At 71.5% G+C, this 913,991-nt stretch carries 857 protein-coding genes, 12 tRNA genes, 27 pseudogenes and 3 riboswitches (2 of these 899 cut by a window edge); of the genes and pseudogenes, 369 read left to right on the forward strand and 527 right to left on the reverse strand.

The window, feature by feature from the left end; translation table 11 throughout:
- On the forward strand, window positions 1-116 hold the 3' portion of the coding sequence (locus QTQ03_RS30670; RefSeq protein WP_502889856.1) for a hypothetical protein. The gene continues 91 nt to the left of window position 1, outside the view; only the last 116 of its 207 coding nucleotides appear in the window; its start codon lies off the left edge, out of view; the stop codon is at window positions 114-116.
- 152 nt (window positions 117-268) lie between these two features.
- On the opposite strand, the gene QTQ03_RS12385 is transcribed toward QTQ03_RS30670, so the two are convergent.
- The 6 genes from QTQ03_RS12385 to QTQ03_RS12410 all read right to left on the reverse strand — a co-directional run bounded on the left by QTQ03_RS12385 (window position 269) and on the right by QTQ03_RS12410 (window position 5,702).
- Window positions 269-1,066, reverse strand: coding sequence for a carbon-nitrogen hydrolase family protein (locus QTQ03_RS12385; RefSeq protein ID WP_289278141.1), 798 nt, complete (start codon window positions 1,064-1,066; stop codon window positions 269-271).
- Window positions 1,067-1,150: 84 nt separating this feature from the next.
- Entirely contained in the window at window positions 1,151-2,440 is a 1,290-nt protein-coding gene (gene clpX / locus QTQ03_RS12390; protein WP_289278142.1) for an ATP-dependent Clp protease ATP-binding subunit ClpX, read from the reverse strand.
- Between the two features lie 207 nt (window positions 2,441-2,647).
- Window positions 2,648-3,310, reverse strand: coding sequence for an ATP-dependent Clp protease proteolytic subunit (locus QTQ03_RS12395; protein ID WP_088992362.1), 663 nt, complete (start codon window positions 3,308-3,310; stop codon window positions 2,648-2,650).
- Window positions 3,311-3,324: 14 nt separating this feature from the next.
- Window positions 3,325-3,966, reverse strand: coding sequence for an ATP-dependent Clp protease proteolytic subunit (locus tag QTQ03_RS12400; protein ID WP_289278143.1), 642 nt, complete (start codon window positions 3,964-3,966; stop codon window positions 3,325-3,327).
- A gap of 171 nt (window positions 3,967-4,137) precedes the next feature.
- Complete coding sequence (gene tig, locus QTQ03_RS12405; RefSeq protein WP_289278144.1) at window positions 4,138-5,484, reverse strand: trigger factor; 1,347 nt, start codon at window positions 5,482-5,484, stop codon at window positions 4,138-4,140.
- A 144-nt stretch (window positions 5,485-5,628) separates the two neighbouring features.
- Window positions 5,629-5,702 (reverse strand) — tRNA-Pro (locus tag QTQ03_RS12410).
- A 334-nt stretch (window positions 5,703-6,036) separates the two neighbouring features.
- Between QTQ03_RS12410 and QTQ03_RS12415 the strand changes: the two genes are divergently transcribed.
- Window positions 6,037-6,110, forward strand: a tRNA-Gly gene (locus tag QTQ03_RS12415).
- Window positions 6,111-6,202: 92 nt separating this feature from the next.
- On the opposite strand, the gene QTQ03_RS12420 is transcribed toward QTQ03_RS12415, so the two are convergent.
- Complete coding sequence (locus QTQ03_RS12420; RefSeq protein WP_289278145.1) at window positions 6,203-7,192, reverse strand: tyrosine-type recombinase/integrase; 990 nt, start codon at window positions 7,190-7,192, stop codon at window positions 6,203-6,205.
- Window positions 7,193-7,226: 34 nt separating this feature from the next.
- Between QTQ03_RS12420 and QTQ03_RS12425 the strand changes: the two genes are divergently transcribed.
- Both QTQ03_RS12425 and QTQ03_RS12430 read left to right on the forward strand, forming a co-directional pair.
- Window positions 7,227-7,547: a transposase gene (locus QTQ03_RS12425; RefSeq protein WP_502889683.1), complete on the forward strand. Its 321-nt coding sequence runs from the start codon at window positions 7,227-7,229 to the stop codon at window positions 7,545-7,547.
- Complete coding sequence (locus QTQ03_RS12430) at window positions 7,544-8,440, forward strand: IS3 family transposase (RefSeq protein ID WP_169600148.1); 897 nt, start codon at window positions 7,544-7,546, stop codon at window positions 8,438-8,440. Before QTQ03_RS12425 ends, QTQ03_RS12430 begins: the two co-directional genes overlap by 4 nt.
- A 23-nt stretch (window positions 8,441-8,463) precedes the next feature.
- Here the strand turns inward: QTQ03_RS12430 and QTQ03_RS30675 are convergent, their stop codons facing one another.
- Complete coding sequence (locus tag QTQ03_RS30675) at window positions 8,464-8,631, reverse strand: hypothetical protein (protein ID WP_502889751.1); 168 nt, start codon at window positions 8,629-8,631, stop codon at window positions 8,464-8,466.
- A gap of 67 nt (window positions 8,632-8,698) precedes the next feature.
- Between QTQ03_RS30675 and QTQ03_RS12435 the strand changes: the two genes are divergently transcribed.
- Window positions 8,699-10,116 (forward strand): IS3 family transposase gene (locus QTQ03_RS12435; RefSeq protein ID WP_502889673.1). Its coding sequence is split into 2 segments (ribosomal slippage): window positions 8,699-9,029 and window positions 9,029-10,116, totalling 1,419 coding nucleotides; the frame shifts between segments, so codons are not numbered across the junction.
- A gap of 74 nt (window positions 10,117-10,190) precedes the next feature.
- Here QTQ03_RS12435 and QTQ03_RS12440 read toward each other — a convergent pair.
- From QTQ03_RS12440 to QTQ03_RS12475, 8 genes are all read right to left on the reverse strand, one after another.
- Window positions 10,191-10,409, reverse strand: coding sequence for a helix-turn-helix domain-containing protein (locus QTQ03_RS12440; RefSeq protein WP_289278146.1), 219 nt, complete (start codon window positions 10,407-10,409; stop codon window positions 10,191-10,193).
- Between the two features lie 2 nt (window positions 10,410-10,411).
- Complete coding sequence (locus QTQ03_RS12445; RefSeq protein ID WP_289278147.1) at window positions 10,412-12,133, reverse strand: replication initiator; 1,722 nt, start codon at window positions 12,131-12,133, stop codon at window positions 10,412-10,414.
- On the reverse strand, window positions 12,130-12,312 hold the full coding sequence (locus QTQ03_RS12450; protein WP_289278148.1) for a hypothetical protein: 183 nt from the start codon (window positions 12,310-12,312) through the stop codon (window positions 12,130-12,132). The genes QTQ03_RS12445 and QTQ03_RS12450 overlap by 4 nt, the downstream gene beginning before the upstream one ends.
- Window positions 12,309-12,962 carry a GGDEF domain-containing protein gene (locus QTQ03_RS12455; RefSeq protein WP_289278149.1) on the reverse strand — a complete coding sequence of 218 codons (654 nt, stop codon included), beginning with the start codon at window positions 12,960-12,962 and terminating at the stop codon, window positions 12,309-12,311. The genes QTQ03_RS12450 and QTQ03_RS12455 overlap by 4 nt, the downstream gene beginning before the upstream one ends.
- Entirely contained in the window at window positions 12,959-13,585 is a 627-nt protein-coding gene (locus tag QTQ03_RS12460; RefSeq protein WP_289278150.1) for a DUF2637 domain-containing protein, read from the reverse strand. Before QTQ03_RS12460 ends, QTQ03_RS12455 begins: the two co-directional genes overlap by 4 nt.
- Complete coding sequence (locus tag QTQ03_RS12465) at window positions 13,582-15,012, reverse strand: FtsK/SpoIIIE domain-containing protein (RefSeq protein WP_289278151.1); 1,431 nt, start codon at window positions 15,010-15,012, stop codon at window positions 13,582-13,584. Before QTQ03_RS12465 ends, QTQ03_RS12460 begins: the two co-directional genes overlap by 4 nt.
- Before the next feature lie 3 nt (window positions 15,013-15,015).
- A complete protein-coding gene (locus QTQ03_RS12470) occupies window positions 15,016-15,480 on the reverse strand; it encodes a hypothetical protein (protein ID WP_289278152.1) in 465 nt (154 codons plus the stop codon).
- 88 nt (window positions 15,481-15,568) lie between these two features.
- A complete protein-coding gene (locus QTQ03_RS12475; RefSeq protein ID WP_289278153.1) occupies window positions 15,569-15,991 on the reverse strand; it encodes a hypothetical protein in 423 nt (140 codons plus the stop codon).
- Between the two features lie 163 nt (window positions 15,992-16,154).
- Here QTQ03_RS12475 and QTQ03_RS12480 point away from each other — a divergent pair, with 163 nt between their 5' ends.
- Window positions 16,155-16,757 carry a helix-turn-helix transcriptional regulator gene (locus tag QTQ03_RS12480; RefSeq protein WP_289278154.1) on the forward strand — a complete coding sequence of 201 codons (603 nt, stop codon included), beginning with the start codon at window positions 16,155-16,157 and terminating at the stop codon, window positions 16,755-16,757.
- Window positions 16,754-17,128, forward strand: a complete 375-nt coding sequence (cutA, locus tag QTQ03_RS12485) for a divalent-cation tolerance protein CutA (protein WP_289278155.1) — start codon at window positions 16,754-16,756, stop codon at window positions 17,126-17,128. Before QTQ03_RS12480 ends, cutA (QTQ03_RS12485) begins: the two co-directional genes overlap by 4 nt.
- A 603-nt stretch (window positions 17,129-17,731) precedes the next feature.
- Here the strand turns inward: cutA (QTQ03_RS12485) and QTQ03_RS12490 are convergent.
- From QTQ03_RS12490 to QTQ03_RS12565, 16 genes and pseudogenes are all read right to left on the reverse strand, one after another.
- Window positions 17,732-18,877, reverse strand: coding sequence for a tyrosine-type recombinase/integrase (locus QTQ03_RS12490; protein WP_289278156.1), 1,146 nt, complete (start codon window positions 18,875-18,877; stop codon window positions 17,732-17,734).
- Window positions 18,870-19,079, reverse strand: coding sequence for a helix-turn-helix domain-containing protein (locus QTQ03_RS12495; RefSeq protein ID WP_289278157.1), 210 nt, complete (start codon window positions 19,077-19,079; stop codon window positions 18,870-18,872). Before QTQ03_RS12495 ends, QTQ03_RS12490 begins: the two co-directional genes overlap by 8 nt.
- 45 nt (window positions 19,080-19,124) lie before the next feature.
- Window positions 19,125-20,911: pseudogene (locus QTQ03_RS12500) on the reverse strand (replication initiator).
- Window positions 20,911-21,210: a hypothetical protein gene (locus QTQ03_RS12505; protein WP_289278158.1), complete on the reverse strand. Its 300-nt coding sequence runs from the start codon at window positions 21,208-21,210 to the stop codon at window positions 20,911-20,913. Before QTQ03_RS12505 ends, QTQ03_RS12500 begins: the two are co-directional and overlap by 1 nt.
- On the reverse strand, window positions 21,207-21,968 hold the full coding sequence (locus QTQ03_RS12510; RefSeq protein ID WP_289278159.1) for a hypothetical protein: 762 nt from the start codon (window positions 21,966-21,968) through the stop codon (window positions 21,207-21,209). The genes QTQ03_RS12505 and QTQ03_RS12510 overlap by 4 nt, the downstream gene beginning before the upstream one ends.
- The gene (locus tag QTQ03_RS12515) at window positions 21,955-22,251 is read right to left on the reverse strand and encodes a hypothetical protein (RefSeq protein WP_289278160.1); all 297 of its coding nucleotides are present in this window, start codon (window positions 22,249-22,251) and stop codon (window positions 21,955-21,957) included. The genes QTQ03_RS12510 and QTQ03_RS12515 overlap by 14 nt, the downstream gene beginning before the upstream one ends.
- Entirely contained in the window at window positions 22,248-22,457 is a 210-nt protein-coding gene (locus QTQ03_RS12520; protein ID WP_289278161.1) for a hypothetical protein, read from the reverse strand. Before QTQ03_RS12520 ends, QTQ03_RS12515 begins: the two co-directional genes overlap by 4 nt.
- Entirely contained in the window at window positions 22,454-22,831 is a 378-nt protein-coding gene (locus tag QTQ03_RS12525; RefSeq protein WP_289278162.1) for an RRQRL motif-containing zinc-binding protein, read from the reverse strand. The genes QTQ03_RS12520 and QTQ03_RS12525 overlap by 4 nt, the downstream gene beginning before the upstream one ends.
- Window positions 22,828-23,130, reverse strand: coding sequence for a hypothetical protein (locus QTQ03_RS12530; RefSeq protein ID WP_289278163.1), 303 nt, complete (start codon window positions 23,128-23,130; stop codon window positions 22,828-22,830). The genes QTQ03_RS12525 and QTQ03_RS12530 overlap by 4 nt, the downstream gene beginning before the upstream one ends.
- Window positions 23,127-23,564 carry a DUF6197 family protein gene (locus QTQ03_RS12535; protein WP_289278164.1) on the reverse strand — a complete coding sequence of 146 codons (438 nt, stop codon included), beginning with the start codon at window positions 23,562-23,564 and terminating at the stop codon, window positions 23,127-23,129. The genes QTQ03_RS12530 and QTQ03_RS12535 overlap by 4 nt, the downstream gene beginning before the upstream one ends.
- An 86-nt stretch (window positions 23,565-23,650) precedes the next feature.
- The gene (locus QTQ03_RS12540) at window positions 23,651-23,860 is read right to left on the reverse strand and encodes a hypothetical protein (RefSeq protein ID WP_289278165.1); all 210 of its coding nucleotides are present in this window, start codon (window positions 23,858-23,860) and stop codon (window positions 23,651-23,653) included.
- Entirely contained in the window at window positions 23,857-24,720 is an 864-nt protein-coding gene (locus QTQ03_RS12545; protein WP_289278166.1) for an FtsK/SpoIIIE domain-containing protein, read from the reverse strand. The genes QTQ03_RS12540 and QTQ03_RS12545 overlap by 4 nt, the downstream gene beginning before the upstream one ends.
- Window positions 24,721-24,784: 64 nt before the next feature.
- The gene (locus QTQ03_RS12550; protein WP_289278167.1) at window positions 24,785-24,973 is read right to left on the reverse strand and encodes a hypothetical protein; all 189 of its coding nucleotides are present in this window, start codon (window positions 24,971-24,973) and stop codon (window positions 24,785-24,787) included.
- A gap of 15 nt (window positions 24,974-24,988) precedes the next feature.
- Window positions 24,989-25,927 carry a hypothetical protein gene (locus tag QTQ03_RS12555; protein WP_289278168.1) on the reverse strand — a complete coding sequence of 313 codons (939 nt, stop codon included), beginning with the start codon at window positions 25,925-25,927 and terminating at the stop codon, window positions 24,989-24,991.
- Window positions 25,928-26,022: 95 nt separating this feature from the next.
- Window positions 26,023-26,238: a hypothetical protein gene (locus QTQ03_RS12560; protein WP_289278169.1), complete on the reverse strand. Its 216-nt coding sequence runs from the start codon at window positions 26,236-26,238 to the stop codon at window positions 26,023-26,025.
- 233 nt (window positions 26,239-26,471) lie between these two features.
- Window positions 26,472-26,789 (reverse strand): hypothetical protein, encoded by a 318-nt coding sequence (locus tag QTQ03_RS12565; RefSeq protein ID WP_289278170.1) that lies wholly within the window; start codon window positions 26,787-26,789, stop codon window positions 26,472-26,474.
- A gap of 135 nt (window positions 26,790-26,924) precedes the next feature.
- On the opposite strand from QTQ03_RS12565, the gene QTQ03_RS12570 reads away from it, so the two are divergent.
- The 3 genes from QTQ03_RS12570 (at window position 26,925) to QTQ03_RS12580 (ending at window position 29,724) form a co-directional block, all read left to right on the forward strand.
- The gene (locus QTQ03_RS12570) at window positions 26,925-28,148 is read left to right on the forward strand and encodes a helix-turn-helix domain-containing protein (RefSeq protein ID WP_289278171.1); all 1,224 of its coding nucleotides are present in this window, start codon (window positions 26,925-26,927) and stop codon (window positions 28,146-28,148) included.
- Window positions 28,149-28,167: 19 nt separating this feature from the next.
- Window positions 28,168-28,650 (forward strand): NUDIX domain-containing protein, encoded by a 483-nt coding sequence (locus QTQ03_RS12575; RefSeq protein ID WP_289278172.1) that lies wholly within the window; start codon window positions 28,168-28,170, stop codon window positions 28,648-28,650.
- 813 nt (window positions 28,651-29,463) lie between these two features.
- On the forward strand, window positions 29,464-29,724 hold the full coding sequence (locus tag QTQ03_RS12580; protein ID WP_289278173.1) for a hypothetical protein: 261 nt from the start codon (window positions 29,464-29,466) through the stop codon (window positions 29,722-29,724).
- Window positions 29,725-29,898: 174 nt separating this feature from the next.
- Here QTQ03_RS12580 and QTQ03_RS12585 read toward each other — a convergent pair whose 3' ends face one another.
- Together QTQ03_RS12585 and QTQ03_RS12590 are read right to left on the reverse strand one after the other, a co-directional pair.
- Complete coding sequence (locus QTQ03_RS12585) at window positions 29,899-30,285, reverse strand: hypothetical protein (RefSeq protein ID WP_289278174.1); 387 nt, start codon at window positions 30,283-30,285, stop codon at window positions 29,899-29,901.
- Window positions 30,282-30,458: a hypothetical protein gene (locus tag QTQ03_RS12590; RefSeq protein ID WP_289278175.1), complete on the reverse strand. Its 177-nt coding sequence runs from the start codon at window positions 30,456-30,458 to the stop codon at window positions 30,282-30,284. Before QTQ03_RS12590 ends, QTQ03_RS12585 begins: the two co-directional genes overlap by 4 nt.
- Before the next feature lie 421 nt (window positions 30,459-30,879).
- Between QTQ03_RS12590 and QTQ03_RS12595 the strand changes: the two are divergent.
- Window positions 30,880-31,165: pseudogene (locus QTQ03_RS12595) on the forward strand (hypothetical protein); the annotation flags it as partial.
- A 195-nt stretch (window positions 31,166-31,360) separates the two neighbouring features.
- On the opposite strand, the gene QTQ03_RS12600 reads toward QTQ03_RS12595, so the two are convergent.
- A complete protein-coding gene (locus QTQ03_RS12600; protein ID WP_289278177.1) occupies window positions 31,361-32,425 on the reverse strand; it encodes an alpha/beta hydrolase family protein in 1,065 nt (354 codons plus the stop codon).
- A gap of 168 nt (window positions 32,426-32,593) precedes the next feature.
- Between QTQ03_RS12600 and QTQ03_RS12605 the strand changes: the two genes are divergently transcribed.
- Both QTQ03_RS12605 and QTQ03_RS12610 read left to right on the forward strand, forming a co-directional pair.
- The gene (locus QTQ03_RS12605) at window positions 32,594-33,148 is read left to right on the forward strand and encodes a GNAT family N-acetyltransferase (RefSeq protein WP_289278178.1); all 555 of its coding nucleotides are present in this window, start codon (window positions 32,594-32,596) and stop codon (window positions 33,146-33,148) included.
- On the forward strand, window positions 33,145-34,077 hold the full coding sequence (locus QTQ03_RS12610; protein WP_289278179.1) for a PaaX family transcriptional regulator C-terminal domain-containing protein: 933 nt from the start codon (window positions 33,145-33,147) through the stop codon (window positions 34,075-34,077). Before QTQ03_RS12605 ends, QTQ03_RS12610 begins: the two co-directional genes overlap by 4 nt.
- Here QTQ03_RS12610 and QTQ03_RS12615 read toward each other — a convergent pair.
- Together QTQ03_RS12615 and QTQ03_RS12620 are read right to left on the reverse strand one after the other, a co-directional pair.
- Window positions 33,999-34,715, reverse strand: a complete 717-nt coding sequence (locus tag QTQ03_RS12615) for a molybdopterin-dependent oxidoreductase (RefSeq protein ID WP_289278180.1) — start codon at window positions 34,713-34,715, stop codon at window positions 33,999-34,001. The two genes, QTQ03_RS12610 and QTQ03_RS12615, sit on opposite strands and share 79 nt — an antisense overlap.
- A 475-nt stretch (window positions 34,716-35,190) precedes the next feature.
- The gene (locus tag QTQ03_RS12620) at window positions 35,191-35,730 is read right to left on the reverse strand and encodes a hypothetical protein (protein WP_289278181.1); all 540 of its coding nucleotides are present in this window, start codon (window positions 35,728-35,730) and stop codon (window positions 35,191-35,193) included.
- Window positions 35,731-35,838: 108 nt separating this feature from the next.
- Here QTQ03_RS12620 and QTQ03_RS12625 point away from each other — a divergent pair, with 108 nt between their 5' ends.
- Both QTQ03_RS12625 and QTQ03_RS12630 read left to right on the forward strand, forming a co-directional pair.
- Window positions 35,839-37,071, forward strand: coding sequence for a GNAT family N-acetyltransferase (locus tag QTQ03_RS12625; protein WP_289278182.1), 1,233 nt, complete (start codon window positions 35,839-35,841; stop codon window positions 37,069-37,071).
- A 26-nt stretch (window positions 37,072-37,097) separates the two neighbouring features.
- Complete coding sequence (locus QTQ03_RS12630) at window positions 37,098-37,409, forward strand: hypothetical protein (protein WP_289278183.1); 312 nt, start codon at window positions 37,098-37,100, stop codon at window positions 37,407-37,409.
- 151 nt (window positions 37,410-37,560) lie between these two features.
- Here the strand turns inward: QTQ03_RS12630 and QTQ03_RS12635 are convergent, their stop codons facing one another.
- Together QTQ03_RS12635 and QTQ03_RS12640 are read right to left on the reverse strand one after the other, a co-directional pair.
- Entirely contained in the window at window positions 37,561-38,028 is a 468-nt protein-coding gene (locus QTQ03_RS12635) for a ribose-5-phosphate isomerase (RefSeq protein WP_289278184.1), read from the reverse strand.
- 71 nt (window positions 38,029-38,099) lie between these two features.
- A complete protein-coding gene (locus QTQ03_RS12640) occupies window positions 38,100-39,299 on the reverse strand; it encodes a DUF1015 family protein (RefSeq protein ID WP_289278185.1) in 1,200 nt (399 codons plus the stop codon).
- 355 nt (window positions 39,300-39,654) lie between these two features.
- Here QTQ03_RS12640 and QTQ03_RS12645 point away from each other — a divergent pair.
- Together QTQ03_RS12645 and katG are read left to right on the forward strand one after the other, a co-directional pair.
- Window positions 39,655-40,287, forward strand: a pseudogene (locus QTQ03_RS12645) (MIP/aquaporin family protein); the annotation flags it as partial.
- Between the two features lie 171 nt (window positions 40,288-40,458).
- Complete coding sequence (gene katG / locus QTQ03_RS12650) at window positions 40,459-42,687, forward strand: catalase/peroxidase HPI (protein ID WP_502889857.1); 2,229 nt, start codon at window positions 40,459-40,461, stop codon at window positions 42,685-42,687.
- A 41-nt stretch (window positions 42,688-42,728) separates the two neighbouring features.
- Here katG and QTQ03_RS12655 read toward each other — a convergent pair whose 3' ends face one another.
- Complete coding sequence (locus QTQ03_RS12655; RefSeq protein WP_289278186.1) at window positions 42,729-43,034, reverse strand: hypothetical protein; 306 nt, start codon at window positions 43,032-43,034, stop codon at window positions 42,729-42,731.
- Between the two features lie 196 nt (window positions 43,035-43,230).
- A complete protein-coding gene (locus tag QTQ03_RS12660) occupies window positions 43,231-43,854 on the reverse strand; it encodes a mycothiol-dependent nitroreductase Rv2466c family protein (protein ID WP_289278187.1) in 624 nt (207 codons plus the stop codon).
- 215 nt (window positions 43,855-44,069) lie between these two features.
- Here QTQ03_RS12660 and pepN point away from each other — a divergent pair, with 215 nt between their 5' ends.
- Window positions 44,070-46,616: an aminopeptidase N gene (gene pepN, locus QTQ03_RS12665; protein WP_289280797.1), complete on the forward strand. Its 2,547-nt coding sequence runs from the start codon at window positions 44,070-44,072 to the stop codon at window positions 46,614-46,616.
- A 112-nt stretch (window positions 46,617-46,728) separates the two neighbouring features.
- Here the strand turns inward: pepN and QTQ03_RS12670 are convergent, their stop codons facing one another.
- The 14 genes from QTQ03_RS12670 to QTQ03_RS12735 form a co-directional block, all read right to left on the reverse strand.
- Window positions 46,729-47,142, reverse strand: a complete 414-nt coding sequence (locus tag QTQ03_RS12670; RefSeq protein WP_289278188.1) for a DUF5130 family protein — start codon at window positions 47,140-47,142, stop codon at window positions 46,729-46,731.
- Window positions 47,129-47,437 carry an aa3-type cytochrome oxidase subunit CtaJ gene (ctaJ, locus tag QTQ03_RS12675; protein WP_502889753.1) on the reverse strand — a complete coding sequence of 103 codons (309 nt, stop codon included), beginning with the start codon at window positions 47,435-47,437 and terminating at the stop codon, window positions 47,129-47,131. Before ctaJ ends, QTQ03_RS12670 begins: the two co-directional genes overlap by 14 nt.
- Window positions 47,438-47,484: 47 nt before the next feature.
- Window positions 47,485-48,951, reverse strand: a complete 1,467-nt coding sequence (locus QTQ03_RS12680; RefSeq protein ID WP_289278189.1) for an amidase — start codon at window positions 48,949-48,951, stop codon at window positions 47,485-47,487.
- A gap of 173 nt (window positions 48,952-49,124) precedes the next feature.
- Window positions 49,125-50,126, reverse strand: coding sequence for an amidohydrolase family protein (locus QTQ03_RS12685; protein ID WP_289278190.1), 1,002 nt, complete (start codon window positions 50,124-50,126; stop codon window positions 49,125-49,127).
- Window positions 50,126-50,650: a 3-hydroxyanthranilate 3,4-dioxygenase gene (locus QTQ03_RS12690; RefSeq protein ID WP_289278191.1), complete on the reverse strand. Its 525-nt coding sequence runs from the start codon at window positions 50,648-50,650 to the stop codon at window positions 50,126-50,128. The genes QTQ03_RS12685 and QTQ03_RS12690 overlap by 1 nt, the downstream gene beginning before the upstream one ends.
- Window positions 50,647-51,078: a RidA family protein gene (locus QTQ03_RS12695; RefSeq protein WP_289278192.1), complete on the reverse strand. Its 432-nt coding sequence runs from the start codon at window positions 51,076-51,078 to the stop codon at window positions 50,647-50,649. The genes QTQ03_RS12690 and QTQ03_RS12695 overlap by 4 nt, the downstream gene beginning before the upstream one ends.
- A gap of 53 nt (window positions 51,079-51,131) precedes the next feature.
- Window positions 51,132-51,905, reverse strand: a complete 774-nt coding sequence (locus QTQ03_RS12700; RefSeq protein WP_289278193.1) for a 2-keto-4-pentenoate hydratase — start codon at window positions 51,903-51,905, stop codon at window positions 51,132-51,134.
- Entirely contained in the window at window positions 51,902-52,963 is a 1,062-nt protein-coding gene (gene dmpG / locus QTQ03_RS12705) for a 4-hydroxy-2-oxovalerate aldolase (RefSeq protein ID WP_289278194.1), read from the reverse strand. Before dmpG ends, QTQ03_RS12700 begins: the two co-directional genes overlap by 4 nt.
- A 55-nt stretch (window positions 52,964-53,018) precedes the next feature.
- Window positions 53,019-53,948, reverse strand: coding sequence for an acetaldehyde dehydrogenase (acetylating) (locus QTQ03_RS12710; RefSeq protein ID WP_289278195.1), 930 nt, complete (start codon window positions 53,946-53,948; stop codon window positions 53,019-53,021).
- Window positions 53,949-54,113: 165 nt separating this feature from the next.
- Window positions 54,114-54,911 carry a 2-keto-4-pentenoate hydratase gene (locus QTQ03_RS12715; RefSeq protein WP_289278196.1) on the reverse strand — a complete coding sequence of 266 codons (798 nt, stop codon included), beginning with the start codon at window positions 54,909-54,911 and terminating at the stop codon, window positions 54,114-54,116.
- A gap of 76 nt (window positions 54,912-54,987) precedes the next feature.
- Window positions 54,988-56,469, reverse strand: coding sequence for a 2-hydroxymuconic semialdehyde dehydrogenase (locus tag QTQ03_RS12720; RefSeq protein WP_289280799.1), 1,482 nt, complete (start codon window positions 56,467-56,469; stop codon window positions 54,988-54,990).
- A gap of 20 nt (window positions 56,470-56,489) precedes the next feature.
- Window positions 56,490-57,827: an FAD-dependent oxidoreductase gene (locus QTQ03_RS12725; protein WP_289278197.1), complete on the reverse strand. Its 1,338-nt coding sequence runs from the start codon at window positions 57,825-57,827 to the stop codon at window positions 56,490-56,492.
- Window positions 57,824-59,098: a kynureninase gene (kynU, locus tag QTQ03_RS12730; RefSeq protein ID WP_289278198.1), complete on the reverse strand. Its 1,275-nt coding sequence runs from the start codon at window positions 59,096-59,098 to the stop codon at window positions 57,824-57,826. The genes QTQ03_RS12725 and kynU overlap by 4 nt, the downstream gene beginning before the upstream one ends.
- A gap of 21 nt (window positions 59,099-59,119) precedes the next feature.
- The gene (locus QTQ03_RS12735; protein ID WP_289278199.1) at window positions 59,120-60,019 is read right to left on the reverse strand and encodes a tryptophan 2,3-dioxygenase; all 900 of its coding nucleotides are present in this window, start codon (window positions 60,017-60,019) and stop codon (window positions 59,120-59,122) included.
- A gap of 173 nt (window positions 60,020-60,192) precedes the next feature.
- Between QTQ03_RS12735 and QTQ03_RS12740 the strand changes: the two genes are divergently transcribed.
- The 3 genes from QTQ03_RS12740 (at window position 60,193) to QTQ03_RS12750 (ending at window position 62,267) form a co-directional block, all read left to right on the forward strand.
- Window positions 60,193-60,645 carry an Lrp/AsnC family transcriptional regulator gene (locus tag QTQ03_RS12740; RefSeq protein WP_289278200.1) on the forward strand — a complete coding sequence of 151 codons (453 nt, stop codon included), beginning with the start codon at window positions 60,193-60,195 and terminating at the stop codon, window positions 60,643-60,645.
- Window positions 60,646-60,877: 232 nt separating this feature from the next.
- Window positions 60,878-61,408, forward strand: coding sequence for a hypothetical protein (locus tag QTQ03_RS12745; RefSeq protein ID WP_289278201.1), 531 nt, complete (start codon window positions 60,878-60,880; stop codon window positions 61,406-61,408).
- A 16-nt stretch (window positions 61,409-61,424) separates the two neighbouring features.
- Window positions 61,425-62,267 (forward strand): class F sortase, encoded by an 843-nt coding sequence (locus QTQ03_RS12750; protein ID WP_289278202.1) that lies wholly within the window; start codon window positions 61,425-61,427, stop codon window positions 62,265-62,267.
- Between the two features lie 50 nt (window positions 62,268-62,317).
- On the opposite strand, the gene QTQ03_RS12755 is transcribed toward QTQ03_RS12750, so the two are convergent.
- Complete coding sequence (locus QTQ03_RS12755) at window positions 62,318-62,851, reverse strand: HNH endonuclease (RefSeq protein WP_289278203.1); 534 nt, start codon at window positions 62,849-62,851, stop codon at window positions 62,318-62,320.
- A 793-nt stretch (window positions 62,852-63,644) separates the two neighbouring features.
- On the opposite strand from QTQ03_RS12755, the gene QTQ03_RS12760 reads away from it, so the two are divergent.
- From QTQ03_RS12760 to QTQ03_RS12770, 3 genes are all read left to right on the forward strand, one after another.
- Entirely contained in the window at window positions 63,645-64,694 is a 1,050-nt protein-coding gene (locus QTQ03_RS12760) for a mechanosensitive ion channel family protein (protein ID WP_289278204.1), read from the forward strand.
- Window positions 64,695-64,914: 220 nt separating this feature from the next.
- Window positions 64,915-66,213, forward strand: coding sequence for an MFS transporter (locus tag QTQ03_RS12765; protein WP_502889858.1), 1,299 nt, complete (start codon window positions 64,915-64,917; stop codon window positions 66,211-66,213).
- A gap of 82 nt (window positions 66,214-66,295) precedes the next feature.
- A complete protein-coding gene (locus QTQ03_RS12770; protein ID WP_289278205.1) occupies window positions 66,296-66,724 on the forward strand; it encodes a globin in 429 nt (142 codons plus the stop codon).
- Between the two features lie 18 nt (window positions 66,725-66,742).
- Here the strand turns inward: QTQ03_RS12770 and QTQ03_RS12775 are convergent, their stop codons facing one another.
- The 4 genes from QTQ03_RS12775 to ettA all read right to left on the reverse strand — a co-directional run bounded on the left by QTQ03_RS12775 (window position 66,743) and on the right by ettA (window position 70,298).
- Window positions 66,743-67,330: a type III secretion system chaperone family protein gene (locus tag QTQ03_RS12775; RefSeq protein ID WP_289278206.1), complete on the reverse strand. Its 588-nt coding sequence runs from the start codon at window positions 67,328-67,330 to the stop codon at window positions 66,743-66,745.
- A gap of 131 nt (window positions 67,331-67,461) precedes the next feature.
- Window positions 67,462-68,166 carry a DUF8185 domain-containing protein gene (locus QTQ03_RS12780; protein ID WP_289278207.1) on the reverse strand — a complete coding sequence of 235 codons (705 nt, stop codon included), beginning with the start codon at window positions 68,164-68,166 and terminating at the stop codon, window positions 67,462-67,464.
- On the reverse strand, window positions 68,163-68,609 hold the full coding sequence (locus tag QTQ03_RS12785) for an acyl-CoA thioesterase (RefSeq protein ID WP_289278208.1): 447 nt from the start codon (window positions 68,607-68,609) through the stop codon (window positions 68,163-68,165). Before QTQ03_RS12785 ends, QTQ03_RS12780 begins: the two co-directional genes overlap by 4 nt.
- Before the next feature lie 12 nt (window positions 68,610-68,621).
- Entirely contained in the window at window positions 68,622-70,298 is a 1,677-nt protein-coding gene (gene ettA / locus QTQ03_RS12790) for an energy-dependent translational throttle protein EttA (RefSeq protein ID WP_289278209.1), read from the reverse strand.
- A 304-nt stretch (window positions 70,299-70,602) separates the two neighbouring features.
- Between ettA and QTQ03_RS12795 the strand changes: the two genes are divergently transcribed.
- Together QTQ03_RS12795 and otsB are read left to right on the forward strand one after the other, a co-directional pair.
- Window positions 70,603-72,003, forward strand: a complete 1,401-nt coding sequence (locus QTQ03_RS12795) for an alpha,alpha-trehalose-phosphate synthase (UDP-forming) (RefSeq protein WP_289278210.1) — start codon at window positions 70,603-70,605, stop codon at window positions 72,001-72,003.
- Window positions 72,000-74,600: a trehalose-phosphatase gene (gene otsB / locus QTQ03_RS12800; RefSeq protein ID WP_289278211.1), complete on the forward strand. Its 2,601-nt coding sequence runs from the start codon at window positions 72,000-72,002 to the stop codon at window positions 74,598-74,600. The genes QTQ03_RS12795 and otsB overlap by 4 nt, the downstream gene beginning before the upstream one ends.
- 98 nt (window positions 74,601-74,698) lie before the next feature.
- Here the strand turns inward: otsB and cobA are convergent, their stop codons facing one another.
- From cobA to cobC, 3 genes are read right to left on the reverse strand one after another with little or no spacing between them, the layout of a single operon-like run.
- On the reverse strand, window positions 74,699-75,946 hold the full coding sequence (gene cobA, locus QTQ03_RS12805; RefSeq protein ID WP_289278212.1) for a uroporphyrinogen-III C-methyltransferase: 1,248 nt from the start codon (window positions 75,944-75,946) through the stop codon (window positions 74,699-74,701).
- Window positions 75,943-77,010, reverse strand: coding sequence for a nicotinate-nucleotide--dimethylbenzimidazole phosphoribosyltransferase (cobT, locus tag QTQ03_RS12810; RefSeq protein ID WP_289280800.1), 1,068 nt, complete (start codon window positions 77,008-77,010; stop codon window positions 75,943-75,945). The genes cobA and cobT overlap by 4 nt, the downstream gene beginning before the upstream one ends.
- Window positions 77,010-78,161 carry an Rv2231c family histidinol phosphate aminotransferase CobC gene (cobC, locus tag QTQ03_RS12815; protein ID WP_289278213.1) on the reverse strand — a complete coding sequence of 384 codons (1,152 nt, stop codon included), beginning with the start codon at window positions 78,159-78,161 and terminating at the stop codon, window positions 77,010-77,012. Before cobC ends, cobT begins: the two co-directional genes overlap by 1 nt.
- A gap of 122 nt (window positions 78,162-78,283) precedes the next feature.
- Here cobC and QTQ03_RS12820 point away from each other — a divergent pair, with 122 nt between their 5' ends.
- Complete coding sequence (locus tag QTQ03_RS12820) at window positions 78,284-80,416, forward strand: transglycosylase domain-containing protein (RefSeq protein ID WP_289278214.1); 2,133 nt, start codon at window positions 78,284-78,286, stop codon at window positions 80,414-80,416.
- Between the two features lie 18 nt (window positions 80,417-80,434).
- Here the strand turns inward: QTQ03_RS12820 and QTQ03_RS12825 are convergent, their stop codons facing one another.
- Entirely contained in the window at window positions 80,435-81,844 is a 1,410-nt protein-coding gene (locus QTQ03_RS12825) for a cobyrinic acid a,c-diamide synthase CobB (RefSeq protein ID WP_289278215.1), read from the reverse strand.
- 159 nt (window positions 81,845-82,003) lie between these two features.
- On the opposite strand from QTQ03_RS12825, the gene QTQ03_RS12830 reads away from it, so the two are divergent.
- On the forward strand, window positions 82,004-82,822 hold the full coding sequence (locus QTQ03_RS12830) for an SURF1 family cytochrome oxidase biogenesis protein (protein WP_289278216.1): 819 nt from the start codon (window positions 82,004-82,006) through the stop codon (window positions 82,820-82,822).
- A gap of 7 nt (window positions 82,823-82,829) precedes the next feature.
- Here QTQ03_RS12830 and QTQ03_RS12835 read toward each other — a convergent pair whose 3' ends face one another.
- The 4 genes and pseudogenes from QTQ03_RS12835 to QTQ03_RS12850 form a co-directional block, all read right to left on the reverse strand.
- Window positions 82,830-84,422 carry an ATP-dependent DNA ligase gene (locus QTQ03_RS12835; protein WP_289278217.1) on the reverse strand — a complete coding sequence of 531 codons (1,593 nt, stop codon included), beginning with the start codon at window positions 84,420-84,422 and terminating at the stop codon, window positions 82,830-82,832.
- Between the two features lie 137 nt (window positions 84,423-84,559).
- Window positions 84,560-84,766 carry a hypothetical protein gene (locus QTQ03_RS12840; protein WP_289278218.1) on the reverse strand — a complete coding sequence of 69 codons (207 nt, stop codon included), beginning with the start codon at window positions 84,764-84,766 and terminating at the stop codon, window positions 84,560-84,562.
- 173 nt (window positions 84,767-84,939) lie between these two features.
- Window positions 84,940-86,292 (reverse strand): dipeptidase, encoded by a 1,353-nt coding sequence (locus QTQ03_RS12845; RefSeq protein WP_289280801.1) that lies wholly within the window; start codon window positions 86,290-86,292, stop codon window positions 84,940-84,942.
- A pseudogene (locus QTQ03_RS12850) lies at window positions 86,285-87,059 on the reverse strand (uridine kinase family protein); the annotation flags it as partial. The gene QTQ03_RS12845 and the pseudogene QTQ03_RS12850, both read right to left, overlap by 8 nt.
- A gap of 24 nt (window positions 87,060-87,083) precedes the next feature.
- Between QTQ03_RS12850 and QTQ03_RS12855 the strand changes: the two are divergent.
- Window positions 87,084-87,485, forward strand: a complete 402-nt coding sequence (locus QTQ03_RS12855; protein ID WP_289280802.1) for a rhodanese-like domain-containing protein — start codon at window positions 87,084-87,086, stop codon at window positions 87,483-87,485.
- A gap of 60 nt (window positions 87,486-87,545) precedes the next feature.
- Here QTQ03_RS12855 and QTQ03_RS12860 read toward each other — a convergent pair whose 3' ends face one another.
- The 3 genes from QTQ03_RS12860 to QTQ03_RS12870 all read right to left on the reverse strand — a co-directional run bounded on the left by QTQ03_RS12860 (window position 87,546) and on the right by QTQ03_RS12870 (window position 91,469).
- Window positions 87,546-89,171 (reverse strand): cobyric acid synthase, encoded by a 1,626-nt coding sequence (locus tag QTQ03_RS12860; RefSeq protein WP_289278220.1) that lies wholly within the window; start codon window positions 89,169-89,171, stop codon window positions 87,546-87,548.
- On the reverse strand, window positions 89,168-90,214 hold the full coding sequence (locus QTQ03_RS12865; protein WP_289278221.1) for a cobalamin biosynthesis protein: 1,047 nt from the start codon (window positions 90,212-90,214) through the stop codon (window positions 89,168-89,170). The genes QTQ03_RS12860 and QTQ03_RS12865 overlap by 4 nt, the downstream gene beginning before the upstream one ends.
- Window positions 90,215-90,635: 421 nt before the next feature.
- On the reverse strand, window positions 90,636-91,469 hold the full coding sequence (locus QTQ03_RS12870; protein ID WP_289278222.1) for a single-stranded DNA-binding protein: 834 nt from the start codon (window positions 91,467-91,469) through the stop codon (window positions 90,636-90,638).
- A gap of 309 nt (window positions 91,470-91,778) precedes the next feature.
- Between QTQ03_RS12870 and QTQ03_RS12875 the strand changes: the two genes are divergently transcribed.
- The 5 genes and pseudogenes from QTQ03_RS12875 to QTQ03_RS12895 all read left to right on the forward strand — a co-directional run.
- Window positions 91,779-92,192 carry an HPF/RaiA family ribosome-associated protein gene (locus QTQ03_RS12875; RefSeq protein ID WP_289278223.1) on the forward strand — a complete coding sequence of 138 codons (414 nt, stop codon included), beginning with the start codon at window positions 91,779-91,781 and terminating at the stop codon, window positions 92,190-92,192.
- 77 nt (window positions 92,193-92,269) lie between these two features.
- The gene (locus tag QTQ03_RS12880) at window positions 92,270-93,310 is read left to right on the forward strand and encodes an alpha/beta hydrolase (RefSeq protein WP_289278224.1); all 1,041 of its coding nucleotides are present in this window, start codon (window positions 92,270-92,272) and stop codon (window positions 93,308-93,310) included.
- Between the two features lie 282 nt (window positions 93,311-93,592).
- A tRNA-Arg gene (locus QTQ03_RS12885) sits at window positions 93,593-93,665 on the forward strand.
- A 35-nt stretch (window positions 93,666-93,700) separates the two neighbouring features.
- Entirely contained in the window at window positions 93,701-93,967 is a 267-nt protein-coding gene (locus QTQ03_RS12890; RefSeq protein ID WP_289278225.1) for a hypothetical protein, read from the forward strand.
- Between the two features lie 324 nt (window positions 93,968-94,291).
- Window positions 94,292-94,800 (forward strand): annotated as a pseudogene (locus QTQ03_RS12895) (Mur ligase family protein); the annotation flags it as partial.
- Window positions 94,801-94,842: 42 nt separating this feature from the next.
- Here QTQ03_RS12895 and QTQ03_RS12900 read toward each other — a convergent pair.
- The 3 genes from QTQ03_RS12900 to QTQ03_RS12910 form a co-directional block, all read right to left on the reverse strand.
- Window positions 94,843-95,739, reverse strand: a complete 897-nt coding sequence (locus tag QTQ03_RS12900; protein WP_169600148.1) for an IS3 family transposase — start codon at window positions 95,737-95,739, stop codon at window positions 94,843-94,845.
- Window positions 95,736-96,056, reverse strand: coding sequence for a transposase (locus tag QTQ03_RS12905; RefSeq protein ID WP_502889683.1), 321 nt, complete (start codon window positions 96,054-96,056; stop codon window positions 95,736-95,738). Before QTQ03_RS12905 ends, QTQ03_RS12900 begins: the two co-directional genes overlap by 4 nt.
- A gap of 327 nt (window positions 96,057-96,383) precedes the next feature.
- Entirely contained in the window at window positions 96,384-96,509 is a 126-nt protein-coding gene (locus QTQ03_RS12910) for a hypothetical protein (RefSeq protein ID WP_289278226.1), read from the reverse strand.
- Between the two features lie 302 nt (window positions 96,510-96,811).
- On the opposite strand from QTQ03_RS12910, the gene QTQ03_RS12915 reads away from it, so the two are divergent.
- Together QTQ03_RS12915 and QTQ03_RS12920 are read left to right on the forward strand one after the other, a co-directional pair.
- Entirely contained in the window at window positions 96,812-97,132 is a 321-nt protein-coding gene (locus tag QTQ03_RS12915; RefSeq protein ID WP_502889683.1) for a transposase, read from the forward strand.
- Window positions 97,129-98,025, forward strand: coding sequence for an IS3 family transposase (locus QTQ03_RS12920; RefSeq protein WP_169600148.1), 897 nt, complete (start codon window positions 97,129-97,131; stop codon window positions 98,023-98,025). Before QTQ03_RS12915 ends, QTQ03_RS12920 begins: the two co-directional genes overlap by 4 nt.
- Before the next feature lie 7 nt (window positions 98,026-98,032).
- Here the strand turns inward: QTQ03_RS12920 and QTQ03_RS12925 are convergent, their stop codons facing one another.
- On the reverse strand, window positions 98,033-98,230 hold the full coding sequence (locus QTQ03_RS12925; protein ID WP_289278227.1) for a hypothetical protein: 198 nt from the start codon (window positions 98,228-98,230) through the stop codon (window positions 98,033-98,035).
- 105 nt (window positions 98,231-98,335) lie between these two features.
- A complete protein-coding gene (locus QTQ03_RS12930) occupies window positions 98,336-98,473 on the reverse strand; it encodes a hypothetical protein (protein ID WP_289278228.1) in 138 nt (45 codons plus the stop codon).
- A gap of 207 nt (window positions 98,474-98,680) precedes the next feature.
- Here QTQ03_RS12930 and QTQ03_RS12935 point away from each other — a divergent pair, with 207 nt between their 5' ends.
- The 5 genes from QTQ03_RS12935 (at window position 98,681) to QTQ03_RS12955 (ending at window position 103,073) form a co-directional block, all read left to right on the forward strand.
- A complete protein-coding gene (locus tag QTQ03_RS12935) occupies window positions 98,681-99,070 on the forward strand; it encodes a VOC family protein (protein ID WP_289278229.1) in 390 nt (129 codons plus the stop codon).
- 119 nt (window positions 99,071-99,189) lie between these two features.
- Entirely contained in the window at window positions 99,190-100,395 is a 1,206-nt protein-coding gene (locus tag QTQ03_RS12940) for a sensor histidine kinase (RefSeq protein ID WP_289278230.1), read from the forward strand.
- Window positions 100,385-101,575 carry a hypothetical protein gene (locus tag QTQ03_RS12945; protein ID WP_289278231.1) on the forward strand — a complete coding sequence of 397 codons (1,191 nt, stop codon included), beginning with the start codon at window positions 100,385-100,387 and terminating at the stop codon, window positions 101,573-101,575. The genes QTQ03_RS12940 and QTQ03_RS12945 overlap by 11 nt, the downstream gene beginning before the upstream one ends.
- Window positions 101,548-102,261, forward strand: coding sequence for a response regulator transcription factor (locus tag QTQ03_RS12950; protein WP_289278232.1), 714 nt, complete (start codon window positions 101,548-101,550; stop codon window positions 102,259-102,261). The genes QTQ03_RS12945 and QTQ03_RS12950 overlap by 28 nt, the downstream gene beginning before the upstream one ends.
- 95 nt (window positions 102,262-102,356) lie before the next feature.
- Window positions 102,357-103,073: a hypothetical protein gene (locus tag QTQ03_RS12955; protein ID WP_289278233.1), complete on the forward strand. Its 717-nt coding sequence runs from the start codon at window positions 102,357-102,359 to the stop codon at window positions 103,071-103,073.
- Here the strand turns inward: QTQ03_RS12955 and QTQ03_RS12960 are convergent.
- The 12 genes from QTQ03_RS12960 to QTQ03_RS13015 form a co-directional block, all read right to left on the reverse strand.
- A complete protein-coding gene (locus QTQ03_RS12960) occupies window positions 102,955-103,935 on the reverse strand; it encodes a GlxA family transcriptional regulator (RefSeq protein ID WP_289278234.1) in 981 nt (326 codons plus the stop codon). The genes QTQ03_RS12955 and QTQ03_RS12960 overlap by 119 nt on opposite strands.
- Window positions 103,936-103,939: 4 nt before the next feature.
- Window positions 103,940-104,650, reverse strand: coding sequence for an isochorismatase family protein (locus QTQ03_RS12965; RefSeq protein WP_289278235.1), 711 nt, complete (start codon window positions 104,648-104,650; stop codon window positions 103,940-103,942).
- 244 nt (window positions 104,651-104,894) lie between these two features.
- Window positions 104,895-105,623, reverse strand: coding sequence for a lysophospholipid acyltransferase family protein (locus QTQ03_RS12970; protein WP_289278236.1), 729 nt, complete (start codon window positions 105,621-105,623; stop codon window positions 104,895-104,897).
- Between the two features lie 127 nt (window positions 105,624-105,750).
- Entirely contained in the window at window positions 105,751-107,799 is a 2,049-nt protein-coding gene (locus QTQ03_RS12975; protein ID WP_289278237.1) for an amylo-alpha-1,6-glucosidase, read from the reverse strand.
- Window positions 107,799-108,170, reverse strand: coding sequence for an SCP2 sterol-binding domain-containing protein (locus tag QTQ03_RS12980; protein WP_289278238.1), 372 nt, complete (start codon window positions 108,168-108,170; stop codon window positions 107,799-107,801). Before QTQ03_RS12980 ends, QTQ03_RS12975 begins: the two co-directional genes overlap by 1 nt.
- Before the next feature lie 295 nt (window positions 108,171-108,465).
- Window positions 108,466-108,882, reverse strand: coding sequence for a CBS domain-containing protein (locus tag QTQ03_RS12985; protein WP_289278239.1), 417 nt, complete (start codon window positions 108,880-108,882; stop codon window positions 108,466-108,468).
- 183 nt (window positions 108,883-109,065) lie between these two features.
- Window positions 109,066-109,506, reverse strand: coding sequence for a PPOX class F420-dependent oxidoreductase (locus tag QTQ03_RS12990; RefSeq protein ID WP_289278240.1), 441 nt, complete (start codon window positions 109,504-109,506; stop codon window positions 109,066-109,068).
- Window positions 109,507-109,744: 238 nt separating this feature from the next.
- Window positions 109,745-110,770 (reverse strand): aspartate-semialdehyde dehydrogenase, encoded by a 1,026-nt coding sequence (locus QTQ03_RS12995; RefSeq protein ID WP_289278241.1) that lies wholly within the window; start codon window positions 110,768-110,770, stop codon window positions 109,745-109,747.
- 297 nt (window positions 110,771-111,067) lie between these two features.
- Entirely contained in the window at window positions 111,068-112,414 is a 1,347-nt protein-coding gene (locus QTQ03_RS13000; protein ID WP_289278242.1) for a M16 family metallopeptidase, read from the reverse strand.
- Entirely contained in the window at window positions 112,411-113,703 is a 1,293-nt protein-coding gene (locus QTQ03_RS13005) for a M16 family metallopeptidase (RefSeq protein ID WP_289278243.1), read from the reverse strand. The genes QTQ03_RS13000 and QTQ03_RS13005 overlap by 4 nt, the downstream gene beginning before the upstream one ends.
- A 129-nt stretch (window positions 113,704-113,832) precedes the next feature.
- Complete coding sequence (locus tag QTQ03_RS13010) at window positions 113,833-114,048, reverse strand: hypothetical protein (RefSeq protein ID WP_289278244.1); 216 nt, start codon at window positions 114,046-114,048, stop codon at window positions 113,833-113,835.
- A 108-nt stretch (window positions 114,049-114,156) separates the two neighbouring features.
- On the reverse strand, window positions 114,157-115,311 hold the full coding sequence (locus QTQ03_RS13015) for an alkaline phosphatase PhoX (RefSeq protein ID WP_289278245.1): 1,155 nt from the start codon (window positions 115,309-115,311) through the stop codon (window positions 114,157-114,159).
- Window positions 115,312-115,626: 315 nt separating this feature from the next.
- On the opposite strand from QTQ03_RS13015, the gene QTQ03_RS13020 reads away from it, so the two are divergent.
- The 3 genes from QTQ03_RS13020 (at window position 115,627) to QTQ03_RS13030 (ending at window position 117,336) form a co-directional block, all read left to right on the forward strand.
- Entirely contained in the window at window positions 115,627-116,709 is a 1,083-nt protein-coding gene (locus QTQ03_RS13020) for a 3-deoxy-7-phosphoheptulonate synthase (RefSeq protein ID WP_289278246.1), read from the forward strand.
- 115 nt (window positions 116,710-116,824) lie between these two features.
- Window positions 116,825-117,061, forward strand: coding sequence for a hypothetical protein (locus QTQ03_RS13025; RefSeq protein ID WP_289278247.1), 237 nt, complete (start codon window positions 116,825-116,827; stop codon window positions 117,059-117,061).
- A 68-nt stretch (window positions 117,062-117,129) separates the two neighbouring features.
- Window positions 117,130-117,336 carry a hypothetical protein gene (locus QTQ03_RS13030; RefSeq protein ID WP_289278248.1) on the forward strand — a complete coding sequence of 69 codons (207 nt, stop codon included), beginning with the start codon at window positions 117,130-117,132 and terminating at the stop codon, window positions 117,334-117,336.
- A 150-nt stretch (window positions 117,337-117,486) separates the two neighbouring features.
- Here QTQ03_RS13030 and QTQ03_RS13035 read toward each other — a convergent pair whose 3' ends face one another.
- The 3 genes from QTQ03_RS13035 to QTQ03_RS13045 all read right to left on the reverse strand — a co-directional run bounded on the left by QTQ03_RS13035 (window position 117,487) and on the right by QTQ03_RS13045 (window position 118,726).
- Window positions 117,487-118,017, reverse strand: coding sequence for a DUF1360 domain-containing protein (locus tag QTQ03_RS13035; RefSeq protein ID WP_289278249.1), 531 nt, complete (start codon window positions 118,015-118,017; stop codon window positions 117,487-117,489).
- 68 nt (window positions 118,018-118,085) lie between these two features.
- The gene (locus QTQ03_RS13040) at window positions 118,086-118,403 is read right to left on the reverse strand and encodes a hypothetical protein (protein ID WP_289278250.1); all 318 of its coding nucleotides are present in this window, start codon (window positions 118,401-118,403) and stop codon (window positions 118,086-118,088) included.
- The gene (locus QTQ03_RS13045; protein WP_289278251.1) at window positions 118,403-118,726 is read right to left on the reverse strand and encodes a DUF6158 family protein; all 324 of its coding nucleotides are present in this window, start codon (window positions 118,724-118,726) and stop codon (window positions 118,403-118,405) included. Before QTQ03_RS13045 ends, QTQ03_RS13040 begins: the two co-directional genes overlap by 1 nt.
- 120 nt (window positions 118,727-118,846) lie before the next feature.
- Here QTQ03_RS13045 and QTQ03_RS13050 point away from each other — a divergent pair, with 120 nt between their 5' ends.
- Window positions 118,847-119,278, forward strand: a complete 432-nt coding sequence (locus QTQ03_RS13050) for a hypothetical protein (RefSeq protein WP_289278252.1) — start codon at window positions 118,847-118,849, stop codon at window positions 119,276-119,278.
- Between the two features lie 25 nt (window positions 119,279-119,303).
- On the forward strand, window positions 119,304-119,642 hold the full coding sequence (locus QTQ03_RS13055; RefSeq protein ID WP_289278253.1) for a DUF3817 domain-containing protein: 339 nt from the start codon (window positions 119,304-119,306) through the stop codon (window positions 119,640-119,642).
- Window positions 119,643-119,646: 4 nt separating this feature from the next.
- On the opposite strand, the gene QTQ03_RS13060 is transcribed toward QTQ03_RS13055, so the two are convergent.
- Window positions 119,647-120,171, reverse strand: a complete 525-nt coding sequence (locus tag QTQ03_RS13060; protein WP_289278254.1) for a DUF6232 family protein — start codon at window positions 120,169-120,171, stop codon at window positions 119,647-119,649.
- Window positions 120,172-120,646: 475 nt separating this feature from the next.
- On the opposite strand from QTQ03_RS13060, the gene QTQ03_RS13065 reads away from it, so the two are divergent.
- Complete coding sequence (locus QTQ03_RS13065) at window positions 120,647-121,618, forward strand: C40 family peptidase (RefSeq protein WP_289278255.1); 972 nt, start codon at window positions 120,647-120,649, stop codon at window positions 121,616-121,618.
- Between the two features lie 68 nt (window positions 121,619-121,686).
- Here the strand turns inward: QTQ03_RS13065 and QTQ03_RS13070 are convergent, their stop codons facing one another.
- Both QTQ03_RS13070 and QTQ03_RS13075 read right to left on the reverse strand, forming a co-directional pair.
- On the reverse strand, window positions 121,687-122,676 hold the full coding sequence (locus QTQ03_RS13070) for a sigma-70 family RNA polymerase sigma factor (protein WP_289278256.1): 990 nt from the start codon (window positions 122,674-122,676) through the stop codon (window positions 121,687-121,689).
- A gap of 838 nt (window positions 122,677-123,514) precedes the next feature.
- The gene (locus QTQ03_RS13075) at window positions 123,515-124,429 is read right to left on the reverse strand and encodes a MurR/RpiR family transcriptional regulator (protein WP_289278257.1); all 915 of its coding nucleotides are present in this window, start codon (window positions 124,427-124,429) and stop codon (window positions 123,515-123,517) included.
- A 313-nt stretch (window positions 124,430-124,742) separates the two neighbouring features.
- Here QTQ03_RS13075 and QTQ03_RS13080 point away from each other — a divergent pair, with 313 nt between their 5' ends.
- The gene (locus tag QTQ03_RS13080; protein ID WP_289278258.1) at window positions 124,743-126,092 is read left to right on the forward strand and encodes an N-acetylmuramoyl-L-alanine amidase; all 1,350 of its coding nucleotides are present in this window, start codon (window positions 124,743-124,745) and stop codon (window positions 126,090-126,092) included.
- A 269-nt stretch (window positions 126,093-126,361) separates the two neighbouring features.
- Window positions 126,362-127,054 (forward strand): SDR family NAD(P)-dependent oxidoreductase, encoded by a 693-nt coding sequence (locus QTQ03_RS13085; RefSeq protein WP_289278259.1) that lies wholly within the window; start codon window positions 126,362-126,364, stop codon window positions 127,052-127,054.
- A 21-nt stretch (window positions 127,055-127,075) separates the two neighbouring features.
- Here QTQ03_RS13085 and QTQ03_RS13090 read toward each other — a convergent pair whose 3' ends face one another.
- Window positions 127,076-127,834, reverse strand: coding sequence for a dTMP kinase (locus QTQ03_RS13090; RefSeq protein ID WP_289278260.1), 759 nt, complete (start codon window positions 127,832-127,834; stop codon window positions 127,076-127,078).
- Between the two features lie 155 nt (window positions 127,835-127,989).
- On the opposite strand from QTQ03_RS13090, the gene QTQ03_RS13095 reads away from it, so the two are divergent.
- From QTQ03_RS13095 to QTQ03_RS13135, 9 genes are all read left to right on the forward strand, one after another.
- Window positions 127,990-128,574 (forward strand): nucleotidyltransferase family protein, encoded by a 585-nt coding sequence (locus QTQ03_RS13095; protein ID WP_289280803.1) that lies wholly within the window; start codon window positions 127,990-127,992, stop codon window positions 128,572-128,574.
- Window positions 128,571-128,846: a hypothetical protein gene (locus QTQ03_RS13100; RefSeq protein ID WP_289278261.1), complete on the forward strand. Its 276-nt coding sequence runs from the start codon at window positions 128,571-128,573 to the stop codon at window positions 128,844-128,846. The genes QTQ03_RS13095 and QTQ03_RS13100 overlap by 4 nt, the downstream gene beginning before the upstream one ends.
- A 10-nt stretch (window positions 128,847-128,856) precedes the next feature.
- Window positions 128,857-129,630, forward strand: coding sequence for a metallophosphoesterase family protein (locus QTQ03_RS13105; protein WP_289278262.1), 774 nt, complete (start codon window positions 128,857-128,859; stop codon window positions 129,628-129,630).
- Window positions 129,621-129,764, forward strand: coding sequence for a GPGG-motif small membrane protein (locus tag QTQ03_RS13110; protein ID WP_289278263.1), 144 nt, complete (start codon window positions 129,621-129,623; stop codon window positions 129,762-129,764). Before QTQ03_RS13105 ends, QTQ03_RS13110 begins: the two co-directional genes overlap by 10 nt.
- A gap of 185 nt (window positions 129,765-129,949) precedes the next feature.
- A complete protein-coding gene (locus QTQ03_RS13115; RefSeq protein WP_289278264.1) occupies window positions 129,950-130,444 on the forward strand; it encodes a TspO/MBR family protein in 495 nt (164 codons plus the stop codon).
- Window positions 130,445-130,709: 265 nt separating this feature from the next.
- The gene (locus tag QTQ03_RS13120; RefSeq protein ID WP_289278265.1) at window positions 130,710-132,053 is read left to right on the forward strand and encodes an ABC transporter substrate-binding protein; all 1,344 of its coding nucleotides are present in this window, start codon (window positions 130,710-130,712) and stop codon (window positions 132,051-132,053) included.
- 75 nt (window positions 132,054-132,128) lie between these two features.
- Entirely contained in the window at window positions 132,129-133,181 is a 1,053-nt protein-coding gene (locus QTQ03_RS13125) for a carbohydrate ABC transporter permease (protein WP_289278266.1), read from the forward strand.
- A gap of 3 nt (window positions 133,182-133,184) precedes the next feature.
- Window positions 133,185-134,147, forward strand: coding sequence for a carbohydrate ABC transporter permease (locus QTQ03_RS13130; RefSeq protein ID WP_289278267.1), 963 nt, complete (start codon window positions 133,185-133,187; stop codon window positions 134,145-134,147).
- Window positions 134,148-134,295: 148 nt separating this feature from the next.
- Window positions 134,296-135,969 carry a glycoside hydrolase family 13 protein gene (locus QTQ03_RS13135; protein WP_289280804.1) on the forward strand — a complete coding sequence of 558 codons (1,674 nt, stop codon included), beginning with the start codon at window positions 134,296-134,298 and terminating at the stop codon, window positions 135,967-135,969.
- Window positions 135,970-136,041: 72 nt separating this feature from the next.
- On the opposite strand, the gene QTQ03_RS13140 is transcribed toward QTQ03_RS13135, so the two are convergent.
- The 8 genes from QTQ03_RS13140 to QTQ03_RS13175 form a co-directional block, all read right to left on the reverse strand.
- Window positions 136,042-137,466 (reverse strand): MFS transporter, encoded by a 1,425-nt coding sequence (locus QTQ03_RS13140; RefSeq protein ID WP_289278268.1) that lies wholly within the window; start codon window positions 137,464-137,466, stop codon window positions 136,042-136,044.
- A gap of 193 nt (window positions 137,467-137,659) precedes the next feature.
- The gene (locus tag QTQ03_RS13145) at window positions 137,660-139,144 is read right to left on the reverse strand and encodes a sugar transferase (protein WP_502889755.1); all 1,485 of its coding nucleotides are present in this window, start codon (window positions 139,142-139,144) and stop codon (window positions 137,660-137,662) included.
- 208 nt (window positions 139,145-139,352) lie between these two features.
- A complete protein-coding gene (locus QTQ03_RS13150) occupies window positions 139,353-141,110 on the reverse strand; it encodes a substrate-binding and VWA domain-containing protein (protein ID WP_289278269.1) in 1,758 nt (585 codons plus the stop codon).
- 134 nt (window positions 141,111-141,244) lie between these two features.
- Window positions 141,245-142,282: a lactonase family protein gene (locus QTQ03_RS13155; protein ID WP_289278270.1), complete on the reverse strand. Its 1,038-nt coding sequence runs from the start codon at window positions 142,280-142,282 to the stop codon at window positions 141,245-141,247.
- Between the two features lie 182 nt (window positions 142,283-142,464).
- Window positions 142,465-143,067, reverse strand: coding sequence for a GTP-binding protein (locus QTQ03_RS13160; protein ID WP_289278271.1), 603 nt, complete (start codon window positions 143,065-143,067; stop codon window positions 142,465-142,467).
- Entirely contained in the window at window positions 143,048-143,434 is a 387-nt protein-coding gene (locus QTQ03_RS13165; protein WP_289278272.1) for a DUF742 domain-containing protein, read from the reverse strand. Before QTQ03_RS13165 ends, QTQ03_RS13160 begins: the two co-directional genes overlap by 20 nt.
- Window positions 143,424-143,846 (reverse strand): roadblock/LC7 domain-containing protein, encoded by a 423-nt coding sequence (locus tag QTQ03_RS13170; protein ID WP_502889756.1) that lies wholly within the window; start codon window positions 143,844-143,846, stop codon window positions 143,424-143,426. The genes QTQ03_RS13165 and QTQ03_RS13170 overlap by 11 nt, the downstream gene beginning before the upstream one ends.
- Window positions 143,846-146,557: a sensor histidine kinase gene (locus QTQ03_RS13175; protein ID WP_289278274.1), complete on the reverse strand. Its 2,712-nt coding sequence runs from the start codon at window positions 146,555-146,557 to the stop codon at window positions 143,846-143,848. The genes QTQ03_RS13170 and QTQ03_RS13175 overlap by 1 nt, the downstream gene beginning before the upstream one ends.
- Window positions 146,558-147,032: 475 nt before the next feature.
- Between QTQ03_RS13175 and QTQ03_RS13180 the strand changes: the two genes are divergently transcribed.
- The 4 genes from QTQ03_RS13180 (at window position 147,033) to QTQ03_RS13195 (ending at window position 150,754) form a co-directional block, all read left to right on the forward strand.
- A complete protein-coding gene (locus QTQ03_RS13180; protein WP_289278275.1) occupies window positions 147,033-147,773 on the forward strand; it encodes a hypothetical protein in 741 nt (246 codons plus the stop codon).
- Window positions 147,774-147,883: 110 nt separating this feature from the next.
- Window positions 147,884-148,258, forward strand: a complete 375-nt coding sequence (locus tag QTQ03_RS13185) for a hypothetical protein (RefSeq protein WP_289278276.1) — start codon at window positions 147,884-147,886, stop codon at window positions 148,256-148,258.
- A 563-nt stretch (window positions 148,259-148,821) separates the two neighbouring features.
- A complete protein-coding gene (locus QTQ03_RS13190) occupies window positions 148,822-150,048 on the forward strand; it encodes a hypothetical protein (protein WP_289278277.1) in 1,227 nt (408 codons plus the stop codon).
- A gap of 1 nt (window position 150,049) precedes the next feature.
- Window positions 150,050-150,754: a class F sortase gene (locus QTQ03_RS13195; RefSeq protein ID WP_289278278.1), complete on the forward strand. Its 705-nt coding sequence runs from the start codon at window positions 150,050-150,052 to the stop codon at window positions 150,752-150,754.
- Window positions 150,755-150,823: 69 nt separating this feature from the next.
- Here the strand turns inward: QTQ03_RS13195 and QTQ03_RS13200 are convergent, their stop codons facing one another.
- A complete protein-coding gene (locus QTQ03_RS13200; protein WP_289278279.1) occupies window positions 150,824-155,878 on the reverse strand; it encodes an NAD-glutamate dehydrogenase in 5,055 nt (1,684 codons plus the stop codon).
- Window positions 155,879-156,198: 320 nt separating this feature from the next.
- On the opposite strand from QTQ03_RS13200, the gene QTQ03_RS13205 reads away from it, so the two are divergent.
- The gene (locus tag QTQ03_RS13205) at window positions 156,199-158,154 is read left to right on the forward strand and encodes a penicillin-binding transpeptidase domain-containing protein (RefSeq protein ID WP_289278280.1); all 1,956 of its coding nucleotides are present in this window, start codon (window positions 156,199-156,201) and stop codon (window positions 158,152-158,154) included.
- A gap of 74 nt (window positions 158,155-158,228) precedes the next feature.
- Here QTQ03_RS13205 and QTQ03_RS13210 read toward each other — a convergent pair whose 3' ends face one another.
- The 5 genes from QTQ03_RS13210 to QTQ03_RS13230 form a co-directional block, all read right to left on the reverse strand.
- Window positions 158,229-159,449, reverse strand: coding sequence for an arginase family protein (locus QTQ03_RS13210; RefSeq protein WP_289280806.1), 1,221 nt, complete (start codon window positions 159,447-159,449; stop codon window positions 158,229-158,231).
- Window positions 159,450-159,516: 67 nt separating this feature from the next.
- On the reverse strand, window positions 159,517-160,431 hold the full coding sequence (locus QTQ03_RS13215) for a tetratricopeptide repeat protein (protein ID WP_289278281.1): 915 nt from the start codon (window positions 160,429-160,431) through the stop codon (window positions 159,517-159,519).
- A 227-nt stretch (window positions 160,432-160,658) separates the two neighbouring features.
- Window positions 160,659-162,347 carry a coenzyme B12-dependent isobutyryl-CoA mutase large subunit gene (icmA, locus tag QTQ03_RS13220; protein WP_289278282.1) on the reverse strand — a complete coding sequence of 563 codons (1,689 nt, stop codon included), beginning with the start codon at window positions 162,345-162,347 and terminating at the stop codon, window positions 160,659-160,661.
- Window positions 162,348-162,449: 102 nt separating this feature from the next.
- A complete protein-coding gene (gene meaB / locus QTQ03_RS13225; RefSeq protein ID WP_289278283.1) occupies window positions 162,450-163,451 on the reverse strand; it encodes a methylmalonyl Co-A mutase-associated GTPase MeaB in 1,002 nt (333 codons plus the stop codon).
- A gap of 19 nt (window positions 163,452-163,470) precedes the next feature.
- Window positions 163,471-164,670, reverse strand: a complete 1,200-nt coding sequence (locus tag QTQ03_RS13230) for an acetyl-CoA C-acetyltransferase (protein ID WP_289278284.1) — start codon at window positions 164,668-164,670, stop codon at window positions 163,471-163,473.
- Window positions 164,671-164,731: 61 nt separating this feature from the next.
- Here QTQ03_RS13230 and mce point away from each other — a divergent pair, with 61 nt between their 5' ends.
- The 5 genes and pseudogenes from mce to QTQ03_RS13255 all read left to right on the forward strand — a co-directional run bounded on the left by mce (window position 164,732) and on the right by QTQ03_RS13255 (window position 172,499).
- A complete protein-coding gene (gene mce, locus QTQ03_RS13235) occupies window positions 164,732-165,205 on the forward strand; it encodes a methylmalonyl-CoA epimerase (protein WP_289278285.1) in 474 nt (157 codons plus the stop codon).
- 301 nt (window positions 165,206-165,506) lie between these two features.
- Window positions 165,507-166,861: pseudogene (gene ccrA / locus QTQ03_RS13240) on the forward strand (crotonyl-CoA carboxylase/reductase).
- A 285-nt stretch (window positions 166,862-167,146) separates the two neighbouring features.
- Window positions 167,147-168,403, forward strand: a complete 1,257-nt coding sequence (locus tag QTQ03_RS13245) for a DivIVA domain-containing protein (protein ID WP_289278286.1) — start codon at window positions 167,147-167,149, stop codon at window positions 168,401-168,403.
- Between the two features lie 162 nt (window positions 168,404-168,565).
- Entirely contained in the window at window positions 168,566-171,097 is a 2,532-nt protein-coding gene (locus tag QTQ03_RS13250; RefSeq protein WP_289278287.1) for a hypothetical protein, read from the forward strand.
- A 157-nt stretch (window positions 171,098-171,254) separates the two neighbouring features.
- Window positions 171,255-172,499 (forward strand): AI-2E family transporter, encoded by a 1,245-nt coding sequence (locus QTQ03_RS13255; RefSeq protein WP_289278288.1) that lies wholly within the window; start codon window positions 171,255-171,257, stop codon window positions 172,497-172,499.
- A gap of 75 nt (window positions 172,500-172,574) precedes the next feature.
- Here QTQ03_RS13255 and QTQ03_RS13260 read toward each other — a convergent pair whose 3' ends face one another.
- Entirely contained in the window at window positions 172,575-172,913 is a 339-nt protein-coding gene (locus QTQ03_RS13260) for a hypothetical protein (protein WP_289278289.1), read from the reverse strand.
- Window positions 172,913-173,128, reverse strand: a complete 216-nt coding sequence (locus tag QTQ03_RS13265; RefSeq protein ID WP_289278290.1) for a hypothetical protein — start codon at window positions 173,126-173,128, stop codon at window positions 172,913-172,915. The genes QTQ03_RS13260 and QTQ03_RS13265 overlap by 1 nt, the downstream gene beginning before the upstream one ends.
- A gap of 190 nt (window positions 173,129-173,318) precedes the next feature.
- Here QTQ03_RS13265 and QTQ03_RS13270 point away from each other — a divergent pair, with 190 nt between their 5' ends.
- Window positions 173,319-174,116 carry a helix-turn-helix domain-containing protein gene (locus QTQ03_RS13270; protein ID WP_289278291.1) on the forward strand — a complete coding sequence of 266 codons (798 nt, stop codon included), beginning with the start codon at window positions 173,319-173,321 and terminating at the stop codon, window positions 174,114-174,116.
- Window positions 174,103-174,291, forward strand: coding sequence for a DUF397 domain-containing protein (locus QTQ03_RS13275; protein WP_289278292.1), 189 nt, complete (start codon window positions 174,103-174,105; stop codon window positions 174,289-174,291). The genes QTQ03_RS13270 and QTQ03_RS13275 overlap by 14 nt, the downstream gene beginning before the upstream one ends.
- Window positions 174,292-174,389: 98 nt before the next feature.
- Here QTQ03_RS13275 and QTQ03_RS13280 read toward each other — a convergent pair whose 3' ends face one another.
- From QTQ03_RS13280 to QTQ03_RS13295, 4 genes are all read right to left on the reverse strand, one after another.
- Complete coding sequence (locus QTQ03_RS13280; protein WP_289278293.1) at window positions 174,390-175,214, reverse strand: alpha/beta hydrolase; 825 nt, start codon at window positions 175,212-175,214, stop codon at window positions 174,390-174,392.
- An 80-nt stretch (window positions 175,215-175,294) separates the two neighbouring features.
- Window positions 175,295-175,621: an Rv1322 family protein gene (locus tag QTQ03_RS13285; protein WP_289278294.1), complete on the reverse strand. Its 327-nt coding sequence runs from the start codon at window positions 175,619-175,621 to the stop codon at window positions 175,295-175,297.
- Window positions 175,622-175,706: 85 nt separating this feature from the next.
- Window positions 175,707-177,542, reverse strand: coding sequence for a 3-hydroxyacyl-CoA dehydrogenase family protein (locus QTQ03_RS13290; RefSeq protein WP_289278295.1), 1,836 nt, complete (start codon window positions 177,540-177,542; stop codon window positions 175,707-175,709).
- A 232-nt stretch (window positions 177,543-177,774) separates the two neighbouring features.
- On the reverse strand, window positions 177,775-178,296 hold the full coding sequence (locus QTQ03_RS13295; RefSeq protein WP_289278296.1) for an FHA domain-containing protein: 522 nt from the start codon (window positions 178,294-178,296) through the stop codon (window positions 177,775-177,777).
- 300 nt (window positions 178,297-178,596) lie between these two features.
- Here QTQ03_RS13295 and QTQ03_RS13300 point away from each other — a divergent pair, with 300 nt between their 5' ends.
- Window positions 178,597-180,093 carry an aldehyde dehydrogenase family protein gene (locus QTQ03_RS13300; protein ID WP_289278297.1) on the forward strand — a complete coding sequence of 499 codons (1,497 nt, stop codon included), beginning with the start codon at window positions 178,597-178,599 and terminating at the stop codon, window positions 180,091-180,093.
- A 16-nt stretch (window positions 180,094-180,109) separates the two neighbouring features.
- Here QTQ03_RS13300 and nucS read toward each other — a convergent pair whose 3' ends face one another.
- A complete protein-coding gene (gene nucS, locus QTQ03_RS13305; RefSeq protein WP_289278298.1) occupies window positions 180,110-180,769 on the reverse strand; it encodes an endonuclease NucS in 660 nt (219 codons plus the stop codon).
- 71 nt (window positions 180,770-180,840) lie between these two features.
- Here nucS and QTQ03_RS13310 point away from each other — a divergent pair, with 71 nt between their 5' ends.
- Window positions 180,841-181,458, forward strand: coding sequence for a DUF4126 domain-containing protein (locus QTQ03_RS13310; RefSeq protein ID WP_289278299.1), 618 nt, complete (start codon window positions 180,841-180,843; stop codon window positions 181,456-181,458).
- Between the two features lie 91 nt (window positions 181,459-181,549).
- Here the strand turns inward: QTQ03_RS13310 and QTQ03_RS13315 are convergent, their stop codons facing one another.
- Entirely contained in the window at window positions 181,550-182,167 is a 618-nt protein-coding gene (locus QTQ03_RS13315; RefSeq protein ID WP_289278300.1) for a hypothetical protein, read from the reverse strand.
- Between the two features lie 532 nt (window positions 182,168-182,699).
- Between QTQ03_RS13315 and QTQ03_RS13320 the strand changes: the two genes are divergently transcribed.
- Window positions 182,700-183,650, forward strand: coding sequence for a polysaccharide deacetylase family protein (locus QTQ03_RS13320; protein WP_289278301.1), 951 nt, complete (start codon window positions 182,700-182,702; stop codon window positions 183,648-183,650).
- 116 nt (window positions 183,651-183,766) lie between these two features.
- Window positions 183,767-184,066 (forward strand): DUF1540 domain-containing protein, encoded by a 300-nt coding sequence (locus QTQ03_RS13325; RefSeq protein ID WP_289278302.1) that lies wholly within the window; start codon window positions 183,767-183,769, stop codon window positions 184,064-184,066.
- 82 nt (window positions 184,067-184,148) lie between these two features.
- Here QTQ03_RS13325 and QTQ03_RS13330 read toward each other — a convergent pair whose 3' ends face one another.
- The gene (locus QTQ03_RS13330) at window positions 184,149-186,155 is read right to left on the reverse strand and encodes an ethylmalonyl-CoA mutase (protein WP_289278303.1); all 2,007 of its coding nucleotides are present in this window, start codon (window positions 186,153-186,155) and stop codon (window positions 184,149-184,151) included.
- Window positions 186,156-186,308: 153 nt separating this feature from the next.
- On the opposite strand from QTQ03_RS13330, the gene QTQ03_RS13335 reads away from it, so the two are divergent.
- Both QTQ03_RS13335 and QTQ03_RS13340 read left to right on the forward strand, forming a co-directional pair.
- Window positions 186,309-187,154, forward strand: coding sequence for an ABC transporter ATP-binding protein (locus QTQ03_RS13335; protein WP_289278304.1), 846 nt, complete (start codon window positions 186,309-186,311; stop codon window positions 187,152-187,154).
- Window positions 187,154-187,999, forward strand: a complete 846-nt coding sequence (locus tag QTQ03_RS13340; protein WP_289278305.1) for an ABC transporter permease — start codon at window positions 187,154-187,156, stop codon at window positions 187,997-187,999. The genes QTQ03_RS13335 and QTQ03_RS13340 overlap by 1 nt, the downstream gene beginning before the upstream one ends.
- 97 nt (window positions 188,000-188,096) lie before the next feature.
- On the opposite strand, the gene QTQ03_RS13345 is transcribed toward QTQ03_RS13340, so the two are convergent.
- Window positions 188,097-188,945 carry a 3-hydroxyacyl-CoA dehydrogenase family protein gene (locus QTQ03_RS13345; RefSeq protein WP_289278306.1) on the reverse strand — a complete coding sequence of 283 codons (849 nt, stop codon included), beginning with the start codon at window positions 188,943-188,945 and terminating at the stop codon, window positions 188,097-188,099.
- 187 nt (window positions 188,946-189,132) lie between these two features.
- Window positions 189,133-190,560 (reverse strand): UDP-N-acetylglucosamine 1-carboxyvinyltransferase, encoded by a 1,428-nt coding sequence (murA, locus tag QTQ03_RS13350; protein ID WP_289278307.1) that lies wholly within the window; start codon window positions 190,558-190,560, stop codon window positions 189,133-189,135.
- Here murA and QTQ03_RS13355 point away from each other — a divergent pair.
- A complete protein-coding gene (locus QTQ03_RS13355) occupies window positions 190,559-191,131 on the forward strand; it encodes a cob(I)yrinic acid a,c-diamide adenosyltransferase (RefSeq protein WP_289278308.1) in 573 nt (190 codons plus the stop codon). The two genes, murA and QTQ03_RS13355, sit on opposite strands and share 2 nt — an antisense overlap.
- A gap of 132 nt (window positions 191,132-191,263) precedes the next feature.
- Here QTQ03_RS13355 and QTQ03_RS13360 read toward each other — a convergent pair whose 3' ends face one another.
- From QTQ03_RS13360 to prmC, 17 genes are all read right to left on the reverse strand, one after another.
- Window positions 191,264-191,719 (reverse strand): DUF2550 domain-containing protein, encoded by a 456-nt coding sequence (locus QTQ03_RS13360; protein ID WP_289278309.1) that lies wholly within the window; start codon window positions 191,717-191,719, stop codon window positions 191,264-191,266.
- A gap of 13 nt (window positions 191,720-191,732) precedes the next feature.
- Entirely contained in the window at window positions 191,733-192,017 is a 285-nt protein-coding gene (locus QTQ03_RS13365; RefSeq protein ID WP_289278310.1) for a F0F1 ATP synthase subunit epsilon, read from the reverse strand.
- A gap of 83 nt (window positions 192,018-192,100) precedes the next feature.
- Complete coding sequence (locus tag QTQ03_RS13370; protein WP_289280807.1) at window positions 192,101-193,216, reverse strand: LCP family protein; 1,116 nt, start codon at window positions 193,214-193,216, stop codon at window positions 192,101-192,103.
- A 276-nt stretch (window positions 193,217-193,492) separates the two neighbouring features.
- Window positions 193,493-194,950 carry a F0F1 ATP synthase subunit beta gene (gene atpD, locus QTQ03_RS13375; RefSeq protein WP_289278311.1) on the reverse strand — a complete coding sequence of 486 codons (1,458 nt, stop codon included), beginning with the start codon at window positions 194,948-194,950 and terminating at the stop codon, window positions 193,493-193,495.
- On the reverse strand, window positions 194,950-195,879 hold the full coding sequence (locus tag QTQ03_RS13380; RefSeq protein ID WP_289278312.1) for a F0F1 ATP synthase subunit gamma: 930 nt from the start codon (window positions 195,877-195,879) through the stop codon (window positions 194,950-194,952). Before QTQ03_RS13380 ends, atpD begins: the two co-directional genes overlap by 1 nt.
- A gap of 3 nt (window positions 195,880-195,882) precedes the next feature.
- A complete protein-coding gene (gene atpA / locus QTQ03_RS13385) occupies window positions 195,883-197,535 on the reverse strand; it encodes a F0F1 ATP synthase subunit alpha (RefSeq protein WP_289278313.1) in 1,653 nt (550 codons plus the stop codon).
- Between the two features lie 84 nt (window positions 197,536-197,619).
- Window positions 197,620-198,441, reverse strand: a complete 822-nt coding sequence (locus QTQ03_RS13390; protein WP_289278314.1) for a F0F1 ATP synthase subunit delta — start codon at window positions 198,439-198,441, stop codon at window positions 197,620-197,622.
- Window positions 198,441-198,968 carry a F0F1 ATP synthase subunit B gene (locus tag QTQ03_RS13395; protein WP_289278315.1) on the reverse strand — a complete coding sequence of 176 codons (528 nt, stop codon included), beginning with the start codon at window positions 198,966-198,968 and terminating at the stop codon, window positions 198,441-198,443. The genes QTQ03_RS13390 and QTQ03_RS13395 overlap by 1 nt, the downstream gene beginning before the upstream one ends.
- 31 nt (window positions 198,969-198,999) lie before the next feature.
- Window positions 199,000-199,224, reverse strand: coding sequence for an ATP synthase F0 subunit C (gene atpE / locus QTQ03_RS13400; protein WP_289278316.1), 225 nt, complete (start codon window positions 199,222-199,224; stop codon window positions 199,000-199,002).
- 95 nt (window positions 199,225-199,319) lie between these two features.
- Window positions 199,320-200,141 (reverse strand): F0F1 ATP synthase subunit A, encoded by an 822-nt coding sequence (atpB, locus tag QTQ03_RS13405; protein WP_289278317.1) that lies wholly within the window; start codon window positions 200,139-200,141, stop codon window positions 199,320-199,322.
- Window positions 200,142-200,363: an MATE family efflux transporter gene (locus tag QTQ03_RS13410; protein ID WP_018222848.1), complete on the reverse strand. Its 222-nt coding sequence runs from the start codon at window positions 200,361-200,363 to the stop codon at window positions 200,142-200,144.
- Between the two features lie 194 nt (window positions 200,364-200,557).
- Entirely contained in the window at window positions 200,558-200,992 is a 435-nt protein-coding gene (locus QTQ03_RS13415) for a Cg1360 family ATP-synthase-associated protein (protein ID WP_289278318.1), read from the reverse strand.
- Window positions 200,989-201,306 (reverse strand): hypothetical protein, encoded by a 318-nt coding sequence (locus QTQ03_RS13420; protein WP_289278319.1) that lies wholly within the window; start codon window positions 201,304-201,306, stop codon window positions 200,989-200,991. The genes QTQ03_RS13415 and QTQ03_RS13420 overlap by 4 nt, the downstream gene beginning before the upstream one ends.
- 20 nt (window positions 201,307-201,326) lie before the next feature.
- On the reverse strand, window positions 201,327-203,438 hold the full coding sequence (locus tag QTQ03_RS13425) for a transglycosylase domain-containing protein (protein WP_289278320.1): 2,112 nt from the start codon (window positions 203,436-203,438) through the stop codon (window positions 201,327-201,329).
- 92 nt (window positions 203,439-203,530) lie between these two features.
- Window positions 203,531-204,142 (reverse strand): arsenate reductase/protein-tyrosine-phosphatase family protein, encoded by a 612-nt coding sequence (locus QTQ03_RS13430; protein WP_289278321.1) that lies wholly within the window; start codon window positions 204,140-204,142, stop codon window positions 203,531-203,533.
- Complete coding sequence (locus QTQ03_RS13435) at window positions 204,143-204,787, reverse strand: L-threonylcarbamoyladenylate synthase (protein WP_502889859.1); 645 nt, start codon at window positions 204,785-204,787, stop codon at window positions 204,143-204,145.
- Window positions 204,787-205,734, reverse strand: a complete 948-nt coding sequence (prmC, locus tag QTQ03_RS13440) for a peptide chain release factor N(5)-glutamine methyltransferase (RefSeq protein WP_289278323.1) — start codon at window positions 205,732-205,734, stop codon at window positions 204,787-204,789. Before prmC ends, QTQ03_RS13435 begins: the two co-directional genes overlap by 1 nt.
- Before the next feature lie 83 nt (window positions 205,735-205,817).
- On the opposite strand from prmC, the gene QTQ03_RS13445 reads away from it, so the two are divergent.
- A complete protein-coding gene (locus tag QTQ03_RS13445; RefSeq protein ID WP_289278324.1) occupies window positions 205,818-207,368 on the forward strand; it encodes a GGDEF domain-containing protein in 1,551 nt (516 codons plus the stop codon).
- Between the two features lie 92 nt (window positions 207,369-207,460).
- Here the strand turns inward: QTQ03_RS13445 and prfA are convergent, their stop codons facing one another.
- The 10 genes from prfA to argS form a co-directional block, all read right to left on the reverse strand.
- Window positions 207,461-208,549: a peptide chain release factor 1 gene (gene prfA / locus QTQ03_RS13450; RefSeq protein ID WP_289278325.1), complete on the reverse strand. Its 1,089-nt coding sequence runs from the start codon at window positions 208,547-208,549 to the stop codon at window positions 207,461-207,463.
- Between the two features lie 117 nt (window positions 208,550-208,666).
- On the reverse strand, window positions 208,667-208,891 hold the full coding sequence (gene rpmE, locus QTQ03_RS13455; RefSeq protein WP_109900196.1) for a 50S ribosomal protein L31: 225 nt from the start codon (window positions 208,889-208,891) through the stop codon (window positions 208,667-208,669).
- Between the two features lie 469 nt (window positions 208,892-209,360).
- Window positions 209,361-211,499 (reverse strand): transcription termination factor Rho, encoded by a 2,139-nt coding sequence (gene rho / locus QTQ03_RS13460; RefSeq protein ID WP_289278326.1) that lies wholly within the window; start codon window positions 211,497-211,499, stop codon window positions 209,361-209,363.
- Between the two features lie 292 nt (window positions 211,500-211,791).
- Window positions 211,792-212,736 carry a homoserine kinase gene (gene thrB, locus QTQ03_RS13465; RefSeq protein ID WP_289278327.1) on the reverse strand — a complete coding sequence of 315 codons (945 nt, stop codon included), beginning with the start codon at window positions 212,734-212,736 and terminating at the stop codon, window positions 211,792-211,794.
- Between the two features lie 102 nt (window positions 212,737-212,838).
- The gene (locus QTQ03_RS13470) at window positions 212,839-214,083 is read right to left on the reverse strand and encodes an MFS transporter (RefSeq protein ID WP_289278328.1); all 1,245 of its coding nucleotides are present in this window, start codon (window positions 214,081-214,083) and stop codon (window positions 212,839-212,841) included.
- 242 nt (window positions 214,084-214,325) lie between these two features.
- Entirely contained in the window at window positions 214,326-217,592 is a 3,267-nt protein-coding gene (locus tag QTQ03_RS13475; RefSeq protein WP_289278329.1) for an efflux RND transporter permease subunit, read from the reverse strand.
- Between the two features lie 196 nt (window positions 217,593-217,788).
- Window positions 217,789-218,838: a threonine synthase gene (thrC, locus tag QTQ03_RS13480; protein ID WP_289280808.1), complete on the reverse strand. Its 1,050-nt coding sequence runs from the start codon at window positions 218,836-218,838 to the stop codon at window positions 217,789-217,791.
- Window positions 218,839-218,953: 115 nt separating this feature from the next.
- On the reverse strand, window positions 218,954-220,267 hold the full coding sequence (locus QTQ03_RS13485; protein WP_289280809.1) for a homoserine dehydrogenase: 1,314 nt from the start codon (window positions 220,265-220,267) through the stop codon (window positions 218,954-218,956).
- Window positions 220,268-220,275: 8 nt separating this feature from the next.
- Window positions 220,276-221,661, reverse strand: coding sequence for a diaminopimelate decarboxylase (gene lysA, locus QTQ03_RS13490; RefSeq protein WP_289278330.1), 1,386 nt, complete (start codon window positions 221,659-221,661; stop codon window positions 220,276-220,278).
- Window positions 221,662-221,666: 5 nt separating this feature from the next.
- Complete coding sequence (gene argS / locus QTQ03_RS13495; protein ID WP_289278331.1) at window positions 221,667-223,334, reverse strand: arginine--tRNA ligase; 1,668 nt, start codon at window positions 223,332-223,334, stop codon at window positions 221,667-221,669.
- 99 nt (window positions 223,335-223,433) lie between these two features.
- Here argS and QTQ03_RS13500 point away from each other — a divergent pair, with 99 nt between their 5' ends.
- The 4 genes from QTQ03_RS13500 to QTQ03_RS13515 all read left to right on the forward strand — a co-directional run bounded on the left by QTQ03_RS13500 (window position 223,434) and on the right by QTQ03_RS13515 (window position 226,099).
- A complete protein-coding gene (locus QTQ03_RS13500; RefSeq protein WP_289278332.1) occupies window positions 223,434-224,234 on the forward strand; it encodes a thioredoxin-like domain-containing protein in 801 nt (266 codons plus the stop codon).
- 9 nt (window positions 224,235-224,243) lie between these two features.
- A complete protein-coding gene (locus tag QTQ03_RS13505; protein ID WP_289278333.1) occupies window positions 224,244-224,900 on the forward strand; it encodes a DUF305 domain-containing protein in 657 nt (218 codons plus the stop codon).
- A gap of 250 nt (window positions 224,901-225,150) precedes the next feature.
- Window positions 225,151-225,843 (forward strand): winged helix-turn-helix domain-containing protein, encoded by a 693-nt coding sequence (locus QTQ03_RS13510; protein ID WP_289280810.1) that lies wholly within the window; start codon window positions 225,151-225,153, stop codon window positions 225,841-225,843.
- Window positions 225,844-226,024: 181 nt separating this feature from the next.
- A tRNA-Arg gene (locus QTQ03_RS13515) sits at window positions 226,025-226,099 on the forward strand.
- A 290-nt stretch (window positions 226,100-226,389) separates the two neighbouring features.
- Here QTQ03_RS13515 and QTQ03_RS13520 read toward each other — a convergent pair.
- Window positions 226,390-227,937 (reverse strand): MFS transporter, encoded by a 1,548-nt coding sequence (locus QTQ03_RS13520; RefSeq protein ID WP_289278334.1) that lies wholly within the window; start codon window positions 227,935-227,937, stop codon window positions 226,390-226,392.
- 407 nt (window positions 227,938-228,344) lie between these two features.
- On the opposite strand from QTQ03_RS13520, the gene QTQ03_RS13525 reads away from it, so the two are divergent.
- Genes QTQ03_RS13525 through QTQ03_RS13535 form a run of 3 tightly spaced genes read left to right on the forward strand, consistent with a single transcriptional unit; the run spans window position 228,345 to window position 231,618 of the window.
- Window positions 228,345-228,764, forward strand: a complete 420-nt coding sequence (locus QTQ03_RS13525; RefSeq protein WP_289280811.1) for a winged helix-turn-helix transcriptional regulator — start codon at window positions 228,345-228,347, stop codon at window positions 228,762-228,764.
- Between the two features lie 59 nt (window positions 228,765-228,823).
- Window positions 228,824-229,372: a TetR/AcrR family transcriptional regulator gene (locus tag QTQ03_RS13530; RefSeq protein ID WP_289278335.1), complete on the forward strand. Its 549-nt coding sequence runs from the start codon at window positions 228,824-228,826 to the stop codon at window positions 229,370-229,372.
- A gap of 32 nt (window positions 229,373-229,404) precedes the next feature.
- A complete protein-coding gene (locus tag QTQ03_RS13535) occupies window positions 229,405-231,618 on the forward strand; it encodes an MMPL family transporter (RefSeq protein WP_289278336.1) in 2,214 nt (737 codons plus the stop codon).
- Window positions 231,619-231,676: 58 nt separating this feature from the next.
- Here the strand turns inward: QTQ03_RS13535 and QTQ03_RS13540 are convergent.
- A pseudogene (locus QTQ03_RS13540) lies at window positions 231,677-232,932 on the reverse strand (erythromycin esterase family protein).
- Between the two features lie 69 nt (window positions 232,933-233,001).
- Between QTQ03_RS13540 and QTQ03_RS13545 the strand changes: the two are divergent.
- The gene (locus QTQ03_RS13545) at window positions 233,002-233,193 is read left to right on the forward strand and encodes a DUF2795 domain-containing protein (RefSeq protein WP_289280812.1); all 192 of its coding nucleotides are present in this window, start codon (window positions 233,002-233,004) and stop codon (window positions 233,191-233,193) included.
- Window positions 233,194-233,227: 34 nt separating this feature from the next.
- On the opposite strand, the gene QTQ03_RS13550 is transcribed toward QTQ03_RS13545, so the two are convergent.
- Entirely contained in the window at window positions 233,228-234,133 is a 906-nt protein-coding gene (locus QTQ03_RS13550; protein WP_289280813.1) for a Gfo/Idh/MocA family protein, read from the reverse strand.
- Window positions 234,134-234,282: 149 nt separating this feature from the next.
- On the opposite strand from QTQ03_RS13550, the gene QTQ03_RS13555 reads away from it, so the two are divergent.
- Both QTQ03_RS13555 and QTQ03_RS13560 read left to right on the forward strand, forming a co-directional pair.
- Entirely contained in the window at window positions 234,283-234,678 is a 396-nt protein-coding gene (locus QTQ03_RS13555; RefSeq protein WP_289278337.1) for a hypothetical protein, read from the forward strand.
- Window positions 234,671-235,090, forward strand: a complete 420-nt coding sequence (locus tag QTQ03_RS13560) for a hypothetical protein (RefSeq protein ID WP_289278338.1) — start codon at window positions 234,671-234,673, stop codon at window positions 235,088-235,090. The genes QTQ03_RS13555 and QTQ03_RS13560 overlap by 8 nt, the downstream gene beginning before the upstream one ends.
- A gap of 62 nt (window positions 235,091-235,152) precedes the next feature.
- On the opposite strand, the gene fabG is transcribed toward QTQ03_RS13560, so the two are convergent.
- The 3 genes from fabG to QTQ03_RS13575 form a co-directional block, all read right to left on the reverse strand.
- A complete protein-coding gene (fabG, locus tag QTQ03_RS13565) occupies window positions 235,153-235,911 on the reverse strand; it encodes a 3-oxoacyl-ACP reductase FabG (RefSeq protein ID WP_289278339.1) in 759 nt (252 codons plus the stop codon).
- Window positions 235,912-236,089: 178 nt separating this feature from the next.
- Window positions 236,090-237,460, reverse strand: a complete 1,371-nt coding sequence (locus tag QTQ03_RS13570) for a chitinase (protein WP_289278340.1) — start codon at window positions 237,458-237,460, stop codon at window positions 236,090-236,092.
- 197 nt (window positions 237,461-237,657) lie between these two features.
- Window positions 237,658-239,082, reverse strand: coding sequence for a carbohydrate-binding protein (locus QTQ03_RS13575; protein ID WP_289278341.1), 1,425 nt, complete (start codon window positions 239,080-239,082; stop codon window positions 237,658-237,660).
- A gap of 160 nt (window positions 239,083-239,242) precedes the next feature.
- Between QTQ03_RS13575 and QTQ03_RS13580 the strand changes: the two genes are divergently transcribed.
- The gene (locus QTQ03_RS13580; protein WP_289280814.1) at window positions 239,243-240,622 is read left to right on the forward strand and encodes an FAD-dependent oxidoreductase; all 1,380 of its coding nucleotides are present in this window, start codon (window positions 239,243-239,245) and stop codon (window positions 240,620-240,622) included.
- Between the two features lie 39 nt (window positions 240,623-240,661).
- Here the strand turns inward: QTQ03_RS13580 and QTQ03_RS13585 are convergent, their stop codons facing one another.
- Entirely contained in the window at window positions 240,662-241,480 is an 819-nt protein-coding gene (locus tag QTQ03_RS13585) for an Fpg/Nei family DNA glycosylase (RefSeq protein ID WP_289278342.1), read from the reverse strand.
- Between the two features lie 592 nt (window positions 241,481-242,072).
- Here QTQ03_RS13585 and ddaH point away from each other — a divergent pair.
- Window positions 242,073-242,888, forward strand: a complete 816-nt coding sequence (ddaH, locus tag QTQ03_RS13590; protein WP_289280815.1) for a dimethylargininase — start codon at window positions 242,073-242,075, stop codon at window positions 242,886-242,888.
- Window positions 242,885-244,099 carry an ornithine--oxo-acid transaminase gene (rocD, locus tag QTQ03_RS13595; protein ID WP_289278343.1) on the forward strand — a complete coding sequence of 405 codons (1,215 nt, stop codon included), beginning with the start codon at window positions 242,885-242,887 and terminating at the stop codon, window positions 244,097-244,099. Before ddaH ends, rocD begins: the two co-directional genes overlap by 4 nt.
- A 59-nt stretch (window positions 244,100-244,158) precedes the next feature.
- Here rocD and QTQ03_RS13600 read toward each other — a convergent pair whose 3' ends face one another.
- The 14 genes from QTQ03_RS13600 to QTQ03_RS13665 form a co-directional block, all read right to left on the reverse strand.
- On the reverse strand, window positions 244,159-245,310 hold the full coding sequence (locus QTQ03_RS13600) for an FHA domain-containing protein (RefSeq protein WP_289278344.1): 1,152 nt from the start codon (window positions 245,308-245,310) through the stop codon (window positions 244,159-244,161).
- Window positions 245,307-245,600 (reverse strand): 4a-hydroxytetrahydrobiopterin dehydratase, encoded by a 294-nt coding sequence (locus QTQ03_RS13605; RefSeq protein WP_289278345.1) that lies wholly within the window; start codon window positions 245,598-245,600, stop codon window positions 245,307-245,309. Before QTQ03_RS13605 ends, QTQ03_RS13600 begins: the two co-directional genes overlap by 4 nt.
- A 92-nt stretch (window positions 245,601-245,692) precedes the next feature.
- Window positions 245,693-246,745 (reverse strand): fatty acid desaturase family protein, encoded by a 1,053-nt coding sequence (locus QTQ03_RS13610; RefSeq protein ID WP_289278346.1) that lies wholly within the window; start codon window positions 246,743-246,745, stop codon window positions 245,693-245,695.
- Window positions 246,746-246,880: 135 nt separating this feature from the next.
- Window positions 246,881-250,345 carry an SCO7613 C-terminal domain-containing membrane protein gene (locus tag QTQ03_RS13615; RefSeq protein ID WP_289278347.1) on the reverse strand — a complete coding sequence of 1,155 codons (3,465 nt, stop codon included), beginning with the start codon at window positions 250,343-250,345 and terminating at the stop codon, window positions 246,881-246,883.
- A gap of 149 nt (window positions 250,346-250,494) precedes the next feature.
- Window positions 250,495-250,815 carry a divalent-cation tolerance protein CutA gene (cutA, locus tag QTQ03_RS13620; protein ID WP_289278348.1) on the reverse strand — a complete coding sequence of 107 codons (321 nt, stop codon included), beginning with the start codon at window positions 250,813-250,815 and terminating at the stop codon, window positions 250,495-250,497.
- Window positions 250,816-250,824: 9 nt separating this feature from the next.
- Complete coding sequence (locus QTQ03_RS13625) at window positions 250,825-251,841, reverse strand: 1-acyl-sn-glycerol-3-phosphate acyltransferase (RefSeq protein WP_289278349.1); 1,017 nt, start codon at window positions 251,839-251,841, stop codon at window positions 250,825-250,827.
- On the reverse strand, window positions 251,841-252,671 hold the full coding sequence (locus QTQ03_RS13630; RefSeq protein WP_289278350.1) for a patatin-like phospholipase family protein: 831 nt from the start codon (window positions 252,669-252,671) through the stop codon (window positions 251,841-251,843). The genes QTQ03_RS13625 and QTQ03_RS13630 overlap by 1 nt, the downstream gene beginning before the upstream one ends.
- A 90-nt stretch (window positions 252,672-252,761) precedes the next feature.
- Window positions 252,762-253,910, reverse strand: a complete 1,149-nt coding sequence (locus QTQ03_RS13635) for a glycosyltransferase family 4 protein (RefSeq protein WP_502889757.1) — start codon at window positions 253,908-253,910, stop codon at window positions 252,762-252,764.
- Between the two features lie 105 nt (window positions 253,911-254,015).
- On the reverse strand, window positions 254,016-254,681 hold the full coding sequence (locus QTQ03_RS13640; RefSeq protein ID WP_289278351.1) for a BON domain-containing protein: 666 nt from the start codon (window positions 254,679-254,681) through the stop codon (window positions 254,016-254,018).
- Window positions 254,682-254,809: 128 nt separating this feature from the next.
- A complete protein-coding gene (locus tag QTQ03_RS13645) occupies window positions 254,810-256,381 on the reverse strand; it encodes a S1C family serine protease (protein WP_289278352.1) in 1,572 nt (523 codons plus the stop codon).
- A 62-nt stretch (window positions 256,382-256,443) separates the two neighbouring features.
- A complete protein-coding gene (locus tag QTQ03_RS13650) occupies window positions 256,444-258,012 on the reverse strand; it encodes a sensor histidine kinase (RefSeq protein ID WP_289278353.1) in 1,569 nt (522 codons plus the stop codon).
- Entirely contained in the window at window positions 258,009-258,710 is a 702-nt protein-coding gene (locus tag QTQ03_RS13655) for a response regulator transcription factor (protein ID WP_289278354.1), read from the reverse strand. Before QTQ03_RS13655 ends, QTQ03_RS13650 begins: the two co-directional genes overlap by 4 nt.
- Window positions 258,711-258,773: 63 nt before the next feature.
- A complete protein-coding gene (locus tag QTQ03_RS13660) occupies window positions 258,774-259,682 on the reverse strand; it encodes a lysophospholipid acyltransferase family protein (RefSeq protein WP_289278355.1) in 909 nt (302 codons plus the stop codon).
- A complete protein-coding gene (locus QTQ03_RS13665; protein WP_289278356.1) occupies window positions 259,679-260,455 on the reverse strand; it encodes a GNAT family N-acetyltransferase in 777 nt (258 codons plus the stop codon). Before QTQ03_RS13665 ends, QTQ03_RS13660 begins: the two co-directional genes overlap by 4 nt.
- 329 nt (window positions 260,456-260,784) lie before the next feature.
- Here QTQ03_RS13665 and QTQ03_RS13670 point away from each other — a divergent pair, with 329 nt between their 5' ends.
- The 7 genes from QTQ03_RS13670 to QTQ03_RS13700 all read left to right on the forward strand — a co-directional run bounded on the left by QTQ03_RS13670 (window position 260,785) and on the right by QTQ03_RS13700 (window position 271,023).
- Window positions 260,785-261,504, forward strand: coding sequence for a hypothetical protein (locus QTQ03_RS13670; RefSeq protein WP_289278357.1), 720 nt, complete (start codon window positions 260,785-260,787; stop codon window positions 261,502-261,504).
- Between the two features lie 156 nt (window positions 261,505-261,660).
- The gene (locus QTQ03_RS13675; protein ID WP_289278358.1) at window positions 261,661-262,593 is read left to right on the forward strand and encodes an ABC transporter ATP-binding protein; all 933 of its coding nucleotides are present in this window, start codon (window positions 261,661-261,663) and stop codon (window positions 262,591-262,593) included.
- Window positions 262,590-263,411 (forward strand): DUF2705 family protein, encoded by an 822-nt coding sequence (locus tag QTQ03_RS13680; RefSeq protein ID WP_289278359.1) that lies wholly within the window; start codon window positions 262,590-262,592, stop codon window positions 263,409-263,411. The genes QTQ03_RS13675 and QTQ03_RS13680 overlap by 4 nt, the downstream gene beginning before the upstream one ends.
- 267 nt (window positions 263,412-263,678) lie before the next feature.
- Entirely contained in the window at window positions 263,679-267,446 is a 3,768-nt protein-coding gene (locus QTQ03_RS13685) for a multifunctional oxoglutarate decarboxylase/oxoglutarate dehydrogenase thiamine pyrophosphate-binding subunit/dihydrolipoyllysine-residue succinyltransferase subunit (RefSeq protein WP_289278360.1), read from the forward strand.
- A 69-nt stretch (window positions 267,447-267,515) separates the two neighbouring features.
- A complete protein-coding gene (locus QTQ03_RS13690) occupies window positions 267,516-267,695 on the forward strand; it encodes a DUF6104 family protein (RefSeq protein WP_289278361.1) in 180 nt (59 codons plus the stop codon).
- Window positions 267,696-267,758: 63 nt separating this feature from the next.
- On the forward strand, window positions 267,759-269,831 hold the full coding sequence (gene pta / locus QTQ03_RS13695; RefSeq protein WP_289278362.1) for a phosphate acetyltransferase: 2,073 nt from the start codon (window positions 267,759-267,761) through the stop codon (window positions 269,829-269,831).
- A 76-nt stretch (window positions 269,832-269,907) separates the two neighbouring features.
- Window positions 269,908-271,023 carry an acetate kinase gene (locus QTQ03_RS13700; protein ID WP_289278363.1) on the forward strand — a complete coding sequence of 372 codons (1,116 nt, stop codon included), beginning with the start codon at window positions 269,908-269,910 and terminating at the stop codon, window positions 271,021-271,023.
- A gap of 12 nt (window positions 271,024-271,035) precedes the next feature.
- On the opposite strand, the gene QTQ03_RS13705 is transcribed toward QTQ03_RS13700, so the two are convergent.
- Complete coding sequence (locus QTQ03_RS13705; protein ID WP_289278364.1) at window positions 271,036-271,206, reverse strand: hypothetical protein; 171 nt, start codon at window positions 271,204-271,206, stop codon at window positions 271,036-271,038.
- 190 nt (window positions 271,207-271,396) lie between these two features.
- Here QTQ03_RS13705 and QTQ03_RS13710 point away from each other — a divergent pair, with 190 nt between their 5' ends.
- A complete protein-coding gene (locus tag QTQ03_RS13710; RefSeq protein WP_289278365.1) occupies window positions 271,397-272,377 on the forward strand; it encodes an alpha/beta hydrolase family protein in 981 nt (326 codons plus the stop codon).
- A 239-nt stretch (window positions 272,378-272,616) separates the two neighbouring features.
- Here QTQ03_RS13710 and QTQ03_RS13715 read toward each other — a convergent pair whose 3' ends face one another.
- The 4 genes from QTQ03_RS13715 to QTQ03_RS13730 form a co-directional block, all read right to left on the reverse strand.
- Window positions 272,617-273,759 carry an IS701 family transposase gene (locus tag QTQ03_RS13715; protein ID WP_289279559.1) on the reverse strand — a complete coding sequence of 381 codons (1,143 nt, stop codon included), beginning with the start codon at window positions 273,757-273,759 and terminating at the stop codon, window positions 272,617-272,619.
- Window positions 273,760-273,825: 66 nt separating this feature from the next.
- On the reverse strand, window positions 273,826-274,788 hold the full coding sequence (locus QTQ03_RS13720) for a zinc-binding dehydrogenase (protein ID WP_289278366.1): 963 nt from the start codon (window positions 274,786-274,788) through the stop codon (window positions 273,826-273,828).
- A 70-nt stretch (window positions 274,789-274,858) separates the two neighbouring features.
- On the reverse strand, window positions 274,859-276,034 hold the full coding sequence (locus tag QTQ03_RS13725) for an NAD(P)-dependent malic enzyme (RefSeq protein ID WP_289278367.1): 1,176 nt from the start codon (window positions 276,032-276,034) through the stop codon (window positions 274,859-274,861).
- Window positions 276,035-276,176: 142 nt separating this feature from the next.
- Window positions 276,177-276,527 (reverse strand): S24 family peptidase, encoded by a 351-nt coding sequence (locus QTQ03_RS13730; protein WP_289278368.1) that lies wholly within the window; start codon window positions 276,525-276,527, stop codon window positions 276,177-276,179.
- A 79-nt stretch (window positions 276,528-276,606) separates the two neighbouring features.
- Here QTQ03_RS13730 and sodN point away from each other — a divergent pair, with 79 nt between their 5' ends.
- Together sodN and QTQ03_RS13740 are read left to right on the forward strand one after the other, a co-directional pair.
- On the forward strand, window positions 276,607-277,011 hold the full coding sequence (gene sodN / locus QTQ03_RS13735) for a superoxide dismutase, Ni (RefSeq protein ID WP_289278369.1): 405 nt from the start codon (window positions 276,607-276,609) through the stop codon (window positions 277,009-277,011).
- Window positions 277,012-277,202: 191 nt separating this feature from the next.
- The gene (locus QTQ03_RS13740) at window positions 277,203-277,613 is read left to right on the forward strand and encodes an ATP-binding protein (protein WP_289278370.1); all 411 of its coding nucleotides are present in this window, start codon (window positions 277,203-277,205) and stop codon (window positions 277,611-277,613) included.
- Between the two features lie 17 nt (window positions 277,614-277,630).
- On the opposite strand, the pseudogene QTQ03_RS13745 reads toward QTQ03_RS13740, so the two are convergent.
- Window positions 277,631-278,019: pseudogene (locus tag QTQ03_RS13745) on the reverse strand (hypothetical protein).
- Between the two features lie 43 nt (window positions 278,020-278,062).
- On the opposite strand from QTQ03_RS13745, the gene QTQ03_RS13750 reads away from it, so the two are divergent.
- A complete protein-coding gene (locus tag QTQ03_RS13750) occupies window positions 278,063-279,013 on the forward strand; it encodes a diacylglycerol/lipid kinase family protein (protein WP_289278371.1) in 951 nt (316 codons plus the stop codon).
- A gap of 446 nt (window positions 279,014-279,459) precedes the next feature.
- A complete protein-coding gene (locus tag QTQ03_RS13755; protein ID WP_289278372.1) occupies window positions 279,460-279,717 on the forward strand; it encodes a WhiB family transcriptional regulator in 258 nt (85 codons plus the stop codon).
- 112 nt (window positions 279,718-279,829) lie between these two features.
- Here the strand turns inward: QTQ03_RS13755 and QTQ03_RS13760 are convergent, their stop codons facing one another.
- From QTQ03_RS13760 to QTQ03_RS13780, 5 genes are all read right to left on the reverse strand, one after another.
- Window positions 279,830-280,627, reverse strand: coding sequence for a sirohydrochlorin chelatase (locus QTQ03_RS13760; RefSeq protein ID WP_289278373.1), 798 nt, complete (start codon window positions 280,625-280,627; stop codon window positions 279,830-279,832).
- Window positions 280,609-281,397 (reverse strand): phosphoadenylyl-sulfate reductase, encoded by a 789-nt coding sequence (locus QTQ03_RS13765; RefSeq protein WP_502889860.1) that lies wholly within the window; start codon window positions 281,395-281,397, stop codon window positions 280,609-280,611. The genes QTQ03_RS13760 and QTQ03_RS13765 overlap by 19 nt, the downstream gene beginning before the upstream one ends.
- 26 nt (window positions 281,398-281,423) lie before the next feature.
- Window positions 281,424-281,582: a hypothetical protein gene (locus QTQ03_RS13770; RefSeq protein ID WP_289278374.1), complete on the reverse strand. Its 159-nt coding sequence runs from the start codon at window positions 281,580-281,582 to the stop codon at window positions 281,424-281,426.
- Window positions 281,579-283,291 carry a nitrite/sulfite reductase gene (locus QTQ03_RS13775; RefSeq protein ID WP_289278375.1) on the reverse strand — a complete coding sequence of 571 codons (1,713 nt, stop codon included), beginning with the start codon at window positions 283,289-283,291 and terminating at the stop codon, window positions 281,579-281,581. The genes QTQ03_RS13770 and QTQ03_RS13775 overlap by 4 nt, the downstream gene beginning before the upstream one ends.
- 130 nt (window positions 283,292-283,421) lie before the next feature.
- Window positions 283,422-283,565: a hypothetical protein gene (locus QTQ03_RS13780; protein WP_289278376.1), complete on the reverse strand. Its 144-nt coding sequence runs from the start codon at window positions 283,563-283,565 to the stop codon at window positions 283,422-283,424.
- 114 nt (window positions 283,566-283,679) lie between these two features.
- Between QTQ03_RS13780 and QTQ03_RS13785 the strand changes: the two genes are divergently transcribed.
- The gene (locus QTQ03_RS13785) at window positions 283,680-285,203 is read left to right on the forward strand and encodes a glycosyltransferase family 39 protein (protein WP_289280818.1); all 1,524 of its coding nucleotides are present in this window, start codon (window positions 283,680-283,682) and stop codon (window positions 285,201-285,203) included.
- Window positions 285,204-285,207: 4 nt separating this feature from the next.
- Here the strand turns inward: QTQ03_RS13785 and QTQ03_RS13790 are convergent, their stop codons facing one another.
- The 4 genes from QTQ03_RS13790 to QTQ03_RS13805 form a co-directional block, all read right to left on the reverse strand.
- Window positions 285,208-286,521 (reverse strand): glycosyltransferase family protein, encoded by a 1,314-nt coding sequence (locus tag QTQ03_RS13790; RefSeq protein WP_289278377.1) that lies wholly within the window; start codon window positions 286,519-286,521, stop codon window positions 285,208-285,210.
- Window positions 286,518-286,967 carry a glycosyl hydrolase gene (locus QTQ03_RS13795; RefSeq protein WP_289280819.1) on the reverse strand — a complete coding sequence of 150 codons (450 nt, stop codon included), beginning with the start codon at window positions 286,965-286,967 and terminating at the stop codon, window positions 286,518-286,520. The genes QTQ03_RS13790 and QTQ03_RS13795 overlap by 4 nt, the downstream gene beginning before the upstream one ends.
- Window positions 286,968-287,150: 183 nt before the next feature.
- On the reverse strand, window positions 287,151-288,728 hold the full coding sequence (locus tag QTQ03_RS13800) for a PAS domain-containing sensor histidine kinase (RefSeq protein ID WP_289278378.1): 1,578 nt from the start codon (window positions 288,726-288,728) through the stop codon (window positions 287,151-287,153).
- A 25-nt stretch (window positions 288,729-288,753) separates the two neighbouring features.
- On the reverse strand, window positions 288,754-289,785 hold the full coding sequence (locus QTQ03_RS13805) for an SIS domain-containing protein (RefSeq protein ID WP_289280820.1): 1,032 nt from the start codon (window positions 289,783-289,785) through the stop codon (window positions 288,754-288,756).
- 189 nt (window positions 289,786-289,974) lie between these two features.
- On the opposite strand from QTQ03_RS13805, the gene QTQ03_RS13810 reads away from it, so the two are divergent.
- A complete protein-coding gene (locus tag QTQ03_RS13810; protein WP_289278379.1) occupies window positions 289,975-291,798 on the forward strand; it encodes a tetratricopeptide repeat protein in 1,824 nt (607 codons plus the stop codon).
- Between the two features lie 64 nt (window positions 291,799-291,862).
- On the opposite strand, the gene QTQ03_RS13815 is transcribed toward QTQ03_RS13810, so the two are convergent.
- Window positions 291,863-293,443: an MDR family MFS transporter gene (locus QTQ03_RS13815; RefSeq protein ID WP_289278380.1), complete on the reverse strand. Its 1,581-nt coding sequence runs from the start codon at window positions 293,441-293,443 to the stop codon at window positions 291,863-291,865.
- Window positions 293,444-293,546: 103 nt separating this feature from the next.
- Between QTQ03_RS13815 and QTQ03_RS13820 the strand changes: the two genes are divergently transcribed.
- On the forward strand, window positions 293,547-294,137 hold the full coding sequence (locus QTQ03_RS13820; protein ID WP_289278381.1) for a TetR/AcrR family transcriptional regulator: 591 nt from the start codon (window positions 293,547-293,549) through the stop codon (window positions 294,135-294,137).
- Window positions 294,138-294,340: 203 nt separating this feature from the next.
- Here the strand turns inward: QTQ03_RS13820 and QTQ03_RS13825 are convergent, their stop codons facing one another.
- A complete protein-coding gene (locus QTQ03_RS13825; protein WP_289278382.1) occupies window positions 294,341-294,844 on the reverse strand; it encodes a GNAT family N-acetyltransferase in 504 nt (167 codons plus the stop codon).
- Window positions 294,841-295,056 (reverse strand): biotin/lipoyl-binding carrier protein, encoded by a 216-nt coding sequence (locus QTQ03_RS13830; protein ID WP_013735733.1) that lies wholly within the window; start codon window positions 295,054-295,056, stop codon window positions 294,841-294,843. The genes QTQ03_RS13825 and QTQ03_RS13830 overlap by 4 nt, the downstream gene beginning before the upstream one ends.
- 277 nt (window positions 295,057-295,333) lie before the next feature.
- Between QTQ03_RS13830 and QTQ03_RS30680 the strand changes: the two genes are divergently transcribed.
- Window positions 295,334-295,408, forward strand: a complete 75-nt coding sequence (locus QTQ03_RS30680) for a 50S ribosomal protein bL37 (protein ID WP_370461611.1) — start codon at window positions 295,334-295,336, stop codon at window positions 295,406-295,408.
- Window positions 295,409-295,501: 93 nt separating this feature from the next.
- Here the strand turns inward: QTQ03_RS30680 and rsrA are convergent, their stop codons facing one another.
- The 5 genes from rsrA to QTQ03_RS13855 form a co-directional block, all read right to left on the reverse strand.
- Window positions 295,502-295,789, reverse strand: a complete 288-nt coding sequence (gene rsrA / locus QTQ03_RS13835; protein ID WP_289278383.1) for a mycothiol system anti-sigma-R factor — start codon at window positions 295,787-295,789, stop codon at window positions 295,502-295,504.
- A 1-nt stretch (window position 295,790) separates the two neighbouring features.
- Window positions 295,791-296,600, reverse strand: a complete 810-nt coding sequence (locus tag QTQ03_RS13840) for a sigma-70 family RNA polymerase sigma factor (protein WP_289278384.1) — start codon at window positions 296,598-296,600, stop codon at window positions 295,791-295,793.
- 341 nt (window positions 296,601-296,941) lie between these two features.
- Window positions 296,942-297,556, reverse strand: coding sequence for an alpha/beta hydrolase family protein (locus QTQ03_RS13845; RefSeq protein WP_289278385.1), 615 nt, complete (start codon window positions 297,554-297,556; stop codon window positions 296,942-296,944).
- 304 nt (window positions 297,557-297,860) lie between these two features.
- Complete coding sequence (locus tag QTQ03_RS13850) at window positions 297,861-298,256, reverse strand: WhiB family transcriptional regulator (protein ID WP_289278386.1); 396 nt, start codon at window positions 298,254-298,256, stop codon at window positions 297,861-297,863.
- Between the two features lie 223 nt (window positions 298,257-298,479).
- On the reverse strand, window positions 298,480-299,193 hold the full coding sequence (locus tag QTQ03_RS13855) for an SOS response-associated peptidase (protein WP_289278387.1): 714 nt from the start codon (window positions 299,191-299,193) through the stop codon (window positions 298,480-298,482).
- Window positions 299,194-299,296: 103 nt separating this feature from the next.
- On the opposite strand from QTQ03_RS13855, the gene aroA reads away from it, so the two are divergent.
- The 4 genes and pseudogenes from aroA (at window position 299,297) to QTQ03_RS13875 (ending at window position 303,539) form a co-directional block, all read left to right on the forward strand.
- Entirely contained in the window at window positions 299,297-300,598 is a 1,302-nt protein-coding gene (gene aroA, locus QTQ03_RS13860; protein WP_289278388.1) for a 3-phosphoshikimate 1-carboxyvinyltransferase, read from the forward strand.
- Between the two features lie 96 nt (window positions 300,599-300,694).
- Entirely contained in the window at window positions 300,695-301,723 is a 1,029-nt protein-coding gene (gene rsgA / locus QTQ03_RS13865) for a ribosome small subunit-dependent GTPase A (protein WP_289278389.1), read from the forward strand.
- Window positions 301,724-301,748: 25 nt separating this feature from the next.
- Window positions 301,749-302,567, forward strand: coding sequence for a histidinol-phosphatase (hisN, locus tag QTQ03_RS13870; RefSeq protein ID WP_289278390.1), 819 nt, complete (start codon window positions 301,749-301,751; stop codon window positions 302,565-302,567).
- 59 nt (window positions 302,568-302,626) lie between these two features.
- Window positions 302,627-303,539 (forward strand): annotated as a pseudogene (locus tag QTQ03_RS13875) (hypothetical protein).
- Here the strand turns inward: QTQ03_RS13875 and QTQ03_RS13880 are convergent.
- Window positions 303,494-304,696 carry a glycosyltransferase gene (locus QTQ03_RS13880; protein WP_289278391.1) on the reverse strand — a complete coding sequence of 401 codons (1,203 nt, stop codon included), beginning with the start codon at window positions 304,694-304,696 and terminating at the stop codon, window positions 303,494-303,496. The pseudogene QTQ03_RS13875 and the gene QTQ03_RS13880 overlap by 46 nt on opposite strands.
- Window positions 304,697-304,881: 185 nt before the next feature.
- Between QTQ03_RS13880 and QTQ03_RS13885 the strand changes: the two genes are divergently transcribed.
- Together QTQ03_RS13885 and QTQ03_RS13890 are read left to right on the forward strand one after the other, a co-directional pair.
- Window positions 304,882-305,880, forward strand: coding sequence for an SDR family oxidoreductase (locus QTQ03_RS13885; RefSeq protein ID WP_289278392.1), 999 nt, complete (start codon window positions 304,882-304,884; stop codon window positions 305,878-305,880).
- Window positions 305,881-306,072: 192 nt separating this feature from the next.
- A complete protein-coding gene (locus QTQ03_RS13890) occupies window positions 306,073-306,645 on the forward strand; it encodes a DUF5709 domain-containing protein (protein WP_289278393.1) in 573 nt (190 codons plus the stop codon).
- 138 nt (window positions 306,646-306,783) lie between these two features.
- Here the strand turns inward: QTQ03_RS13890 and QTQ03_RS13895 are convergent, their stop codons facing one another.
- On the reverse strand, window positions 306,784-307,425 hold the full coding sequence (locus QTQ03_RS13895; protein ID WP_289280822.1) for a response regulator: 642 nt from the start codon (window positions 307,423-307,425) through the stop codon (window positions 306,784-306,786).
- The gene (macS, locus tag QTQ03_RS13900; RefSeq protein ID WP_289278394.1) at window positions 307,425-308,564 is read right to left on the reverse strand and encodes a MacS family sensor histidine kinase; all 1,140 of its coding nucleotides are present in this window, start codon (window positions 308,562-308,564) and stop codon (window positions 307,425-307,427) included. The genes QTQ03_RS13895 and macS overlap by 1 nt, the downstream gene beginning before the upstream one ends.
- 82 nt (window positions 308,565-308,646) lie before the next feature.
- On the opposite strand from macS, the gene QTQ03_RS13905 reads away from it, so the two are divergent.
- Window positions 308,647-309,057, forward strand: a complete 411-nt coding sequence (locus QTQ03_RS13905; protein ID WP_289280823.1) for an ATP-binding protein — start codon at window positions 308,647-308,649, stop codon at window positions 309,055-309,057.
- Window positions 309,058-309,223: 166 nt separating this feature from the next.
- Here QTQ03_RS13905 and QTQ03_RS13910 read toward each other — a convergent pair whose 3' ends face one another.
- From QTQ03_RS13910 to QTQ03_RS13950, 9 genes are all read right to left on the reverse strand, one after another.
- Entirely contained in the window at window positions 309,224-310,162 is a 939-nt protein-coding gene (locus tag QTQ03_RS13910; protein WP_289278395.1) for a ribose-phosphate diphosphokinase, read from the reverse strand.
- A 245-nt stretch (window positions 310,163-310,407) separates the two neighbouring features.
- Window positions 310,408-311,241 carry a phosphoribosylaminoimidazolesuccinocarboxamide synthase gene (locus tag QTQ03_RS13915; RefSeq protein ID WP_289278396.1) on the reverse strand — a complete coding sequence of 278 codons (834 nt, stop codon included), beginning with the start codon at window positions 311,239-311,241 and terminating at the stop codon, window positions 310,408-310,410.
- A 223-nt stretch (window positions 311,242-311,464) separates the two neighbouring features.
- Window positions 311,465-311,713 (reverse strand): hypothetical protein, encoded by a 249-nt coding sequence (locus QTQ03_RS13920; RefSeq protein WP_289278397.1) that lies wholly within the window; start codon window positions 311,711-311,713, stop codon window positions 311,465-311,467.
- A 225-nt stretch (window positions 311,714-311,938) separates the two neighbouring features.
- A tRNA-Met gene (locus QTQ03_RS13925) sits at window positions 311,939-312,012 on the reverse strand.
- Between the two features lie 269 nt (window positions 312,013-312,281).
- A tRNA-Met gene (locus tag QTQ03_RS13930) sits at window positions 312,282-312,355 on the reverse strand.
- Between the two features lie 124 nt (window positions 312,356-312,479).
- A complete protein-coding gene (locus QTQ03_RS13935; RefSeq protein ID WP_289278398.1) occupies window positions 312,480-313,364 on the reverse strand; it encodes a hypothetical protein in 885 nt (294 codons plus the stop codon).
- Window positions 313,354-313,863, reverse strand: a complete 510-nt coding sequence (locus QTQ03_RS13940; RefSeq protein ID WP_289278399.1) for a SigE family RNA polymerase sigma factor — start codon at window positions 313,861-313,863, stop codon at window positions 313,354-313,356. The genes QTQ03_RS13935 and QTQ03_RS13940 overlap by 11 nt, the downstream gene beginning before the upstream one ends.
- A 148-nt stretch (window positions 313,864-314,011) precedes the next feature.
- A complete protein-coding gene (locus tag QTQ03_RS13945) occupies window positions 314,012-316,999 on the reverse strand; it encodes a UPF0182 family membrane protein (protein WP_289280824.1) in 2,988 nt (995 codons plus the stop codon).
- A gap of 179 nt (window positions 317,000-317,178) precedes the next feature.
- Window positions 317,179-318,192, reverse strand: coding sequence for a YlbL family protein (locus QTQ03_RS13950; protein ID WP_289278400.1), 1,014 nt, complete (start codon window positions 318,190-318,192; stop codon window positions 317,179-317,181).
- A gap of 182 nt (window positions 318,193-318,374) precedes the next feature.
- Between QTQ03_RS13950 and QTQ03_RS13955 the strand changes: the two genes are divergently transcribed.
- On the forward strand, window positions 318,375-319,601 hold the full coding sequence (locus QTQ03_RS13955; protein ID WP_289280825.1) for a zinc-dependent metalloprotease: 1,227 nt from the start codon (window positions 318,375-318,377) through the stop codon (window positions 319,599-319,601).
- Window positions 319,602-319,812: 211 nt separating this feature from the next.
- Here the strand turns inward: QTQ03_RS13955 and QTQ03_RS13960 are convergent, their stop codons facing one another.
- A complete protein-coding gene (locus QTQ03_RS13960; RefSeq protein WP_289278401.1) occupies window positions 319,813-320,439 on the reverse strand; it encodes a hypothetical protein in 627 nt (208 codons plus the stop codon).
- Between the two features lie 168 nt (window positions 320,440-320,607).
- Window positions 320,608-321,126 (reverse strand): M48 metallopeptidase family protein, encoded by a 519-nt coding sequence (locus QTQ03_RS13965; protein ID WP_289278402.1) that lies wholly within the window; start codon window positions 321,124-321,126, stop codon window positions 320,608-320,610.
- A 505-nt stretch (window positions 321,127-321,631) separates the two neighbouring features.
- On the opposite strand from QTQ03_RS13965, the gene QTQ03_RS13970 reads away from it, so the two are divergent.
- The 3 genes from QTQ03_RS13970 to QTQ03_RS13980 all read left to right on the forward strand — a co-directional run bounded on the left by QTQ03_RS13970 (window position 321,632) and on the right by QTQ03_RS13980 (window position 324,490).
- Complete coding sequence (locus tag QTQ03_RS13970) at window positions 321,632-321,799, forward strand: DUF5679 domain-containing protein (protein WP_007464795.1); 168 nt, start codon at window positions 321,632-321,634, stop codon at window positions 321,797-321,799.
- A gap of 191 nt (window positions 321,800-321,990) precedes the next feature.
- A complete protein-coding gene (locus QTQ03_RS13975; protein WP_289278403.1) occupies window positions 321,991-323,133 on the forward strand; it encodes a hypothetical protein in 1,143 nt (380 codons plus the stop codon).
- 10 nt (window positions 323,134-323,143) lie between these two features.
- Complete coding sequence (locus QTQ03_RS13980) at window positions 323,144-324,490, forward strand: ABC1 kinase family protein (protein ID WP_289278404.1); 1,347 nt, start codon at window positions 323,144-323,146, stop codon at window positions 324,488-324,490.
- Window positions 324,491-324,587: 97 nt separating this feature from the next.
- On the opposite strand, the gene QTQ03_RS13985 is transcribed toward QTQ03_RS13980, so the two are convergent.
- The 4 genes from QTQ03_RS13985 to QTQ03_RS14000 form a co-directional block, all read right to left on the reverse strand.
- The gene (locus tag QTQ03_RS13985; protein WP_289278405.1) at window positions 324,588-324,764 is read right to left on the reverse strand and encodes a hypothetical protein; all 177 of its coding nucleotides are present in this window, start codon (window positions 324,762-324,764) and stop codon (window positions 324,588-324,590) included.
- A 62-nt stretch (window positions 324,765-324,826) separates the two neighbouring features.
- Window positions 324,827-325,189 carry a WhiB family transcriptional regulator gene (locus QTQ03_RS13990; RefSeq protein ID WP_289278406.1) on the reverse strand — a complete coding sequence of 121 codons (363 nt, stop codon included), beginning with the start codon at window positions 325,187-325,189 and terminating at the stop codon, window positions 324,827-324,829.
- 130 nt (window positions 325,190-325,319) lie between these two features.
- Window positions 325,320-325,568, reverse strand: coding sequence for a hypothetical protein (locus tag QTQ03_RS13995; RefSeq protein WP_289278407.1), 249 nt, complete (start codon window positions 325,566-325,568; stop codon window positions 325,320-325,322).
- A 121-nt stretch (window positions 325,569-325,689) separates the two neighbouring features.
- The gene (locus tag QTQ03_RS14000; RefSeq protein WP_289278408.1) at window positions 325,690-327,900 is read right to left on the reverse strand and encodes an ATP-dependent DNA helicase UvrD2; all 2,211 of its coding nucleotides are present in this window, start codon (window positions 327,898-327,900) and stop codon (window positions 325,690-325,692) included.
- Between the two features lie 135 nt (window positions 327,901-328,035).
- Between QTQ03_RS14000 and QTQ03_RS14005 the strand changes: the two genes are divergently transcribed.
- On the forward strand, window positions 328,036-328,278 hold the full coding sequence (locus QTQ03_RS14005) for a mycoredoxin (protein ID WP_289278409.1): 243 nt from the start codon (window positions 328,036-328,038) through the stop codon (window positions 328,276-328,278).
- 75 nt (window positions 328,279-328,353) lie between these two features.
- Here the strand turns inward: QTQ03_RS14005 and QTQ03_RS14010 are convergent, their stop codons facing one another.
- Window positions 328,354-329,622 (reverse strand): MFS transporter, encoded by a 1,269-nt coding sequence (locus QTQ03_RS14010; protein WP_289278410.1) that lies wholly within the window; start codon window positions 329,620-329,622, stop codon window positions 328,354-328,356.
- Window positions 329,623-329,784: 162 nt separating this feature from the next.
- Here QTQ03_RS14010 and QTQ03_RS14015 point away from each other — a divergent pair, with 162 nt between their 5' ends.
- From QTQ03_RS14015 to QTQ03_RS14025, 3 genes are all read left to right on the forward strand, one after another.
- Window positions 329,785-330,765, forward strand: coding sequence for a helix-turn-helix domain-containing protein (locus QTQ03_RS14015; protein WP_289278411.1), 981 nt, complete (start codon window positions 329,785-329,787; stop codon window positions 330,763-330,765).
- Between the two features lie 117 nt (window positions 330,766-330,882).
- On the forward strand, window positions 330,883-331,119 hold the full coding sequence (locus QTQ03_RS14020) for a DUF397 domain-containing protein (protein ID WP_289278412.1): 237 nt from the start codon (window positions 330,883-330,885) through the stop codon (window positions 331,117-331,119).
- Between the two features lie 203 nt (window positions 331,120-331,322).
- A complete protein-coding gene (locus QTQ03_RS14025) occupies window positions 331,323-331,598 on the forward strand; it encodes a hypothetical protein (RefSeq protein ID WP_289280826.1) in 276 nt (91 codons plus the stop codon).
- Window positions 331,599-331,857: 259 nt separating this feature from the next.
- Here QTQ03_RS14025 and nudC read toward each other — a convergent pair whose 3' ends face one another.
- From nudC to QTQ03_RS14075, 10 genes are all read right to left on the reverse strand, one after another.
- The gene (gene nudC / locus QTQ03_RS14030; protein ID WP_289278413.1) at window positions 331,858-332,799 is read right to left on the reverse strand and encodes an NAD(+) diphosphatase; all 942 of its coding nucleotides are present in this window, start codon (window positions 332,797-332,799) and stop codon (window positions 331,858-331,860) included.
- Window positions 332,796-334,142 (reverse strand): M16 family metallopeptidase, encoded by a 1,347-nt coding sequence (locus tag QTQ03_RS14035; RefSeq protein WP_502889861.1) that lies wholly within the window; start codon window positions 334,140-334,142, stop codon window positions 332,796-332,798. Before QTQ03_RS14035 ends, nudC begins: the two co-directional genes overlap by 4 nt.
- A 126-nt stretch (window positions 334,143-334,268) precedes the next feature.
- Window positions 334,269-335,579 carry a M16 family metallopeptidase gene (locus tag QTQ03_RS14040; RefSeq protein ID WP_289278414.1) on the reverse strand — a complete coding sequence of 437 codons (1,311 nt, stop codon included), beginning with the start codon at window positions 335,577-335,579 and terminating at the stop codon, window positions 334,269-334,271.
- Window positions 335,580-335,673: 94 nt separating this feature from the next.
- Window positions 335,674-335,862, reverse strand: a complete 189-nt coding sequence (locus QTQ03_RS14045; RefSeq protein ID WP_289278415.1) for a hypothetical protein — start codon at window positions 335,860-335,862, stop codon at window positions 335,674-335,676.
- Window positions 335,863-336,057: 195 nt separating this feature from the next.
- Window positions 336,058-337,389, reverse strand: a complete 1,332-nt coding sequence (locus tag QTQ03_RS14050; RefSeq protein ID WP_289278416.1) for a DEAD/DEAH box helicase — start codon at window positions 337,387-337,389, stop codon at window positions 336,058-336,060.
- Between the two features lie 213 nt (window positions 337,390-337,602).
- Entirely contained in the window at window positions 337,603-337,806 is a 204-nt protein-coding gene (locus tag QTQ03_RS14055; protein WP_289278417.1) for a cold-shock protein, read from the reverse strand.
- A gap of 201 nt (window positions 337,807-338,007) precedes the next feature.
- Window positions 338,008-341,490 carry an ATP-dependent helicase gene (locus QTQ03_RS14060; protein WP_289278418.1) on the reverse strand — a complete coding sequence of 1,161 codons (3,483 nt, stop codon included), beginning with the start codon at window positions 341,488-341,490 and terminating at the stop codon, window positions 338,008-338,010.
- Window positions 341,491-341,528: 38 nt separating this feature from the next.
- Window positions 341,529-344,906 (reverse strand): ATP-dependent helicase, encoded by a 3,378-nt coding sequence (locus tag QTQ03_RS14065; protein ID WP_289278419.1) that lies wholly within the window; start codon window positions 344,904-344,906, stop codon window positions 341,529-341,531.
- A gap of 153 nt (window positions 344,907-345,059) precedes the next feature.
- On the reverse strand, window positions 345,060-345,605 hold the full coding sequence (locus QTQ03_RS14070) for an LOG family protein (protein ID WP_289278420.1): 546 nt from the start codon (window positions 345,603-345,605) through the stop codon (window positions 345,060-345,062).
- A 2-nt stretch (window positions 345,606-345,607) separates the two neighbouring features.
- On the reverse strand, window positions 345,608-346,459 hold the full coding sequence (locus QTQ03_RS14075) for an LOG family protein (RefSeq protein WP_289278421.1): 852 nt from the start codon (window positions 346,457-346,459) through the stop codon (window positions 345,608-345,610).
- 155 nt (window positions 346,460-346,614) lie between these two features.
- Between QTQ03_RS14075 and QTQ03_RS14080 the strand changes: the two genes are divergently transcribed.
- The gene (locus QTQ03_RS14080; protein WP_289278422.1) at window positions 346,615-346,782 is read left to right on the forward strand and encodes a hypothetical protein; all 168 of its coding nucleotides are present in this window, start codon (window positions 346,615-346,617) and stop codon (window positions 346,780-346,782) included.
- Window positions 346,783-346,859: 77 nt separating this feature from the next.
- On the opposite strand, the gene dapE is transcribed toward QTQ03_RS14080, so the two are convergent.
- Window positions 346,860-347,933 (reverse strand): succinyl-diaminopimelate desuccinylase, encoded by a 1,074-nt coding sequence (gene dapE, locus QTQ03_RS14085; protein ID WP_289278423.1) that lies wholly within the window; start codon window positions 347,931-347,933, stop codon window positions 346,860-346,862.
- A 190-nt stretch (window positions 347,934-348,123) separates the two neighbouring features.
- On the opposite strand from dapE, the gene dapD reads away from it, so the two are divergent.
- The 3 genes from dapD (at window position 348,124) to QTQ03_RS14105 (ending at window position 353,896) form a co-directional block, all read left to right on the forward strand.
- Entirely contained in the window at window positions 348,124-349,083 is a 960-nt protein-coding gene (gene dapD, locus QTQ03_RS14090) for a 2,3,4,5-tetrahydropyridine-2,6-dicarboxylate N-succinyltransferase (protein ID WP_289278424.1), read from the forward strand.
- Between the two features lie 219 nt (window positions 349,084-349,302).
- Window positions 349,303-351,942 carry a hypothetical protein gene (locus QTQ03_RS14095; RefSeq protein WP_289278425.1) on the forward strand — a complete coding sequence of 880 codons (2,640 nt, stop codon included), beginning with the start codon at window positions 349,303-349,305 and terminating at the stop codon, window positions 351,940-351,942.
- Window positions 351,943-352,480: 538 nt separating this feature from the next.
- Entirely contained in the window at window positions 352,481-353,896 is a 1,416-nt protein-coding gene (locus QTQ03_RS14105) for an MFS transporter (protein WP_289278426.1), read from the forward strand.
- Between the two features lie 33 nt (window positions 353,897-353,929).
- On the opposite strand, the gene QTQ03_RS14110 is transcribed toward QTQ03_RS14105, so the two are convergent.
- The 3 genes from QTQ03_RS14110 to fdxA form a co-directional block, all read right to left on the reverse strand.
- Window positions 353,930-354,955 carry a prephenate dehydrogenase gene (locus QTQ03_RS14110; RefSeq protein WP_289278427.1) on the reverse strand — a complete coding sequence of 342 codons (1,026 nt, stop codon included), beginning with the start codon at window positions 354,953-354,955 and terminating at the stop codon, window positions 353,930-353,932.
- Window positions 354,956-355,275: 320 nt separating this feature from the next.
- Complete coding sequence (dapC, locus tag QTQ03_RS14115; RefSeq protein ID WP_289280828.1) at window positions 355,276-356,382, reverse strand: succinyldiaminopimelate transaminase; 1,107 nt, start codon at window positions 356,380-356,382, stop codon at window positions 355,276-355,278.
- On the reverse strand, window positions 356,379-356,705 hold the full coding sequence (gene fdxA / locus QTQ03_RS14120) for a ferredoxin (RefSeq protein WP_088992046.1): 327 nt from the start codon (window positions 356,703-356,705) through the stop codon (window positions 356,379-356,381). The genes dapC and fdxA overlap by 4 nt, the downstream gene beginning before the upstream one ends.
- A gap of 79 nt (window positions 356,706-356,784) precedes the next feature.
- On the opposite strand from fdxA, the gene QTQ03_RS14125 reads away from it, so the two are divergent.
- Window positions 356,785-357,831, forward strand: coding sequence for a GNAT family N-acetyltransferase (locus QTQ03_RS14125; RefSeq protein ID WP_289278428.1), 1,047 nt, complete (start codon window positions 356,785-356,787; stop codon window positions 357,829-357,831).
- 282 nt (window positions 357,832-358,113) lie between these two features.
- Entirely contained in the window at window positions 358,114-359,319 is a 1,206-nt protein-coding gene (locus QTQ03_RS14130; RefSeq protein WP_289277638.1) for an IS110 family RNA-guided transposase, read from the forward strand.
- A gap of 135 nt (window positions 359,320-359,454) precedes the next feature.
- Here the strand turns inward: QTQ03_RS14130 and QTQ03_RS14135 are convergent, their stop codons facing one another.
- The 3 genes from QTQ03_RS14135 to mshB all read right to left on the reverse strand — a co-directional run bounded on the left by QTQ03_RS14135 (window position 359,455) and on the right by mshB (window position 361,386).
- On the reverse strand, window positions 359,455-359,922 hold the full coding sequence (locus QTQ03_RS14135) for a hypothetical protein (protein WP_289278429.1): 468 nt from the start codon (window positions 359,920-359,922) through the stop codon (window positions 359,455-359,457).
- An 82-nt stretch (window positions 359,923-360,004) separates the two neighbouring features.
- Window positions 360,005-360,463 (reverse strand): hypothetical protein, encoded by a 459-nt coding sequence (locus QTQ03_RS14140; protein ID WP_289278430.1) that lies wholly within the window; start codon window positions 360,461-360,463, stop codon window positions 360,005-360,007.
- Window positions 360,460-361,386 carry an N-acetyl-1-D-myo-inositol-2-amino-2-deoxy-alpha-D-glucopyranoside deacetylase gene (gene mshB / locus QTQ03_RS14145; protein ID WP_289278431.1) on the reverse strand — a complete coding sequence of 309 codons (927 nt, stop codon included), beginning with the start codon at window positions 361,384-361,386 and terminating at the stop codon, window positions 360,460-360,462. The genes QTQ03_RS14140 and mshB overlap by 4 nt, the downstream gene beginning before the upstream one ends.
- A gap of 86 nt (window positions 361,387-361,472) precedes the next feature.
- Between mshB and QTQ03_RS14150 the strand changes: the two genes are divergently transcribed.
- The 4 genes from QTQ03_RS14150 (at window position 361,473) to QTQ03_RS14165 (ending at window position 367,903) form a co-directional block, all read left to right on the forward strand.
- The gene (locus tag QTQ03_RS14150) at window positions 361,473-363,614 is read left to right on the forward strand and encodes a S9 family peptidase (RefSeq protein ID WP_289278432.1); all 2,142 of its coding nucleotides are present in this window, start codon (window positions 361,473-361,475) and stop codon (window positions 363,612-363,614) included.
- 443 nt (window positions 363,615-364,057) lie between these two features.
- A complete protein-coding gene (gene sdhC, locus QTQ03_RS14155) occupies window positions 364,058-364,864 on the forward strand; it encodes a succinate dehydrogenase subunit SdhC (RefSeq protein WP_289278433.1) in 807 nt (268 codons plus the stop codon).
- Between the two features lie 12 nt (window positions 364,865-364,876).
- Window positions 364,877-366,790, forward strand: coding sequence for a fumarate reductase/succinate dehydrogenase flavoprotein subunit (locus QTQ03_RS14160; protein WP_289278434.1), 1,914 nt, complete (start codon window positions 364,877-364,879; stop codon window positions 366,788-366,790).
- A 3-nt stretch (window positions 366,791-366,793) separates the two neighbouring features.
- Window positions 366,794-367,903, forward strand: coding sequence for a succinate dehydrogenase/fumarate reductase iron-sulfur subunit (locus QTQ03_RS14165; protein WP_289278435.1), 1,110 nt, complete (start codon window positions 366,794-366,796; stop codon window positions 367,901-367,903).
- Window positions 367,904-367,982: 79 nt separating this feature from the next.
- Here the strand turns inward: QTQ03_RS14165 and QTQ03_RS14170 are convergent, their stop codons facing one another.
- Window positions 367,983-368,423: a (deoxy)nucleoside triphosphate pyrophosphohydrolase gene (locus QTQ03_RS14170; RefSeq protein WP_289278436.1), complete on the reverse strand. Its 441-nt coding sequence runs from the start codon at window positions 368,421-368,423 to the stop codon at window positions 367,983-367,985.
- 176 nt (window positions 368,424-368,599) lie between these two features.
- On the opposite strand from QTQ03_RS14170, the gene QTQ03_RS14175 reads away from it, so the two are divergent.
- From QTQ03_RS14175 to QTQ03_RS14185, 3 genes are all read left to right on the forward strand, one after another.
- Window positions 368,600-368,911: a 4a-hydroxytetrahydrobiopterin dehydratase gene (locus QTQ03_RS14175; RefSeq protein ID WP_289278437.1), complete on the forward strand. Its 312-nt coding sequence runs from the start codon at window positions 368,600-368,602 to the stop codon at window positions 368,909-368,911.
- Between the two features lie 259 nt (window positions 368,912-369,170).
- Entirely contained in the window at window positions 369,171-369,533 is a 363-nt protein-coding gene (locus tag QTQ03_RS14180) for a PH domain-containing protein (RefSeq protein ID WP_289278438.1), read from the forward strand.
- Between the two features lie 450 nt (window positions 369,534-369,983).
- A complete protein-coding gene (locus QTQ03_RS14185; protein WP_502889862.1) occupies window positions 369,984-371,312 on the forward strand; it encodes an MFS transporter in 1,329 nt (442 codons plus the stop codon).
- Between the two features lie 96 nt (window positions 371,313-371,408).
- On the opposite strand, the gene QTQ03_RS14190 is transcribed toward QTQ03_RS14185, so the two are convergent.
- Window positions 371,409-372,104: a response regulator transcription factor gene (locus QTQ03_RS14190; protein ID WP_502889863.1), complete on the reverse strand. Its 696-nt coding sequence runs from the start codon at window positions 372,102-372,104 to the stop codon at window positions 371,409-371,411.
- Window positions 372,092-373,246 (reverse strand): sensor histidine kinase, encoded by a 1,155-nt coding sequence (locus QTQ03_RS14195; RefSeq protein ID WP_289278441.1) that lies wholly within the window; start codon window positions 373,244-373,246, stop codon window positions 372,092-372,094. Before QTQ03_RS14195 ends, QTQ03_RS14190 begins: the two co-directional genes overlap by 13 nt.
- Window positions 373,247-373,424: 178 nt before the next feature.
- On the opposite strand from QTQ03_RS14195, the gene QTQ03_RS14200 reads away from it, so the two are divergent.
- Window positions 373,425-374,171 carry a DUF4386 domain-containing protein gene (locus tag QTQ03_RS14200; RefSeq protein ID WP_289278442.1) on the forward strand — a complete coding sequence of 249 codons (747 nt, stop codon included), beginning with the start codon at window positions 373,425-373,427 and terminating at the stop codon, window positions 374,169-374,171.
- Window positions 374,172-374,273: 102 nt separating this feature from the next.
- Here QTQ03_RS14200 and ychF read toward each other — a convergent pair whose 3' ends face one another.
- From ychF to QTQ03_RS14215, 3 genes are all read right to left on the reverse strand, one after another.
- Window positions 374,274-375,359 carry a redox-regulated ATPase YchF gene (gene ychF / locus QTQ03_RS14205; protein WP_289278443.1) on the reverse strand — a complete coding sequence of 362 codons (1,086 nt, stop codon included), beginning with the start codon at window positions 375,357-375,359 and terminating at the stop codon, window positions 374,274-374,276.
- Window positions 375,360-375,491: 132 nt separating this feature from the next.
- Complete coding sequence (locus tag QTQ03_RS14210; protein WP_289278444.1) at window positions 375,492-376,256, reverse strand: Type 1 glutamine amidotransferase-like domain-containing protein; 765 nt, start codon at window positions 376,254-376,256, stop codon at window positions 375,492-375,494.
- 45 nt (window positions 376,257-376,301) lie between these two features.
- On the reverse strand, window positions 376,302-376,805 hold the full coding sequence (locus QTQ03_RS14215) for a MarR family winged helix-turn-helix transcriptional regulator (RefSeq protein WP_289278445.1): 504 nt from the start codon (window positions 376,803-376,805) through the stop codon (window positions 376,302-376,304).
- 96 nt (window positions 376,806-376,901) lie between these two features.
- Between QTQ03_RS14215 and QTQ03_RS14220 the strand changes: the two are divergent.
- Window positions 376,902-377,669 (forward strand): annotated as a pseudogene (locus QTQ03_RS14220) (EamA family transporter); the annotation flags it as partial.
- Between the two features lie 107 nt (window positions 377,670-377,776).
- Here QTQ03_RS14220 and QTQ03_RS14225 read toward each other — a convergent pair.
- Window positions 377,777-378,259, reverse strand: coding sequence for a hypothetical protein (locus QTQ03_RS14225; RefSeq protein WP_289278446.1), 483 nt, complete (start codon window positions 378,257-378,259; stop codon window positions 377,777-377,779).
- Window positions 378,260-378,414: 155 nt separating this feature from the next.
- On the opposite strand from QTQ03_RS14225, the gene QTQ03_RS14230 reads away from it, so the two are divergent.
- The 5 genes from QTQ03_RS14230 to valS all read left to right on the forward strand — a co-directional run bounded on the left by QTQ03_RS14230 (window position 378,415) and on the right by valS (window position 386,919).
- Entirely contained in the window at window positions 378,415-379,944 is a 1,530-nt protein-coding gene (locus QTQ03_RS14230; protein ID WP_289278447.1) for a DNA-3-methyladenine glycosylase 2 family protein, read from the forward strand.
- Window positions 379,941-380,453, forward strand: a complete 513-nt coding sequence (locus tag QTQ03_RS14235) for a methylated-DNA--[protein]-cysteine S-methyltransferase (RefSeq protein ID WP_289278448.1) — start codon at window positions 379,941-379,943, stop codon at window positions 380,451-380,453. Before QTQ03_RS14230 ends, QTQ03_RS14235 begins: the two co-directional genes overlap by 4 nt.
- Window positions 380,454-380,490: 37 nt before the next feature.
- Window positions 380,491-382,332: an ABC transporter ATP-binding protein gene (locus QTQ03_RS14240; protein WP_289278449.1), complete on the forward strand. Its 1,842-nt coding sequence runs from the start codon at window positions 380,491-380,493 to the stop codon at window positions 382,330-382,332.
- A 38-nt stretch (window positions 382,333-382,370) separates the two neighbouring features.
- Entirely contained in the window at window positions 382,371-384,230 is a 1,860-nt protein-coding gene (locus QTQ03_RS14245; RefSeq protein ID WP_289280829.1) for an ABC transporter ATP-binding protein, read from the forward strand.
- A gap of 73 nt (window positions 384,231-384,303) precedes the next feature.
- Entirely contained in the window at window positions 384,304-386,919 is a 2,616-nt protein-coding gene (valS, locus tag QTQ03_RS14250) for a valine--tRNA ligase (protein ID WP_289278450.1), read from the forward strand.
- 192 nt (window positions 386,920-387,111) lie between these two features.
- On the opposite strand, the gene QTQ03_RS14255 is transcribed toward valS, so the two are convergent.
- The 4 genes from QTQ03_RS14255 to QTQ03_RS14270 are packed head-to-tail and all read right to left on the reverse strand — an operon-like array spanning window position 387,112 to window position 390,560.
- On the reverse strand, window positions 387,112-387,822 hold the full coding sequence (locus tag QTQ03_RS14255; RefSeq protein ID WP_289278451.1) for an ABC transporter permease subunit: 711 nt from the start codon (window positions 387,820-387,822) through the stop codon (window positions 387,112-387,114).
- Window positions 387,822-388,778, reverse strand: a complete 957-nt coding sequence (locus QTQ03_RS14260; protein WP_289278452.1) for an ABC transporter ATP-binding protein — start codon at window positions 388,776-388,778, stop codon at window positions 387,822-387,824. Before QTQ03_RS14260 ends, QTQ03_RS14255 begins: the two co-directional genes overlap by 1 nt.
- On the reverse strand, window positions 388,775-389,653 hold the full coding sequence (locus tag QTQ03_RS14265; RefSeq protein WP_289278453.1) for an ABC transporter permease: 879 nt from the start codon (window positions 389,651-389,653) through the stop codon (window positions 388,775-388,777). The genes QTQ03_RS14260 and QTQ03_RS14265 overlap by 4 nt, the downstream gene beginning before the upstream one ends.
- Window positions 389,646-390,560, reverse strand: coding sequence for an ABC transporter ATP-binding protein (locus QTQ03_RS14270; RefSeq protein WP_289278454.1), 915 nt, complete (start codon window positions 390,558-390,560; stop codon window positions 389,646-389,648). Before QTQ03_RS14270 ends, QTQ03_RS14265 begins: the two co-directional genes overlap by 8 nt.
- 125 nt (window positions 390,561-390,685) lie before the next feature.
- On the opposite strand from QTQ03_RS14270, the gene QTQ03_RS14275 reads away from it, so the two are divergent.
- From QTQ03_RS14275 to galT, 4 genes are all read left to right on the forward strand, one after another.
- Window positions 390,686-391,222 (forward strand): DM13 domain-containing protein, encoded by a 537-nt coding sequence (locus QTQ03_RS14275; protein WP_289278455.1) that lies wholly within the window; start codon window positions 390,686-390,688, stop codon window positions 391,220-391,222.
- A 139-nt stretch (window positions 391,223-391,361) separates the two neighbouring features.
- Entirely contained in the window at window positions 391,362-392,891 is a 1,530-nt protein-coding gene (cysC, locus tag QTQ03_RS14280; RefSeq protein WP_289278456.1) for an adenylyl-sulfate kinase, read from the forward strand.
- Window positions 392,892-393,003: 112 nt separating this feature from the next.
- Window positions 393,004-393,816 (forward strand): DeoR/GlpR family DNA-binding transcription regulator, encoded by an 813-nt coding sequence (locus QTQ03_RS14285; protein WP_289278457.1) that lies wholly within the window; start codon window positions 393,004-393,006, stop codon window positions 393,814-393,816.
- The gene (galT, locus tag QTQ03_RS14290) at window positions 393,813-394,889 is read left to right on the forward strand and encodes a galactose-1-phosphate uridylyltransferase (protein WP_289278458.1); all 1,077 of its coding nucleotides are present in this window, start codon (window positions 393,813-393,815) and stop codon (window positions 394,887-394,889) included. The genes QTQ03_RS14285 and galT overlap by 4 nt, the downstream gene beginning before the upstream one ends.
- 284 nt (window positions 394,890-395,173) lie before the next feature.
- On the opposite strand, the gene QTQ03_RS14295 is transcribed toward galT, so the two are convergent.
- The 3 genes from QTQ03_RS14295 to QTQ03_RS14305 all read right to left on the reverse strand — a co-directional run bounded on the left by QTQ03_RS14295 (window position 395,174) and on the right by QTQ03_RS14305 (window position 398,571).
- Entirely contained in the window at window positions 395,174-396,391 is a 1,218-nt protein-coding gene (locus QTQ03_RS14295; RefSeq protein ID WP_289278459.1) for an NADP-dependent isocitrate dehydrogenase, read from the reverse strand.
- A gap of 262 nt (window positions 396,392-396,653) precedes the next feature.
- Window positions 396,654-397,604: a malate dehydrogenase gene (locus tag QTQ03_RS14300; protein ID WP_289278460.1), complete on the reverse strand. Its 951-nt coding sequence runs from the start codon at window positions 397,602-397,604 to the stop codon at window positions 396,654-396,656.
- 106 nt (window positions 397,605-397,710) lie between these two features.
- Entirely contained in the window at window positions 397,711-398,571 is an 861-nt protein-coding gene (locus tag QTQ03_RS14305; protein ID WP_289278461.1) for a bifunctional methylenetetrahydrofolate dehydrogenase/methenyltetrahydrofolate cyclohydrolase, read from the reverse strand.
- A 450-nt stretch (window positions 398,572-399,021) separates the two neighbouring features.
- On the opposite strand from QTQ03_RS14305, the gene QTQ03_RS14310 reads away from it, so the two are divergent.
- From QTQ03_RS14310 to QTQ03_RS14330, 5 genes are all read left to right on the forward strand, one after another.
- A complete protein-coding gene (locus QTQ03_RS14310; protein ID WP_289278462.1) occupies window positions 399,022-400,626 on the forward strand; it encodes a peptide ABC transporter substrate-binding protein in 1,605 nt (534 codons plus the stop codon).
- Window positions 400,627-400,713: 87 nt separating this feature from the next.
- On the forward strand, window positions 400,714-401,652 hold the full coding sequence (locus QTQ03_RS14315; protein WP_289278463.1) for an ABC transporter permease: 939 nt from the start codon (window positions 400,714-400,716) through the stop codon (window positions 401,650-401,652).
- The gene (locus QTQ03_RS14320; protein ID WP_289278464.1) at window positions 401,645-402,613 is read left to right on the forward strand and encodes an ABC transporter permease; all 969 of its coding nucleotides are present in this window, start codon (window positions 401,645-401,647) and stop codon (window positions 402,611-402,613) included. The genes QTQ03_RS14315 and QTQ03_RS14320 overlap by 8 nt, the downstream gene beginning before the upstream one ends.
- 7 nt (window positions 402,614-402,620) lie before the next feature.
- Window positions 402,621-403,658, forward strand: coding sequence for an ABC transporter ATP-binding protein (locus tag QTQ03_RS14325; RefSeq protein WP_289278465.1), 1,038 nt, complete (start codon window positions 402,621-402,623; stop codon window positions 403,656-403,658).
- A complete protein-coding gene (locus QTQ03_RS14330) occupies window positions 403,642-404,664 on the forward strand; it encodes an ABC transporter ATP-binding protein (protein ID WP_289278466.1) in 1,023 nt (340 codons plus the stop codon). Before QTQ03_RS14325 ends, QTQ03_RS14330 begins: the two co-directional genes overlap by 17 nt.
- A gap of 63 nt (window positions 404,665-404,727) precedes the next feature.
- On the opposite strand, the gene purH is transcribed toward QTQ03_RS14330, so the two are convergent.
- Window positions 404,728-406,299 carry a bifunctional phosphoribosylaminoimidazolecarboxamide formyltransferase/IMP cyclohydrolase gene (gene purH / locus QTQ03_RS14335; protein WP_289280830.1) on the reverse strand — a complete coding sequence of 524 codons (1,572 nt, stop codon included), beginning with the start codon at window positions 406,297-406,299 and terminating at the stop codon, window positions 404,728-404,730.
- Window positions 406,300-406,917 (reverse strand): annotated as a pseudogene (purN, locus tag QTQ03_RS14340) (phosphoribosylglycinamide formyltransferase); the annotation flags it as partial.
- Between the two features lie 173 nt (window positions 406,918-407,090).
- Between purN and QTQ03_RS14345 the strand changes: the two are divergent.
- A complete protein-coding gene (locus tag QTQ03_RS14345; RefSeq protein ID WP_289278467.1) occupies window positions 407,091-407,384 on the forward strand; it encodes a CD225/dispanin family protein in 294 nt (97 codons plus the stop codon).
- A 332-nt stretch (window positions 407,385-407,716) separates the two neighbouring features.
- Here the strand turns inward: QTQ03_RS14345 and QTQ03_RS14350 are convergent, their stop codons facing one another.
- Window positions 407,717-408,991, reverse strand: a complete 1,275-nt coding sequence (locus QTQ03_RS14350; protein ID WP_289278468.1) for a cell division protein PerM — start codon at window positions 408,989-408,991, stop codon at window positions 407,717-407,719.
- Window positions 408,992-409,217: 226 nt separating this feature from the next.
- On the opposite strand from QTQ03_RS14350, the gene QTQ03_RS14355 reads away from it, so the two are divergent.
- Window positions 409,218-409,478: a hypothetical protein gene (locus tag QTQ03_RS14355; RefSeq protein ID WP_289278469.1), complete on the forward strand. Its 261-nt coding sequence runs from the start codon at window positions 409,218-409,220 to the stop codon at window positions 409,476-409,478.
- Window positions 409,479-409,536: 58 nt separating this feature from the next.
- On the opposite strand, the gene sucD is transcribed toward QTQ03_RS14355, so the two are convergent.
- From sucD to icmB, 3 genes are all read right to left on the reverse strand, one after another.
- On the reverse strand, window positions 409,537-410,424 hold the full coding sequence (gene sucD, locus QTQ03_RS14360) for a succinate--CoA ligase subunit alpha (protein ID WP_289278470.1): 888 nt from the start codon (window positions 410,422-410,424) through the stop codon (window positions 409,537-409,539).
- A gap of 2 nt (window positions 410,425-410,426) precedes the next feature.
- Complete coding sequence (gene sucC, locus QTQ03_RS14365; protein ID WP_289278471.1) at window positions 410,427-411,605, reverse strand: ADP-forming succinate--CoA ligase subunit beta; 1,179 nt, start codon at window positions 411,603-411,605, stop codon at window positions 410,427-410,429.
- A gap of 433 nt (window positions 411,606-412,038) precedes the next feature.
- Entirely contained in the window at window positions 412,039-412,443 is a 405-nt protein-coding gene (gene icmB, locus QTQ03_RS14370) for a coenzyme B12-dependent isobutyryl CoA mutase small subunit (RefSeq protein ID WP_289278472.1), read from the reverse strand.
- 440 nt (window positions 412,444-412,883) lie between these two features.
- On the opposite strand from icmB, the gene QTQ03_RS14375 reads away from it, so the two are divergent.
- Together QTQ03_RS14375 and QTQ03_RS14380 are read left to right on the forward strand one after the other, a co-directional pair.
- Window positions 412,884-413,594 carry a M23 family metallopeptidase gene (locus QTQ03_RS14375; protein WP_289278473.1) on the forward strand — a complete coding sequence of 237 codons (711 nt, stop codon included), beginning with the start codon at window positions 412,884-412,886 and terminating at the stop codon, window positions 413,592-413,594.
- 273 nt (window positions 413,595-413,867) lie between these two features.
- The gene (locus QTQ03_RS14380) at window positions 413,868-414,653 is read left to right on the forward strand and encodes a M23 family metallopeptidase (protein ID WP_289278474.1); all 786 of its coding nucleotides are present in this window, start codon (window positions 413,868-413,870) and stop codon (window positions 414,651-414,653) included.
- A 111-nt stretch (window positions 414,654-414,764) separates the two neighbouring features.
- Here QTQ03_RS14380 and pcrA read toward each other — a convergent pair whose 3' ends face one another.
- Window positions 414,765-417,170, reverse strand: coding sequence for a DNA helicase PcrA (pcrA, locus tag QTQ03_RS14385; RefSeq protein WP_289278475.1), 2,406 nt, complete (start codon window positions 417,168-417,170; stop codon window positions 414,765-414,767).
- Window positions 417,171-417,534: 364 nt separating this feature from the next.
- Between pcrA and QTQ03_RS14390 the strand changes: the two genes are divergently transcribed.
- The gene (locus QTQ03_RS14390) at window positions 417,535-417,867 is read left to right on the forward strand and encodes a chorismate mutase (protein ID WP_289278476.1); all 333 of its coding nucleotides are present in this window, start codon (window positions 417,535-417,537) and stop codon (window positions 417,865-417,867) included.
- A gap of 126 nt (window positions 417,868-417,993) precedes the next feature.
- Here QTQ03_RS14390 and QTQ03_RS14395 read toward each other — a convergent pair whose 3' ends face one another.
- The 5 genes from QTQ03_RS14395 to QTQ03_RS14415 all read right to left on the reverse strand — a co-directional run bounded on the left by QTQ03_RS14395 (window position 417,994) and on the right by QTQ03_RS14415 (window position 423,802).
- Window positions 417,994-419,004 (reverse strand): ABC transporter ATP-binding protein, encoded by a 1,011-nt coding sequence (locus QTQ03_RS14395; protein ID WP_289278477.1) that lies wholly within the window; start codon window positions 419,002-419,004, stop codon window positions 417,994-417,996.
- A complete protein-coding gene (locus QTQ03_RS14400) occupies window positions 418,997-420,034 on the reverse strand; it encodes an ABC transporter ATP-binding protein (protein ID WP_289278478.1) in 1,038 nt (345 codons plus the stop codon). The genes QTQ03_RS14395 and QTQ03_RS14400 overlap by 8 nt, the downstream gene beginning before the upstream one ends.
- Window positions 420,035-420,039: 5 nt before the next feature.
- A complete protein-coding gene (locus tag QTQ03_RS14405) occupies window positions 420,040-420,981 on the reverse strand; it encodes an ABC transporter permease (RefSeq protein WP_289278479.1) in 942 nt (313 codons plus the stop codon).
- Between the two features lie 75 nt (window positions 420,982-421,056).
- Entirely contained in the window at window positions 421,057-422,067 is a 1,011-nt protein-coding gene (locus QTQ03_RS14410) for an ABC transporter permease (protein WP_289278480.1), read from the reverse strand.
- Between the two features lie 100 nt (window positions 422,068-422,167).
- The gene (locus tag QTQ03_RS14415; protein ID WP_289278481.1) at window positions 422,168-423,802 is read right to left on the reverse strand and encodes a peptide ABC transporter substrate-binding protein; all 1,635 of its coding nucleotides are present in this window, start codon (window positions 423,800-423,802) and stop codon (window positions 422,168-422,170) included.
- 223 nt (window positions 423,803-424,025) lie between these two features.
- Here QTQ03_RS14415 and QTQ03_RS14420 point away from each other — a divergent pair, with 223 nt between their 5' ends.
- Window positions 424,026-424,760, forward strand: coding sequence for a PIG-L deacetylase family protein (locus QTQ03_RS14420; RefSeq protein ID WP_289278482.1), 735 nt, complete (start codon window positions 424,026-424,028; stop codon window positions 424,758-424,760).
- A 25-nt stretch (window positions 424,761-424,785) separates the two neighbouring features.
- On the opposite strand, the gene QTQ03_RS14425 is transcribed toward QTQ03_RS14420, so the two are convergent.
- Together QTQ03_RS14425 and QTQ03_RS14430 are read right to left on the reverse strand one after the other, a co-directional pair.
- The gene (locus QTQ03_RS14425; protein WP_289278483.1) at window positions 424,786-425,472 is read right to left on the reverse strand and encodes a response regulator; all 687 of its coding nucleotides are present in this window, start codon (window positions 425,470-425,472) and stop codon (window positions 424,786-424,788) included.
- Window positions 425,472-426,737 carry an ATP-binding protein gene (locus tag QTQ03_RS14430; protein ID WP_289278484.1) on the reverse strand — a complete coding sequence of 422 codons (1,266 nt, stop codon included), beginning with the start codon at window positions 426,735-426,737 and terminating at the stop codon, window positions 425,472-425,474. Before QTQ03_RS14430 ends, QTQ03_RS14425 begins: the two co-directional genes overlap by 1 nt.
- A gap of 170 nt (window positions 426,738-426,907) precedes the next feature.
- Between QTQ03_RS14430 and QTQ03_RS14435 the strand changes: the two genes are divergently transcribed.
- From QTQ03_RS14435 to QTQ03_RS14445, 3 genes and pseudogenes are all read left to right on the forward strand, one after another.
- Window positions 426,908-428,485: a PspC domain-containing protein gene (locus tag QTQ03_RS14435; protein WP_289278485.1), complete on the forward strand. Its 1,578-nt coding sequence runs from the start codon at window positions 426,908-426,910 to the stop codon at window positions 428,483-428,485.
- Window positions 428,482-428,700: pseudogene (locus QTQ03_RS14440) on the forward strand (hypothetical protein); the annotation flags it as partial. The gene QTQ03_RS14435 and the pseudogene QTQ03_RS14440, both read left to right, overlap by 4 nt.
- A gap of 435 nt (window positions 428,701-429,135) precedes the next feature.
- The gene (locus QTQ03_RS14445; protein ID WP_289278486.1) at window positions 429,136-430,389 is read left to right on the forward strand and encodes a phosphatidylserine decarboxylase; all 1,254 of its coding nucleotides are present in this window, start codon (window positions 429,136-429,138) and stop codon (window positions 430,387-430,389) included.
- A 63-nt stretch (window positions 430,390-430,452) separates the two neighbouring features.
- Here the strand turns inward: QTQ03_RS14445 and QTQ03_RS14450 are convergent, their stop codons facing one another.
- The 3 genes from QTQ03_RS14450 to QTQ03_RS14460 all read right to left on the reverse strand — a co-directional run bounded on the left by QTQ03_RS14450 (window position 430,453) and on the right by QTQ03_RS14460 (window position 433,774).
- Entirely contained in the window at window positions 430,453-431,352 is a 900-nt protein-coding gene (locus QTQ03_RS14450; RefSeq protein WP_289280831.1) for a CDP-alcohol phosphatidyltransferase family protein, read from the reverse strand.
- 460 nt (window positions 431,353-431,812) lie between these two features.
- Window positions 431,813-432,721, reverse strand: a complete 909-nt coding sequence (locus QTQ03_RS14455) for an NUDIX domain-containing protein (protein WP_289278487.1) — start codon at window positions 432,719-432,721, stop codon at window positions 431,813-431,815.
- Between the two features lie 105 nt (window positions 432,722-432,826).
- Window positions 432,827-433,774, reverse strand: coding sequence for an NUDIX hydrolase (locus tag QTQ03_RS14460; RefSeq protein WP_289278488.1), 948 nt, complete (start codon window positions 433,772-433,774; stop codon window positions 432,827-432,829).
- A 145-nt stretch (window positions 433,775-433,919) separates the two neighbouring features.
- On the opposite strand from QTQ03_RS14460, the gene QTQ03_RS14465 reads away from it, so the two are divergent.
- A complete protein-coding gene (locus tag QTQ03_RS14465) occupies window positions 433,920-434,327 on the forward strand; it encodes a PspC domain-containing protein (RefSeq protein ID WP_289278489.1) in 408 nt (135 codons plus the stop codon).
- Window positions 434,328-434,334: 7 nt separating this feature from the next.
- On the opposite strand, the gene guaA is transcribed toward QTQ03_RS14465, so the two are convergent.
- The 6 genes from guaA to guaB form a co-directional block, all read right to left on the reverse strand.
- On the reverse strand, window positions 434,335-435,888 hold the full coding sequence (gene guaA, locus QTQ03_RS14470; RefSeq protein ID WP_289278490.1) for a glutamine-hydrolyzing GMP synthase: 1,554 nt from the start codon (window positions 435,886-435,888) through the stop codon (window positions 434,335-434,337).
- A 113-nt stretch (window positions 435,889-436,001) separates the two neighbouring features.
- Window positions 436,002-437,696, reverse strand: a complete 1,695-nt coding sequence (locus tag QTQ03_RS14475; RefSeq protein ID WP_289278491.1) for a GMC family oxidoreductase — start codon at window positions 437,694-437,696, stop codon at window positions 436,002-436,004.
- 154 nt (window positions 437,697-437,850) lie between these two features.
- Complete coding sequence (locus QTQ03_RS14480; RefSeq protein ID WP_289278492.1) at window positions 437,851-439,311, reverse strand: M1 family metallopeptidase; 1,461 nt, start codon at window positions 439,309-439,311, stop codon at window positions 437,851-437,853.
- 104 nt (window positions 439,312-439,415) lie between these two features.
- Complete coding sequence (locus tag QTQ03_RS14485) at window positions 439,416-440,837, reverse strand: M1 family metallopeptidase (protein ID WP_289278493.1); 1,422 nt, start codon at window positions 440,835-440,837, stop codon at window positions 439,416-439,418.
- Window positions 440,838-440,887: 50 nt separating this feature from the next.
- Entirely contained in the window at window positions 440,888-442,006 is a 1,119-nt protein-coding gene (locus tag QTQ03_RS14490) for a GuaB3 family IMP dehydrogenase-related protein (RefSeq protein WP_289278494.1), read from the reverse strand.
- Window positions 442,007-442,042: 36 nt separating this feature from the next.
- Complete coding sequence (gene guaB / locus QTQ03_RS14495; RefSeq protein WP_289278495.1) at window positions 442,043-443,605, reverse strand: IMP dehydrogenase; 1,563 nt, start codon at window positions 443,603-443,605, stop codon at window positions 442,043-442,045.
- Window positions 443,606-443,790: 185 nt separating this feature from the next.
- Here guaB and QTQ03_RS14500 point away from each other — a divergent pair, with 185 nt between their 5' ends.
- Window positions 443,791-444,198, forward strand: coding sequence for a DUF5319 domain-containing protein (locus QTQ03_RS14500; RefSeq protein WP_289278496.1), 408 nt, complete (start codon window positions 443,791-443,793; stop codon window positions 444,196-444,198).
- A 101-nt stretch (window positions 444,199-444,299) separates the two neighbouring features.
- Here the strand turns inward: QTQ03_RS14500 and QTQ03_RS14505 are convergent, their stop codons facing one another.
- Entirely contained in the window at window positions 444,300-445,127 is an 828-nt protein-coding gene (locus tag QTQ03_RS14505) for a helix-turn-helix transcriptional regulator (protein ID WP_289278497.1), read from the reverse strand.
- Between the two features lie 238 nt (window positions 445,128-445,365).
- On the opposite strand from QTQ03_RS14505, the gene QTQ03_RS14510 reads away from it, so the two are divergent.
- On the forward strand, window positions 445,366-445,749 hold the full coding sequence (locus QTQ03_RS14510) for a WhiB family transcriptional regulator (protein ID WP_289278498.1): 384 nt from the start codon (window positions 445,366-445,368) through the stop codon (window positions 445,747-445,749).
- A 112-nt stretch (window positions 445,750-445,861) separates the two neighbouring features.
- Here the strand turns inward: QTQ03_RS14510 and QTQ03_RS14515 are convergent, their stop codons facing one another.
- The 3 genes from QTQ03_RS14515 to groES form a co-directional block, all read right to left on the reverse strand.
- Window positions 445,862-447,556 (reverse strand): molybdopterin-dependent oxidoreductase, encoded by a 1,695-nt coding sequence (locus QTQ03_RS14515; RefSeq protein ID WP_289278499.1) that lies wholly within the window; start codon window positions 447,554-447,556, stop codon window positions 445,862-445,864.
- A 129-nt stretch (window positions 447,557-447,685) separates the two neighbouring features.
- The gene (groL, locus tag QTQ03_RS14520; RefSeq protein ID WP_289278500.1) at window positions 447,686-449,329 is read right to left on the reverse strand and encodes a chaperonin GroEL; all 1,644 of its coding nucleotides are present in this window, start codon (window positions 449,327-449,329) and stop codon (window positions 447,686-447,688) included.
- Between the two features lie 70 nt (window positions 449,330-449,399).
- Window positions 449,400-449,708, reverse strand: a complete 309-nt coding sequence (gene groES, locus QTQ03_RS14525; RefSeq protein WP_502889759.1) for a co-chaperone GroES — start codon at window positions 449,706-449,708, stop codon at window positions 449,400-449,402.
- Between the two features lie 279 nt (window positions 449,709-449,987).
- Here groES and QTQ03_RS14530 point away from each other — a divergent pair, with 279 nt between their 5' ends.
- The 10 genes from QTQ03_RS14530 (at window position 449,988) to QTQ03_RS14575 (ending at window position 460,167) form a co-directional block, all read left to right on the forward strand.
- Window positions 449,988-450,275, forward strand: a complete 288-nt coding sequence (locus QTQ03_RS14530; protein ID WP_289278501.1) for a helix-turn-helix domain-containing protein — start codon at window positions 449,988-449,990, stop codon at window positions 450,273-450,275.
- 107 nt (window positions 450,276-450,382) lie between these two features.
- Entirely contained in the window at window positions 450,383-450,925 is a 543-nt protein-coding gene (locus QTQ03_RS14535; RefSeq protein WP_289278502.1) for a hypothetical protein, read from the forward strand.
- A 187-nt stretch (window positions 450,926-451,112) separates the two neighbouring features.
- Entirely contained in the window at window positions 451,113-452,375 is a 1,263-nt protein-coding gene (locus QTQ03_RS14540; RefSeq protein ID WP_289278503.1) for a THUMP-like domain-containing protein, read from the forward strand.
- A gap of 5 nt (window positions 452,376-452,380) precedes the next feature.
- Window positions 452,381-452,893: a Cys-tRNA(Pro) deacylase gene (ybaK, locus tag QTQ03_RS14545; protein ID WP_289278504.1), complete on the forward strand. Its 513-nt coding sequence runs from the start codon at window positions 452,381-452,383 to the stop codon at window positions 452,891-452,893.
- A 246-nt stretch (window positions 452,894-453,139) separates the two neighbouring features.
- The gene (locus tag QTQ03_RS14550; RefSeq protein WP_289278505.1) at window positions 453,140-454,234 is read left to right on the forward strand and encodes a sugar ABC transporter substrate-binding protein; all 1,095 of its coding nucleotides are present in this window, start codon (window positions 453,140-453,142) and stop codon (window positions 454,232-454,234) included.
- A gap of 107 nt (window positions 454,235-454,341) precedes the next feature.
- Window positions 454,342-455,151, forward strand: a complete 810-nt coding sequence (locus QTQ03_RS14555) for an ATP-binding cassette domain-containing protein (protein WP_289278506.1) — start codon at window positions 454,342-454,344, stop codon at window positions 455,149-455,151.
- Window positions 455,148-456,407, forward strand: a complete 1,260-nt coding sequence (locus QTQ03_RS14560; RefSeq protein WP_289278507.1) for a sugar ABC transporter permease — start codon at window positions 455,148-455,150, stop codon at window positions 456,405-456,407. Before QTQ03_RS14555 ends, QTQ03_RS14560 begins: the two co-directional genes overlap by 4 nt.
- Window positions 456,408-456,437: 30 nt before the next feature.
- Window positions 456,438-457,619: an ROK family protein gene (locus QTQ03_RS14565; RefSeq protein ID WP_289278508.1), complete on the forward strand. Its 1,182-nt coding sequence runs from the start codon at window positions 456,438-456,440 to the stop codon at window positions 457,617-457,619.
- A 117-nt stretch (window positions 457,620-457,736) separates the two neighbouring features.
- Complete coding sequence (locus QTQ03_RS14570) at window positions 457,737-458,471, forward strand: DUF4142 domain-containing protein (protein WP_289278509.1); 735 nt, start codon at window positions 457,737-457,739, stop codon at window positions 458,469-458,471.
- 16 nt (window positions 458,472-458,487) lie between these two features.
- A complete protein-coding gene (locus QTQ03_RS14575) occupies window positions 458,488-460,167 on the forward strand; it encodes a copper resistance CopC/CopD family protein (protein ID WP_289278510.1) in 1,680 nt (559 codons plus the stop codon).
- Between the two features lie 52 nt (window positions 460,168-460,219).
- On the opposite strand, the gene QTQ03_RS14580 is transcribed toward QTQ03_RS14575, so the two are convergent.
- The 4 genes from QTQ03_RS14580 to tsaB form a co-directional block, all read right to left on the reverse strand.
- The gene (locus tag QTQ03_RS14580) at window positions 460,220-460,474 is read right to left on the reverse strand and encodes a hypothetical protein (RefSeq protein ID WP_289280832.1); all 255 of its coding nucleotides are present in this window, start codon (window positions 460,472-460,474) and stop codon (window positions 460,220-460,222) included.
- Between the two features lie 14 nt (window positions 460,475-460,488).
- Window positions 460,489-461,535: a tRNA (adenosine(37)-N6)-threonylcarbamoyltransferase complex transferase subunit TsaD gene (gene tsaD / locus QTQ03_RS14585; protein ID WP_289278511.1), complete on the reverse strand. Its 1,047-nt coding sequence runs from the start codon at window positions 461,533-461,535 to the stop codon at window positions 460,489-460,491.
- Window positions 461,528-461,992: a ribosomal protein S18-alanine N-acetyltransferase gene (rimI, locus tag QTQ03_RS14590; RefSeq protein WP_289278512.1), complete on the reverse strand. Its 465-nt coding sequence runs from the start codon at window positions 461,990-461,992 to the stop codon at window positions 461,528-461,530. The genes tsaD and rimI overlap by 8 nt, the downstream gene beginning before the upstream one ends.
- A 173-nt stretch (window positions 461,993-462,165) precedes the next feature.
- Window positions 462,166-462,843 carry a tRNA (adenosine(37)-N6)-threonylcarbamoyltransferase complex dimerization subunit type 1 TsaB gene (gene tsaB / locus QTQ03_RS14595; RefSeq protein ID WP_289278513.1) on the reverse strand — a complete coding sequence of 226 codons (678 nt, stop codon included), beginning with the start codon at window positions 462,841-462,843 and terminating at the stop codon, window positions 462,166-462,168.
- A gap of 257 nt (window positions 462,844-463,100) precedes the next feature.
- Here tsaB and QTQ03_RS14600 point away from each other — a divergent pair, with 257 nt between their 5' ends.
- The gene (locus QTQ03_RS14600) at window positions 463,101-463,817 is read left to right on the forward strand and encodes a helix-turn-helix domain-containing protein (RefSeq protein WP_289278514.1); all 717 of its coding nucleotides are present in this window, start codon (window positions 463,101-463,103) and stop codon (window positions 463,815-463,817) included.
- 68 nt (window positions 463,818-463,885) lie between these two features.
- Here the strand turns inward: QTQ03_RS14600 and ung are convergent, their stop codons facing one another.
- From ung to QTQ03_RS14630, 6 genes are all read right to left on the reverse strand, one after another.
- Window positions 463,886-464,587 carry a uracil-DNA glycosylase gene (gene ung, locus QTQ03_RS14605; protein ID WP_289278515.1) on the reverse strand — a complete coding sequence of 234 codons (702 nt, stop codon included), beginning with the start codon at window positions 464,585-464,587 and terminating at the stop codon, window positions 463,886-463,888.
- A 77-nt stretch (window positions 464,588-464,664) separates the two neighbouring features.
- Entirely contained in the window at window positions 464,665-465,147 is a 483-nt protein-coding gene (gene tsaE / locus QTQ03_RS14610) for a tRNA (adenosine(37)-N6)-threonylcarbamoyltransferase complex ATPase subunit type 1 TsaE (RefSeq protein ID WP_289278516.1), read from the reverse strand.
- Window positions 465,144-466,238 (reverse strand): alpha/beta fold hydrolase, encoded by a 1,095-nt coding sequence (locus tag QTQ03_RS14615; protein ID WP_289278517.1) that lies wholly within the window; start codon window positions 466,236-466,238, stop codon window positions 465,144-465,146. Before QTQ03_RS14615 ends, tsaE begins: the two co-directional genes overlap by 4 nt.
- Window positions 466,235-467,353: an alanine racemase gene (gene alr, locus QTQ03_RS14620; RefSeq protein ID WP_289278518.1), complete on the reverse strand. Its 1,119-nt coding sequence runs from the start codon at window positions 467,351-467,353 to the stop codon at window positions 466,235-466,237. The genes QTQ03_RS14615 and alr overlap by 4 nt, the downstream gene beginning before the upstream one ends.
- Before the next feature lie 21 nt (window positions 467,354-467,374).
- Window positions 467,375-468,886, reverse strand: a complete 1,512-nt coding sequence (locus QTQ03_RS14625; protein ID WP_289278519.1) for an NAD(P)H-hydrate dehydratase — start codon at window positions 468,884-468,886, stop codon at window positions 467,375-467,377.
- Window positions 468,887-468,937: 51 nt separating this feature from the next.
- On the reverse strand, window positions 468,938-469,306 hold the full coding sequence (locus tag QTQ03_RS14630; RefSeq protein WP_289278520.1) for a holo-ACP synthase: 369 nt from the start codon (window positions 469,304-469,306) through the stop codon (window positions 468,938-468,940).
- A 167-nt stretch (window positions 469,307-469,473) separates the two neighbouring features.
- Here QTQ03_RS14630 and QTQ03_RS14635 point away from each other — a divergent pair, with 167 nt between their 5' ends.
- Both QTQ03_RS14635 and QTQ03_RS14640 read left to right on the forward strand, forming a co-directional pair.
- On the forward strand, window positions 469,474-469,770 hold the full coding sequence (locus QTQ03_RS14635) for a hypothetical protein (RefSeq protein WP_289278521.1): 297 nt from the start codon (window positions 469,474-469,476) through the stop codon (window positions 469,768-469,770).
- A gap of 218 nt (window positions 469,771-469,988) precedes the next feature.
- Window positions 469,989-471,500, forward strand: coding sequence for an alpha/beta hydrolase (locus tag QTQ03_RS14640; RefSeq protein ID WP_289278522.1), 1,512 nt, complete (start codon window positions 469,989-469,991; stop codon window positions 471,498-471,500).
- Between the two features lie 197 nt (window positions 471,501-471,697).
- Here the strand turns inward: QTQ03_RS14640 and glmS are convergent, their stop codons facing one another.
- Window positions 471,698-473,611 (reverse strand): glutamine--fructose-6-phosphate transaminase (isomerizing), encoded by a 1,914-nt coding sequence (gene glmS / locus QTQ03_RS14645; RefSeq protein WP_289278523.1) that lies wholly within the window; start codon window positions 473,609-473,611, stop codon window positions 471,698-471,700.
- A 162-nt stretch (window positions 473,612-473,773) separates the two neighbouring features.
- Here glmS and QTQ03_RS14650 point away from each other — a divergent pair, with 162 nt between their 5' ends.
- Complete coding sequence (locus QTQ03_RS14650) at window positions 473,774-474,967, forward strand: pyridoxal phosphate-dependent aminotransferase (RefSeq protein WP_289278524.1); 1,194 nt, start codon at window positions 473,774-473,776, stop codon at window positions 474,965-474,967.
- A gap of 141 nt (window positions 474,968-475,108) precedes the next feature.
- Here the strand turns inward: QTQ03_RS14650 and glmM are convergent, their stop codons facing one another.
- The 6 genes and pseudogenes from glmM to QTQ03_RS14680 form a co-directional block, all read right to left on the reverse strand.
- The gene (gene glmM, locus QTQ03_RS14655) at window positions 475,109-476,464 is read right to left on the reverse strand and encodes a phosphoglucosamine mutase (RefSeq protein WP_289278525.1); all 1,356 of its coding nucleotides are present in this window, start codon (window positions 476,462-476,464) and stop codon (window positions 475,109-475,111) included.
- Between the two features lie 157 nt (window positions 476,465-476,621).
- Window positions 476,622-477,086, reverse strand: coding sequence for a 30S ribosomal protein S9 (gene rpsI / locus QTQ03_RS14660; protein WP_289278526.1), 465 nt, complete (start codon window positions 477,084-477,086; stop codon window positions 476,622-476,624).
- A gap of 20 nt (window positions 477,087-477,106) precedes the next feature.
- On the reverse strand, window positions 477,107-477,550 hold the full coding sequence (rplM, locus tag QTQ03_RS14665) for a 50S ribosomal protein L13 (protein ID WP_091102704.1): 444 nt from the start codon (window positions 477,548-477,550) through the stop codon (window positions 477,107-477,109).
- Window positions 477,551-477,758: 208 nt separating this feature from the next.
- Window positions 477,759-479,129 carry a NarK family nitrate/nitrite MFS transporter gene (locus QTQ03_RS14670; RefSeq protein ID WP_289278527.1) on the reverse strand — a complete coding sequence of 457 codons (1,371 nt, stop codon included), beginning with the start codon at window positions 479,127-479,129 and terminating at the stop codon, window positions 477,759-477,761.
- 218 nt (window positions 479,130-479,347) lie between these two features.
- A complete protein-coding gene (locus QTQ03_RS14675; protein WP_289280833.1) occupies window positions 479,348-479,617 on the reverse strand; it encodes a hypothetical protein in 270 nt (89 codons plus the stop codon).
- Window positions 479,594-479,710, reverse strand: a pseudogene (locus QTQ03_RS14680) (DUF6364 family protein); the annotation flags it as partial. The pseudogene QTQ03_RS14680 and the gene QTQ03_RS14675, both read right to left, overlap by 24 nt.
- A gap of 291 nt (window positions 479,711-480,001) precedes the next feature.
- Here QTQ03_RS14680 and QTQ03_RS14685 point away from each other — a divergent pair.
- The 5 genes from QTQ03_RS14685 to QTQ03_RS14705 all read left to right on the forward strand — a co-directional run bounded on the left by QTQ03_RS14685 (window position 480,002) and on the right by QTQ03_RS14705 (window position 487,851).
- Complete coding sequence (locus QTQ03_RS14685; protein ID WP_289278528.1) at window positions 480,002-482,170, forward strand: molybdopterin oxidoreductase family protein; 2,169 nt, start codon at window positions 480,002-480,004, stop codon at window positions 482,168-482,170.
- The gene (locus tag QTQ03_RS14690; protein WP_289278529.1) at window positions 482,167-483,606 is read left to right on the forward strand and encodes an FAD-dependent oxidoreductase; all 1,440 of its coding nucleotides are present in this window, start codon (window positions 482,167-482,169) and stop codon (window positions 483,604-483,606) included. The genes QTQ03_RS14685 and QTQ03_RS14690 overlap by 4 nt, the downstream gene beginning before the upstream one ends.
- A 175-nt stretch (window positions 483,607-483,781) precedes the next feature.
- Window positions 483,782-486,295 (forward strand): nitrite reductase large subunit NirB, encoded by a 2,514-nt coding sequence (gene nirB / locus QTQ03_RS14695; protein WP_289278530.1) that lies wholly within the window; start codon window positions 483,782-483,784, stop codon window positions 486,293-486,295.
- Window positions 486,292-486,627 carry a nitrite reductase small subunit NirD gene (gene nirD, locus QTQ03_RS14700; RefSeq protein WP_289278531.1) on the forward strand — a complete coding sequence of 112 codons (336 nt, stop codon included), beginning with the start codon at window positions 486,292-486,294 and terminating at the stop codon, window positions 486,625-486,627. Before nirB ends, nirD begins: the two co-directional genes overlap by 4 nt.
- A gap of 135 nt (window positions 486,628-486,762) precedes the next feature.
- The gene (locus tag QTQ03_RS14705; protein ID WP_289278532.1) at window positions 486,763-487,851 is read left to right on the forward strand and encodes a uroporphyrinogen-III synthase; all 1,089 of its coding nucleotides are present in this window, start codon (window positions 486,763-486,765) and stop codon (window positions 487,849-487,851) included.
- A gap of 85 nt (window positions 487,852-487,936) precedes the next feature.
- Here the strand turns inward: QTQ03_RS14705 and QTQ03_RS14710 are convergent, their stop codons facing one another.
- The 4 genes from QTQ03_RS14710 to QTQ03_RS14725 all read right to left on the reverse strand — a co-directional run bounded on the left by QTQ03_RS14710 (window position 487,937) and on the right by QTQ03_RS14725 (window position 492,482).
- The gene (locus QTQ03_RS14710; protein WP_289278533.1) at window positions 487,937-488,560 is read right to left on the reverse strand and encodes a GTP-binding protein; all 624 of its coding nucleotides are present in this window, start codon (window positions 488,558-488,560) and stop codon (window positions 487,937-487,939) included.
- Window positions 488,541-488,906, reverse strand: a complete 366-nt coding sequence (locus QTQ03_RS14715) for a DUF742 domain-containing protein (RefSeq protein WP_289278534.1) — start codon at window positions 488,904-488,906, stop codon at window positions 488,541-488,543. The genes QTQ03_RS14710 and QTQ03_RS14715 overlap by 20 nt, the downstream gene beginning before the upstream one ends.
- An 88-nt stretch (window positions 488,907-488,994) precedes the next feature.
- Entirely contained in the window at window positions 488,995-489,402 is a 408-nt protein-coding gene (locus QTQ03_RS14720; protein ID WP_289278535.1) for a roadblock/LC7 domain-containing protein, read from the reverse strand.
- Window positions 489,399-492,482: a sensor histidine kinase gene (locus tag QTQ03_RS14725; protein ID WP_289278536.1), complete on the reverse strand. Its 3,084-nt coding sequence runs from the start codon at window positions 492,480-492,482 to the stop codon at window positions 489,399-489,401. Before QTQ03_RS14725 ends, QTQ03_RS14720 begins: the two co-directional genes overlap by 4 nt.
- A gap of 443 nt (window positions 492,483-492,925) precedes the next feature.
- Here QTQ03_RS14725 and QTQ03_RS14730 point away from each other — a divergent pair, with 443 nt between their 5' ends.
- On the forward strand, window positions 492,926-494,107 hold the full coding sequence (locus tag QTQ03_RS14730) for an ABC transporter substrate-binding protein (protein ID WP_289278537.1): 1,182 nt from the start codon (window positions 492,926-492,928) through the stop codon (window positions 494,105-494,107).
- On the opposite strand, the gene QTQ03_RS14735 is transcribed toward QTQ03_RS14730, so the two are convergent.
- The 3 genes from QTQ03_RS14735 to QTQ03_RS14745 all read right to left on the reverse strand — a co-directional run bounded on the left by QTQ03_RS14735 (window position 494,104) and on the right by QTQ03_RS14745 (window position 496,301).
- Entirely contained in the window at window positions 494,104-494,259 is a 156-nt protein-coding gene (locus QTQ03_RS14735) for a hypothetical protein (RefSeq protein WP_289278538.1), read from the reverse strand. The two genes, QTQ03_RS14730 and QTQ03_RS14735, sit on opposite strands and share 4 nt — an antisense overlap.
- A 72-nt stretch (window positions 494,260-494,331) precedes the next feature.
- Window positions 494,332-495,180 carry an ABC transporter permease gene (locus tag QTQ03_RS14740; protein WP_289278539.1) on the reverse strand — a complete coding sequence of 283 codons (849 nt, stop codon included), beginning with the start codon at window positions 495,178-495,180 and terminating at the stop codon, window positions 494,332-494,334.
- A gap of 89 nt (window positions 495,181-495,269) precedes the next feature.
- The gene (locus QTQ03_RS14745) at window positions 495,270-496,301 is read right to left on the reverse strand and encodes an ABC transporter substrate-binding protein (RefSeq protein ID WP_289278540.1); all 1,032 of its coding nucleotides are present in this window, start codon (window positions 496,299-496,301) and stop codon (window positions 495,270-495,272) included.
- Window positions 496,302-496,569: 268 nt separating this feature from the next.
- Between QTQ03_RS14745 and QTQ03_RS14750 the strand changes: the two genes are divergently transcribed.
- The 4 genes from QTQ03_RS14750 (at window position 496,570) to QTQ03_RS14765 (ending at window position 501,208) form a co-directional block, all read left to right on the forward strand.
- Window positions 496,570-497,355 (forward strand): ABC transporter ATP-binding protein, encoded by a 786-nt coding sequence (locus QTQ03_RS14750; RefSeq protein ID WP_289278541.1) that lies wholly within the window; start codon window positions 496,570-496,572, stop codon window positions 497,353-497,355.
- 2 nt (window positions 497,356-497,357) lie between these two features.
- Window positions 497,358-498,308: an LLM class F420-dependent oxidoreductase gene (locus QTQ03_RS14755; protein ID WP_289278542.1), complete on the forward strand. Its 951-nt coding sequence runs from the start codon at window positions 497,358-497,360 to the stop codon at window positions 498,306-498,308.
- A complete protein-coding gene (locus tag QTQ03_RS14760) occupies window positions 498,305-498,607 on the forward strand; it encodes a cupin domain-containing protein (RefSeq protein ID WP_289278543.1) in 303 nt (100 codons plus the stop codon). Before QTQ03_RS14755 ends, QTQ03_RS14760 begins: the two co-directional genes overlap by 4 nt.
- Window positions 498,608-498,703: 96 nt before the next feature.
- Window positions 498,704-501,208 (forward strand): hypothetical protein, encoded by a 2,505-nt coding sequence (locus QTQ03_RS14765; protein WP_289278544.1) that lies wholly within the window; start codon window positions 498,704-498,706, stop codon window positions 501,206-501,208.
- A 139-nt stretch (window positions 501,209-501,347) separates the two neighbouring features.
- Here QTQ03_RS14765 and thiC read toward each other — a convergent pair whose 3' ends face one another.
- From thiC to QTQ03_RS14815, 10 genes are all read right to left on the reverse strand, one after another.
- Complete coding sequence (gene thiC, locus QTQ03_RS14770) at window positions 501,348-502,940, reverse strand: phosphomethylpyrimidine synthase ThiC (RefSeq protein WP_289278545.1); 1,593 nt, start codon at window positions 502,938-502,940, stop codon at window positions 501,348-501,350.
- Between the two features lie 18 nt (window positions 502,941-502,958).
- On the reverse strand, window positions 502,959-503,747 hold the full coding sequence (gene thiD / locus QTQ03_RS14775) for a bifunctional hydroxymethylpyrimidine kinase/phosphomethylpyrimidine kinase (RefSeq protein WP_289278546.1): 789 nt from the start codon (window positions 503,745-503,747) through the stop codon (window positions 502,959-502,961).
- Complete coding sequence (locus QTQ03_RS14780) at window positions 503,744-504,475, reverse strand: thiamine phosphate synthase (protein WP_502889864.1); 732 nt, start codon at window positions 504,473-504,475, stop codon at window positions 503,744-503,746. Before QTQ03_RS14780 ends, thiD begins: the two co-directional genes overlap by 4 nt.
- A gap of 35 nt (window positions 504,476-504,510) precedes the next feature.
- Window positions 504,511-505,290: a thiazole synthase gene (locus tag QTQ03_RS14785; RefSeq protein WP_289278548.1), complete on the reverse strand. Its 780-nt coding sequence runs from the start codon at window positions 505,288-505,290 to the stop codon at window positions 504,511-504,513.
- Window positions 505,287-505,487 (reverse strand): sulfur carrier protein ThiS, encoded by a 201-nt coding sequence (gene thiS / locus QTQ03_RS14790; RefSeq protein WP_289278549.1) that lies wholly within the window; start codon window positions 505,485-505,487, stop codon window positions 505,287-505,289. The genes QTQ03_RS14785 and thiS overlap by 4 nt, the downstream gene beginning before the upstream one ends.
- Window positions 505,478-506,650 carry a glycine oxidase ThiO gene (gene thiO, locus QTQ03_RS14795; protein WP_289280834.1) on the reverse strand — a complete coding sequence of 391 codons (1,173 nt, stop codon included), beginning with the start codon at window positions 506,648-506,650 and terminating at the stop codon, window positions 505,478-505,480. The genes thiS and thiO overlap by 10 nt, the downstream gene beginning before the upstream one ends.
- Complete coding sequence (gene thiE / locus QTQ03_RS14800) at window positions 506,647-507,273, reverse strand: thiamine phosphate synthase (protein ID WP_289278550.1); 627 nt, start codon at window positions 507,271-507,273, stop codon at window positions 506,647-506,649. Before thiE ends, thiO begins: the two co-directional genes overlap by 4 nt.
- Window positions 507,268-507,377: riboswitch (TPP riboswitch) on the reverse strand. Its footprint overlaps the gene before it by 6 nt.
- A 129-nt stretch (window positions 507,378-507,506) precedes the next feature.
- Window positions 507,507-508,475 (reverse strand): aldo/keto reductase, encoded by a 969-nt coding sequence (locus QTQ03_RS14805; protein ID WP_289278551.1) that lies wholly within the window; start codon window positions 508,473-508,475, stop codon window positions 507,507-507,509.
- Between the two features lie 99 nt (window positions 508,476-508,574).
- Window positions 508,575-510,254 carry an ABC-F family ATP-binding cassette domain-containing protein gene (locus QTQ03_RS14810; RefSeq protein ID WP_289278552.1) on the reverse strand — a complete coding sequence of 560 codons (1,680 nt, stop codon included), beginning with the start codon at window positions 510,252-510,254 and terminating at the stop codon, window positions 508,575-508,577.
- Between the two features lie 39 nt (window positions 510,255-510,293).
- Window positions 510,294-510,899, reverse strand: coding sequence for a class I SAM-dependent methyltransferase (locus QTQ03_RS14815; protein WP_289278553.1), 606 nt, complete (start codon window positions 510,897-510,899; stop codon window positions 510,294-510,296).
- A 415-nt stretch (window positions 510,900-511,314) separates the two neighbouring features.
- Between QTQ03_RS14815 and QTQ03_RS14820 the strand changes: the two genes are divergently transcribed.
- Window positions 511,315-512,049: a hypothetical protein gene (locus QTQ03_RS14820; RefSeq protein ID WP_289278554.1), complete on the forward strand. Its 735-nt coding sequence runs from the start codon at window positions 511,315-511,317 to the stop codon at window positions 512,047-512,049.
- Between the two features lie 157 nt (window positions 512,050-512,206).
- Here QTQ03_RS14820 and truA read toward each other — a convergent pair whose 3' ends face one another.
- The 56 genes from truA to QTQ03_RS15100 form a co-directional block, all read right to left on the reverse strand.
- Window positions 512,207-513,037, reverse strand: a complete 831-nt coding sequence (gene truA, locus QTQ03_RS14825; protein ID WP_289278555.1) for a tRNA pseudouridine(38-40) synthase TruA — start codon at window positions 513,035-513,037, stop codon at window positions 512,207-512,209.
- A gap of 68 nt (window positions 513,038-513,105) precedes the next feature.
- A complete protein-coding gene (gene rplQ, locus QTQ03_RS14830) occupies window positions 513,106-513,666 on the reverse strand; it encodes a 50S ribosomal protein L17 (RefSeq protein WP_289278556.1) in 561 nt (186 codons plus the stop codon).
- A gap of 32 nt (window positions 513,667-513,698) precedes the next feature.
- Window positions 513,699-514,721 (reverse strand): DNA-directed RNA polymerase subunit alpha, encoded by a 1,023-nt coding sequence (locus QTQ03_RS14835; protein WP_289278557.1) that lies wholly within the window; start codon window positions 514,719-514,721, stop codon window positions 513,699-513,701.
- A 93-nt stretch (window positions 514,722-514,814) separates the two neighbouring features.
- Window positions 514,815-515,441 carry a 30S ribosomal protein S4 gene (gene rpsD, locus QTQ03_RS14840; protein ID WP_289278558.1) on the reverse strand — a complete coding sequence of 209 codons (627 nt, stop codon included), beginning with the start codon at window positions 515,439-515,441 and terminating at the stop codon, window positions 514,815-514,817.
- Between the two features lie 14 nt (window positions 515,442-515,455).
- Complete coding sequence (rpsK, locus tag QTQ03_RS14845) at window positions 515,456-515,863, reverse strand: 30S ribosomal protein S11 (protein WP_007073011.1); 408 nt, start codon at window positions 515,861-515,863, stop codon at window positions 515,456-515,458.
- Between the two features lie 18 nt (window positions 515,864-515,881).
- A complete protein-coding gene (rpsM, locus tag QTQ03_RS14850) occupies window positions 515,882-516,262 on the reverse strand; it encodes a 30S ribosomal protein S13 (protein ID WP_289278559.1) in 381 nt (126 codons plus the stop codon).
- Between the two features lie 267 nt (window positions 516,263-516,529).
- Window positions 516,530-516,643, reverse strand: a complete 114-nt coding sequence (gene rpmJ, locus QTQ03_RS14855) for a 50S ribosomal protein L36 (protein WP_012184307.1) — start codon at window positions 516,641-516,643, stop codon at window positions 516,530-516,532.
- A gap of 92 nt (window positions 516,644-516,735) precedes the next feature.
- Window positions 516,736-516,957 carry a translation initiation factor IF-1 gene (gene infA, locus QTQ03_RS14860; RefSeq protein WP_007073013.1) on the reverse strand — a complete coding sequence of 74 codons (222 nt, stop codon included), beginning with the start codon at window positions 516,955-516,957 and terminating at the stop codon, window positions 516,736-516,738.
- Window positions 516,958-517,295: 338 nt separating this feature from the next.
- Complete coding sequence (locus QTQ03_RS14865; protein WP_289278560.1) at window positions 517,296-517,877, reverse strand: DUF1707 SHOCT-like domain-containing protein; 582 nt, start codon at window positions 517,875-517,877, stop codon at window positions 517,296-517,298.
- Between the two features lie 176 nt (window positions 517,878-518,053).
- The gene (map, locus tag QTQ03_RS14870) at window positions 518,054-518,899 is read right to left on the reverse strand and encodes a type I methionyl aminopeptidase (RefSeq protein WP_289278561.1); all 846 of its coding nucleotides are present in this window, start codon (window positions 518,897-518,899) and stop codon (window positions 518,054-518,056) included.
- Between the two features lie 81 nt (window positions 518,900-518,980).
- Window positions 518,981-519,634, reverse strand: coding sequence for an adenylate kinase (locus QTQ03_RS14875; protein ID WP_289278562.1), 654 nt, complete (start codon window positions 519,632-519,634; stop codon window positions 518,981-518,983).
- Entirely contained in the window at window positions 519,635-520,963 is a 1,329-nt protein-coding gene (secY, locus tag QTQ03_RS14880; RefSeq protein WP_289278563.1) for a preprotein translocase subunit SecY, read from the reverse strand.
- Window positions 520,964-521,196: 233 nt separating this feature from the next.
- A complete protein-coding gene (gene rplO / locus QTQ03_RS14885) occupies window positions 521,197-521,640 on the reverse strand; it encodes a 50S ribosomal protein L15 (RefSeq protein WP_289278564.1) in 444 nt (147 codons plus the stop codon).
- On the reverse strand, window positions 521,640-521,822 hold the full coding sequence (gene rpmD, locus QTQ03_RS14890; RefSeq protein ID WP_012184313.1) for a 50S ribosomal protein L30: 183 nt from the start codon (window positions 521,820-521,822) through the stop codon (window positions 521,640-521,642). Before rpmD ends, rplO begins: the two co-directional genes overlap by 1 nt.
- Window positions 521,822-522,436: a 30S ribosomal protein S5 gene (gene rpsE, locus QTQ03_RS14895; RefSeq protein ID WP_289278565.1), complete on the reverse strand. Its 615-nt coding sequence runs from the start codon at window positions 522,434-522,436 to the stop codon at window positions 521,822-521,824. The genes rpmD and rpsE overlap by 1 nt, the downstream gene beginning before the upstream one ends.
- Before the next feature lie 34 nt (window positions 522,437-522,470).
- Window positions 522,471-522,860 carry a 50S ribosomal protein L18 gene (rplR, locus tag QTQ03_RS14900; protein WP_289278566.1) on the reverse strand — a complete coding sequence of 130 codons (390 nt, stop codon included), beginning with the start codon at window positions 522,858-522,860 and terminating at the stop codon, window positions 522,471-522,473.
- Window positions 522,861-522,927: 67 nt separating this feature from the next.
- Window positions 522,928-523,470 (reverse strand): 50S ribosomal protein L6, encoded by a 543-nt coding sequence (gene rplF / locus QTQ03_RS14905; RefSeq protein ID WP_289278567.1) that lies wholly within the window; start codon window positions 523,468-523,470, stop codon window positions 522,928-522,930.
- A gap of 16 nt (window positions 523,471-523,486) precedes the next feature.
- On the reverse strand, window positions 523,487-523,894 hold the full coding sequence (gene rpsH / locus QTQ03_RS14910; protein WP_289278568.1) for a 30S ribosomal protein S8: 408 nt from the start codon (window positions 523,892-523,894) through the stop codon (window positions 523,487-523,489).
- A 93-nt stretch (window positions 523,895-523,987) separates the two neighbouring features.
- On the reverse strand, window positions 523,988-524,173 hold the full coding sequence (locus QTQ03_RS14915) for a type Z 30S ribosomal protein S14 (RefSeq protein WP_007465272.1): 186 nt from the start codon (window positions 524,171-524,173) through the stop codon (window positions 523,988-523,990).
- Between the two features lies 1 nt (window position 524,174).
- Window positions 524,175-524,744: a 50S ribosomal protein L5 gene (rplE, locus tag QTQ03_RS14920; protein ID WP_353890592.1), complete on the reverse strand. Its 570-nt coding sequence runs from the start codon at window positions 524,742-524,744 to the stop codon at window positions 524,175-524,177.
- Window positions 524,744-525,058, reverse strand: a complete 315-nt coding sequence (gene rplX / locus QTQ03_RS14925; RefSeq protein WP_289278569.1) for a 50S ribosomal protein L24 — start codon at window positions 525,056-525,058, stop codon at window positions 524,744-524,746. The genes rplE and rplX overlap by 1 nt, the downstream gene beginning before the upstream one ends.
- Window positions 525,059-525,140: 82 nt before the next feature.
- On the reverse strand, window positions 525,141-525,509 hold the full coding sequence (gene rplN, locus QTQ03_RS14930) for a 50S ribosomal protein L14 (RefSeq protein ID WP_007073026.1): 369 nt from the start codon (window positions 525,507-525,509) through the stop codon (window positions 525,141-525,143).
- Window positions 525,510-525,606: 97 nt separating this feature from the next.
- Complete coding sequence (gene rpsQ / locus QTQ03_RS14935) at window positions 525,607-525,885, reverse strand: 30S ribosomal protein S17 (RefSeq protein WP_289278570.1); 279 nt, start codon at window positions 525,883-525,885, stop codon at window positions 525,607-525,609.
- A 31-nt stretch (window positions 525,886-525,916) separates the two neighbouring features.
- Window positions 525,917-526,150: a 50S ribosomal protein L29 gene (gene rpmC / locus QTQ03_RS14940; protein WP_289278571.1), complete on the reverse strand. Its 234-nt coding sequence runs from the start codon at window positions 526,148-526,150 to the stop codon at window positions 525,917-525,919.
- Entirely contained in the window at window positions 526,150-526,575 is a 426-nt protein-coding gene (gene rplP, locus QTQ03_RS14945; protein ID WP_007465292.1) for a 50S ribosomal protein L16, read from the reverse strand. Before rplP ends, rpmC begins: the two co-directional genes overlap by 1 nt.
- A 3-nt stretch (window positions 526,576-526,578) precedes the next feature.
- Entirely contained in the window at window positions 526,579-527,433 is an 855-nt protein-coding gene (gene rpsC, locus QTQ03_RS14950) for a 30S ribosomal protein S3 (protein WP_289278572.1), read from the reverse strand.
- Complete coding sequence (rplV, locus tag QTQ03_RS14955) at window positions 527,433-527,891, reverse strand: 50S ribosomal protein L22 (protein ID WP_289278573.1); 459 nt, start codon at window positions 527,889-527,891, stop codon at window positions 527,433-527,435. The genes rpsC and rplV overlap by 1 nt, the downstream gene beginning before the upstream one ends.
- Before the next feature lie 40 nt (window positions 527,892-527,931).
- On the reverse strand, window positions 527,932-528,213 hold the full coding sequence (rpsS, locus tag QTQ03_RS14960; RefSeq protein WP_289278574.1) for a 30S ribosomal protein S19: 282 nt from the start codon (window positions 528,211-528,213) through the stop codon (window positions 527,932-527,934).
- A gap of 12 nt (window positions 528,214-528,225) precedes the next feature.
- Entirely contained in the window at window positions 528,226-529,065 is an 840-nt protein-coding gene (gene rplB / locus QTQ03_RS14965) for a 50S ribosomal protein L2 (RefSeq protein ID WP_289278575.1), read from the reverse strand.
- Window positions 529,066-529,077: 12 nt separating this feature from the next.
- Window positions 529,078-529,380 carry a 50S ribosomal protein L23 gene (gene rplW, locus QTQ03_RS14970; protein ID WP_289278576.1) on the reverse strand — a complete coding sequence of 101 codons (303 nt, stop codon included), beginning with the start codon at window positions 529,378-529,380 and terminating at the stop codon, window positions 529,078-529,080.
- Window positions 529,377-530,045, reverse strand: a complete 669-nt coding sequence (gene rplD, locus QTQ03_RS14975; protein ID WP_289278577.1) for a 50S ribosomal protein L4 — start codon at window positions 530,043-530,045, stop codon at window positions 529,377-529,379. Before rplD ends, rplW begins: the two co-directional genes overlap by 4 nt.
- Window positions 530,042-530,701 carry a 50S ribosomal protein L3 gene (gene rplC, locus QTQ03_RS14980; RefSeq protein ID WP_289278578.1) on the reverse strand — a complete coding sequence of 220 codons (660 nt, stop codon included), beginning with the start codon at window positions 530,699-530,701 and terminating at the stop codon, window positions 530,042-530,044. Before rplC ends, rplD begins: the two co-directional genes overlap by 4 nt.
- An 11-nt stretch (window positions 530,702-530,712) precedes the next feature.
- Window positions 530,713-531,021: a 30S ribosomal protein S10 gene (gene rpsJ, locus QTQ03_RS14985; RefSeq protein ID WP_007073037.1), complete on the reverse strand. Its 309-nt coding sequence runs from the start codon at window positions 531,019-531,021 to the stop codon at window positions 530,713-530,715.
- Between the two features lie 353 nt (window positions 531,022-531,374).
- Window positions 531,375-532,568, reverse strand: coding sequence for an elongation factor Tu (tuf, locus tag QTQ03_RS14990; RefSeq protein WP_289278579.1), 1,194 nt, complete (start codon window positions 532,566-532,568; stop codon window positions 531,375-531,377).
- Between the two features lie 222 nt (window positions 532,569-532,790).
- Window positions 532,791-534,887, reverse strand: coding sequence for an elongation factor G (gene fusA / locus QTQ03_RS14995; protein ID WP_289278580.1), 2,097 nt, complete (start codon window positions 534,885-534,887; stop codon window positions 532,791-532,793).
- Between the two features lie 74 nt (window positions 534,888-534,961).
- Window positions 534,962-535,432 (reverse strand): 30S ribosomal protein S7, encoded by a 471-nt coding sequence (rpsG, locus tag QTQ03_RS15000; RefSeq protein ID WP_091650217.1) that lies wholly within the window; start codon window positions 535,430-535,432, stop codon window positions 534,962-534,964.
- 1 nt (window position 535,433) lies between these two features.
- Complete coding sequence (gene rpsL, locus QTQ03_RS15005; RefSeq protein ID WP_007465318.1) at window positions 535,434-535,808, reverse strand: 30S ribosomal protein S12; 375 nt, start codon at window positions 535,806-535,808, stop codon at window positions 535,434-535,436.
- A 498-nt stretch (window positions 535,809-536,306) separates the two neighbouring features.
- On the reverse strand, window positions 536,307-536,678 hold the full coding sequence (locus tag QTQ03_RS15010; protein WP_289280836.1) for a hypothetical protein: 372 nt from the start codon (window positions 536,676-536,678) through the stop codon (window positions 536,307-536,309).
- A gap of 545 nt (window positions 536,679-537,223) precedes the next feature.
- The gene (locus tag QTQ03_RS15015; protein WP_289278581.1) at window positions 537,224-537,598 is read right to left on the reverse strand and encodes a hypothetical protein; all 375 of its coding nucleotides are present in this window, start codon (window positions 537,596-537,598) and stop codon (window positions 537,224-537,226) included.
- Between the two features lie 35 nt (window positions 537,599-537,633).
- Complete coding sequence (locus QTQ03_RS15020) at window positions 537,634-537,981, reverse strand: VOC family protein (RefSeq protein WP_289278582.1); 348 nt, start codon at window positions 537,979-537,981, stop codon at window positions 537,634-537,636.
- A gap of 104 nt (window positions 537,982-538,085) precedes the next feature.
- Window positions 538,086-542,000, reverse strand: a complete 3,915-nt coding sequence (locus QTQ03_RS15025) for a DNA-directed RNA polymerase subunit beta' (RefSeq protein ID WP_289278583.1) — start codon at window positions 541,998-542,000, stop codon at window positions 538,086-538,088.
- A gap of 80 nt (window positions 542,001-542,080) precedes the next feature.
- Complete coding sequence (gene rpoB / locus QTQ03_RS15030) at window positions 542,081-545,512, reverse strand: DNA-directed RNA polymerase subunit beta (protein WP_289278584.1); 3,432 nt, start codon at window positions 545,510-545,512, stop codon at window positions 542,081-542,083.
- A 572-nt stretch (window positions 545,513-546,084) separates the two neighbouring features.
- Window positions 546,085-546,474 (reverse strand): 50S ribosomal protein L7/L12, encoded by a 390-nt coding sequence (rplL, locus tag QTQ03_RS15035; RefSeq protein ID WP_289278585.1) that lies wholly within the window; start codon window positions 546,472-546,474, stop codon window positions 546,085-546,087.
- Between the two features lie 54 nt (window positions 546,475-546,528).
- Window positions 546,529-547,074: a 50S ribosomal protein L10 gene (gene rplJ, locus QTQ03_RS15040; RefSeq protein WP_289278586.1), complete on the reverse strand. Its 546-nt coding sequence runs from the start codon at window positions 547,072-547,074 to the stop codon at window positions 546,529-546,531.
- 447 nt (window positions 547,075-547,521) lie between these two features.
- Window positions 547,522-548,238 carry a 50S ribosomal protein L1 gene (rplA, locus tag QTQ03_RS15045; protein WP_289278587.1) on the reverse strand — a complete coding sequence of 239 codons (717 nt, stop codon included), beginning with the start codon at window positions 548,236-548,238 and terminating at the stop codon, window positions 547,522-547,524.
- 82 nt (window positions 548,239-548,320) lie between these two features.
- Entirely contained in the window at window positions 548,321-548,752 is a 432-nt protein-coding gene (rplK, locus tag QTQ03_RS15050) for a 50S ribosomal protein L11 (protein WP_091335673.1), read from the reverse strand.
- Window positions 548,753-548,949: 197 nt separating this feature from the next.
- On the reverse strand, window positions 548,950-549,672 hold the full coding sequence (nusG, locus tag QTQ03_RS15055) for a transcription termination/antitermination protein NusG (protein ID WP_289278588.1): 723 nt from the start codon (window positions 549,670-549,672) through the stop codon (window positions 548,950-548,952).
- Between the two features lie 38 nt (window positions 549,673-549,710).
- Entirely contained in the window at window positions 549,711-550,100 is a 390-nt protein-coding gene (gene secE / locus QTQ03_RS15060; RefSeq protein ID WP_289278589.1) for a preprotein translocase subunit SecE, read from the reverse strand.
- A 212-nt stretch (window positions 550,101-550,312) separates the two neighbouring features.
- A tRNA-Trp gene (locus tag QTQ03_RS15065) sits at window positions 550,313-550,385 on the reverse strand.
- A 129-nt stretch (window positions 550,386-550,514) separates the two neighbouring features.
- Window positions 550,515-550,907, reverse strand: a complete 393-nt coding sequence (locus QTQ03_RS15070) for a MaoC family dehydratase (RefSeq protein ID WP_289278590.1) — start codon at window positions 550,905-550,907, stop codon at window positions 550,515-550,517.
- Window positions 550,907-551,353 (reverse strand): MaoC family dehydratase N-terminal domain-containing protein, encoded by a 447-nt coding sequence (locus tag QTQ03_RS15075; protein WP_289278591.1) that lies wholly within the window; start codon window positions 551,351-551,353, stop codon window positions 550,907-550,909. Before QTQ03_RS15075 ends, QTQ03_RS15070 begins: the two co-directional genes overlap by 1 nt.
- A 124-nt stretch (window positions 551,354-551,477) precedes the next feature.
- On the reverse strand, window positions 551,478-551,645 hold the full coding sequence (rpmG, locus tag QTQ03_RS15080; protein ID WP_007073056.1) for a 50S ribosomal protein L33: 168 nt from the start codon (window positions 551,643-551,645) through the stop codon (window positions 551,478-551,480).
- A gap of 133 nt (window positions 551,646-551,778) precedes the next feature.
- A tRNA-Met gene (locus QTQ03_RS15085) sits at window positions 551,779-551,851 on the reverse strand.
- A gap of 25 nt (window positions 551,852-551,876) precedes the next feature.
- A tRNA-Thr gene (locus QTQ03_RS15090) sits at window positions 551,877-551,949 on the reverse strand.
- Window positions 551,950-552,041: 92 nt separating this feature from the next.
- Complete coding sequence (locus QTQ03_RS15095; RefSeq protein ID WP_502889760.1) at window positions 552,042-554,609, reverse strand: putative bifunctional diguanylate cyclase/phosphodiesterase; 2,568 nt, start codon at window positions 554,607-554,609, stop codon at window positions 552,042-552,044.
- Between the two features lie 27 nt (window positions 554,610-554,636).
- Entirely contained in the window at window positions 554,637-554,786 is a 150-nt protein-coding gene (locus tag QTQ03_RS15100) for a hypothetical protein (protein ID WP_289278592.1), read from the reverse strand.
- A 479-nt stretch (window positions 554,787-555,265) separates the two neighbouring features.
- Here QTQ03_RS15100 and QTQ03_RS15105 point away from each other — a divergent pair, with 479 nt between their 5' ends.
- Window positions 555,266-555,703 (forward strand): hypothetical protein, encoded by a 438-nt coding sequence (locus tag QTQ03_RS15105; protein WP_289278593.1) that lies wholly within the window; start codon window positions 555,266-555,268, stop codon window positions 555,701-555,703.
- 854 nt (window positions 555,704-556,557) lie between these two features.
- Window positions 556,558-560,367, forward strand: a complete 3,810-nt coding sequence (locus QTQ03_RS15110; RefSeq protein ID WP_289278594.1) for a carbohydrate binding domain-containing protein — start codon at window positions 556,558-556,560, stop codon at window positions 560,365-560,367.
- Window positions 560,368-560,647: 280 nt separating this feature from the next.
- Here QTQ03_RS15110 and QTQ03_RS15115 read toward each other — a convergent pair whose 3' ends face one another.
- Entirely contained in the window at window positions 560,648-561,964 is a 1,317-nt protein-coding gene (locus QTQ03_RS15115) for a CLIPPER-2 domain-containing protein (protein WP_289278595.1), read from the reverse strand.
- Between the two features lie 254 nt (window positions 561,965-562,218).
- On the opposite strand from QTQ03_RS15115, the pseudogene QTQ03_RS15120 reads away from it, so the two are divergent.
- Window positions 562,219-562,501, forward strand: a pseudogene (locus QTQ03_RS15120) (RRQRL motif-containing zinc-binding protein); the annotation flags it as partial.
- A gap of 610 nt (window positions 562,502-563,111) precedes the next feature.
- Here QTQ03_RS15120 and QTQ03_RS15130 read toward each other — a convergent pair.
- Together QTQ03_RS15130 and QTQ03_RS15135 are read right to left on the reverse strand one after the other, a co-directional pair.
- A complete protein-coding gene (locus tag QTQ03_RS15130) occupies window positions 563,112-564,164 on the reverse strand; it encodes a DNA polymerase III subunit beta family protein (RefSeq protein WP_289278597.1) in 1,053 nt (350 codons plus the stop codon).
- Window positions 564,165-564,449: 285 nt separating this feature from the next.
- Window positions 564,450-564,854: a hypothetical protein gene (locus QTQ03_RS15135; protein WP_289278598.1), complete on the reverse strand. Its 405-nt coding sequence runs from the start codon at window positions 564,852-564,854 to the stop codon at window positions 564,450-564,452.
- Between the two features lie 118 nt (window positions 564,855-564,972).
- Here QTQ03_RS15135 and QTQ03_RS15140 point away from each other — a divergent pair, with 118 nt between their 5' ends.
- Complete coding sequence (locus tag QTQ03_RS15140; RefSeq protein ID WP_289278599.1) at window positions 564,973-565,164, forward strand: hypothetical protein; 192 nt, start codon at window positions 564,973-564,975, stop codon at window positions 565,162-565,164.
- Window positions 565,165-565,506: 342 nt separating this feature from the next.
- On the opposite strand, the gene QTQ03_RS15145 is transcribed toward QTQ03_RS15140, so the two are convergent.
- Together QTQ03_RS15145 and QTQ03_RS15150 are read right to left on the reverse strand one after the other, a co-directional pair.
- The gene (locus tag QTQ03_RS15145) at window positions 565,507-566,202 is read right to left on the reverse strand and encodes an HAD family hydrolase (RefSeq protein WP_289278600.1); all 696 of its coding nucleotides are present in this window, start codon (window positions 566,200-566,202) and stop codon (window positions 565,507-565,509) included.
- On the reverse strand, window positions 566,199-567,065 hold the full coding sequence (locus tag QTQ03_RS15150; RefSeq protein ID WP_289278601.1) for a GntR family transcriptional regulator: 867 nt from the start codon (window positions 567,063-567,065) through the stop codon (window positions 566,199-566,201). The genes QTQ03_RS15145 and QTQ03_RS15150 overlap by 4 nt, the downstream gene beginning before the upstream one ends.
- 411 nt (window positions 567,066-567,476) lie before the next feature.
- Between QTQ03_RS15150 and QTQ03_RS15155 the strand changes: the two genes are divergently transcribed.
- From QTQ03_RS15155 to QTQ03_RS15225, 15 genes are all read left to right on the forward strand, one after another.
- Window positions 567,477-567,725 carry a DUF6284 family protein gene (locus tag QTQ03_RS15155; RefSeq protein WP_289278602.1) on the forward strand — a complete coding sequence of 83 codons (249 nt, stop codon included), beginning with the start codon at window positions 567,477-567,479 and terminating at the stop codon, window positions 567,723-567,725.
- Window positions 567,725-568,099, forward strand: coding sequence for an RRQRL motif-containing zinc-binding protein (locus tag QTQ03_RS15160; protein ID WP_289278603.1), 375 nt, complete (start codon window positions 567,725-567,727; stop codon window positions 568,097-568,099). The genes QTQ03_RS15155 and QTQ03_RS15160 overlap by 1 nt, the downstream gene beginning before the upstream one ends.
- Window positions 568,096-568,299 carry a hypothetical protein gene (locus QTQ03_RS15165; protein ID WP_289278604.1) on the forward strand — a complete coding sequence of 68 codons (204 nt, stop codon included), beginning with the start codon at window positions 568,096-568,098 and terminating at the stop codon, window positions 568,297-568,299. The genes QTQ03_RS15160 and QTQ03_RS15165 overlap by 4 nt, the downstream gene beginning before the upstream one ends.
- The gene (locus tag QTQ03_RS15170) at window positions 568,296-568,964 is read left to right on the forward strand and encodes an NUDIX domain-containing protein (protein ID WP_289278605.1); all 669 of its coding nucleotides are present in this window, start codon (window positions 568,296-568,298) and stop codon (window positions 568,962-568,964) included. The genes QTQ03_RS15165 and QTQ03_RS15170 overlap by 4 nt, the downstream gene beginning before the upstream one ends.
- 16 nt (window positions 568,965-568,980) lie before the next feature.
- Window positions 568,981-569,787, forward strand: coding sequence for a DUF2637 domain-containing protein (locus tag QTQ03_RS15175; RefSeq protein WP_289278606.1), 807 nt, complete (start codon window positions 568,981-568,983; stop codon window positions 569,785-569,787).
- A gap of 3 nt (window positions 569,788-569,790) precedes the next feature.
- Window positions 569,791-569,946 (forward strand): hypothetical protein, encoded by a 156-nt coding sequence (locus QTQ03_RS15180; RefSeq protein WP_289278607.1) that lies wholly within the window; start codon window positions 569,791-569,793, stop codon window positions 569,944-569,946.
- Complete coding sequence (locus tag QTQ03_RS15185) at window positions 569,946-570,140, forward strand: hypothetical protein (protein ID WP_289278608.1); 195 nt, start codon at window positions 569,946-569,948, stop codon at window positions 570,138-570,140. The genes QTQ03_RS15180 and QTQ03_RS15185 overlap by 1 nt, the downstream gene beginning before the upstream one ends.
- A 95-nt stretch (window positions 570,141-570,235) precedes the next feature.
- Window positions 570,236-570,376, forward strand: a complete 141-nt coding sequence (locus tag QTQ03_RS15190) for a hypothetical protein (RefSeq protein ID WP_289278609.1) — start codon at window positions 570,236-570,238, stop codon at window positions 570,374-570,376.
- Complete coding sequence (locus QTQ03_RS15195) at window positions 570,373-570,561, forward strand: hypothetical protein (protein ID WP_289278610.1); 189 nt, start codon at window positions 570,373-570,375, stop codon at window positions 570,559-570,561. The genes QTQ03_RS15190 and QTQ03_RS15195 overlap by 4 nt, the downstream gene beginning before the upstream one ends.
- 104 nt (window positions 570,562-570,665) lie before the next feature.
- On the forward strand, window positions 570,666-570,884 hold the full coding sequence (locus tag QTQ03_RS15200) for a hypothetical protein (protein ID WP_289278611.1): 219 nt from the start codon (window positions 570,666-570,668) through the stop codon (window positions 570,882-570,884).
- Window positions 570,885-570,990: 106 nt separating this feature from the next.
- Window positions 570,991-573,258, forward strand: a complete 2,268-nt coding sequence (locus QTQ03_RS15205) for a P-loop NTPase family protein (protein ID WP_289278612.1) — start codon at window positions 570,991-570,993, stop codon at window positions 573,256-573,258.
- Between the two features lie 642 nt (window positions 573,259-573,900).
- On the forward strand, window positions 573,901-574,203 hold the full coding sequence (locus QTQ03_RS15210; RefSeq protein WP_289280838.1) for a hypothetical protein: 303 nt from the start codon (window positions 573,901-573,903) through the stop codon (window positions 574,201-574,203).
- A complete protein-coding gene (locus QTQ03_RS15215) occupies window positions 574,200-574,463 on the forward strand; it encodes a hypothetical protein (RefSeq protein ID WP_289278613.1) in 264 nt (87 codons plus the stop codon). Before QTQ03_RS15210 ends, QTQ03_RS15215 begins: the two co-directional genes overlap by 4 nt.
- 97 nt (window positions 574,464-574,560) lie before the next feature.
- Entirely contained in the window at window positions 574,561-574,827 is a 267-nt protein-coding gene (locus QTQ03_RS15220) for a hypothetical protein (RefSeq protein WP_289278614.1), read from the forward strand.
- Window positions 574,828-574,842: 15 nt separating this feature from the next.
- A complete protein-coding gene (locus tag QTQ03_RS15225) occupies window positions 574,843-575,736 on the forward strand; it encodes a bifunctional DNA primase/polymerase (RefSeq protein WP_502889761.1) in 894 nt (297 codons plus the stop codon).
- An 8-nt stretch (window positions 575,737-575,744) separates the two neighbouring features.
- Here the strand turns inward: QTQ03_RS15225 and QTQ03_RS15230 are convergent, their stop codons facing one another.
- Window positions 575,745-576,890, reverse strand: a complete 1,146-nt coding sequence (locus QTQ03_RS15230; protein WP_289278615.1) for an MrcB family domain-containing protein — start codon at window positions 576,888-576,890, stop codon at window positions 575,745-575,747.
- A gap of 149 nt (window positions 576,891-577,039) precedes the next feature.
- On the opposite strand from QTQ03_RS15230, the gene QTQ03_RS15235 reads away from it, so the two are divergent.
- From QTQ03_RS15235 to QTQ03_RS15260, 6 genes and pseudogenes are all read left to right on the forward strand, one after another.
- Window positions 577,040-577,423 carry a DNA cytosine methyltransferase gene (locus QTQ03_RS15235; RefSeq protein ID WP_289280839.1) on the forward strand — a complete coding sequence of 128 codons (384 nt, stop codon included), beginning with the start codon at window positions 577,040-577,042 and terminating at the stop codon, window positions 577,421-577,423.
- Complete coding sequence (locus QTQ03_RS15240) at window positions 577,404-577,736, forward strand: DNA cytosine methyltransferase (protein WP_289280840.1); 333 nt, start codon at window positions 577,404-577,406, stop codon at window positions 577,734-577,736. Before QTQ03_RS15235 ends, QTQ03_RS15240 begins: the two co-directional genes overlap by 20 nt.
- 4 nt (window positions 577,737-577,740) lie before the next feature.
- Window positions 577,741-579,336 carry a YfjI family protein gene (locus QTQ03_RS15245; RefSeq protein WP_289278616.1) on the forward strand — a complete coding sequence of 532 codons (1,596 nt, stop codon included), beginning with the start codon at window positions 577,741-577,743 and terminating at the stop codon, window positions 579,334-579,336.
- Between the two features lie 327 nt (window positions 579,337-579,663).
- Window positions 579,664-579,861, forward strand: coding sequence for a hypothetical protein (locus tag QTQ03_RS15250; RefSeq protein ID WP_289281034.1), 198 nt, complete (start codon window positions 579,664-579,666; stop codon window positions 579,859-579,861).
- Complete coding sequence (locus QTQ03_RS15255; RefSeq protein ID WP_289278617.1) at window positions 579,858-580,058, forward strand: helix-turn-helix transcriptional regulator; 201 nt, start codon at window positions 579,858-579,860, stop codon at window positions 580,056-580,058. Before QTQ03_RS15250 ends, QTQ03_RS15255 begins: the two co-directional genes overlap by 4 nt.
- Window positions 580,055-581,499 (forward strand): annotated as a pseudogene (locus QTQ03_RS15260) (tyrosine-type recombinase/integrase). The gene QTQ03_RS15255 and the pseudogene QTQ03_RS15260 overlap by 4 nt, the downstream one beginning before the upstream one ends.
- 63 nt (window positions 581,500-581,562) lie before the next feature.
- On the opposite strand, the gene QTQ03_RS15265 reads toward QTQ03_RS15260, so the two are convergent.
- Window positions 581,563-581,646: transfer RNA gene (locus QTQ03_RS15265), tRNA-Tyr, on the reverse strand.
- A gap of 149 nt (window positions 581,647-581,795) precedes the next feature.
- Here QTQ03_RS15265 and QTQ03_RS15270 point away from each other — a divergent pair.
- Both QTQ03_RS15270 and QTQ03_RS15275 read left to right on the forward strand, forming a co-directional pair.
- Window positions 581,796-582,290, forward strand: a complete 495-nt coding sequence (locus tag QTQ03_RS15270; RefSeq protein WP_289278619.1) for a YajQ family cyclic di-GMP-binding protein — start codon at window positions 581,796-581,798, stop codon at window positions 582,288-582,290.
- 385 nt (window positions 582,291-582,675) lie between these two features.
- Window positions 582,676-583,410, forward strand: coding sequence for a YoaK family protein (locus QTQ03_RS15275; protein ID WP_289280841.1), 735 nt, complete (start codon window positions 582,676-582,678; stop codon window positions 583,408-583,410).
- Window positions 583,411-583,708: 298 nt separating this feature from the next.
- On the opposite strand, the gene htpX is transcribed toward QTQ03_RS15275, so the two are convergent.
- From htpX to QTQ03_RS15315, 8 genes are all read right to left on the reverse strand, one after another.
- On the reverse strand, window positions 583,709-584,581 hold the full coding sequence (gene htpX / locus QTQ03_RS15280) for a zinc metalloprotease HtpX (RefSeq protein WP_289278620.1): 873 nt from the start codon (window positions 584,579-584,581) through the stop codon (window positions 583,709-583,711).
- Between the two features lie 122 nt (window positions 584,582-584,703).
- Complete coding sequence (locus QTQ03_RS15285; protein ID WP_289278621.1) at window positions 584,704-586,206, reverse strand: NADH-quinone oxidoreductase subunit N; 1,503 nt, start codon at window positions 586,204-586,206, stop codon at window positions 584,704-584,706.
- Window positions 586,207-586,237: 31 nt separating this feature from the next.
- Complete coding sequence (locus tag QTQ03_RS15290; protein ID WP_289278622.1) at window positions 586,238-587,746, reverse strand: complex I subunit 4 family protein; 1,509 nt, start codon at window positions 587,744-587,746, stop codon at window positions 586,238-586,240.
- Window positions 587,747-587,801: 55 nt separating this feature from the next.
- Window positions 587,802-589,751 (reverse strand): NADH-quinone oxidoreductase subunit 5 family protein, encoded by a 1,950-nt coding sequence (locus QTQ03_RS15295; protein WP_289278623.1) that lies wholly within the window; start codon window positions 589,749-589,751, stop codon window positions 587,802-587,804.
- Entirely contained in the window at window positions 589,748-590,146 is a 399-nt protein-coding gene (nuoK, locus tag QTQ03_RS15300) for an NADH-quinone oxidoreductase subunit NuoK (RefSeq protein ID WP_289278624.1), read from the reverse strand. Before nuoK ends, QTQ03_RS15295 begins: the two co-directional genes overlap by 4 nt.
- Complete coding sequence (locus QTQ03_RS15305; protein ID WP_289278625.1) at window positions 590,143-590,700, reverse strand: NADH-quinone oxidoreductase subunit J family protein; 558 nt, start codon at window positions 590,698-590,700, stop codon at window positions 590,143-590,145. Before QTQ03_RS15305 ends, nuoK begins: the two co-directional genes overlap by 4 nt.
- Complete coding sequence (locus QTQ03_RS15310; RefSeq protein WP_289280842.1) at window positions 590,697-591,344, reverse strand: NuoI/complex I 23 kDa subunit family protein; 648 nt, start codon at window positions 591,342-591,344, stop codon at window positions 590,697-590,699. The genes QTQ03_RS15305 and QTQ03_RS15310 overlap by 4 nt, the downstream gene beginning before the upstream one ends.
- 81 nt (window positions 591,345-591,425) lie before the next feature.
- A complete protein-coding gene (locus QTQ03_RS15315; RefSeq protein ID WP_289278626.1) occupies window positions 591,426-591,872 on the reverse strand; it encodes an ester cyclase in 447 nt (148 codons plus the stop codon).
- A gap of 127 nt (window positions 591,873-591,999) precedes the next feature.
- Between QTQ03_RS15315 and QTQ03_RS15320 the strand changes: the two genes are divergently transcribed.
- Complete coding sequence (locus QTQ03_RS15320; RefSeq protein WP_289278627.1) at window positions 592,000-593,061, forward strand: glutathione S-transferase family protein; 1,062 nt, start codon at window positions 592,000-592,002, stop codon at window positions 593,059-593,061.
- A 97-nt stretch (window positions 593,062-593,158) separates the two neighbouring features.
- On the opposite strand, the gene QTQ03_RS15325 is transcribed toward QTQ03_RS15320, so the two are convergent.
- Window positions 593,159-594,121, reverse strand: coding sequence for a complex I subunit 1/NuoH family protein (locus tag QTQ03_RS15325; protein WP_289278628.1), 963 nt, complete (start codon window positions 594,119-594,121; stop codon window positions 593,159-593,161).
- Between the two features lie 311 nt (window positions 594,122-594,432).
- A pseudogene (locus tag QTQ03_RS15330) lies at window positions 594,433-595,029 on the reverse strand (NADH-quinone oxidoreductase subunit C); the annotation flags it as partial.
- Between the two features lie 103 nt (window positions 595,030-595,132).
- On the opposite strand from QTQ03_RS15330, the gene QTQ03_RS15335 reads away from it, so the two are divergent.
- On the forward strand, window positions 595,133-596,179 hold the full coding sequence (locus QTQ03_RS15335; protein WP_289278629.1) for a glucose 1-dehydrogenase: 1,047 nt from the start codon (window positions 595,133-595,135) through the stop codon (window positions 596,177-596,179).
- Between the two features lie 75 nt (window positions 596,180-596,254).
- On the opposite strand, the gene QTQ03_RS15340 is transcribed toward QTQ03_RS15335, so the two are convergent.
- The 5 genes from QTQ03_RS15340 to QTQ03_RS15360 all read right to left on the reverse strand — a co-directional run bounded on the left by QTQ03_RS15340 (window position 596,255) and on the right by QTQ03_RS15360 (window position 601,658).
- Complete coding sequence (locus QTQ03_RS15340) at window positions 596,255-597,562, reverse strand: DUF2252 domain-containing protein (protein ID WP_289278630.1); 1,308 nt, start codon at window positions 597,560-597,562, stop codon at window positions 596,255-596,257.
- Window positions 597,563-597,604: 42 nt separating this feature from the next.
- Entirely contained in the window at window positions 597,605-598,186 is a 582-nt protein-coding gene (locus QTQ03_RS15345) for an NADH-quinone oxidoreductase subunit B (protein WP_289278631.1), read from the reverse strand.
- A 123-nt stretch (window positions 598,187-598,309) separates the two neighbouring features.
- Entirely contained in the window at window positions 598,310-599,767 is a 1,458-nt protein-coding gene (locus QTQ03_RS15350) for a pyridoxal phosphate-dependent decarboxylase family protein (RefSeq protein WP_289278632.1), read from the reverse strand.
- A gap of 26 nt (window positions 599,768-599,793) precedes the next feature.
- Window positions 599,794-601,311 (reverse strand): MFS transporter, encoded by a 1,518-nt coding sequence (locus QTQ03_RS15355; RefSeq protein ID WP_289278633.1) that lies wholly within the window; start codon window positions 601,309-601,311, stop codon window positions 599,794-599,796.
- Window positions 601,312-601,343: 32 nt separating this feature from the next.
- Window positions 601,344-601,658: an MGMT family protein gene (locus tag QTQ03_RS15360; protein WP_289278634.1), complete on the reverse strand. Its 315-nt coding sequence runs from the start codon at window positions 601,656-601,658 to the stop codon at window positions 601,344-601,346.
- Window positions 601,659-601,671: 13 nt separating this feature from the next.
- On the opposite strand from QTQ03_RS15360, the gene proB reads away from it, so the two are divergent.
- Together proB and QTQ03_RS15370 are read left to right on the forward strand one after the other, a co-directional pair.
- Complete coding sequence (gene proB / locus QTQ03_RS15365; RefSeq protein WP_289278635.1) at window positions 601,672-602,829, forward strand: glutamate 5-kinase; 1,158 nt, start codon at window positions 601,672-601,674, stop codon at window positions 602,827-602,829.
- A gap of 64 nt (window positions 602,830-602,893) precedes the next feature.
- On the forward strand, window positions 602,894-604,135 hold the full coding sequence (locus tag QTQ03_RS15370) for a glutamate-5-semialdehyde dehydrogenase (RefSeq protein ID WP_289278636.1): 1,242 nt from the start codon (window positions 602,894-602,896) through the stop codon (window positions 604,133-604,135).
- 61 nt (window positions 604,136-604,196) lie between these two features.
- Here the strand turns inward: QTQ03_RS15370 and QTQ03_RS15375 are convergent, their stop codons facing one another.
- The 5 genes from QTQ03_RS15375 to QTQ03_RS15395 all read right to left on the reverse strand — a co-directional run bounded on the left by QTQ03_RS15375 (window position 604,197) and on the right by QTQ03_RS15395 (window position 610,611).
- Window positions 604,197-605,084, reverse strand: a complete 888-nt coding sequence (locus QTQ03_RS15375) for a prenyltransferase/squalene oxidase repeat-containing protein (RefSeq protein WP_289278637.1) — start codon at window positions 605,082-605,084, stop codon at window positions 604,197-604,199.
- A gap of 77 nt (window positions 605,085-605,161) precedes the next feature.
- On the reverse strand, window positions 605,162-606,382 hold the full coding sequence (gene moeZ / locus QTQ03_RS15380; protein ID WP_289278638.1) for an adenylyltransferase/sulfurtransferase MoeZ: 1,221 nt from the start codon (window positions 606,380-606,382) through the stop codon (window positions 605,162-605,164).
- A gap of 129 nt (window positions 606,383-606,511) precedes the next feature.
- Window positions 606,512-607,306: a DUF3152 domain-containing protein gene (locus QTQ03_RS15385; protein WP_289278639.1), complete on the reverse strand. Its 795-nt coding sequence runs from the start codon at window positions 607,304-607,306 to the stop codon at window positions 606,512-606,514.
- A 323-nt stretch (window positions 607,307-607,629) separates the two neighbouring features.
- On the reverse strand, window positions 607,630-608,604 hold the full coding sequence (locus tag QTQ03_RS15390) for an alpha/beta fold hydrolase (protein WP_289278640.1): 975 nt from the start codon (window positions 608,602-608,604) through the stop codon (window positions 607,630-607,632).
- An 84-nt stretch (window positions 608,605-608,688) separates the two neighbouring features.
- Complete coding sequence (locus QTQ03_RS15395) at window positions 608,689-610,611, reverse strand: hypothetical protein (RefSeq protein ID WP_502889865.1); 1,923 nt, start codon at window positions 610,609-610,611, stop codon at window positions 608,689-608,691.
- 1,045 nt (window positions 610,612-611,656) lie between these two features.
- On the opposite strand from QTQ03_RS15395, the gene QTQ03_RS15400 reads away from it, so the two are divergent.
- Both QTQ03_RS15400 and QTQ03_RS15405 read left to right on the forward strand, forming a co-directional pair.
- Complete coding sequence (locus QTQ03_RS15400) at window positions 611,657-612,295, forward strand: TetR/AcrR family transcriptional regulator (RefSeq protein WP_289278641.1); 639 nt, start codon at window positions 611,657-611,659, stop codon at window positions 612,293-612,295.
- Window positions 612,296-612,359: 64 nt separating this feature from the next.
- Window positions 612,360-612,587 carry a DUF3107 domain-containing protein gene (locus tag QTQ03_RS15405; protein WP_289278642.1) on the forward strand — a complete coding sequence of 76 codons (228 nt, stop codon included), beginning with the start codon at window positions 612,360-612,362 and terminating at the stop codon, window positions 612,585-612,587.
- 106 nt (window positions 612,588-612,693) lie between these two features.
- Here QTQ03_RS15405 and QTQ03_RS15410 read toward each other — a convergent pair whose 3' ends face one another.
- Window positions 612,694-613,371 (reverse strand): ferritin-like fold-containing protein, encoded by a 678-nt coding sequence (locus tag QTQ03_RS15410; RefSeq protein ID WP_289278643.1) that lies wholly within the window; start codon window positions 613,369-613,371, stop codon window positions 612,694-612,696.
- Between the two features lie 399 nt (window positions 613,372-613,770).
- Here QTQ03_RS15410 and QTQ03_RS15415 point away from each other — a divergent pair, with 399 nt between their 5' ends.
- Together QTQ03_RS15415 and QTQ03_RS15420 are read left to right on the forward strand one after the other, a co-directional pair.
- Entirely contained in the window at window positions 613,771-615,411 is a 1,641-nt protein-coding gene (locus QTQ03_RS15415) for a DEAD/DEAH box helicase (RefSeq protein ID WP_289278644.1), read from the forward strand.
- Between the two features lie 140 nt (window positions 615,412-615,551).
- A complete protein-coding gene (locus QTQ03_RS15420) occupies window positions 615,552-616,736 on the forward strand; it encodes a class I SAM-dependent methyltransferase (protein ID WP_289278645.1) in 1,185 nt (394 codons plus the stop codon).
- 7 nt (window positions 616,737-616,743) lie between these two features.
- Here QTQ03_RS15420 and QTQ03_RS15425 read toward each other — a convergent pair whose 3' ends face one another.
- Window positions 616,744-617,124, reverse strand: a complete 381-nt coding sequence (locus QTQ03_RS15425) for a hypothetical protein (protein WP_289278646.1) — start codon at window positions 617,122-617,124, stop codon at window positions 616,744-616,746.
- A 235-nt stretch (window positions 617,125-617,359) separates the two neighbouring features.
- On the opposite strand from QTQ03_RS15425, the gene QTQ03_RS15430 reads away from it, so the two are divergent.
- Window positions 617,360-617,776 (forward strand): helix-turn-helix domain-containing protein, encoded by a 417-nt coding sequence (locus tag QTQ03_RS15430; protein ID WP_289278647.1) that lies wholly within the window; start codon window positions 617,360-617,362, stop codon window positions 617,774-617,776.
- A 32-nt stretch (window positions 617,777-617,808) separates the two neighbouring features.
- Here QTQ03_RS15430 and QTQ03_RS15435 read toward each other — a convergent pair whose 3' ends face one another.
- Window positions 617,809-618,750 (reverse strand): DUF8832 domain-containing protein, encoded by a 942-nt coding sequence (locus tag QTQ03_RS15435; protein WP_289278648.1) that lies wholly within the window; start codon window positions 618,748-618,750, stop codon window positions 617,809-617,811.
- 120 nt (window positions 618,751-618,870) lie between these two features.
- On the reverse strand, window positions 618,871-620,982 hold the full coding sequence (locus tag QTQ03_RS15440; protein WP_289278649.1) for a DEAD/DEAH box helicase: 2,112 nt from the start codon (window positions 620,980-620,982) through the stop codon (window positions 618,871-618,873).
- A gap of 119 nt (window positions 620,983-621,101) precedes the next feature.
- Here QTQ03_RS15440 and QTQ03_RS15445 point away from each other — a divergent pair, with 119 nt between their 5' ends.
- Entirely contained in the window at window positions 621,102-621,902 is an 801-nt protein-coding gene (locus QTQ03_RS15445) for a hypothetical protein (protein ID WP_289278650.1), read from the forward strand.
- Between the two features lie 12 nt (window positions 621,903-621,914).
- Here the strand turns inward: QTQ03_RS15445 and QTQ03_RS15450 are convergent, their stop codons facing one another.
- The 3 genes from QTQ03_RS15450 to QTQ03_RS15460 form a co-directional block, all read right to left on the reverse strand.
- Entirely contained in the window at window positions 621,915-622,661 is a 747-nt protein-coding gene (locus tag QTQ03_RS15450; protein WP_289278651.1) for an SDR family NAD(P)-dependent oxidoreductase, read from the reverse strand.
- A 113-nt stretch (window positions 622,662-622,774) separates the two neighbouring features.
- Complete coding sequence (locus QTQ03_RS15455; protein WP_289278652.1) at window positions 622,775-623,026, reverse strand: hypothetical protein; 252 nt, start codon at window positions 623,024-623,026, stop codon at window positions 622,775-622,777.
- Window positions 623,023-623,325: a DivIVA domain-containing protein gene (locus tag QTQ03_RS15460; protein WP_289278653.1), complete on the reverse strand. Its 303-nt coding sequence runs from the start codon at window positions 623,323-623,325 to the stop codon at window positions 623,023-623,025. Before QTQ03_RS15460 ends, QTQ03_RS15455 begins: the two co-directional genes overlap by 4 nt.
- A gap of 272 nt (window positions 623,326-623,597) precedes the next feature.
- Between QTQ03_RS15460 and QTQ03_RS15465 the strand changes: the two genes are divergently transcribed.
- A complete protein-coding gene (locus tag QTQ03_RS15465) occupies window positions 623,598-623,864 on the forward strand; it encodes a GntR family transcriptional regulator (protein ID WP_289278654.1) in 267 nt (88 codons plus the stop codon).
- A 231-nt stretch (window positions 623,865-624,095) separates the two neighbouring features.
- Here QTQ03_RS15465 and QTQ03_RS15470 read toward each other — a convergent pair whose 3' ends face one another.
- Complete coding sequence (locus tag QTQ03_RS15470) at window positions 624,096-624,680, reverse strand: hypothetical protein (protein WP_289278655.1); 585 nt, start codon at window positions 624,678-624,680, stop codon at window positions 624,096-624,098.
- A gap of 877 nt (window positions 624,681-625,557) precedes the next feature.
- On the reverse strand, window positions 625,558-625,692 hold the full coding sequence (locus QTQ03_RS15475; RefSeq protein ID WP_289278656.1) for a hypothetical protein: 135 nt from the start codon (window positions 625,690-625,692) through the stop codon (window positions 625,558-625,560).
- Between QTQ03_RS15475 and QTQ03_RS15480 the strand changes: the two genes are divergently transcribed.
- Complete coding sequence (locus QTQ03_RS15480; RefSeq protein ID WP_289278657.1) at window positions 625,691-625,957, forward strand: hypothetical protein; 267 nt, start codon at window positions 625,691-625,693, stop codon at window positions 625,955-625,957. The two genes, QTQ03_RS15475 and QTQ03_RS15480, sit on opposite strands and share 2 nt — an antisense overlap.
- 625 nt (window positions 625,958-626,582) lie before the next feature.
- Here QTQ03_RS15480 and QTQ03_RS15485 read toward each other — a convergent pair.
- From QTQ03_RS15485 to QTQ03_RS15495, 3 genes and pseudogenes are all read right to left on the reverse strand, one after another.
- A complete protein-coding gene (locus QTQ03_RS15485) occupies window positions 626,583-627,566 on the reverse strand; it encodes a DUF817 domain-containing protein (RefSeq protein WP_353890593.1) in 984 nt (327 codons plus the stop codon).
- Window positions 627,567-627,704: 138 nt separating this feature from the next.
- Window positions 627,705-629,405: a glycosyl hydrolase family 18 protein gene (locus tag QTQ03_RS15490; RefSeq protein WP_289278658.1), complete on the reverse strand. Its 1,701-nt coding sequence runs from the start codon at window positions 629,403-629,405 to the stop codon at window positions 627,705-627,707.
- Window positions 629,406-630,195: 790 nt separating this feature from the next.
- Window positions 630,196-630,531: pseudogene (locus tag QTQ03_RS15495) on the reverse strand (MerR family transcriptional regulator); the annotation flags it as partial.
- Between the two features lie 280 nt (window positions 630,532-630,811).
- On the opposite strand from QTQ03_RS15495, the pseudogene QTQ03_RS15500 reads away from it, so the two are divergent.
- Window positions 630,812-630,949, forward strand: a pseudogene (locus tag QTQ03_RS15500) (alpha/beta fold hydrolase); the annotation flags it as partial.
- A gap of 208 nt (window positions 630,950-631,157) precedes the next feature.
- Here QTQ03_RS15500 and QTQ03_RS15505 read toward each other — a convergent pair.
- On the reverse strand, window positions 631,158-632,285 hold the full coding sequence (locus tag QTQ03_RS15505) for a glycerophosphodiester phosphodiesterase (RefSeq protein WP_289280844.1): 1,128 nt from the start codon (window positions 632,283-632,285) through the stop codon (window positions 631,158-631,160).
- Window positions 632,286-632,427: 142 nt separating this feature from the next.
- On the opposite strand from QTQ03_RS15505, the gene QTQ03_RS15510 reads away from it, so the two are divergent.
- Together QTQ03_RS15510 and QTQ03_RS15515 are read left to right on the forward strand one after the other, a co-directional pair.
- Window positions 632,428-633,762 carry a TrkH family potassium uptake protein gene (locus QTQ03_RS15510; RefSeq protein ID WP_289278659.1) on the forward strand — a complete coding sequence of 445 codons (1,335 nt, stop codon included), beginning with the start codon at window positions 632,428-632,430 and terminating at the stop codon, window positions 633,760-633,762.
- Between the two features lie 25 nt (window positions 633,763-633,787).
- A complete protein-coding gene (locus QTQ03_RS15515) occupies window positions 633,788-634,420 on the forward strand; it encodes a potassium channel family protein (protein WP_289280845.1) in 633 nt (210 codons plus the stop codon).
- Window positions 634,421-634,550: 130 nt separating this feature from the next.
- Here QTQ03_RS15515 and QTQ03_RS15520 read toward each other — a convergent pair whose 3' ends face one another.
- The 6 genes from QTQ03_RS15520 to QTQ03_RS15545 all read right to left on the reverse strand — a co-directional run bounded on the left by QTQ03_RS15520 (window position 634,551) and on the right by QTQ03_RS15545 (window position 641,536).
- Window positions 634,551-636,104, reverse strand: coding sequence for a fused MFS/spermidine synthase (locus tag QTQ03_RS15520; RefSeq protein WP_289278660.1), 1,554 nt, complete (start codon window positions 636,102-636,104; stop codon window positions 634,551-634,553).
- Between the two features lie 36 nt (window positions 636,105-636,140).
- The gene (locus QTQ03_RS15525) at window positions 636,141-637,148 is read right to left on the reverse strand and encodes a coiled-coil domain-containing protein (protein ID WP_289278661.1); all 1,008 of its coding nucleotides are present in this window, start codon (window positions 637,146-637,148) and stop codon (window positions 636,141-636,143) included.
- Between the two features lie 180 nt (window positions 637,149-637,328).
- Window positions 637,329-638,141, reverse strand: coding sequence for an inositol monophosphatase family protein (locus tag QTQ03_RS15530; protein WP_289278662.1), 813 nt, complete (start codon window positions 638,139-638,141; stop codon window positions 637,329-637,331).
- Window positions 638,134-638,586 (reverse strand): response regulator, encoded by a 453-nt coding sequence (locus tag QTQ03_RS15535; RefSeq protein WP_289278663.1) that lies wholly within the window; start codon window positions 638,584-638,586, stop codon window positions 638,134-638,136. Before QTQ03_RS15535 ends, QTQ03_RS15530 begins: the two co-directional genes overlap by 8 nt.
- Window positions 638,583-640,286, reverse strand: coding sequence for a sensor histidine kinase (locus tag QTQ03_RS15540; RefSeq protein WP_289278664.1), 1,704 nt, complete (start codon window positions 640,284-640,286; stop codon window positions 638,583-638,585). The genes QTQ03_RS15535 and QTQ03_RS15540 overlap by 4 nt, the downstream gene beginning before the upstream one ends.
- The gene (locus tag QTQ03_RS15545) at window positions 640,286-641,536 is read right to left on the reverse strand and encodes a PP2C family protein-serine/threonine phosphatase (protein WP_502889866.1); all 1,251 of its coding nucleotides are present in this window, start codon (window positions 641,534-641,536) and stop codon (window positions 640,286-640,288) included. The genes QTQ03_RS15540 and QTQ03_RS15545 overlap by 1 nt, the downstream gene beginning before the upstream one ends.
- Window positions 641,537-641,782: 246 nt before the next feature.
- On the opposite strand from QTQ03_RS15545, the gene QTQ03_RS15550 reads away from it, so the two are divergent.
- Window positions 641,783-644,206 carry a M28 family peptidase gene (locus QTQ03_RS15550; RefSeq protein ID WP_289278665.1) on the forward strand — a complete coding sequence of 808 codons (2,424 nt, stop codon included), beginning with the start codon at window positions 641,783-641,785 and terminating at the stop codon, window positions 644,204-644,206.
- Window positions 644,207-644,306: 100 nt separating this feature from the next.
- On the opposite strand, the gene QTQ03_RS15555 is transcribed toward QTQ03_RS15550, so the two are convergent.
- The 4 genes from QTQ03_RS15555 to QTQ03_RS15570 form a co-directional block, all read right to left on the reverse strand.
- The gene (locus QTQ03_RS15555; protein WP_289278666.1) at window positions 644,307-644,561 is read right to left on the reverse strand and encodes a Smr/MutS family protein; all 255 of its coding nucleotides are present in this window, start codon (window positions 644,559-644,561) and stop codon (window positions 644,307-644,309) included.
- Between the two features lie 240 nt (window positions 644,562-644,801).
- Complete coding sequence (locus QTQ03_RS15560) at window positions 644,802-645,944, reverse strand: IS701 family transposase (protein ID WP_289279559.1); 1,143 nt, start codon at window positions 645,942-645,944, stop codon at window positions 644,802-644,804.
- A 265-nt stretch (window positions 645,945-646,209) separates the two neighbouring features.
- Window positions 646,210-646,572 (reverse strand): tetratricopeptide repeat protein, encoded by a 363-nt coding sequence (locus QTQ03_RS15565; protein ID WP_289278667.1) that lies wholly within the window; start codon window positions 646,570-646,572, stop codon window positions 646,210-646,212.
- An 89-nt stretch (window positions 646,573-646,661) separates the two neighbouring features.
- Window positions 646,662-647,423 carry an ROK family protein gene (locus QTQ03_RS15570; RefSeq protein ID WP_289278668.1) on the reverse strand — a complete coding sequence of 254 codons (762 nt, stop codon included), beginning with the start codon at window positions 647,421-647,423 and terminating at the stop codon, window positions 646,662-646,664.
- A gap of 186 nt (window positions 647,424-647,609) precedes the next feature.
- On the opposite strand from QTQ03_RS15570, the gene QTQ03_RS15575 reads away from it, so the two are divergent.
- Together QTQ03_RS15575 and QTQ03_RS15580 are read left to right on the forward strand one after the other, a co-directional pair.
- On the forward strand, window positions 647,610-649,247 hold the full coding sequence (locus QTQ03_RS15575) for an ABC-F family ATP-binding cassette domain-containing protein (RefSeq protein WP_289278669.1): 1,638 nt from the start codon (window positions 647,610-647,612) through the stop codon (window positions 649,245-649,247).
- 74 nt (window positions 649,248-649,321) lie between these two features.
- Window positions 649,322-650,047 (forward strand): methyltransferase domain-containing protein, encoded by a 726-nt coding sequence (locus tag QTQ03_RS15580; RefSeq protein WP_289278670.1) that lies wholly within the window; start codon window positions 649,322-649,324, stop codon window positions 650,045-650,047.
- Between the two features lie 170 nt (window positions 650,048-650,217).
- Here QTQ03_RS15580 and QTQ03_RS15585 read toward each other — a convergent pair whose 3' ends face one another.
- Both QTQ03_RS15585 and QTQ03_RS15590 read right to left on the reverse strand, forming a co-directional pair.
- Window positions 650,218-653,046, reverse strand: a complete 2,829-nt coding sequence (locus QTQ03_RS15585; RefSeq protein WP_289278671.1) for an ATP-binding protein — start codon at window positions 653,044-653,046, stop codon at window positions 650,218-650,220.
- Window positions 653,047-653,200: 154 nt separating this feature from the next.
- Window positions 653,201-653,410, reverse strand: a complete 210-nt coding sequence (locus tag QTQ03_RS15590; protein ID WP_289278672.1) for an FmdB family zinc ribbon protein — start codon at window positions 653,408-653,410, stop codon at window positions 653,201-653,203.
- Window positions 653,411-653,466: 56 nt separating this feature from the next.
- On the opposite strand from QTQ03_RS15590, the gene QTQ03_RS15595 reads away from it, so the two are divergent.
- The 3 genes from QTQ03_RS15595 (at window position 653,467) to QTQ03_RS15605 (ending at window position 659,194) form a co-directional block, all read left to right on the forward strand.
- On the forward strand, window positions 653,467-654,729 hold the full coding sequence (locus QTQ03_RS15595; RefSeq protein WP_289278673.1) for a lytic murein transglycosylase: 1,263 nt from the start codon (window positions 653,467-653,469) through the stop codon (window positions 654,727-654,729).
- 72 nt (window positions 654,730-654,801) lie between these two features.
- Window positions 654,802-655,818 (forward strand): GNAT family N-acetyltransferase, encoded by a 1,017-nt coding sequence (locus QTQ03_RS15600; protein WP_289280847.1) that lies wholly within the window; start codon window positions 654,802-654,804, stop codon window positions 655,816-655,818.
- 94 nt (window positions 655,819-655,912) lie between these two features.
- Window positions 655,913-659,194 (forward strand): lamin tail domain-containing protein, encoded by a 3,282-nt coding sequence (locus tag QTQ03_RS15605; protein WP_289278674.1) that lies wholly within the window; start codon window positions 655,913-655,915, stop codon window positions 659,192-659,194.
- 177 nt (window positions 659,195-659,371) lie between these two features.
- Here the strand turns inward: QTQ03_RS15605 and hemB are convergent, their stop codons facing one another.
- The 6 genes and pseudogenes from hemB to QTQ03_RS15630 all read right to left on the reverse strand — a co-directional run bounded on the left by hemB (window position 659,372) and on the right by QTQ03_RS15630 (window position 665,044).
- The gene (gene hemB / locus QTQ03_RS15610) at window positions 659,372-660,355 is read right to left on the reverse strand and encodes a porphobilinogen synthase (protein ID WP_289278675.1); all 984 of its coding nucleotides are present in this window, start codon (window positions 660,353-660,355) and stop codon (window positions 659,372-659,374) included.
- A 13-nt stretch (window positions 660,356-660,368) separates the two neighbouring features.
- The gene (locus tag QTQ03_RS15615; protein WP_353890633.1) at window positions 660,369-661,400 is read right to left on the reverse strand and encodes a uroporphyrinogen-III synthase; all 1,032 of its coding nucleotides are present in this window, start codon (window positions 661,398-661,400) and stop codon (window positions 660,369-660,371) included.
- A pseudogene (locus QTQ03_RS30335) lies at window positions 661,383-661,948 on the reverse strand (SAM-dependent methyltransferase); the annotation flags it as partial. The pseudogene QTQ03_RS30335 and the gene QTQ03_RS15615, both read right to left, overlap by 18 nt.
- Window positions 661,945-662,913 carry a hydroxymethylbilane synthase gene (hemC, locus tag QTQ03_RS15620; protein WP_289278676.1) on the reverse strand — a complete coding sequence of 323 codons (969 nt, stop codon included), beginning with the start codon at window positions 662,911-662,913 and terminating at the stop codon, window positions 661,945-661,947. The gene hemC and the pseudogene QTQ03_RS30335, both read right to left, overlap by 4 nt.
- Entirely contained in the window at window positions 662,910-664,280 is a 1,371-nt protein-coding gene (locus QTQ03_RS15625; RefSeq protein ID WP_289278677.1) for a glutamyl-tRNA reductase, read from the reverse strand. The genes hemC and QTQ03_RS15625 overlap by 4 nt, the downstream gene beginning before the upstream one ends.
- A complete protein-coding gene (locus tag QTQ03_RS15630) occupies window positions 664,277-665,044 on the reverse strand; it encodes a redox-sensing transcriptional repressor Rex (RefSeq protein WP_289278678.1) in 768 nt (255 codons plus the stop codon). Before QTQ03_RS15630 ends, QTQ03_RS15625 begins: the two co-directional genes overlap by 4 nt.
- A 365-nt stretch (window positions 665,045-665,409) precedes the next feature.
- Here QTQ03_RS15630 and QTQ03_RS15635 point away from each other — a divergent pair, with 365 nt between their 5' ends.
- Entirely contained in the window at window positions 665,410-666,714 is a 1,305-nt protein-coding gene (locus QTQ03_RS15635; protein WP_289278679.1) for a sensor histidine kinase, read from the forward strand.
- Between the two features lie 139 nt (window positions 666,715-666,853).
- Window positions 666,854-667,495 (forward strand): response regulator, encoded by a 642-nt coding sequence (locus QTQ03_RS15640; protein ID WP_289280848.1) that lies wholly within the window; start codon window positions 666,854-666,856, stop codon window positions 667,493-667,495.
- Window positions 667,496-667,569: 74 nt separating this feature from the next.
- On the opposite strand, the gene QTQ03_RS15645 is transcribed toward QTQ03_RS15640, so the two are convergent.
- The 4 genes and pseudogenes from QTQ03_RS15645 to QTQ03_RS30345 form a co-directional block, all read right to left on the reverse strand.
- Entirely contained in the window at window positions 667,570-668,232 is a 663-nt protein-coding gene (locus QTQ03_RS15645) for an HAD family hydrolase (RefSeq protein WP_289278680.1), read from the reverse strand.
- A 23-nt stretch (window positions 668,233-668,255) separates the two neighbouring features.
- Window positions 668,256-668,507 (reverse strand): glutaredoxin family protein, encoded by a 252-nt coding sequence (locus QTQ03_RS15650; protein ID WP_289278681.1) that lies wholly within the window; start codon window positions 668,505-668,507, stop codon window positions 668,256-668,258.
- Window positions 668,500-669,042 carry an AMP-binding enzyme gene (locus QTQ03_RS30340; RefSeq protein ID WP_353890634.1) on the reverse strand — a complete coding sequence of 181 codons (543 nt, stop codon included), beginning with the start codon at window positions 669,040-669,042 and terminating at the stop codon, window positions 668,500-668,502. The genes QTQ03_RS15650 and QTQ03_RS30340 overlap by 8 nt, the downstream gene beginning before the upstream one ends.
- A pseudogene (locus QTQ03_RS30345) lies at window positions 669,040-670,163 on the reverse strand (AMP-binding protein); the annotation flags it as partial. The gene QTQ03_RS30340 and the pseudogene QTQ03_RS30345, both read right to left, overlap by 3 nt.
- Before the next feature lie 616 nt (window positions 670,164-670,779).
- On the opposite strand from QTQ03_RS30345, the gene QTQ03_RS15665 reads away from it, so the two are divergent.
- The 3 genes from QTQ03_RS15665 (at window position 670,780) to QTQ03_RS15675 (ending at window position 673,864) form a co-directional block, all read left to right on the forward strand.
- Entirely contained in the window at window positions 670,780-671,733 is a 954-nt protein-coding gene (locus QTQ03_RS15665; protein ID WP_289278684.1) for an ECF subfamily RNA polymerase sigma factor, BldN family, read from the forward strand.
- 276 nt (window positions 671,734-672,009) lie between these two features.
- Complete coding sequence (locus QTQ03_RS15670; RefSeq protein WP_289278685.1) at window positions 672,010-672,891, forward strand: DUF5667 domain-containing protein; 882 nt, start codon at window positions 672,010-672,012, stop codon at window positions 672,889-672,891.
- A 103-nt stretch (window positions 672,892-672,994) separates the two neighbouring features.
- Window positions 672,995-673,864: an HAD family hydrolase gene (locus tag QTQ03_RS15675; RefSeq protein ID WP_289278686.1), complete on the forward strand. Its 870-nt coding sequence runs from the start codon at window positions 672,995-672,997 to the stop codon at window positions 673,862-673,864.
- A 3-nt stretch (window positions 673,865-673,867) separates the two neighbouring features.
- Here QTQ03_RS15675 and QTQ03_RS15680 read toward each other — a convergent pair whose 3' ends face one another.
- From QTQ03_RS15680 to QTQ03_RS15720, 9 genes are all read right to left on the reverse strand, one after another.
- Complete coding sequence (locus QTQ03_RS15680; RefSeq protein WP_289278687.1) at window positions 673,868-675,127, reverse strand: MFS transporter; 1,260 nt, start codon at window positions 675,125-675,127, stop codon at window positions 673,868-673,870.
- Between the two features lie 95 nt (window positions 675,128-675,222).
- Complete coding sequence (locus QTQ03_RS15685) at window positions 675,223-676,080, reverse strand: lysophospholipid acyltransferase family protein (RefSeq protein ID WP_289280849.1); 858 nt, start codon at window positions 676,078-676,080, stop codon at window positions 675,223-675,225.
- 308 nt (window positions 676,081-676,388) lie between these two features.
- The gene (locus QTQ03_RS15690; protein WP_289278688.1) at window positions 676,389-677,471 is read right to left on the reverse strand and encodes an NAD-dependent epimerase/dehydratase family protein; all 1,083 of its coding nucleotides are present in this window, start codon (window positions 677,469-677,471) and stop codon (window positions 676,389-676,391) included.
- Window positions 677,472-677,591: 120 nt separating this feature from the next.
- The gene (locus QTQ03_RS30685) at window positions 677,592-677,804 is read right to left on the reverse strand and encodes a 30S ribosomal protein bS22 (protein WP_502889762.1); all 213 of its coding nucleotides are present in this window, start codon (window positions 677,802-677,804) and stop codon (window positions 677,592-677,594) included.
- 102 nt (window positions 677,805-677,906) lie between these two features.
- Entirely contained in the window at window positions 677,907-678,116 is a 210-nt protein-coding gene (locus QTQ03_RS15700) for a helix-turn-helix domain-containing protein (protein WP_007465625.1), read from the reverse strand.
- Window positions 678,117-678,314: 198 nt separating this feature from the next.
- Window positions 678,315-679,499 carry an ABC transporter permease gene (locus QTQ03_RS15705; protein ID WP_289278689.1) on the reverse strand — a complete coding sequence of 395 codons (1,185 nt, stop codon included), beginning with the start codon at window positions 679,497-679,499 and terminating at the stop codon, window positions 678,315-678,317.
- Entirely contained in the window at window positions 679,496-680,398 is a 903-nt protein-coding gene (locus tag QTQ03_RS15710; RefSeq protein WP_289278690.1) for an ABC transporter ATP-binding protein, read from the reverse strand. The genes QTQ03_RS15705 and QTQ03_RS15710 overlap by 4 nt, the downstream gene beginning before the upstream one ends.
- Window positions 680,395-681,792: an efflux RND transporter periplasmic adaptor subunit gene (locus tag QTQ03_RS15715; RefSeq protein ID WP_289278691.1), complete on the reverse strand. Its 1,398-nt coding sequence runs from the start codon at window positions 681,790-681,792 to the stop codon at window positions 680,395-680,397. Before QTQ03_RS15715 ends, QTQ03_RS15710 begins: the two co-directional genes overlap by 4 nt.
- A gap of 169 nt (window positions 681,793-681,961) precedes the next feature.
- Window positions 681,962-682,882: a proline dehydrogenase family protein gene (locus tag QTQ03_RS15720; protein ID WP_289278692.1), complete on the reverse strand. Its 921-nt coding sequence runs from the start codon at window positions 682,880-682,882 to the stop codon at window positions 681,962-681,964.
- A gap of 247 nt (window positions 682,883-683,129) precedes the next feature.
- Between QTQ03_RS15720 and QTQ03_RS15725 the strand changes: the two genes are divergently transcribed.
- Complete coding sequence (locus tag QTQ03_RS15725) at window positions 683,130-683,717, forward strand: CGNR zinc finger domain-containing protein (RefSeq protein WP_289278693.1); 588 nt, start codon at window positions 683,130-683,132, stop codon at window positions 683,715-683,717.
- Between the two features lie 40 nt (window positions 683,718-683,757).
- On the opposite strand, the gene QTQ03_RS15730 is transcribed toward QTQ03_RS15725, so the two are convergent.
- Window positions 683,758-684,564, reverse strand: a complete 807-nt coding sequence (locus QTQ03_RS15730) for a sugar phosphate isomerase/epimerase family protein (RefSeq protein WP_289278694.1) — start codon at window positions 684,562-684,564, stop codon at window positions 683,758-683,760.
- A gap of 76 nt (window positions 684,565-684,640) precedes the next feature.
- On the reverse strand, window positions 684,641-685,585 hold the full coding sequence (locus QTQ03_RS15735; RefSeq protein WP_289278695.1) for a Ppx/GppA phosphatase family protein: 945 nt from the start codon (window positions 685,583-685,585) through the stop codon (window positions 684,641-684,643).
- 74 nt (window positions 685,586-685,659) lie between these two features.
- On the opposite strand from QTQ03_RS15735, the gene QTQ03_RS15740 reads away from it, so the two are divergent.
- A complete protein-coding gene (locus QTQ03_RS15740; protein ID WP_289278696.1) occupies window positions 685,660-686,469 on the forward strand; it encodes a DUF3109 family protein in 810 nt (269 codons plus the stop codon).
- A 213-nt stretch (window positions 686,470-686,682) separates the two neighbouring features.
- Here the strand turns inward: QTQ03_RS15740 and QTQ03_RS15745 are convergent, their stop codons facing one another.
- A complete protein-coding gene (locus QTQ03_RS15745; RefSeq protein WP_289278697.1) occupies window positions 686,683-687,366 on the reverse strand; it encodes a response regulator in 684 nt (227 codons plus the stop codon).
- Between the two features lie 22 nt (window positions 687,367-687,388).
- Window positions 687,389-688,678: a sensor histidine kinase gene (locus QTQ03_RS15750; protein WP_289278698.1), complete on the reverse strand. Its 1,290-nt coding sequence runs from the start codon at window positions 688,676-688,678 to the stop codon at window positions 687,389-687,391.
- Window positions 688,679-688,877: 199 nt separating this feature from the next.
- On the opposite strand from QTQ03_RS15750, the gene phoU reads away from it, so the two are divergent.
- Window positions 688,878-689,534 (forward strand): phosphate signaling complex protein PhoU, encoded by a 657-nt coding sequence (gene phoU, locus QTQ03_RS15755; RefSeq protein WP_289280850.1) that lies wholly within the window; start codon window positions 688,878-688,880, stop codon window positions 689,532-689,534.
- 52 nt (window positions 689,535-689,586) lie between these two features.
- Here the strand turns inward: phoU and QTQ03_RS15760 are convergent, their stop codons facing one another.
- The gene (locus QTQ03_RS15760; protein ID WP_289278699.1) at window positions 689,587-690,354 is read right to left on the reverse strand and encodes a phosphoglyceromutase; all 768 of its coding nucleotides are present in this window, start codon (window positions 690,352-690,354) and stop codon (window positions 689,587-689,589) included.
- 159 nt (window positions 690,355-690,513) lie between these two features.
- Between QTQ03_RS15760 and QTQ03_RS15765 the strand changes: the two genes are divergently transcribed.
- Entirely contained in the window at window positions 690,514-691,866 is a 1,353-nt protein-coding gene (locus tag QTQ03_RS15765; protein ID WP_289280851.1) for an MDR family MFS transporter, read from the forward strand.
- Between the two features lie 439 nt (window positions 691,867-692,305).
- Here the strand turns inward: QTQ03_RS15765 and QTQ03_RS15770 are convergent, their stop codons facing one another.
- From QTQ03_RS15770 to mshA, 3 genes and pseudogenes are all read right to left on the reverse strand, one after another.
- Window positions 692,306-693,244: a hypothetical protein gene (locus QTQ03_RS15770; RefSeq protein ID WP_289278700.1), complete on the reverse strand. Its 939-nt coding sequence runs from the start codon at window positions 693,242-693,244 to the stop codon at window positions 692,306-692,308.
- 79 nt (window positions 693,245-693,323) lie between these two features.
- Window positions 693,324-693,878: a type III secretion system chaperone family protein gene (locus tag QTQ03_RS15775; RefSeq protein ID WP_289278701.1), complete on the reverse strand. Its 555-nt coding sequence runs from the start codon at window positions 693,876-693,878 to the stop codon at window positions 693,324-693,326.
- Window positions 693,879-694,010: 132 nt separating this feature from the next.
- Window positions 694,011-695,353, reverse strand: a pseudogene (gene mshA / locus QTQ03_RS15780) (D-inositol-3-phosphate glycosyltransferase).
- 170 nt (window positions 695,354-695,523) lie between these two features.
- Between mshA and QTQ03_RS15790 the strand changes: the two are divergent.
- Window positions 695,524-696,288 carry an SDR family NAD(P)-dependent oxidoreductase gene (locus tag QTQ03_RS15790; RefSeq protein WP_289278702.1) on the forward strand — a complete coding sequence of 255 codons (765 nt, stop codon included), beginning with the start codon at window positions 695,524-695,526 and terminating at the stop codon, window positions 696,286-696,288.
- A 13-nt stretch (window positions 696,289-696,301) separates the two neighbouring features.
- Window positions 696,302-697,096 carry a class I SAM-dependent methyltransferase gene (locus tag QTQ03_RS15795; protein WP_289278703.1) on the forward strand — a complete coding sequence of 265 codons (795 nt, stop codon included), beginning with the start codon at window positions 696,302-696,304 and terminating at the stop codon, window positions 697,094-697,096.
- Between the two features lie 99 nt (window positions 697,097-697,195).
- Here the strand turns inward: QTQ03_RS15795 and QTQ03_RS15800 are convergent, their stop codons facing one another.
- On the reverse strand, window positions 697,196-698,281 hold the full coding sequence (locus QTQ03_RS15800) for a UDP-N-acetylmuramate dehydrogenase (RefSeq protein WP_289278704.1): 1,086 nt from the start codon (window positions 698,279-698,281) through the stop codon (window positions 697,196-697,198).
- 66 nt (window positions 698,282-698,347) lie between these two features.
- Between QTQ03_RS15800 and QTQ03_RS15805 the strand changes: the two genes are divergently transcribed.
- The 9 genes from QTQ03_RS15805 (at window position 698,348) to QTQ03_RS15845 (ending at window position 706,613) form a co-directional block, all read left to right on the forward strand.
- Entirely contained in the window at window positions 698,348-699,109 is a 762-nt protein-coding gene (locus tag QTQ03_RS15805) for a maleylpyruvate isomerase N-terminal domain-containing protein (RefSeq protein WP_289278705.1), read from the forward strand.
- A gap of 225 nt (window positions 699,110-699,334) precedes the next feature.
- Entirely contained in the window at window positions 699,335-700,642 is a 1,308-nt protein-coding gene (locus QTQ03_RS15810; protein ID WP_289278706.1) for an ABC transporter substrate-binding protein, read from the forward strand.
- A 79-nt stretch (window positions 700,643-700,721) separates the two neighbouring features.
- Window positions 700,722-701,705 (forward strand): carbohydrate ABC transporter permease, encoded by a 984-nt coding sequence (locus QTQ03_RS15815; protein WP_289278707.1) that lies wholly within the window; start codon window positions 700,722-700,724, stop codon window positions 701,703-701,705.
- A complete protein-coding gene (locus tag QTQ03_RS15820; protein WP_289278708.1) occupies window positions 701,702-702,535 on the forward strand; it encodes a carbohydrate ABC transporter permease in 834 nt (277 codons plus the stop codon). The genes QTQ03_RS15815 and QTQ03_RS15820 overlap by 4 nt, the downstream gene beginning before the upstream one ends.
- A gap of 59 nt (window positions 702,536-702,594) precedes the next feature.
- Window positions 702,595-703,968, forward strand: a complete 1,374-nt coding sequence (locus tag QTQ03_RS15825) for a GH1 family beta-glucosidase (RefSeq protein WP_289278709.1) — start codon at window positions 702,595-702,597, stop codon at window positions 703,966-703,968.
- A 17-nt stretch (window positions 703,969-703,985) separates the two neighbouring features.
- Complete coding sequence (locus tag QTQ03_RS15830) at window positions 703,986-704,993, forward strand: LacI family DNA-binding transcriptional regulator (protein ID WP_289278710.1); 1,008 nt, start codon at window positions 703,986-703,988, stop codon at window positions 704,991-704,993.
- Window positions 704,994-705,042: 49 nt separating this feature from the next.
- Entirely contained in the window at window positions 705,043-705,438 is a 396-nt protein-coding gene (locus QTQ03_RS15835; protein ID WP_289278711.1) for a RidA family protein, read from the forward strand.
- Window positions 705,439-705,442: 4 nt separating this feature from the next.
- Window positions 705,443-706,336, forward strand: coding sequence for a GNAT family N-acetyltransferase (locus QTQ03_RS15840; RefSeq protein WP_289278712.1), 894 nt, complete (start codon window positions 705,443-705,445; stop codon window positions 706,334-706,336).
- A 91-nt stretch (window positions 706,337-706,427) separates the two neighbouring features.
- Window positions 706,428-706,613, forward strand: coding sequence for a hypothetical protein (locus QTQ03_RS15845; protein ID WP_289278713.1), 186 nt, complete (start codon window positions 706,428-706,430; stop codon window positions 706,611-706,613).
- 33 nt (window positions 706,614-706,646) lie between these two features.
- On the opposite strand, the gene QTQ03_RS15850 is transcribed toward QTQ03_RS15845, so the two are convergent.
- The 11 genes from QTQ03_RS15850 to QTQ03_RS15900 form a co-directional block, all read right to left on the reverse strand.
- Window positions 706,647-707,162, reverse strand: coding sequence for an O-acetyl-ADP-ribose deacetylase (locus tag QTQ03_RS15850; RefSeq protein WP_289278714.1), 516 nt, complete (start codon window positions 707,160-707,162; stop codon window positions 706,647-706,649).
- Window positions 707,163-707,164: 2 nt separating this feature from the next.
- A complete protein-coding gene (locus tag QTQ03_RS15855) occupies window positions 707,165-707,959 on the reverse strand; it encodes an EI24 domain-containing protein (protein ID WP_289278715.1) in 795 nt (264 codons plus the stop codon).
- A 67-nt stretch (window positions 707,960-708,026) separates the two neighbouring features.
- Window positions 708,027-708,944 (reverse strand): SDR family oxidoreductase, encoded by a 918-nt coding sequence (locus QTQ03_RS15860; RefSeq protein WP_289278716.1) that lies wholly within the window; start codon window positions 708,942-708,944, stop codon window positions 708,027-708,029.
- A gap of 121 nt (window positions 708,945-709,065) precedes the next feature.
- Complete coding sequence (locus tag QTQ03_RS15865) at window positions 709,066-709,953, reverse strand: alpha/beta fold hydrolase (protein ID WP_289278717.1); 888 nt, start codon at window positions 709,951-709,953, stop codon at window positions 709,066-709,068.
- Window positions 709,950-710,264: a DUF2516 family protein gene (locus QTQ03_RS15870; RefSeq protein ID WP_289278718.1), complete on the reverse strand. Its 315-nt coding sequence runs from the start codon at window positions 710,262-710,264 to the stop codon at window positions 709,950-709,952. The genes QTQ03_RS15865 and QTQ03_RS15870 overlap by 4 nt, the downstream gene beginning before the upstream one ends.
- 70 nt (window positions 710,265-710,334) lie before the next feature.
- Window positions 710,335-711,120, reverse strand: coding sequence for a hypothetical protein (locus QTQ03_RS15875; RefSeq protein WP_289278719.1), 786 nt, complete (start codon window positions 711,118-711,120; stop codon window positions 710,335-710,337).
- Entirely contained in the window at window positions 711,117-711,719 is a 603-nt protein-coding gene (locus QTQ03_RS15880; RefSeq protein ID WP_289278720.1) for a helix-turn-helix domain-containing protein, read from the reverse strand. The genes QTQ03_RS15875 and QTQ03_RS15880 overlap by 4 nt, the downstream gene beginning before the upstream one ends.
- A 198-nt stretch (window positions 711,720-711,917) precedes the next feature.
- Window positions 711,918-712,877 (reverse strand): asparaginase, encoded by a 960-nt coding sequence (locus tag QTQ03_RS15885; protein WP_289278721.1) that lies wholly within the window; start codon window positions 712,875-712,877, stop codon window positions 711,918-711,920.
- A 93-nt stretch (window positions 712,878-712,970) separates the two neighbouring features.
- Entirely contained in the window at window positions 712,971-713,813 is an 843-nt protein-coding gene (locus QTQ03_RS15890; RefSeq protein WP_289278722.1) for a beta-keto acid cleavage family enzyme, read from the reverse strand.
- 111 nt (window positions 713,814-713,924) lie between these two features.
- A complete protein-coding gene (gene ygfZ, locus QTQ03_RS15895; RefSeq protein WP_289278723.1) occupies window positions 713,925-715,034 on the reverse strand; it encodes a CAF17-like 4Fe-4S cluster assembly/insertion protein YgfZ in 1,110 nt (369 codons plus the stop codon).
- Window positions 715,031-715,459 carry a Fur family transcriptional regulator gene (locus QTQ03_RS15900; protein WP_289278724.1) on the reverse strand — a complete coding sequence of 143 codons (429 nt, stop codon included), beginning with the start codon at window positions 715,457-715,459 and terminating at the stop codon, window positions 715,031-715,033. Before QTQ03_RS15900 ends, ygfZ begins: the two co-directional genes overlap by 4 nt.
- 131 nt (window positions 715,460-715,590) lie before the next feature.
- On the opposite strand from QTQ03_RS15900, the gene QTQ03_RS15905 reads away from it, so the two are divergent.
- Entirely contained in the window at window positions 715,591-716,445 is an 855-nt protein-coding gene (locus QTQ03_RS15905; protein WP_289278725.1) for an aminotransferase class IV, read from the forward strand.
- Between the two features lie 24 nt (window positions 716,446-716,469).
- Here the strand turns inward: QTQ03_RS15905 and QTQ03_RS15910 are convergent, their stop codons facing one another.
- Entirely contained in the window at window positions 716,470-717,063 is a 594-nt protein-coding gene (locus QTQ03_RS15910; protein ID WP_289278726.1) for a heme-binding beta-barrel domain-containing protein, read from the reverse strand.
- 207 nt (window positions 717,064-717,270) lie between these two features.
- On the reverse strand, window positions 717,271-717,375 hold the full coding sequence (mtfM, locus tag QTQ03_RS15915; RefSeq protein WP_289278727.1) for a small membrane protein MtfM: 105 nt from the start codon (window positions 717,373-717,375) through the stop codon (window positions 717,271-717,273).
- Window positions 717,376-717,399: 24 nt separating this feature from the next.
- Between mtfM and QTQ03_RS15920 the strand changes: the two genes are divergently transcribed.
- The gene (locus tag QTQ03_RS15920; RefSeq protein ID WP_289278728.1) at window positions 717,400-717,762 is read left to right on the forward strand and encodes a DsrE family protein; all 363 of its coding nucleotides are present in this window, start codon (window positions 717,400-717,402) and stop codon (window positions 717,760-717,762) included.
- Window positions 717,763-717,892: 130 nt separating this feature from the next.
- Here QTQ03_RS15920 and QTQ03_RS15925 read toward each other — a convergent pair whose 3' ends face one another.
- Complete coding sequence (locus QTQ03_RS15925; RefSeq protein ID WP_289278729.1) at window positions 717,893-718,531, reverse strand: hypothetical protein; 639 nt, start codon at window positions 718,529-718,531, stop codon at window positions 717,893-717,895.
- Window positions 718,532-718,870: 339 nt separating this feature from the next.
- Here QTQ03_RS15925 and QTQ03_RS15930 point away from each other — a divergent pair, with 339 nt between their 5' ends.
- Together QTQ03_RS15930 and QTQ03_RS15935 are read left to right on the forward strand one after the other, a co-directional pair.
- The gene (locus tag QTQ03_RS15930) at window positions 718,871-719,251 is read left to right on the forward strand and encodes an SCP2 sterol-binding domain-containing protein (RefSeq protein WP_289278730.1); all 381 of its coding nucleotides are present in this window, start codon (window positions 718,871-718,873) and stop codon (window positions 719,249-719,251) included.
- Complete coding sequence (locus QTQ03_RS15935; RefSeq protein ID WP_289278731.1) at window positions 719,248-721,302, forward strand: amylo-alpha-1,6-glucosidase; 2,055 nt, start codon at window positions 719,248-719,250, stop codon at window positions 721,300-721,302. The genes QTQ03_RS15930 and QTQ03_RS15935 overlap by 4 nt, the downstream gene beginning before the upstream one ends.
- Window positions 721,303-721,421: 119 nt before the next feature.
- Here QTQ03_RS15935 and QTQ03_RS15940 read toward each other — a convergent pair whose 3' ends face one another.
- Both QTQ03_RS15940 and QTQ03_RS15945 read right to left on the reverse strand, forming a co-directional pair.
- Window positions 721,422-722,267: a hypothetical protein gene (locus QTQ03_RS15940; RefSeq protein ID WP_289278732.1), complete on the reverse strand. Its 846-nt coding sequence runs from the start codon at window positions 722,265-722,267 to the stop codon at window positions 721,422-721,424.
- A gap of 95 nt (window positions 722,268-722,362) precedes the next feature.
- Window positions 722,363-722,905: a winged helix-turn-helix domain-containing protein gene (locus tag QTQ03_RS15945; RefSeq protein WP_502889867.1), complete on the reverse strand. Its 543-nt coding sequence runs from the start codon at window positions 722,903-722,905 to the stop codon at window positions 722,363-722,365.
- A gap of 253 nt (window positions 722,906-723,158) precedes the next feature.
- Between QTQ03_RS15945 and QTQ03_RS15950 the strand changes: the two genes are divergently transcribed.
- Complete coding sequence (locus QTQ03_RS15950) at window positions 723,159-727,520, forward strand: S8 family serine peptidase (protein WP_289278734.1); 4,362 nt, start codon at window positions 723,159-723,161, stop codon at window positions 727,518-727,520.
- A gap of 196 nt (window positions 727,521-727,716) precedes the next feature.
- Here QTQ03_RS15950 and QTQ03_RS15955 read toward each other — a convergent pair whose 3' ends face one another.
- Entirely contained in the window at window positions 727,717-728,592 is an 876-nt protein-coding gene (locus QTQ03_RS15955; RefSeq protein WP_289278735.1) for an NAD(P)H-binding protein, read from the reverse strand.
- A gap of 570 nt (window positions 728,593-729,162) precedes the next feature.
- Here QTQ03_RS15955 and QTQ03_RS15960 point away from each other — a divergent pair.
- From QTQ03_RS15960 to QTQ03_RS15975, 4 genes and pseudogenes are all read left to right on the forward strand, one after another.
- On the forward strand, window positions 729,163-730,368 hold the full coding sequence (locus tag QTQ03_RS15960) for a cytochrome P450 (protein WP_289278736.1): 1,206 nt from the start codon (window positions 729,163-729,165) through the stop codon (window positions 730,366-730,368).
- 26 nt (window positions 730,369-730,394) lie between these two features.
- Window positions 730,395-731,618, forward strand: coding sequence for an IS3 family transposase (locus tag QTQ03_RS15965; protein WP_289278737.1), 1,224 nt, complete (start codon window positions 730,395-730,397; stop codon window positions 731,616-731,618).
- Window positions 731,619-731,659: 41 nt separating this feature from the next.
- A pseudogene (locus tag QTQ03_RS15970) lies at window positions 731,660-732,466 on the forward strand (IS1634 family transposase); the annotation flags it as partial.
- Window positions 732,467-732,547: 81 nt separating this feature from the next.
- Window positions 732,548-732,730, forward strand: coding sequence for a hypothetical protein (locus tag QTQ03_RS15975; protein WP_289278739.1), 183 nt, complete (start codon window positions 732,548-732,550; stop codon window positions 732,728-732,730).
- Window positions 732,731-732,996: 266 nt separating this feature from the next.
- Here QTQ03_RS15975 and ltrA (QTQ03_RS15980) read toward each other — a convergent pair whose 3' ends face one another.
- From ltrA (QTQ03_RS15980) to QTQ03_RS16000, 4 genes and pseudogenes are all read right to left on the reverse strand, one after another.
- Window positions 732,997-734,343, reverse strand: a complete 1,347-nt coding sequence (gene ltrA, locus QTQ03_RS15980; RefSeq protein ID WP_289278740.1) for a group II intron reverse transcriptase/maturase — start codon at window positions 734,341-734,343, stop codon at window positions 732,997-732,999.
- Between the two features lie 712 nt (window positions 734,344-735,055).
- Window positions 735,056-735,454, reverse strand: coding sequence for a hypothetical protein (locus tag QTQ03_RS15985; RefSeq protein WP_289278741.1), 399 nt, complete (start codon window positions 735,452-735,454; stop codon window positions 735,056-735,058).
- Window positions 735,455-736,036: 582 nt separating this feature from the next.
- Window positions 736,037-736,510, reverse strand: coding sequence for an NUDIX domain-containing protein (locus QTQ03_RS15990; RefSeq protein ID WP_289278742.1), 474 nt, complete (start codon window positions 736,508-736,510; stop codon window positions 736,037-736,039).
- Window positions 736,507-737,228, reverse strand: a pseudogene (locus QTQ03_RS16000) (XRE family transcriptional regulator). Before QTQ03_RS16000 ends, QTQ03_RS15990 begins: the two are co-directional and overlap by 4 nt.
- Before the next feature lie 271 nt (window positions 737,229-737,499).
- Here QTQ03_RS16000 and QTQ03_RS16005 point away from each other — a divergent pair.
- Window positions 737,500-737,748: a flavin reductase gene (locus QTQ03_RS16005; RefSeq protein ID WP_289280853.1), complete on the forward strand. Its 249-nt coding sequence runs from the start codon at window positions 737,500-737,502 to the stop codon at window positions 737,746-737,748.
- Window positions 737,749-737,801: 53 nt separating this feature from the next.
- Here QTQ03_RS16005 and QTQ03_RS16010 read toward each other — a convergent pair whose 3' ends face one another.
- From QTQ03_RS16010 to QTQ03_RS16035, 6 genes are all read right to left on the reverse strand, one after another.
- Entirely contained in the window at window positions 737,802-739,085 is a 1,284-nt protein-coding gene (locus QTQ03_RS16010; RefSeq protein ID WP_289278745.1) for a tyrosine-type recombinase/integrase, read from the reverse strand.
- Window positions 739,075-739,266: a helix-turn-helix domain-containing protein gene (locus tag QTQ03_RS16015; protein ID WP_289278746.1), complete on the reverse strand. Its 192-nt coding sequence runs from the start codon at window positions 739,264-739,266 to the stop codon at window positions 739,075-739,077. Before QTQ03_RS16015 ends, QTQ03_RS16010 begins: the two co-directional genes overlap by 11 nt.
- A complete protein-coding gene (locus QTQ03_RS16020; protein WP_289280854.1) occupies window positions 739,263-740,612 on the reverse strand; it encodes a replication initiator in 1,350 nt (449 codons plus the stop codon). Before QTQ03_RS16020 ends, QTQ03_RS16015 begins: the two co-directional genes overlap by 4 nt.
- Window positions 740,613-740,712: 100 nt before the next feature.
- A complete protein-coding gene (locus QTQ03_RS16025) occupies window positions 740,713-741,825 on the reverse strand; it encodes an FtsK/SpoIIIE domain-containing protein (RefSeq protein WP_289278747.1) in 1,113 nt (370 codons plus the stop codon).
- On the reverse strand, window positions 741,822-742,079 hold the full coding sequence (locus tag QTQ03_RS16030; protein ID WP_289278748.1) for a hypothetical protein: 258 nt from the start codon (window positions 742,077-742,079) through the stop codon (window positions 741,822-741,824). The genes QTQ03_RS16025 and QTQ03_RS16030 overlap by 4 nt, the downstream gene beginning before the upstream one ends.
- Window positions 742,076-742,399 (reverse strand): hypothetical protein, encoded by a 324-nt coding sequence (locus QTQ03_RS16035; protein ID WP_289278749.1) that lies wholly within the window; start codon window positions 742,397-742,399, stop codon window positions 742,076-742,078. Before QTQ03_RS16035 ends, QTQ03_RS16030 begins: the two co-directional genes overlap by 4 nt.
- A 156-nt stretch (window positions 742,400-742,555) precedes the next feature.
- Between QTQ03_RS16035 and QTQ03_RS16040 the strand changes: the two genes are divergently transcribed.
- Entirely contained in the window at window positions 742,556-743,119 is a 564-nt protein-coding gene (locus tag QTQ03_RS16040; RefSeq protein WP_289278750.1) for a GntR family transcriptional regulator, read from the forward strand.
- A 289-nt stretch (window positions 743,120-743,408) separates the two neighbouring features.
- On the opposite strand, the gene ltrA (QTQ03_RS16045) is transcribed toward QTQ03_RS16040, so the two are convergent.
- The 6 genes from ltrA (QTQ03_RS16045) to QTQ03_RS16065 form a co-directional block, all read right to left on the reverse strand.
- Window positions 743,409-744,755 (reverse strand): group II intron reverse transcriptase/maturase, encoded by a 1,347-nt coding sequence (ltrA, locus tag QTQ03_RS16045; RefSeq protein ID WP_289278740.1) that lies wholly within the window; start codon window positions 744,753-744,755, stop codon window positions 743,409-743,411.
- Between the two features lie 705 nt (window positions 744,756-745,460).
- On the reverse strand, window positions 745,461-745,637 hold the full coding sequence (locus QTQ03_RS30690) for an immunity protein TriTu family protein (RefSeq protein ID WP_502889764.1): 177 nt from the start codon (window positions 745,635-745,637) through the stop codon (window positions 745,461-745,463).
- Between the two features lie 114 nt (window positions 745,638-745,751).
- Window positions 745,752-746,150, reverse strand: a complete 399-nt coding sequence (locus tag QTQ03_RS16050) for a hypothetical protein (RefSeq protein WP_289278751.1) — start codon at window positions 746,148-746,150, stop codon at window positions 745,752-745,754.
- Window positions 746,147-752,419: an RHS repeat-associated core domain-containing protein gene (locus QTQ03_RS16055; protein WP_289280855.1), complete on the reverse strand. Its 6,273-nt coding sequence runs from the start codon at window positions 752,417-752,419 to the stop codon at window positions 746,147-746,149. The genes QTQ03_RS16050 and QTQ03_RS16055 overlap by 4 nt, the downstream gene beginning before the upstream one ends.
- 257 nt (window positions 752,420-752,676) lie before the next feature.
- Window positions 752,677-755,526 (reverse strand): LamG domain-containing protein, encoded by a 2,850-nt coding sequence (locus QTQ03_RS16060; RefSeq protein ID WP_502889868.1) that lies wholly within the window; start codon window positions 755,524-755,526, stop codon window positions 752,677-752,679.
- Between the two features lie 419 nt (window positions 755,527-755,945).
- On the reverse strand, window positions 755,946-756,185 hold the full coding sequence (locus QTQ03_RS16065; RefSeq protein ID WP_289280857.1) for a winged helix-turn-helix domain-containing protein: 240 nt from the start codon (window positions 756,183-756,185) through the stop codon (window positions 755,946-755,948).
- A 200-nt stretch (window positions 756,186-756,385) separates the two neighbouring features.
- Between QTQ03_RS16065 and QTQ03_RS16070 the strand changes: the two genes are divergently transcribed.
- The gene (locus tag QTQ03_RS16070; protein ID WP_289278752.1) at window positions 756,386-756,790 is read left to right on the forward strand and encodes a DivIVA domain-containing protein; all 405 of its coding nucleotides are present in this window, start codon (window positions 756,386-756,388) and stop codon (window positions 756,788-756,790) included.
- The gene (locus QTQ03_RS16075) at window positions 756,787-757,068 is read left to right on the forward strand and encodes a hypothetical protein (RefSeq protein WP_289278753.1); all 282 of its coding nucleotides are present in this window, start codon (window positions 756,787-756,789) and stop codon (window positions 757,066-757,068) included. The genes QTQ03_RS16070 and QTQ03_RS16075 overlap by 4 nt, the downstream gene beginning before the upstream one ends.
- A 103-nt stretch (window positions 757,069-757,171) precedes the next feature.
- Here the strand turns inward: QTQ03_RS16075 and QTQ03_RS16080 are convergent, their stop codons facing one another.
- The 5 genes from QTQ03_RS16080 to QTQ03_RS16095 all read right to left on the reverse strand — a co-directional run bounded on the left by QTQ03_RS16080 (window position 757,172) and on the right by QTQ03_RS16095 (window position 760,520).
- Window positions 757,172-757,504 (reverse strand): DUF1416 domain-containing protein, encoded by a 333-nt coding sequence (locus QTQ03_RS16080; RefSeq protein ID WP_289278754.1) that lies wholly within the window; start codon window positions 757,502-757,504, stop codon window positions 757,172-757,174.
- Window position 757,505: 1 nt separating this feature from the next.
- Complete coding sequence (locus QTQ03_RS16085) at window positions 757,506-758,354, reverse strand: sulfurtransferase (RefSeq protein ID WP_289278755.1); 849 nt, start codon at window positions 758,352-758,354, stop codon at window positions 757,506-757,508.
- 201 nt (window positions 758,355-758,555) lie between these two features.
- Window positions 758,556-758,633, reverse strand: a complete 78-nt coding sequence (locus tag QTQ03_RS30350; RefSeq protein ID WP_331716730.1) for an Ms5788A family Cys-rich leader peptide — start codon at window positions 758,631-758,633, stop codon at window positions 758,556-758,558.
- 95 nt (window positions 758,634-758,728) lie between these two features.
- A complete protein-coding gene (locus QTQ03_RS16090; RefSeq protein ID WP_289278756.1) occupies window positions 758,729-759,514 on the reverse strand; it encodes an LmeA family phospholipid-binding protein in 786 nt (261 codons plus the stop codon).
- 73 nt (window positions 759,515-759,587) lie between these two features.
- Window positions 759,588-760,520, reverse strand: coding sequence for a hypothetical protein (locus QTQ03_RS16095; RefSeq protein ID WP_289278757.1), 933 nt, complete (start codon window positions 760,518-760,520; stop codon window positions 759,588-759,590).
- A gap of 269 nt (window positions 760,521-760,789) precedes the next feature.
- Here QTQ03_RS16095 and QTQ03_RS16100 point away from each other — a divergent pair, with 269 nt between their 5' ends.
- From QTQ03_RS16100 to pstB, 8 genes are all read left to right on the forward strand, one after another.
- Window positions 760,790-761,509: a winged helix-turn-helix transcriptional regulator gene (locus QTQ03_RS16100; RefSeq protein ID WP_289278758.1), complete on the forward strand. Its 720-nt coding sequence runs from the start codon at window positions 760,790-760,792 to the stop codon at window positions 761,507-761,509.
- Between the two features lie 135 nt (window positions 761,510-761,644).
- Window positions 761,645-762,511: a polysaccharide deacetylase family protein gene (locus tag QTQ03_RS16105; protein WP_289278759.1), complete on the forward strand. Its 867-nt coding sequence runs from the start codon at window positions 761,645-761,647 to the stop codon at window positions 762,509-762,511.
- 128 nt (window positions 762,512-762,639) lie between these two features.
- On the forward strand, window positions 762,640-763,566 hold the full coding sequence (mshD, locus tag QTQ03_RS16110) for a mycothiol synthase (RefSeq protein WP_289278760.1): 927 nt from the start codon (window positions 762,640-762,642) through the stop codon (window positions 763,564-763,566).
- A 3-nt stretch (window positions 763,567-763,569) separates the two neighbouring features.
- Window positions 763,570-764,682, forward strand: coding sequence for a phosphate ABC transporter substrate-binding protein PstS (pstS, locus tag QTQ03_RS16115; RefSeq protein WP_289278761.1), 1,113 nt, complete (start codon window positions 763,570-763,572; stop codon window positions 764,680-764,682).
- A 404-nt stretch (window positions 764,683-765,086) separates the two neighbouring features.
- Window positions 765,087-766,190, forward strand: coding sequence for a phosphate ABC transporter substrate-binding protein PstS (gene pstS / locus QTQ03_RS16120; RefSeq protein WP_289278762.1), 1,104 nt, complete (start codon window positions 765,087-765,089; stop codon window positions 766,188-766,190).
- A gap of 50 nt (window positions 766,191-766,240) precedes the next feature.
- Window positions 766,241-767,326: a phosphate ABC transporter permease subunit PstC gene (pstC, locus tag QTQ03_RS16125; RefSeq protein ID WP_289278763.1), complete on the forward strand. Its 1,086-nt coding sequence runs from the start codon at window positions 766,241-766,243 to the stop codon at window positions 767,324-767,326.
- Window positions 767,323-768,414, forward strand: a complete 1,092-nt coding sequence (gene pstA, locus QTQ03_RS16130) for a phosphate ABC transporter permease PstA (RefSeq protein WP_289278764.1) — start codon at window positions 767,323-767,325, stop codon at window positions 768,412-768,414. Before pstC ends, pstA begins: the two co-directional genes overlap by 4 nt.
- A gap of 17 nt (window positions 768,415-768,431) precedes the next feature.
- Entirely contained in the window at window positions 768,432-769,208 is a 777-nt protein-coding gene (pstB, locus tag QTQ03_RS16135; RefSeq protein WP_289278765.1) for a phosphate ABC transporter ATP-binding protein PstB, read from the forward strand.
- Window positions 769,209-769,310: 102 nt separating this feature from the next.
- Here pstB and QTQ03_RS16140 read toward each other — a convergent pair whose 3' ends face one another.
- Window positions 769,311-770,156 (reverse strand): NUDIX hydrolase, encoded by an 846-nt coding sequence (locus tag QTQ03_RS16140; RefSeq protein ID WP_289278766.1) that lies wholly within the window; start codon window positions 770,154-770,156, stop codon window positions 769,311-769,313.
- Window positions 770,157-770,244: 88 nt separating this feature from the next.
- Between QTQ03_RS16140 and QTQ03_RS16145 the strand changes: the two genes are divergently transcribed.
- Window positions 770,245-771,213 carry a Gfo/Idh/MocA family protein gene (locus tag QTQ03_RS16145; protein ID WP_289278767.1) on the forward strand — a complete coding sequence of 323 codons (969 nt, stop codon included), beginning with the start codon at window positions 770,245-770,247 and terminating at the stop codon, window positions 771,211-771,213.
- Between the two features lie 78 nt (window positions 771,214-771,291).
- Here the strand turns inward: QTQ03_RS16145 and QTQ03_RS16150 are convergent, their stop codons facing one another.
- The 4 genes from QTQ03_RS16150 to QTQ03_RS16165 form a co-directional block, all read right to left on the reverse strand.
- Window positions 771,292-772,296 carry an inorganic phosphate transporter gene (locus QTQ03_RS16150; RefSeq protein WP_289278768.1) on the reverse strand — a complete coding sequence of 335 codons (1,005 nt, stop codon included), beginning with the start codon at window positions 772,294-772,296 and terminating at the stop codon, window positions 771,292-771,294.
- Between the two features lie 3 nt (window positions 772,297-772,299).
- Window positions 772,300-772,926 carry a DUF47 domain-containing protein gene (locus tag QTQ03_RS16155; protein ID WP_289278769.1) on the reverse strand — a complete coding sequence of 209 codons (627 nt, stop codon included), beginning with the start codon at window positions 772,924-772,926 and terminating at the stop codon, window positions 772,300-772,302.
- Between the two features lie 130 nt (window positions 772,927-773,056).
- Window positions 773,057-774,046 (reverse strand): PPK2 family polyphosphate kinase, encoded by a 990-nt coding sequence (locus QTQ03_RS16160; protein ID WP_289278770.1) that lies wholly within the window; start codon window positions 774,044-774,046, stop codon window positions 773,057-773,059.
- A 224-nt stretch (window positions 774,047-774,270) separates the two neighbouring features.
- Complete coding sequence (locus QTQ03_RS16165) at window positions 774,271-774,777, reverse strand: DUF402 domain-containing protein (RefSeq protein WP_289278771.1); 507 nt, start codon at window positions 774,775-774,777, stop codon at window positions 774,271-774,273.
- Window positions 774,778-774,911: 134 nt separating this feature from the next.
- On the opposite strand from QTQ03_RS16165, the gene QTQ03_RS16170 reads away from it, so the two are divergent.
- Window positions 774,912-777,023, forward strand: a complete 2,112-nt coding sequence (locus QTQ03_RS16170) for an ATP-dependent DNA helicase (protein ID WP_289278772.1) — start codon at window positions 774,912-774,914, stop codon at window positions 777,021-777,023.
- Window positions 777,024-777,237: 214 nt separating this feature from the next.
- Here QTQ03_RS16170 and QTQ03_RS16175 read toward each other — a convergent pair whose 3' ends face one another.
- On the reverse strand, window positions 777,238-778,599 hold the full coding sequence (locus tag QTQ03_RS16175) for an AI-2E family transporter (protein ID WP_289280858.1): 1,362 nt from the start codon (window positions 778,597-778,599) through the stop codon (window positions 777,238-777,240).
- Window positions 778,600-778,740: 141 nt separating this feature from the next.
- Between QTQ03_RS16175 and QTQ03_RS16180 the strand changes: the two genes are divergently transcribed.
- Together QTQ03_RS16180 and QTQ03_RS16185 are read left to right on the forward strand one after the other, a co-directional pair.
- A complete protein-coding gene (locus QTQ03_RS16180) occupies window positions 778,741-779,079 on the forward strand; it encodes a GroES family chaperonin (protein WP_289278773.1) in 339 nt (112 codons plus the stop codon).
- Window positions 779,080-779,216: 137 nt separating this feature from the next.
- Window positions 779,217-779,384: a hypothetical protein gene (locus tag QTQ03_RS16185; RefSeq protein ID WP_289278774.1), complete on the forward strand. Its 168-nt coding sequence runs from the start codon at window positions 779,217-779,219 to the stop codon at window positions 779,382-779,384.
- A gap of 49 nt (window positions 779,385-779,433) precedes the next feature.
- Here the strand turns inward: QTQ03_RS16185 and QTQ03_RS16190 are convergent, their stop codons facing one another.
- On the reverse strand, window positions 779,434-780,924 hold the full coding sequence (locus tag QTQ03_RS16190; RefSeq protein WP_289278775.1) for a PrsW family intramembrane metalloprotease: 1,491 nt from the start codon (window positions 780,922-780,924) through the stop codon (window positions 779,434-779,436).
- A gap of 66 nt (window positions 780,925-780,990) precedes the next feature.
- A riboswitch (SAM riboswitch) is annotated at window positions 780,991-781,112 on the forward strand.
- 44 nt (window positions 781,113-781,156) lie between these two features.
- On the opposite strand from QTQ03_RS16190, the gene QTQ03_RS16195 reads away from it, so the two are divergent.
- Window positions 781,157-782,422 (forward strand): aminotransferase class V-fold PLP-dependent enzyme, encoded by a 1,266-nt coding sequence (locus QTQ03_RS16195; RefSeq protein ID WP_289278776.1) that lies wholly within the window; start codon window positions 781,157-781,159, stop codon window positions 782,420-782,422.
- Between the two features lie 102 nt (window positions 782,423-782,524).
- On the opposite strand, the gene QTQ03_RS16200 is transcribed toward QTQ03_RS16195, so the two are convergent.
- Window positions 782,525-783,670 (reverse strand): FUSC family protein, encoded by a 1,146-nt coding sequence (locus tag QTQ03_RS16200; protein WP_289280859.1) that lies wholly within the window; start codon window positions 783,668-783,670, stop codon window positions 782,525-782,527.
- Between the two features lie 181 nt (window positions 783,671-783,851).
- Here QTQ03_RS16200 and QTQ03_RS16205 point away from each other — a divergent pair, with 181 nt between their 5' ends.
- Window positions 783,852-785,246 carry an FAD-binding oxidoreductase gene (locus QTQ03_RS16205; protein WP_289278777.1) on the forward strand — a complete coding sequence of 465 codons (1,395 nt, stop codon included), beginning with the start codon at window positions 783,852-783,854 and terminating at the stop codon, window positions 785,244-785,246.
- Between the two features lie 38 nt (window positions 785,247-785,284).
- On the opposite strand, the gene QTQ03_RS16210 is transcribed toward QTQ03_RS16205, so the two are convergent.
- Complete coding sequence (locus QTQ03_RS16210) at window positions 785,285-787,099, reverse strand: glycerol-3-phosphate dehydrogenase/oxidase (RefSeq protein WP_289280860.1); 1,815 nt, start codon at window positions 787,097-787,099, stop codon at window positions 785,285-785,287.
- Window positions 787,100-787,546: 447 nt separating this feature from the next.
- On the opposite strand from QTQ03_RS16210, the gene QTQ03_RS16215 reads away from it, so the two are divergent.
- From QTQ03_RS16215 to QTQ03_RS16235, 5 genes are all read left to right on the forward strand, one after another.
- Window positions 787,547-790,006, forward strand: a complete 2,460-nt coding sequence (locus QTQ03_RS16215) for a S8 family serine peptidase (RefSeq protein ID WP_502889869.1) — start codon at window positions 787,547-787,549, stop codon at window positions 790,004-790,006.
- A 96-nt stretch (window positions 790,007-790,102) separates the two neighbouring features.
- Entirely contained in the window at window positions 790,103-790,423 is a 321-nt protein-coding gene (locus QTQ03_RS16220) for a transposase (protein ID WP_502889683.1), read from the forward strand.
- Window positions 790,420-791,316 carry an IS3 family transposase gene (locus QTQ03_RS16225; RefSeq protein WP_169600148.1) on the forward strand — a complete coding sequence of 299 codons (897 nt, stop codon included), beginning with the start codon at window positions 790,420-790,422 and terminating at the stop codon, window positions 791,314-791,316. The genes QTQ03_RS16220 and QTQ03_RS16225 overlap by 4 nt, the downstream gene beginning before the upstream one ends.
- 118 nt (window positions 791,317-791,434) lie before the next feature.
- Window positions 791,435-792,364, forward strand: coding sequence for a GNAT family N-acetyltransferase (locus QTQ03_RS16230; protein WP_289280861.1), 930 nt, complete (start codon window positions 791,435-791,437; stop codon window positions 792,362-792,364).
- Window positions 792,365-792,449: 85 nt separating this feature from the next.
- On the forward strand, window positions 792,450-792,653 hold the full coding sequence (locus tag QTQ03_RS16235; protein ID WP_289278778.1) for a hypothetical protein: 204 nt from the start codon (window positions 792,450-792,452) through the stop codon (window positions 792,651-792,653).
- Between the two features lie 135 nt (window positions 792,654-792,788).
- On the opposite strand, the gene groL (QTQ03_RS16240) is transcribed toward QTQ03_RS16235, so the two are convergent.
- The 3 genes from groL (QTQ03_RS16240) to QTQ03_RS16250 form a co-directional block, all read right to left on the reverse strand.
- The gene (groL, locus tag QTQ03_RS16240; RefSeq protein WP_289278779.1) at window positions 792,789-794,411 is read right to left on the reverse strand and encodes a chaperonin GroEL; all 1,623 of its coding nucleotides are present in this window, start codon (window positions 794,409-794,411) and stop codon (window positions 792,789-792,791) included.
- Window positions 794,412-794,685: 274 nt separating this feature from the next.
- Complete coding sequence (locus QTQ03_RS16245; RefSeq protein ID WP_289278780.1) at window positions 794,686-795,540, reverse strand: hypothetical protein; 855 nt, start codon at window positions 795,538-795,540, stop codon at window positions 794,686-794,688.
- A 359-nt stretch (window positions 795,541-795,899) separates the two neighbouring features.
- Complete coding sequence (locus QTQ03_RS16250; RefSeq protein WP_013288855.1) at window positions 795,900-796,103, reverse strand: cold-shock protein; 204 nt, start codon at window positions 796,101-796,103, stop codon at window positions 795,900-795,902.
- Between the two features lie 210 nt (window positions 796,104-796,313).
- Between QTQ03_RS16250 and QTQ03_RS16255 the strand changes: the two genes are divergently transcribed.
- Window positions 796,314-796,859: a GNAT family N-acetyltransferase gene (locus QTQ03_RS16255; RefSeq protein WP_289278781.1), complete on the forward strand. Its 546-nt coding sequence runs from the start codon at window positions 796,314-796,316 to the stop codon at window positions 796,857-796,859.
- Window positions 796,860-796,868: 9 nt separating this feature from the next.
- Here the strand turns inward: QTQ03_RS16255 and paaN are convergent, their stop codons facing one another.
- From paaN to thrC (QTQ03_RS16270), 3 genes are all read right to left on the reverse strand, one after another.
- A complete protein-coding gene (gene paaN, locus QTQ03_RS16260) occupies window positions 796,869-798,542 on the reverse strand; it encodes a phenylacetic acid degradation protein PaaN (protein ID WP_289278782.1) in 1,674 nt (557 codons plus the stop codon).
- A 52-nt stretch (window positions 798,543-798,594) separates the two neighbouring features.
- Window positions 798,595-799,611 carry a GNAT family N-acetyltransferase gene (locus QTQ03_RS16265; protein WP_289278783.1) on the reverse strand — a complete coding sequence of 339 codons (1,017 nt, stop codon included), beginning with the start codon at window positions 799,609-799,611 and terminating at the stop codon, window positions 798,595-798,597.
- A 257-nt stretch (window positions 799,612-799,868) separates the two neighbouring features.
- The gene (gene thrC, locus QTQ03_RS16270) at window positions 799,869-801,155 is read right to left on the reverse strand and encodes a threonine synthase (RefSeq protein WP_289278784.1); all 1,287 of its coding nucleotides are present in this window, start codon (window positions 801,153-801,155) and stop codon (window positions 799,869-799,871) included.
- 10 nt (window positions 801,156-801,165) lie between these two features.
- A riboswitch (SAM riboswitch) is annotated at window positions 801,166-801,302 on the reverse strand.
- Window positions 801,303-802,712: 1,410 nt separating this feature from the next.
- Between thrC (QTQ03_RS16270) and QTQ03_RS16275 the strand changes: the two genes are divergently transcribed.
- The gene (locus QTQ03_RS16275) at window positions 802,713-803,393 is read left to right on the forward strand and encodes a DUF4232 domain-containing protein (RefSeq protein ID WP_289278785.1); all 681 of its coding nucleotides are present in this window, start codon (window positions 802,713-802,715) and stop codon (window positions 803,391-803,393) included.
- Here the strand turns inward: QTQ03_RS16275 and QTQ03_RS16280 are convergent.
- Both QTQ03_RS16280 and QTQ03_RS16285 read right to left on the reverse strand, forming a co-directional pair.
- Window positions 803,388-804,317, reverse strand: coding sequence for an ABC transporter permease (locus QTQ03_RS16280; protein ID WP_289278786.1), 930 nt, complete (start codon window positions 804,315-804,317; stop codon window positions 803,388-803,390). The genes QTQ03_RS16275 and QTQ03_RS16280 overlap by 6 nt on opposite strands.
- Window positions 804,317-807,178: an alpha/beta fold hydrolase gene (locus QTQ03_RS16285; RefSeq protein WP_289278787.1), complete on the reverse strand. Its 2,862-nt coding sequence runs from the start codon at window positions 807,176-807,178 to the stop codon at window positions 804,317-804,319. The genes QTQ03_RS16280 and QTQ03_RS16285 overlap by 1 nt, the downstream gene beginning before the upstream one ends.
- 413 nt (window positions 807,179-807,591) lie before the next feature.
- Here QTQ03_RS16285 and QTQ03_RS16290 point away from each other — a divergent pair, with 413 nt between their 5' ends.
- The 8 genes and pseudogenes from QTQ03_RS16290 to QTQ03_RS16320 form a co-directional block, all read left to right on the forward strand.
- Window positions 807,592-808,749, forward strand: a complete 1,158-nt coding sequence (locus tag QTQ03_RS16290; protein ID WP_289278788.1) for a hypothetical protein — start codon at window positions 807,592-807,594, stop codon at window positions 808,747-808,749.
- A gap of 16 nt (window positions 808,750-808,765) precedes the next feature.
- Window positions 808,766-811,570, forward strand: a complete 2,805-nt coding sequence (locus tag QTQ03_RS16295; RefSeq protein WP_289278789.1) for a sensor histidine kinase — start codon at window positions 808,766-808,768, stop codon at window positions 811,568-811,570.
- Window positions 811,567-812,043, forward strand: a complete 477-nt coding sequence (locus tag QTQ03_RS16300; protein WP_289278790.1) for a roadblock/LC7 domain-containing protein — start codon at window positions 811,567-811,569, stop codon at window positions 812,041-812,043. Before QTQ03_RS16295 ends, QTQ03_RS16300 begins: the two co-directional genes overlap by 4 nt.
- Window positions 812,040-812,510: a DUF742 domain-containing protein gene (locus QTQ03_RS16305; RefSeq protein WP_289278791.1), complete on the forward strand. Its 471-nt coding sequence runs from the start codon at window positions 812,040-812,042 to the stop codon at window positions 812,508-812,510. Before QTQ03_RS16300 ends, QTQ03_RS16305 begins: the two co-directional genes overlap by 4 nt.
- The gene (locus QTQ03_RS16310; RefSeq protein WP_289278792.1) at window positions 812,488-813,234 is read left to right on the forward strand and encodes a GTP-binding protein; all 747 of its coding nucleotides are present in this window, start codon (window positions 812,488-812,490) and stop codon (window positions 813,232-813,234) included. The genes QTQ03_RS16305 and QTQ03_RS16310 overlap by 23 nt, the downstream gene beginning before the upstream one ends.
- Window positions 813,235-813,276: 42 nt before the next feature.
- Window positions 813,277-813,720, forward strand: coding sequence for a hypothetical protein (locus QTQ03_RS16315; protein ID WP_289278793.1), 444 nt, complete (start codon window positions 813,277-813,279; stop codon window positions 813,718-813,720).
- 52 nt (window positions 813,721-813,772) lie between these two features.
- A pseudogene (locus QTQ03_RS30695) lies at window positions 813,773-814,399 on the forward strand (AAA family ATPase); the annotation flags it as partial.
- Window positions 814,400-814,552: 153 nt separating this feature from the next.
- Window positions 814,553-816,157 (forward strand): annotated as a pseudogene (locus QTQ03_RS16320) (AAA family ATPase); the annotation flags it as partial.
- A gap of 40 nt (window positions 816,158-816,197) precedes the next feature.
- On the opposite strand, the gene QTQ03_RS16325 reads toward QTQ03_RS16320, so the two are convergent.
- A complete protein-coding gene (locus QTQ03_RS16325; protein ID WP_289278795.1) occupies window positions 816,198-816,707 on the reverse strand; it encodes a GNAT family N-acetyltransferase in 510 nt (169 codons plus the stop codon).
- Window positions 816,708-816,811: 104 nt separating this feature from the next.
- Window positions 816,812-817,747, reverse strand: a complete 936-nt coding sequence (locus QTQ03_RS16330) for a hypothetical protein (protein WP_289280862.1) — start codon at window positions 817,745-817,747, stop codon at window positions 816,812-816,814.
- A 449-nt stretch (window positions 817,748-818,196) separates the two neighbouring features.
- Here QTQ03_RS16330 and QTQ03_RS16335 point away from each other — a divergent pair, with 449 nt between their 5' ends.
- Window positions 818,197-818,412 (forward strand): hypothetical protein, encoded by a 216-nt coding sequence (locus tag QTQ03_RS16335; RefSeq protein WP_289278796.1) that lies wholly within the window; start codon window positions 818,197-818,199, stop codon window positions 818,410-818,412.
- Between the two features lie 46 nt (window positions 818,413-818,458).
- Here QTQ03_RS16335 and QTQ03_RS16340 read toward each other — a convergent pair whose 3' ends face one another.
- Window positions 818,459-818,860 (reverse strand): DUF3263 domain-containing protein, encoded by a 402-nt coding sequence (locus QTQ03_RS16340; protein ID WP_289278797.1) that lies wholly within the window; start codon window positions 818,858-818,860, stop codon window positions 818,459-818,461.
- Between the two features lie 183 nt (window positions 818,861-819,043).
- Complete coding sequence (locus QTQ03_RS16345; RefSeq protein ID WP_289278798.1) at window positions 819,044-819,829, reverse strand: DeoR/GlpR family DNA-binding transcription regulator; 786 nt, start codon at window positions 819,827-819,829, stop codon at window positions 819,044-819,046.
- Between the two features lie 191 nt (window positions 819,830-820,020).
- Here QTQ03_RS16345 and QTQ03_RS16350 point away from each other — a divergent pair, with 191 nt between their 5' ends.
- From QTQ03_RS16350 to nagA, 3 genes are read left to right on the forward strand one after another with little or no spacing between them, the layout of a single operon-like run.
- On the forward strand, window positions 820,021-820,950 hold the full coding sequence (locus QTQ03_RS16350; protein ID WP_289278799.1) for an SIS domain-containing protein: 930 nt from the start codon (window positions 820,021-820,023) through the stop codon (window positions 820,948-820,950).
- Window positions 820,947-822,023 carry an ROK family protein gene (locus QTQ03_RS16355; protein ID WP_289278800.1) on the forward strand — a complete coding sequence of 359 codons (1,077 nt, stop codon included), beginning with the start codon at window positions 820,947-820,949 and terminating at the stop codon, window positions 822,021-822,023. Before QTQ03_RS16350 ends, QTQ03_RS16355 begins: the two co-directional genes overlap by 4 nt.
- On the forward strand, window positions 822,020-823,129 hold the full coding sequence (nagA, locus tag QTQ03_RS16360; RefSeq protein ID WP_289278801.1) for an N-acetylglucosamine-6-phosphate deacetylase: 1,110 nt from the start codon (window positions 822,020-822,022) through the stop codon (window positions 823,127-823,129). The genes QTQ03_RS16355 and nagA overlap by 4 nt, the downstream gene beginning before the upstream one ends.
- 526 nt (window positions 823,130-823,655) lie before the next feature.
- Here the strand turns inward: nagA and QTQ03_RS16365 are convergent.
- Complete coding sequence (locus QTQ03_RS16365; protein WP_289278802.1) at window positions 823,656-824,867, reverse strand: DUF4032 domain-containing protein; 1,212 nt, start codon at window positions 824,865-824,867, stop codon at window positions 823,656-823,658.
- Between the two features lie 110 nt (window positions 824,868-824,977).
- Between QTQ03_RS16365 and QTQ03_RS16370 the strand changes: the two genes are divergently transcribed.
- On the forward strand, window positions 824,978-825,745 hold the full coding sequence (locus tag QTQ03_RS16370) for a phosphatase PAP2 family protein (RefSeq protein ID WP_289278803.1): 768 nt from the start codon (window positions 824,978-824,980) through the stop codon (window positions 825,743-825,745).
- 11 nt (window positions 825,746-825,756) lie between these two features.
- On the forward strand, window positions 825,757-826,989 hold the full coding sequence (locus tag QTQ03_RS16375; RefSeq protein ID WP_289278804.1) for an APC family permease: 1,233 nt from the start codon (window positions 825,757-825,759) through the stop codon (window positions 826,987-826,989).
- 62 nt (window positions 826,990-827,051) lie between these two features.
- Here the strand turns inward: QTQ03_RS16375 and QTQ03_RS16380 are convergent, their stop codons facing one another.
- The 10 genes and pseudogenes from QTQ03_RS16380 to QTQ03_RS16420 all read right to left on the reverse strand — a co-directional run bounded on the left by QTQ03_RS16380 (window position 827,052) and on the right by QTQ03_RS16420 (window position 840,543).
- Window positions 827,052-827,528 carry a hypothetical protein gene (locus QTQ03_RS16380; RefSeq protein WP_289280863.1) on the reverse strand — a complete coding sequence of 159 codons (477 nt, stop codon included), beginning with the start codon at window positions 827,526-827,528 and terminating at the stop codon, window positions 827,052-827,054.
- A 28-nt stretch (window positions 827,529-827,556) separates the two neighbouring features.
- On the reverse strand, window positions 827,557-828,165 hold the full coding sequence (locus QTQ03_RS30355; RefSeq protein WP_353890595.1) for a DUF6346 domain-containing protein: 609 nt from the start codon (window positions 828,163-828,165) through the stop codon (window positions 827,557-827,559).
- 710 nt (window positions 828,166-828,875) lie between these two features.
- On the reverse strand, window positions 828,876-830,081 hold the full coding sequence (locus tag QTQ03_RS16385) for an IS256 family transposase (protein ID WP_289280776.1): 1,206 nt from the start codon (window positions 830,079-830,081) through the stop codon (window positions 828,876-828,878).
- 152 nt (window positions 830,082-830,233) lie between these two features.
- Window positions 830,234-831,769 (reverse strand): ISL3 family transposase, encoded by a 1,536-nt coding sequence (locus tag QTQ03_RS16390; protein ID WP_502889670.1) that lies wholly within the window; start codon window positions 831,767-831,769, stop codon window positions 830,234-830,236.
- Between the two features lie 55 nt (window positions 831,770-831,824).
- A complete protein-coding gene (locus tag QTQ03_RS16395; RefSeq protein WP_289278805.1) occupies window positions 831,825-832,148 on the reverse strand; it encodes a hypothetical protein in 324 nt (107 codons plus the stop codon).
- Between the two features lie 126 nt (window positions 832,149-832,274).
- Entirely contained in the window at window positions 832,275-833,366 is a 1,092-nt protein-coding gene (locus tag QTQ03_RS16400; RefSeq protein ID WP_289278806.1) for an IS630 family transposase, read from the reverse strand.
- A gap of 389 nt (window positions 833,367-833,755) precedes the next feature.
- Window positions 833,756-834,619, reverse strand: a pseudogene (locus tag QTQ03_RS16405) (LamG domain-containing protein); the annotation flags it as partial.
- A 9-nt stretch (window positions 834,620-834,628) separates the two neighbouring features.
- A complete protein-coding gene (locus QTQ03_RS16410; RefSeq protein ID WP_289277203.1) occupies window positions 834,629-835,411 on the reverse strand; it encodes a transposase family protein in 783 nt (260 codons plus the stop codon).
- 165 nt (window positions 835,412-835,576) lie between these two features.
- Window positions 835,577-838,384: pseudogene (locus QTQ03_RS16415) on the reverse strand (LamG domain-containing protein); the annotation flags it as partial.
- Between the two features lie 362 nt (window positions 838,385-838,746).
- A complete protein-coding gene (locus tag QTQ03_RS16420) occupies window positions 838,747-840,543 on the reverse strand; it encodes a potassium channel family protein (protein WP_289278807.1) in 1,797 nt (598 codons plus the stop codon).
- Window positions 840,544-840,620: 77 nt separating this feature from the next.
- Between QTQ03_RS16420 and QTQ03_RS16425 the strand changes: the two genes are divergently transcribed.
- The 3 genes from QTQ03_RS16425 (at window position 840,621) to QTQ03_RS16435 (ending at window position 843,455) form a co-directional block, all read left to right on the forward strand.
- On the forward strand, window positions 840,621-841,103 hold the full coding sequence (locus QTQ03_RS16425; protein WP_289278808.1) for an MSMEG_6728 family protein: 483 nt from the start codon (window positions 840,621-840,623) through the stop codon (window positions 841,101-841,103).
- 20 nt (window positions 841,104-841,123) lie between these two features.
- Entirely contained in the window at window positions 841,124-842,650 is a 1,527-nt protein-coding gene (locus tag QTQ03_RS16430; protein WP_289278809.1) for an FAD-dependent oxidoreductase, read from the forward strand.
- Between the two features lie 361 nt (window positions 842,651-843,011).
- A complete protein-coding gene (locus QTQ03_RS16435; RefSeq protein WP_289278810.1) occupies window positions 843,012-843,455 on the forward strand; it encodes an HNH endonuclease in 444 nt (147 codons plus the stop codon).
- Between the two features lie 173 nt (window positions 843,456-843,628).
- On the opposite strand, the gene QTQ03_RS16440 is transcribed toward QTQ03_RS16435, so the two are convergent.
- Window positions 843,629-844,399, reverse strand: coding sequence for an enoyl-CoA hydratase/isomerase family protein (locus tag QTQ03_RS16440; protein WP_289278811.1), 771 nt, complete (start codon window positions 844,397-844,399; stop codon window positions 843,629-843,631).
- Between the two features lie 204 nt (window positions 844,400-844,603).
- On the opposite strand from QTQ03_RS16440, the gene QTQ03_RS16445 reads away from it, so the two are divergent.
- The 8 genes from QTQ03_RS16445 to QTQ03_RS16480 all read left to right on the forward strand — a co-directional run bounded on the left by QTQ03_RS16445 (window position 844,604) and on the right by QTQ03_RS16480 (window position 864,303).
- Window positions 844,604-846,217, forward strand: a complete 1,614-nt coding sequence (locus QTQ03_RS16445) for a succinic semialdehyde dehydrogenase (RefSeq protein ID WP_289278812.1) — start codon at window positions 844,604-844,606, stop codon at window positions 846,215-846,217.
- Window positions 846,214-846,882, forward strand: a complete 669-nt coding sequence (locus tag QTQ03_RS16450; protein WP_289278813.1) for a TetR/AcrR family transcriptional regulator — start codon at window positions 846,214-846,216, stop codon at window positions 846,880-846,882. Before QTQ03_RS16445 ends, QTQ03_RS16450 begins: the two co-directional genes overlap by 4 nt.
- Window positions 846,883-847,491: 609 nt before the next feature.
- On the forward strand, window positions 847,492-849,282 hold the full coding sequence (locus QTQ03_RS16455) for a hypothetical protein (RefSeq protein ID WP_289278814.1): 1,791 nt from the start codon (window positions 847,492-847,494) through the stop codon (window positions 849,280-849,282).
- Between the two features lie 849 nt (window positions 849,283-850,131).
- On the forward strand, window positions 850,132-857,190 hold the full coding sequence (locus QTQ03_RS16460) for a type I polyketide synthase (RefSeq protein ID WP_289278815.1): 7,059 nt from the start codon (window positions 850,132-850,134) through the stop codon (window positions 857,188-857,190).
- 5 nt (window positions 857,191-857,195) lie between these two features.
- Window positions 857,196-861,848 (forward strand): type I polyketide synthase, encoded by a 4,653-nt coding sequence (locus QTQ03_RS16465; protein ID WP_289278816.1) that lies wholly within the window; start codon window positions 857,196-857,198, stop codon window positions 861,846-861,848.
- Between the two features lie 54 nt (window positions 861,849-861,902).
- Window positions 861,903-862,247 (forward strand): acyl carrier protein, encoded by a 345-nt coding sequence (locus QTQ03_RS16470; RefSeq protein WP_289278817.1) that lies wholly within the window; start codon window positions 861,903-861,905, stop codon window positions 862,245-862,247.
- Between the two features lie 3 nt (window positions 862,248-862,250).
- A complete protein-coding gene (locus tag QTQ03_RS16475) occupies window positions 862,251-863,366 on the forward strand; it encodes an alpha/beta fold hydrolase (RefSeq protein WP_289278818.1) in 1,116 nt (371 codons plus the stop codon).
- Window positions 863,347-864,303 (forward strand): sulfotransferase family protein, encoded by a 957-nt coding sequence (locus QTQ03_RS16480; RefSeq protein ID WP_289278819.1) that lies wholly within the window; start codon window positions 863,347-863,349, stop codon window positions 864,301-864,303. The genes QTQ03_RS16475 and QTQ03_RS16480 overlap by 20 nt, the downstream gene beginning before the upstream one ends.
- Before the next feature lie 307 nt (window positions 864,304-864,610).
- Here the strand turns inward: QTQ03_RS16480 and QTQ03_RS16485 are convergent.
- Window positions 864,611-864,699, reverse strand: a tRNA-Ser gene (locus QTQ03_RS16485).
- Window positions 864,700-864,747: 48 nt separating this feature from the next.
- Window positions 864,748-865,161, reverse strand: coding sequence for a helix-turn-helix domain-containing protein (locus tag QTQ03_RS16490; protein ID WP_289278820.1), 414 nt, complete (start codon window positions 865,159-865,161; stop codon window positions 864,748-864,750).
- A 209-nt stretch (window positions 865,162-865,370) separates the two neighbouring features.
- Between QTQ03_RS16490 and QTQ03_RS16495 the strand changes: the two genes are divergently transcribed.
- From QTQ03_RS16495 to QTQ03_RS16620, 26 genes are all read left to right on the forward strand, one after another.
- A complete protein-coding gene (locus tag QTQ03_RS16495) occupies window positions 865,371-865,622 on the forward strand; it encodes a hypothetical protein (RefSeq protein ID WP_289278821.1) in 252 nt (83 codons plus the stop codon).
- Window positions 865,619-865,873 (forward strand): hypothetical protein, encoded by a 255-nt coding sequence (locus QTQ03_RS16500; protein ID WP_289278822.1) that lies wholly within the window; start codon window positions 865,619-865,621, stop codon window positions 865,871-865,873. Before QTQ03_RS16495 ends, QTQ03_RS16500 begins: the two co-directional genes overlap by 4 nt.
- Entirely contained in the window at window positions 865,870-866,667 is a 798-nt protein-coding gene (locus QTQ03_RS16505; RefSeq protein ID WP_289278823.1) for a phage antirepressor KilAC domain-containing protein, read from the forward strand. The genes QTQ03_RS16500 and QTQ03_RS16505 overlap by 4 nt, the downstream gene beginning before the upstream one ends.
- Before the next feature lie 72 nt (window positions 866,668-866,739).
- Complete coding sequence (locus QTQ03_RS16510; RefSeq protein WP_289278824.1) at window positions 866,740-867,228, forward strand: hypothetical protein; 489 nt, start codon at window positions 866,740-866,742, stop codon at window positions 867,226-867,228.
- A 98-nt stretch (window positions 867,229-867,326) separates the two neighbouring features.
- Window positions 867,327-867,875: a hypothetical protein gene (locus tag QTQ03_RS16515; protein ID WP_289278825.1), complete on the forward strand. Its 549-nt coding sequence runs from the start codon at window positions 867,327-867,329 to the stop codon at window positions 867,873-867,875.
- Entirely contained in the window at window positions 867,872-868,057 is a 186-nt protein-coding gene (locus QTQ03_RS16520; protein ID WP_289278826.1) for a hypothetical protein, read from the forward strand. The genes QTQ03_RS16515 and QTQ03_RS16520 overlap by 4 nt, the downstream gene beginning before the upstream one ends.
- Window positions 868,054-868,302, forward strand: a complete 249-nt coding sequence (locus tag QTQ03_RS16525; RefSeq protein WP_289278827.1) for a hypothetical protein — start codon at window positions 868,054-868,056, stop codon at window positions 868,300-868,302. Before QTQ03_RS16520 ends, QTQ03_RS16525 begins: the two co-directional genes overlap by 4 nt.
- Complete coding sequence (locus tag QTQ03_RS16530) at window positions 868,299-868,508, forward strand: hypothetical protein (protein WP_289278828.1); 210 nt, start codon at window positions 868,299-868,301, stop codon at window positions 868,506-868,508. Before QTQ03_RS16525 ends, QTQ03_RS16530 begins: the two co-directional genes overlap by 4 nt.
- Complete coding sequence (locus QTQ03_RS16535) at window positions 868,508-868,741, forward strand: hypothetical protein (protein ID WP_289278829.1); 234 nt, start codon at window positions 868,508-868,510, stop codon at window positions 868,739-868,741. The genes QTQ03_RS16530 and QTQ03_RS16535 overlap by 1 nt, the downstream gene beginning before the upstream one ends.
- Complete coding sequence (locus QTQ03_RS16540) at window positions 868,738-868,974, forward strand: hypothetical protein (protein ID WP_289278830.1); 237 nt, start codon at window positions 868,738-868,740, stop codon at window positions 868,972-868,974. Before QTQ03_RS16535 ends, QTQ03_RS16540 begins: the two co-directional genes overlap by 4 nt.
- The gene (locus tag QTQ03_RS16545) at window positions 868,971-869,792 is read left to right on the forward strand and encodes a hypothetical protein (RefSeq protein WP_289278831.1); all 822 of its coding nucleotides are present in this window, start codon (window positions 868,971-868,973) and stop codon (window positions 869,790-869,792) included. Before QTQ03_RS16540 ends, QTQ03_RS16545 begins: the two co-directional genes overlap by 4 nt.
- Window positions 869,789-870,130: a hypothetical protein gene (locus tag QTQ03_RS16550; protein ID WP_289278832.1), complete on the forward strand. Its 342-nt coding sequence runs from the start codon at window positions 869,789-869,791 to the stop codon at window positions 870,128-870,130. Before QTQ03_RS16545 ends, QTQ03_RS16550 begins: the two co-directional genes overlap by 4 nt.
- A complete protein-coding gene (locus QTQ03_RS16555; RefSeq protein ID WP_289278833.1) occupies window positions 870,127-870,294 on the forward strand; it encodes a hypothetical protein in 168 nt (55 codons plus the stop codon). Before QTQ03_RS16550 ends, QTQ03_RS16555 begins: the two co-directional genes overlap by 4 nt.
- Complete coding sequence (locus tag QTQ03_RS16560) at window positions 870,291-870,572, forward strand: WhiB family transcriptional regulator (RefSeq protein ID WP_289278834.1); 282 nt, start codon at window positions 870,291-870,293, stop codon at window positions 870,570-870,572. Before QTQ03_RS16555 ends, QTQ03_RS16560 begins: the two co-directional genes overlap by 4 nt.
- 199 nt (window positions 870,573-870,771) lie before the next feature.
- Entirely contained in the window at window positions 870,772-871,602 is an 831-nt protein-coding gene (locus QTQ03_RS16565) for a PD-(D/E)XK nuclease-like domain-containing protein (protein ID WP_289278835.1), read from the forward strand.
- Between the two features lie 10 nt (window positions 871,603-871,612).
- Complete coding sequence (locus tag QTQ03_RS16570) at window positions 871,613-871,849, forward strand: hypothetical protein (protein ID WP_289278836.1); 237 nt, start codon at window positions 871,613-871,615, stop codon at window positions 871,847-871,849.
- Between the two features lie 7 nt (window positions 871,850-871,856).
- Entirely contained in the window at window positions 871,857-872,708 is an 852-nt protein-coding gene (locus QTQ03_RS16575) for a hypothetical protein (RefSeq protein WP_289278837.1), read from the forward strand.
- A gap of 3 nt (window positions 872,709-872,711) precedes the next feature.
- Window positions 872,712-873,515 (forward strand): hypothetical protein, encoded by an 804-nt coding sequence (locus tag QTQ03_RS16580; protein ID WP_289278838.1) that lies wholly within the window; start codon window positions 872,712-872,714, stop codon window positions 873,513-873,515.
- An 86-nt stretch (window positions 873,516-873,601) separates the two neighbouring features.
- The gene (locus tag QTQ03_RS16585; protein ID WP_289278839.1) at window positions 873,602-873,955 is read left to right on the forward strand and encodes a hypothetical protein; all 354 of its coding nucleotides are present in this window, start codon (window positions 873,602-873,604) and stop codon (window positions 873,953-873,955) included.
- Window positions 873,952-875,250, forward strand: a complete 1,299-nt coding sequence (locus QTQ03_RS16590) for an AAA family ATPase (RefSeq protein WP_289278840.1) — start codon at window positions 873,952-873,954, stop codon at window positions 875,248-875,250. Before QTQ03_RS16585 ends, QTQ03_RS16590 begins: the two co-directional genes overlap by 4 nt.
- Entirely contained in the window at window positions 875,234-875,614 is a 381-nt protein-coding gene (locus tag QTQ03_RS16595; protein ID WP_289278841.1) for a hypothetical protein, read from the forward strand. The genes QTQ03_RS16590 and QTQ03_RS16595 overlap by 17 nt, the downstream gene beginning before the upstream one ends.
- Window positions 875,611-876,144, forward strand: a complete 534-nt coding sequence (locus QTQ03_RS16600) for a RusA family crossover junction endodeoxyribonuclease (RefSeq protein WP_289278842.1) — start codon at window positions 875,611-875,613, stop codon at window positions 876,142-876,144. Before QTQ03_RS16595 ends, QTQ03_RS16600 begins: the two co-directional genes overlap by 4 nt.
- A gap of 12 nt (window positions 876,145-876,156) precedes the next feature.
- Window positions 876,157-876,858 carry a hypothetical protein gene (locus tag QTQ03_RS16605; protein WP_289278843.1) on the forward strand — a complete coding sequence of 234 codons (702 nt, stop codon included), beginning with the start codon at window positions 876,157-876,159 and terminating at the stop codon, window positions 876,856-876,858.
- 210 nt (window positions 876,859-877,068) lie between these two features.
- Window positions 877,069-877,386, forward strand: a complete 318-nt coding sequence (locus tag QTQ03_RS16610; RefSeq protein WP_289278844.1) for a hypothetical protein — start codon at window positions 877,069-877,071, stop codon at window positions 877,384-877,386.
- Window positions 877,387-877,397: 11 nt separating this feature from the next.
- Window positions 877,398-878,033, forward strand: coding sequence for a hypothetical protein (locus QTQ03_RS16615; protein ID WP_289278845.1), 636 nt, complete (start codon window positions 877,398-877,400; stop codon window positions 878,031-878,033).
- A gap of 156 nt (window positions 878,034-878,189) precedes the next feature.
- A complete protein-coding gene (locus tag QTQ03_RS16620; protein WP_289278846.1) occupies window positions 878,190-878,513 on the forward strand; it encodes a hypothetical protein in 324 nt (107 codons plus the stop codon).
- Window positions 878,514-878,658: 145 nt separating this feature from the next.
- Here QTQ03_RS16620 and QTQ03_RS16625 read toward each other — a convergent pair whose 3' ends face one another.
- The gene (locus QTQ03_RS16625; protein WP_289278847.1) at window positions 878,659-879,075 is read right to left on the reverse strand and encodes a hypothetical protein; all 417 of its coding nucleotides are present in this window, start codon (window positions 879,073-879,075) and stop codon (window positions 878,659-878,661) included.
- Between the two features lie 45 nt (window positions 879,076-879,120).
- On the opposite strand from QTQ03_RS16625, the gene QTQ03_RS16630 reads away from it, so the two are divergent.
- Window positions 879,121-879,414: an HNH endonuclease gene (locus QTQ03_RS16630; protein WP_289278848.1), complete on the forward strand. Its 294-nt coding sequence runs from the start codon at window positions 879,121-879,123 to the stop codon at window positions 879,412-879,414.
- Between the two features lie 119 nt (window positions 879,415-879,533).
- Here QTQ03_RS16630 and QTQ03_RS16635 read toward each other — a convergent pair whose 3' ends face one another.
- Together QTQ03_RS16635 and QTQ03_RS16640 are read right to left on the reverse strand one after the other, a co-directional pair.
- A complete protein-coding gene (locus QTQ03_RS16635) occupies window positions 879,534-880,967 on the reverse strand; it encodes a terminase large subunit domain-containing protein (protein WP_289278849.1) in 1,434 nt (477 codons plus the stop codon).
- Window positions 880,951-881,289: a terminase small subunit gene (locus tag QTQ03_RS16640; RefSeq protein ID WP_289278850.1), complete on the reverse strand. Its 339-nt coding sequence runs from the start codon at window positions 881,287-881,289 to the stop codon at window positions 880,951-880,953. Before QTQ03_RS16640 ends, QTQ03_RS16635 begins: the two co-directional genes overlap by 17 nt.
- Window positions 881,290-881,380: 91 nt before the next feature.
- On the opposite strand from QTQ03_RS16640, the gene QTQ03_RS16645 reads away from it, so the two are divergent.
- The 19 genes from QTQ03_RS16645 (at window position 881,381) to QTQ03_RS16735 (ending at window position 895,999) form a co-directional block, all read left to right on the forward strand.
- On the forward strand, window positions 881,381-882,523 hold the full coding sequence (locus QTQ03_RS16645) for a phage portal protein (protein ID WP_289278851.1): 1,143 nt from the start codon (window positions 881,381-881,383) through the stop codon (window positions 882,521-882,523).
- Window positions 882,489-883,214, forward strand: a complete 726-nt coding sequence (locus QTQ03_RS16650) for a head maturation protease, ClpP-related (RefSeq protein ID WP_289278852.1) — start codon at window positions 882,489-882,491, stop codon at window positions 883,212-883,214. The genes QTQ03_RS16645 and QTQ03_RS16650 overlap by 35 nt, the downstream gene beginning before the upstream one ends.
- A 1-nt stretch (window position 883,215) precedes the next feature.
- Window positions 883,216-884,433, forward strand: a complete 1,218-nt coding sequence (locus tag QTQ03_RS16655) for a phage major capsid protein (RefSeq protein WP_289278853.1) — start codon at window positions 883,216-883,218, stop codon at window positions 884,431-884,433.
- Window positions 884,433-884,741, forward strand: a complete 309-nt coding sequence (locus tag QTQ03_RS16660; RefSeq protein WP_289278854.1) for a hypothetical protein — start codon at window positions 884,433-884,435, stop codon at window positions 884,739-884,741. The genes QTQ03_RS16655 and QTQ03_RS16660 overlap by 1 nt, the downstream gene beginning before the upstream one ends.
- A gap of 12 nt (window positions 884,742-884,753) precedes the next feature.
- On the forward strand, window positions 884,754-885,194 hold the full coding sequence (locus tag QTQ03_RS16665; RefSeq protein WP_289278855.1) for a hypothetical protein: 441 nt from the start codon (window positions 884,754-884,756) through the stop codon (window positions 885,192-885,194).
- Between the two features lie 29 nt (window positions 885,195-885,223).
- Window positions 885,224-885,826, forward strand: coding sequence for a head-tail connector protein (locus tag QTQ03_RS16670; protein WP_289278856.1), 603 nt, complete (start codon window positions 885,224-885,226; stop codon window positions 885,824-885,826).
- Between the two features lie 13 nt (window positions 885,827-885,839).
- Window positions 885,840-886,259 carry a hypothetical protein gene (locus QTQ03_RS16675; protein WP_289278857.1) on the forward strand — a complete coding sequence of 140 codons (420 nt, stop codon included), beginning with the start codon at window positions 885,840-885,842 and terminating at the stop codon, window positions 886,257-886,259.
- Entirely contained in the window at window positions 886,260-886,763 is a 504-nt protein-coding gene (locus QTQ03_RS16680) for a hypothetical protein (RefSeq protein WP_289278858.1), read from the forward strand. It abuts the gene before it with no gap.
- 12 nt (window positions 886,764-886,775) lie between these two features.
- Window positions 886,776-887,174: a hypothetical protein gene (locus QTQ03_RS16685; protein ID WP_289278859.1), complete on the forward strand. Its 399-nt coding sequence runs from the start codon at window positions 886,776-886,778 to the stop codon at window positions 887,172-887,174.
- 8 nt (window positions 887,175-887,182) lie between these two features.
- The gene (locus QTQ03_RS16690; protein ID WP_289278860.1) at window positions 887,183-887,494 is read left to right on the forward strand and encodes a hypothetical protein; all 312 of its coding nucleotides are present in this window, start codon (window positions 887,183-887,185) and stop codon (window positions 887,492-887,494) included.
- Between the two features lie 180 nt (window positions 887,495-887,674).
- A complete protein-coding gene (locus QTQ03_RS16695) occupies window positions 887,675-887,980 on the forward strand; it encodes an HK97 gp10 family phage protein (protein WP_289278861.1) in 306 nt (101 codons plus the stop codon).
- A gap of 32 nt (window positions 887,981-888,012) precedes the next feature.
- On the forward strand, window positions 888,013-889,155 hold the full coding sequence (locus tag QTQ03_RS16700; protein WP_289279559.1) for an IS701 family transposase: 1,143 nt from the start codon (window positions 888,013-888,015) through the stop codon (window positions 889,153-889,155).
- A 182-nt stretch (window positions 889,156-889,337) separates the two neighbouring features.
- A complete protein-coding gene (locus QTQ03_RS16705; protein ID WP_289278862.1) occupies window positions 889,338-889,469 on the forward strand; it encodes a hypothetical protein in 132 nt (43 codons plus the stop codon).
- Between the two features lie 104 nt (window positions 889,470-889,573).
- Window positions 889,574-890,773 (forward strand): phage tail tape measure protein, encoded by a 1,200-nt coding sequence (locus QTQ03_RS16710; RefSeq protein WP_289278863.1) that lies wholly within the window; start codon window positions 889,574-889,576, stop codon window positions 890,771-890,773.
- Window positions 890,774-890,790: 17 nt separating this feature from the next.
- Window positions 890,791-893,547, forward strand: coding sequence for a hypothetical protein (locus QTQ03_RS16715; RefSeq protein ID WP_289278864.1), 2,757 nt, complete (start codon window positions 890,791-890,793; stop codon window positions 893,545-893,547).
- Between the two features lie 10 nt (window positions 893,548-893,557).
- Window positions 893,558-894,022, forward strand: a complete 465-nt coding sequence (locus QTQ03_RS16720) for a hypothetical protein (protein ID WP_289278865.1) — start codon at window positions 893,558-893,560, stop codon at window positions 894,020-894,022.
- Window positions 894,019-894,861, forward strand: a complete 843-nt coding sequence (locus tag QTQ03_RS16725) for a hypothetical protein (protein WP_289278866.1) — start codon at window positions 894,019-894,021, stop codon at window positions 894,859-894,861. The genes QTQ03_RS16720 and QTQ03_RS16725 overlap by 4 nt, the downstream gene beginning before the upstream one ends.
- Window positions 894,862-894,871: 10 nt before the next feature.
- Window positions 894,872-895,171: a hypothetical protein gene (locus tag QTQ03_RS16730; protein WP_289280864.1), complete on the forward strand. Its 300-nt coding sequence runs from the start codon at window positions 894,872-894,874 to the stop codon at window positions 895,169-895,171.
- A gap of 15 nt (window positions 895,172-895,186) precedes the next feature.
- Entirely contained in the window at window positions 895,187-895,999 is an 813-nt protein-coding gene (locus QTQ03_RS16735; RefSeq protein ID WP_289278867.1) for a hypothetical protein, read from the forward strand.
- Between the two features lie 33 nt (window positions 896,000-896,032).
- Here the strand turns inward: QTQ03_RS16735 and QTQ03_RS16740 are convergent, their stop codons facing one another.
- Window positions 896,033-896,929, reverse strand: a complete 897-nt coding sequence (locus QTQ03_RS16740; protein WP_169600148.1) for an IS3 family transposase — start codon at window positions 896,927-896,929, stop codon at window positions 896,033-896,035.
- The gene (locus QTQ03_RS16745; RefSeq protein ID WP_502889683.1) at window positions 896,926-897,246 is read right to left on the reverse strand and encodes a transposase; all 321 of its coding nucleotides are present in this window, start codon (window positions 897,244-897,246) and stop codon (window positions 896,926-896,928) included. Before QTQ03_RS16745 ends, QTQ03_RS16740 begins: the two co-directional genes overlap by 4 nt.
- A 34-nt stretch (window positions 897,247-897,280) precedes the next feature.
- Here QTQ03_RS16745 and QTQ03_RS16750 point away from each other — a divergent pair, with 34 nt between their 5' ends.
- From QTQ03_RS16750 to QTQ03_RS16760, 3 genes are all read left to right on the forward strand, one after another.
- Window positions 897,281-897,562, forward strand: coding sequence for a hypothetical protein (locus QTQ03_RS16750; RefSeq protein ID WP_289278868.1), 282 nt, complete (start codon window positions 897,281-897,283; stop codon window positions 897,560-897,562).
- A 385-nt stretch (window positions 897,563-897,947) separates the two neighbouring features.
- Complete coding sequence (locus QTQ03_RS16755; RefSeq protein ID WP_289280660.1) at window positions 897,948-899,381, forward strand: ISKra4 family transposase; 1,434 nt, start codon at window positions 897,948-897,950, stop codon at window positions 899,379-899,381.
- On the forward strand, window positions 899,365-899,649 hold the full coding sequence (locus QTQ03_RS16760) for a hypothetical protein (RefSeq protein WP_289278869.1): 285 nt from the start codon (window positions 899,365-899,367) through the stop codon (window positions 899,647-899,649). Before QTQ03_RS16755 ends, QTQ03_RS16760 begins: the two co-directional genes overlap by 17 nt.
- A gap of 155 nt (window positions 899,650-899,804) precedes the next feature.
- Here QTQ03_RS16760 and QTQ03_RS16765 read toward each other — a convergent pair whose 3' ends face one another.
- The 7 genes from QTQ03_RS16765 to QTQ03_RS16795 all read right to left on the reverse strand — a co-directional run bounded on the left by QTQ03_RS16765 (window position 899,805) and on the right by QTQ03_RS16795 (window position 905,660).
- The gene (locus QTQ03_RS16765; protein ID WP_289278870.1) at window positions 899,805-901,709 is read right to left on the reverse strand and encodes a hypothetical protein; all 1,905 of its coding nucleotides are present in this window, start codon (window positions 901,707-901,709) and stop codon (window positions 899,805-899,807) included.
- Window positions 901,710-901,793: 84 nt separating this feature from the next.
- The gene (locus QTQ03_RS16770; protein ID WP_289278871.1) at window positions 901,794-902,624 is read right to left on the reverse strand and encodes a hypothetical protein; all 831 of its coding nucleotides are present in this window, start codon (window positions 902,622-902,624) and stop codon (window positions 901,794-901,796) included.
- A 115-nt stretch (window positions 902,625-902,739) separates the two neighbouring features.
- Window positions 902,740-903,201, reverse strand: a complete 462-nt coding sequence (locus QTQ03_RS16775) for a hypothetical protein (RefSeq protein ID WP_289278872.1) — start codon at window positions 903,199-903,201, stop codon at window positions 902,740-902,742.
- Window positions 903,202-903,211: 10 nt separating this feature from the next.
- Window positions 903,212-903,583 carry a hypothetical protein gene (locus QTQ03_RS16780; RefSeq protein ID WP_289278873.1) on the reverse strand — a complete coding sequence of 124 codons (372 nt, stop codon included), beginning with the start codon at window positions 903,581-903,583 and terminating at the stop codon, window positions 903,212-903,214.
- A gap of 107 nt (window positions 903,584-903,690) precedes the next feature.
- Window positions 903,691-903,822, reverse strand: a complete 132-nt coding sequence (locus QTQ03_RS16785; protein ID WP_289278874.1) for a hypothetical protein — start codon at window positions 903,820-903,822, stop codon at window positions 903,691-903,693.
- Window positions 903,823-903,973: 151 nt separating this feature from the next.
- Window positions 903,974-905,296, reverse strand: a complete 1,323-nt coding sequence (locus QTQ03_RS16790; protein WP_289278875.1) for a hypothetical protein — start codon at window positions 905,294-905,296, stop codon at window positions 903,974-903,976.
- A gap of 4 nt (window positions 905,297-905,300) precedes the next feature.
- Window positions 905,301-905,660 (reverse strand): DUF6907 domain-containing protein, encoded by a 360-nt coding sequence (locus QTQ03_RS16795; RefSeq protein WP_289278876.1) that lies wholly within the window; start codon window positions 905,658-905,660, stop codon window positions 905,301-905,303.
- A gap of 234 nt (window positions 905,661-905,894) precedes the next feature.
- Here QTQ03_RS16795 and QTQ03_RS16800 point away from each other — a divergent pair, with 234 nt between their 5' ends.
- From QTQ03_RS16800 to QTQ03_RS16810, 3 genes are all read left to right on the forward strand, one after another.
- Window positions 905,895-906,425: a UTRA domain-containing protein gene (locus QTQ03_RS16800; RefSeq protein WP_289278877.1), complete on the forward strand. Its 531-nt coding sequence runs from the start codon at window positions 905,895-905,897 to the stop codon at window positions 906,423-906,425.
- Between the two features lie 2 nt (window positions 906,426-906,427).
- Complete coding sequence (locus QTQ03_RS16805; protein ID WP_289278878.1) at window positions 906,428-907,183, forward strand: GntR family transcriptional regulator; 756 nt, start codon at window positions 906,428-906,430, stop codon at window positions 907,181-907,183.
- Window positions 907,184-907,621: 438 nt separating this feature from the next.
- Window positions 907,622-907,948, forward strand: a complete 327-nt coding sequence (locus QTQ03_RS16810; RefSeq protein WP_289278879.1) for a hypothetical protein — start codon at window positions 907,622-907,624, stop codon at window positions 907,946-907,948.
- Window positions 907,949-907,953: 5 nt separating this feature from the next.
- On the opposite strand, the gene QTQ03_RS16815 is transcribed toward QTQ03_RS16810, so the two are convergent.
- Both QTQ03_RS16815 and QTQ03_RS16820 read right to left on the reverse strand, forming a co-directional pair.
- Window positions 907,954-908,886: a tyrosine-type recombinase/integrase gene (locus tag QTQ03_RS16815; RefSeq protein WP_289278880.1), complete on the reverse strand. Its 933-nt coding sequence runs from the start codon at window positions 908,884-908,886 to the stop codon at window positions 907,954-907,956.
- Window positions 908,887-909,025: 139 nt separating this feature from the next.
- Window positions 909,026-909,102, reverse strand: a tRNA-Thr gene (locus tag QTQ03_RS16820).
- Between the two features lie 310 nt (window positions 909,103-909,412).
- Here QTQ03_RS16820 and QTQ03_RS16825 point away from each other — a divergent pair.
- Window positions 909,413-910,504 (forward strand): ABC transporter ATP-binding protein, encoded by a 1,092-nt coding sequence (locus tag QTQ03_RS16825; RefSeq protein WP_289278881.1) that lies wholly within the window; start codon window positions 909,413-909,415, stop codon window positions 910,502-910,504.
- Window positions 910,505-910,584: 80 nt separating this feature from the next.
- Here the strand turns inward: QTQ03_RS16825 and rlmB are convergent, their stop codons facing one another.
- A complete protein-coding gene (rlmB, locus tag QTQ03_RS16830) occupies window positions 910,585-911,703 on the reverse strand; it encodes a 23S rRNA (guanosine(2251)-2'-O)-methyltransferase RlmB (protein ID WP_289278882.1) in 1,119 nt (372 codons plus the stop codon).
- Window positions 911,703-913,118, reverse strand: coding sequence for a cysteine--tRNA ligase (gene cysS, locus QTQ03_RS16835; RefSeq protein ID WP_289278883.1), 1,416 nt, complete (start codon window positions 913,116-913,118; stop codon window positions 911,703-911,705). The genes rlmB and cysS overlap by 1 nt, the downstream gene beginning before the upstream one ends.
- Window positions 913,119-913,508: 390 nt before the next feature.
- Between cysS and QTQ03_RS16840 the strand changes: the two genes are divergently transcribed.
- Window positions 913,509-913,991 carry the 5' portion of an IclR family transcriptional regulator gene (locus QTQ03_RS16840; protein WP_502889870.1) on the forward strand. It continues 114 nt past the right edge of the window, so 483 of the gene's 597 nt are visible here — the first part of the coding sequence; the start codon lies at window positions 913,509-913,511; its stop codon lies beyond the right edge, outside the window.

Here is a 913,991-nt window from a genome sequence, read left to right on the forward strand (position 1 = left end):
TGATGTCCGTCGGTCAACTGGCCCGACGCGGCCCGTCCCGCATGACCACGGCCCTCCTCGTCACGGCGGTCGCCATAGCCGGGCTCGCGACGATAGGCGTGCTACTTCAGGGTTAACCACCGACCCACCGACCCACCGACCCACCGCCCGGCGGCGTCATAGCCGGAACGGCGCACCGGACCCAGTCGGCCGAGCCGCCATGGAGCAGGACCTCCCGCCGACGTACGACGCAACACACGCCCCCAGGTGTCCGATGCGTCCCCGGCCGCTAGAGACGGCGGTTGGCAAGGCTCGGCAACTCGCTACGGACCGTGTGCAGGCGCTTCAGGTCGAGATCCGCGAATGCGACGCTCGCGCCGTCGGGCGCCTGGGTCAGGACGAGGCCCCACGGGTCAACCACCATGCTGCGCCCGAAACACGTCCGGCCAGGCTCATGGTCTCCGGTCTGACCGGCCGCCGCCACGAAGCACTGGTTCTCGATGGCCCGCGCGCGCAGCAGCACCTCCCAGTGGTCCCGTCCGGTGTGCAGCATGAAGGCCGCTGGCACGACGAGCAGCTGGGCGCCGCCCTCGGTGGCCAGCTTCCGGTACAGCTCCGGAAAGCGCAGGTCGTAGCAGATCGACAGGCCGACCCGCAGGCCCTCCACGTCAACCACCACCGGCTGCGCACCGGGCGCGACCGTGGCCGACTCGAGGTACGACACCCGTCCGGGGATCTCCACGTCGTACAAATGGATCTTGCGATAGGTGGCGGCCAGCGTGCCGGACCGGTCGAATACCAACGACGTGTTGTACGTGCGTACCGGGTCCGGACCGCGCTCGTGAACCGAGCCGGCGATGACCCACATACCGAGGCGTCGTGCGACAGCGGCGAAAAACTCTCCCACCTCACCGTCGACCGGCTCTGGATCGGGAGAGTTCGCGACGGGCCCGAGGTAGTCCACGTACTCCGGAAGGAGCGCGAGGTCGGCGCCACCGGCGGCGGCGCGCTCCAGCAGCGACTCCGCAATTGTGAGGTTTTCCTTGCGGTCGTGCCGGGAGTTGAGCTGGCAGACAGCGATGCGCATGGCATCAGCGTACGGATCGGGCCGTGCTGGCGACAGGACCTGAGGCCCGGGATGGGTGGTATCGAACCTCGGTCGCGGAACCGCTCAGGCAGACTTCTCCTCGCGCTCCCTGCGGGCTCGCCGCCCGGTGAACTCCCGCGGGACGATCGTCGGGTTGACGTTCTCCAGGACGACCTCACGGGTGATCAGGACGCGGGCGGCATCCGGGTTACTGGGCACCTCGTACATCACGGAGAGTAGAACCTCTTCCATGATCGCTCGAAGACCGCGGGCACCGGTGCCGCGGAGCATCGCCTGATCCGCGATTGCTTCCAGAGCCGACTGCTCGAACTCCAGCTCGACGCCGTCCAGCTCGAACAGGCGCTGATACTGCCGGACGAGGGCGTTCCGCGGCTCGGTGAGGATCCGGACCAGCGCGGTGCGATCCAGACTACGCACGTTGGTGATCACCGGGAGCCGGCCGATGAACTCGGGGATCAGGCCGAACTTCAGCATATCCTCCGGCATCACCTGGCTGAAGATGTCATCCGTGGACCGCTCCGAGACTGACCGGAGCCGGGCCCCAAAGCCGGTGCCGCCGTGGCCGGTGCGCGCCTCGATGATCTGGTCGAGGCCGGCGAAGGCTCCGCCGCAGATGAACAACACGTTGGTGGTGTCGATCTGGATGAACTCCTGATGCGGGTGCTTACGGCCGCCCTGCGGCGGCACGTTCGCGACCGTGCCCTCCAGCATCTTGAGCAAGGCCTGCTGCACGCCCTCGCCAGACACGTCGCGCGTTATCGACGGATTCTCCGACTTCCGCGCAATCTTGTCGACCTCGTCGATGTAGATGATGCCGGTCTCGGCACGTTTGATGTCGTAGTCGGCGGCCTGGATCAGCTTGAGGAGGATGTTCTCCACGTCCTCGCCGACGTAGCCAGCCTCGGTGAGGGCGGTGGCGTCCGCGATGGCGAACGGGACGTTCAGCATCCGCGCCAGGGTCTGCGCGAGGTGGGTCTTGCCGCACCCGGTCGGGCCGAGGAGCAGGATGTTCGACTTGGCCAGCTCGACGCTGTCACTACCAGGGGCACCGGCCGCCTCGGCCTGGATCCGCTTGTAGTGGTTGTAGACCGCGACGGCGAGCGCCTTCTTGGCCTGGTCCTGACCGACGACGTAGTTGTCGAGGAACTGGCAGATCTCCATCGGCTTGGGAAGCTCTTCCCACTTCACCTCACCGGACTCGGCCAACTCCTCCTCGATGATCTCGTTGCAGAGATCGATGCACTCGTCGCAGATATAGACCCCGGGACCCGCGATGAGCTTCTTGACCTGCTTCTGCGATTTGCCGCAGAAGGAGCACTTCAGTAGGTCGCCGCCGTCACCGATCCGTGCCACCTACATTCTCCCTGCACTCATCGGCCGGTCAACCGGCCACGACCTGCGGACGCCGCGCGCCGCCCGTCTCTGCTACCCCGCCGGTCGGACCAGCGAAGCGGTACAGACCCGACGTTACCCGCTGGCGCGGTTTTCTCCGACCCCCAAAACGGGTGTGTCAGAGGTCGGCCGGGAGCGGATTCCCGACCGACCTCCAACCCGTACCGCTCAGCTGGCGGCGTTGGCGGCCAGCAGACCCTTCTTACGGCTGGTGAGGATCGTGTCCACCAGCCCGTACTCCCTGGACTCCTCGGCCGTCATGATCTTATCCCGATCGATGTCCTTGCGAACCTTCTCGATCGGCTGGTTGCAGTGCCGGGACAGCATCTCCTCCAGCTGCGTCCGCATCCGCAGAATCTCCCGGGCCTGGATCTCGATGTCCGAGCCCTGCCCGTAGCCGCCCTCGGTGGCCGGCTGGTGGATGATGATCCGGGAGTTCGGCAACGCCATCCGCTTACCCGGAGTGCCGGCGGACAGCAGCACCGCCGCGGCGCTGGCCGCCTGACCCAAACAGACCGTCTGTATGTCCGGCCGGACATACTGCATCGTGTCGTAGATCGCCGTCATGGCCGTGAACGAGCCACCGGGCGAGTTGATGTACATGATGATGTCGCGGTCCGGGTCGGTGCCCTCAAGCGTCAACAGCTGGGCCATCACGTCGTTGGCCGACGCGTCGTCGACCTGGACCCCGAGAAAGATAATCCGATCCTCGAAGAGTTTGTTGTACGGGTTGGACTCCTTGACCCCGTACGACGTGCGCTCGACGAACGACGGTAGGACGTAGCGGTTGTGCACGGCCGCGAACTGGGGCGGCAGGCTCAGGTCGGTCATCGTCAGCTCCTCGCTCAGCTCAGGGTCCCGGCGCCTTCCGGAACCTGGGCGGCTCCGGTGATCACCTTGTCGATGAAGCCGTAGTCCATGGCCTCCTGGGCGGTGAACCAGCGGTCACGGTCCGAATCCGCCTCGATCTGCGCCTGGCCCTGGCCGGTGTGGAAGGCGACCCGCTCCTGGAACATCCGCTTCGTGTAGAGCATCTGCTCCGCCTGGATGGCGATGTCGGAGGCGGTGCCGCCCATGCCGCCCGACGGCTGGTGCATCATGATCCGGGCGTGGGGCAGGGCGTACCGCTTACCCTTGGTGCCCGCGCAGAGCAGCAGCTGGCCCATGGAGGCCGCCATGCCCATCGCCACGGTCGACACGTCATTGTCGATGAACTGCATCGTGTCGTAGATCGCCATGCCCGAGTAGACCGAGCCGCCCGGCGAGTTGATCCAGAGGTTGATGTCGCGGTCCGGGTCCTCCGCGGCGAGCAGCAGCAGCTGCGCGCAGATGCGGTTGGCGACCTGGTCGGTCACCTCGCTGCCCAGGAAGATGATCCGCTCCTTGAGCAACCGGTTGTAGACCGAGTCGTCGAGGTTGCCAATGTTGTCGCCACCTCGGGCGTCAATCGCCCGGAGCGGCGTCGCTGGGATGTGCATGTCGGTCATGGCAGCCCTTCGCTCTCCGTACCGTCCTACCCGACACTAACCGCTCACCCGGTCCGCAGCGTCCCGGTCGGGGCGCTGTTCGCTCTCAGCGCAGCCCCCTCGGGCGTACCCCGGAACGGGTTTCGGCCGCCGCCCAACCACGTCGGGGGACGGCGGCCGCTGCCCAGGCGATCAGTGCTCGTGGTCGTGCTCCGCCTCGTTCTCGGCGCGCAGGGCCTCGAGGGTCACCTCGTTGCCGGCGGTGTCCCTGATCACGATCCGCTCCATGATCGAGGCCAGTGCCTTGCCACGTCGGACGTCACCGTAGACAGCGCCGGCCGCGCCGGAGCGGACAAGCTGGTCGTAGTACTGCTGCGGGGCCATCCCGGCCCGCTGCGCCCGGTGCACGATCTCGTGCCCGAACTCGTCGTCGGAGACCTGGGTGTCCTCGGCGTCGGCAATCGTGTCCAGCATGAGCTGAATCTTGACGCCCTGAGTGGCCGCCTCGGTCAGCTCGGTGTCGATCTGCTCCTCGGTCTTCTCCTCAGCCGCGAGGTACTCCTCCAGCGAGGCACCGATGCGCTCGAGCTGGTCGACCATCGCCGCCCGGCGGCTCTCGACCTCCTCGCGAACGACACCCTCCGGCGCCGGCACGTCGGCAGCCTCGACGAGCTGCTCCAGCGCCTTGTCCCGGGCGGCGTAGATCTGCTCCACGCGCTTGCCCCGGGTCACCCGCTCGCGGAGGTCGTCGCGCAGTTCCTGGATGGTGTCGAACTCGCTTGCCAGCTGGGCGAACTCGTCGTTCAGCTCGGGGAGCTCCTTCTCCTTGACCGTGCGGACGGTCACCGACACCTCGGCCTCCCGGCCGGCGTAGTCACCGCCGACCAGCTCGGTGGTGAAGGTCGCACTCTCGCCGGCGGCGACGCCGACGAGGGCCTCATCCAGCCCCGGCAGGAGCTGCTTGCTGCCGACCTCGTGCGAGATGTTGCTCGCCGAGCCGCCGGGCACCTCCTCGCCGTCGACGGTCGCGTTCAGATCGATCTGCACGTAGTCGCCCTCGGCGGCGGCCCGCTCGACGGTCTTGAGGGTGGCGAACCGCTCGCGGAGGCTCTGCACCTGATTGTCGACCTCGCTGCCGTCGATCTGCAGCTCGTCGACGGTCACCTCGATGGTGGCCGGGTCGGGCAGGGTGATCTCCGGACGGACGTCCACCTCGGCGGTGAAGTTCAGCGCGTCACCGTCGGCGAACTCGGTGATCTCGACCTCCGGACGGCCCAGCGTCTTCAGGTCGTGCTCGCGGACCGCGGCGAGGATGTTCTGCGGGATGGCCTCCTGGACCGCCTCGTTGAGGACGGTGCCCCGGCCGACCCGCTGGTCGATCACCACGGCGGGGACCTTTCCCCGGCGGAAGCCGGGAACCTGGACCTGCTGGCCGATCTCCCGGTACGCCTTCTTGAGGCTCGGCTCGAGCTCGACGAACGGCACCTCGATGGCGAGCCGCACGCGCGTCGGGCTCAGAGTCTCGACGGTGCTCTTCACAGGCGTACTCCTTGACGGATCTCAGTTGGTCTGGGCGCTCTACAGCCCATCGAGTGTAGGCGAGCCGGCACAGCCGACCGCCACCGCCCGGGTGGCCGCGCGGGAAACCGGCGACACCCGGGGCGGCCCGGCCGCGGACGACAGTCGGGGTGGCGGGATTTGAACCCACGGCCCCTCGCTCCCAAAGCGAGTGCGCTACCAAGCTGCGCCACACCCCGTGGCGGGAAACAGTCTATGCGGTCGACGCTCGCCGGGCGCCCCCCGGGGCGGGTACACGCCCTCTCGGGGACGACGAGAGAGGTCCGGCGGCCACAGATCCATGAGAAGGTGAGCCACCTTCAACCCGGATCGAAGGTGGCGGCGACCCGACGATCCGTGACAGCAACGGGCACACGGGATGGTTGAAGAAGTTCAGCGTGACCGCCGCCGGCCAGGCCAGCCGTTTGGACGGCGCGCGGATCGTGGGCGGCGGGCGACACGCCGGGCGTGGCTGCGCGGACCGCGAACCGATTGGGTACGCTGTCGGCGCGTCCCCACGACCCGGGGATGCGCGCGGGCGTAGCTCAATGGCAGAGCTTCAGTCTTCCAAACTGACGGTGCGGGTTCGATTCCCGTCGCCCGCTCCACAGACCGCCGGCCCAGGTCAGAGGCTGCATCCCCCGATCCTGGGCCGATCGGCCAATTCCCCGCTTCGATCTTGCGGGCCATCCGTGGGCCATTAGCGGCTTTGGCCGCCCTTTCGCCGGGCCTGCTTGGCGATCCGCCGGTCCATGGCCGAGGCGATTTCTCGATCACGCTCGTTGGTGGCGTGCTGGTAGATCAATGCGGCTCGCATACTCGCGTGGCCCATCCGGTGCATCAGTTCCCGCGTGCTCGCCCCAGAGGCTGCGGCAAGGGTGTTGCCGGTGTGCCGCAGGTCGTGGAAGTGAAAGCCCGCCAGCCCAAGCGCCGCGACCGTCCGCGTCCACTTGACCGCCCGCCCGAAGTTGCCGGACCGCAGCAGAGCGCCCTTGTCCCCGGTGAAGACCAGGGCGTCAGCATCGGCGGCGGTGAACTCGTCCAGATGCGCCCGCAGGGCCTCCACGGCGGCGGCAGGCAGGGCGACGACGCGGACCCCGGCGGCCGACTTGGGCGGCCCGAACTCCAGGTGACTCCGTAGCGCGGCGAGCTTGCGGGCGACGCGGACCGTGCCGGCGTCGAGGTCGAGATCCCGGCGACGAAGCGCGACCAACTCGCCCCACCGCAGGCCAGAGAGCGCCGCGACCAAGACGAGCGCCGAATACCGAGCGGGCACGGCGTTGGCTAGGGCGTAGACCTGGGCGATGGTGGCCGTGGGCCGCTCCGGGGTGTGGTACTGGTCGTAGCCCTTGATCCGACACGGGTTCTGCCGAATAATCTCGTCCTCACGTACCGCCGTGTTCAGGACGGCCCGCAGCAGCGCGTACGCCTTGACCGCCTGGGGCTCAGGAACGCCCGCATCCAGGAGCTTCTTTCGCCAAGCCCGGACGGTCGCCGGCCTGATCCCGCCCAGCATCAGGTGCCCGAGGTACGGAGCGACCTGCCGCGCGAACAGGAACTCATAGCCCTGTCGCGTCCTCGGAGCGAGCTTGCGCTCAGCGATCCACCGTTGCCCGTACTCCAAGAGTTCAATCTCGCCAGCTTCCGGCGCGACCCACTCCCCCTGGGCCTGACCCGGTTTGACGGACATCCCAGCTCAGAGGGGCTGTGTGCTCCTCGGGAGGATGTTCATCATGGAAGGCATGGGCAAGAAACCACGCCGGCCGCGCAGAGCGTTCACGCCGGAGTTCAAGGCGGAGATCGTCGAGGTGTGCCGGCGGGGTGACCGATCGGTGGCGCAGGTCGTGAGGGACTTCGACCTGACCGAGACCGCGGTCCGTGAGTGGGTCAGGCAGGCCGACATCGACGCCGGCACCCGCAGCGACGGGTTGACCAGCGACGAGCGCGACGAGCTGGCGCGGCTGCGGCGGGAGAACCGCCGGCTCCGCGAGGACGTCGACATCCTGAAACGGGCCACGGCTTTCTTCGTGAGGGAGACCCGGTGAACGTGTACCCGTTCATCGAGGCGGAGAAGGCGCGGCCCGACGGGAACGTGAAGCGTTCCTGTGAGCTGCTGGAGGTCTCCCGGTCCGCCTACTACCAGCACCGTGCCGGGCCGTCGCGGCGGGAACGCGACGACGCAGACCTCGCCGCCCGCATCGCGCAGATCCACGCCGACTCGGCCGGCACCTACGGCGCACCCCGGGTCCGCGCCGAACTCGCCGCCCAGGGGCGGCGGCACTCCGGCAAGCGGGTCGCCCGGCTGATGCGGGGCGCCGGGTTGTGCGGCCGCACGCCGAAGCGGTGGCGCACCACGACCGTGCCCGACCCGGGGGCGGCGTTGTCGGCGGACCTGATCCGCCGGGACTTCGACGTCGCCGCCGGCCGGGTCGACACCCGCTGGTGCGGCGACATCACCTACATCCACACGTGGGAGGGCTGGCTGTACCTCGCCACCGTCATCGACATCGCCTCACGCCGGGTTGTGGGCTGGGCGACCGCCGACCACCTACGGACCGATCTGCCCGCTCAGGCGTTGTCCAACGCGATCGCCGTCCGACGCCCGACCGGGCCGGTGATCTTCCACAGCGACCGGGGTTGCCAGTACACGAGTGCGCAGTACGCCCGGCTGGCCGACCGCAACGGGGTGCGGTTGTCGGTTGGTGGGCGGGGTCAGTGCTGGGACAACGCCGTCGCGGAGTCGTTCTTCGCCACGATCAAGACCGAACTGCTCGACCGGAGGGCGTGGCCGACCCGGGCCGCCGCCCGTGCGGCGATCTTCGAGTGGATCGAGGGGTGGTACAACACCCGCCGCCGCCATTCCACCCTGGACTACATGAGCCCGGCCGAGTATGAGGCGACGGCCTATTCCCGCAGGCCAACGAGCAAGGTAGCGTGAGATCAACTTACCGACCCTGTCCGTCAAACCGGGTCAACCCCACCCCGGATGATCTCCGACTCAACCAGGGTCAACCACTTCTCCGCCTGCTTCTCAGTGGCGAAGGTGCGCGGAGCCGTCCGGGTCAATCCGTCCGGGCCAACGTAGCGAGCCTGCCAACGACCAGACGAACGCTGGCCCCTCTGTGTCATCCTTGGGGAAGGCAGGTTGACCTGCTGAAACTCTGACCCGTGAGGGCGTGCAAGGAGATCCACCCCCGTGACATCGCATCACCCGGTGCCCGACCCCGAGGTACCAGCAAAGCCCCGAACAAGGACATACACCGCCGCGTACAAGGCGCGGATCCTGGCCGAGTACGAGACCCTCGATAAGGCCGGCAAGGGCGCCCTGCTTCGTCGGGAAGGCCTGTACACGTCGCTGCTCGCGGCGTGGAAGCATCAGCGTGACGCCGGCGCCCGCGAGGCCCTGGCCAAGCCGGCCGGGCGGCCGAAGACCGATCCGGCGGTGCTGGAGGCAGCCCGGTTGCGGGCAGACAACGAGCGGCTGCGCGCCGAGTTGGACAAGGCCCGCAAGGTGATCGAGGTGCAGGGAAAACTCTCCGCGCTGTTGGGGCAACTCGCGACCGACAGCCAGCACAGCGGGAGCGAGCCGACACCATGATCGACGCTGCGATCACCGAACTGACGCCGCTGATCGGCATCCGGACGGCGTGCCGAGCCACCGGCCGGCCGCAGGCCAACCATTACCGCCGGCACCGCCAGACGCCTGCGCCACCGCGGCCGGGGCGTGAACCCAGGCCGCAGCCACGTGCCCTGAGCGCAGCCGAGCGTGACAGCGTCCGGGCGTTGCTCAACAGCCCGGACTTCGCCGACATGGCCCCCGCGGCCGTCTACCACACCCTCCTCGACGAGGGCGTGTACGTGGCGTCGGTGTCGAGCATGTACCGGATCCTGCGTGCCCACGGCGAAGTCAGGGAGCGCCGCCGTCACGCGGTGCACCCGCCGAAGGTCAAGCCCGAACTGATCGCCGACGCCCCCAATCGCGTGTGGTCGTGGGACATCACCAAGCTGCGCGGCCCGGCCAAGCGGGACTTCTACCACCTCTACAGCGTGATCGACATCTACAGCCGTTACACCGTCGCGTGGCTGCTCGCCGAGCGCGAGGACGCCGCCCTGGCCGAACGGCTGCTGTCCGACGCGATCACCAAGCAGGGCGTCGCGCGTGAGCAGTTGACCATCCACGCCGACCGCGGCACCTCAATGGCGTCCAAGACGGTCGCGCAGATGATGGCCGACCTCGGCGTGACCAAGTCCCACTCCCGGCCCAGGTGCAGCAACGACAACCCGTTCTCCGAGGCCCAGTTCAAGACCCTGAAGTACCGGCCCGACTTCCCCGACCGCTTCGGCAGCGTCCAGGACGCCCGAGCTCACTGCCGCGCCTTCTTCACCTGGTACAACACCATCCACCGGCACTCCGGCATCGGCTGGCACACCCCACACGACGTCCACCACGGCCACGCCCGGCAGGTCCGCGATGTCCGCGCCGACGTCCTGACCGCCGCCTACACCCGCAACCCCGAACGATTCGTCCGCGGCATCCCGCAACCACCCGCCCTGCCCACCACCGCGTGGATCAACAAGCCCGAGGACACCACGACTCAGTCAACGAACCCCTGAACCGACCGCCCCAAAAAGGTTGACACCTTCCGGGCGGGCGTTGCCGAAACGTCGACGATTACCCCGTGTCGGCATCAGGCCACCTCCGCGAGCTGCCGCCGCAACTGCGCCCGGCTCATCGGAACAACCCTGTTGGCCTCGATGTAGGCGGCCACAGCGGCAGGCTCGAACCGGACGAGGCGGCCGACCTTGACGTACGCGATGCGGCGCTCTGCCACCAGCCGGCGAACGAAGCGAGGTGTCGCGCGGAGGCGAGCGGCCACCTCGCCGGCAGTCAGCAGGTTATCGGCCACGGTCACGGCTCCTCTCGATTCATCGGGGTCAGGCCAGTTGCCGGAACGTCGGGCGGGTCGGCGGCCCGTCTCGCGGCATCGAGCTGGACGCGCCATTGGATGCGTTCGGAGATGGCGCGGAGGACTCGGTGGGCGAGGGGTGGCACGTCCGGATCCGTGGGCCGGGCGAGTTCCCAGGCGTGCCGGGCGGTGTCGGTGCCGGCGGGGGCGGTGGCGTGGTCGGTGGTGACGCCGAGGAGGGCTTTGACCCATTCGCGGCGGTCGGCGCGGTGGTCGGTGAGGGTTTTGCCGGACCATTGGCGGGAGATGAGGACGCGTCGGCCGCCGATGCCGAGGGTGTCGCGTTTGTGGACTTTGTTCTTGCAGTTGCCGGGCCGCAGCCCTTGGCGGGGCTTCTTGGGTTGGATGCCGTGGAGCAGCCAGTTGGCGCACCGCTCCGAACACGGCGTGTGCCGCAGTTCTTGCCAGAGCCGTTCCAGGTGTGCCCGCTGTCGGCCGGTGGTGACCTGGTGGCAGTCGGCGGCCTGCTTGGTCAGGTACTTGGTGATGTAGCCGACGCACCGGTCCGCGTCCTTGGTGCCGGCGAGCACACCCTTGGCGTCGACCTGGCTGCCGAAACGGACGACGTGCACGGGTTGGGCGTCGGGGTCGGCGTCGAGCAGGTTCAGGGCGTCATCCCACGTCGGCAGGAGCTGCCCGGTGTCGGGGTCGGTGTAGCCGCCGGCGTCCGGGTTCCATTGCGGCGCTCTCCCGGGTTCGTAGACCAGCTTGTCCACTGGGGGCCACCAGACTTGGTGGTAGGTGGCGGCGGCGACCTGCCGGACGAGGGTGCGGGGGATGGTGCCTCGAATGGCGAAGTGTGCGTGAGGGGCCAGCCGGCGCTGCGGTTCGACGGCCCCGGCGTATTGGACGTTCCAGCCAACCGCCCGGCGCAGGTTCTGCCAGAACCGGTCGAGGAGGCGGGGGAAGTGCACGGCGTCCCAGGCGGCGCGCCGGTAGTCGTAGGTGTCGGGGTCGACGGGGGTGCCGTCGGAGTTGACGCGGCCGTAGGTGTCGAGGGTGAGGGTGAGGAACATCGACGGCCGGAACACCGTCCCGGCCCGGCCCTCGAAGGTCCGCCCGATGGTCCGGTTCTCCACCGGGAGGCGGGGCAGGTCCGGGGCGTCCTGCCGCCGTTTGGTGGAGCGGACCCGCCGCTTGCCGTCGCCGTCGTCGGAGTGGTCGCTGCCGTGCGCTGGGGCGGGTCGGCCCCGCATGCCCTCGGTGGTGATCTCGGCTTCCAGCTCTGCGATGGCGTCGTCGAGGTCCGTGACCTGATCCCACTGGGAGGTGCGGGCGGCTTCGTCGCGGGCGAACTCCAGGTGAGCGCGGGCGACGATCAGGCCGCGTTGAGCTTCGGTGGCTGGCAACGGGCCGGGGTCGGGTTCGTCGTCGCGGTGCCAGCCTTCGCGGATCTGCTGCTGCCGCAGCTTCCGTGCCCGGGTGGCGCAGGCCGGGCACTTCGCCTCCTGCGTCGCCCCGCACGGCATGTCGATGACCTCGGTGTGGCCGGAGTCGAGGTCGGTGCGGCGCAGGCTCACGGGGCGGGTGCAGACGCCGTAGTCGGCGGCCAGATCTTTGACGACGTCGACGGATCGGGGCATGAGCATGCGGGCGGCCCGGGAACCCGGCCGAGGGGTGATGTCCTCGGCCGGGGCGGGGATGGGCAGGGTGGGGGCGGTCATCGTGCACCGGCCTCGGTTTCGGCGGTGGTGACCTCCGCGTCGATGTAGAGGCGGAGGCGGGTGTCGCGGCGGTTGAGGTACGGGCCGTCCACGCCGGTGACGCGGACGAGTCGGGAGAAGCGCAGGGCGGTGAGGGCGGCGGCGCATTCGGCGTCGGTGCCCATGAGGCGGATCTTCACGGGGTCGCCTCCATGGGCCGGGTGGTCATGTTGCGGGTCCGCAGGATCGGTCGGGGGTCGACAGCCGGGGCGGTGTGGTCATCGCGTAGCGGGTCGAACGCGACCACGCCGGCCCGGGTGGTCTTGGCCCGGTACATCGCGGCGTCGGCGTCAGCGAGGGCGGCGGCGAGCCCGGCCGGGCTGGCGGGGGCGAGGCCGATGCTGGCGGTCACCGACACCGCGACCCCGGAGGGCAGCAGGATCGGGGCGGCGATCGCATGGGCGAGCCGGCGGGAAGCCGCGGCCGGGTCCGTGTCGAGCAGGAGAGCGGCGAACTCGTCCCCGCCGAGGCGGGCGGCCACACCATGGATCCGGCGCAGACGCTCCGCAACGGCGGTGAGGACCAGGTCCCCGGCGGCGTGGCCGTGGGTGTCGTTGACCGGCTTGAAGCCGTCCAGATCGACCACCAGAACCCACGGCCGCAGCGACGCGAGCTGTTCCCACGCCTGGGTGAGTCCGGCGCGGTTGGCCAGGCCGGTCAGCGGATCGCGCAGCGTGGAGCGGTGCAGCGCGGCCAGCTGGTAGCGGACGGCGTGGAGCCGGTACTGGTCCCAGCAGAACAGGGCGAGGCCGGCGACCAGGAACAGGCCGGACAGCAGGTGGTCGGTCATCGGGTCACCTCCCGAGTCAGCGGGGTGCCGTTACGGCGAGCGAAGGCATCCGCCGGCACCGGAGTGGCCGGGACCGGAGTGGCCGGAACCGCCGAGGTGGGCTCGACCGGGATCGGGGCGACCGGGATCGGGTCAGCCGGAACGGTGACGGCCGGTTCGGTGCTGGCCGGGGTCAGCTCGGCGGGCGGGACCGGGGCAGGAGCCGGCGCGGGTGCGGTCGGGGCGGACGCGGTGGTGAGGACGAGTTTGGACAGGCCCATGAAGGCCAGCGCGGGGACGGCGGACAGGAGCCAGCCGGACAGGCCGGGTTTGGCGACGGCGAGTTGCGCCGCCAGGGAGAGGGCGACGGACGCGACGAGGAGGAACATCGGGTAGCCGATCGGCCCGCCCGCGCGGCGTCGGCGGCGGATGGTGAGCAGGGCGGCGACGGGGACCAGTTCGGAGATGACGGCGTTCGCCCAGCCGAACCACGCCCCGGTCCCCTGCGGGGAGTTGTCGAGGGTCCAGTCCTTGACGTGGGTGAACGACGCGGCCCCGGCGAACCCGGCCACGGTCAGCAGGATGAGGACCAGGACCAGGCCCTCGACCTGTTCCGCGCGGCTGTGAGTGGGGTGGGGTTTCATGCGGCACCGCCGGAGATCTCGCCGTCGATGACGCGTAGCCGGCCGTAGGTGTGGGCCATGTCGCGGATCTCGTCATCGGTTAGGTAGGAGAACCGGACCCGCATCGGAGTCGGGTCCCCGTCGATGACCACGAAGCCGACACCGGGCAGGGACTGCGGGATGCGGTCGCACAACGCGCCCCGATCGCGCATGCCCTCCCCGAGCACGAGGTCCACCTGGGCGGCTTCCGCGAGGCGGAGGCCGATGCGGGTGGGGAACAGGTCCCGGAACGGCAGTACCTCCTTGCGGGGGTCCTGGATCGCGGCCACCACGTGCACGCCGACCGCGCGGCCCTGGCTGAGCAGGATCGAGAGGGCGGCTTTGATTCGGTCTTTGAGCTGCCGGTCGGTCAGGTACGCGGTCAGGTTCGCCAGCTCGTCAATGACGACGACGATCAGCGGCTCGTCCGGGGTCGGCGTGTGCTGGCGGGTCCGGCCGTACAGCTTCCCGGCCCGGTCCTTGGCGACGGTGGCGGCTTCCTCGATCAGCTCCGCCATGGCCGTGTAGTCCTTGCGGGCGAACCGGGCGAACATCGGCGCGCCCATCCCCAACTCCATGCCGCCTTTGGGGTCGAGGCCCCACAGTTGGACGAGGCCGGAGGTGACGCCGGCGGCGAGGGAGCGGACCACGGACCAGATCACCGAGCCCTTCCCCGCACCCGTGGCGCCCACGACGAGGACCTGGGTGCCGAAAAGGCGCAGGTCGTATCCGTCGCCGTCCTCCCGCCGGCCCACCGGTAGGGCGGTGAACTCGGGCACGGCCGGCACCGGCAGCGGGCGCAGCGTCTTGGCGAGGGGGTCACCCCGGAACAGGTGCAGCAGCACCACATCCGGCCGAGCCCCGGGGGTGGCCTTGACCTGCCGGACACCGAACGTGTGCGCCAGGCGTTCCGCGACGCGGGCGAAGTCGTCGGGGATCTGCCCGGTGACCATCCGCACCGTCACCACGTCCACCCCGGAGGCGCAGCCGACCCGGCGCAGGACCGGCAGGACCGTGTGGGCGTCGAACGAGACGGCCAGCTTCGCGGTGACCATCGCGGCGTGCCAGTTCCGCCGGTAGCACCACCTGCGGAACCGGGCCAGAACCGGGTACCCGGCGAAGCGCAGGAACGACGGTCGATGCCCGAACCACCAGCCGGCGGAGACGACGGCGACCAAGCCGACGACGCCGACCGGACCGGCCCAGCCGAACCGGAGGTAGAGCCAGCCGAAGAACACTGCCGGAACGGTGACGAACCAGAAGCGCACAAGGACCACGGCCAGGCGACCGAACGCCTTCACGGTCCACCAGGACAGGGCCAGCCACATCGGGATACGCACGAACGGCGTGCGCACGTTGATCGGAGCGCCCTCGATCCGGTCGCCCCGGATCACGTTGACCAGCGGCATCGGTCAGCCCTCCCCGACCGTCGCGGCGGTGGTGAACAGGGAGCCTTGGCCCGGCGTACCGGGACGACGACGGATCACCCGACGACGCGCCGGCATCCGGGGCGGGACGAGGGCGGCCAGGTCGACCGGGCCGGTCTGCGGAGCCGGGACGTGGCGGGTCATGGTCGGCAGCCACCGGCCCCGACCCAGCACCGCCCGCAGGTCGACCCGGTCCGAGACGTGCGGGGCGATCAGGTCCGGGTCCAGGCGCCGCAGCTTCACCACCGTCCTGGCGAGGGCAGCGGCAGCGGCGGAGATCTCCACCAGAGCGGCGACGCGGACGGCGTCGGACGGGACGGTGGTGTAGACCTCGCGGGCGGCCCGGATACCGGGACCAGCGAGGCGCATCACGGTACGGCGGTGAGTCTTGCGGTTCGGGGCGGGGCGCGGGTTCCCGGCGATGCGGGCAGCGTCAGCTAGCGTGGGCACAGCCCAACTCCTTCCAAGAGGTAGCGGGTGAGGCGCGGGGCGGGATTCGACTTGGCGGAAGAGGCCCGCCCCGCGCGTCGAGTTCTGGTCAGGCCGCCTGCTTCACGGCGGCGGGTTCGGTCATGGCACCGGCGCGGATCGACCACGCCTGACGCGCCCGGCACTTCCCCGAGCCCTTGCACCGCTGCGAGTCCACGTACGGGGTAAGCGTCACGTCGGAGAACATCACCGCCGGCGGATAGCCCGGGATCTTCGACGCCGGCGGCACCGGCTGCACCGGAGCGGCGATCTTCACCTTCACCTCCTTCGACCCGCCGAACTTCCCCGCCTCCGGGTCCAAGTCCAAGACCTTCACCACCCACAGCCGCTCGCCCGTGTCCTTGTCACGCGCCTGGTCATCACCCTGACCGCGCTTGTCGAAATCCGTCACCGGCTCCACCCCCAGACACAGCGCACCCTGCGGGAACACGTAGTCGAACGGAACCGGAACCTTGATCGAGTTCGGGACCATGCCCTCTGCCTCCTAGGCTGCGACGTATCAGTCCGCTTGGGACTAACTCTGCCTCTATGGTGTGCCTTAGAGGTCCTACTGTCAAGGACTAATCAGTCCGCAGGAGGACGGGAGGGTCCCGTTGGCAGGGACCAAGACGTCCCGCAAGATGGAAGGTGTGGAAATGTCCGAGGTACTGCGACGCCGCCGCACTGAGCTCGGCATGTCGCAAGCTGACCTAGCGGCGGCAGCCGGGGTCGACAGGCGGCAGATTCGCCGCTACGAAGCGGGCGAGCAGCAGCCCGTCCTCTCGGTGGCCGTCGCCATCGCAAACGCGCTCGATCTCGCCGTCGGCGAGTTGGCCGGCATCCCGAGCCACAAGGTGAACCTGTCCGGTGAGTGGTGGGCGTCCTGGCAGACGTCCAAGGACGGCGAGGAAGTCATCACCCTGCAACAGGTCCGCTTCCGGCAGCAGGGAGACCTGATCAACGTAGAGACGGCCACCCGAGGCATCGCCGTAGAAGATGGCGGCTACCACTGGCGAGGCGAGCTGCGGCTCTGGGACAACGAGATCCTGATGGGTTGGTACGCCGCAGACGATGGCTCGGTCCGCTCGAAGGGAACGATGTACTTCGTCCTGCACCCCCACGGCCAACACATGGCAGGCCGTTGGGTCGGAGTCAGCTATGACGGCAAGATCGTCACCGGCTGGGGTGCGATGGCGCGCGGCGAGCAAGAGGCAACAGACGTGATTGCCGAACTCAAGCAGCAGGAGGCCCAGCGATGACAACCGACATCTGCGAAGTCGTCATCACCGCGCCCGACGCTGACTGGCTTGCCAACTTCACCCACCGCCTGGTCGACGACCGGATTGCCGCCTGCGGCCACAACATCGCCGCCATCCGGTCCATCTACCGCTGGAAGGGCAACACCTACGACGAGGGAGAAGCCCGCGTCGCCCTACACACCCGCGTGGCTCTCGTGCCGACGATCGTGGAACGCGCGGACCAGGAACACCCGTACGAGGTGCCCTGCGTCATCGCCACGCCAGTCATCGCCGGCAACCCGGCATACCTGCAATGGGTCCTAGACGAGACCGACGAGCCAGCCCAGCCCCCAGCCGGCACGTCCGCCGACACTGCCGAATTGACCTCTTAAGAATCAAGGCGGCCCGCAAGCGGGCCGCGCCGGCCCGGCCCCGGCCTGCTGGCGACCTCCGGCCGGCATCGGCCGGGCCGGCCGGCCACGCTGGCGGACTGCAAGAGCTGTTTGCCCTCCGGGCGGGGGATCTTCGACAGAGATGGGGGGAAGCCCGTCCGAACGGTGCGGTAGTCGGTGGTTGCGCGGGTCGCCATCTCCACCACGAGTCCCAGGCAGAGCCGAGCAGACCAGGGGCCAGGGCGCCAAGGTCGTTCGTCCGGTAGGGCGCTCCACCTTGTCACCCTGGCCCCTGGCCCGCTCCACGATGTGTGGGACTCACGGCGGAGATGGCTCTGAGGCCCGCCGTGTGGCAGCAGGAGCGAGGGTTGCTCATGGTGAGACGGAACCGAACCGGGCCATCCACGGGCCAGAAGCCGATACCGCCAGCGGTCATCATTGGGCACGAGCGGGCAGCGCGACACCGCGACCGGCCAGGCGTTCCGGGCGATCAGGACAGCCGGGAACGATCTTCCAAACTGACGGTGCGGGTTCGATTCCCGTCGCCCGCTCCCGATGGTGGCCCAGGTCAGACGCCATTTCCGACCTGGGCCGCATCTGCGACTATCGCTTGCCCTTTCGGGCGTGCCCGCTCTGTGCCCGATCGCGTTCCTTGGCGATCCCGGCGCTGAGCGCTCCGGCGATGGACTTGTCGCGCTCGGCTGTCGCGTGCTGGTAGATCATCGCGGCGCGGGTCGATCCATGTCCCATACGCGCCATCAGGTCCGCCAGGCTGGCACCGGTCCCGGCGGCGAGGGTGTTCCCGGTGTGTCGCAGGTCGTGGAAGTGGAAGCCGGGCAGGCCGGCGGCGGTGACCGAGGCGGACCAGCCGGCCGCCTTCTGGAAGTTGGAGCGACGCAGGGCAGCGCCCTTCGCGCCGGTGAAGACCAGGGCGTCAGAGTCGTCGGCGACGAAGTCGCGCAGGTGACGCCGGAGATCCGGACGGATAGCCGCCGGGATGGTGACGGAGCGACGGCCGGCAGCCGATTTGGGCGGGCCGAAGATCATGCGTCCGTCAGACATCTCGACCAGGGTCGCGCGGACCGTGACGGTCGTGCAGCGCGGGTCGAGGTCACTGCGGCGCAGCGCCGCGAGTTCGCCGTAGCGGAGGCTCGTGAAGGCAGCCAGCAGCACCAGGGCACGGAAGCGTGCGGGTACTCGGCCGGCGATGTCGAGGACCTGGGCGATGGTCGCCACAGGCCGCTCGGGGGTGTGGTGCTCTCCCGCTCCCTTGATCCGGCAGGGGTTGCGGCGGATAAGTTCGTCGTCGACGGCGGTGACCAGCACCGCGTGTAGGAGCCGGTACGCCTTGGCGGTCATGGTGGCAGTGGCACCGGCCGCGACGAGTTCGGCGTACCAGGCCCGGACACGGCCGGGCGTGAGATCACTGAGCAGGACAGCGCTCAGAGTGGGCTCGATGTACTTGCGGTACAGCCACCGATAGAGCGCGACCGTCCGGGGCCGCAGGTTCGGCCGATGGTTGATCCATGTGGTCGCGTACTCCCCCAGCGCGATCCGTCCCCGGTTCGGATCCTGCCAGGTGCCCTTGATGATCTCGGCTTCAACGGCAGCAAGCCACCGTTCCGCCTCGGTCTTTCGGGCAAAGGTATGCGGTGCCGGTCGGTCGACGCCGTCCGGGCCGAGGTAGCGGGCTTGGAAGCGGCCCGAGGGCAGCTTTCGGACGCGACCGAAGCGGCGCTTGTCAGCCATAGACGTGTTCTCCCTCCCGGTAGCGCAGGGCAGGCCGGATAGCGTCCCTCCGGCCTTGGCGGATGTAGTCGGCGATGTCGTCGGGGTGGAACCGGACGTACTTGCCGACCTTGTAGAAGCGGATGCGTCGCTCGGACACCAGGCGGCGCACGAAGCGCACTTTGGTGCCGAGACGTTGCGCGGCCTGCTCGACGGTGAGCATGTCGACGTCACGAGGTTCGTTCAGAACCGTCTCCTTTCTGATTGGTTAGGCGGCGGCCGGTGCAGTGCCGGCCGGGGTGGTGGCGAGTTCGTGGGCGAGTTCTTCGCGGCCGGCGGCGTGTCGCTCGCGGGCGAGGGCGGCGGCGGTGTTGGCGAGCAGTGCGTCTCCGGTGGTGTGCCAGCCGACGCCGGCGAAGGTGAGGGTGCCGACGATGAGCGTGGTGGTGTCGTCGTCGGGCGGGTCGGCGGGTGGTCCGCCGGGGGCCGGGTGGTCGTGGTCCTGGTGCTCGTGCCGCCGGAACGCGATGCGAGTGTCACGCAGGAGTTGGAAGGTCACGGAGTAGCGGCGGGCTTTCGTAAGAAAGTGGCCGCCGTAGCCGAGCATGTGCGCCCATCGGCGGAGCCGTGCGTACGGGTTGGCGTTGGCTGGTTTCGCCGGTTCGGTGTCAAGGGCGGCTTGACGGTGGGCGACGCAGGTGGGGCAGGCGGGGTAGCGGGTGTGGGTGCCGCAGTCGGGGCACTGCCAGCGGTCGACGAAACCGGGCCGGGGTCGGGGGTCGCGGGGCCGCTGGGAGAGGGGGATCGGGGTTCCGGTGGGTCGGCCGATGCGCCAGCAGGCGTCGATGAGGCGGGCGGTGTGGTCGCCGTCGGGGTCGGCGTAGTCGCCGATCGAATCGGCGGTGAGGCGGGTGGAGGTGTGCCCGGTGGCCTCGGTGCTTTTGGTGGCGTACTTGGCAAGGTAGCCCGCGACGAGGCTGTCCGTGACCTCACTCGTCCCGTCGGTGGCGATCGGTTCCAGGTCGATCTGCTCGCCCCAGGCGATCGGCCACCCGTCGGGCCGGTCCGGGTGCTGCGGGGTCTGGAACGCGATCTGCTCGGCGGCGTGGCGCAGCGCGTTGGCGAGGTCGTCGACGGTGAACGCGGCTGGAGGCGGGATGATGGCGTCGGGGTCCTGGCCGTCGACGCCGTCGAGGCGGGCGATGGCGTGGAAGTGGACCGCTCCCCGCGCTTGCAGCTCGGCGACCTTCCCGGGCGAGAGTCGGACGGGTGGCACCTTCCGTGTCTTGCCGGAGGTGGTGACGACCTCGATGCGGGGGATGCCGCGGCGGCGGGCGAGCTTGGCCAGCCAGCGTTCTGCGGCTTGTTTGGTGCGGTGCCACAGTTCGCCGGAGAAGATGTTCCAGACGGCTTGGTGGTCGTGGTCGTAGCAGTCCAGGCACAACGGCTGCCCGAGTACTGCGTCGCCGGCTTCGTGCCGGGCCCAGCACACGGCGGGGCGGCCGTGGGCGCAGAGTCCGACGTTGCGGCGGGCGTGGCAGGGTTCGGCGCGGCAGTCGCAGCGCTTGCGGTTGGCGCAGGTGTGCCGCTTGACGACCCGGGCGTGGACGGTCCCGAACGAGGGTGCGGTGAAGGTGGCGAACACCGCCGGGTGCTGCGCCACGGTGTCGGGGATGCCTTTGCCGCCGATGAGGCCGGCGCGTAGGAGTTGGAACGCGTCGCGTTGGTAGGTCTGGGCGCAGGCCGGGCAGACGGTGGCGCGGCGGTTGCCGCAGGCGGTGTAGATCGCGGCGTCGGGCATCCCGTCGGTGTGCCGGACGTCCAGGACCCGGCCGGTGGCCTGCTCGATGGTGTAGATGCTGCCGGCGAGGCGGATGGGGCGGGTGCAGCCGGCGGCGGCGCGGACGTGTTCGATCCACCCGAAGTAGTCGGGTTGCTGGGCGCGTTGGAAGGCGGAGCCGGCGGCGGTGTAGCCGTAGATGGTGGCGGTGGTGTCGGCGTTCGAGCCCACCCCCGGGCCGAAGCGCGGGGGGTGAGGTCCAGCGTCGACGCCATTAGGCGGCGTCCGTGTGGGGACGGGTGTGGTCGGGGCCGTGGTGGCCCATGAAGACCTCGGTGATGCGTCGGGTGGTGACGATGAGCCGGCAGGCGCCGCACTGGCGGTTGGCCGGTTCGTGTCGGTGGCACGCGATGGTGGTGGTCACCTGGCCGCAGTGGATGGTGACCGGGGTGCGGCAGGGTCCGCCGGGGGTGACGTCGATGATGGTGCGTCGGGTGTCGTAGGGATGCGGCTCGTCCGGCCAGGCCGGGCAGGTGTGCGTGAAGTGCTGGATGTCGACGACGTGGATGGTCATCGGGCACCACCGGCGACGGGGGTGCCGTTCACGGCGGTCGGGGTGTGGCCGTTGATGGTGTGTAGGAGTTCCCGGGCGGTGGTCGGGGTGACGGTGAGCAGGGCGGCGAGTTCGTCGGCGGTGATGGGCCGGCCGTGGGTCTGCTCGTGCTGGCGGGTGGCGAAGCGGGCGGTCGGGACCAGGTGCGCGGGGACCTCCGGCCGGGCGGCCGGGATCGGGGTGAGCGCGGGTGCGGCGATGACTGCCGGCGCGGGAGCCGGCGGGGTGTCGACCACCGGTGTGGTCGCCGGGGTGTCGGTGGGTTCGTTGGCCTGGGTGGTGTCCTCGGTGTCGCTGGTATCGGTGTCGGTCTTGACGGGGGCGAGGACGAGTTTGACCAGAGCCATGAAGGCCAGGGCCGGGACGGCGGACAGGAGCCAGCCGGACGGGCCGACCTTGCCGACGGCGACGCCGAGTTGCGCGGCGAGGGAGAAGCCGGCGAAGGCGATCAGCAGGACCACCGGGTAGCCGATCGAACTGCCGTGGCGCTTGCGGCGTCGGATGACGAGCAGGCAGGCGACGGGGACGAGTTCGGAGATGACGGCGTTGGCCCACCCGAACCAGTCGCTGGTTCCGTCTGGGCTGTTGGCCATGGTCCAGTCGTGAACGTGGGTGAAGGAGGCAGCCCCGGCAGCGAGGCCGACGAAGATGACGATGAGGACCAGGAAGCCACCTTCCAGGCGGGCGGGCCACGGAGTGGGTTCGTTAGTGGTGAGCATGGGGGAGCACCTCCGGAGCCGGGATGGTGTCGAGGGGGATGAGGTCGACGACGCCCGCGCAGCCGGCGCACATGATGGCGGCGAGTCCTTGGGTGGCGAGTTGCTGCCGGAAGCAGGGCAGGCACGCGAAGTCGGCCGGGAACAGCCCGTCGCCTTCGCAGAGCAGGCACCGGCCGAGGCATACCGGGCAGGGGGTGTAGACGGGGCCGAGGATGTTGTGGATGCCGGCAGGGGTGTTGCCCTCGATGCACCACAGGCACGGGTCGGTGAGGTGCAAGCTCATCGGGCACCTCGCGTGTGTAGGTACTCGCTTGCGGCGCCGTCGGTGTAGTTGATGTCGGTACGGCATCGGTCGGTGTCGAGGCGTCCGGTGTGGAGGTCACGACGGCCGTCGGTGTAGGCCTTCACGGCGGCTGATTCGCAGAGTGCCCATACGAGGGCGAACACCGTGATGACGGCGATGGGGCACAGGATCAGGAGAAGGTTCATCGGGTGCCTCCGTGGCAGTCGAGACATTCGCCGTGGCGGCGGGGGATGTAGTAGGGCCGTTCGACGCCGCAGACGCGGCAGGTGCGGCGGGCGCGTAGGGCTTTGCCGATGGCTTCCCGTTGGGCGGGGGTGGCGGTGCGCTTCGGTTGCGCGAGGTCGAGGCGGTAGAGGTAGGCGACTCGCTTGCCACGCCACCAGAGGATCTGCGCGACCGGGTCATGTCCGCCTGGTCGGAGGCCGGCGGCGCGCAACTGGCGACGGGTGGCCAGGCCCGTGGGGGCCATGAAGTAGGGGTAGGTGGGGAACCCGTGGCGGATGCCGAGCGGGTCGTAGAACCGGACGCGTAGGCCGATGTGCTCGGCGAAGTCGGTCACGGCTTCTCACCGCCCCACCGCTGTTGCGCGGCTTGGCGGGTGATGCCGAGCCGCTGGCCGATTTCGGCCCAGGAGTAGCCGAACCGGCGTAGGCCGATGACGGCGTCGCCGATGGCCTCGTCGATGACAGCGGAGAGGGCGACGAGGTCGCGGAGGGCTTCGACGTCGCCGGTGGCGACGCGGCGGCCGTGGGCGCGGATGATGCGGCGGGCGAACGCGGCGAATTCGTCGTTCTCGACGACGTCCCGACGCCGGCTCTGCCGGGGGATCTGTGTCAAGGTGTGCTTGACGGTGTTCATCGGTTCTCGCCTCCCGTGGTGTGGAGGCGGTCCCACTCGTGGGCAGCCGCCTGAAGGGCGGTGATGACCTGCTCGGTGGTACGGGTCGGGTCGTCGTTCCACGAGTAGGGGGAGGTGTGCTCGTCGATGACGGAGCCGTCGTCATCGACGAGGAACATGGGGTGGGAGGCGTCGAGGTAGTCGACGAACGCGGCGAGGGCGGCGAGGTAGTCGGCGAGGGCGTCGGGGTCGAGTTGGGTGAAGTGCTCGACGCGGTGACCGGCGCTGGCGATGCCGATGGCCCCGGCGGCGCAGGCCGGCGGAGTCGGGGTGTCGGTGGTGGCGTAGTAGCGGCCCTGGGTCCAGCCGTGCCGGAGCAGGTAGAGGGCAGCCATCCGCAGCAGGTCAGCAGGAGTGACCTGGACTCCGGTGGGTGGGTGTTGGGTAGCCTTCATGGCAGCCACGTCCTTTCGGGGCTGTTGGTGGATGGTCGGCGGAACCGGTCTGCTTTCCAGGGCGATGAGCCGGTTCCGTCGGCCGATTACGAAGAGCGCAGCCGCAGGTAGCGGCGGTGTCGGGTGTCGTCACCGCCCATCAGGTGTGGGGCGGAGACGAAGACGAGTCGACCGGTGGCGCTGGCGGCGTGGATCATCGCGGCGATGTCCTCAGGACGGCCGACGATCCACAGTTCGGTGTACTGGGCAGCGCGCTGGTTGTTCGCGCGGACTCGGGCGCGTTCGCGGGTGGTCATGCCGCCAACCCCAGGTCCAGGGCAGCGCCGGCCAGGGTGGTGGTGGTGTGGCGGGTCCAGGCGGCGTAGTCGGCAATGTTGTAGATGTCGGTGTCGGTGAGGTAAGCGGCTTTGATGCGGCGAGGTGTGCCGCCCTCGGCCAGGAGGTAGGCCGCGCCTTGGTTGGTGGGGGCGATGTCGGAGGCGGTGTAGCCCTGCTCCGCCCAGCCCTGACCGAGAATGATGTTCGAGCTGTTCAGCGAGGTGCAGCGGAACGCGGCGCGGTAGCCGAACAGGTCCCGCAGGCTGGCGGGGATGATGTCCCACGAGGGGCGTTGAGTGGCGGCGACGACGGGCATGCCGCAGGCCCGGCCAAGCGACACGAGGCCGCGTAGGAGGGTGGAGAACTCTTTCTGCTGGGCTTCGGTGCCCAGGACGGTGGAGTACATGGCGAGTTCGTCGATGACGGTGAGGATCACCGACATGCCGTCACCAGGGCCAAGCTTGCGGCGACGGTTCGCCAGCAGCCAGGTGTAGCGGTTGGTGGCCACGGTCAGCAGGCGACGTAACACCGAGATGCCGTGGTCGATGTCGGGGCCGATGAACGCGTCGGCCAGGTCACGCCAGGGGCCGAGTTCGACGAGTTTGGCGTCGAACAGCACGAGGCGGGTGTTGTCGCACAGGACGCCGTGGCCGCAGATGTTGTTGACCAGGCCGGACTTCCCGCCGCCCGGTTCACCGGCGGCGAGGAGGTTGTGGTAGACGACGTCGAGGTAGACGGGCTGGCCGAACTCGTCGATCCCGATGAACACCGGGTCGAACATCGACAGGCCAGCACCCACCGGCACCGCACCAGCGGTCGTGGGAATCGTGGTGGTCATGAGATGCGCTCCTTAAGGTGGGCGCGGAACCCAACGGGTGAGGACTCCGCGCCCGTCGCAGTGGTCAGTCAGAAGAGGTGCAGGTGTGCTCGCGCTGCGAGCCGTGGCAGCCGCAGACGAGGTAGCCGCCCACATCGAGCAGGGGAAGCTCGGGGCCGATGTCACAGCGGCCGTTGACGAGGCCGGACGAGTTGTGCTCGCGCACGTCCACGCCGCACTCACGCGGGCAGGACATGTAGTCGGATCGGTTCATCACCGGGTGCTCCCGTCAGATCCAGTCGGAGGTGTCGTCGTCCGGCGCGGACGACCCGGAGGCCGCGGGCTTGCCGCCGTTGGCGGTCGTGGCCGGCGGCTTCTTGCCGGCGGGCTTCCCCTGGGAGGGAAGGGTGACCGTCGGGGCGTCGACATCCGGCAGGTCCAGGGCGGTGGGCACCGACATGGGTGATGCCGACACGGGGGCGGTCGGGTCGATCACGTCGACCAGCGGGGAACCCACACGGGCGGTCAGCACCTCACGGCGCTTGATGTCGAACCGCAGGTAGGCGGCGTTGCGCTCCGACGCGCGTTCGATGAGCACGGTGGAGGCGTGACACGTCACGGCGATCTTGTCGAGGCGACCTTCCAGGTCCTTGGCCGACAAACCCGGACGCAGGTACACCCACACCCGTTCACCGACCGGGGTGGGACGTGCCCACAGGATCAGTGGGAGGCTGCCGGAGGAGTTGGCGATGATGAACTGCGCGAAACACACGCGCAGCCGATGCCGCACCACGAGGCACCAGGCCCAGGCAATGACCTGGCGGCGTACCGCCGGGATGGCGGCGGGAACACCGACGACGAGGGCGACCACGAGCAGGGTCACCACCATCGGGGTGTGGTTGGCCAGCTGCACCCAACAGGTGAGTAGCAGCACCGCGAGAGCGGTTTCGAGGCTCCACCACCACAACAGCCGGATCACCGGCCACACCCGAACCAGCAGCCAGACCAGAGCACCGGTCGGAACGCCGATCAGGGCACCGACGAGCAGAGCCACGATCGGATGCCAGTACGAAGCGGTCACGACAGCGGCCAGAACACCGACGACGACCGCCGTGAGAATGAACGCCAGCCGTGCGCGGCGGGCGGAGGAACGGTGAACCCTGGCCTCGATGACCGTCACCGTTCCGGTGCTTCTGCCGCCGAAGCGGCGGGGGCTAGACTTGGACATGACACGTCCCTCCCAAGGGGGGTGGATGGGTTGCAGGGCGTGGGGTCGGCAGGTGTAGGAGCCAGTACCGACCCCACGCTTTTCGTGCAGGTTGATCAGCGACGGTTGCTGTTGTTGCGAGCCTTCGGCTCGCTGTAGAGGGAGAACGCCAGCACGGTGGGCTTGGCGTAGCCCTTACGGGCGAGATCCTCACGGATCAGTGCGATCTCGGAAGCGCCTTCGATGCGCTTGGTGATAGTGAAGTCGATGGCAGCGATGCCCATCCCCTGCGGGGATTGGAAGCTGAACGACACGTAGTAACGGAACGACATGTGTTCCTCCTGTGAACAGCGGCCAACGGCCGCGCAGATGGGGAAGAACCGGCAACGAGGCCGGCAGGCAGGGAGCCAGTACCGGCCCCGCGCCATGAGAGGTGGCAACCCCGATGGGTTGCCGGGCCGGGAACGTAGGAGCCAGAAACACTCCCGGACCGCAGGGTGATCAGATCAGCGAACCGTCAGTCGCTGAAGACACCAGGAGCACACACAGCACGCCGTGCGAAGGACTACTTGGCCGCAGAACCGTTCTTCGGCTTCAGAGACACCGCCCGGAACGCGACGCCGTTACGCCCGTTGGTCGCCCACGGAATAGCCTCCAACTGCTCGACCGCCAGGAAGTCCCCCACCTTCACACTCGGCTTCTCACCCGCCGTCGTGATGGTGATGACCTCCCCACCGTTCTCGTCAAGCACGAAGACCTGGGTAGACCACATGAGCCGGCCCGTGTTCTTCTCGGACTTCTGATTGCCGTTCTGATCGTTCTTCGGCTCCGGGTCCCTCGACACCGTCACCTGCTTGCTCGTGGTGTCCACGTACAGCTTCACAACAAACCTCCTGTGTCTGAGCGCGTCCCCAGTGGACGACTGCTCGGTGCTGAACCCAAGGTACGGCCAGGTTGCGGGTCGAACCCGGAATACTTTTCCGGGGTTCAGAGGCCCTCGACATGAGACACTGGACCCATGCGAGGCATTGGTCAGGATCTAACGGTCGGGGAGCGGATCGCGTGGTACCGCCGCCGTCGGGGCATGTCGCAAGAAGTCCTGGCGGGCATCGTCGGCCGTACGGTCGACTGGCTGAGCAAGGTCGAGAACAACCGAATTGACCTCGATCGGCTGTCCGTTATCCGCTCGGTAGCTGGTGCGTTGGACGTCAGCATCGGTGATCTCGTTGGTGAGCCCACTCTTCTCGACTGGACCGCCGACAGCGGCACGAAGACGGTCCCCGCCCTGCGAGAAGCCTTGCTCAACTACCGGCAGCTCTCACCATTCATTCCGGGGCCGGTCGCAGAGCCACCTGAAGTAGCCCAACTACGCAGCGAAGTCACTAACGTATGGGATGCGTACCAAGCCTCTCGGTACGGATACGTCGTTGCGCGATTGCCGCAGGCACTCGCCGCCGGGCAGGCTGCGACCCAAACTCATCAGGGTGAAGACCAGGAGCAGTCGTTTGCGCTGCTGGCGCTCACCTACCAGGCCGCCGCCGTCCTGCTTACGAAGCTCGGGGAGGCGGACCTTGCATGGATTGCCGCCGAAAGAGGCTTCACAGCGGCCCAACGATGCGGCGATGCCGTTGTGATTGGCTCGCTCTTCCGCTCAGTCGCTCACACCCTGCTCTCGACAGGCCGATACCGCGAAGCGAAGCAGCTCACCACCGACGCGGCGGCATACATGCAGCCGGGCTTGGCCGAGGCGACCCCCGAGTACCTGTCTGTCTATGGCACCTTGTTCCTGGCTGGCTCCGTGGCCGCAGCACGAGATGAAGATCGGGCCTCCGTCCGATCGTTTCTCAACGAGGCGGACCAAGCCGCGCGGCGGCTTGGTCACGACGCTAACCACCTTTGGACGGCATTCGGGCCGACCAACGTGGCCATCCACCGTGTGACGACGGCGATGGACCTGGATGACGTACAGGTTGCGATCGACCTCGGTCCCCGCATCGACACGACCGGCCTTCCTGTCGAGCGGCAGGCACGCCACGCACTCGAAACAGCGCGAGCGCTCAGCGCGTGGAACAGAACCGATGAGGCCATGGCGGTGGTGCTCGCCGCTGAACAGAAGGCGCCCGAGCAGATTCGTCACCACGCGATCAGCAGGCAACTCGTCCAAAACTGGATGCGCCGCGGTCGAAGCCGGCCCAGCTACCAACTTGCCGGCCTGGCGCAGCGCGTGCACGTCACGGCCTAGAACCGTAGAGTCCGAGGATGTGACCAGCCAAGCCAGCAACGCGCGTCCGCAAGCTACTCCCAAGGTGGCGGCGGGCGCGCTGTTCGTTGATGAGCAAGAGCGGATGATGCTCGTCCGGCCGACCTACAAGTCACACTGGGACATCCCGGGCGGCTACGTCGAGGAGGGCGAGAGCCCGCTGTCGGCCTGCGGCAGAGAGATTTACGAGGAGCTGGGCCTGCGAGTCGCGATCGGCGCTCTCTTGACGGTCGACTGGGCTCCGAGGCCAGACGAGGGCGACAAGATGCTATTCGTCTTCGACGGCGGCACGCTCACGGATGACCAACTCGCCGCCGTCGCCTTCCGGGATGGCGAGATCGCAGAGTGGTCGTTCGTGGAAGACCACCAGCTTGACGACCTGACCATCCCCAGACTCGCTCGACGGCTACGAGCAAGCATGCAGGCCCGGAAGCAGGCCCGTACCGCCTACCTCGAAGAGGGTGTCTTGCCCGTCACCGACTGAGAGGCCCTCAGTCGTCGCCTGTCAGCCGCGACGTAGCCCATCGAACGCACGTTCGATCCAGCCGGCTGCCGGCGAAGCGGTTCAGAGTTTCTGTACGTCTTCAAGGCGGCCCGCAACGGGCCGCACGCGCCGCCGCCTAGGCGCGCGCCGGCCGCGCCGCTTGGTCGCTCTGCGGCCGTCACGCCAACGCCCGGCGGCTGGCGCGGAGAGCGGTAAGCCCGGGGCCGCCGCAGACGGTGGGGGGCCGAGGGTGGTTGGTGTTCGTGGCCGGCAGCCGGCCGGGCCGCGCCCCGAGCGGCGCGGCGCAGCGAAGGGCACGCCGGGTCCGCGCGGCGGGTCGCGGCGGCGAGCTGGTCGCGGTTACCGCGCCTCCGGCGGGGGCGCAACGACTCCGGGATGGCCGGGGGTCCGTCGGCGGGTCGCGGTCCGTGGGTGGTTGCGCAGGGCCATCCCGCCAGCCACCGACCCGGGCGAGCCGAGCAGACCACCGCCCGGCCCGCCAGCGTCCGTACGTGCGTCAAGGTCCGCTTGACGTGGCGGACCGGGCGGCGGCCCGCTCCCCGGAGGGCGGGTCGGCGGCAGACGGGATGGCAAACACCGCGTGGCTCGTGGGCGTGCCCGATGCGTGCCCGAAGACCGGGTCTACAGGGGTCAACACCACCGAGAGCAGCGCCGCAAGATTGACGCTCTGTAGTTGGTATCTCGCGTGGGATTGGTCGTTTGTCGACCGACAGTGACGATCAACCCGATTCCCAAGCTGACCGTCCCCACCAAGGGGAGCGGGTACCGGCCCACGCCACTACGGTCTATGGCATGGAGGCGGACACCACAGGCGCAGCCTGGCGGGCTCGCATACGAGGGTCCGGCTCGGTCGAGCGCGACCGTGAAGCGCTCGCGCGACTGGTTGACGAGGACCAGGACCCGGCCGAGGTCTACTACTACGAGGCGGTCAGCGATCCAGACGTGCGGGCGATGAATCGGGCGCAGCGTTCCTACGCCGGCCAGTACGAGCGCCGACTTCGGCGGCTCGCCTACCGACGTAGGCACTCAGTAGGCCCGAAGCTGGGTGACTAACCGAGTGACGACCGGCAAGCACACCGCCGGACAACTATGGACGCCAGCGGACCACTTCCGCAGCTCATCGCCCATGCTGGCGCTGGTTCAGCCAATCCGGAAGTTCCTTCGGGACGAAAAGGTCAACTTGCCGCCGACGAAGGTCAACCAGGGGGTGTGCGGACAGCCGCTCGGTCAGATCGGGATGATCGGACCGCCACCAGCAAGGCCTGCGTAGAGGCCCGGCTGAGCCGTGAGCACGTCGCAGCCTAGATCTATGGCAATGAGCACGGCACTCGCGGCGTCGAGCCGGCCCACGGTGTCGCACGTGACCGCCAACGGCCGCCAATCCTCAGGATCGGGAGAGAGGATCAACGCAGCCGGGCGGTTGACCAGTAGATCTAGGCGGTCGCTGCCAGCAGATACGCGATACGCCTCAGCGAGGCACAGCACCGGCAGTCCGATCTGAGCGCCTTCCTCGTCGGCAACCTCAGCAATCACCTCGCCAACGTCGATGCTGCCCCTCGTGAACGCGACGATGGCGGAGGCGTCCAGGACGATGCGAACAGGTGAGCGGGTCACGCGGCGCGGGCGGGAAGGCCGAGCTGCTTGCGCACCTGCGCGTCCAGTTCCGGCGTCCACCGCTCTCGGGCAGCCTTAAGCTTGGCGCGAGCGCGGGCCTTGCCTTCCTCGGTGACAGTAATGCCGGCGGCGGCGAGCGTGGCCGCAGTGTCGGCGCTGGTCGACTGCTCCATAGCCCGAGGATACGCCGTCGACGCGCTTGCGGGACATCTCAACCTCGCTCCCACCACGTGCCCGATCCGTGCCCGATGCAGCGGTCAATACCGGTAAGCACCTCCAGCCACCAAAGCTGGAAGACCACCGAGCGTGACTGCCATGCTGGCCTGCCAACCGCAGGTGCCTACAGTCCGTAAAGATCAAGGCACCTTCCAAACTGACGGTGCGGGTTCGATTCCCGTCGCCCGCTCCCGATGGTGGCCCAGGTCAGAAGCACGCCCCGACCTTGGCCGCATTCATTCCTATCGCTTGTTCCTGGCCCCACGGACGGACCTCGAAGCGAACCTTGCGAATCAGCGGCCGAGTTGGCACAAGGCCAGTCTGCCGCGGGCCACGGTACGGCCGTACAGTCCGCATCCAGTCCGGCCAGATGGTGAGCTGTTCGTGCCAGCCGGCCTGGTCGGCGAGGTAGCCACGACGACCGACGCCTTCCCCGAAGTTGCTGATCGCGTTCGCCGTCGCCGCAGTGCTGGCCACGATCTACGTTGCCGTTCTGGCAGTAGCAACCGACGTACCGATTGTCGGCACGATGTTGGCGTGCCTGGGCGGCGCGGTCGCTGTGTTCGCCCCTACCGCGGTCTACGTCAGCGTCGCCCACGGCGCGTGGAGAACCAGTTCGATCTGGCATCGTTTCCAAGCGCAGGCATCCGCGGTCCGCATCTAGTCCGCAAGAGGCGCCCGCGTCGAGGAAGCCGGGGACCAACGGCCGCGCCGTCACCCCCTGTCTGTCAACCTCGCCGGTCACCGCGGTGGGGTGCCGGCCGCTCGGTAGTGGTCGAAAGTCAGACGGCGGAGTGGGGTTGCCCCGGTGACGAGGAAGTCGCCTCGCCGCTCGATGCGCCACGGCGGGTGCGCTTGCTCACTGGCGCCGCGACGCGGTGGTGTGGTGCTGGAGGTATTGACGTTGGTCGGTGAGGTATCCGTCGGCGAACAGGGTCCGCGGAGCGACGAGGGCGGTCAGGGTGGCCCGTAGGGCGGAGCGGGCTATGCGGTGCCGGACCATTCGGTGGTCGGCGTCGGGAAAGTGTTTGACGTGCAGGGTCGCGGCCGGCAGCAACTGCCGGTAGACGGTTTCGGTTTCGGTGACGTCGACGTGGTTGTCGTGGCCGGCGAGCAGCAGCAGGACCGGTGTCCCGCGCATGGCTCGCAGGTCGTCGGTGGCGTCTGCGGTGTGGTTGCGGGTGATGAAGGTCCACCGGTCGGCGGTCATGGTGTCGTCGGGATGGTCGATGGTGGTCCGGTACTCCTCGACGGTGGCACCGCGGCGCAGCAGGGTGAGGGTCCGTTCCCGGCGGCGCAACGCCCGGTCGACCTCGGCCGCGGCGGCGCCCTCGGCCCGGAGTTGGGCGAGTAGGTGGTAGCGCCCCTGTCGGAGCCAGTTGATCGCCGGAGAGACGGCGATGACGAATTGGAGGTCGGGAGTCTCGGCGGCGACCCGTGGCAGCACCCATCCGGCCTGACTGGCGCCCCACAGCCCGATCCGGTGCCGGTCGATGGACGGGTGCTGGCGCCCCCAGGCCAGCGCGGCGGCGACCTCCTGAGCCCGGTCGGCCATGGTCTGGTCCAGCCAGTTGCCCGCTGATCCGGCGACGCCTGGCTTGTTCCAGGACAGCGACGCGTAGCCGGCGTGGGCGAAGGACTCCCACAGGGGGCGGTAGAACGTGTCCGCGGTCGCGTCGACCGGCCCGTCGCCGTGAACGAACACGACAAGTCCGAAGGGGCCGTCGCCGGTTGATGGCGTGGCGAGCACGCCGTCCAGGCTGAGACCGTCGTGCTGGATCTCGACGCGTTGTTCGCGGATGTCGTAGCGGTGCGCGAGCACGACGACACCGCCCAGCAAGACCAGTGCGAGCAGCGCGGGCGTCAGAACCCAGAGCAGCCGGCGGCGGCGTTGCCGCCGTGGCGTGATGGCCGGCGTTTCCACCGCGAACCTCAATCTCTCGGCTACAGTACGATCGTTCCAAGTGCGAACGTACAACATGGGTGCGATACGCACGTACACCAGGTGGAGAAGTGTGTGAACGCGACGGATGAGCGAACCGGTGGCGGACCGGATATTCGCAGAGGCGTGCCGGCTGGGGCGGAGGCGCGGGTGGCGCAGCTGTACTGGGAGGCGTTCGGCCGCAAGCTGGGACCGGCGCTGGGCCCGCCCGAACGGGGGCGGGACTTCCTCGCCGCGCACCTGCACCGCGACCGCGCCGTGGTGGCGCTCGACGCCGGTCGGGTGGTCGGAGTCGCCGGATACCACCTGGCCGGGCGCGCCTTGACCGCCGGCGATGCCAGCGATGTGCTCACCGCCTACGGCATACTGCGGGGCCTGCCCCGGTTGGTCCTGCTCGCCCTGCTCGACCGCCGGCCCGCCGACGGTCAACTGCTGATGGACGGCATCGCCGTCGACCCCGACTGGCGCGGACGGGGCCTTGGCAGTCGCCTCCTGCACGAGGTGGCCGCCGTAGCGGTAGCCCACAGCTGTCGGGAGGTCCGGCTCGACGTCGTTGACACCAACCCCGGCGCCCGTCGGCTCTACGAGCGGCACGGCTTCGTGCCGGTCCGCACCGCCGGCACGCCGTACCTGCGGCAGCTGATGGGCTTCGGCGCGGTCGTCACCATGCATCGCAGCGTGGCCGTGCCCACGCAGCCGCGGTGACCCGGCCAGGGCGGCCTTGGGCCGAGGCGTCGCACGTCAGCACCCGTTTGCTGGTGCACGCCATGGTCCGCGAGGACGCGACGGTCGACACCGGCGACCTGTACGCCGTAGCCAACTGCCTGGGTATGACCGACCAGCAGGTGCGGTTGTGCATCAAGCGGCTCGTCGCCGAGGGGCGCTTCACCCACCAGGGCCGGGGACGCAAGGCGCTGCTGTGGGCCACCCCTGAGGCGATCGATGACGCCGCGCGCGACCTTGGATACGTCTGGTACGCCTACGAACAGGACCAGGGACGCGCACCGTGGGACGGGCGCTGGCAGCTGATCGCGTTCGCCGTTCCCGAAGCAGCCCGGGACGCCCGGGACGCGCTGCGTGAGGAGATCGTCCGGCTGGGCGGCGCCGCCGTCCAGAACGGACTGTACGTCGCCGCCAACCCGATCGCGGCCCCGGTCGAGCAGCAGGCCCGACGCCTCGGCGTTCTTGCCTGCGTCACGTTCCTCACAAGCACCGACCTGAGCGTAGGAGGCCGAGCGGAACCCGCGGACCTCGCCGCCGCACTCTGGCCGGTGCCGCAGATCGCCGCCCGCTACACCCGGCTCGCCGACCTCGCTGAGCGCCACCTGATCCGGCTCGACCAGAACGGTCGCCTCGACGCCACCGACCGCGCCGCGATGGCGATCCAACTGGCGGCCGCCTTCACCGACGCCATGGACCCAGACCCCCTGCTCCCACCCGAGCTACTTCCCCGGCCGTGGGATGGCGCCCGCGCCCGTGCCCTGTTCGCCCGCTGCTGGATCCGGCTGCAAGACGCGGGCCAGGACGGAACGCCGCCACCTCGACTGTTCCGCCGCTACTCCGAGATCCTGCGCGAATCGGCCACCTCATCCGCTCCGCCGGCAAGACCGCCCGCCCCGTCCGAGCCTCGGTAGGGACGCCGCGACGCGGGCAACACCCGCCGCCACACCCAGCGCCACACCGGCCCTGGAAGGACGCGGCTGCGCTCCTCCCGGTCCACCCGCCCGCGCGGGTGCTCCCTCCAGCCCGCCGACCCTTCGGCGTACCGGACGTGGAACTCCACGACCGCAAGGTGTTTCACGCTCTTGTACCCGTACTGACCGGGTGCCACCACCCGCACCGGCGCGCCGTGATCCCCGGTCAGCGCCCGCCCGTCGAGTCGATCGGCCAGCAGCACATCCTCGGCGCGGGCATCCTCGACGGCCAGGCAAGCCTGAAAGCCGTCCAACCCCGTCAACAGAAGCCAATCGGCCTGCGGACTCGCCCCACAAGCGGCCTGCAGGCGGTCAAGGACCAGCGAGAAGGGCACCCCCTCCCAGCACAGGCCGACCGCGCTCCACGTCGTCACACAATGCAGGTCAGCCCGACGAAGCGTACGCGGCAGACCCGTCGTCAACTCGGCCAACGCGACCTGCCGGGGCTGTGCCACTTCCCCGGTGACCATCAGCACCGGCTCGCGCGGCGCCACCACCCGCCGACGCGCGAACGCCGGCAACCCGAAACGCTCCAGGGCGGCCGGCCGCTGACCAGGAGCTGCCGCATCGTCGGTCATCCAGAGAATCTATCGGTCGGTCGAGCCGCCGGAACGCGCCGGGCCGGTCATGGCGGCGTACGTCAAAGGGACTCCTCGGGGCACGGCGTTCCGTCCTACGGCGGTCCATTCTGGTGAGCCCGATCAACGCTGACTCAAGCCGCACCGGACGCCCGTCGGCGCCGAGGGCGCTGGAAACAGCGACGGCACCAGCTGGTCCATGAAGTCCGGTACCGCCATGCCAACCGGCGCCGCGCCCACCACCGGCCGAAGTGGGCAGTTGTCGACCCGCCCCGTCGGACGGGGATGACCCGCGCCCGGTCAGGTACCTACCCGATGACAAGGTGGGGGCCGACGGGTCGCTACAGCCACGCCTGGGCGGACGGGTGGATCACCGGCCGCCCGACGTTCAGGGAGTGTTGCGGACGTTCCCGCCGGCGGCGCCGGAGACGTCCCGGGAGTGGGTTTCCGAGGGCCGGCCGGCCTGCGGGGACACCTAGTTGAAGACCCAGTTCCAGACCGAGACGACCCACTCCGTCTGCTGGAGCCACGCGACCCCGAGGCCGGCCAGGAAGACCGCCGTCACCAGGTGCGCACCGCGCGCGCTGCGCCGCACCCGGCCCAAGCGCTGCTCCAGCACCACCCGGCCGACGAGCCGGGCGAGGGCGAAGAGTCCCGCCGCGACGAGCAGGCTCAGTACGAAGATCACCAGTGGCGCGGCGAGATGACCACCACCGGAGATCGCCCAGATCCCCCAGCAGATGAACGCGAAGAGTGCGCCGGCTGCGCTCCACTCCCCGCCGCGACGCAGCTGGGCGACATGCCAGCTCATCGGACGGCGTGGCGTCATCTCGCCGGGCCAGCTCGCTCCGATCGGCTCCTCGAGCGTCGGAAACGGCTCGGTACGCGGCATTCCGGGCCGTCCGACCGAGGCCACCCCGCGCCGGTAGGCGTCTCGCTGCTGCGGCACACCGGCCCCCGGCTGCGGCGACACCTCGACGGTCCGCTCCGCCCACGGTTGCGTCTGGTCGGCCATATCGTCCCTCCCCTGGACCCGACGGGCCCAGCCGGCCCCGTCTGACTATCGAGGGTATCCAGCGCGCAAATCGGTCGCCCGGAGCACACCGTTCGGTTAGACAGAGCCATGACACATCCCCCACTGCACTTCACCGCCGCTCGCGTCGAGGACTTCGACGAGCTGGGCGTGCTGCTCAGCGGGCTCTTCCACGACGGCTTCGACGCCGACTCGTGGGCGGTCGAGAAGAATCTCCTGGAACCGGAGCGCACCCTGCTCGTCCGGGCCGGCACCGAGCTCGTAGCGAGCGCCACCGCGTACACGCGCGAGCTGACCGTGCCGGGTGCCCGCCTGCCCGCCGCGCACGTCAGCATGGTGGGGGTCGCGCCGACCCACCGCCGTCGGGGGCTGCTCACCGACATGATGCGACGGCAGCTGCGCGAGGTGCGCGACGCCGGCCGGGAGCCGGTCGCGGTGCTCTGGGCCAGCGAGGCGCGGATCTATCCGCGCTTCGGCTACGGCATGGCAGCCCAGCGGCTCTTCGCCGAGAGCGAGACCACCGAGCTACGCCTGCCGCCCCCGACGCCCGCCGAGGGCCGGCTCCGCCTGGCCCGCCCGGCCGACTGCCGCACCGAGCTGGCCCAGGTGTACGAAGGGGTGCGGCAGGACCGGCCTGGCTGGTCCAGCCGGAGCGAGGTGTGGTGGGGGTACGTTTTGGCCGACCCACCCGCGCAGCGCGGCGGCGCCACCGAGCGCCGGGTGGTCCTGCACGAAGGACCCGACGGGGTGGACGGGTACGCGCTCTTCCGGACCAGGAGCGACTGGGACGCCGCCGGTCCGAAGGCGGTAACCACCGTCGACGAGGTGGTGACCGACAACCCGGCCGCCTACCTCGCGATGTGGCGGATGCTACTTTCCCTCGATCTGACCCGGCGGCTCACGTTCCGGACGGCGGCGCCGGACGAGCCGCTGCTGCTGCTGGTCAACGAACCGCGCCGGCTCGGCGCGAGGCTGGTCGACGGGCTCTGGCTGCGGGTGGTCGACCTGCCCGCCGCGCTCGCGGCCCGACGGTACGCGACCCCGCTCGACGTGGTGCTGGAGGTCACTGACGACCTGTTGCCGGAGAACACCGGCCGGTGGCGCCTCACCGGCGGCCCCGACGGGGCCACGTGCGTCCCCAGCGACGAACCGGCCGGGCTTGGCTGCGACGTCCGCTGCCTCGGGGAACTCTACCTGGGTGGGGTCACGGTGGGTGCGCTCGCCGCGGCGGGTAGGGTCCGCGAGCTGCGGCCCGGCGTGCTGGCGAGCACCGGGCCAGCCTTCGGCTGGCACCGTGCCCCCACCGGCATGGAGGTGTTCTGAGGCGTGGCGAGCGGTATGGTCGGCTGATGGGCGAGGCGGAACGACGGCGACGCCGGTACCGGCACCACACCGACGGTGCCGCCGATGGGCCGGGCGCGACGACGGCCGGGGCGCACGACGGCGACGGCCCGCCGCGCAGTCGCCGGGGCGGCCCGGAGGAGGGTGAACGCGGCCTACGGGGGCTGGTCGGCTCGGGCTCCTCGCAGGTGAGCGTGACCGCTGCGATGCGTGCGCGGGACGCGGCCCGCCCGACGGAGCAGGACCTGGCGGAGGCGGAGAGCCAGGTGGTGCTGGTCCGCCGCAACTGGACCCCACGCGAGGACCTCCCCCACCGCTAGCGTGACGCCCAGGACCGTTGCCGGCGTCGCGGCGGGCGTTCCGGTCAGCGCACCGGCTCTTCCACCAGTCATGGCGGTTGTGGTGCCCCGCCTGGCAGGTCCGGTTCACCCCGCCGGGCGGGGCACCACAACCGCAGGACCATCCCGCGTGTCAGGCCAGGGGCGGAAGGATGCGGGTCTTCTCGTAGTCCGCGATCTGGTTGATCCGGCGGGTGTGGCGGTCGTTGTCGCTGAACGGCGTCGACAGGAACGCCTCAACGATCGCGGTGGCATCGTCCAGCGTGTGCTGCCGGGCACCGACCGCGACCACGTTGGCGTCGTTGTGTTGGCGGGCGAGCTGGGCGGTGTCGATGTTCCAGGCCAGCGCCGCCCGTACCCCGGCGATCTTGTTGGCGGCGATCTGCTCGCCGTTGCCGGAACCGCCGATGACGACGCCGAGACTGCCCGCGTCGGCCACCACCCGGTCACCCGCGCGGAGGCAGAACGCGGGATAGTCGTCGTCCGGGTCGTAGGCGTGCGGGCCGACGTCGACCACGTCGTACCCCTGCTTGGCCAGGTGGTTGGCCAGGTGCGCCTTCAGCTCGAAGCCGGCGTGGTCGGATCCCAGGTAGACACGCATACCGCGCAGTCTGACAGGCCCGCCTCCGTGCCGGCGCGCGGGCGGCGGCACGGAGGCGGATTCGTCACAGCTCAGTGCTCCAACTCGGCGACGACCAGACCGGCACGCGCCTTCGGGGTGAACCAGGTGCTCTTGCGCGGCATCTTCTCCCGGGCGAGGTTCACCGCGACGAAGTCGTCGACGGTCACCGGGGCGATGAGGATCGCCAGCTCGGCACGGCCGGCGTCGACCTCGCCGGTCAACCAGCTCGCCGGGTAGTCCCCGCCGACGTAGGTGATCCGCTTGTCGCCCGGGTCCAGCCCCAGCGCATCCCGCAGCACCAGCCGCTCGACCAGGGCGTGGTCGAGGTTGTCCAAACGGTCGGTGCCGACGTGCGGCAGGCGAACGGCGTACCCCTGGGCGGGAAGCTTGACGTGGACGGCGCCGCCGGCCGCCGGGACCTCGACCGGGCCATCGATCGGCGCCACCTCCGCTCCGGCGGCACGCAGCCGGTCGAGCAGCTCGTCCGGGCTGGTGGTGAGTTCGCTGACCAGCCTGTTGTACGGCTGGATGGCCACCGACGCGGGGGTGGTGACCACGGCCAGGAAACGCGGCAGCCCGCCGGTCTGGGCGGCGAGGCTGCGGTGGTTGCCGTCGGCGACGACGAGTTCGCCACCGCCGGCCAGGGCGGTCAGCTCGTCCTGCCGCGGGCCGGGGCCGACCAGCCAGACGGCGTGGGTCCGGCCGGTCTGGTCGATGTCGGTCGCGGCGGGTGCCCCGGCCGAGTCGGTGGCTGCCGCGAGCGCGGCGTGCAGCTCATCGCCCCGCCCGGTCTGCAGCAGCAGCACGGGCGAGAGCAGGTGGCCCAGTGCGTCGGCCAGGGCCACCCGCTCGCGCACCTTGGCGATGAACACGTCCTCGTTGCGGATGACCAGCCCCGGCTCGTCGGCGCTCGTCGAGATCTGGTCGGTGTCGACCATGACGAAGAGCCCGTACCCGGTCTCTTCGCCCGGCGCGCTGATCCGGTAAAGGATCACCACCTGCTCGGCCGGGGTGTAGCTGCCGTCCTCCTTGGCCTCGGCGAGCCGGGCCACCGCGTCGGGCAGCGCGTCGGGGAACGACTTCCCCAGGCTCTCGGGGGCCCGGTGCGGCATCTCGATGCCGAGGGCACTGTGCGGGTTCGCTTCGACGATCGCGGTGATCTCCGCGTCGTCGGCGAACTCGTCGTAGTTCTGCGCGCCGGTGCCGCCGGTGGTGATCCAGGCCCGGGCGATCGGATGGACGACCGTCATGTGGCAGACGCTACCGGTGTCGGTCGCCGCCGGGTGAGCGACCCACTCCCCGCCCACCAGGTGAAGGACATTCGGGAAGCGGGCCGTCGAAGCGCCGCCTTGTTGAGGTGGTGGGACCAGGCGGTCGCCGCCCTGGCCCGCCCAAAAGGTGAACAAGGGCGACGAGCCTGGCGACCGAAGGGCGCTGGGCGACGTGCGGCCGCGGCGTCGCGGGTGGCGGCGTCGATGGGACGGCTCCGGCACCCACATGATGAACAAATCGTCCGTCATGGATTCGTAAGATCTGAATGCTTAGATTTGACCTACCGTTACCCATGAACCCCAGCCACGGGCCCTTGCCGACAGAGGAGGCAGGATGCGTAGATACGTCGCAGAGTTTATCGGCACGTTCTTTCTCGTGCTCACCATCGGCATAACCGTGAGCACCATGAATGCGTTGGCGCCATTGGCCATCGGCGGGATCCTCATGGTCATGATCTACGCCGGCGGCCACGTATCCGGTGCGCACTTCAATCCCGCCGTGACCCTGGCAGCGCTGATCCGCGGCCGGATCGATAGGACCACGGCAGCCGGGTACGTGGTCGTTCACATCATCGGCGGGCTGCTGGCCGCCGTGACCACCCGCCTGATCCTCACCGCGCCGAAGCCTGCAGCCCTGTCGTTCTCGGGCCGAGAGATCGGCACAGCATTCGCGGTCGAGGCGCTCTTCACCTTCGCGCTGGCGTACGTGGTGCTCAACGTTACCACCAGCCGGAGCCACCCCGACAACTCTTTCTATGGCCTGGCCATTGGGGGAACCGTCATGGTGGGCGCGTTCACGGTGGGTGGGATCTCCGGTGGAGCGTTCAACCCGGCGGTCGCCGTCGGTGCGGCGGCCATGGGCCTGTTCTCGTGGTCGGCCATCTGGGTTCACCTGACCGCCGAGATAATCGGCGGAACGCTGGCGGCGATTGTCTTTCTATCGCTCAACAGGGACGACCGTGCCCCGGTCGAGCCGCCCCGGGACCTGGTTTCCGACTCCGTGCCGCGGCGCGCCGACTCCGCGACCACGGTCGCGCCGTCATAACCACCCGACGCCGACCGTCTGCTGGTCTCGCCCTCGTTGTTCCCTGCTGTTGTTGCTTCCTGACCCCCATTGGCCTGCCGTAGCACCGAAAGGATTCCCGTGGCTGAGAACCATGATGGCGTTGTTCATGATGTGGAGGCGGGTAGTGAGGCTCGCTGTCCGGTTGGTGGGCGTGCTCCGCATCCGACTGAGGGTGGGGGGAGTCGGGGGTGGTGGCCGAGTCGGTTGAATTTGAAGGTTTTGGCTAAGAATCCGGTGGTGGCTGATCCGTTCGGTGGGGAGTTCGACTACCGTGAGGCGTTCCGGGCGCTTGATCTGGCGGTTGTCAAGCGGGATATCGCGGAGGTCCTGACGACGTCGCAGGATTGGTGGCCGGCGGATTTCGGTCATTATGGTCCGTTGGTTGTTCGGATGGCGTGGCACAGTGCGGGTACGTACCGGATCAGTGACGGTCGTGGTGGTGCGGGTGCCGGGCAGCAGCGGTTCGCTCCGCTCAACAGTTGGCCGGACAACGCGAACCTGGACAAGGCGCGTCGGCTGTTGTGGCCGGTGAAGAAGAAGTACGGCCGGAGCCTGTCGTGGGCTGATCTGATGATCCTTGCCGGGAACGTCGCTCTGGAGTCGATGGGTTTTGCGACGTTCGGGTTCGCTGGTGGTCGGGAGGATGTGTGGGAGCCCGACGAGGATGTGTACTGGGGTCCTGAGTCCACCTGGCTCGGTGACGAGCGTTACACCGGTGACCGGGAGTTGGAGGATCCACTCGCGGCGGTGCAGATGGGTTTGATCTACGTGAACCCGGAGGGCCCGAACGGTAGTCCGGACCCGGTGGCGGCGGCTCGGGACATCCGGGAGACGTTCCGCCGGATGGCGATGAACGACGAGGAGACCGTCGCGTTGATCGCTGGTGGTCACACGTTCGGTAAGACCCACGGCGCGGGTCCGGCCGAGCACGTGGGTCCCGAGCCGGAGGCCGCTTCCATGCAGGAGCAGGGCCTGGGCTGGAAGAGTGGTTTCGGTACCGGTAAGGGACCGGACACGATCACCAGTGGTCTGGAGGTCACCTGGACCACGACGCCGACCCGGTGGAGCAACAGCTTCTTCGAGATCCTGTTCGGCTACGAGTGGGAGCTGACGCAGAGCCCGGCCGGCGCGCACCAGTGGGTCGCCAAGGATGCCGAGGAGATCATCCCGGACGCGTTCGACGCGGCGAAGCGGCGTAAACCCACGATGCTGACCACGGACCTCGCGCTGCGGGTGGACCCGGTCTACGAGCGGATCTCCCGGCGGTTCCTGACGAACCCGGACGAGTTCGCCGACGCGTTCGCCCGGGCGTGGTTCAAACTGACCCACCGCGACATGGGCCCGGTCACCCGTTACCTCGGCCCGGAGGTCCCGACCGAGACACTGCTGTGGCAGGACCCGGTCCCGCCGGTGACCCACGACCTCGTCAACGCCGAGGACGTCGCCGCCCTGCGTGACCGGATCCTCGCCTCGGGACTGTCGGTGGCCCAACTGGTCTCCACCGCGTGGGCGTCGGCGTCGTCGTTCCGCGGCAGCGACAAACGCGGCGGCGCGAACGGGGCCCGCATCCGCCTGGCGCCGCAGCGCGGCTGGGAGGTCAACAGCCCCGACGAACTCGCCACGGTGCTGCACACCCTGGAAAAGATCCAGGAAGAGTTCAACACCGCCCAGACCAGCGGGAAACAGGTCTCACTCGCCGACCTGATCGTGCTCGCCGGCGGCGTGGGCGTCGAACAGGCCGCCCGGAACGCCGGCTACGCCGTCGAGGTTCCCTTCACCCCGGGACGCACCGACGCCTCGCAGGAACACACCGACGTGGAGTCCTTCGCCGCGCTCGAGCCCACCGCGGACGGCTTCCGTAACTACCTCGGCAAAGACCACCGCCTACCAGCCGAGTTCCTCCTCGTCGACCGGGCGAACCTGCTGACCCTCAGCGCACCCGAGACGACCGTCCTCGTCGGTGGCCTACGCGTGCTCGGCGCGAACCACCGACAGTCACCACTGGGCGTGTTCACCACGAAACCCGGCACCCTCACCAACGACTTCTTCGCGAACCTGCTCGACCTTGACACCACCTGGACACCAACCACCCAGGACCCGAACACCTACCACGGCCACGACACCACCACCGGTAAGATCAAATGGACCGGCAGCCGCGTCGACCTCGTCTTCGGCGCGAACTCCGAACTCCGCGCGCTCGCCGAGGTCTACGCAAGCGACGACGCCCAAGAGAAATTCGTCCACGACTTCATCACCGCATGGGTCAAAGTCATGAACCTCGACCGATACGACCTCACCTAACCAACCCCCGATGTTGACACCGCCCGTGCAGGACCACGGGGTCAACGCTCGCGGTCAAGGGCACGGCGGTGCCGCCCCGCCGATGTGGCGACGGTGGCGGGCCGGCGGGGTACCACGGCGAAGCCAGGTCGGACGGGCCCCTTGACGTCCGGTGGGGTCAGCCTCGACGCGGCCGGTACCCGGGCCACACCGACCACGATGGGTGGGGCGAGCAGGTCCACCATGTAGGTGGGGAGATCGGGGCGGAGCGCCGACCACCGAGAGTCGTCGACCGACCAGTACCCGGTGGTGTCCTCGGCCCCCTCACTGGTCAGTGCATCGTCACCGGGCACACGGTGCTTGGCCATGAGGAATGCCTCCACAAGCTGCGGGGGGCGGCCCCTGCGGGGTCGATGCGGCGGACATGGAGGCCAACGAATCCGCCCCGAGCCCGGTGACGGGCGGACGCGACGGATGCCGCGGGTCAAGCAGGGCCCCTTGTACGACGCTTCGGATCTCTTGGGATCCGGCGAGCCGCGTCGACAAGGGGCCCTACCACGCACCTCAGTCGAAAATGGGGTCGAGCTCGCGGGAACGCTTCAGCTCGTAGAAGCCGGGAATGCCAGCGACCAGCAGGATGCCGTCCCAGAGCCGGCCCGCGGCCTCGCCCCTGGGGGCCGGGGTGACGACCGGGCCGAAGAACGCCATCGGGGAGCCGTCCGGGCCCGGGGCGTGGATGACCGGGGTACCGACGTCGGTGCCGACCGGCCGCATCCCGGACTCGTGGCTGGCACGCAGCGCCTCGTCGTAGCCGGTGCTGTCGGCGGCGCCGGCCAGTTCCGGGTCCAGGCCGGCGTCGGTCAGCGCGGCAACGAACAGTTCCCTCGACCGCTTTTCCTGCCCGAGGTGGATGCGGGTGCCGAGCGCGGTGTAGAGGTTACGCAGCACGTCGGTGCCGTAGCGCTGCTCGGCGGCGATACAGACCCGCACCGGACCCCAGCCGGTCCGCATCAGCTCCTGGTAGTCCTCGGGCAGGTCCCGGCCCTCGTTGAGCACCGACAGGCTCATCACGTGGAAGCGGATATCCACTTCCCGGACCTGCTCGACCTCCAGCAGCCAACGGGACGTGATCCACGCCCATGGGCAGATCGGGTCGAACCACATGTCGACGGTGACACGCTCGCTCACGGTGAGGTCCCTTCACGACGGGGACGCGTTCTCGGCGTCTGCACCGATCTTCACCCCGCAGTCGGGCGGCCGACACCGGAATGAGAGCGTGACCTCGCCCACCGTTGCGCCCGGCCGCATGCAAGACTCGATCCGCGCGCCGTCATGAGCGGTCGTCGGTCGACGCTGCGGTCGGCGTACGACGAGACCAGAGATGGAGACGAACAGTGCCGGGAGTGCGCAACCTGACGCAGGTGGAGGCCACCGAGCGTGGCCGCCTGCTCGACGTGGCCGGATACGACATCAGGCTGGACCTGTCGAGCGCCGTACGGGCCGAGGGTCGCACCTTCCGGTCGACCACGGAGATTCGGTTCCGGTGCAGCGAGCCGGGGGCCAGCACGTTCATCGAGGTGGCGGCCGACTCGGTCCGGTCCGCGACGCTCAACGGCAGGCCGCTTGACCTGGCCGGCTGGTCGGCGGAGAAGGGGCTGACCCTGCCCGGGCTGGCCGCGGAGAACACGCTCGTGGTCGACGCGGACTTCGCGTACTCGACCAGCGGGCAGGGGCTGCACCGCACGGTGGACCCGGTCGACGGCGAGACCTACCTGTACAGCCAGTTCGAGACGGCGGACGCCCAACGCGTGTTCGCCGCCTTCGACCAGCCCGACCTGAAGAGCGTCTACACCTGGCACGCCACCGTGCCGGCGCACTGGACGGTCGTCTCCACCATGCCGGCCGAGCGTGCGGAGCCTGCGGGCGACGGCCTGAAGACGGTCCGCTTCGTCACCTCGCCCCGGATGAGCACCTACATCACCGCGCTGTGCGCCGGGCCGTACCACGAGGTGCGCGACAGCCACGACGGCGTCGACCTCGGCGTGTTCTGCCGGGCGTCGATGGCGCCGTACCTCGACTCCGACGACCTGTTCCTGATCACCAAGCAGGGTTTCGACTTCTTCCACACCCAGTTCGGGGTGCGCTACCCGCTGCCGAAGTACGACCAGCTCTGGGTGCCTGACTTCAACGCCGGCGCGATGGAGAACTTCGGCTGTGTCACACACGCCGAGTCGCACTACATCTTCCGCTCACAGGTCACCGACTACGAGTACGAGCAGCGCGCCAACACGATCCTGCACGAGCTGGCGCACATGTGGTTCGGCGACCTGGTCACCATGCGCTGGTGGAACGACCTGTGGCTGAACGAGTCGTTCGCCGAGTGGGCCAGTCACTGGTGCAACACCAACGCCACCCGCTTCGCCGAGGCGTGGACCACCTTCCTGTCCATCCGAAAAAACTGGGGCTACCGGCAGGACCAGCTCTCTTCCACCCACCCGGTCTACACCGAGATGCCGGACCTGGAGGCGGTCGAGGTCAACTTCGACGGCATCACCTACGCCAAGGGCGCGAGCGTGGTCAAGCAGCTCGTCGCGTACGTGGGTGAGAAGCCGTTCCTGGCCGGTCTGCGGTCGTACTTCGACAAGCACGCCTGGGGCAACGCCACCTTCGACGACCTGCTGTCGGAGCTGGAGGCGGCCTCCGGGCGGGAACTGCGCAAGTTCGCCGCGCAGTGGCTGGAGACAGCGCAGGTCAACACGCTGCGCCCGGAGGTGACGGTCGGCGCCGACGGCAGCTACGAGCGGGTCGTGGTCCGCCAGGAGGCGCCGGTCGGCTACCCGACGCTGCGCACCCACCGGATCGGCGTGGGCCTGTACGACCTCACCGACGGTCGTCTGGTCCGACGCGAACGCGTCGAGGTGGACGTCGCCGGCGAGGCGACCGAGCTCACCCAGCTGGTCGGGGCCCGCGCCGCGGACGTGCTGCTGCTCAACGACGACGACCTCACATACGCGAAGCTGCGGCTGGACGAGCGTTCGATGGCGACCGTGGTACAGCACATCGCCGGGTTCGAGTCGTCGCTCGCCCGCGCGCTCTGCTGGACCGCGGCGTGGGACATGATCCGCGACGCCGAGCTGGCGGCCCGTGACTATCTGGCGCTGGTCCTCGCCGGCCTGCCCGCCGAGACGGACATCAACCTGGTCACCGCCACCCTGCGGCAGGCCACCTCCGCGCTCACCTTCTACGCCGACCCGGCGTGGGCGCCGAGCGGCTGGGCCGACCTGGCCCGGACCGCGAGGACCGCCCTCGCCGCCGCCGAGCCGGGCAGCGGCTTCCAGCTCGCCTGGGCCCGCGCGTACGCCTCCGCCGCCCGCTCATCGGAGGACCTGGCGACACTGCGGGGCTGGCTGAACGGCGGTGCCGTCCCGGCCGGCCTGACCGTCGACACCGAGCTGCGTTGGACGGTACTCGACGCGCTGGTGGCCAACGGCGCGGCCGGCCCCGCCGACGTGGAGGCAGAGCTGGCGGCGGACCGCACGGCCAGCGGTGAACGGGAGGCCGCGTACGCCCACGCGCTCGTGCCGACGCCGGAGAACAAGGCCGCGGTCTGGGCTCAGCTGACCGGCCCGGACCCGCTGCCGAACTGGCGGAACCGGGCACTGCTCATGGGCTTCGCCCACCCGACGCAGGTCGAGCTGGTCCGGCCCTACCGGGACCGGTTCTTCGCCACCGTGGCGCAGGTCTGGGCCAGCCGGGACAGCGAGCCGGCGCAGGAGTTCGCGCAGCTGGGCTACCCGGCGTACCTGGTCGAGGACGACACCGTGGCGGCGACCGACGCGTGGCTGGCCGGCGAGGGCCACCCCGCGCCGCTGCGGCGGCTGGTCACCGAGGGCCGCGACGGCGTGGTCCGGGCCCTCCGGGCCCGCGCCAAGGACACGCGGAGCGCATGAGCGGGAGCACGGGCGGCACCTCCGACCGGCCCCGCTGACAGCGGCGGCACCACGCCCGGCCCGCGTTGAAGCGCGGGCCGGGCGTGGTGGGCCGGGGCGTACGGGCGGTCGCTCAGCCCTTGCCGGCGTGGCTGGCGAGCTGGTCGAGGCCGGTGATGATGCCGCCGGTCAGGTCACCGCCGCCGAAGGCGGCGACCATGGAGAGCGCGGCGAGTTTCGTGTACGTGTCGGGGATGCGCTTGCGGGCGTACCTGCCGGTGACTATCTCCAGCTGCCGCTGGTTCGGCGAGATCGCGATCAGCACGGACCGGTCGGGCTCGGCGAGCTGGCGGTGCAGCCGCTCGGCATGCTCCCGGATCGGCTCGTCGAGACCACCGACGAAGACCGAGAAGATCAGCCCGGTGCCCAGGTCGGCCAGGCGCAACGCCTCGTCGACGCGCAGCAGCTGGCGGGTCGAGAACGGCCCGTCCAGCACGTCGGGCGGACTCCCCGTCCCGGACTGGGGCTGCATCTCACCAACGGTCACTTGCGCCTCCGGTTCCACCGACCGGCGCCTCGATGCCGGCCTGCTCCTGCTTGCCGCTGGTCAGCGCGGGTGCCTGCGCCCCGGCGGTCAACGCGGTGCCGGCCGAGTCGGCCAGCTCCTCCGGACTGCTCAGGAACCAGACCGGAGTGAAGTCGTAGGGCCGGCCCGGCCGGTAGCGCTTACCACCACCACCGCCGCCACGGCTGCCGACATACGCCACACCGGCGATCACCAGCACCGCGGCCGCCGGGATGCCGACGAAGACCAGCAACGTCTCGGTTACAGACAATCCCAACGCCCCCAGGCGAAAGAGAGACCAGGAATTCCGGGTCGGGTGGACGATCAAGCAGACGATTCCCCGACTCCGCTTGTGGTATTCACGTTAGCGGAGCCGACCGCCCGCCAGATTGCGGGGTGGCGATCCCATCCGCCACTGCAGCGCTCGAGTTGCGCAGCCGTGGCGATCAACCTCGCGTCATCGCCGTACCGGCCGCTGAGCAGCACCCCGACCGGCAGCCCCTCGGCGGTCACCCCGACCGGCAGCGACACCGACGGATCGCCCGTGACGTTGAAGATGGCGCAGTACGGCGAGAACCGCCGTTGCCGGTCGAAGTCCTCCGCCGGGTCGCGCCCCTGGGTGAACCACCCGACCGGTGCCTGCGGCGCCGCGAGCGTGGGGCAGAGCAGCAGGTCGCAGCCGGCGGTGCGGCGAATGCCGAGGCGCACCTGCGCCTGGAGTTCGCCGAGCGTGGCGGTGAGGGTGGCGGCGGAGACGGCCGCGCCGCGCTCCCGCAGCAGCCGGGTCAGCGGCAACAGCCGTCCCTCCCGTTCCGGCGGGACCGGGACGAGTGCCAGCACGTACCAGATGATCTCGAACAGCGGCCACGCCGCCGGCGTGAGCGGCGACGACACCTCGACCACCTCGTGCCCGACGGCGGTGAGCAGCGCGGCGGCGCGGTCCACGGCGGCCACGCAGTCAGGGTGCACCGGCTCGTCGGCGAGCATCGGGGCGGTGAAGCGCCCGATCCGCAGCCGCCCCGGCTCGGCGGCCCGCGCGGCGGCCAGCCATCCACCGGCGGGCGGAAGCGGCGCCAGGTACGGCTCCCCCGGGACCGGCTGGGACAGCACGTCGAGCAGCGCCGCGACATCGGCGACGGTACGGCCGATCGGGCCGTTGCTCGGCAGGCCGTACGCCCCGAACCCGACCGGCCCACCGGAGACCAGCCCCCGGCTGGGCTTGTACCCGACCAGTCCACACATCGCCGCCGGGATGCGCAGCGACCCGCCGCCGTCGGAGCCCTGGGCGATCGGCACGAGCCCGGCCGCCACCGCGGCCGCCGCCCCACCGCTGGAGCCGCCGGCCGTGCACGTGAGATCCCACGGGTTGCGGGCCGGCGGCGCGACAAGGCCTTCCGAGTAGAGCGAACAGCCCAGCTCGGAGGTGCTGCTCTTGCCGAGGCTGACCAGGCCGGCACCCCGCATGAACCGGACCACGTCCGCGTCGAGCGGGGGAACGAAGTCGACGAAGGCGGCCGAGCCGAAGGTGGTGCGCACGCCCGCGGTGAGCGTCAGATCCTTGATCGCGGTCGGCACCCCGTGCAGCGCTCCACGTGCCCCGACGGGCACGGCGTCCGCCGCGTCGGCGGCGGTCAGCGCCGCCTCCGGGGTGACCGTGACGAACGCGCCGACGGTGGCGCCGAGCGCGGCCACCCGGGTGAGCTGGTGCTCGACCAACTGACGGCTGGTCAGCTCGCCGCGCGCGATCGCCGCGGCCTGCTCCAGTGCGGTGAGGTCGTGCGGCTCGGCCATGCCCTCATCCTGCCCGGCAGCGCACCTGAACGCACTCGTCACGCGCCGGCGCAGCGCGCCGACCGGCGCCGGGCGACTGGTCGCGGCCCGGCCCCTGACCCCGCGGCCGGGGTTGCCACCGGCGGCCGGACAGGTGCCGGCGGCACGGGCGCGGCAGCGTCGGCCGGGCGACCTCAGCCGTACAGGAAACGCAGGGCGTTGCGGGAGAGCAGCCGGTCGCGCTGGTCGGCGGTGAGGAAGTCGGACCGGTGCACCACCGCGCCGACCGGCCGTTCCCCCAGCGGGTACGGGTAGTCGCTGCCCACCAGCACCCGGTCGACCCCCATCGTGTCGACGAGCAGGCGCAGCGCGGCCGGCTCGAACACCACCGAGTCGACGTGGAACCGGTCGACGTACGAGCTGGGCGGGGCGGCCGAGGCGCCGCGGACCAGGTCACCACGCCGGTGCCAGGCGTTGTCCGCGCGGCCGAGCCAGAACGGAAAGCTGCCGCCGCCGTGCGCGAAACAGATCCGCAGCGTCTCCGGCACCCGGTCGAAGACCCCGCCGAGGATCATCGCCAGCATCGAGAGGTGGGTTTCGGCGGGCATCCCGGTGAGCCAGCGGGCCATCCACCGGTCCAGCCGGGGCCCGCCGGACATGTCCCACGGGTGGACGAGGACCGGCGCGCCCACCTCGGCGCAGTGGGTGAGGAACTCGACGGTCCCCCCGTCGTCGAGGTCACGGTCGCCGACGTGGTTCCCGATCTCCACGCCGACGTGCCCGGCCGCGAGGCAGCGGTCCAGCTCGACGCAGGCGGCCTCCGGATCCTGCAACGGCACCTGGCAGAACGGCACCAGTCGGTCGCCGCCACCGGCGGTGACCTCCAGCGTCAGGTCGTTGAAGATTCGGGCCACCTTGACCGCCTGGTCGGCGGGCCGGTCGTAGCAGAAGAAGACCGGCGTCGGCGAGACCACCTGCAGGTCGACGCCGTCGGCGGCCATGTCGGCGAGCCGGGTGTCCGCGTCCCAGCACTCCGCGCCGACCGGCCGGAACTCCGTCTCGCCGACCATGATCATGGCCGCGTGTTCGGAGTCGACCCGCAGCCAGGGCCAACCGGACCCCCCGCACGCCGCACCGAGGTCCGGCCAGCCCCTCGGTACGACGTGCGTGTGCACGTCCACGATCCGAGCGCGCATCAGCCCTTGCCCGGGTGCAGCGCACCGCAGTTGTCACAGGTACGCGCCTTCTCGTCGGCGTAGAACGCCGAGAAGACCGGGGGCAGGTCGGCGGCGATGTCACGGACCTGGAGCTCCACCTCGTGCACCTTGTGGTTGCACCTGGGGCAGTACCACTGGAACTTCTCCAGCGTGCCCTCCTCGCGGACCCGCTCGACGACCATCCCGATCGAGCCGGCCTCGGGCCGCTGGGGTGAATGCGGGGTGTTGCGCGGCAACATCCACATCTGGCCCTCGCGGATGTGCACCGTCCGCGGCCCCTCCGGGAGCATCAGGTCGACATGCATGTTGCCCTTGACCTGGTAGAAGAATTCCTCGTACGGGTCGACGTGGAAATCGGTGCGCTGGTTCGGGCCGCCCACCACCATGACGATGAAGTCATCGCTGCCGGGCAGCATCTCCTTGTTGCCCACCGGCGGCTTCAGCAGGTGCTGGTGCTCCGCGATCCACCCGGGGAAGCTGAACGGCTCGACGATCTCACTCACGACTGGCCTCCTTGACGGAGCAGGGCGACGGCTTGCATCTCGATCAGCAGGTGCGGGTGCGGCAGCTGGTGGACGGCCACCGTGGTCCTGGTCGGTCCGGTCGCGTCGAAGAACTCGGCCCACACCTCGTTGTAGCCACCGAAGTCGTTCATGTTGACCAGGTACGACGTCACCTGGACCAGGTCGACGAGGTCCGCACCGACCGACCGCAGCAGGTCGCGGACGTTCTCGATGACCGCCCGCGTCTGCGCCCGGATGTCCAGGTTGGTCGTCCCGAACCCGTCCACCTCGACCCCGGCGAACGTGTTGTCCGGCCGGCGGGCGGACGTACCGGAGACGAAGACGAACCCGCCGGCGACCTTGACGTGCGGGAACGCCCCACGCGGCACCGCCTTGCCGGCCACCACCCGCGCCTCACCCCCACTCACGACAGGTCACCTCCCGACACCGCGGCGGGCCGGCCAACGCCCCGTCCCGGCGCTCACGACGACGCTCGCAGCGACGCCGTGCCGAGCTTCTCCACGACGGCCCGGACGTACGCACCCGGACGCAGCGGCACGGCGGCCGTGGCCGCACCGGCCAGGAAGACCCAGCCCTCGCGGAGTCGAACCCCGTGCCGGCCGGCGAGCCGGATGCCCTCGTCCAACGCCCGGCGCGGATCGCCGAGGACCGCCGCGGTCGAGCCGACCTGGGCGACCCGGCCATCGATCTCCAGCAGCACACCGAGGTTGTCCAGGCCCTCCGGGACCGGGCACCAGGGCCCGACCACGAACGCGCCGGCGGAGGTGTTGTCGGCGATGACATCGGGCAGGGAGAAGGTGAAGTTGGCGTACCGGGAGTCGATCAGCTCGATCGCGGGGGCGACCGCGCGGACCGCGTCGGTGAAGTCGGCGACCGGCTCACCGGGCTCGGGGAGCCGATCCAGCAGGAAGGCCACCTCCGGCTCGACCCGGGGGTGGATGAAGTCGTCGACGGCAACGGTGCCGCCGTCGGGGACCCGCATCACGTCGGTGAGCCGGCCCCAGATCACCTCGTCCACGCCGACCTGCGCCATCTTCGCCTTGCTGGTCAACCCCAGCTTGAGGCCCACCAGCCGCTCACCGCGGTCGAGCCGGCGCTCCAGCAGCGCGGTCTGCACCGCGTACGCGGCGTCCACGTCCAGGCCCGTCTCGGCGGCCAGTTGCGGGATCGCGGTGCCGGTGTCGGCCGCCGCGCCCAGCTTCCCGGCGATCCCGGCGATGTCCGGACCGATCATTGACCCTCCTCCCGGTGGCCGGTCAGGTCCAGCGCCACATCGACGATCATGTCTTCCTGGCCGCCGACCATCCGGCGCCGGCCCAGCTCGACGAGGATCGAACGGACGTCCACGCCGTACTTCTGCGACGCCCGCTCGGCGTGCCGCAGGAAGCTGGAGTAGACGCCGGCGTACCCCAGGGAGAGCGTCTCCCGGTCGACCCGCACCGGACGGTCCTGCACCGGACGGACCAGCTCCTCGGCGGCGTCCATCAGTGCGAACACGTCGCAGTCGTGCTTCCAGCCGTGCAGCTCGGCGACCGCGACGAACACCTCCAACGGCGCGTTGCCGGCCCCGGCCCCCATGCCGGCGAGCGAGGCGTCCACCCGGACGGTCCGGCCGGACGGGGAGCCGGGCGGCCCGGCCCCGCGGATCCGCCCATGCTCGACGGCGACCACGCTGTTCGCCACCCCGAGGGAGAGGTTGTGGTGGGCGTGGATGCCGATCTGCGTCTCCGGTTCGAGGACCTGCCGGTACGCGTCGATCCGGTTGGCCACGTCGGACATCAGCAGCCGGCCGCCGGAATCGGTGACGTAGACGCAGTGCGCCCCGTACGACTCCATCAGCCTGGCCTGTGCGGCCAGCCCGGCCGGGTCGTTCATGTGGGACATCATGAGAAAACCGGAGACGTCCATCCCGTTCTCCCGCGCCCAGGAGATGTGCTGGGCCGAGATGTCCGCCTCGGTGCAGTGGGTGGCGATCCGGACGCTGGTCACCCCGAGTGCCTTCGCCGCCTTCAGGTCGGCGATGGTGCCGATGCCGGGCACCAGCAGGGTGGTCAGCTTCGCGGTGGTCAACACCGCGGCGGCCGCCGCGATCCAGTCGGCGTCGCTGGCCGCGCCGTGGCCGTAGTTGACGCTGGCCCCGGCGAGCCCGTCGCCGTGCGCCACCTCGATCGCGGCCACCCCGGCGGCGTCCAGCGCGGCGGCGATCGTCCGCACCTGGTCGACGGTGTACCGGTGCGCGATGGCGTGCATGCCGTCCCGCAACGTCACGTCCTGGATGTACAGGTCGGTCATCCGGCCCTCCTGTTGTCCGCGGCCGCGGGACCCCGCCTCGCCGCGCTTCGCACCCTCACGTGGGCACCCCATTCGCAAGGGCGACCAGCCGCTCCGCGGTGCGCAGCGCGGCCGAGGTCATGATGTCCAGGTTCCCGGCGTACGCCGGCAGGTAGTGCCCGGCGCCGGAAACCTCCAGGAAGACCGAGACCTGCAACCCGGTGAGGTGCCGGCCGAGCGACGGCAGGTACGTGTCGATCTCGTCGAACTGCACGTCCTGCTTGAGCTGATAGCCGGGGACGTACTGCTGGACCGCCGCCACCATGTCGGCCACGGAGGCGCCGATCGCGGCCCGGTCGGCGTCGGCGTCCGGGCACAGGCAGTAGACCGTGTCCCGCATGAGCAGCGGCGGGTCGGCCGGGTTGAGCACGATGATCGCCTTGCCGCGCTCGGCGCCACCGACCACCTCGATGGCGCGCGCGGTGGTCTCGGTGAACTCGTCGATGTTGGCCCGGGTGCCCGGCCCGGCCGACTTCGACGCGATCGACGCGACGATCTCCCCGTACACGACCGGAGTCACCCGGCCGACCGCGGCGACGATCGGCACGGTCGCCTGCCCACCGCACGTGACCATGTTGACGTTGGTCTCGCTCAAGTGCTCGTCGAGGTTGACCGGCGGCACCACGTACGGGCCGACGGCCGCCGGCGTCAGGTCCACCACGGTCCGGCCGTGCGCGCGCAGTACAGCGTCGTTGTGCCGGTGCGCGCCGGCTGAGGTGGCGTCGAAGACCAGCTCGACGTCGGCGAACTCGGGCATGGCCACGAGGCCGTCCACCCCCTCGGCGGTGGTGGCGACGCCGAGTCGGCGGGCGCGGGCCAGCCCGTCGGAGTCGGGGTCGATGCCGGCCATCGCGACCATCCGCAGCGACTCCGACAGCCGCAGCACCTTGATCATCAGATCGGTCCCGATGTTGCCGGAGCCGAGCACCGCCACACCGACGCTCACGGGTGGGTCCTCTTGGTTCGCGACTGCGGGGCTCGCAAGCTCACTCCTCACGCTCACCGTGCCTGCCCTCCGTTCGCGACTGCGGGGCTCGCAAGCTCACTCCTCACGCTCACCGTGCCTGCCCTCCGTTCGCGACTGCGGGGCTCGCAAGCTCACTCCTCACGCTCACTGGTCACCGTCCTTGGCGAAGCGCGTCCGTACCGAACCGAGGCCGGAGATCCGCGCCTCGTACGCCGCCCCCGGGCTCACCGGCACCATCGGGCCGAGCGCGCCGGAGAGCACCACATCGCCGGCGCGTAACGGGTCGCCGGACCGGGCCAGTGTCTGCGCCAGCCAGGCCAGCGCGTGCAGCGGGTTGCCGAGGCAGGCCGCCCCGGCGCCGACCGACACCGGCTCGCCGGCGTGTTCGAGGACCATTCCGCACAACCGCAGGTCCACATCGGCCAGCCGGCGCGGCGCGGTGCCCAGCACGAACAACCCACTGGAGGCGTTGTCCGCGACCGTGTCCACGATGGAAATGTCCCAGCCGGCGACCCGGGAGTCGACGATCTCGATCGCGGGCAGCAGGTGATCCACCGACCGGGTCAGGTCGGCGGTGGTGACCCGCTCGTCGGCCAGATCCGCGCCGAGCACGAACGCGATCTCGGCCTCCACCCGGGGCTGGAGCAGCCGACCGAGGAGCACCTCGACGCCGTCCGGTACCGCCATCTCCTCGGTCAACACACCGAAGTCGGGCTGGTAGACGCCGAGGCTCTCCTGAACTGCCCGGGAGGTCAGCCCGATCTTCGCGCCGACCCGCCGGTGCCCGCGCCGCTGCCACTCCCGTACCTGCATCTGCTGCACCAGGTACGCGGAGGTGATGTCACCCTCCGGGAGCAGCCGGCCGCGCAGCGGTGGGCAGGGCTTGCCGGTCTCCCGGGCCTCGGTCAGTTCCCGGGCCGCGGCGGCGTGGTCGACACTCATGTGGGCTCCTCACTGCGCTCGGACCCGCCACGCGGCTTCCGGCGGGTCGCGCTGATGATTCGCTTGCCGCGCTCACTCATGAGAGGTCCACGCAGACGTTGGTGAGTTCGGAGTAGAAGGTGAGCGAGTGCACCCCACCCTCGCGGCCGATGCCGGAGGCCTTCACCCCGCCGAACGGGGTACGCAGGTCGCGTAGGAACCAGGTGTTGACCCAGACGACGCCGGCGTCCAGCCGGGCGCCCGCCCGGTGCGCCCGGCCCACGTCCCGGGTCCAAACCGCCGCCGCCAGGCCGTACTCGGTGCCGTTGGCCAGCGCGTACGCCTCGTCCTCGTCGTCGAACGGCGCGACGTGCACGACCGGACCGAAGATCTCCTCGGTGTTGGTCCGGGCGTCCGGGCCGAGCCCGGTGAGCACGGTCGGCTGCACGTAGGCTCCGCCGTCGCGGGCGTCGCCGAAGCGCGGCGTGCCGCCCCCGGCCAGCACCTCGGCGCCCTCGGCGCGGGCCAGCCCGTAGTGGCCGAGCACCTTCTCTCGGTGGGTGTGCGAGATCAGCGGCATGTTCACTGTGGCCTCGTCGGCCGGCCACCCGTACGGCAGCTCGACCGCCCGCTTCGCCAACCGCGCGGTGAACTCCTCGAATACCGGGCGCTGCACGTAGATGCGCTCGGTGCAGAGGCAGACCTGACCGCCGTTGGTGAAACTGGACCGAACCGAGCCGGCGACCGCCGCGTCCAGGTCGGCGTCGGCGAAGACCAGCCCGGCGTTCTTGCCACCCAGCTCGAAGCTGACCGCCTTCACCCCGTCGGCGGCGGCCCGCATGATGGCGCCGCCGGTGGCCGACTCCCCGGTGAAGGTGATCGCGTCGACGCCCGCGTGGCAGGTGAGGAACTCCCCCGCGGAGCCGGGCCCGAAGCCGTGCACCACGTTGAAAACGCCCGGCGGTACGCCGGCCGCGGCCATCACCTCGGCGAGCAACGTCGCCGAGGCGGGCGTCTCCTCGCTGGGCTTGACCACGACCGCGTTGCCGCAGGCCAGCGCCGGGGCGACCTTCCAGGTGAGCAGCAGCAACGGTAGGTTCCACGGCACGATCACCGCGACCACGCCGACCGGCTTGCGGACCGCGTAGTTCAGCGCCTGGCCGCCGGTTGGGGTGACCGTGGTGAACGACTCGGTCGGCGTGGTGGCGACGATCTCGGCGAACGCACGGAAGTTGGCCGCGCCGCGCGGGATGTCCAGCGTCCGGGCCTGCGATATGGCCTTGCCGGTGTCGGCAACCTCGGCGGTGACCAGGTCGTCGAAGCGACGCTCCAGCTCGTCGGCGACCCGGCGCAACACCTCGGCCCGCTCCCGCTCGCCCATCCGGCCCCACGGGCCGCGCAGCGCCGCCCGGGCGGCGGCCACCGCATCATCCACGGTGGACTGCGTTGCCTCGACCACCTCGAAGACCGGCTCGCCGGTCACCGGGCTCCGCTTCGCGAACCGACGGCCGGCGTCGACGAACTCACCGGCGACGAAGTTGCGCAGCAGACCCGGCCCGGCCGGCGCGTTGCCCGCCATGAGCCGCGGATCCCAGCCGGTCATCGGCGCCTCCCTCGGCGGAGCACGGACCCGACTGCCCCGGCCAGCAGCAGCGCCGCACCGGCGGTGGCGGCGCCGAGCACCTGGTGTTGCCGGCGGACCCGGCGGCGCACCTGCGCGTACGGGGTGGTCGAGAAGGACACCAGCTCGTACCGGGAAACGTACCTGCCGGGCAGCGCCCGTTCCAGGGTGTGTTCCACCCGGCGGCCGAGCTTGAACAGCGGCGAGGAGACCTTGTCGCGCATCTCCACGAAGTTGGCCAGGGCCATTCGGGCGATCGCCTCGGCGTTGTCCTGCCGGCGCCGCTGGAACAGCGGCAGCGCGCCGGACCAGTCGTCGGCGCACTCGTCGAGGCAGCGGTCCAGCTCCACCACGTCCTCGAACGCGCAGTTCGCACCCTGGCCGTAGAACGGCACGATGGCGTGCGCCGCGTCGCCGAGCAGACCCACCCGGCCGTTGACCTGCCACGGGTCGCACCGCACCGTGCCGAGCACGCCGACCGGGTTGTGCTGGTAGTCGTCGACCAGATTCGGCGCCAGCGGCAGCACGTCCGGGTAGTGCTCGGCGAAGTGCCGCTCGACAGCGGCCGGGCTGCCCAGTGAGGCGAAACTCGCGGTGCCGTGGGTGGGCCAGAAGAGGGTGCAGGTGAAGGAGCGGTCCGGGTTGGGCAACGCGATCATCATCGAGGTGCCGCGCGGCCAGATGTGCAACGCCGCCGGATCGAGCGCGAAGTCCCCGCCCAGCGGCGGGATGGTCAGCTCCTTGTAGCCGTAGTCGAGGAAGTCCACGCTCTCGGTGAGCAGCCCGTGCCCGAGGAGTTGGCCGCGTACGGCGGACCCGGCGCCGTCGGTACCCAGGACGACCGGCGCGGCGGCGGCGACCTTGCCCCGCGGGGTCTCGAAGGTCATCTCGCCGCTGGCCGGGTCGAGGTCGACCAGCCGGTGGTCGAACATGATCCGCACGCCGGGCAGCGTGGTGGCGGCGTCCAGCAGGGCGTTGTTCAACGCGCCCCGACTGATCGAGTTGATCGCCCGGTCACCGGTAGCGCTGTACGACTGGAACTGCGGCTCCCCCGCAACCGGGTGGATCATCCGGCCACGCATCGGCAGCGCATCGACCATCACCTCGGTGTCCAGCCCGATCCGGCGCAGCGCGTCCAAGCCGCGCTCGGAGAGCGCCAGGTTGATCGAACGGCCCCGCTCGACCTGCCCGGACCGGGGATCGGGCCGGCGCTCGTAGAGCGCGACCCGGTACCCCCGCCGGGCCAGGTAGCAGGCGAGCAGGCAGCCGGCGAGCCCGGCGCCGACGACGGCGATCTCGTCGCGTGCACGACTCACGCGGACACCTCCACCGTCGCGGCCAGCGCGTCGGCCACCCGCCAGCAGTCGTGGTACGTGCAGTAGAGCGGCACCGGAGCGAACCGGACGATGTCCGGCTCCCGGGCGTCGGCGATCACCCCGTGCTCGTACCGCAGACGCTTGGCCAGCCCGGCGGCGCTGCCGGCGCCGATCCGCACCGAGAGCTGGGCGCCGCGTCGGGCCGGGTCGCGCGGGGTGACGACGGTCAGTGGGCGGGCGGCGCTCACCTCGTCGAGCAGTTTCTCCAGGTAGCCGGTGAGCCGGACACTGCGCCCCCGCAGCGCCGGCATGCCGACCGCGTCGAACAGCTCCAGCGAGGTGCGCACCGGCCCCATGGCGAAGATCGGCGGGTTGGAGACCTGCCAGGCCTCCGCCGTCGCCGGCGGCCGGGAGACCGGCGTCATCTCGAATCGCGTCGCCGCCTCGGTGCTCCACCAGCCCTCGAAGCGGGGCAGGGCCGGATCGCCGAGGTGGCGCTCGTGCACGAAGACGCCGGACAGGGCTCCCGGCCCGGAGTTCAGATACTTGTACGAGCACCAGGCCGCGAAGTCGACGTCCCAGTCGTGGAGCGCGAGCGGCACGTTGCCGGCGGCATGCGCCAGATCCCACCCGACCACGGCGCCGGCGGCCCGGCCGGCCGCCGTGATCGCCGGGATGTCCATCAACTCGCCGGTCAGGTAGTTGACGCCGCCGAGCAGCACCAGCGCGACGGTCTCGCCCTCGGCGGCGAGCAGGTCGAGGACGTCGGTGGTACGCAGGACGTCCTCACCGGGGCGCGGCCTCAGCCGCACCACCGTCGTGTCGGGATCGAGGCCGTGGAAGCGGGCCTGGCTGCGGACGGCGTAGCTGTCCGACGGGAATGCCGCGTCCTCGATGAGGATGCGGGTACGGGCACCGGCCGGTCGGTAGAAACTGACCATCAGCAGGTGCAGGTTGACGGTGAGCGAGTTCATCACCACGACCTCTGCCGGCCGGGCGCCGACCAGCCGCGCGGCGGGCGCCGTCAACAGCTCGTGGTACGGCAGCCACGGCCGCTCGGCCTCCAGATGCCCCTCCACCCCGAGGCGTCGCCACGCGTCGAGGTCGGCGAAGAGTTCGTCCCGGGTGGCGCGAGGTTGCAGGCCGAGTGAGTTGCCGGCCAGATAGGCGGCCTCCGGGTAACGACCACCGTCGGCCGGCGGGAGGTGGAACAGGTGTCGGTGCCCGGGTTCGTCGGCGTCGCGGCGGCGGGCCTCGTCTTCGTTGTTCATCACGGGGTTTTCGTCCTCCCGTCACATCGCCGTCCGGGCAGACCACAGCTCCGGGAAGACCACCCGAGCCATGCTGCGCTGCAGCCACGCCAGTCCGGCGGAACCACCGCTGCCGACCTTGGCACCCATTGTCCGCTGGACCGCCTTGAGGTGGTGGTGCCGCCAGTCGCCGAACTGCTCGGCCACCTCGGTCAGCGCCTCGCCGAGCAGGCGCAGGTGGTTCTCCGGGGCGGCGTCGGCGTAGACGCACACCCACGCGGCCTCCACCGCCGGGTGCGGCTCGTGCTCCGCCACGACATCGCGCTCGAGCAGGTCGGCGGGAAGGTCGTGGCCGTGCCGGGCGAGCAGGGCGACCACGTCGTCCCAGACGCTCGGGGCGGCCAGGGTGGCACGCAGGTCCGCGTACACCTCGGTCTGCCGGTGGAACGGCCGCAGTAGCGTCTCGTCCCGGAGCCCGAGCAGGAACTCCAGCTGGCGGTACATCGCAGACTGGAAACCGGAGCCCTCGCCGAGCAGGTTACGGAACCGGTTGAAGTCGGCCGGCGTCATCCAGCGCAGCCCCTTCCAGGCCGCGTTCAGGCCCTCCAGGTGCAGGGCGGCGCGGCGTAGCGGGGCCAGCGCGTCCCAGACCCGGTCGGCGCGCAGCAGGCGCTGGGTCTCGCGCAGCTCGTGGCAGGTCAACCCGAAGTACAGCTCCATGATCTGGCTGACCACCAGGAAGGACATCTCACCCGGGTCGTCGCTGAGCGGCGCCTGCAACCGGTGCAGAGTGCTGGCCTGCACGTACGAGTCGTACGGGACCCGACCGGCGAACTCCAGGGTCGGTTCGCCGCCGTTACGGGCGGCACGGGCGACCCGCTGTCGCGGGGTGACCGGCCGTACCGCCGCCCGGGTGGCCGCCCGCAGGTCCGTCCGTTCCACCGATCCACTCCCTCCACCTCGCGCCGACTGACCGGCGGCGCTGCCGGGGTGAACGACATGATCCCCCGGCGGGATCCCCGAATGGAATGCCGGATCAACGGCTCTGTTCCGCTATCACCTGTTGATCGCAAGGCGATAGCGCAAATCAGCGTGGAGAGCGTAAGGTCACCGGCGTGGACGAGATGGACTGGGCTCTGCTGCGGGAGTTGCAGGCTGACGCTCGGCTGTCGTACAGCGAACTGTCCCGGCGGGTGCACCTGTCCCCGCCGGCCGTCGCCGACCGCGTACGGCGGCTGGAGGAGTCGGGCGTCATCACCGGGTACCACGCGCACGTCGACCTGGGCCGGGCCGGGCGGAGCGTGGTCGCGTTGATCCGGATGTCCTGCTACGGGTCCCGATGCATTCTGCATGACCCGGAGGTGGCTGACTGGCCGGAGATCCTGGAGATCCACCGGATCACCGGGGACGCGTGCAGCGTGCTGAGGGTCGCGGTCGGGTCGATCGGCGACTTCGAGGCGGTCATCGACCGGCTCGCCCCGTACGGCCAGCCGTCCAGCACGATGGTCCTCTCCACCCCGCTCGACTGGCATCCGGTCACCCCGCTGCCCCCGTCCACGCACGGGTGATCCGGCAACCGCCGCCGACACCTGCCGACACGAAACAGGACGTCCGGGTCGACCGCCCCGGGGTGGTCCGCCGCGGGCGGGATCGACCGGTCCGTTTCCGTCCGCATCGACGCGTGAGTCGGTCGCGCCGGGGCGTGTGCGGTGGCCCCGCGAGGGAAAGCACGACCCGTCGACAGCAGGACACGACCCGTCGACCCAGCAGGACCGGTGCCCGGTGCCGGGAGGGAGGAACATGCGGGGTCTACGACCAGCCGGCGGCGTCGAGCGCGCCCCATCGAGATTCGTCCGCCTACTCGGGGCGTTCGCCCTGATTGCCGTGTTCGTCTTGCTCGGTGCCGCGCCCGCGCGGGCCGGCGAGAACACGTTCGTCGAGGTGACCCCGAACCCGGCGCAGGCGGGCACCCGGGTCAGCATCCGGGCCGGCTGCGACAACGCCAACAACCGTCAGGCCACCGCACATTCGGACGCGTTCGGGCGGGTGGTCCTGCGGCCGGACAACGGCTTCCTGAGCGGCCAGGTCACCATCCCGGGCAGCAAGAATCCCGGGGACTACGCGGTGGACCTGCGCTGCGACAACGGGAAGACCGCCACCACCACGCTAACCGTGCTGAACATGCAGCAGCCCACGAAGGGCCCGGCGACCGGGGGCGGTGGCACCGCCAGCGGGGCCGGCTCCGTGCTGCTGATCGGGGGCGTCGCCGCGGTGGCGCTCGCCGTCGCGTTCGGGTTCTTCGGCAACCGCCGCTCCGGGGCCGGAGCCTGACCTCGGCGTATCCGCCATGACCAAAGCGCACAGGCACAGCCGATCGGGACCGGGGCGGGCGGCCACCCGGTGGGCGGTACGGTCCTCCGCCCGGCTGGCCCGTGCGACCGCCCGGCGGCTGCGGCGGGTCGCCGGGCAGACCGTCGCCGCCAGCCTCGCCACCACCGATCCGACGGACGGGCCGCTGCCCGCGCGCCCCCCGCGCCGGCGGTGGACGGCCACCGGCCGGCGGCCGGCACCGTCCCGGAATCCGGGGGTCCCGGTCCTGGTGATCGGGACGCTGATGGTGCTCATCATCGCCATGCTGGCGGTGGAGCGGGTGACCGGGACGAGTGTTCTGCCGGACCGGTTCACCGCCGGGCTGCGGCCACCACCGAAGGAGTTCCCGGTGCTGCCGGCGAGCCGGCCGGTTGCCATCCAGATCGACACCATCGACGTGGCTGCACCGGTGCACACCGTGGGACTCGCGTCCGACGGCACGATCGCGGCCCCGGACGCCGCCCGCGCCGAGGAGGCCGGCTGGTACGACCAGGGTCCGACCCCCGGGCAGTACGGTCCCGCCGTCATCGTCGGCCACGTCGACACCAGCACCGGGCCGGCCATCTTCCACGGGCTGCGCAGCCTCCGGGCCGGCGACCGGGTCGAGGTGGCCCGTTCCGACGGCACGGTGGCCGTCTTCGAGGTCAACTCGGTGGAACGGTTCGACAAGCAGCGGTTCCCGGCCGACCAGGTCTTCGGTGACTTCAGCCGCCCCAACCTGCGGCTGGTCACCTGCGGAGGCCGCTGGGTCGGTGGCGAGACCGGTTACGCCGACAACGTGGTGGTGTTCGCGTCCCTGGTGCGGGCGCACGGCGGGTGAGCGAGTTGCGATCCGCGGGCACGGCCTCGCGGCCGACCTTCTGGGTTGTCTCAGGCGGCCTCGGGCTCGCGGAGGTCGAGCCAGTCGGCCCACCGGGGGTCGGGTGCGCGGTGGCCGAGCACGCGCCACGCGGTGCCCCGCGGGGCGGTCGGTATGGCGTGCAGCCGCCAGCCCAGCTCGGCCGGGGTCTTGTCGCCTTTGGTGTGGTTGCACCGGGCGCACGCCGCCACGACGTTCTCCCAGGCGTGCCGGCCGCCTCGACTGCGGGGGAACACGTGGTCGATGGTCTCGGCCGGGCCCCGGCAGTAAGCGCACCGCCAGCCGTCCCGCGCGAAGATCGCCCGCCGGGAGAGGCCGACGTGAGTACGAAACGGCACACGGACGAAGCGGGTGAGCCGGACAACCGACGGCACCGGCAACGAGTCGCGCGCGCTGTGCAGGATCCCGTCGCCGTCGGCGACGCAGATCGCCTTGGCGGAGAGCACAAGGATGGCGGCACGACGGACGGATACGACACACAGTGGCTCGTACGTGGCGTTGAGGACAAGCGCGCCAGAGCCCACCGTGGGTCGTATGTCAGGCATCGCGCTCACCCTCCCGGTTCAGCGGCCCTACTCGCCACCGCCGGCCGGAAACGGGCGCAGCTCGGCACCCCGGCCGACGTCGGCCCGGATAACCGACGTCCGTGCGCCAATCGTCCCTGATAAGACCCCGGATTGCACGTACTAATCCCTCTCGTGCTACCGGGATCGCCGGCATTCGGGCAGATCAGCGCTGCGGCGTGGGCCGCCTCTCGCATCACCTGACACCGGTTGACGGCACGTGTCGTCTTCGGTTCGGGCCGGATCCGCGCCCGATGATCACGCACCACACCGCCCGCGTCCGGGGTAACCCGACCGTCGAGGCCGTCGACACCACCGTCCGCGTCCACGACCGCGACCAACTCCTCGCCGAGGTGCCCCGCACCACCGTCAGACCATCGCCCGGTTCGAGTCCCGCAGCCCGAGTCACCGGGACAACCCGTGCGACCACCACCGCGATGACGGCCAGGTGGACGGCTTCAGGGCGAAGACACCTCCTCGACGATGCTCGTGTCGCAGCTGCGAGATCATCAGCATGTGCGATGGCGCGGTCAACGACCAGGATGCCGCTCCACTCCTCATTGCGCTTCCGGATACGCGGGCCGGATCGTGAGTCGGCGCACCTGTTGAACGAATCCGGCGTCCCTGCCGAAGCCATCCGCGTCCCTGCCGAAGCTATCCGCGTCCCTGCCGCCGGTGGCTCGGTTCAACCTCCGTTGCTGCCGCCACGGCCGGGACGCGCACGCATCGGAGAGTCGGCGGCGCGGCATCGACCAGCGTGCGGTACGAAGACACCGTGAACGCTGTCAGCCTGACGTCACTCCTCCTGCCCGCCGCCGAGCCGGATCCAGGCCCGTCGGCGAACTGCCTCGACGATCCGTTCTGCGAGACCGTGTACGAGCTGACCCGCTCGGCGTGGTTCGCGGAGGGGAGCTACTGGATCCTGCTCAAGCCCCTGCGGATCGCCCTGATCGTGTTGCTGGCCGTGCTGGCGCGGTGGCTGGTGCACCGGACGATCAGGCGGCTGGTCCGGACGACCACCGACGCCGGCGTTCCCACCATGCTGCGGCCACTGCGCGAGCGGATCCCCACCGCGGCCGCCCAGCCGGGTGAGTTCGTGCCGGAGCGGCGGCGGCAACGGGCCGAGGCGATCGGGTCGGTGCTCCGCAGCCTCAGCACCGCGTTCATCTTCGGTATCGCGCTGCTGATGGTGCTCAAGGAGTTCAGCTTCGACCTGGCTCCGCTGCTCGCCAGCGCCGGCATCGTGGGCGTGGCGCTCGGCTTCGGCGCGCAGAGCCTGGTAAAGGATTTGATCACCGGCATGTTCATGCTGGTCGAAGACCAGTACGGCGTCGGTGACAACGTCGACCTTGGTGAGGCGACCGGCGTGGTCGAGTCGGTCGGGTTGCGGGTGACGACGGTCCGCGATCTACGGGGGGTGCTCTGGTACATCCGCAACGGCGAGATCATCCGGGTCGGCAACAAGAGTCAGGGCTGGGCGCTGGTGGTGGTCGACCTGCCGATCGGCTTCGCCAGCACCGAGGAGGCGATGGCCGTGCTGCGGACCGCGGCCGCCTCGCTCGCGCTCGACCCGGAGCTGACGAAGGAAATCGTCGAGGCGCCCCGGGTGCTCGGCGTCGAGCAGATCACCGTCGAGGGCGCGGTGGTCCGGACCGTGGTCAAGACGACCTCGGACGCGCAGTGGTCGATCGCCCGGGAGCTACGCCGCCGGCTGGCCGAGGCGCTGGAGAACTCGGGGATCACCGCCCAGATCGTCGCCGCCCGCTTCCACCCGGTCCTGGCACACCGGGCTTCTGGTGAGACCGAGGTCGGTGGCACCACCTGACGGAACGGCGGGGGTTCCGGCCGACCAACCCCTCGGGTATCGTCCGTTCGTTCAGTCGGCGATGCGACCGTCAACCCGTTCGCCCTAGCTAGTTGTCGGACGATCGGGCAGAATCCGGAGCACGCGCTCCCGCCGGAGCGTGACCACGTCCCCGCTGATCGGTAGGTCTGACGACGGTTCCCAGGGCCCGACCACCACGAGTGGCCAGTTCGGCGGAACGATGGAGGCGACGGTGCCCGACGAGCAACCTTCTCCGGAAGGGCCGGCCAGTTTCCAGGAGGTGTTCGCCCAGCGCGAGTACCGGGCCGTCTTCACGGCGAGCACGCTGGCCTGGATCGGCGACTACGTCGCGAAGGCCGCGGTCACCCTGCTGATCTACCGGGAGACCGAGTCGGTGGCGCTCTCCGCCGCCGCGTTCGCCGTCAGTTACCTGCCCTGGCTCGTCGGCGGCCCGCTGCTCGCCACGCTCGCCGAGCGGCATCCATACCGCCGGGTGATGGTGGCCTGCGACCTGGTCCGGATGACGCTGATGCTGGTCATCGCCATTCCCGACCTGGCGAGCCCGGCGATCCTGGTCCTGCTCTTCCTCGCCACCCTCGCCAATCCACCGAGCCAGGCCGCACGGTCGGCACTCATGCCGCTGATTCTCACCGGTGACCGCCTCGTGGTCGGGCTGTCGATCAACGCCAGTGTCGGTCAGGCCGCGCAGGTCGTCGGCTACGTGGCGGGTACGGCGATCGCCGTCGTCAACCCCGCCGCCGCCCTGCTGGTGAACGCCGCGACGTTCGCCGCCTCCGCGACACTGGTGCGCCTCGGCGTGGCCGACCGCCCGCCGGCGATGCGCGCCGAGCACCGCAGTCATCTGTTGCGGGAGACCGGCGAGGGCTTCCGCACCGTCTTCGGCAGCCCGATGCTGCGCGCCATCGCGATCCTGGTGTTCAGCGCGATGCTGTTCTCCATCGTCCCGGAGGGTCTCGCCGCGGCCTGGGCCGCCGAGCACGCCGGCGACATGGACGCCGGCAGCGCCCAGGCGGCCATCATGGCCGCCAGCCCTGTCGGGTTCATCCTCGGTGGCCTGATCATCGGTCGAACGGTAGCCCCGACTCGACGGCTTGCCCTGATGCGGCCGCTGGCCGTGCTCGCCCCGCTGGTGCTGGTGCCCTCGCTGCTCAATCCGCCACCGCTGGTGGTGGCGGCGCTCGCCGCGGCGTGCGGGTTCGCCGTCGCCGGCCTGCTGCCCGTGGCGAACGGTCTGTTCGTCCGGAACCTACCCGACGGCTTCCGGGCCCGCGCGTTCGGCGTGATGGCGACCGGCATGCAGGTGATCCAGGGACTCGCCGTGCTCGTAACCGGGCTGCTGGCCGACCGGTTCTCGATCCCCCTGGTGGTGGGCGTCTGGAGCGCGGCAGGGGTGGTGCTGATGACGGTCACCGCTCTGCGCTGGCCACGGGAGTCGCCGGCCCCCACGACCGCACCGGAGCCGGCGGACCCCGGACGGCGCCGGCACGCGGTCACCTAGTCCGGGGCGGGTCGAAATCTGGTGATCCGGCCCACAGCGGTCGGCGCCGGACCGGCTGCGGGGCACCTGGCAGGATGGAACGGTGAATCCCGCAGGTGAGTCAGGCCGTCCCGGCGAGTCGATCAGCTTCTTCGAGGCGGTCGGCGGGGAGCCGACGTTCCGCAGGCTGGTGGACGAGTTCTACGCGGGCGTGGCGACCGACCCGCTGCTGCGCCCGATGTACCCGGAGGAGGACCTGGGGCCGGCGGCGGACCGGCTGACCCTCTTCCTGATGCAGTACTGGGGTGGCCCGAACACGTACTCCGCGCAGCGGGGCCATCCCCGCCTACGGATGCGGCACGCACCGTTTCGGATCGGTGCCGACGAGCGGGACGCATGGCTGCGACACATGCGGCACGCCGTGGACCGACTGGACCTGCCGCCTGGCCTGGCCACCGCGCTCTGGGACTACCTGGAACGGGCCGCCCTGTTCATGGTGAACACGATGGAGGACCCGGCACCGCCGGCGTGACCCGAGCCGCGTCGGCGGTCAGAGCAGGGCGCCTTCGTCGTGCAGCCAGTCGACGAAGCTGGTGGCCACCGCGGCCCCGCAGTCGATCATCTCGACCAGGAGCGCGTCGTGCGCCCCGGCGCCGAACGGCACCTGTAGCTCCGCGTAGATCGGGAGCTGGCCACGCTCCGTCGGGTCGCCGATGTACGCCTTGCAGAACCGGCGGGTGTGGTTCCACTCGTTGACGACGCGATACGCCCGGTCCTCCCAGTCCGGCGGGACGGTCGCGTGCGGACGTGCCCGCATCACCAGGATCTCGTCCTCCGGGCCCTCGAGCGTCACCAGGACGGCGTGCCGCTCCCACATAGCCAGCAGGTTCCCGTCGCCGTCGGCCAGATAGCGCACATCGAGCAGGTCGAGCGCGTCGCAGACCCGGCCCAGCGTGACCGGCTCGACGGTGGCCGGCATGTCCACGACGGGGGGACGATCGGAACCCGGGCAGTCCTCGCCCGGCTGACGGGGGGTCGGCAGTCCGACCCGGACGGTGCCCTCCACTGTGATCCCGCTACGACTGTCCGGCTCACCGCCGCCGTTGGCGGGACCGGGGCGCCATGACCACCACGGCATCGCTCGCGCACCTCACTCCCCAGCGGATCCAGCCGCATACGGTGTGTTGGATCCGAGGATGGACGGTACCCGGACAGCCGGGCGGAAGCATCCCCCCAACGGCAGCCCCAGTCCAGAAGAACGATCGGACATCATCCGATCGGGTGACTAGTCATGCCTCGGACGACAAGATCTGTTGCCGTCTGCAACCAGGTGGCTCCGTACGGACCCACCAAGCCGACCCAGCGGCCGACGGCGCGCACCTGTACCCCGCTCGGCGCCTCCCCCGCGCCCAGGAAGCCCATCCGTACCAGCCCCTGCACCAACCGCTGGGAGACCTCGACCGGCTCGCCGGGCGGATCGTCCGGGGTGACAACCACTGGAACGTGGTCGAGCAGGGCGTCACGCAGCGCCCGTTCGCCGACCGGCCGTCCCGCCACCCCGCGCGTCGAGGCGTCCCGCAGGGCCACAGCGGCGGCCTCGGCGACCCGGCGCACCTCGGCGGCCGGCAGCGTCTCCACCCGGCGGCTGGCCGCCGGCGGCAGCGGCCAGCGCCACTGGGCGTCGCGCCGGGCGGGCAGCGCGCGCCCATCGGTCGTCAGCTCCGCCAACAGCTCGCCGGCCGCCACGGTGACGTCACCCGGGTCGGCTCCGGCCACCGTACGCACCACCAGCGCCCCCCACGGCAGGCGCGCCCAGAGAGCGGTACGGCCCGGCACGCCGGCCGGCCGGAGCCGAACCAGCGCCGCCCGGTCCAGCCGGACCAGTCTGGCCAGGAAGGCGCCTGCGTCAGCGACACCGGCCAGCCCGTGGCCGGGCCCTGCGGCGGCCCGGCCGGCGACGGGCGAACCGGTCACACCGAACCGCCCGGCGGCGCGTAGGTGCGGAGAAACGTGTGCTCCTCCGGGGACAGCCGCCGGGGCAGTTGCCGGTTCAGGTCGAACGGCACCAACACCGAACGGGCCTGGCTCACCAGCCGGTCGCCGTCGTACATCTCGTAGGCGATGGTGAAGGACGCGGCCCGGATCTCCGCCACCCACATCTCGATCCGTACCGTCGGGGCCGCCTCGGCGGTGGCCCGGCCGAGCGCGTAGTCGACCGGCCGCAGGTAGTCGATCTCATGCCGGCGGATTACCACGCCGTCGGCGAACGAGCCCACCCCCCACGCCCGGCCGCCGGCGAACATCAACGCCACCCGCGCCTCCTCATACAGCGTGAGGAAACGCGAGTTGTTGACGTGACCGTACGCGTCCAGGTCGGACCAGCGCAGGGTGCAGTGGTAGACGAACCGGTCAGCCACGGCCCCGGCCCGTCAGTCGCGGGTCAGCTTGCGGTAGGTCACCCGGTGCGGCCGGGCTGCCTCCGCGCCGAGCCGGTCGACCTTGTTCTTCTCGTACGCCTCGAAGTTCCCCTCGAACCAGAACCACTTCGCCGGGTTCTGGTCGTCGCCCTCCCAGGCCAGGATGTGCGTGGCGACCCGGTCGAGGAACATCCGGTCGTGCGAGATGACCACGGCACAGCCGGGAAACTCCAACAGCGCGTTCTCCAGGCTGGAGAGGGTCTCCACGTCCAGGTCGTTGGTCGGTTCGTCGAGCAGGATCACGTTGCCGCCGATCTTGAGCGTCAACGCGAGGTTGAGCCGGTTACGCTCGCCGCCGGAGAGAACCTTGGTCGGCTTCTGCTGATCCGGCCCCTTGAAGCCGAACGCGGCGATGTACGCCCGCGACGGCATCTCGACCTTGCCCACCATGAGGTGGTCCAGCCCGTCGGAGACGACCTCCCAGACAGTCTTGTCGCTGGCCAGGCCCGCACGGGTCTGGTCGACGTAGGACAGCGAGACGGTCTCACCGACCTTGACCGCGCCGGTGGTCGGCTCCTCCAGCCCGACGATGGTCTTGAACAGGGTGGTCTTACCGACGCCGTTGGGGCCGATCACGCCGACGATGCCGTTACGCGGCAGCGAGAAGCTCAGCTCGTCGATCAGCACCCGGGCACCGAACGCCTTGGTGAGGTTCTGCACCTCGATGACGGTGCTGCCCAGGCGCGGGCCCGGCGGGATCTGGATCTCCTCGAAGTCCAGCTTCCGGGTCTTCTCCGCCTCGGCGGCCATCTCGTCGTACCGGTCGAGCCGGGCCTTGGACTTGGTCTGGCGGGCCTTGGCGTTGGAGCGGACCCAGTCCAGCTCCTCGGCGAGCCGCTTCTTCATCTTGGCGTCACGGCGCCCCTCGACGGAGAGCCGGGCGGCCTTCTTCTCCAGGTACGTGGAGTAGTTGCCCTCGTAACCGATGGCCCGACCGCGGTCCAGCTCCAGGATCCAGCCGGCCACATTGTCGAGGAAGTACCGGTCGTGGGTGATCGCCAGGACGGTGCCGGCGTACTTGGCCAGGTGCTGCTCCAGCCACTGCACGCTCTCCGCGTCCAGGTGGTTGGTGGGCTCGTCGAGCAGCAGCAGATCGGGCGCCTCCAGCAACAACTTGCACAGCGCCACCCGGCGGCGCTCACCGCCGGACAGCTTGGTGACGTCGACGTCGGGCGACGGGCAGCGCAGCGCGTCCATGGCCAGCTCGAGCTTGGAGTCGATGTCCCACGCGTCGGCGTTGTCCAGCTCCTCCTGGAGCCGGCCCATCTCCTCCATCAACTCGTCGGAGTAGTCCGTCGCCATCTGCTCGGCGATCTTGTTGAACCGCTCCAGCTTCGCCTTGGTCTCGGCGACCGCCTCCTCGATGTTGCCGAGGACGGTCTTGGCGTCGTTGAGCGGCGGCTCCTGGGCCAGCATGCCGACGGTGTAACCGGGCATCAGCCGAGCCTCGCCGTTGCTCGGCTGGTCCCAGCCCGCCATGATCTTGAGTAGGCTGGACTTACCGGCCCCGTTCGGGCCGACCACACCGATCTTGGCGCCCGGCAGGAAGTTCAGGGTCACGTTGTCGAGCACGACCTTGTCGCCGTGCGCCTTGCGCGCCTTGTCCAGGACGTAGATGAACTGGGCCACGGTGCGGGCTACCTCCGTCGGTTGCGGTCGCGAGCTGGTGGCGTGGGCGCAGGCCACAACTGTCGCCCGCCGCCGGCCGGGCACCGGCCGCACGCACGCCGCCGTCAATCCTGACAGGTACGCCACGCTTCGCCCACATCGCCCCGCCCCGGCGGGTAACCACCGCCCCACTGTTGACAAGATCACGACTGCGGTTCGGCGAGCACGAGACGGGTAGGGAACTCCGGCACGGGGTACAAGACGCCGCAGCTACGCTCAGTACGCTCATCGCGGTTGACCCGTCAGCACCCGGAGGTGGCCGAACGTGACCGTCCGTAGCTCCTTTGTCGTAGTGGCCAACCGACTGCCCGTCGACGAGGTGAGCACACCCGAGGGACGCCAGTGGCGACGCAGCCCGGGCGGGCTGGTCACCGCGCTGCATCCCGTCCTCGCCGAACATCAGGGCACCTGGGTGGGCTGGGCCGGCGGCACCGGCGCCGCTCCCGAGCCGTTCGACCTGGAGGGCATCCGGCTGCACCCGGTGCCGCTGAGCGCGGCGGAGCTGGAACGCTACTACGAGGGGCAGTCGAACGCGACGATCTGGCCGCTCTACCACGATGCGGTCGAGACGCCGGCCTACAAGCGCCGGTGGCGCGAGGTGTACCGCCTGGTCAACGCCCGGTTCGCGGAGGCCGCGGCGGACGTCGCGGCGGAGGGCGCGACCGTCTGGGTTCAGGACTACCAGCTCCAACTGGTCCCGGCGATGCTCCGCGAACTGCGACCCGACCTGCGTATCGGCTTCTTTCTGCACATCCCGTTCCCGCCGATCGAGCTGTTCATGCAGATGCCGTTCCGCACCGAGGTGCTGCGCGGGCTGCTCGGCGCGGATCTGGTGGGCTTCCAGCAGCGGCTGGCGGCGCAGAACTTCGTCCGGCTGGCCCGGCACCTGCTCGGGCTCCGGTACGAGGGGCAGATGATCCAGGTCGACGGCCGCCAGGTGAAGGCGGGCGCCTTTCCCATCTCGATCGACACGAAGGAGATGGAACGGCTCGCCGCCGACCCGGCGATTCAGGCGCGGGCGAAGGAGATCCGCGCGGAGCTGGGGAACCCGAAGACGATCATCCTGGGCGTGGACCGACTCGACTACACCAAGGGCATCGAGTTGCGACTCAAGGCGTTCCGCGAGCTACTGGCTGACGGAAAGCTGACAGTACCGGACGCGGTTATGGTGCAGGTGGCGACGCCGAGCCGCGAGCGCGTGGAGCACTACCAGGCACTTCGCGTCAAGGTCGAGCGCGAGGTTGGTCGGATTAATGGCGAATTTGGCAGGGTCGGCGTCCCGGCGGTGCATTATCTGCATCAGTCGTACAGTCGCACTGAGCTGGCCGCGATGTACGCCGCCGCCGACGTGATGATGGTGACCCCGCTGCGAGACGGAATGAATCTGGTGGCCAAGGAGTACGTCGCATCGCGTGCCGACCAGGGCGGCGCGCTCGTGCTCAGTGAGTTCGCCGGCGCCGCCACCGAGCTGCGCCAGGCGTTCCTGTGCAACCCGCACGACCCGGACGCGGTCAAGGATGCCCTGCTGCGGGCCGTGCACGTGGAGAAGCCGGAGGCCCGTCGACGCATGCGGACAATGCAACGCCATCTGCGCGCCCACGACGTGGGGCAGTGGGCGAAGTCGTTCCTCACCGAGCTCGGCGTGCCCGATGCGGACGCCTCGTGAACGCCACCCCCCAGAGCACCCCGACCGGCGCCGGCACGGACCGGGAGCTGCACACCGCGATCGGCCGGATCGCCCGCGTCCCGCAGCTCCTCATCGCCTGTGACTACGACGGCACGCTCGCACCGATCGTGGCGGACCCGAGCAGGGCCGTGCCGTTGCCGGAATCGGTGGCCGCGGTGCGCGCGCTCGCCTCGCTGCCGCAGACCACCGTGGCGGTGGTCTCCGGCCGGGCGCTACGCGACCTGGCCGCGTTGTCCCGGCTGCCGAGCGAGGTCCACCTGGTCGGCAGCCACGGCTCCGAGTTCGACATCGGTTTCGTCGAGCGGCTCTCCCCCGAACTGATCGCCGTCCGCACCCGGCTGCGCGACGCGCTGCGCGAAGTCGCCGCCGCGCACCCGGGCATCCGACTGGAACGCAAACCGGCCAGCGTTGCCGTGCACACCCGCGGCGTCGACCCGCCGGTCGCCGCCGCCGCCATCGAGGCGGTCCGCAGCGGCCCCGCGACCTGGGACGGCGTCACCGTCACCCAGGGCAAGGAGGTCATCGAGCTGTCGGTGGTGGCCACCCACAAGGGAACCGCCGTCGATCAGTTGCGGACCCAGCTCTCCGCCAGCGCGGTGTTGTTCATCGGTGACGACATCACCGACGAGAACGCTTTCGGTAACCTGCACGGACCGGACGTCGGCATCAAGATCGGGCCGGGCGAGACGAGGGCGCAGTACCGGGTGGCCGAGCCGATCGAGGCGGCCCGGGCCCTCGGGCTGCTGCTGGAGACCCGGCGGCACTGGCTGTTCGGGGAGCGGGCGGTGCCCATCGAGCGGCACTCGATGCTGGCCAACGGGCGTACCGTCGCCCTACTCACCCCCGAAGCCAAGATCACCTGGCTCTGTAACCCCAAACCCGACTCCGCCGCGATCTTCGCTGACCTGGTCGGCGGCAGTCCTGCCGGATACTTCAGCGTCGCGCCGGAGCGCGGCGGCATCCCGCTCGGGCAGCGGTACCGCTCGGGCACCATGACCGTCGAGACCCGCTGGTCCGGCCTGACCGTCACCGACTGGCTCGACTTCCCGACCACCGAGACCACACCGGACGGCCCGGCGATCGTCAGCGCCGACTCGACCCTGATCCGGGTCCTCAGCGGCAGCGGCCGCGCCCGCCTGGAGTTCGCCCCGCGGCCCGAGTTCGGCCAGGTCGCCGTCCAGCTGCAACCGCTCGACGACGGCCTGCTGGTGCTCGGCTCCAACGAACCGGTCGCGCTCTACTCCCCCGGGGTCGAGTGGCAGGTCACCGGTGACAGCGTGTACGAGACGGCCAAGGCCGTCGTCGACCTGTCCGCCGTCGGCGGACAGGTCGTGCTGGAGATGCGGTTCGGCACGCACAGCCTCGAGCACCACCGGCTGGCGATCAACGACCGGCAGGCCGCGGCGGAGCAGCCGTGGAAGGACTGGGTGGCCTCGCTGCGGTTGCCGAACACCGCCCGGGACCTGGTCGCCCGCAGCGCGCTCACGCTGCGCGCGCTCTGCCACGAGCCGAGCGGCTCGATCCTGGCCGCCGCGACCACCTCGCTGCCGGAGGAGCTGGGCGGCGTCCGGAACTGGGACTACCGCTACTGCTGGCTGCGGGACGCCGCGATGACCGCCCGCGCCCTGGTCGACCTCGGCTCGACCGCGGAGGCCGAGGCCCTGCTACGGTGGATCGACGGCGTCGTGGAACGCACCGGCGGACACCCGGAACGGCTGCACCCGCTCTACACCGTCGACGGCTACGAGTTGGGCGCCGAGGCCGTCATCGACACCCTGCCCGGGTACGCCGGCTCGCGGCCGGTCCGGGTCGGCAACCTCGCCAACCACCAACTCCAGCTGGACGTGTTCGGCCCGATCGCCGACCTGATCGCGGCCGTGGCGGATGCGCGCGGCTCGGTCCGCGAGGACGAGTGGCGGGTCCTGGAGAACATGGTCGAGGCGGTCCGCCGTCGCTGGCACGAGCCGGACCACGGCATCTGGGAGGCCCGTCTCCCGCCCCGGCACCACATCTTCTCCAAGGTCATGTGCTGGATGACGGTCGACCGGGCGCTGCACGTGGTGCGCCGGCACGGCGGCGAGGACCGGCCGGAGTGGGTGGAGCTGCGGGACCGGATCGGTGCCAACGTGCTGGAGTTCGGCTGGCACGAGCACGCGGAGGCGTACAGCGTCGCGTACGGGCACGAGGACAGCGACGCGTCCTCCCTCTGGATCGGCCTCTCCGGCCTGCTCCCCGGCGACGACCCGCGCTTCCTGTCAACCGTGCTCAAGATCGAGGCCGACCTCCGCAGCGGCCCGGTCGTCTACCGCTACCACTGGGACGACGGCCTGCCGGGGCGCGAGGGCGGCTTCCACATCTGCACCGCGTGGCTGGTCGAGGCGTACCTGCGTACCGGCCGCCGCACCGATGCGGAAGAGCTGTTCGTCCAGATGACCGACACCGCCGGACCGACCGGGCTGCTGCCCGAGCAGTACGACCCGCTGGCCGAACGCGGGCTGGGTAACCACCCGCAGGCCTACAGCCATCTCGGCGTGATCCGCTGCGCGCTGCTGCTGGACAACATGCTCAAGCAGTGACCGACCAGCATCGACGGCGGCCGGACCCGGTTCCGGCCGCCACCGCGGATCCGGCCGAACGAGAGGATCAGGGTCGGCGCCCGGCGGGCAGAACCCGCTCACCCGTCCGGCGTGAGGGCCGACACCACGTCGCCGATGACGACGATCGCCGGGGGGCGTAGACCGGTTGCGGCCACGTCGTGCGCCACCTCGCCCAGCGTCGAGCGCAGGGCCCGCTGGGCGCCGGTCGTGCCCTCCTGCACCACCACGGCCGGGGTCGCCGCCGGCCGGCCGTGCGCGACCAGGGTGGCGGCGATCGCGGGTAGGTTTTTCAGCCCCATCAGGATCACCAGGGTGCCGCGCAACCCCGCCAGGTGCTCCCAGCGCACCAGCGAGTCGGGCGAGTCGGGCGCGACATGCCCGGACACCACGGTGAATTCGTGCGCCACCGCCCGGTGGGTCACCGGAACACCGGCCGCCGCCGGCACGGCGATCGCGCTCGTCACCCCGGGGACCACCGTGACCGGTACGCACGCCTCGGCGCAGGCCAGCAACTCCTCGCCGCCACGGCCGAAGACGTACGGGTCGCCGCCCTTCAGCCGGACGACGACCTTCCCGGCCAGCGCCCGGTCGACCAGGATGCGGTTGATCTCCTCCTGTGCCCGGGACGGGCCGTAGGGAATCTTGGAGGCGTCGACCAGTTCGACGTCCGGACGCAGTTCGTCCAGGAGCAGCCCGGGCACGAGCCGGTCGGCGACCACCACGTCCGCCTCGGTGAGCAGTCGCCACCCCTTCACGGTGATCAGCTCCGGGTCGCCCGGCCCAGCCCCGACGAGCGCCACGCGTCCGGCCCCAGGGGCGACAGCAGCGGCCCCCTCGTCGACCGTGGTCGTCCGGGTGGGGCTCGGCCGGGCGCCCAGGAGTTCACGGATGGCGTCGCGGACGGTCATCGCGCGGTGCGGGTCGCCGCCGCCGAGGACGGCCACCGTCACCGGGCCGCTCCGGGTGACCGCCGGCGTCCAGGCCGTCGCGGCCGCCCGGTCATCGGCCCGGACGCAGAAGACCCGCCGCTCGGCGGCGGCCGCGCTGACCGACGCGGCGGCCACCGGGTCATCGACCGCCACCTGGACCAGCCACGCGCCGTCGAGATCGTCCGCGGCGAACCGGCGCCGGGCCCAGTGCAGCCGGCCGGCGTCGACGTGGGACCGCAGCGCCGGGGTCAACTCCGGTGCGACCAGGAAGACGTCCGCGCCCGCGTCGAGCAGCGCCGGCACCCGGCGGGTCGCGACCGCTCCCCCGCCCACCACGACAACGCGTCGGCCGGCGAGGCGCAGACCGAGCGGGTACGGGCTGGTCCGCTCGGTCACTTCTCGGCCACTCCCGCCGAGTCGAAGGTGGCCACCTCGTGCAACACCCGTACCGCACCGGTGACCACCGGCAACGCCAGCAGCGCCCCGGTGCCCTCGCCGAGGCGCAACCCGAGGTCGATCAGCGGGGTCAGCCCGAGGTGGCGCAGTGCCACCGTGGCGCCCGGTTCCGCCGAACGGTGCCCGGCGACCATGGCGCCGGTGGCGTGCGGTGCGAAGGCCGCGGCGGCCAGGGCGGCGGAGACCGCGATCACGCCGTCCAGCAGCACCGGGACGCGCCGCGCCGCGGCGCCCAGGATCAGCCCGGCCAGGGCCGCGTGCTCCAGACCTCCGACGGCGGCCAGTACGCCCAGCGGATCGGCCGGGTCGGGGCCGTGCCGGCGCAGCGCGGTCGCGACCATCTCGATCTTGTGCCGGTAGGTGGGGTCGTCGACCCCGGTGCCCCGGCCGGTCGCCTCGGTGGCGTCCACTCCCACGAAGGCCGCGATCAGGGCAGCGGCCGGTGTGGTGTTGCCGATGCCCATGTCCCCGGTGAGCAGGATGGCGGCCCCGGCGTCGACCAGTTCCCCGGCGACCCGGATCCCGGTCTCGACCGCGGCCCGGGTCTCGTCCCGGGTCAGCGCGGCGCCGAGCGTCATGTCCCGGGTGCCGCGTCGTACGTTCGCCTCGACCAGTCGCGGCGCCGGTCCGGTGCCCGCACCGGCCACCGGCGCCGTGGCGACCCCGACGTCCACCACGGTGACCGAGGCGCCGGCCTGCCGGGCGAACGCGTTGACCACCGCCCCGCCGGCCAGGAAGTTGCCGATCATCTGGGCGGTGACCTCCTGCGGCCATGGAGTCACGCCCTGGGCGTGCACGCCGTGGTCACCGGCGAAGATGGCCACGGCGGCCGGTTCGGGCAGCGGCGGCGGGCAGGTCCCGGCCAGACCGGCGAGGCGTACGGAGAGCTCCTCCAGGGCACCGAGCGAGCCGGCGGGCTTGGTGAGCCGGGCCTGCCGGTCCCGGGCGTCGGCCATCGCCCGCTCGTCGAGCCGTCCGATCGCCGCGATCGTCGTGTCCAGCATCATGCCTCCAGGATCTCCGCAAGTACCTCGGTGAAAGCGTCGGTGGTCGCCGGGTCGCGGACGGCGACCCGTAGCCAGTCCGGGCCGAGCCCGGGAAACGTGTCGCCGCGGCGTACCGCCCAGCCGCGCTCGCGCAGTGTGGCTCGCACGGCGGCGGCGCCGGGCAGGTGAAGCAGCACGAAGGCGCTGGCTGGCCGGCCGGCGACGCGTACCCCCGGCAGCGCCGTCAGGCGTGCGACCAGGTGGTCGCGGTCGGCGGCGAGGCGCGCGGCGATCTCGCGCTCAGCCTCGATCGCCTCGGGCGCGGCGCAGGCCGCGGCGGCGGCCAGCGCCGGGCTCGAGACCGCCCACAGCGGCTGCACGGCGGCGAGCCGGTCCAGCAGGGCGGCCTCGCCGAGCAGGTAGCCGACCCGCAGCCCGGCCAGCCCCCAGGTCTTGGTGAGGCTCCGGACGACCAGCAAACCCGGCAGGTCGCGTCGGCCGGCGAACGATTCCGGCTCGCCGGGCGCCCCCGGCGCGGTGGTGGTGTCGGCGAACGCCTCGTCGATGACGAGAACCCGCCCCGGCCGAGCCAGCGTGGCCAGGTCGACGGCGGGGTGCAGCACCGAGGTCGGGTTGGTCGGGTTGCCGACCATGACCAGGTCGGCGTCCGCGGGGATCCGGCCGGGGTCGAGCCGGAACCCCGCGCCTGGGTCGAGCAGCACATGCTCGACCTGGTGCCCCGCCGCCCGCAGGGCGACCTCCGGCTCGGTGAACTGGGGATGCACGACCACCGGGCGGCGGGCCCCGCGCAGCGCCTGCGCGATCAGCACGAAGCCCTCGGCGGCGCCGGAGGTCAGCAGCACCTCGGCCGGGGGGCGCCCGTGCCGGGCGGCGACGGCGGCCCGCGCCGGCCTCGGGTCCGGGTACGCGGCCAGGTCGTCGAGCGCCGCGGTGATCGGGGCCGCCAGCCAGTCGGGCATCGGGGCTCGGCGCACGTTGACGGCGAGGTCGACCAGGCCCGGGGTGGCCTCGGCGTCGCCGTGGTGCCGGAGGTCGGGCTCGGCAGTGGCGTGCCCGCCGGTGGCGGGGGCGCGACCGGGCGGGCCGGCGGGGGCACCGGGTCGGGTGCGGATCGCGCCGGGGCATGCCTCGATCGGCTGAGCACACATGAGCGCGATCCTGCCGGGAAGGAGGCGTGCGGGACAGCGAAACACGGCGTGGGCCACATCACGAGCCATCGCGTTTATGAATATTTCTCGGATATTAACGGGAATTATCATAACTTGATGAGGTGAGCAACCGACCCCTTGCCGCCGCTGCTCGTCTCGTCCCTCTCCTCCGTGCCGGACTGATCGCCGGCATCGTGGTCGCCGCCGTGGCCTATCCCGTCGCCGCCGCCACCGGCATCGGCGCCAAGGTCACCGCGCACGCGCTGGAGCACAAGACGAAGATCCTCACCACCGCTCTGCCCGCCGAGACGTCGTACTTGTACGCACCGGACGGAAAGACCGTGCTGACGATGTTCTACGAGGAGTACCGGCAGTACACGAAGCTCGCCGACATGTCACCGAACATCCAGCAGGCGATCGTGGCAGCCGAGGACGCCCGCTTCTGGCAGCACCACGGGGTCGACCCCAAGGGCGTCGCCCGCGCCTTCGTGGCCAACGCCCGGTCCAGCGGCGTCTCCCAAGGCGCGTCGACGCTGACCATGCAGTACGTCCGGATGGCCCTGCGGGACAGCGCGACGACACCGAAGGAGGTGCAGGAGGCGACCCAGCAGACCAGCCTCCGCAAGATCCGGGAGATGCGGATGGCCCTGGACCTCGAGGAGGAGCTGAGCAAGGAGCAGATCCTGGAGCGCTACCTCAACTCCGCGTACTTCGGACACCGCGCCTACGGCATCTACGCCGCCAGCGAGATCTTCTTCTCCAAGACCCCGAAGGACCTCACACCGGTCGAGGCCGCCACGCTCGCCGGGCTGGTGAAGTCACCGTCGCAGTACGACCCGGCCAGCTCCGACCAGCAGGACGCCACCGCGCGCCGCAACTACGTGCTGGACCGGATGACCCAGCTCGGCTACCTCTCGGCGGACGCCGCCACCGCCGCCAGGTCCGAGCCGATCCGCCTGCGGCTGAGCTACCCGTCCAACGACTGCGCCTCGGTGCCGGAGAAGTGGAACAGCTGGGGCTTCGCCTGCGACTACCTGAAGAACTGGTGGAGCGCCCAGCCCGCCTTCGGCAGCAACCGGCTGGAGCGGATGGACAAATTACGCCGGGGCGGATACCGGATCGTGCTCAGCCTCGACCCGAAGATCCAGGACGCGGCCGAGAAGAACGTCGGCGCCAAGGCGAACACCGGCAGCCCGTTCGCCAACGGCATCGTGGTCACGGAGCCCGGCACCGGGCGGGTCAAGGCCATGGCGGTGAACCGGACGTACTCGCTGAACGTGGACGACAACCCGCTCAGCTCCAACCCGGAGGCGGGGCCGAAGGTCAAGGCCAACTACCCGAACACGGTGGCACCCCTGCTCGGCGGCGGCGACCTGCCGGGCTACCAGGCCGGGTCGACGTTCAAGATGTTCCCGCTGCTCGCCGCACTCGACGCCGGAATGCCCCTCAACACCACCTTCAACGCGCCACACCGGTACCGGTCGGAGGTCTACAACGGCTGGGCGCCGTCGAACGCCAGCGGTGCGATGTCCGGCACCCAGACGATGTGGTCCGGCTTCGGCAAGTCGGTGAACACGTACTTCGTCTGGCTGGAGGAGCAGGTCGGGGCGGACAAGGCGGTGCGCCTGGCCGAGCAGCTGGGCCTGCGCTGGCGGACCGACGTGGACCGGGAACACGCGGCCCCGGCGAAGGCGAAGACGTGGGGCGCGTTCACCCTGGGCGTCTCCGACGCCACCCCACTGGAGATGGCCAACGCGTACGGCGCCGTGGCGGCGGAGGGCCGGTACTGCGAGGCGATCCCGGTGCAGGGCATCTACAACCGGGACGGCACCCCGGCGATGTACCGGACCACCGCCGGGATCGAACGGGAGATCGCCAAACCGCGTTGCCGCCAGGTGGTCAGCGCCGACGCCGCCCGGGCGGCCACCGACGCCGCCCGGTGCCCCACCGGCGACACCCCGGCGAAAGGCAGCTGTGGGGGCTGGTCGACGGCGGACAGCGTCCGGGGCACGGTCGGCCGCCCCGTCGCCGGCAAGACCGGTACCACGGACAGCACCCGATCGGCCTGGTTCGTCGCATTCACCCCGGAGTTGGCGGCGGCCAGCTTCATCTCGGACCCGGACAACCCGTTCAACGCGGTCGGTGACGGCCAGTCCCAGATCCCGATCCAGGCGGTCGGGAACACCCTGAAGGAAGCCCTCAAGGGCAAGCCCAACCGCGATTTCACCCCACCGTCGGACGCGATCGTCGGCTGACCCACCTCCTCCCGCCGATCACGCGGGAACCCCACCGGCCCGGGCATCCGCCGGCGCCACCCGCACGGCCGCCGCGACCAGCCGGGAGGCCAGCCCCGGGTACCCGGCCCAGTGCAGCGTGAGCTGCGAGGCGTGCACCCCTCGCCAGACGAAACCCTCGGGCGCACCGCCCGCCCAACTCCACGCCGGCCGCTGCCCAGCCCGGGGCGTGAGCACCGCCCGGTGCTCCTTGTGCCCGGTCACCGTCGCGCCGGTCGCCGCGACGACACTGTCGGCGCCGGCGGTCGCGGTGCGGTACCCCACCACCAGGCCGTCCCGTCCCCGGCCGACCGCGTCCAGCACCCCGCACATCGGCATGCCGTCCAACTCCCGGGCCAGCCACAGCAGGCCGGCGCCCTCGGCGACGACCGGACGGTCGGTGCGGGCCAGCTCGGCCACGGCGATGCAGAGTCGACGGTTGGCCGACAGCCGCTCGGCGTACGACTCGGGCAGGCCACCCCCGATGACCAGTGCCCGGGTGCCGACCGGCAACGTCTCGTCGTGCAGCGGATCCACCGTCACCACCTCGGCACCGGCCGCCCGCAACAGCTCCGCCGTCTCGGGGTGGCTGTAGCTGGCGCCGGCACCACCGGCGACCACGATCAGCGGTCGCTCGCCGGGCGACGGGGACGGCGGCTCCGGGACGGCCGCCGGCTCGGTCTCCGGCGACCAGGGTGGCGCCGTCAACGGCGGGGCGGAGCGGGCGAGCGCCAGCAGCCGGTCCAGGTCGACGGTCGCGGCCACCGCCTCACCGAGCCGACGAACCGCCCGGTCGGCCTCGGCGGAGGCGGTGACCACCGGCACCGTCCCGTACCGCCGGGCCGGCAGGATCGGCGGCAGGTCCTGCCGCCGCAACGCGCCGTAGACCGGTACGCCGACGTCGTCCAACGCGTCGCGCAGCAGCTCCTCGTGCCGCTCGGAGCCGACCCGGTTGAGGATCACGCCAGCCAGCCAGAGCTGCTCGTCGTACGCCCGGAAACCGTGCACCAGGGCAGCCACCGACTGCCCCATCGCGGCCACGTCGACCACCAGCACGACCGGGCTGCGCAGCGCGGTGGCGACCGCCGCGGTCGACTCGCTCTCCGGCCGGCCGGTCAGCGAGTCGTACAGCCCCATGCTGCCCTGGACCACGGCGAGCCCAGCGCCGGCGGCCCCGTGGGCGAACAGCGGGGCGATCCGGTCCGCGCCGACCAGCCGCGGGTCCAGCGTGCGCCCTGGCCGCCCGGCGGCGAGCCCGAGGTACGCGCTGTCGACCCGATCCGGCCCGACCTTGAAGCCGGCGACCGGCAGATCCCGGTCGGCGAGCGCGGCGAGCACCCCGATCGCCAGCAGGTTCGTCCCATGCCCGGAAGACGGCGCGCTGAGCACCAGACGCGGCAGGACGGTCATCATCGGCTCCCTCGCGGGCGGCGGGTACGCGGGGTGGACCGACGGCGCGGTCCTGCGTGACGATAGCGGACCGGGCCGGCCGGGGAACGGCACCGGACCCGCCGGCCGCGCCGAGCCGGGGTCGCCCGGACCGGCGGCCCGGGTCATCCGGGTAACCTCGTGGTCGTGTACCGGTTCCTCCTGACGCCGCGCTGGCTGGGCGCGCTCGCGCTGACCCTGGTCGTGGCTGCGGCGATGGTGCTGCTGGGCAACTGGCAGCTGGACCGGTACCACGACCGCACGGAGATCAACGAACGCATCGACGCCGGCCTGCGGATGACGCCGGTGCCGCTGCGCGACGCGGTGGCGGCCCCAGCCGGGGGCGCGGGCCGCGTGGGGCCACCGCCCGCCGACGAGGAGACCTGGACAAAGGTCACCGTGACCGGCCGGTACGACCAGTCGAACGTGGTCCTGGTCCGGGGCCGCTCGGTGGACCGGACGGTCGGCTTCGAGATACTGACCCCGCTGGTCCTCACCGACGGCACGGCCGTACTGGTCGACCGGGGCTGGATCCCGCCGGCCCCCGGCGGTGACGCGACCGCCCAACCGGTCGTGCCCCCGGCACCCGCCGGTGAGGTGACCGTGACGGGCCGGGTCCGCACCGGCGAGGGAGGCTCGGTTCCGGTCAACCGGCGCCACGGCAAGCTGGAGACCCGCCGGATCGACCTGCCGCGGCTGGCCCGCGAGCTGCCCTATCCGGTGCACGGCGGGTACGTGCTGCTCGACGAGCAGACGCCGGCGGCCGACCCGGCCTTCACCGCGATCCCGGTCGGGTACACCAACAACTGGCAGAGCTTCGGATACGTCGTCCAGTGGTGGATCTTCGCGGGGATGACCCTGTTCGGCTACGGCTTCTTCGCCCGCCGGGAGGCCCGCCGGCGGGTTGGCGGGTTGGCCGAGCGCCCCACCGACCGCGCGGCCGAGAGCGCTCCGGCCTGACCCGCCCTCAGCCGGCGACGTGGCCGGCGTGGATCGCCCGGACGGCGTCGATCGTGTCCGCGTCGGCCGCCGTCTTGTCGTCCCGGTACCGCAAGACCCGGGCGAAGCGCAGCGCCATCCCACCCGGGTAGCGGGAGCTGGCTTGCACGCCGTCGAAGGCGACCTCGACCACCTGCTCGGGACGGACCCGCACCACCCAGTCACCCTTCTCCACGGCCAGGCCGAGGAAACGTTCCGTCTGCCAGCGCAGCAGCTCGTCGGTGAGCCCCTTGAACGTCTTACCGAGCATGACGAACTCCTCGGTGCGCGGGTCGCGCGCGCCCAGGTGCAGGTTCGACAGCCAGCCCTGCCGCCGGCCGCTGCCCCACTCGACCGCGAGCACCACCAGGTCCAGGGTGTGCCGTGGCTTGACCTTGACCCAGGCGGCGCCTCGACGACCGGCGTCGTACGGCGCGTCGGGGTCCTTCACCACGACACCCTCCTGCCCGGCGTCGAGCGCGGCGGCGAACGCCGCACCCGCCTGCTCCGGGCCGTCGACCTCCAGCCGACCGACCAGCAACTGCTGGTCGACCGCGGCGGCCAGCGCGGACCACCGCTCCCGGCCCGGGCGGTCGATCAGATCCGCACCGTCGAGGTGCAGCAGGTCGAAGAAGTACGGCGTGAGCACCGCCTCGCCGGTCGTCTCGGCGGCGGCGCGCACGGCCGGGGCGACCGGTGCGCCCCCGGTGGTGCTGGGTGTGGTGCGGCGGGCCGCGCGGCTTGAGGTCTGCTGGAACGGCAGCGGACGGCCGGTGGCGTCCAGGCCGATGGCCTCGCCGTCGAGCACCAGCTCGCGAGCGGGCAACGCGCGCACCGCGGCCACCACCTCCGGCACCCGGGCGGTGATGTCGTCGAGGCTGCGGGTGAAGACGGCGATGTCCTGCCCCGACCGGTGCACCTGGACACGGATACCGTCGAGCTTGACGTCGACCACCGCCGGCACGCCGGTGGCGGTGAGCGCCTCGTCGACCGACGACGCGCTCTGTGCCAGCATCGGCGCCAACGGACGCCCGACCCGCAGGCCGAACGCGGCCAGCGCCGTCGCTCCGCCGTCGAGCGCGGCCACCGCGACCACGCGCAGATCGCCGGCGAGCAGCAGCGCCCGGCGGACCGTCGGGCCTGGCACCTCCGCCGCCCGGGCCACCGCGTCGGCGAGCAGACCCGCCTGGGCGCCCTGGCGCAGCTCTCCGCCGAACAACGCGGTCAACAGGCGCTGCTCCTCGGTCGTGGCCGAGCCGTAGAGCGTGTGCAACAGTGCTCGGCGGCGCGCCTGGGCGCCCACTCCACGCACCGAGGAAATGCCGTCGACTGCCGCGTCCACCGCGGCCACCGTCAACGTCGGTGTCGCCGCCGGCGGCGGCAGGTCACGCAGACTTGCCCAGCCGACACCGGTCTGCCGCTGCCGCAGCTCACCGGCGAGATAGCCGGCACCGGCCGCCACCTCGTCCGGGTGCAGACGCCGCAGCGCGTCGGCGAGCAGCTCCACCTTGGCCCGCCGGCTGCTGACCGCGGCGACGGCCGCGGAGGTGGCTGCCAGGTCCAGGAACCGCACGGACTCCATCCTGCCAGCCGCCCCCGACGCCACCCGGCAAAACCGTGCCCGGGCTGGTCGGGCCCGCTCCGGGCCGCCGGACGCGAGGGCGCGACGGGCGGGCCGCCCCAGGGCCGGCGGGTGTCCGGCGCCGCGCGCCGCGCCGGTCAGGCCGAGACGGGCTCCTCGATGCGCAGGCCGCGGGCGCGCACCTCGTCGGCGACCCGGGACAGCACCGAGTCGAGCGCGACCAGAGCGGCGGAGAGCTCGCCGAGCTGCTCCCTGAGCGTGTCCTCGGGCCACGCGGAGACGTCGACGTCCCCCAGCGCGCTGACGGCGGCTTCCAGGCGGGTCATCACCTCGTTCGTACTCATGTACGAAAGGCTATAACAGCCCCGCGCCCGACACACCGCAAACTCCCAGATGAACCGGGAAGTTACGGTTCCGACACCAAGCCGGACGCCGCGTCGCCGGGCCGACCGGGAGGCCAGCACGTCCCCTCGTCCGGGACCGGACAACGGCGAGACCGACCGAGGCACACCACCGCCTAGCCCAACCCGCGCCCCGTCCGGGCCACGTTGCGCAGCAGCAGCGCCTCGGCGAGGCACACCCGCGCGAACTCGCCGAGGTGCAGGCTCTCGTTCGGGCCGTGCGCCCGGGCGTGCGGATCCTCCACACCGGTCACCAAGATCGCGGCCTGCGGGAACATCTCCTGAAAGGTGGCGATGAACGGAATGGATCCGCCGATGCCGATGTCCACCGGGTCGGTGCCGTCCCACGCGGTACGGAACGCGGAGCGGGCCGCGTCGAACATCGGTCCGGTCGCGTCGATCACGCACGGTTCACCGTCGTGCTCGAAGGTCAGCGTCACCCCGGCGCCCCACGGGGCGTGCTTCTCCAGATGGGTGCGCAGCGCCACGTACGCCCGCTTGGCGTCGTCGCCCGGCGCGAGCCGCACGCTCAGTTTGGCCTTCGCAGTCGGGACCAGAGCGTTCGGTGCCTCGCCGGTGGCCGGCGCGTCAACGCCGAGCACCGACAGGGCGGGCTTGGTCCACAGTCGGTCGGTGATCCGGCCGGTGCCGATGAACTGCACGCTCTCGGCCAGACCCGCCTCGGCGCGGAACCGATCCTCCGGGTAGTCCACGGTGGCGCCCTCCCGGCCCACCAACCCGTCGACGGTCACGTTCCCGGCGTCGTCGTGCAGCGTGGCGAGCAGCCGGACCAAAGCGGTGAGCGCGTCCGGCACCGCGCCGCCGAACATGCCGCTGTGCACGGCGTGGTCGAGCGTACGGACCTCGACGAAGCAGTTCACGATGCCGCGCAGCGACGTGGTCAGCGCCGGTACGCCGATGTCCCAGTTGCCGGAGTCGGCGATCACGATGACGTCCGAGGCGATCTCGTCCCGATGCGCCGCCAGCAACGCCTCCAGGGAGTCGGACCCGTACTCCTCCTCGCCCTCGACGAACAGCACGACACCGACCGGCAGCGCGTCGCCGAACGCGCGCAGCGCCGCCACGTGCGCCATGATGCCGGCCTTGTCGTCGGCGGCGCCGCGCCCGTAGAGGCGGCCGTCCCGCTCCACCGGCTCGAACGGGTCCGACTCCCACAGCGACAGATCACCGACCGGCTGCACGTCGTGGTGGGCGTAGAGCAGCACCGTCGGTGCGCCGGGCGGAGCGGCCTTCGTCCCGATCACCGCCGGCTGGCCGCCGGAACGCACCAGCTTCACATCGAGGCCGCAGCCGCGCAGCAGTTCGGCGACCGCCTCAGCGGAGCGCTCCACGTGCGAGTGGTCGAAGCCCTCGAACGCGACGCCCGGGATACGGACGAGGCGTTCCAGGTCGGCGCGGACACCGGGCAGTTCCCGCTCGACGGCGGCCCGCAGGTCGGACTCGGACATGATCGTTGTGGTCATGCCCGGCATCGTATTCCCGCGTTGCCGACCGGCGACCGGCGCAGGTAGTAGCGGGACCGGTCGTGGGGCAGCCCAGGCGCCCCGTCGACCACCAGGTCCGCCCGCGTCTGTGTGCCGTCGGCGGCGAAGTGGGCCCGCTCGCCAGCGTGCCAGCGGCGCAGGTCGGGGAGGATCCCCGGACCGTCCCGGGCGACCGCCCGGGTGAGCCGAAGGTGCGGCGGGGCGGTGACGAACGCGGCGAGGCTGAGGTCGGGGGCGGCGGCGGCACGGGCCACGCTGACCCCCTCCACCAGGAGGACCGGCGCCACCGGCACCGGGACCGGACGGGACAGGAACGCGCGTCGCACCCAGCTGTACCGTCGGTACTCCCCCGCCCGCCCCTCCCGCAACGGCGCCAGCACACACTCCTCCAGCCGCGGCCAGAACGTGAACTGGTCGTCCCAGCCGTCGAGCAGATCGTCGGTGTGCACCACCGGTGGCCGGGAGCCACCCGGCAGCGCGGCGAGGGCGTCCGCGAGGCACGCCGCGAACCAGCTCTTACCCGCGCCGCTGGGCCCGTCGACGGCCACCAGCCGGGTCCACCCCAACCGCGCGGGGGCCGCCCACACCTGGCGCGCCAGCTGGGCGTACGCCTCCATCACCGCCACCACCACGCGCCGACCGTAGCGGTCGGCGCCGGCGCGTCGCCCGTTCGGGCGGTCATGGCGGGCAGCCGCACTGTTCGGCCGGCACGGCGCCGGGCCGGGCGGCATGATCGGCTCGTGTCCCACAGCGTGATGAGTCCGGGCGTCGACGCCCTGCTGGAACAGGCCCGCGCCGGAGTGCGCCGGCTGAACCCACACCAGGCCGTCGAGGCGGTCCGGGCCGGGGCGCTGCTGATCGACACACGCACCGACGTGCAACGCCGGGAGCAGGGGGACCTGCCGGGCGCGATCGTGATCGACCGCACCGTCCTGGAGTGGCGACTCGACCCGGCGAGCGCCTGGCGGATCGCCGAGGCCACCGGGTACGACCTGGAGGTCGTGGTGATGTGCCGGCAGGGCTACAGCTCCAGCCTGGCGGTGGCCAGCCTGCGCGCGCTCGGCCTGCACCGGGCCACCGACGTCATCGGTGGGGTGGACGGATGGCGGGAGGCGGGGCTACCGATGTCCGACCGCCCCGCCGACGTCCGCTCCTGACCGTCGCTCACCAACGCCGACATCCTCCTCCCACCCGCCGCGGGGTCGGGGACAGGAACCTCACCGCGCCGCCGGCACGGCCGGATCACCCTGGCCGGGCGCCCCCGCTGCCGCGGGAACGGGATCGAGCACCGCCTCCGACGGCCAGCCGGTGGGCGCGCCGGGCGGGAGGAACGGGAGGTCGGCCGGCGGGCCGCACTCGACCAGGCGCCACAGGGCGTCGGTGTCCAGGTGCTCCTCGACCAGGTCGCCCAGCAGGTCCAGCGAACGTTCCCGGGCGGCGGCGAACGAGGTGTCCGGGGCGACCCGGAAGCCGTCGCGTCCGGCCTGCCGGGCCGCCTCGGTCAGGAACCGGCGCCGGAAGTCGTCGGACTCGAAGGCACCGTGCCAGTGCGTCCCGTACACCGCACCGGCCACCGCGCCCTCCCCGACGCCGTCCGCGTACGCCAGCAGCGGAGCGAGGCCGGAGTCGGCGAACGAGACGTGCCCGTGGTGGATCTCGTAGCCGTGGACCGGGACGTCCCCCCACGCCGTTCCGGCCACCTGCCGGACGGTCTTGCGCGGGTCGAAGGTGACCTCGATCGGCAGCAGGCCGAGGCCGGGTACGCTGCCCCGCCGACTCTCCACCGCGTCGTTGATCGTCCGCGCCAGCATCTGAAACCCGCCGCAGACGCCGAGTAGCGGCCTACCGGCGGCAGCGTGGGTCAGCACAGCGTCGGCGAGCCCGGTCTCCCGCAGCCAGGCGAGATCCGCCACGGTCGACTTCGAGCCGGGCAGGACGACCAGGTCGGCCGCGGCCAGCTCAGCCGGTTCCACGGTCAGCCGGACCCGCACGCCCGGCTCGGTCGCGAGCGCCTCGACGTCGGTGGCGTTGCTGATCCGGGGCAACCGGACCACCGCGACGTCCAGCCACTGGGTGCCGCGCGGAGCGGCCGGGCGGCCCAGCACCCGCCCATACGCGAGTGAGTCCTCCGCGTCCAGCCAGAGGTCGAGTGACCAGGGCAGCACCCCGTAGGTGGGCCGCCCGGTGACCTGGCGCAGCATGTCCAGACCGGGCCGGAGCAGGCCGCGGTCACCCCGGAACTTGTTGATGACGAAGCCGGCGACCAAAGCCTGGTCAGCCGGTTCCAGCAGGGCGACCGTGCCGAACATCGAGGCGAACACCCCACCCCGGTCGATGTCGCCGACAACGACCGTGGGCAGGTTGGCGTGCCGGGCCAGCCCCATGTTGACGTAGTCGCCAGCCCGCAGGTTGATCTCCGCGGGGCTGCCCGCGCCCTCGCAGACCACCACGTCGTAAGCCGCCCGCAGCTCGGCTAGCGCCGTGTACGCGGTCTCGGCGAGCCGGGGCCGCAGCTGCCGGAAGGAGCCTGCGGTGATGGTGTCGACCGCCTCCCCGAGCAGCACCACCTGGCTTGCCAGGTCACTGCCCGGCTTGAGCAGCACGGGATTGAACCGCAGGTCCGGCGCGAGCCCGCAGGCCGCCGCCTGCATCGCCTGCGCCCGCCCGATCTCCCCACCCCGCCCGTCCGCGCCGACCACAACGGCCGAGTTGTTGGACATGTTCTGCGCCTTGAACGGCGCCACCCGCACGCCCCGCCGGTGCAGCCAGCGGCAGATGCCGGCGGTGACGACACTCTTGCCGGCGTCGGAGGTGGTGCCGGCCACCAGCAGCCCGCCGCTCACCGCCCACTCCCCCCGCCGGTCGCGCGGACGGCGGCAGGCCGCCGCCGACTCCGGACGCCGAGCCCCGCCGTGATCCGGCGGACGGCGGCACCGACCAGGCGGCCGACCGTCAGCGGGTAGGCCGCCGCGACCCCGAGCGCGGCGAGCCCGACGGCACCGGAGACCCGGGCCGCCCGGGGAAGGTGCCGGGCATCCGGACGCGGCCCGTCCCCGAGGAAGGGGCGCACCTCGGAGCGGCCGAAGTAGACGTTGTGCCCCCCGAGGCGGACACCCAGTGTCCCGGCCATGGCTGCCTCGCACTGCCCGGCGTTGGGACTGGGATGGTCGTTTCGGTCACGGTGCCAGATCCGCCAGGCCCGCTCCGGGTCGCCGTGCACGACGGGTGCGACGGCGACCGTCAGCAGCCCGGTCAACCGGGATGGTACGAGGTTGAGCAGGTCGTCGAGGCGGGCGGCGGGTGTGCCGAACCGGGCGTACCGGGGCGCGCGGTGGCCGACCATGGCGTCGAGGGTGTTCGTCGCGCGGTACCCGAGCAGACCGGGCAGCCCGGCGACCGCACCCCAGAGCAGCGGGGCGACGACCGCGTCAGAGGTGTTCTCGGCAACCGACTCGACGGTGGCGCGGGCCAGTTCGGGTTCGTCCAGCGCTGACGGGTCCCGCCCGCAGAGGTGACCGAGGCGCTGCCGGGCCGCCGGCAGGTCACCGCGGCGCAGCGCCCGGCCCATCACCGCGGACTCCTGCCGGAGCGTACGCCCGCCCAGCACCGTCCACGTGCCGGCGGCCACCAGGACGGCTCGGGTCCATGGCCGTCCCCGGGTGGCGACCGTGGCCGCCGCACCCAGCAGCACCGGCGCGCCCACCGCCACCGCCGTGTAGGCCGCACCGGCGGCCCGGTCGGGCCGGTACATCCGCCGCTCCAGGGCACCGGCCGCGCGTCCGAACCCGGCCACCGGGTGCCACCGGCGCGGGTCGCCCACCAGCGCGTCCAGCGCGTATCCCGCGACGAGACCCGCCGCCGTCGCCACCGCCGTCGCCTGCCGCACCGGCATCACCTCCGGCGCGCCAGCCTAACCGAGCCCCACCCCCTCACCTCCCGCCCGCCGCCCACTCCGAACGCCCCGGCACCGCCGACCACTGTCCCTCCTGGCACACGCCGACCGCTGCCCGTCTTGCCTTGCGAGGATGAGATATGGATCGCCGACCCGGCACGCCGCTACGGCGGCCAACGCACCGTATCCGATCTTGGTGGTGAACACGCCCGTCCTGGTGGTGACCACACCCCGGCGGCCGACGCGTGGGGTGACGGCGCCACACCACCACCCCACCCCCGTCGCACCACCGCCGGGCCCCTCCACCGCCTGGCCACGCCGACCAGCCCCGGACCGGGCCCGCCGAGACCGGTGTCGGGGCCCAGCCGGAGCCGGGCCCGCCCGGAGCAAGGACCTGATCAGACCGGCGTCGGCATCAGACCGGCGTGGGCACCCTGCGGCGGGTCTGCCGGCCCCGTCCGCCGCGTCTCGGCCCGGCCTCAGCTTCCCCGACCGGCTCCGGATCGCCGATCTGCTCCAGATCGTGGGCCCGCTCCGGATCACCGACCTGGTCGGTCTGCCCGCCCGGTTCCGCGTCCGAGGCCGCGCTCGACGGCGGTTCGTCGTCGCGACCGGGTCCATCGATCGGGCCGAGACCGTCGGCCTCCGGGTCGATGTCACCGTCCCCGGGCGCAGGGTGGCGCAGCGGACCACTCAGCGGTCCCGCCGAGTCGCCGGTCACCGCACCCGCTCCGATCCGCGCGAACCCGGGCAGCTCGAAGTCCTCGTCGAGCGGTCGGTCGTCTGGCGGCGCCGGGGCAGCGACGGTCGGCACCTGCTCGGTCGGTTCGTCATGCACCCGCTGCCCCGCCTCGACGCCCCCCACGGCGCCGGTCGCGGTCGTCGGGCGGTTGCGTAGGAACCGACCCCGCCCCCGGGACAGGTCATGCCCGACCGCGACCGCCTCCAACTCGTAGAGGGTGCGATGGTTGCCGGCGTCGTCGGTCCAGTCACGGGTGTAGAGTCGCCCGCACACGATCACCGGGTCGCCGACCATCACCGAGGCGGACACGCCCTCGGCGAGCTTGCGCCAACAGTTCACCCGGAGCCGCAGGCTGTTGCCGTCGACCCAACGGCCGCTGTCGCGATCCAGCCGACGGGCGGTCGAGGCGACCTTGAAGTTGGCCACCAGGGTCTGGCTCTGGGTGGTGCGCCGCCATTCGGGCCTGGTGAGCACGTTGCCCACGATCGTCACGTAGGTGTCGAACATCGTCCCTCCAAGGGATCGGGCTTGCCTTCCGCGAGTCGACTCGGCACCGAGCCTGTCCCGCCGGGACCGCCTGCCGCGACCCCGCGCGCCGCCCTGTGGACGGCGATGCGCCCGGTGGACAACAACCTGATCAAGGTCCCGGTGTGCTAGGACGTCCGACCCTGGAATGAGGCCGCAGGTCAGCGGCAACATCGAACACGTTCCGGACCGGAAGCCGTTGGGTATGGCTTTGACCAACGGCAGAGCAACCCGAACGAAAGGCTGAGCGATCATGACGACGACCACCACCGGCATCGGGCAGGTGCGGCGATGAGCGCCGTGACCAACCCGGCCACCGTCGCCGAGTGCCTACGCGTCGGGGCGGGCTTCTCGCAGGGCGACCGGGCCTGGATCGCCGAACAGTTCGCCACGCTCGATGCCCGGCTGGCCGGTTTCCACGCCGACGCCACCGAATTGGAGGTGTCGGTGAAGGACCGCGCCGCCAAGGGCCAGAAGGTGACCCTGGAATGCTGGGTCGCCGGGCGGCAGAAGATCGTCACCACCTCCGCCGAGGAGGACCTGCACGCCGCGCTCAACGACGTCCGGGACGACCTGCGGCGCCGCCTGAACGACGCGAAGACCCGGCAGGAACCCCGGCACAACAAGCACCTGCGCGACACCGGGTCGCAGCAGGAGGGCCAGCAGGTCGCGGGGGACGACACCGCCGGCACCGAGACGATCTGAACGCTCGGCCCTCCTCCGGCCGCCCCGGGACGGAGGAGGGCTACCGCCGGGTAGCTTACGGGCGTACCGTCGCTGTCGTGGAACCAGACGTGCTGGGGCCGCCCTACGAGCGGCAGACGATCGACCTGGGCACCGACGACGAGGGCCCGGTGGTGGCGACCCTGGTCCGTCGCCGCGCCGACCGGCCCACCGGCCGTGCCGTGCTCTACGTGCACGGCTACGTCGACTACTTCTTCCAGACTCACCTGGCCGACTTCTTCGCCAACCGGGGCTGGGACTTCTACGCGCTGGACCTACGCAAATACGGGCGCAGCCTGCTGCCGCACCAGACCCCGAACTTCTGCCTCGACCTCGCCGAGTACTTCCCGGAGCTGGACGCCGCCGCAAAGATCATCCGTGCTGACGACGGACACGACATCGTGCTCGGCATGGGCCACTCCACCGGCGGCCTGATCATCTCGCTCTGGGCACACGCCCGGCGCAACGCCGGCCTCGTCGACGGGCTCTTTCTCAACAGCCCCTTCTTCGACCTCAATCTCCCCTGGGTGCTGCGGCGACCCGGCGCGGCGGCCATCGCGCGCCTGGCCCACAGCGCGCCCAAGCGCGTCGTCCGCCCCGGCCTCGGCACGGTGTACGGCGAGAGCATCCACGCCGACCACCGCGGGGAGTGGAGCTACGACCTGGCCTGGAAGCCACTCGCCGGATTCCCGGTGCGGGCCGGGTGGCTGGCCGCCATCCGCCGCGGCCAGCAGCAGCTACGCGGCGGGCTGGACATCCCGGTGCCGGTTCTGGTCGCCGCCTCGACGCGCAGCTTCAGGGGGCTGAGGTGGCGGGACGCGGCCTCACTCGCCGACGCCGTGCTGGACGTGGAGCACATCGTCCGCTGGGCGCCCCGGCTGGGGCGGCACGTCACCCTGGCCCGCTTCGACAACGGGCTGCACGACCTGACCCTCTCCGGCCTGACCGTCCGCGATCAGGTCTTCGCCGAGGTGGGGCGGTGGACCGACGCGTTCCTCGGCGCCGGCCCGACGATCGTCGACGACGCGCCCACGGCTCCGGAAGCACGGGTCCCGGCCCTCCGTCCACCCACCGAGGCCGAGACCGCCGCGCAGGGGTGACCCCTCGACGACGGTGCCGTCGCGGCGCGGACAGTCCACGTCGCCCGCGGGTCGGCGGCGGCCGGCCGGCGCCGAACAGCCGGCGAGACGCCGACCCGCCGCCCAAATGCGGTCGGAGGCCGCCACCGGGCACCCATCCCACTCGCCGGGGAGCACCCACCCCAAACCGGGTGGCGTGCGACAGCTACCCGTGGCAGGACTGCACCGTCGACGAAGCCGGCACCCGATCCTCCGCCGACCGGGGGCCCGGCGGTACCCTTCTCCCGCGACGATTGACCGCACGCGCCCGTAGCTCAGCGGATAGAGCAGGGGACTTCTAATCCCAAGGCCGCAGGTTCGAATCCTGCCGGGCGCGCTCTCACGCAGCAGGCTTGACCTGCTGTTTGCTGATTGCAACGCTCCGCCGCCGGAGCAGCCAGCGGGCGCATCGACACCACCAACGCCGAACTCGTCCGTCGCACCTACATCCGCCGGGAACGACTCAAGGACGTCGCCGCCGACCTCGGCCTGTGCGAACCGCGCCACGGGCGGCCGCACGACTACACCGACGCCGCCGGCTCCGCACTCTTGTCCCCGCCCCACCCGTGCCGGGACCCTTCCTCCACCACCCGCGCCACTGACCCGCGCACCAGGTCCCGTCCCTGCGCCGTCTCCTGAATCCAGAATCAAGCAGTGATCCGCCAGCCCGTCCACGCACACCAGGATCGGCCGCACCACCGGAGACACCCGGAACACCAACGACCACGCCGGCCCATGTACCCGCAGCACAACACCACCGCGACCCGACCCGACCCGACCCGCACATGGTCCGGCGGCGGACAGGCGAAATGCGGTACGTCAATTTAGCGCCAGTAGCGCTAGCGACAGTTGGCCTCGTACCAGTTGGGCTGTTGCCAGCAGCTACCAACGGACAGACACCCACGATCCGGCTACGGCCCTCGCTCCGCTCACCGCGCACGGTAGGTTCATCACGTGCTTCCGATGACCCTGCAAGAGATCACGACCGTCGTCGGCGGAACCGTCCACGACGCTACGCAGGGCGTCACCGTGACCGCACCAGTCGTAGCCGGTGCGTCGAGGCCGGCGGGATGTACGTGGCGCTGCCCGGTGAGCGCGTCGATGGGCACGACTACGCCGCCGAGGCGATCGAGGCCGGGGCGGCGGCGGTGCTGGCCTCGCGGCCGGTTGGCGTGCCGGCGGTGGTCGTCGAGGACGTACCCACCGCCTACGGCCGCCTTGCCCGCGCAGTGGTGGACCGGCTGCCGCAGACCACCGTGATCGGGGTGACCGGCTCGGTGGGCAAGACGTCGACCAAGGACGTCCTTGCCCAGGTGCTGCCGACGTGGGGTGCCACGGTGGCCAACCGGGCGTCGAACAACAACGAGCTTGGGTTGCCGTACACGGTCACCCGCGCCACCGCCAACACCCGCTATCTGGTGTTGGAGATGGGCGCACGTGGCATCGGGCACGTGGCCTACCTGACCCGCATCTGGGGTTGACCCGGTTTGACGGACAGGGTCGGTAAGTTGATCTCACGCTACCTTGCTCGTTGGCCTGCGGGAATAGGCCGTCGCCTCATACTCGGCCGGGCTCATGTAGTCCAGGGTGGAATGGCGGCGGCGGGTGTTGTACCACCCCTCGATCCACTCGAAGATCGCCGCACGGGCGGCGGCCCGGGTCGGCCACGCCCTCCGGTCGAGCAGTTCGGTCTTGATCGTGGCGAAGAACGACTCCGCGACGGCGTTGTCCCAGCACTGACCCCGCCCACCAACCGACAACCGCACCCCGTTGCGGTCGGCCAGCCGGGCGTACTGCGCACTCGTGTACTGGCAACCCCGGTCGCTGTGGAAGATCACCGGCCCGGTCGGGCGTCGGACGGCGATCGCGTTGGACAACGCCTGAGCGGGCAGATCGGTCCGTAGGTGGTCGGCGGTCGCCCAGCCCACAACCCGGCGTGAGGCGATGTCGATGACGGTGGCGAGGTACAGCCAGCCCTCCCACGTGTGGATGTAGGTGATGTCGCCGCACCAGCGGGTGTCGACCCGGCCGGCGGCGACGTCGAAGTCCCGGCGGATCAGGTCCGCCGACAACGCCGCCCCCGGGTCGGGCACGGTCGTGGTGCGCCACCGCTTCGGCGTGCGGCCGCACAACCCGGCGCCCCGCATCAGCCGGGCGACCCGCTTGCCGGAGTGCCGCCGCCCCTGGGCGGCGAGTTCGGCGCGGACCCGGGGTGCGCCGTAGGTGCCGGCCGAGTCGGCGTGGATCTGCGCGATGCGGGCGGCGAGGTCTGCGTCGTCGCGTTCCCGCCGCGACGGCCCGGCACGGTGCTGGTAGTAGGCGGACCGGGAGACCTCCAGCAGCTCACAGGAACGCTTCACGTTCCCGTCGGGCCGCGCCTTCTCCGCCTCGATGAACGGGTACACGTTCACCGGGTCTCCCTCACGAAGAAAGCCGTGGCCCGTTTCAGGATGTCGACGTCCTCGCGGAGCCGGCGGTTCTCCCGCCGCAGCCGCGCCAGCTCGTCGCGCTCGTCGCTGGTCAACCCGTCGCTGCGGGTGCCGGCGTCGATGTCGGCCTGCCTGACCCACTCACGGACCGCGGTCTCGGTCAGGTCGAAGTCCCTCACGACCTGCGCCACCGATCGGTCACCCCGCCGGCACACCTCGACGATCTCCGCCTTGAACTCCGGCGTGAACGCTCTGCGCGGCCGGCGTGGTTTCTTGCCCATGCCTTCCATGATGAACATCCTCCCGAGGAGCACACAGCCCCTCTGAGCTGGGATGTCCGTCAAACCGGGTCAGGCCCAGATCGATCCCCTTGCCGTCCACGGCATCCGCGACGGGGGAATCTTCCCGCAAAACAGGGCCGCCATCGGTAGCGGCCATCAGCTTTGCGACAGCCTCGTCGTCAGTAGCGCGGAAGTAGTCGTACAGAACACCCACAGAAGCCTCCCGATCCGCCGCCATGCAGCTACGTGGCGGGCGACCGAGAGAACCTACAACCCGGCTGCCAGGGGAGCGGATCTCCGCGGAGGGCCGGGTTTCGGGGCAGGGCTCCGCGGTCTTCGAAGTCGTCAGTCGAGTGGACGGGCTGAGGTCTCCGACAGCCACGCCGAGATGTGCTCGGCGAGCTGCCGTGCGCCCGCGTCGCGGTTCCACGGTGACTGGCTCGGCAGGCCGCCCTCCGCAGCGGCGCCCACCGCACCATCGGCTTTGTGCGGCGCAGAGCTGAGCGCGGCCGAGGTGCACCGGGCAGTCTCGTTCGCGGCACAACCAGACGCCGGCGGCCTCCTCATCGGCTCGCCGGCATCGGCTCATCGGACACGATGAGGTACCCGAGAACGATCAAGAACGTGAGGCCAACCGCAACGAAGCCCACGCCAATCACCCGTCCCAGCAGACCAAAACGCGCCGCACGCTTGTCGTACTGGGCATCCGGTAGTGGGCCTGACCCGGTTTGACGGACATCCCAGCTCAGAGGGGCTGTGTGCTCCTCGGGAGGATGTTCATCATGGAAGGCATGGGCAAGAAACCACGCCGGCCGCGCAGAGCGTTCACGCCGGAGTTCAAGGCGGAGATCGTCGAGGTGTGCCGGCGGGGTGACCGATCGGTGGCGCAGGTCGTGAGGGACTTCGACCTGACCGAGACCGCGGTCCGTGAGTGGGTCAGGCAGGCCGACATCGACGCCGGCACCCGCAGCGACGGGTTGACCAGCGACGAGCGCGACGAGCTGGCGCGGCTGCGGCGGGAGAACCGCCGGCTCCGCGAGGACGTCGACATCCTGAAACGGGCCACGGCTTTCTTCGTGAGGGAGACCCGGTGAACGTGTACCCGTTCATCGAGGCGGAGAAGGCGCGGCCCGACGGGAACGTGAAGCGTTCCTGTGAGCTGCTGGAGGTCTCCCGGTCCGCCTACTACCAGCACCGTGCCGGGCCGTCGCGGCGGGAACGCGACGACGCAGACCTCGCCGCCCGCATCGCGCAGATCCACGCCGACTCGGCCGGCACCTACGGCGCACCCCGGGTCCGCGCCGAACTCGCCGCCCAGGGGCGGCGGCACTCCGGCAAGCGGGTCGCCCGGCTGATGCGGGGCGCCGGGTTGTGCGGCCGCACGCCGAAGCGGTGGCGCACCACGACCGTGCCCGACCCGGGGGCGGCGTTGTCGGCGGACCTGATCCGCCGGGACTTCGACGTCGCCGCCGGCCGGGTCGACACCCGCTGGTGCGGCGACATCACCTACATCCACACGTGGGAGGGCTGGCTGTACCTCGCCACCGTCATCGACATCGCCTCACGCCGGGTTGTGGGCTGGGCGACCGCCGACCACCTACGGACCGATCTGCCCGCTCAGGCGTTGTCCAACGCGATCGCCGTCCGACGCCCGACCGGGCCGGTGATCTTCCACAGCGACCGGGGTTGCCAGTACACGAGTGCGCAGTACGCCCGGCTGGCCGACCGCAACGGGGTGCGGTTGTCGGTTGGTGGGCGGGGTCAGTGCTGGGACAACGCCGTCGCGGAGTCGTTCTTCGCCACGATCAAGACCGAACTGCTCGACCGGAGGGCGTGGCCGACCCGGGCCGCCGCCCGTGCGGCGATCTTCGAGTGGATCGAGGGGTGGTACAACACCCGCCGCCGCCATTCCACCCTGGACTACATGAGCCCGGCCGAGTATGAGGCGACGGCCTATTCCCGCAGGCCAACGAGCAAGGTAGCGTGAGATCAACTTACCGACCCTGTCCGTCAAACCGGGTCAACCCCAGTAGCCAGCGCCACGGCGGAACGCGCCGTAGCACGCTCGCGCTGGCCATCGACCGCCGTACGTGCCACTCCGTCACACCGCGAAAATTGGTGGTCAGGGCGACACCCACGAGGCCCATGGTCAGGCTCATCAGGCCAGCGGCCGTGTAACGCCATGTCTCCATCTGACCTCCCCGGCGCGGCCACCGGATCTCATGTGGTCCGCTTCACCCGCGGCGTCGGCGGGCCGAGCGACCGCGCCGACGCCGCTTCCCGGCAACCGGATCATGTCAGGATCCGCAGCCGAACTCGACGTCCGCCGTCGTCACCGTGCCGGCCGCACGACCCGGAGCCGTTTGGTACGTCCAGTACAGGTTGGTGTGGGCGATGACCTGCGCCGGCGGTGGAGCACCCTCCAGAGTGGTCACTGTCTCTCTCCCCCGGATTGCTCTCTCCCCGGATTATTCTCCCCGGATCGGCTTCGTGTGCCACGGACGCTAGACCCACCCGCCGACAGAAGTCGGCACGGCCAGGCTGTGCGGCGCTGATGGGACGCGACCCGGCGGTGCTCGGTGCGGGCTCACACCCGTTGACGGCGGCCCGGCTCGCACCTGGGCAGGCGGCATGATGGCCGGATGGCACATCTGGGACTGATCGCGCTGATGGTGCGCGAGTACGACGACGCAATCACCTTCTACACGGAGCGGCTCGGCTTCGAGTTGGTCGAGGACACGCCCCGCCCGGACGGCTCGCGTTGGGTGGTGGTCCGGCCGCGGGGCGCGCGGGAGACGGCGCTGCTACTCGCCCGCGCGTCGACCGCGGAGCAACTGGCGCGGGTCGGGGACCAGACCGGTGGGCGTGTGGGGCTGTTCCTGCACACCGAGGACTTCGCCGCCGACCGTGCCCGGATGAGTGCGGCCGGGGTGCGGTTCCGGGAGGAGCCGCGGCACGAGCCCTACGGGTCGGTCGCCGTCTTCGAGGACCTGTACGGCAACCGGTGGGACCTGATCCAGCCGCGCGGCTGACGGATCGGCAACACGGCGTGCACCCAGGGTGATCGCGACGCCTTCCACGTGTTATTCTTCGGCGTCGATTTCTGCCGTGCGGGCCCGGATCGGGTCGTTTCGGAAGGACGCCTCCCCCGATGCCGGCCGTACCCGCCCCAACCGCGCCCCTCACCACGACCGAACCACTCACCACGACCGAACCACCCGGCATGCTGGGCACGCCGGGTGGTGGCGCCCTGGCCCTCATCTTCACCACCACCCCGGCATTACTCCGGCTCACCTACGGGGTGGTGGGCGCGGTGGTGGCGGTGTCGGTCCGGACACCACCGGTGGCGCCCGCGGTGCTGCTGCCCGCCGTCGCGGTACTGACGGCGTGGGCGATCTGGTACGCCTGGTACGCCCTGCGGAAGGGCGTCAGCGGTGCGCTCGTGGCAGGCGACGTTGCGCTGACCGTGGCGGCCTGCCTGGCGATCCCGGTGCTGGTCGCGCCGGAGGTGCTGCCGGGCGAGGTGAGCTGGACCGCCGTGCTGGCCAGCACCACGGTGATCAACGCGCAGGTCACCGCGCCGGCCCGCTGGTCGATTCCGGCCGGCATGCTGGTCGCCGCCGCCTACGCGACCGGCGCGCACACCGCCGGCAACGCGCGGGAGGCGGCGGCGCACGCCGCGACACTGCTTGTGCAGACCGGCTGTGCGGCGGTGTTGGCGGCGGTGATGCGTCGCCGGCTGTCGCGCGCCGACCGGGACTTCGCCGACCATCAACGACTCGCCGCAGAGAACCTGGTCGCACGCACCACCCGGGAGGCCGAGCGGCAGCAGAACCGGGACCTGCACGACACCGTCCTGGCGACGCTCACGATGGTCGGTCTGGGCGCCGGGACGGGTTCCGCGCTGCGCGAACGGTGTGCCGCCGACCTGCGTACCCTCTCCGCGCTGGCGGACGCGCGGTCGGCGCCGGACGGCCCGGTCGCGCTGGAGGCCCGGCTGCGGGCGGTGCTCGCGCGGCTGCCGGAGCTGGCCGTCACCACGGAACTCGCGCCGTGCTCGGTGCCGGCGCCGGTGGCCGAGGCGATGGCGGAGAGCGCCCATGCGGCGCTGTCCAACGTGGCTCGCCACGCCGCCGGCGCGGCTGCCACGCTGCGCCTGGCACCGACCGCCGGCACCATCGTGATCGAACTGGTCGACGACGGTCCCGGCTTCGACCCGGCCGCCGTCCCGGCACACCGGCACGGGCTGCGCGAGTCGGTGCGGGGCCGAATGGCGAGTGTGGGCGGACGGGTGGAGGTCCGTTCCCGTCCCGGTGCCGGCACCCGCATCCGGTTGGAGTGGTCGGATGTCCACTGACCTCGCCCCGCTCCGGACGACGCCGGTGGCACCGCACACCGCGGCGACGGGCCCGCCCGGTGCGGACTACGCGGCGGCCGTGGCGCGTGCGTCGGACCAGGGTGCTCGGATCGTGGCGGTGGTCATCGCGCTGGCCTGGCACACCACGATCGGGCTGCCAGCGGTGGAGGCCGTCGGCGGCGAACTCGCCGAGCCAACGGTGGTCCTCGGCGCCTGGCTGCTCGTGGCGGTGACCGGTGTGGTGGCCGGCGTGCGGCTGCTGCGTGGCGCGCCACTGCCCGCCTGGTGGCTGGCCGGGTCGCTGCTGGCGGTCGACGCGGTGGTGTTCGCCGCGGTCCGGGCAGAGCACCTGTTCACCAACGCCAACTGGGTGTGGGGCACGCTCGGCTGGTTCTTCGTCCTGGCGCTGTGGGGCCGACGGCTGGCCGGGCTGCTGGCCGTGCTCTGCGCGCACGCGGTGATCGCACTTGTGGCTCTGTTCACGCACGGCTTGACCGCCCCCGCCGATCTCGCCCGCTACGCCATGTACGTCTACGGCGTCTCCTCGCTGCCGGTGGCGGTCTTCGCCGGCAGCACGGCCATCGCCGCGTTGGCCCGGCAGCGGGCGGCGACCGCCGCCGCCACGTACGCGTCGGTGGCCGAGCGAAGGGCGGCCGAGTGGGCCCGGCGGGAGCGACGGAAGCGGCTGGCTCTCGCCGGCGCCACCGCCGGGGAGGTCCTCGCGGAGCTGGCCGACGGCCGGGCCGACCCGGCGGACCCGGACGTGCAGCGGAGGTGCGTCCTGGCGGCAGCGCGGCTGCGACGGCTCATCGCCGAGTCCGACGACGTGCCCGACCCGCTGTTGCACGAGCTGCGAGCCTCGGCCGACCTGGCCGAGCGGAACGGCCTACCGATCGACCTGGTGACCATCGGCGCGCCACCGCCGCTGCCGGTGGAGACCCGCCGACAGCTGGCCGACCCGCTGACCGCGACCCTGACCGGGGCCCGGGACTGGGCGAGGTTGACCGTGGTGGCCGAGCCGGACGAGGTGGTGGTCAGCCTGGTCACGCCGGACCGCGGGGACACCGGTCCGCCGGAACCGGCCGGCGGACCGAGGCTGGGCGAGGACAACGGTCGGGTGGAGTACCTCGACGAACGGGACGGGGAGATCAGATGGACGCAGACCCGGTGGCGGCGGTGAACCCGCAGCGGCCGGTCGGGGTGGCCATCGTCGACGACCACCCGGTGGTCATCGACGGGGTACGGGCCTGGCTCGCCACCGAGCCGCGGTTGGCGGTGGTCGCCACCGGGGACGACCCGGACGAGGTGCTACGCAAGGCGCCGCACGCCGACGTCGTCCTGCTGGACCTGCGGCTGCACGGCCGGATGGCGCTGGACAGGCTCGTCGGTTTGGGCGCGACGGGCCGGCGGGTGGTGGTCTACTCCGAGCACACCGACCCGGCGACGATGCTCGCCGCGCTCGACGCCGGGGCGGCGGCGTTCCTCGCCAAGCACGAGGGCCGAGAGCACTGTGTGGCGACCGTGCTGGCCGCCGCGAGTGACCGGCCGTACGTGCCACCGGCGTTGGCCGGGGCGATGCTCGGCGATCCCCGGCCGGACCGGCCGGCGCTGTCCGACAAGGAGCGGGAGGCGCTGCTGCTGTGGTTCCAGTCGATGTCGAAGGCGTCGGTGGCCCGGCGGATGCGGATCAGCGAACACACGGTCAAGCAGTACGTCGACCGGGCGCGGATCAAGTACACCCGGGCGGGGCGGCCGGCCGCCACGAAGGCGGCCCTGCTCGCCCGCGCGATTGAGGACGGCCTCGTCCGGCCAGAGGAGATCGGCACCTACCGGTCGGAGGCGTCGTCCAACCGGCCGACCCCCTAACGGGTGTCATGACAGCGACGGTGGAGATCGGCGAAGCTAGCAGACCCAGGGGTGGTCCGGCAGCCCCACCGCTGTCCGCACGGGAGTTCGTGACGATGCACGATAACGCGTCCCCCTTCTTCATCGCCCCACACCGTTTCGACGCGGCGGACGACTCCGGTCCCGTGCTGGACCGGCGGCACGAGCTGGTGACCGAGCCGGGCGAGCGGGTGCTCGGGCGACACCGGTTGCACGCGGCGGGCTTCCTGCTTGGCCCGACCGAGGCGTGGCAGCGTTGGACTCTGCCGGGGACGGTCGCGGTGACCGTCACCGACCGGCGGCTCGCGTACGTCGGCACCGGTCCGCAGCTCTCGGTCGTGGGCGCGGGTACGCCACGGCATCGGCGCGGCGTCCGGCCGCCGAATCTGGTCAGCGGCCAGATCCGCTGGCAGTGGCCGTCCCGGCTGGAGGTCCTGCTGCCCTTCTCCGGCCGGCCGGGGCAGGTGCTGGTCGTCTGCGACGCACTGCGCACGATCCACCAGCCGGCACTCGCCCTCGTGAATCTCGACGGGGTGATCGACCTGGCCCGGCAGATCCGCCGGGCGGTCGCCTCGTTCCGGCTGTGCCGCCCCGAGCTGGTGGACCTGTCCCCGCCGGAACGGGACGTACTGGCGGCACGCGCCGGCGCCGGCCCGCTCGCCGCCGAGCGACGGATCACCCTACCCGGGTCGCTGCCGGTGGAGTTCCGCTCCCGGGAGGACTACTACCAGCCGGACCGGTCCGACCGGACGTCGCCCGGGACCGCAGCCGACGCAGCATCCGGGCGTCGGTGAACCCGACGGCGCGGGCGGCCGACTCGACGGTCGTCCCGTGCCCGATCAGGTGCTCGGCGCGCTCCACCCGCAGGAGCTGTTGGTAGCCGAGCGGGGTCAATCCGGTGGTCCGGCGGAACAGCCGGGTCAGGGTCCGCTCGCTCACTCCCACCTCAGCGGCGAGGTCGGCCAGCGGCAATGGCCGGTCGTACCGGGTGTCGATCAGGTCCTGCACCCGGTGCACCGCGTCACAGAGGTGCGACCGGTGCCGCATCATCGCGCTGGCCTGCTGCTCGTGGCCATTACGCCGGGCGTACACGACCAGGGCGCGGGCGATCTGGGCGGCGGTGGCAGGCCCGTGTCGGGTGGCCGTCAGGTGCAGCGCCACGTCGATGCCACTGGCGATGCCGGCCGAGGTGATCACCCGGTCGTCAACGACGTACAACACGTCGCGGATCACCCGCGCCGCCGGGTGCCGGCGGGCCAGGTCTTCCTGCACCGCGTGGTGGGTGGTGCAGCGCCGGCCGTCGAGCAGCCCGGCACGGCCGAGGGCGTACGCCCCGGCGCACACGCTGGCCACTGTTCCGCCGGCCGCGTGATGGTCGGCCAGGCGGCGCAGGTCGTCGGGGCCGACCGGCCCCGCGGGGCCGTGCGCGCGGGACCGCCATCCGGGTACGACCACCAGATCGTCGCTGGTCAGCTCGGGCCACTCGCGCCCGGCCACCAGCGGGACACCCTGCGCGGTCGGCACCACCTCGCGGTCGGCGACGTAGTGCAGGTGGTAGTCGTACCCGAGATCGGCGGCGGTGGAGAAGACCTGGGCCGGCCCGGCGAGGTCCAGCAGATGCAGCTGCGGGACGAGCAGGAAGACGACCCTGGCCACGGCGTCAGCTTCGCACACCCGCCGGGGCGGGTCGCGCGCCGGCCGGGTCGGTCCCGTCCAGCGCGCCGCCGGCCCGCACCGAAACGGTGCCGGTGCCTGATTCCGGGGTGTCACCCGCCTGCGCCGGGGCGGTGCCGGTGACCTCGGCGACGGTGCGGACGGTGGCGAAGCGGCCGGCGAGCGCGTACTCCGTGCGGGCGGTCATCTCGCTGGCCGACAGGGTCCGTGAGTCGGCGAGGATCTCCGCGGGTGTGGCGGTCGCCGGCAGGTCCCGGTGCGGGGTCGGGAAGGTGACCGTCGCGTCGGTCACGAAGGTCATCTCGTACCCCAGGTCGCAGCCGACCCGAGTGGTGGTCTCCACGCACTGCTCGGTGCGGATCCCACAGACCACGATCTCGCGGATGCCGGCCCGGGTCAGCAACTGCTGAAGGTTGGTGGTGGTGAAGGCGTTGTGGGAGGTCTTGACCAGCGTCGGCTCGCCGGGGTCGGGGGCGAGGCCGCCGACCAGTCGCACGTGACCGCTGGCCGGGTCGAAGACGCCGCCGCTGCCGGGCTCGGCGTGCAGGACCCAGACCACCAGGTCGCCGCGCTGCCGGGCCGCGGTGACCAGCCGGTCGACCTGGCCGACGATGTCCGGCTGCGAGGCGTACGCCCAGAGGGGGTGCTGCCGGAAGGACTCTTGGACGTCGATGACAACGAGTGCGGTTTTGCTCATGACCGAATCCTGACGACCCGGGCGCCACCCCACGAGGCACCATCCCGCCCCGCTGCGGAACGATCCGGCCACCGCCCGCCCTCACCTCCGCGATCTTGCGTTTCTGGCCGGTATCGGCCGTCGACGCGCGGCCGTGCCGCGGGTGCCGGGCGGAAGCCGCACGGTCACGGGGTGTGTGGGGTTGGTAACCCGGCGGCCTGCGGCAGTGACCCGAAAGAGGGGTAGGCCCGAGGCGGCTGGCGGATCAGGCGCGGTCCAGGGCGGCGGCTTCGGTGGGGGTGGGGGCGGTGCCGCCGAGGTGGGCGGGAAGCCACCAGGCGTCGTCCGGTCCGGCGGGGCGCTCCGGGTACTCGCGCTGGGCCCGCTCGACCAGTGCGTTCAGCCGGACTCTCAGGTCGGCGGCCATCGCGTTGGCGTCCGGGTAGGCGGCCGGGTCCATCGGTTCGCCCACCAGGATGGTGATCGGCGTGTGCCGCCGGGTCAGCGTGCGGGGGCGGCCCTTGGTCCACAGCCGCTGGGTGCCCCAGACGGCCACCGGCAGCACCGGCACACCGGCGGCGCAGGCCATCCGGGTCGCTCCGCTCTTGAACTCCTTGATGGTGAACGACCGGCTGATGGTGGCCTCCGGGAACACCCCGACCACCTCGCCGCGTTTCAGGGCACGCACCGCCGCCGCGTACGAACCGGCGCCGGCGCGCCGGTCCACCGGGATGTGCCGCATCCCGCGCATCAGCGGTCCGGAGATCTTGTGCGTGAAGACCGACTTCTTCGCCATGAACCGGACGAGGCGCTTCGACCCGCGCGCGCCCAGCCCACAGAAGATGAAGTCCAGGTAACTGACGTGGTTGCTGGCCAGCACGGCCCCGCCGGTACGCGGAACGTGGTGGGCACCCTCGATAGTGATCTTCAAGTCGAGGACCCGGAACATCGTCCTCGCGGCGGCGATCACGGGTGGATACACGAGTTCCGGCATCCGGCAACTTTAGCCTGGGCAAGCTACGCGGCCGTAGGGGCGGAGGCCCCTGGTGCCCGGGGCAAGGAAGGGCCCTGGTCCGACCCCGGCGTTGACCAGGGCGCCTTCCCTGCGCCCCGTCGGCGAGCTAGTGCAGGTCGAGCCGGCCGCGGGCGAACGCGTCCACCCGGCCCCACCGGCCGGGGATGTCCAGCACCTCGATCCGGCCCATCCCGACCGGCAGTCGCGGCTCGACGGCCAGGTGCCCCTCGTGCGGTTCCAGGCCGAGCATCGTCCGCAGGAGCAGCAACGGCGCACCGGTGGACCAGGCCTGCGGGGAGCATGCCGTCGGGTACTCGACCGGGAACTTCGTCAACTCCCGCGGGTAGCCGCCGAATGCCTCCGGGAGGCGGCCGTCGAAGTACCGGGCCGCGTCGAGGATGCCGTTGGCGATGGTCGCCGCCTCTTCGGCGAAGCCGTACCTGCGCAGACCCCAGGCGACGAAGGAGTTGTCGAACGGCCAGATCGTGCCGTTGTGGTAGCCGATCGGGTTGTAGCGAACCTCGCCCTCGGCCAGTGTCCGGACGCCCCACCCGGAGAAGAGCCGTGGCCCGACCAGGTGCCGGGCGATCTTCTCGGCGCGATCGTCGTCGACGATGCCGCTCCACAGCAGGTGCCCGACGTTGGAGCTGAGCACGTCGCACTGCCGGCCGTCCGGGTCCAGGGCGAGGGCGTAGTATTCGCCGTCCGCCACCCACCAGTCACGGTTGAACCGCTCCTTCAGCGCGGCCGCCTCCCGCTCCAGTTGCTCGGCGAACGCCGGGTCACCCCAGAACCGGCGCGCCAGTCGGGCGGCGCGGACCTTCGCGTCGTACGCGTACCCCTGGACCTCGCAGGTCGCGCGCGGGAACGGGGGCAACGTGCCGTCGCGGTACGAAATGGAATCCCAGGAGTCCTTCCAGCACTGATTCTCCAGACCCGTGTCTGTATTGCGGCGTTCATACCAGATATAGCCGTTGCCGGCCAGGTCGGCGTAGTTGTCGATCCACGACAGCGCAGCCCGGCACTCCGACTCCAGTTCCTTGACCAGCCCGGCGTCGCCGCTCCACCGCTCGTACTCGTCAAGCAGCACGATGAACAACGGGGTCGAGTCGACGGCACCGTAGTAGGGCGAGTGCGGCTGCTCCTCGAAGGCGGCGGTCTCGCCGTACCGCATCTCGTGCAGGATCCGGCCCGGATCCTCGTCGCGGAAGTCGTCGAACCGGGTGCCCTGGAGGGCGGCGAGGATACGCAGCGTCGTCTTCGACATATCCGGCGCGAACGGCAGCACCTGGAGGCAGGTCAGGATGCTGTCCCGGCCGAACATCGTCATGAACCACGGCAGCCCGGCCGCGGGCAGCGCGGCGCCACCCAGGGAGAGCGGCGAGAAGCGTAGCGCCGCCAGGTCGACCAGACACCGGCCGTACGTCGCGGCCAGATCCTCGTGTTCACTGTTCAGCGTGGGCGCGTCGGCGATCCACTTCTCCAGGTCGTGCTGGAGGGCAAGCCGTTCGGTGCCGTGCGCGCGCAACCCCAGCCGCAGATCCCGACCACCCGGCCCGAGCGCGTGCGTCTCCACCTCGATCTGGGTCTCCCACTGTTCGTTGGGCTCCAGGTGGATGGTGTGCGCGAAGCCGCCCTTGTCGTACCGGACCGGCACCGACGAGGAGATGACGGTCTCCCGCCGGAAGTTGCCGCGCCGGTAGCCCAGCCGCAGCCGGTCCGGCTCGACCTCGCTGTAGAGCTCACCCTTCTTGTTGAGGATCTCGTCCTTGACCTGGAACAGATCGGCGAAGTCGGACGCCGCGTCCATGCGGATCTCCAGGTCGACCGGCTTCTCGTCGTGGTTGAGAATGGTCAGGGTCTCCCGGAAACTACCCCCCACCGCCCGTTCCCGGATGATCGACAGCTTGGCGTCGACGTAGTGCGTCGCCACACCCGGGACGAGGAAGAAGCGCGCCTCGTAGTACTGGAGGTCGTCGTACGACAGCGGGTTGAGCCGTTCGCCGTTGACGGTCAGCACCCAGGTCGACAGGAACCGGGTGTCGAGGGAGAAGAGGCCGGTCGGCTCGGTCGGCGTCGCCTCGATGTCCCCGGTGTCCTCGGAGACCACGAAGGTGTTGCCGTCGAGGATCCGGATCGTGTTGCTCTTCGACATCAGCGCACCTCCGGCTGGAATACCCGGCGCGGACCACGGGAGTTGGGGTCACCGGGGAAAAGCCGCTCGACCTGGACGATCAGCCGCGGGTCACCGGCGACGGTCATGTCCCCGCGCAGGATGGCCGCGATCCCGTGTTCCCGGCCGGCGGCGAGGTCCTCGAAGAGCGTCGGACTGGTCCCAACCACCGTGTCCGCGTCCAGGTCCTCCTGGGTCACCCGGAGTCGCCCCCGGTCGATTCTGAGCATCCAGTGGCGTGTCTGCGCGCCCTCGTGCAGGTCGAAACGCAGCGTCCCGGAGGTCTTCGCCAGCAGAGGCTCGTGCCCTCGCCGGTCGAGGTCCTCGAAGAACCGCATGGTCGCGTCCGCCATCGGGTCCACTCCTCCCGTCGTTCCGGTCCACCCCCGACCGGCGCCGGGTTCCGCCCGGTCGGTGATTCGATCCGAGCACGGGTCCCCGTCCCCGACGCGGTCAACCTCGCCCGGATCGGGTGACCCGGCCGGCAGGTGTCGGGTCCGGGCGGTCACCCGCACAGCCGGCGTCCGCGCTCCTCCGGCTGGATGCGGGTCGCCACCGAGGTACGTGGCGCGGCCGGCCCGGCTCCGCGCCGGATACGGCGGACGCCGGCCCCCGCGTCTCCGGGAGCCGGCGTGTGCGCGGCGGACATCAGTTGTTCGGGTCGTCGGCGCTGATGTCGGCCAGCACGGACTGCGGTTCGCGCTCGACCGCCAGGTCACCCATTGACACCAAACCCACCAGCCGTCCGTCGTCGACCACGGGCAGCCGGCGTACGGCGTAGGTGCGCATCAGGTCGGCCGCGGCCACCGCGTCGTCGTACTGGCTCACGGTGATCACATCCCTGGTGGTGACCTGGTTCAACCGGGTCGCGGCGGGGTCCATGTTCTCCGCCACCGCCCGCACCGTGATGTCGCGGTCCGTCACGATACCGACCACATCGTCACCATCGGTTACGACCACATCGCCGATGGCGCTGTCCCGCATTTCCTGGGCCGCCGCGACGAGTGTGTCGTTGCTGTCCATGGTGACCAACCGGGTCGTCATGAACTCTCCGACCGTTGTCATGGTGCTCCTCCCTCGGTGTCGGCACCACGGTCTACCCGCCCCGCCACGGCAGGTAACACGGGCCCGGAGCACGCCCGCGGCACCGGGCCGGACCGGAACGCGGACCCGCGGCGGGAGCCACGCCGAAAGGCAGCCGGCCGGCGGCGGGAGCCACCCGTCGTCGGACGAGGCCGGCCGGGCCGCTCAGCCCCGCGGAGGTACGCCGTACACCCGCTCAACATGCAGACGGAGCACCAGCCGGCGATCCGCGACCATGGCACGCCGGAAGTCGTCCCAGTCGGGGTGTTCGCCCTGCACCGCGCGGTAGAGCAGGATCAACTCCTCGACCGTCTGGACGTCCGGGCGCTCGGCCACCGGGGTCAGCTCAGCCCGCCCCTCCGCCACCGCGTATGCCCAACCGTCCGCGCTGCTGACGTGGAAGCTGGCGCGGGCATCCCGACGCAGGTTGGTGGTCTTGGCCCGGCCGTCGGTGATCGACATGCGGATCACCCGGGCATCGCGGTCGAACGCGTACATCACGGTGGACAGTTGCGGTCGACCGTCCCGCTTGATCGTCGCCAGCACGCCGAGCCGGCCGCCGGCGATGAGTTCGGTCAGGTTCTCGGGGATCTGGTCGTCGGCCACACGGTCCTCCGTCGTTCGTCGGATCGGGACTCCATCTCACCCCGCCGCCGACGATCGCGCCAGGTGGGACGGCGAGCCGCGAGCACAGAAGTGGCCCGACGCCCGATGTACCGGGCGGCCGGCGGAGCCGAACCCCGATGCCCGTGTCGCGTGCTGGCCGATGCGGTGAAGACGCATCCGACAGCGCCGGAACCCGGCGCCGGTGCTACCGGGTCGATCGGTGCCGACCGGAGCGGGCTCAGCGGCGTTCGGCGGCGACCAACTCGGCGAGCTGCACCGCGTTGAGCGCGGCGCCCTTGCGCAGGTTGTCGTTCGCGCAGAAGACGGCGAGGCCGTGCTCGACGGTTTCGTCGGCCCGGATCCGCCCCACGTAGGTCGGGTCCTGGCCGGCCGCCTGCAGCGGCGTGGGGACGTCGGAGAGCGCGACGCCGGGCGCGCCGGCCAGCAGTTCCCGGGCACGCTGCGGGGTGAGCGGCCGGGCGAACCGGGCATTGATCTGGAGTGAGTGGCCGGTGAAGACGGGCACCCGGACGCAGGTACCGGAGACCTTCAGCCCGGGGATGTCGAGGATCTTGCGGCTCTCGTTACGCAGCTTCTGCTCCTCGTCGGTCTCCTCGGAGCCGTCGTCGACGATCGACCCGGCGAGCGGGAGCACGTTGAACGCGATCGGCCGGGCGAACGAGCGGGGCGCCGGGAACTCCACGGTGGCGCCGTCGTAGGCGAGGCCGGCGGCGTGCTCGGCGACCTTACGGACCTGCTCGTCCAGCTCGGCGACGCCGGACAGGCCAGCGCCGGAGACGGCCTGGTATGTCGACACGACAAGGCCGGTCAGCTCCGCCTCGGCGTGCAGCGGGCGCAGCACCGGCATGGCGGCCATCGTGGTGCAGTTCGGGTTGGCGATGACGCCCTTGGGCCGGTTCGCCAGGGCGTGCGGGTTGACCTCCGCGACGACCAGCGGCACGTCCGGATCCATCCGGAAGGCCGAGGAGTTGTCGATGACGACCGCGCCGGCCGCGGCGATCCGGGGCGCCAGTTCCTTCGCGGTGCCCTTGCCGGCAGAAAGGAGAACGATGTCCAGCCCGGAGTAGTCGGCCGTGGCCGCGTCCTCCACGGTCACCTCGCCGTCCCGCCAGGGCAGGGTGCGCCCCGCCGACCGCGCCGAGGCGAGCAGGCGGACCTGCTCCGCCGGGAACCTCCGTTCCGCCAGCACCTGCCGCATCACGCCACCGACCTGACCGGTGGCCCCCACAATGCCGATCCTCATGCCCGCGAGGCTACCCAGCCGGGCGACTCGACCGGGAATGCTTCCCACGCGCCGGGCCAATGCCACGGTGTCCGTGCGGCACCGGTCGCCGTCCCGGGGCGCCGGCGACGCCCGCGACGACACCGCCGCCCCGGCCACACCCGTCCCACCGCACGGGAGTGGCCGGGCTTCCGCGGCAAGAGTGACCTCCGGGCACGGAGTGAGCACTCGCGCCGGGCAAGCGCGGGATGCCGCCCGCGCCGGCGCCCGCCGGGCAGCCACCCGGATCTTGGGCCAGGCCCGGAGCGGATCGGGCGGTCAGGGGGTCGATGTGACGATCTCGGCCAGGTCGGTGACGGTGAGCTCGTCGCGGATCAGGGCGGCGTCGCCCTCGATCACCAGGGTCAGGGACTCCGGGTGGAGGTGGGTGGCGGCGGCGGCCGAGACCTGGTCGACGTCCGCGGCGAGCAACGCCTCGCGCAGCCGGGCGTGGTAGTCGTCGGGCAGCTCGTGGACGACCAGGGTGGCCAGCGCCGCGGCGATCGCCCGTGGGGTCTGCAACTCGACCGAGAGCTGACCGGCCCGCCAGGACCGCGCGACCGCCAACTCCTCCTCGGTGACCCCGGCCTGCTGGGTACGGGTGATCTCGCCGACCGCCTCCACCAGGGCCGGCGCGGTCACCGCCGTCTGCACGTTGGAGCTGACCGCGAACCGCCCGAACCGGCGGGACGCGGCGAAGTCGGCCCGAATACCGTAGGTGTAGCCGTGCACCTCGCGGATCAGATGGTTGAGCCGGGAGGTAAAGGCGCCACCGAGTACGGTGCCGGCGAGCGTCATCGGCACGTGGTCGGGGTGGGCGCGGTGCGGCGACGGATGTCCGAGCCGCAGCGTCGACTGCACCGAACCCGGCCGGTCGACCAGGATGATCCGGCGGCCGTCGCGCGGCGGCACCGCGATCGGGCCGCCCCGGTCCGGCGGGCCGCCACCCGTGCCGGCGAAGGCGGCCGCCCCGAGCCGGTCCAGGTCGAGACGGTCCAGATCGCCGGCGACCACCAGGGTGCCCGGCCGGATGAACCACTCCGAGTGGAAGACCCGGACGTCCTCGACGTCCAACGCGGCCACCGAGTCCGGGTCGCCGTACAGCGGGCGACCCCAACGGTTCTCCACGCCGAACAGGTCGGCGCGCAGCGCCGCCTCCGCCCGCGGCCCCGGGCTCGCCCAGTCCATCCGCAGGGCCGTCGCCTCGTCGTCGCGGACCCGCCGGACGTCGTCCGGGTCCAGGCGCGGGGTCCGCACCGCCTCGGCGAGCAGCTCCACCGCGGCGGGTAGCCGGTCCACCGGGACCTGCACGCTCACCTGGAACGCGTCCCAGTCCAACCCGATCACCAGCTCGGTGCCGAGCGCCTCGATGGCCAGGGCGTACGCCGTGGCGTCGCGTTGGGCCGTCCCCTCCTCCAGGGCCTTGGCCAGCACCGCGCCGAGCCCCTCCTTGCCGCCCGGTTCACGCCCGGCGCCCGCGTCGAGCAGCAGCAGCGCGACGGCGAGGGTCTGCCCCGGCAGGTGCGCGGCGACCACCTGCCCACCCGCCACGCCACGCCGGATGACCTGGGGGAACCGGTAGGGGCGGGCGGCTCCCGGGCCGGGACGGGTGGTGGTCGGCGTCATGAGGTCTCCTCGGGCAGGTAGGTCAGGGTCACCCGGTCCGCGTCGGCGAGCACGTCGGCGGCCACGTCGGCGATCTGCTCGGCCGTAACGGCCAGCCAGGCGGGCAGCCTCTCGGCAGCCCTCGCCGGGTCGCCGAACTGGGTGGCGTACCGCCCGAGCAGGTCCGCCCGCCCATCCACAGTGGACATCTGTCGCCACCACGCGGTGCTCAGCAGGGCCTTCGCGCGGTCCAGCTCGGCGGCGGTGACCGGCACGGTGGCCAGCTCGTCGACCACCTCGGCCAGCCCGGCGGCCAGCTGCTCGCCGGTCACACCGGGCCGGGCGGTGGCCGTGGCGATCAAGGGCGCCGGGGCGTGCGCGAGGTCCACCCCGTACGCCCCGACCAGGTCCGGCTGGGCGAGCCGCTCGCCGTCGGCGAGCCGCTGGTAGAGGCGACTGCCCCGGCCGCTGCCGAGGACGGTGGCGAGCACGGTCACCACGTCGTACCCGGGGCCGCCGAAGGGGTGGGTACGGTGTGCGATGTACACCCGGGGCGCCGGGACCTCGGTGACGACCCGCTCCGCCACCGCCGAGCCGGTTGCCGGGACGTGCCGGCCATCCGGCGCGGCCGGGATCTCGGGCCGGGACGGGATCGCGCCAAAGTACTTGTCGGCGAGGGCGAACACCTCGGCGGCGGTGGCGTCACCGACCACGGTGAGCACCGCGTTGTTCGGGGCGTAGTAGGTCGTGTGGAAGGCCTGGAAGGTGGCGAGGTCGGCCGCGTTCAGGTCGGCCATCGAGCCGATCGTCGCGTGGTGGTACGGGTGGCCGGGCGGGTACAGCAACGGCAGCAGCCGCAGCCACGCGTCACCGTACGGGACGTTCTCGTAGCGCTGCCGCCGCTCGTTCTTCACCACGTCCCGCTGGTTGTCCAGGGTCTCCTCGGTGAGCGCCGGGACGAGGCCACCCATCCGGTCCGCCTCCAGCCAGAGCGCCAGTTCCAGGTGCTCGGCGGGAACGGTCTCGAAGTAGTTCGTACGGTCCGGGTTGGTGGTGGCGTTGAGTGACCCGCCGCAACCCTGCACCAGCTTCATGTGCTCGGTCTTGGCCACGTTGACCGAACCCTCGAACATCAGGTGTTCGAAGAGGTGGGCGAAGCCGGTCTGCCCCGCCGGCTCGTGGCGGGAGCCGACGTCGTACCAGAGGTTCACGGCCACGGCCGGGGCGGTGCGATCCTCGCTCACCACCACGCGGAGGCCGTTGTCCAGTCGGGTCGTCTCGATGGGCCAGGGATAACCGCTGTCGGGCATGGCACGACGCTATCCGATCGCACGGGCGGAAGGTGCCGTGCGGGCCGCCGTGGCTGGCGGGGTCACGCGGCGCGCTTCGCCGGCGCGATGGTCGGTGCCGGTCGCGGGCGTCGGGGCGCACCGAACGGCTCAGTCCTGGGGCTCGGCGGGGGTGACGGTCTGGTCCGACGTGCGGCGCTCCAGGGCGGTGTCGGGTGCGCCGTCCCGGCTCTCCTCGCGGGTGTCCGACTCGGCGAGGATGGCCTCGGCCTGCGCCTCCGGATCCGCGCTGCCGACGGCCACCTCCTCCGGCAGCAGACGCGCGCGGGACTCGAGCCGCTCCTGGTCGCTTCGCTCTGCGCTCACGCCGGCTGCATACCCCGCCCCTGCCGTCGCACGCGGGTCCGGAAGGGACCCTCTCAGCGGGCTGTCCGCGTTGACGCCTCCGCGTGGTCGAGGGTCCCTTCCCACCGCTCAGGAGCGGAACGGTCCGCGCACCTCGTACGTGATGCCGCCGGAGGACGAGCCCGAGGTGCCCCGCTGCGACGAGAAGTAGAACCGGGTGCCGTCGGGCGAGAACGCCGGACCGCAGATCTCCGACGACGACTGACCGGTGATTCGCAGGAACGGAGCGACCACCTCGTCCGGCGTGATGATGTTGATCTCCATGTTGCCGCCGTCCTCGGCCACGAACAGATCACCGGAGCCGGCACCGGTGATGTTGTCGACCCCGGTCAGCGGGGCGCTCCCGGAGACCAGCGAGTCGTCGTACGCCAGGTCGATGCGCTGGTCGACCGCGTCGTACGCCCACACCCGGTTGTCACCCTTGGTGGTGAACCAGCAGGTCCCGTCGGCGTACCAGCAGCCCTCACCGCCGTTGAACTTCTTCGCCCCGGAGACCTGGTAGCGGGTGTACCTCGGCGATCCGTCCGGGTCCGGCACCCGGGCCCAGGTCACCGGGCCGCTGGTCGCGCTGCCGGCGACCAGCACCTCCAGCGTGCCGGAGGAGAGGTCGCCCCAGGTGGTCGGGCGGAACCGGTAGAAGCGACCGCTGCTCTCGTCCTCGGTCATGTAGATCACCTGGCGATCCGGGTCGCACGCGGCGGCCTCGTGCTTGAACCGCCCCAGCGCGGCCCGCCGCACCGCGGCCGTGCCGCCCTGCGGGTACGTCTCGTAGACGTACCCGCGGCTGACCTCCTCGCAGGAGAGCCAGGTCCCCCACGGCGTCGCACCGCCCGCGCAGTTCTTTCGGGTGTTCGACAGGATCCGGTACGCCGAGGCGATGCTGCCATCGGCGTTGAACCGCAGCGCCGACGCACCGCCACCGGGATTGATCTCGGAGTTCGAGACGTAGATCCAGCCGGCACCGGCGGCGAAGCAGGCCCCGCCGTCGGGCGCGTAGTGCCAGGTGTAGGACGTGCCGGCGACGGTCTGCCGAGACCGGGCGACGATCCGGCTGGTGAAGCCGGCGGGTAGCTGGATGCCCTGGGCGTCGGCCGGCTGGAGCGGTCCGTACGGGCTGGTGCCGGGTTGGGCCGGCGCCGCGGTCGCGGCGCCGACCCAGAGGCTGCCGGAGAAGGCAGCGGCGCCGCCGACGACGCTGGCGCGCAGGAGAGTACGACGATCCATCGGGGGAACCTCCGGGGGGCACGACGAGTGGTGAGGCCGAAACTACCGTCCGTTTCATCGATGCAGGTGAACGTGCGGCGAGGCTTTCCGGACGACGGGGTGAGCCGCCGCCGTCGGATCGGGTACGCTAGTCGGCGTGACGCGCTCGTATCGATGGTTTAGGCAGCCGGCTCGACCAGCCGGTGACCTCATCGTGAGCTGACGTCACCGCATCGAGCCGGCCGGGCAGGAGCTTCCGTTCCTGCCCTTTTGCGTACGAGCAGCCGGCTCGTCCCGGGCGCCGGCCCCGGGCACGGTCGGCGGAAGGATGCCACCGTGACGACCCCGGAGACGGACCGGGTCAGCGATCAGCGGATCGACCGCGTTGTACCGCTGACCACCCCGGCGCTGCTGCACCACGAACTGCCCCTGGACGACGAACTCTCCTCGGCCGTGCTCACCGGCCGGCGCGCGGTCGGGCGGGTGCTCGACCGCACCGACGACCGCCTGCTGGTCGTGGTCGGCCCGTGCTCGGTGCACGACCCGGCCGCCGCTCTCGACTACGCCCACCGGCTTCGCGAGGTCGCCGATCGGCTCGCCGACGACCTGCTCGTCGTGATGCGCGTCTACTTCGAGAAGCCACGCTCGACGGTGGGCTGGAAGGGGCTTATCAACGACCCCGGGCTGGACGGCTCCGGCGACGTGAACACCGGCCTGCGCAAAGCCCGTAGGCTGCTGCTCGACGTGCTGCGGCTGGGACTCCCGGTGGGCTGCGAGTTCCTGGACCCGATCTCCCCGCAGTACATCGCGGACACGGTGGCGTGGGGCGCGATCGGCGCCCGCACGGTGGAGAGCCAGGTGCACCGGCAGCTCGCCTCCGGCCTGTCCATGCCGATCGGCATGAAGAACCGCCCCGACGGCAGCGTCTCGACGGCGGTGGACGCCATCCGCGCGGCCGGCGTGCCGCATGTCTTCCCCGGCATCGACGTCTCCGGCACCCCGGCGATCATGCACACTCGGGGCAACGCGGACGGCCACCTGGTGTTGCGCGGCGGCGGCGGCCGGCCGAACTACGACGCGGAGTCGGTGGCGGGAGCTCTGGAGCTGCTGCGAGCGGCCGGCCTGCCCGAGCGGCTGGTCATCGATGCCAGCCACGCCAACAGCGGCAAGGACCACCGCAACCAGCCGCTGGTGGCCGCCGACGTGGCCGCCCAGCTTGTGGCCGGGCAGCGGGGCATCGTCGGGGTGATGCTGGAGAGCTTCCTCCTGCCGGGCCGGCAGGACCTGGACCCGACCCGCGAGCTCACCTACGGCCAGTCGATCACCGACGCCTGCATCGGCTGGGACCTGACCGACCAGGTCCTGACCGACCTGGCCGCGGCCGTCCGCACCCGCCGCCCCACCCCCGCCCTGCCCTGACTCCTCGACCCTCGGCCGGTTGGTCGGGAGGTTCCCGTGCCGGGCACGGGAACCTCCCGACCAACGAGGTCGGCCGGGTGCGTTTGGCGGGGCGGCGGTCGGGTAGGCGACGGACGTGACCGACAACCCACCCGTGACCGAGGCGCCCGGGACCGAGTCGTCCCTCCGGCGCCTCGACGACCTGCTCGAGGACCTCTACCGCGGCCAGGAACGGATCAGTCAGAGCGACATCTATCGCCGGGCCGTCGCCGCGGAGATGCCGGCGGAGCTGCTCACCCGGATCGCCGCGCTGCCCGAGGGCGAGTACTCCGTCGACGAGGCGGCCGACGTGCTCGGCGGTTCGCTCACCTGACGTCGCGGGCCGCTTTCGCCCGACCGATCGCACCGGACCCCCACACGCTCGGCGCGAAGGAGAGCGACATGCCCCAGCACGAGAAGCAGCCCGGGGAACACCACGAAAAGCTCGCGGCGCTCGGCCAGCCGCCGGGCGACCGGGACACGCTGCCGGAACCGGACTTCGCCAACGAGCACGACCGCACGGCCGTCGACCGGGACGTCATCACCGGCGAGGACGTGGACGTGCGGGAGACGGAGGCTCCACGCGGCTGGTCCGGCGAGGAGAGCTGACCGGCGTGCGGACGGGTCGGCGCCCGGCCCCGTCCGCACGCCGGGGGTCTGGTTCGCCCACGAGCCGGGGATCGTTCGAGCTGGGGACCGCATCGTTCGAGCTGGGGATCCTGGCGGGGGACGCTACCGGCGGCCGGGCCCGGCCACGGCTCAGTGCTCGCCACCGCCCTCGGCGACACGCTGCGCCACCGCGTACGCCATCTGGAGGAAGTCCGACGCCGTCACGGCGGTGAGCGCGGTGGCGACGAGGCGGGTCAGCCGTGGCACCAGCACCAGCCCGCCGGTGAGCCCGGTGGCCACCCAGACGGCCAGGCAGAACGGGCAGCTCACCAGTTCCCCGATCGCGTGCCGGGTGGAACTGCCCGAGTCGCGGACCGCCTCCATCACCTCGCCGCTGCCGATCGGCTGTGTGTACCGGGTGAACGGCGCCCGCAGCGGACTCGTCACGGCGTCCTTGGCGAGCAACCGGCTGAGCTTGTGCGTGGCGACGCAGAGCAGCATCACGTCGGCGAGGGCCGGCCGCCGCGGCACCGGCCGGCCGGTGACCTTCACCAACGCGGCGAGACTCGCGGTCACACCGGCGTACGTGCCCATGGCCACGAGGTAGCCGCCGAGCGGTCGGTATTCATGCGGCGCGTACGAACGGCGCAGACGCGCCACCTTCTCCTTCAGGTGGGTCACCCGGTCTCCCTCTTCCTGTTTCTCCCGGTGCCGGCCAGCCGACACGGCCAGCCACACCCCTGCGCGGCTCACCCGGCCTGGAGGTTGTCGGCCACCTCGCGGGCGAGGCTGTCCAGGGCGGTGTCGACAAGGTGATCGGCGCCGCCGCCGGTCAGGTCGAGCCGGATTCGGGCGCCGCCGGCGTCAGCCGGGTCAACCCGCAGCTCAGCAGCCCACTCCCCGGCGGCCCGCCAGCGAGCGGCCAGTTCCTCGGCGCTGACGTGCTCCGCCGGCGCACCGTCGACGCGCAACGGCTCCGGCAGCCACGCCGACGCCCGGTTCGGGTCGGTGGCCGTGTTGAAAACCACCTCCGGCGGCGCCGACACCCCCCGCTCGGCGGAGGCCATCACGAGCCCCGCAGCCGGCTCGGGTCGACCTCACGGCCGGGGTGTCGGGCCAGGTACTCCGTCTCCAGATCGGCCGTCCGGCGCAGGTGGTTGGCGAGCGCCGAGTCGGTGGCGTGCCGCAGGGTGTCCAACCGGGTGCGGTGCAGGCTGTGCATCTCGCGGATCAGGTCCTCGTCACCGAGCTCGGCGGGGTCGATGCCGAGCAGCTCGCCGTCGGTGTCCGCGTCGCCGGAAGCCATGTCGTGCAGGTGGTCTCCGTCCCACTCCGGCATTCGCTGCTCCGGGCTCGGGAACTCGTCCCGCCGTACGGATCCGGTCATCATCGCCCCCCTGGTCTGTTCTGGGCCGGCGTCTGGACGGATGCCCACACGGGGTCTCGGCAAACCCTCCCGCGACTACGACACCGCGTCGGAGACCGCCGTTGTCCCGGTACCCTCGACGTCATGAAGCGGCTCTGGACCCCGGCGTGGATCGTGCGCCACGTGGCCATGGTCGCGCTCGTCGCGGCCTTCCTCGGGCTGGGCTGGTGGCAGCTGAGCCGCGCCGCCGGCGGGAACGCGATCAGCTGGGGCTACGCGGTGGAGTGGCCGGTCTTCGCCGGCTTCGTGGTCTTCCTGTGGTGGCGGGAGGTCCGACACGCGCTGCGCGGTGCCGCCGGGGAGCCCGACGGCCCAACGGCCACCGCCGCCGACCCGCGGTTGGCCGAGGAGTCGCCGGTCGCCGCTGGCCGTCCGGTGCTACGCCGGCCCGTCCGGGTCGCCCGCCCGGCGGCTCCGGCGCCCGACGGCGAGGACGCGGACCTCGCCGCCTACAACCGTTACCTACGGTGGCTGAACGACAATCCGGGCGCCCGGCCCGGCGACTACCCCGGCTGAGGCCGGGTCGAAAGGACGGACGACGGTGGGCGCAGCCCTGACCCGGTACCGCGTGATCGCCTGGATCGTCGGCGTGGCGCTGATCCTGCTCGTGGTGATCGGCATGCCGCTGAAGTACGGCTTCGACAACCCGGTGCTGGTGGAGACGGTGGGTCAGGCCCACGGCTTCCTCTACATGGTCTACCTGGTGGCCACCTTCGATCTGGCCCGCCGCGCGGGCTGGCCGTTGAAGCGGATGGTCCTGGTGATGCTGGCCGGCACCGTGCCGTTCGTTTCGTTCTTCGCCGAGCGGCGGGTGAGCGGCTGGGTGACCGCGTGGCCCGGGGTGGCCCCGAAGCCGGTCGCCGACGCCCCCAGCCGCTGACCGTTCAGCGCCCCGGCCGCCAGGGGGCGGCCGGGGCGAGCGGATCCTCCCAGCCGCCGTGCCGGCGCATCTCCAGCGCCCGACGCAGGGCGCGGGTGACCTGACCGAACTGCCGTTCGTCGTCGCTGGCGAAGAGCAACTCGTCGGTGCCCCGGAGCCGGCCCCACAGCTCGTACGCGGGGGGCCGCCACCGGTCGCCGGCGACGGCCAGCAACACCGGCAGCAGGAACACCGCCCCGATCGTCAGGTAGGCCCCGGCGGTGAGCCGGTGCAGCCCGCCGGTGAAGCCCAGCAGCAGCCCGACGCCGCTGATCATTCCCCCGGTGACCAGGACGGCCCGGACGGCGACTCGGTCGTGGGGGCCACGGGTGGTGTGCAGGTGGGTGAGTTCGGCCACGGGCCAGCTGCTGTGGCCGATGGTGAGACGGTCGACGGTGACGACGATCCCGGGCCGGGCGTAGAGCAACGTGGTGTGCGACCCGGCGCCGTGCGGTGACGACGTCGGCGGTGTGGTGGGGTGCGGATCCACGGCGGACCTCCCGCGGCTCGGCGCCGGGTCGGCTGACGCCCGCCGCGGGCGGTATTGCCTGTCGGCGGGACTCCGGCTCCGCGCCTATTGTGTGACCCGCCCGCCAGCGGCCAGGCGGGTTCGCGGGGGTCGGCCGGGGCGGTCCGACGACGCTGCCGCCGGATAGACACCGCCAAGTCCGGCTTATCCGGGCATCGCGCGCCAGCCGCCGGCGACATCCGCCCAGAACGACGAACTTTGCATATCCGGCCAAGCAGGCAGGTTGTGCTCACGGGTCACCACTGACCGTCAGGACACTCACGTTCACATGCTGCTGCCCAACAACAATCGCCCCTACTTCCACTGCGGGCCACTCCCGCCCCGGGTTAGGTTGTCCCTGCCAGCCCGTCGACCGCCGCCCATCCGGACGGCGCGGGCCCGGTGCCGCCGGAGCCTCAGCGCACCCGGCGGCCGGTGGGAGAGGAGCCGATCGCTCTTGTCGTCCATCCGGAACACGCTGCGCGCCCTCGCGGTCGCGGCGGTGTCGGCCGCACTGGTCGCACCGGCCGTGCCCGCCCGGGCCGAACCATCCCCCGCCGAATTGACCCGGCGGATCGAGCGGGCCTCCGCGGAGCTGGAACGCGTCGTGGAGGCGCACAACGCGCTCGCCGAGCAGATCAAGACGAACAAGGCGACCGTGGCCCGATTACAGGCCCGGATCGGGCCGCTGGAACAGCAGGCGGAGCGAAGCCGGGCCGAGGTGAACGAAATCGCCGTGACCGCGTACAAGACCGGTGACGTCGGCACCGCCGCCGCGCTGCTGCGGCCGGGCGACGCCACCTCGCGGCTGGACCGGCTCGCCACGGTCGACCAACTGGCCCGCGATCGACAGCAACGGATCGCCGCGTTCACCGACGACCAGCGTCGCCTGAACACTGAGAAGACCCAGCTGAACGGCACGCTGAAACGGCAGGCCGCCCAGGCCCGGGAACTGGCCAACGCCCGCCAGCGGATCGAGCGTGACCTGGCCTCGCTGTACGAGCTGCGCCGGCAGGCGTACGGGCGGGCCACCGAACGCCCGGCGGCCCGCCCGGACAGCGCCCGGCAGGCGCCAGCGTTGTCGGGATCGGCCGGGGTGGCGGTCCGCTACGCGTACGGCGCCCTGGGCAAGCCCTATCGGTGGGGCGCGGACGGTCCCGGCGGTTACGACTGTTCCGGATTGACGTCGGCGGCCTGGCGTGCGGCCGGCAAGTCGCTACCGCACAACACCCGGATGCAGTGGGGTGCGGTGGCGCACATCGGCCGCGGTGAGCTGCGTCCGGGCGATCTCGTCTTCTACCGCGGACTGGGACATGTCGCCCTGTACGTCGGAGGAGGGAAGATCATCGACGCGCCCAGCGCCGGCCGGAACGTACTCAAGCGGGACATGACCATCATGCCGATCGCCGGCTACGGCCGGGTCCGTTGACCCGTCCCGGTACGACGAACGGCCGGCGCCCCTGTCGGACGCCGGCCGTTCCTCGCATTCCTACCAGCTCACGCCGCCTGGAGCCCCTCCGCCCGGGCCAGCTCGCGCAGTCGGCCGAGCGCCTGGATCTCGAGCTGACGGATCCGCTCCCGGGAGAGCGAGAACCGCGAGGCGACCTCGGTGAGCGAGTGCTCCCGGCCGTCCTCGAGGCCGTACCGCGCCCGCATGATGCCAGCCGACCGGTCGTCCAGGTGGTTGAGCAGGCCCTCGATGCGCTGCCGCTCCAGACCGGTGAGGACGATCTCCTCCGGCGACGGCGCGTCACTGTCGGCCACCAGGTCGCCGAGGTTCGTGTCGCCGTCGTCGCCGACCGGCGTGTCCAGGGAAACGGTGTCCTGCGACCAGCGGACCAGCTCGTTCACCCGCTCGACGGTGACGCCGAGGGCCACCGCGATCTGCTCCGGCTCCGGGTCGCTGCCCAGCTCACGGGTGAGCTGGCGGGCGACGTTACGCATCCGGTTGACGTCCTCCACCAGGTGGACGGGCAGCCGTACGGTGCGCTCCTGTTGGGCGATCGCTCGGCTGATGGCCTGGCGGATCCACCAGGTCGCGTAGGTGGAGAACTTGAAGCCCCGCTCGTAGTCGAACTTCTCGACCGCGCGCACCAAGCCGGTGTTGCCCTCCTGAATCAGGTCCAGCATGGGCATCCCGGACCGGACGTACCGCCGGGCGATCGACACCACCAGTCGCAGGTTGGCCCGGATGAACAGGTCCTTGGCCCGCTCGCCCTCGGCGACCACTCGCTCGAGCTCCGCCCGCTCGACGCCGGCCGGAACGCGGTCCTCGTCGAGCAGGTGCTCGGCGTAGAGGCCAGCCTCGATAGCCTTGGAGAGGTTCACCTCGGTGGCGGCGTCCAGCAACGGCGTCCGGGAGATCTCGTGAAGGTAGACGCCAACCAGATCGCGCTCCTCAGCGACCTCGTCGGTCCGCATGCCGATGTTCTTGTCCACGTTGCCCACGGTCCCCTCGCTCGCGCCGGTTGCCCGGTTCCTTGCCATCCCCACGTCCGTCAGCTCCCTCCCCGAGACTTCCGTTGTGCCCGTCGGTGCTGACACCTACACAACAGATGAGACGCGTCGGGGATTCCATGTCGTGAGTCGAAAGTGTCACGAATGCCTGATAATCAGCTGAGAACACGGTCCATGTTTGCTGTCAGCACCCGCCTGGTGGATACCGTGTACGGGCTGGTGGATCGCCATTTCGCCGCGACACGTGATCCATGGCAGCACTGCCTGGGCCAGAGGCGCAGCGACCCGGGTCACCACCGCGCTGCGATCCTGGTCACTGCCTGATACGCACCGGTGGACCGGTCGGTTCATCCACGCCCGTGGTAATACCCCACGCCCCGGTGAACAATCCGGAGGGCAGTGCTGTGCCCCACCCCGCGCGGGCGGGCCGGACCGGGCGGCGAGCAACGCGAGCGCACCGCGGACGCACTCCTCGGAGCGGCGACGACGGCCTGGTGGCGCCGGCACCCGACGCGATCGAAGCCAGTGTCCACCCCGATGAACACATCGACCGACCAGAGGCACCGACCGTCGGATTCGTGCAGAACAGGACCGTGAGGCGCTTTTCGGCCGCGACGGGGCGAGTACCCCAGGACGTACGGGGCACCCGCTCGCGTCGAATCCGACCACGACGTCACCGAACGCAATCCGGGCCTCGGCCGCGCCGCCGGGTCGTCGTCCTCGGCGTTCGGGACGGCATGCCACACCCGCGTCCTGGACCACCCGCCAGGTGGACGCAGGACCAGTGCCGGGGGCCCGCCGCTCGGTGGGTGCGCCGACGCGGGTCGCCGGTGGTGGCCCTAAGACCGCTCGTCCCGCTCCACCACGGTCATGCCCGCCACCGCGAGGAGCCGCCCCGGTGCGCCTGGGCCGCCTCGGCGGTCGCCTCCAGCGCCGTGCGGGCCCGGGCACGGTTGCGCGCGGCCACCCCGACGAAGAGGCAGTCGACGACGGTAAGTTGCGCGAGCCGACTGGCCATCGCGCCGGAACGGTACGTGGTTTCCCGGGCTGCGGTGGTGAGCACGAAGTCAGCGACCTCGGTGATCGGCGAGCGGGGGAAGTTGGTCAGGGCGACCGTGGCCGCGCCCCGAACCCGAGCCTGCTCCAGCACCTCGATCACGTCGGAGGTGGCGCCCGTGTGCGAGATACCGACGGCGATGTCGCCGCGCCCGAGCAGCGCAGCCGAGGTGAGGGCGGTGTGCGGGTCCGGGAAGTAGTAGGCGATCCGGCCGATGCGGTGCAGCTTCTGCTGGAAGTCGGAGGCGACGAAGCCGCTGGCTCCGGTGCCGTAGACGTCGATCCGGCCGGCGGCCGTGATCGCGTCGACGACCCGCTCGCAGACCATGGGGTCGAGCTGCTGCGCCGTCTCCTCGACGGCACGCGCGTCGTTGAAGGCGATGGTGGCGATGATCTGCGCGAGGTCCGCGTCGGGCGGGATGTCGCCGCCGACGACACGGGCGTCCGGCGGCTCGACCCGGCGGGCGGCCTCGGCCGCGAGCCGGATTCGCAGTTGGGGATAGCCGTCCAGACCGACGGAGCGGCAGAACCGGATGACGGTCGCCTCCGAGGTCTCGGCGGCGGTGGCGAGGTCGGTGATCGTTCGGCGCGCCGCGTCGGCCGGGTCCGACACCACCAGCCGGGCGACCCGCTGCTCGGCGGGGGACAGCGACGGCAGGAGCCCACTGATGTGGACGATCAGCCCACCAGGCTCGTGACTTGCAGAACCCTTCGGGCTTTTCGCCACAGGCGGAACTTACTTTCAGGAGGCCTGGGCGTCAACCGTCCCGACCGGAGTGGGAGCCCGGCCGGGTCCGGGCTCGCCGACACCGGGCGACCGTCGCCCACACCCGGGACCGCCCGCACGACCGAACCGGGGCCCGCCCGGGGCGCCACCCAGACCAACGGAGGGTCGCCCGGTTCACGGGATCCAGATTCAGCCACGTCCATGCGTCGGGGCGCGCCACGCCAGGCGGCAGGGCGGATGTCAGTTCATCCGATCGGGTGCGCATTGCCGCATGTCGTCATGGCGTCACACGAACCACTCATACGATCTTTTCATGAAGATGCTTCGCAAAGCTGTCAAGCACACGCTCGTCTCGTCTGTTCTCGTGGCGACGGTCTCCGTGACGGGCATACCTGCCCACGCGAATGCGGATCCTTCTCCGCCGACCGACAAATCGTCTGGTGTCCCTGAATGCCCGCCGACACTCGAATGCGACTTCATTCCGGCCGCGTACGCCAAGACCGGTCCGGGGCCCATGGATTACGGCAACTACGACCTGGGTAACCGTCCACGCAATTTGAAGATCAAATACATTGTTTTCGACGACATGTACGGATCGTACGCCGAATCTATTAGAAGGTTCAGGGACCCCACGATCGAGGTGAGCAGCCACTACATGGTTCGGGCCAGCGACGGGCACGTCACGCAAATGGTCCGGACCAAGGATGTCGCCTGGGAAGTCGGCAACTGGTACACGAACATGCACGCGATCAGCATCCAGAACGAGGGCAGCGCCACCGAAGGCGGGTTCACCGAAGCCCAGTACCGCACCTCCGCCGCCCTTGTCCGCTACCTGGCACACAGGTTCGATATCCCGCTCGACCGCGAGCACATCATCGGCCACGACGGCGTACCACCCCCGATCCCGGAGGACACCGCCGGCATGCAGATCGGGCCGGGACCGTACTGGAACTGGGAACGCCTCTTCAGGTTGCTGCGCGCCCCGATCGTGTCCTCACCCCGACGCGACGGCGGGCTCGTCACCATCAACCCCAGGTTCGCCACGAACAGGCCAGTCCTCACCGACTGCTCCAGCGGCACCTGCGTCAAGCTGCCGCGCCAGGGAGCCAACTTCGTCTACCTGCACACCGCGCCTTCCAGCACCGCGCCACTGCTGTCCGACCCCGCCCTACACCCGCACGGATCCCCCGGCACGACAGAGGTCAGCGACTGGGGAGACAAAGCCGTGACCGGACAACAGTTCGCCGTCCACAAACGCGTCGGCGACTGGATCGGAATCTGGTATGCCGGCCAAGTCGGCTGGTTCCGCGACCCGGAACGCAAACCGACCGCCGTCGCCACCTGCGGACTCGTCGTCTCGCCACGCGAAGGCCAGAACAGCATCCCCGTCTACGGCAGGCCGTTCCCCGAGAAAGCCGCCTACCGAGACACCGGCGTATACCCCCAGCCACTCGTTCCCCTGCAATACCTCATCACCGCGGGACAGCGCTACGCGATGGACCCCACCCGCGTACCCACCGACTACTACGCCACGGCATTCGGCAGCACCGGCACCGTCGTCACGGGACGCATCCGCTACCACCAGATCTGGTTCAACCACCGCCAGGCTTTCGTCCGCGCCACGGACGTCACCATCACCGACACCTGCCGACGAGACGCATGACAGATCACCCGAAATGAAGGGATCGCCGGGGAAGGAACACCCTTCCCCGGCGATCCCTTCACCGTGTCGCGACCGAGTGCGCCACCGGCCCAGGTACGACCACCTCCACCACGAGGCCGACCCGGGGCTGTCCGACCGGCCGGTCGTCCTCGCCCGGCAGCCGGCAATCCCCACCGACGCGTAGCCACGGAGGCCGGACGGGCGCCGATCCGACGCCCACGGCCGGCCCGGGCCGCCGGAGCCCGGGGCACGGCGCTAGCGTGTGCCCCATGGCGGATCGAAGTGTGTTGGTCACCGGAGGAACGGGCGCACTCGGCGAGGCGGTTACCGCCGCCTTCGTCGCGGCGGGGTGGCGGGTGGTCGTACCGTCCCGGGAGCGCCAGCCCGGGGCGACGTCTCCCGCCGACGACGTCGTCCGACTGACAGCGGACCTGGCCGACCCGGCGGAGACGCGGCACGCGGTCGAGGCCGCGGCCGGCGACGCGGGTGCGCCGCTGCGGGCGGTGGTCAACCTCGTCGGCGGATTCGCCGCCGGCGGCCGGGTGCACGAGACCCCGGTGGCGGAGCTGGAGCGCATGCTCACGCTCAACCTCCGGCCGACCTGGCTGGTCACCGGGACCGCCCTGCCGCACCTGGTGGCTGCCGGCGGCGGCGCGGTGGTCTGCGTCTCGTCCCGGGCGGCGGTCGCCCCGTTCGCCGGCGCGGCGGCCTACGCCACCGCGAAGGCGGCGGTACTCGCCTTCGCCAACGCGGTCGCGCTGGAGTACCGAATGGACGGGGTACGGTGCAACACCGTCCTACCGAGTGTCATCGACACACCGGCCAACCGAGGCGGCCAGCCCGACGCGGATCACTCCCGCTGGGTTGCCCCGGCCGAGATCGCCCCGGTCGTCCGGTTCCTCGCCTCCCCGGAATCCGCACCCACCAGCGGCGCCAGCATTCCGGTGTACGGACGCGCCTGAGCCGCCGGCCACAACGCCGCCTCAGGTTCGCACCGGCACCCGCTCGCCGTCCGCCGTCCGCGCCGCCGCCGGCGCGGAGGGCGGGACCCGGTGGGCCGGAAGCGGCGCGGACGGCGGGACCGGGTGGACCGACGGCGGCCGGTCGGTGGCCGCCAGCCAGCCGTCGAGGTGCGCCCGGATCTGCCGGCTCAGCTCCTCGGCCGGTCGGCCAGCGTCCACCACGACGAACGTGTGGCACTCCGGCAGCGTCCGGTACGCGTGGTCGGCCGCGGTCAGATACCGCATGCTCTCGTGGTCGGTGCCGCGCCGCTCGATCCGCCGGTACGCCTCGGCCGGATTCACGGCCAGCAGGAACGTCACCTGCGGCCGGGGGAACGGCCGGTAGCCGAGGCGGGCCAGCCACTCCCAGCGCCGCCCGCCGTGCGCCCGGATACTCGCGTACTGGCAGGCGGAGTAGCGGTCCATCACCGCGACCCGGCCGGTGAGCAGGCTGCTGGCCAGGGCGGCGGCGATGGCCAGCCAACGCAGCACCGACTCCGCGATCAGCAAACCGGACCGCCCGAGGAGGCGCTGGGCGTCCGAGCGGCCCAGCCGCTGGGCCACCCGTCCCAGGAAACGGCGACCGCCGGCGTTGCGGTGGTAGGTGGCGGGACAGCCCGCCGCGGTCAACGCGTCGGCGAGCCGGTGGGCCTGCGTCGTCTTACCCGAGCCGTCGATGCCGATCAGGGCGACGGTACGCAGGCGGGCCCGGCCGCGCCGTGCCTCCTTCGATCTAGCCACCCTGCCCAGGATATCTGACGCGCGCTCACCGCGTGAGAACTATGTCCGCTTTGGTGATGATTGGCGGTTACCCGCGCGCCTGCCAGGTGTGGCCGGCCGCGCTGCCGGGTACGCGACTCCGACGCTTCCCCCTGACACCACGACGGGAGATCCAGATGGCCGAGCGCGGGGACCGGACCCTGGTGCACACCTTGAAGAAGGTCGCCGCCGTGCTCAAGCAGGAAGAGATCCCCTTCGCGCTCGTCGGCAGCTTCGCGGTGTACGCCCACGGCGGCCACTCCAGCGAGCACGACGTCGACTTCCTCATCCGCGAGGTCGACGTCGACCGCGCCCTGGCGGCACTGGTGACGGCCGGGTTCACCGCCGAGCGCCCGCCGGAGGACTGGCTGGTCAAGGTCTTCGACGACGACCGGATGGTGGACCTGATCCACCGCCCCATCGAGACCCCGGTCACCGACGAGACGTTCGTCGACACGGTGGTACGCCCGGTCGACGCGATCCACATGCCGGTGCTCTCGGCGACCCAGTTGATGGTGCACAGGCTGCTCAGCTTCTCCCAACACTACTGCGACTTCGCCCGGGGCCTGCCGTTGGCCCGCTCCTTGCGGGAGCAGATCGACTGGGAACGGGTACGCAAGGAGACGCAGCACTCGCCGTACGCGAAGGCGTTCCTGGTGCTGCTGGACCGGCTGGACGTGGTGCCGTACTCCGGCACCCCCGAGGAGGAGGGGACAGGGTGACCGAGCATCACGACGACGTCGCGGGACGACCCGACGGCTACCTGGAGGCTGCGGTCCACCGACTGCTGGCCGAACATCCCGACGTGGCCGAGCAGGGCATCACCGCGGTCCGCCGGAAAGATGGCCTCGTGCTGCACGGCGAGGTGGCGAGCCCACACCGGCGGGAGGAGATCCTGCGCCGGGTGACCGAGCTCTTCCCGGACGTGCCGATCACCAGCGACATCGCGGTGGTCCGCGCGCAGGCGCCCGCGCAGATCGAGCAGCTGCCCTGAGGGAGGCACGATGATCCGGATCGCCGCGGTGGGCGACGTGCATCTGGACGAGGACGTGGTCGGCCACTTCCGGCCGGCCCTGGAGGAGCTGCCTGACTGCGCCGACGTGCTGCTACTCGCGGGTGATCTGACCCGGCACGGCAGTGCGGCCGAGGCGCGCTGCGTGGCCCGGGAGTTCGGCGGCCTGGGCGTGCCGGTGATCACCGTGCTCGGCAACCACGAGTACCAGTGCGACCAGGTGCCGCAGGTGGTGCGGGCGCTGGAGGACGCCGGGATCACCGTGCTGGAGGGCACCAGCGTGGTGTTGGAGTGTGCGGGCGGCCGGCTCGGCGTCGCCGGGGTGAAGGGGTTCGGCGGCGGGTTCGCCGGTCGCTGCGCCAGTGACTTCGGCGAGCCGGAGATGAAGGCGCTCGTCCGGACCACCACGGAGAGCGCGGACGCGCTCGGCGCCGCGCTGCGTTCTCTCGACTGCGACCTACTGGTCGCGCTCACCCACTACTCGCCGGTGCCGGATACGCTGGCCGGCGAGCCGCTGGAGATCTACCCGTTCCTCGGCTGCTACCAGCTGGGCCTGGCGATCGACTCGGCGCCGACCGCCCTGGCTCTGCACGGGCACGCCCACCACGGAGCCGAGCGGGGGACCACACCCGGTGGGGTCCGCGTACGCAACGTGGCGCACCCGGTGATCAAGCAGGCGTACAGCGTCTTCCACCTGGGCGATCACCTTGACCAGGGTGAGGTTTCCCGGATCGACGCCAAGGGTACTGGGCCACCATGGAGCTGATTCTCTGGATCCTCGCGGTCATCTTGGTGGTCGCCGGCATTCTCGCGCTGTTCCGGCGGCAGATTCTCTGGGGCATCGTCCTCATCGTCGTCGGCCTGCTGGTCGGCCCCGGCGGTGTCCGCATCGTGAGCTGACCTGACGGCTCGACGCCGCGTCACGCGCGAGCCGAGACCACCACCCGAGGGACCCCGGGTCGTCGCCACCGAAGCTCCGTCGTCTCCCGACCGGAGCCGACCGGGGGCGACGACCCCGGTGCCGAGCCCCGTCCGAGGTCGTCGACGTCCGGGGCGGTTCCACCCAGCGAGGAGATGTCTCGACCATGGAGACTTCGCGGCGCGTCCGGCGGGCCGGCGGCACGCGACAGTGGTGGGCACTGCTCGGCTTCGGTGCGGCCGTCTTCGTCGCCGCTGCGATCGGCGCGCTGGGCGTCCGCGGCACCGCCGCCGAGTACGCCAGCCTCACCCAGCCTTCCTGGGCACCGCCGCCGGAGCTGTTCGGGCCGGTCTGGACGATGCTCTACACCATGATCGCGGTGGCCGGCTGGCTGGTGTGGCGCCGCACCGGCTTCGGGCCGGCCGTCTGGGCCTGGTCCGCACAACTCGGGCTCAACGCGATCTGGACTCCCCTGTTCTTCGGCGCCGGACGGTACGGTCTGGCGTTCGCCGAGATCCTGCTCCTGTGGCTGGCGATCGGCGTGGCGGTCGTCAGTTGCTGGCTGATCTCCCGGGCCGCCGCGGCGCTGCTGCTCCCCTACTGGGCCTGGGTCACCTTCGCCGCCGCGCTCAACTACTCGATCTGGCGGCTGAACAGCTGACCCCCGAGGGGGACTGAACGCAACCGGTGCCGAGAAGCCTCGGTGGACATCGCGCCGGCAGATGGGCGCTGCCAGGCCGAGGAAATCCCCAACGGACCCGGCCCGACCAGGCCGTCCAGGGACGACCATGTGTCCAGATCGTTACTCGGTCGTGTCCCTTCCAGGGTGGACCACCTCACATGCAAGCGCTTACATGTGGGCACGCCCATCGGACCGGCGCCCGGCCCGTCGTCCTAACCGCGCGCCGGCAAGGAAGGAGGACGGCATGGCGGTCATTGCCAGACCACGCCAGGCCCTCGCGATCGCCGGCGTGCTCGGACTGGCGCTCAGCGCCACCGCCTGCGGTACCGGCGACGACGACGGCAGCAAAGCCGATTCCGCGGAGTGCGCGGCGTACGAGTATTACCAGGGCCACGATGGCGGGGAGGTCTCCATCTACGCGTCCATCCGGGACGCGGAGGCCGACCTGCTCGAGCAGTCCTGGGAGCAGTTCGCCGAGTGCACCGGCATCGAGGTCGACTACGAGGGCAGCGGCGAGTTCGAGGCGCAGTTGCAGGTCCGGGTCGACGGCGGCAATGCGCCCGACATCGCCTTCATCCCCCAACCGGGCCTGCTGGCCCGCTTCGCCGAAGCCGGCAAGCTCAAACCGGCGTCGGCCGAGACCAAGGCCATGGCGGAGGACAACTATTCGGCCGACTGGCTGAAATACAGCACCGTCGGCGGACAGTTCTACGGAGCCCCACTGGGCTCGAACGTCAAGTCGTTCGTCTGGTACTCGCCGAAGATGTTCCAGGAAAAGGGCTGGACCGTACCCACCACGTGGGACGACCTGATGAAGCTCAGCGACACGATCGCGGCCAGCGGCATGAAGCCGTGGTGCGCCGGCATCGAGTCCGGCGATGCCACCGGATGGCCCGCCACAGACTGGATCGAGGACGTCATGCTGCGCACGCAGACGCCCGAGGTCTACGACCAGTGGACGGCACACGACATCCCGTTCAACGACCCGCGCGTGGTCGAAGCGGTCGACCGCGCCGGCACCATCCTGCGCAACGAGAAGTACGTCAACGGCGGTTACGGCGGCGTGAAGAGCATCGCCACCACCTCGTTCCAGGAGGGAGGCCTGCCGATCGTCCAGGGTACGTGCGCCCTGCACCGGCAGGCGTCGTTCTACGCCAACCAGTGGCCCGAGGGCACCCGGGTGGCCGAGGACGGTGACGTCTTCGCGTTCTACTTCCCGGCCATCGACCCGACCAAGGGCAAGCCGGTGCTGGGCGGCGGCGAGTTCGTCGCCGCCTTCGCCGACCGCCCGGAAGTCCAGGCGGTGCAGACGTACCTCGCTTCCGGCGAGTACGCCGACGGCCGGGCCAAACTGGGCAACTGGGTGTCGGCGAACAAGAAGCTCGACCTGGCCAACGTCGCCAACCCGATCGACAAGCTGTCGGTCGAGATCCTCCAGGACGACAGCACCGTCTTCCGTTTCGACGGCTCCGACCTGATGCCCGCCGCCGTCGGCGCCGGGACCTTCTGGAAGGAGATGGTGTCCTGGACCAACGGCAAGGACACCAAGGCAGCGCTGGACGCCATCGAAAGTTCCTGGCCCAACTGATCCGACTGCCCCGGTGGCCCGGCCCGTCCGGGCCGGGCCACCGCTGCCCAGCCCGCACGCTCACCGGAGGGGCGGATGAACGTCGACTTCGCCGACGAGGCGCCGAAACTCGCCATGCTGCTGTACGGGGTGGTCGCCTTCGCGGCGGTGGTGGGCGGCCTCCTGCTGCTGCTCGACGTGGTACCCACGCGGCTCGCCCGCCGCCGGGAGGCCCGGCTCGCCGCGGCCGTCGCCGCCGGGACGGCGACCGAAACCGGCCGCCGCCGTCCCCGCGAGGGCCTGTTCGCCCTCTTCTTCCTGCTGCCCGCGCTGCTGATGCTCGGCATCGGGCTGGTCGTCCCGGCAATCCGCACCCTCGTGCTGTCGTTCAAGGACGGCGACAGCACGAACTGGGTCGGCCTGCGCAACTACGGCTGGATGCTCGACCGGCCGGAGATCATCGACATTCTGGTGAACACCGCCATCTGGGTGCTCCTGGTGCCGCTGCTGGCCACCTCCGTCGGCCTGGTCTACGCGGTGCTCGTCGACCGCGCGCGGCTGGAGGCCCTGGCGAAGTCGCTGATCTTCCTGCCGATGGCGATCTCGTTCGTCGGCGCCGGCATCATCTGGAAGTTCGTCTACGCGTTCCGCCCCGAGGGGGCCGAGCAGATCGGCCTGCTCAACCAGATCTGGGTGTGGTTCGGTGGCGAGCCGCGGCAGTGGCTGCTGAACGCGCCGCTGAACACCCTGCTGTTGATCGTGGTGATGATCTGGATCCAGGCGGGCTTCGCGATGGTGGTGCTCTCCGCGGCGATCAAGGCTGTCCCCGCCGACATCATCGAGGCGGCCCGCATCGACGGCGTCAACGCCTGGCAGCTGTTCTGGCGGGTAACCCTGCCGAGCATCCGGCCCGCGCTGATCGTGGTGGTGGTGACCATCTCGATCGCCACGTTGAAGCTTTTCGACATCGTTCGCACGATGACCAACGGCAACTTCAACACCAACGTGATCGCCACCGAGATGTACAACCAGGCGTTCCGGTTCGGGCAGACCGGGCAGGGCTCGGCCCTCGCCGTGGTGCTGTTCGTCCTGGTCATCCCGATCGTCATCTATCAGGTGCGCAACCTGCGCCGCCAGCGGGAGGTATGACCCGTGACCACGACGACTCCCCCGCGCCCCGGAACGGCCGCCGATCCGCGGCCAACGACCTCCGCCGGCCGGGTCCGCGGGCGGCTCAACACCCGCTGGGCCACGGTCGCCTCGATCGTGATCGCGATCGTGTGGACCATCCCGACGTTCGGGCTGTTCGTCTCGTCGTTCCGGCCCGAGGACCAGATCAAGACGACCGGCTGGTGGACGTTCTTCTCGGACCCCCAGCTGACGCTGGAGAACTACGAGCAGGTGCTGTTCGGCCGCTCCTCGTCGGCCGGCCAGTTGGCGAGCTACTTCGTCAACTCGATCGTCATCACGTTACCGTCGGTACTGTTTCCGCTGGCCTTCGCGGCGCTGGCGGCGTACGCGCTGGCGTGGATCAACTTCCGCGGTCGGGACTGGATCTACATCGGCGTCTTCGCGTTGCAGATCGTGCCGTTGCAGATGGCGCTGGTCCCGCTGCTCAGCTTCTTCTCCGAGGGCGTCAGCGTCGGCGGCGTCAACCTGCTGCCCGCCTGGAACCTCGACGACGAACAGCGGTTCATCCAGGTCTGGTTCGCCCACACCTGTTTCGCGCTGCCACTGGGTGTCTTCCTGCTACACAACTTCGTGTCGCAGTTGCCGAGGGACCTGATGGAGGCGGCCCGGGTCGACGGAGCCACCCACCCGAAGATATTCCGCACCATCGTGCTTCCGCTGATCACCCCGGCGCTGGCCGCGTACGGCATCTTCCAGTTCCTCTGGGTCTGGAACGACTTGCTGGTCGCTCTGATCTTCGCGGGCGGCGGCGACGAGACGGCACCGCTCACCGTCCGACTGGCGGAGCTGGCCGGCACCCGGGGCAACGAGTGGCAACGCCTCACCTCCGGCGCGTTCGTCGCGATCGTCGTACCGCTGATCGTCTTCCTGTCGTTGCAGCGCTACTTCGTACGCGGGCTACTCGCCGGCAGCGTCAAGGGCTGATCCGCGCTCCCGCACCGGTCGGACCGGCGGCGGGGCGGAAAGCGCGTGAGTCGACCGCACCGCCCCGGGCACACTGAACGGCAGCCCAGCACCGCCGCCCGACAGACCGCAGACCGCCGCCCGTGCGGCTCGACCATGGGAGAAGGCCCTGAACGGCAACCCGACGCACCAGGAGCAGTCAGCCGGCCCGGTCACCCGCTGGTGGACCGAGGCCGTCATCTACCAGATCTACCCGCGCTCCTTCGCCGACTCGAACGGCGACGGGATCGGCGACCTGCCCGGCATCACCGCCCGTCTCGACCATCTGGTGGAGCTGGGCGTGGACGCCGTCTGGCTCTCGCCGTTCTACCCGTCGCCGCAGGCCGACGCCGGATACGACGTGGCCGACTACCGGGACGTGGACCCGCTGTTCGGCACGCTCGCGGACGCGGACAAGCTGATCGCCGAGGCCCGCGCGCGCGGTCTGCGCGTCATCGTCGACCTCGTGCCCAACCACACGTCCTCCGCGCACCGGTGGTTCACGGCCGCGCTGGCCGCCGCCCCGGGTAGCCCCGAGCGCGCCCGGTACGTCTTCCGCGACGGCACCGGTCCGGGCGGCGATCGGCCGCCCAACGACTGGCAGAGCGTCTTCGGCGGGCCGGCCTGGACCCGGGTCACCGAGGCCGACGGGCGGCCCGGTCAGTGGTACCTGCACCTGTTCGACCCCGCCCAGCCCGACCTCAACTGGGACAGCCCGCAGGTTCGGGCAGAGTTCGTCGACGTGCTGCGGTTCTGGCTGGACCGGGGTGTGGACGGCTTCCGGGTGGACGTGGCGCACGGCCTGATCAAACAGGCCGACCTGGCCGACTGGCAGGAACCGCAGGAGATCCTCTCCGGCCAGCAGGTCGACAGGCCGCACCCGCCGATGTGGGACCAGGACGGCGTCCACGAGATCTACCGCGACTGGCGCGCCCTGCTGGACGGCTACCCCGGCGAGCGGATCCTGGTCGCGGAGGCGTGGGTCGAGCCGGCCGAGCGGCTGGCCCGGTACGTCCGCCCGGACGAGATGCACCAGGCGTTCAACTTCGAGTACCTGCTTGCCTCGTGGACGGCGCCCGCCCAGTACGCGGTGATCACCCGTTCGCTGGAAGCCACCGACACGGTGAGCGCGCCGACCACCTGGGTGCTTTCCAACCACGACGTGGTGCGGCACGCCTCCCGGCTCGGCCTGCCGGCCGGCGCCCCCCGCCCGCACGGCATCGGCATCGGCGACGAGCAGCCGGACGCCGCGCTCGGACTGCGCCGGGCACGGGCGGCAACCCTGCTGATGCTTGCCCTGCCCGGCTCCGCCTACCTGTACCAGGGCGAAGAGCTGGGGCTTCCAGAGCACACCACGATGCCGGACGAGGCCCGGCAGGACCCGACCTGGGAACGCAGCGGCCACACCCACCGCGGCCGGGACGGCTGCCGGGTACCGATCCCGTGGGAGGCCGACGCCCCGTCGTACGGGTTCGGGCCGACCGACGCGAGTTGGCTGCCGCAGCCGACGAGCTGGGCGGAGTACGCGCTGGACCGACAGCGTGGGGTGCCCGGCTCGACGTACGAGCTGTACCGTGCCGCGTTGCGCCTGCGCCACGAGCACGGGTTGGGCCGGGGCCCACTGGCGTGGCTCGCCACCGGTGACGAGGTGCTCGGCTTCCGCACCGGCGGGCTGACTGTGCTGACCAACTTCGGCACCGCCGCCGCGCCGGTGCCGGCAGGCGAGGTGGTCGCCGCCAGCGCCCCGCTCACCGACGATGGCCGGGTGCCCACCGACGTGACGGTGTGGGTGCGGTCGTCGTGAGGTGGTAGCACGTGAGGTGTCCGGAAGGGCCCGGTTACCGCCCCGCGCGAGGCGTCTTTCCGGGGCCCTTCCTCACATCCGCTCCGCGCGGGCGTGCAGGAGGTCGCGCACGTCGGCGATGTCGCGCGGCGAGGTGCGCGCCGCCAGCCAGTACATGATCCCGGTGGGCACGAAGAACAGCTGGAAGGCCGCGAGCCCGACGGCGTAGTTCAGCGGCGGTGGGAAGGCTGCCCGCAGCCCGTGGAACGCCACCCCGACCAGGCCGTTGCCGGCGGCCCGGCCGACCCCGTTGACCAGGTTGCCGAGGCTGTACACGGTGCCCCTGTGCTCCGGCGGATTGACGTCGGCGATCAGCGCGAACCAGTTCGGCGAGTTGGCAGAGGTGAGCGCCAGCGCCAGCAACGCGGTGAGCAGGCTGAGCCCGACTGTCGGTTCGGTCAGGACGCTGGCCAGCACCGCCCGGGCCACGGCGCCGGAGTCGGCGCCGTCAGGCACGTCGATGCGGATCGGCACGAAGAAGAGCACCAGGTAGAACGGGAGCGCCGCGAGGATGCCGACCGCCGCGACCAGTGCCCGGCCGGAGGGCGTACGCCGCTGCAGCGCGTCCCCGACCAGGCCGCCGAGGATGGAGAAGACGCCGCCGAGCTGGAACAGGGTGGCGAAGACGCTGCCCACCACGACCGCCGTGGCGGCCGAGTAGCCCTGGGCGACGGCCCGCTCGGTGAACAGCACGGGCAGCCACACGAGCGACCCGAACGCGGCCTGCGCGGTCAGGCCCTGAAGGATCAGCCACCGGTTGGTCCGCCGGCCGAGAATATGCGCCAGGTCGGCTCGGCTGATCCGGTAGTCGTACTCGGCTCCACCGGCCAGCACCTCGGCAAGCTCCGGTTCGCTCTGCCCACGCCGGATGTCGTAGGTGAACAGGTACGCCGCGGTGGCGGCAAGACCGACGACGGTCAGCACCAGGAAGGGCCGCCGCCAGTCGGCCGCGCCGAGCAGCCCGCCGACCAGCGTGCCGGCCAGCGTGCCGACGCCCTGGGACAGCCCCCAGAAGCTCATCACCAGCCCGCGCCGGCGGGGCGAGATGAGGTCGGTGACCACCGAGAACCCGACCGAACCGACCGCGCCGAGCCCGACCGCACCGACCAACTGCGCGGCCAGGAACGCGGGGTAGCTCCCGGCGACCGCGCTGCCACCGGTGCCGACCGCCCAGATCAGGGTGCCGACCATGAGCAGCGGCTTGCGGTTGGTGCGGTCGCCGACGTAGGCCCAGCCGACCGCCGCCACCGCGCTGATCAGGAATGTGCTGGCGGTGACCAGGCCGAGCAGGCGCTGCGGCACCTCGAACACGTCGGCGATCGAGCCGTACAGCGGGGGGACCAGGCCGATCGCCACGTTGTCCAGGGACGCGAGCAGCACGAACACGATCACGCTGTAGAGCCGGTGTGCGGCGCCGCCGCCCCACGTTCGCGCCGCGCCGTCTCCGACCACCGTCATGTTCCGCAGCCAACCAGGATGGGAACGGGGCCCGGTCACCGGGGTCGGTGGCGGGCGGCGCTGCCGGCCGCGTGCCCCGGCGACGGGTGCTGTACCGGTCGCCTCAGCGCGCACCGGGCAGGTGCTCGACGGCGAGTTGGTTGAGCCGTTGCCCGGACCGGAGCGGGCTCGACCAGCCCGGCATCCGGCCGGTTCAGTACGCGCCGCGGCTGTTGATCACCGCGCCGAACGTCTTCCACAGAATCGTCAGGTCAGCCGCCAGCGACCAGTTCTCCACGTAGTAGAGGTCGAGCCGGATCCCATCCTCCCAGCTCAGGTCCGACCGGCCGCTGACCTGCCAGAGGCCGGTCATGCCGGGTTTGACCAACAGCCGCCGGGCCACGTCGCCGTCGTACCGGGCGACCTCCGACGGCAGTGGGGGGCGGGGCCCGACCAGGCTCATCTGCCCGAGCAGGACGTTGACGAGTTGGGGCAGCTCGTCCAGCGACCACTTGCGCAGCAACCGACCGATCCGGGTCACCCGCGGGTCGTCGCGCATCTTGAACATCAGCCCGTCGGTCTCGTTGCGGGTCGACAGCTGGGCCAGCAGGGCGTCCGCGTTCACGACCATCGTGCGGAACTTCCAGACGCCGAACTCCCGACCGCCCTGTCCCACCCGGGTCTGCCGGAACAGCACCGGCCCGCGGCTGTCCACCTTGATGGCCAGCGAGATGACGGCCAGCAGGGGCAGCAGCAGCGCCAGCGCGAGCAGCGCGGCGGACCGGTCGACGAGACCCTTGACCAGCTTGCGGGCTCCCCGGAACTCGGGCGCCTCGACGTGGATCAGGGGCAGGCCCGCCACCGGCCGGGTGTGGATCCGGGGGCCCGCCACGTCGGTCAGTGCCGGAGCCACCACCAGGTCGACCCCGGTGCCCTCCAGCTGCCAGCCGAGCCGGCGCAGCCGGGTGGCCGTCAGTTCCCCGGAGGCGGTGACGGCGACCGTGTCCGCGCCGATGGCGGTGGCGGCCTCTGGGATGCCCCGGAACGAACCGACCACCGGGACGTCATCCAGCCGCTGCGGGACCGGGGCGAGCAGCGCGTCCGGGATGCACGCCCCGACCACCTGGTAGCCCGCGTACGGCTCGCGGCGCAGCGTGTGCACCAACTCCAGCACGTGCGCGGTGTCGCCCACCACGAGTACCTTGCGGGACCAGCCGCTGCCCCGCGACCGGGCCCGGTGCAGACTCTTGCGGGCAGCGAACCGGGCCACCTCGAGCCCGACCGTGCCGACCGCGACGGAGATGCCGAGGTAGCCCCGGGAGACGCCGACGTCGAAGATGTAGCCGGCTATCGCGATGGTCCCGGCGAGCCGCAGGCTGGCCGAACTCACCCGGCGGTACTCGTCGGCGCCGTACCCGAGAACCCGGTCGTCGTAGCACCGCAGTGCCTTCAGTGCGGCCAGCCAGGCCAGCACCAGGGCGGGTGCCAGCACGACGTACGGGACCTCGGCGGTGCTCGGCTCCTCGTCGCCGAAGCGGGCGACGTACCCGATGAGAACGGCGACGATCAGCACCGCGGTGTCGAGCACCACCAGTGCCCGGATGTAGGACCGCTCGGCGGTGCGCGCCGCCGAGCGGGACGGGGGGTCGCCTGCAGCCGACGTCTCCCGGGCGGGGGTCAACAGCGTCGCCGACGTCACCGATCCTCCCCACTCACCGTCACCGACCCGACCGGCCGGATCCGGGCCGACCCAGTCGCCGCCCGGAGCACGACGACATCCTGCCCGAGAATCATGGCGGCCGACTGCTTCGGACGTATTGCCGTCACATTGAGCCGCCTGTCAGGAACCGGGAGGGCGCGTCGTACGGAAGCCAGCGGCACGACAGGCCCCGCCGCTGAGTGGCCGGTCAGGTCCCGGCCTTCCGTAGCGCGATGGCCTTCAGGAAGATCGAGCCGATGTTGGTCGGATCCTCGGTGACGAACGAACCACCACCGGTGACCTTCGCGATCGACTCCAGCTCCGCCTTGCTGACGTCCTGGCCGATACCGATCAGGACGACCTGCACCGGGCGCTCCGGGTCCTTGATCCGCTCCAGCTCCTTCAGCAGGACCTGCTGACTGATGCCGTTGTCGTCGTCGTTCACGCCGTCGGTGAACAACACGACCGAGTTGACCTGGCCAGGGTCCCATTCCTCCTGGACCGCCTTGTACGCGGCGAGCACCGTGTCGAACAGGCCGGTGTCGCCGTTCGTCGGCTGGATCGGGCTCAGCGCCTGCTCGAGCTTGCTGCGTTGGGTGCTCAGCGGACCGATCTCCACCAGCCGCCGGTAGTCCCGCCCGCCATCGAGGTTCGTGGAGAACTCCCACAGGCCGATCTGCCAGCTGTCGTCGAAGAGGTTGAGGCCGCGTCGGGCGGCGTCCACCGTGACCTGCAGGCGGCTCGCGCCGTTGGCTGTCGCCACCCGCGCCCTCATCGAGCCGGAGACGTCGATGACGCAGAGCATCCGGCCGGACTGCGTGGCTACCGACCAGCTGGTCACCGCCTGGTCCACCGCCTGCGGGTCCAGGTCACCGGCGGTGTTGCCGCCACCGGCCTGCTGAGCCGACACCCCGCCCGCCTCCGGGCTCGGCGCGCCCGGCGGGGCGCTGAACCCGGCACCCCAGTTGCCGTCCGGCGCCCGCAGTGACAACGGGGCAAGCCGATCGCGGAAGTCGGTGGTGGTGAGCGCCTCGAAGAGCACCTGGGCCGCCGATGCCTTGGCCGGTTCGATCCCGGGCAGCACCGCATACGGATAGTCGAGCGGCGTCGCCGCCGGCTGCAGGTACAGCGCGGCCAGCGGGACCGCCGGTTTCCTGGCGTTGTACGAGATCACGTCCTCCTCGGAGATCGCCGCCGCGCCGAGGCTGCGGGCCACCGTGGTGGGATCGGAGGAGGTCGGGAACTTGGCCAGAAGGTCCTGCCGCAGGTTGGAGGCGCTGGTCGACAGCGCGCGCAGCGCACCAACGGTGTCCTTCTGGGCGTCCTTGCCGGCCGCCGCGGCGGCCGTGGTCAGCGAGAGCAGACCGGAGAGACCAGCCGCGTCCCGGGTCGGATCGACGATGCCGGCCTTCAGCGGCTTCGAGCTGTTGACCTGCCCGACGAGCTGGGCCCAGGTGAGTTCCTTCTTTGGCCAGCCGAGACGGGACGCGATCGGCTCCGGCATCGCCACGACCACCGGGCTGCGGGCGATCGAGGCCCCGTTACCCGGGTCGAACGCGGTCGCGCCACCGCTCTTCAGCCGCAGCAGCCAGGTGGACGAGTCGGGCACCCAGACGTCCGGGCTGACCGCCGTGCCAGGAGCCTGTCCCACCCCGGCCAGGATCGCACCGTGTTTGGCGGCGACCGTGGCGGCCACGTCGACCGGGTCGGCGGCCGAGACCTGCACCTCGATGCAGGTGCCCCCGATCGCCGCTCCGTCCCGTTCCCATTCGGTGGCGGTCGCGTCAACCGCCGGGGCGAGTTCGGCTGCGACCGCGACGGACAGCTCGATCTTCCCGGAGCAGCTCGGTGTGGCGAGCTGTCGGTAGCCGAAGTAGCCACCGGCAGTGACGACGAGTACGGCGACTGCGGCGGCAGCCCCGGCGGCATGGATGCTCGTGCGAATACGATGGCGGCCTGCTGACACGCAGACCATACTGCGGATCAGGTTCGACGACTGCCACGTCCGTTCGGACGAAAGTTACGCAGGAGAAACAGTTGATCTACATTTGATATACGCTGGGTAGTTACTCAGCCTCATGCTGTTGCCCGGACAGTGAATCAGGGTAGGACGCACGTGGGGCTCGGCACCGGCACGGGCTCCCCCACGGGAACGGGGACACCGGTGGCCGGATCCACCCGGAACACTCGAATCATGTCCGCCCGTTGGTCCGCGACGTAGAGGTGGTGCCCGGTGAGGGCGAAGTGCCGCGGCCACTCCCCGCCCGTGTCGACCTCGGTGACCAGCTCCGGCACCTCGCCGTCGAGGGTGAAGACCGCGATGGTGCCGACGCCACGGTTCGCGACGTAGAGGAACCTGCCATCGGGACCGACGGCGACCTCGGAGGGCTGCACGTGACCCGGCCGTTCGCTCGCCTCCACCCGGCTCCGCTGGCGCAGCGCGCCGTCGGCGGTCAGCGCGTACCCGGTGACCGTACCGTCCAGCTCTCCCACCAGCCAGCAGCGTCGCCCGTCCGGATGGCGGGCCAGGTGCCGGGGACCAGTTCCGGGCGCCGTGCGCACCCGTGGCGCACGGGGCACCAGCCGCCCGGTCGCGGCGTCGAGGTCGTACCGGTAGACCGAGTCGGTGCCGAGGTCGACGGCGTACAGCGGGCCGCCGTCCGGGGACGGATCGACCATGTGCGCGTGCGCGTGCGCCTGCCGCCTCGGGTCCGGGCCGTGACCCTCGTGCCGGACCAGGTCGCTGCGCTCACCGGGCGCCCCGCCCTCGTCGAGCGGGAACACCGCCACGCTCCCGCTGCCGTAGTTGGCCACGAACAGGTGCCTGCCGTCGGGCGCGACCGCCAGGTGGCACGGGTTGGCACCGCCGGCGGGTCGGGTGCCGAGCGGGCTCAGGTCACCGCCCCGCGCGACCCGGAACGCGCTGATCTCGCCGGTGGTCAACTCGTTGACCGCGTACAGCACCGGCAGCCGCGGGTGCCGGGCCAGGAAAGACGGTGAGGGTGTGACTGCGACTGTGCCCAACGGGGTGAGCGCGCCGGACTCGGTGTCTCGCCGCGCCGCGACGATGCCGGTGCCACGGCCACCGGCGGCCGTGGTGTAACCACCAATGTAGACGATCACATCCTGATCTGCCACTAAATCCGCCCTTTGCCCGATATTTTCCCAATCAAACCAGAGGCCACCCGGTCCGCCGCGCCCGCACGCCCGAATCCACCACGAATGAGCGCATCGGGGTCGTCGGACGTCGAAAGCGCCTGGCCGGCGACGTCGACCCCCGGCTCGGGCCGCGGGCCCGGCAGGCGCCCGGATGCCCGGGCTCAGGCCGCCGGCACCGGCTCCCCGCGTTGGCGCGCCACGTGTTCGACGAGCGCGATCAGCACCTGCTTGCCCGACTGCCGGTCCCGCGCGTCGAAGAGCAGCAGCGGCACGCCGGGGTCCAGGTCCAACGCCTGCCGCACGCTGTCCAGGCCGAACCGGCGCGCCCCGTCGAAGCAGTTCACCCCCACCACGAACGGGATGCCGCGCTGCTCGAAATAGTCGATCGACGGAAAGCAGTCCGCCAGCCGCCGGGTGTCGGCGAGCACCACCGCGCCGAGCGCCCCGAACGCCAACTCGTCCCAGAGAAACCAGAATCGGTCCTGCCCCGGCGTACCGAACAGGTAGACCTGCAGGTCCTCGTTGATGGTGATCCGACCGAAGTCCATCGCCACCGTGGTGGTGGACTTCGTCTCCACGCCGGAGAGGTCGTCGGTGCCGATGCCGGCCCCGGTCAGCACCTCCTCGGTCTGGAGCGGCCGAACCTCGCTCAGCGCACTCACCAGCGTCGTCTTACCCGCACCAAAGCCCCCGGCGATGAGGATCTTCAGCGCGAGTGGGATACGACCGCCGATGCCCGCCGGGTCAAAGCGAACGGAGTCCACTGACCACCGCCTTGAGAATGTCGTTGTCGGGCAGGTAGGGGGTGGCCGGAGGCTGGTGCACCGTCACCAGTCCCCGGTCCACGAGATCACCGAGCAGCACGCGGACCACACCGACCGCGAGGTCGAGGGCGGCCGCCAGCTCTGCCACCGGCACCGGCCGGCCGGCGAGCGCCACCAGTCGCCGATGCTCGGGCTGCAGCTCCGGGTACGCGACCGGGTCGGCGTCCCGCTCGGCCAGCACGTACGCGACCAGGTCGAAGCCGTCGACGGCGGACCGGACCCGCCCGCCGGTCAGGGCATAGGGGCGCACCACCGGACCGGCGTCGGCGTCCAGCCACTCGTGCGGCGCGCCCGCCTCAGCCCGCATCGTCGGCGCCCGACGCAGACCGAGCCGGGGCGCTCATGTTCCCGCCGACCCGGGTGACCAGCATCGCCATCTCGTAGGCCACCAGCCCGATGTCGGCGTCGGCGTCGCTGACCACCGCGAGGCAGGCACCCTGCCCGGCGGCGGTCACGAAGAGGTACGCCGACTCCATCTCGACGACCGTCTGCCGGACCGGACCACCCGCGACGTGCCGGCTCGCGCCCCGGGCCAGGCTGGAGAAGCCCGAGGCCAGCGCGCAGAGGTGCTCCGCGTCGGCCCGCTGCTGGCCGGCGGACGCGCCGAGCAACAGCCCGTCCGCGGAGAGGACCACCGCCTGCCGCGCGGACGTTACCCGCTCCACCAACTCGTCGAGCAACCAGTCGAGATCGGCACTCTGCCTCGTCGGATGCAGCATCACGCGTCCCTCTCAGTCGGGGCCAAGCGGTCGCGGTCCACCGTCGGGTCGCCCGCCCCGGCAGGCGAATCCAGTATGGCAAGCGAATCCGGCATGGCAGGTGAATCCGGCATAGCCGGCAAATCCGGCGCGGCGGGCGCCGTCCCGTCGCCGTCCCGGGGCAGGGCGCCGCCGGCGGCGTGGCGACCGCGGGTGGTGCCGGCCTGCAACGCCGCCAGGACACGGCGGGCCTCCTCGGGGGTCCGTGGGCTCGGGTCGGCCATCGGCGGCCACCAGGTCTCGCCCCCGACGGCGGACCGGCGAAGCGTCGGATGATCCACGACCGACGGGTCGGGTCTCCGGGCCTCAGCCGCCGTCTCGTCCGGATCCGGCACACCCCCGGCGGCGGTCCGCTCCGTTTCGCCTCGCGCGACACCGCCGGCCGGCGTGCCCGCCCGCTCGCTCCGCTCGGGCCCCGGTCGCGCGCCGGGTCCGTCCGCACCCGCGATGGCCCGTTGCGGCGGCCGCGCCGCCGCCGCGTCGACCGACGACGGCTGGCCAACCGACCGGCCCCGGACAACGGGACCGGGTCGGGCGGTCGAGCCGCGGCGGCGGATCCGGCGGGGCAGCCCGTCGATCTCGCCGGCCGCCTCCGCCGGGGCGGGGCCACCGGACGGGGTCGCGTCCGCGGCGGTGCAAGCCAGGTCGACCGCGCCCGGTGCCGGCGCACCCGGCGCAGGCCCCTCGGCCAGCCGCGGGTGGCGGGTCCGGGGCAGCGCCTCCCGACGACCCGCGCGTGCGATCAGCCGCCCGTCCAGGCCAGGGTCGGCGGAGGCGCCCACCGGCGGCACCGTCGGCTCCGCGGTGACCAGGTCGGTCGGGATGAGGCCCACGGCGGTCAGCCCACCACCGTCCGACGGGCAGAGCCGGACCCGCACCCGCTGCCGGGCGGCCAACCGGGCCACCACGAACAGGCCGAGCCGGGCCGTCCGGGTCGGGTCGAACTCGGGCGAGGACGCCAGCCGCCGGTTTGCGTCCTCCAGCGCCTCGGGCGACATGCCGAGCCCATGATCGATGATTTCCAGGGCGTACCCGTTGGCCACCAGCTGACCGGAGACCCGGACCCGGGTGTGCGGCGGGGAGAAGGCGGTAGCGTTCTCGATCAACTCGGCGAGCAGGTGGATCAGGTCGCCGACGGCACGGCCAGCGACCCCGGCGGGCTGGACGGCGCCGATGTCCACCCGGTCGTACGCCTCGACCTCGGAGCTCGCGCCCCGGATCAGGTCGACCATCGCGACCGGGTTGCGCCAGCCGCGGCCCGGCGCAGCACCGGCCAGGATCACCAGGTCCTCCGCGTGCCGCCGCAGCCGGGTCGCCAGGTGATCGACCCGGAACAGCTCGGCCAGTTCGTCCGGGTCCTCGGCACGCCGCTCCATTCGGTCGAGCAGGGCGAGCTGGCGGTGCACGAGCCCCTGGCTACGCCGGGCGATGTTGAGGAACACCTCGTTGATGGCCCGTCGGAGGTTGACCTCGCCCTCCGCGGCCCGGATAGCGGTCCGCTGCACCGAGGTGAACGCCCGCCCCACCTGGCCGATCTCGTCCGCGCCGTGCTCCAGCGACGGCGCCTCCCGGGCGACGTCGACCTCCTCGCCGCGGCGCATCCGCGCGACCACCTCGGGCAGCTGGCGCTCCGCCTGCTCCAGCGCGGTGCGTACCCGGGTCAGCCGGTACGCGAGGGACCGACCGACCCGCAGCGCCACGACGAGCGAGACCACCACGGCGACCAGGCCGAGCAGCCCGGCGGCCGCGAGCCGCACCAGGATCCAGACAGCCGTGGGGATGGACCGGTCGGCCAGCTCGTCGGCCTGGTTCAACTCGTACTCGCGCAGCGCCTGCTGGACGGCGTCGTAGTCGGCCACCCACTCCTGCGCGGTGACCGGAAGCCGAGTCGCCCCGGCGGTGACCAGCGCGTCCTGCGTCTTCCACAGCCGGCCGAACTCCTCCCGCTCGGTCAGCCGCTGGTACGCCGCGCGAGCCGCCGCGGGCAGGTCGGCCACCGCGGTCTCGACCAGGAACCGCTGGTTGGCGAACAGCTGCACGAGCTGGGTGTGCTCGCCCGCGGCGAACCGGCCGGTGGCGAACACCCCGGACAACAACGCGTCGGCCTGTCCGAGGAGCTCGCGGGAGCGGCCGAGCGCGGTGATCGCCAGCGCCTCTCGGTTGAGTTCCGGGTCGGGTAGCGCCGCCATCGCCTCGTAGGCATGGAACGCCGACGAGATCATGCCGCCGTAGAGGCCGACCGTGCCGGCCCGGTCCACCGCTCGGCGGTCGACAAAGTCACGGCCGGCCGGCAGCGCCTCCAGCGCGACGACGAGACTGTCCAGCCGGACGTTCAGCAGGTCGCTGGCAGCGTCCCGGAGGTCTGCCCCGTTGATCCGGCTGAGCAGCTCGGCGACGGCGCCGTCCGTCCGCTGCCGCTGTTCGGCGAGTCCGGGGGTGGGGCTGTCGGTCGACAGGTGGACAACCGACAGCCGGCGCTCGCGTTGCAGCTCGACAACGACCGCGTCACCGGGCCGACCGAGGTCGGACAGGAGCGTACGAGCGGAGAGCAAATCCAGCGCGGGCCCAAAGGCGAGCGTGGTGGCGAACAGCCAGAACGCGAGCATCGCGGTCACCGGTACCACGACCAATGCGGTCAGCTTGGAGCGGATCGGCCAGTCGCGGGTGTTCACTCAAGACCTCGCCCGGAAGGTGTGGCTGCGGGTGCCGGCGCCTGCCGGGCAGCGCCCGGCAGAGCGCGCCCGGTTGCGGCGCCGGGACGTCATCGACGGACGCCTTGGGCAGGATACGAAATCCACGCCGGTTGCACTACCGTCCGTCGCGTCGTCCACAACCGACAAACGCCCAGCCGGGGCTCCCCCGGGCGGCACCTCGGGCGCCAATCTGGAATCAGGCGTTGACCGGGGCTGCCGAGTCCCGCGGCGACGCCAGAATTCTGGAATGAGTCGGGTTTCGCCGCCGGTCGCCCGGAGTCCGCACCATCACCTGGCATGAACCTGCCCACCCGCTACGCAGGCCTGGTGGCCACGGGCCGGAGCGAGAGGTTCAGCCGTCAGCGAGGAAAGTACCCCGGATCGGGATTCGCGATCAGCAGAGTGAGGAATACGGGGGCGACCCGAGCGTCCACGAGCCGCTGAGGAGACCATCATGCGCCAGGACGAACAGCAGTCGACCGACCACCCGGAGACCGTACGTTCCGCACCCGTGCTGGTGCCGCCCTCCGGTGACCGCACCGACCCGTCGGACCGGGGCGACGCGCCCGAATACGCCCTCGATGACCGGGACACCGGCCCCAACCGGGAAGGCAGCGATCGCGGGAGGCAGACCGCGGACCGGCCGGAGTTCCACGATCCCGCTCCGGTGCCGACCGCCTTCGGCGCCACCACGGTGGGCGGGGCGGTCGCCGCCGCCGCGTTGGCCAGCGGCCGGGCGGAGGACGAGCCGGATCCGCGTACCGAGGCGACCGCCCGGCCCGGCGACGGCGTCGAGGGCGGCGAACGGGAGGGCTGGCGCGCGGACCCGGCCGCCGAGTTCCGGGGCGGGCCGGGCTGGGAGGAGCGCCGGCAGCGGCGGGCGGCGGCCGGTGACGAGACCGTGGGCACCGTGCTGCCCCCGGACGCCGCGGAGGGCGCCCCGGAGCGACGCGCCGACCTGATCCCCGCCGGGGGCGACCCGGACGCCGTCGCGGCGGGGGCTGCCGGCTACGGCAGCGCGACGCCGAACATGGTCGATCCGGACGCCGTATCGCCCGACACGGACCCGGTACTGGCCGGCGCGGCAGCCGACGCGGACGGCACCGGTACCGACGCCGGCGCGACCGGTTCCGCGCAGGAGGGGGCGGGGCGGGAGGAACGCCCGGACGTTCCCGGCCGGACCGACGGACGCTGACTCCGCAGCCACAACCGGCGTGTGGGTGCCGGCCGAACCGGCGCATGGCGCCGGCCGCACGGGGTACGCGAGGAGGCAGCGGACGCGCGTGCGGACAGGAGGGCGACACCATGACCGATCGTGACCGGAACCGACCGTTGGAGGAGAGCCCCGAGGTGGCCGCGGCGGTCGAGGACGACACCGCCGTCCCCCAGCTGATGACCGGCGGCGGCGCCGATTGGGACACGCCGTCATTCGCCACGGCGGACGAGCGGGGCGCCGCGACCGACGACATCATCGGTGACCCGTACGCCGCCGGGACCGGCGCCACCGGCACCGGCACGGGTGCCGGCGGGGACAGCATCCGCACTGGAGCCGAGCAGCCGTGGGAGCCCGAGGACCTGGTGGCCGCCCGAGGCCAGGACCTGACGCCGGAAAACGTCGAGAAGGCTCGCCGGGACCTCGCCGAGCTTGGCCGGGCCGCGATCGAGCGCACGGTTCCCTGATGTGACGAGGAGAGGCCCCTGGCCCCGACCGGATGGGGTTGGACCAGGGGTCCGAACCTTCCGCCGGAGAGCGCCTCACCTACGTGCAGCGGTGCGCGGGGTCAGGACCGCGGCGGCAACGACGCACCTGTGGCCGTTCACTCGAGAGCGTCCCTGCGCAGTTCGTCCGCGGCCCATCGACGGGCACCGGCGGGTCCGGGCCCGCTCACCATTGGAGGCCAGCACGGCACAGTTCCGCCCGGCCGGGCGGAACTCCCGCCGATCGGCGGATGGCTTCCACGCGCAGATCACGGGAGCGCTTCTATAGCCGCATACCGATACGCCATCCGAGCATCCCGTCCCGGCGAACCTGCCCCCACGTCGGTCCCCCGCGGGCAGAAACACCTCCAGACCGACCGAGCGACACCGGAGCCGGCGAAAGACCCTTGCCGGTTCTATGCCCTATCCCCCTCTGAAAAGCGGTAAACACGAATCTTTCCCTCTATAGGTCATGAACGGGTCTAACGTCGGTCGTAGCTCGGCTGTCGCCGAGCTGAGGACACAGGGATGGAGTGACGCAGGTCATGGCAAAAAAGATATTGGGGAAGGTCGTTACGGGTGCGGCCCTTGGTGGCGCTTCCCTGCTCGTGTTCACGCCGGGCATCGCGTTCGCAGACGGCGACCACCACCACAACGACAAGGGCAAGGTCATCGCCAAGCCACACGTCGTCAAGCCGGGCGCCGAGGTCAAGCTGCTGCAGATCTGCGAGAAGCCGCAGGAGCACGCGTTCGTCTGGTCGAAGGTGACAGGCAAGGTCAAACTCAAGCCGGCCGACGACGGCAAGGACGACAAGGGCCACGGCTGGAAGGGCGACCACGACTACAAGGACGACAAGAGCCACGACTACAAGGACGACCACGACTACAAGGACGACAAGAGCCACGACTACAAGGACGACAACGGCTGGAAGGACGACCACGGCCGCGACCACAAGGACGACTACGGCTGGAAGGACGACCACGGCCACGACTACGAGGACGACTACGGCCACGGCTGGAAGGGCGACCACGACTACCAGGGCGGCAAGGGCCGCGACCACAAGGACGACTACGGCTGGAAGGACGACTACGGCCACGACTACGGCCACGGCTGGAAGGACGACTACGGCTGGAAGGACAACTACGGCCACGACTACGAGGACGACTACGGCCACGGCTGGAAGGACGACCACGACTACCAGGACGGCAAGGGCCGCGACCACAAGGAGGGCCACGACTACAAGGACGACAAGGGCGGCAAGGGCGACTACGACCACAAGGACGACAAGGACCGCGACCACAAGGAGGGCCACGACTACAAGGGCCACGACTACAAGGACGACAAGGGCGGCAAGGGCGACTACGACCACAAGGACGACAAGGACCGCGACCACAAGGACGACTACGGCAGCCAGGGCGGCTGGGGCGGCGGCACTGCCGACGCTGTTGACGACAAGGGCGACCACGACTACAAGGACGGCAAGGGCCACGACTACAAGGACGGCAAGGGCCGCGACCACAAGCGGGAGTTCGTCTACCACGGCAAGGCCGAGGTCGACCGACACGCCAAGCCGGGCGAGTACGAACTGGAGGGTTCCTGCGGCAAGGGCAAGCTGGTCGTGATGCCGAGAGGCGGGGTTGACGGTGGTGACGGTGGCATGAGCACCGGCGCCGACCTGCGTTTGGCCGCTGGGGGGGCCGGCCTGCTCGGCGCAGCCGCCCTGGGTGGCCTGGTGCTGCTACGTCGTCGGGCCGATGGTTCCCTCATCTGACGTGACGACGACTGGAGCCGGCGGCCGTCACGGAAAACCGTGGCGCGCCGCCGGCGCCGCCGGCGTCGTTATGCTCGCCATGGCCGGCTCCTGCCTCGTCGGAGCCTCGCTGAAAACCGTGCCCGCTGTTCAGCCTCCGCAACCGCTCGCCCAGGCCGCGCCCGACGTCACCACCGGTCCCGCCGAGGCCGACCTGCCGGCCGCCGAGAGCGATCGGGACATGACTGATCGGCCGACCCCTGCCGGCCTGTCCCGGTCCGCTCCCACCCGGATCGTCATCCCTCGGATCGACGTCGACGCGTCGATCATGGAGCTCGGAACCAACCCAGACGGAACAGTGGAGGTGCCTCCGCTCGACGAGGCCCAGCTGGCCGGCTGGTACGAGCCGGGGGCGAGCCCCGGGGAGGTCGGCAACTCGGTCGTCATCGGCCACGTCGACTCGGCCGCGATAGGCCCGGCGGTCTTCTTCTCGCTCGGCGCGTTACAGCCCGGCGACACGGTCAGCGTCACGCGTGCGGACGGCCTGCAGGTCGACTTCACCGTCGAGACGGTGAAGTCGTATCCCAAGACCGCGTTCCCCACCGAGCTGGTCTACGGACCCACCGACCGGGTCGGGCTGCGGGTGGTGACCTGCGGCGGCATCTTCGACAGGGTCACCGGCGACTACCCGGACAACATCATCGTCTTCGCCACCCGGGCGCGGTGACGGGCGACGCGGCCCGGTGGTCGGACCACTCCCGCCCCCGGACCGCGTGCGATGTCCGCGCGTGCGACGTCAGGAGGCCGCGGAGGTCCGCACGAGGGTGCGGATCTGACGCAGCAGCACCGACAGGGCCGCCAGATCGGCCCGGGACTCGTCGAACTCCCCCATCGCCCGCCGTGCGCGGTGGATCGAGGTGGCGTTCGACTGCTCCCACTGGCACACCCGCTCGTGCGGCGGCAGAGTGTCCGGGGTGGAATCCAGCACCTCGACGGTGAGCGCGGCCAGCGCGGCGTACAGGTCGTAGCGCAGCGCCATTCGGGCCAGCGTCTGCCAGCGGTCCTCCCGCGGCAGCAGGGAGATCTTCGACAGCAGCGAGTCCACCCGGAACCGGTCGGAGAGGACGAAATAGACCGACGCGACCTCGGCCACGTCCCGCCCGCTACTCGCGGCTGTCTCGACGACGTCGAGCAGGCCGAAGCTGTACATCAGCCGGACCGTCTGCTGGGCCAGGTCCCGCGGCAGGCCCTTGGCGACCATCGACTCGATGTGCGCCGCGATGGCTTCCCGCTCGCTGCCGTAGAAGAGGGTCTCCATCTCCGGCAGGAGGCGGGCCACTCCGTCGCGCAGGCGGGCGATCTCGGCCGGCACGTCGATCGGCGAACGGCGGTTGGTCACCAGCCACCGCACCGCCCGGTCGAGCAGCCTCCGGGTGTCCAGGTAGACGCCCGTCTGCAGCTCGGGGGCGACCCTGTTGTCCAGCGCCTCCACCGCGTCCCACAGTTCACGCAGCCCGAACACCTCGCGGACCACGACGTACGCCCGGATCACGTCGGCGGCGCTGGCCGCGGTCTCCTCGACCACCCGGAAGACGAACGAGATGCCGCCCCGGTTGATCGCCTCGTTCACCAGCACGGTCGTCACGATGTCCCGGCGCAGCCGGTGCCGGGACATCCGGTCGGCGAACCGCTCCCGCATCGGCGTCGGGAAGTAGTTGACCAGGACGTCCGTCGTCCACTCCTCGTCGGCCAGCCCCTCGGCGAGGATCTCCTTCTCCAAGACGATCTTTACGTACGCGAGCAGCACCGCGAACTCCGGCGCGGTCAGGCCCGACTCGATACGAACCGCCAGCTCCTCGTCCGGGGGTAGCGCCTCCAACGCCCGGTCCAGCGCGCCGGACCGCTCCAGCTCGTTGACCATCCGCCGGTGCACCGGGAGCAACGACGTCGACTGGGCCTGGGCGTTGTTGATCGCCCGTGCCTGGTCGTAGTTGTCCCGCAGCACCAGGTCGGCGACCTCGTCGGTCATCTCAGCCAGCAACTCGTCGCGCTCGGCGACGGTCAACTCCTCGTCGGCGACCGCCGTGTTCAGCAGGATCTTGATGTTCACCTCGTGGTCGGAGCAGTCCACGCCCGCCGCGTTGTCGATGAAGTCGGTGTAGATCCGACCGCCCGTCAGGGCGTACTCGATCCGGCCGAACTGGGTGAAGCCCAGGTTGCCTCCCTCGCCGACCACCCGGCAGCGCAGGTCCTTGCCGCTGACCCGGATCCCGTCGTTGGATTTGTCGCCCACCTCGGCGTTGGTCTGGCTGGACGCCTTCACGTAGGTGCCGATTCCGCCGTTCCAGAACAGGTCGACCGGCGCGGTGAGGATCGCCTTCATCAGCTCCTGCGGCGATATCTGGGTGGCCTCGTCGTCGAGGCCGAGCACCGCACGGACCTGCGGCGTGATCGGCACCGACTTGGCGGTACGCGGGTACACGCCGCCGCCTTCCGAGATCAGCTCCCGGTCGTAGTCCTCCCACGACGACCGGGACAGGTCGAACAGCCGCTTCCGCTCCTGATAGGAGGTGGCGGCGTCCGGGTCCGGGTCGAGGAAGATGTGCCGGTGGTCGAACGCGGCCAGCAGACGGATGTGCTTCGACAGCAGCATCCCGTTACCGAACACGTCGCCGGACATGTCGCCGACGCCGGCCACGGTGAAGTCCTGCGTCTGGGTGTCGTGCCCGAGCTCGCGGAAGTGTCGCTTCACCGACTCCCACGCACCGCGGGCGGTGATGCCCATCTTCTTGTGGTCGTAGCCGGCGGAACCACCGGAGGCGAACGCGTCCCCCAGCCAGAAGTTGTGCGCCGTGGAAATCTCGTTGGCGATGTCGGAGAAGGTCGCGGTGCCCTTGTCCGCCGCCACCACCATGTACGGGTCGTCCCCGTCATGGCGGACCACGTCCTCCGGCGCCACGATCTCGCCGCTGACGATGTTGTCGGTGACGTCCAGCAGGGCGGAGATGAACTCCTTGTAGCAGACCACCGCCTCGTCCCGGTCGCCCGGCTTCTGCTTGAGCACGAAGCCACCCTTGGCGCCCACCGGCACGATCACCGCGTTCTTCACCATCTGCGCCTTGACCAAGCCAAGCACCTCGGTGCGGAAGTCCTCCCGCCGGTCGGACCAGCGCAGGCCGCCGCGGGCGACCGGCCCGAAGCGCAGATGCACGCCCTCGAACCGGGGCGAGTACACGAAGATCTCGAACTTCGGCCGGGGCGCCGGCAGGTCTGGGATCGCCTGTGGGTCGAGCTTGAAGGCCACGTACGACTTCGGTCGTCCGTCGGCCCGCTTCTGATAGAAGCTGGTCCGCAGGGTGGCCTGGATCACCGTCAGGTAAGACCGTAGGATCCGGTCCTGGTCGAGGCTGGCCACCCCGTCCAGCGCGGCGCGGATCTCGCTCACCAGCTCCTTGCTCTGCTGCTGCCGCTGGCCGGCGCTGGCCGCCCCCGGCGCGAACCGGGCCTCGAAGAGCCGCACCAGCAGGGCCGCGATCTGCGGGTAGGCGATGAACGTGGACTCCATGTACTCCTGCGAGAAGACCGTGCCGGCCTGCCGCAGATACTTCGCGTACGCCCGCAGTACGACCACCTGCCGCCAGGTGAGGCCGCCGCGCAGGACCAGCTCGTTGAACCCGTCCACTTCGGCCTCGGCACGCCACGCCGCCGCGAAGGCGTTCTCCACGTGCGGGCGTACCTCGGCCAGATCCCGGTGCCTCTCCGGCAGTCGCAGGCCGAAGTCGTACAACCAGATCCGGCCGTCGACGCGCTCCACCTCGTACGGGTGCTCGTCGACCACCTTCACGCCGAGCGAGTGCAACACCGGCAACACCGCCGAGAGCATCATCGGCTCGCCGTACCGGTAGATCTTGAACCGGACGTCCATCGACTCGTCGTCGGCGTCCTCCTCGCGAACGCCGACGCGCGGCGCCACCTGCTTGCGGAACAGGTGCATCTCCAGCTGGCCGGACTCCTCCAGCAGCTCCAGCTTCGCCAGGTCCTTCATCGCCTCGTACGGCGTGTGCCCGTCCTTGTAGCCTTCCGGGAAGGCATCGGCGTACCGGACGAACAGATGCTTGGCCTGCTCGTCGCCGAGCTTGCGCTCCAGCACCAACCGGTAGTCGTCGTCCCAGAGGCGGGTGGCGTCGGCCAGCTCCTCGGCGAGCAGGTCGGCGTCGATGTCGTCGGGTGGCTTGGTCGGGTCGGTCCGGACAATGAAGTGCACCCGGGCAAGCATCGACTCGGTGACCCGGGTCGTGTAGTCCACCCCGACGCCGTTCAGCTCCCGCAGCAGGATGTCCTGCATGCGCAGCCGGTTCTGGGTGGTGAACCGGTCCCGTGGCAGGTAGATCAGGCAGGAGATGAACCGTCCGTACGCGTCTCGCCGCAGGAACACCCGCAGTTGGCGGCGGCCGGCCATGCGCAGCACACCGATCACCGCGTGGTGCAGGTCGTCGGTCTTGATCTGGAACAGCTCGTCGCGCGGGTAGGTCTCCAGGATCTGCAGCAGGTCCTTACCGGAGTGGCTGCGCTGGCTCAGGCCCGACCGGTCGAGGACCTCCGCCACCTTGCGCCGGACCACCGGCAGCTCGCGCACGCTGGTGCGGTACGCGGCGGTGGAGAACAGGCCCAGGAAACGCCGTTCCCCGACCACCTCGCCGGCGGCGTCGAACACCTTGAACCCGATGTAGTCCAGGTACGCCGACCGGTGCACGGTGGCCCGAGAGTTCGCCTTCGTAATGACCAGCAGGCGCTTCTCGGTGACCTTCTCGTGCGCCTCCGGCGTCATCGACGACAACGCCCGGGCCTCCACGGAGTCCGAGCGTAGGACGCCGAGGCCGGTGCCGAGCACGGCCTGCAAGCCCTTGCCACCCTCGGGCGTGTCGACCAGCCGGTACTCCCGGTAGCCGAGGAATGTGAAGTGGTCGTGGGCGAGCCAGCGCAGCAGCTCGACCGAGTCGGTGATGTCCTTCTCCGGCACCGGGGGCCGGTTGTCGCTGGTCCGGGCGGCGGCCAGCTCGTCGGCGAGCGTCAGGGCACGCTGGCGCATCTTCGGCCAGTCCTCGACGGCCTCCCGGACGTCGGTGAGCACCCGCTGGAGTTCGCGGCGCAGCGTGTTCCGTTCACCGGCGTCCCGAACCGGATCGATTTCGATCCGCATCCAGCTCTCGACCAGGTCACCGGCGATCGCGTCGTCGGGCTCGACGTCGGCGGCCACCTCGACCAGCCGGCCCAGCGGCTCGCGCCGCACCACCAGCAGCGGATGCACCAGCAGGTGCACGTCCAGGTGGTGCGAGTTGAGCAGGGCGGTCATCGAGTCCACCAGGAACGGCATGTCGTCGGTGACGATCTCGACGACCGTGTGGTGCTGGTCGGCGTCCGGGGAGTGGATCCGCAGCTTCAACTCGCCCGGGACCCGCTGCTCCGCCAACTCCCGGTGGGCACGCGCCGCGTCGAGCATCTCCTCGGCCGTGAAACCGATCAGCTCCTCGTCCGGCGCGTACCGCCAGAAGCGGCTGACCAGGGTCGCCACGTCGTGGTCGTCGCCGGCCAGCGCTACGGCCTGGGCGACCAGGCGCTCGGCGTTGGGTACCGGTTCGTCGAGTTCGGTGTCCTCCGCGTCGCCGGCGAGCCCGTGGGATGGCGCACCCGGTTCGTAGATGGTGTCGACACTCGAACCGGTCAGGCCGGTCGTCCCGGTGTCGAGCTGGCCGAAGCCGTCGGAATCGGTTGCCGAATCGAGATTGTCGTCCTGGCCGGCATCAACCTGCCGGAGGTCGGGTCCCGGTTTAGTAGCCGGACGCCGGTCCATCGGTGCCACTCCCCTCGACCCACCGCGTTGTGGGTCACTCTGCCGCCCAGCCTAGGCCCTACCGTTGAGTGCCTTGGTCGGCGGACCACAGTGCGGACGTCCGGATCGGGGCTTCGTCCTTTCACCTGTCGCGGGTACGCGGATGGCCGACCCAGGAATACCCCGCCTCCGGTTGTTCATCACCCCATCACGGGTTCGTCTTTCCGCCCAGCCACCCCGCGCGGGGACGATGCGGACGGTGCGGACGTACTACGGTGCAGGCAGTCCAGATTTCGTTGCCGCCTCACGCAGAGCGGCTCGCGGTTCGGGGGTCCCGCTTCATGCACCTGTCGCACCGGCACCGGCACCGTCCGTCCCGATCGCTCCTCGCACTGTTCACCGCCGCCGCACTCGCCGCCGGCGGGCTGACCGCCTGCTCGGCCGAGGACGGCCCGGCACGCACCGTCGACGCCTTCCTGGAGGGCTGGCGTTCGGGGGACCTCCAGGCGGTCGGCTTCGTCGACGCGACCGGCACCCGGGTGCCCGCCGCCGACGTCGCGCGGGAGCTCAAGGAGCTCTCCGGCGAGCTGGCGGCCACCCCGCCCGCGCTGCACCGCGCCGGCGACCCGGCGGTCACCGCCGGCGTCGCGACGGCTGTGGTCCGCGTCGAGTGGACGCTGCCCGGCGACACCCGGTGGACGTACGACCGTCCGGTGCGGCTCAGCCAAAGCGACGACGAGTGGCAGGTGATCTGGGAACCGCAGGTCGTGCACGAGCAGCTCACCAGGGGTGACCGGCTGGGACTGCGCCGGGAGGCGGGCCCACGGGCCGCGGTGCTGGACGGCTCCGGGCAGCCGCTGGTGGCCCCCCGGCCGGTGGTCCAGGTCCAGCTCGCGCCGCGGGAGGTGACCGATGCCCAGGCGGTCACCCGGCAGTTGGACGCCGCGTTCCGGGCGATTCGCCCGGCCCTCGTCCCGCCGATCGACCTCTCCGACCTGCCCAAGCGGCTCGCCGAAGCCGACCCTGACGCGCTGGTCGACGTCGTGACCCTGCGGGACGAGGCGTACCGGCAGATCAAACCGCGCATCTACGACCTGCCGGGCACCAGGTTCCCGACCGGCAAGCTCGATCTGGCGCCCACCCGGGAATTCGCCCGGGCCGTGCTCGGCACAGTCGACCCGGCGCAGGCCGACGACCTAGCCGAGCACCCCGACCGGTACGCGCGCGGCGACCTGGTCGGCCACGGCGGCCTGCAGGGTCGGTACGACGAGCGGTTGCGCGGCGTCCCCGGGCTCACCGTCGTCATCAGCCGGGCCGGCCCGGACGGGACGCTGGTGCCCACCGACACCGAGTTGTTCCGCCGCGAGTTCCGGCCCGGCAAGCCGCTGCGGACCACGATCGAGGTGGCGACCCAGAACGCCGCCGACAACGCGCTGCGCGCCGAGAAGCGACGCGCGTCCGTGGTGGCCGTCCGGGTGAGCGACGGTGCCGTACTCGCCGCGGCCAACGGGCCCGGTCCGGCCGGGGCGAACCTGGCCTTCACCGCACAGGTTCCGCCCGGTTCCACCTTCAAGATGGTCAGCGCGCTGGCCCTGCTCGACCGAGGTGCGGTCACCGCGGACCAGCCGGTCGACTGCCGGAAGACGGCCGAGGTGGACGGCCGGTCCTTCAAGAACTCCGACGACTTCGTGCTCGGGTCGGTCCCGTTCCGCACCGACTTCGCGAAGTCCTGCAACACGGCGTTCGTGGCGCTGGCGCCACAGCTCGGCGCCGACGGGCTCGCGGTGGCCGGCCGGTCGCTGGGGCTGGGGGCGGCATGGGACGTCGGCTTGGACGCGTTCAGCGGCACGGTCTCGACGAACGGTGGGCCGACCGAGCAGGCCGCCGCGGCGATCGGGCAGGGCACCACAGTGGTCAGTCCACTGGCGATGGCCGCGGCCACGGCGGCGGTCGTCCGCGGCCGGTTCGCCCAGCCGAAGCTGGTACTCGACCCGGCCCCGGCGAAGCCCGCCGCCGACGGGCCCGAGCTGAAGGCGGAGTCGCTCGACGCCCTACGGGCGATGATGCGCGAGGTGGTCACCGCCGGCACGGCCAGCGCCTTGGCCGACGTGCCCGGCGGACCGGTCCACGGCAAGACCGGTACCGCCGAGTACGACGACAACCCGGCGCACACGCACGCCTGGTTCGTGGGCTGGCAGGGCGACATCGCGTTCGCGGTCTTCGTCGAGCAGGGGGGCTCCGGCAGTGCCACGGCCGTCCCGGTTGCCGAGCGCTTCTTGCGGGCGCTGGCCCGCTGACGGCCAGCCACCGGTCGCCCGTCACCAGCCGCCGGTGGATCACGGATACCCCTGATGCGACCGCGGGATCCGCGTCAGGCGGTGCCGGCCGCCGCTGGCGGCGATTCGCCCGGCCGGACGGCGCCGTCGGCCCCGCGGCTCGTCGGCACCCGATGTGCGGATTCTCCGGCGGGCGCCACGGCCCGGCGCGGCAGCCCGGGCCCGGGCGCGGCGGGCGGTCCGGCCGGTTCCCGCCGGTCGTCGAGACGCGGCACGTCCGGGTTGGCGTCTCCGCCCAGCGCCGCCGGGCCCGGCGGCGCGGCGGTCAGAGGACGGGCCGTGCTCCGCCGCGGGGCGGGGGCAGTGGGCGACTCGGGAACCAGTCGGGGCGGAACCGAGCCCGGTGCGGAGACCGGACGCAGCCCGGCCACCAGAGTGTTCACGATCTCGGCGGCGTACGACCCGTCCGGGTCGTAGTCGGGGTCGAAGACGGTCAGCTCGACGCCGAGGCAGTGCGGGGTATCAACCAGACCCGCGAGCAGGATCTCCAGCTCGGCGAAGGCGATCCCGCCCGGGTCGGGCGCGTCGACGGCCGGCATCACCGCTGGGTCCAGCACGTCCACGTCGACGTGCACCCAGTAGCCGGCGCAGTCGGCGAGTTGCTCGCGCGCCCACTGTGCGGTGCGGGCGGCACCCTCGGCGCGCAGCGCCGGAACCGGGCGGGTGACGATCCCGGCGGCTTGGAGGTCCAGTCGGTACTCGTCGTGGGCGCGAATACCGAGCACCACCACGTCGATGTCCCGGAAGTAGGGACGCCGTCCCTCGATGGCGGCCAGGTTGGCCTGGCCCCTTCCGGTGACCAGCGCCAGGTCCTCACCGGCCGCCGCACCTACGTAGGAGGCGTTGCCGGGATGTCGGAAGTCGGAGTGGCCGTCGACGAAGACCAGCCCGATGCGGCCACCGACCGCCTCGCCGAGCCGGTGCATGGCCAGCGCCGGGCCGAGCAGGACCGAGCAGTCCCCGCCGAGCACCAGTGGAAACTCACCCCGGTCGATGATCGACCCGATGCGCTCGGCGAGTGCGACGGAGTAGCCGGCGATTCCCGGGGCGTGGCAGACCCCGTCGCCGGGCCGCCAGTCGCCCGAGTCGTACCGGGGCGGGGTCATACAGCCGGCGTCACGCGCGCGGAGGCGCCCCAGCAGCCCGTGGTCGCGCAGGGCGCCGGGGGCCTTGGCGCAGCCCGGCACCGAGGTGGGCGTGGGCGGACGAAGCCCCAGGTTCGTGGGCGCGTCGAGGACGGCGATCCGGCGCATCAGGGCCTCCGTCCTCGAGGTGTCGGGCGGGCCGGCCGGGAACGCCGGCCCGCCGCTGGCGTGGTCAGGGTCAGAACAGGGCGCTGGCCAGGGCTCGCCGGGCCGACGCGACCGCGGGGTCGTCCGGGCCGGCGACGGTGAAGAGTCCGACCAGGTGCTGGCGCACCCTCTCCCGGTCGTCCGAGGCGGCGCGCCGGACCACGTCGACCAGGCGCTGGTAGGCCTGCTCAGCCATGCCGCTGAGCACCTCGATGTCGGCGGCCAGCAGTTGGGCGTCGACATCGCCGGGGTTGGCCGCCGCGGTGGCGAGCGCCGCCTGCGGGTCAGCGCCGGCGACGCGGCGGGCGAGCCCGACCTGGGCCAGGCCCGCCTCCGCGGCCGCGTCCGCTGGGGCCTCGGCGAGGATCTTCCGGTACGCGCGCTCCGCAGCGTCCAGGTCGCCGCTCATCAGTGCGTCGTCGGCCTCGTCCAGCCGGGGGTCGGCCGACTCGGCCATCTCCACCCCACCGGCCTTGAGCACGGCCTGAATCCACTGCCGCAGCTGCGCCTCGGGGACGACGCCGGAGAACGCGTCGACCGGCTGGCCGCCGACCACCGCGTACACCATCGGGATGCCCTGCACCCGGAACATCTGCGCGAGCCGCGGGTTGGCGTCCACGTCGACCTTGGCGAGCACCCAGGCGCCACCGCCCTCGACGGCCAGCCGCTCCAACACCGGGGACAACTGCTTGCACGGCTGGCACCACTCGGCCCAGAAGTCGACGACCACGGGTGTGCTGAGCGACCGTTCGAGAACCTCGGCCTGGAAGGTGGCCTCGGTCACGTCGACAACGGTGCCGGCACTGGCGACGGCACCATCGGGGGCGCCGGCCGGTGGACCGGATTGGGCGGGTGCGGGAGCCGGGGTCGGGGCGGGGGTGCGCAGCGCGCTGAGGTCGACCGCGCCGCGGGTGAAGATCGACGAGGTGATCCGTGGGTCGCTCATGGTTACCTAGTCTCGCACGCGCGACGCCGAACTCCGTCCAACGGCAACGCCGACAGTCGCATCTCTCACCCCAGCTCACCACCCCCACCCCCGGCTCCGCGATCGTGCACGTTCGGTTCTCGGGTTCGTCGCGTACGCGCCTTCGCCGGGGCACGAAGCGCACAGTCGCGGAGAGGATGCGGTGGGACGACCCACGGGGGGTGGGGGCAAGCCGGACGGCGTTCGGATCAGAAGCGGGCGGGTTCGCGGTGGGTGCCCCACTCGGCCCGGAGTGCGTCACAGATCTCGCCCAGGGTGGCCTCGGCGCGGACGGCGTCGAGCATGGCGGGGATCATGTTCTCGTCGGTGCGACTGGCCGCGACCATCCGCTCCAGCGCCGCGGTGACGGTCGCCTCGTTGCGGACCGCCTTGCGCTCGGCGAGGACCCGCCGCTGCTCCAGCTCGACCTCGTGGGAGATCCGCAGGATCTCCAGATCCTTGGCGACCGTGCCGGTGTGGCAGTTGACCCCGACGATCTTCTTGTCGCCCTTCTCCAGCGCCTGCTGGTAGGCGAACGCCGACTCGGCGATGTGCCCGGTGAACCAGCCGTCCTCGATGCCGCGCAGGATGCCGGAGGTCATCGGCCCGATCTTGTGCGGCCCGTCCCCGCCGAGCTGTCGGACCTGGGCGAAGATCTCCTCCGCCTCCGCCTCGATCTTGTCGGTGAGCGCCTCGACGTACCAGGACCCACCGAGGGGATCGGCCACGTTGACCACCCCGGTCTCCTCCATCAGCACCTGCTGGGTCCGCAGGGCGATCTCGGCGGACTCGTCGGTGGGCAAGGCGAGGGTCTCGTCGAGGGCGTTGGTGTGCAGCGAGTTCGTGCCGCCGAGCACCGCCGCGAGGGCCTCCACAGCGGTCCGGACCACGTTGTTGACCGGTTGCTGGGCCGTCAACGAGACCCCGGCGGTCTGCGTGTGGAAGCGCAGCCATTGGGCCTTCTCATCGGTGGCGCCGTAGACGTCGCGCAGCCAGCGGGCCCAGATCCGACGGGCAGCCCGGAACTTGGCGATCTCCTCGAAGAAGTCCACGTGGGAGTCGAAGAAGAAGCTCAGGCCCGGCGCGAAGACGTTGACGTCCAGCCCGCGCGAGAGTCCCAGCTCGACGTAGCCGAACCCGTCGGCGAGGGTGTACGCCAGCTCCTGCGCGGCCGTCGCGCCGGCCTCCCGGATGTGGTAGCCGGAGACCGACAGCGGCTTGTACCGCGGGATCTCCCGGGCGCAGTACTCCATCAGGTCGCCGATGAGGCGCAGGTGCGGCTCCGGGTCGAAGAGCCACTCCTTCTGGGCGATGTACTCCTTGAAGATGTCCGTCTGGAGCGTGCCGTCCAGGCGGGACAGGTCGGCGCCCTGCCGCTCGGCGGCGACCAGGTACATGCAGAACACCGGCACGGCCGGCCCGGAGATGGTCATGCTCGTCGTGACGCCGGCAAGGTCGATGCCACCGAAGAGCACCTCCATGTCGGCGGCGCTGTCGACGGCGACGCCGCAGTGCCCGACCTCGCCGAGGGCCTGCGGGTCGTCGGAGTCGCGGCCCATCAGGGTGGGCATGTCGAACGCGACGGAGAGCCCGCCGCCGCCCGCGCCCAGGATCATCTTGTAGCGCTCGTTGGTCTGCTGCGCGTTGCCGAAGCCGGCGAACTGCCGAATCGTCCAGGTCCGCCCGCGGTAGCCGGTCGGATACAGGCCGCGGGTGTACGGGAACTCACCCGGCCAGCCGATCCGGTCGAATCCCGGGTAGGCCGAACCCTCCGGGGGCCCGTAGACCGGGTCGACGGCCATTCCGGAGAGGGTGGTGAAGTCGGCCTCCCGCTTGCGCGCGGCGTCGTGGCGGGCCTGCCAGCGCGCCCGTCCGGCGGCGATCTCGTCGGCGTTCATCCGCGGGGCTCCTCCTCGAGTCCTCGACTGCACCCCGAGTGTAGAACCCCAGCCTGAACGATCGCTAAGGAAGTTCGTACCGACCGGTAACGTGCCGGTGCCTCACGAGGCGATCTGGGTGAGGAGTCGGTCGGCCGCCGTGTACGGGTCGATGGTGCCCTCGGCCACCCTGACGGCGAGCGCCGACAGCTCCGTGCCGTCGCGCAGCGAGCCGATCCGGTCGCGCAGCGCGCCGAGCGTGATCGCCTCGATCTCGGCGGCGGCCCGCGCCTCCTGCCGGCGGCGCAACTCTCCGTTCTCGACCAGCCAGCCGCGGTGCTTGTCGATCGCGGCGGCGATGTCGTCGATCCCCTCGGCGCGCGCGGCGACCGCCCGCACCACCTGCGGCCGCCACTGCCCCGCCCCCCGCTCACCCAGCGCGATCATGCCCTGAATATCACGGACCGTCGCGTCGGCGCCGTCCCGGTCGGCCTTGTTGACCACGAAGACATCGGCGATCTCCAGGATGCCGGCCTTCACCGCCTGGATCGCGTCCCCCATGCCGGGGGCGAGCAGCACCAGCGTGGTGTCGGCGAGCGAGGCGACCTCCACCTCGGCCTGACCGACACCGACGGTCTCCACCAACACCACGTCGCAGCCAGCCCCCTCCAGGACGCGGACCGCCTGTGGGGTGGCCGCCGACAGCCCGCCCAGGTGACCCCGGCTGGACATCGAGCGGATGTACACGCCGGGGTCGGTGGCGTGGTCCTGCATCCGGACCCGGTCACCGAGGATGGCCCCGCCGGTGAACGGGCTGGACGGGTCGATCGCCAGCACACCGACCCGGCGTCCCCGGGCGCGCAGCGCCCGCACCAGCTCGTTGGTGGTGGTGGACTTGCCCACGCCGGGCGAGCCGGTCAGGCCAACCACCTGGGCCCGACCGGCGTACGGCGCGAGCGCCGCCGCGATCCGGGGCAGCGTCTCGTCGCCGGACTCGACCAGCGTGATGAGCCGGGCCACCGCGCGGGGGTCGCCCGCGCGCGCCCGCTCGACCAGCACGGGTACGTCCCGACTACGGCGAACCGGCGTCGCCACTGCCGCGGCGTCGTCGAGAGCGTCAGTCACCGTGCCTCGCAAACCCGACTCACCGTTCGCTCTCGGCACCCGCCGGGACGTGGATGATCAGCGCATCGCCCTGGCCGCCACCGCCGCAGAGTGCCGCCGCGCCGGTGCCGCCGCCGCGCCGCTTCAGCTCAAGCGCCAGCGTCAGCACCAGCCGGGCGCCGGACATGCCGATCGGGTGGCCCAGCGCGATGGCGCCGCCGTTGACGTTGACCTTGTCCGGACTGACCGCGAGATCGCGGGTGGACTGGATGCCCACCTGGGCGAACGCTTCGTTGATCTCGATCAGGTCGAGGTCGTCGACGGACAGGCCGGCCTTGCGCAACGCGTGCTGGATGGCGTTGGACGGCTGCGAGTGCAGCGAGTTGTCCGGGCCGGCGACGTTGCCGTGCGCGCCGATCTCGGCCAGCCAGGTCAGCCCCAGTTCCTTTGCCTTGGCCTTGCTCATCACCACGACCGCGGCGGCGCCGTCCGAGATCGGCGACGAGCTACCGGCGGTGATGGTGCCGTCGGAGGTGAAGGCCGGGCGCAGTTTGGCCAGGGATTCGACGGTGGTGTCCGGGCGGATACCCTCGTCATCGTTGATCACCAGCGGGTCGCCCTTACGCTGTGGGATGACCACCGGGGCGATCTCGTCGGCGAAGTGGCCGTTCTTCTGGGCGGCTGCGGCGCGCTGGTGGCTGGCCACGGCGAAGGCGTCCTGCTCCTCGCGGCCGATACCCCTCGTGGTGCCGTGCCGTTCGGTCGACTCCCCCATCGAGCAACAGTCCCAGGCGTCACTGAGACCGTCGAGGGCCATGTGGTCCTTGATCACCACGTCGCCGTACTTGTAGCCGCCGCGCTGGCCGAGCAGCAGGTGCGGGGCGTTGGTCATCGACTCCATGCCACCGGCCACCACGACGTCGAACTCGCCCGCCCGGATCAGCTGGTCCGCCAGGGCGATCGCGTCCAGGCCGGAGAGGCACACCTTGTTGATGGTCAGGGCCGGCACGGACATCGGGATGCCCGCCTCGACGGCCGCCTGGCGGGCCGGGATCTGTCCGGCGCCGGCCTGAAGCACCTGCCCCATGATCACGTACTGGACCTGGTCGGGGGTGACGCCGGCGCGCTCCAGCGCCGCCTTGATCGCCACGCCGCCGAGCTTCGTCGCGGAAAGGTCCTTGAGGTTGCCGAGCAGGCGCCCCATGGGGGTCCGAGCGCCGCTGACGATCACCGAAGCCATGCCTGCCTCCGAGGGGGTGCCGACCTGTACGCCTTAACGATTGTTCGGCCAGACTAGCGCCATGGCTGAGAACTCCCCCGCCGAGTCCGCTGCGGACTACGTCACAGACATCGGGCTGCGCCGCATCGACCACGTCGGTGTCGCCGTCCCCGACCTGGACACCGCGATCGACTTCTACCAGCGCACCTTCGGGATGCGCTGCGTGCACACGGAGACGAACGAGGAGCAGGGCGTCCGCGAGGCGATGCTGGCGGTCGGGCCGACCGCCGAGGGCGGCTACGTGCAACTGCTCGCGCCGCTGCACTCGAAGAGCACGATTGCGCGGTTCCTCGACCGCAACGGGCCGGGGGTGCAGCAGGTCGCGTACACCGTGACCGACATCGACGCCGCCTGCGCGAAGCTGCGCGAGCGCGGCCTACGCCTGCTGTACGAACGGCCGAAGCGCGGCACGGCGGACTCCCGGATCAACTTCGTCCACCCGAAGGATGCCGGGGGCGTCCTGGTCGAGCTGGTCGAGCCCGCCGCGGGCCGTTGAGAGGAAGGGCCCCTGTCGACGTCTGACGCACAGCGGGGGGCCCGGCTCGCACCCGTCGGTAACGCGGCGGAGCACGGCACTGCGCGGTTCTCCACACGGCCGGGCAGCTTCACTCATCGCCCGATGCACTTTTTCACACAGGACTTCCGACTCTAACTACCGTTCAGTAACGTCCGGCCCCACAGCAGCGCGGCCGGTGCCGGATCGTGTCGGATGCCGACGTGGTGGGCGGCCGCACCGGCGCCGACGACGGCAGCACCCGTGCCCCCGACGCGCGGGTGCGGACGAACGGGAGGTCGACGTGCAGGACATCCTCGAAGCGATCATGGCGGCGGAGGGCGCGGCGCAACCAGAGCGCGAGTTGGCCGGCATCTCCGGGCTGCCGGTACCGGAGTCCTACCGGGGCGTCGTCGTGCGTGCCGACGAGACGCGCATCTTCGACGGGATGGCCACCCGCGACAAGGACCCGCGCAAGGCGCTGCACGTCCAGGAGGTGCCCACTCCGGAACTCGGCCCCGGTGAGGCGCTGGTCGCGGTGATGGCCAGCGCCATCAACTACAACACGGTCTGGACCAGCATCTTCGAACCGCTGTCGACCTTCAAGTTCCTCCAGCGCTACGGGCGGCTCTCCGAGCTGACCAAGCGGCACGATCTCCCCTACCACGTGGTCGGCTCCGACGCGGCCGGCGTCGTGCTGCGCACCGGTCCGGGCGTGACCCGGTGGAAGGCCGGCGACGAGGTCGTCGCGCACTGCCTCTCGGTGGAGTTGGAGGACTCGGCCGGCCACGACGACACGATGCTGGACCCGCAGCAGCGAATCTGGGGCTTCGAGACCAACTTCGGCGGCCTCGCCGAGCTGGCCGTGGTCAAGGCCAACCAGCTCATGCCGAAGCCGCGTCACCTCAGCTGGGAGGAGGCGGCGAGCCCGGGCTGGTGAACTCCACCGCGTACCGACAGCTCGTCTCCCACCACGGCGCCAACATGAAGCAGGGCGACGTGGTGTTGATCTGGGGTGCCTCGGGGGGCCTCGGCGGCTACGCCACCCAGATGGCGCTCAACGGCGGCGCGATCCCGGTCTGCGTGGTCTCCTCGCCCGACAAGGCACAGCTGTGCCGGAAGATGGGCGCGGAGCTGGTCATCGACCGGGCCGCGGAGGGCTTCCGGTTCTGGACGGACGACGAGACCCAGGACCAGGACGAGTGGCGCCGGTTCGGCGAACGGATCCGGGAACTGACCGGCGGCGAGGACCCGGACATCGTCTTCGAGCACCCGGGCCGGGAAACCTTCGGCGCCAGCGTCTACGTCACCAAGCGCGGCGGCACCATTGTCACCTGCGCCTCGACCAGCGGCTACCAGCACCAGTACGACAACCGCTACCTGTGGATGCACCTGAAGCGGATCGTCGGCAGCCACTTCGCCAACTACCGCGAGGCGTGGGAGGCGAACCGACTGGTGGCACTCGGCAAGATCCATCCCACCGTGTCGAAGACCTACACGCTGGAGCAGACCGGCCAGGCCGCGTACGAGGTACACCGCAACGCGCACCAGGGAAAGGTCGGCGTCCGTTGCCTGGCCCCCGCCGACGGGCTCGGCGTGCGGGACCCGGAGTTCCGCGCCCGGCACGAAGCGGCGATCAACCGGTTCCGCGGCCACTGACCGTGTGGACGAGGCGCCGCGACCATTGCGGTGAGTGGCATTGCCTTTCCACTGTCCGCGGCGGGCACTCATTCGAGTGAAACCAGGCAGGGTTGAGAAAGGGCCGCGGGGACGTCCCGCGGCCCTTTTGCATGCCGCCACGCGGGCTCCGCACCGCCTCCGGGAGCTGCCAAGATCGCCGTTTGGTCGGGCCCGCCGACACCAACGCGTTGACCATGTAAAGAGGACGCGAAAGGTAGGGGACGCTCTTGCGAAGCACCCCGGGGCGTCTGCCAGTATGTCCCAATGCCCCAGCAGCAGTCCTCCCCTCTTGCGTTCTTCGATAACGCGAACACCCAACCTGATTTCACCGTCGGTCTGCGTGGATACAACACCGGCCAGGTCGACGACTTCATCGGTCGACTCACCGCCGCGCTGACCCAGTCCGAGCAGGCCCGTGCCGAGGCCGAGCAGCGGATGAACGACGCCCAGCGCCGGCTTCGCCAGGCCGAGCAGCGCATGAGTGCCCTGGAGCAGAAGCTCGCCGACACCAACAAGCAGCTCGAGGAGAACAACCGGCCGACGCTGTCCGGCCTCGGCACCCGCGTCGAGCAGATCCTCCGGCTGGCCGAGGAGCAGGCGAACGACCACCGCAACGATGCCAAGCGCGAGTCCGAGGGGATCCTCTCCGCGGCCCGCCTCGAGGCGCGGGAGATCACCGACAAGGCGCGGGCCGAGGCGGCGGCGATGAAGGCCACCGCCGAGCGGGAGGCGGGCAACGTGCGCACCGCCGCCGAGCGGGAGGCGGCCGAGGTCCGCGTCCAGGCCCGGCGCGAGGCCGACACGCTGCGCGCCGACGCCGATCGGGAGACCAAGCAGCTGCGCACCGTCACCGCCCACGAGGTCGCCGAGCTGAAGTCGACGGTCGAGCGGGAGGTGGCCACCCTACGGGCCACCGCCGAGCGCGAGATCACCCAGCAGCGGGCGAAGGCCGCCCGGGAGGCCGAGGAGAAGCGCGCCGAGGCGACCAAGCTGCTCACCGACGCTCGCGACAAGCGCGACAAGGACCTGCAGGCCCTCGACCTCCAGCTCGCCGAGCGCCGTGAGAAGGCCGAGCGCGAGGAGTCGGAGCGGCACGCCGCCCAGGTCGCCCAGACCCAGAAGCTGGTCAGCGAGGCCGAGCAGCGGGCGCACGCCGCGCAGGAGCGGGCCAAGGAGATCGAGCAGCGCGCCGAGGCACGCCGGGTCGAGTCGGAGCGGAACGCGACCGAGACGGTGGAGAAGGCCCGTGCCCACGCCGAGAAGACGCTGAACGACGCAAAGGCGGAGGCCCAGCGCCTGCTCACCGAGGCCCGCACGGAGGCCGACCTGACCACGCAGGCGGCCCGCCGCGAGGTGGAGGACCTCACCCGCCAGAAGGACGCTGTCACCTCGCAGCTCGGCCAGATGCTCTCCGGGCTGGCGGGCATCGTGCCGGGCGTCCCGGCCGACAAGCAGGACGGCACGCAGGACGGCAAGGCCGAGGACCCGCAGCCGCGGGAGACCGCCGAAGCGTCCAGCTGACCGAGCCGCCGGGGCATGATCGTCGGCGCGGGGCGGCACCGGGTGACCGGTGCCGTCCCGCGCCGTACACGTTTCTCGACGCGTGCGACGGGGCAGTGAAGCCGTCCCGGCCGACGCGTCCGTATCGCCCCAGGAGGGCCGGTTGCGTGTGAGGATGGGAGCATGTCGCACGGCGAGGAACTGTTCGCTCTCGGCGGGGATGTGACCACGGAGCCCAGCTTCGAGTCCGCACTGCGGGGGTACGAGAAACGACAGGTCGACCGGTACGTCGCTCGCGCGGAGCACGAGATCACCACCCTGACCGCCGAGCGGGAGCAGGCCTACACCCAGATCCACAAGCTGGCCGGCCAGGTGGAGGTGCTCCAGCGGGACCTCGCCCAGGTCCGCAAGCAGGTGGGCGTCGTCGACCGCGCGTCCTTTCGCCACCTCGGTCCACGGGTCGAGCAGATGCTCACCCTCGCCGAGGAGCAGGCGGAGGACATCCTCGCCGCCGCCAACGAGGAGATCGACGCCCGTCGGGACGCCGCCGAGCACATCATCGACGAGGCCCGGGAGCAGGCCGCCCGGGCCCTCAAGGACTTCGAGATCGCGCTCGCCGCCCGGCGCGCCGAGGAGGATCGGCACACCCGGGCCCGCAAGGCCGAGGCGGATGCCGCGGTCAAGGCAGCCGCCGAGGAGGCCGCCCGGCTGCGCAAGAGCGCGCAGGCGGCACTGGCGAAGGCCCAGGAGGAGGCGACCCAGCTCCGAGACACGGCGAAGGAGATCCACACCCGCGCCCAGCAGGAGGCGACCAAGCTACGCGAGGCCGCCCGCGAGGCCCGCGCCAAGGCCCAGCAGGAGGCAACGGAGCTGCGGGACGCCGCCAAGGAGGTGCACGCCAAGGCCCAACAGGAGGCCAAACGGCTCGTCGAGCAGGCCACCGAGGCGAGCCGGGCCACGCACGCCAAGGCCCAACAGGAGGCAACGGAGCTGCGGGACGCCGCCAAGGAGGTGCACGCCAAGGCCCAACAGGAGGCCAAACGGCTCGTCGAGCAGGCCACCGAGGCGAGCCGGGCCACGCACGCCAAGGCCCAACAGGAGGCAACGGAGCTGCGGGACGCCGCCAAGGAGGTGCACGCCAAGGCCCAACAGGAGGCCAAACGGCTCGTCGAGCAGGCCACCGAGGCGAGCCGGGCCACGCACGCCAAGGCCCAACAGGATGCCAAGCAGATCGTCGACGACGCCAGCACCGCCGGCCGGGCCACCCGCGACAAGGCCCGCCAGGAGGCGGAGCGGCTCGCCACGCAGGCGGCCGAGGCCGCGAAGGGCCGACGCGCGGAGGCCGAGGCGTACGTGCAGCGGACGCGTACGGAGACCGAGGCGTACGTGCGGCACGCCCGCGCCCAGACCCAGGAGGAGCTGGGCGCCTGGCGGGCCGGTGTGGAGAAGGAGGTCGTCAGCCGACGGGAGGCGGCCGACCGCGAGCTGACCCAGCGTCGTACCGCTGCCGACCAGGAGTTCGCCACACGTCGAAACGACCTGGAGAAGCAGTACCAGACACGGCGCACCGAGTTGGAGAAGCAGCACAGGTCCCACCAGCAGAGGCTGGAGTCGGGGATCGCCGCCCGGCGGTCCGAGCTGGAGTCCGGATTCGAGACCCGCAGCGCCGAGCTGGAATCGGAGTACACCGCCCGAAAGAACGAGATCGAGGGCGCCGCCGACGCGATCCGCCGGGCCGCCGAGCAGGACGCGCTGACCATGCGCCGCCACGCCGAGGAGGAGTCGACGGCGCTGCTCAGCCAGGCCGAGCAGGAGTCCGCCGAGAAACGCCGGAGGGCGGACGAGCACGTCTCGGCGTCCCGGCGGCAGTTCGAGGAGTACGCGGCCACCACCCAACAGGCCCTGGCGACCACTCAGCAGCACCTCGCCGCCACCCAGCAGGAGGCGGCGGCCGGGCGCCAACAGCTTGCCCAGGTGATGCTGGAGATCGCCCAGGCGCAGCAGCAACTCGCCGACCTACGCCAAGAGACCTGGCGGTCCCGGCAGGAGTCCGACGAGCTGCAACGGCGGGTGTCGGAGCTGCGGCTGGAGCTGGCGAGCGCCCCGGCCGGGCCAGCCGGCACCGCGGCACCCGCTGTCGCCGCGGCACCGGCAACCGGCACCGACGGCGCGGCGACGCTCGCGACGGTCCGGCCGTCGACGCCAGCCAGCAGCAACGGCGCCACCCCCACGGCAGGCGCCGCCACGCCGAGCGCCGGCGACGGCAGGGCCACGACGGCGAGAGCCACGGCGTCCGTCGCCGGGCCGCAGCCGGACACGGACGCTGGCAGGGTCGGCCCGGAACCGGCGGACGGCCCGGAATCGGCGGACGGCAGGAACGGCCCGGCGAACCAGCCGGACGGCGAGCCGGTCGACAAGCGTGACGCTGGCAAGGTGGAACCCGCCCAGGCGGGCCAGCCCGCCCGGGGGCGGATCGAGCCGGCCACCGAGGGGCCGGCCCGGGACGCGGTGGCCTCGGTGACCACCAAGGACGGCGGCACCGCCAGCGCCGGGGTGGAGGGCGAACCGACCGTCGCCGCCGTGCCGGGCGAAGGCGGCCGGGACGCCACGCCCGCGAAGATCACCAGCACTGGCGAGAACGGCAACCGGCCCTCGAAGCCGACCACCGACGAGCGCAGCGCCAAACCAAGCAAGGTCGTCGTCGAGAAGGACTGACGCCGTCGTGGCCCGGCGGCGAGCCGGGTGCGGACACCGACCGCCGCAGCCGATGGCCGTGGCCCGGACGGCCCGCTAGGCTTCCGATCGGAACCGCGCTCGTGGTCCACTGTCGGCTGCTCCGGCCACCACCGGAGGGTGATCCGCAGGAGGTCCGGTGGCACAGGGCAAACCGGCGGGGCCGGAGCCAACCGAGGGACCGGAGCCAACCGAGGGACCGGACCGGGCAGCCGCCGACCGAGCCGACGCGGGTGGTGGTGACGCACCGCACGCGCCGCAGGCCGACACCCGTAACGACCCGGGCGGCGCCGACCCGCCAGCGTCGGCGGCCGACGGTCCATACGCCAACGGGTCGGGGCGGTTCGGGGCACCGGGGCTGCCGTTGCGGCGCAGCAGTTTCCTGACCGGGTTCACCGGTGGGCTCGGCGTGCTCCTGGCGTACGCGCTCTTCCTGGGGCTGCGAAACGCCGTCGGCGTCCTCGTTCTCGTGGTCATCGCGCTCTTCCTCGCCGTCGGGCTCTACCCGGCGGTCGCACGGCTGCGCCTGCTCGGGCTGCCCCACCCGCTGGCGGTGACGGTGGTCGCCCTGACCGTCCTGCTGCTGCTCTGCGGTGGTGTGGTCGCCCTGGTGCCGCCGATCGTCACCCAGTCCGGCCAGTTCGTCGACCAGTTCCCGAGTTACCTGGAATCGCTGCGACGCAACGAGACGATCAACGAGCTGGTCGAGCGGTACGACCTGATGGAGCGGGCGCAGAACGCGGCGAACGCCGACACGGTGGGTCGCGCCCTCGGTGGGGTGCTCGGCGGTGCCCAGTTCGTCTTCGGCACCGTCTTCCGGACGCTCACCGTGTTGGTGCTCACCATCTACTTCCTGGCGTACTTCGACCGGCTGCGCGCGCTCGGGTACGCGTTGGTGCCCCGGTCCCGCCGCCAGCGGGTACAGCTCATCGGCGACGAGATCATCACCAAGGTCGGCGCGTACATGGTCGGCGCGCTCACCATCGCGGTGCTCGCCGGCACGACGACGTTCGTGTTCGCGTTGATCGTCGGGCTGCCGTACCCGTTCGCGCTGGCCGTGGTGGTGGCGGTGACGGACCTGATCCCGCAGATCGGCGCCACGCTCGGGGCGGTGGTGGTGAGTCTGGTCGGCTTCGCCGCCGCCCTGCCGGTGGGGATCGCCTGCGTGGTGTTCTTCCTGGTCTACCAGCAGCTGGAGAACTACCTCATCTATCCGAAGATCATGCGCCGGTCGGTCGAGGTGAACGAGGTGGCCGCCCTGGTCGCCGCGCTGCTCGGGGTCGCCCTCCTCGGCGTCGTCGGGGCGCTGATCGCGATCCCCACGGTGGCGGCGATCCAGTTGATCCTGCGCGAGGTGGTCTTCCCGCGCCAGGACCGCCGCTGATCCCGACCGGGCCGACCGCGTCCGCGGTCACCTTCCGGCGGGCGGTCCGGCCCCGACGCTCGGCGAGTGGCCGACTCACGGCCGGGGATCCACGATCGGTCGGCGGTACCGGCCCCAGGCGACGAACCTCTCGAACAGCTCGCGCGGGCTCGGCCCGTCATCGGGATTGAGCCGGAACAGGTCGTGCGCCGCCTCGTAGTAGAGGCTGGACAGGTAGATCGCCAGGTCGACGGCCTTGCCGTCGAACTCGACGATCAGCAGGAGACGCGCCTGCGCACACGGCCACGGCTGGGCGCACGCCCGGCACAGCCAGAGCGGGCGCATCGGCAGGTGGGCCTGGTGTCCCGGCGGGTACGGGCCAGGGCGGTCCGGGTGGGGGCCAAGGCCGGGCTGCGGTAGCCGGGTGAAGATCATCACCGGCCTCCGTTCGGGCGGGACCGCTGAGCCGGCGTGAGGTTGCCGGCGCGGCCGGGGCCCTGGGTCGGCAGCGCCCGGGTTGGCTGGAGCCAGGCGGCCGGCAGGTTCGCCCCGCGTACCCGGCGGGGCAGCGGCGGCACCACCTCGGTTCGGCATCGAAACCAGCGGATACGCACGTCGACCTCCTCGGAGTTGGCAGGGCCACCCGCCACGGCAGACAGGGTGACCCCGGAGCGGGAACCGCTTCGTCCACTTCGGAAGCGGAGCGGGTCCGCGTGGATGACAGTCTGGTGCGGACACCGCTAGCCTCGGAATGCGTTCGGGCAGGTCGCGGCGAGGGTCTACGGATCAGGGGCGGCGGCTGGCGACGCCTGGCGATCGTGGCGATTCTCTGGAGGTCCGGTGGAACGTGAGCAGCAGACCGACCTGATCCGCGCCCAGCTCCGCAGGCAGCGGACGCTGGCCGGGATGAACCAGGAGGAGTTCGGCAGGCGCGCGAACTACTCGGCCTCCACGGTGTCCGCGGTGGAGACCGGCACCAGACCGGTCGACCTGCCGTTCGCCCGGCGGGCCGACGAGATCCTGGAGACCGGTGGTTTGTTCGAGTCCCTGCTGCGGTCAGCGCAGCGGGACGCCCAGCCCGAGTGGTTCATGCCCTGGGCGAAGGCGGAGCGCGCCGCCCGCCACCTGCGCTACGTCAACCCGACGCTGGTTCCCGGTCTCTTCCAGACGGAGAACTACGCCCGCGCCGTGATGCGGCTCCACGACACCCGGCCGGAGGCGGAGGTCGAGGAAATGGTGGCGGCCCGGCTGGCGCGGCAGGAGATCCTGACCCGCGAGCGCCCGCCGCAGGTGGTCGCCGTGATCGACGAGTCCGTGCTGCGCCGGGCCGACGCGATCATGGCCGAGCAGCTCGCCCACCTGCTGCGCATGACCGAGCTGCCGCACGTCCACATCCACATCGTTCCGGCCACCGCCGGCCTGCACATCGGACTGTGTGGGCCACTCGCGCTGGCCATGCTGTCGGACGGGACCTGGGTCGGGCACCTGGACACCCAGCTCTATGGCCAGGCACCCGAGACCGAAGAGAAGGTGGCTAAACTTCTGGGTATCTGGGAGTGCGGGCGGGGCGTCGCCCTTCCCGAAGATCTCTCGATCGCCCTGATCAAGGAAGTTGAGAGCCAGCATGGACCTCGGTAGCGCCCGATGGAAGAAGTCCACCCGCAGCGGCGCAAACGGCGGCGAGTGCGTCGAGGTGGCCGACAACCTGCCCGCGGTCGTGGCCGTCCGGGACAGCAAGGACCCGGCCGGGCCGGTGCTCGCCTTCGACCCGGAAACCTGGCGCTCGTTCGTCGACTTCGCCAAGCGGCACTGACCCACCAACCAGGGAAAGCCCGTCGCACGAAGCCGCGGTGCCGTCGTCGCTACCGGACCTGACGCACCCCGGCGGCGCGCCCCCGCCGATGCCGTCGTTCACGAACGCTCCTGGCTCCCCTCCCCCGGCCCCGCCGGCCCGGGTACCGGGGTGTCGGCGAAGGCCGCGACGGTGCGGTCGGCGTACGCGCTCACGTCGCCGGTCTCCATCGGGCCGTCCCAGCTGGTCGGCAACGGCACCGGCGCGGCCGGGTTGACCCGCCGGACGATCTCGTCGAGCACGGTCTCCGCGTCGCCGACCCACAGATGCTTGGCCCCCGGCACGCCGACCACCTCGGCCCGCGGCACCGCCGCGAACCGCTCGCGGGCCTCGTCGGGCCGCAGGTAGTCGTCGAACTCCGGCACCAGAGCGGTGAGCGGTTTGCCGGCGGCGGCCCACTGCGCCAGGTCCTCGGCGGTGGAGAACCGCAGTGGCGGGGAGAGCAGGATCGCCCCCGCCACTGCTGGGTCGTTGCCGTACCGCAGGGTCAGGTCGGTGCCGAACGACCATCCCACCAGCCAGATGTCCGGCAGCTCGTGGAACTCCGCGTACTCGATGGCGGCGGCGACGTCGTACCGCTCGCCGACCGCGTTGTCGAAAGATCCCTCGCTGGTGCCGCGGACGCTGCTGGTGCCCCGGGTGTTGAACCGGAGCACCGCCAGGTCGGCCAGAGCCGGCAGCCGCCACGCGGCCTTACGGAACACGTGGCTGTCCATCATCCCGCCGTGGGTGGGCAGCGGATGCAGGCAGACGAGGGTCGCCACCGGCTCCCGGTCGGCCGGGCGGGCCAGCTCGCCGACCAGGCGCAGACCGTCGGCGGTGTGCAGCTCGATCTCCTCGCGGCGGCCGGGCAGGATCGACGAGGCGCGGATGGATGTGCTCACCCGCACAGTCTCCCGCGCCGCCCGCGCGACCGCCCGGCCGGGCGGAAACACGGTGATCCAGATCGCCCGGATCGGGCGACTCAGCCGTGCCGGGGCGCGCCGCGCCCCCGCTGGACGACCGGCGCCCGCCGGTCCCGGGCCCGCCAGCAGCCGCCGTGCCAGTGCCGGCGGTCAGCCAGGTCGCCACGCTCGTCCGCCGGCCAGGCCACCACATGCGCCACACCTGGCCGGATCTCCTGGTCGCAGCCGGGGCAGCGGTACGTCTTGACCGACGCGCCGCCGCTGACCCCCCGGACCTGCCAGTCGCCGTCCCGCCACCGTTGCACCGACGCCACACCTTCGCGCGCCCGGTCCGAGTCCAGGCGCGTGGTCTCGTCACGGCGGGTTCGGTTGCGTCGGGGGCTCACCCAACCAGCGTACGGCCGGGCGGGCGGGACCCGCGGTTCGGCCGGTGCCGGAGCGGCGGAGCGCACCCGACGCCGGCGGCTCGGGTCAGCGGCGGGTGTGGTCGCGGAAGCCGCGGCCGGTCTTCCGCCCGAGGTACCCGGCGGTGACCAGGTGCTCCAGCAGCGGCGCCGGGGCGAACCCGGGCTCGCGCAGCTCCAGGTACAGCTCCCGCTGGATGGCCAGCGCGACGTCCAGGCCGACCACGTCGAGCAGCTCGAACGGACCCATCGGGTAGCCACAGCCGAGCTTCATCGCGTGGTCGATGTCGTCGGCGGTGGAGTAGCTGGCCTCCAGCATCCGCACCGCGTCGTTGAGGTACGGGAAGAGCAGCGCGTTGACGACGAACCCGGACCGGTCCCCGCAGACCACGCCGGTCTTGCCGAGCGCCGCGCAGACCGCCTTGGCGGTGGCGGTGGTCTCGGCCGAGGTGCGGATGGTCCGCACCACCTCCACCAGCGGCATGATCGGCGCGGGGTTGAAGAAGTGCAGACCCACCACGTCGGCGGGCCGCTGGGTGGCCATCGCCACGTCGATCACCGGCAGCGACGAGGTGGTGGTGGCGAGCACGACGCCCGGCTTGCAGATCTCGTCGAGGCTGGCGAAGAGCGCCTTCTTGACGCTCAGCTCCTCCACCACGGCCTCCACCACCAGGTCGACGTCGGCCAGGTGCTCCAGCGTGGCGGACCACGTGATCCGGCTCAGCGCGGCGTCCCGGTCGGTCTCGCTGAGCTTGCCCCGCACGACACCCTTGTTGAGCGAGGTCTTGACCGCCTCGAAGACCTTGGCGGACTTCTCCGCACCCCGGGTCACCGAGACCACCTCGTACCGGGCCTTGGCGAAGACCTCGATGATCCCGGTGGCCATCGTCCCGGAGCCGACGACGCCAATCTTGGTCACGGCCGCGGGGTTCGCAAGCTCACTCCTCGCGCTCCCGGTGCCACTCTCGGCATGGCCGTCGGCCAGCGCCGGCTCCGTGTCCACCGGCGTCTGCTCGTCGGGGACGACCACCGGCGAGCCCGGCCGCTCGTAGGTGTAGAAACCCCGGCCGGACTTGCGGCCCAGCAGCCCGGCGGTGACCATCTGCTTGATCAGTGGCACCGGGGCATGCCGGCGATCCCGGCCGCCGCGCCGGTACATCGTGTCCAGGATCTCGTACGCGGTGTCCAGACCGATCAGGTCCATCAGGGCGAGCGGGCCCATCGGCAGACCGCAGCCGAGCTTCATCGCGGCGTCGATGTCCTCGCGCGTGGCGTACCGCGACTCGAACATGCTCACCGCGTGGTTGAGGTAGCCGAAGAGCAGCGCGTTGGCGATGAAACCGGCCCGGTCGCTGATCGTCACGTCGACCTTGCCGAGCCGCTCGCAGAGCCCCTCCACGTCGGCGACCACCTCGGGCGAGGTGACCACGGTGCGGACGATCTCGACCAGCTTCATGACCGGCGCCGGGTTGAAGAAGTGGATGCCGATGACCTGGTTGGGGCGGGTGGTGGCCACCGAGATCTCGGTGACGGAGAGCGAGGAGGTGTTGGTGGCGAGGATTGCCTCCGGCTTGCAGACCCGGTCCAGCTCGGCGAAGATGCGCTGCTTCAGGTCGAGGTGTTCGGGAACGGCCTCGATCACCAGGTCGACCGCGTGCAGCGCGTCCAGCCCAACCTGCCAGTCCACCCGGGCCAACAGAGCGTCCCGGTCGGCCGCCGCGAGCTTGCCCTTGGCCACCGCCCGGTCGGTCGAGCCGGTCAGGGTGGCCCGGCCGCGCTCCAGGGCGCCGTCAGAGATCTCGACCGCGACGACGTCGACGCCGTTGCGGGCGAAGACCTCGACGATGCCGGCACCCATGGTGCCCAGACCGACCACACCCACACTGGTGAACTCGCGAGCCACGACCGGCCTCCCCTGGTTCGCTCCACACAGCCGACATGAACGGCCGCTAAGGTTATGCGCGCGAGTCTGCCACGTGACGCAGGGTTGTCGAGACGCGGTGGGATATTTCACCACACCGCCCCGGTCGGCGGGCCCGGTCGGCCGGCGCGGGCTCCGCGGGGTCGGCCCGCAGCGGCCACCAGTTCGCCGGCCGCTCGAGGTGCGGACGGTGGACCGGGGCCCGGGGAGCTGGTCAGACCCGCGCGGCGTCGGCGGGCTCCACCGGGTTGGACGTGGCGTCCGACGTCTCGGACGACGCCGACGCCACCAGTTCCGGAGCCGACCCGGCGGGCCGAGCCTCGCCCGGGATGCGTTCCGATCCGGCGATCGGCAGTGGCAGGGTCGGCCGGTGGTCGCGACGCGACTGGCCGAAGCTCAGCCCGATCGGATCCGTCCGAGCCACCCCCGGGTCGTAGACCCGCAGCTCGGTGCGGCCGATCCGGAGCACGTCACCGTCGGCGAGGCGTTCCACTCCGGTGATGCGTCGGTCGTTGAGCCACGTGCCGTTCGTCGAGCTGAGATCGGCCACCGACGCCCCCTCCGGGGCCAGCCACATCTCGACGTGCCGTCGGCTCAGGTGCGGGTCGGCGACGACGACGTCCGCCGTCGGCGCCCGCCCGACCACCAACCGGATGCGTCCGAGCCGGAAGCTCAACCCTCGCATCGGCCCGCCGGCGACCGTCAACAGCGGCCGAAACTCCGAATGCTCCTCCATGGACAGTCTGCCCTCCACCCCGGGGTCACCCCGCGTCAGCCTGCCACCACACGGCAGCCGCCATCACCACCGGGCGGCCATCTCCCGGTCGTCAAGCCAGACATCTCCCATTCGGTTCTTCGGCGGCCGGTGTCCGGAATCCGATATTGACGGATGCGCAGCCCGCCCCGACGCACCCCGCCCCAACGCACGAGGCAGGGGCCCGTTCCGCCCGACGTCCGGGACCGCTCAACGGTCCGGGAGCGCTCACCCGCCCCGCAACCCCTACCAATGAGTAGTTCTCAGATCTAGACTTCCGTCATGACGGCTGTGAATGTCCCGGGCGTCCCGGTCATCGAGGACGGTCTGCTCGTGTCGACGAGTCCGGCGACCGGCGCGGAGGCAACGCGGGTGCCGGCCGCGACCGTGGCGGACGTCGAGGCGACGGTGGCCCGGGCCCGCGCCGCCGCCACCTGGTGGGCCGGGCTGGGTTTCACCGGCCGGCGGGAGCTGCTGCTACGCTGGCGCGGCCTGCTCGCCAAGCGGGTCGAGGAGCTCGCCGAGCTGGTGCATGTCGAGGGCGGCAAGCCGGTCGCCGACGCGATCGTCGAAATCGTCAGCGCCGTCGAGCACGTCGACTGGGCCGCCCGCAACGCCCGCCGGGTGCTCGGGCCACGACGGGTGCGGTCCCGGCTCGTGCTGGCCGAGTTCTCCGCCCACCTGGAATACCAGCCGCACGGCGTGGTCGGCGTGATCGGCCCGTGGAACTACCCCGTCTTCACCCCGATCGGATCGGCCGCGTACGCGCTGGCGGCCGGGAACACGGTGGTGCTCAAACCCAGCGAGTACACGCCCGCCGTAGGGCAGTGGCTGGTCGACACGTTCACCGAGGTCGTCGGCGAACAGCCGGTGTTCAGCGCGGTGCACGGGCTCGGTGACGTCGGCGCGGCACTGTGCCGGTCCGGGGTCAACAAGGTGGCTTTCACCGGCTCGACGGCCACCGCCCGGAAGGTGATGGCCGCCTGCGCCGAGTCGCTCACCCCCGTCCTGATCGAGGCGGGCGGCAAGGACGCGATGATCGTCGACGTCGACGCCGACCTGGACGCCGCCGCCGACGCCTGCGTCTGGGGCGCGCTCACCAACGCCGGCCAGACCTGCATCGGCATCGAGCGGGCGTACGCCGTCGAACCGGTCTTCGACGCCTTCGTCGACAAGGTGGTCCAGCGGGCGGGTCGGCTCACCGTCGGTGCCGACGGCGCCGACATCGGGCCGATCACCATGCCGAGCCAGCTCGACGTGATCCGCCGGCACATCGAGGACGCGCTGGCCCGGGGCGGTCGCGCGGTGCTGGGCGGCGCCGAGGCGGTGCAGCCGCCGTACGTACGGCCGACCGTGCTGGTGGACGTCCCCGAGGACTCGGCCGCCGTCCGTGAGGAGACCTTCGGCCCGACGTTGACCATCAGCCGGGTACGCGACACCGAGGAGGCACTCACCCGGGCCAACGCCCTTTCGTACGGCCTGGGGGGTTCGGTTTTCGGCCGGCGGCGGGCCGTGGCGGTGGCGCGGCGCCTACGCTCCGGGATGGCCTCGGTGAACTCGACCCTGACCTTCGCCGGGATGCCCACGCTGCCCTTCGGCGGCGTGGGCGACTCGGGCTTCGGACGCATCCACGGCGCGGACGGCCTGCGCGAGTTCGCGCGGGCCAAGGCCATCACCCGTCGCCGGGCCCGGTCGCTCCTGCCCGCGACAACCTTCGACCGCACCGACGCCGACGTCGCCCGGCTCGTCCGGGTCGTCAAGCTGATGTACGGACGTTGACCCTCGACGACCGTGGTCAGAACAGGGTTAGTTCATCGCGTTCGATGCCGCGGAGCTTGTCGTAGTCGACGACCGCGCAGCGGATGCCGCGGTCCGTCGCGAGGACCCGCGCCTGCGGCTTGATCTCCTGCGCCGCGAAGACCCCGCTGACGGGGGCGAGCAGCGGATCCCGGTTGAGTAGCTCGAGGTAGCGGGTGAGCTGCTCGACGCCGTCGATCTCACCACGGCGCTTCACCTCGACCGCGACCGTGCCCTGTTCGGCGTCGCGGCACAGCAGGTCGACCGGGCCGATCGCGGTCATGTACTCCCGGCGGATCAGCGTGAAGCCCTCGCCCAGGGTCGCCGGGTTGGCCGCCAGCAGCTCCTGCAGGTGCGCTTCGACGCCGTCCTTGCGCAGCCCTGGGTCGACGCCGAGGTCGTACGACGTGTCCTGGAAGATCTCCTCCAGCGTGATCCGCAGCTCCTCGCCGGCCTTGTTGACCACCCGCCAGACACCCGGTGCCTCCTCCAGCCGGCACGGCGGGCTCATCCAGTTCAACGGCTTGTACGCCCGGTCGTCCGCATGGATCGACACCGACCCGTCCGCCTTCACCATCAGCAGCCGGGTGGCCGGCGGCAGGTGGGCCGAGAGCCGTCCGACATAGTCCACCGAGCACTTCGCAATCACCAACCGCACCCGACGAGGGTAGCGGAGGACCGGCCCCACGCCACCGAGCGCCACTGGCGTGCCGGTGCGATGCTGAGACGGTGCTCGAAGTGCTCACCGGTACCGGCCTCGCCGCCTCGGCGGGCCTGAACGCGTACATCCCCCTGCTCACCGTGGGGCTGCTCGCCCGCTACACCGACGTGATCGACCCGCCGGCGGGGTGGCAGTGGCTCGGCAACGGCTGGGTGCTGACCATCCTGGCCGTGCTGCTCGCGGTGGAGATGATGGCGGACAAGGTCCCGGTGGTCGACCACGTCAACGACGTCGTGCAGACCGTTGTCCGACCGACCGCGGGTGGCCTGGCGTTCGGGGCCGGCGCGACGTCCGAGACGGTCACGGTGAGCGACCCGGCGAGCTTCTTCGCCTCGAACCAGTGGGCCCCGGTGGTGACCGGTGTCCTGGTCGCGCTCGGCGTGCACTTGGTCAAGTCCGCCGTCCGGCCGATCGTCAACGGGACCACGGCCGGGGTCGGGGCGCCGGTGGTGAGTACCGCCGAGGACGTCACCAGTGTGGTGGTGTCGGTGGTCGCCATCCTTCTGCCGGTCCTCGTGCTGGCGTTCCTGCTCGGCCTGGTGTTCTTCCTCTTCTGGTTCGTGCGTCGCCGCGCCGACCGCCGTCGGCGACGCGAGGCGGCGCGCGCCGCCGGTTTCCGCGTCTGATCCGCCGTGGACCCCTGGCTGACACCCGCCCTCCGGGCGGGAGACGCCGCTGGCCGGCACCCGCGGGTGCCGGCCGGCGTGGCTCGGTGGGTCAGCTGTTCCAGTGCTCGGCGACCAGGTCAGCGGCCTGGGTTTCCCACTGGGCGTAGTGGAACGGGTACGCCGACACCTGCACCGTCTGCGCGGCCTCGGTCAGCGGCATGTCCTGCCAACCGTCGACCTGCTTCAAACCCTTCAGGAACGCGGTGGTCGAGTACTCCGGGTCGGTGATCTGCTCCACCGTGCCCCAACCCGAGGACGGGCGCTGCTGGAACAGGCCCTGCGAGTCGTGGTCGTTGCGCTCACCCAGGTGACCCAGGTTCTCCAGCTTCGACTCCTGCAGGCTGGTGGCGATCGCGACCACGGCAGCCCGCTCGTCCATACCCGCCTTCTTCGTCGCCGCGACGATCGCCTGCGCGTTGTCCACCTGCTCGCCGGACAGACCGATGCGCGACTGGGTGCCCTGAGTCCCGTGCGGGATCAGCGTGGCCATGTCGGGCTTGTCGGCCTGCTTGTCGGCCTGCACGGCCGCGGCGACCGGCGGGGCGTCGACCGCCGGCGTGTCGACCGCGGTGGTGGTGGAGTCGTGGTTCAGCGGACCGGCGGCGAGACCGCCGGCGATGGCCAGACCAGCAATACCGAGAGCGCTCTTGCGCAGCATCGAGTTCATCGGAAAGCTCCGTTCGGGGGTAGGCACCCGCGCCGACAACGGGGGAATAATCGGCGCACGGGTGCGTCGTTCGGGGCTCGCGGGGCGTTCGGAAACTCGTGGGCGGGGATCAGGCGGGGATCACACCGGATGCCCCGGATGTCCGGATCGGCGACTTGCGCGGGGCGCGGGGCCCTCACGGCGCCGGACCTTGTGTAACGACCGCCGGGCCGCCATCATTCCGGCGCGGAGGTCCGCATCCATCCCTGCTCGGGCGGCGGCCCTGCTCGATCGTCCAGGTGGTGTAACGCCCCCGCCCCGGTCGCGATTCCGGCGGCGGGATGCCGTCGGTCACATCCCGGGACCGGCCACCTTGATCGACATCGAATCCGGACATCCGGAGCGAGCCACGCGGACGGGCCGGGGGCAAGAGTTTCCTGCGCCCCGAAGCCGCTCCCGCAGTCCGCGCATCCGAACTGAGACGGGATGATGTCGAGTGCGCCGGTCCGGAGAAGGGCCACCGCGCAACCGACGACACTGGGATCATCTACCGGTGTCCGTGAAGAAGTCCCACATTCGGCTCGCCGCGACCGTCGCCGCCGTGGTCGGCGCGGTGGCCCTGCTGACCCTCCCGGTCGCCGTCCGCCAGCCCGACGTAGGAGAAAGCATCGTTTGGTTGCCCCCGGACCCACCGGCGGCCACGACGACGGGGAAGGCGGCGGCCGACGACCGGGACCGGGTCCCGGTCGGCACGCCCACGCCGACCGGGGCCGGAACGCCGTCCCCGGAGGCCCCCGCCCTGCCCGGTGCGACCCGGCCCGGGACGCAACCGCCGGTGGTCGACCACGGCCCACGGACCGGCAACAAGGTGGCCCTCACCTTCGACGCGGACATGACCGACGCCATGCGGTACCAGCTGCGCAGCGGTGCCGTGCGGTCGTACGCGAACCTCAGGATCATCGACCTGCTGGAACGGGAACGCGTGCCGGCCACCTTCTTCCTGACCGGCAAGTGGGTCGAGCAGTATCCGCAGGTCACCCGGCGGCTCGCCGCCAATCCACGGTTCGAGCTGGCCAACCACACCTACGGGCACCTGGCCTTCACACCGGACTGCTACGGCCTGCCGCGGTTGCCCCGGCAGCAGATGACCGCCGACGTGGACCGGACATTCGAGGTGGTGACGCCGTACGGCGGCCGGCAGACCCGGTACTTCCGCTTCCCCGGGCTCTGCCACGACCGCGCGGCGCTGGCGGCGCTGGCCCCGCTGGGTGTCACGGTGGTGGACGGTGACGTGGTGAGCGGTGACCCCTTCGCCACGTCGTGGCGGCCGATCGTCCGGGCGGTGCTGGACGGCGTACGCCCCGGCTCGGTGGTCGTCCTACACGTCACCGAGGCGAACGCGCCGATGACCGACGAGGCGCTGCCACACATCCTCGCCGGGCTGGCCGAACGGGGACTGGAGCCGGCGCCGCTGTCCGAGGTGCTCGGTCACATCGACCGGTGACGGGTCGATCGCGGTCGGCGGTGACACCTGGGAGCGGGGCACCGGTAGGACCGACGAAACGCCGAACGCGAACCGTCCAAACATCTAAAATAGGAAAAAGTAGGGAGGAGGTCGGCATGACCGCAGCGATGGAGATGCCCCGCGTCCAGGAATGCGTGGTCGCGGCGTGCGCATACAACCACACCGGCGACTGCCACGCCTTCGCCATCACGATCGGCAGCGTGGATCACGCCCACTGCTACACGTTCGTCGAGATGCCCACCGTCCGGGCCGGCGTCGACGGCCAGATCGCGCAGGTGGGCGCCTGCCAGCGGGCCGACTGCCGGCACAACGACCAACTGGAGTGTCAGGCGCCGGGCATCAGGGTCGGCCCGGACAACGACCTGGCCGACTGCATGACGTACGCCAGCCGCTGACCGCCGGGTGAGAAACCGGCACCGCGCCACGCGGGCCGACCAGGACCCGGTACGACGTCGGGCCACAGCCGAGGGTCCTTCCTCACCGCAGCCCGTTGGCTTCGCGGACCACCGTCACCAGTTCGTCGATGATGCCGGTGAGGGCGAAGTCCTTCGGCGTGAAGACCCGGGCCACCCCGGCCGCCCGGAGCGCGTCGGTGTCCACCGCCGGAATGATGCCACCGACCACCACCGGCAGGTCACCCCGGCCGGCGGCACGCAGACCGTCCAGCACCGCCGGCACGGCCGCCAGGTGTGAACCGGAGAGCACCGACAGGCCGACCAGGTCGACGTCCTCCTCGACGGCAGCGGCCACGATCTGCCCGGCGGTCAGGCGGATGCCCTGGTAGACGACCTCGAAGCCGGCGTCGCGGGCGCGGACCGCGATCTGCTCCGCACCGTTGGAGTGCCCGTCCAGACCGGGCTTGCCGACCAGCAACCGCAGCCGGCCACTGCCCAGTGCCCGCGCCGTGGCGGCCACCCGCTCCCGCACCGCTCCCAGGCCGGCGTCCCCGCCCGCGCCGGCCGCGCCGGACAGCCCGGTGGGCGCCCGGTACTCGCCGAAGAGCTGCCGCAACGCGCCCGCCCACTCACCCGTGGTCACCCCGGCGCGGACACACTCCAGCGTCGCCGGCATCAGGTTGGTCGTGGTCGCGGCGTCCGCTCGGAGCCGGGCCAGGGCGGCGCCCGCGGCCGCCTCGTCCCGACCGGCCCGCCAGTCACGTACGGCGGCGACGGCGGACGCCTCCACCGTCGGATCGACCTGTTCGATCGCCTCGGCGCCGGCCGCGGTCAGCGGGGACGGCTCGGTCTCGGTGAACCGGTTGACGCCGACCACCACGTCGGTGCCGGCCTCCATCCGACGCCGGCGGTCGGCGAGCGACGCGACCAGTGCGCTCTTGAGGTAGCCGGTCTCGACGGCGGCCACCACGCCGCCCATCTCCAGCACCTTGTCCAGCTCGACCCGGGCACCGGTGACGATGTCGTCGACCAACGCGGTCATCACGTGCGAGCCCGCGAAAAGGTCCGGGTAATCCAGCAGGTCCGACTCGCAGGCCAGCACCTGCTGCATCCGCAGCGACCACTGCTGGTCCCAGGGGCGGGGCAGGCCGAGCGCCTCGTTCCACGCGGGCAGCTGCACGGCACGGGCCCGGGCGTCCCGGGAGAGGGTGACGCCGAGCATCTCCAACACGATGCGCTGGATGTTGTTCTCCGGCTGCGCCTCGGTCAGGCCCAGCGAGTTGACCTGGACGCCGTACCGGAAGCGGCGCTGCTTCGGGTTCTCGACGCCGTACCGGTCCCGGGTGATCTCGTCCCAGAGCGCACCGAACGCGCGCATCTTGGCGATCTCCTCGACGAAGCGCACCCCGGCGTTGACGAAGAAGCTGATCCGCTGCACCACGTCGCCCATCCGCTCGGCGGGCACCTGGCCCGAGTCGCGGACCGCGTCGAGCACCGCCACGGCGGTGGACAGCGCGAAACCGACCTCCTGCACCGGGGTCGCCCCGGCCTCCTGGAGGTGGTAGGAGCAGATGTTGACCGGGTTCCACTTCGGCATCTCGCGCAGCGTGTACGCGATGACGTCGGCGGTCAGCCGCAGCGACGCCGCTGGCGGGAAGATGTACGTCCCCCGGGACAGGTACTCCTTGATGATGTCGTTCTGCGTGGTGCCGGCGCAGCGGGTCAGCTCGGCCCCCTGCTCGGCGGCGACCGTGCCGTAGAGGCCGAGCAGCCACATCGCCGGTGCGTTGATCGTCATGGAGGTGTTCATCTCGGCGAGCGGGATGCCCTCGAACAGGGCCCGCATGTCACCGAGGTGCGCCACCGGCACGCCGACCCGACCGACCTCACCGGCGGCCAGCTCGTGGTCGGGGTCGTACCCGGTCTGGGTGGGCAGGTCGAAGGCGACCGAGAGCCCGGTCTGCCCCTTCGCCAGGTTGCGGCGGAAGAGCGCGTTGGTCGCGGCGGCCGAGCTGTGCCCGGCGTAGGTGCGCATCACCCACGGGCGGTCCCGCTCGGGCAACCGACCTGGGAGAGCCTTCTCGTCCATGGCCGGAGTGTAAGTTACCGCTCAGTAAAACGGGTTGTGGAAAACCACACAGGCCCACGTCGCGGACGACGGGGTGCGAACCGCCCGCCGTGGGCGCAACGTCCACCACCCCCGGGCGGCGCCGGCTGGCGGCGAGGCCGCACACTTGACGGTATGGCTGACGAGCTCGCGATCTCCGTTCGGGGGCTGCGCAAGACGTACGGGACGACCGTCGCGGTGGCAGGGGTGGACCTCGACGTCCACCGGGGCGAGGTGTTCGCCCTGCTCGGTCCCAACGGCGCCGGCAAGACCACCACGGTGGAGATCCTCGAGGGGTACCGGAAACGGGACGCCGGCGAGGTCTCGGTGCTCGGCAGCGACCCCGGAAACGCCGCCGCCCACTGGCGCTCCCGGCTCGGGATCGTGCTCCAGGGCACCGGCGAGTTCGACGAGCTGACCGTCGCCGAGTTGGTACGCCACTTCGCCGGGTTCTACGCCGACGCCGACGACCCGGACAAGGTGATCGCCCGGGTGGGGCTGACCGGAAAGGCCACCGCCCGTACCCACACCCTCTCCGGCGGCCAGAAGCGCCGACTGGATGTCGCCCTCGGCATCATCGGTCGCCCTGAGCTGCTCTTCCTGGACGAGCCGACCACCGGCTTCGACCCCGAGGCCCGGCGCGAGTTCTGGGAGCTGATCCGGGACCTGGCGGCAGCCGGCACGACGATCGTGCTCACCACGCACTACCTCGACGAGGCCGAAGCCCTCGCCGACCGGGTCGGGGTGATCGCCGGCGGGCGGCTGATCGAGGTGGCCGCGCCGGACCGGTTGGGCAACCGGCAGGAGGCGCTGGCGACGGTCTCCTGGCGTACGCCGGACGGGGTCGCGCAGAGCACGGAGAGCGCGACGCCGACGGCGCTGGTGGCGGAGCTGGCCGCACGTTTCGGCGGCGAGGTGCCCGGCCTGACGGTGACCCGGCCGACCCTGGAGGACGTCTACCTGAGGATGATCGGACACTGATGACCGCCACGCTGAAGCCGGCCACGCAGGCCGCCACGACGCCGCCGCGCCGGCCCGGCGCCCTCGCCCTCGGGCTACGGCAGGGACGACTGGAGATCACCCAGTTCCTGCGCAGCCGGGAGTCCGTCGTCTTCACGCTGGGTTTCCCGGTAATCATGATCCTGATCTTCGCGTCCATCTTCGACGGCGAGATCGCGCCGGGTGTCAGTTTCCCGCAGTACTTCGTCACCGGCATGATCGCCACCGGCCTGATGACGGTGAGCTTCCAGAACCTGGGCATCTGGATCCCGATCGAGCGCGACCGGGGGGTGCTGAAGCGCTACCGGGGCACACCGATGCCGAAGTGGGTCTACTTCGCCGGCAAAGTGATCATGGTGGTGGTCATCGGCGTCGCCGAGACCGCGCTGCTGCTCGCCGTGTCGGCCGCGTTGTTCGACCTGGAACTGCCCGGCACCGCGACGAAATGGCTGACCTTGGGCTGGGTCTCGGCGCTCGGCGTCACCGCCTGCACGCTGTGCGGCATCGCGATCTCGTCGCTCGCCCGGACCGCACGCAGCGGCTCGGCGGTGGTCACCCCGGTCGCCCTGGTGCTCCAGTTCATCTCCGGGGTGTTCTTCGTCTTCACCCAACTGCCGAGCTGGATGCAGCAGGTGGCGGCCCTCTTCCCGCTCAAGTGGATGTGCCAGGGGCTGCGCTCGGTGTTCCTGCCGGACGCCTTCGGCGCGCAGGAACCGGGCGGTTCCTTCGAGCTGGGCCGCGTCGCCCTGGTGCTCGGTGCCTGGTGCGTGATCGGCCTGCTGCTCTGCCTCGCCACCTTCCGCTGGACCCCCCGCCGCGAGGGCTGAGGTGGGAAGGGTCCCTTGTTGTGACGGCGACCGTCAACAAGGGACCCTTCGACGTCGACGTGGTCGACCCCAGGAGATCCGGCGGGCTCCCCACCTCTCAGTAGGAGTAGAAGCCCTTGCCGGTCTTGCGGCCCAGGTCGCCAGCGGTGGCCATCCGCTGGAGCAGCTCCGGCGGGAAGAACTTGTCGTCGGCGGTGTCGGTGTAGATGTTCTTCGCGGCGTGCAGCAACACGTCCACGCCGGTCAGGTCGGTGGTCGCCAGCGGACCCATGGCGTGACCGAAGCCGAGCCGGCAGGCCGTGTCCAGGTCCTCCGCGGAGACCACGCCGGACTCGACCAGCTTGACCGCCTCCACCACCAGCGCGGCGATGAGTCGGGTGGTGACGAAGCCGGCGATGTCGCGGTTGACCACCACCACGGTCTTGCCGATCTCCTCGGCGAACGACTTCGCGGTCGCCAGGGTCTCGTCGCTGGTCTTGTAGCCGCGAACCAGCTCACAGAGTTTCATCATCGGCACCGGCGAGAAGAAGTGGGTGCCGACGACCGCCTCCGGGCGGTCGGTGACCGCGGCGATCTGGGTGACCGGGATCGCCGAGGTGTTGGTGGCGAGCACCGCGTCCGCCTTGCAGATCTTGTCCAGCGCGCGGAAGACCTCGTGTTTGATCTCCAGGCGTTCGAAGACCGCCTCGACCACGATGTCCGCTTCGGCCGCCGCCTCCAGATCGGTGGTCGGGGTGATCCGGCCCAACGCCGCCTCGACCTCGGACGCCGGGATCCTCCCCTTCTCGGCGAACTTCTCCAGCGACTTCCGAATACCGTCCACTCCGCGCTTCGTGGCCGCGTCGTCCAGGTCCCGTAGCGTCACCTGCCAGCCCGTCTGCGCCGCCACCTGGGCGATCCCCGCGCCCATCAGCCCGGCCCCGACGACCGCGAGTCGACCCGCCATCTGCTCACTCCCTCACCTGATTGGGTGTCTGCCTGCACCCTAGTCGGCGGGGCTGAACGGATGCTAAGGGCGGTGCCCGGTTACCGGCCGACCCACCGCGCCCAGCCGGACACCACGCCCAGCCGACACCCCCGACTGACCGCCGCGACGGGCGGGTGCCGCCACGCCGGGTCCTGGCGGTGGCTCGTCAGATGGCGAGGTCCGGCTCGTCGGGTGCGATACCCCGCTCGATCGCAACGCCGAGCGCCCGCAGGTCCGCCACGAAGTCGGGGTAACCCCGGTCCACGTGGTGCACGTGGGAGACCTCGGTGATCCCGTCGGCGCAGAGTCCGGCGATGATGAGACCCGCCCCCGCCCGGATGTCGGTCGCGCGCACCGGCGCACCGGAGAGCCACTCCCGACCCCGGACCACGGCGTGATGCCCGTCGGTCTTGATGTCCGCACCCAGCCGAATCATCTCGTTGGCGAACATGAACCGGCCGTCGAAAATGTTCTCGGTGATCAGCGAGGCTCCGTCGCTGACCGCGGCCAGCCCGATCGCCATCGGCAGCAGATCGGTGGCGAAACCCGGGTACGGCAACGTGACGACGTCGACGGCGCGTGGGCGATCCGCCATCCGGATCCGGAACGCGTCCTGCCGCGTCTCTACCAGCCCGCCCGCGGCGACCAGCTTGTCCAGGGCGACCTCCAGGTAGGCCGGGGGAACCCCGGTCACGGTGACATCCCCGCGGGTCATCGCCCCGCCGAAGGCCCAGGTCCCGGCGACGATCCGGTCGCCCACCGTGGCGTGCCGCACCGGTCGCAGCCCCGGTACGCCGACGATGGTCAGGGTCGACGTGCCCGCACCGTCGATCGACGCGCCCATCTGGTTGAGCATCATGCAGATGTCGACGATCTCAGGCTCCCGGGCGGCGTTGTCGATGATCGTGGTCCCCTCGGCCAGCACCGCCGCCATCACCAGGTTCTCCGTGGCCCCCACGCTGGGGAAGTCCAGCACGATCTCGGCGCCGCGCAGCCCGTGCGGGGCCGAGGCGATCACGAACCCGTGCTCGCCGGAGATGTCGGCGCCCATCCGGGTCAGTCCGGAGATGTGCATGTCCAGCCCGCGCGAGCCGATCGCGTCACCGCCCGGATGCGCCACGCGAACGTGCCCGCGACGGGCGAGCAGCGGCCCGAGCACGCAGATCGACGCGCGGAGCCGACGGACGAGGTCGTAGTCTGCCTCCGCACCGGGCGCTTCGGGCACGTCGATGGTGACCGACCGGGACCGGGCCATCCCGTCGCGGGCCACCATCGGGTCCACCGGATCGTCCGCGTCGAACCGGACGTCGCAGCCCAGCCGGCGCAGCACCTCCCCCATGATTGCGATGTCGGTGATCCGCGGGACGTTGGTGATCACGCTGCGCCCCGACGTCAGCAGGGCGGCGGCCATGAGCTTCAGGGCCGAGTTCTTCGCGCCGACCACGTGCACGGTGCCGGCGAGCCGGGCACCACCGCGGACCCGGATGACGTCCACGTCGTTGATCCCCGCGTCGCCGGGTCCCACGCCGACCGGCCAGCCGGGCTCCGATCGGGCCGGCAGGGTCGGATCGGGTATCCGTAGGCTGTGCGTCATGGCCGTCCACCTCACGCGCATCTACACCAAGGCCGGCGACGCCGGCAAGACCAGGTTGAGCAACAACGAGCAGGTGCCGAAGACCGACCCTCGGATCGTTGCGTACGCGGACGTCGACGAGTGCAACGCCGCGATCGGCGTCGCGCTCGCTCTCGGGCAGCTCGACGACGAGCTGCGGACCATCGTCGGATCGGTCCAGAACGACCTGTTCGACGTGGGCGCCGACCTGGCAACCCCGGTCGAGCCGGACCCGAAGTACCCGCCGCTGCGGGTCACCGAGAAGTACGTCGAGCGTCTCGAGGGGTGGTGCGACGAGTACAACGCACGGCTGAGCACGCTCGACTCCTTCATCCTCCCCGGTGGCACCGCTGGCGCGGCACTGCTGCACGTGGCGCGGACGATCGCCCGGCGCGCCGAGCGCTCGGCCTGGGCATTGGTCGCACACGACCCCGACCGGACCGACTCTCTCCCGGCAAAGTATCTCAACCGACTCTCCGATCTGCTCTTTATCCTGGCAAGAGCGGCAAATCCGGCCGGAGATGTGCTATGGGTGCCCGGCGGTAAGCGCTGACCACGCGGCCGGCCCCGTCGGCGTGCTGCACCACGTCGAGGTCTGGATTCCCGATCTGACCACGGCCATCCCTAGCTGGGGCCGGCTTCTCGAGTTCGGAAGGCCCCACCGCCGCACCGGGGCCGGGACGGATCAGGCTGCCGGCCAGTCCTGGGAGGCCAGACGCGGCGAGGCCGCCCCCGGAGGGGCGGCCTCGAGCCAGGAGAGGAACCCGGTGACGGTGGAACGCGCCATGGCGATCTCGACCGGGGCGTGGTGACTGGTACAGCGGAGAACGACCCAGTCGACGGGCATGGCGAGACGCTCCTGCCCCTCGGGCAGCCGGCGGCGTTCCACCGCCAGGGACTTCCGGGAAAGGACACGCCTGGGCCGGAGGGCGAAGCTGAACATCCGGTACCACCGGAGCTCGTCGCCGACGAACCGACCGAAGCCGGGAGCCCAGCCTCGGCCGTCGAGCATGGTGGAGGTTCGGACGCTGAGCCGGATGATGCCTCCGCTGCGGGCCACCAGCGCCCGCCGGACGAAGAGAAACAGGAGCGCGCCGAGAACAACCGCGACGCCGATCCCGATTCCCTCGACGATCTCCATCTCGGGCGTCGGTTCAGCGACCCGGCGCCGCGGAGCCCGAGGTGGCGCTCTCGGCCAACACGGTGACGCCCTCGGCGGTCACCGACAGGAAGCCGCCGGCGACCTCGTAGGACACCTGCTCGCCGCCCGGCAGCTTGATCCGGACCTGGCCGGGCTCGGCGAGCTGCCCGAGCAGCGGCGCATGCCCGGGCAGCACACCCAGCTCACCCTCGGTCGTCCGAGCGACGACCATCTCGGCCTCGCCCGACCAGACCTTCTCCTCGACGGCTACGAGCTCGACGTGAAGCTGCTGTGCCACGCTGTCTCCTTGCTGCGGCGGCGGATTGCCGAAAGTCTAGTCGCGCCAACGACCCACCCGTAACGCGGGTGGCGAGACCTGCCTCACTGGGATCCGGCTCCGCTCGCCTTGTTCTGAAATTGCGGGTGTTCCAGCAGGAACACGTCGAGCTGCTCGTTCTTCAAGGCGGTGAAGAAATCCGCGACAGCCGGCTCGAAGCGCTCGCCCCGGTAGTTCCCGTTCTCCACGATGCCACCACCCGGTAGCTTGATCATCTGGATGTTCGCCGGACGAAGATTCTTCAACGCGACGCCGAAGTCGACCACGCTGTGCCCACGGCCGTTGAAAATCAGGGACTGCCCGGCCGCGCGGAGCACCCGGTCGAGCTTGACCGGGTTGGTGACCACGTCGGCGCTGAACGCCTGATCCACCATGGCCTTGACGAACTGCTGCTGGTGGCGCTGGCGGCCGTAGTCGCCGTCCGGCACGCCGTTCTTCGGGTAGCGCTGCCGGACGTAGTCCAACGCCTGCCACCCCTCGAGGTGCTGCTCGCCCGGCTCGTAGACGGCCTGTTCGCCCAGGTAACCCCCGCCGCCGCGCCTCAGCTCGCGGTGCGTGCCGTCCGGCCGGCGGTGCTCCGAGCGCACCTCGCGCTCGATGTCCATCGTGACACCGCCCATCGCGTCCACGATCCGGATGAAGCCACTGAAGTTGATGATCGCGCCCGCGTCGAACCGCTCGATCCCGGTCACCTGCTGCACCGTCTGCGCGAGCAGTTGGAAACCCTGCGCCGCGTCCGGGTTCTGCCCATCCTTACGGCTGCCGTACGACATCGCCGCGTTCAACTTGTCCTTGCCGCCGCGGTAGCCGGCCTGTTCGAACGCCGGAATGTCGATGTAGAGGTCGCGCGGCAGCGAGAAGAGGTATGCTCGGTCCAGGCTGGCGGGCACGTGCAGCACCATGATCGAGTCGGCCAACGGGGGTGTCTCCGGCTTCCGGGGATCGATACCGGTCAGCAGGATGTTCAGCGGCCCCTTGATGTCGCTCTTACGCCCGTTCGCACCGGCCGCTTGGTCGCCGAAGAGGTCCGCCTTGCCCACCGCGCCCTCGTAGCGGGCCATCAGCACCTCAGTGCCCACCAGCACGGTCCCGCTGAGGAACATCAGGACCGCACCGAAGACGGTGCACACCCGGGCCCACCGCGGAACACCCGACCACATGGACGGCTTCCTACCGCCCTTGCCGGCCTTGACCACGATTCATCTCCGTTCGTCACGCCCACGGTCAGGAGCTGGGCGCGAGCAGCCGATGGTTGCACGTTTTCCACGCCCAGACACGGGGGCGCGCGCGTGAACGGTACCTCACGCGCGCGGTGAACGCCGACCGCGAGAGACCGGCTGCGGCGGTGAGAGGGCAGAAAATGATCGAAAGGCCGTCCCAGTCGACCGGGACGGCCTTTCGATCACGGCCGGGCGCTGCCCGACATCGGTCAGGGCTCAGCCCTGCGCCATCAGCTCCTTCGCCTTGCGCTCCAGGTCCTCCAGCCCGCCGCACATGAAGAACGCCTGCTCGGGGAAGTGGTCGTACTCGCCCTCGGCGATCTTCTTGAACGCCTCGATGGTTTCCTTGATCGAGACCGTCGAGCCCGGCACGCCGGTGAACTGCTCGGCGGCGTAGGTGTTCTGCGACAGGAAGCGCTCGATCCGCCGGGCCCGGCCGACGGTGAGCTTGTCCTCCTCGGAAAGCTCCTCGATACCCAGGATGGCGATGATGTCCTGCAGGTCCTTGTAGCGCTGCAGGATCCGCTTCACCTCGGTGGCCACCGCGAAGTGCTCCTGGCCGACGAACTCCGGGGCGAGGATCCGGGACGAGGACGCCAGCGGGTCCACCGCCGGGTAGATGCCCTTGTCGGAGATCGACCGCTCCAGGTTGGTGGTCGCGTCCAGGTGGGCGAACGTGGTGGCCGGCGCCGGGTCGGTGTAGTCGTCGGCGGGCACGTAGATCGCCTGCATCGAGGTGATCGCCTGACCCCGGACGGAGGTGATCCGCTCCTGGAGCTCGCCCATCTCGTCGGCCAGGGTCGGCTGGTAACCCACCGCGCTCGGCATGCGGCCGAGCAGGGTGGACACCTCGGAACCCGCCTGGGTGAAGCGGAAGATGTTGTCGATGAAGAGCAGCACCTCCTGCTTCTGCACGTCGCGGAAGTACTCCGCCATGGTCAGCGCGGAGAGGGCGACCCGCAGCCGGGTGCCCGGCGGCTCGTCCATCTGGCCGTAGACCAGCGCGGTCTTGTCGATGACACCGGACTCGGTCATCTCGGCGATCAGGTCGTTGCCCTCGCGGGTGCGCTCACCCACGCCAGCGAAGACCGAGGTACCACCGAAGTTGCGGGCCACACGGGTGATCATCTCCTGGATGAGCACCGTCTTGCCCACACCGGCCCCGCCGAACAGACCGATCTTGCCGCCCTTCACGTACGGGGCGAGCAGGTCGATGACCTTGATGCCGGTCTCCAGCATCTCGGTCTTCGGCTCTAGATCCGCGAAGGCCGGTGCCTTGCGGTGGATCTGCCAGTGGTCGTCGGGGTTGAGCGTCTCGCCCTCGGTGAGGTTGAGGCACTCGCCGATCGCGTTGAACACGTGGCCCTTGACCGCGTCGCCCACCGGCACCGTGATCGGCGAACCGGTGTCGCGTACCTCGGCGCCCCGGACCAGACCGTCGGTCGGCTGCATCGAGATGGCGCGGACCACGTTGTCGCCCAGGTGCTGAGCGACCTCGAGGGTCAGCGTCTTCTCGCCACCGGAGAGGGTCACGTCGACGTGCAGGGCGTTGAACAGGTCCGGCATGGCGTCGCGCGGGAACTCGGCGTCGACGACCGGACCGATGACCCGGACCACGCGACCGATGGCCGTCTTGGTCTCAGCTGGTCCACCAGCAGTTGCGGAAACAGTCATCACACTTCACTTCCCGACGCGGCCAGCGCGTTCGCGCCGCCGACGATCTCACTGATCTCCTGGGTGATCCCGGCCTGGCGGGCCGAGTTCATCTCGCGCGTGTACTTCTCGATCATCTCTTCGGCGTTGTCGGTGGCGCTCTTCATCGCCCGCCGCCGGGCCGCCGACTCACTCGCCGCCGACTCGATCAACGCCGCGTAGATCCGCGTGTTGATGTACTTCGGCAGCAGCGCGTCGAGCAGTGCCTCCGCCCCCGGCTCGAACTCGTATGCCGGGAGCACGCCCTCGGACCGTGGGCGGTCCTCCACCTGCATCGGACCGATGATCTTCGCGACGGGTGTCTGGGTCATCAGGGACTTGAACTCGGTGTACACGATGTGCAGCTCGTCGATGCCGAGGACACCGTCCGGGCCCGGCCCGCCGTCGACGTCGTCCGCGCCGGCCGAGAACGCCGCGATCAGCGTCTGGCCCACCGCGCGGGCGTCGGCGAAGGTCGGCTGCTCCGAGAAGCCGGTCCAGTTCGCCTCGATCGGCCGGTTCCGGAACCGGTAGAACTGCACGCCCTTGCGGCCGATGACGTAGAGCACGGGCTCCTTGCCGTCAGCGCGCAGCCGGGCGATCAGTGACTCCGCGGTCCGGATCGCATTCGAGCTGTACCCGCCCGCCAGCCCCCGGTCGCTGGTGACCAGGAGGACACCGGCCCGCCGGACCCGCTCACGCGGGGTGAGCAGCGGGTGGTCGATCCGCGCGTTGGACGCCAGCGCCGTGAGTACCCCGGTGATGGCCTGGGCGTACGGCAGGGACGCCTCCACCCGGGCCTGGGCCTTGGCGATCCGGCTCGTCGCGACGAGCTCCATCGCCTTGGTGATCTTCTTCATCGACTTCGCCGCGCGGATCCGTTGGCGAAGTACGCGTACCTGGGCGGCCATGGGTCAGCTCTCGGCCGGACGGTCGGTGGTGCCGTCGCGGAACCGGGTCACCGTCTCGCGGCCCTCCTCACCCGCCAGCGGCTGGGCCGGGGCCTCGTTGATCCGCTGCTCGTCCTCCTTGCCGAGGAAGAGCTGCTTGAAGTCGGTGATCGCCGAGTCGAGCGAACCGATGATCTCGTCGTCCCACTTACCGTCGGCGATGCCCGCGAGAACGCCCTCGTGCTTGTGCCGCAGGTACTGGAGGAACTCGGACTCGAACCGCCGGATCTCGCCGACCGGGATGTCGTCCAGCTTGCCCTCGGTGCCGGCCCAGACCGAGACGACCTGCTCCTGCACCGGGTACGGCGAGTAGTTCGGCTGCTTGAGCAGCTCGACCAGCCGGGAACCGCGCTCCAGCTGGGCCCGGGATGCCTTGTCCAGGTCGGAGGCGAAGGCGGCGAACGCCTCCAGCTCGCGGTACTGGGCCAGGTTCAGCCGCAGCGAGCCGGCCACCTTCTTCATCGGCTTCACCTGGGCGGCGCCACCGACCCGGGAAACCGACGTGCCGACGTTGATGGCTGGCCGCACGCCCTGGTTGAACAGGTCGGTCTCCAGGAAGATCTGGCCGTCGGTGATGGAGATGACGTTGGTCGGGATGAACGCCGAGATGTCGTTCGCCTTGGTCTCGATGATCGGCAGTCCGGTCATCGAGCCGCCGCCCATCTCGTCCGACAGCTTCGCGCAGCGCTCCAGCAGCCGGGAGTGCAGGTAGAAGACGTCACCCGGGTACGCCTCACGGCCGGGCGGACGGCGCAGCAGCAGCGACACGGCGCGGTACGCCTCGGCCTGCTTGCTCAGGTCGTCGAAGACGATCAGGACGTGCTTACCGCCGTACATCCAGTGCTGGCCGATGGACGAGCCGGTGTACGGAGCGAGGTACTTGAAGCCGGCCGGGTCGGAGGCCGGCGAGGCGACGATGGTGGTGTACTCCATCGCGCCCGCCTCCTCCAGGACACCCTTGAGCGAGGCGATCGTGGAGGCCTTCTGGCCGACGGCGACGTAGATGCAGCGGACCTGCTTCTTCGGGTCGCCGGAGCGCCAGTTGTCGCGCTGGTTGAGGATGGTGTCCAGGGCGACCGTGGTCTTGCCGGTCTTCCGGTCACCGATGATCAGCTGCCGCTGACCCCGGCCGATCGGGGTCATCGCGTCCACGGCCTTGATGCCGGTCTGCATCGGCTCGGAGACGGACTGCCGGGCCATCACGTTGGGGGCCTGGAGCTCCAGCTCGCGGAAGCCCTCGTTGGCGATCTCGCCGAGGCCGTCGATCGGCTGGCCGAGCGCGTTGACCACACGGCCGAGGAAGGCGTCGCCGACCGGCACGGAGAGCACCCGGCCGGTGCGCTTGACGCGCTGTCCCTCCTCGATCCCGGCGAAGTCGCCGAGGACGACGACACCGATCTCCCGGACGTCGAGGTTCAGCGCCACGCCGAGCGTGCCGTCCTCGAACTCCAGGAGCTCGTTGGTCATGGTCGAGGGCAGACCCTCGACGTGGGCGATGCCGTCCCCGGCGTCAGCGACGGTGCCGACCTCCTCGCGGGACACGTCGGCGCTGTAGGAGGAGACGTAGCGCTCCAGGGCGCCGCGGATCTCCTCCGTCGAGATGGTCAGCTCGGCCATCCTCTGCTTCCTTAAGTATCAGGGCCCGGGATACCTAGTACCGACCGGTCCGATGGCGTCGAATCAGGGCTGCGGAAGCGCTGGTCAGCTCTTCGCGAGCGCGTTGCGGGTCTCGTTGAGCCGGCGCAGCACGGTGCCGTCGTACAGGTCGGAGCCGACCCGCACGCTCACTCCACCGAGCACCTCCGGCTTCACCGTCTGCTTGACGGAAACCTCACGACCGTACATCTCCGAGAGGCGGGCACCGAGGCGTCGCTCCTCCTCGTCACCCAGCGGGGCCGCCACGGTCACGTACGCGACCTGCCGGTCCTGCCGGTCAGCGGCCAGCTCGACCAGTCGGGTGAGCGCCCCGGTGAAGGAGCGTCCCCCGAACCCGCCGAGCGCCGCCTCGACGAGGCGGACGGTGACCGGTCGGGCCCTGCCGGCCAACAGCTCACGGGCCAGCTCGGCCCGCCGGGCGACCGGGGCGACCGGGTCGGAGAGCGCGTTGGACAGCGCCGACTGACCCGCGACGACCTGCCCGAAGCGGAACAGCTCGTCCTCGACCTCGCCCAGGTCCCCCGCCTTGTCGGCGGCGGCGAGCAGCGCCTCCACGCCGAGCCGTTCGGCGCCGTCGAGGAGTTCCGACGGGGCCGACCAGCGGCCGGCGGCCAGGGTGGTGAGCAGGTCGAGCGCGTCGGCGCCGACCTTGCCACCGAGGATCCCGGCGAGCAGACCGCTCCGGTCCCCGCCGGAGCGGGCCGGGTCGGAGAGCGCCCGGCGCAGCCGCGGCTCCCGCCGCAACAGGTCGGCGACGGAGAGGAGGTCGTCGGCGGTGGCGGCCACCGCCGACGGCTCCGCGCCGCGGACGTACGCGTCGAGGCGGTCGGCCGCGATCCTGTACGACTCCCGGCTGGCGGCCTGCATCAGCGGGCCCCCGCGCTCTCGAGACCGCTGAGGAACCGGTCGACGGTCCCCTTGCGACGCGCCTCGTCGGCGAGTGACTCACCGACGATCTTGCTGGCCAGGTCCACCGCCAGGGTGCCGACCTCGGTGCGCAGCTCGCGCACGATGGTGGCCCGCTCGGCGACGAGCTGCTCCTTGCCGGCGGCGATGATCCGGTCGGACTCCTCCCGCGCCTTGGCGAGGATGTCCTGGCGGATGCCCTCCGCGTCGGCCCGGGCGTCGTCGCGGATCCGCGCCGCCTCGGTACGCACCTCGGCCAGCTGGGCCCGGTACTGCTCGAGCAGCTGGTTGGCCTCGGCCTGAGCGGCCTCGGCTCGTTTGAGGCCACCCTCGATCGCGTCGACCCGCGCCTGGTACATCGCCTCCATCCGCGGCATGACGAACTTCAGCAGCACGAAGACGAGCAGGGCGAAGGCGATCGACCCGACGACGATTTCCTGCCAGATCGGCAGGATCGGGTTGTGCGTGCCTTCGGCGGCGAGATACATGTCGGACCTCCGGGTCGGGGAAGAGCGCTCGTCAGCTAATCGCGAAGGCGAGCACCAGGCCGAACAGGGCGAGCGCCTCGACCAGGGCGAAGCCAAGGACCAGCCAGGTGCGGTTGTAGCCGGCGGACTCCGGCTGACGGGCGCTGGCCTGGATGTAGGCCGAGAAGACCAAGGCGACACCGATGCCGGGGCCGATGGCGGCGAGGCCGTAGCCGATGGTGTTGAGGTTGCCTCCGACGGCGGCAAGAACGTCCATTGCGGGTATTCCTCCTAGCTCACACGTGAGGTCTCACGTGTACGGGGTTGGTACCAGAAAGCTTGGTCGGGCCGGGCGGCCCGCCGAGCCGGATCTCAGTGCTCCTCAGCCAGCGAGGTGCCGACGTAGTTGGCGGTCAGGGTGACGAAGACGTATGCCTGCAGCGCGGCCACCAGCAACTCGAAGAAGGCCATCACGATCGCCATCGCGAAGGAGAAGACCGAGGTCACTTGGACGAAGGGGTTGTCCGTGGCCAGCAACACGAAGCCACCGACGGTGAAGACCAGCAGGAGCAGGTGCCCGGCGAACATGTTGGCGAAAAGCCGGAGGGCCAGGGTAACCGGCCGGACGATGAAGTTCTGCAGGAACTCGATCGGGACCAGCAGGAAGTGCATCGGCCACGGTACGCCCGGCAGGATCAGGCTCATCTTGAAGTATTTTGCGAGACCGTGCTTGCGGATCCCGACGGTGAGGTAGAGCACGTAGGAGATTGCCGAGAGCACGATCGGGAAGGCGATGTGCGAGTTCGGCGAGATCTGCAGCCCGGGCACGATGCTGAAGATGTTGGTCACCAGGATGAAGCTGAACAGCACCGTGAAGTAGGGGGCGAACCTGATCCCGGCATTGCCCATCTGCTCCCGGGCGATGTTGTCCCGGACCAGGCCGTAGACCGACTCGGCCAGCCACTGACCCTTGCTGGGGACCAGCTTCGGGTTCCGGTAGGCGGCCATGTAGAAGATGATCACCAGCCCGACGGCCAGCCAGACCATGAGGGTGAACTTCGTGACCCACGGGCCGGCCACGTCCGGCGGGTAGAAGTCTCCGACGCCGGGGGGCCAGGGAAGTTCCTGGGCGACGACCAGCCGTCCGCTCACCGTGTCATCCTCCGCACTCGACAGACCCGCGTGTGCCGGCACTCAGGCACCGAGCCTTTTCATGATCAGGTAGATCGCTGCGGCTGCGCCGAGCATCATGCCGACCGCGATCCCCACGCCGGTCGGCACGCCGAGGAAGCCCTCCGCCAACCAGCCGAGGAATCCCCACACCAGGATGCCGGCGAGCAGGTAGCCCAGTACGGCGCCCGCCACGCCCTCCGACGAGTGCGCGTCGGACGGTTCGCGGTCTGGGTTGTCGGCCATGACCACGCGAACAATATCAGCAGGAACATGCGCGAGTGTGCGGCACCCCCCACACTGCGGGCGGCGTGCGGGCGACTGCTGGCGCGTCAATCCGGGCCAGACTACTCCTGTCCGACCCACCTGACAGGACATCGAAATGTCAGGAGAACGTCAGCCGTCCGGTCGGTGACACCCCGGGGTCGGCCACCGCCACCTCAATCCCGCGACGACGGATCGACCGTGGGTGACGGAGACCGTAGGGCCCAGGCCAGGTGGGCACCCGTCCAGACAACCACGGCGGCGATGATGGCCACCCCCATATCCGGTAGCCCGGCCCAGCCGGTCGCGGCGACCGCCGCCATCACGACGCCGAGCACCACGATCTTCGTGGCGTAGGTGACCAGGCCGACCGACATGATCAACTGCGGGCTGACCGCGTCCGCCCAGGCCACCGAGAGACCGGAGACCAGATAGCTCGCGACCACGAGGGCGATCCCGGCGGCCACCGCGACGGCTCCGGTGGCACCCCGGACGACCGCGGCGACCGGGACGGCGACGACCGCGAACAGGGCGCACGCCGTCAGGGGCAGCCGGAGGTACGGCAGCCGGGCCCGAATCGCGCCCGGCTCGCCGGCCCGTGGCGCGCTCACCGGGGAACCGCCGGGAACGCCCCGACCAGCCCGGTCACCGCGGCCGCCGCCCGGCGCAGTCCGTCCGCGCCGCCAGTGGTTGCCGGGCCGATGGGCGCCGGCCGGGCAGGGAGATCGGCCACCTGCGACACCTCCGGCCCGCCCACGCCGGGAAAGGTGCCGCCCGGCGCGCCGACTCGACTGCCGGGCGCCACCCCCGGCTGCCGCGCGCCGGGCGGGACGGCGTTCTTGTTCAACGGGATACCGATCCCCGGATCGGCACCCCGCGACTGGTCGTCCGGCCCCGCGAAGGTCGGCGTCGTCTCGGTGTCCACGGCGCCCGAGTCTAGGGGCCCTAGTCCCCGGTCCTGGCTCGGGTGACGTCGTAGGCGATCGCCTCGCTCGGCGGGACGAAGTCGCGGACCGGCTGCTCACCCAGGGCGAGCGACATCAGCTCGGCCACCGCGGGCACCATCTTCGACTGCACCGAGTGGCCGACGGCATCCTGCGGGTCATCCGGATTGGTCGCCATCGCCGCGACGGCCAGCTGCGGGGTGACCGCGACGACGGTCTCCGTGCCGTACCCCTCCGAGCTTCCGGTCTTGCCGGCGACCGGGCGCCCCAGCCGCTCACGCAGCGACTCCGCGGTACCCCCCTTGCACCGCCGGTACATCGACCGGTCGCCGACCGGACACCGCGCGGCGTCCGCCGCCGCGCGGGCGACGTCGGGGTCCACCACCTGGCGGCAGTCCGGCTGGGCGGCGTCGACCGGACGCCCGGCCGCGTCGGTGATCGACACCACCGGCAGCGGCGCGCACCAGGTCCCCTCCGCCGCCACCGTGGCATACGCGTTCGCCAGGTCCAACGGCGTGGTCGCCGACACACCGAGGGTGAACGGCCCCCACTCGCGGGCGCCGTGCCGGGCCAGCCGCGCGTCGCTCTCGGCCCGGAACACGATGCCGAGCCGCTCGGCCATCTCCACCGCCCGGTCGGCACCGACCCGTTCGATCAGCCAGACGAAGTACGTGTTGACCGACTGACCGAACGCGCTCCACATGGTGTGCCGGCCGTCGACCGACAAGCTCGCGTTGCGCGGACACCAGTACCCGCCACAACTGCCCTCGCCGGAGATCGGGTAGTCCGTGCGGATCCGGTCGGGCGCGTCGTACTCGGTGTCGAGCGGAAGGCCGGATTCCAGAGCGGCCAACAAGGTGAACAGCTTGAAGGTGCTGCCGGCCTGGTAGCCCTGGACCGCCCCGCCCCCGGCCACCAACTGGTTGACCGTGTTCGGGCGGTTCTTCTGGCCGGCCGGGTTGGCCGCCACACCGTAGTCCCGGTTCACCGCCAGGGCCAGCACCCGGCCGGTGCCGGGCTGGACCACCGCGGTCGGCATCGCGTACGGGTCGTCGGTTGAATAGACCCGCCGCACCTGCTCGGTGGCGGCCCGCTGCACGGCCGGATCCAGCGACGCCACGATCGAGTACCCGCCCCGACGCAACGCGAGCTGCCGCTCGTCGAGCGTCTTCCCGAACGCCTCCTGCGAGTTCCACCAACGGGTGAACCAGTCACAGAAGAAGCTCCAGTCGTTGTGCGCGGCGGGGATCGCCGCGCAGTCGTTCGGTGTTTCGCTCGGACGCAGGGCGAGCGGCGTTGCCTTCGCGTCGGCGGCATCGGCGGCCGTGACCTGCCCCGACTCCACCATCTGGTCCAGCACGTACGCCCGCCGCCGCAGCGCGGCGGCGGCGTCGCCGTTGATCGGATCGTCGGTGTGCGGCGAGCGGACCAGCCCGGCGAGGAGCGCCGCCTCGGCCAACGTGAGGTCGGCCGGGGACTTCGCGAAGTAGCGCTTGCTCGCGGCGGCCACCCCGTACGCCCCGGCGCCGAAGTACGCGATGTTGAGATAACGGATGATGATCTCGTCCTTGCTCAGCTCGCGCTCGAGGGCCAGCGCGTACCGCATCTCCTGGATCTTGCGGCCGGCGCTCACCTCGGTGGCGGCGCGGCGCTGTCGCTCCGTCAACCGGGGATCGGTGGAGAGCACGTTACGGACGTACTGCATGGTCAGCGTCGACGCGCCCTGTCGGACCGTGCCACCGCTCCGGTTGACCACGAACGCCCGGATCACGCCCCGCATGTCCACCCCGCTGTGCTGGTGAAAGCGGACGTCCTCGGCGGCGACGACGGCCTGGCGCATGACCGGGGCCACCCCGGACAGCGGCACGTCCATCCGATCCTCCTGGTAGAAGGACGTGACCAGGGTGGTTCCGTCGCTGGCGTACAGGGTGGACCGCTGCGCTGTGGGTGGCATCCGCAGCGTGTTGGGCAGCTCCGAGTAGGGCGCGACGAGCGCCGAGAACCCGACCCCGAACACCAGCGCGGCCGGTAGGGCCGCGGCCGCGAGCACGAGACCGGCCAAGACGCCGGCGAGCAGGACGGTCATGAGCTTGTCGAGGTGCGCCCGGGTCATCAGCTCTCCCCGCAGGAGCCGTCAGGACCCGTCCAGAATGACCTGAATGCACCTCCTGTCCGCCTCGTTCGCGGACGGGTAACCCGGGTGGGTTACCCGAGCAGCGCCGCCGCCAGCGGGTCGACGACCTCCTCGATCTCGTCAGCGACCCGGCTGAAGCACTGGTCGCCACGGCCCCACGGGTCGTCGAGGTCGTCGGTGGACAGCGCTGTGGTGCCCGCGCGGGCCGCGTGGGCCGCCGCCACCAGGGCCACGCCCCGCGCGTACACGGCGTCGGGGTGCGTGTCGGCCGGCGGCAGGTCAGCCAGGTCCACCGCGGCCAGCAGGCGGCCGAACTCACCCAGTACGAAGGTCCGCGCCGCCGCGTCCGGACGCAGCGCCACCACGTACTCCTGCTGGTCGGCGGTCGCGGTGAGGACCAGGTCGGCGGCGTCGATGTGGTCCGAGCGCAACTTGCGCGCCGCGAAACCCTCGACGCTGCCGCCCCGACCGGCCACCTGCCGGGCGGCCGGCGGGTTCATCTCCTCGCCGGCGTGCCAGCCACCGGTGCCGGCGCTGTGGCTGTACAACAGGTCGTCGGCCCGGTCCGGGCCCGACCCGCGCCGCTGAAGCCGCGCCCGGACAGCCAGGACCAACAGCCGCTCCGCCATCGGCGAACGGCAGATGTTGCCCATGCACACGTGCAGCACGGTGAACGGAGGCACTCAAGCCACCCGACTCTCGACGACATCCGGGACCACGTCGCGGAGTCGGTCCAGCCCAATCGCGCCCGCGCGGAGCAACCGCGGCACCTCGCCGGTGAGATCCACGATCGTGCTCGGTACCGGGTCGGCCGCCGGCCCCGCCTCCAGGTACGTTCGCACGGAGTAGGCGAGCTGGTCCCGCGCCACCTCGGCGGTGGTCGCGGCGGGCTGGCCGGTCCTGTTGGCCGAGGCGACCGCCATCGGGCCGGTCTCCCGCAGCACCTCCAGCGCCACCGGGTGCAACGGCATCCGCACCGCGACCGTTCCCGACGTCTCACCGAGATCCCACCGCAGGCTCGGCGAATGCTCGACCACGATGGTCAGCGCACCCGGCCAGAACGCCTCGACCAGGTCCCGGGCCGCCCGGGGCAGTGAGAAGACCAACCCGTCGAGCGTGTGCCGGGACCCGATCAACACCGGCGGCGGCGCCGGCTGGCCGCCCTTGGCCTCGAGCAGAGCCTCGACCGCGGACGGGGTGAACGCGTCCGCGCCGATCCCGTAGACCGTGTCGGTCGGCAGGACGACCAGCTCGCCGTTGCGGACCGCCTCGATGGCCGCAGCGATGCCGCGGTCCCGGTCGGCAGGCGACCGGCAGTCGTAGAGCATCACGAGAAAGCAGTCTGCCACGCCGGGCCGCCGACGGCGTGCGGGCCGTCCGCTCGGCGGGACGCGGTGGCGAACCGGGGCCGCCCGGACAGGTCGACATGGTCGGCGATCGAGGCGTACCGGCCGTCCTCGGCAAGCAGCCGGGGCACCACCTCGCCGTGCGTGTCGTCGTGCTCGATTCCCAGCACGCCGTCCGGGCGGAGCAGCGTCGCCGCCCGGACCAGCACCGGCCGGATCACCGCCAGCCCGTCCGGGCCCGCGAAAACCGCGGGTGCCGGGTCGTGCCGGCCGACCTCGGGGGGCACCACCACGTCCGCCGGCACGTACGGCGGGTTGCAGAGCAGCACGTCCACCCGGCCCACCAGACCAGCGAGCAGATCCGGGGCGGTGACGTCGGCCGTCACCACCTCGATCGGTCGGTCCCCCGCGGCGGCCCGGTCCGTCGCGTTACGTCGCAGCCAGGACAGCGCCTCCGGGGACCGTTCAACCGCCACCACGCGGGCCGCCGGCACCTCCTGGGCCACCGCGAGAGCGATCGCACCAGAGCCGCTGCACAGGTCCACGACCAGCGGCGCCGCCCGGTGCCGCGCCACCTCGACGCCCCAGCCGGCGAGCAGTTCCGTCTCCGGGCGGGGCACGAAGGCACCCGGCCCGACCGCCAGCTCCAGGTGACGGAAGGCGGCGACACCGGTGAGATGCTGTAACGGCTCCCGCTCGGCCCGACGGGCTACCAGCGCGTCGAACCGGTCGCGCTGCGCCGGGGTGAACCCGTCCGCCAGCGCCAGCCGCCCGCGCGGCACCCCCAGCACGTACGCGGCCAGCAACTCGGCCTCCACCCGCGCCCCCTCGACGCCGGCGTCAGCGAGCCGCCGGGCAGCCCGCGCCACCGCCAGCGTGGGTCGCTCCCGGTTCGTCCCTTCGGACGGCTGTTGCGGCAAGATGCTCACGCCATAATCATGAGGCGTAGCGGAGCCCGCCACGAGTTGGTGCGGCTCGGTGCGGCCGGGCGCACACCGACAGGAGGTCGCGGGTGGGTTGGCTCGACCGGGTCGGCGACCAGGTTGATGCCCTGACACGGGCTCGGGAGCTGCAGGAATCGAGCCGCTCCGCCGAGGCGTACACCGTCCTCGACCGGGTGCTCGCCGGCACCACCGACCCGTACACCCGCGCCGACGCGCTGGTGCAGCGCCTCTCCGCGGTGCTCAACCTGGGTCGCACGGCCGAATACACGCGGGCCATCGAGGAGGCGACCACCGCCGTCCGCGACCTCGCCGAGCCGTACCCGCACGGGCACCTGAACGCGCTCGCCGCGCTCGCCGCCCACCACCAGGGCGCGCTGGACCGGTGCGTCACCCACCTGGTGCGGGCCGCCCGGGCGCTGGGCGCGGTGGAGGATCCGGACCGAGACACCGCGTGGGGCTGGCACGACCTGGCCATGGCCTACTCCTACCTCAGCTTCCACGGGTACGCGCTCGGCGCCATCGAGCGGGCCCGACAGCTCGGGCTCACCGCGGGCATCCCGGAGGAGACCTTCGCCGCCCCCGGCATCCGGCTGCGCAACGCCGTCGCGCTGGACCACAACGGCGACAGCGACGGCTGCCTGCGGGTACTCCGGGACGTTGCCGGTGACCTGGGGCGCTTCTCGCGCGCGGGGCGGGCCAGCCGGCTACGCCCGAGCAGCCTCGCCGCGTACGGCTACGCCGCCGCGCGCCGCGCCGCGCTCGGCGACCGGCTGGAGACCGACACGGATGCCGCCCCGGCCCGGCTGCTCGGCCACGGCGGCGACAGCGCCCGCGTCCGGGACATGCGCCAGCTCGGCCAGGTATGCCTGGCCATCGCCGAGGGGCGCCCGATCGAGGCAGCCACCCGGCTGGACGGCGTGCGGGTGTCGACCGAGACACTGGGCGCGGCCGAGCCGGCCCGGCTGCGCAGCATCGCCCTGGGCCGCGCCGGCGACCACGCGGCGGCCCACCGCGCCGACCGGCTGGCGTTCCGGCTCGCCGCGCAACGCAACGATCGGCTCCGAGACGTCTACATCGACGGGATCGCCGCCCGGATCGACCACGAGGAGATGCGCCGCGAGGCGGCCCGCTTCGAGGGCGAGGCGCTGACCGACCCGCTGACCGGGCTGCCCAACCGACGCCGGCTGGAGCGGTACATCGCGGCCGTGGTCGGCCGGGGCGAACCGGTGGTGATCGGCGTCTGCGACCTGGACGGGTTCAAGGCGGTCAACACCCGACACGGCCACCACTCCGGTGACTTGGTCCTGCAACGCGTCGCCGGGGTCATCAACCGGGTGATGCGCCGCGGCGACTTCGTGGCCCGCTACGGCGGGGACGAGTTCGTCGTGGTGCTGCCCGGCGCGGGGATGGCCGAGGCGGCCGACGTGGGGCGCCGGATCGAATCCGCCGTCCGAGCGGAGGACTGGGAGTCCCTGGTACCCGGCACCCCGGTCGGGGTCAGCGTCGGCTTCGCCGAGGTGGTCGCCAACGAGCGGGGTCCACACGACGCCCTCAACGCCGCCTTCGAGGCCGCCGACCGCGCGATGCTACGCGCAAAGACCAGCACCCACTCCTCCTGACCCCCGCGCGCCTCCCTGCGCATCCGCTCCCGGCAGAGCGGCCGTCGCGCACGCGGCGGCCACGCCGTCCCGAAGCGCGGGGGGCGGGTTGGTCAGCGGCGGGACAGCTCCGGGTCACCGGCGAGGCGGGCGGCGCGGTCGGCCTCGGTGAGCGCGTCCAGCACGCCGTCCAGATCGCCGGCCAGCGCCAGGTCCAGGTTGTACGCGGTGTAACCGATGCGGTGATCGGTGATCCGGTTCTGCGGAAAGTTGTACGTGCGGATCCGCTCCGAGCGGTCCACCGTCCGCACCTGCGCCTTGCGGGCGTCCGAGGCGGCCGCGTCGGCCTGCTCCTGGACAACCGCCAGGAGCCGGGCGCGCAGGATCCGCATCGCCTGCTCGCGGTTCTGCAACTGGGACTTCTCGTTCTGGCAGGAAACCACGATGCCGGTCGGCAGGTGAGTGATCCGGACCGCCGAGTCGGTGGTGTTCACCGACTGGCCACCCGGGCCGGACGAGCGGAACACGTCGATCCGCAGGTCGTTGAGATCGACCGTGACGTCGACCTCCTCGGCCTCCGGCAGCACCAGCACACCGGCCGCGCTGGTGTGGATGCGACCCTGCGACTCGGTAACCGGGACCCGCTGCACGCGATGCACGCCGCCCTCCCACTTCAGCCGGGACCAGACGCCGTTGCCGCCCTCGGGGACCCCCTTGTTCTTGATCGCCAGCGAGACGTCCTTGACCCCGCCCAGGTCGGAGTCCTGTGCGTCGATCACCTCGACGAGCCAGCCGTGGCGCTCGGCGTACCGGGTGTACATCCGCAGCAGGTCACCCGCGAAGAGAGCGGACTCCTCGCCGCCCTCCCCTGCCTTGATCTCGACGATGACATCCTTGGCGTCGTGCGGATCGCGCGGAATGAGCAGCTCGGCGAGCCGCTCCTCCAGCGCCGGCAGGGTCACCGCGATGGCCTCCGCCTCGGCGGCGAAGGCCGGGTCCTCGGTGGCCAGCTCCCTCGCCGCCACCAGGTCCGCCCGGGCCTGCTCCAATTCCCCGGCGGCCTTGTGCAGCGGCACCAGCTCCGCGTACCGCCGGCCGACCCGGCGGGCCGTGCTCTGGTCGGCGTGAATCGCCGGGTCGGCCAGCCGCTTCTCCAGCTCGGCGTACTCGTCGAGGAGGGCGGCCAGACGCTCGCTGCTCATGGACAGACACTCCTTCGACGACGGCGCTGGACGGGGAATTCCGGGCGGCCCCGCCGGGGCGGAACACGGACGGCGCCCGCGTCCGGCGGAAGCCGGACACGGGCGCCGAACAGGACGTTACTTGCCCTTCTTGGCCTGAACCTTGGCGTACTTCTGCTGGAACTTCGCCACCCGGCCCGCGGTGTCCAGGACGCGCTGCTTGCCGGTGTAGAACGGGTGGCAGGCGCTGCACGTCTCGACGTGGATGGAACCACCCTTGGCGGTGCTGCGGGTGGTGAAGGTGTTGCCGCAGGAGCAGGTGACGTCGGTGGTCACGTACTCCGGGTGAATGTTGGGCTTCATGTCGCCTCGGTCCTCTCGTCGTTGGTCGCCGGGTCGCCCCCGTCCTCGGTGTGCGACGGTGAGGGCGTGAACCGGAACCGGTGGCCGACTGACCAGTGTGCCATGGACGTACGCCCGCCAGGCAATCGGGCGGCACAGCCGGTCCGGCATCGACAACGTCCGCCCGCACTCCCGCATTCCCAGCCAGCCGCCGGGCATTCCCGCACGCCCGACGGCCCCCGTCGGGGCGTACCACCGCAGTGAGTGGTGGCCCGCCTGATCGCCGCCCGGGGACTGCCCGCTCCGGCAGGACCACGGTTGCCCGTGCCCTGCAACCGTCCCTGCCTCGAGCCGACCCGGGACGATCCGCGCCGGATCTCGCACGGCGAACGGCTCGTCACGCGGCGGGCGCCGACTGGCAGACACGCCACAACGGCGAGGGGGCGTGGCCCAGCGGCCGCGCCCCCTCGCCTCGATCTACCGGGAGAGGTCACTCCCCCGGCGTCGACTTCGCGATCTGCATCAGGAACTCGATGTTGGTCCGCGACTGCTTGAGCCGGTCCAGCAGCAGGTCCAGCGCGGCCTGCGAGTCCAGCGAGTGCAGGACCTTTCGGAGCTTGTGCACGATGGCCAGCTCCTCCGGCGCGAGCAGGATCTCCTCCTTACGCGTGCCGGACGGGTGGATGTCGATGGCCGGGAAGGTCCGCTTGTCGGCGATCTTCCGGTCCAGCTTCAGCTCCGCGTTACCGGTGCCCTTGAACTCCTCGAAGATGACCGTGTCCGCCATCGAACCGGTTTCCACCAGCGCGGTGGCGAGGATGGTCAGCGAACCACCGTTCTCGATGTTTCGGGCGGCACCCAGGAACCGCTTCGGCGGGTACAGCGCGGTCGAGTCGATACCACCCGACATGATCCGACCGCTGGCCGGCGCCGCCAGGTTGTACGACCGGCCGAGCCTGGTCACCGAGTCGAGCAGCACGACCACGTCGTGGCCCAGCTCGACGAGTCGCTTCGCCCGCTCGATCGCCAGCTCGGCAACGGTGGTGTGGTCCTGCGGCGGGCGGTCGAACGTCGCCGCGATGACCTCGCCCTTCACCGACCGCTGCATGTCGGTGACCTCTTCGGGGCGCTCGTCCACCAGCACCACCATGAGGTGGCACTCCGGGTTGTTGTGGGTGATCGCGTTCGCGATCGCCTGCAGCACCATCGTCTTGCCGGCCTTCGGCGGTGACACGATGAGCGCACGCTGACCCTTGCCGATCGGCATGACGAGGTCGATCACCCGGGTGGTGAGGATGTGCGGCTCGCTCTCCAGCCGCAGCCGCTCCTGCGGGTACAGCGGAGTCAGCTTGTAGAACTCCGGCCGGCGCTTGGCCTCCTCCGGCTCCATCCCGTTGATGGTGTCCAGCCGGACGAGCGGGTTGTACTTGTCCCGCCGCTGCTCGCCGTCCCGCGTCGCCCGCACCGCACCGGTGATCGCGTCGCCGCGCCGCAGGCCGTACTTCTTGATCTGCGACATCGAGACATACACGTCGTTCGGGCCGGCCAGGTAGCCGGTGGTGCGCACGAAGGCGTAGTTGTCCAGCACGTCGATGATGCCGGCCACCGGGACGAGCACGTCATCCTCGCTGACCTGCGGCTCGCGGCCGCCGTCGCCGCCCTCGGAACGGTCGCCGCGGCCCCGGCGGCGGTCCCGGAAACGGCTGCGTCGGCCACGCCGGCCGCCGCTCTCGCCGTCGTCCTCGCCGTCGCCGTCCCGCTGACCCCGGTCGTTGGTTCGGTCACCGCGCTCGTTCCGGTCACCGCGCTCGGCCCGCTCGCCCCGGTCGTTGCGCTCGCCCCGCTCGCCCCGGTCGTTGCGCTCGGCCCGCTCGCCCCGGTCGTTGCGCTCGGCCCGCTCGCCCCGGTCGTTACGGTCGCCCCGGTCGTTGCGGTCGCCCCGGTCGTTGCGGTCGCCCCGCTCGCCCCGGTCGTTACGGTCGCCCCGCTCGCCCCGGTCGTTACGGTCGCCCCGCTCGCCCCGGTCGTTACGGTCGCCCCGCTCGCCCCGGTCGTTACGGTCGCCCCGCTCGCCCCGGTCGTTGCGCTCACCCCGGTCACGGCCGCCACGGCCCTCACCACGGTCGGCCCGCTCGCCAGCCTCGGTCTCCTCAGGCCGGGACTCGACCCGAGCCTCACCGCCACGGGCCTCACCGGCCTCACCGCCACGAGCCTCGGCGGCCCCACGACCACGCCGGCTCCGGGCACGGCCGGTGGCCTCGGCGGCAGCCGTTGGCTCTGCCTGCTGCTCCGCCGGACGTCGTTCGGCCTCCGGCCGCTCGGCCGGCTCGCGAACCTCGGCGTGGACCTCCTCCCGGGCAGGGGCGGCCGCAGCCGCGACCTCGGCCCGCGGTCGAGGGGTCCCGGTGGCGGCCCCGCCACCCTGGCGCTCGGAGATCGCGCTGATCAACTCGCCCTTACGCATACGAGCAGTGCCCGAGATGCCGAGCGACGCGGCCAGGCTCTGAAGCTCCGGCAACAGCATCGCCGACAGACCGGTGCCGCTGCGTCGCCTGCGGGTGGGAGCAGCATTCTTGGCATCGCCAGCGACGTTGGAAACATCCGACGTCACGTCGGTGGTGTCGCTCAATGGATTCCTTCCCTCGATAGGCCGGGACTGCCCGGAGTCGCATCAGGTGGCCGGGCGGCCTCGGTGCACCCGCCTCGCAAGGACGCGTCGCGGGAGTCTGTGACACAGCAGCCGGTCGCTGTTCCCGACTCACCGACGTGGTGACCGGGGCTCGCCGTCTGCGACGACCTGTGAAGACTGCGGTGCGGCGTGGCCTAGGCAGGGGTGACGGGCTTACCGCCGAAAGCTTCGGGGGTGCGCCGCCCCGCAGGAAGATCGCATGCTTCGCGGCTGTGCTAAGTCTAGAGCGTAATCAACTCTTCCGACCTGCGGCAACAGGGTCCCGCTCCGCGTGTCCCAGTCTACCCCGCGCGACCCGGGCACCGTGTGCCGGTATCGGCAACCGCCAGAGCTGCCAATCTGTTCCCGGGTCGAGGTCGACCGGCGGCTCGGACAGCGCCAGCACAGCCGGTCCCGCCCCGGAAATCACAGCCGCCACACCGGCCGCACGCAGCGCACCGACCAAAGCCGCCGGGCCGGGCATGCCCGCGGCCCGGTAGGGCTGGTGTAGCCGGTCGACGGTGGCCGGAAGCAGCAGCTCCGGCGCCGCGGTGAGCGCGTGCACCAGCAGCGCGGCGCGGCCGGCGTTCAGCGCCGCGTCGTGGTGCGGCACGGTGGGCGGCAGCGCCGCCCGTGCCGTCGCCGTGAGGCCGCGTTCCGCCGGCACGAACACCGTCGGCCGGACCGCGTCGGCGACCTGCAGCGACACCGCCCGTGCGCCATCCGGCTCCGTCCACGCCACGGTGAACCCGCCGAGCAGACAGGGCGCCACGTTGTCCGGATGGCCCTCGATCCGGGCGGCCAGCCGCAGCACCGCCGCGTCGTCCATTCGCCGCCCCCCTTCGATCACCAGGGCCCGGGCCAGCAGCACACCGGCGACGATCGCCGCCGACGAGGAGCCGAGCCCACGCGCCTGGGGGATGCGATTGACGCACTCCACCGCAACCCCCGGCGGCTGCCCGCCGAGCTCGTCGAAGGCGACCCGCATCGCGCTCACCACCAGGTGCCGCTCGTCCTCGGGCAGCCCGCCGGCCCCTTCACCGGTCACGGAGACCGTGACGCCGTCAGCGGTGACCTCGGCCGCGACATCGTCATACAACGCCAGCGCTAGCCCCAGCGAGTCGAAGCCGGGCCCGAGATTGGCACTGGTGGCGGGGACCCGCACCCGGATCGGGTCGGGGCTGAATGTCGTTGACACGCGCCCATGCTAGGGCCGCCCACCGACGTCACGGACCTCCGCCCGCACCGTGGGAAAGGCGGGCGGGGAACGGAGCGCTCCGCCGCCCCACCGGTACGCGGGCTATCGGACCACCGACGGGTCGGGGTTCACGACCGGGTCGGTCAACGAGAGCCGGCGGGTCGCGATCCGCCAGCCGACCGCATAGACCAGGGTGACCAGGCCGCAGCCCGCCAGCACCACCCGCTCGTCGACGACGTCCACCACGGACGCGACGACCAGTTGGCTCACCGAGATGGCGAGCGTCGCCAACATCATGTCCGTGGCGAAGACCCGGCCCCGCAACCGGTCCGGCACCTCACCTTGGAGGGCGAAGTTCGACATCACCCAGTTGCTACCGCCCGCGAAGTGCGCCACGAAGACCAGCACGAGCACCACCGGGAACCAGTCGGCGACCGAGGTGCCGAGGTAGGCCAGCCCGTACAGCGACATCGACAACGCCAGACCGGGGAGCAGCCAGGCCCGGTTGCCCAGCACCCGCCGCATCAGGATCGGGCCGACCAGCGCACCCGCGCCGCGCACCGCGAAGAGCAGGCCGGTGCCGATCGGGCCCGCCCCGTACAGGCCCGCCAGCAGTGGGAACACGGTCAGCACGCCGTTGCCGAGGCCGACGGCGGACTTCACCGTCACCAGCGCCAGCACCCGGGGCCGGTGCCCGATGTAGCCGAGCGCCTCCCGGACCGCCGCCCACGTCTGCAACGCCGGCCGGTCCCGGTCCCGCGGGGCCTGCAACGGCCGGCGGATCCGCGCTGCCAGAACCGCCGCCAGGACCAGGCCGGCGGCCGCAACCCAGAAGCAGGCGTACGGGCCGACGGCGCTGCTGAGCACCCCGCCCAGGGACGCGCCGACGATCGTCATCGTGCCCCAGGCGGAACCCGCGACCGCGTTGCCCGCCGCCAGTTCGTCCGGATCCAGCACGTTCGGCAGGGCGGCCTGGGCGGCCGGCGAGTAGAAGGCCTTGGCAACCGCCACCACACCGATGCCCACCATCGCCAACCAGGCCGTGCCGGCGCCGCGAACACCAAGCAGCAGCAGCACGCCGAGCACAGCGGCGATGTTCGACCCGATCATGATCTTGCGGCGGTCGAACCGGTCCGCCACGGTCCCGGTGTACGGCAGTAGCAGCGCCACGATGCCGGTGTCCACGGCGAGCACCAGCGCCCCCCACACGCCGCTGCCGGTCAGCGACGGCAGCAGCACCAGCAAGGGCACCATCACGAACCAGTCGGCGCCGAACACCACCAGCTCGGCCAGGAAAAGGTTGCGAAAGTTCCCGTTGCGGCGCAGGACCGAGAGGATCGACGGCACGCAGCGGACCCTACCCGGCCGGCGTACGACCGTCCGCCGTCGCGCGGACAACCGACAGCGACTCACATCACCGCGCCTCGCCCCACCCGCAGCCGAGACGGCTCCGCCTTCCCCGGCGTCCGGGGACCCGCCGGGCCGCCGCCCGGGGCGCGGGGCGCGGGCCGCGCCTCGGGCACATCGGCCCGGCGCGCCCCCGGACCGGCACGAGGGCGTTCCGGCGGGGGCGTTCCGGGTGGGTGCCGTTACTCGGCGGGCGGGAGCGGCGAGGTACGGCTCTTCGGCAGCCGCAACACCTCGAACTGGTCGGTGCCGTCGACCAGCGCCGCCGACGGGTGGCCGGCGGCCCCGGCGCCGGACGCGGCGGTGTCGGCACCGATCACGGCCGGCTCGGGCTCGACGGTCCGCTCGGCCCGCGCCGGGGCGGTGTCTGCCGACGGGCCGACCGGCGCGGGTGTCCGGCGCGAGCGCGCGCCCAGAGCCCGGACCAGTTCCTTCGTGTGCTCCACCATCGCGTACAGGGTCGGCACCAGCACCAGGGTGAGCAGCGTCGAGCTGAGCAGGCCGCCGATCACCACGATCGCCAGCGGCTTCGAGATGAAGCCACCCTCGCCGGTGAGCCCCAGGGCCATCGGCACCAGCGCGAAGATCGTGGCGACCGCGGTCATCAGGATCGGCCGCAGCCTCCGGCGGCCGCCTTCGACGACCGCCTCCTGGACTCCCATGCCCTGCGCCCGGTACTGGTTGACCAGATCGAGGAGCACGATCGCGTTGGTCACCACGATGCCGACGAGCATGAGCACGCCGATCAACGCCGGCACGCCCAGCGGTGTACCAGTGGCCAGCAGCAGCGCGATCGCACCGGTGGCCGCGAAGGGGACGGAGACCAACAGAATCAACGCCTGGGTCAGGCTGCGGAAGGTCGCCACCATGATCAGGAAGACGATCGCGATGGCGGCCAGCACCGCCAGGCCCAGGTCGGCGAAGGCCTCCGCCTGGTCAGCGCTCACCCCGCCGATGTCGAACGTCGCCCCGGGGACGTCAAGGGCGTCCAGCTTCTCGCGCAGCTCCTGACTGATCGCGCCGAGGTTGGATCCGGTGGCCGTGCCGGTGACGGAGACGCTACGCTCGCCGTCGATCCGGGTGACCTGCTGCGGCCCCGCGACCCGGTCAACCGCTGCCACGTCGCCCAGCTTCACCACGCCGATCGGCAGCGCGCGCAGCTCGTCGACGGATACCGGCGGCTGCGCGCCGAGCCGCAGCACGACGTCCCGCTGTCCGGCGTCGAGCGTCACCCGGCCGAGCGGGGCACCGCGGTACGCCTGGGCCACGAGCTGGCCGACCGCGGCCTCGGTCAGCCCCACCTGGGCCGCCTTCGCCCGGTCGACGGTGACCTGGATCCGGTCCGCCTGGTCGGTGAGACTGGTGGCGACGTCCTCGACCCCGTCGAGCCCCTTCATCGCCGCCTCGACGTCGGCGGCGGCGCGGCTGAGCGTCACCGGGTCGGCGGCCCGGACGACCACCGCCAACTGGTTGGCGGAGGCGCCGCCCTGCCCGGAGCCGAAGGTGATCTCACCGATCCCGCCGCCGAGCGCGTCGAGCTCCGCGCGAAGGATCCCGCGCATCTCCTTCGCGTCGGTGTCGTCACCGAGGGTGAGCGACCAGGTGGCGACGTTGTTGCCGCCGGGACCGGCCCACGGCGTGTCGCCGGAGCCCGCGGTCACCTGGTACGTCTCGACGCCCGCGGTCCGGGCCAGCACCGCCTCGACCTGTCGGGCCGCCGCGTCGGTGCCGGCCAGTCCGGTGCCGGCCGGCAGCTCCTGCGTCATGCTCAGCGTGTCCTGGCCGGAGTCGTCGAGGAAGTTCGTCTCCAGCTGGCGGGACAGCCCGAACGTACCGAGCAGCACCAGCACGCCGAGGCCGAGGGTGATCCAGCGGGTGGCCCACGTGCGGGTGGCGAAACCGATGACCGGCAGGTATCCCCGCTGCAACGGGCTGCGCAGTTCCTTCTCCTCCGCGGCCCGGCGTACGGCCGCGTCGTCGGCGGTGCCGCCGGCCGGCTTGAGGAACCAGTACGCCAACACCGGGATGACGGTCAGCGACACCAGGAGCGAGGCGACCAGCGCCACCGTGACGGTGATCGCGAACGGCGCGAAGAGCTGCCCGACGAAACCGCCGACCAACGCGATCGGTGCGAACACGGCGACCGTGGTGAGCGTGGAGGCGGTCACCGCGCCGGCCACCTCGCGGACGGCGGTGCGGATGGCGTCCCGCTTGGCCTCGCCGTACTCCAGGTGCCGCTTGATGTTCTCGAGCACCACGATCGAGTCGTCGACCACCCGGCCGACAGCGATGGTCAACGCGCCGAGAGTGAGCAGGTTGAGCGAGTAGTCGCCGATCCAGAGGGCGATCAGAGCGACCACCACCGACAGCGGGATGGAGACCGCGGTCACGGCCGTCGACCGGACGGAGAGCAGGAAGACCAGAATCACCACCACCGCCATCACCAGGCCCAGCAGACCCTCGGTGGTGAGACTCTCGATCGACTTCTCGACGAACGGGGCCTGGTCGAAGACCACGGTCAGTTCGGCGCCGACGGCACCGCGCAGGTCGGCGAGCCGCTCCCGAATCTCGTGCGAGATCTCCACGGCGTTGCCGTCCGGCGTCGCGGTGACCGCGATACCCAGGCTGTCCCGGCCGTTGGTACGGGTGATCGCGGTGGCCGGCGCGAGCTGCTGCTCGACGGTCGCGACGTCGCCGAGGCGCACCGGGGGCGTCCCGGTGAGGACGATTCCCCGCAGGTCGTCGAGGGTGGCCAGCGGCATCCCGACCTGGACCGGGAGCGCGATGTCGCCGTCGACGAGCACGCCGGCCGGCACAGCCACTCCGTTGGCCCGCAGCGCCGCGCCGATCGCGGTCGCCTGGACGCGCGCCGCCGCGAGCTTGGCCGGGTCGGGGGCGACGACGACGAGCTCGTCGCGGGTTCCGGTCACCTCGACGGCACGGACACCCTCGATCGATTCCAGCTCGGGAACGACCGTGGCTTGGAGTTTCTCGCTCAGGGCGCGCTCGTCGCCGCCGGACGCCGCGAGCACCACCGCTGGCAGGTCGTCCGTGCCACCGGCGATGACCTGCGGGTCGACCCCGTCGGGCAGCTGGGCATCGACCCGGTTGAGCGCGGTCTGCATCTTGTTGACCACGTCGTCCACGTCGGTGCCGAACTCGTACTGCACCTGGACGGTGGCCGCGCCGTCACGCGAGGTCGAGGTGACCTTCTCGATCCCGGCGATACCCTGCAGACTGTTTTCGATCGGCTCGGTGACCTGCGACTCGACGACCTCCGGACCGGCGCCGGGGTACACCGCCACGATGAACGCGGCCGGGAACTCCAGTGACGGCAGGAGTTGCTGCTTCAGCGACGGCACGGCGAACGCTCCGAACACCGTGGTCACCACCGCGATGAGGGCGACCAGCCCTCGGTTGGCGAGACTGAATCTGGCGAGCAGCGACATCGACTGGACTCACTCCTGGAGGAAGACAGCGGTGCGGAGTATGAAGTGTCCCCCACCCGATCTGGGCCGCACCTGTGGGGCTCCCCCGTCGGCCCCGCCAGCACCCCGCACCGGGCCGATCACCAGGTTGGCGCACGGCGTACTCTCCCACCCGCCCAATTCCATGATCAATGGTGACCGGCGTGGGCCGGCGGTGTCAGGCCAGGTCGAGTGAGCGGGCGGCGGCCAGGGGGTCGTTGGCGATGGTGACCGGAGCGGGCGCCATCGAGATGGCCCACTCCGGGTCCTTCAGGCCGTGGCCCGTGACGGTGCAGACCACCGTCGAACCGGCCGGGACGGTGCCCGCAGCGGCCTGCTGGAGGAGTCCCGCCACACTGGCCGCGCTGCCCAGCTCGACGAAGGCCCCGACCTCCCGGGCGAGCAGCCGGTACGCGGACAGGATCTCCCGGTCGCTGACGGCGGCGATGAGACCGTCGGAGGAGTCCCGGGCATCGAGGGCCTTCGTCCAGCTTGCCGGGTTGCCGATGCGGATGGCGGTGGCGATGGTCGACGGTTCGCGGACCGCCTGGCCGGTGACGATGGGCGCTGCCCCGGCGGCCTGGAAGCCGTACATCTTCGGGGCCTTCGTCACGTGACCGGCGGCCAGCTCCTCCGAGTAGCCCAGCCAGTACGCGGAGACGTTACCGGCGTTGCCGACCGGCAGGCAGTGGATGTCCGGAGCGTCGCCGAGGGCCTCGACGATCTCGAACGCGGCCGTCTTCTGGCCGTGCAGCCGGTCCACGTTCACCGAGTTGACCAAGGCGACCGGATAGTCCTGGGCGAGCTTCGCAGCCAGCGTCAGACAGTCGTCGAAGTTGCCGCTGACCTGGAGCAGCCGGGCCCCGTGCACCAGTGCCTGGGCCAGCTTGCCCAACGCGATCTTACCCTGCGGCACCAGCACCGCACAGGTCAGCCCGGCCCGGGCCGCGTACGCCGCGGCGGAGGCGCTGGTGTTGCCGGTCGACGCGCAGATGATCGCCTTGTTGCCGGCCTCGACTGCCTTGGAGACCGCCAGGGTCATCCCCCGGTCCTTGAAGGAGCCGGTCGGGTTGGCCCCCTCCACCTTGAGCCACACGTCACAGCCGATCCGGGCCGACAGCACCGGCGCGGGCAACAGCGGAGTGTTCCCCTCGTGCAGGGTGACAACGGGTGTGGCCTCGGTGACCGGCAGCCGATCCCGGTACGCGTCGATCAGACCCCGCCACATGTCGCCCTCCTCGCTCACTTCGCGCCCCACCGTGTTCGGGGCCATGTCAAGCCTGGACCAGCCTCCCGGACCGGCCAGCGCCGCGCCCACCGGTAACCACCAGGCGGGACTGGAGTCAGAGACCACCCTCCACCCGGAGCACACTGGCCACCGACCGGACGATGTCCAGCCCGCGCAGCTCCCGGACGGTCGCGGCGAGCGCGGCGTCCGGCGCGACATGGGTGACGATGACCAGGTCGGCGTCCTCGCCCTGGCCGGCCGAGCCGCCGCCGGCCGGCCCCTGCCTCACGGTCGCGATCGAGACGGCGTGCCGGGCGAACACCCCGGCCACTGCCTCCAGGACACCCGGTCGGTCGGCCACGTCGAGGCTGATGTGGTAGCGGGTGAGCGCCTCGCCCATCGGCCGCACCGGCAGGTCGGCGTACGCGGACTCGCTGGCCGCCCGGACCCCGGCGAGCCGGTTGCGGGAAACCGCGACCACGTCGCCGAGCACGGCACTGGCGGTCGGCGCACCGCCCGCACCCCGGCCGTAGAACATCAGCTGCCCGGCCGCGTCGGCCTCGACGAAGACCGCGTTGAAGGCATCGCCGACGCTGGCCAGGGGATGGGTCAGCGGGATCATCGCCGGGTGTACCCGGACGCTGACCGTCTCGCGGCCGGCCGGGTCCACGGCTCGGGCGGCGATGCAGAGAAGCTTGATCGTGCAGCCCATCGCCTTGGCGCTGGCCACGTCCGCGGCGGTGACCTCGGTGATCCCCGCCCGGTACACGTCGGCCGCGCCGACCCGGGTGTGGAACGCCAGCGAGGCCAGGATGGCCGCCTTGGCCGCCGCGTCGAAGCCCTCCACGTCGGCGGTCGGGTCGGCCTCGGCGTACCCCAGCTCGGTCGCCTCCTCGAGCGCCTCGGCGAAGCCCGCACCGGTGGCGTCCATCGCGGAGAGGATGAAGTTCGTGGTGCCGTTGACGATGCCGGTCACCCGGGTTATCCGGTCACCGTGCAGCGACTCGCGCAGCGGCCGCAGCAACGGGATCGCCCCGGCCACGGACGCCTCGTAGTAGAGGTCGCCGCCGCCCTCGGCGGCCGCGTCGTGCAGCGCGCCGCCGTCCTCGGCGAGCAGCGCCTTGTTCGCCGTGACCACGCTCTTACCGGCCCGTAGCGCCTCCACCAGCCAGCTCCGGGCCGGCTCGATGCCGCCGACCACCTCGACCACCACGTCGACGTCGTCGCGTTTGATCAGAGCAAGCGGGTCGGTGGTGAACAGCGCCGGGTCGACTGGCAGGTCACCCCGGTCCCGGCCGATCCGGCGGACGGCGATGCCGGCGATCTCCAGCGGCGCACCGATCCGGGCGGCGAGGTCGGCGGACTGCTCGTGCAGCAGCCGGAGCACCTCGCCTCCGACCGTGCCGCAGCCGAGCAGCGCCAAGCGCACAGGTGACGTCATCCCACATCCAAAGCGAGCAGGTCCTCTTCGGTCTCCCGCCGAACGATCAGGCGTGCCTGGCCATCCCGCACCGCCACCACCGGCGGGCGCGGCACGTGGTTGTAGTTGCTGGCCATGCTCCGGCAGTACGCACCTGTACCGGGCACCGCCACGAGATCTCCGGGCCGCACGTCGGCCGGCAGGAACTCATCCTTCACCACGATGTCCCCGGACTCACAATGCTTTCCCACCACGCGGGCGAGCATCGGCTCGGCCACGCTCGCCCGGGAGGCCACCGTCGCCGAGTACGACGCGTCGTACAGCGCCGTGCGGATGTTGTCGCTCATCCCGCCGTCGACGCTGACGTACGTCCGGATGCCGTCCACGTCCTTCACCGTGCCCACCTCGTAGAGGGTGAACACGGCCGGCCCGACGATCGCCCGGCCCGGTTCGACGGACAGGTGCGGCACGGCCAGCCGCTCGGCCGCGCACTCCGTGTCGACGATCTTCCGCAGCCGCTTCGCCAGGTCGGCCGGCGTGGCCGGGTCGTCCTGCGTGGTGTATGCGATGCCGAAGCCGCCACCCAGGTCCAGCTCGGGCAGCTCCACCCCGCGCGCGTCGCGGATCTGCGACTGTAGGGCCAGCACCCGACGGGCGGACACCTCGAAGCCGCTGGCGTCGAAGATCTGCGACCCGATGTGCGAGTGCAGTCCACGCAGCTCCAGCACACCCTCGTCAAGGATCTTGAAGGCGGCCGCCGCGGCGGCGCCGCCGGCGAGGGAGAAACCGAACTTCTGGTCCTCGTGGGCGGTGGCGATGAACTCGTGGGTGTGCGCCTCGACGCCGACGGTGACCCGGACCAGGACCCTGGGCCGGACGCCGCGCTGTCGGGCCAGCGCGGTGAGTCGGTCGATCTCCTGGAACGAGTCGACGATGATCCGGCCCACCCCGGCGTCCAGCGCCCGGGTCAGCTCCACCGCCGACTTGTTGTTGCCGTGGAAGCCGATCCGCTCCGGCGGCATCCCCGCCGACAACGCCGTGGCCAGCTCCCCGCCGGTGCAGACGTCGAGGTGCAGGCCCTCCTCGGCGATCATCCGGACCACGGCACGGCAGAGGAACGCCTTGCCGGCGTAGTAGACGTCCTCGGTCGGGAACGCGGCCCGGAAGTCGCGGCAGCGCGAGCGCAGGTCGTCCTCGTCCAGCACGTACACCGGGGTGCCGAACTCGGCGGCCACGGCGCGGACCGGCCGGCCGGCGACGGCGAGCGCGCCGTCGGCCGCGCGTGCGACGTTACGCGGCCACAACGCCGACACCAGGACGTTGACGTCGGCGGGGGTACGCAGCCAGGCCGGCCCTCGGCTGCCGATGTCGCCGTGCAGGGCACCGGCCTCGTGAGCGCGCACGAGGGCTACATCCTCTCCGGGGCGGAGACGCCGAGCAGGTGCAGCCCGTTGGCGATGACCACCCGGGTCGCGTCGTTCAGCCAGAGCCGGGCGCGGTGCAGGTCGGTGACCTCCTCGTCGCCCTGCGGCAGGATCCGGCAGTTGTCGTAGAACCGGTGGTACGCCTGCGCGACGCTCTCCTCCAGGTAGCGGGCCACCCGGTGCGGCTCCCGCAGCTCGGCGGAGGTGGCCACCACGGCGGGGAACTCGGCGAGCGCCTTGAGCAGCTCGTTCTCCTTCTCGTGGCCGAGCAGCTCCGGGCGGAAGGCCCCGCCGTCGCCCCGGGTCAGCCCGACCTCGCCGGCGTTGCGGGCCACGCCGGCGGTCCGCGCCGCCACGTACTGCACGTAGTAGACCGGGTTGTCGTTCTTGGCCCGCGTCCACAGCTCCACGTCGATGTCGATCGGCGAGTCAGCCGAGTACCGGGCCAGCGCGTACCGGGCGGCGTCGACGCCGATCGCGTCGACCAGGTCCTCCAGGGTGACCACGGTGCCGGCCCGCTTGCTCATCCGCACCGGGGCACCGTCGCGGACCAGGTTGACCAACTGGCCGATGAGGATCTCCAGATTGCGCTCCGGGTCGTCACCGAAGCACGCGGCCATCGCCTTCATCCGGCCGAGGTAGCCGTGGTGGTCGGCGCCGAGCATGATGACCACCCGCTCGAAGCCGCGCTCCCGCTTGTCCAGGTAGTACGCGCAGTCGGCGGCGAAGTACGTCCACTCGCCGTTGGACTTGCGCAGCACCCGGTCCTTGTCGTCACCGAAGTCGGTGGTGCGCAGCCAGGTGGCGCCGTCGGCCTCGAAGGTGTGGCCGTGCTGCTGCAGCCGCTGCAGGGCGTGCTCCAGCTCGCCCCGGTCGTGCAGGTCCTTCTCGTTGAAGTACGTGTCGAACTCCACGCCGAAGTCGCGCAGCGACGACTTGATCTCGGCGAACATCAGCTCGACACCCTCGACCCGGAACACCTCCTGAGCGGCGGCCTCGTCCAGGGACGTCACGTCCGGCCGCCGGGCCTTCACCTGCTCGGCGATCTCGGTGAGATACGCCCCGGCGTAGCCGTCCTCGGGAGCGGGCGCCCCCTCCGCGGCGGCGAGCAGCGAGCGGGCGAACCGGTCGATCTGCGAGCCGGCGTCGTTGAAGTAGTACTCGGTGCCGACGTCGGCGCCGGTGGCGCGTAACAGCCGGCTCAACGCGTCGCCGACCGCCGCCCACCGGACACCACCGATGTGCACCGGGCCGGTCGGGTTGGCCGAGACGAACTCGAGGTTGATCTTCTGACCGGAGAGCCGGTCGCTGCGGCCGTACTCCGCACCGGTTTCGACGATCGCGCGGGCGAGCTGGCCGGCGGCGGCGGCGTCGAGCCGGATGTTCAGGAAGCCGGGGCCGGCGATCTCCACCGACTTGATCCCCGGCGCCCGGCCGAGCTGCTCGGCCAGGGCGGCGGCCAGCTCCCGCGGCGGAACGCCCACCTTCTTGCTGAGCTGGAGCGCCAGCGTCGAGGCGTAGTCGCCGTGCTCGGGGTTTCGGGGTCGCTCCACCGCCGTCCGCCCGGGAAGGGCGGCGCGGTCCAGGCCCCGCGCGGTGAAGACGGCGTGGGCTGCGGTGAGGACGACCTCGGCGAGTTCTGCGGGAGTCACCGATCCATGTTATCGGGGGTAGACTCGGTCCCCGCGGCGGCGACCCAGCTTGTGAACCCGGCCCGCCAGATCCCCTACCGACCGACCTGACGAGGCACGATGAGCATCAGCACCCCGGGCGGCCCGGAGCGCCGCCCGACCGTGACCAGCACCGGCAAGAAGCCGGCGGCGGGCCGGCCGGCCGGCGGCAGGGCCGGGTCCGGCAAGCCGGCGGGCACCCCGCGCGCGGGCGGCGGCAAGGGCCCCCGTAAGCCGGTCACCCCGGTGAAGGTCAGCCAGGGCCGCAGCTGGGGCCCGATCGCGTTGTTCGTCAGCGTCGGCGTGCTGGCCGTCGCGATCATCGCTTACGGCGGTTGGGCGACCTTCCAGGGCTCCAAGCCGTGGGACGAGCGGGCGAACGCGATCGACGGCCTCGTCAACTTCCGCGAGAAGGACCCGGAACTGGTCAAGGGCGGCAACCACAAGCCAGGCTCGATCACCTATTCGGTGCTTCCGCCGGTGGCTGGCCCGCACAACGGCGTCTGGCAGAACTGCATGGGTGACGTGTACGACGCCCCCATCGCCAACGAGCACGCGGTGCACAGCCTGGAGCACGGCGCGGTCTGGATCACCTACCGGCCCGACCTGCCCGCCGACCAGGTCGAGAAGCTGGCGGAACGGGTGCGCGGCAACGAGAAGATGTTCCTCAGCCCGTTCGAGAAGCTGGACAAGCCGATCTCGATGCAGGCATGGGGTTACCAGCTCAAGGTCGACAGCGCCGACGACGGCCGGATCGACGAGTTCATCAAGACGCTGAAGGTGAACGCGTCCATCGAAGGCCCGACCGCGCTGTGCAACCAGGGGGTGACCGCCACCGGCACCACCCCACGCGACCTCGGCGACCAGATGTCGCCTCAGTAAGGACGGATCATGACCACATCCGTGACGCTGGACGAAACCCCGGCCGCCGAGTCCGGCGACCGGCGTTCCACCCGCCGGGTCGCGTTCCTCGTGCTGGTCTCCGCCGTCGTGGCGAGCCTCCTGCTCGGGTACGCGGGTGGCCTGCTCACGCCACGCTTGACCCGGCCCGGGGATGCCTCCGCGGAGGCCGGCTTCGCTCGGGACATGACCACCCACCACGCGCAGGCGGTGGAGATGGGGCTGATCGCGTTCCAGCGCGGCAGTGACCTGGAGGTACGCAGCATCGGCAGCGACATCGCCCTCTCCCAGCAGGGCGATATCGGTGCCATGCAGACGTGGCTGCGCTCCTGGGAACTGGATCCGACTGGCTCCCAGCCCCGGATGGCGTGGGTCCCCGAGGGCACCGAGATGGTCCGCGACGGTCTGATGCCGGGTATGGCCACCCCCGAACAGATGGCACAGCTACGCGCCGCACAGGGCACGGACCTGGACGTTCTCTTCCTGGAACTGATGATCACACACCACATCGGTGGCATCCACATGGTGGACGCGCTGCTGGACGCCAGCGATGAGCCCGAGGTGGTGAACGCTGCGCAGATCATGAAGAACACGCAGCAGACCGACCTGGTCAATCTCCAGAACGCGCTCAAGCGCCTCCGGGGCTGATCCGGCCGCCGCGCCCTCCCTGCCGAAGTCCCGCACTCCGCGCCGGGGTGCGGGACTTTCGCTGCGCGCCCCCGCAACGGCCTGGGCGCCGTCGCGTGCACACGCCACTGGTCGGGGTTAGGCGATCACACGGCTTTCAGGTGCACTTGTCCGGTTCGGGTACTGTGCCTCGTGCGACCGAATCAATCACTAAGAGAAGTTTCTCCCCACATATCGTGACCAGTTGCGATTCGGGCTCGTTGCGCAGGGCGTGGGGGTTGCACTGAGAGACGCACGGCGCTCCGTCACCAGTTGGTGCCGGCGCCACACCATCGGCGGTGACGGGGCGGTGGCGGCCGTCCGTCGCGGACAGCGGCAGGGCGAGCCGGGAACGCTCAGTCGCGAACAGGAACTCGAACTCATCGACACGCTGCGGAGCAGCTACCCCGACACGTTCGGCTTGGACGAACAGCTCTGGACGCGACAGAGCCTGCACACTCTCATCCAGCGCCGGATCGGGCTACCGATGGACACCGGGGCGGTCGGCGCCTACCTGCGCGCCTGGGGGTTGGGCCCGCGAGAGCCCCGCGAACGGGCCTGCGGGCTCTGCGTCGGCGCGGTCGAACGGTGGGTACGCACCGAGTACCCGGCCATCACCCATGCCGCGCAGGAACATCTCGCCGAGGTGTACTGGATCGGGCGGATCCGCCTGCGCGGGACCATGCCGGCGGCCGACGTGATCTCCGCTGTCTCGTCCCGGGGTCGGGTCCGCTTCATGATCACCACGCCGTCGGTGGACCCACCGCTACCGCGGGACTTCGTGCTCCGACTCAGCGGCGAGGAGCGCCGCACCGTACACCTGATCGTGGACGGGTCCTGGCCCCGCAACGAGTGGCCGCGCCGACTCCCCCGCCGCATCGTGCTGCACCCGCTGCCGAGCTGCGGTCGCGCCGTCGCCGCCTGACAACCCCGGCCCACGATCCCACCCACGGCAAGCGGGTCCCGCCCGGCGGCGCCGGTACGCGCCGCGCGCCTGGATCAACGGCTGGACGGGCCGCGGAACGGGTTCCGGCGAGACGGATTCGATCTTCCGATACCGATTCGGCGGTCACGGCCGGCGTTTGCTAGTCTTCTCCAGTCGCTGAGCCCCCGTAGCTCAGGGGATAGAGCACCGCCCTCCGGAGGCGGGAGCGCAGGTTCGAATCCTGCCGGGGGCACCAGAGCCGACCAGCACCAAGAGGACCCCTGACCAGGCGAAACCCGGTCAGGGGTCTTCAGCATTTGTCCGGCCGTCAGTGGCCGATAGCGGGTGTCTGTGCCGAAGCCGATAGCGGGTGTCTGTGCCGAATACGTGCCGAAGTTCGGCGCAGCCTCACCCGTGGCCTAGCGCCTTCTCGATGCGCTGCCTGAGAGCCGCGTCACCGGATCGTCTGCCCGCCGGTCCTGGCCCACTCGCCGCCGTACCTGTCGCTGCCAGGGCTGAGCCGGCCGCCGCTCAGCCGATCCAGCGTCACCGTTTCGCGAGCGAGCTCGAAACTGGTCGACGGGCAAAGACGATCAAGCTCATCACCGCCAACGAGGCCGTGATGCCCGCCGAGACCAGAACAACCGCAGCCATGCTGTCGGTAAAGGCGTCCCGGGCAGCGGCGATCAAGATCACTCCCGCCTGTTCCGGCAACTGTTCGGCCAGTTCGATGCCGGCGGCCAGGGTTTCCCGTGCCCCAGTCATCGCCTCCACCGGCACCCCGGCAGGCGGCGCCTCCGGCAACTGGTCGCGGTAGACCACGGTCCCGAGGGTGCCCAGGGTGGCGATGCCCGACGACAGTCCCAGCTCGCTACTTGTCTCCGACGCCGCCGACGCCGCTCCGGCCTTCTCCGGCGGGGCGGAACCGACCACCAGGTCGGTTCCGAGCGACATGATCGGGCCCAACCCCACGTGAACGACTGTCAGCGCCACGAGCAGGAGCGGAAGGCCATCTCGGCTCGGCACCCGGGTGACCATCAGGTACCCGACCACCGTGACGATCAGGGCGAAGCCGATCACCCGACCCGGATGGATCCGGTGCGCCAGCAAGGGTGCGGTCAGAGCGCTGACCATGAGCACCGCGGACGGTACGAGCAGCCAGAGCCCGACCGCCAGTGGCGACAGGCCGACCACCAACTGCAGGTACTGCGCGATGAACAGGTTGGCGCCACCCATCGCGGCCAGCGCGAACAGCAACACCGTCAGCGCCACCGAGAATTCGCGGCGGGTGAACAGGCTCAGGTCCAGCATCGGCGATTCCAGGGCCCGCTGGCGGCGTACGAACACCACCCCGCACACGGCCCCGGCCAGCAGGGAGATCAGAGGTACCAGGGCAACGCCGTGCGCGGCGAGCGCCTTGATGCCGTACACCAGGGTCATGATGGCGGTCACTGACAGGACGACGCTGAGCGCGTCCACCCGTCCGGAGCGCGGCCCCGATGCCGCCGGCAGGAGGATCGGCCCGGCGATCAGCAGGAGCGCCATGACCGGTACACCGAGCAGGAACACGGAGCCCCACCAGAACCGGTCGAGCATGAGGCCACCGACCACGGGCCCGACCGTGACGCCACCGGAGAAGCATGCCGCCCACACACCGATGGCGACTTGGCGTTGCCGCTGCACCCGGAAGATGTCACTGATCAGCCCCAGGGTGCAGGGCATCAGGGTCGCGCCAGCGATACCCAGCAGGGCACGGGCCAAGATCAGTGTCGCCGGCGTCGTCGCGTAGGCCGCCACCACCGAGGTGAGGCCGAAGGCCGCCGCACCGATCAGCAGGAGCCGACGGCGTCCGATGCGGTCACCGATCGCACCCATCGGAATGAGGAAGGCAGCGATCATGAAACCGTACACATCGGTGGTCCACAGCAGCTCGGTAGCACTCGGCCGCAGCTCCGCGGTGAGCTGAGGCAGCGCGAGATAGAGCATGGAGACGTCGATGGAGAGCAGCAGGGTCGGCAACGCCAGCACCGCGAGGGCCACCCAGGAGCGTCGGTTGGCGGGCGCGACCGACTCCTCCGGTACGTGCGGGGTCATGATGCGTCCTTTCTCAGCATCGGAAGGTCGTTCAGAACTTGGTCGGCGTTCATGGGCGTCGGGCGCTCCACCACACGCCGCCCGACGTCGCCCGCCGCATCGGTCACCAGGATCATGGTCTCCTCAAGGGAACTCTCGTGATTTCGACGGGGCCGACGGTAGAACCTCAACATTTGTTGAAGTCAACGTCGGGTAGGCCACGCGCCGCACGACATACCTCTCGACCGGCACGGGTCCGGTCTGACCATCGGCCGTGCCGCGCCGCCACTGGCTGCGGCTGGAAGTCGGAAGTGCCGCCTCGGCCCTTGGGGCACGGCTTGTTACTGGAGAATGGTCGGTGGCCGTAAGGCCCGGGAGCGCAAGGAGGCACGGTGGCGCACCAGCCGGACAGCGATGCGCCCACGCCGATCGGGGACGGGACGGCAGCCTGCCCGGATGGCCTGGTCGGGCCCGATCCGGAGAGGGCCTGCACGGTCCGCGAGGTGCTCGACCGGGTGGGCGGCAAGTGGAGCATCGGCATCCTGGTGGCCGCTTCCCAGGGTCCGGTCCGCTTCACCGAGTTGGAGCGCGGCGTGCAGGGGATCAGCCGGCGGATGCTCACGCTGACGCTCCGCAACCTGGAACGGGACGGCCTGCTGCGACGCAGGGTGTATCCGACGGTCCCGCCGAAGGTCGAGTACACGGCCACCCCGATCGCTCTGGAACTGTACGAGTCGCTGGTCGCGCTCACCGACTGGGCCGAGCGGCACCGGGGCGCGGTCGCCGCCGCCCGGACCGCGTACGACCGTCGCCACGGCGGTGTGACGAATACCACCGATCCGACCTGACCGATCGGTCAGCACTTGACCGATCGGTCAGGCATGCTGGTCGGGGAGGTGGGATCGACATGGCACGGGCAGTGGCGGAGACGCGCGCCGAGATCCTCACGGCCGCGGTGCGACGCTTCACGCTCACCGGTTATCGGGGCACGTCGTTGCAGGACATCGCCCGGGAGGTGGGCTGCTCCAAGGCGGCGGTGCTCTACCACTTCGCCAGCAAGGAAGCCATCCTCACCGAGCTGATAGCTCCGGCGGTCGCGGTCTGCCGGGCGTTGGAGGAGCGCATCGTCGCCGCCGAGACGCCGGCCGACACGCGGCGGGTCGCGGCGGAGGGCTTCGTCGACCTGGCTGTCCGGTTCCGCCGGGAGATCGCCCTTCTCCGGGGCGAGTTCCCGGAGCTGCTGCGACAGCCGGCGTTCGCGCACCTCCAGCGGGTACCCGAGCTGCTCCTCGACGCGCTCGTCGGGCGGTCCGACCACCAATCCGCCCGGATCGCCGCGCTGGTGGTGATCGCCGGCATCGCGGAGGCATGCGGGGAGTTCATCGACATACCCGACGGGGAGCTACGTCCGGCGCTACTGGCGCTGGTCTGCCGGGCGCTCGGGCCCATCGAGTAACCGATCAACCGACAACGGAGGATACCGATTCCATGGCGACCCTGCTCTATCGGCTCGGCCGGGGCTCGATGCGCCGACGACGACTCGTCGCCGCGCTCTGGCTCGTCGTTCTCGTCGGCCTCGGCCTGGCGGCCGCGACCCTGCACGGGGCCACATCGAGTAACTTCAGCATGCCGGGCACCGAGTCGCAGCAAGCCCGGGAACTGCTCACCGAGCAGTTCCCCGAGGCAAGCGGTGCTACCGGCACCATCGCGGTGAAGGCGCCGCAACCCGGCCAGCTCGGCACCCCATCCGGTCAGGCGGTGGTGAAGGAGCTGACCCAGGAGGCCACGGCGCTACCCGGCGTGGTCGGTGCCGTCGACCCGTTCCAGACCGGCGCCGTCTCCCCCGACGGCCAGTACGCGCTGATCCAGGTTCAGTTCGCCGAAGGCGCGGACAAGGTGACCGAGGAGCAGCGGGACGCCTACGAGAAGGTGGGCACGGGCACGGGCGCCGAGGCGCAGGGCTGGCAGGTGGCCCCCGGCGGCGAGGTGCTCAACGCCGAGCCGGAGGGTGGCGGGACCGAGGCGCTCGGTGTCGCGGTCGCCCTGGTCGTGCTGGTGGTGACGTTCGGCTCGCTCGTCGCGGCCGGCATGACCATGCTCAACGCGCTGATCGGCGTCGGCGTCGGCATGGCCGGCCTGTTCGCGCTCAGCGACGTGGTGGAGCTCACCAGCAGCGCGCCGGTCCTCGCCCTGATGCTCGGCCTGGCCGTCGGCATCGACTACTCGCTGTTCATCACCTCTCGCTACCGGCAGAACCTGCTCGAGGGGCTGCCGAGAGACGAGGCGATCGGGCGGGCGGTCGGGACCGCAGGCTCGGCCGTGGTCTTCGCCGGGGCCACGGTCGTCATCGCACTCGCCGGGCTGGCCGTGGTGAACGTTCCGTTCCTCACCGTGATGGGTCTGGCCGCCGCCGGCACCGTCACCGTGGCGGTGCTGGTCGCGATCACCCTCCAACCGGCTCTGCTCGGCTTCGCCGGTTCCCGGGTGATGCCCCGCAAGCTACGCCGAGCCACCAGCGGCGACGCCGCATCCGACGGCAAGAGCCCTGCCGGCGGGAGCACGCCGTCGGAGGACCGGTCCGCGTTCGGCTTCCGCTGGGCAGGTTTCGTGACCCGGTTCCGGCTGCCGGTCATCCTGGTCGGCCTGCTGGGACTCGGGCTGCTCGCCCTACCCGCCCCGGACATGCGCCTGGCCCTGCCGGACGCCGGCACAGCGCCCGTCGGGTCGCCCGCCCGGGAGAACAACGACCTGATCGTCGAGGGCTTCGGCCCCGGCTTCACGGGTCGGCTGGCTGTCGTCGTCGCGGGTGAGTCGCCACAGGCCACCGCCAGCGCCGCGTCCCAGGTCACGGCGCTGGTGCAACGCACCGACAACATCATCGCGGTGGCCCCGCCGCAGCTCAGCCAGGACGGGAAGTCCGCACTGATCGGTGTGGTGCCGAAGACCGGGCCGAACGACCCGGCCACCGAGACCGCGGTGAAGGACATCCGGAACGCGGTCGGCGGCATCCAGGACGCCGACGTTCTGCTCACCGGCGTCACCGCGGTCAGCATCGACGTCTCGGACAAGCTCGCCGACGCGCTTCCGGTCTACCTGTTGCTGGTGGTGGGCCTGTCGGTGGTGCTGCTGATGTTGGTCTTCCGGTCGCTGCTGGTGCCGGTCAAGGCAGCGGTCGGTTTCCTGCTCACCGTCGGAGCGACCTTCGGCATCACCGTGGCCGTGTTCCAGCAGGGGCATTTGGCGGACCTGGTCGGCCTGGACACCCCCGGCCCGCTGATCAGCTTCCTGCCGATCCTGCTGATCGGCATCCTGTTCGGTCTCGCGATGGACTACGAGGTGTTCCTGGTCTCCCGGATGCGGGAGGACTACGTCCACGGCGACACCGCGCAGCAGGCCACCATCAACGGGATGGGCCACGGGGCGCGGGTGGTCACCGCCGCTGCTCTGATCATGATCTCGGTCTTCAGCAGCTTCGTCTTCCGGGACGATCCAGTGATCAAGTCGATGGGCTTCGCGCTCGCGATCGGTGTCGCCATCGACGCCTTCCTCGTCCGGATGACGATCGTGCCGGCGGTCATGTCACTGCTGGGTTCCCGGGCGTGGTGGCTACCACGCTGGTTGAACCGGGCGTTGCCCAACGTCGACGTCGAGGGCGAGGGTCTGCGCGCCCACCTGGCAGAGAAGGAAGCCACCCCGGCGTGAGGTCACCCGAAGGGCCCCGGACACAACAAGGTGTACCGGGGCCCTCCGTGGCAGCCGCTCAGACGCCGGCCGGATAGGTCTCCATCTCACCAAGGGTGGTCCGGGCGGGCAGCGGGTGCAGGGCCGTCGCCTGGTCGCACCAGATGAACGCGTCGTAACGCTCCCCCAGCCGGGTCGGCACGTAGTTGCCCCACGACTCGAACGACGGGTCGTACACCACCCCGATCGCCCGGTGGTCCAGGGTGTCGGTCACCCAGCCCGGCTGGTCGTCCCCGCCGAACACCAGCACCGCCCGCTCCGGCATCAACTCGTGCAGCCGCCGCTCCACCGAGCCCTCCCGGGCCGGCGGCACGATCATCGCCTCCGCCGGTGAGCCCCAGCGCGGCGCGGCGATCACGGTACCCCGATGACTGCCGAACCCGACCAGGACGACCGCGTCGCGACCGTGTCGCTCACGCCCGAGCTGGCCGATGTTGATCATTCCGTCGGCGGCCATGTCGGTCGCCCGACCGTCGCCGACGTGGGTGTTGTGCGCCCAGACAACCCCCCGGGCTCCCGGACCGTACTGGTCCAACAACCGGTCGAGAGTGTCCGCCATGTGGATGTCCCGGACGTTCCACGACTCCGGGCCGCCCGTGACCATCGCCCGGTAGTACCGCTCCGCGCCGGCCACGACCTCCGCGTTCTGCCAGGCCGAGAAGGCGTCAGCGCCGTCCGCCACCGCGTGTTCCCGGGTACGCGCCAGCAGGCGCACCACCTCCTCCTCGCAGCGGGCCGAGACGAACCGGCTGGCCATGCCGTACTCCTCGACCTGCTTGCCGTACGGCTCGAAGCAGCGGTACGCGTCCTGCGCGGCCTCCAGCGACGCCGGGTCCTCCTCGCCCAGGTAGTCGAAGATCGCCTGCATCGACTCCCACAGGCTGTAGACGTCCAACCCGTGAAACCCGGCCCGGGCCGCCTCGGGCCGCTCCAGGTTCCACGCCCGCAGCCACTGGCAGAAGCGCGCCACCTCGGCGTTCGCCCACATCCATGTCGGCCACCGCGCGAACCGCTCGAGCGCGGTCTGCGGCTCACCGTCGCCCCCGGGGCGACGGTGACCGCCCTGTTCACCCGGTCGCAGTCCGGCCAGTCCCCCTCCACCGCCACGAAGGAGAAGCCACACTCCGCGATCAGGCGGCGGGTGAGCTGCTCCCGGAGCCGGTAGTAGTCGTAACTGCCGTGCGTAGCCTCTCCGATCATCACAATCCGGGCGTCCCGGGCACGTTCCAGCAACGGGTCGAAGTCGCTCGGCGTGCCGAGCCGCTGAACCAGCATGGCGGGCGGCTACCCGACCCACCGGTGGGCAAACCGGTGTGCCGCCGCGCGGAGCGGGTAGCCGGCTGCATGACCGTCACCGGGGTGCAGTTGCTGGAGTACCTGGCCGGGCTCGACTACCCGGTCTCCCGCGAGGACCTGGTCCGGTGGGGCCAGGAGAACGGGGTGAGCACGGAGATGCTCCAGATGCTACGGGCACTCTCCGCGGAGAGCTTCGACTCCCCGGACGAGCTCTCCGAGGCGTTGAACCCGCTCGCGTGAGCATGCAAAGAAGGGGGCCGCCGGTGTGCCGTCGTCAGGCGGGAACGTCGACGACGCGGGCCTCGGTGCGCGCCGTTTCGGCCGCCGCGAGGACGGCCACCACCTCGCGGCCGAAGCGCACATCGAGGCGGTGGTCCCGGGTGCCCGACTCGATCTCCTCCAGTAGCTGGTCGATCGCCGCCCCGTACGCGTCCGCCACAGTGCCCTTGCCGAGCGGGGCGGTCTCGATGCCGCTGTCGCCGTAAAAGACGACGTCGCGGGTCACCGCCTCGCCGGGCGCATCCAGGGTCAGCGAAACGGTGCTGGTGGCGCCGCCCTCGTGGGTCAGCAGCAGATGCACCAGGCCGCGCGGACCGCTCATCGCCGCCACCCGGGTGGCCCGACCCAACACCGGCAGGATCAGCGACAGCGCGTGCGGGCCGACGTCCCAGAGCCCGCCGTGTTCGCGCCGCCAGGCCGACGCCCCGTACGGGTTGCCGGGCTGGTAGATCGAGGCGAACAGGGTTGCCCTGGCGTGCTGCCAGCCGCCGTCGGCGGCGGTCGCGGCGAGGAAGGCGGTGACGTTCGGGTGGTACCGCTGGGTGAAGAAGACCAGCGACGCGATGCCCGAGGCCCGGGCCGCGGCGACCACCCGGTCGGCGTCGGCGAGGGTCAGCGCGAGCGGCTTGTCGAGCAGCAGGTGCCGCCCCGCGACGGCGGCCCGGGTCGCGATGTCGGCCTGCACGTCCGGCGGGAGGGCTACCGCCACCGCGTCACATGCGTCGATGAGCGCGTCGGCGTCCTCGAACGCCGGCACCCCGTACCGCTGCGCGAGCGCGGCGGCCTTCGCCGGGTCCCGTCCCCAGACGCCGACGAGCGCGGCGCGGGGATGGGCGTCCACTCCCGCGCCGTGTGTCTCGCCCGCCCAGTGCCCGGTGCCGAACAACCCGAACCGCACCACGAGAAGCTCCCGCCCGTCGTCACGCCACGGCCACCCCGTGGCCCTCTCGATCACGCTAGCCGCCGAACCGGCCGCTTGCCCACGCGACACCGCTACTACGCGGATTAGTAGGGTGTGGCGGTGACCGAACCGCACCCCGGGTGGCCCCGATGATCAACGCGGCGTCGGGCGGGTCCCCGGTGGGCGGCCTGCTCGCCATGGCGGCCATCCTGTTGTCCCTCCTCGTCGCGGCCTGGGCCCTGGTGGCCACGCTGCGGCACCGCGCACCGGACCGAGTACAGTTCACCGGCCTGGCCGTGCTGGAACTCGTGCTGCTGGCGATGGCGGTGGTGGCGCTGATCGCGCTCGCCGGTGGTGACCGGCCGGGCGAGCCGGGCGCGTTCGCCGGGTACCTGGTCACCCTCGTCTGCCTGCCGCCGCTGGCGGCGGTGCTCGCCCGGATGGAGCCGACCCGCTGGGGGTCGGCGATCGTGTGCGCGGTCTGCCTGGTCGCGCCCGTGGTGGTGGTACGGCTCCAGCAGACCTGGGAGTTGGCCGGTGGCTGAAGCGCCGACCGCCGCGCGGACCCGGACCAACGGCGGCCCGGGCCGGCTGCTGATCGCGGTGTACCTGCTCTTCGCGATCGCCGCGACCAGCCGGGCCGGGCTCCAGATCGCGACGAAGTTCGACCAGGCGCCGGTGGCATACCTACTCTCGGCGCTGGCGGCGGCGATCTACATCGTGGCCGCGGCGGGCCTCGCCCGGGCGGGTGCCGCCGGCCGTTGGGTGGCGCTCGCCTGCTGCACGACGGAGCTGGCCGGTGTGCTGGGCGTTGGTTGGTTCAGCCACACCCGGCCGGAACTGTTCCCCGACGAGACGGTTTGGTCGGAGTTCGGCAGCGGCTACGGTTACATCCCCCTGGTCCTGCCGGTGTTGGGCCTGCTCTGGCTCTGGCGCACCCGCCGCACCGCCACCTGACCCGCCCGGGGCCGGGCGGGTCAGGTGGGCAAGAGCGGCCGGTGCCGGGCGCGCGTGCCGGCTCAGTCCTTCGGGCCGCCGGCGACGTAGACCACCTGGCCCGAGACGAACGAGGCGCCCTCGCTGGCCAGGAACGAAATGGTGTGCGCCACGTCCTCCGGGCGACCCACCCGGCGGACCGGAATCTCGGCCTTGGCGTGCTTCTGCAGCGCCTCGAAGTCCACCTTCATCCGGGCGGCCGTGGCCGCGGTCATGTCGGTGACGATGAAACCGGGGGCGACCGCGTTGACGGTGACCCCGAACGGACCCAACTCGATGGCGAGGGTCTTTGTGAAGCCCTGCAGGCCTGCCTTGGCGGCGGAGTAGTTCACCTGGCCGCGGTTGCCGAGGGCGGAGGTGCTGGAGAGGTTGACGATCCGGCCCCACTTCCGCTCGACCATGTGCTTCTGGGTGGCCTGGGTGAACAGGAACGCACCCCGCAGGTGCACCCCCAGCACCATGTCCCAGTCGGCGTCGGTCATCTTGAACAACAGGTTGTCCCGGAGGACGCCCGCGTTGTTGACCAGCACGGTGGGCGTGCCCAACTCGACCGCGACCTGCTCGACGGCCGCCTCCACCTGCGCGCGGTCGGCCACGTCCGCGCCGACGCCGAGCGCCCGGCCGCCGGCGGCGGCGATCGCGTCGACGGTCTCCTTCGTCGCGGACTCCTCGATGTCCACCACGGCCACGGCCAGCCCGTCGGCGGCCAGGCGCTTGGCGGTGGCGGCTCCGATGCCACGCGCCGCGCCGGTCACGATGGCGACCCGCTGCTCCTCCGACATCCCTACCTCCCGGTAACCTCGCTCGATCGAAGGAGCTTAACCCAGCGGCACGGCGGTCGGCGCCGCCGAGACCGGCAGCGGGCCGCAGAGCGGGGGCGGGGCCGCCAGCGGAACGCGCTCCGGCGCGGGCGGTTCCAGCAGCGCCACCGTGGCGGGTACGCGGCCCGGCCTCGTGCGGTCAGGGCAGGGTGTCCAGGTGTGGGCCGACGGTGCGGGAGAAGGCGTTGCCGTTGGTCACGTCCCAGTTCACCGACCACGTCATCGCGCCCCGCAGCCCGGGGTAGGTACGCGGGGGCCGGAAGCTGCCGCAGCTCGTCCCCCGGGTCAAACAGTCCAGAGCGGCGTTGACCACGCTGGGTGCGACCACGCCCCCACCCGCCGCCCCCGGACCGGCCGGCAGGCCGAGCCCGACCTGGTCCGGCCGCAGCCCGGCCTCCAGTTGGATACAGGCCAGCGCGACGATGAAGTTCACCGTGCCCTGGCTGTACGCGAACCTCTGATCGCAGCCGAGCATCGCTCCGGAGTTGTAGAACTGGGTGTTCACCACGGTCAGGATGTCCTTGATGTCCAGCGCCAGCTTGAAGTAGCCGGTGGCCGGGTTCTGCATGTCGATGGTCTGCGGTGCCATCGCGATGATGAGACCGGAGCCGACTCTGTCCCGCAACGACCGCAGGGCCTGCGCCATGTACGTCGGATCGAGCCCATTCTCCAGGTCGATGTCCACGCCGTCGAAGCCGTACCGCTGGATCAGCGCGTGGACCGAGTCGCTGAAGGCGACCGCGGAGGCCGCGTCGTTGACGGTGATCCGTCCGGCCTCGCCGCCGACCGAGATGATGACCTTCTTGCCCCGGCTCTTCAGCGTCTGCACGTCGGCCGAGAAGTCCGTGTCGGTGTAACCGCCCAGCGATGCGGCGAGGCCCGGGTCGACAGCGAAGGTCACCGCGCCGGGGGTGGCTGTCGCCTCGGCGAAGGCGACAGCCACCACGTCGTACTCGGCGGGGACGTCCCGCAGACGCAGCTCGACCGCCGGGTTGTCGAAGTTGTGCCAGTACCCGGTGAGGATGTGCGTGGGCAGATCGGTGGGCGGGGGCGTCGTGGGCGGGGGCGTCGTGGGCGGGGGCGTCGTGGGCGGCGGCGTCGTGGGCGGGGGCGCACCGCCGCAGTCCGCGCCGTTCAGCTGGCAGTTGGTCGGCGAGCCGGGCCCGCTGCCGAGGAAGCCGAAGGAGACCGAGCCGCCCGGCGCGATGGTGCCGTTCCAGGACCGGTTGGTGAACGTGTGCCGCTGGCCGGAGGAGCTGAGCAGCGCCTCCCAGTAGGTGCCGACCGTCGTACCGACCGGCAGGTCGAAGGCGAGGCTCCAGCCGTTGATGGTGGTGCCACCCCCGTTGGTGATCGTGTACTTCCCCTCCCACCCGGTGCCCCAGTCGGAGAGCTTGGCAAAGGTTGCTGTCGGGCCAGCGGCGTACGCCGGCATCGCCACCCAGGCCGCGCCGAGTGCGGCGGTCAGCACGGTGACCAGGGACAGGATCAGGGATCTGGAACGCTTCATACGACCCTCCACACCCGGACGAACATCCAGAAACATCTACGTCAACACTTCTTATTATTAAGAGTGTTAACTGTTTATGTCCAGTCCAGGTCGCAAGAGGGCCCCTTGCCCGACGCACTGGCGTCGAGCAAGGGGCCTCTGCGGCGGGCCTGCGACCCGGCTGCGCCGTGGTGTCCGGCCCCGCTCGCGCTGACCCGTCAGCGACGGAAGGTGAACCAGTTGACGTTGACGAAATCGTTAGGCTGGCCACTGGTGAAGGTCAGATAGACCGTCCGGCGGCCGGTGGGGCCGGCGACGTTGCCGGGCACCGAGCGCCAACCCTGCCAGCCGCCGGTATCGGCAATGGCGAAGCTGCCGATCGGCGGGCTCGTCGGACTGTCGAGGCGCACCTCGACCAGGCCGCTCACGCCGCCGCCCGCGCCGGAGGCGACCCGAGCGACGAAGTCCCGCGGCGGCGCGGCACCGAACTCGACGTTGTCGAAACGCGCCCAGTCGCCGTTACTCAGCCAACCGATGTTCTCGCCGCCCTCGGAGCACGCCTCGGTGCCCACACCGTTCTGAGCATCGAACGACTCGGCCTCGATGGTGGCGTACGCGTCCCGGACCCCGCCGGGTGGCTGAGTCGTCGGGGGCGGCGTGGTCGGCGGCTGGGTGGTGCCACCCCGGCTGTAGACGGCGACGTAGTCGACGAGCATCGGCCGGCCCGGCACGGTCGCCGCGGTCGGCGTGGCGCCGCCCGCGACGCCGTTCGGGAACGCTCCGCCCATGGCCACGTTGAGCAGTAGGAAGTACCCGGCGTGGCTGGTCATCTGCGACCAGTACGGCTCGCCGACCCGGGTCTGGCTGACCGTGTGGTAAAGCTGCCCGTCGACGTACCAGCGCAGTTGCTGGGGGCTGACCGAGGCGTCCCACTCGAAGCGGTAGGTGTGGAACGCCGACTGGCAGGTGGCACCCGGGCAGGCCCGGGAGGCGCCGATGCCGTTGAACTCGTCGCACGGCCCGCCGGGGGCGACGCCACAGTGGAGCACGCCCCAGACCGAGTTGATCCCGTTGACATTCTCCATCACGTCGAACTCGCCGATGCCCGGCCAGTTCTGGTAGTTGCCCCGGTACGGCGATCCGAGCGCCCAGAACGCCGGCCAGTAGCCGGCCGCCTGGGCACCGGTCACATTGGGCATCTGGATCCGGCCCTCGATCGCCAACACTCCGCCGGAAGGCGGCTTGAAGTCGGTGCGCACGGTCTCGATTCGAGCCGATGTCCACCCGCCGCCGGCGTCGCGCAGCGGCGTGATCCGCAGATTGCCGGCGCCGTCGTGGCTGATGTTGGCGGTACTGGCGGTGTACGTCTGAATCTCCCCGGTGCCCCAGTTGGGCGGACCGCCCGGGTAGCTGGTACCGGTGTCGATGATCCAGTTGGCGGAGGACGGCAGGGTGCCGGACGCGCCGGTGAAGTCGTCACCCCAGACCAGGCTCCAACCGGGCGCGGGCGCTGGTACGGCGGCATTGGCGGTGACGGTCAAACCGGCCAGCGCGGTGGTGGTGACGGCGGCGAGCAGCGCCACCACCAGTGGCAATCGGCGTCGTGCGGGCAGGGCGGCAGGCACCCCGGGTGGCGTGTGCATGGCTGTGCCTCTCTGCGGGACGGGTCGAGAGAGCGCTCTCTCGAGAGTTGTACGTGCCGTTCACAAAGTTGTCAATATCGATCTTCATAATGACAGCGCCACCATCCGCTCGTCCCGGTCAGACCCGCGACTGCCCTCGTCTCATGGCAGGATGACCCTCGTGGCGCAACGGATGATCGTCATCGGCGGCGACGCCGCCGGCATGGCCGCGGCATCCCAGGCCCGGCGCCGCCGGGGCTCGGGCGACCTGGAGATCGTCGCGTTCGAGCGGGGACACTTCACGTCGTACTCGGCGTGCGGCATCCCGTACTGGATCAGCGGGCTCGTGCCCGATCGGAACCAGCTCATCGCCCGCGACCCGACGACGTTCCGGAACGAGTTCCACGTCGACGTCCGGTTGCGGCACGAGGTCATTGGGATCGACCTCGACCGACGGGAGGTCGTCGCCCGGGACCTGACGGGCGGCGGCGAGGTCCGCGAGCGGTTCGACACCCTGATGTACGCGACCGGCGCCACCCCGGTCCAACCGGGCTGGGCCCGGACCGACGCGCGCGGCGTGTTCGGCGTGCAGACCCTCGACGACGGCGCCGCCCTACGGGAGTGGCTGGACGCGGACCCGGCGCCCCGTCGGGCGGTGGTGGTTGGCGGCGGCTACATCGGCGTCGAGATGGCCGAGGCACTGATCCAGCGAGGCCTGTCGGTCACCCTGGTCGAGCGCGACGAGCAGCCGATGGCAACAGTGGATCCGGATATGGCCGAGCTGGTCACCGGTGCGATGCGGGGCCTGGGAGTGCAGATCCGCACCGGCCTCGCGGTGACCGGCCTGGAGCAGCGGGACGGTCAGGTGTCCGCGGTCGTCACCGCAGAGGGGCCGATCCCCGCCGACCTGGTCGTCCTCGGCCTCGGCGTTCGCCCCAACGTCGGGCTGGCCGCGGCCGCCGGGCTGCCGGTCGGCCCCAGTGGTGCGATCCGCGTGGACCGGCGGATGCGGGTGCCCGGATTCGACGACGTGTGGGCGGCCGGAGACTGCGTGGAGTGCCTACACCGGGTCAGTGGCTTGCCGGTGCACATCCCGCTGGGCACGCACGCCAACAAGCAGGGCCGGGTGGCTGGCATCAACATCGGCGGCGGGTACGCGACGTTCGCCGGGGTGATCGGCACCGCCGTCACCAAGGTCTGCGATCTGGAGGTCGGGCGCACCGGGCTGCGCGAGCGAGACGCCGCAGCGGCCGGCTTCGAGTTCGTCTCGGTGATCGCCCAGTCCACCAACCGGGCGGGCTACTACCCCGGCAGCCGCCCGATGACGGTCAAGCTGATCGCCGAGAAGCCCAGCGGGCGGCTGCTCGGCGCGCAGATCGTCGGCTGGTCGGAGGCGGCGAAGCGAATCGACACCCTGGCCGTGGCCCTGTGGAACGAGATGACGGTGGACGAGATGAGCGCCCTCGACCTCGGCTACGCCCCGCCGTACGCGCCGGTCTGGGACCCGGTGCTGATCGCCGCCCGTAAGGCCGTCGACGCCCTCGCCGCCACCGGCCGGTGAGGGCGAACGAGCCGACGGCGCCCGCCGGCAGCTTCATGATCAACCGAGTCGCGCGGGCTGGCAGGTGGGGCACCAGTAGAGGTTGCGGCCGACGAGGCCACGGCGGCTGACCGGGGTGGCGCAAACGTGGCAGGGCGCGCCGGGGCGGCGGTAGACGTACACCTCGCCGCCGTGCGGGTCGACGCGGGGAGCGCGGCCCATCACCTCGGGCAGGTGCGCGTCCCGGACCGTGTCGATCCGGCCACGGTCGACAGCCCGCCGCATCAGCTGCACCAGGTCGGCCCAGAGCCGCTCCCAGGCCGCCCGGGTGAGGCTCCGGCCCGGCATCGTCGGTGGCAAACCGGCCCGGAACAGCGCCTCGGTGACGAAGATCAGCCCGGCGCCCGCCACCACCGACTGGTCGAGCAGCAGCGCCGCGAGCGGGGTCGGGCTCCGGGAGATCCGGGCGTACGCCTGCGCCGGGTCGGCGTCGGCACGCAGTGGATCCGGGCCGAGTCGCCCGCGCAGCGCGGTCACCTCCGGCGGGGTCAGCAGTTCACAGGCGTTGGGACCGCGCAGGTCCAGCCAGTGCCGGTCGCTGGTGAGTCGCAACCGCACCTGCCCGACCGGCTCCGGCGGCTCGCCGACCCCGTCGGCGACCTTCCCGTACAGGCCCAGATGCACGTGCAGGATCAGGTCGCCGGCGTGGTGGTGCAGCAGGTGCTTCCCGTACGCCTCGGTAGCCTCCAGGACCGACCCGGTGAGCCGGGCAGCACCCTCTGCGAAACGGCCCTGTGGGCTCGCCACGTGCACCTTGTCCCCAGCGAACAGCTCGGCGTGCCGGGCCGCCAGGCGATGAATGGTGTGTCCCTCTGGCACCGCGCCAGGGTAGCCAGCGGCGTCGCCGTCCGGCATGTGACCTGATCGAAGGCGATCCGTGATCCCGGTCGGACGCGATCCGTGGTCCCGGTCGGGGACGGGCGATGTCGCTGACGAGGAGTGTTCCGGAGAGGCATCAACACGACGGTCAGGAATACCAATCATCGACGGGTCACGTTTCCGGCGGCCGGCACTCCGTGCACCCCTACACCAACCGGACGGTCCACCGGTGTGACCCGGATTCACCACCGTCGATGTGCGCGCCCGCACCGGGCTATCCGCTGGCGCCACGCGCGCGACTGCTATGCGGTCGGCACGCCTGGCACACGTCGGCACGCCTGGTACGACGTCGGCACGCCTGGCACACGTCGGCACGCCCGGCATGCGGTCGCCCCCGTCTGGCACGCGGTCCATCCCCGGCTGGCTGCAACAAAACACCGTCCAATCACCGGCAGACGCAACAGATCGCCGGGTTTTGCAACTTCCCACGGTGGATTCCTCCGGCTGGCGCCGCATACCGTTGAGCAACGGCGCCAGCCCGCGGGCCGAAGGTGGCCGGGCGCGCCCGACCCCTGGGAGCAGGACAATGACGATGGACGCCACCAGCCAGCGCTTCCTGATGTGCCGGCCGACGTACTTCGCCGTCGACTATGCGATCAACCCGTGGATGGACCCGACCGCTCCGGTGGACGCCGGCCTGGCGATCAGGCAGTGGGAGCAGCTGCGCCAGATCTACCGTGACCTGGGCCACACCGTCGACGAGATCACTCCGGTGCCCGGCCTACCCGACATGGTCTTCGCCGCGAACGGCGGTACGGTCATCGACGGCAAGGCGATGGCCGTGCAGTTCCGCGACCCGCAGCGCGCCGACGAGGCACCCGCGTACCGCGCCTGGTTCGAGGCCGCCGGTTTCCAGATGCACGACCCGAAGCACGTCAACGAGGGCGAGGGCGATGTCCTGCTGGCCGGCGGCCACCTGCTCGCCGGCACCGGGTTCCGCACCGCGCACGCCTCGCACGCGCAGTTGCAGGAGGTCTTCGGCTACCCCGTGGTCACCATGCAGCTGGTCGACCCGCGCTTCTACCACCTGGACACCGCGCTGACCGTGCTCGACGAACGGACCGTCGCGTACCTGCCGGAAGCCTTCTCCCCCGGCAGCCAAGCGGTGCTGCGGCGGCTCTTCCCGGACGCGATCCAGGCCACCATGGCCGACGCCGAGGTGCTCGGCCTCAACGCGGTCGGCGACGGCCGGCACGTGGTGCTGCCGGCGGAGGCCACCGACCTGGCCGCGAAGCTGCGGGACCGAGGCTACGAGACGATCGGGGTCGACCTGTCCGAGCTGCGCAAGGCCGGCGGTGGCCCGAAGTGCTGCACGTTGCGGCTCCGTCAGGGAAAGGCGAGCATGTGATCGAGGGCAAGCTGCGGACGCCGGAGGCCGTCCGCGACGCGGAACGGTGGACCGCGCACAACTACCACCCGCTGCCGGTGGTCATCTCCTCGGCCGAGGGCGCCTGGCTGACCGACGTGGACGGCCGGCGCTACCTCGACTGCCTGGCCGGGTACTCGGCGCTCAACTTCGGCCACCGGCATCCGGCACTGATCCGGGCCGCGCACAACCAGCTGGACAAGCTGACCCTGACCAGCCGCGCGTTCGTCCACGACCAGTTCGCCGACTTCTGCCGCGAGCTGGCCCAGCTCTGCGGCAAGGACCTGGTACTGCCGATGAACACCGGCGCCGAGGCCGTCGAGACCGGCATCAAGGTGGCCCGTAAGTGGGGCTACCAGGTCAAGGGCGTCACCCCGGGCCAGGCGAACATCGTGGTGGCGGAGGGTAACTTCCACGGTCGGACCACCACCATCGTCAGCTTCTCCACCGACGAGGACGCCCGCGCCGACTTCGGGCCGTACACGCCGGGCTTCACCGTGGTCCCCTACGGCGACCTGGCCGCGCTGACCGACGCGATCGACGAGAACACCGTCGCCGTGCTGTTGGAGCCGATCCAGGGCGAGCAGGGCGTGGTGGTGCCGCCGGAGGGCTACCTTCCGGGCGTACGCCGGGTCTGCACCGAGCGGAACGTGCTGTTCATCGCCGACGAGATCCAGTCCGGCCTGGGCCGGACCGGGGCGACCTTCGCCTGCCAGCAGGAGGGTGTCGTGCCGGACATGTACCTGCTGGGCAAGGCGCTCGGCGGCGGTATCGTCCCGGTGTCCGCCGTCGCCGCGGACGCCGGAGTGCTCGGCGTCCTGAAGCCGGGCCAGCACGGCTCCACCTTCGGCGGCAACCCGCTGGCGTGTGCGGTGGCCACCGAAGTGGTCCGGCTGCTCGCCACCGGTGAGTTCCAGCGCCGCTCCGCCGAGCTGGGCGCCCGGTTACACGCCGGCATCCAGTCGCTGGTCGGCAAGGGTCTGCTCGCGGTCCGGGGCCGGGGCCTGTGGGCCGGTCTGGACATCGACCCGGCGCTGATGAGCGGCCGGGAGGCCGGCGAGCGACTGATGAAGCGCGGCGTCCTCGCCAAGGACACCCACGGCTCGACCATCCGCCTCGCCCCGCCGCTGGTCATCACCGCCGACGAGATCGACTACGCGGTGGCCCAGCTGGCGGGCGTCCTCGCCGGCTGACCGCCCACGCGAGGAAACGCGCCGGGGCCACGGACCCGGCGCGTTTCGTCGTGCGGCCGTCAGCGCGGCAGCCGCATCGCCATCGTCGGCGCCTCCGCCATCACCGACGCCGGGGTGTACGGCGCGCCGGCCGGCAGTTCCTCGGCGCGGCCGACCTGCACGCCCGGATACAGCTCCACCATGTCGTTCTCGGCGAGCACCCGCGACTGCCGCGGCGCGAGTGGGATCCGTTCCCCCTCGACGACCGAGCCGCCCGGCCGGATGCCGGAACCGTTGGTGCTGACGTCGGTCACGATGATCTCGCCGACCCGCAGCTCCAGCTTCAGGTGGCTGCGGCTGATCCACCGGCGGGCCTCGTCGTTGAGCCACTGGCCGAGCACGATCCCGCTGTTCTCGTCCGGCGCGCGGCCGACCAGCACCGGCTCGGATTCGGTGAGCACGAACCGGCGGCGAATCAAGCCGCCGATCCGCACCGCGAGGACCTCCGACCGGGGGCGCGGGCCGGCATCGCTGAGCCGGGCGCCGTGCCGTGGGCAGGTCGGTACGCCGCCCCGCAGGCTCGGCGGCGGCTGGCTGGCCGGACTACGCTCGGTCACCGCGGCCAGGTCGGCGAAGGCACCCCCACCCCCGCCCTGGCCGAACAGCGCGCACCCGGACTCCGGGCACCGCCAGTGCCGCGCCAGCAGCTTGACCCCGGCGGGAGACCGGTCCCCGGCGACCGGCGTGTCCCCGCCGCCGACGTGGGCGACGAAGGCCGGCCCGCCCGGGCCCGGCACCGGGGCGGCCACCCGGCCCGGCTGGTCGGCCACCCACGGATAGCGCCCGCGCAGCCCATCGAGGCGGGCCCGGGTGAGCACCGGCAGGCCGAGCAGGTCGGCCACCTCCAGCATCCGGTCGCCCGGGTTGTCGAGCACCTCGACCAGCCCGTCGTCGGCCCAACGGCGCACCACCATGCGCTCGTTCGAGGTGAGGTCGGCGTCGGAGAGCATGCCTCGGTGCACCACCGCGTAGACGGCGACGCTGTCCTCCGCCAGCTTCCGGGAGAGTGCGTCGATCACCATGCCGAGCCGGAGCGAGCTGGCCGGCCGACCACCGTCGATGTCCTGGTATCGGATGATCTCGGCCAGATCGAGCACCGCCCGGGCCAACGAGGGGTCGGTGCAGACCCGCCCCTCGATGGCGTCCAGCACCTTGCTGATCTCGAATCTCATCGGACCTCCCGCACGATCTTGTCGATCCGCCGGGCGAGATCCAGGTCACGACGGGTGACGCCGTCGACCGAGTGAGTGACGCAGCGGAAGGTCAGCGTCCGCCAGCGGATGTCGATGTCGGGATGATGATCGAGTTCGTCGGCCATCACCGCCACCCGGTCCACCACCGTGATGGCGTCCGTAAAAGTGGCCAACTCCACGGTGCGGGCGATCCCGGCCTGGTCCCCCGACCAGTCGGGCAGTCCGCTCAGCTCGTCTCGCACCGCCTCCGCGGTGAGCACGTCTGCCATGGGGAGACCCTACCGGCACCTCTCGTGACCGCGTCGACCAGCGAGGCTGTGGTACGTACGCGCTGACGGGCCGAGACTTACCGCCAACCCGATCACCACCGCCCGGGTGGCCGCCCGCCCACCGCGTGCAGGTGCGCGAGCGCCTGCCGGTACGACTCGACCAGCCCCACCTCGGCGTACGGGATGCCCCGCTCGGCACAGTAGGCCCGCACGATCGGCCGAGCCCGACGCAGGTTTCCGCGCGGCATGTTCGGGAACAGGTGGTGCTCGATCTGGAGGTTCAATCCGCCCAACGCGGCGTCGACGAGCCGGCCGCCCCGCACGTTACGCGAGGTCAGCACCTGCTTGCGCAGGAAGTCCAGGTCGTCGTCGGCGGTGGGCATCGGCATGCCCTTGTGGTTCGGGGCGAACGAGCATCCCATGTACAGCCCCCACAGTCCCTGATGAACGGCCGCGAAGACCAGCGCCTTCGCCGGAGACATCACCAGCAGCAGGGCGCCGGCGTAGAGCCCGGTGTGCGCGGCCAGCAGCAGCGCCTCGACACCCCGGTGGCGCACCGGTGTGCGAAACCGCCCGTCCAGTTCCCTGCCGACAATGGCCCGCAGGCTCGCCACGTGCAGGTGGAGACCCTCCAGCAGCAGCATCGGGAAGAAGAGCACCGCCTGCCAGCGGGCCAGCCACCGGGCGACGCCTCGGGTCGCCCGCGCTTGCTCCGGTGTCCAGACCAACGCCCCAGCTCCGACGTCCGGGTCCTCGTCGACGTGGTTGGGGTTGGCGTGATGCCGGTTGTGCTTGTCCACCCACCAGCCGTAGCTGAGCCCCACCGCCAGGTTGCCCGCGAGCAGGCCGACCAGTTCGCTCGGTCCGCGCCGGCGGAACATCTGCCGGTGGCCGGCGTCGTGCCCGAGGAAGGCCACCTGGGTGCTGGCGACCGCCAACAGCACGGCCACCGCCGGCTGGGCCCAGGAGTCCCCGACCAGCACGACCGCGGCCCAGGCGGCCGCGAAGAACCCGGCGGTCAGCGCGATCCGAACGCCGTACCGGCCCGGACGCCGGTCCAGCAGCCCCGCGGAGCGGATCCGTCGGGACAGCTCCGCGTAGTCGCTGCCCTGCCGTCCCGGTCGCTCCGCCACGAGTTCCCGCATATGCCCAGCTCCCTGCCTCGGCCGCGGTCGTGCCCGTCGCCCGACCCCGGCACCGAGTCTTCCGTGGACGATTACACCGGGTAATCCTGCGCACCCCCGGATCCGAGGTGGGGCACGCCCTACCACCACCGGCGGTCAACCCATCCGGCCCACCGCGGCCCGCAGCCGGGCCAGGTCCCGCCGCCGCCGCTCGTAGGTGGCCGCCAGACCGATCAGCGCGAGCCCGCCGGCGGCGAGGAAGATCCACCGGGGCAACAGGTCCCAGGTGCGGGCGAGCTCGTGCAGCGCGAGCGGGGTGAGGGTCAGCGCGCCCAGCACCACCGGCGCCTGCCAGCGGCGGGTGGCCCCGACGAACACCGCCCCGAGCGCGGCGAGCCCGAGCAAAAGTCGCCGCATCGGCTGTGGGTCCGGCGCGACCAACACCGACGCGAGGGGCGGCAGTAGACCGGCGGCAAGACCCGGCCCGAGAGCCAGCCAACTCGTCAGATCGGACCGGGTCCGCAGGGCCGCCGCCCCCGCCGCGAGGGCCAGGGCCGCCGCCGGCAGCGTGTACGCCTCCAGCACCGCGACGCCCCCGGCGGCCAGGAGCAGCCAGGTGCCGAGCAGTTCGCTGCCCCCGACGACGGCGGCGAACGCCCAGCGCCGCGCGACCGGCTCGCCCCGACGCAGCAGCCGCAGGCCGACGGCGGCACCCCAGAGCGCACAGACCGCGGCGGCGTGCCGCAGCGCGCCGGCGGCGAGCAGGAACGCGACCAGCGCCACGCCCTGCGCGGCGGCGTCCAGCGCCTGCCCCACGGCAGCCATGGCGGGCCTACCGGCCGCCGCCGTCCCCTCCGTGGCCGCTCCGCCCGCCGTCGTGGGAGCCACCACCGCGGCCGCGGCGAGGAGGCACACCGCGACGGCGAGCACGGTGAACGCCGCGGTCCGCAGCGGCAGTCCACCCGCCAGCGGCACGGCGACCGCGAGGGCCGTCGCGGCCAGCGCCGCCGCGAGACAGCCGGCCAGCCGCGCCGCGACCGGCCGGGCCGCGATCGCGACCACGCTGGCGGTCACCACCAGCGTGCCGAGGCCGGTGAGCGTCCCGGCCCGGGTGGCCAGCAGCCCAAACAGGCCCGATCCGGTAAAGACCAGCCCGAGCGGCAGGACGACCGGGAGTAGCAGCGGACGCGGCTCGAGCAGCGCGGCGGCCAGCACCGCGGCACACCCGAGTAGCAGGGTACCGGCGGGTACCACCGGCCACGGCGCACCCGCCGCCCGGAGCAGCACCGGGAGGGCCGTGGCCAGCAACGGCGCCGCCGCCGGTGCGCCCCGCCACCACGCGCCGGCGGCCGCCGCACCGCCCGTGCCGGGGCGGCCGGGGGCGGGCAGCAGGCGGCCGGTCGCCACGGCCGCACCCAGCAGCAACAACGCCGGTCCCGCCGGTACCGCGTCCGGAACCGACCCGACTGCCGGCGCCCCGGACCAGACCCCGCCGTACGGGGCGAGCAGGGTGGCCAGCACCACGGGCACGAGCACGGCGACCGCCACCACCGACAGGACCACTCCGGCGGCGCGCAGGAGCGGGTTGCCGCCCGCCAGCACGAGGCCGGCCGCGGCGAGCAGGGCCGCCGCGGCGGCGTACGGCGCCACCGGTTCGTCCCCCGGTACCGCCAGCGGCGAGACGCCGACCGGCACCGCCGCCGCGGCGAGCGCGGTCGAGGCATACCGGCGCAGGTCCGGCCAGTGCCGACGCACCGCGACCAGCGCCGCTGGCAACAGCGCGGCGGCGGCGAGCGCCGTCCGGGCCTGCCACCACGGTGACGCGCCACCGGCGAATGCCGCCAGGGCGGCACCAGCCGGTACGACGAGTAGCGCGGTGGTGAGCGCAACCCCCGCGACGGCACGTTGGACGGCGCCCCGCCGCCGACCGAGGGCGGCGACCGCGAGGCCGGCCGCCCCGGTCACCGCCAGTGCCGCCCCGGCACCGCTCGGTGCGGCCAGGCCGACGAGCAGGGCGTGCCCGAGCAGAACCGCCCCGGCCCCCGCGGAGCTGAGCACCCGTCCCGGCCCGGCGGGCCGGCGGCCGACCGCGACGGCGAGCAGTCCCACCGCCGCCGCGAGGTCCAGCGCCACCACGGCCACCCAGGGCACGGCCGCCCACCCGGCTGGCGCGGCGAGCACCGTCACGGCGGCACCGACCGTCGCCAGCGGCAGCCGGGCGGCCCGGGGCAGCAGCAGGCCGACCGCGACCACGGTCGCCGCCGCGGCGACCGGAAGCTGCCACCCCCAGGCAAGCGCCGGCCCCGGCCCCGCGCCCCGCCACGGCGGGAACGAGCGAGCGACCGCACCGCTGGCGAGAACCGCGACCGTCACCGCCGTGACCTGTGCCAGCACGCCGGCCACCACCAGCGCCCCAGCTCGTGGGCCGCCACGCCACCCGGGCGGAAGGAGCCGAACCCCGCCAGCGAGAGCGAGAACGACCAGCGCCGACAGGGCCAGCAGCAGCCCCTCCCGCAGCTCGGCGGCGGGCCGCAGCGCAGCGACAGCGAGCGTCGGCACCAGCAACCCGGCGGCGATGTCCCGGAACAGCCGGTGACCCGCCAGTACCGCCGCCGCCAGCAGGGTCACCGCCACCTGCAGCAGCGGAAGCCCGGCGAGCAGCGGTGTACCGGCGAACCGCCCAACCGCCAGCGGCACCAGCCCGCAACCGGCGGCGAGAACCATAGTCACGGCGTACCCGAGCCAGGCGACGGCACGGCCGGCCGAAACGGCTGATCCCCTGGTGGACGTCCTGACGCACCTCAGCGCGGCCACGACCAGCAGGTTCACGACGGCCTGCCCGACCAGCAACACCGCCCAACCCCCGGCCGACGGCTGGAACTCGGCCGCGGCGAGCGGCAGCACCGGCTGCACCGCGACCAGGGCGATGAACCACGGCCCGGTCAGCCGGCTGAGCCGGGCATATCCTGCGGCGACCGCCGCGCTGGCCCCCCCGACCAGCGCGGCGTACCGGGTGCCCGGCCAGCCGGCCACCCCGCCCAGGTCCACCGTCCAGGCGGCGTACCCGTCGAGGAGCACCAACAGCCCACCCACCGCGGCGATTGTCTCCGCGGTCCCCCGAAGCGCCCGCCGCACCGCCCACAGCGGCACGGCGAGCGTCACCGCGGTGACCACCGCCAGGATCAGTGCCCGCCCGGCGACGCCGACCGTCGCCCACGCCACCGCCGTGAAGACGACGGCAGCGATCCCCAACAGCAGTCCACCCAGGACGAAGAGCACACCCTGCACGGTCCGGGTGGACGTCTCCGCGCCACCGGGCCGGGACGGGACGGATGCTCCTGGGCCGGCCGAATCGGGCTTCGGACGGCCCGCCACCGGGAACGCCGCCCGGACCGCGGCGGCCAGTTCCTCGCGACGCCGTCGGGCCGCTCCCAGCCGGTCCGTGACCTCCTGGTACGCCCGATGGGCCCGTTCGACCTCCATACCGAGGACGGCGATCTCCCGGTCCAACCGGATCACCTCGGCGGCCGGCGGGTACGGCGGTCGACCGCACCCGGAGCATCCGGCAACCAGATCGGCCGGCGCACCGCAGGCGGGGCAGGGATAGGCGGCGTTTTCCACATCGCCATCCTCGACCGACGGAGATCACCGGAACAGAGTGCGCGTACCTACGTGCCCTGCCGCCCTGTCCACCCGTCGACAAGGCGGGAGATTGCTACCGGCCGCCCGGCTTCGCCGGGGTCTGCCGGCAGGCCCGGCCGAACTCGTGGCTAGGGACGGGTGTGCTCGTACACCCAGGCGGTGTAGTCGGGGTTGCCGCTCCCCGCCCGGGCCACCACGATCTCCGGCACGTCGTATGGGTGGCGGGCGCGGAGCTGTTCGACCAGCGCCGCGACCCGGTCGAGGGCGGTCTTGAACCGCACGGACCACTCGGTGCTGGTCTCCACGCCCTGCCGCCACCAGTAGGTGCTGTGCACCGGGCCGCTGACCTGGGCGGAGGCCGCCAACCGCCCGGCGACCGCCGCAGCCGCCAGCACGTCGGCCACGGAACGCGCGTCCACAACCGTCGTCACCACGCAGATCTCGTCCACGACCGCACCCTACGCGGGACCGTTCCGGTTGGCCGCGATCCACGCGTCGATCCGCGCCCACCAGTCAAAAAGCCAGTCGATGCGCTCCTGCCGACCGGCCGGCACGTCCTCCGGGGGAACGGACCAGAAGCGCATCACGATCCGCTTGTCCATCGGTAGTTCCCGCCACACGTCGACGACGGTGAGCATCCGGTCCAGACCGGTGTGCGCCACGAAGATGACGCCGGCGTCGGGGGCGGCGTCCAGCGCGGCCAGCAGCCCACCGGGCTGCGGGGCGAGCACGTGCCGCATCCGCTCGGCCCGCAGCGCCATCAGCTCGTGGCCGAGTTCGCGCAGCCGTTCGATGGCCCGCAGCCGGCGCTTCGGGGTGAAGTTACCCCCCTCGGGGAAAATCACGAACGCGTCGTTGTCGTCCAGACCGGTAGCCAGGCGTCCGATCTGCTCGGTCACCGAACCGCAGCCGTCCGGGCCGGGCGCGAGGAAGCGGGTCGGCAGCCGGTTGAGCAGCACGTCGATCGCCGGGTCCCACTGCAGGCTGCCCTTGAGCACGATCCGCGGCTCCCGCCGGAACCAGTTCACCAACGCGTGGATCAGGATGAACGAGTCGCCTGGGCCGGCGTGCCGGCACAGCACCAGCTCCGGCCAGCCGGCCAGCGCGGTGTCCGGGTCGGCGCCGACCACCTCGATGGACAGTCGCAGCGTCCACCGGGCCTGCCAGAACAGCACCCGCAAGAACCACCCGGCGAGCCGATAGTGCGCCCGCTGGAAGGCCGGGGACCGGACCCGCCAGCCGAAGCCGGACGCCACCCAGAGGCCGAAGAGCGCGAGCAGCGCCGCCGCGTCCCAGACCAGGTAGACGGCGCCGATCCAGAGCAGCCGCAGCGGCCGCAGCCGGCCCGGCACCAACGGCGAGGCGGCCAGGGCGAGCAGGGCCCACGCCGGTACCGTGGTCACCATCGCGACGGCGAGCAGCACCACGCCGGGTGCGAGCAGCAGCCGCCGCAGCCACCGGGGCGGCGGCGGCATCAGAGGTCCAGCTGGGTCAGGTAGCGACGGGTGGCGGTGTACGCCCGACTGATCCGCCGCACCACCGTCGCCATGTCCCGGTCCGCCCGGGGCGACTCGTCGCCGGGCTGTGAACCACCGGTCGGCAGCACGTGCACCTCCACTCCGACCGGCACCGCCGACAGCTCCCGGGCGAACTGTTGCCGGCGGACGATCTCGAACGTGACCTCCGGGATCTCCCACGGACGTCGGGGCGGGCTCAGCTCGCGTTCGACCCGGTCCATGTGCAGGACGAAGATCCTCCTCGCCCCGGCCGCCACTGCCTCGTTGATCGGGATCGAATTGACGATCCCACCGTCAATATAGTGACGACCATCGATACAGGCCGCCGGCAGCAACCCCGGCACGGAAGCGCTGGCGACCACGGCCGGCACCACCGGCCCGCTGTCGAACCAGTGCTCCATGGCACGCTCGATGTTCGTCGCGCAGCAGCGGAAGGGCACCCGTAGGTCGGCGAAGGTGGTCTGCTCCCCCAGTTCGTTCTGCAACATCCTGCGCAATGGACGCGGGGAATAGAGGTGGTTGTGCACGGCGAACCGGCGCAACTGCCGGGCCAGCGAGCCGCCGTACACCTCGCTCGCCTTCGGCGACGCCCAGAGCCGGACCAGGCGATCGGTGACCGCCTCGGTGGGATCGGCGGCCACCAGGGCACCGTTCACCGCCCCGATGGACGTTCCCAGTACCAGGTCGGGCTGGATCCCGGCGCGGAACAGGGCCCGCAGCATTCCCACCTCGACCGCGCCCAGGAAGCCGCCGACCCCGAGTACGAACGCCACCGGTCCCCGCGCCATGCCGTTCATCCTGGCACGAGTCATCCTGGCACGAGCCGCGTCGCACGCCCGCCGAAGGTCACCACGGAACCAGCAGCGCCATGCGCACCCTCAACGCAGCGCGACGCGGGTCGGCCCGCGCATGCCACCGGGGACGGTCACGGCGGCGGTGAACCGGAGGTAGACCGCCTCGTAGTCGGCCGCCATCCGCGCGGTGGAGAAGTTCTCCGCCACGTGGGCGACGCAGGCCGCCGGGTCGAGCTCGGTCGCGGCGCGCAGCGCTCCGGGAAGTTCGGCGGCCCGTTCGCGGGTCAGGCCGGTCACCCCGGGGCGAACCAGTTCCGGCACGGCGCCCCGGTTCAACGCCACCACCGGCGTCCCGGTGGCCATCGCCTCGAGCATCACCATGCCGAACGGTTCCTCCCACTGGATCGGCATCACCAGGCACCGCGCGTCGACGAGCAGACGCAGCGCGGCCGTCCGATCGGCGTCGAGCACCACCGTGACGTCGTCGTCCAGCATCGGCCGGATCACCTCGTCGTAGTAGCGCCGCTCCGCGGGTTCGTTGCACTTGCCGGCGAGCACCAGCGGCAGGCCGGCGGTGCGGCAGGCCCGGATGGCGATGTCCGGCCCCTTGTCCGGGCTGAACCGGGCCAGCCAGAGCACCGGCCCATGGTCGGCCGGGGTGGACTTGTTCGGGATGCCGGCGATGTCCAGCGCGTTGTGCACGGTGCCGACCCAGGGCAGCCGCGGGTTGAGCCGCCGTTGGGCGTGCGAGATGGCGACCAGGCCCACCCCCCGGTCGGTGTCGCTGAGCACGGTGCCGTACTCGCCCACCGGGTTGCCGTGCACGCTGGCCACCGTCGGCACGGCCCGCCGCCCCGCCACCAGCGGGCCGATGGTGGTGTGGTCGTGGATGACGTCGAAGTCGGAGGGGCCGATCAGGTGGTTGACGTGGGCGAGGTGGGCCAGTTCGGGCAGTGCCTCGCCCAGCCGGTCGTACTGCAGGTCGGCGATGGTGGAGACGAAGCTGGCGGTCGTGCCGTGGCCCTCTCCCGCGCCGAAGAGGGTCACCCGGTGCCCGCGCTCGACAAGCGCGTCCACCAGGCCGGCAACCACCTGTTCCAGCCCGCCGTAGCCGGGTGGGGGTACCGACAGCCACGGCGGGACCACCATCGCGATCCGCAGCGGCCGCTCGACCGAGCGGTCCCGGTGGTTCACCGCCACGCGCCCTCCCCGTCGGTACCTGGTGTGCGCCATCGCCATCGCCGTCAGCCGGCGCCGGATTCCGTCGCCGCCCGGGGGCCGACCCGACCGGGGGCGGTTTCCCGGCGGCGACCCGACTAAACCGGACAAGACGGGCACTCATCCCCCGACCAGCAGCTGATCCCGTACGGCCCGGACACCTTCGGCAGACCACGCCACCCGCTCGGCCTGGTCCCGTTCCCACCACGAACGGACCACGCCGCCGAGGACCACCGTGTCCCCGTCGACCTCGACGTTCACCCGTTCGGTGCCGATCCCACGCAGCAGCGCCCGCTGGATGTCCCGCCGGATCCGTTCACCATCGCGCCGGGCGGCCGGCCGCACCTGGACCAGGTTCGTCACCCCGCGCACGCCGCGCAGTCGCCGGGCCTCGGCCTCGGCGGTCCGCCGCTGCCAGCCGAACTCCACCGCGCCCCGGATCATCACCCACCCGTTGGCGACGGTGACCTCCAACCGCTCGGCCGGCACGAAGCTGTCCCACTCGAGCGCCCGGCTGACCGCGATCGCTATCTCCCCGTCGGTGTGCTGCTCATCCCCGGTGAGCCGGATCTCCAGGTCGTCGGCGACCGCCCGGACGCCGCGGACCCGCTGCGCGCAGCGGGTCGCCGCCCACTTTCGGGCAAAGGCGTCCACCCAGCCGGTCAGCGTCACCACGCCGTCGTCGACGGTGACCCCGATCTCCTGCGGCTCGACCCGGGGATCCCAGACGAGTTCCGCCAGCACGTCCCGCTGGATCTGCGCGTCGGTCTGGTCGGCCCTGGCCATCGCTTCCCTCCCGTACGTCTCACCGATCCTCGGCTCGACGGTGCCCGGCGTACGGGTGACGGCGGTTCACCCGGACCGGGTGAACCGCCACGGAAGGGTGCGGCGGGAGGAGGAAAGTTCCGTAACCGTTAGGACGCTTCGGCGAGCGTCACGGTTGCCGTCGATTCCGCCCCGTTGCGCTTGTAGGTCAGCTCGACCCGGTCCCCCACCTTGCCGGCCTGCACGGCGGCGACGAGGTCATCCGAGTCGTTGATCACCTTGTCGCCGAACCGGACGATCACGTCGCCGCGCTGCAGACCGGCCCGCTCGGCGGCGCTGCCCGGGGTGACGGCAGCCACCAGGGCCCCGCCGCCCTCGGCCCGGTTCACGCTGACCCCCAGGGTGGGGTGGCTGACCTTCTCACCCCGCTGGAGCTTGCCGGCGACGTCCTTCGCCTTGTTACTCGGGATGGCGAACCCGACACCGATGTTGCCGGTGCTGCCCTGCCCGGCGGTGGCGATCGCGGTGTTGATGCCGATCACCTCACCGCGGGTGTTGACCAGGGCGCCGCCGGAGTTGCCGGGGTTGATCGGCGCGTCGGTCTGGAGCAGCCCGGCGATGGAGGTCACCCCTTGGCGCGGGTCCTGCTGCGAACCGCCGGCCTGGATGGTCCGGTCCCGGGCGCTGAGGATGCCGGCGGTCACCGACCCCTGCAGACCCAACGGGCTGCCCAGAGCGAGGACCTGGTCGCCGACCTGCATGGCGTCGCTGTCGCCGAAGGTCGCCGGCTTCAGGTCGCTGACCCCGGAGGCTCGCACCACAGCCAGGTCGGTCTTCGGGTCGGTGCCGACGATGCGAGCCTGGGCCGTCTCGCCGTCGGCGAAGATCACCCGAACGGTGTCACCGCTCGCCGAGGCGATCACGTGGTTGTTGGTCAGCACGAAACCGTCGTCGCTGAGGATCACGCCCGAGCCCTCACCGTTGTCGGTGGCGATCGACACCACACTCGGCTGCACCGAGGCGGCGATGCGCGGCAGGTCCGCGCTGTTGATGACCGGCGCGGCCGAGTAGGTGCGGGTGATGCCGGAGTCGCCGCCCAGGGCGAGCGCGAGAGCGCCGCCGGCGACGCCGGAGCCGAACATCAGGGCAAGCACCGCGACGCCCGCGCCGACGAACTTCACCACCCGCCCCGGGCCCGGCCCTGGCGGGCTGGCCTGCGGCGCCGCCCACGGCGGCACGGGCTGCCCGGTGAGGTGGTGCGGCTGTCCCGGGTGGTACCCGCCCGACTGGCCCCCTCTCCAGCCGGGCTGCTGCTGGCCGGTGTACCAGGGCACACCCGGGTGACGGCCCTGTTGCCAGCCGGACGCGGCGTAGGGGTACCCGGCCGAGGGGGCGGCACCCACCACCGGGTAGGCCGGGACGGGGGGCGGGGTTTCGACGCCACCGGGGCCGTCGGTGGCGGCCGGACCGGGGCCGACCGGGCTGTCGACGACAGCCGGCACCTCGGGGGTACGCGCGGCGTCCGGCCCGGTGCCGTCCGGAGCGGCGGCCGGGTGGGTGCCGCCCGGAGCGGCGTCGGGGGCACTGGCCGGGACACCCGGGGTGATCGGGGCGGAGTCGGACTGCGCGCGCTCGTCGCGGGGCAGCTCGGCGGTGGGTTGCGACGGCTCGGCGTCGGTGGGGGCCGGCCGGCGCAGCGGGTCGGACTCGTACTCGGTCATGGATCCACCTTCTCTCCTGCCACTGCGACCAGCCTGGAACCCACCTGAAGGTTGGCTGAAAGTCACACGTCGTCGCCGTCCGCGCCCGGCACCAGCGGCAGCCGGACCCGGAATGTGGCGCCCCCGCCCGGGGTGTCGTCCACCTCGACCGTGCCATGATGGGCGGCGACCAGCGCAGCGACGATCGCCAGTCCGAGGCCGGTGCTGGTGCTGTCGCCGGCCCGGCGAGTCCGGGCCGCGTCCGCCCGGTAGAAGCGCTCGAAGACCCGCTCCGCCTGCTCCGGCGACAGCCCGGGGCCGGTGTCGGCGACCTCGACCACGGCGAGGTTCCCGGGCTCGGACCGCAGCCGCAGGGTCACCGACGCGTCCGTCGGGGTGTGCCTCAGGGCGTTCGTCATCAGGTTGCCGATCACCTGCCGCAGCCGCGCGTCGTCACCGTACACGACCAGCGGTCCGGAGCCCGACACGATCTCCAGCTCGATCCGGCGGCCCGGCGCCACCGCCCGGGCGGCCTCCACCGCGTCGGTGGCCAGCACCGGCAGCTCCACCGGGGCCAACGTGAGCGGACGCTCGCGATCCAGCCGGGCCAGCAGCAGCAGGTCCTCCACCAGCAGCCCCATCCGGGCCGCCTCGTCTTCGACCCGGCGCAGCAGGTCGGCGGTCTGCTCGGGGGCGCGCGCGGCGCCCTGCCGGTACAGCTCGGCGAAGCCCCGGATGGTTGTCAGCGGGGTCCGCAGCTCGTGCGACGCGTCCGCGACGAACTGCCGCATCCGCTCCTCGGAGCGCCGGGCCCGGGCCTCGGAGGCGCGGGCGTTCGCCGCGGCGTCCCGAGCGGTCAACTCCGCGGCCCGGGCGGCGGCCTCCGAGGCGGCTCGGGCGGTGAACGCCGCCTCGATCTGGGTCAGCATCGCGTTGAGCGTGCGGGCCAGCCGTCCCAGCTCCGAGGTGGGATGTTCCTGCCCCGCCTCCGGGTCGGGAACCCGGCGGGTAAGGTCGCCGCCGGCGATGGCGGCGGCGGTCTGTTCGATCTGCACCAGCGGCTTCAGGCTGGTCCGGACGATCGCCGCGCCGATCGACGCGAGCAGGATCAGCACCGACGTGCCGACCAGGATGTCGATCCACACCAACCGCTTCACGGCCTTGTCCACGTCGGTGAGGTGCTGCCCGATCGCCACCCACTCTCCGCCGGGCAGCTCCGTGTAGAGGACGCGCCAACGGGTGTGGCTGCTCTGCGCCGGGACAGTGTGCGGTGCACCCCCGAGCCGCGCGAACTCCTCGGTTTGCGCGGGTAGACGCGGCAGGTCGGCGGCGGTGAAACGTTGCCCGTCGAACACCGCCACCAGCTGACCGGTTCCCGCGTGTTCGAAGACCAGCAGGTAGTCCGTCGGGAAGCCCAATTTGCCGGATGGCTGCGCGCTTACCACCCCCTGGATTCCCTCCACCTGAAGATTGCGCGCAGATCCCCTCAGCTCGGCGTCGACCTGGCCGACCAGGTAGCTGCGGAGGAGGTACGCGGTCAGGGAGCTGATGACCAACAGCGCGAGGGCGACGAGGGCGAGAACCGCCACGACCAGCTTGACCCGGAGCGGGACGCCGCGCAGCCCGACCTTCGCCTGTTGGACGACGCTCACGCCGCCGGCTTGCGTAGCACGTACCCGACCCCGCGCAGGGTGTGGATCAGCCGGGGCTGGGTGGTGTCGACCTTGCGCCGAAGATACGAGATGTACGACTCGACGATGTTGTCGTCGCCCCGGAAGTCGTAGTTCCACACGTGGTCGAGGATCTGCGCCTTGGACAGCACCCGGTTGGCGTTGAGCATGAGGTAGCGCAGCAGCTTGAACTCGGTCGGCGACAGCTGCACCCGCTGACCCGCCCGGTACACCTCGTGGGTCTCCTCGTCCAGCTCCAGGTCGGCGAAGGTGAGCCGGGACGGGGCCTGCTCGCCGGTGCTGGTGCGGCGCAGCACCGCCCGGATCCGCGCGGTCAGCTCCTCCAGGCTGAACGGCTTGGTGACGTAGTCGTCGCCGCCGAGGGTGAGTCCACGGATCTTGTCGTCGGTGGCGTCCCGGGCGGTCAGGAAGACCACCGGCGTCCGGGTACCCCCCTCGCGCATCATCCGGATGACCTCGAAGCCGTCCAGGTCGGGCAGCATCACGTCGAGCACGACCAGATCGGGGCGATAGTCCTTCGCGGCGTTCAGCGCGGCGCTGCCGCTGGTGGCGGTCGTCACGTCGAAGCCCGCGAACCGCAGGCTCGCGGAGAGCAGCTCGAGGATGTTCGGATCGTCCTCGACGACGAGGAGTCGCGCCTCGGTCTGGGTAGCGGCCATGGGGTCATCATCCCCGCTCCGGCTGCACCCGGCCTGGGCGGTTACTGAAAGGACCCTGTGAGGTCACGCGGCCAGGTCGAGCTCCCGCTCCACCAGCACCGGGCGCCGGGGCAGCGGGCGCAGCCGGGCTGGACTCGACACCCGGGCCGGCACCAGGTGCACCGCCGACTCGGCGGCCCGCGCCAGTATCCGCCGGTCGGCGTCGGCCGTCGGGTGCAGGGCGCCCATGATCGTCACCGACACCTCGAGGTCGCGAGCAGCGAGCACCCGCCGTACCGACTGCCACAGGGTCTCGTCGCCGAGGAACCCCGCCGCGGTGGTGGTGGCGTCGGTGACGGCGCACCGGTAGCCGATCCGCAGTGGCACCACCGGTGCGCCCGCGTCGACCGCGGCCTGGAACATCGCCGGCCGGAAGCCACCACCCGGCCGGCAGTCCGCTGCGTCACCGCACCAGGTGGTGCCCTCCGGGAAGACGGCGACGGGCCGGCCGGAGCGCAGCACGCCGGCCAGCCGGGCCACCGTGCGGGGCAGATCCCGGGGACGCGACCGGTCCACGAAGACCGTCCCGGCGGCGCTGGCGAGCTGCCCGATCAGCGGCCAGGCCCGGACCTCGCTCTTGGCCACGATCGGGGCCGGGGACACCGCCAGCACCGCCAGGATGTCCAGCCACGACGCGTGGTTGGCGACCAGCAGGGCACGCCGCCGGGGCAGCCGGCCCCGGACGAGCAGACGCACGCCCAGCGCCCGCGCGGTGGCCCGGGCCCAGCCCCGGATCGCGACCTGCCGCTCGCGCGCCGGCAGCACCGGAAGAAGCAACGCAAGAATGGCCCCGCCGAGCAGCATCCCGAGCCCGGTCGTCGTCCGGCCCAGCCGCCTGGCGGTGGAGACCGCCGGCACCTCGTCCGGCACCGGCAGGCAGGTCGGGCCGCACCCCGAGGTCGGCCGCCAGAGGTCGTAGCCGGCGGCGATCACTGCTCCGCCCCGCCCAGGAAGTGCCGCAGGTAGCGCGGGTTCATCCGATCCAGGGAGAAGAGCATGTAGAAATCGGCGACGCCGAAGTCCGGGTCGTACGCCGGCTCGCCGCACACCCACGCGCCGAGGCGCAGGTAGCCGCGGAGCAGCGGCGGGATCAGTGCCCGGCCCGCCGCTCCGCCGACCGCGCCCGCGGCCGACACACCAGGCTCGGCGAACCAGGGCCGCAGCGGGCTGACCCGCAGCGGCGGTGGAGCCAGGTGCTTCGCCTGGGCGAGCGCCCACACCTCGGCGACGGCGCGTCCGCCGTCGGCCACCGGCACCGAGGCACAGCCGCCGAGCCAGCGGGAGCCACGCAGGTGCAGGTAGCGGGTGATCCCGGCCCACATCAGGTTGATCACCGCGCCGGAGCGGTGGTCCGGATGCACGCAGGACCGGCCGGCCTCGACCAGGTTGTCCCGCAGCGGGTCGAGGGCGGCAAGGTCGAACTCGTCCTCGGCGTACCGGCGGTCGGCGCGCCCGGGTGGCAGCAGTCGGTACGTGCCGACGACCTCGCCGGTGGTCTCCTGCCGCACGAGCAGGTGGTCGCAGTACCGGTCGAAGTCGTCGACGTCGAGGCCTGCACCGCCGGGGCGCAGGGTGGCGCCCAACTCGGTGGCGAACACCTCGTGACGCAGTCGTTGCGCGGCCGAGACCTGGGTCGGGTCATCGGCGATCAGCAGCGTGTATCCGCTGGTCGTGAGGGGTACGCCAGCGGCGGGCAGAACGGCCATGGATTCTGTGTAAGGGGCGCGGGTTGCCAAGTCACGGGGTCAGGAGTGTCAATCTGGTGAACTACGGTGGGCGTCCCGCCTCCCGGCCGTCCGTGGACGGCCGGCCCAGGTGGGGCCGCGGGCAGCCCGGAAGCCGGCGACGGGCCACCCAGCGGGATGGTCCGGCCGATACGGACGGGAAACGAGCGGTCCGGGCGGTCGACCGAACCGGGGCGGGGCGGGGGTGGGGGTGATCGGTCCGTCGGTGGCGTGGCAGGCTGCCGGAGGCGGCCGTATTCGGCGACTGCGGACCGGCGATGGGGCCGGAGCCGACGACCGGAGGTGCAGGGATGATCATCGGTTCGCGGTTCAACGGCCCACCGGGCTCGGGCAACGGCGGATGGAGCGCGGGAACGTTCGCCGTCGCGGCGGAGGGCCCACGGCACCGCCGACCCGGCGCGGCTGAGCCCACGCCGGAGCCCGCCGGCACCGCGGGGCTGATGGAGGTCACCCTACGCCGCCCTCCCCCGCTGGAGACCCCGCTGACCCGGCACGGGGTCGAGGTCCGCGACCCGGCCGGCCACCTGGTCGCCGAGGTCCGGTCGGTGCCGGAGTTCCGCTCCGTGGTGGACCCGGTCGACCTCGCCACCGCACGGGCTGCGGCGGCCGCGTACCCGGGACTGGTGGACCATCCCTTCCCTGACTGCTTCGTCTGCGGCCCGAAGCGCCTCGACGGTCTGCGGATCTTTCCCGGCCCGCTGCCCGACGGCCGGACCGCCGCGCCGTTCCGGGTGCCGGACGAGGCCGACGCGGTGACCGTCTGGGCGGCACTGGACTGTCCCGGCGGGTGGTCGGTCATCGCGCCCGGCCGGCCGTACGTCCTGGGTCGGATCGCCGCCGTGGTCGCGGCGCTGCCGGAACCGGGCGACGAGTGCGTGGTGACCGGTGCGCTGGCCGGCGCCGAGGGGCGGAAGGCCGAGGTGCACAGCAGCCTGTACTCCCCGGACGGCACCCTGCTCGCCTGGGCCCGCGCCACCTGGATCGCGGTAGCCGGCAGGGTCCCCGGTTGACCGGATTCGGCGGGTGTCCGGCCCCCTACCAACGTCGACCGAACGGGTGGTCGTTGCGGCCAGCCTCCTGCGTGAGATGGACCAAACGAGTTTGACCTGCTTGCGCTGGCCGACCACGCTGTGCACCGGCGCACCCAACGCACCCGAGGGAGAAGAATGTCTGACGGGCAGCGAAGCCCCACCGACGGCCAGATCGTGGTGTCCGGCCTGACCAAGATCTACCGCAACGTCCGCGCGGTCGACAACCTGTCGTTCACGATCGAGCCGGGCCGGGTCACCGGCTTCCTCGGCCCGAACGGCGCCGGCAAGACGACCACGCTCCGCATGCTGCTGAACCTGGTCACCCCGACCGGTGGACAGGCGACCATCGGTGGGCACCGGTACGCCGACCTGACGGACCCGCTGCGGCACGTGGGCGCGGTGCTGGAGGCGTCCAGCGCGCACAAGGGCCGCACCGGGATCAACCACCTGCGGGTGATCTGCGCGGCGGCCGGCCTGCCGGCATCGCGCGCCGAGGAGGCGCTGGCGCTGGTCGGGCTGACGCCGGCCGCAAAGCGGAAGTTCAAGGGCTACTCGCTGGGCATGAAGCAGCGCCTGGGCATCGCCGCCGCGATGCTCGGCGACCCGCGGGTGCTGATCCTGGACGAGCCGGCGAACGGGCTCGACCCGGAGGGCATCCGGTGGATGCGTGGGTTCCTCAAGAACCTGGCCGCCGAGGGGCGCACGGTCCTGGTCTCCAGCCACCTGCTGTCCGAGATGCAACTCCTCGCCGACGACGTGGTGATCATCGCCGCCGGCCGGCTGGTCCGCCAGGGACCGGTGGACCAGGTGATCGGCTCGATGGCGCAGGGTGTCCGGGTGCGGGTCCGCACCCCGCAGGCCGACGCGCTCACGACCGCGTTGAAGGGCGCCTCGGCCACGGTGGACGTCGGCGATGACGGCGACCTGCTGATCGGCGGCGTGGACGCGCCGACGGTCGGCAAGGCAGCCCTCGCCGCCGGCGTCGAGCTGCACGAACTCACCACGGAACGCCCCGACCTGGAGGGTGTCTTCCTGGAGCTGACGGCCGGAAAGGCAGGCATCCGATGAACCTCGTCCGAGCCGAACTACTCAAGGTCCGCAGCACCAGCATCTGGTGGATCCTGACCCTGACCTATCTGCCGCTCTGGGGCTTGGCCCTGTTCTTCAACTATCTCCAGACCGACGGGCTGGCCAACGGCGACTTCGGCGAGGCGCCAGAGAATCAGGCCGACGTGGTGGCGGCAGCCTCCCAGCCGGACAACCTGGCCGCGAACCTCTACACCAACGGGCAGTTCTTCGGCCTGCTGATGGTGATGCTGCTCGGCATCCTCGTGGTGACCAACGAGTTCTTCCACCAGACCGTCACCACCACGTTCCTCACCACCCCGCACCGGAGCGCCGTCATGCTGGCCAAGCTGGCCGCCACGGCCCTGCTGGGGCTGGTCTTCTGGCTGCTCACGACCAGCGCGAACCTGCTGGCCGGCTCGGCGGTGCTGGAGGCTGTCGGGGTGGGCGCGCGGTACGGCGGCGCCGTCTGGGAGGCTGTCGGGCTCAACGCGCTGGCGTACCTGCTCTGGGCGATCCTCGGCGTCGGCATCGGTGTGCTGATCCGCAGCCAGGTCGGCGCCACCGTCACCGGCATCCTGCTCTACCTGGGCGGCACGATCGGGGCGGTCATCGTCATCAGCACGCTGGCCGCCAGCTTCGGCGACTGGATCAACAACGTTCAGCTCCTGGTTCCGTCCCTCGCCTCCAGCCTGATGGTCACCGGGGGCGACTTCCCGGGCAATCCGCCGCGGTGGGCGGGCGCCGCGGTGCTGGTCGGCTACGCGGTGGTGGCCGGCGTGGTCGGCACGCTGACGCTGCGCCGACGGGACATCTCCTGACCCGCGGCGGGGGTGGCGACGCGCCGCCCCCGCCGCGGTGGCCGCAGCCCCGCCGAACCGGGCGGGGATGACACCCGGCGTTTACCAGCAGTTGACCGAACACGCAGGGTTTACTGAACTTCTGGCATCTTCTGTGAAACGGACCACCCGGTGGAGCCGGAAATGCCGGTAGGTCCCGTACGGCGTAGCCTTGGATCCGACTCGCGCCCGCAGGAACAGGCGCACCGCGTGACACTCAGACCCGCGTGAAAGAGGCGATTACCGGCCGTGTCGACCCAGCAGACTTCGCAGGAGAACCCACTGGCGGGTTTCGGCCCGAACGAGTGGATCGTCGAGGAGATGTACCAGCGGTACCTCACCGACCCCACCAGTGTCGACCCGGCCTGGCACGACTTCTTCGCCGACTACCGGCCCGGGCCGGTAGTCGCCGGTGCGCCCACCGCCGAACCGGCCGCACCGAAGCCCGCCGCACCCGAGGAGGCCGGTCGACCGGGGGCCGCCGCCGCGAAGCCACCGGAGCGGACGGCCGAGGTAAAGCCGGCCCCGGCAAAGGCCCCCGCGGCCAAGGCCCCCGCGAAGCCCGCGCCCGCCACGGCCCCGGCAAAGCCCGCGCCCGCCACGGCCCCGGCAAAGCCGGCGCCCGCCACGGCCCCCGCGAAGCCGGCCGCCGCGCCGACCATGGCCGGCCCGCAGACCACGCCGCTGCGCGGCGTCGCCGCCAAGATCGTTCAGAACATGGACGCGTCACTCAGCGTGCCGACGGCGACCAGCGTACGCGCCGTCCCGGCGAAACTGCTGGTGGACAACCGCATCGTGATCAACAATCACCTCGCCCGCGGACGGGGCGGCAAGGTCAGCTTCACCCACCTGATCGGGTACGCGCTGGTCCGGGCGCTGGTCGCGCACCCGGAGATGAACAACTCGTACGCCGAGGTCGACGGCAAGCCGGCGCTGATCCGCCCGGAGCACGTCAACCTGGGCATCGCGATCGACCTGACCAAGCCGGACGGCAGCCGCAACCTGGTGGTTCCGTCCATCAAGGCCTGCGAGCAGATGGACTTCCGACAGTTCTGGCAGGCATACGAGGACGTGGTCCGGCGGGCTCGGCGCAACGAGCTGACCATGGACGACTACGTCGGCACCACCATCTCGCTGACCAACCCGGGCGGCATCGGTACCGTGCACTCGATGCCCCGGCTGATGACCGGCCAGAGCGCGATCGTCGGCGTCGGCGCGATGGAGTACCCGGCGCCGTACCAGGGCATGAGCGAGGCCACCCTGGCCGAGCTGGCGGTCAGCAAGGTCATCACCCTGACCAGCACCTACGACCACCGGATCATCCAGGGCGCGCAGTCCGGCGAGTTCCTGAAGGTGATGCACGAGCTGCTGCTCGGCGAGCACGGCTTCTACGACCAGATCTTCACCTCGCTGCGCATCCCGTACGAGCCGGTGCGGTGGATGCGGGACGTGGCCATCAACAACGAGGGCCAGATCAACAAGACGGCCCGGGTGCACGAGCTGATCCACGCGTACCGGGTGCGCGGTCACCTGATGGCCGACACCGATCCGCTGGAGTTCAAGATCCGCAAACACCCCGATCTGGACGTGCTCCAGCACGGGCTGACGCTGTGGGACCTGGACCGCGAGTTCCCGGTGAACGGTTTCGCCGGCAAGCAGCGGATGAAGCTACGCGAGATCCTCGGCGTGCTGCGCGACTCGTACTGTCGCCGGGTCGGCATCGAGTACATGCACATCCAGGACCCGGAGGAGCGGCGCTGGATCCAGGAGCGGATCGAACGCAAGTACGAGAAGCCCTCGGTCGACGAGCAGAAGCACGTGCTCAACCGGCTCAACGCGGCCGAGGCGTTCGAGACCTTCCTGCAGACCAAGTACGTCGGGCAGAAGCGCTTCTCGCTGGAGGGCGGCGAGTCGCTGATCCCGCTGCTGGGTGAGGTGCTGGAGTCCTCAGCCGAGGGCGGGCTGGACGAGGTCGTCATCGGCATGGCCCACCGCGGCCGGCTCAACGTGCTGGCCAACATCGTGGGCAAGCCGTACGAGAAGATCTTCTCCGAGTTCGAGGGCCACCTGGACCCGCGTTCCACCCAGGGATCCGGCGACGTGAAGTACCACCTCGGCCAGAACGGCAAGTTCACCACCCCGGACGGCGCGCACGCGGTCAAGGTCTCGGTGGTGGCGAACCCGTCGCACCTGGAGGCCGTCGACCCGGTGCTGGAGGGCATCGTCCGGGCCAAGCAGGACCGGATCGACCTGAAGCTGGAGGGCTACACCGTGCTGCCGCTGGCGGTGCACGGTGACGCCGCCTTCGCCGGCCAGGGCGTGGTCGCCGAGACGCTCAACCTGTCCCAACTGCGCGGCTACCGCACCGGCGGCACCGTGCACGTGGTGGTCAACAACCAGGTCGGTTTCACCACCGCCCCGGAGTACAGCCGGTCCAGCCTCTACAGCACCGATGTCGCCCGGATGATCCAGGCGCCGATCTTCCACGTCAACGGCGACGACCCGGAGGCCGTGGTCCGGGTGGCCCGGCTGGCCTTCGAGTACCGGCAGGCGTTCAACAAGGACGTCGTCATCGACATGGTCTGCTACCGGCGACGCGGGCACAACGAGGGCGACGACCCGTCGATGTCCAACCCCCAGATGTACAAGATCATCGACTCGAAACGGTCGGTCCGCAAGCTCTACACCGAAGAGCTGATCGGACGCGGTGACATCACCGTGGAGGACGCGGAGGAGCTGCTGCGCGACTACCAAGCGCAGCTGGAGCGGGTCTTCAAGGCCACCCGCGACGCCGCCACCACGCCCCGCCGGCTCAGCCGCCCCAAGCGGGAGGCCGAGCCGGAGCCGCAGGTGGACACCGCCACCGACGTCTCCGTCATCCGGGCCATCGGGGACGCGCACGTCAACCTGCCGGAGGGCTTCACCCCACACAAGCGGATCCAGCAGCTGCTCGACCGGCGGGCCAAGATGTCCGTCGAGGGCAACATCGACTGGGGCTTCGGCGAGGTCATCGCTTTCGGTTCGCTGCTGCACGACGGGGTGACCGTCCGGCTCGCCGGTCAGGACTCGCGCCGCGGCACCTTCGTGCAGCGGCACGCCTCGGTCGTCGCGGAGACCGGCGACGACTACCTGCCACTGAAGTCGCTCACCGTCGGCGGCGACCGGTCCCGGTTCTTCGTGCACGACTCGCTGTTGTCCGAGTACGCGGCGATGGGCTTCGAGTACGGCTACTCGGTGGAGAACATCGACGCGCTGGTCTGCTGGGAGGCCCAGTTCGGTGACTTCGTCAACGGCGCCCAGTTGGTGATCGACGAGTTCATCTCCTCCGGTGAGGTGAAGTGGGGCCAGCGCTCCGCGGTGACCCTGCTGCTGCCGCACGGCCACGAGGGCCAGGGCCCGGACCACACCTCCGGCCGCCCGGAGCGGTTCCTCCAGCTGTGCGCCGAGGACAACATGCGGGTGGCCATCCCGACCACCCCGGCGAGCTACTTCCACCTGCTGCGCCGCCAGGCCCTGTCGCCGAAGCGGAAGCCGCTGGTGGTGTTCACGCCGAAGTCGCTGCTGCGCCACCGACTCTGCATCTCGAAGGTCGAGGACTTCACCACCGGTACGTTCCAACCGGTGCTGCCCGACGGTGGCGCCCCGGCACCGGAGCAGGTGAAGCGGGTGCTGCTCTGCTCAGGCAAGGTCTACTACGACCTGTTCCAGGCCCGGCAGGAGCGCGGCGTCACCGACACCGCGATCGTCCGGGTCGAGCAGTTGTACCCGATCCCGGTCGAGGAGATCCGGGCCGCCCTCGCGGCGTACCCGAACGCGGAGGACTTCGCCTGGGTGCAGGAGGAACCGGCCAACCAGGGCGCCTGGTCGTTCGTCGCGCTGAACATGCTGGAGCACCTCGACGGGGTCCGGCTGCGTCGCATCTCCCGCCCGGCGGCCGCCGCCCCGGCGGTCGGCTCGGCCAAGATGCACGACGTCGAGCAGAGCGCGCTGATCGAGGCGGCCCTCCCCCGCCCGTAACGGACGGCAAACGGGGCGGGGACCGCGGTCCCCGCCCCGTTGCGCGCCGCTGACAGACGAGGAACGCACATGTACTTCACCGACCGTGGGATCGAGGAACTGGTCGAACGCCGCGGCGACGAGCAGGTCAGCATCGAGTGGCTCGCCGAGCGCCTCCGCGACTTCGTCGACCTGAACCCCGAGTTCGAGGCCCCCGTCGAACGTTTCGCCACCTACCTGGCCCGCCTCGACGACGAGGACGACGAGTAGCCCGCCCGGGTGCGGGCGGGTCGGGTCGGAGGACCCGGGCGGGGGGCTGCGTGATCTCCTAGGGTGGATGGCGTGGCACGGAGTGTGTACCTGACCAGTGTGTCCTCCGGCGGGGGCAAGTCGACCGTCGCCCTCGGCCTGGCAGAGCTGCTGTCGCGGCAGGTCGGGCGGATCGGAGTGTTCCGGCCGCTGGTCGCCGGCACCGCGCCGGATCCCATCCTCGCCCTGCTCGTCGACCGCTACCGGATCGAGCTGCCACTCGACGAGCTGGCCGGCACCACCTACGCCGAGGCCACCGCCCTGGTCGCCGACGGGCGGCGGGAGCAGCTGATCTCGGAGATCGTCGAGCGGTACCGGGAGGTCGAACGGCACTGCCCGGCGATGGTCGTGGTGGGCAGCGACTTCGCCGACGGCGGCGACGGCGCCGGCCCCCGCGAGCTGGCCTTCAACGCCCGGCTGGCCACCGAGTTCGGCAGCGTCGTGGTCCCCGTCGTCGACGGGTACGGGCAGGAGCCGGCGGCGATCGCGGCGGCGACACGCGGGGTGTACCACGATCTGGCGGACCTGCGGGCCACGGTGCTGGCGGTGGTCGCCAACCGGGTGCCCGGACCAATGTCGCTGCCCGATCTGCCGGTGCCGGCGTACGTCATCCCGGAGGTACCGACCGTGTCGGCACCGACGGTGGCCGAGGTGGCGGCGGCGCTCGGCGCCACCCTGCTCGCCGGCGACGACACCGCGCTCAGCCGGGACGTGCTCGATTACGTTGTCGGCGCGGCCCACGTCCCAACCCTGCTGGACCACCTCGCCGAGGGAGCGCTGGTGATCACGCCGGGCGATCGGGCGGACCTCCTGGTGGCCGCCAGCGCCGCACACGTCGCCGGTCAGGTTTCGGTGGCCGGGCTGGTACTCACTCTCGGCGAGCGGCCCGACCCGCGGGTGATGCGGCTGGTGCAGAGGCTGAATACCGGCCTCGCCGTGCTCTCCGTGCCCAGCGACAGCTACGACACGGTCGCCGCGTCCAGCCGCATCGAGGGCCGGCCCAGCGCGGGCAACCCGCGCAAGGTGGAGGCCGCGCTCGGCGCCTTCGAGCGCTGCGTGGACACCGACGACCTGGCCCGCCGGCTGCGGGTCAGCCGCTCCGAGCGGGTCACCCCGCTGATGTTCGAGTATGACCTGATCGACCGGGCCCGCGCGCAGCGCCGGCACCTGGTGCTGCCGGAGGGCGGTGAGGAGCGGGTCCTGCGGGCGGCGGAGATCCTGCTGCGCCGGGGCGTCGCCGATCTGACCCTGCTCGGCAGGCCTGACGACATCGCCCGCCGCGTTCGCGAGCTGGGCGTCGACATTGCCGGCGCGCGGGTGGTGGACCCGGTCACCAGCGAGTGGCGCGACGAGTTCGCCGCCACGTACGCGAGGCTGCGCGCCCACCGGGGCGTCACGCTGGATCTGGCCCACGACATCGTGGCGCAGCCGAACTACTTCGGCACCATGATGGTGCAGACCGGGCACGCGCACGGCATGGTCTCCGGTGCCACCCACACCACGGCTGCCACCATCCGTCCAGCCTTCGAGATCATCCGGACCGTACCGGCGGTCTCCATCGCCTCCAGTGTCTTCTTCATGCTGCTCGCCGACCGGGTGCTGGTATACGGCGACTGTGCGGTCAACCGCGACCCGGACGCCGCCCAGCTCGCCGACATCGCGATCTCGTCGGCCGACACCGCCGCCCGGTTCGGCATCGAGCCACGGGTCGCCATGCTGTCGTACTCCACCGGCAGATCCGGCGCCGGCGCGGATGTGGAGAAGGTCGCGGGGGCCACCCGGCTGGTCCGGGAGCACCGGCCCGAGCTGCTGGTCGAGGGTCCGATCCAGTATGACGCCGCGATCGACCCGGCGGTGGCGGCGACGAAGCTGCCCGGCAGCGCGGTCGCCGGCCGGGCCACGGTTTTCATCTTCCCCGACCTCAACACCGGCAACAACACGTACAAGGCGGTGCAGCGCTCGGCCGGGGCGGTGGCGGTCGGGCCGGTCATGCAGGGCCTGCGCCGGCCGGTGAACGACCTCTCCCGGGGTGCCACCGTCCCGGACATCGTCAACACGGTCGCGATTACCGCGATCCAGGCCGGGGAGTCTTCATGAGCGAGCGTCAGCGAGCGGATCATCGACTCGGCGCCTCGGTGCCTCGTGCCGGCACGCAGCGAAACGCAGTGCCGGCATGAGCCGGGTACTGGTCCTCAACTGTGGGTCGTCGTCGGTGAAGTGGCGGCTCTACGACGGCGACGAGGTACGCGGGAAGGGTACCGTCGAACGGATCGGCGAGCCTGACGGCGGCCCGGCCGACCACCGGACGGCGGTAAGGCGGATCCTCGACGGGATCGACCTGACCGGGCTCGTCGCCGTCGGGCACCGGGTGGTACACGGCGGGCGGCGTTTCGGCGAGCCGGTCCTGATCGACGACGAGGTGCTCGCCGCCGTCCGGGAACTGGTGCCGCTGGCGCCACTGCACAACCCCGCCAACCTGGCCGGCATCGAGGTCGCCCGGGCGGCGCTGCCGGCCGTGCCGCAGGTCGCCGTCTTCGACACCGCCTTCCACACCACGCTGCCCGAGTCCGCCGCCACGTACGCGATCGACCGGGATACCGCCGCGCGGTACGGCATCCGGCGCTACGGCTTCCACGGCACGTCACACGCGTACGTCTCCCGGCGCACCGCGGAGCTGCTGGGCCGCCGGTACGAGGACATCAACACCATCACCCTGCACCTGGGTAACGGGGCCAGCGCCGCCGCCGTCGCCGGCGGGCGGAGCGTGGCCACCTCGATGGGTATGTCCCCGCTGGAAGGCCTGGTGATGGGCACCCGCAGCGGCGACCTGGACCCGACGGTGATCTTCCACCTGCGGCGGGAGGGCGACCTGGGCGTCGATGAGATCGACGACCTGCTGAACCACCGCAGCGGCCTGCTCGGGCTGACCGGCGCCAACGACATGCGAGAGGTGCTGTCGCGCCGGGCCGACGGGGACGGGGCCGCGGCCCTCGCCTTCGATGTGTACTGCCGGCGGATCACCAGCTACGTCGGGGCCTACTACGCGCTGCTCGGCCGGGTGGACGCGGTCACCTTCACCGCGGGCGTCGGCGAGCATGCCGCCCCGGTGCGCGCGACCGCGCTGGCCGGGCTGGAACGGCTGGGCATCGCGGTCGCCCCCGACCGCAACGCCGGCAGCGGCGACCGCGTCATCTCCCCGGACGGCGCCGAGGTGACGGTCTGCGTGATCGGCACCGACGAGGAGCGGGAGATCGCCCGCGCCGCCCGCGAGGTGGCGGGCGCGGGCTGACGCCCCGCAGGCTCAGCTGAGGGCCAGCCAGGCGGCCAGGGCGACCAGCACGACCGCGACCACGGCGGCGCCGACGAGCCGGGGCGTCCGGTTGACGGCGGTCGGCGCAGCCGGCTCGGGCGTGTTCGCGAAGGCGCGGAACGCCTCGGTGTTGCCGCTCGGGTCGGAGTAGTTCCCAGACATGCTGCCGACCCTAGCGAAGGCCCCTCGACGTGCGCGGTTGCCGGTTGGCGCGGCGCCCCCAAGTCGAGCCGGCCGGTGGAGGTGATCCAGCCGGGTGGCGCGCGCTTCCGGACGGAAGGCGGGGTCGGCCGGGAGCCCGGACACCTGCGGTGGATCCGACCGCTGGGCGCGGGCGAGGCACAATCGAGCCATGTCGCGTCGCCTCACCCCGGCCCTCCTCGCCGGTGCCCTGGTCGCGGCCGGTCTGACCGGGTGCTCTGCGGACGTCCGTGGGCGCGCCGCCGCCCCGACCGCCCCACCCGCCGCCAGCGCCCCGGCCGGGTCGCCGACCGCTGGCGCGGCGGCGTTCGCCGGCAGCGCGCCCGGGCGGAGCTTCGCGGTGGGCGTACGCCACCTCGACCTGACCCGCGACGGCACCCGGAAGCTGCCGGTGAGCGTCTGGTATCCGGCGGCTGGGGAGGCGGGCGGCCAGCCACGACGGGCAGGGGAAGCGGCGGCGGGCCGCTTCCCCGTGGTCATGTTCAGCCACGGCCTCGGCGGGCGGCCGGCGGACTACGCGCCGCTGCTGACCCGCTGGGCGGCCGCCGGGTTCGTGGTGGCCGCCCCGACCTTTCCGCACACGGCGCGGGGCGGTGACGGCAACGTGCTCGACGTGCTCAACCAGCCCGCGGACGTGTCGTACGCCCTCACGCAGGTGCTCGCCCTCGACCGCCGGGCCGACGATCCGCTACACGATCGGCTGGCCACCGACCGGGTGGCGGCGGCCGGCCACTCCGCGGGCGGGGTGACCACGATCGGTCTGTTCACCACCGGCCGGGACGAGCGACTCGACGCGGGGGTGGTGTTCGCGGGCACCGCCCTGGGCGTGGGCACGGCGTTCGCCGGCGCCGCCGCTCCCCAGCTGTTCGTGCACGGCGAGGCGGACGAGGTGGTCGATCATGCCGCCGGCAAGGCCGTGTACGACCAGGTGCCCTGGCCGAAGGCGATGCTCAGCTTCCCGCGGGGCGACCACGGGCGGGGCCTGCTCGGCGACGGCGTGTCGCTGAGGGTGGTCTCCGACACCACGATCGAGTTCCTGCGCTGGACGTTGTACGGCGACGAGGCCGCGAAGCGGCGTATTCCCGCCAGCGCAGATGGCGGCGACGTCGCCGTCCTCGACAACCGTTTGTGAGGGTCCCGCTGGTCGTCGGATGGTGTGCGAGGTCCGATGGTGTGAGGGGGGGCCTTCCGCACGCTTAGTACTGCAACGGCGGGTCGTGACTTATGGCGGTTTGAGTCGTTTGCGGTAGTGGGCGGCTCGGGCTTGTTCCTGGCGGCGACGGCGGAAGTCGGACCAGCGCAGGATGTGGTCGGCTCGACGGCGGGTGGTCAGGACGAGGTGGGCGAACAGGCGGCGGATTTCGTTGCTGCTCAGCGGGATCTGGCTGCGCTCGTTTGCGGTGGTGCCCCCTTTGCGGCTTCGAGGGCGCGGGTGACGACGAGGAACGCGGCGGCGGCCATCGCGAGGGTGATGTGGGCGTACCAGGCGTCGTAGCGGCGGACCTGGTACTGGTCCAGGCCGACCTCGTTCTTCGCGGTCTGGAACGATTCCTCCACCGACCAACGGCTACCGGCGACCCGCACCAGGTCGCGTAGTCGGGTGCCGCGGGGGCCGAAGCAGACGTAGTAGGCGATGTCGCCGGGATCCGTGATCGAGCGTCGGGCCAGGACCCAGCCGCGGCGGCCGTGGGCAAAGGTGCGGCGGATCGGCAGCCGAGCCCAGTCGTAGCGGCGCGGCCCGTGCGCGCCGTCACCACACGACAGTCGTTGCCACGCGCCCGCACGCACCCTGCCGATCAGCTCGTCGACACCGGTGGTGGTGTGCAGCCCGGAGGGCACCCGATCGTCGCGTCGGGTGGCCATCACGTACGCGATGTCCCGATCCTCCAACCAGCCCCGCAGGCCAGGGTTCTGCCCGTAGGCCTCATCGGCCGTGAACCACGAAAACGGCACCCCCGCGGTGACCGCCCGCTCCAGCATGGCCTGCGCCTGCTGCGGCTTGGTCGCGAACCCGACGGCGTCCGGGATCGCCGAGCGCCGGCACCGGTCCCGATCACCGGTCCACGACTTGGGCAGGTACAACTCCCGATCGATCAACGCCCGACCCCGCGGCGTGGCGTAGCACAGGAACGTGCCGATCTGGCAGTTCTCGGTCTTGCCCGCCGTACCCGAATACTGCCGTTGGACCCCCGCCGACGCACGGCCCTTCTTGACGAACCCCGTCTCGTCAGCGATGAGCACCCCGGCCGCATCGCCGATCTGGTCCACCACGTAATCGCGCACGTCATCGCGGACCGCGTCCCGATCCCACGCCGCGCTGCACAACATGCCCTGCAACCCGTCCGGCGACACATGCCCAGCCTGCTCCGCGAGGGTCCAGCCGTTACGCCGCTCCAACGGTGCCAGTAGCCCCCGCACATACGCCCATGCCCGCCGCCGCGGCTCCACCCGCTCAAACCGATGCGCGAACCGGAAGAACAACTCCTCCAACCCGGCATCCCACGACCCGACCACCCGCGCATCCACCACAACCAACCAACGAATGATCAGCACCCGAAGCCACGACCCGCCGTTGCAGTATTAGGCGGTGTGGTCGACGACCACCTTGCCGAAGACCTCGCCGGAGTGCAGGCGGGCGAACGCGGCCTCGACCGTCGAGAACGGCACGACGCTGTCCACCACCGGGCGTACCGCGCGCTCGGCGCAGAAGGCCAGCAGGGCGGTCAGCTCGTCCGTGGTGCCCATCGAGGTGCCCAGGATCTCCAGCTGCATCGCGAAGACCCGCCGCAGGTTGACCTTCGGCTCGTGCCCGGCGGTGGCGCCGGAGACGACGATCCGGGCCATCGGCGCGGCGGACTTCAGCGAGTGGTCGAAGGTCGCCGCGCCGACTGTCTCGATCACCACGTCGACCCGCTCCGGCAGTCGGGCACCCGGCTCGACCGCGATCGCGCCGAGCGCCGTGATGCGCTCCCGTTTGGCCGCGTCGCGGCTGGTCGCGTACACCCGCTTGCCCATCGCGGCGGCGAGCGCGACGGCCGCCGTGGCGACGCCCCCGCCGGCGCCCTGCACCAACACGGCCTCAGCCTCGTCCGCCCGACCCTTGGTGGTGAGCATCCGCCAGGCGGTCAGCCAGGCCGTGGGCAGGCAGGCCGCGTCCGTCGCTGCCAGGCCGGCCGGCAGCGGCAGCAGGTTCGCCCGGGGGACGGCCACCCGCTCGGCCAGCGTGCCCGGGAAGTGCTCGGAGAGGATGGAGACCCCGCGCGGGTCACCCGGGGTGGGGACCACCGGGTAGACGACCACCGGGTTGCCGTCCGGGTCGAGCCCGGCCGCGTCGCAGCCCAGGATCATCGGCAGCTGTTCCTCCCCGAGCCCGACGCCGCGCAGCGACCACAGGTCGTGGTGGTTGAGCGAGCTGGCGGTGACCTCGATGGTCACCCAGTCGTCGTCCGGGTGCGCCGGCTCGGGCCGCTCACCGACGGTGAGCGCGGCGAGCGGGTTGGCGTCGTCGAAACGGGAGGCGAAGGCGGCACGCATGATCGGCACGGTAACAAGCTGGGCGGGCGACAAGAAGGGCCCCTGCCGCCTCGGCAGGAAGAGAATTCCGCTCGCGGTGCTAGCGGATCACGCCGTCCCGGCGAGCGGCCTCGACCACCGCTTCGGCGACCGCGGGGGCGACCCGCGGGTCGAGCGGGGACGGGACGATCGCCTCCGGCGTCAGCGACTCGGCCACCACCCCGGCGATCGCATCGGCGGCGGCGACCTTCATGCCGTCGGTGATCCGGGTGGCCCGCGCGTCCAGCGCGCCGCGGAACACTCCCGGGAACGCGAGCACGTTGTTGATCTGGTTGGGGTAGTCGCTGCGGCCGGTGGCGACCACCGCGACGTGCCGGGCCGCCACCTGGGGGTGCACCTCGGGGGTGGGATTGGCCAGGGCGAAGACGATCCCGCCGGGCGCCATGCCGGCGACCGCGGACTCCGGGATCTGCCCGCCGGAGACGCCGATGAGCACGTCGGCGCCGCGCAGCGCTCGCGTGATGTCACCCTCCCGGCCGTCGGCGTTGGTCAGCTCAGCCAGCTCGGCTTTCGTGCCGGTGAGCCCCTTGCGGTGTCGCCCGATGATCCCCCGGGAGTCGCACACGACGACCTGTTCCGGGTTCACGCCGCCGGCGACGAGCATCTTGGTCACCGCCACCCCGGCGGCGCCGGCGCCGCTCACGCCGACCCGTAGGTCGCCCAGCTTGCGGTTGAGCAACGCGGCCGCGTTGCGCAGCGCGGCGAGCACGACGATGGCGGTGCCGTGCTGGTCGTCGTGGAACACCGGGATGTCCAGCGCCTCGTCCAGGCGCCGCTCGATCTCGAAGCAGCGCGGGGCGCTGATGTCCTCCAGATTGATCCCGCCGAAGGACGGTGCGAGGGCACGCACCGCCGCCACGATCTCGTCCACGTCCTGCGTGTCCAGGCAGACCGGTACCGCGTCCACCCCGCCGAACTGCTTGAACAGCACGGCCTTCCCCTCCATCACCGGCAGCGCCGCGCGCGGGCCGATGTTGCCCAGGCCGAGTACGGCCGAGCCGTCGGTGACGACCGCGACGGTGTGCCCCGTCCAGGTGTATTCGGCTGCGAGGCGCGGGTCGGCGGCGATCGCCTCGCACACCTGGGCCACGCCCGGGGTGTAGGCGAGGGAGAGGTCTTCCCGGCTGGTGAGCGGAACGGTCGAGGCGACGGCCATCTTGCCGCCCTGATGTAGCCGGAAGACGGGATCAGCGGGGTCCACGGTGGACGATGGCATTGGTGACTCCAGGATCTGTCGAGCAGACGGACCGGCCGGTCAGGACGCGAGGTGAAGCGACGAACGGCGGTGCGAGGTGCGGGGGGTCACCCGGACACCTGCCGAGCATAGTGTCGGGGGCCGCCAACGGATGTGAGTAGGGTCATACTCGACGCCGGCTGAAGAATCGGGGGTGCGGCCAGTAGCGCGCCACCACTCGTCCCCGCACGTCCGCCACCCCGTACGCCCGGGAGTCGTCGGTGACCAACGGGTTGTCGCCGGACAACCACCAGCCCCCGCTCTCCGCCCGGACCGCGCGCTTGACCACCAGCAGGTCCGGGCGGCTGCGGAAGACCGCCACCACGACGTCACCCGGGCGGATGCGACGACCACCGCGCAGCACCAGCACCGCGTCGCCGTGCCGCAGCGTGGGCGACATCGACGGACCGGTCACGAGTACGGCGGACAGCGGCCAGCGCGGTCGGAACCCCGTCCCCGGCGGCTGCGCGGGCATCGCATTTCACCTCCACCGGGTACCGGCTCCAGGAGTAAGGTCGTCCTGGATCATCGCAAACTTCCCATGGAGGACCCTGATGCGACTTCCGCGCATCCTTACGCCCCGCGTGACCGCCAGTGCCCACTGCGACCTGCCATGCGGCGTCTACGACCCGGCGCAGGCCCGGATCGAGGCCGAGTCGGTCAAAATGATCTGCGAGAAGTACCAGGCCAACACCGACCCGGAGTTCCGCACCCGGGCGATCCTGATCAAGGAGCAGCGGGCCGAGCTGGTGAAGCACCACCTGTGGGTGCTGTGGACCGACTACTTCAAGCCGGCCCACTTCGAGAAGTACCCGCACCTGCACCAGCTGTTCAACGAGGCCACCAAGCTGGCCGGCGCGGCCGGTGCCAAGGGCGCCACCGATCCGGCCAAGGCCGACGACCTGCTCCAGAAGATCGACGAGATCTCGAAGATTTTCTGGGAGACCAAGAAGGCGTGACGCCTGGCGCACCGGCACCGGGTACCCGGCCGGCACGTCCCGCGGACGTGCCGGCCGTTGGCGCCCCGGTGCGCGGTCCGGTGCGCGGTCCGGCGGCGAACCGGGGCGCCCCGCGACACGGCCCCGGGTGGTCGCGCCCCACCCCGCGCGAACCGGCCAGCGGGTAGAGTCCGCGACCGGGAGGATGACGCGTGACCCCAACGACCGGCCAGCCGACGATCGACGACGACGACGACGTGGTGCACCTGACGGTGCCCGCGGACGGGGGCTATCTGGGGGTGCTCCGCACCGCCACCGCTGGGCTCGCGGCACGACTGCAGTTCGCCCTCGACGAGATCGAGGACCTGCGCATCGCCGTCGACGAGGCGTGCGCCATGCTGCTCGCGATCGCCACCCGCGACGCCGAACTGGGCTGTCGGTTCGCGGTGACCGCCGACACGCTCACCGTCGAGGTCACCGTGCCGACCGTCGGCGGGGCGAAGCTGCCGGCCGAGTCGTCCTTCGCCTGGAAGGTGCTCACCGCGCTGACCACGTCCGCGACGGCGACCGCCGCCGACGGCCGCGCGACCATATCGCTACTGACCTGCCGCGCCTCCGGCTGACCCCGCCCCGGCCGGGCTCACTCGAAGCCGAGGGCACGGCTGTCGGGCTGCTCACCAGTAGGGCCGGCACGGCGAGACCGAGCGCCATCAGTGGCCCGCCGAGCCAGCCCAGCCCACCCTGGAGCATGAACCAACCGATCGGCAGCAGCATGAGCTGGAGCACGATCGCCGGCGCCCGGGCACCGGCCCGCCGGCGGGCCAACGCCCCGCCCAACGCCCAGAGGGCCGCCGCCGCCGCGGCCGCGAACGCCGTCACGAGCAGGGCCGAGGCCAGGTCGGCGGCAGACGCCGTGAGGTCGGCCCAGAGCAACCAGGCGGCGACCAGCCCGACGGCGACCGCCTCGGCGCGCAGCAGCAGGACGGCCCACCGGAGCGGACCGGGGATCGGGTCGGAGGCGATGGTCACGCGCGTCACGATACCCGGGGCACGGCGCGGTACAGTGCCGCGCATGCGGGCCGTCCTGGTGGTCAATCCGAAGGCCACCACCACCAGCGAACGCAGCCGGGACGTGCTGGTCCGCGCGCTGCGCAGTGAAGTCGACCTCTCCGTGCGGTACACCCGACGCCGGGGTCACGCCGCGATGCTCGCCCGGGAGGCGGCTGACGAGGGCGTGGACCTGGTGGTCACGCTCGGTGGCGACGGCACCGTCAACGAGGTGGTCAACGGCCTGATGTCCGCGCGGCTGCCGAGCGTACCGACCGGGGTGTCCCCGGCCGAGCGGCTGCCCGCCCTCGCCACCGTGCCGGGCGGATCCACGAACGTCTTCGCCCGCGCCCTCGGCCTGCCCCGGGAGTGGCCCGAAGGGGCCAGCATGATCCTCGAGGGGCTGCGCCTGGGCCGACACCGCACGATCGGCCTCGGCCGGGCGGACGATCGCTACTTCACGTTCTGCGCCGGCTTCGGCCTCGACGCGGCCGTCATCCATCGGGTGGAGAGGGCCCGCCGGCGCGGGCGGGTCTCCACCCCCGCGCTCTACTTCCGGTCGACGGTCGCCCAGTACTTCCTCGGCTCGGACCGCCGCCGCCCCGCGATCGCGTTGGAGCGGCCGGGCGACGCCACCGAGGAGCAGCTCGCGACCGTCGTCATCCAGAACACCGCACCGTGGACGTACGTCGGCGACCGTGAGGTGAATCCAAACCCGGAGGCCTCGTTCGACCTGGGGCTGGACGTGTTCGCGCTTCGTCAGCTCCGGGTAGCCAGCACGACACGTACGGTGAGTCAGTTCTTCTCGCACCAGCCGGACCCGCACGGCAGGCAGGTGCTCCGGCTACACGACATGACCGAGTTCACCCTGGTGGCCAACCGTCCACAGGCGCTCCAACTCGACGGCGAGTACCTGGGCGAGCGGGAGAAAGTCAGATTTTCGTCCGCACCGGCGGCACTGAGAGTAATCTGCTAGGTCTCGGGTACTCCCGTTGGTTGAACGACGGGCCCGTCGCACCCACGGCGACGGCCGCCACGCCGAGAGGGAGTGCCGGAAATGTCAGCATTGTCACGCGGAATGTACTACATTGATCCCCGGCTGTGGTACTCCGGGTAACCGGATCACCGACAAACTCGGACAAACGGGCTGTGGGCTTGCTCACCGCACGGAGTTTTTCCGAGCGTCACCTCTTGACATCCCGAGCGTTCGTGAAAGTATTCACAAGCGAACTTGAGTTACCGGGACATTGCCTGGACATGCTCAACAGGTTGAGCCGTTCCAGCAGGTCCCCGGGGCCAACAGCCTGCTCACGCAGTGCCGAATAGTCGCACGCGAACCGTGACGGCCGGCACTGCGGACGCATACAGGAAAAGCACCACTGCACTATCTGCCACCCATCCAGAATGAGGAGTGTTGCCGCCATGGACTGGCGTCACCATGCTGTCTGCCGCGACGAGGACCCGGAGCTGTTCTTCCCGATCGGGACGTCCGGTCCGGCTCTCCTGCAAGTCGAGCAGGCCAAGGCCGTCTGCCGGCGCTGCTCCGTGACCAACCAGTGCCTGCAGTGGGCACTTGAGTCGGGTCAGGACGCCGGCGTCTGGGGCGGGATGAGCGAGGAGGAGCGGCGCGCCGTCAAGCGTCGCGGCGGCCTCCGAGTGCTGCGCGCTCACTCCGCCTGACCACGAACCAGAGCACACGCCCCGACGGCCCAGCCGCCGGGGCGTTCTGCTGCCCGGGGCAGGATTCGGCGGCAGGCACCGTCGTCGATCCCACCTGTCCGACAGGGGACCGCTACCGAGCCGTCAAGAGCTGCCTTCCTTGTGTCGCGGCCACGCGGCGGAGGACCAGGTCTGCCAGTTCGGGAGCGTCGGTGAGGGGAGCGGCCACCGCCACGGCACCGGCGCCCCGGGCCGCCGCGGCGACCGCGTCATGGAACAGCCCGGGGGCGAGGAAGTACGCCGCCACCGCCACCCGCCGCGCGCCACGCGCCCGGAGGCGGGCCACGGCCGCACCGGCGGCCGGTGGCGCCGCGGAGGCGTAGGAGACCCGGGTCGGAGCGCCCAGCGCCATACGAAGGGCCGCCGCGACCCGCCCCACCGAGGCGCGGGCGGCTGGGTCGCGGGTACCCGCCGCTGCCAGCACCAGCGCGTCGTACCCGCCGGGCCCCGCCTCGGCGAGCCGCCGCCGCAACCCGGCCAGGAGCGCGTCGTCGACGCCGGCGACCACCGGCCCGAGCACGTCGGTCACCCGTACCGCCAGGCCCGGCACCGTCTCTCGGGCCGCGGCCACCGCCACCGGGATGTCCACCCGTCGGTGGTAGGCGGCGGTGAGCAGCAGCGGCACCAGAACCGCCCGGGGATGCCCGGCGGCACCCAGCTCTCGCAGCACCTCGGTCGGGCCCGGCTCGGTGTGGTCGAGCCAGCTCGGCAGCACCCGGAGGCCGGGTCGGGCGGCGGCCACCGCACGGGCCAGCGCCCGGGTGGCCGCAGCGGCCCGCTGGTCCCGGCTGCCGTGGGCGACCAGGACCACCGGGTCCGGGCACGAGGCCACACCGGGACCCGCCGCGCCGGTCAGACGTGCAGGCCGCACTCGGTCTTCTCGAACATCGCCCAGCGACCGGCACGCGGATCCTCCCCCGCCCTGGTACGGCGGGTGCACGGCCAGCAGCCGATCGAACCGTAGCCGCGCCTGAACAGGTCGTTGACCGGCACGTTCCAGCGGGAGATGTAGGCGTCCACGTCGGCCTGCGACCACGCCGCGATCGGGTTCACCTTGACGTTGCCCCGGCTGGCCTCGAAGGTCACCACCGGCGTGTTCGCCCGGGTCGGCGACTCGTCCCGGCGCAGGCCGGCGGCCCACGCGTCGTAGCCGGCGAGCGCCCGCTCCAACGGCTCCACCTTACGCAGCTGGCAGCAGTCGTCCGGGGACCGGTTGAACAGTCGGGGGCCGTACTCGCCGTCCTGCTGGCCCACGGTCAGTCGGGGTCGGATCGACCGGACGGTGACCGGCAGGGTACGGGCCACCCGGTCGCGGACCCGGAGCGTCTCCGGGAAGTGCAGCCCGGTGTCCAGAAAGACCACGTCCACCCCGGGTGCGACCCGGGCGACCAGGTGGGCCAGCACGGCGTCGGCCATCGAACTGGTGACGCAGAACCGGTCGCCGAAGGTCTCGGCGGCCCAGCGGGCGATCTCCAGCGCGGGAGCGCCCTCCAGTTCCCGGCCGGCCTCCTCGGCCAGCGCCCGCAACTCCTCCGGGTCGCGCCGCCGCGCCTCGACGGGGGGCGGGCCACCGATCCCGACCAGGCCGAGGTTCACGGCGGAGGTGGGTCCTGCCGGTTCCGGCGCCGCCCACCCGGCCACGGAGCCGACACCCGCACTCCGCGCGCTCACCGGGCCACCGCCTGGGAGAGCAGACCGGCGAACGTCACGGTGAAGACCCGCGCGCAGGCATGGCACTCCCAGCGGCCGTGCCCGGACTCGCTCGGCCGCAGGTCTTCCTCACCGCAGTACGGGCAGTACAGCGGCACGGACCGGGACTCGCTCATCTCAGCTCCTCCTCGTCGACCCTGATCACCCAGTTGGCGAACGTCTCACCCTCGTTCCGGCCGGCCAGGTAGCGGCGGGCCAGCCGTTCCACGTACTCCGGAAGCTCCGCGGCGGTGACTTTCAAGCCGCGCAGCTTCCGACCGAAACCGGCGGTGCGCCCCTGCGCCATCCCGAGGCCGCCGCCCAGGTGCACCTGGAAGCCCTCCACCTGCTGGCCGTCCGGGCCGACCACCAGCTGGCCCTTGAGACCGATGTCGGCGACCTGGGTGCGGGCGCAGGCGTTCGGGCAACCGTTGAGGTGGATGGATATGTCGGCGTCGAAGTCCCGCAGCCGCTGCTCCAGCCGGGCCACCAGGTCCTCGCCCCGCACCTTGGTCTCGACGATGGCGAGCTTGCAGTACTCGATGCCGGTGCAGGCCATGGTGCCGCGCCGCCAGGCCGAGGGCCGGGCTTCCAGACCGATCCCGCGCAGCCCCTCGACCAGGGAATCCGTGCGCTCCGGGGGCACGTCCAACACCAGCAGCTTCTGGTACGGGGTGAGCCGCACCCGGTCGCTGCCGTGCGCCTCGACGACGTCGGCGAGCCGACCGAGCTGGCTGCCGGAGACCCGGCCGACGACGGGCGCGGCGCCGACATAGTGGCGCCCGTCGCGCTGCGGGTGCACGCCGATGTGGTCGACCGGCTTCGCCGGCAGGTCCGCCGCCGGCCCGTCCAGCAGGGCCCGCCCGAGATACTCCTTCTCCAGCACCTCCCGGAACGTCGTCACCCCCCAGTCGGCGACCAGGAACTTCAGCCGGGCGCGGTTGCGCAGCCGGCGGTAGCCGTAGTCGCGGAAGACGCCGACCACACCGGCCCACACGTCCGGCACCTCGGGTAGCGGCACCCACACGCCCAACCGCTTGGCGAGCATCGGGTTGGTGGAGAGGCCACCACCAACCCACAGGTCGAAGCCGGGCCCGTGCTCCGGGTGCTCGACGCCGAGGAACGCGATGTCGTTCGCCTCGTACGGGGTGTCGACGAGCCAGGAGATCGAGGACTTGAACTTCCGGGGCAGGTTGGAGAACTCCCTGTCGCCGACGTACCGGCGAACGATCTCGTCGATGGCCGGGGTCGGGTCCAGCAGCTCGTCCCGGGCCACCCCGGCGACCGGGCTGCCCAGCACGATCCGGGGGCAGTCGCCGCACGCCTCGGTGGTCTGCAGCCCGACCGACTCCAGCCGGCGCCAGATCTCCGGCATGTCCTCGACCCGGATCCAGTGGTACTGGATGTTCTGCCGGTCGGTGATGTCGGCGGTGTCCCGGGCGAACTCGCGGGAAATGTCCGCGACGACCCGGAGCTGGGCCAGGTTGAGCTGGCCGCCGTCGACCCGCACCCGGAGCATGAAGAACTCGTCCTCCAGCTCGTGCGGTTCCAGCACGGCGGTACGCCCGCCGTCGATGCCTGCCTTGCGCTGCGTGTAGAGGCCCCACCAACGGAACCGGCCACGCAGGTCCTGCGGGTCGATCGAGGCGAAGCCCCGGTGGGCGTAGATGTTCTCGATTCGGGCCCGCACGTTCAGCGGGTCGTCGTCCTTCTTGATCCGCTCGTTGGCGTTGAGCGGCTCACGGTGGCCGAGCGCCCACTGGCCCTCCCCTCGCTGCCGGCGAGGGGCCCGGACGGGACGGGCTGTCGGATCCTCGGGCCGGGCCGGGATGCTGCTGACCGCCATCGCGGCGTCCTCCGTTGTCTGGTGTGGCTCGGTGGATGCGCGGGCGCGGCGGCGGCCCGAGCAGTCGGGCTGGAGACAACGGTGTCGGAAAGCCGGCGCGCAGCGCCCGAGACGGATGGATCGGGCGTCGTCAGTGGGCCGGACAGATCGCGCTGCGCACACGGCCGTAGTCGACGTGGCGGCGGGCCACGAAGCGGCGGACGACAGCGGCGGTCATGACGACATGCTGCCACAGCGTCACCGGGCCGGCCAACGCGTACGTGCGAGATCCCACATCACGGGCCGAGGAAGGGCAGGAGGTCGACGGCGGCGGCAGTTGGTGCGGAGCACGTGGACCGCTTCGCCCCCGGCGCGGCTGTGGTGTGCGAGGCTCGGCGACGTGGACGGTATGTCCGTGATGCGGCGGCTGCCGGTGTGGTTGCCGCCGGCACTGCTCACGCTCGCGGTCACCCTCACGGGGCTCGACCGGGCGCAGCTCTGGCGGGACGAGCTGGCGACGTGGAGTGCGGCCACCCGCTCGATCGGCGACCTGCTCCGGCTCGCCGGCACCATCGACGCCGCGACCGGGCCGTACTACCTGCTCATGCACGCCTGGGTGGCCGTCGCGGGCGACTCGGTGGCCGCGCTGCGCCTGCCGGCGGCGTTGGCGATGACCGGCGCCGCGGCCCTGACCGCCGTACTCGGCGCCCGGCACCACGGGCGGCGGGTCGGGCTGCTCGCCGGGCTGCTCTTCGCGGTACTGCCCGGCACATCCCGGTACGGCCAGGAGACCCGCCCGTACGCGCTGGCCACCTTCCTCGCCGTGCTGTCGACCCTGCTCCTGGTCGTCGCGCTGGGTCCGCCACCCGGGACCCGGCCCGTCGGCCGTCTCGCCCGCTGGACCGGATACGCCGCCGCCGTGGCCGCGCTCGGGCTGACCCACCTGGTCGCCCTCACGCTGCTCGCGGCACACGGGGTGGTGGTGCTCGCGGCGGCCCGCCACGCCCGGCCGTCGGCCCGCGAGCCGACGGCACCGGTCACCCGCACACCGGACCGGACGGCACCGCCGGCCGGTGCCGCGACGCCGGCCGGCTGGTGGATCGTCACGGCCTGGCTGCTCGCGCTGCTGCCGGCGACGCTGCTGGTGGGCCCGCTGGTGTTGGTCGCCCGGGGCCAGCGCGCCCGCCAGCTCGACTGGGTCGACGCCGCCCGTCCGGCGGACTTGGCCGGCCTCGCCGGCGGGGTGGCACAGAGCGGAGTGGTCGGCGGCCTGCTGGTCGGGCTCGCCGCGCTCGGCGTGGTCCGGCTTGGCCGGCGGGCACTGCTGCCCGGGACAGCCGTGATCCTGCCGATCCTGCTGGTCTTCGCCGCCGGTGTGCTCGTCCCGCTCTGGGTGCCGCGCTACCTGGTCTTCGTGGTGCCGTTCGGCTGCCTGCTGGCCGCCGCGGCGCTGGCCACCGTGCCGGTGTTTCCGGCACTGGCCGTGGTGGCCCTGGCCGGGGCGCTCGGCCTGCCCGACCAGGCGGCGCTGCGCCGCACGCACGAGTGGCCGCGGTCCGCGCCGATCGACTACGCCGGCGCCGCCCGGATCGTCGTCGACGGTCAACGCCCGGGTGATGTGATCGTCTACTCGCCTCGGGAGAGCTGGCTCTTTCTCGACCTGGGTCTGGAGTACCACCTTGGCGACCACCGACCGCGGGACGTGCTGGCCACGGTAGACCAGGCGCATCGGGGGGACCTGTGGGCTGCCGAGTGCACCCGCCCGGACGAGTGCCTGGCCGGCGCCGACCGCCTCTGGCTCGTGGTTGCCGGCCGGCGGAGCGATCCGATCGCCGCCGTACCGGGCGCCAAGGGCGGCGCCCTGCGCGCCGGTTGGGCGGTCGAACGCGTACAGCACCGCCCGGGGCTGACCGTCGCCCTGCTGACGAGGTAGCTGGTCAGCCGTGCCCCTTGCGCTCCAGGAGCACCACCCGGACCCGGTCGAACCGCCACACTGCCCGGATCTCGAACCGATCGCGCAGGAACCTACCCCGGCCGGCGGGCATACCGGCCAAGCTGTCCTCCGGGTGTCCGGTCTCGATCAGCCAGATCCGCTTGGTGTCGCCGACGCACGGCGTCGCGTCGACGCACTCCCGGGCCATCAGCCATCCGGCGTCCGCGGCCGACAGCGCGAGAAAGACGTCCCGCGGCTGCTGGTGGCCCGCCCGGAACCCGTAGTTGGCGGACTTCCGGGCCACGTCCGTGGATCCGCCGAACCCGTCGTTGAACGCGATCCCGTCATCCTGTCGGGCCCGCGCGGCGATGTGACGCACGGCCTCGACGTAGCGGGGTTGATAGTCGGCCTCGTCGGACCGAACCCGCTCGTGCGCCGGCAGACCTGCGTACCCGATCGCGGGCAGCAGGAGAACCGCACCGAGGAGCGCTGCCGCGGTCGCTCGGTCTCGGGTGACCGCCCGGAACAACTGGGCCGCCCCGGCGGCGGCGAGCAGCGCCCAGGCCGGCACCGTGAAGAGAAAGTACCGGGCCAGGAAGAGTTGCAGCACCGCGAACGTCACGTAGCCGATCACCGGAGGCAGCACCGCCCACGCCAGCAGCATGAGCACGGCAGGGCGCCGAACCGGGCCGGCCAGGGCCAACCCCAGCACGCCGAAGGTCACCACTATGCCAAGGATGGCGTACGTCCCGGTCAGGCTCTCCGTGAAGCGTTGCACCGCCACCCAGTCGTTGTCGACCCAGGAGATCTGGCCGGACTGCCCGCTCGCCAGCACCAGCAACGGCAGCACGCCGAGCATGGCGAGACCGCTGGTCACCGCGTACCGCCATCGGGCGACCTCGGCGGGAACCGCACGCCGGAGATAGCCGACATGACCGACCGCCACCAGCAGCGCCACGAAGTGCAGCCACCCGATGATCACGAGTGCGATCCCGTACGCCCACCAGCGCCTTCGGGACGGCCGCTCCACGCCCCGCAGGAACAACCAGGTGGCCGCAACGGCCGCCAACGTCACCAGAGCGTACGACCGGGCCTCCTGCGCGTACCGGGAGACGGTCGGGAACAGCGCGAAGACCAGACCGGCCAGCACACCGACCGGGGTGTCGAGGCGGAACCACCCGGCGCACAGCGCGACGGCGGCGGGGAGCAGGGCCCACCAGCCCGAGGTGGAAGAAGGAGTGGGGCGGGGCGCGGCGTCGACCGCGACACCGGCCGGGGTGTCGTGGCCGGTCCGCCGCGTGACAGGCGCGGCGGTCATCGCACCTTCCTGACATCGAAGCCGTAGACGTTGTTCTTCGCCTGGTTGGCGAAGGCCCGCAGGGTGGCCGCGTCCTTGTCGATGTTCCAGTCACCGGAGCCGTTGATGTTGAAGTAGGCGACGCCGACGAAGTCCTTGCTGGTGGCCACGTTCGACAACAGGTTCTCGATGTGCGCCGGCCGCCCGGAGCCGGACTCGGAACCGGTCTCGACGACCAGCATCGGCAGCTTCGTGAAGGTCCGGACCTCCCTGACGGTCGGCCCGAAGAGATCCCTGAAGGTCTGCTGGCCCCGCCGAGTGTAGTAACCGTCGACGCCCACCCAGTCGACGAACGTGTCACCCGGGTAGTACGCCTTGAGTTTTCTCGAACGCAGGTAGTTGATGACGTTCGGCGTCCAGGTCCAGATGACGTTGGTCGCGCCCTGCTGGTCGAAGACCTTGTGCAGGTGGCGCCACGCGGCGACGAAGTCGGCGGCCGTGTTGTCCCAGAAGGGAACGCAGGTTGTAAATCAACCCGCCGTCTCGGTGAAGATCTTGTAAAATTCTGACCGGCCATTCCACAGCGGACACCGAAGGCGCCATGTCGGACACTGCTGGTGTCGAGCGCGCCACGCCAGTCTGGCTTCGGCTCAGAGCCGGGCGAGCGGAACGACGAGCATCACCTCGGTGCCGCCGCTGGCACTGGCATGCAGCTCGATCGTGCCGCGCAGTTCGCCGGTGACCAGCGCGCGGACGATCTGCAGGCCGAGGTTTCCGCCACCCTCGGCGTCGAAATTCGGCGGCAGCCCGCTCCCGTTGTCGGCCACCGAGACGTGCAACATCTTGCGGAACCGGTGCGCCGACACCACCACCTCGGCTGCCGCGCCCCGGCCCGCCCTGGCCGGCCCGCCGGAGCCGGACCCGCCACCACCCGGCACCGGTCCACTATCCTCGGGCGAGCCCGCCTCACCGTCGGCCGGGAAACCGTGCTCGACGGCGTTCAACAGGAGCTCGTTGAGGACCATCACCAGCGACGTGGCGATCTCGGCGGGGAGCACACCGAAACTGCCCTGCCGGCGCATCCGGACCACCGTCTCGGTGGCGGCCACCTCGGTCGCCGCGCTGGCCACCCGGTCGACGATCCCGTCGAACTCGACCGCCTCGTCGCTGGACATGGCGAGCGTCTCGTGCACCAGCGCGATGGAGGCGACCCGGCGCACCGACTCCTCGAGCGCGACCCGCGCCTCCGGCATGGCCACCCGGCGGGCCTGGAGGCGCAGCAGCGCCGCGACGGTCTGCAGGTTGTTCTTGACCCGGTGATGGATCTCCCGGATGGTGGCATCCTTGGTCATCAGGGCACGGTCCCGGCGGCGGACCTCGGTGACGTCGCGGACCAGCACCAGCGCGCCGATCGGCACCCCGGCCGGCATCAGCGGCAGCGCCCGGGTCAGCATGGTCGCCCCGCGGGCATCGATCTCGCGGCGTGGCGGCGCCTCGCCGCGCAGAGCGGCGAGGGCGGCGTTGGCCGCGTCGGTGCCCTCGAGTGGGTCGGCGGCGAGGCGCCGGTGCAGCGCGGCGAGGTCCTCGCCCACCAGATGCGCGGCGTGACCCAACCGGCGGTACGCGGACTGCGCGTTGGGGCTCGCGTACGTGACCTTGCCGCTCGCGTCCAACCGGACCAGCCCGTCGCCCACCCGAGGCGCCGAGGTGGTCTCCCCGGGGTGCCCGGACGGCGGGAAGGTCCCGTCGGCGATCATCTGCGCCAGGTCGTCGGCGGTCGTCAGGTAGTTCAGCTCCAGCTGGCTGGGCGTCCGCGCGGTCGACAGATTTGTGTCCCGTCCGACCACGGCGATCACCTCGTGCTCACCGTCCCCGGTCCGTAACCGAACCGGGATCGCCTCGTGCCGCGCAGGCACATCGCCGTACCAGACCGGGTCGCCCTCCCGCCAGATCCGGCCCTGCCGGTAGGCGACCTCGAGATGCGCCACCTCCGGTCCACCGATGATCCGGCCCACCTGGTCGTCCTGGTACGCCGTCGGTGCGGTGGTCGGTCGGACCTGCGCCACGCACAGAAAGGCGCCGTCCCCGTCCACCGGAACCCAGAGCAGCAGGTCGGCGAAGGACAGGTCGGAGAGCAACTGCCAGTCGCCCGCGATCCGGTGCAGGTGGTCGATGTCGGCCCGACGGAGCTGGGTGTGCTCCTCGGCGAGGTCGCGCAGCGTGGACACGGTGACCAGCGTGCCACGCCGGCTCTCACATCGTCGTGGTGACCTTCCTGAGCCCTCGGGGCGCATCCGGGTCCTCGCCACGGGCCAGCGCGAGCGCCAGGGCCAGACGTTGCAGCGGCAGGATGTCCAGCAGCGGGGCGTACCGCTCGTCGACCTCGGGAACGGCCATCCGGGTCGCGCCCGAGACGTCGGCCGAGCCGACCACCACCACGTCGGCGCGGCGTTCACCGAGCCGAGGCAGCACCTCCCCCATCGACCGCCCGCCGGGGCCGGATCCCACCACCGCGAGGACCGGCACATCCGGGTCGGTCATGGCGAGTGGGCCGTGCAGCAGATCGGCACCGGAGAAGGCCAGCGTCGGCAGGTAGGAGGTCTCCATCAGCTTCAGCGCCGCCTCCCGGGCGGTCGGGTACGCGTACCCTCGCCCGGTCGTCACCAGCTGCGCGGCGAACCGGTAGCGCGGCGCGAGCTGGGTTGGGGTCTCGTCGGCCAGGATGCGGGTGGCCAACTCGGGCAGCGCGTCGAGCGCCGCCCGTTCGTCGGCGGGGAGTACCCCGTCGCCGGCCCGAATCCCCTCTACCAGCATCAGAAGGGCGAGCAGCTCGGCGGTGTAGGTCTTGGTGGCGGCCACCGCCCGTTCGCGACCGGCGGCGAGGTCGACGCTCAGCTCCGCGACGCCGGCCAGCGGCGAGTCGGGCGCGTTGGTGACCGCGAGGGTGAGCGCGCCCGAGACACGGGCAGCCCGGAGGACCTCGGTGAGGTCCGGGGATCCCCCGCTCTGGCTCACCCCGACCACCAACGCACCGGACAGGTCCGGCCGCGCGCCGTACACGGTGACGGCGCTGGGCGAGGCGAGCCCGGCGGGCAGGCCGAGGCGGATCTCGGTCAGGTACGCACCGTAGAGCGCGGCGTGGTCGGAGGTGCCGCGTGCGGTGAACACCACGTGTCGCGGACGGCGGTCGGCGATGACGGCGGCGACCCGGGCGATCTCCCCGGCGTGCTCGGTGGAGAGCAGTCGGGCGTACCCCGCCGGCTGCTCGTCGATGTCGGCGACCATACCGGCTCCTGGACGGGTCACGGAAGCTCCTCCCAGTGCGCATATTCCGCGCGTTTCCTGCTCAGTCTTGCATCTTTGATCGGAGCAATGCAATGCAATGAACAGCATTGCGCACTGATCACTAAGATCCGTCAACATCACCTACGCTGACGACCCGACCTCGCACAGCACGGGAGCGGAGCGGACGACGTGGCCGAGCACGAACGGGATCTGCCTGCGGCGGAGGAACTGGCCCTGGCCCGGTCGGCCCTGGCCGACGGCGACCTGGCTGACGCCGCCACGCACGTCGCAGGCGCGCTGGCACAGGCGCCGACCATGCCGGAGGTGCACGAGGTGCTCGCCCGCTTCGCCGCCGCCGACGGGGGCGGGCTCGACCTGTTCCCCCTGCGCCACAACGTGTTCGTCGGCACCGTCGTCGCCCGGGCGCACCTGCTCGCCGCCGCCGGCCGCCCGGCCGAAGGGCTCGACCTGCTCGTCGCGGCCACCGGCCACGCGCCGGCGACGCCGTGGGCCGAGGTGCCCTGGGTGACCGCCCCCGACCTGGCCGAACGCCTCGAACCGGACCGCATCGCCCGGATCCTCATGCAGGTCTGCGCGGCCACCCCCGATCCGGCGCCCCGGTCCGGCCGGACAGCTCTTGCCCCGTACCTCGCGCTGGCTCGCAACGCGGTCACCGTCCACCCCGAAGACGCCCTGCTCCTCGGCGCGGCGTCCGCGCTGGCCCGGCGGGTCGGTGAGGTCGAGTTCGCGATCCGCTGGGCCACCCGGGGGGTTCGTGTCGAGCCGTCGAAAATCGGCGAGGTGTGGCTCGGGTACGCATGTCGCAGCGCGGGCCGAATCCGGGAGGCCCTCGCGGCGCTCGAACGCGCCGTCGGGCACGACCCCGACGACCTGGCCGTGTACGCCGACATCGCCGGTACCCTCGCCGACCACGGCCGTCTCGACGAAGCACTCGTCTGGATCGACCGGGCGCTGGCCCGGGACCCGTCCTTCGACTGTGCGGTGCACACGGCGCACCGATTGCGCTTTCTGCGCGATGGTGACGTCGGGCACCTGGTCGCGCTGGCCGACTTCGCACGCGAGTACCCGGACGACTCCCACGAGCACGCCGACCTGGCCGAAGCCTGCCGCAGCCACCCGTGGCTCGGGCAGGTCACCCCCGCCGTCGGGCCGACGGTCGACGCGCTGCGCGCCGCCCTCGCCGACGACCGCCGCGGCCTGGGCACCGCCGTCCGGCTGGTCTCGCCGGCACCGCCGAGTGCCCTGCGTACGCTCGCCTCGGCCGCGCCCCGCCTGCGCGTGGAGGTGACGGACGGGCCTGGCCCGGACCCACGCGAGCCCCGGCGGGCGACCGGCAGACGACTGTGGCGCTACGAGGGCGACGCGGTCACGCCCGCCCTCGCGGCGCCGTCACCGGATGCCGCCGAACACCTCCGGCAGTTCGTCCACCCGGCCTGGCCGCACCCGCCGGCGGCGTACGACGCAGCCGTCGCCCTGGCCACTTTGGACCTCGCTGACCTACTCGGCCTGCTCGTGCACCCGCCCGCCGCCCCGCCGACCGCGCTGGGCCGGGTGCTCGGCGAGCAGGACCCGACGCTGTGGACCCGCAGCGTCCAGGTCTGGGCCTGCCTTGGGCTGCTGCATCACCGTACCGACGAGCCGTGGCCGGACTCGACCCGGCGGCAGGTGTTGTTGGACCTGGTCTGGGGCGTCGAGGACTGGATCACCGAGGCCGCGTTGTTCGCCCTGGTGACCGCCGCCTGGGTCGACCCGTCGGTACGCCCCGACGTCGCCGCGGTGGTGGCCGAGCGGCTCGCGGACGCGGCGCACACCGCCCGGGACCGCACGGTGCCGATCGCCGCCTCCCTGGGCCACCTGGCCCTGGCCACCCCCGACCTGGACCCGGCGGCGCGGGCGCTGGCCCGCACCCTGACCGGCCGGCCGGCACCGCGGGCTCCCCGATCGCTACGCCGCCTCTGGCGGCGCCTCACCGCCGCCCTCCGCCGCCCCTGACCAGCCCCCACACCGGGGCCCGCGTCCCGGCGCAGTCGCCGCACGCCCGAGTTCCGCGGGTGGGTCAGGGGGTCGGGGCCTTGGCGACGGCCGTCTCCGTCTCGTCGGCGGGCGCCGGGTGTGACGCGTCGGCAGTCCGCAGCGGGATCTCCTTGATGAACCACGCGAGCACCGGCACCATGATCGTGAAGAGCACCGCCCAGAGGAAGACGTGCGAGATCGCGTCGGCGAGACCGCTGAACATCACCTCGCGGGCCTGTGCCGGCAGGTCCCGGAGTCGCCCCAGGTCCATCGCCACACCGGCCTCGCCGCCTCCGCCGAACGAATCGCCGGCCGACGAACCAGCCAGCCGGTTGGCGAAGACGGCACCGAAGAGCGAGATGCCGAACGAACCGCCGATCGAGCGGAAGAACGTCGCCGCACCGCTCGCCGCGCCCAGGTCGCGCTGCTCGACGCTGTTCTGCGCGATGAGCATCGAGGTCTGCATGAGGAAGCCCATCCCGACGCCGAGCACGACCATGTAGAGCGAGGACTCGACCCTGCTGGTGTGCACGTCGAGCCGGGTCAGCAGGGCCATGCCGGCGGTCATCACCGCGCCGCCGACAATCGGGAAGATCCGGTAGCGACCGGTCCGCGTGATCGCCCGGCCCACCACCAGCGAGACCACCAACATGCCGAACATCAACGGCAGCAGCAGCAGGCCGGAGTTGGTGGCCGAGGCACCCTGCACGGTCTGCTGGTAGAGCGGGAGGAAGCTCATCGCGCCGAACATCGCGAAGCCGAGCAGGAAACCGACCACCGAGATCAGCGCGAAGTTGCGGTTGGCGAAGAGCTTGAGCGACAGGATCGGCTCGGCCGCACGGCGCTCGACCAGAGCGAAGCCGACGAGTGCCACCAGCACGAGAGCGGCCAGGCCGAGGATCTGCGGCGATACCCAGTCGTACTCGGTGCCGCCCCAGGTGGTGACCAGTACGATCCCGGTGATACCCACCGAGAGCAACGCGGCGCCGAGCCAGTCGATCCGGTGCTCGGTACGGTGCCGAGGCACGCGCAGGGTGGCGACCAGCAGCACCAGCGCGACGCCGCCCAGCGGCAGGTTGACGTAGAACGCCCAGCGCCACGAGAGGTGGTCGGTGATGAACCCGCCGACGAGCGGGCCGGCCACCATGGCGATGGCCATGACGCCGGCGATCATGCCCTGGTAGCGGCCCCGCTCCCGGGGCGGGACCAGGTCGCCGATGATCGCCATCACGCCGACCATCAGGCCACCGCCGCCGAGGCCCTGGACGGCACGGAAGGCGATCAGCTCGACCATGCCGTCGTCCGGCCCGCCGAGCAGCGCGGATCCCGCCATTCCGCAGAGCGCGGATCCGACCAGGAAGATCACCACAGCGGTCAGGAAGACCGTCTTGCGACCGTACAGGTCACCGAGCTTGCCCCAGATCGGGGTGGAGACGGTGGTACCGAGGACATAGGCGGTGACCACCCAGGTGAAGTGGTCCAACCCGCCGAACTCGCCCACGATCCTGGGCAGGGCCGTGCTGACGATCATGTTGTCGAGCATCGCCAGCGTCATGGCGATCATCAGGCTGAAGAGCACGAGCCGGATGTTCGGCCGTGCCGGTGCCTGGGTTGCCTGGGCCATCGGTAGGCTCCCCCGAGAGTGTGTAACTTACTTGCCGCCCGGCTAGTCACCTTACTAGCCGCACGGTAAGTTGGGTAGCGACACCGGTCAGGCGAGTCGGGTGGTGAGGGTGAGAGAGAACACAGGCGGGACGCAGGAGCGCATCAAGGCCGTCGCGCTGGAGCTCTTCACCGAGCAGGGGTACGAGAAGACCTCGCTACGGGAGATCGCCGAGCGGCTGAAGGTGACGAAGGCCGCGCTCTACTACCACTTCAAGAGCAAGGACGAGATCGTCAGCAGCTTCGTCGAGGACCGCCTCGACCGGATGGACGAACTCATCGCCTGGGCTGAGACGCAACCGGCAACCCGGGCCACCCGGCGCACGGTCATCAGCCGGTACGCCGACACGATGTTCGCCGGCGAGCAGCCCTCAGTGATGCGCTTCTTCGAGCAGAACCAGACGGTGCTGAAGAGCCTCACCGCTGGCAAGCAGATGCGCGACCGAATGTTCGGGCTGGCCAACGTCCTGTGCCGGGGGGACACCTCACCCGGCGCTCAGCTACGCGCCGTACTGGCGCTCTTCGCCGTGCACAGCAGTTGGTTCGCGGTGCGGACGCCGGGCATCAGCGACGCCGAGCGCCGGGCGACCGCCCTGGAGGTGGCCGACGAACTGCTCGCCGCCATCCACCCCAGGCCGGCCGACGACCCAGCCTGACCCGTACACACGAAACCAGGTCGGGTCGCCGCACCGCACCCCGGCCGCACCGCAGACACGTCGCGTCCCCGGGCACCGGCCGGACGACCGCCACGCGTCGGGTGACCCACGGTGGGCGTCCCACCGCAGCCACCCTGACACGTCGCCCCCGCCGGAGCACGTGGGCCGGACGGCCGGCTCGCACCGGGCCGGCCCAGGTGCGATCAGCCGGTGAGGTCCAGCCGCAGCGCGAGCAGGTGCACCCCGGCCAGTGGCGACCAGTCCTTCGCCGGCACGCGGACGAACCCCCGCCGCTGGTAGAGCCGCTGAGCCGAAGCCGCGAAGCCGTCCCGGACGCAGATCACCACGGCGGAGCAGCCTCCCTTCGCGGCGCGTGCGACACACTCGTCGACCAGCGCCGCACCGACGCCCCGGCCCTGGGCCGCCGGATCCACGGCGAGCATTCGGAACTCCGCCTCGCCGGGACCGCTGAGCTCGGCGTACCGGGTGCCGGGCAGCACGAAGGTCACCGAGCCGAGTACCGCCGCCGTGGCTTGGTCCACCACGACCAGCACGTCACCGTGCTCCGCCCGGGTGGCCACGTCGGCGAGCACCTCGGCGTAGCCGGTCTCGCCCTTGAGCTGCCCGTCGGCCTCGTACGCGGCCACCGTCAGCCGCGCCACCGCGACGAAGTCGGCCGGCCCCGCGAGACGCACCCGAAGGCTCAACCGATCACCGCGATCAGATCGCCGTCCTGCACCACGTCGCCCTCGTTGACCGCGAGCTGTTGCACGACGCCGTCGGACTCGGCGACGACCGGGATCTCCATCTTCATCGACTCCAGGATCACCAGCGTGTCCCCCTCGGACACGGTGTCCCCGGCCGCCGCGACGACCTTCCAGACGTTCGCCACCATCTCGGCGCGGATCTCCTCGGCCATCCTCCGGCCCTCCCTCTCGCGACTACCTGCCGACGTATCCAATCATGGGACCGGGTCGCGGTGGGCGCGGAGCGGACGGTCGGAAACCGTGATCCGCTCCGACGTGCCCGATCCGGCTGGCCGCCCGCCGGCTGCGCCAGCGCGGCGTACCCGGAATCGGCCCCGGAGGACGTCGGCCGGTGGTGACGGCACTAGCATCAGCGGTCGGAGCCGGCCGGCGCCTGCCGCGGCGTCGAGGGCACCCGGCGGCCGGAACGGCACTCACGAGGAGGTCACCATGGCGAAGAAGGCCCGCAAGAAGAAGGCTCGCAAGAAGAGCGCCGCCAACCACGGCAAGCGCCCCAACTCCTGAACGCGCGGCCGGGCGGACGAGCCCGCTCAGCCGGTGGACACCACACCGGTGGCCCGGGTCGTTCCCGACCCGGGCCACCGGTGTGCCACGTCGTCAGTCGGCCAGTTCCCGCGACTCGCTGCTCTCGACCACGACCAGCTCGGTCAGCGTGACCCGGAGCCGCTCCCGCAGTTGGTCGGGGGCCGTCTCGTTGCCGCAGCAGCGGGCGACCAGCGCCTTGACCTCCTGCTCGATGCCGTACTCGCGCAGGCACGGCCCGCACTCGTCGAGGTGGTGCCGGATCAGCGTCCGGCGTTCCTCGGCGCATTCCAGGTCCAGGTAGAGGTAGACCTCCGCCAGCACCTCACGGCAGTCTGTCTCGTGCGGCTGTCCACAGCTCACGTCACACCTCCCGGCTGGCGGTGGCCGTCGAGCCCTTCGCCGACGACGCGGAGGTGAAGCCCCGCTCCGCCGCGTACTGCTCGAGCAGCTTGCGCAAATTGCGTCGACCCCGGTGCAGGCGCGACATCACCGTGCCGATCGGCGTGCCCATGATGTCGGCGACCTCCTTGTAGGAGAATCCCTCGACGTCGGTGAGATAAACCGTCAGCCGGAACTCCTCCGACAGTTGCTGGAGGGCCTCCTTGACGTCGCTGTCCGGGAGCCGGTCCAGCGCCTCCGTCTCCGCGGAGCGCAGCCCGCTGGAGGTGTGTGACTCGGCCTCGGCAAGCTGCCAGTCGGTGATCTCGTCGGTCGGCGCCTGGATCGGCTGCCGTTGCCGCCGACGATAGGAGTTGATGTAGGTATTGGTCAGGATCCGGTACAGCCAGGCCTTCAGGTTGGTGCCCTGCTCGAACTGGTGGAAGGCGGAGTACGCCTTCAGGTACGTCTCCTGGACCAGGTCCTCGGCATCTGCCGGGTTGCGGGTCATCCGCAGGCCGGCAGCATAGAGCTGGTCGACGAAGGGCATCGCGTCCCGCTCGAAGCGGGCCCTGCGCTCGTCCGTCTTCTCGGTGGTCAACCGCACATCCCCTCGCGTCGGATGCTTTCCCGCCGAGGATACGCGCACAGACCTTCCCTCAGATCCACTTCCGGCGGGTGTGCCCGCGCTCACCAGCCCGGCCGGCGGCACCGCCGCGGGCCAGTCCGGACCGTCCAACAGTTGACGTAGCTGCCGTGCGCCCCGCTCCCGGGCCCGCGCCTCGGTCGACACCGGTCACCCCCCTTGCCAGAAATGCTGTCCGGGGGAAGCAACGCGTATTGGCGGGCCGGACATTCCGGCATCCGGCCCCGTTCCTGGTCCCGGCCGATCTCGGCGGAGACCACGGCTGGGACCAGGAAGGGCCTGGGAGGACCGGCGCCGGCCGCCCGAACCGGGCAACCGGCACCATCCGATGCAACGAGAGTGACCGGCCCCGGTCACGCCCCGCCCGCAGACCCGCCCTCCCGCGGCACCAGGCCCCGCCGCGGGCCGCACGCTTCATGCGCCTGCGCGCAGAGCGACGGAGCGCCACACCCGCTGACCGCGCGCGGAGCCGGCGTGGCCGGCCGGCGTCAGGGGCGGGTCCAGCCACGGGCGTGCAGCCAGTCGAGCACGATCCCGGCCACCGCCGCCGGATCCCTGCGCAGGTCATGCCGCTCGCCCGGACGGGTCACCACGTCCACCGACGGGCCCGTCTCCGGCACCCCGAAGGGATCCCGGTCACCGTTCACCACCAGGGTCGGGACGCCGGTCACCAACTCGTCCGCCCGGGACCGCTCGGGGCGGCCGGGCGGGTGCAGCGGGAAGGCGAGGGCGACCACACCGGCCGCGCCGACGGTCGTCGCGGTCCGGCAGGCCACCCGCGCGCCACTGGACCGGCCGCCGACCACCAGGGGTGGGCCGGTCCACCGCTCCAGGAGCGCGGACAACACCGTCGCCCATGCCTCGTCGAGCTGCCCCGCGGGCGCCGGCGCACGCCGGCCGGCGACCCGGTATGGCTGCGTCACCCGAGCGACCAGCAGGCCGCCACCTACCGCGGCGTCGCGCAGCGCGGTCAGATCGGGGGCGTCCACCCCGCCACCCGCGCCGTGCCCGAGCACCAGCAGGGCGGTCGGCGACCCGAGCGGCGGGTCGAGGTCGGCCCGAGCCGGACCGCGCGGGGTGGGAATCTCCTCGGTCGGTGACACCAGCACATTCTGCGGCCCGTCGCACCGGTCCTGGGGAACGCCACCCGAGTACCGCCCGACCGTGACCCAACCGCACGCCGACACGCCGGCATCGCGCACCGTTGGCGATTCACCCGACGGCGCACCAGCGGGAATCCGGGACACGCCCTGACGCTGGTCGACCCGGACCCGGCGGCGCCCGACCGTGCCGCCGGGTGCGTTCGGATCAAACCGATGCCGGCGACCTGACGGGCCGGGACATTCGCGGCCAGCTCGATCCCCGCCGAGCGGGTCAGCTCGGTCGTGGAGTCAGCCGGTCGCTGGCTCAGCGGCCGAGCGGCACCAGGGTGAGCAGCCGGTCGCGAACCGGTGGGCCCGCCTCGTCGGCGGCGCCCCGATCCGGCTGCACCTCGCTGCGCCAGGCGATCAGCATCGCCCGGCGCTCGCGGGGGGTGGTGCCGCCCCACACCCCGTGACAGTCGCCCACCTCCAGCGCCCAGGCCAGGCAGGAGCCCTGCACGTCACAGGCGCGGCAGAGCTCCACAGCCGCGTCGGCCGGCTCGTTCGGCGCTGGAAAGAACGTCTCCGGATCGACGCTCTGGCAGGTACCTCTGGTGCGCCACGTCTCATCCTGCCGACGTTCGTGCAGCGCCCGCCGTAGGCGCGGATCTCGTCGCGCGGCGGCCACCTCGTGCGGACGGGGCATTCGTGCCCGAGTCATCCACCCACCTCCCCCGTGGGACCGGCAAACCGATGGACGTCGTCCGCCCCGTGCGAATCGGCACCCACCACCGGCGGCTGTGTTCTATCGCGATTCCGGGCATCGATACAAGGGCCTCCGAGAAGATGGGGCGACAAGCACGCCACGTTTTGCCCGGAAGTCACGCCACGTTTCGCCCGGAAGCTCGGCAAACACACCTGACACCTGCCGATGCGGGTCACCGTCAGAAGAGCGTCAGACCCCCCGCGTCACCGTCGCGGGGCACCGGCGCCGCCGCCCGCTCGACGAGGTGCGGGCCGTCGTTACGGACGTCGCCCACCGCCGGCCCCACCGGTCGGATCTCGAGCCCGGCGAGCCACGCCGGCGGCGGGGGGACGAGCAGGCTCTCCGGCCGGTGGGTCGGCGCCAGCCAGTCGCGCCACCGCCCACCGGGCAGCAGCAGGGGCATCCGGTCGTGCACGTCGGCCAGCGCGCCGAGGGCGGCGGTGGTCAGCACGCTGCACGTGAGTAGCGGGCCGCCGGGGCCGTCCCAGACCGACCAGATGCCGGCGAAGGCGAGCACGGAGCCGTCCCGGGGCGTCAGGTAGTATGCCTGCTTGCCACCCGGGTGGCGGACCCACTCGTACCACCCGTCGGCCGGCACGAGACAGCGTCGGCGGGCGAAGGCGCCCGCGTACGCCCGGCTGGTCGCCACCGTCTCGACGCGGGCGTTGATCATACGGGCGGCTCCGGCCGGCGACCGGGACCAGGCCGGCACCAGCCCCCAGCGGCCGAGCGACAACGCACGGTGCCCCGCCGGAGTGACCCGCACCAGCGGCACCGGGTCGGTGGGTGCGACGTTGTGGTCGGGGTTGAGCCGACCGTCGGTGTCGTCGTACGACTCGAACAGCGCGCTCAGGTCCCCGGAGGACCGGGTGGTCGCGTACCTCCCGCACATGCCGCACACGCTAACGCGTTGACGACGGCAAGGCTGTCCCGACGATCGGGAGTCCGCCCGGGTGGCCGTCTCCGCCGATCGGCGGAGACGGCAGAATGTAACCGTGGAGAATCTGACCGCGGCCCGGCTGCCACGGCCGTGGACCGCTCCAACCGCCTCGGACCCGGTCTCGGCGACGCTGCGCCTGCCCGGCTCCAAGTCGCTGACCGCACGCGCACTGGTGCTCAGCAGCCTGGCCAGTGGCCCGTCGACACTGGCCGGCCCGTTGCGGGCCCGGGACACCGAGCTGATGGCCGGCGGGCTGCAGGCGATGGGCACGCACCTGTCGATCAGCGACGACGAGCGCTGGCTGGTCCGGCCCCATCCGCTCGTCGGGCCGGCGCACGTCGACGTCGGTCTCGCCGGCACGGTGATGCGCTTCCTGCCTCCGGTCGCGAGCCTCGCGGACGGGCGGGTCACGTTCGACGGCGATCCGCAGGCTCGGGTCCGGCCGCTCGGGCCGCTCGTCGGCGCCCTGCACGGGCTCGGCGTCCGGGTCGACACCCCACCCACCGGAAGCCTGCCGCTGGCGGTGCTCGGCACCGGTCGAGTCACCGGCGGCGAGATCGTGATCGACGCCTCCGCCTCCAGCCAGCTCGTCTCCGGGCTGCTGCTGGCCGCGCCGCGCTTCGACCGGGGCGTGGTGGTCCGGCACGTCGGGCCACCGGTGCCGTCCGCGCCGCACCTGCGGATGACGGTGCGGATGCTGCGGGCAGCCGGCGCCGCCGTCGACGACACCACCCCGGACGTGTGGTCGGTGGAGCCGGGCCAGCTCGCCGGGCGCGGCTGGGAGATCGAGCCCGACCTCTCCGGCGCGGTGCCGTTCTTCGCCGCCGCCCTCGTCACCGGGGGCGAAGTGACCGTCCCGGGGTGGCCGCACAGCAGCGCCCAGCCGGTCGAGCGGCTGCGTACGCTGTTGCAGGCGATGGGCGGCGAGATGACACTGTCCACCGCCGGGCTGACCGTGCGGGGAACCGGCGCCGTGCACGGCCTCACCGCCGACCTGTCCGACGTCAGCGAGCTGACTCCGGTGCTGACCGCGCTGGCCACGCTCGCCGACTCGCCCTCACGGTTCACCGGCATCGCCCACATCCGGGGGCACGAGACCGACCGGATCGCGGCCCTCGCCCGCGAGTTCGGCGCCCTGGGCGCCGACCTCACCGAGTCCCACGACGGCCTCGAAATCCGGCCCCGGCCGCTGCGCGGCGGGCCGTTCGAGACCTACCACGACCACCGCATGGCGCACGCCGCGGCGGTCGCCGGCCTGGCCGTGCCGGGAATCGAGCTGGACGACGTGGTGTGCACCTCGAAGACGATGCCGAAGTTTCCGGCACTATGGTCGGCGATGGTGACCGGCAAGAGCTGACGCGACAGGGGGCGGGTCCTGGCGACGAGACGACGGGAGTACGACGAGGACGATGTCCGGGTCCGGCCCGGGAAGTCGTCGCGCCCACGTACCCGGATGCGCCCCCGGCACGCCGACGCGGTGGACGGGTTCGTCATCGCCGTCGACCGGGGCCGGTACACCTGTGTGCTGACCGCCACCGGCCCGGACACGCCGCCGGTGACCGCGATGCGCGCCCGCGAGCTGGGCCGCAAGTCGGTCGTGGTGGGTGACCGGGTCGGGCTGGTCGGCGACACCTCCGGCACGCCCGGAGCACTGGCCCGGATCGTCCGGATCGCCGAGCGCAGCTCGGTGCTACGCCGCACCGCGGAGGACGACGCGACCACGGCCGAGGGGCGGCTGGAACGGGTGGTGGTGGCGAACGCCGACCAACTCGTCATCGTCAGCGCGCTGGCTGACCCGCCACCCCGGACCGGCTTCATCGACCGGTGCCTGGTGGCGGCGTACGACGCCGACGTCGAGCCGCTGCTCTGTCTCACCAAAGCCGACCTGGCCGGCCCCGATGCGGTGCTCGGCTACTACGCCGAGCTGGAGCTGCCGTACGTGCTGATCCGGCCCGACTCGACCCTCGACGCCCTGCGCGGCCTCCTCGCCGGGCGAATCTCGGTGTTGGTGGGGCACTCCGGGGTGGGCAAGTCGACGCTCGTCAACCGCCTGGTCCCGGACGCCGCCCGCGCGGTCGGCCAGGTCAGCGCGATCGGCCGGGGCCGGCACACGTCGACCAGCGCGGTGGCGTTGCGGTTGCCGCCGCTGGCGGGCAGCGACGACGACCGCCGGCACCACCAGGGCCACGCGTCCGACACCGCGCCCCGTTCCGGAGCCGATCCGGGCTGGATCATCGACACCCCCGGCGTACGCAGCTTCGGGCTGGCGCACGTCTCCGCCGACAGCCTGCTGCACGGGTTCCCCGACCTGGTGCAGGGCACGGTCGACTGCCCGGCCAACTGTCCGCACACCGCCGACGAGGCGGCCTGTGGTCTGGACGCGTGGGTGGCCGCCGGCAAGGCCGACCCGCGCCGGCTGGCCTCGTACCGCCGGCTGCTCGCCTCGCGGGCCGGCGAGAGCGACCCACCGACCGGAGCGTGAGCGGGGCGGCGCTACCGTCTGCGGCATGACCGGGTACGCCGACGATCTCGCCCTCGCCCACCGCCTCGCCGACGCCGCCGACGCTGTATCCACCGAGCGGTTCCGCGCGGTGGATCTACGCGTCGACGCGAAGCCCGACCTGACCCCGGTCTCCGACGCGGACACCGCCGTGGAGCGACAGATCCGAGCGTTGCTCGCCGCGCACCGACCCGGTGACGGCCTGCTCGGTGAGGAGTACGGCGAGCAGCCCGCGGCCCACCCGGGCGGTCGGCGCTGGGTGGTCGACCCGATCGACGGCACGAAGAACTTCATCCGCGGCGTACCGGTCTGGGCCACCCTCATCGCGCTGCTGGAGGGAGACCGGCCGGTAGCCGGCCTGGTGTCCGCACCGGCGCTGGGCCGCCGGTGGTGGGCGGCGCTCGGCGAGGGGGCGTACGCGGGGCCGGACCCGGCCGCCGGCACGCCGATCCGGGTCTCCGGGGTAACCGACCTCGTCGACGGGAGTTTCTGCTACTCCTCGCTGACCGGATGGGAGGACGCCGGTCGGTTGGACGCCGTTCTCGACATCATGCGTGCCGCCTGGCGCAGCCGGGCGTACGGCGACTTCTACGGTTACATGCTGCTCGCCGAGGGCGCACTGGACGTGATGGTGGAGCCGGAACTTTCGCTGTGGGACATCGCCGCGCTGGTACCGATCGTCACCGAGGCCGGCGGCACGTTCACCGACCTGGCCGGTCGTCCCGCCCCTGGTGACATCACCTCCGGCGAGATCAGCGCGATCGCCACGAACGGCTCGCTGCACGCCGACATCCTCGCCCGCCTGGATCGGCCAACCGCGCACTGACCACCACCAACCTCTATCCTCGCCAGGTGGTCTCCTCCGGCTGGTGCTTCCTCGCGTCGATGATCGCGGCGTACGGCATCGCCAACCTGCTTCAGTCGGTCGCAGCGGCCCGCACCACCGTGCACCACACATTCGACCCGGGCCTGCTGCTGCGCCTCGCCGGCCACCGCACCTACCTGGTCGGTCTGGGCTGCCAGGTGGCCGGGTTCGTGCTGGCCTTCCTGGCCCGTCGGGACCTCCCGCTCTTCCTCGTGCAGGCCAGCGTGGCCGCCGGGCTCGGGGTGACCGCCGTACTCGGGGTGGTCGTGCTCAAGTGGCGGCTACCGGCTGCCGAGATCGCCTTGTTGGTGCTCCTCCTCGGCGGCGTCACCGCGCTGGTGCTGTCGGCCCGGCCAGCGCCGTCCCGGCAACTCGGTACCGCCGGCCTGGTCGCCCTGGTGGCGACCCTCGGGGTGATCGCCGTGTTGGGCTTCTTCGCGGTACGCCTGCACGGAGCGCCCGGCTCGGTGGCGCTCGGCTCGCTGGCCGGGCTGGCCTTCTCCGCCGCCGCCGTGGCGGCCCGACCGCTGGCCTCGACGCACTCGGCGGAGGCGTTCCTCGGCAACCCGCTGCTCTATCTGCTCATCGCCCATTCGGTCGTGGGCCAACTGCTGCTCGGCCTGGCCATGCAGCGCGGGTCGACCACGGCAGCGGTGGCGGCGATGGACGCCGCCGGGGCGGTACCCGCCGCGATCGTCGGCCTGCTGCTGCTCAACGACAAGATCTGGCCGGGGCGGGAGTGGCTGGCCGGATTCGGGTTCCTGGTCACCCTGGCGGCGGTGATCGGGTTGACGCGGTACGCGGAGCCACAGCACCACCATGCCGTCGCCAGTGCGGGGAAGCCGGCGATGGCGCCAACCGGTCGCCCGGGCTGACCGGCACGCGGGTCAGGCCGCCTCGACCGGCCGGCGGCGGCTGACCACCCGCTCGTAGAGGCGTTCCAGCGCGCCGGCGGTCCGGTCCCAGGTGTAACTGCACCGCACCCGGTCCACGGCGGCGTGGCCGTACGCGAACCGCCCGGCATCGTCCGCGAGCAGCCGGCGCAGCGTCACCCCGAGGGCGCGGAGGTCACCCGGTGTCACCAGGCGCCCGGTCACCTCGTCCACCACCGCGTCGGCGATGCCGCCCATCGCGTAGCCCACGACCGGTACCCCGCAGGCCATCGCCTCCAGCGACACCCGTCCCGCCGACGAGTAGCGCGGGGTGCAGGCCACCACGTCCGCCGACCGGTACCAGGTGGCCATCTGGTCGTGCGGCACCGCCCCCACCAGGGTCACCTGGTCGGCCACCCCACTCCGCTCGGCCAGCTCGCGCAGCTGGCGCGCCTCCGCGTGCCCGCCGAGCTGCTCAACGGGTGGACCGCCGGCGATCACCAGCTCGGCGTCCCCGACCAGCCGCATGGCGCGGACCAGGTCCTCCTGTCCATGACCGGCGTCGAACGCGGTGACCGAGAGGATCCGCGCCCGCTCCTCGCGCGGCGCCGCCTCGCCGTCCGGGTGGAACCGCCCGGTGTCGACCCCTGGCGGCACCAACGCCACCGACGTGCGTTGCACCCCCATCCGGGTCAGCTCGTCGACCTCGTCGTTGCACTGCGCCACCGCGATGTCCACGGCCCGGATGAGCGCCCGCTCCAGCGGGATCCGCTCGTCCGGCGCGTCGTAGCGCGAACCGAGGTGGCGCAGCCGCTCCGCACCGAGCGAGTGGAAGGTCTGCACGACCGGGATGTCGGTCTCCCGGACCGCGTGCGCCGCGGCCAGCCCGCCCACCCAGTAGTGCCCGTGCACCACCTCGGGCGTCCACTTCCCGGTCCACCGGTCGGCCAGCCAGCGGCCGAACTCGGCGACGTACGGGACCAGCTCGGCGGTGGGCACCCCGACCGCCGGACCGACCGGGACACGCTCGACGTGGTAGCCGTCAACGGTGTCCGTCGCCGCCTGCGCCGAATCGTCTCGGCGCTCGTACACCCGGACGTCGTGACCTCGCCCGGCCAGCTCGGCGGCGACCCGCGCGATGTGCTGGTGGGTTCCGACGGCCGGCCCGCCGGCTCGCCGGGACGGGTCGGCGTGCGCGCAGACCAGGCCGACGCGCATGGGTCACCTCCAGGCGATCGTCTCGGCGGTGGTCCTCCAGGTCAGAGGGTCCCATTAACCCGGTGCTCCGGAGTCCAAACCTGGCAGATCGAGAAGACTGGCGGGTACCGCAACGCAATGATCGGCTGCGGGTATCCGACGCGGGCGGGCGGCATGACCCACATCGAGCGGGGTACCGCCGAAGAATGCCTCTCACCCGCAGCCTCGCCGATGCCGTCGTGGTGATCACCGGAGCCTCCAGCGGGATCGGCACCGCCACCGCGTACGCGCTCGCCCGCCGGGGCACCGCGGTCGTGCTGGCCGCCCGCAGCGATTCGGCCCTGCACCGGGTCGCACGGCGCTGCCGCGAACTGGGCGGACGGGCCGTGGCCGTCCCGACCGACGTGACCGACCCGGCGGCGGTGGAGCGGCTGGCCGACCGGGCGGTGACGGAATTCGACCGGATCGACGGCTGGGTCAACAACGCCGCGGTCGGCGCGGTCGGGCTGTTCGACGAGATCCCGGTCGAGGAGTTCCGCCGGGTCCTGGAGGTGAACCTGCTCGGCGCCGCCTACGGAATCCGCGCCGCCCTACCTCACCTCGGCGCGGCCGGCGGCGGGGTGGTGGTCAACAACGCGTCGATGCTCGCCGAGGTGGCGATGCCGTACCAGGCGGCGTACAACGCGACGAAGCACGGGATCCGGGGACTGGCCGACACGGTCCGCCAGGAGCTGCGGCTGACCGGACGGGGCGACATCTCGATCTGCACCGTGCTGCCCGCCACGATCGACACGCCGTTCTTCCGGCACGCCGCCAACCACACCGGGAAGGAACTGCTGCCGCCCCCGCCGGTCTACCCGCCGGATGTGGTGGCGCGGACGATCGTCCGGATGCTGCGGCGACCACGCCGCGAGGCGTACGCGGGCGGCGCCGCCCGCCTCGTCGGCCTGCAGTGGCGGGTCGCGCCGGCGCTCGCCGAGCGGCTGCTCGGCTGGTACGCCCAGCGCACCCAGTTCGGCCCGGGCGCCCGCCTCGACAGCAGCGGAAACATCTTCTCCCCACACGCCGGGGCCGAACGCGAGGGCGGCTGGCACGGCCGGCGTCGACAACTGGTCCGGATGGGCACCGCTTTCGGCCTCGCCGCCGGAACGGCGCTGGGTACGGCCGCGGCGATGGCCCGACGGGGATGGGCAGACCACCGATGACGCCGGCCTCGGCGAGCGCGTCGACTGGCCCGCCACGGCGCGCTGACCGTCCTCGCGGCAACACCGCCCGCCCCCGGGAAACCATCCTCGTACCGGACGGCAAGGTCGTCTGGTGCGTTCCGCACCAGACGACGAACCTTGACCGCACCGCGCGGCGGTTACGGGGCGGCTGGCAGCGGGTAGAGCATCGGCATGCGCGACGACGAGTATCCGACCCCCGTGTCCGATCCCGAGGCGGACGGACTGCCCGACACCGCCGACGACGACTCGACCGCGGACGACGACGTCCTGACCGGGCGCGAAGCGGACGGCCCGAGGCCGGCCCAACTGCCCGGGGACCGCACGCCGGTGGCGGTCGACCGGTTCGGGACCACCGCCGAAGAGCAGCTCGACGGCGAGTCGCTGGACTCCAAGCTCGACCGGGAACAGTACGAACGTGCTGCGGACGACCCGCTGGCCGGCCCGGTCGATCCGGACATCGCCGCCGAGGCGGACAGCGAGGAGCAGGCCGCCCAGGCCCAGCTCGACGCCGACGTGATCGACCCGGGGCCCACCTCCGACCCGGGCTCGCCGGTCTCCGTCTACGACCACGGCCGGCTCGGCAGCGGCGCGGACGCGGAGATCGGCCGGCTGGTGGAGCCGGACGAGGGCGCGCACACCGACCAGGAGACCGACTCGATCGCGTACGACGCGGGATCGGCCGGGGGTGGGGCGACCGCCGAGGAACTGGCCATCCACGAGACCCGCCCGCCGCACTCGGTCTGAGTCGGGGGCGCGTCCCCTGGTGTCGTCCGGGCCGAGAATCCGGGGCCTCCCGTCGGACGGAGCGGATGCGGGCCCGGCGGTTGGCGCGGGCGGGTCGAGCTCGAACGGGCGTGGCCCCACCGGCACCCCGGGACGCGTTCAGCCGTCGAGGCCCTGCTCGATCGCGTACCGGGTCAGCTCGACCCGGTTGTGCAGCTGGAGCTTGCCCAGCGTGTTCTGCACGTGGTTCTGCACCGTCCGGTGGGAGATCGCGAGGCGCTCGGCGATCTGCTTGTACGACATCCCCTTGGCCACCAGGCGCAGCACCTCCGTCTCCCGGTCGGTGAGCCGGGGAGCCCCGGCCGCGCCCCGCTCGGCGGGGAACGGGCCGGCCGCGAGGCGGCGGTACTCGCCGAGCACCAGACCAGCCAGCCCGGGCGTGAAGACCGGTTCCCCGGCCGCCGTCCGGCGTACCGCTTCCAGGAACTCCGCGGGAGCGGCGGACTTCACCAGGTAGCCGGTGGCGCCCGCCTTCACCGCGTCCAGCACGTCCTGCTGCTCCCCGCTCGCCGAGAGCATCAGCACCCGGACCGCGGGCAGCGCGGCGCGCAGCCCGCGGATCACCGCCACCCCGGAGACATCCGGCAGTTGCAGGTCGAGCACGACCACGTCAGGTCGTGCGGCCGGCGCGACCCGGACCGCCTGACGCCCCTCGCCAACCGTGGCCACCACCTCGTGACCCGCTTCGGTCAGGTCCCGGGCCACCCCGTCCCGCCACATCGGGTGGTCGTCCACCACCATCATCCGTGCCACGTCGCCTCCTTCAGCCGCCGGGGAACGGTCAGCTCCACCTCGGTCCCGACGCCGGGCGTGGAGGTGATCCGGACCGTACCCCCGAGATCGTCGATGCGGCCCCGGATCGAGCGGGCCACTCCCAGCCGCCCCTGCGCCGCCGCCTCGGCCAGCCGCCCGTCGGCGAAGCCGGGGCCATCGTCACGAACCGACACGGTGACGGCGGTCCCCTCGTCCTCCACCAGCACCCAGGCGCGCCCGCCGGCGTGCCGGGCCACGTTGTCGAGGGCGGCGGCCGTCGCGGCGGCCAGTTCCCGCGCGACCGGGCCGGGCAACGGCACCGAGCCGGCCGGTGCCGACAGGGTGATCGACGGCGACGCGTACCGCCTGAGCAGCGCCCGCAGGTCCGCCGGCCCGTCGTCACGCCGTGCGGGGGGTGCCCCGGCGATCAGGGCACGCAGCGCCGTCTCCTGCTCGCCGGCAAGCCGGGCCAGCTCGCCGGCCTCGCCGCCGAGTTGGGCGCCGCGCCGCTGTACCAGCGCGAGGACCTGGAGTACGGAGTCGTGGATGCCCCGGGCGAGCCGTTCCCGCTCCCGGGTGGCGGCCTCCAGCTCGACCGCCCGCTGGAGCCGTTCCTCGGCGGTCACCGCGAGCCGGGCCACGTGGCCGACCACCACCCCGGCGAGGAGCAACAGGATCACCCCGGTGAGCGAGGACTCGCCGATCCGTTCCCGGGTGGCGAGGTCCGCCAGGCCTATCAGCAGCGCGGCCACCGTGCCCCGACGCCGGCCGCCGGAGACCGCCCAGGCCAGCACCGGGCCGGCGAGCCAGGCCACCCCCAGGGTGGGAACCCCGCTGGCCAGCGCGGACCGGCCGACCACCCACGGGGTGGCCAGCACGACACCGAGAACGACTCCCAGGTCGGCCGAGAGCAGCGGCCAGCCACGCCGGGCCGGGCGCGCGTACCCGACCGCGGTGGTGGCGGTCCAGGCGGCCATCACCAGGACCACGCCAGCGGCCGCGAGCGGGTGGGCATACCGGTCGGCGTGGCGCAGGGCCGACACGACCACGTATCCGAGGGACGCCACCCGGAACACGGCGAGGGCCCGCCAGAGCGGGACCTCGAAACCCTCGGGAGACGTCCGCACGTCGACACCCTGCCACAGCCCGACGAACGGTCCGCGAGGCCGCCGGGTGCGGCCCCGGGAACCCTGACGTACGGTTGAGCCCATCGGACCTTCCCTCCTCATCGCCGAAGCCTTCGACGGGGCTCAGGTGACCGAGCTACGGCACTCGGTCACCTCCTGCGCGCGTGCTGGGGGCCTGTGGGGCCAGCGCCTGGACGACTTCGTGCTGGCGGTCAACGAGCTGATCACCAACGCGGTCCGGCACGGCGGTGGGCACGGCTGGCTCCGCATGTGGCAGCAGCGGAGCGCGCTGGTGTGCGAGGTGTCCGATCATGGGCACGGCATCAGCACGCAGCGGCTCGTCGACCGCAACCGCCCGGCCCCGGACACGGCCGGGGGCTGGGGCCTGTGGCTGGCTCGGGAACTGAGCGACACGATGGAGGTCGAGACGGGCAACGCCGGGACCATCGTCCGCATCACCACCGTTCTCTCTCCCCAACCCGCCCCCGACTGATACGCGAGCCTCCCGGCTCGTTCCCTTTTGGTGTTGCCGCAGGCTGCCGGGTTACCGACCCGATCCCACCTCGTCCTACCCACGCCGCTCCGGCGATCTCACCCTTCGCCGTCCTTCCCCTTCTGCCCGTCCCGGGTGACAGGGGGCAGTCGGATCGGGGGCTGGGTCAGGTGAAGAGGGCGCTGACCGACTCTCCGATGTGGATTCGGCGCACCGCCTCGGCCAGGGCCGGAGCGACGGAGAGGACCGTCAGCTTCGGCACCCGCTTGTCTGCCGGGATCGGCACCGTGTTGGTGCAGACGATCTCCAGCACCCCCTCCTGAGCGGCGAGCCGTCGCAGGGCACCACCCGAGAAGAGGCCGTGGGTGCAGGCCAGCCGGATCGAGCGAATCCTCAGCTCACGCAGGCGCTCTATCAACTCGATCACTGTACTGCCCTTGGCGATCTCGTCGTCCAGCACGATCACGTCCCGGTCCACCACGTCACCGATGACCGCGCTGATCTGCACCCGGTCGTCGCTGAACCGCTGCTTCGCGCCGGCGGCGACCGGCGTGCCCAGCCGGCGGGCGAACGCCGCCGCCTCCTTGGCGTTACCCAGATCCGGTGAGACGACGACGGTGTTGCCCAGGTCGTGTCCCCGGAAGTGGGCGGCCAACTCGCGCAACGCGTGCAGGTGGTCGACCGGCACGCCGAAGAACCCGTGGACCTGCGGCGAGTGCAGGGTCATCGCGAGCACCCGGTTCGCGCCGGCCGACGTGAGCAGGTCCGCGACCAGCCGGCCGCCGATCGAGATGCGCGGCGCGTCCTTCTTGTCCGACCGGGCGTACGCGTAGTGCGGCAGCACCACCGTGATCCGACCGGACGACGCACCCCGCGCCGCGTCGATCATGAGCAGCAGCTCGACCAGGTGCTCCTGCACCGGCGGCACCAGAGGCTGGATCAGGAAGACGTCCCGCTCCCGGCAATTGGCCTGCAACTGCACTTCCAGGCAGTCGTTGGCAAACCGGGACACCCGCACCGGATGCAGCGGGACACCGAGGTGGGCGCAGATCTCGGCGGCGAGTTCGGGATGGGCGGTTCCGCTGAAAACGGCGATGTCGCGCACGTCTGCACATCGTACGGGCGGCGGAGCGGCGCGGACCGCCGGCACCATCCGGAGCCCCCGGGCGGTGAGCCGCGCCCGGGAGTGCCGGAAGCGCGACCCGCGGACCTGGCGGGCGGTACCCGGGCCGCCGGCGCGCGGAGCACCGCGCTGCTGGTCGGACTTCGCCTGACCTGTCCCGCGACGCTGGGAGGTGTTCGCGCTGCACAGGCGGCCGGTCCTCACCAACCACGCACAGCGGGTACCGGTCAGTCCCAGCGGTTGCCGGTGAGCTTCTCGTAGACGTCGACGTAACGGGCGCGGGTCGCCTCGACCACCTCGGCCGGCACCTCCGGCGCGGGGCCCTGCTTGTCCCAGCCGCTCTCGGCCGCCCAGTCCCGGACGTACTGCTTGTCGTACGAGAACTGGGCCCGCCCCGGCTGGTAGGACTCGGCCGGCCAGAACCGTGACGAATCCGAGGTGAGGAGCTCGTCGCCGACCGTCAGCGTGCCGTCCGCCGCCCAGCCCAGCTCGATTTTGGTGTCGGCGATCAGAATCCCCCGGTCGGCGGCCAGCTCGGCTCCTCGCCGGTAGAGGTCCAGGGTGACCGTGCGCAGCCGCTCAGCGGTCTCCGCGCCGACCTTGTCCACCACCTCGGTGAAGGTGATCGGCTGGTCGTGCTCCCCCATCGGCGCCTTGGTGGAGGGGGTGAAGATCGGCTCAGGCAGGATGGCCGCCTCGACCAGCCCGCGCGGCAGTTCCACACCGGAGACGGCGCCGGTGCGCTGGTACTCGGCGAGGCCGCCGCCGGACAGGAAGCCTCGAGCGACGCACTCCACCGGGACCATCTCCAACCGCCGGCACCGGATCGCCCGGCCGGCGAACCCGGCCGGCACGTCGGTGGCCGAGATCACGTGGTTCGGCGCCAGGTCGGCGAGCTGCTCGAACCACCACAACGAGAGCGCGGTGAGCAGCTTGCCCTTGTCCGGGATCGGCGTCGGCAGCACCACGTCGTAGATGGAAAGGCGATCCGACGCGACCAGGATCAGGTCGTCGCCATCGGCGTAGACGTCCCGGACCTTGCCCGAGTGCAGAAGTTCCACGCCGCTAGTACACCACGCGGCCCGCGTAACACCGGCGCCGGTTGCCCGGGGGCGACGACCGGCACACCCACCGGCGCGGCGCAATCATTATCGCCGGCGGTGCGGCCTGCGTCCAGGGTTCACCCCCGGCCGAGCACCGCACCACCGCGCACCGTTCCCCGCTCCGGTGCCGGACCCGCCGCCGGGCTACCGGGCGCGCCGGTAGCCCTCACCGGTTGGCCGGTCAACGCGGACCACCACGCCGGTTACGCATCACGCGTAGCAGGAGTAGGACGATCACGGCCACCACGATCAGGCAGCAGAGCAGCCCGAAGAGTCCGAAACCGCCACCGCGGGAGCGTCGCCGGACAGCTTCGACCGCCACCTCACCCGGACCGGTCGAGGCCCACGCCGCCATCGGAACGAACACCGACAACACGACCGCGCCGAGGACCGTGCCCAACCGGCCCCACCACTTGCCGAAAACAGACATGGCCCCATCCTCGCCGAATCGCGCAACTCCGGACGCGGGGTCGGGGCACGCAGCGGATCGACCGGGGAAACACGCGCCCGATCCACATGATCCGTTCCGTATCGGCCAGTATCGGTGCCCCGTACCCGACTACGCGATGCCCCGGGCGTCGCGCACCCGCCAGGGGCGGGCACGGTCACCGACACGACGAAGGCCCCGGAGGATCCCGGGGCCTTCGCCAACGAGTAGCGGGGACAGGATTTGAACCTGCGACCTCTGGGTTATGAGCCCAGCGAGCTACCGAGCTGCTCCACCCCGCGTCGGTTTCATCAGTCTAGCCCATCCCGCGCCGCCATGATCGCCCCCCCCTCCGGCGGCCCGGACGCTCGGCTCCGGCCGGCAGAATCCGCCGCCCCGACCCGGTCGCGGGCAGCACCGCGCGACGAGCGGGGCACGGGCGTCCCGACAAAGCGATCCGGCCACGGGCCACACCCGAACGCGACAGGCGCTCCGGAACCGCGAACGCCGGACACGACAAAAGCCGGGGAACGACGAAGGCCCCGGAAGATCCGGGGCCTTCGCCAACGAGTAGCGGGGACAGGATTTGAACCTGCGACCTCTGGGTTATGAGCCCAGCGAGCTACCGAGCTGCTCCACCCCGCGTCGGTTTCCCAACCGTATCGCACCACCCCGGCACCCTGCAAAACGACCGGACCACCGCGGCGTGGGAGGGTCCCGACCGTCCGGGGTCGGGACCCTCCCACGCCTCAACGGAGGACACGGCTCGTCAGCCGAGCCAGGACATGATCGCGCGCACCGCGCGGTGGCTGTCGGCGTCGACCTGCGCACGCTCCGCCGAGGTGCCCTCCCAGCCCTGCTCCCACAGGAGCGTCACCACGTCGCCGACCCGGATCGCGCGGATCAACCGCACCTGCTCCCCGTCGACCGGATTTCCCGCCAGGTCACGGGCGTCGGACCGGATCTCGAACAGCACCGACTCGTCACCGAAGTCGCCGCCGTCGAGTAGCTTCGGGTGGTACGTCGCCGGGTTGCTCCCGCCCGCGCCCCGCTGCGTCGGGCAGGCGCGGACCGCGTCACGCAACTCACCCATCGCGTCGTCGGCACGGCCCGGCTCGTAGATCGTGATGGAGTTCACGTAGCTGCCGTCCGGGATGTAGCCCGCGTTCGCGGGACTGCTGGCCTTCTTGTAGGCGAGGTGCCGGCTCCGGCGCTGCACGACCGCGTCGTCGCTGGCAAGACGGGCCCCGCACAGTGGCGGCAGCACCTCGGCGTCGACGAAGGTCGAGATCCCCTTGTCGTTCTCCGGAGCGAGCTGGAAGAACGCCTCATCCGGGATCGAGGTCGGCCGGTACGGAGTGCCCGTCGCGGTCGACGGGCTACCGCTGGGGATCGCCGACGGCGTCGGGCTCGGCACGGACGGCGAGGTCGGGGGCCCGCCAGGCGGGGCGACCGGGGCAGGATCGGCGGAGAGCACGAGCTGCGAACCGGCCGCCGCCCCGGTGACCAGGACTGCCACCGCGAGCGCCGTGCCAGCCATCCGGATCCGGGCGCGCCGATCCGCGGTACGGCGGAGCTTCTCCGGCGCGGGCAGCGTACGCGTGCCCGCCTCGTCGGCGAGCGAACGGTAGAGGTCGGACAGGTCAGGCGACATCGTTCGCCTCCAGTCGCTCGTCGGTGAGGTTTGGCAGGAGGGCCGCCAGCCGGGCACGCCCCCGGGACAGCCAGGACTTCACGGTCCCGGTCGCCACGTTCGTCTCGCGGGCGATGTCTTCGACGGACATGTCGTAGAGGTAGTGCAGGGCGAGCGCCTGCCGTTGGTTGGCCGGGAGCTGCCGGAGCGCGCCGACCAGGAGCACGCTGTCCTCGTTGGGGGGCGGCACCGGGCCCGGCACGCCGGAGCGGCGCATCGCCGTCCGCCAACCGGTCAGCCGGCGCCAACGGTCGGTGGCCAGCCGGGCCACCACCAGCCGCAGCCAGGCCTCCGGCGCGGGGTGCCCGGTGAGTTTCCCCCACTGCCGCCAGGCCCGGGCGTACGCCTCCTGCACGAGATCCTGTGCCTCGGCGTGGTCGCCCGCGACGGCGTAGCCGTAGCGCAGCATCCGGTGCGCGGTGCTCCGGTAGAACTCGTCGAAACTCGCCGCGTCCCTCATGTCACCATCACATGTCCCCAAGGTCCGTCGCTGTCGTTGTCCTAAGAACGGTGCCGCTGCCCGGCGGGTTGCACAGATGTCGGGAACACGGCGGCGCCCCCGGATCCTCGCTGGGAGATCCGGGGGCGCCGCCGATCGCGGTGCCGGCTCAGCCGCCGGTCGTCGGTGTGCCCGTGGGCGTCGGAGTGGGCGTGCCACCGGGCGCCGGGGCGGCCGCGCCCTGTGCCTGTTGGAAAGCCGTGATCGCCTCGTCCAGCGCCTTCAACGCCCGGCCGTACCGCTCGAAGTCACCGGAGGCCTGCGCGACCTTAACCTCCGTCATCGCGGCCTCGAGCCGGTTCGCCGCCTCGGTCAGCTCGCCGGTGAACGGGGGCGGGGTCGCACCCGGGCTCGGCGACGGCGACGGCGGCGTCTCACCGGACGGCGGCGGGGTGGTCGGCGCGCCGGCCTGCTTGCCCTGCTCGACGAGTTGCTTGATGCCGTCGGTGAGGTTGTCGGCCAGCACGACGTACGAGCCGCCGTCGCCGTACGACAGGAGAACCTTCTGCAGCAGCGGGTACGCGTCCTGCTGGTTGCTCTTCACATACACCGGCTCGACGTAGAGCATTCCGTCGCCGAACGGCAGGGAGAGCAGGTTGCCGTACTGGACCTGCGCCTGGTTGGAGGAGAGCAGGTTGAGCTGCTGCCGGATCTGGGCGTTGTTGGTCATCTGCTGGTGCACCTGCACCGGGCCGGAGATCCGCGTCTGGTCCGGCAGCTCCAGCACCTCCAGCCGCGGCTGACCGTCAACGTAGGAGCCGGAGATCAACGCGGCCAGGTTCTGCCGTCCGTTAGGGGTGACCGCGGCGGTGAGCTGGAACCGCGGCGACTCCTGCCCCGGGAACTGGGTGAAGAGGTAGTACGGCGGCTGCTTCTGCCCGCTGTCGGGCGCGTCCGGCACGTTGGGGACCTGCCAGAAGTCCTGCCCGGAGTAGAAGTCGCCAGGGCTGGTCACGTGGAACCGGGTGAGCAGGTTGCGCTGCACCTTGAACAGGTCGGCCGGGTACCGGAAGTGCGCGACCAGATCCTCCGGGATCTCCGACCTCGGTTTGACCAGGTCACCGCCGAACGCCCGGTTCCAGGCCCGCAGCACCGGGTCGCCGTCGTCGAACTCGTACAGCGTGACGGTGCCGTCGTACGCGTCGACGGTCGCCTTCACCGAGTTGCGGATGTAGTTGACGTTCTCGCGGGCGAGCTGGAACGTGCCGCGGCCGGTCAGCTCGTCGGTCGTCTCCTGCTGGAGGTTGACCCGCTCGGCGTACGGGTAGGTGGCGGCGGTGGTGTAGCCGTCGACGATCCACTGCACCCGGCCGCCGACCACCGCCGGGTACGGGTCGCCGTCCACGGTGAGGAACGGGGCGACCTTTTCCACCCGGTCGCGGGGGTTACGGACGTAGAGCAGCTTGGAGTTCTCATTGACCGCCTCGGAGAGCAGGAAGTTCGTCTCCTGCTCCTTGACGGCGTAGAGCAGCCGTCGGGTGAAGGAACCGATCTCGACGCCGCCGGAGCCGGTGTAGGTGTAGTAGGACTCGGGACCGTTGTCGCCACCCTCGCCCACCGGCCGGTCGAACTCGGCGGGGTTGGCTTCCGGGTCGGCCTTGCCGACGATGGCGTAGTCGCCGGTCTCCATCCGCTCGCCGTAGTAGATTCGCGGCTGGCTGGCCGGGACCTGCTCGCTCTGCGCGGAGCAGGCCTCCTGCGACCGCTCGCCGAGGAAGCCCGAGACGAAGAATGGCTGGCCGCCGCAGACGACCTGGTTGGCCGGGGCGGCGACCAGGCCGTAGCCGTGGGTGTAGACGGTGTGCCGGTTGATCCAGTTGCTCTGCTGCGCGGTCAGCTCACCGTAGTTGATCTCACGGACGCCGACCACGTAGTCCTGCGTCTTGCCGTCCACGGTGTAGCGGTCGATGTCGAGCTTAGGGCCGAAGTCGTAGAAGCCGCGTACCTGCTGGAGCTGGGTGTAGGTCTCGCTGACCAGCTGCGGGTCCAGCAGGCGGGCGTTCGGCACCACCGCGGTGTCGGTGGCCAGGGTGGCCGGCGGGGTGAGATTGCTCGCCGCGTACGGCCTGTTCTCGACGCCGGCGAGGGTGAACGCGGCGCGGGTGGCGTCGATGCTGCGTTGGATGTACGGCGCCTCCTTGTCCCGGGCGCTCGGCTTCACCTCGAAGGTCTGCACCGCCCACGGGTAGATGCCGCCGATCGCGACGGCGGAGACGCCGAGCAGGGCCAGCGAGATGCCCGGCCAGACCAGGTTCCGCATCCAGGCGTTGGAGAAGACGATGATCGCGATCGCCACCACGACCGAGATGTAGGCGAGGATCTCCTTCGCCGGCAGCAGCGCGTTGACGTCGGCGTAGCCGGCGCCGTAGACGTTGGCCCCGTCGTTGTACTCCAGCAACATCGCCCGCCGGTCCAGCACGTACGCGACGGCCTTGAGCAGCACGAAGATCGCGACCAGGCTGCTCAGATGGACCCGTGCGGCATTGCTCATCCGGTCCCCGACGCCCTGCAGGCGGACGCCGCCGAAGATGTAGTGGACGGCGAGCGCCCCGATCAGCGCAAGCACCACCGCGGTGAAGCCAACCCCGAGCAGATAACGCCAGAACGGCAGGTCGAACACGTAGAAGCCGACGTCCACCCCGAACTCCGGGTCCGTCACGCCGAAGTCCCCGCCGTTGCGGAAGAGCAGCCACTGGTCCCACCGACTCTGCGCCGACAGCCCGGCGAAGAGGCCGATCACGGCGGCGACCAGCGCGATCCAGGCGCCGAGCCGTGGGCTCAGCAGCATCCGGTACCGCTCCAGGGTGGCCTGCTCCGGGGACTGCGGACGCAGCCGGGGCCGCAGCCGGTGCGCCAGCCAGAGGTTCCCGCCCACCACGACCGCCATGCCGAGCCCGACCGCGAGGAAGAGCAGCAGCCGGGTGGCGAGCACCCCGGTGAAGACCTGGGTGTACGCGACCTCGTCGAACCACAGCCAGTCTGTCCACGCCTGCACACCCCAGCCGAGCAGGGTGAAGAGCACAAACACCCCGACCAGGACACCGATCGTGACGCGTCCGCGTCGGCTCATCCTCGGCAGGGGGGCATTGCTACGCATGACCACTGTTGGCTCCGCACGCTCGATGTGATCGGCTCCGACCAGGCCACCAGAGTACGGGGTCTTCCTGAACGTTCCGGGCCACGGTCAGGTCGCACCGCACGCGGCGACGCCGGCCCGCCCTCGTGAGCTCGTGGCGCCGGGGCTGCGGCGGGGCTGGTGACGGTCGGGAGCGTCACCTAACAGCGGGCAGGGTGATCACCTGCGCGCAGGGCTTGCAGTGCGTGCAGTGCGTCGTCGAGGGTGGCCACCCTCAGCAGCGGGAGATCCGGCTGCGGGTTGCGGACGGCCTCGGCGCAGTTGTCGGCCGGGACCAGGAACGCGGTGGCCCCCGCGTCCCTCGCCCCGACCAGCTTCTGGGCTATCCCGCCGATCGGGCCGACCCGTCCGTCGTCGTCGATCGTGCCGGTGCCGGCGATGATCCGCCCGCCGGTCAGGTCCTCCGGGGTCAGCTTGTCCACGATCCCGAGGGCGAACATCAGGCCGGCGCTCGGCCCGCCGATGTCCGTCAGGTCGATCTTCAGCGTGAAGGGATGCGGCTGCTCCTGATCGATCTCGATCCCGATCCGGGGCCGGCCGTCCTGCTCCTGGCTGGTGATCCGGGCGATCGCCGCGGCCCCGTCCCTGGTGTAACCGACCTCCAGGGTAGTCCCGGCCGGCTTGGCCCGGATCAGCTCGGTGAGCCGGCCGGCGGCCGTCGCCGGCTGCCCGTCTACCGAGGTCACCACGTCGCCGGGCTTGAGGATACCGGCTGACGGGCCGTCCGCGGCGACGGTCTTGACCACGATCCGCACCGGGAACCCCAGCTCGCGCAGCGCCGCGGTCTCCGCGCTGCTCTGCGACACCTTGAAGTCCTCCGCGTTACGCTCCTCGACCTCCTCCTGGGTCTCCCCCGGCGGATACACCAGCTCGCGCGGCACCACCGCCTCGTCGTCGGAGAACCAGCCCTGGATGGCCGAGCGCAGCTTGACCGAGGGCTGCACCCCCACCGTGGTCAGCCGCAGCTGTCCCGCCGACGTGGAGGTCTCCCGGCCGGTGACCTGGATGACCTCCTTTCCGTTGTCGGAGCCGAGCGTGTTGACGGTCGGGCCGGGACCGAGCACCACGTACGGGATGGGTGCCGCGAGCACGCCGATGCTGAGCAGTGTGGTGAGCAGGGCACCGAGCAGGACGGTCAGGCCGCGACGTCTCATGCCGCAGAGCGTACCGACCGGACCGGGTCGCGCCGGCGGACGAGCCGGGACTTCGCCGTCAGCGCAACGGCAGCAGACGCTACCTGGGGCGCGGCGCGCGTACCGTAGACCTCGTGCCTGATATTCCGTTCGGTTTTGCGCTCCCGGGTGGGCAACCACCAGACCCCAACGACCCCGCGCAGATGCAGCAGTTCATGTCGCAGTTGCAGCATCTGCTCGCCACGCCCGGCAGCGGACCGGTGAACTGGGACCTGGCCCGCCAGGTGGCCGCGAGCCAGCTCGCCGCGGCGGGCGACCCGGCGGTCTCACCGTACGAGCGCAACGCGGTGGAGGAGGCGCTGCGCCTGGCCGACCTGTGGCTGGAGCCGGCCTCCGCGCTGCCGTCGGGCATCCACACCTCGGTCGCGTGGAACCGGAACGAATGGATCTACAAGACGCTCGACGTCTGGCGGAAGCTGTGCGACCCGGTGGCCAGCCGGATGGTGGGCGCCATGGGTGACCTGGTGCCGCCGGAGGCACGCGCCCAGCTCGGCCCGATGCAGTCGATGGTGGCCACGCTCGGTGGGGCGCTCTTCGGCGGTCAGCTGGGCCAGGCCCTCGGCTCGCTCGCCGCCGAGGTGCTCTCCGCCGGCGACATCGGGCTGCCGCTCGGCCCGGCTGCCACGGCCGCGCTCATCCCGACCAACATCCGCCAGTACGGTGCCGGCCTGGAGCTACCCGAGGACGAGGTCCGCCTCTACGTGGCCCTACGCGAGGCCGCCCACCAGCGGCTCTTCGAGCACGTGCCGTGGCTGCGTGGACACGTGCTCAGCGCGGTGGAGATGTACGCCGCTGGGATCCGGGTCAACCGCGAGGCGATCGAGGAGGCGATGGGTCGGGTCGACCCGACCGACCCGGAGTCGATGCAGGCGATCGCGTTGGAGGGCATCTTCACGCCGGAGGACAGCCCGGCGCAGAAGGCGTCGCTGGCCCGGTTGGAGACCGCGCTCGCCCTGGTCGAGGGCTGGGTCTGCCATGTGGTGGACAGCGCGGCGGGGGGCCGGCTGCCCAACGTCGTCCGGCTCGGCGAGGCGTTCCGGCGGCGGCGGGCCGCGGGCGGGCCGGCCGAGCAGACCTTCGCCGCGCTGGTGGGTCTCGAGCTGCGCCCGCGCCGGCTGCGGGAGGCGGCCGCGCTGTGGGCGGCCCTCACCGAGCATCGCGGGATCGCCGGCCGGGACGCCCTGTGGGGCCACCCGGATCTGCTGCCGTCCGATGACGACTTCGCCGACCCGGTGGCCTTCGCTCGGTCCCAGCTCGACCTCGGCGAGCTGGAGAGCTTCGACTTCGGCGCCCCGGGCGGCCCGAAGGAGAAGGCGCCGGGCGAGCCGGGGAGCGGCCCCGGGGCCGATGGCGGCGACAAGCCGTCCTGACCGTTCGATCCCTTCTGACCGTTTCGTGCGATTCCGGCTCGGCGTCGACTCACCCGGACCGGTATCGGCTCACCGTGCCCGCCGGTCCGGGCCGGCACATCCGCCCGGCCGGTCCACAAGATTTGCCGGCCCGAGGTCTTCGGACCTGGCCCGGCGGCCACGGGTTCGGCCGGGCTCGCCGGAAGCCGGTGGATTCCGGCGAGCCGGGCGGTCAGCCGGGGCGTCCGACGCCGGCGAGCAGGGCCCGGGTGGTGTCCCAACCGTCCAGTGCCGGATTCAGCCGGGCCAGGTCGGCGGGGCCACGCAGGCGGTGCCAGGCCGACGTCACCGCGAGGTCGCCAGGGCGGGGAGCCGCCGCGCGCACGGCCGCCGGCCGCGCGGTGTCGAGATCCACCGCCGGCAGCCACTCAGGTACGGGTAGCCGCATCGCCAAACCGAGCAGGCCCACGCTCCCCTCGGCCGGCGCGACCGCGACCGGTCTGCTGGTGAGCGGCCGGAGCAGCTTACCGATGATCAGACCGGGCAGGTCCGGAGCATCCCCAGCGATCACCACCGCCTGGTCGTACCCACCGCCGCCCCGACCATCCCCCACGACCGCGGCGAGGACGGCGTCGACCGTGGGCTCCGGCACCTCGTACACGGTGGTGCCGGGCCAGAGCACCGCGTCCGCCAGCCAGCGATCGGCCGATGTCACGGCCACCGCCGGGTCGACCCCGTTGAGCGTGGTCAGCAGATCGACCACGTCGTCGGCCAGCGCGGTGCGCCACGCGACGGGATCGATGCCCGGTGGCGCCCAGGCGACCGGCCCGAGCAACGCCACCACCACACGTCGTGCCACGCCCCGACCCTACGCGCATCCGAGTCGGGTCGACGACGGTGATCGGCCTCCGGCCGCCGGCACAGACCGCTGCCCGGCCGGGCGTTCCGCTGCCGGCGGCATGGAGTGAATCACCGCCCGGCGGAGGTTCCGTGACCGACCCCGGCGGCCAGAACCGGCGACGGCACGTCAGGACCCGGCGACGGCGGCGACGCCCTCGAGGTAGCCACGGGCCCGTTCTGTCTTCGGGTACCGGCCGACCAGCTCCCAGAACGCGGCATTGTGGCTCGGCACGATGAGATGGGCCAACTCGTGTAGCAGGACGTAGTCGATGACCCAGTCCGGCATGTCCTGGACCCGGTGCGAGATGCGGATCGTCCGGTCCGCCGGCGTGCAGGAACCCCACCGGCCGTTCTGGTTGGTCACCCAGCGCACGCTGACCGGGACGGCGTCCGGGCCGTGGTCGGCCAGGTAGAACGTGATGAGCCGGGTGGCTCGGGCGAGCAGTTCGGCGTCGGAGCGGGCCAGCCGGCCCTCACGGGCGGCGAGCCGGGCGAGCATCCGGTCCACCCACTCGCTCTCCTCGGCCCGGGAGAACTGGTCGGGGATCAGCACGACGACCCGTTCGCCGTCCCGATATGCGGACACCGTCCGTCGCCGACGCTGGCTGCGCCGCACCTCGACGACCGGCTTGCGCACTGCTGCCATCAGCGGGCCGCGCAGCCTCGGTTTCCTGTCACGAGGGAAAGCTAATGCGTGGAGGCCGGGGGTCCGCAAGGGTCAACACCCCAACACGCGCCCGGAAAAAGGGGATTGGTCGCCAGGAGTCCCGAAAATTTCTGTGACGGAGCGTCTCCAGCCGCCCTCCATAACGGCCCACGACGATCTTCAGCCACCACCCACCACCGTAAACGATCATTCAGGGATCCGTCACTCAGGGGGCGCCAGACGCTGTTCTGACGGCATCCGGTCGGCGTGTCCCCGGCAAACTCACTTATCCGACCGAATTCCCCATGCACACTCTCGACGTCAACTTGCTCACAGTGAGCATGCGGAGCTGACAAGGAACCGCGCAGACCTGGGTAGGGTCCGCGGACCAGCGGTCACGACAGTGGCCGAGACGAAAAGCCCAGCGCCGGAGCCCCCCGAGGCCCGCCGCCGGGGACACCCGCCGGATGAGCGTTTCGCCGGTGGACGAGACGAGGAGGACACCGTGGCCGACCAGGCCCAGACCTACAACGGTTACTGCGTCAAGTGCAAGGAGAAGCGGGACTTCGAGGGGCACGTCGAGGTTTCCAAGACCGGGATGAACATGGCCAAGGGAAAGTGCCCGGTATGCGGCACAACAGTGAACCGCATTCTGGGCAAGGCGAAGGTCTGACCCGCCCGGGCGCCGCGGAAGGGTGGCCGCCGGCCACCCTTCCGCGGCGTCCGACCACTGTCGGTTGCCGGACAGGCACACCGCGAACCTGTGGAAAACTCGCGATTTCCTGTGGACGACCCTGAACAGGGCTGTGCACATCTGTGGACAACGGCCCACGGACAGCACGGTTTCGATCACTATTCGTGACCATGTCCCGTACCGCACTTCCCCGGCCTACTCTTCTACCCGGTCTCGTCCGTCTCTGGCGGGACCGGCACACCCTGCAGCTGGGCGTCGAGCCGGGCCGCGCCGTCCTCCTGGAGATCGCCAATCCCCGGGCGGCCAGGCTGCTCGACCTGCTCGACGGCGCGCACAGCGAGCGACACGTCCTGGAACACGCAGCTCGGATCGACGTGGGCCGGGACGAGGCCAGTACCCTGATCGAGACGTTGCGCGCCGCCGGACTGGTCGTGCCCGCGCACACGCTGATGCCGCGGGACCTGGCCGGCCCGCCGCGGACCCGGCTCACCGCCGAGGCCGGGGCACTCGCCCTGGCCGGCCCGCGGCTGCCCGGGACGCCCGCCCAGGTGCTGCGCCGTCGGCTCGCCGCGCGGGTGGTCGTGGCCGGTATCGGCCGTCTCGGGGCACCGATCGCGCTCGCGCTGGCGCAGGCCGGAGTCGGCCACGTCCGATCGCAGCTGGCCGGTCCGGTCCAGCCGGCAGACCTGGTCGGGACCGGCATCCCGGCCAGCGACATCGGCCGCCCGCTCGACGACGCGGTCCGCGCCGCGCTAGCCCGGAGCGCCCCCGGCACCGCCATCGGCCCGATCCGCCCGAGCCGCGCCGATCTGGTGATCCAGGCCGGCACCGGCCAGCCGGCAGCCCTGGTCGCCACCGCCCACGCCCAGCGCCGGCAGACGCACCTGCTGATCGACCTCCGGGAGGGCGTGCCGGTGATCGGTCCCCTGGTCCGGCCGCCGATCGGGCCCTGCCTGAACTGCCTCGACCTGCACCGGACCGACCACGACGCCAACTGGCCGGTGCTCGCCGCCCAGCTCGCCACCGGAGCGTCGGAGACCGCGTGCGCGACGGCGACGCTGCTCGCCGCCGCGGCGTACGCGACCGCGGAGGCGCTGGCGCACCTGGACGGAGGCGTCCCGGAGACCCTGGGCTGCGGCGTCGAGGTAACCGTTGCCGGTCGGCTACGCCGCCGCTGGCCGCCGCACCCGTCCTGCGTCTGCTCGCGGCGGACCCGGCCCGGGGCTGCGCCCGCCCGCACGGCGTCGACCGGGCCCACCGGAAGGGCACCCCAGCCCGGCCGCACGGCAGCCGCGGGCCCGCCGAGTCGGTAACAATGACCGGGTGACCGACATCCCGCGCCGGGCCGTGTCCCGGACCGCCAAGCTCGCCACTCTGCCGCTCGGCTTCGCCGGTCGAACCGTCCTGGGCATGGGAAAGCGCGTCACCGGGCTCGCCTCCGACGTGATCTCCGCGGAGATCCAACAACGCACCGCCGAGCAGCTCTTCAGCGTCCTCGGCCAGCTCAAGGGCGGCGCGATGAAGTTCGGTCAGGCACTGTCGGTCTTCGAGGCCGCACTGCCCGAGGAGGTCGCCGCCCCGTACCGGCAGGCGCTGACCAAGCTCCAGGAGGCCGCGCCGCCGCTGCCCGTGGCGAGCGTGCACAAGGTGCTCACCGAGCAACTCGGCCCGGACTGGCGGGACCGGTTCGTGGAGTTCGACGACACACCGGCCGCCGCCGCCAGCATCGGGCAGGTGCACCACGCGCTGTGGCGGGAACCAGGCTACGGGCCCGAGGGCGCGCCACGGACCCGCCCGGTCGCGGTCAAGATTCAGTACCCGGGCGCCGGCGACGCCCTGCTCGCCGACCTCAAACAGCTCTCCCGGCTGGGTGGGATGTTCCGGGCGGTCCAGCCCGGGCTGGAGGTCAAGCCGCTCCTGGTCGAGCTGCGGGAACGGATCACCGAGGAACTGGACTACGAGTTGGAGGCCGAGTCGCAACGCGCGTTCGCCACAGCGTACGCCGACGACCCCGAGATCTACATCCCGGCCGTGGTCGCCGCGTCGCCCCGGGTTCTGGTAACCGAGTGGGTCGAGGGGACACCCCTGTCGCAGATCATCGCGAACGGCGTTGCGGAGCAGCGCGATGAGGCGGGCCGGCTGATGGCCGAACTGCACCTCTCCGCCCCGATGCGGGCCGGGCTGCTGCACGCCGACCCGCATCCGGGCAACTTCCGGCTGCTGGCGGACGGACGGCTCGGCGTGATCGACTTCGGGGCGGTGGCCCGGTTGCCGGAAGGCACCCCCGAGCCGATCGGCCGACTGGCGGGGCGCGCCCTCCGCGGCGAGGCCGAGGCGGTGGTGGCCGGGCTACGCGAGGAGGGCTTCGTCAGCGCCACCGATCCCATCGACGCCCACGCCGTGCTGGAGTTCATCCGACCGATGCTGGAGCCGGTCGCCGAGGAGGAGTTCCGGTTCACCCGGGCCTGGCTGCGAGCCGAGGCTACCCGCCTGGCCAACCCTCGCTCGCCCGCTTACCAGCTGAGCCGACAGCTCAACCTGCCCCCGTCGTACCTGCTGATCCACCGGGTGACGCTCGGGTCGATCGGAGTGCTCTGCCAGTTGGAGGCGAAGGCACCGTACCGAGCCATCCTGGAGCGCTGGCTGCCCGGCTTCGCGCCGGTCGCCTAAACGTAGCCGGGCGCGCCCGGAGGTTCCGGGCGCGCCCGGCGCGCTGGTGTTGACATGGGCCCTTCCTCGACGCAGGCATCAAGGACAGGCCCCTTCCTTACAGGACGCCCAGCTCGCGGGCCGACCGGCTGCGGGCGGCCATGGCGATGGTACGGGCGGAACGGGTTGCCTCAGTGCTCGTGGTGGTGCGACCGGCCTGAGGCCGGAGCATTCGAGCCCTCGACAACGCTTCGTTGAGTAGTTGCAGGTCGTTTCCGTTCGGCAGATGCAGCATCCTCGTCAGCTTTCTCGCGGCCGGTGGGTCACCGGCGATGGGTGGAATGGATCGGGAAGTTGTCAGGCCGCCAGCCGGACCGCGTCGCGCGTGGGCAGCCCACTGGCCGCCAGGCGCGCCTCGGCCTCGACCCGGAGCGCGGCGTCACGGGCGACGTCCTCCTTGCGTGGACGGCCCCGGGGCCGCTTGCGCGGGACGACCGCGCCACGCTCGAAGATCTCGCCACCCCAGACGCCCCAGGGCTCCGCCCGCTCCACCGCACCGGCCAGGCACTCGACGCGCAGCGGGCAGTCCCCGCAGAGCGACTTGGCCAGCTCGAGCTCGGTGGGCGAGTCGGAGAACCACAGGTCGGGGTCGAACTTCCGGCAGGGCAGGTTCGCCTCCAGCTCGACGCTGATGTCGAGCGGGGCCAACGCCAGACTCATCGCCCGGTCACCTCTCTCTCACTTCGATCTTGTGGATCGCAATTCCGACGTACTTCGGCAGGGCAAAAAACTGAGGCCGCGGATCCCGGTGTGCGGGTTCCGCGGCCTCGAGGTGAGCCGGTGGTCTGGTTCAGACCGGTCTACCTCGAGGTGGAACACCGCGGACGTCCGTGCGCCGCTTGACGACATCGACGTCCTTGCCCGTGAAGCCACTGCTCCCCTGGACCACAGTCACTGCCGGCGCGAGAATCAGCTCGGCCTGAGTCTCGACCCGGTGCAGCTGCGGAACGCACGGTCGCGCAGTGGCAGGGGCGGCCGACAGCGGAGCAACGGCAGCGGGCAGCGCCGCCGGACGCTCATTGATGTAGAAGATCTCCATTGGTGCCACCTCCCTGACGTTCCTCGTGCCGACTGGACCACGCCCGTGAGCAGCCCGAATGCCGTCGCTCGCGAGGTGTGCCATGAGGCTATTCCGCGCCCTGGGGCGAGGGCAAACGAATTTACGACGAGATTCCGAAAGTTTTCTCCGGGCAGACGTCGTCCACCGCCGCGCCGGCCACCAGCGCCAACACCGCCTCCCCGTAGAGCCCCAGCTTGCGCGGCCCGATTCCGGCGATCGCGGTCAGGTCCTGCGACCGGCCGGGCCGTCGTTCGGCCAGCGCCACCAGGGTCGCGTCGGTGAAGACCACGTAGGGCGGCACCCGCTGACCAACGGCAACCCGGCGGCGCCACTCGCGCAGCCGCTCGTGCAGTTCCTCGTCGATGTCCGACGGGCAGGTGGCGCAGCGGCCCACCTTGCGGTCCGGGCCGGCGAGCAGGGCGGTGCCGCAGATCCGGCAGGAGACGACCTGGATCCGACGTCGGTCCGGGCGCCGGACTCCGCCGGCGCCGGCCCGCTCGGTCCCACCCGAGCGGTTCAGCTGGGGCAGGAATCGGCAGGGCCGCCGCGCCCGACCACCCGGCGAGCGGGCCGTGGCGTACGACAGCCACAGCCACTCCCGCGCCCGCGTAAGCCCCACATAGAGCAGCCGACGCTCCTCCTCCACCTGCTCCACGGTCTTCGCATAGGTGGTCGGGAGGGTGCCCTCGGAGAGCCCGACCAAGAACACAGCGTTCCACTCCAGGCCCTTGGCGGAGTGCAGCGACGCGAGGATGACTCCCTCGACCGGCGGCGCGTGCTGGGCGGCGGCCCGCCGGGCCAGCTCGTCGGTGAAGTCGACCAGCGTGACCGGCCGCTCGACCGACGCGGCCGGGCCGATCGGCAGCACCGCCGCCGTGGCCGCGTACTCCTCGGCGAGCTGGACCAGCGCGGCGAGCGCCTCCCACCGCTCACGGGCCGCACCGCCGGCCGGCGGCCTGTCGGGCACCCAACCCACCGCGGCGAGCGCCTCGGTCACGACCTCCGGCAGCGGGGTCTCCCGCTGCGGCAGCTCCAGCCCAGCGCCGCTGGTGGCGCGCCCAGACCCGGAGCCCTCGATGGAGCGGGTGGCGGCACGCAACGCGACCATCGCCTGCCGTACCTCGGCGCGCTCGAAGAACCGCTCCGCTCCCTGCACCTGGTACGGAACCTCGGCCTCGGTGAGCGCCTTCTCGTACGCCTCGGACTGCGCGTTGGTGCGAAACAGCACGGCGATCTCCCGGGCCGGTGTGCCGGCGGCGACCAGGGCGCGGCAGCGGGCGGCGACCGCCGCCGCCTCGGCCGGCTCGTCGGTGAAGATCCGCAGCTCCGGCTCCGGCCCGGGCGGACGCTGGCCGACCAGCTCCAACCGCAGCCGGGCCTCGGCGCCCCGGGCCTGCGAGATCACCGCGTTCGCCAGCCCGACCACCTGGGGGGTGGAACGGTAGTCGCGGACCAGCCGGATCACCGACGCACCACGGTGCCGGCGGGGAAAGTCGACCAGGTACGACGAGGTGGCGCCGGTGAACGAGTAGATGGTCTGGCTGGCGTCGCCGACCACGGTCAGGTCGTCCCGCCCCCCCAGCCACGCCTCCAGCAGCCGCTGTTGGAGGGGGTTGACGTCCTGGTACTCGTCGACGACGAAGTGCCGATACTGGGCGCGGACCTGCTCGGCCACGTCGGGGTGCTCTTCGATCCCCCAGACCGCGGCCCGCAGCATGTCCTCGAAGTCGATCACCCCACCGGACCGCTTTGCCTTCTCGTACGCGGCGAAGACGGCTGCGACCCTCGCTGGCTCGTACGGCGTGTCGCGCAGCGCCTTCGCCGCCGCCACGACGTACTCCGCGGGCTCGACCAGCGACGACTTGGCCCACTCGATCTCACCGGCGAGGTCCCGGGCACCCGCCCGATCGGCGCGCAGCCCGACCTTCGCCGCGGCGAGGGCGACCAACCGGACCTTGCTGTCCACCAGTTCGGGCACCGCCCGGCCGTCGAGCAGCCGAGGCGCGAAGTACCGCACCTGACGCAGGGCCGCCGCGTGGAACGTCCGCGCCTGCACGCCGGGCACCCCGAGCACGGTGAGCCGGCTGCGCATCTCGGCTGCGGCCCGGGCGGTGAAGGTGACCGCGAGCACGTGCCGGGCGGAGATCTCGCCGGTCAGCGCCCGGTAGGCGATCCGCGAGGTGACTGCCCGGGTTTTCCCGGTGCCGGCACCGGCCAGGATGCAGACCGGTCCGGCCGGGGCGGTCACCGCCGACCGCTGCTCCGGGTCGAGCCCGGCGAGCGTGCGCTCGGATGCTGAGTGAACCACCACAGCCCGGAATTGTCTCAGCCTGGTCGGACGTTGCACCGGGGGCATGCCTCCCGAGTGTCGATTTTGCGGTAGGCATGACCTGGCAACCTCGGCTTGATCGGCAAGCCGCGCCCCGTACCGTTGGAGGACCTGACGATGCTGACCATGTATTCCACCTCGTGGTGCGGCTACTGCCACCGGTTGAGGTCGCAGTTGGACCGGGAGGGCATCGGCTACGAGGTGGTCGACATCGAGCGCGACCCGCAGGCCGCGGATTTCGTGATGAGTGTCAACGGCGGCAACCAGACGGTCCCGACCCTGCGCTTCGCCGACGGCAGCGCACTGACCAACCCGTCGATCAAGCAGGTCAAGCAACACCTGGCGCAGCTGGCCGTCTGACCGCACAGCCGACGAGCGGCCGGTCCCTCTTCCCGGGCCGGCCGCTGCCGCCTCCGGCCCGGTCCACCCCTCTGCTCATCGCCCCGGCCGCCGGCGGACGGCGACGACGTCATGATCGACCGGTCGCCTCGGGGACGGCAGCGGGACCGGCGGGCGGGCACCGGCCGGCGGGGTCAGGGTGCGGCCATGCCAGAGGTAGGCGCTGGCGAGCAGGGTGGCCAGACCGACCGCCACGAAGAGCAGGCGGTAGTCGAGGACACCGACGAGCAGCGCTCCCGCGCCGATCGAGAACGCCTGCGGCCCGCTGACCACCGCCTCGGAGGCGGCGGCGACGCGGCCGATGAGACCCGGCGGGGTGCGTCGCTGGATCAGCGTGTGCAGCCCGACCATGGTCAGCGGCAGCGACACTCCGGCCAGCAGCACCGCGCCGAAGCCCAGCCACAGGTTCGGGTACGCCAACGCCAGTGCGGCCGGCCCGAAGAGTGCCACCCCCGTGGCGAGCGTGCCCACCTCACCGACCCGGCGGACGACGGCCGGTGACAGGAGCCCGCCGACCAGTCCGCCGACTCCCTGCACGGTCACCAGCACACCGACGAACGCGGCGTCGCGGCGGAGCCCCTGGTCGACATACGCGAAGATCAGCGACTCACTGAAACCCATCACCAGCGAGCCGAGGCCGTAGCCGAGCAACGCCCGGTGCAGCGCCGGCTCGGCGGCCAGGTGCCGCAGGCCAGCGACCAGCTCGGTCGACCAGCGTGGCTGTCGCCGCGGCCGCTGGGTCTCGTCGACCCGCAGCAGTCCCACCACCGCGGCGGCGGTCAGGAATCCGGCCATCGCGACTCCGGTCAGCAGCCACCCGCCGGCGGCGGCGTAGAGGCCGGCTCCGGCCAGTGGGCCGACGAGCCGCAGCCCCTGACGTACGGTCTGCAGCACGCCGTTCGCGTCGGCGAGCAGATCCGCCGGCACCAGCTGCCGGATCAGGCCGCTGAGCAGGGCGCTGAGCGTGATGTACGCCAGCCCGTAGAGGACTGACACCAGGTAGATGATCCAGACGTCGGCCCGGTCCCGGACCGCGAACAGCGGGGTGAGCAGCACCGCGGTGACCAGGTTCGCGGCGATGAAGAAGGGCCTGCGGCGCACCCGGTCGACGAACCAGCCGACCAGCGGCGCCACCGTCATCGGCGCGATGATCGCGAAGATGGTGGCGCCGGCCAGTCCGTCCGACCCGGTCAGCTCCTTCACCCACACGGCGAGCGCGAGCAGCAGGATCGACTCGGCCGCCATGCTGGCCAGCAGACCGCCGAAGAGCAGCCGGAAGTCCGGGCGGCGCAGGACAGTGCGCATGTGTCCTCCGTCGAGGGTGGTGGGGTGGCGTGCCGGCTTTCCGACGAGACACGCCCCCGGCCGGAACCTCCGTCGCCGATCGCGCCGTCCATACTGACGGTGGGGGGCGAATTTCATACAGTTGCCGTCGCGTCCACGGCGGTCTACGGAAAAGAGGACATCGTGCCTCCTGCCGCACCCAGTCCCATCCTGCGACGGCGCAGGCTGGGCACCGAGCTGCGCCGGCTGCGCGAGACCGCGGGTCTCACCGGTGACCAGGTCATCGAGCGGATCGGTTGGGCCTCCGCGTCGAAGCTCTCCCGGCTGGAGAACGGCCGCAGCCGGCCGGACCCGCAGGACGTCCGCGACCTGCTCGACCTCTACCGGGCCGACCCGGGACAGCGCGACGACCTGCTGACCATCACCCAGGAGGCCGGCGACATGCGCGGCTGGCTGCGGAACTACCCGGTGATGACCCAGCAGCAACGCGGCTTCGCCGAGCTGGAGGCGGGCTGCGTGGAGATCTCCGAGTACAACCCGGTGTTGGTGCCGGGGTTGCTCCAGACGCCCGGGTACGCGAGGGTCCGGATCGCCTCGGCGCGCGAGGTCGACCAGGCGGCCGGGGAGCCGGAGGCGACCGAAGACGTCGACACCGAGGTACGCGCCCGGCTGGCCCGTCAGTCGCTGCTCACCCGGGCACCGGACGCGCCCCGCTACACGGCCGTGCTCGAGGAGCCGGCGCTCGTCGGACGGGCTGGCCCACCCGACGTGCTACGTGAGCAGCTCATCCAGCTCTGTGAGCTGGCCATGCTGCCGAACGTCATGCTCCACGTGCTGCCCCGGGACACCCGGCTCGGCGACTGGTACCTACCGCCGACCGCGTTCTCTCTCTACCGTTTCGCCGACCCGCAGGACCCGGAGACGCTGGCGATCGAGGGCGGCTTCCTCAACGTCATGTCGACAGAGGTAAAAGCACTAAATCGCTATAAAGTGGTGTTCGAGTGGTTATGCACGACGGCGCTCTCCGCATCGGACTCCCTCTCCTGGCTGATCCAGGCCACGGGCCGGCTGCCCGACGCGGTGACCCCGCCCATGGCGGCGTACGGGCCGGCAACGGCGCCGGCCCAACGCCGCCGGCACCCCGGGCACCTGACGGAAAGGTGAATCGGGCAGTGCTCCCGGGTCACGTCGAAGATCCGGGCACCCGTCCTGAAAGCACCCCGCCGTCAGGTCGTGCGGCGCCACTCGTTCCGTCGGTCGGTTCACCACAGGAGTGAAACCATGAACGAGATCCGCAACACAACGTCCGCCCTCGCCCGGCTGGCTGAGATCCCCTGGCGCAAGAGCACGCGGAGCCAGACCTCGAACTGCGTCGAGGTGGCGCCGCTGCCGACCGACCCGGCCGCGGTGGCCATCCGAGACAGTAAGGACCGCGGCGGTCCGATCCTACTGTTCGACCAGGCTGGATGGCTGGGCTTCCTGGCCGGAACCAAGAACGGTCGGTTCGACCGGGTCTGATCGTCGTCCGCTCGGGGCCGCCGGTGTCGTGCCGGCGGCCCCGAGGCGTGTCGGACCGGACCGGCGGCCTCCCCTGATCGGCTGGGCTCCCCGACCGATGGTCGCGGTTCACTTGCTAGGGCAGCTACGGGGCGTAACATGGCCGGTGAGTGACGTGGAACTTCCACCCGGTTCCCGTCGTCGCGGCACATCCGGAGACCGACATGCGGTTCCTGATCGTTCGCACCGACGTCCGCGCGGCAGCCGACGTGGACATCGCCGCCGCCTGGGCCGGCGACAGCCAGCTGCGCGACGAGACCGTCTCACCCGAACCACGTCGACAGATCGTCCACGCCGAGGACCGGGACGCCGCCTTGGTGCTGGCCCGGGCCCTCGCCTCGGTCGGCGCGGTCCGCGCCGGCCGGCAGCGGGTCAAGGTGCTCCCGCTCGACGAACCGGCATCGTACTGGCCCGGCTGGACGGACGACCCGGGCGGCTGACCGGAGACGTCCGTCGTGGCCGGCTCGGCTCCCTCGCCGGGCTTCTTGTTCCAGTCGGCCACGACGGCTCGGGTTCCCGGCCCGTGACCGTCGCGGCAACGTCGGTCACGGGCCGGACCGCGCGCTCGGGTCGGAAACCGGCGACAAAGCCACCCGAGCGCGCTCCGCCCGCCCGACACACCGGCGGAGCGCCGGACCGTGATGGCCGACGGTCCGCCGTGGACCGCCCAGCGGCCACCGCGCCCCCACCGCGAACCGGTCAACAGTGGCCGTCGAGCCAGCGGTGGATCAAAGAAAGAGCGATCGACGACGGTGAGGGCAGGACCAACCGTCCGCCGTCGACGTCGACCGTCCGCCCGGCGGACGCCGCACCGATCTCGGCCCGGGTGAACCAGCGGGCGTACGCGATCTCCGCCGGGTCAAGGTGGAGCGGATGTCGCGGGTCGGCCGTCGCGAGGAACCCCAACATCAACGTGCCGGGGAACGGCCAGGCCTGGCTACCCGCGTACGCGATGTCGGTGACCGCGACACCCACCTCCTCGCGAACCTCGCGCAGCACGGCCGCCTCGGCCGACTCACCCGGCTCGACGTACCCGGCCAGGCAGGAGAAGCGTCGCCCGCCCGGGACACCCGGCCAGGCAGCGTTGTTGCCGAGCAGGCACCGCCCGTCGAGGCCAGGCACGCGGTCGTGCACCAACACGATCATCGCAGGGTCGGTGCGCGGCCAGACCCGCTCGCCACCCTCGTCGACGCGGGACCAGCCGCCCTCGTCCATCCGGGTGGGGTGACCGGTGACCGGTGAGTAGGCGTGCCGTTGATGCCAGTTGAGCAGAGCCAGGCCGGTGGTGAACAGGCCGGCGTCCCGGTCGCCGAGCAGGTGGCCCACCTCGCGCAGGTGTGCCGGACGGGTGCCGGGCAGCGCCGGCAACGGCGCGTCCACGAGGAACACCGGTACGCCGTCCGGCTCAACGCCGAGGAACATCGCGCGGGCCACAGCCTCCACCGGCACCTCACCCGGGCCGATCAGCGCCAGCGCCGGCGGGACGGCGTCGATCCGCAGCAGCCCCCGACCCTCGGCAGCGCTGTCCAGCACCAGCACCCGGGCCCGGCCCCACGCCTCGGCCAGCCAGCCCAGATCGGTACGGCGGTGCGCCGCTCGGTCCAGAGTGGAGCGAGCCAACGGTGCCGGCTCCCCGGTCACGACAGCGCCGGGGAGGTGATGACCGAGGTGAGCACCGCCAGCTGCGGGACGACCCGCTCGGCGTCACCCAGGACAACGGTGACCGCCCGCGCCGGGGCGAGGTACAGAGCCGCCGCGTCGGCGACATCGGATACCGTTGCCCTCGCCAGCCGCGCCGCATGCTCGGCGAGGAAGTCCAGGCGCAGGCCGCTGCCGGCGTACGCACTGGTCAACGACGCCAGCCCAGCCTGGGTGGACATGCCGAGCTGGAGCGTGCCGAGGGCATACTGGCGAGCCTGCTCCAACTCCTCCTCCCGCGGCGCGACGGAGGCCAGCCGACCCAGCTCGTACGTGGTTTCCAGCAGCGCCGGCCCGGTCACCTCGGTGGCCACCTCGGCGGCGGCGACCAGCACCGACCCGGCCACCGAGTGCTCGACCAACGAGTGCGGCCCATACGTGTAACCCTTGTCCTCACGGATGTTCTCCACCCACCGGGACGAGAAGTATCCGCCAAAGACCAGGTTGGCCAGTTGCAGCGCGGCGTGGTCGGGATGGGTACGCGGCACCGCCGGCAGAGCCACACGTAGCGAGGACTGCACCGAGCCGGGACGGTCGACGAGCAGCAGCGGCCCCGGCTCCAGCGGCGGCGTACGGGGCAACTCGACGGCGCGGCCCCCGCCGTTCCAGCCGGCGAGCGCCTTCTCGGCCGCGTCCAGCGCCCGATCCGGCTGGATGTCCCCGACCAGTGCGAGAACCGCGCCGGCCGGATGCACCCGCTGCGCGTGCAGACTGCGCAGCACCCCCGGCCGCACCGCCCGGACCTGCTCCGGCTCGGGGGTCTGCACCGCGTACGGGTGCCGTCCGTAGATCCGCTTGAGCAGTGCGGTGCGGGCCAAGTGGGCGGGCTGGCTCTGCGCCACCTGGATCCGGTCGACCAGCCGGTCCCGCTCGGTCGCGACATCGTCGGCCGGGTATGTCGCCCCGGTCAACACGTCGGCCAGGATCTCCAGCATCCGGTCCAGGCCGGTGACCAGCCCGGCGCCGGAGAGCATCAGCCGGTCCGGGTCGATCCCGGCAGACAGCCCGCCGCCGACCTTCTGCAACTCGGCGGCGATCCGCACGGCGTCCATCGTCTCCGTGCCGGAGAGCATCGTCTGCGCGAGCATCGCGCCCCGGGCCAGGTGCACCCGCCCAAACGGCATCCCGAGCCGCAGCTCGACCAGGGGCACCGCCGGCCGGCGTACGGCGATCACGGTGAGCCCGTTGGCCAGCGTGCGCTCGGCCTGCTTCGGCAGCCTGAGCCTGCGGGTGGGGCCGAGCGGCGGCAGGGTGTGCGGCGCGACCAAACCCGGCTCACTCCTCACGCTCACCGAGCCTCCCCTCCCGATCGCGACTGCGGGGCTCGCAAACCCGGCTCACTCCTCACGCTCACCGAGCCTCCCCTCCCGATCGCGACTGCGGGGCTCGCAAACCCGGCTCACTCCTCACGCTCACCGAGCACCTCCGGCCACGACCTCGATGGACGCGCGGCGCTCCGGCCGCAGGGTGGCGGCGGCGGCACGGATCTGTTCCGCGGTGACCTCGCCGACCAGCCGGGGTAACTCGTTGAGCAGCCCCGGCTCGCCGCGTTGCTGCTCGAGGACGGCCATCCGCAGCGCCCGCCCGAGCACCGCGTCGGTGTCGCGCAGCAGGTGGGTGGCCATTCGGGCCTGGGTACGGGCCAGCTCGCCGTCGGCCAGTCCGTCGGTGGCCAGCCGGTCCAGCTCCTCGTCCACGGTGCGCAGCACCTTGTCCACGCCGCCGCCGGGAGGCAGGTGCGCCTGGAGCAGGAAGGCCGTCGGGTCGCGGACGTCGAACGGGTCGCCCATGAAGCCGAGGTAACCGCCGACGCTCGTCACCGTCCGGTCCCGCTGGACCAGCCGTTCCACCAGCCGGGACGCGTCACCGTCGGTGAGCACCTCGGCGAGCACCACGTACGGCAGATAGCCGGCGAAGTCGCCGACCGGATCGGGCACCCGCCACGCCGAGGCGACCGCCGGCAGCGGGGCCAGCCGGTCGGTGTACGACGTCCGCCGTTCCGCGGTCAGGTCCGGCTCGTCGAATTGCGGCCGACCGGGCGCGGGGCGGGCCGGCACGTCGCCGAAGTGTCGCTCGATCAGCGCCAGCGCCTCCGCGACGTCGATGTCCCCGCTGACCGCCAGCACCGCGTTGCCACTGGCGTAGTAGTGCTGGAAGAAGTCGGCCGCATCCTCGACAGCCGCCGACTCCAGGTCGCCGAAGGATCCGTAGCCGTCGTGGGCGTTGGGAAACGTTTCGAACATGACCGGCGGCAGGGTCAGCCAGGGGAACCCACCGTAGGGCCGGTTGAGCACGTTGACCCGGATCTCCTCCTTGACCACGTCGACCTGGTTGCGGAGGTTCTCCTCGGTCAGCCGGGGGCCGCGCATTCGGTCGGCCTCGAGGAACAGCGCCCGTTCCAGTGCGTTGCTCGGCAACGTCTCGAAATAGTCCGTGTAGTCAAGGTGGGTGGAGCCGTTGAAGGTGCCACCGGCGCCCTGGACGTGCCGGAAGTGCGCCAGCTTCGGCAGGTTCTCCGAGCCCTGGAACATCAGATGCTCGAAGAGATGAGCGAAGCCGGTGCGCCCCTCCGGCTCGGAACGGATGCCGACGTCGTAGACGACCGCCACCCCGATCACCGGGGCACTGCGGTCGGGTGTCAGCACCACCCGCAGGCCGTTGTCGAGGGTGAACCGCTCGACGGGATACCTCGTCGCTGGGATCTTCGTTCTGCGCGCCGGCACGGCTCGACCCTAGCGCGTCGACACCCCACGCAACGACGACCTACCGGCACCGGGCGCCGCCCGGCGAGCGGCGCCCACGGCGACGCGGTCGTGCTCAGCTCTCGGTCGAGGCGGATCCGCCATCCGGGCTGCGCAGTTCCACCGGCGCGACTGGAGCGGCCCCACCTGGCGCGGCGTGCCACGGGGTGAAAGCCGCGACCACGGCGAGCAGCACTCCGGCGGTGGCCAGCGCCACGACCAGCAGCAGTTCCCGCACCGCACCCGAGCCGGTGTCCCCCGTCATGGCTGCCCTCCCACGCCGGGCGGTCGGCCCGGCGCTGTCCCCGGACAGCCTCCCGCGGACGCGGGCCCCGCGCAGTCGTCCATCGGACCCACCAGGTGCCGATTGCCGACTGAGTCCACCCGTCGAGTGGTGGGTGGTCAGCCGACAAGCGATCCAGCGACCAGGAGACCGGCCGCAGCCACGGGCCCGGCCCGGTCAGGTGGCCCGCGGACGCCGCCCCCGGCGCGGGCGGCCCGAGGACCGGTGTCCCATCCGGCCGTCGGTGCCGCCGGACCGACCCGCGGCCTCCCGACTGCCGGCACCGCTCGGGCGGGACGCCTGCGCGGTCGGCGGCGGTGCGATCGTCACCGGTACACCGGACGGCTCCCGGGCGCCGGTGACCCGGACCAGTTCCGGGTCACCGGGACGTACCCGGGTGGCCTGCGGGCGGATCCCCGCCGTCGCCATCAGGCGGGACACGTCCCGCCGCTGCTCGGGCAGGACCAACGTGACCACGGTGCCGGACTCCCCCGCCCGGGCGGTCCGGCCGCCCCTGTGCAGGTAGTCCTTCGCCTCCGTCGGCGGGTCCACGTTGACCACCAGGTCCAGCCCGTCCACATGGATGCCCCGGGCGGCGACGTCCGTGGCGACCAACGCGGTCACCTGCCCGGTGCGGAACTGCTCCAGGATCCGGGTGCGCTGCGGCTGCGACTTGCCGCCGTGCAGCGCCGCCGCGCGTACGCCCTTGGCGAGCAGCTGCCGGGCGACCCGGTCGGCACGGTACTTGGTGCCCATGAACAGGATGGTCCGGCCCTCCCGGGCCGCGATCCAGCTCAACGCGGCCGGCTTGTCCGCGGCCTCGATGTGCAGGACGTGATGGGTCATCGCAGTGACGGTGGCGGTGCCCGGGTCCACCGAGTGGGTGACCGGGTCGGTGAGGAACCGGCGGACCAGCCGGTCCACGCCGCCGTCCAAGGTGGCCGAGAAGAGCATCCGCTGACCGCCCGGGGCGACCTGCTCCAGCAGCCGGGTGACCTGTGGCAGGAACCCCATGTCGGCCATCTGGTCGGCCTCGTCGAGGACGGTTACGCCGACCTGGTCGAGCCGGACGTCCCCCCGGTCGATCAGGTCGTGCAGCCGACCGGGGGTGGCCACGACCAGTTCGGCGCCGGCCCGCAGCGTCTGCGCCTGCCGGTTCAGCGACAGCCCACCGACCACGGTGGCGCAGCGCAGCCCGACCGCGCGGGCGTACGGGTCGAGGGCCTCGGTCACCTGCTGGGCCAGCTCACGGGTGGGCACCAGGAGCAGGGCGAGCGGACGTCCCGGCCGGGCCCGGCGGCCGGCGGTGCGGGAGAGAACAGGAAGCCCGAAGGCCAGGGTCTTACCGGAGCCGGTTCGGCCACGACCGAGCACGTCCCGGCCGGCGAGTGAGTCCGGCAGCGTGGCCGCCTGGATCGGAAACGGGGCGGTGATGCCCTGGGCGGCCAGCTCGGCGACGAGCGCCGGGGCCAGCCCGGTGTGGGCGAACGACGGGGTGACAGTGATCATATGAGCCTTCCTCGACGCGGCACGTGTCGAGGAAGTGCGCCGGACGGCGCTTATCGACCGGCGGACCCGTCCGCCGGGAACTCACAAGCACGAACCGAGGGGTACGGGCCCGGCCCACCGCCGCGTCGCCGCCTGGTAATCAGGTCGACGGCGGGGCGGGCCGGTCCCGCCACCGCGCCCGGAGGGCGCGGTGGATGGTGCGCGATCCGGGGATCAGAGCGGGCGGATGTTCTCCGCCTGCGGGCCCTTCTGGCCCTGGGTCACGTCGAACTCGACCCGCTGGTTCTCGTCCAGGCTCCGGTAGCCGGACGTCTGGATGGCCGAGAAGTGGGCGAAGACGTCGGCCCCGCCGCCGTCCGGGGTGATGAAGCCGAAGCCCTTGTCAGCGTTGAACCACTTGACGGTGCCGATAGCCATGTTCGTCTCCTTGACGGAACGTCGGGCCCGCACCTGTTGCGGGCCCGAAGAGATACGGACCGCGCGGAACTGCGCGGACCGCCTGTCGCTTCTGGTCGCCCCGCCCGGAGAGCTCCGGACACAACAAAGAGCGCCTGGGGCCACAATCCGCCAGGCGCACACAGAGTCTCTGGGAACCATAACTGCAACGCCACTAAGGTATCACGAATGTCCGGGCCGGCCACCCGCCGCCGTAGTTTCCGGCACCGCGGCGATCAACGCGGTCAGACCGGCCACATCGAGCAGGTCGACCGGTCGGACGGTGACCGCGTCCCGGACGTAGTGGAACGCCGCCCCGACCCGCTCGGCCGGCACTCCGGCCAGCTCCGCCCAGGCCAGCCGGTACACGGCGAGCTGCACCGCAGCCGCCTCGGCGGCGGCGCCGGCCGGCTGTCGGCCGGTCTTCCAGTCGACCACGTCGAACCGGCCGGCGGGGCGGGCGAAGACGGCGTCCATCCGGCCGCGGACCACGATGCCGGCGATCACCGTCGCGAATGGGACCTCCACCTCCACCGGCACCCGGTCGGCCCACTCACTGACCAGGAAGCGCTCCTGGAGCTCGGCCTGCGCCTCGTCCGGCGCGGCGTCGGCGTCCGCCGCGCCGGGCATCTCGTCGACGTCGAGCAGCCGGTCGGCCCCGAAACGCTGCTCCAGCCAGGCGTGAAACGCGGTGCCCCGCCGGGCGTACGGGTTGGGTTCGCTGGGCAGCGGGCGGCGCAGCGTCCGGGCCAGGCCGGCCGGATCCCGACGCAGCGCGACCAGCTGGGTCACCGAAAGTTGCCCGGGCAGCGCGACCTCGACCGGGCCGGACCACCGCGTCAGTTCAGCCCGCTCGGCGAGGAGCAGGTCCGCCTCCCGCCGCCACCGCGCCACCTCCGGGTCCCCGGCGGCCGGGTCGGCCTCGCCCGTGGGCGGGTCAGCGGCGTCGACGCCCGTCGGGCCGGTCCCGGTGCCGGCCGGGCGGTCCCCGGCACCGCCCGACAACCCGGCATCGGCCACCGGTCGGCGGGCACCGGCGCCGTCGGCAAGGTACCGCCGGATCAGCGCGGCCGCCTCGGCGAGGGCCGGACGGCGGGCGCCCAGCGGGTCCGCCGGCCACTCCGCCCGCAGCACCACCTCGGTGGTCGGGTTCGCCGCGTCCGGCGCGGGCTCCGCGGTCCACTCGTCGACCAGATGCCCGGCGCCACCGTCGAGGCAGGCGTCGCGTATCTCACACAGCAGCACCGACGGGCCACGTGGACGCTTGGTGCCCTCGCCCCACCAGTGACCGGAGCAGAGCAGCAGCCGGCGCGGCCGGGTCACCGCCACGTACGCCAGCCGCCGTTCCTCCCGCTCGTCGTGCGCCCGCCACGCGTCGGTGAAGTCCTCCACCGCCCGTGCCATCCCGCGCTGCTCCTCGACGTCGGCCAGGGCCAGCGCGGGCAGCCCGTCGGCGTCCCCACGGAGTGGGAACGGCAACACGCCCAGCCCGCCCAGCCAGTGGTCGGAGTTGCGCACCGGGCCCGGCCACACTCCGCGGCTGAGCCCCACGACCGCCACCACGTCCCACTCCAGGCCCTTGGCCGCGTGCGCGGTGAGGATCTGCACAGCTCCCTCGACGACCTCCACCTCGCCAGGGGCGAGACCGCGCTCCTCGTCCTCCGCGGCAGCGAGGTAGGCGAGGAACGCGGTGAGGGTCGCCCCCGGGGTCTCCCCGCTGAACCGGGCCGCGACGTCGCCGAGCGCGTCCAGGTGACCCCGGGCCAGGCCGGCGTCGCCGGCCCCGTCCCGGCCGGCCCGCACCGCCACTTCCACGTCGAGACCGATGGTGCGCTCCACGTCCGCGATCAGATCCGGCAGGGACTGGTCCAACCGGTACCGCAGCAGCCCCAACTCCCGGGCGTACGCGCTCAGCCGCGGGTAGCCCTCCGCCGAGTACGCCTGCGCCGGGCCGAGATCGGCGAGCGCCTCCACCAGCGTCGCCTCGTCCAGCGCGTCCGGGACGATCTCCGGCTCGTCGCCGGCCGCGAACCGGCGGCGGGCGGCGGCGATGGTCCGGGCGCGCCGGTGCAGGGCCACCAGATCGCGCGGTCCGATCCGCCAGCGGGCACCGGTCAGCAGGCGCAGCAGCGCCGCCCCGTCGGTCGGGTCGGCGAGCACCCGCAGGGTGCACACCACGTCGCGGACCTCCGGCGTGTCCAGCAGGCCGCCCAACCCGACGACGTCGACCGGCAGGCCCCGCGCCCGCAGCGCCGACTCGATCGCCGGGATCTGACTGCGCAGCCGCACCAGCACCGCCGTGGTCGGGCGTGCCGCCACCGGAATGTGCTCGGGCAGCGCACCCGGGGTTCCCGCCGCGCCCCGCCAGGCGCGCAGCACACTGTCGGCGATCCAGTCGGCCTCCTCGGCGTACGTCGGCAGCAGCGCGCAGTGGACGGTGCCGGCGGCGGCGCCGCGGGGGCTGCGGTGCGGGATGGAGTCCTTGACGCTGCGCGCGGCGTGCAGTTCCGGCACCCGGGCCCCGGCCGCGCGCAGCGGCGTCGCCAGAGCGTTCGCCACACCGAGGATCTCCGGCCGGTTACGCCAGCTGGTGGTGAGGCTGCGCACTCCGGCTGGGACTCCGTCGGCGCGGGCGAACTCGGCGGGGAACCGGTCCAGGGTGCCGGCACTGGCCCCACGCCAGCCGTAGATCGACTGGCAAGGATCACCGACGGCGGTCACCGCATGCCCCCCGCCGAAGAGAGCGTTGAGCAGCACCACCTGGGCGTGGCTGGTGTCCTGGTACTCGTCGAGTAGCACGACCCGGTACCGATCCCGCTCGATCTCGCCAACCGCCGGGTGGTCTCGGGCGACCCGGGCGGCCCGGGCCAGCTGGTCGGCGAAATCCATCGCCTCGAAGTCGTCCTTGCGGCGGGCGTACGAGCGCACCAGCGGAAGCAGCTTCAACCGGGTCCGCTGGAGCGCCAGCGCCCTGCGTACGTCGGCGTACACCCGGCCCGGCCGGGCCTGCACCTCGGCGAAGAACCGGCCGGTCCAGGCGGCCAGGTCGTCCGCGTCGACCAGATGCTCGTCCAGCTCGCCGGCGAGGGCCAGCACCGCGTCGGTGATCGTGCTCGGCATCCGGTCCACGTCGGACATGTCACCGTCGTAGTTGCGCACGATCAGGTCCATCAGCTGCCAGCGGGACGCCTCGGTGAGCAGCCGGGCGGACGGCTCGTACCCGGCCCGCAGGCCGTGTTCGGTCACGATCCGGCCGGCGTAGGAGTGGTACGTGGAGACGGTCGCCTCGCCGGACAGGGGGTCGTCGAGCGGGTCGCGCCCGCGCCGGCCCATTCGACGGGCCAGCTGGTCGAGCCGCGTCCGTACTCGATGCGCCAGCTCCCCGGCGGCCTTACGGGTGAAGGTGAGCCCGAGCACCTGCTCCGGCCGGACATAGGAGTTGGCCACCAGCCAGACCACCCGGGCGGCCATCGTCTCGGTCTTGCCCGAACCGGCGCCGGCCACCACCAGCAGCGGCTCCACCGGTGCGGCGACGATCGCCGCCTGTTCCCGGGTCGGTGCCGGAAGCCGCAGCAGCTTCGCCAGCTCGACCGGGGTGTACCGGGGGCCGGCGTCGGCCGTCCGGGGGGCCGGGGCCGCGGCGCTGAACAGGGTCGGCTGGGTCACCGGGCTACCCTCGTCCGCGACTGTGTGGCTGGCAACACTCACTCCCCCGGCTCTGCGGTCGCCGGCCCGGTCGGCGGTTCGACGACCTGGCGCCCCTGCCCGGACACCGGGCAGCTCGCCCGCACCGGGCAGACCCGGCACTTCGAGTTGGCGACCGCGGCGAAGGTCGCGGCGGCCATCGTATCGGCGGTCCGCCGGACCAGGGCGGTCGCCCAGCCGGCCCCCGCCCCGACCGCCGGCTGGGTCTGCTCCTTCGCGTCCTTCGCGCCGGTGCCGAGTTGCACCAGCGCGGCCCCGCCGGACTCCTCACCGAAGTCCGCGAACGCCCCGGCCTCGACCGCCGCCTGGTACGCGCCGAGCTGCGGATGCTCGGCGAGGTCCGCGGCGGTCACCGCAGTGGACTTGCCGGTCTTCAGGTCGATCACCACGAGGCGGCCGTCCGCGTCGACCTCCAGCCGGTCCACCCGGCCGACCAACTCGACCGGCCGGCGCGGATCGTCGAGCCGGACGGCGAACTCGTGCTCGATGGCGAGCAGCCGACGCGGGTTGGCCGCCAGCCAGCGCAGCAGCTTGTCGACCATCGCCTCGGCACGGGCCCGCTCCGGACCGGCCATCCAGCGAGCTGCCAGCTCGATCGCGTCGAAGCGGGCCGCGACGTAGTCGAGCAGCGCCTCCCGGTCCGCGCTGGCGTCCTCGGCGAGCATCGCGGCGGCGTGCACGAGGTTGCCGACGCCCTGGGCGGTCCCGGCCGGGGCGCTCCCGCCGTGGCGTTCCAGCAGCCAGCGCAGGCTGCACCGCAGCGCGCTCTCCATCGCCGACGGGGTGACCCGGACCGGCTCCCCCTCGTCGATCAGTGGCCGGTCGTCGGAGAGCGGGCGCAGCCCCCACCAGTCGTCCGGATGCGCGCCGGAGACCCCGGCGGCCGCCAGGTGGGCCAGCTCGGCCGCCGCCGCGTGCCGCCGGGCGACCGACGCGGCCGGGTCGGTCACCGCGGTACGCAGTTCGGCCACCAACGACGCCAGGGTCAGCGCCCGGGGCGGCCGGCTCACCGGCAGCGTGGTCGCCCGCTCGGTCTCCCCGCCCGGTCGTGGCCCGTCGCCGGTGGGCGACCCACCGGTCGGTCCGTCGTCTTCCGGCGGGTCGGTCGGACCGAGTTCGTAGAGGAACCGGCTGGGCTGCTCCTCATGGTCGTCCCCGCCGACCGCCGCCGAGGCGACCGCGCTGACCAGCAGCCGACGCCGGGCGCGGGACACCGCGACGTGAAACAGCCGGCGCTCCTCGTCCAGCAGGGCCGAGGTCTGCCCGACCACCGTGGCGAGCCGACCCTCGCCGGCCGAGCGCCCGGCGAGCACGTCGACGAGGCGCTCGGAACCGAGCAGGCTGCCACGCAGCCGCAGATCGGGCCAGACGCCCTCCTGCACCCCGGCGACGGCGACCAGGTCCCACTCCAGACCCTTGGCGGCGTGCGCGGTGAGCAGCCGAACCGCGTCGCCCCGGTCGGCGGTCGGGGCGAGCGTGTCCGCCGGCAGGTCCTGCGCGAGCACGTGGTCGAGGAACACCTCGGTGCGCGCGCCGGGCAGTCGGTCGGTGAAGCGGGCGGCGGCGTCGAAGAGCACCATCACGGCGTCCAGATCCCGATCGGCCGCCTCAGCGCGCCGACGCCGCGCGATGTCGCCCTCGCCCGTCGCCGCCGGGGTTCGGGTCAACGCCGCCGACCACAGCTCGGCGAGGCCGCTGGTCCGCCAGACCGCCCAGAGCACGTCCTCGACGGTGGCGCCGGGCCGGGACGCCGTTTCCCTGGCTACGGCGAGCAGGCCGGCCACCGTCTGCGCCGGCTCCGCCCAACGGCGATCGATCCCGGCCAGCTCGGCCGGATCGCGCAGCGCCTCGACAATCAACTCGCCCGACGGGCGGCGGTCCCCGGCGGCCAGCGCCATCACCCGTAGCCCCTGCCGCAGTCGCCGCTCAGCAAGCGGGTCGGCCCCGCCCAGCGGCGAGTGCAGCAGGGCGACGGCGGCTTCCTCGTCGAGCCGCTCCGGCTCCAGCGCAGCGCGCAGCAGGAGCAGCAGTGGGGCGACCGCTGGCTGTAGGTGCAGCGGCAGGTCCTCGCCGTGCACCACGGTCGGCACGCCGGCGGCGTGCAGGGCGCGGCGCAGCGAGGGCAGCTGCCGCGCGGTGGACCGCACCAGCACCGCCATCTCCGACCAGGGCACCCCGCCGAGCAGGTGCGCCTCCCGCAGCGCGTACGCCAGCCAGGCCGCCTCGCTGCTGGCCGAGCGAAACGTGCGCACCTCCATCGTGCCGCCGGCGGCGGGCAGCGGACGTGCCCGGCGGTGTGCCCCCGGACCACGCAGCCGGCGGGCCAGCCGGGCACGCGCCGCCAGCAGCCGGGGACCGGCCCGGTAGGAGGTGGTCAGGATGACCTGGGCGGCGGGTGCCCCGGTGGCGGTGCGGAACCGGTGCGGAAAGGCCAGCACGCCGGTCGGGTCGGCGCCACGGAAGGCGTACGTGGACGAGTCGGGATCGGCGAAGGCCACCAGGGTCCGGCCGCCACCGGCCACGGTGGCCAGCAGATCCTGCTGGGCGGGGTCGGTGTCGGCGTACTCGTCGACGTAGACGTACGCCAGCCGGCGCAGCTCGGTGTCCTGCAGCTCCGGGTCGTCGAGCAGCATGCCGGTGGCGGCCCGGACCAGCTCGGCCGGGTCGTACGCGATCGAGCCACGGCTACTCACATCGCGCAGCGCGAGCACGGCGACGTACTCCCGGAGGAAACGCGCGGCGGCCGGCCAGTCGGCCCGGCCGAGCTTCTCCCCCAGCCGGGCCAGCTCGACCGGGCCGACACCGCGCTCGGCGGCACGCATCAACAGGTCACGCAGCTGCGCCGCGAAGGCCCGGGTACGCAGCGCCGGGCGCAGATCCTCCGGCCAACCCACGGGATCGTCGCCCGGCTCCTCGCCGACCAGGTCGAGCAGCTCGCGGATGATCAGATCCTGCTCGGGGCCGGTGAGGAGCCGGGGCGACGGCTCGCCGCGCTCGGCGGCCGCGCGCCGCAGCAGCCCGAAGGCGTACGCCGGGAAGGTGCGCACCAGCGGCTCCCGCAGCACCCGGTGCCCGGCGCTGGCGACCCGGGCCTCGATCTGCCGACGCAGCGCGGTGGCCTGCCGGCGGCCGAAGGTAAGCACCAGGATCTGTTCCGGATCGGCTCCCTCGGCCACCCGGGCGGCGACCGCCTCGACCAGGGTGGCGGTCTTGCCGGTGCCGGGGCCGCCGAGCACGAGCATCGGCCCATCGGTGTGTCCGACGACCTCCGCCTGCCGCGGATCGTCGACCCGGGTGCTCGCTCCCGCCGGCCCGCCGGACCGGCGGTCCACCTGGGCCGCGTCGGCGGGCCGGCGCACCAGCCGGTACGCCTGCATCCCCCCATCCCACCAGACCCGGCCGACACCGGGGCCGGGCCCCCGCCCCGCCACGCCGCCCGGAGTGCTGGGCGGAGCACGACGTGGCACCGGCTCCGCCGGCGGGCACCGCGGTCCCCGGCGCGCGGTGCGGGTCGGCGCCGGTCGCGATCCTCAGGACAGTCGGGACTCCAGGACGTCGAGGGCGGCAGGAACGGAATCGACGACCGTGAGCAACGCGAGGCCGGCCGGCTTGAGGAAGGTCTGGCCGGCGAGGCCGCCCAGCCAGTCGAGCAGCGGACGGTAGAAGCCCTCGGCGTCGACCAGCACCATCGGCTTTGCGTGTCGGGCCAGCGTGGCCGTGGTCCAGACCTCGAAGAGCTCGTCCAGCGTGCCGAGGCCACCCGGAAGCGTGAGGAACGCGTCCGACTTGTCGATCATCAGCGTCTTGCGGTCCGCCATCGACTCGGTGACCAGCAGTTCGTCCGAGGCGAGGTCGGCGACCTCCAGGTCGACCAGGTTCTGCGGGATCACCCCCAGGGTCCGCCCGCCGACGGCCCGCGCGCCGGCCGCGACCGCGCCCATCATCCCCACGCAGCCGCCGCCGCTGACCAGGGTGTGGCCGCGCCGGGCAAGCTCCGCGCCGGTCTTGGTCGCGAGGTCCAGCCAGCGCTGGTCGAGGGTGCGGGAGGAGGCACAGAACACGCAGATCGCTGCCACGGTCAGCTCCGACCGCCCTCGTCGGAAGCGGCCCGTCGTTCGGCGGCGGCGATGGCGCCCGCCTCCTCGCGGATCGCCTCCTGCTCGGCGCTGAGCGCCGCCTCCGTCTCGACGATGTGCCGGACAGCCGTGTTGACGTCGTCGGTCAGGCAGAGCAGTTCCAGGTCGACCGCCCCGATCTTGCCGTCGGCCGCCATCGTGTCACGCAGCCAGTCCAGCAGCCCCCGCCAGTAGTCCGCGCCCATCAGCACCACCGGGAAACGGGTCACCTTGCCGGTCTGTACCAGGGTGAGCGCCTCGAACAGCTCGTCCATGGTGCCGAACCCGCCGGGGAGAACCACGAATGCCTGGGCGTACTTGACGAACATGGTCTTGCGGGCGAAGAAGTAGCGGAAGTCGATCGCCAGGTCGACCCAATCGTTGAAGCCCTGCTCGAAGGGCAGCTCGATGCCGAGCCCGACGGAGAGACCACCGGCCTCGTTGGCGCCCCGGTTCGCCGCCGCCATCACACCCGGTCCGCCGCCGGTGATGACCGCGTACCCGGCCCGGGCCAGCGCGCCGCCCAACGCCTCGGCCATCCGGCACTCCGGGCTGTCCGACCGGCTGCGGGCCGAGCCGAAGACACTGACCGCCGGTGGCAGGTCGGACAGCGTGTCGAAGCCCTCGACGAACTCGGAGAGGATCCGCAGCGCCCGCCACGCGTCCCTGGTCTTCCAGTCGCTGCGCTGCCGCGAGTCGAGCAGGCGCTGGTCGGCGGTGCTGCCGGTAATCGACGCGTGGCGCAGCGCGACGGCGCTCCGGTGCCGATCCCGCCGCGGCTCGCGCTCCGCTGCCCACCCGTTGCTCTCACCCATGTGAGCAACCGTAGTGGAGGCGCATCCGCCGGGAGCGGACGGCGAGCCGGCTCGGAATGTTTGTCGTGATCAAGGGCAACCATCTTGGTTGCCCGTACGTCCTACTATTCACATACCGGGTATGCCTCGGCGCGCCTTCGGGGGGAGGAGCCAGCATGATCAGCAACAACGAGATGGTCCGGATCCGCCGTCAGATGCAGCGGCGGATCCAGGACGTGGTGGCCGAACGCCGTCGCACCCGCCTGATGGAGCCGCCCACCCGCGACCGGGCCGGTGACCCGACGGAGTCCGGCGGCGGATCCGCCCTGAGCAGGACAGCCTGACACCCACCTGCCGCCGGCCGGGCGGGTCGAGGTGCCCCTTTCGACCGACAAGCGGACGGGGTGGAGAACGGGCCTGATCAGGCGGGGGCCAACCAGCGGTGGAGGGTGGCGATTCCGTCGCGGATCTTTCCGATCTCGACGTGCTCGTCCTTGTGGTGAGCCAAATTCGGGTCACCGGGGCCGAAGTTCAGCGCCGGCACGCCCATCGCGGCGAACCGGGCGACGTCGGTCCAGCCGAGCTTGCCGATCGGCGCCGCCCCGACGGCCGCCAGGAACTCCCGCGCCGCCGGGCTGTCCAGCCCCGGCGCCGCTCCCGCCGCCGCGTCGGTGACCGCCAGGTCGAAGCCGGCGAAGACATCGCGCAGATGGGCTTCCGCCGCCGCCGGATCACGGTCCGGGGCGTACCGATAGTTGATCTCGATCTCGCATCGGTCCGGAATGACGTTGCCCGCCACCCCACCGTTGATCCGGACCGCGTTCAGCCCCTCGCGATAGTCACAGCTATCGATGGTCACACGGCGCCCCTCGTACGCCGTCAGCCGGCGCAGCACCTCGCCCGCGCCGTGAATGGCGTTCACCCCGTGCCAGGAGCGGGCCGCGTGGGCCCGCTCGCCGTGTGTGGTGACGATCGCCCGCATGGTGCCCTGGCAGCCGGCCTCGACGATCCCGTACGTCGGCTCCAGCAGGACCGCGAGGTCGGCCCGGAGCCACTGCGGGTGCGCTTCGGAGACGAGGAAGAGACCGTTGTACTTGGACTCGATCTCCTCCGCCTCGTAGAAAAAGTACGTCACGTCGTACCGCGGCTCGGGCAGGGTCACCGCGAGGTGCAGCGCGTACGCCACACCGGACTTCATGTCGGAGGTGCCGCAGCCGTACATGAGGTCGCCGCGTACCGTCGCGGGGAAGTTGTTGTTCAGCGGAACCGTGTCGAGGTGTCCGGCGAGCACGACCCGCTGCGCGCGACCGAGGTCGGTACGGGCCATCACCGTGTTGCCGTGCCGGTAGGTGGTCAGGTGCGGCACCCGGCGCAGCACCTCCTCGACGCAGTCGGCGATCGCCTTCTCGTCGAGCGAGACGGACTCGATGTCGACCAGTGCGCGCGTCAACGCCACCGGATCAGCCAGGACCTCGGGGGTCAGCGGGTTCTCCATGGATCGCACGGTACCGTCACACCCGTGAGCGCGAGGAGCGAGCTTGCGAGCCCCGCAGCCGCGAACGAAAGGTAGACCCGTGAGCGCGAGGAGCGAGCCTGCGAGCCCCGCAGCCGCGAACGAAAGGTAGACCCGTGAGCGCGAGGAGCGAGCCTGCGAGCCCCCGCAGCCGCGAACGAAAGGTAGAACAGTGACGTCCGCAGCATCCGCCTGGGGCATCGGCCTGGCCACCGTGACGACTGACGATCTGGTGCTCGACACCTGGTACCCGACCGGAAAGCTGGGCCTCGGCGACCTGCCGCTGATCCCCGGCGAGGACGAGGCGGACGTCCTCGACCTACCGCCGGGCGCGGTCGGTGATCGCGCACTGCCGAATCTGCGGACCGTCCAGGTGGTCACCGTGATCGGCGCGCTGACGGGTCCGATCAAGGACGCCACCGACGCGTACCTCCGGCTGCACCTGCTCTCCCACCGGTTGGTGCGGCCCAACGAGCTGAACCTCGACGGCATCTTCGGCAAGCTGGCCAACGTCGCCTGGACCTCGGCCGGGCCCTGCCCGCCGGAACGGGTCGACGAGCTGCGGGTGATCGAGCGGGCCGCCGGCCGCCACCTGGCCGTGTACGGGGTGGACAAGTTCCCCCGGATGACCGATTACGTGGTCCCCTCCGGGGTGCGGATCGCCGACGCTGACCGGGTGCGGCTCGGCGCGCACCTTGCCGCCGGCACGACGGTGATGCACGAGGGCTTCGTGAACTTCAACGCCGGCACGCTCGGCACCTCGATGGTCGAGGGGCGGATCGTGCAGGGCGTGGTGGTCGGCGACGGTTCCGACATCGGCGGCGGCGCGTCGATCATGGGTACCCTCTCCGGCGGCGGCACCGAGAAGATCCGCATCGGCGAGCGGAGCTTGATCGGAGCCAACGCGGGCGTCGGCATCTCCCTGGGCGACGACTGCGTGGTGGAGGCGGGCTGCTACGTCACCGCCGCGTCCAAGATCTCGTTGCCGGACGGCCGGGTGGTCAAGGCCCGGGAGCTGTCCGGGATCGACGGTCTCCTCTTCTGGCGCAACTCGGTGACCGGCGGTCTGGAGGCGAGGCAGCGCACCGGCAGCGGCATCGAGCTGAACGCCGCCCTGCACGCCAACGACTGACCGGCCGGCGCGCCGCGGAGTGCGACAGCGGTACACGTCGGCGCCGTAGCCACCAGGGACCACTACCCCGGTTGTGTTCGCGGTGGTGTCCCGCCCGGGCGGCCAGCCCGCCGGACCCAGAAATCACCGCCTCTACCTGCGAAAACATCCTTTTGGGGACTGGCGGCGAGCCACCGGCGGGAGCACCGTGGGTGGTGACGTCGTCACCAGGAGGCGGGGGTGGCCGGTCGGATACTGGAACTGCGCGTCCACGGGGTCTCCAACACGCCGCCGGGCCAGCTACTCGGCCTGCGTCATGAGTCGGGGAGCGAGGCGCCCCAGCCAAGACTGGTCGCCGGTGACGCGGTCACCGGCTTCTACCGCTCGCCGGCAGGCCGGCCCGAGGACCCGATCGTCGTCGAGGCGTACAGCTGGGGCCGGCTGACCTCTGGTGCGCGGACCGCGCGGGACGTCGAGCGCGCCCTGTGGACGGTGCTGCTGCCCTTCACGCTGGCCAACGTCGCGCTGCACGCCCGGCCGGGAATCCCGCCGGAGCCGGACACGGAACGCTGGGCCAGCCGAGCCGGTGTCACCGCGTGGCTGATCCGGCTGTTCTGTCTGAGCCTCACCGGGACGGTGGTGCTCACCTTCACCGGCATCGGAGTCGACCTGATCGGCTGGCAGTGCATCGACGACGACTGCCTGGGCCGGATCCCCGGACCGTGGGAGTTCCTCGGTCACGGCTGGTGGAGCGAGGGCGCCCACTCGCTCGCCGTCGGTCTGCTCGTGCCACTGGGCATGCTGACCGTGCTCGGCATCGTGGCCTGGCGGACCTACCAGTACGAGGCGGAGATGCCCGCCGCCCCGGCCACGCCAGCCGCGTGGCGGGAGCCGGTCCCGGCGCCCGCCGACGTGCCGTTTCCGAACGGTGCGTCGCTCGCCCAGCCGGTTCAGCGGCCCGCCCCGACCGACCCACCGCCGGCCCCAGCGGCGAATCCGTTGCAGGACCCGACCTTCTGGTGCGGCGAGGGGCAGCTGCGGCGGGCCGCCGTGCTGCACCTGTGCAGTGGTGCGGTGGCGGCGGCAGGCGTGCCGCTGGGCACCGTGCTCGCGATGGATCCCCCGCGCGGCGCTCGGGCGGCGGTCGCGTGGCCCACCGTGGCGGTCCTCGCTGCCGTCGTGCTGATCGCCGTGGTGGCACTGGCCCGTCCCTGGCTGACCCGCCGGGCCGGGGCCACCCCGCTCGGCCCGTGGAGCCTGACCGTCGTGCTGCTCACCGGCCTCGGTCTGGCCGGCACCATGCTGGTGCTGCTGCTGCCGGACGGACCGGCTGGCGTCCCATTGGCCGAGCTGCGACCGCCGTCGGACTGCCGGCGGCTGCCCGGCACCCCCGGCTGCCTGACCGACCGGTCCCTACCCGGCTTCGACTGGATCATCGCCTGGCTCGGGACCGGCCAGCTGCTACTCCTCGTCGCGATCGGGTCGGTGGCCCGCTCCGGTAGGCGCGGGCTGGTCGCGCCGGCCGCCGCGACGCTCCTCCTCGCCCTCGGTACCGCCTGGACCGCGGGGTGGCTGCCCGCGGACCCGCCCGGGGCGCTGCACACCTGGCACCTCGTCGGCCCAGCCGGCGCGCTGGCCGTGACCGGGCTGCTGCTGCCACGCACGACACCGGCCTCCGGCGGGCAGCCGCTGGAGCCGCACACCGACCTGGCCTGGGGCGGCCGGGGTCCGGCCGTGATCGCCGGCTTCGGCTGGATGCTTGCCGTCTCCTACTGCGCGGGGCTGCTCTACTGGGTCACCGACCGGCTGAACGGCGGCGCAACCCCGAGCGGCCGGTCCCCCGTCATGCCGCCGGTCCCGGTGATGTGGGCCGGGCTCGGCTTCGCCGCCGCGCTGCTCGCGCTCGCCGCCACCGCAGCCCTGGCCGGATTCCTCTTCGTCCGGCTGCGCCGGCGGGAGCACGCCGACCTGGCTCCGCCCGGACATCCGCTCACCGCGCACGAGCTGCGCCGCTGCCGGGACGTCAGCACGTGGCGGGCCCTGCACCGGCTGATCGGGGAGCACGCGCTGCGGCTCACCGGCGGCTACGCGGTCGCGGGACTCACGTTGGTCACGCTCGGCTGCGTCGCCGCGCTCTCGCCGGCGCGTCCGCATCCGGCGGCGGCGACCGGTGGGGCGGCGGTGGTGAAGAGCGTGGCCGACCTGGGCGACTCCCTGCTCGGATGGCTTCCGGTGCTGATCGCCGGGGTCGGCCTGCTGGTGTACCGCAACGAGGCCGTACGCCGCACGGCCGGCGTGGTCTGGGACGTCGGGACGTTCTGGCCCCGGGCGGCCCACCCCCTCGCCCCGCCCAGCTACGCCGAGCGGGCGGTGCCGGAGTTGCAGACCAGGATCACCGGGCTGCTGGCCCTACCCGGGAACGACCCACGCGGGGTCGACGGGATCATCCTGTCCGGGCACAGTCAGGGCACGGTGATCTGCGCGGCGGTGATCCTCCAACTGCCGCCCCGGTGGTGCGGGCGAATCTGGTTCTTTTCGTACGGCTGCCAGCTCACCCGGCTGTACGGGCGGGTGTTCCCGGGGTACTTCGGCCCGGACCGGCTGCCGGTACTCGCCGATTCGCTGGCCCGTTCCGCCGGCACACCCGGCTGGACGAACTTCTGGCGGGGCACCGACCCGCTCGGGTGGGCGGTCGGCGCCGGTGAGCGCGACGTGTCCGTCCGGGACCCGGAGGCGCTGCATCCCAGCGACGGCGAGGTCGCCGACCCGCCGATCCGCAGCCACAGTGGCTATCCGGAGGCCCCGGAGTTCCACCGGGAGCGATCCCGGGTGGCCTGGCTACTGCGGCACGAAGTCCCCGCGCAACGCCGCGGATCCTGAGCCGCCGCCCGGCGCCGGGCAGCCGACGATCTCGCGCTCATCACCCGCGCTACCTTCGCTCGAGAGGAGTTCCGGCGCTACGTGCCAACCAGGGTGGCGACGGTGCCGGCACAACCGGGGAAGGCCCGCCTTCGAGATCACCAACAACAACACGTTGCTCGACCGCTATCCGGCAACGGTGGGCGGAAAGACGGGCTTCCGGGGCGGACGAACGGGCTTCACCGCGCTGGCTCGCGGGACGTACGTGGGCGTGGCCGAACGCGACGGCGCATCGGTGGGCGACGCACCGCTCGCCGGTAGGCACGTCGTCCCGGTGGGTCCGGTCGGGACGACCTGCCGCGCCGCCGGTTGGCCTCATCGCAGGGCCACCAGGACAGCCACACCTGGCGGCCCACAGCAGGCGCCCACCGCCACCACCCGGACATGACCGCCGGGAGCCGGATGCGGAGAAATCTCACCTGTCCGGGGCGTAAACGCTACGCTTACGGCATCTGCGGCTGCGATCGCCGGCATCCCACAACATAACGTGAGGACAACCGTGCTCCTTCGCCTGCACAACTTTCGTCATGTGACCGGGAACGATTCACCTCACGGCGCCGCAACGCAGGCCAAGCTGACGTTGGTCGCAGCATCCTTCTGCATCTTCCTGGTGCAGCTCGACTTCTTCGCGCTCAACCTCGCGCTACCGAGGATGGCTTCGGAGCTGCGCACGTCTACAACCAGCCTGCAGTGGGTGATCAGCGCCTACATGCTCTCCCTGGCGGCGTTCCTGATCCCCGGCGGACGCCTCGGCGACATTCTTGGCCGCAAACGCATTCTCATGTCCGGCGTCGTGATTTTCGGCCTAAGTTCCCTGGGCGGCGCCCTGGCCCCCAACGCCGGGACCGTCATCGCTTTCCGGGTCCTTCAAGGCATCGGCTCCGGCATCATCTTCCCGCTCGCCATCGCCGTCGTCACGAGTGCTTTTCCCGAGAAAAGGGTGAAACGCGCGATCGGCTACGCCTACGGTATTGGCGCCGTGGCGATGGCGCTCGGCCCCCCGTTCGGCGGTGGGATAACAGAGCTGGTCGTCTGGCGGGTCGTGCTGCTCGTGAACGTACCGTTGAGCATTGCTGCAATCGCGATCGTCGCCGGTGGCGTGCGTGAATCGCGCGACCCTACCGTGCCGCGGTCGATCGACCTGCCCGGCCTGGCCCTGGTGGCGTCCGGGATCGCCTTGGTCACGCTCGCGGTGGACCTTGCGAGCACGTGGCTGCCCGTCGCCACGGCCGGGATCGCCGTGGTCGGGCTGCTGATTCTGGCGGTGTTCGTCCTGCGCGAGCGGGTGGCGAAGTATCCTCTGGTCAAACTCGACCTGTTCCGCAACCGCCCCTACGTCATCGTGACCCTGATGGGGACGGTCGCCAACATCGCTCTCGTCATCGGAGTGTTCGGTAGCACCATCTATCTACAACAAGGGGAGAACCGATCGCCTTTCGCTGCGGGTCTGATCCTGCTCGCCGCCTCGGTGGCCGCTGGTGTCGCCGGTCCGATCTCGGGGCGCCTCGGCGAACACCTGGACATTCCGCGCACGATGGCTGTCAGCACGACGATCGGTGGTATTGGCCTGTTCGTGGTCTCTCTCGGTGGTGGTTTCGGTTCCTACCTGCCCGGCCTCGCGTTGTTCGGATTCGGCTACGGCGTGGGGTTCACGATGGCCAACATCGGCACGCAGACGGTTGTCGCCCGGGAACGGGTGGGCGAAGCGTCCGGTGTCACCCTCGCGATCGTCATCGGGGTCGCCGGCATCGGGGTCGCGGCCGCCGGAACGCTGATCGACATCGGAACGAAGAACGTGGGGCTCACGAGAGCCATCGAAGACGTCCTGCGTTGGGCCGCGGCAGGAAGCATCCTGGCCTCCGGGGTTCTCCTCCTGGTGGATCGCCATCGAGCCGTGGATCGCCACCGATCCTGACCCGCACGAGGTGGCCACCGGAGGCGTAGCGACTCAGGCACCGGACGGGGACGGGCGGTGGGCAAGGTAGCTGACCGTGTCCGGCCCGACGGCACATCCGCTCACGTGTCCACCGCCGACGCCAAGGTCCCGCAGCCAGGCCACCTCGTCGGCGTGCCCGCCACCGGTCGGGAAGTCGCGCACCTCCTCGGCGTACGCCCGGCCGCCCAGCGCGGCCCGGGCCAGTCCCGCTGCGGCATACAGGCCGGTCAGCCGGTCGGCGTCGCCGACCCGCAGCGCGTCGGCCAGTTCATCCAGGTACGCGGTGACCCCGGCCAGTCCGGCCAGCACCCGCTCCCGGTTGCCGAGCAGCATGTTCGCCGTCCGCCGGGCCGGGGTGCCGGCGACCCGGGTGCCGTCGGAGAAGCTGCCGGCCGCCAGGGTGAGCACCACGTCGCGCAGCGGCGCCCGGTCCACCGCACCGGCCAGCGCGCCAGCGAGCAGGTGCGGCACGTGCGAGGCCAGCGCCACGGCGGCGTCGTGGTCAGTCGGGGTCATCGGTACGACGCGCGCCCGGAACAGCTCCACGAGCAGCCCGGTGAGCCGGCGAAAGGCGGGTGTACCGGAGCCGGGCGCCGGACAGAGCACCCACGCGGCGGAGTCGAGCAGGGTGGGTGTGGCGGCGGTGAATCCGGCGGATTCGGCACCGGCCATCGGGTGTCCCGGTACGAAGCGGTCGAGCAACCCGTGCTGCTCCGCGAAGGCCGTCAGCGTGCCCTTGGCGCTGCCCACGTCGGTGAGAACGCAGTCGGACGGCGCCACCGCGGCGACCCGCAGCAGGGTCTCCGGCAGGGTGGGGAGCGGCCCACAGCAGAAGACCAGCCCCCGCCCGGCAACCGCCTCGTCCAGGGTCTCCGGAGCGGCGAGCCCTCGGTCGCGCGCGTACGACCGGGTGGCCGGATCCGGGTCCCAGCCGGAAACGTCGATGCCTGCGTCGCACAGCCGCAGGAGCACCGACCCGCCGATCAGGCCGGTGCCGACCACCGCCGCCCGCAGCGCTGCGTCCGCCCTGACCACCATCGCCTACCTCGGTGTCCCGTGTCGGTGGCAGGGCCGGGCGACCCCGCACGAAGTCCTGCGCGGAGGATACCCGGCGGTCCCGGCTGGCCCCGGGACCACTCGGTCCCGACCACCGGCCGTCCCGGTGGGACACCCCACCCGCCGATCGCTACTGAAGATCTTCGGAGGTCTCAACGCCTGACCTGTCCGCCGGCCAGTCCAGACCGCACCAGGACAGGCCCTCGGGCCGGCAGCCCGCGGACGGACAGACTGCTCCGGCGTATCCGCATCGGGACCAGGCGGGGTGGACGTCTCGGCTCGCGGACAGAGCACTGCGCCGGTCAGGCACACAGCCGGCCAGCGACCGCGGCGACGTGCACGTCGGACTCGGTCAGCGCCGCCCGGACGTGCCGGGCACCGGCGGGCCCGTAGAAGGCGCCCGCCGCCACCAGGATGCCGCGCCGGGCGAGCCAGTCGACGGTCTTCCAGCAGTCCTCACCCCGAGTCAGCCAGAGGTAGAGACCGGCCTCGGAGTGCTCGACGGTGAAGCCTGCACCGGTGAACGCGGCGTACAGCGCCGCACGCCGGGCCCGGTACCGTTCGCGCTGCTCCTCGGCGTGCCGCTCGTCGGCCAGGGCGGCCACCATGGCGGCCTGCACCGGCGCGGGCACGATCATCCCCGCGTGCTTGCGCACCTTCAGCAGCTCGGCGACGAGCGCCGGATCACCGGCCACGAACCCGGCCCGGTAGCCGGCGAGGTTGGACCGCTTGGACAGCGAGTGCACCGCCAGCACCCCGTCGTACGACCCGCCGCAGACCTCTGGCGAAAGCACCGAGACGGGCTCGGCGGACCAGCCCAGCGGCAGGTAGCACTCGTCGCTGGCCACCACCGCGCCGCGCTCCCGGGCCCAGTCGACCACCTTGCGCAGATGCGCCGACGGCAGCACTCGACCGGTCGGGTTACCCGGCGAGTTGATCCACACCAGGCGTACCCGGGAGGTCGGGCCGACCGCGGTCAGCGAGTCGGCGCGGACGACGGTCGCCCCGGCGAGCCGGGCGCCGTCCTCGTAGGTCGGATACGCGATCGACGGCACCACCACCACGTCGTCCGGCCCGACCCCGAGCAGGGTCGGTAACCAGGCGACCAGTTCCTTGGAGCCGACCGTCGGCAGCACGCCGTACCCGTCGACACCGGCCCCGCAGGTGCGCGCGACCCAGGCCCTGATCGTGTCGCGCAACGCTGGCGTGCCCGCGGTCAGCGGGTAGCCCGGGGCGTCCGACGCGTCAGCCAGCGCCTGCCGGATCACCGGTGGTACCGGATCGACCGGCGTGCCCATGGAGAGGTTGATCAGGCCCTCCGGGTGCGCCGCGGCCAGTGCGGCCGCGGCGTCCAGGGTGTCCCAGGTGAACTCGGGCAGCCGAGCCGAGACCGGCGAGCGCCGGCTCAGTGGCCTTCTCCGCGCGGCGGCTGGGCGGCGACGAAGGTGGCGTCCTTCTCCACCTTGCCGATCTTGGATGCGCCCCCGGGCGAGCCCAGGTCCTCGAAGAACTCGTAGTTGGCTGCGGTGTAGTCCTTCCACTGTTCCGGGACGTCGTCCTCGTAGAAGATCGCCTCAACCGGGCAGACAGGCTCACAGGCACCACAGTCGACGCACTCGTCGGGGTGGATGTAGAGCATCCGGTTGCCCTCGTAAATGCAGTCGACCGGGCACTCCTCGATGCATGCCTTGTCGAGCACATCCACGCACGGCTCGGCGATGATGTAGGTCACCGGTCTTCTCCTCCGCAAGACACGCCGCGATCACCCGCGACGGTAAGAGCCTAGTATCTCGCCCGGGAGGAGGTCGATCGTGCTCCGACAGCAGGACGTAGGACACCGCATCGTGGTCCGCCGCATTGTGGGGATTCGCGAAGGCCGGCCGCTCTTCTCCGACGCCCTCGGCGAGTTGGTCGAGTTGAACGAGACCCATCTCACTCTCACCACCGCCCAGGGCCGGATCGAGGTCCCCATGGCCGAGGTACACCGCGCGAAGCGGGTCCCGGCGGCCCGCCGGCCGACGGCCGCCGCGGTGGCCGCGCTGGAACTCGCCGCCGATGAGGCGTGGCCGGCCCCGACCCGGGCCCGCCTGGGCGAGTGGCTGCTACGCAGCGCCGACGGCTGGACCGGCCGGGCCAACTCGGCGCTGCCGATCGGGGACCCGGACCGGCCGCTGGCCGGCGCGGTCGACGCGGTCGAACGGTGGTACGCGAGCCTCGGCCAGCCACCTCGCGTCAACACCCCGCTTCCGCTGGCCGCGCCGGTCGGCGCCGAACTCGACACCCGCGGCTGGACCCGCGGTCCCACGGTCCTCGTACAGACCGTCTCGCTGGACAGGCTCACCGGCGCGGCTGCGGACGGCGGTGCGCAGACCTCGCCCGGCCGGGACGCGCCGGCCGCCGGGTCGGACGGACGGGTTGGCGCGACGGAACCGACGGGACGGGCCGGGCTACCGGCCGTCGAGATCGAGTTGGCGGCCGCGCCGTCGGCGGAGTGGCTGTCGATCGCCGCCGGCCGCAAGGGGGGTCTGCCGGACGCCGCCCGTCACGTGCTCACGGCCGTGGATCAGGTCCGCTTCGCCCACGTGTACGTCGACGGCCGGCTGGTCGCCGCCGGCCGGGGCACGGTGACCGGGACCGGGCGCTGGCTCGGCCTGGGCCTGATCGAGGTGTTGCCGGGGGCCCGGCGGCAGGGGCTGGCCCGCCGGGTGGTCGGCGTCCTGGCCGGTTGGGGCACGGTAGCCGGTGCCACCGACGCCTTCCTTCAGGTCGAGCAGCGGAACGCCCCGGCGGTCACCCTCTACCGATCGCTCGGGTTCACCACCCACCACACCTACCTGACCCGGTCCGCGCCCGCCTGAACCGGGATGCGGCACCACGGGTGCCCGCGTGCCCGCGTGCCCCCCGTTACCTTTTTGATCGTCCCCAGCCGGGGACTGCTCGGTCGCCCGGCTCGGTATGACTAACCGCCCCTGTCGTACGCATGATCCGGGGGGTGTTGTCGCCGGGCCGGGTGGCGTCGGCGGACCGCTGATAGGGACCCGGCCGCCCCGCGTGCGGGGTAGGTCTCTTCGTAACGTGGATGCCGGCAGTCCGACGCTGACCAGCGGCCGAGCCACGGTAGCAGTTGGGGAGGCACAGCGTTGTACGACGAGTACGGCGTCTTTATCGGACTGGATGTCGGCAAGGAAGGACACCATGCGGTCGCGCTAACCCCGGAAGGGAAGCGGCTGCACGACGCTACGCTGCCCAATACCGAGGCCGGCCTGCGGAAACTGTTCGACAAGCTCGCCCGGCACGGCCGGGTCCTGATGGTGGTCGACCAGCCCGCATCGATCGGCGCGCTGCCCGTGGCGGTGGCCCGCGTGTGTGGGCATCAGGTGGCCTACCTGCCCGGCCTGGTCATGCGCCGACTGGCCGACCTGCACCCCGGCACCGCGAAGACCGACGCCCGCGACGCCTACGTGATCGCCGACGCCGCCCGCACCCTGCCGCACACGCTGCGCCGCGTCGACGCCGGCGACGACGCCCTCGCTGAGCTGGAAGTCCTGGTCGGCTACGACGACGACCTCGCCGGCGAGGTCACCCGGATCTCCAACCGGATTCGTGGTCTGCTCACCCAGATCCACCCGCCGCTGGAGCGGGTCCTGGGCCCGAAACTGCAGCATCCAGCCGTGCTGGAGCTGCTGTCGCAGTGCGGTGGACCAGCCGGGCTGCGCAAGGCCGGCCGGACGAAACTGGTCGAGATGGTCAAGAAGCGTGCGCCACGCATAGGCGTACGCCTGGTCGCGCAGATCCTCACCGCGCTCGACGCGCAGACCGTCGTCGTGCCTGGCACCGCGGCGGCCGAGACCGTCCTGCCGCGACTGGCTGACAACCTGCGTGACCTGCTGCACCAGCGTGACCAAGTCGCCGAACAGGTTGAGGGGATGCTTGATGCGCACCCTCTTGCCGGGGTCCTGACCTCGATGCCCGGCATCGGCGTCAGGACCGCAGCCCGCATCCTGCTCGAAGTCGGCGACGGCACCACCTTCCCCACCTCCGGCCACCTCGCCGCCTACGCCGGCCTGGCCCCAGTCACCCGCCGCTCCGGCACCAGCATCCGCGGCGAGCACCCACCCAAGGGCGGCAACAAGCAGCTCAAACGCGCGTTCTTCCTGTCCGCGTTCGCCGCCCTGACCGACCCGACCAGCCGCACCTACTACGACCGGAAACGCGCCGAGGGCAAGAAACACAACGCCGCCCTCATCTGCCTCGCCCGACGCCGCGTCGACGTCCTACACGCCATGCTGCGCACCAAGACCCCATACCAGCCGAAACCGGCGGACGAACCCCGCCTCGCGGCTTGACAAAACCCATAGGGACACCCCCCCGAGGTGCCGGATGCCGAGCCGATCAGTCACGGTGAAGTTGGCTTCCCCTCCACCGCCCCGGTCGGGACCGCGCCGTAGACGCCGAGCGGCGCCACGCCGTAGGCGCCGGGGTCAGCGGCGGACCGGTCGGTGTGGCTTCATGGCCTTCTGCTCGGCGTACCGCTTGAGCCCCTGCGACCGTTGGTCGAGACCGAACGCGACGGCCAGCAGGTAGCCCAGGAGCACCCCGATCCCGGTCGCCGCGAGGTAGAGCCAGATCTGCGCGAAGAAGGTGCCCGCACCACCCCCGAACGGGTTCTGCCCGACCAGCAGCGGGCCGACGAGCACGGTCAGCAGCAACGCGACGCCCACCGCGGCGGCCACGTCCGCACCCCACTCGGCGGCCGGCCGGCGTCGGCTCCAGACGAACGCGACCGTAGCCAGTATCAGCCCGACCAGCACGAACATCCCGAGTGACATCCGGTCGGCGGCGGTGATGTCGTCGTCGTCGAAGCCGAACCGGATGATCAGCCGGGCGACCATGTTGACCACGAACAGCGCTCCCGCGAGAATCCCGACCGCGCGCCACCGTTCCCTCATTGCAACGCCTCCCGCCGTACCGCCCGCCGCCCTCCGGCGAGCCTTCCTGGCAGGAATATCTACCATCGCGGGCTGGCGGTCGTCAGGCCCCGGTACGCATGGTGGGCGCGGCGGCCAGGATCTGCCGGAACCCCACCACCGCGAACGTCATCGCGCCGGCCACGACGAGGAGCAGGTCCACCCAGGTTCCGGTGAGCAACACATCACCCTCGGCGGTGCGGATCCCGGCGACCGCGACGATGACGAACCACGGCACCGCCGGCAGCGCCACCGCCCACCGACGCTCCACCGTCCGGTGGGCGAACCAGCCCAGGGCCAGGTTCGCGCCGACCGCCACCAGTACCGCCACGCCGACCAGGTACCCACCGACACGGACCGGGGCGAGCAGCAGTTCCAGCGCCGCGCTGAGCACCCCGCCGACGACGGCCAGCAGGCCGCCGGCCACCCGGAGGGTGAGGTCGACCAGCCGGCCGAACCGGCCGATCGGTGGCGGGACGTTCTCGTCGGGCACGACCGACACCGGCGCGGCGGGCAATGTCACCGGGAACCGGCCGCGCCGACCGGGGAGCGATCCGGGCCGTCGGCGACCGGGAGCCCGGCGAAGAGGTCGTCCTCCCAGCCGTGCGGGCCGGAGCCGGGCCCCTTTTCGCCGGCCGCGAGGGTGTAGTACTCGACTCCCATGAACTCGCTGCCGAAGTTGCCGGCAATCGAGTACAGCCACGAGGTGTCCGGGATCTGGGTGGCGTGTGCGCGCATCGCCGCCTCCTTGGCGGCGTGCTGGTCGGTAGCGTCGATCCGGGCCGCGAGCTGCGCGTCGGGGGTGCAGAACGGCAGCTCGGTAGCCTCCTCGATACCGGCGAAGGGATTGTCCGACGAGCCGGCGAAGTGCGCCATGCCGGCCTCGAGCACGCTCTGCGGCATCGCCGTCCAGTAGATCTTCGCCGGACCGAAACCCTCGGTGCGGGCCAGTGCGGCGGCGCGCATCGCCACTCGGTTCGCCTGAATGTGGTCGGGGTGGCCGTAGAAGCCGTTCCCGTCGTATGTGATCATGACCTGCGGCTGGATCTCGCGCATGATCTCCACCAGGTGCCCGGCCGCCTCGTCGAGCTCGGCCTGCCAGAAGGCGCGTGGGTGTTCGTTGGTGGCGAGGCCCATCATGCCGGAGTCGCGGTAGCGGCCGGCGCCGCCGAGAAACCGGTGGTCGGTCACACCGAGGGCGCGACAGGCGGCGGCGAGTTCGCCGATCCGGTAGCCACCGAGCTGGTCGGCCTCGGCCGCGGCGAGCCGCGCCAGCTCGGGTACGTGGATCTCGCCCTCCTCACCGAGGGTGCAGGTGACCAGCGTGACGTGGGCGCCGGTCGCGGCGTAGTGTGCCATCGTCGAGCCGGTGCCGATGGCTTCGTCGTCAGGATGCGCGTGGACCAGCAGGAGCCGGCGGTCGGGCAGCGTCGTCACGTCCGTCACTCTAACCGGCGGTTCTCCCCGACCGGCCCGGACGCGTCCAGGCAGGTCGGCCACATCACCTCCGGCACCGTCCTACGATCCGACGTGTGGACTTTCCGGAGCTGGCCGCGTGTACCCGTCGGTTCCGCCACGGAGCACCGCGCGCCGTTTCCGTGGCCGACGACGGCTCCCGGGTGCTCTTCCTCCGCTCCGGCGGCCCGGAGGACCCAGCCGACGCACTCTGGCTCCTCGACACCGCCAGCGGAAAGGAGCGGTTGGTCGCCGATCCGGAGGCGCTGCTCGGCGGCGACGTCGACCCGCTCAGCCCAGGCGAGCGGGCGCTGCGGGAACGCCTTCGGTTGAGCGCCGGGGGAATCGGGTCGTACACCGTCGACTCGGCCGGCCGGGTGGCGGTCTTCGCGCTCGGCGGCCGGCTCTTCCGGGCCGACCTGGTCCATGGTGACGTGGTCGAGGTGACCACCGCGGGTCCGGTGCTCGACCCCCGACCCGACCCGACCGGGCAGCGGCTGGCGTACGTGACCGACGAGTCGGACGGGGTCCGCCGCGGGGAACTGCGGGTGGTCGAACACGACGGCACCGACACCATGCTGGCCGGCGAGGACTCCGGGGTGACCTGGGGGCTGGCCGAACACGTCGCGGCCGAGGAGTTCGACCGATTCCGCGGCTACTGGTGGGCTCCCGACGGGCGGTCGGTGCTCGCCGCGCGGGTGGACGAGTCCCGCCTCGAACGCTGGCACCTGCACGACCCGGCCGACCCGGCGAGCACGCCCACGAGCGTCGCGTACCCCCGGGCCGGCGGACCCAACGCAGAGGTGAGCCTGCACCTGCTCGACCTCGACGGCGGCTGGGTCGACGTGCACTGGGACCGGGAGACCTACCCCTACCTGACCACGGTGCACTGGGCTGACGGTGGGCCGCTGATCACCGTACTGCGCCGGTCCCAGCAGCACGGCCTGGTGCTCGCGGTCGACCCGCGGACCGGGGAAACGCAGGTGCACGCCGAGCTGGCTGACCCACGCTGGGTCGAGCCGATCCCCGGCACGCCCGCCCACCTGCCCGACGGCCGGGTACTGGTCGGTGGGGAGCTGGCCCACGACGGGTACGACGCGCGCTGCCTCTTCGCCGACGGGACGCTGCTGACCCCGCCGTCGCTGTACGTGCGCCGGGTGGTTGGTCGACTGCCGGCCGCCTCCGGCAACGGGCCGGCCGACCTGCTGGTCGAGGCGAGCGAGGGCGAGCCCAGCGAGCAACACCTGTTTCGGGTGCACACCACCATCGGCGGGGGCGTGGACGCGCGCCGAATCACCGCCGACTCCGGCTGGCACGTGGCCGCCGTGGGTGGGAACGTGCTGGTGATCGGCAGCGCCTCGCTCGACCACGCGGGCTGGCGGTGGACGGTGTGGCAGGGCGACCGGGAGGTGGCGGCGCTGCGGTCGTCCGCCGCGATCCCGCCGTACTCGCCGCTGCCGCTGCTGGAGCGGGTGACCGACCGGAGGTTGCCGGCCGCGGTGCTCTACCCGGACAACCACGTCACCGGCCGGCGGCTGCCGGTGCTGCTGGACGTCTACGGCGGTCCGGGCCATCAGGAGGTGCTCGCGGCGCGGTCGGCGTGGCTGGAACGGCAGTGGTGGGCCGACGCCGGGTTCGCGGTGGTCGTGGTGGACAACCGGGGTACGCCGGGTGTCGCGCCGTCGTTCGAGAAGGCGATCCACCGCCGGGTGGCGGACGTGATCCTCGCCGATCAGGTGGAGGCGCTCACCGCGCTCGCCGACAAGCACCCCGACCTCGATCTGGGCCGGGTGGCGGTGCGGGGCTGGTCGTTCGGGGGCTGGCTGGCGGGGCTGGCCGTGCTGCGCCACCCGGAGCTGTTCCGGTGCGGGATCGCCGGGGCCCCGGTCACCGACTGGGCCCTGTACGACACCGCGTACACCGAGCGGTACCTGGGCCTACCCGACGACGGTCCGGACGTGTACGCGCACCATTCGCTGGTGGAGCTGGCCGCCGAGCCGTTGACCGGCCCCGACCAGGCCCGTCCGCTGCTGCTGGTGCACGGGCTGGCCGACGACAACGTGGTGGCCGCGCACACGCTGCGGCTGTCGGCGGCGCTGTTGGCCACCGGCCGTCCGCATGCGGTGCTTCCGTTGACCGGCGCGACGCACATGGCCGCCGGGGGTACCGCCGAACGCCTGCTCCGCCTGGAACTCGACTTTCTCCGCACCCACCTGTGAGGTGAGGTACTCGACCTTCTCCACACCGACGTGTGAGGTGAAGTGAGGTGATGGTGCCAGCGTTGGGCCGTCGCCGGCGGCACCCGACCCGCTCCGCGACGCCGGGCGGCCGCATCTGATCGCGCGCTTCGCCGACCTCGTGGGCTCCTGTCTGGAATTGAGTGGACGGACGTGACCGTCTGCGCACCGCCGCGGGTCGGTCCGGACGGCGGCGGGATTGATTGTGACGGAAGGGTTCCCAATCGCCGGGACACACGGGACACTGCCTTGCGCGGACGGCTCGCGGAGATCGGCGTAACGTGTGTCACTTAGCTGCACCGTATCGCCGGCGTGGCTGTTGGTGTGCGCATGACGTTGGCAAGCGGGTGCGGGTTCGCCGGTCCGGTTGCCTACTCGGAACTTGATCCGCCGCCCCGTGGGGCCCCGTCAGGGAGACGACTGGAATGACATCAACGGCAACGAGGCCGGGTGGGGTGCGTTCGCGCGCCGCCATCGCGGCGCGGACGTTGCGTACGGACCGCTGGTGGTTCGCCCCGCTGATCACCGTCATCGGCCTCACCGCGTGGGTCGCGTACGCGACGGTCCGGGTCTTCATGCACGACTTCTACTGGGTCGAGGAGTACCACTACCTGACCCCCTTCTACTCCCCCTGCATCACGGACCGGTGCGTCGAGGGCGCCTCGCACTTCGGGCAGTACCTGCCCGGTTGGTGGATCATCCCGGAGGCGGCGTTCTCACTGCCGTTCCTGCTGTTGTTCCGGCTGACCTGCTACTACTACCGCAAGGCGTACTACCGGTCGTACTGGCTCTCCCCGCCCGCCTGCGCCGTGCCCGACGGCCACCAGACCTACACGGGCGAGACCCGCTTCCCGCTGATCGGCCAGAACCTGCACCGCTACGCCTTCTACGCCGCGGTGATCATCTCGCTGATCAACACCTGGGACGCGATCCTGGCCTTCCACAGCCCCAAGGGCTTCGGGTTCGGCCTGGGCAACATCATCCTGCTCGGCAACGTGGTCATGCTCTGGGCGTACACCGTTTCCTGCCACTCCTGCCGGCACATCATCGGCGGCCGGCTCAAGCACTTCTCCAGGCACCCGATGCGCTACCGGGCCTGGACGTTCGTCTCCGCGCTGAACGTCCGGCACATGCAGCTCGCCTGGATCACCCTCGGCACCCTGGCGCTGACCGACTTCTACGTCATGGCGGTCGCGGCCAACTGGTTCTCCGACCTGCGGTTCATCAACTAGAGGGCCCCTGACATGACCACTACCACGCGAATCGAAAGACACCACTACGACGTCGTCGTGATCGGGGCCGGCGGCGCCGGCCTGCGGGCGGCGATCGAGGCCCGGCTCGCCGGCATGAAGACGGCGATCATCTCGAAGTCGCTCTTCGGCAAGGCCCACACGGTGATGGCCGAGGGCGGCGCCGCCGCCGCGATGGGAAACGTGAACAGCCGGGACAACTGGCAGGTGCACTTCCGCGACACGATGCGCGGCGGCAAGTTCCTGAACAACTTCCGGATGGCCGAGCTGCACGCGAAGGAGTCGCCGCAGCGGATCTGGGAGCTGGAGACCTACGGCGCGCTCTTCGACCGCACGAAGGACGGGAAGATCTCGCAGCGCAACTTCGGTGGCCACGAGTACCCGCGGCTGGCCCACGTCGGCGACCGGACCGGTCTGGAGCTGATCCGCACCCTCCAGCAGAAGGTCGTCTCCCTCCAGCAGGAGGACAAGCGCGAGCACGGCTCGTACGACGCCCGGATCAAGGTCTTCGCCGAAACCACCATCACCGAGCTGCTGCTCGACGGGGACCGGATCGCCGGGGCGTTCGGCTACTACCGCGAGTCCGGCGAGTTCGTCCTGTTCGAGGCACCCGCCGTGGTGCTGGCGACCGGCGGGGTCGGGCGCTCGTACAAGGTCACCTCGAACTCCTGGGAGTACACCGGGGACGGACACGCGCTGGCGCTGCGCGCCGGGGCGACTCTGATCAACATGGAGTTCCTCCAGTTCCACCCGACCGGCATGGTCTGGCCGCCCTCGGTCAAGGGCATCCTGGTCACCGAGTCGGTCCGCGGTGACGGCGGCGTCCTGAAGAACGCCGAGGGCAAGCGGTTCATGTTCGACTACGTACCGGACGTGTTCCGCAAGCAGTACGCGGACAACGAGGCGGAGGCGGACCGCTGGTACTCCGACCCGGACAACAACCGCCGCCCACCCGAGCTGCTCCCGCGTGACGAGGTGGCTCGGGCGATCAACAGCGAGGTGAAGGCCGGTCGTGGCAGCCCCGCCGGGGGTGTCTACCTGGACATCGCCTCCCGGCGGCCGGCCGAGGAGATCCGCCGTCGCCTGCCGTCGATGTACCACCAGTTCAAGGAACTCGCCGATGTCGACATCACCGCCGAGTCGATGGAGGTCGGCCCGACCTGCCACTACGTGATGGGGGGCGTGGAGGTCGACCCGGATTCCGGCGCCGCGCTCGGGCACGTACGCGGACTGTTCGCCGCCGGTGAGGTGTCCGGCGGTATGCACGGCTCCAACCGCCTCGGCGGCAACTCCCTGTCCGACCTGCTGGTCTTCGGCAAGCGGGCGGGAGGCCACGCGGCCACGTACGCCGACGGGCTGGCCGCCCGGCCCCGCGTGCCGGTGACGGCGGTGGAGGCCGCGGTGGAGACGGCCCTGGCACCGTTGCAGCGGGACACCGGCGAGAGCCCGTACACCCTGCAGCAGGATCTGCAGGCGGTGATGGGCGACCTGGTCGGCATCATCCGGCGGGAGGGCGAGCTGGTTGACGCGCTGCGCCGGCTCGGCGAGCTGCGTGAGCGGGTGGCGAAGGTGAGCGCGGCCGGTGGCCGCCGCTACAACCCCGGCTGGCACCTGGCGCTGGATCTGCGCAACATGCTGGTCGTCTCCGAGTGCACCGCGAAGGCGGCGCTGGAGCGGCGGGAGTCGCGCGGCGGCCACACCCGGGAGGACCATCCGGCGATGGACCCGGCGTGGCGCCGGGTGAACCTGGTCTGCTCGCTGGCGGGCGACACCGTGCGTCTGGACCGCAAGCCGCTGCCGCGGATACGCCCCGAGCTGGTGGCACTCTTCGACCGCGCGGAGCTGGCCAAGTACCTGACCGACGAGGAGCTGGCGGAGTTCGACGCCCTCGCTGAGGAGGAGCGCTGAGGAATGGGCACTGACGAGACCCAGGCGGCCGGCAAACCGGGCGCCAAGCGGCAATTCCGCATCTGGCGGGGCGATGAGAGCGGCGGTGACCTGCAGGACTATCTGGTGGAGGTGAACGAGGGCGAGGTGGTCCTCGACGTCATCCACCGGCTCCAGACCACCGACGCGCCGGATCTGGCCTGCCGGTGGAACTGCAAGGCCGGCAAGTGCGGCTCCTGCTCGATGGAGATCAACGGCAAGCCGAAGCTGGGCTGCATGACCCGGATGTCGACGTTCGCCGAGGATGAGACGATCACGGTCACCCCGCTGCGGACGTTCCCGATCATCCGGGACCTGGTCACCGACGTCTCGTTCAACTACGAGAAGGGCCGGGAGACGCCGGCCTTCGCGCCGCCGCCGGGCGTGGCGCCCGGCGACTACCGGATGCGGCAGGTCGACGTCGAGCGCTCGCAGGAGTTCCGCAAGTGCATCGAGTGCTTCCTGTGCCAGACGGTCTGCCACGTGATTCGCGACCACGAGGAGAACATGCCCGCATTCTCCGGGCCGCGATACTTCATCCGCGCCGCGGAGCTGGACATGCACCCGTTGGACGCCCGGACCGACCGCAAGGAGTACGCGCAGGCCGAACAGGGCTTGGGCTACTGCAACATCACCAAGTGCTGCACCGAGGTCTGCCCCGAGCACATCAAAATCACCGACAACGGGATCATCCCCATGAAGGAGCGGGTCGTCGACCGCAGGTACGATCCACTCGTGTGGCTTGGTAGCAAGATTTTCCGGAGGGGTCAGGTGCCTCAGACCAGCGTGACCAGCGAGCACTCCCCAGGCGCGGTGCGCGCCAGCGCGGCGGACGCGGCCGGCGCCGCCGGGGTCCACTCGCACGCGGGCGGCTCGCACGACCCGCGGGCCGAGGAGCAGGCGCAGGCGGGCGTCAACTGGCACCGGGAGGTGCCCAAGCCGACCGCCCCGGCGGTCGACGCGTCGGGCAAGCTGCCGCTGACCGAGCTGACCTTCGACCGGGCGGCGGCGCCGTCGCCGTTCGGTGACGACGTGACGTTCCCGCTGCCGCCGGAGCACCTGAACTTCGCCCACCCGGAGCAGGACAAGCACTGAGCGGGCAGACGACGACGGGGGCCGCGGCGCATGCCGGCGGCCCCCGTCCGTTTCTGGCCCCTCCGGCTCGCGGGACGGATCAGCCGGCAGCCAGGAGGGGGCGGAGGGCGGCGACGATCGGGGCGTCGGCGGGCAGCCAGGTGACGGTGTCCAGCTCGGCGGCGGAGAGCCAGCGCAGCGCCGAATGCTCCAGCGCCTGCGGCTGATCGCCGTGCAGCAGGCGAGCCACGTACACCTTGAGCACCGAGCGTCCGTGGGCCATCCGCACGTTGCGGCCGACCCGGTCGCCGATCTCGACGCGCACGGCGAGTTCCTCGGCGCATTCGCGGACCAGCGCGACCGTCTCGCTCTCCCCCGGCTCGACCTTGCCGCCCGGGAACTCCCACCTGCCGGCCACCTCGGGCGGGGCCGACCGGGCACAGGCGAGCACCCGCCCGTCCTGGATGATCGCCGCGCCGACGATCACCTTCGGCTCCCGTCGCTCAACCCGCCCGCCGTCGTTGGTCCGTTCGGTCCGCACGGGCGTCCAGCGTGCCAGATCAATCGGCGGTTTGGGTAGCGTGGCCGACCGTCAGGCCAGGAAGACCCGGAAGTGTGGCCGTGGACACACTCACCATACGGCGACAGACTAGAGCCGCCGACAAGACACGGGACGGCGACGATTTGGGCACAAGCCGGCAACGGCGCCTGGGAGGTGTGGTGTTGCGCTTGCTGTTCAGCGGGCGGGCGAAGCCCGACTACCTGAGCGACGCGCTGACCCTACTCCCCGGGTGGACCCGGGAGGGCGAGCAGATCCGGCGCACCCTGGTGCTCGACGATTCGCAGCACGCGGCGCTCACCGAGCGGATCAAGGTGGTCTCCGATGCCCTGCGCGTCCGCCCGGAGATCAGCCGGCGCGCCGACCGCACCCAGATCCAGGTCGGGCACGGCAACGCGCCGTTGACCGAGGGCGAGGTCCTGCTCGCCGCCCGCATCGAGGACGCCTTCCGCACGGTCGCCGACTCCTGACCGCCACGCTCGAGGTCCCGCCCATCCGCAGCGACGCGAGCGGGGATCGTTGCCGACGAGGTAGGGCCGGCGCGTCCCGCGGGTACCAGCGCAACCCGACGGCGTTGCCGTCCGCCCGGCGAACCCGGTCCAGATTCCACAAAGGTCATATCTCGACAAAGGGCACATTTCGGCGAAGGACGGACTCGGCGAAGGGACGGATCTCGGCGCTCGATGTCCGACAGTCCTGGCGGTGGCTCCACCACCCTACGCTGAAGTCATGGCGAACGTGACGTACGACCGCAAGGAGCAGTTCCAGCAGATCCAGAGCGGCCTTCTCGAGGGTGAGCAGATCATCGCCGTCTACGACGCCGTCGGCACCGGCACCGGCTTCATCGGCCTGACCGACCGGCGCGTGATAATTCAGGACCGCTCGTTCATCGGCAAGCGGTACGCGATCACCAGCATCCCGTATTCGAAGATCACCAGCGTGAGCGTGGTCAGCAACAAGTCGTGGGGTGGGCAGTTCTTCTCCACCGGCGCCATCGCGATTCACGTCGGCACGCACACCTACGAGGTGGAGTTCCGGGGCGCCCAGAAGAGCCACCACGTCCACAACGTGATCCTGCACTACATCAGCTGATCCGCCGAGACCGAGACCACGGGCGGCATCGCCAGGGCGGCTGCCGCCGCGACGAGCACCTACCCACGCCACGGCGCCGCCGACAGGTCCTTCAGATCATCACCGCCGGGGGCGGGGGTCCCACAGTCGATGCCGCAGCCGGGCGGCGCCACGACACGCGCTCCGGGACACACGACGCCTGGCGTGACGAGCCGCCGCGCCACCGGCCTGACGGCACCGCGGCCCGTCAGGCCAGAACCTGGCCGACAGGTCAACGCCCGATATCATCAAGCACGATCGACGCAACGTCGAACGACCCCGGCCACCCACCCGGCGGCATGGCGGATCAGCAACAATAGCCACCGTTGATTCCCGCTTCGTTACGCTGACCGCGTGATCTACCGCTGGCACCACCCGCCGTCTGATCCGGCTCCGGAACGCCTCTCCCGGTCGGGCCCAACGGATGATTCACTGCGTCGGAAACTGACGTTCGGCGCCGCCGCAATCTGCATTTTCACGTCGCAGCTCGACTTCTTCGCGCTCAGCCTTGCGCTACCACGAATGGCGCAAGAGCTTGACGTCTCCACGACAAACCTGCACTGGGTGATCAGCGGCTACATGATCGCGGTGGGTGCGTTCCTGGTTCCGGCCGGCCGACTTGGTGACATCTTCGGCCGCAAACGTATCCTCATCGTAGGGCTCACCATTTTCGGTCTGGCATCTCTCGGGGGCGGACTCAGCCCGAACGCGAACACGGTTATCGCTTTCCGGCTGGTGCAGGGTATCGGTGCGGGCACACTGGTGCCGCTCAGTATCGCCGTCATCACGGACGCCTTTCCGCATGAGCGGAACAAGCAGGTGATCGGCAACGCATTGGGTGTCGGAGCATTGGCAATGGCACTGGGACCGCTGTTCGGGGGCGTGGCCGTGGAGCTGATCGGGTGGCGAGTCATCCTGCTCACGAACGTCTCACTAAGCGCCATCGCCATCGCGCTCGTCACCGTCGGGGTGCGAGAGTCACGCGACCCGACCGCGGCCCGCTCGATCGATCTTCCCGGCCTTTTCATGCTATCGGGAGGGATCAGCGCCGTCACCTACGCCGTCGACCGCGCGAACGCCTGGCGCGTCACCGAAGTAGTCGGTATGGCCGCGATCGGGCTACTGCTGCTGGGCGGTTTCGTGTTGCGCGAACGACACGCGAAGAATCCCATGATCAAGCTTACCCTGTTTCGGAACACCTGCTTTGTCGTCACCACCACCATGGCAATGATTGCCAATGTCGCGTTCAGCGTCGCAATCTTTTCGATCACGCTCTACCTCCAGCAGGTCAAGGGATACTCTCCCGCCATCGCGGGCGTGATCTTCCTGGCCGCCACCGTTGCCGGCACCGTGGCCGGTCCACTCACGGGCCGGCTGGGCGCGCGGTACAACATCCCCCGCACGATCGCCGCCGCGACGGCCCTCGGCGCCGTCGGGCTGCTCCTGCTCTCGATCGAAGGCGGTCTGGGGCCCTACCTCCCCGGACTCGCGCTGGTCGGGCTCTGCTTCGGCATCGGCTACCAGATGGCCACCGTCGGAACCCAGACGATCGTCAAGACCCGACTCGTGGGAGAGGCCTCCGGCGTCACTCTCACGATCGTCACCGGCCTCGCCGGCCTGGGGGTCGCGGCCATCGCCATGTTGATCGAGGTCAGCTCGACGATGTCCGATCTCGGCGGCGGCATCGCCACGTCCCTGCGCTGGATCGCGGTCACGAGCGCCCTGGTATCGGCGGCTATCGTCGGAATCTGGCGCACATGAGCACCACCGCGCGAGGGCACACGCCCTGAACCCTGGCGACCTGTCGGCGGGCCGCATCTCGGCGGCGCATCTGCGCACCCGCGAGCGGCGGCCGAGTCACCCGACGTCGTGGTCGGAAAGCCCGGCGTCGTGGACCAGCAGTGCGACCTGGACCCGGTTGTTCAGACCCAACTTGGACAGGATGCCGGACACGTGCGTCTTGACAGTCGGGACGCTCAGGTAGAGCGAGGCCCCGATCTCCGCATTGGACCAGCCCCTGCCCACCGCGACCGCCACCTCGCGCTCGCGGTCGTTCAGCACGGCGAGGCGATCCCGGGCCGTCGCCCGCCGTCGATCGCGACCGGATCCGGCAACCCGGTCGATGAGGCGACGGGTCACCGCCGGGGACAACACGGGCTCGCCCTGGGCGACCCGGCGGATCGCGGCCACGATCTCCGCTGGCGGGGTGTCTTTGAGCACGAACCCGGCGGCCCCGGCCCGCAGCGCCCGGACGACGTGTGCATCGGCGTCGAAGGTGGTCAGGATGATGACCTCCGGCGCGTTGGGTCGGGATCGCAGGGACTCGGTGGCGGACAGCCCGTCCATCACCGGCATTCGGATGTCCATCAACACCACGTCGAGAGCGTGCCGGTCAACCAACTCCAGTGCCTGGGCGCCGTCGCCGGTCTCGGCGACCACGCGGACGTCGGCGGCTCGGCTCAGCATCATCACCAGCCCGCTGCGCACCAGCGGGTCGTCGTCAACAATCAGCACGCCGACCGGATCGGCTCCCGGAATGGTCACGGCTGCCAGGGTAGCCAGGCCGAAAGCCGCCAGCCGCCGTCAGTCGTCGGCTCGTGCGACAGACGTCCGTTGGCCAACGTGACCCGCTCGGCCACACCGACCAGCCCCTGGCCGGGTGTCAGCGTGGCGACGGGCTCCCGGCCCGCGGCGGGGGCGTCGTTGTGCACCTCGACCGTCAGGCCATGGTCCGGCGCACCCGCCAGCCGGACGCGCACCTCGGCGCCCGGGGCGTGTTTACGAGCGTTGGTCAAGCCCTCCTGAACGATCCGGTAGGCGGTGCGTCCGACGCCCTGCGGAGCCGGTTCGCTCACGTCGGTGCTCAGGTCTACCCGCATCCCGGCCCGGCCCGACTCGGCGACCAGAACCGGAACGTCGACCAGGGTCGGCAGCGGCAGCTCACCCACCGGGGCGCGGAGGACACCGAGAACCTCTCGTAGGTCCTGCAACGCCTGGTGGGCGCTCTCCCGGATCACCCTGGCCGCGCGGTTGACCTCCTCGGGAGACGCGTCGGGGCAGAACTCCAACGCACCGGCGTGCACGCTCAACAACGACAGCCGGTGGCCGAGCAGATCGTGCATCTCCCTGGCGATCTCCTCTCGGGCGTGGTGCTGGGCCTGCTCGGCCCGCAACCGTGCCTCGGTCTCGGCGCGCACGGCACGGTCCCGTAACGCTTGCATGAGCTGTTGCCGGTGACGGACGAACAGTCCCCAGCCAACCACTCCACCCAGGACGACGATGCCGAACAGAAACGGAACGAGGTCATGCCCGGGTCGGAGCACCAGGTGCGAGAGAGGAGCGAGCAGACTGCCGGCGAACACGATCGCGGTGGTCCGCGGCGAACGGCGCACCGCCACCGTGAAGAGTGCTACCACCAGGGCGATGGCCGCCAGATCCGTGAGGACTCCGACCGCCGTCAACGCTGTTGCCAGCGCCACCGGCCAACGCCGACGCAGCCACAGCCCAACGCAACCGAGTGCGCCGGCGATCTCGGGGAGGGCGAACAGCCATGCCGGCTCCGGCGGGCTGGCCGCCGTCAAGTCTGCGCCGGTAGCCAGTAGCCAGTAACCGCCGGCAAGCAGAAACAGCCCCGAGTCCACCAGCCAGTCCCGCGGGCGTCGCCGCCCCTCGGGCCGCGGCACCGAAGCGTTCACCCCGGCTAGCCTACCGGCCGGGAGGGCTCGGTTACCCCGGCGACCGCGGTGATCGATACGAAGGTCGCACCGCTCCATACATTGGTCGGTCGCGAGCCCGCGGCACGGCGACGCCCGACGCGGGCCGCCATCCCGAAGCCCGATCCCCGCACCGGCCCTGCTCCCTAGCCTTCAAGACATGAACAAGACTGCTGACACCATCGATTGGTCGGATCCGACGCTCCAGACCCGTTCGACGGCAACGGCACGGCAGGCCAGGCTCGCCGGAGTGGGCTATCTCCTCGTCATCGCCGGCGGGCTGTTCGCCGAAGTGGCGGCGCGGGGATCGTTGATCGTGCCCGGCGACGCCGCAGCGACCGCCCGGGCGATCACCGACCACGAAACGCTGTGGCGCTGGGGGCTGGCTGTTCACCTCGTCTACCTGATCCCCGCCGTCGTGGTGAACGTGCTCGTCTCCGGCCTGTTCCGGATGGTTGCGCCGGCCCTCGCGCGCTCCGCGCTGGTGTTCGGCGTCACCGCGGTGACAGTCGAGGCGGTGAGCCTCCTTCACCTCTTCCTGCCGCTCGCCCTGATCGAGGAGACCGGCGCGGTCGCCGCCCTGAGTGACGGGCAGCAGCAGGCGCTGGTCTACCTCGCGACCCGCCTGTTCGCCACCGGCTTCGCGTTCTCCCTGGTCTTCTTCGCCGGCTTCTGCGTGCTCGTGGGCTGGCTCATCCTGCGCTCCCGGTTGGTACCGCGGGTCTTCGGCGTGATGATGATCGTGGCGGGCGGCTGCTATGTCGTGAACACGTTGGCGCTGATCCTCTCGCCGGCACTGGCGGACCGGATCGCTCCGGCGATCCTGCTGCCGATCCTGGTGGCGGAGCTGTCGCTGGCACTACGGCTGGCGGTGCGGGGAGCCGGTCAGGAAACGGTCGGCAGGTAGGGGCCGGTATCGGAGGAACGCACCCGGCGGGCGGTCGACGCGCGGTGGGGCTTTGCCCCACCGCACGGACGCGCCCCTCCTGAGCTGTGGGAACGCGCGGATTCAGACGTTGAAGCGGAACTCCACGACGTCGCCGTCCTGCATGACGTACTCCTTGCCCTCGATGCGGACCCGGCCCGCCGCCTTAGCCGCCGCCATGCTGCCGGCCGCGACCAGGTCGTCGAAAGAGACCACCTCGGCCTTGATGAAGCCGCGCTGGAAGTCGGAGTGGATGACCCCCGCGGCCTCTGGCGCGGTCGAGCCGATCGGGACCGTCCAGGCCCGCGCCTCCTTGGGGCCGGCAGTGAGGTACGTCTGCAGCCCGAGCGTGCGGAACCCCACCCGGACCAGCTGGTCCAGCCCCGGCTCGGACTGCCCGATCGACTCCAGGAGCTCGCGGGCCTCCTCCTCGGGCAGGTCCACCAGCTCGGACTCGATCTTCGCGTCCATGAAGACGGCCTCGGCTGGTGCGACCAGGGCACGCAGCTCGTCGAGGAACTCGGAGTTGGCCAGTTCGGCCTCGTCGACGTTGAAGACGTACAGGAACGGCTTGGTGGTGAGCAGATGCAGTTCCCGCAGGTGCTCCAGCTCGACCCCGGCGGCCGCCGCGCCCGCGTACAGGGTGGTGCCGTTGTCGAGCACGTCGACCGCGGCCTTCGCGGCGGCGAGCGCGGCGGCGCGGTCCTTGCGGAGCTTGGCCTCCTTCTCCAGCCGGGGCACCGCGCGCTCCAGGGTCTGAAGGTCGGCGAGGATCAGCTCGGTGTTGATCGTCTCGATGTCGTCGGCCGGCGAGACCTTGCCGTCGACGTGCACCACGTTCGGGTCGGAGAAGGCCCGGACGACCTGGCAGATCGCGGCGGCGTCCCGGATGTTGGCGAGGAACGCGTTGCCCCGCCCCTGGCCCTTGGAGGCGCCTCGTACCAGGCCGGCGATGTCGACGAACGACACCGGCGCGGGGATCACCTTCTGCGAGCTGAAGATCCCGGAAAGCTTGTCCAGCCGCTCGTCCGGCAGGCCGACGACCCCGACGTTGGGCTCGATCGTGGCGAAGGGGTAGTTCGCCGCGAGCACGTCGTTCTTGGTCAGGGCGTTGAACAGCGTGCTCTTGCCGACGTTGGGCAGGCCGACGATGCCGATGGTGAGACTCACGACGTGCCAGCTTACGCCGGTGCCCGACGATCACCGGCACCTGCCTCGGCTTTCGGAACCGCCGGCCCGCCCCGGTCCCACCCGCCATCACAGGTGGACGACTGACCGGTTGCTACCGCTGCGTGAGCCGGCTCAGTCGAGCAGCCGCGGGCCGATCGGCGTCTCCCGTACGCTGCCGTCCGGGCCGCGGCTGACCTCGTAGGCCGTCACACCGGGACGGTCCGCGACCGCCTCGACCAGCCGCTCGCCCCGGTACATCAGGCCGGTCCCGTCGTCGGTGCAGTGGGCGGTCGGCAGGGCGCCGTCGCCGACCAGACGGTGCATCAGCGGCCGGCGCTGCTCCTCGCTGTCGTAGTGCACGCCGTTGCCGTACGGTAGCCACCCCAGCCCGTCGGTGAAGCCGCGCAAGGTGCGGCCGAAGCTGTCGGTGGCGCCGCCGGCGTGCCAGCAGATCGATCCGGCGGACACCCCGCCGAGCACGACGCCGGCCTCCCAGCACTCGCGCAGGATCTCGCCGAGGCCGTGCACCCGCCACACGGCGACCAGGTTCGCCACGCTGCCGCCGCCGACCCAGACCACGTCCTGCGCGCGCAGGTGGGCGCGGACGTCTTCCACGTTGGGCATCGGGAACAGCGCCAGGTGGGTCATCCGGAAACGGCTGTCGGCGAACGCCTCGTACACCCGGGTCAACGTGGTCGGCTGATCCCCCTCGGCCTGGTTGAGGAAGCAGATCCGCGGCTCGGGCCCGGCACCGGCCAGCTCCGCGGCCAAATCGAAGACAGGGTTGACCCGGCGGGCCGCACCATCCCGGCGCGGCGCGTGGATGCCCATGCTGGTGGCGAGGATGGTCGGTTCGCTGGCGGCCACGGTCGTCCTTCCGTCGGGAGTGTCGCCCATCCTGTCGCAGCGAACGCGGACGCCCGCCACCGGGCGGCCCGACGGTCACGGTTCGCGGGCGGCCACGGCGTCGAGCAGGGTGCGCAGCAGGTCGGCAAGGCGCTCCTGATCCTCCGGTGGCAACGCGTCGAGTAGGCGGCGCTGGACGGTCAGCCCGGCGTCCGCCGCCTCCTCGACCAGCGCCCGCCCCGCCTCGGTCAGGGTCACCTGAAGGCCCCGCCGGTCCGCCGGGTCGGGCGAGCGGCGGACCAGCCCGGCCCGTTCCAGCCGGTCAAGCCGGCCGGTCATCCCGCCGGAGGTGAGCATCAACGACGTGGCAAGCGCCTTCGGCGCCAGCGTGTACGGAGTACCAGCGCGGCGCAGCGCGGCGAGCACGTCGAACTCGCCCCGGTTGATCGACCAACGGGCGTACGTGCGCTCCTGCTCGTCGCCGACCAGCCGGGCCAGCCGGTAGATCCGGCCGAAGACGGCCATTGGCTCGGGCCGCATGCCCGGCCGTTCCCGTTGCCACTGCTCGACGATGCCGTCGACGTCATCCCGCTCTGCCACACCCCGGATTGTGCCGCACGTCGCACTTGCGATATTACTCGACCCCAAGTAGCTTAGGACTAAGATGCTTGGGCTAAAGCTTTTGGAGGAGGACCCATGGCACGCCACCGACTTGACCCCTTGGTCACCGCCGCCGCGCCGGTCGTTTGGGGCACGACGTACCTGGTCACCAGCGAACTACTGCCCCCGGACCGGCCGCTCTGGTCCGGGGTGGCCCGCGCCCTGCCCGCCGGTGCGCTGCTGCTCGCCGTCACCCGACACCGACCGCACGGCTGCTGGTGGTGGCGGTCGGCGGTGCTCGGCGCGCTGAACATCGGGGCCTTCTTCCCCCTGCTCTTCCTGGCCGCGTACCGGCTGCCCGGCGGGACGGCAGCCGTCCTCGGCGCCACCCAGCCGCTGCTGGTCGCCGGCCTGACCGTGCTGGTGCTGCGCGAGCGCCCCCAGCCCCGAGCGCTGGCCGCGGCAGTCGCGGCACTGGTCGGCGTCGCCCTGGTCGTGCTCCGGCCGGACGCCGGCCTGGATCCCCTCGGCGTGGCTGCCGGCCTGACCGCCACCGCGTCGATGGGAGCCGGGCTGGTGCTGACCCGGCGCTGGGGACGCCCACCAGGGGCGGGGACACTCGCCCCCACCGGATGGCAGCTCACCGCCGGCGGGCTGCTGGTGGTGCCGCCCGCCCTGCTGGTCGAGGGGCCGCCGCCGACGCCGGACCTGCCCGCGCTGGCCGGATACGCCTGGCTGACGCTGGCCGGCACGGCCCTGGCGTACGCTCTCTGGTTCCGCGGCGCCGCCCGGCTGCCGGTCACCCAGGTCTCTCTACTCGGGGCGCTGAGCCCGCTGACCGCCGCCGCGCTCGGGTGGGCGGTGCTCGATCAGGCGATGCGCGGGTGGCAGCTCGCCGGCTTCGCCCTCGCCGTCGGCGCGACCGTGGCCGGCCAACTGCCCCCACGGCGGCCAGCCGTCGGGTCGGGGCGTCAGTCCCGGGGACCGGGCTGGCGCGGGACGACGGGCTCGATCCGCAGCGTGCCCGGGGCCAGCTCGGCGGCGGCGGCGAAGGGCAGCGTGAAACGGGCCTCGGCGGCCGGACCGACCGCGTACGACTCGCGGAGCATCCAGCGGACCTCGTCGGCCGTCCACCCCAGCCCCGACCGGGCAGCGATCTCGCGTACCAACCGCAGCGCTGCCCGGGTGTCGTCGTCGTAGAAGCGCATGCACCAGTGGTGTACCCACATGCCGAGGGCGCGCAGCCCGTCCGCGTCCAGGGAACGGACGAGCCGGCCGCAGGCGGTGTCGCCGAAGGCCCGCCCCGGGTCGTCGGCGCGGTCGCGGTCGAGGGCGCCGACCGCCGACGGAGCAACGGCCCGCATGCGTGCGTGGAAGCCCTGCACCACCGCCCGGTCCGGTGGCGGGTGCCCGGCCCGTGTCGGCCCCGCCTGCCGGCCCGCCCCGCTCGCCATCGCCGCACCCCTTCTTCACGTGGTGGCGGGACCGTACCGGCCACAACCGACAGTTCCGCGCGGCTTCCGCCGGGTGAGGGCCCGCTCCGGGCCCTCCTGACGCCCACGTCCGAATACCGCCAGCCGGGGTCTGACGGTGGGGGCATGATCAGGGTGTGGACCTGGACTTCGAGCGGTGCTACCGGGCCGTCGACAGCCGTGACCAACGGTTCGACGGCTGGTTCTACACGGGCGTGACCTCGACCGGCATCTACTGCCGGCCGTCCTGCCCGGCGACCACCCCCAAGCGGCAGAACGTCCGGTTCTTCCCGTCGGCCGCCGCGGCGCAGGGGGCCGGCCTGCGTGCCTGCCGCCGGTGCCGGCCGGACGCGGTGCCCGGCTCCCCCCAGTGGGACGTCCGCGCCGACGTGGTGGGCCGCGCGATGCGGCTGATCGCCGACGGCGTCGTCGACCGGAACGGAGTGCCCGGCCTCGCGGCCCGGCTCGGCTACACCGAACGACACCTGCACCGGATGCTCCGTGCCGAGGTGGGAGCCGGCCCGCTCGCGCTGGCCCGCGCACAGCGCGCGCAGACCGCGCGCACCCTGATCGAAACCACCGGACTCGGGATGGCGGACGTCGCGTTCGCGTCCGGGTTCGGCAGCGTGCGGCAGTTCAACGACACCGTCCGTGAGGTGTACGGTGTACCGCCGACCGAACTGCGGACCGCCCGCGGACGTCGTCCGACACCGGGCGGGGCGGGGACGATCACCCTGCGTCTGGCGTACCGGCCGCCACTGCACGTCCGGTCGCTGCTGGACTTCCTCGCCCTGCGGGCGTTGCCGGGCGTCGACGAGGTGAGCGCCGGGACGTACCGCCGCGGGCTGCGGCTGCCGCACGGCAGCGGCGAGGTGGCCCTGACCCCGGCGCACGGGCACGTGGGGGCGGCCCTGCGGCTGACCGACATGCGGGACCTGGCGCCGGCGGTGGCCCGCTGCCGCCGCCTGCTCGACCTGGACGCCGACCCGGCGGCGGTGGACCAGATGCTCGCCGCCGACCCGGCTCTGGCCCCCGCGGTCTCGGCGGAACCGGGCGTCCGTGTCCCCCGCGCGGCGGACGGCTTCGAGCTGGCGGTCCGCGCGATCATCGGTCAACAGGTCTCGGTCACGTCCGCCCGCACCACCCTGACCCGTCTCCTCGCCCACCTTCCCCCGACCGACGCCGTGGTCGAGCACGAGGTTGGCCGCCGGTCCGATCTCCCTGGAATCCCGCAGGTCGACCTCCCCGGGGCCCCGCACATTCATGATCGACACGGACCGGAGCCGGAGTTGCGGGCGTTCCCGCCCGCCGCCGAGGTGCTCGGGATCCCGGACGAGGGGTTCGGGATGCCGGGGGCGCGGCGGGAGACGATTCGGGCGCTCGCTCGTGCCGTCGCCGGCGGGGACCTGGACCTGGAGCCGGGTGGGGACCGGGAGGAGACCCGGCGGCGGCTCCTGACGCTGCCCGGGATCGGGGAGTGGACGGCGGACTACGTCGCGCTGCGCGCACTCGGCGACCCGGACGTACTCCTCTCCACCGATCTGGCCGTACGCCGCGGCGCCGCAGCCCTCGGCCTGCCCGACGACCCGAAGACCCTGACCACCTACGCCGACCGCTGGCGCCCCTGGCGCTCGTACGCGGTGATCCGACTCTGGAGAGCAGCATGAGCACGATCGACAGCACCGTCATCGCCACCCCGGCCGGCCCACTCAGCATCGTCGCCGGGCCGGACGGGGCGGTGCGGGCCGCCGGCTTCACCGCCGACCCGCAGGCCCTGAGCCCACTGATCCATCCGAGCCTGCGGGCACCGCTGCGCCCCCGGACGGACCTCGGCCCGATCACCGCCGCCGTGACGTCCTACCTGGACGGCGATCCGACCGCAGTCGACGCCGTGCCGGTCGCGCAGCACACCGGCGGTACTTTCCTGGCACATGCCTGGGTGGCACTGCGGGACGTACGGCCCGGCGAGCCGGTCACGTACACCACCTTCGCCGGCTTGGCCGGACGCCCGACGGCGGTCCGGGCCGCCGCCGCGGCCTGCGCGCGCAACGCTGCCGCACTCTTCGTTCCCTGCCACCGGGTACTGCGAACGGATGGGACACTCGGCGGCTACCGCTGGGGCCTAAACGTGAAAAAGTGGCTTCTCGGTCATGAGCGTCGGTTGACGGCAAGCTGACAGCGGCACCGCTCCCACAAGCCGCTACCGTCGGGTAGTGCCTGCGGAGAGCGACGGCGACCCGACCCCCACCATGGAGCGACATCCGCTGCACAGCCTCTGGCGTCTACGGCGCTACCTGCGCCCGTACGCGGTGGAGTTCGCCTGGCTGCTGGTCGCCGGCCTGGCCGCCACCGCGGCCGGAATCGCGGTGCCGCTGGTGGCCCGGCGAGTGGTGGACGGCCCGGTTGCTCGACAGGACCCGGACGGGCTGCTCCGCCTCGCCGGTCTGGCGCTGCTGTTCGGTCTCGCCGAGGCACTGCTGATCTTCGTCCGGCGCTGGGTGCAGTCGTCCTCCTCGGTGGGCATGGAGGCGGCGATCCGCGTCGACCTCTACGCCCATCTGCAACGGCTGCCGGCCAGCTTCCACGACCGGTGGCAGTCCGGTCAGTTGCTGTCCCGGATCACCACCGACCTTTCGGTGATCCGCCGGTTCCTCTCCTTCGGCCTGTTCTTCCTGATCCTCAACGTGATCACGTACGTCGTCGTGGTGCTGCTGCTGATCCGGATGCACCCCGCGCTGGGGCTGGTGGTGACCGCGAGCGCGGTGCCGCTGTTCCTCATCGCCCGGCGCTTCGCGCAGGCGTACCACGCCGCTTCCCGCCGCATGCAGGACCAGCAGGGCGACGTGGCGACACTGGTCGAGGAAACCGCGCAGGGGCTACGCACGATGAGGGCGTACGGGCGGGGCCCGGAGCTCGCCGCCCGGTTCGCCGCCGGCACCCGGGCGCTGCACGACATCGGGGTCGGCAAGGGACGACTGCTGGCCACGACGGCCGCCCGGCTCGACCTGGTGCCGAACCTCACCCTGGGCGTCGTACTGGTCGCCGGCGCTGCCGCCACCGCGAACGGAGTGCTCACCATCGGGGAGTTGGTGGCCTTCGTCAGCCTCCAGCTCATGCTGATCTGGCCGGTACAGGGAATGGGCTGGATCATCGCCGGCGGGCAGGAAGCCGCGACGGCCGCCGACCGGGTGTGCGAGGTATTCGACACCTCCCCGGCCATCGTGGACCGACCGCACGCGGTCGCGCTGCCCCGGCCCGAGGTAGGTGGCCGGCTGGCGTTCGAGGGTGTCTCGTTCCGCTATCCGGGCGCGGCGTCGGCGGTGCTGGACAGCGTGAACCTGACCGTGGAGCCGGGCGAGACAGTGGCGCTGGTCGGTGCGACCGGCTCCGGCAAGAGCACCCTGTTGTCGCTGGTGCCAAGGCTGCACGAGGTAACGAGCGGACGGATCACTCTGGACGGCCACGACGTGCGGGACCTGCGGCTGGCCTCGCTGCGCCGCCTGGTCGGGGTGGCTTTCGAGGAACCGACGCTGTTCTCCATGTCGGTGTGGGAGAACCTCACGCTGGGCCGGCCGGAGGCCGGGGAGGAAGAGGTCCATGCCGCGCTCGCGCTGGCGCAGGCCGACTTCGCGTTCAGTCTGCCGTGGGGGCTGGCCACCCGGGTGGGCGAGCAGGGTCTGTCGCTATCCGGCGGACAGCGGCAGCGGCTGGCGCTGGCCCGGGCCGTACTCGGCCGGCCGGCACTGCTCGTTCTCGACGACCCGTTGTCCGCCCTCGACGTGCACACCGAGTCCCTGGTGGAGGGGGCGCTGCGAAGGATGCTGTGCGAGACCACGGCCCTGGTCGTGGCACACCGGCCGTCCACCGTCGCGCTCGCCGACCGCGTCGCTCTGCTGGAGCAGGGTCGGGTCACGGCGGTGGGACGCCACCCGGAGCTGCTCGCCACCGTGCCCGCGTACCGCGCGCTGCTCTCGGCCGACCCGCCGTCGGGCCCGCCCGCCCCGCCGGCGGCGGGTAGTCCCATGCCCGGCGGGCGGGGCCTGGTGCGGTCGTGACCGGCGCGGACGGCGGCACCGAACTGCCACCACGCTCCATGCCATCCCCGCGCCGGCCCCCCGACCTGGCAGGTTGGCGCGGAGTCGCCACCGACCCGGACGCCGACCGCAGCCGCGCCGAGAACTCCGACCCGGCTGCGGTGGCCCGGCTGCGCACCCGCAGTCGGGTGCTGCTGCGAAACCTGCTGCGCCCGCACCGGTGGCCGCTGATCGCCGCGGTCGCGCTACTGCTCACCCAGAACGCCGCGGGCATGGCCGGGCCGTACCTCGTGATGCTCGGCATCGACCGGGCCATCCCGCCGCTGCGGGCCGGCGACCCCGGCCCGCTGATCGGGATCGCTGCCGCGTTCGCCGTCGCCGCCGCGCTGGAGTACGCGGCGCGCCGTGGCTTCCTCGTGCTCTCCGCGCGGATCGGCCAGGCCGTTCTGCTCGACCTCCGGCAGCGGGTGCACGGCCAGTTCCTCCGGCTGTCGGTGGCGTTCCACGAAAGGTACTCGTCGGGACGGATGGTTTCCCGACTCACCAGCGACCTCGACTCGATCGGCGAGCTGGTCGGCGGCGGCATCGACAGCCTGGTCCTCGCCGCCCTGTCCATCCTGTCGGTGGCCGCCATCCTCCTGTGGCTGGATCTGCCGCTGGCCGTCGTGACCCTGCTCGCCTTTCCCTTCCTGTTCTTGCTGTCGCGCTGGTTCGCCCGTGCCTCGGCCGCCGCGTACCGGCGCACCCGCGAGACAATCGCGCTGGTCATCGTCCATTTCGTCGAGTCCATGCGGGGCGTGCGGGCGGTGCACGCGTTTCGGCGTGAAACCCGTAACCAGCGGATCTTCACGACGGTCAGCGACGACTACCGGCAGGCCAGCGTGCACGCGTTCCGGCTGATCGCCACCTACTCGCCGGGGATCAAGGTGATCGGCAACGTCACCGTGGCGGTCGTCCTGTGCTACGGCGGCTGGCGGGCGCTGGGCGGCCACATCGAGATCGGGGTGCTCGCCGCCTTCCTGCTCTACCTGCGGCGATTCTTCGAGCCGATGCAGGAACTGAGCCAGTTCTACAACTCGTTGCAGTCGGCCACGGCCGCGCTGGAGAAGCTCGCCGGGGTGCTCGACGAACGCCCAGCGGTGCCCGAGCCGGTCCGACCCGTGCCGCTGCCCGCCGGGCCCGGCCGGGGCGCGGTCGCCTTCCGGTCGGTCACCTTCGGGTACCACCCGGCCGACCCGGTCCTGACCGGCCTCGACCTGGAGGTCCCGGCCGGCCAGACCGTCGCGCTGATCGGCCCGACCGGTACCGGCAAGTCGACCATCGCCAAACTGCTCGCCCGCTTTTACGACCCGTCCGGCGGCGCGGTGCTGCTGGACGGGGTCGACCTGCGCGACGTCGTCGACGCCGAGCTGCGTCGCGCGCTCGTGCTGGTCACCCAGGAGACCCACCTGTTCGGCGGCACGGTCGCGGAGAACATCCGCTTCGGCCGTCCCGAGGCAGACGACGCCGCCCTGGAGGCCGCCGCGCGAGCGACCGGCGCCCATGACTTCATCGCCGCGCTCCCCGACGGGTACGCAACCCAGGTGCACCGCCGTGGCGGCCGGCTCTCCGCCGGCCAGCGGCAACTCGTCGCCTTCACCCGCGCCTTCCTGGCCGATCCGACGGTGTTGATCCTCGACGAGGCGACCTCGTCGCTCGACATCCCGACCGAGCGGGCAGTCCAGCGTGCCCTGGGCACGATCCTGCGGGACCGGACCGCGCTGGTGATCGCGCACCGGCTATCCACAGTCGAGATCGCCGACCGGGTGGTGGTGCTGGAGTCGGGACGGATCGTCGAGGACGGTCCGCCGGCACAGCTCGCCCGCGGTGGCGGGCGGTACGCCGCGCTGCACCGCCAGTGGCGCGAGTCGCTGGGTTAGGGGCGGGGATCCCGACGTGCAACCGTCGGAGTAATCCGGTGCCCGGCAGCTGGGTGCTGCCTACGATCGACCGATGACTGATACGGCAAGGACGGCCCGCGCCGGCGTCCCCGAGCGTCCGACCCTGGACGGGCTCGAGGAGACCTGGGCGCGCCGCTGGCAGGAGGACGGCACGTACGCGTTCGACCGGTCCAGAGCCGCTGTCCGGGGTCGCGGCGGGGCATCAGACGCGCCGGCCCCGGCCGGCCGTGGGGCCGACGTGTACGCGATCGACACCCCGCCGCCGACCGTATCCGGCGAGCTGCACATGGGGCACGTCTTCTCGTACACGCACACCGACCTGGTGGCCCGGTTCCAGCGGATGCGCGGTCGGGCCGTGTTCTACCCGATGGGCTGGGACGACAACGGCCTGCCGACCGAGCGCCGGGTGCAGAACGTGTACGGGGTGCGCTGCGACCCGGAGCTGCCCTACGACCCCTCGTGGGTGCCGCCGGCCGCGCCGGTGGACGACGCCGCCCGCAAGGACCCGACACCGATCTCCCGGCGCAACTTCATCGAGCTGTGCGAGCGGCTCACCATCGCCGACGAGCAGGTGTTCGAGGCGCTGTGGCGGCGCCTCGGGTTGTCCGTGGACTGGTCGCTGACGTACACGACGATCGGGCGGGTCGCGCGGGCCACCAGCCAGCGCGCGTTCCTACGCAACCTGGCTCGGGGCGAGGCCTACCAGGCGGAGGCGCCGACCCTGTGGGACGTCGGGTTCGCCACGGCCGTGGCGCAGGCCGAGTTGACGGACCGGGAGCGCCCGGGCGCGTACCACCGGCTGCGGTTCCGCGGGCCCGACGGCCGGGCGGTGCTGATCGACACCACTCGGCCGGAGCTGCTGCCGGCGTGTGTGGCGCTGGTCTGTCACCCGGACGACGAGCGGTACGCGGATCTGGTCGGCGCGGCCGCGCGTACCCCGGTCTTCGGGGTGGAGGTGCCGGTGCGCGCGCACCCGCTGGCGGACCCGGCCAAGGGCACCGGCATCGCGATGGTCTGCACTTTCGGCGACCTGGCCGACGTGACCTGGTGGCGGGAGCTGCGGCTGGACACCCGGGTGGTGATCGGCCGGGACGGCCGGCTGCTGCCGGAAGCCCCGGCCGGAGTGCCGGGGGAACCGTACGCGGCGTTGGCCGGACAGACCGTCAACGGCGCCCGGCGGACCGTGGTGGAGCTGCTGGCCGACGCGGGCGACCTGGTCGGCGAGCCACGCCCGATCACGCACCCGGTGAAGTTCTACGAACGGGGCGACCGGCCACTGGAGATCGTCTCCACCCGGCAGTGGTACCTGCGCAACGGCGGCCGGGACGCCGATCTCCGCGCGCAGCTGCTGGCCCGAGGCCGGGAACTGCGCTGGGTGCCGGAGCACATGCGGCACCGCTACGAGCACTGGGTGGGCGGCTTGACCGGGGACTGGCTGGTCAGCCGGCAGCGCTTCTTCGGCGTGCCGGTGCCGGTGTGGTACCGGCTCGACGACGCCGGCGAGCCGGACTGGTCCCAACCTCTCACACCGGAGGAGGCCGCGCTGCCGGTCGACCCCTCCACCGACGCGCCGCCCGGGTACGACGAGTCGCTGCGCGGCGTGCCGGGCGGCTTCGTCGGCGACCCGGACGTGCTCGACACCTGGGCCACCTCGTCGCTGACCCCGCAGATCGCCGGCGGCTGGGAGACCGACCCGGACCTGTTCGGCCGGGTGTTCCCGATGGACCTTCGCCCCCAGGGGCAGGAGATCATCCGGACCTGGCTGTTCGCCACGGTGGTCCGCTCCCACCTGGAGCACGGCACGCTGCCCTGGCGGGACGCGGAGCTGTCTGGCTGGATCCTCGATCCGGACCGCAAGAAGATGTCCAAGTCCAAGGGGAACGTGGTCACCCCGATGGCGCTGCTGGAGCAGCACGGCTCGGACGCGGTGCGGTACTGGGCGGCCAGCGGCCGGCCCGGCACCGACCTGGCCTTCGACCCGGCGCAGATCAGGGTGGGTCGGCGGCTCGCCACGAAGCTGCTGAACGCGTCGCGGTTCACCCTCGGGCTGGGCGCCGCCGACGTGTTGCGTACCCCGGCGAGCGAACCGCTGGACCGGTCGATGCTCGCCGAGCTGTCGGGCGTGGTCGCCACGGCGACCTCCGCGTTCGAGGCGTACGACCACACGGCCGCGGTGCAGGCCACCGAGGCCTTCTTCTGGCGGTTCTGCGACGACTACATCGAACTGGTGAAGGAGCGTGCCTACGGCAGCGGGGCGGGGGCGGACTCCGCCCGCGCGGCGCTGGCCACCGCGCTCTCGGTGCAGTTGCGGCTCTTCGCCCCGGTGCTGCCGTACGCGACCGAGGAGGTGTGGTCCTGGTGGCGGTACGGCTCGGTGCATCGGGCGCCGTGGCCGACCACGTACGAGGTGGGGCGCGCCGTCACCGGGGAGGGCGACCCGGCGTTACTGCGACTGGCCGGGGACGCGCTCAGCCAGGTGCGGCGCGCCAAGTCGGAGCGGAAGCTGTCGATGAGGGCGGAGGTTCCGCTGGCCGAGGCGCTCGGCCCGGCCGCGCTGCTCGACCGGCTTACGGTCGTCGCTGACGACCTGAGGGCGGCCGGCCGGATCGGCAAGCTCGACCTCCTCCCGGACCGCACCCCCGACCTGGTCGTCGTCTGTGCCTTCTGACCGCGTGGGCCGCAACCGGCATCGCCGCTACCGTCCGAACCGGCATCGCCGCCACCGTCCGTGAGGGCGCCGGAAGAAGCGGTCGCCGCAGAGCGATATGACTGTGAGGAATAGATGTGCCACACAGTCATATCGCTCGTACCCGTCATCGTTTCCACGACACGTCCGGCGGTGCGGGGCCCGTGGGTCGGGTCAGCTGGTTTCGCCCGCCACCGAGAACGACCGGAGGCGGTCGATGGCCAGGGCGGTGAAGCCGACCGCGATCAGCGTCGTCATCACGGTCGCGACCGGCACCGAGACGTCGGTGGCGAGCAGCTCGGTCGGAGCGAAGCGGTCGGCGAGCGCGATCACGTACTGCTGGATGGAGAGCACCTTCGTGCCGCTGACGAAGTTGCCGAGCAGCCCTTCCCAGATCAGCACGTAGACCAGGCCGAGCAGCACGGGCCGCCGGGCGACCAGGCTGAGCGCCACGAAGAACGCCGAGTACGCCACCGCCCCGATCGACGCGGCGGCGGCGAGTGCCAGGCCAAGGCGTACCGAGTCGGCCAGTACGCCGGCGACGTAGAGCGGCACGGCGACGGTGACCGCGGTGACGCCGGCGGCGACCGCCAGCTTCGGCAGCACGATCTGCCAGCGCGGCAGCGGCTTGGTCAGGATGTGCACCACGGTGCCATCGTCGATCTCGGCGCCCAGCACGCCGGTGCCGACGATCAGGGCGACCACCGGCAGCACCACGGCCAGCCCGAGGCCGACCAGCACCGGCGGGCCCCACGCACCCGGGTCCACCCGGAGCGTGCGGGACAGCACGGCGAGCAGCACCAGCAGCACCGGCAGCGGAAGCAGCAGCAGGAAGCGCCGGCGCCCGAACAGCCCCCGCGCGGTGATCCAGGAAACGGTAGACATCAGGCCTCCACCAGGTAGGAGAAGACGCTCTCCAGGGACTCGTCCTCGGGCACCAGCTGCCGGACCCGGATGCTCTGCGCCTGCGCGATCTTCGGCAGCGCCCGGGTGAAGGCGCCGTAGTCCCCGGCCCGAACGGTCAGCCCGGCACGGGTCAGCTCCACGCCGGTCACCGACGGTTCGGCCATCAACGCGACCGCCAGCGCCCGGTCGTCGGTGGACCGGACGGCGAAGACGTGCGGCCGGTTGGTCATCAGACGGCGGATCGTCCGGAAGTCGCCCGAGGCGGCGAGCCGGCCGGCGACCATCACCTGGACGGTACCCGAGACCTGCTCGACCTCCTCCAGGATGTGCGAGCTGAACAGGATGGTCCGTCCGGCGACGCCGAGCTGGTGCAGCAGGTCCATCATGTGTAGCCGCTGCCGTGGGTCCATGCCGTTGAACGGCTCGTCGAGCAGCAGCACCTGCGGGTCGTGGACCAGCGCCGCCGCCACCCGCGCCCGCTGCCGCATGCCCTTGGAGTACGTGCCGATCCGGCGGGACTGCGCACCCTCCAACTCGACCAGAGCGATCGCTCGGCGCGCCGCCTCCTCCGGGTCGGGCAGCCGGTGCAGCCTGGCACTGGCCAGCACGAACTCGTGCGCGGTGAGGAAGGCGTGCACCGCCTCCCGCTCGCTGACCAGGCCCAGCCTCCGGTAGACGTCGGGGTTGCGCCAGGTCGGCGCCCCGTCCAGGGCCACCGTGCCACGCGACGGCGCCAGGAAACCAGCCATCATGTGCAGCAACGTCGTCTTGCCGGCACCGTTCGGGCCCAGCAGCCCGGTGACACCGGGCCCGAGGGCCATGCTCACGTCGTTGACGGCGACCACGTTGCCGTACCAGCGGGACACGCCCGCCAGCTCCAGGGTGCTCGTCGTGCGGGTGGGGGCCGGCGTCCGCTCGGCACTGATCGCGCTCATCGGGCGGCCACCTTCCGGTATCGGGCCAGCAGCAGGGTGACGCAGGCGGCGACGAGCACCACGGCGGTGACCGCGTAGACCGGGCCGAACCCGCCGATCGGCGGTCCACCCCCCTCGGGCACCAACAGGTCACCCAGGGCCCAGGTGCCCACGCCGTTGACCAGGGTCGAGGGCGAGGCCAGGAAGGCCAGCTCGTTGACGGCCCGGGCGGGCAGGATGGACAGCACGCCGACGATCGGCGTGGTCATCAGGAAGACCGCCACGATCCCGCCGGCGCCGAACGCCCGCTTGCCGGTGAGCGCGGCCACCAGCAGCCCGATCGAGGCGAAGACCGCCGCCCAGAGGCCGGCGTAGAGCAGGCCCGGCAGCAGGTCGAGCACCTCGTTCCAGACGCCTCGCATCCCCTCCTTGGTGGTGAAGGCGGCGCCGAGGAACATCACCAGTTGCGGCCCGCCGAGCAGCAGCCACAGGGCCGTGACGAGGGCGAGTAGCTTGGCGAGCGGGTAGTGCGACCGGGGTAGCGGCCGGGAGAAGTACAGCGGCATGACCCCGCTGCGCAGGTCCCGGCTGACCAGTTCCGGGGCGGCCACCGCGACGAAGAAGATGACCAGCCAGCTCATCGCGTCGGCGAACTGCGCGTACGTCATGACGACCTGGCCGATCTGGCTGCGGACGGCGGTGACGCCGGCAGCCACCACGGTCACGATGCCCACCACCAGCCAGGGAAACATCTTCGCCTTGGCGCTGCGGCCGAAGCCGAAGACGGTCCGCAGCCCGTGCAGGTACAGCGCCCCGAACACGGCACCCCGGCCCAGCCGAGGACCCGGGTAGCGCTGGTACCCGATGTCGTGGATGACACCGGTCGGCTCAGACATTGCTGGGCTCCCTCGTGGCGAACAACTCGGCCACCCGGTGCCGGCGCTGGTCCAGCCGGTGCAGCGGCAGGTCCAGCTCGGCGACCGCGCCGAGGATCAAATCGTAGGTGGCGTCGTCAGCGAGCGGGACGAGCAGCAGCCGCCCCTCCCGGGTCACCGGGAGTCGGTACCCGGCGAGCCGGGCGGCCAGTTCCTCCGTGCCCTCGCTGACCTCGACCGCGAGCACGTCGGTGGCCGTGGTCATCGCGGAGATGTGGTCGGCGCGCAGCAGCCGGCCGCCGTCGATGGCGACCAGCGTGTCACAGATCCGCTCCACCTCGCCGAGCAGGTGCGAACAGACGAGCACGGAGATGCCGAACTCGGTGCCGATCCGATGGACCAGGGCGAGCATGGCGTCCCGCCCGGCCGGGTCGAGGCCGTTCGTGGGCTCGTCGAGGAGCAACAGGTCCGGGTCGTGCACGAGCGCTTGGGCCAGCTTGACCCGCTGCTTCATACCGGTCGAGTAGCCACCGACGGGCCGGTACCGCTCCTCGTAGAGCCCGACGTGCCGTAGTGCCTCGCTGGCCCGCTCGCGGGCCACCGTCCGGGGCAGGCCGCTCATCCGGCCAAGGTGGGTGACCAGCTCGGCGGCGCTGAGGTCGGGGGGCAGGGCATCGTGCTCCGGCATGTAGCCGACCCGGGCGCGTACCTGGTCAGGCTGGGTGGTCGGGTCCAGGCCGAGCACCCGGGCCCGCCCGCTGGTCGGGTTGAGCAGACCGAGCAAGATCTTGATCAACGTGGACTTGCCGGCGCCGTTCGCGCCGACCAGGCCGATGATGCCAGGCTGGACCTCGACGGTCAGGTCGGCCAGCGCGGTGACCCCACCCCCGTACGTCTTGGTCAGCGATTCGGTCGCGATGAGTGTCACGCCCGCAAGCCTAGGCAGGTTGGGCACGTTCCGCGTATCCGGCGCGCCCCTGATCCGCCCACTAGGGGTGCGGCGTAAGGCTCCGGTAAGTTCTCCGACGGCGTTGCCGCGCCAGACTGGGCGGCATGGTCTTCCGACTGCTACGCGCCCCGCTCACCTGGGTCGCGGCCGCCGTGCTCGTCGCCGGCGCCGCGTTCGGCCTCTACTGGTTTCAGCCGTGGAAGCTGGTCACCGACACCGCGGTCGACGAGGAACTGACCGTCGTGGCGACCGCGGCGGCTCCGTCCGACGCGGCCTCCGTCCCGGCCGGACCGGCGGTCGTCCGCAGTGGCGAGTTCGTCACGCACGAACACGAGACCACCGGCAGCGCCCGGATCGTCCGGGACGCCGACGGCCAGCTGCGGTTGGAGCTGGTCGGGCTGGCCACCTCCAACGGTCCGGACCTACGGGTCTGGCTCACCGACCAGCAGGTCCGCACCGGCACCGCGGGGTGGCGGGTGTTCGACGACGGGCGCTGGGTGGAGCTGGGCCGGCTCAAGGGCAACCGGGGCAACCAGGCGTACGACATTCCCGCCGACGTGGACCTGGCCGGGCTGACCAGCGTCTCGATCTGGTGCAAGCGCTTCTCCGTGTCGTTCGGCGCGGCCCCGTTGACCGGCTGAGTCGCCGCCGGCCGTTCACCGGGCCGGCGTCCGGGCACCGGTGTGCCCGACAACCGGCCTCCCCCGTGCCCTGCTGTGGTACTCGACCGATCCCCGGTGAGCTGCGAAACTGTGTGCCGGTCAGCGGGTTGGGGGTTCGATGAGCAACGGCTGGGTGGTGCCGGACGAGGTACTCCGGGATACGCCGGCGTACACACCACGCCCTGGTGAGCTGGCCGACCTGGAACTGGTGCTGAGCGGGGCGTACGCCCCGCTGACCGGCTTCATGACCCGCGCCGACCTGGTGTCGGTCAGCCGGCGTGGTCGCCTGGCCGACGGCGCGCCCTGGCCGGTGCCGGTGACCCTCCAGGTGCCCCCGGCGCTCGCCGCGGGGCTGGACGTGCGCGACCCGGCGAGCCGCGCACTGGTGCTGACCGACGGCGAGGGCGCTCCCGTGGCGGCGCTGGAGGTCACCGACGTGTGGCAGGTCCGGGACGGCGTGGCCGGCGTCGGCGGGCCGGTGCGTCGGCTCGGCGACGGAGGGCACGGGCCGTTCCAGCGGCTGCGGCGCGTTCCGGAGGAAGTCCGGGCGATGCTGCCGCCCGGACGGGTGCTCGGGGTGATCGCCGATCGCCCGCTGCATCGGCCGCAGCTCGCACAGATCGCGCACGCCGCGCGCACTCTCAGCGCCCACCTGCTGGTGCTGATCCCGATCGGCGAGGACAGCGGCGACGGGGTGCCACCGGAGGCTCTGGTCCGCAGCGTCTTCGCGGCCCGCGACCGGATGCCCCCGGCGACGCTGGTCGCCGTGCCGCTGTCCCATCGCCGGGACGAGATCAGCGAAGCCCTGCTGCGGGCCCGGGTGTCCGCCGCGTACGGGGTGACGCACCTACTCTCCACCGGCGAGATGCTCCCCGGGGCCGGGCTGCGGGTGCTGGTGCCTCGGGAGTTGGCTTACGACAGCCGGGACGGGCAGTGGCGCTGGCGGGAGGACATCCCCCCGCGCAACCGCCGGCTGCCGCTGACCCAGGCCGAGATCGACGACCTGCTGGACCGGGGCTTCCCGCTGCCGGAGTGGCACACGCCGCCGGCGGTGGCCAAGGAGTTGGTCCGGGCCCGGCCGCCCCGGCGCTACCGGGGTTTGGTGATCTTCATGACCGGCTTGTCCGGCTCCGGCAAGTCAACGATCGCCCGGGGTCTGGCGGACGCGCTCCGTGAGCAGGGCGAGCGGACGGTCACGCTGCTCGACGGCGACGTCGTGCGCCGGGAGCTGTCGGCCGGGTTGGGGTTCGGCAGGGCCGACCGGGACGCGAACGTCCGCCGGATCGGCTGGGTGGCTGCCGAGATCGCCCGGCACCGGGGGCTGGCGGTTTGCTGCCCGATCGCCCCGTACGCGCAGGCGCGGGCGACCGCCCGGGAGATGACCCTGGCTGCCGGGGCGGGCTTCCTGCTGGTCCACGTCGCCACTCCGCTGGAGGTCTGCGAGCGGCGGGACCGCAAGGGTCTGTACGCGCGGGCCCGTGCCGGCCTGCTCACCGGAATGACCGGCGTCGACGACCCGTACGAGGAGCCGACCGACGCCGACCTGGTGATCGACACAGCCGATCTGTCGGTCGACGAAGCCGTGCAGGCGGTGCTGCACCATCTGACTGAGACCGGTTGGGTCGAGCCCCGCCACCCGACGGTCTAGGGCCCGGTCGCCCCTCCCTTTCGTGGGCGATACCAGCGCGCTAGTGTTCATTCTTGTCCGAACATGTTTGACCGCGTGAGAGCATGCGGGTGATTGCGCGGAGGTGCGGCGCGTGCTGGCGCAGCAACGGCAGGCGGCGATTCTCGACCGGGTCCGTGCCGCTGGCGGGGTGCGGGTGACCGAGCTGGCGGCCGAGTTCGGCGTGTCGGACATGACCATCCGGCGCGATCTCGATCTCCTGCACGAGCGCGGGCTGCTGGCCAAGGTGCACGGCGGCGCGACCGTCGCCGGACCGGGCTCGACCGACGAGCCCGGGTTCGGGGCCAAGTCGGTCCGCCAGCTCCCGGAGAAGGCCGCCATCGCCAGCCGTGCCGCCGAGCTGGTCCGGCCCGGGGCGGCCGTGGCCCTCTCCGCCGGCACCACCACCGCCGAGCTGGCCCGCCGGCTGGTCGACGTGCCCGGCCTCACCGTGGTGACCAACTCCCTTCCGGTGGCCGAGGTCCTGTACGCGGCCGGCCGGCCGGACCAGACCGTGGTGCTCACCGGTGGTGTCCGCACGCCCTCCGACGCGCTGGTCGGGCCGCTCGCCGTGGACGCGGTCCGCTCACTGCACCTGGATCTGCTGTTCCTCGGCGTGCACGGAATCAGCGAGCGGGCGGGGTTCACCACCCCGAACCTGATGGAGGCCGAGACCGACCGAGCCCTGGTGGCCGCGTCCGACCGCCTGGTGGTGCTCGCCGACCACACCAAGTGGGGCACGGTCGGAATCTCCTCCATCGTCGGGCTCGCCGCCGCGGACATCCTGGTCACCGACGACCAGCTGCCCGCCACCGCCCGACGGGTACTCGACGAGCAGGTGGGCGAGCTGGTGATCGTCAGTGGCGCGGGCCGGACCACGCCGACGGGTGGAGGGGTGGCGCCGTGAAGCGCACCGCGATCGAGCTGGCCGACGGCCGTGAGCTGATCTACTTCGACGAGCGCGAGGACGCCGTCCGCGACCAGGCGGACCGCCGGGACCTGCCGCCGCCCCCACCCGCGTCGCAGCTACGGTACGACCCGCTCACCGACGAGTGGGTGGCGCTCGCCGTGCACCGGCAGACCCGCACCTTCCTCCCCCCGGCCAACCAGTGCCCGCTCTGTCCGTCCCGGGACGGACGGCGCGGCGAGATCCCGGCCACCGCCTACGACGTGGTGGTCTTCGAGAACCGCTTTCCCTCGTTCAGCGGCCGCATCGCCACGGAGCCGGCGGAGATCACCCCGTTCACCCCGGTCCGGCCGGGCCAGGGCCGCTGCGAGGTGGTCTGCTTCACCGACGACCACCACGCCTCGCTCGCCAACCTCGCCCCCCGCCGGGTACGGACCGTCCTCGACGCGCTCGCCGACCGGACCGCCGCCCTGAGCGACCTGCCCGGGGTGCAGCAGGTCTTCCCGTTCGAGAATCGGGGCGTCGAGATCGGGGTGACTCTGCACCACCCGCACGGGCAGATCTACGCGTACCCATTCGTGACACCGCGGACCCGCGCGCTGCTGGCCGCCGCCCGCCGGCACGCCGACCGCACCGACGGGCGCAACCTGTACGCCGACGTACTCGCCGCCGAGCGCGCGGCCGGCGACCGGGTGGTCGCCGACAACGAACACTGGACCGCGTACGTACCGGCCGCGGCCCGGTGGCCGTTCGAGGTGCACGTGGCGCCGCACCGGCCGGTGCCGGACATTCCCGCGCTCCGCGACGCGGAGCGGGCTTCGTTCGGGCCGCTCTACCTGGACCTGCTGCGCCGCTTCGACGGACTGTTCGACGTTCCCATGCCGTACGTCGCGGCGTGGCACCAGGCCCCGGTCCGGATCGACCGAGAGCTGGGCCACCTGCACCTACAACTGTTCAGCGTCCGGCGGGCGAAGGACAAGCTGAAGTACCTGGCCGGGTCGGAATCCGGAATGGGCGTGTTCATCAACGACATCGCTCCGGAACGCGCCGCCCAGTTACTCAGGGGAGCGTGAGACCCGACACAGGGCGCGGGGGGCCCGGGACAGGGCCCCCCGCAGGGAAGGGACGGCTGGCTGTGCACGACAGCCGGGAAGGCTGGCTGATCGGCACGCATACGGGGCGACCGTGGTCAACCTTCCTGGACGTGACTGGCATCTCGTCCACCCAGGTCAACGAGGCGCGCCGGACAAAGTGACGCAATTCTGTGTGTCACCTGCCCGGCACAGGCCCGACCACCGTTCGGTGGCGCCAGGAAGGGACCCCTCACAACGCGAGCGCAAGGGGCCCCTGCGTACCCTCAGGCGGCGAGCTTGCGGGCCAGGTTCTCGTCCAGCGCCTTCATGAACTCGTCGGTGGTCAGCCACGGGGCGTCCCGGGAGATGAGCAGCGCGAGGTCCTTGGTCATCTGGCCACCTTCGACGGTGTCGACGATGACCTGCTCCAGCGTGTTGGCGAACTCGGTCACCGCCGGGGTGTTGTCCAGCTTGCCCCGGTGGGCCAGGCCCCGGGTCCAGGCGTAGATCGAGGCGATCGGGTTGGTCGAGGTCTTCTCGCCCTTCTGCCACTGCCGGTAGTGCCGGGTGACGGTGCCGTGCGCGGCCTCGGCCTCGACCGTGCGGCCGTCCGGGGTCATCAGCACCGAGGTCATCAGGCCGAGCGAGCCGAAGCCCTGCGCGACGGTGTCGGACTGGACGTCACCGTCGTAGTTCTTGCAGGCCCAGACGAAGCCGCCCTCCCACTTGAGCGCGGCGGCGACCATGTCGTCGATCAGCCGGTGCTCGTAGGTGATGCCGGCGGCCTCGAAGTCGGCCTTGAACTCGTTCTCGAACACCTCGGCGAAGATGTCCTTGAACCGGCCGTCGTACGCCTTGAGGATGGTGTTCTTGGTCGACAGGTAGACCGGGTAGCCGCGGTCCAGGCCGTACCGCATGGAGGCACGGGCGAAGTCACGGATCGACTCGTCGAAGTTGTACATACCCATCGCGACGCCGCCGCCGGTGAAGTTGGCGACCTCCATCTCCACCGGTGCGCCGCCGTCGGTCGGCGTGTAGGTGATGGTCACCGTGCCCGGACCGGGGACGACGAAGTCGCTCGCCTTGTACTGGTCGCCGTGGGCGTGCCGACCGATGATGATCGGCTTGGTCCAGCCCGGCACGAGCCGCGGAACGTTGGACATGATGATCGGCTCGCGGAAGACGACACCGCCGAGGATGTTGCGGATGGTGCCGTTCGGCGACCGCCACATCTTCTTCAGGCCGAACTCCTCGACCCGGGCCTCGTCCGGGGTGATCGTGGCGCACTTGACGCCCACGCCGTGCTGCTTGATGGCGTTCGCGGCGTCGACGGTGACCTGGTCGTCGGTCTGGTCACGGTACTGGATCGACAGGTCGTAGTAGTGCAGGTCGACGTCGAGGTAGGGCAGGATCAGCTGCTCCCGGATCTGCTTCCAGATGATCCGGGTCATCTCGTCGCCGTCCAGCTCAACGACCGGGTTGTTTACCTTGATCTTCGCCATCGGCCGGCGCTCCTCTCGGGGGACACGTGCTCAAGCAGTACGAGCGTACTGGAAACCGGCCGGCGACCCCCAGCCGGCCTCCGCCCGAGTGGGCCACGGCGGTGCGGAGGTCGCTGGCAGGCGTCGCCGCGCGCCACCGGGCGGCACTCCTGGGTCTATCACGGCGATCCGGTCCCGGCCCGGCGAGGACGGCATCGGGCACCGGGTGGAGACGGCGAAGGGCCGCCGGCTTTCGCCGGCGGCCCTTCGCCGAGGGGGCAGCTCACATGCTGGAGACATCGGCCTGCTTGGCGCGAACGGCCTCGGCGGCCTCCTTCAGGGCGGCGAGCTCGTCCGCGTCCAGGTCGGTCTCAACGACCCGCCTGACGCCCTGAGCGCCGATCTCGGCCTCGACGCCCAGGTAGACGCCGGAGATGCCAAACTGGCCGTCGACCCAGGCGCAGACCGGCATGACCGCGCCGGAGTCCTCGGCCACGGCCTTCGCCATCCGGGCGGCGGCGGCCGACGGAGCGTAGTACGCCGAACCGGTCCTGAGGAGGGCGACCACCTCGGCGCCGCCGTTACGGGTCTTGACCACCAGTTCCTCGATCCGGTCGGCCGGCATGACCTCCCGCAGCGGCTTGCCGTCGACCGTGCTCTTCGACGGCACCGGCACCATGGTGTCGCCGTGCGAGCCGAGGGTCAGCGTCCGGACCGACTTCACCGGTACGTTCAGCGCCTCGGCGACGAAGTTGGTGAACCGGGCGGTGTCCAGCATGCCGGCCTGGCCGAGCACCCGGTTCTTCGGGAACTGCGTGGCGATCTGGGCGAGCGCGGTCATCTCGTCGAGCGGGTTGGAGACCACGATGACGACGGCGTTCGGGGCGTACTTCGCGACGTTCTCGGCAACCTGCCGGACGATCTTTGCGTTGGTCTCCAGCAGGTCCATCCGGCTCATCCCCGGCCGACGGGGCAGACCGGCGGTGATGACCACGACGTCGGAGCCCTCGATGGCCTCGTAGCCCTCGCCGTTCGGACCGGTGGTGACACCGACAAGCTTGGTCTCGAAGCCCTCGACGGCGCGTGACTGGTTGAGGTCCAGCGCGAGACCCGCCGGCTTGCCCTCCACGATGTCGGTGATCACGACGGTGTCGAAGACGTCGTACTCGGCCAGGCGCTGTGCGGTGGTGGAGCCGTAGAAGCCGGCCCCGACGACAGTGACCTTCTTACCCATGGTCGTCCCACTCCCTGATACCAGTCGGTTTTCCGGACCGTATCAGCCATCCTGGCACCGATCCGGCCAGGGGCGGACGGTTATGACCCCGATGGGCGGAACGGGTTCAGTCCCGTTCGGCACGCTCGACGACGTTGGTCAGCAGCATCGCACGGGTCATCGGGCCGACGCCGCCGGGCATCGGCACCAGAGCGCCGGCCACCTCGGTCACCTCCGGATCGACGTCCCCGGTGTAGCGCCCCTTGCCGTCCGGGCCGACCACCCGGGTGATGCCGACGTCGACAACGGCTGCGCCCGGTGTGACCATGTCGGCGGTGAGCAGACCGGGCACTCCGGCCGCGACGATCACGATGTCCGCGGCGCGGGTGTGCGCGGCGAGGTCCAGGGTGCCGGTGTGGCAGAGGGTGACCGTGGCGTTCTCGCTGCGCCGGGTGAGCAGCAGCCCGAGCGGGCGACCCACGGTGTTGCCCCGGCCGACGACGGCGACCTTGGCGCCGCGCAGCGCCACGTCGTGCCGGCGCAGCAGCTCGATGATGCCGCGCGGGGTGCAGGGCAGCGGGCCCGGGTAACCGAGCACCAGCCGGCCCAGGTTGACCGGGTGCAGGCCGTCGGCGTCCTTGGCCGGGTCGATCAACTCCAGCACCCGCTGGGTGTCCAGGTGGCCGGGCAGCGGCAGCTGGACGATGTAGCCGTGGCAGGCCGGGTCGGCGTTCAGCTCGGCGAGGACGGCGTCGACCTGTTCCTGGGTGGCTTCCGCCGGCAGCTCCCGCCGGATCGACGCGATGCCGACCTCGGCGCAGTCGCGGTGCTTGCCGTTGACGTACGCCTGGGAGCCGGGATCGGCACCGACGAGGACTGTGCCGAGTCCGGGCGTGACGCCCCGCTCGGCCAGAGCCTTCACCCGGGCCCGCAGCTCGTCCTTGATCTCGGCCGCGGTCGCCTTGCCGTTCAGAAGCGTCGCCGTCACGCCCAGATCGTCTCACGCCCGGCGCCCGGCGGACCGACGACCCGGGTAGCCGCCGGTAGGCCCTCGCCCCGACAACTGGACAGGTGACGGCATGTGACGTGGGATAGCTCACTCAGGGTGATGATCGATCGACGCGGGTCGGGACAGGCAACGGATAGAGAGGATGCCGCGGCCATCACCTCCGCAACGTGTCCCGACGGCACGACGGGGCCAATCAGGTCACGCCTGGGCCCACTGATCTGGACCTAACATCCCGTTTAACGGCCAATTCAGACTCGGCACGGCTACCAGAAGCCAGCCACGGACGCAAGACCCTGGGGGGTGGTCTGTTATGACTTTGCAATGCTCTCGTTGTCGATTACGAATGCGCGACCTACCGTTGCCCATCGTTGCGCAGCGTGAACCCAGCGCCGGGCCCGACTGCGCAGCGTGAGGAGATGAGGAGGCTTCATGCGCGTTCGTAGGCTCGCCGCCTGGACCGCCCTCCCGCTCGCGGTGACCCTGGGCCTGGTGGCCTGCGGCTCGGGCGGCGACGGCGGATCCGGTGGCACCAACCCCAACGCGGCCGTGCGGATCGAGATCGCCGAGCCGCAGCACCTGGTGCCGACCAACACCAACGAGACGAGTGGCTCACAGGTGCTCGCCGCCCTGTTCAGCCCGCTGGTCGCCTATGACGACGCCAACAAGGCGTACGAGGTCGCGGCCGAGTCCGTGACGTCCGAGGACAACGTCACCTGGACGATCACGCTCGAGGACGGCTACACCTTCCACAACGGCGAGCAGGTCACCGCCGACAACTACATCGACGCCTGGAACTACGGCGCGTACGCCCCGAACGGCCAGAACTCGAGCTACTTCTTCGAGAAGATCGCCGGGTACGAGGACCTGCAGGGCGAGCAGCCGACGGCGAAGACGATGTCCGGCCTGAAGAAGGTCGACGACCGGACCTTCACGGTCACCCTGTCGCAGCCGTACACCGAGTTCAGGAAGATGCTCGGGTACACCGCCTTCTACCCGCTGCCGAAGGCCGCGTTCTCGGCGCCCGGCGTGCTGGCCGAGGGGTACGAGCAGGCGCCGATCGGCCAGGGACCGTTCAAGATGAAGGGCACCTGGCAGCACGACGCCAAGGTCGAGGTCGAGAAGTACGACGCCTTCGCCGGTGAGCAGCCGAAGGTCGCCGGCGTCGAGTTCCGGATCTACCAGCAGCAGACCGCCGCGTACGCGGACGTGCTGTCGGACAACCTGGACGTGATCAAGAGCATCCCGACCGAGAACCTGTCGACCGCCTCGACCGACCTGGGCGACCGGTTCAAGACCAGCCCCGCCTCGTCGTTCCAGTTCCTCTCCTTCCCGACGTACCAGGAGGAGTTCAGCAACCCGGACGTACGCAAGGCGATCTCGATGGCGATCGACCGCGAGGAGATCACAAAGGCGATCTTCAAGGAGTCGCAGCAGCCGGCGCGTTCCTTCGTCTCCCCGGTCGTCGCGGGCTACCGCGGAGACACCATCGGCGCGGCCGGGCAGTTCGACCCTGCCGCGGCGAAGACGCTCTACCAGGCCGCGGGGGGCCCGAGCAAGATCGAGCTGTCGTACAACGGCGACGGTGGCCACAAGGACTGGATCGACGCCACCTGCAACCAGCTCAAGGCGAACCTGGGCGTGGACTGCGTCGGCACCGCCGAGCCGAAGTTCGCGGACCTGCTGACCAAGGTCAAGACGAAGGAGCCGGTCGGCCTGTTCCGGATGGGCTGGGTCATGGACTACCCGTCCATGGAGAACTACCTCGGACCGCTGTACAGCAGCAACGGCTCGTCGAACTACTACGGCTACAGCAACCGCGAGTTCGACAAGCTGGTCGCCGAGGGCTCGGCGGCACCAACCGAGGAAGAGGCGATCAAGAAGTACCAGCAGGCCGAGGACCTGCTGGCCGAGGACCTGCCGGTGATCCCGCTCCGGTTCGGCCAGAACAACTTCGGGCACTCGACCAACGTCAAGAACGTGGAGATGGATCTCTTCAACCGGGTCGACCTGCTGAAGATCGAGATCGTCGAGTAACGCGGCACGGCACGACGGGTCGGGTCACCGGGGGACGGTGACCCGACCCGCCCTCGCCTTCGCCCTTTTTCAGAGAGACTGCCTAGTATGTTCCGCTTCATTCTGCGGCGACTGCTCCAGATGGTCCTCGCCTTCTTCGGGACCACATTGATCGTCTACGCGTTGATGTTCGCCGGGCAGGGTGACCCGATCCAGGCGCTCGCCGGCGAACGTCCGGTCACCGCCGCCCAGCGGGCGTACCTGACAGAGAAGTTCAACCTGGACCGGACCGGGATCGACGGCTTCTTCTACCGGTACTTCGACTACGTCAAGAACCTGCTCCGGGGTGACCTCGGCGAGTCCCTCACCGGGCGACAGATCGGCGACATCCTGGCCGCCGCCTGGCCGGTGACCATCAAGTTGGCACTCATCGCCATGGCGGTCGCCGTGCTGTTCGGCGTCACCGCGGGCGTCCTCGCCGGCGTCCGCCGGGCCAGCATCTTCGACAACTCGACGCTGGTGCTCACCCTGCTCGTGCTCGGCATCCCGACCATCGTGCTGGCCCCGCTCGCGCAGTTCTTCCTCGGCGTGAAGTGGCAGATCTTCCCACCCACCGCCGGAGCCGACCCCGACCTGTACGCGCTGCTCCTGCCCGGCATCGTGCTCGGCTCGCTCTCCCTGGCCACCGCGCTGCGGCTGACCCGGACCTCGGTGGCGGAGAACCTGCGCGCCGACTACGTCCGCACCGCCCGATCCAAGGGCCTGGTCAAGCGCCGGATCGTCGGGATCCACGTGCTACGCAACTCGCTGATCCCGGTGGTCACCTTCCTCGGCGTCGAGCTGGGCAACCTGATGAGCGGCGCGATCATCACCGAGGGAGTGTTCAACATCCCCGGTGTCGGCTTCAACCTCTTCCGGGGCATCCGCACGGAGGACGGCCCGCTGGTGGTGGGCATCGTCAGCGTGCTGGTCGTGGTCTACCTGGTCGCCAACCTGGTGGTGGACATCCTCTACGCCGTACTCGACCCGAGGATCCGCTATGAGTGATTTCGAGACGGTGGCGGCGAGTGAGAACCAGGCCGCGCGACGGGGACCGTCCGGCGAACCCGGCGCCCCGAACCAGGTCGGCGGTACGACGGTCGCCACCGGCAAGCCCCGCAGCCTCGCCGGCGACGCCTGGCGCGACCTGCGCCGCAAGCCGATCTTCTGGCTCAGCCTCGGGCTGGTCGTCCTGATCACCGCCATGGCGGCCGTGCCGAGCCTGTTCACCGCCAACGATCCCACCGACTGCGTGCTCGCGCGGCAGCACGACGGGGCGTCCGGCGGGGCCATCTTCGGGTACGACTTCCAGGGCTGCGACACCTACGCCCGGGCGGTGTACGGTGCCCGCGCGTCCCTCCTGGTCGGCGCGTTCTCCGCCCTGCTCACCGGACTGGTCGCGCTCACCGTCGGAATGGTCGCCGGTTACTTCGGCCGGTGGATCGACGCGGTGCTCTCCCGCGTGATCGACATCGTGCTCGGCATTCCGCTGCTCCTCGCCGCGATCGTGCTGCTCAAGCGGGTGGCCAGCGACAGCTCGACGGTCCGGATCGCTGCGGTGATCTTCGTGCTCGCGGTACTGGGCTGGACGACGGCGGCCCGGGTCGTCCGCTCGTCGGTGATCACGGCGAAGGAGCAGGACTACGTGGCCGCGGCCCGGATGCTCGGTGCCAGCAACGGCCGGATCATGTGGCGGCACATCCTGCCCAACGCGCTCGCCCCGGCCATCGTCGTGCTGACCATCGCCCTCGGCTCCTTCATCTCCGCCGAGGCGACCCTCTCCTTCCTCGGCATCGGCCTGAAGGAGCCGACGATCTCCTGGGGCATCGACATCAACAACGGTCGGCTCCACATGCGGGAATCGGCCACCCCACTGGTCGTCCCATCGACCTTCCTCGCGCTGACCGTGCTGGCCTTCATCATGCTCGGCGACGCGATCCGTGACGCCTTCGACCCGAAGCTCCGGTGATGCCGACATGAGCCAGTCCGCTGTCCGCCCCACCCCGGCCTCCCCGACGCCCGAGGGCGGCCACCTGCTGGAGGTGCGGGACCTGCACGTCGAGTTCCGCACCAACGAGGGCGTGGCGAAGGTGATCAACGGCGTCTCCTACCACCTGGACGCCGGTGAAACCCTCGCCGTGCTCGGCGAGTCCGGTTCGGGCAAGTCGGTCACCGCTCAGGCCATCATGGGAATTCTGGACACGCCACCCGCGTTCATCCGCTCCGGCCAGATCCGGTACCAGGGCCGGGACCTGCTCACCCAGTCCGAGGAGCAGCGCCGGCAGGTACGCGGCAAAGAGATCGCAATGATCTTCCAGGACGCCCTGTCCGCGTTGAACCCCACGTTCCCCGTCGGCTGGCAGATCGGCGAGACACTACGCCAGCGCGCGGGAATGTCCCGGCGGGACGCCCGCCGCCGCGCCGTCGACCTGATGGACCTGGTCAAGATCCCGGCCGCGGCCGACCGGCTGGGCGACTATCCGCACCAGTTCTCGGGCGGCATGCGACAACGAGTCATGATCGCGATGGCGCTGGCGATGACCCCGAAGATCCTCATCGCCGACGAACCCACCACGGCACTGGACGTGACCGTGCAGGCCCAGATCATGGACCTCCTCGGCGACCTGCGCCGCGACCTCGACATGGCGATGATCCTGATCACCCACGACCTCGGCGTGGTCGCCGACGTCGCGGACCGGATCGCCGTCATGTACGCGGGTCGGATCGTCGAACACGCCGATGTGCGGTCGCTGTACAAGACCCCGGCCCACCCGTACACCAAGGGGTTGCTGGAGTCGATCCCGCGGATGGACGTCCGGGGCCAGCGGCTTGCGACGATCAAGGGCTTGCCGCCGAACCTGATGCGAATCCCATCCGGCTGCCCGTTCCACCCCCGGTGCCCGTACGTCCAGCAGGTCTGCGTGGACGTCGTACCGCACGACCTGGTCCTCGGCGACGGCCGGACCAGCGCGTGCCACTTCGCGCAGGAGGTCCGCGATGACAGCGCCCGCTAGCTCGACCAAGGTCCGGGGCGAGACGATCCTCTCCGTCGACCACCTGGTCAAGCACTTCCCGATCACCCGCGGCGTGGTGTTCCAGAAGCAGATCGGCGCCGTCAAGGCCGTCGACGGAGTCAGCTTCGAGCTGCGCCGCGGCGAGACGCTGGGGGTGGTCGGCGAGTCCGGCTGCGGCAAGTCGACCCTGGCCCGGCTGCTCATGCGGCTGGAGACGCCGACCTCCGGGCGAGCGACGCTCGAGGGGCAGGACCTGTTCAAGGCGTCGGGCGCCGAGCTACGCCGGCTGCGCCGCAACATGCAGATGGTGCTCCAGGACCCATACACGTCGCTGAACCCGCGGATGACGGTCGGCGACATCATCGGCGAGCCGTTCGAGATCCACCCGGAGGCGGCACCCAAGGGCAGCCGGCAGCGGCGGGTGCAGGAACTGTTGGACGTGGTCGGCCTCAACCCCGAGCACATCAACCGCTACCCGCACCAGTTCTCCGGCGGCCAGCGGCAGCGCATCGGCATCGCCCGTGCGCTGGCCCTGCGGCCCGAGGTCATCGTCTGCGACGAGCCGGTCTCCGCGCTGGACGTGTCGATCCAGGCACAGGTGATCAACCTGCTGGAGGAGTTGCAGGACGAACTCGGGCTGTCGTACGTCTTCATCGCGCACGACCTGTCGGTGGTCCGGCACATCTCGGACCGGGTCGCGGTGATGTACCTGGGCAGGATCGTGGAGATCGGCACCGAGGACGAGATCTACCAGCGCGCCACCCACCCGTACACCCAGGCGCTGCTGTCCGCGGTGCCGGTCCCGGATCCGGAGCTGCGCGACCGGCGCGAGATGATCCGACTGGTCGGGGACGTGCCGAGCCCGGCGGACCCGCCGAGCGGCTGCCACTTCCGCACCCGGTGCTGGAAGGCCCAGGAGATCTGCGCCCGCAAAGACCCGCTCGCGGTGCTCCGCGCCGCCGATCCGCACCCGTCGGCCTGCCACTTCGCCGAACTCCGCGGGTAGACGACTCGAACCCGTCAGGCCCGCGGTGGAATCGTCCACGCCGCTGGTGGAACCGTCATGTCGTCAGTGGAAGAAGTGGCGGGTGCCGGTCAGGTACATGGTCACCCCGGCCTCCTTGCAGGCCGCGACGGTCTCCTCGTCCCGGATCGAGCCGCCCGGCTGGACGATCGCCTTCACCCCGGCGTCGATGAGGATCTTCGGGCCGTCCGGGAACGGGAAGAACGCGTCCGAGGCGGCGACCGATCCACGGACCCGTTCGGCACCGGCCCGGGCCACCGCCAGGCGGGCCGAGTCGACCCGGTTGACCTGCCCCATTCCGACGCCGACGGTCGCGCCGTCCCGGGCCAGCACGATCGCGTTGCTCTTCACCGCCCGCACCGCGCGCCAGGCGAAAACCAGATCGTGCACGGTCGCCTCGTCCGCCGCCTCGCCGGTGGCCAGCCGCCAGTTGGCCGGGTCGTCGCCCTCGGCGTCGATCCGGTCCCGCAGCTGCATCAGCACGCCGCCGGTGACCTGCCGCCACTCGGCCGGCAGCGGGGCGTACGCCGGCGCCCGCAGCAGCCGGACGTTCTTCTTGGCGGCAAGGATCTCGACGGCACCGGGCTCGAAGTCCGGCGCGACGACCACCTCGGTGAAGATCTCCGCGACCTGCCGGGCCAACCCGACGCTGACCGGACGGTTCACCGCGATCACGCCGCCGAACGCCGACACCGGGTCGCACTCGTGCGCCTTACGGTGCGCCTCCGCCACGTCCGCGCCGACCGCGATCCCGCACGGGTTGGCGTGCTTGATGATCGCCGCCGCCGGTTGGTCGACGACGTCGTTGGCCGCCCGCCACGCGGCGTCCGCGTCCACGTAGTTGTTGTAGGACATCTCCTTGCCGTGCAGCTGCTCGGCCTGGGCGAGCCCGGCCGGGCTGGACGGGTCGGCGTAGAGGGCGGCGGCCTGGTGCGGATTCTCCCCGTAGCGGAGCACCGCCTGCCGGCGCAGCGCCAGACCGGCGAACTCCGGCCACCCGTCCTCGGCTGGCGCCAGCTCCCGGGCACACCACTGCGCGACGGCCACGTCGTAGTCGGCGATCACGGCGAACGCGCGGGCCGCGAGCGCCTTGCGCTGCGCCGGCGTGAAACCGCCGGCCCGCACGGCGTCCAGCAGCAGCGGGTACGCGGACGGCTCGGTCACCACGGCGACCGAGGCGTGGTTCTTGGCGGCGGCCCGGACCATCGCCGGGCCGCCGATGTCGATCTGTTCGACACACTCGTCCTGGCTCGCGCCGGAGGCGACGGTGGCCTGGAACGGGTAGAGGTTGGACACCAGCAGGTCGATCCCGGCGATGCCGTGCTCGGCGAGCTGCCCGGCGTGCGCCTCCTTGCGCAGGTCGGCGAGGAGCCCCCCGTGGATCTTCGGGTGCAGCGTCTTGACCCGGCCGTCGAGGATCTCCGGGAAGCCGGTCACCGATTCCACCGCGGTCACCGGCACGCCGGCACCGGCGACGGCGGACGCGGTGCTTCCGGTCGAGACGATCTCCACGCCGGCATCGTGCAACGCCCGGGCCAGCTCGACCAGGCCGGTCTTGTCGTAGACGCTGACCAGCGCCCGCCGGATCGGGCGGCGCTCGTCCTGACTGGAACTCACTCCAACCGTGACCTTTCTTCCGGTGATCGTCCAACCTTCACGGACCAGGCGGCCCACCTGCTCGACGAGCTGGCGCCGCTCGGCGGACTTGATGCGCTCGGTGAGCGTCTCCACGTCGTCGTCGTCGCGCACCGGCACGGCGACCTGCGCGACGATCGGGCCGGTGTCCGTGCCGGCGTCGACGAAGAAGAGGGTAGCCCCGGTGATCTTGACGCCGTAGGCGAGCGCGTCGCGCGGACCGTGGATGCCAGGAAACGCCGGCAGCAGCGTGTTGTGTGTGTTGAGGTAACGGCCGCCGAAGGCGGCCAGGAACTGCGGGCCGACCAGCTTCAGGAAGCCGGCGGAGATGACCAGGTCCGGCTCGTGCTCGGCGACCCGGGCGGTGAGCGCGGCGTCCCAGTCCACGCGGGTCGGATAGTCCTTGACCCGCTCGACGAACGTCGGCACCCCGGCTACGGCGGCCCGGTCCAGCCCCACGATGCCGTCCCGGTCGGCGCCGACCGCGACCACCCGCGCCCCGTACGCCGCGTTCGCGCCCGCGTCGAGCAGCGCCTGGAGGTTGCTGCCGGAGCCGGAGACAAGGACGACGATGCGGGCGACGGACGCGGGCTCGGTCACCGGCCAACCCTATCGGGGAGGTCAGTTCGCCCGACCGCTGGGCGGCACGGTGGTCTACGGGCGCCCCGGCTGGCACGAACCGGGTACGCTGCCGGTCGCTCCGGGCCGGCGCGTGCCCGGCCCGGCACGTCCGACGCCCCGGCGTCCACCCCGTTCGAGGAGTAGCGAGAGAAATGCAGCCCGGATACCCACCCCAGCAGCCCGCCCACGTCGACAACAACATGACGATGTCGATCGTCTCGATCCTCCTGTTCTGGCCGCTGGCCATCCCCGCCATCATCAACGCCAGCAAGGTCAACCCGCTGGTCCAGCAGGGCGACTACGCGGGTGCCCAGGCCGCCGCCGCCGAGTCGAAGAAGTGGTCCAAGTGGGCGCTCATCGTCGGCATCGTCATCTGGGTGATCAACATCGTGTGCTGCCTGGCCATCGTCGCCACCGGCACGCTGAACAGCACCAGCAGCGTCTGACCCGACCGGGAAACGTGTGCAGCCGGGCTCGGAACCGTACGGCCAGCCGCGGCCGGACCCGACCGGACCGCCACCGCAGCCCGACCCCGTACGCCCCGCCGTACGGGGTCGGGCTGCGGCGAGCCGCACGGCTGGCCCCGGATCCGTGCGGCACACCGTCGGGGGGGGGACAGCCGTACCAGCCTCCCGACCCGGACGGCGGTACGCCGACGTATCCGCATACGGGCTACCCGTACCCACCGGGACAGCGGAAGGCGCCGGGTCGGTCTCCGTTGCGACACGGCCGCCGATACCCACGCCAGGAAACGGATCGGCGCGACGGGAGCGACGGTTCAGGGACGGCTCAGGACCCGGGTCGTGGCGGCACCGAGCAACACACCCACTCCGGTCACCGCGGTCGCCACCGCCGCCACCTGCCACGGCACCGGACCGACCTCGGCCAGCCGGCCGCCGCCCAGCGGCCCGCCGGAGGCGGCCGCCGCGGCCCCGAGCAGCAGGCCCGCGACCGGTCCGGCGAGCGCCGCCGGGCGCAGCAGGGGCGCCCAGCGCGGCGGCGCCTTGTCGTCGGCGGCGAGCCGGAGCACCCGGCGGGCCAGCAGCCAGCCGGCCATCATCCCGGCCAGGACCGGCACCGCGAGCAGCGCCGCCCCGAGCCCGTCCACCGGTCCACCGGGGAGGCCGGCCACCAGCGGTACGGCCGGCAGCGCGCCCACCGCCACCTCGCTGGTCCGCACGGCGGTGTCGGTGCCGACGGCGAACCCCGGCCCGAGCAGGTAGCTGACCGACCAGATCGCGACGTTCGGGGCGTATGCCAGGCTGACCAGGGTGATGCCGGCCTGCCCGGCGACCCCGGTGCGGTACGCCCCGATCAGGTCGGCGGCGTCCCCACCACCGGTCGCCACCGCGAGTCCCGCCGCGCCGGCGCCCGCCGCGAGCAGTAGCAGGCCGGCCACCAAGCCGGTGCGGATCCCGTCGCGCAGCGGTCGGGGAGCCCGCTCGGCGAGCGACCGGGCCACCCCGGTGGTGCGCACCGCGCCGACCAGAGCGGCGAGCGCGCCGAACCCGGCCAGGGTCACCCCGGCCCGCACCGGCGACACACCGGGCCCACCGGCGGTGACCAGCAGCGCGGCGAGCACGCCGAGCGTCGCGTACGCGATGCCGACCGCACCGGCGGCGACGAGCGCCCGGTGCGCGGAGCGGCTGCCGCGCGCACCGATCGCACGGCTCGTGTGCACCCCGGCGCGGGTGAGCCGCCAAGCGGCGAGCAGGGTCAACGCCAGCGGGGCGAGCCCGAGCGGCCCGGCCTCGGTTGTCAGCGGAACCCCGTGGCCGAGCAGCCACCCGGCCAACCCGGCGCGGACGGCGCCAGGCACGGTCGCGGCGCCCTCGCTGAGCTGGAAGAGCCAGAGTACCGCCGCGACCGGCAGCCAGGAGGTGAGCGCGGCGCCGGCGGCGGCGACGGCGGCGGCGACGGCGAGCGGGGGGCGACGGCGAACGGGCTCGCCCGCGCGCGGCGCGGGAATCCGCCGGCCCGGCCCGGGGCGCCCGGGCGGCCGTGGGCCCACCTCCCTGGGACGGCCGGGATGATCGGGGGTGACGAACGACATCGGGGTCTACTCTGGCACGTCGCACTGGCGATGGCAGTCCGAAAAGGTCGCCGGGCGGCAGCGAGTTCCGTGATCCACCGTCTCCCAGCTCCGATCCGGTCTAGCCTCGGCCACAGGACGCGACCGCGGCCGGCGGGTGTTGACCAAGGGCCTTGCTACTTCCGCGGGGCGTGGGAGGGGACCCTCGCCACGCCGGCGCGCGGCGACGACGCGGAGGAGGCACACCGTGAACGCTCCCTACCCACCGCCCCCGCCCCCGGGTGCGGGCCGGGACCGGACCACCCTCTGGGGTGTCCTCGGCATCGTCACCGGCCTGCTCTGCTGCGGCATCCTGGGAGTGGTCTTCGGTTATCTGTCGATCCGCGACGCCCGGCGCTTCGGCCAGTCACCGGTACTGGGCTGGCTGGGCATCATCTTCGGCATTGTCAACATCGTCGGCAGCGGCATCCTCTGGGCCGGCGGCAACTACCCCCTCGGCAACGGCTGAGCGCGCCGGAGGGGGCTGACCGTGGACGGTCAGCCCCCTCCGGCGTACTGCGTCGGACTCAGCCCGCCGACATGATCTCCCGCATCAGCTTCGCGGTCTCGGTCGGGGTCTTGCCGACCCGGACACCGACCGCCTCCAGCGCTGCCTTCTTGGCCTCGGCGGTGCCGGCCGAGCCGGAGATGATCGCGCCGGCGTGCCCCATCGTCTTGCCGGGCGGCGCGGTGAAGCCGGCGATGTACCCGACCACCGGTTTGGTCACGTTCGCCTTGATGAACTCGGCGGCCCGCTCCTCGGCGTCGCCGCCGATCTCGCCGATCATGACGATGGCGTCGGTGTCCGGATCGGCCTGGAACGCGGCCAGCGCGTCGATGTGGGTGGTGCCGATGATCGGGTCACCGCCGATGCCGACGCAGGTGGAGAAACCGATGTCCCGCAGCTCGTACATCATCTGGTAGGTCAGGGTGCCGCTCTTGCTGACCAGGCCGATCCGGCCGGTGCCGGTGATGTCGGCCGGGATGATGCCGGCGTTGGAGGCGCCCGGCGAGGCGATCCCGGGGCAGTTCGGACCGATGATCCGGGTTCGCTCCCCCTGCGCCACGTTGTACGCCCAGAAGGCGGCGGTGTCGTGCACCGGCACGCCCTCGGTGATGACCACGGCCAGCGGGATGCCCGCGTCGATCGCCTCGGTCACCGCGCTCTTGGTGAACTGCGGCGGCACGAAGATGACCGTCACATCGGCACCGGTCTCCTTCATGGCGTCCGCGACGCTCGCGAAGACCGGCAGCTCGGCGCCGTCGACGTCGACGGTGGTGCCCGCCTTGCGCGGGTTCACGCCGCCGACGACCGTGGTGCCCGCGGCGAGCATCCGCCGGGTGTGCTTGGAACCCTCCGAACCGGTCATCCCCTGGACGATGACCTTCGAGTCCTTGGTCAGCCAGATCGCCATTGTCAGACCCCCGCAGCTGCCAGCTCGGCGGCCCGCTCGGCCGCGCCGTCCATTGTGTCGACCCGCTGCACGAGCGGGTTGTCCGCGCCGTCCAGGATCGCCCGACCGGCCTCGGCGTTGTTGCCGTCGAGGCGGACGACCAGCGGCTTGGTGACCTTCTCGCCACGTTGCTCGAGCAGGGCCAGCGCCTGCACGATGCCGTTGGCAACCTCGTCACAGGCGGTGATGCCGCCGAACACGTTGACGAAGACGCTCTTGACCGACGGATCGGAGAGCACGATCTCCAGACCGTTGGCCATCACGGCCGCGCTCGCGCCACCACCGATGTCGAGGAAGTTGGCCGGCTTCACGCCGCCGTGCCGCTCCCCGGCGTACGCGACCACGTCCAGGGTCGACATGACCAGGCCCGCGCCGTTGCCGATGATGCCGACCTCGCCGTCGAGCTTGACGTAGTTGAGGTCCTTCTCCTTGGCGGCCTGCTCCAGCGGGTCCACCGCGGCCTGGTCGACCAGTGCCTCGTGGTCCGGGTGCCGGAACCCGGCGTTCTCGTCCAGGGTGATCTTGGCATCGAGCAGCAGCAGCCTGCCCTCGCCGGTCTTGGCCAGCGGGTTCACCTCGACCAGCGTCGCGTCCTCGGCGACGAAGGCCCGCCACAGACCCACTGCGATCTCGACGACCTGGTCGGCCACCTCGGCTGGGAAACCGGCCGCGGCGACGATCTTGCGCGCGGTGGTCTCGTCGACGCCGGTGTTCGCGTCGATCGGCGCTTTGACGACCTTCTCCGGGGTTTCGGCGGCCACCTGCTCGATGTCCATGCCGCCCGCGACGCTGGCGATACAGAGAAAGGTACGGTTCGCCCGGTCCAGCAGGTAGGAGAAGTAGAACTCCTCGGCCACGTCCGCGGTCACGGTGATCATGACCTTGTGGACGGTGTGCCCCTTGATGTCCATGCCGAGGATGTCGGTGGCCCGAGCCACGGTATCCTCCGCGCCCTCGGCCAGCTTCACACCGCCGGCCTTGCCTCGGCCACCGACCTTCACCTGCGCCTTGACGACCACCCGGTCGCCGAGGCGTTCGGCGATCGCGCGGGCCTCCTCCGGGGTGTTGGCGACGCCGCCGGCCAACACGGGCAACCCGTGCCGCTCGAACAGGTCCCGCCCCTGGTACTCGTACAGGTCCACGATTGCGCGTCCCGTCCCGTCTCCGCGGCGCGCCGTCGCGCCGCTACCAGCGTATGGAAATCAGTTTGACGCCTGTCATCAGTTGAAACAGGCCATTGGGCGCAGCCTAGCGAGGTCGGGACCGCCGATTACCGAGCGGGTGCCTGGTGTGCGGTAATGCACAACCGCCCCGCGGCCACCCGGCCGTCACCCGAATGTCAGTCGTCCGGGCGATGTTGCCCGAGGTGCGTAACTCCCCTGCGGGGGCGTCGTTGAGTCAGATGTCGGCGCGCTGGTTCGGCGTGACGGCGGGAGACGGCCGATGCCCTGTCGGTCGAGGGGTGGCGGCGGGGCATCGCGCATAGAGGGGCCGGACGTGTGAGGGGTGCGTCCGGCCCCTCCCCCCGTTCCGGCGAGACCGCCGACCAGCCAACCAACGCCTGCCGGTGATGCGTCAGCTGACGGGCTGCGCCACATTCTGCCGAACCCATTCCACGATCGACTGGGTCGTCGCTCCGGGCGTGAAGATCTTGGCAACCCCGAGCTTCTCCAGCTCCGGCATGTCGGCGTCCGGGATGATCCCGCCGCCGAACACCACGATGTCCCGCGCGTCCCGCTCCCCGAGCAGCTCCAGCACCCGACGGAAGAGCGTCATGTGCGCGCCGGAGAGAACGGAGAGGCCGACCGCGTCGGCGTCCTCCTGGATGGCGGTCTCCACGATCTGCTCGGGTGTCTGGTGCAGGCCGGTGTAGATGACCTCCATGCCGGCGTCCCGGAGGGCACGCGCGACGACCTTGGCACCACGGTCGTGGCCGTCCAGGCCCGGCTTGGCCACGACGACGCGAACACGAGAGCTCATCTGCGTATCCCTTTCACCGGCTCAGCGGCTTGACCTGAACGAACGGTAACCCGACCAACCCAGGCCCGGGAATCCGGGCCAGGTCACGTCCGGCAATCCGGCCCGTCCGGCGCCAGGGACGACTGTCCACCCTGCGCCGCGCGGGGCGGCCGACCCCTCCCCCGTCAAGCCGGACGACTCCGCCGTTCGGTCACCGTGCGCGACGAACGGGTGGTGCCGGGGTCATAGTTACTCGCCCGCGATGCATGACATTCAGGGATGGAATTGGACAGAACGCATCGCAATTTCGGCGCTCCGGCTTGTGACGGGCGTGGCGGTTGGTTAACGTGTCCACGGTTGTCATCAGGTCCATGGACGGGTGATGACGCGGTCAGCGAAGGTTCGTCGGATCTTGCCGAACTTTCGCGACCGCTTCGGTACCCCGACAACGGAGGGTGTGCGTGCGCCAGCGCCTGTCGTCTGAGCCCGATCGATATCGCGGTCGCCGGCGTGTACCCACTCCGCCGCGGAGCCGCTACGCCGCCGTCGTCACCACCGCTTTCGTCGGCGCCGGTGGAGTCGCACTCCTGGCGGGTGCCCTGCCCGACGCCAAGAGCGTCAGCCCGTCGGTTCTCGACGAGCTGAAGGCCGCCTCCACGCTGAACCAGGACGCCGCCGAGCGCGCCGAGGCCGCCGGTCGCGCGACGCGTGGCGGCGCCCGCGACGGCGCAGAGGCCGAGCCGGAGGTCTGGCTCCTTCCACTACAGGGCTACGACTTCAACTCGCCGTACGGGGTGCGTTGGGGCAAGCTGCACACCGGTGTCGACCTGGTCGCCCCCGAGGGAACCCCCTATGTCGCCATTCACGAGGGCACCGTCACGAAAGCCGGCTGGTTCGGCGGGTACGGCTACACCGTGATAGTCCGCCACGCCGACGGCAGCGAGGCCATCTACGGCCATTCCTCCGCCGTCACGGTGCAGGAGGGGCAGCAGGTCAAGGCGGGTGACCAGCTCGGCCTGGTCGGCAACACCGGTCACTCATACGGCTCTCATCTGCACCTCGAGATCCATGTCAAGGGCGAGCCGCTCGACCCGGTGCCCTGGCTCAAGGAGCGCGGAGCGGACATCCAGCTCCAAGTGGAGGCAATCTACAGTGAGGCAGCGGCATCCTGACGCTGCCTCACGCCCGATAACCGCCCGGATCGTCGATCCGGGCGGTTTTCTTTGCGTGCCGACCCGCTGAAAAGTATTTCGGCTCACAGCTGACGATGTGAGCAAGGGCACGATCACTCATGATCATATTTTGGGCTGTATCAGCACAGAGAACGACAGAAGCCCCGCGTTCACATCGGACTCCACCGGCCGCCCCGGTCCCCCCCACCCGGCCCGACCGGGACCACACCAGGATTTCCAGGTCACGTGCCCCTCGAATCAGTGAGGTCCGTAGTGCAGGACGACAGCCTCATCCCGAACACGAACAGCGCACCCGCCCGGCATCGGCGGCGGGCCAGCACCCGTAACCGGCTGCTGGCGGCGACGGCGGTCGCGGTGGCCGCGCTCGGCGTCACAGGGGCCGCCGTCGCCGCCGCCGGCAACGACGACGACGGCGCCGCGCCCGCCGCCGCGATCGACACACAGGCCCGCCTCGACGCCGCCGCCAGGGCAGACCGCGCCGCCCGCGGGTCGGCCAACCCCACCCCGACGAGCCCGACGCCCAGCCCGGCCACCCCAAGCCCGGCCGCGGCGAGCCCGACCACGGCGAGTCTCACGCCGGCGGCCACCACCAAGCCGACGGCGTCGGCCACGCCGACGAAGACCGCCCCGCCGAAGCCGGCGTGGGTCATCCCGATGCAGGGCGCGACGATCACGTCCTGCTACGGCCTCCGGTGGGGTGTCCTGCACGCCGGCATCGACTTCGCCATGCCCGCCGGCACGCCGGTCCGCGCCGCGTTCGGCGGCACCGTGGAGAAGGCCGGCGACGTCGGCGACGGCTACGGCATCTCGATCGTGGTCAATCACGGCAACGGCTACCTCACCCACTACGGCCACCTGAGTACCGCCAAGGTGAACGTGGGCGACCAGGTCGGCGCCGGCCAGACCATCGGTCTGGAGGGTTCCACCGGTGACTCCACCGGCCCTCACCTGCACTTCGAGGTGCACCAGGGCCAGCTGTGGAACCAGATCGACCCGGCGCCGTTCCTGCGCGCCCAGGGCATCGACGTGGCCTGTTGACGGTCACGGGCGGATTCCCGTCGTCGACGGCGCCGTCGCGCAGGCACCGGCCGGCTCAGCGACAATGGCCCGCCCGGGCCGCGTCGGCCGGGGACCTCGGGCCGACTTGCTTCACAGCTTGTCGATCGGGGCGTGCCGCAGGATCAGCCACATGACCTGGTCGCCGAAGTCGATCTGAGCCCGCGCCGCCGGGCCGTGCCCCTCCACGGCGAGCACCCGACCCAGCCCGTAGCGCTGGTGGTTGACCCGGTCCCCGACCGCAACCTTGGGCACCTGCGGTAGCTCACTCGCCGTGGCCAGCCGGCTGCCATCCACGCCCAGACGCCGCGCGAGCTGGGCGGCCTTCGGGGTACCTCCGGAGAAGCCGGCACGCCCGCGGTCCGCACGGTCCGCGCGACCCCCCACGCCCCCGCCACCGCCGGCCCAGGAGGTGTACGAGCCCTCGGTGCGCTCCCATCGCACCAGCTCGGTAGGCAGCTCCTCCAGGAACCGGGACGGCGGGTTGTACGCCGGCGCCCCCCACGCCGAGCGGGTAACCGCCCGGGACAGGTAGAGGCGCTGCCGGGCCCGGGTGATCCCCACGTAGGCCAGGCGCCGCTCCTCCTCCAGCTCCCGCGTATCGCCGAGCGACCGCAGGTGGGGAAAGACGCCATCCTCCAGGCCGGTCAGGAACACCACCGGAAACTCCAGGCCCTTGGCGGTGTGCAGGGTCATCAGGGTGACCACGCCCTGATGGTCCGGGTCGTCGGTGGGCACCTGGTCGGCGTCGGCGACCAACGCGACCTGCTCCAGGAAGCCGGCTAGGGTGGCCCGCTCCCCGTCGGCGCCGAGGGCCTCGACCCGCTCCGTGTACTCACGGGCGACGCTGACAAGTTCCTGGAGGTTGTCCACCCGGCCGGCGTCCTGCGGATCGAGGCTCTCCTCCAGCTCGGTGAGGTACCCCGAACGGGTCAGCAACGCCTCCAGCACCTCCTCCGGCGTACCGGTCCCGGCCAGCTCGCGGGCGCCGTCGAGCAGTGCGACGAACTCGGCGATGCCGTTGGCGGCCCGGGTGGAGATACCCGGCGCGTCCTTGGCCCGGCGCAGGGCCGCCCCGAAGGAGGTCCGGTGCCGGCTGGCGAGCGTCTCCACGCACGCCTCGGCCCGCTCCCCGATGCCCCGGCGCGGCGTGTTCAGGATTCGGCGGAGACTCACCGTGTCGTCGTCGTTGACCACCGCGCGCAGGTACGCGAGGGCGTCGCGGACCTCCTTGCGTTCGTAGAAGCGCACCCCGCCGACCACCTTGTACGGCAGGCCGACCCGGATGAACACCTCCTCGAAGACCCGGGACATGGCGTTGGTGCGGTAGAAGACCGCGACGTCCCCGGGGCGGGCGGGCCCGTCGTCGACGAGCCGGTCCGTCTCCCGGGCCACCCAGTCCGCCTCGGCGTGCTCGGTGTCGGCGACATAGCCCACGATCGGGTCGCCGGACCCGGTGTCACTCCACAGCCGCTTCGGCTTGCGCGAGGTGTTGCGGTCGATCACCGCGTTGGCCGCGTTCAGGATGGTCTGTGTGGAGCGGTAGTTCTGCTCCAACAGGATCGTCCGGGCATCGGTGAAGTCCCGCTCGAACTCCAGGATGTTGCGGATCGTCGCACCCCGGAACGCGTAGATCGACTGGTCGGCGTCACCCACCACGCACAGCTCCGCCGGGTCGAGCCCCTCGGTGCCCGAGACCAGCTCCTTGATCAGCACGTACTGGGCGTGGTTGGTGTCCTGGTACTCGTCGACCAGCACGTGCCGGAACCGGCGCCGGTAGGTCTCGGCGACGTGCGGGTGCGACTGGAGCAGGTGCACCGTAGTCATGATCAAGTCATCGAAGTCCAGCGCATGCGCCTCCCGCAGCCGCCGCTGGTAGAGCTGGTACGCCTCGGCGAGCGCCCGCTCGTTCGGGCCCTTGGCCCGGGCGGCGAACGCCTCCGGGTCGACCAGTTCGTTCTTCAGGTTGGACACCTGGGTGGCCAGGCCGCGGGCCGGGTAGCGCTTCGGGTCGAGGTCCAGTTCGCGGGCGACGAGCTGCATCAGCCGGCGGGAGTCGTCCGCGTCGTAGATCGAGAAGGTGGACTTGAGACCGGCGTGCTCGTGCTCGGCCCGCAGGATGCGGACGCAGGCGGAGTGGAACGTCGACACCCACATCAGCCGGGCACGCGGGCCGACCAGCGCGGCCACCCGCTCCTTCATCTCGCCGGCGGCCTTGTTCGTGAAGGTGATCGCGATGATCTCGCCGGGGTGTACGTCCCGGGCCGCGAGCAGGTACGCGATCCGGTGGGTGAGCACCCGGGTCTTACCCGATCCCGCGCCGGCCACGATGAGCAGCGGCGACCCGGCGTGGGTGACCGCGTCCCGTTGCGGGCCGTTCAGCCCGTCGAGCAACTGCTGCGGGTCGAGGCGCGCGGCCACGGACCGGCGCGGTGGGGCAGGCTCGGGCGTGGGCGTGGGCGTGGGCGGGGACACGGGGACGTCGAAGAGAGGATGCATCGCACGGCGAGTCTATGCCGCCGCCCCGACGAAACCCGCCCGGCACGGCCGCGGGGTAACGAAGGTCCTTCCCAACAACTCAGGGGCCGGCCACAACGACTCAGGGGCCGGCCTCGACGACTCAGGGGCCGGGATAGTGGAAGGGGTCCCTGTTGGCGACTTTCCTTGCGGCGCCCGCACCGCCCGCGGCATACTCGACGACGTGTTCGGTCAGCGCTCCTACTTTTACTACTACGGCTCCGGGAGTCCGGCAGCCGTAGGTCGCGCCTGATCAACCAGACCTGCGAAAGCCCCGGGCTCGGCGAGCCCGGGGCTTTCTCGTCCCGGGATCCGGGCACCGGGCCCGACATCCGAGGGGTACGAGATGATGACAGATGTGGCGGAGCAGAGCGGGAGCCGAGCCGACGGGGGCGACGGCTGCGTCGATCCCGGCACCGGCACCCAGGAGCCGATGGCGGCGGCCCGGATCGCGGAGGTCCGGCAGCGGATCGACGAGATCGACCGGGCGCTGATCGCGCTCTGGCAGGAGCGGGCCGGGCTCTCCCAGCAGGTCGGTGCCACCCGAATGGCGTCCGGGGGCACCCGCCTCGTGCTGTCCCGCGAGCGGGAGATCCTGGAGCGGTTCCGCGCCGCGCTCGGCGCGGACGGCACCCAGTTCGCCCTGCTGCTGCTCCGCGCCGGCCGCGGCCCCCTCTGACCGCCCGCCGGTGGGGCGGGACGAGGACCGGGGCGCCGGCCAGGTACGGCCGGCGCCCCGAATCGCTGAGGAGGCACCACGTTCAGCGCCGGCCCGTACGGCGGTCGGGCGACGGCGCTTTCGGGGCTAGTCGACCGCGTGCACCACGTTGCGGACCTCGGCGAAGTGGCAGGCGCTCGGGTGGCCGGACCGGTCCTGGACCGTCAGGACCGGCTCCTGCCGGGCACAGATGTCCTGTGCCTTCCAGCAACGTGTCCGGAACCGGCAGCCGGACGGCGGGTTCGCCGGCGACGGGACATCACCGGTCAGGACGATCTGGTCCCGCAGGCCACGTAGCTTCGGGTCCGGCACCGGAACCGCCGAGAGCAGCGCCTGGGTGTACGGGTGGGTCGGGTTGTCGTAGATCTGGTCCTCGGTGCCGATCTCGACGACCTTGCCGAGGTACATCACCGCGACCCGGTCGGCGATGTGCCGCACCACGGACAGGTCGTGGGCGATGAAGATGTAGGACAGACCCAGCTCGCTCTGGAGCTTCTCCAGCAAGTTGATCACCTGCGCCTGGATCGACACGTCCAGCGCGGAGACCGGCTCGTCGCAGAGAATGATCTCCGGGTTGAGCGCGAGCGCCCGGGCGATGCCGATCCGCTGGCGCTGGCCCCCGGAGAACTGGTGCGGGTACCGGTTGATGTGGTCGGGGTTCAGCCCGACCAGCTCCAGCAGCTCCTGCACCCGGGCCCGCCGCTTCGCCCGCGGCAGCACGTCGGGGTGCACCTCGAAGGGCTCGCCGACGATGTCACCGACGGTCATCCGCGGATTCAGCGACGTGTACGGGTCCTGCATGACCAGCTGGATGTTCCGCCGGCCGCGACGCCGTTCGGTGGCGCTCACCTTGGACATGTTCCGACCCTGGACGAACAGGTCGCCGGAGGTCGGGGTCTCCAGGCCCACGAGCATTCTGGCCAGGGTCGACTTGCCGCAGCCGGACTCGCCGACGACGCCGAGCGTCTCGCCCCGGCGCAGCTGCAGATTGATCCCGTCGACCGCACGGACCGCGCCGATCTGCTTCTTGAAGACGATCCCCCGGGTCAGCGGGAAATGCTTCACCAGGTCACGGGTCTCCAGCACGATGTCAGACATCGCCCTTGACCTCCTTCCAGAAGTGGCAGGCAGCGGTCCGCACCGGCGACACCTGGAGCAGCGGCGGCGTCGGGTCGTGGCGGCAGACGTCCTGCGCGTACCGGCACCGCGGGTTGAACGCGCATCCCTTCGGGATGTCCGTCAGCATCGGTGGCAGTCCCTTGATCGCGGACAGTTCCTGGCCCTTGAGGTCCAGCCGCGGGATCGACTCCAGCAGGCCCTTGGTGTACGGATGCGACGGGCTGGCGTAGATGTCCTCGACCGGCGCCTCCTCGATGACCCGACCGGCGTACATCACGGAGATCCGGTCGGCCACGTCGGCCACCACACCCATGTCGTGTGTGATCAGCACGAGGCTCATGTTCCGCTCGCGCTGGAGCTCGGCCAGCAGGGTCATGATCTGCGCCTGCACGGTCACGTCCAGGGCCGTGGTCGGCTCGTCGGCGATCAGCACCTCCGGGTCGAGGGCGAGCGCCATTGCGATCATGACGCGCTGCCGCATACCACCGGAGAACTGGTGCGGGTAGTCGTTCACCCGCTGCTTCGCCGCCGGGATCTTCACCAGGTCGAGCAGCTCGACCGCGCGCACCTTGCTGTCCCTGCGGGACATGCCCCGGTGCTTACGGAACAGCTCGCTGAGCTGGAACCCGACGGTGAAGACCGGGTTCAGCGCGGACAGGGCGTCCTGGAAGATCATCGCGACCTTGTTCGCCCGGACCTTGCGCCGCTGCGCCTCCGGCAGCGTGAGCAGGTCGACACCGCGATAGCGGATCTGGCCGCCGGTGATGAACCCGGGCGGGCTGTCCAGAATGCCCATGATCGCCTGGGCGGTGACGCTCTTGCCGCAGCCGGACTCACCCAGGATGGCCCGGGTCTCACCCGGCCGCAGGTCGAAGCTCACGCCGTTGACCGCGTGGGCGATGCCGTTGCGGGTGCGGAACTCGACGTGCAGGTCCTTGACCTGCAGCGGCATCGCGTTCGGGTCGAGGCCGGGCAGGGCGTCCAGCTTGACGTTCACATCAGTGCTCATGGCGCTCACCGGAACTTCGGGTCGAGGGCGTCACGCAGGGCGTCACCCATGAGGATGAAGGACAGCACCGTGCCGACCAGCAGCCCGCAGGGGAAGAGCAGCAGCCACGGGTCCTCCAGGAAGTAGACCTGGTGGGCCGAGATCATGATGCCCCAGGACTGGGCGGGGGGCTGGAGCCCGACACCGAGGAACGTCAGGGTGGCCTCCGCGGCGACGAACGCGCCGAGCACGATGGTCGCGTACACCAGCATCGGGGCGATCGCGTTGGGCAGGATGTGCCGGAACATCAGCCGGCCGTTGCCCGCCCCGACCGCCTTGGCGGCCTGCACGTAGTCCAGGTCCTTCGAGGAGATGACGCTACCGCGGATGATCCGGGCGATCGTCGGCCAGCTCAGCAGGAACAGCACCATGGCGATGGTCCAGATGTTCTGCCGCTTGATCACGGTCAGGAACACGATCGCGCCGAGCAGGAACGGCAGCGAGAAGAAGATGTCCATCAGCCGGGAGATGATGGTGTCGACCCAGCCGCCGTAGTAGCCGGCGAGGAGACCCATCAGGCCGCCGAAGACCACGATGCCCCCGGTGGCCATGATGGCGATCACCATCGACGGCCGGGCACCGTAGATGGCGTGCGAGTAGTAGTCGCAGCCCAGGACGTCGAAGCCGAACGGGTGGTCCCAGCTCGGCCCGACCCGGGACCGGTCGGTGGTGCACGCCCGCGGGTCCTGGCTGGTCCAGAGCTTGGGGAAGGCCGCCATCGAGCCGACCACGAAAACGTACAGCAGGGCGACCACGAAGACCGGGTCGCGGACCAGTTGCCGGCGGGCGTCCGCCCACAGGCTGGCGTTGCGCTCCTTGCCGCCCTTCCTCGTCTCGCCCGGGGCCGGGCCGTCGCCGGAGACCGGCGCACCGCCGACGGCCGTGCCGCCACTCGTCACGTCGCTCATGTCCACACCTCGTTTCGCTTCGCCCTGCCGCGGGCGGCCGGGATCGCCGGCCGCCGGTTGCTGACCACGGTGCCGTCACTCATAGCGGATCCTCGGGTCGAGCACGGCGTACAGAATGTCGACCAGCAGGTTGGCGAGCAGGACGACCAGCACCAGCATGGTCACCACGCCGATGACCACGGACGACTCCCCGGTGCGGGCGGAGAGCGTCACCAGCCGCCCGATGCCTGGCACGTTGAAGATCGTCTCGGTGACCACCGCGCCGGCCATGGCCGACCCGATGTCGACACCGAGGAAGGTGATCACCGGGATCAGCGAGTTGCGCAGCGTGTGCACGCCGATGACCCGCTTGTTGGCCAGGCCCTTGGCCCGCGCCGTCCGGACGTAGTCGGCCCGGATGTTCTCCATGATGCTGGTCCGGGTAAGCCGTGCGGTGGTGGCGAGCGAGACCGCGCCGAGCACCATGCCGGGAATCACCAGGCTGGCGAAGGGATAGTCCATCTTGAAGCCCGGGCTGAAGACGCCGTTCGAGATGACCTCGGGAATCCAGCTCTGGTCCCGCAGCACGTTGCCGAGCTTGACCCCGACGAACTCCCGCACCACCACACCGAGCACGAAGATCGGCACGGAGATCACGAAGACGGTGCTGATCTTCACCAGGTTGTCGGCGAAGCTGCCGCCCCGCAGGCCCGCCCACACACCGGCGGCGATACCCACGACCGCCTCGAAGACGATCGCGATCACCAGCAGCTTCAGGGTGTACGGGATGGCGTCGGCCACCAGGTCGGTGACCTCGCGCTGCCGCAGGTTGATGCCGAAGTCGAAGTGGAAGAAGACCCCGGTCACCCGGTCGACGAACAACCCGAAGCACGGGTTGCCCTTCTGGTCCAGGCAGGGGTCGCCGTAGCCGAGCCGCTCGGTGACCGCCTGGAGCAGGGCCGGCGGTGGCGTCCGGTCGCCGAAGAGCGCCCGGACCGGGTTCCCGCTGAACTGGATCGCCAGCGAGGTCATGTAGTGGAGCAGGAACATGGTGCCCAGCACGGTCGGGATGAACTGGAGCAACCGTCGGATGACGTAGCGCCCCATGTCGGGGTCTCCTCTCGGCGCTGACGTGGCGGCAACGATCACCCTGGTGGGGTGATCGTTGCCGCCACGTCCTGTTACGGCTGGATCAGATTACTGAAGCTCAGTTCTGCTTCAGCGAGGTCGCACCGTAGTCGGCGTCCGAGACGGCGTTCCAGACGAACGTGTCGACGTTCTCGCTGTAGGCCGCACCGACCTTGTTGAACCACATCGGGATGACCGGCAGCTCCTCGACCAGGATGTCCTCGGCCTTCTGGTAGAAGGGGATGGCCTCCTCGACGGACTTGGCGGCGTCACCCTGCTTCAGCAGGCTGTCGAACTCCGGGTTGCTGAAGGTGGAGTTGTTGCTGTCGGCACCGGTGCTGTACAGCGGAGCCAGGTAGGTCTCCAGGAACGGGTAGTCCGGACCCCAGCCGAGGCGGAACGGGCCGGTGAACTTCCGGCTGTCCGCGGTCTCCAGGTACTCGGCGAACTGCAGGTTGACCTTCAGCTCGTAGTCGATACCCAGCGCGGCCTTGATCTGGTCACCGACGGCCTGGAGCCACTGGTCGTGGCCGGCACCGGCGTTCGCCCAGAGCTGGAGCTTCTTACCGGCCGGCCAACCGCCGGCCTCGGCGAGCAGCTGCTTGGCCTTCTCGACGTCCTTCTTGCAGTACTGGCAGACGTTCTCGCGGGCGCCCTGGAAGGTCGGCGCGACGTAGCCGGTGGCCGGGGTGTACCGGCCGTCGAAGACGGCGTCGACGATGGACTGCCGGTCGATCGCCAGCGAGAGCGCCTGGCGGACCCGCTTGTCCTTGAACTCCGGCAGGTACAGCGGCATGCCGACGTAGGTGAAGCTGTCACCCGGCTGCTCGTAGAGGCGGTCGCCGTACTGCTGCTTGGCCTCCTTGTACCGCGCCGGCGGCAGGGTGTACATCACGTCCAGCTCGCCGGCCTGGAAGGCGGCGTAGGCGGCGTCGACGTCCGCGAAGATCCGATACTTGATCTTGTCGGGCTTGCCCGGCTCCCCCTTCCAGGAGTCGCTGCGGACCAGGTTGATCTCGACGTTGTGCTGCCAGCTGCCGTCGATCTTGTACGGGCCGTTGCCGATCGGCGTCTCGTTGCACTTGCCCGCGTCGTCGACGCACGCCTGGGCCATCGGGAAGAAGCCCGAGTAGCCGACCGTGGTCGGGAAGCCGGAGAACGGCTCGCTGAGCTCGACGGTGAAGGTCAGGTCGTCGACCTTCTTCAGGCCGGACAGCTCCTTGGCCTTGGGCTCCGGGGCCGTCTTCGGGCCGTCGCCGTCCGGGTCCTTGGACGTGACGTCGTCGATACCGGCGATCCGCGTCATGAAGTAGCCGTTGTTCTGGGCGTTCGGCCCGTACGCCGCGTAGTTCCACGACCGGATGAAGGCGTCGGCGTTGACCGACTCGCCGTTGTCGAAGGTGTAGCCGCTCTTGATCTTGATAGTCCAGAGCTTCTGGTCGTCCGAGGTGATCGACTCGGCCAGGTCGTTCTCCGGGGCGGCGGTCTCCGCGTTGTACCGGACCAGGCCACGGTAGAGCTGGCGGATCACGTAGATCGACGGTTCGTCGTCACCGGCGGACGGCATCAGGAACGCCGGCTCCGCGTCGTAGACGCGCAGCTCACCGCCGGCCTGGCCGCCGCCGGCCTCCGAGTCGCCGCCGCCGCTACAGGCGGTGGCCAACATGGCGGTGGCGGTCGCCGCGACCGCCACCTTCAGGAATTTCCCGCGCATGGGAGTGCCTCCTCAGGGCGCTCGGCTCACGAGGGGGTTGTGAGGTGCCTGCCACTGTGACACCCGATGCCTCCTGGCGGGAAGGCGTGTTATCAACCCGATACCCGGCCGGGACGGCCCCGACATCGACCCGGAGCTGCCTGCGCCGCGCCCAGCTAGGCGTGGTAAGAGCTGCGGGAACGCCAGTGCCCGACGTGTTCGCGACACGTAGGCTCGAGCCACGATGACCTTTCCGCCCTCGGCCGTGCCGCTGACCGACGTCCGCCGCGCCCTCGCCATCTTCGCCCACCCGGACGATGTCGACTTCGGCTGTGCGGGCACGGTGGCGACCTGGACGGACGCCGGGATCGAGGTCGCGTACGTCCTGGTCACCTACGGTGACGCGGGGGGTTGCGTCGACCCGCCGCGGCCGGAGCTGGTCCAGCAGCGGGCGGCGGAGCAGCGCGCGGCGGCCGCCGCCGTCGGCGTCCGGCAGGTGGACGTGCTGACCGGGTACGCCGACGGCGCCCTGGCGGCGACGCTCGAGCTACGCCGCGACCTCACCGCGGCCATCCGGCGGTTCCGCCCGGACCGGGTGCTGACCAGTTCACCGCTGCGCCGGTGGGAGCACATCGCCGGGCCGGGCCACCCCGACCACCAGGCGGTCGGGGAGGCGGCCACCTGCGCGATCTACCCGGACGCCCGCACCCCGTTCGCGCACCCCGACCTGTTCGCCGCCGGCCTTCGGCCGTGGACGGTAAGGGAGGTCTGGTACGCGGGCGGACCGGCACCGGACCACACGGTCGATGTGACGGACAGTTACGAACGCAAGGTTACCGCCATGCGTGCCCACCGGTCGCAGACCGCCCACCTGGACGTGCCGACCTGGGTACGCGACCAGCTCGCCACCGCGGCGGCGGACGCCGGCCTGCCCGCCGGCCGACTCGCCGAGGCGTTCACCGTGCTACGGACGGAGTGAGCGGCGAGGCCGGGCGCCGGGCCAGTCAGACGAGCCGACGGTCGGCGGCCCAGCGGGACAGCTCGTAGCGGTTGGACATCTGGAGCTTTCGAAGCACGTTCGACACGTGCGTCTCGACCGTCTTGATCGAAATGTACAGCTCCTTGGCGATCTCCTTGTACGCGTACCCCCGGGCGAGCAGCCGCAGCACCTCGCGCTCACGGTTGGTGAGCAGGTCCAGCTCGGGATCGGACACCGGGGTGTCCGGCCGGGCCGCGAAGGCGTCCAGCACGAACCCGGCCAACCGGGGACTGAACACCGCGTCCCCGTCGGCGACCCGGCGGATCGCCGACGCCAGTTCGTCCGGAGAGATGGTCTTGGTGACGTAGCCGCGGGCGCCGGCGCGGATCAACCCGATCACGTCCTCGGCGGCGTCCGAGACGCTCAGCGCCAGGAACCACACCTGCGGGTGGGTACGCCGCATCGCCTCCAGCACCGCGCGACCGCCGCCGTCGGGCATGTGCACGTCGAGCAGCACCACGTCGGGCTCCGTGGCGGCGATCCGGCTGACCGCCTCGGCGACCGTGCTCGCCTCCCCCACCACCTCGACGTGCACGCCCAGTTCGGCGCGTACCCCGGCCCGGAACATCGCGTGGTCGTCGACGAGGAAGACCCGCAGCCGTTCCGGGGCGACCGCCGCTCGTTCGACCGAGTCCGTCGTCTGGTCCGCCATCACCTGTCCCTTTCCGCTGTGGACGAGTCCCGGAAGATCGGCAGGATCAACCGGACCTCGGTCCCCTCCCCCGGCCCGGACCGGATCTCCGCCCGGCCGCCGTGCCGTTCCATCCGCCCGACGATCGAGCCCCGGACACCGTGCCGGTGGTCCTCCACGGTATCCGGATCGAAGCCCTTCCCCCGATCCCGGACGAAGACGCTGACCTGCTCGGGCTCGACCTCCGCATAGAGCGAGACGGTCTGCACGCCGGCGTGCCGGGCAGCGTTGACCAGGGCTTCGCGGGCCGCGGCCACCAGTGCGCCCACCCGCTCGTCGGTCTCCTGGTCACCGACCACCACCGTCTCGACGGTGATCGCGAAAGTGTCCTCAACCTCGGCCGCCGCCTGCTCCAGGGCCGCCGCGAAGCGCTCGGTCGGGGAGGCGGTCGGCTTGTAGAGCCAGTTGCGCAGCGAGCGTTCCTGGCCCCGGGCGAGCCGCTGCACCGTCTTCACGTCGCCGGCGTTGCGCTGGATCAGGGCGAGCGTGTGCAGCACCTGGTCGTGCACCATGGCGGCCAGTTCGGCTCGTTCCTGCTCACGGATCCGCCCCTCGCGCTCCGACCGAAGCTGGTTCCAGGTCCGCCAGAGCACCGGCGCGGCGACCACCCCGACACCGGCCAGGCCGACCAGCGCGAAGATCACGCCGTTGAGCACCGCGTCGAAGTTCTGTGCCGGGGAGTACACCGCCGCGACGCCGATGATCCCCACCGCGACCAGCACACCGCCGCCGATGAACCGCAGCACGAACGCCCGCCGGTCGCTCTCCTCGACCACCGCGCTCAGCCACGGCACCGGCATGGAGTCGGCCCGTTGCCGCCGCCGTTCGGGGGCCGACTGGTGCCAGATCACTCCGGCCCCGACAGCGATGATCGCGACCAGCCAACCGGCGGTCCCGGCGGCGCCCACCGAGTCGAAGAGCGCCATCTGGAGCAGCAGCACCGCGAGCCCGATCGCCACGAACGGCAGCAGCTGCCCCACGTCGCGCCGGGACGGCACCGCGGTGTCACCCGGGCGGAGCGGCACCACCGCCCAGAAGGCGGCGTAGAGCAGCAGGCCGAGGCCGCTCAGGCCGAGCAGCACCATGAAGGCGACCCGGACGCGGAGCGCCGAGATACCGAGGTGCTCGGCGATGCCCGCCGCCACCCCGGCGGCCATCCGGTGCTCGGGGGCACGGTAGAGGCGCGGGGGTTGGGTCACGACGCTGATCGCTGCCTCCCTGGTCACGACGCGGACGGCGCGGGCGACCCTCCACCGCCGGCACCGGTTCGATCGTCACACGGCAGCCGTACGCCCGGCCACGGGGACGCCCCGGACATCCGGGTACCTGGATCTCAGGGTGGGGTCAGGGTCTCCTCCCTGAGCCGTCGGCGTGCCACGGGGAGCAGAATCGGGACATGACCGAGGAAGCCGCCCAGCCCCCGACCTCCGGGGCGACGCCGCCCCCGGTGTCCGCGCCGGCCGACGGCACCCCGCCCTGGGCGTCGACCGACACGTCGTCCGCCCTCCCGCCACCGTCGGGTGGGGGGGCCAGCTTCACCTCCCGGTACGGGTTGGTCCGCCCGCGCGACGGCCGCTACCTGGCCGGCGTGTGCGCGGCGATCGGCCGGGCGACCAACACCGATCCGGTGCTGTGGCGGGTGTTGCTGGCGGTGCTCGGCTTCTTCGGCGGCATCGGCATCCTGGTGTATGTCTCCGCCTGGCTGATCATCCCCGGCGAGGGCGACAGCGCCTCCCCGGTCGAGTCGATGCTGGGCCGGGGGCGGTCCAGCATGTCCCCGGTCACCGTGATCGTCCTCAGCATTCTGGTGGCGGTCAGCTTCGCGTTCATCGTCACCGACGCGTTCCGGGCGGTGCTGCTGGGCGCGGCCATCCTGGTCTGCGGGGCGCTGCTGCTCAACCGCGACCGGCCCGCCGGCCCGCCGGTCGGTGCCGCGCCCCCCGGCCCGGTCGCCCCGCCACCCGGCCCGGTCCCACCGGTCAGCTACCCCGCGCCGGCCGGCTACGCGGTGCCCTGGCCGGCTGCGGCCGCGCCGGCCGTCGCCCCGGCCATGCAGTCCGGTCCGGCCAGCCCTACGCCAACGGCTGAGCCGACCGTGCCGCTGCCCGCGCCCCCGGGAACCGCGGCCGAACCGACCGCCGAGTTGCCCCTGTCGTCGCCGGGCGAGACGGCACCGGCAGCCTGGGGCGGGGTGGGCGGCGTGACGTCGACGGCATGGGGCGGGGTGGGCGGCACGGCCGCACCTGCACCCCCGGGCGGATACCGGCCGGCGTTCGCCCCGCACGGCCCGTACGCCGGATCAACTCCGCCGCCGAGGCCGCCGGCCGCACCGCCGAAGCGGCCGCGGGAGCGGTCGGCGCTGGGTGCGGTGACCTTCTCACTGATCTTCCTCGCCCTCGGCGTGGTGGCCGTCCTCGATCTGCTGGACGTGTTTCCGGTCGGCGCGTCGGCATACTTCGCCGCCGTTCTGACCGTTGTCGGCCTCGGCCTGCTCGTCGGCACCTGGTTCGGCCGCGCCCGGTGGCTGATCGCCCTCGGCCTGGTGACCGCCGCCGCGCTGGCGGTGGCGACCGTCGCCGGTTCCTACGACCGCATCCGGGGGGTGGACGGTGCGGTGACCTGGGCTCCGGCCAGCCACGCCGACCTCGCCACCCGGTACGAGAACAGCTTCGGCGATGCGGTGCTCGACCTACGTGCGGTGGACTTCACCACGTGGGACACCGAGATCACCCTCGCGGTCAACTTCGGCGAGGCAACCGTGGTGGTGCCGCCCGACGTCGACGTGACCGTCACGGCCGACGTCAACGCTGGTGACGCCGTCGTCTTCGGCCGCCGGCCCGGGACGCCGGGCGAGCGCGGCGGCCTCGACGGACCGCTGCTGGAGACCACCGACCTGGGCGCGGACGGACCCGGCGGCGGGAAGCTGCGCCTCTTCGTCCACGTCAACGCCGGCGAACTGGAGGTGACCCGGTGAGGGCACACCGCACCGACCTCGTGTCCCTGGCGTTCGGGCTGCTCTTCGTCGGCCTGGCCGGCTGGTGGTTGGTCGCCCGGTTGCTCGGGTTGGTGCTGCCGCCGGTCGGCTGGTTCCTGGCCGGCGCGCTGCTGTTGACCGGCGTGCTCGGGCTGGTGGGCGCGCTGCGCGCCGCCAACTCCACCCGTCCGGCCGGGCCGGACGGCGCCGCCGGGCCGGAGCCCGGGCGCCCGGAGCCCGAGTTCGCGGCCGGGCGGAGCGACTGGGCGGAGGACGTGGAACGGTGGCCGGACACCCGCCACCAGGAGTGGGACGTGTCCGCGCCGGTGTCGGGCGGCCCGGCGACCGGCAACGCGGACCGGACGGAGGCCGACGAGTGGCCGACCGGGGCGGTCACCGACCACCGCACCGGCGCCGTCGAAGACCGACGGGCGGACGTTACCGGGGACGGCCCGCCGGGCCCACCCGCCGGTGACGGCCGTCGCTGACCACAGCGATGCGTCGGCCGCGCGCCGGCGCATATGCTGGCCGGTGGAACCCGACCAGGCCACCGTCCACACCTGCCGGTCCGGCCGCGGCCGACGGCCGGATCCGGCCGTCGGCCGGATCCGTCGCAACCGTCGCCTCGACCCGTCAGGAGCCCGCCCGACATGACCCAGTCCCCCGCCGTGCGCCCCTCCGGCCGGTCCGGTCCGGTCCGCATCGGCGAGCGCGCCGCCCGGACCCTCGTCGCCGAGTTCGCGCGGATCAACGACCCGAAAGCCGCTCTCCTGGTCGGCGCCAGCCCGGAGTCTCCGGTGCTCGCCGCGGCGATCGAGGCGCTGCTGCCCGGCGACACGCTCACCGTGGTGCCGGCCGCGTCGGCGAGCGCCACGCTGCTGCGCGAGCACGTCGCCGCGCAGGGCAGCTGGGTGGCGGAGCGGGTGCGCGTCGTCGGCGACCTGACCGAGGCTGAGGTCGCGGCCGTCGCCATCGTCGGGGAGCCGTTCACCGGGTCCGCCGAAGAGACCCGCGCCGCCGTCGAGGGGCTGGGAAAGTACCTGGCCGGCGGTGCGGTCCTCACCGTCGCCGCGCCGGTCGCCCCGGGCCGCACCGCCGGCGCCGCCGACGAGCTGGACCGCCAGGGCGCGCTGCACGGCGTCGGCAGTGACCTGGTGCTGCGCAACAACCCGCCGCTGCGGGTGCACCGGCTCCGCTTCACTCCGGTGGACGCCGCCGCGGCCGACCGGCTGGCTCCGGCGTACCGGCCGTCCAGCGTGCCGCTGACCCGCACCATGCGCATCGATTCCAACGGCGTGGCTGCCGCGGGTGTCGCGCTCGGTCTGGCGGCGCTGAGCCGGCTGACCCGGCCGAAGTCGAAGCTGTGGCTGCTGCCCGCCCTGGCCGCGGCCCCGGTGGCTGCCTTCTTCCGCGACCCGGAACGGGACGTTCCGGAGGACCCGTCGGCGGTGGTCGCCGCCGCGGACGGCCAGGTGCTCTCCGTGCAACGGCTGCACGACGAGCGCTTCGGCGAGGGCGAGTGGTTGCGGATCGCGGTCTTCCTGTCGGTGCTCGACGTACACGTCAACCGCGCCCCCGTGGCCGGTAAGGTGGTCGACTACTTCGTGGCCGACGGCGGCTTCGCCAACGCGATGAAGCCGGAGGCGGAGCACAACGTGGCCGCGTACACGGTGTTGGACACGGCTCACGGCACGGTGGTGGTGGCCCAGCGGACCGGGCTGATCGCCCGGCGGATCGTGCAGCGGGCGCCGATCGGAGCGCTGCTGGCGAAGGGCGAACGGTTCGGCCTTATCCGGTTCGGTTCGCGTACCGACGTCTACCTGCCCGCCGAGGCCGCGGAGCCGCTGGTCGGGCCGGGCGACACGGTGGTCGGCGGGTCGTCCGTCATCGCCCGCTGGCGCTGATCTCCGGATCGCGGCCGAAGGGGCGCCACGGAGATCCGTGGCACCCCTTCGGCGATCCGGGTGTCAGACGGCGCGACGCTGGCGCAGCCAGAGCACCGGCCCGCTGAGCAGATAGCCCACCACGACCAGGGCGAAAGTGAGCCGGATGTCGACCAGCGCGCCCAGCACCGGGGCCAGCCAGACCCACGCCGGCAACGTCACCAGTCGGGCGAGTTTCGCGTACGGGAAGCTGGAGACCATGGCGAAGGCGAGCAGCGCCACCCCGCCGACCAACACCAGCCCGGACACCGGCAGCCCAATGGCGACCGTCAGGGCGAGCACGGCGGCGGCCATCGTGGTCGGCACGCCGCAGAAGAACCGACCGTCCCTCGGCGAGACGTTGAACCGGGCAAGCCGGATCGCGGCACACGCCGCGACGAGGGCACACGCCACAGCGGCGGCCGCGGGCGGCACGGAGCCGGCGAGCGAGGCATAGACCACCACCGGGGCGGCGAGCCCGAAGGAGCACATGTCAGCCAGCGAGTCCATCTGCGCGCCGAACGGGCTGACCACGCCGAGCTTGCGGGCCAGGGCGCCGTCGAGACCGTCGAAGGCCACACAGGCGATCAGACAAAGGGCCGCCACCCGAACCTCGCCCTGCATGGCGAGGAAGATCGCCAGCATGCCCAGCAGCAGGCTGGCGAGGGTGCAGGCGTTCACCACCGCGAACTTCATCCGGCGGGCGACGGTCCGCTCACCGGGGAGCAGCGGAATCGACATCGCGGCCGGCTCGTCGGCCACCGGCGCCGGGGCGGGGGCGGGGCTGACCGGGACGACGGCCTCGACCTCGGCGTACCGGCCGTACCGGGGGTCCGCGTACCTGCGTTTGACGAGCGCCACATCGGTGCCGGCACGAAGGTCGCCGTCGCGGCGACCGACCCGAACCAGCAGCACCTGGCGGGCGAACGTACTGCTGCGGCGCAGCCGGCCCGCCCAGCGGCGCCCTGCGGGGCGCGGACTGTCAGTCACACGACGCCGGCGCCATGGGGCTCTCGGCACGTTTCCTCCATCACCGGATCGGCTCACCGCTTCGGCGGCGTGTGCCCGGCTGTCTCGTGCCGGGCCTTGCTGGCCCGGCAGCCGCTTTGCGGAGTACACCATCGCATAGGGGAACGGGGATTGGCGATAGCTGCCGGCGGTACTTAAATCTCCCTTAAGTCGCGCGAACTACGCCATTCTTCCCATCTCGGATGAAGTCCTCCACCTCGGATGACATCGCCCGTTTCGGCGCCAACTCCCTCACCTGAATGTACCGGACCTGGTCGACGTCGTCGCATCGACCGATCCCAGTGCCATCAGGTGCCCGGTTTCCGCCCTGATGCCCACCGGGCAAGGTCACGGTGACTGGGTCCGTCCGCAGGGACGGCCCGGCGGGGCGGACGCTTCAGCGGACACGGCCCATGATCGCCCGGGATGCGATGTCGGTAAGTGGGAGGTCGGCGAGCCGCCCGGCCGGGAACCACGCGGCATCCGCCGTCGACCCCCCGGCCAACTCGGTCACCTGGGGTTCGGTTGGCTCGTCGACCGCCACCCGGTAGACCACCCGCACGCCGTGCCAGTCCAGCGGACGTCCCTCCGGCCCGAACGCCGCAGGGTTGTGCAGGTTGTCCACGCCGACCAGCTCCACCACCCGCCCGAACTGGCCCGCCTCCTCCACCAGCTCGCGCAGCAGCGCGGGCTCCGGCGCCTCGCCGTGGTCGGTGCCGCCACCGGGCAGGTGCCAGCGCCCGGCACCCGGGTAGCCGTCCGCGATCAGGGACATCAGTATCCGCCCCCCGGGGTCGGTGACCAGCCCGTATGCGCCGAAGCGCTGCCGTCGGTCGGCCGACACCGGCGCGAAGGGCGCCCGGCGACGCAGTGCCCCCGACGGCAGTGGGGTGACCGGCAGGCCGAGCACCTCGGCGGTGAACGGCAGCAAGGGCAGGACCGCCGCTTCGGCGGGAGTCAGCCAGCAGGCCAGGTCGGCGCTGCCGTGCCGCTCGGCGCGCCGCATTCCGCCGAGCGGCGCGAGGTCGAACACCAGGCGGTCGGTGTGCAGGGCGACCCCGAGGTCCGGGTACGGCAGCACGTCGGCCACCGCCGCCCGAAGGCCGGCCACCCCGACCGTCAGCCCGGTCTCCTCGGCGACCGCACGAACCACCGCGTACGCGGGGTGCTCGGCGTGCTCGATCCCGCCACCGGGAAGCGACCACACCCCGGGAAAGTCCGCGGCAGCCGACCCGCGTGCGAGTAGCACCCGGTCGCCCGCGTCCCGTAGCACGCCGTATGCCGCCACCCGTCGCCGCTGCTCCACGGACCCGCTCCCCCCCGCACCGACACTTCGTCGATCACGAAACTATCGCCGTCGACACCGGCGCGCCCGACGACAACTCCATGATCACCGAAGCGCGAGGCGACGTCACGTGAGGCGGGCGGCCTGAACGGCCTCGGCGGTGACCTCCGTCAGACGATCGGTCGGTAGAGCGCCGAGTTCGTCGCGGGCGAACCAGCGGGCCTCGCAGGTCGAACCGCCCACGTCGACGACCGTGGGTGGGGCGGGCTGGTCGACCACGACCCGATAGAAGGCGCGGACCCCGTGCCAGTCGATCGGGTACCCCTCCGGGCCGAGCGAGGCGGCGTCCCGGTGACTCACCACGCCGAGCAGCTCGACCAGCCGGCCGGTCTGCCCGGTCTCCTCGACCAGTTCCCGGATCAGGGCGGCGCCCGGCTGCTCGCCGTAGTCGGTGCCGCCGCCGGGCAGGTGCCAACAGCCGGCCCCCGGATACCCGTCGGAGACCCGGGTGAGCAGCACCCGCCCGTCCGGGTCGGTGACCACCGCGTACGCGGCGAAACGCTGCGCCCGGTGCAGGCCGTCCGGCCCAGGCACCGCGTAGAAGGAGGGAAACTCGGGCGGCTCGTCGGGGACGATGTCCGCCGAGGCGCCGGGCAATCCCAGGGCACGAGCCGTGAACGACCGCAGCGGCAGCTCGCGGACCTGGTCGAGGGTGAACCACCGGGCCAGGTCGGTGGGCCGGCCGACCCGGTCGGTAAGCGTCCCGCCTCGGACCGAAACATGGTAGAGAAGACGGTCGGTATGGATGGTAATGCCCCGTTCGGGCAACGCCCGCATGTCGGCCAACACGTCCTTCAGGCCGGCGACACTGACCGAGAGGCCGGTCTCGGCCGCGGTCTCGCGAACAACGGTGTGGTGGGGATCCTCGCCGTGGTCGACGGCACCACCGGGCAACGACCACGTGCCGGGGGTGCCGGAGCGCTCCGACGCGCGGACCAGCAACACCCGGCCGACTGAATCAGCACAGACTGCGTATGCCGCGATCCTGCGGAGCGGCTCCAGCATGGTGGTCACGGAGCTAAATTCTCCTCCGGAACGCGTTACCACCACCGAGAAGAGTCGGATTCCTGACTCTCGACTCCCACCTCAGGGACGGTTCAGGGTAGGTGTCCGGGCGGTCACCGAGGTCGATCCGGCGCCGGGCGGAGACCGTGGAGACATGACGACCACCGGTATTCCCCAGCCCCCGTACAAGCAGCTCCGCCGCCCCGTCACCGACCGGATGGTCGCCGGGGTGGCCAGTGGAGTCGGCCGGTACTTCAGCGTCGACCCCACCCTGGTCCGGGTGATCTTCGCGGTCACCGGACTGCTGACCGGCGGGCTCGCGCTGCTCGCGTACCCGATCATGTGGTTCCTGATGCCGGAGGAGCCGGCCGGCGCGCCCGCCTGGCCGCACCCGACGGCCGCCGCCACCGCGCAGCCGGCGACCCACCCGACCGCGTTCGCGACCAACCAGCCGGCGACACGCCCCACCGCCACCGAGCCGGCGACAGCGACCAGGCCGACCACCGGTCCCACGCCGGAGTCCCGGCCGGTGCCTCAACCGCCGACGCCGCCGGCGTCGTGAGCCCGGCTCACTCCCACTCGATGGTGCCCGGCGGCTTGCTGGTCACATCCAGGACCACCCGGTTGATCTCGGCGACCTCGTTGGTGATCCGGGTGGAGATCCGGGCGATCACGTCGTACGGCAGCCGAGACCAGTCGGCGGTCATCGCATCCTCGCTGGAGACCGGGCGCAGCACCACCGGATGCCCGTAGCTGCGCCCGTCACCCTGCACGCCCACGCTGCGCACGTCGGCCAGGAGAACCACCGGGAACTGCCACACGCCCCGGTCGAGACCGGCGGCGCTGAGCTCCTGGCGGGCGATGAAGTCGGCCCGGCGGAGCACGCCGAGCCGCTCCCGGTCCACCGCGCCGATGATCCGGATAGCCAGGCCCGGACCCGGGAACGGGTGCCGCCAGACCATCGCCTCCGGCAGGCCGAGCTGACGGCCGAGCGCGCGGACCTCGTCCTTGAACAGGGCACGCAACGGCTCGACCAGGGCGAACCTCAGGTCCTCCGGGAGCCCACCAACGTTGTGATGGCTCTTGATGTTGGCGGTGCCGGTGCCACCGCCGGACTCGACCACGTCCGGGTAGAGGGTGCCCTGCACCAGGAACTCCACGTCGCCGTGGGAGGCGATCTCCCGGGCGGCGGCCTCGAATACCCGGATGAACTCCCGACCGATGATTTTGCGCTTCTGCTCCGGATCGGTCACCCCGGCGAGGGCGCCGAGGAACCGGTCGGCCGCGTCGACCACCTTCAGCTTGATGCCGGTGGCGGCAACGTAGTCCTTCTCCACCTGCTCGGCCTCACCGGCACGCAGCAGCCCATGATCGACGAAGACACAGGTGAGCTGGTCGCCGACGGCCCGGTGCACCAGAGCCGCGGCGACAGCGGAGTCGACACCGCCACTCAGGCCGCAGATGACCTCCTTGTCGCCTACCTGCTCGCGAATCCGGGCCACCTGCTCGTCGATGATGTTCTCCGGCGTCCAGGTGGGCTCGATGCCGGCGATGTCGTACAGAAAACGGGTCAGCACCTCCTGGCCCTGCGCGGTGTGCCCCACCTCCGGGTGGAACTGCACGCCCGCGCGGCGGCCGGTCAGGTCCTCGAAGGCGGCCACCGGCGCGCCCGCCGACTCGGCGGTGACCGTGAAGCCGGCCGGCGCCTCGGTGACACAGTCGCCGTGGCTCATCCAGACCGGCAGGTCGTCGGGGAGGTCCCGGAGCAGCACGCCGGCCTCGGCGCGAGGGTGCAACGGGGTGCCGCCGTACTCCCGGTTGCCGGTCTTCGCGACGGTGCCGCCGAGGGCCTCCGCCATCGCCTGGAAGCCGTAGCAGATGCCGAACACCGGCACCCCGGCGGTGAACACTCCGGCGTCGATCTGCGGGGCGTCGGGCGCGTAGACGCTGGACGGGCCGCCGGAGAGGATGATCGCGGCCGGCTCCTTCGCCAGCATCTCGGCGACCGGCATCGTGTGCGGGACGATCTCCGAGTAGACCTTCGCCTCGCGCACCCGGCGCGCGATGAGCTGGGCGTACTGGGCTCCGAAGTCCACCACCAGGACGGGGCGAGGCATGCTCATGTGCAGCAAGCCTACCCACCGTCACCACGGGTTCGGCCCCGACCCGGCGGTGTGGCGGGGTGCGGGTGCGGAAAGCCCCGGCGCTACGAAGGCGTCAACGACGGGACCCGTCCCTACCGCAGGGCGGCGGGGGCGTCCGGTGGCACGGCGAGGCGGCGGGGCGGGACGGCGGACAGGCGAGTGTACGGGGAGCCGAGAGGTGGGCGGGGGTCCTCGTCGCCCCTGTTCGGCCAGAAGGACATGGCGCGCTCGGCCTGGGCGGTGATGGTGAGGCTCGGGTTGACGCCCAGGTTGGCCGAGACCGCCGCGCCGTCGACCACGTGCAGGCCCGGGTGCCCGTACACCCGGTGCCAGGGGTCGACCACGCCGTCAGCGGAAGTGGCACCGATCACCGCGCCGCCCAGGATGTGCGCGGTCATCGGGACGTTGAACGGTTCGGTCAGCGCCCCGCCCGGCACCCCGCCGATCTCCTCGGCGAGCAGCCGCACCGCCTGGTTGCCGGCGGGGATCCAGGTCGGATTCGGGACACCGTGGCCGGCGCCGGCGACCAACCTCCGGCCGAGCAGCCCACGCCGCATCCGCGTGGTCAGCGAGTTGTCCACCGACTGCATGACCAGGGCGATCACCGTCCGCTCCGACCAGCCGCGGACCGACAGCATCCGGGCCGCCGCGACCGGCTGCCGCGCGACGGTCGCCAGCCAGCGACGCACCCGGCGCGGACCGCCGTCGACCAGCAGCGACTGGAGCAACCCCATCGCGTTCGATCCCCGGCCGTAGCGGACCGGCTCGATGTGGGTCTGCGGATCAGGGTGGAACGAGCTGGTGATCGCCACCCCTTCGGTGAAGTCGGTCCGGGCGGCCCGGGCTTGCCGGCGGGGCACCGACGCGCCGAGGATCGCCTCCGAGTTGGTCCGGGTCAGCTCGCCGAGGCGGACCGAGAGCCGGGGCAACGCACCGGTGGCCCGCATCCCGTGCAGCAGCCGCTGGGTGCCCAGCGCGCCAGCCGCGAAGACCACCTGGTCGGCGTGGATCAGTTGGCGCCGCGGGTGCAGCCACGACCCGGTGCGGACGGTGTGCACCGTGTACCCGCCGCCGTGCGCCGGGTGGACGGCGGTCACCGTCGTCAGCGGGCGCACCTCGGCACCGAGCTTCTCGGCGAGCCAGAGGTAGTTCTTGACCAGGGTGTTCTTCGCCCCGAGCCGGCACCCGGTCATGCAGGCGCCGCAGTGCGTGCAGCCGGTGCGCTCCGGGCCGGCCCCGCCGAAGTACGGGTCGGGCACCCGCTGCCCCGGCCGGCCGATGTGCACTCCGACCGGGGTGGCGTGGAAGGTGTGCCCGGCCCCCATCCGGTCGGCCACCGAACGCATCGCCCGGTCCGCCCCGGTGACGACCGGGTAGGTGGTCACGCCGAGCATCCGCTTCGCCTGGTCGTAGTGGCGGGCCAGCTCGTCGCGCCAATCGGTGATGTCCCGCCACTGCGGGTCGTCGTAGAACGCGTCGAGCGGTTCGTACAGGGTGTTCGCGTAGACCAGCGAGCCACCGCCCACCCCGCTTCCGGAGAGCACCATGACTCCGCCGCCGGCCCGGCGGTCAGCCGCCCGCAGCAGGGTGATCCGCTGGAGGCCGTAGCAGCCGAGCCGTGGTGCCCAGAGGAAGCGGCGCACCCGCCAGGAGGTCTGCGGGAACTCATCGTCGGCGAAGCGGCGCCCGGCCTCCAGAACACCGACGGTGTAGCCCTTCTCGGCGAGTCGCAGCGCCGTGACGCTGCCGCCGAAGCCGGACCCGATGACGACCACGTCGTACCGCATGAACGCATCATTACCGGCGGGTAGCCGCCGCGCCAGAGGCAACGTCGACGGTCACGAACTCCGCTCGCTGACCCGATTCCCGCGATCTTGCCGCTTCGGGGCCCCCTCCTGCGGTTTCACCCGCTGTTGAGGCAGCGAGAGCGCGGGATCGCGGTCAACGCGGGGGTTCGGGGCGGGTGGGACGGGTCGTGCCCATCAGCCAGGCGTCGAAGAGGGACGTCAGCTCGGTCCTGGCGACGCGTTCGGCCAACGCCACGAACTCGGCGGTGGTGGCGTTGTCGTCGCGCTTCTGCGCCGCCCAGCTCTTGAGGATCTCGAAGAAGGCCTGGTCGCCGACGGTCATCCGGAGCGCGTGCACCGTCATCGCGCCGCGCTTGTACACCGACTCGCTGAACAGGTTTCGCACTCCGGGCTCACCAGGCGGCGTCCGCCACACCCGGTCGGGCGAGCCGGCGTACCGTGCGTCGAACTCCGCCTGTGCCGTCCGCCCGCCGTCGTGCTCGGCCCACAGCCACTCCGCGTACGAGGACAGTCCCTCGTTGAGCCAGATGTCCTGCCACCTCTTCAACGCCACGCTGTTGCCGAACCACTGGTGGGCCAGTTCGTGCGCGACCACCCCGGTGTTCTCGCCCCGCCGGAAGAAGCCGGCGGAGTAAACCGGCCGACTCTGCGTCTCCAGCGCGTACCGGATGCGGTCGTCGGAGACCACCACGCCACCGTACGCCTCCACCGGGTACGGGCCGAAAACGCTCTCCAGGTAGTCCGCCACCTTGAGGGTCTTGGCGATCGACGCGTCGGCGGCCCCCTTGGCCACCTTCGAGGTGACCGCGTGGAACACGGGGCGTCCCCTGTGCTCACCCTGGGTCAGACGAAATGTGCCGATCGCCACCGTGCTGAGGTAGCTGGCCATCGGGGTGTTCTCGGCCCACGTCCAGGTCGTCCAGCCACCGGCGCTGCTCTTCCCACCGGGCACACCGTTGCTGACCGCGGTCAAGCCGTCCGGGACGGTGATCTCGAACTGGTAGGTCGCCTTGTCCGACGGATGGTCGTTGACCGGAAACCAGGTGCTCGCCGACTCCGGCTGCCCCACCGCGATCGCCCCGTCGCTGGTGTGCAGCCAGCCGCCGTCGCCGCCGCCGAGCACCTCGTTCTTCAACGGCTTCGGTACCCCCGCGTAGGTGATCTCGGCGGTGAACCCGTTGCCCGCCACCAGCCCGGCGGCCGGGGTCACCACCAACTCGTTCTCCTCCTGCCGGTGCTTGGCGGCGGCACCGTCGACGGCCACGCCGCTGACCTTCAGCCCGGCCAGGTCCAGATTGAACGACGACAGGTCGGCCGTGGCCGAGCCCCGCACCGTCGTCACCCCGCTCAGCTGGTCCGTCGCCGGGTCGTAGCGGACCTTCACGGTGTACGCCGTGACGTCGTACCCGCCGTTGCCGTAGCCGGGGAAGTACGGATCGCCGACCCCAGCCGCTCCGGGCTTGAAGTCCCGCGTCGGCGTCGGCGTCGGACTCGGCGACCGCGTCGGCGCCGCCGCCGGCCCGGACGCACCACAGGCGGTCAGCCCGACCGACCCGGCCAGCAGCAGGCCGATGCCCACCCGGACGCGTTCCATCACCAGTCCCCTTCCCCGAAGGCCCGCCGGCCGCGCGCCCGCCGATCGCTGCGGCCCGCTGTGGAAGGCCGCAGACAGGAGGGTAGCGACCGCCGTTCATGACGTCACGGCAGGGCGGGAGCGGTGGTACCGGTCAGCCAGGCGTCGAAAAGCGGGCGCAACGGCTTCTCGGAGACCCGTTCGGCGAGCGCGACGAGGTCGTCGGTGGTGGCGTTGCCGCCCCGCCGCTGGTCCGTCCAGGTCCGTAGGATCGTGAAGAAGGTGTCGTCGCCGACCACCCGCCGCAGTGCGTGCACGGCCAGCGCCCCGCGCTGGTAGACGGCGGTGCCGAACAGTCGCTCCCGACCCGGGTCGAGGGTCGGCCGCGACCAGTCGGTCATCGCGTACTGCGACTCGAAGATCCGCTGTGCGGACCGGCCGCCGTCGTGCTCCTCCCACAGCCACTCGGCGTAGGTGGCGAAGCCCTCGTTGAGCCAGATGTCCCGCCAGCCGGTCACCGTCACGCTGTTGCCGAACCACTGGTGCGCCAGCTCGTGCGTCACCACGCCCAGGTTGAGCCGGCCGTTCCGGAAGAAGCTGGGCCCGTAGACCGGCCGGGACTGTGTCTCCAGCGCATACCCCACCCGGTCGTCGGTGACCACCACCCCGCCGTAGGAGTCGAACGGGTACGGCCCGAACCGGCTGGCGAGGAAGTCGGCGATCTCGCCGGTGCGGGCCACCGACGTCGCCTCCGGGCCCGTCGCGGGCAGGCTCGCCGGCACCGCGGTGACGATCGGCTTTCCCGCGTGGGTGCCGGTCTCCACCCGGTAGTCCCCGATCACCAGGGTGGCCAGGTAGCTCGCCATCGGCGACCGCTCGGACCAGCGCCACGTGGTCCAGCCGTCCCGGCTGACCCGCTCCTCCGGCACGCCGTTGCTGAGCGCCGCCAGCCCGTCCGGAACGGTGGCCTCGATGTCGTAGGTGGCCTTGTCCGAGGGGTGGTCGTTGACCGGGAACCAGGCGGCGGCCGAGTGCGGCTGGCCGAGCGCGATCGCGCCGTCGGCGGTGTGCAGGAACCCGCCGCTGCCCAGCGGACCGGCGGACCGGGCGGTCGGGACGCCGGAGTACTCCACGTCGACGGTGAACCGTCGGCCCGCCGGGATGCCGCTGCCCGGGGTCACCACCAGCTCGTGGCCGTCGCGGTGGTGCCGGGCCGGGCCACCGTCGACCGTCACCGCCGCCACCTCGAGGCCGGTGAGGTCCAGGTTGAACCGGGACAGACCGTGGGTGGCGGTCGCCTCGATCCGGGCCCGCCCGGCCAGCCGGTCCGAGGCCGGGTCGTAGCGCACCGCGAGGCGGTAGGCCGCCACGTCGTACCCGCCGTTGCCACTGCCCGGCACGTACGGGTCGGCCAGGTCCGCGCTGCCAGCCCGAAAGACGGCGCGCGCTTCCCGGTCCTCCGGCTCGGTGGTACAGCCGACCAGAACGAGGGCCGCCGCGACGGCCACGGCCAGCGCCGGGCGGATCTGGGCTGAGGTACGACGCACCGGTCGAGCCTATCGGCGCGACCGGTGCGTACGGTGCCACTCGGCGCGGATCAGCGGTCCAGGACCAAACCGACCTTCTGGAACTCCTTGAGGTCGCGGTAGCCGCACTTGGCCATCGCCCGGCGCAGTCCACCGAACAGGTTGAGCTGGCCGTCCGGGTCGTCGGCCGGGCCGAACAGCAGCTGCTCCATCGAGCCGAGCGGCTCCCCGGCCACCTCGAACGCGCCCCGTGGCAGCGACGGGTGGCTGGCGGCCGAGTGCCACCACGCGCCACCGGCCGGTGCCTCCGCGCACAGCGACAGCGGCTCGCCGAGCATCACCGCGTCCGCACCGCAGCCGAGAGCCTTGGCGATGTCGCCCGAGGTCTGCATGTCGCCGTCGGCGATGAGGTGGACGTACCGGCCGCCGGTCTCGTCGAGGTAGTCCCGCCGGGCCGCCGCCGCGTCGGCGATCGCGGTGGCCATCGGTACCCGGATGCCGAGCACGGACTCGGTGGTGGACCAGTCGTCACCGCCGATGCCGACGATCACCCCGGCCGCGCCGGTGCGCATCAGGTGCAGGGCGGTCTTGTAGTCGGTGCAGCCGCCGACGACGACCGGCAGGTCGAGGTCGGCGATGAACTCCTTGAGGTTCAGCGGCTCGTCGGTGGTGGAGACGTGCTCGGCCGAGACGATCGTGCCCTGGATGACCAGGATGTCGACACCGGCGTCGAGGACCACCGGGGCGAGCGCCAGGGTGTGCTGCGGGGAAACCCGCACAGCCACCGTGCCGCCACCGGCGCGCAGCTCGCGGACCCGCTCGGCGATCAGGTCGGGGCGGATCGGCTCGGCGTACACCTCCTGGAGCCGCTTGGTGTGGCGTGCCTCCTCGCCCAGGCCGGACAGCTCCTCCAGGATCTTCGTCGGGTTCTCGTAGCGGGTCCACAGACCCTCCACGTTGAGCACGCCGAGACCGCCGAGCTGGCCCAGCCGCCCCGCCGAGGACGGACTCATCGTCGCGTCGGAGGGGTGCCCGACGCAGGGGATGCCGAACTGGTACGCGTCGAGCTGCCAGGCCGTCGAGACGTCGTCGACATCCCGGGTACGGCGGCTCGGCACGATCGCGATGTCGTCCAGGTGGTAGCCGCGCTGCGCGGTCTTGCCCAGCCCGATCTCGACCACGTCACGCATGGGTTCTCCAGGTGTGTTCGGGGGTGGTGGGGAAGGTCAGCGGGTGTGGTAGTTGGGCGACTCGACGGTCATCTGGATGTCGTGCGGGTGGCTCTCCTTGAGCCCGGCCGCGGTGATCCGGATCAGCTGACCGCGCTGGTGCAGCTCGGCGATGCTCTCCGCGCCGGCGTACCCCATCGCCAGCCGCAACCCACCGACCAGCTGGTGGGCGACCCGGGACAGCGGTCCGCGGTAGGGCACCTGGCCCTCGACGCCCTCCGGGACCAGCTTCTCGTCGCTGGTCACATCCTGCTGGAAGTAGCGGTCCTTGGAGTACGACTTCGCCTGGCCCCGGGACTGCATCGCGCCCAGCGAACCCATCCCCCGGTACGCCTTGAACTGCTTGCCGTTGACGAAGATCAGCTCGCCCGGGCTCTCCTCGCAGCCGGCCAGCAGGCTGCCCAGCATGACGGTGTCCGCCCCGGCGACGAGCGCCTTGGCGATGTCGCCCGAGTACTGGACGCCGCCGTCGGCGACGACCGGAACACCGGCCGGCCGTGCCGCCCGCGCGGCCTCCATGATCGCGGTGATCTGGGGTACGCCGACCCCGGCCACGATCCGGGTGGTGCAGATCGCACCGGGGCCCACCCCCACCTTCACGCCGTCCACACCGGCCTCGATCAGTGCCTTCGCGCCGGCATACGTGGCGATATTGCCACCGATGACGTCGACACCGGTGTCCTGCTTGACTCGGGCGACCATCTCCAGCACCGCCCGCTGGTGACCGTGTGCGGTGTCCACGATCAGCACGTCGACACCGGCATCGACCAGGGTGCGGGCCCGCTTGTAGGCGTCTTCGCCGACACCGACCGCCGCGGCCACCCGTAGCCGGCCGGCGGCGTCCTTGGTGGCGTTCGGGTACTGCTCGCTCTTGGTGAAGTCCTTGACGGTGATGAGCCCGCGCAGTTTGCCGGAGTGGTCGACGATCGGGAGCTTCTCGACCTTGTGCTGGCGCAGCAGGCTCAGCGCGTCGTCCTTGCTGACCCCGACCGGCGCGGTGACCAGCGGCGTACGGGTCATGATCTCGCGAACCGGGGTGGCCGGGTCGGAGACGAAACGCATGTCGCGGTTGGTGACGATACCGACCAACTGGCCGTCGCCGTCCACCACCGGCACACCGGAGATGCGGTACCGCCCGCACAGCGAGTCGACGTCCTGCAGGGTGTCGTCCGGGCTGGCGGTCACCGGATTGGTGATCATACCGGACTCCGAGCGCTTCACCAGGTCGACCTGGAACGCCTGGTCCTCCACGGAGAGGTTGCGGTGCAGCACACCGATGCCGCCCTGGCGGGCCATGGCGATCGCCATCCGCGCCTCGGTCACCGTGTCCATCGCGCTGGACAGCAGCGGAACGGAGAGCGTGACGTTGCGGGTCAGCCGGGTGACGGTGTTGACCCGGCTGGGCACCACGTCCGACTCGCCCGGCTGGAGCAGCACGTCGTCGAAGGTCAGCCCGAGCGGCACCACCCGCGCCGAGCCGGCGGGTAGCTCCGGCAGGTGACCACCCAGCTCGCCGTTGTCGGCGCCGGTCGGTTGAGCGGTGCTGGGCGAAATTTCCACGATTGCTCCCCTGAGCTGCTCGGACGGGCTTCAACGCGGTGGCGCGGGGCGGGCACCGGCGCACGCCGGGTGACGGCGCGTCGTCCCATCGTACCCAGTGACCTGGCCCGTCCCCGCGACGGCGGGCAGGCCACACGGCACCCGGGGGGCGGGCGTCGGCGGGATGTTGGGTCTACGGTGAGGGGGTGCACGACGAGCCCATCGACCCGTTCAACGGCGACCCGGCCGATCCGGCAGCTGGCCTGCATCCCACCGGCGACGAGCCACTCGACCCACTGACCGACGTCGAGCGGCAGGACGTGCTGGAGGACCTGGCCGATCTGGAGATCTACCAGGCGTTGCTGACACCGATCGGGGTGCGCGGGCTGGTCATCGAATGTGAGGACTGCCGCGAGCCGCACTACTTCGACTGGGATCTACTCCGCGGGAACCTGCGTCACCTGCTCACGTCCGGCCGCCCCCGGGTACACGAGCCGGCGTACGATCCTGACCCGGATCGCTACGTCACCTGGGACTACGCCCGGGGCTACGCCGACGGGGTGCACGACACGCTGAGCGAGGACGCCGACGACGAGCCCGGCGCCGATCACTGAGCCCGCCTGATCACGCCGATCACCGGGCCCGCTGATCAGGCCGGCCGGATCGGTCACCACGGTCGATCGCGCCGGGAGGGCCGGCTCCGGGCGGCGGGCGCTCAGGCGACCAGCCCGGCGCGGAAGCCGGCGGCCACGGCATGAGCCCGGTCGCGCGCGCCGAGCTTGCGGAACAGACGCCGGGCGTGGGTCTTGACCGTGTCCTCGGAGACGAACAGCTCCCGCCCGATCTCGGCGTTGCTCTTGCCCTCCGCCATGCCCAGCAGCACCTGCAACTCGCGTTCGGTCAGCCCGACCGTCGGCCGCCCCTCCCGGGCGGCCGACGCGGTGTGCTGACCGCTCGCAGCCGCCTCCTCCGCTTCCCCGGCGGTCGGGTCGGCGGGGTCGTCGCCGCGCTGCACCGGCACCATCGCCGGATGTCCGCCCGTGCCGTCGGCGGCCCCGGCCGGCCAGGCCGGCGGCGAGTCGGCGGGCGCCCTACCGGGCGACGAAGAGCGGGCCGGCCCACCCACCGACGCCGCGTCCCGGGCGGGATCGGTGATCCGGTTCCGGCTGGCTCGCCCGGGGGCCGCGAGCAGCAGCAAGGCTTTCGCCACCGCGCTGGTGAGGTCGTGGTCGGTGCCCTGGATGAGTCCGCGGGCACCGGCGCTGATCGTCGCCGCGGCCGCCTCGGACTCCTCGGCGCCGAGGAGCAGCACCGCGGCCTGCGGCGCCCGGGCAAGGACCCGCCGGACGAACCCGGCACTGTCCGGCCGGGTGAGCGCCGTGTCGGCGAGTACCACGTCGGCGGGACGTTCCGCCAGCCGCAGCATCACCTCGGGGTCGGAGACCGCGGTCCGCACCGCCCCGGACAGTCCCAGCCGCGCCGCCGCGGAGGTCAGGTGCTGTGCCGCCAAGGGCGTCCGAACGCACACGAGAACCGTACGCACAGTGGTCTCCTCTCCGCCAACGAGCAGACCATGAGCCGGTGACCTCGGGAGGAGGTTCCGGGCAATCTTCCGAACTTTTCCGACAGTTGGGGCATATGCCGCTGATTGTCCAAGGTTTGGATCACAGACGTGTGAGTCGCACCCGCCCCGGGTACCGGAACGTCGAGCCGGACACGGCGCGCCAGCGCGGACGCCGACCGCACGGGATCTCCGCGTACCGCGCGGAAGGAGGGTGCTGATGCCGAACGTACGCAGACTTCCCAGCCCCATCGTCGACCGCTGGGACTGGCAGCGCCTCGGCGCCTGCCGGGGCCAGGACAGCGCCCAGTTCTTCCACCCCGACGGCGAGCGGGGATCGTCCCGGCTGCGCCGGGAGTCAGGCGCGAAGGCGGTCTGCCGTGTCTGCCCGGTCCGGGCCGAGTGCGCGGCACACGCGCTCTCGGTCCGCGAACCGTACGGCGTGTGGGGCGGCTTCAGCGAGTTCGAGCGGCTGCGCCTACTCGCCGTCGGCTGGGAGGACCTGGCCGACCGCCGGCAGACTCGGGTCGACGTCGCCCGGCTGGAGGCCCGCCTGGGCCGACCGCACACGTCGACCGTTCCCAACCAGCGCAAAATCGCTTAAGCCCGACGGGAGACCACCGCGGTGTCGCGCCCGGACACCCGCAGGTCTGGATCGCGGCCCGGCCCGCGACCACCAGCACGGTCGTTTCGACTGGCGAGAGGGCCCGTGGGCGTCAGACCACGGTCACCCGGACCGTGTGCCACCCGGTCGCGCCGTCCGGTGCCACCGACGAGCGGCGGGCGGTCTGCGTCTCGCCCGTCGAGTCGGTGGCGCGGACCTCGAGTTTGTGCTCACCCACCGTCGCCTCCCACCGCCACGACCACTGCACCCAGGTGTCCACCGAGACCGTGGGAGCCAGCTCGGCCGTCCGCCACGGGCCCTCGTCCACCCGGACTTCGACCCGGCGAATACCACGGTGCTGGGCCCAGGCCACCCCGGCGACGACCACCGCGCCGACGGTCAGCCGGTTGCGAGGGCGCGGGGTGTCGATCCGCGACTGGGTCTTGACCGGACCCTGCGCCGACCAGCCGCGCGGCACCCAGTACGCGTCGAAGTCCGCGAAGCTGGTCAGCTCCAGCTCGCTGACCCACTTGCAGGCGGACACGTAGCCGTAGAGGCCGGGAACCACCATCCGGGCCGGGAAGCCGTGCTCGACCGGCAGCGGCTCGCCATTCATACCCACGGCCAGCAGGGCATCCCGCCCGTCACGCAACACCGCGGTCGGGGTGCCGCAGGTCCAGCCGTCGACGGAGCGCCCGACAACCTGGTCGGCCCCTTCCTCCGGGTCCGCCTCGTCGAGCAGTTCCCTCAGCGGCACACCAAGCCAGCTGGCGGTCCCGATCAGATCGCCGCCGACCTCGTTGGAAACGCAGGCGAGGGTGACGTACCGCTCCACCATCGGCCGAGCCAGCAGATCGTCGAACGTGAGGGTGATCGGGTTGCGCACCCGGCCGTGGATGCGCAACCGCCAGGTGGCCGGGTCCACCTGAGGCACCACCAGCGCGGTGTCGATCCGGTAGAAATCGGCGTTCGGGGTCACGAAGGACGCGAGCTGCGCGACGCCGAGATCGGCGCCGGCGGGAACGGCGGGTGCCGGGGACGCCGGTGACGGCAGGGCGACCGCGCCGCGGGCCACCGACACGCCCCGCCGGCTGGCCAGCCAGCGACCGCCGACACCGGCCACTCCGGCCGCCCCGAGCAGCAGCCCGGTGGCGGCGAGAAACCGCCGCCGCGACTCCGGATCCGGGGGTACGGTCTCCTCGGTGTCGCCGTGCGCGGCGACACCGAGGCGCTCCGGGCGGCCCGACGGGACCGGCCGCTCGGGGGGAACCGGGGGGACCCCAGGCGCCGCAAAACCGGTCGTGCCGGGAACGGCCGGTGCTGGCGGGGTGACAGCGGGCGGGGTGGGCGGAGACCAGGGCCAGGGGTCCAACTCCAGCGGACCGGCGATGAACGCCCAGAGCACCAGCGCGCCGAGGGCGCCACCGGCCAGCGCCGGCAGGGCGTCGGCGGCGTCCGCGCCAGCCCGGGTCAGCGCCGCCCCGACGCCCAGGGCGGTGAACGCCGCGACGCCGGCGAGGCCGTACGTCAGCCGACGCCGGGACACCACGCCGAGCAGCGCGGCGAACCCGGCCAGCAGCAGCGCCGTCCCCACCAACAGAGCGATCTTGTCGTACCTGCCGAAGACCGCGATGCCGACCCGCTTGAGCGGCTCGGGCACGGTGTCGACCACCAGCCCTCCGACGGCGACCAGCGGTGCCGCGCGAGGGCCGGTCAGCGCGGCCACGGGTTCCGCCGAGCCGATCGCCACCGCGGCGGCGGTCACCCCGGCGAGCGCGGCATGGCGGCGCGTCGTCGTCGTGCTCACGCCGGCCAGTCTTTCCGATCGGCGCGAGAGCCGGTAGGCCACGTCAGCATTCCGTAAGCACCACCGCGGAGAACGCGTCGGGGCGTGCCGCCGGACGGCGACACGCCCCGACCAGGCGTACGGCTCGGCTCAGAAGCCGGGACCGTGCTGGTGGCCGTGACCGTGCGAGTGGCCGTTGCCGCCCGCGGCCGGCTCCGGCTCCGCCGGCTTCTCCACCACGAGGCTCTCCGTGGTGAGCAACAGGCCGGCGATCGACGCGGCGTTGGCGACCGCGTTGCGGGTCACCTTCACCGGGTCCAGGACGCCGGCCTTGGCCAGGTCGACGTACTCGCCGGTGGCCGCGTTGAGGCCGTGCCCCCAACCCTTGCCGGCGACCTTCTGCACCACGACGTAGCCGTCGTGGCCGGCGTTCTGGGCGATCCAGCGCAGCGGTTCGACCAGCGCCTTACGCACGATCGACACGCCCACCTTCTCGTCACCGGTGAATCCGAGGTCGTCGTCGAGCACCGACAGGATCTGCACCAGGGCGGCGCCGCCACCGGGAACCGTGCCCTCCTCGACCGCGGCCTTGGTCGCGGCGATGGCGTCCTCGATGCGGTGCTTACGCTCCTTCATCTCGACCTCGGTCGCCGCGCCCACCTTGATGACGGCGATCCCACCGGAGAGCTTGGCCAGCCGCTCGGAGAGCTTCTCCCGGTCCCACTCGGAGTCCGAGGCCTCGATCTCCTTGCGAATCTGCGCGACCCGGTCGGCGACGTCGGCGGCCTGGCCGACGCCGTCGACGATCGTCGTGTTCTCCTTGTCGACCACCACCCGCCGGGCGGAGCCGAGCACCTCGAGGCCGACCTGGTCGAGCTTGTAGCCCAGCTCGGGCGCGACCAGCTCGGCGCCGGTGAGGATCGCGATGTCCTGGAGCATCGCCTTGCGGCGGTCACCGAAGCCGGGGGCCTTGACCGCGCACACCTTGATGGTCTTGCGGAGCGCGTTGACCACCAGGGTGGACAGCGCCTGACCCTCGACGTCCTCGGCGATGACGAGCAGCGGCTTGCTGTTCTGGAGGACCTTCTCCAGCAGCGGCAGCAGCTCTTCGATCGCCGAGATCTTCTGGGTGGTGATGAGGATGTACGGGTCCTCCAGGACCGACTCCTGCGCCTCCACGTCGGTGACGAAGTTCGGCGAGATGAAGCCCTTGTCGAACTGGAGCCCCTCGGTCACGTCCAGCTCGGTGGCGAGGGTGGAGCCCTCCTCGACGGTGATGACGCCGTCGCGGCCGACCTTCTCCATCGCCTCGGCGATCAGCTCACCGATCGTCGCGTCCTGCGCGGAGATGGTCGCGACGTGCGCGATCGCCTCCTTGTCAGCCACCTCGACGGCCTTGCCGAGCAACGCCTCGGAGACCTTGGTGGCCGCCGCGTCGACGCCCCGCTTGAGGCCGGACGGGTTGGCGCCGGCCGCGACGTTGCGCAGGCCCTCGCGGACCATCGCCTGGGCCAGCACGGTCGCGGTGGTGGTCCCGTCGCCGGCGACGTCGTTGGTCTTGGTCGCCACCTCCTTGACCAGCTGCGCGCCGAGGTTCTCGTACGGGTTGGTGAGCTCGATCTCCTTGGCGATCGTCACGCCGTCGTTGGTGATCGTGGGCGCACCAAACTTCTTGTCCAGAACGACGTTGCGCCCGCGGGGGCCGAGGGTCACCTTGACCGCGTCCGCGAGGGCGTTGACACCGTGCTCCAGCAGGTGCCGGGCGTCGTCCGAGAAGCTCAGGATCTTCGCCATCAATGTCCCTTCGAAGCGAGGTTGCCCCGGCCCGGCGAGCCGGACCGGGGCAACGACACTGCTCGGTTGCTTACTTCTCGATGATCGCGAGGACGTCGCGGGCGGAGAGCACCAGGTACTCCTCGCCGGCGTACTTGACCTCGGTGCCGCCGTACTTCGAGTAGAGGACGGTGTCGCCGACCTTGACGTCGAGCGGCACGCGGTTACCCTTGTCGTCGATCCGGCCCGGGCCGACAGCGAGGACGGTGCCCTCCTGCGGCTTCTCCTTGGCGGTGTCGGGGATCACGATGCCCGACGCCGTGGTGGTCTCAGCCTCGTTCGCCTGGACCACGATCCGGTCCTCGAGCGGCTTGATCGCAACCTTGGTCGCGGTAGTCACGGGCATACCCTCCTGGGGTACTGGTTTCGTTACCGACCGGCGAACCGGTCAGCTCAATCTGCCACATGCCACCGGGCGGGGCCGTCGTCGCGGGTGCCGGTCCGCCTGGCGTTCACCTCCCGGGCACCGGGCCCGGACGGTTGGCACCCTCAGGGTGAGAGTGCTAATCGCAGGTTATTCCTCGGCTAGCACTCCGTCAAGGAGAGTGCCAACTGGGATGCCCGACGCGTCGCCAGCGGAACGCCCGGCGTCACCCGGTACGCCTCGGCCGGCGAGGTGGTGGTCGACCGACACCTGATCCAGCGGCTGATGGCCCGGCGCCGGCCGGACGACCCGCTGGCCCGGCTGAGCCCGCACGAGCGCCGGGTCCTGACCCTGCTCGCCGAGGGGCTGTCCAACCTCGGCATCGCCGAGCGAATGAGTTGCCGGGTCGGCACGGTAGAGAAGCACCTCTCGGCGATCACCGGCAAGCTCGACCTGATCCCGGCGGACCCGGACGCGCGGCGCGGGATCAACGTGCGGGTCCGGGCGGCACTCGCCTTCCTCGGCGGCGCCGACGGGCCGTGAGCCCTCGGGACCTGGCCGGGGCGTCGGCGGCGTGTCGTCCACCCGGTTTTCCCACCCGGGTGGGGCCGGGACTCCCCGTGGGCCGGGCCGGGTCCGGACGGCAGCCTGTGAGCGGGTATCCACCTCGGACGAAAGGACCCGACATACGTCTTCCCCGTCTCCGCGCCCGCGCCGCGGCGCTGCTCCTGGCCAGCACCCTGCTGTCCGCACTGGGCATCACGGCCGCCGCCACGCCGGCCAGCGCCGGTCCGATCGGCTCCTGCGCCAACCTGGGATCGTTCACGCTGATGTTCCGCACCGGCGGCGACGACCTGCGGGGCAATTCGGAGGTCATCCCGCTGCTGCGCACCACCTTCGGCGACGTCGAACTGCAGCACGTGTGGGGTGGCTTCGGCAACAACTCCACCCACTACCGGACCGTCACGTTCTTCAACCCGAACTGGACGGTCAACTCCTGCACGGTGACCGGCGTCAAGCTGCGGATGATCTCACACCCGGAGTGGCACGAGGGCCCGGACAACTGGAATATGGACGGCTTCGCCCTGTACGGCTACAGCACCACCGGAAGCTACAAGTACTACCTGTCCGCCAGCGGCACTCCGGTCAAGCGGTTCACCGGCAGCGACCAGTGGTGGTCGACGCTCGGCTGATCCGGCCGGCGGGTGGCGGTCCCGGGGCCGCCACCCGCACGCCGTTACCCCGCCGGATCGGTGCCGGCGGCACGCGTTGAGTCAGGCCCGGCCAGCCCGGCGGGAACCGTCCGGTCCGTCCCACGCCCGTGGGACGACCACGCCCCCGACTCCCGCCGGCCCCGGGCTCGGCCGGAACAATGGCCGGGTGAACCTGGACCAGCTCGCCGCGTTGCGTACCCCCGAGGGCTCGGCCGCGCTCGCGGCGGCGGCCGAGGTGGCCGGCGGTGACCCGCTGGTCGCGGCGGAGGCACTCCGCTCGGCCGGGCTGCCGGCCGAGCTGGCCGCGGCGGCGCTCACCCAGGCCGAGCTGCGGCGGCGGGCAGTGGGCAAGTTCGGTCCGGCCGCCGCCGGCATGTTCTTCACCAGGACCGGCCTGGAGCAGGCCACCCGGGGGGTGGTGGCGCGGCGGCGCGCCGAGCGGCTGCGCACCGCCGGCGTGAGCACCCTGGCCGACCTCGGCTGCGGTCTCGGTGCCGACGCGCTCGCCGCCGCCCGGGCCGGCGTCCGGGTGTACGGGGTGGAGGCCGACCCGCTCACCGCCGCGTTGGCCGCCGCGAACGCCGAGGCGACCGGGCTCGCCGGGCAGTTCACCGTGGAGTGCGGGGACGCGACGGAGTTCGACGTGCGCCGGGTGGACGGAGTCTTCTGCGACCCCGCCCGCCGGGCGTCCGGGCGGCGGATCTTCGATCCGAACGCCTACTCCCCGCCGTGGGACTTCGTACTCTCGCTGGCCGAACGGATGTCGCGGACGGTGGTGAAGGTGGCGCCCGGCCTGGACCACGCGCTGATCCCGCCCGGCGCGGAGGCGGAGTGGGTGAGCGTCGACGGCGACCTGGTCGAAGCGGCGCTCTGGTGCGGTCAGCTGGCGCTGGTTCCCCGCCGCGCTACCGTCCTGAAGGAACGGCCCCCTCGGGACTCCGCCGATGGCGACGGGTTCCCTTTTCCCGCCGGGACGGCCGAGCTGACCGGCTCCGGTACGGTCGAGGCGACGGTCGGGCCGGTGCGGCGTTACCTGTACGACCCGGAGCCGGCCGTGGTCCGCGCGCACCTGGTGGCCGAACTGGCCGGGGAATTGGACGCGACGTTGGCCGACCCCACGATCGCCTACCTGTACGCCGACGCCCCAACCCCGACACCCTTCGCGCGCTGCCTTGAGGTGACCGACGCGCTGCCGTTCTCGCTCAAGCGGCTGCGCGCGCTGCTGCGCGAACGCCGGGTGGGCCGGGTGGAGATTCTCAAGCGCGGCTCGGCGCTGGAGCCGGAACAGCTCCGCCGCGATCTCAGGCTCACCGGCGACCAGCCGGCCAGCCTGGTGCTCACCCGGGTGGCCGGCGCCCCGACGGTCATCGTCGCCCGACCGTTCCAGCCGCGTGGAGTGGATGGGGGGACACCGCGGACGCTAGGTTGACGGGCGTGGCGGGACAGGGCACACCGGCAACCGCGCTGCTGGCCAGGCGGAGGATCGCGCACCGCACCCATCCGTACGACGTCTCCCCGGACGCCCCGAACTACGGAGCACTGGTGGCGGTGGCTCTCGGTGTGCCGGCGGAGCGGGTGTTCAAGTCGCTGGTGACCGAGGTGGACGGCGCGCTGGCGGTCGCCGTCGTCCCGGTGGACGGCGCGCTGGCGGTCGCCGTCGTCCCGGTGGCCGGCGAGCTGGATCTCAAGGCTCTGGCCGCCGCGTTGAGCGGAAAACGGGCCACCATGGCCGACCGGACGGTGGCCGAACGCGCCACCGGGTACGTCCGGGGCGGGATCAGCCCGCTCGGCCAGCGGAAGCGGCTGCCCACCGTGCTCGACGAGAGCGCCCTGCGCCACGACACCGTGTACGTCTCGGCAGGTCGCCGGGGCCTTCAGGTGGAGCTGTCCCCGCGGGACCTGGTCGACCTCACCGGCGCCGCAACCGCACCGATCGCCGCCGCCTGACAGTCCGCAACGCCTACGTCGCCACGCCCGCCATCGCCTGGCAACCGATATACCCGTTCTGCCCCGAACAGCCCTGCCAGCGGACGACTGCCAGCGCGCGACGGGGTGGTATCGGGCACGTTGCTGAATTGTTATCGCCCACAACAAACTCACGACCTTGGTGGCCTTGTGCCGGCGACACGGCGCGGAATACGTTGCCGGGCACAACAAAACAACACCATCCCCCACCTCGAAAGGACCCTGCACATGCGCAAGGGCTTCCTCGCCGCCGCCGTCGTGGGCCTGCTGGCCACCGGCAGCACAGCGGCCTGCGGCGACTCCTCCGGTGGCGACCAGGCCGACTCCGGCAAGACCGCCAAGATCGGCGTAATCCTTCCGGACAGCAAGTCCTCCGCCCGCTGGGAGGGCGCGGACCGCAAGTTCCTGGAGGAGGCGTTCAAGGCCGCCCGCGTCGACTACGACATCCAGAACGCCCAGGGCGACAAGTCCCAGTTCCAGACCATCGCGGACCAGATGATCACCCAGGGTGTCACCGCCCTGATGATCGTCAACCTGGACTCCGGCACCGGCAAGGCCGTGTTGGACAGGGCGAAGTCGCAGGGCGTCGCCACCATCGACTACGACCGGCTCACCCTCGGTGGCTCCGCCGAGTACTACGTCAGTTTCGACAACGAGGCCGTCGGCAAGCTCCAGGGCGAGGGCCTCAGCACGTGCCTGACCGACAAGGACGCCAAGAACCCGGTCGTGGCCTACCTGAACGGCTCCCCGACCGACAACAACGCCACCCTGTTCAAGAACGGGTACGACTCGGTGCTCAAGCCGAAGTTCGACGCCGACGAATACACCAAGGGCCCGGACCAGTCCGTGCCGGACTGGGACAACGCCCAGGCCGCCACGATCTTCGAGCAGATGCTGACCCAGACCGGCGGCAAGATCGACGGCGTGTTGGCGGCGAACGACGGCCTCGGCAACGCGGCCATCTCGGTGCTCAAGAAGAACAAGCTCAACGGCAAGGTCCCGGTGACCGGTCAGGACGCGACCCCGCAGGGCCTGCAGAACATCCTCGCCGGTGACCAGTGCATGACCGTCTACAAGGCCATCCGTGACGAGGCCCAGGCCGCCGCCGACCTGGCCATCGCGCTCGCCAAGGGCGAACGGAGAGAAACCGGCCAGACCGTCGAGGACCCGGAGAGCGGCCGGGACGTCGCGGCCGTGCTGCTCACCCCGCGGGCGGTCTACAAGGAGAACGTCAAGGACGTCATCGCCGACGGGTTCGTGACCAAGGACGAGGTCTGTGGCGGCGCGTACGCCCAGCTCTGCGCCGACGCCGGCATCAGCTGAACCCCGCCGAGGCGTGGCGCCGCCCAGCACGGGCCACCCCGTGCCAGGCGGCGCGGCGCCGCTACCGACGGGCTGAAGAGACCTCCCCCAGCGCGTAAGGAGAACCCGTGTCCGCGACCCCCCTGCTGGAACTACGCGGGATCGACAAGAGCTTCGGTCCCGTCCAGGTTCTGCGTGACGTCGCCTTCTCCGCCTACCCAGGCGAGGTGACCGCGCTGGTCGGCGACAACGGCGCCGGCAAGTCCACCCTGGTCAAGTGCATCAGCGGCATCTACCCGACCGACGCCGGGGAGTTCCTCTTCGACGGCCGCCCAGTGACCATCCACAGTCCGCGCGACGCCGCCGCACTCGGCGTCGAGGTCGTCTACCAGGACCTGGCACTCTGCGACAACCTCGACATCGTGCAGAACATGTTCCTCGGCCGGGAGAAGCGCAACGGCATCGTGCTCGATGAGCCGACCATGGAGCAGATGGCCGCCGAGACGCTCGCCGGGCTCTCCGTGCGCACCGTGAAATCGCTGCGCCAACACGTCTCCAGCCTCTCCGGCGGCCAACGCCAGACGGTGGCGATCGCCAAGTCGGTGCTCTGGAACAGCAAGGTGGTCATCCTCGACGAGCCCACCGCCGCGCTCGGCGTCGCGCAGACCGCGCAGGTGCTCGAACTGGTCCGCCGCCTCGCCGACAACGGCCTGGCCGTGGTGCTCATCTCGCACAACATGAACGACGTCTTCGCCGTCTCCGACCGGATCGCCGCGCTCTACCTCGGTCAGATGGTCGCCGGGGTGAAGACCACCGACATCACCCACGCCCAGGTCGTCGAGCTGATCACCGCCGGCCGCTCCGGCACGCTCGGCCTCGGCACCGGGCAGACCGACAACGGCGGGGAGCCAGCCACCACCCCGGGAGTCGCCCGATGACCACCACCGCCGTACGCGAGGACGGGCCCGCGGCCGTCGCCCCGGCGCCCACTCTCACCAGCCAGGTCCGCAGCTACATCAGCCGGGTACGTGGCGGGGACATCGGGGCGCTGCCGGCCGTCCTCGGCCTGGTCGTGCTCTGCACCGTCTTCGCGATCATGCGGCCGTCGTTCCTCACCGCCGCCAACTTCGCCAACCTGTTCACCCAGGGGGCGGCGGTCACGCTGATCGCCATGGGCCTGGTCTTCGTCCTGCTGTTGGGTGAGATCGACCTCTCCGCCGGCTTTGCCAGCGGAGTCTGCGCGGCGGTGCTGGCCAACGTGGCGACGGTACTCGGCTACCCGTGGTACGTCGCGGTGCTCGCCGCCGTCGGAACCGGCGTGGTGATCGGCACCGTGCTCGGGCTCTTGGTCGCCAAGATCGGCATCCCATCCTTCGTGGTCACCCTCGCCGGCTTCCTCGCCTTCCAGGGCATCGTGCTTTTGCTGATGGAGGAAGGCAGGAACATCGCGGTCCGAGACCCGGTGCTGGTGGCCATCTCGAACCGCAACCTACCGCCGGTGATCGGCTGGACGCTGACCGGACTCGCCGTCGCCGGCTACGCCACGACCCAACTGGTGCGGCACCGCACCCGCGCGGCCCGTGGCCTGGTGACCGACCCTGCCACGGTCATCCTCGCCCGGATCCTCGGCCTGGCCGCCATCCTCGGAATCGCGGTCTTCTTCCTCAATCAGGAACGCAGCTTCAACACTCTGGTCAACTCGCTGAAGGGTGTGCCGGTCGTGGTGCCGATCATCGCGGTCCTGCTGATCCTCTGGACCTTCGTTCTTCGGCGCACCAGCTACGGCCGGCACATCTACGCGGTCGGCGGCAACCGGGAGGCGGCCCGCCGGGCGGGCATCAACGTGGATCGGATCCGCATCTCGGTCTTCGTCATCTGCTCGTCGATGGCTGCGGTCGGTGGCATCGTGGCCGCCAGCCGGGCCAACTCGGTCGACCCGAACACCGGTGGCAGTAACGTACTGCTCTACGCCGTCGGTGCGGCGGTCATCGGCGGCACCAGCCTCTTCGGCGGCAAGGGCCGCGTTCTCGACGCGGTGCTCGGCGGCGCGGTCGTCGCGGTGATCGACAACGGAATGGGTCTGATGGGCTACAGCTCGGGTGTCAAGTACATCGTCACCGGCGTGGTCCTGCTCCTCGCAGCAAGCGTGGACGCGTTGTCCCGCCGCCGAGCCGCCACCAGCGGCGGCCGTTGACGCCACCGCCCGGGAAGTAGGCACACCACGATGCGCGTAGGACCCAGCCAGGACGAGATCCGCCGGCAGAACCTCGGGGCGCTGCTGCGGTACGTCCATGTGCACGGGGCCACCTCGCGCGCGGAGCTGACCACCGCGCTCGGGTTGAACCGCAGCACCATCGGCGCACTCACCAGCGACCTCGCCGCGGCCGGACTGGTGAGCGAGGGGGCGCCGAAGGAAACCGGCCGGGCCGGACGACCGTCGCTGGTCGTCCGGCCCGAGTCGGCCCGGGTGCACGCGTACGCGTACAGCATCGAGGTGGACCGGCTGCGGGTCGCGCGGATCGGTCTCGGCGGCGCGGTGCTCGACCGCCGGGAGTTGGAGCGGCCCCGCGGACTGACCGCGGCCGAGGCCACGCCGCTGCTGGCCGGCGCGGTCAAGGAGATGCGCCAGGTGGTGTCCGCCGACGCGCTCTGTGTCGGCGCGGGCGTCGCCGTCTGCGGCATGGTCCGCCGGGACGACGGGCTGGTCCGGCTCGGCCCCACCACGGGCTGGGTGGACGAGCCGATCGGCGCGGCGATCGGCGCCGAACTGGGCCCCGACGTGCCGGTCACCGTGGGCAACGTCGCCGACGTGGCGGCCTTCGCCGAGCACGCCCGCGGCGCGGCAGCCGGCTGCGACAACGTCATCTACCTGTACGGTGACGTCGGAGTAGGCGCCGGCATCATCGCCGGTGGGCGCCGGCTGACCGGGCACGGTGGGTACAGCGGCGAGGTCGGACACATGGTCGTGGTCCGCGACGGCGCCCGCTGCGAGTGCGGCTCCCGCGGCTGCTGGGAGACCGAGATCGGCGAGCACGGACTGCTCCGCGCGGCCGGTCGCTCGGACGCGCGCGGCCGCGAGGCGCTGCTCGCCGTCTTCGACGCCGCCGACCGGGGAGACGCCCAGGCGCAAACGGCGGTCCGGCGAGCCGGCGACTGGCTCGGCTTCGGCGTGGCGAACCTGGTCAATATCTTCAACCCGGAGATGGTCATCTTCGGCGGCACCATGCGGGACCTCTACCTGGCGGCGGCGGCCCAGGTGCGCAGCCGGCTCAACTCGATCGGGCTGCCGGCCTGCCTGGAGCACGTCCGGCTGCGCACCCCGCAGCTCGGCGACGACGCCGCCCTGATCGGCGCCGCGGAGTTGGCGTTCGAACGCCTCCTCGCCGACCCGCTCGACGTCGGCTGATTCGCGATACCCGGGTGAACTGATCCGGCGATCGATCCGTACCTCAGGGCGGCCGGTGGATGTGGCTGCCCGGCCCCGACGTCCCCACCGGCCCGGATCCCAGGAGGCATCGCAGACATGGCACCGCGCAGACACGCCCGTCGCCAGGGCCACCGGACCCGTCGCCTGGCGGTCCTGCTGATCGCGATCGCCGCCGGGCTCGGCGCGCTGCCCGGCATGGCCCTCGCCGCCCCGATCGGCCAGCAGCTCAACGCCGCCGACGCCGCGCTGCTCAACGGCGTACGGTTGGCCGGGCTCTGGGAGATGCCCGCCGGCCAGATGGCCGCCGAGAAGGGACAGTCGCCGCGGGTACGGGAGATCGGCGCCGAGATCGCCAAGCAGCACGAGGAACTGGACCGGATCACGGTCGAGGCGGCGAACAAGCTCAGCGCGTCCATCCCCACCGAACCCACCGACGAGCAAAAGGGCTGGCTGAACGAGATGCAGCAGGCCCGCGGCGCCCGGTTCGACCAGATCTTCGTCACCCGGCTGCGGGTCGCCCACGGTAAGATCTTCCCGGTGATCGGCGCGGTCCGCGCCAGCACCCGGGATCCGATCATCCGCGAGCTCGCCGAGGCTGCCAACACGTTCGTCGGCGACCACCTGGACATGCTGGAAAGCACCGGACTGGTCCGCTGGGCGGAGTTGCCGCCGGCTGCGCTGCCCGCTCCGGGCGAGGACGGCCTACTCGCCGCCGCCTCGGCCAACACCGCGCCGCGGTTCGGAATCAGCAACACCCTGGTCTGGCTGGTCTTCCTCGCCGCGCTCGGCACCGGCGGCATCGCCACCTGGCGCATGCTCCGCCGCACCTGACTTCGGAGACGCCCGCATGGCCATGCGGACGACGACATCCCTGACCGAACGGCGACCGCCGAGCGGAAGTACCCGCGCGGCGGTCCTCCTCGGACTGGTCCTGGCCGCACTCTGCGTCACGCTGACCCCGGCGAGCCCAGCCGCCGCGCACGCCGTCGTGGTCTCCACGACCCCGCAACGCGACGGGATCGTCGGCTACGCGCCCCGTACGGTGATGATCACCTTCAGCGAGCCGGTGGCACCGGTCCCCGGCCGGGTGCAGGTGCTCGCCCCGAACGGCAAACGGATCCACACCGGCGAGCCCGACGTGCGGGGAGCGGCCCTGCGGATCCCAGTCCGCGTGCCCGACCAGCCGCTCGGCACCTACCTCGTGAGCTACCGGGTCATCTCGGTGGACAGCCACCCGGTCGCCGGCAGCTTCACCTACTCGGCCGGGGCCCCCTCCGCCGCCCCGCCGCAGCCCGCCGCCGAAGAGGCGGCACCCGCGGGGCCGCTGGTGCCGATCGCCAAGTACGTCGGTTACCTCGGCCTGGTCGCGGCGGTCGGTCCACCGCTGCTGGCGGCCACGTTGTGGCCCCGCCGACGCTCCCGTCGCGGCCCGCTGACGGTGGCGTGGGCCGGGCTCGGCCTGATCGCCGTCGCCACGGCAACGACCTGGGTCGGGCAGGCCGCCGCGGCGGTCGGCACGCCCGTCGACGAACTGTCCGTCGCCGATCTCGAAGCGGCGGGCGCGGGTGGCGTGGGCGTGGTGTTGACCGTACGGCTGGCGCTGGTGGCCGCCGCCGCGGCACTGCTCCCCGCGGTCGTCCAGGGGAACGCGGGGCGATGGCCCACCCGCGGGCTGGCGGTGGTGGGGCTGGCGGGGCTCGCCACCTGGCCACTTGCCGGGCACCCGGTCGCCTCGCCCCTGCCCCCCGTGAGCATCGCTCTGGGCACCATTCACCTCGCTGGGGTGACCGTCTGGCTCGGTGGGCTGCTCGCCCTCACGGCATTCCTGCTGCGGGGGACCCACCCGCGCATTCTCGCCCGGATCCTGCCGGCCTGGTCGAGGTGCGCCACCCTCGCGGTGTGCTGGCTCGTCATCGCCGGCCTGGGTCAGGCCACGATCGAACTCGGCCGGCTGTCGGCGCTCGACAGCGCGTACGGCCGGCTGCTGTGCGCCAAGGCGGGACTGCTGGCCGCGGCGCTCGCCGTGGCCGCCGGGCAGCGGAGTCTCGTCCGGCGGCGGGTCGCCGCCAGCCGACCGGGGTGGGTAGCCCGCGCGGCCGGCGTCGAACTCACGGTGACCGCGGCGGTGCTCGCCCTCACCGCGGCTCTGGTGCAGACCCCGCCGGGCCGCACCGCCGGCACCCAAGCCGCCCGGGCGGCGCGGGAGGGCGTCGCCCGATCCCTCAGCACCGATCTGCTGACCGTGCAGTTCGACGTCTACCCCGCGCGGGCCGGCACGGCGAACAGCCTGCACGCCTACGTCTACACCCTGGACGCGAAACCGCTGCCGGTCGCCGAGTGGACCGTCACCGCTACTCTCCCGACGGCCGGCATCGAACCGATCAGCGTGCGGGTCGACACACCGGAGCCGCACCACGCCAGCGCGGAGCTGCGTTTCCCCGTCCACGGCGAGTGGACGCTGCGGATCACCGCGCGTGTCTCCGACATCGACCAGTCCACCGTGACCACAACGGTGCCGATCCGGTGACCGCCGCCTCGCTGTGACGTCAGCCGCCGTGCACCCGGCAGCTGGCTCCGGATCAGCGGTCGACCTGCGTGAAGTCCCACGAATGCGGCGGCCGGGCGACCAGCGTCACCGGCGGGTCCGGCAACGGCCGGGGGTTTCCGCGCCACTTGGAGATCACCACCACCCGATGATCCGTCGAGGAGAACACCTCGCTGGACAGGTGCAGCGGATCGTGGTCGAAGTCGGGCAGAGCGGTGTCACACACCCAGGTGATCAGGTCAGCCATGCCGTACGGCTCGGCCCGCACTTCCCACATCCGGACGATCATGTCGAGTCCTCCCCTCACACGCTGACCGTAGTCACCGGCATCGCCGAATCGGCGGGCAGGTCCAGCCGGCTCGGCACCACGCCGGAGGCGACCAGACGTGAACCGAGCGCGGCGACCATCGCGCCGTTGTCGGTGCACAGCTTCGGCCGGGGTATCCGGACTCGGACCCCCCGCTTCTCGGCGCGCTCGCCGGCCATCGCCCGCAGCCGCGAGTTGGCCGCCACCCCCCCGCCGATCACCAGCGTCTCCACCCCGTTGGCGCGGCAGGCGTCCAACGCCTTCCGGACCAACACGTCACAGACCGCCTCCTGGAAGGAGGCCGCCACATCGGCCACCGGAACCGCGTCGCCGGCCCGCCGCCGCGCTTCCACCCAGCGGGCCACGGCGGTCTTGAGACCAGAGAACGAAAAGTCGTAGCGGTGTGCCACCAGGTCCTTCGCGGCGGTCAGCCCACGCGGAAACCCGATGGCCGCCGGGTCGCCAGCCCGGGCCTCCCGGTCGATGTACGGGCCACCGGGAAACGGCAGGCCGAGCAGCCGGGCCACCTTGTCGAACGCCTCGCCGGCCGCGTCGTCGATGGTGGCGCCGAGCGGCGTCACCCCACGGGCCAGGTCGTCGACCAGCAGCAGCGACGAATGCCCCCCGGAGACCAGCAGGGCGACCGCCGGCTCGGGCAGCGGCCCGTGTTCCAGGGTGTCCACGGCCACATGCGCGGCGAGGTGGTTGACGCCGTACACCGGCTTCTCGGCGGCCACCGCGTACCCCTTGGCGGCGGCGACCCCGACCAGCAGCGCGCCGGCCAGTCCGGGACCGGCGGTGACCGCGATCGCGTCGACGTCGGCGAGCGTCACGCCCGCCTCCGTCAGGGCGCGGTCCATCGTTGGCACGATCGCCTCCAGGTGGGCACGGCTGGCCACCTCGGGAACCACGCCACCGAACCGAGCGTGCTGCTCGACGCTGCTGGCCAGCGCGTCGGCGAGCAGGGTGTGGCCACGGACGACACCGACCCCGGTTTCGTCACAGGAGGTCTCGATTCCGAGGACCAGGGGTTCGTCAGCCATCGCTCGACTCCTCGTGCCGCTGCATGACCAGCGCGTCGGTGTTGCTCGGTTGGTAATAGCCACGCCGCACGCCGATCGCCTCGAAGCCGTACGCCGCGTAGAGCTTCTGCGCCGGCGCGTTGTCCGCAGCGACCTCCAGCAGCATGCTGCGCACGCGCAGCCGCGAAGCCTCGGCCAGCAGCGCCTCCAGCAGCAACCGCCCGACGCCCCGGCGCTGCGCCTCCCGCCGGACGGCGATGTTCTGCACCCACGCCTCGTCCGGCGGCGCGGCGGTCAGCCCGGCATAGCCGAGCACCGTGCCGTCATCGCCGATAGCGACCAGGTAGTGATGCCCGTTGGCCAGTTCGTTCCAGAACATCGCGGCGGACCACCGCTCGGCACCGAACAGGTCCGCCTCGATCGGCAACACCTCCTCGATGTGCCACCAGCGAAACCGGTCCAGGCGGACCCCGCTCACGGTGCGGCCTCGGCTCGCGGCTGCGGGGCTCGCAACCCCGGCTCACTCCTCGCGCTCACGGTGCGGCCTCGGCTCGCGGCTGCGGGGCTCGCAACCCCGGCTCACTCCTCGCGCTCACGGTGCGGCCTCGGCTCGCGGCTGCGGGGCTCGCAACCCCGGCTCACTCCTCGCGCTCACGGGAGGACCGGCTTTCGCGCGGTCGCCGCAGAGGCATCCGGCCGTCGCAGGTAGAGCGGGGTGAGCGGCTCGCCCGGGGCGCCGGCCCGGAGCCGTTCGGCCGCCAGCGTGGCCAGTACGGCCGCCGCCGGGTAACGGGGCTCGGCCCGGACCGGCAGGCCCAGCGTCTCCGCGTACCGGTGCGCGCCGTCACCGACCGCGACCGTGACGGCCAAGCCCCGGGCACGCGCGGCGGCGACCGCCGGCGCGGAGACCTCCGGGCCGACGATCCGCTGGCCCGCGCCGTCGTAGACCGCCCAGTAGATCTCCCGGCGCCGCGCGTCGCTGGCGGCGAGGACCGGTTCACCCGCGGCCACCGGGTGGCCGAGCCCGTCCAGCGAGCAGACACCGTATGTGGGGACGCCGAGCACCTGACCCATCGTCGCTGCGGTGACCAGCCCCACCCGCAGCCCGGTGAACGGGCCGGGGCCGAGGCCCGCAACGACCGCGGCGAGGTCGGTCGGCCGCGCGCCGGCGTCGGCCAGGACCCCGTCGACCTGCGGGGCGAGCAGCTCGCCGTGCGCGCGGGCGTCGACCGTACGGCGGTACGCCCGGGTCTCGACACCGCCCGCCGTGACCTCGACCAAGGCGGCGGTCACGGCGGGCGTCGAGCTGTCCACCACCAGTACGAGCACGGTTAACCAGCCTAGCCGTTCGTACCGGCACCCCGGCCGCGCCCCGGCTCGGCGCTACCCTCCCCGCAGCACGCCGCCTCAGCCCTACCCGGCCAGCCCTGCGCCGCGCCCAGGTCGCACCCAATCACCCGCCCCACCGCCTGATGCTCGGCCCGATCGCGGGCAGCGGAAGACTCCCGGTGGACGGCACTATTCCCGACAGACATAAATATGACTGAGCGGCATACCGCTCACCGCCGAGTTGTCATCCTCTCTTGGTGACAGAAAGTCGCCTCGCCTGGCAGATCGCCACGGAACTCCGTCGCGAACGGACCTCGCAACTCCTCACCCAGACGGCCCTCGCCGCCCTGGCAGGTATCAGCCAGGGCACCGTCGCCCGCATCGAGCGAGGCGAACGGGTGCCGAGCATCCCGCTGGTCGAGCAGGTGTTCGCGGCGCTGGGCTGCCAGCTCCGCGTCTCGGTGGAGCAGCTCGACACCCACCTGGACGCTCAACTCGACGAACTCGCCGCGCGCCCCCTGGCCGACCGGCTCGACGACCTGCCGCTGGGCCGTGTCCAGGAGCGGCTCGGCGACATGCCGCATTTGCTGACGGGCTGCACCGCCGCCCTGCTGCAAGGGGTGCCGGTGCCGGTTGACGCCATCGAGATCGCCGTCCGCTGGCGCGACTCGGCCCGGTTCACCACCTGGCTGGAGGTCGCCTACGGGCAGCGCTGGAACGCCCGGTGGGGCGACTTCGGCGGGCTTCGGCTGGAGCCCGAGGAACCGGGCGAGCACCGGTGGCGCACCCGCTACGGGGAGATCCGCGCGCAGATGTGTGACGAGCTGCCGGACGCCATCGAGGTGCGGCACGGCGAGCGCGGCTACCGGGTCGTGCCCCTGGCGCAGGTGGAGCTGACCGACCCCGGGACCGCCGCGCTGCTGGCCCGCTGGCGTACCCGGGCCGGCGCCGCGAGCGCCGCCACCTCGCCCTGAACGACACTCCGCCCGCACCCTGAACGACATCCGGCCCTCGGCGGCACGGCTACGACGTCGCCGGCCTGTCAGCCCGCGGCGCGCGCCCAGTCGATCGTCGGCAGCCCCACGTCGGCGAGGGCCTTGTTGGCGGCACTGAACGGGCGGCTGCCGAGAAACCCGCGCGGGTTCATCGGGCTGGGATGGCCGGCCTCCAGCACCACGTGGCGCGGGTTCGTGACCAGGGTGGCCTTCTTGCGCGCGTACCCGCCCCACAGCAGGAAGACCACCGGCGTGTCCATCGCGTCCAGAGCGCTGATGGTCGCATCGGTGAACTCCTCCCACCCCGAGTTGGCGTGCGAGCCAGGGCTGGCCTCGCGGACGGTCAGCACCGCGTTGAGCAGCAGCACGCCCTGGCTCGCCCAACCGCTGAGGTTGCCGCCGGCGGGCTTCGCCACGCCCAGGTCCTCGCCCAGCTCCTTGAAGACGTTGCGCAGCGACGGTGGCACGGCCACCCCGTCGCGAACGCTGAAGCTCAGCCCGTGCGCCTGCCCGACGCGGTGGTACGGGTCCTGCCCGAGGATCAGCACCCGGCAGTCCGCCGGCGCGCAGAGCCGGTACGCCGAGAAGAGATCCTCAACGGGCGGGAAAACGGTGCGGGTGGCGTACTCCCGGGCGACGAAACCGGCGAGGGCCGCGGTGCGGGCCGGGTCGAGGCGCGGGGACAGCACGGCCCGCCACTCGGCCGGCAGCAGCGCCAGCAGGTCCAGGATGGGAGCGTCGTCGGGCATCGGCGGCCTTTCTGGTCGGGGCGGTCCCGCGCACTGTAGGCGGCCGGTCTGACAACCCCCGGGGGCGGGGCCGCCGGTCAGCCCAGCACGGCCAACCGGGACGCCCAGTCGCCGCCGACCGGCACTAGCTCGACCACGCGGGTGTCGTCGTCCCGGCGGTCGATCCGGATCCTCAGGTGGGCGTCGACGAGCTGCTCGACCAGTCCCTCCCCCCACTCGACCGCCGTCACCGACTCGTCCACCGACGCGTCCAGGTCCAGGTCGTCGATCTCGGCGCGCGGGTCGGCCGCGTCTCCCAGCCGGTACGCGTCGGCGTGCACGAGCGCCAGCCGGCCGCCCAGCACCGGGTCCGGCCGGTGTACGCGGGCGATGACGAAGGTGGGCGAGGTGACGCCCCCGAGCACACCGAGCCCGGCGCCGATGCCCTGGGTGAGCGCGGTCTTGCCGGCGCCGAGTGGGCCGGTCAGCAACAGCAGGTCACCCGCCCGGAGCAGGCCGGCTAGCCGGCGGCCGAACGCGTGCGTGTCCGCCACCGTCGGCAACGTGACGTGCAGGGTCACAGGTTCTCCAGGAACCGGGCCAGCGCGGCGTTGACCTCGTCGGCATGCTCCAGCATCACGACGTGCCCGCTGTCGGGGATCTTGACGAACTCGGCGTGCGGCAACCGCCGGACGATCTCCTCGGAGTGCATCACCGGGGTGATCATGTCCTTGTCTCCGACCACCACCAGCACCGGCGTGCCGCTGAGCGCGGCCAGCGCCGGGAAGCGCGAATGGGTGGCGAGGGTCCGCAGGTAGCGGGTGACCGTGTCGGCGGACGTCCGCGAGTTCATCTTTTCGACGTACGACACCAGGGCCGGACTGGGACGGCGGGTGCCGAAGCCGTACTTCCGGGTGAGCAGCCAGGCGACATTGGTGGTGGACTTCCGCGCCCGGTCGATCACCGTGCCGCCGTAACGGGCGGCGTTGCTCATCATGTAGAGCACCGGCGCACCAACCCGGCCAAGCAGGGCCGGGGCGACCAGCTTGGTTTCGGCCAGCAGGCCGCCGGAGGTGGCCATCAGCACAGTGCCCACCACCCGGTCACCGAACATGTCCGGGAAGAGCTCGGCGAACGCCATGATGGCCATGCCGCCCATCGAGTGGCCGACCAGGACCAGCGGGCCCTCGGGGGCGGTGCGGTCGATCACCGCGCGCAGCGTCCGGCCCAGTACGGTCAGGTCGTACTCACCGGTCTCCAGCCGGCCGGAGCGACCGTGACCCGGCTGGTCGTACGCGATCACGCGGTGCTCGCCGCGCGCGGCGAGCACCTGGCGCTGGAAGTGGAACGTCCCCATGTCGAGGCAGAACCCGTGCACCAGCACGATGGTCGGGTTTCCCGGCACCGGCCGGGTCGGCTCGACCACCTCCACGTGGATGTCGGTGCCGTCCGGCATCTCCAGGCACAGCGTCTCGTCGTACCGCTGCTCGCCGAAGTCCTCGCCGGCGTACGGGTCGGTGGGGTCGGTCTTGAACCGGCGGATGAGGGCGCGTTCGGTCGCGACGCCCGCGGCGAGACCGGCGGCAGCGACCCCCACGGCGGCCAGCGCACCGACAGCGGCCCGGGCGTGACCGGAGCGGGGCAACGGGATCCGGGGACGGTGCGACGTCATGGCCGCTCGCCGTCGTAGACGCGCGGCACCCGGCTGCTGCCGAACCGGGTGACGATCTCGTAGTTGATCGTGCCAACCGCCTCGGCCCAGTCGTCGGCGGTGGGTCCACCGTCGGCCCCGCTACCGAACAACGTGGCCACGTCGCCGGCCGCGACCGGGTCGTCGCCGCAGTCGAGCACGAACTGGTCCATGCAGACCCGACCGGAGATGGTCCGTCGGGCAGCACCGAGCAGGACCGGGCCGTTGTTGGACGCGTGCCGGGGCACCCCGTCGGCGTACCCGAGCGGGATCACCGCCAACGTGCTCCCCCGCTCCGTCGTGTAGGTATGGCCGTACGACACGCCAGCGCCAGCCGGGACACGCTTGGTGAGCATGACCCGAGCCCGCGCGGTCATCGCCGGCCGCAGCCCGTAGCGCTCGCCGGCCACCGGTGAGAGGCCGTAGACGGCCAGCCCGGCGCGGACCAGGTCGAAGTGGGTGTCCGGCCGGGTCAACGTGGCCGCCGAGTTGGCCAGGTGCCGGTAGCGCGGGCGCAGCCCCGCCTTCTCCACCATGCCGAGCCCCTCGTGAAAGACGGCCAGCTGCCGGTCCGTGGTCGGATGGCCGGGCGAGTCCGCGTGCACGAAGTGGCTCCACACCCCGACCACCTCGACCAGGCCGTCGGCCTGCGCCGCTGCGGCGGCGTCCAACAGGGTCGGCCAGTCGGCGACGGTGGCGCCACCCCGGGACAACCCGGTATCGATCTTGAGATGGAGCCGGGCCGGGCGCCCGGCGATCCGACTCGCCTTGATCATCTCTTCGAGCTGCGGCAGGCTGGCCGCGCCGAGATCCACCCCGGCCGTCACCCCCTCGTGCAGTGCCAACCCCGGCGCGAGCAGCCAGGCCAGCACCGGCTCGGTGATCCCGGCCCGGCGCAGCGAGAGGGCCTCGTCGAGGGTGCAGACGCCGAGCCAGTCGGCCCCGGCGTCCAGCGCGGCGCGGGCCGCCGGAATCATGCCGTGGCCATACCCGTCACCCTTCACCACCGCCATCAGCTCGGCTGTCGTGCCGGACCGCAGCCGGCTCACGTTCTCGCGGATCGCGTCAAGGTCGACGCGTACCTCGGCCTGCCACATGCCCCCACACTACTGAGCTGATCACCGGACCCGGACCCGCCCACGTCGATCCGGCTCCGTGTCCACGCCGAGGCGGGCCAGCACCGGGCGCAGGGCGGCCGCCACGTCGGGCGCGGTCACCGGGCCGCCCCGGGCCGCCTCCCGGCCGGCCAGCCCGTGCAGGTACGCGGCGGCGGCCGCGGCCCGCTCAGGTGCCAGACCCGCGGCGAGCATCGACCCGAGCAGTCCGGCCAGCACGTCCCCGGTTCCCCCGGTAGCCAGCGCCGGGGTGCCGGTCGGATTGACGTACGCCCGACCGTCGGGCGTGCCGATCACCGTGCGGTCGCCCTTCAGCAACACCACCGCGTTCATCCAGGCGGCCAACCGCAGCGTGGCCGCCACCCGGTCGGTGCCCGGTGTCTCGCCACACAGCCGGGTGAACTCCCGGTCGTGCGGGGTGACCACGATCGGGGCCTCCCGCCGCCGCAGCTGGTCGGCGAGCGAGCCGTCCACGAGCAGGGTCAGCGCGTCCGCGTCGAGCACCACCGGCACCGGCGCCGCGAGCACGGCTCGCAGCTCTGCTGCCGCACCGTCGCCGGTACCGAGGCCGGAGCCGCAGACCCAGGCCTGTACCCGGCCGGCGTCGGCGACCCGGTCGGTCGCGATCACTGACGGATGCTGGCGCAGCACCTCGTCGCGGGCGCCGCCCGCGTACCGGACCAGACCGGTCGGGCCGACGAGCGCGCCGCCGACCGAGAGCACCGCCGCACCCGGGTATGTGGCCGAACCAGTCGCCACCCCCACCACGCCCCGGGTGTACTTCTCCGCCGCCGGTCCAGGCCGTGGCCACCACCCAACGAGATCCGACCACTCGGTCACCCACAGCGCCGGACTGCCCCGCAGGCACGGCCGCAACCCGATGTCGACCAGCTCGACCTGACCGGCGAGTGCCGCGGCGGGACCCACGACCAGCGCCGGCTTCAGCGCACCGAAGGTCACGGTGACGTCGGCGCGGACCGCGGACGGCCGACCGGAGGCGGAGACCGGCACGTGCCCGGTGTCCACCACCACGCCGCTGGGCACGTCCACCGCGACCACCGCCGCCGGCTCGCCGTCCCGACCGCAGCGCCCCACCAGGCTCGCCGCGAGCTGGTCGGCGGTCTCCCGGAGCCCGCCGCTACCGCCGATCCCGACGATGCCGTCCAGGACCAGGTCGACCTGGGCGGGTGGGTGTTCGACCAGCTGGCCGCCAGCGGCCCGGAACGCGGCGAGTCCGTCGGCGTGCGCCCGCCCCGGTGTCAGCAGCAGCGCCGAGACGGCCGCCCCGCGGCGGGCCAGGTGCGCGCCGGCGAAGAGGCCGTCGCCGCCGTTGTCCCCCGAGCCGACCAGCAGCAGCACCCGGGCGGCGTAGACGCCGCCCCGGTCGGCCAGGAGCAGCGCGCAGCGGCGGGCCAGCCCGGCCGCGGCACGCCGCATCAGCGTCCCCGGCGGGAGCGTCGCCATCAGGCCCGCCTCCGCGGCGCGTACGTCCGCCACCCGCCACACCGGTCTCATCGCCACTCCCGTCCGCGTCCGCGGCGCGCCGACCCGGCGCGCACCGCCTGATCACCGTTCCGCGACCACCATCGCCGAGGCGATCCCGCCGTCGTGCGACAGTGAGAGATGCCAGCGGTTGACCCCTCGCTCGGCGGCTGCCGTGGCGACCGTGCCGGAGACGGTCAGCCACGGCCGGCCGTCCGGATCCGGCACGATCTCGCAGTCGTGCCAGCTCAGCCCGGCTGGCACGCCGAGCGCCTTGGCCACCGCCTCCTTCGCCGCGAAACGGGCGGCGAGCGACTCGGGTGAACGCGGGTTCCCCGAGGTGGTGTACCGCTCGGCCTCGGTGAAGAGCCGGTCGGCGAGCAGCGGCGTCCGCGTCAGGGCCCGGGCGAACCGCTCCACCAGGACCACGTCGATGCCGACCGCGACGATCACGCGCCCACCCTACCGGCGCGGCACATTAGCCGTCGGCAGCGCACGAGACAACGCCTGTGGACAGGCCGACGTTGTGGCGGCGGGCGGTCGTCCACAGGGCAGGCACGGCGGCACGGGCCGCACCTAGCGTTCCGCCCGACGATGTCCGTCATGCCACGGAGGCGAGGATGACCGAGGAGATGTTCCACGTCCGTCCGGACGGGCTGCGCCGGGGCGCGGCGTCGCTCGCCGACCACGCATACCGGCTGGCACACGGGCTGGCCGGGGTGTCCGGGCTGGTGGTGACGGCCCCCGAGTGGGCGGCCGGAGCGGCGCTGGCCAGGTGGGAGCAGGCGGTGCACGCCTGGCTCGGCGAGCTGGGTGGTCGGGCGGCGGCGACGGGCGCGGCGATCCACTCGGCGGCGGACGCGTACGACGCGGTGGACGACCGGGCGGTGGCTCGGCTCTCCAGGGCACCCCGGTGACAGCCGCCGCCCGGCCGCCCACCGGGGGACCGGACCGGTCGGGTGGGGCCGGACCCGACGGACCGGTTCCGGCCGGTCCCGGGCGCGTCCGGTCCGACCCACACGGGACGCTGGCCGGCCACCCGGGAAGGTCGGGGCAGTCGGGACGCATCGGGTACCGGGAACTGTGGGCAGCCGACGCCGGCGCATGGCGCTCGGCCGGTGCGGCCTGGCGCGGTGTGCCCAAGCTCGTCGAGCGCCGGGCCGACGAGCTGGCGACGGCCGCCACGGCCCTACGGGACGCCTGGTCGGGGCGTGCCGCGGGCGCTGCGTTCGCCCGGCTGGGCGGGCTGCGCGCCGATCTGCTCTGCCCGCGGCCGGCGCTGATCGAGGCCGACCAGGTGCTCGCCGAGTTCGCCGGCCGGATCGCCGGCGCGAAGGCACGGCTCGACTCGGCCGTCGCCCACGCCGACCGGTCCGGCGTCCAGGTCGACCGGCGCGGGCAGGCCAGCGCCGACCCGACCCGTGCCCGAACGCCCGGGTCCGCACAGGCCGTCGCGGCCGTTGCCGGCGAGATCGGAGCGGCGTTGGACGCGGCACGGGCGGCCGACCGGGAAGCGGCCGGACGGTTGGGCGAGCTGGTCGGGGCGGCCGGTACGGGCTGGGCCAGCCCGCCTCCGCCCGGCCGGCCCGCCTCCGGTGCAGCCCCGGCGGCGGTCCGGCAATGGTGGGTGGGGCTCACCCCGGCGCAGCGACGGTGGCTGGTGACGTACGAGCCGGACCGGGTCGGCCGCCTGGACGGGGTGCCGGTTGCCGCTCGGGACCAGGCCAATCGACTCCTCCTGGCGCAGCACCGCGCGGACCTGCTGACCGAGCGACGCCGGCTGCTCGGCCGGATGCCGTCGGGGCCGGTCGAACTGGTCGGGCTGCGCCGGGTGGACGCGGCGCTCGCCGGATTGGACGCGCTGGCCATCCGGCTGGCTGCGCCGGAGGGTCCGCGGGCGTACCTGCTGGGGCTGGCTACCCGGGAGGAGGGGCGGGCGGTCGTGGCACTCGGCAACCCCGACCGCAGCGGCCAGGTGCTGACGTACGTGCCGGGGATGGGTGCCGGCCTGGACGACGTCGCCGGCGAGCTGGACCGGGCGGGCCGGGTGCTCTCCCGCTGCACCGCCCTCGCGCCCGGCGAGGAAACCTCGACGGTGCTGTGGCTGGACTACGACGCCCCGGACTTCCTGCACGAGGCGGCGTGGCCTCGGCAGGCGGATGACGCGGGGCCGGCGCTGCACCGGTTCCAGGAGGGGCTGCGCGCCACCCACGAGGGTGACGGCGCCCGGCAGACGGTACTCGGACACAGCTACGGGTCACTGGTCGTCGGCATCTCGGCCCGCGACCATGGCCTCGCCGCCGATGCCCTGGTGTTCCTCGGCTCGCCTGGTGTCGGGGTCGACCACGCCCGCGACCTCGGGCTGCCGTCCGGTCAAGTCTGGGCGAGCACAGCCACCGACGACGTGATCCGGCTGGCGTGTCCGCCGGAGGAGCTGTTCCGGCGGGCGCTGCTGGTCGCGGGACCACTTGGCGCGGCGGTCACGCTGCTCGACGGGCCGGACCGGGAGCTGTGGTTCGGGCGTGACCCGTCCGATCCACGCTTCGGCGGGCGCACGTTCCCAAGCGGACGGTACGGCCACACGGGTTACTGGCATCCGGACAATCCTGCCCTGGACGGGCTGGCCCGGGTGGTCCTCGGCCGCTGACGCGACCGGCGGACCGGGCCGCCCGACGGGCGGACCGTGGCGGTCGTCGGCCCGCCGCGGTCCGGTCCCGCCGCCGGTCCACAGGTGCCGCCGATCGACGTCGGCCGCCGTCCACGGCCTGCCCGTTGGGCCATCGTCTCCGACCCAGTCGACGCTCCGCGGCGCCCGCCGAGATGCTCCGCGGGCGCCGGCTGGACTCACTCGACCGTTACCGACTTCGCCAGGTTGCGGGGCTGGTCGACGTCGTGGCCTCGGGCGGCGGCGATCTCCGCCGCGAGGACCTGTAGCGGCACGGTCGTGACCAGCGGCGCAAGCAGTGTTGGCGTACGCGGGACATAGATCAGGTGGTCGGCGTACCGGACGACCGCCTCGTCCCCCTCCTCGGCGATCACGATGGTCCGGGCGCCGCGCGCCCGGATTTCCTGGATGTTGGAAACGATCTTGTCGTGCAGCATGCCTCGGCCGACCGGCGACGGCACGATGCAGATCACCGGGGTGCCCTCGTCGATCAGGGCGATCGAGCCGTGCTTCAGCTCACCGGCGGCGAAGCCCTCGGCGTGCATGTACGCCAGTTCCTTGAGCTTGAGTGCGCCCTCCAGCGCCACCGGGTACCCGACGTGCCGGCCGATGAACAGCACCGTCGGCTCGGACTTCAGGTCACGGGCCAGCTCGCGCACCGGCTCGATCCGGTCCAGCAGCTCGCGTAGCTTGCCCGGCATCTGGTGGAGCTGGTCGACGACGGCGGCCACCTCGTCGGCGAACTTGATGCCGCGCACCTGGGCGAGGTGCAGCCCGATCAGGTAGCAGGCGACGAGCTGGGTGAGGAACGCCTTGGTGGAGGCGACGGCGATCTCCGGGCCGCCGTGGGTGTAGAGGACCGCGTCGGACTCGCGCGGGATGGTGGACCCGTTGGTGTTGCAGATAGCCAGCACCCGGGCCTTCTGCTCCTTGGCGTGCCGCAGCGCCATCAGCGTGTCCATCGTCTCGCCGGACTGCGAGATCACCACGATGAGCGTGGACCGGTCGAGCACCGGGTCGCGGTAGCGAAACTCGCTGGCCAGTTCCACCTCACACGGGATCCGCGTCCAGTGCTCGATGGCGTACTTGGCGACGAGGCCGGAGTGGTACGCGGTGCCGCAGGCGACGATGAAGATCTTGTCGACGTCGCGCAGATCCTGGTCGCTGAGCCGGACCTCGTCGAGCATGATCTCGCCGTTCTCGGTGAGCCGGCCGAGCAGCGTGTCGGCGACGGCCTGCGGCTGCTCCTCGATCTCCTTGAGCATGAACCAGTCGTGGCCGCCCTTCTCGGCGGCGGACGAGTCCCAGTCGATGTGGAAGTCCTTGCCGGCGGCGGGCTGGCCGGCGAAGTCGGTGATCTCGATGGTGTCGCCGGTGATCAGGACTATCTGGTCCTGGCCCAGCTCCACCGCCTCGCGAGTGTGCTCGATGAACGCGGCGACATCGCTGGCGAGGTAGTTCTCGCCGTCGCCCCGACCGACGACCAGGGGCGAGTTGCGCCGGGCGCCGACGACCGCGCCGGGGATGCCGGCGTCCACGGCGAGCAGGGTGAACGCGCCCTCCAGACGCTGGCAGACCACCTGCATGCCGGCGGCGAGCAGCTGCGGCCCGTTCGGGTGGCCGGCGGCGCGCAGGTCGGCCAGGGCGGCGGCGAGCAGGTGCGCGGCGCACTCGGTGTCGGTGTCGCTGGCAAACTGGACACCGTCGGCCTCCAGCTCGGCGCGCAACTTCGCGAAGTTCTCGATGATGCCGTTGTGGATCACGGCGACCCGCCCGTCGGGGGCCAGGTGGGGGTGGGCGTTACGGTCGGTGGGACCGCCGTGGGTGGCCCAGCGGGTGTGGCCGATGCCGGTCGTGCCGTCGCCGATGCCGATCGGGCTCGCGGCGCAGGACTCCGGGGCCTCCGCGGCCCGCTCGGAGAGCACCTTCTCCAGGTTGGCCAGCTTGCCTGCCTTCTTCTCGGTCACCAGCTCGTCGTCGCAGACGACGGCGACACCGGCCGAGTCGTAGCCGCGGTACTCCAGCCGCCGCAGCCCGTCGAGCACGATGCCGAGCGCCGGACGTGCGCCGGCGTAACCCACGATTCCACACATGGGTGGCAGCCTAACCCAGTTTCGCTCACCATGGATGCTTGGAACGCGGGCAAACGATCAGCAAATTTGAGCGAAGCACCCGAGCTGTCACGGAAAGTTACGAAACGCCAGCGATGGGCACGACGGGTTGAACCGACACCACGAGTGCGTAGGCTGACGGGCGTGACGATCACCCACGTCGATCCCCTGGTGGCTCGGATGCGCCCGTTCGGGACGACGATCTTCGCCGAGATGTCCGCCCTCGCCGTCCGCACCGGAGCGGTCAACCTGGGCCAGGGCTTCCCGGACACCGACGGCCCACCGGAGATGCTCGCGGCCGCGGCGGAGGCGCTGCGCAGCGGGCGAAACCAGTACCCGCCGGGTCCGGGGATCCCCGCGCTGCGCGCCGCCGTCGCGGCACACCAGCGCCGGTTCTGGGGCCTGGAGTACGACGCCGAGAACGAGATCGTGGTAACGGCGGGCGCCACCGAGGCGATCGCAGCGGCGGTCCTCGGCCTCTGCGAGCCGGGTGACGAGGTGGTCTGTTTCGAGCCCTACTACGACTCGTACGCGGCCTCGATCGCGCTGGCCGGCGCGGTCCGACGACCGGTCACGCTCCGCCCCGGCCCCGACGGCCGGTACGCCTTCGACCCGGACGCACTGCGCGCCGCCTTCGGGCCCCGCACCCGGCTGGTGCTGCTCAACTCCCCGCACAACCCGACTGGCAAGGTATTCACCCCCGACGAGCTGAACCTGGTCGCCGCACTGTGCCACCGACACGACGCGTACGCCGTCACCGACGAGGTGTACGAGCACCTCGTGTTCTCCGACGCCCCGGCCGGTCACCTCCCGCTCGCGACACTGCCCGGGATGCGGGACCGGACGCTGCGGATCTCCTCGGCTGGCAAGACATTCTCCTGCACCGGCTGGAAGGTCGGCTGGGTGAGCGGCCCCGCCGCGCTCGTCTCGGCGGTCCTCCGGGTCAAGCAGTTCCTCACCTTCGTCAACGCCGCACCGCTGCAACCGGCGGTCGCGGTGGCGCTGGGTCTGCCCGACGACTACTTCACCGTGTTCCGCGACGACCTGCAGGCCCGCCGCGACCAGCTCGTCGCCGGCCTCACCGACGCTGGGCTCGACGTGCTTACCCCCGAGGGCACATACTTCGTCACCGCCGACGTCACCGCCCTCGGCGGTCGGGACGGGGTGGAGTTCTGCCGGTCGCTGCCGGAGCGCTGCGGTGTGGTGGCGGTCCCGACGCAGGTCTTCTACGACGATCCCGAGGCCGGCCGGCGGCTGATCCGGTTCGCCTTCTGCAAGCGTGCCGAGGTGCTGACCGAGGCGGTCACCCGGCTACGTCAGCTGAGAGCGGCTCCGTGAGCACCCCCGGACGACCGGATTCCGCCGGCTCACCGCGCTGCGGGCCGGCGAGCGTGTCCGCTCCGATCCCGGCCGGTGACCGTCACGGAGCAGCAACGCGTCACCGGATGGACGCGCCCACCGAGCTGGTCCAATGTCAGCTCAGGCCGCCGGGCTGGCGGTGCGGACCATTTCGGCGATCCGCTCGGCCACCTGGCGCGCGATCGCCTCGGTCTCGGCCTCCACCATGACCCGAACCAACGGTTCGGTGCCGGAGGGACGCAACAGCACCCGGCCGCTGTCCCCCAACTCGGCCTCGGCTCGCTCGACCTCGGCCCGGACGGCGGGGGCCGCCGCGCCGACGGTGCGGTCGCCGACCGGCACGTTGATCAGGACCTGGGGCAGCCGGGTGACCACGCCGGCCAGTTCGGCCAGCGACTTCCCGGTGGCTGCCAGCCGCGACATCAGGTGCAGGCCGGTCAACACGCCGTCGCCCGTGGTGGCGTACGCCGGCATGACGATGTGCCCGCTCTGCTCGCCGCCCAGCGCCAGGCCGGAGGCGCGCAGCTCCTCCAGCACGTACCGGTCACCGACCTTGGTCTCGACCAGCCGAATGCCCTCGCGGGACATGGCCAGGCGCAGGCCGAGGTTACTCATCACGGTGGCGACCAGCGTGTCGCCGGTGAGCGTGCCGGCCTCCCGCATGGCCAGCGCGAGGATCGCCATCACCTGGTCGCCGTCGACCTCGTCGCCGTCGGCGGTCACCGCGACGCACCGGTCGGCATCCCCGTCGTGGGCGATGCCCAGGTGCGCGCCGTGCTCGACGACGGCCTGACGCAGCACCTCGATGTGGTTCGAGCCGCACTCGTCGTTGATGTTGAGGCCGTCGGGTTCGGCGTGGATCGCGATCACCTCGGCGCCGGCCTCCCGGTATGCCGCCGGCGCCACCTCGACGGCCGCCCCGTTGGCGCAGTCCACCACGACCTTGATGCCGTCGAGGCGGTGCGGGATCGTGCCGACCAGGTGTTGCACATAGTGATCGGCGCCGTCCAGCAGGTCGTGGACCCGGCCCACCCCCGCGCCGACGGGGCGCTTCCAGGCGGTGGTCGCGTTCGCCTCGACGGCTGCCTCGATCTTCAGCTCGATCTCGTCCGGCAGCTTGTGCCCGCCGGCGGCGAAGAGCTTGATGCCGTTGTCCGGCATCGGGTTGTGCGACGCGGAGAGCATCACACCGAGATCCGCCTTGGCCTCGGCCGTGAGGAACGCCACCGCCGGGGTCGGCAGGACCCCGACGCGGACGACGTTCGCCCCGGCGCTGGTGAGCCCCGCCACCACCGCGGCCTCCAGCATCTCGCCACTGGCCCGGGTGTCCCGGCCGACGACGGCCAGCGGGGGATGGCTTCGGTCCGCCTCGGCGAGGGTGTGCGCGGCCGCGACCGCGACCGCGAGCGCCAACTCGGGCGTGAGATCCGCGTTCGCCCGCCCGCGTACGCCGTCCGTGCCGAACAACCGGCCCATACCCGCCAACCTCCGATGGAACTGCCGATGATGGGAAAGCAGACTGCCGATGGGGGAACAGACTGCCGATGGGGAAAGCGGAACGGCCGGGCCACCCCCGTCGTGTGGGAGGTGGTCCGGCCGTCCGTCAGAAGTACAACGTGCAGCTGATGATCGATCAGCGCTTCGAGTACTGGGGAGCCTTACGGGCCTTCTTGAGGCCGTACTTCTTGCTCTCCTTGACCCGCGCGTCCCGGGTCAGGAAGCCGGCCTTCTTCAGCGACGGGCGGTCGTCCGGCTCGCTGACGATCAGCGCACGGGCGATCGCCAGCCGGAGCGCGCCGGCCTGGCCGGTGGTGCCGCCACCCCGCAGGTTCGCGATGACGTCGAACGTCTCCGCCTTCTCGGCGGTGACCAGCGGGTCCTTGATGAGCTGCTGGTGCACCTTGCTCGGGAAGTAGGCCTCGAGGTCCCGACCGTTGCAGGTGATCTTGCCGGAGCCGGGCACGATGCGGACCCGGACGATGGCCTCCTTGCGACGGCCCACGGTCTGGATCGGCCGGTCACCACGGGGCGCGCGGGCGACGGGCGCCGGCGCCTCGGTGGCCTCGGGGGCGACCTCGGTGGCGGTGATGTCGGTCATGCTGATTCCTTCGCCCGCGCTCACTGCGCGATCTGCTTGATCTCGAACGGCACCGGCGACTGCGCGCCGTGCGGGTGCTCGGCACCGGCGTAGACCTTCAGCTTCTTGATGAGCTTACGGCCGAGCTTGTTGTGCGGAAGCATCCCCTTGACAGCCAGCTCGATGGCCCGCTCGGGGCGCTTGGTCAGCAGCTCGTCGTAGCCGACCTGCTTGAGACCACCCGGGTAGCCGGAGTGGCGGTAGGCGATCTTCTGCTGCCGCTTGTTGCCGGTCAGCGCCACCTTGCCCGCGTTCACGATGACGACGAAGTCGCCCGTGTCGACGTGCGGCGCGAAAGTCGGCTTGTGCTTGCCGCGCAGCAGCGTGGCGGCGTGGGTGGCCAGGCGGCCCAGCACGACATCAGAGGCGTCGATGACGTGCCACTGACGCTCGATCTCACCCGGCTTCGGGCTGTACGTACGCACAGGTCTACCTTGTCTCGTCGTCGGTCTGGGGTCGCGCGCCGGGTGACCATGGTTCCAGGCCGGACCAGCACGCACGAACGACCAAGCGTACCTCAGGCGGCACGCCCCTAGATGTCGCACAACAGCAGGTAACGATACCCAACACCGCGTCGGACGGTCAAAACGGGGGTCCGGCACGCACGCCGGACCCCCGCTCGGATGGCCGGGCTCACACCCGGGCCCGGGCCATCCGTGCTCCGGGGCGCAGGTACGCGGCCCAGGTCACCACGAGCATCACCAGGAAGAACCCGACATAGAACCGCAGGGCCGGCTGAATGTTCCCATGGACCGACTTCGCCCAGGCGTAGCAGATCGGCACCAGAAAGCCACCGAAGGCACCGACCGACGAGATGATTCCCAGCGCACCGGCGGCCTGGCGGCGCATCTCGCGCATGATCTGCGGCGAACCGCCCAGGTCTTCCCCCTTGACCTGGAAGATCCTCGAGATCATCCGATAGGTCGACCCGTTGCCGATCCCGGTGGCGACGAAAAGCAGCATGAACGCCACGAAGAACACGGTGAGGTTGCGCTCCTGTGCCGAAAAGAGGGCCGCGTAGGCACCGCCGGCCATCAGCACGAAGCTCAGCACCGTGATTCGGGCGCCGCCGACGACGTCGGAGAGCCGGCCGCCGAGCGGCCGGAAGATCGAGCCCACTCCAGCGCCGAGGAACGCCCAGGACAGTGCGATGTCCGAGCGGTCGAAGACCGAGCTGAGCAGCGTCGGGAAAGCCGCCGAGTAGCCGATGAACGAGCCGAAGGTGCCGATGTACAGGAACGACATGATCCAGGTGTCCCGGTGTCGCAGCGCGGACCACACCGGTCCCGTGTCGGCCTTGGCCTCGGCCAGATTGTCCATGAACAAGAAGGCGCAGACCGCGGCGATCACTGCCAGCGGGACGTACATCAGGCCGGCTCGGGCCAGCGCGAGGCCGCCGCCGAGCACGATCACCTGGGGCACCACGAACTGCACGACGGCGACACCGATGTTGCCGCCGGCCGCGTTCAGCCCGAGCGCCCAGCCCTTCTCGCGTTCGGGATAGAAGAAGGAGATGTTCGCCATGCTGGAGGCGAAGTTCCCACCGCCGAAACCGGCCGTGGCGGCGATCAGCAACAACGGCAGATAGCCGATCTCGGGGTGCTGCACCGCCCAGGACAGCCCGGCGCTCGGGATGATCAGCAACAGGGCGGACACCGTGGTCCAGTTCCGCCCGCCGAAGACCGGCACCGCGAAGGTGTACGGCAGCCGCAGCAGCGCGCCGACGCCGCTGGGCACGGCGGTCAGCCAGAGCGCCTGGCCGGTGGTCAGCGTCCACCCGACGTCGTCCAGCCGGACGACGACGATGCTCCAGAGCAGCCAGACCGAGAAGCCGATGTGCTCGGCGAAGATCGAGTAGATGAGGTTGCGCCGGGCGATGCGGCGACCGGTGGTCCGCCAGAAACGGCCGTCCTCCGGGTCCCAGTGCCCGATCCACCGGCCCGGCCGGCGTTGCAGGTCGATCTTGTCCGCTGTCGTGGCGGGCACGCTTGGCGTGGTCGTCATCAGGCGCTCCTTCCGGCCGGGCCAGGTCGTGGCTCGCACGACCCTCCGACCGGTGTCGAGCGATCCCGGGCTGAAGGCTAGGCAGCCAGCGTTACCGGAGCGTTCGTCGACTGATTCGGGCGGGCAACGGTGATCGCACCGGCTTTTCGATCCGTCCGTGAGAGAGTGCTGTTCACAGCTCTCGCGGGACGCGCCTCACGGCACGCGCCGGATGCACATCACAGCTCTTGCAGGATGCGCAGCGCCCGGCCGACCCGCTGCATGGTCTCCACGTCGGCGACGTCCACGCATTCGGTGAACCACTTCCTCATCGGCGAGGAGAGCCGATCGGGCATCACCACCTGGGTACCCATCGGCACGGCGAGCGGCGAGTCTCGCAGCAACGCCGCCTCGGCCACCTCCGCCACGATCACGATCGGCACCGCCGTGGAGTTGTAGACGTCGGAGCTGACGACCAGCCCCAGCCGGTCCCGAGCGGCCTGGTCCATCCACGCCGACAGAGAGAGCGCCTCGCGCTTGGCGAACCGCCGGGCCTCCTCGATCGTCTCGTCTGAGAACGACAGGGTCACCTTGGCAGTCATGCGACTAGGTTGCCCCGTGGTGTGACCGATAGTCATCCATCGTGACGCAGGCCAACTGGCCACGTCGGGGCAATGGTGGATGGTGCGGACGCCGAGCACGGCACCCCAGCTCGTCCTCCCCGGTTCTCATCCTCCCACGATCCAGAAATCCACCCACGATCCAGGAAGCATCTCCCGAAATTTGGGCCGCGCCGGCTGGTGCGCTGCCTCAGGGCGCTGTGAGCCGCTCTTGACAGGACCGAAACAAATGGGACCCGGACCGGAAACCCCCCGCCGGCACGCTTCTCGGGCATGACAGACGGTGCACGACCCGCGACTGCACCGGGGCGGACACCCCGGGAGGCGGCAACGCACTGCCCGTACTGCGCCCTCCAGTGTGGGATGACGCTACGCGAGGAGAACGGCCGGGTCGCGGTGTCTGCCCGGCAGTTTCCCACCAACCGGGGCGGCCTCTGCCAGAAGGGCTGGACCGCCGCCGACCTGCTCGACCATCCGGAACGGCTCACCACGCCCCTGCTGCGAGACCCGGACAGCGGCGAGCTGCACCCGGCCAGCTGGGACACTGCCCTGGATCGGATCGTCGAGGAGATCAGCACCGTCCAGTCAAGCCACGGCCGGGACGCGGTCGCCGTGTTCGGCGGCGGCGGCCTCACCAACGAAAAGGCATACGCGCTGGGCAAGTTCGCCCGGGTGGAGCTGCGCACCCGGCACATCGACTACAACGGCCGGTTCTGCATGTCCTCGGCGGCCGCCGCCGGGATGCGCGCCTTCGGCGTTGACCGAGGGCTGCCGTTCCCCCTGTCGGACCTGGGCGACGCCGACACCCTGCTGCTGGTCGGCGCGAACCCGGCCGAGACGATGCCCCCGCTGGTGCGCTGGCTGACCGAACAGCGCCAGCACGGCGGAAAGCTGATCGTGGTAGACCCCCGGGTCACCGCCACCGCTCGCCTGGCCGACCTGCACCTGCAACCGCTGCCGGGCACCGACCTGGCGGTGGCGAGCGCGCTGCTGCACATCGCACTGACCGAAGGCCTGATCGACAAGGAGTACATCGCCGCCCGTACCACCGGCTTCGAGGACGTCCGCCGGGCCGTGGCCGCCTGGTGGCCGGCCCGCACCGAGGCACTCTCCGGGGTACCGGTGGCGGACCTGGAGGCGACCGCGCGGGCACTCGGCACCGCCGGACGGGCGGTCATCCTCACCGCCCGCGGTGCCGAGCAACATGCCAAAGGCGCCGACACCGTCACCGGGTACGTCAACCTGGCGCTCGCCCTCGGCCTGCCGGGCCGCCCCGGATCCGGGTACGGCTGCCTGACCGGGCAGGGCAACGGGCAGGGCGGCCGGGAGCACGGACAGAAGGCCGACCAGCTCCCCGGCTACCGGCGCATCGACGACCCCGCCGCCCGCGCGCACGTCGCCAAGGTCTGGGGTGTACCCGCCGCCGAGTTGCCCGGGCCCGGAAAGCCCGCGTACCGGCTGCTCGACTCGCTCGGCACCCGGAACGGGCCGAAGGTGCTGCTCGTCTTCGGTTCCAACCCGGTGGTCTCCGCGCCCCGGGCGGTCCGGGTCGAGGGCCGGTTGCGCGGTCTCGACCTGCTGGTGGTCGCCGATTTTCTGCTCTCCGAGACGGCAGCCCTCGCCGACGTGGTGCTGCCGACCGCCCAGTGGGCGGAGGAGGACGGCACCATGACCAACCTGGAGGGCCGGGTGCTGCGCCGCCGCGCGCTGCGCGAACCGCCACCCGGCGTCCGGACCGACCTGGCGATCCTCGCCGCCCTCGGCGCCCGCCTGAGGAAACGGCAGGGAGCGGACCCACCACCGTCACCGGGCGCCGAGAAGGTCCCCTTCCTCGCACCCGAGGCAGTGGGGCCGCGGGCGGTGTTCGAGGAGCTGCGGCGGGCGTCGGCCGGTGGGATCGCCGACTACGCCGGGATCACCTGGGACCGGATCGACACGCACGACGGCGCGTACTGGCCCTGCCCGGACCCCGACGGACCGGACACCCCCCGGCTGTTCGCCGAGCGCTTCCCCACCCCGGACGGGCGGGCCCGGTTCCACCCGGTCGAACACCGGCCCGCCGCCGAGGAGGTGTCCGCCGCGTACCCACTGCACTTCACCACCGGACGGGTCCTCGCCCAGTACCAGTCGGGCACCCAGACGCGGCGGGTGCCGGCGCTGCGCCAGGCTGCCCCGGAGGCCTTCGTCGAGCTGCACCCGGACCTGGCCAGCCGGCTCGGGATCGCCGACGGCGAACCGGTCCGGGTGGTCTCCCGCCGGGGTGAGATGGTCGCGCCGGCACGGCTCAGCCCGACGATCCGACCGGACACCGTCTTCGCGCCGTTCCACTGGGGCGGGGCCGCCCGGGCCAACTCGGTCACCAACGACGCCGTCGACCCGGTGTCCGGGATGCCGGAATTCAAGATCTGCGCAGTACGGGTGGAGAGGGTGGGGCGGGCGTGACCGAGCGGATCGTGATCGTGGGCAACGGGATGGCCGGCGCCCGCCTCGCCAGCGAACTGCACACGCGCGGCGGCGACCACAAGGTCACCGTGCTCGGGGCGGAGCCGTACCCGGCGTACAACCGGATCATGCTCTCCACGCTGCTGGCGGGGAAGATCGACGAGCCGGACGTGGAACTGGCCGAGGTCGCCGGGCAGGGCGTCGACCTGCGGACCGGGGTGACGGTGACAGCGATCGAACGGGCGGACCGCACGGTACGCACCGAGGACGGCGACCGGATCTCCTACCACCACCTGGTGCTCGCCACCGGCAGCCGTGCGGTGGTGCCGCCACTACCCGGGCTGGACGGTCCGGAACTGCCGCGGCGGGTCGCGCCGTTCCGCACCCTGGCCGACTGCCGCCGGATCCTCTCCATCGCCGGGAACGCGCGCCGGGTCCTGGTGCTCGGCGGTGGGCTGCTCGGCCTGGAGGCGGCCCGCGGGCTGGCCGCCCGCGGGCTCGACGTGGCGGTGGTGCACCCGGTGCCGCACCTGATGGAGCGGCAACTCGACGCGGCGGGTGCCGCCGTGCTCGCGCGGACGCTCGCCGACCTCGGTGTGACCACCCATCTGGCAGTCCCCGCCACGGCGGTGAGCGCCGACCCGCACGGCATCCGCCTCGACCTGGCCGACGGGCGGTCGATCGACGCCGACCTGCTGGTCCTCGCCTGTGGGGTGCGGCCCGACACCGAGCTCGCCGGATCGGCCGGGTTGGCGGTCGAACGGGGCGTGCTCGTGGACGACCGGCTGCGGACCAGCGACCGGTGTATCTCGGCGATCGGCGACTGCGCCCAGCACGACGGCGTGCTGACCGGTCTGGTCGCACCGGCGTGGGCGCAGGCACGGGTGGTGGCGCAGGTCCTCACCGGCGAGGAACCGCTGGCCCGCTACCGGCCGAAGCCGGTGGTGACCCGGCTCAAGGCGGCCGGTATCGACCTGGCCGCGATGGGCGACCCCGACGGCGACGGACCCGGCGAGGAGCTGACCTTCACCGACCCCGCCCGAGGCACGTACGCCCGGCTGCGCATCCACGACGAGCGGCTGACCGCCGCGGTCCTGCTCGGCGACAACCCGGCAGTCGGCACGGTCATCCAACTCTTCGACCGGGGCCAGCAGGTCCCCATCGACCGACGCTCCCTGCTGCTCGGCCGGGCGCTCGGCGCGGCCCCCGCCGAGCCGGCCGCGACGCCGGCGCTGATGCCGGACGCGGCAACGGTCTGCCGGTGCAACAACGTCAGCAAGGGGGCGCTCGTGAGCTGTTGGCGCTCCGGGGCCCGGACGGTCGACGCCGCGGTGGCGGCGACCCGGGCCGGTACGGGCTGCGGCGACTGCCGGGACGCGGTCGCCGGAATCGTCGGGTGGCTGTCCGGCGTGGACTCGGTGGAGGTGGCGCAATGAGCGAGCGCAGCGAGAACAGCAGCAGGCTCGGTGCGAGGTCGGCGCACGACGGCGCTGCTCACGCGGGCCCGTCACCGGCGCGCCGAAGATCACCGGTCCCCGGCCGAGGTCCCATCGGCGCTACCGCCGGCCACGCGGCCGGGGCGCGGACCGTTCGGCGAGGCGGAGCGCCGTCGTGAGCGCGGGCAGACTGGTCGTCGTCGGCAACGGCATGGTCGGGCAACGGTTCGTGGACGCGCTGCGCGCCCGGGACACGGACGGTCGGTGGCGGGTGACCGTGCTCGGCGAGGAGACCCGACCGGCGTACGACCGGGTTCGGCTCTCGGCGTTCCTCGACGGGGTGAACGCGGACGAGCTGAACCTGCACACTCCCGACGACGGCGTCGACCTGCGCCTCGGCGAGCCGGCCACGGCGATCGACCGGGCACGGCGGGTCGTCACGACGGCGGCCGGGGAGTACGGGTACGACATGCTGGTGCTGGCCACCGGGTCGTACGCGTTCGTTCCGCCGGTCGAGGGCACGGACCTGCCGGGGGTCTTCACCTACCGCACCCTGGACGACCTGGCGGCGATCCGCGAGCACGCCCGGGGCCGGCGCACCGGGGCGGTGATCGGCGGTGGGCTGCTCGGCCTGGAGGCCGCGAACGCGCTGCGGCTGCTCGGGCTCGCCACCAGCGTGGTGGAGTTCGCGCCCCGCCTGATGCCGGTGCAGCTGGACCCGGCCGGCGGCGCGATGCTGCGCCGATATGTCGAGGAACTGGGCGTGACCTGCCATCTCGGGGTGGCCACCAGCGCCCTGCGCGCCGGACCGACCGGGGCGGTGGCGGCACTGGAGCTGACCGACGGCGGTCGGGTCGGCGCCGACCTGGTCGTCGTCGCGGCCGGAATCCGACCCCGCGACGAACTCGCCCAGGCCGCCGGCCTGCCGCTCGGTCCGCGTGGCGGGGTGCTCGTCGACGGCACCGGCCGGACGGAGGACGAGCGGATCTGGGCGGTCGGCGAGTGCGCCGCGGTCGACGGCACCTGCCACGGCCTGGTCGCGCCGGGGTACGCCACCGCGGAGGTGGTCGCCGACCGGCTGGTCGGCGGCGCGGCCACCTTCCCCGGGGCGGACACCGCCACGAAGCTCAAGTTGCTCGGCGTGGACGTCGCCTCGTTCGGCGACGCGCACGGCACCACCAAGGGCTGTCTCGACGTGACGTTCACCGACCCGGCCACCCGGCTGTACGCGAAGCTGGTGCTCTCCGACGACGCGAGCACCCTGCTCGGCGGCGTGCTGGTCGGCGACGCGAAGGCGTACCCCGTTCTGCGCGCCAGCGTCGGCGGCCCGCTACCGGGGCCCCCACTGGCATTGCTCGCCCCGGCGGGCACGGGTACCGGGGCGAGCACGCTACCCGGCCCCGCCCAGGTCTGCTCCTGCAACGCGGTCACCCGCGACGACATCGACGCGGCGATCAGGGCCGGTGCCACCGACGTGCCGGCGCTGAAGACGTGCACCCGGGCCGGAACCAGCTGCGGCTCCTGTGTGCCACTGCTCAGGCAGCTGCTCGACGGCGCCGGTGTGAAGCAGTCCACGGCGCTGTGCGAGCACTTCGACGCGAGCCGCCAGGAGCTGTTCGACATCGTCCGGGTCCGCGGCGTCCGCACCTTCTCCCAGCTGATCGCCGAACACGGGCGGGGCCGGGGCTGCGACATCTGCAAGCCGGCGGTGGCCTCGATCCTCGCCTCGCTCGGCAACGGGCACATCCTCGACGGCGAGCAGGCGTCGTTGCAGGACACCAACGACCACTTCCTGGCGAACCTGCAACGCGACGGCAGCTACTCGGTGGTGCCACGGATCCCGGGTGGCGAGATCACCCCGGAGAAGCTGATCGCGATCGGCGAGGTGGCCCGGGACTTCCAGCTCTACACGAAGGTCACCGGCGGGCAGCGGATCGACCTGCTCGGTGCACGGGTCGAGCAGCTACCGCAGATCTGGCGCCGGCTGGTCGACGCCGGCTTCGAGTCCGGCCACGCGTACGGCAAGGCGTTGCGCACGGTCAAGTCCTGCGTCGGTTCGACCTGGTGCCGGTACGGCGTGCAGGACTCGGTCGGGCTGGCCATCGCGCTGGAGCTGCGCTACCGGGGCCTGCGCGCCCCGCACAAGATCAAGGCTGCGGTGTCCGGTTGCGCCCGGGAGTGCGCCGAGGCCCGCGGCAAGGACTTCGGCATCATCGCCACCGAGACCGGTTGGAGCCTCTACGTCGGCGGCAACGGCGGCTTCCGACCCCGGCACGCCGACCTGTTCGCCAGCGACCGCACCACGACCGAGTTGGTCACCCTGATCGACAGGTTTCTGATGTTCTATGTCCGCACCGCGGACCGGCTGCAGCGCACCGCCGCCTGGGTCGAGGCAATGGACGGCGGCCTGGACCACCTGCGCGCGGTCATCGTCGATGACTCGCTCGGGCTGTGCGCCGAACTGGACGAGGCGATGGCCCGGCACGTCGCTTCGTACTCCGACGAGTGGCGGGACGTGCTCGACGACCCGGTCCGGCTCCGCCGGTTCACCTCGTTCGTCAACGCGCCCGACGTGCCCGACCCCGCCATCCGGTTCACCTCCGAACGTGGCCAGCCGGTGCCCGCGCGTGCCGGGGCGGCCGGCGACCGGCAGCCGGTGGCGCTGGGGATGCCGGACGTGCGGCGATGAGCACGGCGACGCTCCGGTGGACGACGGTCTGCCCGCTGGACCGCCTGGACCCGGACCGGGGCGTGGCGGCGTTGGTTGACGGGGTGCAGATCGCGCTCTTCCGCACCGCCGACGACCTGTTCGCGATCGACAACCTCGACCCGGTGGCCGGGGCGTACGTGCTCTCCCGCGGGATCGTCGGCAGCCGGGGTGGTGTGCCGACGGTCGCCTCGCCGCTGCACAAGCAGGTATACGACCTGCGCACGGGGCACTGCCTGGACCTGCCGGGGACCGCCGTCCGGCGGCACGAGGTGCGCTGCCGGGGCGGGCTGGTCGAGGTGCGGCTGAGGTAGGTCCAGATGTGGCTGAGGTTGGTCCAGATGTGGCTGAGGTTGGTCCAGATGTGGCTGAGGTTGGTCCAGATGTGGCTGAGGTACGTCGAATCGTTACTCAGGTACGTCGAGGTGCGGCTGAGGTAGGAGGGGTGAATGCGCGACGAACTGGCCGGCTTCACCGTCGGGGTGACCGCCGACCGCCGACGGGACGAGTTGGCGGCGCTGCTCCAACGGCGGGGCGCCCGCGTGGTGCTCGCCCCCGCCCTGCGGATCGTGCCGCTCGCCGACGACACCGAGCTGCGGGACGCGACACGGGCCTGCCTCAACCGGCCACCGGACATCCTGATGGCCAACACCGGCATCGGCATGCGCGGCTGGCTGGAGGCGGCCGAGGGCTGGGGGCTGGCCGAGCCCCTGCGCTCGGTGCTCGGCGAGGCGTACGTGGTGGCGCGCGGCCCGAAGGCACGCGGCGCGATCCGCGCCGCCGGCCTCCACGACCAGTGGTCCCCCGCCTCCGAGAGCTGCGACGAGGTGGTCGACCACCTGCGGCGGCGTGGCGTCGCCGGGCAGGTGATCGCCATGCAGCTGCACGGCGAGCGACAACCCGAGTGCACGATGGCGTTGGAGGCCGCCGGGGCGACCGTGATCGAGGTGCCGGTCTATCGCTGGGCGCCGCCCACCGACCCGGCACCGCTGCACCGGCTGATCGACCTGGTCGCCGGCCGGCTGGTCGACGCCGTGACATTCACCTCCGCCCCGGCCGCCGAGGCGCTGCTGCGGGCCGCGGGGGACCGCACCGACGCGGTGCTCGACGCCTTCCGCGGCGACGTGCTGGCCGGTTGCGTGGGCGCGGTGACCGCGGAACCGCTGTTGCGGCGCGGCGTGCCGGTCGGCACGCCGAACCGGGCACGGCTGGGTGCGCTGGTCCGCACCATCGTCGACGAACTGCCCCGCCGCACGGTCACCCTGAAGGCCGCTGGCCACCTGCTCACCCTGCGCGGGCACGCGGCCGTGGTCGACGGTGAGCTGCGCTCGCTGGCCCCCGCCCCGATGGCGGTGCTGCGGGCGTTGGCGACCGTCCCCGGCCGGGTCCTGTCGCGGACAGCTCTGCTGCGGACGCTGCCGCGCGGTGCGGACGAGCACGCGGTGGAGATGGCGGTGGCGCGGCTCCGCGCCGGCCTGAGGGCACCCCGGGTCGTGCAGACGGTGGTGAAGCGCGGCTACCGCCTCCGCGTCGACTGACCGCGTGTCGCCCGCGGTCGACGGTGCCCGCGGGCGACGTGCCCGCGGTCGACGTGCCCGCGGTCGACGTGCCCGCGGGCGACGGTCAGCCGACCGGAGTTGGTTGGCCCCGGTCGCGCTCGGCCTGCAGGCGCGTCATAGCGTGCTCCACGACCGTCACGAGCACCTGCTTGACGGCGTCCCGCTGACGGGCGTCGGTCAGCACCAGGGGTACGTCCGCCCGGATCGCGAGCGCCTCACGTACCTCGTCCAGTTCGTAGTCCGGGGCGCCGTCGAACTTGTTGAGCGCCACCACGTACGGCAGGTTGCGGTTCTCGAAGTAGTCAAGCGGCGCGAAGGCGTCGGTGATCCGACGCGTGTCCACCAACACGGCCGCGCCCACGGCACCCCGGATGATCTCGTCCCACATGAACCAGAACCGGGTCTGGCCGGGCGTGCCGAACAGGTACAGGATCAGGTCCTGCGCCATCGTGATCCGGCCGAAGTCCATGGCGACGGTGGTGGTCTCCTTGCCGGGTACCTTGGACGGGTCGTCGATGCCGACACCGGCCGCGGTCATGACTGCCTCGGTGGTCAGCGGGGTGATCTCCGAGATCGCGCCGACCAACGTTGTCTTGCCGACGCCGAAGCCGCCCGCTATGACGATCTTCGCGGAGATGATCTCCCGACTGCGGCTCGCCCCGACGGGGTCATAGTTCGCGAAGTCCACTTAGCACCCTTCCAAGCAGGTTCATCCGCTCCTCGTAACCCACGGCGGGAGCGGCGGTGTGTAGCGTCAGCAGGCCCTCGGCCACCATGTCGGCGACCAGCACCCGGGTGACCCCCAACGGCATCCGGGTGTACGCGGCGACCTCCGCCAGCGATTGCGCCCGGCCCTCGCAGACCGTCGCGATGCGGTGCTTGTCGTGCCCCGCGAAGCGGGACTCGGCGACCGCGGTGGCACTCGCGGACAGCACCGCCTCCAGAGCAATGTCCTGTCGCGGCACGGTCCGGCCGCGGGTGACCGCGTAGGGGCGCACCAACTCGCCACGCGGGTCCGCACGCCGGTGGTCCATCCGCGGTCACCTCCCCTCTGCCCAACCGGAGCCCGCCGGCGCCGGATCACCTGTCCCTGTTCGGCGCGAGCCTGAGCGCCGGACCGGGCTACGAGCGCACCGTGTCCCTGGGCTGCGGCACCAGCGCAGCGCCGACGCGTTCCACCAGGAGCGCCATCTCGTACCCCACCTGGCCGACGTCGCAGCTGCGGGCCGCAAGCACGGCCATCGACGAGCCGTCGCTGATCGACATCAGGAACAGGTAGCCACTGTCCATCTCGATGACGGTCTGGAGCACACCACCGGCGCTGAACATCCGCGCCGCGCCGTCGGTCAGACTCACCACGCCGGAGGTGATCGCCGCGAGCTGGTCCGCCCGGTCAGCCGGCAGGTCCCGGGAGGAAGCGAGCAGCAGCCCGTCGGCGGACACCGCCACCACATGGGCGATACCCGCCACGCTGTCGGCAAAGTTGGTGAGCAGCCAACCCATGTCCTGCATGGCCGCTGGCCTGTTCATTGGCTCGTCTCCTTGTTCGAGGTGCTGGTCAGGTCCGTACCGGCCGCCCGCCCGCGCTGCACGCCGCGGTGGTAGGCCGACAACAGACCACGTACGTCGTCCGGCGTCCGGCGGGTGCGATCCCGGGCGCCCCGCGGTTCGATGCCGCCGGGGACGAGTTGCGCCTGTGGCACCCGCTTCGGCAGGCCGGAGCGGGTCATCCCACCGGCGGCCGGCTCGGCGGCGCGGGTGGCTCGGTTCCAGCCCTCGTCGGCCGCGGTCCGCCACGCCTCCGGGTCGGCCGTCGGCGGCGCCTGGCCGGCCACCGGCGCCTGGCCGGCCACCGGCGCGTCGGACGCTGTGCCGGGTGGGCCGTACGACGGCGGGGGCGGCGAAGCCGACGTGCCGGGAACCCGGGTGGGCAGCTTCGGCCGGGCCGACACCTCCGCCGCCGGGGCCGGCGGGGCCGGCGGGGCCGACTGGCTGAAGTCCGGCCGGGCGAAGATGGTGGTGACGTCCTCGCCGTGCGACCGGAACCAGACCGCCTCCATCTCACGGAAGATCGGTGCCTCCGCCGGCAGGTCGACCGGCGGGTTGATCGGCGTAGTCGGGGCCAGCGACGCGGTGGCGGCCAGGCCGGCACCGAGCCCGCCGGTGAAGCCGCTCCCCGCCCCGGCGGCGGTGCCCGCGCTGCCCGACAAGGTGGGGAAGGCGCCGGTGGCGGCCGGCGTGGAGCCCTCGGCTGCGGGGGCGCGCCGGGGCAACGGATCCACCGTCGGGTGCGCGGCGGTGGGCGTGCCCGCCGAGAATCCGCCGGTGACGACTGACCGCGCCGGAGTGGGGGCGTCGGCCGGCTGTGCCGGAGTGGGGGCGTCGGCCGGCTGTGCCGGAGTGGGGGCGTCGGCCGGCTGCGCCCCGCCCAGGCCGCCGGCCTGCACCGCCGACGTCGCGCCCCGGGCCTGTCTCGGAGCCTGCCACGGCACCGGCGGCGCCTGGTCGGTCCGCCACGGCTCCGGCAGGGTTACGGTCTTCGTCCCCCCGGTCACCGGTTCACCGACGCCGGCCGGGGTGAGCGGTGCCTGCTCCATGGCGATCGGCTGCCGGGGACGGGCGATCGGCTCCCGCGCGTGGATCGAGGGCAGGACCACGGCGGCTGTCGGCAGGGTCACCTGAGCGACTGTGCCACCCTCGACATTGCGACGCAGCTCGACCCGGATGCCGTAGCGGGCAGCGAGCCGGCTCACCACGGCCAGGCCCATCAGCCGGAACGCCGCGACGTCGACACTCGGCGGCTCGGCGAGTCGCCGGTTGAGCAGGTCCAACTGCTCGTCGGAGAGGCCGAGGCCACGGTCCTCGACCTGGATGAGCACGTAGTCGCGGATGCGCCGCGCGTCGGCGACCACGAGCGTGTTCGGCGGGGAGAACCGGGCGGCGTTGTCGAGCAGTTCGGCGACCAGGCGGACAACGTCGTTGACCGCGTGGGCGGCCACCGAGACGTCGGTGTCCACCGTGCCGAACTCGATCCGGTTGTACAGCTCCACCTCGGACTGCGCGGCCCGCAGCACGTCCACCAGCAAGGCATCCTCGCGGCGCGGGACAGCCGAGTCGGCACCCGCGAGGACCAACAGATTCTCGTCGTTGCGACGCATCCGGGTGGCCAGGTGGTCCAACTCGAAGAGACGGGCCAGCCGCTTCGGGTCCTCCTCCCCGCGTTCGATCGCGTCCAGCTCGCCGATCATCCGGTCGACCAGCGTCTGACTTCGCCGGGCCAGGTTGAGGAACATCGCCGAGACACTGGTCCGCAGGGCGGCCTGCTCGGCCGCCACTCGGACCGCCTCCCGGTGCACCACGTTGAAGGCGAGCGCGACCTGGCCGACCTCGTCACGGTTGTTGAGCTGGATCGGATCGCGCACCTGCCGCACGATCTCGTCGACGCCGCCCTCGCCCACGGTCTCCATGTTCTGCAGCCGCTTCACCGCGTCCGGCAGATCGTGGTTGGCCACCGCGAGGGCGCCCTCACGCAGCCGGTGCAGCGAGTGGTTCAGCGAACGGGCCAGGACCACGGCGAGGGTGACGGCGATAACGAGGGTGAGCAGCACCAACAGCGACTCGACGACAGCCTGCCGGAGGACGTCCGAGCGGGCCTGCTCGGCTTGGGCGAGCAGCGCGTCCTGCAACCGGATCTCGGCCCACCGCATCAGGTCGTTGACCGCGCCGATCGCGGCACTGGCGTCCGCCGCGCCCACCAGCGGCCGCTGCCCGACCGACCGGGTGATGTCGGCGGCGACCCGGTCGGCCAGGGTGACCGCGTCGCCGGAGACGGTGCTGTCGACCAGGGCCCGCTGGGCCGGGTCGGCCGCCAGGGTGAAGGCGAGCAGCGCCTCCTGCTGGCTGGTCAGGGTGGCCACGAAGGAGGAGAACTGCTCGTCGTCGAGCTGGCCGGCGCTCAGGGCGGTGTAGACGACCGACTCCTCCTCGGCGACGGCCGCCTTGGCGCGGGCGAAGGCGGCGACCGCACGCCGGGCGTCCGACAGCCGCTCCTCGCCGGGTAGTTGAGCCAGACCGTCACCGTAGGCGACCAGGTCGGTCAGGATCACGCCGTACCGCAGCGACGCCTCGGCGACGGCCATCTGCCGGCGGTCCAGCACCTGCTGGCGCGTCGCACCGAGGGTCTCCAGATGCTCGTCGATGGCCGCCAGCCGGTCCCGGACCGCGGCGGGCGCGTCACCGACCCGGCCCCGCTCCTCGCGGTAAGCCCTGACCCGCTCGTCGGTGCTGCGGACCAGCAGGTTGTACACGTCAGCACCCTGCCGCGGCACAGCCAGGTAGCCAGCCGCCGCCATGCGCTCGGCGTGCAGATCCTGGGTGAGCGCGGAGATGTCGATGGAGAGCTCGGTGAGCGCCTGTGCCCTGGTGGCGTCGTAAGCACCCGCACCGACCGCGACCAGACGGACGGTGGCCAGCGCGATGACGGCGGCCACCGGCACGACCAGGATCAGCGCCAGCTTGGACCGGATCCGGGCGTCGCGGAGCCGGGGCAGCCGGCGCGTCGGCCGTGCACTGTCGCCACCTGTGGGCAGGGTCGTCGGTCCGGTGCTCACGACATCGCCTCCGTCGTTTCTTCCACGCTTGACCCGCCGACCCGTGCCTGATGCAGCGGACAGCCCACGCGCGGCACGGCCGCGATTTCATCAGACGGGATCTGGTTTGGGAAGCCGCAGTGTGGCAGGAAACGGTCGGACGACACCGAACCAATGCACCGATCACCTACCGCCGCCGCCTTCCCAACGCTTTGAACAGGCAATGTAGACAGAGTGTGGCGAGGCGCATCGAATCAGTGACCGTTTGCAAACTTTGTGTTACCTCAACATGTGGGATGCACATCCCGAAAAGCTCGGCACCACCCGCTTGACCGCAGCATCCGATATTGGCAAGGTTTTGCAGGCTTTCGCGCACACCGAACGGCGGAAATCCCGCCCTCCATTGCGGACGGGCCAGTTCGGCGGCGCCCCGGGCCGCGCCCACGTCCACCTGGAGGACAACGTTGAGCCCCATCCGCTCCGCGAGCGTCGCCGCGCTCGCCTCGGTCGTCCTGGCAACCACTGTCACCGGCTGCCAGTTCGGCTCGGAGGAACGGGACACCAGCCCGATCGTCATCGCCGTCGACCTCGAGCTGTCCGGGCCCGCCGCGGCGGTCGGCAAGGCGTACCAGCGCGCCTTGGAACTAAAGGTCGAGCAACTGAACTCGTCCGGCGCGCTCGACGGCCGGCGGGTCGAACTCACGGTCAAGGACAATCGCTCCGACGCGAGCGAGTCGTTGCGCAACATCAACGACCTCAGCGACGACCCCCGGGTTACCGCGATCATCATGGGCGGCTGCGATGAATGCGCGGTCGGCGCCGCGCGGACCATCGACGAGAAGAGGGTCCCGACCATCGCGTTGGCCCCCTCCGACGCCATCACGAACCCGGTGGACCAACGCCGGTACGTGTTCAAGCTGGCCCCCAACGCGGCCGACAACGCCGCGGCCCTCACCACCGAGTTGCAGCGGGCCGGCGCCCGCGAAATCGGCCTGCTGCACAGCGACGACGACTACGGCCGGGAAGGACTCCGTGCGCTCGGCAACGAGTTCCGTACGGCGGGCGTGAAGATGGGCCGGGTGGCGACGGTCCGTGCCACCGACACCGACGTCACCCGCCAGGTCAAGATGCTCGTCGCCGACGAGCCGGACGCTTTGGTGCTCTGGACGCCCCCGGACCAGGCGACCCTGGCCGCGCTGGCCGCGCAGGAGGCGCGCTTCCGCGGCTCGCTCTACTTCGACGCCTCGGCCGCCGGGGACCTCTTCCTCGGCCCGTCGGCCCGGGAAACGGAACGCGCCACGTTGGTCTTCACCCAGACCATGGTCATCGACGACGTCATCGCCACCACACCGGCGAAGGCGGCACGACGGCAGTGGTTCAAGGCCTACACCGCCCGGTTCGGCGGCTTCCACGGCTCGTCATCGTTCGCCGCGGACGCCCTTCAGCTCGTCGCCGACGCCGTGCTGCGGACCGGTGCGGAACCCGGGACGGTCGACCGGGACGGCATCCGTGACGTGCTGGAGACGTCCCAGATGGATGGTCTCTCCGGCCCGATCCGGATGACCCCGGACAACCATTCCGGGCTGATGCCGCAGGCACTGACCACCCTGGTCGCGCGTAACGGGCGCTGGCGCCTGGCCGGCTAGCGCAGGCACCAGGGCTGGCCTCCGACGAGGCGGGCCAACGACGTCGCCACACGGCCGGGCCGCGACCAGAGCCGGAGCGACCCGGCCCCGGCGACCACGGCGCCGAGCCGGCGGACCGCCGGCGCAACACCGACCTGGACGCTGCGCACCACGCCGTGACTCGACACCGTCGCCCGGCCCGGCAGCTCCCGGGTCGGTCGGTACCTCGCGGATACGGTGAGCCGTCAGTGGCGGGAGGTGACCTCCCGGACCCAGGGAAGGGCCCGGCGCTCGGCGAGCAACAGGGCCGCGTACAGCAGGATGCTCACCAGCGCGACCAACATGATGGCGGCCCAGGCGGTAGCGGTGTCACCCATCCCGGCGTACTGCTGGATGACGTAGCCGAGGCCGCCCTCCCCCGCCTGGAACTCACCGATCACGGCGCCGATGGCGGCCAACGGCATCGCCACCTTCAGCCCGACGAAGATCTGCGCCAATGCGGCCGGAAAGCGGACCTTCCGGAACGCCTGCCAGCGGGAGGCGTTCAGCGAGCGGGCCAGTTCGGCGAGGTCGGCCGGCGTGGAGGTCAGGCCGGTCGTGGTGGAGAGCACGATCGGGAAGAAGCAGAGCAGGAAGACCATGGTCAGGATCGGCGTCTGGCCCCAGCCCAGCGTCACCACCAGCAGCGGCCCCAACGTGATCTTGGGCACCGCGTTCACCGCCACCAGCAGCGGCGTGAACATCCGCTCCACGATCCGGGAAGCCGCCAGCGCCAGCCCCAGCAGGACACCGGCCACGGCGGAGAGCCCGAAGCCGATCAGGATCTCCCGGGTGGTCGCCCAGGTGTGTTCCAGCATGCGCGCCGGCTGCTCGACGAATGCGGCCAGCACCTCGCCGGGCGGCGGTAACGCGGCCGGGTGCACCAACTCCCCCCGGGCCACCAGCCACCAGACGCCGACGGCGATCAGCAGACCGCCCACCGGCAGCAGGACAGTCGCGGCCCGATCCCCGAGCCGCCGGTCGGCGCGGCGCTCCGGGCTCGGCGCGAGCTGCGGGGACGCCGCAACAGTCTCCGGCGAGCAGACGTCGGTCATCGATCCTCCATTGGGCCGTGCGGGGCGGCGGGGGGTACGCCCCACCGCCGGGCAGCGGCGGTGGGGCGTACCCCCGACCATCAGCCGGATCAGGCCTTCGGCGCGAGGCTGAAGTCGATGATCTGGTCGGGCGTGATGTTCTGCTTCAGGGCGCCGGCGCCCTGAAGGATCGCGATGCTCTTGGCCACCCGGCCGCTGTCCAACGTGCCGAGCTGGGTACCGGTGTTGCTGGACCGGACGTAGCCGGCCATCAGCTCCAGCTCTGCCTTCGCCGCAGCCGGATTGGTGGCGTCGACGTTCTTCTTCAGGAGGTCGGCCGCCTCCTGCGGGTTGGCCAGCGCGTACTCCAGGCCCCGCAACAGAGCGCCGGCGAACCGCTTGACCATCTCCGGCTTCTCCTTGGCGAGCTTCGAGGAGGTGATCAGCACGTTCCCGTAGAGGTCCTGCATCACGTTGCTGAACGGCAGCAGGACGGCCTTCTTCTTGGTGACCGCCTCGATGGTGGGCTGGCCCACCACGAACTGCCCGATGCCGTCGACCTGGCCGCTGGCGAGAGTGCCCATCAGCGTCTGCGGCTCGCCGTTCACCCAGGTCACCTTGCTCGCGTCGACCCCCGCCAGCTTGGCGTAGGTCGGGAACAGGTTACGGATCACCGACCCGGGAACGTCGGCGAGCCGCTTGCCCTCCAGGTCCTTCGGGGAGGCGATGCCGGTGCCCTCGACGGTGGCGATGGCGGTGAGGGTGCGCTGGTGGATCGCGGCCACCGCGACGAAGTCCTTGGCCTGACCGTTGCCGAGTTGGAGCAGACCTCCAGTCAGGTCGACCGGGCCGAACTGCGCCTGACCACCGGCGATGGTCTGGATGGTGGCGCCGGTGCCCTGCCCGGGCTTGATTTCCACGTCGAAGCCGGCGTCGGTGAAGAAGCCCTTCTCCTGCGCCACCCATGCGTAGGAATCACGCCCGAAGTTGCCGAACGAGGTGAGGTACGTCACCTTCTCCAGGGCTCCGCCGTCACCGCCCTTGACGTCCTCGGTGGAGTCCGAGCCGCTGCTGCAGGCGGCGACCAGAGCGAGGGTGGCAGCCATCGTGGCCGCGGCGACCGTACGCGTCAGCCTTTTCATCAGTGCACCTTGTCCTTTCCGACCGGGGGCCGGCGGCCTCCGGAGGGGCGTAGTCAGGCGGCGTCGGCAGGAGGGGGCGTAGCCGACATCCACCGTCTGGAGGGGACTCTTCGCGGCACAGCGTACGAGAATTCCACCTTTGTGACGCCAGGCATAGCAGGTTGCGGAACGGAAACGACCTGACGTCCACCCCGGATGGTGCGATTGAGGTACGGGACGGATACCCTTTCCGGCGACTGCTGACCGCCGACTCAGGGAGGCCCGCGGGATGATCTGTCTGTCCGGCGTGTCCCGCACCTTCGACGGCCACTCCGGCCGGATAGAGGCCCTACGCGGCATCGACCTCGACGTCGCCGAGGGCGAGTTCGTCGCCGTCGTCGGCCGCTCCGGCTGCGGCAAGTCCACCCTGCTGCGACTGGTCGCGGGCCTGCTCCCGGTCTCCACCGGTGTGGTCACGGTCGCCGGCACGCCGGTCGTCCGGCCCCGGCAGGACGTCGCGATGCTCTTCCAGCGACCGGCGTTGCTGCCCTGGCGCACGGTGCTGGACAACGTCCTGCTGCCGGTCGAGATCTTCGGGTGGCCGCGGGCGAAGCACCGCGATCGGGCCCGGCAACTACTGGCGCTGACCGGTCTCGCCGGGTTCGAGAAACGGCTGCCGCACGAACTCTCCGGCGGGATGCAGCAGCGCGTGGCACTGTGCCGGTCTCTCATCGGCGAGCCGCGGGTGATGCTCATGGACGAGCCCTTCTCCGCGCTCGACGCGCTCACCCGTAAGGAGCTCTCCGGGGAGCTGCAACGAGTACACATGGAGACGTCCGCCACCGTCGTCTTCGTCACCCACTCGATCGACGAGGCGGTCCTGCTGGCCGACCGCGTGGTGGTGCTCAGCCCCCGCCCCGGCCGGATCCGCAGCATCGTCGACGTGGCCATTCCCCGGCCACGCACGTTCGGCCGCAACTCCCACCTGGCAGACGTCGCCCGGGTCAGCGCCGACCTGCACGAACTCCTGACGGAACGCGACGTGCCGGCGAGCGCCGGCGTGGAGGCACGATAGGCATGCGGGTGGCGGTTTTCACCGAGCCGCACCGGGGCGCCAGCTACGACGACCAGCTCCGGTTCACCCAGCTGGCCGAGGAAGGCGGCTTCGAGGCCTTCCTCCGGGCCGACCACTACCAGGCGATGGGCGACGAACCGCCGCTGCCCGGCCCGACCGACGCCTGGCTCACGCTCGCCGCGTTGGCCCGGGAGACCGCCCACATCCGCCTCGGCACGCTGGTCACGTCGGCCACCTTCCGGCTTCCCGGTCCGCTGGCCGTGATGGTGGCCCAGGTTGACCAGATGAGCGGCGGCCGGGTCGAGCTGGGCATCGGCGCCGGGTGGTACGAGCGTGAGCACACCTCTTACGGCATCCCGTTCCCGGGCCCCGGGCAGCGGTTCGACCGGTTCGCCGAGCAGCTCGACGTGATCACCGGCCTGTGGCGAACCCCGGCCGGGCAGACCTTCAGCTACTCCGGTGACCACTACCGGTTGGCGGACTGCCCGGCGTTGCCCCGGCCGGTGCAGGTCCCCGGGCCGCCGATCATCGTCGGCGGGCGGGGTCCGAAGCGCACGCCGGAACTGGCCGCCCGCTACGCCGACGAGTTCAACATGCCATTCACCACCCCCAAGGCGACCGCCGAGGCGTTCGACCGGGTGCGAGAGGCCGCCGGCCGAACCGGGCGGACGGACTCCGGCCGGTCGCCCCTCGTGCTCTCCGCCGGCGTCGTCGTGGCGGTCGGCCGCACCGACGCCGAGGCCCGCCGACGGGCGGTGCCGCTGCACACCACGAGCGCGCTGCCACCGGACGACCCGGTGATCGGCTCGCCGGCCCAGCTGGTCGACCGGATCGGCGAGTTCGCCGCGATCGGCGCCAGCCGCGTCCACCTACGCCTGATCGACCTCGCCGACCTCGACCACCTGGAGCTCATCGCCGCCGAGGTGCTCCCCCAACTGAACGGAGTCCGATGACCGATACCGACGTCGAGCTCGGCCCAGTCGGCCAGGAGATCGTGTACGAGAACGACCGGGTCCGGGTCTGGCACATCCGGCTGGCGCCCGGGGAGTGCCAGCCGCTGCACCGGCACGACCATCCGTACCTGGTGGTGGCGGTCCAGGGTGCCAGGAACGTGGTGCAGACGGTCGACGGCACCCACATCGACGCCGACGAGCCGACCGGCGGTGTCGTCTACCGGGACCCGGGCGCGGTGCACATGCTGACCAACATCGGCGACACCACGTACCTCGCCCGGCTGGTCGAACTCAAGTAGCCCGGCGGAGGAACCGTGGCCGCGCTGGTGGCGGGGCCGGTGCGCGGCACGGCGCGCCGGTGGCGATCGGTCGCACCGGACCGTAACGTTCCGGACATGGCCTTTCGGACCTGGGGCAAGCTGCTACTCACGGCGTTCGGGGTGAGTCTGCTGGCCGGAGCCGGTCAGCTCGGCATCGCGTTCGGCTTCGGCGTCGTTCGGCTCGCCGGCGCCTTCACCGGCGGCACCGTCAACCAGTGGCCGGCCCAGCTCGCCTGGGTCGGTTGGTTCGCGGCGAACGCCGCCGTGGTCGGTGCCGTCCTCACCGAGCGGTGGGCCCGCCGCGACGGGCTGCTGACCGGGGCCGGCCAGCAACTCGTCGTGGCGGGCGCCGCCGCGCTGGGCGCTACGGTCGTCGCGCCGCTCTGCATGCAGCCGGCCCGGGCCGCCGAACTGATCTCCGTTGACCCGATCTGGGCGGTCGCGATCTGCGCGACCGTCGGGGCGGCGGTCGGGGCGGGTGCCGCGCTCACCGTCTTGGTCCGGCCGCCGCTGGGCTGGAACATGGCGCTCGTCGCCGGCACCGTCTGGCTGCTCGCCCTGGTCTCGGTCGCCCCGTCGTTGACCGCCGCCGGACCGCTGTCCGCCGTGCGCCTCGGAGTGTTGGAGCCGTCGTGGCTCGCCGCTGACGCGGCGCAGCGCCTGACGCTGCCGCTCCTGCCGCTGGTGGCGCTGCTCGCCGGCGCAGCCACCGGCGCCCTGGCCCGCTGGCGCGAGTACCCCCCGCTGGTCGGTGGAGTGACCGGAACGGCCGGGCCGGTGCTGCTGGCGTCCGCCTACCTGACCACCGGCGCGGGCGACGGCGTCGACCGGTACCAGAGCACGCCGTACTACGCGGCTCTGCTCGCGGTGGCCGCCGGCGCGCTCGGCTCGACCGCCGCCGTCCTGCTGCGCTGGCCGCTGATGGCGAGCCCCCTGTCGAGGCGCGGTGGCGGCCCGGAAGCCGACCGGGTGATCGAACCCACCGACATCCTGCGCCCGCTGCCGGCCGGTCCAGCCGTGCCGCGGACCGCACCAGCCGACGCCGGACTTCACGTCGGCGACACCGCCACGCCGGCCCCCGCCGCCGGCCGGGCCGCGAACGAGCGGGCGCCGGGGGTCACCGGAACGCCGGCCGATGCTGCTCCGGCCCACTGGGACTGGCCGACGCCCGGGGCTGCGCCGGCCGCCAACCCTGCACCGACCGCCCCGGGCGATCCCGGTGGGGCATCCGCCGGCTCGGTGGTCGGGGACGTCCAGGTCGGCGAGCCCGTGCCGCCCGCGGTCCCGGCTCCGGTGCAACGGTCCGCCGATCGATGCGCGCCCGCAGGCGACGACGGGGGGGCCGTCGCCGGCCCCACTGCATCCGCGAGCGCCGGTCCAGCGCCGTTGGCGGACGGCACTCCCGCGCCCACCTCCGAATCCCGGCAGCCCGCCGGCTCGACGCACACCGGGTCAGCGCCGGATCCGGCAGGCCCGCCCGGGACGCTGGCACTGGACAGTCCATCGGGCTCGCCCGGCCCAGCGGGCACGGCGGAGCCGGAGCAAGCGGTCGGGCCGGCGGACACCGCCCGTCCCGTGGCCGATCCGGCCGACGGCGCGCCGCCGGGCGCGGGCCCACCGGCCGCACCGGACACCGGACCGGCCGGACGCCCACCCGCACCGGACCCCGCCGGGGCCGGCCAGCTCGATCCGCCACCGCCTGACGAGGACCCGCCGGTGTCGAACGCCGAGACCGGGCCGGTACCGCCCACTCCCACTCCCACGCCGCCGGCTCCCGTCACGCCGGCGCGCGCCGCATCCACATCGGACCCGTTCCCGTCCCGTCCCGCTCCGGCCCCGATGACGCTGCCAGGTCCCACACCTACCCGGGTCGGCCCGAAGCCGTTCTCCCCCCTCTCGCCCACCGCGCTCGCACCGCCACACCCGGCACCACGCACCGTTGCGCTCGACCCACCCGTCGCGTCGGCAAGCTCGGCGAGCGACCGTGGTACGCCCAGGCCCGCTCCCCGGCCACGGCATCGCGCCCCGCTGCCGAACCTGAACGGCGCCGGTACCTGGGACGCCTTCGCCACCGCCCGGCGCTCCGGCTCGGCAACCGACCCGACGGCGACCCGAGCAGGTGATGCGGCCGACGCGACGCCCGCCGCGGATGCGACGCCGAAGGCGAGCTCGGCGCCGGATCCGGCGCCGACCGTAGGCGACGCCCCGACCCGGGTCGAGGCCGACCGGCTCGTCGCCGCGTGCACAGGCACCGACGCCCCTGCCCGGACCGGCGACGCCTCGACACCGACGGCCGGACAGGTCACCGAGGCGGACACCGCCGCCGCCCCCGAAGCGGACCGTGCCGCCCCCGGCGCCGGCGGCCACCCGGCCGAGGACGAGCCGAAGCGACGCGGCCTTTTCCGGCGGAGCCGGTCGCGGGCGGATCAGGTCGCCACCGAGGCGGAGCCGGTGCCGACGCAGGACGAGGAGTTCGTCGACTGGGTCACCGGGCTGGGCAGGCCGCTTCCCGACAACGAACCGGAACAGGAGCGCGGCCGGCGCTCACTCCGCTCCGCCGGCCGCCACTCCCGCCCCTGACCGCCCCCGGCCTGTCACCCCACCGGAACGACGACGGTCGCAGAGTCCTCGGAAAAACAGACTCCCGGAGAGGGTTATACCGCTCGTCAGATGGTCCCCCTTCTTGACGAACTCGATCCGGGGTTGGGATGGACAGGGATCAGGCCAGCGGGAGGTAGACCCGACCGCCTGCGGCGACGAACTCCGCTGATTTGTCCTGCATCCCGCGGGCCGCGTATTCCTTGAGTTCCTGGGTGATCTTCATAGAGCAGAACTTCGGGCCGCACATGGAACAGAAGTGCGCGGTCTTCGCCGGCTGCGCCGGCAGCGTGGCGTCGTGGTAGGCCCGCGCGGTCTCCGGGTCCAGCGAGAGGTTGAACTGGTCCTCCCAGCGGAACTCGAACCGCGCCTTGGACAGCGCGTCGTCCCAGGCCTGCGCGCCGGGGTGCCCCTTGGCCAGGTCGGCCGCGTGCGCCGCGATCTTGTAGGCGATCACGCCCGCCTTCACGTCGTCCCGGTCCGGCAGCCCGAGGTGCTCCTTCGGGGTGACGTAACAGAGCATCGCCGTGCCGAACATGCCGATCATCGCCGCGCCGATGGCCGACGTGATGTGGTCGTACGCCGGGGCGATGTCCGTGGTCAGCGGACCGAGCGTGTAGAACGGCGCCTCGTGGCACCATTCCTGCTGGAGGTCCACGTTCTCCTTGATCTTGTGCATCGGCACATGCCCGGGGCCCTCGATCATCACTTGGACGTCGTACTCCCAGGCGACCTTCGTCAACTCGCCCAGAGTCTTCAGCTCGGCGAACTGCGCCTCGTCGTTGGCGTCCGCGATGGAGCCGGGCCGCAGCCCGTCGCCGAGCGAGAACGTCACGTCGTAGCGGGCCAGGATCTCGCACAGCTCCCGGAAATTGGTGTAGAGGAAGTTCTCCTCGTGGTGCGCCAGACACCAGGCCGCCATGATCGAACCGCCCCGGGAGACGATCCCGGTCACCCGGTCGACGGCCAACGGCACGTACGGAAGCAGCACACCGGCATGCACCGTCATGTAGTCAACGCCCTGCTCGGCCTGTTCGATGACGGTCTCCCGGAACACCTCCCAGCTCAGCTTCACCGGATCCCCGCCGACCTTTTCCAGCGCCTGATAGATCGGCACCGTGCCGATCGGCACCGGCGAGTTCCGCACGATGGCCTCGCGCGTCTCGTGGATCCGATTGCCGGTCGACAGGTCCATCACGGTGTCCGCGCCCCACCGGGTCGCCCAGGTCAGCTTCTCCACCTCCTCGGCGATCGAGGAGGTGACCGCCGAGGTGCCGATGTTGGCGTTGACCTTGACCAGGAACGCCTTGCCGATGATCGCCGGCTCGCACTCGGGGTGGTTGACGTTCAGTGGCAGCACCGCTCGCCCGGCCGCGATCTCGTCCCGGACGAACTCCGGTGCCACCCCCTCCCGGATCGCCACGAACTCCATCTCCGGCGTGACGGCGCCGGCGCGGGCGTACGCGAGCTGTGTCGGCCGCTTGCCGTCCGCCCCGGCCAGCGGCGTGCCGGCGCCCCGGACGGGCGCCACGTCACCTCGCTCGGCGATCCATGGGCCGCGTAACGGCAGCAGCCCCACCTCGGGGTCCGAGCCCGGCCCGGATGTGTCGTAGAGCCGCACCGGCGGGTTGTCCCCGGTGAGGTCGACCTCGGCGAACGGCACCCGGACGTCCGGGCGAGAGCCCTCGGCATAGACCTTGCGACGTGTCTGCATAACAGCCTCCCTGTCGGTTCAAGCCGACCAGCCAAAGTGGTCCAGCGGGCCGCGTCCCGCGCCCAACTCCCAGTCCCGGGCGCCGGTCAGCGCCCGGGTGACGTACTTTTTCGCGGTGGCGACGGCCGCCGGCACCGGATCGCCCGACGCGAGCCGGACGGCGACGGCCGCCGAGAACGAACATCCGGTCCCGTGGTTGTGCCGCGTCGGCACGCGGGGCGCGCGGAGCAGGGTGGTGACGCCGCCACCGTGCAGCACGTCGACCGCCTCGCCGTCGGTGTCCACGTCGCCGCCGGTGACCACGACGTGCTCCGGACCACCCGCGGTGAGGTCCTCCGCGGCGGAGATCATCTCCTCGACCGTGGTCACCGGACGACCGGTGATGGCGGCGGCCTCCGCGCGGTTCGGCGTCGCCACCCGCGCGTACGGCAGCAGCCGTTCCACCGCGGCAACCACTCCCAGCGCGTGCCCGCTGGTGGCGACCAGCACCGGGTCGACGACGAGGTGCGGCAGCCGGCCGCCCTTCGCGGCGGCGGCCACCGCGTCGGCGATCGCCGGGGTGCCGAGCATGCCGATCTTGGCCGCCCGGACGGTGAAGTCGGCGAGCACGCTGTCCAACTGCTCGGTGACTGTGCGTGGCGGCAGCGGCAGGACGGTGTCGACGCCCCGGGTGTTCTGTGCGGTGACGGCCGTGATGACGCTGGTGCCGTACGCCCCAAGCGCGGCAAAAACCTTCAGATCGGCCTGGATGCCGGCGCCGCCGCCGGAGTCGGAACCGGCGATGGTGAGGACCGTGGATGGCGTCACAGCGCTTCCTTCGGTGCGGTCGAGGGCGTGGGGACCGCCGCCGTTCGCCGCCGGCCTGGCGGCCCCGGGTGCGCCGCCTCAGGTCGGGTTGCCTGGTGGAAGGCGGCTGTCAGGGTGGTGGCCGCCTCGGCCGGGTCGTCGGCTCGCATGATCGCTCCGAGCACTGCCACACCGGCCGCGCCCGCCTCGACGCACGCGCTCACCTGCGCTGCCGTTTCGATGCCGCCGAGGGCCAGGACCGGAACCGGGGTGAGCCGGATGAGCCCGGCGAGCCCTTCCGGGTGCAGGGGCGGGCCATAGCCGGGTTTGGTCCGGGTGGGGTAGACGGGTGAGAGGGTGACGTAGTCCTCGGCGGTGAGGCGGGCCAGCTCCGCCCCGTCGTGGCAGGAGCGGCCGACCAGGCCGAGTCGCGGCGGCGGGTAGGGGCCGGCGGCGGGGAGGTGCACGGCGGAACCGTCGAGCGGATCCGGTCCGGCGACGATCAGGGTGCCGCTGCGCTCGGCGAGGATCGCGCGCAGGTCGGCGGCGAGGGCGACGCGCTCGGCCCGCGGCAGGTCCTTCTCCCGCAGCACCACCCACCGCACTCCCCCGCGTACCGCGGCGGCGACGACGTCGACGAGCGGCGATCGCGCCACCCGCCGGTCGGTCAGCAGCACGGTACCGGTCGGCGTCGCGCCCGCACCTGACGAGAGCCTGCGAACACGTGGCCCCTGGAGTGGCCGGAACACGCCACGGTCCCGGATGCCGACCTCCGACGACGCGCTCACAGATCCGGCCTGCCCTCGTCCGGAGTGGAGGCGACGGCGTGGAAGCGGCGGGGGATCCGACCGGCCCGGTACGCCAGCCGCCCCGCCTCGACCGCGTGCCGCATCCCCGTCGCCATCGCCACCGGGTCGGCGGCGCGGGTCACCGCGCTGGCCAGCAGCACCGCGTCGCAGCCCAGCTCCATGGCGAGGGCAGCGTCGGACGCGGTGCCGATTCCGGCGTCCAGGATCACCGGGATGTCCACACCCTGCCGGATCAGCCGGATGTGGTGCGGGTTGGACACTCCGAGCCCCGACCCGATCGGCGACCCCGCCGGCATCACGGCGGCGCAGCCGGCGTCGGCCAGCCGGCGGGCCAGAATCGGATCGTCCGAGGTGTACGGCAGCACCGTGAACCCGTCGGTGACCAGCTGTTCGGCGGCACGCAGCAGCTCGACACCGTCGGGCAACAGCGTGCGCTCGTCGCCGATCACCTCAAGCTTCACCCAGTCGGTGTCGAACGCCTCCCGCGCCAGGTGGGCCACCTTCACCGCCTCGCCGGCCGTGTAGCAGCCGGCCGTGTTCGGCAGCAGCCGCACCCCGCACCGGTCGAGCAGGTCCAGCAGGCCACCCGAGCCGGCCGGGGTGGTGTCGACCCGGCGCAGGGCGAGGGTGACCAACTCGGTGCCGGACGCCCGGATCGCCCGCTCCAGCACGTGCAGGTTGGCCGCCCCGCCCGTCCCGAGGACCAGTCGCGACGTGAACGTGACGCCGCCCAGTTCCAAGCCCACGTCGCTCACCCGCCCTGCGCGGCGCTGAGCACCTCGACCCGGTCGCCGTCGCGCAGCATGGCCGCCGGCCAGCCGCCACGCGGCACCACCTCGCCGTTGACGGCGACGGCCAGGCCACGCTCCTGATCGGTGACCGCCCGGACCAGGTCCGTGACGGTCGAACCGCCGGGCAGGGTGTGCCCGGCGCCGTTCACGGTCAGTTCCACGACTCCTCCTCCGCGGTCGGCTGCTGCCTGCCCGACGTCACCCCCGCCGGGACCGGCCCGAAGCGGTCGGGGGTGAACGGGGCGAGCAGCGGGTCCGGCCTACCGGTGACGATCAGGTCGGCGATCAGGTCTGCGGTGACCGGGGTGAGCACGATGCCGTGCCGGTGGTGTCCGGTCGCCGCGAGCACGTCCGGCCGGCCCGGCAGTGGCCCGAGGATCGGGGCGTTGTCCGGCGTACCGGGGCGCCGGCCCGCGAGCGTCTCGACCAGGTCGTACTCGACCAGCTCGGGCATCAGGTCGACGGCCGCGCGGAGCAGGCGCAGCACCGCGCCGGCGGACACCACCAGGTCGGCGCGCTCCTCGACGGTCGCCCCGACCACCACCTCCCCGCTGTCCCGGGGGACGAGGTAGACGTGCTCACCGTCCGCGTACCCCCGGATCACGTGCCGGAAGCCCGGCGCTCCGCCGCCGGGCGCGCGGAGCCGGAGCACCTGGCCCTTCACCGGGCGGACTGGCAGCCCGGTGAGGGCGGCCGCGCCGCAGCCGGCGGCGACCACCGTGACATCGGCTGCCACGTCGGACAGTCGGCGGACCGCGCCCGGCACCAGCGTCACACCGGCCCGCTCGGCGGCTATCCGCAGCGCCGGCAGCAGGCGCCGGGGATCCACCTGATGATCGGTGGCGGCGAGGGCACCCCCGCGCACCCGGGGGGCCAACGCCGGTTCGCGGTCCCGCAGCTCCGAGGGACGCAGCGGGGTCACCGGCAGGCCGAGCCCCTGCTGGTACCCCCAGAGCCGGCTGGCCTCGGCCAGGTCGTCGGCGGTGAGCCCGACCAGCAGGGTGCCGTCGGTTCGGTAACCGAGGTCGGCGCCGGCAGCGTCGGTCAGTTCGGCGGCGAACGCCGGCCAACGGGCGGCCGAGGCGGTGAGCAGCCCGGTCAACTCGTGTTCGCCGAAGTAGGCCTCGGCGACCGGCGCGAGCATCCCGGCGGCCACGTGTGCCGCGCCCGACCCGGGAGCCGGGTCGTGCACGGCCACCCGCAGCCCCCGCACCGCGCACCGCCACGCGATCGCCAATCCGATGGGCCCCGCCCCCACCACCGCCACGTCGGGAAGGAAGGGGCCCTTCGCGACCCCACCGGCGGCGAAGGAGCTCCCGGTCAACACGTCAGCGCTCCGACCAGTTGGGCGGTGGCGCGGGCGGGGTCGGCGGCCCCGGAGAGCGCGCTGACCACCGCCACCCCGTACGCGCCGGCGGCCCGCAACGCGGGCACGTCCGCCACGGTCACTCCCCCGATCGCGACCACCGGGACGTCCACCGCCCGGGCCACCGCCCGGACGCCGTCGACGCCGATCGCCGTCGGCAGCCCCTCCTTCGTCGTGGTGGGGCGGTACGGCCCCACCCCCAGGTAGCTGGCTCCGGCGGCGACCGACTCTGCGGCGGAGTCCGGGTCCCGTGCGGTGGCGCCCAGGACGGCTGCGGAGCCGAGCACCGCCCGGGCCGCCCCGACCGGCAGGTCGTGCGCGCCCACGTGCCCGCCGTCGGCACCCACCGCCAGGGCCACGTGCAACCGGTCGTTCACCAGGCAGGTCGCCCCGTACCGCGCGCACAGCGCCGAAACCCGGCGGGCCAGGTCGTACGCCTGTCGGTCGGTCGCGTCGTCCGTCACCCGTACCTGGACGACCAGTTCGGTGCGGGCCACCGGCAGGGCGGCCCGAAGCACGGCGAGTGGGTCCTGCCCGCGACGGGTGTCGGTGATCAGATGCAGTCGCCCAAGAGACAGCACGGCAACTCTCCTCCCTGCGCCGGCATTACCCGGATCAGGTTCGACGGTCGGGGGCTCTCAGCCCCCCTCTCAGCCCGGTCCACCGGGCTCCCGTGGGTCACTTGCCTGTCACGGTACGACAGATCTGCGGAGCTGCCAAGACGTACGGGGGCGACAACTCGGCAGCGGAGGGTCGAGAAGGGAGCCACGTCGCTACCGGAGGCGTTGACGAGGCTCCCTGTGGGGTCCGGCGGCTACCGGTCGAGCACCTTACGCAGGGCGGCGAAGTCCTCGTCGGTGGGCTGCCACACGCCGGCCGCCGCGTTGGCGCGGACCTGCTCGGGCGTGGTGGCGCCGGCGATCACCGAGGTCACCCCGGGCTGGGCGGCGAGGCCGCCGATGGCCACCTGCAGCATCGTGAGCCCCCGCTCGGTCGCGTACGCCTCGATCGCCTCGATGGTGTCCCACTCGGCGGCGGCGAACCGCTGCGCGTACCGACCGCCAGTGGCGAGTCGACTGCCGGTCGGTGGCGCCTCGTTGCGCCGGTACTTGCCGGTGAGCAGCCCGTGAGCCAGCGGGAAGAACGGCAGCATGCCGAGGCCGAAACGCTCGCACGCCGGAATCACCTCCGCCTCGACACCACGCTCCAACATGGAGTAGTGGTTCTGCGCGGAGATGAAACGGGTCCGCCCCTGCGAGGTGGCGGTCCAGTCGGCGTCGGCGATCTGCCAGCCGGCGAAGTTGGAGTTGCCCAGGTAACGCACCTTGCCGGCGGTCACCAGGTCGTCCAGGGCAGCGAGCGTCTCGTCGATCGGGGTTGCCTGGTCCGGCTCGTGCATCTGATACAGGTCTATGTGGTCGGTGCCGAGCCGACGCAGCGACGCCTCCACGGCGCGCGCGATGTAGCGCCGGGCGCCCCGGGCGTTGTGGTCCGGTCCGTTCGCCCCGTGCATGTCCTTGCCGAACTTGGTGGCGACGACCACGTCCTCCCGGTGCCCCTTGAGCGCCTGGCCGAGCAGTTCCTCGGAGGCGCCCTGCGGCTCTCCGTAGATGTCGGCGGTGTCGAAGAAGGTGATCCCCGCGTCGAGCCCGGCCTCGACCACGGCGCGGGTGCCACCGAGGTCGAGTTTGCGGCCGAAGTTGTTGCAGCCGATGCCGACCACGGACACCACGAGCCCGGAGTCGCCCAGCCGCCGGTATGTCATCTCAGTCACGAGATCCACCCTATGCTGGTTCCGTGGCGCCCACCCACCGGTCACCGTCACCCGTGCTCACGCGATGTCGGCCCGATGGTGCGGCACCTCACGCCCGAGTGACCGGAATCATCCGACCTCCCAGACCGGTTCGGTGGTCTCCGCCACCTCGCCGTCGCCCCTAAACAGCACGAACCGGTCGAAGGAACGGGTGAACCAGCGGTCGTGGGTCACCGCCACCACGGTGCCGTCGAACGCGGCCAGCCCCGCCTCGAGCGCCTCCGCCGACGCCAGGTCCAGGTTGTCCGTCGGCTCGTCGAGCAGCAGCAGGGTCGCTCCGGACAGTTCCAGCAGCAGCACCAGGAACCGCGCCTGCTGTCCGCCGGAAAGGGTGCCGAAGCGCTGGTCGCCCTGGCCGGACAGGTCGTACCGGGACAACGCCGCCATCGCCGCGTGCCGGTCCATCCCGGCACGGTGCCCGTCACCGCGCCAGAGGATGTCGACCAGCGCCCGGTCCGTCAGCTCCGGCCGGTCGTGGGTCTGCGAGAAGTGCCCCGGGCGGACGCGTGCGCCGAGCCGGGCCGCTCCGTCGTGCCCGACCGGCGCGAGCGCCGTCACGCCGTCGACCGGGCCGTTCGCCGGGTCCGGGTCGGTGCCGCCCCGGGCGAGCAGCCGCAGGAAGTGTGACTTGCCGGTCCCGTTCGCCCCCAGCACCGCAACCCGGTCGCCGTACCAGATCTCCAGGTCGAAGGGGTAGGTCAGGCCGTCGAGCTCCAGCCGCTCGCAGATCACCGCGCGCCGGCCGGTCCGCCCACCGGCCAGGCGCATCCGGATGTCCTGCTCCTTCGGGGGTACGGGCGGCGGACCGGCTTCCTCGAACTTGCGCAGCCGGGTCTGGGCGGCCTGGTAGCGCGAGGCCATCCCGGAGTTGTACGCCGCCTTCTGCTTGTACATCAGCATCAGCTCGCGCAGCTTCTGGTGCTCCTCGTCCCACCGGCGGCGCTGCTCGTCGAGGCGATCATGGCGGGCGACCCTTGCCTCGTGCCAGCTCGCGAAGCCCCCCGGATGCACCCAGGCACCGCCGCCCTCGACCGCGACCACCCGGTCGGCGGTGTGTGCCAGCAGCTCCCGGTCGTGCGAGACGTAGAGCACCGACTTGCCCGACTCGCACAGCCGCGTCTCCAGCCAGCGTTTGCCGGGCACATCGAGGAAGTTGTCCGGCTCGTCCAGGAGCAGCACCTCGTCCGGGCCGCGGAGCAGCAGTTCCAGCGCGAAGCGCTTCTGCTGGCCGCCGGAGAGCGTCCGGACAGGCCGGTCCCGTGCCGCGTCCCACGGCAGGTCGAGCAGGATCGTGGTGACGGTGTCGAAGAGCACCTCGAGGTCGTACCCGCCGGCCTCGCCCCAGACGGCGAGCGCGTCCGCGTACGCAAGCTGGGCCCTGCCGGCGGCGGTGCTGTACTTGCCGCGCACCTCGGCCGCCCGCATGGCCGTCTCGGTCTCGGCGAGTCGGCGGCCGGCGGCGCGCAGCGCCGGCGGGGCGAGCGAGAGCGCCAGGTCCGCGAGCGTCGACTCGTCGCCGACCATGCCGATGAACTGGCGCATCACGCCGAGCCCGCCGGCCCGCGCGATCCCGCCGCGCTGCACCGGAAGGTCGCCGGCGACCATCCGCAGCAGGGTCGTCTTGCCCGCACCGTTCGGCCCGACCAGCGCGACCTTGACGCCCTCGCCGACTCGGAACGAGACGTCAGCGAACAGCTCTCGGCCGTCGGGCAGGGTGTGCCCGACGGCCGCCACGTCCACGTATCCCACGCCGGCATCCTCCCCGAACGCCTGCCGGCAGCCAACCGATTACCGGGTCACCCGCAGCACCCGGTAACCCTTTTGGCTGGCGTGCCGCGCGATGTGCCATCCTTGTTCGGTCAGCCAGCGGTGCAGCGAGTCGCCGCCGAGATGCCGGGCGACCACCAGCCACGCCACCCCTTCCGGGGTGAGCCGGGGCAGCCAGCGCAGCAGCAGTTGGTGCAGCTCGTCCTTGCCGACCCGGATCGGCGGATTGGACCAGATCTCGGCGAAGGTCACACCGGCCGGTACGCCGTCCGGCGCGGCGACCCGCACCCGGTCCGCCGCGCTGATCCGGGCCGCGTTCGCGGCGGTCAGCTCGCGGGCACGCGCGTTGACGTCGACGGCCCAGACCGTGGCCGCCGGCGCCGAGCGGGCGAGCACGCAGGCGATCGGACCGTAGCCGCAGCCGAGGTCGAGCAGGTCTCCTTCGGTGCGTGCCGTCGGCAACTCGGCCTTGCGCAGCAGGACGGCCGTGCCCGGATCGAGCCGGGCGGCGGAGAAGATCCCTCCGGAGGAGGCCAGGGTGTAGTCCCGTCCGGCGACGGTGAACTCGACCTCGCGGGGCGGAGCGGTGCTCGCGGGTTCGGTGGTGAAGTAGTGGTCGCCGGTCACGTACGCGATTCTTTCACCGGCCGGCGACGGCCACGGCGGCACCCCATGTCAGCACAGTTTCCCATTATTACTACCTAAAGGGATAGTTCCTCCTACTCTGGGCGCCATGGTGTATCGGTACGAGTCCGATAAGGATGCACGCGTGGAGTACCCGGAGCCCGGGTCCGACCTGTCAGCGCTCGGTCACGGTCCGCCTCCCCCAATGGGGCCCTCGCCGTCCCGCTTTCCCACCCCGTCAGTACCCAGAGCCACTCAGCGGGCGCTGCCACCCGCCGAGCCGCCCCCCGAGCCAAGCCCCGAGCCGGCCCCTGATCCGGCTCCCGAGCCGGCCCCCGAGCCGATCCCCGCGTCCCGCCCGCAGGTCCACCTCGCGGCCACGCCACCCGCGCCCGCGCCCGGCCGACGTGGCGGCCGGTTGTTACCGCTGCTGGTCGGCGGCGCCGCGGTGCTCGTCCTACTCACGCTCTGCGGGCTCGGCACCGCCGCCCTGTTCGGGCCCGGCGCCAATCCGTTGACCACACGGACCGACCAGCCCGCGGCCGGGGCTGCCACACCGGAGCCGGACGTCCTCGACTCCCGGGACACCGACCAGGCCCCCCTGGCCGCCAAGGAGGTCTTCCCGGACGAGCAGCTCGTCGTCAGCGACGGGAAGCCCTACCAGGTGCTGAGGATTCAGGCCAGCGACAGCTGCGCGGTGGCCGCCAGCGGCGAGGTCGCTGAGCTGCTGATCCGACTCGGGTGCAGCCAGGTCGTCCGGGCGACACTGCGCACCGGGAACGACGACCACCTGGTCACCACCGGCCTGTTCAACCTCACCGACCGGGCCAGCGCCGAGCGCGCCCACGACCGGATCCGCCAGATCCTCGACGAGCGGCAGGGCCGGTTCCGGGGGATGGCCGCCAGCGAGGAGTCGGAGGTGGTCGCCACCGCCCCGGCACGGGTCGGCTGGCAGGTACGCGGCCACTACCTCGCGTACGCCCTGGTGGCCCGAGCCGACGGCCAGTCGGTTCAGGCCGAGGACACGGCGGTTCGCGAGATTCTCTTCGACCTGATCGAACTGCATCTCAACCAGACGGTGCTGGAGCGGCGGGCGGGCGGCGGCGGCGCGAGCCAGCCCACCACCGGAACGGACGACGGCACCGACTCCTAGAACGGCACCAACACCACCGCGCTGAGGCCCGCAGTCGATGCCGACGGCGCGGACCCCCGGCGGGCCACGGTGCGTGCCGTGCCGGTGAGAGCGTTCTGGCTGCTTCCGGCGGAGCAGGGCCACCGGCCGTCATCACCATCGCGGTGTGGACCGGCGGTCAGCCCTCCAGGGGGACGCGCAACCGGCGGGTGAGATCTGCGCGGCGGGCGTACTCGGTCGGGTCCTCGGGGTAGCCGACGGCGATCAGGGAAAGCCCGTGGGCCGGGGCGACCGGCACCTCGTTGGCGCGCTCGCGCCGGGTGAGCAGGGCGGCCGGCCATCGGACCGGCCGTCGGCCGTCCCCGGTCGTCAGCATCGCGCCAACCAGACTGCGCACCATCGCCTGGCAGAACGCGTCGGCCTGCACGGTGGCGACGAGGGTCCCGTCCGGGTCGCGTCGCCAGTCCAGCCGGGTCACCTCGCGCAGCGTGGTGGCGTTCGCTTTCCGCCGGCAGTACGCGGCGAAGTCGTGCTCCCCCACCAGCCCGCCGGCGGCAGCGTTCAGCGCTGCCAGGTCGAGCGTCCTGGGCCAGGCCAGGGTGTCGTGCCGACGCAGTGGCTCGGCACCCCAAGGCGCGTCGGTGACCCGATACTCGTAGCGCCGGTAGGTCGCCGAGAAGCGCGCGTCGAAGTCGCCGACGACCTCCGTCATCGCCCGGACCCGCACGTCGGCCGGGAGCAGCCGGGCGAGCCGGCGCAACAGCGTACCCTCGTGCCGCCACCATACGGTGGCCGGCAGATCGACGTGGCAGACCTGCCCGGTGGCGTGCACGCCGGCGTCGGTGCGGCCCGCCACGGTCAGGCCGGTCGCGGTCCCGGCGCCGAGCACGAGGCCGAGGGTCTGCCCGAGGACCCCGGCGACCGTACGCCGGTCCGGCTGGACGGCCCAGCCGGAAAAGTCGGTGCCGTCGTACGAGACGTCCAGGCGCAGCCGGATGCGCTCGGCCACTGGTACCCCCTCCGCACGGGTCGGGCCCGGCGCCCCCTCAGGGATGCCGGGCCCGACGGTGGCCTGGATCAGGCCTTGCCTTCCTCGGTGGCCAGGTCGCTGTCCTCGCGGGCGGCCTCGGTGTCACCCGACGCCGACACCGGCGCCTCGGCGTCCTGGTCGTCGCCAGCCGACTTCGGGGCCCCCTCGGTGGGAGCGAGGGCCTCCACCTTGTCCTGCTGAGCGGCCTTGCGGGCGGCGGTCTTCTGGTTCGCCTTCGGCTCGGCGACCTGCAACTCCTCGACCAGCTCGATGATCGCCATCGGCGCGGCGTCACCCTTGCGCGGACCGGTCTTCACGATCCGGGTGTAACCACCGTTGCGGTTGGCGTACCGGGGCGCGATCTGGTCGAACAGGGCGTAGACCACGTCCTTGTCCTTGACGACCGCGAGCACCCGACGCCGGGAGGCCAGGTCACCACGCTTGGCCTTGGTGATCAGCTGCTCCGCGAGCGGGCGCAGCCGCCGGGCCTTGGTCTCGGTGGTCTGGATCTTGCCGTGCTGGAACAGCGACGTGGCCAGGTTGGCCAGCATCAACCGCTCGTGCGCCGGGCTGCCGCCGAGGCGGGGACCCTTGGTGGGCGTGGGCATTCTCGGTGCTCCTCGTTAATCCTCAGCCGCGCTTACAGCTGCTCAGTCTCGCGGTAGTCGTCGCTGTCGTAGTCGGCCTCACCGAAGGCGTCCACGACGTGCGCCGGGTCGAAGTTCGGGGCGGAGTCCTTCAGCCCCAGGCCCATCCCGGCGAGCTTCATCTTGACCTCGTCGATCGACTTCTGGCCGAAGTTACGAATGTCGAGGAGGTCGGCCTCGGTACGCCCGATGAGCTCACCAACGCTGTTGATGCCCTCGCGCTTGAGGCAGTTGTAGGAGCGGACGGTCAGGTCCAGCTCCTCGATCGGCAGCGCCAGGTCCGCCGCCAGCTGGGCGTCCTGCGGGGACGGTCCGATGTCGATGCCCTCGGCGGTCTCGTCCAGCTCCCGGGCCAGCCCGAAAAGCTCGACCAGCGTCGAGCCGGCGGACGCCAGCGCGGTGCGCGGGCCCATCGACGGCTTGGTCTCGACGTCGATGATCAGACGGTCGAAGTCGGTCCGTTGCTCGACCCGGGTCGCCTCGACACGGTAGGTCACCTTCAGCACCGGCGAGTAGATCGAGTCGACGGGGATCCGTCCGATCTCGGCGCCCGCCTGCTTGTTCTGCGCCGCCGTCACGTAGCCGCGACCCCGCTCGACGGTCAGCTCCATGTCGAGTCGGCCCTTGCCGTTGAGGGTGGCGAGCTTCAGGTCCGGGTTGTGCACCGAGACACCGGCCGGGGGTTGGATGTCCCCCGCGGTCACATCGCCCGGCCCCTGCTTGCGCAGGTACATGCTGACCGGCTCGTCGTGCTCGGAGCTGACGCACAGCTCCTTGATGTTCATGACGAGCTCGACCACGTCCTCCTTGACCCCGGGGATCGTGGTGAACTCGTGCAGCACACCGTCGATCTTGATCGAGGTCACCGCCGCACCCGGAATGGACGACAGCAGCGTCCGGCGCAGCGAGTTGCCCAGGGTGTAGCCGAAGCCCGGCTCCAGCGGCTCGATGGTGAACCGGGACCGGGTCTCGTTGATCGACTCCTCGGAAAGAGTCGGTCGCTGGGAGATGAGCATGTCTTCTCTTTTCTTCCGGGGCGCCCGCCATATGACGCCCACTTGAACGCTCCCGGTGGCCCGCCCCGGGGGCGGGCCACCGCGGGCGAACTCCTACTTGGAGTAGAGCTCGACGATCAGCTGCTCCTGGACCTGGGTGTCGATCACCTGGCGCGCCGGCAGCGAGTGCACCAGAATCTTCATCTGGCTCGGAATGGCCTCCAGCCACGCCGGGACACTCTTGGACCCGGCCTCGGCCTGCGCCACCAGGAACGGGGTGAGCTCCTTGCTCTTGGCCCGCACCTCGACGATGTCGTGCTCCTTGATGCGGTACGACGGGATGTCGACCTTCTTGCCGTTCACCGTGAAGTGACCGTGCTTGACCAGCTGACGGGCCATGTCCCGGGACTTGGCGTAGCCGGCCCGGTAGACCACGTTGTCCAGCCGCGACTCGAGGATCTGCAGCAGGACCTCACCGGTCTTGGCCTGCTTGGCCACCGCCTCCTCGTAGTAGCCGCGGAACTGCTTCTCCAGCACGCCGTACACGCGGCGGGCCTTCTGCTTCTCACGGAGCTGGAGCAGGTACTCCGTCTCCTTGGTGCGGCCACGGCCGTGCTGTCCGGGCGGGAACGGCCGGGACTCGAACGGGCACTTCGGGCCATCGCACTTGCTGCCCTTGAGGAACAGCTTCATCTTCTCCCGCCGGCAACGGCGGCAGTCAGCACCGGTGTAACGAGCCATCTCTCTCTAACCTCTCAGACCCGGCGACGCTTCGGCGGACGGCACCCGTTGTGCGGCTGCGGTGTCACGTCGGAGATCTGACCGACCTCCAGGCCGACGGCCTGCAGCGAACGGATGGCGGTCTCCCGGCCGGAGCCGGGACCCTTGACGAACACGTCGACCTTGCGCATGCCGTGCTCCATCGCTCGGCGCGCGGCGGCTTCGGCGGCCAGCTGCGCGGCGAACGGGGTCGACTTGCGGGAACCCTTGAAGCCGACCTGACCCGCGGAGGCCCAGGAGATGACCGCACCGGTCGGGTCCGTGATGGACACGATGGTGTTGTTGAAGGTGCTCTTGATGTGCGCCTGCCCGTGGGCGACGTTCTTGCGTTCCTTGCGCCGGACCTTCTTGACAGCGGCTCCGGCACGAGCCTTCGGTGGCATAAGTCTTCTGCGCTCCTATTACTTCCTGCCGGGCTTCTTCTTGCCGGCGACGGTCCGCTTCGGGCCCTTGCGGGTGCGGGCGTTGGTCCGCGTCCGCTGGCCACGCACGGGCAGGCCCCGGCGGTGCCGGATACCGGTGTAGCAGCCGATCTCGACCTTGCGGCGGATGTCCGCGGCGACCTCGCGGCGCAGGTCACCCTCGACCTTGTAGTTGGCCTCGATGTGGTCGCGGAGCTGCACGAGCTCCTCGTCCGTGAGGTCCCGGGCGCGCTTGTCCGGCGAGATGCCGGTGGCGGCGAGCGTCGCCAGGGCGCGGGTGCGACCCACGCCGAAGATGTAGGTAAGCGCGATCTCCATCCGCTTCTCGCGGGGGAGATCCACGCCGAGTAGACGTGCCATGTGCGGGCGTACTCCTCGTGGTTTCTGCCGGAGGTGTGGACCCGCCCCACCCCGCTACCGACCGGCCCCTGTCCTTCCGGCACCTGTCAGTGCCGGCGACCGGGATCGGTCGCTGCCCGAGCGGGCCCCGGCCTCCGACCGGGGGTCGGCCACGACGAGCTACGCGCTGCGCACTCCCGCGGCTGGGACGAGCATGTGATGTGGTTGTCAGGATCTGCGGCCCGGACCGGTGTCGACCGGCCGCGATTGTCACGACCGGCCGGTGGCTCAGCCCTGGCGCTGCTTGTGGCGCGGGTCGGTGCAGATGACCATGACCCGGCCGTGCCGGCGGATCACCCGGCACTTGTTGCAGATCCGCTTGACGCTCGGCTTGACCTTCACGGTTGCCTTACTTCCCATTTGGCCCGACTGCGCGGTGCACGCGCCCCCGGACGACGAAGACGGACACGGGACTCACCCGGCCGCCGTCAGGCTTACTTGTAGCGGTAGACGATGCGCCCTCGGGTCAGGTCGTACGGCGAGAGCTCGACGACGACCCGGTCCTCCGGCAGGATGCGGATGTAGTGCTGCCGCATCTTGCCGCTGATGTGGGCCAGCACCTTGTGACCGTTCGCGAGCTCCACGCGGAACATGGCGTTCGGCAGGGGCTCGATGACCCGGCCCTCGATCTCGATGGCTCCGTCTTTTTTCGGCATGTCCTCCGCTGTCCTGACGTCGGTTGCTCCGGACGGCCCACAACGTCTTACACGGGAAAACTGATCGAGATCAGGTGACCCGCGCCAGCCGCGGCTCCGACACCCACCGAAGCGCAGGGCAGGCATGCCGGAGTGGACGCTGTGCGCCGATCAGAAAGTGTACGCCCGCCCGCGCGCCGCCGCCAAACCGACCGGTGAACCCGGTTGGCGCGCCCCGGCGATCCGGACATTGCGCCCAGTCGAACCGCACGTTCACCACGCATGAGATCAGCCACCAGCCGCCCGGCGGAACCACCGACCGACCCGCCGACCGTCCGGCAGACCGGCCCGACCCGGGGTCAGACTGCTCCGCCGGGGAGTTCCCGATCCTTCCGCCGGGCGGCCTTCCGTTCCCGCTGGCGTGCCCGCTTCTCCCGCCGGCGCTCCCGCTCGACCGCCCAACGCGCCGGCTCACCCGACAGGATCCCGGACACGCTACGCACCAACAACACCGCACCCCACGGGCCGGCCACCCAGCCGGGCCAGAAGTAGAGCACGTCGGCGGCGAGCAGGGACGAGACCGCCCAGATGGCGACCACGACCGGGACGGCCTTCAGCCACGGCTCCCACACCCCGGCAAGCCACCGGGCAGTGGCGGAACCACCCGGGGATCCGGTCGTCCGGGCCGAGCCGCCCGACGCGGAGACGGTGGCGGCCGGCCCGCCCGGCACGGCGAGCGCCGACGTCGCCGCACCGGCCGGCGCCGGCAAGTCGACCACGAGTGCGTCGAGCTCGCCGTAGGTGCGGGCGGCGTACGCCCGCTGGAGGCGCTCGTCGTACTCGTGCAGGTCCAGCCGTCCCTCGTCTACGGCCACCCGCAACCGGTCGGCGACCAGCTGCCGGTCCTCGTCGGCGGCGCGCATCTCCTCTTGCCCCTGCATGGCTTCCAGGATGCCACCGACACACCACCCGCGCGATCCCGCGGCGCCGCGGTCGTGGGCCACTCGGCTTCTTCCCGGTGGGCGACCACGCCCTGACATGGCGGTCGCACGACCCCGGCGCACCCCAGATCGACCGTCCTCGGCCCCGACCGCGACCGCAGACCGGTGGAGTCGGGTCAGGCGGTCGGGGCGGGCTGGCGGGCAGTGACCAGGTCGCCGAGGCGTTCCCGGCCGCCGTCCGCGGCGGTGAGCACCCACACCCCGTCCGGCAGCAGTGCCATGGTGTGCTCCACGTGCACGGCCGGCGACCCGTCCCGGGTCACCACCGTCCAGCCGTCGGCCAGCTCCGCCGTCCGGGGTGAACCCAGGGTGATCATCGGCTCGATCGCGAGTGCCATGCCGGGCACCAGACGGGGCCCCTTGCCTGGACGACCGTGGTTGAGCACGTGCGGATCCTGGTGCATCTCGGTGCCGATGCCGTGGCCGCCGTACCCGTCGACGACGCCGTACCGACCGCCCTTGCGGACCGCGGTCTCGACGGCGTGGGAGATGTCGGTGAGCCGGCCCCTCCCGCTGGCCGCACCCCGGGCGGCGGCCGCGATGCCGGCCCACATGGCGTCCTCGGCCACGTCGGCCATCCGGAGCAACGCCGGATCCACCGCACCCACCGCAACGGTGATCGCCGCGTCGCCGTGCCAGCCGTCCAGTACCGCACCGCAGTCGATAGAGACGACGTCACCGTCCCGGAGCACCTGATCGGGCGACGGGATGGCGTGCACCACCTGCTCGTTGACGGAGGAGCAGATCGAGGCGGGGAAGCCGTGGTAGCCCTTGAAGGAGGGCGCGGCCCCGGCCGCGCGGATGGTCGACTCCGCGATGCCGTCGAGATCGGCGGTGCTCACGCCCGGGGCGACCGCCTCCCGCATCCGACGCAGCGCCTCGGCGACCACCAGCCCCGCGGCCCGCATCTTCTCGATCTGGTCAGGGGTCTTCAGCTGGATGTCCAGCTGGGGACGACGCATCGGGTGGTTACCTTTCTCGCCGACGAGCGCGGCGCCTCACGCGCACCTTGCTCCCCGGACGCTATCCGCCGTGGTGGGAGGTCAGCCGCCATACGAGCGCAGGGCGTCGATGGCGCGGACGGTGACGTCCTCCACCGGGCCCGTGGCGTCGATCCCCACCAGCTTGCTCTGGGCGCCGTAGTAGTCGACCAGCGGCGCGGTCTTGTCGGCGTACTCCCGCAGTCGGGTAGCGATGGTCTCCGGCTTGTCGTCGTCTCGCTGGAACAGCTCGGCGCCGCACCGGTCGCAGATGCCCTCCCTGGTCGGGGCGTCGAACTCGACGTGCCAGACCTTGCCGCAGCCCCGACAGGTGCGCCGCCCGGACAGCCGGCGGATCACCTCGTCGTCGTCGACGACCAGCTCCAGCACCAGGTCCAGCGCGGTGCCCAGATCGGCGAGGAGCTTGTCCAGCGCGGCGGCCTGCGGCGTCGTCCGTGGGAAACCGTCGAGTAGGAAACCCTCGCCAGCGTCCGGCTCGGCGAGCCGTTCCCGCACCATGTTGATGGTCACCTCGTCCGGCACCAGCTCACCGGCGTCCATGTAACGCTTCGCTTCGACGCCGAGCGGGGTGCCCTGTGACACGTTGGAACGGAAGATGTCCCCGGTCGAGATCTTCGGCACCGCGAGGTGCGCCGCGATGAACTCCGCCTGCGTGCCCTTGCCCGCCCCCGGCGGGCCAACCAGAACGAGTCTCATCTACCGCAGGAACCCTTCGTAGTTCCGCTGCATCAGTTGGCTCTCGATCTGCTTGGTGGTCTCCAGACCGACGCCGACCATGATCAGGACAGCGGTGCCGCCGAACGGGAAGTTGAGGTACTGCTGGCGGTCCAGCCAGATGAAGAAGAAGTTCGGCATGATCGAAACCACGGCCAGGTAGAGGGCGCCCGGCAGGGTGATCCGGCTGAGAATGAAGTCAAGGTAGTCGGCGGTCGGCTTGCCGGGCCGGATACCCGGGACGAAGCCGCCGTACTTCTTCATGTTGTCCGCGACCTCGGTCGGGTTGAACGTGATCGAGACGTAGAAGTACGTGAAGAAGATGATCAGCAGGAAGTAGACCACGATGTAGATCGGGCTGGTCGGGTCGACCAGGTTGTTCTGGATCCACGCCTGGGTCTTCCCCGGGTCGGTCTGGTCGAAGAACTGCAGGGCCAGCTGCGGCAGGTACAGCAGCGACGAGCCGAAGATCACCGGGATGACACCGGCCTGGTTGACCTTCAGCGGGATGTAGGTCGAGGTGCCGCCGTACATCCGCCGGCCGATCATGCGCTTGGCGTACTGCACCGGGATCCGCCGCTGCGACTGTTCGATGAACGTGACCGCGGTGATGATGACCAGGACCAACGCGATGACGAGCAGGAACTTGGCCCAGCCCTGGCTCTCCTTGATCGTCCAGCCTTCGGCGGGAAGGCGGGCCGCGATCGAGGTGAAGATCAGGACGGACATGCCGTTGCCGACGCCGCGGTCGGTGATCAGCTCACCGAGCCACATCACCACGCCGGTGCCCGCGGTCATCGTCATGACCAGGACGCTCAGGGTGAGCCAGTCCGGGATTCCGGTCCCCACCGGGATGATCGGGAACTGGTCGCACTGGTTGTTGAAGAGCTGCCCGGAGCGGGCCAGGGCGACGAACGCCGACGCCTGCAGGACGCCCAGCCCCAGGGTGAGATAGCGGGTGTACTGGGTGATCTTCGCCTGGCCGGCCTGGCCCTCCTTGCGGAGCTGCTCGAGCCGCGGGATCACCACGGTCAGCAGCTGCAGGATGATCGACGCGGTGATGTAGGGCATGATGCCCAGCGCGAAGACCGACAACTGCAGCAGCGCGCCACCCGAGAAGAGGTTGAGCAGGTTCAGCACACCCGTGGAGCCGTTCTCCAGGGTGTCGAGGCACTTCTGCACGTTGCCGTACGAGACGCCAGGGCTGGGCAGCGTAGCACCGAGCCGGTAGACCGCGATGATGCCTACTGTGAACAGCAGCTTCTTGCGCAGGTCAGGCGTGCGGAACGCACTGAAAAAGGCGGACAGCAACTTCTTCCTCCTGCGCGAGGCGGGCCGCCGGTGGTCCCTGGCGGGTCGGGGTGGGCCGGGCAAGCGCCCGAAATCCATGGCTGGAAACGGACTCTAACAGCCCGGTCCCGGTCCGGGCAGGTGCGCCCGGCTACATAAACCGCTTCCGATGTTACCGGGTGCACACGTCCCAGGTAGGCCATGGCGCCCGCCAGTTGACCGACAACTGAACGGGCGCCACGGGTGGTACAGCCTTACAGCTCGGTGACCGAACCGCCGGCAGCGGTGATCTTCTCCTTGGCCGACGCACTGAACGCGTGCGCCGACACCTGGAGCGCCACCCCGCCGAGGTCGCCGGTGCCAAGGATCTTGACAGGCTGGCCCTTGCGGACCGCGCCGGCCTCGACCAACTCGACCGGGCCGACCTGGCCGCCGTTCGGGAAGAGCTCGGCGAGCCGGTCCAGGTTGACCACCTGGAAAACGACCTTGAACTTGTTCTTGAAGCCCTTCATCTTCGGCAGGCGCATGTGGATGGGCATCTGCCCACCCTCGAACGCCGCCGAAATGTTCTTGCGGGCCTTGGAGCCCTTGGTACCACGGCCGGCGGTCTTGCCCTTGGAACCCTCACCGCGACCCACACGAGTCTTCGCGGTCTTGGCACCGGGCGCCGGACGCAGGTGGTGAACCTTGATCGTCATTACTCGACCTCCTCGACCTTCACGAGGTGGTTGACCGTGAAGATCATGCCGCGGATCTCCGGACGGTCCTCCTTGACCACCACGTCGTTGATCCGCTTGAGGCCGAGCGAGCGCAGCGAGTCACGCTGGTTCCGCTTGGTCCCGATCTCGGATCGGACCTGGGTGACCTTCAGGCGAGCCATCAGGACGCCACCTCCGCCCGCGACGCCAGCATGGCGGCCGGCGCGACGTCCTCGACCGGCAGGCCACGGCGCGCGGCGACGGCCTCGGGGGACTCCAGCCCCTTCAGCGCCGCCACCGTGGCGTGCACGATGTTGATCGGGTTGGACGACCCGAGGCTCTTGGAGAGCACGTCGTGGATACCCGCGCACTCCAGCACGGCACGCACCGGACCACCGGCGATGACGCCCGTACCGGCCGAGGCCGGCTTGAGCAGCACCACGCCGGCGGCGTCCTCGCCCTGCACCGGGTGCGGGATCGAGGCGCCGATCCGCGGCACCTTGAAGAAGTGCTTCTTGGCCTCCTCGACGCCCTTGGCAATCGCCGCGGGCACCTCCTTGGCCTTTCCGTAGCCCACGCCGACGGTGCCGTCGCCGTCGCCCACGATCACCAGGGCGGTGAAGCTGAAGCGACGACCACCCTTCACGACCTTGGCGACGCGGTTGATCGCGACGACCCGCTCGAGGTGCGGGGTCTTCTCGGCGGGCGCGTTTCCGCGGCCGCCCTCACGGCGGTTGTCGCGGCGACCACCCTCGTTGCCACCGGACCCGCCGCCACGGCGCTGTTGACCTGGCATCAGCAGCCTTCCTTCTCTCTCGTGACGGGGTTTGTCAGAACTCGAGCCCGGCTTCGCGGGCGGCCTCGGCAAGCGCGGCGACCCGCCCCGCGTACCGGTTGCCACCGCGGTCGAAGACGACCTTGGAGATGCCGGCGGCCTTCGCCCGCTCGGCGAGCAGCGCACCGACCTTGCCGGCCAGAGCACTCTTGTCGCCCTCGGTGCCCCGCAGCGGGGCCTCCAGGGTCGAGGCCGACGCCAGGGTGTGCCCCTTGGTGTCGTCCACGATCTGGGCGACCATGTGCCGCAGGGAGCGGGTGACCACCAGGCGGGGGCGCTCGGCCGTACCGCTGATGCTCTTGCGGACCCGGAAGTGTCGGCGCGCACGCCCGACGGCACGCTTGGCGGCGACGCCGCGGCGGCGCTTGAGCAGCGTGGCGCTCACTTCTTACCTGCCTCTCTCACAGCCTTACGGCCGGCGGATGACCTCACCCTGGTGCTGACAGCCGTGATCACTTCTTGCCCGCCTTACCAGCCTTGCGGCGGATGACCTCGCCCTGGTACTTCACACCCTTGCCCTTGTAGGGCTCCGGCGGGCGGATCTTCCGGATGTTCGCGGCGACCTCGCCGACCAGTTGCTTGTCGATGCCGGCCACGTGGAACAGGGTCGGCTTCTCCACCGTGAAGGTGATGCCCGCCGGCGGCTGCACCAGGACCGGGTGCGAGAACCCGAGCGCGAACTCCAGGTCCTTGCCCTTCGCGGTGACCCGGTAACCGGTGCCCGCGATCTCCAGGCTCTTACGGTAACCCTCGGTCACACCGACGACCATGTTGGCGATCAGGGTACGGCTCAGGCCGTGGAGCTCCTTGGCCTTCCGCTCGTCGTTCGGTCGGGCGACGTTCAGCTGCCCGTCCTCGGTCCGCTCGACGGTGATCGGCTCGGCCACGGTGTGCGCGAGTTCGCCCTTGGGGCCCTTGACCTTGACGGTCCGGCCATCAATCGTGACGTCGACGCCGGCTGGCACCGGGATCGACTTACGTCCAATACGCGACATTTCTACCTGTCTCCCGTTACCAGACGAAGGCGAGGACTTCCCCGCCAACGCTCCGCTTGCGGGCCTGCCGGTCGGTCAGCAGCCCCTGGGACGTCGAAATGATCGCCACGCCCAGACCGCCGAGCACCCGGGGGAGCTCGCCCGACTTGGCGTACACCCGGAGACCGGGCTTGGACACGCGCTTGATACCGGCCAGGCTCCGCTCTCGGTTCTGGCCGTACTTCAACTCGACGACCAGTCGCTTGCCGACGGCGCCCTCCTCGGGCTCCTCGACGGACCAGGTGGCGATGTAGCCCTCGGACTTGAGGACCTCGGCGATGTTCGCCTTGATCTTCGAGAAGGGCATCGTCACCCGGTCGTGGTACGCCTGGTTGGCGTTACGCAGACGCGTGAGCATGTCTGCGATCGGGTCGGTCATCGTCATTTAACTCGTCAACCTTTCTCGCCGGGGTTCCCGGAACCTGCCGGGCCTACGGCGAAGAGACAGTGCAGCTGACGCGCGGAGCGCGCCGGGCTATTACCAGGAAGCCTTGGACACGCCGGGCAGCTCACCGCGGTGGGCCATCTCCCGGATGCAGACCCGGCAGAGACCGAACTTGCGGTAGACCGCCTTCGGACGCCCGCACCGCTGGCAGCGGGTGTACGCGCGAACCGAGAACTTCGGCTTCGCGGCCGCCTTGATGATCAGCGCCTTCTTGGCCATCTCAGTTCTCCTTGAACGGGAAGCCCAGGAGCTTGAGCAGCGCCCGGCCCTCGTCGTCGGTCGTGGCGGTGGTGACCACCGTGATGTCCATTCCCCGCTGCCGATCGATCTTGTCCTGGTCGATCTCGTGGAACACCGACTGCTCGGTCAGACCGAACGTGTAGTTGCCGTGCCCGTCGAGTTTGCGTCCGTCCAGACCACGGAAGTCACGGATACGCGGCAGCGCGATCGACAGCAGCCGGTCCAGGAACTCCCACATCCGGTCGCCACGCAGGGTGACCTTCGCGCCGATCGGCATGCCCTCCCGCAGCTTGAACTGCGCGATGGACTTGGTCGCTCGCCGCACCTGCGGCTTCTGACCGGTGATGGTCGCCAGGTCACGGACGGCGCCGTCGATCAACTTGGCGTCCCGGGCGGCCTCGCCGACACCCATGTTGACGACGATCTTGACCAGTCGCGGCACCTGCATCGGATTGCCGTAGCTGTACTGCTCGCGCAGCTGGGCCACGATCTCGTTGCGGTACCGCTCCTTGAGGCGCGGCATAGTCTTGGTTTCGGTAGCCGTGGTCATCACAGGTCCTTACCGGTGCTACGCGCGATGCGGACCTTCTGGCCGTTGTCGTCGACCCGGTAGCCGACGCGGGTCGGCTTGCCGTCGGAGTCCACGACCATCACGTTCGAGACGTGGATCGGGGCCTCCTGGGTGACGATGCCACCGGTCTTCGCGCCACGCTGGGTGGTGCTGATGCGGGTGTGCTTCTTGACCCGGTTCACGCCCTCGACCAGGACCTTGTCCTGCCGCGGGTAGGCCGCGATGACCTTACCCTTGGCACCCTTGTCCTTGCCGGCGACGACGACGACCGTGTCGCCCTTCTTCACCTTCATGCCCGCGCCTCCCTGCGGTCGGCGCGCGCCCGAAGCTTGCACCTACTGAGCCTGCTGGTTCGCTCGCTCCGCTCGCTCACGGTCACAACACCTCCGGCGCGAGAGAAATGATCTTCATGAACCGCTTGTCCCGCAGTTCCCGACCCACCGGGCCGAAGATACGGGTACCGCGCGGGTCCCCACCGTCCTTGATGATGACGGCGGCATTCTCGTCGAAGCGGATGTACGAGCCGTCCGGCCGCCGCTTCTCCTTGGCGGTGCGAACGACGACCGCCTTGACGACGTCGCCCTTCTTCACACCGGCACCCGGGATCGCGTCCTTGACGGTGGCCACGATGACGTCGCCGATGCTCGCGTAGCGCCGACCGGAGCCACCGAGAACCCGGATGCACAGGATCTCCCGGGCACCCGTGTTGTCGGCGACGCGCAGTCGCGACTCCTGCTGAATCACGTCTATCTCCTATGTCTGCCGGTTCTCCGGCCGCACCGGGCGGCCGGAGCCTGGCGGAACCTTCACCCGACCGACGCCGGGCGAGCTTGAGTCCTCGCTACTTGGCCTTTTCCAGGATCTCCACGAGCCGCCACCGCTTCGTGGCCGACAGCGGCCGAGTCTCCATGATCAGGACCCGGTCGCCGATCCCGGCGGTGTTCTGCTCGTCGTGCACCTTGAGTTTGCTGGTCCGGCGCATGATCTTGCCGTACAGCGCGTGCTTGACCCGGTCCTCGACCTCGACGACGACGGTCTTCTCCATCTTGTCGCTGACCACAAGGCCCTCGCGCACCTTGCGCCGCGCCCGCTGCGCGCTCGCCACGGTGTTCTCGCTCATGCTCGAGCTCCCTTACGCTCGCTTCGCTCGCTCACGAAGTCACCTCAGTCGGCGCGACCGAGAGCCCCAGCTCGCGCTCACGCATGATCGTGTAGATCCGGGCGATCTCCCGACGGATGACCTGTAGCCGCCGGTTGTTGTCCAGCTGCCCGGTTGCGGCCTGCACGCGGAGGTTGAACAGCTCCGCCTTGGCCTCGCGCAGCTTCGTGACCAGCTCCTCCTCGGAGAGCTCACGCAGCTCGGCGGCCTTAACGCCCGCTGCCATCAGGATTCACCCACTTCGCGCGTAACAATCCGGCACTTCATCGGGAGCTTGTGGATCGCGCGACGCATCGCCTCGCGCGCGATCTGCTCGTTGGGGAAGGACATCTCGAAGAGAACCCGCCCCGGCTTCACGTTCGCGACCCACCACTCGGGTGAACCCTTACCGGAACCCATCCGGGTCTCGGCCGGCTTCTTGGTGAGGGCCTGGTCCGGGAAGATCGTGATCCAGACCTTGCCACCACGCTTGATGTGACGGGTCATCGCGATACGTGCCGACTCGATCTGACGGTTGGTCACGTACGCCGGCTCGAGAGCCTGGATCCCGAACTCGCCGAACACCACCCGGTTACCGCCCTTGGACGCGCCGCTGCGGTCCGGGTGGTGCGGCTTGCGGAAGCCCTTCGGGGGCTTGCGCGGCATCAGCATCTGTCAGCCCTCCTGCTGCTTTTCTGCCGCTGCGGCGACGGCGCCGGCATCCACCGGCTCGCCGCTCGGCGTCTCGGCCTGCTGCGCGATGGTGGTCGCGGCGGCGCGGCCGGTCTCGGTGCCACCAGCGGTCGTGCCGGACGAGCCGGACCGACCACGGCGTGGCCGCTCGGGGCGGTCGCCGCGCTCACGGCGCGGGCGCGACGGAGCCTCGGTCGGGGTCTCCCGACCCGGCACCGCGTCACCCTTGTAGATCCAGACCTTCACGCCGATCCGGCCGAAGGTGGTACGGGCCTCGAAGAAGCCGTACTCGATGTTGGCCCGCAGCGTGTGCAGCGGGACCCGGCCCTCGCGGTAGAACTCGGTCCGGCTCATCTCGGCGCCGCCGAGACGGCCCGAGACCTGGACCCGGATGCCCTTGCAGACCGGGTTCTTCATCGCGGACTGCATGGCCTTGCGCATCGCCCGGCGGAAGCTGACCCGGCTGGAGAGCTGCTCAGCCACGCCCTGCGCGACGAGCTGCGCGTCGGACTCGGGGCTCTTCACCTCAATGATGTTGAGCTGCACCTGCTTGCCGGTCAGCTTCTCGAGCTCGCCGCGGATCCGATCCGCTTCCGCGCCCTTACGACCGATGACGATGCCCGGCCGGGCGGTGTGGATGTCGACCCGGACCCGATCCCGGGTGCGCTCGATGTCGACCTTGGAGATCCCGGCGCGCTCAAGTCCCTTGGACATCATCCGACGGATCTTGACATCCTCGCCGATGTAGTCCTTGTAGAGCTTGTCCGCGAACCAGCGCGACTTCCAGTCGGTCGAGACGCCGAGCCGGAACCCGTGCGGGTGAACCTTCTGACCCATTACTCGGCACCCTCCGTCGTGCTCTGCGTCTCAGCCGGCCTGGTCTGCTTCGCCGGGGCCGCCTTCTTCGCCGCCGCCTTCTTCGGCGTGGACGGCGCCACCGCCTCGACCGCGACAGTGATGTGGCAGGTGCGCTTGCGGATCCGGTACGCCCGGCCCTGCGCCCGCGGCTGGAACCGCTTCATGGTCGGGCCCTCGTCCACGTACGCCTCGCTGACGAGCAGCGCGCCGGGGTCCAGCCGCTCGTTGTTCTCCGCGTTGGCGATCGCGCTCGCAAGCACCTTGTACACCTGCTCGCTCGCGGCCTGAGGCGCGAACTGCAGCACCGTGAGCGCCTCCTTCGCGGGCAGGCCGCGGACGAGGTTGACCACCCGGCGCGCCTTCATCGGCGAGATGCGCACGTACCGCGCAACCGCCCGCGCGCCCGGCAGCACCGGAGCGTCGCCCTTTCCTGGCATCGCTGTAACCCCTTGTTCCTCTATCCGTATGCCCGCGGCGTCAGCGCCGGCGGCTCTTCCGGTCGTCCTTCTCGTGACCCTTGAACGTGCGGGTCAGCGCGAACTCGCCGAGCTTGTGCCCGACCATCGCCTCGGTCACGAACACCGGGACGTGCTTGCGTCCGTCGTGCACGGCGATCGTGTGACCCAGCATCTCCGGGGTGATCGTCGAGCGCCGCGACCAGGTCTTGATGACGTTCTTGGTGCCCTTGTCGTTCTGCGTCTCCACCTTCTTGATCAGGTGGTCGTCGACGAAGGGGCCCTTCTTCAGGCTGCGAGGCATGTCTTATCTCCCTCAGCCGCGCTTACGCGTGGCGTAGCGGCGGCGGACGATCAGCCGGTCACTCGGCTGGCCCTTACGACGGGTACGGCCCTCGGGCTTACCCTGCGGGTTGACCGGGTGGCGACCGCCGGAGGTCTTACCCTCGCCACCACCGTGCGGGTGGTCGACCGGGTTCATGGCGACACCACGGACGGTCGGGCGCTTGCCCTTCCAGCGCATCCGACCGGCCTTACCCCAGTTGATGTTCGACTGGTCGGCGTTGCCGATCTCGCCGATGCTGGCGCGGCACCGCACGTCCACCCGCCGGATCTCACCGGACGGCATGCGCAGGGTCGCGTACGCGCCCTCGCGACCGAGCAGCTGGATGCCGACGCCGGCCGACCGGGCCAGCTTGGCGCCACCACCCGGACGCAGCTCCACGTTGTGGATCGTGGTGCCGACCGGGATGTTGCGCAGCGGCAGGTTGTTGCCCGGCTTGATGTCGGCGCTCGGCCCAGACTCGACGGTGTCGCCCTGCTTCAGGTCCTTCGGCGCGATGATGTAGCGCTTCTCACCGTCGAGGTAGTGCAGCAGCGCGATCCGAGCGGTGCGGTTCGGGTCGTACTCGATGTGCGCGACCTTCGCCGGCACGCCGTCCTTGTCGACCCGCTTGAAGTCGATGAGCCGGTACTGCCGCTTGTGGCCGCCACCCTGGTGCCGGGTCGTGATCCGCCCGTGGGCGTTCCGCCCGCCCTTCTTCGGCAGCGGAGCCAGCAGCGACTTCTCGGGCGTCGACCGGGTGATCTCGGCGAAGTCGGCGACGCTCGAGCCACGCCGGCCCGGCGTCGTCGGCTTGTACTTACGGATAGCCATTGTCTACACCCCTCAGCTGACCGGGCCGCCGAAGGCCTCGATACGGTCACCGTCAGCCAGCTTCACCATCGCCCGCTTGGTGTCCTTGCGCTTGCCGAACCCGGTGCGGGTCCGCTTGCGCTTGCCCTCGCGGTTGAGCGTGTTCACCGTCAGGACGCGCACGTCGAAGATCTGCTCGATGGCGATCTTGATCGCGGTCTTGTTCGCGTCCGGGTGCACCAGGAAGGTGTACCAGTTGCGGTTCAGCTCGCTGTAGCTCTTCTCCGAGACGACCGGCGCCACGATGATGTCGCGCGGGTCGGCGATCGTGCTCACTTGCCACCCTCCTCGGTCGTCTCGGCCGCCCGGCCGACCACCATCGGCAGCCCCAGGAACTCGTCCAGGGCCTCCTTGGTGAAGACCACGTCGTCGGCCACCAGCACGTCGTAGGTGTTGAGCTGGCCGGCCTCGATCAGGTGCACCCGCGGCTCGTTCCGCAGCGACACCCAGTTCAGCTCGTCGGTGCTGCTCAGCACGACCAGTACCCGGCGGGCCTCGGTCAGCTTCGCCAGCGTGGCGAGGGCGGCCTTGGTCGACGGCTTCTCGCCCGAGACGAACGCCTCGACGACGTGCACCTTGCCGGCGCGCGCCCGGTCGGACAGGGCGCCGCGGAGGGCGGCGGCCTTCATCTTCTTCGGGGTCCGCTGGCTGTAGTCGCGCGGCACGGGACCGTGCACCACGCCACCACCGGCGAATTGCGGCGCGCGGATCGAGCCCTGCCGGGCACGACCGGTGCCCTTCTGCTTGTACGGCTTCTTGCCGCCACCGGCAACCTCGCCGCGGGTCTTGGTCTTGTGCGTTCCCTGCCGGGCCGCCGCGAGCTGAGCCACCACGACCTGGTGCATCAGCGCGACGTTGGCCTGTGCGTCGAAGATGTCGGCGGGCAACTCGACGGAGCCGCTCTTGTTGCCTTCGACGGTGAGGACGTCAACGGTGGTCACTTGGCCGCACCACCCTTCTTCGCCTTGGCCGCCGTGCGGACCAGGACCAGCGCGCCCTTGGGGCCCGGGATGGCCCCGCGGACGAGCAGGAGGTTGTTCTCGGTGTCGACCGCCTGGACGGTCAGGTTCTGGACGGTGTAGCGGACGCCACCCATCCGGCCGGCCATCCGGGTGCCCTTGAAGACACGACCCGGGGTGGCGCAGGCGCCGATGGAGCCCGGCGAACGGTGCTTTCGCTCGACACCGTGGCTGGCGCGCAGGCCGTGGAAGCCGTGCCGCTTCATCGGGCCGGCGTAGCCCTTGCCCTTGGTCTTGCCGGTCACGTCGACCGAGATACCGGCCGGGAACTGCTCGACCGTGACCTCCTGGCCGAGTGAGTACTCGGCGGCGTCGGTCGTGCGCAGCTCGACGATGTGGCGACGCGGCGCGACATCGGCCTTCGCGTAGTGACCGCTGATCGGCTTCTTGACCTTGCGCGGGTCGATCGCGCCGTACGCCAGCTGGACCGCCGAGTAGCCGTCCTTCTCGGCGCTGCGAACCTGGCTGACGACGCACGGGCCGGCCTGCACCACGGTCACCGGAACAACGCGGTTGTTGTCCCAGACCTGGGTCATGCCGAGCTTCGCGCCCAGGATCCCCTTGACTTGCCTGTCCATTTGTCCGATCCCTACAGCTTGATCTCGATGTCGACGCCAGCCGGCAGGTCGAGGCGCATGAGCGAGTCGACCGTCTTCGGGGTCGGGTCGATGATGTCGATCAGCCGCTTGTGCGTGCGCATCTCGAAGTGCTCGCGCGAGTCCTTGTACTTGTGCGGCGAGCGGATAACGCAGAAACGGTTGATCTCCGTGGGCAGCGGCACCGGGCCCGCGACCTGCGCCCCGGTACGCGTCACCGTCTCGACGATCTTCCGAGCCGAGGAGTCGACGACCTCGTGGTCATAGGCCTTGAGCCGGATGCGGATCTTCTGTCCCGCCATGGTGGCTTCTGTTCCTTCTCTCGATGCCGCTGTGTTGCGGGCGCCTGTACCGGCTGGCACGGGCCCACTTCGCCGACCCCCGCGGTCGGGCGTGTCGCGCCCTCGGATCAGGCTCCGCCCCGGGATTCCGGAACGGTGCCAGACCGCGCGGTGGGTCATGGCGTCGATCGCACTGCCGCGACCTGGACGCCGTGCGAGGGTGGTTGGCAGTCTGGCCGCCAACCACCCTACGCCCGACTGGCCCTTCCACCCGGAGGTTCAACACACGTCGAACACAGGCGGACGAACCGTCGTTACGCAACCTGACTAGTATGCCGCACGACCGGCGGCGGGTCTAATCGGGGTTACCCAGCTCACTTGATGATTTTGGTGACGCGACCCGCGCCCACCGTACGACCACCCTCGCGGATCGCGAACTTGAGGTTCTCCTCCATCGCGATCGGCTGGATGAGCTTGACGCTCATCGTGGTGTTGTCGCCCGGCATGACCATCTCGGTGCCCTCGGGGAGGGTGACGACACCGGTGACGTCGGTGGTCCGGAAGTAGAACTGCGGACGGTAGTTCTGGAAGAACGGGGTGTGCCGGCCGCCCTCCTCCTTGGAGAGGATGTAGACCGTCGCCTCGAACTCGGTGTGCGGAGTCGTGGTACCCGGCTTGACGACGACCATGCCGCGCTCGACGTCCTCGCGCTTGATGCCACGCAGCAGCAGACCGACGTTCTCACCCGCGCGGGCCTCGTCGAGCAGCTTGCGGAACATCTCGATGCCGGTGCAGGTGGTCTTCATCGACTTCTCGCGGATACCGACGATCTCCACCTCCTCGTTCGGCTTGAGGACGCCGCGCTCAGCGCGACCGGTGACGACGGTGCCCCGACCGGTGATCGTGAAGACGTCCTCGATCGGCATCAGGAACGGCTTCTCGGTCTCGCGCTCCGGCTGCGGGATCGCGGTGTCGACCGCGGTCATCAGGTCCATCAGCTTCTGGGTCCACTCAGGGTCGCCCTCGAGCGCCTTCAGCGCGGACACCCGGACGACCGGCAGGTCGTCACCCGGGTACTCCTGCGACGAGAGCAGCTCGCGGACCTCGAGCTCGACGAGCTCCAGAAGCTCCTCGTCATCGACCATGTCGCTCTTGTTGAGCGCCACGACGATGTACGGCACGCCGACCTGACGGGCCAGCAGCACGTGCTCGCGGGTCTGCGGCATCGGGCCGTCGGTCGCCGCGACCACCAGGATCGCGCCGTCCATCTGGGCGGCACCGGTGATCATGTTCTTGATGTAGTCGGCGTGACCGGGGCAGTCGACGTGCGCGTAGTGCCGCGCCTCGGTCTGGTACTCGACGTGCGCGATCGAGATCGTGATGCCGCGCGCCTTCTCCTCCGGCGCCTTGTCGATCTCGTCGAACGGCGTGTACGGGTTCAGGTCCGGGTACTGGTCGTGCAGGACCTTGGTGATGGCCGCCGTCAGCGTCGTCTTACCGTGGTCGATGTGACCAATGGTGCCGATGTTGACGTGCGGCTTAGTCCGCTCGAACTTCGCCTTCGCCACTGGTGTCCTCCTGTGGACTTTCTTGGTTCGTTCGCCCCGGTGCGCCGGTCGGCGCTTAGGACTCTGTCGACAGCCTTTCCGACCTGACGGCCGGAGAGCCTTTGTGGGTTCTGCGGCGGTGAAGCCTACAGGCCCGGATTCACACAACCCGACCGAGGTGGTCGCGGGCGGGAACCCCCTCCCGCGACCAGACCCGGCTCATCGATTCAGCCCAGGCGAGCGTCACTCACCAGTCGCCTTGGCGATGATCTCCTTGGCCACCGAGGCCGGAACCTCGGCGTAGGAGTCGAACTGCATGCTGTAGCTAGCCCGGCCCTGGGTCTTCGACCGCAGGTCGCCGACGTAGCCGAACATCTCCGACAACGGCACCAGGGCGCGGACGACGCGGGCACCGCCGCGTTCCTCCATCGCCTGGATGATGCCACGGCGGGAGTTGAGGTCGCCGATGACGTCACCCATGTTCTCCTCCGGAGTGGTGACCTCAACGGCCATCATCGGCTCAAGCAGCGCCGGGTCGGCCTTGCGGGCCGCCTCCTTCAGCACCATCGAGCCGGCGATCTTGAACGCCATCTCGGACGAGTCGACCTCGTGGTACTGACCGTCCACCAGGGTCAGCTTGACACCGACCAGCGGGAAGCCAGCGAGAATGCCGTACTGCATGGCGTCCTGAGCGCCCGCGTCCACCGAGGGGATGAACTCCCTGGGGATACGGCCGCCGGTGACGGCGTTGGCGAACTCGTAGGTCGGCGCCTCGTTGTCCAGCGGCAGCGGCTCCAGGCTGATGATCACCCGGGCGTACTGACCCGAACCACCGGTCTGCTTCTTGTGGGTGTACTCGACCTTCTCCACCAGCCGGCGGATGGTCTCACGGTACGCCACCTGAGGCTTGCCGATGTTCGCTTCGACGTTGAACTCACGGCGCATCCGGTCCACCAGGATGTCCAGGTGCAGCTCGCCCATGCCGGAGATGACCGTCTGGCCGGTCTCCTCGTCCAGCTTGACGCGGAAGGTCGGGTCCTCCTCGGCCAGCCGCTGGATGGCGGTGCTGAGCTTCTCCTGGTCGGCCTTGGTCTTCGGCTCGATGGCCACCTCGATGACCGGCTCCGGGAAGGTCATCGACTCCAGGATGACGGGGTTCGCCGGGTCACACAGGGTGTCACCGGTGGTGGTCTGCTTCAGCCCCTGAACCGCGATGATGTCGCCAGCCTTGGCGGAGCTGCGCTCCTCCCGCTTGTTGGCGTGCATCTGGTAGATCTTGCCGATCCGCTCCTTGCGGTCCTTGGTGGAGTTGACCACCTGGGACCCGGACTCGACCACGCCCGAGTACACCCGGACGTAGGTGAGCTTGCCGAGGTGCTTGTCAGTCTGGATCTTGAAGGCCAGGCCGGAGAACGGCTCCGAGGTGGACGGCTTCCGCTGCATCGGCGTCTCGCCGTCGGTGGCGGTGCCCTCGATCGCCGGGATGTCCAGCGGCGACGGCAGGTAGTCGACCACGGCGTCGAGCATCGGCTGGACGCCCTTGTTCTTGAACGCGGAGCCGCAGAGCACCGGATTGGCCTTGCCGGCGATGGTGGCCCGTCGGACGGCGACCTTGATCTCCTCGGTGGAGATCTCCTCGCCCTCCAGGTACTTCTCCATCACCGAGTCGTCGACGTCGGCCAGGGTCTCCATCAGCTTCTCGCGCCACTCGGCCGCGGCGTCGGTCAGCTCGGCCGGGATCTCCTCGACCGCGTAGTCCTCACCCTTCTTGGTCTCCCCGCGCCAGGTGAGGGCGCGCATGCTGACCAGGTCCACGACACCGATGTGGTCGGCCTCGAGCCCGATCGGGATCTGAAGCACCAGCGGGGTGGCGTTGAGCCGGTCGATCATCATCTGCACGCAGCGGAAGAAGTCGGCACCGGTCCGGTCGAGCTTGTTGACGAAGCACATCCGGGGAACGTTGTACTTGTCGGCCTGGCGCCAGACGTTCTCCGTCTGCGGCTCCACACCGGCGACACCGTCGTAGACCGCGACCGCACCGTCCAGAACGCGCAGCGACCGCTCGACCTCGACGGTGAAGTCGACGTGGCCGGGCGTGTCGATGATCTGGATCGTGTGGCCCTTCCACTCGCACTTGGTGGCGGCGGAAGTGATGGTGATACCGCGCTCCTGCTCCTGCTCCATCCAGTCCATGACGGCAGCGCCCTCGTGGACCTCACCGATCTTGTAGGTGATACCGGTGTAGAACAGGATCCGCTCGGTGGTAGTGGTCTTACCGGCATCGATGTGCGCCATGATGCCGATGTTGCGTACGTTGGCGAGCGCGTCTGCGGCGGCCACTTCAATCCCTACTTATCGTCGTCTCGACACAACTGGTGGTGGCTCCGGCACCGGACGGTGCCGGAGCCAGGGTGTTACCAGCGGTAGTGCGCGAAGGCCTTGTTGGACTCGGCCATCTTGTGGGTGTCCTCGCGCCGCTTGACGGCGGCACCGAGGCCGTTGCTCGCGTCCAGCAGCTCGTTCATCAGCCGCTCGACCATGGTCTTCTCCCGCCGGGCCCGGGAGTAGGTGACCAGCCAGCGCAGGCCCAGCGTGGTCGCCCGGGCCGGACGGACCTCGACCGGCACCTGGTAGGTCGCGCCACCGACGCGGCGGCTGCGCACCTCCAGGGTCGGCTTGACGTTGTCCATCGCCCGCTTGAGGGTGACGACCGGGTCGGTGCCGGACTTCTCGCGGCAGCCCTCCAGGGCCGCGTACACGACGCGCTCAGCGAGCTGACGCTTGCCGCGCAACAGGATCTTGTTCACCAGCTGGGTGACCAGCGGCGAGTTGTACACCGGGTCAGCGACCAGCGGCCGCCGCGGAGCGGGTCCCTTACGCGGCATGTCAGCTCTTCTCCTTCTTCGCGCCGTAACGGCTGCGCGCCTGCTTGCGGTTGCGGACACCCTGGGTGTCCAGCGAGCCGCGGACGATCTTGTAACGCACGCCGGGGAGGTCCTTCACCCGGCCGCCGCGGACGAGCACGATGGAGTGCTCCTGCAGGTTGTGGCCGACACCCGGGATGTAGGCGGTCACCTCGATCTGACTGCTGAGCTTGACACGAGCGACCTTGCGCAGCGCCGAGTTCGGCTTCTTCGGGGTGGTGGTGTACACGCGGGTGCACACACCGCGCCGCTGGGGGGACCCCTTCAGCGCCGGGGTCTTGGTCTTGGTCGTCTTCGCCTGGCGGCCCTTGCGGACCAGCTGCTGGATCGTGGGCACCGGGTTTCTCCGCTCCCTTCGGCCGCCTGCCCGGCGGCCGCGCCGTCTGCCGTAGCCGACCTGGAGGTCGACTCTCCTACATTCCGACCAGGACCGCCTCACGGCGGTCCCGGCACCCGCGGTCGGGCGTGTCGCCCGGCTCGCGGTTCCCCGGTCGTCACTCTCGCCACGCCGGGATCTTTGTCTGTCACCGGCACGTGGCAGGCCGCGCGCCGGACCTTCTGGCTTCACCGTGCTGCCGCAGGATCACCGGCTGACCGGATCCAGCGCACGCACGAGTTGCCCGGGCATGCCCGGGCACAAGGGGAAAGAGTACCTACCACAACCGCGCCGGTCAAAACTGTGCCACCGGCGGAACGTCACCGCCCCACCGAAGGAATCGTCCTGCCCGCACGCCCGCGATGGGCACCCACGGATACGAGTGTACCGGCCGCACCGCGCGACCACCCGTCGGCCCCAGGGTTCCCTCCGGCGGCCGCACGGCCACCACACCGCTGGTCACGCCAGTGACACGAGCAACGCCAGCCCCAGCCCGAGCAGGCTCAGCAGCAGCCCCACACCTCCGCAGCCGATACCGGCGAAAGCCAGGCCCCGTCCGGTGAACCGGACCGCCGGCGGTGCCGCCGGCCGGCGGATCTGCCGCAGCCCGAGGAGGCCGGCGCCGACAGCGCCCGCCCCGGCCAGGACGCCCAGCACCGTGAAGGCGCCGGCGGCCCAGACGCCGTCCCAGTCAGCCCCCGCCACCCCGAAACAGATCACCAGCAGCGAGACGAGAATCGAGGCGATTCCCGCCACCAGGGAGCCCACCGCAAGGCCCGAGGCGACCGCCGGCACGTCGAGGTGCACGACACCGAACGGCGTGCCGGGCACCGGGTCGACCCGCCGCGGGCGGCGCACCACGTCCCGCGGCGGAGGCGGCGGCACGGCGGGCAGCGGACCCCAACCAGGGCCGGTCGTCGGCGGTGTCCCAGCCCGCCCCGGCGGTGTCGCCAACCCCGGCGCGGGCGCACCGGAACCGAAGGGCGGCTCCGAGGTTCGGGGCGACCGATCAGCGGAGCCTGCCGGCGGCTGTGCCCACGGGTCAGATGCCGACGTCGCAAGGTCGGGCGGCGAGCCGGGCACGCCAGCAGAGAAGGCGGGCGGACCGGCCGGGAACCCGGACCAGGGGTCGGCCGCCGGTGCCGGGTATGGCGGTGCGGAGCCGGGCGAGCCAGCCGGCCGCGCAGACCCCTCGGGGACGGACGCGGCGTCCGGCCGGCTGGGCCCCGTCGGATCGGTGCCCTGCGGGCGCGCCGGGTCAGTCACGGGTCCTCCTGTCGGCAGTGGCGTCCACGCGCGGGCGACGGACACCGGCCAGGCTACCGCTGCCGGGCCGGTCGCCGGCGCCCGACGCGGTCGGCTCCCCACCGGGCCGGTCAGTCCACATTCGGCGCGAAGTCCTGCCCGTAGGGTGCCTCGGCGAGCCGTACGACCCCGACCACCAGCACAACCACCACCGCGACCGCGACCAGCACCAGGCCCGTCCAGGCCAACCGCTCACCGCGCCGTAGCCAGGCCGCTCCGGTGAGGAAGCCGCCCGAACCGTACGCCTCACGGCGCGCCTGGCGCGCGAGTTGGAGGGCCACCGTGGCGGGCACCACTCCACCGACGAACAGGCCGGTCACCGCTCCGATCAGGCCCAGCGCGAACACCGCCCGCGCCTTCGTGGCCCGGGCCGGATCCGGATCCAACGGGTGCCGCGGGTGCCCCAGCGGCGGAGCCACCGGGACGGGCCCGGGAACGGTGGTCATGCCCTCCATCATGCCCGGCAGCCCACGGCTCGGGGTCAGTAGGAGCAGACCTCCAGCCGGTTGCCCAGTGGGTCGCGGAACCAGAACCAGGTGACCGGCTGGTCCGGGGCCCGGTTGAGCTGGCCGACCTCGGCGCCGCGGTCGACGAGCCAGGCCCGCGCGGCGGCCGCGTCGGACGTGTAGAAATTGAAGCCGGACCATTCCCCGCCCCCCGGGTCCAACAGCGTGACCGGCGGACCCTCCGGCGCCCGGAGCACCACGATGTGCGAGGTGCGGAACAGCTCCGGCCAACCCAGGACGTCCTGATACCACCCCGCGACAGCGTGCGGATCATCGACCTTCACGAAGACGGTGTCGACCTTCTGCAACGGACTCTCCGACATGCCCGCGACGCTAGCGGCCGGCACCGACGGTTTCCCGGACGCGACGAGGCCCCCGGCGATGCCGGGGGCCTCGTCGCGTCCGTTCCCTAGCGGTACGACCCGCCTTAGCGGTACGACCCGAAGTCGAAGTCGTCCAACGGAACCGCCTGGCCGCTGGCCGGCCCGAAGCCGTAGTCGGTCTCCGGGTACCCGGTCATCGAGTAGACCTTGGCCTTCGCCTCCTCGGTCGGCTCGACCCGGACGTTGCGGTACTTGCTGATGCCAGTACCGGCCGGGATGAGCTTACCGATGATCACGTTCTCCTTGAGGCCGATCAGCGAGTCGCTGCGGGCGTGGATCGCCGCGTCCGTCAGTACCCGGGTGGTCTCCTGGAAGGAGGCCGCCGACAGCCAGGAGTCCGTGGCCAGCGAGGCCTTGGTGATACCCATCAGCACCGGGCGACCGGCCGCGGGCTCGCCGCCCTCGGAGACGAGCCGGCGGTTCTCCGACTCGAACAGCGCCCGATCGACCAGCACACCGGGCAGGAACTCGGTCGAGCCGGAGTCGATGACCGTCACCCGCTTGAGCATCTGACGGATGATGATCTCGATGTGCTTGTCGTGGATGAGCACACCCTGTGAGCGGTAGACCTCCTGAACCTCCTGGGTCAGGTGGACCTGGACCGCACGCGGACCGAGAATGCGCAGCAGCTCGTGCGGATCGACCGTACCCAGGGTGAGCTTCTCGCCGACCTCGACGTGGTCGCCGTCGTTGGCCAGGAGCCGGACCCGCTTCGAGATCTTGTCGTAGACGATCTCGTCGCTGCCGTCGTCCGGCACCACAATGATCTTCCGCGACCGCTCGCCGTCCTCGATCCGGACCCGGCCGGGGGTGTCGGCGATGGGCGCCTTGCCCTTCGGGATCCGAGCTTCGAAGATCTCCTGAACCCGGGGCAGACCCTGGGTGATGTCCTCACCCGCGACACCACCGGTGTGGAAGGTACGCATCGTCAGCTGGGTACCCGGCTCACCGATCGACTGGGCGGCGATGATGCCGACCGCCTCGCCGACGTCCACCGTCTTACCGGTCGGCAGCGAGCGGCCGTAGCATGCACCGCAGACACCCAGCTTGGACTCGCAGGTGAGCACGCTGCGGACCCGGACGGTCTCCACCCCGGCCCCGACGATCCGGTCGACCAGGATCGAGTTGATGTCCGCGCCCCGCTCGGCGACGACGGTGCCGTCCGGACCCTTGATGTCGTCGGCCAGCGTACGGGCGTGCACGCTGGTCTCGGCGTGCTCGTGCACGACAAGTGAACCGGCTCCGCCGGAGTTCTGACCGCTGCCGTCGATCCGCTGCCCGACCTGCATCGGGATGGCCCGGTCGGTGCCGCAGTCCTCCTCGCGGATGATGACGTCCTGCGAGACGTCCACCAGACGACGGGTCAGGTAACCCGAGTCGGCGGTACGCAGGGCGGTGTCCGCGAGACCCTTTCGGGCACCGTGCGTGGAGATGAAGTACTCCAGCACGGACAGACCCTCCCGGTACGACGCCTTGATGGGGCGCGGGATGATCTCACCCTTGGGGTTGGCCACCAGACCACGGATCGCCGCGATCTGCCGGAGCTGGAGCAGGTTACCGCGGGCACCCGAGTTGATCATCTTCCACAGTGGGTTCTCCTGCGGTAGCGCGGTGTCCATCTCCTTGGCGACCTCGTTGGTCGCCTTGGTCCAGATCTCGATGAGCTCGCCGCGACGCTCCTCGGCGGTCATCAGACCACGCTGGTACTGCTTGTCGATCTGGTCGGCTTCCCGCTCGTACCGTTCCAGGATCTCCCGCTTACGCGGGGGCGCGATGACGTCCTCCATGCCGATCGTCACGCCGGACCAGGTGGCCCAGTGGAAACCGGCTTCCTTGAGCCCGTCGAGGGTGGCCGCGAGGGCCACCTTCGGGAAGCGCTCGGCGAGGTCGTTGACGATTGCGGAGAGTTGACCCTTGCGGATCTCGTAGTTCACGAAGCGGTAGCCCTGGGGCAGCGTCTCGTTGAACAGGACCCGGCCGAGCGTGGTCTCCACCGTCACCGGATCGCCCTCGACCCAGCCCTCGGGCGGGGTCCACGGCTCGGCACCGGGGCCGTTCTCGACGCCGACGAGGCCGCGCAGCCGGATCTTCACCGGGGCCTGCAGGTGCAGTTCGCCATTGTCGAACGCCATCCGCGCCTCGGCGTCCGAGCCGAACGCCCGGCCCTCGCCCCGCTCACCAGGGGTGAGGTGGGTGAGGTGGTAGAGACCGATGATCATGTCCTGGGTGGGCATGGTCACCGGCTTGCCGTCGGCCGGCTTGAGGATGTTGTTCGACGACAGCATCAGGATCCGCGCCTCGGCCTGGGCCTCGGCGGACAGCGGCACGTGCACCGCCATCTGGTCTCCGTCGAAGTCGGCGTTGAACGCCGTGCAGACCAGCGGGTGGATCTGGATGGCCTTGCCCTCGACCAGCTGCGGCTCGAAGGCCTGGATGCCCAGGCGGTGCAGGGTCGGCGCCCGGTTGAGCAGGACCGGGTGCTCGCCGATGACCTCCTCCAGAACGTCCCACACGACCGGCCGCTGCCGCTCGACCATCCGCTTGGCGGACTTGATGTTCTGCGCGTGGTTGAGGTCGACCAGCCGCTTCATCACGAACGGCTTGAACAGCTCCAGCGCCATCTGCTTGGGCAGGCCGCACTGGTGCAGCTTGAGCTTCGGACCGACCACGATGACCGACCGGCCGGAGTAGTCGACGCGCTTGCCCAGCAGGTTCTGGCGGAACCGGCCCTGCTTGCCCTTGAGCATGTCCGACAGCGACTTCAGCGGGCGGTTACCCGGACCGGTGACCGGCCGGCCCCGACGGCCGTTGTCGAACAGCGCGTCGACCGCCTCCTGGAGCATCCGCTTCTCGTTGTTGACGATGATCTCGGGCGCGCCGAGGTCGATCAGCCGTTTGAGTCGGTTGTTCCGGTTGATCACACGGCGGTACAGGTCGTTCAGGTCGGAGGTCGCGAACCGGCCACCGTCGAGCTGCACCATCGGCCGCAGGTCCGGCGGGATGACCGGAACGCAGTCCAGCACCATGCCGAGCGGCGAGTTGCGGGTGTTCAGGAACGCCGCGACGACCTTGAGCCGCTTGAGCGCCCGGATCTTCCGTTGCCCCTTGCCGGTACGGATGGTCTCCCGCAGGCTCTCCGCCTCGGCGTCGAGGTCCATGTTCTGGACGAGCGCCTTGATCGCCTCGGCGCCCATGCTGCCGGTGAAGTACTCGCCGAACCGGTCGCGCAGCTCCCGGTAGAGCAGCTCGTCGGTGACCAGCTGCTTCGGCTCCAGCTTGCGGAAGGTGTCCAACACCTCGTCCAGGCGGTCGATCTCGCGCTGGGCCCGGTCGCGGATCTGGCGCATCTCGCGCTCGCCGCCCTCCTTGACCTTGCGCCGGACGTCCGCCTTGGCACCCTCGGCCTCCAGCTCGGCCAGGTCGGCCTCGAGCTTGGCGGCCCGCTTCTCGATCTCCGAGTCGCGGCTGTTCTCGGACTGCCGCTTCTCGGCCAGGATCTCGTTCTCGATCGTCGAGAGGTCGCGGTGACGCGCCTCGGCGTCCACACTGGTCACGACGTACGATGCGAAGTAGATAATCTTCTCGAGGTCCTTCGGGGCAAGGTCCAGCAGGTAGCCCAGCCGGCTCGGCACGCCCTTGAAGTACCAGATGTGGGTCACCGGAGCGGCGAGCTCGATGTGCCCCATCCGCTCGCGACGGACCTTCGAGCGGGTCACCTCGACGCCACAGCGCTCGCAGATGATGCCCTTGAAGCGGACCCGCTTGTACTTACCGCAGTAGCACTCCCAGTCCCGCTGCGGACCGAAGATCTTCTCGCAGAAGAGCCCGTCCTTCTCCGGCTTGAGGGTGCGGTAGTTGATCGTCTCAGGCTTCTTGACCTCGCCGTGGGACCACTGACGGATGTCGTCGGCGGTGGCGAGGCCAATGCGCAGCTCGTCGAAGAAGTTGACGTCGAGCACTATGTCCCCTATGTCGTCGTCTGTACTGCTTAGCTAGTGCGTGGGGTCGGGAGCCGGCTCACCGGCTCCCGACCCTCACCTCAGACCTCTTCGACCGAGCTCGGCTCGCGCCGGGACAGGTCGATCCCCAGCTCCTCCGCGGCCCGGAACACCTCGTCATCGGTCTCGCGCATCTCCAGAGCCACGCCGTCGCTGGAGAGCACCTCGACGTTGAGGCACAGCGACTGGAGCTCCTTGAGCAACACCTTGAAGGACTCCGGGATGCCCGGCTCGGGGATGTTCTCGCCCTTGACGATCGCCTCGTAGACCTTCACCCGGCCGAGGACGTCGTCGGACTTGATGGTCAGCAGCTCCTGCAGGGCGTACGCCGCGCCGTACGCCTGCATCGCCCAGCACTCCATCTCACCGAAGCGCTGGCCACCGAACTGCGCCTTACCACCCAGCGGCTGCTGGGTGATCATCGAGTACGGGCCGGTCGACCGAGCGTGGATCTTGTCGTCGACCAGGTGGTTGAGCTTCAGGATGTAGATGTAGCCGACCGCGATCGGATCCGGCAGCGGCTCACCGGAGCGGCCGTCGAACAACTGCGCCTTGCCGGACGAACCGATCAACTGCTTGCCGTCCCGGTTGGGGAGGGTCGACGCGAGCAGACCGGAGATCTCCTCCTCGCGGGCACCGTCGAAGACCGGGGTGGCCACGTTGGTGTCCGGCTCGGAGACGTCCGCCGCGATCCCGCGCAGCTGGCGCTTCCACTCGGCGTCGTCGCCCTCGACCTTCCACCCGGTCTTGGCCACCCAGCCGAGGTGCGTCTCGAGCACCTGGCCGATGTTCATCCGGGAGGGCACACCGAGCGGGTTCAGCACGATGTCCACCGGCGTGCCGTCCTCGAGGAACGGCATGTCCTCGACGGGCAGGATCTTGGAGATGACGCCCTTGTTGCCGTGTCGTCCGGCGAGCTTGTCACCGTCCTGGATCTTCCGCTTCTGGGCGACGTAGACCCGGACCAGCTCGTTGACACCCGGGGGCAGCTCGTCGCCGTCCTCCCGGGAGAAGGTCCGGACGCCGATGACCGTGCCGGTCTCGCCGTGCGGCACCTTCAGCGAGGTGTCCCGGACCTCGCGCGCCTTCTCACCGAAGATCGCGCGGAGCAGCCGCTCCTCCGGAGTCAGCTCGGTCTCGCCCTTGGGCGTGACCTTGCCGACCAGGATGTCGCCGGGGACCACCTCGGCGCCGATCCGGATGATGCCGCGCTCGTCGAGGTCGGCGAGCATCTCCTCGCTGACGTTCGGGATGTCGCGGGTGATCTCCTCCGGACCGAGCTTGGTGTCCCGGGCGTCGACCTCGTGCTCCTCGATGTGGATCGAGGTGAGCACGTCCTGCTGCACGAGGCGCTGCGACAGGATGATCGCGTCCTCGTAGTTGTACCCCTCCCAGGTCATGAACGCCACGAGCAGGTTGCGCCCGAGCGCCATCTCGCCCTCGTCGGTACACGGACCGTCGGCGATGACCTGGCCGGCCTCGACGCGGTCACCCTCGAAGACGACCGGCTTCTGGTTGACGCAGGAGCCGGAGTTGGAGCGGCGGAACTTGTGCAGCAGGTACGTCCGGCGGTGGCCGTCGTCCTGGTGGATGGTGACGTAGTCGGCGCACAGGTCCTCGATCACACCGCCGACCTCGGCGACGACCACGTCGCCGGCGTCCACGGCGGCGCGGTACTCCATGCCCGTACCGACCAGCGGCGCCTCGGCCTTGACCAGCGGCACCGCCTGGCGCTGCATGTTCGCGCCCATCAGCGCCCGGTTGGCGTCGTCGTGCTCGAGGAACGGGATCATCGCGGTGCCGACGGAGACCATCTGCCGCGGCGAGATGTCCATGTAGTCCACGGCAGCCGGCGCCACGTCCTCGGTCTCACCGCCCTTACGGCGGCACAGGACCCGGTCCTCGGCGAACGAACCGTCCGCCTTCAGCGGCGCGTTGGCCTGCGCCTTGACGAACCGGTCCTCGTCATCCGCGGTCAGGTAGTCGACCTGGTCGGTGACCCGGCCGTCGACGACCTTGCGGTACGGCGTCTCGAGGAAGCCGAACGGGTTGACCCGGGCGAACGTCGACAGGTTGCCGATCAGACCGATGTTCGGGCCTTCGGGCGTCTCGATCGGGCACATCCGGCCGTAGTGGGACGGGTGCACGTCCCGGACCTCGAAGCCGGCCCGCTCCCGGGACAGTCCCCCCGGGCCGAGCGCGTTCAGCCGGCGCCGGTGGGTGAGCCCCGCCAGCGGGTTGGTCTGGTCCATGAACTGGGACAGCTGCGACGTGCCGAAGAACTCCTTGATCGCCGCCACCACCGGGCGGATGTTGATCAAGGTCTGCGGCGTGATCGCCTCCACGTCCTGCGTCGTCATCCGCTCCCGGACGACCCGCTCCATGCGCGACAGGCCGACCCGGACCTGGTTCTGGATCAGCTCGCCCACGGTGCGGATCCGGCGGTTGCCGAAGTGGTCGATGTCGTCGGCCTCGTAGCCCTCCTCACCGGCGTGCAGCCGGCAGAGGTACTCGACGGTGGCGACGATGTCGTCCTGGGTGAGCGTGCCGGTGGTGATCGGCACGTCCAGCCCGAGCTTCTTGTTGAACTTGTACCGGCCCACCTTCGCGACGTCGTACCGCTTCGGGTTGAAGAAGAGGTTGTCGAGCAGGGTCTGGGCGTTCTCCCGGGTCGGTGGCTCACCAGGGCGGAGCTTCCGGTAGATGTCGAGCAGGGCTTCGTCCTGGCCGGCGATGTGATCCTTCTCGAGCGTGGTCATCATCAGCTCGGACCAGCCGAACTTCTCCCGGATCTGCTCGGCCGACCAGCCGATCGCCTTGAGCAGCACCGTGACGGCCTGCCGGCGTTTACGGTCGATGCGCACACCGACCGTGTCGCGCTTGTCGATGTCGAATTCCAGCCAGGCACCCCGGCTCGGGATGACCTTGACGCTGGACAGGTCGCGGTCGGAGGTCTTGTCCGGCTGCTTGTCGAAGTACACGCCCGACGAGCGGACGAGCTGGCTGGTGACGACGCGCTCGGTGCCGTTGATGATGAAGGTGCCCTTCGGCGTCATCATCGGGAAGTCACCCATGAACACCGTCTGGCTCTTGATCTCGCCGGTGGTGTTGTTGGTGAACTCCGCGGTCACGAACAGCGGCGCGCAGTAGGTGAGGTCCTTCTCCTTGCACTCCTCGATCGAGGCCTTGACCTCGTCGAAACGCGGAGCCGAGAAGGAGAGCGACATGGTGCCGGAGAAGTCCTCAATGGGACTGATCTCGTCGAGGATCTCCGCGAGACCCGAGCGTGCGTGCGGGTCGTCCGCCGACCGGCCCTGCCACGCCTCGTTGCCGACCAGCCAGTCGAAAGACTCGGTCTGGATGGCGAGGAGGTTGGGGACCTCGAGGTGTTCGGTGATCCTGCCGAAGGAAACTCGGCGGGGAGCGAAAGCGCTCGACGTACGACTGGTCTTCGCAGGGCGGGAAGCTGCCAAGATGCGTCCTTCCGAGGACCGGTGCTGCAGAACGGCTGGTACGCGTGCACTCCAATGACCCCGCCAGAAATAGCCACAAACGGACAATTCCGAGCAGGGGTCAAGTCGGAAGGCAGCGCAAACTAGCAGTGTAGCCGAGAGGCTAACCGCTGTCCAGCCCACCCCGCAGGTCGTCGCGGAACGTGCCTCGAGACTCCCAACCGGGGTCCCACCGGCTCGCTCAGAACACGACGCTCCCGCCGGGCCACTCGCGTGTCGTTGGCGATGGAGTCCCACCGCCATCACCCAAGTGGTGGCCGTTGCAAGCGCGGACGGTCTTGCTGGTGTCAGCGTGCCTGCCAGGCCAGGGCCGCGTCAAGGGCCGGTCCCCGGCCCGCCGCCGCTTTCCCACCACCGGGCGATCGGAAGCCGTCCCGGCGCATCCGGCACTGGACACCGACCGCGCAGGTCACGTGCGCTACCGCCGGTGCCGTCAACGCGACGGGCGGCGATCCGCTTCCCGGATCGCCGCCCGTCGTGACGCGCTGTGCCCCAACTCACGTGAGCCGGAACGCGTCTGGTCGCACCTCAGGTCACTTGAGGGTGACCTTGGCGCCCTCGCCCTCGAGCTTGGTCTTGGCCTTGTCGGCGGTCTCCTTGTTGACCTTCTCCAGGACCGGCTTCGGCGCGGCCTCGACCAGGTCCTTGGCCTCCTTCAGGCCCAGGCCGGTCAGCTCACGCACGACCTTGATGACCTGGATCTTCTTGCCACCGTCGGCGTCGAGGATGACGTCGAACTCGTCCTTCTCCGGCTCGGCCTCGGCGGGGGCGCCGGCCCCACCCGGGGCGGCGGCGGCCATCGCGACCGGAGCCGCCGCGGTGACCTCGAAGGTCGTCTCGAACTGCTTCACGAACTCGGAGAGCTCGATCAGCGTCATCTCCTTGAACGCGTCGAGCAGCTCTTCGGTGCTGAGCTTCGCCATGTCTGGCGTCCTTTCTGAATGGTTGACCTAAGAACGTGGGTGCGCCGCGGGGCCTCAGGCCGCCTCGGCGCCCTCCTTCTCGCGCTTGTCCTGCAGGGCGGCCGCCAGACGCGCGGTCTGGGCGAGCGGGGCCTGGAACAGGGCCGCGGCCTTGCTCAGGTTGCCCTTCATGGCGCCGGCCAGCTTGGCCAGCAGCACCTCGCGGGACTCCAGGTCGGCGAGCTTCGTGACCTCGGCCGCGGAAATGGCCTCGCCCTCGAAGACACCGCCCTTGATGACGAGCTTCGGGTTGGCCTTCGCGAAGTCACGAAGCCCCTTCGCCGCCTCGACGACGTCGCCCGAAACGAAAGTCAGCGCGGTAGGACCGGTGAACAGCTCGTCGAGGCCGGAGATACCCGCGTCCGCCGCGGCACGCTTGGCCAGCGTGTTCTTCGCGACCGTGTAGCTGGTCTCCTTGCCGAGCGAGCGCCGCAGCTGGGTGAGCTGGGAAACCGTCAGACCGCGGTACTCGGTCAGCACGGTCGCCCCCGCGTTGCGGAAACTCTCGGTCAGCTCAGCGACGGCCGTGGCCTTGTCGACCCGGATCGGCTTGTCCGCCATGTCCCTCCTCTCTCGTTGCTCGGAGCTGGTACGCCGGCGACGAGCGGAACTCGTAACGGCGTCGGAGGCACCACGACAACGAGAAAAGCCCCGGCGCAGGGGCGCACGGGGCGAGGGCCGGCCCGATGACCGCGGTCGGCGGACCACGGGATGAGCCGTCTTTCGCTTGCCGCCCTGCGCGGGTCGCCCGTCATCGCGGAACCTTCGACCGTGCCAGGGCACGGTGACCAGCGGTCTCTGGGTGGAACGGAGCAAGGATACGCGACGCGTCCCGCCAGGCCAAATCGCCCCCGTATCGGTCGACACGCGCGGACAGCCGCCGCCAAGCGCGGTCCGGGCCGCGTTGGTGGCAACGGGGCCGAGCGCTCGTCAACCGATGAGCGCGTCAGAACGGATAACGGGAAGGGGCCTCGCCACAGCGTGGCGAGGCCCCTTCCCGGCGGTCGTTCAGCTCTCAGCCGAGCCCTCCTGCAGGTTCTTCACGATGTTCGGGTCGATCGGAACACCCGGCCCCATCGTGGTGGTCAGGGTGACCTTCTTCAGGTACTTGCCCTTCGCGGCGGACGGCTTGGCCCGCAGGATCTCATCCAGGACCGCCGCGTAGTTGTCGACCAGCTGGGCCTCCGAGAACGAGGCCTTGCCGATGATCAGGTGCAGGTTGGAGTGCTTGTCCACCCGGAAGGTGATCTTCCCGCCCTTGATGTCCGAGACGGCCTTGGCGACATCCATGGTCACCGTGCCGGTCTTCGGGTTCGGCATCAGACCGCGCGGGCCCAGGATCCGCGCGATCCGGCCGATCTTGGCCATCTGGTCCGGCGTAGCGATCGCCGCATCGAAGTCGAGCCAACCACCCTGGATGCGGGCGACCAGCTCGTCGGTGCCCACCTCGTCCGCGCCGGCAGCGGCGGCCTCCTCGGCCTTCGCGCCGGCGGCGAAGACGATCACGCGGGCGGTCTTACCGGTGCCGTGCGGCAGGTTGACCGTGCCACGGACCATCTGGTCCGCCTTACGGGGGTCGACGCCGAGGCGCATCGCGACCTCGACCGTGGCGTCGAACTTGACGGCTGTGGTCTCCTTGGCCAGCTTGACGGCCTCGGCGGGGGTGTAGAGCTTCGACCGGTCGATGACCTCGGCGGCCTTGCGGTAGCTCTTGCTGCGCTGCATGTCTGGTTACTCCTGTGGTTTCTGGCGGGCCGCGGCGTACGCGCGCCCTCCCACGAACTGATCGGGTGAGCGGTGACCGAGGTCAGTCGGCGACGTTCAGGCCCATCGACCGGGCGGTGCCGGCGATGATCTTCTCAGCCTGGTCGAGGTCGTTGGCGTTGAGGTCGGCCATCTTCTTCTCGGCGATCTCCCGCAGCTGGGCGCGGGTCACGGTGCCGACCTTCTCCTTGTGCGGGACGCCCGAGCCCTTCTGCACGCCGGCGGCCTTGATCAGCAACCGGGCGGCGGGCGGAGTCTTGAGAACGAAGGTGAAGGTCCGGTCCTCGTACACGCTGATCTCGGCGGGAACGATGTCGCCCCGCTGCGACTCGGTCTGCGCGTTGTAGGACTTGCAGAACTCCATGATGTTCACACCGTGCTGACCGAGCGCAGGGCCGACCGGCGGCGCCGGGGTGGCCTGGCCCGCCGGCAGCTGAAGCGTGAACGTCTTGACGAGCTTCTTCTTCGGAGGCATGTCTCTTCCTGGGGCTTGGAACTGGGAATTTCGCCGAACTGGGAAATCGCCGGCCACGGGCACGCACGGTCAGCGCGATGCGACGGCGACGTTCTAGGGTAGCGCAGCGGTCCGCGCCCCGGTCCGCCGAGGTCCGGGCGAGGGCGGAAACACGTACGCCGGCGACGAGCCATCGCCCGCCGCCGGCGTACCGAATGTCAGATCTTGGTGACCTGGTTGAAGTTCAGCTCCACCGGCGTCTCCCGACCGAAGATCGACACCAGCACCTTGAGCTTCTGCTGGTCAGCGTTGATCTCGCTGATTGTCGCCGGTAGGGAGGCGAAGGCACCGTCGGTGACGGTGACCGAGTCGCCGACCTCGAAGTCGAGAACCTTGACCTCGGGCTTGGCCTTCTTCTGCTCGGTCTCCACGGCCGGCGCCAGCCACTTGAGCACCTCGTCGAGGCTCAGTGGCGCCGGACGGTCGGCCCGGTCGGTGGCGCCCACGAAGCCGGTCACGCCTGGAGTGTTACGGACGCAGGAGTAGGACTCCGCGGTCAACTCCATCCGGACCAGGATATAGCCCGGGAAGACCTTGGCCTGGACCTGGGACCGCTTGCCGTTCTTGACCTCAACCTCTTCCCGGGTCGGGACCTCGACCTGGTAGATGAAGTCCTCCATGTCGAGGGACGTGATCCGGGTCTCGAGGTTGGTCTTGACCTTGTTCTCGTAGCCAGCGTACGAGTGCACCACATACCAGTCACCCGGCGCGTAGCGCAGCTTCTGGCGCAGCTCGGCGACCGGGTCGAACTTCTCGTCCTCGGCCACCCCGCTGGCGGGTAGCTCCGGCTCGCTGGCGGCCTCGACCGACTCGTCACCAGCCGCCGTCGCGACCATGGACTGCTCGTCCACGGGTCCGGCGGTCTCGTCGTACTCAGGCACGCTCGCTCACTTCCGTCACTATCGGCACAGTCAGCCGGTCAGCTGGGGTTGCCGAAGACCCACAACACGCCCTTGGCGAAGGCGTAGTCGAGGCCGGCCACGATCGTCAGCATCACCGCGACGAACGCGATCACCACGGCCGTATAGGTCAGCAGCTCCTTGCGGGTCGGCCAGATGACCTTACGCAGTTCCGCCACGACCTCGCGGATGAAACGCACGATGCGGCCGAACAGGCCCACCTTCTCGGCATCGGTCCGCGTCTTCCGGCCGTCGGCGGAATCCGCCTTGGCCCGCGAACGGGTGGCGGTGCCGCCCCGCGAAACCGGCTCGTCCGCGTCGGCGGCATCGTCCTCGGCGCCGTCGCTGACGACCTCGTCGTTCAGGCGGTCGTCGTCGGCGTCCTCGCCGCGCCGCTTGTTGTCGGCCACTTCGCCCTCCGTCGCGGGATGTCGTTCGCACGCCGTCGCGACGTGCGCGGCGCCTGGTCACACCGGCCGGCCCGACCGTCCCGCGACGGGCCGCGGCCGGCGGATCGAACCGGAGGGCCCGAGTGCCTCGGAGCCACCCCGCCGATGCCACCACCACGGGCCGGACGCCGCCGGACGGCGGCGCGACCCACGGAACGGTCAGGCCTGAGGCGCAGGGGTGACAGGACTTGAACCTGCAGCCTGCGGTTTTGGAGACCGCTGCTCTGCCAATTGAGCTACACCCCTGTGCGGCCAACGCTCACCCCACCCGCCACGCATGACCAGGCAGGGGTCACGAGCCCCACGGCGGACCAGTGTACGGGTAGTGCGACTACTTTCCCAACCGGTCCACCCTCCCGCGCGTCGCGAGATCGCTCAGCGCGGCGTACGGATGGTCGCCCGTGCCTGTGACAACACCTTTTCCCCGTGGCAGGTGACGGTGATGTCCAGCCTGGTCAGGCCGTCTTCGGTGACCTCACGGACCAGGGCTGTCACCTCGAGCTCGGTGCCCTGGTCGTCGTCGGGGACCACCACCGGACGGGCGAATCGGACAGCGTAGTCGACCACCGCGTCGGGCGCGCCGGCCCAGTCGGTCACCGCCCGGCCGACCAGCGCCATCGTGAACATCCCATGGGAGATCACGCCCGGCAGCCCGACCTTCGTTGCCACCCGGTCGCTCCAGTGGATCGGGTTGAAGTCGCCCGAGGCACCGGCGTAGCGGACCAGGTCCGCACGCGTCACCTGGAACTTCCTCACCGGCAGCTCCATCAGCCCTCCCCGCGTACGACGAGCTTCGACCAGACGGTGACCACCGGTTCACCGGCAACCGTGGTGACCTCGGTCCGGGTGGTCAGGAATCCATGCCCACCACGGGCGCTGACATCCTCGATGGCGTTGGCGCAGACCAACTCGTCGCCCGCAGTCGCAGGACGGGTGTAGGCGAAACGCTGGTCGCCGTGGACGACCCTGCTGTAGTCGACGCCGAGGTCCGGGTCCTCGATGATCTGCCGACTGGCGGCCATGGTGAGCACCACGGGAAATGTTGGCGGCGCGACCACGTCCGGGTGGCCGAGCGCACGGGCGGCTTCCGGATCGTGGTGGGCCGGGTCGGTGGCGCCGATCGCCGTCGCGAACTCGCGGATCTTCTCTCGGCACACCTGGTACGGGGCAGTCGGCGGATACGTCCGGCCGACGAAGGACGGGTCCAGGGACATGCCGCGAACCTACACGCAAAACACGATCGCCGATCTGCCCGGCCAGGGCGGCCCAGGGCCGCGCCGTCCGTGCAGATCGGCGATCGGAGTGCTGTGGGACCGGGCCGGCGAGGCCGGCCGCAGGTCAGCGGGTCTCGCGGTGGACCGTGTGCCGGCCGTCGCGCGGGCAGAACTTCTTCAGCTCGATGCGGTCCGGGTCGTTACGACGATTCTTGCGCGTGATGTAGTTGCGCTCCTTGCACTCCACACACGCCAAAGTGATCTTCGGCCGGACATCGGTCGCCTTCGCCACGGCGGAGTGCCTTCCTCGCTAAATAAGTGCCAACTACGGCGTGTCAGCATACGCGCTGACGACGCGTACATGCAAAGCGGGCGCCTGCGGCGCCCGTCCTATCGACCTCCGGAGTCGGCCCGGTGGACGAGAGTAGCGGTGGCCGGACTTGAACCGGCGACACAGCGATTATGAGCCGCTTGCTCTGCCATCTGAGCTACACCGCCGTGGCGGGTCCAGCCGGACCCTCTGAGCCCCCTTACGGAATCGAACCGTAGACCTTCTCCTTACCATGGAGACGCTCTGCCGACTGAGCTAAGGGGGCCTGCGCGTTCACTCGGTGGCCGCGCAGGGGTAAGACTACACGGCCCGTTCGCCGAGACGAAATCGGATCCCGCCACGGTATGCCGTGCCAGGTCAGGGCACGGCGCGCAGGCGCGGCAGCTCGCCGACGGGCACCGCCTCCAGGTCGAGCTGGGCGCCGAACCACGCCTCCAACCGCTCGTACGGCAGCGGGCGGCTGAACAGGAAGCCCTGGCCGATCTCACAGCCGATGTCCTGGAGCAGTTCCAGGGTCAGCTCGCTCTCCACCCCCTCGGCCACCACGGCGAGACCGAACTGCTGGGAGAGCGTGACCACGGCGTTCACGATCGCCAGGTCCCCCGGGTCGGTCGCCATGCCCTGCACGAACGAGCGGTCGACCTTCACCTCGTGCACGGGCAGTCGCCGCAGGTGCACCAGGGACGAGCAGCCGGTGCCGAAGTCGTCCACGGAGAGGCGCACTCCCAGGTCCCGCAGCCGACGCAGGGCCGGAATCGGGCGGTCGGTCCCGTCCAGCACCCCGGACTCCCGGATCTCCACGGTGAGCCGTTGGGGCGGGACACCATACTCGTCGAGCAGGTCACTCAGCCTCGCCGGGAAGTGCGGGTCGGTGAGCGTACGCGGGGAGAGGTTGACCGCGACGGAGAGCGGGTGTCCCCCGTGCGCCCAGTCCCGACTGCGTCGCAGGCCCTCCCGGAGCACGAGCTCCGTGAGCCGGTCGAGCTGGCCGGTGTGCTCCGCCACCGCCACGAAGTCATCCGGGGCGACCGACCCGTGCGCGGGATCCTCCCAGCGGGCCAGGCACTCGACGCCGACCAGCCGCCGGTCCCGCAGGGTGACCTTCGGCTGGAAGTAGACCTCCAGCTCACCGCCGTCCAGCGCCCGGCGCAGGTCGCCGGCGAGACCGAGGCGGCGCAGCGAGCGGGACTCCAGCGCCGGGTTGAACAGCTGGACACTGCCCGGCACGCCCTTGGCCGCCGTGGCGGCGAGGTCGACCCGTTGCAGCAGCAGGGCGGGCCCGCCGCCGTGGTCCGGGTGGACGGCGACGCCCACCGCCGTGTCGACGTCCAGGGTGAGCCCGTCGAAGACCATCTCGGCGCGGATCTGCTCACGCATCCGGGCCGCCAGGTCCAGGGCCTCCTCCGCGCCTTCCAGGCGCAGGGTCACGAGGAACTCGTCACCGCCCGCCCGGCCCACCAGGGCGGCGGCGGGCGCGCACCCACGCAGCCGCTCGGCGACCGCGACGAGCACCTTGTCGCCGGCGGCGTGGCCGAGCGACTCGTTGACCTCGCGCAGCCGGTCCACGTCGAAGAGGAGCAGCGCCACCACCTCGCCGGGCGTCCGGATCTTCACCGCCTCGTCGAGAGCCGCGGTGATCCGCCGCCGGTTGGGCAGCTTGGTGAGCGTGTCGTGGTACGCGTCGTGCCGCAGCCGGTCGACCAGGCGCGAATTCTCCAGGGCGACCGCCGCGTGCGCGGCGACCGTCTCGAAGATCAGGACGTCCTCGCTCGTGAAGTGATTGGTGTCGCCGAGTCGGTTCACGACCTCCAAGGTCCCGATCACGGCCGGCCCGGAACGTAGCGGGAGTATGATGACGTCCTTCACCGGCTCGCCCCGCAGGATCCCCCGGGCCGCGGTCTCCGCCGACAGGTGCGCGCCGGACGTCAGCACCCGCGACTCGCTGCGTGCGCGCTCCCGCAAAGCCGCTGGAGTCACGGCGACGTCGAGCAAGCCGCGGCGGTCGTCCTGGGCGGTCAGAAGCACCTCGGGATAGCGACCCTGGGCGGGTAGCCAGAGCGTCGCGTACTCGGCCTGCATGAGCGCCCGCACGCGCCCGAGGAGAGCATCGACCAGCGTGCCGTCCCGGCTGCTCTCGGTCATGGCCCGCGCGAGCTGGTACATGTCGTTGAGCGTGCGGTGTTGCCGGAGAAACTGTGTGTACGAGCGGTAGACGAGGAACAGCCCGGCAGCGAAAACCGCGAAGAGGAGGAAGCCCCACCCCCCGGTGGCGACGACGGTGATCACGATGAGCAGGCCGACCGCCACATTCACGGCTGCCGCGAGCAGCGCCGGCGGGGAGTTGCGGGCGATCTCCCAACCCGCCTGCCAGCCCTGAGCGACGGCGATGACCGCGATCACGGCGGCCAGGGTGACGAGGGTGTGCACGCTGGTGGCGGCGGACAGGGCAGCCCAGGCATCCGGCTCGATCCCGACCGGGTCCGGCAGCGCCAAGAGCACCAGGCTGGCCAGCGAGGTGGCCGCGGCGGCGCGGAAGATGTTGAACCAGAACTTGACCGGGGCCAGGCTTCGGCGGATCTGGACGAGGAGCGTCGCCAGCGTGTACGCCAGGACGACGGACAGCGGTGGCAGCAGGTAGAACGCCACCACCAGGGGAATCTCCGTGAGCGTGAGGTTGAGCGCCTGCCGGCGAACCACCACGTTGATCGTCGGAAGCGCGGCGGCCACCATTACCGCCAGCATCGCCAGGGTGAGCGGCCATTCGCCGAGCGCGGGCCGCGCCCCCAGCGCCAGCCCGGTCACACAGACGACGGTGACCATGGCCAGCAGGCCGGTGATCAACCAGGCGTTCTCAGTCCTGCGGCTCGATCGGGAGGTGCGTACGGACACCGGTCTCCTCCGATCGCCGCAGGGACCTTGTGGCATCCCACCGGCCTTCGCCAGTGGGACTTCCTACCGCACGCTCACCTGGCTGGCGGCGGTCATGCCCCATTCGAAGTCCACCTGCTTGTGGTCGGCATGGGGCTCCGCGAAGACAAACACGATCAGCGCGGCGAGAGCGACCAGTGAGCCGACCAGTCGGCCCAACCTTCGAGCAGACATGTTCGCTCCTGTCAGGGCGGTCATGGAAGGGTGGAGTTCCACGATGGTGCCACACCTCGGGCACACGGAAAAGGCGAGAGGCCCCCGGGTCGGCGTCGCCCTCCAGAAATCAGCCGTTTAGCGCCGTCGGCTGCCCTGGTGGCCACCCACGGCAGGGCGGTCGCCTGCCAGCCGATGCGGCCGGCACGCAGCGCGACCGGCGGCAGCATTCGGTTGGACACCTCAGGTGGTTGGGCGGACAGTGGCGGCGCGGCTGGGCAGGCCGGACGGGATGACGGGGTCACGGGCGGTCGGCATCGGCGATGGGCGGCGGGTCGAGCTCGGCAGCTCTCACGCGGAACCGACCGCGTCGTGCCGCCACCACCGCGTCCAGCAGCCCCGCCGCCGACCCGCACACCGGACACGTCCCGCCCCGACAACGCCAGCCCCGTGTCGGCCGGTAGGTGCGTGAACAGCCTGCCACCGGGTACCGCACGCCGGTGACCCACGATGAGCGATCGACAGACGAAGAGCATTCGCGGCCGACGAACGTCGCTGACACCACCGTCGAGGCACTCGGCGAGCTGAGCAAGGCGTTAGGGACGATCCACCGCGTACGCGGGCACCTGTATTCCGCGCATCAACTCGTCGGCGGCGCCGACCTTACCCTCGATCGGGTGGTCGAGCTGCTGCGGCGGGGCGGACATGACGAGGTCGCTGACCGCGTGGAGCATGAGTTGCTGGGCCGTAACGTACTGCCCGGGCGGTGGACGTTTCAGATCGTGGAAGAGTTCGATGACGGATACTACGCGGCGTTCCAGGAGATCGAACACTTCGCCCGAGAGACGCTGGCCGGTGGGCGGCGGCACCTCTACGAGGCGGAAATGAAACAGCGGCGCCGGACCCACGGCATGCCGGGGCACGAGGCTACACCGTAGTTCCACCGGCGAAGCCGTTCGGCAGCATCGTGACGAGGGCGCCGACCCGACCGCTTTTCCCACCCGATCACAGTGGGAGAATCCCCCGCACCCGGGCGCCCGGCCGGACGCCCGGATCGAGGACGGCCACGGACTACTCGCCCTGCTCCGTGAGAGCGGGGGAGCCGCTGTGTTCCCGGCATCTGCTGCGCCAGCTGAGAACCGGAGTATTCGGCGACGAGTTCCTTGAATAGTCGCGACAGGATGTGATGACGCGGCCAGCGGGAGAGCCGGGACGCTTCATGATGAACTCGGCGATCTCCCATGCCCGCTCGTCTAGCCGTTCCAGGGCCACCACGTCGCTCACGATCCCGAGATCGAGCGCCACCCTCGCCGGGACCGGCTTTCTACGTGGACGTGGTGATCAGCGTATTTGACCCCATGAGCGCCTGGAGATGCGCCCACCCGTCGCCAGGGCGCTTCCGCGAAAAGCGAGGGTCCATGAAGGCGTCACGGCTACAGCACGATTCCACCTGAAGGGCACTCGGGCGGTGACGTTGCTCCGCGAGGCCGGGCGCGACGCGGGTTGAGCTCGAGCTGTTGGCCCCAGCGCGCGCTACCCGGGCGGTGGACGATCAGATCGTCTGGGGATTTCGATGATGGCCGCTACGCCACGTTCCGGAGATCAAGCGGAACACGCGTAGGAAGCCACCGTCGCCAATATGTTGTACCTTACAACAATCTGTGAGAGCGTTCTCACGCACCCGACGTGAGGCGCCGCTCGCACCCGGCTGCAGGCCTGCCCGTCCCCCGCGACCGAGGGCGCGGTCGGTCCACCCTGCCCGCGTACCCCTACCCCCACCACAGGAGGCACCGTGCATCCCGATCCTGATCGCAGGCGGGGCGGCTTCCGTACCGCCGCCCTGCTCATCCTCGCTCTTGCCGCGTCCCTCCTGGTCACGCCAGGGGTCGTACAGGCCCTGCCGGGCCAGGTAACGGCCAACAGCGCCGGCGTCGAACCGCCTGCGGCCGGCGTCCTACAGACGGTCGAGGACTACGAGGACGGCGTGCCGCCCGAGGTCATGCTCTTCGCCTCCACCGACGCCGAACGACCTGTGGTGTCCACCGTTGCGACCGGGGACCGGCCAGGCGCGGGCGGCGACGACGACACCTTCGCCGTTCGGTACGACATCGACGGCTGGGGCGGCTTCACCCACAACTTCGTCGCCCCGGACGGCCACCAGGACTGGCGGGCGTACGACGGGTTCTCGTTCTGGGTGAAGGGGGAGGGCACCGGCCGCCGCGTCCAGTTCGAGATCAAGGACGGCGGCGCGCACGGTGAGGCATCGGAGCTGTGGGAGTCGTTCTTCGTCGACGACTCCACCGGGTGGAAGCAGATCCGCACGACCTTCCCCGAGTTCGTCTGGCGGACCAGCTACCAGCCGGGGGACGGTCCGAAGGACCGGGAGCTCCAACTCGACCGGATGTGGGGGTTCGCGGTCAACCTGCCACAGGGCGCCGGTGAGCTGCACTTCGACCAGGTGGAGCTGTTCACGAACGTGGCGACGGTCGCCGACTTCGAGGCCCCGCAGCCGCCACTCCACCCGCCGGCCGGGCAGCCCGGCATCATCACCTTCAGCGGAGACGCCTCCCGGGTCCCGGAGCTGAGCTACGTCGACGCGCCCCGCGACGACGTGCCCGCCGGCAACCGGGCCCTTGCCGTGGCCGTGGACACGACCACCAGTTGGGCCGGCTTCGCACACAATCTGAGCTTCGACACCGAGCCGCAGGACTGGAGCCGCTTCGGCGGGTTTCGGTTCTGGTACTTCAGCCCGCTGACCGTGCCACCGGCCGCGCCCGGCGCCGGCCACCGGATCAACCTGGAGATCAAGGACGGCGGGGCGGACGCCGAGCACAGCGAACTCTGGACCACCAGCTTCACCGAGGACTGGGTCGGCTGGCGGCTGGTCGAGATCCCGTTCTCCCAGTTCAGATACCGCACCGACTATCAACCCGTCGGCGGCATCAACCAGGAGCTGGACCTCGACCGGATGTGGGGCTACGCCATGCAGCCCAGCGCCGGGTACGCCGACACCTTGCGCATCGACGACGTCCAGGTGTATGGCGTGCCCGAGGTGAGGCCGACGGTGCGGGTGGACGCCACCCCGGCGGTCACCCTGCTCGACGAGGGTGGTTCGGCGACCGTCACGATCCGGCTCACCAACACCGATGACCTGCCGCTGGACGACGACGTGACCCTGCGGTACGCCACCGGCAGCGGCTCGGCCACCGTCGGCGAGGACTACGAGCCGGTCGAGGGAGAGTTCGTCTTCCCCGCCGGTACCGCGTCCGGGGCCACCCGGCAGATCACCGTGCGGACGCTCACCGACGACCAGGCGGAGACGGCGGAGAACATCCCGCTGACGTTGTCCGGGAATGGCCTCGCCGTCACCGAGGACCTGCCGAACATCGTCGTCAACGCGCACGACCTGCCGTACCTGGACCCGTCCCGGCCGGTCGACGAGCGGGTCGCCGACCTGCTCGGACGGATGTCGGTCGAGGAGAAGGTCGGCCAGATGACCCAGGCCGAGCGGAACGCCCTCGACGCCCCGGACGATCCGGCCACCTGGCGACTCGGCTCGCTGCTCTCCGGTGGCGGTTCGACGCCCGACCCGAACACCCCCGAGTCCTGGGCGGACATGGTCGACGGCTACCAGACGCGTACGCTGCAGACCCGGTTGCAGATCCCGCTGGTCTACGGCGTCGACGCGGTGCACGGCCACAGCAACCTCCGGGGCGCCACGATCTTCCCGCACAACATCGGGCTCGGCGCGGCTCGTGACCCGGACCTCGTCGAACGGGCCGGGCACATCACCGCCAAGGAGACCCGGGCGACCGGGCCGCAGTGGTCGTTCGCACCGTGCGCCTGCGTGGCCCGCGACGACCGGTGGGGGCGCACCTACGAGGCCTACGGGGAGGATCCGGCGCTGGTGGTCGCCAACGAGACGGTGATCGACGGGCTCCAGGGCCGCTCGCTGGCCGACCGCAAGGACGCCGACCGGGTGCTCGCCTCGGTGAAGCACTACGCCGGCGACGGCGGGACCGCCTACCAGCCGGGCAACGGTGGATACCCGATCGACCAGGGCGTCGCCATCATGAGCCGGGAAGAGTTCGACCGCATCCACCTGGGGCCGTACGTGCCGGCGGTGCGCAAGCACCACGCGGGGACGATCATGCCGTCCTACTCGAGCGTCGACTTCACCGACGACGGCGTGGGCAACCCGGTGAAGATGCACGCCCACAAGGAACTGCTCACCGACGTCCTGAAGCAGGACATCGGCTTCGACGGCTTCCTGATCAGTGACTACGCCGCGATCGACCAGATCCCCGGGGACTACGCCAGCGACGTGCGGACCGCGATCAACGCTGGCCTGGACATGATCATGGTGCCGAACGAGTACCAACGCTTCGAGGAGACGCTGCGCGGCCAGATCGAGGCCGGAAACGTGCCGATGTCCCGCATCGACGACGCGGTCAGCCGGATCCTGACCCAGAAGTTCCACCTCGGACTCTTCGAGCAGCCGTTCACCGACCGGGCCCACCTGGCCGACGTGGGCTCGCCCGCGCACCGGGCGGTGGCCCGCGAGGCAGCCGCGAAGTCCCAGGTGCTGCTCCGCAACACCGGTCAGGTGCTGCCGCTGGCCACCACCGGCAAGCTCTACGTCGCCGGCGGCAACGCCGACGACGTCGGCGCGCAGTCCGGCGGCTGGACCATCACCTGGCAGGGCAACAACGGCGACATCACCCCGGGCACCACCATCCTCGAGGGCATGCGGCAGGTCGCACCGGACGCCGAGATCACCTACAGCGCCGACGCCTCCGCGCCGCTGGCCGGGCACGACCGGGCTGTCGTCGTGGTCGGCGAGCGGCCGTACGCGGAGGGCCAGGGCGACGTTGGCAACAACGGCTTCACCATGACGTTGAGTGCCGCCGAGCGGGGCACCGTCGACAGGGTCTGCTCTGCGGTGGCCGACTGCGTGGTGCTGGTGGTGTCCGGTCGTCCGCTCGTGCTCGACGAGACGCTCGCCCAAGCGGACGCCGTGGTGGCCTCCTGGCTGCCCGGCACCGAGGGGGCCGGCGTGGCCGACGTGCTCTTCGGCGAGCGGCCGTTCACCGGTCGACTGCCGGTGTCCTGGCCGCGTTCGTTGGACCAAGAGCCGATCAACGTCGGCGATGCTGGCTACGACCCGCTGTACGCGTACGGCTGGGGCCTGCGTACCGATGCGACCCGAGACCGGCTGCGCCAGCTGCGTGCCGAACTGGCGGAGATCAAGCATGACGGCTGGATCCGCGCCGCGGTAACGCTGCTGGACCGGTCGCTGCGCGACGGGAGTTCCTGGCACGCCGACGGCTCCGTGCGCGACGAGCGTCGGGTGGTCAAGGACCTGACGGTGGTCTCGGCCCTGCTGGCCCCCACCAACCGAGACGACGCGGCACAGCACGAACTGCTGGTGTCGGCGCTCCGAGACGTCGCGCAGGCGGCGATCGGACGGGAAGGGGTTGCAGCCGCCTCGACGACGCGAACCGCCACGCTGACCGCCGACGCCGAGCACGCGCTACTGATCGGCAAACCGACCACGGCGGCGCTGAAGCTCGCCGCGGCCTGGCGGGTCGCGGCCGGCTGACCCGGAACCTGGGCGGTGTCCCGGTCCGATCCGATCGGGACGCCGCCCGGGGACGGCGCGCGGCCGGAACATCGGACGATCGATCGACGCCGTGGCCCGGGCGCCGGGCGACCTCGGCCGATGGGACGCCGGCAAAAGCCAGAGCGAAGCCGCCGCGTGCCGCAGGTCGTAGGGCGGCCCCTGACCGGCGTTCGCACTGGTCAGGGGCCCCCTCCCGCGGACGGGAAGGGAGACGCCCCGGATGCCGTATTCGGGACCCGGGGCCCTCTCGATCCCTCGATCAGAAGTGGCCGACGTCTTCGGGGACGCCGTGGAACCGGTCCTTTCCGTCAGGGCGGTTCTGGTCGTCGTCGTTGCGCTGCTTCTTGTCCCTGTCGGGCTTCCGGTGGTCGGACTTTCCTTGTGTGATGCAGATGGTGACCACGGCCGGGTCGGAGACCACGGTCTGCGGGCCGTACGTGCCGGAGGCGTACGCGGTGTTGGTGACCTTGCCCTTCTCGGTGTCCGCCCAGCCGACCACGTACGGTGTGACAGCGTGGCAGTCGGTGAAGGTGCCCGGTGCCAGGGTGGTGGTGTTGCAGACGACGTGGCCGGCGGTCGGGTCGTTTACCGTGACGTTGGTGACGGCCACCGTGCCCGAGTTGTACACCCGGTAGGTGTAGATGATCCGGTCGCCCTTGGCCGCGAAGCCCTCCCCCTGGCAGGTGTTGCGGCAGTCCGAGTCGACCCGGGCCTTCTTGTCGATGGACAGGCCGACCTGCACCACCTTCTTCTCCTTGGTGGTGACGGTGAACGTGGCCTCGTTGGACGGCACCACCTGGTCTTCGTAATCGCCCTGCGCCTGTGCCGTGTTGACGATCTGACCCTTCTTCACGTCCTGCTGGGTGACGGTGTACGTGCCGGTGCAGGCGAGGCGCTCCCCCGGCGCGAGCTCAGCCTGGGCGAGGTTGCCCGGCTGAGCCGCGGGGCAGGTGATGCCGGTCACCGTGTCGTCGACGACGGTGATTTCGGTGACGGTCACGTTGCCGGTGTTCGTCACCGTGTAGGTGTAGGTGACCGGGTCGCCGGCCTTGAGTCCGCTGGCGGGGGTTCCGGTCTTGGTCAGGGTCAGCTTCGGGTCCACCGTGGGGTTGCTGGCGGCGCAGGTGTGGGTGAGCACGAAGAAGTCCGCCGTACCGGAGATCACGGCAGTTGCTCCGGTGAGCGTCCATCCGGCCGGGAGTCGGATCCAGGCCTTGCTGGTGCCCATGTTGTTCACGATCGCGCTGGGGTACGTCCCCGATGGGATCGTTTCGATGACCGTGCCGGTCGGCGTGCTGAACGTCGGGTTGATCGACTGGAACGTCCCGCTCGTGGCCGGGTTGCCCGGCAGGTTGAAGACCCAGACGTCCTCGTTCGGATAGGGTCCGCCACCCAGGTTGGGATCGCAGTTCTGGGTGTAGCTCGCCGCCGTGGTCGGCACATTGCCCGGATTGATGCTGATGGTCTCCTGCGCGGCGGCCGGCGTAGCGGCCACCAGTAGCGTGCCCGCTTGTACGACGGCGACGCCCAGCACACCTGGCAGTCCGCCCCCTTTGAACCTAAAGATTCTTCTCATTTACACCCTCCTGACCATTATTGAGACCAAAGGGAGCTAACCAGAATTTGCTACGCAACCAGCGTGGGTGAGTGAGATTTCCTCGAAACGGGGTACGGGCCACTGCCATCGCGGCGCAGTCCGGGTTGAGGACGATCGCTACCGCCAACCGCAGTACCGATATTCGACCCCGCACCCGTACCGACCCGCGCCGCGTGGCCCTGGTGTCGCGTGTTCGCGCCGCATAGGGGAACCCGGAGGGAGATCGGTATGGCATCCCCACCGTCTGGTGGCGGGATCCTCGCCTGGCTACGCCACGCGCCGTCCACTGCGCGCCGCCGGCTTGCGGCCCGGGTGGTCAGCCAATCGCCACTCGATCCTGTGGCACGGGGGGGGGTCGGCGGCACCTGTACGGCCTACCCGTACCGGGTTGATCTGGCCGGCCCGAAACGCACCGTCCCCACCCAGCTCCGGGCGGTACGCGCCGCGCTGACCGCCCGCCGCACCTGCCCGACCTGCGGCACGCCGCCGTGTCGCTTCGGCTCAAAGCGGGAGTGCCGGCTACCCAGGTCGCCGGCGAGCGAGGCGAGGTGCCGCTGTTCGTCGGTGCTCCGACAGCCGACGAGGTCGAGTTGGGCATCGACACTCGCGGTCTGGAGCCCGGGTGGGAACACTGGTCGGACGATGAGTGGACAGCCTGGTACGAAACCACGCCGTCCGAGTCCGACGTGATGGCGATGGCCTGTCGCTGGAGCATCGATCAGAGCGCGATCGACGACGCCACCGTGACTGCGACCGCGGCATTTACGGGTTACCGCCATCGGTCTCCAACGTCTCGCGATGACGATCCGGGTTGAAGGCCCTCCGTCCTCCCTTGCGCACTCTCATCGAGCACACCTCTGGGCGCCAGTGGCAGAAAACGACACCTTCGGTGACCAACACCTCGCGGCATGTGCGGGCACGTGATGACGCGCGTGTTTGACGGTCACCTCGACACCGGCCGCTGCCGCAGCGACCAGATCCGCACCGTCGACACTTGGTCATCGGCGTACGCGGAGCGTCGAGCTGGACCTGTTCCCGGTGGTCTCTGCGGTGCGGAAGCGGCCGATGCGAGCGCCGGCCGGTCGGCGGTGTGGGGCGCCGACCGGGCGGTCCCGGCTGGTCGGACCTACGGCTTGACCGGCATCAGCAGCGAACAGGCGCGGTCGTCGGCGGGCCGCCGGATAACCAGCGGGCGGATCGGGCCGTCCAGCTCGAGCACGAGTTGGCCCTCACCGCCGGCATTCAGCGCCTCCAGCAGGAACTCCCGGTTGACCGCGACGTGCCGGTCCTGTCCGGCGCGCCACTCCTGCGCACCGACCACGTCGATCCCGCCCGCGGCGCCGATGGCCAGCACCGCCAGCTCGTGGTCGACGCCCTCGTGCGTGTGGAGCACCCGGGGCGCGCCGCCCACCGCGGCCCGCAGTGCGGCCGCGTCGACCGGCGCGCGGCGCGGGCTGCCGTCGGCGGTGCTCGCCTGGATGGCCCGGCGGTAGTCGGGGTAGTCGTACGCCAGCGGCGCGTCCTTGATCGTCCACCCGTCACCGGCCGCCTCGATCTCCACACTGTCCAGGTGCAGGATCACCGGCTCGTGCCGCCCAGGATGGTCGCGGAGCCGGTCGACCCAGGAGACCGGGGCTGTCACCCGGGTGGCCGGTCCGTCGACGGTCGCCGGCTCGCGGTGGACGACCATCCGGTAGCGGTCGGTGGCCACGAACGTCACCCCGTCGGCCTCGGCGTCGACCAGGACGCCGGCCAACATCGGCAACTCGGGGTCGCTACCCACGGCGAAGCGCACGGAGTCGAGGGCGGCAGCCAGGACGGCGCGGGACAGGGTCACGGTGGTCATCGGGTTCTCCTGAGTGTCGAGAAGGGCGTGAACACGGGAGAGCTCGCGGCGGGCATCGGCCAGGCCGTCTTCGAGACGACGCAGGTGCGCATCCACCAGTCGATGCGCAGCCGCCCGCTCGGCGCCGAGCACCGCGACGATCCCGGCCACCGGCATACCGACCCGACGCAGACCGGCAACCAAGCGGGCCTGGTCGACCTGCGGCTCGCTGTACCACCGGTAGCCGTTACCCGGATCGACCACGGCCGGCACCAGCACCCCCGCGCGGTCGTAGAACCGCAGCGCACTCACACCGAGCCCGCTGGCCCGCGCCGTCTCGCCGATGCTCCGCAAGTCACTCCCCACACCCCGAACCCTGCCCCCTCGACCAACTCGAGAGTCAAGTCGCGGACTGATTCTGCCCCCGCAGCCAGCCAGCCCGGTGCATTGAGAGGTGCACGCCGGGTTCGGGAAGCGGCCCGGGGAGACGGACCAGCCCAGCTGGTCTGGCACCGCGACCCGGGCCGACTCACCGACCCGACCCGGCGGCGGTCATGACGTTCATCAACGAACACCGTGACCAGTTCGCGGTCGCGCTCCTGCTACGGGTGTCAATCCCCTGGAATCGTGGGGGCTCCGTTATGCGGCCTGGGCCTCCAGGGCGCGGGTCTCTGATCGTTCATAGTCGATAGGTGAACGCCAGTCGCAGGCAGAGTGTCGGCGGCGTCGGTTGTAGAAGTCGGTGATCCCGGTCGCGATCTTCAGGCGGGCCTCCGTACGGTTGCGGAACTGGTGGCGGTGGATGTACTCCCGGCAGGCCACCGCGTGTGGCACGCCATGCTCGGTCCGCTGGGAAGCGATGAACCCGGCCACGCCCACCGGCCCGGTCGCTTCCATCACCCACAGGACCACGGATCGCTTGAGGACATCACGCTTCACCGCCAGCTCGGCGTTCTCCCGCCGCAGCCGGGCCAGCTCCGCCCGCTCGTCCTCCGACAACTGCCCAACAGCGGCCTCACTGCGAGTCTGGTGGTCCCTCTTCACCCAGTTCGCAAGGGTCATCCCCAGTCACGCGCGACCTGAGCGATCGACTTACCCGTCTCCCGCACGATGCGCACCGCACCCGCCCCGGAACTCCGGATCAAACTGCGTCTCGTCAGCCATGAACCTCTATCCCTCAAGCTCTGGCCTCCACGCTAGGAGGGAATGGCACATGGCGAGCCACCCGGACATCTTCACCTTCGACGACATCGACAACGGCTTGGGCAACATCCGGGACTTCCAGACCACGGGCGTAGTGGCGTTCGCCCGCGGGTGCCCGCTCTACGCCTCAAATCCGGGAAGTCAAACGTGATGGGGCCCGTGTGAGTGTTTACGAGGACTACCGCTTGGACTGTGTCGAGGCCATGGACACACTGACCGCGAAGCTGTAGATACCCGTCCACCTGACGACACGCATGCGACACAGCCAGCGAGATCGAGCGGGCCAGAGCGGGACTGAGCGAGACTCACGAAAGAGCCCCCGACCGGCGTTCTCGCTGGTCGGGGGCCTCTTCGTGCACCTGGTGGCGGGTAGAGGATTCGAACCTCTGAAGCTTTCGCGACGGATTTACAGAGCGCCACGGACAGCCCGCTGACCAGCACAAACGCCGTTCAGTCCGAGCATGACGACGCAGATACGACGCCGGTCCCGATTTCAGCCTCCCGCCCGGTCGATCAGAACCCCGGCTATCTCGCCCATGCTGGTGACCACCACGCCCGCCCCAGCGAGCCGGAACGCGTCGACCTTCGCCGGCCGATTCGCGTAGCCGACCACCGCGACCCCGGCGGCCCGCGCTCCCTCAATGTCCGAGAGCGAGTCGCCGATCAGCACACACCGGCCCGGCGGCACGCCGAGGGCGCGCACGGCTTGCAGGATCGGTTCCGGGTTGGGCTTCATGCGGTCCGGCCGGGCGTACGCCCGGCCGACCACCGGAGAGACGTGCCCGGCGAGCCGGTGCGCTGCGAGGTAGGCGGTCACCGCACCGGCTGAATTGTTGCTGACCGCCGCCACCGGCACCCCGGCTTGCCGTGCCGCCACGATGACCTCCCGGCCGTACGGCGTCGGCTCGGCAGTCTCGACGGCCCGCCGCTCGGCCGCGCAGAGCGCATCCTCTACCGCTCGCGTGACGCGGTGGTCACCGGCCGCGCCAGTGCGGTGCAGCACTTCGAGCGGGTCCGCCTCTCTGGCGAGGTCAGGCGGTACGTCGACACCATGCTGTCGCAGCACGTTGACCAGCTCAGCCGCGACCTGCGGCGCGGGATAGCCAGCGAAGATGCTGCACACCGGCCCGTCGAAGTCGAGCAGGACCGCGCCGACCTCGCCGAGCAGCCTGCCGAGGTCGGCGTTCATTCGTCGTACCGGTAGGCGATGGTCGACCACATCGAGTCGAACCACTGGCGGGACGCCTCCACGAACTGCGTGCCGTGCGAGGTGTCGTCGTCGGTCACCGCGTAGTGGAACAGCGGCACGTCCTTGCCCATCAAGTCGTAGATCGCCATCGGCTCACCCTTGATCGAGACGGTGCGCTCAACGACCGGGTAGAAGCCGTAGAAGACCTCTTCGCCGTTGAGGATGTAGAGCTTGAACAGCGGGGACGCTCGATGCATCCGCACCTCAACGGTGGTCGACCGGATGAGGCCGAGGTCGCCCAACTCGGTGACCTGATCGATGATGCCGTCTGCTGCCCGGCGTGTGATCCGCTCTGCGCGCTCACGCACCGCCGGGTCGTCGGCCTGCGTCTCGGCCCGCGACGGTAGTGCCATCGGCACGGTCATGTCCGAGATCAGGACCCGCACGGCGATCGTCTCCGGTGCGAGCCGGCCAACGCGCACCTTGTCGAGCGCCTCGGCGAGCGCATCACGCAGCGTCTCGCCGGAGAACCCGGCGAAATCGATGCTGACATGGGGCCGCTCGAACGCCGCTTCGATGTGCGGACGCAGCTCGACGGCCCGCTGTGTCTGGGCTCGGACGAACGCGCCGCTGCCCTGCCGGGACACGATCAGCCGCTCTGCGCGGAGCAGGTCCAAGGCTCGCTTGACGGTCTCCCGCGCTACGCCGTAGCGGGCGGCTAGTTCCGGCTGTGATGGCAGCTTGTCGCCGGGGGCGAGCCGGCGCGTGAGGATGGCCGCCCGCAGCTTGTTCGCGATCTGCTGCGAGGCCTGTTTCGGGTCGTCGGGATCTAGCTCACCGAGGAAGTCAAGGTTCTCGCTCACCCGCCCACGGTAGCGCTGACTAGCCAAGTTGGGAAAGTTCGCCGCGCCCTCTTGACCTGACTAGCCAGGCCGCCCTACGGTCATCACGTCGGACCTGACTAGCCAGGTACGACAAGCCGAGCGGAAGCCGGGGAAGGTGGCGCTTTGCGCCGCGCGCTTACGGGCCGGTCGTGTGGTCGTTCATTGAGAACTTCACAGCAGAAGCGCCGCGTAGATCCGTCTGCGGCATCCCCGCCTTGAGCCACACGGTGGCCGACCCCGGTGTCTTCCCGGGCGAGCGGGGCGAGCGGGCCGGATCTGGCGCGCGGCATGGACTTCTGCCTATTGATTCCTGTTCGCCCCGGGGTGCGGCCGGTCTGGTCGCACCCCGAGGCGTTCCCCCGACTTCATCGACTCCCCCGGAGGTTTCCCGTGAGGAAGTACCTCGCCCCCGTGGCCGCCGAGCCGACCGCCGCCGACCTGGCGGCCATCGACCGTGAGTGGCCGCTGATCGCCGCCGAGCTAGACGTGCTCGACGCGGAGATCACGATGCTCTACGCCGAGGATCACGGCGGCCCGTCGCCGCTGGACTGGCGGCGTCTGCGCCGGGCGGAGGCCCGGGTTACCCGCGCCGCCGCCGACTTGGCCGCCCGCACCACCGACCCGCGCCGCGCGGCCTGATGTCGCGCATCCGCGCCGCCATCCACGATCCGGACGGGGCAAGGTTCGGCATTCCCACCTACTGGTGGCGGGGTGCCCCGCCGGGCTACGCCACCCGCCGTCAACTGGCCGCCGCGGGCTTGCGGCCCGGTGGTCAGCCGATCGCCGCTCAGATCCTGTGGCGTGGCGTGGGCGGCACTCGCGCCGCCTATCTGTACCGGGTTGATCTGGCCCGGCCGAAGCGCACCGCCACCCCCGGCCAGCTTCGGGCGGTGCGGGCCGCGTTGACCGCCCGCCGCACCTGTCCGACCTGCGGCACGGTCCGGCCTTACTACATCCCGCGCTCGCTGGGCGAATGCCTCGCGTGCGCCTATCCGCTGGAGGTGGCCGCATGAGTCGCCGCTATCCGATCCCCCGCCCCGCCGATGACCCGCGTTTCGCGTTCGGCCTGGTGCTGGACGTGGCCCGGGTGCTCGCCGAGCACGGCTACCCGTCCATGGCCGAGTCCTACGACGGGTGCGGCGCCGATTTTCTGGCGCTGCAAGACGCCCTGTTCTCCCTGATCTACGCCGACACCCCTGAGGAGTTGTCATGACCCCCCGCACCTACACCCACCCGTCCGTCCTGGAAGGCATCGCCGCCGGGGCGTCGTGGGCCGACTCGACCATGGATCCCACCGTCATCGACTGGACCGAGAGGCAGCGCCGAGCAGCGATCCCCTTCGCGGTCGTCGACGGCCGCCCGGTCGCGCCGGCCCCGCCGACTGGCATCCGGTACGGCCGTAACCGCCTCGGACACTGGGGCGAGGCGCAGGCCGCCGACGCGATCGTTACCGCCCGAGACATCGACGGGGTGCGCTGCCTGCTGCTGATCGAGCGTGGCGACGGGTTCGGGTGGGCGCTGCCCGGCGGGCACGTCGACCCCGGCGAGATCCCCACCGCCGCCGCGTTTCGGGAGCTAACCGAGGAGACCGGACTGGTCGCCAACCCCACTGACCCATGGGTGTGGACATTGCCGCCCCGGTACGTGCCCGACCCCCGCGCGAGCGATGAAGCGTGGATGGTCACCACCCCCGTGTGGATCGACCTTGGTTCCGGCTGGCTCCACCTACCCGACGTGACTGGCCAGGACGACGCCCGCCGCGCCGCCTGGCTCCCCGCCGACACCTACGACTGCCTACTTACCCACCTCGACGGGCTGTACAGCGGCCAGGTGTTCTCCGCCCACCGCGAACTGATCGCCGACATCCTCAACCACTGACCGGAGGTCACCCGTCATGACTGCCCCGACCATCAACGGCGCGAAGTACCCGCAGCCGGTGAGCGAATTGCTTCCGGCCGCGCGCAAGCTCGCTACCGACCTCGGCGAAACGCCGAGCCGTAACCGGCTGATGAAGGAATTCCGGATCGGGGTGCCGAAGGCGACCGAGCTGCGGGAGCGGCTGATCGCGGGCACCGCGATACCGGCCGCGCTGGACCCGGCACCGCCGGTCGCAGACACGTTCGACTACGCCGAGCCGATCGGTCCGGATCCGGCACCGACGCCCGATGACACCGCACACGGCCAGCCTGTCCCGCCGCAACGCGGGTGGTTCCGCCACCGGCCACGCGTGGAGACGCCGCCGCAGGTCCGGGTGGACGGACACCCAGGCACGCCAGCCGCCGCCGAACCGACCTCAGCCGACCGGACGTCGCTGGTACGGATCCGCTGGGGTGTGCGCCTGGTGCTCGCCCTCGGTGTCGCGGCCAGCATCGCCGGGAACGTGCTGCACGCCCGAGACGAACTCATCAGCCAGATCATCTCGGCGTGGTCGCCGCTGGCGCTGCTGCTGACCATCGAACTCATCTCCCGCGTGCCGGTGCACTCCCGCCGCCTCGCCGTCGGCCGGTGGGCGGCGACCGCGCTGATCGCCGGTATCGCCGCCTGGGTTTCCTACTGGCACATGGCCGCCGTAGCCGCCCGCTACGGGGAGACGAACGGCTCGCAGTACCTGCTCCCGCTGTCCGTGGACGGCCTGGTCGTCGTCGCGTCGATCTGCCTGGTCGAGCTGGGCGGCCGGATCGCCGCCGCGAAGGGACGCTGACCGATGAAGCAGCCGACCGTGCCGAACACGATCAGCACCGCGCAGATGGCCAACCTGTCGCGCCGGGCGCAGAAGGCCAACCCGCAGATGTTCACCCCCGAGGCCATCCGGCAGCGGCTCGCGTCGCAGGCGCAGCAGCGGAAGGCAGGGCAGTCCTGATGGGCAAGAGCAGGAAAGCCACCGAACAGGACCTTGCCGGGATCGTCGCTGAGTGGGCCGTGAGTGAGATCCACCGCGACGACAACACCCGCAAGGCGTTCCGCAACCTGCCGCCCGACGTGCAGGGCCAGATCCACGGATGGGCCGCCGACGAGCGGCAGCGCCGCGCGGACGGCATCACCCTGACCGACTGATTTCGCCCGGCGGCACAGCCTTACGGCCTGGAAACCAGTGCTGTGCCGCCGGTCCATTCCCGCAACCCGCATGAGGTCTTGGGAGGACCACCAGTATGTCTGATCGACAGTTGCGCGAGCACCACGACCGGATCGTGGCCCGCAATCGGGCGGCCCGGTTGGCGCAGATGGCCGAGGCGCAGCGCCAGGCCGACGAGCGCAACCGCGCCCGCGACGCCAGGCAGGGCAAGCGGTGAGCGCGAGGCGGTTTACCGACTACTACCAGCAGTGGCGTGACGCTGAGGCCGCCGCCACCGCCACCGGCACCAAGGCGGACCGGCAGGAGGCCGAGCGGCGGCGCCAGGCCCTGCACGACAGCCCGGAGGCGCAGCGTGCCCGCCGGCAGCTCAACGGCCGCGCCGCCCCTCGCGCCCGCCGCTGACCTTTCCCCACCAGTACCGCTGACCGCTTCCGCCGCCACCGGCTCACCGGCCGGTGGCGGTGGTGGCCGCCAGAGCGTCTGGCCGCCGGAAGGGAACACCTGTCATGGGTCTGTTCAGCAAGAAGCCCACCCCCGCCCCGATCAACCGGGACGCGGTGCGCACCCTGCTCAAGCTCGGGATGGCCGAGACCGACGCCGCTGATCGCGACATCGACAGCCGCGTGTTCCGCGACGCCAAGACCAAGTTCGAGCGGGCGTTCCGTTCTGCCGCGCCGGCTGACCAGGCCGCCGCGTACGACGCCCTCCGTAGACACGGCTACTAACCCCCCGCTGACCCGTCGCCCGCCCGGCGGCACGGCCCTGGCCTCGCAAACCGTGCCGTGCCGCCGGCCCCCACCCGATCCCATGACCGTTGGAGGAGCCCCCATCATGACGTCCCCCCATGAGGACCGTTTCGACTGGCAAGCCGCAGAACAGGACCTCGGCGAGGTGGTCGACCTCGACGCCGCGCGGCAGCGGCGCGACAACTCGACTGCCGTTTCGCCCGCAGTGCAGGGCAACCCGCCGCCCGCGCCCGCTGTCCGGCCCGGGGACGCGGGGGAGGTGCTGGAAGGTGACATCGTGGCCGCGCAGGTCACCGACGTACCGCCGGAGCTGAAGCAGTGGGCGTGGGCGGTGGGGTGGCGGCACAAGGCCCGCCGGCTGTGGACCTACAAGTGGCGCTACCTGTGGAACACGTTCGTGGTGCTCGGCGCGTGGAGTGTGCGCGCGTCCGGCTGGTGGTTCCGGGGCATCGTCCGCTCCGTCACCGACTTCTTCTCGTTCGTCGATGACCGGCAGGGCCTCGCGGTGGCCGATCAGACCGCCGGGGCCGTGGACGGCAAAGCCGACGTGGACGCCTGGCTCAAGGCCCGCGCCGAGCGGCACCGGGAGGTCAAGGACCGCCGGAAGGTGGTCCGCTCCCGCACACTCCTGCCGCTGGCCGGACTGGTCGCGCTGGTAGTGGTGCTGCTGTGGCTCGGCCGGGGCGACCTGATCCGCAGCAACGCCGGCCGGGCCGCGCTGACGGTGTGGGTGGGGTTGGGGTGCTGGCTGGTCTGGTACGGCCGTGCCCGCACGGCTCCGTTCTTCCCGCAGTTCCGGGAGCCGTCGCCGTATCCGCCGGTCACGAACGACACTGTGACCGGGGCGCTGCTGGCGACCGGGATCACCCAGTTTCGGGATGTGGTGAAGGCCGGGCACTCCCCGGTGGATGTGATCTTCCGTGACGACAGTGCGGGCGGGAAGATCGCCGAAACCCATCCGATTCCGGGTGTGACCACGCAGATGGTGATGGCGAAGTCGGTTGTGATCGCCGGTGGGTTGAAGCGTCCGCCCGCGATGGTGCACCTGTCGCAGGCCCCGACCGGGGTGCCGGGGCACGTGGAGATCCTGGTGTTGGACATCGACCCCGGGCAGAGCAAGCCCAAGCGGTTCGCCTACCTCGGTAAGCCGGTCAACGTCGGTGCTCCGTGCACGATCGGCTACGACCCGCGTAACCGGCCGGTGCGGTGGCCGCTGCCCGGCGCGAACGGCATCACCACCGGCACCCCCGGCTCCGGGAAAACCGCCTACCTGATCGGGCTGGGCTGTCTGGCCGCCGCCGACGTCGACGGCGCGCAGTTGGCGGTGTTCGACTTCAAGGGCATGGGCGACTACGCCGAGCTGGAACCGGTGTGCTTCGCCTACGGCGCGGACGCCGACCCCACCGAAACCGCCCGCATGCTGCTCGGCTTCTTGACCGGCCTGAAGCGAGAGATCATCCGCCGCCGTCAGGTCCTCACCGACCTCAAGAAGGTCGGCTCGGACCTGCTCGACAACAGCGCCGCCGCCCTCACGGACCGCCTCGCCCGGTCGAAGAAGCACAACATGCCGTGGATCCTCGTGATCATCGATGAGGTACACGAGGGCCTCGGCGACCCGATCCACGGCAAGGACATCGCCGTCCTGCTGACCGACCTGATGAAGATCGACCGGGCGTGCGGCATCCACGTCGAGATCGCCTCCCAGCGCACCGACACCGACTCCATCCCGTCCGGGATCAGCTCCCTGCCGATCGTGCGGGTCGCGTTCCACCAGAACGGCCAGCCAGGCAACGACATGATCCTGGGCACCGGCGCCTACAAGCGCGGCGTCGACGCCACCGCCTTCCGCCGGGGCGCGGCCGGCAGCGCCGCCGACGACCGCGGCTCGTGCTGGTACATCGGCTCCGAGGGCGGCGAACCGGTCCGGGTGCGCACCACGTTCGTGCTCCCGGACGTCAAGCGGATCGTGGCATCCGCGCTCGCCGGGCGCACCAAGGCCGGCACGCTGCTCGGCGCGGCGGCGGGCATCGTGGAGCAGCCCGAGACCGCACCGGCGTTCAGCGCGCTCGACGACGTGCGGGCGGTGTTCCTCGGCGACGAGATCGCCCTACACGGCGACGTGATCTACACCCGCGTCAACACCCGCCACCCCGGCCGGTGGAAGTCCCAAGCCGCGCTGACGGCCGCCCTGAAGGCCGAAGCGCCGGGCTGGAAGTCGCCCACCGTCGACGTCGGACAGCTCCGCCCAGCCGACGCCCCCGTTGACGCGGGGGTCGAGAAGACGCGTAGGGGCATCCGCCTCAGCCACCTTGAAACCGCGATCACCGAGCGTGACAACAAGAAGGGCCAGTAGCACCCTGGCGGCCGGGCCGAAACCAGCCCGGCCGGCACCCCAACGATCAAGAACGGGCCGCTAGGCCTCGCGGCATCACCCGCGAGGCCTCGCGGGTCCGCTAGGCCCCACCCTCGCCCCCCCAACCGCAACCCCACCAGCCGACTCGCACCCTCGCGGCCGGTAGGTGCCGCACACCCAAAAACAGCCCCGGAGGCCCTGGTGAAAACCCCCACCCGCAACCCGCTATGGGCAATGCTCATCCTCCTCGCCGCCCTGTTCTGGCTCACCGCCCGCACCACACCCGGACTGACGTTGATCACCCTCGGTAGCCTCGCGGGGTGGCTCGGGCGCCCGTGGTGGGGCCTCGCGATGGTCGCCCTGGGCGCACTGATCTATCGGGAGCAGTGCTCCCGCAGCCCCTACTCCCCGTGCCTGCGATGCAAGGGCAGCGGGCACCACCGCACCCGCCGCACCCGCCCGTGCCGCCCCTGCCGAGGCCGAGGCGTCCGCATGCGGTGGGGACGCGCAGTCATGAACGCCTACCGCCGCGCCACCCACACCGCCCCCACCGCGCCGCCCGCCCGGCCCGCCCGTTCACCCCGAACACCTACGCCGACGCCCTACGCCAGTCCGCCGACGACACCGACCGGCGGTGACCCCATGACCCACCACCACCGCAACCCCGAGCAGCACACCGACTGGTGCGCCGGAGGCCACCGCTGTGGCCTCGGCGAGCACCGCTCCGACGAAATCGTGGTCGACCTGCCCGGCCGCGCCCGCGCCGTCATCCTGCGCGTGCGCACCACCACCGGCCGCGAACACGCCGAGATCCGCGTCCGCGTCGCCCTCGCCCCGACCGAGGTGGCCGCCCGCCGCCAGTTGGTCGGCCTGCTCGGCGACCTACGACACACCGTCACCCGCGCCGCCATCACCGCCCGGCCCCGACCGAGGAGAACCCCGTGAGCAACCTGCCCCGTCGTACCCTGCGCCGCCCGGATAGCCAGCGGCAGCGGGTCGACCTCCTGGCCAAACGGTTGTTGGACATCGACGCCGCCCGCCGCCGCGCCGAAACCACCGGCGACCAGCGGCTACGCGACTCGCTGCTGACCATGGCCCGCGACCTCATCAGCCAAGCCGAACCCCACGACCTGCGCTCCCTGGTCACCCGCTGGTACCTCGACCTCGGCACGGTCGCCGCCGCGCGAGCGACCAAGGACACATGACCGCCCGCCGCCAGTTGGTCGGGCTGCCCGGCGACCTACGCCAGGCCGTCACCCGCGCCGCCATCGCCGCCCGGCCCCGACCGGGGAGGGCCGCCTGATGCCCGGGGTGAACGGCCTTGAGGTGTGGCTCACCGGCACCCGAGCCGAGCTGGACGCCGCCACCGACGCACTGACCGCCGCCGGGCACCTCGTCCAACGCGGCACCCGCCACGCCCTGACCGGCACCGACGCCGGCCGCTACCGCCTCTACCTGCGACTGTCGGTCGCCGCCGCCGAGCAGCCCCGGACGGTCACCGACACCACCACCGCCGGGGGCGCGCTGATCGACCTCGCCGCCGTCCGCGCCCACCGCCGACCCGCCTGAACAGGAGACGAACCCGTGTCCGACCTGCTCACGATGGCTCTCGCCCACGCCACCCGAGGCTGGCATGTCTTCCCGCTGCGCCCCGACGACAAGCGACCAGCGTTCCCCGACCACACCACCGACGACTGCACCGAACGCGACCCGCGCTGCCGCACCGGACACGTCGGCTGGGAGGCCCGCGCCACCTGCGATCCCGACCGCATCCGGCGGGCGTGGACCGCCCGCCCCTACGGCATCGGCCTCGCGTGCGGGCCGTCCCGCCTCGTGGTGATCGACCTCGACCGGCCGAAGGACGACACCACCGGCCCGACCGGACTGGACACCCTCACCGGCCTCGCCCGGCAGCACGGGGCCGGCATCGAACCGACCTACACCGTGACCACCGGGCGGGGCGGCACCCACCTCTACTACCAGCACCCCGAGGCCGGCCCGGCGTTACGCAACACCGCCGGCAGCATCGGCCCGATGGTCGACACCCGCGCCCACGGCGGATACGTCGTCGCCGCCGGCTCCACCGTCGCCGGACGGCCCTACACGATCGACCTGGACACCGACCCCGCGCCGCTACCCGCCTGGCTGGCCGGGCTGCTGACCCCGGCGCCGCTGCCGCCGCAACGGCCGGTGGTAGTGGCGCTGCCGGGTGGGCGGGGACGGGCGTTCGTGCGGGCCGCTGTCGAGCGGGAGTGCGCGAGGGTCACCACCGCCCCGGACCACCACAACGACGCCCTGTATGTGGCGTCGGTGGCGCTCGGTCAGCTTGTCGCGGGCGGTTCGCTGTCCGCCGATGAGGCGTCTACCGCGCTGGAACACGCGGGGGATTCCGTCGGGCTGCGGCACCGGGCGGTGCTGGCCACCATCGCGTCAGGGTTCCGGGCAGGTGCCCGCCGGCCCCGGACGGTAGCCGCGTGAACGCCGCTCTACGGTTCCGCACGTGGCACGCGGTAGCTGTACTCCCGCGGCACCAGGTCTGCGGCGTCGATCAGCCAGGGCGTCGTGAACTGCGGCCGACCGGCAGTGCACACCACCGGATCGCCCGGCTGTACCTGGATTTCCGACACCACGTACAGGCCGTGGGCGGCTGCGCATTCCTTCTGATCCTGGTTGTGACGAACCTCGTTCGGGGTCAACGTCACCTCCTCGCCGCGGGTCTGCGTCCCCTTCACCTCGACGTGCAGCGCCGCGCCGTCTGGACGCGTGCACTCCAGGTCGTATCCGCGGTTGAGGTGGCCGACTCGTTCTACCTTCCAGCCGTCCTGTTCGAGCTCGTGGATTGCACAGTCCTCCGCGTACACCTCGATCGCGCGGCGGGTTGCGGAGTCGAGTTGCCGGCCCTGCGATCGCCGGACGCTGTTCCTGGCCGCGCGCCTAGCGACCGACTCTCGGGGGCGGTTCGCTTCGTTCACCGCCGCGGCGGGGCGAATGACCGGGGCCTGATACAGCTGGGCAAGCAGGGGCAGCATCGAGGCGAGATCGCCGTACAGGTGTTCATTGCCGGGTACTGCGCCGGACACGTACTCGTAGGCAATGATGTTGCCGGCCTCGTAGTTGCGGATACGTTGCCTGCTCTCGGTGCCCACGGTCGACATGCTGGCCCACGCCAGATCGATCGAGAGGCGGCCCAATGTCGCGGGCAGCGTCGCCGCGAAATCAGTGATTGCCGCCCGTGCCTCGGTCGCCCGGGTGGTGAGGACGGAACGGTTGTTGATCGGCCGCATGGCGCCGGAGCGGAACTCGCTGGTGCCCTGATTCAGGGACAGGTACACCCGCGATCCGTCGGCGGCGAACAGGTACACGAGGTAGTAGCCGCTCGTTGCGGCTGGCGAGTGAACTGGCGAATAGAGCCGGACCCAGGGCACCGGGCTGTAGTTCGACTGTCGGCCGCCTGCCTTGACGCGCACATCGAAACGGAGCTGCTCAATCGGGTTGATCTCTCCGACGGCGGCAGCGAGATCGGCTACGCAATCGCGCAGCAGGTTATCGCGCGACGTCATGGCCGGCGTCTGGTCCTTCGAGTACTCGCCGGCCAGGTCGAGAACGCGTTGCAGGTTCGTACCCAGGTCCACAGCAGTCCCCTACCCCGTGATCACGGCCGTTCCGCCGCAACGGTTCTAGCACCTGAACCGCAGTACGCGCGATACCCCATCCCACGTAGGCGGATGGGCGGCGACGCGCCTCGGGCGTCTCTCCGCATCTCCAGCGGAGCGGCGTGCAGATGAACGTACTCGACCTCTTCGCGGGGATCGGTGGCCTGTCGCTCGGGTTGCAGCGTGCCGGGATGCGCATCGTCGGACACGTCGAGATCAACCCGTTCTGCCGCGCCGTCCTACACAAGCACTGGCCGGAGGTGCCTTCCCATGACGACGTACGCACTGCCACCGCCTGGTGGCGCTCGGAGCCGCGACCGCACGTTGACGTCGTTGCCGGCGGCTACCCCTGCCAACCCGACTCGGTTGCCGGACCCCGACTCGGCAGTAACGACTCCCGATGGCTCTGGCCCGAGATGGCCGCGGTCATCGCCGACCTACAAACCTACCTGGGTCATCGGCGAGAACGTCCTCGGCCACCGAACCCGCGGACTGCCGACCGTCGTGGCTGACCTTCAACGACTCGGATACACGCCGCACGCCGGCGTTGTCCGAGCTTGCGAGATGGGCGCGCCACACCCACGGCCCCGAGTGTTCGTCCTGGCCCACACCAACAGCGCGGGACGGCCCACGCGGTGCCGGCTGGAACCAGCCGGGCCGACCCCTGTCCGAACGCGTCGGTGGCCCACTGAACCCGACGTGGGTCGAGTGGCTCATGGGCTTCCCGACCGGGTGGACCGAGTTACCGCCCTCGGCAACGCCGTCGTCCCCGCCGTCGCCGAACACATCGGCCACATCATCCTCGATCACTACGAAAGCAGGTGACGACATGACACCCGCACCACGGCTGCACCTAGTCACCGACCCGCCGACACCCGCCGATGGGCAGCCCGCGGCTGGCTCACTGTGGGATGTTCCAGTGCCCGTGACCGGGCCGAGCACCGCACCGCCGCCGTTCCCGGTCGACGTGTTCCCCCGCTGGCTCGGCGACATGGTGACCGGCGTCGCCCGGTTCACCCAGACCGATCCGGCCATGGCCGGCACCCTCGCCGTGGCGGTGCTGTCCGCGTGCGCGGGCGGCCGGTTGGAGGTGGAGCCGGTGGCCGGGTGGCGCGAGCCGGTCAACGTGTTCGCCGCCGTCATCGCCGGCCCCGGCGAGCGCAAGTCACCCGTTCACCGGGCCATGACCGCGCCGCTGTTCGCCGCGCAATCGACGCTGTCCGAGGCGATGCGGCCGAAGATTGCCGAGGCCGCCGCGCTGCGCGACATCGCCGACCGGCAAGCCGAACAGACCAAGGCCCAAGCAGCCAAGGTCAGCGACAAGCGCGACGAGGCCGCCGCCGAGGCCGTGGCCGCCGCCATCGCCGCCGAGGCCATCACCGTTCCCGGCCTGCCCCGGCTGATCGTGGACGACGCCACCCCCGAGGCCCTGATAGGGCTGATGGCCGCCAACGGCGGACGCATGGCGATCATCTCGGATGAGGGCGGCATCTTCGACACCCTCGCCGGCCGCTACTCCGGTGCTCCCAACCTGGATCCCTACCTGAAAGGCCACGCGGGGCAGCCGATGAGCAACGAACGGCAGACCCGCGAGGGTGCCTCGGTCGACAAGCCCGCGCTGACCGTCTGCGTGATGGCCCAACCGACCGTGCTGCGCAAGTTCGGCGGTAACGCCGACCTCGCCGGACGCGGCCTACCGGCCCGGTTCCTGTTCGCGCTCCCGCGCTCCCTCGCCGGCTACCGGGCCGTGGACACGCCACCGGTCGCCGAGCCGGTCACCGCCGGCTACCGACGTCGTGTGCACGACCTGGCCAAGACCCTCGCCGACTGGGAAGATCCCGCCGTCGTCGTCCTCACCGAGGAAGCCGGCCAGGTCCGGCGGGCCGCCGCCGAACAGGTCGAAGCCGAGCTACGCCCCGGCGGCAGCCTCTACGACATGCGCGAATGGGGCAACAAACTCTCCGGCGCGACGCTGCGCCTGGCCGGGCTGCTGCACGTCGCCCACCACCCCGCCGACGCCTGGCAACAACCCATCGGCGCCGACCGCATGACCGACGCCGTACGCCTCGCCGAGTTCTTCGCCGCCCACTACCGGGCCGCACTCACCACCATCGGCACCGACACCGCGATCGAGAACACCCGCTACGTGCTCGGCGTGCTCACCACCAAGGCCATGACCACCTTCACCCGCCGGGAACTGCACCGCCGCGTCATCCGCCGCCTACCAAAGTCCGATGAGGTGTCGGCCGTGCTGGCCGAGCTGGCTGCCCTCGGGTGGGTCCGCAACGGACCCGACGGCCGGTACGAACTGCACCCCCGCGCCGCCGCGGAGGACCCCGAAAGCGTTGACGCGTTGACACCGCCCCCGGATGGCGACGTTTCCGCAGGTCACGACGCCAGCGAGGGTGTCAACGGGCCGCGTTGACACCCGTTGACAGGCGTTGACACCCCGCCCGCTGTCAACGGGTGTCAACGCCTGTCAACGCCCACCGTTGACACCCCCACACCGGCTCTCATCTGCGGAAACGCCCGCACGTCGGCCGATTGTCAACGTGTCAACGCTTCCGGCACCCTCGCCGCCACACTCCGGCCCGTCGGCCGCCCGTCGATCCTCGGAAAAGGCCCGCTGAGAGCCACACAGACGCATCGACCCTATGCCTTTACACCAACCCTGCCCGGATCTTGCGTCTCCGTGACTCTCAGCGGGCCGCTCTACGCCGTTCTGCGGCGATGTCTCCCCATCCCTCCACAAGTGACCCTCGCCGACCGGAAGGCCCTCACCGTGCGAATCAGGCTGCACGGCACACCCGCTGAAACAGCCGCAGCGCTGGCCGCCCTCGCCCATGTGCTGCACATCCGCTCCGTCTCCCGGCCCTACCCCGACCGCCGATCCCCGCTGTTCCAGCGCATCTACCTCCACGCCACCCCGAGGGAGGACACCCGCCAATGACCATCCGCCGCACCCCCACCGGCAACCTGCTCACCCTCGCCGAGGTCCTGGACGAACTCCGCGTACCCCGGTCGACCTTCTTCCGCTGGAAGGCCACCGGCCGCGCCCCCAAAACCATCAAGTACCCCAACGGCAGCCTGTACGTCCGCCGCCGCGACCTGGACAACTGGATCGACGACCACGAAGAGGCAGCATGAGCAGCTACGACGTACGGGTGTGGAGCATCCTCCCGAACCGCAGCCAGAAAAAGCCCAGCTACTCCGTTCGCTGGTTCGTCGCGAAGAAGCCGTTCCGGAAGACCTACGCGACGCGGGCGCTCGCCGAAAGCTTCCGTGCCAAGCTGATCGTTGCGCAGCGGGAAGGCGTTGCGTTCGATGAGGTCAGCGGCCTGCCCGAGCCGATGGCGCGAGCGCTCAACACCCGATCGTGGTACGAGCACGCCGCGGCCTACGTCGACATGAAGTGGCCCCGCGCGTCGGCCAAGCACCGCAAGGGCATCGCCGAGACGCTGGCCACCGTCACCCCGGCACTGCTCGCGACCGACCGGGGCGTGCCCAGCGACAAGGCGCTACGGGCCGCGCTCTACGGGTGGGTCTTCAACAAGGCACGCCGAGACGCTGGGGAACCACCCGCCGACCTCGCCGCCACCGTGCGCTGGCTCACGGCCAACACCGTCGACCTGGCCGCGCTCGCCGACGCCGGGTTGGTGCGGAAGGCGCTCGACACGCTTGCCCTGCGAATGGACGGTGCCGCCGCGTCGGCCAGCACGATCGCCCGCAAGCGGGCCGTCTTCTCCGGGGCGTTGAAGTACGCCGTTGAGCTGCGGCTACTCGACGCGCACCCGATGTCTCTGGTGAGCTGGACCGCGCCGAAGACGGCCGATGAGGTCGACCGGGGGGCGGTGGTCAATCCCGATCAGGCGCGAGCGCTGCTCGCCGAGGTGGGGCGCTCCGTGCCCGAACTGGAAGCGTTCTTCGGATGCATGTACTACGCCGCTCTGCGCCCCGAAGAGGTGCTTCACCTGCGGGAAGACGAGTACGAGCGGCCCGCTCGGCGTGGGGGGTGGGGCGTACTGCACCTCACCGGCTCGACGGTGGCCGTCGGCCGCGATTGGGGCGACGGAGACGACACCGCCGAAGATCGAGAGTTGAAGCACCGCGCCAAGGCGGCCACGCGGGACGTTCCGGTGCCGCCGCCGCTCGTGCGGCTGCTCGACCACCACGTCAAGGAGTACCCGCCCGGATCGAACGGCAAGCTGTTCGTGACCCGGCGCGGCCCCGGTGGGCGATACGTGCCCACCGCCGGCCAGCCCATCCCGAACAACACCTACGGGAAGGCATGGCGGGACGCACGGGCAAAGGTGCTCACGGCGGCTCAGCAGCGCTCGCCGCTGGCCCGCCGTCCCTACGACCTGCGCCACGCGGCCGTGTCGCTCTGGCTCAACGCCGGAGTACCGGCTACCCAGGTCGCCGAGTGGGCCGGGCACAGCGTGAACGTCCTCATGCGGGTCTACGCGAAGTGCGTCTACGGCCAGGAGGAAGCCGCCCGCCGCCGGATCGAGGCCGCGCTAGGAGGTGCGAAAACGCCGACGCGAATACGACGCGACCGGCGAGATCGAGCGGACCAGAGCAGGACTGAGTGAGACTCACGAAAGAGGCCCCTGACCGGCGTTCGCGCTGGTCAGGGGCCTCTTTGTGCACCTGGTGGCGGGTAGAGGATTCGAACCTCTGTAGCTTTCGCGACGGATTTACAGTCCGCTCCCATTGGCCGCTCGGGCAACCCGCCAGGGTGCTCACCGCGTCACGACGCGGCAGCGGAAGCAAGGATAGCGGTTACTCCCGGCGTAGGTGCAACCGGGTACCGTCAGGGGGTCGCACCGCTGGTCAGCGGCGCACATACCAGGACAGACCGCCCGGACAAACAGGAGCATCAGCATGGCAGCCAACCCGTCGTTCGACATCGTGAGCAAGGTCGACCGCCAGGAGGTCGACAACGCCCTCCGGCAGGCGGAGAAGGAGCTCGCGACGCGGTTCGACTTTCGGGGCACGGGCGCCGAGATCTCCTGGTCGGGCGAGGAGGCGATCAGCCTCCAGGCGGAGACCGAGGAGCGGGTTCGGGCCGCACTGGATGTCTTTCGGGAAAAGCTGGTCAAGCGGAACATCTCGCTGAAGTCGCTGGACGCCGGCGATCCGCGCTCGTCTGGCAAAACCTTCAAGATCGACTGCAAGGTCGTCCAGGGCATCGACTCGGACAAGGCCAAGGCGATCAGCAAGAAGATCCGTGACGAAGGCCCGAAGGGCGTCCAAGCCCAGATCCAAGGCGACCAGCTCCGCGTCACCGGCAAGAAGAAGGACGACCTCCAGACTGTCATCAGCATGCTGAAGGGCGAGGACTTCGGCGTGGCTCTCCAGTTCACCAACTACCGGTAACAAGGGCTACGGCCGGCCTGATGATCGGGCCGGCCACGCCGTTTCACCTGGGCGAACACCGTCATCGGGGTTTGTGGTTACCCACGATCGGCCTCCGACGGCCTGGGTTGACCAGGACCGGACCTGGTCCTCGTCGAGCCACTCACAGCCGGCACGCCCCGGCCCGCTCCGGCCCCTCGCGTGACAGGTCTGGATGACGGGTGGGCGCGTCGCTGGCCGGTGTCGGCGGGTGCAACCACGTCGGCGGGTCCGGGCGGGCTCGGTGAGTCCCGGCGCGCCACCCGGGACTGGTGATCTCGGGTCGCCGGCCGCCACCGCCCGCTGACATGAACACCGGGTACGCGGGAAGACGCAGCCGGAGTGTGGGCCGAGGGGGGAGGCGGGGATCGGGAGCAACGGGTCGATCGACGGGGCGGCCAGCGGTCCGGCCTTACCCCGGCAGGCCGTGACGCGTCTGCTGGTCGTGCTCGCCGCGGCGACCGGTTGCCTCGACGTGTTCTGCGTGACTCAGCTCGGCGGGTTCTTCGCCAGTGTGGTCACCGGTAACCTGGTCCGATCCGGCCACGCGCTTGTCGCCCTGGACGCACGTCCGCTGGTGACTGGGGCAACAGCGGTCAGCGGCTACGCCGTCGGCGTGGCCGGCGGCACACTGCCGCTGCGCCGCGCCGTGCCGGGCTGGCGTCTGCGTACCGAGGTGGTGATGGCGCTCGAGGCGGTGGTGCTGGTCGCCGTCGCGGCGGGTTGGTGGGCCAGCGACGGCCGCCCCGCGCGCGCCACCGCGCTGACGCTGCTTTTCGGCGCGGCCGCGGCGACCGGGATGCAGGGCATCGTGACCATCGGCTCCGGGATCCCGGGGGCGAACACCACGTACCTGACGGGCTCACTGACCACCGTGGTACAGGGCGTGGTGCTCGATCCACACCGGCTCTTCACCGGGACGGGTGGCATCGTCCGGCTGCTGGGGCTGTTCGCCGGCGCGGTGCTCGGCTCGGCAACGCTCCGGGTCGCGCCGCTCTTGGCACCGGCCGTGGCGGCGGCCCTCGTGCTGGTCGTCGTCTCGGTCGCCGTGAGCATCGGGCGCCGGACAGCTCGGTCCACCTCCGAACGGCAGCAGGGATGAGCCCCGGACGGCTACCGGACGGCGATGGTTTAGTCGGTCAGTCCTCACCCTGACGTACCGCCCCGGTTGACCGGTGTTCCAGGCTGCGGCCTGGTCTGCTTGCTCAGCGGGCGAAGGCGAGCAGCAGGATCACCGTGAGGATCGCGCTGATCAGGACCGAGGCCAGGCACCCGAGCCGGTTCGAGAAGAAGACGAACACGGGATGAAGGTACCCGCCGCGGCGCGGATCAGGCGGGAACGGTTGGTGTCGGTGCGCACCCCGCGCCCGGTGGACTCGGGGTGCGCAGGTGTCGATGGGTCAGCGGTACTGGACCGGGCCAGCGCTGGCGGCCATCCGCTCCAGCCGGGCGACCCGCTCCTCCATCCGAGGGTGGGTGGAGAAGAGCGCGGCTAGCCCGCCGTCCTTGAACGGGTTGTCGATCATCAGGTGGGCGGTGCTGGTGAGCTGGCCCTGAGGCGGCAACGGGCGTGCCTGCGTGCCCACGTGGATCTTCCGCAGGGCACTGGCGAGGGCCAGCGGGTCGCGGGTGAGCTGGGCGCCGGAGGCGTCCGCCTGGAACTCCCGGCTGCGGCTGATCGCGAGCTGGATGAGCGAGGCCGCGATCGGGCCCAGGATGATCGTCAGCAACAGCACCGCCGGGTTTGGGCCGTCCTCGTCGTCTCCACCACCGAGCGGGATGAAGAACGCCAGGTTCGCCAGCATGGTGATGATACCGGCCAGGCCGGCCGCCACGCTGGAGATGAGGATGTCTCGGTTGTAGACGTGGGACAGCTCGTGCCCGATCACCCCGCGTAGCTCACGGTAGTCCAGGATTTCGACGATCCCCTGGGTGACGCAGACGGCCGCGTTCTGCGGGTTCCGGCCGGTCGCGAAGGCGTTGGGCTGCGACGTCGGGCTGACGTACAGGCGGGGCATCGGCTGCCGCGCCTCGGTGGCCAGTTCCCGCACCATCCGGTACAGCTCGGGGAACTGTGCCTCGCTGACCGGTTGCGCCCGCATCGCGCGCAGCGCGAGCTTGTCGGAGTAGAAGTAGCTGACGCCGTTCATCACCAGCGAGATGGCGACGGCGACGACCAGTCCGCCACTGCCACCGAACCAGTAGCCCACCGCCAGGATCAACGAGGTGAGCAGGCCGAGCAGCGCGGCGGTCTTCAGACGGTTGTGGTGCACGATCACTCCTTCGGTGCACGAATCGCACGGGATCCGCTGACCGGTTCAACAACACCGGTACCCGTCAACCATCCGTCCTATGGCTGTGAAATGCCTGGGAGTGCGGCCAGCGACCGCGCAGGTCAGCGGGCGGCGAGGTCGAGGACGAGCTGCGGTGCGACGCCGATCACCAGGGCCACCGCCGTGGCCGCCACCAGCACCGCCGCGACGGACCACCCCCGCCCGGCCGGCGGCGCGGCCCCGCCGGGCACCGGAGACGCGGCGGCGACCGCACCAGGGCCGGCGGCCCAGAGCGAGCTGGTGACCTTCAGGTAGTAGGCGAGGGCGAACACGGCGTTGACCGCGACCACCAGGGCGAGCCAGCCGGCGCCGCCGTCGAGCAGCGACCGGACCACTGTCACCTTGGCGAAGAGACCGGCCAACCCCGGCGGGAGGCCGGCGAGGCCGATCAGTGCCAGCGCCAGCGCGGCCGCAGGCCACGGACGCCAGCGCGCTGCGCCGCGCAGGTCGTCGAGCGTGCCGCCGTCCGCCCCGGCGGGGCGCAGGGCGACGACGGCCGCGAAAGCCGCCAACTCCAGTACGACGAAGAAGATGGTGTACGCGACGGCAGCCGTGTAGGCGACGGCGCGGGCGTCGGCGGTGCGGCCCGCGGCGAAGGCCAACGCGCCGAGCGGGGCGAGAATGTAGCCGGCCTGGGCCACCGACGACCAGGCAAGCAGCCGGACGGTCCGCCGCTGGCGCAGCGCCACCAGGTTGCCCACGGTCATGGTGAGCACCGCAAGCAGGGCGAGCACCGGGCCGGTGACCTCGGCGGGCAGGGCCTGCCGCAGCACCGCCAGCAGGGCCACCACCCCGCCCAGCTTCGAGACGGTCGACAGGTACGCGGCCACTGGCAGCGGGGCGCCGTCGTAGGTGGCCGGCGCCCAGGCGTGGAACGGCACCGCCGCCACCTTGAACGCCAACCCCAGCACGAGAAGCGCCACGGCGGTGGCCGCCAGCGGCAGGTCCAGCAACTCCGGCCGCTCGGCGAACGCCTCCCCGAGCCGCCCGACGTGCAGCGCTCCGGTGGCCGCGTAGAGCAGGGCCGCCCCGAGCAGCGTGAGCGTGGTGGCGACCACGCTCACCACGAAGAAGGTTACCGCCGCGTCGATGCTTGCCAGGCTCCCCCGGCGCAGCCCGACCAGGACGTACAGCGGCAGGGTGAGGGTCTCCAGGGCCACGATCAGCGTGATCAGGTCACCGGCCGCGCCGAGCACGACGCCGCCGGTCATCGACGCGGCGAGGAGGAAGCAGTATTCCCCCACCGGCGATGTCCCGGTCCGCAGCAGCGGCCCGGACAGCCCCAGCACGCCCAGGGTGAGCAGCGCGACGACCACGGCGACCAGGGCCGCCCTGGCGCCGAAGACGTACGAGCAGCCGGCCTCGACGCAGAAGGTGCGGCGCTCACCGCCGCCCCCCACGAGGACAGCGCCGACCGCCGTGGCGCTCGCTCCCAACGCGGCGACGGCGACGGTGACCCGGGCACGGGCGACCAGCAGGTCGGCGAGCAACACCAGCACGGCCGTCCCGGCGGCCAGGTACGCCGGAAGCAGGGCCACGCTGTCGACACTCTGCACGGCGTTCATGTCCGCCCCTCCGACGACACGTCGAACCGGCTCACGGCAGGACCTCCACCAGGGCGGCCACCGGGGCCTCGGCGACGCCGAGCACCAGGGTCGGGGCCAGGCCGACGGCGAGCGCGAGCAGCACCAGCGGTGCCCAGGCGGCCAGCTCGGCACGCGCCACGCCCGGGCGCAGCGACGCCACGGCCGGGCTGGGCCGCCCGTGGGTGACCCGGCGCAGCAGCCGAAGCAGGTACGCGGCGGTCAGCGCCCCGCCGAACGCCGCCAGCACGGCGAGCGTGGTCCAGAGCGCCCCGCCGACCTGCACCGCGGCGACCACGGCGAACGCCTCCCCCCAGAAGCCGGCCAGGCCGGGCAGCCCGAGCGAGGCGATGGCGGCGAAGCCGAGCAGCCCGGCCAGTCGGGGTGCGGTCTCCCGCAGCCCGGCCAGGTCGGCCAGGTCGCCGGTGTGCGTCCGGTCCTTCACCGCCCCGGCGAGGAAGAACAGCAGGCCGGTGATGACTCCGTGCGCGATGTTGCCGATCAGGGCCGCCTGGAGGCCGGTGGCGGTGAGCGTGGCGACCCCGAGCAGCACGAAGCCCATGTGCCCCACGCTGGAGTACGCGATCAGCCGTTTCAGCTCGGTCTGCGCCAGGCACACCAGGGAGCCGACCAGGATCGCCGCGACGGCGAGCATGCCGAGCACCGGCGCCGCCCAGCGGGCGCCCTCGGGAGCGACCCCCACCGCGATCCGGATCAGGCCGTACGTGCCCATCTTGAGCAGGACCCCGGCGAGGATCACGCTGCCCACGGTGGGTGCCTGGGTGTGCGCGTCGGGCAGCCAGGAGTGCAGCGGCCAGAGCGGACTCTTCACCGCGAAGGCGATCGCCAGCAGGGTGAACGCGGCGAGCTGGGTGCCGCGGGACAACCCGCCGCCGCCGCTGAGCGCCACCACGTCGGCGGTGCCGGCGGCGGCGACCACGACGAAGACCCCGACCAGCAGCAGCACCGAGCCGAACAGCGTGTAGAGGGCGAACTTTCCGGCCGCCCGCCGTCGGTCTGGCCCGCCCCAGCCGGCGATCACCGCGTACATCGGCAGGAGGACGACCTCGAAGAAGACGAAGAACAACACCAGGTCGAGGGCGAGGAAGGTGCCGACGATGCCGACCTCGATCACCAGCAGCAGCGCGACCAGCGCCCGGCCGCTGCCGCCCGCCGGGACCTGCCACAGCGTGTAGCCGCAGCACAGCAACGTCAGCAGTGCGGTCAGCACCACCAGCGGCCAGGAGATCCCGTCGACGCCGAGCTGGAAGCGCAGGTCCAGGCCCGGCACCCAGGGCAGGTCGAGCCGGTGCCAGGGACGCACGGCGGGCGCGCTGTCGCCGTGGCCGAACCAGCCGCCGTCCCGGTCAGCCGCCAGGGGCAGCGTGGCCAGCAGGGTCAGCGCGGCGGCGACCGTGCCCACCACCCGCGCCGCCCGGTCGTGCGGCGTGGCCGCCACCGCCGCCGCAGCGAGCGCCGGCACCGCCAGGACCGCCACCAGCAGGAAATCCCCGACGCTCACGGGGCCTCCTCAGCTCGCGACTGCGGGGCTCGCAACACCAGCTCACTCCTCGCGCTCACGAGACCCCCCCGATCACGGCGGCGGCCAGTCCGATCAGCAGCGCGCCGGCGAGCACACCGGCGGCTGCCCTGGGCAACGCGGCCCGGTGCAGCATGGCCAGCGAACCGCCGAGGCCGGACGCGGCCCGGCCGCTGCCGGTGACGGCGCCGTCCACCACCACCTCGTCCGCGGTCCGCGTGGCGGCGGCGAGCGCCGTCACCGGGCGTACGACCAGGGCGTGCTGGAGGTCGTCGAGCCGGAACGCGCGGGCGAACACCGGCTGGAGCGGACCCAGCGCGGCGGCCGGGTCGCCGGTCGGGTCGCGGCGCCAGCTCGCCCAGGCGAGCCCGACCCCGACGGCGAGTAGCGCGAGTGGCAGCAGCACCGCCGGGCCGAGGTGGACCAGCGGCTCCGGCGGCAGCAGGTCCGACGGGTGCTCCGCGGCTGTCGGGGACGCCGGCCGGAGCCGGTCGGCGAACGCCCCCGCGAATCCGGCCAGGCCGAGCAGGGCGGCCGGGACGGCGAGCAGCAGCACCGGCCAGCGCATCACCGCCGGCGGGTCGTGCGGTCGGAGCAGCGGGGTGCGGGCCGCGCCGAGGAACGTCCGCAGCAGGAGTCGGGTGGCGTACCAGGCGGTGACCACGACGCCGGCCAGGGCGGCAAGCCAGACCAGCCAGGCCACCCAGAGCGGTGCCGGGCCGGCACCGTGTGCGGCGTCCTCGGCCGCGTACAGGACACCGTCCTTGCTGAAGAAGCCGGCGAGCGGGGGAAGGCCGGCCAGCGCGCCGAGGCCGATCACCGTGCACCAGAACGTCACCGGCATCGTGCGGCGCAGGCCGCCCATCCGGGACATCAGCGTGGTACCGGTCGCGTGGATCACCGCGCCGGCGGCGAGGAACAGCAACGCCTTGAAGGCGGCGTGGGTGAGCAGGTGGAACAGTGCGGCCGACGGGGCGCCGACGGCCAGCGCGCCGGTCATGTAGCCGATCTGGGAGACCGTCGACCAGGCGAGTACCCGCTTGAGGTCGTCCTGTGCGGTGGCGGCGAACGCGCCGAGCAGCAGGGTGATCGAGGCGAGCACGCCGAGCACGGCCAGCGCGACCGGCACCTGCGCGAAGAGCGGGAACAGGCGAGCGACCACGTACACGCCGGCGGCCACCATCGTCGCCGCGTGGATCAGCGCGGAGACCGGGGTCGGGCCGGCCATCGCGTCCGGCAGCCAGGTGTGCAGCGGGAACTGGGCGCTCTTGCCGGCCACCCCGGCGAGCAGGAGCAGGCAGGCGGCAGTGAGCGTGCCGGTGGCGTGATCGTGGGTGAGCACGTCGGCGATCCGGAAGCTGCCCGCGGAAACGCCGAGCAGCGCGATGCCGAGCAGGAAGCCGACATCACCCACCCGGGTGACCAGGAAGGCCTTCACCGCGGCGGCGGGGGCCCCCGGCAGCCGCCGGTCGTGCGCGATCAGCAGGTACGAGCAGACGCCCATCACCTCCCAGCCGACCAGCAGCAGGATCAGGTCACCGGAGACCACCACCAACAGCATCGCGGCGGTGAAGAGGCTGACCTGGGCGGCGTACGGCGGGTACCGGTGGTCGACGTCGAGGTCGTCGTGCGGGCCGCGCTTGAGGTAGCCGATCGAGTAGACCTGCACCGCCAGGGCCACGGCGGCGACCGCGACGGCCACCAGCGCCACCGTCCCGTCCAGCCGGACACCGAGGGTGACGGTCAGCCCGCCCAGGTCGATCCAGGTCCGAGCGGCCGCGGTGGGTGCGTCGAGGGTGGTCAGCAGGGCCACCGCGAGGGCCAGCGACACCGCGGCGCCGCCGACGCCGAGCGTGATCGCCGCCCGGCGGGCCGGTGCCTCACCGGTGGTCGAGCCCCGGGGCGACGGTGGCAGCAGCAGGCCGAGCAGACCGAGGACCAGCGGTACGACCGGCAGCAGCGCGGCGAGCAGGACGGGTGCGCTCACCGGTTCTCCCCGATCGTCTTCTCCCGGACCGTCCCGGTGCCGGTCGAGCCGATGGCACCGGTGGCCGGTGCGGGATCGCCGTCGGCCGGGGACTCGGTCAACGGCACCTCGTCGACCGCGACGCTGGCGCGCAGCCGGTAGAGCTGGAGCACGATGGCCAGCCCGACCCCCACCTCGGCGGCGGCCAGCACGATCACGAAAAGCGCGAAGACCTGGCCGCCGTGCGGCAACTGCGACCGGACCGTGGTGTCGGCGGTCACCAGGATCAGGTTCACCGCGTTGAGCATCAGCTCCACCGCCATCAGCACGAGGACGGCGTTGCGGCGGCGGAGCACGCCGTACACGCCGAGGCCGAACAGCAGGGCGGCGGTGAGGTACGGGATGACCGGCCTCACCGCGACCGCCCGCCCTCGCCGGCCCGGAATCCGGGCCGGCCGGCGCGGTCGGCCGGTGACCGGCCGATGTCGGGCCGGGACAGGATGATCGCCCCCACCAGTGCGGCGAGCAGCAGCACCGACAGCACCTCGAACGGCAGCACCCAGCTGCGGAAGATCTGGTCGCCGATGCGGTCCGCCGTGCCCGCCGCGGGCAGCTCGACCGCCGACCAGCGGTACGCGTCGACCAGCAACGCGGCCAGTCCGAGCCCGGTGCCCCCGCCGATCAGGGCAGCCGGCCAGCCTGGCCGGTCCAGATCGTCGGAGGCGCCGATCGGGGCGCGGGTGAGCATCACGGCGAACAGCAGCAGCACCACCACCGCCCCGACGTAGATCAACACCTGCACCCAGGCCACCAGCTCGGCGGTGAGCACCAGGTACATCCCGGCCACCGCGCCGAGACAGACCACCAGATAGAGGCCCGCCCGGACCAGGTGCCGCGTGGCCACCACCAGCGCGCCCGACCCGACCGTCACCGCGCCCAGGGCGAGCAGCAGCACGTCCGCGGCGGTCATGGCGTGGCACCTTCCCCGTCCCCGGCGGGACCGCGCTCGGGGCGTACCGGTGGCGCGGCCGGACGGTCGGCGGAGCTTGCCGGGACCGCCGCCTTGCGCGCGGCGGCGGTCTCCTCCTTGGCCGGCTCGCCGTTCCGGTCGTGCGCGGGCGGCGGTGGGACGGTGCCCATCCACTGCCCGAGGTGGTCCTTGTCGTGCAGCAGGTCCCTGATGTCGTACTCGGCGTACTCGAACTCGGGTGACCAGTAGAGCGCGTCGAACGGGCAGACCTCGATGCAGATGCCGCAGTACATGCAGAGCGAAAAGTCGATGTCGAACCGGTCGAGCACGTTGCGTTGGCGGGGGCGGGCGGCGCCGGGCACCGCCAGTTCTTCCTTGTGCGAGTCGATGTAGATGCACCAGTCTGGACACTCACGGGCGCAGAGCATGCAGACCGTGCAGTTCTCCTCGAGCAGTGCGATCACCCCGCGGGAGCGCGGGGGCAGCTCGGGGGCGACGTCCGGGTACTGCTGGGTGGTCGAGCGGCGGGTCATCGTCTTCAGCGTGACCGCCAGCCCCTTGGCCAGGCCCGCACCGGGCAGGCCGCGCCCGCCGGCCCCGTCGCCCGGATCGGTGCGCTCGCTGCGGTCGGTCATGCCGACCATCCTGCCCTGTGCCCCCGACACGCGCGACCACCACCCGGGCATCCCCGGCGGTACGGTGACCGTTGGGAGATCGACATCTCGTCAGCCGGATCCCGCCCCGGTACCGCTGCCCCTGCCCGGCGTGGGTGGGAGCAGCTCGACGCCGAGCTGTTGAAGGAGCTGGAGCAACTCGTTGCAGCTCCACATGTCGAGGATCCGGCCGGCGTCGTCGAAGCGCAGGAACGTCGCTCCCGAGTAGCTGACGACCTGGCCGGTCGGCGGCACCGGGCCGAACCGGCCGGCCTGGGTGCCGGCCGCCCGCCAGTGCACGGCGACCCGGTCGGCGGTCGCCACCAGGTCCACGATCTTGTAGCGCAGGTCCGGGAAGGCCGCTCGCCGGTCCCGGTGCCAGGCCAGTGTCGCCTCCGGGCCGGCGCCACCGCCGAGTCCGGGGCACTCCGGCGCGATCAACTCGTACGCCGACTCCTCGCGCCCCGCGTTCCACACGTCGGCGACGAACCGCCGCGCCGCCGCCTCCACATCGGTCACCGCGGCAGCGTAGCCCGGTGACCCGCCTGACGCGTCGACCCATGGGTCGGACGATCCGCAGTCGACGCGACGGGCCGCGGCACGGCGGCCATGATGGAACGGGGTTCGGCGAGGAGCGGAGGACGGTGTGGGTGGCGCGACCGAGGGCTCGGCGAACAGCGACGACGAGGTGCGGGCCGGCGGGACGTACGTCGTTCCGGGTGCCGAGTTCACCCGGGACCAACGCTACATCGCCACCCGGATCACCGTCGGCGGCCGGGACGGCTGGCCGGTGGAGCCGGGGCGGTACCGGCTGGCGGTGAGCCGCGCCTGCCCGTGGGCGAACCGGCTGATCATCGTCCGGCGGCTGCTCGGGCTGGAGGACGCCATCTCGATGGCGGTGGCCGGCCCAACGCACGACAAGCGAAGCTGGACGTTCGACCTCGACCCCGGCGGACGGGATCCGGTGCTCGGCATCGAGCGGCTGGCGGAGGCGTACTTCGCGCGCTTTCCCGGCTACGACCGGGGCATCACCGTGCCGGCGATGGTGGACGTGCCGACCGGGCAGGTGGTGACCAACGACTACGCGCAGCTGAGCCTCGACCTGTCGACGGAGTGGACGGCGTACCACCGCGATGGCGCGCCGGACCTCTACCCGGAGCCGCTGCGCGACGAGATCGACGAGGTCAACGGACTCGTCTTCGCCGACGTCAACAACGGCGTCTACCGCTGCGGCTTCGCCGGCAGCCAGTCGGCGTACGAGCGGGCCTACCAGCGGCTGTTCGACCGGCTGGACTGGTTGCGCGACCGGCTCGCCGGACGCCGTTACCTGGTGGGGGACACGATCACCGAGGCGGACGTACGCCTGTTCACCACGCTGGTCCGGTTCGACCCGGTCTATCACGGCCACTTCAAGTGCAACCGGAGCAAGCTGACCGAGATGCCGGTGCTGTGGGCGTACGCGCGGGACCTGTTCCAGACCCCCGGCTTCGGCGACACGATCGACTTCGACCACATCAAGCGGCACTACTACGAGGTGCAGCGGGACGTCAACCCGACCGGCATCGTCCCGCTCGGCCCCGACCTGTCCAACTGGCTCGCCCCACACGGCAGGGCGGAGCTGGGCGGTCGCCCCTTCGGCTACGGCACACCCCCACCGCCCCCACTCCCGACCGAACGCGTCGCCCCCACCCACACCCCCCGCCCCTGACCCACCCACCCCGTCCCCGCTCCGCGCCGGCACGTTGGGTCGCCAGGCGGCGGGCTTCGTCTCCCATCGAGGCAGCAGCGCACCGGGTCACCGCGGGTTACAGCGCGACGCGGACGGCGGCGGTGAGGACGAGCTGAGCCAGGGAGGCGGGGACCAGGACCAGCCAGCAGAGGCGCTGGAGCTGGTCCTCGCGCAGGCGGGGGTAGCTCACCCGGAGCCAGATGATCACGAAGCTGACCGCGGCGACCTTGAGCAACGTCCAGAGCCAGCCGAGCTGCGCGTCCGCGAACGGACCATGCCAGCCGCCGAGGAACAACACCGTGGTGAGCGCGGCGATGACCACGATCCCCACGTACTCGGCGAGCAGGAACAACGCGAATCGCAGCCCCGCGTACTCGGTCAGGTAGCCGAACACCAGTTCCGAGTCGGCGATCGGCATGTCGAACGGCGGCCGCCGGATCTCGGCGAGCCCCGCGACGAAGAATACGATCATGGCCGGTGCCTGCCAGAGCAGCCACCACGGCTGCCACGCCTCGACGATGCCGGGGAGGCTCAGCGTGCCGGCGGCCATCGCCACCGACGCCGCGGCGAGCACCAGCGGCAGCTCGTAGCCGAGCAGCTGGGCCGCGCCGCGCAGGCCGCCGAGCAGACTGTACTTGTTGGCCGACGCCCAGGCGGACATCAGCACCGCCACCACGCCGACGCCGACCACCGCCAGCACGAAGAACAGCCCGATGTCCAGCGGCTGCCCGACCAGGTCCCCCGGGCCGAGCGGGATGACCAGCAGCACCAGCAGGTAGGGCACCAGGGCGACCGCCGGGGCTAGGCGGAACACCGGCCGATCCGCCGCGCGGGGTGTCACGTCCTCCTTCTGAACGAACTTGACGCCGTCGGCGACAAGTTGGGCCCAGCCGTGAAAGCCGCCGGCGTACATCGGGCCGAGCCGCCCCTGCATGTGCGCCATCACCTTGTGCTCGGCCTGGCCGACCAGCAGCGGCAGGATGAGGAAGGCGACCAGTACGCCGCCCACCCGCAGCAGCAGCTCCACCCACAGCGGCATCAGGCCGTCCCTCCGTCGTCGGCCCGCTCGGTCGCCGCCGGACCGTGCGGCGACGGCCGGTCGGCGGGTGGGCCGGAGCGGACCGGACCGTCACCGGGGCCGCCGGTGGCCCCCGGCAGCGGCCCGGGGTCCGCCGCCCGGTCACCGCGCCCGGTCGGGCCGGTCTTCGGGGCCCGACCGTCGACAGGGGTCGATCCCGCCCCGGTGCCGGCCGTCCCTGGCGTCCGCGCCGGACGGGCACCCGACGCGGACCGGGCGGGCCGTTCGCGGGCCGGGCGGGCGGGGGCGCCACCACGTGGGCCCGCGCCGACGCCGGCCGCCCCGGCGGGCGTGGGCGTGGTGCCCCACTCCCCCGGCGCCGGTACGCCCGGCGGGCGGATCGGCCGGCGACCACCGCCCGCCTCCGACTCGCCCGGTTCCTTCGCGCCCGGCCAGGGCTTCGCCACCCGGGAGGCGAGGACGAACTCCTTCCGCAGCGGATGCCCTTCGAACTCCGGGGGCAGCAGCAGCGGTTTCAGGTCGGCGTGGCCGGTGAAGTCGATGCCGAACATCTCGTGCGTCTCGCGCTCGTGCCACGCCGCGCCCGGGAAGACGGCGACCGCCGAGGGGATCGTCGGCGCCTCGCGGGGCACCCTGGTCCGCAGCAGGGCACCGTGCCGGTGGGCGGTGGACCACAGGTGGACCACCACGTCGAACCCGCTCGCCAGCTCGTCCACCGCGGACAGCCAGTCGAAGAAGTCGCAGGCCAGTGCGGCGTCGTCGCGGGCCACGCGGAGCGCGTCGAGCCAGTTCGCCGGCGGTACGTCGACGGTGGCGCGGGTGTGTGCCTGGCCGCCCGAGACCGACGTGCTGACCTCAGTCGGTGCGAGCAACTCGGCCAACCGCTGGCCGACCTGGTCCGGAGTCATGCCGCTGATCCTAGGCCCGCCGGACCGGTGCCGGCCGAGCCGAGCCGCCCGCATCTGCCGCATTCGGCGCCCGGACGGGCACCGCCGGGGAAAGATGAGAGCCGTGCGCGCTGTGACTGTGTCTCCCGGTGTCCCCGACTCGCTTCGGCTCGACGGTGCCTGGCCCGAGCCGGCAGCCGAGGAGGGCGCGATCCTGGTCGAGGCGCTGGCGGTGGGCGTGTGCGGCACCGATCAGGAAATCATCGCCGGGCACCACGGCGAGGCTCCGCCCGGGCAGGAACGGCTGGTCATCGGGCACGAGTCGCTGGGTCGGGTGCTGGAGGACCCGACCGGCACCCGGCAACCCGGTGACCTCGTCGCCGGTATCGTCCGGCACCCCGACCCGGTGCCCTGCCCGAACTGCGCGGTCGACGAGTGGGACATGTGCCGCAACGGGCGGTACACCGAGCGCGGCATCAAGGGCCTCCCCGGCTTCGCCCGGGATCGGTGGCGGGTGCAACCCAAGTTCGCCGTCGGGCTCGACCACGTCCTCGCCCCGGTGGGAGTCCTCCTGGAGCCGACCAGCGTGGTCGCGAAGGCGTGGGACCACATCGAGCGGATCAGTGCCCGCGCCGAGTCGAAACCGCGGACCGTGCTGGTCACCGGCGCCGGGCCGATCGGCCTGCTCGCCGCGCTGCTCGCCACGCAGCGCGGGCTCTCCGTGCACGTGCTGGACCGAAACACGACCGGGCCGAAGCCCGACCTGGTCCGGGCGCTGGGTGCCGACTACCACACGGTGACGGTGAACGAGCTGACGTTCCAGCCGGACGTGGTGGTGGAGTGCACCGGCGCGCCGGTGGTGGTGCTGGACGCGATGTGTAAGGTCGGGCCGACCGGGATCGTCTGCCTGACCGGTGTCTCCAGCGGTGGCCGGACCATCGACTTCGACGCCGGGGCGCTGAACCGGGCGATGGTGCTGGAGAACAACGTGGTCTTCGGCTCGGTCAACGCCAACCGCCGGCACTGGGACCAGGCCGCCCACGCGCTCGCCCAGGCCGACCAGTCCTGGCTCAACTCGCTGATCACCCGACGTGTGTCGATGTCCGACTTCGCGCAGGCGTATCAGTACTCGGGCGAGGACATCAAGGTGGTGCTGGACTTCACCACCTGACACCCGCGCGGGGCGTGGCCTGGCGTCAGGAAGGGTCCCTTGCCGCAGGGCGTCAGGACGGGCCCTACCTGCTCGTCACAGCCGCCCGTTGCGGAACGCGTCCACGAAGAGCTGGTGATCGGCCCGGACGCGGACGCCGTACGCGTGGGCGAAGTCGACCAGGTACGCGACGAACCGGTCGGTGTCCTCGCCCACCGCGGCGACGATCGCCTCCTCGGTGGAGTAGTCGACCAGGTCGTGGCTGGACTCGTCGTCGGCCACCGAGTGCATCCGGGCCACCGCGTGCCCCAGGTGGCCGAGCACGCCGGCCAGTTCCTCCGGCTCGTTGACGTCGGACCAGTCCAGGTCGGCGGCGTACGGGGAGACCTCCGCGACGAGCTGCCCCACCTCGTCCAGCTCGGTGAAGCCCAGCCACGGGTCCGCGTACGCCTGGAGGGCCCGCTGGGACTCGGCCGTGCGGTGCCCCTGGTGCCGGAAGTAGCCGCGGACCGACTCGTCGGTGACGTGCCGCGCCACCGCCGGCACCTGCGCCTGCTTCATGTAGAGGACGACGTCGTTCTCCAGAGCCTCGGTGTGCCCCTCCAGCAGCAGGTTGTACGACGGGAGGCCGGCCGAGCCGATGCCGACGCCCTTACGCAGCACCACGTCCTTGATCTGCGCGGCGACCGGACGGGGCTTCGCCGCCGACGGCGGGCGGGTGTCCAGGTAGTTCTCGTAGGCGGCGCAGACCTTGTCCCGGGTGCGTCGGTCGATCTCGAAGACGCCGTCGCCGACGGAGAACCGCCGCTCGTAGTTGTCGATGGTGGTCTGGGTGGCCAGCAGGTCGACCCGGGTGTTGAGACGGGCCTGCTGGAGCACCCGCAGCAGCGCCCCGTCGGCGGTGGCCAGGGTGATCGAGCCGATCGCGTCGTCCCCACCGACGGCGATGCCGCGTAGCTCGGCCAGGTACGACCGGGCGAACGCACCGACCAGGTCGGTGATCGCGGCGTCGGAGAGCGCCTTGGCGTACCCGAGCAGCGCCACGCTGGCCACGAAACGCTTCAGGTCCCACGAGAAGGGCCCGACGTACGCCTCGTCGAAGTCGTTGACGTTGAACACCAGCCGCCCGGAGGCGTTCATGTAGGTGCCGAAGTTCTCGGCATGCAGGTCGCCGTGGATCCACACCCGGCCGGTGCGCTCGTCCAGGTACGTGTCGTCGGCGAAGTCTCCGCGCTGGTCGGCGTAGAAGAGGGCGGCGCTGCCCCGGTAGAAGGCGAACGGCGACGCCGCCATCTTGCGGAACTTACGGCGGAACGCCGCCGGGTCGAGCGCCATCGGCTCCCCGAACTCTTCGGTGAGCACGTCGACGATGAAGGCGGAACGCCGTTGCGCGGACTGGGTCATGGGCGCACGTTAGCGTGGGCGCACCACCCGTACCGTCGGCCGTCAGGACGGGGCGGGTGGGCGGATCGGCGGGGCGGTCAGCGATTCTGTGGAGCGAGCCGCGATGCCGTCGCGGGGCGGCGCGTCGACCGGCGGGGCGAGCACGTCGGGGCGGGAGACGCCGCCGACACCGGAGCCCTCCGCAGCGATCTTCTCCTGCAGGCGCAGGATGCCGTGCAGCAGCGCCTCCGGCCGGGGCGGGCAGCCGGGCACGTACACGTCGACCGGGATGAGCTGGTCGACGCCTTTGGTGACCGAGTAGGAGTCCCAGTACGGCCCGCCGCAGTTGGAGCAGGCGCCGAAGGAGATGACGTACTTCGGCTCCGGCATCTGGTCGTAGAGCCGTTTGATCGCCGGCGCCATCTTGTCGGTGACCGTACCGGAGACGACCATGAGGTCGGCCTGCCGAGGGCCGTGGGCGAACGGAATCACTCCGAGGCGCATGAAGTCGTGCCGGCTCATGCTGGTGGCGATGAACTCGATGGCGCAGCAGGCGAGGCCGAAGTTGAAGACCCAGAGCGAGTAGCGCCGGCCCCAGTTCAGCACGAACCGGATCGGCTCGCCGAGTACCGCCGGCAACTGCACCTCGGCCTCCCTCGTGTGTTCCCGGTCTGACAGTCAACCACAACGCCCTGGCGGCATTCTCCGCAACCGTTACCGGTGGCGTGATGTGTGCCGGGCGGGGCAGCACCGCCGGCCGGTCCGGTGTCACCACGTGGGACGCTGAAGCAGCCCGACGAACTCGACCAGCAGCCGTTCCCGCAGCGCGGTCGGGGCGGCGTTGAGCAAACTGTGCACGGTCGCCATCCGGGCCGGTGTCGGCCCGGGGCCGGCCCCGAGACCGAGCCCGGCAGCCAGCTTCTCGAAGACCTCCGGGGTGAGCGCGTCCGGTTTCAGGGCGGTTGCCAGGGCGAGCAACTCCTCGGGCAGCCGGACCGGACCGGCGGACCGAGTCGCCGCGACGGCGTCGGCGAGGTCCGGACCGAAGTCGGCCACCCGCGGGGCGACCGAGGCGGTCACCGTGAGGTGCACGTTCGGCGGCAGGTCGGCGTACGCGAGCTGGGGCTGGGTGTGCCAGCCCCGGGCGGCCAGCTCGTCGACGAGCACGAAGAGGTCCAACTCCGGGTCGGTGCTGGTGAAGCAGACGACGGTCGACTCGGGCTCGGTCATCAGCCGCAACCCGGGGACGGCACGCACGGCGTCGGCCAGCCCGGCCACGGCGTCCCGGGTCTGCTCGGCCAGCCGCAGGTACCCGTCCTCCCCCAGGTGCCGGAGGGTGGCGTACGCGGCGGCGATCGGCCCACCGGAACGGGTCGACGCGATCACCGGATTGATCATCACGTAGCCGGGCCACTCGGCGTACGCGAAGTACTGCGGTGTTCGGAGCGCCGGATCCCGGTGCAGCAGGACGGAGACGCCCTTCGGCGCGTACGCGTACTTGTGCAGGTCGACCGAGATCGAGGTGACCCCGGGCACGGCGAAGTCGAACGGCGGCACCGGCTCGCCGAGGCGGCGCAGCCAGGGCAGGGTCCATCCGCCGAAGCACGCGTCGACGTGGCAGCGCACCCCGGCGCGGGCGGCTACCTCCGCGATCTCGGTGACCGGGTCGATGACGCCGTGCGCGTACGACGAAGCGGACGCCGCGACCAGCACCGTCTCGGGGCGGATCGCTGCGGCGACGGCGGCCGGGTCGGGGCGCAGCGTCTGCGCCGACACCGGCACGGTGTCCAGGGCCACCCGCAGGTAGTGGGCTGCCTTGGCGAACGCGGCGTGGCCGCTGGCCGGCACCACCATCCGGGGTTCGGCGATCTCCGGATGGGCGTCGCGGGCCGTCTTCACCGCCAGGATCAGCGACTCGGTGCCGCCACTGGTGACGCTGCCCACCACGTCCGGCGCGGTGGTGCCCGCGCCGCCGCCGAGCAGCCCGGCCGCGGCGCCGACCAGCGCGTTCTCCATGGCGAGCAGGGACGGGAAGGCGGTTGGGTCGAGCCCGTTGACGTGGGCGCTCTCGGCGTGGGCGGCGGTGGCCAGCGCGTCGAGCCCCGGCACCGCCGGGTCGTACACGTACGCGAACAGTCGCCCGCCGTGCGTGGGCTGGTCCGCACCCCGCAGCGCCCGGATCTCTTCCAGCACCTGCACGGCAGGCAGTCCGTGTTTGTCGATCATGGAGCTGAGTCCCCTTTCTGTGGTGGTCAGCGGCTTTCATCCCCTGGCGCATCGCCATACCCGCCGGGTCCCGCCGACCCGGTGGCGGTGGCGGTGGCGGTGGCGGTGGCAAGGATTGCGGGGGTGAGGTGGTAGCGGCGGAGGAGAAGGGTGGCCGTGGCGACCAGGAGAGCGGGCAGGACCGTGAAGCCGACGAGGATGCCGAGCCGGGCACTGTCCGGTTGGGTCGCCGCCGCGCCGGTGTCCGAGGTGACGTACCCGCTGAGCTGGAGCACCAGCCCGAAGATGCCCGGGCCGAGAGCCAGGCCGAAGGTCTCCCCGGCGGTCCACACGCCCGTGAAGACTCCTGCTTGCCGCCGGCCGGTGCGCGCCTCGTCGTAGGCGATGCAGTCGGGCAGCATGGCGAGCGCGAAGACCTGCTGGCCCGCGTACCCGACGCCGACCAGCGCGACCAGCAGGTAGATCCCGACGGCGGGGAGTACTTCGGCGGCGACCATGGCCAGCGCGCCGGCGGCGAAGATCAGTGACGCGGCGACCAGCCCGACAAGCTTGCCGAATCCCCGGCCGACCCGGCTCCACACCGGCATGACCAGCAGCGCAGGTCCGACGAAGCAGACGAACAGGACGGTGGGCCCGCCCTCGGGGTCGTTCAGGATCTGGGTGGCGAAGTAGTCCACCCCGGCCAGGATCGTCGCCACTCCGGCAGACTGGATCACGAAGCAGAGCAGCAGCGCGCGGAACGCCCGGTTGCGGCCGGCGACCGCGAGCTGCGCGCGCAGCGTCGGCTCGTTCTCCCCGACCGTGCCGGCCGGCGCGGAGCGGGTACCGAGGAATGCGCCGACCGTGCCCAGCACGATCAGCCCGGCGACGAAGAGACCCATCCAGCGGTGCCCGGCGAGGCCCCCACCGGCCGCGTCCCGGACCAGCGGGGCCACCGCGCCGGAGACCAGGATGGCCAGTGCCAGCACGGCGATCCGCCAGGTCATCATCCGGGTACGTTCGGTGTAGTCGCTGGTCAGCTCGGCCGGCATTGCGACGTACGGGACCTGGAAGAAGGCGAACGCGGTGGCGGTGGCGAGAAAGGCCAGCGCCACGTAACCGCCGGCCGCCGCCCCGCTGCCGAACGGCGCGGCGAAGATGGCGGCGAAGAGCACACCGAGCGCGAGACCGGCGCCCAGCAGGTAGGGCCGGCGGGCGCCCCACCGGGAGCGGGTCCGATCGGAGATCCGCCCGGCGACCGGGTTGATCAGCACGTCCCACGCCTTCGGCAGCAGCACCAGCAGGGCCGCCACACCCGCCGCGACGCCCAGCGTGTCAGTCAGGTACGGCAGCAGGAGCAAACCTGGCACGGTGCCGAACGCACCGGTGACCAGCGAGCCGAGCGCGTACCCGGCGTGCACCCGACGCGGCAGCGGCCCGGACGCGCCGCCCGCTCCCGGCCCGCCGGTCGCGGTCTCGGCGGAGCCGCTGGCGGTCGATCCGGGGACGGATCCGCCGGGCGGGCCGGCGGCGGACGAACCGATTCCAGCCGTCGGCATGTCCATGGCGACGAATGTTACTCACGTTATGGCGGAGATCACACCCCCTCTTCCGGCGACCAGCTCGCCGCCGGCATCCGCACCCCCGCACCGCGCAGCGGCGTTCCCTCGGCGCGCAGCCGCGCGTGCGCCTCCCGCTCATGCCCCGGTGGCAGCCGCCCGGCCGAGTTCACGACGCGGTGCCACGGCACCCCGCCGCCGTGCCGCGCCAGGATCGAGCCGACCAGCCGCGCCGACGACCTCCCGGAGCGCTCGGCCAGCGCGTCGGCCACCGCCCCGTACGACATCACCCGGCCGGGCGGGATGCGCTCGACCAGCTCCAGCACCGCCTCGACATACTCGTCAGGTCCCACGACGCGTCACGATATGGGAACGCGACGAGGCGACGCGCCACCGACGACGCAGAATGGGCGGGTGCGCGACATGGTGACGGCGGCCCGGCGGGTGGTAGTCAAAATCGGATCCTCGTCGTTGACCACCACCTCGGGCGGTCTGGACGACCGGCGGGTCGACACGCTCGTGGACACCCTCGCCGCCCTCACCGGCCACGGTCGGGAGGTCGTGCTGGTCTCCTCCGGCGCGATCGCCGCCGGGCTCGCCCCGCTGGGGCTGGCCCGCCGCCCCCGCGACCTGGCCACCCAGCAGGCTGCCGCCAGCGTCGGCCAGGGCATGCTGATCGGACGGTACGCCGTGGCCTTCGCCCGGCACCGGCTCACCGTCGGGCAGGTGCTGCTCACCGTCGACGACGTCACCCGACGGGCGCACTACCGCAACGCGTACCGCACCCTGCGCAAGCTGCTCGACCTGCGCGCCGTGCCGATCGTCAACGAGAACGACACGGTCGCCACCGAGGAGATCCGGTTCGGCGACAACGACCGGCTCGCCGCCCTGGTAGCCGCGCTGGTCGACGCCGACCTGCTGGTCCTCCTCTCCGACGTCGACGCACTCTGGACCGGTGACCCGACCCGACCCGGCTCGGCCCGGATCAGCGACGTGCGCGGCGAGCACGACCTGTCTGGGGTGACGATCGGCGGAGCCGGCCGGGCCGGGCTCGGCACCGGCGGCATGGTGACCAAGGTGGAGGCGGCCCGAATCGCGACCGGCTTCGGCATCCCGGTCGTGCTCACCGCCGCCCGCCTGGCCGGCGAGGCGCTGGACGGCGAGCCGGTCGGCACCCTCTTCCACCCCAGCCGACGGCGCCCGGCCGCCCGGCTGTTCTGGCTCGCCCACGCCACCGCGCCGCGAGGTCGCCTGCACCTGGACCCGGGCGCGGTGCAGGCCGTGGTGGGCCGACGCAAGTCGCTGCTGCCAGCCGGGATCACCGCCGTGGACGGCGCGTTCACCGCCGGCGACCCGGTGGACCTGGTGGACACCGAGGGCGCACCGGTGGCCCGGGGGCTGGTCAACTACGACGCGGTGGAGCTGCCCGGCCTGCTCGGACGCTCCACCTCCGAGCTCGCCGCGGCCCTCGGCCCGGCGTACGAACGGGAGGTCGTCCACCGCGACGACCTGGTGTTGTTGTAAGCAGGGCCCCCGCTTGACGCCCGTGCGCCAAGCGGGCCCTTCCTGACACGTCGAGGAGTGAGCGATGAGCGTCGTTGAGCAGGCTCGGCGGTCCCGGACCGCGGCCGAGGCCCTCGCGGTCGCCACGCGGACCACCAAGGACACCGCGCTGCACGCGATGGCCGACGCGCTGGTGACGCGTACCCCGGAGATCTTGACCGCGAACAGCACGGACCTGGCGGCCGGGCACGAAGCCGGGCTGAGCACGGCCGTGCTGGACCGGCTCGCCCTCGACGAGGGGCGGGTCGCCGGCATCGCCGACGCGTTGCGCCAGATGGCCGCGCTGCCGGACCCGGTCGGTGCGGTCGTCCGCGGCTCCACCCTGCCCAACGGCCTGGAGCTGCGGCAGGTCCGGGTGCCCTTCGGGGTGGTCGGCATCATCTACGAGGCTCGGCCGAACGTGACCGTCGACGCCGCCGGCATCTGCCTGAAGTCCGGCAACGCGGCGCTGCTGCGCGGCTCGTCCTCCGCCGCAAGGTCGAATGCCGCGCTGGTCGCCGTGCTGCGCGAGGCGGTCGCGTCCGCCGGCCTGCCGGCGGACGCGGTCCAGCTGCTCGACGCCACCTCCCGCGACTCGGTCAAGGAGCTGATGCGCGCGCGAGGCCTGGTCGACGTGCTGATCCCGCGCGGCGGCGCGTCCCTGATCCGCACCGTGGTCGAGGAGTCGACGGTGCCGGTGATCGAGACCGGGGTGGGCAACTGCCACGTCTACGTGGACGCCGCCGCCGACCTGTCGAAGGCGGTGGCGGTCACGCTGAACGCGAAAACGCAACGCCTCTCCACCTGCAACACGGCCGAGTCGCTGCTGGTGCACGCCGCCGTCGCGGACGCCTTCCTACCGCCGATGCTGGCCGCGTTCGCCGGGGCCGGAGTGACCGTACACGGCGACGACCGGGTCGCCCGGTTCGCCGACGCGGTCGTGCCGGCGACCGAGGAGGACTACGCGACGGAGTACCTGTCCGCGGACATCTCGGTCGCCGTCGTGGACTCGCTGGACGCGGCGGTGGCGCACATCCGGCGGTACGGCACCGGGCACACCGAGGCGATCGTCACCGATTCCCAGTCGACCGCGCGGGAGTTCGTGGCCCGGGTGGACGCGGCGGCGGTGATGGTCAACGCGTCCACCCGATTCACCGACGGCGGTGAGTTCGGCTTCGGCGCCGAGATCGGCATCTCCACGCAGAAGCTGCATGCCCGTGGCCCGATGGGCCTGCCCGAGCTGACCAGCACCAAGTACGTCGTCACCGGCGACGGCCACCTGCGCTGAGGGACGGAGGGCCCCTCCTTGGCGCCTCGCGCGGAGGGGGCACCGGCTTGACAGCCGCCAGTCAGCGGCAGGCGCGGATCCCGGTGAGCGTCGCGTGCACGTCGAACTGGTGCCCGTCGTCGCTCTCCCAACCGCCGTCGCTGCGCTGCGTCTCGGCCAGCCGGCGACGGGCGCGCACCAGGATCCGGTCCTGCTCGTCGACACCGACCCGGCGCAGGGTCGCGGCCAGCCATGCGACGTTGGTCGGGGACATGTCGGCGATCCGCTCGGCGAGCGCCACCTGGATGCGCGCCGACTCGTGGAACATCTCCTGTCGGAACAACACCGCCGCGCTCAGCCACCCGGCGGCGAGGAACGACGGCCAGGTCCCGTCCGGGTTCAACCGGCCCACCAGGGAGAGCGCCGCGGAGTGCACGACGCCCGCGTACACCCCGCCGACCCGGTCGTCCAGCGGCCCGGCCGCCCGCGCGTCGAGCCCGGCGACGGTCAGCCAGAAGGCCGCGTTCGCCGTCAGGTAGAACCCGGCCTCCGGGTCACCCGGCCGGGCCCACTCAGGGGCGGCCTCCGCCAGCGCGGCGTCCTCCTCCCAGCCACCGTCCGGCAGCTGGCGGAAGGCGAGCCAGTCGAGCGCCCGTCGGGCCGCGGGCCGGCCGAGCGCCCCGAGGTCGTCCAGCTCCGCGAGGCGGAAACAGGTGGCGTCGACGGACGGCACCTTCCCCTCCAGGTACGCGGGCCAGCCGCCGTCCGGCAGCTGGCCGCCCTCGACGACGTCGAGCACGTCCGCATCCGGCGGTGTGCCGGTGCGCAGCCGGCTGAGCCGGGCGCGGTCCACCGTGTCCCCGTGCGCCACCACGAAGCCGATTGCGGCGTCAATGTCCACCACAGCGGACACGCTACCTGTGCAAACGTCCGCTCGGCCCGGTGGATCGGCCACCCGACGCCACCGCACGCGGCGGACGCCCGACGTGGTAGGAAGGGGCCCCCTTCCCCTACCGGTGCGTCACGAGGAAGCCGCCTTCCGCACGCTCAGTAGGCCGGCAGGGACGGGTCGATCTGCTTGATCCAGGAGAGAACGCCACCCTGGAGGTGCACCGCGTCCCGGAAGCCGGCCGCCTTCAGCGCGGCCAGCGCCTCCGCGGACCGGACGCCGGACTTGCAGTGCAGCACGATCTGCTTGTCCTGCGGGAACGTCGCCAGCGCCGCGCCGGAGATGATCTCGCCCTTGGGGATCAGGGTGGCGCCGGGGATCCGGACGATCTCGTACTCGGCCGGCTCGCGGACATCGATCAGGAAGACGTCCTTCCCGGCGTCCTGCCACTCCTTGAGCTCCCGCGCGGTGATGGTCGAGTCGACCACCGCCTCCTGGGCCTCGACCGACACCGCCCCGCAGAAGTCCTCGTAGTCCTCCAGCAGGTCGGTGACGCTCGGGTTCTCGCCGCAGAGGACGCAATCCGGATCTTTCCGGACCTTGATCTTACGGTAGGTCATCTCCAGGGCGTCGTAGACCATCAGCCGGCCGACCAACGGCTCCCCGACGCCGGCGAGCAGCTTGATCGCCTCGTTGACCTGGATCGAGCCGATCGACGCGCAAAGCACACCCAGCACGCCACCTTCCGCGCAGGACGGCACCATTCCGGGCGGCGGGGGCTCCGGGTAGAGGCAGCGGTAGCAGGGACCGTGCTCCGCCCAGAAAACCGACGCCTGGCCGTCGAACCGGTAGATCGAGCCCCAGACGTACGGCTTGCCGAGCAGCACCGCGGCGTCATTGACCATGTACCGGGTGGCGAAGTTGTCGGTGCCGTCGACGATCAGGTCGTACCCGGCGAAGATCTCACGGACGTTGTCCCGGTCCAGCGCGGTGTCGTGGATCTCCACGTTGACCAGCGGGTTGATCTCACGAATGGAGGCGGCGGCCGACTCGGCCTTGGACCGGCCAACGTCGGAGACGCCGTGGATGATCTGGCGCTGAAGGTTGGACTCGTCAACCGTGTCGAAGTCGACGATCCCCAGCGTGCCCACCCCGGCGGCGGCCAGGTACATCAGGGCCGGCGACCCGAGCCCGCCGGCGCCGACGCAGAGCACCCGGGCGTTCTTCAGCCGCTTCTGACCCTCGACGCCGACATCCGGAATGATCAGGTGACGCGAGTAGCGGCGGATCTCGTCAACGGTCAGCTCGGCGGCGGGCTCGACGAGCGGGGGCAGCGACACGGTGGACTCCCCGGGATCGGCGGTGGTGAACCGGGCCATTGTCGCTCGCCCGGCGGCCGGTCAGCCATGAGGAGGGACACGTGGCCGCACCGTGGGATCGGGAATAAGCGCGCTCGGATCCCCGGGACGGGCTCGGGTCCCGCACCCGGATGCTCCGGCTGGTTGACGTCAGACCGGCGGACCCGAGTACCGCTGCCCGCCGCGGTACGGCCAGGGGTTGGCGACGCAGCCGTCCAGGAAGAGTGTCTGCTGCATCATCACCGGCGCCGGCCGCCCGGCGCCCGGACACCGTTCGTGCCGGTTGCCCAGTTGGTGCCCGACCTCGTGGTTGACCACGTACAGCCGGTAGACCGACAGCGGCACCTTCAGCTCCACGAAATGCGGCACGGACAGCCGCCAACGGTCCAGGTTGATGATGACCTTGCCCGGCGCCCGGCAGGAGGTGTAGGGCCGGCCTCCGATCCGGATGTCCACGCCGCCCGCGAGGCACATCCGGGCAGCCGTCTGCGCCGTGGCCAGGTAGACCGTGAAGTCGTGGGCGGCGCCGCCCGGCACCTGCTGCAACCGCAACCGGCCGCTGTCGACCCAGCCCCCCGGACCGGCGAGCGCCGTCGTCACGACGGCCGCGACCTCGGCCGGGTCCTCCCCGGCTCCGTTCTCCACGGCGACCCGGTACCGGCGCATCGCGCCCGCCTCACCGAGCAGCGGGCCGGAGCGGTCGTCGTACCCGAAGGTGCCCCGCCCGACCGACGGCACCGGCCCAGGGGCCTGGTAAACCGGCGGCGCCGACGGTGACGCCGCGACCGTCGACCGGGACGGGCTCGGGGCAGCCCCCGTCGCCACCGGCGACGAGGACGGGCTCGCGGCGGTGACCACCTCCGCACCGACGTCCGCACCACGTTGGTCGATCACCACCGCCACCGCCGCGACGACCGCCAGCACGAGCGCCGCCGCCTGCCCCACCCGGTGTGACCGACCGCCCCGGCTCGGACGGCGGTGCCGTCCCGCGCCGGCGGGACGGAGCTGCCCCGAGGCACCGGATCGGACGGTCGCCGGGACAGCCGTACGGCTACCGGGCCGCGGACTCGGCGGAGTCGCTGTCCGGCCACCCGCGTACAGGGTCGGGCGACCACCGGGCCGTCCGGACTCCGGCGGCGCCGCACGGCCACCGGCCGGTTGATTGGTCGGCGCCGGAGCACGGCCCTCCACCCGCAGGGCCGGCGGAATCGCGGCGGTCCGGGGGTGCGGGAGGGAACTGCGGTTGCTTCGGGTGGCGGGCATCCCGTTCAGCCTGCCATGTCGGGTCGCATGGCGCTCTCCCCCGTTTCGGCTAGCAGGGCCAGGACGGCGCGGGCGACCAGGCGCGGCACCTCCAGCTGGGCGACGTGACCAACCCCGTCCAGGATCATCAGCCGGCTGTCCGGGATCACCCGTGCGGTCTGCGGTGCGACCCGCACGTCCACCAGACGGTCGTGCCGCCCACCGACTACCAGCGTCGGTGCCCGGACCGCACGGGCCAGCCGCCACAGCGACCCGGAGCCGGGCAGGTAAGACCGAAGGAAGCTGGAGACCAGCCCCCGAAACGTCCGCACGTACGCGGCGGCGTAGTGCGTCGCCTCGTATCGGATCCGGATCTCCTCCAGTGCCTCCCGCCGGCGCTGCTCGCTGATCCGGCTCAGGTCGGCGACGCACGCCTCCATCACCTGCTGGGCCATCGCCTCGGGCGCACGTTGCGCCAGCCGCCAGGCAGCCAGCCGCTCGCCCCGGGGGATCGCCAGCAGCGGCAACATCCGACCCTGCAACGAACGCCGGACGTCGAGGAACGGCAGGGCGGGCGAGATCAGGGTCAGGGTCCGGACCAGGTCCGGACGGACGGCCGCCAGCTGAACCGAGACCGCTCCACCCAAGGAGTTGCCGAACAGGTGCACCGGGCCGCGCCCCGAGTGCTCGATCCAGCGGATCACCCGCTGCGCGAACGAGGAGATCGTGTAACGACGGCCCGGCTCGCTGCGGCCGAAGCCGGGCAGGTCGATGGCCTGCCCGTCCAGCCGGCCGGCGAGCAGGCCGGCCAGGTCGGTCCAGTTCTGTGCTGACCCCCCGAGGCCGTGTACGTAGAGTGCGGGCTCCGCGCCCGGCACCGTCGCCGGGGTCTCGCGCACGTAGGTGACGGTGCCGTCGAGGCGTACCTCCCGGCCGGGCCAGGGGGGTGGAACGCAGTGATCGGGAAGCAGGTCGTCCGGCCAGAGGGTGGCGCGCTTCATCACCTCAGTCTGCCCGCGGCGACGGTGACCGACAGTGCAAACGACGGGTGCCGGCGGCGGCCGTACCGGCCGCTGGTCGGCCGCTCAGGCCAGCAGCGCCTCGAGGCGGCGGTTCACCGCGGCGAGGGACGCCCGCACGACGGCCTGCCGGGGGTCGCCGGCGACCAGCGCGGACCCGGCGAGCTGCTCGACCCAGCCGTCGCAGACGAGCAGGACCACGACCGTGGCCACCTCGCAGTTGCCGAACGGCAGCACAGCGGCGTGCTCGACGAAGCAACGCCCCCGATCCGAACCCGGCCCGGGCATTCGCAACAACTCGTCCACGGCGGCGGCGGCGGCCACCGCGCACAGCCGCAGCACGTACCCGTCGACCGCCGGACCGGTGGCGTAGCCCACCGCGGGCGACCCGGCGGCCACCAGGCGGACCTCCACGGTGGCGTCGAGCCCGAACGTGCTGACCTGCACGTGGTCGATCACCACCCGGGGCCCCAGCCGGCCACCGGTGTCGAGCGGGCGGGACGGCGCCGTCTCCGTCGTGGTGACCTGCCCCCCGGTGTACGACGTGCCGGCCGCCGGGTTGCCGGCGGCCCCGACCGTTCCCGGCTCGTCGACGGCGGCCCGGCCCCGGTGCGGCCCGCCGGGCTGCTGCCGGCGGCGCGCGGGCTCCGGCAGGAGCGTGTCCGGCCGCTCGGTACGCGACGGCAGGGTGTCCTGCCGTCCGGCGGGCGACCTGCCGCCGAGCACCCGGGGCTCGGCGGCCCCGGCCCCGGGCTCGGCACCGGCCGGCTCGGCCGGCCGGCCACGGGCCGGAGGTGCCGGCGTGGCAGACATTCCGGGCACGTTCTGCGGGGCGGCGGCAAGGCCCATCCGCTCCTGGAGAAGGCGGGCGACCTGCCGACTGACGTCGGCGGGGTCGGCACCGTCGGCGAGGTCGAGCCGGAGGCTGTGCGCCCCGGCGGGGGTACGGCGCAGTGCGGCGTCCCGGACCCCGGCCACCCCGCGCACGGCGGCGAGGATGGCGTCCACGTCGAAGCCCTCGGGGCGGTCGCGCAGCGGGGCGGGCTCGTCGTCACGGCGGAGATGGGTCGCGATACGGGCGAGTTCCGGGGTCTCGGCGGGTGGCTCCACGGCTGGCGGCTCCGGCACGACGGGCACGTCCGGCTCGGCGGGGACGCGCTGCGGCAACACCGCCGACGCAGGATCCGGCGGCCGGTCGACGCCGACCGTCTCGGCCGTCGGCGCCGGGGCGGATCGGCGCGCCACGTAGGGGGGTGCGCTCGTCGGGGCGGGCGCGGGCGGGGTGCGGTCGCGACCACCGGCACCGCTCGTGGCAGGCGCTGTGCTGGACCCGCTCGTGGCGCGGCCGAAGGTGGTCGGTGGGTCCGTCGGAGCGGATGTCTCCGGACGGAGGCGGAACGGCCGACGGTTATCCAGCGCGGCGTCGTCCGGCTCGGGAACGCCGGTGACCGTTGCGGCGTACCCGGTCGACGCCGGGGGCGCGCTCGCCGGACGGGCCCAGACATACCCGTCGGCCGGCGGCGCCGGGGAGCCCACCGGCGCGGCAGGCCCGGCCGGCTGGTCGTGGAACGGCCGGACGCCGGACCGGCGTCCGGGCTCGGCGCCCGTCTGGTAGGGCTCGGCGCGCACCGGCTCGTACGCCTGGTGCGGCTCGGCCGGCCAGGCGGGCCGGTCCTCCCGTGTCCGGCGGCCCCCGGCCGGCTCCGCGTCGGTGGTCTCGGGCTCCGGGCGTGCCCGGCGGCCGCCCGACTCCCACCGGCCGTCCGGCTCGTCCGGTCCAGGCGGCACGGACTCCTCGCGCGCCCGACGGCCGGACGTCTCCGGCACGGTCCGGGTAGCGGGTGGCTCGAACTCCTCGCGCGCCCGACGACGCGACGTCTCCGGCTCGACCCGGGCCCATGGGGGCGCCCATTCGCTCCCCCAGCTCGGTCGGTTCCAGCTCGGGCCAGACCGGTCGGGCTCGGGCAGCGGTGCGCGATGGTCGACCATCGGTGCCGACCCCGGCTCCGCCGGGCCAGGACCGGGCGCCGCGGACCCCCGGTCGGCGTCGTCGGCGGCTCCGGGCACCCGGTCACCCGGAGCGGAGGCCCACCGGTTCGGGACGGGGTCGGCGCCGTAGGCCTCCCCGTCGGCGGCGGGGACGTTGCCGTCCTGCCGATGCTCCGCGCGGCCACCGACCCGGGGCTCGGCGGGTGACGGGTACGGATCATGGCGCGCCGGCTCGGACCCGACCGGCCCGTCCCAGCCGCGCGGCTCGTCCTGCGCCGAGGGCGGCTCCGGGGACCGGCCGGCTGCGGGTGCGTGCAGCCCGGGCGGCATCTCGAAGCCGCTGGCAGCCGTGCCCACCGGCGGAATCTGCACGGCCGGCGGCGCCGAGGTCGGCAATCCGGGCTCGGTCCAGCGGGGCGCCCGGCGGGCGGGCGGCTCCTCGGAGGCGTGCCGCGCGGGGCCCGACTCCGGCTCAGCCGGCCCGGGCGGCTGCTCCACGGCGGGCTCGGGGCGCGGGGCCGGCACCGCCAACCGGTCGCCGGGGTCCCGGTGGGGCTCGCCGGGCGGGCCGGGTGGGGCGCTCACCGGAGACGGACGGGTGGGTGGGGCCTCCGCGGGCGCCTGCGGGAAGCCGTTGACGTGGTGGCCGTTGACGTGGTTTCTCGGCGCACCCGCGGGCGCGCCGGTCAACGGGGCGGGCAGGTCACCGTGCGACGGGGAGGTGAAGGCCCAGCTGTCGGCAGGGTCGGACCACCGGCGCGGGGCGGTCTGGTCCGGGGGCCAACCGGCCGCCGGCGACGACCACCCGCCGCCGGCGCGGGAATGGTCCTCCTGCGGACCGATCCCCTCACCGTGCTCTCCCGGGGTGGCGGCACCGGGTTGCTCTGCTTCACTCACCGCGCGCTCCTTGGTCGCCCCCGCTGAGGCTACCGTGTGGTGACAGTGGCGATAAGTTACAGCGGCGGGCCAATTCCGCGACGGGCCAACAGGTCTTGACCGGTTCGGGTGATTGATGCCGGCTCGTACGAAGAACTCGGAGGTTCCCATGACCGCTGTGGGGAACGGTGCACAGACCGCCGGCCGGCCCACCCGCCTGCCCCGCTCCGCGCGCCGCAAGCAGCTGCTCGCCGCGGCCCAGGAGGTGTTCGTCGCCCAGGGGTACCACGCGGCGGCGATGGACGACATCGCCGAGCGCGCGGGAGTCTCCAAGCCTGTGCTCTACCAGCACTTCCCCGGCAAGATGGAGCTCTACCTGGCGCTGCTCGACACGCACTGTGACGCCATCGTGGCGAAGGTGCAGGACGCGATGCGCGGCACCACCGACAACAAGGAGCGGGTCAGTGCCTCGGTCCGCGCGTACTTCGACTTCGTGGACCACGAGAGCGAGGCGTTTCGGCTGGTCTTCGAGTCGGACCTGCGCAACGACCCGGCTGTGCGCCAGCGCGTCGAGCGGGTCGAGCAGGGCTGCATCGCGGCGATCACCGACACCATCATCTCGGACACCGGCGTGAGCCGGGCACACGCGGAACTGCTGGCGTCCGGCCTGGTCGGTGCCGCCGAGACCGCCGCCCAGTTCTGGCTGGCCAGCGGCCGACAGGTACCGAAGGCGGAGGCCGAGGCGCTGGTCGCGGCGCTCTCCTGGCGTGGCATCGCGAGCTTCCCGCTGCAAGGTGAGTCAGCCTGACCCTTACCCCGGTGATCGGATAGCCTTCGCACGGCGGCATTTTCGCCCCAGTTGAGGAGGCACAGTGGAGGTCAAGATCGGCGTGCAGTACGCGCCGCGCGAGCTGGTTCTGGAGAGCGCGCAGTCACCGGCCGAGATCGAGCAGATCGTGACCGACGCCATCGCCAACAACAGCGGCACACTCTCCCTCACCGACGAGAAGGGCCGGCGGGTGATCGTGCCGGTCGACAAGGTTGCCTACGTCGAGATCGCCGAGGCATCCCCCCGGGCGGTCGGGTTCACCGTCCGCTGAGCTGGCCGGGGAGCCGGGCCGGACGGTGCCTGCTCCGCACCACGGCAGGTGCCCACCCAACTGCCGTCGCCGCGCGGGTGGGTGGGCACCCTGCTGTGGCCTCCGGTCAGTTGTTCAGGCCGACGGCCGTCATCCGGGCGGTGTGCGCCGCGGTCAACCTGCGGAACAGGCCCGGCACGTCGGTCCGCTCCCCGCGGGCGATGAGTGCGGTCAGCGCGCCCCGGTCGGCGGACGCCACCCGCCCGGCCTGCGACAGGGCCTCGCCGACCAGCCGGCGCGCCCACATGGACAACCGGTTCGCCACCCGGGGGTCGGCCTCGACGGCGGCCCGGATCTCGGCTGCGGCGAAGTCCGCGTAGCGCGACTCATGCAGGACCTCCCGCACGAGTTGACGGTCCGGCTCGGCCAGCGCCCCGGCGATCTCCCGGATGAAATCGTCGGTGATGCCGTCGCCGACGTACGCCTTGGTCACCGCCTCGGTCCAGTCCTTCGGCTCGGTCGAGTCGTGGTACGCCTGCAACGGCTCCACGTACACCGCCATCGCGTCGTCGGGCAGCACGCCGAGCGCGCCGAGCCGCTCGGCGAGCCGCCGGTAGTTGCGGATCTCCGCCGCGGCCATTTCGCCCAGCGCCGCCCGCCGGCGCAGGTCGGGGGCGAGCCGCGCGTCGGCGGCCATCCGCTCGAAGGCGAGCAGCTCGCCGAGGGCCACCAGGCCAAGCAGGTCGACGAGCGCCGGATCGGTCGGGGCGGGATCGGTCGGGGCGGGATCGGTCGGGGCGGACACCAGCGCAGGGTACCTTCCGGCGGCGAACCACCAAAGATGTGATTGGCGCCATATCCGACCGCCCCTTGACGCGGTGCCGCCCCAGGAATCAGGACGGCGTCCAGGGGGTTCAGGTAGACTGGAACAGTTGCCGTGGGGCGCCAGCCGAATGTGGGGCTGGTCCGACTCTGGAACGGGTCCGATTTCTGGAGCTGGTCCGACTCTGGATCCGGTCTGACACCGAAGCTGGTCGGACTTTGCGTCCGGTCCGAAGTTGGAGCTGGTCGCAGTCGGTCCCACGGCGCGCGTGCGGCCCGGTCCGGCCCGGCACTCCGCCGCCGACCGTGTGGCCCGCGCCATACCGTCCGCGCCCTGAGGACTCAACGGGGCGCACCCACGAGAGGGCACCCCCACATCCAGATGAGCGAACTGACCCAGAATCTCATGGACGGCCGTGAACTGGCCGCCACCGCCCCGGTACGACCGGAGGCTCCCACGTTCGCCGAGCTGGGCGCGCGTCAGGAGACCACTGACGCGCTGGCCGCGGCCGGCATCACCCGCGCCTTCGCCATCCAGGAGTACGCGCTGCCGATCGCGCTGCGCGGCACCGACCTGATCGGCCAGGCGCCCACCGGCACCGGCAAGACGCTCGGTTTCGGCATCCCGCTGTTGGAGCGGGTCTTCGCCCCGGCCGAGGGGGGCGACGGCCAACCACAGGCACTCGTCGTTGTCCCCACCCGTGAGCTGGGCATCCAGGTCGCCAGGGACCTCCAGGCGGCTGGCAGCACCCGAGGCGTGCGCGTGCTGCCGATCTACGGCGGCGTCGCGTACGAGCCACAGACCGAGGCGCTCGGCAAGGGCGCCGAAATCCTGGTCGGCACCCCCGGCCGGCTGCTCGACCTGGCCAAGCAGAAGCACCTGCGGCTGGACCGGGTGCACGCGCTCGTCCTCGACGAGGCCGACCGCATGCTCGACCTGGGCTTCCTCGATGACGTCGAGAGGATCCTGGCGATGCTGCCGGAGGACCGGCAGACCATGCTCTTCTCGGCCACCATGCCGGACCCGATCGTCACGCTGTCGAGGCGTTTCCTGCGGCACCCGATCACGATCCACGCCGGGCACACCGCCGAGACCGGCCCGAACCCGCAGACCCGGCAGTTGGTCTACCGCACCCACTCGCTCAACAAGATCGAGATCGTGGCGCGGATCCTGCAAGCCGAGGGCCGCGGGCTGACCATGGTCTTCACCCGGACGAAGCGGGCCGCCGACCGGGTCGCGGAGGATCTGGACTTCCGCGGCTTCGCCGTGGCCGCCGTCCACGGCGACCTCGGGCAGGGCGCCCGCGAGCGGGCGCTGCGGGCGTTCCGCGCCGGCAAGATTGACACTCTGGTCGCCACCGACGTCGCGGCACGCGGCATCGACGTCTCCGGCGTCACCCACGTCATCAACTACGACTGCCCCGAGGACCAGGACACCTACACCCACCGGATCGGCCGTACCGGCCGGGCCGGGGCAAGCGGTGTCGCGGTGACCTTCGTCGACTGGGACGACATGCCGCGCTGGCGGATCATCGACAAGACGCTTGGTCTGGACCTGCCGGAGCCGCCGGAGACATACCACACGTCGCCGCATCTCTACACCGACCTGGACATCTCCACCGAGATCACCGGAACCCTGCCGACCGCCGAGCGGACCCGCGCCGGTCTCGCGGCCGAGGCCGAGGAAGATCTCGGTGGCCGGTCCCGCCGCGGTGACGGCCGGAGCTCGCGGCGCGGCGAGGGCCGGGGCCGCCGTCGCGCTCGGGGCGGTGACCCGGCCGCCGGGTCGGCCACCGAGGCGGCGACCGACACCGAGAAGCGCACGCCGCGCCGCCGCCGGCGCCGTCGGGGTGGCGAGGTGGTCGCGGGCGAACCGGCCGCGACGAGTTCCACCGAGGGTGGCGCCGGGGCGCCCTCCGCGTCCGCCGAGGGCGCCCCGGCACCGAAGCCGCGCCGCCGGCGGCGCCGTCGCGCCGGCGGTGGTTCCGGCGAAGGTACGCCGGCCGCGGCGACCGCCGACTGACAACCGCACGTCCGAACCGTCCCCCGCCGCTCTCGTCGGAGGGGGACGGTCGTGCGCTCCGGACCACCCGGCCGGCGCGCGGACGGCTCCGGGCGGTCACCCACCGGCGGAGCCGCACACCCACCGGGGAGGATTCACCCATGCCGGAAGCCCTGGATGCCGCTCTCGCCGAGGTGCGCGCGCTGCTGCTCGACCCCTCCCTGACCCGCGCGGTCGCCGCCGGCCGCCGGCGCGGGCAGCGTCCCACGGTGCTCCGGGCGGAGCTTCGGCCGGTCACCCTCAAAGCCGGCCCCCGCCTCCAGATCGCCACCTCCGACGGCAGCCGGCCGTACACCCGCAACGTGTCACCCGGCTCGGACGCCGACGCGGCGGTGGACGCGCTGCTGGCCGAGCCGTTCGGCAACTGGCACGTGGAGACCGTGCGGACGACCCTGCAACTGCGGGTCACGAAGTCCGGGCAGGCGCAGATACACCGGGCCCCGGCGGCGCGTCCCACGGTCGAACCGGCCGGCCACGACCGGGCGAAGGAGTACCTGCTCGACCCTGGTGACCCGATCTTCGTCGAGATCGGCGGGTCGGCGGCGAAGCGGCGACAGGTGGACGCCTTCCTGCGGGCGCTCGCCGCCACCCTGCCCGACGACGCGGCCGGCCCGCTGCGGGTGGTCGACCTGGGCTGCGGCAACGCGTACCTGACCTTCGCCGCCTACCGGTGGCTGACCCAGCTGGGCCTCGACGTCCACCTGGTCGGCGTGGACGTCCGCGAGGACCAGCGGCAGCGCAACACCGAGCTGGCCCGCCGGCTGGGCTGGGCCGACCGGGTACGGTTCGTGGCCGGCACCATCACCGACGCCGTCGTCGAGCCCGCCCCCGACCTGGTTCTGGCGCTGCACGCGTGCGACACCGCCACCGACGAGGCGCTGGCGCGAGCGCTGCGGTGGGAGTCCCGCTGGGTGCTCGCGGCACCGTGTTGCCACCACGACATCGCGGCGCAGTTGCGCTCCCAGCCGACGCCGGCGCCGTACGGCCTGCTGACCCGCCAGGGCATCCTTCGCGAGCGCTTCGCGGACGTGCTCACCGACTCGCTGCGGGCCGGGCTGCTTCGGCTACACGGCTACCGGGCCGAGGTGGTCGAGTTCGTCGACTCGCGGCACACCCCGCGGAACCTGCTCATCCGGGCCCGGCGGGGTGGTGCGCCGCCGGCCGACACCCAGCGGGCGGAGTACCGCGCGCTGGTGGAGCAGTGGGGGGTCACTCCGCGGCTGGCGGCGCTCCTCGCCGAGCCCGCCGCCGCCCACATTGACAGCACCGACCGAGCGGCTGGCTGACCCGACGTCAACGTCGGCGGTCGCCGTTCCGGTACGTCCGCTCGCCCTCCGGCGCCGACGGGAACGGCACGATCTTCCCGGGGCTGTCCGCGTTGCCCGCCGCGGCGAACGCGTTCCACGAGATGTCCACCAGCAGCCGCTTGACCTCCGCGTGTCGTTGGGCGGCGTTGTGTTGGAGGGCCATCCGCACGCCGAGCACCACCCCGACCAGGGTGGTGGTGGTCGCGCCGGTGGCGGCCAGGAGGTGCGGCCCGGTCGCCGCGCCGCCGCCCGCGACGAGCCCCAACAACCAGATCCAGAAGCCGGCCGCGAACACCCCGGCCTTCGCGACGAAGAACAGACTCACCGCACCCGGGCGGTGCGGCAGGGGACGGTCGGGTTCGGGCATGGTGCTCCTCAGCGGTGGACGGCCGTTGGGGCGCGCCAGGGGCGCGTACGGGTGCTAGACGAGTTTAGTTGAGGAACGACAGGCGTCGCTCCCTCCGCGGGGTTTCTGCCGCTGTGTCAGGAGAACTTCCGCCGACGGGGCGGTCTGGTCACTCAGTCAATTGCTTCCACCGCCAGCCGTACTACCCTCTAACCCACGCACCGTCGGTGCCGGTCGGGAGGGAAGACCCGCTGGGATGGCTTCGGTAGAGGTATCGCCGCAGGCGGCGTTCGCACGCTTCGTGCGGCGCGCCATCGACACCGCCCGTGAAGAGCGGGGTTGGACCGTCACCGACCTGGCGGCGCACACGGGTGTCGGCCGCTCCACCGTGTTCCGCTGGCTCGCCGGTGACTGGCAGGACTACCCCGAGCTGGCCAAGGTGCGCGGGTTCTGCGCCGCGCTCGACCTGCCGGTGGCAGCCGCGTTCCGCGCGCTCGGCCTGCCGGACGCCGGCCCCGTGCCGCGCCGGCGCGGCGAGGACGGGCCGGTCGAAGCGGATGTGCGGATGATCCTCCAGCGGCTCGCCGACCCGACCGTGCCCGCGGAGGAGAAGCACCACATCCGGGACCTGCTGCGCTACCTGGCCCGCCGGCCGAACCGCCGGGTCGGCTGACGACATCCGCGGCGACCCGGCGGGGTTCCCTGTCAGGGCAGGTCGAGGGTGAACTCGGCGGTCCGCACCACCCCGGCCACCTGGAAGTCCAGGAAGAGGCGGTACGTACCGGGGCCGGGCACGGTCACCCAGAACCGCACCGCCCCGTCGACCAGTTCCGGCTCGGGGTGCACGTGCAGGTAGCCGAGGTCCCCGGCGCGGAGCACGACCAGATGCCCGTACGCGCCGAGGTAACGCTCCAGCGCCGCCGCTCGGCCCTCGGCGGTGATCCGGAAGATGAGCGGCACTGACCGGCCGGCCTGCGGGGTGCCCTGGTAGCCGACGGCGAATCCGTCCACCGCCGTCGAGGTGACCGCGGCCGGCAGTGGGCGCGGGTCGTAGTCACCGGCCGCGACCAGATCCGCTCCCAGGGTCACCGCCGTCTGCCGGCCGTCCTCGGCCAGCGCCGCGAAGTCGGCGTACGCCCGCCAGACGCCCGGCTGCGGCAACGTCAGCGGCACCGACCAGGTGCCGTCGGCCGCCATCGCGGGATGCAGGTGCTGGTAGCCGGTGAGGTCGCGGCGTACCACGATCACGTGCATCGGCTTGTCGTGCACCACGGCGAAACGGGTCACCGGCCGGCGCTGCGCGTCCCGGATCCGGAACCTCAGCTCGCCGGGCCGGCCGGCGGCGAAGTCCACGGCCACCGGGGCGATCGTGTAGCCTGCCGCGCTGACCGACAGCCCGGTCGCCTCCGCCGCGTCCGGTCCGGTGCCGTGTTCGTGTGCCCCGGTGCCGGGTGGATGGGTGTGGCCGGCCAGCGCACTGTCGTAGCCGCCCGCGGTGGTCGCGTCGCCGTCCATTCGGCCGAGGCCGAAGCCGAGCAGGACGGCGAGCAGTAGGCCGCCCACCACCAGCGCCAGCCGGAGGGTGCTCCGGTCGGGTGCGGCGCTGACCCGATCGGCAGGCTCGGCGTCGGGTGGCGGATCGGTCATGGCGCCCACGCTACCGTCGGTGACGTGCGCGTCCGGACGGGTGCCGGCCGGCGTGGCGACCGTCGCAATCCGCTGGACCGGGGAACCATTCCGGCCCGTCGAGCGACGGTACGTGGCGGGTCAGCCCGCAACGGCCAGGGCCAGCGGGAGCACCTCGGGTGCCCCGGCGAGTCGCAGTTCCCGGGCGACCGTGGTGATCGTCCAGCCCGAGTCGACCAGGTCGTCGACGAGCAGCACCGGCCCGGCCAGCCCGGCCAGGGCGTCGGCCAGCTCCGGCGGCACGGTGACCGCGCCGTGCAGGGCGCGTACCCGCTGGGCGCTGTTGCCCCGCGGGCCGCCGGCGGCGCTCACGGCGACGGTGCCGAGCAGCGGCAGCCGGCCCACCGTGGCGATCCGCTCGGCGAGCGAGCCGACCAGCCGGGGTCGGCGGCGCGAGCCCACCACGACCACCCCCGCCGGCCGGCGCGGCCAGGGATCGTCGCCGTGCGCCCACGCCTTGAGCACCTCCACCACGGCGGTGGCCACGTCGTCCGGCACGTCCCCGTCCACCGCGTCCGGCCCGACCAACTCCCGCAGCCGGTTGCCCCAGCCGAGGTCGGACAGGCGCCCGACCGCCCTGCCGGGCAACGCCTGCTCGGCCGGGGCGATGCGCCCGTTGAGCGGTACGCCGACCGCGGCCAGGCCGGTCGGCCAGAGCTTCTTCGGCGCGATCCCGACGCCGGGGCGACCGAGGAAGGTCTGCGCGGCGCTCAGCGTGGCATCGGAGACCTCGGCGGTGAGGGTCGGGCCGGCGCACCGGTCGCACCGCCCGCAGTCGACCGCCCCGACGTCGTCCAGGCACTCACGCAGGTAGCGCAGGCGGCAACCGGGAGTCGTCGCGTACTCCCGCATCGCCTGTTGCTCGGCGGTGCGGGCGGCGGCGACCCGCCGAAGCCGGGCCTCGTCGTAGGTCCACGGCTCGCCGGTGGCGAGCCAGCCACCGCGCACCCGACGGACCGCGCCGTCCACGTCCAGCACCTTGAGCATCAGCTCCAGCCGGGTTCGGCGCAGGTCGACGAGCGGCTCCAGGGCCTGGGTGGACAGCGGCCGGTCGGTGGCCAGGGCGGCGAGCACCGCGCGCACCTGTTCCTCGGGCGGGAACGCGAGCGAGGCGAAGTAGCGCCAGATGGCCGCGTCCTCGGCACCGGGCAGCAGCAGCACCTCGGCGTGCGCGACGGCCCGGCCGGCCCGGCCGACCTGCTGGTAGTACGCGATGGGCGAGGGCGGTGCGCCGAGGTGCACCACGAAGCCGAGATCCGGCTTGTCGAAGCCCATGCCCAGCGCGCTGGTAGCCACCAGCGCCTTGATCTTGTTGTCGAGGAGATCCTGCTCGGCGGCGCGCCGGTCCGCGTCCTCGGCCTGCCCGGTGTAGGAGGCGACCGGGTAGCCCCGGGAGCGGAGGAAATCGGCGGCCTCCCCCGCCGCCGCCACGGTCAGCGTGTAGACGATTCCTGAGCCGGGCAACTCGTCGAGGTGCTCGGCGAGCCAGGCCAGCCGGTGCGCCGGGTTGGGCAGGTCGACCACGCCGAGCCGCAGCGACTCCCGGTCCAGGCTGCCACGCAGCACGAGTGCGTCGCCGAGCTGCTCGGCCACGTCCTGGGTGACCCGGGCGTTCGCGGTGGCCGTGGTGGCGAGCACGGGCGTCCCCGGCGGCAGGTCGGCGAGGAACGTCCGCAGCCGGCGGTAGTCGGGCCGGAAGTCGTGGCCCCAGTCGGAGACGCAGTGCGCCTCGTCCACCACCAGCAGCCCGGTGGTGGCCGCCAGTTTCGGCAGCACCGTGTCCCGGAAGTCCGGGTTGTTGAGCCGTTCCGGGCTGATCAGGAGGACGTCGACGGCGCCGGCGTGGATCTCGGCGGTGATCTCGTCCCACTCGTCGAGGTTGGCGGAGTTGATGGTCCGCGCCCTGATGCCGGCCCGCGCGGCGGATTCGACCTGGTTTCGCATCAGCGCCAGCAGCGGCGACACGATCACCGTCGGGCCGTGCTCGCCGCTGGTCCGCAGCAGCGCGGTGGCCACGAAGTAGACCGCCGACTTCCCCCACCCGGTGCGCTGGACGCAGAGCACCCGCCGCCGGTCGACCGCCAGCGCCTCGATCGCCCGCCACTGGTCCGCACGGAGCCGGGCGTGTTCCCCGGCCAGGTGCCGCAGCACCGCCTCGGCCCGCTCACGTACCGCCGTCCGTTCCTGGCTCATCCGGCATTTCTACCAGCGCGGCCACGCTGCCGGCCGGCCGCGCGGGCTCCGTGCCAGGATCGGACACGGCAGGACCGTCGTTCGGAAGAGAACCGTCGTTCGGAAGAGAGATGAACGTCATGACGCAGCGAACCGGCGCCGCCGCGCTGGCCCGACGGGTCGCCACCGGTGCGACGGCCGTGCTGGCCGCCGGCACCCTGCTCACCGGGTGCACCGGGAAGGACGGGGAGTCGGCAGCGCCGTCCCCGTCGCCTGACCCGAAGACCACCCTGCTGGCCGCCGTGCCGGACGAGAAGGACCCGGCGTTCCGCTTCACCGGCATCGACGCGACCGGCACCGTGACCGGTGCCGTCGACCCGGCCGGCAAGGGCTGGGAACTGGTCCAGAAGGACGCCAAGGCCGGCTTCACGACGACGACGTCCCGACGGGTGATCGACCAGCGTTTTTGGATGAAGGTCGACTTCTCCGACGCGGGCGAGCTGAGCGACCTGCTCAAGCTGCCGGAGGGGTGGATGGAGTTCGACCAGAGCAAGCTCGAGGAGCCGGAGGTGTATCAGGGCGCCGACGTCGGCAACACGGCGGTGATCATCCGGGCGGCCGACGCGGTGCGGCAGCAAGCCGACGGGTCGTACACCGGCACCGTCGACCTGACCGGCGGCCCGGAGGTGGCCGACGCGGTGGACGGCGTGGACGTGGCGGTGCTGGCCGACACGGCGAAGGCCATCCCGTTCACGGCGGTGATCGGGCCGGACGGCAACCTCGCCTCGCTGACCCTGGACATCCCGGCGGCGGGCCAGCAGAAGGCCCTGGAGTACGTCGTGAAGTACCACGACTTCGGCACGGTCCCGGGAATCGCGGCACCCACCGGCGCCGACGTGGAGGCGGCGCCGGCCTCGGCCTACGAGCTGCTGAACGGCTGACGCCGGGTGGGGTCAGCGGCCGAGGACCGAGCCGCCGTTGACGCCGAGGACCTGCCCGGTGACGTAACCGGCGCTGGGGCCGGCCAGGTAGCGGACCGCCTCGGCGATGTCGTCGGGGGTGCCGGCCCGGCCGACCAGGGTGGCCGCCACCCGTTTGGCGTGTCCCTCCGGCATCATCCGGTCACCGAAGAACTCGGTGTCGGTGACGTATCCGGGGCTGACCACGTTGACCGTGATCTGTTCCGGACCGAGCCGCACGGCCAGGTCGTACGCCCAGCCGTGCAGCGCGGCCTTCGCCGCCGAGTACGGCCCGCCGCCGCCCCGCTGCGCGGCGATCGAGCTGACCAGGACCACCCGCCCGCCGGGACGGCGCAGGGCCGGCCGGAGCGCCTCGGTCAGCAGGACGGCGGTGAGCACGTTGGCGTCCAGGTTCGCCCGCCACTGCGCCGCGACCCCGGCGAGGCTGCCGGTGTCCCCGCCGAGGTACCCCCCGGCGTTGTTGACGACCGCGTCGACCGATCGCTCCCCGACCGCCTCGACCACCCGGGGCAGCTGCTCCGGATCAGTCAGGTCTGCGGTCACCGGGCGAACGGCGTGGGGCCGCCCGATGTCCCACGAGATCCGGTCCGCGCAGTCCCTGAGCATCTGTTCCCGCCGCCCCACGACCAGCACGTCGAACCCGTCGACGGCCAGCCCCCGCGCCACGGCCGCCCCGATCCCGGTCCCGCCTCCACTGACCACTGCCACCCGCTCGCCCATCGCCGTCCTCCCACACGTCAACGTCCGTCGATCATGACGGTATCGCTCGGCTGTTCGTCGCGGCGACAGCCTCGTGATCGACGGGTGGGTCGTCCTGAGCCGGTCAGCGCGGGTCAGCGTTCCGGCGGGACGCAGGGTCCGTCGTGGTCGGCCGAACGGGCGCAGCGGCCGGCGCCGTCGAGCCGGGCGTCGCAGAAGACCCGATGGCGTACGAACTGCGCGTCCTCCTCGGAGACCGTCGTCTCCGCCGGGTCGACGTCGGGCAGGAAGCCGAGCGAGCGGGTGATCGTCCGGGCGAAGCGCTTCGCGGCGGTCAGGTCGGTGGCGAGCACCGGCAGGTGCACCACGAACCGCTCCCGGCTCACCGCCGCGCTCCCGGCGCGAACCGGGCCTGCCAGCTGCGCAACGCCCGCTTGATGCGGACGTTCTCCTCGGTGACCATGACCAGTTCCCGGCGGGCGGCGGCCAACTCGCCGGCTACCCGGTGCAGGAACGCGTGCACCTCGGTCGGGTCGAGCCCCCGGCGCACGGACCGGAACCGCCGGTCCCGCACCTGCCCCGCCGTCAACGACCGGCACGTCTGAGACCGGTACCACCCGCCGTTCGGTGGCCGACCCGACCGCCTCGTCGTGTTCGCGCGGAACAGGTGGAGCAGGTTGCGCATGCCGGACCTCCTCGTCGTCGCGGGTACGCGCCGGAGCGCGCGGTCTGCGGTGCGGCCCGGCCCGCCGACAGGGAAAGCGGACCGGGCCGCCGGCCCCGCGACCGCAGCCCTCGTCGGCGGTACGACCCCGGAGCACACTTTCGGGCCCGACCCCGAGGCTTGCCGAACCAACCGGAGCCGGACACCCGACAACCTACTACAGCAGGTACAGCAGGTCGACCCCGGAGTGCTTTCGAGTCGCAACTTATTGCAGTAGCTAGAGCAGGTCAGGCATGATCGGAGCTGCCGAACCAACCGGAGTCCTCACCATGCCCACTGCACAACCGTCATTCCGCCGCATCGTTGACGAGATCAGCGAGAAGATCAGGACCGGCGAGCTGAAGCCGGGTGACAAGCTGCCGTCGACCAGCCAGCTTGCCGAGATGTACAACGTCAGCACCGGAACGGTGTACCGCGCCCTGTCGCTCCTGCACGACCGCGAACTCATCATCGGCCAATCCGGCCGAGGCACTTTCGTCGCGGAGCAGCCCGGCCGGTGACGCCCGGGTCACGGCCACGCGGGACGCCCTCGTGCCAGCGGCATGAGGGCGTCTGGAGACGATTGTGCGCGGGGCGGGACTCCGTGGAATCCGTCAGGACATCGACCACGCCGCTGCCGAGCGGTCCGAACACGGCCGTGAGCCGCAGATGCTGTTGGCCGGCACCCGGGTTCGGGGGCCGGCCAGCAGCTTGTTTCCCCCTTGTGGGGTCAGGTTGTGTGGCTTGGTGGGTCAGCTGGTCCAGTGTTCGGCGACGAGGTCAGCGGCCTGGGTTTCCCACTGGGCGTAGTGGAACGGGTACGCCGACACCTGCACCGTCTGCGCGGCCTCGGTCAACGGCATGTCCTGCCAACCGTCGACCTGCTTCAAACCCTTCAGGAACGCGGTAGTCGAGTACTCCGGGTCGGTGATCTGCTCCACCGTGCCCCAACCCGAGGACGGACGCTGCTGGAACAGGCCCTGCGAGTCGTGGTCGTTACGGTCACCCAGGTGACCCAGATTCTCCAGCTTCGACTCCTGCAGCGCGGTGGCGATCGCGACCACGGCAGCCCGCTCGTCCATACCCGCCTTCTTCGTCGCCGCGACGATCGCCTTCACATTCGCGACCTGCTCGTCACCCAGGTCGATCCGGGACTGCTCACCCTGCGTCCCGTGCGCAACCAGCTTGCCGGCGTCCGGCTTCTCCACCCGCACCACCCCAGCCGCAGCGGAGGCGGGCGCGGTGTCGGTGACAGCCGTCAGAGGACCAGCGACGACACCGGTACTCAGAGCCAGACCAGCGACACCAAGGACACTACGACGGAAGACCGTGTTCATGAAAGACGCTCCATTCGGGGGTCGACACCCACACACACCCGAGGGAGTCAGGGCGCAGGGGTACAAGCACCGTCCGGCGCTCACCAAACAAGAAAGGGCAAAACAAGGAAGAGCCAACGGCCACCGCCACGCCCGGGGGGACACGCACACGGCGCCGGGTCCAGATGTAACGACCGGCGGCCCACCACCATTCCCGGCGGACCCACACCCGCTCACCAGCGGGCACTCCCACGGCCGTCGCCACCGTGCAACGCCCCCACCCCACCGGCATTCCACCACCAGCCCACCCCCGGGCACACCCCACACCGGCACCAACCAGACACCCACGACACACCACCCAAGCCTGATCCGCCCGGTCCGGCCGACGACCGAAATGTCTGCCCTGGGGGCGCCTCACCCGCTGTCGGGATCAGAACATGATGACCGTCGAGCGCTGACGTCAAGACGGCAGACCGCATCTGTCGCAGCGGGGAACCGTGGTCGCTTCGCTCGATCAGCTCCTCGACCCTGCGAGGTGACTGGGTGGGAACGGCGAGGACGCTGCCAGCACGGGGGGACCGGCAGCGTCCTCAGTGGACCATCATAGAGATCGGTGGTGGCTTCGGCGCGACGACCCCCCACCCCCTCCCACAATCATGATCAAAAATCGCGGTGCGGGTGGCTACACATGCGGTTCGGTCGGGACCGTGGCCACCCACGCATTGATCACAACGATCTCCTTTCGGGCTCCAGGTCGGGGCTCTGGCCTGCCGTGGCCTTGGCACGCCCTCGTTCGACGCCACTGACGCGTCCAGGTCGCCACCGACGGCGCGGCGATCACTGTGCATACTGGTACGAGCCAGTCGTCTGACCGTGCCACCGTCGGTGACCGCGCCGTCTACGCCGGGACGGAGAAGCAGACCAGCACGGTGGTGCAGCGCAGCCCCATCCAACTCGCTCGCGCAATCTTGCAGACCCGACGTTTGTGTAGCTGCCCCAGAAAGTTGATCGACTTCCGTACCGTCGTCGGCATGGAGATTCTCTTCGGGCTGTTCGCCGCCGCGGGCGCGGTCGTCCTCACCCTCTGGTTCCTCGGGCGTCGGCGTACGCCGACGGGCCGGCACGGCTCGTCGGCGTACGCGTCGTCGGCGCCCAGCGCCACGGCAGGCGGCGACGGTGGTGGTGGTGGTGGTGGTGGTGGTGCCTCCTGCGACAGCGGTTCGAGTGGGGGCGGATGGTTCTCCGGCGGGGACAGCGGTGGAGGTTCCTCCGGCGGAGACAGCGGCAGCAGCTGCTGACGACGGATCAGATCTCGTGCGCCGCGCCTGGCCCCGCGATGGCGGAGTGGTGATGGGGGCGGTCGGCCGCGGTGACCACCCAGCCGTCCGCAGCAGCCCCGCCAGCCCTGAACGACCGCCCGTAGTTTCAGACCAAACAACTCGGTAAGCGGTTGATCTAGGCCCTTCGCCTGGGGTCGCACCATCCGACCCCTGACCCCGTTGGGGGTTCGGCTGGGTGCCGGACCCCCAACGGCGCATATCGAAACAGGCCGCGATGGCCCAGCCACTCAATGTCCAGTCGTCGATGCGGTGTCTGACGCCGGCACCGACCTGGGCGAGTTGCAGGGTGATGGTGTGATTGCCGGCGAAGGTCACGGCAACGATGGGCGGCATGGCTTGGCGGATGAACGTGAAGACGTGCAACGCCCCTCCCCGGGGAGGCAAGGTGATTCAGCGCTCGCAGCACCAGCGGGGCCGGTGCCCCGTCTGTAAACGCCTCGTAGCCCTCACCGATGACGGAAGAGTTGCGCGGCACGATGGCACCGTCCGTGCCTACGCCCCGCCCGAGGAGTGCCCCGGGGGTGGACAGCGAGCGGAAGCCACGGGGTCATGAGCAACAGCGCGGCCCTGCGTAGATGCCAAGTCAATCCGGACAGGTGCCACGGTGGTGCCAACTACAGCCGGACGGTGCAGGTTCGTCCGGACGGGACAGCACCGTGACCGGATGCCACGAACCGGAGCTTTCCGTACCCTGTCCGGTGGTGGGCCTCGGCGGATACACCCATGCCACCAGCACCACCGAAATGATCATCAGTAGGAACCACGCCCCCAGCTTGCTCGCTGACACCGGATGCCAGCCCTCGGCCTGATCGGGGTACGTCCACGCGTGCGACCACGTCGAGATGTTCTCGGCGAACCAGATGAAGACAGCGACGAGCCCGAACGCGCACAGCAGCGGCATCCGCAGCTGGCGCCGGAAGACCCGGAAGTGCATGACGCATCGGCCGAAGACCACGACCACCACGGCGGTGATCGGCCACCGTAGGTCGGTGACGTAGTGGTGGCCGAAGAAGTTGACGTAGATCGCCGCCGCCACCACGGCGGTCAACCACTGTCGTGGGTAGCGTTCGAAGCGCAGGTCGAACAGCCGATACACGCGTACCAGGTAGGAGCCGACCGCGGCGTACATGAAGCCGGAGAAGAGTGGCACCTGCCCGAGCCGTAGGACACCAGCGTCTTCGTAGGCCCACGAGCCGACCTCGGTCTTGAAAATCTCCATGACGGTGCCCGCGATGTGGAACAACACCACCACGCGGAGTTCCCGCAGCGTTTCCAGGCGCGTGGCGACCATCACGATTTGGATCGCGATCGCCGCGAGCGTCAGCGCGTCGTTGCGCGCCAGCGCGGCGTCGCCCGGCCACCACAGCCGTGCCGCGAGTACCACCGCGAGCATCGCGCCGCCGAACACGCAGGCCCACGCCTGTTTGGCGGTGAAGGCGGCGAGTTCGACAGCCCAGGCTTTCCATCCGGTACGCGGAGCGTCCTGAAGCCACGCGTGCACCCGGCGGTCGAGGGCGCGTTCGGCCTTGGTGAATGCCGCATCGCCGGCAGACGGGGGTGGGGGCATGCGAAGCCACCCTACCGATGGGACCCCAGCCGCTTGCCCGGGTGCCTTCGCTGCACTGCGTGATCCAGTTGACGCCGGACGGGGAGGGACCGGTGTGTGGTCCCTCCCCGCCGGGTGGGTGGTGCGTCGGGCCGCGGGCTAGCCGAGACCGCCCTTGATGGCGCCGATCAGCTCACCGTTGGTGGTGTCGCCGGAGAGTTCCCAGAAGAACGCGCCACCGAGACCCTGGTCCTTCGCGTACGTCATCTTGCCGCCGATGGTGGACGGGGTGTCGTAGCTCCACCAGTTGCTGCCGCACTTGGCGTACGCCGTGCCGCCGACGGTGCCGGTGGCCGGGCAGGTGTCCTTCAGGACCTTGTAGTCCTCGATGCCCTGCTCGTAGGTGCCCGGGGCCGGTCCGGTGGCGGTGCCGCCCGGCCCGTCCTGGGTCACCCCGGTCCAGCCCCGGCCGTAGAAACCGATGCCGAGCAGCAGCTTGTCAGCCGGGATGCCCTTGCTCTTGAGTTTCTGGATCGCCGCGTCGGACCAGAAGCCCTGCTGCGGGATGCCGGGGTACGACTCGAGCGCGGAGTGCGGGGCGGTCGGCCCCTGCGCGTTGAAGGCACCGAAGTAGTCGTAGGTCATCGGCATGATCCAGTTAAGGTTCGCCGCGGCGCCGGCGTAGTCGGTGGCGTCGATCTTGCCGCCGTTGCTGCCGTCGGCGGTGATCGCGGCGGTGACCAGCGCCGACGACCCGAACCTCGTCCGCAGCGCGCTCACCACGTCCTTGAACGCGTTCGGGCCGCTGGAGTCGCAGGTGAGACCGCAGGCGTTCGGGTACTCCCAGTCGATGTCGATGCCGTCGAAGACGTCCGCCCAGCGCGGGTCCTCGACCAGGTTGTAGCAGCTCTCCGCGAACGCGGTCGGGTCCTGCGCCGCCTGGGTGAACCCGCCGGACCAGGTCCAACCGCCGAAGGACCAGATCACCTTCAGGTGCGGGTACATCTCCTTGAGCTTGCGCAGCTGGTTGAAGCTGCCTCGCAGTGGCTGGTCCCAGGTGTCGGCGACGCCGTCCACGCTGTCCGCCGCGGTGTACGCCTTCTCGTAGTCGGCGTAGCTGTCACCGATCGTGCAGCGCCCGCCGGTGGTGTTGCCGAACGCGTACAGAATGTGGGTCAACTTCTCCGCAGAGCCGCTGGTGTGGATGTTCTTCACGTGATAGTTGCGTTGATAGACACCCCACTGCGCGAAGTAGCCGACGACCTTGCTATCGCCGTTCGACGGAGGCGAGGTGGTGGGCGGCGGCACGGTGGTGGGCGGCGCCGTGGTGGGCGGCGCGGTAGTCGGCGGCGCCGTGGTCGATGGCGCCGTGGTCGGCGGAGCCGTGGTCGGCGGCGCGGTAGTCGGCGGCGCCGTGGTCGGCGGCGCGGTAGTCGGCGGCGCCGTGGTCGGCAGGGGGCCGCCGCTACAGGACGCCCCGTTGATGGTGCAGTTCAGTGGCGCCTGGTAGGAGCCGGTTCCGTTGTACCCCCAGCTGAAGCTGGCTCCCGGCTCGAGCGCGCCGGCCCAGCTCTTCTTGACCGCCACATAATGATCGCCGGTGCGGGTGACATCGGCGTCCCAGAAGACGCTGATGCTCGTGCCCGCGGGAAGATCGAATTCGATTCGCCAGGTACTCACCGGCGCGTCCGAGTCATTGGCAACTGTCACCCGTGTCTCGTGACCGTTCCCCCAGTCCTGCACCTTGTCGAAGGTGGTGGTCACATTGCCGGCTCCGAAAGCCGTAGCCATTGGGGCGGTCGACGCCGCCAACGCGACCACGGCGCCGACCCAAAGGGCACGACGAAATGATCTTTTCATGTAACACCTCTCCGAACGCTTGGGGAACTTGCCGGGAACTTCGCCGAGGCGTAACTCACACCTTCTCCACTTCCTCGAAATGCATCCGGCGAGACTACATATGCCGTTACGGGAGGTCAACGCGGGTGCCCAGCTCACGCCAGCCGTGAATCGGCTTGTCGGCGCCGTACGCCGTAATCAAGGAGCTACGCTGACGACGCCATTGTTTGAACGCGCACTGCGTCGTGTAGCGCACGAAACACGCAGCTGGTTCGATACTGCTCGACGCGGCCACACTCATACGCGAAATCCGCCCAGCGACTTCGGGTGGCATGGTCGCAATGGTGGTGCGAGCTGGAAAAGCACCAATATTGAGCCACTGACACTGATAGATACAGCTGCGGTCACCCGAACCTGAGCGTTGCCGGAGACAGCGCGATGCGAAATGGAATGTCCCATGGGGATGCCCGGCGGAATTCACACATCCCCGTAGGGATCAGACCGAGGAAGTGGGTACTCCGGGGTTGAACCGGTTCGCCGTCGAGCAGTGGGGCGCCGACCGGATCACGGCCCGGCGCTCGTCGGGCACCGAGCCGTCGGCGTGCCAGGAACTCCCGTCGCGCAGCGACCGGTCCAGCGGATCTCGACCGCGGCGTAGTCACTGATCAGGAAGCCGTCGAAGCTTACGGTCCGGCGGCGCCTCACGTGTGTGATCGGTCCTCGTCGTCCGACGCCGTCGGCGCTGGTACCGCAGGAGCGTCGAGCAGGTGGCGCAGCGCGCCGCTGGTCGTGTTCGCTGATCGGGGCGTTGGACGCGGGCTGCGGCGATGATCTCGTCGAGGCGGTCCCCGGTCTGGGACAGCTCGCGCAGTTGGGTGTCGAGGCGCTCGCGTTCGGCGGCGAGCCGGGTCATCATCTCGGGCGTGGCGAAGCCGGTGTTGACGCACGGCAGGATTCCCGCGATGACCTTGCTGCTCAAGCCGGCCGCGTACAACGCCTGAATCAGTCGCACCTGTTCCACCACGGCGGGTGAGTACTGTCGTTGCCCGCCCGCGCCGCGGACGGAGGTGAGAAGCTGTTGCTCCTCGTAGTACCGCAGCGCACGAGTGCTCACACCCGCCGCGACTGCGACTTCGCCGATCCGCATCCGTGCCTCCCTTACCGGCCGTCGGCCCAAGGTCTCCTGCCGCCTCGAAGGGCGCGGGCTCCCGGGGTGTTGGTGCGGGCGCCCGATTGCGTTGACACTGACGTTCACGTCAGGTCTAGCTCGTTGCCTTGTTCATGTGAATCCCCGCCCGCGTCATTCGACTCTAGAACCTGACGTAGGTGTGAAGGACAAGGAGACGCGACCCACACGCCTAGCCGCGCGCGTGATCATTCGCGAGCGGTGCGTCACCACGCGTGCGCACCGCACGATCCGGCGAAGTATCGACGCGACCGCCCGCGAGTTCCACAAGCGGCTCCCCCAGGCCGACTACGTCGAGATCGACGGCGCGCCCCACGGCCTGCTGTGGACCCACGCCACCGAGGTCAACCAGGCCCTGCTGGCCTTCCTCGCCAAGTAACCCCCACCCCCGGGGGCCCGCCGGTGGGCAGTCTGTTCCCCGTTGGGCTGTGGTCAGCTGGTCCAGTACACGGCCAACCAGTCCAGCGTCCGGGGCGCGATCGTCCACGCCGGCCGACGCGGGTATTGACGTCGAGCTGGGCGGCGCGGAGACAGGTCGGCCCGCCACCCGGGACCAGGGTGGCGGGCCGACAGTAAGAAGGGCGACGTCAGCGGCGGCGGGGCAGGCCGGCACGGGCGGCGACGGCGGTGTCCGGGTGATCGGTGAAGACGCCGTCGACGCCCAGGCCGTAGAAGAGCTCGTACTCGGCCTGGATGTCACCGCGGGCGATCGGGTCGGTGCCGATCCGGAAGTCGGCGGGTAGGAAGGCGTTCTCCGCCCGGAAGGTCCAGGCGTGCACGATCAGCTTCTTCCGGTGCGCGTCCCGGACCAGGGTGGTCGGGGCGAGCAGCTTACCGGCGGCATCCCGGGGAACGATCAGGTTCTTGTTCACGCCGATGCCGTCGGCGTACCGGGCGATCCACTTCAGGCCCGTCGGGGTGGCCAGGTCCTGGTAGGTGCGGGTGTCACCGGCGGCGGTGAAGTCGTACGGCCGGCCACCGGTGTGGAGCAGCTGGGCCAGCTTGACGTCGATGACCTTGTTCAGCTCGCGCAGGTTGGCGGTCTCGAAGGACTGGATGATGACCGGCGAGTTCCGGTGGGTGAGCTTGTTCCGCCGCAGCACCTCGACGAGGGGCTTCTCCAGCGGCAGACCGATCGAGGCGAAGTAGGTCGGGTGCTTGGTCTCCGGGTACACGCCGATCACCCGGCCCCGGGCCCGGCCCTCGGCTCGGGCCAGGTCGATGACCTCCTGAAGGGTGGGCACCTGGAACTGACCGTCGAAGGCGGTGTTCGCCACCCGGACCTGCGGCAGCCGCTCCTTGGCGCGCAGCGTCTTCAGCTCGGCGAGGGTGAAGTCCTCGGTGAACCAGCCGGTCACCGGCACACCGTCGATGGTTTTCGTCGTCTTCCGGTCGGCGAACTCCGGCCGGTCCGACACGTCGGTCGTACCACTGATCTCGTTCTCGTGCCGCGCGACCAGCATGCCGTCGCGAGTGGCGACCAGGTCCGGCTCGATGTAGTCAGCGCCCTGCCGGATCGCCAGCCGGTACGCCTCCAGCGTGTGCTCTGGCCGGTAGCCGCTCGCCCCGCGGTGGCCGATCACGATCGGCCGGTCGTGCCCGCGGGCCCGCTCGGCGGCCGGTGCCGATGCGGCGGAGGCGGTCACGGCTGGCACGGCCACCGCGGCCGCGAGCAGAACACCGGCCGCGCCGAGAGCATAGAGGGTACGTCGCAACGCCATCTCCTGTCGTTCGTCGGGACGGCCTCAGCAGAACCGCCCAGGTTGACGGCAGGATGGTCGCTTCCTGACCGCTGGGTGAACCCTCCGGGATGCCGTTTCCGCCACCGCCGGGTGCGAGAAACATGAAGATTGTCTGGTGCGCTGGCTGCTGCGTAACCCCGTCCGGCTGGTGCCGATCGGGTTCCTGGTGACGATCCTGGTCGGCACCGGTCTGCTCATGCTGCCGCAGGCAACCAATCAGCACCAGTACACCCCGTTCCTCGCCGCGCTCTTCACCGCGACCTCAGCGGTCTCGGTTACCGGCCTCGCGGTGGTGGACACCCCGAACTACTGGAACGAGTTCGGTCTCGCGATGATCACCGTGCTCACCCAGGTGGGCGGTCTCGGCATCCTGACCGGCGCCACGCTGGTCATCCTCGTGGTGGCCCGGCGGCTCGGGCTGCGCAACCGGCTGCTCGTGCAGGCCGAGACCGCCGAGTTCGGCGTCGGTGACGTCAGCCGGCTGCTGCTGCGGATCGCCGCCACCTCGCTGGCCTGCGAGACGGTGATCACCGTGATCCTGACCCTGCGGCTGTGGGGTGCTCACGACTACACCGCCGGCCAGGCGCTCTGGATCTCGGTCTTCCACGCCGTCCAGTCTTTCAACAACGGCGGCTTCTCCCTCTACACCGACGGCCTGATCGGCTTCTCCCGGGACCCGTGGGTGAATCTGCCGCTGGCCTTCGGTGCGATTGTTGGTGGGCTCGGCTTCCCGGCACTCTTCGAGGCCGTCCGCGAATGGCGGCACCCGGCCGGGTGGGCGGTCGCCACCAAGCTCACGGTCTGGGGCAGTGTGGTGCTGTTGCTGCTCGGCTTCGTCGCCCTGCTGCTCGCCGAGTGGTCCAACCCGTACACGCTCGGCATCTACCCCTGGCCGGAGAAGCTGCTCGTCGCGTTCACCCAGAACGCGTACATCCGCACCGGTGGCTTCAACGTGGTCGACATCGGCGCGCTCAGCACGGAGACCATTCCGATGGTCGTCGCGCTCATGTTCATCGGCGGCGGGAGCGCCAGTACGGCCGGCGGGATCAAGGTGAGCACGTTCTTCCTGCTCGGGTTCGTCATCTGGGCCGAGCTACGCGGCGAGCCGGACGTCACGGTCGGGCACCGCCGCGTCGCCACCGCCAGCCAGCGTCAGGCGGTCGCGGTGGCACTGCTCGGGGTGGCGATAATCGCCTCGGGCACGGTGCTGCTGATGCTGCTGACCGAGGGGATGTCGTTCGACGCGGCACTGTTCGAGGTGACCTCGGCCTTCACCACCGCCGGGTTGTCCCTCGGCGGCGCCACCGAGCTGCCCGACGGCGCGCAGCTCATGTTGATCGTCCTGATGTACATCGGCCGGGTCGGGCCGCTGACCCTCGGGTCGGCGCTCGCGCTGAACACCCGACGGCGGCTGTACCGATTCCCGGAGGAGCAACCCATTGTTGGCTAGGAGCACGAACCACGACGCCATCGTCGTGGTGGGACTCGGTCGCTTCGGCTGTCACGTCGCCGGCGCGCTGGTGCAGCTCGACCACGAAGTGCTGGCCGTCGACCACGACGCGGACCGGGTGCAGCGGTGGTCGACCCGGATCGACCGGGTCGTGCAGGCCGACGCCACCGAGGAGGGGGCGCTGAACCAGCTCGGTGTGGCGGACTTTCAGCGCGCTGTGGTGGCTATCGGCGCCTCGGTCGAGGCAAGTGTCCTCTCCGTCCTCGCCCTCGTGGAGCTGGGCGTGCCGCAGATCTGGGCCCGGGCCACCTCGGCGAACCACGCCAAGATCCTCGCCTCGGTGGGCGCGCACCACGTGATCTTCCCGGAGGCGGAGACCGGTGAACGGCTGGCGCACCTGATCGTCAGCCGGATGCTCGACTTCATCGAGTTCGGCGACGACTTCGCCATCGCCAAGGTTCGGACGCCGGAGAGCCTCACCGGCCGGCCGCTCACCGAGTTCGCTCCGGCGGACCGCTACGGCGTGCGGGTGGTCGGCGTGAAACCGCCCGGGGAGCGGTTCCGCTCGGCCAGCGACGAGACTGTGCTGGCGCCGGGCAGCATGCTGATCGTGGAGGGCAGCATCGAGCAGGTGCAGCAGTTCGCCGCGCTCAGCTGAGCGTCTCGCGATCAGTCGTCGTCATCGTCGCCCCCGCCCGCCGCCCCGACCTTCTCGCCCCCGGTGGCGTCGGGCCGGCGCCGGCGCGGGCCGGGGCCTCGCATCGGACTCGCGCGAAGGTCTCACCCGGTCAGGCGGTGGCGAGCAGCTGGTCCACCGGGGCGTAGTCGTCGGTCAGCACGAGCGCGCCGTCGACGAACCCGGCCAGTGTCTCCTCGCTGAGCACGGTCACCGTCGGGTCTACCTGGTCGAGCCGGGCCCGCACCGCCGCCAGCGGCAGCGCGGCGTTCGAGGCGACGACGAGGAAGTTCGACCCCTCGGCGCCGGCGAGCGCGGCCGGCGGAGCGACGAGCGCGACGTGCCGGAACTCGGCCGCCACGGTGGCCACCTGGCTGCGGACGAAGCGCAGTGGCGGATAGTCGATCACGTTCTGCACGTACACGCCCCCGGGGCGGGTCACCCGGCTGATCTCGGCGGCCATCTCCCGGGTGGCGAGGTGCCAGGGCACCACCAGATGCCCGAACGCGTCCCCCACCACCAGGTCACGGCTGTCCGTGGGCTCGTCCGCGGCCAGCATCCGGGCATCGCCCACCACCGCGCGCAGATCCGGCCCCTGCCGTACGCCGAGCTTCTCCTCGCCCAGCTCGACCAGCCCGCCGTCGATCTCGAACACCACGTTGTCGGTACCCGGCCGGGTGGCGGTCAGGTACCGGGGCACGGTGAAGCCGCCTCCGCCCAGGTGCAGCGCGTCCAGCCGCCGCCCCGCCGGCGCGGCCACGTCGGCCACCGCGCCGATCCACTTCGTGTACGCGTACTCCAGGTGGGTCGGGTCGGCCAGGTCCACGTACGAGTGCTGCGCCGAGTTGAGTAGCAGCGTCCGCCCGCTCTCCCGACCCGGGTCGGCCTCGACCCGGGCGCAGTGGTAGGCCGTCTCGATGTCGCACGGGTTCGGCGCGACGGTGGTCAGTCCGGCACCGACCAGGCCGAGCACCGCCAGCGTCGCCTTCACGCGGGCCGGGCCGGGTAGCCGTGCGCCGGCGCCCCGGCGCAGCCACCCACCGAGGACCAGCCCGGTGACCCCGAGCGACACCGCCAAGCCGAGCAGAATTCCAGTGCTGGGCAGGGCCGCCACCAGCACGAAGCCGGTGACCAGGGTGGCCGTCACGGCCCCCAGCGTGCCGATCGAGGACAGCCGGCCGACGACCTGGCCGGTGCGGCGCAGGTCGGCGAGCTGAAGCTTGACCACCATCGGGGTGACCGCCGACAGCAGCATCGCCGGCACGAACACCGCGAGCGCCACCAGCAGCAAGATCGCGCTGGCCGCCCCGCCCCGCAGTACCTCGCCCGCGTACCGGACCACGGGCAGGGTCACCGCGGTGGCGATGCCGGCCAGGACCAGCGCCGGAGCCAACAGGGTGCGCGGGTCCCGTCGGTCGGCGAGCCACCCGCCGGCCCACGCCCCGTACGCGATGGCGGCCAGCGCGATGCCGATGACCGAGCTGGTCACCTGGAGGGTCACCCCGACGTACGGGCCGACCAGGCGCAGCGCGGCGGTCTCCAGCACCAGGACCGAGCCGCTGGAGAAGAAGACCAGGAACGCGGCGAGGCCGGTGGGCAGGGCCCGGCCGGCTGCCCGCCCGAGTTGGGTCGGCGGGGCCGTGACGTCGGACGATGCAGGGTTCACCCGCGCGATGGTACGCAGTGAACCCGACCGGCGACGTCAGGACATCGAAACATGAACATGATTCGTATGGTCTGCGGCGGGGCTCCCGCCACCGCTGTACGACCGCCAGCCGGTGCTCGGCATCCAGATCTGCCGGTACCAGATCACGTACATCACCCCGAGCCGGCTGGCGTTGCTCTTGAGATAGTTGGCCAGGCTGTCACCGTACGCCTTGTCGCCGCCGGACGCGGAGACGTTCTCGAACCCCCCGGTGGCGGCGGCGAAGTCGCAGGCCCGCCCCTTCGGGTGCTCGCCGTCGCCACCACTGCGGTGACAGGAGACGTACCGCTTGTAGTTGGCCGCCTGGGCCTGCTGGAGCATGTGCAGGGTGCGCGGGGTGATGCAGCCCGAGGTGGTCGGATCCTTCACCGAGCAGGACTCCGCCGGCCAGGAGCCGTCCGAGTTGCGCGGCGCGGGTTTGGCGGTCGTCGACAGGCCGCTGAAGCCGGAGCTGCTCCCCGAGCTGACCGCGGCGAGCGCCGCCTCGGCCGCCTTCTTGTTCTTCGCCAGCACGGCAACCTGCTTCGCCTGCTCGCGGACCTCGGTGTCGATGGCGATCTTGGCATCCCGCTTCGCCTGCCGGGCGTCGGTCAGCTCGCGCACCGTCCGACCGTCACGCTGGGCCATCGTGTCCAGGCTCACCACCCGCTCCAGGAACGCCTCCGGCGACGTGCTCTCCAGCAGCATCGCCGCCGAGGTGAGCCGGCCCAGCCGATACGACTGCGCCGCCACCTCGCCGACCTGGCTGGTCAGGTCCACCAGGCGCACCTCGACGGCCTTCAGCTCGGCGCCCAGCGCCTGCTGCCGGCGCTTGGAGTTGTCCAGCTTCGCCGTCGCGTCGATGTGCGCCTTGGCGGTGGCCGCCAGGGCATCCCGTAGCTTCTTGCTGCCCCCCTCGTTGGGTTCGGCGTACGCGGGGGCGGCACCGAAGCCGAACAGCAACGCCACGGCGACGAGGACGACGATCAGCGGGCCACGACGCCCGCGGGGCAGGGACGAACGCACGGTGCATCCTTCCGATCGGCCGCCGGCCCCCCGTCGGTGCCACAGCGCGGCGGCGGCTCCACCGGCGCCGGACGGCGGCCTGCTGGTGAAGACCGCCGGACACGATACCCGACCTGGTGCCGGCGACCAGGCCCCGTAACCCCGCGAACCATCGATCATCGACGCTCGGTTGCTCCGCTGTCACGCTGCGCCGAGCAACGCCTCCCGCACCTGCGCCCAGACCCGCTCGTTGGCCGCCACCAGCAGGCCGTGCCCGTCGTCGGCCGGGTGGTAGTCGGAGCCGTCGAACCGCCGGGCGACCCCGCCGGCCGCCCGCACCAGCAGGGTGCCGGGGGCGTGGTCCCACGGCAGGGTGCGCCAGAAGAGCACGAACTGCTGGGCGCCGGTGAGCAGGTCCAGGTACTCCCGACCGGCGCAGTGCTGACCGGGGAGCAGCTCGCCCAGCCGCTCGCCGCCGGCATTGACACGCGCTCGGGCCGACGGCGGCAGGTAGCGGGACATCGCCGCGCCGCGCAGCCCGCCGGGCGCGGCGGAGACCTCGGTCATGCGCACCGGCCGCCCGTCGAGGTACGTCCGGTCGCCCACACGCGCCGCCGCCAGCGTCCCGGCGAGCGGATCGAGTACCCACCCGGCGTACGGCTCCCCGTCGGTCAGCAAGGCGACCATCACCGCGAACGGCTGTCGTCCGGCGGCGAAGTTCGCCGTGCCGTCGACCGGGTCCACCAGCCACACGTCACCCGACCCCTGCAGGTGCCGCAGCAGCCCCGGGTCGTCGGCCACCGCCTCCTCGCCGACGACCACCGAACCCGGCCGAAGCCGGCGCAGGCCGGCCGAGATCAGCTCCTCGGCCTGGCGGTCGGCCACGGTGACCAGGTCGCCGGGGGCCTTCTCGGCGACGTCGTCGTCGTCGAGCTTCCCGAACAGCGGCAGCACGGCCTGGTCGGCCGCCTCGCGAAGCAGCCCGCCGACGTCGTCGAGCAGTGTGTCAGCCACGCGGCGGAAGCTTGACCACGCTGACGAAGAACTCGTCGATCTGCCGCACCACCGAGATGAACCGCTCGAAGTCCACCGGCTTGGTGACGTACGCGTTGGCGTGGAGTTGGTAGCTGCGCAGGATGTCCTCGTCCGCCTGGGATGTGGTCAGCACCACCACGGGGATGCGACAGAGCTGCTCGTCCTTCTTGATCTCCTCAAGCACCTCCCGCCCGTCACGCCGAGGAAGGTTCAGGTCGAGCAGGATCAGATCCGGCAGCACCACGTCCGCGTATGGTTCCTCGCGCCGCAGATACGCCAGGGCCTCGGCACCGTCGGACACCACGGTCAGGCGGTTGCGAAGCTTGTGCTCCTCGAACGCCTCCTGGGTCATCAGCACGTCACCCGGATCGTCCTCGACCAGCAGGACCTCGATCGGGCTGTTGCCGTCCGCCGGAACGGTCATCCCACCGCCTCCCTCATGCCACCTGTTCTATCGCCTCCTGACACCCCACCGGGGCTGTCCGGGCCATCCGTGGCCCCGACACCGCCGGCGGTCTCGCCGCCGTCCGCCCGTCCGCCGTCCGCCCGGACGGTCGTCGTGTCCTCGGCAGCGTCGACCTGCTCGGGCAGTGCCGGCACGGTGAACCGGATCGCCGTCCCCCCGGAAACGCTCGTATCCACCCAGACCCGGCCATCGTGATACTCCACGATCTTCTTGACGATCGCCAGTCCGATGCCGGTGCCCGGGTAGGCGTCCCTGGCGTGCAGCCGCTGGAAGATGACGAAGATCTTGTCGGTGAACTCCGGCTCGATCCCGATGCCGTTGTCCTCGCAGCTGATCTCCCACTCGGCACCGACCAGCCGGGCCGACACCCGAACCTTCGGCGGCACTCCCGCGCGGCGGAACTTGACCGAGTTTCCGACCAGGTTGGCCAGCAAGTTCGTCAGCAGTGGCGCCTCGCCCCGGATCACCGGCAGCTCGCCCCAGGTCAGCTCCGCATCGGCGTACTGCCGGGCGGCCTCGGTCTGCGCCGCCACGTCACCCATCACCTTGTTGAGGTCGACCTCGGTGAAACCGGTGGTGAGCCGGCCGATCCGGGAGAAGGCGAGCAGGTCGTTGATGAGCCGCTGCATCCGCTGCGCCCCGTCCACCGCGAAGGCGATGTACTGGTCGGCCCGCTCGTCGAGCTGCCCGGCGTACCGGCGCTGCAGTAGCTGGCAGAAGCTGGCCACCTTGCGCAGCGGTTCCTGGAGGTCGTGCGAGGCGACGTAGGCGAACTGCTCCAGGTCCCGGTTGGAGCGGGTCAGCTCCTCGGCCTGTCGCTGGAGCTGGCCGTTGACCCACCCGATCCGCTCGCGCGCCTCCCGCACCTCGTCGAGGTCCTCGGCGATCTTCCGCCGCATCGCGTCGACGTCCGCCGCGAGGCGCTGGAACTCGGGCGGCCCGCTACCCGCGATGACATGCCGGTAGTCGCCCCCGGCCACCTGGCGCACCTGAGCGGCCACACCGATCAGCGGACGGACCACGATCCGGTCCAGCGAGACCAGCAGCACCACCCCGGCGACCACCACCACCAGCACCGCCGCGATCAACAGCACGACCAGCAGGCTGCTGGTGCGGTAGATGCGCCCGGCGCCCCGCTCACGCTCGGCCAGGATCCCGTCCTGGAGGGCGTCGAGGGAGGCCCGGATGCCGTCGAAACGCAGCCGGCTCTGGTCGCTGACCAGCGCCTGCCCGGCCGCCGTGCCGTCGCGGGCGGTGACCTCGATGATCGGCTCGGCGACGGTGGCACGCCACTCGCCCGCCTGCGCCTCCACCGTGTCCAGCTGGCCGGCCAAATCCGGGTAGGGGCCGATCAGCGACCGCATCCCCTGGTAGAGCTGCCGTTCCCGGTCCCGGCCCTGGTGGTACGGGGTCAGGTTGTCCGGATCGCCGGTCACGGCGTAGCCGCGGACCGCGGTCTCCTGATCCACCAGGACACCGAGCAGTTCCTGGGACTGCGCCCGCAGCGGACCCGAACGGTCCAGCACGTTGTGGGTGTACTGACGGTTCTGCGCCGCCACCACGATGACCGCGGCGACCAGGATACCCAGCAACACGCCGACGACGGTGAGCAGCGCGACCACGCGGAGGCGAAGCGTCCAGCCCCGCACACCCGTCATCACCGACCACCGCCCCGGGTGACCAGCAGCATGGCGACGTCGTCGGCGAGCGGGCCGCCGTTGAGCTGCTCAGCCTGCCCGACCAGCCACGCGGGCAGCTCGGGCAGCGGCACCCCGGCGGCGACCGGATCGGTGAGCAGACCGGTCAGGCCGGCCACGTCCAGGCGCTCGTCACCCTCGTCCACGCGTCCCTCGATCAGGCCGTCGGTGTACATCAACAAGGACCAGTCCTCGGTGTCGAACGTCAGGTCGTACGCGACCGGCCGGCGCGGCTGCACCCCGAGCAGCAGCCCGCCGGGCGCCGGGACGGGCGCGACCCGCCCCCCGGCGAGCAGCAGCGGCGGCGGATGCCCGGCCAGCCGGACCGTGGCCCGGTTGGTGTCCAGGTGCAGCCGGGTGGTGGCGACCGTCGCGAATATTTCCTGGAGCCGGCGCTCGCTCGTCAGCACCTGCTCCAGCGCCGGCAGCACCTCGTCGTCGGGCACGCCGGCGAGGATCAGCGCCCGCCAGGCGACCCGCAGTTCGACGCCGAGCGCCGCCTCGTCCACCCCGTGTCCGCAGACGTCGCCGACGATCAGGTCCACCCGGTCGGGCCGGGTCTGTACCACGTCGAAGAAGTCACCGCCGATCAGGGCGGCGTGCCGGCCGGGCCGGTAGAAGGTGTGCACCGCGACCTGATCGGTCGTCATCAGCGGTTGCGGCAGCAGCCCACGCTCCAGGCGGGCCGACTCGGCCTGACGCAGCTCCACCTCGCGCAGCCGGCGGGCGTTCTCGTCGGCGCGCTTGCGCTCGACCGCGTACCGCAGCGCGCGGGTCAGCAGCACCCCGTCGACCTGCCCCTTGACCAGATAGTCCTGCGCGCCCTTGGCGACCGCGACGATGCCGAGGTGCTCGTCGGATCGGCCGGTGAGCACGCACACGGCCGCGCCGCTGGCCATCTCCAGCACCTGGCGCAGCCCGTCGAGGCCCTGCGCGTCGGGCAGCCCGAGGTCGAGCAGGACGCAGTCCACGCCCACCACGCGCTGGCGTGCCTCGTACAGGCTCGCCGCCACCAGCAGGTCGATGCCCGAGTTGGTCTCGGCGAGCAGCTCGCCGACCAGGAATGCGTCGCCCTCGTCGTCCTCGACCAGGAGCACCCGCAGCTGCTCGGCCGGCGGCAGGCCGGGGTGCTGCCCCCGGCCCTCCAGCGGGTCGGGGCGGGACGCGACGGACCGACCGGCCAGGCCGGTCGCCCGGTGCGGCCGGGGCACCGCCGCCGCGAGGCGCGGGAGATCGCTGGTGATGTCGGCTCCTTCCGAGTGCCCTGCTGATCCTGTATCAGACAACGGTCCCATACAACACGACGACCCCGGCCCGGCCCTCGATGCCCGACTCAGGGGGAACAGCAAGGAACTAGAAGGACAATTCGGCTGGTGGCCCGCCGATTCGCCGTGGCGCACGTCTCACCGCCGGCCGGCGGGGGTGCAGGATGATGCCACCCCACCCGAGGAGTCACCGTGGCCGAACCTCCCACCCCGACCGTGGACCACGCGCCGGCCGGCGCACCGCCGCGCGTACCCGCCACCGACCGCACGCTCACCCGGCCCCGCCGGCGCCTCGTGGCCGCCGCGGCCACGCTGGTCGCGCTCGTCGCCGTCGGCGCCGCCGCCCTGATCGACCTGCGCACCCCCGCGCCACGGCCGCCCGACGCGCCGCCGGGCGAGTTCAGCGCCGCCCGGGCGTACGCGCACGTACAGGTCATCGCCGCCGGCGCCCACGTGGCCGGCAGCCCCGCCAACGACCAGGTCCGCGAGCACCTACTCGGGGTGCTGCGCGGTCTCGGCATGGAGACCGAGGTGCAGGACACCGTCGCCGCGGAGGCCGGCCAGCTCAGCGGGGCGGCCGGCGGCACCACCCTGGCCCGGGTGCGCAACGTGGTGGCCCGGCTGCCCGGCACCGACCCGACCGGGAAGGTCTTCCTCGTCGCCCACTACGACTCCGTGCAGTCCGGGCCCGGCGGCAACGACGACGCCGCGGGCACCTCGACGATCCTCGAAGTGGCCCGCGCGCTCACCGCCGGCCCGCCGCCCCGCAACGACGTCGTCTTCGTGTTCACCGACGCCGAGGAGGCGTGCCTGTGCGGCGCGTCCGCGTTCGCGTCGAGCCATCCACTGGCCGCGGGCGGCGGAGTCGTGCTCAACCTGGAGGCGCGCGGCAGCACCGGGCCGGTGATCATGTTCGAGACGTCCGAGCGGAACGCCGCACTCGTGGCGGCCTTCGGCAGGGCCGCGCCGCACCCGGTGGGCACCTCGTTCGCGGTCGAGATCTACCGTGCCCTGCCGAACGACACCGACTTCACCGCCTTCCTCGACGAGGCCGGCTTCGCCGGGCTGAACTCGGCCTACATCGACGGCGGGGCGATCTACCACACCCCGCTGGACGCCCCGGCCACGGTGGACCGGGGGAGCCTCCAGCACCACGGCGACAACACTCTCGCGCTGACCCGCGAGTTCGGCCGGGTCGACCTGGCCACCCTCGACGCCGGGCACGACGCCACCTACTTCCCCGTCCCCGGGGGACTGGTCCGCTACCCAGGCTGGCTGACGCTGCCGCTGGCGCTGATCGCGCTCGGTGGCGTTGTCGCGCTCGGCTGGCTCGCCCGGCGTCGGGGCCGGGCGACCGCCGGCCGGCTCGTCGCCGGCTTCGGACTGGCGCTGGTGCCGCTCGTGGTCGCTCCGCTCGCCGCCACCCTGCTCTGGGCCGGGGTCACCGCGGTGCGCCCCGGCTACGCCGGACTGCTCGACCCGTACCGGCCGACGTGGTATCGGCTCGCCGTGGTGGCACTCGCCGCCGCCGTCCTGTTCACCTGGTACGCGCTGACCCGCCGTCGGGTCGGTCCGGCCGCGCTGGCGATCGGCGCGCTCGGCTGGCTGGCCCTGTTCGGGGTGCTGCTCGCCGTGCTGGTGCCCGGCGGGGCGTACCTCGCGACCCTGCCGGCGCTGGCCGGCGCGCTGGCCGGGCTGGTCGCACTGGCCACCCGGATCGACGGCCCGTGGCCGGTGGTCGCGCAGACCCTGGCCGGCGCGGTGGCGGTGGTGCTCCTGCTGCCCACCGTCGTCCTGCTCTTCCCCGCGCTCGGTATGGACCTCGGCGGCGTCGCCGCGCTGGTCACGGTGCTCCTCGGCCTGGCCGCACTACCCGTGGTCGACCTGCTGCACCCGCCGGCCGACGGGCAGCATGGGCCGGTGGCCGTCCGGGCCCGCCGGCTGGGCGGGCTGCCGGCCGCCGCCGCGACGCTGGCGACGGTGGTGTTCGCCGGGATCGGGCTCGCCGTCGACCGGTTCGACGCCGGGCACCCCGTGCCCACCCACCTGATGTACGCACTCGACACCGACACCGGCCAGGCCCGCTGGCTCAGCCACGAGGCCGAGCCGCAGCCGTGGACGGACGGGTACGTCGACGGCCCGGTCTCGCTCGCCGCGGACTTCCCGATCTTCGGGGACGAGGAGTTGCTGGCCGGCCCGGCCCAGCCGGCCGACCTGCCCGCGCCGGCGCTGGACGTGCTGGCCGACACCACCGCCGGCAGCGAACGCACGCTGCGGCTGCGGCTCGCCCCGCAGCGCGCGGTCCGCCTGGCCACCCTGCACGTGGACACCGGCACGGCAACGGTCCTGCGCGCCGAGGTGGCCGGCCGGTCCGTACCGGTCGAGCCACGCGCCGGTCGCTGGGGTTTCGGGGTGGTCTTCCACGCCCCGCCGGCCGAGGGCGTCGAGGTGACGCTGACGGTGATCCCGCGGGCGGATCGGGTGGCGCTGCGGGTGATGGACGCCAGCGACGGTCTGGCCGCCCTTCCCGGCTTCCGCCCCCGCCCGCCCGACGTCAGCGTCGCGGGATCGCACAGCTCCGAGTTGCTCGCGGTCGCCCGCACCTACTCGCTCTGACCCCATTCCTGACCCCGCGATCACGTACCTTTTGCCTGGAACAGAACGGGGCCAAAGGGCGCGAACCGTAGAAACCACACGCGTGATCGCGGGGCCGGCGCTACTTCCAGCGGAAGTGGACGAAGAGTCGGCCGAAGTTCTTCGAGTCCTTCTCGACCCGGTGGTAGAGCTGCTTGACGTCCTTCTGCTCCAGGAACCGCAGCACCCGTTTCTTCAGCTGGCCGGAACCCTTGCCGGGGATGATCTCCACAAGAGTGGCCTTCTTCGCCACCGCCTCGTCCATGATCTCGCGCAGGGCGCGGTCGATGTCGCTGCCCTTGTTGTAGATGTCGTGCAGGTCCAGCTTGAGCTTCATCGCCGGGCCTCCACCGGGTCGGGTTCCATGGCTGCCCATGGTAGGCGGCCCGCCGTCCGGAGGGCCTAATACTGCAACGGCGGGTCGTGACTTATGGCGGTTTGAGTCGTTTGCGGTAGTGGGCGGCTCGGGCTTGTTCCTGGCGGCGACGGCGGAAGTCGGACCAGCGCAGGATGTGGTCGGCTCGACGGCGGGTGGTCAGGACGAGGTGGGCGAACAGGCGGCGGATTTCGTTGCTGCTCAGCGGGATCTGGCTGCGCTCGTTTGCGGTGGTGCCCCCTTTGCGGCTTCGAGGGCGCGGGTGACGACGAGGAACGCGGCGGCGGCCATCGCGAGGGTGATGTGGGCGTACCAGGCGTCGTAGCGGCGGACCTGGTACTGGTCCAGGCCGACCTCGTTCTTCGCGGTCTGGAACGATTCCTCCACCGACCAACGGCTACCGGCGACCCGCACCAGGTCGCGTAGTCGGGTGCCGCGGGGGCCGAAGCAGACGTAGTAGGCGATGTCGCCGGGATCCGTGATCGAGCGTCGGGCCAGGACCCAGCCGCGGCGGCCGTGGGCAAAGGTGCGGCGGATCGGCAGCCGAGCCCAGTCGTAGCGGCGCGGCCCGTGCGCGCCGTCACCACACGACAGTCGTTGCCACGCGCCCGCACGCACCCTGCCGATCAGCTCGTCGACACCGGTGGTGGTGTGCAGCCCGGAGGGCACCCGATCGTCGCGTCGGGTGGCCATCACGTACGCGATGTCCCGATCCTCCAACCAGCCCCGCAGGCCAGGGTTCTGCCCGTAGGCCTCATCGGCCGTGAACCACGAAAACGGCACCCCCGCGGTGACCGCCCGCTCCAGCATGGCCTGCGCCTGCTGCGGCTTGGTCGCGAACCCGACGGCGTCCGGGATCGCCGAGCGCCGGCACCGGTCCCGATCACCGGTCCACGACTTGGGCAGGTACAACTCCCGATCGATCAACGCCCGACCCCGCGGCGTGGCGTAGCACAGGAACGTGCCGATCTGGCAGTTCTCGGTCTTGCCCGCCGTACCCGAATACTGCCGTTGGACCCCCGCCGACGCACGGCCCTTCTTGACGAACCCCGTCTCGTCAGCGATGAGCACCCCGGCCGCATCGCCGATCTGGTCCACCACGTAATCGCGCACGTCATCGCGGACCGCGTCCCGATCCCACGCCGCGCTGCACAACATGCCCTGCAACCCGTCCGGCGACACATGCCCAGCCTGCTCCGCGAGGGTCCAGCCGTTACGCCGCTCCAACGGTGCCAGTAGCCCCCGCACATACGCCCATGCCCGCCGCCGCGGCTCCACCCGCTCAAACCGATGCGCGAACCGGAAGAACAACTCCTCCAACCCGGCATCCCACGACCCGACCACCCGCGCATCCACCACAACCAACCAACGAATGATCAGCACCCGAAGCTACGACCCGCCGTTGCAGTACTAACCGCGGCCGGCGCAGGGCTGTCCTGCGGCAAACCGGTGCCCGTCACCGGGATCGAGCTGTCCCACCCGATGATCGACAGACTGGCGGGATCGAGTCACCTGCTTCCGCAACGCAGCTCGGCACCTGCTGCCCGGCGGGCCGCCCCGCCCCGGGCAGCGCGACAGGGCAGCCCGCACGGGCTGCCCTGTCGCGCGCTCAGCGGCCGACCCGAGCCTCCACCCGACGCAGCGCCGCCTGGTAGTCGTCGTTGCCGTGGTACATGGCCGCCGCGATGCGCAGGTGCCGCAGCGCGTCGACCGGCCGGTTCAGTCGCTCCAGCGTCCGGCCCAGCACATGGTGGGCGTAGTGGTCGCTGGGGTCCCGGTCGACCAGTTCACGAAGCTGCTCCTCGGCCCGGCGCAGCTGCGCCGACTGGAAGTACGCCCGGGCCAGCAACTGCCGCACCGCGCTGTTGCCGGGCTCGGCCTCGACGATCGGCTCGAGCAGCCGGGCCGCCCCGCTCGGGTCACCGGCCTCGAAGAACAGAGTCGCCCGCCGGTACTCGGCCAGAAGATCCATTCGACCCACCCCTCGTGTCCCGTCGCCATTCCCCGACGCTGGCACAACATCAGCCGTACCGCGACTGTTCCCCGGCGAAGGTCGGGTGGTCAGCCGGACCGCGCAGCGGTGAGGTCCCAGGCGCGGACGCCGCCGACGATGCCCGCCGTGTTCGGTACCACCACGACGTCGTCACCCATCCGGGCCAACTGCTCCGGCCGAACCAGCCGGGAGTTGCCCCCGCCCAGGTAGAGCCGGTCCCAGCGGAACACCGGCCGCAACCCCTCCACCACCTGCCGGACCCGGCGGGACCAGAACGCGTCGCCCAGGCGGCGCCGCTCCACCTCGCCGACGTACGTGTCGTACGTCGTGCCCCAGCGCACCGGCGCGTGGGACAACTCGAGGTGCGGGGCGAGCACCCCGCCGTCGAAGAGGGCGCTGCCCAGGCCGGTTCCGAGGGTCAGCACCAGCTCGCATCCGGTGCCGGCGACCACCCCGGCCCCGTGTACCTCCGCGTCGTTGAGCACCAGCGCCGGCACGTCGAAGGCGTCGGCGAGGGCGCTGCGTGCGTCGTACCCCGACCACTCGGCGACCAGTTCCGGGTCCACCCGGCTACGCGGGCCGGAGCGGGTCACGTAGTGGGGTGTCGCCACCACGACCCCGTGCCGGATCATGCCCGGCATTCCCACGGTCAGGCGGTCCGCGGCCGGCAGCCGCGACCCCAGGTCGCGCAGCGTCTTGACGAAGAGCGCGGGCGACAGCGGGTACGGGGTCGCTACCCGCAAGGGCCGCGCCCGCATCGTCCCCGCCGCGTCGAGCACCGACGCCTTGATCCCGCCGCCACCGCAGTCGAACGCCAGAGTCGTCACCACGACTTGTGAGTCTGCCGCCCACTCCGCGCACCTACCCCTCGGGTCCGCAGAAACCCGCGAGGTCCGGAGAAACCCGCGAGGTCCGGAGAAACCCGCGAGGTCCGCGGGAGAGCGGCACCATGGAAGCCCTTCCACCACTCCAGGCGATGATCGGGGGCCTTCCTACCGCGGATAGGGTCGGGTGCGATGGGTGAGACGGTGGTTGTCAAGGGGCTGGGCGCCGGACACGGGGAGCGGCAGCTGTTCTCGGGATTGGACCTGGTGGTCGGTCCCGGGGACGTGGTCGGGCTGGTCGGGCCGAACGGCGCGGGCAAGTCGACGCTGCTGCGTGTCCTCGCCGGGCTGCTGCCGGCGGAGGCCGGGACTGTCACGCTGAGCCCGCCCACCGCGACCGTCGGGCACCTGCCGCAGGAACCCGAGCGGCGGGCCGGCGAGCGTGTCCGCGACTTCCTCTCCCGGCGGACCGGGGTGGCCGGAGCACAGGCTGACCTGGATGCGGCCACGGAAGCGCTGAGTGCCGGCGCACCCGGCGCCGACGACGCCTACACCGAGGCGCTGGACCGCTGGCTCGCCCTCGGCGGCGCGGACCTGGACGACCGTGCTGAGCAGGTCGCCGCCGATCTCGGCCTCGCCGTCTCCCTCGACGCGGAGATGACCGGCCTCTCCGGCGGTCAGGCCGCCCGGGCGGGCCTGGCGTCGCTGCTGCTCAGCCGGTACGACGTCTTCCTCCTCGACGAGCCGACCAACGACCTCGACCTGGCCGGGCTGGAGCGGCTCGAGCAGTTCGTCACCGGGCTGCGCGCCGGCACGGTGCTGGTCAGCCACGACCGGGAGTTCCTGACCCGCACGGTGACCCGGGTGCTGGAGCTGGACCTGCACCAAGGCCAGATCAACCACTACGGCGGTGGCTACACCGCGTACCTGGAGGAGCGGGAGGTGGCGCGGCGACACGCCCGCGCTGACTACGAGGAGTTTGCGCAGACCCGCGCCGAGCTGGAGGCACGGGCGCGGACGCAGCGGTCGTGGATGGAGAAGGGCGTCCGCAACGCCCGCCGGAAGGCGACCGACAACGACAAGATCGGCCGCAGGTTCCGCTCCGAGTCGACCGAGAAGCAGGCGGCCAAGGCCCGGCAGACCGAGCGGCTGATCGAACGGCTGGAGACGGTCGAGGAGCCGCGCAAGGAGTGGGAACTGCGGATGGAGATCGCCGCCGCTCCCCGCGCCGGCGCGGTCGTGGCCACGCTCCACGAGGCGGTGGTACGCCGTGGCGCCTTCACCCTCGGACCGGTGAACCTCCAGATCGACTGGGCCGACCGAGTGGCCGTCACCGGCGCGAACGGGTCCGGTAAGTCGACCCTGCTGGCCGCCTTGCTGGGCCGGCTGCCGCTGGACGCCGGACGGTCGTCGCTCGGGCCTGGTGTCGTCGTCGGCGAGGTGGACCAGGCGCGCGGCCTCTTCCTCGGCGAGGTACCACTGCTCAACGCGTTCCGGCTGGCCGTACCCGACCTGTCGCCGGCGGACGCGCGGACCCTGCTGGCCAAGTTCGGCCTGCGCGCGGCGCACGTGCTGCGGCCGGCGGCGACCCTCTCCCCCGGCGAACGCACCCGGGCGGCGCTGGCGCTGTTGCAGGGACGCGGGGTGAACCTGCTGGTGCTCGACGAGCCGACCAACCACCTCGACCTGCCGGCGATCGAGCAGTTGGAGTCCGCGCTGGCCAGCTACCCGGGGACGCTGCTGCTGGTCACCCACGACCGGCGGATGCTCGACGCGGTCAGCGTCAACCGGCGGCTGCGCGTGACGGCCGGCCGGATCGCCGAGGACTGATCCACCGGAGGCTGGCCGTACGGGCGGGGCATACCGGGCGGGGATGTGGGTAACGGGCGGCCGGAGGTGGGCCGATGGTCGCGTTGGTGATGACCCAGTCCTCGGCCGAGCGGCTGCGGGCGGTCGACGAGTTTCTCGCCGAGGCGTGGACGGATCAGGCCCGGCACGACGACCGCCTGCGGGACCTCGCCGTCGAGGTGCGCTTCGACCGGGGCGTGGCCCACCTGACCGGGGAGGTCGGCGAGCCGGACGACCTGCGTCTGGTGCGGGACCGTGTCGGCCGGCTCGCCGGCGTCCTGGCGGTGTGGTGTCGGGTCCGCGTCGGCGGACGGGATCCGGTGGTCGTCGACCTGGGCTGCGGGGCAACCAAGCAGTGGCCGGGCAACCTGGGACTGGACATCTTCCCGGCGCTGGGCGTAGACGCCGTCGCGGATCTGTCGAGCACGCTGCCGCTGGCCGACGACTCGGTGGACGTGCTCTTCACCGTCCACATCCTGGAGCACCTGATCGACTTCCTGCCGCTGGTCGACGAGGCGCACCGGGTGCTGCGGCCGGGCGGCGTCCTGCACGTGATGAGCCCCTGGTGGGGGCATGTCAACGCGGTCGCCGACCCTACCCACGTCCGGCTGCTCGACGTCCAGACCATCAAGGGCATCTGCTTCCTGCGTCCCCCGGGTGCGCCGCGCTGGTACCCGCTGCACACCGGCTGCGACGGCGCCAGCATCTTCGCCGATCTCACCCCTCTGCTCCCCGACGCCGAGCCGCCACGCCCCGCCCACCTGGCCCGCTTCTTCACCTGACACCGCCCACCCGCCGCCGCGTCGACCACCGGGGTTTGCCGGCGGCCTCTCCCGCGTCTTTCCGCCACCCCCGCCCGCGTCGATCGGAGAGTTCCCGGCCCGGGAGCGCGTCCGCCGGCAGGGGCTGGACCGGCCGGCGGGGACGGGCGCGAGGCGGAACAGCCCGCTGCTCAGCCGCGCTCCGGGTGCGTGGCGGACGCACCGGTGGGCTGGCCGGTGGCGGGCCGGGCGGCACCAACGACGAACCTGGTCGAATCCGCCGCCAGGTCTGGGTGCTCGACGTCGAGCGCCAGCGCCGCCGCCTCCTCCAGCCCCAACGCCACGCCCTCGGCGTACGCGCCGTCGAAGGCCCCATCGCCCACCACCTGGCGGACCTCCCCCTGCCGCTGCGTCCAGTACGCGCCGTAGATCCCCGGCGAGGAACGCAGCCGCGCCCGCGTCGCCTGCGCCGCGCCGAAGAGCCGCGCGGCGGTCAGCGGGTCCCCCCCGGCGGCGCACCGCACCGCGATCGCGTGCAGCGTGTCGCAGGCACGCCCGTGGAAACCGTGGGCCATCCGGGAGCGGAACGCCACCAACAGGTGCTCGTGCGCCGCGATCAGATCCCCTCGGCCCAGCGCGACCAGACCCAGCAGCATGTCGACCGAGCGGCGCCCGCGCTCCACCGGGCGAGCCGCCTCCACCGGGCGGGCCGCACCGAGCAACTCGGCCGCCTCGTCCAGCGCGCCCCGCCGCCAGAGCAGGTCGGCGAGGCTGAACACGGCGAACAGGGCGTCCCCCAACACGTCCTGCCGGTGCGCCCAGTCGATCACCTCCTGGCACACCCGCTCGGCCTCGGCGAACTGTCCCATGTCGACCAGCGGAGCAGCCCGACCGGCCAGGACCCGGGCCAACAGGCCGGCGTCCCCGGCCTGCCGCGCCGCCTCCTCCGCCCGCTGCGAGAAACGCAGTTCCTCGGCGAACTCACCGTCGGCGCCGGCGTGCAGCGAATGCATGTGGTACGCCGCCGCCAGGTCCGCCTCCGGGATCCGCTCCCCCGTCTCGGCGATGCGTCCGTACAGGCGGGACAACCAGAGCCGACCCTCCCGGGCCAACCCCCGCTCCCGCCACCACTCGTCCAGCCCGCCGGCCAGGCCGAGCCCCGCCCGGGCACTGCCGCCGTTGGCGCACCACCGCAGCGCGGCACGCAGCTCTCCGGCCAGCGGGTCGAGCGCGTACAGCGAGAGGGTGACCGGCTGGCCCTCCGGGCCGAGGTGCACCCGCTGGAGCGCGTGGGCGGACCAGGCCACGTGCCGGTTGCGCGCGGCCCGCTCCTCCCCCGCCTGCACCAGCCGTCGGGCCGCGTAGGCACGGATCGGGTCGAGCATCCGGTAGGTGCAGCCGGAGGCGTGCGGCTCCGCCAGCACCATCGACTTGTCCACCAGCACCGACAGCGGGTCGAGCGGGTCGTCCCCGAGCAGCCAGGTCACGGTCGGCAGGTCCACCGGCCCGGCGAAGACCGCCAGCCAGCGCAGCAGGCGGGCGGCGCGCGGCCCGAGCGTCCGGTATGACCAGGTGACGGTGGCCTGCATGGTGAGGTGCCGCTCCACGGCCGACCGCTGCACCGCCCGGACGGCCGGGCTGGGCGGACTCGCCCCGGCCGCCGCCGCGACCAGATCCACGGTGTCCTGCTGGTTGCCTGCCCACCCGGGGGCGGCCGGCGACGGCTCGTGGTCCCGGCCCGCGTCGAGGGTGCCGAGTACGTCGTCGAGGCGTTCGGCGAGCTGCCCGACGGAGAGCACCCGCAGCCGGGCCGCGGCCAGCTCGATGGCGAGCGGCAGGCCGTCCAGCCGCCGCACCACCCGGCGCAGGTCCGCCGACTCCTCGGGGGCGGGCGGCAGCCCGCCCCGGGCCGCGGCCGTCCGATCCAGCAGCAGGGCGACCGCGTCGCTCTCCACGCCGTCGGCGGACGGGTCGACCGACAGTGGGGGAATCCGCCACACCACCTCACCGGGCAACCCGAACGACTCCCGGCTGGTGGCGAGCACCCGCACCCCCGTGCCACCGGCGAGCAGCCGGGAGATCACCTCGGCCGATGCCGCCGGCTGGGCGTCACAGGTGTCCAGGAGAACGAGCATCCGGCGGGCGGCCACGTACTCCACCAGGGTGTCCACCATCGGGCGACCGGGCTCCGGGCGGAGGCCCAGCACGGCGGCTACGGAGAATGCCACCAACCCCGGATCGGTGACGGTGGCGACGTCGACGAACCAGGCCCCGTCCGGATAGGACTCCACCAGGTCGGCGGCGAGTTCCACGGCGAGTCGGGTCTTGCCGGCTCCCCCCGCGCCCAGCACCGTGACCAGCCGGTGCCCGTCCACCAGCCGCCGCAGCTCAGCCCGTTCGTCCTGTCGGCCGACGAACGAGGTGACCTGGGTCGGCAGGTTGTGTGTCACCGTGTCGGCGGTACGCGGCCGTGGAAACTGCCGCTCCAGGCCCGGGGCGACCAGTTGGAACAGCCGCTCCCGGCCGTCGAAGCCGCGCAGCCGGTGCAGGCCCAGGTCGAGCAGGGACGCTCCGGAGGGCAACGGGTCGGCGTGCCGCGCGGTCGTCGCGGAGCAGAGCACCTGCCCGCCGTGAGCGGCGGCGGTGACCCGGGCGGCCCGGTGCACCTCTGGAGTCGCGTACTCGCCGTCGCGCGGCTCGGCCCACCCGGTGTGCAGACCCATCCGCACCCGGGGCGCCGCCTCCCCGGCGGGCCAGTCGTGGCCGGCCAGGGCCCGCTGGGCGGTCAGGCAGGCGGTCAGCGCGGCGGACGCGTCCCCGAAGGCCAGGAAGAACGAGTCCCCCTCGGTGAGCAGCTCGGCGCCCTCGGTGGCGGCGATGGTCCGGCGCAGCAGCCGCCGATGTTCCCACAGCACCCGCCGGTAGTCGGCCCCGAGTAACTGGGCCAGCCTGGTCGAGCCCTCGATGTCGGTGAAGACGAAGGTCACCCACCCGGTCGGGAGGTGGATCCGTGGCGACATGCGTGGAACCTCCGCCCCGTGACGTACGGTTCATGCTGCCCGAACACAGGCCGTTACGCATCGTGAGAACGGCCGGCCCGGCTCCGCCCCAACGTGCCACTGCGGCTCCGCGCCGGCAAGCACGGCGGCCCGGGGCTGCCGGACGGGGCTCGGCTCAGCAACCGCAGCCACCGCCGCAGCAGCCGCCGCCCCTCGGCGTCGACCCACCCGGGCCACCGCGGCCGGTCACCGCCACCGTGGACAGCAGCTTCACCGTGTCGTCGTGCCCCAGTGGGCAGGGCGCGGGCTCGGCGGCGCGGGCCATCGGACGGTTGACCTCGAAGGTGTCACCGCAGGCGCGGCAACGGAACTCGTACCGGGGCATGACACAAGCGTACGACCGCTCCCGACGCCGTCCGGGGCATGGGTGATACTCGACGGGTGGTGGACGGCAAGGATACGACGACCCTTCGGCCCCTCCGACCGGCCGCGCCGTCCGACGGGCCGCCCGCGGAGTCGGGCGCAGCCCCCGAGGCACCGGCCATGTCGGTGCCTCGTCCCCGGCGACCGTGGCTGCGACCGCAGACGCCACCCACCGACGATGCGCCGAGGCGGAGCACCGGCCAGCCGGCACGGCAGGATGAGCCGCAGGACCGGCACAAGCCGGACGACCGGCACGGGCCGGCGAGGGCCGACGACGACCCGGCCGCGACCCGCGTCGACCCACCGACCAGGACCCGCCCGGCCGCCCCCGACAAGCCAGCGGGAGCCCGGCGACGGCGGATCCCGTTCGCGCACGCCGTACGCACGCCGCCGGGGCGGGTGGCGGCCGGTGCCGCCCGAGCGGCCCGCGACTGGTCGCGGCGCCCGAGCGGCCGGCTGACCCTGCCCGGCGTCTTCCTGCTGTTCCTGGTCGCCGCGACCGCCGCGGCCGGCGGCCTGCTGGTGCCCGCGGCCCTAAGCTCCCGACCGGTCGCCGTCGACGCCTCCGCCAGTGCGCCGGCGACCGCCGTGGACCCGGCCCTGGGGGCGGGCGCGGCGGTGCCCACCCCCACCGTGCCGCCGCCCGGCGGCCCCTCGGTCGCGGCACCCACCGGCGGTGCGGTCCTCGTCCCCACGTCCGGCACCGGCCGGCCCGCCGACGCCCTCGCCGCCTGGGCCGCCCAGGTCGGCCCGAAGGTGGGCATCGACCCGGTGGCCGTGCAGGCGTACGGCTACGCCGAGCTGGTCCTCGCCCAGACCAACCGCAGCTGCGGGCTGAGCTGGACCACGCTGGCCGCGATCGGGCACGTCGAGTCCGCACACGGGCAGGCCAACGGCGCCCGGCTCGGCCCCGACGGCCGGGCCGCCCCCGAGATCATCGGTCTTCCGCTGGACGGGCAGGACGGCCGGATGCTGATCCGCGACACCGACGGCGGGCAGCTCGACCGGGACACGACCTACGACAGGGCGATCGGGCCGATGCAGTTCATCCCGACCACCTGGCAGGAGGTCGGCGCCGACGCGGACAACGACGGCCGCAAGGACCCGCACGACATCGACGACGCCGCTTTGGCCGCCGCGAGCTACCTGTGCAAGAACGGCCGGAACCTGACCATCGCCGGTGACTGGTGGAACGCCATCCTGTCGTACAACGACGTCCGGCGGTACGCGCAGGATGTCTTCGACAAGGCCAACCAGTACGGTCAGGCCAGCCGTACGTGAAGTGATCGTCCGCATACATTGGAGAACTGGACACTTCCCCCCGGCAGCCGTTGGCGGCAAGCTAGACGGGTGATGGTGCGCGAGTGGGACCCCAGGACCGCGTCGTCCGCCGAGATCGCGTCGCTGCTGGACACGCTGAACGCGGTCTTCGCGGCCGACCTTCCGCGTGATCCGCCGTGGCGGGAGAGTTCCCTGCGGGAATACCTGGCCGAGGTGATGCCGGGTGAACGACGGCTCTCCTGGATCGCGCAGGCCGAGCCGGCCGCCGACGGCACCCCGGGGGCGATCCTGGGACACATTCACGTGCTGCTACTCGGCGACATCGGCGTGCTGGAGGTGCTGGTGCACCCGTCCGCGCGCCGCGGTGGCCTCGGCCGTCACCTGGTCCTGACCGCCGCCCGCCGGGTCTACCAGGAGGGATTCCAGTCGATCGGCGTGGAGGTGGTCGGCGACACGCCGGCTGTGGGCTTCTACCAGGCGCTCGGCTTCGCCCGGGAGTACGTCGAGACCCGCAGCGTGCTCGACCTGTCCGCGGTGGACTGGGCGGAACTGGGCGAGATGGCCGGCGGCGTCGGCGCGGGCTACCACCTGGAGTTCCACCCCGGCGGGCCACCCGACCATCTGATCGAGGCGTACGCGCGGGCCAAGGCAGAGCTCCGCGACATCGAGGACGGCGAGCTGCGCCCCAGCTCGTACGACCCGCAGCGGCTGCGCGACAGCCTGGACTGCCTGCACCGGCGGGGCATGAAGCCGTACATCGTGCTCACGCTGCACGAGCAGACCGGTGAGGTGGCCGGGCTGACCGAGGTGGTCGTCCCGGCGCAGCACCCGACGCGGGCCGACCAGTACGACACGATCGTCGTCCAGGACCACCGTGGTTACGGCATCGACCGGGCGATCAAGGCGCGCATGCTGCAGGAGTTGCGCGCGGCCGAGCCGCAGCTCACCGAGGTGCAGACCTGGAACGCCCAGGCCAACGAGGCGATGCTCAAGGTGAACGCCGAGCTGGGGTACCGCCCCGACCGCGAGTGGTGCGAGTACAGCGTCGACGTGGCCGACCTGGTGCACCGGCTCGACCCCACCCGCTGAGAAAAGTTCACTGGGCCGTACGTTCGAGGATGGACGGCGGTCAACAGCGCGTCTTAGCGTACGTTGGTTCCCGTCCACCCACCGTGGAGGCCCCATGCGCCCGCGCCGCACCCTCGCCGCGCTCGCGACCGCCACCGCCGCCGCCGTGACCGTCACGGCCGTCGGCGTCGCGCCCACCGCGGCCAGCGCCGCGCCCACCGACCTGTTCATTTCGGAGTATGTCGAAGGCTCGTCGAACAACAAGGCGATCGAGCTCTTCAACGGCACCGGCACGCCGGTAGACCTGGCCGCCGGCGGTTACCAGCTCCAGGTGTACTTCAACGGTTCCACCTCGCCGACGACCTTCGCACTGGGCGGCACGGTAGTGGCCGGCGACGTCTTCGTCTTCGCCCACTCGTCGGCGAACGCCACGATCCTCGCCCAGGCTGACCAGACCACCGGCGCCGGCCTGTTCAACGGCGACGACGCGGTCGTGCTGCGGCGCGGTGACAGTGTGCTCGACTCGATCGGCCAGGTGGGCGTCGACCCAGGATCCCAATGGGGCACCGGGGCGACCAGTACCGCGAACAGCACACTGCGCCGCCTCGGCGGCGTCACCGCGGGCGACACCGACCCCACCGACGCCTTCGACCCGGCCACCCAGTGGGCGGGCTTTGCGGTCGACACCGTCGACGGGCTGGGCGCGCACACCGTCGACGGGGGCGGCCCGGTCGACGCGCCGGCCACCGTCACCTGCGGCGCCGCCCTGGTCACCCCGGCCGGCACCGCGGCGGCCCGTGAGGTCACCGCCACCGACCCCGACGACCGGATCGTCGACCTGGCGGTCACGTCCGTCACCCCGGCACCGGACACCGGCTCGATCAGCCGTACGGCCGTCACCCCGGCCGATGCGGTCGGCGGCACCGCGCGGGCGACGGTCACCGCCAGCGCCGACCTGGCCGCCGGGGCGTACACCGTGGTGCTGACCGCGACCGACGCGGACGGCGCCACCGCCACCTGCGCGTTGGCGGTGCAGGTGGCCAGGGAGTTGGCCGTCGGCGAGGTACAGGGCCCGACCACCGACGGCGAGTCCGGCCCGGCTGACCGTTCCCCGCTCGCACCGGCCAGCGGCAACGGCACGAGTGGCACGCTGTACGACGTCCGCGGCGTGATCACCCAACGCACTCTGGCCCGGGACTCGTCGGGCCGGGACCAGCACGGCTTCTTCCTGCAGAGCCGCGCCGACGCCGCCGACGGCGACCCGACCAGTTCCGACGGCATCTTCGTCTTCATGGGCTCGTTCACGTCGCTGATCGGCGGCTACGTACCCACCGTCGGGGACGAGGTGGTGCTCCGCGCCCGGGTCTCCGAGTACTACAACATGACCCAGCTCTCCAGCGCCTCGCTGGTCCGCAGGCTCGCCACCGGTCTCGACGTGGACAGCGTGGTGGCGGTGACCGACGCGGTCCCGCCGGCCGATCTGGCGGACGCGCAGCGCTTCTGGGAGCGGCACGAGGGGGCCCGGCTCCGGATCCGCTCGGGCAGCGCCGCGGTCAGCGGACGGAACGTCTTCGCCTCCACGGCCGACGCCGAGACCTGGGTCGTCGACCGGGACGACCCGCTGCTCGACCGCGCCGACCGGTACGCCCGGCGGGTGTTCCGCGACGCGCACCCGCTGGACAACGACCCGACCCGCACCTTCGACGACGGCAACGGCCAGCGGATCATGTTGGGCAGCATGGGCGTCAAGGCCGCGGCCGGTGACAACACGGCGCTGCTGCCGCCGGCGCGCACCTTCGACACCCTGACCGGCGACGCGGTGGGTGGCCTGTACTACTCCTACGCGAAGTACGGCGTCCAGGTCGAGGCCGCCACCTTCGCCGGCGGAGCCGACCCGGCGAAGAACCACCCGCCGCAGCCGGCGAAGCGGTCGACGGAGTTCGCGGTCGCGACCTACAACGTGGAAAACCTGTACGACTTCCGCGACGACCCGTTCGACGGCTGCGACTTCGCCGGCAACGCCGGCTGCGCCGGGGTCCGCCCGCCGTTCAACTACGTGCCGGGCAGCGAGCAGGAGTACCAGGAGCAGCTGACCGCGCTCGCCGACCAGATCACCACCGACCTGCACTCGCCCGACCTGATCCTCGTCCAGGAGGCAGAGGACCAGGACATCTGCACCGTCGACGGCACGGCGCTGGTCTGCGGTGCCACGGACGACGCCGACGGCGCCCCGGACACCCTCCAGGAGCTGGCGCTGACCATCGCGGCGAACGGCGGCCCGGCATACCTGGCCGCCTACGACCGCACCGGCGCGGACGCCCGGGGCATCACGTCGGCGTTCCTGTACCGCACCGACCGGGTCGCGCTGGCCAAGGCGACCGCCGACGACCCGCTGCTGGGCTCGTCGCCGGCCGTCGAGTACCGGTCGGCGGGGCTGCCGTCCAACGCGGACGTGCAAAACCCGAAGGCGCTCAACGCGCTGCTGCCGGCGGACGTCGACACCTCCACCGGCAAGGACGGTGACAACGTCTTCACCCGGGCGCCGCAGCTCGGCAGGTTCACGGTGGCCGCCGCGCCCGGTTCGAGGGAACGGTTCACCGTGTGGGCGGCGAGCAACCACTACTCGTCCGGCCCGGACCGCCGCGTCGGACAGCGCCGGGAGCAGGCCGCGTACGGGGCGGCGATCGTCACCGCGATCGAGGCGGCGGACCCGCACGCACGGGTGGTGTACGGCGGGGACCTGAACGTCTTCCCCCGCCCCGACGACCCGATCGCCACTGCCGCCGACCCCACCCCCTCCGACCAACTCGGCCCGCTGTACGACGCCGGACTACGCAACCTCTGGGAGGACCTGCTCGCCGACGCGCCGTCGTCCGCGTACTCGTACAGCTTCGAGGGGCAGGCGCAGACCCTGGACCACCTCTTCGTGAACGAGGCGCTGCACGGCGACCTGGTGCGAATGCGGGCCGCGCACATCAACGCCGACTGGCCGGCCGAGCATGCCGGGGACGGCACCCGCGGCTCCAGCGACCACGATCCGCAGGTGGCCCGGTTCCGTTCCCGCGCGTCGCTGGCGGTGGCGGACGCGTCGGTGGTCGAGGGCGATCGGGGCACCACCCAGCTCGCCTTCCCGGTCACCGTCTCCCGGCCGTTGTCCCAGCCGGTCCTGGTCTGCGCCGCCAGCTACGGCACGACGGCTCGGGCCGGCTCCGACTACCGGCCGTACGTCGGCTGCCAGCGCCTGGCGGCCGGCCAGACGACCCTCACCTTTGCGGTGACCGTGCGCGGTGACCGCAAGCGGGAGGCCGACGAAAGGGTGACGCTGCTGGTGGCCGGCGTGCCGGGGCTCCGCCTCGCCGACCCGCTCGGCACCGGCACCATCGTCAACGACGACTGACCTCGTCCGCTCCGCGACGGCCCGTCGGCCAGGCCCCGCCTGGCCGGCGGGCCGTCAGCCGTGCCGGTGGCCCCCCACCTGCCCCACCGACGTTGCTCCGCTTCGACCGGCGCGGGCCGGCCGCCGCCCCAGCGCGGGCCAGCCGACGGACCAGCACGGGCCGGCCGGCTGGCGATGTCAGTAGCGCTGGCGGAGCAGTCGGGCGGCCTCGACCGCCCAGTAGGTGAGGATGATCTGCGCGCCGGCGCGGCGGATCGAGGTGAGCGTCTCCAGCATCACCCGCTCGCGGTCGATCCAGCCGTTCGCGGCGGCCGCCTCGACCATCGCGTACTCGCCGGAGACCTGGTACGCGGCGACCGGGACGTCCACCGCGGCCCGGACCGCCGACACCAGGTCGAGGTACGGCAGCGCCGGTTTGACCATCACGATGTCGGCCCCCTCGGCGACGTCCAGCTCGACCTCGCGGAGCGACTCCCGCAGGTTCGCCGGGTCCTGCTGGTAGGTGCGGCGGTCCCCTTCCAGCGCCGACTCGACGGCGTCCCGGAAGGGGCCGTAGAAGGCGGAGGCATACTTCGCCGCGTACGCCAGGACGGCCACGTCCTGGTGGCCGGCGGCGTCGAGGGCCCGCCGGACCACGCCGACCTGGCCGTCCATCATCCCGGACGGGCCGACCATGCCGACCCCGGCTTCGGCCTGCGCCACCGCCATCTCGGCGTACGCGGCGAGCGTGCCGTCGTTGTCCACCGTGCCGTCCGGGGCGAGCAGGCCGCAATGCCCGTGCGAGGTGAACTCGTCCAGGCAGAGGTCGCTCATCACCACGGTGGCGTCGCCCACCTCGGACGTCACGTCCCGAATGGCGACGTTGAGGATGCCGTTCGGGTCGGTTCCGCCCGAGCCGCGCTCGTCCCGCGACTCCGGCACGCCGAAGAGCATGATCCCACCGACCCCGGCCTGGACCGCCTCGGCCGCGGCCTTTCGCAGCGAGTCCCGGGAGTGCTGGAGCACCCCCGGGAGCGACGCCACGGCGCGCGGCTCGGTCAGCCCCTCCTTGACGAACATCGGCACGACCAGCTCGGCCGGGTCGACGCGTGTCTCGGAGACCAGCCGCCGCACGGCGGCGTTGCGGCGCAGCCGGCGGGGCCGGATCTCGGGATACGGCACGGGAGCCTCCTGCTCAGCGGAACCTCAGGGCGGTCGGCCCCTGCACCTTCGAGCCGCGGCGCTGCTTCGCCGGCATGGCGGCGAGCTTCTCCCGCAGCTCGACGGCGTAGGCGGCCAGCGCCTCCACCAGGTCGGGGACCGAGGCGTGCGGCGGCTGCACGTCGACCCGCAGGCCGAACTCGGTGGCGGTCTCCGCCGTCTTGGGCCCGATGACTGCAACAACGGTACGCGCGTGCGGCTTCCCAGCGATACCGACCAGGTTCCGGACCGTGGACGACGAGGTGAAGAGCACCGCGTCGAACCCGCCCGACTTGATGGCGTCGCGGATCTCGGCCGGCGGCGGCGCCGCCCGGACCGTCCGGTACGCCGTCACGTCGTCGACCTCCCAGCCCCGCTCGGTGAGCCCGGCGGCGAGCGTCTCGGTGGCGATGTCGGCCCGCGGCAACAGCACCCGGCCGACCGGGTCGAGCACCTCGTCGTGCGGTGAGAACTCGGCGAGCAGCCCCTCCGAGGACTGCTCCCCGGACGGGATCAACTCCGGCTGGATGCCGAACGCTCGGACGGCGTCGGCGGTTGCCTCGCCGATGCAGGCGATCTTGACGCCACCGAAGTGTCGGGCGTCGAGGCCATGCTCCGCGAACTTCTCCCACACCGCCCGGACCGCGTTCACCGAGGTGAAGATAACCCAGGCGTACCGTCCGTCGACCAGGCCCTTGACCGCCCGCTCCATCTGGGCGGGGGTGCGCGGCGGCTCGACCGCGATCGTCGGCACCTCACACGGGATCGCCCCGTATGCCCGCAGCCGCGCGCTCATCGCGCCGGCCTGCTCCTTGGTCCGGGGGACGAGCACCTTCCAGCCGTACAGCGGGCGGTTCTCCCACCAGCTGAGCTTGTCCCGCTGGGGGACGCCGTCACCGACGGTGAGCACGACCCGGCCGGTGAACCCGAGCGCCGCCGCGACGAACGAGTCGACGGTTGACGTGGTGGTGTACTGGGTCTCGCCGGTGCCGTCGCCGGTCACCGCGACAGCGGTGGCGCCGTCCATCCCGGCGGCGAGCAGCCCGTCCCGGAGCACGGCGAGGTCGCCGGCGTCCACCGCCAGCGCCAGCGGTCCCCGGGCGACGACGGCGGCCAGCGCCTCGAAGTCCAGCGTGGTGACGTCTTCGACGTCGGCCGCCGTGCGTACGCCCGGCAGCGGCACGCCCGCGTAGGTGGCCACGCCCTCGGCCTGCCCCACGCCCGGGACCACCTCGAAGTGCGCGGCGGTACGCGCGACCGCCTGCACCTCCTTGACCACGGAGTCGTGGCCGAACGGGTCACCGGCGACCAGGTGCACCGCGTTCAACCCGGAACGCGCCGCCGAGATGAGCACCTTCGCCACGTCTCCCGGCGCGCCCTCGGCCGGGGTGAACTGGGCGTCCTCCTTCGCCTCGGCACGGACGACGTCGAGCAGCGACTGGGGAACCCCCCGTCGTACACCACCTGGTCGGCGTCGACCAGGGCGTCGTGCGCCCGGCGGGTCAGCAGGCCCGGATCGCCGGGACCGGCCCCGACGAACGCGATACGGCCTACGGGCATACGGGTGCGGGTCATTCTGTGCTCCCAAATTGCTGGGTCCCCGGTCCGGGGTGTCCTTCCTGGCCGAGGATCGAGTCGGCGCCGAGGTCGAGGAGGTCGGCGGCCAGTGCCTTACCGATCTCCACCACGTCGGCGGGCGTTCCGGTGCGGGACAGTCGGAGGTCACGGGTGCCATCCGGGCTGGTCACCGCCCCGCGCAGGTAGATCTCTTCACCGGCGTCGCCCTCGGCGAGTTCGGCGTAGGCGGCGACCGGTGCGCTGCACCCGGCCTCCAGGGTGGCCAGCAGCGCCCGCTCCGCGACGACCGCGGCGCGGGACGGTGCGTGGTCGAGCACCGCGAGCAGCTCCACCAGGTCCGGGTCGTCGACCCGGCACTCCACGGCCAACGCCCCCTGTGCGGGCGCCGGCAGCATCAACATCGGATCGAGCGTTTCGGTGATCACGTCGGTCCGGCCCAGCCGGGCCAGCCCCGCCCGGGCCAGGACCACGGCGTCCAGGTCGGCCTCGGGCCCGAGTACCCGCGCCAGACGGGTGTCGACATTGCCCCGGATCGGCTGCACGTCCAGCTGCAACCCGAGCGCGTGCAGCTGGGCGATCCGCCGCAGCGCGCCGGTGCCGATCCGTGCGCCGGGCGGCAGCTCGGCGAGCGTACGGCCGTCCCGGGCGACGAGTGCGTCGCGCGGGTCCTGCCGGGGCGGGACCGCCGCGACGTGCAGGCCAGGGGCCGCCGCCGTGGGCAGATCCTTGTAGGAGTGCACGGCGACGTCGATGGTGCGGGCAGCCAGCGCGTCGCGCAGCGCCGACACGAACACGCCGACGCCGAGCCGGTGGACGGGGGCCGACGAGCGGTCCCCGGCGGTGACCACCTCGACCAATTCCACCGGGCGCCCGGTGGCGGCGGTCAGCGCCTCGGCAACGTGCCCGGACTGTGCCATCGCCAGGGCGCTGCCCCGGGTGCCGAGGCGTAGGGGGATGCTCATCGCTCACCTCCGGTGGGTGGCGCGTCGGTGGCGCCGTCGAGCGGCGGGACGGCCTCGGGTGCCATCACGTCGGGAACGGTGTCGACCGGTGAGGTCTGCGGTACCTGGAGGTCGAACAGCTCGCGCAGCAGTGCCGCGTACTGGTCGCCACCGGGCTCGGCGGCGAGCTGGCGGACCCGCACGGTCGGCTGGTGCAGCAGGCGCTGGACGACACGGTGCACCGTCCGGGCCACCTCGGACCGTTGCTCGTCGGTGAGGTCGGGACGACGCTGGGCGAGTCGGCGCAGCTCGGCGCCGACCACGTCGTCGGCGCGGCCCCGGAGGGCGGCCACGGTCGGTGCGACGTCGGTGCCCCGCAGCCAGGTGAGGAAGGTGTCGACCTCGCCGACGACGATCCGCTCCACGGCGGCGGCGTCGGTGGCGGCCGGACCGTCGGCGAGCATGGCCGCCATCCGGTCGATGTCGATCACCTCGACGCCGGACAGCTCGGCGACGCCGGGCCCGACGTCGCGCGGCACGGCCAGATCGAGCAGGACCAGTGGGCCGCGGGCCGGATCCCGGTCGGCGAGCGCCTGGGACACCACCTCGCGGGTGAGGACCGACTCCGTGGCGGCGGTGGCGGCCACTACGATGTCCACTGTGCAGAGTGTTGCGGTCAGCGCGGCCATCGGCGCGGCGGCGGCGCCGTACGACTCGGCCAGCCGCACCGCCCGGTCGGCGCCCCGGTTGGTCACGGTGACCGGCCCGGCGCCCAGCCGGGAGAGGGTCGCCACGCCCAGTGAGCCCATGGCCCCCGCCCCGACGACCAGCGCCGGGCGGCCGGTCAGATCGCCGTCGAGCAGTTCGGCGGCGAGGTCGAGCGCAGCGGTGACCACGCTCTGCCCGGCCCGGTCGATGCCGGTCTCGGAGTGAGCGCGCTTACCCACCCGCAGTGCCTGCTGCATCAGCTCGTGCAGCAACCGCCCGACGGTGTCGGCGCCGGAGGCCCAGTGGTACGCGTCCCGGAGCTGGCCGAGGATCTGCGCCTCGCCCACGACCATCGAGTCCAGGCCGGCCGCAACCCGGAAGACGTGGTCGACGGCGGCAGCGTCGAAGTGGACGTAGAGGTGGTTGGCGAGCGCCGCGGGCGGACAGCCGGCCTGCTCGGCCAGGACGGCGCAGATGTCGCCGAGGCCGCCGTGGAAGCCGGACACCGCGGCGTAGACCTCCACCCGGTTGCAGGTGGAGACGAGTACCGCCTCGGTGACGTACGGCTGCGCGACCAAGCGGTCCAGGGTGCGGGTGAGTTCGGCGGGCGCGACCGCGAGTTGTTCCAGTGCGGCGACCGGGGCGGTGCGGTAGGACGCGCCAACGACGAGGAGCTTCACGTGCCGATCGCCTCCTGTGGGTCGGTGACGGCGAGCGCGCCGGAAAGGGCGGTGAGGGTGGACCCGCCCGTGGCGGGGAGCGCGGTCAGGGACGCCTTGCGATGCTCGTGGAAGGACAGGATCTGCAGCTCGACGGCGAGGTCGACCTTGCGCACGTCGACCCCGTCCGGAACCGAGAGTACGCACGGCGCGAAGTTCAGGATGCTCGTCACACCGGCCGCGACCAGTTGATCGGCGACCCGCTGCGCGGCGCCGGCCGGGGTGGCGATCACGCCGATCGCGATCGACTCCTCGGCGGCGATCCGGGGTAGCTCGTCGACGTGCCGGACGACCAGGTCACTGATCTCCTCGCCGACGCGGGCCGGGTCGGCGTCGAAGAGCGCGGCGATGCGGAAGCCACGGGTGGCGAAACCGTCGTACCCGGCCAGGGCGTGACCGAGATTACCCACACCGACCAGCGCGACCGACCGGCGCTGGGTGAGCCCGAGCACGTACTCGATCTGGTCGATCAGCAGGGCCACGTCGTAGCCGACGCCTCGGGTGCCGTACGAGCCCAGGTGTGACAGGTCCTTGCGGAGCTTGGCGGAATTCACTCCGGCGGCGCTGGCCAGCCCCTCGCTCGACACCGTCTCGTGGCCGGTTTCGGCCAGGTTGTGCAGGGCACGGAGATACTCGGGGAGCCGTGCGACCGTCGCCTCGGGCAGGTCCGGCAGCGCGGGAACGGCGCCGGGGCGTTCGGGCGCGCCGGGGCGGTGCTGACTCATGCGACTCCGTGCGGTGCGATCCTGGGCCAACTCCGCCGGTCGGCCACTTCGGGACTCCCGCTGGCGACCGAGGTTGCCGGCTGTGCTAGCAGGGCGCGTCGGAACTACAGGGTAGGCGCTTGTGAAGACACGCACAAATCGCGATCTTGGTCGCCCACGACGCGGCTTCACCAGGCCCTCCATTCCGCAAGATCGATCCGGCCACCACCGCCGGCGCCGCTCGGCGATTATGGCTCAATTACGACTTCTCTGACCAATCACGCTTGGGCGCGTCGCGTGCCCGGCCGAGGGGTATGGCCAGCACCACCATCCGGAGACCGGCGTACGGGATGGGCCGGACGAGGATCGGCCCATAGCCTCACCGCATGGCCACCGCACCAACGACCACCGCGCCACCCCCCGCCAGCCCCGTGCACAGCCTCGTCCGACAGCTCATCCGCGACTCGGGCTACGTGCTGATCGGTCTGCCGCTCGCACTGGTCGGCTTCGTGCTGGCGGTGGTGGGGATCCCACTCGCCGCCGCCCTGCTGGTCACCACGCTCGGTCTACCGGTGCTCGCCGGTACGCTGTACGCGGCACGGGCCCTGGCCGACGTCGAGCGGCACCGGCTCCCCGCCGTGCTGCACCAGCCCCGGGTCCGCCCCGACTACCTGGTACCCGCCCCCGACGCGCGGTTCTGGCGCCGGGTCCTCGTGCCGATGCGTGACCCGCAGTCGTGGCTCGATCTGCTGCACGCCCTCGGCAAGCTGTTGGTGGCCCTGCCGACTTTCTCGGTGCTGGTCGTCTGGTGGGTGGCGGGTATCGCCGGCACCAGCTACGCGGCGTACGACCGGATGATCCCGCACAGCCCGGACAACCAGGACCTGAGCCAGCTCCTCGGAATGGGCGACGGGACCGCCGGCCGGGTGATCCTGAACACCGCCATCGGCGTGTTCTGTCTGTTCACCCTGCCGTTGGTGGCCCGTGGTTGTGCCCGGCTGCAGGCCGGACTGGCCCGTTCCCTGCTGACCGGCGTGGCCGAGATGCGCAACCGGATCAGCACGCTGGAGGAGCAGCGGCGCGCGGCCGTGTCGGCGGAGGCCAGCGCGCTGCGCCGGCTGGAACGCGACATCCACGACGGGCCGCAGCAGCGCCTGGTCCGGCTCGCGATGGACCTCAGCCGGGCGCGCGAGCAGCTCGCCGCCGACCCGAACGAGGCCCGCCGGACGCTGGACGAGGCCGTCGGCCAGACCCGGGACACCCTCGCCGAGCTGCGTGCCCTGTCCCGGGGCATCGCCCCGCCCGTCCTCGTCGACCGGGGCCTGCCCAGCGCCCTCGCCGCGCTGGCGGGGCGAGGGCTGATCCCCATCGAACTGCGGGTCGATCCGGCACTCGGGGTGCCGGAGGGGCGGCTCGACCCGGCGGTGGAGAGCACGGCGTACTTCGTCGTCGCCGAGGCGCTGGCCAACGTGGCGAAGCACAGCCGGGCCGCCGAGTGCCGGGTCACCGTGGAACGGGACGGACCGCTGCTGCGGGTCGACGTCACCGACGACGGTCAGGGCGGCGCGCACCTGGCCAAGGGCCACGGGCTGGCCGGCATAGCCGACCGGGTCCGGGCGGCCGGCGGCCGGCTCGCCGTGACGAGCCCAGCCGGTGGCCCCACCGAGGTACGCGCGGAGCTTCCTCGGTGACCAGCGACGGCCGGGCCGGTCCGCGCCGGGCCAACCGGACACCGCGACGTCCAGGCCAACCGGCCGACCGGCCAACCGGGCACCGAACGACCGGGCGAGGTCCCGCGGGAACGAGGTCTCCGTGGTAGACAACACGTCCATGCGAATCGTCATCGCCGACGACGCCGTCCTGCTCCGGGAAGGGCTGGTCCGGCTGCTCACCGAACGCGACCACCAGGTGGTGGCCGCCGTCGGCGACGGCCCCGCGCTGGTGGCGGCGGTGGCAGCCCACCGTCCGGACGCGTCGATCGTCGACGTCCGGATGCCTCCGTCGCACACCGACGAGGGGTTGCGGGCCTCGGTGGAGGCCCGTCGGCTGGTGCCCCGGACCCCCATCCTGGTGCTGTCCCAGTACGTCGAGGTGTCGTACGCCGACGACCTACTCGCCACCGGGTCCGGAATCGGCTACCTGCTCAAGGACCGGGTGGCCGCGATCGGCGAGTTCCTGGACGCGCTGGATCGGGTGGCGGCCGGCGGCACCGTCCTCGACCCCGAGGTGATCTCTCAGCTGTTCGCCCGCCGGCGCCGCGACGACCCGCTGCGCGGCCTGACCCCGCGCGAGCGCGAGGTGCTCGGCCTGATGGCCGAGGGCCACTCCAACACCGCGATCGCCCGCACCCTGGTGGTAACGGACGGTGCGGTGGAAAAACACGTCCGCAACATCTTCACCAAACTCGACCTGCCCCCGGACACGGAACAACACCGCCGGGTCCGCGCTGTCCTGACCTACCTCCGCACCTGACGCCCCACCCGAGACCTCTCTGGTCACGACGTTCTCGGACGCGTCGGGTCGCCGCAACCGCCGGATATTCGTGATCAGAATGAGGCGGTGCCGAGCACGCCGGCCAGGGCCACCGCCTCGGTGAGGGTGTCGGCCACCGGGTGGCCGGAGGCCTTCAGACGGGTGGGGTCGGTGAAGCCGCCGGTGTAGAGGACCGCGCGACCGCCGACCGACAACGCGGCGTCGGCGTCGTCGAGCGAGTCGCCGATCAGCACCACGTCCCGGCCGTCCATCCTCAGCTCAGCCAGGTGTTCGGTCAGCGACGCGGCCTTGCGGTCCCCACCGATCGTCGCCCGCAGCCCGTCGATCCGCAGGAAGCGACTTGTCAACCCGTGCGTGTCCACGGCCGGCACCAGTTCGTCGTGGAACCACATCGACAACAGCGACTGCCCGCCCGGCCAGGACGACATCGCCGCCACCGCGTCGTGCGCCAACACGCAGGTGGTCAGCCCGTCCCGGTACGCGTCGTGGAAGATTCGGTCGAGCCGCCCGAACGCCTCGTCGTCGACCGCCTGCCCGAGCACCTCCGCGTAGTAGTCCGCGATCGGCCGGCGGAACCGGACCCGGTGCTCGTCGGCGGTGATCCGTGGCCCACCGACACTGGCGAAGGCCGCGTTGGTGGACGAGACGACCAGGTCCAGGTCGTTGAGCAGAGTGCCGTTCCAGTCCCACACCAGGTGCGGGTGCGCGGGGGTCATCGCCGCACCCTACCGGTCGGCGGTCAGAGCTGCGGTTCGGTGAGGTCGTGCAGCAACCGCTCCTCCTCGACCCGCCAGTAGCCGTGCTCCTTGCCGTCGAGCAGCACCACCGGCAGTCGGTCGCCGTACTCCCGCTCCAGCTCGAGGTCGCCGGTCACGTCCTTCTCGACCCACTGGTCCCCGGTGACCGCCACCACCCGGTCCAGCGCTGCCTTCGCGTCCGTGCAGAGGTGGCAACCCGGTCGGGTGATCAGGGCGAGGCGAGGTTCACGCATCTGTCTCCTCCGTCGTACCGGTCAGGGCCGGCTCGCTGTCGGTCGGGGCCGCCGTCGGCGGCGGCGCGGGCGGCGCCGGCGACCGGAGCAGCCTCTTGCGGACCTTACCGATCGCCGAGTGCGGCAGCTCGTCGACGAACTCGACGCTGGTCGGGCACTTGAACCGGGCCAGGTTGCGGGCGCAGTGGGCGAGCAGTTCCGACACCGTCACCTCCCGGCCCGGTTTCAGAACCACGTACGCGTGGACAGTCTCGCCGGTCCGCGGGTACGGCACACCCAGTACGGCAGACTCCGCCACGCCCGGGTGCGCGGCGAGCACCAGTTCCACCTCGTGCGGGTAGACGTTGAAGCCGTTGACCAGGATCAGCTCGCCGATCCGGTCAACCAGGAACAGGTCCCCGTCGCCGTCGGCGTACGCCACGTCGCCGGTCGCCCACCAGCCCTCGGCGTCCGGCCCGCCCCGCCCGTCCGGCCAGTACCCGGAGAAGACGTTGGCCCCGCGAACCACGATCTGCCCGGGGTCGGTGCCCGGCACCGGGTCGGCGATGTCCAGCTCGTCGGCGTCGTCGTCAGGCACGGCGGCACCGTCCCGCCACAGGTCGGCCCCGTCCGCCGCGACCAGCCGCAACTCCACACCGGGTAGCGGGCGGCCGATCGAGCCGGGCTTTGCCTCCCCACCGACGAGGGTGGAGGTGAGCACCGGCGAGGTCTCCGTCAGCCCGTACCCGACGTGCGCCGCAAGCCCGGTCACCACGCCGAACCGCGCCGCGGCGGCCGGCTCCAGCGGCGCCGCGCCGCTGACGGCGACCCGCACCGTCGCCAGCGCCGCAGCGGCCGGCGCGGTGTCCGCCGTGGACCACGCCGCGATCATCGACGGTACGCCGACCAGCACGGTGACCCGGTGCCGGGCGATCTCGGCGAGCCCCAGGTCGGCCCCGAGGTCGTCGACCAGCACCCCCGTCGCCCCGTGGTGGACGACCGAGCCGAGCCCGGAGTTGAGCCCGTAGGCGTGAAACAGCGGCAGCGCGAGCAGCACGGTGTCGTCTGGACCCACCACGGCTGGCTCGATGCGTTCGAGCTGCTCATGGTTGGCCGCCAGGGCGCGGTGTGACAGCATCGCCCCCTTCGGCCGTCCCTCGGTGCCGGAGGTGTAGAGCAACACGGCGAGGTCCTCCCCGCCCCGAGCCGGGAATTCGCCGTCGCCGTCCGCTGCCGGAGGCGCGGACTGCACGACGACGAGCGCCGGCAGGTCGTCGACCACCTCGCCGATCCGGTCGCGCACCTGTCTGGTCCCGATCAGCACGGACGCGCCAGAGTCCGCCAGGATGTGCGCGAGTTCGCGGGCGGTGAGGGCCGGGTGACCGGCACGGCGATCAGTCCGGCACGCAGCGCGCCCAGGTAGCTCACCACGAAGTCCGGCGTGTTGCCGAGCGCGATCGCGACCCGGGGCGGGTGCCGGTCGGCGCCTACCGCCTGCGCCACCAACGCGTGTGCGCCAGCCGTCACTGCCGTGTCCAGTTCGGACCAGCTCAGCGTCGTCCCACGCCAGTGCAGCGCGGGCTGGCCGCCGTGGGCGACGGCAGCCCGGCGGAGGCGGTCGGCGAGGGTCGACGCGCTGCTTCGCGATGTGTCCTGCACGGTCGCCGAGTCTGGCACAGCCCGGCCGGCCCGGCTATGCCCGGAACCGGTACGGCCGACGACACCGAACTGCCCGCGGGCCCGTCACACACCGGCCGGGAGGCCCCGACGCGACGGATCGACGGACGCACGGACCGGACGGCACGCAACCGCCACGGCGACGTGTGGTGGTCCCAGCGACGGGACCAGCCGCCGACACGACCGGTGACACCTCTGGTCCCGCGCATAGGACACCTCGGAGGGGCCGACACGCCGATCCACCCTCGGCCGACCGGGTCGACCGGGTCGTCGGATCGGCCACATACGGCATCGCCCACCTGCGGATCCATTGCAGACCACCGGGAAACCCGAAAGTCAACCGCACACGACGGACAACCGGTCCGCCGGCTCCGCGACACCGCAGGAAATACTTCGGCCCTGTGTAACGGACTTGCCACGCGCGGGTGACGTTGGCCCTATCATCACTCGGGTCGGCTCACCCCATTTGCCGTGAGTCGACACCCCTCAGCCCCGAGGAGGCCCCCGTGCCCGTGAGCGCATTGGACCAGCACCTCAAGGGGGTCTGCCGCACGCCGGCACACCCCCGCACCGCCCTGCCCGACCATCGCGTACCCGGCGGGCCGGAGGTGGCCCGATGACAGCCTTCGGCTACGCGGACCGCCCGGTCGGCCTGACCGGCCCGGCGCCCCGGCCGGCGATGAACGAACGGCCGGCCGCCCGCGGCTCCGTCGAGGACACGGGCGGCCTCGCCGCCCGAACCGACAGCGGGTCGAACCGCCTGCGCAACCGCCCACACCACAACGAGCCACCAGCGAGACCGGCGGCCCCGGGCGGAAACGCCAAGCCGATCGGCGGCCGGGTCGCCACACCGGCCCGGCCGACGATGCCGGTGCAGGGCCGCCGGGCCGCCGACCCACCAGCCACCGCCGACTCCTCCACCGCGGAGACCGCGGTGCTGCCGGCGGTGCCCGCCGCCGAAACCGGCAACGCGACCGGGTTCCCCAGCCGCCCCGACCCGTCCGACCCGGCAACCGAGGTCTGGGCGCTGGTGGAGCGGGCGCAGGCCGGCGAAACCGAGGCGTTCGGGCTGATCTACGACCGCTACGTCGACACGGTGTTCCGGTTCATCTACTTCCGCGTGGGCAACCGCCAACTGGCGGAGGACCTCACCTCCGACACCTTCCTGCGTGCGCTCAAGCGGATCGGCAGCTTCACCTGGCAGGGCCGGGACCTCGGGGCGTGGCTGGTGACGATCGCCCGCAACCTGGTGGCGGACCACTTCAAGTCCGGCCGGTACCGGCTGGAGGTGACCACCGGCGACGTGCTCGACGCCGATCGGGAGGACCGGGGCCCGGAGGGCAGCCCGGAGGCGGCGGTGGTCGAACACATCACCAACGTCGCCCTACTCAGCGCCGTCAAACAGCTCAACCCGGAGCAACAGGAGTGCATCGTGCTCCGTTTCCTACAGGGCTTCTCGGTAGCGGAGACCGCGCGGGCGATGGGCAAGAACGAGGGCGCGATCAAGGCGCTGCAGTACCGAGCGGTACGGGCTCTGGCGCGGCTGCTGCCCGACGGCTTCCAACCGTGATCCGGGCGGCACAGGTCCGGCGACACCCTCAGCTCCACGCGGCTGGCCACCAGTGAGACCGATCACTTTCCGTAATTTCGCCCCCGCCGGCCCCGTAACCCGTGCCCGGCACGGCGCGTTTGTCCGGGTGCGACCGATGGCAGTCCCGGCGTCCTCCGGGTTTCTCAGCTCCGGCGACGCCGCCGGCCACGAGTTGCCCTGCGGTGTCCCGCCGTCACCGGTCACCGGTGACGACCGCGGCCGACCGGCCGTGACCAGCGAGAGGAGGTGCCAGCGGTGGACAGTGACCTCTTCTCCCGCCGACGCGCCGAGCGCTTCGCTCAGCTCCTCGGCGAGGCCAACGGTGGCCGACGGCACCGCGCACGGTCCCGCGCGGACGACCAGCTCACCGCGCTCGTCGCGGTCGGGCGGCAGCTCAGCGCCAACCCACCGGCGATCACGGTGGACCCGGAATTCCGCGCCGGCCTGCGGGCGATGCTGCTGGCCACCGCCGAGCGCGAAGGTGTCGGTGCCTCCGCCTCCGCCGGCGGGGCCGCCGTCCCGGCACGCCGCTCGGCCGTAACCCGCTGGCCCGTACTGCCGGCGGTCACCGCACGGCGCGCCCGCGCCCGCGGCGCCATCCTGATCGGCATCACGGCCGGCGCCGTGGCCGTCTCCGGCATCTCGGCCGCCAGCGAAAACGCCGTGCCAGGCGACGCGCTGTACGGCATGAAGCGGTCCACCGAGCGCGCCCAGCTCGCGTTCACCAGCTCCGACGTCAGCCGTGGGCAGCTCTTCCTGGACTTCGCCCGCACCCGGTTGGGCGAGGCCGCGGAGCTGCGGGGCGACCAGGTGGGCTACAGCGACGTTCTGGACGACATGGACGCCGACACCCGCCACGGCGTACGCCTGCTGACCGGTGCCGCCGTGCAGCGTCCCGACCCGGCGGTGCTCGATCGGATCAACACCTTCGTCACGGCCCAGCAGCGGGCCGTGGGTGCCTTGCTCGACGAGGGAACACCCGCCGAGCGGGAACGCACCCGCCGCTCGCTCGCCCTGCTGGACGCGGTCGGCAAGCGCTCAGCCGCGCTCCGCGCCGCCATCGCGTGCGGCCTGCCGGCGCCGACCGCCAGCGACGCCCTCGGCCCGGCCCCGGCCACCTGCGCCGCCGCCCGCTGACCGCCGTCCATCGACGTGCCATGACCAACGCCAGACCGGGCGCCGCCTCCGGCTACCCACGCGACGTGGCGCAGGACGCACCGGCCGAGCGGAGGGAGGGTAGGTGTCCCGCAGCCGGAAGGTGACGCTCAGGGCCCACCCGCACGGTCCCACCCCCGGCTGGGCAGAGGTGGACACGCCGCCCCCGGCACCGGATTCGACCGCCGCCGCCTTCTTCGACGTGGACAACACGATGATGCAGGGCGCGTCGATCTACTGGTTCGCCCGCGGCCTGGCCGCACGCAACTACTTCACCACCGGCGACCTGATCCGGTTCGCCTGGCAGCAACTGCGGTTCCGGGTGCTCGCCACCGAGCGCTCCGGGGACATGTCACAGGCCAGGGAGGTCGCGCTCGCCTTCATCGAGGGCTGGCGGGTGGAGGACGTGCAGCGGCTTGCCGAGGAGATCTTCGACGAGCTGATGGCACCCCGGATCTGGGCCGGCACGCGCCGGATCGCGCAGCGCCACCTCGACGCCGGTGAGCGGGTCTGGCTGGTCAGCGCGGCGCCCGTGGAGATCGGCCGGGTGATCGCCGCCCGGCTGGGGCTGACCGGCGCGATGGGCACGGTGGCCGAGGTGGTCGACGGGTCCTACACCGGGCGGCTGGTCGGCGATCTCATGCACGGGCCGGCGAAGGCCGAGGCGATCATCCAGCTCGCCGCGGTGGAAGGCCTCGACCTCTCCCGCTGCACCGCGTACAGCGATTCGGCCAACGACCTGCCCATGCTCAGCACCGTCGGACGGGGGGTGGCGATCAACCCGGACGCCGTCCTGCTGCGGGAGGCACGACAGCGCGGCTGGGAGGTCCGGGACTTCCGCAGCGGACGCCGAGCGGTGAAGATCGCCGTCCCGTCGACGGCCGCCGCCGGGCTGGTCGCCGGGGCGGTGACCGCGGGCTTGGCCCTGCACCGGCGCCGCCAGCGCGTCTCCTGACCCTCAGGCGGTCGCCACGGCCGGCTCGGCGGTCGACTCCTGACCGTGTGCGATGCGGGCGAACTCGCGCCACAACAGGACGACGAGGACCGCCGAACCGGCGAAGGCGAACCAGAAGGGCCCGGTGACACCGAACGGGGTGACCAGCAGGCCACCCACCGCCGAACCGACGACGAGGCCGCCGAACGTGCTGATGGTGTTGATGCTGTTCACTCGCCCCTGCAGGTGGGTCGGGACGGCCCGCTGCCGGATGGTCAGCGAGGTAGTGCCCCAGACGAACGCGTGCGCACCGAAGACGAACAGGACCGCGGCGGCGACCCACGGCGAGGTGGTCACGGCGAGACCGAGGTGCGTGAGCGTCTCGATGATCAACCCAACCCGCATGATCCCACCCAGGCTCACCCGACGGGTCAGCCACCCGTACCCGACGGTGCCGAGCAGGCCGCCGACTGCCGTCACGGTGCTGAGCAGGCCGAAGCCGACGGCACCCAGATCAAGGCGGTCGGCCGCGTAGAGCACCAGGACCGACCAGGCCGCTCCGTACGTGATGTTGAAAACCAGGATGGTGAGGCAGAGCGTCCGGACGGCCGGATGGCGGACGGTCCAGCGGAGGCCTTCGACGATGTCCCGCCGCACACTGCGGGCCGCCTCCGCCGAAACCGGGTCGCGTGGCGGTAGCGACACCCGGGACACCAGCAGCACGCCGGCTGCGGCAAGGATCGCCTCGGTGGCGAAGGGCCAGGCCTGACCGGCTGCGAACAGCGCCGCCCCGATCGCCGGGCCGGCCAACTGGTTGAGCGTGATGAACCCGGCCAGCACACGGGCGTTGGCGATCGCCAGGTCGTCCCGCCGCACCAGCATGGGGGTCAGCGTGCCGGTGGTGTTGTCGGCGAAGACCTCGGCGGTGGCGATCAACCCCAACGCCAGCAACGCCCCGAACACCGAGACCCGGTCGGCCACCAGCGCCAGGGTCAGCACGCCGAGCACCACCACCCGGACCGCGTTCGCCACCAGCACGATCCGCCGCCGGTCGAGCCGGTCGGAGAGCACGCCGGCGTACAGACCGAACACCATCGGCGGGGCCCAGCGCAGCAGCGCCGCCAGCGACACCAGGAACGGTTCGTCGGTCAGCGACGCCACCAACAGCGGCCCGGCGGCGACCGCGATCCCGTCACCGAGGTTCGTCGCCCACGACGACGCCAACAACCAGCGGAATCCGATCCCCAGCCGGGCCGGCACGGCGGCCTCCACCATCCTGCTCACAAACCCAGGACCGTACGACGTTCGGACTCGGGGCCGCACCGGAGTTTCGTCGGCGACGCGCTCACGCACAGCGGACCGGCCGGCGTCGCCCCCGTTCAGAGGCCGAACGGGTCCGGCCGGCGTTCCAGCAGCTTGTGCAGGGTTTGCTGGATGGTCTCCCGCACCTGGTCGGCGAGGTTGAACACCACCAACGGGTCGTCGGCCGAGTCGGTCAGCTGGGCGGTGGGGATTGGCGGGCAGAACTCGATCAGCCACTTGCTCGGCAGCGGCACGATGCCCAACGGGCCGAGCCAGGGAAAGGTCGGCGTGATCGGGAAGTACGGCAGCTTGAGCAGCCGCGCGAGCGGCTTCACGTCGGCGAGCATCGGGTAGATCTCCTCGCCGCCGACGATGGCCACCGGCACGATCGGCGTCCCGGTCCGCAGCGCCGCCGACACGAAACCGCCTCGGCCAAAGCGTTGCAGCTTGTAGCGTTCCGCGTACAGCTTGCCGATGCCCTTGAAACCCTCGGGGAAGACGCCCACCAGTTCACCGGCGCCGAGCAGGCGCTCCGCATCCGGGTTGCAGGCCACCGTACCGCCGGTCTTGCGGGCGATCTCCGACACCACCGGCATCCGGAAGACCAGATCCGCGCCGAGCAGGCGGAGGAACCGACGCGCCGGGTGCCGGTCGTGCAGCACGGCCGAGAGGATCAACGCGTCAAGCGCCATCGTGCCGGAGTGGTTGCCCACCACCAGGCCGGGCCCGTTGACCGGCACATTCTCCAAGCCGGTGGCCTCGGTGCGGAACCAGTCCCGGTAGAGCAGTCGCAGCAGCGGGTGGAACACGGCCTCGGTGATCTGCGGGTCGAAGCCGAACTCGTCGACCTCGTACTCACCGGCGAGCCGCCGCCGCAGGAACGCCAGGCCGTTCGCGACCTTGCGGTCCCAGTGGTCGCCGGGGCGGTCGGTCACCGCCGGTGCGTCCGGCCCGGGCGCCCGCCGGGGGCCCGCCGGTCCGTCCCGGTGCGCCGGGATCGCCCCGCCCGCGTCCACCGGCCCGCCCACCGAGGACAGGTCGGCGGCCGCGGCGGCGTCGGGACCGCCCGGCGCCGTGCCTGGCTCGTTCGTCCGCGCGGCGGCCGGCTCGTCCGTCGCCGGCGTGTCCGGCTCGTCGGCTGCCGCGGCCGGGCGGTGCCCGTTGGCCCGGGCCGGCTCCGGCACCGCCAACGGTAGGTCGTACCGGCCGTCGTCGCCGGCCGACTCCCGCCGGGCTCGACCGGTCACGACCCCTCCCGGACGGCCGTGCGGACCTGCCGGATCCCCTCCAGCACCCGCCGCTCGGCGGCGGCGAGCTGATCCCGGGTCACCACGGCACCACCGCGGTGGGCGCGGATGAAGTCGTCGAACGCGACGGCCGTGGAGCGCGGCGTGAAACCATACTTCCGCTCGAGCCGGCCGGTGTCGACGACCCGTCCGTGCACGAAGAGGTCGACTTGGTCGAGCCCGTAGCGGCCGAACCCGAGGTTACGGGCGAGCGCCGCGGCGCCGGACAGGCCCGGTTCGAGGACCGGCACCGCGACCCGGCCGGCCCGCCGGATGGCCTGGGAGAGCGCGAGCACACCGGGACCCGCCACGTTGTAGGTGCCGGGATGGTCCTCGACGATCGACCGGTGCAGCACCTCCAGCGCGTCGTTGAAGTGCAGGAACTGCAACCGGGGATCCCGGCCGAAGACGGTGGGCACCACCGGCTGCGAGAAGTAGCGGGTGAGGGTGGTGTCGGCGGTGGAGCCGATGAACGGCGCGAAGCGCAGGACGGTGGCGATCACCTCGGGCCGGCGACGGCGGAAACCTCGCACATACCCCTCGATGTCCAGGATGTCACGGCCGAACCCACCACGTGGCACCTCGCGCGGTTCGGTCTCCTCGGTGAACACCGCCGGGTCGCGGAACGAGGCCCCGTACGCGGCGGTCGACGAGCGGATGACGAGCTTGCGTAGCCGGGGAGCCCGCTGGGCGGCGGCGAGCAGCTGCATCGTGCCGATGACGTTCTGTTCCTTCATCGCCGCCCGGCCCCCTTGCTGCGGGTCCGGCCCGCTGATCAGGGCGAGGTGCACCACGACAGCCACGTCGAGGTCGGTGAGCAGACCACCGATCGAGCCGGCGTCCACGCGGACCGTCTCGACCCGTTCGAGCAGGTCGGGCAGGTCGGGCAGCTCCGTACCGGACGCGGGTGGGTCGATGCCGATGACCCGCCCGATCCGCGGGTCGGCGGCGAGCCGGGCGGCGACGTGAGCACCGAGGTAGCGGCTCACCCCGGTCACGACGACGACCCCCGGCGCACCAGGAGTGCCACCGGGGGTCATGTCTCGCACCACTCTCGGCAGGCGGGATCGAGCCGGGACGTCCAAGGCCTGATCACCTGAGCCTCCGAGGGTCGACAGTTGGCAAGTGACCATGGTGCCGGGCCGAACCCGGCACCATGGTCACTTGCCGAGACGGCGACGCTGGACGCGGGTCTTGCGCAGCAGCTTGCGGTGCTTCTTCTTAGCCATGCGCTTGCGGCGCTTCTTGACCACCGAGCCCATACGAAAGCCTTTCGATGCAACATGCGGGGCGGGCCGGATGACGCCACAGGTGACACCGGCAACCGCTTGCGGACAACGGACCAGACCGGCGGGATCGGCGGCGGTGCGCACCTGCGGTCATGGTCGGGGTCCAGGGTAGCCGGAGAGCGTCAGCAGGACCAACACGGCCCCTTCGCCAGCCGTCACGCCGACCGGTCCGCGCGCCCCGGCGGCTCAGGCGGTTTCCTGGAAGGCGCCGCGTAGGTATTCGTGCACGGCGTGCTCGGGAACGCGGAACGACCGACCGACCCGGACCGCGGTGAGCTCGCCGCTGTGCACCAGCCGGTAGACCGTCATCTTCGACACCCGCATGACCGTCGCTACCTCGGCGACGGTGAGAAACTTGACCTCCGACAGCCGACCGTCGGACTGCGACCCGGCCATGGCTCACCAGCCCATCCCATGCCCGGCGCGTGCGATCCGGCGGGGAGCCTCCGCCCGGACCGGCGACGCGCGTGTTACCAGTACGGTAGCGGGGCCGCTGTGACCGGCGCGATCCCTTCGGACAACCGATCATAATTCGCACGGGCGTCCGACCGGTTGTTACGTCCCGTCGACGACAAACATCCGGCTCGGCACGGCTCACTCCGACCGCAGTGCCACGACCGGGTCCAGCCGCCCGGCGCGCTGCGCGGGCACCACGCCGAACACGATCCCAACGGCCGCCGACACGCCGAACGCCAGCGCCAAGGACCACCAGGTGACCGCCGCCGGGATCGGCGACACCGCCGCCACGGCGAGCGCGGTACCGACCCCGAGGGCCATCCCGGTCAGCCCGCCGATCGAGGTCAGCAGCACCGCCTCCAGCAGGAACTGCACGCCGATGTCCCGAGGGCGGGCGCCGACCGCCTTGCGTAACCCGATCTCCCTGGTCCGCTCGCGAACCGAGACCAGCATGATGTTGGAGACGCCGACGCCGCCGACCAACAGCGAGATGCCGGCGATCGCGGCCAGCACCCCGGTGAGGATGCCCAGGATGTCACCGAGGACGCCGAGGATCTGCTCCTGGGTGACCGCGCTGAACTCGGTCGCCGGGTGCCGGCGGGTCAGGTCGGCGATGATCCGCTCGCCCAGCTCGTCGATCCGCTCCCGGTCCGGCGCCCTCACCGCGATGCCGTCGATCCGCTGCGTGCCGTACAGCCGTTGCGCGGCGGTGACCGGCACGTGCACCTCGTCGTCCCGGTCCACGCCGAGGCTCTGGCCGAGCGGGGCGAACACCCCGATCACCCGGAACCGGACCCCGGAGACGGTGACCTGCCGCCCGACCGGGTCCCGGTCCGGAAAGAGGGACCGCGCCACCGACGCACCCAGCACCGCCACCCTGCGACTGGTGTCCACGTCGGACCGACTGAGGTAACGGCCCCGGGCGAGCTCGCGGGTGAACACGGTGGGAGTCGTCTCCAGCACACCCTGCACCGTGCTGAAGTCCGACCGGGTGCCCGCCCGGACCGTGGCGCCGGAGGCGACGGCGACGGCCACCCGGTCGGGGTCACCGACCACCCGGGTGACCGCGTCGACGTCGTCCAGGGTCAGCGGGGAGAGCGCCGGAGCGGCCCCCACGTCCAGCCGGCCGGGGACGACCAGCAACAGATTCGAGCCCAGGCCCTCGACCTGCTGCTCGACCCGCTGCTTGGTGCCGGAGCCGATCGCCACGAGGATCACCACCGAGGCGACCCCGATGATCACACCGAGCATGGTCAGGGTGCTGCGCAGCCGGTTGACCCGCAGCGCGTCCAGGGCAACCCGCCATCCCTCGGCCAGCCTCACGAGCGGTCCTCCCAGCCGCCCGCAGCCTCGTCGGTCGGCTCGCCCGGCCCCGCAGCCGCGCGGCGTCCGGTGACTCCGGCGGGCCCACCGGTGCCACCGAACAGGCGCCCCGGACCGCTTCCGGACGCGGACCGGGGCTCCGCGCTGGGAGCGGGCACCAGTGTGTCAGGTGGTCCGCCGTCTCCCGACACCGGTGGATCATGCCGATGATCGACGGCGCTGTCCGCGACGACCACCCCGTCCCGCATCGCGATCCGCCGGCGCGCCCGCGCCGCGACCTCGTTGTCGTGGGTGACCATCACCAGCGCCACACCGGACTCGGCGTTGAGCCGTTCCAGCAGCTCCAGCACGGCCGCGCCGGTTCCGCTGTCAAGATTGCCGGTCGGCTCGTCGGCGAGCAGCACCGTCGGGTCGGTGACCAACGCGCGGGCGATCGCCACCCGCTGCTGCTCACCACCGGAAAGCTGGTTCGGCCGGTGGTCGAGCCGGTGCCCGAGACCGACCCGGCCGAGCATCGCGGCGGCCCGTTCCCGCCGCTGCCGGGCACCCATCCCCCGATAGACCAGGGGAAGCGCCACGTTGTCCACCGCGGAAGTTCGGGGCAGCAGATGGAAGGCCTGGAACACGAAGCCGATGGTCTCGTTGCGCAGCGCCGCCAGCTCGGCGGCGGAGAGGCTGGTCACCTCCCGACCACCGATCTCCAACCGGCCGCCGGTCGGCCGGTCCAGCCCGCCGAGCAGGTGCATGAGGGTCGACTTGCCGGAGCCGGACGGCCCGACCAGGGCCACATAGTCCCCCGGCTCGACTGTCAGCGACACCCCGCGCAGGGCCGACACCGACACCCCGTCATGCCGGTACGTGCGGGACACGGCAACAGCCTCGATCGCCGGCGGGCTCACCCCACCTCCTGGCCGTCGCGGACCTGGTCGGCGCCGCGCACCACGATCCGGTCGCCGAGCCGCACCCCGCGTACGATCTGCACGAGGTCCTCCCCCTGCACTCCGACGGTGACCGGTGCCCGCTCGGCCCGGCCGCCGCGCACCACCCAGACCACGTCCCGCCCGTCGGCCGTGAAGACCGCCGACGCCGGCACGGTGATCGCGTCGGTGGCCTCCCGCACCTGGAGCCGGACCACCGCGTTCATGCCCGGGCGGGGAGTCGGCGCGGCCTCTCCCTCGCCGAACCGACCGGCACCGAGCAGCAGCCGCACCCGGTACCCCACCCCTCCCCGCGCCGAGGTGGTGGGCAGAACGTCGACCGAGCGGACGGTGGCCTCGTACCAGGCGCCGGGGACCGCGTCCAGCTCGACGGTCGCCGCCAGCCCGGCCCTGACCAGCAGCACGTCGGTCTCGTCGACCTCGGCGAGCAGCCCGAGCTGACCGGTGTCGACGACCGTCAGCACCGGCGTGCCGGCCGTCACCAGACCACCCACCGGCACCGCGACGTCCACCCCCGGCGGCGGGCCAGCCGGTGCGACGCCGAGCGCCGCCGGGTCGAGCGCAGCCGGCACGCCGCCACCCAGCAACCCGGCCAGGGACTCGGGGGAAACTCCGGCGCTGGTCGCCGTCCCGCCCACCTGGACGACACCGCCGACCGGGGCACGCAGGGTCAGCGCGTCCACGGTCGTCCTCGCCAGGTCGTACGCCTGCTGGGCCTGGAGTCGCTGGGCGGTGGCGAGCGCGCCGACGGCGGCATTGAGGTTGCTCACCCCGCGCTGCACCGCGCGGACCGCGCGGTCGGCGGCGCGCGCGGCGGCCTGGTATCGCTGCTGGGCCTGGCGAACCTGAAGCAGCAACGCCTCGCGCAGCTCCCGATCGCTGATCCTCGCCGCCGCCGCGCGGGCCGCCGCGTAGGTCTCGTCGGCGGCGCGGTCGGTCCCGCGCAGCCCGCCGGACAGGTCTCCTCCCCCGCCACCGCCGCGGCCGGCCCGCTTGGCGGCGTCGAGCGCCTCCTTCGCCTGCCGGAGCCGCTCCTGCGCCTGCGGCGAGTCGATCACGGCAAGCACCTGGCCGCGCCGCACCCGCTGGCCGGGCTGTACGCGGATGCTCGCCAGCGTCCCGTCGGCGGGGGCGGTGAGCGTGGCGGCGGCACGAGCGGTCACGGTGGCCGGGGCGTCGATGACCTCGGCAACGGCGGTCCGACCGGCCGCGGCGACGGCGACCGGCGACTCCTCCCCGCCGCACGAGGCGGCGGTGGTGCCGGTCAAAACGAGAACGGCGAGCAGGGCGGTGAGCAGGCGGGGGCGCGTGGCTGCGGGTAGCCGCGGCGGCTCGGTGCGGCGCACGCGCCCCATGTTACGAGCCCGCCACCACGGCCCCGGCTCGTCAGTCCGCGACACTCCGGACATACGCCACGCAGTCGCCGTGGACGATCACCGGCGGTCGGAGGAGCGACGAGCCGGCCGGCCGTGGGCCCGCGGCGACCACGCGCGTCACCGCCGGCGCCGTCGGGTCGTCGCGGGGCTACTTCCTGGATGCCAGGGCGCGCGCGAAGAAGGCCACATTGGCGGGGCGCTCGGCGAGGCGGCGCATGAGGTAGCCGTACCACTGGTCCCCGTAGGGGACGTAGCTGCGCACGGTGTGGCCCTCGCCGACCAGCCGGGCCTGCTCCTCCGGGCGGATGCCGTACAGCATCTGGAACTCGAACCGTTCCGGGCCGCGGTCGAACCAGCGGGCCCGGTCCTCGCCGATCGCGATCAGCCGGGGGTCGTGGGTGGCGAGCATCGGGTACCCGTCGCCGGACATGAGGACGTTCAGGCAGCGGACGTACGACCTGTCCACGTCGCGGGCGGACTGGTAGGCCACCGACTCGGGCTCGGAGTACGCGCCCTTGCACAACCGCACCCGCGACCCGGCGCCCGCCAGCTCACGGCAGTCCGACTCGGTGCGCCGCAGGTACGCCTGGAGCACCGCCCCGGTCGCCGGATGGTCCTTACGGAGCTTGGCGAGGATGTCCAGCGTCGAGTCGGTGGTGGTGTGGTCCTCCATGTCGAGGGTGACCGTGGTGCCCGCCTCGTCGGCCGCCGCGCAGATGGCCCGCGCGTTGTCGTACGCGAGCTGCTCGTCGAACATCTGGCCCAGCGCGGAGAGCTTGACGCTCACCTCGGCGGCCGGGGTGAGCCCGGCGGTGGCGAGCATTCGCAGCAGCTCCAGGTACTCGTCCCGGGTGGCGGTGGCCTGCTCGGGGGTGACGGTGTCCTCGCCGAGGTTGTCGAGGGTGACCGCGAGACCGTCGTCGACGAGTTCGCGGGTCGCGCGCAACGCGTCGTCGGTCGTGGCGCCGGCGACGAATCGGCGCACGACGGCCCGGGTGAACGGGGCCGTCGCGACAAGCCGCTCAACCTGGGATGACCGGGCAGCGGCGAGGATGACGGAACGGAGCATGAGCTGAGCGTAACGCCCGTGCCGGGAGCGGCTCCGCGCGGCAGGGCTGCTGTGGCCAGGCGGGCGCCGGGGCGTCGACGGTGTCCCCGGGCGCCGAGCGGGCCCCTCCTCGTAGCCGGGTCGTCGACCACGAGCCGGCCCGCGCCGGCGTCCGAGAGAGCGCAACCCTGATCACCGAGGGTTATGCGCGGTTCCTGCCGCACTACATCGACGCTCCGCACCTGGTGCGTCGTCTACCGTTGGTGGGGTGAACTTCGACGCGTACGCCCGGACCGGCGTTGATCTCGTCAACGCGCGGCTGGACGACCTCGACGCCCTACGATCGCTGTTCCCCGACGACAACGCGTGGATGCGCGACGAGGTGTCGGAGCGGGACCTCTCGACGTTCCGACGTGCGCAGAAGCGCCTCCGTGACGTCTTCGAGTACGGCACGTCCGGGCGGGACGCCCAGGCGGTCGCCGAACTGAACGGGCTACTCGCGTCGTACCCGGTCCAGCCCCGCATCTCCGGGCACGACTCCAGCGACTGGCACATGCACGTCACCAGCCGCGGCGCCTCGGTGAGCGCGGAATACCTGGCCGGCGCGGTCTGGGGCCTGTCGGTCTGGCTCTGCGAGTACGGCAGCGCCCGGTTCGGGGTGTGCGCCGACGACCGCTGCGGCAACGTCTACCTGGACACGTCGTCGAACTGCTGCCGGCGGTTCTGCTCCGAGCGCTGCGCCACCCGCTCGCACGTAGCCGCGCACCGGGCCCGGAAGCGGGCCGCGGTCGGCGGGCGGGTCACGGTGGCGCCCCAGTCGACCGCCCCGGCGGACACCCTCACGCCCGTCAGCTGACCGCGCGCTTCCGCCCGGCGGGGGCAGCGCTCCCGCCGGGTCAGGCGTCGACCGGGGACGGCGTGCCGAGGTGCTGCCGGGCGAACTCCAACGCGGCCCGCAGGTCCGCCTCGCGGACGGCGCGACTCTTCGCGCCCCGGGTCGACACCTCCACCGCCACCGACCCGGTGAAACCCCGACCGGCCAGCGAGCGCAGCAGCTCGGCGCAGGGTTGGGTGCCCCGACCCGGCACCAGGTGCTCGTCGCGCCCCTCGCCCGTGCCGTCGCCCAGGTGGACGTGTGCCAGGCCGGCGCCCATCCGGTCGGCCATTTCCAGCGCGTCGGTGTGCGAGGCGGCGCAGTGGGACAGGTCGAGGGTGTACGACGGGTACCCGGCCTCGGTCGGGTCCCACCCGGGCACGTACGGCACGAACTGCCGGCCGGCCATCCGGACCGGGTACATGTTCTCCACCGGGAAGCGCAGCCCGCTGAACCGCTCGGCCACGTCGTGCAGTCCCTCGGCGAAGGTGCGCGCGTACTCGCGCTGCCAGCTGAACGGTGGGTGCACCACCACCGTCGGCGCGCCGAGGGTCTCGGCCAGCTCACCGGAGCGGCGCAGCCGCTCCCACGGGTCGGCGCTCCACACCCGCTGGGTGACCAGCAGGCACGGGGCGTGGACGGAGAGCACCGGCACGCCGTAGTGCTCCGCGAGACCGGCCAGCGCGCCGGCGTCCTGGCTGACCGCGTCGGTCCAGACCATGACCTCGACGCCGTCGTAGCCGAGCGCCGCGGCCAGCTGGAACGCCGCCGCCGTGCGCTCGGGGAAGACCGAGGAGGTGGAGAGGAGCACCGGGACCCGGGAAGTCACATGGTCGAGGGTAGCCGGCGTCGATGGGAGGCATCAGGACGAGCACCCGCAAACACGGCCGGGTCCCGTACGGACGTCACGTTGGCGCGAGCTGATCCAGCCGGCGCAGGATCACGCCCTCCCGCAATGCCCAGGGGCAGATGTCCAGCGCGTCGATGTCCAGGCGGCGCATCACCGCCTCGGCCACCACCGCGCCGGCGAGCAGTTGGTGGGCGCGGCTGACGCTGACCCCCTCCAACTCGACGAGCTGGGCCGGGGGAATGTGCCGGATGAAGCCCAGCACCTGCCGCAGCCCGGCACGGGTGAGCCGGCGACGTGCCCACAGACCGGCCCCGGAGGGGGCCGCCCCGGCAAGGCGGGCCAGCGTGCGGAAGGTCTTCGAGGTGGCGACGGGGCGCTCCCAGTCCACCTCGGTCAGCTGCTCGACCACCGGGTCGAGCCGCTCGTCCACGTACGCCCGCAGGTCCTCCACCAGCTCGGCCAGCGGCGGCGTGGCGCTGTCCGGACAGACCCGGAGACGGTCACGGGTGAGCCGACCGGCGCCGAGCGGCAGCGAGACGGCGGCGTCCGGCTCCTCGTCGATACCGGCCGCGATCTCCAGTGACCCACCGCCGATGTCGAGCACCAGCAGACGCCCGGCCGACCAGCCGAACCAGCGCCGCACCGCGAGGAAGGTCATCCGGGCTTCGTCGGCGCCGGAGAGGACCTCCAGTCGTACGCCGGTCTCGTCGCGGACCCGGGTCAGCACGTCGGAGGAGTTGGTGGCGTCGCGGACCGCCGAGGTGGCGAACGCCAACAGGTCGTCGGTGTCCAGCCCGGCCGCCGCCTCCTTCGCCGTTCCGACCGCCTTCACCAAGGCGTCCGCACCGGCGTCGGTCAGCGCGCCGTCCGGGCCGATCTGCTCGGCCAGCCGCAGCACCACCTTCTCCGAGTGGGCCGGCCAGGGGTGGGCGCCGCGGTGGCCGTCGACCACCAGCAGGTGCACCGTGTTGGACCCGACATCGAGGACACCCAGTCGCATGGGAAGAACCCTAGGGCCAACACGTTCGCCCGGCTCACCGGCCCGCCGGGGCCACCGGGCGTAGGCTGGGCCGAATGACAGGGCAGATCGAGCTCCGGGTGCTGGTGGACGACCCGGGCGACCCGCGCGGCCGCGAGGTGCCGCTGGATTTCCCGCGGGAGTGGATCGAGTTCGTCGACCCGGCCGACGAAACACACCTGGTCCGCGCCGACCTGACCTGGCTGCTGTCCCGGTGGACCTGCGTCTTCGGTCGTGGCTGCCATGGGATCGTCGCCAACCGGGCCGCAGAGGGGTGCTGCTCGCACGGCGCCTTCTTCACCGACTCCGACGACGAGAAGCGGGTCCGCGCCGCGGTGAAGCGGCTGACGCCGGCGACCTGGCAGCATCACCGCCGGGGCTTCAAGAACTGGACCGTGAGCGACACGGTCGACGGCAAGACACCGGCCCGCCGGACTGCCACCCGCGACGGCGACGGCCCGTGCGTCTTCCTCAACGACCCCGACTTCCCGGGCGGGGCCGGCTGCGCCCTGCACGCCCAGGCCCTGCGCGCCGGCGTGCATCCGCTGGAATACAAGCCGGACGTCTGCTGGCAGCTGCCGGTCCGCCGCGACCAGGAGTGGATCAAGCGACCGGACACCACGAAGGTGCTGGTGTCCACGCTGGGCGAGTTCGACCGCCGGGGTTGGGGTGCCGGCGGGCACGACCTGCACTGGTGGTGCACCTCGTCGACCGACGCGCACGTGGGCGCCGAACCGATGTACGTCTCGTACGGCCCGGAGCTGACCGCCCTGATCGGCGCCCCCGCGTACGCGAAGCTGGCCGAGCTGTGCGTGACCCGGCTGCACCAGGGCCAGATCGCCCCCCATCCGGCCAGCCAGGGCTGAACAGCGCGGTTCGAGTTCGCACTCCCCCTCGGGCCGTGAACCGCGTCGACCCGAACCCGACTCGGGTTTACGGTCGACCGCGAGCACCGGGCACGGCGTGCGCCGCCCGACCCGGCTGCGACATCCTGTCCGCCGGCGACGACGATCAGCGCCGGCGACGACGAGAAGAGGAGCCCGCGCGATCAGCGCGGGCCCCTCTCTCGGTACGCCAGGTCACGGCTCGAACTTGTAGCCCAGGCCGCGGACCGTGACGATGAAGCGCGGAGCGGACGGCTCCGGCTCGATCTTGGAGCGGAGCCGCTTGACGTGCACGTCCAGCGTCTTGGTGTCGCCGACGTAGTCGGCCCCCCAGACCCGGTCGATGAGCTGGCCCCGGGTGAGCACCCGCCCGGCGTTGCGCAGCAGGAGCTCCAACAGCTCGAACTCCTTGAGCGGCAGCTGCACGGCGGCCCCGCCGACGGTGACCACGTGCCGCTCGATGTCCATCCGGACCGGCCCGGCAGCCAGCGTCGGCGCGCCCGACTCGGCCGCCTCGGTGCTCTGCCGGCGCAGCACCGCCCGGATGCGGGCGACCAGCTCGCGTGGCGAGTACGGCTTCGTCACATAGTCGTCGGCGCCGATCTCCAGCCCGACCACCTTGTCGATCTCGCTGTCCCGGGCGGTGACCATGATGATCGGCACGTGCGAGCGCTGCCGGAGCTGCCGGCACACCTCGGTGCCCGACATCTCGGGCAGCATCAGGTCGAGCAGCACGATGTCCGCGCCGGTCCGGTCGAACTCGGTGAGGGCGGAGGGGCCTGTCGCGGCGACGGAGACCTCGAAGCCTTCCTTACGCAGCATGTACGACAGGGCGTCGGAGAACGACTCCTCGTCCTCCACCACCAGAACGCGGCTCAACGGAGTTTTCCTTTCATTACTGTCAGACCTGCCGGAGCTCGGCCGGACCGGCCTCGATCCCAGCTGAGGGCAATGTCGCCAGAAGGTCGTCCGGTGGACGGGCGGGCAGCCGGAGGGTGAACGTCGACCCCCCACCAAGAGTGCTCGACACCTCGACCCGTCCGCCATGATTGCTGGCGATGTGTTTGACGATGGCGAGCCCCAGCCCCGTGCCGCCGGTCGCGCGGGACCGGGCCTGGTCGGCCCGGTAGAACCGCTCGAAGATCCGGTCGACGTCGGTCGGGGCGATGCCGATGCCCTGGTCGGCGACGGCGATCGTGACGTGCTCGTCGTCCGCCCGCGCGACGATCCGGACCGTGGTGTCCTCGCCCGAGTAGTTGATGGCGTTCTCGACCAGGTTCGACACAGCGGTGGCGAGCTGGGTGTCGCTGCCGTACACGGTCAGCCCGCGCTCGCCGTCGACCAGCACGTCGATGTGCCGGGCGCTGGCGCTGGTCCGGGTCCGGTCGACCACCTCGGCGATCACCCAGTCCACCGCGACCGGCTCCGGCGCGGGCTGCGGTTCGGCGCCCTGGAGCCGGGTCAGCTCCAGCAGCTCCTGCACGAGTCGTCCCAGCCGGGTCGACTCGTGCTGGATCCGCTCGGCGAACCGGCGCGCCGCCACCAGATCCTCGGAGAGGTCCGGCGGGCCGTCGCCGGTTGGCTCGGTGGCGTCCACCAGCGCCTCCGCCAGCAGTTGCAGGGCGCCGATCGGGGTCTTCAACTCGTGACTCACGTTGGCCACGAAGTCACGCCGGACCCGGGCGAGCCGGTGCGACTCGGTCACGTCGGCCGCCTCCACCGCGATGTAGCCGGCGCCCAGCCCGACCGCCCGCAGGTGCACGCCGAGCGGGTTCTCCCCGGCGTTGTCGCGACCCCGCGGCAGGTCCAGCTCGATCTCGCGGCGAACGCCGGTGCGCCGGACCTGACCCGCGAGCGTACGGATCAGAGGATGAGCGGCGATCGCACCCGGTGTGGCGCCCGCACGGAGCAGCCCCATCGCGCGGGCCGCCGGGTTGACCAGGACCGGAACATCGTCAGCGTCCAGCACGACGACGCCGGCCCGGAGGGAGTCGATGGTCCGGCCACCGAGGCCGGACTGCGGATCTTCGGCTATCGCGAGCCTCCCCTTGCTCCGGAGGAAGCCGGACCAGCGGCTCCCTGTCGAGGCGGAGGGTCGGCGCAGCGCCGGGCGGAACCGGGGCAGCAGCACCCCGGCCGCCAGCCCGGCCACCACGCCCACGGCCCCTGCGACCGCCACCGCCCATTCCACGCGGCGATCGTAGGGTCACTGTTAACCTGACGACCCCCCAGAACCGGATGAAACACTCTCATGTTCAGGAAAGTTCACTGATGCGTCCAGCGTCGTTCACCATGGTTCATCTACGGTCCGCCCGTTCCCCCTTACCGTGGGCCGCACACCTGATCCCGACGCCGGCTACCGCCGGCGGCACCAACCACAGGACGTGACCATGCGAGCGGAGTTCCGGGCCGATCTACAGATCGTCAGCCAGCTACTGGTGGACATGGCGGAGGGAGTCCGCGCCGCGATGCGGCAGGCCACCCGCGCCCTGCTCACCGCCGACCGGACGGCGGCGGAGACGGTGATCGAGCGGGACGCGGAGATCGACGACCTCTACCGCCACGTCGAGGAGCGGGTCTGCGACCTGCTCGCCCGGCAGGCCCCGGTCGCCTCCGACCTGCGCGCGATGATCACCGCGCTGCACGTGGCCGCCGACCTCGAGCGGATGGGCGACCTCGCCGACCACGTGGCGAAGACGGCGCTGCGCCGGCACCCGTCGCCGGCCGTGCCAGCGGAACTACGGCCGGTCTTCACCGACATGGCGAACATCGCCGACCGGATGGGCGGGAAGATCGCCGCGGTGCTGGCCAAGCCCGACGCCAACCTGGCGGCCGAGCTGGACCGTGACGACGACGCGATGGACGACCTGCACAGGAATCTGTTCGGCGTGCTGCTCGGCGACGACTGGCCGTACGGTGTGGAGACCGCGATCGACGCGACCCTGCTCGGGCGCTTCTACGAGCGCTTCGCCGACCACGCGGTCAACGCCGCCGAGCACGTCGTCTATCTGATCACCGGCGAGACCGCCAGCTCGGCCGGCGAGTAGTCGAGACGCGGCGGAGGCGTCCGGTCCGCCGACCGGGCGCCTCCGCGCGCGCTCAGCGGCCCTGGTTGGCGACCGCGGCGGCGGCCGCCCTCGCCGCCTCCGGGTCCAGGTAGGTGCCGCCCAGCGTGAGTGGGCGCAGCTGCGGGTCGAGGTCGTAGCGCAGCGGGATCCCGGTCGGGATGTTCAGCTTCGCGATCGCCTCGTCGCTGATCTCGTCGAGGTGCTTGACCAGCGCGCGCAGCGAGTTGCCGTGCGCCGCCACCAGCACCGTCCGGCCGGCGAGGATGTCCGGCACGATCGAGTCGTACCAGTACGGCAGCATCCGCTCCACGACGTCCTTCAGGCACTCCGTCCGTGGCATCAGCTCGGTCGGCAGTAGCTTGTAGCGCGGGTCGCCGACCTGCGACCACTCGTCGTCGTCCGGGATCGGCGGCGGCGGGGTGTCGTACGACCGGCGCCAGAGCATGAACTGCTCCTCGCCGTACTCGTCGAGGGTCTGCTTTTTGTTCTTGCCCTGTAGTGCGCCGTAGTGGCGCTCGTTGAGCCGCCACGACCGGCGCACCGCGATCCAGTGCCGGTCGGCGGCGTTCAGCGCCAGCTCGGCGGTGCGGATCGCCCGGCGCAAGAGGCTGGTGTGCACCACATCCGGCAGCAGGCTGTGCTCGCGCAGCAGCTCGCCACCGCGGCGTGCCTCGGTCTCGCCCTTGCCGGTCAGGTCGACGTCGACCCAGCCGGTGAAGAGGTTCTTGGCGTTCCAGTCGCTCTCGCCGTGCCGCAGCAGGACCAGCGTCCCGACGGTGGGCCCTTCGCTAGCAGTCATGCGGATCATCCTGCCCCACCCGACCGACCGGCCGCGCGTGAAGGGTGGTGACGACCACCACGTGGAAAATCCGGTGACCGCGGTCCAGAGCCGACACTAGGTTGTAAGGCGCTGAGATGATGTCGGTCATTACGGAGCGGGGGCGCCGACGTGCGGACGATGCGGGGTTGGCTACACGATACGGCCGGCGGGTTGCCCCGCACCTTCTGGTACCTGTGGACCGGCACGCTGATCAACCGGCTCGGCTCGTTCGTCCTGGTCTTCCTCGCCATCTACCTCACCCAGGAACGCGGCTTCTCCGCCGCCCAGGCCGGCCTGGTGCTGGGGCTCTGGGGGGTCGGCGGCGCGGTGGGCACCACGATCGGCGGCACGCTCGCCGACCGTTGGGGACGCCGCCCCACCCTGCTCACCGCCCACCTCGGCGCGGCGAGCATGATGCTGGCCCTGGGCTTCGCCCGGGACATGTGGACAGTCGCGCTCGGCGCCCTGCTGCTCGGCCTCTTCGCCGAGGCGGTCCGGCCCGCCTTCGGCGCGATGATGATCGACGTGGTCCCGGCCAAGGACCGACTGCGGGCCTTCTCCCTGAACTACTGGGCGATCAACCTCGGCTTCGCCTGCGCCGCCGTGCTCGCCGGGATCGCGGCCGAGGCCGGCTACCTGCTGCTCTTCCTGGTCGACGCGGCCACCACGCTGGTCACCGCGCTGATCATCTTCCTGAGGGTCGGCGAGACCCGCAGATCGACGGTGGCCGGCACCGGGCGGACGGCGGCACCAGCCGGCGCACTGCGCACCATCCTGTCCGACCGCGTCTACCTCGGCTTCGTGACGCTGAACCTCTTCGCCGCGCTGGTGTTCCTCCAGCACATCTCGATGCTGCCGATCGCCATGGGCGACGCCGGGCTCAGCCCCACCACGTACGGTTCGGTGATCGCCCTCAACGGCGTCCTGATCGTGGTGGGTCAGCTCTTCGTGCCGCGGCTCATCAAGGGCCGTAGCCGCTCGCACGTGCTGGCCCTGGCCGCGGTGGTGATGGGGGTCGGGTTCGGCCTGACCGCGTTCGCCGAGACCGCCTGGTTCTACGGCCTGACCGTACTGATCTGGACCGTCGGCGAGATGCTCAACTCGCCGTCCAACGCAACCCTGATCGCCGAACTCTCCCCGAATGAGCTTCGCGGTCGCTACCAGGGTGTCTTCTCACTGTCCTGGCAGGTGGCCGGCGCCGCCGCGCCGGTCCTCGGCGGCCTCGTCCGGGAGCAGGCCGGCAACACCGCGCTCTGGCTGGGCTGTGCCACGATCGGCGGGTTGATGGCGGTGGCGCACCTGGTCTCCGGACCGGCGCGGGAGCGCCGCGCCACCGCCCTGCGGGCCGCGACGCAGCCGATGGCCCCGACCGCCCCCCTCCGCCCGTCCGCACCCGAGGCCGCCGAGGCCACCGCACCGGTCGAGCCGCAGCAGTCGACCGAGACCGACGGTGGCACACACTCCCGCACGGTCGGCACCGGCCAGGCATGAGGCGCGGCACACCGGAGCGCGAGAACCCCCGGATTCCTCCGGCCTGATCGGGCTCCGGGCCGGTACGCGCAACGCCCACCGCGACGTCGTCGCGGTGGGCGTTGCGCGTATATGACCGGCGGCGGCGGGCGACACTCACCCCCGTAAGCGGCGCCCGCTCACGCCGCCGGTCCAAACGGGTGGGCCACCGTCCCCCAACGGTGTCGGTCCACCCGTCCTCCACGCCTCACTCGGTGCACAGATCTGATCGATCCTCCGCTCCCCCGAACGGATCCGAGCCCGGCGCGGTACAATAAAGTTAGTTCGCCCGGAATGTGGTTTCAACCTGAACCGACTGTCTCGCCGGTCACAGGACTCGCCTCCGACCCGGTGTCACCCCGCCTCCTGAGGTCCCGGGGCGGTCGACAGCGACTACCCGATGGCCACTCCCGCAAACACCTCACCCGGCCTCCCGATCGGGTGATTCGGTCCGGAAGAAGTTGCTCGGCCGGCCGTCCCGCAGCCGCTCCTGGTAGATCAGGTTCAGCTTTCGCAGCTCGAACGTCCGGAACCACTCAGCCCAGGTGATCTCGCGTACCCGGTTGCTCTCCCGGTAGCCCGGTAGGTTGAAGGTGAGCACGCCGGCGCGGCCGTCGCGTTCCGTGCCGGCGATCGTGGCCGGTTTCGCGTTCCGCTGTCGCGCCCACCGCCGGATGACATCGTGGTTGGTGGTGACCAGGCTCCGACCGAGACGCTCCGGCCGGTCCTCCAGCGACGAGATGACCTGCGACGACCGGACCGAACGCGACGAGAACGGCCCGATCCGTACCGCCGCACCTCGGGCCGGACCGGCCCCGTCCGCAGCCTTCTTCGCCGCCGGTGCGGCCCGCTTCGCCGCCGCCTTCTTCGCCGGTGTGGCCCGCTTCGCCGGCTTGGCCGGTGCCGTCTTCGCCGGCACGGCCCCGCGGGCGGCGGCCCGCTTCGCCGCGGCCTTCTTCGCCGGCGCGGACTTGTTCGCCGGCACCGCCTTCGCCCGGGCCGGCGCGGCCTTCGCCCGGGCCGTCGTGGTGCGACCGGCCGTCTTCCTCGTGGCCGCCGCGCGGCCCGCCGACGCCCTGGTGCCCGCCGCGCGGCCCGCCGGACCGGTGCTCGCGCGGGCCGCCGCGCCGGGGCGGCCCGCTGCCCGCAGGGTCCTCACGAGGGTCTTCACCAACTCCGGCTTGCGCAGCGTGGAGACGCCGGAGACCCCGTGCCGGCGCAACTGACCACGGATCTCGTCCACCCTCATTCGGGTGATGGCGGATTCGGAGACCTGCGGGGTGTTCGGGGTCCGGTTCCCCGTCTGTCGTCCGGTCCGGGTCGCAGTCCCGCCGCGACCTGAGCTGCTTCGCTGAGCCATGGGCGCTCACGCTCCTCGACAGTCCGTCCCTCGGCACGCGGCGGATCCCAGTGCTGCACCGCGCGGTGCGGCATACCCGTCAGGTCCGGTCCGAACCTCCGGCGGCCGAGCGGGTGTCCGCAGCGGCCTCGCCACCGGTGGCAGAAGACTCGAAGAGGTGCGCGAAGGCCGCGAGGTTCGCGGTGGACTCACCGCGCTTGACCCGCCACTCCCATTCCCGGCGGATCGAGGTGCCGAAGCCGATCTCCAGCATGGTGTCGAAGGACTCGTCCGCGTACGTCAGCACCGCCCCGAGCAGCCGGTCCAGTTCGTCGGCGTCGACACCGGCGGGATTGACCCGGCCGGTCAGGTAGACGTCACCGACCGCGTCGATGGAGAAGGAGACCCCGTACATCCGGGCGTTGCGCTGGAGCAGCCAGGCCCAGAGTTCCTCCCGGCGCTCGTCCGGCTGGCGCATCACGAAGGCCTCGATCCGCAACGCGTGCTCACCGACGACCAGGTTGCAGATCGTCTTGAGTTTGTGGGTGCCGGGCAGGGTGACCGCGTACGAGTGCGGGCCGGTGGGCTCCCAGGCAAGGTCCCGCTCGTCGCAGGCCGACTCGATCAAAGCTCCGAGATCGTTCTTCCCGCTCATCGCACCCACTCTACGGTCGCCCCGGCACCCGCGCCCGTGGCGACGCCGGTATCGACCGGGGCGCGCACTCCACCGCTGGCGTCTGGCGGCGCCGGTCCGCCCACCAGGCGCCCCTCCTCACCAGGCGCCTCCTCACCAGGCGCAGGTGGCGAGTTCGGACGTCAGCCGGGCACGGTGTTCGACGATCGCCTCACCGTAGACGTCCAGCAGCGCGGAGACCGTGCGATCCCAGGAGAAGCTGCGGGCGTGCCGCTGAGCGCCCCGGGCCAACTCCGCCCGCCCACCCACGTCCGGCAACAGGCGCGCCAGCGTACGGGCCCAGTCGACCGGGTCGTGGCCGGCCACGAGGACGCCGCTGACCTGGTCGCGGACCGCCGTGACCAGGCCGCCGACGGCGGCTGCCACGACCGGCGTACCACAGGCCTGGGCCTCCAGCGCGACCAGTCCGAAGCTCTCGTTGTACGACGGGACCGCCACCAGGTCCGCCGCCCGGTACAGGGCGGGCAGGTCGTCGCCGGTGAGCGGCGGCAGGAACCGCACCCGGTCGGTGACGCCCAGCGCGGCGGCCAGCTCCATCAGCGCGGTCGGCCGGTCGAGCCCGCTACCGCTTGGCCCGCCGCAGACGACCACGGTCAGCTCCTCGGCGAGCACCGGGTCCCGCTCGCGCAGTGCCGCCGCCGCGCGGATCAGCACGTCCGGCGCCTTGAGCGGCTGGATCCGGCCGACGAAAGCCACCACGTACCCGGTCTCGGGCAGGCCGACGCGGCGGCGGGCGGCGATCCGGGTCCGCTCCCGCTCACCGCGGACGGGGTGGAAACGGGCCAGGTCCACGCCGGGCTCGACGACCGCGACCCTGGTCGGATCGGCGTCGTACCGGTCGATCAGGTCGCCGGCCTCGACCTTGGTGTTGGCGACCAGCCGGTCGGCCTCGGCGACCACCTGCTCCTCACCGATCACCCGGGCCTTGGGCTCCGGGCGGTCCCCGGCGGCGAGCTGCGCGTTCTTCACCTTGGCGAGGGTGTGCGCGCTGTGCACCAACGGCACCCCCCAGCGCTCCTTGGACAGCCAGCCGACCTGCCCGGAGAGCCAGTAGTGCGAGTGGATCAGGTCGTAGTGGCCCGGCGGCCGCGCCGCCTCCGCACGCAACACCCCGGCGGTGAACGCGCAGAGTTGTCCGGACAGCTCCTCCTTGGTCAGCCCCCGAGGGGGCCGGAGATGATGTGCCGGACATGGACGCCGGGCGCCATCTCCACCTCCGGTGGCAGGTCGCCGGAGGTGGCCCGGGTGAAGATCTCCACCTCGACGTCCCGCTCGGCGAGCCGCCGGGCGACCTCGAGAATGTAGACGTTCATCCCACCGGCGTCGCCGGTGCCGGGCTGGTGCAGCGGCGAGGTGTGCACCGAGAGCGTGGCGATGCGACGGGGCCACGGACGGGCACCTCGCTGACGACCGACACCGGTGTGCTGTTCCGCCACGTCCGCTCCCCACTGTCACGGTTATTGCCGTCCGCACGACCGGCGCTTCTCGGTCAACCCCCACGCCGGGTGCCATCTTCCCCATCGGGGATCGGTAATGCCTAACGACGTCTTCAGGCGTGACGGACCTCATTGCGCCGTCGGCCGGCGCCGGGGGTGAGAATGGGCGGATGACATCTGTCGCCGTCGTCACCGGAGCATCCAGCGGGATCGGTGCGGCCACCGCCCGCCGGCTCGCCGTCGAAGGGTTTCACGTGCTGGCCGCCGCCCGGCGTGTCGACCGGCTCACCGGCCTGGTCACGGAGATCCGGGACGCGGGGGGCTCAGCCACCGCGGTCGCCTGCGACGTAACCTCCGACGAGTCGGTGGCCGGGCTCGCCGCCGCGGCCGCGGCGGCCCCGGGGCCCGTCACCCTGCTGGTCAACAACGCCGGGGGGGCACGCGGGCTGGACCCGGTGGAGACCGGCTCGATCGGCGACTGGCAGTGGATGTACGACGTGAACGTGCTGGGCACCCTGCGGGTCACGCAGGCGCTGTTGCCCGCGCTGGTGTCCTCCGCGGCCGGCACCATCGTCGTCGTCTCGTCCACCGCCGGCTTCACCGTGTACGAGGGCGGGGGCGGCTACGCCGCCGCCAAGCACGCGCAGACCGCGGTCGCCGGCACGCTGCGCCTGGAGCTGTGCGGCCGGCCGGTCCGGGTCGTCGAGATCGACCCCGGCATGGTGCGGACCGACGAGTTCTCGCTGGTCCGCTTCGACGGGGACGCCGCGCAGGCCACCGCCGTCTACGCCGGGGTTCCCGATCCGCTGGTCGCCGACGACGTAGCCGACTGCATCGCCTGGTGTGCCACCCGCCCGCACCACGTCAACGTCGACCGCCTGGTGGTCCGCCCACTGGCGCAGGCCGCGCAGCACAAGGTGCACCGGGTCGGCTGAGCCGGGTGGCGTGATGGCGGGATCGGCGCGGCGCCCGGTGGGCGTGGTCACCCGCGGGACGACCAACCCCAACCGGCTGCGCCGGGTGGACAACTGGATCGTCGAGACCTGCGGGGACGCGCTGCGCGCCACCGCGGACCCGCTGGTCGTCGACCTCGGTTACGGCGCCACCCCGGTCACTGCCGTCGAGCTGCGGGCCCGGCTGGCCGCCGCCGTCCGCACCGATGTCCGGGTGGTCGGGCTGGAGATCGATCCGGTACGCGTCGCCGCCGCCCGACCCGCCGCCGATCCGCCCTGGCTCACCTTCGCCCGGGGCGGCTTCGAGCTGGCCGGGCTGCGCCCCGCTCTGGTCCGCGCGTTCAACGTGCTCCGCCAGTACGACGAGCGCGAGGTGCCGGCGGCTTGGGCGACGATGACCGCCGCGCTGGCCCCGGGCGGCCTGCTGATCGAGGGGACCTGCGACGAGCTGGGCCGGCTCGGCGCCTGGGTGCTGTTGGACGCCGACGGCCCGCGCTCGCTGACCCTCGCCGCCCGGCTCAGCACGCTGGCGAGCCCGGCCCAGCTCGCCGAACGCCTCCCGAAGGCGCTCATCCACCGCAACGTCGACGGTGAGCCCATCCACGCGCTGCTCCGCGCCCTCGAACATGCCTGGCACACCGCGGCCCCGTACGCTCCGTACGGCCCCCGTCAACGCTGGCTCCGGGCGGTGACCACGGTCCGCGAGTCCGGCTGGCCGGTCCTCGGCCGGCCGCGCCACTGGCGCCGGGGACTGCTGACCGTCCCCTGGTCCGCCACAGCCCCCCGCTAGATCCCTCCTTCCGCCCCTTGCCTCGTGGCTCGTTCAGGCTGCCGGCCTGTTCGTGGGCGGCGGGAGACGCGAGATCACGGGGGCCGGGACAGGAGGGGGTTACAGGGTGCAGTTGATGAGGACAGGTTCGGGGTGGAGGGTTACGCCGAAGCGGGATTCGACGCCTGCGCGGATCTCGCGGGCGAGGGCGACCAGGTCCTCCGTCCGGGCGGCGCCGCTGCGGTGGGTCAGGGCCAGGGTGTGCTTGGTGGAGATGGTGACGGCGCCGTCCGGACCGGGGTGGCCCTTACCGAAGCCGGCCCTGTCGATCAGCCAGGCGGCGCTGACCTTCACCGTATCCTCGGCGCCGGGCCAGGACGGCGGCTCACCGACGTCGGCGGCCCGCTCCCGCAGCCGCTCGTACGCGGCCCGGTCGAGCACCGGGTTGGTGAAGAACGACCCGACCGACCAGGTGTCCGGGTCGGCGGCGTCCAGCACCATGCCCTTGCCGGCGCGCAGCCGCAGCACGACGGCCCGCGCGTCGGCCAGCGGCACCCGGTCACCGACCTCGACGTCGAGCGCCCGGGCCAGCTCCGCGTACCGGATCGGACCGGACAGCGGCGACCGGGTCAGGCGGAAGTCGACCGACAGCACCACCCAGCGGTCGCTGTTCTTGAAGATGCTGGACCGGTACGCGAAGCCGCAGTCGGCGGCAGCGAGGGTGGTGGTGCGGCCGGCCACCCGGTCGTAGACCCGCACCCCGACGATCGTCTCCGCGACCTCCTGCCCGTACGCGCCGACGTTCTGGATCGGGGTGGCTCCGGTGGACCCGGGGATCCCGGAAAGGCACTCCAGGCCGGACCAGCCGTTGGCCACCGTGGCCGCGACCAGGTCGTCCCACGGTTCGCCGGCCTCGACCCGCACGGTGACGGTGCCGGCGTCATCCGCGACCACCTGGACCCCCCGGGACCGGACCAGGACCACGGTCCCGGGGAAGCCCGCGTCGCCGATCACCACGTTGCTGCCACCGGCGAGGATCAGGACCGGCTCGCCCGCCTCCCGTACGCTGCGGACGATCTCGTCGGCGCTGGTTGCGGTGACGACGCGGGCCGCGAGGCCACCGAGCCGAAGTGTCGTGTATCGGGCCAGGTGGCACAAAGCGTCGGGTTCGGCACCGGTTGTCGACTGGATGTAGACCTCTGACACGCTCCTCACCCTAGGCTGGAGGGGTAGCCGCGGCACCCACTGGTAGCCCGGTCCCCCGGGATGGCGATGAGCAGACTGCACGGCACGAAGGACTTCTGGATCGGGGCGCTCCGGGCGGAGGGCCCCGCGTTCGCCGCCGCGATCGCGCAGGCGCCGCCCGAGACACCGGTGCTCTCCTGTCCCGGCTGGACCGTGACCGATCTGACGCTGCACCTCGCGGGGGTCTACCACTGGGTGCACGGGGTGGCCGGCGCAGCCGCCACCACCGCGCCGGTCGGCGGCTCCCGCCCGCCCCGGCCGGGTCCCGACGAGACCCCGCTGGAGCTCTGGCAGCAGGCGTACGACCAGCTGATGGCCCGTTTCGACGCGCTGGACCCGGAGGCGCCGGCCTGGAACTGGGCGCCCCAGCCGAAGAAGGCGGGGTTCTGGCCGCGCCGGATGGCGCACGAGACGGCCGTGCACCGGTGGGACGCCCAGCTCGCCATCGCGGCCGGCGAGCCGATCGAGTCGAAGCTCGCGGCGGACGGGGTGAGCGAGGTGCTGGACACCTGGCTGCCCGCCGGCCGGCGCCGGCCGGGCGGGCCGTGGCACGGGTTGGTGCAGCTGTCCGCTGCCGACGCCGGACAGGAGTGGTTCCTGCGGCTGCGCGGCGAGGGGGTGGCGCTGCTCGACACCGCGACGATCCTCGACCACGATGCGCACCACGCCCGCGTCCAGGTCAGCGGCACGGCCAGCGACCTGCTGCTGGCGTTGTGGGGCCGGGTCAGCTTCGACACGCTCACCGTCGCCGGTGACCGCACCCTGCTGGCCGGTCTCCGCGCCGACTGACGGCCCGCCCCGCGCCGACAGCACGAAGGCGCACCTTCACGGGAGGAGTGGCTGTTCCGGTGCCGGACAGCCGCTCCATGTTCTATGGGTGACCACTGGGTGGCGATGGTGGAGCGACGTGAGAGAGCGCTCTCTTGACAGCTGTCAAGAGGACAGGCCAAGGTGTGAGAGAGCGCTCTCTCACACCTCCACCATCACCAACCCGACCTGAGAGGGGTCCGAGACATGGGTGCCACCTCGCGCCGCCGCCTCGCGGCCGTCGCCTTCGTCGCCGCCACCGCGCTGTTCGCCAGCGCCGCCTGCGGCGGTGCTGGCGACGACGCCGGCGACGGCACCGTCACGCTGACCGTCGACGTGTTCGGCCAGTTCGGCTACGACGAGCTGTACCAGGAGTACATCGCCGCCAACCCCGGCGTGAAGATCGTCGAACGGGGCACCGGCAGCAACCTCGACGAGTACTCACCGAAGCTCACCCAGTGGCTCGCGGCCGGCAACGGCGCCGGCGACGTGGTCGCGATCGAGGAAGGGCTGCTGGTCGAGTACAAGGCCAACCCGGACAACTTCGTGAACCTGCTCGACCACGGCGCGGCCGAACTGAAGGGCAACTTCCTGGACTGGAAGTGGAACGGCGGACTCACCGCCGACGGCAAGCACCTCATCGGGCTCGGCACCGACGTCGGGGGCATGGCGATGTGCTACCGCACCGACCTGTTCGCCAAGGCCGGCCTGCCGACCGAGCGGGACGCCGTGTCCGCGCTATGGCCTACCTGGCCAGACTACATCCGGGTCGGCGAGAGGTTCGTGGCGGCGAAGACCGGCGCGGCGTTCCTGGACGCGGCCACCAACACGTTCAACACGATCGTGCTCCAGACCGCGGGCAACACCTCGGGCTACCACTACTACGACACCAGCGACAACCTGGTGGTCGACACCAACCCCGCCGTGAAGCAGGCCTGGGACACCACCATGGACATCATCGACTCCGGCCTGTCCGGCAGGTACGGCGCCTGGTCGGAGGAGTGGGTCGCCGCGTTCAAGCAGGCCAAGTTCGCCACCATCGCCTGCCCCGCCTGGATGACCGGGGTCATCGAGGGCAACGCCGGCGAGGCGGCCAAGGGCAAGTGGGACATCGCCCGGGTGCCCGGCACCGGCGGCAACTGGGGCGGCTCGTACCTCGCCGTGCCGAAGCAGAGCAAGCACCAGGACGAGGCGATCAAGCTCGCCAAGTTCCTGACCAGCGCCGAGGGCCAGATCGGCGCGTTCAAGGCCAAGGGGCCACTGCCGTCCTCGCCACAGGCGCTGGACGACCCGGCGATCACCGACGCCACCAACGCGTACTTCTCGGACGCCCCGGTGGGGCAGATCTTCGCCGCCGGGGCGAGGAGCCTGAAGCCGGTCTACATGGGCCCGAAGAACCAGGCGGTACGCACCGAGGTGGAGAACGCCGTACGCACCGTGGAGCTCGGTCAGCGTACGCCCGAGCGGGGCTGGACCGACGCGGTGACGAACTCGAAGAAGGCCGCCGCCAAGTAGCCACTCGCCGCTCCCCACCGGCCCCGCGAACCGTCGCCGACCGGTGGGGAACGGGTGGCGGGGGAAGGAGTACCGGGGCATGAGCGTGCAGCTTGCCCAGCCGCCGGCAACGGCGGCACCACCCACCCGGCCCGCCCGCTCACACCGGCTCAGCCGGCTCGACGAGCGCTGGTCGCCCTACCTCTACATCGCCCCGTTCTTCCTGCTCTTCGCGGTCTTCGGGGCCTACCCGCTGGCATACACGCTCTGGGTGTCCCTACACGACTGGGATCTGCTCGGCACCGATCCGACCTTCGTCGGCGCCGAGAACTACACCCGGCTGCTGGTGGACACCGACTTCTGGCACTCCGTCGTCAACACCCTGGGCATCTTCGTCCTCTCCACCGTCCCACAGATGCTCGCCGCGCTCTGGCTGGCGAACCTGCTGAACCGGCAGCTCCGGTTCCGGACCGGCTGGCGGATGGCGGTACTGGTCCCGAACGTCACCTCCACCGCCGCGGTGGCGATCGTCTTCGGGGTGCTGTTCGGCCGCGAGTTCGGCATGGTCAACTGGCTACTCGACGTGGTCGGAGTCGACGCGGTCGACTGGGAGTCCAACCGGGTCGCCTCCTGGGTCGCCATCTCCACCATGGTGGACTGGCGGTGGACCGGCTACAATGCGCTGATCTTCCTCGCCGCGATGCAGGCCATCCCCCGCGACCTCTACGAATCGGCGGCGATCGACGGCGCGAGCCGGGCCCGACAGTTCTGGTCGATCACCGTCCCGCTACTCAAGCCGACGATCTTCTTCGTGGTCATCATCTCCACCATCGGCGGCCTCCAACTCTTCACCGAGCCCCGCCTCTTCCACTCCGGGACCAACCCGATCCGCGGCGGTCCGCTGCGCGAGTCGCAGACGGTGACCATGTACATGTTCGAGAACGCGTTCGCCCCGCACTACAACTTCGGATACGGCTCGGCGGTGGCCTGGCTGCTGTTCCTGCTCATCGCCGTCGTGGCGGTGGCCAACGTGCTGATCATCCGGCGGCTGGGCACCGGCGCCGGGAAGGGAGGCCGGGGATGAGCCGGCTCTGGCGGGCCAGCCCGCTCACGTACGGCGCCCTGGTGGTCGCCGCGTTCGCCTCGATCTTCCCGATCTGGTGGATGTTCGTGGTCGCGAGCCGGTCCAGCGACGCCATGGGTCAGCTCCCGCCGCCGGTCACCCCCGGCGGCAACCTGGGCGCGAACATCTCCCGGCTCTTCGCCAACACCGACGCCTACTTCCTCACCGGCCTGATCAACTCGACGATCGTGGCGACCACGGTGACCGTGTCCGTGGTGTTCTTCTCCACCCTGGCCGGGTTCGCCTTCGCCAAGCTGCGGTTCCGCGGGCGCAACGCGCTGCTGATGGTCATCATCGCGACGATGATGGTGCCCACCCAGCTCGGCGTCATCCCGCTGTACCTGCTGATGACGAAGCTCAACTGGAACGACCGACTGCCGGCCGTGATCGTCCCGGCCCTGGTCACCGGGTTCGGGGTGTTCATGATGCGCCAGTACGCGGCCCAGGCGGTCAGCGCCGAGCTGATCGAGGCGGCCCGCGTCGACGGTTGCGGCACGGCACGCATCTACTGGAACGTGGTGCTGCCGGCGCTCCGCCCGGCCGCCGCCGTCCTCGGCCTGCTCACCTTCATGACCACCTGGAACGACTTCCTCTGGCCCTATGCTGTGCTCAACGACCCGGAAAACCCGACCGTGCAGTTGTCACTGCGGGCTCTGTCAGACGGGTACTACCAGGACATGTCCCAGGTCTTCACCGGGACGGCCCTCGCGACCCTCCCGCTGTTGCTGGTCTTCGTCCTGTTCGGCCGGCAGATCATCGGCGGGATCATGGAAGGTGCGGTCAAGGCGTGAACGCGAGGAGTGAGCCGGGGCCGCACGCCCCGCAGCCACGAACGGAAGAAGGTGCCCGCGTGAGTCAACTCCGGTTTCCCGAGCACTTCGTCTGGGGGGCGGCCACCGCCGCCTACCAGATCGAGGGCGCGGCCCGCGACGACGGTCGCGGACCCTCGATCTGGGACACCTTCAGCCGTACCCCCGGCAAGGTCTACCGGGGGCACACCGGCGACGTCGCGTGCGACCACTACCACCGGTACGCCGAGGACGTGGCCCTGATGGCGGAGCTGGGTCTGCGCGCGTACCGCTTCTCCGTCGCCTGGCCGCGGATCCAGCCGGACGGCACCGGCCCCGTCAACCCACGCGGGCTGGACTTCTACGACCGGCTGGTCGACACGCTGCTCGACCGGAACATCAACCCGATCGTCACGCTCTACCACTGGGACCTGCCGCAGACACTGGCGGACCGGGGCGGGTGGACCAACCGGGAGACCGCGGAGCACTTCGCCACCTACGCCACCGCCGTGCACGCCCGGCTGGGCGACCGGGTGGGCGTGTGGACCACGCTCAACGAGCCCTGGTGCTCGGCCTACCTGGGGTACGGCAACGGCGTGCACGCGCCCGGGGTGCAGGACCCGGCCGCGGCCTTCACCGCCGTACACCACCTGCTGCTCGCGCACGGCCTGGCGGCCCGCGCGCTGCGTGCGGCCGGCGCGGAGACCGTGGGGATCACCCTCAACACCGCCGATGTCCGTCCGGCCGACCCCGACAGCGCGGCGGACAACGCCGCGGTGCGCCTGGTCGACGGCCTACACAACCGGATCTTCCTCGATCCGCTGCTGCGCGCCGCCTATCCGGAGGACGTGCTGGACCAGGTCGGGCGACTCGTCGAGCCGACGTACGTCCGGGACGGGGACGAGAAGCTGATCGCCGCGCCGATCGACCTGCTCGGAGTGAACTACTACGCACCCACGTACGTCGCCGGACGACCGGACGGCGCGGGGGGCGGGGGCGCCTACCCGGGCACCGACGGCGCCGTGGAGTTCCTGCCGCCCGCCGGTCCGCTCACCGACATGGGCTGGATGATCGAGCCGGCCGGCCTGACCCGGATGCTGGAACGCCTCGCCGCCGACTACCCCGGGGTGCCGCTGCTGGTCACCGAGAACGGCGCGGCCTTCCCGGACGAGGCCAGCCCGGAGCCGGCCGGGGAGGTGGTCGACACCGACCGCATCGCGTACCTGGACGGGCACCTGCGCGCCGCGCACGAGGCCATCGCCCGGGGGGTGGACCTGCGGGGCTATCTCGTATGGTCACTGTTGGACAACTTCGAGTGGGCCGAGGGGTACCGGAAGCGGTTCGGGATCGTCCACGTCGACTACCTGACCCAGCGGCGCACACCGAAGGCGAGCGCCCGCTGGTACCAGGAGGTGATCTCCCGGAACGGGCTGTGACGAGCGGGGATACGGCGATGACAACAGCGCAGCGGCCGACCCTCGAAGCGGTGGCCCGGCGGGCCGGGGTCTCCCGGGCCACCGTCTCCCGTGTGGTGAACGGCTCCACCACCGTGGCCGAACCGATCCGGGAGGCGGTCCGCCGCGCGGTCGCCGAGCTGGGTTACGTGCCGAACCTGGCCGCCCGCAGCCTGGTCACCCAGCGCACCGACTCGATCGCGCTGGTGATGCCCGAGGCTGCCACCCGGGTCTTCTCCGACGACCAGTTCTTCCCCGGCATCATCCGAGGCGTCAGCCAGGAGCTGGAGGCGGCCGACAAGCAGCTGGTGCTGATGCTGGCGGGCTCACCGGCCGGGCACGAGCGGGTCGAGCGGTACACCACCGGGCGACACGTCGACGGGGTGCTCTTCGCGTCCCTGCACGCCGACGATCCGCTGCCCGCGACGCTCGCCGGGATCGGCATACCGGTGGTGTGCGGCGGCCGGCCGCTGGACGACGCCCCGCTGCCGTACGTCGACGTCGACCATGTCGGCGGGGTGAACCGGGCCGTGCAACACCTCATCGACAGCGGCCGACGGCGGATCACCACCATCGCCGGCCCACAGGACATGGTGGGCGGCATCGAACGGCTCACCGGCTACCGGGAGACGGTGGCCGCCGCCGGACTGCCCGAGCGGGTCGCGTTCGGGGACTTCACCCGGGAGTCCGGGATGACGGCGATGCGTCAACTCCTCGCCGAGCACCCGGACCTGGACGCGGTCTTCGCCGCCTCCGACCTGATGGCGCACGCCGCCCTACGGACGCTGCGTGCGGCGGGGCGACGGGTGCCGGACGACGTGGCGGTGATCGGCTTCGACGACATCGAAACCGCCGCCTACACCGAGCCGCCGCTCACCACGGTCCGCCAGCCGATCCAGGAAATCGGCCGGCAGATGACCCGCCAACTGCTGCGCCTGGCCGCTGGCGAGCACATCGAACCGGCCGTCGTTCTCCCCACCGAGCTGGTCCTCCGCGACTCCGCCTGAGGCGGGAAATTCAGTCGAGCCCCCGCGGGCCGGGGGTTAGCGTCGGGCCGTGCCGCATCTTCGCCACGTTCCCCACCTCGCCGACGCCGAGTACGCCTACGTCGCCACGGTCGAGCCACCGGCGCGCCTCGTCTTCACCGCCGGCGCCTGCCCGCTCGACGCCGACGGTCGTACCGTCGCTCCCGATGACCACGTCGCCCAGGCGCGGCAGGTGATGGCCAACCTGGAGACGGCCCTCGCGTCGGCCGGCGCCCGCCTGTCCGACGTCGTCAAGACCACGGTGTACGTGGCCTCGGCGCACCGGCCCGACCTGGTGACGGTCTGGCAGGTCGTCCGGGACGCCTTCGGTGACCACGACCCGCCCAGCACCCTGCTCGGCGTCACCGTCCTCGGCTACCCGGACCAACTCGTCGAGGTCGAGGCAGTCGCCGCCGTGACGGCGTGAGCTGATGCGCATCCGTCCCGCCGTCCCGGACGACGCGCCCGCCGTCGTGGCGCTGCGCGCCCATGTCCTGCCGCACCTGGTGCGCGGCGTCCCGTCGACCCGCCAGATGATCGCGCAACCGCCGAGAGACCAGCACTGGACGGCGGTCGTGGCCGAGGTCGACGGTGAGATCGTCGGGTGGGTCTCGGCGTTCCGCAACGCCGGAACGAGCAGGCCGGTCGGCGAGATCTCGCTGCTGCACGTCCACCCCGAGCACCGGGGACGGGGCATCGGAACCGGGCTCCTGGACACCGCCCTGGACCATCTCGCCCCGCTCCGGCTCCCACTGCTGCGCGGTCGCGCGCTGCCGGAGACCCTGCCGTTCGCCCGACGACGCGGATTCACGCCGAGCCGGGAGGAACGCTTCTCCGGGCTGGATCTGGCGTCCCTGCCACCACTGCCCGCCGCGCCCGCCGGCGTACGGCTGGTGCCGCTGTCCGAGATCGACCCGCGCCGGGTGTACGAGGTGGAGGTCGCCGCCAGCGCCGACGAGCCGGGGGACGTCCCCTCCGACGCCCTCACATACGAGCACTGGCAGGCCGACACGTGGGACAACGTCGGCCTGGACCGGGAAGCCAGCACAGGCGCGGAGGTCGACGGCGTGCTGGCCGCGATCAGCCTGGTCGAGCGCGACGGCGCGCGGATGTGGACGGACTACACCGGCGCCGTGCCGGCGTACCGGGGACGCGGGCTGGCCACCGCCGTGAAGCTCGCCGCCCTGCACCGGGCCGCGGCGGGCGGCGTGACCGTCGCGTACACGGGCAACGACGAGGCGAACGCGCCGATGCTGGCGATCAACGCGCGCCTCGGCTACCGCCCGGTCGCCTCCCAGTGGAGTTGCCTCCGCGAGACGGCCTGACCGGCCAGCGACTACCGCGCGCGGGCCCACAGGACGAAGCGCTCGGCCAGGCTGCCTACTCATGTCACCGGAAGGTCCGCCCGTGCGGGTCATGGCGTTGGCAGAGGTCGCTGACTACCTCGGCGTATCGCGCCAGCGCGCCGCGATCCTGGTCGACCGGCCGGACTTCCCCGACCCCATCGACACGCTGACCGTCGGCTGCATCTGGGACGCCGCCGAGGTGCGCGGGTACGCGGAGCGACGAAGTCGGCGGCTGGCCGACGAGGAAACGCGGTAGCCGGTAGGAGTTGCCTCCGCGAGACGGGCCCGATCAGCCCTCGTCGGCGACTCGCCGGGCAGCGGCGTACGTGTCCGCGCCGAACAGGACCAGCCGTGCCTCGGTGACGCTGGCGGGCCAGGCAGGGCGTAGCACCGACAGCGCCCGCCGCACGGCGTCGTCAACAGGCCACCGGTACACCCCGGCGGAGATCAGCGGGAACGCGATCGTCGACGCGCCCAGCTCGTCGGCGACCCGGAGACTGGTCGCGTAGCAGTCACGCAGCAACCCGGACCGGTCCTCGGCGGCCGACCAGACCGGCCCGACCGTGTGCACGACCCAGCGGGCGGGCAGGTTGCCGGCGGTGGTGGCCACCGCCTGCCCGGTCGGCAGGCCCCGGCCGTACCGGGACGCGCGCAGGTGTCGGCACTCGGCCAGGATGGCCGGGCCGCCCTTGCGGTGGATCGCGCCGTCCACTCCCCCGCCACCCGGTAGTGAGGAGTTGGCGGCGTTGACGATCACGTCGACCTGCTGGACGGTGACGTCGCCCTCGACCAACGTGATCTCCATCGTCAGCCCTCCGTCGTCGGCTGGCCGAGCGTGCGGCGGGCCAGCAGGGTGGCGCCGGCGACGGCGGCCGGCATCAGCAGCACCGCGCCGAGCGGGATCAGGAAGCAGACGAAGACCGCCGTCCCGAAGCCGATCGTGGTCGGCCGGTCGGCGCTGAGCGCCGCCCGCCGGTCCGGCAACCGCAGCCCCCGCCGATAGAAGGGTGCGCCGACCAGCTCCACGGCGAGCAGCCAACCGCCGACCGCCGCGCCGAGCACCGGCACCACGGTCTGGCCGACCACCGGGATGAAACCGGCGGCGAAGAGCGGCACGCCGAACAGCACCGACAGCCCCACCAGGCGCAGCGAGTCGGCCGCACTGTGCCGCAGCGACGCCCAGAACGGCACGTCCACGGCGTTCGGCGTGCCGCCGAACCGCTCCTCCACCCGCTCGGAGATCTTTTCGTAGAACGGATCGCCGATGACCAGGGTGACGGCGGTGAACGCAACCACCCCGAGCAGGCCGCCCAGCCCGAGCAGGGCCAGCCCCGCGACCACCCGGACCATGCTGCGCCAGGTGTCCGACCAGCCGTCGGCGAACGGCGTGAGCAGCGCCGCCAGGTCGTCCACGAAGTACGCCAGTGTGGCGAACGCGCCGATGAAGAGCGCCCCGGAGACCAGCGCCGGCACGACGCCGAGCAGCATCAGGCCGGGGCTGCGGACATACAGGCCGAGGCCACGCAGGAACAGCCCGACGCCGGTGAGGAACCGACCGGCGGCCCCGGTCAGGGGCGCGGCGAGGTCGAGGGGAGCGCGCACGACGGAGAGCCTAGTGGCCGCCGCCGCATCGCCCGGGGTGAGGCCGCCCCGTTCTCACGCGCGGCGCTCACCGGTAGCCGGTGACGTCCGCCTGTTTGCCGGCCTCCACCACCTCGGTGAAGTAGCGGTACGCGTCGGGCTGGCTGCCGTCGACGTCGGTGAACCCGTACACCTGGGCGAGTTCGCCGGCCGAGACGGAGGCCTGGTTCCAGCGGGCCCGGTCCTCGTCGGCGGCGAGCGCGGCGACCGCGCGTCCGATGAAGGCGGGGGTCTCCGAGATGAGGAAGTGCGGGTCGGTGGCGGCGCCGGCACGCCAGTTCTCCTCGGTGACCCCGAAGTGCTCCAGCATTGCCTCGGACCGGAGCCAGCCAGGGGTGAGCGCCACGGCGGTGCCCCCGTGCGGTTTCAGTTCGTGCCCCCAACTGAACGCGAGCCGGTTCACCGACACCTTCGCCAGGTCGTAGAAGACCGACAGCCGGTAGTTGGCGTCGTTGTACGCCGTCGTGCCGTCGCCGACCTCGACGACCAGCCCGCCGGGTTGGCGGATCAGCAGCGGAAACGCGTAGTGACTGGTGATGATGTGGGTGTCGATCGCCAGCCGCAACGTGCGGAAGCCACCGTCGAGCGGCTGCTCCCAGACCGGCTTCTCCCAGGTGATCAGCGGGTCGGCGCCCCAGATGTCGTTGACCAGCACGTCGAGCCGGCCCTGCTCGGCGTCGATCCGCTCGACCAGCGCGCGAACCTCGTCGGCGACCAGGTGGTCCACCCGGACCGCGATGCCGGTGCCGCCGGCCGCGGTGACCAGGTCGGCGGTCTCCTCGATGGTCTCCGGCCGGTCCAGTTCGGAGCGGCCGGCGCGGCTGCTGCGGCCGGTGGCGTAGACCGTGGCGCCCGCCGCGCCGAGCTGAACCGCGATCTGCCGACCGGCTCCCCGGGTCGCGCCGGCGACCAGCGTGACCTTCCCTGTCAGCGGTTTCGTCGTCATGCGTCCGACCCTGGCAGGAGGGTCTGACAGCCGAGGTCCCGTTCTGCGATCGGATGCTCGCCAGCATGCGGTTGCGAGCCCGGTGGGTGCGGCGATGGTGTGCCGCCCTGGACGGCGCAGGTCACTCGTTGAGGAAGGCGGATATGCGCGTCCGCAGGTCGGCGCGATCCGTCCACAGGACGCCGGGCCGGCCGTACACGTGCAAAGTGGCCCGGGGCAGCGCGGCGGCGAGCTGCTCGGCGACCTCGACCGGGTGCAGGTCATCGCCCGCGCACCCGATCACCAGGGCCGGTGCGGTCACCGCGGCCAGGGCCGTGGCGTCGGTCAACGGCACCGAGTCCGGCACGCTGGCCAGCCCCGGCGCGAGGCCGTCGCGCAGCAGCTGATCCAGGCGTTGCCGCAGGTACGCCCAGCCGGCGGGGGTGTTCCGCACGGCCGGGGGCAGCTCCAGCTGCACCACGTCCGCGACGGTGGCGGCATCGCCGCCGTCGACCGCCTCGAGCAGCGCCGTGAGCCGTTCCCGAGCGACCTCGCCGCGGGCCCGATCCAGCACCGCCGGCAGGAAGAAGACCAGCCGCTCGAACCGCCCCGGGCTCTCCGTGAGCAGCCGGCAGAGCGCACCCGCGCCCAGGCTCGCGCCGAACGCCCTCGTCGCGCCGCCCAGGTCGGCGACCGTGCGCAGGTCACGGGCCAGGTCGGCGTAGCTCCACGGGCCGGCCGGCGCGTCCGAGCGGCCGTGCCCACGGAACTGGAAGAAGAGCTTGCGCCCGGTCACGCCGCTGCCGAACGGCCGGGTGGTCGCGATGCCGTTGCCCAGCCCGTGCGCGAACACCGTGACCGGGTCACCCGCACCGGTGACCAGCTGTTCCAGGCGTACGCCGTGCGGCGTGACGACCAGCTCCGTCTCCGGCTCCGGAAGGGCGGGACGGCCGGTGCGGGGGGCTCCCGGGCCGGGGCCCCAGGTGCGGGGACCGCCGTCGGGCGGTGGCGGCCAGCGGAAATCCCTCACCAGGAACCTCGGCTGTCGCCGAGGTCGCGCAGTCCGACCCGGACGTCGAGCAGGTAGATGAGCCCGGCGGCGATGCCGATCAGCCCGAAGATGCTGATCGAGGTACGGGTCAGCAGGGTCAGCACGAGACAGACGGCGAGGATCGCGACCCAACCGCCCTTCGGCAGAGTGCCGATCGCGGCGAACGCGTCGGCGCGCTGGGTGATGGCGTGCACGAGGGCAACGCCCAGCAGGACCAGCGCGAATGCGAGCAGAATCAGCTCGATGACGTAGCGGATGGCAAATACGAAGATCGGCGCGGCGATGGCCATGACGGCAAGCTTATGCCGGCGACCCCGGATACGTCCGACAGGACAGATCCGGGGTCGCCACTTCGTTGGGTCACTCGGCGGCCGGGCGGGTCCGCTTCGTGGCGCGCGGCGGCTTCGCCGACGGGGTGGCCGGCTTGGCAGTCGCCTTGGTGGCACGCTTCTTGACGGCGGCCGGCTTGTCGACGGCGGCCGGCTTGTCGACGGCGGCCGGCTTGTCGACGGCGGCCGGCTCGGCCACCTCGACCGGGGTCGGCGCTTCGGCGGCGGCCGAACCGGTGGTAGTGGCCGACGCCGTCGGGGCCAGCCCGGCGGTAGTGGCCGACGCGGCCTTCGGCGCGGCCCCGGTCGCCTCGATGTCCGCGTTCACGGTCTCGGCGGCTTCCAGCACACCGGCGCCGACCACCCGCTCGCCACGGGCGACCAGCACGCCGTACGCGGCAACCGCCCGCTCCTGCGCGGCCTGCGCGCCGGCGACCACGACGGCCGCGTTGCGGGCGGCGAGCTCGCGCAGCTTGTCGAGGTCGGTGGTCTCGCGCAGCTTGTCGAGATCGGCGATCGCCCGGGCACGGGTGAGCTCCGCCGCCGCACGCAGGCGGTCGAGGTCCAGGTCGGTGGTGGCGGCCTTGCGGCGCAGACTGCCGGCCGTCACGGTCGCGGTGCGCAGCGTCTCGCTGGCCTTCTGGCGCAGCTCGGCACCGGTGACCACGGCCCTGCCGCCGAGGTCGGCGGGGACCCGGCTGCGCAGCTCGCTCACGACGGTCGGGAGTTTGCGCAGCTGCCGGTACGCCAGCTCGCCGGCACCGGCGGCGGCGTAGAGCGGGGCCGGGATGCGGTTGGTCTTCGGCTGGGTGGTCATGACTTCTCCTCCTCGGCCGCGTCGGCGGCCGTCGGGGCCGCGCTGCGGGCGGCCTTCTTCGCGGGGGTCGGGGCGGGTGCCGGGCCGGACTCGGCGACCGACTCGGGGGCGGCCTCCGTCGGGGTGCCTTCCGCCGTGGTCGGCCCGGTGGCGGCGACGGTGGCCAGGTCCGCGGCGGTCGCGGGTGGGGCGGTGGCCGTCGCCTCGTCGGTGGTGGTCGGAGCCGCCCCGCCGGCAGCCGCGGTCGCCTCGGCGAGTCGCGCATTCTCCCGGCGGAACGTCTCGTAGATCTGGGTGAGCGACTGCTTCTGCGCCATCGTCAGGTCAGGGTCGACGGCGATCGACGCCAGCACACCCTGCCCCTCCCTGTCGTCCAGCAGCCCGGCCCGCAGGTACATCGCCGGGGTGGAGACCCGCAACGCGCTGGCGAGCTGCTGCAGCACCTCCGCGCTGGGTTTGCGCAGACCGCGCTCGATCTGGCTGAGGTACGGGTTGCTGACCCCCGCCTGCTCGGCGAGCTGCCGGAGCGAGATCTTCGCGTTCCGCCGCAGGTCACGAATGAACCCGCCGACGTCGGGAAGGTCTTTACCAGTGGCCATACTTCGACGCTAGCTCGTAATGCTAGCTCTTGCAAGCATTACGCTAGCCGGAGTTAGCGACAGAAGGAGCCAGCGCGGGACGAACCACGGGGGCGAACCCACCGAAACCCCCGGAGCGCACCAAGGTCCGGAACGCCGGTGAACGCGCACGGGGCCGGTGTCAAGGGCGTACCCGACTACCGGTAGAGGGCGCACCAACTACCACAGGGGACGGATGGCGCCCACCGGCAGGCCACCGCCGAGCAGCGGCACCTCGGCGAGCTCCGCCAGCACCGGCGCGGTCACCCCGAGTCGGCGCAGCGCGGAGACCAGCACCGGCATCCGGGGCCGGCCGGCACCGTCGTCGATCTTCAGAGCGACCGCCCCGACGCCCGGCACCGCCGCGGCGATGACGCCCTCGGCGCCGATCTTGGCCAGCAGCCCCGGAACCCCGCGCATCAGCCGGGTGTCGTCGGCCCGGGTACCGCCGACGATCTCCGGGTGTGTCCGCATCGCGTCTGCCACCGAGCGCGGCGCCGAGCCCGGCTCGGCACCCACCAGCCGCAGGTACGCCGTCGCCAGGCCGGTCAGCGAGACGGCGAGCACCGGGGCGCCGCAGCCGTCCACCCCGTGCGCCCGCGCCGGCTCGCCGGTGAACTCCTCCACCGCCTCCCGCAGGCGCTGTTGCAACGGGTGCTCCGGACGGCAGTACCCGTCCAGCGGCCACCCCGCCGCCTGACAGGTCAGCACCATCCCGGTGTGCTTCCCGGAGCAGTTCATCTGCGTCCGGGTCGGGCCGCCGCCGGCCCGCAGCACCACCGCACGAGCATCGTCCCCCATCGGCAGCTCCGGCGGGCAGTGCAGCGCCGACTCGTCGAGCCCGGCCCGCGCCAGCAGCGCACCGACCCGGGCCAGGTGGAAGTCCTCCCCGGCGTGGCTGGCCGAGACCAGCGCCAGGTCGGCCGGGTCGGCCAGCGGCAACCCGGCGCGGATCATGCCGACCGCCTGCATCGGCTTGTTCGACGAGCGGGGAAAGATCGGCGAGGTCACGTCCCCGGCGGCGGCCACCGATACGCCGGCGGCGTCGAGCACCACCACCGATCCCCGGTGCACACCCTCCACGAAACCCGAACGGACCACCTCGGCGAGCGGCACGCCACCCTCGTACGTCTCTCCCACGACGTGGACGGTACCGCCCGCCGGTCACGCCCGACGGCCGGGTGAGCAGGTACGCCGCCTCGCGGCGTACAGGGGTGCCGGCCGGACCGCCGCTTACCGGCGCGCGGCGGTGACCCCGAGCAGCTCGCGAGCCTCGGCGGTGGTGAGCGGCGGCCGCTGGGCGAGCTGGGCGAGGCCGACCGCCCGGGCGACGAGCTGCATGTTGGACTCGACCGGCTGACCCTTGGCGTAGGTCACCGTGTCCTCCATACCGACCCGCAGGTGTCCGCCGGCGGACAGCGAGGCGAGCATGACCGGGAGCGCGCTGCGACCGATGCCGGTGGCCGAGAACGTCGTGCCCGCCGGCAGGTCACGCAGCATCTGCTGGGCGGCGACCAGGGTCGCCGTGGTGCCCGGCATCCCACCCGGGACACCCATCACGAAGTCGACGTGCACGTGCCCGCCGGCCGGCAGCCCGTGCTTTCCGAGCAGCCGGTGCAGCGCGGCGAGGTGACCAAGGTCGAAGATCTCGTACTCGGGGACGATCCCCCGCTCCTGCATGCGGGTGTGCAGCTCGACGATGAACTCCCAGCGGTTGAGGAAGACGTCGTCGCCGAAGTTGACCGTGCCCATCGTGCAGGAGGCCATGTCCGGACCGGCGTCGAGGACGGCGAGCCGGTCGGCCTCCGGGTCGGTCACCGCGCCGCCCGAGGAGAGCTGCACGACCAGGCCGGTGCTCTCCCGCAACACGGCCACGGTGTCCCGCAGCCGGCCCTGGTCGAGGGTCGGCCGCGCGTCGTCGTCCCGAACATGGACGTGGATGACGGCCGCACCGAGCGCCTCGCACTCCTTCGCGGTCAGCAACAGCTCGTCGAGCGTGACCGGCAACGCCGGCACCTCGGCCTTGGCCGACTCCGCGCCGGTCGGAGCAACCGTGATCAACGTCCCTGTCGTCATGCCCGAATACTAGACGGCCGGGCCGAGGCAGGTCGACAGGAAGAATTCCGGCGCGACGGGCATCAAGAAGAGACCCTTCCGCCGTCGGAGGCGCTAGGCAGGGACCCTTCCTCACCCATCGATGGCGGCGGCCGTTTCGCCGATCAGGAGGCGGGCGTCGTCGGGCACGTTGCGCTTGACGACCGCGAGGGCGATCTGGCCCAGCTCGTGGTGCTGCACGGCGGTGCCGACGAAGCCCACGGCCCGGCCGTCGAGGGTCACCGGCGTACCGGCGGGCGGCGGCCGGTCGGTGGTCACGCCGTCCAGGTGCAGCAGGACGAGCCGGCGCGGCGGTCGCCCCATGTTGTGCACCCGGGCCACCGTCTCCTGACCCCGGTAACAGCCCTTCTCCAAATGCACGGCCGGCGCGACCAGGTCCACCTCGGCCGGGATGCTCCGGTGGTCGGTGTCCACCCCGACCCGGGGCCGGCGGGCGGCCACCCGCACCGCCTCGTACGCCCACAGACCGGCGGCCGGCACCCCGGCGCCCCGCAGCTCGGTGACCACCTGCTCCATCGCGGACCGGGGCACCAGCAGGTCGACGCCGAGCGGGACGCGACGCGCCCACCCGCCCACGGGCAGCGGACGGACGTCGTAGCGCACCGTGGGCCGCGGCGGGACGGAGCCGGCACGGAACTTCGGACCGGGCACGGCGACCACGTCCGGCCCCGCCAGGCCGGTCACGCCGAGCGTCACCGACGCGTCCGGGGCTCCCGGCCCGACCAGCGAGAGCAACGCGTGGTCAGGGGTGACGTCCCGCGGCTCCACCCGACTGAAGAACCGCATCCTCTCCAGATACGACAGCAGCCCGCCGGTGGCACCGGGCTCGGTGTCCAGCCAGGTGGTGACGCCGTCCTCGGCGACCATCGCGTGCTGCTCGACGTGGCCGTGCGGGGAGAGCACCAGCAGCTCGGTGCCCTGCCCGGCGCTCAGCTCCGCCAGGTGCTGGGTGGTGAGCGTGTGCAGCCAGCCGACCCGGTCCTCGCCGGGCACCGCGATCACACCCCGGTGCGAGCGGTCGACCAGACCGACCGCGGTGTCCAGGGTGCGCTGCTCACGCAGCGGGTCGCCGTAGTGGGCGGCCACCGGCCGTACACCGGCCGCGGCGTGCGCCGGCTCCGGCTGGTCCCGGCTCGCCTCGTCGATGCTCTCGACAGCCACCGCACCCTCGATGTTGATCATTCCTGTTCCCCGTTTCCGCAGCGGTCGCAGACGCCGAAGAGCGAGACGTGGCCGATGTCCACCCGGAACCCCCGCTGCTCGACGAGCTGGTCGGCCAGCGGGCGCAGCAGGTCCGGATCGATCTCGTCGATCGCGCCGCACTCGCGGCAGACCAGGTGCACATGCTGGTTCTCGCCGGCCGCGTGGTAGGTGGGCGAGCCGTGCGAGAGGTGGGTGTGGGTCACCAGGCCGAGCCGTTCCAGCAGCTCCAGCGTGCGGTAGATGGTGGTGATGTTGACCCCCGCGGCCACCTCCCGGACAGCCGTGTGGACCTGCTCCGGTGTGGCATGGCCCAGGTCCAGCACCGCCTGGAGGACGAGCTGCCGCTGCGCCGTCAGCCGCAGCCCACGGGCCCGGAGCAGTTCCGCGAGGGATGATTCGGACACCGTCCGATCATAGTTCGCTCCGGCGCGGGCCTCCGGCTCCGGCGGAGGACGGCCCGGGTCGACGCCCCCGGCGCGGGCCGACGCCCCCGGCACGTGCCGCGGCCCCGGCACGTGCCCTAGGCTCGACGGTCATGGTGGCGGCGAGGATAGCGGTGCTCGGGCGCGGCCTGGTGCCGGCCGGGGATCCGGTGCTGCGCGGCGACGACCTGGGCGTGCTACGCGGCGACGGGCTCTTCGAGACCATGCACCTGCGGTCGGGGCGGCCCTGGCTGCCGGCGGCGCACCTGGAGCGGATGGCCCGGTCCGCGAAAGCGGTGGAGCTGCCGCTGCCCCCGGCCGACGCGCTGACCGCGCTGCTCGACGAGGTCTGCACCGGGTGGCCCGCCGGCGTCGAGGGCGCGCTGCGGCTGGTCTGCACCCGCGGGCCGGAGGGCGACGGCCCGGCGACCGTCTACGCCACGCTGGCCGAGGTGCCGGCGTCGGCCCGGGCCGCCCGCCGAGACGGGATCACCGTGGCGACGCTGCCGCTGGGCGTACCCGCCCGGGCCCGGTCCGGCCTGGACTGGCTGCCGATGGGCATCAAGTCCACGTCGTACGCGGTGAGCACCGCCGCCCGCCGGTGGGCGTCCCGTACGGGTGTCGACGACGTGCTCTGGGTCTCCACCGACGGGTACGTCCTGGAAGGGCCCATCGCGAACGTCGTGTGGCTGGCCGGGGACACCCTCTGCACGGTGCCGGCCACCGACACCGGCATCCTCCCCGGCACCACCGTCGCCTGGCTGCTCGCCCACGCCGCCGAGGCGGGGCTGGACGCGGGCGGGCGGATGGCCACACCGGCCGACCTGCACACCGCTGACGGCGTCTGGTTCACCTCGTCCGTCCGAGGCCTGGTCGAGGTCCGCGCCCTCGACGGCGCCGAACTCCCCCGGTCGGCGCACACCGGCCGGCTGCAGGCACTGCTGGGCTTTCCCGTCCCGCCCCGCTGAGACCGGGCGGGACAGGAACAGATGTCAGCCGCCCACCCGAACCAGTCGGGCGGAGAGGTGCGGGGACAGGCCGTGGCCGACGGCCGCCATCTCCTGCGCGTAGAGCAGGGCACCCTCGACGATGCCGAAGAGGCGGTGGCCGGCGGTGACCTCCTTGGCCGTGGCGGTGCGCAGCACGGCGTCGGTGACGAACTCGATCTGCGTGCCCTTGCGCGTGCCGAGGTGCAGCTCCATCACCCCGGTCGGGGTGGACATCAGCGCCTCCAGCTCGTCGGTGGCGCGGTCGCCGGCCAGCACCGGCCGCCACCATCCGGTCTCCCGCCCGGCCGGGCGGACCGGCTGGCTCTGCTCGTCGAGGAGCCAGGCCCGGGACTCGTAGAACAGGAACGGCCGACCGTCGTGGCTGATCCTGATCTCCTGCGCGAAGTCGAAATCCTCGATCGTGGGATAGCCGCCCCGGCCCCGGCCCCGCCACACCCCGATGTACGGCAGCAGGCCGTCCAGCGTCGGGTGCAGCTTCGGTCCGACCCGCAGGTCGTGGCTCTCCACATAGGGGTACGGGTCGACCGGCGGCGCGTCCAGCCACGGCGGCGGCTGTAGGGGGTTCTCGTCGCTCACCAGTTCACTCCGCTCACCGCTCACTCCTCGCGCTCACCGCACCAACCCCGTTCGCGACTGCGGGGCTCGCAAACCGGCTCACTCCTCGCACTCACCGCACCAACCCCGTTCGCGACTGCGGGGCTCGCAAACCGGCTCACTCCTCGCGCTCACCGCACCAACCCCGTTCGCGACTGCGGGGCTCGCAAACCGGCTCACTCCTCGCACTCACCAACGGCCTCTCGACATGCGTACGGCAGCGTAGACCAAGCCACCGGCGAGGGCGCCGAGGCCGGCGACCAGCAGGCTGACGAACCCTGTCTCGGTGACCATCGGCGACCATCCTATGCTGGCACCATGGCCCGCATGCTCGTCGTCAAGGCCACCGCCGGCGCCGACGCCCCGGAGCGGTGCGCGCAGGCGTTCACGGTCGCGTCCACCGCAGCCGCCGCCGGGGTGGACGTCTCGCTCTGGTTGACCGGCGAGGCGACCTGGTTCGCGCTGCCCGGCCGGGCCCAGGAGTTCGAGCTGCCGCACTCCGCCCCGCTGGCCGAGCTGCTGCACGTGATCCTGGCCACCGGTCGGGTGACGGCCTGCACCCAGTGCGCGGCGCGCCGTGACATCGGCCCGGGCGACGTGCTGCCGGGCGTCCGGATCGCGGGTGCGGCGGTATTCGTCGAGGAGACCATGACCGAGGACGCTCAGGCGCTCGTCTACTAGCCCGATCTTCAACGATCAGCTGACTGACATCGACCCTGGCCGATCACCAGACAACCCTTGGCCGGTCATTCCTCATGTCCGGGGAGGAAGATCCGAACCAGGGGCTGTCTGGTGGCCAGTGGCGGAGATGTCACCACTCGGGAGTCTCCGGGAAACTCGTGTCTACCAGGTAGATGGTGATGGTGTCGGACGTCGAAGATTGGGACTCCTTCTCGGTTACCACAATGCCCGACGCCCCGAAGAATCGTTCACTCCCGTTGTTGATCACGGACGTCCACGTTCGCGGACCAGGCATCGCCGACTGGACGGTCAGGGCCTGGGAGGTCAGCGTCCCGACGCTGTCGAGGGCCCAGGTCTGCTGACATTGGAGCGTCTGTTCCGCATTGGCCATGAGGAAGACGCACTGGTTGCCGAACCTGCCGACCCGCTGTCCGCCCTTCAACAGGTAGCCGGTGGACAGTGTCACGTCGCCAGCGCTGGGCCCGCTCGGCGGGATGTCCCGGTAGCTGTTGATCGCTTCGGTCGTCAGGTCGATGCGCTTGAAGCGTCCCGAACGAACCGGGTGTGCATGCTTGTCGTCGTCGAGCCTCGGACCGTTGCCAGGGGCGGCCGGCGCACGGTCTTCGCCGTCGAAAGGACGGGCATGGGCGGCCGGCGCACGGTCTTCGCCGTCGAAAGGGTCGGCGTGGGCAGCCGCCGCTGGAGTCAGAGCGGCGGCGCTGGCGACGCAGATGGCGGCGCCGAGACCGAAGATTCCAGTTGTTCGCATGATCGTTCCTCGTCTTGCGGATCGGAGTTGGTGCACACATAGGTACGAACGAGAATGTACTTCGGCTTATCGGACAAGTAATTACGTATCGACGAAAAGGGCACGAGTGGGTGAGATGACGGCATCCCGATCGAGCGACATCGCGACAAGCGGCCGGTGGCAGCCAACCCGCCCCGGATACGCTCAGAACCCGACCCAAGGTGATCTTCATGTCGTGGTGTGAACCGCTGACGCGATCGGGCGTCGCCTGGGGTCCGTCGCCGGCCGACGACGGATCGAGGGGCACGCCCTAACGGCCGATCCGACCCGACAAGTCGGGCTAATGCCTACGATTCGGATGTGACCGAGGCGACGGAGCGATTCTTCGAATCACTGCCCGCGCGCGCCCCAGACGTCCTGCGCGGCCTGGTGAGCGGGACGCTCCAGATCCAGCTCAACAACGGCGACCACACCGCGCACTGGCGGGTCCGGATGGCGCCGGGCTCGATCGAGGTGAGCCGCCAGCCCGGACCCGCCGACGCGATCCTGTACAGCACCGAGGACCTCTTCGACCGGCTCGTCACCGGACGTGCACAGCTGCTCGCCGCCGTACTGCGCAACGAGAGCACGCTCAGCGGGAACGTGGTGCTCTTCCTCGCCTTCCGCCGGTTCTTTCCGGACCCGCCGGGCACCCGGGACCCCCGCGAGGTCGCCCGCGAGCAGGTCGGGCGGCCGCGGTGAAGCAACTGATCAGCATCCTGGACGGCAGCACCTTCCTGGTCAGCGACCGGCGCGGGGACGTCGAGCCGTCGGAGGACTTCCCGACCGGGCTCTTCTCGTTCGACACCCGCTTTCTCTCCACCTGGCTGCTCACGCTGGACGGCAAGCGACTGCACGCACTGTCGGTCGACGACGCGCGGTCGTACCGAACCCGGTACTTCCTGACCCCCGGCGAGCCGTCCCACTATCTGGATGCAAAGGTGTCGGTGATCCGCAGCCGGGCCATCGGCGGCAGCTTCGACGAGGAACTGACCGTGCTCAACCACGCGGGCAAGGAGGAGGAGTTCACCCTCCGGCTGGACGTCGGCGCCGACTTCGCCGACCTCTTCGAGATCAAGAACGTCAGCCGGAAGCACGGCCACACCACCGCCGCGGTAGGCGACAACGAGCTTCGGCTGATCTACCGGCGCGAGGCGTTCCACCGGGAGACGGTCGTCCAGACCAGCGCGCCCGGCACAATCGACACGTCCGGCATGACGTTCCGGGTCTGCGTCCCGCCGCACGGGGAGTGGACCACCCGACTGCACGTGGCCACCGTCGTCTACGGGGCCCGGGGCGAGGACACCCGGACCACCCTGCCGTACGCGGGCAGCCGCAGCCCGAGCGCCATCGAGACCGAGCAGAACGAGCTGATCGAGCGGGCACCGAAGCTCGGCTGCGACTGCGAGCCGCTGGCCGGGGCCTACCGGCGCAGCCTCGACGACCTGGCCGCCCTGCGCTACGAGTCGATCGCCCTCGGCGTCCGGCTGATGGCCGCCGGCCTGCCCTGGTTCATGACCCTCTTCGGGCGGGACAGCATCTTCACCTCGTTGCAGGCGGTGCCGTTCCTACCCGAGCTACTCCCGTCGACGATCATGATTCTCGCCGGTCTGCAGGGGCACCGGTTGGACGACTTCCGGGACGAGGAGCCGGGCAAGATCCTGCACGAGCTGCGGTACGGCGAGACCGCCGGGTTCGAGGAACAGCCGCACTCGCCGTACTACGGAGCCGCCGACTCCACCCCGCTCTTCGTGATCCTGCTCGACGAGTACGAACGGTGGACCGGCGACACCGAACTGGTCATGAAGCTGGAGTCCAACGCCCGCGCCGCGCTCGCCTGGATCGACACGTACGGCGACCTGCTCGGGACCGGCTACGTCTGGTACCAGACCCGCAACCAGAAAACCGGGCTGGAGAACCAGTGCTGGAAGGACTCCTGGGACGCGATCTCGTACCGGGACGGCCGGCTGCCCGGCTTCCCCCGCGCCACCTGCGAACACCAGGGGTACGCGTACGACGCGAAGCTCCGGGGAGCCCGGCTCGCCCGCACCTGCTGGAACGACCCGGCGTACGCGGACCAGCTGGAGCGGGAGGCCGCCGAGCTGAAGAACCGGTTCAATCGGGACTTCTGGCTTCCGGAGAAGGAGTACTACGCGCTCGCCCTCGACGCCGACGGGCGGCAGGTGGACGCGCTCAGCTCGAACCTCGGCCACCTGCTGTGGAGCGGCATCGTGGACGAGTCGCGGGCCGGCCGCCTCGTTCAGCACCTGCTCGGCCCCCGGCTGTTCTCCGGGTGGGGTGTCCGGACACTCGCCGACGATCAGGGCCGGTACAACCCGATCGGCTACCACGTCGGAACCGTCTGGCCGTTCGACAACTCGATCATCGCCTGGGGGCTGTGGAAGTACGGCTTCCGCGAGGAGGCCGGTCGGATCTGCGACGCGATGATCGCCGCCTCCCGCTTCTTCGGAGGCCGGCTACCGGAGGCGTTCGCCGGCTACGACCGGTCCCTCACCGAGTACCCGGTGCAGTATCCCACCGCCTGCAGCCCACAGGCCTGGTCGGCGGGGACGCCGCTGTTGATGATCCGGGTCATCCTCGGCCTGGAGCCGAAGGGTGAACACCTCATCATCGACCCGCACGTGCCGGACGGCATGGGCCGGGTCGAGCTGCTCGACATCCCGGGCCGCTGGGGCCGGGTCGACGCCCTCGGCCGCAGCCGCGCCCCGAGCGACTTCAGCCACGGCCGCTGACCCGCCTCCCCGCCGACGGGCGACGCCGGGCGCACCCCCGGACCCAGCGCCGGGCGCACCCCGGACTTTCGGCGCCGGTCACTGCCAGGAACGCGGATCCGCGGTGCGGCGGCGACCGGTCAGCCGGCGCAGCCGGTGGAGGCGGTGAGCCGCAGCTGGTCGCCGGTGGCGTCGGCGAGCACGACCGCCGGGCCGCGCCGGTAGGCGTACACACCGGGGGTGTCGACCAGGACGGCTCCGTCGGCCAGCGACGCCAGCACGCCCAGCGACACCGGCTCGGATCCGGTGTCGAGCCACCTGCTCTCCGCGTTGCCGCCGCCCGGGCACGGCGCCACGATCCGCTCCGGCGGGTCCGCCGCCGGGCGGTCCAGCGCGCGCAACGCCTCCACCAGTGCCGGCCCCGGAGGGTAATCCGGCAGCAGGTCGGCGACGTCGACGTCCGCCGGGCGGCAGCCGGTCTGCGCCGTGAGCGACACCCGGCCGGGCTCCGCTGCCCGGCCCTGCACCAGGACGAACTCCCCGGCGTCGGCGCGCAGGACCGGACCGTCGACGCCGTCTCGCACCCCGGCCCGCCAGCCCTGCGGGAGCTGGTCGGCGACCCGGGCGAGCAGGTCGCGTTCGCGCCCCTCGGCCACCACGACGTCGACGCCACGGGTCAGTTCCGCGCCGCGGCTGACCGGCGTGACCCGGCACCCCGTTTCGACCGCCCGGGGGGTCATCGCCCATGCCTCGCCGCCGACCGCGGCGACGAGCCGGCCCACCGCCCGGTCGACCAGGCGCGCCGCCTGGCCGATGCTGCGCTGCTCCCGCACGGTCGGCGGGTCGGTGCGGGCGGACCACCAGGTGAGCACCGCCAGCAACACCGCCCACGCAGCGGACGCGACGAGCAGCCACCGCACGGCGCGGCGGCCCCGCGGGCGGTCGGGACCGGCGGGAGGGGCGTACCCGGGGTGGACGACGCTCACCACGCCATCGTGTCACGCGCCGGCAGGCTCCCCGCCGACGGCACCACCGCGCCTCCGCCTGCCCGAAGCCCGCTCCCGTCGCGTCGTGGCCGGGCTCACCCGGGCGGATCGTCGGGCGCGGTGACGAGGCGGTAGCCGACCCCCCGTACGGTCTGCACCCGCGGGCCGCCGGACAGCACGCGCAGCTTGTGGCGGAGCCGCTTCATCGCCGAGTGCAGGATCGCCGTGTCACCGAGGTACGCCCCGCCCCACACCGAGGCGAAGAGCCGCTCGTAACTCCAGAGGCTGACCGGCGGACTGGCCAGTCGGGCCAGCAGTTCCCGTTCGGTGCGGGTCAACGCCAGCGGCCGACCCCGCCAGGTGACCAGGTGCCCGCCTGGGTCGACGAGCAGATCGCCGAAGCTCACCGGCTGCTCGGCCCCGACCGGCTCGACCGGCTGCCCGTCGACCGGCCGGGCGGGATTCGACTCGTGGGGCTGAGCGGGAGTCGACTCGCCCGGCCGGGCGGGAGTCGACTCGACCGGCTGCCCCGCAGTCGGCTCGGCGAAGAGCATCGCGCGCAGCTCGGCGAGGTCGGCGCAGCTCACCACCGGCCCCACCCCGTCGAGCCGGCGCAGCACGTGCTCGCGCACCGCCACGTCGGGACTGACACAGACCACGATCGGAACTCCCCCATCGGACACGTTGCCCTCCCCGGCCGTCCGCGCTGACGTGAAAGCTCCCGCCCGCCGGCGCGCACCGGCGGGCCCGGGGTCAGCGTATCGGTCAGAATCGCGCCGCGTCACTGACCAAGTACTGACCGAAACATTTCATTGATCGCTGTCTGTACTCCCACGAGCATGGCTGACGCGGGCCCGGAACCGACCGGCCCCGCGGACGACGGGAGGAACTGTGTTCGTACGACCACCCGCGCGGTCCCGCCTCTGGCGCACGGCCGTCGCGCTCGGCGCGCTGGTGCTCGGGCTGACCGCCCAGCCCGCGTTCGCCGCGTCGCCACCCGGCACGCCGGACCGGGCCGCCGTCGCACCGGGCCTGCTCGACGCGACCGGCGACTCGACGTTCCTGGTGTACCTGCGGGAGACCGCCCCGCTCGCCGACACCGCGAAGCTGCCCGACGCCGACGGCCGGGCCCGCGCGGTGCACCAGCTGCTCACCGCCACCGCCGAGCGCACCCAGCGCGACCTGCGGAAACTGCTCGACGCGCGGAAGGCCGAGCACACGTCCTACTGGATCGCCAACGCGATCCGGGTGCGCGGCGACCGGACCCTGATCGACGAACTGGCCCGCCGGCCGGAGGTGTCCCGGATCGAGCCGACCCGCGGCTACCCGCTGGTCCGGCCGACCCCGGCCCAGGTCACCCGGGCCCGGACGGCCGCCGTGGAGTGGGGCCTCACCGACATCGGCGCGCCCCGGGTGTGGGACGAGTTCGGCGACCGCGGCGAGGGCGTCGTGGTGGCCAACATCGACAGCGGGGTGCAGTACGACCACCCGGCCCTGGTCCGCTCCTACCGGGGCAACCTCGGCGGCGGCTTCGACCACGCCTACAACTGGTTCGACCCGGCCGGCGTCTGCCCCGACCCGGTGCCCTGCGACAACAACGACCACGGCACCCACGTGATGGGCACGATGGTCGGTGACGACGGGGCCGGCAACCAGACGGGTGTCGCCCCGGGTGCCCGCTGGATCGCCGCGAAGGGCTGCGAGTTCAACACCTGCTCGGACGCGTCGCTGCTCGCCGCCGGTCAGTGGGTGCTCGCACCCACCGACCTGAACGGGCAGAACCCGCGGCCCGACCTGCGACCCGACATCGTGAACAACTCGTGGGGCGGCGCCGGCGGCAACCCCTGGTACCAGCAGACCGTCGCCGCCTGGCGGGCGGCCGGCATCCTCCCCGTGTTCTCCGCCGGCAACAGCGGCCCGGCCTGCGGCAGCGCCGGCTCACCCGGCGACTACCCGACCTCGTACGCCGTCGGGGCGTACGGGTCGAACGGCGCCATCGCCTCGTTCTCCGGTCGCGGCTCCGGCACCGACCCGCTGAAGCCGAACGTGGCCGCCCCCGGCGTGGCGGTCCGCTCCAGCGTGCCCGGCGGCGGCTACGCGGCCTTCAACGGCACCTCGATGGCCGCCCCGCACGTCTCCGGCACCGCGGCCCTGGTCTGGTCGGCGGCCCCCAGTTTGCGCGGCGACGTCGCCGCCACCGAAGCGCTGCTGGACCGCACCGCCCGCGACGTCGACGCCACGACCTGCGGCGGCACCCCCGCCGACAACAACGTCTTCGGGGAGGGCCGGCTCGACGCGTACGAGGCGGTGCGGACCGCCCCGCGCGGGTCGGTCGGACGGATCACCGGCACGGTGACCTCGGCCGCCGACGGCGACCCGATCGCCGGGGCGACCGTCGGCGACGGCACCCGCACCGTGACCACCGGGGCGGACGGCCGGTACGCGCTGACCGTGCCGGCCGGCGAGACCACCGTGACCGTCACCGCGTACGGTTTCGCCGGGCAGTCGGCCACCGTCACGGTCACCGAAGGTGGCGCCGTCACCCGGGACTTCGCGCTGGTGGCGAGCCCCGTGGTCACCCTGGGTGGCCGGGTCACCGACGGTTCGGGGCACGGCTGGCCGCTGTACGCCACCGTGGACGTCGCCGGTCGGCCGGGCGGGCCGGTCTTCACCGACCCGGTGACCGGGCGCTGGTCGGTCACCGTCGCCGGGGACGCCACGTACCGGATCACCGTCACCGCCCGGTACCCGGGCTACCGCACGGTGACCCGGGAGGTGCCGGTCGGCGGGGACGCCGTCCCGGTCGACGTGGCCGTGCCGGTCGACGCGGCCTGCACCGCCGCCGGTTACACCGGCAGCCTCGGCGCGCCGCTGCTCAGCGAAAGCTTCGACGGCACCTCCGCGCCGGCCGGCTGGTCGCGGGTCAACCGCACCGACAAGGGCGGCTGGGTCTTCGACGACCCCGGCGGCCGGGGCAACCTGACCGGCGGCAGCGGCGGCTTCGCGATCATCGACAGCGACGCGCTCGGCTCCGGCAACAGCCAGGACACCGACCTGGTGACCCCGGCGGTGGACCTGTCCGGGGCGCCCGCGCCGGTGCTGCGTTTCCGCAGCGACTGGCGGGCGGTCGGGGTGTCCGACACCGCCGACATCGACGTCTCCACCGACGGGGGCGCGACCTGGGCCAACGTGTGGCACCAGACCAGCAGCCGGCGCGGGCCCCGGGTCGAGGAGGTGCCGCTGACGGTGGCCGGCGGCGCGTCCGACGTGCGCGTCCGGTTCCGCTTCCAGGGCACCTTCGCCTGGTGGTGGGAGGTCGACGACGTCGCCCTGGTCAACCGGGAGTGCACGCCGACACCGGGTGGCCTGGTGGTCGGCACCACCACCGACCGCAACACCGGCGCGCCGGTGAACGGGGTCACCGTGACCAGTGTGGACCGGCCCGCCGACACGGGGGTCTCGGCGGCCACGCCGGAGGACCCGAACGAGCCGGACGGCTTCTACTGGCTCTTCTCCGGCCTCACCGGGACGCACCCGTTCACCGCGACCCGGACGCCGTACCCGCCGACCACCCGGGACGTCACCGTCGTCGCCGACGACGTGCGGCGGGCCGATCTCGCGCTGGCCGCCGGGCGTCTCACGGTCACACCGGCGGAGGTGGAGTCCCACCAGCCGTACGGCAGCACCCGGAAGACCCGGCTGACGGTGACGAACACCGGCAGCGCACCGGCCACGGTCGAGGTGCTGGAGCGGGCCGGCCGGTTCGAACTGCTCGACAAGCGGGGCGCGCCGCTGCGTGAGGTCACGCTGAAGGGCATCAGCAAGGCGCGCACCGGAACCGCGTACGGCGGCCCGACACCGGACGCGGGCACGTCGGCGGACGACGCGTGGACCCGGGTCGCCGACCTGCCGACGGCTGTCTTCGACAACGCCGCCGCCTCGCTGGACGGCCGGGTCTACTCGGTCGGCGGTGGCAGCGGCACCGGGACCGAGGGTAAGGCCTGGGTGTACGACCCGGACACCGACGCCTGGTCGGCGCTGCCCGACCTGCCGACCGTCCGCGCCAAGCCGGCCGTCGCCGCGGTCGGCGGCAAGCTGTACGCGTTCGGCGGCTGGAGCGCCGGCGGGAACCCGGTCGCGTCGGTGGACGTCCTCGACCCGGGGGCCGGCACCTGGAGCACCCTGCCCGGGGTGACCAACCCGACGCCGGTCGCCGCGGCCGGGACGGCGGTCGCCGGCGGCAAGGTCTACCTGGTGGGCGGCTGCACCGACGGGGCCTGCGCGGCGACGGACCGGCTGGTGGTGTTCGACCCGAGGTCCGGGGCCTTCACCACCGGCGCGCCCTACCCGCACCCGGTCTCGTGGCTGAGCTGCGGCGGGATCGGCGCCCAGGTGTACTGCGCCGGCGGCACCGGCGGCACCGAGTACACCGACGCGTACCGGTACGACCCGGCGGCGGACGCCTGGACCCGGATCGCGGACCTGCCGCTGGAGATGTGGGCTTCGCAGTACGCGGCGGCCGGCGGGATGCTCGTGCTGGCCGGCGGCGTGACCAGCGGGTCGACCGTGGTGACCAACCGGACGGTCGGGTACGACCCGACGACCGGAAGCTGGGTGGACCTGCCGAACACCGAGTTCTCCCGGTACCGGGGCGCCGCGGCGTGCGGGGCGTACCGGATCGGCGGCTCGCCCACCTCGTTCGTCGGGTCCGTGGAGAGTGAGCGGCTCGGCGGGCTGGAACAGTGCACGGAGGAGGCGGACCTGCCCTGGCTGAGCACCTCGCCCAGCAGCTTCACGCTGGCGCCGGGGGCGTCCCGCACGGTGACCGTCACGCTCGCCGCGACGGCCGCCGCCGGGGTCGCCCAGCCCGGCCGGTACTCCGGTGAGCTGGCGTTCGCCGCGGACGTGCCGTACCCGGTGCCGCCGGTCAGTGTGGAGATGAACGTGTCGCCACCGGCGAAGTGGGGCAAGCTCCAGGGCACGGTCACCGGGGTGACCTGCGGCGGGGTGACGGTCGGTGTGCCGGCGACGGTGCGCGTCAACCGGGTCGGCGGCGACACCGGCTACACGCTCACCGCCGACACGGCCGGCCGGTACGCGTGGTGGTTGCCCAGGGGCCGGTACGACGTGATCGTCGCCAAGGACGGCTGGATCCCGGAGGTGCACCGCATCCGGGTCCAGGCGGGCTTCGTCGGCACCCTCGACGTCAGCCTGGAACCGTCGTCGGACTGCACGAGAGCAACCGGCATCTGAGCTGAGCACCGTGGTGGTCGGCGGTCCTCCGGACCGCCGACCACCGTTCTTCCGCTCGGGGTCACCCGGTGCCCGCGGATGCGACCTCGGTCAGCGCCGCCGAGGTAGGCCGCCGCTGGCCGAGCGGGGTGGCAGGGGCACGGTGGAGTCAGGCCGGATGCTCTCGCCGACGTGGTGGAACCCGGGTCACCATCCGCTAGTTCGTGAAGTCCGCCTTGTGGTCCTCCGCCCACTCGGCGAAGGTCCGCGCCGGCTTGCCAAGGATCTTCTCGACGGTCCGGTCGATCTCGTCAGGCCCGTCGAGAGCCTCCAGGTAGTAGCGGATCCTGGTTTCGATGATCCCCGGAGGGTCCGTCGGGCCGATCACCCCGTCCTGTATCAACTCTTGCAGGCGGGGCCCGAACCGTGCGCGGAGCTCAGCGCGTGCCTCATCGCCCGTGATGTCCTCGAAGGCCAGCTCACGGCCGATCGCCTGACCGATGAGGGCAAGTTGCTCGGCCTGAGTGATGCTGTCACCACCGGTGATGTGATACGTCGCCCCGTCGTGGCCTTCCTGGAGCAGAGCACAGGTGCTCACTTCGGCGATGTCCCGCTCGTGGATCGAGGACAGGTAGGAGTGCGCGTAGTGGAGCCGCACCGGCCGTCCCTCCTTGACCGAAGGGGCCCACAGGAGGGAGTTCACGGCGAACGCGCCCGGCCGCACGAACGTCCACGACAGGCCGGACTGCTCGATCGCGTACTCGGTCGCCCGATGCCACCGCGCGATCCAATGGTCCGGATCTCGGCCGGCGGCGGCCAAGGAGGACAGGAGCACGGCGTACCTGACGCCGGCGGCCTTCGCGGCCGCCATGACCCCTTCGATGGCGGACGGCTGGTTGTAGAGAAAGACCTTCTCCACGCCGCGAAACGCTTGTGTGAACGTCTCCGGGTCGGTGAGATCCGCTCGGCGGACGTCAACCGCTGCCGGCAGGTCGAGCGATTCTGGATTGCGGGAGGTCGCCCGCACGTCCACTCCCGCCCGCAGCAGGAGGTCTACGACGTTGCGGCCGACATTGCCGGTCGCGCCAGTCACCAAGACCGTCATCATTCCCCCATGTGGCTTGTTGGGCCTTCTGCACCCACCGGTGAATGTGCGCGGGGGGCCGACCTGTGGGCCGCTCCACGTCGTTCGTCATCTCGGCCGTCGGCACCGATGTGCCCCAGGACGCCGCCGACGCTCCCCGCTGGATCTCATCCATCAAACGTTGCGACTATATCCGGCGGGCCTCCTCGAGCGGAAGATCCTGAAGCTCCACCGGTTTCGCCGACGGAGCCCTGCCAGCCTCGGTATTGGCGTCAAGCCCAGGTCATCCAACAAGGAGTGCCGATACGGGCGGGATCTGCGTCGAAGCGATTCCCGCCGGGACCGGAGGCGCCGTGACGCCGCGCACTATCAACGGAGGGGATGCGGGCTGGCCGTCTCATGGCTACCGTTTTGGGCCGGGACTATGGTCCGCCCGCCCGGCCACCCGGATTGACGCATTCGAACGCGAAGGGAGGGCTTCATGACCACCACCGGCGACACTCTCGCCGAGACGGTCAGGGCTCCAATCCGCACGGATCACGCGCAGATCAACGCATTGGTTGCTCGGAGGATCCCCGCATGACTGACAGCGTCGCGTTCCCGCAGGGCCGCATCTGCCCCCACCAGCCGGCACCGGGCTACCGACCGTTGACGGCGCGGGGGCCACTCGCTCAGGTGACCCTCTACGACGGCCGGCGGGTCTGGGCTGTCACCACTCGTGATCTGGCCCGCCGGCTCCTGATCGACCCTCGCATCTCCAGCGACCGCACCAACCCCGCGTGGCCCGCGATGGTGCCGATCGTCGCCGCCGCCGTCGGCGACGCCCAGCAAAAGGTCCTGAAGATCGTCACCGCGTTGGTGGGCGTCGACGACCCGGTGCACAAAGCCCGGCGCAGGATGCTGATCCCCAGCTTCACGTTCAGACGCATCAACGCCCTACGTCCGAAGATCCAGGAGATCGTCGACCAACAGCTGGATCACATGATCAAGAACGGCGCTCCCACGGATCTGATCCCGGCGTTCGCCGCGCCTGTGCCCGTGACGGTGTTGTACCGACTGATGGGCATACCGGACGACGACCACGGATCCTTCGAGAAGCTGTCGCACCAGCTCGCCGCCGGCCCGAACGCCAACGAGGCATACGACCAGCTCATGGACTACATGGGCACGCTGATCGCGGAGAAGCGGCGCAACCCCGGTGAGGGGGTTCTCGACGACCTCCTCGCGAAGCGCGGTGCCACCGGTGACGTGGACCACGACGAACTGGTCTCGACGCTGGTCCTGCAGGTGGCCGGCGGCCACGGCACCACCGGAAACATGATCGCGCTCGGCATGTTCGCCCTGCTCCAACACCCCGAGCGGCTCGCCGAGCTGCGAGCCGATCCCTCCCTGATGCCCACCGCCGTGGACGAGCTGTTGCGGTTCCTGTCCGTCCCCGACGGTGTCACGCGGTTGGCGGCGGACGACATCGAGGTCGACGGCACCACCATCCGCAAGGGCGACGGCGTGTTCTTCATCACCTCCCTCATCAACCGCGACACCGACGTCCACGACGCGCCGAACTCCCTGGACTGGCATCGCGCCTCCGCCGCGGACCACCTGACGTTCGGATTCGGCGCCCACCAGTGCCTCGGCCAGAGCCTCGCTCGCATCACGATGGAGATCGCCCTCGGCACGCTGATCGATCGCCTGCCCAGCCTGCGTCTCGCGGTTCCGGCGGAGGACGTTTCGTTCCTTCCCGCTGCGAGCTTCCAGGTGCTAACCGAACTCCCCGTCACCTGGTAGGACTGCGTGGGCGCCGAGCCGCCAGCGTGCCTGCGGACGGTGCTGGGCGGGGAAACTCGGACGTCCGGTTCGGGGAGAAGTCGCGCGGAAACGATCCCAAGAGGACACCGCGCCGCGCGGCTTACTTCACACCGCGTCTGTACCGCCAACTCAAGACGCTGCCCTGGGCGAAGATCCCGATCCAGGACGAGACCGGCACCCGCGGGCACAGCCGCTACGACATCCGCCGCCTGCAAGCCGTCACCTGCACCGGAGCACTCGCGCTGGACTTCCCACACGCCGTGCAAGCACTACGGATCCGGCGCCGCCGGCTGAACCTGGCCACCGGCCGCTGGACCACCGTCACCGTCTACGCGATCACCAACCTGACCGCAGCCCAGGCCGACCCCACCGACCTCGCGGACTGGCTGCGCGGACACTGGTCCATCGAGACTCTGCACCACATCCGCTACCAGCACCGTGCCGGGCCGTCGCGGCGGGAACGCGACGACGCAGACCTCGCCGCCCGCATCGCGCAGATCCACGCCGACTCGGCCGGCACCTACGGCGCACCCCGGGTCCGCGCCGAACTCGCCGGCCAGGGGCGGCGGCACTCCGGCAAGCGGGTCGCCCGGCTGATGCGGGGCGCCGGGTTGTGCGGCCGCACGCCGAAGCGGTGGCGCACCACGACCGTGCCCGACCCGGGGGCGGCGTTGTCGGCGGACCTGATCCGCCGGGACTTCGACGTCGCCGCCGGCCGGGTCGACACCCGCTGGTGCGGCGACATCACCTACATCCACACGTGGGAGGGCTGGCTGTACCTCGCCACCGTCATCGACATCGCCTCACGCCGGGTTGTGGGCTGGGCGACCGCCGACCACCTACGGACCGATCTGCCCGCTCAGGCGTTGTCCAACGCGATCGCCGTCCGACGCCCGACCGGGCCGGTGATCTTCCACAGCGACCGGGGTTGCCAGTACACGAGTGCGCAGTACGCCCGGCTGGCCGACCGCAACGGGGTGCGGTTGTCGGTCGGTGGGCGGGGTCAGTGCTGGGACAACGCCGTCGCGGAGTCGTTCTTCGCCACGATCAAGACCGAACTGCTCGACCGGAGGGCGTGGCCGACCCGGGCCGCCGCCCGTGCGGCGATCTTCGAGTGGATCGAGGGGTGGTACAACACCCGCCGCCGCCATTCCACCCTGGACTACATGAGCCCGGCCGAGTATGAGGCGACGGCCTATTCCCGCAGGCCAACGAGCAAGGTAGCGTGAGATCAACTTACCGACCCTGTCCGTCAAACCGGGTCAACCCCATCCCGGTGCTGACCCGATTCCGCGACCGCCACCAGGCCGACGACCTGGTCGTGGTGGCCGACGCCGGGATGCTGTCCGCGGCCAACCTGCTGGCCTTGGAAGACGGATTCCGGTTCATCGTCGGCTCCAAGACCAGCAAAATCCCCTACGAACTTGAGGCCCACGTCGAGCGGCACGGCAACCACCTGCCCGACGGCGCGACGATCGAGACCACCCGGCGCATGGGCACCGGGACCAAGGCCCGCGACCGGCGGGTGGTCTACCAGTACACGTTCACACGAGCCCAGCACGACAACCGCGCGATCAACGCCATGGTCGAACGCGCCGAAAAGGTCGCCGCCGGCGAACGACCGCTGAAGAAGGACCGCTTCGTCACCTTCACCGACAGCACCACCAGCGTGAACTGGGACCTCGTCGAACGCGCCCGATCCCTGATCGGGATCAAGGGCTACGTCACCAACATCGACCCCACCGTGATGGACGGCGCGGCCGTCGTGGCCGCCTACCACGACCTCTACCAGGTCGAACGTTCCTTCCGGATGACCAAGTCCGACCTGGCCGCACGACCGGTCTTCCACCGCCTCGAAGACAGCATCCAGGCCCACCTGACCGTCGTGTTCGCCGCCCTGGCCATCTCCCGCGAAGCCCAAGCACGCTCCGGGCTGAGCATCAACAAGATCCTCAAGACCCTGCGGCCCCTCCGCTCAGCCACCGTCACCATCGGCACCCAGCAAGTGACCGCCCAGCCACGCATCACCGCCGAGACCCGAACCCTCCTGACCACCCTCGGCTGGAGTGGTCACTAAATCGCTACAACTCAGGCCTGGCCATGCCCGACCCGCCAACGACAACTGATCGCCCACTACCACCAAGCACCGGTATCGCTCATGATCTACCTGTCCGGGTACTTCATCGAAGCCTGCCAGGATCTGCCCAACACCGCCGCAGGCACGCTGCACCGGCGCTTCCTCGGCTGGCCGGCGCGCATCCCCGCCGAACACTGGCACGCCGACGCCCTCGAACACGACGATCGGATCGACACCGACGCCTACCACGACGCAAGATCGTAGGCTGGCTCAAAACGTCTATACAAGGAACATCAAGACGGCCCGGCTGACGCCGGGCCGCGCGCACGCGCTACTGCCTTCGGGTCGCGCGCACGCGCCCGCGCGACGACCAAGACGGCCAGGCGATGCGTCCCGGTCGAAGCGATCAAGGCCGTGACGATCCCATCACGGGTCAACCCACGCGACGGGTTCCGGGGATCGAGTAGGGGGCCGGGTCGCCCGACCCCCTCTCACACCACCGGACATGCGGGCCCGCATCCGGCGGTTCGTTAAGCCGCTTGGTTGAATCGTTGCCAGAGTTGGAAGAGCCGGTGCAGGCCGAGGTTGTCCCAGTAGGCACCGGGCAGGGCGACGCTGAGCGCGGTCGACCTCGCCATACGCCAGTGGCCCCGGTGGCTGTTGCCCCATTGGTGGGCTTGGCCAGTCGGGATCCCCAGCGACTTGAGGGCCCGCACTCTGCGTTTCGGAAGTTTCCACTCCTTCCAGCGCACCTGCCGTAGCCGGCGGTGTAGCCAGGCATCCACCCGACGGAACACGCTGGGTGTGCCGACCAGACGGAAGTAGCCCATCCACCCGAGGATGAACCCGTTGAGTTCCTCGATCCGCCTGCCCATCGGCACCCGCCAGTTTCGGCGGGTCAGTTGGCGCAGCCGCTGCTTGAGCCGCAGCACCGCCTTGGGATCGACCCGGATCCTGACCTCAGATTTAGAACAGTAGAACCCGAATCCGAGTAGCGTCGCCTTCGGAGCCGGGCGCACCGAGGACTTGTCCTGGTTCACCTTGAGCTTGAGCCGCTCCTCGATCACCTTCGTGACCGAGCCGAGCACCCTTTGGGCGGCTCGTTCGCTGCGCACGAACACGCGAATATCGTCGGCGTAGCGGACGAACCGGTGACCGCGCTGCCACAGCTCCCGGTCCAAGTCGTCGAGCATGATGTTCGACAAGATCGGCGAGAGCGGGGAGCCTTGCGGCGTTCCCTCCTCGGTCGCCAGTTTGACCCCGTCGACCATCACCCCGGCTTCCAGGTACCGGCGGATGAGCTTGAGCAGCTTACGGTCGTCAACCTTGCGAGCCACCCGCGCCATCAGCGTGTCGAACTGAACCCGGTCGAAGAACCGGTCCAGATCGACATCGACGACCCAGCGCAGCCCGTCAGCGACCGCTCGCCGCGCGACCCGTACCGCCCGGTGGGCGGACTTGCCGGGACGAAACCCGAAGCTGGCACCGCTGAAATGCGGGTCGAAGATCGGCGTGAGTACCTGCGCGATCGCCTGCTGGATCAACCGGTCCAGCACCGTGGGCACACCCAGATTCCGCGAACCGCCCCCGGGCTTGGGGATCACCACCCGGCGTACCGGCTGCGGCTGGTACGTGCCCGCGTCCAGAGCCGCCCGGACCTGCCCCCAGTGCTGACGTAGCCACCCACGAAGCTCGTGCGTGGCCAGGCCATCCACACCGGGTGCACCCCGATTGGACTCCACACGCTTCAGCGCCCGGCCAAGATTCTGCGGCGTGAGCATCTGCTCCCACAACGACAGCTCCCCGGCCTCGAAGGCGTTCTCCCCAATGCGCGCCGACCGGCCGCTACGCTCCACCGCAGGCTTTGACGGACTCACCGTCGCCGCCCTCGATGAGCCCACGTCCGCGGGATGGCTGCGATCACCGCGACCGGCACGAGCAACACCAGATCCTTCGCCTCACCTAACGTTCGGCCCTTCCCGACGTGAAACATCGATCCCCGCCGGTACTATGGCCTCTGCTGACTTCTGCCCGGTCCATCCCGCCCTCACGGCCGAGACGGTCACCACCATCGGCGGTGACACCCGGACAGACCTCCCCGGATAAGAACGACCACTTTCCCCCTACGCCCGCCGCGTCTACGTGACGGCCCTGTCGATGGTGACGGGCTTCGTCGTGCGATGCCGACTCACCCAAACCGTCCCGCCTCACTACGCGGTTCGTGTTCCTCGGTGCAGGGTTTCGCCTCGGGCTTCCTCCCGACCCCGCCTCACGACGACGCCGTTGCCTCCGGCTCGGGGCAAGCACCACCTCTCTCCCCAGGGGACTCTCACCCCCAAGCAATCGCCCATGCCGGGCATACATCGACGCCACGCCGCTTCGCGCCGTGCCAACGAGCAGCGCGATCTCGGTACCCAAGCCCTGAGATCTACATCGATCAATTCGCATGCGTTCCCGGTATCTGACATCAGTCGTGACAGCAACCGGGGTGCACAACCATGCACCCCGGCGCGCAAAGTCACTGAACCAGCACCATATGGAGTGGTCCACCGATGCTCCACAACTCCGGATCAATCGAACGTTTGGAAATCAAAGAGCCGACCGCTTGCGCCACTCTGCTTCAATTTCGGCGATCATTTCAGTTACGTTCTCATCCGAGAAGACGAACGGGCGCATTTGATCGACCACAGCCTCTCTTTTGGCTTCCGGCGTGGATAACTCACCCCACATTTCGGCCAGGTAATCGCGTACGGCAGGGCGTTCCATTGCTCGCGCTTCAAAGCGACGCCAATCACGCCAACCTTGCGCTTTCCGCGACTCCCCGATTTCTTCGTGATGCGCAATGATCGTCTCAACTAGCCGCTCATGTACGCGACTCAGGAGCGGGCTACCTTTCACCGCCCAATCCACATCGGCCGCGTTGAAGCGGATCTCCATCAAGCCCTTCTGAAGTGCGTAAAGCTCGTCGATGTTGTCGATCTCGAACATACTTCCTCATCATCCGAATGGATTCGGGCCATGGAAAACCACGTCATCGAGCGTGAATCTGAACGACCCCGTGTGCATGAGCTCGTTGGGTTGTGAGCCAGGCACCAGTTTAGTCCCAGCGGGCAACCTGAACGCGATCAGGTGGGTTCCTCGGTCTCCGCCCCTTCCCATGAAGAGTGCGTTGCTTGTTTCCTTAGAGCTAAGCATCTCCCTTGTGAAGTACGTGACGCCCTTTGCGTTCGCAGTTACCACACCGCCGTCCATGATTTTGGCGTGACTGCCTTCGGACGTGTAATGGAATACGACATTGTCGTCTAGCGAGTCCGCAAGGTTATCTACGCTGTGCTTCGCTGCATCGCCGCAGTTGTGGACGAGGACCGGCGTGTTGCCGGCTAGCACATAGTACGTGTGGGATTTTCACCCCGTCACGCAGTGTGACCTACGTGCTCATGGCCTTTCACCTGGCCTTTCGTGTGTGGCGCCAACTCGCCGCATCGAAATCTATCGGTGTTGACGGCGACGGTGACGGCAACCTGGAGAGACGCCCGTGACCGCCTGCGGTCGAGGCATCGATGGGTGGCGCTATCCGAGGTACGGGGTGTCGCGTTGCTCGGCGTGGTGGTGGAGGCGGAGGCGGACGGTGTCGTGGATGGGGATGTGGTCGAACTCGGCGGGGTCGATGAAGCGGACGTCAGTGGATTCATCGCTGACGGTGATGGCGCCGCCGACCGCGCGGGCGAGGTAGGTCACGGTGAACTCCTGCCGCACCTCACCGTCTGCGTACGCGATGACGTGTGCGGGGTCGGTGTAGATGCCGAGTAGGCCGGTGATCTCGATGTCGAGGCCGGTTTCTTCTTTGACCTCGCGGATGGCGCATTGTTGGAGGGTTTCGCCGATGTCCATGGCGCCGCCGGGTAGGGCCCAGTTGCCGGAGTCGGTGCGGCGTTGCAGCAGTACGCGGCCGTGCTGGTCGGTGACGATGGCGGCGGCGCCGGGGACGAGGCTGTTCGCGGTGGGGGCGTGCGGGTCGTGGTAGTAGTCGCGCCGGCCGGTCACCGGGTCTCCTTCGGGTAGGCGGTGGCGGTTTGCCAGATCTGTTCGAACTGGTCGGCGTGGGCGGCGAAGATGCCGTGCGGGGAGAGTTCGCGCAGGTGTAGGGCGGGGTGTTGGTAGCCGCGGGCGCGGTATAGGTGTGGGGTGACGATCATCTGGTGGTCGAACCGGAACACCGAGTTGTACAGGTGCACGGTGTGCAGGCCGATCTCCACCCCGGGTACGTCGTGGAGGGTTCGCAGAAGTTGAGGGCGTTGCGGATCCGGCCGGGTAGGGTGCCGCCGATCTGTTCGAGGGCGTCGCGTTCGGCGACGTGCGGGCAGTCGGGGTCGGCGAACGCGAGCCGGACGCGGGCGCCGTTGGCGGCTTTGTCGGTGATGAGCTGCATGGTGTTGGGCAGCAGTTCCAGCAGGAACGGGTAGGCGTAGCCGAGCAGGTCGATCCGCGTGGTGGCGCCGGTGAGCAGGGCGGCCCAGACGTGGTGGGGGATGTCGGCGCGGTGGGCGTAGGCGGCGACGACCTCAGCGGTGGCTTCCGCGCCCGGAGCCTGGTCGGGGCGGGTCTGGGGCCACAGGTCGGCTTCGGTCTCGCCGAGGGCGTCGGCGACGGCGAGGCGGGTGCGTTGGTGCGGGACGCGACCGGCGAGCCACCGGGTGACGGTCTTGACGTCGACACCGACGGCTGCGGCGAGGGCGGCCGGGTCGAGGTGGGCGCGGAGCATGGCCGCGCGGAGGCGGTGACTCATACCGACCCACGGTAGTGGACACGGCGGGACGCGCCAGGGTCATAGAAGTGTCCGACGTGATGTCTGTCGGGACGTTGGGGTGCCCGGGGTTGGTTCGTAGGTTCTGCGGCAGGGCCTCGCCGGTTCGCTTGCGGCAGATTCGCCGGGCTGGTGGGTGCCAGGGGGAAGGGGTTGCCGTCGACCCGGGATGTGGTCGGGTCGGGTGTCGGCAGTGGCCCCTTCCCCCTTCCAACGAGTCGGAAGGGTGGTGGGGTGGGTGTCGGTGCATCAGCCGGTACGGCCGCAGTGGATCTGCGCGGGGTGCGGCGCAGCGTGGCCGTGTCGGACTCGTAAGCGGCAGCTCGTGGCGGAGTTCACCGGTGCACGGGTGTCGCTGATGCTGCACCTGTCGGCGTACCTGGTGCAGGCGTGCGAGGATCTGCCACACACGCCGTCGGGGGTGTTGCACGCGCGGTTCCTCGCCTGGCCACGCTCGGCGGCACTGCGCGACGAGTAGCAAGCGCCCCGACCAGGATCATGGGTCCGGGTCGGGGCGCCGCTGGTCGGGTGTCAGTTGTCGGCGGGTGGGGTGTCGTCGTCTGGGTCGGTGTCGTCGGGGTGCAGGGCTCGGTTCATGGCTTCGATGGCGTTGCGGTGCAGGCGGGGTCGGATGTGGGCGTAGATGTCGGCGGTGACGTGCAGCCGGGCGTGGCCGAGGAGTTCCTTGATGGTGACGAGTTCGACGCCCTGTTCCAGCAGCAACGTCGCGCAAGTGTGTCGGAGATCGTGGAAGCGGATGTAGCGGACCTCGGCGAGGTAACAAATCGTCTCGTGTTGACGGTGCACGTTGGCGGGGTCGAGCGGCCCTCCCGTAGTTGAGGCGAACACCAGGTCGAGATCTGCCCAGGTGTCGCCGGCTTTCCGCCGGTCGACGGCCTGGCGTTGGCGGTAGAGGGTCAGCGAGGTGATGCAGTCTCGGGGTAGCAGGATCCGCCGTTGTGAGGCTTCGGTCTTGGGTGGTTGGAAGGTCATGCCGCCTTTGGTGCGGGCGAGGGTGCGGCGTACGGACAGGTGCCCGGCTTCGAGGTCGATGTCGGACCATTGCAGGCCGAGGATTTCGCCGCGTCGCATGCCGGTGCGTAGCGCGAGTTCGAACAGTGGGCCGTGGCGGTGGAACGCGGCGGCGTACAGATATTTGCGGGCCTCCCGGGCGGTGAACGGTTGGTATCGGCTGCGGGCGGGGGTGGGGAGTCGGACCGGGGAGGCGACGTTGCGGTGCAAGAGTTCCTCCCGTACGGCGTGGGCGAGGGCTGCGGACAGGACCGCGCGGATGTAGCGGACCGTCGCCGGCTTCACGTGGCGTTGGCAGCAGGCGCCGACGGCGCAGCAGCGGGGCCGTCGGTCCTTGCGCGGGTGGTGCGGGTCGCGGCGGGTGTCCCAACCACGGGCGCAGCACTGGCACACGGATTGGATGGTGTCAAGGAACGTGCGGACCTCGGTGACGGTGAGCGCGGCGAGCCGGCGGTGACCGAGGGCGGGGATGAGGAACTGGCGGACGTAGGTGTCGTAGTTGGCGTAGGTGGTGGGCCGGACCTGGTGGACCACCACGGTGGTGAGCCAGCGGGTGAGGTAGTCGGCGACGGTGAGCGTCGGGTCGGCGGTCGCGGGCAGACCCCGGTGGGAGTCGGCGAGTTTGACGGCCAGCTTGTCGGCGGCTTCCTTGCGGGTGGCGCCGTAGACCCGGACCCGTCGGCTGCTGCCGTCGGCGGCCTGGACGTAGCCGGCGCCTTCCCACCGGCCGTCGGCGCGCTGGTAGACGGTGCCTTCACCGTTGGCGCGTTTCCTACCGGCCATGTCCGGTCACCTCCCCGTTCAACTCGCGCAGGTAGGCGGCCAGGGCCGTGGCGGGGATGCGGCGGCACCGGCCGATGCGGACCGACCGGAGTCGTCGGGTGCGGATGAGGTGGTAGACGGTGTGCTTGGACACTTGGAGCCGGTCCATGACCTGGGCCACGGTGAGCAGGTCAGCGGTCACGCCCCACCTCCGGGTCCGGTGTAGCGCCAGTCGCCGACAACGAGCACGCCCGCCGGGTTGACGCCGGCCCGCTCGGCGTGCCGGTCGGCCATCCAGTTGCGGCGTTCGGCGCGTAGCGCAGTGAGGGTGGTGGAGTAGGTGCGTGAGGTGGTGGCGAAGTGGCCCCGGAAGCCGAGGGTGTGCGCGTACCGGCGCAGCGTCAGCCGACCGAGGCCGGGTTGGGCGCCCAGCCACCAGCAGGTGTCGACCAGCCGGCGGGCGTGCCCGCTCAGGTGCCGCAGGCTGACGCCGGGTCGCCGACCAGTGCCCGAGCACCGGTGACACAGCACCGTCGTTGCGCGGTTGGTGCCGTGGCCGTCGCAGGTGCGGCAGTAGATCGGGCCGAGGTCGACCCCGACCGTCTCGGCGGCCTTGGTGGCGTACTTCGCCACGTACCGGGCCACCACCGTCTCCGACAGGTCACCGGCGCGGCTGATCGGGCGGACGTCGACCTGCCTGCCCCACCTCAACCGTCGAGCTGGCACCCGTCGGCAGGCCGGGGTGGTCACCTCGACTCGCCGGATCGCGGCGTGGATGGCGTGGTCGAGCAGGTCGACGCTGGCCCAGCCGGCCGGGGCCGAGGACGGGCCGTCGGCGCCGTCCAGGCGGACGATCGCATGCAGGTGCACCACTCCCCGGGCCTGGAACTCGGCGACCTTGGCGAACACCACCCGCACCTGCCGTGCCGCCACCGCCCGAGGCAGGCCGGCTGCGGCGGCCAGGCCACGACGCGTCTCGGTCGTGAACCGCGCCCACAGCAGCCCGGCGTTCGCGTTGAACAGCACCTGACCGGGGTAGTCGTAGCCGGTCGGGTCCAGGGGCGTGCCGATCGCCGGATCGGCGGCGAGGTGCCACCTGCCACAGCTACGGTGAGCCGCCGTACGCCGGGTGCGGGGGTGGCAAGGGCGGGGCTGGCCGTGCCGGTCCGGGCCGAGGTGCACCGGCCCGAACGACGGCGCGGTCACCGTGACGAACAGCCGGGGCCGGTCGGCGACCTGCGCTGGAGTGTCCTTTCCGCCGTGCAGGCCGGCGGCGATCAGGTGGTACGCGTCCAGCTTGTACAACGCGGAGCAGGCCGGACACACCGTCGCGCGGCGGCTGCGGCAGCGCAACCCGACCACCCGACCGGGTGTGGTGGCCGCGTCGAGGCGGTCGACGATCCTGCCGGTGCCGCGCTCGACGAGCAGACTGCTACCGGCGACGGCGACCGGATGCCGGCACTCGCCGACCTGGTGTGCGAGGCCGGTGGAGGCCATCACGCGGAGCAGGCCGCCCAGATCCGTTGGTACAGGGTGGGGTGACATCATCGGGGGTGGTTCCTTCTCCTTGCTGGGATAGGGGCTGGACCCGGGCAGCGCGGCGGAGTGTTCTTGGCGGAATGGGCCGCCGCTCTGCCCGGGGAACTCGTCATCGGGGTGCGGCATCGGCCACCGCCTCCCCCGTGGTCAACAGGTGCAGCGGGTCGCGGACCAGGTGCGCGGTCGCGGTGGCGATCGCATCGGCGGTCGCGTCGGGCACGTACGGCGTGCGGACCAGGGTGAACCCGGGCCGACCCTGCGCAACCATCGACGCCACGCCGACATAGGCCGGGTCTTGCAGCCGACGCGGATGCTCATCCGGCGCGGCCGTGATGTCCGAGCCGAGCACCGCCGTGGCCGCCTCCGAGGTGCGCTGCGCGAAGCTGATCGCGACCTGGCAGTTGTCGCGGATCTTCGTCGGGATCGCATCCCCGGTCGCCTTCTGCGTCGCCAGAACGACCTGGATGCCGACGTTGCGGCCCTTACGGATCAACTCCTCCACCAGCCGGGCGGTCTCCCGGGCCAGGGCGTCAAGGCGCTTGGACTGCGCGTCGGTGCCCTTGGTCTCGTTCAGGAACGTGTGCGCCTCATCGATCACCACCACAACCAGAGGCCAGGAGGCGGACGGGCCTACGTGCCACACGTTCTTCACCCCGAGCACCGAGCGGATCGCGTACTGCCGGGCGACCATCAACTCCCGCACCCGGGCCAGATGATCACGGACCTGCTCCGGGTCGTCCTTCGCCGACAACCACGCGCGGGCGAACAGATCGTCGTAGTCCGGGCCACCCTTGCCGTCAATCAGCACGAACTGCACCGCCGGGCAAGAGGCGAGCTGACAGAACCGGGCGTTCAGGAACGACGTCTTGCCGTAACCCGCCAGCCCCGCAACCACCACTCCGGAGACACCGGCCGAGCGGATCGTGACCGGCTGGCCGTCGGCGTCCACGCCAGCGACCCACACCGCCGGATCCGACCCGGCCTCTGCCGATTCGGCCCAGGTCGCGGGTTCGGTGAGGGGGTCGTGCAGCAGCGCCCGTATCCGGACCAGGCCGGGGCGGGCCTGCGCCACCCTCACCAGCGGCACCCGCCACACGTCGGCCAGATGCCCGGCCGCCTGCGTGAACTCCTCAACGCCGAGACGACCGACGGTGGAAGCGTCGACGCGCACGCCCCATCGCTCGGCCGCCACCGTCACCGCCGGGATCAACTCCCGGGTCACGACCGTGCCCGGCGGCCGATTGGACCACCACGGCGGGCGGATCCGCTCGGTCTGGGCCAGGCCGACCCGGCGGCGGTCCGCCGCCACGTGTACTTGATCCGCCACGCGACCCGCAGCACCGGACGGAGCTGCTTGCCTACTACCAGATACCGCACGGCGTGCGCGCCGAGCCATACGAGTACGGCCAGGGCGGCGACCGACAGCACGACGGCCGGCACCGCCATGGCGAGGCGGGTATCAGGGGGATTGATCATGCGGCCTTCACCGCCGTTAACGCCGACGCCCGGAAGATCTGCCAGGCCCGGCCGTTCTTCTCCCCCGTCACGAACGTCAACCCGGACGCCTGGACCATCTGCCCCACGGCCAGGTCCTTCGGCACCGACGGCTGCGGCACCGACACCCGCAAAACCTGCGGGGTCCCGCCCTCGACCGTCAACGCGAGGGGCACCTCCACCAACGGCGCACCCGTGACCCGATCCGTCGCGGCAACACCATTGGCCTTGTCCTTGAACTGCGGTGCCGGCACAGCCAGCACCAGCAGCGTCTGGCTGCCATCAATCGGCAACACCAACATGTCGTGTTCTCCTCTACTCTGGTCCACGCCACTGCGGCATGCGTCCCGTGCACATAAGGTGTCACGTGACACCCGTGATGGTCAAGAGGTTTGGGAACACGACTGTCATGTGACGCCTGTCTCGCCCGATCAGCCCATGACGGTTACGATCAGCGCATGGCCCACGACCCAGACGACAAGCGAGCCCTATTCCAGCAGGTCGTCGACGACATCCTCGACCAGATTCGCGACGGACGCCTCAACCCCAACGACCCACTCCCGTCCGCCCGCAAGATGGCCGACCTCTACGGCGTGGCCTCCATGACCGCCCAACGCGCACTACGCGAACTCCAACACCGGCGCATCACCTACAGCGTCGCCGGCAAAGGCACCTTCGTGCACCCCGACGCCTTCGACCTGCTCCGCGGCGGCGTCCTCCGCGAACCCATCGACGACCCCGACCTCCGACGCCGAGTCGCCGCCTACCTCGCCGACCAACAGGCCATCACCATCCGCTACCACCACGCCCGCACCGCCGACGACAAGAACGCCGCCCTACACGCGCTGTTGCGCCACGCCGACACCAACAACGACCTGATCGACGAAGTGATCAAATACCAGGCCAACCGCGGCAACTTCGCCCAGCAACCCGAACACCTCCGACGCCCCAGCAACGACGAGCAGGCCCCGCCACCCGCCAAGCGCTCCCGCAGCAGCCGCCAGCGCACGCCGAAGCAGTAAGCCAGCCGGACCAAGGCCCTCGACCAAGATCCGACTGGCTCAAAACTGCTCTACAGGATCAAGTGCGCCCGGCTACGCCGGACGCACGCGCACGCGCTATGCCGTTCCGGCCCGCGCGCACGCACCCACGCAACAGGACGCGCCGAGTCCGAAGCAACCCACATCGAGGCCGTGACGATCGCTGAAGCGATGCAGGGTGCTTAAAGTACTTCCGGCAATCGAGTAGGGGGCCGGGTCGCCCGACCCCCTCTCACACCACCGGACATGCGGGCCCGCATCCGGCGGTTCGTTAAGCCGCTTGGTTGAATCGTTGCCAGAGTTGGAAGAGCCGGTGCAGGCCGAGGTTGTCCCAGTAGGCACCGGGCAGGGCGACGCTGAGCGCGGTCGACCTCGCCATACGCCAGTGGCCCCGGTGGCTGTTGCCCCATTGGTGGGCTTGGCCAGTCGGGATCCCCAGCGACTTGAGGGCCCGCACTCTGCGTTTCGGAAGTTTCCACTCCTTCCAGCGCACCTGCCGTAGCCGGCGGTGTAGCCAGGCATCCACCCGACGGAACACGCTGGGTGTGCCGACCAGACGGAAGTAGCCCATCCACCCGAGGATGAACCCGTTGAGTTCCTCGATCCGCCTGCCCATCGGCACCCGCCAGTTTCGGCGGGTCAGTTGGCGCAGCCGCTGCTTGAGCCGCAGCACCGCCTTGGGATCGACCCGGATCCTGACCTCAGATTTAGAACAGTAGAACCCGAATCCGAGTAGCGTCGCCTTCGGAGCCGGGCGCACCGAGGACTTGTCCTGGTTCACCTTGAGCTTGAGCCGCTCCTCGATCACCTTCGTGACCGAGCCGAGCACCCTTTGGGCGGCTCGTTCGCTGCGCACGAACACGCGAATATCGTCGGCGTAGCGGACGAACCGGTGACCGCGCTGCCACAGCTCCCGGTCCAAGTCGTCGAGCATGATGTTCGACAAGATCGGCGAGAGCGGGGAGCCTTGCGGCGTTCCCTCCTCGGTCGCCAGTTTGACCCCGTCGACCATCACCCCGGCTTCCAGGTACCGGCGGATGAGCTTGAGCAGCTTACGGTCGTCAACCTTGCGAGCCACCCGCGCCATCAGCGTGTCGAACTGAACCCGGTCGAAGAACCGGTCCAGATCGACATCGACGACCCAGCGCAGCCCGTCAGCGACCGCTCGCCGCGCGACCCGTACCGCCCGGTGGGCGGACTTGCCGGGACGAAACCCGAAGCTGGCACCGCTGAAATGCGGGTCGAAGATCGGCGTGAGTACCTGCGCGATCGCCTGCTGGATCAACCGGTCCAGCACCGTGGGCACACCCAGATTCCGCGAACCGCCCCCGGGCTTGGGGATCACCACCCGGCGTACCGGCTGCGGCTGGTACGTGCCCGCGTCCAGAGCCGCCCGGACCTGCCCCCAGTGCTGACGTAGCCACCCACGAAGCTCGTGCGTGGCCAGGCCATCCACACCGGGTGCACCCCGATTGGACTCCACACGCTTCAGCGCCCGGCCAAGATTCTGCGGCGTGAGCATCTGCTCCCACAACGACAGCTCCCCGGCCTCGAAGGCGTTCTCCCCAATGCGCGCCGACCGGCCGCTACGCTCCACCGCAGGCTTTGACGGACTCACCGTCGCCGCCCTCGATGAGCCCACGTCCGCGGGATGGCTGCGATCACCGCGACCGGCACGAGCAACACCAGATCCTTCGCCTCACCTAACGTTCGGCCCTTCCCGACGTGAAACATCGATCCCCGCCGGTACTATGGCCTCTGCTGACTTCTGCCCGGTCCATCCCGCCCTCACGGCCGAGACGGTCACCACCATCGGCGGTGACACCCGGACAGACCTCCCCGGATAAGAACGACCACTTTCCCCCTACGCCCGCCGCGTCTACGTGACGGCCCTGTCGATGGTGACGGGCTTCGTCGTGCGATGCCGACTCACCCAAACCGTCCCGCCTCACTACGCGGTTCGTGTTCCTCGGTGCAGGGTTTCGCCTCGGGCTTCCTCCCGACCCCGCCTCACGACGACGCCGTTGCCTCCGGCTCGGGGCAAGCACCACCTCTCTCCCCAGGGGACTCTCACCCCCAAGCAATCGCCCATGCCGGGCATACATCGACGCCGCACCGCTACGCGGCACGCCACCGAACAGTCCAGCAGCCGGAACCGCCGGAAACCCAGCCAAACAAACCAATCGATAAACTCGGATTTCATCTCTTTCTTGACGGCAACTGTGACGGCAACGCAGGCCGACACCGACCAACCACGACGCACGACAGCGAGCGAGCCACTACGGGATGTTACTCGCTCGCTGTCGAGCGGAGCGCCCGTTTCCTAATTCCCCAAGCCGCCAGCTACGCCCTCTAGCAGCCACGACTTGACCGAATCAATAAGCGCTTTTACTGCCGATTCACCCTCTATCGTGTGGTGCTCCGAAATAACTTGTCCGGTCTCCACCTCAGCCAATTCAATCTCTGATTGGCCGTCCTCCCACAACACAATCTGACTCATTCGATGTTCGCCTTGCCTGAGCCCTGGAGGACGGACCACGTGCAACAACTGCTACACACAGTTGCAGGCCATTACTCAGAAACCCTCGGCGACCAAGACAGTCACGATAACGATTCATTGCGAAACGAGGTGATCTGCGAACCTGATCGCGACGGCCGCAACGATTAGCTGTCCGACAAATTCGACGCCAAGATAGACGGACCTGGGTGTGATAAATAAACCAAGACACGCTACGGGCAGCAGGAGCATTAAGCAGAGCATCCGCAAGTAAATAGTATTGCCAGATACTCGGCCTATCGCCGCCAGCACCGCCAAAATCACCACTGACGGAAGAAAGTAAAAGAAGAATTCTACGCCCAGCACAAGACCCACGCCTTCTAACACAGGCGAGCTGAGATAATCCTCCGCGCCGATAAGAACGAGCAGGAGAGTGAACTTTGCCGGGATGAGTAAAGCGGCCACTGCGGAGGTTCGCCCAAGCCACCAGCCGCCGCCCCTGCGGCGGGGAGTCACCTCAGCACCCCCGCTCCCGGAAGGGACGTATACCACGACAGTTCCCTATTTCTCCAAGCAGGCATCGATTTCAACCCCCAGGCACCTCCCGTCGGAGTCATGTCTCGCGCGAGATACCGCGAACTTCCGTCGCTTGCATACTGTACCGCCTGAAACGATGGATAGTCATCTCCCTCGAGCGCAACGGTCACACCGCGATAGACATGCTTCCCCGAGGACAACAAAGGCGACAATTCCCCACGCGAGAATCTGATCGTCAGTCGCCCTTCGATCGAACAGCAAGGCAACGCGCTATTCAAACCGCCATAATCGGCCTGCAGCATGCCCTCGGTTACACCATCCCGAGAGGCCGAGATCTTGATATGATTGGCCCCACCATCCACTATGGCATCCTGCGGCTCGCAATCGCCATCGCGCCAGCACGACATCACCACGGTATAGCTTACCTGGCCGGTGTCAGTATCCCATGCAAGGGCTATTCGATACGGAAGCCTGGGATCGGTGCCGAAGCCGCGATCGTCGCCGCGAAGCGCACCGAAGGCGGCGGTATTGTCTTGAATGAAGAAAGTGGCCGCGATTAGCCCGTTTCCTGGCGCTTTCGGGCCAGGAACAATTGTCCGGACATCCCCTTGTTGTGGAGATCCGAAAAATAGGTCACGCACTGACGTCATTCTTGGCCTCTGCCTTGCGGCGACGGTCCACTTTTTTTTATGGACGTTGTAAGTGACCTTCTTGTTCCGCTTTTTCCAGTAGGTTTCCTCTTCGGCTCCACCGCCGGTGGCCAGCGGAATAAGGCCACTGGGGTCGCTGTAGGTGGTGGGGTTGTTGTGGCCGTAGGCGTATGGGTTCCATTGCTGGGGGTCGGTGAGGTCGATGATGGGGTCGACGCTGATGAAGCGGCCGAGGGTGGGGTCGTATTCGCGGGCGCCGAGGTGGGTGAGGCCGGTGGGGTCTTGGGTGCCGCCGAGGAAGCCTTTGTCCATGTTGGTGGGCCAGGTGCCGGTGGTGGTGCCGCGTTGTTCGCCGTAGGGGAGGGTGCGGCGTGTGGCGGTGGTGAGGGTGGTGGCGTTGATGGTGAGTTCGGCGGTGCCGTGGTGGTCGCTGGTGATCCAGTGGAGGTTGGTGGCGGTGCGGATGGCGATGGTGCGGCCGGCGAAGGTGTAGTAGCGGGTGGCTTGCTTAATGCCGCTGTTGGTGTGGCGGATTTCGGTGCCGCCGGGGAGGTAGAGGGTTTTGCCGGTGGGGTCGGTGCGGATGAGTCGGCTGCCGTCGGCGTCGTAGATGTAGCTGGTGGCGCCGTCGTCGTCGGTGGTGGCGGTGAGTTTGCCTTCGCGGTCCCAGGTGAGGGTTTGGGTGTCACCCGTGGTGGTGGGTCGGGTTGTGGTGTTGCCGGCGTCGTCGTAGGTGTAGCTGCGGTTCCAGGTGGCGCCGCCGGTGGCGGTCACGTTCGTGACGGCGTGGGGCCTGGGATCGCCGGCGTTGGGGTAGGTGTAGGTATGCGTGGTGTCCGTGGTGCCGTGGCGGGTTTCGGTGGTGCGGTTGCCGATGTCGTCGAGGGTCCAGGTGTGCCAGTACGGGTCGGTGGCCCCGTCGATCTGGCTCCACGCGGTGGGCTTGGTGGCGCAGGTGCCGCCCTCCGGGGTCCAGGCTTCGGTCAGGCGGCGTAGGTGGTCGGTGGTGAAGCATTGGTGGTCGGCGGTGCCGCCGCCGGGGGTGTCGTGGATTTCGGTGACGTTGCCGGCGTTGTCGTAGGTGTAGGTGTGGTTCGCGGCCTCGGATTTGAGCTCGGGGACGACGTTGGTGCTGGTGAGCCGGCGGGTGGGTTCGTCGATGGTGGCGGTGACGGCGACACGGCGGCCGAATTCGCCAAGTTGGTACTGGGTAAGTTGGTCGAGTTTGTCATAGATGACGTCGTAGACGTAGATCTGAGCTGAGGAGAAGGGGCCGGCGGGGGCGCCGACGTCGGTGTAGCCGAGAGTCAGGGTTTCCGCGGGTAGGTCAGCGGCGGCGGGCATGGCGACCCGGAAGGGCAGCCCGTTGGCGCGGTAGGTGTGTTTGGTGGTGTAGGTACAGGTGTTCGGGCTCGCGGCGGCGCACAAGTCTGACTGTGCTGCCGGGAGCACCGTGGAGGTGGATGTGGGTCGACCGTAGGCGTCGTAGGCGTCGACCTGGGTGGTGTAGGGGTTGCCGCCTGCGTAGCGGATCGCTGCGGTGGGTTTACCCTTGCCGTTGGGCAGCGTGTCGTACACCCATTCAGCGCGTTTGGCCCCGCTGGTGGTGTCGTCGCGCACGCTGGTTTTGCGGCCGAGTTCGTCGTAGGTGTAGGCGATGGGGGATCGTCCCGTGGCCGAGCTGGTTTCGAGGTTGCCGGCGGCGTCGTAGGTGCTGGTGGTGGTGCCCTTGTCCGGGTCCACCGCCTGGGTTTGCCGGCCGCGCAGGTCGTAGGTGTAGGACCAGGCGTTGGCGCCGGTGACGTCGGTGACGGTCTTGAGTTGTCCGAGCAGGGTGTAGGCGTAGCTGGTCTTGTCGAACGTTGCCGGGTCGTCACTGCCGAGGTCGGTGGGGTTCTTGTACTGGCGCAGGGCGGTGGTGCGGCCGTGGGCGTCGGTGATGGTGGTGGTGGCGGTGCCACCGGTCGGTGGGGTGGTGTGGACGCGGTCACCGCCGTAGCTGGTGGTGGTGCGCCACTTCTCCACGCCGTTGGCGAGCAGGATCTGCGCGGTCTGCCGTCCGGCGCCGTCGTAGGTGTGTTGGGTGATCGAGGGGATCTGGCCTTGTGGTGTGGCCAGGCTGGTGTTCACCGCGGTGTTGGTGGAGTCGTAGTAGGGCGCGGACGTCCACGCGGTCGCACCGAGGCTGTTGGTCATCGTGTCGGTGACCGTGCGTCCACCGCCGGTGGCCTGGAGTTGGTTCTGTCGCAGCCGCAGGAACCCGTCATACAGGTTCACCGACGTGCGGTACGTCCTCCCGGTCGGCAGGAGAGACTCGGTGGTGACCGCGGTCGGGCCACCGCTCTTACGGACCTGGTAGGCGAACTTCATGCTCGGTGTTTGGGTGGCCTTGTTCCGGCCGGGCTTCCACGCGTTGGTCAACCGGCCGAGACCGTCGTAGGTGAGTTCGGCGACCGCGCCGTTGGCGTCGGTGACCTTCGTCGCGGCGCCCCACGCCGGCACCAGCAGGGTCGTGCTCGCGTGCCCCTTCGGGTTGGTCACCACGGTCTGGACGACCTGACCACCGTTCGCGGTCGTGTGAGCGGTGGTGGTGGTGTGCCCACGCGGGTCGGTAACAGCGGTGATGCGGCCGTTGGTGTCGTAGGCCATGGTGGAGGTGCGGGTATACACCGGTGTGCTGCCGCTGAATGTCTCCAGTTCCTCGGTGCGGACCACGTTGCCCTTCGTGGGCGCCTGGCCGTGAGAGGAGTCGTTGACGTAGGTGTCGTAGAACGACCGGGACCGGTTCAGGACGGTGGCCGGGTCGGCGGGGGTCGGGGCGCCGGCACAGAGCCTGGACAGGGTTTCGGTCTGCGACGCCCGGTTGATCATCCAGATGGCGTCGTTACGGGCATAGCTGGTACGGGTGCACGTCTCGTCACCGGTGACGGCCTCGTCGCCGTGGTCCTCGACTGTGACCGGTAGGCCGTCACTGTTGTAACTGGTGACAGTCTTGGCGTATCGGTGTCCGCCGGCGGCGAGGGCGGTGCGGGCGCGGGCGACGTCGGTGTCGACCATCCACGCCTTCGTGGTGATGCCGTTGCGGCTGCGGGTGGCGGTGGGCCCATTGATCCACGGGTCGTTGCGGGTGGAGGCCACCTCCGCGCCACTCGGCCCGTTCTTCGTGATCGTCTGCAGTTCGAAGCCCCGCAGGGCTTCGTGGTCCTCGATGGTGCCGCCCCAGGAGTCGGTGACCCACACATCCTTGACACCCGAGCTGGCCTTGTCGCCGTCGAGGCCGCGTAGGTAGCGGTGCTCGACGGCGGTCTGCTGCCCGGTCGTGTCGCCGTGCCGGACGGTGACCTTGCCGTAGCCGCGCCAGTCCCCCCAGGTGCGGTACTTGTCCTTGGTCAACTCGTCGGTGTTGTACGCCCACGCCGGGGTGTCGTAGTCGTACAGGGTGACCTCGGACGGCTGGTCCGTGACCGTGTCATCAAGGTCGATGCGGGTGACGACGTACTTGTGGAACCAGTCCAACGTCGGCGGTTGCCCGTCCGGGGAGTAGTACGACGGCATGCACCGCTTCGTGTTGGTCGCCGGGCTGGGCAGCGTCGTGCGGGTGCAGTCCGCACCGGAGTAGGAGACGATGATGTCCCCACCGGTCTCCGTGTGCACCGCCTTGATCCGCCACCGATACAGCGCCGTACGGTCGTCGTCCGGGCCGTCGACCCGGTTCGGCAACGGATCAGAACCACTGTCGAACGTGATCTCCGGGTCCGACACGACCGCACCGCCGGCGGTGGTGACATGCCCGGTGCGGGTGATCCCCCGCAGCCACATCGGCACGGTCTCACCGTTACCCGCGTTCAGGAACTCGTGCCGCAACGCCCACGACTCCACATCCGCATACGTGGACGTGCCGCTCCGGGTCTGCGCGGTGACCTTCGCCAGCCGGCGCGCGCTCCAGAACGTCGGCGCGCCCTGCGTCGTACACGGCGCGGTCTTGCAGTACTGGTCCCACGGGGTGTCATGCCAGTTCGCGGTCACCGGATCCGACGTCCACGCCGCCCCGCTCCAACACGACGTGAGGCACCGCTCGGCGGTGGTGAACAGCACCCGCAGCGGCGCCGCCTGGCTGTATTCGGCGTTGGCGCGCATGCCGTACTCGACGCGCTTCAGATACCCACCGCGGTCGTAGGTGGTGCGCTGGTCGGGGTTGAGATCACGGGCGTAGGCGCCGGTCTCCGTGCCGTAGAAGTACGCCATCGAGTTCGCGTTCGGGTCCACGACGTAGTCGAGGTTCCACCGCCACGCCTGCGCGCAGTGGGCGTCGGCGAACGTGGCGTCGTAACACGGCTCACCCGGGTTGTTTCCGAACACCGGCACCGTCCACGTCGAGTCCGTGACCGGCTTGCCGCTGCTCCAACCGGGCAGCTTGTGGTAGCCGAAGAAGTACTGGGTGCCGTCGGTGGTGGTGACCTTCCAGTACTCGTTGTCGTTGTCGCCGTTCCCCCGCGCCGAGTTGGTCAGCCTTTCGACCTTCGTGCCGTCGTCGTTGCGGAGCCGCCACACCGACCCGTCCCGGATCAACTCCCCGGCGTGGCCGTTGAGTGACAGGGTCGCGTTGTCACTGAACCAGCACAGGTCACCGGTCTTGTGACCAGGATTGTCGTCGTCACACGACTGGTACTTACGTTCGATGAACCCCGGCCAGGTATCCCAGCCGTCACCGATCCAGGAACCCTGGTTGTTGGTCAACGCCGTCCGACCGTCGACACTGCCCGACGAGTACGCGAAACTGACATCCGGCGCCGGTCCGCCGAGGGAGGGCGGCACCCGCAGCGGATACGACCACGAGAAGTCACCCGTCTGCGTGGACACCTGCCACTGGCCTGCCGGCGAGAGACTCGTCGCGGTGTAGTCACCGTTGTCACCCGACGCCCCGGCCTCGACAGCGAGCACCATCGACGCCCGCGCCCCGACGGCCACGGTGGCCGCCACCTCACTGTTCGCGGTGTCGTTGTCCGTCGGCACGGGGGTGCGGGTGCGACACGCCTCCACCTCCGGCGTGCTCAGGGCACACTCCGGCAGCTGCACCAACCGCAGCCGTGACGCCCATCCCCCACCATAGGCCCGCGCGAAGCCCGCGTAGTCGACCTGGACCCGCGCCCGCCCCACCCCGGGCTTCCCATCGGCGCGGGCAGCCGACACCAGCAGTCCCTCCACACCGGCCTTCGCGGTGGCGGCCCGGTCGTGCACCTTCACCTTCACCGCCGACACCGCCGCAGCGGCACCCCTACGCGGCAACACATCATCCGCCGGCGGCACGGCGGACACCGTGACCGGAAGAGTGCCGGCGCGGGCACGGACCGGGCCGGTCAACCCCGCCCGGGTCGTACGCGCCTTACCAGCCGCCACGGTCGCCGCAGCCACATCAGCGACCGCGGTCCCCGACGGCCACACCACATCCTTCGCCCCCGCCGTCACCCTCGACGCATCGGCATGATGAGAACGGCCAGGAGTGGGTTTGCCAGCACGCGCCGCCACCCCGGCAGCGTCTTTGGGCTTGGGCGGATCCCACTTCGGCGCCGCCACCGCGTCCGGCTGCTCACCCAACATCGTCAGCGTCAGCACCGCCGACAAGCCCGCAGCCAACCACACCGACCGCCCCGCCCGCCGACCGAAACCCTGACTCCGGCGTCGACCCGGGCCTACTGCACTCACCACGCCGCTCCCCTACGCGTTCGGACCTGACTGCGCTACCGATGCTGCATATTTCTCAATAGCGGGTGACCCTCACCCATCCGGTCACGACTCCCGCGGACCGGCTGCCCGCCCTTTTGTCTGGCGCGAAACCAACCCGCTGACACACCGCGCTACGGCGAACTCATCCGACAGATCTCAACGTTGCTCAGTACCCGCTGGAAGGCATACACATCGGACACCTGCCCGACGAGCTGATGCGCGGGCGTGTCGTCCTCGCCCTGCGTCCCGCGTCCGATCAGGAACGCGCCGCCGGCCGGCGGGGATGACGCGAGAGCGGCCTCACCGAAATCACCCGCGCAGCGCACGGGGTCACCCATCACGTGCACCTGGACCATGCCCTGCGTCGAGTCGTACACACCGGCCAGATGCACCCACTCGCCCTCGCTGACTGGCCACGACACCGGCTCCGCGCAGGCGGCCGTCAGCCCGCCGTCACCTGCAGCCATCGTGAAGCAGAATCCACCCGCTCCACCATTCGCATCCTGCCGGTACTGCAGGCTCACATCGCTGACGTCATCCCCAGCCTGCGAAACGGCCGTCTGCACGTTGCCCGACGCCAGATCCGTCAACTTCACCCACGCGGTCACCGTGAAGGCCTTCGTCGTATCGAGCACCGGGCTCGACGTGGCGATCTCGCCCGAACCGTCGAAGCTGGCCACCTGCCCACGCTCCGGATCCGCCACCCAGGTCGCTCCCGACGAGAGAGTGCCGGGCATCGCCGTCACCGAAGAACCGATCGGCGGACACACGACATCACCGGCGTCCTGGTTACCCGAGTCCGTAGCCGTGGTCCCCGCCGTCTCATCCAACCGCCAGTTCCAGCAGCGGTTAGGAGCCGGTGTCACCCAGAACTGGTGCTCGGCAGTCGGACCGACATTGCCTGCGACGTCCTTCGCCTTCGCGTACAACGTGTGCACCATATCCGTCGCCGGCGCGTACGAATCGGTCGTCACCGTGGTCGGGTCACCGCCCGTCGCCGACACCGTCGTCACCGGCCCCGCATCCACCTGCCAGGTGAACTCGGCGGCATCCGAAGCGGAAGTCAGGGTGAACGTGCCCGCGGTGCCCACCTCAGCGCCCCACTGCTTGGCAGGAAACGCGCTTGACGTAACAGACGACAACTCAGGCGGGGACGTGTCGACCGTGAAGCTGTACCAGGGGCCCCAGCCACTCCACAACCCCAGCTCGTCCACTGTGGTCGCGTGCCAGTAGTACGTTGCCCCCGACGCCAACTTGCCCGCCGGAACCTGAGACGTCGCGGTCGCGGTCGCGTTACCCGACGTCGTGACGAACGACCGCGGCATCGTCGTGCTACTCACCACGATCGGCGCCGACAGGCTCGCCGCCGTCCGGATCTCGAACGCCGTCTGTAACACACCGCCATCCGCGTCCTGCACCTGCGCCCGCAACGTCGGCCTCAGATTCCGCACCACCGCCGGAGACGAACACCGCAAATAGCAATCCGACGTCGTCGTGAACGGCTTTCCGACCGGCCGCGCCGGAACCATGTCGTACTGCACAACCAGGGCTGTCTTGTTCGGCAGGAAATTCGTCCACTGATAGTAGTCAGACTCGCTGGCCGCCCGCATACCGAACGTCATCGCGGTAGCACCGGCACTCACCCTCGCCTGCACCGCCGACTTCAACGCCCCACCAAACACGTTGTCGTCGTCACCCTTGGGACACGACGCCTCATTCGCATCGAAATGCTTCGTGTCCAGATACTTCAACCAGCCATTAGCCGCGGTATTCCACGTGTACTGATAGAAGTGACTGATATGCTCCGTCTCCCACAACTGGATATCCGTACCCGCACAATCCGCCGTATGATCAGCAGTCACCTTGAACTCCGCCGACAGGATCCTCGAGCCAGCCATGGCAGCAAAGTTGTGGAACTGCATGTGCGTACGCCACACATTCGACGTCTTCCACTGCCGACCCACCTTCAACTCGTCATGCTGGTTGAAATACGAGTGGTTCGGGTTGTCGTCCATCACGTTCGTCCAGTACGCCGGCGACGGATACGCAAAATTCGGATCGATGTAAACCGGGAAGACCGCATCCGGCGACCGCAGCACTTCCTGCACCGGCACCACCGTCAACCGCGACTGCGACACCTCAGCATCCATCCGCACCCGATGCGGCTCAACCGGCTCATCAACGGCCGCCGCACCCACCAGGGCGTCCAACACCGCCGGCGACCACTCCCCGGACCGGGCTGCCACCTCTATCCCCGACGAGTCGGGAGACGCCCACATCGACGGCGCTGCAGCGGCAAACACCACCTCACCCGCGGCGTCCACCGCCTCGATCGCCCCGTCCGACTGTTCCCGCAGCGTCACACCCTCCGTCGCCACATCGAACGACAGCGACGCCAACGCGGGATTTGCCGCCGCCTCCGCCGACTTCACCACAAACAACTGTTGATACCAACTGTCACCAACACGGACCTGCAAATCCACGCCCGGAAAGACCTCTGGATACGTCGCGAGGTCACCGCTCAGCACCGGCGCCGGCAAATCCGCCGACCACGTCAACGCAATCCGCCGACCAGGCTCACCCAACGTCAACAACGGACCCGAACCACCACCGGACAACGTCAAATCCTGAGTCGTGGCCACCGGCGACACTGTCCCGTCACCGTTACGCGCCAGAGTCGTGTCAATATCGACCCACTCAGACCCCTGCAACGTCCGAACCGGAACCGGCGACATCACCGCCGTCATCGTCTCATCCGGATTCGCATACGCCAACAACGTCTCCGACCGCATCGAAGACACCTCAACCTGCGCATCACAGGCCTCAGCCGTCGCCAACGCGGCCTCGACAGTCGCCACCTCATCGACACACGCCGCCGACGCCGACGCCGCCGGCACGACCACCCCGCCGAATACCGCGACCACCGCCACCACGGCAGCCAAACCGGCCACCCGCCGCCCGCCACCCCACGGCCACACCACACCGGCCAACAAACCCGACCCCCCGAAGTCGACACGTCCCAGCGACCCTAGATCAAACCGGACGAACGCGAAAGACCCTACGCCCGCCCAACCAAGCCAAAGACCCGCCCCTTTCACCCCAGAAGCACCAACAGAGTCGCGATGGTGAATACTTGCGCAACTCCGAGTTGACGCACTCTGACCGTCCCACCGTCGCCGAGCGACTGACCGTCGACGTTCGTCGGAGGGCGTGGCAGCCGTCCGGGTCAACTCGCCCGTTAATCCGCCGTCGTCGTCATTCACGGCGGGCAGGCCGATGGCCCTCCGGGGATTGTGGATAAACGCGCGCCGTTGCCGGGCCCCACAGCGACCAGTCATCCCGTACACCCCTGAACAGCACGTGAGCGCAGACAGCGGCCCGACCGCCGGCAGGGATGGTCCTACGGCTTGCGGAGCCAGGTCTTCGGATCGGTGACGAAGACACCCTTGCCCTGGTGGCGGTCGATCACCTCGAGCGCCTCAAGCCGGATGAACACCTGGCGGATCGTGGACGCGCCAACCTGATGCAGCTCGCACAGCTGGGCGATCGACGGAAGCTTGTCGCCCGGCTTGAGCTTGCCGCTCTCGACGTCCGACATGATCTGGTTGGAGATTCTCAGGTAATCCGGTACAGCAGGCATGGCGCTCCTCGCGTGGCCCTTCGATTCGATCACGCTTCCCGGCACCTCGACAAGCCGACGCTCACCTGACCTTGACTCTTGCGCCTTACGCGCATAAGTTGACCGGCGAGTGCTCCTCGCGTGGCAACGAGTAGGGCTCGATCCCCCGGTCGGGGTGGGCTGGGCACCACGGCTCACCCCGGCCCACCCGGTCAGGAGAGGTGGTCGACGTGCGTAACCCGTTCCGGCGTCTCCGTCGAAGGGCGGACCGTCCAGCCCCGAGCCACCCCGCGGATCGCACCGGCTCGCCCGGCGGCGGGAACACGGTCCGCCCCACCGCAGGCGTCGGCGACGCGGACGGCCGCCGGTTGGTCGCCGGCAAAGCGGGCGGGCACTACCGGTCGGCGGCGCGCCGGCCGTTGAGCCCGGGGCAGGTGCGGGAGCGGCAGTTCGCGCGGGCCGGGCGTGGCGTCGACGCGACCGAGGTGGAGCTGTTCCTCCGCCGGGTCGCGGACGACCTCGCCGCGCTGCACGCCGAGCTGGGACGCACCCGCGACGAGAACGTCCGGATCAAGCGGGCGCTGCGCGACTGGCAGTCCCGGTTCGCCCCGGGCGTGCGGGCGTGACCGCGCCGGACGTCGACGACCGGCCGCGTTTCGTCGTTCACCTGACCCTCCGCGCCGCCGACCTGGCCGGTGCGCACCTGCTCGCCCGCGCGCTCGCCCGGTCCCTGGCCTTCCTGCCCGAGCTGGTGCTCGGCGAGACGACGGTCACCGTGGACGGCGCACCCGACGTACACCACCAGGTCTTCTGCGACCGGTTGCTGGGCCACGGCTGGCGCTGCCTGCTGCGGCCCGACCACGACGGCGACTGCTCCCGACGGTTCCTCCGGCCCGTCACGTGACGCGCGGCCCGTCACAGGACCGGCGCATACCAGGGATCGCGCCGACCGGACGACTGCGGCCCGCCACCAGCGGGTGGCGGGCCGCAGTCGATCAGAGCGTGGGTCAGTCGGTGACCGTGACGGCCACCTCGTTGATGCCGCGGGCGGCGGTCACCACGACGTCGCCGTTGCCGTGCCGGGACAACGCCCGCACCGTCCAGGCGCCGGGGGCGGCGAAGAAGCGGAACTGGCCCGCCGGCGAGGTGACCACCTCGGCGGTGAACTCACCGGTGGCGTCCAGCAGCCGGACGTACGCGCCGGGCACCGTCTCGCCCTCCGCGGAGCGGACCACGCCGGTGATCACCGTCTCCTTCTCCAGGTCGAGGCTGGCGGGCAGCGGGGCGGCCTGGTCGGGTGCGGCGCAGCCGGCGGCCGTGGCAGCGGTGGATGCGGTCATGTCAGGCCTCCCCCGGCTCGTCGCCGAGCGCGACCGGCACGCCGACCAGCGAGCCGTACTCGGTCCAGGAACCGTCGTAGTTCTTCACGTTCCGGTGGCCGAGCAACTCCTGCAGCACGAACCAGGTGTGCGAGGAGCGCTCGCCGATCCGGCAGTACGCGATGGTCTCCCTGCTGTCGTCCAGCCCGGCCTCGGCGTAGATCCGGCGCAGCTCGTCGTCGGACTTGAAGGTGCCGTCCTCGTTGGCCGCCCTCGACCACGGGACGCTGATCGCCGTCGGCACGTGGCCGGCCCGCTGCGCCTGCTCCTGCGGCAGGTGGGCGGGGGCGAGCAGGCGGCCCGCGTACTCGTCCGGGCTGCGCACGTCGACCAGGTTCGTCGTGCCGATCGCGGCCACGACCTCGTCCCGGAAGGCCCGGATCGAGGTGTCCGGCTGCCGCGCCACGTACCGCGTCGCCGGGCGGCTCACCGCGTCCCTGTCCAACGGCCGGGCGTCCAGCTCCCACTTCTTGCGACCGCCGTCGAGCAGCTTGACGTCGCGGTGGCCGTAGAGCTTGAAGTACCAGTACGCGTACGCGGCGAACCAGTTGTTGTTGCCGCCGTACAGGATCACGGTGTCGTCGTTGCCGATGCCCCGCTCCGAGAGCAGCGCCTCGAACTGAGCCCTGTCGACGAAGTCCCGGCGGATCGGGTCCTGGAGGTCGGTCTTCCAGTCGAGCTTGATCGCGCCGGGCAGGTGGCCCGTGTCGTAGGCCGAGGTGTCCTCGTCGACCTCGACGAAGACGACGCCCGGGGCGTCGAGGTTCTTCTCGGCCCAGTCGGCCGGGACGAGTGCGGTGTCGCGACTCATCAGATCACTCCCTGGTGAGGATGGATGGTGTACCAGCACGAGGCATCGAAAGACGTGACGATCGCACCGCGCGGATTCCACCGGGTGGACGGATCACGGGTTCGTGCGACGGCGCCGCTGCCGGGCGTTGACAGGGAGAACAGGGAAGACAGACGCCCCTGCGTGCCGGCCGCTGTCAGGCAGCCGAGGACAGCCCCGCCGTCAGATGACGGGGCGACACAGGCAGGTGGCCACGCGGCACAGGTCGACCGCGCGCCGTTTGGTGAGGAACGTCCCCATGGCCAGGGAGCCTACCAGTGATCCCGGGCGAGACCACCGCGCCGACCAGCATCCGGGACATCGGCGGCGGGTGGCGCCCGTCGAGCCGTCGCCCGTCAGCTCACCGAGTTGATCGGCACGTCCGTCGCGTCCGCGGTGACCTGGAGCCCCTCGGGCAGCGCCCGCACCTCCCGGACGACGAGCCCGAACGGCAGAGCCGGCAGCGGCACGTCGATCGAGATGCTCTGCGCGTAGGTGTTGAGCAGGGCGCGGGCCGGCGCCACGTCGGGCAACCCCTCGGCGGTCAGGTCGTTGAACCGTAACGCCACCTGGCCCTGCTCGCTGACCTCGATGTCGGCCGCGCCGGTGGCGGTCAGCCGCTGCCCGAAGAGGTCCACCGGGGCGGTGACGGCGAGCCGACCGTCCCGCTCACCCAGCTCCAGCCCCTCGCGGTCGAGCAGCGCGACGAGGCTGTCGTAGCTGATGATGCCGGTGCCGGTGACGGTCTCGGCGACCACGTCCCCCTGCCCGGACCGGATGGTGTCCAGGGAGGCCGTCACGTTGCGGGCGTCCACATCGAGCGTCGGCAGCGCCACCGCGTCGCCCCGCACCGACCCGCGCACCTCGCGCAGACCGATGGAGATCCGCTCGTACCGGCCGTTCAACACCTGGGTGAGGAAGGGGAAACCACCGATCTCGACCTCCGGCGGGGAGGACCGGACATCCTGGTTGGCGACCTCCTGCCGGACCTGGTCGGCGAGCACGCGCTCGGCCACCCCGACGGCCACGCGGTCGGCCACCGCCAGCAGCCCGACCAGGACCAGCAGCAGGACGACGAGGACGACGAGCGCGCGGCGGCCCCGCCGGCGGGGCCGCACCTGGTACGCGTACTCCTCGGTCACGTTGCCTCCTGTCGTCCTGCCGCCGCCGTGCCGCGACGGTGGTACCCGAACGGGCACGATCTCAACCGCGGGGTCAGAGCACCAGCTTGCACATGGCGTACGCGGCGGGCGCGGCGAGGGCGAAGCCGGCGAGCGGACCCTGCATGTGCCGGGCCACCCACATGGTGGGCTGCTCACCGGCCATCAGCCGGCCCGCCTCCGCGTACCCCACGGCGAGGTCGGCGAGGACGGCGGCGACGGCCGCGACCAAGCCCATGATCGCGGCCCGGGTGGGGGTGAACGGGGTCACCAGGTAGCTGCCGAGGACCGCGCTGACGAGCGTGCCGACCATGGCCCCGCCGACGACGCCGGCGGCGCCCCGGGGAACCTGGGGGGCCAGTCGGGGCCAGGCGGCGAACGCGTCGGTGACCCGGGCGACGGCGAGGGCGACGCCGGCGGCGGTGAGGCAGACCGCGATGGTCTGGGTGCCGGCCGGAGTCCGGCTCAGCGTGATCAGCGTCGCGACGGCGACCACACCGGCGACGATCAGCGCGGTGCCCCGCAGCCCGTCGGTCACCCGGACCCGGTCGACCCGGCGGACGAGCTGCCCCAGGACGGCGACGACCAGGCCCGCGAGGAGGACCTGCACCAGCGGCATCAGCCGGGCGACATCGCTCCGCACGGCCACCGCGTCGGCCGCGACCGCGGCGACGGCGCTGACCGCGCCGACCACCGCCAGCGCGGGCGGCCGCACCGCCGTCGTCCAGGCCAGCACCGAGAACGCCTGGACGCTGAGGACGACGATGGTGAACGGCAGCCGGTTACCGGGACCGGAGGTCTGTGCCGCCAGCACCAGACCGGCCCCGAGCAGCGCGGCGAAACCGGCGACGGAGAGCGCGAGTGACCGGCGCACCGCGACGGGCGGGGTGGCCTCGTCGTCGCCGGGGCGGGACACCGGCGACGCGCCAGCGGATGGTTGGTCGGGCCGCGGGGCACGGCCGGCCTCGGGCGTGCTGGAGGGAAACACCCACCGATCGTGCCAGACCCCGCGGTCAGCTGCGACCGTGCCGGACCCGGCGGGCACCACGGGGGGTCGCGGTTTCGGGCACGTTAAATCCGCGGCCCGATCACGGGCACACCGGGCAAACGGGAAATGGGCAGGAGGCTCAGCGTGGGCCATCGGTTACGCTCAAGCCGTTACCCGCCCGTCAGCGACGCCGGGACCCACCTAAGTTCCCAGCGCCACCCGCGAGGCGTGCCGCTGGTCGTGCGCGGCCGAGTGCCGCCGGGACGGAGGTGATCGTGGAGATCCTGCTGCTGGTGACCGCGCGTGCAGGTGAACCGTCCGCTGTGCTGCCGGCACTGGACCTGTTGCCGCACTCGGTCCGCACCGCCCCACGCGACGTCCGGACCCTGGTCGCCGGCCCCAGCCCCGACGCGGTGCTGGTCGACGCCCGCTCCGAGCTGAGCGAGGCTCGGGCCACCTGCCGGATGCTGCACGCCACCGGGCTCGGCGTGCCGCTGGTCGCCGTGGTCACCGAGGCGGGCCTGATCGCGCTCAGCGCGGACTGGGGCGTCGACGACGTCATCCTCGCCTCGGCGGGCCCGGCCGAGGTCGAGGCACGGCTGCGTCTCGTCGTGGGCCGGTTGAGCAACGCGGCCGCCGGGACCGGTGGCTCGATCCGGGCGGGCGAGCTCACCATCGACCCCGACACCTACGCCGCCAGGCTCAAGGGCCGACCGCTCGACCTGACGTACAAGGAGTTCGAGCTGCTCAAGTTCCTGGCACAACACCCGGGCCGGGTCTTCACCCGGGACCAACTGCTGCGCGAGGTGTGGGGGTACGACTACTTCGGCGGCACCCGCACCGTGGACGTGCACGTCCGGCGACTGCGGGCGAAGCTCGGTTCGGAGTACGAGTCGATGATCGGCACGGTGCGCCAGGTCGGTTACAAGTTCGTCGTCCCGCCGTCCCGTTCCCTGCCGGAGAGCGAGCCGGCGCCGCTGCCGGTCTGACCCGACTCGATCGGGGAATCATCCGTTTCGCGCAGTAAGTTCACTTTATTCTGACTGCCGGCTGGGCCAGTCAGAGGGGGCGACAGTGCGTGCGGTGACGATGGGGTCTGCGGCTCGACGCGGGCGGGCCGACTGATGCGGGTCTCCCCGGCCGTTCGCGCCCTCGGCATCGTGACGCTGGTGGTGGTGGCGCTGCTCGGCTCCGCGTACGCGCTCGGCCGCAGCCTCGTCCCGGACCGGCCGCCCGCCGGCGTCACCGACACCCCCCGCCACGCCGGCCCGTCGCCGGCCGACGACCGGGACAGCGGCGCGGGCCCGTCCCCGTCGATTGGCGCCCCGGAGGGGGCCACCCGACCCGGGCCCGCCGGGACCGCCGGGCCCGAAAACGTCGACGGCCTCCCCACGTACGGCGCTCGCAGCACCACCGGCACGGAGACGGTCGCGTTGACCTTCGACGACGGGCCGGACCCTCTCTACACCCCACAGATCCTGCAGATCCTGCGCGAGTTCGACGTGACGGCCACGTTCTGCGTGGTCGGCGAGAACGCGCTCAACTACCCGGAGCTGATCCGGGCGATCGTCGCCGACGGCCACACCCTGTGCAACCACACCTGGGATCACGACATCACGCTCGGCGCCCGGTCGCCGGATTGGATCCGAGCCGACCTGATCCGGACCAGCGAGGCGATCCGGGCGGCGGTGCCGGACGCCACGATCGCCTACTACCGCCAGCCCGGTGGGGCATGGACCTACTCGGTGGTGTCGGTGGCGGAGGACCTCGACATGATCCCGCTGCACTGGACGGTCGACCCGGCGGACTGGCAGACGCCCGGCGCCGACCGGATCTCGTCAATGGTGATCAACAACGTGGAGCCCGGCGCGGTCGTGCTGCTGCACGACGCCGGCGGGGATCGACAGGGCACGGTGGACGCGCTCTACCGGATCCTGCGCTACCTCACCGGCCGGTTCCACGTGGAGGCGCTACCGCCCGGCAGGACATGATGACGGCCGCGGCGGACGCCGCCCGACCGGCCCGACCCGCCCGATCGGCTCGACCGACCCGATCGGCCCGACCCGCGCAACCGGCTCGACCGGCGCGACGGACCGGGGGCACGGGCTACGGTGACCCGATGAGCAGCGCCGAACCCACGACCGACCGGGTGTCCCGGACCGACCGGCTCGGCCCGGCGGACATCGCCGACGTGCTGGCCCTGGCCGACACCGCCGGGGACGCCGACGGCGCGGGCCCACTCGACGAGCACGTCCTGCTCCGGCTTCGGGACCCCGAGGCCCCGGCGGCACACCTCACCACCCGCACCGACGACGGCACCCTGACCGGATACGCGCACCTGGACACCACCGACCCGGCGGCGGGCACCGGGGTGGAACTGGTCGTCCATCCCGCGCACCGCCGACGCGGCACCGGACGGGCACTGGCACGCGGTGTGCTGGCGGCCGCCACCGGGCCGCTGCGGGCCTGGGCGCACGGTGACCATCCGTCCGCCGCCGCGCTCGCCGTCGACCTCGGGTTCCGGCGGGCCCGGGTGCTCTGGCAACTGCGCCGCCCGCTCACCGCCCCGATACCGGAGCCGCGCCTGCCCGACGGGGTCACGTTGCGCGGGTACCGGCCCGGCGCCGACGACGACGCGTGGCTGGCGCTCAACGCGCGGGCCTTCGCCGACCACCCGGAGCAGGGCCGCTGGACCGCCGCCGACCTGCGGGTACGCCTCGACGAGCCATGGTTCGACCCGGCCGGCTTCCTGCTCGCCGTCGACCGGTCGACGGGTGAGCTGCGCGGCTTCCACTGGACCAAGGTCCACGAACGGCCCGGCGCGGCCCGGATCGGCGAGGTGTACGTCCTGGGTGTCGACCCGACAGCGCACGGCGGCGGGCTCGGCAGGGCGCTGACCGCGGCCGGCCTGGCATACCTGCGGGACGTCCGCGGCCTGGACCGGGTGATGCTCTACGTCGACGAGTCGAACACCGCGGCGGTGGCGCTGTACGAGCGGCTCGGCTTCGCCCGTTGGTCCGCGCACGTCAACTACCAGCTGGGCTGAGCAATGGGCGGCCGGCGGGTGGCGACGTGGCGGCGGCGCACGCCCACCGGCCCGCACCGCCGGTGGGTGTGCGCCACCCTGGCCGGGCTGTGCGGCACGCTGCTGCTCGCCGCGTGCGCGTCCGGTCGGCTCGACGGCCCGGTCCCGAAGGAGTTCTGCGCCGCCGGCACGCTGAACGCGCAGGGTTCCTCGGCCCAGCGCAACGCCATGGAGCGGTGGATCAACGCGTACCAGCGGTCGTGTCCCGGGTCGACCATCAACTACGAGGCCACCGGATCGGGCGCCGGCATCAAGGCTCTGGTCTCCGGTGTCGCGGACTTCGCCGGCAGCGAGTCCCTGCTCGAGCCGAAGGAGCAGGTCCAAGCCGACGTGCAGTGCTCCGGCGGACGGGCGATCAGCCTGCCCATGGTGATCGGCCCGGTCGCGGTGGCCTACCAGCTCGGTGGCGTCCCGGAGCTGCGGCTGACCCCGGGCACGCTCGCAGGGATCTTCACGGGCCAGGTGAAGCGGTGGGACGACCCGGTGATCCGGGCCGACAACCCCGGAACGTCGCTGCCACCGGCACCGATCCACGCGATCCACCGGGCCGAGGACTCCGGCACCACGGAGACCTTCACCACCTATCTCGCCTGGGCCGCACCGGCGGAGTGGACACTGGGCTCCGACCGGAAGTGGCCGGCATCCGGCGGCAGCGGCGCCGAGGGATCGGAGCGGCTGGCCGAGGCGGTCCGCGCCACCGACGGCGCGATCGGCTACCTGGAGCTGTCGAACGCCCGCAACGAGGGACTGTCGGTGGCCCGGATCCGCAACGCGTCGGGCAATTTCACGGCCCCGTCGGCGGAGGCCGCCGCGCAGGTCGTCCCCGAGCCGAGAGACGACCTGCGGGTCGACGTCGACAGCGGCAGCCGGGCCGACGGGGCCTACCCGATCGTGTTGGTGACGTACGAGATCGTCTGCGACCGTGGTTTGGCCGTGGACGAGGTGCCGCTGGTCCGGGGCTTCCTGGGGTGGGCGGTCAGCGCCGACGGCCAGGAGCTCATCACCGAACTGGGCTTCGCGTCGCTGCCCGAGTCGCTGCGCCAGCGGGTGGCGGCCGAGGTGGCCCGGATCTCCTGACCCTGATCCTCCTCGTCCCGCACCAGCTGCGCCGCCACGGCTTCGCGCCGTTCGCCATCTCCGTGGCACGGTGACGTCAGGTGGCCCGCCCCCCGGGCGTGGGCGTGGGCGCGCCCACGCCCGGGGGTCACCGCCGGATAACGGCCACAACTCGGCCCGGTAACGGCCAGCCGGACAAATGTCCATACTTCCGACAGTGGTAGGCGAGTTCACGTAACGGACAACCCACCCTAAGCGAGCAGTCATCACAAAGGCCGCGCGTGTTCACCCCTCATTCACTTGCGACCGGCGAACCAGTCACCTGGCACTCCTAACTTTTGGTCCAGCCGGTCAGCGTGCCGGCTCCTCCGGCCCCGAACCCGGGGCGCCAGATTGCAAGCCAGACGTGAAGGGAAACCCCTCAGGTGAAGCTCCAGCGGCACGGCACTCTCGCCTGCCTCGCTCTTACCGCGACGCTCGCTCTCAGTGCATGCGGCTCGGACAACAACGAGCCTGCCAACCCGTCGGCCTCCGGGTCGTCCGCCGCGGCCGACTGCGCCACCGGCACGCTGAACGCTCAGGGCTCCTCGGCGCAGAAGAACGCCGTCGACGAGTGGATCAAGGCGTACCAGCAGAAGTGCAGCGACGCGCGAATCAACTACGAGCCCTCCGGTTCGGGCGCCGGTATCGAGGCGTTCATCGCCGGTACGGCCGACTTCGCCGGCTCGGACTCCGCGCTGAAGGAAGATGAGCAGCCGAAGGCCGACGCCCGGTGCGACACCGGCAAGGCCATCAACCTGCCGATGGTGATCGGCCCGGTGGCCATCGCCTACAACCTCAACGGCGTGGACGACCTCCAGCTGCAGCCGGCCACTCTGGCCAAGATCTTCGCCGGCAAGATCACCAAGTGGGACGACGCGGCCATCAAGGCCGACAACCCGGACGCCACGCTGCCGTCGACCGCGATCAACGCGGTGCACCGCTCGGACTCGTCCGGCACCAGCGCCAACTTCACCGACTTCTTGTCGAAGACCGCCGAGGCGGACTGGACCTTCGGCAAGGCCAAGGAGTGGAAGGCTCCGGGTGGCACCGGTGCGGCCAAGTCCGACGGCGTGGCCAGTGCCATCAAGAACCAGGACGGCAGCATCGGCTACGTCGAGTGGTCGTACGCCGAGAACGGCGGCCTGAAGATGGCCAAGGTCGGCAACGGCGCCGGCGAGTTCGCCGCGCTGACCGCCGAGGCGGCCGGCAAGACCATCCAGGGCGCCACGGTCGAGGGCCAGGGCAACGACCTGAAGATGAAGATTGACTACAACACCAAGGAGGCCGGGGCCTACCCGATCGTCCTGGTGACGTACGAGATCGTCTGCGAGAAGGGCATCGCCGCCGACAAGCTCCCGCTGGTCAAGGGTTTCCTCGGCCACGCGGCCAGCACCGAGGGCCAGGCGGACCTGACCGAGCTGGGCTACGCCCCGCTGCCGGAGACCGTCCGCGCCAAGGTCGAGACCGCTGTCAAGAGCCTTTCCTGACCTGACCGGTAGCACCACACCACGAATCTCACATCGGAGCGAGCGAGCTGATGGGTGACATCCCTCCCCGCTCGGCCGACGCCGGCACCGGCGGGACCCCCGTGACCCCGAGTCACGAGCGTCCCGCCGGTGCCTCGGCGCTTCCGGCCGAGGCACCACTTCGCACCCCCGGTAGCCCAGGGCTGGGCGGCGGCGGCGCACTGCCGCGGGCCCGCAAGTTCGGCGCCGAACGGGCCTTCCGCGGCCTCACGTTGGCCGCCGGGAGCACGGTCCTGGTGATCATCGCGGCGATCGCGATCTTCCTGATCGCCAGGGCGGTCCCGGCACTGCAAGCCAACACCGAGAACTTCTGGACATTCGAGGGTTGGTTCCCGAACGACGCAGAGCCGAAGTTCGGCATCGGCGCCCTCGCCTTCGGCACGGTGCTCAGCTCGGTGTTGGCACTCCTGATCGCGGTGCCGATCGCCCTTGGCATCGCGCTCTACCTGTCCCACTACGCGCCGCGCCGGGTGGGCACCACCCTCGGCTTCCTGATCGATCTGCTCGCGGCGGTGCCCAGTGTCGTCTTCGGCCTCTGGGGACGGGACATCTTCATCAATCCGGTCCGCGACTTCTCCGTCTGGCTCAACAAGTACTTCGGCTGGCTCCCCGTCTTCGGTGGCGACGGACCTTTCGGCAAGTCGATCATGCTCGGTGCCCTGGTGCTGGCGATCATGGTGCTGCCGATCATCACCTCGCTCTCCCGTGAGGTTTTCCTACAGACCCCGACCGCCAACGAGGAGGCCGCCCTCGCGCTCGGCGCCGGCCACTGGGAGATGATCCGGACGGCGGTGCTCCCCTACGGCCGCCCGGGCATCATCGCGGCGGTCATGCTCGGCCTGGGTCGCGCCCTCGGCGAGACCATCGCGCTCGCCATGACCCTCGGCATCACCTTCAACATCTCGTTCAACCTGATCGAGAACGGCGGCAACACCATCGCCGCCAACATCGCCAACACGTTCGGCGAGGCGAACGAGACGGGTCGGGGCGCACTGATCGCCTCGGGTCTGGTGCTCTTCGCCATCACTCTGATCGTCAACATGACCGCGCGGGCGATCATCTACCGCCGCCGGGAGTTCACGGAGTCGGCCGCATGACCACCACCGTCACCTCGCATCACACCCGCCCGCCGAACCAACCGCCGACGCTGCGCGCCCGACGCCTGCCGAGGTACGCCGCGCCAGCCATCGCGCTGGCCGCCCTGCTGCTCGCCGCCGCGCTGGTGTACGGCGCCGGCATCGGCGGTCCGGTCCTGGTCCTGGTGATCGGGGCGCTGCTCTACCTGACCGGGTTCTACCTCGCGGCCAACGCCGTCGAGGGTGGCCGGTCGGCCCGCAACCGCACCTGGAGCGCCCTGATCCACTCAGCGTTCGTGCTGGCCGTGCTGCCCCTGGCCTCGGTGGTCTGGACGCTGCTCAGCAGGGGCCTGGAGCGGTTCGACGCCAACTTCTTCGGCACCTCGATGAACAACATCGGGGCACGGGATCCGGAGGGTGGCGCGTACCACGCCATCATCGGCACGCTGGAGCAGGTCGGTATCGCCACGCTGATCACCGTCCCGCTGGGCATCCTCTGCGCGATCTACATCGTCGAGTACGGCCGGGGCAAGTTCACCTTCGCCATCCGGTTCTTCGTCGACGTGATGACCGGTATCCCGTCGATCGTCTCCGGCCTGTTCATCCTGGCGTTCTGGATCCTGGTCATCTCGCCGTACCTCAGCCCCACCGGCCGGCCGTTCTTCTCCGGCTTCGCCGCGGCACTGGCGCTGAGCGTGCTGATGCTGCCCACGGTCGTCCGGTCGACCGAGGAGATGCTGCGCCTGGTCCCGGCACCGCTGCGCGAGGGCGCCTACGCGCTCGGCGTGCCGAAGTGGAAGACGATCCTGCGGATCGTGCTGCCGACCGCCCTGCCGGGCATCGTCACCGGTGTCATGCTCGGCATCGCCCGCGCGGCCGGCGAGACCGCCCCGGTGCTGCTCGTCGCCGGTGGCGGAGCGGCGATCAACTTCAACCCGTTCGAGAACAACCAGTCCTCGCTGGCGCTCTTCGTCTACCAGCAGGCCGGCGACGCGTCCAAGTACGCGCCCGCGCGGGCATGGACCGCGGCCCTCACCCTGGTCGCCCTCGTGCTGATCCTGACGATCACCGCGAAGCTGCTGGCCCGTCGCAACCGGCTCAGCCGCTGAACCCCGGAGGTACCACCATGGCCAAGCGCATCGAAGCCTCGAGCGTCACCGCGTACTACGGCGGGTTCAAGGCGATCGAGGACATCAACCTAACCGTCGAGCCGAAGACGGTCACCGCTCTGATCGGGCCGTCCGGCTGCGGCAAGTCCACCTTCCTGCGGTCGATCAACCGGATGCACGAGGTGCTCCCCGGTGCCCGGGTCGAGGGCAGCCTGACCATCGACGGCCAGGACATCTACGACCGCGACGTGGACGTCACCGCCGTCCGCCGGATGATCGGCATGGTCTTCCAGCGGCCCAACCCGTTCCCGACGATGAGCATCTTCGAGAACGTGGTGGCCGGCCTGCGGCTCAACGGCGTCCGCCGCAAGTCGATCCTGGAAGAGGCGGCCGAGAAGGCGCTCCGCTCGGCGAACCTCTGGGACGAGGTGAAGGACCGGCTCGGCAAGCCCGGCGCGGGCCTCTCCGGCGGTCAGCAGCAGCGGCTCTGCATCGCCCGCACCATCGCGGTCGAGCCGCAGGTGGTGCTGATGGACGAGCCCTGCTCCGCGCTCGACCCGATCTCCACGCTGGCCATCGAGGACCTGATGTTCCAGCTGAAGGACAAGTTCACCATCGTCATCGTCACGCACAACATGCAGCAGGCCGCCCGGGTCTCGGACCGGACCGCGTTCTTCTCCATCGAGAAGACCGGCGACCCGGGTCGCCTCATCGAGTACGACAACACGCAGAAGATCTTCAGCAACCCGAGCGTGAAGAAGACCGAGGACTACATCACCGGCCGCTTCGGCTGAGTCACGGAGTCTCGGTCGGCCGGAATCTCCGGCACGCGTGCGGACAACGCGGAACGGGTGGTCATTCTCGCGGGAGTGACCACCCGTTCCGCGTCCGGCCGTTCAGCGGAGGACGAAGCGGGCTTCCCCGTCGGGGCGGAGGTCGAGGCGGGGCGTGACCGGGGTCGCGGGGTCGCGGGTCGCCGAGGCCGCACCGACACCGGCCAGGTCGCCGCACGCCGCGACCTGGCCGAGGGTGACCAGCGTGGGCGGCAGCATCGTCAGCTCGCCGGCGTCCGCCGGGCGGACCCACAGCGTCCGGTCGGCCTCGCCAGAGACGTCCCGGGTCAGCTGCCCCGCGGGCAGCAGCGCCGCGAAGAAGTACGTGTCGAAGCGGCGCGGCTCGAACTCCGGCGTGATCCACCGGCTCCACGGCAGCAGCAAATCCGACCGGAGGGTGAGCCCCCGCTCGGCGAGCAGGTCGGCGAAGCCCACCTCGCGCCGCTCCAACGCGACCCGGGCCGCCTCCCAGTCGTCCCCGCTCACGTCGCCCACGACGGTGCGGGCGTCCGGGCCGGCGAGCAGGACACCCGCCTCCTCGAACACCTCCCGCGCGGCGGCGCAGACCACCGCCTGCGCGGCGGCCGGCGCCAACCCGAGGCGGGCTCCCCACTCCGCCGGGGCGGGCCCCGCCCAGCCCACGTGGGCCTGCGAATCAGAAACGTCGACCCCACCACCAGGGAAGGCGTACATGCCGCCGAAGGCCATCGCGGCGACCCGACGGATCAGGTACACCTCGAAGTCGGCGCCGTCCGTCACGGCGCGCTCGGGCCGGCCGCCGGCCGGGCGGAGCAGCAACACGGTGGCCGCGACCCGGGGAACCGCGGGGACGCCACCCTCGGCGTGGAACCGCCGGGCATGCTCCACCAGCGCCGCCGGCGCGGGGAAGCCGTCGGGATCGATCGTCATGCGGCGAGCCTAGGGCATGCCTCCCGGGGTGCTCCGGCTCCCGGGCGCCGACCCGGTCCGTTCGCTGATCTTCAGTAGCGTTGCCACCATGACGCGATGGGGCATTCTCGCGACCGGTCAGATCGCCGGCCGCTTCGCTGACGACCTCCGGCTGGTGCCGGATGCCGAACTGGTGGCGGTCGGTTCGCGGACCGCCGAGAGCGCACAGCGCTTCGCGCGCCGGCACGGCGCGCCCCGGGCGTACGCCTCCTGGTCGGACCTGGCGACGGACCCGGAGGTGGACGTCGTCTACGTCGCCACCCCGCACGCCGCCCACCATGCGGCTGCCCTGACCTGCCTGCGGGCCGGCCGGCCGGTTCTGCTGGAGAAGCCGTTCACCCTCGACCTGGCCACCAGCCGGGAGCTGGTGGCCACGGCGCGCGCGGCCGGGGTCTTCCTGATGGAGGCCATGTGGATGCGCACCAACCCGCTGCTCAGGCGGGTGTGCCAGCTGGTTGCCGACGGGGTTGTCGGCACGGTGACCGGCGTGCGGGCCGACTTCGGCGTGACCGGGCCGTTTCCGCCCGAGCACCGATCGCGGGCCCGCGCCCTCGGTGGTGGGGCGCTGCTGGACCTGGGGGTCTACCCGGTCAGTCTGGCCCACCTGCTGCTCGGGGTGCCCGACCACGTCCGGTCGTGGGCGAAGCTGAGCCCGGAGGGGGTGGACGAGAACACCGGGATCGTCTTCGGGTACGACTCCGGGGCAGTCGCCACGCTGAGCTGCGGCATGGTGGGCGCCACCGGGCTGGTCGCCTCGGTCACCGGCACCGCGGGGCGGATCGACCTGCCGGAGCCGTTCTTCCGGCCCGGCTCGGTCACGCTGCACCGAGTCGGCGAAGACCCGGAGACGACCACGGGCGAACTGGTCGGCAACGGCTACCAGTACGAGGCCAGCGAGGTGCAGCGCTGCCTCGCCGAGGGGCTCCTGGAGAGCCCGCTGGTGCCGCACTCCGCGACCCTGGAGATCATGGCGCTGCTCGACGACATCCGGGCGCAGATCGGCGTCGACTACGCGTGAGACGACGTCGGGCCCAGCCGTCGGCGGGGCCCCACGTGGCCGCTCAGCCGAAGAAGGGGCGGGCGGGAGGTTGGCCACTCAGCCGAAGAAGGGGCGGGCCAGGAGGTACATCAGGGCGCCGATGGAGCCGGCGGCGGGAAAGGTCAGCACCCAGGCGCCGATGATGTTGCCGGCGACGCCCCAGCGAACGGCGGAGAGCCGCTTGGTGGCGCCCACGCCCATGATCGCCGAGGTGATCGTGTGCGTGGTGGAGATGGGCGCACCGAGGACCAGGGCCTGGAAGTAGAGCACCGAGCTGGCCACGGTCTCGGCGGCGAAGCCCTCCGGCGGGCGCAGGTCGATGATCCTCCGGCCCAGCGTCCGGATGATCCGCCAGCCACCGACGTAGGTGCCGACGGCCAGGACGGCGGCCGAGGTCCAGAACGTCCACTCCGGGATGACCGTGGCGTCGTCCTGGAAGCCACCCACGAAGAGCGCGAGAACCACGATGCCGATGGTCTTCGCGGCGTCCTGCATGCCGTGGCCAACCGACATGGCCGCGGCCGAGGCGGTCTGTGCCCAACGGAAGCCCCGGTTGAGCCTGCCGGGTTGCCCCTTCCGGAAGATCCACCGGACGGCGATCATCGCGAGGTAGCCGAGCAGGAAGCCGACCAACGGCGACAGGATCATCGGGATGACGACGTTCTCCCCGATGCCGGTCCAGAGCACGGTGCCGGACGCGGCGATGGTCGAGCCGACCAGGCCGCCGATCAGCGCGTGCGACGACGACGAGGGCAGGCCGAAGTACCAGGTGATGATGTTCCAGATGATCGCGCCGACCACGCCGGCGAAGACGATGCCGAGGCTGGACGTGCCGGTGGGCAGCTTGACCAGCCCGCCACCCACGGTCTTGGCCACCTCGGCACCGAAGTGGGCGCCGACGAAGTTGCCGACCGCGGCCATGACCAGGGCCGCCCGCGGGGTCAGCGCCCGGGTGGAGATGCTGGTCGCGATCGCGTTGGCGGCGTCGTGGAAGCCGTTGGTGTAGTCGAACACGAGAGCCACCGCGATCACCGCCAGCACGGCGATGAGTTCCGGACTCACGGATCAGGACTCCTTGACCGCGATGGTCTCGACGGTGTTCGCCACGTGCTCGAAGGCGTCGCAGGCGGCTTCCAACTCGTCGGCCACCTCCTTCATCTTCAGGACGGTCAGCGCGTCGTACTCGCCGGAGAAGAGGCGGACCAACAGCATCCGGTACGCCTGGTCGCCCTCGTTCTCCAGCCGGTTGCACTCGATCCAGTAGTCCTCGAGGAACTTCATGGTCTTCAGGTGGGGCATCGCCTCGGCGGTTAGCTTGGCCTGCTGGTCCAGCACGTTGACCAGCTCGTGCATCTCCCGCGGCAGCGAGGGGAGCTGGGTCAGGCCGTACAGGTAGAGCAGGTTACCGACCGCCTCCAGGTGGTCCATCACGTCGTCCAGCTGAGAACCGAGCCGGTAGATGTCCTCCCGGTCGAACGGCGTGACGAAGGTAGAGTTGATCTTCTTGAACAGCTCGTGGGTGATCTGGTCGCTGTCGTGCTCCACCTCGGTGAGCCGCTCGCTCACCGACTCCACCGCCACGCCGGGCAGGGCCAACTCGTTGAGGAGCCGGGTGCCCCGCACCAGGTTGTGCGCGGCCCTCGTGAACAGCTCGTAGAAGGCGTCCTCGTTCGGGCGGAAGGGAAACTTCACAGCACAGACCTCGTCGTGTCGGTGGCGGGGGTGGCGGCGGCACGGAGACACACCTGCCTGGGGATGGTAGGTAACGTCGGATCCAGGGATTCGCCGGCCCAACACCGGCCAGACCCCCCTCACCGCCTATTCACCTCTTATTAACCCTCACCCTTTTCTCAGACCCCAACAGCCGCTCCCGTTCCCGCCGTAGGTCGAACCCGGCAGGAGGATACCCGAGCGTGAGAGCGCCGAACGTCTCCCTCAGCAGGTGCGCGACCGCCCAGTCCCGGTACCACTTGCGGTCCGCGGGGACCACGTACCAGGGCGCGGCTTCCGTGTCGCACCGGCTCAACGCCTCCGCGTACGCGGTCTGGTAGTCGTCCCAGCGGGCCCGGGCGTTGACGTCCGACGGGTCGTACTTCCAGTGCTTACGCGGGTCGCCCAGCCGCTCCAGTAGCCGCCGGCGCTGCTCGGCGTACGATATGTGCAGCAGCACCTTGACCGGGGTCACCCCGGCGTCGACCAGCTCCCGCTCAAAGGTGTTGATCTCGTCGTACCGGGCCCGCCAGACGGTCTCCGGCACCAGCGACTCGACCCGGGCCACCAGCACGTCCTCGTAGTGGGACCGGTTGAACACCCCGACGTACCCGGGCGGCGGCAACGCGCACCGGATCCGCCACAGGAAGTCGTGCCGAAGTTCCTCGGGGGTGGGCGGACCGAACGAACGGATGTGCAGCCCGAGCGGGTTCATCGCCCCGGCGACGCGCTTGACGGCGCCGTCCTTACCGCCGCAGTCCATCGCCTGCAGCACGAGCAGCACCCGGGGCGCACCACCCGCCACCCCACCCCGCGGCCCACCAGTCGCCTGCGCCGCCGCCTCGCCCGTCGTTCCCGCCCGAGCCTTCGCCGTGGCGAACAGCATCTCCTGCTGCCGGGCCAGTTCCCCGCCGAGCAGCCCGACCTGCGCCCGGGCCCAGCCCTTGCGGTCGTCGCCGGTCACGTCCCGGCCCGGCAGGCCGGGGGTCGACCCAGGGTCGACCACCGCGAGATCGACCCGGCCACCGGCGCCCGCCCGCAGCCTCCTCCGCATCGCCCCGCCCACCGGCCCCACCACACCCGACACATCGATAGCACTCATGCCCGCATCCTCGCCTACCCCGCCAAGCTCCGCTTCCCTCCGACGGTCACGCTCCTCCCCGACGTCACGGTGGACGATTCAGGCCCGCTCGGGGTCTTCGCGAGGCAATGCCGACGACGTGCCGGTCGCCCCTGTCCCGGTCCGACGCCGCTGACCCGTGCCGCCCGTGACCACGGGCCGGGCCAGCAGGGCGCCGCTCCACCCCGGGCGGCCACGTGCCCGGCTCACACCACCAGTGCGAGCCACTTCCGGTACGACGTGGCGAACGGTTCGGTGTCATCGCCGAGCGCACCGAGCAGCCAGCGGGCCGCCGCCTCCGCCTTGGTGACCACCTCGTCCGGGTAGTCGAACCGCTGCCGGTGCACGGCGAACTCGTCCTCGTCCCGCAACTCGACCAGGCCGGTGCCCCGACGGCGCACCACGTCGAGGTCGAGGTCGACCAGGTGCACGGTGTCCTCGTCCACCCACCGGGCCGGGCTGGTGATGTCGCAGTAGACCTCGCTGGTGCGTGGCGGCGGGTTGAACATGCCCGTCCACCAGGCGTGGTGCGGCACCAGCAGCACGAACGGGATCTGCTCGACCGAGGGACGGCCGTGGTAGACCGAGGGGGTGCCGGTGGTCACCCCCAGCCAGACGCCGAGGTCGTCCTCCGTGAGCCGGCGGGCCGGGTAGTCGCGGTGGGCGCTGCCGTCGTACTTGCGGTAGATCACGCGGACCACGTCGCTCGGCATGACTGGCACCCTAGCCGATTCGGTTGAACCGGCGCGGCAGGGAAAGAACCGGGCGGCCGGCCGCCGGCCCACCGTGAGGACGCCACGGCGCCCGTCGGGCGACGCCTGTCGGGATCGGCGGGTACCGTCGCACGGTGACCCCGCCGCGCACCGCCACCGGTTCCGCCAGCCCGTCGTCCCGTGCTCAGGGCCGGCGCTCCGGCAGCCCGGCGAGCGGGGCCGACCTGCTCGAGGCGGCGGTCGGCGCGGTGCCCGGCGGCGCGGCGCGCCCCGGCCAGCAGGAGATGACGGCGGCGATCGAGGCGGCCGTGACAGCCCGCGAGCACCTGTTGGTGCAGGCCGGCACCGGCACCGGCAAGTCGCTGGCGTACCTGGCCCCCGCGCTGACCGTCGACGGCCCGGTGGTCGTCTCCACGGCCACCCTGGCGCTCCAGTCCCAGCTCGTCGACCACGACCTGCCCCGGCTCGCCGACGCGGTGGAACCGCTGCTGCGCCGGCGTCCCACCTTCGCCGTGCTGAAGGGCCGGCACCACTACCTCTGCCTGGCCCGGCTCGACAGCGCCACCGAGGAGGAGCCGGGGGACACACTCTTCGATGCCCCCCGCCCCGCCGGGGGGACGACGTGGCTCGGCGAGGCGGGCCGGCTCGGCAGACAGGTCCAGCGGTTACGCGACTGGGCGGAGAAAACCGGCACCGGCGACCGCGACGAACTGGACCCGGGCGTCGACGACCAGGCCTGGCGGCTGGTGTCGATGCCGGCACGGGAGTGCGTCGGGGCGACCCGCTGCCCGTTCGGGGCGGAGTGTTTCGCCGAGGCGTCCCGGGCACGCGCCCGCGAGGCGGACATCGTGGTGACCAACCATAGCCTGCTCGCGGTGGACATGCTGGCCGGGCGGCAGATCGTGCCGCCGCACCGGCTGCTCGTCGTCGACGAGGCGCACGAGTTGGCCGACCGGGTCTCCTCCGCCGCCCAAGCGGAACTGGTGCCGGAACTGATCGACCGGTCCACCCGCCGGGCCCGGCCGCTGCTGCGCCCGGAGACCGCCGACGCGCTCACCGCCGCGGGCGACGCGCTGGCCGTCGGGCTGGGCGAGACGCCGGCCGGGCGGATCACCGCCGGGCTGCCGGCCCCGCTGCGTGCGGCGTGCACGCTGCTCGACGCGGCGACCCGCGCCGCACTCGACGCGATCGGCGACGTCAAGGCCGACGATCCGGATCCGGTCCGCAAGCAGCAGGTGAAGGCGGTGCTCGACGAGCTGTCGACCACGGCCCAGCGGCTGCTGGAGGAGCCCGACCACGACGTGGCCTGGGTGGAACGGAACGACGCCACCGGGCGGCAGGCGCTGGTGGTCGCCCCGCTCTCGGTGGCCGGCACGCTCGCCACCCATCTCTACGAGGAACGCACCGTCGTCGCCACGTCCGCGACGCTGACCCTGGGCGGCCGTTTCGACACGGTTGCCCGGGCCCTCGGCCTGGACGTCCCCACCGCGCCACCGTCCCCGGCCGCCGCCGCCCTCGCCGCCGCCGCGGGTGGCGGACCCGCCACCGCCCCGGCCGCCCCGGCCACCTGCGGGCCGGGGTGGCGGTCACTCGACGTGGGGTCACCGTTCGACTACGCCCGGCAGGGCATCCTCTACGTCGCGGCGCACCTGCCCCGACCCAGCGTGTCCGGCCTGCCGGACGCCGCCGGCGCGGAGCTACGCGGGCTGATCGAGGCGCTCGGCGGGCGTACGCTCGGGCTCTTCTCCTCCCGACGGGCGGCGCAGCAGGCCGCGGAGCTGATCCGGGCCCACACCGACCTGCCGGTGCTGCTGCAGGGCGAGGAGGCGCTGCCACTGCTCGTCCGCCGGTTCCGGGACGAGCGGTCGAGCTGCCTGTTCGGGGTGATGTCGCTCTGGCAGGGGGTGGACGTGCCCGGCGACTCCTGCCAGTTGGTCGTCATCGACCGGCTGCCCTTCCCCCGGCCGGACGAGCCGCTCGCCGCCGCCCGGGCGGCCGCGGTCGACGCGACCGGCGGGTCCGGATTCGCCGCGGTCAGTGTGCCGATCGCCGCCGTCCGGCTCGCGCAGGGGGTGGGCCGGCTGATCCGGGCCACCGGGGACCGGGGCGTGGTCGCGGTCCTCGACTCCCGGCTGGAGACCGCCCGAGGATACGGCCCGTTCCTGCGCCGCTCGCTGCCCCCATTCTGGTACACGACCCGCCCGGACGTCGCCCGCGGCGCCCTCGAACGCCTCGCCAGGACCTGACCCCGGGCGTCAGCCCCGCCCCGACCCGGCGTGCCCGTTGACTCCGCGCGCGCCCTCAGGGAACGAGCGGCCTTGGCGCCCGCCGAGACCGCTCATTCATGGACAGCGAGGGAACCGCGGGAACCGTTCACTGACAGCGCGGAAACCGCGGGACCCGTTCACTGACAGCGTGGGAAACCGCCGGTCCTGGCGGCGGCGCGGTGGGCAGGGTTGCTCAGGTGGCCTGGCTCGCCACCACCACCGCGTCCGGTGGGGTCGCCGGGACGGTACGGGCGGCGAGGCGGCGGACGGCGGTGTTGAGCACGGCGATCAGCGGCACCGCGACCAACGCGCCCGTGATCCCGGCGAGGACCACACCGGCGGTGATTCCGACGATCACCGCAAGCGGGTGGATCGCCACCGCCCGACCCATGATCAGCGGCTGGAGCACATGCCCCTCCAACTGCTGCACGCCGACCACCGCCCCGAGAATGATCAGCGCGGTGATCACCCCGCTGTCGACCAGGGCGACGAGCACGGCGACCACACCCGACAGCGTCGCACCGACGATCGGGATGAACGCCCCGAGAAAGACCAGCGCGGCGAGTGGCAGGGCGAACGGGACGTCGAACACGACCAGGAAGATCCCGATGCCGACCGCGTCGATGAAGGCGACCAGAACCGTCGCCCGCACGTACGCGCCCAACGTCTGCCAGGACGCTCGACCGGCGTCGTCGACCTTCCAACGGGCGTTCACCGGGAGGAGCCGGACCAGGAAGCGCCAGATCCGGCTGCCGTCCCGGAGGAAGAAGAACGTCGCGAAGAGCACCAGGATCGTGCCGGTCAGCACCTCGGCCAGGGTGGCCGCGGTGCTGAGCGCCCCGCTGGTCAACCCGTCGGTGTTGGAGTTGACCCAGTCCTCGGCCTCCTTGATGTAGCGGTCCAACTGGCCGTCGTCGAGGTGCAGCGGGCCGGTCTTCAACCAGTCCTGGATCTGGCGTACGCCCTGGGAAGCCTTCTCGCTCAGCTCCGGCACGCCCTGGATGAACTCGTTGACCACCAGGGTCAGCGTTCCGATCACCCCGGCCAGCCCGCCCACCAACACCACTGCGGTCGCCAGCGACCGCGGGAACTGGGCCCGCAGCAGCCAGCCGACCGCCGGAGCGAGCAGGGCCGACAGCAGCAACGCGATCGCCAGCGGGATGATCACGATCCGGATCTGGCCGACGATCTTCAACAGGGCCCACGCGACGATGCCGACCGCGATCAGCCGCCACGACCACGCGGCGCTGATGCGCAGCGCGTGCGGCACGTCGGCGTCGTCCCGGCTGATCGTGGAGGTGTGCATCGCGGCCGGCGGTTGCCCGCCGACCACGGTCGCCGACGCAGGCGCCACCGGGCCCGGCGCCGCCGGCGAGGCGGTGCGCGGCTCGACGGCCGCCTCGGTACGGCGGGCATCGACCGACTCGCGCCGGGCGCGGAGCGCCGCACGGCCCGACTCGTACGCGCGACGGACCCGTCCACGCATCCGCTCGAAGCGGCTCAAGCGCACCTCCCGGCGATAGCGCACCTCCCGGCGATGTGGCTGCACCGGCATGGCGGTACCGGCCACGGGTCAGGTCGGACAGGATACGCCCGATCATGCCACCGTAGAGCAGATCCGCCACACGTTGCCCGCCGCACCCGGCCGGGTAACCACGCCAGGGCCGGCGAAGCGGGACACGGTAGCGTCTGCGACGTGACCGCCGACCAGAATCTCGAGTCCGGCCTGCCGATCCGGCTTCTACACGATCGCGTGCTGGTGCGCGTGGAGGAGGGCGAGGGTGAGCGTCGCTCCACCGCCGGCATTGTGATCCCGGCGACCGCCGCGGTCGGCCGGCGGCTGGCGTGGGCCACCGCGGTGGGGGTGGGGCCGAACGTCCGCTCGATCGTCTCCGGGGATCGGGTCCTTTTCGACCCGGACGACCGGTCGGAGGTCGAGTTGCACGGGCGTGGCTACGTGCTGCTGCGCGAGCGGGACGTGCACGCCGTCGCCGCTGAGCGCGTCGAACCGGACTCGACCGGGCTGTACCTCTAGCGTTTTCCAGCCGCACCTCTGGCGTGTTCCAGCAGCGCTGGCCGGCCCGCGCCGAGTCGGCACTGCTGAAGCGCACCCACCGTTTGCACCGCTCCGTCCCGGGAAGCCAGCCGCACCAGAGGCCCTGGGGAGGGACGATGCCGGTATTGGTGAAGAAGCTGTTGCTCTGGGGCGGCGTCGCGTTCCTGATCTATTTCATGGCGTTCCGACCCGAGGGCGCCGCGGAGATGTTCAAGGCCATCGGCGCCGTTCTGATGGCGATGGCGCAGGGCCTCGGCGACTTCCTGACCAGCCTGATGACCTGACCTGACCGGCGTCAGGCCCGGCCCGGGGCGTCAGGCCCGGCCCGGGGCGTCAGGGCCGGCCGGGCGGCCAGGGCGCCGGCGGGCGGAAGCCGGGCCAGCCCGGCGGCGGACCATAGCCCGGCGGCGGACCATAGCCCGGCGGCGGACCGTAGCCGGCCACGAACGCCGGCGGGGGCGGCGGAGTCAGCACGACGGGGATCGGGACCACCGGCTCGTCCGGAGCGTCCACCGGCCGCTGTGAGCCGTCCGGGAAGCGCAAATGGTACCGGCGCCCATCCCAGACGCCGATCGGGGCCTGCGGATCCCGGCCCACGAAGAACGCCCGGTAGCCGCTGATCGCTTCGAGCAGGTGCTGCTCCTCGGCGGCGGCCCGAGCCTGGTCGGCCGGCCGGCTGTCCAGCCCACGGCGCATACCGTCGCGCAGCAGCGCGAGGCGGGTCGCCGCGAACTGGTACCCGCGCATCGCCCTCAGTCCGGCGTCACCGCCCACCCGCTTGGCCCACACCCGGGCCGCGTGCCGCCGCCCCAGGCTGCTGAGCGCCGCCACCTCGGGCGGGGTGAGCCAGCCGGCGCGGACGTAGTCAGGCAGGGTGCGCTCGGTGAGCCGCCCCTCCCAGGAACGCAACCAGACGGCCAGCCCGACCATGCCGAAGAAGATCGGCACCATGACACCGAGGAAGCCGTACAGCAGGATCAGTGGCTGGCCGGTGGCCTGGGTCAACGTCGGCAGCAGGTTCCACGTGCCGTGCAGCATCATCGCCAGCAGCAGGCCAGCGGCCGGCGCGAGCACCCGCACCCGCCGGTCGGCCGACCGGGCGGCGATGCCGAGCCCCACCCCGGTCATCGAGGTGAAGAGCGGGTGGGCGAACCCGAAGAGCAGGATCCGCACGATGAAGATCGCGATGACCTGCTGGGTGCCGGTCGCCGGGCCGTACTGCTGCACGCCGCTGGCGTACCCGTGGCCGCCGAGGTAGAGGATGTTCTCCACCATGGCGAAGCCGATCGCGGACAGCCCGCAGTAGACCAGGGCGTCGGTGATCCCGGAGAACTCCCGGCGCCGGAAGATCAGCAGCAGGATCGGCCCGAGCGCCTTGGTCAACTCCTCGATGAACGGCGCGACGAGCACGGCCGTGAGCGCGGTCGGTAGGTTCAACGCCTCGAACCGGCCGGCGGCGTAGCTGTTCACGGTCAGCGAGGCCGCGGTGGAGACGAATGCGCCCCAGGCGAAGCAGAAGATCAGATACTTCAGCGGCTCCGGCTCGTAGCGGTCGAGCCAGAGGAAGCAGGCCACCAGCACCGGGACCGGGAGCACGGCGGCCGCCGTGCCGATCAGGAGAGCCTCACCGCCCAGATTCGTGCCCAGCCGGAAGAGCATGAAGACCGCGCACGCGGCGATCAGCAGGATCACCCCGGCCAGCACCACGGCCCGGATCCAGTTGATCCGGCGCCGGGGGGCCGTCGGCGTGCCACCGACCGGCGACGGAACGGGCACGGCGGTCGGCGACGGCGGCAGGGGCGCGCCGGGTGGGGTGTCGGACATGCCGCCAGCGTAGCCACCGCCGGCCCGGCGGGCCGTCCGCATCGGGGCCCCGATATGCTGCCGACAGGTCACGAGCGCCAGCGTCAAGCCCCGGCTTGCTGGCCGGCAACCCTCGTCGAGGTTCGCGGTGGGGTGCCCCGGGTGATGACCGGGCCCGGCCCGATCCGCGTGCTGGGCAAGCGCGGACCCCGCCCGTGTGCCCACCGGGGTCCCGGACCCGGAGGTACCGTCGATGACCCTCACCATCTTCCCCCCGGCGGCGCCGTCGCGGGGGACCACGGCCGGACCGCTCGACGTGCTCGGCGTACCCGGTCAGGTCAACCTCGACTACGCCGCCACGGCGCCGTGCGCGCGGGTCGCGGCCGACGCGGTGGCCGATCTGCTTCCCTGGCACGCGAGTGTGCATCGGGGCGCCGGCGCGCTGTCGCGACGCTGCACGCTCGCCTACGAGCGGGCCCGGCAGACGGTCGGCGACTTCTTCGGCGCCCGGACCGACGACCACGTGATCTTCACCCGCAACACGACGGACGCGCTCAACCTCCTGGCGCGGGTGCTGCCGGCCGGCACCACGGTGGTGACGTTCGGCGGCGAGCACCACGCCAATCTGCTGCCGTGGCCGCCCGGCTCCGTCCGACTGCCGGTGCCGGCCGACCCGGCCGGTGCGGTCCGCGCGCTCGACGCCGCTCTCGGCGAGCTGCGCCGGGGTGGCGTTCCCGGTCGGGACCTGCCGGTTTTGGTCGCGGTGACCGGGGCCGGCAACGTGACCGGCGAGCTCTGGCCGGTGACCGAGCTGGCCCGGGTCGCCCGGCGACACCGGGCTCGGATCGCGGTGGACGCCGCGCAGCTCGCCCCGCACGCCCCCGTCGACCTGACCGCGCTCGACGTCGACTACCTGGCCGTCTCCGGCCACAAGCTGTACGCGCCGTTCGGCGCGGGGGCACTCGTCGGGCGGGCGGACTGGCTGGACGCCGCGCCTCCCTACCTGGCCGGTGGTGGCGCGACCAGCCATGTCGGGGCCGCCACCCACGACGTCCGGTGGGCTACCGGGCCGGCCCGGCACGAGGCCGGCACCCCGAACCTGCTCGGCGCGGTTGCCCTCGCCGCGGTCTGCGCCGCCCTCGCCGGGGCGGACCGGGACGCGCTGCACGACGCCGAGCAGGCGCTGCTGGCCCGGCTGCGGGACGGCATCGCGGCACTACCGCACGTGGTCGAGTTGCGTGCCTTCGGCCCGGACTCGCCCCGGGTGGGGATCGTCTCGTTCGTGCTGGCCGGTCGCGACTCCGCCGAGGTGGCGGCCCACCTCGCGGCTGACCACGACATCGGGGTACGGGACGGACTGTTCTGCGCCCACCCACTCGCCCGCCGCCTGCTCGCCGAGGCGGCCGGCCGGAGCGGCCGGCGGGACCTGCCACCGACAGCGCTGCGGGCCAGCATCGGCCTGGGCAGCACCGAGGAGCACGTGGACCGGCTGTTCGCCGCGCTGGCCACGCTGGGCTGAGCCCCACCCGCACGGGTCGGACGGCGCGGGCCGGAGCGTGGCACCGGTCAGCCGACGGGCAGGGCCGAGGGCGGTTCCGGGCCGTTCCCGTCCCCGCCCCGACTACCCCGACCGGTTCATCTCGCCGAAGGATCTGCGAACCAGGCGGTTCGCCTCCTCTTGGCTGATGCCGGAGGCGACCAGCAGGTCACTCGCGGTGGTGCGCACCTGCGCGATCACGACGCTGCCGGAGAAGCCCACGCCCTCGCCGTACGCCCGGCCGGCCTCACTGACCGCGCGCAGTGACCGTTCGCGGGCCTTCTCGGGCTCCACGCCCTGGGCGAACTCGTGCTTGAGCAACCGCACCGACTCGGCGAGGTGGGCTACCGCGTCCGGCATCGGCTCCGGGACCGGCTCCTCGTCCTCGATGAGCGTGACCGCCCGCCGGATCAGGGTGCCGCTGTTCCGCATCGCCCGGTCGACCGGGTCGGCCGCCTCGGCGTAGTGGGTGAGCTCGTCGCGCCGGTGCCAGCGTGCCGGCGACAGCATGGCGGTCTCCTTGGCTCCCTCGATCGCCTCGCCGAACGTGGCCAGTTCCTCCTTGTTGTCCCGTAGTCGTTCCAGCGCCCCCTGGGCCTTGTCCCGGTCCCGGTCGCGCAGGCCGTCCGCGGCGACGTCCAGCTGCGCGGCCAGCAGGTCCAGGGCCGGGCGGGCGGCCCGGTTGAGCACCCGCAGTGGGTTCAGTGGGAGGAGCAGGGCCGTGACCAGCAGCGCGACGCTGCCGCCGACGAGCGCGTCAACGAAGCGGGGAATCTCCAGGTCCTCGATCGATGGGCTGAGCGTGACGATCAGCACCGCCGTCGCCGCCGACTGGATGACGATCGCGACGCTGGCTCCGGCGAAGACGGTGAGGATGATCGCCGAGGTCACCACGAGGCCGAGCTGCCACGGGCCGGTGCCGAGCAGGTAGATGAGGAGGTCACCGACGGCCACCCCGGCACCAACCCCGATGATCAGCTCGATCGTCCGCCGGAACCGTTGGCCGACCGACACGGCCAGCGTGCCGACCGCCGAGATCGGCGCGAAGACCGGCTGCGGGTTACCGAGCAGTTCGTGCGCCGCCAACCAGGAGAGCCCGGCGGCGAGGCCGGCCTGGACGGCGAGGCCCAGCGCCATGCGGACCCGGTGCAGGCGGTCGCGCACGTTCGCCTTCCCCAGGTGGTGCAGCTGGTTCACTGCCTCGGCGATCCGCGCGCCGTCGATGTCCACGCCACGGTCGCGCAACCCGAACCGCTGTCTCAGCGAGGGTCGTCCGTCCTGGGCCACGGCCGGTACTACCCATACCGCGCCCACCGAATCCTGCAACCACCCGGAAGGATCCCTCCGCCGCACGCCACCGCCACCTCGGGCCCCGTCCACCCCAACAGGCGGGGGTCGTAGCCTCGGCGGCATGGATCCCCTCCTCGACGAACTGCGCGCCGCGCTCGGCGACGACGCCGTGCTGACCGATCCGGATCTGCTTCGGACGCACGAACGGGACGAGGCAGACCTCTGCGCCGCGGGTAGCCCCCTCGTCGTCACCCGGCCGCGGGACACCGCCCAGGTGGCGGCTGTCGTCCGAGCCGCCGCCCGGCACGGCGCGCCCGTCGTGCCGCAGGGCGCACGGACCGGGCTGGCGGGCGCGGCGAACGCGGTCGACGGCGCCGTGGTGATCAGCACCGGGGCGCTGGACGCCATCGTGGAGATCGATCCGGTCAGCCGGATCGCCGTGGTGCAGCCCGGGGTGGTCAACGCCGCGCTCGCCGCCGCCGTCGCCAGGCACGGCCTCTGGTACCCGCCCGACCCCGGCTCCTGGGAATCGTCGACCATCGGCGGCAACGTGGCCACCAACGCCGGCGGCATGTGCTGCGTCAAGTACGGCGTGACCACCGAGTACGTACTCGGCCTGGAGGTGGTGCTCGCCTCCGGCGAGGTGCTGCGCACCGGCCGGCGGACCGCCAAGGGCGTGGCCGGGTACGACCTGACCCGACTCTTCGTCGGCTCCGAGGGCACCCTCGGAGTGATCACCGAGGTGACGGTCGGGCTGCGGCCCGCCCCAGCGGAGTCGTTGACCATGGTGGCGGTGTTTTCCTCGACGACCGCAGCCGGAGCGGCCGTGGCCGAGATCGCCGTCCAGGGACTCTCCCCCAGCCTGCTGGAGTTGCTCGACCAGACGCACCTGCGGGCGATCGAGGCGTACCGGCCGATGGGGCTGCGAACCGACGCGCGGGCGCTGCTGCTGGCCGCCGTGGACACCGGCCCGCGAGCCGCCGACGACCTGGCCGACCTGACGGCGGTCTGCGCGGCGGCCGGCGCCGACGAGGTGTACGCGGCCACCGACGCGGTGGAGGCGGCGGCGCTGCTGCAGGCCCGGCGGCTGGCGCACCCGGCGATGGAGAAGTTCGCCGCCGACTCGCACCCGGACGGCAACGGCGGGCTGGTCATCGACGACGTGGCGGTGCCCCGCGGGTCGCTGACCGCGCTGCTCGACGGGGTGACGCGGATCGCGGCGGAGTGCGACGTGCCGATCGGCGTCGTGGGGCACGCCGGGGACGGCAACCTGCACCCGAACATCGTGGTGGACCGGGCGGACCCGGTAAGCCTGAAGCGGGGACGCCGGGCCTTCGACGAGATCATGCGACTGGGGCTCGACCTCGGTGGCACCTGCACCGGCGAGCACGGGGTCGGGCTGCTCAAGCGCGACTGGCTGGCTCGCGAGATCGGCCCGGTCGGCGTGCGGGTGCACCAGGCGATCAAGGCCGCGCTGGACCCGACCGGGCTGTTCAACCCCGGCAAGGTGCTGTGACGGAAGTCGTGGTGGACGCTGCGGACAACGCGGATCGGTCAGTGGGACGACGACGGAAGTCCGACCGGATCTCCGTCCGCACCCCGATCCGCGGCGAGGCCCCGCACGTCCGGAGCGCCGAGCCGGGCAGCGTCCGCGGTCGCGTCGTCCGGCATCAACTGCGAGTTCCGCTCAGCCGCCACGCGCGCCCGGTAATGCGCGATCTCCCGCGCCCGCGCGTCGGCGTCCCACCCGAGCACCGCCCCCATCAGCTCCGCGGCGTGCTCGGCGGACTCCAGGCCGCGATGCGCGGTCTCGATGGAGATCCGGGTACGGCGGGCAAGCACGTCCTCCAGGTGCAGCGCCCCCTCGGCGCGGGCTGCGTAGGTGACCTCGGCGGCCACGTACTCGGGCGCGCCGGCCAGCGGTGAGGCGAGCAACGGGTCGGCATCGACCAGTGCGAGCAGTTCCAGGGTGAGCGTGCCGTACCGCTCCAGCAGGTGCTCCACCACACCGACCGGCACCCCGTGCCGCCGGGCCAGGTCGGCCCGGTCGCGCCACATCGCCGCGTACCCGTCGGCGCCGAGCAACGGCAGATCGGCGGTGCGCGACGGGCGGGCCTCGCCGAGCCGGCGGGCGGCCCGGTCGACCACGTCCGAAGCCATCACCCGGTACGTCGTGTACTTCCCCCCGGCGACCAGCAGCAGCCCGAGCATGGGCTCGAACACGGCGTGCTCCCGGGACAACTTCGAGGTGGAGTCGGCCTCACCGGCCAGCAACGGCCGCAGGCCCGCGTACACGCCCTCGATGTCCGCGGTGGTGAGCGGACGGTCCAGGACGGTGTTGACCTGCGCAAGCAGGTAGTCGATGTCACGGGCCGAAGCGGCCGGGTGGGATCGGTCGAGCCGCCAGTCGGTGTCGGTGGTCCCGATGATCCAGTGCCCGCCCCACGGGATGACGAAGAGCACGCTCGTCGGGGTCCGCAGGATGAGCCCGGTCTCCCCGGTGATCGCCGACCGGGGCACCACCAGGTGCACGCCCTTGGACGCGCGGACCCGCACCCCGGGGCGCAGCCCGACGTCGTTGAGCATCCGCGACATGTCGTCGCTCCACACGCCGGTGGCGGCGATCACCGTGCGGGCACGTACCTCGACCTCGGCGTCCGGGGAACCGGCGGGCGCCTCCAGGTCCCGGACACGGACCCCGGTGACCTCGCGGGCCTGCCGGATCAGGCCAACGGCGCGGGCGCTGGTGACCGCGGTCGCGCCGAGGCTGGCGGCGGTCCGGGCGAGGGTGACCACCAGGCGGGCGTCGTCGACCTGGCCGTCGTAGTAACGGATCGCGCCGGCCAGCCCGTCGGTCCTGAGACTCGGGAAGACCCGGCGGGCGCCCTCTCGGGTCAGGTGCCGGTGCAGCGGCATCCCACGACCGCCACCGAAGACCCCGGCGAACGCGTCGTACGTCGCCACCCCGGCCCCGTAGTAGGACCGGCGGAACACCCGGGCCGGCAGGTCCCGGATCCCCTTGCCGGGCAGCGGCACCAGGAACGGCACCGGGCGGACCAGGTGCGGTGCGAGCCGGGTGGCCAGCAGGCCCCGCTCGGTGAGCGCCTCGTGGACCAGGTGGAACTCGAGCTGCTCCAGGTAACGCAGGCCGCCGTGGATCAGCTTGCTGGACCGGCTGGACGTGCCCGCGGCATAGTCACGGGCCTCGACCAGCGCAACCTTGAGACCACGCGAGGCGGCGTCCAGCGCGGCACCCGCACCGGTCGCCCCACCACCGATGACCAGGACGTCGAAGCGCTCGGCGGCGAGCCGGCGCAGGTCGGCCGCCCGCCGCTGCGGGGAGAGTTGACCGGCGGTGGCTCGGGACACGTTGGGATCACGCACGCACTCCACCGTAGCCGCCCCATCCTCTCCTGCGGCATCCGCGACGACCGGGAGGGAACGGACGGGCCGCCGCCCCACGCAACGATCACCAACCGCTGACACCCCGTCGCATCCACCCGCTTCCCGAACCCGTCCGCAGCCCGCCGACGTCCGGCGACCTCCCGGTCGAGATCCCGCCCCGAGGCGCCGTGGTTTCGCCCCCGGGGTACGCGACGTGACAGGCGCGCTGCCGACTTCGTGGCGGCGGCGTACCGCCTTCCGGTGACGTACTGTTTTCCGGTGCAGCCTCAACGCCCCGGAGACCACGTCACCCCGAATCCGGCCGGCACCGGGGGCGGCAGCCCCTGGGCGGTGGTCGCCGCCGTGGTCACCGGGCTGTGGATCGTCGGGCTCACCGTGCTCGCCCAGCTCGGCGGGTGGTTGACCGACCAGATCCTGCTGGCCTCCGGGCTGGATCGGGCGGTGTTGCTCTGGCCGGTGACGGCCGTGGCCGTCGTGCTTGTGGCCGGCACACCCGCCCTGGTGCTGGCGCTGGCTCCTCGCTCGGCCGCCGTGCGCGGCACCGGCCGGGTGTGGTCGGCCGGGCTGCTGGTCCTCGGTTCGCTGAGCCTGCTGCGGGCGCTTCCACCGGTGCACCACGAGGCGTACCTCGCCGGGCTCGCCGGCATGGCCGCGCTGGCGGCTCTCGTCGCTCAGCGACTCCGGCGCCGCCGGATCGCCGCCCCGGCCGTCGGATCGCCACCTGGGCCCGCCGTGTCCACCGGGGGCCGACCGGCCGGGCCGCCCGGGCCGGCCGGGCCGCCCGGGCCGGCCGGGTCGGGCGGGTCGGGCATCCCAGCCGGATCGGGCACGCCGGGCTGGTTCGGCACTCGGGCGACAGACGACGTGGCCGGATCGGACACCGACGGCGGCGGTGCCGCGGATGCACGCCGGGCGTGGGCGTCCGGTCGGGCGCCCCGGCCCGCCTCCGTGACGCTGCTCGGCCTCGCCGGTGGCCTCGCGCTACTGCTGCCCTGGGTGTGGATCGGCGCGCTCGGCGGGCTGCTGGAGACGCTGCTCGCCGCACTCGCCGCGGCGGCCGTGGGCGGGCTGGCGGCGGCGCTGCTGGACGAGGCGTTCTGGTCTCGCTTCGCCGTGGACACACCTCCCCGACCGGGCCGCCTGGTGCTGGTCGGCGGGTTGGTCGCCGGCGTCGTGCTGCTGCTGCTCGGCGCGGGTGTCGGGCAGTCCGGCGCGCAGCTTCCGCTCCTGCTGACCCTTCCCCCGGCCGGCTTCGCGCTGGCGGCACTGGCCGCGGCGGGACGACGCACGACGACCGGCGGCCGGGCGGCGGCGGCCTGGTTGGTCGGGCTCGGCGTCCTGGGCCCGCTCGCCTGGACCGACTCCGAGGAGATCACGCTGGTCCTGGCCGCCACCCGGGACGTGCCGTTCTGGGTGGCAGCCGCCGCCGGCGTGGGGCTCGCCGTCGCGGTCCTGCTCGCCGTGGCGTACGGCGTGCTGCTCGCCCGGCGGCACGCCACGACGCCGGGCCGGGCGGTGGCTGGCGCCGCCACCGCTGTCCTGTTGGGTGCGGCCGGCGTGGTGGCCGTCGGGCCGGGACAGCCCGGCTTGCACGGCGAGCGCCTGTTCGTGGTCCTGCGGGAGCAGGCCGACCTGGGCGGCGTGCCCAGCACGACCGGGCGGGCCGGTCGCGACGCCCGGGCCGCCGAGGTCTACCGGCGGCTGGTCGAGACGGCCGACCGCAGCCAGGCCGACCTGCGCCGTGACCTGCGTCGGCTCCGGCTGAAGCACACGCCGTACTACCTGGTCAACGCGATCGAGGTGGACGGCGGGCCGGTGGTGCGGGCCTGGCTCGCCGACCGCCCCGAGGTTGACCGGGTGCTGGTCAGCCAGCGGGTCCGCCCGCTACCCGCGCCGGCCGGCACCAGCCGGGGCGACGCGCCCCCGCCGCGCGGCCCCGAGTGGAACGTCCGGCTGATTGGCGCGGACCGTGTCTGGTCGGCGCTCGGGATCACCGGCGCCGGCGTGACGGTCGGCAGCTCGGACTCCGGCGTGGACGGTTCCCACCCGGCGCTCGCCGGTGGTTTCCGGGGCGGCGATGACTCGTGGTACGACCCGTGGAACGCCACCACCGCCCCGACCGACCAGGGCGGGCACGGTACGCACACGGTGGGCAGCGCCGTCGGCCGGGACGGCGTCGGGGTGGCCCCCGGAGCCTCCTGGACCGGCTGCGTCAACCTGGACCGCAACCTCGGCAACCCGGCGTACTACCTGGACTGCCTTCAGTTCATGCTGGCGCCCTTCCCACCCGGCGGCGACCCGTTCGGCGATGGCCGGCCGGACCGGGCACCGGACATTCTCACCAACTCGTGGGGCTGCCCGGCGGTCGAGGGTTGCGACCCGCGGGTGCTGCGGCCGGCCACCACCGCCCTGGACGCCGCCGGCATCCTGGTGGTGGCCGCCGCCGGGAACACCGGCCCGCACTGCGGCTCGATCGATGATCCACCGGCCCCGTATCCGGACGTGTTGACCGTCGGCGCGGTCGACCGGCAGCGCCGGGTGACCGGCTTCTCGTCCCGCGGCCCGGCCGCGGGCGGGGCCGCCAAGCCGGACCTCATGGCACCCGGCGACGATGTGCTCAGCGCGATGCCGGGCGGCGGGTACAGCGTCCTCAGCGGAACGTCGATGGCGACGCCGCAGGTGGCGGGGGTCGCGGCGCTGATGTGGTCGGCCAACCCGGCGCTGGTGGGGGACCTGCCCAAGACCCGGCGGATCCTGGCCGCGACCGCCACCCCGGTTCCGCTGCCCACCGACCGGTGCGGTGACCCGCGGAACGTGACCGGCGCTGGCCTCGTCGACGCCTACGCGGCTGTCCGCGCCGCTCAACGGTGACGTCGGGGGCGGACCGTGGCGCCGTGGCCCGTCCCCTGGGCCTGACCCGGTTTGACGGACATCCCAGCTCAGAGGGGCTGTGTGCTCCTCGGGAGGATGTTCATCATGGAAGGCATGGGCAAGAAACCACGCCGGCCGCGCAGAGCGTTCACGCCGGAGTTCAAGGCGGAGATCGTCGAGGTGTGCCGGCGGGGTGACCGATCGGTGGCGCAGGTCGTGAGGGACTTCGACCTGACCGAGACCGCGGTCCGTGAGTGGGTCAGGCAGGCCGACATCGACGCCGGCACCCGCAGCGACGGGTTGACCAGCGACGAGCGCGACGAGCTGGCGCGGCTGCGGCGGGAGAACCGCCGGCTCCGCGAGGACGTCGACATCCTGAAACGGGCCACGGCTTTCTTCGTGAGGGAGACCCGGTGAACGTGTACCCGTTCATCGAGGCGGAGAAGGCGCGGCCCGACGGGAACGTGAAGCGTTCCTGTGAGCTGCTGGAGGTCTCCCGGTCCGCCTACTACCAGCACCGTGCCGGGCCGTCGCGGCGGGAACGCGACGACGCAGACCTCGCCGCCCGCATCGCGCAGATCCACGCCGACTCGGCCGGCACCTACGGCGCACCCCGGGTCCGCGCCGAACTCGCCGCCCAGGGGCGGCGGCACTCCGGCAAGCGGGTCGCCCGGCTGATGCGGGGCGCCGGGTTGTGCGGCCGCACGCCGAAGCGGTGGCGCACCACGACCGTGCCCGACCCGGGGGCGGCGTTGTCGGCGGACCTGATCCGCCGGGACTTCGACGTCGCCGCCGGCCGGGTCGACACCCGCTGGTGCGGCGACATCACCTACATCCACACGTGGGAGGGCTGGCTGTACCTCGCCACCGTCATCGACATCGCCTCACGCCGGGTTGTGGGCTGGGCGACCGCCGACCACCTACGGACCGATCTGCCCGCTCAGGCGTTGTCCAACGCGATCGCCGTCCGACGCCCGACCGGGCCGGTGATCTTCCACAGCGACCGGGGTTGCCAGTACACGAGTGCGCAGTACGCCCGGCTGGCCGACCGCAACGGGGTGCGGTTGTCGGTTGGTGGGCGGGGTCAGTGCTGGGACAACGCCGTCGCGGAGTCGTTCTTCGCCACGATCAAGACCGAACTGCTCGACCGGAGGGCGTGGCCGACCCGGGCCGCCGCCCGTGCGGCGATCTTCGAGTGGATCGAGGGGTGGTACAACACCCGCCGCCGCCATTCCACCCTGGACTACATGAGCCCGGCCGAGTATGAGGCGACGGCCTATTCCCGCAGGCCAACGAGCAAGGTAGCGTGAGATCAACTTACCGACCCTGTCCGTCAAACCGGGTCAACCCCACCCGGGAGGCCGGAGCGGCAACAGGGCTCCTTCTTAACAGAACGGCTGTGGTGTTCTAGGGTCGGCGTCCGTGGACGTGGACGTGGAGATCGTCGAGCTGGCCCTGGACCATTTCTCGACCGTGACTCAGCTGTGCGGACAGGCGCTGGACCTGCCGGAGGACGCCGCCGAGGCGCCGGCCGTCGTGGACGTGCTCTGGCCCCGGGCCGCCGTCGACCGGACCGTGGTCGTGCTGGGCGGGTACCGGAACGGTGAACTGGTCGGCGTGCTGATCGGCTCGACCTCCGGCGGAAACGGCACGCTCGGCCATGTGGATCTGGTCGCCGTGGACCCGGCGCACCGGCGGCGCGGGGTCGGGCGGGCACTGCTGGCGTACGCCGAGGAAAGGTTCGCCGGGCTCGGGGCGGTGGAGGTGCTGCTGGCCGGCAACCCCCCGCATTACGCCTGGCCGGGCGTCGACGTGCGCTACACGCCGGCGGTCTGCGCGGCGCTGGCCTTGGGCTACACCCAGGATCGAACGGCCTGGAACATGACCGCCGATCTGTCGTCCGACGGAAGCCCGGCCCTGCGCCCGACGGCGCCGGCCGAGAGACGGCTGGCCGGCCAGGGCGTGACGGTACGCCGGGCTGGGCCGGCGGACCTGCCGGCACTGACGGCCTTCGCGCGGTCGACGTTCGGCGGCACCTGGGACACGGAACTGGCCGGCTCGGTCGGCCGGGACCGGGCCGGCTGCCACCTGGCGGAACGCGACGGCGAGGTGCTCGGGTTCGCCGCCTGGGGCTCGTCGCGGCCGAGTTGGTTCGGCCCGATGGGCACCGCGCCGGCGGCCGAGGGATCCGGCATCGGTGCGGTTCTGTTGCGCCGGTGCCTGGCCGACCAGCGCGCGGCGGGCGTCACGGCGGCGCAGATCGGCTGGGTGGGGCCGGTGCGCTTCTACTCGGGCAGTGCGGACGCCCGGATCGAGCGGGTCTTCTTCCTGTACCGGAAGACGCTCGCGGATCGATAAAGGGCGAATAGGATAGATCACCTGATAGTCTCATTCGCCCGCATCGGCCATCGGCGCCCCCTACCGTTTCGGTAGAGGAGGCGCCATGACCACGGACGACGAACGACCCGGCCCGCTGCCCTTCGACCGCTTCGACTACGGCGACGCAGAGCAGCGGGCGGAGATGGACGGCACCGACGACCCCCCGGCCGACGAACCGGCGGCGGTGGTGGACGAGCCGGTCCCGGTCGTACCGCAGCCGTACGACCGGGCACGGAAACGGCGCAACCAACGGCCGTTGCCGACCTGAGGAAACGGCCGCTGCCATATGAGGAAATGGGCGGTTGCCGACCTGCGGGAACGGGTCGGTGCCGGCCTGAGGAGATACGCGGAAGGGGCGGACCGCTGAACGCGGCCCGCCCCTCCCGGTGTCGTGGAGCTGGACTCAGAAGTCCATTTCCCCGCCACCCGGGCCAGCCGGGGCGGCCGGGGTCTTCTCCGGCTTGTCCGCCACGACGGCCTCGGTGGTGAGGAAGAGCGCCGCGATCGACGACGCGTTCTGCAGCGCCGACCGGGTCACCTTGGCCGGGTCGATGATGCCCGCGGCCATCAGGTCCACGTAGTCGCCGGTCGCGGCGTTCAGGCCGTGACCCGCCTCGATGTTGCGGACGTGCTCGACGACGACGCCACCCTCGAGGCCGGCGTTGACGGCGATCTGCCGCAGCGGAGCGTCCAGCGCGATCTTGACGATCTGCGCGCCGGTCGCCTCGTCACCGGTGAGGTCCAGCTTGTCGAACGCGGTCTTGCCGGCCTGCACCAGCGCGACGCCACCACCCGGGACGATGCCCTCCTCGACGGCGGCCTTCGCGTTGCGGACAGCGTCCTCGATACGGTGCTTGCGCTCCTTCAGCTCGACCTCGGTGGCCGCGCCGACCTTGATCACCGCAACGCCACCGGCCAGCTTGGCCAGCCGCTCCTGCAGCTTCTCCCGGTCGTAGTCGGAGTCGCTCTTGTCGATCTCGGCCCGGATCTGGTTGACCCGACCCTGGATCTGCTCGGCGTCGCCGGCACCGTCGACGATGGTGGTCTCGTCCTTGGTCACCACGACCTTGCGGGCGCGGCCCAGCATGTCGAGGCCGACGGCGTCCAGCTTGAGGCCGACCTCCTCGCTGATGACCTGGCCACCGGCGAGGATGGCGATGTCGGCGAGCATGGCCTTGCGGCGGTCACCGAAGCCCGGCGCCTTGACGGCGACGGACTTGAAGGTGCCGCGCACCTTGTTGACGACCAGGGTCGCCAGCGCCTCACCCTCGATGTCCTCGGCGATGATCAGCAGCGGCTTGCCCGACTGCATGACCTTCTCGAGGATCGGGAGCAGGTCCTTCACCGAGGAGATCTTGCTGTTGACGATCAGGATGTAGGGGTCGTCGAAGACCGCCTCCATCCGCTCCGGGTCGGTCATGAAGTACGCGGAGATGTAGCCCTTGTCGAAGCGCATACCCTCGGTGAGCTCCAGCTCCAGGCCGAAGGTGTTGCTCTCCTCGACGGTGATGACGCCTTCCTTGCCGACCTTGTCCATCGCCTCGGCGATGATCTCGCCGACGCTGGGGTCGCCGGCTGAGATGGAGGCGGTGGAGGCGATCTGCTCCTTGGTCTCCACGTCCTTGGCGAGCTTGAGCAGCTCCTCCGAGACGTTGGCCACGGCAGACTCGATGCCCCGCTTCAGGGCCATCGGGTTGGCACCGGCGGCCACGTTGCGCAGGCCCTCGCGGACCAGGGCCTGGGCCAGGACGGTCGCCGTCGTCGTGCCGTCACCGGCGACGTCGTCGGTCTTCTTCGCGACCTCCTTGACCAGCTCGGCGCCGATCTTCTCGTACGGGTCCTCGAGCTCGATCTCCTTGGCGATGCTCACACCATCGTTGGTGATGGTGGGGGCACCCCACTTCTTCTCGAGCACGACGTTGCGGCCCTTGGGGCCGAGGGTCACCTTCACGGCGTCGGCGAGCTGGTTCATGCCCCGCTCGAGGCCGCGGCGAGCCTCCTCGTCGAACGCGATCATCTTGGCCATACGGCGTTGTCCTCCTGGACACTCACGGGCCACCCGAGGGTGTGCCCCGGATGGGCCGTCTGGTGTACGCACCTTGGGACGTCGCCACCTGGCGACGACGACGTCCGCCGGCCGGGCCGGATAGCCCGCGACGACCGGCCATGTGCCGTACCAACGCCTCGCGACGCCGGTACGGCCGTGGCCCTACCGCCCCGACCATTGGCACTCACGGTATGCGAGTGCCAATGACCTGTTTAGCACTCTCCCTTGCCGAGTGCAAGCGCGACCGCCCCGGTCAGCCGAGTTCCGCGGCCAGCCGCGCCGCGTTCACCGGCCCCTCATGAGCGCGCTGCTCGGCGTAGGTCACCACCAGGCCGACCTGCTGGGCGAGGTAGGCCGGCAGGGACAGCACGGCGGCGACCACGATCACGGCGAACAGCCCCACCGTCGAGCCGGGAGAGCCCAGCGGGTCCACGCCCAGCGGCACCGAGCCGACGGACTCCACCACGCCGGCCACCACCGTCGCCACCATCACCGCAGCCATGATCAGCGCCACCCGGCCGAGCAGCAGCCCGAGCCGGTCGTGGAACATCCGGAAGGCGCGGCCGATCGGCGGCTGGCGCTCGAAGAGGTACACCGGCCCGAACAGGCTCAGCGCGAACGCGACGTAGAGACCGGGCAGCAGGCACAGGCACAGACCGATGCCGAGGAGCAGACTCACCAGCAGGGTCCAGGCCCACAGGCCGAGCGCACGACGCAGACCGTAGCGGACCGCTTCACCGAACCCGACCGGCTCGCCGGCCGCCTGTCGGGCGATCACCCAGGTGCCGGCCGCCCACCCGACGCTCTGCACCAGACCGAAGAGCAAAGTGCCGCCGATGACGACGCCGAACAGGGTGGCCAGATCGGTGGCGAACGTGTCGGGAAGCAGCGCGGACCCGTCGGCCGCGGCCGCCTCCCAGTCCGCCGAGGGATCGACCGCGTACGTGAGCGCGCTGATCAGCGCGGCCGGCAGCACCTGGGTCAGCAACACGATCGGCAGGAGCAGGCGCCAACCCCGGCGGACCGCAGCGAGGCAGCGACCGAACCAGCCGTCCAGCCCGGCACCTGGCGGAGTGACCAGTGGATCATTCGGATCAACCCCGGGCACGGACCAACCGGGAAACGCCGGGCCGGGCCAGGCGTGAGCGCCCGGGTACCAGGGGCCGGGGGCAGCCGGCGGCACACCGCCCGGACCCCACGACGACTCCGGGGTGGGATAACCGGGGTACGGCCCCGGGGCGGCGCACCCGGAACTGGACCTGCCGGCCGCGCACCGGAAGCCGGGTCGGGGTCGCCCGGCGCGGGAGACGGCACGGTCGGAGGCGGCTGGTCGGACAACGAACCCTCCTCAGCGATAGCTGGAACGGCTCATCCTCCCCGGTGCGGCGCCGACACCGCACCCCCGCCCGGCCGTGGATCGGATCACGGCCGGGGTGGTCGGCCCCACCCGTGGGGCCGCTCGCCGACTCAGGCGATGACGCGTACCCGTTCGGCCTGAGGCCCCTTCTGGCCCTGGGCGATCTCGAACTCCACCCGCTGGCCGTCGTCCAGCGCCTTGTAGCCATCCATCTCGATGGCGGAGAAGTGAACGAAGACGTCCTGCCCGCCGTCGACGGCGATGAAGCCGTAGCCCTTTTCGGCGTTGAACCACTTCACGGTGCCCTGTGCCACGGTGCACTTCCTCACTATGCGCGGCGTATCACTACCCGCGGTCCGCTGCGCCGGCCCGCGGGACGGCACCGGTTCGGCGATCGGGGACGGTCGCTGAATCGGTGACCGAAATCGCACGCTACACGAGGCGTGACGGCGGCGCACGACCACAAATCGGGCATATTCCGAGCGATGCGCATTGCCGTCCGCCGCTGTGGTACGCATGCGGGCATGACCAGCACTCCGGGCCGGCCCGGCCCGGAGCGGGTGACGGCACGACAGGCGCAGGTGCGGCGGATCCGGCCCGGGGACGGCGCCCGGATGCGGGCCCTCCGGCTGGAGATGCTCGCCGACTCGCCGCTCGCCTTCCTCGAGACGATCGCCGACGCGGCGGCCCGCCCGCACGCCGAGTACGCCGCCCGCGTCGCCTACACGTCGACCGGCACGGACACCGCGCAGTTCGTCGCCGACCCCGGGGGCCGGCTGGTCGGCCACGCCGGCGGCACGGTGGCCCCGGACGAGCCGGGGCTCACCGTCGTCTACGCCGTGTACGTCACCCCGGCCTGGCGCGGCACCGGGCTGCTGGCCGACCTGATCGATGCGGTGGCCGGCTGGTCGCGCGCCGGCGGTCGGCGGGAGCTGATGCTGGAGGTGGTGGTCGGCAACGACCGGGCCTACCGGGCGTACCGACGACTGGGTTTCCTCGACACCGGCGTCCGCGTGCCGCACCCCACGATCCCCACCCTCACCGAGCTGCGGATGCGCCGCGCGGTGTGAGCACGCCCGTCAGCCGTGGCGGCGACTCTGGACGATGCGGAACCGGTTCGCCACGTACGCGGCGTCCGTCAGCGCCGCGTTGGCCGCCGCGTTGGCGCCGCTGCCGTGGAAGTCGGAGAAGGCCGCGGACTGGTTCACGAAGACCCCGCCGGTCAGGTTGGCCGACAGGTGCACCCCGACCTCGATCGCCGCCGTCTCGGCCGCGTCCAGCACCGCATCGTCGGTGGAGTAGACCGCGGCGGTCAGCGCGCCCTTCGCACCGATGGTGGACCGCAGGATCTCCAGACTGTGCGCCGTGGAGTCGGTCGCGATGGCGAACGAGATCGGGCCGAACCACTCCCGCGAGTAGGTCCCGGTGTCGCCGGCATCCAGCCTGACGATGGTCGGCGTCCGGACGACCGCGCCGGGGAACGCCGGGTGCTCGAGCGGACGGGACTCCAGCACCGGCTCGCCGACCTTGGTCACCTCGTCGAGGCGCTCCAGCACCCCGTCGTTGACGATCGCACCGGTCAACTCGACGCCCCGAGCCGGGTCGACGGTGAGCTTGCCGACCGCCGCCGCGATGCCGGCGGCCACCTCGTCGAAACTCTTGTGCCCCTGGTCGGTCTCGATGCCGTCGCGCGGGATCAGGATGTTCTGCGAGGTGGTGCACATCTGCCCGCTGTACAGGGTCAGCGTGAAACCCAGGTTGCGGCACATCCCGGCGAAGTCGTCGGTCGAGTCGACCACGATCGGGTTCAGGCCGGCCTTCTCGGTGTAGACCTGCGCCTGCCGGGCGTTGGCCTCCAGCCAGTCGCCGTACTCGGTGGAGCCGGTGAAGTCGACGATCTTCACGGCCGGATGCTGGGCCAGCGTCGAGGCGAGCTTCTCCCCGGCCGCCTCGGGAGCCAGCAACACCAGGTTCGGGTCGAAGCCGGCCTCGGCGAGCACCTCCCGGGCGTAGCGCACGGTGATCGCGAGCGGCAGCACCGCCCGCGGATGCGGCTTGACGACCACCGGGTTGCCGGTGACCAGCGAGGCGAACAGCCCCGGGTACGAGTTCCAGGTGGGGAAGGTGTTGCAGCCGATCACCACCGCCATCCCGCGCGGCACCACGTGGAAAGTCTTGGTCATCCGCAGCGGGTCCCCCTTACCCGCCGCCTTCTCCCAGCCGGCCGTCCCCGGGTGCCGGGTCATCTCCGCGTACGCGTAGGCGACGGCCTCCAGCGCGCGGTCCAGCGCGTGCGAGCCGCCGGCCTGGAAGGCCATCACGAACGCCTGACCGCTGGTGAACTGCACCGCGTTGGCCAGTTCGAAGATGTTGCGGTGCAGCCGGGCCAGGATCTCCAGGCAGACACCCACCCGGGCCTGCGGCCCGGCGTCCCGCCAGGCGGGCAGCGCGGCGGTGGCGGCGGCGACGAGCTGGTCCGGCGCCGCGTGCGGGTAGCGGACGCCCAGGTCGACGCCGAACGGGCTGACCTCGGTGGCGACCGTGCTCCCGTCACCGGGCTGGTCGAGCGGGAAGTCGTGACCGAGGTACGCCTCGAAGGCGGCCTTGCCGTCGGCGGCGGCGGTCTCGCCGTACACCCGGGGGCTGGGCGACTCCGGGTAGGCGGACCAGTACCCGCGTTCCGATATCGCGGTCAGCGCCCGGGTGAGGGTGTCGGCGTGCCTGTCGTACAGGGGGTGCGGAGTCTCCGTCATGCCCGCCATCATGCAACAGAAGGCGGCACGATCAGTAGGGCCGTGTCACAGCTCAGATCGTCAGCTGCCAGTTCGTCCAGGCGTCGACCGGGCGGAACCCCAGCTGCTCGTTGATCCGGATCATGTGCTCGTTGACCGCCGCGTTCCAGGTGTCGATCGCCCGGACCTGCGGCTCGGACTCGACCGTGTACCGCAGATTCTCGACCTTGGCCAGCAGCCCCAGCCGGTGCCCGCGGTGTTCCGGGTCGACGATGGTGGTCTGCTGCCACGCGTGCCACGGCGAGTAGGAGTTGACGTCCAGCATGGTCCAGGCGACCAGCCGGCCGGTCGCCTCGTGCACCGCGCCGTAGTGGTAGTCGCGCCGGCCCCGGGCCGCGAGCACCTTTTCGGTCGCCCGGACCCGCCCGGCGTCGACCTTCTCCGCCTCCAGCTTCAGGTCACCCAGCGGGGCGTCCGTGTTCATCCGGCTCTCCAGGCGGGCCACGTCGGCGACGTACTCCTCCGGGACCGGGCCGCGCCAGGTCACCCCGCGGTAGCCGCCGGCGCGTTCGCGGGCACCGGCCAGCAGCTCGTCCAGCGCGGCCTGGTCGACCGCCGCGACGTCGAGCCGCCGCCGGACGTCCTCCAGCGCCGCGTGCGCGCCGGTGGCCGCGGCGAAGGCCCCGCCGGCCGCCGGCCGGTCCGGCCCGTCCGGCAGCGCCAGCACCGTGTCCCCCAGCATCCGCTTGCGGCCCCGCTCGCGGGCCGCCTCGACGGCGTACGCGAGCAGCGCGCGGCCGGCCCCCCGGCGCCGGTGCGCCGGGTGGACCGCCAGTTCCACGCTCACGTTGTCGGTGTTGTCGAGCTGCGGGAACCGCAGCACGAGATGCCCGACCGGGACGCCGTCGAGCCGGGCAAGGGCGTGGCTCACCACGGCACCCGGCATCGGGTGGGCCGCTTCCGCGGCGAACTCGTCCCGGGTCTGGACCGGGAAGTCGGGCACATCGGTGGCGGTCGCGGCGACGACCCGGTGCGCCTCGTCGATCGCGGTCGGGTCCGAGACGTCATACGGCGTGACGGTCAGGCTCATGAGGCAAGCCTGCGCCGGAAACGCGATCGGGGCCAACGGTTTTCGCTGGCCCCGATCGGACGTGGTCGGGAGGGACGATCGCACAACGCCTCCGGCGCTGGGTCGTAAGAACTTCGCAAAGTCTCCGGCGAAACGCCCTCCCGCACCGAGCATCTTGCGCCGCCCGATTGCTGCCGTCAAGTCCTGGGCAGCGCGTTTTCACCACTCACCGCAAAAAGTCGATTACCACCCGGATCGGCCGAGGAGTCCTGGATAGATCAGCCGAGGAGGCCGGCGTCACGGGCGGCGCGCAGGGACGGTTTGATGCGGTGGGTCGGGCCGACCTGGCCGGCCACCGCGTCCAGCGTCTTCAGGCCTTCGCCGGTGTTGAAGACCACCGTCTCCGCGGTCGGGTCGAGGTGGCCGGAGTCGACGAGCTTGCGCAGCACCGCCACGGTTACCCCGCCGGCGGTCTCGGCGAACACGCCGGTCGTCCGGGCGAGTAGCCGGATGCCGGTGCGGATCTCGTCGTCGTCGGCGTACTCCATCCAGCCACCGGTACGCCGGACCGCATCGATGGCGTACACGCCGGCGGCGGGGTCACCGATGTTCAGCGACTTGGCGATACCGGTCGGCTTGACCGGGGTGATGGTGTCGCTGCCGGCGTGCAGCGCGGTAGTGATCGGGTTGCATCCCGCGGACTGCGCGCCGAACACCTTCCAGCCGCCCGCCGGCGCCTCGACCAGGCCGATCTCGACCAGTTCGCTGAACGCCTTGTCGACCTTGGTCAGCAGCTCACCCGAGGCCATCGGGATCACCACCTGGGCGGGGATCCGCCAGCCGAGCTGCTCGGCCACCTCGTACCCGAGCGTCTTCGAGCCCTCGGCGTAGTAGGGACGCACGTTCACGTTGACGAACGCGGTGTCCTCGAACTCGTCGGTTTCGACGAGTTCGCCGCAGAGCCGGTTCACGTCGTCGTACGACCCGTCGATCGCGATCAGGTCGCCCCCGTACACGGCGGTGGTGACCACCTTGCCCTGCTCCAGGTCGCTGGGGATGAAGACCACCGACCCGGCGCCGGTCCGCGCGGCGTGCGCGGCGACCGAGTTGGCCAGGTTGCCGGTGGAGGCGCAGGCGAACCGGCTGAAGCCGAGCGTTCGCGCGGCGGTCAGCGCCACCGAGACCACCCGGTCCTTGAAGGAGTGGGTCGGGTTGGCACTGTCGTCCTTGACCCACAGCGCCGCGGTGATGCCCAGTTCGGCGGCGAGGTGCGGGGCGGCGACCAGCGGGGTGCAGCCCGGGTCGAGGGTGACCCGGGTGGCCGGGTCCTGACCGGCGGGGAGCAGCGCCGCGTACCGCCAGATGTTCTGCGGGCCGGCCTCGATCTGCTCGCGGGTGATGGTGGCCAGCGCGGCGGTGTCGTAGTCGACCTCCAATGGCCCGAAGCACTCGTAGCAGGCGTGCTGGGCGGCGAGCGGGTAGCGGGCCGAACAGGCACGGCAGACCAGGGCGCGGGCCGGGCTGGTGGTGGTGTCGATCCCTGTGGGGGCGAGCGTCGACGTCATGTCGAGATTCCTCTCATCTTTCCCCCGCGTCACGCTCCGCGGCGGGGACGGAATTGGCACCTGCCCCGCTCGTCGCTCTGCGGTGAGCGCGCGGGGTGGTTGCCGGGGCGTCGTCGGGCCGTATCCCTCAGCCCCTCTGGATGAGGTATTCAGTTGTGCCGTGCGCCGCCGAGTCTAAGCACCGGCCGTCGGCTGGCGACGACCGCTTCCCACCCTGTGACCAGATGTGACCTACTCCGCAGCGCGGGGACAATCCTCTCACGCCCTCTGGGGCTGCCCCGTTTGTGCTATCGCACCCGCTCCACCCGGCGCCCTTGCTGCGAAAGCCGCATCTCCGGCGGGCCTCCCAACCACGGACCGGGATCCCCATCACAGAAGTGTCACCGATGGCGACGGGACCGCGATCGGCGCCCTGCCCGCCGACGCCGGCAGCCTGCACCCCGACGGCGCCGCCGACCAGGCGCCGGTCGCCGAGCTGACCGACCTCAACCCGTACACCGTCGTCCCGTCGGAGATCAACGTGATGCCCGCCAGGTCCGCCCCGTTACCGGGACCGCAGGCCGCTTCTGTGGCGGCAGCATCACCAACGGCCGAGCCGCCACCGGTGCACTACGTCGGCAAGACCGCGGGGTCGGCACTTGGCTGGCCGCACGGGCACCAGCCAAGTCGGTCAGGTGATGCCGAGTAGGACCAAGCCACCCGGGTTTGGCCTGGTGAACCCGCAAGTCGGTGAACCCGCAAGTCGGTGATCGCCTAGACGGTCTCGGTGGTGAGCCGTTTCGGCTGGTCGACGCGACGTCGGCCAGCCGACCATCGCCGAGCCGGCCAGCCGACCATCGCCGAGGCCCGTCGCCCGCGCCGAGCGGAGCAGAGCATCGCCCCGTCGATGCGCTGACCCTGACCCTGGGCAGCTCGCAGGCCGTCCACAACCACCCGAACGTGCTCGGCTGAACGGCCGAGCACGTTCGGTTTGCACGGCCCCGGCACCCGCCTCGACAAAGGAGACGCATGTGACGGCGTCCGAGAAGCTGCCGGGTGCGTCGGACGCATCGGATGTGGCGGATATGTCGGAGATATACCGGGTGTATCGGTGCGTTCTGGCACGCGTGGCGTGTGCTGGCATACGTGGCGTGTGCTGGCATACGTGGCGTGTGCTGGCATACGTGGCGTGTGCTGGCATACGTGGCGCATGCTGGCGCGTGGCGCATGCTGGCGCGTGGCGCATGCTGGCGCGTGGCGCATGCTGGCGCGTGGCGCATGCTGGCGCGTGGCGCATGCTGGCGCGTGGCGCATGCTGGCGCGTGGCGCATGCTGGCGCGTGGCGCATGCTGGCGCGTGGCGCGTGGCGCGCGTACGTGGCGCGTGCTGGCGGGCCGATGCGCCGATGCGGGCCGATGGCGCGGCCTGGGTGGTCGAGCTCCACAGCGGCGTCGGCGGCACCGTCCCCGGCAGCGGTCTCCTGGACGGGGCAGTTCCACAGCGGGCCACGATCGCACGGGCGGGCAGCCACGGGGGCACTCCCGCGACCACAACCGGCGCGGATGCGAGGATCAACCAATGCTCCCCCGCACCCCCATGCCGGCCCGCCAGTCCGCCCCGTCGATCGCCGCTGCCGGCGCAGCCACGGCGTTCTTGCTCGCCGGCTGTGTAGCGACCGGCACGCCGGCGCACGACTCCGCCACAGTGCCGCCGTCGTCGGTCGCCCCGCAGGGAACGCCGTCGGCCGACTGCCCGGAGTCGGGGGTTCGGATCCGGTCACGTGGGGTCGACGCAGCGATGGGGCTACGCGCGATGGGGCTGGAGCTGTCCAACTGCGGCACCCGCTCCTACCCGCTGCACGGCTACCCGGCGCTGCGCCTGCGGGACGGCGACAACGGCCCGGTGCCGGTCCGGGTCGTTCCCGGGGCGAAGGGGATCACCTCGGGCTTCGACGACCCACCCCGGCCGCTGGTCCTCGCCCCCGGCGAGCGGGCCCGCGCCACCGTGCTCTGGCGCAACCTGGTCACCGACCCGACCGTCGTCGCGACGAACGCCGAGCAGATGGAGGTCGCACCGGGCGCCGGCCAGCCCGGGCAGGAGGTCGACACGGAAGGCGGGATCGACCTCGGCAACACCGGTCGGATCGGAGTCAGCCCCTGGAAGAGACGCCCACCGGAGACACCCGCCCCCACGGCCCCCACGCCGACCCGGGGATCGTCCGTCGACGGGACTGCGGTGCCGGACGTGTCGCTGCTATGACACGACGTCCTTACGGGTGAAGCGCCAGAACGCCAGGCCCCAGAACAGCGTCGCGTAGCTGACCGCCGAGATCGTGCCCCGGACCACGTCGTCGGTCTGGATGGGTGTCGACAGCAGGCCTAGCCACGCGGTGCTGTAGTGCGTCGGCAGGAAGCTGCGCAGCACTCCGAGCGCGGTGATCTGGTCGAGGATGCTGGACAGGATCCAGAGCAGGACCGCGCCGCCGACCGCGCCGAGCGCCGCGTCGGTCGACACCGACAGCAGGACGGCCAGGCCGGCCACCACCAGGAGTACGACGGCCAGGTACCCGAGCACCGCCAGCAGCCGCAGCAGCCCCTCCCCCGGGTCCAGCTGCGCGGCGACCGTGCTGCGCAGCGGCGCCCAGCCGTAGCGAAGAGTGCCCAGCAGCAGTGCCGTGCCGGCGAGCAGCAGCAGGGCCAGCGCCGAGTACGCGAGCGCGACCAGCAGCTTCACCGCGAGCAGTCGGGCGCGGGGCACCGGCACGGCGAGCAGGTAGCGCAGGCTGCCCCAGCTCGCCTCGCTGGCCACGGTGTCGCCGCAGAACAGCGCCACCACGACCACCAGCAGGAACGACGCGGAGACGAAGATGGTGAACAGGGTGAAGTTCAACCCACCGGTGGTGGCGAGCTCGATCAGGCTGCCGAACTCGCCCCGCCCGTTGTCGTCGTCGCCGGAGCCGAACTGGAACGCGATCAGGATGATCAGCGGCAGCAGCACCATGAACCCGAGCGCGAGCTGGGTGCGCCGCCGGGACGCCTGCCGGCGGAACTCGGCGACGAACGGCAGCGTGGCGGACGGGCGGTAGCCCGCCGCCGCACCGGACGCCGCGCCGCCGGACGCCGCGCCGCCGGACGCCGCGCCACTGGAACCGCCCGTACCCGGCTCGACCGTCGTGCCCGCCATCACCGGTCCCCACTTCCCCGAGAATTCTCGCCGACCAGGGCGAGGAAGGCGTCCTCCAGGCGGCGCCGGGGCACCACCCGGTCCACCCCGATACCGGCCCGGACCAGCTCGGCCACCACCTCGCTGCGGGCGGTGCCGTTGGTGTCCACGACGAGATGGCCGTCCCCGTCGGGAAGCACCCGGACACCCGCCATCCGGTCCAGGACGGTCCGCGCGGCCGCCTGGTCGGTCACCTCGACCAGCACACTCGGCGACTCGCCGACGATCTCCCCGACCGGGCCGGCCGCGACGATCCGACCCTTGTTCACCACGGCGGCGTGGGTGCAGGTCTGCTCCACCTCGGCGAGCAGATGGCTGGAGACCAGCACCGCGCGCCCGCCGGTGGCGTACCGCCGCAGGACCCGGCGCATCTCGGCGATCTGCGGCGGGTCGAGCCCGTCGGTCGGCTCGTCGAGCACCAGCAACTCCGGCAGCCCCAGCATCGCCTGGGCGATCGCCAGGCGCTGCTTCATGCCATGGCTGTACGTCTTGACCTTCCGGTGTACGGAGGCGCCCAGCCCGGCGATCTCCAAGGCCTCGTCGACGTGCGCGTCCGCCCACGGCCGACCGGTGGCCCGCCAGTACGCCCGCAGGTTCGCCAGGCCAGACAGGTGCGGCAGGAAACCAGGCCCCTCCACGAGCGCGCCGATTCGGGACAGCACCGGCGAGCCCGGCACCAGCCGGTGCCCGAACACGTAGACCTCGCCGGCCGTGGGCTGGGTCAGCCCCATCAGCACCCGCAGGGTGGTCGTCTTGCCGGCACCGTTCGGGCCGAGCAGGCCCACCACCTGGCCCGGGTGCACCTCGAAGTCCACGTTCGACACCGCGACGAAGCCGTCCGCGTACTCCTTGCGGAGTTCCCGGACGACCAGCGGGGTGTCCGCATAGTCCGGGTGGACGCTGCTCTCCTGGCGGCGGTGCCGACGGCGCAGGACGGCGACGACCACGACCAGCCCGACCGCGATCGCGGCCAGCAGACCGGCGAGCACCCAGCGCCACCCGGCAGCCGCGGTCGGGATCGGCTCAGCGGCCACCGTGGGCAGCGCCACCGCGCCGTCGTCGAGGGCCACGGTGTACCCGGTCGGCTCGACCGGGGTGGCGTACGCCTGGTCGGAAGTGGCGACCACCATCCGCAGCCGGTGCCCGGCCTCGACCCGGCGGACGACCGCCGGCAGGGTGACGGTGACCGGCGCCGCGTCCCCGACGTCGCGCGGCAACCCGGTCAGCCGGACCGGCGCCACCAGCCCGTTGGGCAGGGTCGCCGCACCGGCCCCGTCGACGTCGTACAGCTTGACGAAGAGCACCGCCTCCCCGGTCGGGGACGCGACGCGGATCGAGACGGTCGGCGCGCCCACCACGTCCACCGCAGCCGGCAGCGGCGCGGACTCGAAGCGGGCGTGCTGGCCGGGGACGTCCCCGGCGACCCCGCCCAGCAGCGAGGAGAGTTCCCCGGCGAACGGCACCGACGAGATCGCGGCCGGGTTGCCCGCCGGCGGGTTGGCGATCCGCTGCGGCGGACCGGCCACCACCACCTGGTGGCGTCCGGTGCCGGTCAGCCCCGGGTAGTCGGTGCTGCGGTACCCGCTGGCGACCAGGCCTCGATCCAGGGCGTCGAACCCGGCGATCCGGGAGAAGGTGAAGTCGTCGCCCGGCGCCGGGCCCTCGCCCTTGACGTAGTGGTCGAGCCACTGCGCGGTCAGGAACCGCACCCGGTCCGAGTCGGTCGTCGGGCCCTCTCCGCCGTCGTGGCCACCGGTGAACCAGGCGACCCGGACCGGGGTGCCGTTCGCGGCGATCCCCCGCGCGTTGGCGTCGGCCTCGGCGAGCGGGAAGAGGGTGTCCGCCGCGCCCTGCACCAGCAGGGCCGGTGCCTGGATCCGGTCCAGCACACCCGCCGGACTGGAGCGGCGGAGCAGGTCGACGGCGGCCTGGTCGGCCCGGCCGGTGGTGGCGATCCGCAGGTACGCGGCGCAGACGTCGGCCGCGAACCGGCCGCAGGACGGGTCGGCACCGGCCGGGGCCCGTCCCGGAACGCTCCCGGGACCGGCGCCCGGGCCGGGGCCGGGCGGCCCAGCCGGGGCGGGGGCGCCCGCCGGTTGGCCGCCGGTCGCTCCCGAGCTGCCCTCGGGTCCGGAGCCGACGTTGCCGCCGCCGAAGAACAACCCCGCCCAGCCTTTCTTGAACACCCCCGCGACCGGCTCCTTGCCCGTGTTCTCCGGCAGGAACGCGCGGGAGAGGTCGTTCCAGGTGATCATCGGGACGATCGCGTCGACCCGGGTGTCCCGGGCGGCGAGCAGCAGCGCCAGGCCACCGCCGTACGAGCCGCCCACCACGCCGACCCGCGGGTCGCCGGCGGTGTCGGTGCGGACCTCCGGTCTGGCGGCGAGCCAGTCCAGCAGACGCTGCGCGTCCCGCACCTCGTAGTCGGGGTGATTCAGGTGGATCTGCCCGCCGCTGCGCCCGAAGCCGCGCGCCGTCCAGGTCAGCACCGCGTACCCCCGGCCGGCGATCTCCTCGGCATCGGCGTGGACCGACTCCTTGGTGCCGCCGAAGCCATGTCCGAGCAGCACCGCCGGCACCTGCGCGACAGCGGACGCGCCGTCCGGCAGGTACAGGGTGGTGTCCAGGTCGACCGGCTCGTCACCGGTCGGCCCGGACCAGACGGTGAGCAGCGCCGACGCGGTGCGCGGCCCCGGCCGCTGCGGCCGGACCGCCCAGGCCGCGACCGCGGCGAGCAGGGCGACCACCACCGCGGTGGCCACCGCGCGCCGGCGGTTGGGCAGGGCATGCCGGATCCACGCTGCCGAGAACGGCGATCTCATGCGGGACACGGTACGGCCCGGATCCTGAGTGATGCCTGAGATCCTCCGTACGTCCGTCCGGTTGCCCCGATCGGTGCCGACGATCAGGGCGACCGCGTCCCGCCCGGACCGTCCGGCGAGATGAATTCGGATCGCGTGAATTCCGATCTTCCAGGGAATATCCGCCTGATTCCACCAAGTCATCCTCGTTGATCGCACGCTCAGTACCGACCCCCTGCGCGGTGCGTGACTTTGCGCCAGGTGACGCGAACCCGACTGAACGACGACGAGAAGAGCTCGTGGAGCGTCCGCTAACTTCCGGGTCCGGTGTACGGGACTCGCTGCCGTTCACGGATGCCCGCCAACGCCTACGTTCCGCCAACGCCCACGTTCCGTTTACCTCCCCTTCCACCTCCGCCGCAGGAGTACCAACCATGACCCTCCCCGCGCCGCGGGCCCGCCGCCGACCCTCCGTCACGGGTCGCCTGTTGCCGTCGCTACTGGTGCTGACGCTCCTCGCACCGCTGACCGTCCTCTTCGTCCAGTCCTGGCGGTCCCTCGGTGACGACCACGACCTGGTCACCGCCGAACGCCTCGGCATCGAGTACCTGCGAGCGCTCTCCCCGGTGACCGACGCGCTGGTGGACGCGCAGACCGCCGCCGTCACCGGTCGACCGGTCCCCGGCGACGCGCTGACCCGCACGGTCGAGGCCGCCGCCGCGGTCGACGCACGGCTCGGCGACGAGCTACGCAGCAGGGAGCGGTGGGCCGGCCTGCGGGCCAAGATCGAGGCGCTGCGGGACCGTGGGCCGACCGAGCCGGACACGGCGTACGCGGCGTACGTCACGGTCACCGACCTGCTGCTGGCCCTGCACCGCAAGATACGTCAGACCTCGGGACTGGTCCGCGACCCGGAGCCGGACACCTTCTTCCTCCAGGACGGCGCTGGCGAGGAGCTGCCCGAGGCGGTCGTCGCCACCGGACGGCTCGCCGACCTCGCCGTGCTCGCCGCCCGCCAGCCAGCTGCCCAGCAGCCCGTGGCCGAGCTGGCGGCCGCCCGCGTCGCCGCGCTGGCGCCCGCCAGCGCCCTGGTGGCCGACCTCCGCGCTGCGGTCGACAGCTCGGAGAGCACCGACCTGGGCGCCAACGCACTCACCCCGCTGGACACCTACCAGCGGTCCGTGGAGGCGCTGGCGGCCCACTCCACCCCCGGCGCGATCGATCCGGCACAACTCGCCGCGGCCCGGTCGACCGCGCAGGCCGCCGCCCGGCAGCTACAACCGGTCATCTTCGACGAACTCGACACGCTGCTCGCCGACCGTCGCGACGGTCTCGACCGCGACCGCTGGCTCGCGGTCGGAGCAGCCGCGCTGACCGTGGTCTTCCTGGCGGTACTGGCGCTGGTGCCCCTCGCCGCCCTCCGCCCGGCGGCCCGCCGGGCCGCCGGGCCCCGGCCACCGGCCGAGGAGCCCGCCGCGCTGGCCGCCGCCGACGGCTGGCAGCAGCCCGCCGAGCCCCGACCGCTTCCCACGGACGTTCCAACCCGGGACCCGAACACCGCGCAGTGGGAGCTGTTCGATGCTGCCCGGTAGGCGTGGGAGCCGTTCGATGCTGCTCGGTAGGCTACGGATTCGGAACAAGCTGGCCCTGTTGGTGGTCATCCCGCTGCTCAGCATGGTGGGCCTGGCGGTGCCGGTGGTGCTCGACCGGATCGCCGTCGCCCAGCGCGCCGCTGACATCGCCGACCGGGTCCGGGTCGCCAGCCGGATCGGCAGCCTCGTGCAGGATCTGCAACAGGAGCGCATCCTGTCGGTCGGTCTGCTGCTCGGCCGGGTGTCCCCTTCCGAGTTGGTACAGAAGTCCGCCGCCGTGGACGACCGGGTCGCCGACCTACGGGCCACCCGCGGCGAATCGCTGCCGTCCGAGGTGGCAGCCGCCCTCGACGAGATCCGTACGCTGGCCGACCTGCGGGCCGCGGTGCTCGCCGGCACCGCCACCCCCGACGAGGTCATGGACGCGTACGGACCGGTCAACCTGGCCCTGATCGACTCGCTGCGGCTGCCGTTCACCGTGGACACGAACACCGCCGCGGGTCGTCAGGTGCTGGCGCTGGACGGGCTGCTGCGCACCGATGAGGCGCTCGGCGCCTGCGCCACACTGGTCGTGCTGGTCAAGGCAACCAACGACCCGGCGGCGATCATCAGCTACGTCGCCAGCGTGGCCGCCCTCCAGGTGGACAACCTGCGGTTCCGCAGCCTCATCACGGCGGAGCAGTACGAGCTGGCACGGCTCAACGACGCGGCGGTCACCGCGCGGACCAGCCCCGACTTCCTCTCCCGGAGCCTGCTCGACCCGGTGGGCGCGGTACGGCACGTGCCGCTGGAGGCGCTCTTCCGCTCGGCCCAGTCGATGATCACCCTCGGGCAGTTCGTGGAGAAGAAGATCGTCGCCGACGTCATCGCCGAGGTGACCGCCGAGCAGCGCCGGGCGCTGACCGTCGCGTACCTGGTCGGCGCAGCGGCTCTGCTGGTGCTGTCCCTGGTGCTGGTGCTCAGCGTGGCGGTCGCCCGGACGGTCGCCCGGCCGCTGAGCCGGCTCACCCGCTCGGCGGACCGGGTCGCCCGGGTCGCCGAGGCCGAGCTGACCCGGGTCGCCGACGACGAGTCGGAGACCGGTCAGCCGGTCCGGCTCGATCCGGTGGACGTCCGGGCCCGGGACGAGATCGGCGACCTGGCCCGCGCCTTCGAGCGGGTGCAGACAACCGCCGCGCGGTTGGTCGAGCGCCAGGTGGCCGGCCGACGCAACGTCGCCCAGATGTTCGGGCACGTCGGTCGCCGTACGCAGAACCTCGTCGGCCGGCAGCTCGCGCTGATCGACCGGTTGGAACGGCAGGAGACCGACCCGGCCCGGCTGGAACACCTGTACCGGCTCGACCACATTTCCAGCCGACTGCGCCGAAACGCGAGCAGCCTGGTGGCGCTCTCCGGCTCGACCGGCGACGACCCGCACGTCGCCCCGGTGCGGCTGGCCGACGTGGTCCGGCTGGCGCTCGGCGAGATCGAGGACTACACCCGGGTCGACGTCCAGGTCCCCACCGGGGCTTCGGTGTCGCCGGGCACCGTGGGCGACCTCGTTCTGGCCCTCGCCGAGCTGATGGAGAACGCGACCGTGTTCTCCCCGCCGCACACCCGGGTGGTGGTGGGCGGCGAGCTGACCGGTGCCGGCGCCCGGCTCAGCGTGGTGGACCGCGGCATCGGCATGACCGCGGAGCGGCTCTACGAGGAGAACGCCCGGCTGGCCCGGCGCGAGCGGCTGGACCTCGCCCCCAGCGAGGTGCTCGGGCTCTTCGTGGTGGGCCGGCTGGCCCGGCGGCACGGCTGGGCGGTCCACCTGGCGCCGACCGTCGGCGGCGGCGTCACCGCCCAACTCGAACTCCCACCGGCGGCCCTGGTACCCCGGCCGGTGGGCCGGGCCGGCGCCACGGTGGCCCGGGTCGTCGTGCCGGATCGGGATCGGCGCTCCCCCGCCGGTTCGTCCCCGCTCACCCGGCAGGCGCTGGCGGTCAGGCAGGGTCGATCACGGGTGGGTGACCACGCTGGAGGCGGGGTCAGACGCGGTGGCGCGGCGGCGCCGTCCGGCTTCGACCCGGTGGTGCTCCGCCGGGCCACCCGCACGGTCGCGGCAGGCGAGTCCTGGGACGCGTTCGCCGTTACGAAGACGCAGCCCGAGGCGACCGGCCACACCGCATACCTGGAGATCGGCCACACCGCATACCTGGAGATCAGCGCGCCGGCCGGCCCCGCGCTCCCGCCCGGCCCCGCATCGGCCCCCGCCTCGCCGGATCCGGCAGCGGGGCTACCGCTTGGGCCGCGCGCGGCACCGCCCGGGCCGCGCGCGGCACCGCCCGCCGCCAGCGGGCACGCGGCCGTCCCGGCGGGCCTGACGGTGGCTCCGGCCGGCCCGCCGCCGAACCGGGCGCCGGCTCGGGTCGCGCCCCTCGTGCCGGGCATCCGCCAACGGGTACCCGGCGCCAGCCTGCCGCCGGCCGGGCCGCGAGTCGGGCCCGCCGACGCCGTCGGCGCGGATCCGGCCGCCGCCCGGGAACTGGTCGAGGCCGTCGAGTCCGGGGTACGCCGGGCGGAGCTGGCCCATCCACATTCCGCGCCGCCCACCCCCGGTGGACCGTCCGGCGCGGGGCCGGCCGGGGCCAGCCCGACCTACGGGCGGCCCCGGCTGACCCGCCGGGTGCCCGGGGCGGGCCTGACCAGCACGCCGGTTCGCCTACCCGCGAGCCACGGCCCAGGAGACCCGGCCGAGGTCCGCGACCTCATCACCGAATTCGAGGCGGGCGTCGCCCGCGCTCTGCGTGAAGTCAGTCCAGACCGCCGCGACGAAGAGGGATCATCACGGTGACCAGCCCTTTCCTGCACGACAACGTCGACCACCCGGCCCACGCCGGCACGGACGTGGACCTCAGCCCGGAGGCCCGCACCTTCAACTGGCTGCTGGACTCCTTCACCTCCAGCACCGCCGGGGTGCTGGAGGCGATCGCCGTTTCGTCGGACGGGCTGCTGATGGCCATGTCCGCGATCAAGGACCGGTCCAACGCCGAGCGGCTGGCGGCCGTGGTCTCCGGCATGACCAGCCTCGCCGGCGGGGCGGCCAGTTGGTACGCGCTCGGTGGGCTGAACCGGGTGGTCATCGACATGACCGAGGGGTACCTGCTGATCAGCGCGATCAGCAGCGGCTCGGTGCTCGGCGTCGTCGCCGACCGGTCGGCCAACCTCGGCACCGTCGCGTACGAGATGACACTCTTCGCCGGGCGGGCCGGTGGTGCGCTCACGCCCCACCTGATCGCCGAGTTGAAGAACGCCGTCCAGCGGTGATCCCCGACGTCGCCGGCGAGGAGTCGGGCCCACCGGCCCGGATCCGTCCCTACCTGCGGGTGCCCGCCCTACCCGGTGAACCCGTCGCGGTGGGCCTGCCGGCGGCCGCCGGCCCGGAGCCGGACGGCCCCTCGGGCCCCCGGCCGTTCGTGCTCACCGCCGGCCGGGTGACCGGAGCCGATCCGGCGGTCGGACTGGAGACCCAGGTGACGGCCCGGCCGGCCGTGGAGTGGACGAGCCCGGTCGCCCGGCTGACGCCGGAGTCGCAGGGAATCGTCGCGCTCTGCGGCTCGCCGATCTCGGTCGCGGAGATCTCCGCCCGGATGCGGATGCACTTCGGTGTGACCCGGGTCCTGGTCGGTGACCTCAGCGCCGCCGGCCATCTCGACATACACGTCAACGGCGACGACGCCCTCGACCCCGACATCATCCTGCGAGTGATTGATGGACTTCGCGCGATTTCCTGACTGGCCGGTGTCCCCGGCGGGCGGGCTCACGGCCAACAGTGCCGCCGCCCGGTACGGCAACCCGTCGGCGCCCCACCCACCCACCGCCCGGGGCACCGCCACACCGCCGCCACCGCCGTACCGCCCACCGGCAACGCCCCAGACCACAGCCCGGCCGGAGTCGGCGCCGCCGATCCCGGTGAAGATCCTCGTCGCCGGCGGCTTCGGGGTCGGCAAGACCACCACGGTCGGCTCGATCTCCGAAATCGTCCCGTTGACCACCGAGGCGGAGATGACCACCGCCGCGATCGGCGTCGACGACCCGGGCGGGCGTTCCGGGAAGACGACGACCACCGTGGCCATGGACTTCGGCTGCGTCACCATCGACCGCAGCCTGAAGCTGTACCTGTTCGGCACCCCCGGCCAGGCCCGGTTCGGATTCATGTGGGACGACCTGGCCCGGGGCGCACTCGGCGCGCTCGTCGTGGTGGACAGCGCCCGGCTGGACGACTGCTATCCGGCGATCGACTTCTTCGAGCGGGCCGGGCTGCCCTTCGTGATCGGAGTCAACGCGTTCGACGGACGGCTGGCGCACGACCTGACTTCGATCCGATGGGCGCTGGCGATCGGGGACCACGTGCCGATGATGCAGTTCGACGCCCGGGACCGGCTGTCGGTGCGGGACGCCCTGCTGGTCGTCCTGGACCGCGCACTGGACCGCGCCACCCGGGCGAGGGGGACCTGAACCGGCGGACGGTCGAAACCGTGTCATCGAGGAGGGGTGGCCATGAGGGGTGGACTGGACGAGACACTGGCCCGGCTGGCCCGGCGCGAGGAGGCGCTGCGCCGGCGGAGCACCGACCCGGGCGGGGACACCGACCCACCGGCCAGCCTGGCGGCGGGCCAGCACCGCGCCCGGGCGCCCGAGCCGCTCCCGGTCGACGAGGTCGCCGAAGCCGTACGCCGGATCGTGCAGCGGCACCCCGCTCTGGCGGTCGAGTTGCGGGTGGCACACGACAGCCGCGCGTACCCGCTGCGAGTGGCCTGGTCGGAGGGGAGCGTGACGGTCAGCGCGGAGCCCGCGCCCCCGCCGGCGTGGCCGCTGTCGGCGCGAACCGTGCCGGCCTGGTCGTCGCGCCTCGACGGACCGGCTGCGGACCCGGCGGCCCGGCTCGCGGACCTGATCCGCCGTGACCCGTCCCTGCTCAGCGACATCGACCCGACGCGGTAGGGCCAGGCCGCCCGACCAGGAGTTCTTTCCCGCACCGGCTAGGGTTCGGCGGGTGGGGGAATCGGAGCTCACCTTGACCGCCAGCCTGCGCCCGGCGGCGCTGGACGCCCGGCGGGGCATCGTCCGGGTGCACCCGGAGGTGCTCACCGCGCTGGGGCTCCGTCCCGGCGACCCGGTCCGGCTGGCCGGCCGGCGGGTGACCGCCGGGATCGTCGCGGCGGCCGAGCCAACCGCCAGCCCCGGCCTGCTGTACGCCGACGACCTGACGCTGGGCAACCTCGGGGTACGCGACGGGAGCCAGGTGACGGTCGGCCCGGCCCCGGTCACCGCCGCCCGTCGGGTCGTGCTGACCGGCCCGGCCCAGGTGGTCGCGGCAGTCTCCCCGGAGATGCTCCGGCTCGCGCTGCTCGGCAAGGTGGTCACCGCCGGGGACGACGTCTCGCTGCTTCCGCAGGACGTGCTGCCGGACACGTCGGTGCGCGGCCTGGTCGAGGCGGTCCGGCACAGCCTCGCCAACCGGGTCGGCTACGCCTGGACGAGCACGCTGCTCGCCGTCGTCGCGGCCGAGCCCGGGAAGGCCGGGGAGCCCGGAGAGTCGGAGTCGGAGTCGGAGTCGGCGATGCTGGTCACCATGGACACGGTCGTCTGCTGGCGGCACGGCCCGGTCACCCACGGCTCGACGAACGCCCCGACCGGCGGTGGCGCGCCCGCCGGGACGCCCACCGGGTGGCCGGCGATTCCCGGCGCGGGCGGTGACGTCCCGTCGGGCGGCGGACCCGCCGCGGGTGGGTCGGCGACACAGCCCGCCGCCCCGGGCACCGGTCTGACCGATCCGCCCCGGCGAGCCGGCGCGCCGACGGAGACCGGTACCGCCGCCCGCGACGCGCCCTCGGTGGACGAGTTGCCCGGCCTCCGGCCGCAGGCCGAGGAGCTGACCGAGCTGCTCGACCTGGGCTTCCACCACGGCGAGGTGCTCCGCCGGCTCGGCACCGAGGTGTCCCTCGGTGTGCTGCTCGACGGGCCGGCCGGTTCCGGCAAGTCGGCCCTGGTCCAGGCGGTGGCCGCCCGGGTGGGGGCCCGGGTCCGGCCGATCTGGGCGCCCGAGCTGGCCGCGCTCACCAACGCGGCGGCGGTCGACCGGTTGCGTTCGGCCGCCGCCGCGGCACGCGCGGACGGGCCGGCGGTCCTGTTGGTCACCGACGTCGAGGCGCTCGCCCCGGCCGAGGCGCCCGGCCCGGTCGCCACCGTGTTCCGCCAGGTGGTCGCCGAGGCCGTGGCGGCCGGCGCGGCCGTGGTGTGCACGACCGGCCGCCCCGAGGCGGTCGACCCCGCCCTGCGCGCCCCGGACCTGCTCGCCGTGCGGATCACCGTGCCGATGCCGGACGCCGCCCTGCGGCGGGAACAGCTGGGGGTGCTGACCCGGCCGATGCCGCTCGCCGAGGACGTCCAGCTCGACGAGGTCGCCGCGCGGACCCCGGGCTTCGTCGCCGCCGACCTGGTTGGGCTGGTCCGCGAGGCCGGGGTCCGCGCGGCACTGCGGCAGAAGGCGGCGAAGCGTCCGACGGTGACGATGGCGGACTTCTCCGCCGCGCTGGAGGTGGTCCGGCCGACCACCATGGCGGCGTCCACCCTGGAGTTGGCGTCGGTCACCCTCGACGATGTCGGGGACCTGGTCGAGGTCAAGCAAGCGTTGACCGAGTCGGTGCTGTGGCCGCTTACGTACCCGGACACGTTCGCCCGGCTCGGTGTGCAGCCGCCGCGCGGGGTGCTGCTCTACGGGCCACCTGGGTGCGGCAAGACGTACCTGGTGACGGCGCTGGCCGGCTCCGGTCGGGCGAACGTGCTCTCGGTCAAGGGCCCGGAGCTGCTGTCGAAGTGGGTGGGCGACAGCGAGCGCGCGGTCCGCGAGCTGTTCCGGCGAGCCCGGGAGGCCGCACCGACGCTGGTGTTTCTCGACGAGGTGGACGCGCTCGCGCCGGTACGCGGGCAGGCCACCGACGGCGGCACCACCGATCGGGTGGTGGCCGCTCTGCTCACCGAGCTGGACGGGGTGGAGGCGCTGCGGAACGTGGTGGTGGTCGGCGCGACCAACCGGCCGGACCTGGTCGACCCCGCCCTGTTGCGCCCCGGCCGGTTGGAACGCCTGGTGTACGTCCCACCACCGGACGGGCCGGCCCGGGCGGAGATCCTGCGGGCCGCGTCCCGCGCGGTGCCGCTCGGGCCCGACGTGGACCTCACCGCGCTCGCCGAGGAACTGGCCGGCTTCTCGGCGGCGGACTGCGCGGCGCTGGTCCGGGAGGCGGCGCTCGCCGCGATGCGGGAGTCACTCGCCGCCGCCACGGTCACCGCGGCACACGTGGCGACGGCCCGTGCCCGCGTCCGCCCCTCCCTGGACCCGGCCCAGGTCGCCTGGCTCGCCGCGTACGCGGCGCGGTGACGCTCAGCCCGGCCAGACCGCCCGGTGCGGTCCGTCGGAATCAGCGCACCGGGGGAGCCGAATCGAGACAGATCTCGGCGTACGTTCGGCCATTCTCCTCGCGTAGTTTCGCACCGCACTGGGTAAGAACGGACACCGCGCCGGAATTGTGCGGGGTGGTGGTCGCGAGCACCCGCCGCATACCGGCGGCGGCGGCCTCGTTGAGTAGTCCACGCAACGCGGCCGAACCGATCCCCTGCCCCCGGGCCGAGCGCCCCAGCCACAGCCCGGTCTCCACCGTGCCGGGATCGTCACAGCACGTCATCCGGATCATCCCGACGACCTCGCCGCCGACGAGGATCGCGTACATCTGGGTGCGGGTCCGGCCGGCCAGCCCGCCGAAGCTGGCCCGATGGAACTCCCGGAACGCCTCCCGCCGCGCGTGCGACCAGCCGGCGGGGGCCTCGACGGGCGGCATGACGTCGCCCGGCTCAGCCTCGGCAGCCGCTACGGAGAGCAACGACTCCAGGTTGCTCTCACTCATCGGCTCCAACCGCACGGCACTCGTCACGTGCCGCAGTCTGCCGGTGCCCGTTGGACCGAGTCCACCCCGTTGAGCGCCGACTGGCGGTCCAGCCGGAGGTATCAGCCGGTCGGCCCCCATCGTGTTTCTCCTCACGCTCCGTCGCCAAACTCACAGAGCACCGCGGACGCGTCGTCGGCTGGCTTGTGCCGACGGAGGCGCCCCGGGAGTTCCCGCTCGGCGGCGCGTACCCGGTCGACCAGGGCCGCCGGCCCCTCCGCGGTCACCAGGTCCAGCAGTCCCGTCCAGTCGAACAGACCGAAGTGTTCCACCGCCGCGGACGCCCCGTCGCTGAGCAGCACCGCCCGCCGCAGCTCACCTGGCCCGCCGGCCGGCAGCGTCCCGGCCAGCGCGTGGTACGCGGCGTCGGGGTCCGTCGCCGCCACCCAGTAGCCGTGCGTCCGGTTCATCCGCTCCCGTTGCGCCATGACCGCGTGCCGGAACCGGCTGGCCCGGTCGGCGGCGACTCGGTCGGCCGGCGTTCCCGCAGCCGCGCCGGCCGCAAGTCCAGCCGGCGTTCCCGCAGCCGCGCCGGCCGCAAGTCCAGCCGGCGTTCCCGCAGCCGCGCCGGCCGCAAGTCCAGCCGCCGTCGCCCGGACATCAGCCAGCGCGTTAGCCAGGCGGTCGTCGATCACCACGCTCACCCGACCACCGACGTCGAGCACCAACGGGCTGTCACAGAGCACCAGCCAGTCGACTTGGTCACCGCCGTCCCGCAGCAGGCACACCGTGCTCGACGGGGTGCCCGGATGATCCAGGTCGCACTGGTCGCCGTGGTCGGCGCGGACCGCCAGGATCGCCGCGGCGAGGTTACTCATCAGCGTCGCCGCCGGTCGGGCCGCCTCGGCCAGCCCGATCCGGGCCGCGAGGTGCCGCACGTACCAGGATGGGCCGTGGACGCACCCGGTGTCGAACCCCTCCGGCACGGTGGCGCCGTCGAGCACGCCGACCAGCGGCCCGAAGCGGAACACGACGTCCTCGTTGACCGGGCGGTCAGGCGACGGGGCCGAGGCCGACCGCACCCGCATCGTCCGCGGGACGGCGGACCGACGCGGGTCGTCCACCGCCTCCGGGGCACGGCTGCCCACCCGAGGGTCGGCCGGGTCACGCACCCGGCTCGCCCCGGTGCCCAGGTCCTCAGCCGTGTACGGGGCGTCGACCACCCACTCGTGCGGCTGCGCCCCGGTCGAGGTCGCCGGGGCGGGCGCGGCCGGTCGCCCAGCCGGACCGCGCGGCCGATCACCGGGTCCCGTCCCACTCATGGCCCGCTCCCTCCGCCACAGCCCGTCCGGACCTGCGCACCGGTGGCGACCCGGCTACCCACGTCGCGGCCCGGCATGCCGCTCGGCCTACGGGCGGGCCCGGGTTCCGTCAACCCGGCGCATCGACACCACGACGGAGGGTAGCGTCAGCACCGGTCGGCCGCCAGGCCGACCCGGCGGCGAGAGCCGCCCGTCCGCGAGAGGGAGGATCGCAGATGTTGCAGCGCCTACACGAGGCCGGATTCCGGGCGGAGCATGCGTACCTGGCGGGCTTCGCGAGTATCGGCCTGTCGTTCACGAGTTGGTTCCTCTCCAAGCATCTGGAGCGGGCAGGTGTGGACCGCGCCGACCGCTGGGGGATCTTCGTCGGCGAGTGGGCTCCGACCTTCTTCGCCATCGGCGCCGCGCTGCGAACGTACGAGAAGGATTGACGGATCCGCGGGCACGCCGGTCCTGGATGGGACACGGTCGCCCGCCTCAGCGGCGGCGGTTGCGGGCGCGGGAGGCGCGCAGCCGGCGCAGCCGGCCGACCAGCACCGGCGCGGCGGCCAGCGCGGCCGGCTTGTCGAGCAGTGCGTTCAACAGCTGGTAGTAACGGGTGGCCGAGAGGCCGAATCGGTCCCGGATGGCCTGTTCCTTGGCGCCGGCGTGGCGCCACCACTGCTGTTCGAAGTCGAGGATGCCCCGCTCACGCTCGGTCAACCGGTCCGCCGTCCCGGCGGCCGGCTCCGGACCGCGCCCGCCGTCGTCCTCCGGCGGGACCATCTCCACCTCGGGTGCGGGCCGGGGCGGGGGAACAGCTCGTTCGCCGGTCGTCCGGCCACCGGCCCGGCCGTCCCCGGACGGCTCGGCGGCGGTCGGGACGGCGTCAGGCGGCATGACACTCCTCGCGAGGGCGGTCGGCCCGGCGGCGCCGACCCGGAGGCCCAGCCTAGTGGTCGCCTGCCACGCCCGCGCGGGACGCTGTCCGGCGGACCGAGGGCGGCGTACCGGACGTCGTACCGGGGCCAACACGAGCGGGCGGCGCCACGAGCGGGCCGGTGACCAGCCCTTCCTCGCGGCTCAAGCGCTGATGACCTGGACCCCGGCGGCGCGGAACGCATCGACCACCTCGGACGCCGCCCCGGAATCGGTGACGAGCGTCTGCACCCGGTCCACCGGGCAGATCCGGGCGAACGCGTGACCACCCAACTTGGACGAGTCCGCGATGATGACGACCCGTTTGGCCCGCGCCACCATCAGGTTGTTCATCGCGGCCTCACCCTCGTGGTGAGCGGCGGCACCGAGCTGGGGGTCGATCGCGTCCACGCCGAGCAGGGCGACGTCCAGGGTGACCTCGCGCAGCAGGGCCCCGCCGAGCGGGCCGACCAGCTCGAAGGACTTGGGCCGCACGACACCGCCGGCCACCACCACCTTCATCCGCGATCGGACCAGCAGCTCGTTGGCGATGTTCAGGGCGTTGGTCACCACGGTGAGCTGGGCACCGTCGGCGCTGGTGTTCAGGTCCGGTCGGACGGCCAGGGCCCGGGCCACCTCGGTGCTCGTGGTGCCGCCGTTGAGGCCGACCACCGTACCGGGGGCCACCAGGGCGGCGGCTGCGGCGCCGATCCGCTGCTTTTCGGCCGAGTGCTTGGCGGTCTTGTAGCGCAGCGGCAGGTCGTACGAGACACCGTTGGCGACCGCGCCACCCCGGGTCCGCGTGATCATCTGCTGCTGGGCGAGCTGGTCGAAGTCCCGCCGGATGGTGGCCTGGGAGACGTCCAGCCGCTCGGCGGCCTCCTCCACGCCGACCCGACCGCTGTCGGTCAGCATTTCGAGCAGGGCGTTCCATCTGGCGTACCGGTCCACCCCAGGCCCTCCAGTCTGCTGCGCGGTCGGTGATTGGTTGCGTGCACACTAGTGCGCGAAACCATGCGAGGCAAAACCCTTCCCTGCTCGATCGCGAACCTCGGTTGCCACGGCCATCAGGTTCGCGCAGAATAGCGCGCGAAAGACGGGCCTTACGAGCCGTATTGCGCACCGCCCTCTGGAGAGTTCTCATGTCGTACGTCGACGCGGAGATCGCGAGCCAGCCCGACTGCTGGCGAGAGGCGGCGCAGCTGGCCGCCACGGTGGCCGACCGGCTACCCCGGCCCGGGGAACGAGTCGCCGTCGTGGGGTGCGGCACGTCGTGGTTCATGGCGATGGCGTACGCGACCCGCCGCGAACACGCCGGCAAGGGCGAGACCGACGCCTTCCAGGCCAGCGAGTTCCCCGCCGGTCGCCGCTACGACCGGGTCATCGCGATCACCCGATCCGGCACCACCACCGAGGTCACCGACCTGCTCGCCGCGCTGCGCGGGGTGCTGCCCACCACCGTCCTGGTCGGTGACCCCGTGGCGCCCGCCGTCGCGCTGGCCGACGCCACGGTGCCCCTGCCCTTCGCCGACGAACGCGCCGTGGTGCAGAGCCGATTCGCGACCACGGCGCTGGCCCTGCTCCGGGCCCACCTCGGCGACAACGTGGCCGCGCTCTCCGCCGACGCGGAGGTGGCGGTGCGCGCCCCCCTGCCGATCGACCCGGCCCGCATCGAGCAGGTCACCTTCCTCGGCCGTGGCTGGACCGTCGGTCTGGCCCACGAGGCCGCGCTGAAGTGCCGCGAGGCCGCCACCTTCTGGGCCGAGGCGTACCCCGCCATGGACTACCGGCACGGCCCGATCTCGGTCGCCGCGCCGGGCCGGCTGGTCTGGGCGCTCGGTGACCTGCCCGACGGGCTACCGGAGGACGTCGCGGCCACCGGCGCCGCCTTCGTCCACAGCCGAACGCACGGGTACCGCAGCGTGATCGGCACGTGGGCCGCCGGCCGTACACCGCTGGACCCGATGGCCGACCTGATCCTGACGCAGCGCTTCGCCGTCACCCTCGCCACCAGCCGGGGTCTCGACCCGGACGCGCCCCGGCACCTGAGCCGCTCCGTGGTCCTGGCGTGAGTGCGGGCGGCGAGCCCGCCCACACCGGAGGGCCCGGTCAGCGTGAGGTCGTCGTCGCGCTCGACGTCGGCGGCACCGGGATGAAGTGTGCCCTGGTCCGCCGGGACGGCACAGCCGTGCGCCCCGAGCGGCACCCGACGGAGGCCGCCCGGGGCTCGGCGGCCGTCGTCGAGACCATCCTGGACGTGGCCGAGACGTTGGCCGGCAAGGCCCGCTTGGACGGGCTCATCCCGGTCGCGGTTGGCGTCGCCGTCCCGGGCGTCATCGACGAGGCCCGTGGCGTGGCGGTCTGGTCGGCAAACGTCGGCTTCCGTGACGTACCCCTGCGGGACCTCGCCGAGGCCCGGCTCGGGCTACCGGTGGCGCTCGGCCACGACGTGCGCGCCGGGGGCCTCGCCGAGGCCCGGCTCGGCGCCGGCCGGGACGTCCGACACGTCCTCTTCGTCGCCGTCGGCACCGGAATCGCCGCCGCGCACGTGGTCGGGAGGTCGGCCGCTACCGGCGCACACGGTGCCGCCGGCGAGATCGGCCACATTCTGGTCCGCCCCGCCGGCCCCATCTGCGGCTGCGGCCGGCGGGGCTGCCTGGAGGCGGTCGCGTCGGCGTCGGCGGTGGCCCGCCGCTACGCCGAACTGACTGCGGCGGCCGGCGGCGCCGGCCACGGGACGACGCCCGACACCCCCGCCACCGGGCCGGGCCGCCACACCGGCCCTGCCGCCACCGGCCCTGCCGCCACCGGCCCTGCGACCACCGGCCCGCCGCCGGTGAGCGCGGCGGAGGTGGCGGCGCGGGCCCGTGCCGGTGACCCGCTGGCCGGCCAGGTCTGGTCGGAGGCGGTAGCGGCGCTCGCCGACGGCCTCGCCACCGGCCAGGCGCTCTTCGACGTGGAGACGATCGTGCTGGGCGGTGGTCTGGCGCAGGCCGGCGCCCAACTGCTCGACCCGCTGCGCGCCGCGCTGCACGACCGGATGACCTTCCACCGCGAGCCGCGTCTGGTCCCGGCGGCCCTCGGCGACGAGGCCGGCTGCCTCGGTGCCGCCCTGCTCGCCCTCGACGAACTGGAGAAGCGATGACGCTACGGGTGACCGGCAAGGTGGTGACTCCGACCGGAGTGATCCGGCAGGGCTGTGTGGAAATCAACGGCGGGCGGATCACAGCCGTCGCCGAGTACCCGTCGGTGCGCGACGGACACTGGGTCCTGCCCGGCTTCGTGGACATGCACACCCACGGTGGCGGCGGCCACACCTTCACCACCGGCGAGGCCGACGAGGCGCGCGCGGCGGCCGGGTTCCACCTCCGCCACGGCACCACCACCGTGCTGGCCAGTCTGGTGAGTTCGCCGTTCGAGCTGATGCGCGCCGCCACCACGGCGTACCGTCCGCTGGTCGCCGAGGGGGTGCTCGCGGGCATCCACTTCGAGGGCCCGTACCTGTCCGCGGCCCGCTGCGGAGCGCAGAACCCTGACTTCCTGCGCGACCCGTCCACCGAGGAGTTGGCCGAGCTGATCGAGTTGGGCGGCGGCGCGGTCCGGATGGTCACCCTGGCCCCGGAGCGCGACGGCGCGTTGACGGCCGTCAAGCTGCTCACCGCCCGCGGCGTGGTGGTGGCGGTCGGTCACACCGATGCCACGTACGACCAAACCCGCGCTGCCATCGCAGCCGGCGCGAGCGTCGCCACCCATTTGTTCAACGGCATGCGTCCGGTGCACCACCGCGAGCCCGGACCGGTGGTAGCCCTGCTGGGCGCCCCGAACGTCGTCTGCGAACTGGTCGCCGACGGGGTGCACCTGCACGACGGCACGCTGGCGTTCGCCACCGCCACGGCCGGTCCCGAACGGACAGCGCTGATCACCGACGCGATGGCCGCCGCCGGCATGCCCGACGGCGAGTACGAGCTGGGCGGCCAGGCCGTGTCGGTGGCAGCCGGTGTGGCCCGGCTGGCCCGGGACAGCGCGATCGCCGGCAGCACGCTGACCATGGACGCCGCGCTGCGGCACGCGGTGACGGCCGGGATCGCCGTCCCGGACGCCGCCCGGATGGTGGCCACCACTCCGGCCCGCGCGATCGGCCTCGGCGACCGCCTGGGAGCCCTCCAGGCCGGGCTCCGCGCCGACCTGGTGGTGCTCGACGACGACCTGAAGGTGGTCCGGGTGATGCGCGCCGGCACCTGGCTCGACTGATCAGGAACCACCCGGCCGCCGATGACGCCGCTGCGAGCCTGTCGAGCTGCCCCGTCCATACGTCCGGCACGACACGCCCGTCCGGCTCGGGGACAAGCTCACTCGGGGGGAACGAGCCCACTCTGGGAGACAAGCTCGGGGACACGCCCACTCGGAGACAAGCCCACTCGCGGAGCCAGGCCCACTCGGGAACGAGCCGAGCCGGCTCGACCATCGGGTTGCCTGCGCCGGCGGACGCCGGGCCGTGCGCTGGCCGGGTAGCCGCCGTGCCACCCGAAGGCAGGCGAAGCTGCCCCGTCAGTGGGGCAGCTCGACAGTCGACTACGGAGCCCTCTTCTCGCGCCGACGACAGGCGGCAACCGCAGCCGACGGCTACCCCTGACCTATGCAACCCCGACAGCAGCCCCAACCGACGGCAACCGCCGACAGGCAACAACCCCGACCGGCCAACCTCGACAGGCAACAACCCCCGAACGGCAGCAACGTCGACCGGCTGACCAGGGGACGCCCGCCGGCGGCCGCGGGTTCAGCCGGCCGTGGGGATCGCCCCGCCGAGCACGGCCTGCTCGTCGGGGCGGTGCGCGAGTACGTCCGCCAGGTACGACTGCACCGCCGGTGCCATGCCGACGTCCCGACCGGCCCGCTCGGACAACAGCCACTTGTACTCGATGATCTGCGCGAAGATCTCCTGCGGCTCCAGCTTGCGGCGCAGGTGCGCCGGGACCGCGCGGACCACCGGCTCGAAGACCTCGGTCAGCCAGCGGTGCGCCGCCTGCTGCTCGTCGATCGGGTAGCACTCCGCCCGGTACGCGTCCAGGTCGTTGAGCAGCCGGCGGGCCTGGTTCTCCTCGGCGTCCAAGCCGGTCAGGCGGAGCAGCCGCCGGCAGTGGTAGCCGACGTCGACCACCTTCGGTCGGACCAGGTACCGCCCGTCGTCGATCGTCGACACGGCGATCTCGGCCACGTCGAAGCCCAACTCGTTGAGCCGGCGGATCCGGCCCTCGATGTCGTGCCGGGCCTCCCGCTCGACCTGCTGCTCGTAGGTGACCTCGTGCCACAGCCGCTGGTAGCGCCGCACGACCTCCGCGCTGACCACCTCGGGGTCGATCGAGTCGTGCAGCAGCCCGGCGGCCTGGAGGTCCAACGCCTCGCCGAAGATGTTCACCTGGGCGATCTCCAGGTCCTCCCCCCGCTGCCCGTTGGACAGCGAGCGGTGCAGGGCCCCGGTCTCCGCGTCCACCAGGTACGCGGCGAAGGCGCCCGCGTCCCGGCGGAACAGGGTGTTCGACAGCGAGCAGTCGCCCCAGAAGAACCCGGTCAGATGCATCCGCACCAGCAGCGCGGCCAGCGCGTCGAGCAGCCGCTGCATCGTCTCCAGGCGCAGCGTGTGCGAGAACAGCGCCCGGTACGGCAGGGAGAACTGGAGGTGCCGGGTGATCAGCACCGGGTCCAGCGGTTCGCCGTCGTCGGACTGCCGGTCGGCGACGATCGCCACCGCCTCCACCGTCGGGAAGCCGATCCGCTCCAGGGCGCGCAGCAGGTCGTACTCCCGCTCGGCGACCCGCTCGCCGGTCTCCTTGACCGCGTACACGTAGTCGCCCAGCCGGACGAACCGCACGACGTGCCGGGAGATGCCCTGGGGCAGCGCCACCAAATGTTCCGCTGGCCACTCCGTCAGCGGGGTCGACCAGGGCAGGTCGAGCAGCGCCGGGTCGACGAGGGCCGAAGTGATCCGCACGCGTCAAGTCTGACGTCCCTCCCGCCGCGGTGCCTCCCCACGTGGCTGGGCACACAGCCACTCGGGGCCGTGGGCGGCCAGCCGACGCGCCGGGCCGGTAGCGTGACGGCGTGCGGGAGACCACGGCGGTATGGCGGCAGGTGCGGCTCCAGCCGGTGCGCCCGCCCGGCTGGTGGTTCGACGCCCTGTTGCTCGCCGGCCTCGTGGCCCTGACCACCGCCCTCACGGCGGGCCACCTCTTCGGTCTGGACCGCTCGGTCGCCGACTGGTCGGACGCGCATCGCCCGGCGGGGGCGTACTGGGTCGCGCGGATCCTGAACCACGTCGGGCAGGGCACCCCGTTGACGCTGATCGCCGCCGGCTTGGGCGCCCTGCTGGCGGTGCGGCTCCGGTCGGTCCGCCCCATGCTGCCGCCGGTGGTCGCGTTCGGGCTCACCTACCTGACGATCGGGCCGCTGAAGGTGTGGACGGCCCGGCCGGCGCCGAGCGCCAGCGTGCGGGAGCCGTACCTGCCGCCGGAGCGGACGCTACCGCTCTTCCAGGACGACCTGCCGGTGCGCTTCGCCCAGTCGTACCCGTCCGGGCACGTCGCCAACGCGATCGTCTGGTACGGCGTGATCGCCCTGCTGATCGTCCCAGTGCTGCGCGGTTTCGGACGCCCGGTCCCGCCCCGGTTGGTGACCGTGGTCCGGATCGTCCCACCACTGGTGGTGCTCTGCACCACCACGTACCTGGGCTGGCACTGGCTGACCGACTCGGTGGCCGGGCTGCTGCTCGGCCTGCTGCTGGACCGGCTGCTGCACCGGGTGCCGTGGGACGACCTGCCGCTTCCCCGTGCGGTCGACCGCTGGAACCGGCCGTTCACCTCGGATCCCTAGGGTCGGCTGCCGTGGAGCAACTGGCGCGCCGGCTCGGCGTACGTGACGCGGTGGTCATCGGTCTCGGCTCGATGCTCGGCGCGGGCGTCTTCGTGGTCTTCGCCCCCGCCGCGGCGGCGGCCGGCGGCTACGGTGTGCTGGCGGCGCTCGCGCTCGCCGGCTTCGTCGCCTTCTGCAACGCGACCAGTTCGGCCCGGCTCGCCGCCCGGTACCCCGAGTCCGGCGGCACCTACGTCTACGGCCGGGAGCGCCTCGGCCCGTACGCCGGGTTCCTGGCCGGCTGGGGATTCGTCGTCGGCAAGACCGCGAGCTGCGCGGCGATGGCGCTGACCATCGGGGCGTACCTCTGGCCGGAGCAGGCCCGGCTCGTCGCGGTCGCCGCGGTCGTCGCGGTGACCGCCGTGAACCTGCGCGGCGTCGCCAAGACCGCGACCGCCACCCGGATCCTGGTGGTGGTCGTGCTGGCCGTGCTGACCCTGGTCGCGGTGACCGGCGCGGCCGACGTCTCGCTCGGCCGGCTCGACGCCCCGGGCGGCACCGCCCGGGGCATCCTCACCGCCGCCGGCCTGCTCTTCTTCGCCTTCGCCGGGTACGCCCGCGTCGCCACCCTCGGCGAGGAGGTCCGCGACCCGGAGCGGACCATCCCCAAAGCGGTGCCGCTGGCGCTCGGCCTGGCACTGGCGATCTACCTGACACTGGCCGTGATCACCCTCGGCGTGCTCGGGCCGGCACGGCTCGCCGGCTCGGCCGCGCCCCTGGCCGACGTGGTGACCGCCGCCGGGCTACCCGGCCTCGCCTGGGTGGTCCGCGCCGGGGCGGCCGTCGCCGTGACCGGGGTGCTCCTCAGCTTGGTGGCCGGGGTCGGCCGCACCACCCTCGCCATGGCCCGCCGCCGCGATTTACCCGCCGCGCTGGCCGCCATCCACCCGGCCCACCAGGTGCCCCACCGCGCCGAACTGGCCGTCGCCGCCGTGGTGATCGTCGCGGTGCTGCTCGGCGACGTCCGCGACGCGATCGGCTTCTCCAGCGTCACCGTGCTGGTCTACTACGCCGTCACCAACGCCTCGGCACTCACGCTGGGACGCGACCCGGAGCGGAAGCTGCCGGTCCAGGCGCTCGCCGTGGCCGGACTGGCCGGCTGCCTGCTACTCGCGGTCAACCTGCCACTGCCCAGCATGCTCGCCGGCTTCGCCGTCCTCACCCTCGGCGCCCTCTGGCATACCCTCCGCCCCACGCGCCGTTGACCGATCCAAGGTGACAGAGAGCTTCCGCCACCGCCCCGGTCTACGGAGTCGAATGGCGCAAATCAGTATAGCTGAGCCGTCGGCTTCGGGAGATATGTCTCGTACTTCTTCTTTATGAGCGAGTTGTAGGCATAACCCCAGAGTCGGGCCCCTCGGAAAGTCCAAATCGTGCCGTTTCTTACATCCACGACAGCAGGTTGGGTCATAGCCGCGAAGCCGGCCCCGTTCAGCCTGTATGCCTTTTGGGTCAGTGCCGTCGCGGCCGGATCCGCCGCCTTTGTCACCAGGACAGGCAGCATGACGACGCCCGACTGCATCCCGCGCCACTGTCCTTTGCGCTCCAGTCCGAGATTCACCACGTCGTCGACGAAGGTTCGCAGGGTTTCCTCGTCAACCCGTTTCATCTCTGCGGCGACCGTAAAGAGGTGAATCCTGGTCAGCGCCCGAATCTGCGGCCGATAGCCGACGACGACAGGTACGGCGCCGATGCGCTCACCCGTCACTGCACATCTGTCGGCCACCAGCCGTTGCCGAACCATTTCTACGTAATCATTTGGCGATACCATCTCAAGTCGTCCCCTTAACTCCGCGCCATCGATCGAGCATAGAAAAGTAGAATGGCGCCCCTACAATAGCCTTTAATAGGTATATGGCGACCATAGCCAAAAGGACTACCGCCAGGGCCCTCCCGAGAAGCCAGAGAACCCCGTAGAGAAACGACCAGATCTCAGCCACTGGCCTGCCATAGCTACAGTTACCCAGCTCTCGCTCTCCGCATGCCTCACGCAGAGTAATGACGGTTCCCACATCCTGCGGACCAGCGATAGAACGGTCGACAGACGCTTGAATCTGCGCACCGTCCCGCTGAACTGACACTTGACAGACCCACCAGTAACCTATTCCATGATGGCTCACCGGCCCTACCCGACTACACTCCTGGATCACCGCCTGAACCGACCGTTCCGTCGGACCGAGCGGACGGACGGAACCGCTGCCAGGATACAAGCTGTTGACCGTCAAGTACACAAGCGCCAGCACGTACGCCACACCAAGGGTGACCGCCATGAAGAACAATTGCTGGAGCCGATAGAGGATCGGTCCGTATCGCTGCCAGTTCCGGAGCTCGCTCTCCCGAAACTTTCCTTCCCCCCTCGCCCGGTCCGGGTTGCCGGCCATCAAAACCCGCCGCCTAACGCGCCGCCGATAAATGCCGGCACCACAGTACGCGGGCTGAGGGAATACTGTCGTAGATCATCTCTCGTCGCCGGCATAACCGCCCCGACCGTTCCTGCCGCCAAACCATCTGGCGAACGGGCACCGTTGAGAACCATACGGCCGGTGTCGAAAGCAACCGAGGCGTGCCCCCTGAAGCCTCCGCCAGCCTTGACCACGTCCGCCGCCCATTGTTCCCGGCTACCCCTAATGAATGCACCAAGGTTCTGGCCGGACGATCCCCCGAGCAAACGGCTAACCGTTCTCGGCGCGCCTTGTCGCACGGCCGTCACGGTACCACGCCCGAGTGCGACTACCGAGGAGCCGGCGCCGGGCAGGATCTTGCTAACGCCAGACGTTGCGAATCCCTTAATAGCACCACCAGCAGCGGCACCAATGCCACCGCCCAGCAGTCCCAAACCCGCACCAACAACGCCATCGAGAGCAAGGCTGCCCATCGAACACCGACTCTCGTCACCACCGGAGCACTTCAGCGCGCCGCTGACGAGCCCGGTCACCGCGCCGCCGAGGGCCCCGCACAGGAGAGCACCACTACCACCCGTGACCGCCGTGCACGTTAGACCCACAGCGACACCGGCGACGACGCTGACCACGTCCGCGTTCTCTTCAGCCGGGAGTGTCAAGTTAACGGCTGATCTTGGTTGTTGAGGTGGTCAGTTGTTGGCCGGGGTGAGCCGGCCTTCGAAGGCGATCTGGAAGGCGTTCAGTGGTGCTTTCCAGCGTATGGTCCAGCGTCGGCGGCCGGCTCCGGTCGGGTCGAGGCTCATCAAGGCCATGTAGACGCACTTGAGTGCGGCCTGCTCGTTCGGGAAGTGGCCACGAGCTCGCACGGCCCTGCGGATACGGGCGTTGACGGACTCGATCGCGTTCGTGGAGCAGATGACCTTGCGGATCTCCACGTCGAAGGCGAGGAACGGCACGAACTCCGCCCACGCGTTCTCCCACAGCTTCACGATCGCCGGATACTTACGGCCCCACGCCTCGGCGAACTCGAGGAACCGCTCGGTGGCGGCGTCCTCGGTCGCCGCGGTGTAGACCGGCCGCAGCGCTTTGGCGATCTTGTCCCAGTCCTGCCGGGCGGCGTAGCGGAACGAGTTGCGCAGCAGGTGCACCACACACGTCTGCACGATCGTGCGCGGCCACACCGTCTCCACCGTCTCCGGCAGTCCCTTGAGCCCGTCACAGACCAGCATCAGCACGTCGGCCACGCCGCGGTTCTTCAACTCGGTGAGCACGTGCAGCCAGTACTTGGCGCCCTCGCCGCCGTCACCGGCCCAGATACCGAGGATGTCGCGGTGGCCGTCGACGGTGACCGCCATCGCGAGGTAGATCGGCCGGTTCGCGACCTGACCGTCCCTGATCTTGACGTTGATGGCGTCGATGAACACGACCGGGTAGACCCGGTCCAGGGGCCGGTTCTGCCACTCGGCCATGCCGTCCATGACCTTGTCGGTGATCGTGGAGATGGTCTGCTTCGACACCTCAGCGCCGTAGACCTCAGCCAGGTGCGCGGCGATCTCGCCGTGGGTCAGGCCCTTGGCCGACAGCGACAGGACCATGTCGTCGACGCCGGTCAGACGCCGCTGCCGCTTACGCACGATCTGCGGCTCGAACGTCCCGGCGGCGTCGCGTGGGACCCGCACCTCGACCGGCCCGACGTCGGTGAGCACCGTCTTGGTCCGGCTGCCGTTACGGGTGTTCCCGCTACCCCGACCCGCCGGGTCGTGCTTGTCGTAGCCGACGTGGTCGGTGATCTCCCCATCCAACGCCGACTCGAGGACCCGCTTCGTCAGCTGCTGCAGCAGCCCACCCTCGCCGGTCAGCTTCAACCCGTCACCACGAGCCCGATCGACCAGCATCGCGATCAACTGCTCATCCGTGACCGCACCCACCGGCTCCACGGCCGGCTGTCCCACGGTGGTCTCGGTCGTCATCTGGCGTCTCTCCCTTGATCGGTCGATCAGCCGTTATTTGGGCCCTGTCTCACTTTCGGTGGTGACGGTGGGTGCTGTTATCCGAGGAGGATGCGGTGGCGGAGCAGGGTGAAGCCTGCTCGTCCGTGCATTTGACGTGCGATTCGTTTGGTCTTGGTGTTGACGCCTTCGGTGGGGCCGTTGCTGTAGGGGAGCGTGAGCGCGGCGTTCACGGCGTCGCGGTCGCGTTCCAGGCCTCGGGTGAAGGCGTGCAGATGAGGTAGATCGACCGTGCGAACCTGCAGGATCCAGTGCGAGAGCCGGTCGGTGTTTGCGGGTTGAGGCGTCAGGAGCTCGGCGAAGCGTCCGACAGCGGCGGCGAGTTGGGTCATCTCTGGGCAGGCTGCGGTGAGCCGTGCCAGTAGATCTCGGCGCTCGGGTTTGAGGTTGTCGGGTCTGGTGAGGATCATCCGGGCGAGGCGGCGTGGGGAGATGTGGCTGCGGTCGGCGTCCGCGCGGCCTTGGTTGATGTACTTGTGCAGGAGGTTGAGGCAGCCGGTGAAGCCGAGGGTCTTGATCTCGTCGAAGAGGTGCTTGACGCCGACGCTGGGGTCCTCGGCTCGACGTTTGCGTAGGTGTTCGCGGTAGGGGTCGACGAGGCTGGCACGGTATTTGGGGACGCGGAGCATCCGCTCGGGCCGGTCGGCTCGCGCGTAGCGCTTGACGGTGTTCAGGGCCAACTGCAGACGGCGGGCGCACTCCAGCAGGCCCACGCCTTGGTCGAGCAGGTCATGGACCTGGTGCCAGCGTTGCTGGGTCGTCCGCGCGCGGGGGCCGTCGTAGATGGGTGCGTCCAGGACGGGGGCCCAGCAGGTACTGTGCGCCTTCACCTCGCTGAGGGCGGCTTCACAGAGGTTGTGCCACAGGTGCCACCGGTCTGCGACCTGCACCGCGTCGGGCAGGGCGCGGCGAATGGCCTCGGCGTAGGTCGCCGAGCCGTCGCGGCATACGACCTCGACGCCGGGATGTGCGCGTAACCACGCTTCGAGGGTGTCGGCGGTGCGGTCGGGTAGCACGTCGATCCGCTCATGGGTCTCGGCGTCGATCACCACGGTGGCGTAGCGGTGCCGCCGGCGTAGAGCGAAATCGTCAACGCCGATCACCCGAGGCGTCCGCTCATTGGGCAGCGGGATGCACAGCAGGGCGCGTAGAGCCGTGTGACGGGACAGGCCCATGGCGAGTATCGCCAGCAGACGCGACCCTGCCCGGCCCGCTAACTCCTTGACGACGGCTTTGACCTGCCTGTTCAAACGGGCTGTGCGGCGCTGGTATCGCTCCAGCACCCCGGGAACCTGTTCACGGAAGGTGTGGCGGCAGCCGCGCGTGGGGCACACCAGACGCCGCACCCGCACACGGACCACCACCCGGCGCCCGTCGACCGGAACGTCGGCGACCGTCCGCCAGTGATAGCCGTGCACCCGTCCGGACGAGGCCCCGCACCTCGGGCAGACCGCAGTGTCACGCGGCGTCCGGGCCCGCACCACGATCCGCTCACCCTCGTCGGTCACGTCCTCGATGACCAGCGGGGACAGCCCCGAGAACACCGTCCGTACAAGTCTGTTGACATCCTCCACATAGGAACAACGACACCCGCCACCCTCCGTCACCACCGAAAGTGAGACAGGGCCGCTATTTGTACAGTCCCCTCGCCGGACCGACCTCGACACGGGCTGTCCCGGCAGCGGGCCACACCGGTGCCGGGACCGGCGCGTCCTTCACCCGCCGCTGCGCCCACGCCCGACCCGACACCGGCCCACCGTGCACGTCGAGCTTCTCCACCGGCGGCCGCACCGGCTTGACCGCCGGGGCCGGGGCGGCGGCCTCGACCGGCGCGCCGACCAGCAACGACACCACCAGCGGCACGACCGTCAAACCGGCGACCCACCGCCGGAACCCACCGGTCCGAGCAGGGTCCCGTCGCCGCAACGAACGGTGGACAGGTCGTACAGACATCATGGTTTCTCCCCGGAAAGGACAGCCGCACGGAGCAGAAGACGCCAACTCAGTACATCAACATGCGTAAAACTCGGTGGACCTGCTCCGCCCGACCCCACAGCCGACCCGAACAGGTCCAACCAACTAGTGTCCTGCGCCGGAAATTCGCCTACAAAATCGTGCGAGTGATTCGAGGATCTCTTCGGCCGTCTTTGTCCAGGTGAACGGCCGTGGGTCGCGGTTCCAGTCGGCGATCCAGGAGCGGATGTCGGCTTCCAGGGCTTGGACGCTTTTGTGGGCGCCGCGGCGGATCTTCTGCTCTGTGAGGTGGCCGAACCAGCGTTCGACCTGGTTGATCCAGGACGAGCCGGTCGGGGTGAAGTGCATGTGGAACCGGGGGTGGCGGGCCAGCCAGGCCCGCACGGCCGGGGTCTTGTGGGTGCCGTAGTTGTCGCAGACCAGGTGCACGTCCAACTCGGCTGGCACCGCTTTGTCGATGGTGGTCAGGAACTTCTTGAACTCGACGGCGCGGTGCTGGCGGTGCAACTCGCTGATCACATGGCCGTCGGCGATGTTGAACGCGGCGAACAGGCTGGTGATCCCGTTGCGGGTGTAGTCGTGGGTGCGCCGTTCGGGCATGCCGGGCATCATCGGCAGGACCGGCTGGGACCTGTCGAGTGCCTGGATCTGGCTCTTCTCGTCAACGCAGAGCACGACGGCCCGCTCGGGCGGGTTGTGGTAGAGCCCGACGACGTCGACGACCTTCTCGATGAACAGCGGGTCGGTGGACAGTTTGAAGGTCTCGGCACGGTGGGGCTTGAGGCCGAAATCCCGCCAGATTCGCCCGATCGTGGACTTCGATAACCCCGACTTCTCGGCCATCGACGTGCGCGACCAGTGGGTGGCGTTGCGCGGCGCCTGCTCCAACGTCGTCACCACCACGTCCTCGACCTGGTCGAGGCTGATCGACGGCGGGCGGCCTGGTCGCTGCTCGTCCATCAGTCCGTCCAGCCGCAGCTTCAGAAACCGCCGCCGCCACTTGCCCACCGTGGACAAATGCACTCCGAGATCCCTTGCGACGTCGGTGTTCGACGCACCGTCAGCACACGCCAGGACGATCCGCGAACGCATCGCCAGGACCTGCGACGACTTCGCCCGACGTACCCACCGCGTCAACGTCGCTCGCTCTTCGTCGGTCAGCGTCACCGGCGCAGTGGGACGCCCAGTTCTCGGCATCCCGTCACCCTACCCACTTATTAGGCGAATTTCCGGCGCAGGACACTAGGACCAGCTCACCGACGCCACAAGACTTGACCACTCGGGTCGAGCAACACCAGATCACCGTCATCACGGAGAACCAGCTTGTCCGCGGCCGTCGCCCAGGTCTTGGTGTTCCACAGCGGAGTACCGTCACTGGCGTAGACGACGACGTTCCCGTCGGGCTGGAATACCAACTCAGCGCCCGGGTTGTTCCAGGTCTCGGCATCCCACAACGGCACGCCAGCCTGGGTCAGAACCAGGTTGCCATCCACTTGCATCATCAGGCGATAGTTGCCGGCGTCCGAGCGCAGATACTGATTTTCGGTCAGCTTCTGCCCCCGCAGCAGCGTGTTGCTGCCAGCGACCGGTGGGACGTACGAGTTGTACAACATGAACACTGACGTGTCGGTCAACGCACCCTGGAACACAGCGACATCGTCGATGCCGCCGGTCCACTGGTCGACAATGTTGTCTCGCCACAGGGTGCGGCCCACCAGCAGCGGACCGGTCGAGGCCATCGGGGTAAAGGTGATGTTCTCCGTGGTCCCTTCGAGCACCCCGTTGACGTAGAGGCGAATCTGGTTCCGCTCGGCGTCGTACACGCCGCCAAGGTGGGTCCACACACCTTCTTCCGCAAGGGACGTCGAGTTAACGGTCGCTCCGGAGGTCGTGGTGACGTCATCGTCACTGATACTGAACTGCCACCTACCCAACGTGGAGTTGAACTTGATCCAGCCGGCGCTTTCATGGATCCCCCGCTGGGATACTGCCGTTCGCATGCCGTCGAGCCGGTCGAGCATCACCCAGGCCGACATCGTGAACGACTGGTCGGTCCGCAGGACGGGCTTCTCCTGCCACTGTGTGAACTCCAGGCCGTCGGCGTCCGGCTCGGTCGTGCCCGTCTTGACCGCGCTGCGCCCGTACTCCGACGTGTTCTCGCTGAAACCCTCGTCCGGGAAGTAGTCGTAGTCCAGCCACAGGCCCGATCCGTTGGCGGAGTGGCCGGCGCCGACGGCGGAACCCCGCGTCAAGGCCAGGTACCGGCCCCAGGCGGTCACCGTGTCCGGCGCCTCACAGGTGTCCCTCAGATTCGCCAGGTAACAGGGTGTGGCGGCCTCGAAATCCCAGTTGCCGACCTGGACAGGAGTCAGGATCCCCGGCTCGTGGAACCCACTCGACGTCGACTCGGTCGCCAGCTGACCGGTGAAGTCCTGCGGCACCAACACCCGGAGGGTCATTCAAAACCCGGGTGCGGCGGTTCTGAAGATCTCCAGGGCGGTGGCGGTGCGTAACACGTCGGGGAAGTCGGTCATGATCCGGTGGTAGCCGGTCTTGAGGATCTTCCAGTTCTTCAGATGACTGATGGCGCGTTCGACGGCGGCGCGGAGCCGGTTGACGCTGTAGTTGTACGCCTTTTGCTGGGCGGTCAGTTCCCCACCGGGTGGTTTCTTGTGCGGGGTGATCGGGCCGGTGCCCTGGTAGCCGCCGTCGCCGATCATGCCTGGTCCGTCGGTGAGGTGGCTGGCCCAGCGTTCGGCGATGCCGGAGATGAAGAACGCCGCCGCGTCGTGGCGGGCGCCGTTGACGGGTTCGCCGACGTCGGCGACGCGGCCATCGAGGTTGGCGATGACCTGCACGTTCTGCCCTGACAGGTGTTTCTTGCCGGAGAACAGTCCGTGGTAGGACTCGCGTTCGCCGACCGGGGCGACGAACCCGTCAACCAGCACACCGTCACGGCGGGTCTGCTCCAGGCGCTGGTCGACCTCAGGACGGGTGACCCAGCGCAGGATCGGCTGCAGGATCTGGTGATAGCGGGTGATCGTGGCCTGCGAACAGCCGAACACCTCGCCGAGGACCTCGTCGGGCATGTTGTGCCGGAGTCCGAACAGCACCGCGATCACCGCCGTGGCCAGCGGCAACACGTGCGGACGCCCGACCGGCGGCTTCTCCCACTCATCGCCCACGATCTCGCGAACCCGGCCGATCAGGTCAGCGAGCCGGTCCGTCGGGAGTCCTGTCATACTTTCACAGCGCAGCGGCTGACCCTCGATCAACTTCCACACAAAGCTGATCTATCGGATCCCAGCCGCTGCGTCTACTCCGGACAGTCAACCCGGGTCACGGGCACCCTCGAACCTCACTCAACGTGACATCCATGGGCGTCGACCGAGTTTTGAATGGCCCTCCCGGTCGAACATCTGAACATCGGCGATCTGGCCAGCCCAGTAGTTGATGGAGGAACCTTGCCACAGCTCGCGACCGATCACGATCCGCTGCCGATTGGGCCAAGCCTGCATTCCACCGGCAGACGCCGACGCCGACAACTGCCCGTTGACATAGATTTTCGTCGTATCGTTGGTCGCGTCGTAAACGCCCGCGAGGTGCGTCCAGACGCCAGTGACCACCGGCACCGCGGATTCGACTGCTCCGGTCTCGGCCGTACCGGCCGTGTCGTTGACGTGCAGCCAGAGAGACCACTTCTTGGTCTGTCCACCACGGAACCCCAGCACAAAGCTGCTGTTCAGACTTCCGTCCTGGGTCACCGCGACCTGGTTCGTGGTGGGGAGCGGGTCACCGGCGTTGCCCAGCTTCACCCAGGCCGCGACGGCGAACGACTTCTGCGGATCGATCAGCGGCGCCGACGTGAAAGCGCGACTTGAGCTGCCGTCGAAGCTCGTCGTCTTGGCGCCGTGCATCCGGACGTCGTCGGCCCAGGTCACATTCGTCGTTTCCAGGTCGGTGTCACCCGCCAGCGTGGGTTGCTGGTCGGCGAGGGCGGTGGTCTGGTCCACGCCGGGGTACTGCTCCAGGCCCCACTTGGCCACTGCTGGGGAGGATCGGGGGGCGGTGAAGGTGGCGGATCCGATGTTGCCGAGGTTGCCGGTGGCGTCGATGCCGCGTACCCAGAAGGTGTTCCGGCCGAAGCTGGGTACGGTGACCGTCACCGTGGCGGTCTTCGGGTTGGTGCCGCTGGCGGTGATCTCGGTGGTCGGTGGGTTGGACCAGCCGTACCGGAACTTGGACACGTCCGTGGTGGTGGTGCTGAACGTGAACGTCATGGTCTTGCCCGGACCGCCGGGCGTGCCGGGGGTGACCGTGGGCGCTGGTGGCACGGTGGTGTCCGGGGCGAACTGGCACCACGACGACCACGGGCCGGTGATCGAGTACGGGGCCCGGTCAGTACCCCTGGCGCGGAACGCGTACGTGGGGCCCTTCGCGATCGACACCGCCGAACTCGTCGCCCGACTGTTCGGCGTGATCCCGGTCTTCACCGGCGGCGCGCTCTTACGGGCCGGATAGGTGCTGGTCACCGTGCCGATCCCCCCGGACGGCACCTCGATCCACTCGAACCTGCCCGTCAGCGAGTCACCGCTGTCGGCGTCGGGGAACACCGCGGACAACGTCGGCGACAACGTACCGATCGTCAACACCCCCGACCCGCAGGCCACCCCGGCGATCTGCAAACTGTGCGGCGCGCCCGGCTTGGTGTCGTAGTCCACGATCAGCTTCGCGGCGTTCGGGTGGAACTTCTTCCACCGGTCCTGGGTCGACTCCCCCGACCCGTTCGAGGCCCGCGCGGTGAACCCCACCGTGATCGTGCTCCAACTACCGTTGGCCGCGGCCCGCACCTGGTTGGTGACGGTAGACCCACTGAAGTTCATGATCATATCGGGTTGGATGGAACCGCACCCGCCGGCCTCGTTCGCATTACCCGTAGCCGAATCCAGGAACGACTTCAACCCCATCGACGACCAGGTCGCCTTCGGCGTCGCGTTGATCGCCGAGGTCCAGTACATCGACGCCACCGTCGGCCCACACGACCACGAATGATCCAGGTTCATCTGCACATACGCCGACTCGATGTGCTTTCCCTTGAGCGACACCCCGTTCGCCGTCGTGGAAAACTCGAAGAACGACCGGTGCAGCGCCCCCGTGGCCGGGTTCTTCCCTACCCGCGCCACACTCGTGTCCGAGTTCGACGACCCGTTACTCGTCGCGTACGCCCACTTGCTCTTGTAAACCGACCACGCCGGATCCACGAACAGCGGGAACACCGCCTCCGGATCGTCGAGCAACGTCGCATCCGGCCGCAACACCAGATCCCCGCGGGACACCTCGACACCGACCTTCCCGACCCGCGCCGCGTCCCCGGCCACCGCAGCCGTCGACCGCGCAGCACCCGCCGACCCCTGCTGCCCCCGATCCGCCACATCCGCCGACGCCTGACCGCGAACAGCGGCACCCCCAGCCGGGCCGCGCCGCGAGTCCCACATCACCGCCGGCTCCGCCGACGCGACAACCACATCACCCCCCAACGCCCGCAACGAACCGTCCGCACCCGGCAACACCCTCGCGTCCCCACCAAGCCGGAACCGCGGCGCCCGCACCTCAGACAACCGGGCCGCCGCCGGAGTCTTCACCACCAAAACATGGGTGAACCCCGTCCGGGTCGCCCGCACCACCAGATCCACATCCGGCAACACACCCGGATACGTCAACGAATCCCCCGACACCACCGGCGTCGGCAACGCCCGCGGCCACGACACCGTGACCGTCCGCCCAGCACGCGTCAACGTCACCAACGGGCCGTCCCCACTACCAGAGAACGCCACGTCCGCTACCGACACCGCCGGCCGCCACAACCCGTCCCCACCACGAGCAAGATTCAGGTCGATATCAGCCCATCCACCGGCCCGACGCGTACGCTGCGGAACCACCGCCGACGAAAACCGCAACCGACCATCCGGCAACGCGGTCACCTCCGCGAACTCCGTCCGCGAACCCTCCACCACCACCGGCCGCCCACACGAGACCGCCAGCGACGTCGCCTCCGTCTGCGACTCCGCCACCGCCGCGCACCGCACCGCCGGCGCTGCCCGCCCCACACCCGGCGTAGCCTGCCCCACCCCCGGAACGGCAATCACCCCAACGGCTACCAGGGCCACCACCCCGCCAGTCAGTCCCCGCCGCCACCGACCGCCCACACCACACATCCAATCCACAGGAAGCAGTGGCGACGACACTAGGGGCTCGACCCACACCCGACAGTCCCACCACAGCCACAGGCAGTCAGCCGTCCGAAAGGGAACCCGAATCACTATTACAACTATCGATGGATAGTTGCTCCGGAACTGGCACTACTGCCCACCGTGACCGACACACCACGAGTGCATCCCGAATGTGTGACATAGAACATAGCGCCGACCGCCCCCGCCAGAGACTCGACACCGGCTCACGTCGGCACATCGCGACGTCAAGGTCATCCGCCCGAGATGACCCGCGTCGCCGAACCTCGACAAAGCAACCACACGGAAAAGGGCGGAAGGAACCATCAGCCTCAGCCCGCCCGACAGCATCACTCCTCCGCCACCCGGGGCACCGGAGCACCGGCCGGGGTCGGCGGTTCCGGCTCGGGCGGGCCGGCCTCGCGGAGCAGGGCGTTCAGCCCCGCCCGGCGGGCCACCACGGTCAACCGGTCCCCCGCCCCGATCACCAGCCGCCGGTCGGGCGACCAGTCGTAGCGCTGGCCGGCGCGGGCATGCGCGAGCAGGCGTACGCTGCCCACCCGGCCCACCACGGCGAGTGGTCGCCCGTCCAGGGCCGACCCGGCGGCGACCGGGACGTCGGTGACCAGCAGCGCGTGCCGGCCCACCGAGATCGTGGCGATCACGGCCCGGTCCAGCAGCGCGGCGGCGAACGACGGCGCCGCCAGGTACGACACACTTCGCGAGACACCGATTCCGAAGGCCCGCTGGATGCGTTCGGCGAAGTGCCCGTCGAACAGACGCAGCACCACCTGGACCTCGTCGTTGAGGGCGCGGGCGGTCAACGCGGCCCGTAGGTTGGCCCCGTCGTCGGTGGAGACCACCACCAGCGCCTGGCAGGTGCCGACCGAGGCGGCACGCAGCGTCTCCTCGGTGGCCGCGTCCCCGACGACCAGCGGCACGCCGAGCCGCCGGGCCAGTCCGGCGCCGCGCGCCTGCGGGTTCTTGTCGATGGCAACCACCTCGACGCCGAAGTCGCAGAGCTGGGCCATCACCCGCGTGCCGATGTTGCCCAGCCCGACCACCACGACGTGGCCCGAGCGCTCGGGCAGGATCCGCCCGGAGTGCAGTGCCAGCCGGGCGTTGACGATGCCGTCGACCACCACCGCCGTGATGAGCGGAATGAGGGCCAGCCCGGCGAGGTTGAGCACCACCTGGAGAACCTGCTCGCCGACCGGCTTGGCCGCGTCCGGGTCCTGCCCGGTGAGCGTGGTGACCAGGGTCAGGTAGAGCGCCTCGCCCCAGCCCACCTGGGCGGTGCCGGCGTACAGGCCGCCGAGCACACCGATCGCCGCCAGCAGCACCAGCACCGCAATGCCGATCTTGCGGGTGGCGAAGCTGCGGACCGCCCGCAGCAGCATCGCGACGGGGCGACGCCGACGCCGGGCCCGCCGTAGCCGGCGGGCCGCCACCTCGGTACCCGGTGGCGCGCCGGTCGCCTCGGCCAGCACCACGTCGGCGGTGCGCTCGTCGGCGGGAAGCACCCGGACCTCCCGCGGGTCGCCGGTGTCGGCCACACCGCACACGACGCCCTGGCCGCGGACGTCGTCGCGGCGGGCGACGTAGAGGGTGCGGCCGCCGTGCCGGAAGTGGGCGGGCGCGACCTCACCGAGGGCTGCGGCCACGAACGCCGGTGCGGCCATCGAGGCGTCGGAGAGCACCGCCGAGTCCGGGAAGATCTGCTGTACGCCGTTGGCCAGGCCGGTGTTGAACATGCGCACCACCAGCCGCAGCCTGGGCTCCACCTCCTGCGCGCACAGCGCGGCGTGCATGTTGCCGACATCGTCCTGGTGCAGCAGCGCCAGACCGTCGGCCCCGACCAGACCGGACCGGTGGAAGGTCACCTCGTCCAGCCGGTCAGCCCGGATGACCTCGACGCCCTCGACGTCCCGCCCGTCCGGACTGTTCGTACGCTGCCGCTCGGGCACGACCAGCGTGATCCGGATCCGGGCGGCCTGTGGCTCGGTGGCGAGCAGGCTCTTCACCACCCAGTACGTCAGCGGGTCGTGGCCGCAGATCACGAAGTGTGTCCGCGGGTCGCCGTTGGCCCGGAATCGACGGCCGGCCCGCCGCGCACGATCGAGCAGGGGCTCCGCCATGTGCCGCATCGTAGTCAGCCGATCGGGGCGCGCGCAGCCCACGATCACGACGAATGCCGGCCGGGTGGGCGGGTAGTGCACCGGACATGCAGACGTTCCTCCCGTACCCGGACTTCCTGGCGAGCGCCCGGGTGCTGGACCAGAGGCGGCTGGGCAAGCAGCGCGTGGAGACGATCCAGGTGCTGCGCGGCCTCACCCGGCCGACGTACGGGTGGCGCAACCACCCGGCGGTGACGATGTGGGCCGGGTACGAGGAGGCGCTGACCCGGTACGGACTGGACATGTGCGCGGTCTGGTCCGAGCCCGGTCGGGCGGACACCTGTGCCGCCACGATCACCACCGACCTCGCCGCCGCCTGCGGCGTCACCCGCGTCCGCGACCAGGCCGAGCTGGCCGGCGCCGGCGAGCTGCCGCCCTGGCTGGGCCGGGCGGATCTGCACCGCAGTCACCGCTCGTCCCTGCTGCGCAAGGACCCGGAGCACTACCGCCCGTTCTTCGGCGACGACGTTCCACTCGACCTGGAGTACGTCTGGCCCGCCTCCGACCGTGAACGCCGCTGCCTGGGCTGAGGGAAGGGCAGGATGAGGCCATGACGCTGTCGCACGTGGTGGGTCGGCTCATCGGCGTACGCGAGCACGTGGTCGACCCCGGCGGCGGTGGCGCCCCGCGCGTGCCGCACCCGGTCCCGGCCGTGGTGGTCGGCGGCGGGATCGCCGGTATGTCAGCGGCGGTGGTGCTCGCCGAACGCGGCGTGGCCGTCACGGTCCTGGAGGCGGCACCCACCCTCGGCGGCCGGCTCGGCGGCTGGCCGGAGCTGCTGCCCGACGGCACCCAGATGAACGAACACGGTTTCCACGCGTTCTTCCGGCAGTACTACAACTGGCGGTCGATCCTCCGCCGGGCCGACCCCACCCTGGGCTTCCTCAAGCCGGTCCCGGGCTACCCGATCCTGTCCGCGCGGTGGCCCGTCGAGGAGTTCGGCAGGCTGCCCCCCGCTCCCCCGGCGAACCTGCTCACCCTGCTGCTGCGCAGTCCCAGCCTGCGCCTGACCGACCTGCGGAGCATGGACCGGGACGCCGCGTTGCCGCTGCTGCGCTACCACCCGGTCCGCACCTACGCCCAGTTCGACCACACCACCGCCGACGAGTTGCTCACCTCGCTGCGGCTGCCGGACCGGGCGCGGGCGATGCTGTTCGAGGTCTTCTCCCACTCGTTCTTCAACCACGAGGCGGAGATGTCGGCCGCCGAGATGATCGCCCAGTTCCACTTCTACCTGCTCGGCAATCCGGAAGGGCTGGCGTTCGACTGCCCCGACGAGGACTATGCCACCGCGATCTGGCAGCCGCTCGCCCGGCACGTCGAGAAGCACGGCGGCCGGGTCGTCACCGGTACCGCGGTCACCACCCTGCACCGTGTCGCCGGCGGCTGGCGGGTGGCGACCGCCGGCGGGGGGTACGACGCCCGGCACGTCGTACTCGCCCTCGACCCGCCGGCACTCGCCGCGCTGGTCACCGCCTCCCCGACGCTCGCCGGGGCCGCTCCCGAGCTGGTGGCGCGGGTGCCCGCCTTCGGCCGGCCCGGCCCGCCGTACGCGGTGGCGCGCCACTGGTGCGACGGGGACGTGGACCCGGACCGGGCGGTGTTCAGCGGGGTGTCCCGGCAGCCGAACCTGGACTCGGTGACGCTCTATCACCGGCTGGAGAACGAGTCCCGCCGTTGGGCGGAACGCACCGGGGGTTCCGTGGTGGAGTTGCACGCGTACGCCTGCGATCCGGGCGTTCCCGCCGCCGAGCTGGCGGCGCGGATGTGGGCCGAGCTGTCCACGCTGTGGCCGGAGGCGTCCCGGCTGCGGGTACGCGTGCTGCGGGCCCGGGTGGAGGCGCGGGCACCAGCCTTCACGCCCGGCAGCCATCGGTGGCGGCCCGGCGTCCGCACCGACGCCGACGGCCTGTACCTGGCCGGCGACGGGATCCGCACCGACTTCCCGAGCGCCCTGATGGAGCGCTCCGCCGCCACCGGCGTCATCGCCGCGAACCACATCCTGCGCGCGGAGGGCGGGGCGGCCGAGCCGGTGCGCTCGATCCGCCCGCACGGCCTGCTCGCCGGGCGGGGCTGACCGGGCGCTTCGCCCGGCGGGCGCCACTGCCCCGCGGGCCGTGCCGAGCGCCGCGGGTGGGCATCGTCGTCGACCGCCGGGGGCGAGGCCCACGCTCGGCCATCGGCGGGATCGAAATGCGTTGCCGCACCGCACCGCCCACCCCTACCGTGATCGCGCAAGGTCAACCACCGCCGCGGGAGCTGTTCATGTCGATGTCGCACGTAGGCCGTGTGTCGTCGGTGCTGCCCGGCGACGGTTGCCACGCCGGTGGGGGTGACCGGCCCGACTGACGCGTACCACGTCGAGCCGCCCGTCTGCCGCAGCAGGATCGGGCGGGCTCGTGCCGCCCGGGGACCGTCAGTGAGGGAGGGAGATTCCGGTGAACGCCGTCCTCGTCGTCAACGCCGACCTCGGCCCGCTGCACCGGGTCACCGTCCAACACGCGATCCGGATGCTCTGCCGTCAGGTCGCCGAGATCCACGAGGCCGAGCCGGACCGGGTGATCGGGATCTTCCCGGTCCCCCGGGTGGTGCGGCTCGTCCGGTACGTGGTGACCCGCTGGCGGTTCAGCGCCGGCCCCACGTGGTCCCGGGCCGGGGTGCTGCGCCGGGACGGCGGGCGCTGTGCGTACTGCGGCGGCCTGGCCAGCACCATCGACCACATCCTGCCCCGCTCGCGTGGTGGCCGGAACACGTGGCGGAACACGACCGCCGCCTGCTACTCGTGCAACCAGCGCAAGGGTGACCGGACGCCCGCCGAGGCGGGCATGCCGCTGCGGCGGGAGCCGGTGACCCCGACCTGGGCGTCGCTCGCAGGGCGGTGATGAACCGGCCGGCGGGATACGGGGGGCCGCCTCGGTGAGCACGTCTCCCGGGGCGGCACCCGCCGGCCCCTCCGCCAGCTGGCGGGAGTCGGCGGCCGGTCGCCAGGCGACCCTTTGCCGGCGCCGTTCCGGCCGGCTGCCGAAACCGGGTCGGGGCGACGCCACGGATGCGGTCAGCCAGCGGGCGGTGTCCAGGTGAAGCGGGGTGAGCGGCGTTCGTTGGCTGCGGTCACGCCCTCCCGGGCCTCACCGCTGGCCCGAACCTGGCCGTGCCACCAGGCGATCCGATCGGCGTCCGCCCGATCGTCGATGATCTCCTTGGCGGCGGTGACGGTGAGCTGTGAGCGTGCTGTCACCGCAGCGGTGATCTCGTCCACCCGGGCGGTGAGCCCGCCGACCGGAAGCACCTCGTCGACCAGGTTGATCCGCAGCGCCCGCTCCGCGTCGACCAGTTCCGAGGTGAAGAGCAGGTGTTTCGCGGCGGACGGTCCGACCAGCCGGGCCAACCGCCGGGTGGTGGGCGCCGGGTAGACCAGACCGAGCCGCGCCGGGGGTACGCCGAAGCGCGCGTCACCGGCGGCGATCCGCAGGTCGCAGGCGACGGCGAGTTGGCACCCGCCGCCGACGCAGGCGCCCCGGATCACGGCGACCGTCGGCTTGGCGAAGGCGGCGAGGCGCTCCTCCGCCTCGACCGCGATGCTGGCGTCACCGGCGTCCAGCAGTTCGTCCAGGTCGCCCAGGTCCGCGCCGGCGCAGAAGGTGCCGTCGGCACCGGTGAGCACCAGCGCCCGGACCGCCGGGTCGGCCGCCAACCGGTCCAGCAGCACCGGTAGCTGCCGCCACATCGCCGTGGTCATCGCGTTGCGCCGGGCCGGATTGTGGATCACCACTGTTGCCACCGCACCGGTCATCTCGACGAGGAGTTCCGCGTCCGCCACCGCCACTCTCCCTCCGGATCACCGGGCCTGCACCGGTGCGGCGACCATAACGGCCGGCGGCCCGTCCCCGACGCACCGGGTGGCACCCGTCACCGACGCTCGGCCGGGTCCACCACCCCCGACCGCGCGTGCCGTCCGGCTCGGCGCGGCGGTGCGGCCGACCCGGGAGGGCAATTGCAACGCAACGTTGCGTCGCGCTAACGTGACGGTATGACCGCGACCGCTCGTCCCACCTTCGCCGACCAGGCCAGCACGGGAAACCCCACCGCCCCCGGCCGGCCGCCGCGGCTTCCCGGGTTCACCGCGACGCTCGCCACGCAGGTACGCGGCACCGGCCCGACCTACACCCCGGTGTCGCCGCTGACCGGCGCGGCGACTGTGGTCCTACCGTCGAGCACCGAGGCCGACGTGGCCGGCGCGTTCGCCGACGCGCGGGCCGCCCAACGCGCCTGGGCCGCCGTGCCGGTGGACCGCCGGGCGGCAGTCCTGCTGCGCCTGCACGACCTGGTGCTCGACCGGCAGGCCGAGGCACTCGACCTGGTCCAGTTGGAGGCCGGCAAGGCCCGGCGGCACGCGGTCGAGGAGGTCCTCGACACGGCGATCACCGCCCGCTACTACGCCCGCACGGCCGGCCGGCTGCTGCGGCCCCGCAGGCGCGCCGGGGCCCTGCCGGTGCTGACCCGCGCCCGCGAGCTGCGATTCCCGGTCGGCGTCGTCGGGGTCATCTCCCCGTGGAACTACCCGCTCTCGCTGGCCACCGCCGAGGTGCTGCCCGCTCTGATGGCCGGCAACGCCGTCGTGCACCGACCCGATCCGGCCACGATGCTGAGCGCGCTGTGGGTCCGCACGCTCGCCGTGGAGGCGGGCCTGCCCCCGGCCCTCTGGCAGATCGTCGCCGGCGAAGGCGCCGACGTCGGGCCGCTGATCACCGACCGGGCGGACCTGGTGTGCTTCACCGGTTCGACCCGCGTCGGCCGGGAGGTCGCCGCGCAGGCCGCGCGCCGGCTGGTCCCGGCGTCGCTGGAGCTGGGCGGGAAGAACCCACTGCTCGTGCTCGACGACGCCGACCTGGACCGGGCGGTGGAGGGCGCGATCCGGGCCTGCTTCGCCAGCGCCGGCCAGCTCTGCGTGTCGATCGAGCGGATCTACATGGCCGACCGGCTGCACGACGAGTTCCTCCGGCGGTTCGTCACCCGGACGGGCACCCTGCGGCTCGGCGTCGGTGGCGACTTCGAGGCGGACCTCGGTTCGCTGGCCTCCGCCCGGCAACTGGACACGGTCACCGCGCACGTCGCCGACGCCGTCGCCGCGGGCGCGACCGTGCACACCGGCGGCCGGCACCGGCCGGACATCGGCCCGTTCGTCTTCGAGCCCACCGTGCTCACCGGCGTCGCGCCGAAGATGCGGATGTACGCGGAGGAGACCTTCGGACCGGTCGTGGCGGTGTACCGGTTCGGCACCGACGACGAGGCGGTCACGCTCGCCAACGACACCCCGTACGGGCTCAACGCCGCCGTGTTCAGCGGCTCGGGCACGCGAGGCGAGGCGGTCGCGGCGCGGATCGACGCCGGCAGCGTGAACGTCGACGACGGCTACAGCGCGGTGTGGGGCAGCATCGACGCGCCGATGGGCGGATGGAAGGACTCCGGGCTCGGCGGCCGGCACGGCGCCGACGGTCTGCTCCGGTTCACCCGGGTGAAGACGGTGGCGCGGCAGCGGGTCCTGGAACTGGCCCCCGCGTACCACCTGCCGGGTGCGCGGACCGCGGCCTGGACCGGGCGGATGACCGCGGCGCTGCGCCTGCTGCGCCGTACCGGGCTGTGAACACGACGGCGGCCGCCGGGCCCGCACCGGGGGCGGCGACCGGCGGCCTCGACACGGACCGGCCCGGCGGCACCCGCCGACCCGCGGGCGCGGATCGCGGGGCCCGCGCGGGGCGGGGCCCACGCGGCGCGGACGCCATCCACGGGGCCGTGCTGGACCTGCTGGCCGAGGCCGGGTATGCGCGGCTGACCGTCGAGGGGGTGGCCCGGCGGTCCGGTGTCAACAAGACCACCCTGTACCGCTGGTGGCCGTCCAAACCGTCGCTGGTCGCCGCGACCTTCCGGCACGCCATCGCCCGCGACCTGCCGGTGCCCGACACCGGCTCGCTGCGCGGCGACCTGGTGGCGCTGGTCCGGTCGAAAACGGCGTTCTTCGCCACCGGGCCGGGCCGCCTCGCCGCCGACGTGCTCGCCCACACCGGCGCCGACGCGGAACTGGCCCGGCTCGCCGACGAGTTGCTCGGCCAGCACTGCGCGCACGTCGCCGAGGTGACCGGGCGCGCGGTGACCCGGGGCGAGCTGACCGGCCCGGTCGACGACGCTCTCCTCGCCGACCTGCTGCTCGGCCCGGTCTGGCTCCGTGCGGTGGTGACCGGCCGGCCGCTGCCGGACGCCGACGCGGACACCCTGGTCGACACTCTGGTCGCGGGCCTGCCCACCGGCTGACCGGCTCGGGCCCACGCCGGCCGGGAACCGCACCGGCCCGGTCTGGCAGCGCGGCGGGCCAGCACCCGACCCGTCGCACCCTTCACCGGATTACGCACCCGTGGCGTGGCGGACGTGGCGTGGTCTCCTCCGCCGGCTCGAAGGGCACGACCGGGTTGCCGTCACCTGGTCGGTCGATTCCGCGCTCGTCATCGACGGTGACGCCCACGGTCTGGCCCGCACCGACCGAGGCCCACCTCGCATCCTGCCCGGAAGAGCCCCAGGGGCCGGATACAGCACCGGACAGAAAGTCACTGAATCTTCCCCCAATGGGATTAGCTGCCGACTGAACCCTGACCCCGGGGCAGTATAAATGATATAACCAATCTCGCTAGCTCGACAGATTATAAGGTCGAAAGTTGGCCGCCCGGATGGCGCGTTCCGGCCGCTCCTCCAAAGCTCGAACCGCACGTTGGCCCGTGACCAGTGGTCGTGCCGACAGGACGGTGCTCGCCGGATCGCGCAACCAACGACGCGAGCGGCAGGAATTCAAAATCGGGGCGTTCCAGAGAACTTGGTAGCAGGCCCGGCGTGACCAGCTACTTACCCACAAATGACGAAGGAACCCTTATGAACAGCACTCTGCCCGTCAGCAAGTCCATCCTCGTCGCCGCAGTCGCCCTGTCGGTGGCAGCGGCTCTCACGATCATCCCTGGCCCCCCTGGTTCGGCCGACCCCGGATTCCAAGCCGTCGGGCACGTCTCACACTCCGAATTCGAGATGGAGATACTGGCCAAGGCTAAACCGGACGAGTGTTTCGCGGGGATTGGGGAGCCTTATCCTCCTGGTCCTCCGTGCGCCGATGGAGTGCCGAAAGTCAACCAGGCGTACGTGTGGAGCATGGTCCGCTCCGATAGGAGCATCTGGTTGGGAACTACGGCCAACCTGCAGTGCCTGGTCTTAAGTAAACTTAAATCCACCAAGCCGGCTGAACCAATGCGAACGGAGGACTACGCTTGCGAGTACGGTGAAAGCGAGTACATGAAGCAACGCCTGGTACCACCTCTCGGCGAGCGTGATCCCCGGTTGGCGGCCGGTGACGCACGCCCACCGCAGGTCGTACATTACGACATTGAATCCGGCAGGACCACCGAGAAGACCGGCGACATCATCAATGCTTCCATAACAGATGCCCTGCGGTTGAAATCAACGCTGGGAATTCGCGCCGCCGGCGCACATGACGGTGTTGTCCTGTTGGCGGGGTTGGGGATATTCGGGGGGATCAACCTGTTCGCCTTCGACAGCGTATCCGGCGACTATCTCGGGTCGACAACCTTTCTCAGGTACAGCAACATCCGTAACTTCGTGGTGGCTGATGGCGCCCTCTACGCCGGGGTGGGTGTGGGCCGCGCCCCTGGAAGCGTCGTCGCCATCAAGGGCGCTGTTCTCCGCTGGACCGGCAGCAAGTCCGATCCGTTCCAATTCGACCTGGTTGGACATTTGCCGGCCGAAGCCGCGGACCTTACCGCCCACAACGGACGAATCTTTGCGATCACCTGGGCCGGCGACACGTCCCTCTTCGGCCCGGGCGCTGCCGCGCCGGGAGTATGGCGGAGCCCAGCACTGGTCGACGGAGCACCGGGACTGACCGAAGACGACGCGTACGCGTGGAGGCAGGTGTGGAGCGTGACCGACTACGAGCCGGACCCCACCATCGCCCGCACCTATGGCCTCGGTGGTCTTACCGCCTATGGCGGGCGGCTTTACTGGGGAACGATGCATGTTCCGGGAGCGGCCGTATTGTTTCACTCGAGACGTCACCCTTCGGCCGATACTGAGGAGAGGCGGACGGCGCTGACGGCCACGCATCGTGCGACGGCTCTCTTCCGAAGCGCATTCGACGATGAAGAGTCACCCGTAGAGCTGCTTTACGGTGAGTCGAATCTTCCAGCGTTCGATCCTGATGCGAACGACGGAGCGGGCGCTTGGCGCCCGGTGCCGACCGGCTACCGGCCGAGATTCGGTCGGTCCGGGTTTGGTAATACTTTCAACAACTATACCTGGGACATGGTCGTGGCCGACGGTCGTCTGTTCGTGGGCACAATGGACTGGAGCTATCTCAGCCGGGAGCTGAGACCGAACGATCCCTCGACCGATGCCGCGCTCGACGGCGTCGATCCGGCAGTCTATGGCGCCGACCTGTGGGTGTTCGACTCCGCCGGAGCGCCCGCCAGGCCAGTCGACACAGTCGGCCTCGGAAACTACCTCAACTATGGATTTCGGACTATGGTTGCCGATGGGCCAGACATCTACATCGGCACCGCAAACCCGATGAACCTGCGAACGAACCCTGACGACAATGTGCCGGAAGGCGGATGGGAGTTGATCCGACTAACCGCCACCAGCCGGGCCCCGGAGTAGTCCCCCGGCTGTCCGTTTTGGCGGGACCCGTGGCAGCGCCAGGGACGGGCGGCGAGCACGGCACCTGTGGATCATGGAGTGGTCGAGGCTTCACGATCTGCAAAGGTGCCGTGCTCGCTGTGTCAACATTGCACGGCCTGATTGGAAGATGGCCAGGACTGCGGGGACGATGTTCCCGATCTTTCAGGGCACAGGCTGACGTTGCGCGGGGGCCTTGGAGGTCATCGTGAGTCGCTTGCTTTGGGCTGTTTCTCGACAAGGGGGCTTCTCGGTGTTACGGAAGGGCGATCCGGAATCGCGCCGGTGGTTCTTCCAGCCGGCTGTAGAGGGTGGCGAGCACGATCGGGTCGCCCTCGGCGACCACCGCACCGCACTGCTCGCACACATAACGTTACCGTTTGTATCGTTATGGAGAACGAACGGCGGGTCAAGGCCCTCGACGACGATTTCACGATCCACTCACGGCCGACGCCCGTCGCCCGGGCTACCACACATCCGTACGTAGACCGTTCGGTTCTGCGGCTCCTGTCGTGCTGGTCCTGGCCGGGCTGCCCAAGGGCCGGGCGGCGACGATACGCAGGCGTTGTCGTCGGGGCAGACGGGCGGGAGCAGGTAGCGCTCCCGCACGGCGGTGTTGTCGGGTGGTGGCCGTACGAGTCCTTGCCCGGCGTCTCTGGCCGGGCGCGCCCGGTGACAGTCCGTTGACGGTCGAGCCCGACACTGGCTTCCAGTATCGCCGCTGGTGGTGGCGGAGCGACCGCTGCGTCACGGATCACCAAGTTCCAACCGATGAGTGTCGTCGTCCTCACCTCCTACCTGTGAAATGGAAGTTCGATGACTGGTGCGCCGATGAGGAAAGACTTGGTCATCTCGATCAACCCCTGTGGGGCGATCGAAGCAAGCCCACGCCTGGTGGCCGCCGCTTGCGGAGGCGGGGGAGTAGGCGTCCTCGATCTTGCCGGCGGTGGTCGGGACATGGCGCGCGCCGTCGAACAGGCCTCGTCGTGGTCGGCCGGACCGGTCGGTGTCCGGGTGCCCGCCGGCTGTGCGGCCACCCTCGCCGAGGTGGAACGGGCGGCGTCGGGATGCTTGGATCTTGTGGTTCTACCGGGGGACAGCCCGTGGGACGTGGCCCGGACCGTCGCGCGCCACCGGGTCCTGGCGGAGGTGTGCAGCGTCGCCGAGGCCCGCACGGCGGCCGCGGCCGGTGCACACGGGTTGATCGCCAGGGGGACGGAGACGGGCGGACGGGTCAGCGAGCTCAGTTCGTTCGTGCTGCTACAGCAGCTGCTGGCCGACGACAGGCTCGGCCTGCCGATCTGGGTGGCTGGTGGCGTGGGGTGGCACACAGCGGCTGCCTGCGTGGTCGGCGGGGCGGCAGGAGTGGTACTGGACAGCCAGCTGGCGTTGATGCCGGAGTCCGACCTGCCCGAGGACGTCATGGCCGTCATCCGACGGATGGACGGTTCGGAGGCCGTCCTCGATGGAGGGGTGCGAGGTATTCACCCCGGCGGGCGGCGTGACGGCGGGTCCGGGTTGCTGCCGGTGGGCCAGGATGGCTGGTTGGCGGCGGTGTTCCGGCGGCGGTGGCGGGATACCAAGACCGCCGTGCGGGGCGTGGTATCCGCCATCGAGCAGGCCGTTGCCGCCGAGGCGGCGGGGACTTTGGCCCCCGGCGCGCCGATGGCGCAGGGGTTGGGTATCCGGCTACCGGTGGCGCAGGGCCCGATGACGCGGGTCAGCGACACAGGGCAATTTGCCGCGGCGGTGGCCGACGGCGGTGGACTGCCGTTCATCGCGCTCGCTCTCGCGAGCGGGGAGCGATCCCGGACGTTGCTGCGGGAGGCGGCCGACGCGGTGGGGGACCGGCCCTGGGGCGTGGGAATTCTGGGGTTCACGTCGGAACAGGTGCGAGCGGAGCAGATTGCGGCGGTACGCGAGATCGGTCCGCAGGTGGTGATCATCGCTGGCGGCCGGCCGGCACAGGCCAAGGCCTTCGAAGGGGAAGGTATCGCCGCGTTTCTGCATGTGCCGTCATCGGGCTTGCTGCGTCAGTTTCTGCGCTCCGGGGCACGCCGGTTCGTCTTCGAGGGCGCGGAGTGTGGCGGCCATGTGGGGCCGCGTACCAGCTTCGGGTTGTGGGAGGGGCAGGTGGCGGTGCTGGAGGAGTTCCTGGACGCCGCGCCCGCCGGGACCGGCGAGCAGGTGCAGGTGTGGTTCGCCGGCGGCATCCACGACGCCCGGTCCGCGGCGATGGTGGCGGCGGTTGCGCTACCGCTGGTCAGACGGGGTGTCGCGGTCGGGGTGCTGATGGGCACCGCGTACCTGTTCACCGACGAGGCGGTGGCGTGTGGGGCGATCCGGCCGCTGTTCCAGCGTGAGGTGCTGGCGGCGACGGAGACGGTGTTGTTGGAGACGGCCCCGGGGCACGTGACGAGATGCTTGAACAGCCCGTTCGTCGACGAATTCCAACGGATTCGGGAGGAGTTGGCGGCGACGGGGGCGCAGGGCCAGCACCTGTGGGACCCGCTGGAGACGCTCAACATGGGCCGGTTGCGGATCGCGAGTAAGGGGATTCGCCGCGAGGGTGATTCGCTGGTGGAGGTCGAGGAGGCCGGTCAGCGTGTCGAAGGGATGTTCATGGCCGGCCAGGTCGCGGTCCTGCGGGACGCGAGGACGACAATTGCCGCCCTGCACGCGGACGTCACCACCGGTGCGCAGGCGTTCTACGCCGAGCGCGTCGCCGCCCTGACGCCGGGCGCGGAGCGGACCCTGGATGAGCCACCGACGCCGTTGGACATCGCGATCGTCGGGATGTCGTGCGTCATGCCCGGCTCGCCGGACCTGGCCGCCTTCTGGCAGGCGATCCTGGCAGGGCGGGACACGATCACCGAGGTGCCCGCCGATCGATGGGATGTGGACACGTACCACGACCAGCAGGCCAGGCCGGGTAAGGCCGGACACCCCACCACCGCCTCGAAATGGGGCGGATTCGTCCCGCCGGTGCCCTTCGACGCCATCGGCTACGGCATCCCCCCGGCGTCGTTGGCCAGCATCGAACCGGCTCAGTTGCTCGCGTTGGAGGTGGCGCACCGCGCTCTGATCGAGGCCGGCTACCCGTGCGACGAGTCGGGCGTCGACCACAGTCGTACCGGGGTGGTGTTCGGCGCGGAGAGCGGCAGCGACCTGTCGCAGGCCTACGATCTCCAGATCACCTTGCCTGCCCACCTTGGCGATCTCCCCGCCGAGCTGGCCGATGTGCTTCCCACGATCACCGAGGACAGCTTCCCCGGAGTGCTGGCCAACGTGATGGCCGGGCGGGTGGCCAACCGACTTGACCTCGGTGGACCGAACTTCGTCGTCAACGCGGCGTGTGCGTCGTCGCTGGCCGCGGTCGACGCCGCGTGTAAGGAGTTGAACGCGGGCACCAGCGACCTGATGATCTGCGGCGGGGTGGACCTGCACAACGCCATCTACGACTTCGTCATGTTCACCTCGGTGCACGCGTTGTCGGCGACCGGCCGGTGTCGCACGTTCGACGCCACCGGTGACGGCATCGCCCTCGGCGAAGGAGCAGCCTGTGTCGTGCTGAAGCGGTTGGCCGACGCCGAACGCGACGGTGACCGCATCTACGCCGTCATCAAGGGACTCGGCGCCGGCAGCGACGGGCGGGCGCTGGGCCTGACCGCTCCCCGCGCCGAGGGACAGCGTCGGGCGCTGGACCGCGCCTACGCGGCTGCCGGCATCTCGCCACGCCAGGTCGGCCTGGTCGAGGCGCACGGCACCGGGACCGTTGTCGGTGATCGCACCGAACTCCAGACCCTGACCCACTTGTTCACCGACCACGACGCACGGCCTGGTAGCTGCGCGCTCGGCTCAGTGAAGTCACAGATCGGGCACACCAAGTGCGCCGCCGGCCTCGCCGGAATGATCAAGGCCGCCCTCGCACTGCACACCGCGGTCACGCCGCCGACCATCAACCTCACCCGTCCCAATCCGGCATGGGATCCGTCGACCAGCCCGTTCGTCTTCCACACTGAGCCCCGTCCGTGGAACTCCCCGGCCGCCGAGCGGTTCGCCGCGGTCAGCGCGTTCGGGTTCGGCGGCACCAACTACCACGCGGTTCTCGCCGCCCACCGCAGCGTCCCCGAACCACGCCACACCTACGACGAATGGCCGGCGGAGCTGTTCTGCTTCCGCGGCCGCGACCGCGAATCGGCGCACCAGGCGGTGCGCAGATTCGCGGCCACCGCGCAGTCCACCGACCGGTACGGTCAGCCGTGGCGGCTACGCGACCTGGCCGCCACGCTCGCCAACCAGATGGACCCCCGCCAGGGGCCGGTCCAGCTCGCCGTCGTCGCCCGCGACCGGCACGAGCTGAGCCATCTGCTTCGCCGCGCGACGGACGGTGAGCACGACCCGCGTCGTGGGCTGATCCAACCGCCGGAACGGACAGCGGCGGAGGACGGCGTCGGGAAGGTGGCGTTCCTGTTCCCGGGGCAGGGCAGCCAGCGTCGGGGAGCCCTGGTCGACCTGTTCGTCGCGTTCCCCGAGATCCGGAAGTACCTCGGCCCAGACGAGTGGTGGACGAATGTGCTGTTCCCTCCCGCGGCGTTCGATCCGACGACCGAACAGGAACAGCACGAGCGGGTCCGGGACACGCGGGTCGCGCAGCCCGCGCTCGGCATCGGCGGTCTCGCCGTCAACCACCTGCTCCACCGCCTCAACGTCCGCCCCGACCTCGCGGGTGGCCACAGCTATGGAGAACTTGTCGCCCTCTGCGTCGCTGGCGCGTACGGCGCCGAGACCCTGCTGGAACTCAGCCGCGAACGGGCGGCCGCGATCCTCGCCGCCGCCGGTGACGACCCCGGCACCATGGCCGCCGTCCACGCTACCGCCGAGCAGACCGCCACCGTGCTCGCCACCGCCGGCCTCGCCGATCACGTGGTGCTCGCCAACCACAACGCGCCGGCGCAGGTGGTGATCTCCGGTGCCACGCCGGCGGTCGAGGCGGCGGTCACCGCGCTGAGGTCGGCCGGACTGTCCGGACGGGTGCTGCCGGTGGCCTGCGCGTTCCACAGCCCGGTCGTGGCCGGTGGGGTGGAACGCTTCGCGCGGGCGCTCGCCGAACACCCGGTCGTTCCGCCACGCATCCCGGTCTGGTCCAACCAGGATGCCACCCCGTACCCCGACGACGACGCCGGTCAGGTACGGCACCGGCTCGCGGCCCAGATCGGCGCGCCGGTGCGGTTCGTCGACCAGATCGAAGGGATGTATGCCAGCGGTGCCCGCACCTTCGTCGAGGTCGGCCCTGGGCACGTTCTCACCCGCCTCGTGCAGGCCGTGCTCGGCGACCGGCCCCACCTCGCCGTCGCCTGTGACCGCGACTCGGGCGAGGGCCTACGGGATCTGCTCACCGCGGTGGCGGAACTGGCGTGCGCCGGCGTGCCGGTCCAGACCGGCTGGCTTTTCCACGGCCGGGACATCACCGAGGTGCCCGCCACCGAGCCCGCCAAGCACCCGGTCTGGAGCGTCAGCGGTCGCCTCGTCCGGGACCGCGACGGTGCGTGTCCTCCCGGGGGCCTGACACCCCCCCGACGTGTCAAGGAGCTGACCATGAGCGCATCAGTGGGACCCACCGGCGGAGGAGACCACGAAAAGTTGATCACCGACTTCCTTCGCACCAGCCGCGAACTGATCGCCACTCAGCGCGATGTCATGCTCGCCTACTTCGGTGGCAGCGGTGGTCGGCTCGTCTGGCAGCAGTCAGCGGAGCAACCGCCGGCGATGTTGCCCGCACCGACCACGATGACCAGCGCGGTCGCGCCGCTGTCGCCAACGCTGGCGGCGACCGCGCTTGCGGCCGTGACCGATGGTGCGGCGTCCATCGGCGGCACCGCTGTCGTACCGGCCGCCAGAACGGCGCCGGCGGCTGAGGAATTCTCCAGCATGGTGCTGTCGGTGATCAGTGAGCGGACCGGATACCCGGTCGACATGATCGACGTCGACCTGAATCTGGAAGCGGATCTCGGCGTGGACTCGATCAAGCGTGCGGAGGTGGCCGGCGAGGTGGCGACCCGGTTGGGGCTGTCCCCCGACGGCGACGATGCGGAGCTCGACGATTCGGAGCTGGAGGGCCTGGTCAAGAGCGGCACGGTACGCACGATGGTCGACTGGCTGCAGGCGCGGGCACGTGCGGTGACGGCCACCGGTGCGCCGGCAACGACCCCGGCCCCGCCCGGCGCGTCGTCACCGGTCTCGGCGTCGCTCGCCACACCGTTGTCGACCGACCTGGACTGGCTCCTCGACTTGTCCGCCCGGGCCGCGTCGTCCACGCCGACGGTGGACGCGGCTCTCCCGGGTCAGCGAGGCAGCGCACCGCCCGCGGCGGTGGCCGGCGACGGCGCGGCAGCGGCAGCGGCAGCGGCAGCGGCTCACGATGTGCCACCCGGCATCGCGCCGACACGTCTGGTGCCCCGGCTGGTGCCTGCGGCGGACGCGGCGGTGGAGCCGACCGCCACGCTGACGGGCACGACGCTCCTGGTGACCGGGGACAGCCCGGTAGCGGCGCGGGTAGTCGAGCTGTTGCGCGAATCCGGGGCGAACGTGCGTATCGGCAGCGTCCGCGACGACGAAGCAGCCGACGGGGTCGACGGCCTGCTCCTCGTCGACGGGCTGAGCGGAGCCGAGGCACCCATGCTGCCCGGCGCGTTCACGCTCATCAGGCGTGCCGTGACGGGTGGCGTGCGCTGGCTGGTGGCGGTGGCCGACCGAACCGCCGGTCCATGCGCCGACGGGCTGGTTGGGCTCTTCCGCACCGTCGCCCGGGAGTATCCGCAGACCGTCACCCGGATGGTCATCGTGAATGGTTCGGACCCCGCCGAACGCCTCGCCCGGCAACTCGTCGAGGAGATGCTGACCCCGGGCGACACACCGGTGGTCGACCGCAGCGACGGAGGGCGGTGTACGAGCGTTCTGGTGCCGGAGAGCCTGGGCGTGTCGGCCGTCGCCGGGGCGGGGCCCGCCGGCGACGGTGCGGCCGAGGTGCCCGCGGTCGGTCTGGACCGCGATGCGGTGGTGGTGCTGGTCGGCGGCGCTCGTGGGATCACCGCCGGGATCGCCCGAACTCTCGCTGCTGCCTGCGGGTGCCGGATCGAGCTGATTGGCCGGACACCGCTGCCGGATGAGCCGGAAGACCCGCTGCTCGCCGGCGCGGCCGACCCGACGGCGCTGCGGGCCGCGCTGGCCGACCAGGGCATGCGCGAACCCTCCCGGATCGCGCGGCGGGCCCGCGAGATCCTCGCCGTCCGAGAGGTGCGGGCGACCTTGCGGGAGGTGCGCGACGCGGGCAGCCAGGTGCGCTATCACGCCCTCGACGTCCGGGACGAACAGGCGACCCGCGACCTCATCACGTCGATCCACGGCGAGTTCGGGCGCCTCGACGGGCTGGTGTACGCCGCCGGATTGATCGAGGACAAGTTGATCGCCGACAAGGACACCCAGTCGTTCGCCCGGGTCTTCAACACCAAGGTCAGCGGTGCCCAGACGCTGCTGGTCGCGCTGGACGAGCTGAAGTGCACACCGACCTTCGTGGTGCTGTTCGGCAGTATCGCCACCTTCAACGGCACCCGGGGCCAGGCGGACTACGCCGCCGCCAACGACGCCCTGGAGACGATGGGCGCTCGCTGGGCGACGAGGACCGGTAACCGGTGTCTCACCGTGCACTGGGGTCCGTGGGCGCCGGCCGCGGGCCACGCCGGCATGGTCACCGTCGAGCTGAGCAAGCACTACGCCCGCCACGGTGTCGGGATGGTCAAGCCGCAGGAGGGAGTGTCGAGCCTGCTCAGCGAGCTGGCCTATGGCGACCCCACCCGGACCGCGGTCGTCTACGTCGCCGTGGGCCGGTGAGCGGGATGACCGGTCACCAGATCGCGATCGTGGGGATGGCCGCGCTGATGCCCTCGGCCGGCGACCTGGAGAGTTTCCGGCGCAACCTCGTTGATGGTGTCGATGCGATCACGGACGTGCCGCCGCACCGCGTGGACCCGCTGTTCTACGACCCGCAGCAGGCGCACCGGCCCGACCGGCTGTACTGCCGGCGGGGCGGATTCGTGGACGAGCCGACCACCTTCGACCCGTTGAAATTTGGGATCATGCCCGTTCAGGTCGTGCACGCCGAGCCGGATCAGCTGATCGCGTTGCAGGTCGCCGCGGCCGCGATCGACGATGCGGGCGGCCCGGACCGGCTACCCGAGCGCGACCGGGTCGGTGTGATCATCGGCCGCGGCGGCTACCTGGGCCCCGCCGAGGTCCGTTTCGTCACCCGGATCCGTATCCTCAACCAGGTCATCACGACCGTGTGCGAGCTGGTCCCCGACGTCACGCCCGCCGCGCTTGAGCAAATCCGGCAATGCTTCGACGAGCGATTGGGTGCTCACTCAGCCGAAGGCGCCGTCGGATTCCTGCCCAACCTGGCCGCCTCCCGAATCGCCAACCGGCTTGATCTGCATGGTCCCGCCTACACAGTGGATGCCGCCTGCGCATCGTCGCTGATCGCCATCGACCAGGCAGCCGCCGAGCTGGTGAGCGGCAGGCTCGACGCCGTCCTCGCCGGCGGCGTCCACCATGTCCACGACGTCGTTCTGTGGTCGGTGATGGGCCAGGTGGGTGCGATGTCCCGGCGCGGACAGATCCGCCCGTTCGACACCGCCGCCGACGGGATGCTCCTGGGCGAGGGAACCGGCGTCGTCGTGCTCAAACGCCTGGCCGACGCCGAACGCGACGGCGACCGCGTGTACGCGGTGATCCGCGGTAGCGGAGTCGCCAGTGACGGTCGCGCCGCCAGCCCGTTCAGGACCGACGCTGGCGGCCAGGTGCTCGCCATCCGGCGGGCCTGGGCCGCGGCCGGGCTGGATCCCACCGCACCCGACGCACTGGGCATGCTCGAGGCGCACGGCACCGCCACACCCGCCGGCGACGCCACCGAACTCACCGCCATCGCCGAGGTCTTCGGTCCGCACCCCGGCGGTCCGCCGCCCGTCCTCGGCTCGGTCAAATCCATGATCGGTCATCTCATGCCGGCGGCCGGCATCGCCGGCCTGATCAAGGCAGCTCTCGCCGTCCACCATGGCGTGCAGCTGCCCACTCTGCACTGCGAGACCCCCCGCCCGGAGCTACAGCACAGCAGATTCGCCCCGATCGGCAGCGCGCAGCCATGGGAGAGCACCGGGCCACGTCGCGCCGCCGTCAACGCCTTCGGATTCGGTGGGATCAACGCCCACGTCATTCTCGAAGAGGCCCCTGACTCGTTGGCCGCCCGCAAGGTCAACGGTGGTACAACAGCGTCGCTGGGCGCATCCCGGACGGACAACCAGGGATCCGGCACCGCCACCGCGGTGGTCGCCGTCGATGAGCCCGAGCAGGTGGTGCGGCTGGCCGCACCCGACCCCGACACCCTGCTGCGGTGGCTCGACGCCGACGACCACGCGGTACGCGCGCGCGGCATCGGCCCTGGCCCAGCCAACGCCGTGCCGGGCGGAGCGTGTCGGCTCGGCATCGTCGACCCCGATCCCGGACGACTGGCCGTTGCCCGCAAGGTGGTCGCCAAGGGCCAACCGTGGCGAGGTGGCCGCGACATCTGGTTCACCCCCACCCCGCTGCTCGCCGACCCCGACAGGGGAAAGACCGCCTTCGTCTTCCCCGGCCCGGAGGCCGAGTTCACCCCCCGCACCACGGACCTTGCCGCACACTTCGGCCTACCCGACCAGGACTGGTCCGTTGCGGAGTTCATCCGACACGCCGACGGCATAGTCGAGCTCGGCCTTTTCCTCGCCAAGGCCCTGGACCGGGTCGGCATCACACCCGACGCGGTCGCCGGCTACAGCATGGGTGAGTGGACCGCCGAGGTGGTCGGCGGACGGTACGACGAGTCGGTGATTAACGATGTTCACGCCGCGGTGGGGGCACTCACCTCCCAACCGTCTCGGCACGCCTTCGCGGCGGTCGGCGTCGGCGTCCACCACGTCACACCGCTGCTCGCCGAACACCCCACCGTCGTGCTGACCCACGACAATTCACCCGTGCAGTGCGTGGTCAACGGGCCGGAGCCCGATCTGGACAATCTCATCAAGGCTCTTCGCGACGCAGGCATCCTGTGCCGGAAACTCCCGTTCCGGGCACAATTCCACACACCTGCCTTCGCCTCCGTCCTGGAATCCACAACCATCATGGCGCTAAGCCGGATGCAGGCCCACCCCGCCCGGATACCCATCTGGTCGGCCAACCTCAAGGCACCGTTGCCCGCCGACGACACCCAGATGCACGAGACAAACATCCGGCACATGCGCGAACCAGTCTGGTTCCGCGAAACCGTCGCCGTCATGTACGACGCCGGAATCCGCGTCTTCCTCCAGGCCGGCACTGGACAACTCGCCTCCGTCATCAGCGACAACCTCCGTGGGCGCGACCACCTCGCCATGCCCGTGAACGTCCCCCACCGCAGCGGCCTCAGCCAACTCCGCCGGGTCGCCACCGCCCTGTGGGTGGAGGGCGGCACGCCGAACCTCGATGCCCTCGGCGTCCCGGGCTCCACCGGCGCGGCCGGCCCATGCCCGCCCCGCTTGACCGCCAGCCCGGCCGCGACGGTTCCCGGGGCTCGAACGGCAGCCGCCGCCCCCACGCCTCCGACGCAGGCCATGACACTCGACCTCGGCGGCCCGCTGATCCGGCTCGGTGACCGGGCCCGCGGGCTGCTCCAAGTCCCGGCGCAGGCCGGCGACACGGTCCGCACGCAGCACGGCGATGTCCGCACCGGCCCACAGGCTCTCACCGCGCTACACGGCTTCGCCGCGCGGTCCAGAGCCGCCGCGGAACTCGCCGCGCTGCTGCATGACACCGCGGACAGCGCGGTGACCGTGCTCACGGCGGCCGAGCAAGGCGTACCGGCAACCGGTTCCGGCCAATCGACCGCCGCTCCCGAGCAATCGGCCGCTCCCGCCGGCCGCCCCTCGGCCGGCGCGTACCACACGCTGCTGCGGATCTCTCTCGAGACGATGCCCTACCTGCGCGACCACTCCTTCTTCGTACAGCCTGACGACTGGCCCGACCCGGCAGACCGCTGGCCGCTGGTGCCCGCCGCCACGATGGTCCAACACATGATCGACGCCACCCGTCAGGCAGTGCCCGGGGCACAGGTCGTCGGCGTGCGGGACGCTCGGTTCCGCCGGTGGTGTCTCGCCGCCCCGCCGCAGGACGTGGAGATCACTATCAAAGCGGCGGGTCCAGGGCGGTTCACCGCGTCCTTCGGACGGTACGCGCGAGCGACCATCGAGGTCGCCGCCGGATACCCGGCGGAGTCGCCGGCCGTCTGGCGGCACGATCCGGCCGCGGAACAGCCGCTGACCTACAGCGCAGTACAGAAGTATGCCGAGCGATGGCTTTTCCACGGACCGGCCTTTCAAGGTATCACCGCGATACACGCGCTTGGTCAGCGGCACATCCGCGGCCTGCTAACCACCCCCGCGGCCCCCGGCGCACTGCTCGACAACGCGCTGCAATGCACCACCCACTGGATGCTCAGCACCCAGGACACCCGCACGTCCATCCTGCCAATGGCGCTGGAGGGCGCCCGGTTCTTCGGTCCTGCGCCCAAGGCCGGCACGACGGTCGAGAGCGTCACGCGGGTACGGAGCATCGGTCCAACCGAGATCGTCGCCGACATCCAGCTACACGCCGGCGACCAGGTGTGGGCGCAGTTGGAGGGTGTCGCCTACCGACGCCTCGACGGCCTTCGCCGACTCCCGGAACGCCTCCCCGCGCGTTTCCCCCTCAGCGAACGTCGACCGGAGGGATGGACAACGTTCTTCGACCGCTACGCCGATCCGATCAGCCGGAACCTGCTGGCGTACTCGATCCTCGGAGCCAGCTCATCGGCCGTCTATGACCGACAGCCGCTCAAGGACCGCATACAGTGGCTGGCTGGCCGGATCGCGGCCGTGGACGCGGTTCGGATCCAGTTGTGGGACCGGGGCCACGCCGAGGTCTACCCCATCGAATTGACGGTCACCGACGATCCCTCCGGGCGGCCTCGCATGCACTCGCGCCCCGGCCGCGCCTTTGGCGAATGGGACATATCGTTCGCCAGCACCCGGGAGATCGGCGTGGCCATCGCCAAGCCACAGCTGCCTCACACGCCGGTGGACGCGGCCGGGGTCGGCATCGACGTCGTCGAGGTCGACGCTCACGCAAATAGCGCCGCCGAGCTCGCGCTGTCCGATCAGGAGCTCAAGCTGATCGACGGGATGGGCACCGACGGCGACGGGCGTCGCGGGTGGCTCGCCCGGTTCAGGACGGCCGAAAACGCTGTCGCCAAGGCCGAAGGAATCTTTGCCGACAGTCGACGGTTCACCGTGGTGGCCGCCACGCCAACCACCCTCACCGTCCAAGCCGGCACGCGCATCTACGAGGTGGGGTGTCGGGAGGTAGAAAACCCTGACGATCTGCCGCCACGACGGTATGTCGTCTGCTGGACCTGGGGTCCCCAGCCCGCTTCACCACTACCGAATTGACCTTCACCAGAGCATTGCTCGCCGGTCGCATGCGACGACCAGAAAGGACATGGCATGACCACCGATCGCGCTGTCATCCTCGCGGAGTTCACCGACATGCTCGTAGCGGTCATGGACCGCAGCGGAGTGGACGAAGAGGTGACGATGGAAACCACCTTCCGGGAAGACCTCGGTATGGAGAGCATCGACGTCGTCGCACTCGCGGGCCGCCTCCAGGCCCGCTACGGCGGCACCGTCAACTTTGCGCTTTTCATGAGCACCCCGGAATTGGAGGCCGAACGCGACCTGCGGGTCGGGCAACTTGTCGAGTACATCGCCGAATCACTCGATCGCGCTGGGCAGAGCAGCCACGGCGATGCGCAGGTAACGGAGCACCGTGCAGCCGAAGCCAAAGGTTGACGCATGAGCATGGTGCGGGTCAATGGCATCTCCGTCCACGTCCAGCAGCTGGCACCCAGCGAACCGACCACCGAGGTCGCGCCGGCGAGGTCGGCACACGGACCGGCAGCGAGCCCCGTCATTGTCATGATCCATGGCTTGGTGTTCGATACCCTGGCCAGTTGGTACCTGACCGTGGCCCACTCATTCGCCGACGCCGGCTTCCGAGTCGTCATGTATGACCTGCGCGGGCACGGCCGCAGCGAACGGCCTCCTGAGGGCTACCGCCTGGACGACTTCGTCGACGATCTCGAGGCGCTGCTGGCCACCCTGGACATCACCAGCCCGACTCACCTGCTGGGCAACTCCTTCGGCGGCACGATCGCGATGGGCTACGCGACCCGTCACCCGGAACGGGTCGCGTCCATCACGGCCGTCGAGTCCGCGCTGCCGACGGAGGCGTGGTGGCGACGGGTGACGCGACGCCTCAGTGAGGCCGCCGAGCTCACATCACGCCTCAGTGACGCCGCCGAGCTCACATCACGCCTCAGTGACGCCGCCGAGCTCACATCACGCCTCAGTGACGCCGCCGAGCTCACATCACGCCTCAGTGACGCCGCCGAGCTCACATCACGCCTCAGTGACGCCGCCGATCCATTATCACACGAAGTGGATTTCCTCAAGAACACTGCCGGGCGCGGCGCGTTGGTCGCCCGGCAGGCCGAGACCGCCCGCCGAGTGCTCGCCACCACGGGCCTGGTGCGGGACATCCCGGTCAGCCGGCTGCCGACCGACGACCAGCTCACCGCCATCTCGTGCCCGGTGCTGTGCGTGTACGGACGTGGTTCCGCCGTCGTCGAACTGGCCCCACAGGTCCAGCGGCTGCTGCCACAGGCCCGTGTGGTCACCGTGCCCGGCCAGCACACCCTCCTCATCGACCAGCCGCACACCGTCCGCGAGATCGTCCTGTCCTGGCTCCAGGATGACTGTGACGGTTGCCATCCCGGACGGCAGCGTCACGTCCGGCAACACGATGATGCCGAACCTCCTCGAACGAGTGACGTCCCGCCGCCAGCCGCCGTGACCCTGACCGCCGACCGTCCCCTTGAGGAGCCATTCGATGACCTCACCGCAGTCTGAATCAGCGATCATCATCAGCACCGGACGGTGTGGATCAACCCTGCTCTCCGACCTGATCGCCGAGCAGGCCGACATCCTCTCGGTGCAGGAGTTCTTCGGGTGGGGCGAGCGCAAAGCGTACGTCGATCGCGAGCTCAGTGGCAATGAATACTGGGCGAGGTTGGCCGAGCCGGATCCTCACCTTTCCACACTGTTCAGGATTGGCCTTCGACCAAAGGAAGTAGTCTATTCCACGAACGGTCGGTGGGCGAACGATCTGGCCAACCTACCCGAAATCCTCGCGATGACCCTGCCCAAGTTGTCCGACGATCCTGACGTATTATTCGACACCCTCTCCCATATCGTGCCCGAGTTCCCGACCCAGCAACTCGGGCGGCATCACCAGATGTTCCTGGATCTGCTCACCTCGCTCACCGGACGACAGCGCTGGGTCGAGCGCTCGGGAGGATCGAGCAGGCTCGCCCCGTACCTGTTCAAGACCTTTCCTTTGGCAAAATTTGTGCACCTGACCAGAAACTTGACGGACACCGCACGGTCCATGAGTCGGCATCCCATCTATCAGATCGCGGAGCTGCGGAACGAGGTGGCCAGACGGCACGAGGGTTTCGACCTGCTTGGGGACACCCGCGGCCAGTCGGTTCCCGAAGAAGTCAAGTGCTACCTGCCTGATCGACTGACAATGGAGATACTACAGGAACGAGGGCAGGACATTGCACGCTTTCTGACCATGTGCGCGTTTTCCGCCAGCCAGGCGGAGCAGGCCATCGCTGATGCCCAACCCCGACGCCTGCTCTGCATGACGTACGAGGACCTTGTCGACGAGCCGGTCGTGCAGCTCCGCCGACTGGGTCGGTTTCTGGAATTCCCCGACTATGAGGAATGGGCGCACCGTGTCGCGGAGCGCGTTGCCGTTCCGGCCGCGCGGCAGGGTCAGTGAGCTGGTTTCGGCGGCGAGGTGGCGAGCAGCCATTCGAAGCACAGCACGGCACCTTCTACGTACACGTCGACGGTGCGCTCGCTGAGCCCGTCGGACCGTGGCGAGGGCCCAAGAGTTGAGCCAGGTGCGGTAGTGCCCAGGATCGGGACGAGGCACCCTTGGGTGCTGGAGGGGCATGGCGATCATCATGCCCGGGGATGCCAGGAGACCGGCATCCCACACAGTCGACAAGCGAGTGGTTCCGTGCATCACTCGGTTGGCCTCTTCCGGAGGCCAACCGACGTTCGTGCCGGTCGAGCCGTGTCGGAGCCCCCGGCCGGGATCGAACCGGCGACATCTCGCTTACAAGGCGTCAGGCTATGTACGGCCAAGCAACCCGTGTTTACCAAGCTGGGCAGGCAAGCGACAACCGCATAGGCGAGATCTGCCTGACACGATGCCTGTCTATCCGACGCGGCGGCGGCGTGACTCGACTGGGCGGCCGGTGCGGAACCGGAGGTACTGCACCCACTCCCGCTTCTCGATCTCGGTGACGTTCGGGTCCTGGAGGATCTCGATGACCTCCTCCACCGTCGCGTCGAGGATCCGCGGCGGCTCCGGCCCGAGCCCCATCTCCTCTCGGGTGAGGTAGCCGAGCGCGACGGCCGCCTCGCGAGGGTCGATGCCCAGCACGCGGCAGACTGCCCGCACCTGCTCGGGGTCCGGGCGCTCGACCCGGCCGGCCTCCCAGCGCAGGTACGTCGACCGCGACAGGCCGGCCTCCTCGATGACGTCCTCCTGCGTCCAGCCTTTCGCCGCCCGTCCCCCTCGGATGAGCTGCGCGAAGTCGCGACCTCTCTGGTCGGGAGACGGCGCCATGCGGACACGGTAGGTCCCCTGATCGGACATTGTCGTCGTCACACGTGACACGTGCCATCGGTGGTACGCGGTCCGGGGGAGTACTGGACGGCAGGTAGAGAGCGCGACATCGGGTGTCATGGATGACACGGTACATCGACCAAATGTCATACGAGAGACTTCGAGCCGCCCCCTTGCGTCTCACTTATGAGACGTGCATGATGGGTGTCATGCATGACACCCCAACACTCCCCCACAGTGTCACCGCCGAGACGTGGCGGTTGCGCTGGGACATCGTCAGCAAACGGTGCACCGCGCTCGAGGCGCACACCGACGACGAGCGCGCCGCACTGATGGGCATCTCCCGCGCCACCCTCGACCGCTGGCGACGTGGCACCCACGCCGCCAGCAGCAAGCGCGAACGCCGCGCCGCCGAACGCCTCGGTCTCCCCCGCGACGCCATGTGGGAGCGGGCCTCATGACCGAGCAACTCCGCAAGGACCGCGCCGCCGCCGGCCGTATCGGCGGACTCCGCCGCGCCGCCCGTGACCTCGACCCCACAGCTACTGCCCGCAGCGGCCAACGCGGCCTCACCGCCCGCTTCGACGCCCAGGTCCCAGCCGAGATCACCGACCCCGCCGAACGGGCCCGCCGGATCGGCCTACTCCGCCGCGCGCACATGGCCGACCTCGCCCACAAGAGCGCTAAAGCCCGCGCGAGGCGAGCCGCATGAGCGCCGTCCAGGTGTTCGCCTACGACGACACCGAGATCCGAACCGTTCTCGCCGACGGAGACCCCTGGTTCGTCGCCGCCGACATCGCCCGCCCGCTCGGATATCGAATGGCATCCGACATGACCCGTCGCCTCGACGAGGACGACAGGGGTACGCGTTCAGTGCGTACCCCATCCGGCCAGCAGGACATGACCGTGATCTCCGAGGCCGGCCTCTACGTTGCGATCCTCGGCAGCAAGGTCCCCGGCGCGAGGGCATTCAAGCGGTGGGTCACGCACGAGGTGCTGCCGGCGATCCGCCGGACCGGCCGCTACGACACGACCCCCGCCATCCCGCAAACCTACGCCGAGGCGCTCCAGCTCGCCGCCGACCAGGCCCGCCAGATCGAGGACCAGGCCGCCAAGCTGGCCGTCGCCGCACCGAAGGCCGAGTCGTGGGACACACTCGCCTCCGCCGACGGCGACTGGTCCGTCCGCGACGCCGCCAAAGTCCTGTCCCGGGACCCGGTGATCGCGCTGGGCGAGCGCCGACTGTTCACGATCCTCGCCCAGCGCGAGTGGATCTTCCGGCAGCGGGGCGACGGACGGTGGCGGGCCTACCAGCGGGCCATCGACGCCGGCTGGCTGTCGGAGCTGCCCGCCTCGCACTACCACCCGCGCAGCGGGGAGCTGGTCCTCGACGCCCCGCAGGTGCGGGTCACCACGAAGGGCCTGCACGACCTGCACCGCCGTCTGGGCGGGTCGCAGCCGCTGCGTACCGGTCAGCAGCTCGAGCTGCTGACGAACCGCGCCTGACACAGGGCGAGCCCCCACCGCACCACCGGCAGGGGCCCAACACCCGGACAAACCCACTCACAGGAGGTCCAGATGCAAGAGCAAACCGTACCGCAGACCACCGCCGCCGAGATCCTCACCGGGCTCACCGCCGTCGGCCTCACCGTCACCGGCCAGCAAATCGAGGCCGACAGCATCAAAGCCATCGCCGCCGGCGCGAAGCCGACCCCACCGGACTACTGGGAGTCCCTCGCCGACAACCTGCGGCAGGCCGCCAACCGGGTCGCCGGGCTCGTCGGCACGCCGGCGCCCGCCTGGACGACCTTGGACATCACGGTCGTCGCCCCGCAGGACGCCAGCATGGCCAGCGCCGCGGTTGTCGACGCGGTCGCCGAGGCGATCGGCGCCACCGCGCTCACCTCCTCCGTCGGGCTCGATCTGCGACAGCACAAGACCGAGACGCGTATCGGCAACCTCCGGGTCGAGGCAATCGCGTACCTGCCGGCGGAGGGGTCGGAGCTGGAGCGGCTGCGGGCCCGGGTCGCCGAGCTGGAGGCCGAGCGCGCCGAGGTGACCCGGTGAGCCCGGCAGCGGCGGAGGCCATCGTCCTGCGGCACCTCACCCCCGACCTAGCCGCCGCCCGCGCCCAGGCCACCAACCCGAAGCCGTAGGAGGCCACCATGACCGAACCCCACACCGCCCGCGTGTACTCCACCACCGACCCGACCATCGTGACCGCGTACCGGGCGACCGCCGCCGCGTTCGCCGAGGTGGGCCGCCGCGCCCGCGAAGACGCCGCCGCGCTGGGCAACAACACCGGTCCGCTCATCGTCAACAGCCGGGTGTCCGCACCAGAGGTCGTCGGCCTCGCCACCGACACCCCGGACGCCCCGCCGGCCGGATGGCGGTACTCGAAGACCGACGAGCACCTGGTGCCCCGCCGCGGCAAGCCGGGCGAGGCCGCGCGGCAGTGGCTCGCCGACCACCAGCCGCCGGACATGCGTGCCGTCATGGAGCTGCACGGCCTGCCCCGGACCGCGAAGCCGGGTGACGACTTCCGGTGGTTCCTGGCCACGCCGGGCCTGTTCGAGCACGACGGGACGGTGTGGGCGATGTACCTGAACGAGCCCGACGGGGACTGCCGGTGGGAGCGGCGGAAGGTGTCGGAGTGGCACGCCGCCCGTGAGGCGATGGAGGCCGCGCAGAAGCCCGCCGAGGTGCCGGCATGAGCTTCGACGTCACCGTGTTGGAAGCCGCCCGCGCCGTGGAGGAACGGGTCCTGAACGGCCTCATGTTGGAGCGGCACGGTCGGGTCGAGGACCCGCACTACGCCGCCGCGACCGAGGCCCGCCGGTTGATCGCCGCCGAGCACGCCCGCCGCCACCCGCTCACCACCGGAGGCCAGCGATGAGCGCCACCAGCATGACGCACTACCGCATCGTCTTCGATCGCATCGGGCGTACGCGAGATGTGCCGCCGCTCGACGCGCACGCCGTGGATGCCGACCACCTGGCGGAGCAGATCTACCGCTACGCCCGCCGCTTCCTGATCTCCAAGGATGTCGAGGTGTGGGTCGGCATGGACCACATGCGTGGCGGCATCACCTGCGGCTTCAGCAACGGCGGCAGCTTCACAATCGAGGACGGTGCCCGGTGAGCGCCCCGACATGGCCGGCCACGGCCGGACCACACACCGACCTCGTCCGTCTTGCCGAGCTCGTCGCGGACACCGACAACCTGATTGATGCCTGCCGGGCCACGGTGGCTGACGTGGAGGCCGCTATCGGCGCCACGGTGCACCTGCCCCGGCACTGTCCCGGCCTGGAGCCGCTGACCGACCCAGCGCTGCGGGAGGTGGCGTGATGGTCGGCATCGACCGTATCGACGGCGGCACCAACACCGCCCGCCTATCCGCCGCTGAACAGGACCGCATCGCCCGCGAACAGCGGCAGGCACACGCACTCGCCTACCTACGCCGACGCGGCCTGGACGGGCCCGGTGACATCGCGGAAATCCTCGGCCTGATCGAGCCCGCCAAACCGCGGCGGCAGCGGCCCGCCCGGACGACCGCCAACCCGGGTCAGGCGCGGTCGTGACCGGCCGGCACCGCCCCGACACCGGACCCATCCACGACGGCCCCCGCTGCTGCCGCGGCTGCTGGACCCCACCCGGCCGCACCCACGGCCCCGCCTGCCCCGCCGCCCCCGCACCCCGGCGGCGCCTCACCTACCCCCTGGACGCCCGCGTGTGGACCGGCCTGCTGATCGGCCTACCCATCGGCGTGTGCCTCTACCTACTGATCGCCCTGCTGATCTGGAGCCTCACATGACCATCGACCTGACCGTCATCACCCTCGACAAGGGCGCCCACAACGACCGCGAGGACGGCGTCTGCCTGCTGGAGGCCGTCGCTTGGTTCGCCGGCGAGCCCCACGACGACGCTCCGCGATGCGTGTCCCCGGTGCTGGGGGCGTTCGGCCGCGGCCTGAACGACGTGCTACCCGACGACCAGCGGCAGTCCCTGGTGCCGTTGATCCCGTCCCTGGTCGGTACCAGGAGCGACGGCCTGGATGAGCGCCGCAGCTACATGGCGCTGGACTGGCTGATCCGCACGTACACCCCGGCGTGGCTGGACCTGGCCGGGTTGACGGTGGAGGCGAGTGCGCTGCGGGATCTGCGGCGCATCGTGGACCTGGCTGCCGCGCAGGCCGCCGGGCCGGTCGTTCGGGTCGGCTACGACAAGGCTGCGGCGGCCAGGGATGCGGCCAGGGCTGCGGCATGGGATGCGGCCAGGGCTGCGGCCAGGGATGCGGCCAGGGCTGCGGCCAGGGCTGCGGCCAGGGCTGCGGCCAGGGCTGCGGCCAGGGCTGCGGCCGGGGCTGCGGCCGGGGCTGCGGCATGGGCTGCGGCCAGGGATGCGGCCAGGGCTGCGGCCAGGGATGCGGCCAGGGATGCGGCCGGGGCTGCGGCATGGGCTGCGGCATGGGATGCGGCCAGGGCTGCGGCATGGGATGCGGCCAGGGCTGCGGCCGGGGCTGCGGCCAGGGCTGCGGCATGGGATGCGCTGAAACCGACCGTTGACCAGCTCCAACGCTCCGCTATCGAGTTGTACAGCGCGCTGATCCAGCCGCCGGAGGTGGACCGGTGACCGCCGTCGATGAGCTGACCGCCGCCCTCGAGCTGACCCGCGCCGCCCTCGACGAGGCCAACCGGCGCCGCACCGTCGCCGAAGCCGACAGCGCGGCCCTGACCCGCATCAACCACGGCCTGGCCGGTGAGCGGGACCGCCTCGCCGACCAACTGGACATCGCCCACGCCGCCTGCGACCGGCTGACCCGGCACACCCGCCAATGGCGGCAGGTCGCCGATGGCCTGGCCTGTGAGAACCGGGACCTCCGCGCCCAACGCGACCGGGCGCTCACCACCAGCCAGCAACTGCGCGTCGGCATCCTCACCACCCGCGAGACGACGGGGGCAGACCGGTGAACGGCCTACGCGGCCTGGCCGCCCGGCTACGAAGCCGCCCCGACCACGAACCCAGCCCCGACGTTGAGGAGTGGCTCGACGACCTCCGCGCAGCCCTCACACAACCCACCGGCGAGCTGGCGGAGCGGCTCCGCATCCGTCCCCGGCGGGAGGCGGCCCGGTGAAACTCTCGGCCGTCCGCCACAACCACACCCCCAACGCCGCCGACCTTCTCGCCGCCGCCGAGGAGTGGCAGGAGCGGGCACTGTGCGCGCAAACCGACCCGGAGGCGTTCTTCCCCGACAAGGGCCAGCAGCCGAACGCCGCCAAACGGATCTGCCGCCGCTGCGACGTCGAAACCGAATGCCTCCAGTACGCCCTGGAGCACGACATCCGCTGGGGCGTGTGGGGCGGGCACTCCGAGCGGGAGCGGCGCAAGCTCAAGCGACAGGCGGCGGCGTGATGGGCGCCGGACGGTGGATCAACATCGCCGCCGCCGTACAAGCCGTCTTCAACGGCGGGAAACCCTGCGCGGGCGGCTGCGGCTGGCCCGTCCACCCCGCCGCAACCCTCGGCCCCAACGGGCAGCCCGACGTGTTCGACCGGCACCCCGGCTGCGAACCCGGCGGCCAACAACCACGGGCAGTCAGCGGGAGGCGGCCGTGAACACGTGCGTCGTGACCGAACCGGGGCTCTACCCCGACATGGACGAGGCCGAGTACCACCGCGACCCCGTCCCAGCCGGCAGCCTCTCCAGCACCGGCGCCCGAAAGCTACTCACCCGTACACCCGCGCACTTCGACTACGAACGCCGCAACCCTCCCACCAGCACCGACGACTTCGACTTCGGCAAGGTCGCCCACCAGTTGATCCTCGGCGTCGGCGCACCCATCGCCCGCGTTGAGGCCAAGGACTGGCGCACCAACAAAGCCAAGGACGCCCGGGAAGCCGCCTACGCCGCCGGCCAGGTGCCGCTGCTCGCCGCCGACCACGACCGGGCCATCCGCCTCGCCGATGCAGTCCGCCGGCACCGGCTCGCCGCCACCCTGCTCACCGCCGGACAGCCCGAGCAGTCCACGTTCTGGGTCGACCCGACCACCGGGATCTGGCGACGCGCCCGCTTCGACTGGCTCCGCACCGACGGCACCGTCGTCGACGTCAAGACCTGCCAGTCCGCGGCCGAGGCGGACGTGTCGAAGTCGTCGGCGAACTACGGCTACCACCAGCAGGCCGCCTGGTACCTCGACGCCGTCCGCGACCTCGGACTCAGCGACAACCCGGCGTTCGTCTTCATCTTCGTCGAGAAGGCCCCGCCGCACCTGGTCCACGTCGTCCAGCTCGGCCCGGACGACGTCGCCGCCGGCCACGCCCGCAACCGCAAGGCCATCGCCACGTACGCCGAGTGTCAGTCCACCGGCGTGTGGCCGGGCTACCCGGACGACATCACCACCATCTCCCTGCCCGCCTACGCCCTCCGAACCCAGGAGTTCTGATGCCCCCCACATGTTCTGCCTCGCCTCCAACGACGAGGACTTCGGCTCTCTCGTCGAATGCACCCGCCGGCGCGGACACGACAACCACCACTGCGACAGCCGCAAGCGGCTCGCCTGGGACGCCGACGGCGAGGTCGAGTGCTTCGCCGGATTCGGCGGCTACGACCACGGTCAGCCGCCCAACCGGAAGGCCCTCCGAGGCACCTTCACCCACCCGAACCGCGCCCAGCGGCGCATCCTGAAGTGAGGATCCCATGACCGACGTCGCCGTCCGCCAGGACCAGCACCTCGACATCCCCACCAGCACCGAACCCGCCACCGCCCAACTCGTCCAGTGGGCGCAGGCCGCCGAAGCCGCCGGCCAGTTCGCCGAGGCCGTCTGCAACACCTCCGCCGTCCCCCAGGCATACCGCGGCAAACCCGCCGAAGCCGCCGCCGCGATCCTCGCCGGCGCCGAAGTCGGCCTGTCCCCGATGGCGTCCCTGCGGGCGTTCGACAACATCCAAGGCACCCCCGCCCCGAAAGCCATCACCCTCCGCGCCATCACCCAAGGACTCGGCCACCAGGTCCGCATCGACGAGTCCACCGCCGTGACCGCCGTCGTGTCCGGCCGCCGCAACGGCGACACCGACTGGCAAACCTCCACCTGGACCATCGCACGCGCCCAGCAGATGGGCCTCACCTCGAAGAGCCAGTGGAAGCAGCAGCCCGCCGCCATGCTCGTCGCCCGCGCCACCGCCGAGGTGTGCCGGTGGATCGCCTCCGACGCGATCATGGGCATGCCCTACACCGCCGAAGAAATCCGCGACCAAGGCGCGCAGGTAGACGCCCGGCCCGCACCGCGGATCGTGTCCGCCGCCGACTTCCTGCCAGCCGACGAGCCGACGCCCGCCACCGAGACCAGCGACCCGACCGACCCACACGGCCTATCCGCCGCCGTGGACAAGCCGCTCACCGCCGCCGACATCCTCGACGAAATCGCCACGGCCCCCACCCAGGCACGCCTCGACGAGATCAAAGCCGCCTGCCAGCAACAAGGCATCCGCGACCCGCAAATCCTCGACGCCTGGTCCACCCGGTCCGCTCAGATCGCCGAGGCGGCCTAAGCCATGACCACCGTCATCGACCGCCCCACCCCCAAGAGCGTCGGCAAAACCGCCTACGAGCGGTACCGCCGCAAGCAGATCGCCTACGGCCGGTGGCAGCGGTGGGCCGACCCCGAACCCGTCCGCGAACACATCCTCGCCCTACGCCGCAACGGCGTCGGCCGCGACACCCTCGGCCGGCTCGCCGCCGTCGACGACAGCCACATCAGCAAAATCGCCTGCCGCCGAGTCACGAAGGTGACCATCGACGTCGCCGAACGGATCCTCGCCGTCACCAACCCCAAACCACACGTGGTCGACGCCACCGGCGCCCGCCGACGCCTCCAAGCCCTCGGCGCCATCGGCTGGGACCAATCAACCCTCGGCCCACGCATCGGCTGGCAGGTCGGCGCTATCAACCTGATCGTCCGCGGCAGGCGCACCCGCATCGAGCAGGCCACCAACGAACGAATCCACCAGATGTACGAGGAACTGTCGGCCACCCCCGCACCCGACGGATACGCCTCCAAAGTGGCCCGCCGGGCGGCGCAGCGCAACGGCTGGGTGCCGCCCCTCGCGTGGGACGACGACACCATCGACGACCCGCACGCCCAGCCGAACCTGGGCGACCCGACAGGCGACCTCGTCGACGAGGTCGCCGTCCGGCGGGCCCTCGCCGGAGACCGGATCCGCCTCACCCCCGCCGAGAAGGTCCACGCGTTCCGCGCCGGCTACACCGCCGGCATGACCACCAACGCCATCGCCGCAGCCTTACACCTGTCCGGCTCGAAAATCCAGCAACTCGCCGCCGCCGCCAAAACGGCCTGACGGTTAGCCCCGCCCGGACCCGGCCGGCACCGCGCATCAAGCGCGCGACGGGGCACCACACCACCACCACGACCAGGGGGGACCTGATGACCAGCACCACCCCGAGCGCCGGCGGGATCCTCGCCGCCAGCGCCGCCCTGCAGGACCCCAACCGGGACACGTTCAGCCGCGCCGAGGTGGCCTACCTGATGCACCTCGCCTACGACTCCGGGCGCACCGCAACCCGAGTCGACGACATCGCCCACACCGTCTGCTGCTGGGACGACCGGCCGCTGCTGCGCCGCACCTACGAGCAGCGCGTCGCCGGCGAACTCACCGACATGGACCGCGCCGCCCGCGCCCAGGCCGGCCGCGAAGGACGCCCCTACCGCGTCCACCCCGGCGGGCCCGTCGACTTCGACACCGGCCGCCCCGTCCGGCACCTCGGGGTGGCCGCGTGACCGACATCGACCTGTGGGAGGGCATGGACACCGTGGCGCCACCCGAACCGAACCCGTTCAACCCGGGCACGCCCGAACACGAGGCGTGGCAGCGCCAGGAGGACCAAGCCCGCGCCGACGTGCTCGCCGCCCGGCGACGGCAGCGCCACGACGAGGAAACCGAACGGCAGTACACCCTCATCCGCGCCCGCCACGCCGCCGAACAGCAGTGGGCCGAAGAGCAGGCAGCCGCCGCCAAGGCCGCCGCCGACGACGCCGCCCGCATCCACGACGGCGCCACCTTCCTCCTCGACCTGCCGCCCACCCCACCCGCGCTGTGGGGCAAGGGCGAAGACATCCTGTGGGCCCGAGGCGAAGCACTCATGATCGCCGGGCCGCAGGGGGTCGGGAAAACCGCCATCGCCGGGCAGCTCCTACGCGCCGTCGTCGGTATCACCGGGGACGTTCTCGGGCTCCCCGTCGAGCCGTGTGAGCGGCGAGTGCTGTACCTGGCGATGGACCGGCCCGAGCAGGCCCGCCGCAACCTCGCCCGAATGTTCACCGACGCCGAGCAGGAGATCGGCCGCGACTACCTCGCCGAAATCCTCCGCTTCTGGGCCGGACCGCCGCCGGCCGACGTCGCCGCCGACCCGGCCGGGCTCCTCCGGCTGGCCCGGCAGCACGACGCCGACGTCGTGTTCGTCGACTCCCTCAAGGACGCCGCGGTCGGCCTGTCCAAGGACGAGGTTGGCGCCGGCTACAACCGGGCCCGGCAACTAGCCCTCGCCGAAGGTATCCAACTCGTCGAGCTGCACCACACGGTCAAGAACGGCGCCGACGGCGGAAAGCCGAACAACATCAACGGCATCTACGGGTCGACGTGGCTCACCTCGGGTGCCGGGTCGGTGGTGCTGCTGTGGGGTGAGCCGGGCGACCCGGTCGTCGACTTCGTGCACCTGAAGCAGCCGATGACCGAGGTTGGCCCGCTGAAGGTCATCCACAACCGGGAGACGGGGCTGTCGGCGGTCTACCACGACGAGGACACCGACGTGGCGGCGCTGGCCCGCAAGTGCGCGACCACCGGTGTGTCGGCTGCGGAGGCGGCCCGGTGCCAGTTCTCGACCGAGAAGCCGACCAAGGCTCAGGTGGAGAAGGCCCGCCGGAATCTGCACCGCTTGGTGGACGCCGGGCTGCTCGTGTTCAAGCCGGCGAGTGAGGACGGCAAGGGCGGTCGGGGGAACGCGGACCGGTGGTTCGCGGTCGCTCCGGCGTCGTGGACGGACGGCATGGAGGACCCCGATGACCGATACCGGTAGTAACGATGCGACCACTCAAGGTGAGAAAAGAAGTCACAGAGAAAGGCACGCTTCGATATCTGACCGAAACGCACGAACAAAGGCACGCATCGATACCTCCGATGCGTCGTCGCAGGTCACGAAGTCACGCGGCGCGGAAAAGAAAGTCACGCCGCCCCTCCCTCGGGAAGTCACGTTTTCCGCCCCTTCTTTACAGGGGCGGAACGTGACTCCGAGAGGGGGAGAGATCAACAAAAACTCGGGCCGCGACGCCGACCCCGAACCCGTCGGCGCCATCGCCGAACGCGTCCTCGACGACCTCGCCGCCCGACAAGCCGAAGCCCTCAACCGCCTCGCCCGCGCCCACCGCAAGGAGAACCCGTGACCGCCCCGCTGCTCACCATCACCGCCTACGGCCTCCCCGCACCCCAAGGCAGCAAACGCCACATCGGACGCGGCGTCATGATCGAATCTTCCAAGCGGGTCAAGCCCTGGCGCGACGACGTCAAGAACGCCGCCGAACGTTTCATCGAAAGCCAACGCGTCCGCGGGCTCCACTGGACCCCGCTGGACGAGCCTCTCGCCGTGTCGATGGTGTTCACCCTGCCCAAGCCGGCCAGCGCGCCAAAGCAGCGCCGTACGTGGCCGATGCGGTTGCCGGACCTGTCGAAGCTGATCCGCTCTACCGAGGACGCTCTCACCGACGCCGGCATCTGGCGTGACGACGCCCGAGTGGTCGAGTGCACCGCTCGGAAGGTCTACCCCGGCGAGGACGAATCGGCGCTCGCCTCGCCTGGCGTGGTGGTCCGCATCCGGTCATTGGCGGTCGATCTCGAAACCACGCCGACCCGCCCACACCGTGACGAGCCCGCGCTCGACCGCCGACTCCACCCCCGCACCAACCCCGCCGCCTGACAGGAGCCCGCCATGACCCAGCCCACCCACCCGACCGCCCACGGCGTGTGCCCCCTCGGCCACACCGCCGACCACCACCGCACCGTCGCCGAAGCCGCCGCCGGACGCGACCACGCCCTGCAACGGCTCACCGCCGTGTGGGCGGCCCTCAACCGCGCCGGCGTCACCGGGCCCGCCTCCTCCGCCGCCGAACTCATCGACCAGCTCGCCGCCCAGCGGGACGAGCTGGCCGCCCAGGTCCACGCCACCTACCCGCCAGCCGACATGCAGCGGTTCCTCGACCACACCGCGAAGGAGTTCGCCGTCGCCCACACGTCCGGTGAGCGCGTCGAGGTGATCCGTGACTGCCTGGAGGGCTGGTACGACCGGTGGGACGCCACCTACGTGACCGACGAGCACGAGGGCATCGCCCGACACCTCGTCGCCCTCATCTACGCCGCCGAGGCCCGCGCGTCCACACCAGCCGCCCCGCCCGCCCAGAGCGACGCTGACGGCCGAACAGGGTCGGGTGAGGGGTACCAGATACCCCGAGACGGCGAAGGCGGCAGAGACGCCCTCAGCGGGTTAGCCGGCGCCGGTTCCGGCCCGGACCGCGCGCAGGACCAGCCGGAGCCGGTCTGCGATCACGGCGTCAGCCTCGACGACGAGTGCCGGCCGTGCCTCGTGGACACCTACGGCCCCGAGCGGTACGCCGCCGAGCGGGCGGAGGGCTGACCGGTGACACAGCCCTGGCGACGGTCCACCCGAGCGGACCCCCGAGCCCTGCCCCTCGCCGACCGACACTACAACCGGCAAAAGCCCGGCAGCCCCCAATTCGTCCCACCCGGCCGGTGCCTCGTCCTGCTCACCGACCGACCCGACGCCTTGTGGGTCACCTCCTGGCCCATCGCCTCGTATGTGCGGCATGCGTGGGCCGGGGCATGGATGAACTCCCTCTTCCGACGAGAGCCGGAATGCGAGCACCTCGCCTCCGACCTCATCGCCGCCGCGGTCGCTGCCACCCGCGCACAGTGGCCCGACGTGCCCCCGCTCGGAATGGTGACCTTCGTCGACCCAGCGCAGACCCGGCGGAAGCGCGACCCCGGCCGCTGCTACCGCCGCGCCGGCTTCCTTCCCGTCGGCTGGACGAAGGGCGGGCTGCTCGCCTTGCGGATGCTTCCCGCCGACATGCCCGACCCTCTCGAACCCCGACCGCAAGCCGCTGACGCCGGACAAGGCGACCTGCTCGACCTGACCGCCTGAGGGAGTCCCCGTTGTCGTCGCCGCACCGCCTCCACGCCGCCGCCGCCGCCTACTCCATCCGGGAGGCCCGGCGGCGGCTGGAGGTGCTCGCCGCCGCCGAGGCCACCACGGCACCGGACGTCCCGGACGGGCTGCGGTCCACCGTGTACGGGCAGCGTCACGCCGCCGGCGGCCACGCCGACCCCACAGCCACCCTCACGACCGAGCGGCGCCGGGCGAGGGTGACGACGTGGGCGGAGCGGCTCACACGCCTGAACGACCGGCTCGCCGGCATCGCCGACATGTACCGGCTCCCGCCCGGGGCCGACCCGCTCCAGCGCATCCACACCGCCCTGCCCGGCCTCCACGGCCGCCCCCTCGGCCTCCTCGCGTTGCACCTCGCCGACGAGGACGAGCTTGCCCGCGGCTGGATCAACCAACCGCCCTACCGCACGCGTATCCCGGGCGAGTGCCCCGGCTGCCGGCGCCGAGAGTGCCTGGAGGTGACCACCGTCGGACCCGCCACCACGCGAACCGTGGTGTGCGTGGCGGACTGCCGGCACACCCCCGACTGCCCATGCCCCGGCGGGGTCGAGGGCGTACGACACATCTGGCCACGCGGCGCGGTCGCGGGGGCCGCACCGACACGACCCAAACACCGACCCTGACCCGACCGACACAAAGGAGAGCCATGACCACCGCAGCCAGCCGCCTCCGCCTTTAGGTGTATCCCTACTCACCCGGTCGGGAAACCGAGGCCAAGCGCAAGCGAGAGGGACGATCGACCCCATGACCCACACCGACGACATCAGACCGGAGACGCCATGATCCGCAGCCCGGCGCGCTGCCCCACCTGCCGCGCCGTCCTCCCGGCCAGCGGCATCTGCACCGGCACCACGCCCCTACTCGCGCTCGACAGCCGCCGCTACGGCATCGCCACCCAGATCGCCCACAACCTCGGCGACAACGGCGACGTCACAGAGGACATGGTCATCAACTGGCGGCGCTTCGACGGGCTGCCCCGCTACCGCATCGGTCGCAGCGTCTACCACGCCCTCGACGAGGCCCGCACCATCGAGCGGGACAAGCGACTCGGCAGCAAAGGCCGGCCACGTCGACTTGACCATGACACCCCGGTAGCCGCATGATTTGACCAGTCACTCCCACTAGGCGGAGTGTGCCCACAGCCCGGTCGAGCGTATGACGCTCCCGGGCTGACATGCGTCCAGAGGCGGGACGCGGCGAGGGGAAGGGCGGGCAGGTCACAGGCTGGGGTGACCTGCCCGCACACCCCTACCGCACAGCCCCAGACAGTGACCCCGCCAGCGCATCGGCCGCCTCCGGGTGCTCCGCGAATGCGGCCCACCCGCCCCCGACCACGACCGTTCCACCGAACTCGCCACCCACCCGGACCCACTCGTCGCGCTGCTGCTCGGACTCGAACACCGCGATCGTGACCGTGGACCCGCCGAGATCACAGCGACCCGTCTCGTACGAGTACAGCTGCGTGCCGATCACCGATCCGTCACACCCCGCCCGATCCATGAGCGCCGCCACACGTAGCCGTTCCGGGGAGGCCTCCGGGGAGCTGCTCGTCTCCACCACATCCGCTGTGGGGGTGCCGGGGTCATCGGCCCCGATTCCGCAGCCCATCAGCGACCCACCAACCGCGATCACCATTGCGATTCCTGTTGCCACTCTCCGCGTCATCACGCCATGATGTGACACGGCCACAACCCATCGACAGGGCACGCTATGAGCCAGTCATGGAGCGGAGGCAGCACCACCAGATGGCGCACACTACGCGCCCGCGTCCTCCGCCTCGACCTGCCTCCAACCCGCCGCCCCCGCTGCGCCATCGGCTACCCGCGCATCTGCACGGATGAGGCCACCTGCGTCGACCACATCGTCCCCCTGCACATGGGCGGCGCCAAGTACGACGAGGCCAACTGCCGGCCCGCGTGCCAGCCATGCAACCTGGCGCGGCCCCGGCGGGAGCAGACCACGGTCGCCCACGAGCCGCCACCGAAACGCGTATCCACGTGGTAGTCGAGCCCGGGTCGAAAAGTTCAACCCCGGCCACACATAGACACCCGCCGCTTCCTGTTTTTTTTCGCGCGACGCGCCTGGGTCTCTGGCCTGCGTAAACAGACCTGCACCCTCGGGTGTCAGGCGACGGTCAGCGGTGGTGGGGCGGCCGGGAGGGTTCGGGCGAGGTGGACGGCTCCGGCGAGCGCGTAGGCGGCGTCGATCGGCGCTGAGCCGCGGCGGGTGAAGGTCCACGCGTCGCCGCGTTTGAGCTTCTGGGTCTGCTCGACGTGGGCGGTGAGCATGTCATCGCGTGGGTGTCGGATCTCTCTGGATTGGACCTGTTCGGCGAGTCCCATGCAGACGGCGGTGACCTCGGCGGTGAGTTCGGCGACCTGGGTGCGTCTCGGCGCCCATGATCGGCTGCCGGTCTTGCTGCGGACGCTGGCCGCTACGGCGGCGGCGGGGCCTGCCGGGAACCAGCCGACCGTCCGGGGTCGGATGCGGTCGACGAGACCGGGTAGGTCGTGGCGTAGTGCTTGGGTGCAGCCGTGGCCTTGCCACACCCGCACGACCTCTACGTGGGTGACGCCGTCGATGGTGGCCGCCGCGGCGAGGGTGGCGTGTGAGCTGTCTAGGGCTACGTCGAGGCACAGGGCGACGCGCTGCCGGTGGGCCGCCAGGTCGACGGGTGTGTCGGTGCCGCAGTCTCGCCAGGCGTCCTCGTCGATTGCGGAGTCGAGGTTGGTCACCCGCATGCACAGGGTTTCGGTTTTGTAGCCGGCCAGTTCGAGGCCGCCGGCGCGTTTGGCGCGCATGGCGTCGCCGATGATGCTGTCCAGTTGTACGCGGTCACCGAGGTTGGGGTTTGCGTGGGCGATCGCGTGCGGGTCGGTGGAGTCGCTGCCGCTCGGGGCGGACCATTCGAACAGCCCCAACCTTGGGTCTCCGACTCCGGTCTCGATGTACTCGAGGGCGGATTCGCGGAGGCTGTCCAGGACGACGCTGCCGGCGTCGCCTTGGTTGGTGATGGCCACGGCTTGGGCGTCGGCGACGGCGGTCATGGCTTTGACGGCGGCGTTGTAGGTGTCCCAGTCCCTGTGCTCGCGCAGCTCGTCGAGGATGAGCCGGTGCACGGTGAGGGATCGACCGGCGCGGCGGTTGGGGGCGGCGAACCGGTAGCGGCTGCCGTGGATGTTGAAGAACGCCTCTTCGCCGATGGTTTCGCGGGTGCAGGGCGTGGGCAGTTCGGCTTTGAGGGTGTCGATGCTCTCGGCCATCTCGATGACCTCACGCCAACTCACCTTGGCGGTGTCGCGGGATGTGCTGGTGCCGATGATCAGCGGGACGGTTTCGATGAACATCCAGTAGAGGGTCAGGACCCGGCACAGCAGGGTTTTGCCGTTCTGGCGGGCCACCAGCGCGAGGACCACCCGGAACCGTGGCCGTCCGTCGGGGAGTAGCTCGCCCATGTGGATGGCGAGCCATTGCTGCCACGGGTCGAGGGGCCAGCCGATGTCCGCGGCGAAGTCGATGAGGTCGTAGCCGTAGCTGGTGTCAGGCGTCAGCTCCACCAGCGGCGGTGTCCACAGGCGTGGTTCTGCTCTTCCGCGCACGGCGGGCACGTAGCTCGTCGAGTCGGCCGGCGTTGCCAGGCTCGTCACTCTTGGCCCCCTTTCCGGTGGCGCGGGCGCGTGGGCTGAGCCGCAGTGCTTCGAGGGCGGCCAGCAGCGGTGGCCCGATTTTGGACAGCTCGGCTGCGCCGTTGTCGATGTCGCGGGCGTAGGTGAGGGCCAGTTCGGCGGTGGCGGTGTCTCGCTGGTCGACCTCGGTTACTGGTCGGGCTGCGAGGGCGTCGCGTACCGACTGCTCCAGCGGTCCGGCGGCTGTGTCCATGTCCGCCACAATACCCTTAGGGGGTATAATGCCGGCCTTTCGTTGGTGGCCGTGGCCGCGAAGGTCGGAGCCCGCCGCACCGGCCAACACAGTGTCGTTGCCTGATTCGATAGTCGCGGCGATGCTCGGCGCCGGTAACTACTCCGGCGCGTCGGTGACCGAGTCCACGGCCCTCGGTCTGTCGGCCGTGTACCGGGCGGTGTCGCTGATCTCCGGGACGATCGCCCAGCTGCCGCTGCGGACGCTGCGGATGCGCGCCGGCCGCCTGGACCGGGTGGGCAGCGTGTTCGACGACCCGCAGGCGGGTTCCGGCCTGACCCCGTTCGAGTGGGTCGAAACGATCATGTTGCACCTGTTGTTGCACGGCAACGCCTACCTGGCGCACGTCTACAACGGCGCGGGCGCGCTGTACGCGCTGATGCCGCAGCACCCGCTGTGTGTCGAGCCGTACTGGCCGAGCCCGGACGACCGGGTGCTGCCGGTCGGGGGCCGCTGGTACCGGGTGACGGACATGTGGGGCCGGCAAAGCGTGCACGACGCGCGGACTCTGACGCACATCTCGGCGCAGAGCCCCGACGGGCTCAAGGGTCTGGGGCCGTTGACGATCGCCCGGAACAGTTTCGGGACCGCGATCGCCGGTGACCGGGCCGCCGCGAAACTGTTCGCGTCCGGGGCGCTGATCAGTGGGCTGGTCACCCCGGAGGACGACCTCGACGGCGACGACGCCAAGACCATCAAAACGGAGCTGACGGCGTCGATCGGCGGGTGGGAGAACGCCGGGTCGATCGCGGTGGTCAACCGCCGGCTGAAGTTCTCCCCGTGGACCATGTCCGCCACTGACGCCCAGTTCCTGCAGTCACGTCAGTTCAGCGTCGAGGAGGTCGCGCGATGGTTCGGTGTGCCCCCGCACCTGCTCATGCAGACGGAGAGGCAGACCTCGTGGGGGACGGGGGTAGCCGAGCAGAACCGGGGTTTGGGGCGGTTCACGTTGTCGCCGTGGACGGTCCGTGTCGAGCAACGACTGTCGCGCCTGCTCGGTGCCCAGCGGTGGGTCGAGTTCGACTTCGCGGGCCTGGAGAGGCCCAACGTGGAGACCGAAATCGATCTGATCATCAAGCAAATGCAAGCCGGTTTGATCACCCGTAACGAGGCGCGGGCGTTACGTAACCTCGCCCCGATCGACGGAGAGGACACCCCCGATGACGAGTCCGAAACCGACGGCGAGCCTGTCTGACCTTGCCGCGCTGGCGGACCGGGCCCGAGCGTTGGCGATCCGCAACGACGGGGATACGCGCCCCGGGAACGGGTCGACGCGGGGCTGGTACCGGATCACCGGGCAGGCCGAGGACCGGGCCCGGGTCTACGTGTACGACACGATCGGGTGGGACACCACGGCCGGGGAACTGGTCCGCGCCCTCGACGACATCACCGCCCCTGTGATCGACCTGCGGATCAACTCCCCAGGTGGTCTGGTGTGGGACGGCATGGACATCTACTCCGCGCTCAAGGGCCACCCGGCGCGGGTCGAGGCCGCCGTGACCGGCGTCGCGGCGTCCGCGGCGTCGCTGGTGGCGATGGCAGCCGACCACATCGCCGTCGAGCAACCCGCCCGCATGATGATCCACCGGGCGTCCGGGTTGGCGATCGGCGACGCCCGTGACCTGCGGGACACCGCGGACGTACTGGAGTCACTCGACGGGTCGATCGCCGAGATCTACCAGTCCCGGGCCGGTGGGCCAGCCGATGCCTGGCTGGACGCCATGGACCGCACCACCTGGTACACGGCCGCGGAGGCGGTCGCCGCGGGACTGGCCGACGCGGTGATCAGCAACAAAACCAAAAGCGATCCGGACCCGGAGCCGGAGGACCGTAACAGCCAGATCATCAGGGCACGTGCCCGCGCACACCTGATCCGGAAGGGATGACATGCGCACCATCGACGACGTCCAGCGGGACATGACCGCCCTGATCGAAGGCGCGGAGGCCCGCAACCTCACCACCGACGAGATGGACCAGTACACCGGCCTGGAGCAGGAGCTGACGCAGGTGCGCCGCTCCGAGGAGATCCGGGCCCGCAACGCCGCATACCTGATGCCGGCGACCGGCGCGGCCGGTGGGACGCCGGTCGCCGCGCTCGGCCCGGTCGCCCCGGCCCGCGAGGACGACGGCCTCGACCGGGCGTTCCTGGCCTACCTGCGCACCGGTCAGCCGAACGCCGACCTGACCGATCTGCGGCCGACCAACGCCCAGTCCAGCGTCACCGGCTCCGAAGGCGGTTTCCTCGTGCCGCCCGGATTCCGGCAGAAGATCGTCGAGCGGATGGTGGCGTTCGGTGGGATCGCCAACGTCTGTGACGTGCTGGAGACCGACTCGGGTAACCGGATCGAGTGGCCGACCATCGATGACACCTCCAACAGCGGTGAGATCGTCGAGGAGGGGTCGGCGCACTCCGGCCAGGCGGACCTGGTGTTCGGTAAGACCGAACTGTCGGCGTACACCTACCAGACCGGCGGCGCGTCCAGCGCCCCGCTGCGGCTGGCGCGGGAACTGATCCAGGACCAGGCGTTCGACCTGGAAACCCGCCTGGCCCGGCTGATGGGTGTGCGGCTGGCGCGGGCGCTCGCCTCCGACCTGGCCGTCGGAACCGGCGTCGACGAGCCGCTGGGTCTGGTCACCGGGTTGACTGGTATCGAACCGGCCGACGACACCGCCGGCATCACCTACGACGACCTGCTCACGTTCATCCACTCCGTGGACCCGGAGTACCGGCCGACCGCCCGATGGGTCTTCAACGACTCCTCGCTGAAGACGATCCGGCAGATCAAGGACTCCAACGGTGACCCGCTGTGGCGGTCGATGACCTCCACCATCGGCGACGCCGCGTCGACCGGCATGCTCCTCGACTACCCGTACACCGTCGACCAGGGCCTGCCGGACATCGACATCGACGCGAACACCGTCAACTGGGGTGCGTTCGGGGACATCCGGGAGGGCTACGTGCTGCGGCGGGTGCGGTCCATCGAGGTCGTGGTGAACCCGTGGACCCGCGCCAGCCAGCGGGAGATCGAGTACACGGCGTGGATGCGCGCCGACGCCACCCAGCAGAACACCAACGCCTACGTCGCGCTCACCGGCGAGCAGTGATGGCCGTCTTCAACCACGACTTCACCCTCACCGCCGACGCACCCGAGTCGACCCGTCGACCCGCCGCCGGCGCCGACCGGTTCGGGCTGCAAATCGTGCCCGACGATGCCTGCGAGGCGGCCACGGTCGCCTTGCAGGGGTCGATCGACGGTGCAGCCTGGGCGGACCTCGCCGAGGCCACCACCCGCACGCCGCTGGTCGGATGCGGCGGCACCGCCAAAAGCCCCGTCGTCCGGTACGTCCGTGTCGTCGCGCGGACGCTGTCCGGAGACGGGGCGTCCGTCCGCGCTCACGTCGTAGCCAAGTAGGAGACCAAACACATGCCGGCACGAGAGATCATCGAACCGGAACTCAACATCCTGGGCACCAGCGTGGTGACCATCTCCACCGCCACCACCACCGCATTTGATTTCGGCACGCCGAACGACATCAACCTGGCGACCACCACGGCCGGCGCCCCGGGCTTGGCCTACGAGCACGGAAACCGGGTCCTGGTCATCCTGTCCGCGTCCACGGCCGGCACCACCGACACAGTGTCGTTCTCAATTCAGGACGCCCCGGATTCGAGCGGGAGCATCGGCACCCCGGCGACCGCGCTGACGACCGGCACCCTCACCGGCGGCACCGGCAGCCAGTTCGCGCGGGCGTCGGTGCGCCTGCAAAACGGGCGGCCGTGGCTGCGGGTGCGGGTCACCTCGGACGGCACCACCGACACGTTCGTGACCCACTGCACGGTGCTGGGCCTGCCCGGCGTGCTCTGAGCCTCAACGGCGGAAAAGGGGGGGCGGCCGTGGCGTGGGCGCCGGACTACATCACTAGCGCGCAACTGAAGGCGTATGTCCGTGTCGACGCCAACGACACAGTCGACGACGATGAGATCGCCGACGCCGTCACGGCCGCGTCCCGGGCTGTCGACCAGCACACGCACCGCCAGTTCGGTCAGGTCGCCGTCGCGGAGGCCCGCACCTACACCGCCGTCTATGACCGGCACGTCGGGATGTGGCGCATCGTCGTCGACGACCTGGGCGACACCACCGGCCTGGACATCCAGGCCGCGGGTGGTGAGATCACCACTTACACGCTGCACCCACGTAACGCCCTGACCAAGGGGCGGGTGTACGAGGAGATCCGGGTCCCCCTGTCGGCGTCGGTCACCCCGACCGGCGACGAGGGGGAGTTGACGATCACCGCCCCGTGGGGCTGGCCGGCCACCCCGACCGCGGTGCCGCTGGCCACGAAACTCCAGGGGTCGCGGTTCCTGGCCCGCCGGGACTCCCCGTACGGGGTAGCGGGGTCGCCGCAGGACGGCTCGGAGGTGCGGCTGCTGGCCCGCGTCGACCCGGACGTGGCGGTGTCACTGCGCCCGTACGTGCGTGACTGGTGGGTCGCCTGATGGAGGCCGCCTGATGGACCTGAAAGCCGTCATGGTGGAGGCCGGCACCGCCCTGGGCGCCATCACCTCACTACGGGTGTATGTGGGCGCACCGGGCAAGGTGGACGTGCCGGCAACCGGGGCGGCAGCGGTGGTGCCGTACCCGACGCGAATTACCTACGACGCCACGTACGGGCGGGGCATGGACCGTATCGAGCAGGACATTCTGTTGGTGATCGGTCGCCCGACGGACCGGGTGACCGTCGACAAGCTCACCTCGTACGCGGCCGGTGCGGGCTCGGACTCGGTCAAGACCGTCCTTGAGGGCCACACCTGGACGACCTGCGACGGGTGCCGTGTCGAAACCGTCGAGTTCGACGTGGTGCAGATCGCGGCCGTCGACCACATGGCGGCTGTGTTCACCGTGGAGTTTTGGGGGCAAGGGAGTGCGTAGATGGCGTTGACAAGCACGATAACCACCCGGATCGACTCGGCGCTGTCGAGTGCGCTGGATCTGGCGACCGCCTCGGTGCCGCTGGCATTACAACAGCGGTACACCTGGGCGTCGGGGACGGCCGCCGACCAGGCTGATCTGGTCTTTCACGATCAGCGGACCATCGCGGCGAGCAGCAACGAGGATCTGGACCTGGCGGGGTCACTGTCCGACGCGTTCGGTGCGACGCTGACGTTCGTCGACCTCAAACTGCTGTACGTCGCCGCGGCCAGCGGGAACACCAACAACGTGCGCGTCACCAGGCCTGCGAGCAACGGCGTCCCGCTGTTCCTGGCCGCGTCGGACGGCATCGACGTGCTGCCCGGCGGGATGCTCCTGTGGGTCGCCCCAGCCGCCACCACGGTCACGGTCACCGCCGGCACCGGAGACCTGATCAACGTCGCCAATTCGTCGTCGGGCACGTCGGTGACCTACGACGTGGTGATCATCGGCACGAGCGCGTAAGGAGGCCCGGCGGTGGCTTTCGTCCACGGCAAGGACACGTACATCTCGCTGGACGGCAACGACCTATCGACGTTCACCAACACCAGCACCCTCGACCAGGAATCCGACGAGCACGACGTCACCACCTACGGCAAAGACGACTACGTGGTCACCGGTGGCCTCCTCAAGGGGGCGTTCAGCATGGGCGGTGTCTACGACGACACGGCCAGCGGACCGAAAGCCGTTATTGAGCCGCTGATCCGCACGGTCGTCACACTGATCCGCCGCGCTGAGGGCACCGGCGCGGGACTGCCGCAGGAGTCCGTCAGCGTGCTGGTCAAGAAGTACACCGAGACCAGCCCGGTGGCGGACATGATCACGTGGTCGTGTGAAATGACCAAGTCCGACGCCATCACCCGCACCACCCAGTAGGAGACGGCATGGACAAAGACAAGCTGATCAGCCCGCGGATCGCCGAGGACGACGTCGAGATCCCCGACGTCGGCACGGTGCGCGTACGGGCGGTCTCCCGATACTCACTGCTCGCCGCCGGTAAGGGGGTCAGCGAGGACAAAGACCCGGCCGTCGTCGAGCGGCGGATGCTCGTCGCCGCGCTCGTCGACCCGCCGCTGACGATGGCCGAGGCCGAACAGTGGCAGAAAAGCGCCCCGGCGGGCGAGATCGGCCACGTCCTCCAACGCGTCCGGGAACTGTCGGGCCTGACCGAGGGCGCCGCCAAAAGCGGCGTATAAGGACTTCGAGGCCGACCCGGAGCTGGAGTTCGAGTTCTTCATCGCCGACCGGCTCGGCATGACCGTGGACCGGTTACGGCGGGAGATGAGCCAGGACGAGTTCGTCCGCTGGACGATCTTCCACGCGCGTAAGGCTCAGCGGCAGGAGATGGCGACGAGGACCGCCGGGCGGAGGTGACAGTGGAACCGAAAATCGCGGTCCTCGGTCTGCGGGACCTGTCCCGCAGACTGCGAAAGATCGACGGGGAAGCCGCCAAGCAACTACGGATCGTCTTCAACGAGGCCGCGGAAATCGTGGTTTCCGACGCCCGCCCGAAGGTCCCGAAGCGGACCGGCCGCGCCGCCGGGTCGCTGAAGATGCGGTCCACCCGCACCGCGGTTCGGATCGCCATGGGCGGCCCGCGCGCCCCCTACTACCCGTGGCTCGACTTCGGGGGCCGAGTCGGCCCTAATACTGCAACGGCGGGTCGTAGCTTCGGGTGCTGATCATTCGTTGGTTGGTTGTGGTGGATGCGCGGGTGGTCGGGTCGTGGGATGCCGGGTTGGAGGAGTTGTTCTTCCGGTTCGCGCATCGGTTTGAGCGGGTGGAGCCGCGGCGGCGGGCATGGGCGTATGTGCGGGGGCTACTGGCACCGTTGGAGCGGCGTAACGGCTGGACCCTCGCGGAGCAGGCTGGGCATGTGTCGCCGGACGGGTTGCAGGGCATGCTGTGCAGCGCGGCGTGGGACCGGGACGCGGTCCGCGATGACGTGCGCGATTACGTGGTGGACCAGATCGGCGATGCGGCCGGGGTGCTCATCGCTGACGAGACGGGGTTCGTCAAGAAGGGCCGTGCGTCGGCGGGGGTCCAACGGCAGTATTCGGGTACGGCGGGCAAGACCGAGAACTGCCAGATCGGCACGTTCCTGTGCTACGCCACGCCGCGGGGTCGGGCGTTGATCGATCGGGAGTTGTACCTGCCGAAGTCGTGGACCGGTGATCGGGACCGGTGCCGGCGCTCGGCGATCCCGGACGCCGTCGGGTTCGCGACCAAGCCGCAGCAGGCGCAGGCCATGCTGGAGCGGGCGGTCACCGCGGGGGTGCCGTTTTCGTGGTTCACGGCCGATGAGGCCTACGGGCAGAACCCTGGCCTGCGGGGCTGGTTGGAGGATCGGGACATCGCGTACGTGATGGCCACCCGACGCGACGATCGGGTGCCCTCCGGGCTGCACACCACCACCGGTGTCGACGAGCTGATCGGCAGGGTGCGTGCGGGCGCGTGGCAACGACTGTCGTGTGGTGACGGCGCGCACGGGCCGCGCCGCTACGACTGGGCTCGGCTGCCGATCCGCCGCACCTTTGCCCACGGCCGCCGCGGCTGGGTCCTGGCCCGACGCTCGATCACGGATCCCGGCGACATCGCCTACTACGTCTGCTTCGGCCCCCGCGGCACCCGACTACGCGACCTGGTGCGGGTCGCCGGTAGCCGTTGGTCGGTGGAGGAATCGTTCCAGACCGCGAAGAACGAGGTCGGCCTGGACCAGTACCAGGTCCGCCGCTACGACGCCTGGTACGCCCACATCACCCTCGCGATGGCCGCCGCCGCGTTCCTCGTCGTCACCCGCGCCCTCGAAGCCGCAAAGGGGGCACCACCGCAAACGAGCGCAGCCAGATCCCGCTGAGCAGCAACGAAATCCGCCGCCTGTTCGCCCACCTCGTCCTGACCACCCGCCGTCGAGCCGACCACATCCTGCGCTGGTCCGACTTCCGCCGTCGCCGCCAGGAACAAGCCCGAGCCGCCCACTACCGCAAACGACTCAAACCGCCATAAGTCACGACCCGCCGTTGCAGTACTAACCGGTCAGTGGCCCGTCCTTTCGTCAAGGAGGGCCGCTACCTCTACAAGTCGTTCCACGACCGGCGGACGGACGTGCAGGACGCCATGGAGTCCGGCATCCGACGCGTTGCCCGCGCCGCCGGCCTGGAGGTGGACTGATGCCGAACCAGGTCACACTCACCTTCGGCGGGGACGCTGACGAGCTGGTCAAAGAGGCCGCCCGCGCCCGCGCGGCCACAGAGGATGTGGGTAAGTCAGCGGACGTGGCCGGCGGCGACTTCGGGCGGGCCGCCAAGCAGTCGTCGGGGCTCACCGACCGCATGGCCAAGCTGGGCAACATCGTCGACGGCGCGTCCACGGCTATCGGTGACGCCGCCGGCACCATGCAGGCCCTCGCCGATATCGAGACCTCCACCGCACGTAAGGCCGCCGAGCACGCTCGGGCGCTCAACGACCTGGAACAGGCGCAAGCCGACGTCAACCAGGCGCTGATCGACGGTAAGCAGGCCACTCTTGATGTGGGGCAGGCGCACCTCGACGCCGAGCAAGCCGTGCTCGACGCGGAGACCGCGCAGCAGGAGTACAACGAGGCAGTCAAAGAGCACGGCAAGAACAGCGCCGAGGCTCGGCAGGCATCTCTCGATCTGAGGCAGGCGCAGGAGGATCTGAAGCAGGCGAACCTCGACGTGGAGCAGGCCACGCAGGACGCCACCCAGGCGACTATCGACGCCGAGAGCGCGCAACTGGACGCCAACGAGGCGATGATGGCCGCGAACCCGCCTGACCTGCAAAAGTGGGCGGATCAGATGAACCTGGTCGCGCCACTGTTGCAGGGCTTGGTGGGTGTGGTCGCGTTGGTGACGGCCGCTCAGTGGGCGTGGAACGCCGCGCAGTTGGCCAGCCCCGTCACGTGGATCATCATCGGTATCGTCGCGTTGGTCGCCGCCATTATCTTGATCGCCACGAAGACGGACTGGTTCGCGCGGGCGTGGCGCGCGTCCTGGAAGTGGATCAAGGATGCGGCGTCCGGCGCCTGGAACTTCATCAGGCGTATCCCCGGGTGGACAGCCAGCGCGTTCGGCAAGATCGCTTCGGTGATCTCGTGGCCGTACCGGATGGCCTTCAACCTGATCTCCACCGCGTGGAACAGCACGGTTGGCCGCCTGCGCTGGACGGTACCGTCGTGGGTACCTAAGGTCGGCGGCAACAGCATCTCCGCGCCGCGGCTGCCGAAATTCCACTCCGGTGGCAAGGTGCCAGGCCCGCCGGGATCCGAGATGCTCGCCGTGCTCCAGGCCGGCGAAACCGTCACTCCCGCCGGGACCGGCGGAGGTGTGACCATCCATGTCCAGGCTGGCCCCGGCGCGCCCATGGAGCGGGCGTTCGCCGACATGTTCCTCGCCCTGCTGCGCGCCGGGGCGATCCGACTCTCGGTGCAGCAGGGCCGAGTGCAACCAGCCTGACGACGGGAGGGGTGGGCGTGGCGTTTCCCGCCGACCGGCTGGACGTGACGGTCGAACTCGACGTGGACGGCTGGACGGACATCACGAGCGACGTCCTGTCCAACCGTAGTCAGATCACGATCGGTCGGGGTCGCATGTCGGAGGGCTCCGAATCGGCGCCCACCACCTGCGACATGGCGATCCGTAACACCACCGGCGACTACAGTCCCCGTAACCCGACGGGGACGCACTACGGCACTATCGGCCGTAACACGCAGGCGCGGGTGTACACCGGCACCGGGCACCTGGGTGCCGCCGGCGGCGCCAGTACACCGGGGACGTCGCATGTCGCCCCGTCTGTGACGGCGACCGCAGCAGGGTTGATGATCTCCGCGTGGGTTGCTGATGATCCGCTCAACTACACGATCCCCGGGTCGATGACGGCCGGACCATCAGAGACCGACGGCACCTACTCCACGATGGTCACCGCCTACGAGGCGGTGACCGCGGGAGCGACCGGTACCCGCACCGCGACCGCGTCCGCGTCTCACGGTTACGTGTCGGCGTCCGCTGTCGTGCACGGCTCCTCGATCTCGGTGGAGGAGACGCTGTCGTCCACCAACGACACTTTGGCGGACATCACCCTGACCACGGATCCGGGGACGCAGGCCGGCTGGTGGCTGGTGGCGGTGCAATGCTGGGTGACCGCCACCGGCGCTCCTATGCCGGACGCCCCGTACGGCGGGGACGGCGGCTGGATCCTCCTCGCCGACTCAGACGTGATCGAGGGCCTGTATGCCGGCTCGACCACCACCTACCTGCATGCCCGGATCTGGGGGCGCAGGGTCAATTTCGCCGGCGCCCAAACGGTGATATTCGCTGGGATCTCGACGACCGGTGCGGCGGACAACCAGGCCGCCCTGTACGTGCTCAGTGGGGTCAACGACTGGGGCATTCGGGCCACGGTAGAGGTGCCGGCGTGGCCCATCCGGTGGGACGTCACCGGCAGCGACGTGTGGGTGCCCATCAACGGCGCGGGGATCCTACGCCGCCTCCAGCAAGGATCGTCACCTCTCAAGTCACCGCTGCGGCGGGCGATTGCCGGAGCCTCGACCGTGCAGAGCCTGCTCCCGGTGGCGTACTGGCCGCTGGAGGACCAGTCCGGCACGACCAGAGCCGCGTCCGGGCTGCCCGGCGGCGGCACTCTGAGCGCCACCGGTGACATCGCGTGGGCGACGGTCGCCTCCCCTGGTTCGGCGCCGCTACCGGACTGGTCGCAGGAGACCGGCAGCCTGACCGGAGCGATCAACGGCGTCATGCCCGGCGACGACTGGTGCGTACGCCTCCTGGTGCAATACACAGGCTCCACCGACTGGGATGTCCTGTCGGTGTACGTCACGGACGGCCTCTATGACGAGATCGCGGTGGAGGTGTCGTCGTCAGGTGTCGAGGTCACCGGCATCGACCGCTCACCCGAGTCGTCCAGCCTCACCCTCATTTTGGTCGATTTCGGTGACTATTCCGACGGTGAGCCGCACTGGATCGAGGTGTGGGAGTACGACGCCGGCAGCGGCGACGTCGGCCACGCGCTGTACATCGACGGCAGTCTGGCCGACTCCACCTCCACTTCCGGCACGCCCGGTGTGCCGGAGCGGCTGCTGGTCCGGTCGAGGTCGGCGGACACCGCCGCCTGCGGGCACGTCGGTGTGTGGCGTGCGCCGCTTGCCGCCACCTGGTCCCTGCTCATTGAGCAGGCCATCATCGGGCATGTGGGGGAGACGGCGGGCCGCCGGGTTGAGCGGTTGTGCCACGAGGAGGGCATCGCCTGTCACATCGTCGGCGACCCTGACGAGTCGGCGGTCATGGGCGTGCAGTCAACGGCCACCCTGCTGGAGCTGCTGCGCCAGTGCGAGGACGCCGACGGGGGGATCCTGTACGAGCCGCGCGAGGTGCTGGGGCTGGCGTACCGGACGGTGCGGTCCCTGTACAACCAGCCGGTCACCCTCGCCCTCACCTACGGCGCGGATGGCGAGGTCGCGCCGCCGCTGGAGCCAGTCGACGACGACCGGTATATCTGTAACGACGTCACCGCGTCGCGGTCGGGCGGGTCGTCGCACCAGTACGAGGTGACATCGGGGCCGCTGTCCGTGGCGGACCCGCCGGATGGTGTCGGCCGCTACGACCACGAGGCGACGCTGCACGTGTCCGCCGACTCCCGGCTACCGTCTCAGGCTTCGTGGCGGGCGCACCTGGGCACCTGGGACGAGGCCCGCTACCCCACCATCCGGGTCAATCTGGCCGCGCTCGGCAACGCCGGCAAAACCGCGCTGCTGGCGGACGCCGCCGCCCTGGACGTCGGAGACCGGCTGACCATCGCCGACCCGCCGGCGTGGCTGCCCCCCGACACCATCGACCAGCACGTGGAGGGGGGCACGGAGACGCTCGCCCAGTACGTGTGGGATCTGCGTCTGGTGTGCTCCCCGGCCGGCCCCTACCAGGTGGGGGTGTGGGAGACCAGCCTGTACGACACGGGTGGCTGCGAGCTGGCGTCACCGTATGTGGCGGGCACGGACACGTCGGTGGCGGTGACCACCACCGTCGGGTCGCCGTGGATCGACGGATCGGTGTCGTGGGACTGGGACATCGGCGGGGCGCAGGTGCGGGTTACCGCGATCTCCGGAACCACCGCATCGCAGACGGCGACGGTCAACGCGGCGACGGTCAACGGCGTCGCCAAGAGCATCCCCGCGGGCACACCCGTCAGGTTGTGGTCGCCGGGTCGATACGCGTTGTGAGGGAGGGGCTATGCCGCTTGCCGGCGAGGAGATCCTGATAACCGACTTCGAAGGCGACGTGTACGCGTTGGAGACCGCGAACGACACGACCACATCGACGAGCTATGTTGACGGAACTTTACACGGGGTGGCGTTCGTGCCACCCACCAGCGGAAGCGTTTGGATCGGGTTCGGCGGACTGGTCGGCAACAACAGCACATCGGAGGGACTCCGCACACTGATGAGCGACTACGTCCGCACCGGCTCCACGATCGGGTCCGGGACGGATGTACTCACGCCGTCGGACGCACGTGCGATCAAACTGTACAAACAAACCACGAATAGCTCCTACATGTACGCCCAGGCGTCGATATGGCACAAGGTCACCGGCCTGACCGCTGGCGCCGACTACAACGTGATCACCCAGTTTCGGGCGGTCAGTGACACCGCGGCGGTTGACGATCGGTGGGTCGCCGTCATCCCCGCTTTCACATGACCCGCGCACCCGCCACCCTCCGCGTGGTCCGCGGACTGCTGCTCACGCATCTCGGGTCGCACGGGCTCACCGGCGGCGAGGTCGGCATCGTCGCCGACGGCAACCACCGGGGCGGCTACCACTGCGGTGAGGATCGCGTGATCTCCGGCGACTACTCGGTGGTGGAGTCGCCGCGGGACCGGGCCGGGCTGACCCTCGACGCCGCCGGCCTGGACGTCGGCATGTTCGAGGTCCGCGCTAGCGGCCACGACCTGCGCAGCTTCTCCACCTGGTGCGTCCGCCAGTGCGCCGCGAACGCCCCGGACACCCGCGACATCCGCGAAATCATCTACAGCCCGGACGGGCGGACAGTGCGCCGCTGGGACCGGCTCCGACGCCGCGCCACCGGGGACCTGTCGCACCTCTACCACACGCACTTCTCCTTCCACCGGGACGCGATCAAGGCGGGTCGGGACCAGACTCCGCTGTTCCGCCGCTACCTCACCACCATCGGCCTGCTGGAGGACGCTATGGCCCTGTCCGCCGAAGACCTCGACAAGGTGCGGTCAGCGACCGCCAGGGGCATCTACGACGCCCTGTGGGTGGCCGCCCAAGGCCAGCCCTACCGCGACCTCGCCTACACCGGGCCCGGTTCCATTGGCAAGGCCATCCGGACCAACCTGCAGGCGCTGACCGTCGCACCGGTGCTGGCCGCGCTCGCCGCGAAGGACCTGGTGAGCGAGGAGGAGGTGGTTGCGGGGATCCTCGCCGCTCTCACCCCGGAGGCGATCGCCTCGGCGATCCCGGACGACCTGGCCGGGCAGGTCGCGGACGAGCTGGCCCGCCGCCTGGCGGAGTAGCGGTGTGGCACTGGAGCACCTGCTGTACGCCGCCGGGGCCATCGCCGTCATCGGGGCCGCGGCCGAAGTGCTACGCCGGACGGTGGGCTGGATGATCCGGACCGTGCGAAAACTCTCCCGGCTCGCCGACGACCTCCTCGGGGAGCCGCCAAGCCCCGAGTACCCGGAGGGCCGGCCGGGATTGATGGGGCGCCTCGCCCGTATCGAGTCCCGCCTGGACGCGCTTGAGGAACTGCGTCCGGACGGCGGCCGGTCGATCAAGGATCAGGTGGGGCGGATCGCGCAGGCCACCGGCGCCGACAAAAACTAGGGAGGGGCCCGTCCGATGCCGCTACCGGCCAGCGTCACCACCGTCCCCGTCCACATCGAGATCCTCGACATCAACGGTGACCCAACCTCCGGTTTCGTGGAGTTCGTGGTCCCGCAGGCCCTACACGAAACCGTCACCGACACCGTCCTCGGCCCCGGCCGATACATCGCCACCCTCGACACCGCCGGAGAGGCGACCATCAACCTGCCCGCCACCGACGACACAGACGTCGTCCCCCAGGGCTGGACCTACGAGGTACGCGTCAACACGTTGGCGTGGCAGACCCGTTTCCACGTCGCCGTCCCGGTCGCCACCGTCGGCACACTCGAGTTCTCCGACCTCATCCCCGGCACGGCGGTCAGCGACGGCAGTGTCTACCTGCCGCTGACCGGCGGCGTCCTCTCCGGTGACCTCACCGTGTCCGGTGACCTCACCGTCACCGGCACGGCCAGCATCGGCGGCGCCGGAGTGGACAGCGTCAACGGCCGCACCGGTGACGTCACCCTCACCGCCGACGACGTTGACCTCGGCGACGTCGACAACACCAGCGACCTGGCCAAACCGGTCAGCACCGCCACTCAAACGGCGTTGGACGGCAAAGCCGACACCGGGCACACGCACAGCGGCGGGGTGAGTATCACCCGGGCGTATGTCACCTCGGGCAACGTCACCCCACAGGACACGTCGGAGGCGTGGCAGCAGCTGACGGGTGGCCCCACACTCACCGTACCGGCGGCGGAGGGCGACGAGATCGAACTGGCCGTCTCGTGTATGACTGACGGCAGCGTTTCGACCACATTTTTTGACTTGGCCGTGGTGTGGGGTTGACCCGGTTTGACGGACAGGGTCGGTAAGTTGATCTCACGCTACCTTGCTCGTTGGCCTGCGGGAATAGGCCGTCGCCTCATACTCGGCCGGGCTCATGTAGTCCAGGGTGGAATGGCGGCGGCGGGTGTTGTACCACCCCTCGATCCACTCGAAGATCGCCGCACGGGCGGCGGCCCGGGTCGGCCACGCCCTCCGGTCGAGCAGTTCGGTCTTGATCGTGGCGAAGAACGACTCCGCGACGGCGTTGTCCCAGCACTGACCCCGCCCACCGACCGACAACCGCACCCCGTTGCGGTCGGCCAGCCGGGCGTACTGCGCACTCGTGTACTGGCAACCCCGGTCGCTGTGGAAGATCACCGGCCCGGTCGGGCGTCGGACGGCGATCGCGTTGGACAACGCCTGAGCGGGCAGATCGGTCCGTAGGTGGTCGGCGGTCGCCCAGCCCACAACCCGGCGTGAGGCGATGTCGATGACGGTGGCGAGGTACAGCCAGCCCTCCCACGTGTGGATGTAGGTGATGTCGCCGCACCAGCGGGTGTCGACCCGGCCGGCGGCGACGTCGAAGTCCCGGCGGATCAGGTCCGCCGACAACGCCGCCCCCGGGTCGGGCACGGTCGTGGTGCGCCACCGCTTCGGCGTGCGGCCGCACAACCCGGCGCCCCGCATCAGCCGGGCGACCCGCTTGCCGGAGTGCCGCCGCCCCTGGGCGGCGAGTTCGGCGCGGACCCGGGGTGCGCCGTAGGTGCCGGCCGAGTCGGCGTGGATCTGCGCGATGCGGGCGGCGAGGTCTGCGTCGTCGCGTTCCCGCCGCGACGGCCCGGCACGGTGCTGGTAGTAGGCGGACCGGGAGACCTCCAGCAGCTCACAGGAACGCTTCACGTTCCCGTCGGGCCGCGCCTTCTCCGCCTCGATGAACGGGTACACGTTCACCGGGTCTCCCTCACGAAGAAAGCCGTGGCCCGTTTCAGGATGTCGACGTCCTCGCGGAGCCGGCGGTTCTCCCGCCGCAGCCGCGCCAGCTCGTCGCGCTCGTCGCTGGTCAACCCGTCGCTGCGGGTGCCGGCGTCGATGTCGGCCTGCCTGACCCACTCACGGACCGCGGTCTCGGTCAGGTCGAAGTCCCTCACGACCTGCGCCACCGATCGGTCACCCCGCCGGCACACCTCGACGATCTCCGCCTTGAACTCCGGCGTGAACGCTCTGCGCGGCCGGCGTGGTTTCTTGCCCATGCCTTCCATGATGAACATCCTCCCGAGGAGCACACAGCCCCTCTGAGCTGGGATGTCCGTCAAACCGGGTCAGGCCCAGGTGGTGTCCAGTTCCCTCGTCCGGTTCGCATCGACTGGTGGGGCGACACCAGCGGTGGAGGGCGACCCGTCGCTGTATCCGTCACCCAACACGTACCGCACCTCCGGAACACATTTCGGGTTCACGGTGGCTGCCGGCGACTTGGACGGCGGGAACGTGGTGTTCTGCTTCGCGACCAAGACCAGTTCGGCGGCTGGGACCCTGTTCGCCAACTCATCCTTCCCGCTCCGCTGGCGGGCGATGGTGATCTCCTGACGGAGTTCGGCAGCCGCCCCTGCCGCCGATCGCACCACCAAGTTTTCAGCCCGCCGAAACCCGGCGGGCTTCTCGCTGCCCTGGCCCGGTCCGTGGGGACGGAGACCGGGCCAGGGTCCATCCGTTCCCACCGTTCCGGCGAGAAGCCTGAGGAGGGCACCCCTGATGTTGCACGACTATCTGATCTGGGTGCGGCTCTGGTGAGGTGCGGCGACACGCTGTGTGGCCTGGGGATGTGTTACTGGTTGTGATGGTGAAAGGGATCCTCCCGCTATGTTCGTCGGTTGCGAGACACGAACATCAGCAAAGAGGGAGCCCGGTGCAAGAGTACGCATCCGAGACGGCGGACGATGCTTTCGCCGGCTCATCCGTGCGGTTCGGCGCGATGGTGGACTTCCTGTCCGGTGAGCATGCGGCGGGGATGACTCACGCCGAACTGGAGGAGCGGCTGCATACCGATGGCATGCGGTTGCTGTGTCAGTTGTTGCAGGACAGTCTGGATCTTCGTGCCAGTCGGGAGGAACGGCTCGACGAGGTGACCGACGCCGATAGCCATCTGCGGGGGTGGGCCGAGCGGGGGCGGCAGCGGACGCTGGCCACCCGGTTCGGTGAGGTGGTGGTGACGCGTATCGCCTACCGGGCGCGGGCGCGGGCCGATCTGAACCCGGCGGACGCGGTGTTGAACCTGCCCGTGGAGAAGCACTCGCATGGACTGCGCCGGTTGGCCGCGGCCGAGGCGGCCCGCGGCTCGTTCACCGACGCGGCGGCCGCGATTGAGCGGGCCACCACGGTGCGTATCGGGAAACGGCAGGTCGAGGCGTTGGCCGCCGCAGCGGCGATAGATGTGGATGCCTTCTACACCGCCCACGCCCCGGACTGGTCGGCCGATGATGATGTGCTGGCGTTGTCCTTCGACGCCAAAGGGGTGGTGATGCGCCCCGACGGGCTCCGCGCGGGCACCGCCAAGGCCGCGGTCAGCCAGAAACTGGCCGGCCGCCGGTCCAAGGGCGAGAAACGCAACCGCAAGCGGATGTGCGAGGTCGCCGCGGTCTTCGACGTGACCGGCAAGCCGCGCACCATCGCCGACATCCTGCCCGAGGACCCCGAAGCGGCCCAAACTGCTACCCCGGCGCCGGTCACCTCCGGCAAGTGGCTGCACGCCAGCGTGACCGACGACGCCGCGGCGGTGATCGCCGCCGGGTTCGCCGAGGCCGACCGCCGCGACCCCGACCACGCTCGGACCTGGATCGCCCTGGTCGACGGCAACACCCACCAGATCGACCGGATCCACGCCGAGGCCAAAACCCGCAAGATCACCTTGCCGGTTGTTGTGGACTTCATCCACGTCATCGAGTACCTCTGGAAGGCCACCTGGTGTTTCCACCCGGAGGGCGACCCGAACGCCGAACGGTGGGTCCGCGCCCAGGCCCGGCAGGTGTTGGCCGGACGGGCCGGCATAGTCGCCGCAGCCATCCGACGCAAGGCCACCTACCACGGCCTGGACCCCGGCAAACGCAAACCCGCCGATGTCGCCGCCGCCTACCTGCTGGCCAAAAAACCGTACCTGGACTACCCGACCGCGCTGGCCAACGGGTGGCCGATCGCCACCGGGGTGATCGAAGGCGCCTGCCGCCACCTGGTCAAAGATCGTATGGACGTCACCGGCGCTCGCTGGGGCCTCGACGGCGCCGAAGCAATCCTCAAACTCCGCACCCTGATCAGCAACGGCGACTTCGACCAGTACTGGACCTGGCACCTGGCCCAGGAACAACAACGCATCCACAACAGCCGCTACCTCGGCGGTGCCATCCCACAATAGACGATCACCTCAGAGGAGCCGCACCCATCTGATCTCCCTGATCCGCACCGCCGTGCCCGTCGCCGTCGGCGCCCTGCTCGCCTGGCTGGCCTCCCGGGCCGGGATTGTCCTCGACGAGGGTTCGTCGACCGCGCTGACCGCCGGGGTGGTCGCCGCGGCCGTAGCTGTCTACTACGCCCTCGTCCGCGCCCTGGAGTCCCGGTGGCCCTGGTTCGGTGTCCTCCTCGGTAAGCCGGCCGCACCGTCGTACGAGGTGACCAGCCGGTAGGCACCAGCGCCCGGCCTCGACCAACAACGCGAGCGCCCCCAGCCTTCGGGCCGGGGGCGCTCGCGCGTGTCTACGACACGTCATACCAGCGGTGGGGTGACCGTTGCGTCGGTGCAACGACGGCTGCGCCGGGACGCGACGTGAGATGTCCAGGGTCAGGCGGCCCCAGCCAGCTCGTACCGGCCGTAGCCGCCCTTCGCGATCTCTCCCGCCTCCATCAGATCACCGAGCAGGTTGTGGACCTGCCGCTCCGAATAGCCAGCCGTCTCAACGATCGCCTTCGGCGTCCGGTGCCCGGCACGGATCGCCGCCAACACACGCTGGTGACCCTCCCGCAACGCCCGCCGCGCCTCCTGCTCAGCCCGTGCCGCGAACTCCTGCCACGACGGAAACACCTGCAAGTCGATGGCGCCCACGGTCGAAGGCGGCACCGGAGCGACCGACACGTCAAGCGCCACACCTGCCCGGCGGGCGGCGATTCGCTGGCGGGCAGCCTCCAACGCCTCGTCTGCCATCTGGTGCCGACGCAGGTACGTCACACCCCACGCCGCCGCTGAACCCGGGTCCAGCGACCGCCAGGTGATGCGCTTCGGCCACACCTTCCGCTGCTCATTGCTCACGTAGTAGCTGCGGAACGGCGCCGACCGGGCCTCCGGATCCGGGTCGATCAGGTACCCGTACCCGGGTAGCGGCGGGAACTGGGACGGGTCTACGTCTACCTTGAACACCGACTTCGCGTTCGGGTCCTTACCCCGCATCATCACCCCGTTACCGGCGAGCAGATTCGATCTGATCGCCTCAGCGCTCGGCGTGCCCGCACCGCCAAACGCGTCCAGCGTCGGTGCCTGCGACGCAAGCAGTAGCGCAACGCCAACCTTCCCGCCTTCGCGGGCGATCGTCGACGCCAGGTATTGGATGCGCTGCCATGCCCCTGCGTTTTCCAGCTTCGACATCGGCTTGTGACACTCGTCGATGATGCCCAGCAGTCCGGGCCGATCGCCGGCCGGCGTGAACCCTTCAAGGGCCGCGATGGCGTTCTCGTCCTGCCGCAGCAGCATCACCAGATGCATGCCCTCCAGCATCACGAGGATCTGCTGGTGGGTGCGGGCCCTGAAGTCGGCGTGCGCCATGAGCAGCGGCGACGACGCGCCACCTTGACCGTCGCCGTACAGGATCACCGTCGGATGGCTGGCGCTCGCGGCGAGGGACATGGCCACCGACTCAATAAGCCGCGACTTGCCCGACCCGGTTCCGCCCTGCACGTACCCGCCCCACAGCCGGTGCTCGGTGTACGCCCTCCAGGCGGCCAGGCCCTCCCCATCGGCGTACGGGCCGAGCGTCACCCGACCGGAGGCCGAGTCGAACGCCTCCGGCCCAGGCCAGTCCACACTGCTACGGATCGGGGAACGGGTGACGATCGTCAGCAGCACGTCCGGCTCCCGCTCAGTTGGGTGGGCCTCGATGAGTAACTCTTGGTCCGCCTGCAACCGCAGCCCGCCGCGTAGCTTCTTCGCCGCCGCGATCGTCATGCCGAGATCCTGTTTGCCGGGTCGTAGCCGCAGCGTGTACCGGATGCCGGCCTTGATGGGCTGAGGGTCACGCAGCGACGACCCGGGCAGCGCGCCGTCCGGGCGGCCCACGTTCTCCGACCACAGCCGCTGGTACTCCGACCTCGACGTCTTCTGCTGGATCAACCCCACCGGGCGGGACCGCCACCAGTGCGTCGACAAGGCGTACCCGAACGCCATCAGGATGCCGACCGCGCCCAGCGACAGACCGGCGACAGTCACCGACACCAGCCACACCCCGGCGACCGCCGCGAACGTGTACGCCCGTCGGCGGGCACGCCGGTCGAACACCCGCCCCCGCACCTTCGTCGCGGCCACAACAGCGATGACGAACGCGGCACCGGCCACCCACACGGCCACCTGCTGCTCGTCGCCGGTCACATGCACAGCGATGCGCGCCGCACCGGCGGCGACCACCAGCGCGCCGACGGCGGCGTGCGGGACGAGCTGCGGACGCAGCCCACCGGCTACCGGCTCGGATCGGGTGTCCACGGCATCTCCCTCAAGCAGGCTCCCCAGGCTTCCACCGCGGCGGCGCAGACCAGCCCGGTCTGCGCCCCACGGAAGAAGCCCGGATCACTCGTTGACCAGGGCCTCCTTGTCCGGCGCGTCCGGGTTGGACTGGTAGAACTCCCGGCCGCCGTGGAACTTCTGCATCTCCTCCGCCAGGGCGGTCCACTTCGCGGTCGCGGTCGCCGACGCCTCCCGCGCCTCGCCCTCCAGGCTCAGAACGGTGTCGCCGAAGCCGAGTCGTTGCAGGGCCCCGGCGTAGCCCTCGGAGTTGAACTGCTGGTGGGTCGCGGCGACCTCAGCGGCGTAGGCGATGGCAGTAGGCAGGCCGGTTACCTCGGCGTTAGCCATGTCGATCTCCTTTTCGATCTTCTTGACGTCGGGGAACAGGTAGATGCGAGCGGTGGGGGTGTCGGTGGGGTAGTTGCCCTCGGCGCGGTCGCAGGCGGGGCAGTTCGCCGAGCCGGGCTGCGCGTAGGTCACACGGCACCGCACGCACGTCGGCCTCTCGACGTCACCGATCGGGCGCATGCCGTCCTTCCATTCGGCGTTGCGGCGCTGCTGCTCTTCCCACTCGGCGTTACGGCGCTGCTGCTCGGCCAGGCAGCGCGGACACGGCCGCCCATCCAGCACCACCGAGCCCTCACAGGTCGCACAGTTACGGGTGTTGTTCGGGTCGGTCGGATGCCGGTCGCGCCGCCGCTCCGACACCGGCCGGGGTTCGCGGACCACGTCGACCATGTCGTCAACCGGCACGTTCAGCCGCTGCGCCGCTTTCTTCGCCGCCCGGCTACGCCGCCACCCGGTGTTAGCCCGCAGGAAATCCTCCGTCGCGTCGTCCAGCCAACCGCGCACCCCGTACCGGGACTGCGACTCACCCCGCCTGATGCGCTCCATGCGCTCACGGTGACGCGGCGGCGTCTGCCCCTTCAGCGCGTACGTCACATCCTCGGCTGACCGTTTTGCCATCCAGGTCAACAGCATGATCCAAAACAGGACGTCGAGGCCCATCTCACGCCTCCGCCGTCGACGACTTGCGGATGACCCGGCGTGCCATCAACAGCGACGCCACAGCGCACGCCAACGTCAAACCCACCGCCGACTGCTCACCGGTCCACTCCGTCAGCAGACCGTTGACCCACCCCTGCGCGCCGTCAGCCCAGGCGGAGATCGTGTCGCCGAACTTCCCGTCCACCGCTGTCGCAATCGACGGAGCCAACAACGCGGATCCGACCGCGAACCAGTTCGGGACGCCATCAACGAACGAGTCGATCAGGGTGCCGACCACGGCGACGATCAGTAGCAGCACCGGCAGCCACGCCCACGGCAGCGCCTCCAGCACCCACTCGATTCCGTCACCGACGAACGTCTCCGCGCCGAACGCGCCACCGACGAAGGCGAGCCCGAACGACAGCCAGGCGAGGGTTTTCACCCCCTTCTGCCGAATCGACCTGATATTCACGTGCTTCGCCACAAAGGCCTCCTTACAGGAACAGCCACAGCGCCAGGTCGGCGCCGGGGTGGATGACGTGATCGACCAACCACACGGCCGGGGGCAGTGTGGACAGCAGCTTGACGGTGACAACCGCGACCCCGAACCGCGCCGGCCGCTCCAACAGCCACTCGAACAGGCGGGCCGCCGCCACAGCCGGGACCGCCACCAGGGCCAGCCACGCCCGCCCGAACGCACGCACCAGCCCGCGCCTGCTGTCGGTGTACCGGCCCCGCTCCGCGTACAGGCGCATCGTGTCCAGCGCCGGCCGCCGCTCCGTCAGCAGGGCCGGCGGGGTGCAGTACGCGCCGAACCGGGACAGCCACGCCCGCGAATCCAACGAACGACGGTCACTGTCCGTCATTGCAGAGTGCAGACCTTCCGGCGTCTCCGGGCCGGTTTCGCGCTCAGAGGGCAGGTCGGCGGAGTCTGCATTGCAGAGTGCAGTCTCACGCTGCGTCACATCTGCGGTCACTGGTGGCCCCCGAGGGACGCGCCGAGCGCGCCAGCGGCCAGCACGGTCACGACCAGCAGCACCAGGTAGGTGAGCGCGAGCCACGCGAGGCTGGTGTCACCCCGGCGCTTGCCGTTGGTGTGGGACATTGGTGTTCCTTCCTCTCGGGGTTGGAGGCGGGGCCCGGTCCGGCTTTGGTAGGTGGGGCCGGGCCCCGCAGCTTCGTGGTCAGACGGTCAGCGTGCGGCCCGAGTGGTTCTCCGTCGCGACTACGTAGAACGAGTCCTTCTTCGGCATGGTCTAGTCCTCCTTCTTGGTCTTGGTCCGCTCAGCGCGGACCAAGTTGATAGCGGTCTGGGCGTCACCGGCGCTGGTCCAACCCATACGGTCCATGACCGTCCGGCGGCCCGGGATGTCACCCCGATACGCGCGCTTCAGGTCACGGACCATGCCCTCTATCCGGGGCGGCACATCCCCAGCGGCGGCCGGGCTGACCGGACGAACACGGTCCAGGCGGACGGCGGTCCGCCGCAACGGCGTGGTCCGGGCGGCTGCTGCGTCCCTGGTCTCGGGCTGGTCCACCCCGTCCGAGGTGGACCAGTCCCGGTCCACTGGGTTGGACCGGCCATTGGTCCGGGCCTGGTCCACCGCTTCGGTGCGGATCTGGTCCGCGATGCTGGTCCGCATCTGGACCAGCCCGTTGGACCACATCGGCCGGGGTGTCTGGTCCACGATGCTGGTCCAGGCGTACTCGTCACGGGTCCGGATCCGGGTCGCCGCCTCCGTCATGCTCCGGCGGGTGCGGTCCATCAACGCCCACTCGTCAGCGCTCGGCTCCACGACAGCAGCAGACGGATCGGTGAGCTGCTCGATACGGTGCACCCGCGCCACCCTCCGCTGCGCCTCGACGACCATCGCATCGTCGGCCTGCAACGCGAGCCGACGCAGCTTCGCCTTCCGCCAGCCCGCCAGCCGATGCGACCCGTGGTGCAGCCGGTGCGCGGTCACGGTCATCGCGTCGATACGCCGATCCCGGTCCACCCGCACCAGATCCTGCTGGCCCGGCTGGATCAGCCCCAGGTGAATGCCGATACGGCGGGGGGTCCAGATCCAACTCGTCGGCTGCTCGACGGCGCCCGGCTTGTCGGCGGTGATGCCCATCCACCAAATCCCGGCACCGACAGCAGGGGCGAACAGGCGTAGCAGAAACTCCGGCACCGAGCTGGACGCGGTAGAGGCGACGATTCCGGACGCGGCGGCGACCGCCCACACGAAACGGATGTGCCGGCGGACGTCACCGGGCGGCTGCTGGGTGAGCTTGTGCTTGGCGAGCAGGCCCTGCGACACCATGACAACTTCGAACATGCCGAACAGGACCAAGGCGACCGGGATCGAAAGCTCGAGTGCACCCCGGGCGACCTCCCACATGCCCTCGGCGGCGAACGCCGTGGCGAGGACGACCGCGAGGGTACCGACGCGTGTGTGCGCGTGGCCGGTGCGCAGGAACCGCCAGACCAGCACGGCGGCGAGCAGCGCGCCGACGATCCCGGCGCCGACCGCGACATGCCGGGCGTATGCCGGCGCCACGTCGAGCACCGGGCCGAGCCAGTCGGGCAGGTTCATGCTGTCACTGCTGCCCGTCGCGCCGGCCACGCACAAGCAGGGAGAACAGCTCGGCGGCGAGTAGCTCCGCCTCGTCGAGGCTCAGGCTAAAGGCCCCGTCCGACGACCGCACATAGACCTGTGTTGCACCCTCTTCGCCGTCAGCATCGAGACGTTCTAGCGAGATCTCCACCTCACGCTGCTCTGGCCCGTCGGTAGCCACGATGGTGCGGGTCGCGCCGTGGTGAAACGTCACCCCAGGGTCCGGCGTCTCCCATGAATCGCCGCCCTTCCAGCAGTCGACGCACCACGGAGGGCACTTCGATGGGAAGTCCGGCGGCACAATCGGCGATGCGGACGTCGGAGCGTGCGCGATGATGGACATGGTCTTCAGCCCTTCTCACAGCAGGGTTGGAGGCAAGGCCCTCGGCTGGTGTTGGTGCACCGCCGGGGGCCGCTTTCGTTAGCCAAGGCGAGCCGGTCAGGGAGGTCCACGTCCGCCACCATACGTCCATACCTGGCAAGGTAGCAAGGACGTGTACAGTGCGACATGCGAGGAACTTGCCGGGTAAGGCAGTAAGGTCAGCCGAGATCACCACAAGCTGAGGGAGCGCCGACCATGGGACAGCCGAGGTGGACCAGCACCTCCGACCAGTACCTCAACCCCGTCGCCGGCGACGCCTGGACAGCCGACGCGGCCACCCGCGGACAGCAGGGCAGCCAGCGCGTCCTCAACGTCGAGACGATCCCAGCCCCAGCCGACATCGCCGAGCACCTCGGCGTCGCCCCCGGCTTCTCCATCGTCGCCCGCCGCCGGCTCATCCTCGCCAACGACCTACCCGTAGAGGTCGCCACGTCATACTGGCCAGCCAGCCTCGCCGCCATGACCGCCCTCGCCCAGCCAGCAAAGATCCCCGGCGGCGCCGTTCGGTTCGTCGCCGAACTCGGCTACACCCCAACCGAGGTCCGCGAGGACGTCACCACCCGATGGACCACCCCGTACGAGCAGACCACGATGGCCATGCAGAAGCCCGAGCCGGCGCTGATCCTCACCCGCATCCTGCTCGACGACACCGGCCAGCCCTACCAGGTCGACGTCAACGTCATGCGCGCCGGCCAGCACATCCGCTACGTCCGGCAGGCAGGCTGACCGTGACCGCCCGCGACCCCCGACCCCGCTCTCACCAGATCGCCGCCGAACTTCGAGCCGTCATCATGTCCGGCGACCTCGCCCCGGGCGCGAAACTGCCCTCCACCGCCGAACTCATGGACCAGCACCGCACCCACGGTGCCACCATCCAGAACGCCCTCGGCATCCTCAAGGCCGAGGGCTACCTCGAAGGGCAGCCCGGTCGCGGAGTGTTCGTCCGCCCCACCCAGCAGCAGACCATCACCCCCGCCGACTACAGCACACCGTCGACGCCCGGCCAGCCGTACGCATGGATCACCGCCGCCGCGGACCGCGGCCAGCGCGGCGCGTCGCAGCTCCTCGACGTCGGCGAGCACCCGGCGCCCGTCCAGGTCGCCGCAGCGTTCGGCATCGACCCGGGCGAGCCGGTGGTGCGCCGACAGCAGTTGCTTACCCTCGACGGGCAGCCAGTCGAGCTGGTGTGGACCTTCTATCCGGTCGCCCTGGCCCGAGGCACTCCGCTCACCGCGCGGCGACTCATCAAGGGCGGCGCCCCAGCGGTGCTCGCCGAACTGGGGGTGGAGCCGGCATCCATCGAGGACGTTATCTCCACCCGCCCCCCGACGTCTGAGGAGTTCGTCGCCTTGGCGCTGCCTACCGAGGTGCCGATCCTGCGTACGTTCCGGGTGGTCGTGGCCGCGACCGGAGATGTCGTGGAGTGCCAGCTGATGGTGAAGGCGGGGCATCGACACGAGGTGCGCTACCGATGGCCGGCGTGAGTGGGTGACGGTCGCGTCGAGGGCGACTACCCGTTGCGGGTGGCCGCCCTTTTGCCACCCGGCGGCGAATGCGTAGATGGTGGCAGTTGTCTGCGATGCACTGCTGGTCGTGATAGTCAGATAGCGGACAGGCAGCCGATCAGGCGTCGGCTATGTCCGACATCGATGCAAGATCCCCGCGAGTTCCACGACACCTAATACGTGTGTACGACTTGCATAACGTGAATTTGAAGAGCAGATTAAATCCCCTGCACAGAGATCCGCACGGCAGTCCCATCCGTGGGACCGCCACCAACCCGGGGGAGGTGGCCACCATCCAGCAGTCACACTCTCCATAGCAGACCGGGGACCGCACCGCCAGCGGCAACCCTCGGGAGGCCGGCGCGCACCCCCGTCCGACCTCCGATCATGCCCCTCCCCAATCTCACCTGATCGGAGATGACCCGCACCGTGCTCCACAAATGCTGGATGATCACCCTCGGTAGGTTTGCCGGACTCATCACCGTCGCGCTCTTCGCAGCACTTATGATCATCGTGCTCAGCCCCGAAGCGACCCACACGCCCAGACTCAGCCTGCTGTTCGTCGGCGTGCTGCTCCTCGGCTTCACCTCCGCCGCACTCCTCGCGGCCGGCCATATCCGTCTCTGGCTCACCGAGTCCGGAGACAAGCGCTGGTGGTGCGGCTACAGCGCCGCCGTCAAGGACCTCACCGACCGCGGCAGGCTGGACCTGTCCGAGCCAGCAGGCCCCAGCCAGCGCGGATAAGCCCGCTACAGGCCACCCATCACGTCCACGCGGTCGTACGCACGTCGGGCTCTGGCGGACCGGGCCGACCGACCGTAGTGACGCAGCATCTGTGATGATTCCCAGCCCGCCAGCTCCTCGAGATCACCCTCCGCGCCGCCGGCATCCAGCCAGCGGTGCGCGAAGGTGTGCCTGAACATGTGCGGGTGCACCCTGATCCCCAATCGCTCTCCGCGGCGGGCGATCATCTGGTAGATGCCGGAGCGGGTCATCCCCCGTTCGTTCCGTCGCAAACCCAGCCACAAGGCCGGCAGGGCGGCAGCCTTGTGGCTGGCCCGGACCCTCTTGTACCGGTCGATCGCCTGGGCGCACTTGTGATCAAACTTGACCGTCCGCTGCTTGCTGCCCTTGCCCACGACGATTGCGGTTCGGTCCGCGACCGACACGTCGCCGACCTCCAGGCCCGCGAGTTCGGCGAGCCGGACTCCGGTGCAGGCGAACACTCGCAAGATCGCTGCGTCCCGACGACTCTCAAGGTCGCGTCCCTGCTCGGCGTCCTTGACCAGGCGCTGCATGTCCTCCAGTTCCAGGACCGGCACGAGCTTCTCCCCCAACTTGGGGGCTGCGGGGGGCACGAACCGCTCGAACGGGTTCGGAAGATCCTCCTCCTCCGCGTACCACTTGCAGAATTGCTGGAGGCAGCGCGCGATGTTGTTGCGGTACGACGCGGAGTAGCCCTGATCGTCGAGCCAGAGAAAGAACGCGCCGAGGTGCCCACGTGTGACACCCCCCCAGGACTGCACCGGCTTGTGTTGGATCAGCCAGCCGCCGAACCAGGACACGGCATCGGTGTACATCTCGCGTGTACGGGTGCTCTTGCCGCGTATCCGCAGCTCAAGGGCGAAGGACTCGATGAAGGGGCGGAGGTGGCCCGGGTCGGGCCGGGAATGTCTCACCATCGACACATGGTATGCCCCCTCATTCCTCTAAGCGAGTGCTGTGTGAGCGGCTAGGCAAGTCCGATCCGGGCAGCCAGACAAAGTTTAAGGCCCGATGACCTTGGTGTTTTCCCAGGTCATCGGGCCTCTAAGTGGTACTTGGAGCCCCCGGCCGGGATCGAACCGGCGACATCTCGCTTACAAGGCGAGTGCTCTGGCCAGCTGAGCTACAGGGGCGTGTGATGTCGACGCCAGCATAGCGACTGGCGCCCGGATTTCCCGCGCGCCAGGCCTTGCGAGCATCGGAAACCTCGGAATGTTGGCCGCGCGCCGTCGGTGCCGGCCGAGGTTTCGTGTCCGCCTGACCACCGTTGACCGGTATGCGCCGCCGTCCGGGCCGCGCAGCTTGGCAGCTACGGGAAAGCCGTTTACGGTGCAGTGACACGGTCGACACGTGTCGCCCGTGGGCCGGTGCACGACGCGTGCCGGCCGCTCCTTCACTCGGATCGTCCGGCACGTTCCTGCCGGTGAAAGGAAGCATCCCCCCATGGCTACGGTCACCTACAGCAAGGCGTCCCGGATCTACCCGGGCACCGAACGGCCCGCCGTCAACCAGCTCGACCTGGAGATCGGCGACGGCGAGTTCCTGGTCCTGGTCGGTCCCTCCGGTTGCGGCAAGTCCACCAGCCTGCGCATGCTCGCCGGCCTCGAGGACGTCGACCAGGGCTCGATCCACATCGACGACCGGGACGTCACGCACCTGCCGCCGAAGGCCCGCGACATCGCGATGGTATTCCAGAACTACGCCCTCTACCCGCACATGACGGTGTACGAGAACATGGCGTTCGCGCTCAAGCTACGCAAGACCTCGAAGTCGGAGATCGACCGGCGGGTCAAGGAGGCGGCGACGCTGCTCCAACTGGAGGAGTTCCTCAACCGTAAGCCGAAGGCCCTCTCGGGTGGCCAGCGCCAGCGGGTGGCGATGGGCCGGGCGATCGTCCGCGAGCCGCAGGTCTTCCTCATGGACGAGCCCCTGTCGAACCTCGACGCCAAGCTGCGGGTCCAGACCCGTACGCAGATCGCCTCGCTGCAGGCCAACCTCGGCGTCACCACCGTCTACGTCACCCACGACCAGGTCGAGGCCATGACCATGGGGCACCGGGTGGCCGTCCTGCTCGACGGTGAACTCCAGCAGGTCGACACCCCACGGGCGCTCTACGACACCCCGGCCAACGTCTTCGTCGCCGGTTTCATGGGCTCCCCCGCGATGAACATCAAGACCGTGTCGCTGACCGACAAGGGCGCCGAGTTCGCCGAGATGAACGTCCCGCTCAGCCGCGAGCAGGTCGCGGCGGCCCGTGCCGACGGCGGCGACGGCAAGGTGACCGTGGGCTTCCGCCCGGAGGACTGCGACCTGGTCAGCCCGACCGAGGGCGGCATGCCGGTCGTCGTCGAGCTGGTCGAGGATCTCGGCTCGGACGCCAACATCTACGGCCACGCGGCGTTGGACGGCGCCAACGAGCGGTTCGTGGTCCGCACCGACCGGCGGTCCGTGCCGAACATGGGTGAGACCGTGTTCGTCAAGCCGCGCGCCGGACGCAACCACGTGTTCCACGCCAACATCGGCCACCGGATCTGACGTCCGGCTGAGCCGGCGTACAGCGGAGAGGGGCGGGCCGCCACGGCGGCCCGCCCCTCCGCGGATGTCCGACCAGACGCTCAGCCCTCGGTGGCGCGGCGACGCGTCACCTCGGCGAGGGTCACCGCCGCCGCGACGCTGGCGTTCAGCGACTCGACGTCCGAGACCATCGGGACACGGACCGTCAGGTCGCAGGTCTCGCCGACCAGTCGGGACAGGCCGCGGCCCTCGGAGCCGACGACGACGACCAGCGGGCCGACGGCGGCCTCCAGGTCGTACAGGTCGGTCTCACCGTCGGCGTCCAAGCCGACCACGACGAAGCCGGCGTCCTTGCACGCCTTCAGCGAGCGGGTCAGGTTGGTCACCTGGGCGACCGGAACCCGCGCGGCGGCGCCGGCGCTGGTCCGCCAGGCGGTCGCGGTGATCCCGGCGGCCCGCCGCTCGGGCACGAAGACACCCTGCGCGCCGAACGCGGCGGCGGACCGGATCACCGCGCCCAGGTTGCGCGGGTCGGTGACCCCGTCCAGCGCCACCAGCAGCGGCGCGGCCTGCTCCAGCGCGACGGCCACCAGGTCCTCGAAGGGCTCGTACGCGAACGGCGGAACCTGCAAGCCGATTCCCTGGTGCAGCACGCCGCCGGTCATCCGGTCCAGCTCGGCGCGGCTGACCTCCAGGAGCGCGATACCCCGGTCGGCGGCGGTGCGGACGATCTCGTTCACCCGGTCGTCGATGTCGATGCCCTGGGCCACGTACAGGGCGGTCGCCGGCACGTGCGCGCGCAGCGACTCCAGCACCGGGTTACGGCCGACGAGCAGCTCCGGCGCGTCCTTCGCCGGGTTCGCCTTGCGGCCCGGGGCGACCCGCGGGCCACCGCGGCCGGGCTTGCCACGACCGTCGCCCTTGCCGCCGGGTACGCCCCGCCCGCCGCCCCGGCCCCAGGTGGTGTCCTTCGTGCCGGGCTTGCCGATCTTGGGGGTACGCCCTTCGTCGGCGGCGGTCCGGCGCTCCTTCTCCTGCTTCCAGGCGGTGCGCTGGGGCAGCTTCTCGGTGCCGGAGTACGCCTTGTGCCACGGCCGCTCGTCGGCGGGCAGGGTGCGGCCCCGCCCCACGAGGGCGTCCCGGTTCTTGCCGCCGGAGCCCTTGGGGGCTCCGGCCTTCGGCGTCAGCCGCCGGCCGCGGCGCTGTGAGTTGCCGGCCATCAGTCCTGCTCTCCAATAGTCCAACGGGGGCCCTGGGGGGTGTCCTCGACCACCACGCCGGCCTGCTTGAGCTGGTCGCGCACCGCGTCGGCGGCGGCCCAGTCCTTCCGGCTGCGTGCCTGCGCACGCTGCTCGAGAGCCAGGGCCACCAGGGAGTCCACCACACCGCGCAGGTCGTCCGCGCGGTCCCCGCCGGTCCACGCCGGGTCGAGGGGGTCGACCCCGAGGATATCCAGCATCGCGCGTACCTGGCCGAGCGCGGTGCGCACGGTCACATCGTCGCCGCCGGTCAGCGCCGTGTTGCCGTCCCGGACCACCTCGTGCACCACGGCGAGCGCGGCGGAGGTGTTGAGGTCGTCGTCCATGGCGGCGGCGAACGCCGCCGGCACCTCGCCGAGCTGGCCCGCACCGACCCGCTCGGCCGCCCGCTGCACGAAACCCTCGATCCGGCGGTACGCGACGGCCGCCTCGCGCAACGCGTCCTCGGAGTAGTCGATGCACGACCGGTAGTGCGCGGCGGCGTAGTAGTAGCGCAGTTCCACCGGGCGGACCCCGAGCGAGTCGACGTAGGCGAGGTCGAGGGTGTTCCCGGCGGACTTGCCCATCTTGGCACCGCCGATGTTGAGCAGGCCGTGGTGCACCCAGTACCGCGCGAACCCGAGGCCGGCGGCCTGCGACTGGGCGAGTTCGTTCTCGTGGTGCGGGAAGGTCAGGTCCAGTCCGCCGCCGTGGATGTCGAACTCGGCTCCCAGGTAGCGCCAGCACATCGCCGAGCACTCGATGTGCCAGCCGGGCCGACCCCGGCCCCAGGGCGAGGGCCAGTACGCGTCGGCCGGTTCGTCCGGCTTGGCGCCCTTCCACAGGGCGAAGTCCCGCTGGTCACGCTTGCCCCGGTCCGGGGCGTCCCCGGCGGACTGCATGTCGTCCGGCGACTGGTTGGACAGCGCCCCGTACGCCGGCCAGGACAGCACGTCGAAGTAGACGTCGCCGGAGCCGTCGGTGGCCGGGTAGGCGTGCCCGGTGTCGATGAGCCTCGCGATCAGCTCGTGCATTTCCGGGATGTGCCCGGTGGCCCGCGGCTCGTACGTCGGGGGCAGCACGTTCAGCGCCCGGTACGCGGCGGCCAGCGTCAGCTCGTTGGCGTACGCGATCGACCAGAACGGTCGGCCCCGTTCCTGCGCCTTGACGAGGATCTTGTCGTCGATGTCAGTCAGGTTCCGGATGAACCGGACCGCATATCCGTGCGCCAGCAGCCAGCGGCGCAACACGTCGTAGTTGACCCCGGAGCGAAGGTGCCCGATGTGTGGCGGCGCCTGGAGGGTGAGACCACACAGGTAGATCCCCACCTTGCCGGTTTCCAGCGGGACGAAGTCCCGCACCGATCGGGTGGCGGTGTCATACAGGCGTAGCGTCACCGTACAAGGGTATCCGTCGCCGCTTTTCCGGGTCGGCAGGAGCCGGGTCGTACGCTGCTGGTCGTGGACACCACCGCCCGACCCGGCAGCGACCCGACAGCCCGAGCCGGCGCCGTCCCGCCACTGGCGGAACCGGGGCCGGGTGGCGACCGGTCGACGCGGTCCCGCGCGAACGACGGTGCGGGTGGTGCCCAGCCCGCGCGGTCCGGTGCGGACCCGGTGCGGCCCGCTGCGGATGCGGCATCGGGTGCCGCCCGGTCGGGGCGGCCCGGCACGAGCGCGGCGGCGGGCGCCGCCCGGCGGGTACGCCCCGACCAGGGGGCGACGGCGGGCGGGCGGGCCGACCCGGCGGCGCGCGGGGGCGAGACCGCCCAGACCCTCGACCGGGGCCTGCGGCTGTTGCACCTGGTCGCCGACGCGCCGGGCGGGTTGACCGTCACCGAGGCGGCGGGCCGGCTGGGGATCGGCCGGGCCGCCGTCTACCGGCTGGCCGCCCCCCTGACCGCGCATGGCATGCTGCGCCGGGACAGCGACGGGCGGCTGCGGCTCGGTGCCGGGGTCCTGCACCTGGCCCGGCGCGCCCAACCGCTGCTCGCCGAGGGGGCGCTCCCGGCGCTGCGCCGGCTCGCCGAGCAGGCCGGCGCGACCGCGCACCTGACGGTCGTCGAAGGCGGCGAGGGGGTCGCGCTGGCGGTGGTCGAGCCGAGTTGGACGGCGTTGCACGTGGCGTACCGGACCGGGGCGCGGCACCCACTGGAGCGGGGGGCCGCGGGGCGGGCCATCCTCGCCGGCCGGGCCGGCGCCGCCGGTCCGGTGAGCACCGCCGGGGAACTGCAGTCGGGGGCGTACGGGGTGGCGGCGCCGGTGTTGGGC

The organism is Micromonospora sp. WMMA1363 (assembly GCF_030345795.1).
Taxonomy (GTDB): Bacteria; Actinomycetota; Actinomycetes; order Mycobacteriales; family Micromonosporaceae; genus Micromonospora.

Excerpts from the sequence above, each read along its gene's own strand:
- QTQ03_RS12385 (WP_289278141.1), bottom strand. The coding sequence starts at position 1,066 with ATGCGCATCGCTGTCTGCCAGCTCAACTCCCGGCACGACCGCAAGGAA.
- QTQ03_RS12395 (WP_088992362.1), bottom strand. The coding sequence starts at position 3,310 with ATGACCGACCTGAGCCTGCCGCCCCAGTTCGCGGCCGTGCACAACCGC.
- QTQ03_RS12400 (WP_289278143.1), bottom strand. The coding sequence starts at position 3,966 with ATGACCGACATGCACATCCCAGCGACGCCGCTCCGGGCGATTGACGCC.
- QTQ03_RS12420 (WP_289278145.1), bottom strand. The coding sequence starts at position 7,192 with ATGTCCGTCAAACCGGGTCAGGCCCAGGGGGAGTGGGTCGCGCCGGAA.
- QTQ03_RS12425 (WP_502889683.1), top strand. The coding sequence starts at position 7,227 with ATGTTCATCATGGAAGGCATGGGCAAGAAACCACGCCGGCCGCGCAGA.
- QTQ03_RS30675 (WP_502889751.1), bottom strand. The coding sequence starts at position 8,631 with ATGACACAGAGGGGCCAGCGTTCGTCTGGTCGTTGGCAGGCTCGCTAC.
- QTQ03_RS12445 (WP_289278147.1), bottom strand. The coding sequence starts at position 12,133 with ATGACCGCCCCCACCCTGCCCATCCCCGCCCCGGCCGAGGACATCACC.
- QTQ03_RS12455 (WP_289278149.1), bottom strand. The coding sequence starts at position 12,962 with ATGACCGACCACCTGCTGTCCGGCCTGTTCCTGGTCGCCGGCCTCGCC.
- QTQ03_RS12460 (WP_289278150.1), bottom strand. The coding sequence starts at position 13,585 with ATGAAACCCCACCCCACTCACAGCCGCGCGGAACAGGTCGAGGGCCTG.
- QTQ03_RS12465 (WP_289278151.1), bottom strand. The coding sequence starts at position 15,012 with ATGCCGCTGGTCAACGTGATCCGGGGCGACCGGATCGAGGGCGCTCCG.
- QTQ03_RS12475 (WP_289278153.1), bottom strand. The coding sequence starts at position 15,991 with ATGGTCCCGAACTCGATCAAGGTTCCGGTTCCGTTCGACTACGTGTTC.
- QTQ03_RS12480 (WP_289278154.1), top strand. The coding sequence starts at position 16,155 with ATGTCCGAGGTACTGCGACGCCGCCGCACTGAGCTCGGCATGTCGCAA.
- cutA (WP_289278155.1), top strand. The coding sequence starts at position 16,754 with ATGACAACCGACATCTGCGAAGTCGTCATCACCGCGCCCGACGCTGAC.
- QTQ03_RS12490 (WP_289278156.1), bottom strand. The coding sequence starts at position 18,877 with ATGGCTGACAAGCGCCGCTTCGGTCGCGTCCGAAAGCTGCCCTCGGGC.
- QTQ03_RS12495 (WP_289278157.1), bottom strand. The coding sequence starts at position 19,079 with ATGCTCACCGTCGAGCAGGCCGCGCAACGTCTCGGCACCAAAGTGCGC.
- QTQ03_RS12505 (WP_289278158.1), bottom strand. The coding sequence starts at position 21,210 with ATGACCATCCACGTCGTCGACATCCAGCACTTCACGCACACCTGCCCG.
- QTQ03_RS12510 (WP_289278159.1), bottom strand. The coding sequence starts at position 21,968 with ATGCTCACCACTAACGAACCCACTCCGTGGCCCGCCCGCCTGGAAGGT.
- QTQ03_RS12515 (WP_289278160.1), bottom strand. The coding sequence starts at position 22,251 with ATGAGCTTGCACCTCACCGACCCGTGCCTGTGGTGCATCGAGGGCAAC.
- QTQ03_RS12520 (WP_289278161.1), bottom strand. The coding sequence starts at position 22,457 with ATGAACCTTCTCCTGATCCTGTGCCCCATCGCCGTCATCACGGTGTTC.
- QTQ03_RS12530 (WP_289278163.1), bottom strand. The coding sequence starts at position 23,130 with ATGAACACCGTCAAGCACACCTTGACACAGATCCCCCGGCAGAGCCGG.
- QTQ03_RS12535 (WP_289278164.1), bottom strand. The coding sequence starts at position 23,564 with ATGAAGGCTACCCAACACCCACCCACCGGAGTCCAGGTCACTCCTGCT.
- QTQ03_RS12540 (WP_289278165.1), bottom strand. The coding sequence starts at position 23,860 with ATGACCACCCGCGAACGCGCCCGAGTCCGCGCGAACAACCAGCGCGCT.
- QTQ03_RS12545 (WP_289278166.1), bottom strand. The coding sequence starts at position 24,720 with ATGACCACCACGATTCCCACGACCGCTGGTGCGGTGCCGGTGGGTGCT.
- QTQ03_RS12550 (WP_289278167.1), bottom strand. The coding sequence starts at position 24,973 with ATGAACCGATCCGACTACATGTCCTGCCCGCGTGAGTGCGGCGTGGAC.
- QTQ03_RS12555 (WP_289278168.1), bottom strand. The coding sequence starts at position 25,927 with ATGTCCAAGTCTAGCCCCCGCCGCTTCGGCGGCAGAAGCACCGGAACG.
- QTQ03_RS12560 (WP_289278169.1), bottom strand. The coding sequence starts at position 26,238 with ATGTCGTTCCGTTACTACGTGTCGTTCAGCTTCCAATCCCCGCAGGGG.
- QTQ03_RS12570 (WP_289278171.1), top strand. The coding sequence starts at position 26,925 with ATGCGAGGCATTGGTCAGGATCTAACGGTCGGGGAGCGGATCGCGTGG.
- QTQ03_RS12580 (WP_289278173.1), top strand. The coding sequence starts at position 29,464 with ATGGAGGCGGACACCACAGGCGCAGCCTGGCGGGCTCGCATACGAGGG.
- QTQ03_RS12590 (WP_289278175.1), bottom strand. The coding sequence starts at position 30,458 with ATGGAGCAGTCGACCAGCGCCGACACTGCGGCCACGCTCGCCGCCGCC.
- QTQ03_RS12615 (WP_289278180.1), bottom strand. The coding sequence starts at position 34,715 with ATGACCGACGATGCGGCAGCTCCTGGTCAGCGGCCGGCCGCCCTGGAG.
- QTQ03_RS12620 (WP_289278181.1), bottom strand. The coding sequence starts at position 35,730 with ATGGCCGACCAGACGCAACCGTGGGCGGAGCGGACCGTCGAGGTGTCG.
- QTQ03_RS12625 (WP_289278182.1), top strand. The coding sequence starts at position 35,839 with ATGACACATCCCCCACTGCACTTCACCGCCGCTCGCGTCGAGGACTTC.
- QTQ03_RS12630 (WP_289278183.1), top strand. The coding sequence starts at position 37,098 with ATGGGCGAGGCGGAACGACGGCGACGCCGGTACCGGCACCACACCGAC.
- QTQ03_RS12635 (WP_289278184.1), bottom strand. The coding sequence starts at position 38,028 with ATGCGTGTCTACCTGGGATCCGACCACGCCGGCTTCGAGCTGAAGGCG.
- QTQ03_RS12640 (WP_289278185.1), bottom strand. The coding sequence starts at position 39,299 with ATGACGGTCGTCCATCCGATCGCCCGGGCCTGGATCACCACCGGCGGC.
- QTQ03_RS12655 (WP_289278186.1), bottom strand. The coding sequence starts at position 43,034 with ATGGCCAAGCACCGTGTGCCCGGTGACGATGCACTGACCAGTGAGGGG.
- QTQ03_RS12680 (WP_289278189.1), bottom strand. The coding sequence starts at position 48,951 with ATGGCCGAGCCGCACGACCTCACCGCACTGGAGCAGGCCGCGGCGATC.
- QTQ03_RS12685 (WP_289278190.1), bottom strand. The coding sequence starts at position 50,126 with ATGCGCGCTCGGATCGTGGACGTGCACACGCACGTCGTACCGAGGGGC.
- QTQ03_RS12700 (WP_289278193.1), bottom strand. The coding sequence starts at position 51,905 with ATGATCGGTCCGGACATCGCCGGGATCGCCGGGAAGCTGGGCGCGGCG.
- dmpG (WP_289278194.1), bottom strand. The coding sequence starts at position 52,963 with ATGACCGACCTGTACATCCAGGACGTGACGTTGCGGGACGGCATGCAC.
- QTQ03_RS12715 (WP_289278196.1), bottom strand. The coding sequence starts at position 54,911 with ATGAGTGTCGACCACGCCGCCGCGGCCCGGGAACTGACCGAGGCCCGG.
- QTQ03_RS12720 (WP_289280799.1), bottom strand. The coding sequence starts at position 56,469 with ATGGCGGGCAACGCGCCGGCCGGGCCGGGTCTGCTGCGCAACTTCGTC.
- kynU (WP_289278198.1), bottom strand. The coding sequence starts at position 59,098 with ATGAACAACGAAGACGAGGCCCGCCGCCGCGACGCCGACGAACCCGGG.
- QTQ03_RS12745 (WP_289278201.1), top strand. The coding sequence starts at position 60,878 with ATGCGGGGTCTACGACCAGCCGGCGGCGTCGAGCGCGCCCCATCGAGA.
- QTQ03_RS12750 (WP_289278202.1), top strand. The coding sequence starts at position 61,425 with ATGACCAAAGCGCACAGGCACAGCCGATCGGGACCGGGGCGGGCGGCC.
- QTQ03_RS12755 (WP_289278203.1), bottom strand. The coding sequence starts at position 62,851 with ATGCCTGACATACGACCCACGGTGGGCTCTGGCGCGCTTGTCCTCAAC.
- QTQ03_RS12765 (WP_502889858.1), top strand. The coding sequence starts at position 64,915 with ATGGAGGCGACGGTGCCCGACGAGCAACCTTCTCCGGAAGGGCCGGCC.
- QTQ03_RS12775 (WP_289278206.1), bottom strand. The coding sequence starts at position 67,330 with ATGCCGTGGTGGTCATGGCGCCCCGGTCCCGCCAACGGCGGCGGTGAG.
- cobT (WP_289280800.1), bottom strand. The coding sequence starts at position 77,010 with ATGCTGGACACGACGATCGCGGCGATCGGACGGCTCGACGAGCGGGCG.
- cobC (WP_289278213.1), bottom strand. The coding sequence starts at position 78,161 with ATGTGTGCTCAGCCGATCGAGGCATGCCCCGGCGCGATCCGCACCCGA.
- QTQ03_RS12825 (WP_289278215.1), bottom strand. The coding sequence starts at position 81,844 with ATGACCGTCCTGCCGCGTCTGGTGCTCAGCGCGCCGTCTTCCGGGCAT.
- QTQ03_RS12835 (WP_289278217.1), bottom strand. The coding sequence starts at position 84,422 with ATGGAGTCCGTGCGGTTCCTGGACCTGGCAGCCACCTCCGCGGCCGTC.
- QTQ03_RS12840 (WP_289278218.1), bottom strand. The coding sequence starts at position 84,766 with ATGAGTACGAACGAGGTGATGACCCGCCTGGAAGCCGCCGTCAGCGCG.
- QTQ03_RS12845 (WP_289280801.1), bottom strand. The coding sequence starts at position 86,292 with ATGTCCGAGTCCGACCTGCGGGCCGCCGTCGAGCGGGAACTGCCCGGT.
- QTQ03_RS12855 (WP_289280802.1), top strand. The coding sequence starts at position 87,084 with ATGAGTCCGGGCGTCGACGCCCTGCTGGAACAGGCCCGCGCCGGAGTG.
- QTQ03_RS12870 (WP_289278222.1), bottom strand. The coding sequence starts at position 91,469 with ATGTTCGACACCTACGTGACGATCGTGGGCAACGTGCTCACCAGGCCC.
- QTQ03_RS12875 (WP_289278223.1), top strand. The coding sequence starts at position 91,779 with ATGAGCGCCGTGACCAACCCGGCCACCGTCGCCGAGTGCCTACGCGTC.
- QTQ03_RS12905 (WP_502889683.1), bottom strand. The coding sequence starts at position 96,056 with ATGTTCATCATGGAAGGCATGGGCAAGAAACCACGCCGGCCGCGCAGA.
- QTQ03_RS12915 (WP_502889683.1), top strand. The coding sequence starts at position 96,812 with ATGTTCATCATGGAAGGCATGGGCAAGAAACCACGCCGGCCGCGCAGA.
- QTQ03_RS12925 (WP_289278227.1), bottom strand. The coding sequence starts at position 98,230 with ATGGAGACATGGCGTTACACGGCCGCTGGCCTGATGAGCCTGACCATG.
- QTQ03_RS12935 (WP_289278229.1), top strand. The coding sequence starts at position 98,681 with ATGGCACATCTGGGACTGATCGCGCTGATGGTGCGCGAGTACGACGAC.
- QTQ03_RS12940 (WP_289278230.1), top strand. The coding sequence starts at position 99,190 with ATGCCGGCCGTACCCGCCCCAACCGCGCCCCTCACCACGACCGAACCA.
- QTQ03_RS12945 (WP_289278231.1), top strand. The coding sequence starts at position 100,385 with ATGTCCACTGACCTCGCCCCGCTCCGGACGACGCCGGTGGCACCGCAC.
- QTQ03_RS12950 (WP_289278232.1), top strand. The coding sequence starts at position 101,548 with ATGGACGCAGACCCGGTGGCGGCGGTGAACCCGCAGCGGCCGGTCGGG.
- QTQ03_RS12955 (WP_289278233.1), top strand. The coding sequence starts at position 102,357 with ATGCACGATAACGCGTCCCCCTTCTTCATCGCCCCACACCGTTTCGAC.
- QTQ03_RS12965 (WP_289278235.1), bottom strand. The coding sequence starts at position 104,650 with ATGAGCAAAACCGCACTCGTTGTCATCGACGTCCAAGAGTCCTTCCGG.
- QTQ03_RS12970 (WP_289278236.1), bottom strand. The coding sequence starts at position 105,623 with ATGCCGGAACTCGTGTATCCACCCGTGATCGCCGCCGCGAGGACGATG.
- QTQ03_RS12975 (WP_289278237.1), bottom strand. The coding sequence starts at position 107,799 with ATGTCGAAGAGCAACACGATCCGGATCCTCGACGGCAACACCTTCGTG.
- QTQ03_RS12980 (WP_289278238.1), bottom strand. The coding sequence starts at position 108,170 with ATGGCGGACGCGACCATGCGGTTCTTCGAGGACCTCGACCGGCGAGGG.
- QTQ03_RS12985 (WP_289278239.1), bottom strand. The coding sequence starts at position 108,882 with ATGACAACGGTCGGAGAGTTCATGACGACCCGGTTGGTCACCATGGAC.
- QTQ03_RS12995 (WP_289278241.1), bottom strand. The coding sequence starts at position 110,770 with ATGAGGATCGGCATTGTGGGGGCCACCGGTCAGGTCGGTGGCGTGATG.
- QTQ03_RS13000 (WP_289278242.1), bottom strand. The coding sequence starts at position 112,414 with ATGACGCCGACCACCACCCGTCCCGGCCCGGGAGCCGCCCGCCCCTAC.
- QTQ03_RS13005 (WP_289278243.1), bottom strand. The coding sequence starts at position 113,703 with ATGCCCGACAGCGGTTATCCCTGGCCCATCGAGACGACCCGACTGGAC.
- QTQ03_RS13015 (WP_289278245.1), bottom strand. The coding sequence starts at position 115,311 with ATGGATCGTCGTACTCTCCTGCGCGCCAGCGTCGTCGGCGGCGCCGCT.
- QTQ03_RS13030 (WP_289278248.1), top strand. The coding sequence starts at position 117,130 with ATGCCCCAGCACGAGAAGCAGCCCGGGGAACACCACGAAAAGCTCGCG.
- QTQ03_RS13040 (WP_289278250.1), bottom strand. The coding sequence starts at position 118,403 with ATGGCCTCCGCCGAGCGGGGGGTGTCGGCGCCGCCGGAGGTGGTTTTC.
- QTQ03_RS13045 (WP_289278251.1), bottom strand. The coding sequence starts at position 118,726 with ATGATGACCGGATCCGTACGGCGGGACGAGTTCCCGAGCCCGGAGCAG.
- QTQ03_RS13050 (WP_289278252.1), top strand. The coding sequence starts at position 118,847 with ATGAAGCGGCTCTGGACCCCGGCGTGGATCGTGCGCCACGTGGCCATG.
- QTQ03_RS13070 (WP_289278256.1), bottom strand. The coding sequence starts at position 122,676 with ATGGCAAGGAACCGGGCAACCGGCGCGAGCGAGGGGACCGTGGGCAAC.
- QTQ03_RS13080 (WP_289278258.1), top strand. The coding sequence starts at position 124,743 with ATGAAGATGCTTCGCAAAGCTGTCAAGCACACGCTCGTCTCGTCTGTT.
- QTQ03_RS13085 (WP_289278259.1), top strand. The coding sequence starts at position 126,362 with ATGGCGGATCGAAGTGTGTTGGTCACCGGAGGAACGGGCGCACTCGGC.
- QTQ03_RS13095 (WP_289280803.1), top strand. The coding sequence starts at position 127,990 with ATGGCCGAGCGCGGGGACCGGACCCTGGTGCACACCTTGAAGAAGGTC.
- QTQ03_RS13105 (WP_289278262.1), top strand. The coding sequence starts at position 128,857 with ATGATCCGGATCGCCGCGGTGGGCGACGTGCATCTGGACGAGGACGTG.
- QTQ03_RS13110 (WP_289278263.1), top strand. The coding sequence starts at position 129,621 with ATGGAGCTGATTCTCTGGATCCTCGCGGTCATCTTGGTGGTCGCCGGC.
- QTQ03_RS13115 (WP_289278264.1), top strand. The coding sequence starts at position 129,950 with ATGGAGACTTCGCGGCGCGTCCGGCGGGCCGGCGGCACGCGACAGTGG.
- QTQ03_RS13120 (WP_289278265.1), top strand. The coding sequence starts at position 130,710 with ATGGCGGTCATTGCCAGACCACGCCAGGCCCTCGCGATCGCCGGCGTG.
- QTQ03_RS13125 (WP_289278266.1), top strand. The coding sequence starts at position 132,129 with ATGAACGTCGACTTCGCCGACGAGGCGCCGAAACTCGCCATGCTGCTG.
- QTQ03_RS13140 (WP_289278268.1), bottom strand. The coding sequence starts at position 137,466 with ATGACGGTGGTCGGAGACGGCGCGGCGCGAACGTGGGGCGGCGGCGCC.
- QTQ03_RS13165 (WP_289278272.1), bottom strand. The coding sequence starts at position 143,434 with ATGCGGGCTGAGGCGGGCGCGCCGCACGAGTGGCTGGACGCCGACGCC.
- QTQ03_RS13170 (WP_502889756.1), bottom strand. The coding sequence starts at position 143,846 with ATGCTGCATCCGACGAGGCAGAGTGCCGATCTCGACTGGTTGCTCGAC.
- QTQ03_RS13180 (WP_289278275.1), top strand. The coding sequence starts at position 147,033 with ATGCGCCAGGACGAACAGCAGTCGACCGACCACCCGGAGACCGTACGT.
- QTQ03_RS13185 (WP_289278276.1), top strand. The coding sequence starts at position 147,884 with ATGACCGATCGTGACCGGAACCGACCGTTGGAGGAGAGCCCCGAGGTG.
- QTQ03_RS13190 (WP_289278277.1), top strand. The coding sequence starts at position 148,822 with ATGGCAAAAAAGATATTGGGGAAGGTCGTTACGGGTGCGGCCCTTGGT.
- QTQ03_RS13200 (WP_289278279.1), bottom strand. The coding sequence starts at position 155,878 with ATGGACCGGCGTCCGGCTACTAAACCGGGACCCGACCTCCGGCAGGTT.
- QTQ03_RS13205 (WP_289278280.1), top strand. The coding sequence starts at position 156,199 with ATGCACCTGTCGCACCGGCACCGGCACCGTCCGTCCCGATCGCTCCTC.
- QTQ03_RS13215 (WP_289278281.1), bottom strand. The coding sequence starts at position 160,431 with ATGAGCGACCCACGGATCACCTCGTCGATCTTCACCCGCGGCGCGGTC.
- icmA (WP_289278282.1), bottom strand. The coding sequence starts at position 162,347 with ATGAACGCCGACGAGATCGCCGCCGGACGGGCGCGCTGGCAGGCCCGC.
- QTQ03_RS13230 (WP_289278284.1), bottom strand. The coding sequence starts at position 164,670 with ATGGCTTCGGTGATCGTCAGCGGCGCTCGGACCCCCATGGGGCGCCTG.
- mce (WP_289278285.1), top strand. The coding sequence starts at position 164,732 with ATGGCTGAGAACTCCCCCGCCGAGTCCGCTGCGGACTACGTCACAGAC.
- QTQ03_RS13245 (WP_289278286.1), top strand. The coding sequence starts at position 167,147 with ATGCCCCAGCAGCAGTCCTCCCCTCTTGCGTTCTTCGATAACGCGAAC.
- QTQ03_RS13250 (WP_289278287.1), top strand. The coding sequence starts at position 168,566 with ATGTCGCACGGCGAGGAACTGTTCGCTCTCGGCGGGGATGTGACCACG.
- QTQ03_RS13260 (WP_289278289.1), bottom strand. The coding sequence starts at position 172,913 with ATGATCTTCACCCGGCTACCGCAGCCCGGCCTTGGCCCCCACCCGGAC.
- QTQ03_RS13275 (WP_289278292.1), top strand. The coding sequence starts at position 174,103 with ATGGACCTCGGTAGCGCCCGATGGAAGAAGTCCACCCGCAGCGGCGCA.
- QTQ03_RS13295 (WP_289278296.1), bottom strand. The coding sequence starts at position 178,296 with ATGGAGGAGCATTCGGAGTTTCGGCCGCTGTTGACGGTCGCCGGCGGG.
- QTQ03_RS13300 (WP_289278297.1), top strand. The coding sequence starts at position 178,597 with ATGACGGCTGTGAATGTCCCGGGCGTCCCGGTCATCGAGGACGGTCTG.
- QTQ03_RS13315 (WP_289278300.1), bottom strand. The coding sequence starts at position 182,167 with ATGAACTCGATGCTGCGCAAGAGCGCTCTCGGTATTGCTGGTCTGGCC.
- QTQ03_RS13325 (WP_289278302.1), top strand. The coding sequence starts at position 183,767 with ATGACCGCAGCGATGGAGATGCCCCGCGTCCAGGAATGCGTGGTCGCG.
- QTQ03_RS13330 (WP_289278303.1), bottom strand. The coding sequence starts at position 186,155 with ATGGACGAGAAGGCTCTCCCAGGTCGGTTGCCCGAGCGGGACCGCCCG.
- QTQ03_RS13335 (WP_289278304.1), top strand. The coding sequence starts at position 186,309 with ATGGCTGACGAGCTCGCGATCTCCGTTCGGGGGCTGCGCAAGACGTAC.
- QTQ03_RS13340 (WP_289278305.1), top strand. The coding sequence starts at position 187,154 with ATGACCGCCACGCTGAAGCCGGCCACGCAGGCCGCCACGACGCCGCCG.
- QTQ03_RS13345 (WP_289278306.1), bottom strand. The coding sequence starts at position 188,945 with ATGGCGGGTCGACTCGCGGTCGTCGGGGCCGGGCTGATGGGCGCGGGG.
- QTQ03_RS13355 (WP_289278308.1), top strand. The coding sequence starts at position 190,559 with ATGGCCGTCCACCTCACGCGCATCTACACCAAGGCCGGCGACGCCGGC.
- murA (WP_289278307.1), bottom strand. The coding sequence starts at position 190,560 with ATGACGCACAGCCTACGGATACCCGATCCGACCCTGCCGGCCCGATCG.
- QTQ03_RS13360 (WP_289278309.1), bottom strand. The coding sequence starts at position 191,719 with ATGGAGATCGTCGAGGGAATCGGGATCGGCGTCGCGGTTGTTCTCGGC.
- QTQ03_RS13370 (WP_289280807.1), bottom strand. The coding sequence starts at position 193,216 with ATGTGGTCGGGTGTTCCGCGGTGGGCCCGGGTGTGCACCGTCTTCGGT.
- atpD (WP_289278311.1), bottom strand. The coding sequence starts at position 194,950 with ATGACTGTTTCCGCAACTGCTGGTGGACCAGCTGAGACCAAGACGGCC.
- QTQ03_RS13380 (WP_289278312.1), bottom strand. The coding sequence starts at position 195,879 with ATGGCCGCCCAGGTACGCGTACTTCGCCAACGGATCCGCGCGGCGAAG.
- atpA (WP_289278313.1), bottom strand. The coding sequence starts at position 197,535 with ATGGCCGAGCTGACCATCTCGACGGAGGAGATCCGCGGCGCCCTGGAG.
- QTQ03_RS13390 (WP_289278314.1), bottom strand. The coding sequence starts at position 198,441 with ATGCAGGCCGCCAGCCGGGAGTCGTACAGGATCGCGGCCGACCGCCTC.
- QTQ03_RS13395 (WP_289278315.1), bottom strand. The coding sequence starts at position 198,968 with ATGTATCTCGCCGCCGAAGGCACGCACAACCCGATCCTGCCGATCTGG.
- atpE (WP_289278316.1), bottom strand. The coding sequence starts at position 199,224 with ATGGACGTTCTTGCCGCCGTCGGAGGCAACCTCAACACCATCGGCTAC.
- QTQ03_RS13410 (WP_018222848.1), bottom strand. The coding sequence starts at position 200,363 with ATGGCCGACAACCCAGACCGCGAACCGTCCGACGCGCACTCGTCGGAG.
- QTQ03_RS13425 (WP_289278320.1), bottom strand. The coding sequence starts at position 203,438 with ATGACCCGGGCGCACCTCGACAAGCTCATGACCGTCCTGCTCGCCGGC.
- QTQ03_RS13435 (WP_502889859.1), bottom strand. The coding sequence starts at position 204,787 with ATGCTCTACGACTGCCGGTCGCCTGCCGACCGGGACCGCGGCATCGCT.
- prfA (WP_289278325.1), bottom strand. The coding sequence starts at position 208,549 with ATGAGCAGCGAGCGTCTGGCCGCCCTCCTCGACGAGTACGCCGAGCTG.
- rpmE (WP_109900196.1), bottom strand. The coding sequence starts at position 208,891 with ATGAAGCCCAACATTCACCCGGAGTACGTGACCACCGACGTCACCTGC.
- QTQ03_RS13475 (WP_289278329.1), bottom strand. The coding sequence starts at position 217,592 with ATGTCGCTGCTCGCCAGATTCAGTCTCGCCAACCGAGGGCTGGTCGCC.
- thrC (WP_289280808.1), bottom strand. The coding sequence starts at position 218,838 with ATGTGGCGGGGTCTGATCGACGCGTACCGGGATCGGCTGCCGGTCACC.
- QTQ03_RS13500 (WP_289278332.1), top strand. The coding sequence starts at position 223,434 with ATGAGCATCAGCACCCCGGGCGGCCCGGAGCGCCGCCCGACCGTGACC.
- QTQ03_RS13505 (WP_289278333.1), top strand. The coding sequence starts at position 224,244 with ATGACCACATCCGTGACGCTGGACGAAACCCCGGCCGCCGAGTCCGGC.
- QTQ03_RS13520 (WP_289278334.1), bottom strand. The coding sequence starts at position 227,937 with ATGACCCCGCACGTACCGGAGGAGTCGGTCGCGCCCGCCAACCGACGC.
- QTQ03_RS13530 (WP_289278335.1), top strand. The coding sequence starts at position 228,824 with ATGGCACGGGCAGTGGCGGAGACGCGCGCCGAGATCCTCACGGCCGCG.
- QTQ03_RS13535 (WP_289278336.1), top strand. The coding sequence starts at position 229,405 with ATGGCGACCCTGCTCTATCGGCTCGGCCGGGGCTCGATGCGCCGACGA.
- QTQ03_RS13545 (WP_289280812.1), top strand. The coding sequence starts at position 233,002 with ATGACCGTCACCGGGGTGCAGTTGCTGGAGTACCTGGCCGGGCTCGAC.
- QTQ03_RS13555 (WP_289278337.1), top strand. The coding sequence starts at position 234,283 with ATGATCAACGCGGCGTCGGGCGGGTCCCCGGTGGGCGGCCTGCTCGCC.
- fabG (WP_289278339.1), bottom strand. The coding sequence starts at position 235,911 with ATGTCGGAGGAGCAGCGGGTCGCCATCGTGACCGGCGCGGCGCGTGGC.
- QTQ03_RS13570 (WP_289278340.1), bottom strand. The coding sequence starts at position 237,460 with ATGAAGCGTTCCAGATCCCTGATCCTGTCCCTGGTCACCGTGCTGACC.
- QTQ03_RS13575 (WP_289278341.1), bottom strand. The coding sequence starts at position 239,082 with ATGCACACGCCACCCGGGGTGCCTGCCGCCCTGCCCGCACGACGCCGA.
- ddaH (WP_289280815.1), top strand. The coding sequence starts at position 242,073 with ATGGACGCCACCAGCCAGCGCTTCCTGATGTGCCGGCCGACGTACTTC.
- QTQ03_RS13600 (WP_289278344.1), bottom strand. The coding sequence starts at position 245,310 with ATGAGATTCGAGATCAGCAAGGTGCTGGACGCCATCGAGGGGCGGGTC.
- QTQ03_RS13605 (WP_289278345.1), bottom strand. The coding sequence starts at position 245,600 with ATGGCAGACGTGCTCACCGCGGAGGCGGTGCGAGACGAGCTGAGCGGA.
- QTQ03_RS13610 (WP_289278346.1), bottom strand. The coding sequence starts at position 246,745 with ATGCGGGAACTCGTGGCGGAGCGACCGGGACGGCAGGGCAGCGACTAC.
- QTQ03_RS13625 (WP_289278349.1), bottom strand. The coding sequence starts at position 251,841 with ATGCCGCCGCCGCCCCGGTGGCTGCGGCGGCTGCTGCTCGCACCCGGC.
- QTQ03_RS13630 (WP_289278350.1), bottom strand. The coding sequence starts at position 252,671 with ATGGCGCGGGGACCGGTGGCGTTCGTACTCGGGGTCGGCGGCTTCCTG.
- QTQ03_RS13635 (WP_502889757.1), bottom strand. The coding sequence starts at position 253,910 with ATGGCGCACACCAGGTACCGACGGGGAGGGCGCGTGGCGGTGAACCAC.
- QTQ03_RS13640 (WP_289278351.1), bottom strand. The coding sequence starts at position 254,681 with ATGGCCAGGGCCGACCAGACCGACGCGCAGATCCAGCGGGACGTGCTG.
- QTQ03_RS13645 (WP_289278352.1), bottom strand. The coding sequence starts at position 256,381 with ATGACCGAGTACGAGTCCGACCCGCTGCGCCGGCCGGCCCCCACCGAC.
- QTQ03_RS13655 (WP_289278354.1), bottom strand. The coding sequence starts at position 258,710 with ATGGCCGCTACCCAGACCGAGGCGCGACTCCTCGTCGTCGAGGACGAT.
- QTQ03_RS13665 (WP_289278356.1), bottom strand. The coding sequence starts at position 260,455 with ATGGCCGTTCTGCCCGCCGCTGGCGTACCCCTCACGACCAGCGGATAC.
- QTQ03_RS13670 (WP_289278357.1), top strand. The coding sequence starts at position 260,785 with ATGATCATCGGTTCGCGGTTCAACGGCCCACCGGGCTCGGGCAACGGC.
- QTQ03_RS13675 (WP_289278358.1), top strand. The coding sequence starts at position 261,661 with ATGTCTGACGGGCAGCGAAGCCCCACCGACGGCCAGATCGTGGTGTCC.
- QTQ03_RS13680 (WP_289278359.1), top strand. The coding sequence starts at position 262,590 with ATGAACCTCGTCCGAGCCGAACTACTCAAGGTCCGCAGCACCAGCATC.
- QTQ03_RS13690 (WP_289278361.1), top strand. The coding sequence starts at position 267,516 with ATGTACTTCACCGACCGTGGGATCGAGGAACTGGTCGAACGCCGCGGC.
- QTQ03_RS13700 (WP_289278363.1), top strand. The coding sequence starts at position 269,908 with ATGAGCCGGGTACTGGTCCTCAACTGTGGGTCGTCGTCGGTGAAGTGG.
- QTQ03_RS13705 (WP_289278364.1), bottom strand. The coding sequence starts at position 271,206 with ATGTCTGGGAACTACTCCGACCCGAGCGGCAACACCGAGGCGTTCCGC.
- QTQ03_RS13710 (WP_289278365.1), top strand. The coding sequence starts at position 271,397 with ATGTCGCGTCGCCTCACCCCGGCCCTCCTCGCCGGTGCCCTGGTCGCG.
- QTQ03_RS13725 (WP_289278367.1), bottom strand. The coding sequence starts at position 276,034 with ATGCCATCGTCCACCGTGGACCCCGCTGATCCCGTCTTCCGGCTACAT.
- QTQ03_RS13730 (WP_289278368.1), bottom strand. The coding sequence starts at position 276,527 with ATGCCCGCGCAGCCGCCGGGGACGGGGTTCCGACCGCGCTGGCCGCTG.
- sodN (WP_289278369.1), top strand. The coding sequence starts at position 276,607 with ATGCGACTTCCGCGCATCCTTACGCCCCGCGTGACCGCCAGTGCCCAC.
- QTQ03_RS13750 (WP_289278371.1), top strand. The coding sequence starts at position 278,063 with ATGCGGGCCGTCCTGGTGGTCAATCCGAAGGCCACCACCACCAGCGAA.
- QTQ03_RS13755 (WP_289278372.1), top strand. The coding sequence starts at position 279,460 with ATGGACTGGCGTCACCATGCTGTCTGCCGCGACGAGGACCCGGAGCTG.
- QTQ03_RS13770 (WP_289278374.1), bottom strand. The coding sequence starts at position 281,582 with ATGAGCGAGTCCCGGTCCGTGCCGCTGTACTGCCCGTACTGCGGTGAG.
- QTQ03_RS13775 (WP_289278375.1), bottom strand. The coding sequence starts at position 283,291 with ATGGCGGTCAGCAGCATCCCGGCCCGGCCCGAGGATCCGACAGCCCGT.
- QTQ03_RS13785 (WP_289280818.1), top strand. The coding sequence starts at position 283,680 with ATGTCCGTGATGCGGCGGCTGCCGGTGTGGTTGCCGCCGGCACTGCTC.
- QTQ03_RS13790 (WP_289278377.1), bottom strand. The coding sequence starts at position 286,521 with ATGACCGCCGCGCCTGTCACGCGGCGGACCGGCCACGACACCCCGGCC.
- QTQ03_RS13805 (WP_289280820.1), bottom strand. The coding sequence starts at position 289,785 with ATGGTCGCCGACATCGACGAGCAGCCGGCGGGGTACGCCCGACTGCTC.
- QTQ03_RS13815 (WP_289278380.1), bottom strand. The coding sequence starts at position 293,443 with ATGGCCCAGGCAACCCAGGCACCGGCACGGCCGAACATCCGGCTCGTG.
- QTQ03_RS13830 (WP_013735733.1), bottom strand. The coding sequence starts at position 295,056 with ATGGCCGAGGAGATCCGCGCCGAGATGGTGGCGAACGTCTGGAAGGTC.
- QTQ03_RS13850 (WP_289278386.1), bottom strand. The coding sequence starts at position 298,256 with ATGACTCGGGCACGAATGCCCCGTCCGCACGAGGTGGCCGCCGCGCGA.
- QTQ03_RS13855 (WP_289278387.1), bottom strand. The coding sequence starts at position 299,193 with ATGTGCGGGAGGTACGCGACCACCCGGTCCTCCGGGGACCTGAGCGCG.
- rsgA (WP_289278389.1), top strand. The coding sequence starts at position 300,695 with ATGCGCCCCCGGCACGCCGACGCGGTGGACGGGTTCGTCATCGCCGTC.
- hisN (WP_289278390.1), top strand. The coding sequence starts at position 301,749 with ATGACCGGGTACGCCGACGATCTCGCCCTCGCCCACCGCCTCGCCGAC.
- QTQ03_RS13880 (WP_289278391.1), bottom strand. The coding sequence starts at position 304,696 with ATGCGCGTCGGCCTGGTCTGCGCGCACGCCGACCCGTCCCGGCGAGCC.
- QTQ03_RS13885 (WP_289278392.1), top strand. The coding sequence starts at position 304,882 with ATGCCTCTCACCCGCAGCCTCGCCGATGCCGTCGTGGTGATCACCGGA.
- QTQ03_RS13890 (WP_289278393.1), top strand. The coding sequence starts at position 306,073 with ATGCGCGACGACGAGTATCCGACCCCCGTGTCCGATCCCGAGGCGGAC.
- QTQ03_RS13895 (WP_289280822.1), bottom strand. The coding sequence starts at position 307,425 with ATGGTGGTGGACGACCACCCGATGTGGCGGGACGGGGTGGCCCGGGAC.
- QTQ03_RS13920 (WP_289278397.1), bottom strand. The coding sequence starts at position 311,713 with ATGTCTGTTTTCGGCAAGTGGTGGGGCCGGTTGGGCACGGTCCTCGGC.
- QTQ03_RS13935 (WP_289278398.1), bottom strand. The coding sequence starts at position 313,364 with ATGTCGCCTGACCTGTCCGACCTCTACCGTTCGCTCGCCGACGAGGCG.
- QTQ03_RS13940 (WP_289278399.1), bottom strand. The coding sequence starts at position 313,863 with ATGAGGGACGCGGCGAGTTTCGACGAGTTCTACCGGAGCACCGCGCAC.
- QTQ03_RS13945 (WP_289280824.1), bottom strand. The coding sequence starts at position 316,999 with ATGCGTAGCAATGCCCCCCTGCCGAGGATGAGCCGACGCGGACGCGTC.
- QTQ03_RS13950 (WP_289278400.1), bottom strand. The coding sequence starts at position 318,192 with ATGAGACGTCGCGGCCTGACCGTCCTGCTCGGTGCCCTGCTCACCACA.
- QTQ03_RS13955 (WP_289280825.1), top strand. The coding sequence starts at position 318,375 with ATGCAGCAGTTCATGTCGCAGTTGCAGCATCTGCTCGCCACGCCCGGC.
- QTQ03_RS13965 (WP_289278402.1), bottom strand. The coding sequence starts at position 321,126 with ATGGCAGCAGTGCGCAAGCCGGTCGTCGAGGTGCGGCGCAGCCAGCGT.
- QTQ03_RS13975 (WP_289278403.1), top strand. The coding sequence starts at position 321,991 with ATGTCCCGTACCGCACTTCCCCGGCCTACTCTTCTACCCGGTCTCGTC.
- QTQ03_RS13985 (WP_289278405.1), bottom strand. The coding sequence starts at position 324,764 with ATGCTGCATCTGCCGAACGGAAACGACCTGCAACTACTCAACGAAGCG.
- QTQ03_RS13990 (WP_289278406.1), bottom strand. The coding sequence starts at position 325,189 with ATGAGTCTGGCGTTGGCCCCGCTCGACATCAGCGTCGAGCTGGAGGCG.
- QTQ03_RS13995 (WP_289278407.1), bottom strand. The coding sequence starts at position 325,568 with ATGGAGATCTTCTACATCAATGAGCGTCCGGCGGCGCTGCCCGCTGCC.
- QTQ03_RS14005 (WP_289278409.1), top strand. The coding sequence starts at position 328,036 with ATGCTGACCATGTATTCCACCTCGTGGTGCGGCTACTGCCACCGGTTG.
- QTQ03_RS14010 (WP_289278410.1), bottom strand. The coding sequence starts at position 329,622 with ATGCGCACTGTCCTGCGCCGCCCGGACTTCCGGCTGCTCTTCGGCGGT.
- QTQ03_RS14020 (WP_289278412.1), top strand. The coding sequence starts at position 330,883 with ATGAACGAGATCCGCAACACAACGTCCGCCCTCGCCCGGCTGGCTGAG.
- QTQ03_RS14025 (WP_289280826.1), top strand. The coding sequence starts at position 331,323 with ATGCGGTTCCTGATCGTTCGCACCGACGTCCGCGCGGCAGCCGACGTG.
- QTQ03_RS14045 (WP_289278415.1), bottom strand. The coding sequence starts at position 335,862 with ATGACGGGGGACACCGGCTCGGGTGCGGTGCGGGAACTGCTGCTGGTC.
- QTQ03_RS14050 (WP_289278416.1), bottom strand. The coding sequence starts at position 337,389 with ATGATCACTGTCACCCCGTCGTTCGCCCACACCGGGCTGGCCCCGGCG.
- QTQ03_RS14055 (WP_289278417.1), bottom strand. The coding sequence starts at position 337,806 with ATGGCTATCGGCACCGTCAAGTGGTTCAACGCTGACAAGGGCTTCGGC.
- QTQ03_RS14065 (WP_289278419.1), bottom strand. The coding sequence starts at position 344,906 with ATGCAGGCGTACCGGCTGGTGCGCCGGCCCGCCGACGCGGCCCAGGTG.
- QTQ03_RS14075 (WP_289278421.1), bottom strand. The coding sequence starts at position 346,459 with ATGGGTGAGAGCAACGGGTGGGCAGCGGAGCGCGAGCCGCGGCGGGAT.
- QTQ03_RS14080 (WP_289278422.1), top strand. The coding sequence starts at position 346,615 with ATGATCAGCAACAACGAGATGGTCCGGATCCGCCGTCAGATGCAGCGG.
- dapE (WP_289278423.1), bottom strand. The coding sequence starts at position 347,933 with ATGGAGAACCCGCTGACCCCCGAGGTCCTGGCTGATCCGGTGGCGTTG.
- QTQ03_RS14110 (WP_289278427.1), bottom strand. The coding sequence starts at position 354,955 with ATGGTGGTCAGGGCGGACGCAGCGCTGCGGGCGGCGGTGGTCGGCACC.
- QTQ03_RS14135 (WP_289278429.1), bottom strand. The coding sequence starts at position 359,922 with ATGAGGGAACGGTGGCGCGCGGTCGGGATTCTCGCGGGAGCGCTGTTC.
- sdhC (WP_289278433.1), top strand. The coding sequence starts at position 364,058 with ATGACATCAACGGCAACGAGGCCGGGTGGGGTGCGTTCGCGCGCCGCC.
- QTQ03_RS14160 (WP_289278434.1), top strand. The coding sequence starts at position 364,877 with ATGACCACTACCACGCGAATCGAAAGACACCACTACGACGTCGTCGTG.
- QTQ03_RS14165 (WP_289278435.1), top strand. The coding sequence starts at position 366,794 with ATGGGCACTGACGAGACCCAGGCGGCCGGCAAACCGGGCGCCAAGCGG.
- QTQ03_RS14180 (WP_289278438.1), top strand. The coding sequence starts at position 369,171 with ATGGCGAACGTGACGTACGACCGCAAGGAGCAGTTCCAGCAGATCCAG.
- QTQ03_RS14200 (WP_289278442.1), top strand. The coding sequence starts at position 373,425 with ATGAACAAGACTGCTGACACCATCGATTGGTCGGATCCGACGCTCCAG.
- QTQ03_RS14210 (WP_289278444.1), bottom strand. The coding sequence starts at position 376,256 with ATGGGCGACACTCCCGACGGAAGGACGACCGTGGCCGCCAGCGAACCG.
- QTQ03_RS14225 (WP_289278446.1), bottom strand. The coding sequence starts at position 378,259 with ATGGCGAGCGGGGCGGGCCGGCAGGCGGGGCCGACACGGGCCGGGCAC.
- QTQ03_RS14235 (WP_289278448.1), top strand. The coding sequence starts at position 379,941 with ATGAGCACGATCGACAGCACCGTCATCGCCACCCCGGCCGGCCCACTC.
- QTQ03_RS14245 (WP_289280829.1), top strand. The coding sequence starts at position 382,371 with ATGCCATCCCCGCGCCGGCCCCCCGACCTGGCAGGTTGGCGCGGAGTC.
- valS (WP_289278450.1), top strand. The coding sequence starts at position 384,304 with ATGACTGATACGGCAAGGACGGCCCGCGCCGGCGTCCCCGAGCGTCCG.
- QTQ03_RS14255 (WP_289278451.1), bottom strand. The coding sequence starts at position 387,822 with ATGTCTACCGTTTCCTGGATCACCGCGCGGGGGCTGTTCGGGCGCCGG.
- QTQ03_RS14260 (WP_289278452.1), bottom strand. The coding sequence starts at position 388,778 with ATGAGCGCGATCAGTGCCGAGCGGACGCCGGCCCCCACCCGCACGACG.
- QTQ03_RS14265 (WP_289278453.1), bottom strand. The coding sequence starts at position 389,653 with ATGTCTGAGCCGACCGGTGTCATCCACGACATCGGGTACCAGCGCTAC.
- QTQ03_RS14275 (WP_289278455.1), top strand. The coding sequence starts at position 390,686 with ATGGTCTTCCGACTGCTACGCGCCCCGCTCACCTGGGTCGCGGCCGCC.
- cysC (WP_289278456.1), top strand. The coding sequence starts at position 391,362 with ATGAGCAACGGCTGGGTGGTGCCGGACGAGGTACTCCGGGATACGCCG.
- QTQ03_RS14295 (WP_289278459.1), bottom strand. The coding sequence starts at position 396,391 with ATGGCGAAGATCAAGGTAAACAACCCGGTCGTTGAGCTGGACGGCGAC.
- QTQ03_RS14300 (WP_289278460.1), bottom strand. The coding sequence starts at position 397,604 with ATGGGTAAGAAGGTCACTGTCGTCGGGGCCGGCTTCTACGGCTCCACC.
- QTQ03_RS14310 (WP_289278462.1), top strand. The coding sequence starts at position 399,022 with ATGCGCGTTCGTAGGCTCGCCGCCTGGACCGCCCTCCCGCTCGCGGTG.
- QTQ03_RS14315 (WP_289278463.1), top strand. The coding sequence starts at position 400,714 with ATGTTCCGCTTCATTCTGCGGCGACTGCTCCAGATGGTCCTCGCCTTC.
- QTQ03_RS14320 (WP_289278464.1), top strand. The coding sequence starts at position 401,645 with ATGAGTGATTTCGAGACGGTGGCGGCGAGTGAGAACCAGGCCGCGCGA.
- QTQ03_RS14325 (WP_289278465.1), top strand. The coding sequence starts at position 402,621 with ATGAGCCAGTCCGCTGTCCGCCCCACCCCGGCCTCCCCGACGCCCGAG.
- QTQ03_RS14330 (WP_289278466.1), top strand. The coding sequence starts at position 403,642 with ATGACAGCGCCCGCTAGCTCGACCAAGGTCCGGGGCGAGACGATCCTC.
- QTQ03_RS14345 (WP_289278467.1), top strand. The coding sequence starts at position 407,091 with ATGCAGCCCGGATACCCACCCCAGCAGCCCGCCCACGTCGACAACAAC.
- QTQ03_RS14350 (WP_289278468.1), bottom strand. The coding sequence starts at position 408,991 with ATGTCGTTCGTCACCCCCGATCATCCCGGCCGTCCCAGGGAGGTGGGC.
- sucD (WP_289278470.1), bottom strand. The coding sequence starts at position 410,424 with ATGGCGATCTGGCTGACCAAGGACTCGAAGGTCATCGTCCAGGGGATG.
- icmB (WP_289278472.1), bottom strand. The coding sequence starts at position 412,443 with ATGAGCTCTCGTGTTCGCGTCGTCGTGGCCAAGCCGGGCCTGGACGGC.
- pcrA (WP_289278475.1), bottom strand. The coding sequence starts at position 417,170 with ATGCATCCTCTCTTCGACGTCCCCGTGTCCCCGCCCACGCCCACGCCC.
- QTQ03_RS14390 (WP_289278476.1), top strand. The coding sequence starts at position 417,535 with ATGATGACAGATGTGGCGGAGCAGAGCGGGAGCCGAGCCGACGGGGGC.
- QTQ03_RS14395 (WP_289278477.1), bottom strand. The coding sequence starts at position 419,004 with ATGTCTGACATCGTGCTGGAGACCCGTGACCTGGTGAAGCATTTCCCG.
- QTQ03_RS14400 (WP_289278478.1), bottom strand. The coding sequence starts at position 420,034 with ATGAGCACTGATGTGAACGTCAAGCTGGACGCCCTGCCCGGCCTCGAC.
- QTQ03_RS14405 (WP_289278479.1), bottom strand. The coding sequence starts at position 420,981 with ATGAGCGACGTGACGAGTGGCGGCACGGCCGTCGGCGGTGCGCCGGTC.
- QTQ03_RS14410 (WP_289278480.1), bottom strand. The coding sequence starts at position 422,067 with ATGGGGCGCTACGTCATCCGACGGTTGCTCCAGTTCATCCCGACCGTG.
- QTQ03_RS14415 (WP_289278481.1), bottom strand. The coding sequence starts at position 423,802 with ATGCGCGGGAAATTCCTGAAGGTGGCGGTCGCGGCGACCGCCACCGCC.
- QTQ03_RS14420 (WP_289278482.1), top strand. The coding sequence starts at position 424,026 with ATGACCTTTCCGCCCTCGGCCGTGCCGCTGACCGACGTCCGCCGCGCC.
- QTQ03_RS14425 (WP_289278483.1), bottom strand. The coding sequence starts at position 425,472 with ATGGCGGACCAGACGACGGACTCGGTCGAACGAGCGGCGGTCGCCCCG.
- QTQ03_RS14435 (WP_289278485.1), top strand. The coding sequence starts at position 426,908 with ATGACCGAGGAAGCCGCCCAGCCCCCGACCTCCGGGGCGACGCCGCCC.
- QTQ03_RS14445 (WP_289278486.1), top strand. The coding sequence starts at position 429,136 with ATGACCCAGTCCCCCGCCGTGCGCCCCTCCGGCCGGTCCGGTCCGGTC.
- QTQ03_RS14465 (WP_289278489.1), top strand. The coding sequence starts at position 433,920 with ATGACGACCACCGGTATTCCCCAGCCCCCGTACAAGCAGCTCCGCCGC.
- guaA (WP_289278490.1), bottom strand. The coding sequence starts at position 435,888 with ATGAGCATGCCTCGCCCCGTCCTGGTGGTGGACTTCGGAGCCCAGTAC.
- QTQ03_RS14475 (WP_289278491.1), bottom strand. The coding sequence starts at position 437,696 with ATGCGGTACGACGTGGTCGTCATCGGGTCCGGCTTCGGCGGCAGCGTC.
- QTQ03_RS14480 (WP_289278492.1), bottom strand. The coding sequence starts at position 439,311 with ATGGAACGCGTCCGGGTGGGCATCGGCCTGCTGCTGGCCGGGTCGGTC.
- QTQ03_RS14490 (WP_289278494.1), bottom strand. The coding sequence starts at position 442,006 with ATGCGTGACGTGGTCGAGATCGGGCTGGGCAAGACCGCGCAGCGCGGC.
- QTQ03_RS14510 (WP_289278498.1), top strand. The coding sequence starts at position 445,366 with ATGCCGAACGTACGCAGACTTCCCAGCCCCATCGTCGACCGCTGGGAC.
- groL (WP_289278500.1), bottom strand. The coding sequence starts at position 449,329 with ATGGCGAAGATCCTGAGCTTCTCGGACGACGCCCGGCACCTGCTGGAG.
- QTQ03_RS14550 (WP_289278505.1), top strand. The coding sequence starts at position 453,140 with ATGCGCAAGGGCTTCCTCGCCGCCGCCGTCGTGGGCCTGCTGGCCACC.
- QTQ03_RS14560 (WP_289278507.1), top strand. The coding sequence starts at position 455,148 with ATGACCACCACCGCCGTACGCGAGGACGGGCCCGCGGCCGTCGCCCCG.
- QTQ03_RS14565 (WP_289278508.1), top strand. The coding sequence starts at position 456,438 with ATGCGCGTAGGACCCAGCCAGGACGAGATCCGCCGGCAGAACCTCGGG.
- QTQ03_RS14570 (WP_289278509.1), top strand. The coding sequence starts at position 457,737 with ATGGCACCGCGCAGACACGCCCGTCGCCAGGGCCACCGGACCCGTCGC.
- QTQ03_RS14575 (WP_289278510.1), top strand. The coding sequence starts at position 458,488 with ATGGCCATGCGGACGACGACATCCCTGACCGAACGGCGACCGCCGAGC.
- QTQ03_RS14580 (WP_289280832.1), bottom strand. The coding sequence starts at position 460,474 with ATGATCGTCCGGATGTGGGAAGTGCGGGCCGAGCCGTACGGCATGGCT.
- tsaD (WP_289278511.1), bottom strand. The coding sequence starts at position 461,535 with ATGGCTGACGAACCCCTGGTCCTCGGAATCGAGACCTCCTGTGACGAA.
- ung (WP_289278515.1), bottom strand. The coding sequence starts at position 464,587 with ATGCCCGACGACGCTCCCATCCTGGACCTGCTGGCGCTGCTGCCGGCC.
- QTQ03_RS14615 (WP_289278517.1), bottom strand. The coding sequence starts at position 466,238 with ATGACGTCGCACCGTCCCCGGATCCCGTTGCCCCGCTCCGGTCACGCC.
- alr (WP_289278518.1), bottom strand. The coding sequence starts at position 467,353 with ATGTGGCAGGCCGAGGTACGCGTCGACCTTGACGCGATCCGCGAGAAC.
- QTQ03_RS14625 (WP_289278519.1), bottom strand. The coding sequence starts at position 468,886 with ATGAGACCGGTGTGGCGGGTGGCGGACGTACGCGCCGCGGAGGCGGGC.
- QTQ03_RS14635 (WP_289278521.1), top strand. The coding sequence starts at position 469,474 with ATGACCGAGGAGATGTTCCACGTCCGTCCGGACGGGCTGCGCCGGGGC.
- glmS (WP_289278523.1), bottom strand. The coding sequence starts at position 473,611 with ATGTGTGGAATCGTGGGTTACGCCGGCGCACGTCCGGCGCTCGGCATC.
- glmM (WP_289278525.1), bottom strand. The coding sequence starts at position 476,464 with ATGGGCCGGTTGTTCGGCACGGACGGCGTACGCGGGCGGGCGAACGCG.
- rpsI (WP_289278526.1), bottom strand. The coding sequence starts at position 477,086 with ATGACCGACATCACCGCCACCGAGGTCGCCCCCGAGGCCACCGAGGCG.
- QTQ03_RS14670 (WP_289278527.1), bottom strand. The coding sequence starts at position 479,129 with ATGACGACCACGCCAAGCGTGCCCGCCACGACAGCGGACAAGATCGAC.
- QTQ03_RS14675 (WP_289280833.1), bottom strand. The coding sequence starts at position 479,617 with ATGGACCAGGCCGCTCGGGACCGGCTGGGGCTGGTCGTCAGCTCCGAC.
- QTQ03_RS14685 (WP_289278528.1), top strand. The coding sequence starts at position 480,002 with ATGACAGACGGTGCACGACCCGCGACTGCACCGGGGCGGACACCCCGG.
- nirD (WP_289278531.1), top strand. The coding sequence starts at position 486,292 with ATGAGCACGGCGACGCTCCGGTGGACGACGGTCTGCCCGCTGGACCGC.
- QTQ03_RS14705 (WP_289278532.1), top strand. The coding sequence starts at position 486,763 with ATGCGCGACGAACTGGCCGGCTTCACCGTCGGGGTGACCGCCGACCGC.
- QTQ03_RS14715 (WP_289278534.1), bottom strand. The coding sequence starts at position 488,906 with ATGGACCACCGGCGTGCGGACCCGCGTGGCGAGTTGGTGCGCCCCTAC.
- QTQ03_RS14720 (WP_289278535.1), bottom strand. The coding sequence starts at position 489,402 with ATGAACAGGCCAGCGGCCATGCAGGACATGGGTTGGCTGCTCACCAAC.
- QTQ03_RS14740 (WP_289278539.1), bottom strand. The coding sequence starts at position 495,180 with ATGACCGACGTCTGCTCGCCGGAGACTGTTGCGGCGTCCCCGCAGCTC.
- QTQ03_RS14745 (WP_289278540.1), bottom strand. The coding sequence starts at position 496,301 with ATGAAAAGGCTGACGCGTACGGTCGCCGCGGCCACGATGGCTGCCACC.
- QTQ03_RS14750 (WP_289278541.1), top strand. The coding sequence starts at position 496,570 with ATGATCTGTCTGTCCGGCGTGTCCCGCACCTTCGACGGCCACTCCGGC.
- QTQ03_RS14755 (WP_289278542.1), top strand. The coding sequence starts at position 497,358 with ATGCGGGTGGCGGTTTTCACCGAGCCGCACCGGGGCGCCAGCTACGAC.
- QTQ03_RS14760 (WP_289278543.1), top strand. The coding sequence starts at position 498,305 with ATGACCGATACCGACGTCGAGCTCGGCCCAGTCGGCCAGGAGATCGTG.
- QTQ03_RS14765 (WP_289278544.1), top strand. The coding sequence starts at position 498,704 with ATGGCCTTTCGGACCTGGGGCAAGCTGCTACTCACGGCGTTCGGGGTG.
- thiC (WP_289278545.1), bottom strand. The coding sequence starts at position 502,940 with ATGCAGACACGTCGCAAGGTCTATGCCGAGGGCTCTCGCCCGGACGTC.
- rplQ (WP_289278556.1), bottom strand. The coding sequence starts at position 513,666 with ATGCCCACGCCCACCAAGGGTCCCCGCCTCGGCGGCAGCCCGGCGCAC.
- QTQ03_RS14835 (WP_289278557.1), bottom strand. The coding sequence starts at position 514,721 with ATGCTCATCTCCCAGCGACCGACTCTTTCCGAGGAGTCGATCAACGAG.
- rpsD (WP_289278558.1), bottom strand. The coding sequence starts at position 515,441 with ATGGCTCGTTACACCGGTGCTGACTGCCGCCGTTGCCGGCGGGAGAAG.
- rpsK (WP_007073011.1), bottom strand. The coding sequence starts at position 515,863 with ATGCCACCGAAGGCTCGTGCCGGAGCCGCTGTCAAGAAGGTCCGGCGC.
- rpsM (WP_289278559.1), bottom strand. The coding sequence starts at position 516,262 with ATGGCACGTCTACTCGGCGTGGATCTCCCCCGCGAGAAGCGGATGGAG.
- infA (WP_007073013.1), bottom strand. The coding sequence starts at position 516,957 with ATGCCGAAAAAAGACGGAGCCATCGAGATCGAGGGCCGGGTCATCGAG.
- QTQ03_RS14865 (WP_289278560.1), bottom strand. The coding sequence starts at position 517,877 with ATGCAGGGGCAAGAGGAGATGCGCGCCGCCGACGAGGACCGGCAGCTG.
- map (WP_289278561.1), bottom strand. The coding sequence starts at position 518,899 with ATGCGTCGTCCCCAGCTGGACATCCAGCTGAAGACCCCTGACCAGATC.
- QTQ03_RS14875 (WP_289278562.1), bottom strand. The coding sequence starts at position 519,634 with ATGAGACTCGTTCTGGTTGGCCCGCCGGGGGCGGGCAAGGGCACGCAG.
- rplO (WP_289278564.1), bottom strand. The coding sequence starts at position 521,640 with ATGACGATCAAGGTTCACCACCTGCGTCCGGCGCCCGGTGCCAAGACC.
- rpmD (WP_012184313.1), bottom strand. The coding sequence starts at position 521,822 with ATGGCTCGCCTGAAGGTCACCCAGGTCCGATCCGAGATCGGGACCAAG.
- rpsE (WP_289278565.1), bottom strand. The coding sequence starts at position 522,436 with ATGCCAGGTCAACAGCGCCGTGGCGGCGGGTCCGGTGGCAACGAGGGT.
- rplF (WP_289278567.1), bottom strand. The coding sequence starts at position 523,470 with ATGTCGCGTATTGGACGTAAGTCGATCCCGGTGCCAGCCGGCGTCGAC.
- rpsH (WP_289278568.1), bottom strand. The coding sequence starts at position 523,894 with ATGACGATGACCGACCCGATCGCAGACATGCTCACGCGTCTGCGTAAC.
- QTQ03_RS14915 (WP_007465272.1), bottom strand. The coding sequence starts at position 524,173 with ATGGCCAAGAAGGCGCTGATCATCAAGGCGGCCGCGAAGCCGAAGTTC.
- rplE (WP_353890592.1), bottom strand. The coding sequence starts at position 524,744 with ATGACCACGGCTACCGAAACCAAGACTATGCCGCGCCTCAAGGAGCGG.
- rplX (WP_289278569.1), bottom strand. The coding sequence starts at position 525,058 with ATGAAGGTGAAGAAGGGCGACACGGTCGTCGTCGTCGCCGGCAAGGAC.
- rpsQ (WP_289278570.1), bottom strand. The coding sequence starts at position 525,885 with ATGAGCGAGAACACCGTGGCGAGCGCGCAGCGGGCGCGGCGCAAGGTG.
- rpmC (WP_289278571.1), bottom strand. The coding sequence starts at position 526,150 with ATGGCAGCGGGCGTTAAGGCCGCCGAGCTGCGTGAGCTCTCCGAGGAG.
- rplP (WP_007465292.1), bottom strand. The coding sequence starts at position 526,575 with ATGCTGATGCCGCGCAAGCCCCCGAAGGGCTTCCGCAAGCCGCACCAC.
- rpsC (WP_289278572.1), bottom strand. The coding sequence starts at position 527,433 with ATGGGTCAGAAGGTTCACCCGCACGGGTTCCGGCTCGGCGTCTCGACC.
- rplV (WP_289278573.1), bottom strand. The coding sequence starts at position 527,891 with ATGCCAGGAAAGGGCGACGCTCCGGTGCTGCCGGGCGCGCGGGCGGTT.
- rpsS (WP_289278574.1), bottom strand. The coding sequence starts at position 528,213 with ATGCCTCGCAGCCTGAAGAAGGGCCCCTTCGTCGACGACCACCTGATC.
- rplB (WP_289278575.1), bottom strand. The coding sequence starts at position 529,065 with ATGGCTATCCGTAAGTACAAGCCGACGACGCCGGGCCGGCGTGGCTCG.
- rplC (WP_289278578.1), bottom strand. The coding sequence starts at position 530,701 with ATGGACAGGCAAGTCAAGGGGATCCTGGGCGCGAAGCTCGGCATGACC.
- rpsJ (WP_007073037.1), bottom strand. The coding sequence starts at position 531,021 with ATGGCGGGACAGAAGATCCGCATCCGGCTCAAGGCCTATGACCACGAG.
- rpsG (WP_091650217.1), bottom strand. The coding sequence starts at position 535,432 with ATGCCGCGTAAGGGACCCGCTCCGCGGCGGCCGCTGGTCGCTGACCCG.
- QTQ03_RS15015 (WP_289278581.1), bottom strand. The coding sequence starts at position 537,598 with ATGACCACCGTTCCCGGGCCCGTCCCGGTGGCTCCGCCGCTGGGGCAC.
- QTQ03_RS15020 (WP_289278582.1), bottom strand. The coding sequence starts at position 537,981 with ATGTCGGAGAGTCCGTTGCAGAAGGTCGACACCGTCTTCGTGAAGGTC.
- rplL (WP_289278585.1), bottom strand. The coding sequence starts at position 546,474 with ATGGCGAAGCTCAGCACCGAAGAGCTGCTCGACGCGTTCAAGGAGATG.
- rplJ (WP_289278586.1), bottom strand. The coding sequence starts at position 547,074 with ATGGCGGACAAGCCGATCCGGGTCGACAAGGCCACGGCCGTCGCTGAG.
- rplA (WP_289278587.1), bottom strand. The coding sequence starts at position 548,238 with ATGCAGCGCAGCAAGAGCTACCGCAAGGCCGCCGAGGTCATCGACCGG.
- rplK (WP_091335673.1), bottom strand. The coding sequence starts at position 548,752 with ATGCCTCCGAAGAAGAAGCTCGTCAAGACGTTCACGCTTCAGCTGCCG.
- QTQ03_RS15070 (WP_289278590.1), bottom strand. The coding sequence starts at position 550,907 with ATGGAGCTGCCGGTGAGGAAGTTCCAGGTGACGCGTGCGGACCTGGTC.
- QTQ03_RS15075 (WP_289278591.1), bottom strand. The coding sequence starts at position 551,353 with ATGTCCCTGGACCCGTCCTTCGTCGGCCGGACGTATCCGCCGACTGCC.
- QTQ03_RS15095 (WP_502889760.1), bottom strand. The coding sequence starts at position 554,609 with ATGCCACAAGGTCCCTGCGGCGATCGGAGGAGACCGGTGTCCGTACGC.
- QTQ03_RS15100 (WP_289278592.1), bottom strand. The coding sequence starts at position 554,786 with ATGTCTGCTCGAAGGTTGGGCCGACTGGTCGGCTCACTGGTCGCTCTC.
- QTQ03_RS15115 (WP_289278595.1), bottom strand. The coding sequence starts at position 561,964 with ATGAGAAGAATCTTTAGGTTCAAAGGGGGCGGACTGCCAGGTGTGCTG.
- QTQ03_RS15140 (WP_289278599.1), top strand. The coding sequence starts at position 564,973 with ATGAACCTCTATCCCTCAAGCTCTGGCCTCCACGCTAGGAGGGAATGG.
- QTQ03_RS15145 (WP_289278600.1), bottom strand. The coding sequence starts at position 566,202 with ATGAACGCCGACCTCGGCAGGCTGCTCGGCGAGGTCGGCGCGGTCCTG.
- QTQ03_RS15160 (WP_289278603.1), top strand. The coding sequence starts at position 567,725 with ATGTCGCGCATCCGCGCCGCCATCCACGATCCGGACGGGGCAAGGTTC.
- QTQ03_RS15165 (WP_289278604.1), top strand. The coding sequence starts at position 568,096 with ATGAGTCGCCGCTATCCGATCCCCCGCCCCGCCGATGACCCGCGTTTC.
- QTQ03_RS15170 (WP_289278605.1), top strand. The coding sequence starts at position 568,296 with ATGACCCCCCGCACCTACACCCACCCGTCCGTCCTGGAAGGCATCGCC.
- QTQ03_RS15175 (WP_289278606.1), top strand. The coding sequence starts at position 568,981 with ATGACTGCCCCGACCATCAACGGCGCGAAGTACCCGCAGCCGGTGAGC.
- QTQ03_RS15180 (WP_289278607.1), top strand. The coding sequence starts at position 569,791 with ATGAAGCAGCCGACCGTGCCGAACACGATCAGCACCGCGCAGATGGCC.
- QTQ03_RS15185 (WP_289278608.1), top strand. The coding sequence starts at position 569,946 with ATGGGCAAGAGCAGGAAAGCCACCGAACAGGACCTTGCCGGGATCGTC.
- QTQ03_RS15190 (WP_289278609.1), top strand. The coding sequence starts at position 570,236 with ATGTCTGATCGACAGTTGCGCGAGCACCACGACCGGATCGTGGCCCGC.
- QTQ03_RS15200 (WP_289278611.1), top strand. The coding sequence starts at position 570,666 with ATGGGTCTGTTCAGCAAGAAGCCCACCCCCGCCCCGATCAACCGGGAC.
- QTQ03_RS15205 (WP_289278612.1), top strand. The coding sequence starts at position 570,991 with ATGACGTCCCCCCATGAGGACCGTTTCGACTGGCAAGCCGCAGAACAG.
- QTQ03_RS15210 (WP_289280838.1), top strand. The coding sequence starts at position 573,901 with ATGACCCACCACCACCGCAACCCCGAGCAGCACACCGACTGGTGCGCC.
- QTQ03_RS15220 (WP_289278614.1), top strand. The coding sequence starts at position 574,561 with ATGCCCGGGGTGAACGGCCTTGAGGTGTGGCTCACCGGCACCCGAGCC.
- QTQ03_RS15235 (WP_289280839.1), top strand. The coding sequence starts at position 577,040 with ATGAACGTACTCGACCTCTTCGCGGGGATCGGTGGCCTGTCGCTCGGG.
- QTQ03_RS15245 (WP_289278616.1), top strand. The coding sequence starts at position 577,741 with ATGACACCCGCACCACGGCTGCACCTAGTCACCGACCCGCCGACACCC.
- QTQ03_RS15255 (WP_289278617.1), top strand. The coding sequence starts at position 579,858 with ATGACCATCCGCCGCACCCCCACCGGCAACCTGCTCACCCTCGCCGAG.
- QTQ03_RS15270 (WP_289278619.1), top strand. The coding sequence starts at position 581,796 with ATGGCAGCCAACCCGTCGTTCGACATCGTGAGCAAGGTCGACCGCCAG.
- QTQ03_RS15285 (WP_289278621.1), bottom strand. The coding sequence starts at position 586,206 with ATGAACGCCGTGCAGAGTGTCGACAGCGTGGCCCTGCTTCCGGCGTAC.
- QTQ03_RS15305 (WP_289278625.1), bottom strand. The coding sequence starts at position 590,700 with ATGACCGCCGCGGACGTGCTGCTGCTCGCCCTGGGCGCGGTGACGGTC.
- QTQ03_RS15310 (WP_289280842.1), bottom strand. The coding sequence starts at position 591,344 with ATGGTCGGCATGACCGACCGCAGCGAGCGCACCGATCCGGGCGACGGG.
- QTQ03_RS15325 (WP_289278628.1), bottom strand. The coding sequence starts at position 594,121 with ATGCCGCTGTGGGTGGAGCTGCTGCTGCGGGTGGGCGGCGTACTGGTC.
- QTQ03_RS15340 (WP_289278630.1), bottom strand. The coding sequence starts at position 597,562 with ATGACCCAGTCCGCGCAACGGCGTTCCGCCTTCATCGTCGACGTGCTC.
- QTQ03_RS15350 (WP_289278632.1), bottom strand. The coding sequence starts at position 599,767 with ATGATCGACAAACACGGACTGCCTGCCGTGCAGGTGCTGGAAGAGATC.
- QTQ03_RS15355 (WP_289278633.1), bottom strand. The coding sequence starts at position 601,311 with ATGGACATGCCGACGGCTGGAATCGGTTCGTCCGCCGCCGGCCCGCCC.
- proB (WP_289278635.1), top strand. The coding sequence starts at position 601,672 with ATGGGAACGCGACGAGGCGACGCGCCACCGACGACGCAGAATGGGCGG.
- QTQ03_RS15370 (WP_289278636.1), top strand. The coding sequence starts at position 602,894 with ATGAGCGTCGTTGAGCAGGCTCGGCGGTCCCGGACCGCGGCCGAGGCC.
- moeZ (WP_289278638.1), bottom strand. The coding sequence starts at position 606,382 with ATGGCCCGGTTCACCACCGCCGATCCCGGGGAGTCCACCGTGTCGCTG.
- QTQ03_RS15390 (WP_289278640.1), bottom strand. The coding sequence starts at position 608,604 with ATGAAGCGCGCCACCCTCTGGCCGGACGACCTGCTTCCCGATCACTGC.
- QTQ03_RS15395 (WP_502889865.1), bottom strand. The coding sequence starts at position 610,611 with ATGGTCGACCATCGCGCACCGCTGCCCGAGCCCGACCGGTCTGGCCCG.
- QTQ03_RS15400 (WP_289278641.1), top strand. The coding sequence starts at position 611,657 with ATGACCGCTGTGGGGAACGGTGCACAGACCGCCGGCCGGCCCACCCGC.
- QTQ03_RS15415 (WP_289278644.1), top strand. The coding sequence starts at position 613,771 with ATGAGCGAACTGACCCAGAATCTCATGGACGGCCGTGAACTGGCCGCC.
- QTQ03_RS15420 (WP_289278645.1), top strand. The coding sequence starts at position 615,552 with ATGCCGGAAGCCCTGGATGCCGCTCTCGCCGAGGTGCGCGCGCTGCTG.
- QTQ03_RS15425 (WP_289278646.1), bottom strand. The coding sequence starts at position 617,124 with ATGCCCGAACCCGACCGTCCCCTGCCGCACCGCCCGGGTGCGGTGAGT.
- QTQ03_RS15430 (WP_289278647.1), top strand. The coding sequence starts at position 617,360 with ATGGCTTCGGTAGAGGTATCGCCGCAGGCGGCGTTCGCACGCTTCGTG.
- QTQ03_RS15435 (WP_289278648.1), bottom strand. The coding sequence starts at position 618,750 with ATGACCGATCCGCCACCCGACGCCGAGCCTGCCGATCGGGTCAGCGCC.
- QTQ03_RS15440 (WP_289278649.1), bottom strand. The coding sequence starts at position 620,982 with ATGAGCCAGGAACGGACGGCGGTACGTGAGCGGGCCGAGGCGGTGCTG.
- QTQ03_RS15445 (WP_289278650.1), top strand. The coding sequence starts at position 621,102 with ATGACGCAGCGAACCGGCGCCGCCGCGCTGGCCCGACGGGTCGCCACC.
- QTQ03_RS15450 (WP_289278651.1), bottom strand. The coding sequence starts at position 622,661 with ATGGGCGAGCGGGTGGCAGTGGTCAGTGGAGGCGGGACCGGGATCGGG.
- QTQ03_RS15460 (WP_289278653.1), bottom strand. The coding sequence starts at position 623,325 with ATGCGCAACCTGCTCCACCTGTTCCGCGCGAACACGACGAGGCGGTCG.
- QTQ03_RS15465 (WP_289278654.1), top strand. The coding sequence starts at position 623,598 with ATGATCGGAGCTGCCGAACCAACCGGAGTCCTCACCATGCCCACTGCA.
- QTQ03_RS15470 (WP_289278655.1), bottom strand. The coding sequence starts at position 624,680 with ATGAACACGGTCTTCCGTCGTAGTGTCCTTGGTGTCGCTGGTCTGGCT.
- QTQ03_RS15480 (WP_289278657.1), top strand. The coding sequence starts at position 625,691 with ATGGAGATTCTCTTCGGGCTGTTCGCCGCCGCGGGCGCGGTCGTCCTC.
- QTQ03_RS15475 (WP_289278656.1), bottom strand. The coding sequence starts at position 625,692 with ATGCCGACGACGGTACGGAAGTCGATCAACTTTCTGGGGCAGCTACAC.
- QTQ03_RS15485 (WP_353890593.1), bottom strand. The coding sequence starts at position 627,566 with ATGCCCCCACCCCCGTCTGCCGGCGATGCGGCATTCACCAAGGCCGAA.
- QTQ03_RS15490 (WP_289278658.1), bottom strand. The coding sequence starts at position 629,405 with ATGAAAAGATCATTTCGTCGTGCCCTTTGGGTCGGCGCCGTGGTCGCG.
- QTQ03_RS15535 (WP_289278663.1), bottom strand. The coding sequence starts at position 638,586 with ATGACCGTTCCGGCGGACGGCAACAGCCCGATCGAGGTCCTGCTGGTC.
- QTQ03_RS15540 (WP_289278664.1), bottom strand. The coding sequence starts at position 640,286 with ATGACGGGTGTGCGGGGCTGGACGCTTCGCCTCCGCGTGGTCGCGCTG.
- QTQ03_RS15555 (WP_289278666.1), bottom strand. The coding sequence starts at position 644,561 with ATGAAGCTCAAGCTGGACCTGCACGACATCTACAACAAGGGCAGCGAC.
- QTQ03_RS15565 (WP_289278667.1), bottom strand. The coding sequence starts at position 646,572 with ATGGATCTTCTGGCCGAGTACCGGCGGGCGACTCTGTTCTTCGAGGCC.
- QTQ03_RS15575 (WP_289278669.1), top strand. The coding sequence starts at position 647,610 with ATGGGTGAGACGGTGGTTGTCAAGGGGCTGGGCGCCGGACACGGGGAG.
- QTQ03_RS15580 (WP_289278670.1), top strand. The coding sequence starts at position 649,322 with ATGGTCGCGTTGGTGATGACCCAGTCCTCGGCCGAGCGGCTGCGGGCG.
- QTQ03_RS15585 (WP_289278671.1), bottom strand. The coding sequence starts at position 653,046 with ATGTCGCCACGGATCCACCTCCCGACCGGGTGGGTGACCTTCGTCTTC.
- QTQ03_RS15590 (WP_289278672.1), bottom strand. The coding sequence starts at position 653,410 with ATGCCCCGGTACGAGTTCCGTTGCCGCGCCTGCGGTGACACCTTCGAG.
- QTQ03_RS15600 (WP_289280847.1), top strand. The coding sequence starts at position 654,802 with ATGGTGCGCGAGTGGGACCCCAGGACCGCGTCGTCCGCCGAGATCGCG.
- QTQ03_RS15605 (WP_289278674.1), top strand. The coding sequence starts at position 655,913 with ATGCGCCCGCGCCGCACCCTCGCCGCGCTCGCGACCGCCACCGCCGCC.
- QTQ03_RS15615 (WP_353890633.1), bottom strand. The coding sequence starts at position 661,400 with ATGGACGGCGCCACCGCTGTCGCGGTGACCGGCGACGGCACCGGCGAG.
- hemC (WP_289278676.1), bottom strand. The coding sequence starts at position 662,913 with ATGAGCATCCCCCTACGCCTCGGCACCCGGGGCAGCGCCCTGGCGATG.
- QTQ03_RS15630 (WP_289278678.1), bottom strand. The coding sequence starts at position 665,044 with ATGAGTCAGCACCGCCCCGGCGCGCCCGAACGCCCCGGCGCCGTTCCC.
- QTQ03_RS15635 (WP_289278679.1), top strand. The coding sequence starts at position 665,410 with ATGGCCACCGCACCAACGACCACCGCGCCACCCCCCGCCAGCCCCGTG.
- QTQ03_RS15640 (WP_289280848.1), top strand. The coding sequence starts at position 666,854 with ATGCGAATCGTCATCGCCGACGACGCCGTCCTGCTCCGGGAAGGGCTG.
- QTQ03_RS15645 (WP_289278680.1), bottom strand. The coding sequence starts at position 668,232 with ATGACCCCCGCGCACCCGCACCTGGTGTGGGACTGGAACGGCACTCTG.
- QTQ03_RS15650 (WP_289278681.1), bottom strand. The coding sequence starts at position 668,507 with ATGCGTGAACCTCGCCTCGCCCTGATCACCCGACCGGGTTGCCACCTC.
- QTQ03_RS15665 (WP_289278684.1), top strand. The coding sequence starts at position 670,780 with ATGACAGCCTTCGGCTACGCGGACCGCCCGGTCGGCCTGACCGGCCCG.
- QTQ03_RS15690 (WP_289278688.1), bottom strand. The coding sequence starts at position 677,471 with ATGACCCCCGGTGGCACTCCTGGTGCGCCGGGGGTCGTCGTCGTGACC.
- QTQ03_RS15700 (WP_007465625.1), bottom strand. The coding sequence starts at position 678,116 with ATGGCCGGGTCGCAGTCCGACGGTCGGCTGTCGGAGGTCAAGTTTCTC.
- QTQ03_RS15715 (WP_289278691.1), bottom strand. The coding sequence starts at position 681,792 with ATGGGGCGCGTGCGCCGCACCGAGCCGCCGCGGCTACCCGCAGCCACG.
- QTQ03_RS15720 (WP_289278692.1), bottom strand. The coding sequence starts at position 682,882 with ATGCTCCGTTCCGTCATCCTCGCCGCTGCCCGGTCATCCCAGGTTGAG.
- QTQ03_RS15735 (WP_289278695.1), bottom strand. The coding sequence starts at position 685,585 with ATGCGACTGGGTGTCCTCGATGTCGGGTCCAACACGGTGCACCTGCTG.
- QTQ03_RS15740 (WP_289278696.1), top strand. The coding sequence starts at position 685,660 with ATGACAGGGCAGATCGAGCTCCGGGTGCTGGTGGACGACCCGGGCGAC.
- phoU (WP_289280850.1), top strand. The coding sequence starts at position 688,878 with ATGCGAGCGGAGTTCCGGGCCGATCTACAGATCGTCAGCCAGCTACTG.
- QTQ03_RS15760 (WP_289278699.1), bottom strand. The coding sequence starts at position 690,354 with ATGACTGCTAGCGAAGGGCCCACCGTCGGGACGCTGGTCCTGCTGCGG.
- QTQ03_RS15765 (WP_289280851.1), top strand. The coding sequence starts at position 690,514 with ATGCGGGGTTGGCTACACGATACGGCCGGCGGGTTGCCCCGCACCTTC.
- QTQ03_RS15770 (WP_289278700.1), bottom strand. The coding sequence starts at position 693,244 with ATGGCTCAGCGAAGCAGCTCAGGTCGCGGCGGGACTGCGACCCGGACC.
- QTQ03_RS15775 (WP_289278701.1), bottom strand. The coding sequence starts at position 693,878 with ATGAGCGGGAAGAACGATCTCGGAGCTTTGATCGAGTCGGCCTGCGAC.
- QTQ03_RS15790 (WP_289278702.1), top strand. The coding sequence starts at position 695,524 with ATGACATCTGTCGCCGTCGTCACCGGAGCATCCAGCGGGATCGGTGCG.
- QTQ03_RS15795 (WP_289278703.1), top strand. The coding sequence starts at position 696,302 with ATGGCGGGATCGGCGCGGCGCCCGGTGGGCGTGGTCACCCGCGGGACG.
- QTQ03_RS15805 (WP_289278705.1), top strand. The coding sequence starts at position 698,348 with ATGAGCAGACTGCACGGCACGAAGGACTTCTGGATCGGGGCGCTCCGG.
- QTQ03_RS15810 (WP_289278706.1), top strand. The coding sequence starts at position 699,335 with ATGGGTGCCACCTCGCGCCGCCGCCTCGCGGCCGTCGCCTTCGTCGCC.
- QTQ03_RS15815 (WP_289278707.1), top strand. The coding sequence starts at position 700,722 with ATGAGCGTGCAGCTTGCCCAGCCGCCGGCAACGGCGGCACCACCCACC.
- QTQ03_RS15820 (WP_289278708.1), top strand. The coding sequence starts at position 701,702 with ATGAGCCGGCTCTGGCGGGCCAGCCCGCTCACGTACGGCGCCCTGGTG.
- QTQ03_RS15830 (WP_289278710.1), top strand. The coding sequence starts at position 703,986 with ATGACAACAGCGCAGCGGCCGACCCTCGAAGCGGTGGCCCGGCGGGCC.
- QTQ03_RS15840 (WP_289278712.1), top strand. The coding sequence starts at position 705,443 with ATGCGCATCCGTCCCGCCGTCCCGGACGACGCGCCCGCCGTCGTGGCG.
- QTQ03_RS15845 (WP_289278713.1), top strand. The coding sequence starts at position 706,428 with ATGGCGTTGGCAGAGGTCGCTGACTACCTCGGCGTATCGCGCCAGCGC.
- QTQ03_RS15850 (WP_289278714.1), bottom strand. The coding sequence starts at position 707,162 with ATGGAGATCACGTTGGTCGAGGGCGACGTCACCGTCCAGCAGGTCGAC.
- QTQ03_RS15860 (WP_289278716.1), bottom strand. The coding sequence starts at position 708,944 with ATGACGACGAAACCGCTGACAGGGAAGGTCACGCTGGTCGCCGGCGCG.
- QTQ03_RS15870 (WP_289278718.1), bottom strand. The coding sequence starts at position 710,264 with ATGGCCATCGCCGCGCCGATCTTCGTATTTGCCATCCGCTACGTCATC.
- QTQ03_RS15875 (WP_289278719.1), bottom strand. The coding sequence starts at position 711,120 with ATGACCACCCAGCCGAAGACCAACCGCATCCCGGCCCCGCTCTACGCC.
- QTQ03_RS15880 (WP_289278720.1), bottom strand. The coding sequence starts at position 711,719 with ATGGCCACTGGTAAAGACCTTCCCGACGTCGGCGGGTTCATTCGTGAC.
- QTQ03_RS15890 (WP_289278722.1), bottom strand. The coding sequence starts at position 713,813 with ATGACGACAGGGACGTTGATCACGGTTGCTCCGACCGGCGCGGAGTCG.
- ygfZ (WP_289278723.1), bottom strand. The coding sequence starts at position 715,034 with ATGATCAACATCGAGGGTGCGGTGGCTGTCGAGAGCATCGACGAGGCG.
- QTQ03_RS15905 (WP_289278725.1), top strand. The coding sequence starts at position 715,591 with ATGGTGGCGGCGAGGATAGCGGTGCTCGGGCGCGGCCTGGTGCCGGCC.
- mtfM (WP_289278727.1), bottom strand. The coding sequence starts at position 717,375 with ATGGTCACCGAGACAGGGTTCGTCAGCCTGCTGGTCGCCGGCCTCGGC.
- QTQ03_RS15920 (WP_289278728.1), top strand. The coding sequence starts at position 717,400 with ATGGCCCGCATGCTCGTCGTCAAGGCCACCGCCGGCGCCGACGCCCCG.
- QTQ03_RS15925 (WP_289278729.1), bottom strand. The coding sequence starts at position 718,531 with ATGCGAACAACTGGAATCTTCGGTCTCGGCGCCGCCATCTGCGTCGCC.
- QTQ03_RS15960 (WP_289278736.1), top strand. The coding sequence starts at position 729,163 with ATGACTGACAGCGTCGCGTTCCCGCAGGGCCGCATCTGCCCCCACCAG.
- QTQ03_RS15975 (WP_289278739.1), top strand. The coding sequence starts at position 732,548 with ATGATCTACCTGTCCGGGTACTTCATCGAAGCCTGCCAGGATCTGCCC.
- QTQ03_RS15985 (WP_289278741.1), bottom strand. The coding sequence starts at position 735,454 with ATGTTCGAGATCGACAACATCGACGAGCTTTACGCACTTCAGAAGGGC.
- QTQ03_RS16010 (WP_289278745.1), bottom strand. The coding sequence starts at position 739,085 with ATGGCCGGTAGGAAACGCGCCAACGGTGAAGGCACCGTCTACCAGCGC.
- QTQ03_RS16020 (WP_289280854.1), bottom strand. The coding sequence starts at position 740,612 with ATGATGTCACCCCACCCTGTACCAACGGATCTGGGCGGCCTGCTCCGC.
- QTQ03_RS16030 (WP_289278748.1), bottom strand. The coding sequence starts at position 742,079 with ATGATCAATCCCCCTGATACCCGCCTCGCCATGGCGGTGCCGGCCGTC.
- QTQ03_RS16035 (WP_289278749.1), bottom strand. The coding sequence starts at position 742,399 with ATGTTGGTGTTGCCGATTGATGGCAGCCAGACGCTGCTGGTGCTGGCT.
- QTQ03_RS16040 (WP_289278750.1), top strand. The coding sequence starts at position 742,556 with ATGGCCCACGACCCAGACGACAAGCGAGCCCTATTCCAGCAGGTCGTC.
- QTQ03_RS30690 (WP_502889764.1), bottom strand. The coding sequence starts at position 745,637 with ATGAGTCAGATTGTGTTGTGGGAGGACGGCCAATCAGAGATTGAATTG.
- QTQ03_RS16055 (WP_289280855.1), bottom strand. The coding sequence starts at position 752,419 with ATGTTGGGTGAGCAGCCGGACGCGGTGGCGGCGCCGAAGTGGGATCCG.
- QTQ03_RS16065 (WP_289280857.1), bottom strand. The coding sequence starts at position 756,185 with ATGCCTGCTGTACCGGATTACCTGAGAATCTCCAACCAGATCATGTCG.
- QTQ03_RS16080 (WP_289278754.1), bottom strand. The coding sequence starts at position 757,504 with ATGACCGCATCCACCGCTGCCACGGCCGCCGGCTGCGCCGCACCCGAC.
- QTQ03_RS16085 (WP_289278755.1), bottom strand. The coding sequence starts at position 758,354 with ATGAGTCGCGACACCGCACTCGTCCCGGCCGACTGGGCCGAGAAGAAC.
- QTQ03_RS30350 (WP_331716730.1), bottom strand. The coding sequence starts at position 758,633 with ATGGGGACGTTCCTCACCAAACGGCGCGCGGTCGACCTGTGCCGCGTG.
- QTQ03_RS16105 (WP_289278759.1), top strand. The coding sequence starts at position 761,645 with ATGCGGGTCTCCCCGGCCGTTCGCGCCCTCGGCATCGTGACGCTGGTG.
- mshD (WP_289278760.1), top strand. The coding sequence starts at position 762,640 with ATGAGCAGCGCCGAACCCACGACCGACCGGGTGTCCCGGACCGACCGG.
- pstS (WP_289278761.1), top strand. The coding sequence starts at position 763,570 with ATGGGCGGCCGGCGGGTGGCGACGTGGCGGCGGCGCACGCCCACCGGC.
- pstC (WP_289278763.1), top strand. The coding sequence starts at position 766,241 with ATGGGTGACATCCCTCCCCGCTCGGCCGACGCCGGCACCGGCGGGACC.
- pstA (WP_289278764.1), top strand. The coding sequence starts at position 767,323 with ATGACCACCACCGTCACCTCGCATCACACCCGCCCGCCGAACCAACCG.
- pstB (WP_289278765.1), top strand. The coding sequence starts at position 768,432 with ATGGCCAAGCGCATCGAAGCCTCGAGCGTCACCGCGTACTACGGCGGG.
- QTQ03_RS16140 (WP_289278766.1), bottom strand. The coding sequence starts at position 770,156 with ATGACGATCGATCCCGACGGCTTCCCCGCGCCGGCGGCGCTGGTGGAG.
- QTQ03_RS16145 (WP_289278767.1), top strand. The coding sequence starts at position 770,245 with ATGACGCGATGGGGCATTCTCGCGACCGGTCAGATCGCCGGCCGCTTC.
- QTQ03_RS16160 (WP_289278770.1), bottom strand. The coding sequence starts at position 774,046 with ATGAGTGCTATCGATGTGTCGGGTGTGGTGGGGCCGGTGGGCGGGGCG.
- QTQ03_RS16165 (WP_289278771.1), bottom strand. The coding sequence starts at position 774,777 with ATGCCGAGCGACGTGGTCCGCGTGATCTACCGCAAGTACGACGGCAGC.
- QTQ03_RS16175 (WP_289280858.1), bottom strand. The coding sequence starts at position 778,599 with ATGCCGGTGCAGCCACATCGCCGGGAGGTGCGCTATCGCCGGGAGGTG.
- QTQ03_RS16185 (WP_289278774.1), top strand. The coding sequence starts at position 779,217 with ATGCCGGTATTGGTGAAGAAGCTGTTGCTCTGGGGCGGCGTCGCGTTC.
- QTQ03_RS16190 (WP_289278775.1), bottom strand. The coding sequence starts at position 780,924 with ATGTCCGACACCCCACCCGGCGCGCCCCTGCCGCCGTCGCCGACCGCC.
- QTQ03_RS16195 (WP_289278776.1), top strand. The coding sequence starts at position 781,157 with ATGACCCTCACCATCTTCCCCCCGGCGGCGCCGTCGCGGGGGACCACG.
- QTQ03_RS16205 (WP_289278777.1), top strand. The coding sequence starts at position 783,852 with ATGGATCCCCTCCTCGACGAACTGCGCGCCGCGCTCGGCGACGACGCC.
- QTQ03_RS16220 (WP_502889683.1), top strand. The coding sequence starts at position 790,103 with ATGTTCATCATGGAAGGCATGGGCAAGAAACCACGCCGGCCGCGCAGA.
- QTQ03_RS16235 (WP_289278778.1), top strand. The coding sequence starts at position 792,450 with ATGACCACGGACGACGAACGACCCGGCCCGCTGCCCTTCGACCGCTTC.
- groL (WP_289278779.1), bottom strand. The coding sequence starts at position 794,411 with ATGGCCAAGATGATCGCGTTCGACGAGGAGGCTCGCCGCGGCCTCGAG.
- QTQ03_RS16255 (WP_289278781.1), top strand. The coding sequence starts at position 796,314 with ATGACCAGCACTCCGGGCCGGCCCGGCCCGGAGCGGGTGACGGCACGA.
- paaN (WP_289278782.1), bottom strand. The coding sequence starts at position 798,542 with ATGACGGAGACTCCGCACCCCCTGTACGACAGGCACGCCGACACCCTC.
- QTQ03_RS16265 (WP_289278783.1), bottom strand. The coding sequence starts at position 799,611 with ATGAGCCTGACCGTCACGCCGTATGACGTCTCGGACCCGACCGCGATC.
- thrC (WP_289278784.1), bottom strand. The coding sequence starts at position 801,155 with ATGACGTCGACGCTCGCCCCCACAGGGATCGACACCACCACCAGCCCG.
- QTQ03_RS16275 (WP_289278785.1), top strand. The coding sequence starts at position 802,713 with ATGCTCCCCCGCACCCCCATGCCGGCCCGCCAGTCCGCCCCGTCGATC.
- QTQ03_RS16280 (WP_289278786.1), bottom strand. The coding sequence starts at position 804,317 with ATGGCGGGCACGACGGTCGAGCCGGGTACGGGCGGTTCCAGTGGCGCG.
- QTQ03_RS16285 (WP_289278787.1), bottom strand. The coding sequence starts at position 807,178 with ATGAGATCGCCGTTCTCGGCAGCGTGGATCCGGCATGCCCTGCCCAAC.
- QTQ03_RS16290 (WP_289278788.1), top strand. The coding sequence starts at position 807,592 with ATGACCCTCCCCGCGCCGCGGGCCCGCCGCCGACCCTCCGTCACGGGT.
- QTQ03_RS16295 (WP_289278789.1), top strand. The coding sequence starts at position 808,766 with ATGCTGCTCGGTAGGCTACGGATTCGGAACAAGCTGGCCCTGTTGGTG.
- QTQ03_RS16310 (WP_289278792.1), top strand. The coding sequence starts at position 812,488 with ATGGACTTCGCGCGATTTCCTGACTGGCCGGTGTCCCCGGCGGGCGGG.
- QTQ03_RS16315 (WP_289278793.1), top strand. The coding sequence starts at position 813,277 with ATGAGGGGTGGACTGGACGAGACACTGGCCCGGCTGGCCCGGCGCGAG.
- QTQ03_RS16330 (WP_289280862.1), bottom strand. The coding sequence starts at position 817,747 with ATGCGGGTGCGGTCGGCCTCGGCCCCGTCGCCTGACCGCCCGGTCAAC.
- QTQ03_RS16335 (WP_289278796.1), top strand. The coding sequence starts at position 818,197 with ATGTTGCAGCGCCTACACGAGGCCGGATTCCGGGCGGAGCATGCGTAC.
- QTQ03_RS16340 (WP_289278797.1), bottom strand. The coding sequence starts at position 818,860 with ATGCCGCCTGACGCCGTCCCGACCGCCGCCGAGCCGTCCGGGGACGGC.
- QTQ03_RS16350 (WP_289278799.1), top strand. The coding sequence starts at position 820,021 with ATGTCGTACGTCGACGCGGAGATCGCGAGCCAGCCCGACTGCTGGCGA.
- nagA (WP_289278801.1), top strand. The coding sequence starts at position 822,020 with ATGACGCTACGGGTGACCGGCAAGGTGGTGACTCCGACCGGAGTGATC.
- QTQ03_RS16380 (WP_289280863.1), bottom strand. The coding sequence starts at position 827,528 with ATGGTTCGGCAACGGCTGGTGGCCGACAGATGTGCAGTGACGGGTGAG.
- QTQ03_RS30355 (WP_353890595.1), bottom strand. The coding sequence starts at position 828,165 with ATGGCCGGCAACCCGGACCGGGCGAGGGGGGAAGGAAAGTTTCGGGAG.
- QTQ03_RS16385 (WP_289280776.1), bottom strand. The coding sequence starts at position 830,081 with ATGCTGGTCGATCGGGCTCGTGGTGACGGGTTGAAGCTGACCGGCGAG.
- QTQ03_RS16395 (WP_289278805.1), bottom strand. The coding sequence starts at position 832,148 with ATGTCTGTACGACCTGTCCACCGTTCGTTGCGGCGACGGGACCCTGCT.
- QTQ03_RS16400 (WP_289278806.1), bottom strand. The coding sequence starts at position 833,366 with ATGCCGAGAACTGGGCGTCCCACTGCGCCGGTGACGCTGACCGACGAA.
- QTQ03_RS16410 (WP_289277203.1), bottom strand. The coding sequence starts at position 835,411 with ATGACAGGACTCCCGACGGACCGGCTCGCTGACCTGATCGGCCGGGTT.
- QTQ03_RS16420 (WP_289278807.1), bottom strand. The coding sequence starts at position 840,543 with ATGCGGCACATGGCGGAGCCCCTGCTCGATCGTGCGCGGCGGGCCGGC.
- QTQ03_RS16425 (WP_289278808.1), top strand. The coding sequence starts at position 840,621 with ATGCAGACGTTCCTCCCGTACCCGGACTTCCTGGCGAGCGCCCGGGTG.
- QTQ03_RS16430 (WP_289278809.1), top strand. The coding sequence starts at position 841,124 with ATGACGCTGTCGCACGTGGTGGGTCGGCTCATCGGCGTACGCGAGCAC.
- QTQ03_RS16445 (WP_289278812.1), top strand. The coding sequence starts at position 844,604 with ATGACCGCGACCGCTCGTCCCACCTTCGCCGACCAGGCCAGCACGGGA.
- QTQ03_RS16455 (WP_289278814.1), top strand. The coding sequence starts at position 847,492 with ATGAACAGCACTCTGCCCGTCAGCAAGTCCATCCTCGTCGCCGCAGTC.
- QTQ03_RS16460 (WP_289278815.1), top strand. The coding sequence starts at position 850,132 with ATGAGGAAAGACTTGGTCATCTCGATCAACCCCTGTGGGGCGATCGAA.
- QTQ03_RS16465 (WP_289278816.1), top strand. The coding sequence starts at position 857,196 with ATGACCGGTCACCAGATCGCGATCGTGGGGATGGCCGCGCTGATGCCC.
- QTQ03_RS16470 (WP_289278817.1), top strand. The coding sequence starts at position 861,903 with ATGACCACCGATCGCGCTGTCATCCTCGCGGAGTTCACCGACATGCTC.
- QTQ03_RS16475 (WP_289278818.1), top strand. The coding sequence starts at position 862,251 with ATGAGCATGGTGCGGGTCAATGGCATCTCCGTCCACGTCCAGCAGCTG.
- QTQ03_RS16480 (WP_289278819.1), top strand. The coding sequence starts at position 863,347 with ATGACCTCACCGCAGTCTGAATCAGCGATCATCATCAGCACCGGACGG.
- QTQ03_RS16490 (WP_289278820.1), bottom strand. The coding sequence starts at position 865,161 with ATGGCGCCGTCTCCCGACCAGAGAGGTCGCGACTTCGCGCAGCTCATC.
- QTQ03_RS16495 (WP_289278821.1), top strand. The coding sequence starts at position 865,371 with ATGCATGACACCCCAACACTCCCCCACAGTGTCACCGCCGAGACGTGG.
- QTQ03_RS16500 (WP_289278822.1), top strand. The coding sequence starts at position 865,619 with ATGACCGAGCAACTCCGCAAGGACCGCGCCGCCGCCGGCCGTATCGGC.
- QTQ03_RS16505 (WP_289278823.1), top strand. The coding sequence starts at position 865,870 with ATGAGCGCCGTCCAGGTGTTCGCCTACGACGACACCGAGATCCGAACC.
- QTQ03_RS16510 (WP_289278824.1), top strand. The coding sequence starts at position 866,740 with ATGCAAGAGCAAACCGTACCGCAGACCACCGCCGCCGAGATCCTCACC.
- QTQ03_RS16515 (WP_289278825.1), top strand. The coding sequence starts at position 867,327 with ATGACCGAACCCCACACCGCCCGCGTGTACTCCACCACCGACCCGACC.
- QTQ03_RS16520 (WP_289278826.1), top strand. The coding sequence starts at position 867,872 with ATGAGCTTCGACGTCACCGTGTTGGAAGCCGCCCGCGCCGTGGAGGAA.
- QTQ03_RS16525 (WP_289278827.1), top strand. The coding sequence starts at position 868,054 with ATGAGCGCCACCAGCATGACGCACTACCGCATCGTCTTCGATCGCATC.
- QTQ03_RS16535 (WP_289278829.1), top strand. The coding sequence starts at position 868,508 with ATGGTCGGCATCGACCGTATCGACGGCGGCACCAACACCGCCCGCCTA.
- QTQ03_RS16545 (WP_289278831.1), top strand. The coding sequence starts at position 868,971 with ATGACCATCGACCTGACCGTCATCACCCTCGACAAGGGCGCCCACAAC.
- QTQ03_RS16570 (WP_289278836.1), top strand. The coding sequence starts at position 871,613 with ATGTTCTGCCTCGCCTCCAACGACGAGGACTTCGGCTCTCTCGTCGAA.
- QTQ03_RS16575 (WP_289278837.1), top strand. The coding sequence starts at position 871,857 with ATGACCGACGTCGCCGTCCGCCAGGACCAGCACCTCGACATCCCCACC.
- QTQ03_RS16580 (WP_289278838.1), top strand. The coding sequence starts at position 872,712 with ATGACCACCGTCATCGACCGCCCCACCCCCAAGAGCGTCGGCAAAACC.
- QTQ03_RS16585 (WP_289278839.1), top strand. The coding sequence starts at position 873,602 with ATGACCAGCACCACCCCGAGCGCCGGCGGGATCCTCGCCGCCAGCGCC.
- QTQ03_RS16595 (WP_289278841.1), top strand. The coding sequence starts at position 875,234 with ATGACCGATACCGGTAGTAACGATGCGACCACTCAAGGTGAGAAAAGA.
- QTQ03_RS16605 (WP_289278843.1), top strand. The coding sequence starts at position 876,157 with ATGACCCAGCCCACCCACCCGACCGCCCACGGCGTGTGCCCCCTCGGC.
- QTQ03_RS16610 (WP_289278844.1), top strand. The coding sequence starts at position 877,069 with ATGAACTCCCTCTTCCGACGAGAGCCGGAATGCGAGCACCTCGCCTCC.
- QTQ03_RS16620 (WP_289278846.1), top strand. The coding sequence starts at position 878,190 with ATGATCCGCAGCCCGGCGCGCTGCCCCACCTGCCGCGCCGTCCTCCCG.
- QTQ03_RS16625 (WP_289278847.1), bottom strand. The coding sequence starts at position 879,075 with ATGACGCGGAGAGTGGCAACAGGAATCGCAATGGTGATCGCGGTTGGT.
- QTQ03_RS16630 (WP_289278848.1), top strand. The coding sequence starts at position 879,121 with ATGAGCCAGTCATGGAGCGGAGGCAGCACCACCAGATGGCGCACACTA.
- QTQ03_RS16640 (WP_289278850.1), bottom strand. The coding sequence starts at position 881,289 with ATGGACACAGCCGCCGGACCGCTGGAGCAGTCGGTACGCGACGCCCTC.
- QTQ03_RS16650 (WP_289278852.1), top strand. The coding sequence starts at position 882,489 with ATGACGAGTCCGAAACCGACGGCGAGCCTGTCTGACCTTGCCGCGCTG.
- QTQ03_RS16655 (WP_289278853.1), top strand. The coding sequence starts at position 883,216 with ATGCGCACCATCGACGACGTCCAGCGGGACATGACCGCCCTGATCGAA.
- QTQ03_RS16660 (WP_289278854.1), top strand. The coding sequence starts at position 884,433 with ATGGCCGTCTTCAACCACGACTTCACCCTCACCGCCGACGCACCCGAG.
- QTQ03_RS16665 (WP_289278855.1), top strand. The coding sequence starts at position 884,754 with ATGCCGGCACGAGAGATCATCGAACCGGAACTCAACATCCTGGGCACC.
- QTQ03_RS16675 (WP_289278857.1), top strand. The coding sequence starts at position 885,840 with ATGGACCTGAAAGCCGTCATGGTGGAGGCCGGCACCGCCCTGGGCGCC.
- QTQ03_RS16680 (WP_289278858.1), top strand. The coding sequence starts at position 886,260 with ATGGCGTTGACAAGCACGATAACCACCCGGATCGACTCGGCGCTGTCG.
- QTQ03_RS16690 (WP_289278860.1), top strand. The coding sequence starts at position 887,183 with ATGGACAAAGACAAGCTGATCAGCCCGCGGATCGCCGAGGACGACGTC.
- QTQ03_RS16720 (WP_289278865.1), top strand. The coding sequence starts at position 893,558 with ATGCCGCTTGCCGGCGAGGAGATCCTGATAACCGACTTCGAAGGCGAC.
- QTQ03_RS16725 (WP_289278866.1), top strand. The coding sequence starts at position 894,019 with ATGACCCGCGCACCCGCCACCCTCCGCGTGGTCCGCGGACTGCTGCTC.
- QTQ03_RS16735 (WP_289278867.1), top strand. The coding sequence starts at position 895,187 with ATGCCGCTACCGGCCAGCGTCACCACCGTCCCCGTCCACATCGAGATC.
- QTQ03_RS16745 (WP_502889683.1), bottom strand. The coding sequence starts at position 897,246 with ATGTTCATCATGGAAGGCATGGGCAAGAAACCACGCCGGCCGCGCAGA.
- QTQ03_RS16750 (WP_289278868.1), top strand. The coding sequence starts at position 897,281 with ATGTCCGTCAAACCGGGTCAGGCCCAGGTGGTGTCCAGTTCCCTCGTC.
- QTQ03_RS16755 (WP_289280660.1), top strand. The coding sequence starts at position 897,948 with ATGGTGGACTTCCTGTCCGGTGAGCATGCGGCGGGGATGACTCACGCC.
- QTQ03_RS16770 (WP_289278871.1), bottom strand. The coding sequence starts at position 902,624 with ATGGAGCGCATCAGGCGGGGTGAGTCGCAGTCCCGGTACGGGGTGCGC.
- QTQ03_RS16780 (WP_289278873.1), bottom strand. The coding sequence starts at position 903,583 with ATGACGGACAGTGACCGTCGTTCGTTGGATTCGCGGGCGTGGCTGTCC.
- QTQ03_RS16785 (WP_289278874.1), bottom strand. The coding sequence starts at position 903,822 with ATGTCCCACACCAACGGCAAGCGCCGGGGTGACACCAGCCTCGCGTGG.
- QTQ03_RS16790 (WP_289278875.1), bottom strand. The coding sequence starts at position 905,296 with ATGAACCTGCCCGACTGGCTCGGCCCGGTGCTCGACGTGGCGCCGGCA.
- QTQ03_RS16795 (WP_289278876.1), bottom strand. The coding sequence starts at position 905,660 with ATGTCCATCATCGCGCACGCTCCGACGTCCGCATCGCCGATTGTGCCG.
- QTQ03_RS16800 (WP_289278877.1), top strand. The coding sequence starts at position 905,895 with ATGGGACAGCCGAGGTGGACCAGCACCTCCGACCAGTACCTCAACCCC.
- QTQ03_RS16810 (WP_289278879.1), top strand. The coding sequence starts at position 907,622 with ATGACCCGCACCGTGCTCCACAAATGCTGGATGATCACCCTCGGTAGG.
- QTQ03_RS16815 (WP_289278880.1), bottom strand. The coding sequence starts at position 908,886 with ATGGTGAGACATTCCCGGCCCGACCCGGGCCACCTCCGCCCCTTCATC.
- QTQ03_RS16825 (WP_289278881.1), top strand. The coding sequence starts at position 909,413 with ATGGCTACGGTCACCTACAGCAAGGCGTCCCGGATCTACCCGGGCACC.
- rlmB (WP_289278882.1), bottom strand. The coding sequence starts at position 911,703 with ATGGCCGGCAACTCACAGCGCCGCGGCCGGCGGCTGACGCCGAAGGCC.